The organism is Aureimonas sp. CAS (genome assembly GCF_059838215.1).
On record NZ_CM187563.1, the window covers coordinates 513,618 to 1,400,074 of the forward strand.

Sequence of the window (886,457 nt, forward strand, 5' to 3'; positions counted from 1 at the left end):
GTAGCGCAGCGAGCGCCCGCCGCAGGAATTGTTGGCGGTCATGCCGCCGATGGTCGCGCGCGACGCGGTGGAGACGTCCACCGGAAACCAGAGGCCGTGCGGCTTCAGCTGGCGGTTCAGCTCGTCGAGGACGATACCCGGCTCGACGACGCAGGTCCGCGCCTCGACGTCGAGCGAGACGATCCTGTTGAGATGCTTGGAGCAGTCGACGACGAGGCCCTCGTTGATCGTCTGCCCGCATTGCGAGGTTCCGCCGCCGCGAAAGGTGACCGGAACGCCGGCCTCCCGCGCGATGGCGATGGCGCGACGCGCGCCGTTGCGATCGTGGGGCACGACGACCCCCTGCGGCGTCATCTGGTAGTGCGAGGCGTCCGTCGAATAGCGGCCTCGGCTGAAGGCGTCGAAGAGGACGTCGCCGACGCGCTCCCGGCGCAGCTTTTCTTCCAGTGCCGTCATCGCCGCGCTCCTCCCCAGATCGTCGCTTGACAAAAATTGCATTCATAATTCATTTTTGCAAGCGACACATCGGAGGAGAAGGTCATGGTCACCAATTCGGCGCGCGTCGCGGGACGCCACTTCCTGCAGATTCCCGGGCCGACGCCGGTGCCCGACCGGATCCTCTCGGCCATGGCGCAAGCGGTCATCGATCACCGCGGACCGGAGTTTCAGCGTCTGGGAAAGCGCGTGCTGGCGCGGGTGAAGGGCGTCTTCAAGACGCGGGGCCGGGTTTTCATCTTCCCCGCCTCGGGGACGGGGGCTTGGGAGGCCGCTCTCGTCAACACGCTGTCGCCGGGCGACAAGGTGCTGATGTTCGAGACCGGCCATTTCGCCACCCTCTGGCGGGGTCTGGCGGAAAAGGTCGGCATCAAGGCGGAGTTCATCTCGTCCGACTGGCGCACGGGTGCCGATGCCGAGGCGATCGGCGCGCGCCTTCGGGAGGACAAGGGCCACGAGATCAAGGCGGTCTGCGTCGTCCACAACGAGACCTCGACCGGCTGCGTCTCGCCCGTCGCCGACGTCCGCCGTGCGATCGATGCGGCCAACCATCCCGCCCTGCTTCTCGTCGACACCATCTCCTCGCTCGGCTCGATCGACTACGAGCATGACGAATGGGGCGTGGACGTCACCGTCGCGGGCTCGCAGAAGGGCCTGATGCTGCCGCCGGGCCTCTCCTTCAACGCGGTGTCCGAAAAGGCGATGGCGGCCGCGAAGGCCTCACGCTCGCCCAAGCTCTTCTGGTCCTGGGAGGAGATGGTCGGGCCGAACGACCAGGGCTTCTTCCCCTACACGCCCGCGACCAACCTCCTCTACGGGCTCGATACCGCCCTCGACATGCTGGAGGAGGAGGGGCTGGACGCGGTCTTCGCCCGCCACGACCGCCATGCGGAGGCGACGCGGGCGGCGGCTCGGGCCTGGGGACTGGAGATCCTGTGCAGGGTGCCGGAGCACCATTCCTCCTCCCTGACCGCGCTCATCATGCCGGAGGGCCACGACGCCGACCGCTTCCGGCGGATCGCGCTGGAGAATTTCGACATCTCGCTCGGCACCGGGCTCACCAAGCTCGCGGGCCGCGTCTTCCGGATCGGGCATCTCGGCGACACCAACGATCTGACGATCCTCGGCGCTCTGGCCGGCGTGGAGATGAGCCTCGGCCTCGCCGGCGTCCCGCACCGCACCGGCGGCGTGCAGGCGGCGATGGAGGTTCTCGCCGGCCACGCCAAGGCTCGCGCGTCCTGAGGACGCCATCGGGAAACTTGCCTGTCAGGCTATCCGAATAGCGGTTGAGCGTGTCGGCAGCGGAGGAGTAGGTCACGACCGACAGGACGATCGGGCGCTCCGCCCGCCCGCCCGCTCCTTCGGACGCCGCGTCATGACGACGGACCTCGCCGGCAGCCTTCCGATCGCACGTCCCGACGGGCTCGTTTCCCTCGCAGCGAAGGGCGATGCCGAACCCTTCGGACGAAGCGGTCTGGTCGCCTGCATTCCCGCCTGCGACGAGGCCGAGCGCATCGAAGCCTGCGTCCGAGCCGCGGACGAGGAGTTGCGCCCCGGCGACGGGATCGTGATCTTCGCCAACAATTGCCGCGACGACACGGCGGCACGGGCCTATGCGGCTCTGGCTCGCGCTCGGCGCCCCTGGCTCCTCCTCGACGGCGTGTGGGCTCCGGGCGAGGGCACCGCGCCCAAGGCGCGGCGGCTGACGATGGATGTGGCGCACGCGCTGACGCCGTCCGCCCACCTCCTCTCGCTCGACGGCGACACGATCGTGCGTCCGGGCCTTCGAGAGGCCTATGCGCGTGCCTTAGCGGCAGGCTTCGATCTCGTCTGCGGCGCGATCGGCTTCCACCCGGAGGAGATGGAGCGTCTGCCCGCCGCCGATCCCGAGCAGCAGAGGGTCGTGCGCGACTATCGGCGCCTGTCGCGTCACCTCGCGGCGCTGATCGATCCCGATCCGGACAATCCCTGGCCCCATCACGGCAATGTCGGCGGCGCCAATTTCGCGATCCGGTCCGAGGCCTATCGGCGGGTCGGCGGCCTGCCGACGCCGCCCTTCGCCGAGGATCGCGCGCTCCGCCGCCTCTGCCAGACGCATGGGCTGCGCATCCGATATTCCGACGAGGCGCTGGTCTGGACCTCCTGCCGGCTCGACGGCCGCGCGCGCGGCGGGCTGGCCGACGAACTTCTGCGCGAGCGCACCGAAGAGGACCCGCTGGTCGACGAACTGCTGGAGCCGCCGCAGACGCTTCTCCTGCGTCTGGAAACGCGGCGCGCCTTCCTGTCGGCCGGCGAGCCTCGGGACCGACTTCGCCTTCTCCTCGACCTCGGACTCGATCCGAAGGCGGCGGGGGAGCTTGCCGAGGCCGGCGGACCCGGCGCCTGGGGCACGGCCGAAGATTTCAGCCCACGTCTGGAGCGGCGGCGCCTTCATTTGTCGGACTTGCGGCGCCATCTGCCGGAGCTTCGGCGTCGCCACCGCGCCATTGCAGGAGATCCAACCGGTACTCAGGTTCCTCCCACGTCGCCAGGCTCCTGACGTCCTGCCCCAGCCGCGCGATGAAAAAGTCCGCCGCATCCGTTCCTGACAGAGGCGTGCCGGTGGGCCCGCGATAGGAGACCAGAAGGATGCTCGCTCCGTCCTCCACGCGGGCTTTCAGACCCTCCGCCAAAGCGTCCAGTTCGGGCTCGCGCAGGAAGTAGAGGATTTCGGAGAACACGACGAGGTCGAAGGGGCCGTCCGGCAGATCGTGCGGCAGGCTCCCCACCGCAAAGCGCGCCGCCGGCCCGAAGCCGCGGTTCGCCGCACGCTCGACGATGGAGGGCTCCCGGTCGATGCCCACCGCCTCGTCCGCCAGTCCGCTCAAGACCAGCGCGCCGGTCAGATGACCTTCGCCGCAGCCCGCTTCGAGCGCACGGGCGTGGCGGCGGGAGCCGAGAATGGCGAGGGCGGCCTCGCGCTTCCCGCGCTCGTAGGCGGAGGATCGGACGTGCCAGGGGTCGCCGTCGTCTGCGTAGAGCCGCGCGAAATGCTCCGGGCCCGGAACCTCGCCGGGCATGGCGGCCCATGAGAAGGGCTCGGCTGGCTCCTCCATTTCGGCCAGGAACCAGTCCGGCAGCGCGAAGCCTTCGGGGTCGTCGGTCACCACGCGGCCGAGCTGGCTCGCGTGCTCCTGCAGCGCCGCCCGCTTGGCCCGAATGTCGGTCGGCAGGCGGAAGGGCGTCAGCCCCTCGCGCCGGAACGGCGTCTCGTCCGTCAGGCGCCGCGACCAGACCTCGTAGTTCAGGAGCCGCAAAGCGGGCAGCCGATCGCGGACCGCGTGGGCGATTGCCGCCGCCGCATGATGGTCGGGATGCGGATCGTCCGGGTGAGGCGCGGCGAGCGCGCTCGCCCCGAGCCGTCGGCACAGGGCCGCGACGCTCTCCACCGCGTCGATCAGCCGGGGCGAGCGCGCGCTCGCGCCGTCGGGCAGGCTCAGCCTCAGCCACTCCGCGCCCTCGCCGTAGAGGCAGGCGACCGCCGCCTCCTGCTCCGTGCGCCGGATCTCGGCGAGTTTCAGCGGCGGGGTGAGGGCGGAGCCGCGATGCGACCCTTCGCCGTCGGTGAGCGCGACGACGGCGACCGCGCGTCGCGCCTCGGCGCAGGCGAGCAGCAGGGACGAGCAGCCGATCGTCTCGTCGTCGGGATGGGGTGCGAGGACGACGAGCGCGCCCTCGCCGATCAGCCGGATCGGATCGGCGACGGGCGCGGACTTCATCCGCTCGCGCCATTCGGCGATCGTGCTCACGGCAGGAGATCCCTGGCGAGCACCCGGCCGTGCTCGGCGAGGACAGCGTCGGGATTGGCCTGCCGGATATAGACCGAAAGGTCGCGCGTCAGAGCTTCCACCGGGTGTGCGGCCGCGAAGGACCCGAGGCCGAGGGCGCGCTCGGCAAGATCGATGATCTCCATGGACGCCGCCTCTACGCCAAGCCGTGCGAAGGCGGAAAGGGCGACCGCGCGCCTGATGTCCTCGGCAGGGCTCTCGGGCAGCGTCTCGATGCGGGACGCAGCGTCCTCGACCCAGAGCCGGGCGGTTCGCCCTTTCAGGATGGCGGTCCCGATCCGGGCCGTCTGAAGCGGATGGGCGTCGCGTCCGCTGGCGTGAAGGCCGCGCACCACATGGGTGACGATGGCCTCGAGGGCACCGAGCTGGGCCGCCGCGCAGCGCCAGATGCCGCCGACGAAGTAGGGCTCGCGCGCATAGTCGCCCGGCGCCCCGAGCCGGTCCTCCGGCGCTACAGTCAGCCCCCCGAAATCGTAGGTTCCCGAAAGCGTGCGCCGCATGCCCCGGTGGTTCCAGGACGACACGTCGGCGCGCTCGGGCTCGTCGACGGACAGGAGCAGGAGCTGCTGCGCGCCGTCCTCGTCCGGGACCGGGACGACGGCGAGGTCGAGGACGCCGACGCCGGAGGCATAGCGCTTGGTGCCGGTCAGGACCGCGCGCCCGGCCTCGGCCCGCACGAGGCGTGCCGGCTCGGCCCCATCGGCGCCCCAAACGCCCAGGAAGGCGCCGTCACGCACCTTGTCCAGCGTTTCTTTCTGCTGTGCCGCCGTCCCGTAGAGGGCGACGAGCTGCAGGGCGTTGAGATGGCCTTCGAGCAGCCGCGCGGTCGAAAGGTCCGCGCCGCCGATCGCGGACAGCCAGCCCAGCGCCTCGCGCCAGGGCGCCGAATAGGCGAAGCCTCCGTCCGGCGTCGCGGTGACGAATCGAAGCGTGAGCGCGTGGCGCCGCAGGATGTCGAGGAAGGGGCGGGGATCGTCCTCGGCGGCCGTGGCGGCGGCCTCGTCGATCTCTGCGACGAGCGGATGCTGGGTGAAACGGGTCTCGAAGCCGGGGTCGGTGGACAAACGCTCGTCAGCCTTTCATGGGTCGGCGCAGGGCGCCCCCCGCGATCCGAAAGGGTCTCAGTCGCCGGTTGCCTTAGCATGGCGGTCCGCCGAACACCGAACCGTGATTTCGCCTGCGACGGAAGGTCCACGGGCGCGATCGGACGCGAACGCGGCGACCGTTCAAAGTTCAGCCCATCTTCGCGGGTTATAGGCGAGGGGAACGGGGAGCCCGCCTTGAAGACCAAGTCCCTTGCCTGTGCGCTGGCGCTGCCGGCGGCCCTCTGGGCCGGCGAGGCTCTGGCGCATCCGCACGTCTTCGCCGAATCGCGGATGGAGATCGTCGGCACGCCGGACGGCAGACTCGCCTCCGTGCGCAATGTCTGGCGCATGGACGAGCTCTTCTCCTCTTCCGTCCTCTTCGACTTCGACAAGAACGCCGACGGCCAGCTCGACGCGGACGAGCTCGCGGCGGTCGGCGCGGTGGTGAAGGAATCCATCGCCGAATGGGGCTTCTACACCTTCGTCGAGGTGGACGGACGCGACGTTCCGATGAACCCGCCGGACGCGATCCGCACGCTGATGCAGGACGGCCAGCTGGTCATGTTCTTCGAGATGATGCCCAAGGAGCCGCTCGACCTGAAGGCGACCCCGGCGACCTTCTCGGTCTTCGACGACAGCTTCTTCGTCGCCTTCTCCTTCGAGGGGGAAAGCGCCTTCGAGCTTCTGGACATGCCGGCGGCCTGCACGAAGGCGGTCCACGAGCCCGATCCGGATGCGGCCGCCCAGGAATGGATGGATTCGATCTCGATGCTGAACCCCGACCAGAGCGTGCCGGACGACGGCGTCGAATGGGCGCAGATCTTCTCCACCACGCTGAAGGTCGGCTGCGGATGAGGCTCGCGCGAACCTTCGTCGTCCTCGCGCTCCTGTGCGCCGCGACACCGGTGCTGGCGCAGTCGCCCTTCGGCATCGGCAATGCTGAGGTCGCGGTCACGCCCGGCTCGGGCGCGTTCTTCACCTGGATCGCGGCGCAGCAGCAGGCCTTCTTCTCGATCCTTCGCGAAGCCCTCGTCGGCATCCGCAACGGCTCGGCGGGAATGTGGTGGCTCGTCGGCCTGTCCTTCACCTACGGCGTCTTCCACGCGGCGGGTCCCGGCCACGGTAAGGCGGTCATCTCGACCTACATGCTGGCGAACGAGGTCCAGCTCCGGCGCGGCGTCCTTCTGTCCTTCGTCTCCGCCCTGTTCCAGGCGTTGACGGCGCTCCTCCTCGTCGGCACCGGCTGGTGGCTCCTGCGCGGCTCGTCGATCACCATGACGCAGGCCGGGCGCTGGCTGGAGCTCGGCTCCTACGCCCTCGTCGCGGCCTTCGGCGCCTGGCTTCTCGTCGCCAAGGCGGTCTCCGTCGCACGGCGCCGGCCGCTGCCTGCCTTCGCGCCGGCCCGTGCCTCCGGCGCGACGGGCGGCCTTGCCTTCGCCGACGCGGCCGGGGGACAGGCCCGCTCCGCGCCCATCATGCGCGCGGCGTCGGGCGGCTTTTCCGCCGACATCTGCCAGGACGATGCGGACGACTGCGATTGCGGCCGCGCCCACATCGCCGATCCCAGCCGGCTCGGCGGCGAGCGGCTCGGTCTCCGGTCTGCCGCCTCCGCCGTTCTGGCGGTCGGCCTTCGCCCGTGCTCGGGCGCCATCGTCGTCCTCACCTTCTCGCTGGTGAACGGGCTCTATCTTGCGGGGGTCCTGTCCGTCCTCGCCATGGCGCTCGGCACCGCGATCACGGTCTCCGCGCTCGCCTGCCTCGCGGTCTTCTCCAAGGACGCGGCCATGCGGCTCGGCGGACGGCGCGCCACGATCGTTCGCGACGCCATCGAGATCGCCGGAGCGCTTTTGCTGCTCGTCCTCGGCATCGCGCTGCTTCTCGGCAGCACCCAGCTGCCGCTGTAGGCGCGGCGGCCTTCTTGCTCAGTCCGCCGCCGTAGCGCGGCAGGCATCCCCGAAGGCGCGGAAGATGGCGGCGGAGGCCGGATCGCTTTCCGCGAAATACTCGGGGTGCCACTGGACGCCGAGGCAGAAGCTCGCGGACGCGGCGTGGGACACCGCTTCGATCGTGCCGTCCGGCGCCCGCGCCTCCACGCGCAGAGGCTCGGCGAGCCGGTCGATGGCCTGGCGGTGCAGCGAGTTCACCTGCAGCTCGCGCGCGCCGACGATCCCCTGCAGCCGTCCGTCCGGCTCCACGAGCACGCGCTGGCGGATGGCGAAGCGCTCGTCCATCTCCGGATGCTCGGGCGCACGATGATCGTCGCGCCCCTCGATCTCCTGGATTTCGGTGGCGAGCGAACCGCCGAGGGCCACGTTCAGCTCCTGATGCCCGCGGCAGATGGCGAGGAGCGGCAGGCCGAGGTCGATCGCGGCCCGGATCATCGCCTCCGAAAGGGCGTCGCGCGCCTCGTCGAAGGGTTCGTGCGCCTCGCTCGCCGCCGTGCCGTAGCGCGAAGGATGGACATTGGTGCGCGAGCCCGTGGTGAGCACGCCGTCGAACCCCGACAGGACGTTTCGGACGTCGATGCCCTGAAGCGCCGGGATGATCACCGGCACGACGCCCGCGACGTTCAGCGCGGCCTTCAGATAGGTGTCGGGGCTCGCATGCCAGCGATAGTTCTCGAAGTCGCGAATGTCGGCGGGAACGGCGACGAGGAGGGGCTTGGCCATCAGCATGTCCGGTTTGTGCTTCGAATGCCGATGCGTCCCATAACCCGGCCGCGGGCGATCGGGGAGGGGCTTTGCAAGGGGAGCGCGTTCTGAGCGATAGGGACGGCATGAGCGAAGAGCCAGCCAAGCGCGAGCGGCGCAAGCCCGGACCGGTGACGCGCGACTATCTGTTCCGTGCCGCCGTCCACTATCTGGAGCGCTATGCCTCATCCAGCGGCAACCTCGCGCGCGTTCTGGAGCGCAAGATCCTGCGGCGAGCGCGAGAGCGCGGCGAGGACCCGGCAGCCTTCCTGCCCTTGGTCGCGGAGACGGTGGCGAAGGTCCTGGAGCTCAAGCTGATCGACGACGCGGCCTTCGCCGAGGCCAAGGTCGCGAGCCTTCGCCGCCGAGGCGCCTCGAAGGCGCAGCTGAACGCCAAGCTCGCCGCCAAGGGCGTCGACCGCGAGACGGCCGCCGCCGCCATGGCCGCCGACGAGACGGACGAGGCGGAGGCCGCGCGCGCCTATGCGAGGCGCCGCAGGCTCGGCCCGCACCGCACGCGGGACCGGACGGAGAAGCGCGACCGGGACGTTGCGGCCATGATGCGGCAGGGTTTCAGCTTCGCACTCGCCGCCGCCACGATCGACGGGGAGGCGCAGGATCCCTTGGCCGGCTAAGCTTCGGCCCGGGCTGCGGCGCGCCATCGCAGGAACCGGCTCCGGCTGCGGCCGTTTCCCGCCCGACCCCGAAACGGACGAATCTCAGCGAAGGCCTTCGATGTGCCGCGCTCGGCGATTCGTCCCGAACGACAAGGAGGCATTCCATGCCGAGCATCAGCCAGGCCAAGATCGCCATTCTCGCCACCGACGGCTACGAGCAGTCCGAGCTCGTCCAGCCGCTCGAGAAGCTTCGCGAGGCCGGCGCGACCGTTCACGTCCTGTCCATCAAGGAAGGCGAGATCAAGGGCTGGGACGAAACCGACTGGGGCGACTCGGTCAAGGTCGACCGCCTCGTCAAGGACGCGAACGTGTCCGAGTACGACGCGCTCGTCCTGCCGGGCGGCCAGATCAACCCGGACGTGCTGCGCGCCGACGAAACGGCCGTGAAGTTCGTCCACGACTTCTACAACACCAAGAAGACGCTGGCCGCGATCTGCCACGGCCCGTGGCTTCTGGTCGAGGCGGGCGTCGTGAAGGGCCGCGACGTCACCTCCTACAAGTCGATCAAGACCGACATCGTGAATGCCGGCGGCCGATGGCACGACGAGGAGGTGGTCACCGACCAGGCGCTCATCACCTCGCGCAACCCGAACGACCTGCCCGCCTTCATCTCGAAGATCATCGAGGAGGTCGAGGAAGGCCGCCACGAGAAGCGCGAAGCGGCCTGATCCGCTTGCTCTCCGAGTGAAACGAGAAGGGGCGCCGTCGGCGCCCCTTCCTGCATGTGCGGTTCGCGATTCCGTTTCGCTCAGCGCGAGGTCGGCGTCTTGCCGTAGCTGGCCGCGTTCTCCGCGGCGGCCTCGCGCGCCGCCCGCTGGCTCTCCAGGTCGAGATTGCCGTCGCCCGGGCCGGCCTGCCCCTTGTCGAGCACCTCCTCCATGTCGGCGCCCTCCTGCGGGCGCGGCGCCGATCCCACGCGCCCGACGTGAGGCTCCTTGCCCTCGTCGCCCAGCACGCTGAGATTGGCGTCGAGCGCTGCGTCGTCGCGTCGGTTCTTGGTCTCGTCGGCCATGTCGGCCTCCTGTCCTCGTTCGTCTGACCGAGCAACAGGCGGAGACGGACAGGAGTTCCGGTTTCGGTCCGTGGGCCGCTGCCTCGCTTTCGCCGGAATGCGTTGCTCGCGCGCGGCGCTTTCGTATATGGACGAGGGACGAGTTCGGCCGACGGAGGGTGCATTGGCGAAAGAGTACCGGAACGAACCCATCACCTACGCCAAGATGGACTATGCCGAGCACGAGAAGACCTATGCGCGCTTCCTCGGCCTCGTGAAGTACGGCTCGATCTTCGTCGCCGCGGTCCTGCTCGGCATGCTGGCCTATTTCATCGCCGGCTGGGGCATTCTGGGAAGCCTCTTCGCCTTCGTCGCGAGCGGGTTGATCCTGTCCTTCTTCCTGGGAAGCTCGGCTTCGTCGCCGCTGATCGGCTAGACGCGCCACTGTCCAGGGGTCCGGCGGCGAGGGGGGTGTTCGGATGAAGATTTTCGTACCGCGCGAGCGGGAGGGGGGCGAGACGCGCGTCGCGGCGTCGCCCGATACGGTCAAGAAGCTCGTCGGCCTCGGAGCCACGGTGACTGTGGAGAGCGGAGCCGGCGACGCCTCGCGCATTCCGGACGCGGGCTTCGAGGCGGCGGGCGCCTCGATCGGGTCCGCCGAGGATGCCGCCCAGGCCGAAGTGGTCCTGAAGGTGCGCCGTCCGAGCGTCGGGGAGGCGACGTCCTACCCGCGCGGCGCCGTGGTGGTCGCGATCATGGACCCTTACGGCAACGAGGGTGACGTCGAGGCCATGGCGGAGGCCGGCCTGACCGCCTTCGCCATGGAGTTCATGCCGCGCATCACCCGCGCGCAGGTGATGGACGTCCTGTCGTCCCAGGCCAATCTCGCCGGCTATCAGGCGGTGCTCGACGCGGCGGCCGAGTTCGACCGCGCCTTCCCGATGATGATGACCGCGGCCGGCACCGTTCCGGCGGCGCGCGTCTTCGTGATGGGCGCGGGCGTGGCGGGCCTCCAGGCGATCGCCACCGCGCGGCGCCTGGGCGCCGTCGTCACCGCCACGGACGTGCGCCCGGCGGCCAAGGAGCAGGTGGAATCGCTCGGCGCGAAGTTCATCGCGGTCGAGGACGACGAGTTCAAGGCGGCCGAGACCGCCGGCGGCTACGCCAAGCAGATGTCGGCCGAATACCAGAAAAAACAGGCCGAGCTCACCGCCTCGCACATCGCCAAGCAGGACGTCGTGATCACCACGGCCCTGATCCCGGGACGCCCCGCGCCGCGCCTCGTCACCAGGGCGATGGTGGAATCGATGAAGCCGGGCTCGGTCATCGTCGATCTGGCCGTGGAGCGCGGCGGCAATGTCGAGGGCGCGGTGCCGGGCGAGGTCGCTCAGGTCGGGCCGGCGAAGATCGTCGGGCATCTGAACGTGCCGGGCCGCATCGCCGCCACGGCATCGCTGCTCTACGCCAAGAATCTTTCGGCCTTCCTCGAGACCATGATCGACAAGGAGACGAAGTCGCTCAAGCTCGACCTCTCCGAGGAGCTGCAGAAGGCTACGGCGCTGACCCACGGCGGACGCGTCGTCCATCCGGCCTTCGCCAAGGCCGATCCCGCCCCGGTGGCTCCTGCGAGCGCCAAGCCGGACCAGAGCGACGATGCGGCGGCCGGCGCCGCGGACGGTGGAGGAGAGGCCTGATGGAATCCGAGTCCCTCGATTCGGCGCGCGCGGCGCTCGACGCCGCCGCCGCCGCGATCTCGCAGGCCCGCACCGACATCGAATCGGTCGCGGTGGAACAGGCGATCCTCGCGTCCGACACGCTGGGCGTCGGCGCGGTCGATCCCTTCGTCTTCCACTTCGCGATCTTCGTGCTGGCGATCTTCGTCGGCTACTACGTGGTCTGGTCGGTGACGCCCGCGCTGCACACGCCGCTGATGAGCGTCACCAACGCCATCTCCTCGGTCATCATCGTCGGCGCGCTGCTCACCGTGGGCATCTCCGCGTCCGGGCTCGCCACGACCTTCGGTTTCATCGGGCTGGTGCTGGCGAGCGTCAACATCTTCGGCGGCTTCCTCGTCACCCAGCGCATGCTGGCGATGTACAAGAAGAAGGACCGCTAAGATGTCGGAGAGCTTCGCGGCCTTCCTCTACCTCGTCTCGGGCGTCCTGTTCATCCTGGCGCTGCGGGGCCTGTCGCATCCTACGACCTCGCGGCAGGGCAACATCTTCGGCATGGCGGGCATGGGCCTCGCCGTGCTCACCACGCTGCTGCTCGCCTCGCCCTCCTTCGGCGGGCTTTTGATCATCGTGCTCGGCGTGGCGCTCGGCGGCGGCATCGGCGCCTATGTGGCGCGCTCGATCCCCATGACGGCCATGCCGCAGCTCGTGGCGGCCTTCCACTCGCTGGTCGGCCTCGCCGCCGTCATGGTGGCCGCCGCGGCGCTCTATGCGCCCGAGGCCATCGGCATCGGCACGGTCGGCCACATTCACACCCAGGCCCTGGTCGAGATGGCCATCGGCGCCGGCATCGGCGCGATCACCTTCACCGGTTCGGTCATCGCCTTCCTGAAGCTCGACGGGCGAATGAGCGGCAAGCCGATCATGCTGCCCTCGCGCCACCTGATCAATCTCGGGCTCGGCGCCTTCATCCTCGTTCTCGTCATCGTCTTCTCGGCGACGGGCAGCTCGCTCGCCTTCTGGCTGATCGTGCTCGCGTCGCTGGCGCTGGGCGTCCTCCTGATCGTGCCGATCGGCGGGGCGGACATGCCCGTCGTCGTCTCGATGCTGAACTCCTATTCGGGCTGGGCGGCGGCCGGCATCGGCTTCACGCTGCAGAACCTGGCGCTCATCATCACCGGCGCGCTCGTCGGCTCCTCGGGCGCCATCCTGTCCTACATCATGTGCAAGGGCATGAACCGGAGCTTCGTCTCGGTCATCCTCGGCGGGTTCGGCGGCGACGACGCCAATGCGGCGGGCGGGCAGGACCTCGGCGACCGCACTGTGAAGCAGGGCTCGGCGGACGACGCGGCCTATCTCATGAAGAACGCCTCGCGCGTCATCATCGTGCCGGGCTACGGCATGGCGGTGGCGCAGGCCCAGCACGCGCTGCGCGAGATGGCGGACCTCCTGAAGAAGGAGGGCGTCGAGGTGAAGTACGCGATCCATCCGGTGGCGGGCCGCATGCCGGGGCACATGAACGTGCTGCTGGCCGAAGCCAACGTTCCCTATGACGAGGTCTTCGAGCTCGAGGACATCAACTCCGAGTTCTCGCAGACCGACGTCGCCTTCGTCATCGGCGCCAACGACGTCACCAACCCGGCGGCGCGCGACGACAAGGCCTCGCCGATCTACGGGATGCCGATCCTCAACGTCGATCAGGCGCAGACCTGCCTCTTCATCAAGCGCTCGCTCGGCTCCGGCTATGCCGGCATCGACAATACGTTGTTCTACAAGGACAACACGATGATGCTCTTCGCCGACGCCAAGAAGATGGTCGAGGACATCAACAAGGCGATGGCGCACTGATCGGGCAGGCCTCGGACTGACGAAAAAGGGGCGCCCGCGAGCGCCCCTTTTTCATGTCCGGTGGTGGCGCGGGATGTCAGCGCACGATGACGTTCGGCACGCCCGCCGCTTCCGGCGTCGGATAGGCCGCGGAGACGGCGGCGAGGCGGAAGGACGTGATGCCGGCCGCGGCATTCAGACCCTCCTGAGCCTGCACGCTGACCGGCTGGAGCACGACCGAGCGCTGGAAGCCGCCGACCATCACGTTGACGCCGGCGCCGATGCCGACCGAGGCGTTCGCCGTCGCGCCCGTATAGCGGCCGGTCAGGACGCCCGGACCCGCCGCGTCCGAGGCGGCGGAAAGAACGAGCCAGCGCAGCGTCTTCGGCCCGGTCACGCCGATGTCGACGCCGACCGTGTCGAAGGTGCCGACATAGACCTCGTCGGCCGCGGCGCGGTTGGCCGGCGCGAAGTGGCAGGCGAAGTTTTCCGAGGAGCCGAGAACGAAGCCGATCGATCCTTCGCTCTGGCAGGTGAGGAGGCCGAGCTCCACGCCCGCTTGCGCGTTCGCCGCCGGTGCGGCGAGCGGGGAAGCGGCGAGGAAGCCTGCGGCGAGAAGCGAGGCGAGGCGGGTCTTCATGGTGAATTCTCCTGCAATTTCCGTCTGATCACAGAACAAGACAGGAGGCTTCCGGTTGCAGGATGGTTCCGCCGGACACGCAAAAAATGTTGCAAGGCAACAGGAAGGGGCCGGTGCGGCCCCCGCGCGCGACGCTCATCGACGATCCCGGACCGGCCGGAGCCGGCCCGAAACGCGGCCGTCGTCGCGCGATCCTGATCAGCTCGGGGTCTGGCTGACGCCGATCCGCCTCAGCCCCTCGCGGGCGGGCGCGTAATTGGGGTCGAGCCGTGCCGCCCGCGAATAGGCCGCGCGAACGCGCTGCGCCTCGCCGCCCGCGGCCTCCAGGATGATGCCCTGATTGACCCAGAACTCGGCGCGGTTCTGGTCGAGCTGCAGCGCGCGGTTGATGTCCTGGCGCGCGTCCTGGACGTTGTTCAGCGCGAGATAGGAGATCGCCCGTCCCGAGTAGGGCTCCGGCGCGTTGGCGTTGATCGCGATCGCCGCCGAGAAGTCCTCGATCGCCTGCCGGTGCTGGCCGTCGATCTGATAGAGCAGGCCGCGATTGTGATAGGCGCGCGGGTCGGTCGTGTTGAGATCGATGGCGCGCTGGAAGTCCGACAGCGCCTCGCGGTTGCGGCCCGCCGTCCGGTAGATGTTGCCCCGTCCGATATAGGCGGTGGCGTAGTTCGGATTGATCTGGATCGCGCGGTTGTAGTCCTCGACCGCGCGGACATTGTCGTTCATGGCGCGGAACACCAGCGCCCGGTTGGCGTAGGCCTGGTGGAAGTTCGGGTCGAGCTCGATCGCGCGGGTGAAATCGGCGATGGCCTGCTGGTTGTTGCCACCGCGCGCATAGGCGCTGCCGCGCACGTTGTAGGGCTCGGGGTTCTGCGGATCGGCGTTCACCGCCGCCGTCAGGGATGCGATGTTCTGCTCGGATCCCTGCGCCTGATCGAGGCTGATCACCTGGGATAGGCCCGGGCCCGTCGCACCGCCCGTCGACTGGCAGGCCGACAGAAGGAGAGCGGCGAGGAGAGGGCCGGAGACGAAGGCTGCGCGCCGCAACGCGGGGCGCGGGTTCGGGCTCTCGTGGGGGGCGATGAACGTCACGCTTCGTTGTCCTCCGGCTGGGTTCCCGCGGGTCGGCCGACGCACCCTCGGGCGTGTCAGGATAGGGGCCGCGACGCTCGCGCGCTATCCCACCACGGCGTCGGAATGAAGACGCCGGGCCGCCGGCTTCAAGCAAATGTGCTTGCAGGGCTCGATTGCAATCGTTTGCCGGTACTTGCGCGCCGCTGGAAAGACGTTCGGCCTGTTCCACTTCTCCGTCTCGAGCCTGTACGGCCGGCTGTTTTGGAGTTCAACGAAATGAGTCACGTGGTCCAGCATGAGGTCGGCGCAGCCGGCCTTCGTCGTATTTCATGGGGTGCCATCATCGCCGGCGCGATCCTGGCCCTCGTCCTTCAGGTGATGTTCGGGCTGCTGGGGCTCGGGATCGGCCTCGCCACCGTCGATCCGCAGGGCGGCGGCACGCCGTCCGCGACGGCGTTGTCCTCGGGCGCCGGCATCTATGCCGGCGTGACGATCCTTCTGTCGATCTTCGCCGGTGCCTATGTCGCCGCCCGCATGGCCGGCACCTTCTCGCGCCGTGATTCGGCGATCCACGGGCTCGTCACCTGGGCCGTGGCCACGCTCGTCGCCGTCTGGCTCGTCGCCTCGGGCGCCTCGGCCATCGTAACGGGCGCCTTCGGCGCGGTCGGCTCCGTCGCCCAGTCGATCGGCGGTGCCGCCGGTGCCGTCGTCCCCGACTCGCTCGACAATCTGCCGCCGGAGCTGCAGGACCAGGCCGAAGGCCTCCTGGCGCAGGGCGAGCAGCAGGCGCAGCAGACCGCGCAGCAGGTCCAGGGCGCCGCGCAGGACGCCGCACAGGACGCGCGTCAGGCGACCGGCCAGCAGGACACGGGCGCGGCGCTCCGCGAGATCTTCGCGGGCGTCCAGACAGACGCCACGCCCGAGCAGCGTCAGGCGGCGGTTCAGGTCATCGCCTCGCAGGCCGGCATCTCCCAGCAGGAGGCCGACCAGCGCCTGACGCAGTTCCAGGCGCAGTACGAGCAGACGGTCGAAGAGGTGCAGGCGGCTGCGGCGACGGCGGCGGACGCGGTCTCGACCACCGCCTTCGCGGCCTTCTTCGTGCTGCTCCTCGGCGCGATCGTCGCGGCCCTGGGCGGCGTCGTCGGCCGCCCGGAGCGTGTCCACAGCCTGTACGCCTAAGACGGCGATCGGGGGCGGCGCACACCGCCGCCCTCCGTTTCGGCATCGAGCCGCCGATGATCCTTCAGTGGGTCGTCGGCGGCTTTTTTCGTCTCTGCACGGCCGTCGGATCGGGTCGCGGTCCCGCCGACGAACTTTCAACCGATTTGAGGTCGGAGCAGGGGCTTGGAAGGCCTTTACGCGACGGGCCGGCTTGCCCAGAACGCGAGTCCCACCTTTCGAGACGCCGGCCTCCCGCCGGCCGGTCGCCATTCATCCGCGAGGCCCCATGCAGAGAACCGAAACCGTCCGCAAGATCCTCTCCTGGTACGAGGGCGAGACCCCCGGCCTGAAGGCGAACCTCTCGCGGCTTCTTATGCACGGGAAGCTGGCGGGAACCGGCCGGCTGGTCATCCTGCCCGTCGATCAGGGCTTCGAGCACGGGCCGGCTCGGTCCTTCGCGCCGAACCCGGCCGCCTACGATCCGCATTATCTCTACGAGCTCGCGATCGAATCGGGCGTCTCCGGCTATGCCGCGCCGCTCGGTCTCCTGGAGCAGGGCGCCGACACCTTCGCCGGCGAGGTCCCGCTGATCCTCAAGCTGAATTCGGGCAACTCGCTGGCCGCCGGTGCGGGCGACCAGGCGCTGACCGGCACGGTCGAGGACGCGCTGCGCCTCGGCTGCGTCGGCGTCGGCTTCACCATCTATCCGGGCTCCGACAACGCCTATGCCATGATGGAGGAGCTGCGCGAGATCACGCTGCAGGCGAAGTCGCGCGGCCTGATGACCGTCGTCTGGTCCTATCCGCGCGGCGGGAAGGTGACCAAGGAGGGCGAGACCGGTCTCGACATCATCGCCTATGCGGCGCACATGGCCGCGCTCCTCGGCGCCACCATCATCAAGGTGAAGCTGCCGGCCGACCATGTCGACCTCGCCGACGCCAAGTCGACCTACGAGAAGAACGACATTCCGCGTTCGACCCAGGCCGAGCGGGTCAAGCACATCATGCAGGCCTCCTTCGCCGGCAAGCGCATCGTCGTTTTCTCCGGCGGCGCGGCGAAGAACACCTCGGAGCTCCTCGACGAGGTCCGTGCGATCCGCGAAGGCGGCGGCAACGGTTCGATCATCGGCCGCAATTCCTTCCAGCGCTCGCGCGAAGACGCGCTGAAGCTCCTGTCGGAGGTCATGGACCTCTATCGCTGAACGCCGGCCCGTCCCCTCGCGATCGAACGGTTCGCGAGGGGGGCGTCGCATGCGAATCGCGCGGCCGAAGTCGGGTCCCCCGGCTTCGGCCGTTCGCGTTCGGGGAGGGGGCGCGAGGCAGCGCCTGGACGATTGGTCCGGAGCGGCCTCAGCGGTCCGGGCTGGGCTGCGGGTCGCCTGCAGGAGCAATATCGGCTCGGCCCCTGGCCCCGCTCGGCGCCGCGCGGCGCGATTCCGTGCGGCGTGACTCGCCGTCGCCCGCGCGGGGCAGTTCGATCTCGAAGCGCGCGCCCGGCGCCGTCCAGTCGCTGTGCCGGATGTGCCCGCCATGCGCCTCGACGATCTCGGCGGCGATCACGAGGCCGAGCCCCGTGCCGCCGGACCGCGTGGAGCCGCGAAAGGCCTGGAACAGGCTTTCCTTCGCCTGGGCGGAGAGGCCGGGCCCCGTGTCCTCCACATAGACGAGCGTGGCGCCTTCGTCGGCCGAGGCGCCGACGGTGATGCGCCTCACCAGCCCCTGTGTGGCGTCGAGTTCGAGCGCTTCCCGGGAGTTGCGCACGAGATTGGCGAGCGCCCGGTGGAACTGCTCGGGATCGACCTCCATGACGAGGTCCTCGGGGACGGCGTTGACGAATTCGAGGTCCGACCCGGATTCGGCCCGCGCATTGTCGAGGATCTCGTCCACCAGGGCGAAGAGCCGCAGCTTGCGGCGCACGGGCCGCGCTTCGGCGGCGCGCCCGTAGGCGAGGACCGAGCGCGTGTAGCCGATGGCGCGGTCGAGGCTGCGGATGAGCGTGGGCAGGAATCGCTGCACGTCCGGGTCGGGAATGTCGGAGAGGCGATCGGAGACGAGCTGCGCGGACGCCAGCGTGTTGCGCAGATCGTGATTGATCTTCGAGACGGCGAGGCCGAGGTCGGCCAGATGGCGACGCTCGCGCAGCGTGCGCGCCAGCGTCGTCTGCATCCGCTGCAGCTCGCGTCCGGCAAGTCCGAGCTCGTCCTCGCGCGGGCTCGGGACGATGATGCGCTCGGGATCCTCCGGCTTTTCGCCGAAGCGGATCATGGAAGCCGTCATCTGGCGGATGGGGCCGACGAGCAGCCGGTCGAGCGCGATGTTGAGGAACAGGCCCGCGAAGATCGCCACGATGAGGGCGATCAGGATGAACTCCCGGGCGAAGTCGCGCAGATCGTCGCGCAGCGCCCCGACCTCCATCACGACCTCGGCGCGCATCGAGCCGTCCCCGATCGGCCCCATGACGCGGATGACCTCGCGCCCGTCCCCCAGCATGGACTTCATGGCAGAGAAGACGGTGCCGAGGGCGGTCTCCTCGTCGAGCACGATCTCGCGCCCGATCGTGCTGACCTCCGGCAGGCGCGCCAGGAGGCGCGGCGCGCCGCCGGCCTGGACCGCGATGAGCTGCGCGTCGAGCGAGCGAAGGAGCTCGGCCTCGCGCTCGGGCGAGAGCATCGGGCCTTCGATCCCGTTCCCCTGGCCGGAGGCGAAGCTCGCCACCGCGACCGCCTCGATCTTGTGGCCCAGCCATTCGTTCCGGAAGTTGCCGATCGAGGGCACGAAGATGACGAACTGCGCCAGGAGGATCGAGATCATGGTGATCCAGACCAGACGCGTCGACAGACGGCGCGGCATGTCGGCCGGTACGGCGAGTGGACGAGTCGGAGCGCTCGCCTCCTCTCTCCCGCGACCTTCTCTCAACCCTGCGACTCCGTATGTTCCAGGCGGTTCGACGGCATTAACGTCCGATCCGGCTTTTGCGATGCACGAACGCGTGAAATGACGGCCGATCGAGGCTTTTCGGCACGCTTATGCGACGCATTGACTTCGAGCGCCTCAATTTCCTATAAGCTCCCCACCGGAGCGGAACCCTTCGTCTCGGAACGCCGATGGCGTGCCCGAGTTTGGTGACGCTCGCGAACATCATCGACCCCGAATCCGAGGGAGCCGTGGCACGGTCCGCGGATATGGCAATATGAAGCGCACCTACCAACCCTCCAAGCTCGTCCGCAAGCGTCGCCACGGTTTCCGTGCGCGCATGGAAACGCCGGGCGGCCGCAACGTCCTGGCGGCGCGTCGCGCCAAGGGCCGCAAGCGCCTGTCGGCCTAAGACGGCAGCGTCTCCCGGCCGAGGCATGGCGCACGCCCGTCTGCAGGTGCGTGCGGACTTCCTCGCCGCGCGCAAGGGCCGTCGTCTGGGCGGCCCATTCTTTTTCATCGAAGCGCTGGACCGGCGGGACGACGCTCCGCCGCGCTACGGCCTGACCGTCACGCGCAAGGTCGGAAACGCCGTCGTCCGCAACCGGATCCGGCGGCGCCTGCGCGAGGCCATCCGCACGTCCGCCGGGGCTGACATGGCCTCGGGCTTCGACTATGTGATCGTCGCCCGGCCGGACATCATCGGCGCGCCCTTCGAGGCGATCGGGCGCGAACTCTCCCGGCGGTTCCGCAAAACCGCCTCTCCCGGCGCGGCAGGCGCACCCGCGCGACCGTCCCCGGCAAGCGAGCTGTGATGGAAAACAACCGCAACTTCATCATCGCGATGGTGCTTTCCGTCGTTGTGCTCGTCGGCTGGCAGTTCTTCGTCATCAATCCGCGCGTGGACCAGCAGCAGGCGCAGGTGACCGCGCCCGAGGGCTCGCTGCAGACGCCGACCGTGCCGGCCGGCGCGCCGCAGGACACGGCCTTCCTGCCTGCGGGCGCGGAAAGCGTTCCGCTGCCGGGCGACGCACCGGACCCGGCGACGCAGGACGCGGCCGCCGTCGAGGCGCCGCGCCTTCCGATCGACACGCCGCAGCTCACCGGTTCGATCAACCTGCAGGGCGCCCGTCTCGACGATCTGTCCCTCAAGGGCTATCGCGAGACGGTCGACGACGATTCGCCCATGATCGTCCTCCTGTCGCCCGAGGCGAGCGCGGACGGGTACTTCGCCGAGTTCGGCTATTCGGGCCAGAACGTGGGCGACCTTCCCGGTCCGGCGACGCGCTGGGAGGCCGCCGAAGGCCAGACGCTGACGCCGCAGACGCCCGTCCAGCTCACCTACACCAATCCGCAGGGCATCACCTTCGAGCGCGAGATCGCGGTCGACGCGAACTACATGTTCACCGTCAACGACAGCGTTCTGAACGAAGGGTCCGCCGCCGTGACGCTGTCGCCCTACGGCCGCGTCATCCGCTTCTCCAAGCCGGAAGTCGCCTCGGCCTTCGTCGTCTTCGAGGGCCTGATCGGCGTTCTGGGCGAAGACGGCCTCACCGAGCTCAGCTACTCCTCCATCGAGGACGACGGGCGCGTCTCGCCGCCTTCGGCCGACCGAGGCTGGCTCGGCATCACCGACAAGTACTGGGCCACCGCGCTGGTCCCCGACGCGACCTCCGGCAATTTCCAGCCGAACTTCCGCTATTCGGGCGATGGCCGCGCCTTCTACCAGTCCGACTACCTCTCCCAGCCGGTCACCATCGAGCCGGGTGCGCAGGCCGAGGTGACCAGCCGCGTCTTCGCCGGCGCCAAGGTCGTCGGCCTCATCCAGTCCTACGAGGACGATCTGGGGATCTACCGGTTCTCGCAGCTGATCGACTGGGGCTGGTTCCACTTCCTGACCCGGCCGATGTTCTACGTCATCGACTGGTTCTTCATGCTGACCGGCAATTTCGGCATCTCGATCCTGCTCGTGACGGTCCTCGTCAAGCTGATCTTCTTCCCGCTCGCCAACAAGAGCTACAAGTCGATGGCGAACATGAAGCGCGTCCAGCCGCGCCTCATGGAGCTGCGCGAGAAATACGGCGACGACCGTATGAAGCAGCAGCAGGAGATGATGAAGATCTACAAGGAGGAGAAGATCAACCCGGCCGCCGGCTGCTGGCCCGTGCTGGTGCAGATTCCGGTCTTCTTCGCGCTCTACAAGGTCCTGTACGTGACGATCGAGATGCGTCACGCGCCGTTCTTCGGCTGGATCCAGGACCTCGCGGCGCCGGACCCGACATCGATCTTCAACCTCTTCGGCCTGATTCCGATCGATCTGCCGATGTTCCTGATGATCGGCGTCTGGCCGATCCTGATGGGCATCACGATGTTCATCCAGATGAAGCTGAACCCGCTGCCGCCGGACCCGACGCAGCAGATGATCTTCACCTGGATGCCGGTGATCTTCACCTTCATGCTGGCCACCTTCCCGGCCGGTCTGGTGATCTACTGGACGTGGAACAACTTCCTCTCGATCATCCAGCAATCGGTGATCATGAAGCGGAACGGGGCCAAGATCGAGCTCTGGGACAATCTGAGGGCCACGTTCCAACGCAAGAAGAAGGCCTAGAGCCGCTAAGGCGTGAACCGATCGGAAGGGCGGGCGAAAGCCCGCCCTTCGACGTTTGAGACGCAGGAGAAAGGACGACACATGCTGGGCCCCAACCCGAACGCCCTTCATCCCGTCCCGGAACAGCCGCGCATCGTCTTCCTGAAGCCGCTGGTGACGCGGCCGAACATCTCGGTCGGCGAATACACCTATTACGACGACCCGGTGGACGCGCTGGGCTTCGAGGCGAACAACGTCACCCACCATTACGAGTTTCTCGGCGACCGCCTCGTCATCGGCCGATTCTGCGCGATCGCGTCGGGCGCGACCTTCGTGATGAACGGCGCCAATCATGCGATGGGCGGCGCCTCGACCTACCCGTTCAACATCTTCGGCCAGGGCTGGGAGGCAGGCTTCGACCTCTCGATGGTCACCGACGGGCTGAAGGGCGACACGGTCGTCGGGAACGACGTCTGGATCGGGGAGGGGGCGACGATCCTTCCGGGCGTCACCATCGGATCGGGCGCGATCGTCGCGGCCCGTGCGGTCGTCTCGCGGGACGTCCCGCCCTATGCTCTCGTGGCCGGCAACCCCGCGCGGGTGCGGCGGGTCCGCTTTTCGGACGGCGACGTGGAACGGCTGCTCGCCTTGTCCTGGTGGGACTGGCCGATCGCGAAGATCACCGCGAACCTGCCCGCCATACGGTCGGACGATATCGAAGCATTGGAGCGCGCATGAGCGAGACGACGACGGACCAGCCGCAGGAGGCGACGCGCCTGTTCTTCGCGCGGCCCTGGGTGTTCATCCGCGGCGTGCCGTCGATGAAGTTCCTGCCGCCGGAGGGGCCGCCGGAGATCGCCTTCGCGGGGCGCTCCAATGTCGGCAAATCCTCGCTGATCAACGCCCTGGTGTCGCAGAAGGGGCTGGCGCGCACCTCCAACACGCCGGGACGCACGCAAGAGCTCAACTATTTCGTGCCGGACGGCTATTCGGGGCAGGGCGACGATCTGCCCCCCATCGCCATGGTCGACATGCCGGGCTACGGCTACGCCAAGGCGCCGAAGGACCAAGTGGACGCCTGGACCAAGCTCGTCTTCGACTATCTGCGCGGGCGCGCGACGCTCAAGCGCGTCTTCGTGCTGATCGATTCACGGCACGGGATCAAGACGAACGACAAGGAGGTGCTGGCGCTCCTCGACAAGGCGGCGGTGTCCTACCAGATCGTCCTGACCAAGGCCGACAAGATCTCCGCGCTGGCTGTGCCGAAGCTCATGGCGGCGACGCAGGAGGCCATCCGCAAGCGCCCGGCCGCCTATCCGGAGATCATCGCGACCTCGTCGGAGAAGGGGGCGGGCCTGACCGACCTTCAGGCCGCCATCGCCTCCCTGATGGAGCGTTAGAGTAGCGTGCGTCCGCTCGGACGCGCAAAGGTCGCTCGACCTTCTCTTGAATCTGAGCATCGGGCTTTCCGAAAAGCGATCCCGGTTCCTGGGCCGATGCCGCGAAGCCTTCAGGCTTTCGCCGGACCCTCGTCCCGGAAGGCGATCAGCCGTTCCTCGATGCGGCGGAAGACATCGCGATAGGCGTCGATGATCTGTTGCCGGGAGCCGGAGACCACGGACGGGTCCGGCATCGGCCAGAACTCGATCGCCACCGCGTCGGCGCTCGCGCGGTCGAGGGCGACGTGATGGGCCTCGGGCGACATGGTGACGATCAGGTCGAAATAGCCGTCGCCCAGTTCCTCGAGCGAGCGCGGCACGAAGTCGCCGAGCTTCAGGCCGTTCTCGGCGAGGATGACGTCCACGAAGGGGTCGCGCTCGCCGCATTTGACGCCCGCCGAGGCGACGTAGACGTTCGGCATCAGGGAGTGCGCGATCGCCTCCGCCATGGGCGAGCGGATGGCGTTCATGCCGCAGACGAACAGGATGGAGCCGGGTCGGCGGCAGGCCGATTCGTCCGGCGCGCTCAAGGGCGCCATCCGTAGGCCAGCGGAGCGGTGAGGCGGGAAACGCGACGCACGCCCGTCCTCACTCGCGCCAGTGCAGCACGCAGATCAGCGTGAACAGGCGCCGCGCGGTCTCCCCGTCGAGCTCGACCTTGCCGGCCAGCCGGTCCTTCAGGATCTGGGAGCCCTCGTTGTGGACGCCACGACGCCCCATGTCGATCGCCTCGATCTGCGACGGCGTCGCCGTGCGAATGGCCGCATAATAGCTGTCGCAGATCAGGAAGTAATCCCGGATGATGCGCCGGAAAGGCGTGAGCGACAGAATGTGCGTGGCGATCGGCGCGCCGTCCTCGGAGCGTATGTCCAGAACCAGACGCTTGTCGGCAAGGCTGAGATTGAGCCGGTAGCGGCCGCCCTCGGCGCCGACCGGCTCGAAGCGGTTGCCCTCGATCAGGTCCACGATGGCGACCGCGCGTTCGTGCTCGGCGTCGGCCGAGGCGCGGCCGATCGAGGCGTCGAGATCGACGGAGACCAGACGTCCGTGTTCGCTCATGACGGCGCTCCGAGGTTCAGGCGGACGGCGACGGAGCGCGCGTGGGCCTCCAGATCCTCGGACCGGGCGAGGGTCACGGCCGAGGGGCCGAGCGCCCGCAGCGCTTCGGGGGTCAGCTTCAGGATCGAGGTGCGCTTGACGAAATCGAGCACGGAGAGACCGGAGGAGAAACGGGCCGAGCGCGCCGTAGGCAGGACGTGGTTGGAGCCGCCGACATAGTCGCCGACGACTTCGGGCGTGTGACGGCCGAGGAAGGCCGCGCCCGCATCGCGGATGGAGGCGAAGATCGCGTCCGGGTCTTCCGTCGCGATCTGCAGATGCTCGGCGGCGATGCGGTCGGCCAGCGGAGGGGCGTCGCGGGCAAGGTCCTCGACGAGGATCACCGCGCCGTAGTCGTTCCAGCTGGCGCGGGCCGTCGCCTCGCGCGGCAGCGTCCGCAACTGGCGCTCCACCGCCGCCTCGACCCGCGCCCCGAAGGCCGCGTCGTCGGTGATCAGGATCGACTGCGCCGCCTCGTCGTGCTCGGCCTGCGCCAAAAGGTCGGCCGCGATCCAGTCGGGATCGTTCTGCCCGTCCGCGATCACCAGAACCTCGGACGGTCCGGCGATCATGTCGATGCCGACCGCGCCGAAGACCTGCCGCTTGGCGCTCGCCACATAGGCGTTCCCGGGGCCGACGATCTTGGCCACGGGCAAAATGGTCTGCGTGCCGTAGGCGAGGGCTGCGATCGCCTGCGCGCCGCCCACGCGCCAGATTTCGTCGACGCCCGCGATGCGGGCGGCGGCGAGGACCAGCGGGTTCAACTCGCCCTTTCGCGCGGGCACCACCATGGCGACGCGCGAGACGCCGGCGACCTTGGCCGGCACCGCGTTCATCAGGACCGAGGAGGGATAGCTCGCCGCGCCGCCGGGCACGTAGAGCCCGACCGAGCGAACCGCCGTCCAGCGCGAGCCGAGCTCGGTGCCCGTCGCGTCGGTGTAGCGGTCGTCCTTCGGACGCTGGCGTTCGTGATGGGACAGGATGCGCGAATGGGCGAAGTGCAGCGCATCGCGGATGTCGGCGGGCGCGTTCGCATAGGCCGCCTCGATCTCGGCGGCCGGCACGCGGAGCGTGTCCGGCGTCAGCTCCAGCGCGTCGAAGCGCGCCGTGTACTCGATCAGCGCCTCGTCGCCGCGCTTGCGCACGTCCGCCACGATGGCCCGAACGGCCGCTTCCACATCCTCGGAGGCCTCGCGCTTGGAGCCGAGAAGCGTCGTGAAGTCGCGCTCGAAGGCGGCGTCGGAGAGGTTCAGTCTGACCGGCAAGGCGCTTCCCGTCACAGATCCCGCGCGCCTGCCGTCAGCGGAGGAGCGCCGGGTCGTCCCGGTCGTGATCCGGCCGGTTCGTCGTGCTCCAGGCGGCGCCGAGATCGGTGAGCTGCGCTTCGATGCATTCGACGTCGAGCCTTACCCCGGCCCCCCCGGCGAAGACAAGCTCGACCGTCCCCGACGGCTCTTCCGCCGGCTCGAAGCGGATGGCGAGCAGCGAGACGACCTGCTCTAGATCACCGATCGAGACGCCGGACTGGCGCACCCGCGTCACGCGGTCGAAATGAAGCACCGAGCGGCGCCGCTCGTAGTCCCGCCTGCGGGAGAAGGCGAAGCGGCGCGGGCGCTCGGCGCTCTCCCAGACGAAGCGGTTCATGACGAGGACGAACCGCCCGTCGCGAGGCGAGAAGCTCATCTCCGCGCTCAGCGCGACGGCGTCCTGACAGTGCGCCGAGACGATCCCGAGATCCTCGGCGTCGAGGGCGAGGAGCTTGAGGTCCGCCATGCGTCGTCTTCCCGAATGCGTTCGAAGGCAGGGCGGAGAATAGCGCGGGGCCTCGCCAAGGCCACCTTGCCGCTGCGGCAAGACGGCTTTAACGGCGCGGCCATAGGATGGGGCCGAACGGAGCGCCGGAGGCGGGTGAGATGATCGAGGCGCGCACGACCATGCCGCCGGACGGCGTCCGGCGCTTCGCCGCGCTCGACGGATGGCGGGGCGTCTGCGCGCTGATGATCGTCTTCCTTCACGCGCCGGTCGCCGGAACGATCGGGGAGGCGCCGTTCGTGCGCCACGCCTTTCTCTTCGTCGATTTCTTCTTCGTCCTCTCCGGCTTCGTCATCGCCCATGCGTTCGCGACGCGCATCCGCAGCTGGAGCGAGGCAGCCGCCTTCTCGCTCTCGCGGCTGAAGCGGGTCTATCCGCTGCATCTCTTCATGCTGGCCCTCTTCGTCGCCTTCGAACTGGCGATGCTGGCCGTGCGCGGGCCGGGCGCGGCCTTCACGGGCGGCAACGGGCTCGGCGCGCTCCTCGCCAATCTGACGATGACCCATTCGCTGGGAACGGTGGACCGGCTCGGCTGGAACTATCCGAGCTGGTCGATCTCCGCCGAACTCGTGGCCTACGGGCTCTTCGCGCTGGTGCTCGTCCTGGTCCCGCGTCTGTTGAAGCCCTTGCTTCTGGCCGTGCTGATCCTCGCGCCGCTCGGCCTTCATGCCGCCGTCGGGCACATCGACGTTACGGTGGTCTGGGGCTGGCTGCGCTGCCTCTACGGCTTCTCGCTCGGCGTGCTCCTGCGCCTCGTCGTCTGGCCCCGCCTCGGCGGCACGGGCGCTCGACCCTTGCCGAGCCACGCCTGGACGCTGGCGGAGGTGGCGAGCGTCGCCTCGGTCATCGTCTTCGTCGTTGTCGCCGGAACCACGCCGCTCTCGCTCGCCGCGCCCTTCGTGTTCGGCTACGCGCTCCTCGTCTTCGCCCATGAAGGCGGTGCTCTGAGCCGCCTGCTGAAGACCGCGCCCTTCGCCTTCCTCGGGCTGATCTCCTATTCGGTCTACATGACCCACGCCTTCGTGATCTCGCGTGCGATCAACGGCGCGAGCGCGGTGGAGGCGGTCACCGGCATCGCCTTGATGCGCGATCTGCCGGACGGCAGCTCGATCGTGGCCGGCGGCGATCTCGAAGCCGCAATCGCCATGCTCGTCCTGATCTCCGGGACGCTCGCCATGAGCGCGCTGACCTGGCGCTTCGTCGAGAAGCCCGGCCAGCGCCTGTCGCTGCGCCGAAAGTCGGCCCCGGCCCCAGCGCGCGCCTGAGATCAGCCGGCTGACAGCCGCCGGACCGAGACGAGCCGCAGGCCGACGACGGCGATCCACAGCGTCATCCAGATCGGCGAGCCGCGCTCGAAGAAGAAGCTTTCCAGAAAGGCGTTCAGGAGCAGGAAGGCGAGGATCATCAGGAAGAGATCGGCGAGGCGCACGGTCTCCCGATCGCTGCCGGTGCGCGCATAGTCGACCAGCGGCAGGACGACGAGCGTCAGGACGCCGAGAACGAGGCCCGGAATGCCGCTCGTAATGAGCAGGTCCATGTAGCCGGAATGTCCGTTGGCGGCGCCGCGCGGGTCCCAGGCGAGCTCGCGGCTCGGCTCGCTGGCGAAAACCGTCGCCGCGCGCCAGAAGGAATCGAGGCCGAAGCCGAGCCAGCGCCGCCCTTCCGAAAGATCGAAGGCGTAAGCCCAGAGGAAGGTGCGTCCCGTCAGCGTCGGGTCCGGCAGGATCGGCGTCAGGGCCGCCTGGAGGGCGGGGGAGACGGTCAGGCCGATCGTCAGTGCGGCGAGGCCGAAGACGAGCATCGCCACGCCGAAGGCCGCCAGTAGCTTCCCGCCGATCAGCCGGGCGCCGACGATGGAGACCGCGACGGCCGGGAGCAGGAGCGCGGCCGTGCGCGAGCCGGTCTGCAGGACGAAAAGGAGCGAGAGGCCCGCGATCGCCCCGCCGGTCAGCCATTGCCGGCAGCGCAGGAGGTAGATGCCGGCGAAGAAGAGCGCCGCCATCATGGCGCCCGCGATGTTCTTGTGGCTGTAGACGCCGCGCCAGAGGCCCCCGTGGTGTCCCTCGGGGCCGAAGAAGGAATGGACGCCGATCTCCGGCAGCGCAGCCACGCCGAAATAGGAGAGCGCCAGCACCGTGGCGCAGGCGACCGTCAGGCAGAAGCGGAAGGCGCGCACCGTCGGCGGCAGGCAGAGGACGCCCGTCGCCGCGATCATCGCCGCGACCATGAAGGCGTAGGCGCGCCGTGCGCCTTCCGGCTCGACGGCCTGCGCGGTCGTCACCGCGTACCAGAGGATCGTCACGATCCAGACCGGGCGCAGGAGCGACAGCACGACGCGCCGGTCGGTGAAGAGAAGGTGGCCGAGAAGCGCGATGGCCGCCAGAAGGCCGTAGCCGAGCTGGTTGACGATGTTGCCCTGCTGGCCCGTGCCGGTCGGCACGGTCACGAAGGGCGTCAGCGTGACGAGGAGGGCGGTGAGAAGAACCGCGCCCAGAAGCGTGCGGACGGTCGCGACGATCTCGTCGCGCAGCGCCGCGTCAGTTGGCCTCGGGGCGGCGATATTGCTCATTCACACCCCCGAGGACGGCCTGGAAGCGCCCGAGCGCGATCTGCAGGTGATAGAGGCCGATCACCGCCGACCGGGTCCGGATGCCGAGGCTGGCCGAGCGGAAGGGCGCCGCGGCGAGAAGCGCGCCGCTCTTGGCCAGCGAGCGAAGCCGTCCGCCGAGGCCCCGCGCCTGACGCTGCTCGATGATCGACGAGATCGCCCCGTTGCGCAAGGCGCGCGCGTGAAGCCAGGAGAACTCGGTCCGCCGCTCGGGCATGGTCTCGCGCACGACCGCTTCCGCGCACCAGCCGAAGGAGAAGCCGGCGGCTTTCGACCGGGCGTAGAAGTCGCTGTCACCGCCGCCGAGAAAGTTGAAGGACGGGTCGAGGAAGGGGCGGGGCATCGTCTCCAGAACGTGCCGCGCGATCAGGACATTGCCGGAGGAATAGAGGATCGGCACGCGGCCCGTGCGCTCGTGCGGAGGGGTGAAGACCGGATGGCGCCGGTAGCGCTCGCCGCGCTCGCTGGCGAAGACCGGAACCTGAGGGCCGCCGACGATGTCGGTGCCGAGATCGGAGGCGGTCCGCACAAGCCGTTCGGCCCAGTCCGGCGCGGCGATCTCGTCGTCGTCGATCACGGCAATGTGCTTCATTGCCGGAAAGGACGCCAGAGCCGTCTCCCAGCCGGCATTGTAGGCCGAGCAGTTGCCGCGCTCGGACACGAGGATGACGAGCCCGGAAAGGTCGCCGGCATCGAAGAAGGGGCGTGCCGCCTCGATGCCCTCGCGGCCCTCCGAATCGTTCTCCATGACGATCACCCCCATGTGCCGGCCGGTCGTCTGGCGCGCCAGCGAGGTGAGGGTCAGAGCGAGGTGGCCCGGACGGCGGAAGGTCGGCAGGGTGACGACGAGATCGTATGCGCCGGCGTCCAGACCGGGCGAGGCCAACTCGATGCTCACGCCTGCACTCATGATGGTCCCCGGTCGATCGGCACCATACTGCGCCCTAATGTTCTAAAGGATGCTGAAACCCGGGCGCGGCAACCCAGGGTGCGTCCCCTGAACGGGGACTGGAGGATTGACACAATCGACGGTGCCCCTTCACAGCTTCGTCCCGATACGAGCGGCGCCCGGAGCGACATGCACTGCCTGTTCATCTCCTCCCTGCTGCCCGAACCGGAGCCCCGGACAGGCTTTGAGATCGCCAATGCGGCGATCATGCGGGCCTATGAGGATGCCGGCGTCCGCTTGACCAAGGTGGGCTTCCGCCGGCCGGGCGGGCCTTCGCCGCGCGAAGACGAAATCCTGCTCGGCGATCTCGTGATCGAGAATGCGGGCGCTGGCGCCGCTCGAAAGGCGGCGTGGGTCCTTCGCGCCCTGCGTCTCGGGCTTCCCGTCGCCGGTGCCAAGCTGCGCGTCCTGTCGCGCGAAAGCCTTCTCGAACGTCTTTCTGCGGCGGGGGCGTTCGACGGGGTGATCCTGAACTCCGTCCAGATGCCGGCGGCCTATCCCTTCCTGGTCGATGTGGCCCCTTCGGTCTTCGTCGCGCACAATGTGGAGGCGGTCTCGGCGCGTCAGAACGCCGCGCGCGCGAGCGGCCTTCACGAGCGGCTTCTCTTCGAGCGGGAGGCGAGGCTCGTCGGCGCGGTCGAGGCGGGGCTCTGCCGCTCGGCGTCGGCGGTCCACACCCTGACCCGCGAGGACGCGCAGATGCTGGGGCTGGCGGGAAGCGAGCGTGCGATCCCGCTGCCCCTCTCGCTCGGCCGTGCCCCTCGTCCCGACGACGGAAGGCGGACGCATGACATCGGGCTGATCGGCACCTGGAGCTGGGCGCCGAACCGCGCCGGTCTGGACTGGTTCCTGGAGAGGGTCGTTCCCCGTCTCCCCTCGACGATGTCGATCGCCATCGCGGGGCAGATCGAGGGCCGTCCGCCGGTTCCCGCCAATGTCGCCTTCCTCGGGCGCGTGCCGGACGCGCAGGCCTTCATCCATGCCTCGCGCATTCTCGCCCTGCCGACGACCGCGGGGACCGGCGTCCAGCTCAAGACGCTGGAGATGCTGGAGGAGGGGTTGCCGGCCGTTGCGACGCCGCTCGCGCTGCGCGGCATCGAGGGCGAGCGTCCGGGGACTCTAAGCGTGACGGAGGATCCCGCTGCGTTCGCCGAAGCGCTCGCGGCCGGCGTCGAAGCCGAGCGCGCGGAACGTCTGACGCGCGGCGGGGGCGGTGATTTTGCTGCCCGGCGCCGGGACGAGGCGCGCGCCGCCGCGATGCGAGGCATGGGCCTGCTGGCGAAGGTCCGAGAGTTGCGGGAGCGGCGGGCTTGAGCGCGCAGGCGGGTTCGGTCGCCCTCGTGACCTCGACCTATCGCGGCGATCTCGATCGCTGCCGGCTTCTCTGCGACTCGATCGACGCGCGCGCCAGCGGCCACACGGCGCATTACCTTCTCGTCGAGGAGCGGGACCGCGAGCTCTTCGCGCGCCTGGCCGGGCCGCGCCGCCATGTCGTCGGCGAGCGCGATCTCCTGCCGCGATGGCTGCGGTCCGTCGCCGACCCGCTGAGCCCGTCGCGGCGCCTCTGGCTCCACCCGTTCGGCCTGCCCCTGCGGGGCTGGCACGCCCAGCAGCTCCGCCGCATCGCCTTCGCCGGACAGATGGCGGAGGCGGCGATGCTCTCCTGCGATTCCGACGTCGTCTTCGTGAAGGACTTCGACGCGCGCTCGCTCTTTGACGGCGAGCGCCTCCGCTTCTACCGCGTGCCGGACGGAATCGACGCGGTGGACGAGGGGCGGGAACGAGAGCACGTGGACTGGTCGCGCCGGGCGGGACGGCTGCTGGGGCTCGACGCCCCCGAGACGCGAACCGGCTACATCACGACGCTCGTCCCCTGGCGGGGCGACACGGTGCGCGAGATGCTGGCGCGCATCGAGACGACGACGAAGCGCTCTGCGATGCGCGCGCTCGCCGCCTCGCGCGCCCTGTCGGAATGCACGATCTATGGCCGGTTCGTGGAGGAGGCGGAGGATCGTCCGGACCGCCATGCGCCGACCGACCGGCCTCTGGCGCGCGTGCGCTGGGCCGGGGCCGCGCTGGATTCGCGGGAGATCGAGGGGCTTCTGGACGCGATGGCGCCGCAGGAGGCCGCCCTTTGCATCCAGTCCTTCATCGGAACCGACACGGCGCTCATTCGCCGGGCAGCGGGGCTCGGCTGACGGAACGCGGGCTCCGCCCGCCCGTCCAGTCGTAGGCGGCGTAGCTCGCCGCGGCCGAGACTAGCCAGAGCGTCGCGAAGACGCCGTTGAGGCCCAGAACCCAGCTCGTGCCGTCCATGTCGGCCATGAGGATCATGCTCATCAGTCCGGCCTTGATGATCGTCAGAAGGACGAGGATCAGAACGCGCACGCCCGTCTTGCCGCGCGCGTAGAGAAGTTCGCTCTCGTACTCGACGAGGTTGCGGAAGGCGGGAACGAGAAGCGCCAGCAGCAGGAAGGGCGCGGCGTCCGACACGTTGTCGCCGAGAATACGAGGCTCGATCTGCAGGACGATGCCCATGGCGGCCATGGCGCCCACGGAGACGAAGGCGATCGCGCCTTCGATCGTCCAGCGCTTGGTCCAGGAGGAAAGCCAGTCCGCCGACACCATCAGGCGCTGGACGATGAGCGTGTTGGCCGAGCGCACGGGCAGGGCCGTCAGGTCGATGAGCCGCATAAGGATGGCGTAGATGCCCGCCGTGTAGGGTCCGCCGAGCGCCAGGACCAGGAGCTTGTCGAGTTCGGACTGGAGATAGAAGGCGATCTCGGCGCCGGCCACGGCGACGGCGTCGCGCGAGCGCGCCAGATAGAGGCGGGGCGCCCAGCGCAGCCGCACCCTCGGGTAGAAGAGAGCGACCGCCAGAAGCGCGGCGAGCGCGTTGGCAGCCAGATAGACGAGCGCCCAGACCGCCAGCGACCCGTCGGACAGGAGCGCGAAGGCGAGCGCGGCGAGCGCGCGGATGCTCGACCCCATGATGACGATCAGCGCGCCGCGCCCGAAGCGGCGCATGCCGTTGTTGACGATGCAGACGGTTTCCAGCGTGCGCCAGAACAGAACTTCCGCGCACAGGATCGCGACGAAGCTGGAAAGCGCCATCTCGCCGGAGAAGAGCGCGAGATAGAAGGCGAGACCCAGAGCGGCGACGAGCGGCAGGGACGCGAGCGTCGCGGCGATCAGTCCGGCCGAGTAGACCCCGATCAGGCTCTTCTTGCCGGTGGCGATCCGATAGAGTGGCGATGTGAAGCCGAGGCCGCCGACGCGCGAGAGCACGATGCCGACCGAGGCGGCCGTCGCGAAGAGGCCGAACTCGTCGACCGAAAGCGTGTTGGCGACGCTGACGAAATAGAGGAGGGAGAGAACGAGACGCCCTGCCGCTCCGCTCAGGAGCTTCGCATAGCTGCCGGCGGCGCCGAGACCCGACCTGAACCCCTGCCGCCAGACGTCCCTGAAACCCATTCGCACATGCTCCAAAGCGAGGCCGCCGTTGAACCGGACGCTCACCCGACAAGCCTCCCCCGCGCGCGAGGATAGTGCGACGGGTTTAACGCGTCGTTCCTTCATGGGAATGGGCGCGGCGGCGGCCTTGAGCCTGCCGGGCCGGCCGGTCGCCGCGCAAGGCCGGGGCGTGCCGTTCGGCGGGGCGATCCAGCACGAGCATCTGGAGGATGCGTCCTATCGGCGGGCCTTCCTCGAGCATTGCGACATCGTCCCTCCGATGAACGAGCTGAAGTTCGGCCTGGTCCAGTGGGAGCGCGGCGTCTTCGACTTCTCGCGGGCCGACCGGCTGGTCGATTTCGCGCTCGACAACGGCAGGAGCTCGCGGGGACACGCCTTCGTCTGGTGGTCCACCAACCCGCCCTGGCTCGACGCTCTGAGCGACGCGCGAGAGGCGGAGGCGGTGCTCATCGAGCATATCGAGCGCACGGCGGATCATTTCCGTGGACGGCTGACAGATTGGGACGTCGTCAACGAGGTGATCGCCAACGATCCGCGCGGTCATCCGGGCGGCCCCTTGCGCGACACGGTCTGGCGAAGGCTTCTCGGTGAGCGGCACATACCGCTGGCCTTCCAGACGCTCGCCCGGACCGACCCTTCGGCCGGCTGCGTCATCAACGACTACGATCTGGAATTTACCGGCGAGCGCTACGACGCGCGGCGCCGCGTCATGCTCGACATCGTGCGCCAGCTCCAGGATGCGGGCCTGCGCGTCGATGCCGTCGGGCTGCAGGCGCATCTCTACGCCCACTACCGGATCGACGTCGAAGGCCTCGCCCGCTTCAAGGAGGATCTCGCGCGGCTCGGCGTGGACGTGATCGTCACCGAGCTCGACGTCATCCAATACGGCATCGAGGGTGGGCCGGAGGCGCAGGACGAGGCGGCGGGACGCATCGTCTCCGACCTGATGGGCGCCGTCCTGCCGGGCCGTCCGCCGCGCGCCGTCATCGCCTGGGGTCTGACGGACCGCTACACCTGGGTCGACGACGTGATGCCGCGCGACGACGGCACGCCCTCGCGCTCCCATCCCCTCGATGCCGACATGCGCGAGAAGGCGTGGTACCGCGACCTGAGACGCAGGCTGCGGGAGGCGGCCTGACGCTCGACCCCGTCCGGCATGATCCTGTATGAGCGTCCGAGCCGGAGGTTTAACCGTTTCTTTTCCATGATCGCGGAAAGTCGCGGGTAACCTTTGCGAAAGACCAGACCGAGGCGGGACCCGCGCGACATGTTCACCAGTCAGCAGACTCCCGACCAGCCGGCCCGCCGAGCCGCGCCGGCCGAGACGGGCGCGCCGATCCTCGATCCCTTCTTCGTGATCTGGCGGATCTGGAAGGCCAAGTGGTGGATCCTCCTCCTGGCGATCCTGGGCGCGGCGATCGGCGTCTTCCTGGCGCTGCAGATTCCGCGCACCTACTACGCCGCCACCGACCTCATCCTCGATCCGCGCGGGGTGAACCTCGTTCAGAACGAGGTGACGCAGACGCCGCTCGGCCTCGCCTCCGACGCCGCGCTGGCGCTGATCCAGAGCCAGATCGCCGTCATCACATCCTCCTCCGTCCTCGGACGCGTCGTGGACGAGGCCGGCCTGACGCAGGACCCCGAATTCAACGGCACGGCCGAGGGGCCGTTCGACCGCTTCATCCCCTCGATCGCCTTCCTCGGATCGAGCGAGACCGCGCCGGTGACCGAGGAGGGACGGCGCCTCGTCACCCTCAACAATCTGCGCCGCCACGTCTCGGCCGCGCGCAACGCCAACAGCTTCGTCATCACCGTCACGGTCGAGAGCCGCGATCCGGGGAAGGCCGCAGACCTCGCCAACCGGGTCGCCGAGACCTTCGTCGAGGAGCAGGTCCGCGCCCAGGCCGAGACGGCGCGCAACGCCACGGCCCTCGTCTCGACGCGGCTCGTCGAGCTTCGCCAGCGGGTCGGCGAGGCGGAGGAGGCGGTCGAGCGCTACCGCGCAGAGAACCGGCTTCTGGGCGTCGGCGGCCGGCTGATCGACGACGAGTTCATTCTTCGCATCAACAATCAGCTCGCCAATGTGCGCGCCGAGATCACGGGGCTGAGGGTCCGTGCCGAATCCATGCGGCAGACGAGCGTGGAGGACGTGGTCCAGGGCACCTTCCCGGAGGAGCTGTCCTCGCCCTCGCTGGTGCGGCTGCGCCAGTCCTTCGCCGAGGCCGAGCAGCAGAACGCGATCCTGTCCGCGCGCTTCGGCCCGCGCCACCCGCAGCGCATCGCCAGCGAAGAGAGCCTGGCCTCCACGCGCCAGGCGATCGCCGGCGAACTCGGCCGGATCGTCTCCGCCGCCCAGACCGAGCTCGCGCGCGCCGAGGAGACCGAGCGCGACCTGTCGACGCAGATCGAAAGCCTGCGCGGCCAGCAGTTCGAGACCAGCGAATCCTTCGTGGCGCTGCGCGAGCTGGAGCGGGAGGTCGAGGCCTCGCGCGCCGTCTACGAGGCCTATCTCCTGCGCTCGCGCGAACTCGGGGAGCAGGAGAGCCTGAACACCTTGAACGTGCGCACGATCTCCGAGGCGACGCCGCCGCTCCAGCCGGCCTCCTCCTCGCGCAAGCTCGTCGTCGCGGCGGGCGGCATCCTCGGCCTCGGCCTGGGAGTCGGCCTCGCCTTCCTGTCGGCGATCTCGCAGCTCCTGCGGGCCCGTGCGAACCGCCCGGCCTTCGCTCCGGCCGCTCCCGAGACGCCGGGCGGCGAGGGTTTCGACCGTCCGGTCTGGACGGCCCTGCCGCCGCCGGCCGCAAAGCCTGCACCGCAGGCGCCCGCCGAGCCCGAACCGCGCGCGCGTTCCGTCGACAATCCCCTGCGGGCGCGGGCGGCGGACCGCTCGGCTTCGTCCGAGCCGGTCGACCCTGAGCCGCGCAGGGCCGCGGAGACCGTGCCGCCCGTCGTCCCGGTGCCGCAGCCGGCCGAAGATCGCGCCTCGGCGCCGGACGAGAGCCTGAAGCCGGACGCTGCCGACGAGCCGCCGGTGAAGCCCGAGGGAGCGAGCGAGCCCGCCGCGACATCCGCGCCGGCCACGCCGGACGCGCCGAATGCCGAGCCGCCAGCGCAAACGCCTCGGGCCGAGCCGTCCGCCGTGGACGAGAATGCCGTGCCCGAAGCCGGGGGCGAGGACGGGGAGACCGCCTCGGAGCGGCGCGAGAAGCTTCGGCGACGCATCCGCCAGATCGGCGCGCGCCGCGACGTCGCCTCCGCGCCTCTCGACGAGGCGCATGTCTCGCAGGCGATCCGACGCCTGACGCGCGGCGATCGCCGCACCATCGCGGAGATGCGCCGCCGCCGCGATGCCGAGACGGGCGAGGGGCTCTGACGCTTCCTTGTCCGTGAGGGCGGGCTCCCCGGCGCGACGGCGCGCTTTCGCCCGGCGGTGCGATGCTCTAATCCGGATGAGCCATTCCACGGAGCCGTCCATGGCTGCCAGCACGCCCGACTTCGTCGAGATCGACGGCAATCCGCGACCGGAGGGTCTGACCGGCGGCTGGCTGAGGCTGCGCGACGGCAAGCGGCTGCGCTACGCGCTGGCCAAACCGGAGCGTGCGGCGCGAGGCACCGTTCTCCTGCTCGCCGGGCGCAACGAGACGATCGAGAAGTATTTCGAGACCATCGGCGATCTGACCTCGCGCGGCTTTGCCGTCGCGACCTTCGACTGGCGGGGGCAGGGCGGCTCGGACCGCCAGATCCGCGACGCCTCGCGCGGCTATGTCGACGGCATCGAGACCTATGTCCGCGATCTCGAGACCTTCATCGAGACGGTCCTCGTGCCGGAATGCCGCGCGCCCTACGTCGTCCTCGCGCATTCGATGGGCGGGCTGGTGGCGCTGGCCGCCGTCCCGAAGCTCGTCCGCCGCTTCGAGCGCATGGTCCTGTCGGCCCCGCTGGTCGGCGTCGGCCCGGGCGCGCCGGGGCGGGGCCCCCTGGCCCTCACCGTCGCCATCATGCGCTGGATCGGCCTCGGGCGCGTGCCGATCCGACGGGTGGAGCGCAGCGGGGGCACGCAGACGCTCGCGGACAACACGCTGACCAGCGATCCGGTGCGGGCCGAGCGCAACCGCCGGCTGGTGGAAGCGGCGCCGCATCTCTTCGTCAGGAGCCTGACGGCGCGCTGGCTGCACGCCTGTTTCCGAGAAATGCGACGGATCGACGATTCGGACGTGATCGCGACGCTCCATCTGCCGACGCTCTTCGTCACGGCCGGCGCCGACCGGGTGGTCGATTCGCCGCGCGCCGAGCGTCTGGCCTGGCGCATGCGGTCCGGTCACGTTCTCTCGATTCCCCACGCGCGGCACGAACTTCTCCAAGAGCGCGACGAGGTGCGCGAGCAGTTCCTCGCCGCCTTCGAGGGCTTCGTCGCCTCCGTCACCCCCATCGCGCCGCCGGCCGGCAGCGAGGAGGCCGTCCTGCGCGATCTGGAGACGCTGAAGGAACAGGTCGCCGAGAACGCGGCCGCCGCGCTCAACGGTTGAGGAGCGCGAGCGCCTCCTCGTGAAGGGCCGGGCTTCCGGCGGCCAGGATCGGTCCGCCCTCCTCGGCCCGGTTCCCGTCCCACCTAGTGACGACCCCGCCGGCCTGCTCGATGATCGGGATCAGCGCCACGATGTCGTAGGGCTGCACCGGCGCTTCGACGCACAAATCCACCTGTCCCGAGGCCAGGAGCGCGAAGCCGTAGGCGTCGGCGCTGTATCGCGTCAGCCGCGCATCGGCACGCAGCTCTTCGAAGCGCGCGGTGCCTTCCTCGTCGTAGATCGTCGGGTCGGTGGTGAAGAGAATGGCCTCGGACAGGGAAACGCCCGAGCGCGTCCGCAGGGAGCGTTCCGCGCCGCCATGAAGCAGGACCGCGCGGGAGCCGTCGGCGACATAGGCCTCGCCGGTGAAGGGCTGGCTCATCACGCCCATGCGCGCCCGTCCGTCCACCGTCAGTCCGATCAGCGTCGCCCAGAGCGGAACGCCGCAGATGAAGGAGCGCGTGCCGTCGATCGGGTCGATGACCCAGCGATGCGGCCCTTCGCCGGACGCGCCGTACTCCTCGCCGAGGATGGCGTGGTCGGGAAAGCGCTCGCGGATGCGCTCCACGATCGCGCGTTCGGCGGCGCGGTCCGCCTCCGTCACCGGGTCGAAGCCCTGCGCGAGCTTGTTGGCGATCTCGGTCCCGGCACGGAAGCGCGGCAGCGTCTGGCGGGCGGCGAGGTCGGCGAGTTCGAGGAGGAAGGCGGCGTCGGGCCCGCCCGCGGCCAAGGCGCGGCTCATTCCGCCGCCGCCGGCCGGTCGAGTTCGGACTCGATCTCGGCGCTGAAGAAGCTGGCGAAGGTCCAGAGCTGCTGGCGGACCTCGTCGAAGGCGGGGAGCGGCATCAGGGCTTCCTCGTCGGCGTAGAGGGATCGGTTGAGTTCGAGCTGGATGACGTGGGTCCCGGCGCGGGGACGCCCGTATTTCTCGGTGATGTAGCCGCCCGCATAGGGCTTGTTGCGCGCCACCTCCCAGCCCAGCGCGCAGAGGCGCTCCATCGCCATGGCGACGATGCGCGGCGACGCGCTGGTGCCGAATCGGTCGCCGAGAACGATGTCCGGCCGGCGGCGGCCGGGCAGGGCGCGCACGGTGGACGGCATGGAATGGCAGTCGACGAGGATGGCGATCCCGAAGAGTGCGACGGTGCGCCGCAGAAGCTCGCCGAGCACGGTGTGGAAGGGATGGTAGACCGTCTCGATCCGCCCCAGCGCCTCGTCCCGGCCGATCCGGCCCGAATAGATCTCCTGGCGCTCGGCCACGATGCGCGGGATCGTGCCGAGCCCGCCCGCCACGCGCGCCGAGCCCGTGTTGGCGTAGCTCGGGAGCTCGCCGTCGAACATGCGCGGATCGAGCTCGTAGGGCTCGCGGTTGACGTCGACATAGGCGCGCGGAAACCGCGCGACGAGGAGCGGGGCGCCCAGCGCGGGCGCGAAGTCGAAGAGCCTGTCGACGAAGAGGTCCTCGGACTGCCGGATCGCCGCGCCCTTCAGCCGCGTCGCCTCCAGCAGCGACAGGGGATAGGCCCGGCCCGAATGCGGCGAGGAGAAGACCAGCGGCGTGGTCTGCCGCTGCGGCTCGAAGACCTCGAAGGCGGGGCAGGGACCGGCCGGCGTCTCGAGGGTCGGGGCGGGATAGGGCAAGGCGGCGTTCCGTTCGTCTCGTGCCTGAATCTAGGGTCGCACATGCCCGTGAACATTCCCCTTCGCAGGCGGGGAGGCGATCTGTTAAGGGAATGACTTCAGACTATGCCATAAAGCGGGCGTGGGCGTCCGCGGCACGCGACGGGACGCAGGAACGATGTCGAAAATCCTTCTGGCCGAAGACGACAACGACATGCGTCGTTTTCTCGCCAAGGCCTTGGAAAAGGCCGGCTACGAGGTAACGGCCTACGACAACGGCTCGAGCGCCTATGAGCGGCTTCGCGAGGAGCCCTTCTCGCTGCTGCTGACCGACATCGTGATGCCGGAGATGGACGGAATCGAGCTGGCGCGGCGCGCCACCGAACTCGATCCCGACCTGAAGGTGATGTTCATCACCGGTTTCGCGGCCGTCGCGCTGAACCCCGATTCGAAGGCTCCGAAGGACGCCAAGATCCTCTCCAAGCCCTTCCACCTGCGCGAGCTCGTCGACGAAGTCGGCAAGATGCTGCAGGACGCGGCCTGACGTTTCACGAATTCGCCGAAACGGGTCGTCGAGCGTCAGAAGCCCGCTTGACCCGTCCGGCGGGTTGTGGTCTACGGGCGGTCGTCGAAAGGGCGTGTAGCTCAGCGGGAGAGCACTACGTTGACATCGTAGGGGTCACAGGTTCAATCCCTGTCACGCCCACCATTCGACCCCCTGCACAACAGGGCTTTCAGCATTGTCGTCCCCAACGGGGACGCATCGGCCGGTGATCTGCGCGTGGCTTGCGCGTTGCGGCCTTCTTCCAGCGGAAGCTTTTCGACCGAATGGCGGTCGATTTCCTCCATGATCCAGTCCGTCGCTGCCGCCGCTTCCCGCATGTATTCCGGGTCCGCGATCTCGTAGCTCGACCTCGTGTCCTGGCGCACGGGGCCGAGCCGGATTCGCCGCTAGCTCGCGATCGAGTTCGATGCCCGGCGCGGCCCGCACGCCGGTCGCCACGAGAGCGCGATTCGCCCGCCGCGGAGGGCGGTGGGTCCCGCTCCCCTCGTCCATCGCTCCAAAGGACTATGTCTCGCTCGGCCCGTCGTCCGGGTGGCCGATCTCGGTGAAGTAGCCGCCCAGATATCGGACCGCCGGGGCTTTCGGGTCCGGCGCGGGCGTCGAGCCTTCCACCTTGTCGCGAAACGGCTCGGAACTGTCCTGCGGCCGGTAGCCGAGATGGTTGGCGCTGCTGTTGTCCACCGTCTTCACCCGGTTGTCGGACATGCCGAAGGAAATGGTGTGGCCGACGCGCGGCGCGATGAGCGCGGCTTCGACGAGACGCACGCAGTCGGCGAAGGAGAGATAGGACCAGAGATGCCTGCGGTCGGCGGGTTCGGGAAAGGACGAGAAGATCCGCAGGCAGGCGGTTTCGATGCCGAACTTGTCCCAGTAGAGCCGGCTGAGGCCTTCGACGAAGACCTTGGAGACACCGTAGAGGCTGTCCGGGCGCACCGGGGCGTCGACGCCGATATGGGCGTCGACCTCGTGATAGCCGATCGCATGGACGGAAGAGGCGTAGACGATGCGCCTCACGCCGTGTTTCCGGGCGGCTTCGTAGACGTGGTAGGAGCCGCGAATGGTGGAGTCGAGCACGACCTCCCAAGGCCGCTCCTCCGGCGCGCCGCCGAAATGGACGATGGCGTCGCAGCCCTCGACCGCGCTCTCGGTCGCCTCCATGTCGGCGAGATCGAAAATCGCCGCCTCCTCGTGAGCGGCGAGATCGCCGATCGGCTCACGGTCCGCGAGCCGCAGTCTTCCTGCGAGCGGGGCGATGCCGGTCCGCAGCTGGGAGCCGAGCCGTCCGGCCGCTCCGGTGATGAGGATGCGTTCGTATCGGGCCATCGTCGCTCGTCTCCTGTGGCTGGGCGGCCTCCCGTTGCCGGCTTGGCCTATTCGTCGTCTTTCGCCAGATAGCCTCGGCTGCGGTCGGTGTCCGCCGCCCCGGCGTCGCGCCTTGCGGGATCGCCGTAGCCGCCGCCGCCGGGAAGCTCCAGCACGAGGCGCCGGCCGGCCGGAACGTGCTGCCAGCCCTTGGGGCGCATCGCCGTGCCGTCGTCGAGCTTCACGACGCCCGGCGCGCCGTCCCCGCCGCCGTCGCGGCCGAGCGCGGCGTGGTTCACGCGCTCGAACATGGCGGAGAAGTCGAACTCGTATCCCTCCAGCGGCGCGATCTCGATGATCTGGCCGAGGCCGCCGCGGAACTCGCCTTCGCCGCCCGAGCCCGGCCGCAGCTCCTTGCGCCAGATCACGACCGGCCCGGTGTTTTCGGTCGCCTCGATGGGCATGGTGTGGACGCCGGAGGGAAAGGCGGTGGCCGACAGGCCGTCGATTCCCGGCCGCGCGCCCGTTCCGCCCGAATTGAACATCAGAACCTCCGCGCGCCGGCCGTTCGCGCCGTCCGCCGGGCGGACCGACATGTGGATGTTCCACAAGGCACCCGCGCCCTCCGCCTGGATGCGGCCGGGAAGCGCCTTGGCGAGCGCGCCGAGGACGAGGTCCGGCACCATGTGTCCGAAGATGTGGCGCAGCGCCACCGGCGCGGGGCGAACCGCGTTCAGGATGTTCACCGGCGAGGTGACCTTGAAGAAGGCGAGCGAGGCGGCGTTGTTGGGAATGTCCGGGGCCACAACGCATTTCAGCGCGTAGCAGGCATAGGCCTTGGTGTAGATGATCGGGCAGTTGATGCCGAAACGGCTCATCGGGTCCGTGCCGGCAAAGTCCACCTCCACCGCGTCTTCGCCGATCGTGACGCGCGCGGCGAGCTTGACCGGCGCGTCGTAGCCGTCCGTGGCGAGCTCGTTCGTCCAGCTGCCGCGCGGCAGCGCGGCAAGGCGTTCCTCCATGGCGGAGCGGGTGCGCGAGAAGACGAAGTCGGCCAGCTCGTCGAGCGAGGCGAGGCCGATCTCGCGCATCATCTCGATCAGCCGGCGATGGCCGACCTCGTTGCAGGCGGAGAGCGAGTAGAAATCGCCGACCACCTGATTCGGCTCGCGCACATTCGCCCGGATCAGGCGCACGAGGTCCGCGTTCACCGTTCCGCGCTCAGCGAACTTCATGATCGGGATCTGGATGCCTTCCTCGTAGACGGACTTGGCGTCCGCTCCGAAGCCGCGCCCGCCGACATCCACCACATGCGCCGTGCAGGCGAAGAAGCCGACCAGCCGCCCGTCGAGGAAGGAGGGCGAGACCATGGTGATGTCGTGGAGATGGCCGGTCCCGAGCCAGGGATCGTTGGTGACGTAGGTGTCGCCCTCGAACATCCGCTCGCGCCCGATCGCCTCGATGAAATGGGAGACGGCCTCGGCCATGGTGTTCACATGGCCCGGCGTGCCGGTCACCGCCTGCGCGAGCATCCGGCCCTGCGGATCGAAGACACCGGCCGAAAGATCGCCCGATTCCCGCACCGAGGTCGAGAAGGCCGTGCGCAGGAGCGTCAGCGCCTGCTCCTCCACGACGGAGATCAGGCGGTTCCACATGACCTGCATGCGGATGTCGGCGATGTCGCTCACGAGCGGTCCCCCTTGCGCAGGAGAAGGATGGTGCCGTCGCTCTGGAGCACGGCATCGAAGAGGCTGGTCACGACGGTGGAGGTCTCGCGCTCGACGATCACGGCGGGGCCTTCGACGAGGTCGCCGGGGCTCAACGTGTCACGCGCCACGATGCCGTAGGGCAGGGGTGCGCCGGCCGCCGGATCGAACACCCGGCGCGTCTGCGGCGCGCGGACGGTCCGAACGGCCGCGATCGTCTCGATCGGCCGGGCCTCGTCCCGCCGATCGCTCGCCTTCACCGACCAGGTGACGATCTCGATCTCCAGATCGTCGAGGCCCTCGATGGCGCGGCCGAAGAAGCGCCGGTAGCTGTCGCGGAAGCGCTCCGCCAGCTCGGTAGAGGCCTCCTCTGCGAAAGGCTGATCCGCGAGCGGCACGGGAATCTCCCATCCCTGGCCACGATAGCGCATGAAGGCGGTGATCTCGCGCACGATCTCGCCGCGGGAGCCGGCGCGCACGAAGCGCTCGGCGGTGGCCTTCAGCTCGCCGAGCAGCGCGTTCGCCTCGTTGGGATCGAACCGCGACAGGCGCACCAGGCGCGAGGCCAGCGCCTCGTATCCGAAGGGTGCCTTCAGAAAGCCGATGGCCGAGCCCACGCCCGCGCCGCGCGGCACGAGGCAGCGTTCGATGCCGAGCTTCTCGCACAGGCGCGCGGCATGGAGAGGCGCGGCGCCCCCGAAGGCGATCATGCAGTTGTCGGAGATGGCCTTGCCGTTCTCCACCGCATGGACGCGTGCGGCGTTCGCCATGTTCTCGTCCACGACCTCGCAGATGCCGAAGGCGGCGGACGGCGCGTCCATCGACAGCCGGCCGGCGACGTCGCGCTCGATGGCGCCTTGCGCGGCGGCGGCGTCCAGTCGGATCGCACCGCCCGCGAAATTGTCCGGGTCGAGCTTGCCCATCACGAGGTCGGCGTCGGTGATCGCGGGCCGCGTCCCGCCTCGACCGTAGCAGGCCGGCCCGGGCTCGGAGCCGGCGCTTTCGGGGCCGGTCTGGATCCGCCCCATCGCATCCACCGAGGCAATGGAGCCGCCGCCCGCGCCGATCTCGATCATCTCGATGACCGGGATCGAGATCGGCATGCCCGAGCCCTTGGTGAAGCGATAGGTGCGCGCCACCTCGAAGGTGCGCGCCGTCTGCGGAGCGAAGTCCTCGATGAGGCAGATCTTCGCGGTCGTGCCACCCATGTCGTAGGAGACGACCTTCCGGAGGGCGAAGCGCCGGGCGATATCGGCCGCGAAGATCGCGCCGCCCGCCGGCCCCGACTCGACCAGGCGAACCGGGAACTCGGCGGCCGTCTCGACCGAGATCAGCCCGCCGCCCGAATGGATCATGAAGACGGGGCAGGCGGCGCCCATCTCCTTCAGCCTGACCTGCAGGCGGGCGAGGTAGTCCGCCATCAGCGGGCGCACATAGGCGTTGGCGCAGACCGTGTTGAAGCGCTCGAACTCGCGCATCTGCGGGGAGACCTCGGCACTGATCGAGATCGGGACGTCGAGCTTGGCGGCGAGAATGTCGCGGGCGCGCCGTTCGTGCTCCGGATTGGCGTAGGCGTGGATGAAGCCGATCGCGACCGCGCCGAAGCCGCCGGCGGCGATCCGGTCCGCGATCGCCTCCAGCGCCGCCTCGTCGAGCGGCTGCAGTTCCTGCCCCTCGGCACCGATCCGCCCCTTCACGGTGAAACGGTCCTCGCGGGGGATCAGCGGCTCGGGCAGTCGGATGTCGAGGTCGTACTGCGCGAAGCGGTTCTCGGTGCGCATCTCGACGACGTCCCGGAATCCCTCCGTCGTCACCAGGGCGGTGCGGGCGCCCCGCCGCTCGATCAGCGCGTTGGTGGCGAGGGTCGTTCCATGGATGATCAGGCCGATCGCGGCCGGGTCGATCCCGGCGTCCCGGGTCACGATCCCGATGCCGTCGAGGATCGCCTGCTCCGGCGCGGAATAGTTCGTCAGGACCTTGGTGGAGAAGATCGTGCCTTTGAGGTCGAGCGCGATGTCGGTGAAGGTGCCACCGATATCCGCGCCGAGGCGGATGTCGTCGGTCGTGGAGCTCATGCGTGGGCTTTCCGGTCGTTCAGCGCAGCGGCGCGCATCTGGGTCCAGGGGCGTCGCCGAATGCTCGCCTCCGGGGCGATGGCGCGTTCGATCGGCTCTCGCACGTCGCGCTTCATGTCCGATCTCCCTTCGGCCGAATCACGCGGCCCGCACGAGGTTTCGGCCGGCCTTCTTGGCAGCGTAGAGCGCCGCGTCGGCCTTCTCGACCCCATTGAGCGCGTCTTCGATCCGCGGCACGGTCGAGACGCCGACGCTCACCGTCACCGGGATCGGCTCTCCGCCGCCTTCGATCGGCCTGCACTCGATCTCGTTTCGCAGCCGTTCCGCGAGAAACAAGGTCGCCCGCTCGTCGATTCCGGGAATGACCGCGACGAACTCCTCTCCACCGAAGCGCGCCAGAACGGTGTTCTCGGGGAGCACCGAAACCGCCCTGCCGACGAACTTGCGAAGAACGTGGTCACCCCCGGAATGGCCGAATCGATCGTTGATCGATTTGAAATGGTCGAGATCGGCCAGAATGATGCCGGCGCTGCCGTCGCGCCCGTCGATCTCGCGCTCGAACCCCAGTCGGTTCAAGGCTCCGGTCAAAGGGTCGCGATGCGCCATCCTCTCGACCGCCGCGAAGGCCCGCTCCGACTCGATCGCGAGAATCACGGTGGTCAGGATGATCGAGGTCGAGATGTCGGTGACGACGATGAAGACGAGCGTCCAGTGCGCCGCCTCGGAGGACCACGTCAGAAGCGGCGAGACGATCGCGAGCGCGATGGCGAGAAGCGCGGCGGCGGCGCCCTTTCGCAGCGGCGAGCCTCTGGAGGTGGAGAGGACGTAGAAGGCGACGGCGCATTCATGGGCGGCATAGGCGAGGGTCGTCGCCGTGTTCACCGCGTGCTCGCCTGCGCCGAGCGCCTCGAGGCCGACATGCAGGCTCGCCGGGAGCGCCGCCAGAAACGCCATCGTCGGGGTGACCGGCCGCCGCCCGTCGAAGACCCGGAAGCCCGCCCAGAAGAGCAGGCCTGCGACCGACCATCCCAGCGGCGAGAGAACGCTGCCATAGGCGCCGAAATCGGCGAAGCTCACCGACATGACGGCGCAGAGGAGGAAGCTCGCCCCGAACAGGACGAAGGAGCGCCGCGATCGCCGCAGAACCCAGCAACAGACGAAGACCAGCCCGCACGTCAGGAAGACGATGAAATCGGTGAACTGGAGTGTGGGAATGGAGAGGTCCATGAGCCTCGGTCGCGCCTTCGCCCGCATGCTGCTTCCCGCAGGCTAATGGTTCCCTGCGGAGGGGGGAATGTTCGCTGATGGAGTGAACGAAGGCTTGCGAAGGGACGGCTTCATGGGCCTTCCCTTCGATCAGGCGCAAGGCCTCGGCGGTCCGGGGACCCGAGGGGCCGTCATCGTCGAGATCGGCCGCTCCGAGCGCCTCGCGCGATCCGATCCGCCGGGGCGGCGCCGGGCCCTTCGTCCCCGGACGCCTACCGCATTTCCGCCGTCTCAGGCCGCTTCGATGACCGGCACGTCCCAGGACTGGCCCGGCATCGAGGCGAGAAGCGTCTTCGTGTAGTCGTTGGTCGAGTTCTCGAAGACGTCCCGCGCGGTCCCTATCTCGACGATGGCGCCGTTCTTCATCACCGCGATCCGGTCGGAGATCTGGGCGGCGACGCGCAGATCGTGGGTGATGAAGAGCATGGTCAGGCCCATCCGGTCGCGCACGTCCTTCAGGAGCTGCAGCACCTCCTTCTGCACCGAGACGTCGAGGGCGGAGACCGCCTCGTCGGCGATCAGGATCTTCGGCTCCATCATCAGTGCGCGGGCGATGCAGATGCGCTGGCGCTGGCCGCCGGAGAACTGCGAGGGGTAGCGCGCCAGGACCTCCGAATCGAGCCGGACGATGCGCATCAGCTCGCGCGCCTTGGCCCAGGCCTCGGCCTTGCCCATGCCGAAATTGATCGGCGCCGCCGTCAACTGGTCCCCGATCGTGCGGCGCGGATTGAGCGAGCCGTAGGGGTCCTGGAAGACGATCTGGATGGCGGAGCGATGCCGGCGGAGCTGGCCCTTGGGCAGGGATGCGAAGTCGATGTCTCCGACGAGGGCACGGCCCGCATTCGGCTCGATCAGGCGGATCAGCGTGCGCACCAGCGTCGTCTTGCCCGAGCCCGACTCGCCGACGATGCCGAGCGTCTCGCCGCGTTTCAGGGAAAAGCTCGCGGGCTGCACGGCGTGCACCGTGCGGGCCGGGGAGGTGAGGGTGCGCGGAACGTCGAAGGTCTTGGCGAGCCCTTCGACGCGCAGCACCGTGTCTGCCTCGTCCGGCAGGACGTGCGGCTCGGGCGCGCGGCGCGGCGGAACGGCGGCGATGAGCTGGCGTGTGTAGGGATGCTGCGGGTGGTTCAGAACCGTCGCGGCCGGACCCTCCTCGACGATGCGCCCCTTCTGCATGACGACGACGCGGTCGGCGATCTCGGCGACAACGTCGAAATCGTGGGTGACGAAGAGAATGCCCGCGCCGTGCGTGTCCTTCAGCCGCTTCATCAGCGCCAGGATCTGCGCCTGCGTCGTCACGTCGAGCGCGGTGGTCGGCTCGTCCGCGATGAGGAGGGAGGGGTCCATGGCGAGCGCCAGGGCGATGACGATGCGCTGGCGCTGCCCGCCGGAAAGCTGGTGCGGGTAGGAGCGGTAGATGCGCTCCACGTCCGGCAGCCGGACCTCCTCCAGAAGCGCCAGCGTCCGGGCGCGTCGCTCGGCGCGGTTCAGCTTGGAATGGGCCTGGAAAACTTCCTCGATCTGGTCGCCCACCGTGAAGCAGGGATTGAGCGAGGTCATCGGCTCCTGGAAGATCATCGCCATGCGGTTGCCGCGCAGCTTCGCGTGCTCGCGCGAACGCATGGTCAGGACGTCGCGCCCCTCGAAGAGGACGCGGCCTCGCGACGGCTTCAGGGCCTTCGGCAGAAGCCCCATCGTGGTGAAAGCGGTGACGGATTTGCCGGACCCGGATTCGCCGACGATGCAGACGATCTCGCCGCGCTTCACGGTGAATGACAGATCCTCCACCGCATGGGGCCGGTCGCCGCTCTTGGGAAGATCGACGGTCAGACCGTCGATCTTCAGGACCGCCTTCTCGTCGCTCCCGCTCATCGCCGCTCGCCGATATCGTGGAAGATGCCCGCCATCATGGTCGCCGCCTCCTCTGCCAGGGCCAGAAGCATGTGCTCGTCGGGCGCGTGCTGGCCGCAGGCGCGGTGCGAGTGCGGCACCCACACCGTCGGCATGCCCAGCGTCTCGACGAAGATCTCGTTCGGCAGCGAACCGCCCAGATTGGGCAGGATCGCCGGTGCCTTGCCGGTCGTCTCCTCGATCGAGCCGGCGACGAGGCGGACCCATTCATTGTCCGGGTCGGTGCGCGTGGCGCTGAAGAAGCCGCGCTTCATCGGCTCGATGGCGATGTCCTGGAAGCCGTGCGCGTCGAGATGCTCGCGAAGGGCGGGCAGGATGCGGTCGGTGTCGACGCCGACCACGTAGCGCAGCTGGCAGGTGGCGCGGGCATTGCCCGGAACCGCGTTGACGGGCGCTTCGGGCCGACCGCAGGTGTAGGCGAGAACCTCGAAATTGCACCAGCCGAAGACCTGCATCGGGCCTTCCAGGCCGGGCTCGCCCCAGCTGGGGTCGCTCACGGGATCGGACGGGTCGGGCTCCAGCGAAATCTTCGACAGCGCCTCGCGCACGTTCGCCGGAATCTCGCCGGGCGTCCACTCGCGGATGGCGAGCTTGCCCTTGGCGTCGGTGATGGAGGCGATCGCATGGGCGAGGCGGATGCCCGGATTGACCAGAAGGCCGCCCCAATTGCCGGAATGGTAGGCGCCCGGCCGCTCGTCGGCGACGAGATGGAAGCCGTAGCCGCCGCGCGCGCCGAGGAACATGGTGGGCGTCTCGGCCGCCGTGCGCGGCCCGTCCGAGGCGATCAGCACGTCGGCGGCGAAGAGGTCGCGGTGCTGCGCGGCGATCTCCTTGAGGCCGGGCGAGCCGGACTCCTCGCCCATCTCGATCATCACCTTGACGTTGAAGCCGAGCTTGCCGCGCGTCTCCAGGACGCAGCGCAGCGCAGCGATGTTGATCGTGTGCTGGCCCTTGTTGTCGACCGTGCCGCGGCCGTAGAGCTTGCCGTCCGCCTCCTCGAGGCCGAACGGGTCGCGCCCCTCAGCCCAGTCGCCGCCCATCCCCCACAACACGTCGCCGTGGCCGTAGGTCAGGATCGTCGGCAGCGCCTCGTCCTCGATGCGTTCGGCGAAGAGCACGGGAAGGCGCTCGGCGACGGGGTTCTCCAGAATGCGGGTGGAGAAGCCCATGGCCTGAAGGTCGGGCGCGATCTGCTCCTTCAGATAGCGCCGGTGGTCGGGGCCGGAATCCTCGCGCGGGCTCTCCGACGGGACCGCGACGCGGCGCGCCAGCTCGGCCTTGAACGTCCCGCCGGTGACGTAGTCCCGGGCCGCGGAGACGGCCGCCTGCCGCGTGTCGGTTCCGTTCAACATGGTCTGCACTCCCATTTCACTCGATGTCTGCGAAGGTTCAGTTGCGGTTCTCGGGCGCCAGCGCATCGCGCAGCCCGTCGCCGGCGAGGTTGATCGCCATGACGAGGACGAAGATCGCGGCACCCGGGATCATGATCAGCCAGGGGTCGAAGAGGAGGAACTGGCGTCCCTCCGCCACCATCAGCCCCCAGGACGGCGTCGGCGGCTGCACGCCGAGGCCGAGGAAGGAGAGGGCGGCCTCCAGCAGGATCGCCTGCGCCATCTCGAAGGTGGCGATGACGGCGAGGCGGTCGAAGATGTTCGGCAGGACGTCGCGGAAGACGATCTGGCGCGTGGTGAAGCCGAGCGAACGGGACGCCTGGATGTATTCCTGGTTCCGCAGCTGCTGCGTCGCGGCGCGCGTCACCACCGCGAAGCGGTCCCACAGGAGAAAGCCGAGGACGAGGACGACGACCGTGAGCGATCCGCCGAAGAGGGCGACCACGGCGAGGGCGACCATCACCACGGGCAGCGTCAGCCGCGTCATGATGAAGAAGTTGATGACGAGATCGACCTTGCCGCCGAAATAGCCGGCGAGAACGCCGAGCGTCGTGCCGATCAGGCCGGAGGTGATCACCGTGAAGACCGCGATCAGGAGCGAAATCCGCGCGCCGTAGATGATGCGCGAGAGATAGTCGCGGCCAAGACCGTCGGTGCCCAGCACATGGTCCCAGCTGCCGCGGTCCATCCAGACCGGGGGCACGACGCGGTTGCCCATGCTCTGAGTGTAAGGGTTGTGGGGGGCGAGAAGCGGCGCGAAGACCGCGATCAGAAGGATCAGGAGGACGACGCCCGCGCCGAGAAGGAAGGTCGGGTTTCGGCGCAGCCGGCGCCAGGCATCGGAGCGGGGCGCGCCTTCGCCGACGAGCGGGGCGGCGACGACATCGGGCGGAACGGCGCTCATTGGATGCGGATCCTCGGGTCCAGCCAGGAATTGACCATGTCGGAAAGGAGGACGAGGCCGATGTAGAAGACGGCGACGATGAGAAGGATCGCCTGCACGACCGGCAGGTCCATGCGCGAGATCGACTCCCAGGCGAGATAGCCGAGGCCCTGGATGCCGAAGACGGTCTCGATGACGACGGAGCCGCCGAGCATGTTGCCGAACTGGACGGCGAGCAGCGAGACGACCGGGATCACGGCGTTTCGAAGCGCGTGCTTGAAGACGACCTTGCCCGTGCCGATGCCCTTGGCCTTCGCCGTGCGGATGTAGTCCGAGGACAGCGCCTCGATCATGCCGGCGCGGATGAGCCGCATCATCGGCGGGGTGGAATAGTAGCCGAGCGCGATGGCCGGCAGGATGAAGTGTCCGATGGTCGCCGATCCGGAGGCGGGCGCCCAGCCGAGCGTCAGCGAGAAGACGACGATGAGGATGAGTCCGAACCAGAAGTTCGGCATCGCCTGTCCCATGACGGCGATGGCGAGCGCGGCGCGGTCGATGATCGAGCCGGGCTTGAGCGCGGCGAGGACGCCGAGGGGAACGGCGAGCGCGAGCATCACCACCGCGGCCATGGAGGCGAGCGTCAGCGTGTTCGGCAGCCGGCGGAAGATGAGTTCGGAGACCGGCTGGCGGAAGAACAGCGAATTGCCGAAATCGCCGGTAAGGGCGGCGCCCAGCCACTCGACGTAGCGGATGGGCCAGGGGCGGTCGAGGCCGAGCTGGGCCCGGATCGCCGCCATCTGTTCGGGACTGGCCTCCTCGCCGGCGATCGCCGAAGCGACGTCGCCGGAGGCGTTGAGGAGGAGGAATGCCAGAAGCGAGACCGCCAGGCAGACGCAGACCGCCAGCGCGATCCGCTGCGTCATGTAGAGGGCCAATTCCCCCTCCCGTCGCTGTCGTTGGAGAAGCGTGGAATGCGCGGGGCCGTTACTCGGCCCAGCGCGCCTCGTAGAAGCGCGGCGTCTCGTCCGGCACCGGCGTAAACTCCAGCTGCGAGTTGTAGGCGTAGTTCAGCGCGTAGGTGAACAGCGGCACGGTGTAGGCCTGATCGGTCAGCCGCTCGACCATCTTTCCATAGGCCTCCTCGCGGGCCTCCTGGTCGATCGTCGAGCCGCCTTCGTTGATGAAGCCGGTCAGTTCCGCGTCGCGGGCGTAATCGGTGGCGTTGCCGCCGAACCAGAAGCCCGGGCCCGCCGAGACGTCCATGACCGAGTTCGAGCCCCAAGCCTGGAACCAGATCGGCAGCTTGCCCTCGTCGCGCGCGGTGGCGATGGCGGAGGCCTGGACGAAGTTCAGGCTGGCATTGATGCCGACCTCCGCGAGGTTGCCGAGGATCGCCTCGACCATCGGCCGGTCGCGATAGCCCCAGAACTCGATGGAGAAGCCGTTCGGGTATCCGGCTTCCGCCAGAAGCGCGCGGGCCTTCTCCGGATCGTAGTCGTAATGGACGGCGGTCTCGGTGACGCAGCCGAACTGCGCCGGGGCGCAGGGCGCGTCGATCACCGAGGAGCCGGGGCCCATCAGCGCCTCGCGGATGCCCTCGCGGTCGATGGCGTGGTTGATCGCCCGGCGCACGGTCACGTCCTGCAGGGGCGTTTCGCCCGCCCGGCCGGTCGCGTCGAGGCCGAGGAAGGCGATGCGGATGAGTTCGCCCGAATCCACGATCACCTGTCCGGTCGATTCCAGACGCTCCACCGCGTCCGGCGGGACGCGCCAGATCCAGTCGAGGCCGCCGCTCATCAGCTCGATGGCCTGCGTGTTGAATTCCCCGATCCGGCGGAACTCCAGCGTCTGGATGGAGGGCTGGCCCTTCACGCCGCCGAAATAGTCCTCGTTGATCTCCATCAGCACGCTCTCGCCCGCGACGTGCTCGACGACGCGATAGGGGCCGGTGCCGATGGGATTGCGCGACATGCCCTCCGGGCCGGCCTCGGCGTAGTAGTCGCCCGGATAGATCGGCAGGAGGTTGGCGATGTAGTCGAGGATTGCGGGCTGGACGCCCTTGGTCTTCAGGCGGACCGTGCGGTCGTCGATCTTTTCCGCGCCTTCCAGGAAGAAGATGGGCTGGGGCGTCGGGTTGGTCGTCACGTATTCGACGGTCGCGACGACGTCGTCGGCATTGAAGGGCGAGCCGTCGTGGAAGGTGATGCCCTCGCGCAGAACGAACTCGAGCGTCGTGTCGTCCACGAACTCGAAGGACTCGGCCAGATGCGGCAGGAACTCGCCGGTCTCGCTGTCGCGGTGGAGCAGGCCGTCCCAGATGTGATGGGAGAGGACGATGCCCTCGCGGATCGTGTGCTGGTAGAAATCGATGTTGGACGGCATCGAGTCCGAGGCCCAGCGCAGCGAGTTGTCGGACGGGCCGGCGATGGCCGGGACGCTCAGGAGCGACGCCGCCAGCGCAAGCATGGACACGCAGTTCAAGCGATTCTTCATGGTGGATCGATCCCCTCTCGATCTGGAACCGGCACGGCCGAACGGCCGGCCCGAAGCTTCGCCCGGAGCGTGTGGAACGCTCCCGGCTACTGGTCTGCTGCTTTTGTCACCTTGACAGCATGGTAGGCAGAAAGGATCGCAACAAGTAGAATTTGGCGAGGTCTGCGTTGCCGTTTCGGCAATGCGAAGGAGGGATGGGGATGCAGACGACGGGCCTGCGGTACTTTCTGGCGGTTGCACGAACCGGATCGATCGCTGCGGCGTCGGCGCGGCTGAACGTGGCGTCGTCGGCGATCAGCCGGCAGATCGCCAATCTCGAAAGCGAGCTCGGCTGCGTCCTTTTCGAGCGCCGGCCGCGCGGCATGGTGCCCAGCCCGGCTGGGGCACTCCTGGCGGACCACGCGCACAACATCCTCACGCGCGCCGATCAGGCCACCGAGGAGATCCGGTCGCTGAGGGGAACGGCGCGGGGCCTCGTTCGCGTCGCGGCGGCCGAAGGCTTCGCGCTCGACATCGTGCCGGCCACCATGGCGGCCTTCATGCGGCGCTTCCCCGGCGTCCGCTTCGAACTTTCGGTGACGTCGCCCCTGAACGTCACGCAGCGCGTCGCGACGGGCGAGGTCGATGTCGGCATCACCTTCGTCTTCAACCACAGCGCATCGGTCCAGATCGTCCATGATGCGCGGGCGGAAATGGTCGGCATCTGCGCGGTCGATCATCCGCTGGCCGGCGCGCGCCGCGTTCCGCTCTCCGCCTTCGCGGACTATCCGGTGGTGCTGATGTCGCAGGACACGACGTCCCGCCAGGCGTTCGATCTGGCCTGCCGGGACGAGCGGATCGCGATCGAGCCCGCCATGGCGGTCAACACGCTGCCCGCCATCCTGTCCTTCGTGCGCCAGACGCGGGCCATCGGCCCGGCCGGCTTCCTCTCCGTCCAGTCCACGATCCGGCGGCGCGAGATCGCGTTCTTCACGCTGGAGAATGCAGCCCGGCTCGCGCGGCCCATCCAGATCCAGACCATGCGCGACCGCTCGCTTCCCGATAGCGTCCGCCTTTTCGTGGAGGATCTGGTCGCCGCCGTGAGCGTTCGGACCGAGCAGCCCGTGTGAGGGCTGACAAGCACGACCCTGCACGTGCGGTCGAATACTAAATGTCAGATTGTATGACAAAATGATTGTGGTATAGGTGACGGTGAACAGGGAGGGTTCACCATGCTTCGTCTCGCAACCATTTTGGCGGCCGCGCTCGTCGGTACGGCTCCGGCTGCGCTTGCCCAGGACTACCCGTCAGGCCCGGTCACCATGATCGTGCCCTTCGCCCCCGGCGGCACGACCGACGTTCTCGCCCGGATCGTCGCGCCGGCCATGGCCGCTCATCTCGGCCAGAACGTTCTCGTGGAGAATATCGGCGGCGCGGGCGGGCGGATCGGCACGCAGCAGGTGATCCGCGCCGAACCGGACGGGCAGGTCATCGTGTTCGGCAATATGGGGCCGCTCGCCGCCGCCATGGGCGTCTTCGACGACATGGAGTACGACCCGCGCACCGATCTGGCGCCGGTCGGCCTCGTGGCGGACGTGCCGATGGTGCTCGCCGCCAGCAAGGCGAGCGGCGTCGAGACGCTGGAGGCCTTCGTCGAGAAGCTGCGCGTGGAAGGAGAGGCGGTGAATTTCGGGACGGCCGGGATCGGCGCGACCTCCGATCTGGCGCCTGCGCTGTTCCTGTCGCTGACGGGCCTTTCGGGAACGCGCATCCCCTACCAGGGCGCGGGTCCCGCGATCGTCGATCTTCAGGCCGGCATGATGGATGCGGTCATCGACCAGACGGTGACGATGATCCCCATCGAGCTCGGAGACCAGGGAACCGCGCTCGCGGTCTCCGGCACCGAGCGGCAGCCGCAGATTCCCGACGTGCCGACCTTCGCCGAAGCGGGCGTGCCCGAGTTCGACATGACCGTCTGGAACGCCGTCGCCGCGCCCGTCGGAACGCCGGAGGATGTGATCGCGGACCTTGCCGAGGCGATCGACGTGGCTCTCGCGGACCCGGACGTCCAGGCCCGCTTCGAGCAGCTCGGCGTTCCCGTTCCCCCGCAGGAGGCGCGCGGGCCGGAGGCCCTGAAGGCCCTCGTCGCAAGCGAGGTCGACCGCTGGCAGGCGACGCTCGCGGACGAGGCCGTGGCACAGTAACACGGGAGGGACAGAGCGGCGGCATCCGGCCGCCGCCTTCCAGCGGCACGGACGATCATGAGCGCGACCCATATCCTGAAGCGGGACGATCTGACACTCGGCGGGCGGCTCGTCAGCGGTCTTCGCGAGGCGATCCTCTCGGGCAGCCTGGAGCCCGGGCGGCATCTGAAGGATCGCGAACTCTGCGAAATGTTCGGTGTCAGCCGGACGCTGGTGCGCGAGGCCGTCCAGACGCTGGCCGCCGAGGAGCTGATCGAGATCGTGCCGCACAGGGGGCCGGTCGTGGCGACCCTCGACCGGCGCACGGTGGCCGAACTCTACCGCGTGCGCGGCGTTCTGGAAGGGCTCGCCTGCGCCGAGTTCGCGGTGAACGCCGACGAGCGCGGCCGGCAGGCCCTTTCGGCGATCGTCGACGATCTATCGGCGCTCACCGGCCGCGAGGGTCCCGAGACGCTGGTCTCGATCAAGAACGACTTCTACCGCTGTCTCTTCGACCATTGCGGAAACCGGGTCGTGGGGCAGACCTTCACGCTCCTGAACAACCGCATCACGCAGATGCGCCGCGTGACGCTCTCGCGACCGGGCCGTCTGGCGCAGACCGCGCGCGAGATCGCCGCCATCCGCGACGCCATGCTCGCCGCAGACGCGGAAACGGCGCGCCGGCTGGCGGAAGACCACGTGCGACGGGCCGCCGAGGTGGCGGACCAGCACTTCGAAGCACTCGAATCATCACATGAGAAGGACTGAGCCGATGGACCAGGCGACCTACGACAAGGGCATGAAGATCCGGCGCGAGACGCTGGGCGACGCCTATGTCGATCGCGCCACCGCCAGGGTGGACGACTTCACCGAGGACTTCCAGAAGCTCGTCACCACCTATTGCTGGGGTGAGATCTGGGGCCGCGACGGCCTGGAGCGGAAGACGCGCTCCATCATCAACATCGCCATGATCGCGACGCTCAACCGGCAGCACGAGCTCTCCGCCCATATCCGCGGCGCGCTGACGAACGGCGTGTCCAAGGAGGAAATCCGCGAAATCCTCCTGCAGGTCGGCGTCTATGCGGGGGTTCCGGCCATGGTCGACAGCTTCCGCATCGCGCGCGAGACCTTCGAGAAGATCGAAGCGGAAGGCGACAAGGCATGACGACCCTCGGCTTCGTCGGCCTCGGCATGATGGGCGCACCGATGGTGCGCCGCCTTGCGGGCGCGGGAACCGCTCCGGTCCTTTTCGACACGGATGGCGGGAGGGCGAAGGCGCTGGCGGCCGAGATCGGAGGCCGCGCCGCCGCGAGCCTCGCCGAACTCGGTGCGGCCTGCGACATCGTCGTCACCATGCTGCCGAACTCGAGCATCGTGCGCTCGGTGGTCGTGGGCGGCGAGGACGATCTCTGCGCCGGCCTGAAGCCGGGCTCGATCGTAATCGACATGAGCTCCTCCGATCCGCTGGCGACGCGCGACCTCGGCGCGGACCTTGCGAAGCGTTCGATCCTCGTCCTCGACGCGCCCGTCTCGGGCGGGGTGCGCAAAGCGGTGGCGGGAACGCTCTCCATCATGCTCGGCGGCGACGATGCGGCAGCGCTGGATCGCGCCGAACCGCTCCTGTCTCCCATGGGCGCGGTCATCCGCACCGGGCCGCTCGGCTCGGGCCATGCGGCCAAGGCGCTGAACAACTACGTTTCGGCCGCCGGCCTCGTCGCGGCCTGCGAGGCGGTTCACGTGGGGCGCGCCTTCGGGCTCGATCCGGCGACGCTCGTCGACGTTCTCAACGCCTCGACCGGGCGCAACAACTCCACGGAGAACAAGCTCAAGCAGTTCGTGCTGAACGAGGCGTTCCGCGACGCCGGCTTCTCGCTGGAGCTGATGGCCAAGGATGTCGGCATCGCGGACGCGCTCGCGAAGGGTCTCGACCTCGACATGCAGGGCATGGCCGCGGCGCGCGCGCTGTGGGCGAAGGCGGATTCCGAACTCGGCAAGGGCGCCGATCACACGGAGATCTACAGGACCGTCGCCGGCGCCTGACGCCGGAGGCGCGTCTTCGGGGGGACGCGCGCCGCCGCCCCGAATGCCTGACGACCGCCTTGTTCCGGCGCGGCTTTTTTGCTTGTGCGCGGCGTCGCCTTCGGCTTCACTCCGCGCCGTCCGCGGACCCTGTGAGTCGTCCGCGATGGGGAGGACCAGGACCAATGGATCGTCGTTCATTCATGCTCAAGGCGGGCGCCGTCTCCGGCGGGGCGGCCGCGAGCGTCGCTCTGGCCGCGCCGGCGATCGCGCAGGAGCGCCCGCAGATCCGCTGGCGCATGACGTCGAGCTTCCCGAACACGCTCGACACGCTGTTCGGTGCCTCGCAGCGCTTTTCGCAGACCGTCTCGGACCTGACCGACGGCCAGTTCACGATCCAGATCTTTCCGGCCGGCGAGCTCGTGCCCGGCCTGCAGGCGCTCGACGCCGTGCAGGACAACACGGTCGAGGCCGCGCACACGGTTCTCTACTATTATGTCGGCAAGGACCCGACCTTTGCGATCGGCTCCTCGATCCCCTTCGGCCTGAACGCCCGCCAGCAGAACGCCTGGCTCTACAATGGCGGCGGCAACGAGCTGATCGAGGATTTCCTGGAGCCCTACGGCGTGCGCGCCCGTCCGGCCGGCAACACCGGCACGCAGATGGGCGGCTGGTTCCGCAACGAGATCAACTCGGTGGCCGACCTGCAGGGTCTGAAGATGCGCATCGCCGGCATCGCGGGCCAGGTGCTCGCGCCGCTCGGCGTCGTCGCGCAGCAGCTGGCGGGCGGCGACGTCTATCCGGCGCTGGAGCGCGGAACGCTGGACGCGACCGAGTTCGTCGGCCCGTACGACGACGAGAAGCTCGGCTTCTATCAGGTCGCGCCCTACTACTACTACCCGGCCTTCTGGGAGGCGGGGCCGACGGTCCACTATCTGTTCAACCGCCAGCGCTACGACGAGCTGCCCGATCTCTACAAGACCGCGCTCGACACCGCGTCCAAGGCCTCGAACATCTCGATGCTGGCCGATTACGACGTGAAGAACATGTCCGCGATCCGCTCGCTTGTCGGCAAGGGCGTGCAACTGCGCGCGCTGCCGCGCGACGTGCTGGACGCGGCCTACCAGTCCTCGCAGGACCTCTACACCCAGCTTTCGGGCTCCAACGAAGCCTGGAGGACGATGTTCGAGCCCTGGTCGCAGTTCCGCACGCAGAGCTACGAGTGGTTCCGCGTCGCCGAGTTCACCAACGATTCCTACGTCTATTCGCAGCAGGCCGCCGGCCGCTGAGCCGACGGGCGTCACGAGAACCGAAGAAGGGCCGGCGGAGCGATCCGCCGGCCCTTCTCGTTTGCAGGCTGTACGAAGCCGTTCGAATGCGTTCGTCATCCTCGGGCTTGACCCGAGGATCGGGGCCAACCTCGGGGAAAGTCCTCGGATCGTCCTTACTGTCCGAAACTCGGCGCTGCCGGCGCGCCGAAGGACGGCGCGGGCGGGGCATCGAAGGACGGCGCGGGCGGAGCCCCGAAGGAGGGTGCCGGGGGCGCCCCGAAGGAGGGCGCGGCGGGAGCGCCGAAGCTCGGGGCCGCCGGTCCGGTCGAAGGGTCGCCCGGCATCGGCACGTTCAGATGGATCGTCGTCGGGTCGATCGCCGCCTCGGGCGTGATGAAGAACGTCACCGACTGCGGGAAGAAGATGAGGATGACGACGAGCAGGAGCTGAAGGCAGAGCCAGGGAATGGCTCCGAGATAGATGTCGCTCGTCTTCACCTCCGGCGGCGCGATGGAGCGCAGGTAGAAGAGCGCGAAGCCGAAGGGCGGGTGCATGAACGCCGTCTGGAGGTTCACGCAAAGCAGGACGCCGAACCAGATCAGGTCGATGCCCAGCGAGTTCGCGATCGGCACCAGCAGCGGCACGATGATGAAGGCGATCTCGAAGAAGTCGAGGAAGAAGGCGATGAAGAAGATGAAGACGTTGACGAAGAGGAGGAAGCCGACCGCTCCGCCGGGGATGTGAGACAGGAGGTGCTCGACCCACAGGCCGCCGTCGAGGCCTTGGAAGGAGAGCGAGAACACCGTCGCGCCGAGGAGGATGAAGATGACCATGGCGGTGATGCGCATGGTCATCGCCATGGCCTCGCGCGTCAGCGTCCAGTTCAGGCGGCGCTGCGCGATGGCCAGAAGCATGGCGCCGATGGCGCCCATGGCGCCCGCTTCGGTCGGCGTCGCGAGACCCATGAACATCGTGCCCAGCACGATGAAGATGAGCGCCAGCGACGGCACCATGGATTTCGCCACCTTCCACAGGAGCGCCCGCCCGCTCATCGTGCGCGCCTCGGGCGGCAGGGCCGGCACCAGATGCGGGCGCAGCTTGGAGACGACGAAGATGAACAGGAGGAAGATCAGGATCTGCAGCATCGCAGGCCCGACCGCACCCTTGTACATGTCGCCGACCGAGCGTCCGAGCTGATCGGAAAGGATGATGAGGACCAGCGAGGGCGGGATCACCTGCGTGATCGTGCCGGACGCGGCGATGACGCCGGTGGCGATGCGCTTGGAGTAGCCGTAGCGCATCATCACGGGGAGGGAGACCACGCCCATCGCGATGACCGAGGCCGCGACCGTGCCCGTGATCGCGCCGACGACGGCGCCGACGAGGATGACGGCATAGGCGACGCCGCCCGGCGTCGGACCGAAGAGCTGGCCCGCGCCCTCCAGGAGATCCTCGGCGAGCTTCGAGCGCTCCAGGATCGCGCCCATGAAGGTGAAGAAGGGGATGGCCAGCATCAGCTCGTTCGAGATGACGCCGTAGAAGCGCAGCGGCAGCGCGTTCAGGAGCGAGGGCGGGAAGTGGTCGAACGCGATGCCGGCGATCGCGAAGACCGTTCCGATCGCCGCCAGCGTGAAGGCGACCGGAAAGCCGATCAGAAGGAAGAGCACCATGCTGCCGAACATCAGCGGCGGCATCGGACCGTATTCGAACATCGCTTGAAAGCCCCCCGGCCTTGCTGACGCCTACTGGAGAGGCTTCTCGTACTTGGTCTGAAGTTCGAGGAGCCCGTTCAGCGCGGCGATGCGCTTGATGAGTTCCGAAAGGCCCTGCAGGAAGAGGAGCCCGAAGCCGAGCGGCAGCGTCGCCTTGGCCGGCCACAGGGCCAGCCCGCCCGCGTTCATCGAGGTCTCTCCCGAAACGAAGGAGCGCCAGAAGAAGGGCCAGCAGAGCCAGAAGAGATAGCCGATCACCGGCAGGAACAGGACGACGAAGCCGCCGATGTCCACATAGAGGCGCCCGCGCGGCGAGAGGTTGGAGTAGATGATGTCCACCCGAACGTGCTCGTTCATCCGCAGCGTGTAGGCCGTGCCCATGAGGACGATGCCGGCCAGGAGGTACCACTGGATTTCGATCGCGCCGTTCGACGAGATGCTCATCGTGTAGCGCAGGAGCGCGTTGCCGCCGCTGATCAGGACGGCGGCCAGAACCATGTATTCGGCGATCATGCCGAACCCGGTCGTCGTCCGGTCGACGGCGCGGCTGAACAGAAGCAGAGGGCCCATGTCATTCCTCCCGAGCGCGCTTTCGACGGTCCGCCCGGACGCGTCCCCGGAAAGGGCATGCCCTTCCAGCTGCAATCGATTCCGCTCGCTACGATATTCCGGGGTGGCAAGGCCAGCACTTTGTGAGGTCGCCGTCCTCCGGGGCGGGCAGGGAAAGGTGGCGCCGCGATGAAGGCGACCCCGGCGAGGATCGAGAAGCAACGACGGCTCGTGGAGGAGCTGCGGCGGCGCCTGACGTTCGAGACACTGGTTCTGGAGCGACTGGAGGGACGGGACCGACCGTTGGCCGAAACGCGGCTGGCGACGATCGCCGACGTCCTCGAGCGGACCCGGCGGCGCGATCGCGAATTCAGGGCTCGCGATGCGCCGCTCGGCTCTTCGCCCGATGAACCGGACGGGCGCTCGAATTCATCTTAAAGAACTTCTTCATTCTTTGGAGGATGCCAATCTGGCGCAAGCTTTGTGGGCGATTGTGGGTTTGACGGGGCCGGTTCTGGCTCCGGCTTGCCTGGAAAAGTCATGTCGCTGGTCGCCGGGGCGCAAGCCCAGAAGCTCTACGCCAATCTGAACGCCCTGGGGCCGCGCCGGCTCGCCGGGCTCGGGCTCGTCTTCGCGCTGGTCGTGGGGCTGGTGTCGCTGGCCGCCTGGCAGCTGTCGCGCCCGCAGATGGACACGCTCTATTCGGGTCTCGACCGCCAGGACGTGACGCGCATCGGCGCGGCGCTGACCGAGGCGGGCATTCCCTTCGACGTCAACGCGGCCGGCGACACGGTCCTGACCGGCTTCTCGCAGACGGCCGCGGCCCGCATGCTTTTGGCCGAGCGCGGCCTGCCGCGCTCCGACAATGCCGGCTACGAGCTCTTCGACCAGATCGGCTCCATGGGTCTGACCTCCTTCATGCAGCAGGTGACGCGGGTGCGCGCCCTGGAGGGGGAGATCGCGCGCACCATCCAGAGCCTGCAGGACGTGCGCGCGGCGCGCGTCCATCTGGTCCTGCCCGAGGAGGGCTCGTTCCGCCGCGAGCGCCAGCCGCCCTCGGCCTCGGTGACGATCCGCACCGACGACGTCGCCTCCTTCTCGTCCGCCAACGCCATCCGCCATCTCGTCGCCTCGGCCATTCCGGGCCTGGAGGTGGGGCGCGTCACGGTTCTGTCGACCGACGGCACGCTGCTCGCCTCGGGCGAGGACGGCACGTCGGCCGCGCCGTCGCGCCAGCTCGGCATGGAGGGCGTGGTGGCGCGTCAGGTGGAGGATTCGATCCGCCGCACGCTGGCGCCCTATCTCGGCATCGGCAACTTCCAGTCCTCGGTGTCGGCGCGGCTGAACACGGACCGGCGCCAGACGAGCGCGCGCACCTTCGACCCGGACGGCCGCGTGGAGCGCTCGGTGCGGACGGTCCGCGAGACGGGCCAGTCGACCGACCGCGAGGCGGAGACGCCGGTGACGGTGGACCAGAACGTGCCGCTCGCGGAGGCCGAGGGCGGGCAGGCCGGCTCGCAGTCCTCGCAGGCCAACGAGCGCCGCGAGGAGCTGACGAACTTCGAGATCAACGAGACGACGGTTCAGACGGTCTCGGAAGGCTATGCGGTGGAGCGCCTGTCGGTGGCGGTGATCGTCAACCGGGCGCGTCTGCTGGAGACGCTGGGCGAGAACACGGGCCCCGAGGCCTTCGACGCGGCGCTGGCCGAGATCCGGGCTCTGGTGGCCTCCGCGTCCGGCTTGTCGGAGGATCGGGGCGACCGGATCGAGGTGACGGCGGTGGACTTCGCCGGAACGGGCGAGGCGCTGGAGCCGGTGCCGGGCATCGGTCTGATGGAGACGCTGGCGAGCCAGTTCGGCACGCTGGTCAACGCGCTGACGATCCTGGTCGTGGCGATCCTGGTGATCTGGTTCGGCCTCAAGCCGGCGGTGAAGGCGATCGCCAAGCCCGCGGAGGCCTCGGCCGAGGGCCTGGGCGCGGACGCCGGCCCCGACCTTCTGGGCGCAGGCGGCGCGCCGGAGCTGCCCGGGCTCGCCGCGCTGCCGGGCTTCACCGCGCCCTCCATGGAAGGCTTCGGCGCCGACTTCGGCTCGGACTTCGGACCGGCCGGCGGCGGCGACCCCGCCCTGATGGAAGAGCTCGACCAGATGCGCGCCAACTCGCCCCAGGTGCGCCTCGAACGTCTCGTCGACTTCGACGAAGAACAGGCCGCAGCCATCCTGAAGCAGTGGATCCACGAAAAGAAGGCGGCCTGAGCGAATGCCGGACGCAACGATGCATCACGCCCCGACGCCCTTCTCCGACGCCGTCGTGGCGGAGGGCGATCAGGCGATCCTCTCGCGGCTGCGCGACACGGCGCGGCTGATCGAGCGGATGCTGCACGACGACCGCCGCCAGCGCTACTTCGACGCTCTCAGCCTCAAGCGCAGCGGCGGCCTCTCGGGCAACGTCACGGCGCTCTTCTTCGCCGAGCCGTCCGGGTCGATCCTGCCGGAAGCATAGACGGACGTCACCTTGCGGAATCGAAGGACGATCGCCGCTCGAAGCCCGGCCCGTCAATTATTCTGTAAATGATTCACGTCATAGATGTGGGTGCGGGGCCGAGGGCCGCCCGGATCGAGACATCCGAACGCCCGACGCCTCGAAAGACCTTGGCGACCGCCAGCGCCTCCCTGATGGCCGGCGGGGCCGAACCGGCACGACGCCGGATCGGTCGAGCAAATTCGCATCCGTCCTTCAAGCACAGGTGTCGTTCGATGAGTTCCACCGAGACCGAAGCCGCCGAAGCCGTCGCTTCGATCGATCTGGACCCGGTCCTCGACATCCGGGCGGCCGCGCCGCTGCATCGCGAGCTGATGGAGCGGCGGGGCGCGCCCCTTCGCCTCGACGGGCGCAACGTCGAGCGCATCGGCGGCCAGTGCGCCGCGATCCTCCTCTCGGCGGCCCGCAGCTGGGCGGGGGACGGCGTTCCCCTCGTCCTCGACGAGCCTTCGGAAGGCCTGTGCGAAGGGTTGCGCACCCTCGGCCTCGACGCATCGAGCATCGCCGGAGCCGAGACCGAGCTGGCCTGAGGCGCCGGACGCCGAGGGAACCGCTCCGACAGGCCGACGGCCGCCGCAAAGGACGATGCGTCATGGACGCCATGGTGGAAATCAGAACGATCTTCTTCGAGGAAAGCGCCGAGGGGCTGGCCGCGCTCGACGCGACGCTTCCCGCCTTCGCTGCCGGAACGCTCGACGAGGAAACGATCGGCACGGCCTACCGGGCGGTCCATTCGATCAAGGGCGGCGCCGCCTCCTTCCGTCTGAACGAGCTGTCGGCCTTCGCCAAGACCTTCGAGGCGCTGCTCGGACAGGTCCGCTCCGGCGCGCTCGCGCCCGATCCGGACGTCGCCGACCTCGTCTCGCGCTGCGCGGCCGCGCTGGCCGTTCAGGTCGAGGCCTCCCGGCAGACCGCCGCGCTGTGCGACGAGATCGCCGCCCATCTGCCGCAGGAAGAAGCCGCCGCTCCCGCCGACGCGGACCCCGGAGAGGAAATCGACTTCGCCGACCTGGGCTTCACGCCCGTCGCGATCGACGCCGGCGACATCTTCGGTGCGGACGGGTCCGCCGATCCGATCGGACCGACCCGCTACGACATCGTCTTCAGGCCGTTCCCGTCGCTCTACGCCTCCGCCAACGAAGCGGCCCTCTTGATCCGCGACGTGCTGCGGCTGGGGCAGGGGACGGTCACCTGTCTCTGCGACGATCTTCCCGAGCTCGGCGCACTGGACCCGGAGGCGGCGGCGCTCGCCTTCCGCATCGAACTCGAGACCACCGAGGGCGAGGACGCCATCCTGGACGTCTTCTCCTTCGTCGACACCGACTGCGAACTCGACATCACCCGCCGCGACCCGGCCCCGACGGAGCAGGGCGAGGACATCCTCGCCAGGCTCCTGGAGGCGGCTCGCGCCTGAACGCCCCATGCCCTCACCCCTCGACCCACGCGCGGAGGCCTGAATGAACATCTCGAAGTCCAACCAGCTGGAAGGCGCTCGCGAGCTGATCGCGTTCCGCGTCGCCGACCGCGAGTTCTGCGTCGACATCATCTCGGTGCGCGAGATCCGCGGCTTCACCGCCGCCACGCCGCTGCCGCACGCACCGGGCTACGTGACGGGCGTCATCAACCTGCGCGGGACGGTGCTGCCGATCGTCGATCTGTCGCTGCGCCTGGGCTTCGGCTCCACGCAGCCGACCATGCGCTCGGTCATCATCGTCGTGATGCTCGACCAGCAGCTGGTCGGCCTCCTCGTCGACGCGGTCTCCGACATCCTGACGGTGACGGACGACACGGTGCAGCCGACGCCCGACGTCGCCTCCGACATGGCGCGCAGCTTCGTGCGCGGCGTCATCGCCCTGGAAGGCCGCATGATCTCGCTGATCGGCATCGAGAGCATCCTGCCCCCTCAGAAAGACCTCGCCGCCTGATCGGCGCGCCTTTCGCTTCCGCGGAGTTGCCACCCATGTCGCGCACGACGGCCACCGCCAACGCGCAACCGCTCGAGCCGGCATCGGGCGGCGAGTTCCGGATGACCGAGAAGGACTTCCGGCGCATCGCCTCCATCCTCTACGAGGATTCGGGCATCTCGCTGCCGGACACCAAGTCGACGCTCGTCTATTCGCGCCTCGCCAAGCGGCTGCGCGCTCTCGGCATCGCCAGCTTCGCCGACTACTGCACCTTCGTCGTCAGCGACGCGGGCGCCGACGAGCGGATGGTGATGCTTGCCGCGCTGACGACCAACGTCACGCACTTCTTCCGCGAGCCCCACCATTTCGAGCACATGCGCACGCATCTTCTGCCCCCGCTCATCGAACGGGCGCGCAGGGGCGGGCGGGTCCGCATCTGGTCGGCCGGCTGCTCCAACGGCCACGAGCCCTATTCGATCGCGCTGACGATCCTGCAGGCGATGCCGGACGCGGGCGAGCACGACGTGAAGATCCTCGCCTCCGACATCGACCCGAACGTCGTCGCCTTCGGGCGGGCCGGCCTTTACGACGAGACCGCCATCAAGCCGGTGCCGACCGAACTGCGCCGCCGGTGGTTCGAGAAGGAGGGCGACCGCCATCGCGCGTCGGAGGCGCTGCGCGATCTCGTCTCGTTCCGCGAGCTGAACCTCATCGGCACCTGGCCGATGAAGGGGAAGTTCGACGCGATCTTCTGCCGCAACGTCACGATCTACTTCGACGAGCCGACCCGCCAGAAAGTCTGGGACCGGTTCTGCCAGACCCTGGTTCCGGGCGGCTTCATCTATATCGGCCATTCGGAGCGCATGGCCGGTCCCGCCGCCGCACGCATGCATCTCGTCGGCAACACCATCTACCAGCAGCGTTGACGGCTCCCGCCCGAGCCTCACGTCACTTCGAAAGCCGACCCATGGCGCCCAGCCGCGTGCTCATCGTCGACGACTCCTCCACCATGCGCGCTCTGATCCGCCATGCGTTGTCGCACGACCCGGAGATCGAGATCGTCGGCGAGGCGCCCGATCCGGCCGATGCCCGTCAGAAGATCAAGAGCCTCGACCCGGACGTCGTCACGCTCGACATCGAGATGCCCGGCATGAACGGCCTGGAGTTTCTCGAGAAGATCATGCGGCTGCGCCCGACGCCGGTGATCATGGTCTCGACGCTCACCCGGCCGGGCGCGGACGCCACCATCTCGGCGCTCGAGATCGGCGCCTTCGACTGCGTGGGCAAGCCGGGGCGCGAGACCGGCGACACGCTGGCGCGCCTTCCCGAACTGGTGCGCCAGGCCCATGCGGCGCGCGGCGTGATCTCCTCGGCCAGCGCGCGGATCGCGGCGGCCAAGCGGCCGGAAGGCTTCGTCAATCGAAGCCGCTGGCCCGATCTCGTCGCCATCGGCTCCTCGACCGGAGGCGTGGAGGCGCTGCTTCAGCTCATGCCCCGCTTCCCGGCCGACACGCCCCCCGTCCTCATCGTCCAGCATCTGCCGGCCACCTTCACCGGCTCCTTCGCGGCCCGGCTCGACCGCGCCTGCCCGGCCAAGGTGGTCGTGCCGAAGAGCGGCGAGACGATCGCGCCCGGCCACGTCTATCTCGCCCCCGGCGGGCACCATCTTTCGCTGCGCCGGATCGGCGGCTCGCTCGCCTGCACGGTGCGCGAGGACGACCCGGTCCAGGGCCATCGACCGAGCGCGGACGTCCTGATGAAGTCCGTCGCCGAGCATGTCGACGGGCGCGCCGCCGGCGCGATCCTCACCGGCATGGGGCGCGACGGGGCCGACGGGCTGCTGGCCATGGCCAAGGCCGGTCACCGCACCATGGCGCAGGATCAGGCCACCTCGCTCGTCTACGGGATGCCGCGCGTCGCATGGGAGATCGGAGCGGCGCAGAAGCGCATTCCCCTGGGGCGGATCGCCGACGCCATCTTCGATGAGCCGTGGCCGCATTGAGGTTTCGTTGGGAATTGAAGGATATCATCTAGTTGAAATCGATCGGCGCGGGTAGGTTATGAGTTTTGTTCAACATCTCAAGGTCATGATCGTCGACGATCACCGTACGAGCCGGATGCTGACCTACGAAGCGCTGACGGCGCTGGGCATCAAGCAGGTCGTCTATGCAGGCGACGGCGAGGAAGCACTGAAGATGATGATGACGCAGCCGTGTCATATCGTCATCTCCGACTACAACATGCCCAAGCTCGACGGGATTCAACTTCTGAAGGCCCTGCGGTCCTACGGCCCGACGCAGAAGACGCCCTTCATCATGCTGACCGGCAAGGGCGATCGCGCGCTGGTCCAGCAGGCCGCGGCGGCCGGCGCCAACAACATTCTCGCAAAGCCCGTATCGGTCCCCGTCCTGCGCAAGTCGCTCGAAGCGGTTCTCGGTCGGCTTCAGTGATGTCCGGTTCCGCGTCGCATGGCGGGAGCGAGCGCCGCCGGATCAACATCATCCAGGGCGAGGCCGTGGTGGACAACCGTCCCGACGTGGTCCTCACCACCCTTCTCGGCTCCTGCGTCGCGGCGTGCATCCGCGACCCCGAGGCGGGCGTCGGCGGCATGAACCACTTCCTCCTGCCGGGCGAGGCGGCGGTCGACCGGTCCGGCCGCACGCAGAGCTACGGGCTGTATCTGATGGAGCTCCTGATCAACGGGCTCCTAAAGAAGGGCGCCCGCCGCCATGCGCTGGAGGCCAAGCTCTTCGGCGGCGCGCGGACGATGGAGGGACTGTCCGACATCGGCGCCAAGAACGTCGAGTTCGCGACCCGCTTCCTGGCGACCGAGGGCATCCCGCTCACGGGCGGCAGCACGGGCGGGCTGCAGGGACGGCGCATCGAGTTCTGGCCGGTCAACGGCCGGGCGAGACAGATCCTCATCGAGCCGGCGGATCGGCGCGCCTTCGTCCGTCCCCCGGTCGCCGTTCCCAAGGTGGAGAGCGGCGGAGAGCTGGAGCTGTTCTGACCATGGTAAAAGGCGCCCTTTCCCAAAGCCCGGTCGCGCTGGAGGAGCTTCTCGATCGCCTGGCCCGGGAGATCGGCGGGCTCGCGCAGACCGCGCGCGAGATGCCGATCCCGATGGGGCTCAGCGATGCCGAAGCCATCGTCGCGGCCCAGAAGCAGGACCTCCTCGAGCAGACGCTCGACGATCTCTCGCTCTTCCTTCGGGCCAGCGCGGAGAGCGTCTGCAGCTCCGCGCAGACCGATATGGGCCCCGCTCTCGGGACCCTGCGCCTATCCGCCTTGGCGGCGCGCCTTGCCGGCGGCGAGCAGGTGCCCGCCGACGAGACGGGCGGCGACCTCGACCTTTTCTGACGGGCGCGGCCGCAAGGCTAACCTCGTCTTAACCAAGACGTAAATCTTGATGGCTAGGGTCCAGGGTGATCCGTGCCGCATCAGCAAGGAGTGCAGGGGTTGAAGACGATCCTGACAGTGGATGACTCCCGGACGATGCGCCAGCTCTTGCGCTCGGCGCTCTCGGACGCCGGGTTCGACGTGGTCCAGGCCGAAGACGGCGTCCACGGGCTGGAGGTCCTAAAGGACTGCTCGCCCGACGTCATCATCACGGACGTGAACATGCCGCGCATGGACGGGCTGACCTTCATCGAGGAGCTGCGCTCCGACGGCCAGCGCCGCGCCATTCCCATCCTCGTTCTCACCACCGAGAACGACGCGCCCAAGAAGGCGCGGGCGAAGGCCGCCGGCGCCACGGGCTGGATCGTGAAGCCCTTCGATCCGAAGAAGCTGGTCGACGCGATCAACCGCGTCGCTCCCTGACATCGAGCGATCCTTCGAGGAATCCTGCGCAATGGACGTGATGGCCGAAATCCGGGCGACCTTCTTCGAGGAGTGCGCCGAGCAGTTGCAGGAACTCGAAGCCGGCCTCATGGCCATGGAGGAGGGCCGGTCCGACACCGAGACGGTGAACGCCGTCTTCCGGGCCGTGCATTCCATCAAGGGCGGAGCGGGGGCCTTCAACCTCCACGCCCTCGTCGGATTCGCCCACGTCTTCGAGACCACGCTGGACCTCGTGCGATCGGGCGGGCTGGACCCGGATGCGAACGTCATGCGCGTCCTGCTGCGCTCCGCCGACATCCTGACAGATCTCGTCTCCGTCGCCCGCGACGAGGGGGAGCCCGACACGGCCCGCGCCGATGCGGCGGCCGAGGAGCTGGCGCGGCTGGCCGGCGGCGAGCATTCGCCCGCGCACGGCGCCCACGATGCGGGGCATGACGCCGAGGACGAGGAGCCGGAATTCGCGGCCGTCGCCGTCGATCTGACCGCGCTTCTCGGCGAGCCGGCCGTGGCGAGCGGCTACCGCGTGCGCTTCGCGCCCAAGCCCGACCTCTACGCCAAGGCCAACGAGGCCGCCCGCCTGATCCGCGAGACGCTCGCGCTGGGGGAGGGGACGGTCCAGTGCCATGACGACCATCTGCCCGACCTCGCCGACCTCGATCCGGAGGGCGCCGCGCTCTCCTGGACGATCGAGCTGACGGGCGACATGGCCGAGACCGCGATCCAGGAGATCTTCGAGTTCGTCGACGGCGACTGCGATCTGACCATCGAACGTCTGGGCGAGCCCGAAGCGGAGGAGCCCGCGCCGGCGAGCGAAGACGACTTTCTGGCCCTTCTGCGCAGCGTCGGCGTCGGCGCCGCCGAAGAGACGGCGCCCGTGCTCGAGATCGAGCCCGCCCCCGAAGCGTTCCAGGAGGCGAAGGAGAAGCCCGCCGGCCGGCGTCCGTCGCCGGTCGAGGCCGAGGCGTCCGGAGATGCCAAGGGCGGTGCGGGCGGTGGTCAGCCGGCCCCGACGATCCGCGTCGATCTCGCCCGCGTCGACCGCCTCATCGACCTCGTCGGCGAACTGGTCATCCATCAGGTGATGCTGTCCCAGCGCGTCATGCAGGCCGGGCTCGCCCGCGCCTCCGAGATCGCCATCGGGCTCGACGAGCTGGAGCAGCTGACGCGCGAGATGCAGGACAGCGTCATGGCGATCCGCGCGCAGCCCGTGAAATCGGTGTTCCAGAAGCTGCCGCGCCTCGTGCGCGAGGTCGCCGAGCGCACCGGCAAGAGCGTCCGCCTCGTCACCGAAGGCGAGTACACGGAAGTCGACAAGACCGTCATCGAGCGTCTGTCCGACCCGCTCACCCACATGATCCGCAACGCCATCGACCACGGGCTGGAGACGCCCGACAAGCGCCAGGCGGTCGGCAAGAACGAGGAGGGCACGGTCCGCGTCGCGGCCATGCACCGCTCCGGCCGCATCGTGATCGAGATCTCCGACGACGGCGCGGGCATCAACCGCGACGTCGTCCGCAAGATCGCCGTCAACAAGGGCCTCATCGCGCCGGACGCGAACCTGTCGGACGAAGAGACGGACAACCTCATCTTCCTGCCGGGCTTCTCCACCAAGGAGCAGGTCTCCGAGCTTTCGGGGCGCGGCGTCGGCATGGACGTGGTGAAAAGTTCCATCCAGGCGCTCGGCGGCCGTGTCTCGATCACCTCGACGCCGGGCAAGGGCTCGCTCTTCTCCATGAGCCTGCCGCTGACGCTGGCTGTTCTCGACGGGATGATCATCTCCTCGGGCGATCACACGCTGGTCGTGCCGCTGACGGCGATCATCGAGACGCTGCAGCCCCGCGCCGGCGAGGTGAAGTCCTTCGGCGACGGCGAGTATGTCATCAAGGTGCGCGACAGCTTCCTGCCGCTCGTCGACATCTCCCGCAAGCTCGGCTACCGGACCCGGCCGACCGATCCCGCACAGGGCGTGGTCATTCTCGTCGAGACGGAGACGGGTCAGCGCTCGGCGCTTCTGGTCGATGCGATCCAGGGCCAGCGCCAGGTCGTCATCAAGAGCCTCGAAGCCCATTACGGCCGTGTCGCCGGCATCGCGGCGGCCACGATCCTCGGCGACGGCCGCGTGGCGCTGATCCTCGACGTCGACACGGTGGCGGCGACGAGCCGTTTCGAGACGAGCGCCTTCGCGGTCGCGGCCGAGTAGGCGAGAGCCGGGCGCTTCGGGGCGGCCGGCGGAGCCTCCTCCCAGAACTTGAAGTCGAAAGCCGCATGCGCTGCGGGCCTCGGGGCCGCAGCGCATGCGGCTTTCGTTCGTCCGGTCGCAGCGACGCCCGTCGCCGGCTCGCGACGACGGATCGGCCTGATCGGAGACGGCAATCGCGACCACGACTGCAAGTGGTGTCCCTAGGGAAGGTACGCCAGCGGCGCGGGTGCACAGCTTCTGAAAGTCAAGACTAGACTGTCCAAAATGTGTCCAATTAAATATAAATTTATGTTCATCTTGTAGGAAGGAAGGGTTCTTTCTCAAACGAGCGCGCGAGGCGTCGCTCAGGAGCCCTGCCGTGTTCCGCTTCCTCATCAACCAGAAGATATCGGTCAAGATCGCCGCGATGATCATCGTCACGGCGTCCATCAGCGTCGCTCTCGCGTGGTATTCCAACGCGGGAATGCAGGACATCGACAGGCGCTACAGCGAACTGACCGACCTGCGCATGCCAGCTCTCATGCAGGTCGCAAGGACGGGCCGGCAGACCATGCAGGCCGGCTACGACGCCTACAAGGTCTTCGTCTATCCGGGAGCGAGCGAGGCCGCGCAGGCCGCGGCCCAGGACCGGACCGCCATGTTCGACCGCTCCCGCCAGTTCCTCGCGGGGGCCAAGGCGGACGTACCCGCGCTCGAAGACGAGATCGGCGAGCTCGAAGCCATTCTCGAACGGTTCGACGCGTCCAGCCGGGCGGCCGTCGCAGCGGGGCTGGCCGATCAGGCGGAGGCCGCCTTGCCCCTCCTCGTCGCGATGGACGGGCATGCCATAGAGTACCGCGAGTCCTTGGCGAAATTGCTCGATTCGGAAGTCGCCGAATTCGCGTCCCTGTCGGATGGAATGTCGGTGTCCATCGCCGAGATCGGCATCACCACGGTAGTGATCTCCATCATCGCCGCGGCGCTCGGCGTGCTGATGGCGCTTCTCGTCACCCGTGGCACGATCACCATGCCGCTGGCCCGCCTGGGTCGCACGATGGAGGACCTGTCGAACGGCAAGCTGGACGCCGAAGTCCAGGGAACCGAGCGCAAGGACGAGGTCGGCGGCATGTCGCGCGCCGTGCAGGTGTTCAAGGACAACGCCCTGCAGGCACGCGCCATGGAGCAGGAGGCGCTCGCCCTCCGCAAGAGCCAGGAAGCCGATCGCGAGCGCAAGGCTGCGGCGGACCGGCAGACGCAGGCCGAGCTTCAGGAGTTCGTGGACTCGATCGAGGGCGGCTTCGCGCGTCTGTCGCAGGGCGACATGACGGTGCGCATCGGCCGCGCGGTGGCGGCGCAGTACGAGCCGATCCGGGGCCAGTTCAACGACACGGTCGAGAAGCTGGAATCGACGCTGGGCTCGGTGGTGACCTCGATCGGCTCGATCCGGACGGGCCTGGGCGAGATCAACGTGGCCTCCAACGATCTGGCGCAGCGCACCGAGCAGCAGGCGGCGAGCCTGGAGGAGACGGTGGCGGCGCTGGCGGAGGTGACGCGGGCGGTGAACGAGACGGCGCAGGATGCGGGCCGGGCGCAGGAATCGGCCGAGAGCGCCAACCGCAACGCGGCCAAGGGCGGCGAGATCGTCGGTAAGGCGGTGGAGGCGATGCGGGGCATCGAGCAGTCGTCGGAGAAGATCGGCAAGATCATCGGCGTCATCGACGAGATCGCCTTCCAGACGAACCTTCTCGCGCTGAACGCGGGCGTGGAGGCGGCGCGCGCGGGCGAGGCGGGCCGGGGCTTCGCGGTGGTGGCGCAGGAGGTGCGGGGTCTGGCGCAGCGCTCGGCGGAGGCGGCCAAGGAGATCAAGGACCTGATCTCGACCTCCAGCGAGCAGGTGGAGGCGGGTGTCGAGCTGGTCTCGGCCTCGGGGCGCTCGCTCGACCAGATCATCACCGAGGTCGGCGACATGAGCCGGACGGTGGCTGAGATCGCGCGCCGGGCGCGAGAGCAGGCGGTGTCGCTGAAGGAGGTCCAGACGGCGGCGGACCAGATGGACAAGGTCACGCAGCAGAACGCGGCGATGGTGGAGGAGGCGACGGCTGCGGCCCAGTCTCTGGCGGCGGAGACGGACGAGCTGGGCCGGCTGATCGCGGAGTTCAAGCTGGCGAGCGCGCAGAGCCGCGCCGCCTCGGCCCCGGCGCAGCGCCAGCCGGCTGCGGCGAACCGCGCCGCGCCGTCCCAGCGCCCGGTGGTGCAGATGCGCCCGACGTCCCAGGGCAACGCCGCGCTGAAGACGCTGGAGGACAATTGGGAGGAGTTCTGAAGCGGCACCGCGCCTGAACCCCGGACCGAACGAACACGAGGAAGGCCGGCGGAGCGATCCGCCGGCCTTTCTCGCGCCGGGCAGCGTCCGGACGGACGCGATGCAGGATGGCCGGCGGCTCCAAGATGGAGACCTCTCTCATGAGGCGCAGGCGCTTCCCGGTTCCCGAGCGGATCGCCGAAGGGCCTGTCATGTATCCTTCATGTCGTTCGCATGACGCTCGGACCTTCGAGAAGGGCTTTTACATGGGCGAGGATCGAAGTGACGATCACGGCATCATCGACCGGCAGCTTTTATGCGTAAATTAACGGATGGGACCTTCTATAACGGGCGCGATCTGAGGGAGAGAGAGGATCGAGCGTAAGACGTTGATGACCTCGATAGTCCGACAAACGGAAGGTTGTTCTTGTGAGAACGTTCTACCCTAAGTCCATCTCGACCAAGCTTCTCGCCGTCACCGGCTCGGTCGTCGCTCTGGTTCTGCTGGCCTCCAACGTCCTGATCATCGGGCAGACTCAGACGCGCGTGAACACGCTCGTGAGCAATGACGCGTTCGCCCGCGCGCAGGGGATCGCCGCCGAGATCGCTGGCGAGATCGGCGACCTTGCCAGCGCCGCACGCTCGATGGCCGGCGTTCTCGAACAGGGCCATGCCGGCGGGCATCTGGACCGCGTCTCGGCGACGAGCTTCCTCAGGGCCAGCATCGATCACAACCCCTCCGCCTTCGGGAGCTGGTTCGCCGAGGAGCCGAACCTCTTCGACGGAAACTCGGCCAACGCTCTCGAACTCGGCCTTCCCGGCACGCATACGAACGGCGCCTTCGCGCCCTACTGGACGAAGCGCGCCGAGGGCGTGACCCTCTCGACCTTCATGCCCGACTATGCCGCCGACTGGTACCGCCTGGCTGCGGACCGTCGCGGCGGCGCCATGACCGCTCCCTATACGGAATCGTCGACCGGCAACGGCTACACCGTCGCGTCGATCGCCTATCCGGTCCTGGTGGACGGCCAACGGATCGGCGTCACGGGCGTCGACATCTCGCTCGAATCCCTGAACGAGAGGCTGGAGCCGATGCGCCCCTTCGGGACGGGGCGCGTCATGCTCGTCTCGCAGGACGGCAACTGGCTGGTCGGCCCGCGGCGCGAGCTCGACATGCAGCCCTTCGAAGGCGTGGGCCTGGACGAGGTGCGCGCGGCCATCGCCTCCGGGCAGCCGGCCCAGCTCCGCGATCTCTCGACCGAGACGATGCCGAGCTTCGACCGGATCGTGCAGCCGGTCGAGATTCCGGAAGTCGGCATCACCTGGGCGCTTCTCCTGGACGTCCCGAGCGAAGCCATCGCCGCCCCCGTCCGCGAACAGACCACGATGATGGTGACCGGCGGGCTGGCGGTGCTCCTCGGCGTTCTTCTCGTCCTGTGGCTGTCCGCCGGTCGGCTGGTGCGCCGTCCGCTGGCGGCCATGGTCGAGGACGTGCGTCATCTGGCGGAAGGCCGCTACGACAAGGCGATCTCCGGGCAGGATCGCACGGACGAGACCGGTTCCGTGGCGACGGCCCTCGAGACGTTCCGGCACAAGCTCGCCGACGCGGCCCGCCTGGAGGCGGAATCCTCGGCGATGCGCGCCGAGCAGGAAGCCGATCGCGAGCGCAAGGCCGCGGCGGACCGGCAGACGCAGGCCGAGCTTCAGGAGTTCGTGGACTCGATCGAGGGGGGCTTCGCGCGCCTGTCGCAGGGCGACATGACGGTGCGCATCGGGCGCGCGGTGGCGGCGCAGTACGAGCCGATCCGGGGCCAGTTCAACGACACGGTCGAGAAGCTGGAATCGACGCTGGGCTCGGTGGTGACCTCGATCGGCTCGATCCGCACGGGCCTGGGCGAGATCAACGTGGCCTCCAACGATCTGGCGCAGCGCACCGAGCAGCAGGCGGCGAGCCTTGAGGAGACGGTGGCGGCGCTGGCGGAGGTGACGCGGGCGGTGAACGAGACGGCGCAGGATGCGGGCCGGGCGCAGGAATCGGCCGAGAGCGCCAACCGCAACGCGGCCAAGGGCGGCGAGATCGTCGGCAAGGCGGTGGAGGCGATGCGGGGCATCGAGCAGTCGTCGGAGAAGATCGGCAAGATCATCGGCGTCATCGACGAGATCGCCTTCCAGACGAACCTTCTCGCGCTGAACGCGGGCGTGGAGGCGGCGCGCGCGGGCGAGGCGGGCCGGGGCTTCGCGGTGGTGGCGCAGGAGGTGCGGGGTCTGGCGCAGCGCTCGGCGGAGGCGGCCAAGGAGATCAAGGACCTGATCTCGACCTCCAGCGAGCAGGTGGAGGCGGGTGTCGAGCTGGTCTCGGCCTCGGGCCGCTCGCTCGACCAGATCATCACCGAGGTCGGCGACATGAGCCGGACGGTGGCGGAGATCGCGCGCCGGGCGAGAGAGCAGGCGGTGTCGCTGAAGGAGGTTCAGACGGCGGCGGACCAGATGGACAAGGTCACGCAGCAGAACGCGGCGATGGTGGAGGAGGCGACGGCTGCGGCCCAGTCTCTGGCGGCGGAGACGGACGAGCTGGGCCGGCTGATCGCGGAGTTCAAGCTGGCGAGCGCGCAGAGCCGCGCCGCAGCTCCCGCGCAGCGCACGGCGGCCAACCGCACGGCGCCGTCCCAGCGCCCGGTGGTGCAGATGCGCCCGATGGCCCAGGGCAACGCCGCGCTGAAGACGCTGGAGGACAATTGGGAGGAGTTCTGACGCGGCACCGCGCCTGAACCCCGGACCGAACGAACACGAGGAAGGCCGGCGGAGCGATCCGCCGGCCTTCTTCGTTCGGTGCGGACGATGCGTGGCGCCCGTCCGCGGGGTCTCGGAAACGATCCTGCAGGAAAGCAAAACTCCCGACCACGCATCGTTGTCTTCCCGACCGGCCTCGCGATGCTGTAGGCAACCGGAATGCCACGGATTCTCGCCCCCTCCCTCGCCGAACACAACGACCAGGCCTGGGCAGCGTTGACCTCCGCGCTGGAGAGGCTCCTCGCCGAGCGGTCCTTCGACGAGATCACCATGGCGAGCGTGGCGAGCGCGGCCGGAATGGCGCGCAACACCCTCTACAATTACGCGCCGGACAAGGCGTCGCTGGTGAGCGCCGTGACGAAGCGGGCGAGCGCCGAACTCCTGTCGGAGGTGACGGCCCTCGCCGGAGGGGAGGGCGAGCCGCTGGAGCGGCTGGAGGCGATCACACGCGCCATCCTTCGCTGGTTCGTCGCCGACGAACACCGCCACGTCGTGGCCGCCGGCCTCTTCGCCGAGCCGGCCTCATCGAAGTCCGACGAGGCCGGCGAGCCGCTGCATGCGCTGGAAGGCCGCGTCGTCGAGCTGATCCAGGCCGGCATCGCCGAGGGCAAGCTTCGCGCGCCGAGCGATCTTCTCTTCTGCGTACAGCTCCTGAGCGCCGTCATGGAGCGCGCCGTCCACCGGGTGGTCCGCGCGCCGCAGGATCTGCCGATGGTCTGCGACGAGGCGCTGCGCCTCGTGCGGGCGTCGGTCGGACCGGACCCCCGAGCCTAGAGCGACCTTTGTGCGTCCGTTCGGACGCACGAAGGTCGCTGGATCGAATCCGGCTAGGCCGACACCTCCTCCGTCGCGAGGCGCTCTTTTTCGTCGGCCTTGGCCGCGCGTCGCTCGCGCCGACGCCCGTCCCAGGCGAGGAGCGTCGGCGTCAGGAGCATCGTGACCACCGTCGAGAAGGCGAGCCCGCCGACGATCCCGGTCGAGAGCTGCGTCCAGTACTGGCCGGAAGGCGCCCCGAAATAGGCATCGCGGTTGACGAAGTCGATCGTCAGCCCGAGCACCATGGGCATCAGGCCGACGACGGTCGTGGCGGCGGTCAGGAGCACGGGGCGGAAGCGCTCCGCCCCAGCGCGCCGCGCCGCCTCGTCCGGCGAGCGTCCGTCGGCGCGGTGCTCGTTGTAGGAATCGATCAGGACGATGTTGTTGTTGATGACGATGCCGGCGGCGGCGATCATCGCGATGCCGGTCATCACGATGGCGAAGGGATCGCCGCGAAGCGTCAGCGAAAAGAGGACGCCCCCGATCGAGAACAGGATGGCGGAGATGACGACGAGGCTCTGATAGAAGGAGTCGAACTGCGTCACGAAGACGAGGAACATCAGGAACACGGCCAGGGTGAAGGCGATGACGAGGAACGTGCCGGCCTCCTCCTGGTCGGCGAGCTCTCCGCCGAACGTCACCTCGACGCCCTCGCCGAAATCGGTGTTCGCGATGGCCTGCCCGAGCGTCGCCAGCTCCGCGGCGACCGTCGTGCCGGGCACGACGTCGGCCGTCACCGACTGCACGTTCTGCGAATCCACGCGGTTGATGACCGCCGTCGCCGCTCCGGGCTCCAGCCGCACGAAGTTCATCAGCGGGATCAGGCCGTTCTCCGACTGGATGCGCAGATTGGCGAGCTGCGCGAAATTGCGCTCCTCGACCGGGTAGCGCAGCGTGATGTCCACCTCCTCGTCCGCGAAGGAGGGGAGGAAATTGCCGAGCACGACGCCGTCCGTCAGAAGCTGCACCGCCGCGCCGACCGAGGCCATGTCCACGCCGTAGCGCGCCGCCTGCTCGCGGTCGACGATGACGCGCGCTTCCGGTTGAGGCTGCGGCACGTCGCTGGTGACGTCCACGAAGGTGCTCTGCTCGGCCATCAGCTGGCGCAGTTTCAGGACGGCGCCGGGCAGGGCGTCGCGATCCTCCGCCGAGACCTGGATATCGACCGGCCGTCCGCTGCTCGGCCCTCCGGTCTGCTCCTCGATCTGCACGCCCACGCCCGGAACGGCGGCGGCACGTTCGCGCAGCTCCTCGATGATGCCGGAGGCGGGCTCGCGGGCGCGCCAGTCCAGGAAATCCACCTGGAGCGTGCCGATCGTGTCCGGCGGAAGGCTCTGGCGGATGCGCGCATCCACCGAGCCGATGGTGCGGGCATAGATGCGCTCGACGCCCGGCGTTCCGATCACGGTGTTCTCGACGAGGGCGACGAGCCGATCGGCCTCCCGGACCGACAGGCTGCCGTCCGCGCTGATGCGGACCTGCGCGCGCTCCGGCTCGGTGGACGGGAAGAACTCGACGCCCGGATTGTTGCCGAGCGCGTAGAAGACCGCCAGGAGCAGCGCCAGGAGGCTGATGCCGAGGGCGAGGCCGGGGCGCGCGATCGTCGTGTCCAGTATCCTGTCGTAGGCGGCGGGCCGCCGGCCGCCCTCGACCGGAGCGGGCGGCTTGCCGCCGGCCGTGACGGAGCCGACGACCGGAACGAAGACGAGCGCCATGACGAGCGAGACGAGCAGCGTCACGATGACCGTGGCCGGAAGAAACAGCATGAACTGACCCGCGATGCCCGGCCAGAACAGAAGGGGCATGAAGACGAGGATCGTCGTCGCGGTGGCCGAGATCACGGGCCAGCACATGCGCTGCGCGGCCCGCAGGAAGGCCTCGCGCCGGTCCATGCCCTCCGATCGGTAGCGGTCGGCGAGCTCGACCACGACCATCGTGCCGTCGATGAGAAGGCCGACGACGAGGATGAGGCCGAAGAGGACGACGATGTTCAGCGTGAAGCCGATGGCCCAGATGATCAGGATGCCGCCGAGGAACGAACCGGGGATCGACAGCGCGACCAGAAGCGAGGGGCGGATGCCGAGCGCGACGAGCGTCGTCAGCATGACGAGCAGAATGGCGGCGATGACGTTGTTCTCGAGATCGCCCAAGAGGGTGGTGATGTCGTCGGCCTGGTTCTGGAGGTAGGCGACCGAGATCGCCTCCGGCCAGCCTGCGCGCGCGGCTTCCACGGTCTGCTTGACCGCATCGATGGTCTCGATGACGTTGGCACCGGTCGCGCGGCGCACGTCGAGGCCGATGGTCGGCTGCCCGTCGATCCGCGCGAAGGAGAGCGGGTCCTCGAAGGTCTGCCGGACCTCCGCCACGTCCTGGATGCGGATGACCGTGCCGTTGACGGCCTGAACGGGAATGGAAAGAACGTCGGCGATGCCTTCGATCGTGCCGGGCACCGAGACGCCGATCCGGCCGCGGCCCGTGTCGAAAGAGCCCGCGGCGATGAGCTGGTTGTTGTTCTGAACCGCCTGCTGGATCTGCTGGTAGGAGAGCCCGTAGGACTGCAGCGCCAGCGGGTTGATGATGATCTCCATCAGATCGGCGCGCTCGCCGGAGATGTCGACCTCCAGGACGCCGGAGATCGCCTCCAGATCGTCGCGAAGGCCGCGACCGATGGAGATGAGCTCGCGCTCCGGGACGGCGCCGGACAGGGCCACCGTCAGGATCGGGAAGGCGGAGAGGTCGACCTCGGTGACGACCGGCTGGTCCGCGCCCTCGGGCAGGTCCGGAATGGCCTGATCGACCTCGTCGTTGATGTCGAGAAGGGCCGAGCGGTTGTCGGTGCCGGGCTGGAACTCCAGGATGATGGAGGCGAAGCCGTCGCTCGCCTGCGCGGTCATCTCGCGCAGCCCCTGGATCGACTGCAGCCGGCGCTCCAGCGGCTGGATCATCAGCCGGGCGGAATCCTCGGCGGAGACGCCCTGATAGGAGACGGCGACGATGAAGAAGGGGATCTCGACTTCGGGATTGGCCTCCTTCGGGATGGTCACATAGGCGAAGGCACCGGCGACCATGATGAGCGCCAACGTCAGGCAGACGGTGCGCGCCCGCTGGAAGGCGCTCGCGATGATCGTCAGCATCAGCGGACGCCCTCGCCCTCGGCGGCCAGATCGTCCTCGCGCAGGGTCTCGTCCTGGATGGTGGCGGGGATGTCGCGGAGGTAGCCCGGCGGGGTCTCGCGCACCTCCACGCGCTCGCCGGGCTGGAGCGCGCCCTGGCTGATGGTCACGAGCCGGCTGCCGTCCTCGACACCCGTGATCCAGATGCCGCCGGCATCGGCGTAGACGATCTGCATCGGGGCGAACTGGATGCGATCCTCCTCGTCGACGAGATAGACGCCCAGGCGCCCCTCCGTGTCGAGCCTGGCGAGGGCCGGCGAGATGTAGTGGGCCGACAGCGTCTCGACCGGAATGACGACCTCGGCGCTGATGCCGGAGGGAAGCTCGCCGTCCGGGTTCGCCACCTCGACCTCCACGCGGAACGTCCGCGTGGCCGCGTCCGCAATGGGGGAGACGAAGCTGACGGTGCCCTCGCGCGTGTCGCCGCCGATGGCCGAGACGCGCGCGCGCATGCCGGGGCGTACGCCCGAGATGTCGCCCTGCTGCACGGTGACGACCGCGAGGAGCGGGTCGTTGTCGACGATCTCCAGAACCTCGCCGCCGGGCGAGACATAGGCGCCGATGTCGGAGATCAGGCGGTTGACCACGCCCGCGATGGGCGCGACCACCTCGGTGTTCGCGATCTCCAGCTCGATCGCCCGCAGTTCGGCGCGCGCCGCCTCGAGTTCGGCGGTGGTCGTCTGGACGGTCGTCTCCGGACCGACGCCGCGCTCGAAAAGCTGCCGGGCGTTGCCGGCGGACTGCTCGGCCGTGGCGAGCTGCGCCTCGGCGCGCGCCCGTCGGGCTTCCCGGTCGTCGGTGGAAAGCCGGGCCAGGATGTCGCCTGCCACGACCCGCGTTCCCTGGCTGACGATCTCCTCGACGACGCCGTCCACACGGGCGCGGACGGTGGCGATCTGGGTGGGCTCGATGTCGCCGTAGAGAACGAGCTCGCGCGTCACCTCCTCGGCCTCGCTGACGCTCGCGGCGACGCTGGGCAGCGCGCGTTCCGCCGGGGCGGGCGGCGCCTCGTCCTCGCGGCCCATCATGCCGCTGCCGATCCAGACCACCACGAGGCCGACGATGGCCAGGAAGACGAGGGTGGTCGCATTGAACAGCCGGCCGATCATCACGCATCCTTCTTGCCGAGGGCCGCGCGGATTGAATCCGGTCGGCCGTCCCCTTCCGCGACAACGCGGTTTCCGGCCCCTCCCCGCCGTCCGCCGGGCATACGCGCGCCGAAACCTCCGGACGAGGTCCGAAAGTTTTGCGTCACGGTGTCGCAAAAGACCAAGATGGCAGAAGCTGCGACATTTTCGACCGCAGGTGCGAAAAAATTTCGGTGAGGTCGTCCCGGTCGTCAGGCGGTCCCGGCTGTCGGATCGCGGTCCGGCCCCGCCACGATCCCCGCATCGTGAAGGCGGCCGATCTCGCCGGAAGAGAGCCTGAGGACGTCCGCGAGCACGGCGTCGGTGTGGGTGCCGAGATACGGCGCGGGCCGGACGGAGCGGCGTTCGGAGCCGTTCAGCCGCACCGGTGAGCCGGCGGCCCTGTGGCGTCCGATGCCGAGCGTCTCCACCGTCTCGAAGAGCCCGGCCTCGGTCGCGACGCGGGGATCGTGCGCGAGGAGTTCGCGCACGGTGCGATAGGGGCCCCAGCAGACGCCCGCCGCCTCGAAGATTCTGCTGATCTCGGCGAGGTCGCGGGCCTGCGTCCAGCGGCGCACCAGCGCGGCGATGACCTCACGGTGCTCGAACCGTTCGTCCTCGCGCGAAAGATCGGCGCCGAGAGCGCGCTCCAGAGCGGCGACCGCGTCCGCCATGCCGCAGGCGGAGACGAGCGAGGTCCATTGCTTGCGCGAGATCGCGGCGACCATGACCCTCTGGCCGTCGCGGGTCGGGAAGTCGCGCCCGAAGGCGCCGTAGATGTCATTGCCGGTCGAGGGGCGGTCCGCGTCCAGGATCTCGGCTTCGGCGACGAGCCCGAGGCTGGAGATCGTGGCGAAGGCGATGTCGGAGAGGGCGATGCGAAGCTCGGCGCCTTGCCCGGTCGCGCGGCGGCGCCCGACGGCCGCGGCGATGGCGGTCGCGGCCTGAAGGGCGCAGGCGACGTCCCAGGCGGGGAAGGCGTGGTTGACCGGCCGCTCGCGCGAGCCGGGACCGGTGATGGCCGGGTAGCCTGTCGCGCAGTTCACGGTGTAGTCGACGGCGGTGGTGCCGTCCGAATTGCCCTCGATCGTGCAGGTGATCATGTCGGGCCGGCGGGCGGCGAGGCTCTCGTGGGACAGCCATCGCGTCGGGATGTTCGTCAGGAGGACGCCGCCGTTCTCTCCCGGTGCACTGGCGAGCGCGGCCACGAGCTCGCGCCCTTCGGGCCGCGAGAGATCGACGGCGAGCGAGCGCTTCTGGCGGTTCAGGCCCGTCCAGTAGAAGCTGCGCCCGGACGGCGCGAGCGGCATGCGGCCATAGTCGATGCCGCCGCCGATCATGTCGACGCGGATGACGTCCGCACCGAACTGGGCGAGGGTCAGTCCGCAGAGCGGGGCGGCGACGAAGGCCGAACTCTCGATGATTCGCACGCCCCCCAGAAGATCGTTGCTCATTGCGGTGCGGGTCTCCTCGGGCGATGGGCGACGCGTCTGCGCGCCGCGACGACGGCACTCGCCCCGCCGTCCGTCCTCCGGCTCGGCGTAGGCAGCGGCCGATGTCTCTGCTCGCGGAGCTTTCCTTGAGCGACGGCCAACGGCGGCGCCAACCTACGGGCGGCGCCGCGATCCCACAATCGCGGGACGTCATTCGACCGGGGGGCGCGGGAAAGGGTAGCCTCGGGGCGACGGAATCGGCGAACCGGCGCGAAGGCGCGATGAGGACATTCATGAACGAGACCATCCCCGCGCGGCTGCGCAGCGCGCTCTACCTGCCGGCGTCGAACGCGAAGGCGCTCGCCAAGGCGCGCACGCTCGCCTGCGACATGGTGATCCTCGATCTGGAGGACGCGGTCGCGCCGGAGATGAAGGACGCGGCGCGCGAGGCGGCGGTGGCGGCGGTTCGCGAGGGCGGGTTCGGCGACCGGATGCTCCTGGTGCGCGCGAACGGCCCCGATACGCCCTGGTTCGAGGATGACGCGACGGCGCTGAAGGCGTTGGAGATCGGCATTCTCCTCCCGAAGGTCTCCAGCGCAGCGATGCTGGAGGACTGCGCCCGGCGCCTGCCGGGCCGCGACCTCTGGGCGATGATCGAGACGCCCGGCGCGATCCTGCGGATCGCCGAGATCTGCTCAAGCGCCGCCCGCCTGCCGCTGAAGGGCATCGTCATCGGCACCAACGATCTCGCCAAGGACATGGGATGCCGGCTCGGCCGCTCGCGCCGTCCGGTGGAGGCGGCCCTCACCTTGAGCGTCTGCGCGGCGCGGGCCAGCGGGATCGCCGCCCTCGACGGCGTCTTCAACGATCTGTCGGACGAGGAGGGCTTCGAACGCGAAGCTCTGGAGGGCGCCGATTTCGGCTTCGACGGCAAGACGTTGATCCACCCCGGACAGATCGAGCCGTGCAATCGCGCCTTCTCGCCCAGCGAAGAAGAGGTCGCCTGGGCAAGGCGCATCGTCGAGGCGTTCCAAGCGCCCGAGAACGCCGGGCGCAACGCCATCAAGGTCGATGGAAGGATGGTGGAGCGTCTGCACCTCGTCGGCGCAGGGCGCATCCTTTCGCGCATCTGAAGGGGACAGGGTCGGAACCGGACGCCGAGAGCCGCGTTTCCCGGCTGTGTCAGCCGAAGGAGGTTCCGATGGCAAAAGACGCATTCGCACAGGGCAAGCTCGCCTTCGAGCACAATCATCCGATGTCGTCCTGCGACTATCCCGCAGGTTCGAGCCTTCGCGCCGAATGGATGGCCGGATGGACGGAGGCGGCCAATTCGCGCCCGAACGCGAACCGCTCCGGCATGCATCAGCCCGCATCAAAGCCGGCGGGCGAACGGGTCGAACACCGGATGTAGCCGAAGTCCGCGCGCTTCGGGCGAAGTCGCGCGCGACGACAATTCGAGGCGCTACCGGCTCTGCCGGCGGCGCCTTTTGCTCGTGGGGCGACGGGACGGACGATGGGCGGGACCCGCCGAGGATGCCGTCCCGGATGCCCGACATCCCGCGGTCCGAACGGGACCCGGAAACCAGACGAAAAGGACAACGAGACTTGAGATTGCTTCTCTCCACCCTTGCCGCCGGCTCGCTTCTGGCTCTCGCTGCGTGCGGAGACGACAATTCCGCATCGACCACGCCGCCGCCGGCCGAGCCTCCGGTGACGACCGCGCCGGCCGCCCCCGCTGCGCCGGCCGCGCCCGCGCCCGAAACGCGGACGCAGACCGAAATGCGCGAGGCCGGTGAGGCGATCGAGGATGCGGCCCGCGCCACCGGCGACGCGGCCGGCTCCGCGCTCCAGGATCTGCGCGACGCGTCGGGTCCGGCCTTGGAGCGCGCGCAGCAGGAAGGCGCCCGCGCGCTCGACGCAGCCCGCGAAGGGCTGAACGACGTCACGCGCGGTGCGGCCTGCCAGACGGCGCGCGCCTCGAACGACGCCGAAGGCATCGCCGCCAACTGCTGACCGGACGGAACGCTCGCCCTCCGCTGTGGGGGCGGGCGTCCGGTGTCGGTGCACGACATCATCGACCGGTGCGATGGCCGAGAGCGAAAAAGACCCCGCCGGAGCGCTCCGGCGGGGTCTCGTCGTCGTGGGGTTCCGTTGGAGAACCGGCTGGCCGTCAGGCGGCGTTCGCCTCGATGGCGCGGTTCTCGTTGCCGGCAACCGTGATGTCGATCCGGCGCGGCTTCATCGCCTCGGGGATGATCCGCACGAGATCGATGTGAAGCAGGCCGTGCTTCAGGCTGGCGCCCTTGACCTCGACATGCTCGGCGAGCTGGAAGCGTCGCTCGAAGGCGCGCCCGGCAATGCCGCGATGGAGGAAACGGGACGCTTCGCCCTCGGCTTCTGCCTTCTCGCCCTTCACCGTCAGCACGTTCTCGCGGCTTTCGATGGAGAGCTCGCTCTCCTCGAAGCCGGCGACGGCCATGGTGATCCGGTAGTCGTGCTCACCGGTGCGCTCGATGTTGTAGGGCGGATAGGACTGCGAATTGTCCACCTGCCCGAGATTGTCGAGCATCGAGAAGAGACGGTCGAAACCGACCGTGGAGCGATAGAGCGGAGCGAAATCGACGTTACGCATGGGTTCTGTCCTCTTGAGTTGAGCAACATGGGGTTCGACGAACGTTCAAAGACCCCGCATCCGCGGCCGTCTCTCGATCGTCTGCGGCCCGTTTCGGCGACCGCATCCGAAAAATAATGGGCGCAAAATCCGGCTTCAAGATCGCCCGAAGGGCGCCTGCGAGGAATTTCGCCGCCGTCCGCGAAACTGAACGAATTATGAACGAAGCGGTCCGGCCGCGTTCACTTTGACGCTGTCATAGTCCGACCATGCCTGATCGAGGGCATGGGAAAGAGGACGATGAAAGCGCTGATCGCTGCAGTCGCATTCGCGGTCTCCCTGACCGCTCTACCGGGTCCGGCCGGCGCCTTCGACCGGCCCGCCGTCCATGAGGCGGCGCGCGACCATCGGAGCGCGTCGAGCGCGGACGGCGTGCTCGGCAAGCGGGCGATCGAGCGGATCGTGCATCGGAACGGCTTCGTGGAGATCGTCGATCTCGAACTGCGCCGGGACCGCTACCTCGTCGAGGCGATCCGCCCGAACGGTTCGGTCCATCGCCTCGCCCTCGACGCCAGAAACGGCTCGGTCATCCGCCAGGAGCGGATCGGCTGGGCCCGGGGCCCGTCGCCCGACGATCACGTCCGGCGCATGGGCATGGAGTTCCGCTTCGGCTTCTAGGCCGCAAGCGCATCAGAACGGTCGCGGCGTCCCGTCCCTTCCGCCGTGACCGCTTGGAGCCGGAAGCCTCGGAACGGGGGCTTCCGGCTTCGACCTTTTCGGATCGACGTCCGCGCGGAAGACGGACCGCTCAGGGTGCGTCGTCGCCCTCGCGGGAGGGCGCGCGCAGCGCGTCGAGGCTGGTCGAGCCCCGCACCATGATGGCGTTCTCATGCGTCGCCGGCGAGACGGCGGGGCCGCGACCGCTCCAGTTGAAGCTGTCGGCCCGGCCGGGCGCCGGAGGCTGGACGATCCCGCTGAGCACCAGTCGCTCTCGCGGGGAGGGGCCCTGGTCCTGCACCGTGTTTCCTCCGCCCAGAAGCGTGTCGGCGCCGTCGAAGCCCGGATCGTTCATGGCGATGGGCTCGGTGCGGACGCTGTCCGGGCTGCGGCGGACGGCGGGCAGCTCCCCCTGACCGATCTGCTGCGTTGCGAGGCTGACGAGCATGTCGTCGACGCTCAGGCCGAGCCGGCTGACGATCGGCTTCTCGACGTAATAGGCGAGCTTGGCCGCGCCGGCGGCGGTCATGGTGATGCCGTCGGAGTTGCGCAGGCGCGCCGGCTGCCCGGCCGGGTCCGGCCCCGAAATGATGAAGGCGCCGGAGGAATCGACGAAGCCGTTCCAGATGTCGATGAACTCGCCCTCGGCCGAAGCGGCCGCCCGGCGGTAGAGGTCGTTCAGGAAGACCATGTCCTCGGTCATCCGGTTCGCCTGGAAGGCCGGCATGCCGACCCAGATCAGCGGCAGATCGCGCGTCTCGACGATGTCCGCCAGCGCTTCGGCGCGGCGGGAATACTCGGCGGTCCAGGCGTCGGAGCGGACCGGCTCGGACGCGCCGCCGACCCGGATCGCCTGTCGGTCGTTCGCGCCCAGCATGACGACGACGAGATCGGGTTCGACCTCGTCGATCAGCTTCGGCAGCTGGCCGAGCCAGTCGTAGTAGTCGGCGCGCACGAGACCCGAGGAGCCTTCCGGGCGACCGACGATGCGGATGTCGCGGTTCTGGGCGAAGGTCTCCGTCAGGCCGCGCGTCAGGCTTGCGGCCATGAAGTCGCCGACGACGAGGACGTCGCGGGCGTTCTCAGCCTTTTCGACCGTCTCCACCGCGGGCGCGGCGGCGGCCGCGGCGGGCGCCGGGGCGGATTGGCGCCGCGGCTGGGCCTGCCGCTGGCGGTTGCCCTGCCGGGGGCGCGCCTGCTGGCGCTGCGGCTGGGCCTGCTGGCGCCGCACCTGCGGCTGCTGCTGAACGACGGGCGGGCCGAACAGCATTTCCATGATGTTGCGGGGCCGTTGCTGGGCCTGCGCGGGCGCGAGGTCGGCCGCGACGAGGCCGAGCGACAGCGGGACGGTGAGAAGCAGAATCCGCCCTCGGCGCGTATGCGTTCGTCCCGCCATCGTCACCTCAGTTCCGTCGCAGCGCGTCGAGCAGCGCCTTCGACGCGTTTCCGTCCGGCGCGAGCCCCGCCCCCCGCTGGAAGGCGGTGATCGCGCCGCGCGAACCCGAGCCGATCAGCCCGTCGATGTCGCCGTCGTAATAGCCACGCTGGCTCAAACGCTGCTGCAATTCCTGCCGTTCCGCCATGGTCAGCGGCGTGTATCCGCGCGGCCAGGGACGCACGAACGGGCCGCCGCCGGCGATTCTGTCGGCCAGATGCCCGACGGTCAACGCATAGGTGTCTGCATTGTTGTAGTTCTTGATGACGAAGAAGTTGCGCGTCATCAGGAAGATCGGCCCGTTCGGCCCTTCCGGCATGACGAGGTTGGCGTTCTGCGAACGGTCGGGGAAGGCGCGGCCGCCGACGCGGGCGAAGCCGAGGCGCTCCCATTCGCCGATCGTCTTGTTGGCGCGGTCGAGGCTCTGGATGTTGCGGCCCTGCGGCGGCTGGACCTCGTAGCCCCAGGTCTGGCCCGGACGCCAGCCGTTGTCGCGCAGGAGGTTCGCGGCGGTGGCGAGCGCGTCGGGCACGGAGTTCCAGATGTCGGCCCGCCCGTCGCCGTCCATGTCGACCTTCCAGGCCTGATAGGAGGTGGGGATGAACTGGGTGTGCCCCATCGCGCCGGCCCAGGAGCCGGTCAGGCCCGCCGGGGAGATGTGGCCGTCCTGGACGATCCGCAGCGCGGCGATCAGCTGCTGGCGGGCGAAGCGCGCGCGGCGCTGGTCGTAGACCGCGAGCGTGGCGAGCGCCTGCGGAATGTTCTTGAGGCGCTGGGGGTTCTGCAGCGCGGCGCCGTAATTGGACTCCACCGACCAGATGGCGAGGAGGATGTGGCGCGGCACGCCGAAGCGCTGCTCGATGCGGTCGAGCCACGGGCCCCACTGCCGGGCCAGCTGCTGGCCCTGCGCGACGGTCTGCTCGTTCACGCGGTTGTCGAGATAGTCCCAGACGCGGCTCTGGAACTCCGCCTGGTTGCGCGCCCGCTGGATCGTGTCGTGATCGGGCTCGGTCACGTTGGCGAAGACCGCGCGGTAGGTCTCGCGCCGGATGCCGCTCTGGGCGGCGGTGGATTCGAAATTCGCGATCCACTGGCGGAACTGCGCGTCCGCGGCAGCGGGCATGGTGGAACTCAGCGCCAGGGTCGCGGCGACGACGGCTGTCTTCACGAAGGTCGCGAGAGCGGCTCTCGGTGCAGGCATGGTCTACTCCGACGGAGGGACGTTTGCAGGAACGTCCGATGATAGGGGCAGGTCGTTAACGGCGTCTTTACCACGTCGAACGGCCAAGCCCCTGGAGCGGCGCGACCGCAGGCGAATTCACCCATCTTTTCAAGGCGAAATGACGGCGCGAGCGGAAAGCGCGCCAAGCCCGCCCGGAAACGGGATATTCACGTTTCCGTCAGGCGGTCACTTCGCCCCTGAACAGGGGCCCGGCCCGTCGGGCCCGGTCGCGGATGAAATCCGCCAGGATCCGGATGCGCGGGGCGGGGGCCAGTTCCTCGTGGCAGACCAGCCAATAGGTGCGGTCGAGATAAAGTTCGCCCGGCAGGACCGGCCGCAGTTCCGAGTGCCGGCAGGCGATGAAGTGCGGCAGGATGCAGAGGCCGTAACCCGCAAGACCGGCCGAAAGCTGGGCCTGGATGGAGGAGCTCTGATAGCTCGCCCGCATGCCCGGCAGGATGTCCTTCAGATAGTCGAGGCCGGGCGTGAAGATCATGTCGTCGATGTAGCCGATCAGCGGGTGGGCCATGACGTCGGCGCGGCTCGCGATCGGCTCGTGCGCGGCGAGATAGGTCTTCGCGGCGTAGAGGAAGAGCCGGTAGCCGGCGAGCCGCTCGTGCCGGTAGGGGCCGCTGGCGGGAGGGTGGAGCGTCACCGCGAGGTCGGCTTCGCGGCGCGACAGCGAGACGATCTGCTGGAGGGTGACGAACTCGACGGCGAGCCCCGGATGCTCTCCGGCGAACCCCGCCAGCTTGTCGGCGAGGAAGAAGTTGCCGAACCCCTCGGGCGTCGAGAGGCGCACCACGCCGCGCGCGACGAGCCGCCCGCCCGGCTCGCTCGATCCGACCAGTTCGGCCTGCCGCTCCATCGCCTTGGCCTGTTCGACGAGGCGCCCGCCGGCCGTCGTCAGCGCGTAGCCCTTGGGGCTGCGCTCGAAGAGCCGTTGGCCGAGCATGCGCTCCAGCCGGTCGATCCGGCGGGAGACGGTCACGTGGCTGGTGCGCAGCTCGCGAGCCGCCGCCGAAAGCTGGCCGGTGCGCGCGACCGCGAGGAAGTGCCGAAGATCGTCCCAGGAGAAGTTCGACATCGCGCCGGCCATCGTTTGATCTGAACGAATACGTACAGTGCCTGTTCGAAAAACACCATTCTAGGCATGGAAATCGAGTGCTAGCGTTCCGTTCGTTCGAGCGGGCAGGCGGGAGGAAACGGCCGCGCGCTCGGGCGGTCCGGGCAGTGGCAACGCCACGTCCGGGCAGGGAGGAGTGCCGTCGTCGAACGCTGCCCGACGCATGCTGCGCGCATGCGCGAGAGGCAGTGTGGCCAGCGCGTCTCCCGAAAACGGTTCTTGGGACCCAACGGGAGGAAGTTCATGAGACGTCTGGCCACCATCACCGCCGCGCTTCTGGCGGCAAGCGCCATGCCTTCGATGGCGCAGATCTCCGACGACGTCGTGAAGATCGGCATCCTCAACGACCAGTCCGGCGTCTACGCCGATTTCGGTGGCCGCTGGTCCTACGAGGCCGCGCTGATGGCGGTGGAGGATTTCGGCGGCGAAGTGAACGGCGCGCGCATCGAGGTCGTCACCGCGGACCATCAGAACAAGCCGGACGTCGCCGCCAACTTCGCCCGCCAGTGGTACGACACCGAGCAGGTGGATTCGATCATGGAGCTGACCACCTCCTCGGTGGCGCTCGCGGTCCAGGGCATTTCGCGCGAGCTCGGCAAGGTCAGCCTCGTCACCGGGGCGGCGACGGCCGAGCTGACCGGGGCGCAGTGCTCGCCCACCGGCTTCCACTGGGCCTACGACACGCACATGCTGGCGGTCGGAACCGGCGGCGCGCTGGTCGAGCAGGGCGGCGACACGTGGTTCTTCCTGACCGCCGACTACGCCTTCGGCTATTCGCTCGAGGAGCAGACCACCAAGTTCGTGACCGACAACGGCGGCACGGTCGTCGGCGCGGTCCGCCATCCGCTGGCGACGACCGACTTCTCCTCCTTCCTCCTCCAGGCGCAGTCCTCGGGCGCGAAGGTCATCGGCCTCGCCAATGCCGGCCTGGACACGGCCAATGCCGTGCTGCAGGCCTCCGAGTTCGGCATCGTGCAGAGCGGCCAGCGTCTCGCCGCGCTCCTCTTCACGCTGTCGGAGGTCCACGGTCTCGGCCTCCAGGCGGCGCAGGGCCTGACACTGACCGAGAGCTTCTACTGGAATCGCGACGACGAAAGCCGCGAGTTCGGCCGCCGCTTCTTCGAGCGGACCCAGCGCATGCCGAACATGATCCACGCCGGGACCTATTCGGGCGTGATGCACTACCTCAAGGCGATCCAGGAAGCCGGTACGGACGAGGGCGCGGCGGTCGCGGCCAAGATGAAGGAGCTGCCGGTCGAGGACGTCTTCGCGCGCGGCGCGCGCGTCCAGGAGAACGGCCGCCTGATGTCCGACGCCTATCTGATGGAGGTGAAGAGCCCGGACGAAAGCCAGGAGCCCTGGGACTACTACAACGTCCTGTCGACGGTTCCGGGCGACGAAGCCTATCTCTCGCTCGAAGAGAGCGGCTGCGACACGTCCGGCTGGGCGCAGTAGGCTCCGTGGCGCAGACGACGATGATGGCGGGCGGGGAGGCGGCGTCGGCCGCTGCCCCGTTCGCGCCTCACCCGGCGCGCGCTCCGGGCGAGGTGGTCCTCTCCTGCCGCGATCTGCGGCGTGATTTCGGCGGCTTCACCGCCGTCAAGGACGTCAATCTCGACGTCGAGCACGCGCGCGTCCATGCCCTGATCGGGCCGAACGGGGCAGGCAAGACCACGGTCTTCAACCTCCTGACCAAGTTCCTGCAGCCGACGCGCGGCGAGATCCGCTTCCTCGGCGAGGACATCACGCGGCTGTCGCCGTCGAAGGTCGCGCGCAAGGGCCTCGTGCGGTCCTTCCAGATTTCCGCGACCTTCCCGCATCTGACGGTGCTGGAGAACGTGCGCGTGGCGTTGCAGCGGCCGAGCGGCCTGGCGGTGCAGTTCTGGCGGCCGCTCGCCTCGCTCGACCGGCTGAACGGGCGCGCGATGGAGCTCATCGAGCGCGTCGGCCTCGGCGACGCGGTGGACACGCTGGCCGCCGACCTCTCCTACGGGCGCAAGCGCGTCCTGGAGATCGCCACGACGCTGGCGCTCGACCCCAAGGTCCTGCTCCTCGACGAACCCATGGCGGGCATGGGGCACGAGGACGTCGGCACCGTCTCGAACATCATCCGCGACGTCGCGCGCGAGCACGCCGTCCTGATGGTGGAGCACAATCTGAAGGTCGTCGCCGACCTCTGCGACACCGTCACCGTGCTTCAGCGCGGCGAGATCCTGGCGGCGGGCGACTATGTGACCGTCTCCAACGACGAGCGCGTGCGAACCGCCTATATGGGGACCGACCATGACTGAGGCCGCCGCGAACGGCCGCGAGCCGCTGCTGCACGTGCGCGGGCTGAACGCCTGGTACGGCGAGGGCCATGCGCTGCACGGCGTCGATCTCGACGTCTATCCGGGCGAGACCGTGACCCTCGTCGGCCGCAACGGCGTCGGCAAGACGACGACGCTGCGCGCCATCATGGGCATCCTGCCCCAGCGCTCGGGCACCATCCGCTTCGACGGACGGGACATGATGAGCGTGCCGCTGCACAGGACGGCCAAGCACGGCATCGGTTTCGTGCCGGAGGAGCGCGGCATTTTCGCGACGCTGAGCGTGGAGGAGAACCTTCATCTGCCGCCCGTGGTCGCGCCCGGCGGCATGAGCGTGGACGAGATCTACACGCTCTTCCCGAACCTGAAGGAGCGCCGCAACTCCGGCGGAATGCAGCTCTCGGGCGGCGAGCAGCAAATGCTGGCGATCGCCCGCATCCTGCGCTCGGGCGTGCGGCTGCTCCTCCTCGACGAGCCGACGGAGGGGCTCGCGCCCGTCATCGTCCAGCGCATCGGCGAGGTCCTGCGCGAGCTCAAGACGCGCGGCATGACCGTGCTTCTCGTCGAGCAGAACTTCCGCTTCGCCGCGCGCGTCGCGGACCGCTTCTACCTGATGGACCACGGCGAGGTGCTGGAAAGCTTCGCGACGAGCGAACTGCCGGCGCGCCAGCAGCGCCTCGCCGAAGTGTTGGGAGTCTAGCCTTGGACACGATCTTCGGCATTCCGGTCGCGGCCTTTCTCGGCCAGCTTCTCGTCGGCCTCATCAACGGCTCGTTCTACGCGATGCTGTCGCTCGGGCTTGCGATCATCTTCGGCCTGCTGCGCATCATCAACTTCGCCCATGGCGCGCAGTACATGCTGGGCGCCTTCGTCGGCTCGCTGCTGCTCACCTCGTCCGGCATCGGCTTCTGGCCCGCGCTCATTCTCGCGCCGCTCATCGTCGGGCTGATGGGGATGCTGGTGGAGCGCGTCGCGCTCTCGCGCCTCTACGAGGTCGATCACCTCTACGGCCTCCTCTTCACCTTCGGCCTCGCGCTCGTGATCGAGGGCATGTTCCGCTACTGGTTCGGCGCGGCGGGCACGCCCTATCCGACGCCCGCCCTGCTGCAGGGCGGCACCAATCTCGGCTTCATGTTCCTGCCGAACTATCGCGGCTTCACCGTCGTCGCCTCGCTGGTCGTGTGCGTCGCGGTCTGGCTCCTGATCGAGAAGACCCGCCTCGGGGCGACGCTGCGCGCCGCGCAGGAGAACCCGACGCTGGTGCGGGCCTTCGGCATCAACGTGCCGCTGCTCCTCACCTTCACCTACGGGCTGGGCGCGGCGCTCGCCGGTCTCGCCGGCATCCTCGCCGCCCCGATCTACCAGGTGTCGCCGATGATGGGCTCGCAGATCATCATCGTCGTCTTCGCGGTGGTCGTCGTCGGCGGCATGGGCTCGATCGGCGGGGCGATCGTCACGGGCTATCTCCTCGGTCTCGCCGAGGGCCTGACGCGCGTCTTCTACCCGGAGGCGTCCAACATCGTGATCTTCGTCATCATGGCGATCGTGCTTCTGGTACGCCCCGCCGGACTGTTCGGGAGGGCCGCCTGATGACCACCGCCGCACTGAGCCTTCCGGCCACGCGCAGGATCGCGCCGCTGAAGGCGATCCTGCTCCTGATCGCCATCGGCGCGCTGCTCGCCGCGCCCTGGTTCCTCTATCCGTTGTTCCTGATGAAGGTGCTGTGCTTCGCGCTGTTCGCGGCAAGCTTCAACCTTCTCCTGGGCTACACCGGGCTCCTGTCCTTCGGCCATGCCGCCTTCTTCGGCGGGGCGGCCTATTTCAGCGCCCATGCGGTGAAGGTCTGGGGCTGGAACCCGGAGTTCGGCATCCTGCTCGGCGTCGTCGGGGCGGCCGTCCTCGGCCTGATCATCGGGTTCCTCGCGATCCGCCGGCAGGGCATCTACTTCGCCATGATCACGCTGGCTCTCAGCCAGATGTTCTTCTTCTTCTGCCTTCAGGCGCCGTTCACGCACGGCGAGGACGGCATCCAGGCGGTGCCGCGCGGGCATCTCTTCGGGGTCGTCAACCTGCAGTCCGGCCTGAACATGTACTTCTTCGTCCTCGGGGTCTTCCTCGTCGGCATGTTCGCGATCTACCGGATCGTCCATTCGCCCTTCGGCATGATCATGAAGTCGATCCGCGAGAACGAGAACCGCGCGGTCTCGCTCGGCCTCTCGGTGGGTTCCTACAAGCTCGCCGCCTTCGTCATGTCGGCGGCCCTGACGGGTCTGGCCGGCGGCACCAAGGCGCTGGTCTTCCAGTTCGCGACGCTCACCGACGTCACCTGGCAGATGTCGGGCGAGGTCATCCTGATGACGCTGCTCGGCGGCATCGGCACGCTGATCGGCCCGCTCTTCGGCGCGACGCTCATCGTGACGCTGCAGAACTATCTCGCCACCTCCGCCTTCCCGGTAACGGTGCTGACCGGCATCATCTTTATGGTCTGCGTGCTCGCCTTCCGGCGCGGCGTCGTCGGCGAGTTCTACCATTCCAGGATCGGCCGCGCGATCATGGCGCGGCTGGACCGCTGATGGAACTGGAATACGACCACGTCGTCATCGGCGGCGGGACGGCGGGCTGCGTCCTCGCCAACCGCCTGTCGGCCGACAAGTCGCGCTCGGTCCTGCTTTTGGAAGCCGGCCCGCGCGACAATTACGCCTGGGTCCACATTCCGGTCGGCTATCTCTACTGCATCGGCAATCCGCGCGCCGACTGGTGCTTCACCACGGAAGCCGAGACGGGCCTGAACGGGCGAACGCTCGGCTATCCGCGCGGGCGCGTCCTCGGCGGCTGCTCCTCCATCAACGGCATGATCTACATGCGCGGGCAGGCCCGGGACTACGATCTGTGGCGCCAGATGGGCTGCGAGGGCTGGGGCTGGGACGACGTGCTGCCGCTCTTCAAGGCGAGCGAGGACTGGCACGCGGGACCCGACGAGATGCACGGGACGGGCGGCGAATGGCGCGTGGAGCCGGCGCGCCTTTCCTGGGACATTCTGGAAGCCTTCCGCGAGGCGGCGGCCCAGTACGGCATCCCGAAGATCAAGGACTTCAACCGCGGCGACAACGAAGGCTCCTCCTTCTTCAAGGTGAACCAGAAGCGAGGCGTGCGCTGGAACGCGGTGAAGGCGTTCCTCAAGCCCGCGAAGGACCGCGCCAATCTCGTCGTGCGCACCGGCGCGCAGGTGAAGCGCCTCGTCGTGGAGGAGGGCCGTGCCGTCGGCGTCGTCTTCGAGGCCGACGGGGAGACGATCGAAGTGCGCTGCCGGCGCGAGATCGTGCTGTCCGCCGGATCCATCGGCTCGCCCCACATTCTGGAGCTGTCCGGCATCGGGCGCGGCGAGGTCCTGTCGAAGGCCGGCATTCCGGTCCTGCACGAGATGGATCAGGTCGGGGAGAATCTGCAGGATCATCTGCAGCTGCGCTGCGCCTACAAGGTGTCGGGCATCCGCACCCTGAACGAGCGGGCGAACTCGCTGCTCGGCAAGGCGGCGATCGCGCTGGAATATCTGGCGGCGCGCTCCGGCCCGATGTCCATGGCCCCGTCCCAGCTCGGCGTCTTCACCAGATCCGATCCGTCCTTCGAGACGGCGAACATCCAATACCACGTCCAGCCGCTGAGCCTCGACAAGTTCGGGGAGAACGTCCACCCGTTCCCGGCCTTCACCGCCAGCGTCTGCAATCTGCGCCCCGAAAGCCGGGGTTCGGTTCACGCCAAAAGCGCCGATTTCCGTGCCCAGCCGGCCATCGCGCCGAACTATCTGTCCGCCGAGACCGATCGCCGCGTGGCGGCCGATTCCATCCGGGTGACGCGCGCGATCGTGGCCCAGCCGGCGCTGGCGCCCTACCGGCCGGAGGAGTTCCGGCCCGGGCCCGCCTTCCGGAGTGAGGAGGAGCTGGTCCAGGCGGCGGGCGACATCGGCACGACGATCTTCCACCCGGTCGGCACCTGCCGCATGGGCGCCGATCCGCAATCCGTGGTCGATCCGCAATTGCGGGTGCGCGGCATCGAGGGGCTTCGCATCGCCGACGCCTCGATCATGCCGCGCATCGTCTCCGGCAACACCGCCTCGCCGACGGTGATGATCGCGGAGAAGGCGGCGCGTATGATCCTCGCCGCATGAGGAGGATTCGATGAGCGACTTTGGTCTCGACGAGGACCGGCGCGCGATCCGCGACATGGCGAGGAGCTTCGCCGACGAGAAGATCGCGCCGCACGCGCTGGAATGGGACGAGGCGCGGCACTTTCCCGTCGAGGTGATGCGGGAGGCCGCGAGCCTCGGCATGGGGGGCATCTATGTCGGCGAGGAGCATGGCGGCTCCGGCCTGACGCGCCTCGACGCGGCGCTGATCTTCGAGGCGCTCGCGACCGGCTGCCCGGCGGTCTCGGCCTATCTGTCGATCCACAACATGGCCGCCTGGATGGTGGACCGCTTCGGCTCGGAGAGCTTGCGCGCCCGCCTCGTGCCCGGTCTCGTCTCGATGGAGACGATCGGCGCCTATGCGCTGACGGAGCCGGGCTCGGGCTCGGACGCGGCGGCGCTTTCGGCGACGGCGCGCCTCGACGGCGACACCTACGTCCTGAACGGCACCAAGCAGTTCATCTCCGGCGGCGGCGCGGCCGATCTCTACGTGACGATGGTGCGGACCGGCGGCGAGGGGCCGTCCGGCGTCACCGCCCTGGCGGTTCCGAAGGAGACGGAAGGCCTCTCCTTCGGGGCGAACGAGCGCAAGATGGGCTGGAACGCCCAGCCGACCCGCCAGCTCGTCTTCGAGAACGCCCGCGTCCCCGTTGCCAACCGCATCGGCGCGGAGGGCGAGGGCTTCAAGATCGCGATGAAGGGGCTCGACGGCGGGCGGCTGAACATCGCCGCCTGCTCGCTCGGCGGCGCCTCCCGCGCGCTGGAGAAGGCGCTCGCCTACATGGCCGAGCGCCGCGCCTTCGGAAAGCGCCTCGACGCGTTCCAGGCGCTGCAGTTCCGCCTGGCCGACATGGGCATCGAGCTCGAGGCCTCGCGCTCCCTCCTCTGGCGGGCCGCCTCGGCCTTGGACGACGGCGCGCCGGACGCGACGCGGCTGGCGGCGATGGCCAAGCGCTTCGTCACCGATGCGGGCTTCAAGGTCGCCAACGAGGCGCTGCAACTTCACGGCGGATACGGCTATCTTGCCGAATACGGGATCGAGAAGATCGTCCGCGACCTCCGGGTGCACCAGATCCTGGAGGGAACGAACGAGATCATGCGCCTGATCGTGGCGCGGCAGATGCTGGCGGAGGGCCGATGACGGAGTCCGGCACGGACGATGTAATCGTCGAGAGGAGGGGCGCGGCGGGCATCGTCCGCCTGAACCGGCGACAAGCGCTGAACGCGCTGACGCTGCCCATGGTGCGGGCGCTGAAGTCCGCCTTCGATCGCTTCTCGAAGGACGACGAAATCGCCTTCGTGCTTCTGGAGGGCGAGGGCGAGCGGGCCTTTTGCGCGGGAGGCGACATCCGCGCCATCCACGATTCCGGCAAGGCGGGCACCGATCTCGCGGAGACCTTCTGGCGCGAGGAATACGAGCTGAACGCCTCGATCGCTGAGTACTCCAAGCCCGTCGTCGTTTTCATGGACGGCATCGTGATGGGCGGAGGGGCGGGACTTTCGATCCACGCCTCGCACCGTGTCGCGACGGATCGCATCCGCTTCGCCATGCCCGAGACCGGCATCGGCTTCGTGCCGGATGTCGGGGCCACGCACCGCCTGTCGCGCGCGCCGGACGGCGTCGGGCGCTATCTGGCGCTGACGGGCTCGATCGTCGGCGCGGCCGACGTGATCGCGGCGGGGCTGGCCGACGTGATGGTGCCGGCCGAGCGTCTGCCGGAGCTGAGGGCGGACCTTCTCGCCGCGAAGAACGCCGCCGCGATCGAGGACGCCATCGGCCGGCAGAGTGCGGGAACGACGCCCGGCCTGTTCTCCCGGCATCGCTCCCTGATCGCCCGCGCCTTCTCGGCCCCGGATATCGAAGGCGTCCTGGAGGCGCTGGAGGCGGACGGCTCCGACTTCGCCAAGGAGACGCGCGCGACCATCCTGTCGCGCTCGCCCTCCAGCCTTCGCGACACCGAGGCGCTGCTGGAACATGCCGCGAACGCGTCCTTGCGCGACTGCCTGACGGCCGAGTTCTTCGCCGCGCTCGGCACGCTTCAGCGGCCCGACTTCTACGAGGGCGTGCGTGCCGCCGTCATCGACAAGGACCGCAATCCACGCTGGTCCCCGCCGCTCCTGTCGGACGCGCCGCCGGTGGACCGCAACGCCTTTTCCGCGCGGCCGGGGATCGTGCCGCCCTTCGCATTGGAGGCCAGTTCATGAGCCAGCGCATCGCCTTCATCGGCCTCGGCAATATGGGCCTGCCGATGCTCCTGAACCTGAAGAAGGCCGGCTACACGGTGCGCGGCTTCGACCTCGCGGCGCCCGCCGTCGAGGCGGCATTGGCTGCGGGCGTCGAGATTCCGGCGACGGTGGCCGAGGCGCTGGAAGGCGCCGACATCGTCATCACCATGCTGCCGGCCGGGCGCCACGTCCTCTCCGTCTGGAAGGAGGCGTTGCCGCTCCTGGACTCGGACACGCTCCTGATCGACTGCTCGACCATCGACGTCGACAGCGCGCGCGCCGCGCACGAGATGGCGGCGGGTGCGGGGCTCCTCTCGCTCGACGCGCCGGTCTCGGGCGGGGTCGGCGGGGCGAGCGCCGGCACGCTCACCTTCATGACGGGCGGCAGCGCGGAGGCGTTCGAGGCCGCTTCGCCGGTTCTCGGGCGCATGGGCGCGAAGATCGTCTATTGCGGCGCGGCCGGCGCCGGGCAGGCCGCCAAGATCTGCAACAACATGATCCTCGGCATTTCGATGATCGGCGTGTCGGAGGCCTTCGTCCTCGCCGAGAAGCTCGGCCTTTCGCATCAGGCGCTCTTCGACGTCTCCTCCACGGCCTCCGGCCAGTGCTGGTCGCTGACGAGCTATTGCCCGGTGCCCGGACCCGTGCCGACGGCCCCGTCCAACAACGGCTACAGGCCAGGTTTCGCGGCCAGTCTGATGCTGAAGGATCTGACCCTCGCGCAGGAGGCGGCCGATCTGGCCGGTGCGGAGACACCGCTCGGCCGGCACGCGCGCGAGATCTACGCCGCCTTCGCGGAGGCCGGGGAGGGCGGCAGCGACTTCTCCGGCATCGTCAACCACCTTCGGGCGCGCTCGGGCGAAAGGGAAGCTTCATGACCGCAGAGTCGACGATCCTCGTCGAGCGCCACGACCGCGTGGCGCTGATCCGACTGAACCGACCGAAGGCACTGAATGCTTTGAACCTGCAGCTCGCGACCGAGCTGACCGAAACCGCGCTGTCCTTCGACGAGGACAAGAGCGTCGGCTGCATCGTCGTCACCGGCTCCGAGAAGGCGTTCGCGGCCGGCGCCGACATCAAGGAGATGCAGTCCTCCGGCTATGCCGAGATGTACGCCCGCGACTGGTTCGGCATCTGGGAGCGCTTCGCCGCCGTGCGCACGCCGATGATCGCGGCCGTCAACGGCTTCGCGCTCGGCGGCGGCTGTGAGGTCGCCATGATGTGCGACATCGTCATCGCCGGCGACGGCGCGAAGTTCGGCCAGCCCGAGATCAATCTCGGCGTCATGCCGGGCATGGGCGGCTCGCAGCGCCTGACGCGCCTCATCGGCCGGTCCAAGGCGATGGAGCTGTGCCTCACGGGCCGGATGATGGGCGCTGAGGAGGCCGAGAGGGCCGGGCTCGCCGCGCGCGTCTTCCCGGCGGCCGACCTGGAGGCCGAAGCCTTGAAGATGGCCGCGGCCATCGCCGCGAAGTCCAAGATCGTCGCCATGATGACCAAGGAGACGGTCAACCGCGCCGAGGAGATCTCGCTCGCCGAGGGGCTGCGCTTCGAGCGCCGGCTGTTCCACTCCATGTTCGCGCTGCCCGACCAGAAGGAGGGCATGGCCGCCTTCGTCGAGAAGCGCAAACCGGATTTCGATCGAAGCTGAGGCCGACCGGGCCTATTGTGTAGCGCTGGCCGTCGAATCATCAGGGGCGGGACGGAAATGACGAGCTTTCGCGAGGCGCGCGACTTCCTTCTGGAACACCGGACGGATTACGAGGGGGCGGTGGCGGGCTTCCGCTGGCCCGACCCGGTTCCGTTCAACTGGGCGATCGACTGGTTCGACGGCGAACTGGCCGCGAACCCCGAAAGCCGCGACCGGACGGCGCTCGCCATCGTCGACGCCGCGTCCGGCACCGAGCGCTCGCTGACCTTCGCCGAACTTTCCCGGCGGTCGAACCGCGTGGCCAACTGGCTGTCCGATCTCGGCGCGACGCGCGGCGACCATCTCCTCCTCGTCCTCGGCAACGTCGTGCCGCTCTGGGAGGTGATGCTCGCGGCGATGAAGCTGGAGCTGGTCGTCATCCCGGCGACGACGCTTCTGTCCCGCACCGAGCTCGAGGACCGGCTGGGGCGCGGCTCTGCGCGGCTGGTGGTGGCGAGCGCCGACCAGACGGCGAAGTTCGCGGACCTGCCCATGCAGGGCGTCACCCGGATCGTCGTCAACGGGGTGGCGGACGGTTGGCATTCCTACGAGGGTGCGGATGCCGCGTCCGATGTCTTCGAGGCCTCCGGCGAGACGCGGCCCGGCGACCCGATGCTGCTCTATTTCACCAGCGGCACGACGGCCAAGCCCAAGCTCGTCGTCCACAATCATCGCTCCTATCCGGTCGGAGCGCTGTCGACCATGTACTGGATCGGCCTCCAGCCGGGCGACGTGCATCTCAACATCTCCTCGCCGGGCTGGGCCAAGCACGCCTGGTCCAGCTTCTTCGCACCCTGGAACGCGGGCGCGACGAGCCTTTCGATCAATCAGCCGCGCTTCGACGCCAAGGCGCTCCTCGCCGAGATCGTCGAGCGCAAGGTGACGACGCTCTGCGCGCCGCCCACGGTCTGGCGGATGCTCATCCAGGAGGATCTGACGGCCTATCCCGTTTCGCTGCGCGAGGTCGTCGGCGCCGGCGAGCCCCTCAATCCGGAGGTCATTGAGCGCGTGAAGGCCGCCTGGGGCGTCCATATCCGCGACGGCTACGGACAGACGGAAACCACCGCCCAGATCGGCAATTCGCCGGGCCAGCCGGTGAAGCCCGGAGCGATGGGCCGCCCGCTTCCCGGCTACCGCGTCCGGCTTCTCGATCCCGACGGAGGCGACGCGCAGGAGGGCGAGGTCGCCCTTTCGCTCGGGCCGGATCGGCCCGCCGGCCTGATGGACGGCTACCGGCAGGACGACCTCACGCTCCGCCCGCCCGGCAAGGAGGTCTACCGCACCGGCGACGTCGCCTTCCTCGACGAGGACGGCTACTTCACCTTCGTCGGCCGGGCCGACGACGTGTTCAAGTCGTCGGACTACCGCATCAGCCCCTTCGAGCTGGAAAGCGTCCTGATCGAACACGTCGCCGTCGCCGAGGCCGCGATCGTGCCGGCGCCGGACCCGATCCGCCTCGCCGTGCCCAAGGCCTATGTGACGCTCGTGCCGGGCCGTGCGCCGGACGAAGCGACCGCGCGTTCGATCCTCGAGCACTGCGCCAGCCGCCTGTCGCCCTTCAAGCGCGTGCGCGCGATCGCCTTCGTCTCGGAGCTTCCCAAGACCGTGTCCGGCAAGATCCGGCGCGTCCAGCTCCGTCGGATCGAGACGAGCGGGGAGGGGGCTGAAGCCTTCGTCGTCGCGAGCTACACCGAAGCCGACCTCAAGGGTCCGGCTGGGGCCGGCTGAGCTTCGTGGAGCTCGACGCGACGGACCTGCGCATCCTGCGAGCCCTCCAGGACGACCCGGAGGGCTCGATCGAGGCGATCGGCCGCGCCGCGGGCCTCAGCCATACGCCCTGCTGGCGCCGGATGAAGCGCATGCAGGAGGCCGGGATCATCAAGGGCCGGACCTATGTCTTCGACGAGAAGGCGGTCGGCCTGTCGATGACGGTCATCACCATGATCAAGCTCTCCAAGCACGACGAGGCCTCGCTCACCGACTTCGAGCGCGAGGCCGCCCGGCTGACCGAGATCGTCGAATGCTATCTCGTGACCGGCCAGTACGATTTCGCGCTGACGGTGGTGACACGCGACATCCACAGCTTCGAGACGCTGCTCAAGACGCGCCTGTCGAACCTGCCGCATGTGGCGGACATGAATTCGACCGTGGTCCTTCGAAAGGTGCGGACCGGCGGCCGCCTTCCGATCTGATCGCCGTTCGTAGGACGGATTCCGCCGATCCGGGCCAAGTCTTGGGATAGGGCTCCTCAATCGCGCCCTGCGATGACGCAGAAGGGAATGGCGCTCCGCTCGAACTGTTCTAATCTCGATGGTGGAGGAATGCGGCGGGCCTCACGCCCGCCGATCATCGAAGTCCATGTCGGGAGGCATGTCATGGGCCAGACGGTCGCGAAAGCGGGCATCGCATCGGGCGAACTCGATCGCAAATACACGGCGCACGAAGGACGCGTCTTCATGTCCGGGACGCAGGCGCTGGTGCGCCTGCCGATGGTCCAGATGCGGCGCGACCGCGAAGCCGGGCTGAACACGGGCACCTTCATCTCGGGCTATCGCGGCTCGCCGCTCGGCGGCTACGACCAGCAGCTGATGAAGTCGCAAAAGGCGCTGGAGAAGGACGGCATCGTCTTCCAGCCCGGCGTCAACGAGGAACTGGCCGCCACCGCCGTCTGGGGCTCGCAGCAGGTCGGCCTGTCGCCCGGCGCGCGAAAGGACGGCGTCGTCGGCATCTGGTACGGCAAGGGGCCGGGCGTCGACCGCTCGGGCGACGTCTTCAAGCACGCCAACGCGGCCGGCTCGTCGAGATACGGCGGCGTCCTCGTCGTCGCGGGCGACGACCATTCGGCCAAATCCTCCACCGTTCCGCACCAGTCCGACCACGCCTTCATGGCGGCGATCATCCCGGTGCTCTATCCCTCCTCGATCCACGAATTCGTCGAGTTCGGCCTGCTCGGCATCGCCATGAGCCGCTATTCGGGCTGCTGGGTCGGCCTCAAGGTCATCGCCGATACGGTCGAGACGACCGCCTCCGTCGATCTCTCCGGGGAGAACCGGCAGTTCGTCATCCCGGACGATTTCGAGATCCCCGCCGACGGGCTGAACCTTCGCATCCCCGACGACCGCTGGACGCAGGACCATCGCCTGCAGACGCTGAAGCCCTATGCGGCCATCGCCTTCGCGCGCGCCAACCGCATCGACCGCGTGACGCTCGACAGCCCGGACGCCAGGCTCGGCATCATCGCCTCCGGCAAGGCCTACGAGGACGTTCGCCAGGCGCTGAAGGAGCTCGGCGTCGACGAGGACACCGCCCACAAGGCCGGGCTGCGGCTCTACAAGGTCGGCATGCCCTGGCCGCTGGAGCCGGAGGGCGTGCGCGAGTTCTCGGTCGGGCTGGAGGAGATCCTCGTCGTCGAGGAGCGGCGCGAGATCATCGAGAACCAGATCAAGCAGCAGCTCTTCAACTGGCGGCACGACGTGCGCCCGCGCATCGTCGGCAAATTCGACACCAAGGACCATCCGGTGCTCTCGCTCGCCGAGGAGCTGAGCGTCGCCACGGCCGCGATCGTCATCGGCGAACGCATCCTCGCCATGAGCCATCTCGACGCCGAGCACACGGCCTATATCGAGCGGCGCATCGCTCATTTCCGGGCGCTGAACGAGCGCAACCGCAAGGTCGCCCCGCCCGTCGCGCGCACCCCCTTCTACTGCTCGGGCTGCCCGCACAATTCCTCGACCAAGGTGCCCGAGGGCTCGCGCGGCCTCGGCGGTATCGGCTGCCACTACATGGTCACCTGGATGGGCCGGAACACCGACACGTTCAGCCAGATGGGCGGCGAAGGCGTCGCCTGGACCGGCACGGCGCCCTTCACCGACGAGCCGCACGTCTTCTCCAATCTCGGCGACGGTACCTTCTTCCACTCCGGGCATCTGGCCGTCCGCCAGGCGGTCGCGGCCAAGGTCAACGTCACCTACAAGATCCTCTACAACGACGCCGTCGCCATGACGGGCGGGCAGAGCGTCGACGGGCAGCTCGACCCGGTGAAGATCGCCCATCTCCTCCATCAGGAGGGCGTGAGGCCGATCGTTCTCCTGTCCGAGAAGCCGGAGAACTACGCCGCGGCCCTCCTGCCGCCCGGCGTCGCGATCCACCACCGCGACGACGTGGAGGCGGTGATGCGCGACATGCGGGAGGTCAAGGGCGTCTCGGCCATGGTCTACGACCAGACCTGCGCGGCCGAGAAGCGCCGGCGCCGCAAGCGCGGCCTGATGGAGGACCCGAACAGGCGCGTCGTCATCAACCCGGCGGTCTGCGAGGGCTGCGGCGACTGTTCGGTGCAGTCCAACTGCATCTCCGTGGAGCCGCTGGAGACGGAGATGGGCCGCAAGCGGCAGATCAACCAGTCCTCCTGCAACAAGGACTTCTCCTGCCTGAAGGGCTTCTGCCCCTCCTTCGTGACCATCGAAGGCGCGCAGCTGAAGAAGCGATCGGCCATCGCGGCGCCGAACGCCTCGGACATTCCCGAGCCGGTGGTTCCCGAGCTCACCGACCCGGTGAACGTCGCCATCACCGGCGTCGGCGGCACGGGCGTGCTGACGATCGGCGCGATCCTCGGCATGGCCGCCCATCTCGACGGCAAGGCGCCGATGCTGCTCGACATGGCGGGGCTGGCGCAGAAGGGTGGCGCGGTCCTCTCGCACGTTCGGCTTGGCCGGCGCGCCGAGGACGTGACCTGCCCGCGCATCGTGGCCGGCTCGGCCGACATCCTGATCGCGGCCGACGACGTGGTGGCGGCGTCCAAGGAGGCGCAGACGCTCGTCTCGCGCGAGCGCACCCGCGCCGTCGTCAACACCCATCTGACCCCGGTCGCCCAGTTCGTCCGCGATCCCGACTTCGACTTCCGCCGCACGCTCGTCGGCTCGGCCATCCGCAAGTCGGTCGCCGAAGGTTCGGACTTCCTGAACTTCACCGAACTCGCCGAGGCGGTCTCGGGCGATGCCATCGCCACCAATGTGATGATGCTCGGCTATGCGTGGCAGCGCGGCCTGGTGCCGCTCTCCCTCGCCTCCATCACCGAAGCCATCGAGATCAACGGCGTCGCGGTGCGCGCCAATCTCGACGCCTTCGCCTGGGGGCGGCTCGCCGCCCACGCGCCGGAGCGGATCGCCGATATCCTGCGTCCGGCGGAAGATCGGCCGAAGACGCTGGAAGAGATGACGACGGGCGAGCTGATCGAGCACCGCTCGCGCTTCCTCGCCCAATATCAAGACGAGGCGCTGGCCCAGACCTATCGCGACCTCGTCGGCGAGGCCCGCAAGCTCGACGTCAAGCTCTCGGCCGGCGGACGGCTGGAGCGGGCGGTGGCGCAGAACTACGCCAAGCTCCTCGCCTACAAGGACGAGTACGAGGTCGCGCGGCTGCACTCGGACACGGGCTTCGCGCAGAAGATCGCGGCGGAGTTCGAGCCGGGCGGTCGGATGGTGTTCCACCTCGCTCCGCCCCTGCTGCCGGGCGAGGATTCGAACGGGCGGCCCAGAAAGCGCGCCTTCGGGCCGTGGATGATGACCGCCTTCCGCCTGCTGGCGCGGGGCAAGGCGCTTCGCGGCACGCCGCTCGACCCCTTCGGCTACACGGCCGAGCGCCGTGCCGAGCGGGCGCTGATCGCAGGCTACGAGCACACGTTCGAGGAGGTCGCGCGTCTGGCGCGGGCCGACAATCTCGACATCGCCGTCGAGCTCCTGTCGCTGCCCGCCGACATTCGCGGCTTCGGCCCGGTCAAGGCGGCGTCGATGCAGAAGGCGGACAAGCGCCGGGCAGAGCTGTCCGCCCTGCTGGCGCAGGCTCCGAAGCCGGCGGCCGTGGAGCGGGAGCTGGTTCCAGGGGAGTAGGGCGAGTTCCTTCCACGGTTGCGGCAACTCGCGCCCTCCGCCCTGCCGGGCGCCTCCCTGAAGGGACGATCGGCGGCGGCCCAGAAGGGGCGTCGTAGATCGCATTAGCGCGCCGTTCTTCGGCGCGGTCTCACGCGATTGTCCATCCTTTCCGTTGACAGTGCGTCCGATCGTCAACAGGCGACAGGCCGGACGGGTTCGCCCATATGGGAATGGACCGCCGGGCGCTTTCGACGAGGCCCGGCATCTTGACCCGACCGGAGCCCCGCCGATGAGTCAGACGAAAGACCTCTCCCACATCCACCGCTTCGAGAAGGGCGGCGCCGACCGCGCACCGCTGCTTCTGCTTCACGGCACCGGCGGCGACGAGGCGGACCTCCTCGGTCTCGGCCGGATGGTCGCGCCGGGCGCGAGCCTTCTGTCGCCCCGCGGCCGGGTTTCCGAGAACGGCATGCCCCGCTTCTTCCGGCGCCTGGCCGAAGGCGTCTTCGACCACGACGACGTGCGCGCCCGCGCCGACGAACTGGCCGATTTCGTCGCCGAGGCCCGCGAGGCCTACGGTCTGGCCGCGCCGATCGCGCTCGGCTTCTCGAACGGGGCCAACATCGCCGCCGCCGTTCTCTATCGCCGGCCGGAGGCCTTCGCCGGGGCGGTGCTGATCCGGGCGATGGTTCCGCTGGAGGAAGCGCCGGCCACCGATCTGTCGGGCAAGCCCGTCCTCATCCTTTCCGGCGCGGCGGACCCGATCATCCCGGCCGACAACGCCGGACGCCTCGCTTCGGTTCTGGAAGGAGCCGGCGCCGCCGTCACCCATCATGTGCTTCCGGCCGGCCACGGCCTGACCCAGTCCGACGTCTCGCTCGCCTCGCAATGGCTCGGCGCGCGATGACGACCCGCCTTCGCGTTCGAAATCTGCCCCACGACGCCCGACTTTCCGAAGGAGACAACGCCATGCAACTCACCGGCATCCACCATCTGACCGCCGTGACCGCGCACGCCTCGCGCAATCACGACTTCTACACCCGCATCCTCGGCATGCGGATGGTGAAGAAGACCGTGAACCAGGACGACGTCTCGGCCTACCACCTCTTCTATGCTGACGGCGAAGGCTCGCCGGGCACCGACATCACCTTCTTCGACTTCCCGACCCTGCCGGAGAAGCGCGGCACCAACTCGATCGTGCGCACGGCCCTGCGCATCTCGGGCCAGGACAGCTTCGACTACTGGGCGCAGCGTCTCGACGCGCACAATGTCGAGCGCGGCCCGGCCGAGGAGCTGGACGGTCGCATGACCATCCTCTTCGAGGATTTCGAGGGTCAGCGCCTCGCCCTCGTCGACGACGGCGGCCAGGGCGGCTTCGCGGTCTGGGAGAAGAGCGAGGTTCCGGCCGAGCACCAGATCCGCGGGCTCGGGCCGATCACCATGAGCGTGCCCGACCTCGCGCCCACCAAGGCGGCGGTCGAGCAGATCCTCCAGATGCGGGAAGCGCGCACCTATGAGGGGCCGTCGGGCGCGACGACCCACGTCTTCGAGATGGGCGAGGGCGGTGCCTCGGCGGAACTGCATGTCGCGGTCGAGCCGAACCTGCCGCGCGTTCGCCCGGGCGGCGGCGGCGTCCATCACGTCGCCTTCCGCGTGCCGGACGACGCCTACGGCTACTGGTCGGAGCGTCTGGCGAGCGTGCGCCTGCCGTCCTCCGGCCCGGTGGACCGGTTCTACTTCCGCTCGCTCTATTTCCGCGAGCCGAACGGGATCCTGTTCGAGATCGCCACCGACGGGCCCGGCTTCCACGCCGACGAGCCGATGGAAACGATGGGCGAAGGCCTCGCCTTGCCGCCGTTCCTCGAGCCGCGCCGTGCGGAGATCGAAGCGGGCCTGAAGCCGCTCTGACGAACACGGACGCGAACCCCCGGCCTTCCTTGCGCGTTCTGCCATCGCAGCGGACACGGGTGGGAAGGCCGGCATGACGCAGACCGACGATGCGCGCGGCCGCGCGGCCCTGGAGACCGAGACGGCGCTCGACGCCTATCGGGATCTGGACGCGTGGCCGCGCGCCGATCTCCTGTCGGCCCTCGTGGCCGGGCATGCGATCGCGCTGGCCGCCGCGAAGGCGGCCCTGCCGGCGCTGACCGCCGCGCTGGAGGCGGCGCTGCCGCGCATCGAGGGCGGTGGGCGCCTCGTCTATGCGGGCGCCGGCACCTCGGGCCGCCTCGCCATGCTCGATGCGGCGGAGCTCGGACCCACCTTCGGCTGGCCCAAGGAGCGCGCGTTCGCGCTCCTTGCTGGCGGGGAGGGCGCAATCGTTCAGGCGCGCGAGGGTGCCGAGGACGAGGCGGCGGAAGGCGGTGCAGCGGTGGCGCGCGCGGAGCTCGGGCCCGCCGACGTCCTGATCGCGATCGCCGCCAGCGGGCGCACCCCCTTCACGCTCGCAGCGGCCCGGCAGGCCATGGCGCGGGGCGCGCTCGTCGTCGGCATCGCCAACAATCCCGATACGCCGCTGCTCTCGGCCTGCGACCGCCCGGTGCTTCTTCGCACCGGCCCGGAGGTTCTGGCGGGCTCCACGCGCCTTGCCGCCGGCACGGCGCAGAAGATCGCGCTGAACACCTTCTCCACCGGCCTGATGATCGCGCTCGGCCGCACCGCCGGCGGGCGGATGGTGGCGATGCGCGCGACCAATGCGAAGCTTCGCGAGCGGGCGCGTACGATGCTCGTGGAGCTGACGGGCTGCGACGATTCCGCCGCGGGCGCCGCGTTGGAAGCCTGCGGGTACGATCTGGTTCGGGCGCTCCGGGCGGTGGAGGGGCGCACCGCTTCCTGAGCGGAAGGTCACGCCACCTCCTCGGTTCCACCCTTCTTCGATCCGCCACCGGGCTTGGCGCGAGCCGCATGCGACGTCCGGGCGACGCCGGCGGATCACCGGAAAGTCATGCCGATCGTGCGGTGCCGGGTTTCCACCGGCTTCCCGATACTGGAAGCTGCGATATGTCTGTTGTGCGGCTGACGGTTTCGCACGCGGCGTCCGGCTTTACCGGATGCCCCTGCGCGCGAGATGGTGGCGGACGCGACGCCTTGAGGGGACCGAAGCCTTGGACACCGTGACGCTGCCCTTCTGCGGCGCGCCCCCGCTCCCGTCGGAGCTGTGGATGCGCTGGACGCTGGATCCGGTGCTGCTGGCCTGCCTCGGGCTCGTCCCCCTTCTCTACGTGCTCGCCCGCCGCCGGGTTCCCGCCGCGCCGGAGGACGGGCGTCGCGATCTCTATTTCTGGCTCGGCTGGGGCACGCTTCTCGTCGCCTTCGTCTCGCCGCTCTGCGCCTTGTCCGCCGCGCTCTTCTCCGCGCGCGTGGCCCATCACGTCCTTCTCGTCGCGGTGGCTGCGCCCTTCCTGGCGCTCGCCAACCCCTATCGCGCGAGGATGAACCTGCCCCATCCCGGCCTCTGGCTCTTCGTCCACGCGGCGGCGCTCTGGTTCTGGCACGCGCCGATGCCCTACGAATGGGCGCTGCGCTCCGACGCGCTGTACTGGCTGATGCAGGGCACGCTGCTTCTGACGGCGATCCTCTTCTGGGCGAGCGTCCTCGGCGACCCGCGCCGCGCGATGGCCGCCCCGCTCGTCCTTCTCGCCGCGATGATGCAGATGGGCCTTCTCGGCGCGCTGATCACCTTCGCCCCGCGCCCGCTCTACCAGGCGCATTTCCTTTCGACCGAACCCTTCGGCATCACCGCCCTGGCCGACCAGCAGCTCGCCGGCCTCATCATGTGGGTGCCGGGGGCGCTGCCCTATCTGATCGCGTCGCTGCTTCTGGCCGCAACGGCCATTCGCGGCGCCCAGAGCGGAGCCCGTCGCGCATGATCGCGTGGATGAAGGCGATCCACATCGCCACGCTCTCGATCTGGTGCGCCGGGTTGATCTCCGTCCCGCTCATGCTGCTGCGCCGCCCCGACATCGTGGGCGACCAGCTCTATGCGCTGCAGCGCGCGACGCGCTTCGCCTTCATCATCGTCATCTCGCCGGCGGCCTTCATCGCGATCGGAACCGGGACGGCGCTGATCTTCGCGCAGGAGACCTTCACCCTCTGGTTCGCGCTGAAGCTGCTTTTCGTCGGCATTCTCGCCAAGATCCATATCCGCACCGGGAGCGAGGTGGTGGAGGTGTTCAAGGACGAAGGCTCCTTCCCGGCCTGGAAGGCGGTGGGCGCGATCACCGCCGCGTCGCTGGCGACGAGCGCCATCCTCGTGACGGTCCTGTGGAAGCCGCCGCTCGACGACTTCCCCATTCCGTCCGCGATGTTCCAGCCGGGCTGGCTGGGCGAGACGCTCGGTTTCGGCTCAGACCTGCCTCACGTCGGACCTCAGTCGTCCTTGGACATGAGGATGCCGACGCCATGATCGAAGACCAGCTTGCCGCCGTACCAGCCGGCGATGCCCGTCACGCCCGCGCCGACGACCGACAGGAACAGGCCGACCGGCAGGATCTGCTCCGGGTCGGTCAGGCGCAGGCCCCAGTTGGCGCCGGCGATGGAAATGAGCGTCATCGCGGCGACGGCATGCGTCCAGCTCGCCGCGCGCACGCGGATGCCCTTCACCAGGATCAGCTCGGCCGTGCCGACGATTCCCGCAGCCACGCCCGACAGAAAGGCGAAGCCCGCCACCCAGACGCCGACGCGCATGAAGAACGGGTCGGCCGAGAACCAGTAGGCGAGGTCCGCCGCGAGCGTGCCGAACATGAGAACGATCGGGAAATGAACGCTCATCGCGTGCAACGGGTGCCCGGCGACCGCGACGGCCGACTGAAGGTCGTGGCGCGCGACGTCGGCGATCACGGGATTGGGGTCGGATTGGGACTTCGCCATCGTGCTTGCTCCATGGGCCTTTCGGCGAATCTATCGCGCCCTCTCGCCTTTGGCAGCCTCGCGCTCTCGACAGTTTCGTTATCGGCCTGCGCCGGGCCGCTTTCGACGCTCGATCCGGCCGGTCCCGCCGCCGCCTCGATCGCCGAGATCTGGTACGTGATGCTGATCGGGGGAACCTTCCTGTTCCTCATGGTCATGGTGCTTTTCGCGCTGGCCTTCCTGAAGCCGAACTGGCGCTGGAGCGAGGGCGCCAACCGCGCCTGGCTGCTCTATGGCGGCTTCGTCATGCCGTTCGTCGTCCTCACCGCGCTCCTCCTCTACGCGCTGACACGCGGCGAGGGGCTCCTGGCCCACCCGTCCGCCGAAGGGCGCGTGGTCGTCGAGGCGCGCGGCGAGCGCTGGCAATGGGTCTTCACCTATCCGGACGCACCGGAGATCGAAGGCACGATCGACGTCCTGCACGTGCCGGCCGGCCGGCCCGTGGATGTCCGGATCACCACACGCGACGTCATCCACGCCTTCTGGGTGCCGCGCCTCGCCGGCAAGATGGACGCGATACCCGGCCACACCAACACGCTGCGGATCGAAGCCGACAACCCCGGCATCTATCGCGGCATCTGCTCCGAATATTGCGGCTTCGGCCATTCCGGAATGAGGTTCGACGTGGTGGCCTACGCCCCTGACGAGTACGAGGCGGCGCGGGCCGGCGGCTTCGCCGACCCGATCGCGGAGGTCGGACAATGAGCGCGACGACCGGCAGCGGCGCCATTCCCGCGCCTGCCCGCCCCGCCGCGTCGGCGACGGGAGCCTCGGCCTCGGTCGATCCGGTGCGCCTGCACGAAGATCTGCACGAGATCTGGAAGACGCCGACCGGCTGGGGCCGGCTGTCGGCCGTCAACCACACGATCGTCGGCCGGCGCTTCATCGTCGCCGCCTTCGTCTTCTTCGGCATCGGCGGCGTCCTGTCGATGCTGATCCGCGCGCAGCTTTCGACGCCGGACACCGCCTTCCTCGACGCGGATCTCTACAACCAGATCTTCACGATGCACGGAACATTGATGATGTTCCTGTTCGCGATCCCGATGTTCGAGGGGATCGCCATCTACCTCATCCCGAAGATCCTGGGCGCGCGCGACCTCGCCTTCCCGCGCCTGACGGCCTACGGCTTCTGGTGCTACATCTTCGGCGGCTCGATCCTCCTCGTCGCCATGTTCTTCGGCGTGGCGCCGGATTCGGGCTGGTTCATGTACACGCCGCTCTCCTCGAGCGTGTTCTCGCCGGGCATCAATTCCGACGTCTGGCTGCTCGGCATCACCTTCGTCGAGATCTCGGCCGTGTGCGCGGCGGTGGAGATCACCGTCTCCATCCTGTCGATGCGCGCGCCGGGCATGTCGCTCGACAAGATGCCGCTCTTCGGCTGGTACATCCTCGTCACCGCGGTGATGATGCTCGTCGGCTTCCCGCCGCTGATCCTCGGCTCGATCCTGCTCGAGGTGGAGCGCGCCTTCGACCTGCCCTTCTTCGACACGACGCGGGGCGGGGACTCGCTCCTCTGGCAGCACCTCTTCTGGCTCTTCGGCCACCCGGAGGTCTACATCATCTTCCTGCCGGCGGCGGGGCTGCTCTCCACCATGATTCCGGCGCTCGCCCGGCGCGAGATCGTCGGATACACCTGGATCGTCGTCGCGGTGGTCGCCGTCGGCTTCCTCTCCTTCGGCCTCTGGGTCCACCACATGTTCACGGTGGGCATTCCGCATCTGGCGCTGGCCTTCTTCTCGGCCGCCTCGGCCATGGTCGCGATCCCGACGGCGGTGCAGATCTTCGCTTGGCTGGCGACGCTGCTCGACGGGCGGCCGAAATTCAGCCTGCCGATGCTCTACATCTTCGGCTTCTTCTTCATTTTCGTCCTGGGCGGCCTGACCGGCGTCATGGTCGCCGTCGTGCCGTTCGACTGGCAGGTCCACGACACCCATTTCGTGGTCGCCCATCTCCATTACGTGCTCGTCGGCGGCTTCGTGTTCCCGATGCTCGCGGCGGCCTATTACTGGATCCCGCACATGAGCGGGAAGCGCACGACGCTCGGCCTCGGCCACGCGGCGTTCTGGCTGATCTTCGTCGGCTTCAACCTCACCTTCTTCATGATGCACCTGACCGGCCTTCGCGGCATGCCGCGGCGCATCGAGACCTATCCGGCCGAGGCCGGCTGGACGGAGCTCAACCTCCTGTCCTCCTTCGGCGGGTTCCTGATGACGATGGGCTTCGCGCTCTTCGTGGTCGACGTGATCATGCAGGTGCGCTTCGGCCGCAAGACCGAGCGCAATCCTTGGGAGGCCAAGACGCTGGAATGGGCGATGCCGACCCCGCCGCCCTCCTACGCCTTCGCCTCGGTCCCGCACGTCTCCTCCCGCGAGCCGCTGCGCCTCGTGCCCGACCTCGACGTGCGTCTGGCGCGCGGCGAGGGCTATCTCGGCCATGCCCGCAACCATTGGCAGGAAACGCTCGGCGTCCACCCGATCACCGGCGACATCCAGCGCATCATCATCCTGCCGCGGGCCACCTTCCTGCCGCTGTGGACCGCGCTCGTCACCTCGACCGTCTTCCTGTCGCTCCTCTTCGGCTTCTACTGGCTGACGCCGGTCGGCATCCTGGCCACCGTCGCCATGCTCGTCTCCTGGACGCGCGGGCAGGGGCATCTGGTCGATTACGGGCCGCTGCCGATCGGTCGCGGCATCAGCGTCAAGACGGCGGCCGAGACGGAGGGCTCGACGCCCGAGATGGCGATGGCCGCGACGCTGGTGGCGAACCTTTCGCTGTTCGGCTCGCTGCTGTTCGGCGTCCTCTTCCTCTGGCTGGTCGCGCCGTCCTGGCCGCCGCCGGAGATGATGACGAGCGGACGCGGGCTCCTCGTCGGCACGGTGCTCTCGGCGCTCTTCGCGGCGGGCGCGGGGCGGCAGGCCATGCTCCTCAACGCGGCCGGACGCCTGCGGCGCCGCGACATCTCGCTCCTCGCCACGATGATCGCGCATGGCGTGACGCTGTCGGGGCTGGCGATCGTGATCGCCTATCACCTGCCCGATCCGACGGCCCACGCCTACGGCGCGTCGGTCATGGCGCTCCTGTGCTATGTCGGCATGCAGGCCTTCGTCGGGCTCGTCCTGTCGGGCGTCGGGCTCCAGCGGGCGCGGGCCGGCTACGTCGCGCCGACGCGGCGGGCGGCCCTGATGGTCGGCCGGCTCTGGCACGACTACACGGCGATCGTCACCGTGCTGGCCATCGGGCTGGCGCTCCTCCTTCCCACGCTGGTTCGCATGGGGCCGGGCGCATGAAGTATCCGGCCACCAACCGCTATCCGGCGGCGATCCTGATGATCGGCGGCTTCGTCGCCTGGAGCGCGGCCTTCACGCTGATGTACGCGACGCTGTCCTTCGGCTGCGCCTACGGATGGGACGCGGTTCGCGTCGGCCCGGTTTCGCTGAACCGCGCGGCGCTGACGCTGGCCTGGATCGGCTGCCTCGCCGGGATCGGCGTTCTGCTGTGGGTGAACGTCAGGCTCTATTACGCGGAAGGGAAGGGCGTTTCGCCCTTCCTTCGCACGTCCGGCATCGCGCTGACGGCGCTGGCGCTGGCGACGACGGTCGTGAACTTCTTCATGGTCACGACCCTGTCGACCTGTCTCTAGGCAGGCGTTCGGAATCGGAGCTGATTCAGCTCGCGTTCTACGATGCCTCCCTCTGCCCTGCCGGGCATCTCCCCCTCAAAGGTGAGAGATCAGAACGCTTGGACCTTCGAAACTGCGACGAATGAGGCGCCGTTCCTCTCCCGCTCGCGGGAGAGGGTGGCCGCGAAGCGGCCGGGTGAGGGCCTGACGGCCGCCCTGCTGGCCGGACACCGCCTCAGGAGGGGCCGCGCCCTGCGAAACCCTCATCCCCTGCCGGACCTTCTCCCGCAAGCGGGAGAAGGAGGGAGCTTCGGTGCGTCGGCCCTAAAGCCCGAGCGCCGTCCTGACGGCGGCCTCGCCCGGCTCGCCGGAGACCGTCGTCACGCCTTCCAGCCAGGGCGTCAGCGTGTCGGGATGGGCGGCGAGCCATTCGCGGGCGGCAGCCTCCGGGTTCGCGCCGTCGTCGAGGATCGCGCCCATCACCTCGTTCTCGAGGTCGAGCGTGAACTCCAGATTGGACAGGAAGGCGCCGAGGTTCGGGCAGTCCTCCGACAGGCCGGAGCGCGTCAGCGTGTCGACCCGCGCGCCGCCATAGTCCGGCCCGAAGACCTCGTCGCCGCCCTCCAGATATTCGATGTCGAAGTTCGAGTTCATCGGATGCGGCGCCCAGCCGAGGAAGACGATGGGCTGCTCGGACCGCGTCTGGCGCGCGACCTGGGACAACATGCCCTGCTCGGAGCTTTCCACGATCTCGAAGTCGCCGAGGCCGAACTGGTCGCTCTCGATCATGGAGAGGATCAGCCGGTTGCCGTCGTTCCCGGGCTCGATGCCGTAGATGCGTCCCGACAGCTGGTCGCGATACTCCGCGATCTTCTGGAAGCTCGTCAGCCCGGCTTCGTAGAGATAGCGGGGAACGGCCAGCGTGTAGCGAGCGCCTTCGAGATTCGTGCGGACGATGTCGATCGTGCCCGCCTCGCGATAGGGCGCGATGTCGGCCTCCATGGTCGGCATCCAGTTGCCGAGGAAAACGTCCACGTCGCCGTTGGCGAGCGAGGTGAAGGTGACGGGCAGGGCCAGCACGCTGGTGCGCGGCTGGTAACCGAGAGCCTCCAGAACCACCGAGGCCGTCGCCGTCGTCGCGGTGATGTCGGTCCAGCCGACATCGGCGAAGTGAACGGCGCGGCAGGCCTCCGGCTCGCTCTGCGCTGCGGCCGGGAGCGCGAAGGCGCCGGCGGACAGGAGGGTGGAGAGGGCGAGGGCGGTGCGGATCGGGCTCAAGGCTGTTCCTTCTGGCGGGGGCCGGGCGCGGACCGGCTCGAAGTGCCGTTCCACCGGGCGTCGGGGGTATGAGGGAGTCTGCGCCAAAACGATCGATTGTCAAAAGGGCGACGGCTTGAACGATCGTTCAGAAGAGTGCGGCGGCATTCCCGAACCTGCACGTGCTCCCGGTCGCCTCTCACGCCGTACGAGGCTCAGCATACGCCGTGTCATTGAACGGTCATTCAATCGTTGTTATAGTCTCCGCATGACGATGCTCGATCAGACTTTCGACCGAACCCCTTCGGGAGAGGACGCCCGCCGGCGCCAGCTCGTGGAGGCGACGCTTGCCGCTCTCGCCGAGAAGGGATTCGCCGCCGCCTCCCTCACCGAGATCGCCGGCCGGGCCCGCGTCGCGCCGAGCCTCGTGTCGCATTACTTCGGCGACAAGGACGGGCTTCTGGAGGCGACGCTGCGCGAACTCTCCCGCCGCGTCGGGCAGGGCGCGCGGCGCAGGCTCGCGGACGCCGGCAGCCCGCGCGAGCGGATCCAGGCGGTGATCGACGCCAATCTGGCGCCCGAGGAGTTCGACGCGCACACCGGCGCGGTCTGGCTCGCTTTCTGGGGCCAGGCCCTCCACTCGCCGCGCCTGAAGCGCATCCAGAACGTCTACCGCGCCCGCACCCAGTCCAATCTGCGCCACGCTCTGCGCTGTCTGGTGTCGCCGGATGCGGCCACGCGCATCGCACACGCTCTCGCGGCGATGATCGACGGCTTGTGGCTGCGCGAGACGCTGGATGCCGGAGGCGGCGACAAGGGCACCTTTGCGCGCGACATCGCCGGGCGCTTCGTCGATGCCGAGATCGCGCGCGCCGGGAAGGCCGATGCCCAGCTTCCCCGCCCCGCGCTTCGCCGTGCCGGACTGCCGGTCGTCTCCAGCCATGTCGGTGGGCGTTACCATGCCGCGCCTGAGGCCGAGACCTTCGAGACGATCGATCCTGCGACGGGCGAGCCGATCGCCACCGTCGAGATCGCCGATGCCTCCGTGGTCGATGCGGCCGTCGCCGCCGCAAGGAAGGGCCAGGCGGTGTGGGGCGCGATGACCGGCGCCGAACGCGGACGCATTCTCAACCGCGTCGTCGCCCTGTTGCGCGAGCGCAACGAGGAACTGGCCGAGATCGAGACGCTCGACAGCGGCAAGCCGATTCAGGAGACGCGCGTGGCCGACGCCGCGTCCGGCGCCGACTGCCTCGAATATTTCGCCGGTCTGGCGGCGGGGCTGGCCGGCGAACAGGTGGACCTCGGCCCGAGCGCCTTCGGCTACACACGGCGCGAGCCGCTGGGGGTGGTCGCAGGCATCGGCGCGTGGAACTATCCGATCCAGATCGCCTGCTGGAAGGCCGCGCCCGCGCTGGCGGCCGGCAACGCGATGATCTTCAAGCCGGCGGAACTGACCCCGCTTTCGGCCGCCAAGCTCGCCGAGATCATGACGGAGGCGGGCCTGCCGGACGGCGTCTTCAACGTGGTGCAGGGCCCGGCCTCCACCGGGCGGCTTCTCTCGACCCATCCGGAGATCGCGAAGATCTCGCTGACCGGCGAGGTCGGCACCGGCAAGCGCGTGATGGCGGACGCTGCGTCCACGCTGAAGCAGGTCACGCTCGAACTCGGAGGCAAGTCGCCGCTGATCGTCTTCGACGACGCGAGCCTCGAGGACGCCGTCGGGGCGGCGATGCTGGCGAACTTCTATTCGGCCGGCGAAATCTGCTCGAACGGAACGCGCGTCTTCGTGCAGGAGGGCCTCCGCGCCGCCTTCCTGCAGCGGCTTTCCGAGCGCACCCGCCAGTTGATCGTCGGTGATCCGAAGGACGAGCGCACCCATGTCGGCGCGCTGATCTCGCGCGACCACATGCAGAAGGTCCTGTCCTATCTGGAGATCGCCAGGTCCGACGGCGCACGCGCCGTCGTGCAGGGCGGGCGCGTCACCGAAGGCGCGCTCGATCGCGGCTTCCTCGTCTCGCCCTCCATCTACGAGGTCTCCGACGACATGCGGCTCGCCCGCGAGGAGATTTTCGGCCCGGTCATGAGCGTCCTCTCCTTCCGCGAGGAAGAGGAGGTGATCGAGCGCGCCAACGCGACCGAATTCGGGCTCGCGGCCGGCGTCTTCACCCGAGACATGGCGCGCGCCCACCGCGTGATCGCGCGGCTGGAGGCCGGAACGACCTGGATCAACGCCTACAATCTGACGCCGATCGAACTGCCCTTCGGCGGCGTGAAGCGCTCGGGCATCGGCCGGGAGAACGGCCGCGCGGCGCTGGAAGCCCACACGCGCGTCAAGAGCGTCTACGTCAATCTCGGTTCGGTGGAGACCCCCTACCCATGAGCGCGACGCCTGAAACCTTCGACTATGTCATCGTCGGCGCCGGCTCGGCGGGGTGCGTCCTCGCCAACCGGCTGAGCGAGGACCCCGGCACGAGCGTGCTCGTGCTCGAATATGGCGGCTCGGACCGCTCGGTGCTGATCCAGATGCCGAGCGCCCTTTCGATCCCCATGAACATGAAGAAGTACAATTGGGGATACGTCTCCGAGCCCGAGCCGCATCTCAACGGCCGGCGCATGAACCTGCCGCGCGGCAAGGTTCTCGGCGGGTCCTCCTCCATCAACGGCATGGTCTATGTGCGCGGCGCGCGCGAGGATTTCGACCGCTGGGAGGCGGAAGGCGCCGCGGGCTGGTCGTATCGGGACGTGCTTCCCTACTTCAAGAAGGCCGAGCGCCGCTCGGCCGGCGGTGACGAGTATCGCGGCGGCGAGGGCGCTCTGCACACGAGCTACGGCACGCTCTCCAACCCGCTCTATCAGGCCTTCGTCGAGGCGGCGAAGGAGGCGGGCTACCCGGAGAATCCGGACTACAACGGCGCGACGCAGGAGGGCTTCGGGCGCATGGACATGACCGTCCATGGCGGGCGCCGCTGGTCGACCGCCAACGCCTATCTGCGGCCCGCGATGAACCGGCCGAACCTGTCCGTCGTCACCCACGCGCTGGTGGAGCGGGTCGTGATCGAGGAGCGGCGCGCCGTCGGCGTCGCCTATCGTCTCGGCAGCCGGTCGGTCGAGGTGCGTGCGCGGCGCGAGGTCATCCTGTCGGCCGGCTCGATCAATTCGCCCAAGCTCCTGAAGCTGTCCGGCATCGGGCCGGGCGCCGAGCTTGCCGAGCATGGCATTCCGGTCGTCGCGGATCGGCCGGGCGTTGGCGAGAACCTGCAGGACCATCTGGAGTTCTACTTCCAGCTCGCCTGCAAGGAGCCGGTCACGCTCTATTCGGCGCAGAGTCTGGCCGCCAAAGGCCGGATCGGCGCGCAATGGCTGCTTCTGAAGAACGGGCTGGGCGCGACGAACCATTTCGAGACCTGCGGCTTCATCAAGTCGCGGCCGGACGTGGCGCATGCCGACATCCAGTACCACTTCCTGCCGCTGGCCGTGACCTATGACGGCAACCAGCTCGCCTCCGAGCACGGTTTCCAGGCTCACGTCGGCCCGATGCGCTCGAAATCGCGCGGCCATGTCCGCCTGGCCTCGGCCGACCCGGCGGACGCCCCGCGCGTCCTCTTCAACTATATGAGCCACGAGGACGACTGGACCGAGATGCGCGCCTGCGTGCGGCTGACGCGCGAGATCTTCGCGCAGCCCGCCTTCAAGCGCTGGCGCGGGCGCGAGATCTCGCCGGGCGAGCACGTGACCAGCGATGCGGACATCGACGCCTTCGTGCGCGAGCACGTGGAGAGCGCCTACCATCCCTCCTGCACGGCCAAGATGGGGGCGAAGGACGACCCGATGGCCGTCGTCGACGAGGCGGGCCGGGTCTACGGCGTGGAGGGGCTGAGGGTCGTGGATTCCTCGGTGATGCCGTCGATCACGACCGGCAATCTGAACGCCCCCACGATCATGCTGGCGGAAAAGCTCGCCGACGCGATCCGGGGGCGACCGGCGCTGCGCGCGACGACGGATGAGGTGCGGCGGGAGAGGGATGAGCGGGTGTCGGCGGCCTGAGCGCTCAACTCTTCCAGGGGTTCACGACCGGAATGCTTGCGTCCGAGAAGTCACGGTCGTTTCGTGTGACGATCGTCATCCCGTGGTGTTCCGCCGTCGCTGCGATCAGCCCGTCATAGTAGCTGCGTGGGTTGGGAACATGCTTCGCGGCGCATCGTCGGGCGATATCGGCATCGACGACTAGGATTCGGGAGCCGTCGTAGAATGCAAGGATCGCGTCCAGCCATTGCCGAAGGATGATTCCCTGCGACGGGTCCTTCCGTTCAATGCGCAGGACACCGGTTTCCATCTCGAGCAGCGAGATGGCGGACAGATAGGTCCTGTCGGATGGAATCGCTGACAGGAACTCGAGCGCCTTCGGGTCCATCAGGTCCGGACGCCGAAGTTCGCCGAAGATGTTCGTGTCGAACAGGTACTCCATCAATCGAAATCAATAGGGCGCGGCGTCCAGTCGAGGCGGGGGATCTCGAAATCGAAATCCGCCTCGGGCCGGCGGTCGGCGATGACATCGACGACGGAGACGAACGGCTTGGCGGTCCGTCGCTCGAACTCATCGTAGGACATCAGCACGAGCGAAGGCTTGCCGCGGTCGGTGATGACAACGGGCTCCTCCGCCGCCATCCGCTTGGCGGCGCTGACGTTCTGATTGAGGGTTCGCGCGCTGATCGTCTTCATGAGCGCTCTCCAATGTAGTCTCGATCTTCGAGAAAGATGCTACATCGGTCCGCCCGCTTCAAGGCCGCTCCGTTGTTTCGAACCGTGGCGATCGCGAAACCTCCGCTCGGCGGAGAGCGCGGTCAGGGCCTCCGGTTCTCCAACCCGTTCGCCTCGCGCGTCGCGCGGATTTCTTCTCGCGCCGCCCGTGTCGAGACGATCAGTTCGGCGAGGCCGGCGCGCACCGTCTCCAACTCGCCCGGGTGGTCGGCCTTGGGCGTGAAGCCATTGTCGTTGGCCGCGTCCCAATCCAGCGCGGCTTGCATCTGGCGCGTCCAAAGATCGACATCCCCGCCGGCCCACTCGTTGATGGGGCGCCCGATCGCCTCCATGAAGGAGACGAAGAGAGCCGGCTCGCCGCTCGGGTCGAGATCGGGCTCGACCATCAGCCGGAACCGCGTCCGGATCTGCGCGACGTAGAGCCAGCGCACGGCGTCGTCCTTTTCACCTGCCTCGAACTTGCGGATCGCGAGGATGAAGAGATGCAGCGGATGCTCGGCCGGTGCCGAGCGTTCCAGCACCTCGATTGGGGCCGACAGCGGATCGTCGATTCCCTGCGAGCGGGCGTTGCTCACGCTGACGACGATGAGAAGCACGGCGAAGACGGCTGTGATGATGCGGATCATCGACAGTTCCCTGTCCGTTCAACCAATCCGCAAGCGCGTCGCAACGCGGATGGTTCCGTCCGCTTCTCGTCTACCGCTCCACCACCACGTCGGACCGCGGCTTGGAGCAGCAGATCAGCATCATGCCGGCGTCGACCTCGCGCTGGCGGATGCCGCCCTGATGCGTCATCTCCACGTCGCCCGAGACCTTCTTGGACTTGCAGGTGCCGCACATGCCCTTGGAGCAGGAGGAGGGCAGCCGCATGCCGGCGCGCTTGGCGGCCTCCAGGATCGTCATGTTCTCCGGGCAGTCCACCACGCGTCGCGTCTTGGTGAACTCGATCTTCCAGCTCTTCACCTCGCTTTCCAGCGCGGCGGCGGCCTCCTCGACGGCGGCCTGTTCGGCCGGCGCGAGCTCCTCGAAGTTGAAGCTCTCCTGGTGATGGCGGCTCATGTCGAAGCCGGCGTCGCGCAGGATTCCCTCGACCGCCTTCATGAAGGGCGAGGGGCCGCAGACGAAGATCTCCCGCTCGCGGAAGTCCGGCGCGACCGCCTCGATATGGGCGCGCGAGAGACGGCCGCGGAAGCCCGGCCAGGCACGGAGCGCGCTGTCGTTCTCCACGACATGCGCCGCTTTGATGGAGCGGTTGCGCCGGCTCATCATCGCGATCTCGTCGTCGAAGACGATGTCGTCGGGCGTGCGCGCCGCGTGCAGGAAGATCGTGTCGCGGATCTCGGCGAGGTCGTAGGCGGTGCGGGCCATCGACATCATGGGCGTGACGCCCGAGCCGCCGGAGATCAGGAGGTACTTGCCGGAGCGCGAGGCGTGGTCGGTCCACGAGAACTCGCCCATCGGCCCCGTGGCCTTCAGCGCCTGTCCCGGGACGAAATGGTCGTGCAGCCAGTTGGAGACCGGGCCGTTCGGCACGCGCTTGACGGTGATGGAGACGACGTCGGGCCGGCTCGGCGCCGAGGAGATCGTGTAGCAGCGATGGATCGTCTCGCCGTCGATCTCGAACTCGAAGGTCAGGAACTGGCCGGGCTTGAAGTTGAAGCGCCGCTCCGACCGCGGCGCGAAGACGAAGGTGGTGACGTCGTGCGTCTCCTGCCGCTTGGCGCGACAGATCAGTACGTCGTCCTCCTCCGGATTCCATTCGAAGAAGCGGGTGGGAACGGGCGCGGCTTCGCTCATCGAAGGGATGCTTTCGGGCTCGGCATGGGTGGGAGACCGGGCCGAACGGGGCCCGGTGCTTCGAGAATGTGGAGCCGAGGCGGCGTCCCCTGGCGGCTCGTCAGGCGGCCACGGCCTTCACCGCCGGCTCGGGGTCGAAATGCGCTCGCATCCGGGCGATGTACCAGTTGCAGAACTTGTCCACGAGCATCTCGGTGTGCGGCGAGTAGGGGCCTGGCTCGTAGGCCGGGTCCACCGCGCCCTTCTGGCAGAAGCCCACCAGTTCGGCGTCCTGCGCGTTCGTCTGCGTCCAGACCTCGATGAGGTTGGCCAGATCGTAGTCCACGCCCTCCACCGCGTCCTTGTGGACGAGCCATTTGGTGCGCACCAGCGTCTCGCCGGCCGACAGCGGGATCGCGCTGAAGGTCACGATGTGGTCGCCCATCAGGTGGTGCCAGGAGTTGGGCTGCGTCCAGAAGGTCAGCCCGCCCATCTTGGCGGAGGTGAAGGACCCCAGAGGCACCTTGCAGGCCGCCTTGGTGTCCATCGTCTGGCTCTCGCCGTCGCCGTCGATCGGCAGGCGCTCGGTGCGGTAGCCCGAGATCATGTCGTCGAGATGCTCGCGCATGCGCGACGGGATGCCCGCCTTCTCCCATTCGCCATGGCTGTCGGTGACGAGGCAGGCATAGCGGTCCGCCTGCTCGCGCTCGGCGTCGTCCAGCTGCTCGGGCGCGAAGCCGAAGCCGTAGGCGAAGAGCGGCACGGTCAGCTCGGGATGGTTCGCGCCGCAGTGATAGCACTCGCGGTTGTTCTCCATCACGAGCTTCCAGTTGCCCTGCTCGACGATGTCGCTCTGATAGGCGATCTTGGTGTTGGCGATGTTGTGAGGCGCGATGTAGGGCGCCATCGCGCTCGCCATCTCGTCGAAATCCGCCGGCGCGTCCTCGGCGAGGCAGATGAAGAGAAGACCGGCGACCGAGCGGATGTGGATCGGCTTCAGACCGAAGCATTTCGGGTCGAAGCTCTCGCCCATGTGGTCGGCGTGGATCAGCTCGCCTTCCAGATTGTAGGTCCAGGAATGGTAGCGGCAGACGAGGTTGCCGACCGTTCCCTTCTCGTCGTGGAAGAGGCGGGCGCCGCGGTGCCGGCAGACATTGTGGTAGGCCCGCACCTTCTCGTCGTCGTCGCGCACGATCAGGATCGCGTTGCGGCCGACGTCGATCGCCATGACGTCGCCGGCCTCCGGCACGTCGGGCTCGACGCCCACGAAGATCCAGTGCCGCTCGAAGATGCCCTCCATGTCGGCCTGGAAGATCTCCGGGCTCGTATAGAAGGGCGCTTCCAGCGAATAGCCGGGCCGGCGGCGGCGCAGGAGCGACACGAGGGGGGGCTGATGACTGTCGAGCATGACGTCCACTCCGATGCGGCGCCGTTACGAGATCCAAGTCTTGTGGGACTGGTGGACCCAATGCCTTCTCACAACCGACGAATTTCGTCGGAATTGCGCCATGGCGGTCGGGTGGCTCGCTATCAGCATTCCGGGTGGTTCACGGCAAGGCCCCCGAGCGAGGTTTCCTTGTATTTCGACGCCATGTCCCGGCCGGTCTCGCGCATGGTGACGATCACCTTGTCGAGAGAGACGATATGGGTGCCGTCTCCGCGAAGGCTGAGCGAGGCCGCCTGGACCGCCGCGACCGCCCCGAAGGCGTTGCGCTCGATGCAGGGCACCTGAACGAGTCCGGCGATGGGATCGCAGGTGAGCCCCAGATGATGCTCCATCCCGATCTCGGCCGCGTTCTCCACCTGCTCCGGTGTGCCGCCCAGCGCCGCGCAGAGCCCCGCCGCCGCCATGGAGCAGGCGACGCCGACCTCGCCCTGGCAGCCGACGTCGGCGCCCGAGATCGAGGCGTTCTCCTTGAACAGGCCGCCGATGGCGGTCGCGGTCAGGAGGAAGGTCTCCATTCCGGCCCGGCTCGCGCCCCGGCAATGGTCGCGATAGTAGCGCAGGACGGCGGGGATGATGCCGGCGGCCCCGTTGGTCGGCGCCGTGACGACACGCCCGCCGGCCGCGTTCTCCTCGTTCACGGCGATCGCGTAGAGCGACACCCAGTCCATGACCTCGTGCGGATCGCGGTCGTTGCGGGAGGCGTCGGCGGCCAGCTTGCCGGCGAGCGACCGGGCACGGCGCTTCACCTTCAGTCCGCCCGGCAGTTCGCCCTCGCCGGCGAGCCCCCGGTCGATGCAGCCCATCATGGTGTCGAGGACGCGTGTCAGATGCGTCTCGATCTCGTCCGAGGAGCGCAGCGCCTCCTCGTTGGCGCGCACGATCTGCGCGATGGACTTGCCCTCGCGCTCGGCGATGGCGAGGAGCAGGCGGCCGGAGCGGAAGCGGAACGGGACCTGCGTGCCGGTCTCGACGGAAGGCGTCTCCACCTCGTCCTCCGGCACGATGAAGCCGCCTCCGATCGAGCACCAGCGCTCGTGGAGAAGGACGCCGTTGCGCGTGTCCACCGCCGTGAAGGCCATGGTGTTGGGATGGTGCGGCGCCTGGCCGACGAAGTCGTAGACGATGTCGGTCTCGGGCTGGAAGGCGATGTCGCGGCGTCCGGACAGGCGCATGCGCCCGGTCTCGCGCGCCTGCGCGACGATCGTCGCAACCCCGTCCGGATCCACGGTCTCGGGATGCTCGCCGGCAAGGCCGAGCACGATCGCTTCCGCCGTGCCGTGGCCCTTGCCGGTGAAGGCGAGCGACCCGTAGAGGCGCACCTCCAGTCGCGCGAGGTCGGCGACGCGGTCGTGGCGCGCGAGGCGCTCGGCGAAGATCGCCGCCGCGCGCATGGGGCCGACCGTGTGCGAGGAGGACGGCCCGATCCCGATCTTGAAGAGGTCGAAAACCGAGACCATTCCGCGTCTCAGGCCCGAAGTTCGCGGCGTGCCTCGTCGAGGAGGCCGAAGACGTAGGGCGCGAAGGAGCGCCAGACGTCGAGATGGAACGCCTGCGGACCGGTCCGCCAGAGCACGATCTCGGACTTGCCGAAGACGGTGCGCGTGCCCGAGCCGACGGGGAAGCTCGCCTCTGCGAGGTCGAGCGGGCAGCCGGCCGACAGGACGCGCTCGGCCTCGTCGCCCGTCAGGACGAAGGTGAGGCTGCGCTCGGTGACGTCGACGAGGCTGTTCGGCGCGTCGCCCAAGGCGGAAGCGATCGTGTCCGACAGGCCCTGCGGATCGGCGGCCTCGGCGCAGAGCAGCCATTCGTCCGGCCCGAGCCAGATCGCGGTCGTGCCTTCGCCTTGCTCAAAAGTGCAGGCTTTCGTCGGCAGCGCGGCGCCGAAGGCCTCGCCGACACGGCCCATCGCGGCCTCGTCGGCAAGGCGCAGGCTGAACCGGGCGCCGACGGATTTCAGCGACAGCTCGGCGGCCGGCAGCGGACGCGCCTCGGCCACGAGCTGCTCCAGCGCGTGCGGCAGGACGAGCCGGACGGGTTCGCCGGGGGCGCCGGGGGCGGCGTGGGGGAGAGGGGACTCAGCCATTCAGCCGCTCGTTCTCTTTGTCGTAGAACACGGGATCGACGATGGTGACGGGAATGCGTCCGCCCGGCATCGGAACGTCGATCGTCTCGCCGATCCGGGCGCGACCGCCCTTCACGAGCGCCAGCGCGATCGAGCGGCCGAGCGCTTCGGAACGGTAGGAAGAGGTGACGTGACCGAGCGCGGGCACCGTCGCCGGGGCGTTCGCGTCGCTCGCATGCTCGACGATCTGCGCGCCTTCCTCCAGCACGATCGCCGGATCCTTCGTCAGGAGCCCGACCATCTGCTTGCGGCCCGGCGCGCTCATGGCGGGCCGCGCCAGCGAGCGCATGCCGACGAAGTCGCGCTTCTTCTTGGAGACCGCCCAGCCGACGCCGACATCGTCCGGCACCGCCGTGCCGTCCGTCTCCTGCCCGACGATGATGTAGCCCTTCTCGGCGCGCAGGACGTGCATGGTTTCGGTGCCGTAGGGCGTGATGGCGAACGGCCTGCCGGCCTCCATCAGCATTTCCCAGACGAACCGGGCGTCCGAGGGCCGCACGTTCAGCTCGAAGCCGAGCTCGCCGGTGAAGGAGACGCGCCAGAGCCGCAGCGGGCGACCGGCGACGGTGCCGTCGCGCCAGGTCATGTGCGGCATGGCCTCCCTGGAGAGGTCGATGCCCTCGACGAGCGGCTCCAGAACCTTGCGGGCGTTCGGCCCCTGCAGGGCGATGACCGCCCACTGCTCCGTGGTCGAGGTCAACCAGACCTTCAGGTCCGGGAACTCGGTCTGGAGATAGTCCTCCATGTGGTTGAGGACGCGCGGCGCGCCGCCGGTGGTCGTCGTCACGTGGAAGCGGTCGTCGGCGATGCGCGCGATGACGCCGTCGTCCATCACGAAACCGTCCTCGCGCAGCATGATGCCGTAGCGAAGGGACCCCGGCTTCAGCTGGAGGAAGGGGTTGGTGTAGAGCCGGTTCACGAACTCGGCCGCGTCCGGCCCCACGACCTCGATCTTGCCGAGCGTCGAGGCGTCGAAGATGCCGACCGAATTGCGCACGGCCCTGCACTCGCGCCCGACGGCCGCATGCATGTCCTCGCCGGCCTTCGGGAAGTAGTGGGCGCGCTTCCACAGGCCCACATCCTCGAAGAGCGCGCCGTTCTCCACCGCCCAGCCGTGGATCGGGGTGACGCGCACCGGATCGAAGAGCTCCTTGCGCGCCGGGCCCGCGAAGGTGCCGAAGGTCGTCGGCGTGTAAGGCGGACGGAAGGTGGTCAGGCCGACCTCGGGCGCCGACTTGCCGAGCGCCTTCGAGGCGATCTCCAGCCCGTTGATGTTCGACAGGCGGCCCTGGTCGGTCGCCATGCCGTTGGTCGTGTAGCGCTTCACGTGCTCGATGGAGCGGAAGCCCTCCTGCACGGCGAGCTTGAGATCCTTCGCCGTCACGTCGTTCTGGAAATCGACGAAGGCCTTGACGTTGTTCGCCTTGCGGCTGTGCGGCACGGCACCGGCATAGCCCGAATTGCCGACGGGCAGGGCGTCCACGGCGAAGTCGCGGGTGACGCTCGATCCGGCCGCCTCGGCACCCTTGGCGAAGCCGTCGGCGATGACCTCGCCGAGGTCGTCGAGCCCACGGCAGGAGCCGGCCGAGCGCTCGGCCTCGATCGAGGTGCCCGGCAGATAGGCCGACAGGCTCTCGTCCCAGCGCAGCTTGCCGCGCGACTGCGAGAAGAGCGAGACGTTCGGCGTGAAGCCGGCCGACATCAGCACGCAGTCGCACAGGACCGTCTCGCCGCTCGTCCAGCCGACGCGGCCGAGAATGGCGGAGGCGACGCGGTAGCGCCCGCGCGTGCCGACGACGACCGTGTTGTCGTAGACCGGGATGCCGGCGGCGCGCGCCCGCTCAGCCCAGGGCCCATCGGCCTTTTCGCGAAGGTCCGCGATGGCGGCGATCTCGACGCCCTTGGCGTGAAGATCGAGCGCCGCGCGGTAGGCGCTGTCGCCGGCCGTGAAGACCACGGCGCGCTTGCCCGGCAGGACGCCGTAGCGGTTGGCGTAGACGCGTGCGGCCTCGGCCATCATCACGCCCGGCCGGTCGTTCTCCGGGAAGACCAGCGGGCGTTCGATGGCGCCGGTCGCCAGCACCACCTCCTTCGCGCGCACCATCCACTGGCGCTCGCGCGGCAGATCGGCCGAGGGGTGCGCCAGATGCTCGGTGACGCGCTCGACGAGGCCGATCATGTTGTGCGGGTAGTAGCCGAAGGCCGTCGTCCGCGGCAGCAGCGTGACGTTGGAGCGCCCGGCCAGAATCGCCAGCGTCTCCGCGAGGCGAGCCTCGGCCGGCTCGCCGTCGATCGTCGCCTCGCGCTCGTGGAGGAGCGAGCCGCCGAGCTCGGCCTGCTCGTCGCACAGGATGACGCGCTTGGAGCCGTCCTCCGAGGCGGCGAGCGCCGCCGCCAGGCCCGCCGGGCCGGCTCCGACCACCAGCACCTCGCAATGGGCGAAGGTCTGGGCGTAGCGGTCCGGATCGGGGGTCGTCGGCGCGACGCCGAGGCCGGCCGCGCGGCGGATGATCGGTTCGTAGACCTTGTCCCACGCGCCCTTCGGCCACATGAAGGTCTTGTAGTAGAAGCCGGCCGAGAAGAAGCGGCCGAGCCCGTCGTTGATCTCGCCGATGTCGTGGCGCAGCGACGGCCAGCGGTTCTGGCTCGCGGAGACCATTCCGTCGAAGATCTCGACCTGCGTCATGCGCAGGTTCGGCGTCATCGTGTCCTTGCCGCGCCCGACCGAGACGAGCGCGTTCGGCTCCTCGGAGCCGGCCGTCACGATTCCGCGCGGGCGGTGATACTTGAAGGAGCGGCCGACGAGGTGGACCCCGTTCGCCAGAAGCGCCGAGGCCAGCGTGTCGCCGGCAAAGCCGCGATAGGTCACGCCGTCGAAGGTGAAGCGGACCGTGCGCGTGCGATCGACGCGCCCGCCGGTCTCGGTGCGGAAGGAGGCGTGGCTCATCGTTCGGCCTCCGAGGACCAGGTGCCGGAATTGTCGCCCGAAAGACCGGGCTGCTGCTCGCCGATCGGCGGGCCGTCGATGTCGGGCCGGGGTTCGCCGACCTTGTAGAAGGCCTTGAACGTGTCGTCCCGCGTGTCGCGCACGGCGTTGAAGAACCGGGCGCAGCCGTGGATGTGGCGCCAGCGCTCGGCATGCAGGCCGCGCGGGTTGGCGCGGTGGTAGAGATAGTCCGCCCATTCGCCGGTCTCGACCTCGGACGGCGTCTCGGCGCGCACGACGTGAGCCTCGCCGGCGTAGCGGAACTCCAGTTCCGAGCGGGGGCCGCAATAGGGGCAGTGGATCAGCAGCATCGTCGTCTCAAACCCCTAGTGCGCGACGGCGGCGGCGGCCGCCTCGTCGATCATCACGCCGTCGCGGAAGCGCTCGATGGTGAAGGGCGCGTTGATCGGATGCGGCTCGTCGCGGGCGATGGTGTGGGCGAAGAGGTTCGCCGAGCCCGGCGTCGCCTTGAAGCCGCCCGTGCCCCAGCCGCAGTTCACGTAAAGGCCCTTCACGCTCGTCTTGGCGAGGATGGGCGAGCGGTCGGGGGTCACGTCGACGATGCCGCCCCAGTTGCGCAGCATGCGCATGCGCCGGAACTGCGGGAACAGCTCGCAGATGGCGTCGAGCGTGTGGTTGGCGATATGGAGCCCGCCGCGCTGCGTGTAGCTCGTATAGGCGTCCGTGCCCGCGCCGATCACGAGCTCGCCCTTGTCCGACTGCGAGATGTAGGCGTGGATCGTGTTCGACATGACGACGCAGGGGAAGACCGGCTTCACCGGCTCGGAGACGAGCGCCTGCAGCGGGTAGCTCTCCAGCGGCATGCGAAGCCCGGCCATCGCCATGATGACGGAGGAGTTGCCGGCGGCCGAGACGCCGATCTTCCGGGTCTTGATCGGCCCTCGGCTGGTCTGCACGCCCGTCACCGCGCCCGAGGCGTCGCGGTCGATGCCCGTCACCTCGCAGTTCTGGATGATGTCGACGCCCAGATCGGAGGCCGCGCGGGCGTAGCCCCAAGCGACCGCGTCGTGGCGCGCCGTGCCGCCGCGCCGCTGCAGCGCGCCGCCGAGGACGGGATAGCGCATGGTCGAGGCGTCGATGTTCAGCGGCGGGCAGTATTCCTTGCACTCTTCGGCCGACAGCCATTCGTTGTCGACGCCCGACAGCCGGTTGGCATGGACGTGGCGCTTGAAGACCTGAACGTCGTGGATGTTGTGCGCGAGCATGAGAACGCCGCGCTGGGAGTACATGACGTTGTAGTTCAGCTCCTCAGACAGCGTCTCCCAGAGCTTCACCGCATGGTCGTAAAGGGCGGCCGATTCCTCGAAGAGGTAGTTCGAGCGGATGATCGTCGTGTTGCGGCCCGTGTTGCCGCCGCCGATCCAGCCCTTCTCCAGCACCGCGATGTTGGTGAGGCCGTGCTCCTTGGCCAGATAGTAGGCGGCGCCGAGACCGTGACCGCCGCCTCCGACGATGATGGCATCGTACTGCGCGCGCGGGGTGGCATCCCGCCACTGCGGTCCCCAGTCGCTCTTGCCCTTGAGAGCGTTGGCGACGATCCGGAAGCCTGAGAAACGCTTCATCTGCCTCATCCATCGGTCGAGTGGGCACAATCGCACCGAGGAAAAGGGCGAGGCCATGACGTATCGGCGTCGCACCTGTAGAAACGCGACACACGGACTCGACGCGACGCGCAGGTCGCGGCGTCGGTGAGAATTCCGGGAGGGGACGGTTCCTAGGCCTGACCGCCGGCCACGAGCGTCATGACGGGCTTGGGGGGCGCCCGGTCGGCCCAGCGGAAGCAGCTGCGGCCGTTGCGCTTGGCCTCGTAGAGCGCGGTGTCGGCCCGGTGGATGGCCTCCTCGAAGCGTTCGCCGCGCTGCAGGGCCGCGATGCCGATGGAGACGCCGACCGTGAGCTTGCGGTCCTCGAAGATGATGGGGCGCGCGACGAGCGCGATCAGCTTGCGGCAGAGGCGCACGGTGTCCTCGTCGTCCCGGCGGGCCAGGATCACGAATTCGTCGCCGCCGATCCGCCCGCCGATCTCGTTCTCGTTCAGAAGGACGCGGATGCGCGAGGCGATGGTGCGCAGCACGAGGTCGCCCGCGGCGTGGCCGTAATAGTCGTTGATCGGCTTGAAGCGGTCGAGATCCAGATAGAGGATCCGAAGAAGGCTGGTGTCGGCCCTGGCTTCCGCCTCGACGCGCCGCGCCAGCGAAAGCCGGTTGGGAAGGCCGGTCACCGAATCGTGCAGAGCCAGATGCTCGGCGTGGCGGTGAGCGGCCTCCAGCGCCTGTTCGTTGCGGCGGTTCATGGCGGCGATCCGCCGGCCCTGCTGCGCGACCAGGAGAAGCGATCCGAGCAGGATCGCCACGATGAACGCCGCACCGGGGGCCAGCGCCTTCAGCATGTCCGTGCCCGGCTTCGGCGCGGTCAGATGGAGGACGAAGTGCTGAAGGCCGTCATAGGTCGCGAACCAGTGGTCGCTGCCCCGGACCCAGGTCGAGTCGTAGTGCTTCAGTCCGAGATCGGTGACGAAGAGCTCCTGCTCGATGCCGGACAGTTCGTCCTGCGTCAGGCGGTCGCCGAAGAGGATCACCGAGGGGCGGCGGTCGTCGCGTGGAACGGTGTGGTCGTCGCCGGGGGAGAGGGGGCTGGCCGAAACGAGGATGGGCTCACCCTCGGGGGAGACGAGAAGTCCGCTGACGGCTTCGTGTTCGGGCAGGTTGCGGGCCGCTTCGATCAGGGCGCGGGCGCCGCCGCCGAGCGAGCTGATCCGCTGGCCGAATCTCAACCGGCCTTCGATCAGCGAGTACCGCTCGTTGCCGCCGGGGTCGATGACCGCGGCATATTCGATGCCCAGATGCTCGAAGAGCGAGGGGCCGAGATTGTTCTGGATGTAGGCCCATGAGTGATCGACGGTCAGATGGAGGTTCGCGTAGCCCGCACCCGAATCGGCGTAGTCGACGACGGTCCGCTCCAGCGCGTCGGCGCGGTCGGCCAGAAGGGTCTGAACGAAGGAGAAGGCCTGGGCCTCGGCCCGTGCGTCCTGCCGGTTCGCGACCTCCAGGATGAAGGTGGCGAAGAGGAGCAGCGCCCCGGCGACGGCGACGGCGATGATGAGGACGTTGGTCCGCCCGAGCGTGATCAGATACGGCTGCTTCTCCACCGCAACCTTCCTGGCAAACAGCGAGCAGGGCTATCTAACCGGCCAAGCTTTAAGGACCCATTTCGAGCTTCGCGAAGATGCGCGCGGTCGGCTCTGCGCGGCTCGCGCTTGCCTGCACCGCCGATGTGTCCCTTATAGTCGCCGGAGGCCCGCGACGTCGGGCGAGTCCTCGCTAAGAGGATTCGCGCTCCGGCGTCTGGAATCGAAGAGGTGGAGCGATCCCAGCCGCGTTCGAACGTCGGCGCCGGTCGTTCGAACGACGGGAGAGGTGATGCGAAAACTCCATTCCAACGCGACGGAGGCCCTGGCGGGTCTTCTGCGGGACGACATGACGATCATGGCGGGAGGCTTCGGCCTGTGCGGCATTCCCGAGACGCTGATCGGGGCGATCCGCGAATCGGGCGTGAAGGGGCTGACCGTGATCTCGAACAATGCCGGCATCGACGGCATCGGTCTCGGCGCGCTTCTGGAGACGCGGCAGATCGCCAAGATGATCTCGTCCTATGTCGGCGAGAACAAGATGTTCGCCCAGCAGTTCCTGGCGGGCGAACTGGAGGTGGAGTTCAATCCGCAGGGCACGCTGGCCGAGCGCATCCGCGCGGGCGGCGCCGGCATCCCGGCCTTCTTCACCAAGACCGGCTACGGCACCAAGATCGCCGAGGGCAAGGAGACCCGCGAGTTCGACGGCGAGCACTATGTGATGGAGCGCGGACTGTTCGCCGATCTGTCGCTGGTGCACGCCTGGAAGGGCGACCCGGAAGGAAACCTCGTCTATCGGAAGACCGCGCGCAACTTCAATCCGATGATGGCGACCGCCGCGAAGGTGACAGTCGCCGAGGTGGAGCATCTGGTCGAGGCCGGCGAGATCGACGGCGACCACGTCCACACGCCCGGCATCTTCATCAAGCGCATGATCCACGTTCCGGACGGCGTCAAACGCATCGAGCAGCGCACGGTGAGGAAGCGGCCCGGGACGCAAGCGCCGGCCGCGGCGGGGGAGGAAGTCTGATGGCCTGGACGCGCGAACAGATGGCGGCGCGCGCCGCCAAGGAGCTTCGGGACGGCTTCTACGTCAATCTCGGCATCGGCATCCCGACGCTCGTCTCCAACTATATTCCGGACGGCATGAGCGTTCAGCTCCAGTCGGAGAACGGCATGCTCGGCATGGGTCCGTTCCCCTATGAGGGCGAGGAGGATTCCGACCTCATCAACGCCGGCAAGCAGACGATCACCGAACTGCCCTCCACGAGCTTCTTCTCCTCGGCGGACAGTTTCGGGATGATCCGGGGCGGCCATATCGACCTGTCCATCCTGGGCGCGATGGAGGTGGCGGCGAACGGCGACCTCGCGAACTGGATGATTCCGGGCAAGATGGTCAAGGGCATGGGCGGGGCGATGGACCTCGTCGCCGGCGTCAAGCGCGTGGTCGTCGTGATGGAGCACGTCGCCAAGGCCAAGGACGGGACGACGAGCCCGAAGATCCTCCGGGAATGCTCGCTGCCGCTCACCGGCAAGGGCGTCGTCGATCTCGTCATCACCGATCTCGGCGTGTTCGAGGTGGACGAGAACGGCGGCGGGCTGACCCTCATCGAACTGGCCGATGGCGTGAGTGTCGACGAGGTGCGTTCGGCGACGGAGGCCGAGTTCGCCGTGGCGGACGGCCTGCGCTAGAACCTCGGACCGACAGCCCGTATCGACCGGGGGTGCCGGACCGGCGCCCCCGATCTGATCCAAGCGACCGGACGCACGACGACCCATGACATCCTTGACGTCGTCCGGCGCGGCCCGCCCGGCCGCCTCGGCGGGGCTGCTCCTGATCCTCACCTATCTCGGCTTCGTCAGCCTCGGCCTGCCGGACGCCGCCTACGGCGTCGCCTGGCCGTCGCTGCGCTCCGAGTTCGGGCTTTCGCAAGGCGCGTTCGGCCTCGGCCTTCTGACCGTCGCGATCGGCTTCCTGTTCTCCAGCCTGGCGGCCGGCACGCTTCTGGGACGGTTCGGAGCGGGTCGGCTCCTCGCCGTCTCCACCCTCGTCTCGGCGACGGGGCTCGTCGCCTTCGCCGCGTCGCCGTCCTGGCCGCTCTTCCTCGCCTCCGGGCTTCTCGTCGGAATCGGCGGCGGAGCGATCGATTCCGGGCTGAACGCCTACGCGGCGCGTCATTACTCGGCGCGCCAGATGAACTGGCTGCATGCGGCCTTCGGCTTCGGCGCCGCTCTCGGTCCGCTCGCCATGACCTTCGCGCTGACGAGCGGCGGCTGGCGTTTCGGCTACGTCGCGATCGCAGCGCTGATGGGCGCGCTGGGCGTCCTCTTCGTCGTGACCCGTCGCCGCTGGGCGAGCGAGGGCGCCGGCGACGCCGCGAGCGAGCCGGCCGCGCCGGTTTCGGTCGGGACGGCGCTGCGCCATCGCCTCGTCTGGCTGCAGACCGTGACCTTCTTCCTCTATGCGGGGATCGAGATCGGGGCGGGGCAGTGGGCCTTCGCCATCCTGACCCAGGCGCGCGGCTATTCGATCGAGGTCGCGGGCCTGTGGACGGGCGGCTTCTGGTTCGCCCTCTTCGCCGGCCGGCTGCTCCTCGGCTTCGGCGCCGATGCGATCGGCCCCGATCGTCTGATCCGCCTCGGCGCCTGGACCGCGCTCGTCTCCCTCGTCCTGTTTGCCATCGACCCGCTCGGCCTCGGCGTTCTCGGGCTCATGGCGGCCGGCTTCGCCTTCGCGCCGATCTTTCCGATGCTCATGCACCGCACGCCCCGCATGCTGGGGGCAGGGCTCGCGTCCCATTCGATCGGCTTCCAGGTCTCGGCGGCCATGATGGGGGGCGTCGCCGTTCCGGCCGCCGCCGGTTTCCTCGGCGGGGCCCTTGGCGTCTCCGCCATCCCCTACTTCTTCGCCGTCCTCGCTCTCCTGCACCTCCTGCTCGTCGGGGTCGGCCTGTCTCGAAGTGACCCAGCGGCATAACTCCGGGTTGTAGAATAGATGACGTCCTTTATCGGTTGGCTGTTTCAAGCTGATGATAGACGTTAAAAATTCGTTCCCGAACCGATGGGAGCTATTGATCGGCCCCTAAAGTAGTGCCACCGTGAGTTGCGTAACAACTCGCGTGGGGAGTAAGCGATGTCGCTGACGAGGCAGTTCAACACGAGGCCGCTCTACCAGCAGGTCGCGGACGAGTTCATCGCACGGATCGTCTCCAGGCAATGGGCGCCGGGCCAGGCGATCGAGAACGAGACCGAGATCGCGCGTTCGCTCGGCATCAGCCTCGGAACCGTCCGCAAGGCCTTCGACATCCTGTCGGAATACGAGCTCCTGGAGCGGCACCAGGGCAAGGGCACGATCGTCACCGATCTGGACAGCGGCCCGATGCGCGGGCGCTTCTCCAACATTTTCGATGCGGAGGGCCGCCGCGTCAGCGGAGAGATGACGCTTCACGACGTCTCGCTCGATTTTCCCTCGCCGCCGGTCGCCCAAGCCATGGGCATCAACGCGCGCACGCCCGTCGTTCGCTTCTCGCGCCGGCGCATGCATCTCGGGCGGTGCTTCATGGTCGAGGAGGTGCATCTGCGGGTGAACCAGGCCGCGCAGTCGCTCTCGCAGGATGAACTGGAGACGATCGCCCGGCAGCGCTGGTCGGGACAGGATCTGGCGACCCGGAAGGTGGAGGAGGTCGGCTCGGAACCGGCGACCGAAGCCGACATGCGGCTGCTCGGGATCGGGGAGTTCGATTCCGTCCTGACGCTGCGCCGCGTCGTCCTGTCCTATCAGGACCGCCCGCTGGAACTGCGTCAGGCCCGCTGCGTCCTCGGACCGGACCTCGTCTACCGCTCGCGCTGAGACGGCCGGGCCCGAGCGGTCCGGCGTTCGTGCGACCGAACGCGCAAAGGCCCGCTCTATCCTCTGCCGCAATTGCATGCTCCTGTCGCCCGTCGATCCCATCCTGGCGGGGCCGACCGTGACAGTGGCGAGCCGGGCGGGGTGGTCTTCCTGATGGCTCAAACGCAATCCCATGCGCTGCGCGGGCAGATCGGGCGGCTCGAACTCCTGACGCGGATGGTGCTGGCCATCCTGGCGCTCGGCTCCGGCGTCTTCACCTATATCGGCGTCAGCGACCTGATCGACGGCTCCCCGACGACCGTCTTCCTCGGAGCCATCATCTATTCGGTGGCCGTTTCCGTCGCGATCTACGGCTTCTGGACCTATCTCATGCGGATCACCCCGCATGTTCGCTCGGCGCGGGGCCGGGGGATGCTCTATGCCTCCATGGGCGTCGGGATCGTGATGATCATGGCGATGTCGGCCTGGCTGAACGCCGCCGCGCTGGCGGGCGGCGCGGCGCTCGAACAGCATCTTTCGGTGACCGCCGAGGAGTATCAAGGCAAATTGAACGAGGCGCACGAGAACGCGCTCGCCGCCCAGAGCCTGATTCCCGACATCCAGCTCGCCTCGCAGCGCTTCTCGCGCCTGGCCGACGAGGAGCGGTCCTCCGGTGCGCTGACCGGCACCTCCGGCTCCGGCACGGTCGTGCAGCTCCTGAGCCAGATGTCGGTCCAGCTCGACGGGCTCGCCGCCGAGATCGAGACCTCGCGCGCGAGGGTGCAGACGCTGTTCGAGGAGGGCGGCACGCGGCTCGGACAGATGCGCCAGCTCGTGGCCGGCGCCGGCCCGGTGAACGAGCGGTCCACAGCCTTCGCCGAGCAGGCGACCGCGCTTTCGGGCATCGTCGCCTCGCTCCAGCAGACCTCCGTCGCACCCGCCGTGCGCCGCGCCGCCGAGGATCTCGGCCGCTCCTACATCGCGCCGGTCGCCGGCGGTCTCGCCGAGGATCTGCGTCTTCGCCAGAGCGAGGTTCTCGTCCGGGTCGAGGAATCGGTGCGGCAGCAGAGCGCCGCGCTCGCGGCGGCGGCCGACGAGATTTTGGCCCGACCGGCGGTGGAGACGGTGCGCTTCACCCCGCTCTCCAAGCCCGATGCCGTGATCCGCTATGCGGGCGACTTCCTGCCCTCCTGGGCCGGTGCGATCGCGATCGACCTGATGCCCGCCGTTCTCGTCCTGATCCTCGTCATCACGCAGGACCAGATCCGCCGGGAGGACGGCGACGAGGCCGAGTATGCCGACATGAGCGCCGCCGACATGATGCGCGCCCTGCGGATCGAACGCTCCCTGGCGGCGGTGCGGACCGAGATCGCACAGGCCGAGCCCCAGGCGGCGGCCGAAGGCCCCCCGAACCTCGACGCACCGGAGGCGCCCGTCCAGCGCAACGAACCGGGCGCCGTGCCCCTGCCGCTGCGGCGGGGCGCCGGCCCGGCGTGATCGCGCAGGACCCGCCGCCCTCGCGCTTCGAACGCGCCGTCCTCTCGATCCCGGACGGCGCCGTCCTGCGCGGGATCTTCTTCGCCATCATCGCCCTGACGGGCTGGGTGCTCTACCAGGATTTCGAGGAGATCTGGCAGGCCGAGCGGGACGCGGCGCGCGTGACGCGCACCGATCCGCTCCCGCTGCGCCGGCCGGCGCCGGGCGACCAGCGCCGTCCCTATCTGCCGCGCACCATGCCGCTCGGCCCGGAGCGCGGCGTGCCGGTCCTCCCCGGTCACGGCCCCGTGGAGGGCGAGACGACCGGAGAGCCGATGGTCTTCGTGCGGCAGGCCGGCTCAAGCGACATCTCGGCCATCGGCCGGATCGATCCGGGCACGGCGGGGCAGCTGGAGGCGTTCCTGTCCGGCGAGGGGGAGGGCGCGACGGTTCTCCACCTCCACTCGCCCGGCGGCTCGGTGCTCGACGCCATCGCCATGGCGCGCACGATCCGCGCGGCGGAACTGGAAACGGTCGTGCCGGCCGACGGGTACTGCGCCTCGGCCTGCCCGCTCGTCTTCTCGGGCGGCGCGCGCCGGTCCGCCGGCCGGAATGCGTGGATCGGCGTCCATCAGGTCTACGCGGCGGAGGCGGAGAGCGCGGTCCGCGAGCGCGACGTCGATCGTTCCATCTCCGACATTCAGTCGACGAGCGCCGACGCGCAGGATCTTCTGATCGAGATGGGCGTCGATCCGCGCCTCTGGATCCACGCGATGCGAACGCCGCCCCGCGAGCTCTACGTGCTCACACCGGAGGAACTGTCCGAGTTCGACCTCGTGACGCCGCCCGAGGGAGACGACGAGGAGGAGACGGGCGAGGAGGACACGGCCGGCGAGCCGCCCGAAGCGGCGAGTTGATCCTCCACGGCTTGGCGATCCGGTCGCTGCTGCGCTATAAGGCGCCTCGCGCGGACGCCCTTGCGGCCTTTGCGTTTTGCGGGTGTGGTGAAACTGGTAGACGCGCCGGACTCAAAATCCGGTTCCGAAAGGAGTGTCGGTTCGATTCCGACCACCCGCACCACCGATCCGGGCGTTCGGCGGCGGATGCGGCCGCGAGACCGGCAAGCGTCGTTTCGGCCGTCTCTCTTTCACGCCCGCTCTGGCGCTCCCGTTTCGGCGTGCAGCACGCGATGGTCGAGGAAGTAGCGGGCGAAGAACGGAAGGCTGGCCGCCCCGAGCTCGCGCGCGGTTCGCCCGATCGTGCCCTCCGCCACCTGCAGCTCCGTCAGGCCGCGCGCGTCCAGCGCGGACAGGCTCTTCCGGGTGGCCGCGACGAGACGGGCGCGGATGTCGGGAGTAAAGCTCCCGTCGATGACAGCGGCGTCGAAATCGTAGACCGCGCTGGCGCTCAGCGCGGCATGGGCCAGCCCCGAGGCCGCGCGGTGGATCCAATCCTCGAGGAGCGGTCCGAGCAGGCTCCAGTCGGCATCGCTGCGCCACAGGTCCCGGCCGCCGAACTGCGCCTCGATCGCCGCCTTCTCCAGAACGTGGACGGAGGCCTCCTGGATCAGCTGGCAGAACCCGCCGCCTTTCGCCGGCACCGGAAGGGAGCCGAGCGCGCCCGCATTGCCCGTGCGGCCGGGCACCAGCCGTCCGTCGATGACGATGCCGCCGCCGACGAAGGCACCGACGAAGAAATAGACGTAGTCCGAGAGGCCGGCGGTGCCGAAGGCCTGCTCCGCGCCGCAGGCGGCGGTCGCGTCGTTCGCGGAAAAGGCCTCGAGGCCGGTCGCGGCCTCTAGATCCTCGGCGATGCCGCCCCGGCGCCACTCGGCGCCTTCCTCCGGCGTCGCGTTGTTGGACAGCGCCCACGCCCACAATTCCGACGGCATGCCGACCCCCAGGCCGGCGATGCGGTGCCGGTCGGCCGGCTCCAGGGTTTCGATCAGGGCCGAGGCCGCCTGCGAGGCGAAGTCCACGACGCCGGATCGGCGGGGATAGTCGTAGGTCACCGCGCGGTGGGCCAGAAGCGTGCCGGCGAAATCCATCAGCACCATCTCGCTGGTGCGCCGCCCGATCTTCAGGCCGAGCGAGAACGCGCCCTTCGGGTTGAGGCTCATCGGGACGGAGGGCTGGCCGACGCGGCCCTTGCGCGGGGCGCCCGCGAGCACGAGCCCGTCCCGCTCCAGAGCGCGGATGAGGACGCTCGCGGTCTGCGCCGAGAGGCCGGACTGGCGCGCGATCTCGGCCTTGGCGAGCGCTCCGTGGCGGCGGATGAGGGACAGGACGACGCGTTCGTTGTGAGCGCGCACGCCCGCCTGGTTCGAACCCCGGATCGGCGTCTGACCCAGGCCCGCGCCGCGTAGCACCCTGTGCGGCGCCGCCGGTTCGCTCATCTCCGTCGTCCTCCCGGTCGGAGGCCGGGGCCTCCATCCGCCGATAAGTAAATCCAAGTGATTTATGTTGACAAGGGCCGTTCGCCGTCGTTCCATGCGGTCAGGCCCGGAAGGAGGATCGAGCCGGCTCGTCGCCGGCCTCCGGGCGATCGGGAGGTTTCATGAAGTTCCGTCACTCGCTGGCGCTCGGCGCCGCTTTCGCCGCGCTCTGTTCGGTCCCGGCCCTGGCGCAGGACCAGACGACCGTCTGCCTCATCACCAAGACCGACACGAACCCCTTCTTCGTGACCATGCGCCGCGGCGCCGAGCAGAAGGCGGCCGAGCTCGGCATCAATCTGCAGTCCTATGCCGGCCGGATCGACGGCGACCACGAATCCCAGGTCCAGGCGATCGAGAGCTGCATCGCCGCCGGCGCCAAGGGCATTCTGATCACCGCGTCCGACACGCGCGCCATCGTGCCCGCGATCCAGCAGGCGCGCGAAGCCGGCCTCCTCGTCATCGCGCTCGACACGCCGCTCGAGCCCCTGGACGCGGCCGACGCCACCTTCGCGACCGACAACCGCGCCGCGGGCGTTCTCATCGGCGAATGGGCCCGCGCCAAGATGGGCGACGAGGCCGCGAACGCGCGCATCGCCTTCCTCGACCTCACCCCGTCGCAGCCCTCCGTTGCCGTCCTGCGCAACCAGGGCTTCATGGAGGGCTTCGGGATCGAGGTGAACGATCCGGACGTCGTCGGCGACGAAAGCGACGAGCGCATCGTCGGCTTCGACATGACCAACGGCAACGAGGAGGGCGGCCGCCAGGCGATGGAGAACCTTCTCCAGCAGGACCCCGGCATCAACCTCGTCTACACGATCAACGAGCCGGCGGCGGCCGGCGCCTACGAGGCGCTGCGCTCCGTGGGGCTGGAAGGGCAGGTGACGATCGTCTCGATCGACGGCGGCTGCCCCGGCGTCCAGAACGTCGAGGAGGGGATCATCGGGGCGACCTCCATGCAGTATCCGCTCCAGATGGCGGCCCTCGGCGTCGAGGCCGTCGCGGCCTTCGTGGAGAGCGGCGAGACGCCCGAGACGACCGAAGGGCTCGACTTCACCGACACGGGCGTCGACCTCGTGACCGACGAGCCGGCGGACGGCGTGGAATCCATGACCTCCGCGCAGGCCAAGGATCTCTGCTGGGGCTGACGGCCACGGGCAAGGGCCGGCTCGCCCGGTCCTTGCTTTGACATGATCCGTCATCGCCGCTCCGGTTGCAGCCGGCGATGACGGAAAGTCCTTCTAACGGGCCGTTCGGCCGCTCGCTTCGCCGAGCTTGAACCGCGCCCACGACGTCGCGAGCTGGGACGGGAGCCCTCGATGACCGAGACGAGCCAGGGGCGCGGCGAACGCGCCACCGATTACGAGACCGCCGGGGTGAGGGGCGCCAGCGCGCAGGTCGCGGAATTCGCGCCGCAGACGACCCCGCTCGGCCGTCTCCAGCACATGCTGCACGCCAATCCGACCATGGTGCCGGTTCTGGTGCTGATCTTCGGCATCGGCATCTTCGGCATGATCGTCGGCGAGCGCTTCTTCAATTCCTTCACGCTCACCCTGATCTTCCAGCAGGTCGCGATCGTCGGCATCATCGGCATCGCCCAGACCCTGATCATCCTGACGGCGGGCATCGACCTGTCGGTCGGCGCCATCATGGTCCTGTCCTCCGTCGTCATGGGCCAGTTCGCCGTCAATTACGGCATGCCCGCGCCGCTCGCGCTCTTCTGCGGCCTTCTCGTCGGCACCCTGTGCGGCGTCATCAACGGGCTGCTCGTCTCGCTGGTGAAGCTGCCGCCCTTCATCGTCACACTGGGCACATGGTTCGTGTTCGAGGCGGCGAACTTCATATGGACGCAGAACGAAACGATTCGGGCGCAGGACGTTGCCGCCGCCGCCCCGCTGCTGCAATGGCTGGGCACGACCTTCCGGATCGGCGGCGCGGTCATCACCTATGCCGTGGTCGCGGCCGTCCTCCTCGTTCTCCTCTTCTACTACATCCTCAACCACACGGCCTGGGGCCGGCACGTCTACGCCATCGGCGACGAGCCGGACGCCGCGCGCCTGTCGGGCATCAAGACGAGCCGGGTCCTCGTTTCGGTCTATGCCGTGGCAGGCCTCATCTGCGGCTTCGCCGGCTGGGCGCTGATCGGGCGGCTCGGCTCGGTTTCGCCGACGTCGGGCTACGAGGCCAACATCCAGTCGATCACCGCGGTCGTCATCGGCGGCACCTCGCTCTTCGGCGGGCGCGGCTCCGTCGTCGGGACGCTGATCGGCGCCCTCATCGTCGGCGTCTTCGCCATGGGCCTGCGCATCTGGGGCACGGACCCGCAGTGGACGCGGCTCACCGTCGGCGGCCTCATCATCCTCGCCGTCGCGATCGACCAGTGGATCAGAAAGGTCTCGGCATGAGCGAACCGGTTCTCTCCGCCCGCAATCTGCAGAAGCGCTACGGCCGCGTGGTGGCGATCGACAACGCCGATTTCGACCTGATGCCGGGCGAGATCCTCGCCGTCATCGGCGACAACGGCGCGGGAAAGTCCACGCTGATCAAGGCGCTGACGGGGGCCGCGCAGCCCGATGCCGGCGAGATCCGCCTCGACGGCAAGGCGGTGACCATGGCCGATCCGCAGGCGGCGCGGGACCTCGGCATCGAGACCGTCTACCAGAATCTGGCTCTGTCGCCGGCTCTCTCGATCGCCGACAACATGTTCCTCGGGCGCGAGATCCGGCGCGACGGCTTCGCCGGTCGGGTCCTGCGGATGCTCGACAAGCCGAAGATGCGCAGGATCGCGCGCGAAAAGCTGTCCGACCTGGGGCTGACCACGATCCAGAACATCGACCAGCTGGTGGAGACGCTGTCGGGCGGGCAGCGTCAGGGCGTGGCGGTGGCGCGCGCCGCCGCCTTCGGCTCGAAGGTGCTGATGCTGGACGAGCCGACCGCCGCGCTCGGCGTGAAGGAATCGCGCCGCGTGCTCGACCTCATCCTCGAGGTCCGCTCGCGCGGCCTGCCGATCGTCCTCATCTCCCACAACATGCCGCATGTCTTCGAGATCGCCGACCGCATCCACATCCACCGGCTCGGCAAGCGCCTGTGCGTGGTGAATCCGAAGGACATCTCCATGTCCGACGCGGTGGCGCTGATGACGGGCGCGAAGGCGCCCGAGGCGCAGATGCTGGCGGCCTGATCGGCCAGAGCCTCAGAACCCCTCCGGGCCTCAGGCCTCGCGGCCGTCCTTGCCGTCGAGCGGCAGGACCGGTTCGACGCCCATGAGGCGCAGCATCTGCTCGCTCGGCCGGAACTCGGGCACGGTCGAGGCGAGAAGACGCAGGGCGGCGGGAAGGTCGCGCGCCTCGATCAGCCGCGCCAGCTCGTCGAAGATGCGCGTGACGATGGCCGGCTCGATGGCGCGCGGGAAGGCCATGAGGATGCCGTCCACGCCGGTCTGGACCAGCGTTTCGCGCCGGTCGAAAAGCTCCTCGAACATCTTCTCGCCGGGACGAAGCCCCGTGTAGACGATCTTCACGTCGGCCTCCGGGCGCAGGCCGGAGAGGCGGATGAGGTTGCGGGCGAGGTCCGCGATCTTCACCGGCGCGCCCATGTCGAGCACGAAGAGCCGTCCCCGCTCAGTCGGGTTGGCGAGCCCGTAGGCGGCGGACTGGAGGACGAGCACGCACGCCTCCGGGATGGTCATGAAATAGCGCTCGATCTCGGGATGCGTGACGGTGAGCGGGCCGCCCGCCTTCAACTGCTTCTCGAACAGGGGCACGACCGAGCCCGCCGAGCCGAGGACGTTGCCGAAGCGCACGGTCATGAAGCGCGTGCCGTTCTCTTTCGGGTTCAGATCCATCGCCTGGCAGAACATCTCCGCCATGCGCTTGGCGGCACCCATCACGTTGGTCGGGTTCACCGCCTTGTCGGTGGAGACGAGGACGACCGCGCGGACCCTCGCGCGGATCGCGGCTTCGGCGACGTTGCGCGTGCCGACCGCGTTGGTGAACAGGCCTTCGAGCGGCTGGGCCTCGACGAGCGGCACGTGCTTGAGCGCCGCGGCGTGGAAGACGACGTCGGGCCGCAGATCCTCCATCAGCCGCTCGACGGACGGCGCCTCGCGCACGTTGCAGAGCCGCGCGATGCACTGCATCTGCGGAAAGCGGTCGCGCAGCTCGATCTCCGCCGAATAGAGGAGAAACTCGCTCGCATCGGCCAGGATGAGGACGGAGGGCGAGAAGAGGGCGATCTGGCGGGCGAGCTCCGAGCCGATCGAGCCGCCGGCGCCGGTGATCAGGACCCGGCGGCCTTCCAGCATCGCGGCGATGCGCGGCGCGTCGAGCTCGACGGGCGGGCGCTGGAGCAGATCCTCCAGCCGCACGGGCTGGAGTTCGATCTCGCTGTCGAGCCCGTGGATGTCGAGCATGTCCGGGAGCCGCAGAAGCTCCAGCTTCCAGTCGGAGCTGAGCTCGACGAGCTCGGAGAACGGAACGTGCGCCTCCACGTCGTTGCGCGAGCGCGCCAGGATCAGGGCGTCGGGCGCCCGGCCGCGCGCCCGCAGCTTCTCCAGCATCTCCGGCAGGCCGTCATAGGCCACGATGGGCACGCCCCGGATGAAGCGGCCTGCCCGCCGACCCCGTTCGTCGATGATCGCCTCGACCTCGAAGGCCGACTTGGAGCGCTCGGAGAGCGTCTTCAGGAAGAGATCGGCATCGTCCGAGGCTCCCAGAAGGAGGACGCGCCGACGGGGAAAGGGGTTCTTGATCCGGAACCGTCGCACGTCGCGGGCGTCGCGGTAGAGCCGGTAGAGGACGCGTGGGCCGGCAAGGCCCAGAATGAGGAACGCCCAGGTGATCGCCATCGAGGAGCGCGGAACCATCTCCAGCGGCCGAAGCAGGAAGATCGCGACGATGGAGATCACCACCGAAAGGGAGGCGACCTTCACGATCGCCAGAAGATCGGGCAGGGACGCGTAGCGCCAGACGCCGCGGTTCATGCCGAAGGTCAGGCCGATGCAGCCGACGAGGAGGCCGAACAGGCCCGCCGCGATCAGATAGTCGTAGACCTCGGAGCCCATAGCCCGCACGTCGATCCGCAAGGCAAAGCCCAGAACGAACGCGCTGATCCCGACGATGATGTCGTGAAGAAAGGCGACGCGGCGGGCCGTCACGATCCGCTGCAGAAAGGATGCCGCCGACATCTCGCTCATGGGCCTGCCTTCCGGTTGCGCGCGTCGCTCTAGCCGAGCGCGGCTCGATCGCCGTGTCTCCAGCCCGTCCGGCCAATATCGGCCGAGCCTCGCGGACGGCAACTCTTTCAGCTTAAAGGCTTAAAGCGTGACGCGATCAAGGTGCCGCGGTCTCTGCAGTCCCCGCACGATTGCTTGATCCGCTGGGAGTCGGTTTCCGACCGGTCCCCGCAGCGGGACGGGTTCCGGGCGTCGGCAACCTGCAATGGAGCGTGTGCCGCGCCATCCGCGGCACGCGGCCCCGGTCATACCGGAATGCGCTCGATCCTCGGCCCGCCCGAGGCCTGACGATCACGCGCGCGGCATCTTCGCTTCGCAAACAGCCAAGCGGCGGACGCAGATCGCAAAGGTATCGCCGCCGGCAGGCGTATCCTCGCGGCTCCATCAACCCGGCGCCGTCGCCGCGAGCAGAGGAAAACCCCATGGCCAAGATCGTTCATACCTTCGGAATCCTCGGTGTTCTCGCGGCGGGAACGGCCGGGGCGGTCGCCGCCGAGCCCGAAAGCTGCCAGAGCCCGCGCTTCTCCGACGTCGGCTGGACCGACATCACCGCGACGACCGCCACGGCGGGCCTGATCCTCGAAAAGCTCGGCTACACGCCGGACATCTCCGTGCTCTCCGTGGCGGTGACGTTCCAGGCACTCCAGCAGGGCGACATCGACATCTTCCTCGGCAATTGGATGCCCCTCCAGGAGCCGACGGCCACCCCGCTCATCGACAGCGGTGCGATCGAGGTCGTCGGCACCAATCTCGAAGGCGCGCGTATCGGCTTTGCGGTTCCCGCCGCGACCTACGAGGCGGGGCTGCGCACCTATTTCGACATCGCGGACTTCCATGAGGAGCTGCGCGGCCAAATCTACGGCATCGAGGCCGGGTCCAGCGCCAACGAGACCATCTCGCAGATGATCGCGAACGACACGTTCGGGCTCGGAGACTTCACGCTGGTGGAATCCAGCGAGCAGGCGATGCTCTCGCAGGTCGAAAGCTCGATCCGCCAGGACGAGCCGGTCCTCTTCTTCGGCTGGCGGCCGCACCCGATGAACGTGCGCCTCGACATGCGCTATCTGGAGGACGGCAACGACGCCTTCGGGCCGAACGACGGCGCGGCGACCGTGCAGACCAACACGCGGGCCGGCTATTCGTCCGAGTGCCCGAATGTCGGCGCGCTCCTCCAGAACATGGTCTTCACCGTCGAGGACGAAGACCTTCTGATGAGCTACATCCTCGACGAGGACATGCAGCCGGCGGCCGCGGCCGAGCGCTGGCTGAAGGACAATCCCCAGACGATCGACGCCTGGCTCGAAGGCGTGACGACCCTCCAGGGCGAGCCGGGCGCCGCGGCGGTCCGGCAAGGGCTCGGTCTTTAGCCGTCCTGCACGTTCTGCCTTCGGGCGGCGGTCGGCGGAACGCCGTACTGCCGCCGGAAGGCACGAGAGAGCGCCGCGATCGAGGAGAAGCCGGTGCGGACGGCCGTGTCGGCCATCGACATGCGCGTGTCGACGACGAGGCGGCGCGCCGCCTTGAGGCGGAGCGAGAGATAGTAGGCGCCCGGCGAGGACCGCACGCTCTGCCGGAACAGCGTTTCCAGCCGCCGCGTCGAAACCGAGAGCCGGCGGGCGATCTCGGCGACGGCAAGCGGCCGGTCGATATGCGCCTCCATGATCCGGATCGCCTGGCCCACGCGCGGCTCGGTGTGCCCGATCCGCCCGACCGAGACGAGCGGCTGGGCGTCCGAGGCGTTCTTCGTCTGGTCGTAGATGTACACGCTGGCGACGTCGAGCGCGGTGGAATAGCCCTGCCGGGTGCGGATCAGCGCCAGCATGAGATCGAGCGCGGGCATGGCGCCGCCCGTGGTGAAGATCGGCCCGTCGATGACCCAGCGGTCCGGCTGGACCTCGACGTCGGGAAAGCGCGCCGCGAACTCCTCCAGATCCTCCCAATGCGTCGTCGCCCGTCGTCCGTCGAGGAGACCGGCCAGCGCCAGAACCCAGGACCCCGCCTCGATCCCGCCGGTCATCGTGGAATGGCGCGCGCCGGTCGCGATCGCGTGCAGCGCCCTGGGCGTGGAGTGCCGGAAGACGTTGAAGGCGGCGACCACCAGGAGGATGTCGCGCCGCGCCTTGGGCTCGAAGGCCTCGACCGCGGGGATGGGCAGCCCGCACGACGTCCGCGCGGGCTGCCCGTCGAGGGAGACGACCTTCCAGCGATAGAGCTCCTTCGCCGCGATGCGGTTGGCCGCGCGCATCGGGTCGAGCGTCGCCGCGAGCGACATCAGCGACGCATCCGGCATCACGAGGATCGTGATGTCCAAGTGGGCGTCCGAGCTTTCGAAAAGCGACATGGCGCATACTGTCCAGTCGGCTTCGCAAAAGGTCAACCTTCGCCGGCGGCCGGCGCCAAGATGAGCGCCGTACATCACTGGCAGGAAGGCCCGACATGCCGCTGAAACCGAGCCGCGAAGTCTTCATCACATGCGCCGTCACCGGGGCCGGGGCGACGACCGATCGCTCGGACAAGGTGCCGATCAGCCCGCGCGAGATCGCCGAGGCCTCGATCGCCGCCGCCAGGGCCGGCGCGGCCATCGCGCATATTCACGTGCGCGACCCGCAGACGGGCCGGGGCTCGCGCGACCTCGGCCTCTATCGCGAGACCGTCGACCGCATCCGCGATTCGGGCATCGACATGATCCTGAACCTGACGGCGGGAATGGGCGGCGACCTCGTCTTCGGCTCGGCGGAGGCGCCGTTCCCGGTCGATCCGTCCGGCACCGACATGGCCGGCGCCTCGGAGCGCCTGGAGCACGTGCGCGAGCTTCTTCCGGAGATCTGTACCCTCGACTGCGGCACGATGAACTTCGGCGAGGGCGACTATGTGATGACGAACACGCCCGCCATGCTGCGGGAGATGGCGAGGCAGATCCAGGCGCTCGGCGTGCGGCCCGAGATCGAAGTCTTCGACACCGGCCATCTGCTCCTGGCCCAATGGCTGAAGGCGCAAGGGGTGATCGAGGATCCCGTCATGGTGCAGCTCTGCATGGGCATTCCCTGGGGCGCGCCCGACGACATCGGCACCTTCAAGGCCATCGTCGACAATCTGCCGAAGGACTGGGTTTTCTCGGCCTTCTCGATCGGCCGCAACCAGCTGCCCTATGCAGCGCTCGCGATGCTGGCCGGCGGCAACATCCGCGTCGGTCTGGAGGACAATCTCTGGCTCGCCAAGGGCGTGCTCGCGACCAACGAGGCGCTGGTCGAACGGGCCGTCGCGATCGCGGAAGGGACGGGCGCGCGCGTGCTCGGCCCGGACGAGGTCCGCGAGAAGCTGAAGCTGACGAAGCGGTGGTGAGCGCCATGGTTCTTCCGATCCAGCGCGCGGCCTGCGTCGGCGTCGGCGTCATCGGCGCGGGATGGGTGGCGCGCCTCGTCCTCAACGGCGTGGACGTCCAGATCTTCGACCCTTCGCCGGACGCGCCGCGCATCGTCGAGGCGGTGCTGGCGAGCGCGGCACGTGCCTATGGCGCGCTCTACCGCTCGAAGCTGCCGGAGCGCGGCTCGATCCGCTTCGCGCCCTCGATCCTGGAGGCGGTGGAGGGCGCGGACTTCATCCAGGAGAGCGTGCCGGAGCGGCTCGACTTCAAGCGCCGCATCCTGGGCGAGATCGACGCCGCGGCCCGGCCCGACGCCATCATCGGCTCCTCGACCTCCGGTCTGCTTCCGAGCGACCTGCAGGCCGGGATGTCCTACCCCGAACGGCTCGTCGTCGCCCATCCGTTCAATCCCGTCTACCTCCTGCCGCTCGTCGAGATCGTCGGCGGAGAGAAGACCGGCGCCGAGGCGATCGAGCAAGCGAAGACGATCTACGCCGCGCTCGGCATGAAGCCCGTCGCCATCCGCCGCGAGATCGAGGCCTTCGTCGGCGACCGCCTGCTCGAAGCGCTGTGGCGCGAGGCGCTGTGGCTGGTGAAGGACGATGTGGCGAGCGTCGAGGAAATCGACGACGTCATCCGCTACTCCTTCGGTCTGCGCTGGGCGCAGATGGGCCTGTTCCAGACCTACCGGATCGCGGGCGGGGAAGCGGGGATGCGGCACTTCCTCGCCCAGTTCGGCCCGGCGCTCCAATGGCCCTGGACGAAGCTGATGGACGTGCCGGACCTCGACGAGGCGCTGGTCGAGAAGATCTCCGCCCAATCCGACGCGCAGGCGGGCGACCTCTCGGTGCGCGATCTGGAGCGCATCCGCGACGACAATCTGGTGGCGATGATCCGCGCCCTCTCCGACCAGCAGGGCGGCAGGGGCTGGGGGGCGGGTGCCCTCCGCAACGACGCCGACCGGGCGCTCGCCAAGCGGGCGGACGCGGTGGAGGCCGAGCCGCTGGCGCTTCACGCCGGCACGGTTCCCGCCGACTGGATCGACTACAACGGCCACATGACCGAGCACCGCTATCTGCAGGTGTTCGGCGACACGACCGACGCTCTTCTCGGCCATCTCGGGGTGGACGAGGCCTATCTGGCGGGCGGCCACAGCTTCTACACGGTCGAGACGCATCTCATGCATCTGGGCGAGCTGCGGCAGGGCGCAGAGTTCCGGGTCACGACGCAGATCCTGGCGAACGACGGCAAGCGCCTGCACGTCTTCCATTCGATGGCGGACGGGGAGGGCCGCACCGTCGCGACGGCCGAGCAGATGCTCCTGCATGTCGATACGAGGGCCGGGCGGGCCGTGGAGGCGACGGGAGCCGTGGCCGAGCGCGTTTCGGTTCTGGGCGAACGCCACCGCTCGATCCCCTGGCCGGTCTCCGCGCGCCGGCATGTGGGTGAGCGCCGCCGCTGACCGGCGATGAGGGGAGGGTGACGCGGCCCTCCCTTTTACAAAGGCGGGATGCGATGTAAGCCGCTGGGGGTCGATCGTTTCCCTGAAGGCTCCACCGCATGACCCGCAGCCCGCGTCTCGACGATGCCGCGCGTGCCGGCTGGCTCTATTACGTCGCGGGCAACACGCAGGACGACGTGGCCCGCACACTCGGCGTTTCGCGGCAGGCCGCCCAGCGCCTCGTCTCGCTCGCGGTGCGCGAGGGGCTGGTGAAGGTGCGGATCGACCATCCGATCGGCGCCTGCCTGGAGCTCGGCGCGCGGCTGCGGGAGCGCTTCTCGCTCGCCCTCGTGGAGGTCGTGCCGAGCGACCCGGCCTCCGCCTCCTCGACGCTCGGCGTCGCCGACGCCGCGGCGGCGGAACTGGAGCGCCGACTGTCCGCCGCCGAGCCCGTGCGGCTCGCGGTCGGCACCGGGCGCACGCTCAAGGCCGCGATCGACAAGCTGCCGTCCATGGAATGTCCGCAGCACGAGATCGTCTCGCTGACCGGCAGCATCGCGCCGGACGGATCGGCCGCCTTCTTCAACGTCATCTTCAGCCTCGCCGACAAGGTGAAGGCGCGTTCTTTTCCGATGCCGCTCCCCGTCATCGCCTCCTCGCGCGAAGAACGCGCGCTCCTCCACAGCCAGCCGATGATCGCCGCGACGCTGGAGCGTGCGGCGGCCGCGGACCTGACCTTTCTGGGGATCGGCGATCTCGGCCCGAGCGCGCCGCTCTTCGTCGACGGCTTCCTGACGGGCGAGGAACTCGCGAGCCTCACCCAGGCGGGCGCGGTGGGCGAGATCCTCGGCTGGGCCTTCGATTCGCAAGGCCGGCTGATCGAGGGGTTGACGAACGAGCGGGTGGCCAGCGCGCCGCTCTCCTCTCGTCCCGGCGGTCTCGTCGTCGCGATCGCCAAGGGCGAGAACAAGGCGCCCGGAATCCTGGCGGCCCTGAAGGGCGGCCTCGTCAACGGCCTCCTCACCGACGAGGCGACGGCCGCCCGTCTTCTCGCCGTCTGAGCCCGTCCGTCGACCGGCCGAAGCCTATTCGGTTGTGGTCTACCGCGTTGCAGCAACGAATGCCGATTGACCGGGCCGCCGATTTGGGGTGAGTAATTGCCCTGGAGATTGGCATTTGCTCACGTTTGTGGCGTGAGCGGCATTGGGAGGACTTCATGAAGGGCAGGATTTCGGCCGTCATGGGCTGCGTGGCGCTCGGGCTCATCTCGGGCGGCGCGGCGCAGGCGCAGCAGACGACGCTGACCATCGGCACCGTCAACAACGGCGACATGATCCGCATGCAGGGTCTGACGCAGGACTTCACCGAAAAGCACCCCGACATCGCCCTGAACTGGGTGACGCTCGAGGAGAACGTGCTGCGCCAGCGCGTCACGACCGACATCGCGACGCAGGGCGGCCAGTTCGACGTGATGACCATCGGCACCTACGAGGTTCCGATCTGGGCCGGCAACGAGTGGCTGCTGCCGCTCGACAATCTGGGCGACGACTACGACGCCGACGACATCCTGCCGCCGATCCGCGAGGCGCTGTCCTCCGACGGCACTCTCTACGCGGCGCCCTTCTATGCGGAGAGCGCCATGACGCTCTACCGCACCGACCTCTTCGAGGCGGCCGGCATCGAGATGCCCGAGAACCCGACCTGGGACTTCATCGCGCAGTCGGCCCGCACGATCCACGAGCAGAACCCCGAGGTCTACGGCATCTGCCTGCGCGGTCTGGCCGGCTGGGGCGAGAACATGGCCTTCCTCGGCTCCATGGCCCGCTCCTACGGCGCGAACTACTTCGACGCCGACTGGCAGCCGCAGTTCGAGAGCGAGGGCTGGCGCAACGCGGTCAACCTCTATGTCGAGCTGATGCGCGAAGTCGGCCCTCCGGGAGCCTCGTCCAACGGCTTCAATCAGAACCTGACGCTCTTCAACCAGGGCCGTTGCGCGATGTGGATGGACGCGACGGTCGCGGCCTCCTTCGTGACCAACCCCGAGGAGAGCCAGGTCGCCGAGAATGTCGGCTTCGCCCAGTTCCCCTGCGGCATCGAGAACTGCCCGAACAACGGCGCCAACTGGCTCTGGGCGTGGTCGCTCGCGATCCCGGCCGGCTCGCAGAACGCCGAGGCCGCGCAGACCTTCATCTCCTGGGCGACCTCCAAGGCCTATCTCGAGCTCGTGGCCGAGAACGAGGGCTGGGCGAACGTTCCTCCGGGCACCCGCACCTCGCTTTATGAGAACCAGACCTATCTCGACGAGGCGCCCTTCGCCGCGGCGACGCTGACGGCGATCGACAACGCCGATCCCTCGATCACCGACGACAAGCCCTATGTCGGGCTCCAGTTCGCGGCGATCCCGGAGTTCCAGGGTCTCGGGACGGTCGTCGGTCAGCAGATGTCGGCGGCGGTCTCCGGCTCCATGCCGGTCGACCAGGCGCTCGCCGCAGCCCAGGCCGCGGCCGTGCGCGAGATGACCCGCGGCGGCTACATCCAGTAGGCGACACCGCCGAAGCCGATCCTTCTCCCGCTCGCGGGAGAAGGTCCCGGCAGGGGGATGAGGGCCTCGTGGAGGCCGCCCCTTCCGGCGAGCATCCGGCCCTTCAAGCCCTCACCCGCCTTCGCCTTGCGGCGAAGGCACCCTCTCCCGGAGCGGGAGAGGGATGGGCGCCCCTTTCTGCCGCCTCGTGGGCGGCGGCGACGTTCCGCGCATTCGTCTCGCGAGGCTCAGATCATGGCCACCACCCAAACCAAGTCGGCCGCACGCCTGATGATGGCGCCCTCGGTGATCGCGCTCTTGATCTGGATGATCGTGCCGCTGTCGCTGACGCTCTACTTCTCGACGCTGAACTACAATCTGTTCAATCCGGGACAGACGCCCTTCATCGGGCTGACGAACTACCAGTTCTTCCTGTCCGATCCCGCCTTCTTCACCGCGCTGCGCAACACGCTGGCGCTGGTTCTGGGCGTCCTGTGCATCACCGTCATCGGCGGCATCCTCCTGGCGCTTCTGCTCGACCAGGCCTTCTACGGCGTCAACATCGTGCGCCTTCTCGTTATCGCGCCCTTCTTCGTGATGCCGACGGTGGCCGCGCTCGTCTGGTCGAACCTGATGATGAACCCGGTCTACGGCGTTCTCGGCCAGCTCTTCAACGGCATCGGCATCGGCGCGATCGACTGGTTCGCGCAATATCCGCTGACCGCGATCATCATCATCGTCGCGTGGCAGTGGCTGCCCTTCGCCACGCTCATCCTCCTGACCGCGCTCCAGTCGCTCTCGGAGGACCAGAAGGAGGCGGCGGAGATGGACGGGGCCGGGGCCCTGTCGATCTTCTGGTACATCACGCTGCCGCACATGGCCCGCGCGATCACCGTCGTGATCCTGATCCAGACGATCTTCCTGCTCTCGATCTTCGCCGAGATCTACGTGACGACCTCTGGCGGGCCGGGTCTGCAGACCACGAACCTGCCCTTCCTCGTCTACTCCCAGGCGCTCCTGCAGTTCGACGTCGGCGGGGCCTCGGCGGGCGGCATCGTGGCGGTCATTCTCGCCAACATCGTCGCGATCTTCCTCATCCGCCTCATCGGCAAGAACCTCGACGCGTAAGGAGAAGCGAGATGGCCCGTGCAGTCTCCACCCGTCGCAAGATCGGCTTCACCGTCCTCGGCTGGACGGTCGGCTTCCTGATCTTCTTCCCGATCCTCTGGACCGTCCTGACCTCGTTCAAGCCGGAGCTTCAGGCGATCGCGATCCCGGCGCGGATCGTGAACTTCGACTGGACGCTGCAGAACTACGTCAACATCCAGGCGCGCTCGAACTACTTCCACTATGCGATGAACTCGGCGATCCTGGCGCTCGGCTCCACCGCGCTCGGCCTTCTCTTCGCCGTTCCCGCCGCCTGGGCCATGGCGTTCTCGCCGACAAAGCGCACCAAGGACGTCCTCCTCTGGATGCTGTCCACGAAGATGCTGCCGGCCGTGGGCGTGCTCGTGCCGATCTACCTGATCTTCCGCGATCTCGGCCTCCTCGACTCGCGCCTCGGCCTCGTGATCGTCCTGTTCCTGATCAACCTGCCGATCCAGGTCTGGATGCTCTACACCTATTTCCGCGAGATTCCGGGCGAGATCCTGGAGGCGGCACGGATGGACGGGGCGACGCTCGCCAAGGAGATCACGCAGGTTCTGGCGCCGATGGCCGTGCCCGGCATCGCCTCGACCGTGCTCCTGTCGATCATCCTCGCCTGGAACGAGGCGTTCTGGACGCTGAACCTCACCACCTCGAACGCGGCGCCGCTCACCGCCTTCATCGCGTCCTTCTCCAGCCCGCAGGGCAACTTTTTCGCGACGCTTTCGGCCGCCTCCACCATGGCGATCGCGCCCATCCTCATCATCGGCTGGTTCTCCCAGAAGCAGCTCGTCCGCGGCCTGACCTTCGGCGCCGTCAAGTAAGGGAGACGCATCCTTGGCCTCCATCTCGCTGTCCAACGTCTCCAAACATTTCGGCGACGTCGTCATCATTCCCGGCCTCGATCTGGAGATCGCCGACGGGGAGTTCGTGGTCTTCGTCGGGCCGTCCGGCTGCGGCAAGTCCACGCTGCTCCGGCTGATCGCCGGCCTCGAGGACGTCTCGGGCGGAGAGATCCGCATCGACGGCAAGCCGGTGACGGAGACGCCGCCCGCCAAGCGCGAGCTGGCGATGGTGTTCCAGTCCTACGCGCTCTACCCGCATATGAGCGTGCGGTCGAACATCGGCTTTCCGCTCAAGATGGCGGGCCAGTCGAAGGCCGAGATCGCCAAGAAGGTCGAGCAGGCCGCCGCCACGCTCAACCTCACCGACTATCTCGACCGGCGCCCGCGCGAACTCTCCGGCGGCCAGCGTCAGCGCGTCGCCATCGGCCGTGCGATCGTCCGCGCGCCGAAGGGCTTCCTCTTCGACGAACCGCTGTCGAACCTCGACGCGGCGCTGCGCGTGAACATGCGCCTGGAGCTCTCCGAGCTGCACCAGCAGCTCAAGACGACTATGATCTACGTCACGCACGACCAGGTCGAGGCGATGACCATGGCCGACAAGATCGTGGTCCTGAACAAGGGGCGCGTCGAGCAAGTCGGCTCGCCGCTCGATCTCTACGCCAAGCCCGACAACCTCTTCGTGGCCGGCTTCATCGGCTCGCCGAAGATGAACCTCATCAAGGGCGAGTATGCGAGCCGCTTCGGCGCGACGACCGTCGGCATCCGGCCCGAGCATCTGACGATCTCGTCGGGCGAGGGCGTCCTGAAGGGCACGGCGGGCGTCTCCGAGCATCTGGGCTCCGACACCTTCGTTCACGTCAAGCTCGACAATGGCGAGCAGATCACCGCGCGCTCGCCCGGCGACTACCGCGTCAGCCACGGCGACCGCGTGGCGCTGTCGCCGGACGACAGCCGCCTGCACCGCTTCGACGACAAGGGCCTCGCGATCCGATGAACAGACTTCAGGGAAAGCGCGCCCTCATCACCGGCGCGGCGCGCGGCATCGGCCTCGCCTTCGCCAAGGCCTATGTCGCCGAAGGCGCGAGCGTCGTGCTGCTCGACATCGACGGTGAGGCCGCCCGTCGCGCCGCCGCCGAGATCGGGGATGCGGCCTCCTCGCGCCGGCTGGACGTGACGAAGCCGGCCGAGATCGACGCCGTCATCGCCGAGCTCGCCGCCGAGGCGCCGATCGACATCCTCGTCAACAACGCGGCCCTGTTCGACATGGCGCCCGTGAACGAGGTCGAGGAGGCGTCCTACGAGAAGCTCTTCGCCGTGAACGTGAAGGGGCCGCTCTTCATGATGCGCGCGGTCTCGCGCGCCATGATCGAAGCGGGGCGCGGCGGCAAGATCGTCAACATGGCGAGCCAGGCCGGGCGGCGCGGAGAGGCGCTCGTCACCGTCTACTGCGCGACCAAGGCGGCGGTGATCTCGCTGACGCAGTCGGCGGGTCTGGCGCTCATCAAGCACGGCATCAACGTGAACGCGATCGCACCCGGCGTCGTCGACGGCGAACACTGGGACCACGTCGATTCCCTCTTCGCGCAGTATGAGAACCGCCCGCGCGGCGAGAAGAAGCGCCTCGTCGGCGAGGCCGTGCCCTTCGGGCGCATGGGCACCGCCGCGGACCTGACCGGCATGGCGATCTTCCTCGCCTCGGCCGAGAGCGACTACGTCGTGGCGCAGACCTACAATGTCGACGGCGGCAACTGGATGAGCTGACGGCGCCTCACGCCGCCCGCAAGGAACGACGAATATGACCAAGCTTTCCGCCGCCGCCCTTCCGGAGATCGCCGGGAAGGCCGAGGTCCCCTCCTACGACCGCTCGGCGCTGAGGCCGGGCATCCTCCATTTCGGCATCGGCAATTTCCACCGCGCCCATCAGGCCGTCTATCTCGACGATCTCTTCAACGCCGGGCGCGACCATGACTGGGCGATCGTCGGCGCGGGGGTGCTCGCTTCCGACGCCGCGCTGAAGGCCAGGCTCGAGGGCCAAGACTATCTGACGACGGTGGTCGAGCAGGAGGCCGACCGGAGCGGCGCGCGCGTCACCGGCGCGATGATCGACTATGTCGAGCCCGGCGATGCCGCCGCCATCGTCGCCAGGCTGGCCGATCCGGCCATCCGCATCGTCTCGCTGACGATCACCGAGGGCGGCTACTATATCGATCCCGCGTCCGGCCGCTTCGATCCCGAACATGCCGACATGCGTCACGACGCGCAGAACCCGGACGCGCCGAAGACCGTGTTCGGCCTGATTCTGGCCGGTCTGAAGGCGCGGCGGGCGGCGGGAACGGCACCCTTCACCGTCATGTCCTGCGACAACATCCCCCACAACGGGCATGTGACGCAGAACGCGGTCGCGGGCCTCGCCGAGCGCACGGACGCGGCGCTGGCGGCCTGGGTGCGCGCCGAGGTCGCCTTTCCGAACGGCATGGTGGACCGCATCACGCCGGCCACGACGCGGCGCGAGATCGACATGCTCTCGGCCGATTTCGGCATCGAGGATGCCTGGCCGGTCTTCTGCGAGGACTTCCGCCAGTGGGTGCTTGAGGATCATTTCCCCTCCGGGCGCCCGGCGCTGGAGGAGGTCGGCGTCACCTTCGTGGAGGACGTCGCGCCCTACGAGCTGATGAAGATCCGCATCCTCAACGGCGGCCACGCGACCATCGCCTATCCCGCCGCTCTGATGGACATCCATTTCGTCCACGAGGCGATGGAGAACGAACTCGTGCGCGGCTTCCTGCGCAAGGTCGAGCACGACGAGATCATCCCCTGCGTGCCGCCGGTGCCGGACACCGATCTCGACGACTATTACGCGCTGATCGAACGCCGCTTCGCCAATCCGAAGATCGGCGACACGGTCGCCCGTCTGGCGCTCGACGGATCGAATCGCCAGCCGAAATTCATCCTCCCGTCCACGGCCGACCGTCTGAAGGCCGGGCGCTCCGTGACGGGGCTCGCGCTCGTCTCGGCCCTCTGGTGCCGCTACTGCGCGGGCACGTCGGACAGCGGACGCGAGATCGAGCCCAACGACGCCAGTCACGCGCGTTTGAAGGAGGCCGCTCTCGCCGCCAGGCAGGACCCGGACGCGTTCCTGGCTCTCGGCGACATCTTCGGCGAGGTCGGCCGCTCTCCTGTGTTCCGCGAGGCCTTCGCCGGCCATCTGGCATCGCTCTGGGAGAACGGGACGCAGGAGACGCTGCGGCGCTACATCGCGTCGTAGCGAGGGGCGCACGCCGCTTTCCCCGACCTGAACGAGGTCGGGCGGGGTTGAGCGTGTCCGCCCATGAGCTAACATGCCGTCTCCGTCGCGCCTCGCGTGGCGGGGGCGAAGCGCGTGCGCCGACCGGCATCGCACGCTTCGTCCGTCATGCGAGCGGACGGGGAGCGAGATCGGGTGAAGCGCGACTTCGTCGTGGCCGTCGACGTCGGGACGGCCAGCCTGCGCGTCGGCGTGCTCGACCGGACCGGCCGGATTCTGTCCTGCGACGAGCGGCCGATTTCCATGAACCGGCCGCGGCCGGACCATGCCGAGCATGATTCCACCGAGATCTGGTCGGGCGTCTGCGACGCCGTCCGTGCGGCCGTCGCCGCTTCGGGAATTCCGCCCGAAACCGTCGCCGCCATCGGCTTCGACGCCACCTGCTCGCTCGTGGCCCTCACCGCCGACGGCGCGCCGGTCACGGTCTCGACTGGAGGCGAGGACCGCTGGGACACGATCGCCTGGCTGGACCACCGTGCGAAGGCCGAGGCCGAGCGGTGCAGCGCGACCCAGCACCTCGCCGTCACGCGCGCGGGCGGCGCCCTCTCGCCCGAGATGGCGATACCCAAGCTCGCCTGGCTCAAGGCCAACCTGCCGGAGAGCTGGCACCGCGCCGGGCTCCTCTTCGACCTTGCGGACTTCCTCACCTGGAAGGCGACCGGGAGCACGGCCCGCTCGGTGTGCACGCTCGGCTGCAAATGGGCCTATCTGGCCGACCGCGCCGAACCATGGCCGCAGGACTTCTTCGAACGGAGCGGCGTCCCCGACCTCGTGGCGAAGGCGGGCCTGCCGCCGAAGGCCTCGCCCGTGGGAGCGGATCTCGGCGCGTTGACGGGGGAGGCGGCCGAGGCCCTCGGCCTTTCGACCGCCTGCCGCGTGACGACAGGCCTCATCGACGCCCATGCCGGCGCGCTCGCGGCGCTCGGCTCCTTCGACGGCGCTGACCTGAGCGGCCGCGCGGCGCTCGTCGCGGGCACGTCGAGCTGCGTCACGCTCATGTCGGACGCGCTGCATCCGATCCCCGGCGTCTGGGGGCCTTATCCGGGCGCCGCCCGGCCCGGCCTCCGGCTGGCCGAAGCCGGGCAGTCGCTCTCGGGCGGTCTTCTGGACCATGTGATCCGCATGGCCGGCGGGGGGCTCGAGCCGGGCATCGCCACCCACGAACTCATCTGCGCGCGGATCGCGGAGCTGCGCGAGGTGGAAGGCGCCGATCTCTCGCCGCGCCTGCATGTGCTTGCGGACTTTCACGGCAACCGCTCGCCCTTCGCCGATGCCGACGCGCTCGGCGTCATCAGCGGCTTGCCGGCCGACGCGTCCTTCGACGCGCTCTGCCGCCTCTACTTCCGCACCGCTGTCGGCATCGCGCTCGGCGTGCGCCAGATCGTGGAGAACTTCGCCGCCCACGGCCGTGCGATCGAGGCGCTTCACCTCGTCGGCGGGCAGGGGCGCAGTTCGTTGATGCCGCAGCTCTACGCCGACGCGACGGGGCTGGAGGTCTTCGTCTCCGGGAGCGCGAACGCCATGCTGCTCGGCACGGCGATGTCGGCGGCCGTGGCCGCAGGCTGGCATTCGCAGGTGGCCGACGCCTGCCGCGCTATGCGCCAGAGCGAGCGGTCGGTCGCGCCTGATCCCGCGCGCAAGGCGGCGTTCGAGCGCGATCTTCGAATCCTGGCGAGGATGCAGGACCATCGCGCGGAGATCGAAGCGCTGGTCGGGTCGTCCACGGCCTGAGCCGAGAAGGCCCGACCGGCTCTATCGCTCGCCGGGAACGGTCTCGGTCTTCTCCGGCACGAGGAAGGAGAAGTCGCACCCCTCGTCCGCCTGCAGGACCGTGTCCATGAACAGCCTGGCGTAGCCGCGCTCGCTGCCGGGATGAACGGGAGCGACGACGTCGCGGCGCCGCCGGTCCAGCTCCTCTTCGGGCACCTCCAGATGCAGCCGCCGGCCGGGAACGTCGAGCTCGATCATGTCGCCGTCGCGTACGAGGGCGAGAATGCCGCCGGCAGCCGATTCCGGGGTGACGTGCAGGACGATCGTGCCCGATGCCGTTCCGCTCATGCGCGCGTCGGAGATCCGCACCATGTCCTTCACGCCCTTGGCGCCGAGCTTTTTCGGGATGGGCATGTAGCCCGCTTCCGGCATGCCCGGCGCGCCCTTCGGCCCCGCGCTCTGGAGGACGAGGACGTCGTTCTCGGTGACGTCGAGGGCGGGATCGTCCACACGCGCTGCCATGTCGGCGACAGAGGAGAACACGACGGCGCGGCCCCGATGCTTCAAAAGCGCGGGCGTCGCGGCCGACTGCTTCACGATGGCGCCGCCCGGCGCCAGATTGCCGCGCAGGACGGCCATGCCGCCTTCCGGATAGATCGGGGCCTCGACGGTCGCCACGATGTCCTGGCGCCAGCCGCCGGGCGTTGCGTCGATCTCCTCGCCGAGCGTCCGGCCGGTCACGGTGAGGCAGTCGAGATGAAGATGGCCCTTCAACTCGCGAAGGATGGTCGCGAGCCCGCCCGCGGCGTGAAGATCTTCCATGTAATTCCGGCCCGATGGCTTGAGGTCGACGAGGACCGGAACGTTCCGGCCGATCCGGTCGAAGGCGTCGAGGTCGAGCTTCAGCCCCACGCGACCGGCGATGGCGGCCAGATGCACGATGCCGTTGGTGGAGCCGCCGGTCGCCAGAAGGGTGACGAGGGCGTTCTCGAAGGCCTTGCGCGTCATGATCTTCGACGGCGTCAGCCCGCCGGCCGCGAGCCGGACCGCGATTGCGCCGGTCGCCTCTGCGATGCGGCGACGGTCGGCGGAGACGGCGGGCGGCGTCGCGCCGCCGGGCGCCATCATGCCGAGCGCCTCCACCGTTAACGCCATCGTGGACGCCGTGCCCATGACGCCGCAGGTGCCGGCGCCGGGGACCAGCTCGTCGTTGACCTCCGCGATCTCGAAATCGTCCACCTCGCCGGCCCGGTAGCGGCCCCAGAAGCGCCGGCAGTCGGTGCAGGCACCGACGCGCTCGCCCCGATGGCTCCCCGTCAGCATCGGCCCGGTGACGAGCTGGAGGGCCGGAACGTTGGCACTGGCCGCGCCCATCAGCTGTGCGGGAACGGTCTTGTCGCAGCCGCCGATCAGGACGACCGCGTCCATCGGCTGGGCGCGGATCATCTCCTCGGTGTCCATCGCCATGAGATTGCGGAGGAACATCGAGGTCGGGTGGGAGAAGGATTCGTGGATCGAGATCGTCGGGAAGGGCACCGGCAGCGCCCCGGCGAGCATGACGCCGCGCTTCACCGCCTCCACCAGATCGGGGACGTTGGCATGGCAGGCATTGTAGCCGCTCGACGTGTCGACGATCCCGACGATCGGCCGCCCCAGCGCGTCGTCCGAATAGCCCATGCCCTTGATGAAGGCCTTGCGCAGGAAGGCGGAGAAACCGGTGTCGCCGTAGCTCGTCAGGCCCTTCATCAGGCCGCGATTCGTCTTCTGCGCCATGGGTCCGTTCCTCCTACTCGAAGCGTCGCCCCGGTGAGCCACAGATGGACCCCGATTGCCAACACGATTTGCGGGAGGGGACCGCGCCGCGGCGCTTCGGGGTTCGCCCGACGCGTGCGCCGTCCCGCCGGCGCTGCTCGGCCGCCCCTTGCCGACGTTCGCCCGGACCCGCCCAGCCGGGCGCGGTCGGCACCGGGGCCGGCGTCCTTCGCAACTCCCGCGTCAAGGGGCACACCAGAAACAGGTATTTAATATTCTGCGTCCTATAGTCGCCGGACTGTTGTCCAACCGAATGAGATCGTATCGGCATGCGCCTCGCGGATATTTCCCTTTCAAAGAAGATTTTCGCCGCCTTTGCGATCCTGGTCGTGGTTTCGGCCACGATGGGCGGGACGGTCTACTCGCGGCTGTCTGCGATCGACGACACGGTCGCGGACAATCGAAGCACGAACCTGACCCTGCGTTCGGCGCTCAGTCTCCGGCTTTTCCTGGCGCGGCAGGAGAACGCGCTTCGCGGACTCATCCTGACGCAGGAGCCGCGGCGCGAGACCAGCATCGCCACCGTCCGGGACCGGTTCAAGGAAAGCACCGAGGTCATCGCCCAGACCGAGGCCCACGACGCGGGCGTGATGCAGAATATCGACGTGATCCGGCCGAACTTCCTGGCCTGGCATGACGAGATCGTGCAACCGGCGATCCTTCTGGCGCGCGACTCGGCCACTCTTTCCCAGGCGCAGGACCTGATCTTCTCCGACCGGGCCGGCGCGCTCATCGATCCGATCGAGGAGGCGATCGACGCCATCATCGCGTCCAGCGTGGCCTCCAGCGAGCAGAACAGCGCCGAACAGGAGGCGGCCACGAACGCGAGCGAGCTGGCGTTGATGATCGGAATCACCACGCTGCTCGGCTTTGCCGTCCTTCTCGGCACGCTGCTCTCGCGCGCCATCGCTCGCCCGATCACCGGTCTCTCCGGCGTCATGGCGAAGCTCGTTGCCGGCGACCGCTCGGTCACCGTGCCCGCCGCCGATCGTCGCGACGAGATCGGCCAGATGGCGAAGGCGGTCGAGCGCTTCCGGCTCGCGGCCATCGAACAGGCCCGCCTGGAGGAGGAATCCTCGGCGATGCGCGCCGAGCAGGAAGCCGATCGCGAGCGCAAGGCCGCGGCGGACCGGCAGACGCAGGCCGAGCTTCAGGAGTTCGTGGACTCGATCGAGGGCGGCTTCGCGCGTCTGTCGCAGGGCGACATGACGGTGCGCATCGGGCGCGCGGTGGCGGCGCAGTATGAGCCGATCCGGGGCCAGTTCAACGACACGGTCGAGAAGCTGGAATCGACGCTGGGCTCGGTGGTGACCTCGATCGGCTCGATCCGCACGGGCCTGGGCGAGATCAACGTGGCCTCCAACGATCTGGCGCAGCGCACCGAGCAGCAGGCGGCGAGCCTTGAGGAGACGGTGGCGGCGCTGGCGGAGGTGACGCGGGCGGTGAACGAGACGGCGCAGGATGCGGGCCGTGCGCAGGAATCGGCCGAGAGCGCCAACCGCAACGCGGCCAAGGGCGGCGAGATCGTCGGCAAGGCGGTGGAGGCGATGCGGGGCATCGAGCAGTCGTCGGAGAAGATCGGCAAGATCATCGGTGTGATCGACGAGATCGCCTTCCAGACGAACCTTCTCGCCCTGAACGCGGGCGTGGAGGCGGCGCGTGCCGGCGAGGCGGGGCGTGGTTTCGCGGTGGTGGCGCAGGAGGTGCGGGGTCTGGCGCAGCGCTCGGCGGAGGCGGCCAAGGAGATCAAGGACCTGATCTCGACCTCCAGCGAGCAGGTGGAGGCGGGTGTTGAGCTGGTCTCGGCGTCGGGGCGCTCGCTCGACCAGATCATCACCGAGGTCGGCGACATGAGCCGGACGGTGGCGGAGATCGCGCGCCGGGCTCGAGAGCAGGCTGTGTCGCTGAAGGAGGTCCAGACGGCGGCGGACCAGATGGACAAGGTCACGCAGCAGAACGCGGCGATGGTGGAGGAGGCGACGGCTGCGGCCCAGTCTCTGGCGGCGGAGACGGACGAGCTGGGCCGCTTGATCGCGGAGTTCAAGCTGGCGAGCGCGCAGAGCCGCGCGGCCTCGGCAGCCCCGGCGCAGCGCCAGCCGGCTGCGGCGAACCGCGCCGCGCCGTCCCAGCGCCCGGTGGTGCAGATGCGCCCGACGTCCCAGGGCAACGCCGCGCTGAAGACGCTGGAGGACAATTGGGAGGAGTTCTGAAGCGGCACCGCGCCTGAACCCGGACCGAACGAACACGAGGAAGGCCGGCGGAGCGATCCGCCGGCCTTCTTCGTTCCGGAGCCCCAATCCGGTCTCCGTCAGCGGCCCGTCCAGTTCGGCCTGCGCTTGCTCAGAAAGGCGTCCACGCCCTCCGCGAAGTCGGCGCTGCCGTAGATGCGCTCGATCCAGTCGGCATCGTCCGGCGTGTCCGGGGCGAGCCTGCGGGTCAGATCGCGCACCGACGCGACCGTCAGGGGCGCGGCGCCCACGAGCTTCGCGATCTGCTTCGCCATGAGATCGTCCAGCGCCTCGGGGGCGACGCAGAAGGCCGCGAATCCGAGGTCGTAGGCCCTTTTGCCGTCGATGAACTGCGATGCGATCAGCATCGCCTTGGTCGCCGACAAGCCGAACGCCCGTTCGAGCCGCGCGATGTTGCCTGCCGACAGGCAATTGCCGAGCGTCTGCGCGATCGGCACGCCGAACTTGGCGTCCGGCGTGGTGATACGGATGTCGCAGGCGGCGCTCAGGGCCAGTCCGCCGCCGACCGCCGCGCCCTCGACCACCGCCAGCGTCGGAGCGGGAAGCCGTTCGATGCGCGCGATCGTCGCCTCGATGCGCTTCTCGTAGTCCAGCCCGTCCCGGCCGCTCTTGAAGGCGGTGAACTCCGAGATGTCGGTGCCGGCCACGAAGGTGCCCTCCGCCCCCCTGAAGACGATCGCCCTCACGTCCTCGCGCCGTTCCAGCTCGTCGCAGATCTCCGCGAGCTGGCCGTACATGCGGAAGGTCATGGCGTTGCGGGCCTGCGGGCGCGCGAAGGTCACGCGGGCGACAGGGCCTTCGTAGCGCAGGCGAACCTCGCCGGCGGCTTCGGCCGTTTCAGGCATGCCGAGCCTCCCGCGCGCGCTGCGAAAGCCCGAGCTCTTCCAGGATCTCGTCGCGATGCTCGTTGAGGAGCGGCGGATGCCGGCGCACCGTCTGCGGGGTGCCCCTCAGCTTCACCGGGAAGCCGATATTGTTGACCCGGCCCTCGACCGGATGGTCGATCGGCATCACCATCTGGCGGGCCGCCGCCTGCGGGTTGTCGAGCGCTTCGGAATAGTCCTGGATCGACCCGGCGGGAATGCCGGCCTCCAGGAGCTTTTCCACCCAATCCTCGCGGGTCCGCGTCATGAGGACGGTTTCCAGGTCCTCGATGAGGGCGATGCGGTTCTTCAGCCGCAGCGCGTTGGTCGCGTAACGGGGATGGTCGACGAGATCCTCGCGGCCGAGCAGCCGGCAGAGCGTTCCGAAGGCGCGGTCGTTGTTCGCGCCGAGCACGAAATAGCCGTCCTTGGCGCGAACGGCCTGATAGGGCGCGGCCATCTGATTGGCGGTTCCCGTCCGCTCCGGCACCGTGCCCGTTCCCCAGTAGTTGCAGATGTCCCAGATGGCGAAAGAGAGGCCGGCCTCGTAGAGGGAGGCGTCGATATACTGCCCCTGGCCGGTCTTCTCCCGGCCGATATAGGCGCTGAGGACGGCATAGAGGGTGAAGAGCGCGCAGCCGATGTCGGCGAGCGGCGCGCCGGACTTGGCCGGCGGGCTGTCGGGATGTCCGGTGATCGACATGACCCCGGAAGCGGCCTGCGCCATCAGGTCGAAGCCCGGACGCTTCCACCACGGGCCGGTCTGACCGAAGCCGGAAATGCTCGCATAGATGATCTTGGGGTTCAGTTCGCAAATGCGTTCGTAGTCGATCCCGAGCTTCTTCATCACGCCGGGACGATAGTTCTCGACGATGACGTCGGCCGTCTTCGCCAGTTCGAAGAAGATGTCGCGATCCTGCTCGGACTTGAGATCGAGGACGATGGAGCGCTTGTTGCGGTTCAGGTTGATGAACCCGAGGCTGTCCTCGCCCTTCAGCTTGAAGCCCATGGAGCTGCGCGTCTGGTCCCCCGTCGGCGGCTCGACCTTGATGACGTCGGCTCCCAGATCGCCGAGGAGCATGCAGGCGAAGGGGCCGGCCATCACCTGACTGACGTCGATGACGCGGATGCCTTCGAGGGGCAGACGGGCGGAGTTCGTTGACATTGAGCCTGTCCTTTCGTGACGAGCGGCACGGCCGGAGCGCGAAGGCGTTCCGGCCGAAAGGACCCGTTCGGATCAGTAGAGAATGTTGACGAGGAAGAGCGAGATGCTGGGCACGTAGGTGCAGATCAGGAGCAGCGCGAGAAGCGCGGCGATGAACGGCAGGTTGACCTTCGTCGTCTCCCAGATGTCGGACTTCGCGATCGAGCATGCCGCGATCAGAACCGATGCGACCGGCGGCGTCTGCTGGCCGATGGCGAGGTTCAGCGTGACGATGAGCCCGAAATGCACCGGATCGATTCCCGCTGCGAGGACGATCGGCATGACGATCGGCACCACGAGGATGATCGCGGCGGCCGAATGCAGGAACATGCCCAGCAGAAGGAAGGCAATGTTGAGCATCAGGAGGATCAGGTACTTGTTGTCCGTCAGGCTGGTGATGCCGAGCGCCAGCTGCTGGGGAACCTGAGCCTCCGTCAGGAAGCCGCCGATCAAATAGGAGGCGGCGACCAGCAGCATGACGACCGCCGTCTGCACGCCGCTGTCGACCAGCGCCTTGTAGAGGGTGCGGACGTCGAACTCGCGGTAGATGACGATGGAGATGAACAGCGCCGCGACCACGGCGAGGCCCGCGCCCTCGGTGGCGGTGACGATGCCGCCGAAGATGCCGCCGAGGATGATGACGGGCAGGAGAAGGGCCCAGCCCGCTTCCTTGAACTTCACCCACACGTTCGAGAGGTGAAACCGCTCCTCGACGGGGAAGTTGTAGCGACGCGCCTGGATATAGGCCGCGATCGCCAGACAGATCGCCCCGACGATGCCGGGGCCGAAACCCGCGACGAACATCTTGACCACCGATTGCTGCGCCATGACCGCGTAGAGGATCATCGGGATCGACGGCGGCAGAATGATCGCGAGGCTCGAGGCCGAGGAGCAGATCGCGGCCGAGAACTCCTTCGAATAGCCCTTCCTGCGCATGGAGGGGATGAGGATGGAGCCGAGGGCCGCGACGCCCGCGACCGCCGATCCCGAGATCTCCGCAAAGAAGATCGAGGCGCCGATCACGACGAAGGACAGGCCGCCGCGCACGAAGCCGACGATCGCCGAGGCGAAGGCGACGAGGCGCCGCGAGATCGACGAGGCGTTCATGATCGAGCCCGCCAGGACGAAGAGCGGGATCGCCAGAAGCGGAAAGCTCGACGCGCCCTCGTACATGGTCAGCGCCATGTTCGGCAGCATGTCCACACCCTGGACCAGCACGATGGCGACGATGGCGACGATGCCGAGGGCGACGGCGATCGGCACGTTCAGGAGGGCGAGGGCGAACATGCCCAGAAGCATGTAACCGATGGTCATGACACGCCTCCCGTGCGGCCGCGCGCCGAATGCCGCTTGTCGGTCTCGGCAGGATCGGAGCCGGCGGTCTCGACGACGGCCTCGTGGCCGCCGAGAGCTTCTTTCAGTTCGTGGTCCATGAAGCTGCCGCTGCGCGCGTCCTCGATCATGTCCGGGAGGCGCATGGCTTCCGCGACGATGAAGAGGACAGCGCCGATCGGGATGATCGCCTGCGTGATCTGGATCGAGACGCGGGGCAGGGAGGTGAGGGTCATGCCTTCGAGGATGACCAGCACCTGCCAGCCCGCGTAGGCAAGGAGGATGAAGAAGGCGAAGACGAAGGCCTCCGCCAGGAAGAGCGCGCCCAGCCGCATGCGCTGCGGCAGCGCGTTGACGAGGCCGGGGAACCCGATATGGGCCCCTTTGGAGGCCGCGAGCGCGCTGCCGAGATAGGTCAGCCAGACGAGCCCGACGGAGGCCACCTCGTCGTACCAGGACAAGGAGGCGTTCATGTATCGGAAGACGGTTCCGGCGACGATCAGAAGGGTCAGCAGCGCCACGACCAGGCCTGTCGCGGCCTCGAGCAGATGCTGATAGGAGCGTCGCATCATCTGAAATGATTGCATTGGGCGTTCCACGAGAAGGAGCTTGGGCGCGTGCGACGGCGATCGCTCGTCGGTTGCAGCGGACCTTGCCGATGACCCGCCGCGCGATGGCGGCCGGGCTGGAGGGAAGGGGCAGCTTTGGCGGGAAGCGACCCGAAACCGGGCGTCTCCGTGCGGTCTGCGAGGCGCCCTCGGGCGGCGGAGCTAGAGCGCCGTGCGTCCGACTGGACGCGCAAATGTCGCTCTACATCCTCGACCTTGCGCATCGGGCTTTCCGAAGATCGATTCCGATTCTCGGGCCGATGCTTTAGGTCTGCCGGCTCGGGGCGCCCGGAATGGCCGCTACTGGCTCGAAAGCGCGCGGACCTTTTCGATCATCGCGTCGGATCCATCGACCGAGGCGGCGAACTGCTCGTAGATCGGCTGGCTGGCCTCGATGAAGGCCTCCCGATCGACCTCGTTCACCTGCATGCCCGATTCCTCGAGCTTCGCCAGGAGTTCGGAGTCCATCGCGGCGGCGATCTCGTAGACCCTGTCCTGCATGCCGGTTGCCGCGTCGCGCAGGATCGCCTGAATCTCCGGAGACAGGCGGTCGAAGCTGCGCCCGGCCATCACGTAGGCGGGCGTGTAGACGTGGTTGGAGACCGAGAGGTAGTCCTGCACCTCGTAGAACCGCGAGGGGTAGATCTGCGCGTAGGGGTTCTCCTGGCCGTCCATCACGCCGGTCTGCAGGGCGACGAACACCTCGGAGAAGGCCATGGGGCTGGGCGTCGCGCCGTAGGCCTCGAACATCTTCACCCGCCATTCGCCGCTCGGTGTGCGCAGCTTGATGCCGCGAAGATCGGCGGGGGTCTGGATGGGCCGGAGGCTGTTGGTCAGCTGGCGGAAGCCGTTCTCCCAGACCGCCAGGATCCTGAAGCCGGAACTCTCGGCGATCGGCGCCATGTCCGGCATGACGATCTCGTCGCGGATGCGGGCCATGTGCTCGCGGTCCTCGACGAGATAGGGCATGTCGAACAGCCCGAAGATCGGGATCTGCGACGACATGATGGAGGACGGCAACGCCAGGTCGACGGTGCCGAGCCGCAGCTTCTGGAGCAGGGAATTGTCGTTTCCGAGCTGGCTGGAGCCGTAGACGATGACCTTCGCGGTGTCGCCGAGCTGCTCGTTCGCGCGCGCCGCGAACTCTTCGGCGCTCTGCGCCAGAAGGGAGCCGGGCTCGCCCACATGGCCGAACTTGATCTCGGTCTGGGCCAGCGCCGAAGTCCCGGCGCAGACCATGAGGGCGACGGCCGCCACGGCGATCTTGGTGAGTTTCATTCGTTCCTCCCAGAACTCTTGAGTGCGCGGACCGTCCATCCACGACGCCGCGGCCTTCCCGCCCATCCTCACGGGCCGGGTGTGGCGATCGCGGATCGGCCCCTCGTTCGCGGCGTCCCGAACCGGGTTTCACCCCGGCGGCCGTCGGCACCTCCCGCCACGACCGCATCCGGTTCGGACGCCCATTCCTCCCGTCCCGGTCCAATGCGAGACGGAACTTTATAATGTATAAAGTGACGGGGGTGTCAACCGGATCGGTCCTCGCCATTTGCGTGCGCACCGCCCGAGGGTGCTATGTGGGAAGCGGGCCGGACGGCATGCTTCATGCTTCGAGCGGCCGGGAATCGAAACGGGAACAAGACTGATGGCGGCGACGGCCGGTGATCGTGGATCGAAGCTTCCTCAGGCCATCCGGCGGAATTATCTGCACGACACCGCTGCATCTCAGCTGCGCGAGATGATCGCCTCGGGCGAGTTCAAGCCGGGGGATCGCATCAGCGAAGGCGAGCTTGCAGCCATGTTCGGGATCTCCCGGACGCCCATGCGCGAGGCGGTCAAGATGCTGGCTGCCGAGAACGTCCTGGAGATCCTGCCGAACCATGGCGCCCGTGTCCGGCTGATCGACGCCGCCGAACTGGCGGACATGCTTCAAGTCATCGCCGTATTGGAGGCGACCGCCGGCGAACAGGCCTGCGCGAGCGTGACGGATCAGCAGATCGACGAGCTCCAGGCGCTTCACGACGACATGCTGAAGGCCTGGGAGGCCGACGATCGGGCGGGGTATTTCGAGCGGAACCGGCAGATCCACGACCGCATCGTCCAGATGTCGGGCAACGCCACCCTGCAGCGGCTCTATCATTCGCTGTCGGGACGCATCCAGGTCGCGCGGTACTCGTCGAACAAGACGATCGAGCAATGGCGCAAGGCCGTGGGCGAACACGAGGACATGCTGCGCCATCTGCGCGCGCGCGACGCGAAGGCGCTCTTCGAGACGATGCGCGAGCACGTTCTCAGCCAGAACAGCGTCATCGCCGCGGCCTACGGCGTTGAGAGGCAGCGGCAGAAACCGTGACGGATCCGCGCGGGCTCGTGACGCGCGGATCGCAAGGCCGATCGGACAGGCTCCGGCCGGGGATGGAGCGACCTCTTATCTAAATGGCGAGCGATCGGTCGCGAAGGACTGCGCCGTTCGTCTCAGCCGGTACACCGTGGCGGGCGGAAGGTTGGCGAGCGTCCAGCCGATGCGTTCGGCGCGAAGGCCGAGACGGTCGAGCACACGGGGCGGAACAGGGCAGGTCGGGCCATAGGTGAACTGGTGGAAGACGCCGTCCGGCTCGAGCTTGCCGAAGGCGGCGCGCAGGATCGCCTCGACCTGTCTCTCCGGCATGGCGAGGAGCGGAAGGCCGCTGACGACCGCCCCGGCGGGACGCCCGCCGAAGAGTTCGATCGTGCCCAGCGCCGCCGCGTCGATGCCGATCGTGTGCGCCTCGGGGAAGGTCCGCGAGAGCTCGCGCGCGAAGCTCTCCTCGAACTCGACGAGAGCCAGATCCGCCTCGCGCACGCCCTTGTCGAGGAGGGCGCGGGTGAAGGGGCCGGTTCCCGGGCCGAGCTCGATCACGGGGCCGGTCGCGGCCGAGATGTCGGCCGTCATCAGCCGGGCGAGCGCCCGGCCGGACGGAGCGACCGAAGCGATCCGCAAGGGGGCGTGTAGCCAGGCCCGCAGGAAGCGTAGAAGCTCCGACGCCCGCTCGCGCGTCTGCGTAACCCGTCGGCGCAAGGGCCTCGCGCGCGAGCGCGGCGAGACCCGCTCGGCGAAGGCGGCGACGAAGAGGCCGACGGTGTTGAGAACCGCGATACCGGCGACGAGAGGGGCCATCGGTTCCATCTCAGGCCACCCGCAGCGCGTTGCGGGCGTACCAGGGCGTTTCGCCGAAGCGCACGCCGGTGAGGTCCTCCGAGACGTCCCAGAGCTTGCGCGCCACATGGCTCTCCAGCGCCCGCGAGGGGGCCGGCGCCGCGCCGGGGGCTCCCCGTAGGCCGAGGAGGCCGGTCGGGCCGTAATAGGGCGCGCGGGGGGAGGGCTCTGTCGCGGCCATGAGCGTCGGCAGCGCGCCGGTCGCGGCCGGCTGGAACAGGAACCAGAGCGCCGAGCGCACCACGCCCTGCGGGCTGAAGCGGCCCGGCGCGTTGTGCAGGAGGTTGGTGCGCGAGACGCCGGGATGGGCCGCGAGGCTCGTCACGCCCCATCCGGCCTCCTCGCTCCGCCGCTGCAGTTCGAGCGCGAACATCAGGCAGGCGAGCTTGGACTGCGCGTAGACCGGCATCGGCTTGTAGTGCCGTTCGGCCTGGAGATCGTCGAAGTCGATCCAGCCCTGGCGCGCCGCGATGCTGGAAAGGGTCACCACCCGAGGCGCGCGGGCCTGCCGGAGCAGGGGCAGCAGATGGGCGGTCAGCGCGAAATGGCCCAGATAGTTGACGCCGAACTGCCGCTCGAAGCCGTCCGCCGTCGTCTCGCGGCGCGGCGGCGTCATCAGCCCGGCATTGTTGACGAGAACGTCCACGGCGTAGCGGCGGGAGGCCAGCCGCTTGCCGAAGGCCGCGACCGAGGCGAGGTCCGCCAGGTCCAGCGGCTCGAAGGCGACGATGGCGTCCGGCACGGCGCGGCGGATGTGAGTGACAGACTCGAAGCCCTTCTTCGGGTCGCGGCCCGCCAGGATGACGTCGCCTCCGGCGCGCGCGAAGGCGAGGGCGGTCTCGAAGCCGAGGCCGCCGGTTCCGGTGACGACGATCGTGCGTCCCTCCTGCGAGGGCATGTCGGCGATGGTCCAGGATGGCGTCATGGGTCTGATCCTTTCGTGGGATGAGGCTGTCAGGCGGTGAGGACCGAGCGCGTGCGGCGCTCGCCGATGGTCTCGGTCCGGGCGAGGGGGAGCGAGCGCAGGCGGCGCCCGGTCGCGGCGTGGATGGCGTTGGCGATGGCGGCGGCGACGGGCACGATGCCGGGCTCGCCCGCCCCGCCGGGCGGCAGGGCGCTCTCCACGATCGAGACCGTGATGGCCGGCGCGTCGGCGATGCGCTGGACCGGGAAGTCGTGGAAATTGGACTCGATGACCGCGCCGTCCCGAAGCGTGATCGCGTTCATCAAGGCCGCGCTGACGCCGAAGACGATGCCGCCCTCCATCTGCGCGACGACCGCGTCCGGGTTGACGACCGTGCCGACGTCGATGGCGCAGAAGACGTGGTCGACGCGGATCTCGCCGTCGTCGGCGACGGTCACCTCGGCGACCTGTGCGACGACGCTCCGGTAGCAGTCCTCGATCGCGATGCCGCGTCCGCGGCCGGGCGCCATGGCCGCGCCCCAGCCCGCGATCTCGGCCGCGCGGTCGAGAACGGCGCGATGACGCGGGCTGTCCGTCAGGAGGCGGCGCCGGTAGTCGAGCGGGTCGATCCCCGTCCGGCCGGCGCATTCGTCGATGAAGCTCTCGGCGAAGAAATTGTTGTAGGAGTAGCCGTTGGAGCGCCAGAGCCCGATCGGCATGTGGCTCGGCACGTCCTGGCTGCGCACCCGCCGGTGGGCAATGGCGTAATGGTGCTTTTCGAGGCCTTCGACGGTCAGCCGGTCCCCGTCCGCGCCGGGCGTGAAGGGAAGGTTGCGGCTGGCGACGGACTGGATGATCGACTGGGCGGCGACCCGCGCGTCGTAGGCGACGGGCAGCCCGTCGTCTCCGAGCCGCGCGTGAAGGCGCGCCGCCGCATGGCTTCGGAAGAGGCCGCGCGAGATGTCCTCCTCGCGCGACCAGATCAGTTTCACCGGCCTTCCCGGATGCCGCGCCGCCAGGAAGGCGGCCTCCGCCACCACGTCCTGGTCGCTGCGCCGGCCGAAGGCGCCTCCGCTCAACGTGACATTGGCCGTGACCGAAGCCGGCTCGATTCCGGCCCAGCCGGCGCCTGTCCCGACCCCGACCCGAATGTTCACCGACCCCTGCGAGGGCACCCATGCCTCGGCGGTCTCGTCCTCCCGGATCAGGACCGTCGCGTTCATCGGCTCCATGCAGGCATGGGCGACGAAGGGCACCTCGTAGTCGGCCTGCACGACCGTCGCGGCCGGCTCCTGGAGCGCGGCTCGAACGTCGCCTTCGTTCAGATTCTCATAGGGCTCGGCGGTGTCGAGCGCGGATCGCAGGCGCGCCGACATTTCGGCCGAGGACACGCCGTCCGCCTCCGTCCGCGTCCATTCTACGTCGAGAAGCCAGGCGGCCTGCTCGGCCCGCCACCAGGAGTCCGCGACGATCGCGACGCTTCGTCCGTTCACGACGGCGAGGTCGAGGATTCCGGGCCGCTCGCGGATGGCGGCTTCATTGCGCACCCGCTCGACGCCCGAGCCGAAGACCGGCGCATGGCGGATCGCGGCGAAGAGCATGTCGGGCAAGGAGACATCGATGCCGAACGCGGCCTCGCCCCGCACCTTGGCGGGGATGTCGACGCGCGGCTGGGAGCGCCCGATCACCCGCCATTTGTCCGGGGTCTTGAGCTGCGGATCGCGCGGCGGCGGCAGGATCGCGGCCTCGCGGGCGAGGTCGCCGTAGGAGAGCTCGACGCCGGAGGGCGCATGGCGCACGAAGCCGTCGCCGGTCGTCAGCTGCGAGGCGGGGACGCCGAGCCGTGCGGCCGCGGCCGCGACGAGCATGTGGCGCGCGGACGCTCCGGCGACGCGCATCGGATGCCAGAGGCCCATCGTCGAGGCCGAGGCGCCGGTGTTGATGAAGCCGAGCCGGCCGAAGAAGCGCCGTGCCGTCCACGCGACCGGGCCGCTCGCCTCCTCGGGCCGCACTTGCAGGACGTTCGACCAGTTCGAGTAGGCCGGGTGCGCCTCGGTCGGAAAGGCGACGCTCACCCGCTCGTCGAACGGAACGTTGAGCTCCTCGGCGACGAGCATGGCGAGGCCCGTGTGGATGCCCTGACCCATCTCGGCGCGTGGCACCTGAACGACGATCCGGCCATCGTCGTGGATCGTCAGGAAGGCGTTGAGGACCGCGTTCTCGCCCTCCGCCCGTCCGGCGAGGCCGTCGACGTCGACGCCGGCGAGGTATCCGGCACCGGCGATGCCGGCGACGAGGGCCGTGCCGCCGAGCGTGGCACCGGTTAAAAGGAAGGTGCGGCGGGAGAGGAGAGGGGCCATGCGTTTCTCCTCAGGCCGCGGCGCACGCCGCGGCGGCGGCGCGGTGGATCGCCCGACGGATGCGGGGATAGGTCCCGCAGCGGCAGATGTTGGTGATAGCCTCGTCGATCTCTTCGTCCGTCGGGTTCGGATTGCGATCGAGAAGATCGGTCGCCGCGATCAGGAAGCCCGGCTGGCAGAAGCCGCATTGCGGGACCTGTTCGTCGATCCACGCCTGCTGGGCGTGCGAGAGCGTGCCGTCCGGCCCCAGCAGGCCCTCGACGGTGGTGATCGAGGCGCCCTCCAGATTGCCGAGCGTGACGGCGCAGGAGGGTGTCGATCGGCCGTCGATCAGGACGCGGCAGGCTCCGCACTGCGCGATGCCGCACCCGTATTTGGCGCCCGGCAGGTCCAGATCCTCGCGCAGGACCCAGAGCAGCGGCTTGTCGTTCGGCGCGTCCACCTCGACGGTTTCGCCATTGACGGTGAGAGCGACCATGACGCCTCCCTTGCGGTTCGGGCAGCGCGGCTTCGGGGGGAACGGAAGGGGCCGGCTGCTTGCAAGGGTCAAGCTAGACGCGCCCTGTCACAGGCTCGTGCCGGGGATGTCCCGGCCTGTATCGTTTTGTATCGGTGCGGGCCGCAGAGCCCGCCGCACCGGCGGGGCTGATACAGTTCGATACAGTTTCGTGCGGGCCATCGCGCATGGGACCGCGTATGAAAGAGGGACGACCCGACCCACCGAAGGCCGATCATGGAGACCGTGCCCCACATCGCCGTCGTCGACGACCATCGCGACATCCGCGACCTCGTCGGCCGCTATCTCCAGCAGCAGGGCTACCGCGTCTCGACCGCCGAGAACGGCGCGGCGCTGCGGCGCCTCGTGGAGCGCGGCGCGCCGGATCTCGTCGTGCTCGACATCATGATGCCGGGCGAGGATGGGCTGACGCTCTGCCGCGACCTTCGAGCGGGCTCGGGCTCGGGCGTGCCGATCATCTTCCTGACGGCGCGCGCCGACGAGACGGACCGCGTGATCGGCCTCGAGCTCGGGGCCGACGACTATCTCGTCAAGCCGTTCTCCTCGCGCGAGCTTCTCGCCCGCATCAAGGCGGTGCTGCGCCGGTCGAACAGCCTGCCGCCGCAGCGCGCCGCCCGGCAGGCGGGCCTCATGCGCTTCGACCGCTGGGTGCTGAATCTCGGCCGCCGCGAGCTTCAGGGCGAGGACGGCGTCGGCGTTCCGCTCTCCACCGCCGAGTTCCGGCTCCTGAAGGTCTTCGTCGATCACCCCGGCATGGTCCTGACGCGCGACCAGCTCCTCGACATGACGGTGGGGCGCGAGGCCGATCCCTTCGACCGCTCGATCGACAACCAGGTGAGCCGGCTGCGCCGCAAGGTGGAGGCCGACCCGAAGAACCCGGTCATCATCCAGACGCATCGCGGCGGAGGCTACAGCTTCATGCCGGAGGTCTCCGCCACATGACCGACCTTCGCACCTTCTGGCGCAGGAGCCTGTCGATCCAGCTCCTCGCCGCCATGCTCGCGGCGCTCTTCGTCTCGCAGTCGATCGGCCTCACCATCGCCTGGCACAAGTTCCGCTCTGACATGCACGCCACCGCGCGCGCCGAGCTCGCCAGCCGCGCCGAGGCGGTGGCGCGGCTGGTGGAGACCGTGCCGGACGGGATCGAGGACGACATCGCCCGCGTCAACGGCACCGACTACACCCGCTTCTGGATCTCGGCCGAGCCTGCGCGCGCGCTCGTGCCCTGGGCGGAAGACGCGTTCCATCGCTTCCAGACGCCGCTGCGCGACCTTCTGAACGGCACGGTGGAACAGGCAGTGGCGAGCGACGTCCCGCGCTATACGCCGATCCCCGACGACGCGAAGCCGAAGCTCTTCGTCTCGGGCGCCGAGTGGACCGGCGGCGGGACGGGCGGCGCGAACCTGCCGGCCGGAACGCGCTCGCTCGACTTCGCCGAGGGAAACGGCGCCGGCATCGTCGTTCCGCTGAGCGACGGTCGCGCGCTCAACGTCGCGCACTACAAGAGCAAGCCGACGATCTGGGCGACGCATCTGCCCTTCTCGCTGGCCCTCACCGCCGTTCTCGTCTCCATCGTCGGCGTGATGATGGCGCGCAGCTTCGCCCGCCCCCTGCGCGAGCTGACCCGAGCCGCCGAGACGCTGGGCCGGGGCGAGGCCGTGCGCCCGATCGACACCTGCGGACCCGACGACATCCGCCGCACGGCGGAAGCCTTCAATCTCATGCAGCAGCGCCTGCATCGCTTCGTCGCCGACCGCACGAGCATGTTGGCCGCCATCGGCCATGATCTGCGCACGCCGCTGACGACGCTGCGGCTGCGGGCCGAACTGGTCGAGGACGCCGAGCTTCAGGAGCGCATGCTCGACACGATCGACGAGATGCAGGCGATGACGGAGGCGACGCTCTCGCTCGCCCGCCAGGAGAACACGCCCGAGGAGACGCGCACGATCGACCTGACGGCGCTGGTGGAAAGCGTCTGCGAGGATCTGGTCGAACTCGGCCAGCCCGTCCGCTTCGAAGCCGGCGAGCGGATCGACTATCGCTGCCGGCCCGACGGGCTGCGGCGCACCATCCGCAACCTCGTCGAAAACGCCGTGCGCTATGCCGGCTCGGCCGAGGTGCGGCTGGTGGAAGTGCAGGGCGCCGTCCAGATTCTGGTGGAGGACGACGGTCCCGGCATTCCGGTGGACCGGATCGAGGAGGTCTTCTCGCCTTTCGTCCGGCTGGAGGAATCGCGCTCGCGCGACACGGGCGGGATCGGGCTCGGCCTTTCGATCGCCAGGGCCGTCGCCCGCCAGCACGGCGGCGACATCGTCCTCTCTCAGCGCTCGCCGGGCCTGAGGGCCGCCGTCATCCTCCCGGTGTGAAGGAGGCCGAGGCCGTCATGGTCTCGCCCGGCGCAGCATCTATGCCGCCCGGTCGCGAGGAACGACTGGGCGGTTTCGCCTCGACCGAGTTCTTCAGCGTATGGCGTTCGAGGCGAGCGTCGGCTGCAATCGCCCATGCCGGCAGATCGCATTCGGCCGCGTTCGCGAGCCGTGAACAGGCGAGCCGCCCCGCACGACGGGGCGGTGCGCTAAGCTTCAGAGCACGACGAGGCGGCTCGCCGAGCTTCAGAGCACTGCGACGGCGGTGATCTCGACGCGAAGGTCGGGGTCGGCGAGTCGCGCCTCGATGCAGGCACGGGCGGGCGCGTTGGAGAGATCGACCCAAGCGTCGTAGACGACGTTCATCGCGTCGAAATCGGCGATGTTGGGAAGGAACACGTTGACCGCGACGAGCCGCGACTTGTCGGTGCCGGCTTCGGCGAGGAGCGCGTCGATCTTGGCGAGCACCTGGCGGGTCTGCTCCTCGAGCGTCGCCTTCCCGTCATCGGCGACCTGACCGGCAAGATAGAGCGTGTTGCCCGCCAGAACCGCCTGGCTCATGCGCTTGCCCGTCTGGAAGCGGGTGATGTTCGTCGTCATGTCGTTCTCCTGTCTGTCGATCCGAGCTCGTGCCGGGACGTTCCCGCCGGCCGCGACCGTGATGGCCTGAACGGGCCTTGATGGGCGGCTTTCCCGGCCGCCGGTGGTCATCGTCCGCCCGGCACCAGCGGGCGTCTGCCCCATAGACGGACGGCGAGGCCGGCGCCATCGAATGGGCCGTTCGCTGCCCTCGCGTCCACAGGCTTCGGCCCGCTTTCCAGCCGAGAAGGACCTCGTTGCCGTGCGTGCCGTTCCTCGATCGAGTGGCTGTGCCGCATCCATTCCTCAAGCGGCTCGCTGGACGAAGTGGCCGGGGGAGACCTCCTCGTACTGCCGCTGCGGCGGGACATAGTCGAGCGGGCGCAACGGGCTCCTCAGCTCCTCCGAGAGGCGAGGAGGCAACGATCCGCGCCTCGTCGGATCGGGCAGCGGCACGGCCTCGATCAGCCGCCGGGTATAGGGGTGCCGGGGCGTATCGAAGACGGAGCGGCGGGGGCCGATCTCGACGATCTCGCCGAGATACATCACCGCGACACGGTGGCTGATCCGTTCCACGACCGCCATGTCGTGGCTGATGAAGAGATAGATCGCGGCCAGGAGCGCTGTCGTGTAGCGCCTGGCGTTGCCCTTCCTTTGCCGGGACCGGTTCGATCGGAGCTCGGACGGGCGTTCGCCCGAAGGATTCGCGGAACCTAAACGGGATCCGAAGCTGGAAGGTGAAGCCACTCTGCCAATACCAGGGCTACGTGCGCCGCATCCCGTGTGTACGCGGAAGCCCAACGTTCTCGGCTAACGTGGTCGCAAGCGTCTTGCCGCAAAGGGCGTATGGTGGGCCCGGGGTCCCCCATATACCCTTGATTCCGTTGACTTTTTTGGGTTCAAAACTCGCGATACCCCTATGGATACCCCCAATATAATGAACCCGAAACTGGTTAAGTCAAATCTCTGGCCATTGTTTCCCGTGAAGATACGTTTCATGGGCATTAGTCGCCAGCGCCACGCGATCGAACAAGTCGGAAAGCGGTTCACCAACAAGGCGTCCCATTGCTCACCACACATGAACTCGAAAAAGATCGCAAGCGTCTCTGTGGTCAGTGTGCATAGAGCAAAGAGAACCTGCGGTCTAGGATACTGCCATTCGAGGTTTGGCGTATAACCGCCGTTTTCGTCCCACTCGACGTGGTTGGAGTAAATCTCATGCCAGTTTCCGTGAACGCTATGTGAAGGACCGGCAAAGGCCCCCAGATAAGCGTCGCCGAGGCCAACTGCTTCGGCCTTATCGAATAGGTTCTTGCCGCCCCAGGGGCCCTTCTGGCTGAGATCCACATCATCCAATGAGACCTGTGCTGCGGTAGCGGATCGCTCTATGGACTTGAGCATTCGGTCTTCGATTGGAAGCATAATGCCGTTGCGGGCCGCTACGTTGCTCATCACACGATCTCGCAGCTTGCGCTCGTGGCGGAGCGAGTATCTTACATATTCGTCGATCAGTTTCGGATCGAAATGCTGAACCATGTATCGGATATTGACCAACGTCTCGAAAACAAGCCGTGCAAAAATGAATGCCGACTCTTGCCGCTTTTGCGTAGTCTGATCGAGTACGGTGTGGATCAGTTTGTAGAGCCGAACCATATTGCCGCACACGGCGGCTCGGTCCCGATCCCATACCTTGTTTTCACCCATCGTGGACGCGGCTAGGCACGCCCAACTGCCGGTTTCAATCATCAGATCGACAGCAAGCCCCGTGAAATCGTCTTCACGCGCAAAGGATGCCATCTCGTCAGCATCGACTTTGGTTCGTTCGATTTCGGGGAGATTTTCGCCAGTTAGCGGGAGCATGGAATCCTTATGAAGCTAGGACGCGACGCAACAGAATCTCCCAAGGACTCATAGCACCATCCTCATTGTCGTTCATGGGTGTCGGGAGCGAAACAGAAATTGGCGTCCGAGTATTCAATGATCTGCTCCATCGCGTCTTCAGGCCGATTGGCTGATCGGATCTCTTTGGCTTACCATCTGTGTGTTTCCACTGTCCGCCCCCCCCCCCCCCCCCCCCCCCCCCCCGGCTTTCCCCTCGCATTCCCACCCAGATGCAACCAAACTAATTCCACTCTCTTCATCGGCTAATATGTATGTCTGTATGCGTTTGTACCCCAAATCCCGCCCAACCCTTGCCGCCGCGCTATAGAGCATAGAGCACGCATTCTTTGTGCCATCAGTCACAAGCCTTGTGACTTCGAGAAATTGTTTAGGACTGCCCGCCATTCTGGCAACTGGTCGGCCAACGATGCACGCTCCTCGTACAACACCGCAGTCGTCGATTACGCCCAATGAGAAGCGGTGCCCTTGGCACGCCTTGTGGTGCCGGTGCCACGCGTTCACAGTGGCGTTGGCCTCCCGCAACTCTAGTGGAACGATGCGAAGTCGGACGTATTCACCGCGAGCGCTATTTGTGATTCGCATACCGATCCCAATCATCATTATGTAGAACGGACACTATACATGATGGATGGGTCGCTCAACAAATAGTTGATTGTAACGCGTACATCTAATAATTGCAGGACTCGCATCCGCAACGTTTAGGACGCGAACCCGCAACCGTCAGACTGCAATACTTGCTTCCGACTTGGGCCTCAGATCACTATACTCCAACGTCTAAGTGTCGGAACGGGTTGACTAATTTGCTTCAGACGTCACCCCCGGCGTTACTCCCCAATAAGTCACAAGGGGTAACGCGGGACTCGAACGCGGGGGCAACCGGCGCTTTCGATACCCCCAAAACCTCTGGATAGAGGCTTTTGCGGATTTATAAGTCATTGATTTTATTGATGTATTTTGCCGCAAAAAATGCGGTTGGTGGGCCCGGCAGGACTCGAACCTGCAACCAAGCGGTTATGAGCCGCCGGCTCTAACCATTGAGCTACAGGCCCCACCTCGTGCGGCCGGTCTTCGACGCCGCCGCTCACGATCGCGGCGTTCCGTCCGGTCGCCGCTCGAAGGTCCATAAACCCCGTGCCGATCGTCTAGCCTATGGGGCAACGCCCCTCAAGCCTGCGCGCCGATCGGACGGGCGATGAACGGGGGCGCGGGGAACCGACCTCGTCGCCGGTGCCGATCGGCTTCCATTGCTGCGATCGGGCCGCAGGCTCTCCCGTCGAGGCGCGCCGATCCGGAGCGCCCTTGAGGCCTCATCAGCAGGGATCTGCCGAGCTTCGCGCCTCCGTGTTCGGCTGCTGCAGATGCTCCGCGTTCGTCGCGGGCGGCACCATGTCGGCCTCCGCCGAAGGCGTGTTCTCGCCGGAGGGCGAGTGGGCCTGCGCGAGTTCGACCTCTTCCTCCTCGGCCGCCGGCGCGGGCTCCTCCACCGGGGGCGGGGGCGAGGCAGGGCCGGTCACGGCGGTTTCGCCCGAGATCGGATCGAGGCCGCTGGCCACCTCCGGGTGCGGGGCCTGGACGAGGGAGGTCGGAAGCGGCTCGGCCTGGCTCGTCCCGATATCCGAGCCGCCGAGGCCGCCCGTCCAGCCGGAGGAGCCCGAGCCGCCCGGCGCCGTTCCCGAATCCGCACCCTCGACGGGTTGGGTCTCGGAGACTGACGGCCCGTTCGCCGGCTCGCATCCGGGCAGCATCGCGTCCTGCGGCAGCGAGGCCGCGTCCGCCGCGCCGTCGGCGCGCTCGGGAACCGCATCCGGCCCGGTCGTCGGCACGGGCGGCGCCGACGTGCCCTCGGTCGGCATGTCCGCCGACGGCGTATCGGCGGGGGAGGGCTCGGCACCGGGGGCGGATGCCGACGCATCGGCGGGGCCGCTGGCCGGCGTGCCGTCGCTCGCATTGACGTCGCCCCCGAACGGCTCGGGCTGCGGGGGCATCGTCTCGTTGGCCGCCGCCGGGATGTTTCCCTCGGTCGGAGGCGGCGGAGCCGCCTGCTGCGCCAGCGCGCTCGAAGCGAGAAGCACGGCCACGCTCGCGCCGATCAGGGTTCTGGACATGCTTGGCTCCTCCACCGGTTTCGTCTTGCGGCCATACAGGCGGCAAACATCTTGAACGCGCGAGGCGTTCCCGTGTCTCAGGCGCGGACCTCGATGCCGGGCTCGCCCTCGGCCACCTCGCCGACGATCGCGGCGCCCGCATCGCCACCCTCGTGCACGAGCGCGAGCAGGGCGTCGGCCGCGTCCGGCGCGCAGGAGACCAGAAGGCCGCCCGAGGTCTGCGGGTCGGTCAGAAGATGACGGCGGGTCTCGGCGAGGTCCGCGGGCAAGTCGATCTCCGCGCCGTAGCTCGCCCAGTTGCGGTGCGAGGCGCCCGTCACGAAACCCGCCTCGCTGAGCGCCCGCGCCCGGCCGAAGAAGGGCAGCGCGGAGAGGTCGAGCCGGATCCGCACGTTCGAGGCGCGCGCCATCTCCAGCCCGTGGCCGAGGATGCCGAAGCCCGTCACGTCGGTGATGGCGTGAACCTCCGTCCGCTCGGCGAGCCGCATGCCGACCGCGTTCAGCCGCGTCGTGGAGGCGATCATCTCCCCATAGGCATCGTCCGGGAGCTTCCCCTTCTTGAAGGCTGCCGAATAGATGCCGACGCCGAGCGGCTTGGTGAGGATCAGCCGGTCCCCGGCCTTGGCGTCCGAATTGCGGCGCAGCCGCGCCTTCGGGCAGGTGCCGATGACGGCGAGCCCGTAGACCGGCTCCGGGCAGTCGATCGAATGGCCGCCCGCGACGGGGATGCCCGCTTCGCCGCAGGTCCAGGCGCCCCCTTCCAGGATGCGCCGGATCGTGCCGGTGTCCAGCTTGTCCACCGGCATGCCGAGAATGGCGAGCGCCATGATCGGCCGTCCGCCCATGGCGTAGATGTCGGAGATCGCGTTGGTCGCCGCGATCCGCCCGAAGGCGTGCGGATCGTCCACCATCGGCATGAAGAAGTCGGTCGTCGCGATGATGGCGGTCTCGCCGTCGAGGTCCCAGACGGCCGCGTCGTCGGCGGTCTCGTTGCCGACGAGAAGCCGCTCGAACGGCCCCGCGACGGGCTGGTGCGACAGAAGGTCCTCAAGGACGCCGGGCGCGAGCTTGCAGCCGCATCCTCCGCCATGGGCAAGGCTCGTCAGGCGCGGGGCGGCTTCGCTCGGGCGGTCGATCGTGTCCATGGCCTCTTCCTCCTTCGCCTCGCGGGCTCCTGCCTGCCGAAGGGCAGGATGCCGCTTTTGAGCGCAGCCGCAAGGTCCGCGCCCACCCTCCCGTCGCTGGTGGAGGATCGGGCGCCAAGCCTCTGTCACAATGGCGTTTTCGATAGGCGAAAGGCCGCCCGCGCGTTTTGACTTTGGAATGTATCCAATCTAGCATCGGCGCCGACTGCGCAAGAGTCAGGCTAACCATACGGCGTCAGGGAGGTTCGCGGGATGAACATGGAACTCTCACGGCGCACCTTCTTGAAGGGTGCGGGCGTGGGTGTCGCGGCAACGACGATCGGAGCCTTCGGCTTCGGAGAGGCGGAAGCGGCCTTCGTGGAGGGCCTTCGGCCCTACAAGCTGGCGGCGACCACCGAAGCGCGCAACACCTGCCCCTACTGCTCGGTGGCCTGCGGCGTCATCCTCTACTCGAAGGGTGATCTGGCCGAAGGCACGGCGAAGGTCGTCCATCTGGAAGGCGACGTCGATCACCCGACGAATCGCGGCACGCTGTGCCCGAAGGGCGCCGCGCTGCTCGACTTCATCAAGGCGCCGACCCGCCTGACGCACCCGAAGGTGCGCCGTCCAGGCAGCGACCGGTTCGAGGAGATTTCCTGGGACGAGGCGCTGGACGGCATCGTCCGGCGGATGAAGACCGACCGCGACGCCAACTTCATCGAGCGGAACATGGACGGCGTGCCCGTCAACCGCTGGACGACGACCGGCTTCCTCGCGGCTTCGGCCACGACCAACGAGACCGCGTTCGCGACCTACAAGGTCGTGCGCTCCACAGGCATGGTGGCTTTCGACAACCAAGCGAGAGTCTGACACGGCCCCACGGTGTCCAGTCTGGGCCCAACTTTCGGTCGTGGTGCAATGACGAACTCGTGGACCGACATTCGGAACACGGATCTCGTGGTCATCATGGGCGGCAATGCCGCCGAAGCGCATCCCTGCGGCTTCAAATGGGTCACGGAGGCGAAGGCCAACCGTGGCGCGAAACTCATCGTCGTCGATCCGCGCTACACGCGCTCGGCCTCGGTGTCGGACTTCTACGCGCCGATCCGCCAGGGCTCGGACATCGCGTTCCTGCTCGGCGTCATCAAGTACTGCATCGACAATGATCGCGTGCAGTGGGACTACGTGCGCGCCTTCACCAACGCCGCCTATCTGATCAAGGACGGCTTCGCCTATCAGGACGGGCTCTTCACGGGCTACGATCCGGAGAAGCGCGAATACGACCGCTCGACGTGGGACTACGTCATCGGCGAGGACGGCTACGTCGTCACCGACGAAACGCTGCAGAACCCGCGCTGCGTCTGGAACATGCTGAAGGAGCACATCTCGGTCTACACGCCCGAGATGGTGGAGCGCATCTGCGGCACGCCGAAGGATTCGTTCCTGAAGGTCGCCGAGATGATCTCGGAATGCTCGAGCCCGACGAAGACGATGACGTCGATGTACGCGCTCGGCTGGACGCAGCACTCCAAGGGCTCGCAGAACATCCGCTGCATGGCGATGCTGCAGCTCATTCTCGGCAATATCGGCGTGCGCGGCGGGGGCATGAACGCCCTTCGCGGCCACTCCAACATCCAGGGTCTGACCGACATCGGCCTGATGTCGAACCTGATTCCGGGCTACCTCAACATCCCGACCGAGCGCGAGGTCGACTACGACACCTACATCTCGTCCCGCGGCTTCAAGCCGCTGCGGCCGAACCAGGTCTCGTACTGGCAGAACTATCCGAAGTTCTTCGTCTCCTTCATGAAGGCGATGTGGGGCTCGGCCGCGACGCCCGAGAACGACTTCGCCTACCATTATCTGCCCAAGCTCGACGTGCCGGCCTACGACGTCCTTCGCGCTTTCGAGATGATGGACCAGGGGCAGATGCACGGCTATTTCTGCCAGGGCTTCAACCCGCTTCTGTCCTTCCCCGATCGCGGCAAGATCACGCGGTCGCTGTCGAAGCTCGACTATCTCGTGATCATGGACCCGCTGGAGACGGAGACGTCGCGCTTCTGGGAGAACCACGGCGCGTACAACGACGTCGACACGGCCTCCATCCAGACCGAGGTGTACCAGCTCCCCACGAGCTGCTTCGCCGAGGACGAGGGCGCGCTGGTCAATTCGGGCCGCTGGCTCCAGTGGCACTGGCCGGGACAGAACCTGCCGGGCGAGGCGCGCCTCGACACCTGGATCATGGCCCAGATCCACCTGCGCCTGAAGAAGCTCTATGCCGAAGAGGGCGGCGTCTTCCCGGACGCCATCCGCGACCTCCACTGGCCCTATGCGGACCCGGAGGACCCGACGGCGAACGAGCTGGCGATGGAGATGAACGGCTACGCCGTCTCCGACGTCGCCGACCCGAACGATCCGTCGAAGAAGCTCCTGGAGGCCGGCAAGCAGGTGCCGGGCTTTGCGGCGCTGCGCGACGACGGCTCCACCGCCGCGGGCTGCTGGATCTATTCCGGCTCCTACACGGAGGAGGGCAACAAGATGGCGCGGCGGGACAACGCCGATCCCGACGCGACCGGCGCCTATCCGAACTGGACCTTCTCCTGGCCGGCGAACCGCCGCATCCTGTACAACCGCGCCTCCTGCGACATCAACGGGCGGCCGTGGGATCCTTCCCGCCCGCTCATCCAGTGGGACGGGGAGCGCTGGACCGGCTACGACGTGCCGGACATTCCGCCGACCTCGCGTCCGCAGGATGTCGGCCCGTTCATCATGAACCCGGAGGGGCAGTCGCGTCTCTTCACCCGGGGCATGATGCGGGACGGTCCGTTCCCGTCGCACTACGAGCCGTTCGAGTCTCCGGTCGTCAACGTCATCGCCCCGGCGGTGCGCGGCAACCCGGTGGCCCGCATCTTCGAGGCGGACCGCGACAGCTTCGGCGACGCGTCGGAGTTCCCCTATGCGGCGACGTCCTACCGTCTGACCGAGCACTTCCACTACTGGACGAAGCACGTCTGGGTGAACGCCGTTCTCCAGCCGGAATTCTTCGTCGAGATATCGGAGGAGCTCGCGGCCGAGAAGGGCATCGACAAGGGGGGCTGGGTCCGCGTCTGGTCCAAGCGCGGCGAGGTTCACGCCAAGGCCGTGGTGACCAAGCGCATCAAGCCGCTGATCTGCGACGGCAAGCCCGTCCACATCGTCGGCATCCCGCTGCACTGGGGCTTCCAGGGCAAGACGCGCAACGGCTTCGGCCCGAACTCGCTGACGCCCTTCGTCGGCGATGCCAATATCGAGACCCCGGAGTTCAAGGCGTTCCTCGTGAACATCGAACCCTCCGCCGGTCCGGCGACAGCGTAAGGGAGGATCGGCCATGACCATCAACGTCAATCCTCCCGTCGACGAGAATGTCGAGTACCTGATGGGACCGCAGGACTACATCCGGCGGTCCGCATCCTCGGTGCCCACCCCGGCGCGTCAGCTGGAGGAGGTCGCCAAGCTCATCGACGTGTCGAAGTGCATCGGCTGCAAGGCGTGCCAGTCGGCGTGCCTCGAGTGGAACGACCTTCGCGAGGAGGTCGGGGTCAATGTGGGCGTCTACGACAACCCGCACGACCTGACGCCGAACACCTTCACGCTGATGCGCTTCACCGAGTGGGTGAACCCCGAGACGGACAATCTCGAATGGCTCATCCGCAAGGACGGCTGCATGCACTGCGCCGACCCGGGCTGCCTCAAGGCCTGCCCGGCGCCGGGTGCGATCGTGCAGTACTCCAACGGGGTCGTCGACTTCGTGAAGGAGAACTGCATCGGCTGCGGCTATTGCGTGAAGGGCTGCCCCTTCGACATCCCGCGCATCTCCAACGTCGACAACCGCTCCTACAAGTGCACGCTGTGCTCGGACCGCATCGCGGTCGGCCAGGGCCCGGCCTGCGCCAAGGCCTGCCCGACCAAGGCGATCGTCTTCGGCACCAAGGCGGACATGAAGGCGCACGCGGCGGAGCGGATCGAGGATCTGAAGTCGCGCGGCTACGCCAATGCGGGGCTCTACGACCCGCCGGGCGTCGGCGGCACGCATGTCATGTACGTGTTGCACCACGCCGACAAGCCGTCGATCTACGCGGGACTGCCGGACAATCCGCGCATCTCGCCGCTGGTCGAGGCGTGGAAGGGCGTCACCAAATATGCCGGCCTCGCGGTCATGGGCTTCGCGGCGGCGGCTTCGGTGCTGCACATCGCGATCTCGGGTCGCAACAGCGTCTCCGAGCATGACGAGGAGGAAGCGGCCAAGATCGCCAAGACCAACGGTCGCGGATCGGCCGAAGCCAAGGGAGAGAACCGGCCGTGACACGCCGCAATCCCGAGATCGACCGGGGTGACGTTCTGAACGTCGGCACCCCGGTGACCGTCAAGCGCTACACTCGCGCGGCCCGCATCAACCACTGGGTCACCGCCTTCGCGCTGATCGCGCTGGCGCTGTCGGGCCTCGCCCTGTTCCACCCGTCGCTGTTCTTCCTGACCGGCCTCTTCGGGGGCGGTCAGTGGACGCGGGCGATCCATCCCTGGATCGGCGTCCTACTGTTCTTCTCCTTCGCCTGGCTGTTCGTGCGCTTCTTCCGCCTGAACCTGCCCAAGAAGGAGGATGCGCAGTGGGTGGCGCAGATCGGCGACGTCCTGAAGGGCGACGAGGAGAAGCTGCCCGAGATCGGCAAGTACAATGCCGGCCAGAAGTTCGTCTTCTGGGCGATGTCGATCCTGATCCTCGTCCTGATCGTGACGGGCCTCGCCATCTGGGAGCGCTACTTCGCCGAATATCTGACGGTGGAGCAGCGTCGCTGGGCGGTGCTGATCCATGCCATCTCGGCGGTCGCGATCATCTGCGTCTGGATCATGCACGTCTACGCGTCCTACTGGGTGAAGGGCACGCTGAGCGCCATGACGACGGGCAAGGTGACCGGCGGCTGGGCCTATCGGCACCATCGCAAGTGGTACAAGGCCCTAGCGCGCGAGCCCAAGCCCAAGGATGCCGAGGGGCACCACAGCCGCGGCGGCACGGCGACGCCCGCCGAGTAGCGGGGCACGCCGAGGGCGCCTTGAAACGAGAAAGCGGGCGGCGCCAGCCGCCCTCTTTCGTTTGCGGACGGACCGTCTGAACGGGTCCCGTCCGGTGGCCGGTCCGGTTCGAAGAGAGGTTTGACATGGCACGCAGGATTCCCATCGAGGGCGACCCGACGGCGATCGGCGAGGCCCGCACGATTCCCTTCGCGCGGGTTCCCGTTCCCCAAACGCTGTTCGAGCGCCGCGCGGCGCGGCTCGAGCGCCTCTCCGGCGAGACCGGCATCGGCCCCTATATCGGCTTCCTCGCAAAGCTGGTCGCGGCGCAGGGCCGCGTCTCGCAAAGCCTCGGGGAACAGGCGCCGCACGACGAGTCCGCCGTCGCCCGCGCCATCGAGCACGGCATGCCGCCGCTCGACCGCTCGAACTTTCGCGTCGGCGAGACCTTCTCGAGGATCACGGACGCTCTCTTTTCGGAAGCCGCTTCCATCGATCAGCCTGCGGCGGCGTCGAAGGCGCTGGAGCGGGTGCGCAACGCCGGCGTCTCCGATCTCGGCGCCATGGTCGGCCATGTCCTGGCGGACTCGCTGCCCGTCGAGGCGATGGCCGAGCACGTCTATGTCGCGGCCGCCCTGCAGGTGCAGTTCGTGCGGGCCGCGTCCATGCTGCCCGAGCGCGATCTGAAGGCGGTCGGCGACGGCGTCTGCCCGTCCTGCGGCGGCGCGCCGCTCGGCTCCGTCATCGTCGGCTGGCCGCAGGCCGGCGGAGCGCGCTACTGCGTCTGCTCGCTCTGCTCGACCTACTGGCACCATGTCCGCATCAAATGCGTGCTCTGCTCGTCCACCGGCGGCATCAAATACCAGGAGATCGAGGGCGGCCCGGGCACGATCAAGGCGGAGACCTGCGAGAACTGCCGGTCCTACGTGAAGATCTTCAACCAGCAGAAGGATTCCGGCTTCGAGCCGATGGCCGACGACGTCGGCAGCCTCGGCGTCGATCTCCTGATGCAGGGCACCGAGTTCCGCCGCGGCGCCTTCAACCCGTTCCTCGCCGGGTACTGAGCGGTGGGGGCGCTGTCGCCGGCGGCGTATCGCCGCGAATGTCGGACATCGGTCGCGGCCGAAGGGCTCCTCCCATGACCGCCGCCCTGCGCGCCATGCCCTCCGTCGATGTCCTGCTGCGCTCGTCCGCCGGGGCCGAACTCGTCCGCAGCTTCGGCCATGCCCGCACCGTCGAGGCTCTGCGCGTCGCGCTCGGGGAGGAGCGCGAACGGCTTCGCAAGGGCGAGGACGCGACGGGACCGGACCCGATCGTCGCCCGCGCTGCGGACGATCTGAAGGCGGCCGACCGCGCCTCGCTCCGCCCGGTCTTCAATCTCACGGGCACCGTGCTTCACACCAATCTTGGCCGCGCCCAGCTGGCGGAGGTCGCGATCGAGGCCGCGTCGAGCGCGATGCGCGAGGCGGTGGCGCTCGAATTCGACCTGGAAAGCGGAGGGCGCGGAGAGCGCGACGACCATCTGCGCGCGCTTCTGTGCGAGCTGACCGGGGCGGAGGACGCGACCAGCGTCAACAACAACGCGGCCGCCGTCCTTCTCGTCCTGAACTCTCTGGCCGGTCGGGGCGAGGGAGCCGTGGTCTCTCGCGGCGAACTGATCGAGATCGGCGGCGCCTTCCGCATGCCCGACATCATGGCGCGCGCGGGCGCCCGCCTGATCGAGGTCGGCACGACCAACCGCACGCACGAAAAGGACTACCACGCGGCGCTGGGCGAACCCGGCATCGGCCTCGTGATGAAGGTCCACACCTCGAACTATCGGATCGAGGGCTTCACCAAGGAGGTCCATGGACCCGAGCTGTCGAGGATCGCGCGGGCGGCGGGCGTTCCCTTCGTCAACGATCTGGGCTCGGGCACGCTTCTCGATCTGTCGCGCTTCGGCATGCGCCGCGAGCCGACGGTCGCCGAGGCCGTGGCCGAGGGCGCCGACCTCGTCACCTTCTCCGGCGACAAGCTCCTTGGCGGTCCGCAGGCCGGTTTCATCGTCGGGCGGAAGGATCTCATCGCGACGATCAACCGCAACCCGATGAAGCGCGCGCTGCGGCTGGACAAGATGCGCATCGCCGCCTTGGAGGCGACCCTGAAGCTCTATCGCGATCCCGGCCGGCTCGCCGAACTGCTGCCGACGCTGCGCTTTCTGTCGCGCGAGCGCGACGAGATCGCCGCTCTCGCGCAGCGGATGCGCGGCCCGGTCGCGCAGTCCCTCGGCGGCGACTTTTCGGTCGAGGTCGCGGAGTGCCAGAGCCAGATCGGCTCGGGCGCGCTGCCGACCGACACGGTCCCCTCGGCGGGGCTCGCCATCCGCTCGACGAGCGACAGCGGCCGCGCGCTCGACCGTCTCGCCGCCGCGCTCCGCGCGCTGCCGCGGCCCGTCATCGGGCGGATCGCCGACGGCGCGCTGATCCTCGACCTGCGCTGCCTGGAGGACGAGGACGCCTTCCTCGCCAATCTCGGCGCTTTGGGAAATGGAGCGGCCTGATGGGCTGGTTCGAGCGACTGCGCGGCGCCGCGCCCTCGAGAGACGAAGCCGTGATGGCGCAGGCCCTGGAAGCCGCCCGGCGCGAGGACTACGCCGCCGCGCTCGCCGCCTGGGAACCGCTCGCGCGCGCCGGCCATCCGCGCGCGCAGAACAATATCGGCGCGGCCTTCGCCGAGGGACTCGGCGTCGAAGCCGACCCGGCGCTCGCCTACAAATGGCTGAAGCTTTCGGCCGAAGCCGGCGATCCGGTCGGCCGGCGCAATCTCGCCGCGCTCTACTTTCGCGGCGACGGCGTGCCGCAGGACGACATCGAGGCGATGCGCCTCTATCGCCTCGCGGCCGAGGCCGGCGACGGGCCGGCGCAGGACATGCTGAGCTGGATGCTGTTGGAGCGCGGTCTGGACGACATCGCCGAGGTGCGCGATCTGGCCGAGAAGGCCGCCGCGCAGGGCGTCGCGACGGCCATGACGCGCCTCGGCAATCTTCACCACAATGCGCTCGGCACGCCGCGCGACCCGGCGGAAGCGGCGCGCTGGTGGCGCCGCGCCGCGCTTCTCGACGATGCGGACGGGCAGGCGATGCTCGGCGCGGCGCTTCTGACCGGCGCCGGCACGGCGCGCGATCCGGTGGAGGCGCTGTCCTGGCTCCTGCGCGCCCGGGCCGGCGGCTCGGCCCTGGCGCAGAACTTCATCCGGCCCGCGCGCGAGGGTCTGTCCGAAGAGGACCGCCTCCGGGCCGAGCGCCTTGCCCGCGAACCCCTGGCCGGGATCAAGCCGTGATCGTCGGCACCGCCGGTCATATCGACCACGGCAAGACCTCTCTCGTGCGTGCGCTCACGGGCGTCGAGACCGACCGGCTGAAGGAGGAGAAGGAACGCGGGATCACCATCGATCTCGGCTTCGCCTATCGGGACCTGGGGTCGGGACGCCGCGTGGGGTTCGTCGACGTTCCCGGTCACGAGCGCTTCGTCCACACCATGCTGGCGGGCGCCGGCGGTATCGACGTCGCGCTTCTCGTCGTCGCCGCCGATGACGGCATCATGCCGCAGACCCGCGAACATCTGGCGATCCTCGATCTCCTCGGCGTCTCGCGGGGCCTCGTCGCGCTGACCAAGACCGATCTCGCCTCAGCCGACCGAGTGGCGGCGGTGCGGGACGAACTCGCCGAACTCCTGAAGGGCAGTTCGCTCGAAGGCATCGCCATCCATCCCGTCTCGACCGTGACGGGCGAGGGCGTCGAGGCGCTGCGCGCGCGCCTGTCGGACGAGGCGGCCGCTTTTCCGCAGCGCCTGCACTCGGGCCGCTTCCGCTTGTCCGTCGACCGCTCCTTCGTCCTCGCCGGTGCGGGGACCGTCGTCACCGGCACGGTCCTGTCCGGCGCCGTGCGCGTCGGCGATACCGTCAGGATCGCCCCGGCCGGGCTCGCCGCGCGCGTGCGCTCGATCCATGCGCAGGACCGCAAGGCGGAGGAGGGCGTCGCCGGCGATCGCTGCGCCCTGAACCTTGCCGGCGAGGGCATCGAGCGGGGAGCGGTCCATCGCGGAGACATGGTGCTCGATCCCGCGCTTCACGCCCCGACGGACCGGATCGACGCCTCCTTCCGCCTGCTGCCGTCCGAGAAGCGGGCCGTCGGACAGTGGTTTCCGGTGCGCCTGCATCATGCGGCGGCGGAGGTGGCGGCCCGCATCGTCCTTCTCGGCGAGCCGGTGCAGCCCGGCGCCCGCGCGCATGTCCAGCTCGTGCTGGAGCGTCCGATCGCGGCCGTGAGCTTCGACCGTTTCGTCTTGCGCGACACCTCGGCGCAGCGCACGATCGGGGGAGGGCGCTTCCTCGATCTGCGCGCCCCCGCGCGAAAGCGGCGCAGTCCTGAACGGCTGGCGCAGCTCGCGGCTCTGGATACCCACTCGCCGCGGGAGGCGCTCGCGGCGCTTCTCGACACCCCGCCCTTCCACGTCGATCTCGACGCCTTCGGCCGCGATCACGGCCTGTCGGAGGACGAGATCGGTCGCATCTCCGGCGACCTCGGCCTGACGCGGATCGATCGCGGCGCGGGGACGACCGTGATGCGCGAAGGCCGATGGCGCGCGTTTCGGCAGGACCTTCTGGCGCGGCTGGCGGAACATCACGACGAGCATCCGGATTTGCCGGGCATCGGCATCGAGCGGCTGCGGCTCGGGCTGGCCACACGGCTTTCGGCCTCGACCTTTCGCGGCGCACTCGCGACGGTTCGCGCCGAGGGAGCCATCGTCCTCGACGGCGCCTGGGTGCGTCTTGCCGGTCACGAGGCGAAGCTGTCCGCGGCGGACGAAGCGCTCTGGAGACAGGTGGAGCCCCGGCTATTGGGCGCCGAGCGGTTCCGCCCGCCGCGCACGCGCGATCTCGCTGGGGAACTCGGGGTCGCCGAGCCCGACATGCGGCGGATGCTGAAAAGCGTCGGGCGCATGGGGCTCGTCCACGAGATCGCCAATGATCACTTCTTTCCGCGCCCCGTGGTCGGGGAGATCGTGGCGATCCTGCGCGACGTGGCCGAGCGCGCTCCGGGCGGCGACTTCACCGCCGCGGATCTGCGCGACCGTTTGGACAACGGCCGCAAGGTCGCCATCCAGATCCTCGAATTCCTCGACCGCCAGGGCCTGACGATCCGCAAGGGGGACCTGCGCCGGCTGAATCCGCATCGTCTCGATCTGTTCGGCGATCATGGCTCGGGTTGACGGAGCGCTCGCCCGAGCGATGGAGCCGGGAGGCCGCGACGCTGCGTCTCGGAGTGGAAGAGAATCGTCCTCGGTGGGCGCCCTGACTTCAATGACGGCGTCTGCCGTCCCGCGCCGTGCGCCTCTATCGCTCCAGACCTCCGTCTTGAAGAGGCGCTACCGCGGCGATGACGGCGAAACGCCGATGCCGGCACGGCCGTGCCCGGTCGGCGATGACGGGTCGCGCGGGTCCACCCACGAGGCGTCGTGCTCCCAGTCGGGTGCCGAAGGCGGAACGTCGGGCACGGTCGAACACGCCGTGAGCACGGTGGAAAAGGTGGCGAGCGTGAGAAGCCTGGAAAAGGCGTTCATATCGGTTTGTCCAATGTCCAGTGTGCCGGTCCTGCGCGAACGGCGGAAGCCCGCTGGGATCGGCTCGATCGGCGATGTGACATAGCGCTTGCGGGCGAGAGGGCGACGGTGGTCGGCGTCCCTGACAAGTTAAGGCCTGCGTCATGCCATCGCGTTCCGCCTTGCGGCTCCTGCCCCGCGTGTCGCGTCGGGCGCACGCGCAGACATCAGCCGATCCTCATGAACCTGTCGCTGCGCCCCACTCTCGACACAGCGCGTGCCCTCGCCTTGCTCCCGGCGTTCGTCGACCCTCGGCCCCTGTAGCCACGTCATGCCGGGACGGGTGCCGGCGCTGCGGAGCTGATTGACGTCGCGATCCCGCGAACGATAAAGGCCAGGGAAGAAGGTGGGCGGCGGCAAAATGGTAGCGATCGCCCGAGTTGGACGAACGGCAGAGCGCGCGAACGCCTGAGCTGCAAGGCTTGGAAGAGAATCGTCCCCGGTGGGGCGTCCGGACTTCAAATCCGGGTGGGGCCGCGAGCCGGTCCTGGGTGGGTTCGACTCCCATTCTCTTCCGCCAGCCGCGCCGTTCCCCAGAGCCTGCTTCGAACGCCTCCTGAAGCTTGAATCGCGGAAGGTTTCGGTCCGGTCGCTCGGGGTCCGCCGCACCAGAACGGCACTTTCCCGTCCGACCCTCTCGACGAATCGAGCGGCGGCGTGCTCCTGCGCGCAGGCATCGTCCGCTGCCGAGGCATCGTCGGCCGTCGGACCCGATCGTCGACCGCAGTCGAGGGCGGGCAGCGGCCGTCCCGGCGCCTTCGCGCAGGACGGGGATCGCGGCGCACATGGGAACGAACCCGTGGTCGGCGAAGTTGCGGTGTGGGGACATGGGCCGTCCGAGCGGCGGTAGCGAATGGAGTCGGCATGAAGCGCCTCGACGTTCTCGACGGGATGCGGGGATATTTCCTCGTCTTCATGATGCTGAACCATCTGAGCTTCTCGGGCGGATACCTCCTGGTGAAGCTCAATCACGGCGAGCTCGGCTATGTTCAGGACGCCCAGGGCTTCGTCTTCCTGTCGGGCCTGCTCGTCGGCCTCGTCTATGCCGGGCACATGGCCAAGCGCGGCTTCGGCACCGGAACGTCGAAGGCGCTCTGGCGCGCCTTCGAGCTCTATCGCTGGGCGCTGTTCTGCATTCTGGCGGTGATCGCGCTGGGCTTCCTCTTCAGCGAATCGAGCACCTTCTGGGAGCCGTGGCTGTGGCGCATCGCCGAGACGCCGACGCTGCTTCTGGTCGCTGCCGCGACGCTGCTCTACCAGCCGACCTACATGGACATCCTGCCGCAATACATCGTGTATCTGGCAGTCTCCCCGCCGCTGATCTGGCTGTGCATCACCGGACGCTGGCGCTGGGTCGTCGTGGGCTCGGCGCTGTCTTGGACCGCCGTCCAGTTCGGCCTGCATCTGCCTCTGGCCCACCTCGTCGACCAGGGTATGCGCGCCGTCCACCCCGAATTCGTCCTGCGGGCGCACTTCAACATCTTCGCCTGGCAGGTCCTGTTCGTCGGCGGCATCGTCCTCGGCGCCCTGACCGCGACCAGGCAGATCGACTGGAAGGCGGCCTTCTCGCCCGAGCGCACCGAGCTGGCTTGGGCCAGTGTGGCGCTGCTCCTGTTCTTCATGGGCTGGCGTCTGGGCTTCGTTTTCGGTCTGGTGCCCGAAGAGCTCGGGGCGCGCTTTTCGGCGCTCGACAGACGCGGCGAGTTCAGCCTCGTCTATCTCCTCAACTTCGCCGCGGCGGCCTATGCGGTGGCGTGGCTCATCATCGCCGGGCCCCGCTCCGCGAACGAGGCGGTGCGGACCGGTGCCGCCGTGGTGCGCGGCGTCTTCACCTTGTCCTTCCTGCGGCTGATCGGCCGCCATTCGCTGCATGTCTACGTCTGGCACGTGATCGTGGTCTATCTCGTTCGCGCGCTGGACCACCACACCTACGACTTTTCCGAAGTGGAGAAGACGGGAATCGCGATCCTGGCGGTCGCCTCGCTCGCCCTTCCGGCCCTGTGGCGGGAGCGGCGCGCCGGGGCGCCCACGGGGCCGAGGGCCGACGCGGCATCCTCCGGGCCGGCCGGCCGCCCCGCCGGTTGAGATCGAAATGCGGCGCTGGCCCCGCGGAGGCAGCCACGCCCTTGTGTTCCTTGGTTCCAGTCTATATGTCGCGCCGGAGTTCGAGAACCGAACGAGAAGCGTCAGGAAGATCCGGACATGGCCAAGAGCAAATTCGAGCGCAACAAGCCTCACGTGAACATCGGGACGATCGGTCACGTCGACCACGGCAAGACGTCTCTGACGGCTGCGATCACGAAGTACTTCGGCGAGTTCCGGGCGTATGACCAGATCGACGCCGCTCCGGAGGAGAAGGCGCGCGGCATCACGATCTCGACGGCTCACGTCGAGTACGAGACGGAGAACCGTCACTACGCCCACGTCGACTGCCCGGGCCACGCCGACTACGTGAAGAACATGATCACGGGCGCGGCGCAGATGGACGGCGCGATCCTGGTCTGCTCGGCGGCGGACGGCCCGATGCCGCAGACCCGCGAGCACATCCTTCTGGCGCGCCAGGTCGGCGTTCCGGCGCTGGTCGTGTTCCTGAACAAGGTCGACCAGGTCGACGACGCCGAGCTCCTGGAGCTGGTCGAGCTCGAGGTTCGCGAGCTTCTGTCGTCCTACGACTTCCCGGGCGACGACGTTCCGATCGTGAAGGGTTCGGCGCTGGCCGCTCTCGAGGACTCCAACAAGGAGATCGGCGAGAACGCGGTGCGCGAGCTGATGGCGCAGGTCGACGCCTACATCCCGACGCCGGAGCGTCCGATCAACCAGCCGTTCCTGATGCCGATCGAGGACGTGTTCTCGATCTCGGGCCGCGGCACGGTCGTGACGGGTCGCGTCGAGCGCGGCATCGTGAAGGTCGGCGAGGAAGTCGAGATCGTCGGCATCCGCGATTCGAAGAAGACGACCGTCACGGGCGTCGAGATGTTCCGCAAGCTGCTCGACCAGGGTCAGGCGGGCGACAACATCGGCGCGCTGGTTCGCGGCGTGGACCGCGAGGGCGTCGAGCGCGGCCAGGTCCTGTGCAAGCCGGGTTCGGTGAAGCCGCACACGCGCTTCATGGCCGAGGCCTACATCCTGACCAAGGAGGAGGGCGGCCGCCACACGCCGTTCTTCACGAACTACCGTCCGCAGTTCTACTTCCGCACGACGGACGTGACGGGCGTGGTGACGCTGCCGGAGGGCACCGAGATGGTGATGCCGGGCGACAACGTGACGATGGACGTCAAGCTGATCGTTCCGATCGCGATGGAAGAGAAGCTCCGCTTCGCCATCCGCGAGGGCGGCCGCACCGTGGGTGCCGGTATCGTCTCCTCCATCGTCGAGTAAGGACGACCGGGCTTCACGCCCGGAGAGACATGAATTGACGACGGGCCCTTCGGGGCCCGTTTTCGTTTGTCTGTCCGGGTGGGCGACGCCGGAGCGACCCGCGTCGGCAGAAGGCCGAGGCGTCCATGGCCGCCGGATCGCGGCTTCACACGTTCCCGCGCAGATCCTGCATGTAACCGCGCCGCACGAGATCCTCGGACCCGGCGTAGCGCAGGGAGCCCTCGTAGCGCAGGTCCATGCCCTCGCCGAAGGCCTCGTGCTCGATCATCTGCCGATAGAAGCGGCCCCCGTCGAAATGCGTCCCGTATTCGTACATGCGCCGGAACTCCGCGACCGTGTCGTTGGAGAACTTGTAGTGCAGCAGGACGGCGTTCACGGGGGCGAAGTTGCGGGAGACGGGGAGGGGAGCGTGGTCGCTGACCCCGTTGAAGCGGGTGGCGCCGTCGACCAGCAGAACCGGGAACTTCGTCATGCGCATGTCTGTGCCGAACAGGCGCTGGCGCGGGCCGCCGCGCACGGCCATGCAGATCGCCTCGTTGCGCATCGTGTAGCCGGTGCCGTCGAAGAGCGGGCAGATGGTCTCGGGCGGGGCCTCCGCCGGCCGGTGCTCGGGCGCTTGTGCCAGCGGCGTCTCGGGATAGATGTCGAGCATGACCGCAAGGGCCCGCTTGCGTCCGGCGCGACGAAGGTCGGAGACGAAGTCCCTGAGGCTTCGGGTCTCGCTGCCCGGGAACACGAGATACTCGTCGCAGTCGAGCGAGACGTACCAACGCCCGCGCCCGTGAACCTGAACGAGAAGATCGCGCCAGGCGAGCCCGCCGCTCGCCTCCCGGTAATCCATGTTGGAGGCGAAGAGATCGACGTCGGGCGCTTCCAGAAGGATATCCCGAGTTCCGTCGTCGGAGCGGTCGTCGACGAAGACGAAGCGCTCGACTCCCAGCCGCCGGTAATGGGCGAGGAAGGACGGAAGGTAGCGCGCGGCGTTCTTCAGGACGCTGACGAGGATCATCGCGTCGGCGCCGAGCGGGGCCTCGACCCGGCGCACGGGGATCAGCTCGGGCACGGCCCGCCGCAGCAGGCGAAGCCGGTATCGGCATTCGCGCGCGCCGAGCGAGAGGCGCTCGCGGGGCGACAGCCGCCCGACCGACTGCCACGCCTTCGGGTCCGCCACCGGATACTGCATGACGCCATCGTCCTCACCGTCGAATGGCGCGTTCTGCCACGGCGTGCCCTTCCGCGGCAACGACGACGCGCGGTCGAAAGCTTGCGGCGAAGCCGCACGGCTCCTAAAGCGTGGCGAGTCTTCAATCCGGGGTCCGCATCATGTCCGAAACCGTCGCCCGCGTCTTCATCGGCTACGATTCCAAGGAGGTCGTCGCCTACCACGTCCTGGTGCAGAGCATTCTGGAGCACGCCTCCATGCCGGTCGCCTTCGTGCCGATCGCGCTCGACAGCCTGAAGGGAACCTTCACCCGCGAGCGCAACGCGCTCCAGTCCACCGAATTCTCCTTCTCGCGCTTCCTGACGCCCTATCTCAGCGGCTACGAGGGCTGGAGCCTCTTCCTCGACTGCGACATGCTGATGCGCGCCGACATCGCCGAGCTGTGGGCGCTGCGCGACGAGACCAAGGCGGTGATGTGCGTCCAGCACGACTACCAGCCGAAGGTGGAGACCAAGTTCCTCGGGCAGGTGCAGACCAAGTACGAGAAGAAGAACTGGTCGAGCGCCATGCTCTTCAACAATGCCAAATGCCGCGCCCTGACGCCCGATTTCGTGAACACGGCCTCCGGCCTCGAACTCCACCAGTTCAAGTGGCTGTCCGGCGACGAGGAGATCGGCGCGCTTCCGGCCGGCTGGAACTGGCTCGTGAACGAGTACGAGCACGACCCGGCGGCCAAGAACGTGCATTTCACGGACGGCGGCCCGTATTTCGACGAGTATCGTAACGACGACTACGCCGAGGAGTGGTTCGCCATGCGCGAGCGCGTCCTCCACGTGCAGCAGCGCGCGGGCGCCTGAACCATGAGCCTCGATCCGTTCGAAGGATACGGCCGCATCGTCCTCGTCGCCAACAGCGACGCGGTCGATGTCGCCACCCTGGAGACGCTGGACGACGGATCGACGCTCTTCGTCTTCTTCAACAAGACCTACAAGGTTCTCGACCGCGCCTTCGAACGGCCCTGCCTGCTTCTGGCGCGCTCGAGCCCGGCGGGGGCGAACATCGTCTACCGGCGCGAGGTCGAGGCGGTCACGCGCTTCCTCGTCGGCCCGCGCTTCAAGGGCATCGTCAATCTGAAGGCCGGGGCGGCGGAGCGGTTCAGCGAACCGTCCGAGTTCGGCGGCCATGCGGTGACGCATCTCGACCTGTCGAAGGCGTTCGACGGGTTCTATTCGCCCTCGCACGTGCCGACGAGCGGCTTCGCTCTCGCCCTGCATCTGCTCGACGTCGCGTCCGCGCCGGACGTGGTTCTGTGCGGCTTCACCGCCCGGCGCAGCGCCCGCTGGAAGCTCTTCCACGACCACGACTGGACCTTCGAGCAGATCGTGCTGCGGCTTCTCGCCCGCTCGGGGCGTCTGCGGATGGTCCAGGGCGGCGGCGGCGAAGAGGCCGGCGGCAACGCCCCGGCGATCCTGTCGCGCTTTCCGGAGATGAAGGCCGAAGAGGTCGCGCTCGTCTCGTCCGAGGTCCTGTCGGAGAGGCTGGAGGGCGCGACGGTCGCGATCGACGGCCTTTTGAAGGTGACGCGCCCGCTGACCAAGCTCGACGGCTTCGTTCGAGGACTGCGCCCGGCGACCCGGAAGTCGAAATTGGCGGCGAAGGAGAAGGGCGGCGGCGCCGCTTGACCCTTGCATCGGGGAGCGCCCCGGATTATTGCGTTGCCGTGCCGAGCGTTCCGCTGGATCGCCCGCCGCAGGGGTATAGCTCAGTTGGTAGAGCGGCGGTCTCCAAAACCGCAGGTCGGGGGTTCGAGCCCCTCTGCCCCTGCCAGTCCGGCCCATCTTTCATCGAAATCGATGCGGCGCCTCCAACGCCTCTCCGTATAAGTCGAACGCCTTCGGGCGGTCGAGGCCGTCCGACGGCCGCGGGCGGCTCAGTTGCCGATCCGCACCACGGCGCGCGTGCTCATCTCCACGATGACCGGCCGTCCCTGATAGTAGAAATAGCCGTAGACGCTCTCGGCCGCGTCCGAGACCGTGGCGAGTTCCACGGTCTGCGGCACCGAAGCGCCGATCGAAGGGGCGCCGCGCAGCTCGGCGTCCTCGACCGGATGGTCGATGGCGTAGTCGTACACGACGACAGGGCGCTGCTCTTCCTGCGCGGCCACTGCGACGACGCCGGACAGGAGGGTTGCGGAAAGCGCCGCGACGAAGGTTTTGACCGAACCCATGACGTATCTCCAGACGCGAAGAAGACCAGCAAACTTGCCCGTGACGCTCGACGCGAGGCCATCCCCGATCCGGCAGCGTCACGCGACTCCTCTGCGCCTTCAGGCATGAATGCCGGATGAAGGACCTTGGAGCCGGTCCAATATCGGATCGCTTCGCGGCCATCGCAAGGCGGCGCCGGTGGACGATGCCGGCCGGGCCCTTGCACGGCGCGCGCCTTTCATTAGGACGGAGCGATGCCGTTCCGCCTCGACACCATGAGCCCGCCCCGATGAGCGCCGTCGCCGGCGCCGCAGCGCCCACGCCGATGATGGCGCAGTATCTCGAGATCAAGGCGGCGAACGCCGACTGCCTGCTGTTCTACCGCATGGGCGATTTCTACGAGCTGTTCTTCGAGGACGCCGCCATCGCCTCGCAGATCCTCGGCATCACGCTCACCAAGCGCGGCAAGCATCTGGGCGACGACATCCCGATGGCGGGTGTGCCGATCCATGCCGCCGACGACTATCTTCACAAGCTGATCGCCAGCGGCCACCGCGTCGCCGTGTGCGAGCAGATCGAGGACCCGGCCGAGGCCAAGAAGCGCGGCGGCAAGTCCGTGGTGCGCCGCGACGTGGTCCGGCTCGTCACGCCCGGCACCATCACCGAGGAGACGCTGCTCGAGCCCGGCCGCCCGAACTATCTGGCGGCGCTCGCCCGGACCGGCGGTTCGGGCGCGAGCGCCGAATACGCCATCGCCTGGAGCGATCTTTCCACCGGTCTGTTCCGGCTCGCCTCGTCGAGGCCCGACCGCTTCGTCGCCGACCTTCTGGCCCTGGAGCCGAGCGAGATCCTCGTCGCCGACACGCTCGCGGCGGACGAGGAGGTCGCCCCGCGTCTGAAACCGCTCGGACGGCTTGTGCGGGCCGAGCCGGCCGTGCTCTTCGACGGCGCCACCGCCGAGGCGCGGCTGTCCCGCTTCTTCGGCGTCGCCTCGCTGGACGGCTTCGGCGACTTCACCCGCACGGAGCTGTCGGCTGGGGCCGCACTGCTCGCCTATCTCGGCAAGACCCAGCTCGCCGCCCGCCCGCCGCTGCAACGCCCCGAACGCCTGACCGAGGGCGAGGCGATGCTGATCGACCCGGCGACGCGGGCGAGCCTGGAGCTGACCAAAACCCTGTCCGGGCGCCGCCAGGGCTCGCTCCTGTCCGTGATCGACCGCACCGTGACCGGTGCCGGCTCGCGGCTTCTCGCCAGCAGGCTCGCCCAGCCTCTGACGAATTCCGCCACCATCGCCGAGCGGCAGGCGAGCGTCTCCTTCTTCGTGGAGGATCGCGCTCTCTGCGGTTCGGTGCGCGAATGCCTGAAGGGTATGCCGGACCTGGAGCGCGCGGTCGCCCGCCTGTCGCTCGGGCGCGGCGGTCCGCGCGACCTCGGCGCGGTGCTCGAAACTCTGGTCCGGGCCGGCGAACTGCGTGCGCTCCTTGACGGCCGGGACTGCGAGGCCGAACTGGCCGGAGCGTGCGAACGTCTCGGCGCGGTTCCGGACGACCTTCGAACGCGCCTGGAGAGCGATCTCGCCGATGATCTGCCGCTGCAGGCGCGCGACGGCGGCTTCGTGGCGGAGGGCGCGATCGAGGCGCTCGACGAGGCCCGGGCCCTGCGCGACCGCTCCCGCAAGATCGTCGCCGACCTTCAGGCGCGCTATGCGGCGGAGACGGGCGTCAGATCGCTGAAGGTGCGTCACAACAACGTGCTCGGCTATTTCGTCGAGGTTCCCGAAGCGCAGGGACCGACGCTGTCCGCGCTTTCCGATTTCATCCATCGCCAGACCATGGCGAACGCCATGCGCTTCTCGACGACCGAGCTCGGCGATCTGGAAAGCCGCATCGAGGCGGCCGCATCGGAGGCGCTGCGGCTCGAACTCGAACGCTTCGACGTCCTGCGCTCGCTCGTTCTGGATGCGATCGACCCCTTGCGGGCGGCGGCGCAGGCGATCGCGGTCATCGATCTGTCGGCCGGGCTCGGCGATCTGGCCGCGCGCGAGGAATGGGTGCGACCGCTCGTCGACTACAGCCTCGCCTTCGAGATCGAGTGCGGGCGCCATCCCGTGGTGGAGGCCGCGCTGAAGGCGTCCTCGGCCGGATCCTTCGTCGCCAACGACTGCGACCTCTCGCCGCCGCCCGGCGCGTCGAACGGCGCCATCTGGCTCCTGACCGGCCCGAACATGGGCGGCAAGTCGACCTTTCTGCGGCAGAACGCGCTGATCGCCGTACTGGCGCAGATCGGCGCCTTCGTGCCGGCGACGCGCGCCCATATCGGCGTGGTCGATCGCCTGTTCAGCCGCGTCGGCGCCTCCGACGATCTGGCGGAGGGACGCTCCACCTTCATGGTCGAGATGGTCGAGACGGCCGCGATCCTGAACCAGGCCGGGCCCCGCACGCTCGTCGTCCTCGACGAGATCGGCCGGGGCACCTCGACCTATGACGGGCTTTCGATCGCCTTCTCGGCCATCGAGCATCTGCACGAGGTGAACCGCAGCAGAGCGCTCTTCGCCACGCACTTCCACGAGATGACGGCGCTGTCGGCCCGGCTGTCGCGGCTTAAGAACGCGACCATGCGGGTGAAGGAGTGGGAGGGCGAGGTCGTCTTCCTGCACGAGGTGAAGGCCGGCGTCGCCGACCGCTCCTACGGCATCCAGGTCGCCAAGCTCGCGGGCCTGCCGCCGGCCGTCGTGGAGCGGGCGCGCAGCGTTCTCAAGCAGCTGGAGAAGGGGCAGAGGGGAGAGCGCCGCACCGCGCTCCTCGACGATCTGCCGCTCTTCGCGACCCTGAAGCCCGAGCCCGAGCCCGAGGCCGCTCCGCCTGCCGCCGATCCGGTGGCCGAGGCGCTCGCGGGCATCGACCCCGACGCGCTGACGCCGCGCGAGGCGCTGGAGGCGCTCTACCGCCTGAAGGCGATCGGCGCGTGTTGAGCGGCCGTTTCCGCCCGCGCGGGAATGGGCTATAGGCCGCCCCTTCGAACGGAATGGATCGCGGCATGAGCGTACGAGCGACGACGAAGGCGACCCAGGCGGCGGAGAAGGCGGTCGATCTGCGGCTGCCGGAGATCGTCGATCCGGCCGCCCTTTCGGCCTCCCTCGCGGCGATCGCGGAGCGGGGCGGGGAAACCCGCCCGGCCGTGCTCCAGCTCCTGCGCGAGACCAACGCGAGGGGGCGCAAGGCCGCCGAGGCGATGCTGTTCGAGGACGGCGGCGGGCTCGCCTGCGCCATGCGCGTCTCCGCGCTGCAGGACGCGCTGATCCGGGCCGTCCACGACTTCGCGCACGCCCACCTGTTCGGCGCCTCGAATCGCTCGGCGAGCGAGCGCATGGCGATCCTGGCCGTCGGCGGCTACGGGCGCGGCACGCTCGCGCCGGGCTCCGACATCGACCTCCTGTTCCTGCTTCCCTACAAGCAGACCGCGCTCGGCGAGCAGGTGGCCGAATATCTGCTCTATCTCCTGTGGGATCTCGGCTTCAAGGTCGGGCACGCGACCCGCTCGGTCGAGGAGTGCATCCGCCTGTCGCGCACCGACTACACCATCCGCACCTCGATCCTGGAGCGGCGGTTGATCGCGGGCGACGAGGCGCTGTTCGACGAGCTGGGACGCCGCTTCGAGGCGGAGGTCGTGGAGGGCACGTCGGCCGAGTTCATCCGCGCCAAGCTCGAGGAGCGCGACGCCCGCCACGCCCGGCTCGGCGATACGCGCTATCTGGTCGAGCCGAACGTGAAGGAGGGCAAGGGCGGCCTGCGCGATCTTCACACGCTGTTCTGGATCGCCAAGGACCACTACCGCGTCCAGAGCCATGACGACCTCGTTTCGGCCGGCGTCTTCTCCCGGCGCGAGGCGCGCATCTTCGCCAAGGCGGAGGACTTCCTGTGGGCGGTGCGCTGCCACATGCACTTCCTGACCGGCAAGGCGGAGGAGCGCCTGTCCTTCGACCTTCAGCCGGAGATCGCGGCGCGTCTCGGCTACAACGCCCATCCGGGGCTGAAGGACGTCGAGCGCTTCATGAAGCACTACTTCCTGATCGCGAAGGACGTCGGCGACCTCACCGGGATCCTGTGCGCCGCGCTGGAGGAGCAGCAGGCCAAGGAGGCTCCGGGCCTGCGCGGCCTCGTGCGCTCGCTGCGCCAGCGCTCGCGCAAGATTCCGGGCTCGCTCGCCTTCGCGGTGGACAATGCGCGGATCGTCGCCACGAGCCGGTCGGTGTTCCAGGACGATCCGGTCAACCTCATCCGGGTCTTCCAGCTCGCGGCCCATCATGGGCTGGAGTATCATCCCGACACGTTGAAGCTCATCCGGCGCTCGCTGCGCCATGTCGATGCGGCCTTGCGAGAGAACCCGGAAGCGAACTCGCTCTTCCTCGACGTCCTGACGGACCGGAGCGACCCCGAGCTCCATCTGCGCCGCATGAACGAGGCGGGGGTGCTGGGTCGCTTCATCCCGGAGTTCGGCAAGATCGTCGCGATGATGCAGTTCAACATGTATCATCACTACACGGTCGACGAGCATCTTCTGCGGTCCATCGCCGTCATGTCGCAGCTCGAGCGCGGGCAGCTCTCCTCCGAGCTGCCGCTGACCAGCGGCTATGTCGGCCAGGTCCGCGACCGGGTGCCGCTCTATGTCGCGCTTCTGCTGCACGACATCGCGAAAGGGCGGCCGGAGGACCACTCCGTCGCCGGCGAGCGCATCGCGCGCGACCTCTGCCCGCGCTTCGGGCTGGACGAGCGCGAGACCGATCTCGTCGCCTGGCTGGTGCGCGACCATCTCGTCATGTCGATGGTCGCCCAGCAGCGCGACCTGACGGACCGGCGCACGATCCTCGACTTTGCGACCCGCGTTCAGACGCTGGACCGCCTCAAGCTCCTGACCATCCTCACCGTCTGCGACATCCGGGCGGTCGGTCCCGGCGTCTGGAACGGCTGGAAGGGCCAGCTCATCCGCACGCTCTACATGGAGACGGAGCCGGTGCTGACCGGCGGCTTCGCGCAGGAGCCGCGCGGACGCCGGGTCGCGCAGGCCAAGGACGAGCTGGCCGGCGCGCTCGCCGACTGGTCGGAGGCGGACCGGACGGCGGCGATCGAGCGGCAGTATCCGAACTACTTCCTCACGGTCTCGCTGGAGGACCAGAAGCGCCACGCCGCCTTCGTGCGGGCCGCGGGCGAGTCGCGCGAGTTCGCCACCGAGGTGCGCACCGACCGGTTCCGGGGCATCACGGAGATCACCGTGCTCGCCCCCGACCATCCGCGCCTTCTCTCCTTCATCACCGGGGGCTGCGCGGCGGCCGGGGCCAACATCGCCGACGCGCAGATCTTCACCATGACGGACGGCCGCGCGCTCGACGTCGTCACCGTCAACCGCGAGTTCCCGGAGGATGCCGACGAGCTGCGACGGGCCGAGCGGATCGCCAAGAACATCCGGGGGCTCCTCGCCGGCCGCGAGGCGGTGCCGGCGCTTCTGGCCAAGCGGCGCTCGCGCGATCTCTCCTCCTTCGCCGTCTCGCCGCGCGTCTCCGTGACGAACGCCTTGTCGGACCGGCTGACGGTCCTCGAAGTGGAAGGGCTCGATCGCATCGGCCTCCTGTCGGACCTGACGGGGGCGATCTCGGACCTCAACCTTGACATCCGCTCCGCTCACATCTCGACCTATGGCGAGAAGGTGGTGGACGTCTTCTACGTCACCGACCTCCTCGGCATGAAGGTGACCGGCGAGGGCCGGGCCGAGCGCATCGAGCGGCGGCTTCTCTCTGTCCTGGAAAGCGCGGAGGGGGAGGTGTCCTCGACCTCGGCCATGCCGTCCACCGTCGCCTTCGGCATGGGCGCCTGAAGGTGAACCTCCTCGCCAAGTTCTCCACGGTCGGCGCGGCGACGCTCGCCTCGCGCATCTTCGGCTTCGTGCGCGAGATGATGATGGCGGCGGCGCTCGGCGTCGGCCCGGTCGCGGACGCCTTCAACATGGCGTTCCGGTTCCCCAACCTCTTCCGGCGCCTCTTCGCCGAAGGCGCCTTCAACGCGGCCTTCATCCCGCTCTTCGCACGATCGCTGGAGGAGGACGGGGAGGACGGCGCGCGGGCCTTCGCGGCCGAGATATTCTCCACGCTCTTCACGGTGCTCCTCGCGCTGACGCTCGTGGCGCTGGCCTTCACGCCCTTTCTCGTCAGCACGATCATCGCGCCCGGCCTCGCCTTCTGCGTGGAGGAGACGGCGGGCGCCGAGGCGCTGAGCTGCGCGGAGCGCTTCGACATCACCGTCGCCTTCGCGCGGATCATGTTCCCCTATCTCGCCTGCATGTCGCTGATGGCGATGGTGGCGGGCATCCTCAACGCCTATCGTCGCTTCTTCGTCGCGGCGCTCGCGCCGACGCTGCTCAACCTCGTCCTGATCGCGGTGCTGCTCTACGGCTGGCACGTCGGCGCGGCGACGATCGAGATCGGCTATCTGATGAGCTGGGGCGTTCTCGCCGCCGGCATCCTGCAGCTCGGGGCGGTGACGCTCGCCATGCGCGCGATGGGCTTCTCCATCGCGCTGCGCCGCCCGCGCTGGACGCCGGGCCTGAAGCGGCTCCTGGTCCTCGCCGGCCCCGCCGCGCTGATCGGCGGCATCACCCAGATCAACCTCTTCGTCGGGCAGGCCATCGCCTCCTTCCAGCCGGGCGCGGTCTCGATCCTCTCCTATGCCGACCGGCCCTATCAGCTGCCGCTCGGCATGGTCGGGGTCGCCATCGGCGTCGTGCTCCTGCCCGAACTCTCCCGCGCCCTGAAGGGCGGTCGCCTCGTCGAGGCCCAGCACACCCAGAACCGGGCGCTCGAATTCGCCCTGTTCCTGACCGTGCCCGCCGCCGTCGCGCTGTTCCTGATCCCCGAGCCGATCGTGCGCGTCCTCTACGAGCGCGGCGCCTTCACCTCCGCCGAGACCGTGTCGGTCGCGGCCGTTCTCGGCCTCTACGCCCTGGGCCTGCCGGCCTTCGTCCTCATCAAGGTCTTCTCACCCGGCTATTTTGCCCGCGAGGACACGAAGACGCCGATGATCGTGACCGGCGCCTCGGCCTTCGCCAACATCGTCCTGTCGCTGATCCTCTTCTACTTCCTCGCCGAGCGGGGCATCGCGCTCGCCACCACGCTCGCCGGATGGCTGAACGCGATCTTCCTCTATTGGGGGCTCAAGCGGCGCGGCCTCTGGGAGGGCGACCGCGCGCTCGTCAAGCGCTCCGCGCTCGTCCTGCTCTCTTCCATGGTGATGGGCGCGGCGCTTCTGGCGCTCCTCGCTGTCCTCGACGGGTGGCTCGCGGCCGATGCGGGGCTTCATACCCAGCTCTTCGGCGTCGCGATCCTCGTCGGGGCCGGCATGGCCGTCTACGCCGTCCTGTGCCTGGCGACGGGCGCGGCGGACCGCGGCCTCGTCACGCGCCTTCTGAAGCGTCGTCGCCCCGCCGCTTGATCGCGCCGGGGCGCTGCAATAAGCCCCTCGCTCACCGGACGGGCCGTCTCCACCCCGGCCCCACTCTTCGAGGAATGACCGCCATGGCCGAGTTCGAACCGCGCATCTTCTCCGGCGCGCAGCCCTCCGGGAATCTCCATCTCGGCAACTATCTCGGCGCCGTGCGCCGCTGGGTGGAGCTGCAGTCGCAGTATCCGTGCCTGTTCTGCGTGGTCGATCTGCACGCCATCACCGTCTGGCAGGACCCGGAGGAGCTCCAGCGCCAGACGCGCGAGGTCGCGGCCGCCTACATCGCGGCGGGCATCGACACGGACAAGCACATCCTCTTCAACCAGAGCCGCGTGAAGGAGCACGCCGAGCTCGCCTGGATCTTCAACTGCGTCGCGCGCATCGGCTGGATGAACCGGATGACGCAGTTCAAGGACAAGGCCGGCAAGGACCGCGAGAACGCCTCGCTCGGCCTCCTGGCCTATCCGAGCCTGATGGCGGCCGACATCCTCGCCTACCGTGCCACGCATGTGCCGGTCGGCGACGACCAGAAGCAGCATCTGGAGCTGACGCGCGACATCGCGGCGAAGTTCAACAACGACTACTCGGCCCGCATCGCCGAGAAGGGCTTCGGCGTCGAGATGAAGATGGGCGAGGAGGTCGTGAACGGGTTCTTCCCGCTGGCCGAGCCCCTGATCGGCGGGCCGGCGACGCGCGTGATGAGCCTGAAGGACGGATCGAAGAAGATGTCGAAGTCGGACCCGTCCGACCTCTCGCGCATCAATCTGACGGACGATCAGGACGCCATCGCCAAGAAGATCCGCAAGGCCAAGACCGATTCGGACAATCTGCCGTCCGAGGTCGCGGGACTGGCGGGCCGCGCCGAGGCCGACAATCTCGTCGGCATCTACGCCGCGCTGTCGGGTCGCACCAAGCAGGACGTGCTGAGCGAGTTCGGCGGCAGGGCCTTCTCGGAGTTCAAGCCGGCGCTCGCCGATCTGGCCGTGGAGACGGTGGGGCCGATCGCCGGCGAGATGCGCCGCATCCTCGCCGACCCCGCCGAGGTCGACCGCACCTTGCGGGACGGCGGAAACCGCGCCCGCGAGATCGCGTCGGTGACGCTGGCCCAGGCAAAGGAGATCGTCGGCCTGCTCGACGATTGAGCTTGCGCGCCGGGTCCGCGCCCGCCATCTTCCCGCCATGGTCTCAAGACGTCTCGGCCGCAGCGAAGGCGGCAAGCGCAAATTCCTCGCCATCATCGACGAGACGCCCGAATGCGGGCGGGCCGCGCGCTATGCCGCCGCCCGCGCGCAGGCGAGCGGCGGCGCCGCGGTGTTCCTCTATGTGATCGCGCCCGGCGACTTCCAGCACTGGCTGGGCGTCGAGGAGATCATGCGCGCCGAGGCGAGGGAGGAGGCCGAAACGCGCCTCGCCCGCATCGCCGACGAGCTGCGCGAGGCCATCGGCGTCGAGCCGGAGACCGTCGTGCGCGAGGGCAAGGCCGAGGAGGAGATTCAGGCGCTGATCGAGTCGGACCGCGAGATCGCGATCCTCGTCCTCGCCACCTCGGTGTCGAGCGAGGGCCCTGGCCCGCTCGTCTCGGCCGTCGCCGGGCGCTCCAATCCCTTCGCCATTCCGGTCACGATCGTGCCGGGCTCGCTCTCCGACGAAGACATCGAGAGCCTCGCCTGACGGCGTGTCCTCGCACTACCGCTCGATGACGCGACCAGCCGGATCGCTCCGCGCCTCCCATCCGGCCCTTTCCAGTTCGGGCGTCTCGCCTTCCGTCTCCGGATGGCCGAGGCAGAGATAGGCGACGAAGCGCCAGTCGCGCGGCACGTCGAGATCTGCGTTCAACGGCGCCGGATCGAGGATCGACACCCAGCCGAGCCCGAGTCCGGCCGCCCGTGACGCGAGCCAGAGCGTGTGGATCGCCATGGCCGCCGAATAGGGAACGGTCTCGGGCATCGTGGCCCGTCCGAGCCCGTCGCCCTGCGCGGGGTCGTCCACGCAGAAGACGGCGACATGCTCCGGCGCGCGGTCGAGACCGGAAAGCTTCAGTCTGGCGTAGAGCGCCGCCCGCTCGCCGCTGCGCTCGGCCAGCGCCTGCGCGTTCGATCGCCTGAAGTTCTCCGACACGAGCGCGCGCCGCGCCTTCGATCGCACGAGGACGAAGCGCCAGGGCTGGCTGAGACCGACCGAGGGCGCGAGGTCCGCGAGCGAGAGAAGCCGTGCGAGGAGGGCGGGATCGACCGGATCGCCGGTGAAGCGCCGCACGTCCCGGCGCCAGCGCAGAAGGCGCTCGAAATCGTCGCGGAAGTCGTCTGAGAATCGGGCCATTCCGCCTTGTAGTCTGTCGGGGGACGGATCGCCCGCTATCGCATCGGCTCGAAAATCGAAATCGATTTCGGAAAGCCCGATGCGCTGGATCAGTGAGACACAGCGACCTTCGTGCGTCCGAACGGACGCAGGGCGCTCTCCGGGAGCTTTCGCTTGCGGCCCCCGCGCGGCGCGCTTATCTCCAGGCCAGAGAGCCCAGACACCGCGCACGCGAGGCCGCCCCATGTTCATCCAGACCGAGACGACGCCGAACCCGCAGACGCTGAAGTTCCTGCCCGGACGCGTCGTGCTGGAGACCGGCACGGCCGAGTTCCTGGACCCGGTCGAGGCGGAATCGCGCTCGCCGCTGGCCGCCCGCCTTCTCGCGATCGACGGCGTCGAGGGCGTGTTCTTCGGCTATGACTTCGTCACCGTCACGCGTGACGGAACGCCCTGGGAGCACCTGAAGCCGGCGATCCTCGCCGGGCTGATGGAGCATTTCGTCGCCGGCCGTCCGGTCATGGCGGGGCCGGCGCGCGACCACTCGACCGATTCGGGCGAGGAGTTCTTCGAGCCGGCGGACGAGCCGATCGTTTCCACGATCAAGGAGCTTCTCGACACGCGGGTGCGCCCGGCGGTCGCGCAGGATGGCGGCGACATCACCTTCCGCGGCTTCCGCGACGGCGTCGTGTTCCTCAACATGCGCGGCGCCTGCGCCGGTTGCCCGTCCTCCACGGCCACGCTGAAGAGCGGGATCGAGAACCTGCTGCGCCACTTCGTGCCCGAGGTCGAGGCCGTCGAGGCGATGGAAGCCGCCTGATCGACGCGACGATGGCCGGGCGCAGCGAGGGGACCGGCGGGCTTCTGCTCGCCGTCGACACGACGGGGGAGCGCTGCTCGGCCTGCGTCTTCGATGCCGGATCCGCCAAGGTGCTGTCCGCCGCCGAGCCGGAGATCGGCAAGGGCCACGCCGAACGCCTGATGGGCGTTCTGGACGAGGTTCTCGCGGGCGCGAACGCCTCATATCGTGATCTGTCGCGCATGGCGGTCGCCGTCGGCCCCGGCTCCTTCACCGGCATCCGCGTCGGCGTCTCCACCGTTCGCGGGCTGGCGCTCGCGCTCGGCATCCCCGCCATCGGGGTCGATGTCCTCGAAGCGCTGGCCCATCCCCATCTGCGGGACGCTCGTCCGGTGCTCGCCGTTCAGGACGCGAGGCGGGGCGAGCTCTACGCCGCGCTCTACCGGTCCGACGGCTCGGCGCTGCGCGCTCCGACGGCTCTGCCGCCGGACGGGCTCGGCGCGTTCGTGGAAGCGTCGCAGGCCGGCGCTCTTTCCATCGTCGGAAGCGGGGCGCGGATCGCAGCCGAGCGGCTCCCGAATGCCCGCATCGTCGCGGATCGCGCGGAAGCCTCGATCGAATCGGTGGCAAGGATCGCCGATGCGCGCGCGCCCGGTGGCCCCGTGCGACCCCTCTATCTTCGCCAGGCCGACGCCAAGCCCTCGGCGGCGCCCAAACTCGTTCACGCGACTTGAAGTTCGCGCGCCGCCGGGCTTTGATCCAGGCTCGCGAGAGCGGAGTGAAGCGTGCGCAACGGCGCGCTCCTCCCGCCTGAGGATCGAGTTCGATGGCCGGCTCGCGCGGCCGGAGGGGAGGGGCTTCCATGTACTGGTTGCTGCCGTTCAACTGGGGTTTCGCGCTCTGGGACGAATTCCTCGGACTGTCCGCGCCCGTGGCGGACGAACTCACCACGCGTGACGCCGATGCGGCCGCCGATCTTCATGCCGCCGCCTTCCGGGAGGGCTGGACGGGCGACGATTTCGCCGCGCTGCTTTCGCAGGACGGCGTCTTCGGCTTTCTGGTCCGCCGGCCCGGAGCGTCCCGGGCCGCGCCGCTCGGGATCGTGCTGGCGCGGCTGGCGGCGGACGAGGCGGAGATTCTGACCATCGTCGTCGACCGGGCCCAGCGCGGCCGGGGTGTCGGACGCATGCTGATGGATCAGGTGCTCCAGCGTCTCCATCGCGAAAGGGCGACCTCCCTCTTCCTGGAAGTGGAGGAGGAGAACCGGCCCGCGCTCGCGCTTTACAAGCGCCTGCGCTTCGAGGAGGTCGGGCGGCGCCCGGCCTATTATGCGGGCGAGAACGGCCAGCGGACCGCAGCGCTGATTCTCAAGCGCTCGCTCGCCTGACCGGACGTCCTCTTCCGTGATCGGCCATCTCCGCGTCGCGTGGATCGCGCTCGGCCTCACGGCCCTGACGGCCGTGCTCCTGCCGCTGCAATTGCTCGCGATGCCCTTCGCCGGACGGGCACGGTCGGTCCTGCCGCGGCTCTGGCACAGGGGGGCGGTCGCCCTCGTCGGATTCCGCGTCGAGATCGAGGGCGCGCCGAGCGAGGGAAGGCCGCTGCTCCTGGCGGCCAATCACCAGTCCTGGCTCGACATTCTCGTTCTCGGCAGCGTTCTCGAAGCCTCCTTCGTGGCGAAGTCGGACGTCCGCCGCTGGCCGATCTTCGGCGTCCTCGCGCGGCTGCACCGGACGATCTTCATAGACCGCGAGCGGCGGCGGGACGTTCGCGGCCAGGTGGAGCAGATCGCGCGTCGGCTCGACGGCGGCGAGACGCTGGTCCTCTTCGCCGAAGGCACGACCTCTGACGGCAACCATGTCCTGCCCTTCAAGTCCGCGCTCTTCGCCGCCGCCGAGGCCGCGCTCAAGCTGTCGGGGCGCGAGGAGATCGTCGTGCAGCCTGTGAGCCTGGCCTACACGCGTCACCACGGCCTGCCGATGGGGCGTGCGGGGCGCGCGAAGGTGACCTGGATCGGGGATCAGGCGTTCGAGCCCCATCTGCTTTCGATCCTGCGGGACGGGGCGTTCGACGCCAGGATCGTCTTCTGCGAGCCGCTCCGCTTTGCGGCGGCGGACGACAGGAAGGCGCTGGCTCTCGCCTGCGAGCGGGCCGTCGCCGACAGCCTCCGGACGAGCCTTCATCCGCGGAGCTGAGCGCTTCGCTTGGGGGCGAACGAACGACATGCTTGCGCCGGAGCGCTTGGAAGCCGATATTGGGCCGATCGCCCGCCAGCCAACCCGGACGTGATGATCAAGGGACAGACCGCAGTTTCGAACGTCGCCGGCCCGAACGCCCGCAAAGTCTTCATCAAGACCTATGGCTGTCAGATGAACGTCTACGACTCCCAGCGCATGGGTGATGCGCTGGCGAGCGAAGGCTATTCCGCGACCGACAGTATCGAGGACGCCGACCTCGTTCTCCTCAACACCTGCCACATCCGCGAGCGGGCGGCCGAGAAGGTCTATTCCGAGCTCGGGCGCATTCGAGAGCTGAAGGCCGAGCGCGCCGCCGAGGGGCGCAGCCTGACGGTCGGCATCGCCGGCTGCGTGGCGCAGGCGGAGGGCTCCGAGATCGTCGAGCGCGCACCGGTCGTCGATCTCGTCGTGGGGCCGCAGACCTATCACCGGCTGCCGGACGCCTTGAAGCGCGTGGCGCTCGGCGAACGCGTCGTCGACACGGACTATGCGACCGAGGACAAGTTCGACCGGCTCGCCAAGCCGGCCGCCAATCAGATCCGCTCGCGCGGGGTCACGGCGTTCCTGTCCGTGCAGGAGGGCTGCGACAAATTCTGCACCTTCTGCGTCGTGCCCTACACGCGAGGCGCCGAGGTCTCGAGGCCGCGCGCGGCGATCGTCGAGGAGGCGCGTCGGCTCGCCGATGCCGGCGTGCGCGAGATCACGCTGCTCGGCCAGAACGTGAACGCCTGGGACGGAGAGGACGCCAAAGGCGGACGAATTGGGCTCGCGGGTCTGCTGTACGAGATCGCAGCCATCCCCGGCATCGCGCGCCTGCGCTACACGACCTCGCATCCGCGCGACATGGACGATGCGCTGATCGAGGCGCACGGCGATCTGCGGGCGCTCATGCCTTATCTTCATCTGCCCGTTCAGTCGGGCTCGGATGCGGTCCTGAAGGCGATGAACCGCCGCCACACGGCCAGCGACTATCTGCGGCTTCTCGACCGCATCCGCGAGGCGCGGCCGGACATCGCGCTCTCGGGCGACTTCATCGTCGGCTTTCCCGGCGAGAGCGACGAGGACTTCGAGGCGACGATGCGGATCGTCTCGGACGTCTCCTACGCCGCCGCCTATTCGTTCAAATATTCGGCTCGGCCCGGAACGCCCGCCGCGAGCATGGACGGCCACGTCTCGGAAGCCGTGAAGAGCGAGCGCCTTCAAAGGCTCCAGGGCCTCCTGCGCGATCAGACGCAGGCCTTCCAGGAGAGCTTCGTCGGACGCGAACAGGACGTCTTGATCGAGAAGCCGGGACGTCATCCCGGCCAGATGATCGGCCGTTCGCCCTACCTTCTGGCCGTCACCGTTCCGTCTTCCGCCGGCGCTATCGGGGACATCGCGACGGTGCGGATCGAGAAGAGCCTCCCCAATTCGCTGATGGCGGACGGGGCGGACCATGAAGATCGGCTTGCGGACAGGTCGCCCTTGAGGAAGATCGCATGAAGGCGGTTCGCGGAACCTCGCCCGTCTCGGGCGCCTCCGACATGGCTCACATCGAGATGTCCTTCGAGGACAATCGTCTGGCGGGCGCTCTCTTCGGCCAGTTCGACGAGCATCTGGCGCTTCTGGAGCAGCGGCTCGGGATCGACGCGCGCGCCCGCGGCAACAAGGTGGAGCTGCGCGGCGACCCCGTCGCCTCCGAGCAGGGCCGCCGGGCGCTGGACTATCTCTACGGTCGCCTCCAGGCCCGCCACGAGATCCAGGCCTCCGACGTGGAGGGCGCGATCCGCATGGCGGTGGCCCAGGACGATCAGCTCGTCCTGCCGACCATGGAGAAGAAGGGCCGGATGTCGCTCGCCGCCATCTCCACCCGCAAGAAGACCATCCACGCCCGCACGCCGACACAGGACGCCTATGTCCGCGCGATGGAGCGCGCCGAGCTCGTCTTCGGCGTCGGTCCGGCGGGCACCGGCAAGACCTATCTCGCCGTCGCCCACGCCGCCCAGCTTCTGGAGCGCGGACAGGTGGAGCGGATCATCCTCTCGCGTCCCGCCGTCGAGGCGGGCGAGCGCCTGGGCTTCCTGCCGGGCGACATGAAGGAGAAGGTCGATCCCTATCTTCGGCCGCTCTACGACGCGCTCTACGACATGATCCCCGCCGAGAAGGTCGAGCGCGCGCTCACCGCCGGGGCGATCGAGGTCGCCCCGCTCGCCTTCATGCGGGGACGCACGCTCGCCAACGCCGCCGTCATCCTCGACGAGGCGCAGAACACGACGACGATGCAGATGAAGATGTTCCTGACGCGTCTGGGCGAAAACGCCCGGATGATCGTCACGGGCGATCCGTCGCAGGTCGACCTTCCGCCGGGCCAGAAGTCCGGCCTCGTGGAGGCGCTGCGGGTGCTCGACGGCGTGTCCGGCATCGTGACGGTGCGCTTCGAATCCAAGGACGTGGTGCGCCACCGCCTCGTGCAGGCGATCGTGGAAGCCTATGAGAGCGACGCGACGCGCCAGCGTCCCGTCGTCCTGGCGACGCCCGAATGAGCGACGGCCCACAACCGGACACGGCCTTCCCGGGCCTCGACATCCTGCTGGAGGTCGGGGACGAGGGGTGGTCGGACGTTCTGGGTCCCGATGCACAGGCCATCGTGCGGCGCGCCCTGGAGGCGGCCGGCCGGCGTGCGGGCTTGCCCGGCGATCTCGCGAGCGAGATCGGCGTGACGCTGACCGACGACGAATCCGTTCGGGCCCTGAACGCCGAATGGCGCGAGAGGGACAAGGCGACCAACGTCCTGTCCTTCCCGATGCGGCCGATCGAGCCCGGCGAGCGGCCGGGACCCCTGATGGGCGATCTGGTGCTCGCCCTCGGCACATGCCGGGTGGAAGCCGAGGCGGAGGGAAAGAGCGGCGTCGACCATGCGACGCATCTCCTCGTCCACGGCTTCCTCCACCTTCTTGGCCACGACCATCTCGACGACGACTCCGCCGAGCGTATGGAACGGCTGGAGACCTTGATCCTTTCCGATCTTTCGATCGACGATCCCTATCGCGCCGCGGGGGACGATGACACGGCGCAACCGCAAGATGCATGACGATGGACAGTATGATGAGCAGGAGTGACAGCGGGGGCTCGCACGGGCCCGATCCGCAATCGCCCGACGGCGACCCCTCTCTAGGCGGCAATCCGCAGGACGATCGAAGTCCGAGGCCGGCGGAACGCGCCAGCGAGCCGGGCTTCTTCGAGCAGATCGTCCAGATGCTGAAGCCGCGCACGGCCGCCCCCCTGCGACAGCGCTTCGTCGAGGCCCTGGCGCAGACGCAGGGCACCGAGGCCGGTTTCAGCGCGCACGAACAGCGCATGCTGACCAATCTCCTCGGCATGAACGAATTGCGCGTCGAAGACGCGATGGTGCCCCGTTCGAAAATCGAGGGCATCGAACAGAAGGCGAGCCTCGGCCAGGCGATGCGCCGCTTCGAGGAGACCGGCCATTCGCGCATGCCCGTCTATGACGACGGCCTCGACGACCCGAAGGGCATGATCCACATCCGCGACGCGCTCGGCCACATCACCCGTGCCGCCGCCGCGACCATCGACGGGACGGACGCCACGCTCGATCTCGGCAAGGTCGATCTCAGCCCGTCGATCGAAGAGCTCGGGCTCGTGCGCAAGGTGCTGTTCGTGCCGCCCTCCATGCCCGCGGCCGACCTCATGGCGCGAATGCAGGCGACGCGCATCCAGATCGCGCTGGTGATCGACGAGTATGGCGGCACCGACGGTCTCGTCTCCCTCGAAGACCTCATCGAGATCATCGTCGGCGACATCGAGGACGAGCACGATTTCGACGAGAACCTCGTCGTGCAGGAGAAGGACGGCGTCTATCTCGCCGACGCCCGCACCGAGCTCGAGGACGTTCGCGCGCTCGTCGGCGACGATTTCGAGATCGCGGCCTATGAGGACGTCGCCGACACGATCGGCGGGCTCGTCGTGACCGAACTCGGCCGGATTCCCGCGCCGGGCGAGACGGTCGAGACGGTCCCGGGCTTCCGGCTCGAAGTCGTCGAGGCCGACTCGCGGCGCGTGAAGCGCGTCAGGCTCGTCCGCCGGCCGGCAGCGACCGACGAGACGCCCGGCCATCTGAACTGAGAATGGAGCGCGGGGCGGCCGAATGGAGGCTCGCCCCGTATGCCCTTCGCCTTCGATCCGCCTGGCGCATGCTTTCGAGCGGCGCGGTTCCAGGCCTCGCCCGGCGTTGCTCCCGTGCGCCCGAACCCGTATGCCCCGGCGAATATCGCAGCGAGGGGTGACGATGCAGTCCATAGCCGGTCGGATCATTCTGCTCGACGGTTGGAGGCGGGCGGTCCTCGCCTTTATCGCCGGCCTGATCGCCACCTTCGCGCTGGCGCCCTACGACGTGCCGCTCGTCGGGTTCGTCAGCTTCCCGATCCTGGTCTGGCTGATCGACGGAGCGGTCGGCGAGCCCGGTCGCGGCCCGTTGAAGCGGCTCGCGCCGGCCTTCGGCGTCGGCTGGTTCTTCGGCTTTGGCTATTTCCTGGGCGGGCTGTGGTGGCTCGGGGCGGCCATCCTGGTGGATGCGGCCGAGTTCTGGTGGGCGCTGCCCTTCGCCGTTCTGGGGCTTCCCGCGGTTCTCGCCTTCTATCATGCCGCCGCCGCCGCCCTCGCCCGCCTCTTCTGGAGCGAGGGGGAGGGCGCATTCTGGCGCTGGCGGCCGCCTTCTCGCTGGCGGAGTTCGCGCGGGCGCATCTTCTCACCGGCTTTCCCTGGAACGAGATCGGCATGATGGCGGCCCCGACGCCGCTCGCGATGCAGAGCCTGTCGCTCGTCGGCCTGCACGGGCTGACGCTCGCCGCCGTCATCGTCTTCACGGCGCCCGCCATGGTCGTCGGACAGGGCCGTGGCCGAACGAGCGTCGCCGCGCTGGCGCTGATCTTGGCCGTCGGGCATCTCGGCTACGGCGCCTACCGCCTGTCGCAGCCCTCGCCCGGATATGTCGCGGACGTGGATCTGCGGATCGTCCAGCCGAACATTCTCCAGTCCCAGAAGTGGGACGCGGAGGAGGCCGAGCGCATCTTCGCCCGGCATCTGGAGCTCTCGGCCGACCGGACCGGCGAAGAGGCGGCCGAGACGCTCGTCGTCTGGCCGGAATCGGCCTTCCCCTTCATCCTCACCGATCAGCCGGACGCGATCGCGCGGCTGGCGGACACTTTCGTTCCGGGCGAGACCCTGCTGGCCGGGGCCGCGCGCGCGGAGGGCGAGCGCGGAACCGAACGCCTCTTCTACAACTCCCTTCTCGTGATCGGCGAGGACGGGACGATCGCGGACGCGCGCGACAAGGTGCATCTCGTCCCCTTCGGCGAGTATCTGCCGTTCCAGGCGGAACTGGAGTCGCTCGGCATCAGCCAGCTGACGCAGCTTCCCGGTGGCTTCACGGCCGGTGCGGATCGCAGTCCCGTCACGCTTCCCTTCGGCGCCTCCTTCCTGTCTCTCGTCTGCTACGAGATCATCTTCCAGGACGAGATCGAGGTCTCCGGCGTCGAAAGCGAAAGACCCGGCTTCCTCCTCAACGTCACGAACGACGCCTGGTACGGGCGGACTCCCGGCCCCTATCAGCATGCACGGCATGCCCAGGCGAGCGCGGTGACCTTCGGGCTGCCGCTCGTCCGGGCCGCGAACACCGGAATCTCCTTCGTCACCGACGCGACCGGACGCGAGATCGCTGGTCTCGATCTCGGCCTTACGGGCGTGGTCCGCTCGCCCCTGCCAGCGGCCGCAGAGCCGACGGTCTTCTCGCGCCTGCGCAACCTTCCCTTTTTCCTCGCTCTCGCTCTGGTGGCGGGCACGGCCGTCACATTTCGCGCCGGTGGACGTCAGAAGAGGAATTTTACAAGCGCTGATCGCAAAAACTCTTGACCGACTTTTGCAGATGCGGATGAATTCATTCATAGGAATTGATATGAACATTTGACGGGCCATCCCGGGCCGTGACGACGGGGGAAGAATGCGGGCGAGCAACAAGAAGCCTGAACCGGCGGATGCGCATATCGGACGACGGGTCCAGAAGCGTCGACGCGAACTCGGTCTCAGTCAGGAGAAGCTCGGCGAGCGGCTCGGCGTGACGTTCCAGCAGGTCCAGAAATACGAGAAGGGGACCAACCGGATCGGCGCCGGTCGCCTCCATTCGATCTCCGAGGTGCTGGAGACGCCGATCGAGTTCTTCTTCGACGGGCTCAGCAGCCCGTCGAGCCCGGAAGGGTTTGCCGAGGGCGAGAACCAGCCGTCCCTGGAAGATCGCCGCGCGTCCGAAGCGGAAGCCGCGCGGGTCGCCGCCGAGTTCGAGAAGATCGGCGATCCGAAGATCCGCCACAGCGTTCTGGAGCTGGTGCGCTCCATCGCATCGACGTCCGTGACGAGGTCGTCGAAGCGGTAGCTCGCGGCGCATGAGTTCGAACGCGGGCGGGAGCGGCTGGCTTGGGGACCGGGTCCTTCCGAAACCCCAGCCGATCTTGAGGGCGGCCGGTCGCGGCGCCCAAGATGTTCGATCCGGCTGATCGTCTGATCGGCCGGTGTCCCGCTTGGTGAGGGGGCGGCGTAACGGTGCCTGGAGCCCTCTGTGCGGCCTGTCCGGCGCCCGATTCGCGCCGAACCCTCTCCCCGATTTCCCTTGACGCTTTGTGGCTTGCGCGCCAAACCGGCGACGCCCGTCATGCGGGCTTCACTCCCTACCGGTCCGCGCTCGGCGGGTCGGTCCATCGAAATCGATCCAGAAGGGTCGCGAACCTGAGTTCGCGGCGGGAAAGCTCCATATGGCACGCAGCGAATACCTCTTCACCTCCGAGAGCGTCTCGGAAGGTCACCCCGACAAGATTTGCGACCGCATCTCCGACGAAGTCGTCGACCTCTTCTTCAAGGAGGCGAAGAAGGCGGGCATGGATCTCGGCAATCTGCGGATCGCCTGCGAGACGCTCGCCACGACCAACCGGATCGTCATCGCCGGCGAGGTTCGCTGCTCCCTCGACGAGAAGCAGATCCGCTCCAAGGTGAAGGCCGCCGCCCGCCGGGCCGTGAGGGACATCGGCTACGAGCAGGACGGCTTCCACTGGAAGACCGCCAAGATCGACGTCCTTCTCCACGCGCAGTCGGCCGACATCGCGCAGGGCGTGGATGCGGGCAACAAGACGAGCGAAGGCGCCGGCGACCAGGGCATCATGTTCGGCTACGCCTGCCGCGAGACGCCGGAGCTGATGCCGGCGCCGATCTTCTACGCCCACAAGGTGCTGGAGCGCCTGAGCCAGGCCCGCCGCGCCGGCGAGGGCGAGGCCGGCAAGCTCGGCCCGGACGCCAAGAGCCAGATCACCGTCCGCTACGAGAACGGCGCTCCCGCCGAGATCGCGTCGATCGTCCTGTCGACCCAGCATCTCGACGAGAGCCTGACCTCCGAGGACGTGCGGCGCATCGTCGAGCCTTTCGTGCGCGAGGCGACGGAAGGGCTGCCGATCGCCAAGGACTGCGTCTGGCACGTCAATCCGACGGGCAAGTTCGTCATCGGCGGCCCCGACGGCGACGCGGGCCTCACCGGCCGCAAGATCATCGTGGACACCTATGGCGGCGCGGCGCCGCACGGCGGCGGCGCCTTCTCGGGCAAGGACCCGACAAAGGTCGACCGCTCGGCCGCCTACGCCGCGCGCTACCTCGCCAAGAACGTCGTCGCCGCGAAGCTCGCCGAACGCTGCACGATCCAGCTCGCCTACGCGATCGGCGTCGCCGAGCCCGTGTCGATCTATGTCGATCTCCACGGGACCGGGAAGGTGGACGAGGCCGAGGTGGAGAAGGCGATCCGCTCGCTCGTCAGCCTGACGCCGCGCGGCATCCGCGAGCATCTGCAGCTCGCCAAGCCGATCTACGCCAAGACCGCCGCCTACGGCCATTTCGGCCGCAAGCCGGGGCGCGACGGGTCCTTCTCCTGGGAGAAGACCGATCTCGCGCCCAAGCTTAAGGCCGCGCTGGGCGCCTGAGGTTCGCGATGACGGAAGAGGCCTCGCGGCCGACGCGTTCGCGCGAGGCCTTCTTCGGACGCCACAAGGGCAAGACGCTGAGCCCGCTTCAGGCGGGTCTTCTGGAAACGCTCCTGCCCGTTCTGCGGGTGGAGCTCGCCTCGCAGGCGCCGACGGATCTGCGTTCGCTCTTTCCCGGACCGGTCGAGGCGGTGCGGCTGGAGATCGGCTTCGGCGGCGGCGAGCATCTGCGGCACGAGTGCGGACGGTTTCCGCAGACCGGGTTCATCGGTGTCGAGCCCTTCGTGAACGGCATGGCGAAGATGCTGGTCGCGCTCGACGAGGCGCCGATCGCCAATCTGCGCCTTTACGACGACGACGCGACGCGCCTGCTCGACTGGCTGCCGGACGGCGCTCTCGACGGGATCGATCTTCTCTACCCGGACCCCTGGCACAAGAAGAAGCACTGGAAGCGCCGCTTCGTGTCGGATCGCAATCTCGACCGGCTGGCGAGGGTTCTGAAGCCCGGCGGTCTGTTCCGCTTCGCCTCGGACATCGACAGCTATGTGGCCTGGACGCTCGATCACTGCGCGCGCCATCCCTCCTTCCAGATCGCGCGGCCGGAAGGCGAATGGCGGAATCCCTACGAGGGCTGGCCGGGAACGCGCTACGAAGCCAAGGCCCACCGGGAGGGGCGCACCGGGACCTATCTGATCTTCCGGAGGGCGTGAGGATCGTGCCGTCCGATCTCGTCCACAACGAACGGACGAAGCTGCTGGCCAACGCGCTCGACCGCGCGTCCACGGCCGCGCTGGCCGTCGGCGTCCTCGGCCCGATCGTCACCGCCAGCTACGGGCTTGGGCCGTCGGATCGCCCGTTCCCCTTGCTGGGATTGATCGTGGGGACGATATTGTGGATGATCGTGGCCGTATCGCTCCATATTTTCGCGCGATGGACCTTGAGGGACTTGAGATGAGCGGCGCCTTCATCTTCGCCTACTTCGTCCTGCCCTTCCTCGTCGGAGGATTGGGCTTCGCGGCCTATTACCTTCATGCTCGGCAAAGCGAGGCCGAGATGCGGGCGCGAATGCAGCCCGATCGCTCGAAGGGTTGATCTTCCGCCGATCGGGGTGTAGGTAAGCCACCATATTCTCTAGCGATGTGATCGTGAGAGTGGGTCCTCCCGGTCCCGCTCTTTTTGTTAGGTCCGGTCCTTCGCTTCGTTCATTCGCTCCGCGTGTTCCGCGGAGCGCCAACCGGTGAATTCGGAGCCTCCGTGACGCTGCAGTCCAAGCGCATCATCATCGAAGACGGTCAGGAGGCGCGCGTCGCCGCCATCGTCGAGCCGGCGATCGAGCAGATCGGATACCGGCTGGTGCGGGTGCGGCTGTCGGGGCTGAACGGCAAGACGCTTCAGATCATGGCCGAACGGCCGGACGGGACGATGTCGATCGAGGATTGCGAGGCGGTGAGCCGGGCGATCTCTCCGCTTCTGGACGTCGAGGATCCGGTCGACGGCACCTACCATCTCGAGATTTCGTCGCCCGGGATCGACCGCGCGCTGGTGCGCCGGGAGGATTTCGAGGCCTGGGCCGGGCATCTCGCCAAGCTCGAGACTAGCCGCGCCATCGGCGGCCGCAAGCGGTTCCGGGGGCGGATCGTGGCGGTGGAAGGCGAGGCGATCCGCTTCGAGCGCGACCAGCCGGCCTATGGCGAGGAGAGCACGATCGAGGTTCCCTTCGATGCGATCGGCGAGCTGCGCCTGATCCTGACGGATGAGCTGATCCAGGCTTCGCTGAAGGCCGACAAGGCCGCGCGCAAGGCACGCGGCGAGCCGGAAGACGACGACGCGTCCGGGGAGGATACCGGGCCGACGGTGCATTGAGCGGCAGCGGGCGGGCAGCCCGCGCGGCGACGAAACGGACGACCGGCGGGCCGAGACGGCTGCGGGAGTCGACCAGGAGACGTGAAGACAATGGCAGTCAGTGCGAACCGACTCGAACTGTTGCAGATCGCCGATGCGGTCGCGCGCGAGAAGTCGATCGACCGCGAGATCGTCATCGGCGCGATGGCCGAGGCGATCCAGAAGGCGGCGCGCGCCCGCTATGGCCAGGAGACCAACATCCGGGTCGACATCAACCAGCGCACCGGCGAGATGAAGCTCCAGCGTCTTCTGGAGGTCGTCGAGGACGTCGAGGATCCGAACACGCAGATCTATCTCGATCTCGCCCGCGACAAGAATCCGGACGCCGAGCCGGGCGACTTCATCGCCGAGCAGCTGCCGCCGATGGATTTCGGACGCATCGCCGCCCAGTCCGCCAAGCAGGTCATCGTGCAGAAGGTGCGCGAGGCCGAGCGCGACAAGCAGTACGACGAGTACAAGGATCGCGTCGGCGAGATCGTCAACGGCACGGTGAAGCGCGTCGAATACGGCAACGTCATCGTCGATCTGGGCAAGGGCGAGGGCATCATCCGCCGCGACGAGCAGATTCCGCGCGAGCTGTTCCGCTACGGCGACCGCGTGCGCGCCTTCGTCTACGACGTGCGCCGCGAGCCGCGCGGCCCGCAGATCTTCCTGTCGCGCACCCATCCGCAGTTCATGGCGCGGCTCTTCACGATGGAAGTGCCGGAAATCTACGACGACATCATCGAGATCAAGGCGGTCGCCCGCGATCCGGGCTCGCGCGCCAAGATAGCCGTCGTCTCCCGCGATTCCTCGGTCGATCCGGTCGGCGCCTGCGTCGGCATGCGCGGCAGCCGCGTCCAGGCCGTCGTCGCGGAGCTGCAGGGCGAGAAGATCGACATCATTCCCTGGTCGCCGGATGCGGCCTCCTTCCTCGTCAACGCGCTGCAGCCGGCCGAGGTCGCCAAGGTCGTGCTCGACGAGGACGCAGAGCGTATTGAAGTCGTGGTTCCCGATGACCAGCTGTCTCTGGCGATCGGGCGTCGCGGCCAGAACGTTCGCCTTGCCTCGCAGCTGACGGGCTGGGACATCGACATCCTCACCGAGGAAGAGGAATCGCAGCGCCGCCAGAAGGAATTCGCCGAGCGCTCCGACCTGTTCATGAACGCGCTGAACGTCGACGAGATGGTCGCGCAGCTGCTGGCCTCGGAAGGTTTCACGACCGTCGAGGAAGTCGCCTATGTCGATTCCGACGAGGTCTCGTCGATCGAGGGCTTCGACGAGGACACGGCGGGCGAGCTGCAGAACCGGGCGCGCGAGTATCTGGAGCGTGTCGAGGCCGAGCATGACGCCAAGCGTCGCGAGCTCGGCGTCTCGGACGACCTGCGCGGCATCGACGGCCTGACGACGCCGATGCTCGTCGCCCTCGGCGAGGACGGCGTGAAGACGCTGGAGGATTTCGCGGGCTGCGCCGCCGACGATCTGGTCGGCTGGAGCGAGCGCAAGGACGGCGAGACCAAGCGATTCCCCGGCGCGCTCTCGAACTTCGAGGTGAGCCGTCAGGATGCCGAGGCCATGATCATGCAGGCCCGCATCCAGGCCGGCTGGGTGAGCGAAGAGGAACTGGCGCCGGAGGTCGGCGAAGAGGAGACCGAAGAGGAGGCCTGAGCCGGATGGACGGGCAGGGCGACATCGAGCCGGAGGACGAGACGCTGAACGATCGCATGTGCATCGTCTCGCGCGACCGGCTGCCGGCGGATCGCCTGATCCGCTTCGTCGTCGGCCCGGACGGGGCGGTCGTCCCCGATCTTCGCAGGCGTCTGCCCGGGCGCGGCGCCCATGTGGAGGCGCGGCGCTCGGCGGTCGAGAAGGCCGTGGCGCGCAACGCGTTCCGCAGGGCCTTCAAGGGCGAGGGCCGCGCGGAGAAGGATCTGGCGGACCTCGTCGAGAATCTTCTGGCGAAGTCCGCTCTCGGGGCCCTGGGCCTTGCCCGCAAGGCCGGCCAGCTTTCGGCCGGCGCGGCGAAGGTCGAGGCGGATCTGCGCTCAGGCCGGGTTCTGGCCCTTCTGCAGGCCCGCGACGGGTCGCCCGACGGGCGGCGCAAGATGGAAGGGGCGCGCCATGCCGGCGCGGTCCGAACGGGCGGGGGAGCAATTCCCGTCCATTCGCCGTTCACGGTGGACGAAATGAGTTTGGCGTTGGGCCGGGCGAATGTGGTACATGCGGCCGTCCTTGCGGGAGACGCGGGTGCCGCGCTCTTGAATCGCCTCCATGCGCTGGAGGTTTATCGCGGGGAAGACTCTGCGACGAGGGACGGGGAGCAGGGCCGCGACGAGCGGACCGGCTCGACCTCGAAGGAAGAACATGGGCAGAGCGGCGACGCGACGCCCCGCACGGACGAAGCGCCTGGAAGATCGTCCGGGCAGGAAGCGGAAGTTTAAATGAGCGACACGAAATCCGGCGACGACAAGACGCTGACCGTTTCGACGAAGAAGACGCTGTCCATCAAGCCGGGCGGCGTCTCGCAGTCGGTGGTGCGTCAGAATTTCTCGCACGGCCGCTCCAACAACGTGGTCGTCGAGACGAAGAAGCGGCGCATCAACAAGCCCGAGGGAGGCCCCGCGAGCGGCGCATCCCCGAGCGTTGCCGCCGGCCTCGGCGCACGTCCCTCGCTGACGCCCGCCCAGGCTCAGGCTCTCGCCAACGCCAAGGCGCAGGAGGCCGCCGAAGCCGAGGCGCGTGAAGCCTCCGCTCAGGCCGAGGCCGCGCAGCAGGCCAAGGAAGCCGCCGAACGCGCCGAGGCCGAGAAGGCCGAGGCTGCGGCCGAGAAGGCGCGCCGCGACGCGGAGGCTGCCGAGAAGGCGGCCGCCGCCGAAGCCGAGCGCAAGGCCGAGCCCGCGCCGCAGGCCGCCGCGCCCGCCGAGCCGGCGAAGGTCGAGCCGACGCCGGCTCCGGCTGCGCCCGTCGCGGCCGCTCCTGCCCCGGCTGCACCGGCCGCTGCCGCGCCTCAGGCGAGCCGCCCGGCGGCTCCTTCCGCGCCCGCCGCTCGCAGTGGTGCTCCGGTTGCGTCGCGTCCGCAGACGCCGTCGCGCCCCGGTGCTCCCGCCGGCCAGCCGCCGCGCGGCGCCCAGCCCGTCGGCCGTCCCGGCGCGCCGCAGCGCCCCGGCATGCAGCAGTCCCGTCCGGGCCAGCCGCAGGGCCGTCCCGGCACCAGCGCGCCGGGTGCGCGCCAGCCGCGCGGCGCGGTCCTTTCGGACCTGTCGTCGAAGGAAATGGACGCCCGTCGTCGCGCCCTGGAGCTCGCTCGTCAGCGCGAGGCCGAGGATCGCCGGCTCTTCCAGGAAGAGGAGGCGCGCCGCATCGCGGAGGACGAGCGTCGCCGCGCCGAGCGTGAGGAATCCGAGCGCCGCCAGGCCGAGGAGGCCGCGCGTCTCGAGCTGGAGGCGGCTGCCCGCAAGAAGGCCGAGGAGGACGCCGAGCGTCGCGCCCAGGCCAAGCCGCGCGCTCGCGGCGCCGGCAGCGCCGCCAATGTCATCCCCGGACCGCCGCCCCCGGCCGACGATCTCGGCCTGCGTCCCGCCGGCCGCACGATCGACGGCCGCGGCAAGGCGCGCGCCGAGGAGGACGACGCCCGTCGCCGTCCCGGTGCCCCGCGCACGGCGGCCGATGCGGCCAAGCCGTCGCGCGGCCGTGGCGAGGCCGATCGCCGCGCCGGCCGCGTCAACCTCGACCGCGCCCTGTCGGACGACGATGCGCGCGGCCGTTCGCTCTCCTCGATGCGTCGCCGTCAGGAGAAGTTCCGGCGCTCCCAGTCGAGCCAGCCCCGCGAGAAGATTGCCCGCGAAGTGATTCTGCCAGAGACCATCACCATTCAGGAACTCGCCAACCGCATGTCGGAGCGAGCCGTCGACGTCATCAAGTTCCTCATGTCGCAGGGGCAGATGATGAAGCCGGGCGACGTGATCGAAGCCGATCTCGCCGAGCTGATCGCAGCCGAGTTCGGCCACACGGTGAAGCGCGTCGCCGCGTCCGACGTCGAGACCGGCATCTTCGATGTCGCCGACGATCCGGAAAAGATGGTCGCCCGTCCGCCGGTCGTGACCATCATGGGCCACGTCGATCACGGCAAGACGTCGCTGCTCGACGCCCTGCGCAAGACCAACGTGGTCTCCGGCGAGGCCGGCGGCATCACGCAGCACATCGGCGCCTACCAGATCCAGCATGACGGCCAGCCGATCACCTTCATCGACACGCCGGGCCACGCGGCCTTCACCGCGATGCGCGCCCGCGGCGCGCAGGCGACCGACATCGCGATCCTCGTGGTGGCGGCGGACGATTCGGTGATGCCGCAGACGGTGGAGTCGATCAAACACGCCAAGTCGGCGGGCGTCCCGATCATCGTGGCGATCAACAAGATCGACAAGCCGGGCGCCGATCCGCAGAAGGTCCGCACCGGGCTGCTGCAGCACGAGGTGTTCGTCGAATCGATGGGCGGCGAGGTGCTCGACGTCGAGGTTTCGGCCAAGGCCGGCACCAATCTCGACAAGCTGCTCGAGGCGATCATCCTCCAGGCCGAAGTCCAGGAGCTCAAGGCCGATCCCGACCGCACCGCCGAGGGCGTCGTGATCGAGGCCAAGCTCGACAAGGGCCGTGGTCCGGTGGCGAGCGTTCTCGTCCAGGCCGGTACGCTGAAGACGGGCGACATCGTCGTGGCCGGCGACCAGTGGGGCCGCGTGCGCGCCCTCGTCGACGACCAGGGCAAGCAGCTCAAGTCCGCCGGCCCGTCCATGCCCGTCGAGGTTCTCGGCATGCAGGGCACGCCGGGCGCGGGCGACCGCTTCGCGGTCGTCAAGGACGAGGCGCAGGCCCGCGAGATCGCGGACTACCGCCAGCGGCTGGCGCGCGAGAAGGCGGTGGCCAAGTCCGCCGGCCAGCGCGGTTCGCTCGAGCAGATGATGACGCAGCTCTCGGCGTCGGGCCTGAAGACCTTCCCGCTCGTCATCAAGGGCGACGTGCAGGGTTCGGTCGAGGCGATCGCCGCCTCGCTGGAGAAGCTCGGCACGGAAGAGGTGCAGGCGCGCATCGTCCATTCGGGCGCCGGTGCCATCACCGAGTCCGACGTGCAGCTCGCCCAGACCTCGAACGCGGCGATCATCGGCTTCAACGTGCGCGCCAATGCGCAGGCCCGTCAGGCCGCCGATCAGGCCGGCATCGAGATCCGCTACTACAACGTCATCTACGATCTGGTAGACGACGTGAAGGCGGCGATGTCGGGCCTGCTCTCGCCGGAGCGTCGCGAGACCTTCCTCGGCAACGCCGAGATCCTCGAGGTCTTCCACATCACGAAGATCGGCAAGGTGGCCGGCTGCCGTGTCACGGAAGGCAAGGTCGAGCGTGGTGCGGGCGTTCGCCTCATCCGCGACGGCGTCGTCATCCACGAGGGCACGCTCAAGACGCTCAAGCGCTTCAAGGACGAGGTCCAGGAGGTGCCGGGCGGCCAGGAGTGCGGCATGGCCTTCCAGAACTACGAAGACATCCGCCAGGGCGACATCATCGAGAACTTCCGCGTCGAGCACGTCGCCCGCACGCTCTGACGGCCGCAAGCCGTCAGAGCCAAGCGCGCTCAGCCCTGCGAGTGAAACAAGGTCCGGCGCCCCGCGCCGGGCCTTCTTCGCTCGTGGCGGCCGGGCGCCCTCCTCGAACTGTTCGAGCGTTCAAGAGCCATGGTCAAAACCCGCAACACTCCCAAAGGTCCCTCCCAGCGCCAGCTCTCGGTCGGTGAGACCGTGCGCCACGCCGTGACCGCCGTTCTCCAGCGCGGCGAGATCGAGGATCCGGCGCTGAAGGGCGCCGTGGTCTCGGTGACCGAGGTTCGCATGTCGCCGGACCTGAAGCTCGCGACCGCCTACATGACCGTGCTTGGCCAGGAGGACCTCGATCCCTTCGTCGCCGCGCTCAACCGCAACGCCAAGTTCATTCGCGGGCGTCTGGCGCCCGCTCTCAGACAGATGAAGTACATGCCCGACATCCGCTTCCGCGAGGACGACAGCTTCGACAATTACGCGCGGATCGACGCGCTCCTGCGCTCGCCGGAAGTCGCCCGCGACCTCGACGGCGACGAGGGGGAGGAACGCTGATGGGTCGCCAGCACCGCCAGGGGCGCAAGCCCAAGGGACGTCCGGTCTCGGGCTGGGTCATCTTCGACAAGCCGAAGGGCATGGGCTCGACCGAGGCCGTCGCCAAGATCAAGTGGCTCTACTTCGCGCAGAAGGCGGGCCACGCCGGAACGCTGGATCCGCTCGCCTCCGGCATGCTGCCGATCGCGCTGGGCGACGCGACGAAGACGGTCCCCTACGTGATGGACGGGCGCAAGACCTACCGCTTCGCCGTGCGCTGGGGCGCCGAGACCACGACCGACGATACGGAAGGCCCGGTGACGAACTCGTCGGACGCCCGGCCGGACGTCGCGGCGATCGAGGCGCTGCTGCCGCGCTACACCGGCGCGATCAGCCAGGTCCCGCCGCAGTTCTCCGCGATCAAGATCGACGGCGAGCGCGCCTACGACGTCGCGCGGTCGGGCGAGGCGGTGGAGATCGCCGCCCGCACCGTCGAGGTCCACGACCTCGCCATCGTCGAGACCCCGTCGGCGGACGTCACGGTCTTCGAGGCCGAATGCGGCAAGGGCACCTATGTGCGCTCGATCGCTCGCGACATGGGCCGCGACCTCGGCTGCTACGGGCATATCGTCGAACTGCGGCGCACGGCCGTCGGCGGCTTCGACGAGGAGGACCTCGTCACCGTGGACGACCTGGATGCGGCCGCCGACGAAGGACGCGAGACGCTCGACGAAGAGGCGATCACCGCCGGCGCCAAGGCGCGGGTCACCGACTTCTCGGCGCTCGACGCCTTCATTCTCGATCCCGCGACGGCGCTCTGCGACCTCTACGAGGTGCGGCTGACGGACGATCAGGCGGGGCGGGTGCGCTCGGGCAATCCGGTGCTCCTGCGCGGTCGCGACGCTCCGGCCGCGCTCGACGAGGCCTATGCGACCGGCCACGGCCGTCTCGTCGCGATCGGCACCGTCGAGGAGGGGGCCTTCCATCCCCGTCGCGTGTTCGGCGGCAGATAAAAGCCTGCCTCGCTTCTGAAACCATCGCGGTCTCGATCCGTAGCTTCCTGCGAACCCAACACGGAGGAAGCTCATGATCATCCGCACTCTGACCCTCGGCGCCGGCGCCCTTCTCGCTTCGACCGCGATGGCCGCCGCCGTCCCCGCCGTCTTCCTGACCGACGACGCGACGCTCGTCACCGTCGACAGCGAGACCTGGGAGGTCCAGGAGACCGTCGAGGTCGAGGGCGTCGAGCGCCTGCACGGCATCGACTTCCGTCCCGCCGACAACGAGCTCTACGGCGTCGACGGGCAGAACCGGATCCTGCGCATCGACCCGGCGACCGGTTCGGTCGAGGAGGTCTCGACCCTGAACACCGCCATCCCCGCCGGGGCGACCACCGTTGCGGTGGACTTCAACCCCGCGGCCGATCGGCTCCGCGTCACCACGGGCACGACCAACTACCGCATCAATGTCGACACCGGCGAGGTGACGACGGACGGCGAGCTGGCCTTCACGGAGGGCGACGAGAACGCGTCCGCCTCGCCCGACATCGTGGCGGTCGCCTACACCAACTCCTTCGAGAAGCCCGAGGCGACCGCGATGTACGACATCGACGCGACGCTCGGCGCGCTGATCCAGCAGACCGCCCCGAACGACGGCACGCTGGCGACCATCGGCGGGCTCGGCATCGAGGGTGCGGCACCCTACGCCTTCGACATCCATTCCTCGGACGGAAGCGAGAACACCGCGTGGCTGGTCACCGGCGGCACGGTCTACACCGTGGATCTGGAGTCCGGCGCGGCGACCGAGGCAGGCCCGCTGGAGGGTGTCGAGGGCGAGGTCCGCGACGTCTCCTTCATGCCCGGCCCGGCGATGTAAGGCTGGTCGAAGCGTTTCGAGCTTTATGGGGCGGGCCTTCGGGTCCGCCCTCTTCGTTCGGGGGCCGCGCTCGCCGCCGGCATGACCGAAGCGGGCTGGTAATCGGCGGCCGAGGCGCGTATATCGAGCCCGTCGCCCTTCGAGCCTCACGCCGGAGGGCGCTTTTCCATGGCCCCTCGCTGGACGACATCCCGGCCTGGGGCGACCGAACCCTCCAATCCAGAAAGGGATCCCCGATGTCGATCACGCCCGAGCGCAAGGCCGAGCTTCTCAAGGAATACGCGACCAAGGAAGGCGACACCGGTTCGCCCGAAGTCCAGGTCGCGCTGCTCTCCGAGCGCATCGCCAACCTGACCGAGCACTTCAAGGGCCACAAGAAGGACAACCACTCCCGTCGTGGCCTTCTGAAGATGGTTTCGCAGCGTCGTCGCCTCCTGGACTATCTGAAGGACCGCGAGGAAGACCGCTACACGGCCCTGATCGGCCGTCTGGGCCTGCGCCGCTAGTCAATCCTCGAAGGGGCGGGTGCCGACCGGCGGCCGCCCCTTCGACCATGATCGCCGCGCCCGGTTCGGGAGCGGCGCCCACTGCCCCGGCGGATCCGCCCCTTCTGGACGAAGCGGGCCCCCGCCGGACGAGCCGAACGCTCACGGGGCAGGATCGCCGGACGCTTCCCGGCGCGACGCCGCATCGCCAGACGATGCGGCAAGGATCGTGCCGAACCTCCCATGAAGCTTCCTGCCGTCTTGCCCGTGCGCGTTTCGAGATGAACGGGCCGCCGCCATATGGGCGCGGCCGAGCACGAAAGAGACATCCATGTTCGATACGCATCGCGTCGAGATCGACTGGGCGGGCCGTCCGCTCACGCTGGAGACGGGCAAGATCGCCCGCCAGGCCGACGGCGCCGTCCTCGCCACCTACGGCGAGACCGTGGTCCTGGCCACCGTCGTTTCGCAGAAGCAGCCCAAGCCCGGCTTCGACTTCTTCCCGCTGACGGTGAACTACCAGGAGAAGACCTTCGCGGCCGGCAAGATCCCCGGCGGCTTCTTCAAGCGCGAGGGCCGTCCGTCCGAGAAGGAGACGCTGGTCTCCCGCCTGATCGATCGCCCGATCCGCCCGCTCTTCGCCGAGGGCTACAAGAACGACACCCAGGTCGTCGCCACCGTCCTCCAGCATGACCTCGAGAACGATCCGGACATCGTCGCGATGGTCGCCGTCTCGGCCGCTCTGACGCTGTCGGGCGTGCCCTTCATGGGCCCGATCGGCGGCGCGCGCGTCGGCCATATCGGCGGCGAGTTCAAGCTGAACCCGCATGTCGACGAGATGGCCGAGTCCAAGCTCGACCTCGTCGTCGCCGGCACGCAGGACGCGGTCCTGATGGTCGAGTCCGAGGCGCAGGAGCTGGACGAAGAGACCATGCTCGGCGCCGTCATGTTCGGCCACAAGGGCTTCCAGCCGGTCATCGACGCCATCATCAAGCTGGCCGAGGTCGCCGCCAAGGAGCCGCGCGACTTCACGCCCGCCGACCATTCGGCGCTCGAGAGCGAGATGCTCGGGCTGGCCGAGAACGAGCTGCGCGACGCCTACAAGAACACCGACAAGCAGGCCCGCTACGCGGCCGTCGACGCGGTGAAGGCTCGAGTTCTGGCCCACTTCCTGCCCGAGGGCGTGGAAGAGACCAAGTACACGAAGGAGCAGGTCGGGACGGTCTTCAAGGACCTCCAGGCCAAGATCGTTCGCTGGAACATCCTCGACACGCAGTCGCGCATCGACGGCCGTCCGCTCGACAAGGTTCGCCAGATCGTCGCCGAGGCCGGCATGCTGCCGCGCACCCACGGCTCGGCGCTCTTCACGCGCGGCGAGACGCAGGCGCTGGTCGTCGCGACGCTCGGCACCGGCGAGGACGAGCAGTTCGTCGACGCCCTGACCGGCACGTATAAGGAGACCTTCCTCCTTCACTACAACTTCCCGCCCTATTCGGTGGGCGAGACGGGCCGCATGGGCTCGCCCGGCCGCCGCGAGATCGGCCACGGCAAGCTCGCCTGGCGCGCGATCCGTCCGATGCTGCCGGCCAAGGAGCAGTTCCCCTACACGCTGCGCGTCGTCTCCGAGGTCACCGAGTCGAACGGCTCGTCCTCCATGGCGACCGTCTGCGGCACCTCGCTGGCGCTGATGGACGCGGGCGTTCCGCTGCAGCGTCCGGTCGCCGGCATCGCCATGGGCCTCATCAAGGAAGGCGACCGCTTCGCGGTTCTCTCCGACATCCTGGGCGACGAGGATCACCTCGGCGACATGGACTTCAAGGTGGCCGGCACCTCCGAGGGCATCACCTCGCTGCAGATGGACATCAAGATCCAGGGCATCACCGAGGAGATCATGCAGATCGCTCTCGGCCAGGCGAAGGGTGGCCGTCAGTACATCCTCGACGAGATGAACAAGGCGCTGGGCGAGGCTCGCGCCGAGCTCGGCGAGTTCGCCCCGCGCATCGAGGTGATGAACATCCCGACCGACAAGATCCGCGACGTGATCGGCTCGGGCGGCAAGGTCATCCGCGAGATCGTCGAGAAGACCGGTGCCAAGATCAACATCGAGGACGACGGAACGGTGAAGATCGCCTCCTCCTCGGGCAAGGAGATCGAGGCGGCCAAGAAGTGGATCCACTCCATCGTGGCCGAGCCGGAAGTCGGCGAGATCTACGAGGGCACGGTCGTGAAGTGCGTCGAGTTCGGCGCCTTCGTAAACTTCTTCGGGGCCAAGGACGGTCTGGTCCACATCAGCCAGCTCGGCGCGGAGCGCGTCCAGAAGACGCAGGACGTGGTCAAGGAAGGCCAGAAGGTCTGGGTCAAGCTCATGGGCTTCGACGAGCGCGGCAAGGTCCGCCTGTCGATGAAGGTCGTCGATCAGGCGACCGGCCAGGAGATCAAGAAGGCGCCGAAGGGCGAGGCCGAAGAGGACGCCGTCTGATCACGGGCGACGACTTCGGCTAGGATCGAAGGGGCGGGCCGTTCGGCTCGCCCCTTTTCGTTCGGGCTCCCAGGGGTGCGTTCATGGAAAACCTCGGTCTTCGGCAGGCGCGACGCATCGCGCTCGCCGCGCAAGGGTTCGGAGCGTCCCGACCCGTCGCCGCCGATCGCGGGCACATGCTGCGGCTGGCGAGCCGGCTGAACCTCTTCCAGATCGATTCCGTCAACGTTCTGGCCCGCGCGCATTATCTGCCGGCCTTTTCGCGGCTCGGTGCCTACGACCGCGCCCTTCTGGAGCGCAGCGCCTGGGGCCGCCCGTCCGAGCGCCGCTTCTTCGAGTTCTGGGCGCACGAGGCCTCGCTTCTGCCGCTCGACCTCTATCCGGCCCTGCGCTGGCGCATGGCGCGGGCCGACCGGGGGGAGGCCGGCTACCAGGGAATGCGGCACATCGCGAAGGAGCGTCGGGCGGAGGCCTTCGCGATCCTCGATCGCCTGCGCACGGAAGGTCCGATGGCGGCCTCCGACCTCGGGACCGGGCGTCCCGGGTGGTGGGAGTGGAGCGAGGCGAAGGTGATGCTCGAATGGCTCTTCTACGCCGGCCATGTCACCACCCGCACGCGGCGCAATTCCTTCGAGCGTGTCTACGATCTGACCGAGCGGGTGATCCCGTCCGCGCTTCTCGATGCGCCCGCGCCGGACGAGGGGGAGGCGCACCGGATACTGATCGAGCGCTCCGCCCGCGCGCACGGGATCGCGACCGAGGCCGAGCTGCGCGACTATTTCAGGCTCGGCGTCGCGGAGACGAGGCTCGCGGTGGGCGAACTGGTGGAGGAGGGGGTTCTTCTCCCCGTTGCCGTTCCCGGCTGGCCGAAGGCCTATCTCCATCGTGACGCCAGACGGCCGCGCCGGGTGGAGGCGACGGCTCTGCTCGCGCCGTTCGATCCGCTGGTCTTCGAGCGCGACCGGACCGAGCGGCTCTTCAATTTCCGCTATCGGATCGAGATCTACGTGCCGGAAGCGCTGCGGCGCCACGGCTACTATGTGCTGCCGTTCCTCTTCGGCGACCGGCTCGTCGGCCGGGTCGATCTGAAGGCCGACCGCAAGGCCGGTCGGCTGGTGATCAAGGCGGTCCACTGGGAAGCCGACGCGCCGGACGGGAGCGCGGAGGCGCTCGACGCGGAGCTCGCGCTGATGGCGCGCTGGCTGGGTCTCGGCGAGGTCCGCGGCGCGGCGGAGAATTCCTTAAACCTTTAGGCAGGCGCCGCCGCAAAGCCTCCGTCGATTCGACACGGGAATCGACCATGAGAGCGCCAGGCCGCAACGGTGCGGCAGGGAAAACTCTTCATGACCTTCCAGCTGACCCGGCGTCGCTTCACCGTCCTCTCCCTCGCCGTGGGGAGCGCCACTCTCCTGCCCCGGCTGGCGTCTGCCCAGGAGACGCCGGAGGCCCTGTTCGAGCGGCTGGAGAGCGAGATCGGCGGGCGATTGGGCGTTCTCGTCCGCGACACGGGCGACGGGCGCGAATGGTCGCACCGCCCGGACGAGCGCTTCCCGATGGCGAGCACCTTCAAGGCTTTGCTCGCCGGCGCCGTGCTGATGCGCGTCGATCGCGGCGAGGGGACGCTGGATCGCCAGATCGAGATCGGCGAAGGCGACCTCGTGCCCCATGCGCCGATCACGGAGCGCCATATCGGCGCCTCTCTGACGGTCGGTGAGCTGTGCGCGGCGACGGTCGCGACCAGCGACAATCCGGCCGCCAATCTCATCCTCCAGAGCCTCGGCGGGCCGGAGGGCTTCACCGCGCTGCTGCGCGAGGCGGGCGACGAGACCACGCGCCTCGATCGCTGGGAAACCGCTTTGAGCGAGGGCACGCCGGGCGACGAGCGCGACACCACGACGCCACGCGCCATGGCGGCGACGCTGCAGGCGATGGCGCTCGGCGACCTTCTGTCGGACGCCTCGCGCGCCCAGCTCAACGAATGGATGGAGAGCGCCGTCACGGGCGATGCCAAACTGCGGGCGGGCGTACCGGAAGGGTGGACCGTCGGCGACAAGACCGGAGGCGGCGGCAACGGCGCGACGAACATCGTCGCCATCGTCACGCCGCCCGATCGCGATCCCTTCGTCGTCGCCGTCTACTTCCACGAGAACAGGGTCGACCGCTCGGTCATCGACGGCGCGATGGCCGAGATCGGCCGCGCCCTCGCGAGCCTGTGACGGAAGGAGCCGTTCGTTGGCTGCGACCGAAGGCCCCGCGCGGCTTCGGGAGCCTCGAAGGCCGGGCCGCGTTCCGGCAGTCCGAAGAGGAGACGACGCAATGGCGACGACCAAGATGCTCAAGCAGTTCCGGATCGAGATGGGCGAGGACGGCGAGAGCGCGCAGATCCACATCGAGGACGATGGCGGCCAGACGCTGGAGCTGACCGCGAGCCGCGACCAGCTCGACCTTCTGGCGGACACGCTGGACGAGCTTCTCTCGGGAAGCGAGGAAGCCGACGAAGTCTGAAAGAGAGATCGTCGCATGAAGAAGGCCCGCCGGTCCGTCACCGGCGGGCCTTCCTGTTTTCGTTGGCGCGTCTTCGATCAGGCGATCGTCAGGCCGACATTTACATTGCCCCGCGTCGCGTTGGAATAGGGGCAGACCTTGTGCGCCTCGTCGACGAGCTTCTGGGCGTCGGCCTTGTCCACGCCGGGAAGGGCGATGGTCAGGTCGGCGGTGATGCCGTAGCCGCCCTCGGAGCGCTTGCCGAACCCGATCTCGGCCGTGACCGTGGCATCCGCGGGCACCGCGACGCCGACGCCCTTCGAGACCGCGCGCATCGCGCCCAGGAAGCAGGCCGAGTAGCCGGCCGCGAACAGCTTCTCCGGATTGGCGCCGTCGCCGCCCGGACCGCCCATCTCCTTCGGGACGACGAGGTTCAGGTCGATCGACCCGTCCTCCGAACGGGTGCGCCCGTCGCGACCGCCGCCGCTTGCGGTCGCCTTGGTCTTGTAGATGGCTTCGACCGGCATCGATCACTCCTCAAATTGATTATCGTGATAATCAATATAGGCGTTTGCGGCGGGCCTGTCCAGCGCTTAACTGTTGGAAGGTACGATTCGGGAAGGGACGTCCGTGGGCAAGGAGCGCGACGAGCTGAAGCTCGACGATCATCTCTGCTTCGCCCTCTACGGCGCCTCCATGGCCGTCGGGCGGGCCTACAAGCCCGTCCTCGACGGTTGGGGCATCACCTATCCGCAATATCTGGTGCTCTCCACGCTCTGGGAGGAATCCCCGCTCAGCTCCAAGGCCGTGGCGGATCGTCTGGCGCTGGAGCCCAGCACGGTGACGCCGCTCGTCGGGCGTCTGGTCGAGAACGGCTTCGTGACGCGCGAGCGCGACGACGTGGACCGCCGGCAGGTCGTGATCGGCCTGACCGAGAAGGGCAGGGCGCTGAAGGAGGAGCGGGTGTGCCTCGCCGAGACGCTCCTGTCGCGCTCCGGCATGAAGATGAAGAAGCTCGCCAAGCTGAACGAGAAGGTCCGCGCCCTTCGCGACGCCATCGCGGAGGCGACGGCGGACGACGACAGGCGCGCTTGACCTTCCAGCGACTGGAAGCCCCATATCCCGTCCGAGCCTGAGTTCGGTGCCGCGTCCTGCGGCAGAGGATATGCGATGACGACCGTTTCGAACCCCGAGAAGACCGCCGTTCTGTATCGAATGGTGATGGACAAGCATGTCTGTCCGTTCGGCCTTCGCACGCTCGATCTGTTGAAGCGGCAAGGCTATGCGGTCGAGGATCACTGGCTGCGCACGCGCGAGGAGGTCGATGCCTTCAAGGCCGAACACGGCGTGAAGACGACGCCGCAGACCTTCATCGCGGGGCGGCGCATCGGCGGCCACGATGATCTGCGCCGCCATTTCGGCAAGGCGGTGCGCGATCCGAAGGCGCTGACCTATCGCCCGGTCGCGGCGCTCTTCGCCATGGCGGCGGGGATCGCGCTGGCGATGAGCTGGGCGGCGACCGGCTCGCTCCTGACCGTGGCGGCCGGCGAATGGTTCGTCGCGGTCTCCATGTGCCTTCTCGCCCTGCAGAAGCTGAAGGACGTCGAGAGCTTCGCCAACATGTTCCTCGGCTACGACCTTCTGGCGAAGCGCTGGGTGCCCTACGCCTGGATCTATCCCTATGCCGAAGGGCTCGCCGGTCTCCTGATGATCTCCGGCGCGCTCATGTGGCTCTCCATCCCGATCGCCCTCTTCATCGGCACGGTCGGCGCGGTCTCGGTGTTCAAGGCGGTCTACGTCGAGAAGCGGGAGCTGAAATGCGCCTGCGTCGGCGGCGATTCCAACGTCCCCCTCGGCTTCGTCTCGCTCACCGAGAATCTGATGATGGTGGCGATGGCGCTCTGGATGCTGCGCCACTTCCTCTGATTCAGCCGCGCAGCACGTCGCTCCATTCGGGGTGCTTGCCGAACTGCGCCTTGGCGAAGGGGCAGAGCGGCAGGATCGAGATGCCGTCGGCGCGCGCGTCCTCCACGGCGCGGCGCACCAGCGCCAGCCCGACGCTGCGCCCGCGCAGCGCGTCCGGCACCTCCGTGTGGTCGATGATGAGGAGCGAGGCGCCGGCCCGGCTGTAGGTCATCTCCGCCTCGTGCCCGTCGACGGTCGCGGCATATCGGCCCTTGGCGGGCCCGTCCTCGCGCCGCACGTCCACGGCGACGGGCTCGGCGCCCTTGGCCGGGCTCGCATCGGCCTGCCGCACGGGGCGGACCTGCCGGGGGCGGCCCGGCGCGCATTCGAGCGCCGCCCGGTCCCAGGCGCCGAGTTCGGCCGCGGCCTCGTAGGTGGAGGTGAGGAAGGCGAGGAGCGCCGCGTCCGGGTCCGCCGCGGAGCGCACCGCGTCGTAGGGCAGGATGAACTCGGAAAGGTCCGTGCTCCAGAACGCCGCGTCCGGCTGGGCGGCGGCGGTCCTGAAGCCGTTCGGCGCCGGATAGGCGTAGGCGTAGAAGGCCGCGTAGTCGAGCCCGCCGCCGCCCGGCCAGAATCCGGCCGAGGACACCTCGTGGTCGTAGGCCTCCTGCGCCACGTCGTCCGGCAGGGCCGGGACGCCGCCCGAGTGCAGCGGCGCGGTGCGGCCCGAAAAGCGCGTGACGGCCAGATCGAAGGAACCCCAGAAGAGGTGGCTGGGGCTCACCTTGCCGAGGAAGGAGGTGCGGAAGGCCTTGAAGACGCGGTCGACGCTGGCAGTGGCGCGGAAGAAGCGCGTGACGGCCTCTCCGTCATAGGGGCGCTCGCGGTCGTCCTGCGCGAAAGGCACCGGATACGGCACCTCGTTCGGGCGGCCGTGGAAGGTCGGGTCGCCCCCCAGCTCGGCGACGAGCGCGCGGAAGTCGCGGTGGAAGGCCGCGACGGTGGTCGGTCCGAGCGGCATGGAGGCCGTGCGCCCCTCGCCATTGTGGCCGACGAGCCGGTGCTCGATCAGGTCGAATAGGAATTCCAGCCCCGGCCCGTCGGGGATCGGCGACGTCGTCCAGCCGCGCGGCGCAAGATAGAAGGTCGCGTGCCAGGAATGGTTGACCCAGGGCGTGTGCGCGAGCCGATACTTGCCGACGATCTGCAGATAGAGATGCAGGGCCGAGCAGGTCTCGCGCCAGCCCAGATAGTCGAGTTCGGGCCAATCCTGCCGCATCGTCGCGCTCCGTTGAGTCGAGGTCGCGGCAGGTTTCCTCTCAGGATCGCGAAACGCAACCCTTGAGCCATTCACCCTTTCGCGGGCGAAGGCGTTCGATCAGGGGGCGGGGTTGCCGAAGCGCTGGTGCAGCGCATCGACCGCCGCGCTCATCTCGTCGGTCCAGACCACATCGGCGGCCGCGAGACTCTCCTCGAGCTGGGGCAGACTCGTCGCGCCGATGATGGTGGCGGTCACGAAGGAGCGCGAGAGCACGAAGGCGTTGGCGAAGGTGGCGGGCGAGAGGCCGAACTCGCGGGCGAGCGCCACGTAGGCCTCGTATGCCTCCGCAGCCCCCGCCTTCTCGTAGCGCTGAAGCCGGTCGAAGAGCTGCTTGCGCGATCCTGCCGGCAGTGCGCCGTTGGCGTATTTTCCGGTCAGATAGCCCTGCGCGAGCGGCGAATAGGCGAGGAGCCCGACATCCTCGTGATGGGCGATCTCGGCCAGCCCGGTCTCGAAGGTGCGGTTGGCGAGATTGTAGGCGTTCTGGATCGAGACGATTCGCGGGGCGTCGCCCGTCTCGCTCGCCGCGAGCCAGCGCATCGTGCCCCAGGCGCTCTCGTTCGAAAGGCCGAGATGGCGGATCTTGCCGCTGGCGACGAGGTCGGCGAACGCCCGCGCGCTCTCCTCGATCGCCACCTCGTCCTCGTCCCTCGAAGGGGTCGACCAGCGCGTGGGATTGGAGCCGAAACCGGCCGTGCGGCGGTCCGGCCAGTGGATCTGGTAGAGGTCGATACGGTCCGTGCCGAGCCGTTGCAGCGACTTCTCGACCGCCTCCACGATGTTGCGCCGGTCGAGCCTGGGCTTGGAGCCGTCGTCGCGGAACCAGGTGGAATCGGAGCGGCCGACGACCTTGGAGGCGATGGTCAGCCTGTCGCGGTTGCCCCGCGCCTTCAGCCAGGAGCCGATATAGGCCTCTGTCCGCCCCTGCGTCTCGGGCTTGGGCGGAATGGGATAGAGTTCGGCCGCATCGATGAAGTCGATGCCGGCCTCCACCGCGCGGTCGAGCTGGGCGTGGGCTTCGGCCTCCGTGTTCTGCTCGCCGAAGGTCATGGTGCCGAGGCAGATGCGGCTGACGGAGAGATCGGTGCGACCGAGGCGGGCCTTCTGCATCGGGGACTGTCCTTCTGGAAACGAAAAGAGCGCCGGAATGCCGGCGCTCCGAGACACTGAGGTTCGCGCGAAGCTACTTCGCGGCTTCGGCCTCGGGCGCGTTGGATTCGCCCGCGATCTCCGCGCGGCGCTCCTGCGCCTTCAATTCGTCGAGGGCCGGCATCGACATGATGTTGTAGCCCGCGTCCACATAGTGGATCTCGCCCGTCACGCCGTTGGCCAGATGGGAGGCGAGGTAGAGGACGGACCCGCCCACCTCCTCGTGCGTCACCATGCGGCGCATGGGGGCGTTCTTGCGCTGGTAGTTCAGCATCAGCCGGGCGTCGGTGACGCCCGCGCCGGCGAGCGTGCGCAGCGGGCCGGCCGAGACCGCGTTGACGCGGATGTTGCGCGGGCCGAAATCGGCCGCGAGATAGCGCACCGAGGCTTCGAGCGCGGCCTTGGCGACGCCCATCACGTTGTAGTTCGGCATCACGCGGGTCGCCCCGCCATAGGTCAGCGTCAGGAGCGAGCCGCCATTGTTCATGATGCGCGCGGCGCGCTTGGAAATTTCGGTGAACGAAAAGCAGGAGATGACCATGGTGCGCGTGAAGTTCGCGCGCGTCGTGTCCGCGTAGAGGCCCTTCAGCTCGTTCTTGTCCGAGAAGGCGATGGCGTGGATCACGAAGTCGATCGTGCCCCACTCGCGCTTCAGCGTCTCGAAAACCGCATCGACGGAGGCGATGTCCTCCACGTCGCAGTCGATGAGGAGGTTGGCCCCGATCTCGGCGGCCAGCGGGCGCACCCGCTTGCCGAAGGCCTCGCCCTGATAGGTCAGCGCGATCTCCGCGCCCTCTCCGGCCAGCGCCTTGGCGGCGCCCCAGGCGATGGAATTGTGGTTCGCGACGCCCATCACGAGCCCGCGCTTCCCCTTCATCAAATCGCCCATGCCGTCAGTCCTCGTAGCGCTGGAAGACCAGCGTCGCGTTCGTGCCGCCGAACCCGAAGGAATTCGACATGACCCGGTCCACCGCCCCGTCGCGCCGCTGGCGCAGGATCGGCAGACCTTCGAATTCGGGATCGAGCGTCTCGATATGGGCGCTCTCGGCCAGGAACCCGTCCCGCATCATCAGGAGCGAGTAGATCGCCTCCTGCGCGCCCGCCGCGCCCTGGCTGTGCCCGGTCAGCGACTTGGTGGAGGAAATGTGCGGGATCTTATCGCCGAACACCTCGCGCACGGCCTGCATTTCCTTCGAATCGCCGACGCCCGTCGCCGTCCCGTGGGTGTTGATGTAGTCGATCTCGCCCTCGACGCTTGCCAGAGCCTGACGCATGCAGCGGACCGCGCCTTCGCCGGACGGCGCCACCATGTCGTGGCCGTCCGAGGTCGCGCCGTAGCCGACGAGCTCGGCGAGGATCGTCGCGCCGCGCGCCCTGGCGTGCTCCAGCTCTTCCAGGACCAGAACGCCGGCTCCGCCGGAGATGACGAAGCCGTCGCGCTCCTTGTCATAGGCGCGGGATGCCGTGGCCGGCGTCTCGTTGTACTTGGACGACATCGCGCCCATGGCGTCGAAGAGGTCGGCCATGGTCCAGTCGAGGCCCTCGTGGCCGCCTGCGAACATGACGTCCTGCTTGCCGAACTGGATCTGCTCGGCGGCGTTGCCGATGCAGTGCGCCGAGGTCGAGCAGGCCGAGGAGATCGAATAGTTGACGCCGTGGATCTTGAACCAGGTCGCGAGCGTCGCGGAGGCCGAGGAACTCATGGCCTTCGGCACGGCGAAGGGGCCGATGCGCTTGGGGCTTCCGTTCTTCAGCGTCGTCTCGGCGGCCTCGTAGATGGTGCGCGTCGAGGCGCCGCCCGAGCCCATGATGATGCCGGTGCGTTCGTTGCCCGAGACGTCGCTATCCGGCAGTCCCGAGCTTTCGATCGCCTGCATCATCGCGATGTGGTTCCAGGCCGCGCCCTCCGACAGGAAGCGCATGGCCCGGCGATCGACGAGGCTCGCCGCGTCGACGGTCGGGCGACCCCAGACGCGGCTGCGGAAGCCGTGATCGGCGAAGTCCTGCGAAAAGGTGATCCCGGACTTCGCCTCGCGGAGCGAGGCGGCGACCTCGTCGGCATTGTTGCCGATCGAGGACACGATACCGAGGCCGGTGACGACGACACGTCTCATGACAAATTCCTCCGTGCGACGATCGGCGGCTCAGCCGCCGGCGGGCTCGTCGACGAACAGGCCGACGCGCAGGTCGCTGGCGCGATAGATGATCTCGCCGTCCGCCTTCATCCAGCCCTGCGCGATGCCGAGCTTGAGTTTCGAGCGCATGACGCGGCGGAAATCGACGCCGTACTCGACGAGCTTGACCTTCGGCGTGACCTGGCCGGTGAACTTCACCTCGCCGACGCCCAGGGCGCGTCCGCGCCCCGGCTCGCCGAGCCAGCCCAGATAGAAGCCGGTCAGCTGCCACAGCGCGTCGAGGCCGAGGCAGCCCGGCATCACCGGATCGCCCTTGAAATGGCAGTCGAAGAACCAGAGGTCGGGCGACACGTCGAACTCGGCCCGGATCGAACCCTTGCCGAATTCGCCGCCGTCCTCGGTGACCTCGGTGATCCGGTCGAACATCAGCATCGGCGGCAGCGGCAGCTGCGCGTTGCCTGCCCCGAAGAGTTCGCCCCGCCCGCAGGCCAGGATTTCCTCCCTGTCGAAGCTCGTCTGCCTTGCGTCCATCATCCTGCCCGTTTGTCGCGCGAGAGCCCATCTGTCGTGACGGGGCCTTACCATGAGCGCGCGGAAGGGCAAATGGAGCGGAGCGAAGAAGGCGGGAAGGGGGAGGCAGCGATGACGGCCAGGCGAACGGTGGCCGGACGGCGGATCGGCCCCACGCTCGCCGCTCTTCTGATCGCCCTGTCGGCTGCGCCCGCATCCGCCGAGTGGGCGACACGCGAGGGCGCGGGCGGGTTCGAGGCCGGAACGACGATCGAGGGCCAGATGGCCGGTCTCGTGCTCCGCTGCGCCGAGCCGCAGGGAATGGAACTCGCATTGACGCACAACGGCGCGGTCTTCGACCGGAACCGCGAGCATACGATCGTCGTCTCGGTGGACGGAACGGCGACCCTGCTCTCGGCTCACGCCTTCCCGGGAGCGCGCGCCGGAGACGACGATTTCGTTCATTGGCCGGCACGGGGCGCGCTCGACAACCTCCTCTCGGCGCTCGCGCGCGGGCGCCAGGTGGAGATCTCGGCGCCCTCGGGACGCTACACGCTTCCGCTTTCGGGCTCGTCGCGAGCGATCGCGGCGTTCCGCGAGCGATGCCCCGGCGCCTGATCCGTTTGTTTCCAGGCGCCTTTTGCGCTATATCTTGCAAGTTCAGGCCGGTTCGCTAGAAAGCGGACATTCAGAGTCAAGTTTCGAGAGCGAGCGAATGGGTCAGACGACGGGACATCAGCACGCGCGAGCGCAGTCCTTCTGCGTGTTCGAACGCCTGCGCGCCTCCGGCCTCCGCCCGACGCGTCAGCGCGTCGCCCTCTGCAATCTGATCTTCGGAGCGGGCGACCGCCATCTGTCGGCGGAAGACCTTCACGACGAGGCGCACAAGGCCGGAGAGCCGGTCTCGCTGGCGACCGTTTACAACACGCTGCATCAGTTCACGGACGCCGGCCTCGTGCGTCCGATCTCGGCCGAAGGCCAGCGGACCTATTTCGACACCAACACGTCGGACCATCATCACTTCCTGATCGAGTCGGAGAACGTGATGATCGACATCCCGGACGGCGCGATCTCGATGAGCCAGCTGCCGGAGCCGCCGGAGGGCATGGAGATCGTCAATGTCGACGTGGTCGTGCGCCTGCGCCGCAAGGCTCCGGCCCGCAAGCATCTCGACTGAGACCGGTCGGGACACAAGGTTCGAAACGACGGAAGGGCCGGATCGCTCCGGCCCTTCCGTCGTTTCGGGGTCCAGCGGCGAGCGTTGTCAGAACCGCTCGCCCGGATAGACGCCCCACAATTCGTTCTGCGAGACGAAGCCTTCCCGGTTGCCGGCCTCGACCCGGCACCAGCCGAAGGAGCATTCCGCCACATTGGCGACGACACCGGGCTCCATGCGGGCCACGATCTGCGAGGTCTCGTCCGCGCTGCGCCGCATGTCAATCGTCGCCGACTTGCCTTTCAGCCACGGCGCCGCGATCGCGGTCCGCTCGCCGGAGAGGAGGGAGTGGAACACCCAGCCCTCGGACCCTTCCGAATCGCGGACGCGGCGCCAATTGTCGTATTCCTGGATCACCTCCATCGGCAGACCCGCCTTCAGGAACAGCCAGGAGACGGGATAGTCGCGACCGGGTCCGACCCGCAGATTGACCCGCGTCGCCTTGAGGGAGACGAAGCGGGGCAGAGGAAGGCCGCTGCCCGAGCGGGGCTGGGCCGGGCGGGCGGCGGCTGCCGCGGGCTCGGCGCTGGCGACCTCCGTCTCCTGGGCATTCGCGCTCGTCGTCGGGGCAACGGCGAAAAGAAGGGCGGCAAGGCCTGCGGTGGCGGTCAGGCGGGCGAGCGTGAGGCGCAAACTCGGTACTCCGGCCAAGGCTCCGCCCGGCCGGAGCGCTGGGATCAGCGCGAAGTCCGCTTCGGATCGTGAGCCGCGATGAGGTCTGGCGGACCGCGCCGAAGTCCGAAGCGGTCCTTGCCGCATCATCGCGTTTTTAAGTTAACGAGACCTCAACCGAGCGCGCCAGCCGGCGGCGCCGGACGCCGTCCCCGGTAGCGCGTTTCCTCGAAGCGCAGGGTCAGGGCGTCGAAATGGAGCAGCCGCCCGATGAGCGGCTCGCCGATCCCGCAGACGAGCTTGATCGCCTCCGTGGCCGCCAGCGTGCCGAGGATGCCCGTCACGACGCCGAGGATGCCGGCCTCGGCGCAGCTCGGCACCATCCCGTCCGGCGGCGGCGCCGGAAAGAGGTCGCGATAGGCGGGGCAGGGCGAGCCGTCGGAGCGCAGGGCGAAGGGCGTCAACGTCGTGATCTGCCCGGCGAAGCGCTGAACCGCCGCGCTGACGAGCGGGCGCTCGGCGCTCTCGCAAAGGTCGGCCATGGCGTAGCGCGTGGCGAAATTGTCCGACCCGTCGATGACGAGATCGTAGGCGCCGACGAGGTCCGAACCGTCGGCAAGGCCGATGCGGCGATGGTGCCGCTCGACCGTCACATGCGCGTTCAGGGCGTCGAGCCGTTCGGCCGCGACATCGATCTTCGCGCGCCCGATGTCGGCGGTGGAGAACAGGATCTGCCGCTGGAGATTGGAGAGGGAGACGTCGTCGTCGTCCACGAGGCCGAGCGTTCCGACGCCGGCGGCGGCGAGATACAGGGCCGCGGGGGACCCGATGCCGCCAGCCCCGATCAGGAGGATCCGCGCGCGTTGCAGCCTCTGCTGCCCCGGCCCGCCGATCTCGGGCAGCACGATCTGGCGGGCGTAGCGCTGAAGTTCGGGCGGTGTCAGCATGGCGTCAGCCGACCTTTCCGTTCGAGACGGTGAGCATCTGCGCGGTGCCTTCCAGCGCCTCGAAGAGGTTTCGGTCGGTCCCGGTCATGAAGGCCTGCACGCCGAGCCGGTCGAGGATGGCAAAGAGCGCGGACCTCCGTCCGGAATCCAGATGGGCCGCGATCTCGTCCAGGAGAAGGATGGGCGCGATCCCGCAGGACGAGGCGACGAGCTCGGCATGGGCCAGGACGAGGCCGATGAGCAGCGCCTTCTGCTCGCCGGTGGAGGCGAGACCGGCCGGCATCGCCTTGTCGAGATGGGTGACGACGAGATCGCCGCGATGCGGCCCTTCCAGCGTCCGCCCGGCGGCGCGGTCGAGCGGGCGCGAGCGGGCCAGACGCTCGGCGATTTCGTCCTCGGTCTCGCCGGCGGGCCGGGCAAGGTCGAGATCGGGATAGCCGGTCGAAAGCTCCAGCCCCGCCGCCGGGAAGGGCGCGTCGCCGCGCGCCGCGAGTAGCGCTTTCAGCCGCTCCACCGTTTCGACGCGAGCGAGCGCGATGGCAAGGCCGAGCCCCGCCATCTCCGTCTCGATCGCGCCGAGCCAGGACGCATCGCGCCGGTCCTCGGAGAGCAGCCGGTTGCGCGAGCGCATGGCGCGCTCGTAATCGGCCGAGCGGCGCCCGTGGGACGGGTCGAGGCTGAGCACCAGCCGGTCGAGGAAGCGGCGTCGATCGCCCGCCGGGCCGGTGAAGAGGCCGTCCATGGCGGGCGTCAGCCAGAGGATGCGGCAATGGCCGAGAAGGTCGTCCACGCTCTTGGCCGGCACCGCGTCGAGACGCAGGCGCCGCTGGAGCGCAGCTCCCGGCTCCGGCTGGACGAGCGTCAGCGCATCGACCGCCTCGCCCGCCGGAGAGGACAGGAGCCCCCGGACGGAGAAGCCGCCGGACCCGCCGGCGCGCGCCATGTCCGGATAGGTCGCGCGTCGCAGCCCGCGGCCCGGCGTCAGCAGCGACACGGCCTCGAGGAGGTTCGTCTTGCCCGAGCCGTTGTCGCCGTGGAGCACGACGAAGCGCGAACCGATCTCGAGCGCGAGCTCGGAATAGTTGCGGAAGTCGGCGAGGCGCAGCCGGGCGATCGGCGGCGGGCCGTCATCGGCGGGCGAGGCCGCCATGGGGAGCGCGCTCAGACGCGCATCGGCATCAGCACGTAGAGCGTGCCGTCGTCGCCGCCGTCCTTGATGAGGGTGGGCGAGCCCGGATCGGCGAGCATCAGGATCGCCTCCTCGCCCGACAGCTGGCCGGTGATGTCCAGGAGGTAGCGCGCGTTGAAGCCGATCTCGATGCCGTCCGCCTCGTATCCGACCGGCAGCTCCTCCGTCGCCGTGCCGGCGTCGGGCGAGTTGACCGTGAGCACGAGCTGGCCGTTCGAGAGCGCCAGCTTTACCGCGCGGCCGCGCTCCGACGAGATCGTGGAGACGCGGTCGACGGCCGAGGCGAAGCTCTGCCGGTCCAGCGTCAGCTCCTTGTCGTTGCCGCTCGGAATGACGCGCTGATAGTCCGGGAAGGTGCCGTCGATCAGCTTGGAGGTGACGACGATGTCGCCGATGGTGAAGCGGATCTTGGCGTCCGAAAGCTCGACGCCGATCTCGCCTTCCGCCTCGCCGAGGAGCTTCTGGAGCTCGCCCACCGTCTTGCGCGGCACGATGATACCCGGCATCCCTTCCGAGCCGACGGGCGCGGGCGTCTGCGCCCGTGCGAGGCGATGGCCGTCGGTCGCCACGGCCCGCAGGCTGAGCGCGCCGTCCGTCTCGATCGTGTGCAGGAAGATGCCGTTCAGATAATAGCGCGTCTCCTCGGTGGAGATCGCGAACTGCGTCCGCTCGATCAGGCGGGCGAGGTCGCTCGCCGCAAGCTGGAAGGAATGGGTGAACTGGCCGGCCGTGATGTCCGGGAAATCGCCCTCGGGCAGGCACTGCAGGCGGAAGTTCGAGCGGCCCGAAGCGACCGTCATCTGCGAGCCTTCCGCATTGGTCGAAAGCTTCACCTCGGCGCCGTCCGGCAGCTTGCGGACGATGTCGTAGAGAAGATGGGCCGGCACGGTGGTGCCGCCCTCGCGCTCGCCGTTCGCCGGCACCGATTCCGTGATCTCGATGTCGAGATCGGTCGCCTTCAGGCGCAGCGCGCCCTCTTCGGTCTTCAGGAGCACGTTCGACAGGATCGGGATCGTGTTCCGCCGCTCGACCACACGATGCACGTGGGCGAGAGACTTGAGGAGGTTGGAGCGCTCGATCAGGATCTGCATGGGAGAGGCGGCCGTTCGGTTCTTTCAAGACGCCTGGAACGCGCCTTCTGAAGGTGCCGAACCTTGTAGAACATGAGGGCCGAAGGCGGAAGGGCACAAGCGCCCTCAGCCGGCCTCGATGTCGGTCTGCGGGAAGTCCTCGCCCTTGTAGAGGAGGGGGACGCCGTGGGCCTTCGCGCAGGCATAGGCGAAACAATCGCCGAGGTTGAGGGCCGCGGGATGGCGGCCCCGCCCGAAGCGGCGCGACGCCTCGATCGCGAGGGCGCCGATCTCGGGCGTGATGGGGATGGTGCGAATCCGGTTCGCCGACAGGAAGGCCTCAACGATGGTGGATGCCGCCTGAACGTCCAGCCGTTTGGTTCTGGTCGTCGCGATCGTCGCCTCCCAGATCGCAATCGGAGAAGTCAGTATGAGATCGCCGAACTCGATCTTGCGCGCGTGGCGTTGCCAGCCGTCTTCGTTGGAAAGGATTGCTACGATGACCGAAGCGTCGACGAACATCAGAGCCCGCCGTTGATCTCGTCGAAGAATGCCTTGTCAGCCTTCAATCCTGTCGAGGGGTGGGACGCCAATTCCTTCTGGAGAGCGATGGTCGCGCCGCGCCGCCGCGCCGCTTCCCGACGGCGGGCCTCCGCGGCCTCGACCGCGTCGCGCAGAACGTCCTCGACGCTCTGCTCGCTCTCTTCCGCCAGCCGCCGGATCGCGGCGACCGTCTCCGGATCGTCGATGGTGAGAGACATCGGCTCCACTCCTTCTGTCCGCTCCTCAATCTAGGCGCGGAAGGGGAGGGGCGCCAAGCCTCACTCCTCGATCATGCGGCGGATGATCTCCAGCTCGTCGGCCAGCTTGGCGTCCTGCGCGCGCTCGGCCTCGATCTTGCGCACGGCGTGAAGCACGGTCGTGTGGTCGCGGCCGCCGAAGCGCCGGCCGATCTCGGGCAGCGAGCGCGGCGTCATCGTCTTGGCCAGATACATCGCGATCTGGCGCGGACGCACGATGGTGCGCGTGCGCCGGGCCGAAAGGATGTCGGCGCGCGAGACGTTGTAGTGACGCGAGACGAATTTGAGGATGTCCTCGACCCGCACCCGCTTCTCCGCGCCCGAGCGCGTCAGCTGGTTCAGAAGGTCGTCCAGATGCTCCGGCGAGAGCGGCTGGCCGACCGCATGGCGGAAGGCGATCTGGTTGAAGGCGCCCTCGAGGTCGCGGCCCGAGCCCGCGACGCGGCGGGCGATCGTCTCCACCACGCCGTCGGAGAGGGCGAAGGTCGGATCCTCGGTCTTCAGCGCGGACACGCGGGCGTTCAGGATGCCTCGGCGCATGTCGAAATCGGGCGAGGCGATCTCGATCGCCACGCCGCCGGCCAGGCGGGAGCGCACGCGGCTGTCGAGAGATTCGAGCTCGAAGGCCGGACGGTCCGCCGCCACGATCACCTGGCGCGCCGAATCGATCAGCGCGTTCAGAAGGTGGCAGAACTCCTGCTGGATCGACTTGCCCTGCAGGAACTGCATGTCGTCGATGATCAGGATGTCGATGCCGCGCAGCGTCTCCTTGAAGTCGAGCGCCTGGTTGTCGCGGATCGCGGTGGCGAAGCGCCACATGAAGGATTCCGCCGTCAGATAGACGATGCGCGGCCGGTCCGGGCGCTCGGCCGCCGCATTGGCGATCGCCTGCAGGAGATGGGTCTTGCCGAGGCCGACCGAGGCATGAAGGAAGAGCGGGTTGAAGCGCACCGAGGCGGGCCCGTTCTCCGCGATCGAGCGGGCGGCGGCAAGCGCCACGCGGTTGGATGCGCCCTCCACGAAGGTCTCGAACACGTAGCGCGGGTCGAGCGGCGAGCCGAACTCGGGCGTCTCGCGCGGCTCGGAGGCGCGCGCCGGGCGCAGGCTTGCAACGGCGAGCTTCGCCGGGCCGTCATTGGCCGGAATCTGCTGCGGGGCACTGGCCGCGGCCTGCGGAGCCGGCGCATGGCCCCCGCGCGTGGCGCTGCGCACCTGCACGTCGACGCGAAGGGTTCCCGGAACCTCCTCCGCGAAGATCTCCGTCAGGAGATCACGGTAGTGGCCATTGATCCAAGTCTTCAGGAAGGCGGTCGGCACGGAGAGCTGCACGGTGCCCCGGCCGATCTGGTCGACCTTCATGCGGGTGAACCAGGAGGTGAAGATGTCCTGGCCGAGCTTGGCCCTGAGGCGGGCGTTCACCCGTTCGAGGATCTCCGCGCTTCCCTGTCCTTCCGTCCGCATCGCCGGTCCGCCCGTCATGTTCGCTCGGGCTGCACCCGTCATTTCGTCTCTCGCGAATCCCCTCGCCTCGGGCCGCGCGTTCATTTCTGCACCCAGGGAAGGTTTTCGGCCTTCCAGCCGCTGGTCCGGCCCCGGTGCCCGTCCTCGTCCGGCGGCCCCTCGAACCCGGCGAGGATGTTGAAGCAGTGCGCGAAGCCGGCCTGCGTCATCGCGGCGGCGCTGCCCATGGAGCGGGCGCCCGACCGGCAGAGGAAATAGAGGGGCGAATCCTTGGTGCCGCCGGCCGTCTCGACGGCCGAAGCCACGCGGGCCGCGAAGTCCGGGTCGATCTGCATCGAAGGGAAGCTCTGCCACTGGGCGAAGATCGGCGCGCGCGCGCCGTCCGGGACCAGCGGAAAGCCGACATAGGCCCATTCGGCGTTGGTGCGCACGTCGACCAGAAAGGCGTCCGGATTCCGGGCGAGTTCGTTCCAGCAGTCCGTCACGCTCACGTCGCCTTCATAGGGTCGGCTCAAGACAAAGTCCTCCTACCGGCCGACTCGGTTATCGAGCGGTCGTTCTCAGCGGCAAAAGCACAGCCTCGGCCAAATTGGCCGCTGACATGTGCGTCGATTTCAGCGTGTGCTCGAACCTGCTCGGAGCGGGGCTTGGAGTTGTTCCAGTGTACTGTAGTTCTTCTGGAAAACTTCCTTCATCCCCAGACTTCGACTTAGCAGGCTCTTGTCGCAGGGGTGAAACTACGCAAGCCGACAGGTTCGGGCAAGCTCGGAATCGGGAAAAATGGTCGCGCCGAGACGCGACTGTGGCGCCTCGGACATCGCCACGGGACGGCCCAAACCATTAATCGGCTGATTCACTTGTCGATTCCGCGAGCGCCTTACGCAGCTCGGCCGGGCGGTCTTTTTTTTTGGGTATGCGCGACGCCGAGTCCTTGACTCTCGGAGGTGCCCGGAAAGCCTGCGTTCCGCCCCTGTCCGACGTCTTTGGTCGGACCTATGTCATTGTTTTGATGTTGGAAACTTTGTCGTGCGTGCGTCATCGCACTGACATGGTCCCGAGTCGTTCGCTGAGGAACAGGCCGGAATCAAAAGAGCCCGGACCGGGGTCCAGGCTCTCTCGAATTTCACGATGGAAGGGGCGCTCAGGCGGCGCCGACGGCCTTCACGCGGTGGGCGAGGCGGGAGATTTTCCGCGAAGCCGTGTTCTTGTGGTAGACGCCCTTCGAGGCGGCCCGCATCATCTCCGGCTCGGCAGCCTTCAGGGCAGCCTGCGCCGCGTCCTTGTCGCCCGTCAGGATCGCCTCTTCGACCTTGCGGAGGAAGGTGCGCACACGTGAACGGCGATTGCGGTTCACTTCCGTGCGACGCTCGATCTTGCGTGCGGCCTTCTTGGCCGACGGCGTATTGGCCATATCCGGGTCTCTCTCGTCACGGGCAACGCCCGGCCGACCGGCCGCGATACGCTGCGAAGTTGTTGTATCGTCTGCCTCCGACGTTCGGCCAGACGCGGCCTCCACGTTGGAGCGGGCCGCACCGTGGGTGCCGCCAAGTGGTGCGCCTTATAGGCCGCAGGCGCCGCGCCGTCAACACGGCACCTGCCGTCCTCAGCGCTGGCACACCGGGCAATGGAAGGTGGAGCGCCCGGACTGGACGATCCGCGCCACGATGCCCCGGCAGCCGTCGCGGGGGCAGGGCTCGCCCTCGCGGTCGTAGACGGCGAAGCGATGCTGGAAGTAGCCCAGCCGCCCGTCCGTCTGCCGGTGGTCGCGCAGCGAGGAGCCGCCGGCGAGAATCGCCTCGTCGATCGTCTCGCGGATGTGAAGCGCGAGGGAATCGAGTCGCGCGGAAGGGCGGCCGTCCTTCAGCACCAGCGAGCCGGCGGTCCGGCGCGGGGACAGTCGCGAGCGCCAGAGCGCTTCGCACACATAGATGTTGCCGAGGCCGGCGATCAGGGTCTGATCCAGAAGCGCGGCCTTGAGCGGGGCGGAGCGGCCGGCGAGACGCGGCGCGAGCGCGGCGCCCGAGAGGGCGTTGCCGGTGGGCTCGATGCCGAGCGAGCGGAAATGGGGGTGTTCGGAAAGCGCCGCGCGCTCGATCAGCAGCATGTATCCGAAGCGGCGGGGGTCGTTGAAGACGATCCGCGCGGCCGTCCCGTCCGTCTGCCGCAGATGGAAGACGACATGGTCGTGTGCCGGGTCCTTGGAGCGGGGGAGGTGGAAGTCGCCCGGACGGTCGTCGGCCCCATCGCGCTCGATCCGGAACGAGCCGGACATGCCGAGATGCATGGCGAGGACGAGCCCGCCCTCCATGTCGGCGAGGAGATACTTCGCCCGGCGCCCGAGCGCTTCGATCCGGCGCCCGGCGAGTCGCTCGGCCATGGATTCGGGCAGGGGAAAGCGAAGGTCCGGCCGTCTCGGCTCGACCCTCTCCAGGACCGCGCCTTCCATGACGGGCGTCAGACCGCGGCGGACCGTCTCGACCTCTGGCAATTCCGGCATCGCTGCATAAGTCCGCTTGAAGGAGGGCGTCGGTCCGCGAACGGGCGGCTCGCGCCCCGGGCGCAGCCGCTCGATCCACGGACCTCCGGGCCCATGGCGCGCGGGCCCTTTCTCGGGGTAAGGGCATGCGGGCCCTTCGCCCGTCAAGCGGGCAGCGCGCCGCGCCGCCGGGCTGTCGAACCAGGAGTATCGCATGTCGCGTCAACGCGTTGCCGCCGCCGAGAGCATGGAGACCGCCTACGGCTTCGAGAGCGTTTCGGGCGCCAGCGAGAAGCAGGCCAAGGTCGACGCCGTCTTCCACCGCGTCGCCTCGCGATACGACCTGATGAACGACCTCATGTCGGGCGGGATGCACCGGCTCTGGAAGAACGCCATGGTCTCCTGGCTCGCGCCCTCGCGGCGGCCGGGCTGGCGCTTCGTCGACGTCGCGGGCGGAACGGGCGACGTCGCCTTCCGCATCGTGGAGGCCTCGAAGCGCAACGCGACGGGCACGGTGCTCGACATCAACGGCTCCATGCTCGGCGTCGGCGCCGAGCGCGCCGCCAAGCTCGGGCTCGACGAGAACCTGACCTTCGTCGAGGGCAACGCGGAGACGCTCGCCCTGCCGGACAATGCCTTCGACGCCTACACCATCGCCTTCGGCATCCGGAACGTGCCCCGGATCGACAAGGCGCTGGAGGAGGCCCTCCGGGTCCTCAAGCCCGGGGGGCGCTTCATGTGCCTGGAGTTCTCCGAGGTCGAGATGCCGTTCCTCGACCGCCTTTACGAAGTGTGGTCCTTCCGGGCGATTCCCGCGATCGGCGAGGCGGTCGCCAAGGATCGTGAATCCTACGAATATCTGGTCGAATCCATCCGCCGCTTCCCGAACCAGGCCAATTTCGAGACCGCGATCCGCAAGGCCGGTTTCGAGCGGGTCACGCACCGCAACCTGTCGGGCGGCATCGCCGCGATCCATTCGGGCTGGAAGCTCTAGGTGGCCAATCCCGCCAAGGGTCTGTTCGCGCTGGTCCGGGCGGGCTACGTCCTCGCCCGCGAAGGCGTGGTCTCGGCGCTTCCCGCCGACGGTCTGCCGCCATTGGCGCGCCTCGGCCACCGGCTGGCCGGCATGCTCGCCAGCCGCTCGGCCAAGCGGCAGGCCCGGTCCGACCGGCTTTCGGCGGCGCTGAACCGGCTCGGGCCGTCCTATGTGAAGCTCGGCCAGTTCCTGGCGACGCGGCCGGACATCGTCGGCTCGACCATCGCTCTCGAACTCGGCCAGCTTCAGGACAAGGTGCCGCCCTTCCCGAAGGCGGAGGCGATGCGGGCGGTGGAGGTGACGCTCGGGCGCACGATCGACGACCTGTTCGTCGAGTTCGGGGAGATCGTCGGCGCGGCCTCGATCGCGCAGGTTCACCGCGCCACGATCCTGACCCCGGAGGGGACGGCCCGCACGGTCGCCGTCAAGGTCATACGCCCCGGCGTGCGCGAGCGCTTCCTGCGCGAGATCGAGACCTTCCGCTTCATCGCGCGGTTCCTCGAACTCGTCTTTCCGGCCTCGCGGCGCCTGCGCCCGGTGGCGGTGGTGGAAACGCTCGCCCAGTCGACCAAGATCGAGATGGACCTGCGCCTGGAGGCGGCGGCCTCCTCCGAGATGGCGGAGTACATCGCCGAGGACCCCGGCTACCGCGTTCCGAAGATCGACTGGGAGCGGACCGGCCGCGACGTCGTCACCATGGAGTGGGTCGACGGCATCAAGATGCGGGACATAGAGGCGGTGCGCGCGGCCGGCCACGATCTGCCGCAGCTCGGCGTCAACCTCATCCAAGCCTTCCTGCGCCAGGCGATGCGCGACGGCTTCTTCCACGCCGACATGCATCCGGGCAATCTCTTCGTCGCGCCCGACGGCTCGATCGTCGCGGTGGATCTCGGCATCGTCGGCCGGCTCGACGCCGAGTCGCGCCGGGTTCTGGCCGAGGTGCTCTACGGTTTCATCCGGCGCGACTACATGCGGGTCGCCGAAGTGCATTTCGAGGCCGGCTACGTGCCGCGCCATCAGGACGTCGCGTCCTTCGCGCAGGCGCTGCGCGCGATCGGCGAGCCGATCCACGGCCAGCCCGCCGACACGATCTCGATGGCGCATCTTCTGACGCTGCTCTTCGAGGTGACCGAGCTCTTCGACATGCGCACGCGGCCCGAGCTCATCCTCCTACAGAAGACCATGGTCGTCGTGGAGGGCGTGGCACGATCCTACGACCCGCACTTCAACATGTGGTCGGCCGCCGAGCCGGTCGTGTCCGACTACATCCTGCGCGAGCTCGGCCCGGCGGCGAAGCTGCGGGAGGCGAAGGAGGGAATCGAGGCGCTGGTCACGCTCGCCCGGCGCGGCCCGGCCTTCGCCAAGGGGCTGGAGATCCTGTCGCGTGAACTGCCCGATCTCATCGAGAACGGCATCCACATCAACGACGACGACATCGTGAAGATGGTCAAGGACTCGAAGGTCGCGATCGCGGTCGGCCACGTCGCGCAGGTCGTCGCAGCCATCGCCCTCGTCGTCATCGCATGGCAGCTCGCCGCCGGGTGAAGTGATTGCATTGCAATCATTCCGGTCGAGGACTAGCTTCGACGTGAAGCAGGTACGGGGCGGCGCCATGGCGAGCGTTACGATCAGGAACATCGACGAGGGCGTCCGGCGGAAGCTGAAGATCCGGGCCGCCCGCAACGGCCGCTCGATGGAAGAGGAGCTGCGCCAACTGGTCTACCGGATGGTCGAGGACGTTGACGAGGAGACCCGTGAGCCCAAGGAGGCCGAGCGCATCTATCGAAGGATTCGCGCTCTGGCTCTTCCGTCGAACGGCAAGGCCTTCGACCAGAAGACCTTCACCGACGTCATGTACGACTATCTGCCGTGATCGTGTTGGACTCGTCCGCTCTCGTGGCGATCCTGTCCGACGAGGACGACGCCCCGCAATTGACCCGCGCGTTGGCGCGTTCGGCACGATGCTCGATCGCGACGCCGACGGTCGTCGAGGCGTCCATCGTGCTTCTGGCAAGGTTCGGAGCGATCGGGCGCGAGCGTCTGGCCGCGCTCCTGGCAAGCGCCGGTGCAAGGTCCGTCGCGTTCGACGACCGACTGGCCGAGATCGCGATAACGGCTCATCTTCGCTACGGCCGGGGCTCCGGCCATCCGGCGAGACTGAACTTCGGCGACTGCTTCTCCTATGCGCTCGCCCGCTCTCTCGACGTTCCGCTGCTCTACAAGGGCGACGACTTCGTCCACACCGACATCCGATCGGCGATCCAGCCATGAGCCTTCAGGACAAGCGCATCCTCCTCGTCGTCGGCGGCGGGATCGCGGCCTATAAATGTCTCGACCTGATCCGCCGCCTGCGCGAGCGCGGCGCGAGCGTCGTGCCGGTGATGACGAAGGCCGCGGCTCAGTTCGTCACGCCGCTGTCGGTCGGCGCGCTGGCCGCCTCGAAGGTCTATGGCGACCTCTTCGACCGCGACGACGAGACGGATGTCGGCCACATCCGGCTGGCGCGCTCCTGCGATCTCGTCCTTCTGGCGCCGGCGAGCGCCGACCGGATGGCGAAGATGGCGGCGGGACTCGCCGACGACCTGGCGGGCGCCGTGCTTCTGGCGACGCGCTCGCCCGTCCTCCTCGCACCGGCGATGAACCCGGCCATGTGGAGCCACAAGGCAACGCGCCGCAATCTGGAAACCCTGCGTGCCGACGGCATCCGCTTCGTCGGACCGGCCGCCGGCGAGATGGCCGAGAGCGGGGAGGCGGGCACGGGGCGGATGGCCGAGCCGCTGGCGATCGTGGCCGCCGTCGAGGAGATGCTCGACACATCGCCCAAGCCTCTGGCGGGCCGCCGCATCGTCGTCACCTCCGGACCGACGCACGAGCCGATCGATCCGGTGCGCTACATCGCCAACCGCTCCTCCGGCCGGCAGGGCCATTCGATCGCCGAGGCCCTGGCCATGCTGGGAGCCGACGTCACGCTGGTTTCCGGCCCCGTGACCATTCCAGACCCGAGGGGCGTCAAGGTCGTCCGCGTGGAGACGGCCGTCGAGATGCTGGCCGCCGTCGAGGCCGCTCTGCCCGCCGATGCCGGGATCTTCGTCGCGGCCGTCGCGGACTGGCGTGCCGCCGAACTTCGCACGTCGAAGATCAAGAAGGACGGGTCGGAGCCGCCGCCGCTGCCTTTGACGCTGAACCCGGACATTCTCGCCCATATCGGCCATGATCCGCGCCGCCCATCCCTTGTCGTCGGCTTCGCGGCGGAGACGGGAGACCTCATCGCCAACGCGCTTTCCAAGCTCGACCGCAAGGGCGCCGACATGATCGTCGCCAACGACGTCTCGCCGGAAGGCGGCGTCATGGGCGGGGAGGCGAACACGGTCCGGCTCGTCACCCGCGAGGGGATCGAGGAGTGGCCGCGCCTCTCCAAGACAGAGGTCGCAACGCGTCTGGCGAACCGGATCGCGGCCATGCTCGCACCGGGATCGTCGGCATGAGCGGGGCGCCGATCCTTCGCATCAAGCGCCTGCCGCACGCTCAGGGGCTGGATCTGCCGGCCTACCAGACGGCGGGGGCCGCGGGCGCCGATCTGCGTGCCGCGATCGAGGCGCCGCTTCGCCTCTCGCCGATGCAGCGGGCGAGCGTGCCGACCGGGCTGGTGCTGGAGATCCCGGACGGTTTCGAGGTGCAGCTCAGGCCGCGCTCGGGTCTTGCGGCACGGCACGGGGTGACCCTCGTCAACACGCCCGGCACCATCGACTCCGACTATCGCGGGGAGATCGCCGTCCTGCTCGTCAATCTCGGAAGCGAGCCGGTGACGATCGAGCGCGGCGAGCGCATCGCGCAGATGGTGCTGGCACCCGTGGTCCGAGCAAGCTTCGAAGCGGTGGGCGAGGTCTCGGATTCGGAGCGCGGAAGCGGCGGGTTCGGATCGACCGGGCGGTGAAACCTCAGATCGCCGACGGACGCTTGATCGGCGGCGCGGACGGCCCCCAGTAGGCCAGGCGCCCGGAGCCCGCGGGGACCTTAGGCCCCTGCGACATGTCCGTGATCTCGAACCTGTTCCGGCCCGCCTTCTTGGCCTTGTAAAGATTGCGGTCGGCGTAGCGGTAGGCCTGGTCGAAGGCCACCGGCCGGTCGAAGCACACTCCGCCGATGCTGACCGACAGTCGCGTCGGATGGGCGCGCGGACCCACCGTGACGCGGTTCACCAGCGTGCGCAGGCGCTCCGCGACGATGGCGGCTTCCTTCGGGCCCGCGTCCTTTAGAAGCAGCACGAACTCCTCGCCGCCCAGACGTCCGACGAGATCGTAGCTGCGCACCCCGCCGGCCAGTGCGGCGGCGATCGCCACCAGCGCCCTGTCGCCGGCCGCGTGTCCGAACGTGTCGTTGATGCGTTTGAAGTGGTCGGCGTCGATCACGAGCAGGGCCACGATCGAGGCGTCCGAACGTCGCCGTCCGATGGAGGCGATCATGTTCGTCGCCTCCTTCTTGAAGGCCGCGCGGTTCAGAAGCCGGGTGAGCGCGTCGCGCGTCGCCGCCAGCTGCAGCAGATCGTTCTGGAGCTTCAATTGTCCGATGCGGAAGACCGCATAGGCGATCATGCATCCGGCCGCGACGGTGAGGGCGACGACCGAAAAGGCGAAGGCCTCCGTGGGCGTCACGGACGCGAAGCCCTCGAAATAGCGATAGGCCCCGACGAGGATCAGGGCGGCGGCCAGCAAGGTCAGCCCGATGAGCTCGACACACAGCGCCAGCAGAGTGCGAAGCGTCCGATCCATGACCGCGAAACCTTCTCGAATTCCGATCGCATCGGTCCCGGCCCTATGCTGCATCAGATTGTTTAACAATTTGGTCAGGGCTGGTCGGACGGGAAGGCGGATCGGGTCCCGTCGGCGACCGTTCGGCGTTGGAATATCGTTCCTCCCAAGGTCGATCCCGCACCGCTTTTCCGCCCCTCGTGGCCGTTCGGTGGAAAGGCGTACCTGTGGTGCGGCCCGTCTCCTCCCTACATTGAGGCCGACGCATCCGCTCCGACGCTCACAACGCCCTCGTCTTGAGTGACACGGCGGGCTCGGACGATCATTCATCGCCAGGAGGACGAGACGACATGACCGACACCCCCAGCCAATTCACGCCGCGCACCAAAGGGCGCGGCCGCGTCTACGCCTCGATCCTCGACACGATCGGCGACACGCCGCTCGTGCGGCTCGACAAGCTGGCGAGGGAGAAGGGCGTCAAGGCGAACCTTCTCGCCAAGCTCGAATTCTTCAACCCGATCGCCAGCGTGAAGGACCGGATCGGCGTCGCGATGCTGGAGAAGCTGGAGGCGGACGGCGCCATCACGCCGGGCAGGACGACGCTGATCGAGCCGACCTCCGGCAACACCGGCATCGCGCTCGCTTTCGCGGCGGCCGCGAAGGGCTACAAGCTGATCCTGACCATGCCCGAGACCATGTCGGTGGAGCGCCGCAAGATGCTGGCGCTCCTGGGAGCCGAGATCGTGCTGACCGAAGGGCCCAAGGGCATGAAGGGCGCCATCGCCAAGGCGGAGGAGCTGAAGGCTTCGACGCCCGACGCCGTCATTCCCCAGCAGTTCGAGAACCCCGCCAACCCGCAGATCCACCGCGTGACGACCGCCGAGGAGATCTGGAACGACACGGGCGGCGACGTGGACATCTTCGTCGCGGGCATCGGCACCGGGGGCACGATCACCGGCGTCGGCGAGGTCCTGAAGAGCCGCAAGCCGGACCTGCACGTCGTCGCCGTCGAGCCCGAGGCGTCGCCGGTTCTCTCGGGCGGCCAGCCGGGCCCGCACAAGATCCAGGGCATCGGCGCGGGTTTCGCTCCGAAGATCCTGAACACCTCCATCTACGACGAGGTCGTGACGGTCTCGAACGAGGAGAGCTTCGAGCATGCGCGGCTGGTCGCGCGCCTGGAGGGCGCGCCGGTCGGCATCTCCTCGGGCGGAGCGCTGGCCGCCGCGATCGAGGTCGGCCGGCGTCCCGAGAACGAGGGCAAGACGATCGTCGTGATCATCCCTTCCTTCGCCGAGCGCTACTTGTCCACGGCGCTCTTCGAGGGGCTGACGGAGGAGCCGTCGAACGCCTCTCCCCCGGCGGGTGCGGCGACCGTCTGAACGCGGGAACGTCGCGGCGAAAAGGGGCCGGTCGAAGGATCGGCCCTTTTCTTTTGGAGCGAGTGCCCATGTGAACGGGACGGACAACGGGCGAGGGGATTTCGATGGAACTGGAGCAGATCGATCACGCGCGCACCGCCGCGACCGCGCTCTACGACAAGACGATCCTGTTCCTGCCGAGCCTGCTTTCCGGCCTTCTGATCCTCCTGATCGGCCTGTTCCTGGCCGGATGGCTGTCCGGGGCGGTCGGGCGCGCGCTCGGGCGCTCCATCCGCCTCGACCAGACGATGCGCGCTCCGATCGTCGCGATCGTGAAGTATCTCGTCGTCATCATGACGCTCATCATCGCCCTCGGGCAGATGGGCGTGCAGATGACCTCCCTGCTGGCCGTCCTCGGCGCGGCCGGCCTTGCCGTCGGTCTCGCCCTTCAGGGAACGCTGACCAACATCGCGGCCGGCATCATGCTTCTCTGGCTCCGCCCGTTCCGGGTGGGCGACTATATCGAGACGGGCGCCTATTCCGGCACGGTCCGCGAGATCGGGCTCTTCGCCGCGCATCTGGAGACCTTCGACGGGCTGTTCGTCTTCGCGCCGAACTCCACGCTCTGGAACGTCTGGCTGCGGAACCACTCGCGAGCGGCCGCCCGGACCGTGGCCTGGACCGTGACGTTGCCGCGAAGCACCCCCTTCGAGGACGCCAAGTCGCTCCTGCAGGAGACGTGGACGCACGGCGGACCGGACAAGATCCGCAATCCGGAGGTCTTTCTGGACCAGCTGACGGCCGACAACCAGGTGATCGTGCTGAGGGGGGAGGTGAAGGACGGCTCGATCGCGCTCGCCCAACGCCAGACCGCCGAGCGCATTCGCCTTCTCTTCCGCGAGCGCTTCGGCGCGGAAGGCGAGCCGACGGCGATCCAGCGCCTTCTTCCCGCCGACAGCGACCCCTCGCGCTTCATGCGCCGCGAGGAGGCGCCTCGCGCCAACCCCGTTCTGGTCAATCGGCGGCCGGAGGCGCCCAAGCAGGGCACGACGTCGAACCCGCCCGCCGCCAGCGGATCGGCGTGATCGCGATCGATGGTGCGACGCGCGTCTTCGTCGCGCTACCAGAAGAGCCGCAGGAGGATGGCCGTCGTCATCGCTAGATTGAAAGCGAGCATCCACTGGAGAAGAGAAAATCGCGATTCGACCTTGAGTTCCAGTCTCGCGAGCGTCGTCTCGACGCCGTTCACGCGGCCATCGAAATCCGCGACCTCCTCCGACGCGCGACGCGCCTTTTCCTCCGGCACGTTGGCCGAGCGGAGCGCATCGTAGAGGGAGGAAACCATCAGAGCCATTGCCGAGGCACCCGCGTCGCGTTCGTCGCCATAAGATAGATCACGCAGGGATTGTCGTCCATCACCGGCGGCTGACCCGCATCGGCAGGCCGCCGCGCGGCTGAACGGTGATCTTCTGGACCGGATAGGGTGCGCTGGTCCCCACGAAGTCGAAACGCAGGTTCCGCATGAGAGCGGCGAGCGCGATCACCCCCTCCTGCATGGCGAAGGTCGAGCCGATGCACACGCGCGGGCCGACGCCAAAGGGCAGATACTGGAAGCGGTCGATCTCCTCGCGTGCGCCCGGCAGGAACCGGTCCGGCACGAAGTCCAGCGGGTTCTCCCACAGCATCTCGTGGCGGTGTACGAGCCACGGCATGACGAGCACCGAGGCGCCCGCCGGAATGTCCATGTCGCCGACCCGGTCGGCCTCGATCGCGGTGCGGTTCAGCGAAGGCGCGGGCGGATAGAGGCGCATCGCCTCCTCGAAGGCCGCCCGCGTGTGGGGGAGGGCGTCGAGCCAAGTCGCCGGGTCGGGGAGCGTCGAGAGGACGGTATCGAGCTCGGCCTCCACCTTCTCGCGTTCGTGCGGTGCCTGGCTGAGGAGATAGAGCGTCCAGCCGAGCGCGCGGGCCGTCGTCTCGTGGCCGGCCCCGATGAAGGTGATGATGTTGTCCTCGATCTCCGAGCGCGAGAGTCCGTCCGCCTTCAGGAGCATGGTCAGGAAGTCGTTGGCGGCTTCCTCGGGCGCTTCGTCCAGCAGCCTGGCGCGCCGCTCCATCGTGCCCGCGATCACGCCCCGAAAGTACTTCGTCGAGCGCTGGCCGAGCAGGCGGCCGATGCGCGGAATGAAGGCCGGGGCGTCGAGGATGTCGAGCGGATCGACCCGGCCCATGCGCTTCAGGAAGAGCTCCATCGCCTTCGCGAACTCGGTCGGCTCGCCCGCGATGTCGTTGGAGAAGAGCGTCGACTGGAGGATGTCGTAGGTCAGGAGCGTCATCTGGAAGGCGATGTCGGTCCGGGTGCCGGAATCACGCGCCAGCCCTTCGGCGAAGAGACGCGAGCGCTCCTCCATGATCGGCGCCAAAGCGTGGATGTTGCGCGGGGTGAAGACCGGCGCGAGCGACTTGCGCGTGCGCTTCCAGAGTTCGCCCTCGGCCGTCAGCAGCCCGTCGCGCAGCATCGGCCGCAGCACGCGCTGGCGCAGCGGCTGCATGGCGTAGTTCTTGGCGTTGTCGACGAGGAGCGCGCGGATCGCCTTCGGCTCGTTGACGATGACGGTCGGCACGCGCAGCCAGTTGGCCTTGAGGTAGGGCTCCTTGAAGGCGCGCGAACCCCAGATCTCGATCGGGTTGCGCGAGGCGGTCCAGACGAAGCCCGCGAAGCCGAGCGGCTTGGTGTGCGGCACCGGGGCCGGTGCGCGGAAATGGCGGGTCGTGCGGGGTGCGGGGGCGGTCAGGGTCATCGGGTCGATCCTTTCGCAGGGCATATGGGGGTCGCCTGCGGGACCTTCCATGCGACCGGACGCGCTAATCGCTTGGGTTTCGAAGCGCCAATGGCTATATTCGGGGCGGCCGCGCGGCCCTGCGTGAAGCCTCGGACGAGGCGGACCCCGATCCAAGGAATTCCATGTCTGAAGCCAGTGAGACCATCCCCGGCGCGGGCGCCGAGTACGGCGCCGATTCGATCAAGGTTCTGAAAGGCCTCGATGCGGTCCGCAAGCGGCCGGGCATGTATATCGGCGACACGGACGACGGCTCGGGTCTGCACCACATGGTCTACGAGGTGGTGGACAACGCCATCGACGAGGCGCTGGCCGGCCACGCGACGCTCGTCACCGTCACGCTCAACGCCGACGGCTCCTGCACCGTCACGGACAACGGCCGCGGCATCCCGACGGACATCCATTCCTCCGAGGGCGTCTCGGCGGCCGAGGTCATCATGACCCAGCTCCACGCCGGCGGTAAGTTCGACCAGAACTCCTACAAGGTCTCCGGCGGTCTTCACGGCGTCGGCGTCTCGGTCGTGAACGCGCTCTCCGTCTGGCTGAAGATGAAGATCCGCCGCAAGGGCCAGATCCACGAGATGGCCTTCACCCACGGCGTGCCGGACGCGCCGCTCGCGGTGACGGGCGACGCCGGCGACGAGACCGGGACGGCCATCACCTTCCTGCCCTCCACCGACACGTTCAGGGGCGTGACGAGCTTCGACTACGGAACGCTGGAGCACCGCCTGCGCGAGCTCGCCTTCCTGAACTCGGGCGTGCGCATCACGCTCGCCGACAAGCGGCACGCCGACGAGAAGCGCGTCGAGCTCTTCTACGAAGGCGGGCTGGAAGCCTTCGTCCGCTACCTCGACAAGGCACGCAAGCCGCTGATCCCGGCGCCGATCACGGTGATGAGCGAGCGCGACGGCATCACGGTGGAGGCCGCGCTCTGGTGGAACGATTCGTACCACGAGAACGTGCTCTGCTTCACCAACAACATCCCGCAGCGGGACGGCGGCGCGCATCTGGCGGGCTTCCGCGGCGCGCTCACCCGTCAGGTCACCGGCTATGCCGAGACCTCCGGCATGACCAAGCGCGAGAAGGTCTCGCTCACCGGCGACGACTGCCGCGAGGGGCTGACCTGCGTCCTCTCGGTGAAGGTGCCGGACCCGAAATTCTCCTCGCAGACCAAGGACAAGCTCGTCTCCTCCGAGGTGCGGCCGGTCGTCGAAAGCGCCATGAACGAGGCGCTCTCGACCTGGCTCGAGGAGCATCCGGCGGAGGCCAAAACGCTCGTCACGAAGGTGATCCAGGCGGCCGCCGCCCGCGAGGCGGCGCGCAAGGCGCGCGAGACCATCCGCAAGGACGTGATGAGCGTCTCCACGCTCCCCGGCAAGCTGGCCGACTGCCAGGAGAAGGACCCGGCCAAGTCCGAGATCTTCATCGTCGAGGGTGACTCGGCCGGCGGCTCGGCCAAGGGCGCGCGCTCGCGCCAGAACCAGGCGATCCTTCCGCTGCGCGGCAAGATCCTGAACGTGGAGCGCGTGCGCTTCGACCGGATGATCTCCTCCGACCAGATCGGCACGCTGATCACCGCGCTCGGCACCGGCATCGGCACGGGCGACAGCCACGGCTTCAACGCCGACAAGCTGCGCTACCACAAGATCATCATCATGACGGACGCCGACGTGGACGGCGCCCATATCCGCACGCTGCTCCTGACCTTCTTCTTTAGGCAGATGCCCGAGCTCATCGAGCGCGGTCACGTCTTCATCGCCCAGCCGCCGCTCTTCAAGGTCACGCGCGGCAAGTCGAGCCAGTACCTGAAGGACGAGCGGGCGCTGGAGAACTATCTGATCGAGGGCGGTCTGGACGACGCCTCGCTGACGCTCGCCTCGGGCGAGGTGCGCGTCGGCGCCGATCTTCGCGCGGTGGTGGAGGATGCGCTGGCCGCCCGTTCGGTGCTGAACGGCCTCCACTCGCGCTACGACCGCTCCGTGGTCGAGCAGGCGGCGATCGCGGGCGCGCTTTCGGCCGAGATCGCGTCGGGTCCGCGGGCGGGCGAGGCGGCCGAGACGGTCGCGCGCTATCTCGACGCCATCGCCGAGGAGACCGAGCGCGGCTGGACCGGCACGGCGACGGGCGACGGCGGCTACCGCTTCACCCGTTCGGTGCGCGGCGTCACCGAGCTGCAGACGCTGGATGCGGGTCTCGTGGCGTCCGCCGACGCGATCCAGCTGCACCGCCTGCACGCTTCGCTGGCGGACATCTATTCGAGCTCGCCGGTCCTGCGCCGCAAGGACACCGAGCGCACCATCAGCGGGCCGCGCGATCTTCTCGACGCGGTGTTCGACGTGGGCCGCAAGGGCCTGTCGCTGCAGCGCTACAAGGGCCTCGGCGAGATGGACCCCGAGCAGCTCTGGGAGACGACGCTCGACCCGGAGGTGCGTTCGCTCCTCCAGGTTCGCGTGGCCGATGCGACCGACGCCGATTCGCTGTTCTCGCGCCTGATGGGCGACGAGGTGGAGCCGCGCCGCGAGTTCATCCAGGACAACGCGCTCCAGGTCGCCAATCTCGACATCTGACGGCTCGTCGGCGGGAGGGCGTCTTCGCCCTCCTGTCCGCCGATCGGGAGCGGCCGGCTACGCCTTGCCGCGCTCGCGCACCGTGCGGCCCTTGCCGGTGAGCCGCACCCAGATCTGGCCGCCCCGTCCCCTGTCGGCGATGGCGAGGCCGAGCCGCACGAGCGTCCCGACATCCATGTTGTCGATCGGTCGGAGCTCCCCGATCTCCCGCCCGACGCTGTCGACAGGATCGAAGCCGTCGTCCAGCCGGTCCATGAGCCGGATCTGCTCGGGCGAGAGGTCGCAGAGGCGGATCACGGCGTCACGACGCATCCGTCAGCTTCGCGGCGCGCCGAAGTCCGGATAGGCGGTCCGCAGTTCGGGGAAGAGGCTGTAGGTCGCGCCTGCACAGGCCGCACTGTCCCACTGGCTGCCGACGACCATGCCGTCGTCGAAGACGAAGGCGATGGTCCGGCTGGGGCTCTGCCCGTCCGTCCCGGCCGCGTACTGCAGCCGAACGCAGACGAGCGGGGATTCGGTGCCTGCATTGGCAGCGCCGAGGAAGGGTGTCGAAATCTCGGAGGTCCGGATGCCCGAGGGATCGGGAAGAACGGCGCGGACGGACGCGGGAAGGACCTGCCGGTAGTTCGAGGGCACCGCCGCAAGAACCAGCGCCTGCCGATCGACGTCGTTCATCTCCCCCGACGTCTGGCATGCGGTGAGGGGAAGGGCGGCCGCCAACAGAATGCTCGCGCGGTAGGTCATCGATCTCTCCAGTTTGCCATGGACGCAAGATGAAGCCGCCCGCCGAAGAGGCAAGTGGCGTCAGTCCTCGCCGAACATCCCGGGCGGCAGCTCGCCGAAGGTCGCCAGCACGACCGGCTCCTCCACCACCTCGCCCGTTTCGGTGTCGACGGTCTGCTGGATGGCGACGACGCCGGTGCAGCGGCTCGAATCCCGCTCGGCCCGAGCTGCGGCGGCCGCGGCCGAGGGCTGCTCCATCTGCCGACCGGCGACGAGCTTCTTCCCGACCTGATCGAACTGCTGGACGATGAAGAGCGTCTTGGCGGGCATTGCGGCTTTCGGATCCATCGATCGCGATTCGCGAGCGGAGACAGCTTCGGGACCGGACGATTCGTTCCCCTCGACCTTGCGGGCGATTCCGAGCACCCATCGGGGGAGGCGTTCGAGACCGTCCGGCGTCCGGGGTGAATCGACATGTGCGGGGAAATGGTGCTGCGAGAGAGGATTGAACTCTCGACCTCTCCCTTACCAAGGGAGTGCTCTACCACTGAGCTACCGCAGCCGGTGCGGGCGGGTCTATCGCATGGTCGGGCATGGAGTGCAAGGCGTCGCGGCTCGTTCCTGCACGGTCCTTCAGCGGAATGTTCTGGCCGGGCCCGAATGCCGCTCCGGCCCGTCCCGTCCCCCGATCCGGCAGTCGGCCGGAAGGCCCGTCGAGCCGGCTTCCGGCGCGTTCGGGCGAACCCTTCCGCCGATCGATATCCGGGGAGGTAGCGCAATGTCAGGTTGCCGAAATGGTGAACGCAGCGCTAGGTTGAAGTCGTTCTCGGCATGGCTATTTCCCCAGCCGAACCGTTCGAGCGCTCCGGTCCATCGATGCAGTTCCTCGCCAATTCCCCCGATCGCCCTCCACCCGAGCCGGCGATCCGCACGCGGAACAGCATCCTTTCGCAGCTCGGCGATCGCGATCTTCGCGAACTTGCCTCCGATCTGGACCTCGTTGGACTGGATTCCAAGCAGATCCTCAGCGGAGTGCATGCGATCCCCGAGCATGTCTATTTTCTGGAGGGCGGCATCGTGTCCTTCACGCTCGAGCTGCCGACCAGCGGTCTCGTCGAGTTCGGCGTGATCGGGCGCGAGGGACTGTCGAGCTACACCGCTTTGCGGGAAGGGCGGCTTCAGCCGGTCGCTTCCACGGTTCAGGTGGGCGGGTGCGACGCCTACCGCATTCCGGCCGAGCGCCTGCGTCACTGGGTCCGCCGGATGCCCGACCTCTACGACGCGATCCACGACGCGCTCTACCAGCTGATGGGGCAGCTGGCCCTGACGGCAGCGTCCAATGCCCGGCACGGCCTTCCGGCCCGCATGTCGCGCTGGCTGCTCCTGTGCGACGATCGGCTCGACGGCGACGCGATTCCGCTGACGCACGAGTTCCTAGCGCGCGTTCTGGGCGCGCAGCGCACCAGCGTCACCTCGACCCTGCACGTTCTGGAAGGGGAGGGCGCGATCCGAAGCCGCCGAGGGCTGGTCCGCATCATCGACCGCGAGCGGCTCAAGCGTTTCGCGGGCGAGGCCTATCTAGAGCGCCGTCGCGTCCGAACGGACGCATAAAGGTCGCTCTAACTCTTTGTATTGACGCATCAGGCCTTCCGAAAATCGACTCCGATTTTCGGGCCGATGCTGTCGGCTGAGCCGGCCTGCCGCGTCCGTCGGAGCGGCGGAACGCGTTTCGCTTCCCGGCCGTCGGGTCACGACCTGGCACGGTCTGATGCCGGGTGCCTTGAAGTCTCGGTGTGCTATCGGGAAAATGGTGCCCAGGGACGGAATCGAACCGCCGACACTGCGATTTTCAGTCGCATGCTCTACCAACTGAGCTACCTGGGCGCCGTTCCGAACGAGGTGCCGCGGCCCTTGGGGCGGGCGGTTCGTCCGTCATGCCGCCGCCTTATAGAAAGGCCGTTCCCGCCTGTCTAGCCTCTTCGGCCAGCGAATTTTCACCACGCGCCTCGTCGTTGCGAGCGCTTGCAGACAGGGCCGTCCGCCGCCGCATCTCCCGGCCTATTTACATACCGGCCAGACGGTCTAAAAGTATCGGCGTGATCGAGGAGGACCCGTGGAGGCGGGATCGGTCGCTGTCAGCCCTCTGGGCTTTGGGAGGAAGTTCATGTTCCATCGATCGGCAATCGTCTTGGCCGGCATGCTCGCGGCCGCGACCCTCGTTCCGCAGGCCGGCGCGCAGACCGTCCTCATCGGCGGCGAGCCCGGGCCGAACCGCGGCGCCCGTGCCGAGACCATGCAGTGGTACGCCGAGGAGGTCGCCCGGCTGACCGAAGGCTCCGTCACCATCGACATGCGCTGGGGCGGCGCGCTCTACGGCGACAGCGCGGCCGTGAATGCCCTTCGCGACGGCGTCGCCGATCTCGGCACCGTCATCGGCGTCTATTTCCCGCAGGAGATGGCCGCGCTCGGCGTTTCCGACCTGCCGCTCGAAAACCCTGATTCCTGGGTCGGCATGCGCGCCACCGACGACGTCATGCGTACGGAAGCCGTGACGCAGGATCTGGCGCGGCGCAACCTCGTCTATCTCGGCACCTTCACCGCTTCGACCGTCCAGATGGGCTGCCGGGGCCGCGAGATCCGCACCATCGACGACATTCGCGGCGTGCGCATGCGCGGCGTCGGCACCTATGGCCAGGTCTTCCGCGACCTCGGCGCCTCGCTCGTCAACATGTCGGTCTACGAAGCCTATCAGGGGCTCGAGACCGGCCTGCTCGACTGCACGCAGGTCTATTCCTACCTCGTCCAGGCGATGAGCTTCGACGAGGTCCTGACCTCCTACACGCTCCTCGACTGGGGCCAGATCGGCTCGGTCACGCTGTTCATGAACAAGGACGCCTTCGAGTTCCTCGAACCCTCCGAGCAGGAGGCCATGATGGAGGCCGGCCGTCGTCTGGCCGACGAGATGGGCTCGCGCGTCTTCAAGGCGAACGAAGAGGGCATCGAGATCCTGCGGGCGAAGGGGACGCCGGTGATCGAGTTCGACCCGGCCGAGCGCCAGCGCCTGATCGAGGCCAGCGGCAGCTATGTCGAGCAATGGCAGGCGAGGGCCGATCAGGAGGGGCTCGACGGCGCGGCGCTGCTCGCCGAGTTCAAGGAGCGCGTCGCCCACTGGACGCGGGTCCGCGACGACGAGGGCTACCCCTGGGAGCGTGCGGCCGACTGACGGCTCGCCGCTTCCCTCCGTCCGGTCCCGTTCGAGGTCCCAGCCATGCTCCACCGCATCGAGCAGATCCTTCTCGACATCGCCGTCGCGGCGGTCTTCGTCCTCGGCCTGCTCGTCGCGGGCAACGTCGTCGGCCGTCATGTCTTCGGCGCCGAGATCCCCGATTCGGTCGTCATGGTTCGCGATCTGATGGTGGTGGCGATCCTGTTCCCCCTGGCCCGCGCCACGGCGGAGCGACGGCACGTCGCCGTCACCTTCTTCACCGACTTCCTGTCGGAGCGCGCCCGCGCGCGCTTCACGGTCTTCGGCTGGATGGTCGGCACGCTCGCCATGCTGCCGATCCTCTATGCCGCCTGGCGGGCCTTCGCCTCGGCCTGGGGCTCGGGCGAGTTCTTCCAGGGAGACTTCGACATACCGCAATGGATCGGGCGGCTCGCCTTCTTCGTCGGCATGGCGGTTCTCTGGCTGCGCCTTGCCATTCAGGCCGTGCGCGACGTCGCGGTGCTGCGCCGGACGGGCCGCATCGACGGCCTCGACGGCGTCCACTGAGGAGAGGGCCATGGATCCCGTCACCATCGGCCTCGTCGCCTGCGCCGTCGTCGTCGTCCTCCTCGCCATGCGCGTGCCGATCGCCTTCGTGCTCGCGGGCGTGGCGGCGGTCGGCACCTTCCTCGTCTATGCCACGCGCTCCGGCACCTTCCAGCCCGAGCGCGCGATCAACCCGACCGGATCGGTGATCACCTCGAACTTCTTCAATCTCGTGCATTCCTACGATCTGAGCATGATCCCGCTCTTCATCGCGCTCGGGAACATCGCCTATCACACGGGGATCACGACCCGGATCTACCACGCGGCCAATGTCTGGATGCGTCAGGTTCCGGGCGGCGTCGCCATGGCGTCGGTGCTCGGCTGCGGGGGCTTCTCGGCGATCTCCGGCTCCTCGATCGCCTGCGCGTCCACCATGGGCCGCATCTGCACGCCGGAAATGCTGCGCCTCGGCTACGATCCGCGCCTCGCCACCGCCAGCGTCGCGGCCGGCGGCACGCTCGGCGCGCTGATCCCGCCCTCGGTGCTGTTCATCCTCTACGGCATCTTCACCGAGACCTCGATCTCGCAGCTGTTCCTCGCCGGCATCCTGCCCGGCCTCGTCTCGCTCGTCGGCTTCCTGGTCGTGATCTGGCTCTGGGTCCTGGCCAATCCAGCGGCCGCGCCCCGCTCGGCGGAGCCGGTGCCGGCTGGCGAGCGCTGGCGGGCCGCGCTCGGCGCGTGGCCGGCGGTGCTTCTCTTCGCCGTCATCATCGTCGGCATCTATGGCGGGTTCTTCACGGCGACGGAGGCGGCGGCGGTCTCGGTGGTGATGACCGTCCTCATCGGCTTCGCCCAGCGCCAGCTGACCTTCGCCAATCTCTGGCAGTCGGTTCGCGACAGCGCCGTTCAGACGGCGGCGGTGTTCCTCATCGCCGGATCGGCCAAGATGTTCGTCGCCTTCATCGCGCTTACCGGCATCGCGCCGGTGGTCGTCGACGCGGTCTCGTCGCCCGACATGTCCTTCGCGGCGCTGATGATCGGGATCGTGGTCGTCTATCTCGTCCTCGGCATGTTCCTCGATCCGATCGGCATCCTGGTTCTGACGCTGCCCTTCATGATCCCGCTCGTGGAGGCGCAGGGCCTGCATCTGATCTGGTTCGGCGTCATCGTCGTGAAGCTTCTGGAGATCGGGCTGATCACGCCGCCGGTCGGGCTGAACGTCTTCGTCGTCGGTTCGGTCGTCCCGCCGGGCATCACGGTGGAGCAGATCTTCCGGGGCATCTCCCGCTTCCTCGTCGCCGAGGTGGTCGTGCTGATCCTTCTGATCGCCTTCCCGATCATCTCCCTCCTGATCCCCCTGTCGAGCTGAAGGCCGCCATGCCCGGAACCGTCCGCTACGAACGCGAGGGCGCGATCGCGCTCCTCACCATCTCCAACCCGCCGGTGAACGCGGCGAGCCATGCCGTCAGGGCCGGCCTTCTGGAGGCTGCGGCGCGGTTCGCGGAAGACGGGGAGGCGAAGATCGCCGTCCTTGTCGGGGAGGGCGCGAACTTCGTGGCCGGCGCCGACATCTCCGAATTCGGCAAGCCGCCGATGGAGCCGCTGCTGCCGAACGTCGTCGCCGCGATCGAGGCGAGCGAGAAGCCGGTCGTCTGCGTCGTGGCGGGCGCGACGCTCGGCGGCGGCCTGGAGCTGGCGATGGGGGCGCATTACCGCCTCGCCCTGCCGAGCGCGCAGATGGGCCTGCCCGAGACCACGCTCGGGCTCCTGCCAGGCGCGGGCGGAACGCAGCGCCTGCCGCGCCTGATCGGCAGCGAGGCGGCGCTCGAAATCATCCTCAGCGGCAAGCGCCTTTCGGCCGGGGACGCGCTGGTGCTCGGGCTGGTCGATCGGGTGGCGGAGGGCGATGCGCGCGAGGCGGGTCTCGCTTTTGCGAGCGCGCTCCTCGCCGAGGGGAAGGGACCGCGCCGCGTCTGCGAGATGCCGGCTCCGCCGATCGGGGAGGAGGCGGAGCGCTGGCAGGCCCGCATCGCACGCGAGGACAAGGGGCAGGTGGCGCGTGCCACGGCGCTCCGGGCGGTCGTGGAGGGCGCCTCGCTGCCCTTCACCGATGGCATGACGCGCGAGCGCGAGCTCTTCCGAGAACTTCTGGACACGCCGCAGAGGGCCGCGCTGGTCCATGCCTTCTTCGCAGAGCGCAAGGTCTCGCAGCTGCCGGAGCTGAAGGGTCTGGAGGCGCGCCCCGTCCGCCGGCTCGGCGTCGTCGGCGGTGGCACGATGGGCGCGGGCATCGCGGCCGCCGCGCTCCTGAAGGGAATTCCCGTCACGCTGGCCGAGCGCGACGAGGCGAGCGCGCAGAAGGCGCGCGGAACGGTCGCCGGCATCCTCGACGGCAGCGTCAAGCGCGGCAAGCTGACCCCGGAGAAGCGCGACTCGATCCTCTCCGGCAGTTTCGAGACGGCCGTCGGATACGAGGCGCTCGGATCGTGCGACCTCGCCATCGAGGCGGTGTTCGAGGACATGGCGGTCAAGCGCGCCGTTCTGTCCGAGCTCGACAAGGTGCTCGGCCCGGACGCGGTGATCGCGACCAACACCTCCTATCTCGACGTCGACGAGCTCGCCCGGGCCACCTCGCGCCCCGAAAGCGTCATCGGCCTCCATTTCTTCTCCCCGGCCCACGTGATGCGGCTTCTGGAGATCGTGGTGGGCGAGAAGACCGCGCCGCAGGTCGTCGCGACCGGCTTCGCCTTCGCCAAGCGTCTCGGCAAGGTGGCGGTCCGCTCGGGCGTCTGCGACGGCTTCATCGGCAACCGCATCCTGTCGGCCTATCGCGGCGCCATGGACCGCTGCGTCCTCGACGGCGCCTCGCCCTTCGCGGTGGACGAGGCGATGGAGGAGTTCGGCATGGCGATGGGCCCCTATGCGGTGGCCGACCTCGCCGGGCTCGACATCGGCTACGCCAACCGGCGGCGGATGGACGCGACGCGCGATCCGCGCGACCGGCCGCCGCTCTTCGCCGACCGGCTGACGGAGATGGGACGCAACGGCCGCAAGACCGGCCGGGGCTACTACGTCTATGCCGAGGGCGGCCGCACGCCGGACCCGGAGGTCGAGGCCATCGTCTCCGCCGTGCGTGACGAGAACGGCACGAGCCCGCGCCAGTTCACCGCCGAGGAGATCGCGGCACGCGCGCTCGCCGCCATGGTCAACGAGGCGTCGAAGATCCTGGAGGAGGGCATCGCCCGCCGTCCGCTGGACGTCGATATCGTTCTCCTGACCGGCTACGGCTTCCCGCGCTGGCGCGGCGGGCCGATGCACCATGCCGACGCCGTCGGGCTTCCCAAGATCCTCGCCGACATCGAGCGCTTCGCCGAAGAGGACGCCTTCTTCTGGAGCCCCGCGCCACTTCTGAGGCGCCTCGTCGCCGAGAACCGCTCCTTCGCCGACCTCAATCTTGAAGAGAAGCTCGATGCCTGACGCCGTCATCGTTTCCACCGCCCGCACCGCCATCGGCAAGGCCGCGCGCGGTGCGCTGAACGCAACGCATGGCGCGACCATGGGCGGGCATGTCGCGGCGCAGGCCGTGACGCGCGCCGGGGTCGATCCGGCCCTGATCGAGGATTCGATCTGGGGCTGCGGCTACCCGGAAGCTGCGACGGGCGGAAACATCGCGCGCCAGATCGTGCTGCGCGCCGGCCTGCCCGTCTCCATCGCGGGCGCGACTGTGAACCGCTTCTGCGCGTCGGGGCTCCAGGCCCTCGCCATGGCCGCCAACGCCGTGCGGGTGGACGGCGCCAACGCCGTCCTGGCTGGCGGGGTCGAAAGCATCAGCCTCGTCCAGCCGCCCGCCCGGCACAGCCGCGAGGCCTGGATCGAGGCGAACCGGCCGGACCTCTATCTCCCGATGATCGAGACCGCCGACATCGTCGCGCGTCGATACGGCGTCTCGCGGCAGGCGCAGGACGAGTACGGGCTGCGCTCGCAGGCTCGCGTCGCCAAGGCGCAGGCGTCGGACCTCTACCACGACGAGATCGTGCCGATCACGGTGACGAAGCGGATCGAGAACCGGGAGACCGGCGAGGCGCGCGAGGAGGAGGTCACGCTCGCGCAGGACGAATGCAACCGCGCCGATACGACCATCGAGGGGCTGGCCAAGCTGAAGCCCGTGCGCGGCGAGAGCGAGTTCGTCACCGCCGGGAACGCCTCGCAACTCTCCGACGGTGCGGCCGCGCTCGTCGTCATGTCCTCCGAACTGGCCGCGCGCGAGGGTCTGACGCCGCTCGGCGCCTTCCGCGGCTTCGCGGTGGCCGGCTGCGAGCCGGACGAGATGGGGATCGGCCCGGTCTTCGCCGTGCCGCGCCTTCTGGAGCGTCACGGCCTCTCGGTCGAGGACATCGACCTCTGGGAGCTGAACGAGGCCTTCGCGAGCCAGGCGATCTACTGCCGCGACCGGCTCGGCATCCCGGACGAGCGCTGCAACGTCAATGGCGGGTCCATCGCGATCGGCCACCCCTTCGGGATGACCGGCGCGCGCATGGCCGGGCATCTGCTGCTCGAAGGGCGGCGGCGCGGCGCGCGTCTGGGCGTCGTCACCATGTGCGTCGGCGGCGGTCAGGGCGCCGCCGGCCTGTTCGAAATCTATTCGTGAGAAGGGCAGACATCATGGACCGGTCCGACAGCCCCGACGAAGCGGCCTTCCGGCAGGAGTTGCGCGCCTTCTTCGCCGAGCATCCCGACGAGGAGCTGAGGCGCAAGGTCCGCCTGTCTCTGCCCCTCACCAAGGCAGAGCACGAGGGCTGGCACGCGAAGCTGCAGGAGCGCGGCTGGCTGGCCGGCTCCTGGCCGCGCGAGTTCGGCGGAGCGGGATGGGGCGCCGTCGAGCGCCACATCTTCGAGGAGGAGCTGGCCCGCGCAGAAGCGCCGCGCATCGTCCCCTTCGGCATCACGATGCTCGGCCCGGTCTTGCAGAAGTTCGGCACGAAGGCGCAGCAGGACCATTTCCTGCCGCGCATCCTGTCCGGGCAGGACTGGTGGTGCCAGGGCTATTCGGAGCCCGGTGCCGGCTCCGATCTTGCATCGCTCAAGACTTCGGCCCGGCGCGAGGGCGACCATTACGTGGTCAACGGCCAGAAGACCTGGACGACGCTCGCCCAGCACGCCGACTGGATCTTCTGCCTCGTGCGGACCGATTCCAGCGTGAAACCGCAGGAGGGCATCTCCTTCCTTCTGATCGACATGAAGACGCCGGGCGTCGAGGTGCGGCCGATCGAGCTGATCGACGGCGGCCACGAGGTCAACGAGGTCTGGTTCACCGACGTGCGGGTGCCCGTCGAGAACCTCGTCGGCGAGGAGAACAAGGGCTGGACGTGCGCCAAGTTCCTGCTGACGCACGAGCGCACCAACATCGCCGGCGTCGGCTTCGCCAAGGCCGCGCTCGCCGATCTTCAGCGTGCCAGCGCCCGGCGCGAGGACGGCGGGCGGGCGGCGATCGACAATCCGGTCTTCGCCGCGCGGCTGGCGATGGCGGAGATCGAGCTTCTGGCGATGGAGACCACCAATCTTCGCGCCCTGGCCAAGGCCGCCGCGGGCGGCGCGCCGGGCGCGGAAAGCTCGATGCTGAAGGTGAAGGGCTCTGTCATCCGGCAGGAGATCGACGACCTGCACCGGCGCGCCGGCGGAGCCTACGCGCTCCTGCGGCGCTCGGAGGAGGAGACGCCCGGCGTCAACGATCCGCTGCCCGGCCCGGCGAGCGCGCATGCGGCGAGCGCCCGCTATCTGAACCAGCGCAAGCTTTCGATCTACGGCGGGTCGAACGAGGTGCAGCGCACGATCATCGCCAAGTCGATTCTCGGCCTCTGACGGCCGAAGTGAGGACGGACCCATGGATTTCACCTTGAGCGACGAGCGGCGGATGCTTCGCGAGAGCCTCCGCGGAACGCTGGAGCGCGGGTCGGGCGCGAACTGGGGCGAGATGGCCGAGCTCGGCCTCTTCGCCGCGCTCGTCTTGGAGGCGGACGGCGGCTTCGGCGGCGAGGGCGAGGACGTCGCGCTCGTCTTCGAGGAACTCGGCCGGGCGGGCTGCGCGCTCCCCGTGCTGGACCATGCGGTCCTCGGCACCGGCCTTCTGGCCGCGGCCGGCTCGGACGTGCTCGAAGGTGCGGTCGGCGGGCAGACGCGCCTTTCGCTGGCGCACGAGGAGCAGGGTGGCGTCGGCCGCACGCTCTTCTGCCGCACGGCGGCGGAACGGCTCGAAGGCGGCGGCTATCGGCTGCGCGGCGGCAAGAGCGTGGTCGTCGGCGGCATCGAGGCGGACCGCCTGATCGTCTCCGCTCGTCTCGGCGGCGCGCCCGCGGAGGGTGCGGAGGGGCTCGCCCTCTTCCTCGTGCCCGCCGACGCGCCCGGCCTCGAACGCCGGGCGGTGCCGCTGCAGGGCGGCGGCGAGGCCGCGGAGATCATCCTCGACGGCGTCGAGATCGGCGAAGACGCGCTTCTTCTCGAAGGCGACGCGGCGGCCGAGGCGCTCGGCCGCGCGGAGGCCCGCGCGATCCTGGCCCTTTGCGCCGAGATGCTGGGCCTGATGGACCGCGCCATGGGGCTGACCGTCGAATATTCGCGCACGCGCAAGCAGTTCGGCAAGCCGATCGGCGCCTTCCAGGCGCTGCAGCACCGCATGGCGGACATGGCGATGGAGGTCGAGCAGTCCCGTTCGGCCGTGTTCAACCTCGCCCGCGCGATCGAGGGCGCCGACCGGGACCGGCAGGCGAGCGCGGCCAAGACGCTGGTCGGACGCACGGCGCGCCTCGTGGCCGAGGAATCGATCCAGATCCATGGCGGCATCGGAATGACCGAGGAGTACGAACTCGGGCATCTGGTGCGCCGGCTGATCGAGGCCGAAACGCGCTTCGGCGACAGCGACCATCATCTCCAGCGCTTCGTGGAGCTGTCGCGTCCGCTCTGGGAGGCGCAGGCCGCATGAGCGACGGGCTGATCCTGAACGAGACCGGCGCGCAGCGCACGCTCGGCTACGTCGTGGACGTCGGGCAGGGAGACGGGCGCGCCCGCGTTTCGCTCGACATCGAGGACGGGCATCTGAACCGCCACGGCGCGTTGCATGGCGGGCTCGTCACGCTCCTTCTCGACAGCGCGGCCGGTGCCACGGCCAGCCTTTCGCGCGACGAGACGGGACGGCTGCCCTTCGTCACCATCTCCTTCACCACGCAGTTTCTGGCGCCGGCCCGCGCCGGCCGTGTCACTGCCACGGGTCGGGTCGCGGGCGGCGGGCGCTCGGTCGTCTTCGTGGAAAGCGAGCTTCGCGGCGACGACGGTGCATTGCTCGCGCTCGGCTCCGGCGTGTTCAAGCCCGCCCGCGTGGAGGCGTCGTCGTGACGGGCTGGCTTCACCAGATCGTCGAGCGCGCCGCCGGCGCCGCGCCGGACCGTCCCGCGATCCGCGACCATGACGGGCGCCGCGTCACCTATGGCGAGCTCGACGCCCTGTCCCGCGAGGCCGCCGAACTCTTGGCAGAACACGGCGTCGGCCCGGGCGACCGCGTGGCGATCGTCGGCGAGAACGCTCTGTCGATGGTGGCGCTCGTCTTCGGCGCGAGCCGGCTGCGCGCCACCTTCACGCTCCTGAACGCACGGCTTGCCGGCAGCGAGATCGAGCGTTGCCTTGCCCATGCCGATCCGCGCGCGATCCTCTTCTGCACCGGCGTCTCGCCGGACGCGCAGGCTCATGGCGAGGCGAGGGGCGCGAAGGATCGTCCGACGGGCTTCGGACGGATCGCCGTCGCGGCACGACCCTCGGCGGAGGTGGATCCGTCGCTGCTGGATGAGCCTGCCGTCGCGGCGATCCTCTTCACCACCGGCTCGACCGGCACGCCGAAGGGCGTGATGCTGACCCACGCCAACCTCCTCTATGCCGGCGAGCGGTCGAGCCGCCTGCGTGAACTCGCGCCCGGCGACGTGATCTACGGCGTCCTGCCGCTGACCCACGTCTTCGGCCTCGCCTCGCTTCTCGTCGGCGGACTGACGGGCGGCGCGGAGATCGTGCTGGTCCCGCGTTTTTCGGCCGAACGCCTCTACGAGGCTCTGTCCTCCGGCGACGTGAACGTCTTTCCGGGCGTTCCGCAGATGCACGCCGCCCTGATGAGCCTCGTGCGGGGCAAGGGCATGGAGCGGATCGCGGACGGGCGCCTGCGTTATCTCTCCTCCGGCGCGGCACCGCTCGACCCGACCTGGAAGCGCGAATGCGAGCGCTTCTACGGCGTCGCGCTGCAGAACGGCTACGGCCTGACCGAGACGACGGCCGGCGTGTGCATTTCCTCCAACGCCATCGGCGACCCCGACGTCAGCGTCGGCGAGGCGCTGCCCGGCATGGAGATCGCCCTCGACGAAAGCGTGGCGGGCGGCGGCGAGGGCGTCGGCGAGGTGCTGACGCGGGGACCGGCCGTGATGCGCGGCTACTACCGCAACGAGGCGGCGACGCGCGCCGCGTTCCGCGAGGACGGCTTCCTCAGGACCGGCGACCTCGGTCGCTTCGACGAGAAGGGGCGCCTCCACATCGTCGGGCGGTCCAAGGAGCTGATCATCCGCTCGGGCTTCAACGTCTATCCGCCGGAGGTGGAGGCGGCGCTGAACGATCATCCGGCCGTGGCGCTTTCGGCGGTCGTCGGCCGCACCGTTCAGGGGAACGAGGAGGTCATCGCCTTCGTCCAGCTCGTGCGCGAAGGCGCCGCCAGCGCCGAGGAGATCGCGCGCCACGCGGCGACGCGCCTCTCGCCCTACAAGCGGCCCTCGCGCATCGTTCTCGCCACGGCGCTTCCGGCCGCCGCCAACGGCAAGCCGCTGAAGCATCTGATGCTCGCCCATTTCGCCGCCGAGCTTGCAGCGCTCGATGCCTTCGCCTCGGAGACGCGGGCCGAAGCCTCGTCCTGAACCGAGGAGCCGCTCGTCCGAGGGACGCGCCGGCTCTATAGATCGGCGGACACGACCGGAGACATTCGAGACGCCATGTCCGCCACCATCTCCCGCCGGCAAGGCCGCCCGCCCGCCATGGAGGACATGCGCGGTCACATCCTCGACGTGGCGGCGGAGGTCTTCGCGCGGGGCGGCTACGACGGAAGCTCGCTCGCCGAGCTCGCCCAGGCCTGCAACATGACCAAGCCGGCGATCTACCACTACTATCGCAGCAAGCAGGACATTCTCGACGCCCTCATCATGCGCACGCTGGAAGGGCTCCTGGCCCATGGCCGCGCGGCGCTCGGACCGCCGGGCGACGCGGCCGGCGATCTGAAGCGCCTCATGATCGCCCACGCGCGCTATTTCGACGCCAATTTCCACGCCTTCTCGGCCATGCTGTCCGGTTTCGGCTCGATGGCGACGCGCCTTCAGGCGCAGGACGCGCGGCGCGTGCGCGGCGAGTACGAGGAGATGATCCGCGACTACATCCGCCGCGCCATCGCCGAGGGCTCGTTCCGCGAGGTGGACGTGGCCGATGCCGGGCGCGCGATTCTCTCGCTCCTGAACTGGATGGGGCGCTGGTATCGGCCGGATGGACCCCGCCGCGCCGAGGATTTCGCCGCCGACTATTACGAGATGTTCGTGCACGGCCTGCACGCCTGATCGCCACGGAGCGGCGCGCTCGCCCGGGCCGCCCTATCTGGAGGCCGGCGGGGCTGGACGAAGGTCGGAGCGATGAATGGCATGGATCGGGATCATCTCCGACACGCACGGGCTCCTGCGCCCGGAAGCGGTCGAGCGGCTGCGCGGCGTGACGCGGATCGTCCATGTCGGCGACATCGGTGCGCCCGAGATCGTGCCGCGGCTTCAAGACATCGCTCCGGTGACGGCCATTCGCGGCAACATCGACACCGCCGAATGGGCGATGGCCTATCCGGAAACCGCCGCCCTCACGATCGCGGACCGTCGCCTCTTCGTCATCCACGACCGCAAGGATGTGGCGTTCGATGCGGAAGCGGACGGGTTCGACATCGTCCTGTCCGGCCATTCGCACCGGCCGGGCTTCGAATTCGTGGGGCGCGTCCTTTTCCTCAATCCCGGCAGCGCCGGGCCGCGCCGCTTCCGCCTGCCGGTGACGCTCGCCACGCTCGATCTTGGCCGAACGCCGCTGAAGCCCGAGATTCACGCGCTGATCTGAGATGGCTCAGGACGCGAGGCCCACGGTCAGTCCGCCGCAGACATAGAGCACCTGCCCGTTCACGAAGGACGACCGCTCGTCGAGGAAGAAGGACACGGCCTGCGCGATGTCGTCCGGCGTTCCGACCCGCCCGGCCGGAATGGCGGAGACGATCGCCGTCGTGCGCGGGTCGTCGGGCGGGTTGTTGCGGTCGAACTCGGCGGTGGCGATCGTTCCGGGCGCGACCGCGTTCGCCGTGATGCCGTGGCGCGCGAGCTCCAGCGCCCAGGTCTTCGTCATGCCGTGCAGCGCGGCCTTGCTCGCGGCATAGGCCGTGCGCAACTCCTTGCCGAGCGCGACGCGGCTGGAGATGCTGACGATCCGCCCGTGCCGCGCCGCCTTCATCGCGGGAAGCAGAGCCTTGGTGCAGACCATGGCCGTGCGGACGTTCACCGCCATCACCGCGTCGAGATCGTCCGCGCTCACGGTCTCGATCGGCGCGGGCCGCACGATGCCGACATTGTTGACGAGCGCCAGCGGCGCGCCGGCCAATAGGATGTCCCGCAGCGCCTCGTCGAGCGCCGCCAGATCGGCGACGTCCACGCGATGAAAGCGGTGGACGGCGTCGTGTTCGGGCTCAATCCGGTCGATCGCGACGACGCGGAACCCGTCGTCGCACAGTCTTGCGCAGATCGCGGCGCCGATGCCGCGCGCGCCGCCCGTGACGAGGACGCTTCGTTCCATCGTTCGTCCTCTCGTCGGATTGCGCGAAGCGCTCAGTTGATCGTGACGCCGGCGCTCTCGATGATGTCCGCCCATTTCGTGCGCTCGGCCTCCATGAAGGACGCGAAGCCCTCGGGCGTGTCGGTCCGGGCGACCGCGCCCTGCAGCGCGAACTGCTCCCGCACGTCGTCGCGCGACAGGAGGTCGACGATCGCCCCATGCAGGCGCTCGATCACCGGCTGGGGCGTGCCGTCGGGTGCGAAGATCCCGAACCAGGAGGTCGCCTCGTAGTCCGGGAAGCCGCTCTCGGCGATCGTCGGAACGTCCGGCAGCGCCTCGGCCCGCTCGGCGGTGGTCACCGCGAGCGCCTTCAGCGCGCCGGAGCGGATCTGCTGGATGGAGGAGGGGAGGTTGTCGAACATGATGGCCGTCTCGTTGCCGAGAAGCGCGGCGACCGCAGGTCCGCTGCCCGTGTAGGGCACATGCTCCATCTCCACGTCCGCGATGACGCGGAACATCTCGCCCGAGAGATGGATGGACGTGCCCGCGCCGGACGAGGCGAAGAGGATCTCTCCCGGATGGGCGTGGGCGTGGGCGACGAGCTCCTCGACCGAATCGTAGGGTTCGCTCGGGTGCGCGACGAGAACGTTGGGAACGGCCGCGATGGGCGTCACGGGCGCGAAATCGGCGACCGGATCGTAGCCGAGGGTCGGGTAGAGGCTCTCGTTGATCGAATGGGTACCGACCGTACCGAGAAGAAGCGTGTATCCGTCCGGCTCGGCGCGGGCGACCGCCGCCGTGCCGACGCTGCCGCCGGCGCCGGGCTGATTCTCCACCACGACGTTCTGGCCGAGTTCGCCCGACAGCTGCTGGGCGACGATGCGCGCCAGGATGTCGCTCGTTCCGCCGGCGTTGAAGGGAACGACGAGCGTCACCGGTCGCTCCGGCCACGAGTCCTGGGCGCGGGCCTCCCCGGCCGGCACGAGGGCCGAGAGTGAGAGAGCCGACAGGGCAGCCAGCCCGAACATGAGGGCACGGCCCGCCGGCCGCGACGGATCGCGATACGCTTGCAACATCGATTGGTCCTCCCATGGGCGCGTCGCCGAAGCCTCCGGACGCGCACCGATGCCGCGGAGCTTAGCGGGCAGGGCAGCGGCTTGGAAGCCTCTGGCGGTTGAACCGGGCCGCCGCGGGCGTCGGTCGAAGCAGGCCGTTCCCGGCCGCCCGCGCTGCTCAAAGAGCCGCTGCTGCGATCCGCCGGATCGGCGCCGCCCCGTCACCTCTTCGTCGATACGCCTCTTTCGGTTTTTCCGGACTGTTCAATCCGTATCAGCGCCGGGATGGCTTAGCCGTACTGCCGCATCGCGGGGGCGACCTCACTTCGGCACATACCGGCCCGTGTCGATCGCCCAAAGCCGCATTCCCGCTTCCAGCTTTGTTACCCCTGCGGTCCAGCGCCGAATATGCTCCAACCGACGACGGGCTTCCTCTGGAAAGAGCGCGAGCGTTGCTGACGCGGCGTTGCATTGCACCTGAACGTTCGGGTGCTCGTAGAACCGAACAAGCAGGCGTCGCGCGTCGCCATCGCGCTCTTGCAGTTCGTCCTCCACGGCAAAGCGTGTACGGACCGCTCGGTTTCTACGAGTACCGTGACCGCTCATTTCCATTTCATATTGCTCAATGCTCAATTCGAGGAAACGAGCGATCAGTTCATCGACACTGGCGGTCTTCGGGTCGAAATTCTTCATCGATCGGTTGCTCCTGACGATCGATCTCGCTTCTAGGGCAAGTCTGAAAGACCCTAATCTGCTGAGCTCTACTTCGGCACATACCGACCCGTGTCGATCATCCTGAGCTCCATCCCCACTTGAAGACGTATATGTCCAGTGGACCAGCGGCGGATATGCTCCATCTTACGACGCGCCGCGTCTGGAAATAGTGCCATGGTCGCGGAGGCGGCGTTGGCTTGGACCTGAACGTTCGGATGTTCGTAGAATTGCACAAGCACTCGCCGCTTGTCCCCATCGCGCTGTTTCAGCTCTTCTTCTACGGAAAAACGCTCTCGGATAGCACGATTGGCGCGAGCACCAACGTATTCCCGCTCCCACTTGTCTTCTTCCAAGCTCAGTTGCAAGAATCGAGCGGCCAGTTCTTCGACACTGGCGGCTTTCGGGTCGAATTTCTTCATGGTTTCAGAATCCCTGTCTCCTCCAGAGCAAGCAAGCCGACTGCAAAGCGCTCGCTCCAGTCTCGACCGCGAACATGCTGGCGCGGAGTCGACCAATTGAAACTTCTATTCGGTGTTTCGAACCATCTATTCACCTCCCAGTGTCTCATGCGTGGGATACGTACGAGATTGCCGGGCCCGTCGATAAGCGAGCGCGGGAAGCCATCGAGTTCAGCCGGCCGCTGTTCGACGATATGGTGAATGTCGTAGCCTCTCGACGGACCGAGCGAAGCATCCCGGATGAGGTCCTCCAAGCTCTTGGGCGGGTCGAAATAGGACTCGATCAAGGGATAATACTCGTACAGCCAGACGGCGCCACGCACGACGTTCAGAAGAAGACCCAGTGGGCCTGTCGCGCCTCGCAGGGCGGCCTCGACCACGAATTGCGCAACGGCACGGGCGACCCGGATTCGTTCGCTCCTGCGTTCGGGCTCGGAACTCGGGACGACCGGAAGAGGCTCGTACGGACCTACTTCCGGCGAAGGTGCCGCCACCGGGGGAACGCGCAACGACGGGCGGACCCGCGGCCCTTTGCCCGTTGCGCCGTCATCGGGGCGCCCGGGAATGTCGATGATGAGCCTGGGACGCCCGTCACTCTGCGGCCGACTCGCACCGCCGTCTCGCCACTGGCCGGATGTGGGCCCCGAGCCGGCCGGCACGCGCGGCTGGTTCGGGTCGAAATTCGCCCTGATGTCGAGGATAGCCTCGTGCCAGGCGGCGAACAAATAGCGCAGAGCGGCGATCTCGACCTTCGTCGCCGCCTTCCGATACTCTTGCCGGCCTTCCCTTAAGCTCCTTCTCCGATGCATCATCCTCGCCCCGACAGTTCCGACGGGGCCAGAGTAAAGGCGTTATCGAAATAGGGTATAAATTCCTATATTTTTGTCGTCCGGACAGGCTGCTGCGTGTCGGTCGAGGACGCAAGCGGCGGGGTGCGACGATTTCTGCGTTCCGTTAAGTCATTGCCTTCGTTGCGGTAATGGTGCGATGCTTCGGGCGGACTTCCGGGAAGCCGGGACGCCGTATGCCCGCAGGCTCGCCCAAGTCTGCGGAAGGAGTTCCCCGCTGGAAAGCGCGGTTCTTCTGCCGGAAGGCCGCGGCCGCCCCGGACGGTTGACAAAGACGACGATGTCCGCGAGTTTGAGTAAACGATAACCCATTCGGCGCGGGAGGGCTGGATGAGCATCAGCCTTCAGAACGTCGCCGAGCGCGCCGGAGTTTCGGTCAAGACCGTCTCGGGCGCATTGAACGGCAGCGCGGCGCGCATGTCGCCCGAGACGCGCGAGCGCATCCGGCGCATCGCCGCCGAGCTCGGCTACGTCGCCAACCTCGCGGCCCGCTCCACGCGCACCGGCACCATGCCCATCGTCGGGATCGTCGCCGACGGCCTCATCACCGCACCCTTCGCGACCGATATCATGCGCGCCTTCGACGCGTCGGTGCGTCGGCGCGGGCTGTCGGTCCTTGTCACCAATCTGACGGGCAAGGGCATCGCCGCCGCCGTGGACGATCTGGCGCGTTTCCGGCCGCAATCGACGGGTCTGGCCTCGATGTACCACAAGGTCGTCAACGTTCCGGATGCCGCCCGCGCCGCGATCCGGGTGCTCGTCAACTGCCGCGACGAACGCGGGTTGATCCGCTCGATCGTGCCGGACGAGGTTCAGGCCGCCGAGCAGCTCGTCTCCCATCTCATCGCGACGGGGCGGCGGCGCATCGCCTTCCTGAACCTGCCCGGTCTCGTCGCCGGGTCGCTCCGGCTGGAGGGGTTCCGGCAGGCCCATCGCCGGGCCGGGCTTGAGCCGCGCGACGATTGGGTGCGTCCCGCCACGGCCGCTTCCGTCTATTCCGATCGCGCCCCCAGCGCCGTCTCCGGGCATGTGGAGGACATCTTCGCCGCCGCCGACCGCCCGGACGCGCTCGTCTGCGGCAACGATCGCGTCGCGATGGAAGCCTACAACGCCCTTCGCCGGCTCTCGCTGCGCATCCCGGAAGACGTCGCGGTCGCGGGCTTCGACGATCAGGTCGAGATCGCGACGCGGCTCGATCCGCCGCTCACCACCATGGCGCTGCCGCTGCGGGCCATGGGGCGGCTCGCCGCCGAGATCCTCGTCGCACGGGACGACGAGGCGCGCCTCGACAAGGTACCGTTCCGGCTCGTGCGCCGGCAGTCCGCCTGAAACCGAATGCCAAAGCAGACAACCCGATGGGAGGCACAATTGGGTAAACGATCACTCATTCCTGCTCTGACGCTCGCCGCCTCGGCGATCGCGCTCACCGGCACCGACGCGGGGGCGCAGACGACCCTGCGGATGATGCACCAGGGCGATCCGGAATATGTCTCGGCCTATCAGGATGCGGCCCGCCGCTTCACCGAGGCGAACCCCGACATCCGCGTCGAGCTCGTCTACACGCCGCACGACGCCTACAACGAAAGGGTCGGCGCGGCCGTCCTGTCGGGCAATCTGCCCGACATCATGGAGGTCGATGCGCCCTTCGTGTCGAACTACGCCTGGTCCGGCATCCTTCGCCCGCTCGGCGACCTGATCGACCAGGCCCTTCTCGACGACATGACGCCGTCGAACGTCGCGCAGGGCACCTATCCGATCGACGACCAGCTCTATGCCATCGGGCTCGTCGACTCCTCCGTCCTGCTCTACGGCAACCGCCGCTTCCTGGAGGAGGCGGGAATCCGCATTCCGACCGGGCTGGACGACGCCTGGAGCCGCGAGGAGTTCGAGGACGCGCTGCGGACGCTGTCGGGGATCGACGGCGTGCAATGGCCGATCGATCTCTTCCGCTCCTACGGTTCGCGGTCCGAATGGCTGACCTATGCCTATTCGCCCATCCTCCAGTCCTTCGGCTGCGACCTGATCGACCGCGAAACGTGGGAAGCTTCGGGGACGCTCGATTCCGAACCCTGCGTCGAGGCCGCGGCCATGATGCAGGACTGGTTCCAGAAGGGGTGGGTGGTGCCCCAGTCGGCCGGCGGCAACCAGTTCTACGCCGAGGGCGGCAAGGTGGGTCTGGCCTGGGGCGGACATTGGTTCTGGCAGGAGGCGAGCACCCAGCTCGGCGACGACCTCGTGATCATGCCGCTTCCCCGCTTCGGCGAGAAAGCGGTGAGCCCGAACGGCACCTGGATCTGGGGCATCACGCAGAACTCCGAGCACCCGGAGGAGGCTGCGCGCTTCCTCCAGTTCATGCTCACGGACGAAGCCGTTCGCGAGGTGTCGCGGCAGAACGCGACGCTGCCGGGCCTTCACTCCTTCGAGGCCGAAAGCCCACTCTATGCCGAAGGCGGACCGATGCGGATCGCGGCCGAGCAGTCGGAGGAGACGGCGCTGCCGCGTCCGCAGCACCCGGCCTATCCCACGATCACGCTAGCGACGATGATGGCCTTCGACGCCATCTTCAACGGCGCCGACCCGCAGACGGCGCTGACGCGCGCGGCCCGGACCATCGACGAGGATATCGACGACAACGACGGCTACTATCCCTTCGGGGAGTGAGGCCGCCCGGCGGTCGGGCTCTCAGTCCGGCCGCCGACCCTTCCGCACTCGGTTCGACGTCCCGCGAAAGCGCCGCCCATGGCCACCACCGTCCTCGACAGACCGCGCCCGCAGCGCCGCCGCCGCTCCTTCCTGGGGCGTTCGGGGGTGCAGGAGATGGGCATGCTGCTGCCGGCCTGCCTTCTCATCCTCGTCTTCCTCGTCCTGCCCTTCGCGCTCAGCTTCTACCTCTCGCTGACCAACGAGCGGCTGATCCCGCGCCCCACGCCCGCGCGCTTCGTCGGTTTCGACAATTACGCGCGCGCCCTTGGCGACGGCGAATTCTGGCAGGCGGTGTGGAACGTGGCGCGCTTCACCCTGATGGTGATCCCGCTGCAATGCGGCCTGGCGCTCGGCACGGCGCTGCTCATCAACCGCAAGATGCCGTTCCGCAACCTGTTCCGGTCGATGTTCTTCCTGCCGACGATCACCTCCATGGTGGTGGTCTGCGTCATCTGGTCGACGCTCTATCAGTACCCGAGCGGTCCGCTGAACCAGATTCTCGGCGTCCTGTCCTTCGGCCTCGCCGGTCCGGTCGACTGGCTGGGCAACCCTTCGACGGCCATGCCCTCGATCGTGCTCCTGTCCGCCTGGCAGGCCTTCGGCTTCCAGATGATCATCTATCTGGCGGGGCTGCAGAACATCTCGGGCGAGCTCTACGAGGCGGCGCGGGTGGACGGGGCGGGGCGGTGGCGCCAGTTCTGGCACGTCACCATGCCGGGGCTTCGCCAGACCCACGTCTTCGTGCTGATCATCACCACGATCCAGGCCTTCAAGCTCTTCACCCAGATCGACATCCTGACGCAGGGCGGCCCGCTGGGCTCCACCGAGACCGTCGTCCACCACATGGTCACGGCCGGCTTCGCCGGGCAGCGCATCGGCTACGCCTCGGCGGTTTCCGTGCTGCTCTTCCTCTTCGTCCTCATCGTCTCGCTGACACAGCGCTACATCACGAGGGATCGCGCATGACCGACATGGCCACGCCCGCCGGAGCGGGGATCCAGGTCGCGGCCGGCTCGCGCTGGCGCCGCCGCGAGAACCGGCGGCGCACGATGGTCGTGATCCAGACCGTCGCCGTGGCCCTGATCGCGCTCGTCATCGTCTCGCCGCTGATCGCGCTCGCCGTCGCCAGCCTCAAGACCGATCGGTTCCAGATCCTGGCCGACATGGGCTCGTTCCGCGCCTTTTGGGTGGAGGATCCCTCGCTGGAGACGTATCGCGAGCTCCTCACCTTCAGCGGCGCCTTTCCCTATGGGCGCTATCTGGTGAACTCGGTGACGATCCTCGCCGTCACCGTGGCGGGCGGGCTCGTGATCAACTCCATGGCCGCCTTCGCGCTGGCCTGCGGGCGCTCTCGCATTCGCGGCTTCGTTCTCGGCGCGCTGATCGCGCTCTACATCATCCCGCTGGAATCGATCGTCCTGCCGCTTCTGCTCGTCGTGAACCGCGCGGGCCTGATGGACACCTTCTCGGCGCAGATCCTGCCCTTCGTCGGCAGCCCGCTCTACATCTTCCTGTTCTACCAGTTCTTCCGCCAGGTGCCGAAGGAGCTGACCGAGGCCGCCACCGTCGACGGCTGCTCCTTCTTCCGGATCTACCGTTCCGTCTACGTGCCCCTGTCGCTGCCGGTGATGGCGACGGTCGCCATCCTCCTCGGCATCGAGATGTGGAACCAGTATCTGTGGCCGCTGATGGTCACGCAGACCGACTACGCACGGCCGCTGCCCGTCGCCATCGCCTCCTTCCTCGGCCAGGACTCGGTGTTCTGGGACCGGGCGATGACCGCCTCCGTCCTGATGATGCTGCCGGTCCTGATCTTCTACCTCGCCTTCCAGCGCTGGTTCGTCTCCTCCTTCATGGGCTCGGCCGTCAAAGGCTGACCAGACCTCGGATGATTGCCATGACCCCGATCCATCTCGACCTTCGAGCCGGCGAGAGCGTGCATCTCTGGCTGAAGGGCACGGCCTCGCTCACCGGACCGGCCGACGCCGAGCGGTTGGAGGCGCCGCGATCCGGCGACTTCCGCAAGCGCGCCTTCGGCGCGACGGCTTCGGGAGAAATCGTCGTCCGGCCCGATGCCGGTGCCTCGGTGTCGCTCGCCTATGCCTTCGATCCGGCGCGCGTGGCCGAGGACGGCATCCGCCTTCTCTACGCCAACGAGCGCAATGCCGCGCCGGAGGGGCCGCGCTACCACTTCACCCCGCCCTTCGGCTGGATGAACGACCCGAACGGGCTCGTCGAGATCGACGGGGACATCCACCTCTTCTACCAGCACTACCCGCACGACCGCTTCTGGAACACGATGCACTGGGGCCACGCCGTCAGCCGCGACGGGGGCGCCGGCTTCACCCATCTGCCGATCTTCCTGGAGCCTCGCGAGGAACTGCTGGCGGACGATGCGGAGAGCGGCGGAGCCTTTTCGGGCTCGACCATCCCGGCGGATAACGGAGCCTTGCGCGTCTTCTACACCGACCGCCAGGACAGCCGCGAACCCGAATGGGAATGGCAAATGACGGCGCTTTCGCCCGACCGGCTGTCGGTCGGGGCGTCGACACCCGTGATCGAACGACGGCCGGACCTGCCCGGCTACAAGAAGGACTTCCGCGATCCCTATGTGTTCGAGGGACCGGACGGGCTCTGGAAGATGCTTCTCGGCGGACGCGACGGGGAGGGGAGCGTCGTCCTTCTCTACGAGAGCGAGGCGAAGGACGCAGCGGACGGCTGGCGCTTCGTCGGTCCGCTCTTCACCGCCAGCGGCCATGGCGTCGGCGCGGCAGAATGCCCGTGCATGGTGCCGGTCGGTGACGGGCTCTGGACGCTGATCTACTGCCTCCTCTCCTCGCGCGACAGGGAGACCGGGCGGCGCAATCTCAGCCACGCCGTGACCGGTCGCTTCGACGGGCGCTCCTTCGAGCCGCTCGACACGCGCGAGGTCGATTTCGGCACCGACGCCTATGCCTTCCAGGCGACGCTCGGCGCATCGGGAGCCTTCGGCATCGGCTGGGCGGCGAACTGGACGGATGTTCGCAAGGGCGAGGACTTCCCGAGCGCCATGACGCTGCCGCGCCGCTTCGAATGGCGCGGCGACCATCTGGCGACCCCACCGCTCGACGCTCTCGAAAGGCTTCGGGGGGCCGAACGCCGGCTCGATCCGGCCAGCGCGGACCCGGTGCCGGTGGAGGACGGAACGGCCGAGATTCTGATCGAACTGTCCGGCGCGAACGCCCCCTTCCGGCTGGCCTTCGCGCACCCGTCGATCGATCTGGCTTTGGAGCACGATGGGATCGCCCTGGAACTCGTTCACCGGCCGCGCGTCGGCGACCGGGACGGTCCGCGATATCGAGCCGCTACGCCGGGCCTCTCGCGTCTTCGCATCTTCGTGGATCGCGGCCTGATCGAGATCTACGCCGACGACGGCCGCTGGTGCTGCACCAAGCGCCTCGCCGACGCCTCGCCCGTCACCGCGCTCGCCTTCGCGTCGGGCGAGGGCGTCTCTCGCGCCTCGATTCACGCCATCGTCACGCCCGCGCGATCCTCGCGCGGGGCGACCTCCGAACGTTCCGCCTGAAACCCCGAACCGCGCAAGGAGCGACCATGAGCGATCTCGTCCTGTCCGGCATTCGCAAATCCTTCGGCCAGCACGAGGTGCTGCACGGCATCGACATGACCGTGTCGTCCGGCGAGTTCGTCGTCTTCGTCGGACCATCAGGCTGCGGAAAATCCACGCTTTTGCGCGTCATCGCGGGGCTCGAACTGCCCAGCTCGGGCGAGGTCCTTCTGGACGGCGAGGACGCGACGGACTGGGGGCCGACCGAGCGCGGCGTCGCCATGGTCTTCCAGTCCTACGCGCTCTATCCGCACATGACGGTGGCCGAGAACATGGGTTTCGCCCTGAAGGTCGCGGGGATGCGCAAGGACGACATTCGCCGCAAGGTGGAGGAGGCGGCCGACATCCTCGATCTCGGCAAGCTCCTGGACCGGCTGCCGCGCGCCCTTTCGGGCGGCCAGCGCCAGCGCGTCGCGATCGGCCGCGCCATCGTGCGCAAGCCGCGCCTCTTCCTCTTCGACGAGCCGCTGTCCAATCTCGACGCGGCCCTGCGCGGCCAGACGCGGGTGGAGATCGCCAATCTCCACCGCAAGCTCGACACGACGATGATCTACGTCACCCACGATCAGGTGGAGGCGATGACGCTGGCGGACCGCATCGTGATCCTCAATGGCGGGCGGGTCGAACAGTCCGGAACGCCGCGCGATCTCTACGAGCGGCCGGCCAATCTGTTCGTCGCCGGCTTCCTGGGAAGTCCGCGCATGAACTTCCTGTCCGGCCGCATGGTCTCGCCCGGGCGCCTCGCCATCGATGGCGGCGGCGAGGTGGCGGCGCCCGCCGGCTGCGCCGCCTCGTCCTCGAACGCTCCCGTGACGATCGGCGTGCGGCCCGAGAACTGGAAGCTGACGGGGGAGGGGGACGCGCTCATCTCGGGCACGGTCTCGATCGTCGAGTATATGGGTGAGAACGCTCATGTTCATGTCGCGACGGCGGGCGACCAGAGCGTCATCGTCAAGGTCGAGCGCGTCGGCGACCTGCGCCCCGACATGCCCGTCCATCTCGGCTTCGATCCGCGCGACATGCACGTCTTCGATCCGGCCGACGGGCGCAACCTCGTGGAGTTCTGTGGGGGGACGCCCTTCGACCGCCATGCGGAGACCCGCACCGAGCCCGGTCTGCAGGCCTCGGCACATCGCTGAGCACGGCGCAGGAGCGCCGGTCGGTCCCGCAATTCCAGGACGTTGTCGGGCCCGGGGGTTTTCTCGATCGGACCCCTTGGGCCGGCTCGCCCTCGACGACCGGCTCAAGGCGTGCGGCAGCATGTATCGGCCGCTCGGGATGAACAGGGCCGCGTAATGGGCCCCCGTGCGCAGACCGCGCTCGGATCCCGGCATAATGTCATCGAAGGAGGTGGGGTGGCGCGCCGGATCGGGTGAAGATGACAGCTACATCTACGCTATAGCCCTCTAAAATCGCCGTTAGAAAAGGGCAGAATCCCCCTCAAAAGACGGGGTCAATGCGTGTACCTGCTATGCAATATCAGTGGTGAGGGAATTGAGATATTCGCTGTGCAGGTGAAACGCCTTGAGCTTTACAAATGGGTCTGTGAAAGGCCACTCAGCAAAGTCGCACCGGAGCTCGGAATTTCCGGCACCGCACTCGCAGCCATCTGCAAACGATATCAAGTACCCTATCCCGGATCGGGGTACTGGACCCGCAAGTCCTTAGGACTTCCGGCAGAGTTACCTGCCTTGCCAGAAGCATCCGATGAGACCATAGATATCCTGCCCCCAGCCGTCAAACCGCGCAAAAAGCGAACGATGGAGGAACGAGCCGCGCGCAAGCCAAAGCTCGTTGGGAAAACTCGCCGCCCGGTTCGTCACCCGCTGCTTTTTGGTGCAGAAGAACATTTGCGGAAAACACGCGAGGTCAAGAACGGCGAGTTCCTCAGGCCCTACAAGAGGATTCTGCCGGATCTGATCTCATCAGAAGCCGCGCTTCAGCGTGCTCTCTCCATCGCTAACGCTCTGTATCTTGCGCTTGATGAGCGAGGTTACCGCGTTCAAATCGCGCCAGCCGCCGACAATCTGCTGCGGATTCATATCAGGGAACAAGAGGTCGAACGAAAGGATCGCAAATACGGTCGCTACCACTCGGGAAGTATTTGGGCACCTGACAGGCCGACTGTTTTTTATATCGACATGGTGCCTGTAGCGCTCGCCATCACCGAGATGACCGAGCGCGTGACGATGCGCTATTTCAATGGCGACTACCATCGTGAGAACAGTAAGCTCATCCGGTCAGCAAAATCTTGGCAACTGACGCACTCATGGACAACCGAGCAGGATATGCCGTGCGGGCGTTTTCGGGTCGTTGGCTACTCACCAAAGAAGGGGGTCAACTGGTCTCGCAACTGGCAGGAAACGAAGCAGCAGTCGCTTGAGCGCTTGATCCCAGAAATTGTTGAGACGCTGGGTGCGTCAAGAGTTGATCTGCAACGCCTTATGGAGGCTGAAGAAGCGGCGGAGGAGCAGAGGAGAAAGGAGCAAAAAGAACGGTGGGAGCGCTATGAAAGGGAGGAAGATGCGCGAAAAACGGCCCAGGCTCTCACCGACAGCCGGCAGCAGCTGGTCGAGATCATGGAGAAGTGGGGAAAAGCGATCACCGTAGAGCGATTCTTCGCGGACGCAACAGAGCGCCTAAAGAGCGCGGAGGACGACCGTCGGCAGCGTTTAGAGGGACGACTAGCGCTCGCCAGATCAGTGATGGGAAGCGTTGATCCGCTGGATTTCATTGAAAGCTGGGTCGCCCCGGAGGAGAGGCACCGTTCGAAATTTTCTAGCGGGTCGTAAGGTCGTTTGGACAATCCGCATGCACATTGGGATGAGGGCATTCTAGGACAACAATGGTGCCAAAAGCGGAATGTCTGGTTTTGGCGCATTCAGAATTGAAGCGGACCAACCAACCAGACGCTTTTGAACTCCGGCACCCGAACAGCCGCCGCTGGTCGGCAACGATCTTTCCAGGGACCTGATGCTCACTATCGACGATGGCAACGCTGGAGCGTAGGTATGATGTGTCCATGCGGCGCCACTATCGAAATGCTCGTCTTCGATGGCGCGAAGCCTCGGTGGGACATTGCCGTCGACGCCAACGGTCGGCCGACTTTGCAACCATCGGTCTGGCGAAATACAGGATGCAGATCGCATTTTGGTTGCGCTGGGGCCGGATTGTTTGGTGCGGCGATTCTGAAACGGCCTAGCCGCTCTGACCACCCGGATCGTCAAACGAGCCGGGTAGCCTTGCCGATTGTCAGAAGGCGGTCACGCCTTTGGAACGGCAATCGCCCCCTCGATGTCATGCAGCGTAGTGACCACGCTCTCCAGCAGTTGCAAGCCCTGCATGGGATGTGGCTTTCTATCGTCGACGCCAAGGCGCTCAAGACCACTTTGCACGAGACTGGAGCCGAGGTGCGATCCTGCATTGCGAAGATCGTTCAGGCCAAACAATGGCCCCATCATCTTCCTTGCCTGTTCCTCGGGTAGGATTGTGCCCAATAGCCGCTCAATAGCCTTTAGCGACCCCGGCTTTTTCTCGCCCTTGGCGAGCGGTGGGCAGTGCGCAAGTACGGCATCAACATCGACGCGTTCGGTGAACAGTTGCGTCACCTGCTTGGAAAGGTCGAGCAGCCCCTGCGTCTCCGCACAACGAAACCGGTGAGCCCGCCTGAGAATATCAGACACTTGGGCATTCTCGCGCAGCAGCTCCTGACCGTACCGTTCGCGAAAGCTCGAAGCGAGGTTATTAATAGCCTTTTCAATAAGGGCCTCGGGCGCCTTAGTCGATGCCGGCTGCACCATCATCTGCGCTGAGAACAGCTCCTCTGATACGCCCCCATCGGGGGTGACGTTGTGGGCTGCCCAAGTCCGCTGGTCCCAGGGCTTGAGCATGCCGATATCCTTGGCAAAAACGGTGATCAGGCCAAGGCCGTTTACGCCAAAATGGACTGTGTCCGAAGTCGCACCAACACCACCGGTATCTCTCGATGCCCAATGGAGCCGTCCACCGCGATGTCGGAGAAGCGCATTAACCACTCCTGCGTTGAAGTAGAGCCAGCCGATATCTCCATCAAGCCGACCTGCTGCTACCCGAGTACCGTCCGGCTTGGTCACAAAAGAGACTTCATCGGACGTCTTATCGCCGCGGATGCGCGTGCTGATCGTACCGGGGTCCAGCCACTCGGTTCGCCATATGGCACCCCTTGTGAAGAAGGTTCCGTGAGGATGGGGCCAACCCGCCGGCGCGGTAATGTACTCGAGCTGATTTCGATCTCTTTTCTCGTTAATGGGCTTGCGAGACCAGCCATAGCCAGGGTCTTTTTCGGTCACTGCCGTCCGTTCGGCATAACTAGAGCAAAAGAGGCGCATGTCCCGCGCCGCGAGGTAGTCATTGAGGAATTCGGTCTTTATCTCAAGGCAAACCGGCTCGCCGGCATCGTTGCAGGTTAGGCGAACGACCTCCGGCCACCCTTCCTCGGGCCGGTACCAGCGATCACCTTCCTGAATGAGCCGGAGCGCCACCACTAGATCAGGATGCAGATGCCAAATCTCCTTGCTCGGCTCCTCGAGGTGTTGGGCAATGACCAGGTTGATGCCAAGCTCGGTGTCACCCCAGCCGCGGAACACATCCGATGACTGGTAGCCCCATGATTCCATGCCTGCCCGATGCGGATTGAGCCCGACATCGCCCCATCCCATCGTGTCTACATCAGCTGACTTGGCGGAATGAACCGCGACAGTCGCTATCCCGTGGAATTCGGTTACAGAAATGACCCCAGGCGGGAGATCGTTAAGCGTGGACTCCGTCACCCTCCGCAGGGGTGTCCAGGTGCGCGCCGCAAGCTTTGGCAGATCAGCTAGATTGAAGAAGGTCTGCTTGATTGTCATATGCTCTCCCTTACCCGCTGGCGCAGACCAGGAATCGGTGCCGCGGTGGGCGTCGTCGCACTAAAATTTAGTGAAAACAATGCTCTTTCCCATTGTGTCGACGGGACGCCAAGAAGATGGTTGTACTTCGATCAAAGTGTGGAGCACGTATGTCTGTTCTAGATATCCCTCTCCGGAAGGCGCTGCAGTTGTTTTATTCGCCCAATTCACTGCGACGATCCATTTTGAAAGAAGACATCCGACTTGATCGCAGAAAGGAGGCGGGCGGCACTAGAAGTCGAGGTGGCGACTTCTACCTACCCTTTTGGTCGGACGTTAAGACGCACATCTCTGGCCGAGGTGACCTAGCGCAGTTGACCCAGGATCGCATCCTGTCGAACAGGAACTTCAAAAGACTATATCCGCTACTGAGCGACGGAGTCCTCGAACTGCTTAGCGCAAAACTGCGTTGGTCAAACGAGCCTGTAGAGATCGTTCCTATAAGCATGCACGGCAGCCTGCGGATTGAAAGCTTGGGCGCCACAGTTCGGATAAGGGATGCACTACATGCGCGCGTCCGGGGGGAATACACACGCGTGGTATACCCGTACTTCAGTGAAGAGCCACCGCTCTCAGAAGAAGGCGGGAGGTTAGGGCTCTGGGTAATGCAACAAGTACTAACCGACGCGGACCCCGCTGATATGCGTATTATAGATGCCCTGCGTCGTACGTTCTTCTCTCCGCAAACGATGCCGCTGCAGGGCAACGAGGAGACAGTTTTTCATGAAAAATACGGGACGTTGATTGGCGAGTGGGAGTGACTGAAATTAGAGTGAGCTAGTGCGCAAATGTCGTGCAGACTGTTTAGCCTTCAGCTGTCATAGGCAACGCCAGTATGAGGTGAGCTCATGGTGACGGCCTGTGCCTAAGTCCCGTAATCACAAATCGCAGCATTATATCCCAAGGAGCTACCTTTCCGCCTGGTGCGATCCGAATACGCCGGCAGGAATGCAGCCATTTGTGTGGACCTTTGATCCTAGTGGCGGCGTCGGCCGCAAACGAGCACCCCAAAACCTGTTCACCGAGACTGACATCTACACGATCTTCAGGCCCGATGGTTCCCGGGATCTGAGGATAGAGTTTGAGCTGGCGAAACTTGAGCAGGGGCTAAAGACACTCATCACAGACTTTGTGGCCGGCCACCGCCAGTTACCTCGGCTTCGGCAATCGCAGTTGATAGCCTTCATCGCAGCTATGCGCGGGCGCACGCCTGAAGCGAGAGAGATCCAGCGGATGCTTTGGCGGCAGGCCTTGGATGCAGCTGAGGCGAAGACCGTCGCTCTGGGCTCAACCGCAAATGCTGAGGCGGAACTGCGCAACCTTCGAAAAGTGGTGGAGTCGCCCATGCAGTTTTTGCTGCCTGGAGCTATGATGGATGGCTTGCCCACGCTCAGTGAAATGACGATGACTATTATGTGCTCCGTTGAGCCGGGCTTCATTACCTCGGACAGTCCCGTAACTTGGTTCGATCCAACGGTGCCTAGGCATAGCTTCCTAGCTCACAAGAGTTCGCTGGCGGATCCGGGCATCGAGGTAGTGATGCCGCTTTCGCCGCGGCATACGATCATCTTGCATCACCCTATGACGCGGTTCGAAAAGCCGGTGCGATACGTCAGGGCGAGTGCAACCACCGTTGCGGCACTGAACAGACGCACAGCCCATTACGCCCACAAGGCGTTAGTGTCATGGAGAGACGGGTTTGATCCTGCATGGCGAATAGGAGTGCCAGAACGCCCGGATTGACGTAATTCAATGCGAGCACTTTGCCGGCGTTGTCTGCTTTCGGGGGTTCAACCCCAAGATCGAACGACTGGAATGGGGCGCATAGCGGTTGTTTAAGGCCACATAAGCCAAATCTGCGCAGGGTTGAAATCTACCAATCGACCGGAAGCGATTCGAACTTTCTGACCGCCAAACACCGCCGTTTCTACGCTTTTTGGCGCAAGGACCGTCTCACACTCTTTGCGCAGGCGACGTATCGGCGGTTATCGGCGGTAATAGAGGGCAATCGGCGGTATTTGGCGCGCCGCGCCGGGTGATGATGAGAACTACGTTTACTCCATAGCCCTATAAATCAGGGTTCGGGAATTGACCGGAGACGAATGGTATTACAATGGGTTCCGGTCTATTCGTTTTCACCATGTGTTTCTACGGACCCGGCGCTACAGCGCCGGGAATTTGTCACTAGCGGCTCTCCACAGCGCAACGAATAGCGCGTTCGCTTCGGGCCAGCAGTTTGTTCAGGCATCCATGATTTTGCGGCAGCCAGCGATTTTCAGCGGAATTTATGTGGCTATCGGCGGCAATTCGGATGTTGGGCGCTAGGTCACTCGGCGGCGTCCAACTCGTCATCCCACGAGACGACTTCAATCGCAGGACCTTTGAACTCAGGCGGTTTAGATTTCGTAGGAGCCATCCATGACTGCACTTTTCCTGCGGCCTCGTCGGCTTCGAATTGCTTGGCGACTTCGGCAAGCGGGTGACGGAAGAAATGCTGGTTGAGAGCGTCGGCAAGGGCCTTCTCTTTGCCCGCCCTCGCCAGCGCCAGAACCGAATCGCCGTCCTTCCAGTCGATCTTCGCCTTTACGCGGCGGACCTGTTCCTCTTTCAGTTTCGCCAGCGCATCAGGTGCGATGCTGCCACTCGTCCAGATTTCGAAGCGCTGCTTTGCCTCGCGTAAATACCCGTGCTGAGCGTAATGAGCGCGGAATGTGGGAATCTTCGCGAGCCATTCCTCCACCTCTGCCAGACTCAACACACCGCCCGGCTCCTTACCTTTGCATTCAATGGCCGTGACGATTGCGTTCTGGTTGGTGATCGTCTGAACGTCGATATCCGCTGTCTTGCCGGTGCTCGGGTCTTTAGCGGTGACGCCCATATCCATCGTCATGGCTGTGCGCCTTGCAAGATAGCCCGCCACCATCTCAAACAGGATGCCCCGAAGGTTCTTGTTGCGTCCTTCGATATCAAACAGGTTGTTCAACAGCATGGTGAGGCGTTCGGGGCTCGATGACGCATATTTCGCGGCATTCTTGAGCACTTCGCAGAGCGAGGCGATTGCCTCCCCGACACGCCTCCCGAACAGGTCATTGGGGGTTGCCAGCATAACGCCCGCCGCATGTCCTGCGGTCATTGCTTCGCCCGTGAAGCCTTCCGCGACGATGATCGACAGAATGCCGATATCCTTGAAGCTGGCTTTGAGAACGCGAGCTTTGCGGATGAAGAACTGAATCTCATGGACGGTCAAAATGCCTTCGGCGAAAACGTCCGCCACAACGAAACCCGGTTTGCTTGCCGATCCCTGCAACGGTAGGAGATAGCTCGGCCCGGCAAGATCGAATGCGAAAGGCCCGATCGGCTTCAAGTCTTCGTCGCCCCGGATGCGGATAGCGTTGTAGCTCGCGAGGCCAATTTTTCGGCACCATTCGCGCAGGCCATCCAGCAAGACACGTTCCGTAATGTCCCGCGCCCGCATGGCAGCGGGTGTGCCCATGGCCAAGCTCGGAGCCGTGTGGAAACAGCTGCCATATTCCGGGTCGTGGAATTCCTTGAGGAAGTCGGACTTTATGAGACGGCTGGCGACCGTATCAGCCGGGACTTGCCCGGTCTTAGGCCTGACCGTCGCACCGCTTACAACCGCGAATTGCTCGACAGGAATTATGCCGCCCCGAGCGATCACGCCGTCGATAGCCGCCGCCGTAATCGAATTGGTTTCGCGGAGATCGCGCAGGAAATTTTGCCAGAACCGTTCGCCGTTACGGTCCTTCTCCAGATAGAGGAACGCCTCGCGTTTAGGCAGGAGCGGAACAGGAAAGCTGCGGACCGGCGGCTTGGCTCGCGATACGCGTTGACGCGCTGCCTCTGCGGATAAACCAGATGCGACAAATGCCTCAACGATCCGTGAGGAACGTGAGGGACCATGCTCGGAAAGGTACTGCGCAACGCTGGTCATAAGGCATGTCACACTACTTAATTTATTAATTCAACTACCTTCACTGCCTCGTTTTTCAACGATGTGTTCAGGATTGTTTTAAATCAATGACTTAGAGGGCCGTTTTCGGGTCCGATTTTGTGGTCTCTGTCACAATGGTTTTTTGGAGGCGGGCTTTTGGCCTGCTTTCGCGCCCGAAAATAGGTGCTTGGCACCGCCATGTTCCGTAAAGCGTCACTTTACAGGAAACGTTACGTCCGATACGCTGCATCCGAATCGATGAACATTCAACGGGCGGCGCGCGATGACCGATGAGGATGACCTTCGGCTGAAGACGCCCGCCCATCCGGGTGGCTTCGTGAAGCAAGAGGTCTTGAAACCGCTCGGCTTGTCCGTAACGGATGCGGCAGACGCGCTTGGCGTTACGCGGCCGGCCTTGTCAGCGCTTCTGAACGAGCGTGCGCACCTGTCGCCGGAAATGGCGATCCGGATTGAAAAAGCGTTCGGCGTCTCGATGGAGACGCTGATGCGCATGCAGAACAGCTACGACATTGCGCAGGCCCGCAGGCGGGAAGCCGAGATCAAGGTCGAGCGATACACAGGAATGAATACGAAGGGTCGAGCATGACGGAGCTGAGTTTCAAGGGTAAAGAGTTTGTCTATAACCACCATCTGGCGGTGCCCTTCCGTCCGCTTGTGCACGATGAAAGCAAGGGTATCGGCCCGGTTGCGCTTGACGGCAATCTCGTCATTCACGGCGACAATCTGCACGCGCTGAAGGCGCTCCTGCCGCTTTATGCGGGCAAGGTAGATTGCGTGTATATCGACCCGCCCTACAATACCGGCAAGAGCGATTGGTCATATAACGATAAAGTCAATTCGCCGGTGATTCAGGAATGGCTCGATAGCAATCCGATCACCGTCGATGATACGCTTCGGCATGACAAGTGGGCGTGCATGATGTGGCCGCGCCTTCAGCTCTTACGCGACCTCATGAAGCCGGGGGCAGTCATTTTTGCGAGCATCGACGATAACGAGGTCGCTCTGTTCAAGCATCTTCTGCACGCTACATTTGGCGACAATAACAATCCGAAAAGCAACCCTCATCTTGGCACCATTATCTGGAAGAATGCGACAGATAATAATCCAACGAATATCGCAATTGAACATGAGTATGTTCATGTCTTTTGTTTGGAGCGGGATGGCGTTGCACCTATCTGGAGTTCTCCGTGGTCGGACCTGAAAGATTGCCTTCTTGCGAAGGAACAGGAGCTTTTGGCCGCCAACTTAAGCGATGATGAGCTTTCATCACAATATACGGAATGGTTCAGACTGCATAAGCCGCAACTCGGCCCCTTGCAGGAGTATAATCAGATCGACCGGGGCGGGATTTTCACTGCCTCGCGAAGCGTCCACAACCCGGGCCGTGAGGGTTATCGCTGGGATTTAATGAATCCCAAGACCCAGAAACTGGTGCCGCAACCGCTCATGGGATACCGCTTTCCTGAAGACACCCGCGACGAGTTGCTTGCGCAGGATCGCATCATTTTCAGCGACGATCCCGATCAGCTCATCCGCCTCAAGACCTACGTGAAGGACTACAAGGAGAAGATGCCGGGGATCATTGAAATAGATGGTCGGCGCGGCGCGAATGAGCTGAAAAAGATTTTCCCAGAGTCGAAGCAAGCCTTCAAGAATCCAAAGACCTACACGCTTATTGAGTGGCTTCTTTCATACACCGCTGGCCCGGATACTGTCGTTCTCGACTCATTTGCTGGCTCCGGAACGACGGCGCAGGCGGTCATGAAACTGAACGAGAGGGATGGCGGAAATCGGAAGTTTATCCTTGTCGAAATGGAAGATTATGCCGACGAACTGACGGCAGAGCGTGTTCGCCGCCTTATACAGGGCGTTCCGACTTCAAAGGACGATGAGTATAAAACAGGCCTCGGCGGCACCTTCACCTATTGCACTCTCGGCGATCCCGTGGAGCTGGATAAGGTGCTGAGCGGTGAAACCCTGCCGCCCTATGCCGGTCTCGGCGCGGCACTGTTCCACATGGCGACCAATCGCGCGCTCGATCCCGCAGCCGTGCGGGAGGATGATTTCTATCTCGGTGCCATAGAAGGCCAGCATGTCTGGCTGATCTACAAGCCCGATCTCGACTGGCTGAAATCGCCGGAAGCGGCCCTGACGCTGGCGCGCGCCAAGGCATTCGCCGCCTCCGATCCGGACAAGCGGCACCTTGTCTTCGCCCCGGCGCGTTTCGTGAGCCAGAAGATGCTGGCGGAACAGAACATCCCTGTGGAGTTCGTGCCGCTGCCCTTCGCGCTTTACCGCATAGACCGGAGCTGACGCCATGTTTCGCCAGCTCGATTATCAGGACCGCGTGCTCTCTACGCTCGATGCCTATCTCGACCTTTTGAAGGAGAAGAAAGCACGCGCAGACAAGGTGGCAGCGCTCGCCGAACAAGACCCTGACCTTGGCCTCGCCATTCCGGATTTTGCGAAGGACGCTTGGGAAGCGATGAAGGCTGCGAACAAGCTGCCCGCTTCGCGCGCGGCTATTCCGTTCTCGCCGCGCATGGACGGCTGCGAGCGGCCAGTGCCCAACGCCGTGCTGAAAGTGCCTACCGGCGGTGGCAAGACTTGGCTCGCCGTCTCTGCGGTGTCGCGGGTGATGGGCCGCTATCTCGACCGCAACACCGGCTTCGTCCTGTGGATCGTGCCGAACGAGGCGATTTATACGCAGACGCTCAAGCATCTGAAGGATCGCCAGCACCCCTATCGCCAGGCGCTTGAACGCGCGGCGGCGGGGCGTGTGAAGATCATGGAGAAAACTGACCGGCTCGATGCGCGGGACGTGGAAAGCAATCTCTGCATCATGCTGCTGATGCTGCAATCCGCGAACCGCGAGACGCAGGATTCCCTGAAAATGTTTCAGGACCGGGGCGACGTGCATGGCTTCTTCCCGCCCGAAGGCGAACAACAGGCGCATCAGGCCGTCATCGACCGCACGCCGAACCTCTCCGCCTATACGGGCATGTTCCCGATGGTGAAGGACTCCCTCGGGAACGCCCTTCGGATCATCCGGCCCGTGGTCGTGATGGATGAGGGCCACCGCGCCATTTCCGATCTCGCCTTCGGCACGCTCTACGGATTCAACCCCTGTTTCGTGCTGGAGCTGACCGCTACGCCGCAGGATGTGCAGCCGCGTGGCGGCCGCAATCCGCGCGAAGGCCGCTATGCCAATGTGCTGGTGGAAGTGACGGGGCGCGAGCTGGACCGTGAGGGCATGATAAAGATGCCGCTCAACCTCGATCCCCGGCAGGGCAATGACTGGAAGGCGACGCTGAACGCGGCGCTTGCCAAGCTCAACGCGCTCGATGCCGAAGCCCGGCAATTGCGGGCCGATACGGGCCGCTATATTCGCCCAATCATGCTGATCCAGGTCGAGCGCACGGGCGCGGATCAGCGCGAAAGCGGCCATATCCATGCAGAAGATGTAAAAGACTGGCTCCTGACGGCGGGTTTCGACCAGGCGGAAATCGCGATTAAAACCGCCCAGCAAAACGACCTCAACGATCCCGAGAATCAGGACCTGCTCTCGCCCACCAACCGGGTGCGGGCGATCATCACGAAACAGGCGTTGCAAGAAGGTTGGGATTGCCCCTTCGCCTATGTGTTGTGCAGTCTTGCGGCCAGCGCCGACCTAAAAGCCATGACCCAGCTTGTCGGCCGTATTCTTCGGCAGCCAGGCGCGCTCAAGACAGGCGCTGAAGCGCTCGACGAGTGCCACGTTATCACGCATCATGCCGGTACTGCCACTGTCGTCGATGCCATTAAAGATGGCCTCGAACAGGACGGCCTTGGCGATCTGGTCCTGCGCGTGACGCAAGACGACAAGAGCGGGTCAGGCAAAGCTGCTCGCACGATCACGCGCCGCCCGGCTTTCGCTTCCACGGAAATCTACCTGCCCAAAGTGATGGTGGTGGAAAGCGGAGGAGCACGCGAGCTGGACTACGAGACCGATGTGCTCTCCGCGCTCGACTGGCGGGGTTTCGATCCGAGGGACATCGCGGATCGGGTGCCGGAAAACGCACAAGCGGCGGAAAGTCAGATCCAACGGATCAGGCTTGCCGAGGACGGCGACGAATTGTTCGTCGGCGAGACTGTCGCCGCCAACGCGGAAATCCTCGCCTTCGATCCGGCGCATGCCGTCCGGATGATTTCCGACATCGTGCCGAATCCCTTCGTCGGCCGCGAGATTGTCGGCGCGACGGTTGCGGCCCTGCGGGCGCGGGGCTTCGATGACGCGAAGCTCGGCCTGCTCGCTAGCCTGATCGTGGAAGAGCTGCGCAAGGGCCTCGAAGCGGCGCGGAACGCGCGCGCCGAAGCGCTGTTCAAGGCTGAGGTAGCGGCGGGACGCATCCAGTTTCGCTTGCGGCTCGATGGCCGCAACTGGCGAATGCCGTTCAGCATCGAAACGACGGAACCGGAGAACGCGCGCCAGCTCCTGAACCGCGCGGGCGGCCCGCTCGAAAAGAGTCTTTTCGCGCCGGTCTACGAGAACGAGCTGAACAGCGACGAGCGGGATGTGGCGGTCTATCTCGACGGCGAAAAGACGCTGGCCTGGTGGCACCGCAATGTCGCGCGGACGCAATACGGCATTCAGGGATGGAAGAAGGCCAAAATTTATCCGGATTTCATCTTCGCCGTGCAGCGCGATGGCGAAGCGAAGCGGATCACGGTGCTGGAAACCAAGGGCGACCAGCTCGACAACCTCGACACGGCCTACAAGCGCGAGGCGCTGTCGTTCCTCTCGGAGCATTTTGAATGGGACGAAGCAACGCCGGTCGGCGAATTGGAACTGGTCAAACACGGCGAGACCGTCGGAGGCACCTTGATCCTGATGAGCGAATGGAAGGCGAAGCTACCTGCGTATCTCTGACTGAACAGAATTTGTCAGATGGTGTAGTTACCGAGCCGCGAGGGATACGCGCTGCTTGCAGTAATCCCTTTGAATTCTTACAATACAGCGCCACAACGGCGTGCAATTAAGATTCCGACGTGGGTTATCATCCGTTAGACTTCGTGGTGGGGGAACACGATGCACCTACATTCCTATCGACTGAGAAATTTCCGGCGGCTTCGGGACGTGCATGTCGAGCTTGCGTCCGACATCTCCATTTTCGTTGGGGCGAATAATAGCGGAAAAACCTCCGCGACGCAGGCTATGCAGATGTTTCTCTCGGGTGGCAAAGACGCTTTCTCGCTGTATGATTTCAGCTCGCACGCTTGGCCGCTGCTTGATGAGATCGGCGAACGAGAGGGCGACATCGCCGAGGCTGAGTTTCCGACCGTCTCGCTCGATCTTTGGTTCGAGGTGGGAGCCGAAGACCTCTATCTTGTCATCCCCATTCTGCCCTCGACCGCTTGGGCCGGGACGCTTGTGGGCGTCCGCGTCGAACTCGCGCCCAGAAACATCACGGAATTGATCCAGCGTTATCGCACCGCTCGCGACGATGGTCGGGCCAAAGCGGCGGCGCTGGTCGGCGGCGCAGGCGATTATGTGCCTTGGCCAAAATCGCTATCGGCTTACCTGCTTAAAGAACTGAGACACGAGTATGAGCTGCGATATTACGTCCTCGACCACAGGCAATTTGATGCGAAGTTTCAGGCGGTGGAGGGGTATCAGCCGCTGCCGTTGGGGAACGAGCCCGGCGGCAGTGCTGTACTAAAATCGCTCATCAAGGTAGATTTTCTCAATGCACAGCGGCACCTTGCGGACCCTTCAACTGCTTCCGGAAGCGGCCGTTCGGAGGATTTGTCGAAGCGTCTGAGTCGCTTCTATCAACGCAATCTCGATCAACGTCAGGACGATCATCAGGCGCTCAAAGCGCTATTCGAGTCTGAGGTGGGCCTCGACAAGCATCTCGCGGAGGTTTTTAAAGGTACATTGGAGCGGTTGGGGCGTTTGGGTTATCCCGGCCTCAATAACCCAAGGCTCGAAATCAAGTCGGCCCTGAACCCCGCGTCCATCATGACGCAGGATGCGCGCGTCCATTACATCGTGGGCGAAGCCGCGCAGACGATCATGCTGCCCGACACCTACAATGGCCTCGGCTTCAAAAACCTGATCTATATGGTGGTCGAAGTGCTCGACCTTCAGGAGCGCTGGAAAGCCGAAGAGGAGAAGCGTGCGCCTCTCCATCTCATATTCATCGAGGAGCCAGAAGCACACCTTCACGCGCAGCTCCAGCAGGTTTTCATTCGCAACATACTCGACTTGCTCGTCATTCCGGGCGAGGCGGGAGGATCATTCGCCACACAAGCGGTCATTACGACCCACTCGCCGCACATCCTGTACGAGCGTGGCTTTCAGCCGATCCGCTACTTCCGGCGCGATTTGGTCGGAAACGATCAAGTCACTGAAGTGCTCAACCTCTCCGCGTTCTATGCGCAGGAAACCGAACACCGCGATTTCCTGCAAAGGTATCTCAAACTCACCCACTGCGATTTGTTCTTCTCTGACGCCGCTGTGCTCGTGGAGGGCAATGTCGAGCGATTGCTGCTCCCGATCATGATATCAAAGGCGGCGACATCGCTGCGATCCTCCTGCATTTGCATTCTGGAGGTGGGCGGTGCCTTCGGCCATAAATTCAAATCGCTGATCGAATTCCTCGGGATCGTCACGCTGATCATCACCGACGTAGACAGTGTTACCTTGTTGCCTGCTGATCATGACGGCGATGATGACGACGATGACGAGCTGGAGATCGAAGTCGAGGCCCTTGAGGTGGACGCTGCCAACGATGTCGATGAACTACTCGGTGGTGATGCTCGGGCCGCCCAAGCTGGCGATGCCGCCGATCCTGCCCCCGCCCGTCGTTACGGAAAAAAGTGCTTGCCCGGTGTAGCCGGGGCAGTCACCTCCAACCAGACTCTCGTGAAATGGCTTCCGGCCAAGCTGTCGATCGACGAGCTTTTCGCAGCACCGGAGCAAGAGAAAGAAACGCCGGCGGATGTGACGCCCCGTGTCCGCGTGGCATATCAGACGCCCGTTCCAGTCGCATGGAATGGTCAGAACGTAGAGCTGGCAGGTCGGACGTTGGAAGAAGCGTTCGGGTTGGAAAACGCCGAATGGTGCCAGAGCGCGGAGCAGAGGAAATTGGGGCTACGCCTCCGTGGTGCACTAGCGGACCCGGCGGCGTTGGCAGCCGGCCTTCACAAGAGGGTCAGCGGCGATAAATTCGACAAGACCAAGTTCGCGCTTGGCGTACTTACGGCCCGACCGGAAGAGTGGCAGGTTCCGACGTACATCCGTGACGGTCTGGTTTGGCTTAAGGCGCAGGTCGATCTCGAAGTTGAGGCCGAACTGGAAGGTGGTGTAGTCGGTGAGTAGCCGCGCTCAACAGCCTGACACACAGGCCGACGTAGATCTTCGGCTGTGCTTGGAATCTCAGCCGCCGACCAGTTTTAACATGGTCGCCGGCGCGGGGTCGGGCAAAACCACTTCGCTGATCAAGGGGCTCGCCTCGATCCTTGCCATCCATGGCGAGCGTTTGCGACTACGCAGGCAGCGCGTGGCCTGCATAACCTATACAGAGATCGCCGCCGGAGAGATTTGGGCTGACGTGGGAAACAATCCTCTCGTCCACGTCTCCACGATTCATAGTTTTCTTTGGTCGATCGCACGCGGCTTCCAACAAGATATCGCCGCTTGGGTTGCAAACAGGATCGACGAGCGGATCACAGAATTACAGCACGATGCCGCCAATTTTGGCCCACGCGTTCAGCAGAAAACGCGAGACAAGAACGCCCACGATATAACGCGCTACGAGCAGCAGCGTGAGGCTATCACTCAAGTTCGTAGCTTCACTTATGGAACAGGAACTGACTACGCCAAAGGTATCCTCGGCCACGATGACATTATCAAAATGGCTTCGCAGTTGATGATTCAACGGCCGCTTTTCCGAACTCTCGTCGCACAACAATTTCCGTTTGTTTTCGTGGATGAGAGCCAAGATACCTTTCCCATTATTGTCGAAGCATTGATGGCGGTCCAGCAGCAGGAGCAGGCCCGCTTCTGCCTCGGGTTCTTCGGCGATCCGATGCAGCGCATCTATCCCACCGGCATCGGCACAGTTCCCAAACCCGACGATTGGCGGGCGATCCCCAAGCCGGAAAATTTCCGTTCGCCCACCTCGATATTGAATCTCGCAAACGCCATTCGGCGTGAAGGTGACGATCTGGTTCAGATTGGTGGCCGAAAGAAAAAAAACGGTGATCAGGAAGTGCCGGTGATCGGAACGGCGCGATTGTTTGTCTTGCCGACAGATGCTCATCGCGACGAACGCGTGGCGCAGGTTCGGGCGTGGATTGCGAACGCAAACGATGACGAGTTGTGGCAGCCCGCCGACGAGAACGACCCGGTTAAAATGTTGGTGATCGTGCATCGCATGGCAGCGAAGCGATTGGGGTTCGGCGATCTGTATGCGGCGCTCAACGATAAGGCGCCTGAGGCCTTCAAGAATGGCTTTCTGGACGCGTCCGCCTGGCCGCTGCGCCCGTTGGTGTCGTTTCTACTGCCGCTTGCGGAGGCTGTTCGGGACGGGCGAGACTTCGAGACGATGCGGCTGCTTCGGCTCCATTCACCGTTGCTAGAAAAGGCCAACCTCCAAGGCGTGAACATCGCCGAGAGGCTCAATGAACTTCAGGCGGTGAGCAATCAGGTCGGTGAGCTGATGGGACCTCAGTCGCAGGCTACCGTTCGTGACGTGCTGACTCTTGCCAAGGAAAGTCGCTTGGTAGAGTTCGACCCGCGCCTGTCCGCGTACCTTGAGGATGTTGCTGTGAACGAGGCCGACGTCGAGGCCGATGACAACGTAGACGAAGGCGAGGAAGGCCTTTCAAACGAGATCAATTCAATGGCCGCGTTCCTAGCCTGTCCGGCTAAGCAGCTTCGACCCTACCAGGCTTACGTTAACGACGAATCGCCTTTTTCCACGCAACAAGGCGTGAAAGGGGCCGAGTTCGATCGTGTGCTCGTCGTCCTCGATGACGAGGAAGGCACGCACTTTCAATTCTCCTACGAGAAATACCTCGGATTGAAAGAGCTTTCTGCGCGAGACAAAAAGACTTTGCAGGACGGTGGCGAAACAGGCGTCGAGCGGACGCGGAGACTTTTCTACGTTTGCTGCACACGCGCGCGGCAAGACTTGGTCGTTATCCTTTTCGTCGCTGATCCCGCAGCGGCGATTGCGCATATTCGCGGGCTCGGACTATTTCCAGAAGCGGATATTCTCTCGCAAGATACGCTCGCTTGACTGAATCGAGAGCCAAGCCAGATGAGCCTGCGAGCGTAATACTGAATTATACCCTTTCATAGAACTTAGGGCTCCGCCCTCGGCGCACTTCGAGAGGCTTCCGCCCAGCTTCCTACGCGCGTGCCGCGCTCCGTGCAGCCGGTTCCCCGCGAAGCCTCACTCCGTTTGCACACCCGGTCTCGGCGACGGCCAGAAGGTCAGGCGCGGCGTTCCGCTTCGCTGACCTTCAGACCCGAGGATCAGAGATATGACCAACGTATCCGACAGCAGCCCCCGCATTTATGTCGCCTGCCTTGCAGCTTACAATAACGGTTTTCTGCATGGAGCTTGGATCGACGCGGATCAGGACGCGGACCAGATCAGGGACGAGATTGCCGCGATGCTTGCCCGTTCTCCCGTCGAGGAAGCGGAGGAATACGCCATTCATGACTATGAGGGCTTCGAGGGCGTCAGCATCTCCGAATATGCGGGCATCGACAGCGTGGCGCGGATGGCCGCCTTCATCGCAGAACACGGCGCACTAGGCGCGGGCCTGTTGGAGCAGTTCAGCGGCGACATGGACCAAGCCGAAACCGCCTTGCAGGATTGCTATCATGGTCAGTTCGCCAGCCTCGCCGACTACATGGAGGAATTGACCACCGAGAGCGTCACGATCCCCGAGGCACTACGCTACTATGTCGATTGGCAGGCGATGGCGCGCGACGCTGAGATCGGCGGCGACCTATTCACCATCGAGACGGCGCAGGGCGAGGTGCATGTGTTTTCAAGCAGATGAGATCATGTCTGCCTGCCTGTGCTCATACAGGCAGGCATCTCGAAAGCTACGGCTGTCGCCAAGCTAAAAACACCAAAGAATTATCGGATTAGCCGCTCAAGGTATCTGCTTTGAGCGGGTTCTATATTTTCGGTGATCCTTGAACCTCTTTTTGCCGGGCGCTGCCCAGCATCCCGGCTTGGGGAGGTGACGCCATGCTCAGCATCGATTGGCGATCTCCGGCGGCATACGGGCATACAAAGCACATCCCTGCCGCTGGTTTCGCTTGGGAATATTTGCGCCGCAACGAAGAATATCGTCGGGACTACCAGACCATCGCATCGACCGGAAGGGCGGCTGCCCGCGCCCTTGAAGCGTTCGCGCATCGCTGGGGGTTGCGATTTCCCGTGCGATCCGGACGCGCCGCATGATAGGCAATCGCCGATCTGGAGTCCGCGCCTTCAACCGCAAGCCGTGGTGTTGTCGCCGGTCGATCACAAGGACGACGATACCGAACCGACAATGACGTTGGCGCATCTCGACGGCCTCGACCTGCGCCGCGCTGCCGACGGCTGGCACGGCATATGGCATGTGGATGGCGTCGCGCACCAGTTCTGGCTACCCGAGGCGATGCCGGACGCGGCCGCCTTCTATGCCGTGACCCTGCCGATGGATTCCTTTCTGGAACTTCGTGCTCACGCTGTCCGCCGGTTCTGGCGTTCCCTTAACGGCCGTGCGCCCGGTCCCGATTTCCGGGCGGTCCCAGCCCAGCTCCGGCAATGGCATATACTGTCGCTACGCGCGCTCGATGCCCGGCTGCATGGCGAGAGCTATCGCACCATCGCCGAAGTCTTGCTCGGCTTTCGCGGCACCAAAGAGGATTTCGAGAGTGACCCGCGCAAAAACAAGGCTCGCCGGTTAGTCGCCCACGGCGTCAGGATGATGCGCGGCGGCTACCGCCTGTTGCTCCACTATCCAATCAAGCTTCCGAAGTGAGGCCAGAGCAACTATATTCAGAAAGCATCGGCGCTGTCGGGAGAAGACGTTTATGGCGGATGACGATAACAGTGACGGTGACGAAGGGGAGGATACCCCTCGCGCTAAAGGTCTGGATATTTCCAAGCTCATGATCGGCGGCGAGCGACCGCCTGTTATGAACGATACGGTTCGCAAGGCTATTGAGGGTATAGAGCGCCAGACACAACCCTTCCGTGACTTGCAGGACAGACTTACACCGCAGTTGAACAGTGTCACCGCAGCACAGAAAGCGATGGAAACATCTCTCGGGCCATTGCGTGATCTTGAAGCCCGCATGAAGACCCTTGGCGGCATCGCTGGAGAGAACTCATCTTTGGGTCGCCTAGCTGAGCAGATTGGAGCACAGAAAAGCGCCATTGATGCGATGCGTCTGCACGAAACTGAAATACCCCGCATTCCTGAGCTTCCTCCTATTCCGCCGAACCCGATCTTTGAGACCAACAGGCGGCTTGAGCGGATAGAAGAGCGCTTCGAGCAGATGCAAGTCATTGCCACCGACGCTGCCGAGATTGCCACGGGACTTCAAGGAGCTGCCGCTGAGTTCCTCCAGAAATTCGAGAAAGCGGCAGCCGACAATGACCGCACCGCAGCCCGCGCCATCTGGATCGGCGTAGTCGCGGTATTCATTGCTGTCGCTATGCCTGCCGCGCAGATCATCTATTCGGAATATCGCCGCGAACCGAGCAATGGGGCCGAGGTTCAAGCGGCGCTTGAAGCCATGCAGTCTGAACTTACTACCATGCGCAACGCTCAGACCGTTGCCAACGACCAATTGACTGAGGCGCTTGCCACGTCCGACAGCGAGACTGCCGCAATCCTGCGGGATATTCGTGGACTCCTCGCCGGGGAAGGTGCGTCGACCCCGGCCGCGAGAGACGAATCGCCACGATAGGACGTGACCTATCGCGCACCTAACTTATGAAGCTCAGCGTCTAGTGCCGTTAAATCGACGTTGAAGTAATCTTCACGGATCGCCCCAAGACGCACTGCCCCCGCCGTCTTAATGAACTCAAAATGTGCCTCTTCTGCTTCCGAAAGCATTGTTATGTGTGCCCGATCTATGGATTCAGCGAGTCGCCTCTTGCACTCGATGGCTAACTGGCAAGATGCGAGATCGGTGCCTTGATGCACTATTAAAAGATCAACATCACGAGGTGCTTTCACCTCGTCAAAAGCCGATCCAAAACCATAGATAGTGACGCTGTGCGTCACAGCCAGCCTTGCTTCTGGAAGTATTCCTCTTCCATTTCGGTGAGGTGGAGCCAGTAATCATCGCGGTGTAAAGCGCCCATGAATTCCCCGATCTTGAACAGTCCGACATTGGAATCGCGACAGTGCCGCTTCGCATCCGGGGAGTATCCGCACCACGCGGAATTGATGACTACGGCACTGACCTCGCCAAGCTGTTCGATAGTTTCGATATATTCCGCGATTCCAAACGCATAGCATTCACAGATAAACACGCGGAGCGTGTCACCTTGCCTTCTCTCCAATGTATAGACGCCATTGCCCTCACGAGTCAGTGAGACAACCTTCCCATGGCGACCCATCTGCCCCTCAAAGTAATTGTAGTGGCCGTAATGGCTGGTCCAAGGAAAGGTTTCGCTATGCGCCGCCATCGGCAAGCCCCCGAATGAGATCATCAAATTCCATAGGGAAGCGTTTCACCGCTGCGTACGGAATCGCATCCTCTACCCATTGTTCATAGCTGCGCGCATGCAGGAAGAAGGCCGCAACCACCCCCTGTTCGTCCGCGTCGAACAGAGATCGGTGCTCTTCAAGCAGCACTGCAATCTTCCGGTTATTAGGAATTATTACTGATAGACGCTCCGACATCCACACCGCATGCGCCGATTCATTGTGAGGCTGCGTTCGCGCTAGCTCAGAAAGCGGGCCATACTGCGCCCAAGACTGCCTGTTCTCCTCCAACAGCGGCAGAATTGCGCGGGCAATATCTTGCTTGGTAGGCATGGGGTCTTGATCTAAGCGTTCGAGCACCCGTGCTTCGTGCTCTGCCTTCATCGCATGCAGAATCTCTACCGTATAGACGGCTTCATTTTCCTTGCGGTCGATCAGCGTGTGATGCGTTGGGCAGAGCAGTATTAGGTTTTGATAGTCGTCCCGCTGGGAGTCCGTCTGGCCCATATCATGACGATTGGCCCCCGGCTTGTCCCCGCAGATATGCGCCATCTCACCCAGCGTGTAGGGTGCGGCGTCTTCTGCCTCATGATAGCATAGACGTTCCCAACAGCCGGCAAAGGCGCAACGACCGCCAGCCGCTGACCAGAGAATTTTGACTGATTTCTGAGTGATCGCCATCACATCTGAATATCATGGCCTACAAAAACATCTATCCATGGGTTCACAGTTTCATGTCTCACGGCGAGCTAACCTGATGTTGCAGCCCCGAAGAGCACACGTCAGCCACCGGACTCATTAGCTGCTGCCTGTTCCAGAATCTTCCGATAGCCATCACGCGAGAGCCATTGCGCGCGGTCGAGATGGCTTAGCCAGCAACGATAGGTCCGAAATTCCTCGGCGACCGGATCACGGTGCAGCACGATCCGTGCGACTTCCTTCCAGTCTGCGCCCTCGGCCTTCGCGTCCAGCAAGCGCAGGTAGGTCACGAAATGCCGCTCGTCATAGTCGGTGATGGTGTCGCCGGCCGGCGCTTCGTCGTCCACATCGGGATCGAGTTCGACGGGAACCCGCATAGCCTTCCCCTTCATCTGGAAAGGGCCTTGCTTGCGGTGCGCCCCCGCAAATAGCCCCTCAACCTGGTGATCGGGGAGTTAGTAACCGTGACTAGACGGCCCTATGACCTTTGGGCGAGAAGCCTTGGACATACGCCATAGGCTCCCCGACCATAGGTTCGAGGATCATGGTGCCGTCACGGCCGACACCAACCGCTAGTCAGGGGTTACTAAGCCCCGGAACAGCGCGTCTGTTCCGGCTACATTCCTAGCCGAACCGCGTGCGAATGTCTTCGCCTATTCAGCGCGGCAGGCAATGAGCCGCTGAAATCCCTCACCTATTAGCCGCACACCGCCCCAAGGGGGGTGCCGCCAGCGCATAGGCGCAAATGCGGCACGCTACGCGCCGCCGATCCCTCGCCATGGTTCGCCACAGTCCGCTGCCGCCCCCGGCAGCCCATTCCCGACTGGAGGTGATCCATGCCCAACCCGCTTGCGGGCCTGCCGCCGCGCCTGCTGCGCACCAAGGAAGCTGCGCGCTTCCTCGGCATATCCATCCGCACCCTTGAGAAACACCGCACCTACGGCACCGGGCCCACCTATCGCAAGGTCGGCGGGCGCGTCCTCTACACCGTCCGCGATCTGGAAGACTGGAGCGCGGCGGGCGAGCGCAAATCCACCCGCGACAAGACCGCCGGCACCGTCTTTCCCGCGCGTCCGCTCACGCCCGAAGAACGGAACGAGTGCTAGATGCTGCGCGAGGACGATCACGACCCCGCGCAGCCGGCCGAGGACAGCGAGCGCAGCCGCCTAGACCCGTTCGTGGTCGCAACGGGCGACGCGCCGCCGCGCGACCAGCGCGACTTGATGGAACGGCCGTTCTTCTCGCTGGCGAAGACCCCGCGCACCAAGCCGATTCTCTACAAGGCTGCCGACATAGAGGTGCAGGTGTTCGGGATGCCCGAGCACGGGATGGCGACCATATGGGACGCCGATGTGCTGATATGGGCGGCCTCGCAGATCGTCGCGGCCGAGAACAACGGCCTCACCACGTCGCGCTTTGTCCGGTTTACGCCTTACCATCTGTTGCGCGCCATCGGGCGGCCGACCGGCAATCACCAATACCGGCTTCTGAAAGCCGCGCTGGCGCGGCTGCAATCGACCGTCATTGCCACCACCATCCGAAACGGCCCGCATTGGCGTCGCCGGCAATTCTCATGGATCAACGAGTGGGAGGAAATGACCACGCGCGCCGGGCGCGTCGAGGGCATGGAGTTCGTCCTGCCCGAATGGTTCTACAACAGCGTCATCGACCGTTCGCTGGTTCTGACCATTGACCCGGCCTATTTCCGGCTGACTGGCGGCATCGAGCGTTGGCTTTACCGCGTCGCCAGAAAACACGCCGGGCACCAGCGCCACGGCTGGATTTTCGAGGTCGCGCAACTTCACCAGAAATCCGGCAGCCTCGCCCGGCCGTCCGACTTCGCGCTTGACCTGCGCCGCATCGCGGCCCGCCAGCAGCTCCCCGGCTACCTGCTCCAGATCGAGCGGGAAGACGGCCGCGAGCTGCTGCGCATCCGCCCCGAAAACCTGTCAACAGGCACTGTTGATAACCCTGTTAATGCCATCGGCAGATCAGGCGCACGGGGTATCGGCACATCGGGCGCATCACTATCGGCAGATCAGGCGCACGAACCGCAGCTAACGCTTTGGCCTGAAAAGCGGAATCCGACCGCTAACTTATCTAACAGAGAATCTAACTCTTTTTCTTTGACGCGCGCGCAGGCGAAGCGTGGTGCCGGTTCTGCCCGAAGGGGCGAGCCATGACGGCCCCGCTCGACACTCTGCGCCCGTGCAGCCCCCACCAGCACATTGCCGGAGACGAACAATGACCCGTCGCGCCCATCGCAGCGCGCACGGCCGTCCGCTGCCGGACGGGCCTGCGCCCTTCACAACACTGGTCGAGCTGACCTTCGAGAAACGCAAGGTCGAGCACTGGATACGCTTCGGCCGCAAGAGCTACGAGCAGATCATAGACCGTCGCCGCAGCGTCGTCGGCTTCGCGCCGGGCAGCATCTTTGCGTTCGTGCGATGGGCGAGCGGCGACCATGGCACTGTCGTTTCGCGCATCGACATTGTGCGCGCCATCGGTCGCGGCGAGCCGTTCCAGACATTGCCGTTCGTGCGCCCCGGCGGCGAAATCCTGTTGCGCCTCGATAGCTGGCCCAAGGTGCAGCGCGCGCTTGTCGCTATCGACGCCGTGGATGCGCTCGGCCTCGATCCGGCCGACGCTTCGCCGAAGCATTGGCGGCACGTCCACAACCGTTTGGCCGCCAATCTGGAGCCGCACGCCTACTCGCCCGAGCGACATGCCGCTTGGCTTCACCGCCGAAGGATCGACCCATGACGCGCCGCCGCACCCTCACGGTGACGATGCTCGCCGTCATCGGCATCGCCGCCGCAAGCGCGGTCGAGACGCCGACGAAACTCATATGGAACGCCACCGCCAGCGCGCCAGTCGGGTTCTACACCGTCGAGCCGGCCGACCGGATCAATGTGCCCGAGCTGGTCGCCATCATGCCGCCTGAACCGCTCACCGCCTTCATGGTCGAGCGCGGCTACGTCGCGCGCGGCGTCCCGCTCTTGAAGCGCGTCTTGGGCCTGCCCGGACAGCGGGTTTGCCGCGCTGGCCGCACGATCACGGTGAACGGGATCGAGATGGGCGAGGCGCTGGAGCGCGACAACTTCGGCCGCGATCTGCCCGTCTGGCAGGGCTGCCGCGTCATCGGCGACGGTCAGCTTTTCCTCATGAATTGGGAAGTCCGCGACAGCCTCGACGGCCGATATTTCGGACCCATCCCCGCAGCTTCCGTCATCGGCCGAGCGGTCCCGCTCTGGACCGATGAGGAAGGCGTCGGCCGCTACGAGTGGCGCGCGCCGACCCACTGCCCCCCCGAAAATCAACCGCAGGAGATTTCCCATGGCAGAAATAGGCACCTTCACCCGCACCGAAACCGGCTATGCGGGGGAGCTTCATTCGTTCGGCCTCCACGAAAAGGTGTTCATCGTCCCAGCCAAGCCGAGCGACGTGAAAAACGCACCCGATTATCGCGTGCGCCTCGATAGCGAGGACGGGCCGGACGCCGGCCCCGCATGGAAAGATGCCAGCGAAAATGCTGGCGAGTTCGTGTCGATGCGATTGGAGGGGCCGATCTTCCCGTTCCCGATCCGCGCCAAGCTGTTCCAGTCCAACGACGATCCTTCAGTCTGGACACTACGTTGGAAGCACCCCCGGAAGATCGAGGATGAGGAATGACGGTCGCCCGCGTCCGGCCCGCCATCCGGTCCAAGATCGTCATCCCTTTGTTCGCGGAAAAGCCGTCTCATCCCTTCGTCCCGCTCGACCACCGGACGGCCGGCGCGCGCAGCGAAGGTCAGGGGCGGCCATCGGCCGGCGCTTGCGCCTTGCCCTTGAACGCAGCGAGCACGCTGGCAGGCTGGTGTCGAAGCGGAGACAGGCCGGCATGGCATTATGCCGTCTTGCTGCTGGCGGGGGCGCTTTCCGTCTGCGCCGGATCGGGCGTCGCGGTCGCGCAATCCGCGTCGGTCGAGCGCCCGGCCGCCGCCCATCCCTACGCGGCGCACATCGCCGAGGCGTCGCAGCGTTTCGGCATCCCCGAGCACTGGATTCGTGCCGTGCTGCGCGCCGAAAGCGCGGGCGATGTGCGCGCGATTTCGGCGGCCGGGGCGATGGGATTGATGCAGGTCATGCCCGACACATGGGCGGGCCTGCGCGTCCGCCATGGCCTCGGCCGCGATCCCTACGACCCCCGCGACAACATCCTCGCAGGCACGGCCTATCTGCGCGAGATGTTCGACCGATACGGCAATGTCGGCGCGATGCTGGCGGCCTACAATGCCGGCCCCGGCCGCTATGATGAGCATCGCGCGACGGGCCGCCCACTTCCCGCCGAGACACGCGCCTATGTCGCCGCGCTCGCCCCGATCCTTGGCGGCGCGGCTCCATCGGATGCGCCGTTGCAACCACCGGCACCGCCGCCCGACTGGCGCGAGGCACCGCTATTCGTCATGCGCCCGGACGACACGCGAGCTGCCGCCGCGCCGCCGTCCGAGGTGCAAACAGGCGACGGCCGCGCCCGTGCGGAGCCGCAGGACGGCAGCATTTTCGTGGCGAGCGCCAGCGACGGGGGAACGCCATGAGAGCGGCGTTCCCGCGCTCGGCGGCGCTGGTTTCGGCATCCGGTCGGGCAGGTTTGCGCCCGGCAGGATTCCCGGCAGGAGGGGCAGAAAAGACAGAAAGGGCGGAGGGCAAGATTAAAGAAGACGGCACCATATCGGGCCGCTTCTGGAAATTATTGTTGTCTGCACACTGGTTAGGTGCCCGGTTCCGGCACCGTGGTTTTGAGGGGCCGCGTGCCGCGATTTCTCGCAAAGCCTTGGCTTTGCAGGGTTTCGAGCGGCACCATAGGCCCATATCGGCCTGTTTTCGGCGGTTTTGGCTGGAGTCGCGCCCGTGAGCGCCGACGATGAAAACCGCTTCCGTCCGAAGCCCGGCCGCATCCGATCCGACACGCCGAAGGCTGGCAAGACCAAGAGCTTTTTCACGCAGGTCAAGAAGATCACTCGGCAGCATCAGGCAGCGGCCTCCCGCGATCCTTCCATGCCGTCATCGCCGGGCCGTTCCCGTGGCGTGGTCGCCAGCGGCAAGGGCGTGAAGCGCGGCCGGGGCGCGAGCTTCGTGCGCGCCCGGAACATCTCCGGCCAATGGCATCATCGCCAGCCCGGCAGCCGCCGCGTGATCGTCAAGCAGCGCAGCGTCCGGGCCGCGTGGAAAGGCGGCCGCGCCCGCGCGCATCTGCGCTATGTCCAGCGCGACGGCACGTCACGCGACGGCGAGCGGGGCCGGCTCTATTCGGGGACCGAGGACCGCGCCGATGGCGACGCCTTCCTTGATCGCGGCAAGGACGACCGCCACCAGTTCAGATTCATCGTTTCGCCAGAGGACAGCGCGGAGCTATCGGACCTCACGGCCTACACCCGCGATTTCATGAAACAGGTGGAAGCCGACCTCGGCACGAAACTCGATTGGGTCGCCGTCAATCATTACAACACCGGCCATCCCCATGTGCATGTCATCGTCAACGGTCGCGACGACACGGGCGGGGATCTAGTCATCAATGGCGACTACCTTTCCGCCGGCCTGCGCGAACGCGCCAGCGAGCTTGCCAGTCTGGAACTCGGCCCCGTCACCGAGATCGAACAGACCCGCAAGCTTTCCGCCGAAATCGACCAAGACCGTTTCACCCGGATCGACCGCGCCATGGTCGAGGAAGCCGATGTCCGTTTCCTCGACCTGCGCCATGAACCGGCGGAGCCGAAGCGGCAGTTCGAGCGGACGCTGCGTTTGCGCAGGCTCGGCAAGCTGGAGAAGATGGGGCTGGCGACCGAACACGCGCCGGGCGTGTGGAAATTGAGCAAGGACATGGAGCCGGCCCTACGCGAGTTGGGCGAGCGCGGCGACATTATCCGCGCCATGCAGAAGGCGCTCGGCCCGCAGGGCGGCGAACGCGATCCCATGAGCTTCCAAATCCATTACGGTACGCCCGAGACGCCCATCGTCGGCCGCGTCGTGGACAAGCACCTATCCGACGAGCTGGGCGAGAACCTGACAATCGTGGTGGACGGGATCGACGGGCGGACGCACCACATTGCCGGCATTGCGCCCGAGCGGCTGGAGGACGCCCGTATCGGCAGCGTCATCCAGCTCGGCCCGGCAGAGGTGACGGCCCGGCCGTCTGACCGCACCATCGCCGTTATCGCCGAGGACGGCATCTATCGGCCGAGCCGCCATCTGGAGCAGGCGAAATTCGAGGGCCGCGTTCCGGGCGGCGACTATGTGGGCTATGTCGATGCCCATGTCCGCCGGCTGGAGGCGCTGCGCCGAGCCGGGATCGTCGAGCGCATCGACGCCGACCAATGGCGCATCCCCGATGATCTGGTCAGCCGCGCCGCCGCCTATGACGCCGGTTGTGACCGGCAGGCCAGCGTTCGCGTGCTTTCACCGATCGATCTGGAAAGGCAGATCGGTTCGGATGGCGCGACCTGGCTGGACCGGCGGCTGATCCATGGCGAGACGGCCGACCTTGCGCCGGGCGGTTTCGGCCAGCAGGTGCGCGAGGCAATGGACCAGCGCCGTGAGCATCATATCGAACAGGGCGACGCCACCCGAGCGCGGAATGGCCGCATCTTCTACAGGCGCAGCCTGCTCGCCACCCTGCGCGAGCGGGAGATTGAGCGCGTCGGCGCGGAGATGGCCGAGAGCAAGGCGCTACCTTTCCGCGCCACCACGGACGGCGAGAGCGTCAGCGGCAAGTTCACCAGCACCGTGCAGCTAGCCAGCGGCAAGTTCGCCGTGGTCGAGCAATCCCATGAGTTCATCCTTGTCCCGTGGCGGCCGGTCATCGACCGCCAGCTTGGCCGCGAGGTCATGGGCGTCGTGCAGGGCGGATCGGTTTCGTGGCAGTTGGGAAGGCAGAGAGGGTTGGGGCTATAGATGCAGCTATGTCCCGTCGCCAAAGAGGTGGACCCGTTACGGTGTAAGCGGTCAGGCAGACGCAAACCGCATCATCGCCGGCATACGTTCGGCGATGAACTCAACTACCGCCCGAACGGTCGGCAGTTGCCCGCGCCGATGGGGGACGAGGATGGTTGTCATCGAACCGCCGGCCGTCCAATCGGGCATGAGGCGAACAAGCTGACCTGTCTCGATATGCGGCCAACTAAGGCCATGCGGAAGATTGGCGATGGCTACACCGGCGAGCGTTGCTTTCAGTGTCGTATGGGGATCATCCGAGAACAGTCTCGGAACGGGTATGGCATCGAATAGCGCACCCTCTGCATTATTCAGTTGCCATTGAAGATTGTTGCGAGAGCTTTCGACAAAAATCCCGAAATGGTCCGTTAGCTGCCTTGGCTCTGTCGGCGCACCATGCTCGGCGAGATAAGAAGGCGAAGCGACGAGATAGTTGGGCGCAAAGCCAAGGCGGCGCTGCACATACTCGGAATCGGCCAAAGACTCACGATGCGCGCGGATCGCCACATCTATGTTTTCATGCACCAGATCGACATAGCGATTGGTCGTGGTAAGGCCGATCTGAATTTTCGGATGAACGCTTGATAACTCCGTCACCAGATCGGCAAGAGCCATCTGCACCGTGGCCGCCGAAGCAGTGATCCGAACAAGGCCGCGAGGTTCACCCAACCGGCGCTTGACCGCTTCCTCGGCGGCATCCGCTTCGATCAGCGCCGCCTTGGCGTGCTGATAGAAATCCTCGCCTGTATCGGTAATTGCGAACCGGCGGGTCGTGCGGTGGATGAGCCGAACGCCGAGGTCTTCTTCGAGCGCCGCAACCCGCTTGCTGATACTCGATTTTGGTATGCCCAGCGTGCGTGACGCAGACGCGAAACCTCCGTGATCTACCACTTGAACGAAGAAATAGAGGTCGTTGAGCTTCATTTGGTTGTCCACATATTGGGACAGTCAGTCCACGGTTTGCCGCCTACAAGGCCACTGTTTCCTATCTTATAACAATATCCATCAATGACCAGTCGTATGTTGGATAAGGTCACATGGCGTCAGAAGACTTTTCTGCCGATAGCAAAACATCCGTTCCACACGGCATGGGAACGCTCGTGGCCCTGCTGGGCGCAAGCTGCCTCACAGCCATGGCGGCGACCGCCATCACTCCATCCCTTCCGGGGATCGCCGAGACGTTCGCTGAAACGCCCAATGCGCAGTTCCTAGCGCAGATAGCATTGACGCTGCCGGCCTTGGTGATTGCTGTCATCGCCGCTCCGGTCGGTGCGCTTGTTGACCGGATAGGCGCGCGGGCGGTTCTTGTGTTTTGTGCCGTGCTTTTCGCACTTGCCGGTTCGGCCGGGCTTTACACTTGGAATATTCCGCTGCTTCTCGCCAGCCGTGCCGTGCTTGGATTGGCAATTGCAGGCATCAGTACGGGCACGCTGGCGCTGGTAGGTGGCCTCTATCCAGGCGATAAACGTCATCACGTCGTCGGATTGCAGGGAGCGGCTTCCTCGTTCGGTGGGATGATCTTCCTGATGCTCGGAGGATTGGTTGCGGCAACGAGCTGGCGACTGCCATTCGCCACTTATTTGCTCGCCTTGCCTCTATTGCCTCTCTTTCTGCTGTTCCTGCCTTCTGTAGTCCAGAAGCATTCTGTCGCTGATAAGACAGCGACGGAAACTGTCGACTGGGGTCAGGTGACGCTGGCATATGCCAGCGCCTTTGTGGGAATGATCCTGTTCTATGTCATTCCGGTGCATCTGCCTTTTCATCTGGCGCATCACGGATCCAACGATCCGGCGCTGACTGGCTACGCGCTATCACTCTGCACGCTTTGCGGGGGTATTTCCGCAACCCTTTATAGCCGAATTCGTCAGCGCATGCCGCCGCTGTCCATCATCGCGACCGCGTTCATCCTGATCGGGATAGGTCAGCTCCTTGCCGTGGGCGGCAACTACTGGGGCATTCTGGCCGGGATGGCGGTTGCCGGCGCATCTACGGGTTTGCTTTTGCCAACAGTGAACGGGCTGGTCCTCGCAAGCGTCCCCGTCAGCAAACACGGGCGATTCTCCGGTGGCGTGGCAAGCGCCCTGTTCATTGGCCAGTTTGTGGCTCCAGTCAGCGCGAGCACTGCCGCGAGCATCGCTGGCACCGTGTTCTTGGGCACGTCCATCGCAGCGATTGCTGTCGCGCTTGCCCTGCTCCTTGGTCAGTTGCGTACCAAGCGTGACCAGACCCTGCCCAACAGAAGGAACCTCTAATGTCTCAAATTCGCATCGGCGTCGTGATTAGCACTACCCGCGAAAACCGCTTTGCCGACAAGCCTACCCAGTGGCTGCTGAAACAGATCGAAAGCCACCCCGAGCTAAGTCCGGAGCTGCTCGACCTGCGCGCGTTCCCTATGCCTTTCTTCGACGAGCAAACTGCGCCTGCATATGCACCGCCACGATGCGAGGCGGCACGGAGTTGGGCTGCGCGCATTTCCGAGATGGACGGGTTCATCTTCGTCACCGCCGAATACAACCGCAGTATTCCGGCCGTGCTTAAAAACGCTCTGGATTACGCCTATCAGGAATTTAATCGGAAACCCGCCGCGTTCCTCGGCTATGGCGGCGTTGGTGCCGCCCGTGCAATCGAACAACTTCGCCTTATTTGCATCGAACTCCAGCTCGCCCCGCTACGCAACGCGGTTCACATTGCCATGGAACAATATCTCGCGGTCTTGAACGGCGAGCGGCAGATCGAGGACTTTGAATTCCTAAATACCAGCGCCACGTCGATGCTTCGAGATTTGAGCTGGTGGTCACGCGCTTTGCGTAGTGCGCGCAATGAAAATGAAAACGCAACACTCGTTCCCAACGCCGGATCGTAGAATGCGGCGGCGGCGGTCAGCACCAACAGTTGATTGTCCATGGGGGGTGCCGACCGAGCTCGGATCGCGCATCCCCCTCGCGTCGCTAATCCAGACGCTAGCCGTCGCCGAATACCTCAACTTTCGCCACGCTGCCAATGCGCTCGGAGTAGCGCAATCCAGCGTCAGCGCCCGCGTCAAGTCACTGGAAGAAGACTTGGGCATCCTTCTGTTCGAGCGCCATGCGCGAGGCGTTCGACTGACTGAAGCCGGACGCCACTTCGTCGAACGGATCGCGTCCGGCGTGGAGCAACTCGACCACGCAGTGAAGACCGCAGGCATGGCGGCGGCGGGCGAATGGGGACGCTTGCGCATCGGCATCCATGCCCTAATGCCGAGCAGCTTCCTCGCCAAATTGATCGGGCGGTTTCGCGAGAACCACCCCGGCATCGAAGTAGAAATCGCCGAGGGCACGGCCCGCGATGCCGTCATGCAGCTTCGCGCCGATATGCTCGACATAGTTTTCGTTGCCGCCACGCCTGAGCTGCCCGACTGCAATTCCCGCCGCATCTGGACGGAGCCGCTGGTCGCCGTTCTGTCAGAGCAGCACCGTCTCGCCGTGCAAGCAACGGTCACATGGGCCGACCTGGTGGGTGAGACATTCCTTGTCCGGCATAGCGGCACCGGCCCGCAAGCGCATGACCATATCGTTCTGCGCCTCGCCGGCAACTGGCCCGCGCCTTCAATTCTTCGCTTGGACGTGGAGCGCTGCAGCCTCTTGACCATGGTCGGACAAGGTTTCGGTATCACTATCGTCGGCGCGGCCACGGCGCTGCTGCCAACGTCCGGCGTCGTTTTCCTGCCGTTCGCCGATGAACCCGATCCGATCACGTTCTCGGCCATCTGGTCACCGTCCAACCGCAGCGCGGCGCTTCGCAACCTGCTTACCCTCGCCGGCGACATGCGTCGGTCGTCCTGCACCTACTGACTTCCAGCCGCTAGTCGTTTCCGCCAGCAGGTAAAGATAACCGCATCGGCGACATTCAGAAGGCAACTCGCCCTATTTGCCGCCGATCGTATCCGGCAGCCCTCCGGCATCCTCTTTCCTGTTGCCAACCCGATTTCGCTTATTCTCTGATCGGCTCCGTCTCTTTTACCGACTGGAGCCTGTATTGCGCGGAGGACGTATCCTTTGGGGTCAAATCACCCTCGTCGTCACCATCGTTTTGGTGATGACGTGGGCGGCGACGCAATGGACGGCGTTCCGCCTCGGGTTCCAGCCGCAGCTTGGAGCGCCATGGTTCGAGCTGGCGGGCCTGCCGGTCTATTACCCGCCCGCCTTCTTCTGGTGGTGGTTTTCCTTCGACGCCTATGCACCCGCGATCTTCGTCGAGGGCGGCATCATCGCGGTATCGGGCGGCTTCCTCGCCATCGCCGCCGCCATCTTCATGTCGATCATTCGGGCGCGGGAAGCACGCAACGTCGCCACATACGGATCGGCGCGATGGGCCGAGGACAAGGAAATCCGCAGCGCCGGCTTGCTCGGCCCCGATGGCGTCCTGCTCGGCCGATACGAACGGGACTATCTACGCCATGACGGTCCCGAGCATGTCCTATGCTTCGCCCCGACGCGCAGCGGCAAAGGCGTCGGATTGGTGGTGCCGACGCTGCTGACATGGCCCGCATCCGCCATTGTCCACGACATCAAAGGCGAGAATTGGACGCTGACAGCCGGCTTTCGCGCGAAGCATGGCCGCGTCCTACTGTTCGATCCGACCAATGCCGGATCGTCAGCCTACAATCCGTTGCTGGAGGTCAGGCAAGGGGAGTGGGAGGTCAGGGACGTTCAGAATATCGCGGATATTCTGGTCGATCCCGAAGGCAGCCTCGACAAGCGCAACCATTGGGAAAAGACCAGCCATAGCCTGCTGGTCGGCGCGATCCTGCATGTTCTCTATGCGGAGAAGGACAAGACGCTGGCGGGCGTCGCCAACTTCCTGTCCGATCCGCGCCGCCCGGTCGAGGCGACCTTGCGCTCCATGATGGACACGCCGCATCTAGGCGAGGCTGGCGTTCATCCCGTCATCGCGTCGTCGGCCCGAGAGCTGCTGAACAAAAGCGAGAACGAGCGCAGCGGCGTGCTGTCCACAGCCATGTCGTTCTTGGGCCTCTACCGCGATCCCGTGGTGGCGCGGGTGACGGCACGATGCGACTGGCGCATTGCCGAGCTGGTCGGCAGCCGACAACCGGTCACGCTCTATCTGGTCGTGCCGCCGTCCGACATAAACCGCACCAAGCCGCTGATCCGCCTGATCCTCAACCAGATCGGCAGGCGGTTGACCGAGGAACTGACCACCTCCGGCAAGCGCCATCGCCTGCTGTTGATGCTGGACGAGTTTCCGGCGCTCGGCCGGCTCGATTTCTTTGAATCGGCGCTCGCCTTCATGGCGGGCTATGGCATCAAAGGCTTTCTGATCGCGCAGAGCCTCAACCAGATCGAGCGCGCCTATGGGCCGAACAACGCGATCCTCGACAACTGCCATGTGCGCGTCAGCTTCGCCACCAACGACGAGCGCACCGCCAAAAGGGTGAGTGACGCGCTGGGCACCGCAACCGAGTTGCGGGATTCCACCAACTACGCGGGGCATAGACTGGCCCCTTGGTTGGGGCATCTCATGGTGTCGCGGCAGGAGACGGCCCGGCCGCTGCTCACGCCCGGCGAAATCATGCAGCTTCCGCCGACCGATGAAATCGTCATGGTCGCGGGCACGCCTCCGATCCGCGCCACCAAAGCCCGTTACTACGAGGATGCGCGGTTTCAGAAACGCATCTTGACCCCGCCCGATCTGATCGCCGCTCCGGCGACGACCAGCCCATCCGCCTATGATTGGTCCGGCCGCGTGGTCGCGGCGGAAAGCCATTCCGCGCCGGCCGCCGCAGACGGGGCCGAGGGCGATCCGGCCAATGCCGGCATCCGCCGCGAGCCGGAATTGCCAAGCCAAGAGGAAATCGTCGCCCCGCCGCCATTCCCCGAACAGGAGTTCGAGTTTCTGGACGACGAGCCGGACGTTGACGCGGCCAAGGCCCGCGCCATGCGCCAGCGCATGAGGATGGTCGCGCGGCAGGTGGCGATGAACCCCGATGATGGAATCGACCTTTGAGGACACGCTTATGGCAACCAGAACGCGCCTGAATATCTATTTCGACCCCGCGCTCATTCCGCAGATCGAAGCGATGGCGCTGCGCCGCTCGGTGGCGCTGCGCCGCAATGTCTCGAAATCCGCCATCGTGGAGGCGGCGGTCATGTCCTACCTGTCCGGCGATGCTGACGACCAGCTTGAAGCCGCCATGTCGCGCCGCCTAGACAAGCTCGGCAGGCAGATCGACACGCTCGACCTGGATCTCGCCGTCCTCGGCGAGACAGTCGCGCAGTTCATCCATTTCTGGATGACCATCACCCCGCCACTAACAGGAGCCGCGCAATCCGCTGCCCGCGCGAAAGGCGCGGAGCGGTTCGAGGGCTTCATGCAGAATCTCGGCCGGCGCCTGGCGACCGGCGACAGGTTTCTCAAGGAGCTGTCGCGAGACATGACGCTCTTTGAACAAACTGCGACAGACTTCGATGAGAACAGTAACAGGCGATAACGGCTTCCGTGTTGAGAGGCCGATGATGTTCAGCCTGCGAGGGTCTGCTGGTGCTGCACCAGCTTCCAGCTCTGTCCATCCGCGCGATAGGTCGAGGTGCAAAAGCAGCGGTAAGGTCGGGCATCTCCACGCCGGCCTTCCGCGGTATATCCCAGCACAATGACGGCGTCGCCGGCTCGGCTAACGACCTGATCGCTCATCTTCACGTCCGTCCAGCGCGGCGCGCCCTTGAGCCCTTCAATGATCGCTGGAACGTCCAGCACACCCATGCCGGGGAACGCCATAAGACAGGAGGGATCAAGTAGTTCATCGTAGACGGAGATGCCCTCCAGCCACAAACGCTGCTCGGTTCTCCAGGCGATGTCATCGTCCATCTTGATATCCTCTACTTCCAGGTTGCCATTTCAAATGGGGTTGGCGCACTGTGGCGGGCGCCAACCACCGTGAGAAATTCGTCTGTATTTCCTAGGCGCTATATTCACCGACGACATCGTACATGCCCGGAACTGGCTTGGCCAACCCTGCCAGTTTTTTGCCGAACTCGGCGGCAGCCGGATCGTTCTGCGTGGCTTGAACGTCCGCCGCGCTCGCCCATTTGGCGACATTGACGATGCGCTTGCCATCTTTGCTGGCCAGAAGCGTCACCGAGACAAAGCCCGGGCGCTTGCTGATCACCGTATCGGTAGCGTCCTGAAGAATCTTTGCAACCTCATCCTGCTTTCCTTCCTCAATCTCAAGGATGTTGACGAAGGTCACTTCACCGTTCGACATATTTTTGGTCTCCCTCTCCATGGCGCGGCATGATTTGCGCCAGTTAAAAGCCGGGCTGCCAATCGAGCCCAGACCTATGACGAGTGCGAGCAGGGAAATGTCAGTCGAGGCGGCCGGTATACGCAAAATTTCTCCGCTGACATTTGAGCTGCCTGACTCGTCATAGGCTTGAAGGGTGGCCCGCCTGGGCCGGGTCCGAATTGATAAGGCAGAAACCGTGACGCCGACCAACCGCAAGCTCATCGGGCATCCAAACGATGTTCCCGAGTTCCAAAAAGATGAAGCTGCTCTGATGGCGTTGGGGTACCGGTTGCTCGGAACTCTCGCCGATGCGCAAGACGCAGTGCAGGAAACCTATGTGCGTTGGTACTCGCTCGGTCGCGAGGAGCGGCAGGGCATTTCCGTTCCACTGGCCTGGAAACGGACGACGCTGACCCGCATCTGCTTTGACCGCCTCAAATCCTCTCAATACAAGCGGGAGGTCTATATCGGCGAATGGTTGCCCGAACCGGTCCAAGGCGGTGAATTCTGGGGCATTGCCTCAAATCCCGCAGCGGATGCAGGATTGGAAACCTCAGAGAGCGTCAGCGAGTCCATTTCAATGGCGCTGATGATCGTGCTGGACAAGATGACCCCACCTGAGCGGGTGAGCTTCATCCTGCACGACGTTTTCCAGTACACCTTCGAGGAAATCGCCGAAATCATCGGACGCACGCCGCAGGCGTGCCGGCAATTGGCGTTCTCGGCGCGTAAGCGATTGGGTAACCGGGCGCGACGGCAATCAAGCCGGGAAGAGCATGCAAGACTCAATGAAACGTTCAGAGCCGCCTGGCAGACGGGCAATGTCACAGCGCTGATCGCCCTCCTGGACAGCGACGCCGAGGCCATTACCGACGGCGGCGGCAAAACCGCAGCAGCAATCGAGCCATTGATCGGGTCTCATGCAATTGCCGAATTCTTCGCTGGAATATTCGAACGTCAGCCCAATCTTCAGGTCGAGATCGCGACAGTCAATGGTGAGCCCGGTTTGATCGGCATGGCCGGCGACCAGATCATCTCGGTGATCTCGACTTCCGTGCGGGACGGGGTGATCCACAACATCTGGGTCATGCGCAATCCGGATAAATTGCGCGCCTGGTTCAAGGGCGATTAGGCTGCCCCATTCCCAAACTAACGGCGGCACGCTTCGCGCGCGCGACGATGGCCGGGCTTATCGGAGGCAGGAACCTCGGGTTTGGTCACTCTCCCCGAATAGCTCCCGCGAAGCGGTAGAGGGCTAATATGTTGCTAGCAGCCGCCGTTCCAGTCCCCATTCCTTCCTAGCCATACCCCATCCTATTTACCGCCGTTCGTCGCCGATCACCGCACGCAGCTAGATATCTGTTGAACCGGCCCAATTCCGGGCTTTCTTAATCGACCCCGATCCGGGGATTGCCTGTCGCGTCCCCGCCGGAAGCTGGGGCCGACATGACCACCAACCACCAAAGACCGGAAGCCATTGCGCGCGGCGCACGCATGTTGCGCACCGCATTGGGGCCGGCAATCGCGCGACTGCTCGAAGACCCGGCCGTAATCGAGGTGATGTTGAACCCGGACGGGCGGTTGTGGATCGACCGCCTGTCCGAAGGGCTGTCCGATACAGGCGAGCGCCTGTCCGCCGCCGATGGCGAACGCATCGTTCGGCTGGTCGCGCATCATGTCGGTGCGGAGGTTCATGCCCGCAGGCCACGCGTCTCGGCCGAGCTGCCCGAGAGCGGTGAGCGGTTCGAGGGCCTGCTGCCGCCCGTTGTCGCCGCGCCGACCTTCGCCATCCGCAAGCCCGCCGTCGCCGTGTTCAGCCTCAACGACTATGTGGCGGCGGGAATCATGTCCACAGATCAGGCTGCAACGCTACGCGCGGCCGTTTCTTCCCGCGCCAACATCCTCGTGGCGGGCGGCACCAGCACCGGCAAGACCACGCTGACCAACGCTCTGCTCGCCGAGGTGGCGAAGACGGCGGATCGCGTCGTCATCATCGAGGACACGCGCGAACTGCAATGCGCCGCGCCCAACCTTGTCGCCATGCGGACGAAAGACGGCGTGGCGACGCTTTCCGATCTGGTTCGTTCCTCGCTGCGCCTGCGCCCCGACCGCATCCCCATCGGCGAGGTGCGCGGATCGGAAGCCCTCGACCTTCTGAAAGCGTGGGGCACCGGCCATCCGGGCGGGATCGGCACCATCCATGCCGGCACCGGCATTGGCGCACTCCGTCGCCTTGAACAGCTCATCCAGGAGGCTGTCGTCACCGTCCCGCGCGCGCTGATCGCGGAGACCATCGACCTTGTTGCCGTCCTTGCCGGGCGCGGTTCCGCGCGCCGGCTGGCCGAGCTTGCCCGCGTCGAAGGGCTGGGGCCGGACGGCGACTACCGCATCACCCACCCCAGCCCATTGGCAATCCCAACCAGCACAGGAGAACCCGAATGACCCGCACGTTTTCGCGCGGCTATCGCCGCATGGCGACCGCCGCATCCGCCCTTGCCATCAGTCTCATGCTCGCCCCGGCCGCCCATGCGTCCGGTTCGTCGATGCCGTGGGAAGCACCGCTCCAAAGCATCCTCCAGTCCATCGAGGGGCCGGTCGCCAAGATCATCGCCGTCATCATCATCATCGTGACCGGCCTGACTTTGGCCTTCGGCGATACAGGCGGCGGTTTTCGCAAGCTGATCCAGATCGTGTTCGGCCTGTCCATCGCGTTCGCCGCATCGAGCTTCTTCCTGTCTTTCTTCTCCTTCGGCGGCGGGGCGCTCGTTTGATGGCGGGCGGACTCGAACAGCTCGACGCGGTGCCGGGATTCTCGATCCCGGTCCACCGGGCGTTGACCGAGCATATCCTGCTCGGCGGCGCACCGCGCTCCATCGCGATTCTGAATGGAACGCTTGCCGGTGCCGTGGGCCTCGGCCTGCGCCTATGGCTGGTCGGCATCGCCATTTGGGCCATCGGCCATTTCGCAGCCGTATGGGCGGCGAAGCGCGATCCCCAATTCGTCGAAGTCGGGCGGCGGCATCTCCGCATCCCGGCTTTTCTGTCGGTGTGAGGGCGCGGCCATGATGAACCTTGCCGAATACCGCCGCACCGCCGCCCGGCTCGCCGACTATCTGCCATGGGCGGCACTGGTCGGCTCCGGCGTCGTCTTGAACAAGGACGGCTCATTCCAGCGCACCGCGAAGTTTCGCGGCCCCGATCTGGATTCCGCCGTCGCGGCCGAACTGGTCGCCGTCGCCGGCCGCATCAACAACGCCGTGCGCCGTCTCGGCTCCGGCTGGAGCATCTTCGTCGAGGCGCAGCGCAGCGAGGCCGCAACTTATCCCGACAGCACCTTTCCCGATGCCGCGTCGGCGCTGGTCGATGCAGAGCGCAAAGCCGGTTTCGAGGAAGCGGGCGCGCATTTCGTGTCCGGCTACTTCCTCACCTTCCTCTGGCTGCCCCCGGCCGAGGAAGCCGCCCGCGCCGAAACATGGCTCTATGAGGGCCGGGAGAAAACGGGCGTGGACCCGTGGGAGCTACTGCGCGGCTTCATCGACCGCACCGACCGCGTGCTGGCCTTGCTCGACGGCTTCATGCCCGAGTGCCGTTGGATGGATGACGGCGCGACGCTGACCTATCTCCATTCCACCATCTCAACAAACCGGCATCGCGTGCGCGTGCCCGAGGTGCCCATGCACCTCGACGCGCTGCTCGCCGACCAGCCATTGACCGGCGGGCTGGAGCCGCGCCTTGGCGACGCGCATCTGCGCGTGCTGACCATCGTGGGATTCCCGACCGCGACGACGCCGGGCCTGCTCGACGAAATGAATCGGCTGCCGTTCCCCTATCGGTGGAGCACGCGGGCGATCCTGCTCGACAAGACCGATGCGACCCGGCTGCTGACCCGCATCCGCCGCCAATGGTTCGCCAAGCGCAAGTCCATCGCCGCGATTCTGAAAGAGGTGATGACCAACGAGGCGTCCGCGCTGGTGGACACCGACGCGGCCAACAAGGCGCTGGACGCCGACCTGGCCTTGCAGGAGCTTGGGGCGGACGTTGCGGGCATGGCCTATGTCACGGCCACCGTCGCCGTATGGGATGCCGACCCTCGCCTTGCCGATGAGAAGCTGCGCCTGGTCGAGAAGATCGTTCAGGGCCGCGACTTCACCGCCATGCCCGAGAGCGTCAACGCGGTTGACGCATGGCTCGGCAGCCTGCCCGGACACGCCTACGCCAATGTCCGCCAGCCTCCTATCAGCACTTTGAATCTCGCCCACATGATCCCGCTTTCGGCGGTGTGGGCGGGGCCGGAACGGGACGAGCATTTCGGTGCGCCCCCTTTGCTCTTTGGAAAGACCGAAGGCTCAACCCCGTTCCGGTTGTCTTTGCATGTCGGCGACGTGGGGCACACCCTTGTCGTCGGCCCCACGGGCGCGGGCAAGAGCGTGCTGCTCGCCCTCATGGCCTTGCAGTTCCGGCGCTATGAGAACAGCCAAGTCTTCGCCTTCGACTTCGGCGGTTCGATCCGCGCCGCGTCGCTCGCCATGGGCGGCGACTGGCACGACCTTGGCGGCGGCCTGACAGAAGGGGACGAGGCATCCGTCTCGCTCCAGCCGCTTGCCCGCATCCACGACACTTATGAACGCGCATGGGCGGCGGACTGGATCGCCGCCATCCTCATGCGCGAAGGCATCGCCATCACGCCCGAGGTGAAGGAATATCTTTGGACGGCACTGACTTCGCTCGCCTCGGCCCCGGCCGAAGAACGCACGATCACCGGCCTTGCGGTGCTGCTGCAATCCAACGATCTGAAACAGGCGCTCCGGCCCTTCTGCGTCGGCGGTACCTATGGCCGGCTGCTCGACGCCGAAGCCGAACACCTCGGCTCGGCCGATGTGCAGGCGTTCGAGATCGAAGGGCTGGTCGGAACCGGCGCGGCCCCGGCCGTGCTCGCCTATCTGTTCCATCGTATCGGCGACCGAGTCGACGGGCGACCCACGCTGCTCATCATCGACGAGGGTTGGCTTGCGCTCGACGACGAGGGTTTCGCCGGCCAGCTCCGCGAATGGCTGAAAACGCTCCGCAAAAAGAACGCCAGCGTCATCTTCGCCACGCAAAGCCTCAGCGACATCGACGGCAGCGCCATCGCGCCCGCCATCATCGAGAGCTGCCCGACGCGGCTCTTGCTGCCGAACGAGCGGGCTATCGAGCCGCAGATAGCCGCGATCTACCGGCGCTTCGGTTTGAACGACCGCCAGATTGAGATTTTGGCACGGGCCACGCCCAAGCGGGATTACTACTGCCAGTCGCGGCGCGGCAATCGCCTGTTCGAGCTGGGCCTGTCCGAAGTCGGCCTCGCGCTCTGCGCCGCGTCGGCCAAATCCGACCAGACCGAAATCGCGCGCATCCATGCCGAGCACGGCCGCGACGGCTTCCTTGCCGCATGGCTGCGCCATCGCGGCGTCGATTGGGCAGCCGAGCTGATCCCCAACCTCACCAATCTTGCCGACCGGCCGGAATCCGCCGTGCCGGATACGCACCTCATACAGGAGACTCTTCCATGACCAATATTCGTGTTTTCTGCTTTGCCAGCGCTTCGGCGCTCGCATTGACGCTCGCCGCTCCCGTGGCGCTTTCGCCCATGCTGGCAAGCCCGGCCCATGCACAATTCGGGTTCGGCCGCATCGTCTATGATCCGTCGAACTATGCGCAGAACGTGCTGACGGCCGCACGCACGCTGGAGCAGATCAACAACCAGATCACCTCGCTCCAGAACGAGGCGCAGATGCTCATCAATCAGGCCCGCAATCTGGCGAGCCTGCCGCATTCCTCACTCCAGCAGCTCCAGCAGAACGTCCAGCGCACGCAGCAGCTTTTGGGACAGGCGCAGAACATCGCCTTCGAGGTCGGCCAGATCGACCAGGCGTTCCAGCAGCAATATGGCAACGTCTCGCTGTCCGCGACCGATCAGCAACTCGTCACCGACGCCCGCTCGCGCTGGCAGAACACGGTCGGCGGCTTGCAGGACGCCATGCGCGTGCAGGCCGGCGTCGTCGGCAACATCGACGCCAACCGGGCCGAAATGTCCGCGCTGGTCGGCGAGAGTCAGGGCGCGACCGGGGCTTTGCAGGCAACGCAGGCCGGCAACCAGCTTCTCGCGCTCCAGTCGCAGCAGCTTTCCGACCTGATCGCGGTCATGGCCGCAAACGGCCGTGCCGACGCGCTGACCGAGGCCGAGCGTGCGACCGCTGCCGAACAGGGGCGCATCCAGCGTGAGCGGTTCCTGACGCCCGGCACCGGCTACCAGCCGGGCAACGCGCAGATGTTCAACAACGGCAACAACTGACCGGGAGGCTCGCCATGGATGGCAAGATGCTGGCCCGGCTCGGGGCCGTGGTGTTCGTTGCGATTGCCTTGACAGTGACCGCAATCGACATGGCGCAGAAGGACGAACCTTCCCCGCCACCCGCCGCGCCGGCCCTCCAGCCGCCTGCCGATCCGTTGCGCGAGGAACAACGCCTCTGCCAGCAGCTTGGCGAAGCCGCCGCCAGCGACGCCGAGTGCCTGCGCGTCTGGGCCGAAACCCGCGACCGGTTCCTCGGCCGTGATCGCAGCGAGGCGCGCTGACCATGGGGAACACGGGCGTCATCGACAATTTCCTCGGGGTCTTCACCTCCTACATCGACAGCGGGTTTGGCCTGCTCGGCGGCGAGGTGGCCTTCATCGCCACCACCCTGATCGTTATCGACGTGACGCTCGCTGCGCTGTTTTGGGCATGGGGCGCGGATGACGACATCATCGCCCGGCTGGTGAAGAAGACCCTGTTCGTCGGCGTCTTCGCCTACATCATTTCCAACTGGAACAACCTCGCGCGCATCGTCTTCGAGAGCTTTGCCGGTCTCGGTCTCATGGCATCGGGGACGAGCTTTTCCGTTGCCGACCTGATGCGGCCGGGTCGCGTGGCACAGACCGGCCTCGACGCCGGCCGCCCGCTGCTCGATTCCATTTCCGACCTGATGGGTTGGATCGCCTTCTTCGAGAACTTCATCCAGATCGCGTGCTTGTTGTTCGCATGGGCGCTGGTGGTGTTGGCATTTTTCATTCTGGCCATCCAGCTTTTCGTGACGCTGATCGAGTTCAAATTGGTGACGCTCGCCGGCTTCGTGCTGATTCCCTTCGGCTTGTTCGGCAAGACCGCGTTCATGGCCGAAAAGGTGCTCGGCAACGTGGTGTCGTCCGGCATCAAGGTTCTAGTTCTCGCCGTCATCATCGGCATCGGCTCGACCCTGTTCAGCCAGTTCACGGCCGGGTTCGGCGGCCAGACCCCGACCATCGACGACGCTATGGCGATTGTGCTCGCCGCGCTGTCGCTGCTCGGCCTGGGCATCTTCGGCCCCGGCATCGCCAACGGCATCGTCTCGGGCGGCCCCCAGCTCGGGGCGGGCGCAGCCGTGGGCACCGGCCTCGCCGCTGGCGGTATGGTGCTTGCCGGCGGTGCGGCCGCTGGCGGTGGGGCCATGCTTGCCGCCAAGGGCGGCGCTGCTGCCCTGTCCGGTGGGGCCGCGGCTGTTCGCGGCGGCGCGACGGCCGCGGGCGCGGCGACCGCTGCCTATAGCGTCGGCTCGCTCGGCCAGACCGGGGCGGCGGGCGTCGCCTCCGGCCTTGGCGGTGTTGCACGCGCCGCAGGCTCGGCCGCGATCTCGCCGCTCAAACGCGCGGCCTCCAGCGCCACTGCCCAAGCAAGCGAAAGCATCAAATCCAGCTTCTCCGCTGGCGCAAAGGCCGGGTTTGGGGTGACGGGCGGCAGCTCCACCATTGGCACGGTCGGCGGCGCAAGCGCCGAACCCGCAGCCGCGCCATCCAGCCCGGCTGGCAGCCCTCCGGCTTGGGCGCAGCGGATGCAGCGCCGGCAGACCCTCAACCACGGCACCACCATGACCGCCCATGCGGTGCGGTCTGGCGACAGCCACGGCTCCGGTTCCTCCGTCAACCTTTCCGAAAGTGACCGCTCATGAGCATCTTCAAACGACCCGCCACCCATTACGGCAAATCGCCGGAACCCGAGACGCCCTATCAGAAGGCCGCACAGGCATGGGACGAGCGCATCGGCTCGGCCCGCGTGCAGGCGAAGAACTGGCGCTATATGGCTTTCGGTTCCCTGATCCTGTCAGCTGGATTCGCCTCGGCGCTGGTCTGGCAGTCTGCACGGGGGACAGTGGTGCCGTGGGTGGTGCAGGTCGATAATCTCGGTCGGGCGCAAACCGTTGCGCCGGCCGCCGCCGACTATCGCCCGACCGATCCGCAGATCGCTTTCCATCTCGGCCGCTTCATCGAGCAGGTCCGCGCGATCCCGGCCGATGCGATCATTGTCCGTCAGAACTGGCTTCGGGCTTATGAGTGGACCACGGATCGCGGCGCGGCGGCGCTCAACGATTACGCCCGTGCCAATGATCCCTTCGCCAAGGTCGGCCGACAGCAGGTCGCCGTCGAAGTGTCGAGCGTCATCCGGGCGTCCCCGAACAGCTTCCGCGTGGCGTGGACCGAACGCCATTTCGAGAACGGCCAGCTTTCCACCACGGAGCGATGGACGGCCATCCTCACCATCGTCATCCAGCCGCCGCGCGACGCCGAGCGCCTGCGCGCCAACCCGTTGGGAATCTACGTCAATGCAATTTCGTGGTCGCGGGAGATGAGCCAATGAGGACGATCACCCGCACCCCGGCAATCGCGGCCGTGCTGTTGTCAGTCACCATGCTCGCAGGCTGCGCTACCAACCGGACGCCGCAATTCAGCTACGACGCCAGCGTGCCGCCGCTGCCGACCGTGCAGGCGGCGGCAACCGACAACACGCCTCGGCCGCTACATGTGCCCCCCGCATGGACCGTGGCGCGCGGCGGCACCGCCGCATGCACGCCAACCGGCCGCGTCGAGAACGCCAATGCCGCCGCCCGCGTCGAGCCGCGCCGGGAAGGCTACTACAACGCCATCCAGATTTATCCGTGGTCGGAAGGCGCGCTCTATCAGGTCTATGCCGCAGTCGGGCAGATCACGACCATTGCGCTGGAGCCGGGCGAGAGCCTGACAGGCGCGGGGCCGATCGCGGCAGGCGACACCGCCCGCTGGATCATCGGCGATACGGAATCCGGTTCGGGCGCAAACCGCCGTGTCCATATCCTCGTGAAGCCGACGCGGCCGGACATTTCCACCAACCTTGTCGTCACCACCGACCGGCGCACCTACATGATCGAGTTGCGCGCTCGGGAATCGCTCTACATGCCCGCCGTCGCATGGGCCTATCCCACACCGCCAGCAGGCCAGCGCCAGACCGTTCCGGCAGCGCCGGTTATCCCGGCAGAGGCGGCGCGGAACTATCGCTACGCCTTGCAGGTGCAGGGCGACAGTCCGCCATGGCGGCCGGTTTCCGTCTTCGACGATGGACGCCGCGTCTATGTCGTCTTCCCCGCCGGGATCGTGCAGGGCGAGATGCCGCCGATCTTCGTGCTCGGCTCCGATGGCGAGCCGCAGATCGTCAATTCCCGCATCCACCATAACGTCCTGATCGTGGATCGCCTGTTCGGCGCGGCCGAACTGCGCCTTGGCAGCGGCAACCGCCAGCAGGTCGTCAGGATCGTCCGCACCAATCCCACGCAGGCCGCCGCCGCGCAGCCCGCCAGCGCGACCGGAGACACCCCGTCATGACCGACAACACCATCACGGACACCGCCGCGCCTATGCGGTTGCGCGCGGAGCCGCCGCGCGTCACCCGCCTGTCGCGCAAGATGCTGGCGGGCGTCGGCGCAGTCGCCTTGCTCGGCATCGGCGGCGCGCTGATCTACGCGCTCCAGACCCGCGATACGGGACCGGGCGGCGATGAACTCTATTCGACGGAGAACCGGACCACGGCGGACGGATTGTCCGGCCTTCCACGCGACTATACCGGCCCGGCCCTGGGACCGGCTTTGCCGGGCGACCTCGGCCGCCCGATCCTCGACGCGCAGAACAGGGGCCAGCCTGTCGCGCCGCCTGTCATGACGACGCCCGCCGTCGATCCCGAAGAACAGCGCCGTCTTGCAGAGGAAGAAGCCGCGCGGCTTAGCAACGTCTTTTTCCAGTCCAGCCAGCGCACCGGAGCGCCGGCAGGGACGGCCATGCCCGGTCTTGCAGGACTCGGCCTCGGCGGACAGCCGGCGACACAGGATCGCCACGTGGCGTTTCTCAATGGACCCGTGGACCGGCAGACCGTCGCCCCGGATCGCGTTGCGCCGCCGGCATCGCCCTACATCCTTCAGGCCGGGGCTGTGATCCCGGCCGCGCTCATCACCGGCATCCGTTCCGACCTTCCGGGCCAGATCACCGCCCAGGTGACGGAAAACGTCTATGACAGCCCGACCGGCTCGCTGCTCCTGATCCCGCAGGGCACGCGCATCATCGGCCAATACGATGATGGCGTGACCTTCGGCCAGCGCAGGGTGCTCTTGGTGTGGAACCGCCTGATCCTGCCGGGCGGCCGCTCCATCGTTCTGGAGCGCCTGCCGGGCGCGGACGCCAGCGGCTATGCCGGGCTTGAGGATGGCGTCGATTATCACTGGTGGAATCTGATGAAAGCGGCAGGGCTGTCCACGCTGCTCGCGGTCGGCACGGAGCTGGCGACGAGCGACGAGGATCGGCTAATCCGGGCCATCCGCGACGGTGCGCAGGATACCATCAATCAGGCCGGCCAGCAGATCGTGCAACGCCAGTTACGGGTTGCGCCGACGCTCACCATCCGGCCGGGCTTCCCGTTGAGGATCATCGTCACCCGCGACCTTATGTTCGAGCCTGCAGGAGGCTGACCATGACCAAGCTGAAACTCGGCCCGCTGCCCGACGACAAGCCCGTCAAGGTGACGGTGGAGCTGCCTGCGCCGCTTCACCGCGATCTGGTCGCCTATGCCGAGGTGCTGGCCCGCGAAAGCGGCCAGCCCCCCGCCGATCCCGTCAGGCTGATCGTGCCCATGCTGGAGCGGTTCATCGCCACGGATCGAGGGTTTGCGAAGGCACGGCGGGCCGCAAGTTAGGTCTGACCGGTTCGGACTCTATTCCGGTTGTACAGCATGATTTGTAAATAGCCCGAACCGGCCGTTCGAAGGCCATCCGGATTTCCGGCCCGAGTAGTGCGGATGCGGACGGGCAGCTTCGCGCCGAAATTGCCAGTATCCGCTAATCAATGCTGACGTCTGCAACGCCACGATCGACATCAATAATCTTGCATGCCACAGCTCGGAGTATAGGATCGGGCTTGTAGGAGCGCCGGGGGAGCTTACATGGTCGATCTAGTGAGTTTTTCCGAGGCTATCGCCGATTCCAGACGATTCTCAAAGCGCCATCTTTTGATCGGAAACGGGTTTAGCATCGCCTGCTGCCCTGATATCTTCCATTACGGATCGCTCTTCAGCGCAGCGGATTTTTCCAATAACCCAGAGCTGGTGAAAGTCTTCGAAGTTCTCGGAACGCAGGATTTCGAGATCGCCATCAAAAACCTTGAAGCCGGAGCGCTTCTCGCGGGCATATATACACCTGGGCATGCCGATGCAGCCGCCAAGATGCTGGCCGATGCCAACGCTTTGAAGGAAATCCTTCTAACCGCCATTGCAGGAAACCACCCGGACGTTCCTGGCGATATTGCTCACGACAAGTTTTGGGCGTGTCGGAGATTTCTCAGCCTGTTCCTAGGACGGGAAAACGACGGTCAAGTCTTCACCCTAAACTACGATCTACTGTTGTATTGGACCCTCATGCATGAGGATAATCCGTTCACCGAGGCCATCGACCTTGCCACGAATGACGGCTTTGGGAACGACGAAGACGATCCCATGGCCGACTACGTCGTCTGGCAGGGCGAAGTCGCGGCCCATAGCGCCAAGGTCCATTTCCTTCACGGAGCATTGCATCTCTTCGATGCTGGGACGGAGCTACAGAAGTTCACATGGGTTAGGACGAACGATCGCCTGATTGATCAGGCGCGGCGCGCGATCAATGACAACAAGTACCCGCTGTTTGTCACCGAGGGGTCAAGTGCGCAGAAAAAGGCGAAGATCCGGCACAACGCCTATCTCTACCAGGGCTTCAAGCAGCTAACTGCGAACGCTCAGCAGGGGCGGCACTGCTTTTTTGTCCTCGGGCATTCATTGGCCGAGAATGACGACCATATCTTGCGGCGGTTCGGAACTGGTAAGTTCAAGAAGCTCTACGTTAGTCTGTTCGGCGACCCCGGATCACCAAGCAACCAACAGATCATTGCCAAGGCGAACACCTTGGCGGCCATGCGTCACGAGAGGTTCCCGCTCGAAGTCGCTTTCTATAACGCTGCGACAGCCAATCCGTGGACGTACCCCTAGGGCCGGACAAGCGTATCATGGGATCGAAAGCCAAGCTGATCTAAGCGACCGCCTGCGTCGGCTTCTGTGAGCCTGGAGTCGCGCTTCAAAACCGTCTTCGGCGCGCTGGACGCAACGACAGGTTTTCGCGATCCAGCGGCGATACCAGACCGGCAAAAAGCCTTCCAAAACTCGCCCTAGGTCTGACCTGCGGGGTGCCGCCAGCGTATCACCGCAAATTCGGCACGCTACAGGCCGCCGATTGCCCTCCATGGTTCGCTTAATTCCGGGGCTTCGGGTGCCCCGGAATCCACCAGAACCAAGGAGGATTCCATGTGCGCAGAGCGCCGCCGCGCCCGCAAAGGGCGACCGCGACAGTCGATCCCCGAGCCACTTCCCGACGATCTTTTCGACTACACTGATGATCCCACGCCGGACGGACGGACGCGAGCCAACGACACGCCGCTTCTCGGTCCGGACGGGCAAAGGATGCGCGTCACCGACGATTGGCCGGAGGATATTCCCGTCACAGAGACCGAGATCGACGTGTTCGAGCGTTGGTTCGGCGATGTGTTCGACGAACTCCTGAACCCACGAAAGCCGGATGATTGCTTGCAATTCCTATCACAAACTGATAGGAAAAAGATGTGAGCGGGCATCGTGATCCCAGCCTCGACACGCTTCTGGACCTTGATGGACAGATGCTTTTTGTCGATCCCGAGGGCGGCCATTGGGTGAAGTTCGTCGTCACCCGCGTTCCGGTCTCGCCGGAAAAGCCGCACGGCCTCGATTATTCGCTCACGCTTCACGGGCCTTCGGGCGAACGGCTGGTCGGCTTCGACAATGCCCATCCGGTCGGCCGGGGCAGACGCGGCGAGCCGATGGACCATCGGCACCGCCTCCAGACCGTGAAGCCTTACGCCTACGAGGATGCGGCCACGCTTCTGGCCGACTTCTGGCAGGCGGTGGACGCGGCGTTGAAGGAGCGAGGTGCCCTATGACCACATTGAAAGTCGGGATTGCCGACTATGAAGAAATGAAGGCCCGCACCATGCGGATCGCGCGCGGCGAGGAAAAACCTGCACCCGGCGATCCGAAGGTATGGTTCACCTCGACCGAATCCTTCGCCAAGGTGCTGTCGGCAGGGAACCGCGAACTGCTGCGCATCATCGCCGAGAAAGCCCCGGCATCGCTGGAGGAACTGGCGGAAATCACCGGCCGGGCCGGCTCCAATCTGTCACGCACCCTGAAAAACATGGAAAGCTATGGGCTTGTGCGGCTTGAACCGGGGCATGGTCGCAAGCTCGCGCCCAAGGTGGTGCATGACCGGGTGGAACTGGCGTTGCCCCTAATCGACCGCCCCAAGGCGAAGAAAGCTATGGGAGGCCAAGCATGAACATGCACAGCCCAACCACGACCGCCCGCGCCGCCCTCTACCTGCGCGTCTCGACCGCCCGGCAGGCCGAGCATGACATTTCCATTCCCGACCAGAAGCGGCAGGGTGAAGCCTATTGCGAGCAACGCGGCTACCAGCTCGTTGAGACTTATGTTGAACCGGGTGCAACCGCCACCAATGACAAGCGCCCCGAGTTCCAGCGCATGATCGAGGCTGGCACGTCCAAGCCCGCGCCTTTCGATATTGTCGTGGTCCATTCGTTCAGCCGGTTCTTCCGCGATCACTTCGAGATGGAGTTCTACGTTCGCAAGCTGGCGAAGAACGGCGTCAAGCTGGTGTCGATCACGCAGGAAATGGGGGATGACCCCATGCACCAGATGATGCGGCAGATCATGGCGCTGTTCGACGAGTATCAGTCCAAGGAGAACGCCAAGCACGTCCTGCGCGCCATGAACGAGAACGCCCGGCAAGGGTTCTGGAACGGCGCACGGCCGCCCATCGGCTACCGCATCGTCGCGGCCGAGCAGCGTGGATCGAAGACCAAGAAAAAGCTGGAGATCGACCCACTACACGCCGACACCGTGCGGCTGATCTATCGGCTCTATCTCGAAGGTGACGGCACGTCCGGCGCAATGGGCGTCAAGGCTATTGCCACTTATCTCAACGAGCGCGGCTTCTTCACCCGTGATGGTGGCAAATGGGGCCTGGCGCAAATCCACGCCATCCTGACCCGGACCACCTATATCGGCGAGCATAGGTTCAACACACGCTCGCATAAAAACCGGGAGAAAAAGCCGGAGAGCGAGGTCGCCATCATGGCGGTGCCGCCCCTGATCGAGCGCGAGATTTACGATGCGGTGCAAGCCCGCCTCAAATCCCGCAATCCTATGGTGACGCCTGCGCGTGTCTCCAGCGGCCCCACGCTGCTGACAGGCATTTGCTTCTGCGCCAAGTGCGGAGGTGCGATGACGTTGCGCACCGGCCAAGGCAGCACGGGAGCGACATACCGCTATTACACCTGCTCGACCAAGGCGCGGCAGGGCAAGACCGGCTGCAAGGGCCGCACGATCCCCATGGACAAGCTGGATCATCTTGTCGCCGATCATATCGGGGATCGGCTGCTCCAGCCCAAGCGACTGGAAACTGTCCTCGCCAGCGTCATTGACCGGCGACAGGAGCGCACCGAGCGACGCCGCGAGCATCTTGCCGAGCTTCACAGGCGAATCGCGGAAGCCGACCAGCGGCTCGGCCGTCTCTTTGACGCCATCGAAGCCGGCATGGTGGACAAGGACGACGCCATGGCGAAAGAACGCATGGTGAGCCTAAAGGCGTTGCGGGATCAGGCCGCCGCCGACGCCGAGCGCACACAGCTCGCCCTCGACAGTTCAGGCAATCAGGGCGTCAGCCCCGATATGCTCAAGGGCTTCGCCCGCAAGGCTCGTGAGCGGATTCGACTCGACGATGGCGGCTACCGACGCGACCATCTGCGCGCTCTGGCGCAGCGCGTCGAGGTCGCCGACGACGAGGTTCGCATCATGGGATCGAAGTCGGAACTGCTGCGAACGCTGGTCGCCGCTTCTAACGTAGAAACGGCGGCGTTCGGCGTTCATAGTTCTGTTCTGAAATGGCGCGCCCGAAAGGATTCGAACCTCTGACCCCCAGATTCGTAGTCTGGTGCTCTATCCAGCTGAGCTACGGGCGCCTGCGAGGCCGTCTGTGCGGCGTCGCGAGAGCTTCCTAGCCGCTCGAACCCATGAATGCAAGCGCCTGTCGCGCTTTGAATGTCAGTTCGGTGACGACCGGCGAAAAGCCCCGGTTCCACGCCGTTTCCGGCGTGCCTCGTGCGTCGCTGCCGGGCGGGGAGGGCGCCGGTCGAAGGTCGAGGCGGGCATGAGGGCACGCGACGAACCGAATCGTGCGCACCGTCGTCCGTCCGATTCCGCCGAGGTCAGCGGTCCGTCCTTCAGCCTTCGCCGACGAAGAGATCGTGCTGGATGCGGGCCGGTGCCTCGTCGCTTCTCCTTCGACGCCGAGGAGCCGCGCCCGTGCCGGCCGCGATCGCCGAACGGCGCTGGTTGCCCGCGAACTCGATCTCGAAGGGCTGGCCCGGCTGAAGGCCGTCCGCGCGCGCGATCGGCCGCCCCTCGGTGTCGCGCACGATGGCGTAGCCCCGCTCCAGGACGTTCTTCGGATCGAAGCTCGCCGCGACGCGTTCGGCGGTCGACACGCGGTCGCGCCACCGCGCGCTCAGACGATCGACGGCCTCCACGAGGCGGCGCTCCAGGAACAGGAGATGACGCCGGGCCTCGCGGTTGGCGCCGGCGATCGTGCGAGGATGGAGGCCGGATACCGCACGCGTCAGACGCTGGCGGCGCGCCGAGACGATCGAGGAGAGCCCCTGGACGGCGACGAGTTCGGCATGGCGCAGGTCCGAGCGCTTGGACGACAGGAGCGCGTCCAGCCGACCGAGCTGCAGCCCGCCCGCCAGACGGTCCATCGCGTGGCGCCGGTCCGTGGCCGAGGCGCGGATCGCCCGGTCGAGACAGAGCGTCGCCTCGTCCAGCCGCCGCCGCGGCAGGGCCAGCAGCATGTCCGGCGAGGGGAGGGCGCGCACGAGCGAAACGGTCGCCTTCCGCTCGTGCGCCAGCTTCCGCGTGATCGCATGAGCATGGCGCGCATGCGCCGCGGAGAGCGCGGCGAAGAGGTCGGCGCGCACGGGAACCGCCATTTCGGCCGCCCCCGTGGGCGTCGGCGCACGCCGGTCGGCGACATGGTCGAGAAGCGTCCAGTCGGTCTCGTGGCCGACGGCGGAGATCAGGGGGATGGTGGAGGCCGCTGCGGCGCGCACCACGGCCTCGTCGTTGAAGCCCCACAGATCCTCCAGGCTGCCGCCGCCGCGCGCGACGATGAGAAGGTCCGGCCTCCGAATCTTGCCGTCTTCGGGCAGCGCGTTGAAGCCCTCGATCGCGCTCGCGACCTCCGCGCCGCTCGTCTCGCCCTGCACGCGCACGGGCCAGACGAGGAGATGGACGGGGAACCGGTCCTCGATCCGGTGGCAGATGTCGCGGATGACGGCGCCCGTCGGCGAGGTGACGATGCCGATCGTCCTCGGCATGAAGGGCAGGGGCCGCTTGCGCTCCGGCGAGAAGAGGCCTTCGGCCTCCAACTTCAACCGGCGCTCGTTGAGGAGCGCCATCAGCGCGCCGGCCCCGGCCGGTTTCAGATCCTCGATGACGATCTGGTATTTCGAGGAGCCCGGATAGGTCGTCAGCTTGCCCGTGGCGACGACTTCCAGCCCCTCCTCGGGTTTGAAGGCCAGCTTGGAGAAGCCGGTGCGCCAGACCACGGCCTCCAGCCGCGAGCGCTCGTCCTTCAAGGCGAAATAGGCGTGGCCGGAAGAGTGCGGCCCGCGATAGCCGGAAATCTCGCCGCGCACGCGCACATGCCCGAAGGCGTCCTCCACCGTTCGCTTCAGCGCGCCGGAGAGCTCGGAGACGGAATATTCGGCCGCGTTGGTCGCGGTCTCGGCCATGTCGCTCACGTCGCCAGCGCCAGAGCGGGACGAGTGCGGGCCGGCCGCACGCATCGCGTCTCGGGAACGTCGGACGCCTCCTCGATGTGCGGGGGCAGCAGATTGCGCAGGCTTTCGCGGATATGGCTGATGAGGGCGCAGACGGCCGGCGTCTCGCTATTGCGTCCCCGCATCACGGCTATCGTCGCCTCGCCCAGCTTGGGGAAACCGTCTTCTTCGGTCAGCACCCGCATGCCCGGCCTCAGGGCGCACTCGGGGAGGACGCTCACCGCAAGGCCGGCCAGCACGGCCGAGGTCACGATCTGGGCCGACCAGGACGTGAAGAGGATGCGGTAGGGGCGCCCAATCGTATCCAGCGCCTCCAGCCCCTGCCGGCGCCAGTCGCAATCGGAGCGGCCGATCGCCAGCGGAACGATCGCCTCCTCGTGCGCCGAATGGGCTCCGGAGGTCACGAAGTGGAGCGGTTCGCGCCGAACGATCTCGCTCCATGCATGTGCCTTGGAGGGACAGACCAGCGCCACGTCCAGATGTCCCTTCTCGACATGCTCGATCAGGCTCGACGTCGTTTCGCACGCGATCTGCATCTCGACGCGCGGATTGGACCGGGCGAAGCGCGCCATGATCTCGGGCAGGAAGCGCTCGGCGTAGTCGTCGGGCAGGCCGATGCGGACGTGGCCGGCGATATGGGTCTCGTCGAAGGCCGTCAGCGTCTCCTGGCTGAGCGCCAGCATGCGCCGGGCGTAGCTCAGGAGGCGCGCCCCGTCCTCGGTGAGCCGGACCGCGCGCCCGCCGCGCTCGAAGAGCTCGGCGCCGAGCCGCTCCTCCAGGCGGCGGATCTGCATGGAGACCGCCGACTGCGTCTTGAACACGTCCTCGGCCGCGCGGGTGAAGCTGCCCGTGTCCACGACGGCGGCGAAGGTGCGGAGCTGGTCGAGATCGAGGGGAGCGGCCATCGCGAGAACCATCACATCGGCTGATGGCAGAGATTACGAACATTCGTTGGATTGATCAATCGGCGCTGGCTATCGTCCCATCATCGCTTCGGACCGCAGAACCTGACGCGATGCCCCGGCGGCATCGCGAACGACCGTCCGCGCCTGAAGCGAGACGTGAACCGACACTGTTCAAGGATGAACGATCATGAGCCTGACGTTACCCCGGAGCGGGGCGCTTTCATTACCCGGACTGCGGTCCGGCCTGAGTCTCGCCTTCTCCGCCCTCGGCGCGATGGCGCGGACCCTGCGCAACCGTCGCGAGGCGCTGCGCGTCGATGCGCTTCCCGATCACCTGCTCGCCGATATCGGCCTGAAGCGGGACGACGTCTATGCCGCGCTCCATGCGTCATGGCGGTCCGACCCGACCTATCTGATGGCTCGTTCGGCGCAGGAGAATCGATGCAAGCGCTGACCTTCGCCGACGCCGTACATAGAAAAGCCGCCGCAGATCAGACATCCGCGGCGGCTTTTCCATGTTCGGAGATGGGTTTCAGGCGAGGCTGAAGCAGCCTCCGGCTTCTTATGGCCGAAGGCGCGACCGTCTTAGAGCGCCGTGCGTCCGATTGGACGCACAAGGGTCGCTCTATCCCTTTGGATCTGCGCATCAGGCTTTCCGAAGATCGATCCCGATTTTCGGGCCGATACTCTAAGCGTTCGGCGTCTCCAACGCGACCTCTCCGCCGATCGTCGAGGCGAGGATCTTGTCGACGCGACGCCCGTCCAGGTCCACGACCTCGAACCGCCAGTTGTCGTAGAGCACGATCTCGCCGACCTCCGGGATGTGGCCGAACTGCTCCAGGATGAAGCCCGCGAAGGTCTCGTAGTCGCGCTCCTTCGGGAAGGTCAGCCCTTCGAGGCCGCGCTCCACGTCGTGCACCGGCATGCCGGCATCGATCAGGAACGAGCCGTCCGCGCGCCGCACGACGGCATGGTCCTCCTCCAGCCCCTCCGGCAGGGCGCCGGCGATGGCCGCCAGGATGTCCGTCGGCGTCACCAGACCTTCGAAGGAGCCGTATTCGTCGAGGACGATCGCGATGTGGGTCGATGCGGTCTGGAACCGGTCGAGAAGCTTCAGCGCGGGCATGGATTCGTTGACGTAGAGCGGCTCGCGCAGGGCGGCCCGCACGTCGATCGCCCCGGTCGTGCGGAACTGCTGCAAAAGGTCCTTGGCCTGGACGACGCCGAGAATGTCGTCGTTCTCTCCGCCCGAGACGGGAAAGCGCGAATGGCCGCTCTCTTGGATCTCGTCGAGGATCCGGCCCGGTTCGTCGTCGATCCCGACCCAGAAGACGTCCGGCCTCGGCACCATGATCGAGCGTGCCGTCCGGTCCGCGATGCGCAGCACGCCCTCGATGAGCTCGCGCTCCTTCTCCTCGAAGACGCCGCTCTGCGTGCCTTCGGCGATCATCGCCTTGACCTCCTCCTCCGTCACCGTGCTCTCGGCGACCTTGCTGCCGCCGAGAAGGCGAACGACGGTCTCGGTCGAGATGCGCAGGAACCAGACGATCGGCGCGCCGATCCGGGCGATGAGCAGCATGAAAGGCGCGACGAAGGAGGCGATGCGCTCCGAATGCGTCAGCGCAAAGCGCTTCGGGACCAGTTCGCCGAGGATCAGCGACAGATAGGTGATCGTGACGACGACGATCGCGATGGCCGACCCTTGCGCATAGGCGCCGACATAGGGGATCGGGTCCAGCAGCTCGGCGAGAGGTCCGGCGAAGGCGTTGGCGCCGTAGGCGCCGGCGAAGATGCCGACGAGGGTGATGCCGATCTGGACGGTGGACAGGAAGCTCGTCGGGTCGTCGACCAGCTTCAGCGCGCGCTCGGCGCCCTTGGAGCCTTCCGCCGCCAACTGCTGGAGGCGTCCGCGGCGGGACGAGACCACCGCCAGTTCCGACATGGCGAAGAAGGCGTTGAGGAGGATGAGGAAGAGAACGATCAGTGCGTTGGTGAAAAGCATCTTTTCTCCATCAGACGAGCGATCGTCCGACTTCAGGTCTCCATGTTGAGTTCCGGTGCGTGCCCGAGGGCACCGGAAAGCGTTGCGTCATCGCCGTCGGGCGGACGGACGGCGGTCCTTATCCATCGGGCTTCGCGCGGTCGCGGTCAATCGGCCTTCAGATGGCGATCGAAGAGCGCGATCATTTCACGCGCATAGGTCTCCTGCATCGAGCGGCCGGCTTCCGCGGCCTTGGCCAGCCCGACGAAGGGCTCGCCCGCCCCGTCCTTCGGCTCGTCGGGTGCGCGCTCGGCGGACGGTGCCGTCTCGGCCTTCCCGGAGGCGCCCCCGCCTTGAACGGGCAGGGAGAAGAAGGGCGGCATGGGGAGGAAGGGGAAGGGCGGCGGCGCGTCCGGTTCGGCCCGGCGCGGGCTGGAAGGCGCCGCCTCTCCGGCGGGCGCGGCCGGCAGCATCCAGGCGAATCCACCCGAAAGCGCATCGGCGAAGAGCGAATGCAGGTCCGGGCGCGGCGAGGGCTGGGCTTGCGAGGAGGGGCGGCTGAAGGCCTCGATGGCGTTGGCCGAGCGGCGCATCCATTCGGCCGTGGCGCGGCCCGCGGCGTCACCGGGAGAGGCGGCGCCGGCCGTCGGGCCGCTCGCCACCATCGTCATCATGGCGCGCAGCGTCATCAGGCCGAGCTCGGGCATCATCTTCGCGATCGTGTCGGGCGAGACGCCGGCCATCAGCGAGGCCTGACGGGACACCGAGTCGGCGAGAGCGCGCGTGCCGAAGAGGTCGGTCATGAAGGCGGCGGGTTTGGCCGTCATCGCGGAGGCGGGATCCGTTCCGGCCGGCGCGAAGGCGGCGAGGCGCCGGTTGAAGTCGGTCCAGGCCGTGGTGTCGGACATCAGACGTTGAAGGCCGAGGACGAAGGCCGGCGCCAGCGCCTCGGTCGTGCGCCGCATCTCGTCCTCGCTCAGGCGGAAGCGCTCGCGCAGGCGATCGGTCCCGAGGCCCGAATCGACCGCGGTCAACCAGTCGAAGAACTCCGTCATCTCCCCCGCTCCCCGGCGAACCCCGCCGCACTCTGCCACGACGGCACGAAGAAGCGTAGATGGCGCAGCGGGTGGGGGCGCCAAGAGGCGATTTCGTCGGCGAAGAGGAAGGACGGGCGCCCTTCGGGATCAGGTCTGCGTGCCGCCGACGGTGATCTGGTTCATGCGCAGATGCGGCTGCCCGACGCCGACGGGAACCCACTGGCCCCCCTTGCCGCAATTGCCGATGCCCGTGTCGAGCTTGGAATCGTTGCCGACCATGGTGACGCGCTGCATGGCCTCCGGCCCGTTTCCGATGAGCATCGCGCCCCGGATGGGCTCCTGGATCACCCCGCCGCGAACCCTGTAGGCCTCGGTGCAGGAGAAGACGAACTTGCCGCTGGTGATGTCCACCTGTCCGCCGCCGAAGGAGACGGCGTAGATGCCGTCGTCGAGCGAGGCGATGATCTCCTCCGGCGTGGCGGAGCCGGAGAGCATGGAGGTGTTGGTCATGCGCGGCATGGGGGCGTGGGCGTAGGATTCGCGCCGTCCGTTGCCCGTGGGCCGAACGCCCATCAGCCGCGCGTTGAGGCGGTCCTGCATGTAGCCGACGAGCCGCCCGTCCTCGATCAGGACGTTGGAGGCCGTCGGCGTTCCCTCGTCGTCGACGCTGAGGGAGCCCCGGCGCTCCGGCACGGTGCCGTCGTCGACGACGGTCACGCCGCGCGCGGCGACCTGCTCGCCGACCCGGCCCGAGAAGACCGAGGTGCCCTTCCGGTTGAAGTCGCCCTCGAGCCCGTGGCCGACCGCCTCGTGCAGCATGACGCCGGGCCAGCCCGAACCGAGCACCACGTCGAAGGTGCCGGCCGGCGCCGGGACGGCGGAGAGATTGACATGCGCCTGGCGCAGGGCCTCGTCGGCGATCCGCCGCCAATGGTCCTCGACCATGACGTCGGCCAGGCCGCGCCGTCCGCCGCCGCCGGAGGAGCCGGTCTCCTGCCGTTCGCCGTTCGCGGCGACGACCGAGACGTTCAGCCGCGTCAAAGGCCGCACGTCGCGAATGAGCCGGCCGTCGGCGTGCAGGATCTCGACGACCTGCCATTGCGCGGCGAGCGAGACCGAGACCTGACGGACGGCATCGTCGCGGCCGCGCAGATAGGCGTCGATCTCCTGCAGCAGTTTCACCTTCTCCTCGAAGGCCGGAGACGGAATGGGGTTTTCCTCGGTGTAGAGCCGCGCGTTCGTGCCCGACGGGGCGGCGGCCATCGTTCCCGACCGGCCGGCCCGGACCGCCGTCACCGCGCCTGCGGCCCGCGACAGGGCCGTCTGAGTGAACTCGCCGGAATGGGCGAAGCCCGTCGCCTCGCCCGAGACCGCGCGCAGGCCGAAACCCGAATCGACCGAGAAGTTGCCGGCCTTCAGCCGGCCGTTGTCGAAGACGAGCGATTCCTGCTCCCGATGCTCCAGGAAGAGCTCGCCGTCGTCCGCGCCCGCAAGCGCCTCGCCGAGCACGGACCGCACGGCCTCGGCGGAAACGTCGAAACGGTCGATCAGGGAAATGGTCATTGATGAAGGGTCCTCGCCTGCGCTCCCCGACATAGGCGCTCGCGCGGCCCCTGTCAGGGGAGCGGCCGATCAGGGGAGGGCGGCGAAGCCTTCGTCGAACCCGTTCAGGTCCACCGGAATGCCGATTCCCTGCTCCGGCGTCTGGAACACGATGAAGGTCGCCGACTCGCCTTCCGAAAGGGTGCGCCGCAGCGTTTCCTCAAGGATCACCTCGGCGTAGCAGCCGTCCTCGAAGCAGCGCACGAACTGCGCGCGGCCGATGTCGGTCCCGTCCACGTAAAGGCCCAGGCCGTTGGGCAGGAGAATGCCGAGCGGCGCCAGGATGCGCAGGATCTGCGCCTGGCCGTCCGCGGTCTTCAGCGCCAGGACCGAAAGGCCGATCTCCGGCCGGTCCTCGGCGATCACGTTCTGCAGGAGGGCGCACTGCTCGCCCGCCGCGCCGGCCGGCTGGTCGCAGACGATGGACCAGGAGCCGTGCTGCGAGCGCACCGCGCCCGTCTGCCCCTGGGCGAGGGCCGGCGCGGCGGCGAGCGCCGCCAAGGCGAGGGCGGCGACGGTGCTTCGAAAGGGCATGCTCATCGGCAGGTAATCCGTCTCAGAATCGTGGCGATCTTCCGACGAACATGGGAAAGAATTCGTTACCGCACGCCGCCGGAGCGCGGACGAGGGCCGTTTTCGTTCGCCGCGCCGCGACAAGATGACGGACGCGGACGCTTCCGCTGACGCTTCGCCGGGGTTATGAATGACGTTGGAGAGGTGGCCGCATCGTGTTGCGAAGCCGTGGGTTTCGTGGTTGATGCGACGCCAGATGCACATTGGCTGCATTCGAAACTGCGGAGGAGCGTGGCGACACGATGGCCGAAGCGGGTTTCGGTCGGACAAACAAGTCCTTTACGGGAGAGCATTCGTGAAACGATCGATCCTGGCCGCCGCGACGTTCCTGGCGACCCTGTCGGCCGCCGTCGCGCAAGAGGCGGGTGAGCTTCTCCCCGGACAGCCGCATCCCTGGCAGATGGGTCTGCAGGAAGCGATGGGCGGAATGAAGGCCCAGATCGACTGGTTCTCGAACTATACGCTCTGGTTCATGATCCCGATCACCATCTTCGTGGCGGCGCTGCTCGCCTGGGTGGCCTTCCGCTACCGGGCCGCGAAGAACCCGAGCCCGTCGCGCACGAGCCACAACACGGCCATCGAGGTGGTGTGGACCATCGCGCCGGTGCTGATTCTCGTGGCGCTCGCGATTCCCTCCTTCCAGCTCCTGACGGCGCAGTACAATCCGCCGCGCGAGCCGGAGCTCACCGTCAAGGCGACGGGCTACCAGTGGTACTGGGGCTACGAGTACCAGCCGAACGAGACGGACGCCGCCGCCGACGGCGCGCTGGCCGAAGAGGCGGGCGCCGAGGCGCAGCCGGTCTCCTTCCTCTCCTACATGCTGAACGACGACGACCGTGCTGCGGCCGGGAAGGAAGACCGCAACGTCTATCCGCGCCTTCTGGCCGTCGACAACGAGATGGTCGTCCCGGTGAACACCGTCGTGCGCCTCCTGACGACGGCCGGCGACGTCATCCACGCCTTCGCGATGCCCTCGCTCGGCGTGAAGGTGGACTCGGTTCCGGGCCGCATCAACGAATACTGGTTCGAAGCGAACCGCGAAGGCATCTTCTACGGCCAGTGCTCCGAGCTCTGCGGCCGCGACCACGCCTTCATGCCCATCGCGGTGCGCGTCGTCAGCCAGGAGCAGTTCGACAACTGGTACATCGCTGCCGGCGAGAACATCGAGAACGCCAACGCCCAGCTGACCGCAGAGATCGAGGCCGCCGGCGCGGTCGTCGCCTCGCGCTGAGCCTGTCTGTCCTTACGCGTCCCACGGAGACCGCAATGGCTCACGCCGCCGAACACGACGCCCACCACGATCACAAGCCGACCGGCTGGGTGCGCTGGGTCTACTCGACCAATCACAAGGACATCGGGACGCTCTACCTGATCTTCGCGATCTTCTCGGGCATCCTGGGCGGCGCGCTGTCGGTCGGGATCCGCATGGAGCTCCAGGAGCCCGGCCTGCAGATCTTCTCCGATCCACAGCTCTTCAACGTGTTCACGACGGCCCACGGCCTGATCATGATCTTCTTCATGGTCATGCCGGCGCTGATCGGCGGTTTCGCCAACTGGATGGTGCCGATCATGATCGGCGCGCCGGACATGGCCTTCCCGCGCCTGAACAACATCTCGTTCTGGCTGCTGCCGCCCGCGCTGCTCCTGCTCATCATGTCGATGTTCGTGGAGGGCGCTCCGGGCTCGGCCGGCGTCGGCGCGGGCTGGACCATGTATCCGCCGCTCTCGACCTCCGGCCATCCGGGCCCGGCCGTCGATCTGGCGATCTTCGCGCTGCACATCGCGGGCGCGTCCTCGATCCTCGGCGCCATCAACTTCATCACCACCATCCTGAACATGCGCGCTCCGGGCATGACGCTGCACAAGATGCCGCTCTTCGCCTGGTCGGTGCTGGTGACGGCGTTCCTCCTGCTCCTGTCGCTCCCGGTCCTGGCCGGCGCGATCACCATGCTCCTGACGGACCGCAATTTCGGCACGACCTTCTTCGCGCCGGAGGGCGGCGGCGACCCGATCCTCTACCAGCACCTGTTCTGGTTCTTCGGCCACCCGGAAGTGTACATCCTGATCCTGCCGGCCTTCGGCATCGTCAGCCACATCGTGTCGACCTTCTCCAGGAAGCCCGTCTTCGGCTATCTCGGCATGGCCTACGCCATGGTCGCGATCGGCGTCGTCGGCTTCGTCGTGTGGGCGCACCACATGTACACGACGGGCATCTCGCTCAACACGCAGCGCTACTTCGTCTTCGCCACCATGGTCATCGCGGTGCCGACCGGCATCAAGATCTTCTCCTGGATCGCGACCATGTGGGGCGGGTCGTTGCGCTTCACGACGCCGATGCTCTGGGCGATCGGCTTCATCTTCCTCTTCACCGTCGGCGGCGTGACGGGCGTCAAGCTCGCCAATGCGGGCATGGACCGCGTGCTGCACGACACCTACTACGTCGTGGCGCACTTCCATTACGTGCTGTCGCTCGGCGCCGTCTTCGCCATCTTCGCGGGCTGGTACTACTGGTTCCCGAAGATGTCCGGCTATATGTACAACGAGACGATCGGGAAGATTCACTTCTGGATGACGTTCATCGCGGTGAACATCATCTTCTTCCCGCAGCACTTCCTCGGCGCCGCCGGCATGCCGCGCCGCTACGTCGACTATCCGGACGCCTTCGCGGGCTGGAACTTCGTCTCCTCGATGGGGTCCTATCTGTCCTCGATCGCCGTCCTCGTCTTCCTCTTCGGCGTCTGGGAGGCGTTCTCGAAGAAGCGGATCGCCGGCGCCAATCCGTGGGGCGAAGGCGCGACGACGCTGGAATGGCACCTGTCCTCGCCGCCGCCCTACCACCAGTGGGAGCAGCTCCCGCGGGTTCGCTGAGGCGACGACCATTCGACGGGCCGGCCCGGTGCCGGCCCGAAGCCGTCTTCTCTCCTCAGGGGAAGCGGCAGCCGGCGGATCGCCGGACATGAAGGTGAGGTGATCTCTTGACCGCAACCGACATCGGCTCCGGCCTTTCGAGGCCCGCGATCAGCCTGGCGGAGCCGGGCGACTTCCTGAGCCTGCTGAAGCCGAGGGTGATGTCGCTCGTCGTGCTGACGGCGGTCACCGGCCTCGTGCTGGCGCCCGGCGAACTGCATCCCGCGCTCGCCCTGATCTCGATCCTCGCCATCGCCGTCGGCGCGGGCGCCTCCGGCGCTCTGAACATGTGGTACGACCGGGACATCGATGTCCTGATGACGCGCACCGCCGCCCGGCCGATCCCGAGCGGGCGCGTCACGCCGGGCCAGGCGCTGGCCTTCGGCCTGTCGCTGTCGGTCCTGTCGGTGATGCTGCTCGGGCTGGCGGCCAACTGGTTCGCCGCCGGCTTCCTCGCCTTCACCATCTTCTTCTACGCCGTGATCTACACGATGGGTCTGAAGCGCACGACCGCGCAGAACATCGTCATCGGCGGCGCGGCGGGCTCCTTCCCGCCGATGATCGGCTGGGCCGCCGTCACGGGCGGGGTGAGTCTCGAATCCATCGTCCTCTTCCTCATCATCTTCCTCTGGACGCCGCCGCATTTCTGGGCCCTGGCGCTCTTCAAGATGCGCGACTACGGAGCCGCCGGCGTTCCCATGCTGCCGAACGTCTCCGGCGAGGCGACGACGCGCCGGCACATCTTCGCCTACAGCCTCGTCCTCGCGCCGCTCGGCGTCGCGCCCTACGCCCTCGGCTTCGCCGGGCCGGTCTACGGGATCGTCTCGGCGGTTCTGGGGGTCGTCTTCCTCTACGGGGCCTGGAAGGTCCTGAAGATGCCCGACGGCGACAAGGCGATGGTCCCGGCCAAGAAGCTCTTCGGCTTCTCGATCCTCTATCTCTTCGCGCTCTTCGCCCTGCTTCTGGGGGAGGGCACCGTCGCGCGGCTCTCCGCCATCGGGGTGCTGTGATGGAGGAGGAGCGCGTCACGCTGACGCCGCAGGAGAAGCAGGCCCAGCGCCGCCGTTCGGTGGCGATCGCCCTCGTTCTCGTGGCGCTGATCGTGATCTTCTACGTCGTCACCGTCATCCGAATGAGTTCGTGACATGAGCGGAGAGAACAGTACTGCCGGCGCGAACCGGTCCTTCGACCAGAAGCGGGCCCGCCGCATTGCCGTCGGCTGCCTCGCCTTCTCCATGGGGATGCTCGGCGCGGCCTACGCGTCCGTTCCGCTCTACGAGCTCTTCTGCCAGGTGACCGGCTACGGCGGCACCACGCAGCGCGTGGAGGCCAACGAACTGGCGGTGAGCGATCGCTCGATCACCGTGCGCTTCGATTCGAACGCTTCGCCGGGCGTGCCCTGGACGTTCCGCCCGACCGAGCGGCAGGTGAGCGTTAAGCTCGGCGAGACCCGCCAGACCGCCTATCGCGTGCGCAACGATTCGGATCGCCCGGTCACCGCGATGGCGACCTTCAACGTCACGCCGCAGGCCGCAGGCGTCTATTTCAACAAGCTGTACTGCTTCTGCTTCGACGAGCAGACGCTGCAGCCCGGCGAAGAGGTCGACATGCCGATCGTCTTCTTCGTCGATCCCGCGCTCCTGGAGCGCGAGGAACTGGCGAACGCGCCGCCGATCACCCTGTCCTACACCTTCTTCCCGGTCGATGCTCCGCGCACGCCTGTGGCGAGGGCCGGGGCGGGGTCGGCGGGAGGCTGACATCGGCCGCGAGGCAGGTGGGATGGAACGAAACCTGCACCCTTCTCTTGCAGAAGAGGTGCGGGCGGGACTGCCGAAGAGACGGGAGAACGGGCGGCGACGCCCGGCATGAACGGGCTCTAGAGCGCCGTGCGTCCGTTAGGACGCACAAAGATCGCTCTATTGCTTTGAATCTGCGCATCCGGCTTTCCGAAAGTCGGTCCCGACTTTCGGGCCGATGCCGTAGTTTGATTGGAATCGGTCCGGGGACGCGATAGAAGCGTTCGAACCGGGGGAAACGGGGCGCGAGAGAATGGCCGACACGCACGCCAAGCATCACGACTATCACATCATAGATCCGAGCCCCTGGCCGGCTCTCGCCTCGCTCGGCGCCTTCATCCTGATGTTCGGCTCGGTCTCGCTGTTTCGCTGGATCAACGACGCGCCGTTCAACTTCCTCGGGATGAACTGGGCCAATCCCTACATTTTCGCGATCGGTCTGGCCCTCGTCCTCTACGTGATGTTCGCCTGGTGGTCGGACGCCATCAGGGAAGGCCAGGAGGGCCATCACACCCCCGTCGTGTCGATGCACCTTCGCTACGGCATGATCATGTTCATCGCCTCCGAGGTGATGTTCTTCGTCGCCTGGTTCTGGGCCTTCTTCGACGCCAGCTTCTTCTACGACGAAGCGCAGCAGGTGGCCCGCCTGCAGGCGACGGGCGGCCAGTGGCCCCCGGTCGGGATCGAGGTGCTCGATCCGCTGCACCTGCCGCTGTTCAACACGATCACGCTGCTTCTCTCGGGCACGACGGTGACCTGGGCGCACCACGCGATGCTGGAGAACGACCGCAAGAGCCTGATCACGGGTCTGGCGCTCACCGTCGTCCTCGGCGTGATCTTCTCCTTCGTGCAGTACGTCGAATACGCCCACGCGCCGTTCGAGTTCGCGGGTTCGATCTACGGCGCCACCTTCTACATGGCGACCGGCTTCCACGGCTTCCACGTGATCGTCGGCATCATCTTCCTGACGGTCTGCCTCCTGCGGGCGATGGCCGGACAGATGACCCCGGCCAAGCATTTCGGCTTCGAGGCCGCCGCCTGGTACTGGCACTTCGTCGACGTCGTCTGGCTGTTCCTGTTCTTCGCCATCTATGTCTGGGGAAGCTGGGGCGCGCCGGTCTACGGCGGCTGACGCGGGCTCGCTTCAACGGAGCCGCGACGCGGTTTTTCGGGGCGGTCGGTCTTCCGGCCGCCCCTTTCCTTTGGCAAGGATGGGACGTGAGCCAGGATCTGAACCGATACGCCAACGTCGATTCCGCCAAGGCGGGCGCGAAGGGTTGCTGCCCGCGCTGCGGGGAGGGGCGGCTCTTCGCCGGCGTCCTGAGCCTGCGTCCCTCCTGCGAAGTCTGCGGTCTCGACTATTCGGTGTTCGATTCGGCGGACGGGCCGGCCTTCTTCGTGATGTCGCTGGTCGGCTTCGTGATCGTCGGGCTCGCCCTCTACGTGGAATTCGTCCACGAGCCGCCGGTCTGGCTGCACATCGTTCTCTGGCCGCTCGTCGCCGCCGTGCTCAGCCTGCCGCTCCTGCGCTGGTCGAAGGGGCTGATGGTCGGCCTGCAGTTCCGCAACCGGGCCGAGGAAGGTCGTCTGGTGCGCGGCGATGACGAGTGAGGTGACGACGGACGCGGTGCCGGAGCGCGAACCCCGCCGTCCCGGCCCGATGCCGCGAGGCCGCTACTGGACGGCTGTCGTCCTCTGCGTCGTCGGCATCGGCATCCTTCTCAATCTCGGCCTCTGGCAGGTCGATCGGCTGCAGTGGAAGCAGGCGATCGTCGAGACGATCGAGCAGCGCATCCATTCCGAACCGGCGTCGGTCGCCGAGGTCGAAGCTCTGGCGAACGAGACGGGCGACGTCGAATATGTCCCCCTCACCGTGTCCGGCACCTTCCTCCATTCGGGCGAGCGCTACTTCCTCTCCACCTCGGCGGGGCAGGCGGGGTGGAACGTCCACACGCCGCTTCTGATCGAGGGAACGAGCGACGCGATCTTCGTCAATCGCGGCTTCGTGCCCTATGCGCTGCGCGATCCGGCAACCCGGCCGGAGGGGCAGATCGAGGGCGTGGCGACCGTCACGGGGCTGGCGCGCAACGCGTCGGCGGAAAAGCCCGGCGGGTTCACGCCCGACAACGATCTCGATGGCAACGCCTTCTTCTGGCGCTCGCTGGACGACATGGCGGCGGGGCTCGATCTGCCGGAGGGCACGCGCCTTCTGCCCTTCACGGTCGATGCCGGACCGGGCGCCGCGCCCGGCGGCCACCCGATCGGCGGCACGACGGTGATCGACGTGCCGAACAACCATCTGCAATACGCGATCACATGGTTCTCGCTCGCCGCGCTGATGCTCGGCATGCTGGTGATCCTCGTCGTCTCGCAGGCGCGTCGCCGCAGACGGCCCGCCGCGGGTTGACAGGGCGGGGCGCGATCCCTTCATTCGCCCCGAACCCCGCCGGAGCCTCCGCCTTGTCCCTTGCGCCCTCCAAGCCGCAGCTGATCGTCCGCCTGTGCGAGCCGCGCGGCTTCTGCGCCGGCGTCGACCGCGCCATCCAGATCGTGGTGCTGGCGCTGAAGAAGTTCGGCGCGCCGGTCTATGTCCGGCACGAGATCGTCCACAACAAATACGTCGTGGACGGGCTGCGCGAGATGGGCGCGGTCTTCGTGAAGGAGCTCTCCGACATTCCCGACGACGGGCGGCCGGTGGTCTTCTCCGCGCACGGCGTGCCGAAATCGGTACCCGCCGAGGCCGAGCGTCGCGAAATGCTCTATCTCGACGCGACCTGCCCGCTGGTCTCCAAGGTCCACAAGCAGGCGATGCGCCACATGCGCCTCGGCCGCCACGTGCTTCTGATCGGCCATGCCGGGCACCCGGAGGTCGTCGGCACGATGGGGCAGTTGCCCGAAGGCGCCGTGACGCTGATCGAGACGGAGGAGGACGTCGCGGCCTTCGATCCGGCCGATCCCGCCGCGCTCGGCTTCGTCACGCAGACGACGCTTTCGGTGGAGGATACGGCGGGCGTCATCGCCGCGCTCGAGACGAAGTTTCCCCAGATGCAGGCGCCGTCGTCGGAATCGATCTGCTATGCCACCACCAACCGTCAGGACGCGGTGAAGGTCGCGGCGCCCGGCGCGGACGCCTTCCTGATCGTCGGCGCGCCGAACTCGTCCAACTCCAGGCGCCTCGTGGAGGTCGCGGAGCGGGCCGGTGCCCGTCGCGGCGCCCTCGTGCAGGGCCGGCAGGACATCCCCTGGGACGCGATTCCGGCGGGCGGCGGCACGCTCGGCATGTCGGCGGGCGCCTCGGCGCCGGAAATCCTCACCGACGACGTTCTGGCGGCGCTGCGCGAGCGCTACGACGTGCGCATCGAGCTGGTGCAGACCGCCATCGAGAACGAGAACTTCCCCGTCATGCGCTCGCTGCGCGACGTGCCGCTGACCCCGGCCGACATGGCCTTCGTCAACGGCGAGGCGGCCTGATGGCCGTCTACACGGACGTCACCGAGCCGGAGGTCGCGGCCTTCCTGGAGCGCTACGAGGTGGGCGGCCTCCTGTCCTACAAGGGCATCGCGGAAGGGGTGGAGAACTCCAACTTCCTCCTGCGGGCGGAGGGCGGCACCTTCATCCTGACGCTCTACGAGAAGCGGGTGGAGCGCGCCGACCTGCCCTTCTTCGTCGATCTGATGCGCCATCTGGCCGATCGCGGCCTGTCCTGCCCGTTGCCGGTCGAAGCGCGGGACGGTGAGACGCTGGGCGAGCTCGCCGGGCGCCCTGCCGCGCTCTTCACCTTCCTGGAAGGCATGTGGACGCGCCGCCCGACCGTGGACCACTGCCGTCGCGTCGGCGAGGCGATGGCGCGCATGCATCTGGCCGGCGAGGGCTTCTCCGGCCGCCGGCCGAACGCTCTGGCCCTTCCGGCATGGCGCCCGCTCTTCCAAGCCTGCGACCGGCAGGCGACGAACCAGGTGGCGGACGGTCTCGCCGCCGAGATCGAGGCGGAGCTGACCGAGCTGGAGCGCGCCTGGCCGCGCGCCTTGCCGGAGGGCGTCATCCACGCCGACCTCTTCCCCGACAACGTCTTCTTCCTGCGCGGCGAGCTGTCGGGTCTCATCGACTTCTACTTCGCCTGCAACGACGTCCTCGCCTACGATCTCGCCATCGGGCTCTGCGCCTGGGTCTTCGAGTTCGACGGCGCCTTCAACGTCACCAAGGCGCGGGCGATGATCGAGGGCTATTCCGCGGTCCGGCCCCTGTCCGACGCCGAGCTGGACGCGCTGCCCACGCTGGCGCGCGGGGCGGCGATGCGCTTCATGCTGACGCGGCTCTACGACTGGATCAACACGCCCGAAGGCTCCTTCGTCACCAAGAAGGACCCGAAGGAGTATCTTCGCAAGTCGCGCTTCCTGCGTGGGATCGGGAGCGTGCGCGAATTCGGAATCACGGGGAACATTGCGGCGGCATGAGCGAGAAGACGAGGGTCGAGATCCACACGGACGGCGCCTGTTCGGGCAATCCCGGCCCCGGCGGATGGGGCGCGATCCTGACCCATGGGGAGACGACCCGCGAGATGTCGGGCGGCGAGGCCATGACGACCAACAACCGCATGGAGCTTCTGGCGGCGATCGAGGCGCTGGGCGCCCTCAAGCGTCCCTGCGCGGTCGATCTCCACACCGACTCGCAATATGTGCGCAACGGCATCACCAAGTGGATCCATGGCTGGAAGCGGAACGGCTGGAAGACGGCGGACAGGAAGCCGGTCAAGAACGCCGAGCTCTGGCAGCGCCTCGACGAGGAGCGGCTTCGCCACGACGTCACCTTCCACTGGGTGAAGGGCCACGCCGGGCACGATCTGAACGAGCGGGCCGACGAACTCGCGCGGGCCGGAATGGCGCCCTACAAGACCAAGGGGAAGGGGCCGGCGGTCCCCGTCTAGAGGACTCCTGCAACCAGGCTTCCTCGATCCCATCTCTTGTGGATGGCCGCGTCGATCGCCCCCGCGCGGGGGCGATCGGGCGTAGGATCGAGGCTTCGATTCCGGTCTCCGGCATCGCGCATCGCACGGCATGAAGGATGGAACGCCCATGACGACGGACGTCACGCAAGGTCCCGACTTCATCCATCTGCGCGTCCACAGCGCCTTCTCGCTTCTGGAAGGCGCGCTGCGGATCGACCAGATCGTCAAGCATGCCAAGGGCGACAAGGCGCCGGCCATCGGCATCGCCGACACCAACAATCTCTTCGGCGCGCTCGAATTCTCCGAGAAGGCCGCCAAGGCCGGCATCCAGCCGATCGTCGGCTGCCAGCTGGACGTGGAGTTCGGCGACGCGACGGCCGAGGGCTCGGGGCGGGACCGCAACCGGCTGCCCGGCTCGGCGCCGATGGTCTTCATCGCCGCGACGGAGGAGGGCTACGCCAACCTCACCGAACTCGTCTCGCTCGCCTATCTCGGCCATGGCGAGGATCAGCGCACGCATGTGACGCTGGAATGGGTGGAGCGCCATGCCGGCGGCGTCATCGCGCTGACGGGCGGCCCGCTCGGGCCCCTCGGCCTTGCCATCGAAGCGGGACGCACGCCGCTCGCCCGCGAGCGGCTGGAGCGGTTGAAGGCGATCTTCGGCGACCGCCTCTATGTCGAATTGCAGCGCCATGTGGGCCGCTACGAGCGAACCGAGGCCGACACGGTGGATCTGGCCTACGAGCTGGAGCTGCCGCTCGTGGCCACCAACGAGGCCTTCTTCTTCTGCGCCGAGGATTTCGACGCGCATGACGCGCTGATCGCGGTCGCCTCCAACCGGCTCGTCAGCCACGAGGACCGGCGGCGCCTGACGCGCGATCACTGCCTGAAGAGCCAGGCCGACATGGGCAAGCTCTTCGCGGACCTGCCGGAGGCGCTGGAGAACACGGTCGAGATCGCGCGGCGCTGCTCCTACCGCCCGCGCACCCGCAAGCCGATCCTGCCGCGCTTTACCGGCGCCGACGCCGAGGACGCGGCGGAGGCCCTGCGCGCGGAGGCCGCCGAGCTGCGCCGGCAGGCGGTCGAAGGGCTGGACGCGCGCCTCGCCTTCCACGGCACCGCGCCGGGGCAGGACGAGGCGGCCTATCGCGATCGGCTGGAGTTCGAGCTCGGCGTCATCGAGCGCATGGGCTTTCCCGGCTACTTCCTGATCGTCGCCGACTTCATCAAATGGGCGAAGGCGCAAGGGATTCCGGTCGGACCGGGCCGCGGCTCGGGCGCGGGCTCGCTCGTCGCCTGGTCGCTGACCATCACGGACCTCGACCCGCTTCGCTTCTCGCTCCTGTTCGAGCGCTTCCTCAACCCCGACCGCGTCTCGATGCCGGACTTCGACATCGACTTCTGCCAGGACCGGCGCGAGGAGGTGATCCGCTACGTGCAGGCCAAGTACGGCCGCGAGCAGGTGGCGCAGATCATCACCTTCGGGTCGATGCAGGCGAGGGCGGTCCTTCGCGACGTCGGTCGCGTGCTCGAAATGAGCTACGGCCATGTCGACAAGCTCTGCAAGCTGGTGCCGGCCAATCCCGCCAATCCGGTGACGCTCGCCCAGGCTCTGGAGGAGGAGCCGCGTCTGGCCGAGGCGCGCGAGAAGGAGGAGATCGTCGATCGCCTCATCACCATCGCGCTCAAGCTCGAGGGCCTCTACCGCCACGCCTCGACCCACGCCGCCGGCATCGTCATCGGCGACCGGCCGCTGTCCAAGCTCGTTCCGATGTACCGCGATCCGCGCTCCGACATGCCGGTCACGCAGTACAACATGAAATGGGTCGAGCAGGCCGGGCTGGTGAAGTTCGACTTCCTCGGCCTCAAGACGCTGACGACGCTGCAGACCGCCGTCGCGCTGATCGAGCGCAAGGGCGTGGCGATCGACCTCTCCGCGCTGCCGCTCGACGACGCGCCGAGCTACCAGATGATGACGCGCGGCGAGACCGTCGGCGTCTTCCAGGTGGAATCGGTCGGCATGCGCAAGGCGCTGATCGGCATGCGGCCGGACTGCTTCGAGGACATCATCGCCCTCGTCGCGCTCTACCGGCCGGGACCGATGGAGAACATCCCGGTCTACAACGCCCGAAAGCACGGCGAGGAGGAGGTGGAGGTCATCCACCCGCTCATCGAGCCGATCCTGCGCGAGACGCAAGGCGTCATCGTCTACCAGGAACAGGTGATGCAGATCGCGCAGGTCCTGTCGGGCTATTCGCTCGGCGAGGCGGACCTGCTGCGGCGCGCGATGGGCAAGAAGATCCGCGCCGAGATGGACAAGCAGCGCGTGCGCTTCGTCGACGGCTGCGTGGAGCGCGGCATCGAGAAGGCGCAGGCGAACACGATCTTCGACCTTCTGGCGAAGTTCGCCGACTACGGCTTCAATAAGAGTCACGCGGCGGCCTATGCGCTCGTCGCCTACCAGACGGCCTATCTGAAGGCGAACCACCCGACCGAGTTCCTCGCCGCCTCGATGACGCTCGACTGCGGCAACACCGACAAGCTCAACGACTTCCGGATGGACGCGAAAAGGCTCGGCATCGAGGTCGTGCCGCCCTCCGTTCAGACCTCCTACAAGCCGTTCGAGGTGGAGGAGGGCAGGATCCTGTACTCGCTCGCGGCGATCAAGGGCGTCGGCGAGCAGGCGGTCGAGCACATCGTCGCGCTTCGCGAGGCCGGCGGCAAGTTCCGCTCGCTGGAGGATTTCTGTTCGCGGATCGATCCGAAGATCCTCAACAAGCGCACGCTGGAGCATCTGATCTGCGCCGGGGCGCTGGACTGTTTCGGCCACGAGCGGGCGCGCCTCTGCGCCAATGTCGACGAGATCGCGAGCTACGCCGCGAGCGCGCACGAAAGCCGCACGTCCAGCCAGCACGACATGTTCGGCGGCGCCGATGCCGGTCCCGAGCCGCTGCGCCTGCAGAAGCAGACCGTCTGGACCAGCGCAGAAAAGCTGATGCGCGAGTTCCAGTCGATCGGCTTCTACCTCTCGGCTCATCCGCTCGACGAGTACAAGAAGGCGTTGAAGCGCCTGAACGTGCAGTCCCACGCCGAGCTGAGCGCTTCGGTGCGCAAGGGCGCGACGGCCGGGCGCCTCGCCGGCACGGTGACCGGTCGCCAGGAGCGCAAGACGCGCACGGGCGGCAAGATTGGCATCGTGACCCTGTCCGATTCCTCCGGTCAGTACGAGGTCGTGCTCTTCACCGAGACGCTGATCCAGTATCGCGAGCAGCTGGAGCCGGGCGCCTCGGTCATCGTCACGGTCTCGGCCGAGGAGCGCCCGGAGGGCATCTCGCTGCGCGTGCAGGGCGTGCAGTCGCTGGAGGCGGAAGCCGAGCGCATGCAGCAGTCCATGCGCATCTTCCTGCGCGACGCCGCGCCCTTCCAGGCCCTGCGCCCGCAGTTGAAACAGGGCGAAAGCCAGGTCTCGATCGTGCTGTTGCAGGAGAACGGCGAGCGCGAGGTCGAGATCGCGCTGCCCGAGCGGTTCCGCGTCTCGCCGCAAATGGCGAGCGCCATCCGTGCGACGCCCGGCGTCGTCGAGGTCGAGTTCTCCTGACGCTCGGCGCCGGGCGGCTCAGCCGCGTTCGTTCGGCCTGATCTCGCGCGGGCGGGCCGCGCGGCGCTCCGCCTCGGCCTGACGGTCGGCGGCGGGGCGGAAGGTGTAGCCCGTCTCGATCGCGTTCGCGCCGAACTTCTGGCGCAGCGCGTCGAGCGCGCCCTCCGCCTTGGCGCGCCGGCCCGCATTGGGGTCCAGGAGGTCGGCCGGATCGGCCGCGGCCATGGGTTCGAAATCGTTGCAGCCGACGCCGAGAAGCCGGAAGCGCGTGCCGTCGAGCTCCTTCTCCAGAAGCGCGCGCGCCGTTTCGAAGAGCCGGTCGGCGAGCCGCGTGGGGTTCGCCAGCTTGCGGTTGCGCGTGCGGATGCGGAAGCTCTGATCCTTCAGCTTCAACACGACGGTGGAGGCGGAGAGGTCGGTCGCCTTCAGGCGCAGCGCGACCTTCTCGCACAGCGCGCGCAGGACTGGCAGAAGCTCGGCCCGCGTCGAAAGATCGGTCTCGAAGGTGGTCTCGGCGGAGATGCTCTTGGCCTCGCCGCGCGACTTCACGGCGCGGTTGTCGATCCCGCGCGACAGGCGCCAGAGCTTCTGGCCCATCGTGCCGTGGCGCTTCATCAGCTCGCCTTCGTCCATCGTCTGCAACTGCGCGATGGTGCGCAGCCCGTCGCGCTCCAGGCGCTGGCGCGTCGCCTCGCCGACGCCCCAGATGGCCGAGATCGGACGTTGCGCCAGGAACGCCAGCGTGTCGGCCCGGCCGATCACCGAGAAGCCGCGCGGCTTGTTGAGGTCCGAGGCGATCTTGGCGAGAAACTTGTTGTGGGAGAGCCCGATGGAGACGCTGACGCGCTCCTGCGCCTCGATCTCCTTCGACAGGCGCGCCAGGATGAGGGCGGGGGGCGCCCTGTGCAGGCGCTGGGTGCCCGAAAGGTCGAGAAAGGCCTCGTCGATCGACAGCGGCTCGACCAGCGGAGTGACCGCGCGCATGCGCTCGCGGATCGAGCGCCCGACCTCGGCATATTTGCCCATGTCCGGCCGGATGATCGTCGCCTCGGGACAGAGCGCGAGCGCCTTGAACATCGGCATGGCCGAGCGCACGCCCTTGATGCGCGCGTTGTAGCAGGCGGTCAGCACGACGCCGCGCTTCCCGCCGCCGATGATCAGCGGAACGCTTGCCAGATCGGGCCGGTCGCGCTTCTCGACCGCCGCGTAGAAGGCGTCGCAGTCGATATGGGCAATGGAGAGCTCATGGAGCTCGGCGTGGCGCACGAGACGCGGCGAGCCGCAGGCGACGCAGCGTCGGTCCTCGGACGGCTGCGCCGCAAGGCAGTCTCGGCAGAAGGCCGGCGTCGGCAACGCGCTCGTTCCATGGTCGGTGGGTGGGCCACGCCATTCTGGCCGACCGTCCCCGAGTCCTCAAGCGGATACGTCCTCAGGCGGGCGTTTCGCCGCTTCCCAGAAGGGAGGCGAGGAGGGGAGCCGCCTCCTTCCAGTCCCGCGCCGAATGGGCGCCGCGCGGCAGGCGCGGCAGATGCGGCCGCAACTCCTCGTCCGCCATCATGTGGACGAGACGCGTCCGCTCCAGCGACCGCCGCACGCCGTCCAGGTTCTGCGGCAGATCGTCCACGAAGACGACCGGTCCGGTCCAGCGCTGGCCGAGCTCCGCGACGACCGCGCCCTTGGAGCGTTCGGTCGCGATCATCGGAAAGGTCAGCCCCTCGCGGTCGAGCAGGCGGCGGCGCGCCGCGTGGTGGACCGGCGTCATCGCGGTCAGGAACACGATGTCGGCGATGTCCGAGAGCGCCGCCAGGGCCTCGTGCGCGCCCTCGACGACGCTCTGGCGCGCCTCCTGCTCGGCATAGAGCGCTTCGGTGATGCCGCTGATCTCGTGTCCGGTGATGGCCGCGCCCGTCGAGAGCGAGCGCACGTTGCCGGTGAGGGCGAAGCTCTCGAACCGCAAGCGGGCGCCGTGCTCAGCGAGAATGTCGCGGAAGGGCTGCACGAAATGCAGCACCACCTCGTCCACGTCGAGAACGAGCAGGGCATCGCGGCGCTGGGGCAGATCGTCGATCGCCGGGCCTTCCGTCGCGCGGGACCGGCCCATCAGGCGCCGTCGAAGTCGCAGCCGGCGAGCGCGCGGCGCGCCTCGCCGATGCGCTCGGGCCGGATCGAGCTCGATGCGGCGAAGTCGAGGACCGTCGCCTCGTCCGCCAGGATGAAGTCGAGGAGGGCGACGAAGAAGGACGGTTCGCTGGCGGCCGCCCGCAGCTCGTGCGCTTCGAGGCCCGTCAGCGCCAGGAACCGCGAGAGCCGGTCCGGGTCGCCCGCCAGAAAGCCCAGCGCATCGATCGCCAGGGCCGTGGCCTCCTCCCGTCCCGGTCCGTGCCCGCGCCGGGCCCTTCCATCAAGCATCGGCATCCACCATGTCCGCATCTCCCGGCGACGATTCCAAATTCTTAAATCAAATCGCGATACGACTTGAGCCGCGTTCACGTGTCCCGTCTTCCGCGAAGGGTGCAAGTCGAGGCGTTGGAGTTTCGCGAGATGGCCAAGACTGTGATGATCGTCGAGGACAACGAGCTCAACATGAAGCTCTTCCGCGACCTGATCGAAGCTCACGGATATCGCACGGTACAGACCCGCAGCGGCCTGTCCGCCATGGAGATCGCCCGCGAGCACCGGCCGGACCTGATCCTGATGGACATCCAGCTGCCGGAGATCTCCGGGCTCGACGTGACGCGCAAGCTGAAAGCCGACAGCGAGCTGAAGTCCATTCCGGTCATCGCCGTCACCGCCTTCGCCATGAAGGGCGACGAGGAGCGAATCCGCGAGGGGGGCTGCGAGGCCTACATCTCCAAACCCATCTCGGTCACCCGGTTCATGGACACGATCAAGTCGTTCCTGGGCGACGCGCGTCAACCCTGAAGCGCGCTTCAGCGGCCGTTCGCCGGCATCCTTAACCATTCGTGAAGATCGCGGGCGGGCTCGCTCGCGTCCCCGTTGCTTTTCGCGGCGGGATCGGCAAGTTGATGCCTCGTGGGATCGATCGCCCGGCATGACGGGCGGTCCGCAAGTTCCCCATGGAATGCTCAGGTCCGCCGCATCTCCTGGGTACCGTGGGGCGGTCGGTCGGTTCGCGATCACACGCGGTGTCCTCGTACCGCGATCGCCGGACCGGCCGACCACTGATCCGCTGGAATCCCACGCCGGACGTCCGTGCCGGTTCCGCTTGGAAGTTCTCCTCAAACCCTCATCGATTCGCCCCTCGAGAGGCGCCGACTGTCGTCATCCTCGGGCTTGACCCGAGGATGACGAGGGGAGGGCGTCGTCGTCGGCCTTCGATCGCCATGCCGGAGCAGCTCGCTCTCTCCTATCGCTCTTGCGACGCTTTGGCATTTTCGCCTCCCGGACGATTCGTCGTTGCGGCGCGTTCCGTAGCCCGCTATCGCTTTGACCATGACGAGCACGACGACGCGCATGAATTGGTGGCAGGGCGGCTGACAGGCGGCCCCCGCGAACGCATGCGCGAGACGCGCGAGAGTTCAAACAAAGGCCGCACCGGACCCATCCGGCGGCCTTTTTGCTTGTCAGGCCGCCTCCGGCATCGACGAGGATCGACGACCCATGGAAGCCCTGAACGACGCTCCCGAGCGCTATGTGACCGAAGGCGGCGTGACGATCACGCGTCGGCGCGAGCTTATCGCCTATGCCGGCGCGATGGAGGCGGTCATCGACCGGCTCGACACGCGGCGCGGCGCGGTCTTCTCCTCGAACTACGAATATCCGGGCCGCTACACGCGCTGGGACACGGGCATCGTCGATCCGCCGCTCGCCGTCACCGCGCAGCGCCGCACGATGCGCATCGAGGCGTTGAACGAGCGCGGCGAGGTGCTTCTCGGTTTCGTGCGGGCCGCGCTCGACGGCCATGAGGACATCGCCGACTTCAAGGCCGGCGCGCGCCGCATCGATCTGACCGTCAAGACGCCGGACCGCCCCTTCACCGAGGAGGAGCGTTCGCGCGCGCCGACCGTGTTCTCGGTGCTGCGCGCCATCGTCGCGCTCTTCAAGTCGCCGGTGAACGCCGATCTCGGCCTCTACGGCGCCTTCGGCTACGACCTCGCCTTCCAGTTCGACCGGGTGGACGAGGCGCTGGAGCGCCGCGACGACGGGCGCGACCTCGTGCTCTTCTTGCCGGACGAGATCCGCACGATCGATCATTACTCGGCCGCCGCCTGGATCGACCGCTTCACCTTCGAGAAGGACGGCCGCTCGACGGACGGCCTCGAAGGCGGCGGGCCGGACGCGCCCTTCGTGCCGGCCAACGCCATTCCGCCGCGCGGCGACCACAGCCCCGGCGAGTACGCGGCGCTGGTCCGGCGCGCCAAGGAGAAGTTCATGCGCGGCGACCTCTTCGAGGTCGTGCCGGGGCAGACCTTCTTCGAGCCGTGCCTCAGCCAGCCCTCTGCCGTCTCGCGGCGGCTGAAGGCCATCAACCCCTCGCCCTATTCCTTCCTGATCAATCTCGGCGAGAACGAGTTCCTGATCGGCGCGAGCCCCGAGATGTTCGTGCGGGTCTCCGGCCGGAGAGTCGAGACCTGCCCGATCTCCGGCACCATCAAGCGCGGGACGGACGCGATCTCCGATTCCGAGCAGATCCTGAAGCTCCTGAACTCCAAGAAGGACGAGTCCGAGCTGACCATGTGCTCGGACGTGGACCGCAACGACAAGTCCCGCGTCTGCGAGCCTGGCTCGGTGCGCGTCATCGGCCGGCGCCAGATCGAGATGTATTCGCGGCTGATCCACACGGTGGATCATATCGAGGGCCGGCTGCGCGAAGGCCTCGACGCGATGGACGCGTTCCTCTCCCACGCCTGGGCCGTCACCGTGACGGGCGCGCCGAAGCTCTGGGCGATGCGCTTCCTGGAGGCCAACGAGAAGAGCCCGCGCTCCTGGTACGGCGGCGCGGTCGGCATGATGCACTTCAACGGCGACATGAACACCGGCCTGACGCTGCGGACCATCCGTCTGAAGGACGGCATCGCTGAGGTGCGGGCCGGCGCGACGCTCCTCTACGATTCCAATCCGGAGGAGGAGGAGGCCGAGACCGAGCTGAAGGCGTCCGCGCTCCTGACCGCCATCCGCGAGGCGGGCAAGGTGGACGAGGCGTCTGTCGCCAAGGCCAAGCCGAAGGTGGGCGAGGGGGTGCGTATCCTCCTCGTCGATCACGAGGATTCCTTCGTTCATACGCTGGCGAACTACTTCCGCCAGACCGGCGCGGAGGTGACGACGGTCCGCACCCCGGTGCCGCGGGAGATCTTCGAGCGCGTCGCGCCCGACCTCGTCGTCCTCTCGCCCGGGCCGGGCAATCCGGACGATTTCGACTGCCGCACGACCATCCGGCTCGCGCGCGAGGCGCAGGCGCCGATCTTCGGCGTGTGTCTGGGCCTCCAGGCCCTGGCCGAGGCCTATGGCGGCCAGCTCCGCACGCTCCACGTGCCTGTCCATGGCAAGCCGTCCCGCATCCGTGTCTCCAGGCCCGGCCGCATCTTCGAGGGGCTGGCGGGCGAGGTGACGGTCGGGCGCTACCACTCGATCTTCGCCGATCCGGTGCGCCTGTCCTCCGACTTCGAGGTGACGGCCGAGACCGAGGACGGCGTCGTCATGGCCTTCGAGCACAAGTCCGAGCCCGTGGCGGCGGTCCAGTTTCATCCCGAATCGATCATGACGCTCGGCGGCGACGCCGGCATGCGGATGATCGAGAACGTCGTGAAGCATCTGCCGCGCCGAGCGGCGGCGAAGGCGAGCTGATCCGGTGACCGAGACGTCCGCGACCGCGCGCCAGCAGGCGGCATTGCGGCTGGCGGCGGCGAGCGTCCTCGTGGCGCTCGTCGTCCTCGGCCTGAAATACGCCGCCTATGCCGTCACCGGCTCGGTAGCGCTGTTCTCCGACGCGCTGGAATCGATCGTCAACGTGGTCGCGGGCCTCGTCGCGCTCTGGGCCGTGTCGGTCGCCAACCGGCCGGCGGACACGGACCATCCCTTCGGCCACCACAAGGCGGAGTATTTCTCCGCCGTGGTCGAGGGCGTCCTCATCGTCCTCGCCGCGCTTCTCATCCTGAACGAGGCCTGGGGCGCCTATCGCGACCCCCGGCCGCTGGAGACGCCCTTTCTCGGCATGGCGATCAACGCCGGGGCGACGGCCATCAATCTGTTCTGGGCGACGTTCCTGATCCGCAAGGGACGAGAGCTGCGCTCACCCGCGCTCGACGCCGACGGCCGCCACATCATGACGGATGTCGTCACCTCGGGCGGCGTCCTCGTCGGCCTTCTCCTCGCCGTCGCGACCGGCTGGACGATCCTCGATCCGGCGCTCGCCGCGCTCGTCGCCGTCAACATCCTGCGCGAAGGCTTCAAGGTGGTGACGAAGTCGCTGTCCGGGCTCCTCGATCAGGCGCTCGACCCGGCGGACGAGGCGCGCGTGCGCGCCATCGTCTCGGCCCAGGCGGACGGCGCCATCGAGGTCCACGACCTCAAGACGCGCTGCGCGGCGAGCGCCGTCTTCATCGAGTTCCATCTGGTCGTGCCCGGCGAGATGACCGTCGGCGCCTCCCACGCCATCTGCGACCGCATCGAGGCCGCGCTCGAGGCCGAGTTCGAGGGCGCGCAGGTCATCATCCACGTCGAGCCGGACGACGAGGCCAAGCAGGTCGGGGTGCCGGTCCTCTGAGGGCCGAAAGTCGGCCGCTCGCATGGAGCGTCGTCGCCCATCGCGCGTTCCCCCGCTGAAACGGGAGTTCTCTCATGAGCGACATGACCTTGAAGGACATCGCCAAGGCGATGGCCGATATCGATTTCTGCATGCTGTCCACGCGCACCGAGGGCGGACAGATCGCCGCCCGCCCGATGAGCAACAACGGGCAGGTGGAGTACGAGGGCGACAGCTACTTCTTCTCCTACGAGGAGGCGCGGTCGATCTCAGACATTGAGCGCGACGCCAATGTCGGCCTGTCCTTCCAGGGCAAGAAGGGCCTTCTCGGCAAGCCACCGCTCTTCCTCGCGGTCGAGGGCAAGGCCGAGCTGATCCGCGACAGGGCCGAGTTCGAGAAGCACTGGGTCTCCGAGCTCGAATACTGGTTCAAGGACGGGATCGACACCCCGAACCTCGTCCTCATCAAGGTCCATGCCGACCGGATCCACTATTGGGACGGCACGGACGAGGGCGAGATCGCGCTCTGACGCTCCGGCGGGGCCGGACGGCGCGCCCGTCTGCTGCGCCATCCGGCCCATCGCACGCACCACGGTCGCTCCGCCTTCTCGAATCCACGCATCCGGCTCTCCCGGAACCGATCCCGATGGTCGGGTCGATGCCATCGCCTGTTGCCTTTCGTCCCCGGTCGCGGCATGTTCGCGCCATGAACGCCGCCGCGACCTCCTTTTCGGTCCACAGCCCCGCTTTTCACGCGGTGCGGCTTGCGCTCGGCCTTCTTCTCCTTAGCGGCGACCGCCGGGCCCGTTAGAAGGGGCGTCCGGCGGTCGAGCCGGCGCTTCTCCAGAGAAGACGTCCAAGTCCCTTCGGCTTCACTTCCAGACCGAAATGAAGGATGACGCGGCAACGCCGAGAGCGGCACGTCGTCATCGCCGACAAGGACGAGAACTCAGATGAGCACCACGCCCGTATCCCAGCGGCCGAGCGGCAAGTACCAGCCCTACCAGACGGTGGACCTGCCGGATCGCCAGTGGCCCTCCAAGCGCATCGAGAAGGCGCCTATCTGGTGCTCGGTCGATCTGCGCGACGGCAATCAGGCGCTGGTCGATCCGATGGGCCACGAGAAGAAGTCGCGCATGCTGGCGCTGCTCCTCGACATGCGCTTCAAGGAGATCGAGATCGGTTTCCCCTCCGCCTCGCAGACCGATTTCGACTTCACCCGCTGGGCGATCGAGCACGGCAACGTGCCGGACGACGTGTCGCTGCAGGTGCTGGTCCAGTGCCGGCCGGAGCTGATCAGCCGCACCTTCGAGAGCGTCGAGGGCGCCAAGCATCCGATCATCCACTTCTACAACTCGACCTCCGAGCTGCAGCGCCGCGTCGTCTTCCAGAAGGACCGCGCCGGCATCCGCCAGATCGCGGTGGACGCGGCGAAGATGATCATGGAGGAGGCGGCCAAGGCCGGCGGCGACTTCCGCTTCGAATATTCGCCGGAAAGCTTCACCGGCACCGAGATGGATTTCGCGCTCGAGATCTGCAACGCCGTCGCCGAGGTGGTGAAGCCGACGCCGCAGAACAGGCTGATCCTGAACCTGCCCGCGACGGTCGAGATGTCGACGCCGAACGTCCACGCCGACCAGTTCGAGTGGATGAGCCGCAACATCGACAACCGTGACTGCGTGCTGCTCTCGCTGCATCCGCACAACGACAGGGGCACTGCTGTCGCGGCGACCGAGCTGGGCCTGCTGGCCGGCGCCGACCGGGTGGAGGGCACGCTCTTCGGCAATGGCGAGCGCACCGGCAACGTCGATATCGTGACCCTGGCGCTGAACATGTTCACGCAGGGCGTCGACCCGGAGCTCGACGTCTTCGACGTCAACCGGATGAAGGACGTCTACGAGCACTGCAACCAGCTCTCGATCCCCGAGCGGCATCCCTATGTGGGCGAGCTCGTCTACACGGCCTTCTCCGGCTCGCATCAGGATGCGATCAACAAGGGTCTGAAGGCCAAGGAGACGGCCAACAAGCCGCTCTGGGAGGTGCCCTATCTGCCGATCGACCCGAAGGATGTCGGACGGTCCTACGAGGCGATCATCCGCATCAACTCGCAGTCTGGCAAGGGCGGCATCGCCTACATCCTGCAGGCCGATTACGGGCTGAACCTGCCGCGCGGGCTGCAGATCGAGTTCCGCGAGGACATCCAGCGCATCACCGACGAGGAAGGCAAGGAGCTGTCCTCCAAGCGCATACACGAGCGGTTCCTGGAGGCCTATGTCGAGCAGCCAGGCGCGCGGCTGGACTACGGGGAGCACATGACGCGTCTCGGCGACGGCGGGAAGGGTCGCGTCCTGGAGGCGACGATCCGCGACGGCGGGCGCGAGGTGACGATCGAAGGGCGCGGCTCGGGCGCGATCGAGGGCTTCGTCGACGCGCTCAACCGGCATCTCGGCCTCGACATGAGCGTCGTCGACTATTCGGAGCACTCGCTCGGCAAGGGCTCGGACGCGACGGCGATCACCTATATGGAGATCGAGCATTCGGGCGGGCGCGTCTTCGGCGCGGGGATCGACCAGAACGCGGTGGCCTCGTCGCTGCGGGCCATCGTCTCGGCCGCGAACCGCATCCTTCGCTGACGGATCGCTCGGGCGGCTTGCCGCCGCGCTCCGCCGGGCCGATCTGTTCGGCCCGGCACCAGCCTTGCGCGTTAGATGGTGAACGGCCCGCCCGGCGTGTTAACCCTCTTTCCGGGCGAAGGTTCTGAGACGAGAGCGCGATGGGCGAGGCGAGCGGGCAGAAGATGGCGGCGAACGGCACGAGGCGGCTCGCGGAAGCCGTGCGCGCCGCGAAGTTCGCGGCCGCCCGTCGCAGCGACGTCGTGGTCGATATCCGCGAGGCCGATCGCGCGCGCCTCGAAATCTTCGCCGAACAGCTCCAGCCCATCGCCGACGCCGTTCCGGCCGAGGACGACCTCTTCGACTTCACCTTGGCGACCGGCTCGCAGCCGCGCTACTGGGTGGACGGCACCGCCCATGTGATGATGGCGCGCGACCGGCGCACCTACCGCCTGTTGCGCGAGACCCGGCTGGGACGGGTCACCCTGGCGGAGTCGGCCGAGGTCGGCGAGATCGTCGATCGCGTGACCGACTACGTCGCCGAGCGGATCGTCGAACGCGACCGTGCCTATGCGATGATGGACGACATGGGCGGGCGCCTGTCCGCCCGCGCGGGAGCCCGCAGTGGTGAGGAGACCGCGCCGCTGGCCGCGTCGCCCGCTCGGCGGCCTTCGCTGGCGCCCTTCGCGGTGCTCTGGCTGATGATCGGCGTTCTGATCGGCGTTCTGGCCCTGATCGGGCTGGCCGCCCTGCGCGGCGTTCCCCTGATCTGAGGCTCCGTTCAGGACCGAAGGGCAATGCCCGCGCGCAGCAGGAACACGCCGCCGCCCGCGATCAGGCCCCAGACCGCCGCGCTGACCCCGAAGAAGGCGACGCCCGACGCCGTGACGACGAAGGCGACCGCCGCCGCCTCGCGCTCGGCCTCTCGCTCCATCGCGACCTTCACGCAGGACGAGAAGACGCCCAGAAGCGCCAGCCCCGCGATCGTGCCGACGAGGAGCGGAGAGCCCGCCGCGAAGGCGACGATGAGCGTCGCCGAGAAGCCGAAGAGAACGTAGAACAGGCCGCAGGACACGCCGGAGACCCAGCGCAGGCGCCGGTCCGGCCCCGCGATGTCGCCCGCGCACAGGGCCGCCGTCATGGCCGCCAGGATCACCGAATGCGCGCCGAAGGGCGCTGACAGGATGCCCAGCCCGCCGAGCGTCGCGAAGAGAGGGCGCGGCGCGGCGTCGAAGCCGTTCGCCTTCAGGATCGTCAGCCCCGGCACGTTCTGCGAGGCCATGGAGATGAGGAAGAGCGGGACGCCAAGGCCGACCATCGCCGAAAGATGGAACTCCGGCATGACGAAGACCGGCGCGGCCACGAGCGACGCGGGGATCGCGAAACCCTCCGGCACGTTCGCGACCATGAAGAAAGCGGTGACGGCCGCCGCAACGGGAATCGCGAAGAAGGGCGCGAGGGCCGAGACGACCAGGAACGTTGCGATGATGACGCCGGCCTCGACCGGCATCTCGGCGAGCGCGCGAACGGGCATGAGGCAGAGCGGCAGGAGGATGCCCGCGAGCACCCCGTTCGTCAGCGTGGTGGGAATGCTGGCGATGGCGCGCGCCAGCGGACTGACGAGCCCGGCGATCAGGGTCAGCGCGCCCGCCACGATGAAGGCGCCGACGGCCCCGGCGAAACCGCCCTCGGGGACGCCTGCCGCCGCGAGGAAGGCGGCACCCGGCGAGGACCAGGCGATGTTCATCGGAATGCGCGAGACGAGGCTGTAGACGATGCCGCCCAAACCCATGACCAGCGAGATGACGAGCAGGCCCGACGCCGCCTGCTCGGGGCTCGCGCCGACCGCGACCAGCCCCTGCAGGATGACGGAGAAGGTGGAGGAATAGGCGACGAAGGCGGCCAGGAAGCCGGCGGTCGCGGGAGCCAGGAGGGAGCGCGCGTTCAAGACGGGATCGGGCCGGAAGGCGAGGGGTGGCGGACTTCGGATCGCATCGCCGGATAAACCTTCTCGGCGAACGGGAGCGGCCCCGGCCTCAGCCCGTCCCGGCCATGGGAAGGTCCTCGCGCGGCCGGGCGTCGACCGCGCGGCCGTCCGACAAGAGCTCGCGCTCGCGGATCCAGTCGATCCCCGCGCCGTCGGCGCGATGGCCGCGCTCGCGCTGCGTCAGCGTCCAGTGCCCCGGCTCGCCGTCGATCTCGAAGAGATTGTAGCGCGAGGCCGGCTTCTCGCCGCCATGCGACTGGCTGGCGCTCGGCACGCCGACGACCGGCACCTTCTCGCCGAGCGGGCCGGTGAGCCAGTAGAGCGTGTCGAGATGGGTGTGGCCGTGCAGGACGAGCTCGGCGCCGAGGTCGCGGATCACCTTCGAGAAGAGCTGCTTGCCGACGAGGCGCTTGGACCACGCCGCCGCGCCCGAGATCGGCGGATGATGGATGAGGACGATGCGGAACAGGCCCTTCTCGCGCGCCTGCCGCAGGAGCCGGGCGGTGGCCAGCGCCTGGCTGCGCTTGAAGGAGCCGGTGGCGAAGAAGGGCGCGGTGGCCTCGGCGCTGGAGACGCCGACGATGGCGACGTTGCCGCGCACCCGCAGATAGGGGAACTTGCGCATCCCCCGGCGGTAGCGGTCGCCGATCAGATAGGGGTGCCACTCGCGATAGGCCCGGTTCAGCGCGCCGGGAACGTAGGCGTCGTGATTGCCGGGAACGACCGACACCCAGTCGGGCGTTCCGAGATCGGCGAGCCACTCCTTGGCGCCCTCGACCTCCTTCTTGGTCGCGAGGTTGACGAGATCGCCCGTCACCGCGACATGGTCGGGGCTCTGGCTCTTCATGTCGTCGACGAGGCGGATCAGCGTGTCGCCGAACATCGCCTTCTTCCGGTTGCGCTGCCAGTTGATGTAGCCGGTGATGCGCTTGGTCGCGAGTTCGCGGAGCGACAGTTCCGGAAGGGGGCCGAGATGGATGTCGGAAAGATGCGCGAGCCGGAACATTGGGTCCATTCTAAGCGCCGGGGCGCGCGAGGGAAGGGCGGGAGCGGCGCAAAGCGATGATCGGCAGGCTTTATCTTCGCGGGCTGCATCTGGCCCATCTGGCGAGCCGGCCGCTGACGCTGGGCGTTCGCGGCGCGGCCTTCGACGCGCAGGGGCGCGTCTTCCTCGTCCGCCACACCTATGTGCGCGGCTGGTATCTGCCCGGCGGCGGCGTCTCGCCGGGTGAGACGGCCGAGACCGCGCTCGCGCGCGAGCTGGCCGAGGAGGGGCACCTGACCTTCGACGGAGCACCCGCGCTTCGATCGGTGCACCTCAACCGGTCGGCCTCGCGGCGCGACCACGTCCTCTTCTACCGCATCGACGGCGTGCGTCAGACCCGCGAGCGCAAGCCCGACCGCGAGATTGCCGAATGCGGCTTCTTCGCGCTCGATGCGCTGCCGGAGGGCGTCACGGATGCGACGCGGCAACGGCTCGACGAGCTGGCGACGAACGGCGCGCCCGACCCGTTCTGGTGAACGCTGTGCGGACGGACGCGGCAAATGAGAGCGCCGCCCGCACCGTTCGATGACGCGGCTCCGGGATGCCGAGTCGAAGTTTAGCGACGCGTCGCCGGTGCCGCGCCGTAGAACAGCGTGGTCGAACCGTCGGGATTGTGGACGAGATAGTAGGACGGAATCATAGCGAGGCTCCTCCCAAAGCCGATCCGATCATCGGACCGGCATGAAGGATGATGCGGATGCCGGGGTTAATGCAAGATGAACCCCGGCCTTCGCGATTTCAAAGGGTTGGAGTGTTGTGCGGCGGTCACATTCCGCCGCGCCCGATGGCTACTGCGCCAGCCGCGAGGCGAAAAGGGCGAGGGCCTGCTGGTACACGCCCGCGCGGTTCCAGTCGCGCAGGCGCGCGAAGTTCGGCTGGCCTTCCATGTAGCCGGCGCCCGGCTGCCAGCCGTGCTGGCGCAGGAAGTTGGCGGTGGAGGCCAGAACGTCGGCGCGCGAGCGGATGAGGTCGCGGCGGCCGTCGCCGTCGCCGTCCACCGCGTAGCGCAGATAGTTGGAGGCGAGGAACTGCGTCTGGCCGATCTCGCCGGCCCAGGCGCCCACCATGTCCTGCGCGCGCTTGTCGCCGCGATCGACGATCTGCAGCGCGGCGAAGAGCTCGTTGGTGAAGAAGTCCGAGCGGCGGCAGTCGTAGGCGAGGGTGGCGAGCGAACGGAAGATGTTCATGTTGCCGGAGTTGGCGCCGAAGCCGGTCTCCATGCCCCAGATCGCGACGAGAATCTCGCGCGGCACGCCGTACTGGCGCTCGACGCGGTCGAGCAGCTGCGCGTTCTCCGCCATGATGCGTTTGCCGCGCTGCACGAAGGAGGCCGGCGCGCGGCGCTGCATGAACTCGTCCAGCGACAGGCGGAAGGAGCGCTGGTTGCGGTCGAGCCGGATGACCTCCGGGTTGTAGGTCACGTTCAGCGCGCTCTGGAGGGTGCCCTGCGAGATGCCGGCCTGGGCGGCGGTCTGGCGGAAGCTCTGCAGCCAGCGGTCGAAACCGGCGCCCGTGTCGCCGCAGCTCTGGGCGAGGGCAGGGGCGGCGGAGAGCATCAGCGCGCCGGCGGCGAAGAGGGCGCGGCGGACGGAGGCGGCAAGTTTCGGCTTCACGGGGTTCGCTCCTTGAAAGCGGGTCGAGGGCGCGCGCGAACAGCGCCTCGCGACGGATGCGTCTTCAGTTGCGGCGACTATCGTCGATAATCGACACCAAAAGGTTTTCGTAGTGCCGCAAGGCGACAGGCCGCAAATGATATGGCGGGCGAACGATCACTCTTTTGCGAAAGCGCCGTGGCAGAGGCGCGGGGCGCGCCGAAGAATCTCAGGCGTTTCCCGCTTGCGGCAGGTGTCGCGGGCCGCGATCTATGACAGAAGCGAAGCCGTATCAAAGAGGAGTATTCAATTCATGTTTATCGCCATGAACCGCTTCCGGGTCATCAAGGGTGCGGAGGCCGAGTTCGAGGAGATGTGGCTGAAGCGCGAATCGCATCTGCACAAGCTACCCGGCTTCGTGGAGTTCCACATGCTCAAGGGCCCGGAGAACGAGGACCACCGCCTCTACGCCTCGCACACGGTCTGGCGCTCGAAGGAGGATTTCGAGGCCTGGACGCGGTCGGACTCGTTCCGCGCGGCCCATGCCAATGCGCGGCCGTCCAAGTCGCTCTATCTCGGCGGGCCGCAGTTCGAGGGATTCGAGTCGATCCAGAAGATTTCCGCCCCCGCCTGAGGGCGGGAAGTCGGTGGGAGCGGTGACGCACCTTGAACCGGCGCGGGAGGGACTCGCGCCGGCTCAAGCCGTTCGTCAGTTGGCCCCGGTCGCCCAGGTCGGCAGCTGGCCGATCGTGACGCCGAAGAAGGTGATCATCAGCCAGTAGCCGAGCGAGGAGATCACGACCACGCTGAGAAGGTTCAGGCCGAGACCCTGACGCGCCATCTGCGGGATCGTCACGAAGCCCGAGCCGAACACCAGCGCGTTGGGCGGCGTCGCGACGGGCAGCATGAAGGCCATGGAAGCCGCGAGCGCCGCCGGAACCGTCAGGAGCAGCGGATTCTCGCCGAGATTCACCGCGAGCGCGGCCAGAAGCGGGATGAAGGCCGCGGCCGTCGCGGTGTTGGACGTGAACTCCGTCAGGATCAAGACGACGGCGGCCACGAGGATGACGATCCCGATCAGCGGGAGGCCCGTCGCCACGGAGCCGAGCTGCGCGCCGATCCACACGTCGAGACCGGTCTGGGTGACGGCGGAGGCGAGGCTGAGGCCGCCCCCGAAGAGGATGAGAACGCCCCAGGGCAGGCGCTTGGCCGTCTCCCAGTCGATCAGCGCGCCGCCGTCCCGGTCGCCGGACGGGATCACGAAGAGGGCGAGCGCCGCGAGGATCGCGATGGAGGTGTCGTTCAAGCCCGGAATGAAATCGTCGAGAACCGTGCGGAAGGTCCAGGCGAGCGCGGTGACGACGAACACGATGCCGACCCGGATCTCGGCCGGCGACCAGGAGCCGAGCGCGGTCAGCTCGCGGGCGAACAGGTCCGAGGCGTTGGCGATCTCGCCACGGTCGAGCCGGATGGTGACCCGCGTCAGGAGCAGCCATGCCCCGACCAGCATGACGAGCGCGATGGGAACGCCGACGATCATCCAGCGGCCGAAGCCGAGATCGTAGCCATAGGTCTGGTTCAGCGCGCCGGCCAGAAGCGCGTTCGGCGGAGTGCCGATCAAGGTGGCGACGCCGCCGATGGAGGCGCCGTAGGCGATGCCCAGCATGAGCGAGAGCGAGAACTTCGCCGAGCCCTCCTGATGGGTCATCAGCCCGGCGACCGAGACGGCGACCGGCAGCATCATCACCGCCGTCGCGGTGTTCGAGACCCACATGGAGACGAAGGCCGTCGCGAGCATGAAGCCGCCGACGATCCGGTGCTGCTGCGATCCCGTGCGCGAGACGATGTTGAGGGCGACGCGCCGATGCAGGCTCCAGCGCTCCATGGCGAGCGCGAGGACGAAGCCGCCGAGGAACAGGAAGATGATCGGGTCGCCGTAGGGCGAGGTCGCCTGACCGGCCGATGTGGCGCCGAGCGCCGGAAAGAGGGCGATCGGGATCAGCGCCGTGGCGGGCACCGGGATCGCTTCGGTGATCCACCATGAGATCATCAGCGCCGCGACGGCCACCACGGTCCAGGCCTGCGGCTCCAGCCCTTCGGGCGCGGGAAGAAGGGAGAGGACGAGGAAGATCGCCGCGCCGATCAGGATCGGGATCGGCTTGAACGGGAAACGATCGCGGTCCGAGGTCTTCTCGCTCATCTGTCCTGTCCTCCATTCGCCTGCGGCGTGTCGCCCGCTGGTCGGCTGCTTTTTGCGACACGTCCAGACACCAGGGGGCGAATTTGCCCGCGCCAGACACGTGAGAGCGCCGTGCGTCTTTTCGGACGCACGAAGGTCGCTCTATCTCATCGAATCTACGCTTCAGGCTTTCCGAAAATCGAATCCGATCTTCGGGCCGACGCTGTAAGCGACCAACAAATCCGTGATCTCGATGCCGGAGGCCTCAAACGAAAGGGCGGGACGCTTCCCCCGAAGCGTCCCGCCCGGCGGGTCCCCCGCCTTCGTGTTCGAATGTCTTAGGCGACGCGCTTGGACGCCAGCGTCTCGCCGGGGTTGAGAACGACGACGCGGGCGTTCAGCGGAACGCGCTCGTAGAGGTCGATCACGTCCTGATTGATCAGGCGGATGCAGCCGGACGAGACCGACTTGCCGATCGACCACCATTCCGGGGTGCCGTGAAGGCGGTACAGCGTGTCCTTGTTGCCCTGCCACAGATAGAGCGCGCGGCTGCCGAGCGGGTTCATCAGTCCGGCGTCCATGCCGACCTCGTTGCCGTAGGGCGCGAGTTCGGGGCGGCGCTGGATCATCTCGGCCGGCGGGAACCAGCGCGGCCAGTGCTGCTTGTCGCGCACATAGGCCTCGCCCGACCATTCGAAGCCGGCCTTGCCGATGCCGATGCCGTAGCGCATCGCCGTGCCGTTGGCTTCGATCACGTAGAGGAAGTGGTTGCCCGTATCCACGACGACGGTGCCGGCCGGAAAGCCCTGGCCGTTGTAGGCGACGCGCTGGCGCAGGAAGCGCGGGTCGATTCGCTCCGTCGGGATCGCCGGAAGCTGGAAGGACGCGTCCGTCACGGCGGCGTAGGCCGAAGGCTGGACCGCGCCGAGCGGGCCGCCGCCGAGCGTGTTCACCGGGTCGGCCGCAAAGCTCGTGACCCCGGGAACGCTGGTCAGATTGGCCTGCTCGCGGGTCTGCGCGGTGCATCCGGCAAGGGCGACGGAGGCCAGAAGGGCGAAGATCAGGGAAGGCGAGGAAACGCTCATGGATCGGTCCGGCAAGCTGCTGACGAAAGCGCCGGCCGGCAGCGTCGGCCTCGCTGTGCCCTGTCTATGTCCGCGGTCGTCCCGGGCGCAACGATAGAGCGTATACGACATGAGGGTTGAGGGAAGCTTGTGTCGGCAGGAGCACAGTTGACGTCCGTGCCATGCGCGACATCTCGTTGCCGGGACGCGACATTTCGGCGATCGGGGTCTTTCGATGAACATCGGTGAAGCATCGAGGCGTTCGGGCCTGCCGGCCAAGACCATCCGTTACTACGAGGAGGTCGGGCTGGTCCGCCCGGCCCGTGCGTCGAACGGATATCGCGACTATGCCGAGCGCGACGTTCACCTTCTCCGCTTCCTGCAGCGCTCGCGTTCGCTGGGCTTCTCCATCGAGGAGGCGCGCAAGCTCCTGTCGCTCTACAGCGACGACCTGCGCCACTCCGAGGACGTGCGGCGCATGGCCAAGCGCCGGATCGCCGAGATCGACCGCAAGGTCGAGGAACTGCACTCTCTGCGCCGCGCGCTCGCGGTCCTCGTTGAGCGCTGCGCGGGCGGGGACGGGCCGGACTGCCCGATCCTCGACGAGATCGCGGGCGAGGACCGCGAGAAGGTCGCGGCCCCGGCCCATTGAACGGAGCGCCCGGGGCGGGGAGCATCGCCGCCCGTCCCGAGCCCTCGCACCGTCAGTTCGCGTAGACGCCCGCGCGCTGGATGACCGGGCCCCAGAAGTCGATCTGGGAGGAGAGCCGTTCGGCCAGGGCCTCCGGGGTCGCCTCTTCGGGCGTCACCGCAGTCGTGCTGATCGCGGCGAGCCGCTGCAGCACCGCTTCGTCGCCGAGCGCCGAAACCAGGGCCGCCTGCAGCCGCTCGACCACAACGGGGTCCATCCCGGCCGGTCCGAAGAGCCCGTGCCAGACGCTGATCTCCACACCCTCCAGCCCGCTTTCGGCCGTGGTCGGAAGATCGGGGAGGTTGGCGACCCGCTCCCTCGAGGTGACAGCGTAGCCCTTCACGTCGCCCGACAGGATCTGCGGGACCGTGTTGGTGGTCTGGTCGCACATGAGATCGACCTGTCCGCCGAGAAGGTCCGTCATGGCCGGACCCGTCCCCTGATAGGGCACCGTCGTCATCGCCGCGCCCGTCGCCTCCTGGAAGATGATCCCGCACAGATGCGACGCCCCGCCGATGCCGCCATGGGCGTAGGTCAGGTTCTCTCCCTGCGTGCGGATCTCCTGCAGGAGCGATGGCACGTCGTCGGCCGGGAAGTCGCGCCGGGCGATGATCGTCATGGCGGCGTCGGTCGCGAGGCCGATCGGCGCGAAATCCTCGACGGGGTCGAAAGGCAGATTGGCGTAAATCGCCGGGCCGATCGCCTGCGCGATGTGGCCGAGGAGCAGGGTGTAGCCGTCGGGCTCGGCCGCCGCCACGCGCCCCGCGCCCACCGTGCCGCCCGCACCGCCGACATTCTCCACCAGCACCTGCTGGCCGAGTTCGCCGCTCATGGACTGCGCGATGACGCGGGCGACCGTGTCCGAAGGACCGCCGGCCGAGAAGGGAACGATCAGGACGATCGGCTGGGTGGGATAGGCTTCCTGCGCCTTCGCTCCGCCCGACAGGGCAAGCAGGGCCGCCGTACAGGCCCAGATTCCGGACGTGCTTCTCCGATGCATGCTTTTCCTCCCATGGAGCCCGTGCCCGCGACTGACGGCAAGCTTACCGGGGGATGCTGCCCCGATGGCAGCAATCAGACGATCGTCAGGACGACGATCGCTAGAAAAGCGATCCACGCCGTCTCCGCGACGACGAGGAAGAGAGCCTTGGGGCCGATCGTCAGGACCTGGCCGAGCATGGTCTTCATGCCCAGAGCGGCGATGGCCGAGACCAGAGCCCAGCGGGAGAGATCGGTCAGGAAGAGGGCGAGCGTGGGAGGCACCAACCCGGCGCTGTTGACGACGACGAGGAGGACGAAGGCGATGAGGAAGGGCGGCAGGCCGATCCGGCCCTTGCCGCTGCCCCGCGCCAGCACGAAGGAGATGGACAGCACGACGGGCACCAGCATGGCGACGCGCAAGAGCTTGGTCAGCGTCGCCGCGTCGCCGGACTGCGTCGAGATGCTGTAGCCGGCGCCGACGACCTGAGCCACGTCGTGGATGGTCGCGCCGAGGAAGATGCCGGACTGGACGTCGCCGAAGGCGCTCTGCTGAAGCAGGACCGGATAGACGACCATCGCGACCGTGGAGAGCGTGGTCACCGCCACGACGGTGAAGATCGTGTCGGTCTCCCCTTCGCTGCCCTCGCGCTTGGGCAGCACCGAGGCGATGGCGAGCGCGGCGGAGGCGCCGCAGATCCCGACCGCTCCGCCGGTCAGGAGGCCGAAATTGCGGTCGAAGCCGAGAAGGCGCGCCAGAAGGATGCCGATCCCGATCGTCGTCGCGACGCCGAGGATGGCGAGAAGGATCGGCGAGGGACCGAGCTCCATCGCGTCGCCGACCGTGATGCGCACGCCCAGCAGCGCGACCCCGAGCCGCAGGACGGAGCGTGCGGTGAACTCGATGCCCGGCTTGGCGGGCCCCTCGGCCGACATGAAGTTGAAGGCGATGCCGAGAAGCAGCGCGAACAGGATCACCGGCCCGCCGTAATGATCCGAGAGAAACGTCGCGGCAAGGCCGATCACGACCGCGAGAAGGACACCGGGCAGCAATTGCCGCGCGCCTTCGATCCGGGCGCGAAGCCCCGTGGCTGTTGGAGGGACGGGCTGTTCTGGCATCGAATTTGGTCTGTCCGGCGCCGGGCGGTCGTTCGGGAGCCTTAGCTACGCACAGCCTCGTCGCGCTGTCGAGAGGGTGCTATAAGATATAAGACCTGGTCGGCCGGTGCCCCGTGCCTGTTCGACGACGGGTGACACGCGTTGCAGCGCGGGAGGCGGGAATGGACGATCGTCGGCCGGAGGCGTCGGACGGGGAGGGCGGGTTCGGTTTCCGCCCTCTCTACCGACAGGTTCGCGACATGCTGATCCGCCGGCTCGTGGACGGGGTCTGGGCGCCCGGCGATCCGTTGCCCAGCGAGATGCAACTCGCCGCCGAACTCCGCGTCAGTCAGGGAACGGTGCGCAAGGCGCTGGACGCCATGGCGGCGGAGAACCTCGTCGTCCGCCAGCAGGGGCGGGGCACGTTCGTCTCCCGCCACGACGACGAACGCATCATGTTCCAGTTCTTCAAGCTTGTCCCGGACGAGGGCGATCGCGCGTTCCCGCTGAGCCGCATCCTGTCCGTCGCCCGCGCCGATCCGAGCGACGAGGAGCGAGAGGGGCTGAGCCTGGAACCTGCGGACGAGGTGGTGCGCATGCGTCGCTCGCGTTCGGTCGCGGGCCACCCGGCGATCGTCGAGACGATCGCGGTGCCCGCCCGTCTGTTTCCCGAGATCGAGCTGATGGAGCTACCGAACAATCTCTACGGCCTCTACACGCTGCATTTCGGCATCACGATCTCCCATTCGCAGGAGCGGCTGAAGGCGGTCGCGGCCTCGCCCGAGGATGCCGAACTGCTGGGGCTTCGCCCCGGTGCGCCGGCGCTTCAGATCGCGCGCGTGGCCTTCTCGCTCGACCGGACGCCGGTGGAATGGCGCCGCAGCGTCTGCTCGACCGAGCACGTCCACTATCGGTCCGAGCTGCGATGACGCCTGTCGGGACCGCGCCTTGACGCTTCCAAAGTGAGGTGTCTTATATAAGACCATCACGAATGCTGGGAGGAGCTTCGCCATGAGCGCAGGTGGATCGGTGCAGTACGGGGCGGGCGGACGGAACCCGCACGTCCTCGCCCACAGTCCGAAGGACAACGTCGCCGTCGCGGTGATCGAGGGGCTTTCGGCCGGCACGAAGGCCTTCGGGGTCGTGACCGAGAACGACACGACCTTCGAGGTCGATGTGAAGCACGACATTCCGATCGGCCACAAAGTGGCGCTGACCGACCTGAAGGCCGGCGATACGGCGATCAAATACGGGCAGGACATCGGAAAGATCGTCCAGGACGTCGCCAAGGGCGAACACGTCCACGTCCACAACGCCAAGACCAAGCGCTGGTAGGCCCGTCATGTCCCATCTTTCCAATTCGACTTCCGCAAACGCCGACGGCTTTCCGGGCGGCGCGCCCGACCAGTTCTCGACCGCCGCGCTTTCCACCGCGCGCGCCTCGGCGGACGCCGCCAACGCCACCTTCATGGGCTGGCGCCGCGAGAACGGCCGGGTCGGCGTGCGCAACCACGTCGTCATCCTGCCGCTCGACGATCTGTCGAACTCGGCCTGCGAGACCGTCGCGCATCAGGTGAAGGGCACGATGGCCCTGCCGCACGCCTATGGCCGGCTGCAGTTCGGCGAGGATCTGGAGCTCTTCTTCCGCACCCTCATCGGAATCGGCTCGAACCCCAACGTCGCGGCCGTCGTCGTCATCGGCATCGAGGACCAGTGGACCAACCGCGTCGTCGAGGGCATCGCCAGGACCGGCAAGCCGGTCGTGGGCTTCGGCATCGAGGGGCATGGCGACATCGCCACCGTCGCCAAGGCGTCCTACGCGGCCAAGCGCTTCATGCAGTGGGCGAGCGAGCTCTCCCGCGAGGAGTGCCCGATCTCCGATCTCTGGGTCTCGACCAAATGCGGCGAGTCCGACACGACGACCGGGCTCTCCTCCTGCCCGACCGTCGGCAACATGTACGACAAGCTGATCCCGCACGGCATCTACGGCGTCTTCGGCGAGACGTCCGAGATTACCGGGGCCGAGCATCTGTGCAAGGAGCGCGCGGCGTCTCCCGAGATCGCGGAGAAGTGGTACGCCATGTGGAAGGCCTACCAGGACGACGTGATCGAGGCGCACAAGACCGACGACCTGTCCGATTCCCAGCCGACCAAGGGCAACATCGCCGGCGGTCTGACGACGATCGAGGAGAAGGCTCTCGGCAATCTGGAGAAGATCGGCCACGACTGCCGCTATATCGACGCGCTGGAACCGGCCGAGGCGCCGGCCAAGGGACCCGGCCTCTACTTCATGGACACGTCCTCGGCCGCGGCCGAATGCGTGACGCTGATGGCGGCGGCCGGCTACGTCGTCCACACCTTCCCGACGGGGCAGGGCAACGTCATCGGCAACCCGATCGTGCCGGTCATCAAGATCACCGGCAATCCGCGCACGGTCCGCACGATGGGCGAGCATATCGACGTCGACGTGTCGGGCGTCCTTCGCCGCGACATGACGATCTCCGACGCCGGCGACGCGCTCATCGACATGGTGGTGCGCACGGCCAACGGGCGTCTGACGGCGGCCGAATCCCTCGGCCATCGCGAGTTCGTGCTGACCAAGCTCTACCGCAGCGCCTGATCCGCGCATCCGGTGGCCGCCCCTCGACGGCGGCCACCGGACCGACACATGCCGGAAGGGCCGGGGAGGAAGAACCCATGCGCAAGGTCGTCGTCTCGGAGTTCATGGAGGAGGACATCCTCCGCGCCGGCCTCGCCGGCTTCGACATCCTCTACGATCCGGCGCTGGTGGACGATCCGGACCGGCTGGCCCGCGAAGCGGCCGACGCTCGAGGCATCATCGTGCGCAACCGCACGAGGGTGACGGCCGCGCTTCTCGATGCCGCGCCGAACCTCAAGGCCGTCGGCCGGCTCGGCGTCGGCCTCGACAACATCGACATGGAGGCCTGCAAGGCGCGCGGCGTCGCGGTGTTCCCCGCGAGCGGCGCCAACGACGTCTCGGTCGCCGAATATGTGATCGCGACCGCCATGTTGCTCCTGCGCGGCGCCTATGGCGCGACGGCGCGGATGGCGGCGGGGGAGTGGCCGCGCAACGCGCTGTCGAACGGTCGCGAGATGATGGGCGCGACGCTCGGCCTCGTCGGCTTCGGCTCCATCGCGCGGGAGACGGCCCGGCGGGCGAGCGCCATGGGCATGACGATCCAGGCCTTCGATCCGATGCTCGACGAGGGTTCTCCTGCCTGGGACCAGCCCTTCGGCCGCGTGGCGAAGGTGCCGCTGGAGACGCTTCTTCGAACGAGCGACGTCGTGTCCCTGCACGTTCCGCTGACGGCCGACACGCGCCGCATGATCGATGCGTCCGCGCTCGGCTCGATGCAGCCGCACGCGATCCTGATCAACGCGGCGCGCGGCGGCGTCGTGGACGAGGCCGCGCTCGCCGAGGCCTTGAAGGCCGGACGCATCGGCGGCGCCGCGCTCGACGTCTTCGAGACCGAGCCACTGAAGGCGGAGGAGGCCTCGCGCTTCGCAGGCGCTCCGAACCTGATCCTGACGCCGCATATCGCGGGCCTCAGCGCCGAAGCCAATGTCCGCGTCTCGCAGGTCACCGTCGATTCGGTGCGCCGGCATCTGACGGGAGAGTGACCATGGCGACGATCGAAGAGGCCATCGCAACGCTGGCCGCGGCTCTCCGGAATGCCGGAACGGGCGAGGCGGCGGCGCGCAGCGTGGCGAAGGCGCTGGTGCTGGCCGAGGCGGACGGCTTCAAGGGCCACGGCCTGTCGCGCTTCTCCAGCTACGCGGCGCAGGTCCGCGCGGGCAAGGTCAAGGGCGAGGCGATCCCGAGCGCCAGCTTGGCCCGACCGGGGCTCCTCCTGATCGATGCCGCCTTCGGCTTCGCCTATCCCGCGCTCGATCTGGCGGTGGAGCGCCTGCCCGAGATGGCGCGCGCGCAAGGAATCGCCTGCGCCGCCGTGCGCCGTTCGCATCATTGCGGCTCGGCCGGGCTCTTCTGCGAGGCATTGGCGCGCGAAGGGCTCGTCGCGCTGCTCTTTGCCAACACGCCCGCGGCCATGGCGCCCTGGGGCGGGGCCAAGGCGGTGTTGGGCACCAACCCCATCGCCTTCGCCTGTCCGGTCGAGGGCGGCGAGCCCGTGGTCGTCGACATGGCGCTCTCCAGGGTCGCGCGCGGCAACATCGTCGCGGCCGCCAAAAGCGGGGAGGCGATCCCGGACGACTGGGCCTTCGATGCGGACGGTCGCGCGACGACGGATGCCAAGGCCGCGCTGAAGGGCACGATGGCCCCGCTCGGCGGCGCGAAGGGTGTCGCGCTGGCTCTGATGGTGGAGCTGCTGGCCGGCGGTCTTACCGGCGCGAACTATGCCGGCGAGGCCTCGTCCTTCCTCGATCCCGAAGGCGACCCGCCCGGCACCGGTCAGCTGCTCCTCGCCCTCGATCCGGCGGCCTTCGGAGTCTCGCCGGAGCGGTTCGCGGTTCTGGCGCAGGCGATCACGGCACAGGAGGGCGCTCGCCTGCCCGGTGCGCGCCGATGGGAGGCGCGCGCGAAGGCCATGCGCGACGGGCTGACGATCCCGGACGACATCCTGCAGGCCGCGAAGGGCTGACGCCGGACCGGCCGCATGTTCCGTTCCGATCGCGCCTGATGTAGGCGAGGTCCGGCGAGCCGGCCCATCATGTCCGTTCGCGCGAACCGGATCGAGCGAACATGGCAAAGCGCATTTTCGACATCGTCTTCGCGGCCCTCGGGCTCGTCGCGCTCGGCTGGCTGATCCTGATCCTCGCGCTCGCCGTTCGGCTGGGCTCGCCCGGCCCCGGCATCTTCGCGCAGGCGCGTGTCGGGCGGCACGGGCGCGTCTTCACCTGCTACAAGCTGCGGACCATGTATCGCGAGACGCGTGCCGCCGCCTCGCACCACACCTCCGTTGCCGCCGTCACGACGCTCGGTCGATGGCTTCGCCGCCTGAAGCTCGACGAACTGCCGCAGCTCTGGAACGTGCTGAAGGGCGAGATGAGCTTCGTCGGCCCACGCCCCTGCCTGCCGATGCAGACCGAACTCGTGGAGGCCCGCCGCGCGCTGGGCGTCTTCGACATCCGCCCGGGAATCACGGGCAAGGCGCAGGTGATGGGCGTCGACATGTCGGAGCCACAGCGCCTCGCCCGGCTCGACGCCGACTATGCGCGCGAGCGCAGCTTCCTCGGCGATCTGGAGCTGATCCTGCGCACCGTCGTCGGGGGCGGGCGTGGCGACCGGGTGAACACGGGTGCACGGTAGCGGCGCACGGTAGCGCCGGTCAGAGACCTCGCGCCGTCGCCAGATCCTCCTGCGTGTTCAAATTGAAGAACGGATCGCCGTCCGGCGCGTCGGGGCTCGGCGGAAAATCGACCGGCTCGAACCCGATCTCGTCCAGAAGCGCCATGATCGAGCGCCGGCTCGCGGGATCGTCGAGGCGGCTCTCCAGCACCGAGAGCCTTTCCAGCGGCCACAGCGCCACGGTCGGGTGCAGGCGGTCGCCGAAGCGCGCGACGCGAGCGACGCCCGGCTCGCCTTCGGTGAGCCTGCGAACGAGAGCGCGCGGCAGGAAGGGCGTGTCGCCCGGCACGGTCACGAGATGGGTCGCGCCCGTGCCTTCGAGGTGACGATGGGCCGCCTCGATCGCTGCGAGCGGACCGAGCCGCTCGGGCCGGCGATCGGCCACGAGTATGACGCCGGGCCGGGCGAAGGTCGGGTCGGATGCGCCGACGAGGAGGATGTCGCAGCCGGTCCCCAGAACGCCCAGCGCCCGGTCGAGACAGGAGCGGCCGCCGATCTCGATCAGGGGCTTGGGCGTCTCCCCGCCCATGCGCGTGCCCGCGCCGCCTGCGATGACGAGGCCGGCGATCCTCATCCGATCCCCCGCGGGCGATCGAGCGAGGCCGCGAAGGCGACGCCGATCAGCGCGACCGCGCTCATCACGAGACCGACGAGGACGGGATGGCCGGAGACGGTCGCCGCCATGACGGAGACGAGCGCGCCCGTGCCGATCTGCAGCGCGCCGGAGAGGCCCGCCGCCGCGCCCGCCGCATCCGGCCGAACGCTGACCGCGCCCGCCGTCGCCGAAGGGATCGTCAGCCCGTTGCCGAAGCCGACCATCATCATCGGCGCGAAGAGCGTGAGCGCGGAGACCTGCCCGAGGGCGAAGAAGGCGAGCGTCGCGACGCTGGCGCCGAGGCTCACGAGCGTTCCCGTCAGGATCAGTTTGCGCAGGCCCAGCCGCTGCGAAAGCCGTGCCGTGGAGAAGTTGCCGGCGATGTAGCCGACCGAGCAGAGCATGAACCACAGGCCGTAGGCGGCGGGCGTCATGTTCAGGACCTGCACGGCGATGAAGGGCGCCGAGCCGAGGAAGGCGAAGAACACCGCCGAGGTGAAGGCGGAGGCGCCCGCGTAGCCCCAGAAGGGGCCCCGCGCCAGGAGCGCGCGATAGGCCGAGAACTGCGCGGCCATCGACCCGCCGCGCGTCCGGTTCGTCTCCGACAGATCGAACAGGAGAAGCAGGAAGGTGACGATCCCGACCCCGCCGAGCAGGATGAAGACCCAGCGCCAGCCGAAGGCGGTGTCGATCAGCCCTCCGATCGCCGGGCCGATCATCGGCGCGACGGCCAGCCCCATCGTGACGTAGCCGAGCATGGCGGCGGAGCGGTCGCGGTCGTAGAGGTCGCGCACGATGGCGCGCGACAGGACGATGCCGGCCGCGCTCGCCGACTGGATGACGCGCCCGACGAGGAAGATCTCGACGCTTTCGGCCAGGAGGCAGATCAGCGTGCCGATCAGGAACAGGGCGATGCCCCACAGCATCACCGGCCGGCGTCCGTAGCGGTCGGACAGCGGGCCGGCGACGAGCTGCAGGACCGCCATGGCCCCGAGATAGAGCGACAGGCCGAGCCCGACCGCCGCCGTGCCGGCGTCGAGATCGTTCGCGATCGAGGTCATCGACGGCAGGAAGATGTTGATCGCGAGCGGCGAGAGGGCCGAGGCGACGATCAGCGTCAGGAGCATGGGCCGCCGGGGTGCGGGAGCGGCGGTGTAGGCGGTGTCCGGCGCGGGAGCTTCCTCGAAGGTCTCGCGTTCGGTCGTCGTGCGGTCGAGCATCACGGGGCTCCGGGGGCGACGGGCGGGATCTTCGCGACCGTCCGCTCGCGGTAGATGACGTAGATGCCGCTCGCCACCACGATGGCCGAGCCGACGAGGTCGAGCAGCAGCGGCGGCTCGCCGAAGGCGACCGTGCTGAGAATGAAGGCGAAGACGAGAACGGCGTAGCGGAAGGGCGCGACGACCCCGATCTCCCCGGTGCGCGTCGCGGTCGCCAGCGCCACATAGGCGCAGGCGATGAAGCCGGCCGCGAGCGCCATGGCGCCGAAGGTCGTCAGGCTCATCGGTTGCCAGCCGACGAAGGGAAGGAGCGCCAGACCCAGCACCATGACGGTGAAGGCGGTGACGGCGGCCACCGAAACCGAGGGCGTCGTCTGTGGGATGGCGCGCACCACGAGGTCGCGGACGGCGCAGGCGAGCACGCAGGCGAGCACCGCCACCGAGTGGATCGTGAACCCTTCGGTTCCGGGCCGGAGAATGACGAGCACCCCGGCGAGGCCGACCGCGATGGCGGTCCACCGCCGCCAGCCGGGCCGTTCGCCGAAGAAGAGGACCGCGCCGAGCGTGACGACCAGCGGCAGCGCCTGCAGGATGGCCGTGGCGTTGGCGAGCGGCATGTAGACGAGCGCCGTGATGAAGCTGATCGTCGCGGCACCGTCGGCGAGGGCGCGGATGCCGATCGGACCGCGCAGCGAGGCGATCAGCTTCGGCCGCTGCCCCTGCGCGCGAAACGTCGCGACGAGATAGAGCGCCGCGCCCGCCATCGCGCCGCGGACCGCCATGATCTGCGCCGGCGGAATTTCCGAGGTGGCGAATTTCACCAGCGCGTCGTTCACCGAGAAGGCCGCCATCGCGGCGAGCATCAGCAGGCTGCCCTTCGCATTCGCGGAAAGAGCGGCGGGGCGGGCGATCTGCAGACGTGACAAGGGATGTGCTGGAAGCTGGAGGAGCGGAACGACGATCCCGAACGATCGTCAGTCTACCTTAATGCGTCGCGCCAGCGAGCGGAACCATCGAGACGGGTGAAAGCGGCGAATTCGCACCGGATTCCGCCGTGATCGATCCGGGCGGGTCCGAGCTTTCCGCGAGCCCCGCGAGCGTCACGGGAGCGCGGCTCCCGCGCGTCTGATGCGGCAACGAAAAAGGCCGCCGCGAACACGTCGCGACGGCCTTTCAGCTCGCCTGGGCGCCGTGCGTCCGATTGGACGCATGGCGTCGCTCTATCTCTTTGAACCCGCGCATCGGGCTTTCCGAAGATCGATTTCGATATCCGGGCCGATGCTGTCGGGTGTCAGGTCAGCGCGTGCCGCGACCGACCAGCGCGCCGGCCGTGCCGCCGAGAAGCGCACCGCCGACCGCGCCGCCGCTGCCGCCGATGGCGTTACCGACGACCGCACCACCCGCGCCGCCGATGCCGGCACCGGCGAGCGTGCGCTCGGTCTGCGTGCAGCCGGTGGCAATGAGGAGGGCGGCGGACATGCCCAGAACGGACTTCAGCGACTTCGACATTGATTTCCTCTCGGAGAGATTTTGGTGGGGACGTCCCTGTCCGCCAAACGGTCGACCGCCTGACGCCGTTCCCGAGTCTGCCCAAGAATGTGGTCAAAAAAAAGGGAACGACGGAGCGGCGTCATCGAAGCAAGGTCCGCCGCTGGCCGGAAGCGCGCCGAAATCTCCGCGTTCGCCTTATCCGCCGGTCATGCTCATATGGCGCGAGACGGCCGGGCGGCGGGTCTCGCGGTCGATGATGAAGTCGTGCCCCTTCGGCTTCCTGGCGATCGCGCGATCGATCGCGTCCTTGAGCAGCTCGTCGCCCTCGGAGGCGCGCATCGGCGCACGCAGATCGACCGCGTCCTCCTGTCCCAGGCACATGAAGAGCGTGCCGGTGCAGGTGATACGGACGCGATTGCAGCTCTCGCAGAAATTGTGCGTCATGGGCGTGATGAAGCCGAGCCGGCCGCCGGTTTCGGCCACCTGCATGTAGCGGGCCGGCCCGCCGGTGCGGTGGGCGCTTTCCACCATCGTGTAGCGCTCGGACAGGCGCTGGCGGACGAGCGAGAGGGGGAGGTACCGGTCGGTCCTGTCCTCGTCGATCTCGCCCAGCGGCATGGTCTCGATGACCGTGAAGTCCATGCCCCGGCCATGCGCCCATTCCATCATCGGCGCGAGTTCGTCCTCGTTGAAGCCCTTCAGCGCGACGGCGTTGATTTTCAGCGACAGGCCGGCGCGCTGCGCCGCGTCGATCCCCGCGAGGACCGTCGCCAGATCGCCGCGCCGCGTGATCTGGCGGAACTTGTCCGGGTCCAGCGTGTCGAGCGACACGTTGAGGCGGCGAACGCCGCAACCGGACAGCTCGTCCGCGAACTGCCGGAGCTGCGAGCCGTTGGTCGTCATCGTCAGCTCGTCCAGCGCGCCCGAGACGAGATGGCGCGAGAGCGAGCGGACGAGGCTCATGAGGTTCTTGCGGACCAGCGGCTCGCCCCCCGTGAGGCGCAGGCGCTTGACGCCCTTCTCGATGAAGGCGCTCGAAAGCCGGTCCAGTTCCTCCAGCGTCAGGAGGTCGCGCTTGGGCAGGAACTGCATGTTCTCGGCCATGCAGTAGGTGCAGCGGAAGTCGCAGCGGTCGGTGACGGAGACGCGCAGATAGGTGATCCGGCGACCGAACGGATCGATCATCGAAGCGGCATCGACCGGCCGCGGCTTGATATCGATGATCTGACTGCTCACAAGCAAGCTTTCCGAATGTTCGGGATCGAACGAGAGCGGAATGTGGAAGCGGCCCGCTCTCCGGTCAAGCCGAACGTGTCCCGCGATCTCGACGAAAGGGTGCCCATGCAACAGGTTGAAGCGCCGAGCGAACTGCGGGTCTCGACCGACCGGCGGACGCTGAAGCTGCGGCGGGACGGCGCGCCGGAGCAGGTCTATTCCGCCGAGTTCCTGCGCGTTCACTCGCCGTCGGCCGAGGTGCAGGGGCACGGGCCCGACGAAAGAAAGACGATCGGCGGCAAACGAAACGTGTCGATCGCCAATCTCGTGCCGGTCGGCCACTACGCGATCCGCATCGTCTTCGACGACGGCCACGATTCGGGGCTGTTCACGTGGAGCTATCTGGACGAGCTGGCGCGCGAGCATGACGCCTTGTGGGCCCGCTATCTTTCCGAGGTGAACGAGAAGGGCCTGTCGCGCGAGGCGTAAGCTCAGTAGATCGTCTGCGCGACGCGGGCCGGTGCCTCTCGGTCGTATGTCCGCGCGTCGATCGCCGCGTCGGTCGCCGCCAGCATGGTCCCGGCCGAGGGCAGGGCGCCCTTGGCCGCTTGTGCGTCCGCGCTCCAGAGCCTGGAGCGCACGATGGCTTTCTGGCACTGGAAGTAGACGCTCTCGACCTCGATGCGGATCACCGAGCGAGGCTGCTTCCCGTTCATGGCGAAGCGCGACAGCAGGTCCGGATCGACCGAGATCGTCGCGCGGCCGTTGACCCGCAGCGTCTCGCCGAGGCCGGGGACGAGGAAGAGGAGACCGACCCGAGGGTCGCTCACGATGTTGCGCAGCGAATCCACCCGGTTGTTGCCCGGGCGGTCGGGAAGGAAGAGCGTTCGTCCCGCCTCGTCCACCTTCACGAAGCCCGGCGGGTCGCCGCGCGGAGAGGCGTCGAGCCCGTCCGGGCCGGCGGTCGCGAGGATGACGAAGGACGAGGCCTCGATCAGCGCGCGATAGGGCGCGTTGACATAGGCGATCTCCTTGGTCAGCGAGCGCGGATTCGCCTCGCCGTAGTGGCGCGCCAGATCGTTGAGCGTTCGAAGGACATGGTCCGCCGGCGGCTCGAGGGTCCCGGCCGTGGTCACCCCGCCGCCTCGACGAGCTTGATCGCGCCCTGCGGCACATAGGGCGGGAGCCGGTCGAAGGCCGAGCGCAGCGCGGACGACCAGCCGCCGGAGATCTGCGCGTAATAGGGATCGTCCATATCGAAGCGCTGGCGGTGGCCGGCGGTGAAGCTGTCGGCGCCGTACATCTGCAGATCGAGCGGCAGTCCGACCGAGAGATTCGACTTCAGCGTGGAATCGAAGGAGACGAGAAGCAGCTTGGCGGCCTCGTTCAGGCTCATCGCCGGATCGTAGGTGCGCACGATGATCGGGCGGCCGTATTTGTGCTCGCCGATCTGGAAGAAGGGCGTGTCCGCGCCGGCCTCGATGAAATTGCCCTCCGGGTAGATCAGGAAGAGCCGCGGGCGTCCGCCCCGGATCTGCCCGCCCAGGATGAAGCTGCCGGCGAAGATCGGATCGTTGCCGCCGTTCATGGAGGCGTAGCCGATCGCCTCGCGCAGCGTCTCGCCCACGAGCTTGGCCGTCTGGAACATGGAGGGCTGACGCAGGATCGCCGGGTTCCGGTCGTCGGGCGCTGCGAAGCGCTCCTCCAGAAGCGAGATCGCGGACTGAGTCGTCGCCAGATTGCCGGCCGACAGCAGGCACAGGAACCGGTCGCCCGGCACCTCGAAGGTCTTCATCTTCGACACGGTCGAGATGTTGTCGACGCCCGCATTGGTGCGGGTGTCGGACATGAACACCAATCCCTGATCGACGAGCAGGCCGACGCAATACGTCATGGCTTCGAGCAGCCTCTTCCATTCATCCCGGTCTGCCACTGCGAGCCGACAGGGGAAGTTCCGACAGGCGCCGCCCCCTTGCAAGCGTGGTGAACGAATTTTCGGCAGGCTGCGGCACGAATGCCGCAACGGGGCGCGCGTGGACGAAGAGTCCGGCCAAAGGCTGGTCCGAAGCGGCCCTTCCGCTTAGAGCCTTTCAGCCCGTTACGGAAACACTCTGCCGGGAAGCATTCGTGTTCGAGGTCGAGGGGCCGGACAAGGTCGTAGCGGGGCTACGGCCGTAGGCCGGCCACGACGGGATCGGACCGAATGCACCCGGCCCTTCGGGTTTGCGTTCGCCGGGCGTCCACTTCGTCGGCTCGCTCGGCCGTAGCCCGCTACGACCATCGCGACCCTTCTCGCGGAACGCGAGCGGCGAACGGCAAACAGAGTGAGTCCGTAACGGGCTGAAAGGCTCTAGGCGTGGAAGCGGTAGACCTTAGCGATCTCGTTGGAGAGGCGGTTGTTGTCGAGGATCAGCCGCTCCAGGAACTCGTGAAGCCCGTAGTCGATGATGGAGCGGATGTCGGTGTTCTCGAGCCGCGCGGTGATCTCGCGCGCGGTGTCGTGGCAGGAATGGCGCTCGCCGTAATGCTGCTCCAGCCAGCGCAGCGCCTCCTCGATGCTGTGGTAGGAGTAGGCGAGGGATCGCGGCATCCGCCGGTTCAGGATCAGGAAGTCCATGATGTCGTGGCCCCGCGGCTCGGCATCGTACTCCCAGGCGTAGGAGCGCTGCGCCGAGACCGAGCGCAGGATCGTGCCCCATTGGTAATTGTCGAGCGGCGAGCCGACCGAGGAGTGTTCCGGCAGGAGCACCCAGTACTTCACGTCGAGGATGCGCGCGGTGGAATCGGCCCGCTCCACGAAGGTGCCGAGATTGCAGAAGTGCAGGATCTCGTTGCGCAGCATCGTTCCGTGGAACGAGCCGCGAATGAGCGCGCAGCACCGCTTCACCAGCTCCAGCGTGGCGGGTAGGTCGTCGACGGGACGGGCGAGCTGGCGCCGCAGCAGCATCCAGCTTTCGTTGAGCGACTCCCATGTCTCGCGCGTCAGCGCCGTGCGGACCATGCGCCCGTTGGTGCGCGCCACCGCAATGGAGGACATGACGCTCGACGGGTTGTCGAGGTCGCGCAGCAGGAAGTCGATGATGGAGTCCGGCTCCAGGCTCGGATATTTGGCGCTGTAGGCGGCCTCGACGCCCGCCGAGACGAGGACTGAACTCCATTCGTCGGGCTCGGAGGAGAGGTTCGTCATCGAAAGGCGAAGACCCGCGTCGATCAGGCGGGCCATGTTCTCGGCGCGCTCGATGTAGCGCTGCATCCAGAACAGTCCACTGGCGGTTCGTCCGAGAAGCGGCATCGGCTCAGAGTTCCAAAGTTTGCAGGAGGGCGGCGGCGGTGGCGGACCTCATTCGTCGAGCACCCAGGTGTCCTTCGTTCCGCCGCCCTGGCTGGAATTGACCACGAGCGAGCCTTCCTTGAGCGCCACCCGCGTCAGCCCGCCCGGAATGATCTTCACCGTGTCGGAGACGAGAACGAACGGGCGCAGATCGACGTGGCGGGGCGCAAGGCCCTTTTCGACCAGGATCGGAACGGTTGAGAGCGCCAGCGTCGGCTGGGCGATGTAGTTGCCCGGCCGGGCCTTGAGCTTCTCGGCGAAGGCCTCGCGCTCGGCCTTCGAAGCCGCCGGTCCGACCAGCATGCCGTAGCCGCCCGACCCGTGCACCTCCTTCACGACGAGCTCGTGCAGGTTCTCCAGGACGTAGGCGAGCTGGTCGTCCTCCGCGCAGCGATGCGTCGGCACGTTCTTCAGGATCGCCGGCTTGCCCGTGTAGAACTCCACGATCTCCGGCATGTAGGAGTAGATCGCCTTGTCGTCGGAGATGCCCGTGCCCGGCGCGTTGGCGATGGTGATCCCGCCGTTGCGGTAGACCTCCATGATGCCCGGCACGCCGAGCAGCGAATCCGGCTTGAAGGCGTGCGGATCGAGATAGGCGTCGTCCACCCGGCGGTAGAGCACGTCGATCGGCACGAAGCCCTGCGTCGTGCGCATCTGGATGCGCCCGTCGACGAGCTTCAGATCGTCGCCCTCCACGAGCTGGACGCCCATCTGGTCCGCCAGGAAGGCATGCTCGTAATAGGCCGAGTTGTGGATGCCCGGCGTCAGGATGGCGACGCGCGGCGTGCCTTCGCAGGCCGCCGGCGCCACCGCCGAGAGCGAGCGCCGCAGATGGCGCGGATAGGTCTCCACCGGCCGCACGCGGTTCTGCGCGAACAGCTCGGGGAACATCTGCATCATCGTCTCGCGGTTCTCGATCATGTACGAGACGCCGGAGGGCGTGCGGGCGTTGTCCTCGAGAACGTAGAACTCGTCCTCGCCGGTTCTCACGATGTCGACGCCGATGATGTGAGTGTAGACCCCGCCCGGCGGACGGAAGCCCACCATCTGCGGCAGGAAGGCCTCGTTGCCCTCGATCAGGCGGGCCGGGACGATGCCGGCCTTCACGATCTCCTGCTTGTGGTAGACGTCCTCCAGGAACGCGTTCAGCCCGCGCACGCGCTGCTCGATGCCTTCGGCGAGCGCGTCCCATTCGCGGCCCGAGATGATCCTCGGCACGAGGTCGAAGGGGATGAGGCGCTCGGCCGCCTCCTTGTCGCCGTAGACGTTGAAGGTGATGCCGGTCCGGCGGAAGAAGCCCTCGGCTTCGCCGGCCTTGGTGACGAGGGACGAGGGCTCCTGTCGGTCGAACCAGGACTGGAAGCGCCGATAGGGTTCGCGCACCCCATCGGGCGCCGAAAGCATCTCGTCGAATGGCATGTTGCGCAACGCTCCTTCGTCGAACCCCTGGCAGTCAGTAGAATGCGTCATCCACGGCGCTTGCCAAGAGCCCGAAGGCCGTTCGGGCGCCTTCGCACACGATCATTTTTGCATTGCGGCCGTGAACGGGGCGAGCGGGTCCACGGGTTTGCGGTCCCCCGTCGCGATCGGCGGCGATACGGAAGTCCTTGAACGATCAGGGGAGAGCGCATCGTCCGCTCGCCGGATCGGCCCGGTCGTAAGCTTCCCTTCCGTCGTCCCAAGTCGAAGCTTCAGTCGAAACCGTTCGCAACTGCGAAGAGCCGAAGAGAATTTGGCTCGAAAGACAGTTGATCGACCGCTTGACCTTTCGGCTGGCCGCATGCAAGCCTCGCTCCGCAAGTCGCCGCAAAGGCGAGGGGAGGAACAATGGCCGACACGATCGACGGCTCCGGATCGCATCCGGAGAGCAAACACTCGCGCCGAAAATTCTTGACGGGAGCCGCCGGGGCGGGCGTCGCGGCGGCCGCGACGGTGGCCATGCCCAACGTCTCCCGCGCGCAGACGCAGACCTTGCGCTTCCAGAGCACCTGGCCCGAACAGGACATCTTCCACGAGTTCGCGCGCGACTTCGTCACGCGGGTGAACACGCTGGCCGGCGGCCGGGTGGACCTGCAGCTTCTTCCGGCCGGGTCGGTGGTCAACGCCTTGCAGCTCCAGGACGCGATCACGGCGGGCGCGCTCGACGGCGGCCATGGTGTGGCGGGCTACTGGTACGGGAAGAACAAGGCGTTCTCGCTCTTCGCCACGCCGCCCTCCTTCGGTTGGAACGCCAACCAGATGCTCGGCTGGGTGCGCTATGGCGGCGGGCAGCAGCTCTACGACGAGCTGGTGCAGGACGTCCTCGGGCTCAATCTGGTCGGCTATCTCTCCGGGCCGATGCCCAGCCAGCCCATGGGCTGGTTCGAGAGCGAGATCACCTCGCCCGAACAACTGCAGGGCCTCAAATACCGCACCAACGGCCTTGCCGCCGACATGTATCAGAACATGGGCGTGGCGGTGACGATCATGGGCGCGGCCGACATCGTGCCGGCCATGGATCGCGGGCTCCTCGACGGAGCGGAGTTCAACAACCCGTCCTCCGACCTCACGCTCGGCTTTCCCGACGTCTCGAAGATCTACATGGTGCGCTCGCACCATCAGCCCTGCGAATGCTTCGAGATCATCTTCAACAAGGCCAAGCACGACGCGCTGGGCGATGAGGTGGTCCAGATCCTGCGCTATGCCGCGGACGCCGCCTCCGCCGACATGGCCTGGAAGGCCATGGACCGCTATTCGGCCGACCTCCAGAAGATCCGCGATGCCGGCGTGACGGTCGTCCAGACGCCGGACGAGGTCCTGGAAGCGCAGCTCGCGTCCTGGAGCCAGGTCGTCGAGAGCCTGTCGGGCGATCCCTTCTTCGCCAAGGTCATCGAGAGCCAGAAAGCCTGGGTGAACCGCGTCGTCGGCTTCGAGATGGAGTGGGAGGTGCCCCGCCGGGCCGCCTACGAGCACTTCTTCCAGGCCTGAGCGGTCCTCGGGGTCCCGGCCGGCCGCCGCGTGTGCCAGGCGCGGCGGCCGGAACGGCGCTCCTTCGCGGTCCGATCGCGAAATCCGATGAGCCGGGCGTGCTCCGTTCGAGGCCGGACGGGTCGCGCCTCGTCGAGGGGTCGCGCGTCCGCACGGACGTGCCGCGGGATCCATAAGCCCAGATGCAGAAATTCCTCTTCGCGATCGACCGGTTGAGCGAGCTTGTCGGCAAGCTCTTCTCCTGGTCCATCGTCCTCCTCACGGGCACCGTCTGCTACGAGGTGTTCGTGCGCTACGTGCTCGGGCGGCCCACGACCTGGGCCTACGACATGAGCTACATCTTCTACGGCACGCTGTTCATGATGGCGGGCGCCTACGCCCTGTCGCGCAACAGCCAGGTGCGGGCCGACATCGTCTACCGGCTCCTGCCGGTGCGCTGGCAGGGCGGGCTCGACCTCGTCCTCTACATCCTCTTCTTCTTTCCCGGCGTCATCGCCTTCGTCTATTCCGGCTACGGCTTCGCGGCCTTCTCCTGGATGATCGGCGAGCGGTCCGTGGCCAGCCCCAACGGCCCGCCGCTCTACCACTTCAAGGCGCTGATCCCGATCGCCGGGGTCTTCCTTCTCCTTCAGGGGGTCGCCGAGACGATCCGCGCCTTCACCGCCCTTCGCACCGGCGTCTGGCCGCCACGGCGCCACGACGTGGAGGAACTCGACGCCAAGCTCGCCGCGCAGGTCGAGGACGGCACCCTGGTTCAAGGCGCCGATCTGAGGAACAAGCTGTGACCAATCCCGAAATCGGCATCCTGATGCTGGTGGTGTTCATCTTCGCCATCCTGCTCGGCTTTCCCATCGCCTTCACCCTCGTCGCCCTCTCGGTCTTCTTCGGCTACATCGCCATCGGCGACACGATCTTCGCGCTTCTGGTGCAGCGCACCTACGGCGTGATGTCGAACGACGTCCTCATCTCGATCCCGCTCTTTTTGTTCATGGGCTACATGATCGAGCGCTCCAACATCCTGGGGCGATTGTTCCACTCGCTGCAGCTCGCCGCGCGCGGCATGCCGGGCTCGCTCGCGGTCGCGAGCCTTTTGACCTGCACGCTCTTCGCCACCGCGACCGGCATCGTGGGCGCGGTCATCACGCTGATGGGCCTGCTCGCGCTGCCGGCCATGCTGAACGCGGGCTACGACAAGCGTCTGGCGACCGGCGCGATCTGTGCCGGCGGCACGCTCGGCATCCTCATCCCGCCCTCGATCATGCTGATCCTCTACGGCGCGACGGCAGGTGTCTCGGTGGTGCGGCTCTACGCGGCGGCGCTCATCCCCGGCCTCGTGCTGGCGACCTTCTACATCGTCTACGTGATCGTGCGCGCCTATCTGAACCCGAGCCTCGCGCCCAGGCTGCCGGACGAGGCCTACAACGTCTCGCGGCGCGAGATCGCGTGGAACGTCCTCGTCTCCTTCGTGCCGCTGGCCACGCTGATCTTCTCGGTTCTCGGGGCGATCCTCTTCGGCCTCGCCACGCCGCACGAGGCGGCCGGCATCGGCGCGCTCGGGGCGATCCTGCTCGCGCTCCTCTACCGGGCGCTGACCTTCGAAAAGTTCAAGGAATCGGTCTTCCTGACCGCCCGCTCCTCGGCCATGGTATGCTGGCTCTTCGTCGGGTCGTGGATCTTCGCCTCGGTCTTCGCGCTGCTCGGCGGGCAGGCGGTCATCGCGGGATGGTTCGAATCCATGAGCCTGACGCCGCTGCAGTTCCTGCTTCTGGCCCAGCTCATCATCTTCCTGCTCGGCTGGCCGCTGGAGTGGACGGAGATCATCGTCATCTTCGTGCCGATCTTCCTGCCGCTCCTGGCGATCTACGACATCGACCCGCTGTTCTTCGGCATCCTTGTGGCGCTGAACGTGCAGACGGCCTTCATGTCGCCGCCCATGGCCATGTCCGCCTTCTATCTGAAGGGCGTCGCGCCCAAGGGCATCGAGCTGGTGGACATCTTCTGGGGAATGTTGCCCTTCCTGGTGATCGTCGTTTTCACCATGGTGCTCTACTACGTCTTCCCGGCGATGGGCTCCTGGCTGCCCTCGGTCCTCTACGGCCGCTGATCGAGCTGTGAGGCGCGCGGTCTGCGCGGGCGGCATAAGGGCGAGGCGGAGCGCCGTCGCCGCGTCGATCGAAACATGGAAGGCGAGCCCTGTTTCATGGCTCGCCCTCCGTGTTTCCGAGAAAATCAGACCGGTATGGCGGCCCGTCCCTCGGGCGGCGAAGCCTCGACGAAGACCGGCGCTGCCGGACCTTTGGAAGCTACTGGATCAGGCCCGCGACATAGCCGTAGGCGATGTTCCCGGCCTCCCGCGCGTAGGAGACGATGGCCCGGCCGGCATCCGAGGCGTAGCCGAGGGCCATGCCCCAGGCGCGCTCCATGAAGGGCGCCTGCTCGACGGCGGCCTGCGCCAGCAGCGGCGCCTCGCGCACGGTCTCGCCGGCGCGCACCACGCGCACCCGCCCGATCTCCTGGCCCGCCGCCACGGGCGCTTCGACCGAAGGCGTCTCGTCGACGACGATTTCGAACTCGCTCTCGGTGCCCCGCGCGGCGAGGACCGTCAGATCCTCGGCGGGCGCGAGCGCGACCGTCGGCGCAACGCCGCCGCGCACGTTCGCCTCCGCCGCCGCCGTCCCGGCGGCCAGCACGACGCGGTCTTGGAAGGAGCGCAGGCCCCAGGTCATCATCTTGCGCGCCTCCTCGGCGCGCTCGCCGACCGACTGCATGCCGGTCATCGCCATGACGATGCGGCGGCCGCCCTCCTGCGCCGAGGCGACGAGGCCGTATCCGGCCTCCGAGGTGTGACCGGTCTTCAACCCGTCCGCGCCGAGCGCCAGCAGCGGATTGCGCGAGCGCTGGGTGATGCCGTTGAAGGTGAACTCGGTCTCGCTGAAGAGCGGGTAGCGTTCGGGGTACTCGCGGATCAGATGCTCGGCGAGCACGGCCAGATCGCGCATGGTGACGTGCTGTCCCGGATCGGGCAGCCCGTGCGGGTTGGTGAAGCGCGATCCCGTCAGCCCGATCTCCGCCGCGCGCTGGTTCATCAGCTGCGCGAAGGCCTCGACCGAGCCGGCGATGCCCTCGGCCGCGACGATCGTCGCGTCGTTGCCCGACTGGATCGCGATGCCCTTGATCAGATCCTCGACGCTGACCGTCGAGTTCAGCGGCAGGAACATGGTGGAGCCGCCCGAGGCCGCGCCGCCGGTGCGCCACGCATATTCGGAGACGGGGAACATGTCGTTCGGCGACAGCCGCCCTTCCTCCAGCTCGTGGAAGATGACGGCGATGGTCATCAGCTTCACGAGGCTGGCCGGCGGCACCTCGCGGTCCGAATCCTTCTCGAACAGGATCGTGTCGGTGTTGAAGTCGATCAGGATCGCGGTCGGCGCGCTCGTGTCGAAGGTCTGCGCGATCGCTGACGGGGAGGCCGAGAGGAACAGGAGGCTGGCGAGCATGGCTGCGCCGACGGCGGACCTTTGGGCGTTCGTCCTCATCCGCATGGCATCGTCCTTTCGCGGTCGGCGAATCACGCCGGCCGTTCGTCCTTCGCGCGGGATCGTGGCCAAGATGGCCGGTGCGGTCAAATCACCTGCATGCGAAGCTTGCGCAGAGGTTTCCGTCTACAATCTGCATGCCGTTCGTCACCCTTGCTTACGACGGCGGAAAGCCCAATCTTGCAACTTGAAAGACAGGTCGACGCCGGCCGGAATCGGCTGTGCGAGGAGATGCGGACATGGCGGGACAGAAGAGCAGGAGGGTTCAGCGGCAGGTCGCCGCTCTGCCGCTGCGCGTCTCGCCCTCCGGCCAGACCGAGGCGCTGCTCGTCACCTCGCGCCGCACCCATCGCTGGGTGCTGCCCAAGGGCAATCTGATGAAGGGCAAGAGCGACGCCAAGGCCGCCGCCATAGAGGCGGCGGAGGAGGCCGGCGTCGAGGGTTCGGTGCGCAAGGAGCCGCTCGGCACCTACGACTACTGGAAGCGCCGTTCGCTCTGGTTCGAGCTTTGCCGTGTGGACGTCTTCCCGCTTCTGGTGACCGCCGAACGGGCGACCTGGAAGGAGAAGGGCGAGCGCGACCGGGCCTGGGTTCCCCTGAAGATCGCCTCCCGCATGGTGCTGGAGCCGGGTCTGCAGTCGATCCTGCGCGACCTGGCGCGGGACGAGCGCCTCGTCCACGACCTTTCGGAAGACCGCGCGCGGCCCGTCGCGGACGCCCGTCTCGCCTGAGCCGAGGGGCATCTTCGGGACGGAGGGTTGCGGCTCCCGCCTTTCCCTCGCGCCGGCCCGCCCCATCTCCCGCACCCCTGTCACGCATCCATCCGAGCACCGCCCTTGTCTGAACCGGAGAGAAACGAGGCGGCGAGCGCGCTCTGGATCACAAGCGCCGGCCGATGCGAGTTGCGGCGCGAGATGCTGCCCACCGCCGGCGAGGCGGACCTCGTTCTCGAGAGCTTTTATGGCGCGATCAGCCGGGGCACCGAGCGCCTGATCTTCGAGGGGCGCGTTCCGCTGAGCGAACGCGAGCGGATGCGCGGACCGCATCAGGCGGGCGATTTTCCCTTTCCGGTCAAATACGGCTACGCGCTCGTGGCGAAGGTCGCGCAGGGTCCGGCGGAATGGCGGGGCGAGACGGTCTTCGCCCTCCATCCGCATCAGGATCGCGTCGTTCTCGGCGCGGGAGAGGTCACACGCGTGCCGGCCGGCATCCCGCCGCAGCGCGCGGTTCTGGCCGCGAACATGGAAACGGCGCTGAACGTCGTCTGGGACGGCGGCATCGCACCCGGCGACCGCGTCGGCATCGTCGGTGGCGGGCTGGTCGGGCTCCTCGCGGGCTGGCTCGCCTCGCGGATCGCGGGCGTCGAGACCTGCCTCGTCGATCCGGACGAGACCCGCCGGCCCGTTGCCGAGGCGCTGGGGATCGGCTTCTCGCCGCCCGGCGAGGCCCTGACGGATTGCGACGTCGTGCTGCATCTGTCGGGGCGCGGCGAAGGGCTGGCCACCGCGCTTCCCATGGCCGGGTTCGAGGCGCGGATCGTCGAGGCCAGCTGGTACGGGGAGGGCGAGGTGCCGGTCGCGCTCGGCGGCGCCTTCCATTCGCAGCGCCTGTCGATCGTCGCCTCGCAGGTCGGCTCTGTGCCGCCCGCGCGCCGCGCCCGCTGGACGACCCGGCGACGCATGGAGACCGCGCTCTCGCTTCTTGCGGACGACCGGCTCGACATCCTCATCTCGGGCGAAACGCACTTCGGCCGGCTCGCGGACGCCTATGGCGACATCCTCGCCGCATCCGAAACGCTCTGCCACCGTATACGCTACACCTGAACGAGGAACGCCCATGTACGCCGTCGAAGTCCGCGACCACATCATGATCGCCCATTCGCTGCCCGGAGAGGTCTTCGGGCCGGCGCAAGGGCTGCATGGCGCGACCTTCGTCGTCGATGCGGCCTTCTACGCGGACGAGCTCGATTCCGACGGTCTGGTCGTCGACATCGGTCTGGCGAGCACGGCGCTGTCGGCGATCCTCAAGCCCCTGAACTACGCCAATCTCGACGAGGTCGACGAGTTCAAGGGCAAGACGACGACGACGGAGTTCCTCTCACGCCACATCTTCGACCGGCTGAAGGCGGCGATCGGGGAGGGCAAGCTCGGCGAGGGCGGCGCCCGCGTGAAGCGCCTGCGCGTCCAGCTTCACGAGTCGCACGTCGCGCGCGCCTGGTACGAGGCCGCTCTTTGAACAAGCGTCTCGTCTTCGCGATCCCCGGAGACATCGAGACGGCGACGGGCGGCTACGCCTACGACCGGCGGATGATCGCGGAGCTGTCCGCGCTCGGCTGGGACGTGGAGGTGCTGGCTCTGCCGGCGAGCTTCCCCGCGCCGAGCGAAGGCGATCTGGATGCCACGCGTTTGGCCTTCTCCGAGCTGGCGGACGGAACGCTCGTCCTGATCGATGGCCTCGCCTTCGGCGCCATGCCGGAGATCGCGGAGGCGGAAGCGGAACGGCTGCGGCTGGCCGCGCTGGTTCATCACCCGCTCGCTTTGGAGACGGGCCTCGACGCGGCGACGTCGGCGCGTCTTCGGGAGAGCGAGACCGCCGCGCTCGCCTTCGCCCGCCTCGTCGTCGCCACCAGCGAGACGACGGGCCGCGAGCTGATCGCCGACTTCGCCGTTCCCGAGCGCCGCCTGCGGGTCGTCCCGCCCGGCACGGAGCGGGCTCCTCTCGCGCCCGGCGGGGGGCGGCCCCCGGTCGTTCTCGCCGTCGGCTCGCTTACGCCGCGCAAGGGCTACGACGTCCTCGTCGACGCGCTGACCGAGATCGCCGATCTCGACTGGCGGTGCCGGATCGTCGGAAGCCCGGATCGGAACCCGGTTTTCGCCGCCGCCGTCACCGCGACGATCGAGCGGCGCGGCCTGTCCGGCCGCATCACGCTTCTCGGCGAGGCGGTCGATCCGCGCGCCGAAATGGCGCGCGCGGACCTCTTCGCGCTCGCCACGCGTCACGAGGGCTATGGCATGGTCTTCGCGGAGGCGATGACGCAGGGTCTTCCCATCGTGTCCTGCGCCGCCGGGGCGGTGCCGGAGGTCGTGCCGGACGAAGCCGGCATTCTGGTTCCGCCGGGCGATGCGCGGGCCTTCGCGGATGCGCTGCGACGGCTTTTGTCCGACGAGGCGCTGCTGCGCTCGAAGGCGGACGGCGCGAAGGCGGCCGGCGCCGACCTGCCCGATTGGAGCCGATCGGCGCGCCGACTGTCGGCCGCTCTGGAGGAGATCAACGCATGAGCGGTTTCGACGTCGACTGGCTGACCCTGCGCGAGCCCGCCGACCATGAGGCGCGCGACGCCGGGCTGCTTCGTGCGGCCCGCGCGCGTCTCGAAGCGGCCGGGGGCGGGCGGGTCGTTGATCTCGGCTCCGGCACCGGCTCGACCGTGCGCGCGCTCCTTCCCGACCTGTCCTCACGCCCGTCCTGGTGCCTCGTCGACAACGATCCCCTGCTTCTGGCGGCGGCGCGGAACCGGCTTTCCGATCACGATGTCGAGACCGTCGAGGCGGATCTGATGGCGATCGAGACGCTGCCGCTCGGCGGCGCGGACCTCGTCACCGCCTCCGCGCTCTTCGATCTCGTCTCGCGCGGGTGGCTCAGCCGGTTCGCCGAAGCGCTCGCGGCGCAGGGCGTCGGCCTCTATGCCGCCCTCAGCTATGACGGGCGCATCCGGTTCGATGATCGTCACGTCGCGGACGATGCGGTCGAGGCGGCCTTCAACGCCCATCAAGTCGGCGACAAGGGCTTCGGACCCGCGCTGGGGCCTGAATCTCCGGGCGCATTGCGCGAAGCCTTCGAAGCCGAGGGCTTCGAGGTCGAGGACGCCGACAGCCCCTGGCGGCTCGGACCGGGCCCATTGCGCACGCAGTTCCTGGAGGGAGTCGCGCAGGCCGTCGCCGAGACGGAGCGGGTCGAGCCGGGCCGTCTGCAGGACTGGCTCGCGAACCGGATATCGAGCCCGGCACACGTTGTGGTCGGTCATCGCGACATCCTCGCCGTGCCGGGCGGCCGATCGGGTCGCGGCAAATAAACGCAGTTTCCACCGCGTCCGAACGCCCTCGATTCACGAACATGACGGATAGGCGACGGAAAATCCGACACCATATGCAGTCGAACAGGGCATATGCTGCTCAATCAGTCGATCCGCTGAAAGGCCGGGCGGGGGGAAGTATCTTGAATCGCATGGACAGAATCGAACGTCCCACCCCGTCTGACGCCGAAACGGCTCTTGGCGGTCCCGCCGTGCGCTGCGAGCGCGCCAGCGCCGAGCTGCGCGCCGGGCGCCCGGTGATCCTGGAGGGCGATGGCGAGCGCATCGCGGTCCTGGCGCTCGACGCGGCCTCGCCGGACGTCTACCGCGTCTTCGCGGCGATCGCCGGAAACGACCAGGCGTTGTTCCTCACCGCGCCGCGCGCCCGCGCTCTCGGCGTCGAGACCGACGAGGGCCTGCTCGTTCCGCTGGCCGAGCTGAACTACGACGACGCCTGCCGCCTGGCCTACACGCGGGGCGCCGAAGCCCCGGCCGCCTTCACGGCGGCGAGCTGGCTGGAGCGTGAAGCCGCCGCGCTCGCGCGGCTGGCGCTTCTCCTGCCCGCCATGGTCGTCTCGCGTCAGGCCGCGAACGCGAGCGAGCTGCAGGGCGCGCTGCGGGTGCGGACGGGAGACATCGTCGAGGCCTATGGCACGAAGGCGCAGGAGTTCGAGATCGTCGCGCGCACCGTCGTTCCCCTTCGCGGGATCGAGGCGGCGGAGTTCGTCGTCTTCCGGGGCGGCTTCGCCCAGCGCGACCAGATCGCCATCGTCGTCGGCGATCCTGATCCGCATCAGCCGGTGCCCGTTCGCGTGCACTCCTCCTGCCTGACGGGCGACCTCTTCGGCTCGCTGAAATGCGACTGCGGCGATCAGCTGCGCCGCGGGCTCGCGGCGATGGAGGCGGCCGGCGGCGGCGTGCTCATCTATCTCGACCAGGAGGGGCGCGGGACCGGCATCGCTGCCAAGATGCGCGCCTACGGCTTCCAGTGCGAGGGGCTCGACACGGTGGACGCCGACGCCGAACTCGGCTTCGGGACGGATGAGCGCCGCTACGAGGCCGCCGTCGCGATGCTGCTCGCCCTCGGCTACACCCGCATCGACCTGATGACCAACAACCCGACCAAGATCGCGCATCTTCGCGCCGGCGGGATCGAGGTCGTCGGTCGCACGCCGGCTCCCGGCGAGGTGACGGAGCAGAACCGCAACTATCTGCGCACCAAGGCGGCGCGGGCCGGACACATGATCGATGTCGACGCTCTCGGAACCAAGTAGGGCGCCGGTCCGGGCGCTGGCGGGCTCGCTCGTTCCCAGCGCGGCCCTGAAACGCGTCAGCCTTCCGGCGGCCGACGATGCCGGCCGGTCCGGCCTGAAGGCCGATGCGGCGCTGACGCTCGGCACAGGTTTCGCGCTTCTCCTTCTGATCGGCGGCGGAATCGTCTGGGCCGGGGGGCTGGACTGGCGCTTCCTGCCGCCCGCGCTTCTCGTCTACGGCGTGATCGCGGCCTTCGCCCATGCCGGGCTCGATCATCACCCGCACGCCCGCTTCGGCGCGCCGAACGTCGTCACCACCCTTCGGGCCGTGGCGACCGCGCTCTTCGCCGGCCTCGTCCTCGACGCGGACCAGATCGTCGGCGCCCCGCGCGAGGCCTGGGCCTGGACCTTCGCCGGCATCGCGCTTGTCGCGCTCCTGCTCGACGGGGTGGACGGCTATCTCGCCCGGCGGCTGAACCTGCAGTCGGATTTCGGCGCGCGCTACGACATGGAAGTCGATGCGCTGCTGATCCTTCTCCTGTCGGTTCTCGCCTTCGCGCTGGGCAAGGCCGGCGCTTTCGTCCTCGCGATCGGGCTGATGCGATACGCCTTCCTCGCCGCGCAATACGTCCTGCCCTGGCTGTCCGCCGACCTGCCGCACTCCATGCGGCGCAAGGCGGTCTGCGTTCTTCAGGCGGCGGTTCTAGGCGCGATCATCACGCCGGTCGTCGAGCCGCCGCTGTCGAATGTCGCCGCGCTCGTCACCGTGTCCTTCCTGGCATGGTCCTTCGCGGTCGACATCCTCTGGCTTCGCCGCAACCGCACGGCCCCGCCAGCGTGACCGGCCCCATCGCGCCCTATCTCGGGGTCGCCCGCTCCCTCGTCACCTATTACGGCATGCCCTGGCGGCGCCGCGGGCTGGCGAAGCTCTACGGCGAGCTGGTGAAGCCCGGCGACCTCGTCTTCGACATCGGCGCCCATGTCGGCAACCGGACGCGCACTCTGCATTCGCTCGGATGCGAGATCGTCGCCGTCGAGCCCCAGCCGCTCCTGATCGGCACGCTGCGCAGGACGCTGCCGAAGACCCGCGCGACTTTGGTCGAGAAGGCCGTCGGGCGCGAGCCGGGGACCGCGACCCTGCGCATCTCCAGCCGGCACCCGACGGTCTCGACGCTGTCCACCCGCTGGATCGAGACGGTCGGCAAGACGGACGGCTTCGGCGCCGTCGCCTGGGACCGCGAGGCCGAGGTGGAGGTGACGACGCTCGATGCGCTGATCGCCGAGTTCGGCCGCCCCTCCTTCTGCAAGATCGACGTCGAGGGGCTGGAGGCGGACATCCTCGCGGGGCTCTCGCAGCCGATCCGCATGATCGCCTTCGAGGCGCTGCCCGAGGCCCCCGACGTGACGCGCGCCTGCCTCGACCGGCTCGGCGAGCTCGGGGACTACCGCTTCAATTTCGTGGCCGGCGAAGGCTCGGAGCTCGTCTTCGAGGAATGGACGGACGGGCCGTCGATCCTGGCGGCGACGCTGCGGCGCGGGCAGGGGGACGTCTACGCACGCCTCGCCACCTGACGCGGCCGAGGCTGAGCCCGAAGCTTAGACGGCTCGGCCCGCCGCCTCGCGCTCCTGCCCGGAATGCACCTCGCTCGGCCGCGCCGTGCCGACCAGAGCGAAGATGCCCGGCAGGGCGCCCGCAAGGCTGACGATGCCGTAGAGGATGGCCGAGGCGACGCCCGCCGAGGCGGCGAGGCCGATCAGTGGCCAGAGGGCGGCTGCCGCCGCCTCGCGAAGGCCCCAGCCGCCGATCGAGACCGGGATCAGCATCGTGAGCAGCGCCAGCGGCATGACGGTGACGAGCGCGACCCAGGGCACGGGAGAGCCGACGGCCAGCGCCGCGAAGGCGAAGATGCCGACATAGGTGAAGACGAGCGCCACGCTGACGACGCCCTGGATCGCCCACGCGCCACGCTCCAGATAGACGCGGCGCATGTCCGGCCCGAAGCTCTTCAGGAAGCCGCGGACGCGGGTGGGGCCGAAGACCGCGACGAGGACGACCAGCCCGACGATCGCCGCGACCGTTCCGGCTCCGCCGAGGAGGAGGTCGGTGGATTCCTCCGGCGCCCCCCGCCCGACGAGGATCGGCCAGGCCAGAAGCCCGGCGCCCGTCACCGCGAAGAAGGCGATCTGGCCGGCCGCCCGCTCCAGGACGATGGCGCGGACCGCAACGCCCCAGCGGGCGCGACCTTCGGCATCGCGGATGCGGTTGCGCGCCGCGCGCACCGCGTCCCCGGCCATGCCGCCCGGCACGATCTGGTTGACCAGCGTCGTGAGATAATACTCCCGGTAGGCGAGGGGGCGCGGCAGCTCCTGCCCGAGGCGCCCGGCGGTGAAGCGCCAGCGCTCGGCCGACAGGAGGATCTGCACCTGCATCAGGAGAAGGCCCGCCGCGATCCAGCGCCAGTCGGCGCGGCGCAGGGCCGAGAGCGCGGCATCGGCATCGATGGCGCGGAAGGTCAGCACGAGGACGCCGATCGGCACGACGATGCGCAAGGCCGGCAGGAAGAGGCGTTGCCACCTCGGCTTCGATCTCATCCCGTGTTCCTCGTTCACAGCTTGCCGCCATCGCCCGGCCCGAAGGCTCCGATTCCAGGAGCCTTGCGGGGGTGTTCGACTTCCCGGCCGGAGGCTGGATGACATAATTACGACGGCGGCGCACGAGAGGTTGCAGTTCGTCGGACGACAGGTGGGAAATGAGCCAAGCGCACGGGACGACATCGCAGCGACGGGGTGTCGCAGCCGCCGGTACGGTGCTGCGCGTCGCGCTGGGCGCGCTCCTGCTTCTGGCGATCGTCGTTCTGCCGAACGACTGGGGCCGCGTCATCGCTCGGCCGGACCCGTCGCTCCCGCTGGAATGGGTGGCCGCGCTCGGCCTGCTGCTCGTCTTGCCCCGGCGGGCGGCGGGCATCGCCTGCGCGCTGGTCGTCGCGGTCGCGGGCGCGCTGCTCTTCATCAAGCTCGCCGACATGGGCACGGGCGTCGCCTTCGCGCGGCCCTTCAATCCGATCCTCGACCTGCATCTGTTCGTGTCGGGCTGGCACCTCCTTTCTGGCTCGGTCGGCGTCGGACAGGCCGTGCTCGCGATCGGTCTGGCGCTCCTCGTCTTCTTTGCAGCGCTCCTGGCGCTCGGCTGGGGTCTGCGCGGGCTGGAGAAATGGCCGTCCGCCAGCCGGCGCGCGCCCGGTTTCGCCCTGCTCCTTCTCGCCGCCATCGGCGCCGTGCTCGTCCATCGCGGCCACGCGCCCTTCGCCAACGCTCAGGCGACGCGCTTTGCCGTGGAGCGCGCCGACATCCTGCAGCGCGGCTTCCGCGATCTCGCCGAGTTCGAGACCCTGCTCGACGACGACCCGGCGCGCGCCCTGTCGGGGCCGGGGCTGCTGCAGCGCCTCGAAGGCAAGGACGTCCTGTTCCTGTTCGTGGAATCCTACGGCCGCAGCGCCGTGGAGGGCGAGCGCTACGCCGACGCGGTCCGCGACAGGCTCGCCGGGATCGAGGCGGGCATCGGGGACGCCGGCTTTGCCGCGCGCAGCGGCTGGCTGACGGCGCCGACCGTCGGCGGCCAGAGCTGGCTCGCCCATGCCGCGTTGCTCTCGGGGCTCTGGGTCGACAAGCAGCAGCGCTACGAGCGGCTGATGGTGAGCGAGCGCCCGAGCCTGAACCGGATCTTCAAGGAAGCCGGCTGGCGCACGGTCGGCGTGATGCCGGCCATCACCATGGATTGGCCGGAGGCGCGCTGGTACGGCTACGACACGACCTATGTCAGGGACAATCTCGGCTATCGCGGCGATCCCTTCAACTGGGTGACGATGCCCGATCAGTTCACGCTGAAGGCCATGCAGCGCTTCGAACTGGACGCCGGCAACCGCGCGCCGGTGATGGCGGAGGTGTCGCTCATCTCCAGCCACGCGCCCTGGACGCCGATCCCGCCCCTCCTGCCCTGGAACGCCATCGGCGACGGCACGGTCTTCAACCCTCACGCCAATTCCGGCGATCCGCCGGACGTCGTCTGGCGCGACCATGAGCGCGTCCGCGACCAGTACGCGCTTTCGATCGACTACGCGCTCGAGACGATCGGGTCCTACATCGAGACCTTCGGCACGGACGATCTGGTGCTCGTCGTTCTCGGCGACCACCAGCCGGCCTCCATCGTGACGGGACCGGGCGCGTCCTGGGACGTGCCGGTCCACCTCATCGCGGCGGACCCGGACGTGCTGGAGGCGATCGACGATTGGAGCTGGACGCCGGGCATGATCCCGGATGCCGATGCGCCGGTGATGGGGATGGACAAGTTCCGCGAGCGCTTCCTGCGCGCTTTCTCCAAGCCGGCCCTCGGCTAGGGTGTGTCCCCATAAACAGGAACGAAATGGCGCGAGGTCCGGCGATGAGATGCGAGGAGAAGCGCGACGAGCGGGTCGATGCCCGGTCGAGCGGTTCGACGACGCAGCTCGAAGCCGGGACCGCGTCCCTTCGGGATCGGACGATCCGGGGCGGCAACTTCGTCGCGAGAGCTCGAAAATGCCCGCATTTCCTTCGCTCTCGCTCCTCGTATCCGGCCCGGATCGTCCCGACCATTTCCGTCCCTGCTTATGGGGACACACCCTAGGGTGCGTCCCCCTAAACCGATGCGACGCCGGGGCGGGGTGGCAGGAGAGATCGTCAGCCTCTAGGATCGAAGCGTTCGCCTTTTCCTCCCCGAAGGATCGCATGCCATGTCCGTCGCCCTGCCGAACTCCCTCCACGCCCGCGATGTGGAGTATCTGCTCCATCCGGTGACGAACGCGCGCAAGCACGAGGAGAGCGGGCCGATCGTCATCGACCGGGGCGAGGGGATCTACGTCTACGACGACGAAGGCCGGCGCTATGTCGAGGCGATGGCGGGGCTGTGGAGCGTCGGCGTCGGCTTCGGCGAGAAGCGGCTGGCGGACGCCGCCCACAGGCAGCTTCAGAAGCTGCCCTACTACCACTCGTTCAGCCACAAATCGAACGAGCCGGCGATCGACCTGGCCGAGAAGCTGGTGCAGATGTCGCCCGCGCGTCTGTCGCGCGTCTTCTTCACCAATTCGGGATCGGAAGCGAACGACACCGTCGTCAAGCTCGTCTGGTACTGGAACAACGCGCGCGGCAAGCCGCGCAAGAAGACCTTCCTGGCCCGCCAGAACGCCTATCACGGCATCACCATGGCCTCGGGCTCGCTCACGGGCCTGCCGGTCAACCATCGCGACTTCGATCTGCCGATCCTGCCGGTCAAGCATCTGACCTGCCCGCATCACTATCGCTTCGCGCGCGACGGCGAGAGCGAGGAGGCCTTCGCGCAGCGCCTCGCGGACGAACTGGAGCAGACCATCCTCGACGCCGATCCCGAGACCGTCGCCGCCTTCATCGGCGAGCCGCTGATGGGAGCCGGCGGCGTGCTGCCGCCCCCGGCGGGATACTGGGAGAAGGTGCAGGCCGTCTGCCGCAAGTACGACGTTCTGATCGTCGCCGACGAGGTCATCAACGGCTTCGGTCGCCTCGGCACCATGTTCGCCAGCGACCATTACGGCATCGACCCGGACATCATGGTCGTGTCGAAGCAGCTGACCTCGTCCTACGCGCCGCTCGCCGCCGTCCTGTTCTCCGACGAGATCTATCAGGGCGTGGCGGACAACACGGCAAAGATCGGCACGTTCGGGCACGGCTATACGGCCTCCGCGCACCCGGTCTCCTGCGCCGTCGGCCTGGAGAACCTCAAGATCATCGAGGAGCGCGGACTGGTGGAGAACGCGGCGCGGTCCGGCGCGGTCCTGCAGGAGGAGCTGGCGCGCTTCGCCGATCATCCGCTCGTCGGCGAGGTTCGCGGCGTCGGCCTCATCGCGGCGGTCGAGCTCGTGGCCGACAAGCCGTCGAAGCGACGCTTCGATCCGGTCGGCAAGGCGGGCGCCTACCTTTTCGCCAAGGGCCACGAGCACGGCGTGATCGTGCGCGCCATGGGCGACCAGATCGCCTTCTGTCCGCCGATGATCATCACGCCGGACGAGGTCCGCGACATGATCGCGCGCTTCGAGCGGGCGCTGGGCGAAACCCATGACTATCTGAAAAGCGAAGGTGCGCTGAACGCGGCCTGAGGATCGAGCCTCGCCGCGTCAGGGCCGGACCGGGCGTCCGCCGGCATGAGGAGGACGGAAACGAAAAAAGGGGCGGCGGACATCGTCCGCCGCCCCTTTCATTGGAAACTCGCTCCTTACGAGCGCGGCTCGGTCGCGATCGTCGTGCCGTCCGGCTGGACGGTCGTCGCGTCCTGCTCCTGCTCGGGAGCCGTCGGATCGACGCCGGAGGGCTCCGCCGTGGTGCCGGTCTGCGGCACGATCACGGGCTGAGCCGTGGTTGCATCCTGCTCGCTCTCGGTCGCGGTCGGATTGTCGCCGGCGGCCGGAGCGTCGGTCGTCGTCACCGGAGCGGCTTCCTGAGCCGGAACGGTGGTCGCGTCCGTCTGGGTTTCCGTCTCGGTCGGCGACACCGGAGCCGGCGTCTGCGCGACGGCGGCGCCGGCGATCGCGGTGGAGGCGACGAGCGCGAGAAGCATGGACTTCATGGAATTCTCCTGTGCGAGAAAAACGGTTGCGCCGATGGCGCTGGTCCCCTCCACAACGGCTCGATGACGCATTCGTTCCGGCCGTTCCCGTTCGCAAGGCTCGCGACACGCGTGCACGGTAGGGTAGAGCGGGACTTCTCCCTCGATCGCGAAGGGCAGGCCGTGCCCGACGTGCGGCCTGCGACCGGAAGAGCATGACGAAACCAGCGGTCCTTCGGACCAGATCCCGGCCCGGGCGCTCGCCCATGCGCCTCCTTGGCGCCCTGTCGCTCGCCATCGCCCTCGCGGGCTGCCAGACGGCGACGGTCCTCTCGCCGACGACGGGCGAGCGGATCGCGGTCCCCGAGGCCGCGACGCCCTTTCTCGGCGTCCCGGTCGAACGGGCGGCCTCGACGCTCGTCGTCGATGCGGTGTCGGGCCGCGTTCTCTACCAGGAGGACCCGGACGGACTGCGCTTTCCCGCCTCGCTGACCAAGCTGATGACGCTCTATCTCGTCTTCGAGGCGATCGAGACCGGCCGGCTGTCGATCGACGAGGAACTGCCCGTCTCGGCGGACGCCGCCTCGCGCCCGCCGGCCAAGATCGGCGTCCAGGCGGGCACGACGATCCCCGTCCGCGAGGCGATCCGGGCGCTGGCCATCCGCTCAGCCAACGACGTCGCGGTCGTGATCGCGGAGCGTCTGGCCGGCTCGGAGCCGGCCTTCGCCGTGCAGATGACGCAGCGCGCGAAGGCGCTGGGGCTTAACTCGACGCGCTTTGCCAACGCCTCGGGCCTTCCCGATCCGGCGCATGCGACGAGCGCGCGCGACATGGCACGGCTGGCGCAGCTGGTCCGCGCCCGCTTCCCCGCCTACGCTCCGGCCTTCGCGGCGCGCGAGTTCCATTACGGCGGGCGCCGCTTCGAGGCGACCAACAAGCTTCTGGGCGAGGTGCCGGGCGTGGACGGGCTGAAGACCGGCTATACGCGGGCGAGCGGCTTCCATCTGATCGCGACCGCCAGCCGGGGCGGGCGGTCGATCATCGTCGTCGTCATGGGGGGACGACCGGGCGCGAGCGCGACGCACGCGTCAAGGAGCTGATCGAGACCTATCTGTAGGTCCGCGGAACCGGGCACCAGCAAAACCCGGCGGCCGCGTCCCATCCCTTTCACGTCGCGAGCGCGACGCGCGTCCCGGACGCCCTGGGAAGGGCGTCGGAACCGTCGCGGTCTAGTGCAGGATCTGCGACAGGAAGAGCTTGGTGCGCTCGTGCTGCGGGTTGGAGAAGAACTCCTCCGGCACGTTCTGCTCGACGATCTGGCCGGCATCCATGAAGATGACGCGGTTGGCCACCTGCCGGGCGAAGCCCATCTCGTGGGTGACGCAGATCATGGTCATGCCTTCCTCGGCCAGACCCACCATGACGTCGAGCACTTCCTTGATCATCTCCGGGTCGAGCGCGGAGGTCGGCTCGTCGAAGAGCATCACCTTCGGGTTCATGCAGAGCGAACGGGCGATCGCCACGCGCTGCTGCTGACCGCCGGACAGCTGGCCCGGATATTTGTGCGCCTGCTCGGGGATCTTCACGCGCGTGAGGAAGTGCATCGCGATCTCCTCCGCCTTCTTCTTCGGCATCTTGCGCACCCAGATCGGGGCGAGCGTGCAGTTCTCGAGGATCGAGAGGTGCGGGAAGAGGTTGAAGTGCTGGAACACCATGCCGACCTCGCGGCGCACGACGTCCACCTTCTTCAGATCGCCCGTCAGCTCGGTGCCATCGACGATGATGCGGCCCTTCTGGTGCTCCTCCAGCCGGTTGATGCAGCGGATCATGGTCGACTTGCCGGAGCCCGAGGGGCCGCAGACGACGATGCGCTCGCCGCGCCGGACCTTCAGGTTGATGTCGCGCAGCACGTGGAACTCGCCGTACCACTTGTTGACGTCGACGAGTTCGATCGCGACCTCGTCCGACATCTTCGACTGCGAGGGGACGCGTTCGGCGTTTCGGGTCTCGACGTTGCTCATGCGGTGAATGCTCCTGTCGGTCGTTCGCTCGAAGAGCCGAACCCGTTGGGTCTTTCGAGGCGAGCTTCGGCCTCGTGTTGGTGTCTTGCGTGTTCCGGGCGGGGCTCGGCGCCCGGTGCCCGGAACGTCCGCGTCAGTTCTTGTGCCCGCGCGCCAGCCGCCGCTCCATGGAGATGGAGTAGCGCGACATGCCGAAGCAGATGATCCAGTAGATCAGGCCGGCGAAGACGAGGCCGGTGGCCGCCGTCGTGGGCGTGATCCAGGTCGGGTCGTTGAAGCCGCGCCGCACCGTGCCGGTCAGGTCGGCCAGGCCGACGATGTAGACGAGGCTCGTATCCTTCGCGAGGCCGATGAAGGTGTTGACGATGCCGGGAATGACGAGCGTCAGCGCCTGCGGCAGGATGATCATCCGCATCTTCTGCCAGTAGGTCAGCGCCATGGCGTCGGCGCCTTCGTACTGGCCGCGCGGGATGGCCTGCAGGCCGCCGCGAACGACCTCCGCCATGTAGGCCGAGGCGAAGAGCGAGACGCCGACGAGCACACGCAGAAGCTGGTTGAAGGACACGCCGCTCGGCAGGAACAGCGGCAGCATGAAGGTCGCCATGAAGAGGATCGTGATCAGCGGGACGCCCCGCCAGAACTCGATGAAGATCACGCAGATCAGCTTCACGGCCGGCATCTTGGACTGACGCCCGAGAGCCAGCAGGATGCCGAGCGGCAGCGAGACCGCGATGCCCGTGACCGCGACCACGAAGGTGAGCATCAGCCCGCCCCACAGATTCGTCGGCACGAAGGGGAGGCCGAAATTGCCCGTCAGCGCGACGACGAGGGCGACCGCCATGACGAGCGGCAGGAGTGGTACGAGCGCGCCGGACTTGAACTCGGCGGTGCGGTAGACGGCGAAGGCGCTCAACAGGATGGCGAGCGTGGACAACAGCACCGAGCCGGCGGCCAGGATCGTCAGGCGCATGCCCAGAACGTCGAGGCGCGTGGCGCCGACGACCAGTTGCAGCGCCCAGAGAACGCCCGCGATCGCAACGAGATAGGGCGCGACCTTCATCGCCTTGCTGGAGCGCACCGTCGCGCTGCGACTCATGGCGAGGAACAGGGCGACGGCGGCCGCGACGAGGAAGAAGAAGGCGGCCGCGCCCGGTGCCAGCGACACGCGGCCGCCGGTGAGGAGGACGAAGGCGACGAGCGGGAAGACCGCCGCCAGAAGAAAGCCGGTGAGCTTCTTGTAGGGCACCCGGGGGATGACCAGGGCGGCGATGAGAGCCAGGAAGATCACGAAGACCGTGTCGACCCGCCAGCGCTGCGCCACCGGGTACAAGCCGTACATGAACTGCGAGAAGCGCGCCCGCACGAAGGCCCAGCAGGCGCCGACCGCGCCGCCGTCGGTCGCGAGGCAGGCCGTGCGGTCCGTGCCAGACCAGACCGCATCGATCACGGCCCATTGCAGGATCTGCATGACCGCCCAGGCGGCGATCAGGCCGATCACGATGGTGAGGACGGCGTCCATCGGCGTCGCGAAGAAGCTCTTGCGAAGGCGCGCGACCATCCCCGCCTCATTGGCGGGCGGCGGCAGGGGCTCCTTGTTCCCCGGAGAGACGTAGCGTGCGACCTGTTCTTCCATGGGTGACGTATCCGCTTGTCTTCAAGGCTCGGGCGAGGACCGGGAGCGCCTCAGCGCTCGACCAGCCGCATCCGGGCATTGAACCAGTTCATGAGGAGGGCCACCGTGAGGCTGAGGCCGAGATAGGTCATCATCCAGAAGGCCACGACCTCCACTGACTGGCCGGTCTGGTTGAGCACCGTGTTGCCGATCGCCACGACCTCCGGATAGCCGATGGCGAGTCCGAGCGAGGAGTTCTTCGTCAGGTTCAGATACTGGCTCGTCAGCGGCGGGATGATGACGCGGAAGGCCTGCGGCACGACGACGAGGCGCAGCGCATGGGAGCGCTTCAGGCCCAGCGCGGCGGCCGCCTCGTTCTGCCCCTTGGAGACCGAGAGGATGCCCGCGCGGACGATCTCGGCGATGAAGGAGGCCGTGTAGAAGGACAGCGCGAGGAAGAGCGCCAGGAACTCCGGACGGATGTTGAAGCCGCCGGTGAGGTTGAAGCGGCCCTGCTCGGGCACTTCGATCGACATCGGCCAGCCCATGAGCGCGAAGACGACCAGCGGCAGGAGGACGATGAGCCCGAGCGCCGGCAGAAGCGTCGGGCGGCGCTGACCCGTCGCCATCTGATGCCGCGCGTTGACGCGCGACAGGACGATGGCCGCGACGATGCCGATCAGAACGAAGACGCCCGCGACCCACGCCCCGGATTCGAAGATCGCCATCGGGGTCTGGAGACCGCGGTTCGAGATGTAGGAGGAGAGAGGCAGCTCGACCGCGTCGCGCGGCAGCGGCAGCACGGTCAGGACGCCGAAATACCAGAAGAGGATGACCAGCAGCGGCGGCAGGTTGCGGAAGGTCTCGACGTAGAAGGTGCAGACGCCGCGCACCAGAAGGTTGTGCGACAGGCGACCGATGCCGACGAGGAAGCCCAGGATCGTGGCGAGCACGATGCCGCTGGAGGCGACGATGATGGTGTTGACGATGCCGACGAGGAGCGCCCGGCCGTAGGTGGCGTTGCTCGTGTACTCGATCGGAAGCTGGCCGATGTCGAAGCCGGCGCGCGCGCCCAGGAAGCCGTAGCCGGAAGCGATGTTGGCGGCGCGCAGATTGCGCTGGATGTTCTCGAACAGCCACCATCCGAAGGCGAAGAGGGCCAGAACGACGACGACCTGGATGAGGATGCTCCTCACCTTCGGGTCGTTGAGGAACGAGGTGCGGCTTTCGCCTCGGTTGTAGGGAGCGGTCTCGGCGGTCATCGCGGCCCGATCGTTGAGCATTTGCGGAACGGGCGCCGCGGATCGAGGGATCCACGGCGCCCGCAAGTGGCTATGGCGTCGCGAAGGCTCGCTTAGCGGACCGGCGGCGCGTACTGCAGGCCGCCGTCGGTCCACAGCGCGTTCTGGCCGCGCGCGATGCCGAGCGGAGTCTCGGAGCCGACGTTGCGCTCGAAGCTCTCGCCGTAATTGCCGACGTGACGGATGATGCGGACCGCCCAGTCGTTCGGCAGGCCGATCGCCGCGCCGAAGTCACCGTCGAGGCCGAGCAGGCGGCGCACGTCCGGGTTCTCCGACTCCAGCATCTCGTCCAGATTGCCCTGGTTGATGCCGAGCTCCTCGGCGTTCAGCATGGCGAAGTGGACCCACTTGGCGATGCCGAACCACTCGAAGTCGCCCTGGCGCACGGACGGGCCGAGCGGCTCCTTGGAGATGATCTCCGGCAGGATGATGTGGGCGTCCGGCTCGCCGAGCTCCAGACGCGAGGCGGCGAGGCCCGAGGCGTCCGTCGTGAAGGCGTCGCAGCGCTGCGAATCGTAGGCCGCGAGCGCGTCCGCCTGCTGCTCGATGACGACCGGATTGTACTCCAGGTTGTTCGAGGCGAAGTAGTCGGCGAGGTTAAGCTCGGTCGTCGTGCCGCTCTGAACGCAGACGGTGGCGCCCGAGAGCTCCAGCGCCGAGGTGACGCCGAGGTCCTCGCGGACCATGAAGCCCTGGCCGTCGTAGTAGTTCACGCCGGCGAAGACCATGCCGAGATTGGTGTCGCGGTCCATCGTCCAGGTGGTGTTGCGCGACAGGATGTCGACTTCGCTGTTCTGCAGCGCGGGGAAGCGCTGGACGGCGGAGAGCGGCGAGAAGGTGACGGCGGCCGGGTCGTCGAAGATCGCGGCGGCGACCGCGCGGCAGTAGTCGACGTCGAGGCCCGTCCACTCGCCGGCGTCGTCCTGCGAGGAGAAGCCCGCCAGGCCGGTGTTCACGCCGCAGCGCACGCTTCCGCGATCCTGCGTTTCCTGCAACGTCTGAGCGGAGGCGACGCCGACCGTGCCGCCCGCCACGGAGAGACCGAGCGCGGCGGTCAGAAGCTTCAGTTTCATCAGTTCACCTTCCCGATTTGACCTTATGACCGCAAAGTATCGCAGCCGGCCCTCCCATGAGCGCGGCGGCTTTTGCGGCAGCGGACTTTGTCCGAAGCTGGATCACATGCGATAAAGATTGTGAGGTCAAGCTTTTGCCGGAATTTTTCAACCGGAGAAGCTTGTACCCTGCCGCCCTGCCGCATCGATCAGCGAAAGAATAGAGTTTGAGCAGCAAATCGCCTTTCGAGGGTTCAGCCACCCGCCTTCTGCGCGCCGGCCACGAGCCGCGCAGCTATCATGGCTTCGTCAACCCGCCCGTCGTCCACGCCTCGACGGTCCTGTTTCCGGATACGGAGACCATGCGCCGCCGCGGGCAACGCTACACTTATGCGTTACGAGGCACGCCGACGACCGAGGCGCTGGAGGAACAGCTCGACGAGCTGGAGGGCTCGAAGGGAACGATTCTCGTGCCCTCGGGGCTGGCGGCCGTCTCGATCCCGCTTCTGGCCTTCCTGTCCAGCGGCGACCATCTGCTCGTGGTCGATTCCGTCTACGGGCCGACACGCATCTTCTGCGACACGATGCTGCGCCGCATGGGCGTGGAGGTCGAGTATTTCGACCCGGCCGTCGGTGCCGGCATCTCGACCCTGATCCGCCCGAACACGCGCGCCCTGTTCCTGGAGGCGCCCGGCTCCAACACCTTCGAGATGCTGGACGTCGCACCGATGGCGGCGGCGGCGCGCGCAGCGGGCGCCGTGACGATGATGGACAACACCTGGGCGACGCCGCTCTATTTCCGCCCGCTCGACCACGGCGTCGATCTCTCGATCCATGCGCTGACGAAGTATCCCGGCGGCCATTCCGACGTCATGCTCGGCTCGGTCTCGGCCAACGAGGCGACGTTCGGCCGGCTGCGCGACGCGCAGATGCAACTGGGCGTGAACGCCGCGCCCGACGACGCCTATCTCGTCTTCCGCGGGCTGAAGACGATGGCGGTGCGGCTGGAGCGTCACCAGGAAGCGGCGCTGCGTCTGGCCGAATGGCTGGAGACGCGGCCGGAGGTCGCGCGCGTCCTGCATCCGGCGCTCCCCTCCTTCGCGGGGCACGCGCTCTACAAGCGCCAGTTCAAGGGGTCGAGCGGCCTCTTTTCCATCGTGCTCGAGGGCGGCGGCGACCGCGAGGCCGCGGCCTTTCTCGATGCGCTGCGGCTCTTCGGGCTCGGCTATTCCTGGGGCGGGTTCGAAAGCCTCGCCGTGCAGCCCGATCTGCGCGATCGCACCGTCGCCAAGGCTCCCCAGGAAGGCCCGGTCCTGCGCTTCCAGGTCGGGCTGGAGGACATCGCGGACCTCAAGGCCGACCTCGAACGCGGCTTCCGCGCGCTCGAGACGCTGCGGACGGGCGCCTGAAACCGGCAAACCGGCGCCGCTACAAACGGGCGCCGCCGCGATAGGGCAGGAGGCCGGACCAGCCGCGGCCGCCTGCCGACACCCGGTAGACGATTTGGCGGAGGGCGAGGAAGCGGGCGAGGGCGAGGGCGGTGAGCGTGCCGATCGCGAAGCCGGCGATGACGTCGCTCAAGTAATGCCGCTCCACGACGATGCGCGTGAGCGCCAGGCACGCGCCGGCGAGGAGGATGGGCCAGCGCATCGCCGGAAACCAGATCGCGAGCGCGATGGCGACGACGCCGGCATTGGTGGAATGGCCGGAGGGGAAGCTTTCATAGGCGCTGCCGAGGCGCAGGATCTCGAAGCTCGCGATCCCGTGGCTGTCGAGAAGTTCCGGCCGCGCTCGTCCCAGCAGATATTTGATCGCGTGGGTGAGGGCGGATGCGGTGCCGAGGCTTGCGACGAACCACGCGCTCATGACGAAGAGCCGCGCGTGCGTGCCGGGGTCGAGGCTTCCCGGCCGCACGAAGAGGAGGACGAGGGAAAGGAGAAGCGCGGGATAGAAGTACCAGGCGATGAGGGCGGCATCCGTGACGATGTCGAGGAAGGCCCGAACGCCCTCCGGCTCGTTCCGCACGGCCCGCGCGACGTCGGCGTCGAAGCCGAAGGCGAAGGCGGCCGCCGCCAGGAGGATCCCCGCGATCGCGATCGTCGCCATCGGCGCCGAGAGGATCGAGCCCGGCTCGATCGCGGGCCTAGAAAGGACGCGGCCGATGGAGCGCAGGCGCCCGAGCGGATCGCTGTCGTCGAGATCCGGGAGTTCGCCGGGTGCTGCGTCCGCGTGCGACGCCCGCGCCGGATCGTGCTGCTGCGCCAAGCTGTCATCCTCCGTTCGAAAACGTGGCGAGGACGACCGGTCCCGCGCGGCCAACGATAGGGCCGGCGCGTGCCTCGACCAGAAGGCCGGGCACGCGGGTCTCAAGCCGCTTGCCGAACGGCGGGCGAAAAGCTAGGGAGCGGGGGTCGCATCGTGGCCCGCCCGCGATATGTCCGGAGCGTAGCGCAGTCTGGTAGCGCATCTGGTTTGGGACCAGAGGGTCGCAGGTTCGAATCCTGCCGCTCCGACCATAGCGCCCGGGCCCGCGAGCTAGAAAGAGACGCCGATGGTCGCACGCATCTTCCGCCCGAGCCGCAGCGCCATGCAGTCCGGCAAGGCCAAGACGCATCAATGGGTGCTGGAGTTCGAGGCGAGCGATCCCAAGCGCGTCGAGCCGCTGATGGGCTATACCTCGTCGAGCGACATGCGCTCGCAGGTTCGCCTCTCCTTCGAGAGCCGCGAGCAGGCGGTCGCCTATTGCGAGCGCGAGGGCATCGCCTACCGGCTGGAGGAGGACGCGCCGGAGCGCAAGCGGCCCCAGCTTTCCTATTCGGACAATTTTCGCTACGACCGCGTCCAGCCCTGGACGCATTGACGCATCGCGTCTCTGCCAGCCGGCCCCGTAGCTCAGTGGATAGAGCACCGGCCTTCTAAGCCGATGGTCGCAGGTTCGAATCCTGCCGGGGTCGCCAGAGTGCCCTGATTACAAGGCCTTGAAGGGTGGTTCGCCAAGGTGGTTCGCCATCCGGTTAGCCAGCCCGCTTTCGCAGGGCGACGACCTTGTTCATCCCTTCCATCGCCAAGCGGATCTGCGCGGCCTCGCGCGAGTAGAGCTCGGCGTGTTCGATGTCCTCGTGTCCTAAGACGTCCATGATCTGACGCGTCGAGGCATCGCTCTCGGCGAGGATGCGGCCCAGCGTCTTGCGCAGGCCATGAAGGGTGCATCCCTGGGGAAGGCCTGCGGACTTCGTCCACGCGCGCATCCTGCCGGTGATCGACTTGTCTGTGAACGGGTTCCCATACTCCGTCACGATGACCGTTTCACCGCGGCGGGGAGACCCGTCCAAGACCTCCGCCAGCATCGGGACGATCGGGATCGTCATCTCGCGCCCGGTCTTCTTCTGCCTCAGGACGAAGGCGTCGATCTCGACGTTCTCACCGTTGTGGCGAAACGAGAGCGTGCGCCGCTGGTCCCAGCGCAACCGCGTGACATCGCTTCGCCGGTTCCCTAGCCACAGAGCGATGGCGTAGACCAGCCGGGGATTGGAGCCGATCGGCCAGCGGGCCTCGAACTGATTCATCTCTCCATCGGTCCAGGCCCGGCGCCCGCCGTACTCGGGCCGCCACTTCATGGCATGGGTCGGGTCCGCCTCGATCCATTCCTCGTCAAGCGCGACGTTCAGCATCCGTCGGATGGCGACCATCTGATTGCGGGCCGCATGAGGGGTCTCGGCCTTCGCCGCGAGAAGGCCCTTCATGTGCCGGCGCTTGAATTCGTGGATGGGAATGTCGCGCCAAAGGTCGGGGAAGCCATCCGCGACCGGCGTCTGTAGGAATGCCTCGGTCCACCTGGTGTTGTTGTGCCGCGTCGCCGGATCGAGACGCAGCCACTCGGGCGAACGTTTCACGAGGCGCCAGGCTGCGCCGAATGTGCGGGGCAGGGCGGCGTTCGGATGCGGCCGCACCTCGGCCGAGCGGCGCTCGCGGCCTTCGACCGCCGCGTTGTAGGCTTCCTCGAAGTCGGGATCGCCCGGTGCGCCGGGCAGGCTGACGCTCTTGCCCTTGCGCCGGTAGCGCCAGCGCTCCTTGCCGTGACGATCGTTGTAGGGTGAAGCGCCGGGATACTCGTTCATCGGCGGACGCTACGCCGCGCGGCCTGCTCTTGCCAAGATGCTATCCAGGCGGCTGCGGTTCTCGCTTGACGGGAGGTCGGTGAAGGCGGCGTCGAGCGCGATGCGGTCCCAGACGGCGCGGGAGTTCACCCGCTTCGGCTTCGGCATCCGACCGTCCGCGACCATCTCGTCGAACAGCGTCGCGCCGACGCCGACGTATCGCGCTGATTCGATCCGGTCCATGCCACGCGGCGGGTAGGAGAGGGCGTCGCGATCTCGGGCCATCACGACACTCGCATCGGCATGAGGACGACGAGGCGGGAATCGTCGCCGGGCGCCCGGAGGAGGGCCGGGGAGCCGGGATCGCCGAGGGCGATCTCCAAGCCGTGCGTGTCGAAGCTCTCCAGCGCCGCCAGCGCGAAGGTCGAGTTGAAGCCGATCGCGAGATCCTCGGTGCTCTCGATCTCGATCTCGTCGTGGCCGGCGTTCGCTTCGGCCGAGGTCATCGACAGAGCGAGCGCGCCGCGCGCGAACTCGAACTTCATCCCGGCGCCCTTCTCTGCGCGCACGGTCGCGACGCGGCCGATGGCGTCGCGCAGCTTCTCGCGCACGACCTCCACGCGGTGCGTCTGGCCTGCCGGAATGACGCGCTGATAGTCTGGATAGGTCCCCTCCACGAGGCGGGAGACGATGCGCAGCTCGTCGGCCTCGAAGGCGATGGCACTCTCGCCGATCGCGATCTCGACCTTCCGCTCGCCCGCCGCCTCCGCGATCGTCTCGAAGAGGGTCGTCGCCTTCCGCGGGACGACGACATTGGCCGGGATCGCCGACAGGTCCCCCTCTACGCTCTGGCGGAGAAGGGCGAGCTTGCGCCCGTCCGTCGCGACGGTCGTGAGGGCGTCGAGGTGCGCCTCGGCCCGATGGAAGAGGATGCCGCACAGATTGTAGCGCGCCTCGTCGGTGCAGATGGCGAACTGGCAGGCGGCGGCGATGCGGCGCAGCTGCGCGCCGTCGAGCGCAAGGCGCGCGACTGCTGCCGGCGCCTTGGTCTCGGGGAAGTCCGCTGCCGGCAGCGTCAGGAGCTGGAAGGTGGTCCTGCCGGCGTGGATCGTCGCCGTCCGGTCGTCGGCTGCGATGTCCAGCGTCTCGACCTTGCCGAGCTTCTTAAGGAAGTCGCGCAGGATCTGGCTCGGGATCGTCGTCGTGCCGACACGGGCGATCTCGACCTCTCCGGGCCGCGAGATCGCGACGGCCGTCAGGTCCATGTCCGTTCCGGTCAGCTCCAGCCGTCCGTCTTCGGTCGAGGCGAGCTTCACGTTGGCGAGGATCGGCATCTTCGACTTGCCGTCCACGGGCTTGGCCGCGCGCTCGGCGAGGCGGCGGAGGGTCTCGGGCGGGCAGGAGAAGGCGATGGTCATGACGACACCCGAACCGAAGCGCAGCGGCAGAGCTGGCCGAAGGTCAGGTCGGGCCAACAGTCGGACACCTGCAGGAACAGCTTGTATTTCGCCCCGGCTCGCGAATGCGCCGGGACGATGCTGGTCTCGCCCTCGAACGTGACGGCGTAGGCTCGCCAAGGCTTTTCGAGCGTCTGCAGATGCGCGGCCAGCGCGCGCCGACCCGCGTCGGTGACGCCGAAGAAGTCCATGTCGCCTCGGGTGCCGAGGCGCTCCCAATGCGGCGAGAAGGCGAACTCCATCGCGAGGTCGGATCGCGTGTCGATCGCGAAATAGTTCCGGTACGTCTCGCGAAGCGGAAAGATCGGGCGACCGAGCGCGTGGTCGATGTGGTCCATCGCTTCGTCGCGGAGGTAGCGGTCAATTGTCGGGTTCGCGTTCATCGGGCGCCTCGCGTCACTCGAAGGTCGGGCCGAGGGCGGCGAGGCGTTCGCGCGCCTCGTCCGCATCCTTCGGCTTGTTGGAGGATTTGCCGCGCTTCCGCGCGCTCTCGGCGACCATCACGTCAATCCGGACGGCGGCGCGCTGTTCGGCCTGGCGCTCGGCCTCGGCCTTTTCAATGCCGGTCTTCGGACGGTCCTTCGACCGGACGCGCTCCATCTGCATCGGCAGGTCCGGCGTCGCGGCGGTCATGCCGAGCGCCTGCATGTAGAGGTCGAGGACGGCCTCCTGTTCGGCGCGCTCGTGCGGGTCCTGCTTGCGCATCTGGACGATCTTGCGCAGCGCCTTGACGTCGTAGCCCCGACCTTTGGCCTCGCCGTAGACATCCTTGATGTCGTCGGAGGTTGTCTTCTTCTCTTCCTCCAGCCGCTCGACGCGCTCGATGAAGGAGCGGAGCTCGTCGGCCGCGACGGAGTTGGTGCCGGAATCGCCCATCTTGATTTCTCAGTAGGCCGTCGCCGCGTCGAAGCGGGACAGAGCGAGCTTCAGTTCGTCGTTCTTGTGGATGGTCTCGCGGCTCAGGAGGCCACCGTTGCCGCCGCGCCCATGGACGCCGGAGTCGTCGAACATGACGGCCTCCGACAGGGCGCGAGCGGCCGCAACGAGTGCGGCGGTCTCGGACGCGCTCACGACGCCGCGGCCTTTGCCGTCTCGGCCGCCGTGCGTTCCTCGGTCACGTCGATCTCGATGTCTTCGTAGGTGCGGACCTCGGACACGCACCGCGTTTTCGGCATAATCCCGTTCTCGATCTGCCATTCGTCGCAGGCGATACGGATGCGTCGCTCGAGATCGCGCATCTGCGCATACGTCGGCTCGAAGAACTGGCCTTCGTCGACCTCCGTCACCTGATCGCCTTCGAGGATCGCGTCGTTGGCAAGGCCGATGAGATTGTCGACCCGCAGGTAGCTGCCGAGGCGAAGGGGAGGAACGGCGCCCTCGATAAGCGTGAAAGAGTATTTCCAGCGCCCGCTTTCCTCATGCAGGAACGCATCACCAGCGAAGTGCTCCTTCGCTTCATCGAAGGCAGCATCGCGCGTGCTGGCGCTGCCCGGATACCATTCCGCATCCTCGGCGTCGGCGTAGTACCAACGATAGTCGAGGACCGGCGCCCATCCGACCGCTACGGGCAGCGCCGATCCGGTTGGCTTGCCGGCCTGCTTGGCGCGGATCTTTGCGACCACTTCCGGCGTCGTGATGCGCGAGAGTTCGGCCTGTGCCGCGTCGGCGATCGAGACGCCGAACGTGTTGCAGAAGGCGGCGAGGGTGACGGCGACGCCGCCGACCTCTTGGCCGATCTCGCCAGCGGGCCGGGCGAAGACGTAGTCCGCCAGGGCGATGGCGCGATCCTTCGTCCAGCCGCTCGCCTGCGCCAGTTCGAGGGCCTCCTCGACGAAGCGGTCGGCCCGCTCGACCTTGTCGGCCGCGATGGCTTCGCCGAAGCAGTCGAGCATCCAGGCGCCGGTTCGTTCCTGAAAGGCCGCGTCCATCACGACACCCGCACGGCGCTGGCGTTGGCGAGGGCGCGGGCCTTGCCGCCGAAGCGGGCGATGGCCTCGTCGCTGTAGCCGAAGGTGCGGAGGTCATCCTCCGACACGCTGCCGTTGGCGGCGGCGTGGTCGCGCATGCGCTCCGCCATGGCGCGAACGAGGCGGTCCTCACTCGTGACCGGGCCGGGCGCGTCGACGCGCTCGCTCGTAGGCGCGCGGGTCGCCAGCCGGGCGGCGTTGGCCTCCCGCAGGGCGTTGGCGCGGGCGACGATCTGCGGACCGAAGCTCATGGTGTCGTTCCTTTCGTTCAGGCGCGGTTGCGCCGCCGGCCTAGTCCTGGCCGAGGTTGGGGAAGTCCGAGGTGTCGAGGGTCTCGCCCGGCTCCAGCGCGCGATCGGCGCCGGCACGGGTGAGGAGGAAGAGGTCGAGCGAGCGCGACCACGCCTTGCGGTGCCGCGCCATGTGGCGCTCGACCATGCGCATCCAGATCACGTGTTCGTCCGTGCCCGGTTGGATGACGTAGAAGTTGCGGGAGGTGACCGTGGCGCCATTCGTCAGGCCGAGGGCATGACGGGCGAGGGCCTTCTCCTCCGCCGTCATCGGGTTCGCGAGCGCGCTCATGTCGCGGCCTCGGCGGGTCGGTCGAGCCCGTACCAGTCCGGAACGCCGTTCAATCCATCGGGATCGAAGCGGAGCGGCATGATGAGCCCGAAGGCACGGAGCGGCTTGGCGAAGTTGACGATTATGGCGTCGCCGTAGTCGGCGGGCTGGATGCGAAGGGCGGTGGATGCGCCCCGTTCTCCAGCCTTCAGTTCCGCCAAGGCAATCGCGGCGCGCGCGAAGGGCAACAAGGCCTTTCCCGCAATGTCTTGGCGACGCATCGTTCGCTTGGACTTCGGGACGGCAAGCCCGATGATCCGTCGCAGGTCCGGAAAGGTCGCCTCGATTTCGGGTTCGGGCTGCATCGCGACGGTCCAGCCGCGATGCTCAAAGCCTTCCCTCAATGTTCCAGCCTCTATGGCCGGGTTCTTCACGATCGAGACCGCACTCAGAATATTGCGACCCGGCTCGGTGCCCGCCACGAGGCGGTAGTTTCCCATGCGCGGGTAGGAGCGGCGAACGCGCTTGTCGAGGCGGACAATCCGCCCCTTCGCGGCCACGCCGGTCGGATCGTGCAGGACGATGGCGGCGTGACCATCGGAGGCGGCGATGTTCACCCCGCCCGTCGGGCAGGGCTCAATGTAGACGCCGGTCAGATAATACCGGGTCTCTTCCTTGCCGGTGAAAAGGTGGGCGATACGCACGAGGTGCGCGCAGACGTCGAGGTCGTGCATCACGCCGCTCCCATGGCGAAGGCGCAGAACGCCGCGACGAAGAGGATGATGGCGCCGAGCGCGAGGACCTCGTGCGCCAAGGCGGCGGCGTGTTCGGCGAGGGTCGCGCCCTCCACGTCCCGGCCGCTCACGAAATCACCGCCCGTGCGAACTCGGCGAAGGCGATGCCGACCGGAACGCCGATGGCGAGCCCGGCGAGTCCGCCGAGGAAGGCGTCCATCGCCCGCGACGGGGTCGGCGCGTCGTCAGCGAAGGTCGCCGCCGCCCATTCGCGACCGCCGAGCGCGCGAAAACCTTCGCCGCCCGTCGTGGGGAAGGGGTCGGACAGGCCGAGACCGTTCGCCTCGACCGCCTCCGGGCCGCTCAGCTCGCGGTTGAGCGCCTCCAGATCGGCATTGGTCCAGCGCGGCGGGACCTGCGCGGCGACGGGGCGCTCGTCAGCGAGGCGCCGTTCGCGGGGGAGAGAGGGGTAGGCGTCCGCGTGGGGAGGTGGGCACGCGGACGCCGTGCTCGCGGCCACAGGGGAGGCCGCGAGGTCGCTGGCGGGGACGATGCCAGCGAGACGGGAGGAATGGGGATGGTGCAGCACCGAAAAGCTCCGCATCCGAGAAGGATGGGAGCATAAGCGCATGCAACATGATTTATGTCAACACCAATCGTGTCGATATCGACACGCAGCGTGTCAGATGGCGCTGATGCGCCCCCGAACGCGGCCGATGATGACGGCTTCGCCCTCGACGACTTCATACGATTCGTAGAGCGGGTTGCGGCTGAGGAGCCGAATGCGCGGCGGATCAGAGCGAGGCATGAATTCAACAAGCTTCACGACGACGCCCATCCCGTCATGCACCGCGAAGAGGCCCGGCGGGGAGGGGCGTCGATCGTGCGAATCGACGATGACGCGATCTCCGGCGTGGACCGAGCCAGGCGCATAGGGATTGTTCGGATCGTATCCCGAGTCCCCGTAGACCTCGATAATGAATGCGCCGCTGGGCTCCATTCGCAGTTCACCGCGAGTGAAACTGTCCGGAAGCCGCCAGCGATCGCGAATGGCGTCGGCAGAAACCGAGACGCCGTGCTGCATAGCGCTGGACTGCGAGACCTCGAACCCGCCCGCGCCTGCGCCGGCACGAATGTCAACTTCAGGGATCGAGAGGCCGTCGATCTGATCGAGACCCGAAAGGTCGTCGTCTGGCGCCGCTGGATCGTGACTTCTCGATCGGGTGCCCGTCTTGCGCGTGTCGCCTTGTGCAACGCCGGCCATCAGCCAGAAGGGATCGCAGCCAAGGCGCTTGGCGTACACTCGCGCCTGATCGAGATCGAAGTCGTTCTGACCGTTCTCATGCGCCCGGTAGGTGGACGGCGCTACCCCTAGCGCTTCGGCCGCTTTCGCGGCGCTGCTGAACCCCGACGCTATGCGGGCTTCTCGAAGTCTGTCGGCTTGCGTGTTCATGACATGTTCATAGCCGAACGTCCGACACGAATAATGTTGACATGCATCGTGTTGACGTGTTGTTTGTCCAACATGATCAATGTCAGTTCTCTCATCGACGATCTTGGAGGTAACGCTGCCGTCTCTCGGTCCCTCGGCGATGTGAAGCCGTCGGCGATCTCTGAGATGAAGCGGCGCGGCTCCATCCCGCCCCGGTACTGGAAGGCCCTGATCCGGCTGGCGGCCGAAAAAGGCATCGGCGGCGTGACCGCCGATGCTCTTCTGGACGCTCATACTACCGATCATGACGGGTCCTCCTGTTCTGTCCTGAGGGAACATGCGCCCGCCGCGGCATCCTGTCCTGTGCCGTCGTCGGTCATCCCGGCACAGGAGGCGGCGCGATGACGCTGGTTCATCCCGACGTCGCCGCGCCGAAAGCCGCGACACGCGCCCTGATCGACGCCTGCGGCGGGTCGGACGCCTGCTCCGCCCTGCTCGACGGCAAGAGCCGGTCGCTGATCGACAGCTACGCGAACCCGAACCGGCCCGACCGATTTATGCCGCTCGACGACATCTGGCGGCTCGAGCGGTTCTGCGGACGGGCCATCGTCTCCGACAGCGGTTCGCGGCGCGCGGCCAACAGCCCGTCGCGCGTCCGGCGCCAGCCGGAGCCCGCCGACATCGCGCGCGTCGGCAAGGAGCTGTCCGACGTCGTCGCGGCCAAGGCCGCTGCCTGGGCGGACAACCATTTCTGCGAGGCCGATCGGCGAGCCGTGGCGCGTGAACTGCGCGAGGCCGCGTCAGTCCTCCTCGACATGATCGACAGCGTGGAGGCCGGGGCATGACCGCGCACCCGCACGACCTCACGCGCCCGATGATCGTGGACAGCTTCGCCGGGGGCGGCGGAGCCTCGACCGGAATCGAGATGGCGCTCGGCCGCTCGCCGGACGTGGCGATCAACCACTCGGCGGACGCGCTCGCCATGCACGAGGTAAACCATCCCGACACGCTACATCTCGATTCGAACATCTGGGATGTGTCGCCGCTGGAGGTGACGAAGGGCCGGCGGCTCGGCCTGTTCTGGGCCTCGCCCGACTGCAAGCACTTCTCCAAGGCCAAGGGCGGCAAGCCGCTCGACCGCAACATCCGCGACCTCGCATGGGTCGTGGTGCGCTGGGCCGAGGAAGCGAAGCCCGAGGTCATCATCCTCGAGAACGTCGAAGAGTTCCGCACGTGGGGGCCGCTCGACAACGAGGGGCGCGCCATCCCCGAGCTTCGGGGGCTCATCTTCGAAGACTGGATGAAGCGGCTGCGCGGGGCCGGCTATCGCTGCGAATGGCGCGAGTTGCGCGCCTGCGACTACGGCGCGCCGACGATCCGCAAGCGCTTCTTCATGATCGCGCGACGCGACGGGCAGCGGATCGTCTGGCCGAAGCGCACGCACGGCAATCCGAAGGACGCGGCCGACGCCAAGCTGATCGCCAGGGGCAAGCTCCTGCCCTGGCGCACGGCGGCCGAGATCATCGACTGGTCCCTGCCGTGCCCCTCGATCTTCGCGACCTCCGCCGAGATCATGGCGAAGCACGGGGTGCGCGCGGTGCGCCCGCTGGCCGACGCCACCATGCGGCGGATCGCGCGCGGTGTGACGCGCTACGTGCTGGACGCGGCGAAGCCCTACATCGTGAAGTTCCAGTCCGGCGCGACCGGCCATCCGCTCGACGAGCCGCTCGCGACCGTGACGGCCAACAGTTTCGTGAAGCGCCCCGGCGGGGCCGCTCCGCTCGGGATCGTCGTGCCGTCCGTCGTCGGTCTGGCTCACGGCTATTCGGGCGGGCGTCGCGAGTACGGGATCGACGAGCCCCTCGGCACGGTCCATGCAGGCGGAAACAATCACGCGCTGCTCGCGCCCGTCGTCACCGCCGCGCAGCATGGCGGCTCGGTGCGCGCGGCCGACGAGCCGATCCACACCATCACCGCCAGCCCGAAGGACCAGAACGCGGTGATCGTGCCGACGCTCGTCGGCTGCGGCGGACGGGCCGGGCAGAGCGCCCCTCGCGGCGGTGACGAGCCGCTTGGCACCCTGACGGCGAAGGCGGACGGGTGCGTTGTCGCGGCCACGATGGTCCAGACCGGCTACGGCGAGCGAGAGGGGCAGGCGCCCCGGTGCCTCGACATCGACGCGCCGATTGGGACGCAGGTCGGCGGCGCGGCCAAGCATGCGGTCGTATCGGCGTTCCTCGCGCAGCACAACAACGATGCGCGCCGCATCGGCGGCGTGAACCCCGGCCGAGCGGCCGACGAACCGCTCGCGACCATCACCGTCGCCGGGGCGCAGCAAGCGGTCGTCGCGGCACATCTCAACTGGTCCTATACCTCGAACACTCGCGGCGGCGAAGGTGCGCTCGATCGTCCGACGAAGACGTTCTGCGCCGGCGGGAATCACGCTGCGCTGATCTCCGGCTTCCTGACGAAATACTACGGGACCGGCGACGGCGCCCGGATCGACGATCCGATGCACACGGACACGACGAAGGACCGGTTCGGCTTTGTCACCGTCGAGATCGACGGCGAGACCTTCGCCATCGCCGATATCGGCATGCGGATGCTGACGCCGCGCGAGCGGTTCCGGGCGCAGGGCTTCCCCGACAGCTACGTGATCGACCGCCGCCCTGACGGCTCTGCGCTCTCGGCGACCGTTCAAGGCTCGTGCTGTGGCAACTCCGTCTGCCCGCCGCTCGCCGCCGCGCTCGTCTCGGCGAACTGCGCACATCTGGCGGTCGAGCCTGCGCTCGAGGCGGCGGAATGAGCGCCGCCGGCAATTCATCCTGCCGATGGTGTGGCCTGCCCGTTTGCGGGCGCGGACAGTTCGGCCTCGTCAGAGCGCGCCGATATGGCGGGGAGGGCGCCTGGGCGGCGCGCTTCCACGTCCGCTGCGTCGAGGCCGTCCTCGCCATCTGTGAGGATCATGCGCGCGCGTCCCTGATCGAGGCGACCGAGGCCGCGAAGCCGAAGCCCGTTCGAGCTAACCGCCCTCGGCGCGGCCCCGCCCGGCGGAAGGCCGTGGCGGCGCCGGAGATCGCCCCGCCGCCCCGCGATGCGGCGGCGCCCGTCGCCGAGATCCTCGTCCTCGCCTCACGAGGCGTCCCCGCCAACCAAATCGCCGCGCGCCTTCGGGCGCCGTACGCGACCGTCCGCGCCATCCTGGAAGCCGCATGAGCAACCCACGCCTCTCCATCATTCCCGCGCGGGCCGCGACGGACCGGAAGCTCAAGCCGCGCGACCTGCAGGTGCTGTGCGTTCTCGGCCGCCACACGGACGAGCTCGGCTGGTGCCGGCGCAGCCAGAAGCGCATGGCGGCGGAAATGGACTGTTCCCGCTCGACCGTGTTCGAGGCCGTGGAGCGGCTGATCAAGGCCGGCTATCTGGACCGCCTCGTCCACGAGACCGAAAGCGGGCGCGACAGCGCGCACTCCTACCGCGTCATTCTCGACCCGGTGCATCCCTCGCCTGACCATATTCCCATCGTGGACGAAGACGATGGACAAGCTGTGGAGAACCTGGGGACAGACCCGTGCCGGTATATCGGCACCCCTGCCGGTATATCGGCACCCCCTGCCGGTCCTAGACCGGCACCCCCTGCCGGCTCTGGACCGGCACCTATTAACGACCCCTCTTTAACGACCCCTCCTGAACTTCGAGAAAGAGCGCGGGAGCGCGAGGCCGAAAATCGCAAGGCCATCGAACGCTGGGTGAAGCGGGTCCACCCGCAGTGGCCGAGCTACGTCAGCGACAGCGCCCCCAAGGCTCTGGCCGCCGCGCTGACGCTGACCGAGGCCGAGCGCGAGGCGGCGGCCGAGCGGATGGCGGACTACCAGGCGGCGGCCAAGGTGGGCGGGCGAACCGTCGTCTGCACCTTCGCGGTCTACCTCTCGGAAAAGCGCTGGGAGAAGCTGCCGCCCCCGGCCGAAATCCCGTTCAACGAGTTCGCGACGCCCTTCTCGAAGGCGTGGGGCGCGTGGATCGTCGCGCACCTCCTGACGACCGAGCCCGAGCCCGGCAAGGGCTGGCCGAAGGTGAGCGCGCTGTTCGGGCGCGCCCGGCTGCGGCAGGGGGCGAACTTCGCCCGGCGCTGGCACGAGTTCGGCGCCGAGGCGCTGGAGCCCGTGCCGGTCGGCTCCCCCGTGTTCGCCGCATGGCAAGCCGAGTTCGAGCGGCGCGGCTGGCCTTGGATGCCGGACCCCGGCGACCAGCCGGTGATCCACCTGCCTGCCGGCGGACCGGAGGGGCTGAACGCATTCGAGGCGGCCGTGCGGGCCGAGGCATGAGGGGCGCGGCGATGAAGATCTGGAGCGAGGCCGAGTTCAACGACCGCGTCACCGTCCTCTCGGGGCGGACGAAGGCCTCCGACGAGCGGGGATGGTTCATCATCCGCGTGAACCCGCGCTGCGAAATGCAGGCCTTCGACGGGCTGGAGCGCATGGGCTTCGAGCCGTGGATGCCGCTCGGCCGCAGGCATGTGCGCCGCCGCTACACGAAGAGCCGGCGGACCGTGCTGCATCCGATCCTGACCGGATACCTGTTCGCCAAGGTGCCGCTGCGCGACGAGGCCTGGGACACGCTCCGGCGGATCGATGGGGTTCGGCAGGCGATCGGCCTCGGCGATCGTCGGGGCGGAGTGAGGCCGCTGCCCGCCGAGGAGGTCGCGCAGTATCAGGCTTTCAGCGCGACGGGCGTCTTCGACGAGCGGCGGGCGAAGGCGCATTGGCGGCGCGGCCTGCGGACCTCGGAGGAAGTCTATACCGCCGGACAGAGCCTCGTCGTGAAGGACGGACCCTATGCGGGGACAGTCGTCGAGTTCGACGGCTATACGGAGCGCCAGTCCGCGCGGGTGCTGATCGAGGTCTTCGGAGCGCTCCGACCTGTGGAAATCGAACCAGCGGCCCTCTCCGCGGCGCTGTGAGGGGATTGCAATCGCGCCCGGCGTCTGCCTACATCGCAACCGGACGAACCACCGATCCGTGTCGCAGCCTTCGTAGCCGAGCGCCGGGTGGCCCTGAAGACGGGATAGCCGATCTTCCAGGATGGAGAACCATGGGCTCGCGCAAGCGGGCCCTTCGTCGTTCAAGAGGTAGGGTTCGCGCTGACGGCGCGCTCGGCGAGCCGGCGAAGCCGCTCGGGCAGGATGCCGGAGCCGGCGCCGTTCGCGGCCAGCTCAAGCATCGCCATCGCGGCGGCGTTGATATGGATCGGCCGCACCTTCGAGCGCCCGGTCTCGATGTCCTCGTAGGTTCGGACCGGGACGCCCATCGCCTCGGCGAACTTGGCTTGCGAGAGGTCGGCGCTTTCGCGCCACTGGCGCAGGGTCGCTCGGGGGTCGGCGTCATCGGCAAGGATCATTGAAGGGGTCTCCGAGCTTTGCTATCTTCCGGGAACCGAGGGAGTGCTAGCTCCCCCGGCCCCCGGAGTTACCGGCTGATGGAGAGGGTCAGTCTCCACCGGCCAATCCGGACTTGGAAGGTGAGCTTGACGCTCATGGGTGCCTCCTAGTCCTGCCGAAGCGGGATTGCTTCGGTAAGAGCGTTATCCCACGAAAACCGTGGTGACGCAAGCGAATACCACGGAAACCGTGGAATTACTTTGGCCCCGTCGAGCGCAAGTTCGGCGGGGCTTTCGCATGGGGCAGGGCGCTCGATGGACCTCTCTCGCTTCGCCGACTGCGTTCTGCCGGAAGACGGTCCGCTGTTCTCGAAGGATCGCCCGGCGCGTTACGGGAAGCTCGGCTATGGCTCGACTGTCGCAGATGCCGGGGCGGATCGGTTCCCCTCCCTCCCGCGTTCGCCAGCCCCCGAAGGAAGCCGATAGCTTCTACCTCTCGCCCGAGTGGCGCGGGCTCATGGCGACGATCAAGCGGGAGCGCGGGAGCGTCTGTCAGGAGTGCGGGACGCCCGGCCGCGTGATCGGCGACCACGTCAAAGAGATCAAGGACGGCGGGGCGAAGCTCGACCCGGCGAACATCCGCCTGCTCTGCCTGCCCTGCCACAACGGGAAGACGGCGAAGGCGAAGCGGGCGAGGGCTCGATCCGGAGGCCGGGGGGCGTCTGAAAGTTCGGAGGGCTCGACCCTCTGGGAACCGGCGTCTCTCTCACGCGGAGATTTTATTTCTGCGGGGCCGAGTTTTCGGAGCGTTCGGTCGCCTCGTCATTGCTGGAACCCCTGTCAGACAGGGGTTTGATCGGGTCGGCCAAGCGGTCGGCCCGTTTTGTTTTCAGGAGGCCGTCGTGTCTCAGGTGTTCGACCTCTTCGGCGATCCGGTCCACCCGAACCACGGGCGGCGGGGCCGCCCGGCCCATGTCGCGACGCAGGCCAACCGCGACAAGGTCGCGATGCTCCTCGCCTTCGGCTGGAGCAATGAGCGGATTGCGAGAGCGCTGGTCATCAGCCTGCCGACGCTTCGCAGGGCCTACAAGAACGAGCTGAAGGTCCGCCTTCTCGCCCGCGACCGGTTGGACGCCCGCCTGGCCGAGAAGCTGTTCGAGCAGGTCAACGCCGGCAATGTCGGCGCCATGCGCGAGTTCCGGAAGTTGCTCGCCGAGAACGATCAGATGGAGGCGCAGCGCTCCTTCATGCGCAAGGAGCCCGCCGCGAAAGAGGAGAAGGCCGAGAAGCTCGGCAAGAAGGAGGCCGCGCAGCTCGCGGCCGAGAGCGCCGGCCTCGGCACGGAATGGGGCTCCGACCTCACCCGCGTCATCGCCCGGCGGAACTGATGAACTGGTCGACCGCCTGCCTCGATTGGAAGGAGCGAATCGTAGCGGGTCGAACGCTTGTGCCGGACCTGCCTCTCTTCGAGGAGGAGGCGGCACTCGGCCACCGCGTCTTCAATCGCCTGCGTCTTCCCGACGTCATCGGCCAGCCGACAATGGCGGAGGCGGGAAGCGTCTGGCTCGACCCGCTCGTGCGGGCAATCTTCGGCTCCTACGATCCGGAGACCAATCGCCGGATGATCCAAGAGTACTTCGTGCTGATGCCGAAGAAGAACTCGAAATCCTCCGGTGCCGGCGCGATCATGGTCACGGCCATGATCGTGAACCGCCGTCCGGGCGCCGAGGGGCTGTTCGTGGCGCCGACGAAGAAGATCGCGGACATCGCCTACAAGCAGGCGATGGGGATCGTCCGGGCGGACCCAGAGCTCGACAAGATCTTCCGCTGTTCGCATCACAGCCGCCTGATCGTCCATCGGCGCAGCGGTGCGGAACTGCAGGTCAAGGCGGCCGATACCGACGTCATCACCGGCGGCAAGCAGACGTACACGCTGATCGACGAGACGCACGTCTTCGCGAAGAAGTCGAACGCAGCGGACATCTTCACCGAGATCCGCGGCGCCCTCGCGGCCCGGCCGGACGGCTTCCTGATTCAGGTGACGACGCAGTCGAAGGAGCCGCCGACGGGCGTGTTCAAGTCCGAGCTCGCGACGGCCCGCAAGGTCCGGGATGGCGAACTCATCCTGCCGATGCTGCCGGTCCTCTACGAGCTTCCCGAAGAGGTCGCGGCCGACGACGGATGGAAGGATCGCCGCACCTGGGCGATGGTCAACCCGAACCTCCACAAGTCGGTTCAGGAACAGTTCCTGATCGACGCTCTGATCAAGGCGGAGGAGGAGGGGGCCGAGGCGCTCGCGCTTCTCGCCAGCCAGCACTTCAACGTTGAGATCGGCCTGCGTCACCGGTCGGACAGTTGGGCCGGTGCCCCGTACTGGATCGGCGCCGGGGACAAGAGCCTGACGATCGAGACGCTGATCGAGCGCTGCGACGTCGTGGTCGTCGGTGCGGACGGCGGCGGCCTCGACGACCTGTTCGGCGCATGCTTCCTCGGCCGCGACCGGGTGACCCGCGAGTGGCTCGCCGTGCTCCGCGCGTGGGCGCAGGACGATGTCCTGCAGCGCCGCAAGGAGATCGTCTCGAAGCTGGGTGACTTCGTGGAAGAGGGGTCGCTGACGATCTGCGAGGCCGATCCAGGGCAAGACTTGCGCGAGTTCTGCGAGATCGTCGAGCGGCTCGATAAGGCCGGCATACTTGCCGAGAAATGGGCCATCGGCCTCGACCCTGTCGGCGTTGCCGCGCTCGTCGATGCTCTCGCCGAGATCGGGATCGAGGGCGACCGTATCGCCGCCGTGGCTCAGGGCTTCCGGCTGAACGGCGCCATCCTCGGCGCCGAGCGGAAGCTGAAGGACGGGACGCTCTGGCACGATGGCTCGGGCCTGGGCGCCTGGGTCGTTTCGAACGCGAAGGTTGAGCAGCGCGGTAGCGCGGTGCTGATCACCAAGCAGGCAGCCGGCAAGGCCAAGATCGATCCGCTGATCGCGATGTTCAACGCGGTGCAACTGATGAGCCGCAATCCCGAGGCGCGAAAGGGCGGAACGATGGACGGCTTCTTCGCCAGCCTTGCAGGCGCCGCATGAACCTACTTCGCAAGACGGCCATCGCGCTCGCCACCTCCGTCGTGCGGAACCTCGCGGTGCGCGAGCCCGATAGCGTCGAGTGGAAGCGGTCGAGCGCGGACACCGGGGAGACGATCACCGACAACGCGGCGCTCGGCATTCCGGCCGTCTGGGCGTGTGTGAACCTTCTTGCAGGCACCGTCGCGACGCTGCCCCTTGTGGTCTACCGTCGCGACTCGAAGGGCGACCGGGCCGTCGCCCGCGATCATCCGCTCTACAGGGTGCTTCACGACAGCCCGAACTACGATCAGACGTCTGTCGATTTCTGGGAGTTTATGTCGGCGAGCCTCGAGCTGTGGGGAAATGCTTACGCGCGCGTGGAGCGCAGCGGATCCAAGGTTACAGGGCTGCATCCGGTCATGCCGGCGGGGGTGTCCGTGCGGCGCCTGGCGAACGGCTCGATCGAGTATCGGTGGACGCAGGACGGTCGCTACTTCGTCGAGACGGACGCGACGATGCTGCATATTCGCGGCTTCGGCGGAAACCCTCTCGGCGGCATGTCGACGCTGCATTTCGGGATCCAGACATTCGGCCTTTCGCGCGCCGCCCAGCGCGCGGCTTCTGCGACGTTCCGGAACGGTCTACGGCCAAGCGTCCAGCTGGCCTTCAAGGAATGGCTGACGCCGGAGCAGCGCGACGTCGCCGAGGAGAAGCTGACCGAGCGCTATGCCGGCGCGATGAACGCCGGCAAGCCATACATCGCAGAGGGCGGCGCCGAGCTGAAAGCGTTGTCGATCAACCCGATCGACGCGCAGCTTCTGGAGATCATGGGTCTCTCGGTCGAGCAGGTCTGCCAGCTCTTCCAGATGCCTCCGCACATGATCGGTCACACCGAGAAGTCCACCAGTTGGGGGACCGGGATCGAGCAACAGACGCTCGGCTTTCAGCGGTTCACCCTTCGCCGGCGGCTGAAGCGGATCGAACAGGCGCTGGAGAAACAGCTTCTCACGCCCGCCGATCGTACGGCTGGCATCTCGATCGAGTTCAACATCGAGGGGCTCCTGCGTGCCGACAGTGCGGGGCGCTCGCGCTTCTACCGCGAGATGACCTCGATCGGCGCCATGACGATCAACGAAGTCCGTGCCCTGGAGAACCTGCCGCCGGTCGAGGGCGGAGACGTGCCGCGGATGCAGATGCAGAACCGCCCCATCACCGACATCGACGAAGACGCGGTCCGCGCCCTGATCGCCGAACAGCGGGATAGCTGATCATGAACACTTCCGGGTTCCTCCCTCGCGTCGATCTCGGCGGCGGGCTGTTCAAGGCTGCGCCTCTCCTCAGCATCAAGGCGCTGGAGAAGTCAGGCGAGTTCGAGGGGTATGGTTCAACCTTCGGCGGTGAGCCCGACAGCTACGGCGACGTCATCGCGCCCGGCGCCTTCACCGAATCGCTGGCGGCTCACAAGGCCGCCGGCACCATGCCGAAGATGTTCTGGCAGCACGACCCGAGCCAGCCGATCGGCAAGTGGCTGGAGGCCAGCGAGGACGCCAAGGGCCTCCTGATGAAGGGCCGTCTGAACATGGGCGTGCAGCGCGCCCGCGAAGCCTACGAGCTTCTGAAGGAAGGCGACATCGACGGCCTGTCGATCGGCTATCGCATCCGCGAATACTCGGTCGACACGGAGACGAACGTCTGGACGCTGGAGAAGCTCAGCCTTCACGAGGTCTCGATCGTATCCATCGGCGCGAACGACAACGCGACGATCTCCAGCGTGAAGGCCGCGAAGGCCGCGCAGGAGCTGACGGACAAGCTCAAGGCCGGGGACCGGCTGACCGAGCGGGAGTTCGAGCTGTGGCTCAAGGGATTGGGCTTCTCGAACTCGCAGGCGGAGCGTGCCGCGCGCATCCACCTGAAGGGGCAGGGGGAACCTGCCGAAGCGGATGACGGTCTCGCGTTCCTGCGAGCCATGACCGGCCGGTAGGCCAAACCCCCAACTTTAACGGAGACCATCATGGTCAAGTCCAAGTTCTGCGTGGGCTTCCTCGCCTTCGCGCTCGTCGCTGCCATCGGCCTGATGGCTGCCGGCACGCCCGCCCTGGCCGATCCGGCCATGCAGGTCGGCCTTCATTCCATCGCTCCCGTGACCGCAGCCATCTTCGGCGTCGGCCATCTCGGTTCGATGCACTTCGGCCCCCGCGTCTGCTTCGAGGCCAGCGGCGGTGGAAGTGGCGGCGGCACCAAGACCGCCGCCGAGCTGGCCGGAGAGATCAAGGCGGCGCACGAGCGGGCCATCGCCGAAGTGAAGGGCATCGCCGAGGATGCCCTCGGCAAGGCCAAGGCGGGCGAGACGCTCGGCTCCTCCATCAAGGAGAAGGCCGACGAGGCGCTCATGAAGATGAACGGCTTCTCCGAGGAGCTGGCCGAGCTGCAGCAGAAGCTCTCGCGCGCGAACCTCGGTGGGGGTGAAGGCGGCAAGTCCTTCGGTGAGCAGTTCGTCGAAACCGAAGAGTTCAAGGCGCTCGCCGGGGCGCCGCGTTCGGGGGCCTCGGCCAGCATGTCGGTCAAGGCGGACCTGACGAGCGCGACGACGAACGCCGATGGCTCGGTCGGCGCTGCCGTCGCTCCGGTTCGCCTGCCCGGCATTCAGGAGCTGCCCCGCCGTCGCCTTGTCGTTCGCGATCTTCTGACGCCCGGCACCACGAGCGGTCCCCTGATCCAGTACATTCAGGAGACTGGCTTCGCGAACGCCGCCGCGCCGGTCGCGGAGGGTGAACTCAAGCCGCAGTCCAGCATCAAGCTTACGGACAAGGACGTTTCGACCAAGGTCATCGCGCACTGGTTCCGCGTCTCCAAGCAGATGCTCTCGGATTTTCCGCAGATCCGCTCGATGATCGACGGTCGCCTGACCTTCGGTCTCGCACTCGAGGAAGAAGAACAGCTCCTGTTCGGTGACGGCACCGGCGAGAACCTCCACGGCATCATTCCGCAGGCGACGGCGTTCGCCCTGCCGGCGGGTTACGAGGCGCCGTCTCCGCACACGGGTATCGATACGCTGCGCATCGCCATGCTTCAGGCGGTGCTGGCGGAGTATCCGGCGACCGGTCATGTCCTGCACCCGATCGACTGGGCGTCGATCGAGACCATCAAGGACGAGGTCGGCCGCTACCTGATCGGCAATCCGCAGGGCTCCATCGCGAAGACCCTCTGGAACCTGCCGGTGGTCGAGACGCCGAAGATGGCTGTGGGCAAATTCCTCACCGGCGCCTTCCAGCTCGGCGCGCAGATCTTCGATCAGTGGACGAGCCGGATCGAGGTGGGTTTCCAGAACGACGACTTCACCCGCAACAAGGTGACGATCCTCGGCGAGGAGCGGCTCGCTCTCGCGGTCTACCGGCGCGAATGCTTCATCTACGGCAGCATTCTTCCGGCGGCTCAGGCCCCCGGCAGCTGAACCTTCGGCTCATACCGAGGGGCGGGCTCCTGCCCGCCCTTCTCATGAACCGAAGGAGGCAACCATGCCCAACGAGCCCAGAGAACCCGCCGTCACCGATTTCGACGTTCTGCGCACCCACCGCGGAGATCGCTTCTATCGTGAGGGCGAAACCCGGACCGCGAAGGAGGCCGATGTCCTCCACCTGATCCGCAACGGGACGCTGCGCGCGAGCACGGCTCTGAAGTCCGACGGTCCGACCGTCGGCGAGTTCGTCGCTGCTGGCTACAAGGCGTCCAACTATCCCCCGTCCGGCTACGCCTCGCGCAGTACGGCTGACGAGATTGCTGCGGCCATCGCGGCCGAGGCCACACCGCCCGCAGCCGCGACCGTCACCGCCCCGAAGGACGACCCGGCTGCGGTTTCGTCCGACTCGCCGCCTTCGTCTGGCGCATCTGAACCCCTGGCAACGGAGACCGAACCCATGGCTGCAGCCGAGAAGGGAGCGCAGGCTCCGGACAACAAGGCGGCACCCAAGCCCGACAACAAGGCGGCGCCCAAGCCGTCGAACAAGTCGGCGAGCTGATCGGTGCGCGTCGTCGTCATCGATGGGCCGGCGCCGGCTGTGAGCCTCGAAGAGGCAAAACGCCACCTGCGCATCTTCGAGACCGATGGCGACGGCGCGCCCCTGCCAAGCGAGGACGATTCTTACGTCGAGGCGCTGATCGCTGCCGCGCAGGGGCACATCGATGGCCCCGCCGGGCGGTTGGGTCGTGCGGTGGGCGTCCAGACCCTGGAGCTCCTTGCAGACGCATGGCCGCGTCGTTTGCCCTGCCGGCCCGTCATCGAAGTCATCAGCGCGACCATCGAGGGCGAAGAAATCGCCGGCGTCATCGTTGAACCGGACGGACTGGTCAGGGGGCCGCCCTGCAATGCTCCGGGCAGTATCCGTATTCGCTACCGCGCGGGCTATGGCCAGTGGCGCGGAGAGGGGGATGGGCGCGAACTGGTGACGGTTGCCCCTGCGCCACTCAAGCAGGCGATACTTCTGATGGTTGGCCATTGGTTCGCGAACCGCGAAGCGGTGGTCACTGGAACCATAGCGACTGAGATTCCGATGGCCGTGGAAACTTTGCTCTGGCCCTATCACCTTCGGGTGGCCTGATGCGTGCCGGCGATCTCGATCGGCGCGTCACGCTGGAGCGAGACGGGGCGCCGACGCGGAACGCGCTGAACGAGCTCGTGCCCGGCCCGCCCGTTAAGCTGACTGTCTCGGCTTCATACCGCCGCGCAACGGCGCGAGAGCGTGTCGCGTCGCAGGAGGTGGGGGCAGAGGTTTCCTCGGTGTTCGAGGTCCGCTGGTCATCACGCACGAAGGAAATCGATCCGACCTGGCGTCTCGTCTACGAGGGTCGGACCTATCAGGTGACCGGCGTCTTCGAGATCGGTCGCCGAGAGGGTCTGCGGATCGAGGCGACAGCGCGCGCGGAGCTTGTCGCTTGAGGCGCGGGGTCGTTCACATCAAGGGGCTCCGCGAAGTCCAAGACGCCTTGCGTCAGCTGCCGAAAGCGACCGGGCGCGCCGCCATGCGCAAGGTGCTGCGCGAGGGAGGCGAGCCGATCGCGCGCGCGGCCCGGCAGAACGCGCCGCGCGATACGTGGAAGCTCCATGAATCGATCGACGTCAGCCCGACGCTGTCGCGCTCGCAACGCGGCAGCAGTGGCTCGGTCAAGACGTCGAAGGGCTGGCGTCGCGCGGCCAAGTCGAGCGTCGCCATGTATGTCGGCCCAGGCCCGAACCCGCAGGCGATCACGCAGGAGTTCGGCACTTTCAAGGAGCCCGCGCAGCCCTTCATGCGCCCGGCCTGGGATGCGGAGAAGATGAACGCGCTCGGCATCATCCGCGATTCGCTGTGGGCCGAGATCGACGCCGCCGTCGCGCGGAACACGAGGCGGCTCGCCTTCCGGCACAAGGAAGTCTGACCAATGGAAGAGGCGCTCGTCGCGCACCTCCTGGCCGATGCCGGGCTGGCGGCGCTCGTCGGCAATCGCGTGGACTGGCTCGTCCGTCCGCAGACATCCGCGTTGCCCGCCGTGACGCTGACCGGCGTCTCGGGCGTGCGTGACTATCACAACGCCGGGCCATCCGGCCTCGTCGTCTCGCGCGTCCAAGTGGACGCCTGGGCGGTGACGTTCCTCGGAGCCCTTGAAGCTGCGCGCGCGGTCGAGGCATCCCTTTCCGGCCTGCGGACTCAGGTCGCGCAAACGAGCTTTCAGGGCTGCTTTCTGGAGAACGAGCGGCAGTCCTTCGAAGAGGGGACGGGCGGGGCGCAGGTGCGCCGGGTCAGTCTCGATTTCACGATCCATCATCGAAAGGTTCAGGACGATGGCTGAAACGGGTGCAATGATCGGCCACGGCTCCCGCTTGGAGCTGAAGGCTGCTGCGGATGCGGACTTCGTCGAGATCGCGGAGGTGTACGACATCACCCCGCCCTCGGACAGCGTCGATGTCATCGACGCGACCCACTCGCAGTCGCCGAACGCGACGCGCGAGTTCATTACCGGCCTGAACGATCCAGGCGAATGCTCGTTCGAAATGAACTTCATTCCCGGCAGCCCGGCGGATACGAAGATCCAGGCAGTCCGCGCGGCGCGTGAGCGCGTCCAGTGCCGCATCACCTTTCCCAACGATGTCACCTGGACCTTCTCGGGCATCCTGACCGGCTACGAGCCGGCGGCTCCGACCGACGACAAAATGACGGCGACCGTCACGTTCAAAGTGACCGGCTCCTACGTCACCGGCACTGCAGCCTGACGATGCCGAACCCGAACCGCGGCGGGACCGCCGTCAAGGTTGGGGAGGAGGAGTTCACCTTCTCCTTCTCGACGAACGCCATGTGCGAACTCGAAGATGCGGTCGACCTGCCGATGATGCAGGTCGTCGCGAAGCTGCAGGATCGCGACAATCTGCGGATCAGCATGATCCGCAAGATCGTGTGGGCCGCGCTCCTCGACCATCATCCGGGCATCTCGCTGGAGAGTGCCGGGGATGTCCTTTCCAAGGTCGGTGTGAACGCCGCGCTTCCCGCGATCGGGCGGGCCTTCACGCTGGCCTTCCCGTCAGAGGAGGCGGAGGGAACCGCCCGCCCTCGGAAGGCAGCGGCGAAGGGCTAGACTGGCTCGCGCTGCTGCGGACATGGGTTGAATGCGGTCAGGCGCCAGATCTCTTCTGGCGCCTGACCCTTCGAGAGGTCGGCGTCGTCATGGACGGCGTCGCGGGACGCCTCCGACGCGAGCATAACGAGCGCGCCTGGCTCGCCTGGCACGTCGAGGCGCTGGCGAGAACGAAGAAGCTACCGAAGCTGAAGACGCTCCTGCACGGAGAGAAGCGGGCGCGGCCAAAAGCGCAGGGGTGGGAAGATCATCTCGCCATTGCTCTGCAGTGGACGGCAGCACTCACCTCTGTGGGCAGTTCGCCTCAATGATCTCAAACACTTTACTCGCGCCAATCGATGGGAATGAACCCTGTTTGTTGGACGAGCGAAAGGGGATGGGATCGTTGTTTGCACTCATGAATGCTTCGGCAAGAGCTTCGCTATCGGCAGGATTGCTCGCTCGTTGAGCCCCGACGTTCTGCATATCGGTGTCAGAGAACAGAACATCGCGGGTCTCTTCCCCAGCCCGAAATTGAACCGTGGTTGGTCCGCCGCCGGAAATGTTTCCGGGCAAAAATACAAATCGAAGCCCGCCAGCGTTGCTGCAAGCAGCCAATAGGTTCGACTTCATGAAGCCATCGCCGCCCTCGGAAACTGCGCCGACCGCATAGACTTCACCCGAGAAAGTATCCTGCCGGTAAACGACGCTCCATCCTTGTTGAGTTGCTTGGGCAAGCGCTGCGGTGGGCATCACCGCAGCAGCGCATATCGCAATATACCGTCGCATTTTTACTCCTTCGTCTCGCGAAAGCGAACGATAGCCGCTGCAACTCGAAAGGGTAAGTCATGTCCGGCAACGCTGTGATCGGTGCGCTGCGCGTCGATCTGGGACTCGAGACGGCAGCATGGGAAGACGGCCTCCAGAAGGTCGAGGACGACATCGCGGCGCTCGGGCGCACACTGGCCGCCGGCCTTGCGGTCATCGCCGCCGGCTTCACCGCCGGGGTGACCGCCGCCATCTACCGCATGGAGCAGATGGAGGTCGCGAGCCGGAAGGTCGATCAGGTCTTGGCGAACACGGGCAACGCCGCGAACACTTCGGCCGCCGAGATTGCGGAGTGGGCCGACGAACTGGAGATGCGGACCGGGCGGGCCGGGGAAGAGGTGATGGCGGTTGCCGCGAACCTCGCCTCCTACGGGTTCGGCGAAGACATCTTCTTCCGCGCGATCGAACTCGCCGACGACATGTCCGCCGCGTGGGGCGGCGACCTCCGCCAGAACCTCGACGGCCTCGCCCGCGCGCTGGAGAACCCGGAAAAGGGTCTCGCCATGCTCTCGGCCCGAGGCATCACCTTCACTGCCGAAGGCCGGAAGATGGCCGTCGAACTGGCGAAGATGGGCAGGAACGCCGAAGCTGCCGCCGTCCTGATGGACGAGCTGGAAAGTCAGGTGAAGGGTGCAGCGGAGGCCGGGTTTTCCGGTCTGACGAAGTCTCTCGCCAACGCGCAGAAGGCGCTTGAGGAGTTCTTCGAAGGCTTCGTCACCGGTGGGGGGATGACCGACATTCTCGCCCGCGGGCTCGATGCGGTGACCGCCGGACTTCTCTACGTGACGCAGCATATCGGCACGCTGACCAAGGTGGCCGCGACGGCGGGCATCACAATGGCGGCGGCCTTCTCCCCGCAGCTGCTCGGGCAGGTTCGCGCCATCGCCGTCGCGATCGACACGCAACTCGTGGTGGCGATGAACCGTCTGAACGTTGCGATCGCCCGCAACCCGATGGGTGCTCTGGCGGTCGGCATCACGGCGGCTGCGACCGCCCTGACTCTGTTCCGTCACGATATCCAGCCCATTGCCGGCGAGGCCGCATCGCTCGGTGATTACATGGCTGCCGCGTGGGCCGGCGTCATCCCGCATGTCCAAGCAGCCGGTCAGTCGATCCAGTCCGCCGCGCGCGGCGCCTTCGATCGCTGGTGGGAGGCGACGCGTCAGACTGCCGCGATGATCGGGCAGTGGACGGGACTCTGGACGATCGGCGCGAACGAGGTCGCCGACGCCAATTCGCAGGCGGCGGACGAGACCGTGCGCAAGTGGGGCTGGGGTATTGATGAGACGATCCGGGAGATCGCGTTCCTCGGCGCGGCAGGGGAGGCGACGAAGCAGGCCTTCGTGGCCGCGTTCAGCAACTTCCCCGACCTGATGAAGGACGTGGCCGCTCGTGCCATGAATGGCTTTCTTGAGGTCGTCGAATGGGCGCTGGAGAAAGTGACGACCGGGTTGAACGCGGCTCTGTCTGTGATCAACGCAGGGCGTTCGCTTGGAGGGTACGATCCGCTCGACGGATTCAGTACGCCAGACCTGAGCGGCTGGACGCAGGAAGCCGGCACCGCCGCGGCGGATGTCGCCGCCGTCTTCACCGACACCTTCGCGAAAGCGCAGTCGGGTATCGCCTCCAGCCTCAACGGCGCGCTCGAAAGCTGGCGTGGCAACGCCCTCGATCTGGCGGGCACGCGGCGAGAGCTGACTGAGACCGGAAACGCGGTTCGCGCATTCGGCGATCTTGCGGACCAAGCGCTTGGCGGCGCTGGTGGCAGCGCATCAGGATCGGGCAGCGGACGGACCGGGCTCTCCAAGGATGCGCAGGACGCTGCGCGGATCTTCGAGCAAACCCGCACGCCGCTCGAACGCTACCAGGCGCAGATTGCCCGGCTGAACGAACTTCTGCGCATCGGGAAGATCGACCAGGATACCTACAACCGGGCGGTCCTTCAGGCGCAGGTCGATTTCGACAAGGCGACCAAGCAGGCAGAGAAGTCGACAGACACGCTCTCGAAGGCGGGCGACCGCATGGGCAGCATGTTCGCCAGCGCGTTTCAGGGTCTCATCGACGGCACGAAGCGGTTCTCCGACGTCCTCGGCGACGCGATGAGCCAGCTGGCGAACATGTTCATCAGCGACGCTTTCCAGGCCATCTTCGGCGGCGGCTCGCGCGGGTCCGGAGGTGGCGGCTTTCTCGCGTCTCTCTTCGGCGGGTTCAAGCTGCCGGGCTTCGCGAACGGCGGCGAGTTCAAGGTGGGCGGTGCCGGCGGCATCGACAGTCAGGTTGTCGCCTTCCGCGCCAGCCCGAACGAGCATGTGGCCATCACGAAGCCGGGTCAGCGCCATGGCGCGGCGGGCGGCATCGCCGACGTGCGGGTGTTCGTCGATCAGGACGGAAACTGGCAGGCGGCAGTCGAGCGGATCAGCAGCGGCGTCGCGGCGAACACTGTCGGCGCCTATGACCGGCAGCTGGGCCCCGGTCGTACCATAGGCGAAAAGATGGCGAGCGCCCGAGGCATGAACCGGAGCGGTTTCTGATGGCCTCGCCGCTCCCGAATGTCGGATATTGGGCCGACCTCGCCATCGCGCGTTCAGAATCGTCATCCCGCTCCGGCGCGCGCCTGACGAACGTGGTCGAGTTCGCCGATCCTGTTTGGACGGCCGATCTCTCGACGGTCGCGATGCACGAGGCGGACTTCCGCGCGTTCGAGGCGTGGCGCGACGCGTTGCGCGGGGCGCTGCGACCGGTCCTCTACCGGCACTCGGGTTATACAGGACCGCGCGCTCATGCCTCGACGCCGGTCCCTCCGGCGCAGGCGGGAACGGTCTCGACCATCACGAGCGGAAATGTCGTCAGGATCACCGGCGTCCACACGGCGCTCGTCCTGTCGGCCGGTGATTTCGTGACGTTCGAGCAAGGCGCCTCCCGCGCGCTCGGCCGCATCGTCGAGGCGACCGGCACAGGCACCGTGCGAACCGTGACCGTTGAGCCTGCCCTGCCGCGGAGCTTCGTGGCCGGGGCGGTCGCACGGTTCGATCGCGCCGAGCTCGTGATGCGCCAGGTGCCAGGGTCGTGGTCGAAAACCCGCGTTCAGGACGCGGCATGGCGCGGATCGTTCCAGCTCATGGAGAGCCGGGCATGAGGTCGCTCAACGCCGAGACCCTGGCGCTACTGGACGCCGGGCGCGCGAACATCCGCGGGATGATGCGCTTTGACTTCGGCAGCGGAACCTATGCGTTCTGGACCGGAGCGGAGGCGCTCACGTTCGGCGGCCTGACCTACCTGCCGGGCGGCGTGATCGAAGTTGCCGCGATCCCCGGCTCGTGGGGCATGAACGCGGAGGGGCTGGAGATCAGCCTCGCGGCCGCACCTGACGACGGGCTGACGCCTGCGGTCCTGGCGACGATCGAGGCCGAGGATTACCACCAGCGGCCGGTGACCGCGTCGGACGCCTATCTGCATCCCGACACCGGCGCCGTCCTCTTCATCGAGCCGGTCTATCGCGGGTTCGTGGACACGATTGTTCACGAGGACGGGCCGAACGGTCGCCTCGTGGTGAACTGCGAAAGCCGCGCCCTCGACAACAATCGCGAGGGCTACCGCATCCGCTCGACGGCGGACCAGGCCCTCATCTCTGCCGGGGACCGCTTCTTCGAGCATGCCGAGGTGGCGGGGAAAACCGAAGTCTTCTGGGGAAGGGAAAAAACGCGATGAATGAACATCTTCAGGCGCAGGTGCTGGCTCTGCAAACGAGCTTGAGCCAGCACCAAGCGGGGTCGCAGCGTGAAATTAGCGAGCTTAAAGCGCGCGTAGCGCTTCTTGAAGCGCGTCTTTCGCGGCTTCCCGAGCGATCTTCTTGAGTTCGTTCTCGGGCTTATTGCCGGGAGTCTTAATTGGCACGTGGATGTTCACGTGCCCGTGTCTTCCGTCACCCATATCGCCGTTGAACGAAATGCTCGCCGTATCTCCCATCAAATCGACGGTGAGGTTGGTTAGAGCCAATGGCATTCGAGCCTCCTTGTCTCGGCTTCTCGGGATGAGTAGCCGCGCAACCGGACATTGTCATGCGACCTGACGGCTGGGAACAGGCGCTTGCCGACGCGATCGAGCGTCACGCCGCGCTGCCGTTCGATTGGGGCGTCTCGGACTGCTTCGTGATGGCGACGGATGCGGCCTCGGCCGCGACCGGATCGCCGGTCCTTGCCGAGTATCGCCGCTACACGACGGAGACGGGTGCGGCGCGCGTCATGCGCCGGGCTGGCGTCGAGGACGTCGGTTCGCTCTTCGCCCTTCACCTCGAACCCGTCGCGCCCGCTCTGGCGCAGCGCGGCGCCCTCGGCGTGATCGAGCGCGAGGGGCAGATTGCTGCCGGCGTCTTCACCTCTTTCGGCTTAGCCGTAAAGGCGGAGCATGGCGTCCTCTACGAGCCGCTGACGGCGGTCGCGCGCGCCTTCAAGGTCTGATCCATGCCCTTCCTCGCACCTGTCATCGGCGCCATCGCTGGGGCCGTGGGCGCAGCCGCGTCCTTCATCGGCGGTCTCGGCTTCGTCGGGAAAGCCGTCATCGGCATCGGCCTGCAGCTCGCGGCGAACGCCATCGCGAAGAAGCAGCAGAAGACGTCGAACGAGCCGCGCGGGACGCAGCTGGAAGTCCAGTACGGCGGATCGCAGCCGCGACAGATCGGCGTCGGCCTCTTCGCCACGGCGGGGCAGGACGTCTATACGAACACCTTCGGCAAGGCGAACGTCTTCATCACGAAGGTCTTCGAGCTCTCGGATTTCCCGATCGCGGGGCTCTCTCGTGTCGCGGTGAACGGCGATTGGCGGACCCTGACGGGTGCGGAGGACCATCGCGGCCGCGCAGTCGAAGGCTATGTCGGTGACCTCTGGATCAAGATCTATCGCGGCCTGCCCGGAGAGGCGGCGGACCCGCACCTGATCGAGACATCGAACCCGCCGGGGCGCTGGACGAGCGATCACCGTGGCGTGGGCGTCGCCAAGGCGATCGTCCTCGCGCGCTACGACGACGAGCGCATGTCGAGCTTCCCGACGCTGCTCTTCGAGTGTCGGGGCCTCTCCTACGACCCGCGCCGTGACACGACGGTCGGAGGCTCGGGGACGCAGCGCTTCGGGAACATCGCGACCTGGGCCTACAGCGAGAACCCGATCGTCCAGGCCTACACCTACGAGCGCGGCTTCTTCATCAACGGTGAGCTGATCATCGGCAAGGGCATGCCGACCGGCGACCTTCCGCTCGGCCCGTGGATGGCCGCGATGAACGTCTGCGACGAGGCGGTGGCCGGCGGCGAGGCGCGCTATCGCTCCGGCGTCATCTTCACAGCGGCGGACGGGACGACGCACCGCGACAATCTCGAGCCGGTCCTGAACGCGGCCGGTGCGGCGTTGGTCGAGCGCGTCGATGGTGATCTCCCCATCGTCGGCGCAAATCAGCCCGTCGTCGCGACCCTGACGGATGATGACCTGATCGTCGGGGAGACGCTGACGTTCCAGGCGAAGCGCTCGCGCTCGACCCTGATCAACGCCGTCCATGGCGCCTACAACAGCCCGAAGGATCTGTGGGCCTCGACCGCCTATCCGGCGCAGCGCGACGCGACGGCGCTGGCGGTGGACCGCGAGCGCCATGCGGTGCAGATCGACTTCGGGGCGGTCTACATCGAGCGCCAGGGGACCACGCTGGCCCTGCAGGCGCTGCGAGAGAACCGCTATCAGGCGAGCGCCACGGCGGTCGTCCGCCCGCGCTGGATCGTTCTCGAAATCGGCGACTGGATCCGCTGGAACCTGAAAGGCCAGGGCGACCGCATCTGGCGCGTCGTCGGCCGTTCGCTCGCGCCCCTCGGGGAGAACGGCGCGCGCAACGTGACGCTCAGCCTGCAGGAAGTCGGACCGGGCATCTATGACCAGTCCGTCGTGATCCCCGAAGGTCCGGCGCGCGTTCCCCTCGCCGGGCCGGTGTTCCAGTCCACGGTGAACGGCTTCCTCGCCTTCGCCTCGGTGGCGCAGGCCGAGAACGGCCGGACCTATCCGGCGATCATCGCGCAGTGGGACGCGATCGACGACGTGACGGTCGATTCGGTGACCGTCGAATACTGGAAGGAGAGCGACCCGGCCAACCGCATCCGCAAGACGGTCCAGCTCGGCGGCGGGACCGTGCGGCCGACGCGCGTCCAGATCGTCGAAGGCCTGTTGCCGCGCACGCGCTACGTCCTGCAGGCGACGGTCAACACGAACCCGCCGCGCGCGACGTTCTGGTCCGGTTCGCACACAGTCGTGACGCTGGAGGAAGACCTCGCCTTCCAGCTGGCGCAGCTGAACAAGGACGTCACCGACATCATCCAGCGCGGCAACGAGGCGCAGCAGCGCTTCGAGGCGACGATCGAGGAGATCTCGAACACCGTCTCGGTGATGCTGGCGGAAGCTGCCACGGGCCGCCGGGACATGAAGACGGGCATCTATCGGGAGGAGCGGACCCGGATCGAGGCGGACCGGGCGCTGGCCGAGCGGACCGACGGCGTGGTGGCGGAGCTTCGCGATCCGACGACGGGACTTCCGGCGCAGGCGACCGCATTGCAGCAGCTGCGAGGCGAGGTCACCACCATCGACGGCAAGGTGGCGTCGAACGCCTCGGCCATCACCGTGACGCAGGCCAGCCTCAAGGGAACGCAGGATACCGTCGCGGCTCAAGGCCAGTCGATCTCTGCCCTCAATTCTGAGGTCACGAACGTCGGCAATCGGGTGACCGCGAATTCGAGCGCGATCACTTCGACGCAATCGAGCCTTGAGGCAACGCAGAACACGGTCGCCGGCCATGCGCAGGGACTGTCCTATCTGAACTCGGAGGTGGAGCGGGTCGATGGGCGGGTGACCGCGACGGCTGAATCGGTCAGTGGCGTGTCCGCCCGCGTCGGCAATCTCGACGCATCCGGGCTGATCTCGTTCCAGGTGTCGTCGAGCCAGGCCAACGGATCGTTCGCGCGCCTCGCGATCCTCGCTCGGGCGCGGTCCGATCAGAGTTTCAAGGAAACCGGGCTCTTCCTCGATGCCACGCCGACCGGATCCACGGTTCTGATCTCGACCGACCGGCTCATCGTTGCCGCTGGAGGTGTCGGGATCGCGCCCTTCGTCGTCGAACAGGGCGTCGTGAAGCTCGCTCTCGCGCGCTTTCAGACGCTCGTTTCGATGAGCGGCAAGCTCATCATCGACGGTCAGTCCGGCGTCATCGAGGTCTACGACTGATGGCGCGGCGTGTTCACATGTCAGCCGGGCGGCTCGTCATCAGCCTGCCCGGCTACGACGCACCGAACCCGCCGGTGGAAGGGCTGGCTTTCGACAGCACATGGCCCTTCGCCGGGCTCGTTCTCGGGCGAGGCGTGTATTCCGATCCGGCTCCGCCGCACTCTGACGGCCGCACCACCGGACTGACTGACGGCGCTTCAACCCGTACCATCCCGGCGCGGGGTTTGCGCTCGGGCTACAGCCATCTGCTCGTCCTCTTCTTCGAGATGAGCGGCGCCCGCGTCGTTCGCCAGCGTATCTGGCGAGGCACGATCCTGGACGGGGCGACGATCTCCGTTCCACGAAAGTACCGTGAGTTTCGATCGAGTTCGGGCGCGATCACTGCGCAGGGTTGGGAGAGGTGGCCAACGCCTCGCTCCTATCTGGTGATCGCAGGATGAAGCGTCTCGAACTCGGTCGCCTGTCCGCGGACGGGGCGTTCGGCCTTCGCGTCTCGGCGCCCGGTCACGACGTCGGCAACCCCAACGCCCGGTTGCTCTTCGATACGAACACGCCGCTCGCGGCCGCGCTGATGAAGACCGCCATCTCGGTCGGCTACACGCGGCAGGTTCTGCAGGTCACACCGCCCTATGGTCTGGAAGGAACGCGGACGACGGTCTTCCGGCACACCAGCAGCTGGACGTTCCCGACGCCGCTTCCATGGGCGCCGGTCTGCGTCATAGGCTACACGACCAACATCAACGGGACGGTGCGCAGCTTCGACGTCAACTGCGCGCAGGACCAGTCCAACCTCGTCGAATACGAGAGCACCTCGACGGGCGTCACCGTGTTCATCACCGAGGGCACGGTCGGCGAGGTCGATTATTCGGCCAACCCGATCCACCGCATCACCGTCCTGAACGTTGCGAGGCCCTGACATGGCTCGGCGCGTCTATCTCGCGCCCGGCGTCCTGCGTGTGAGCCATCCCGGCTGGGACGCAGCGACGGCGCCGCGCGAAGGTCTCATGTTTTCGTCGGACACCGCCGCGCTCGGCGGAAGCTCGACAGGCGAGCTCGTCTTCGAAGCCAGTCCGTTGGGCGGACCGTCCAACACGTTTCAGCCGGTAACGAGAACTGTCCCGCTGCCTCCAGGGTCGGGTATCCCGGTCGTGTGGATATGGGATGTCCGGCCAGATCTTGCGCAAACCGGCTTTGCCAACGGCGTCGTGCAGATCTTCTACGACGCTGCCGCCGCGAACCTGATCTTCTCAAGCCGATCGGGCACGCCCTCGCATGTCGGCTACATGATCTACAGGAACCGCTCGTCATGATGCTCTGCCTGCACGACGACACCGGCCGCATCACCCAGACGGTGAACGAGCCGATCGACCCGGCCTATCTCGACGTCCTTCGAGAGCGCGGCATCGCCTTCGCCATCATCGAGGGCGAGCCGGACGCCTTCGCGATCATCACCGGCAGCTACGTGGACGGCGGCGAGGTCCGGCCCCGTCCGGCCTTCCCCGGCACCATCGACAAGACGCATATCAGGGCGGACGGCGCCGACAAGGCGGTGATCTCCAACCTGCCGACGCCCTGCACGCTGACGATCGCCGGGCAGCCGGTCGAGCGGAAGGCGGGCACGATGACGATCCTGTCGCGGCGACCGGCCAGAGTGACGATCGCGGCCGAGGCCTTCCCCTACCTCCCGTGGTCCGTCGAGGTGGAGGCGGCATGAGCGGCGCGGTCTATCTCGACGACTTCCTGCCGGCGGCGACCTCGGCCGACGTGAACGCGGAGCGCGACCGTCGTCTCGTCCGTGGCTTCCCCTTTAGGGGCAAGACGATCCAAGCGGACATGATGAGCCAGTCGGCGATGGTCATCAACGGCCAGCGCGCGAAGGTCTCGGCCGACAGCGGCACGGCATCCGGTGACCTGCGCTGGGCGGACACCGAGCGCGACTTCGCGTGGATCACCGCCGACAACTCAATGCTCCCGCTCGACGCGCCGGGGATGGTCGAGCTGCAGCAGGTCGCCGCCGCCTTCCTCGAAATGAGCCAGCGGTCCGCGCGCAAGCTCAAGGATCGTATCGCGGCGGGCGAGCGGATCATCGACGTTACGGAGGATGCGTTTTGGCTACCGTGATCGTTCCGCCGCCCCAGATCGCGCTGCCGCGCGGCGTCTTCCGCCATGGCGCGCTCCGCAGCATGGGGCCGGGCTGGCTGCCCATGGACGGCGCGACCGAGCACAGCCGCTCGGACTATCCCGACTTCCTCGCGCTCATGCTGGCGGACGAGGACGGACGGGACATGGTTCTCGCCGGCTCGAAGACCTCGACCTTCAAGATGAAGAAGGTCCCGTACGGGACGAGCCTCGTCGCCAGCGGCTTCGACAACCGGTCCGGGGTCATCTTCGGCGCGAAGGAAACGACGCTGACGCTCGACCAGCTGCCGGCGCACGACCACGGCTACATCGACACCTATCCCGAGGTGCAGACGGGCAAGGGCGGGCTTCTCTCCGGCCTTCTGAACGTCCTGTCGGGCGTCGCCGTGAAGACGGCGGACCGAACCACGAAGCCCGCCGGCGCCGCGGCGCCGAAGCCCGTCCCGACGCAGAGCCCGTCCATGTCGGGCCATCTCTTTATCTTCGCGGGACGCCCGCGCTCCTCCTGAGGTCATTCATGCCCGTAGCACCTCCGTACACGACCGGCACCGCGCAGGTGACGGCCGGTAGCCGAACCGTGACCGGAACCGGGACCGGCTGGCTCCTCGGCCTCGTCGCGGGCGGCACGCTCTACACGCGCAACTCGTCGATGGTCATCGCGTCCGTCGAAAGCGACACCAGCATGACGCTCTCGCTGCCGTGGCCCGGCACGAGCGGCACCGGTGCCTATGCGATCGATCTCGCGCGGGCCGATGCTGCGAGCGCCATCATCGCGAACCGCCGCCTGGCGGATATGCTCGGGAAACTGGACACGGTCTCTGCCCTCGGCGCGGAGCTGACGAGCGTCGCAACGCCTGAAGCGATGCGAGCCGTTCTAGGCGCCGTGTCGAGCCGGCTCACGGGCCCTGCCGTGCTGGGGCGCTCGGCCGCCGGCGCGGGCGATGTCGCGCCCCTGTCGCCGGACACGCTGGCGTCGATGATCCGAGCAAGTCGAGGCACCTACTTCAACGCCAACACCGCGAACGTGGATACGGCCGCGCCGGGCGACCGGGGCCTGTACAGCTCCACAAACGGCGGAACATTCCCCGGCCCCGGCTTCTGGTTCATCGAAACCCAACTGACGTACCTGTCTTCCAAGGTGCAGATCGCCTGGAGTTATGTGTCCAGCGGCGCACCGAGCGGGGGCATGTGGTATCGCGAGTTCTCGAACGACGGAACGATCGGACGATGGTTGCCCGTCATTCCGCAGCGCGGATCGAATGCTAATGGCGATTGGATTCGATTTGCCGATGGTACGCAGATCTGCATCGGGGTTCCCGTCACCCCTTCGACCGGTCCGACGACTGCGGTCGGATCCCTGTTTCTCGGCCCGTTGACGCCCTGGACGTTCCCGGTCGCATTCTCCGCACCTCCGTTGGTCAACCAATCGTCGGCCAATTCGGCTCGCCTGGCTGGCAGCGCAAACCCGAACACGACGGCCGTCAATCTTCGCGAGTGGAGCGGGGCGTCCAGCTCAACGGCGGTCGCAATGACAGGCCAAGCAATCGGAAGGTGGTACTGATCATGCGCATCGTTCTCTCGCCGCAGGCCGGTCGCTCCGAAACGCTCACCCTTTCGCGCCAGGGCGATATCCTCGTCATCAACGGGGCGCCGCTCGACCTTTCGCAGGTGGAGGAGCGCGCAACGCTTCCGGCCGAAGCCATCGCGTCCGAATGGATCGTCGGTGCGGTCACGAGGGTCGAGGGCGTGCTGCAGGTCACGGTCCTTCTGCCCTATGCCGACGAAGCCGACGAAGCGGTCCGCTTCCCGGCGCCGATCATCGTCACCGCTGACGGGCCGATCGCGCTGCCGACAGGGGCGAGTGAGCCGGTCCCGACCGCGCCGGCCATCACCGTCGATTGGTCGCGGCTCGCCCTCTACGAGGCCCCGGCGCCCATCGTCGTCCATGTGCCCGCGCATGTCTTCTTCGCCCGTTGCTCGGACGAGGAGGCGGAGGCGGAGGCGAGATCATGATGGGCCAGACGCTTCGCCTGCGCCGCCAGTGGATGGACCCGAGCGTCGTCTTCTCATCGAACGGAGAGCTGTGGACGACACTGCGCGCTGCGATCATCGAGCTCTACGGCGAGGCGCGAGCGGACCAGCTGCTGACGTCACCGGCCACGAGTTCTGCAAGCGTTCAGAGCGCCGTAGAATAGATCGCTGAAAGACCCAAAGCGTCAATCGTCGAGTACGCTAATCTTTCCGGCCTCCTTCATTGCGGAAATGATCCGCTTACGAGTTTTTGGAGAGGCAAGGGCTGGGTTGTAAGAGGGGTTGCTACCCCTGATTAGCATGTCAAAAGCGGGGAATGTTCGCCCCCAGACATCACCTTCTTGATTTTGTTCTGCCGCATAACATGCGTTCGTCAAAAGTATAAGGCTTGCAATCGCGTGCCTTTGCTTTGACTGCGTGATTTCCGGCGGGTCAGACTGAATTTTGGATTGTCGGAAATCGATGATCGTTCTTAGGTGAAGTTCCACCAGTGAATTCAATGACGATCTAGTAGCTGTTCGGTCAGAAGCTAGTGCAATCCAATATGCCATGAACGCTGCCACGGCCGATCCGATCGCAGCAATCGCAGATAGCCATTCGGGTCTAAGCGGAATTAGCGAGCAATCCATCGCGGGGCGCCGTTCTCCTGAATTCGCTGTCGAGACAGTCGCACCCGGCACGCTGTCAGCCAAGCCTTTCGCTCATCAGGCGCCCGCGAGGCGCCTTTTCTTATTCCACATGTCCAGCACCAGGAGACACCGATGAACCTCAGCGCCGCCGGGGCTGCCTTCGTGCGCCATCACGAGGGGTTCGTCCCCCGCTACTATCTCGACCCGGTCGGCGTCGGCACGATCGGCATCGGCTTCACCTGGCAGTCGGGCTCCTTTCGCGACTGGTGGTCGCGGAACCGGCCGGGGCAGTCCTTCGGCCCTGGTGCCACGATGACGCGCGCCGAGGCCGAAGAAGCCCTGGTCTACCTGATGCGCGAGGAATACGGCGCCGCGGTCTCTCGGGCCTTCGGGGCGCAGCTGCGCCAGCACGAGTTCGACGGTGCCTCGTCCGTCGTCTTCAACGCGGGCGAGGCGACGCTCGGCGATCGGTGGGCGCAGGCCGCCAAGCGCGGCGACTGGCGCGGCGCTGCCGAGCTTCTGAAGACGACGAGGGTGACGGCGCGCGGGCGTCGCCTCGCCGGCCTCGTCTCCCGGCGCCTGGACGAAGCCGAGCTGATCGAGCTTGGGGATTACACGATCGGCCGCCCACGCGCGGCCGCCGCCGATCCGATGGCGGACGGCATGCTCGTTCGCGGCGAGCGCGGCGAGGCGGTGCGTCGTCTTCAGTCCGACCTTCAGTCCGCCGGCTTCTACACCGACGGGACGCTCGACGGCATCTTCGGGCCGGGCACCGAGGCGGCGGTCATGGCCTTCCAGCGGACGGCCGGGCTGAAAGACGATGGCTATGCCGGGCCGCTGACGCTCACCGCTCTGGCCGAGGCCATCAAGCCGAAGCCGGTGGTCCCGATCCCGCCGTCGCGTCCCGATCCCATCACCATCCCGGAGCCTGCCATGCCTGACAAGCCGCTGACACCGGTCGAGCAGACGAACAAGGCGAACATGGGCGCCCTCGCCACGGCGGCCGCGTCCGGCGGGCCCGGCATCGGCCTGATCTACCTCTGGTCGCTTCTGCCGTCCTTTCCGCAGGAGTGGGCGAACGACCCGCAGGCGCTCATCGTCATCGCCGGCCTGACGACCACCGCCTTCGCGACGGCCGGGGCGTGGATCGGCGCCTACCGCGCTCGCGACAAGCGGTATCAGACGGAGGTCTCGGGATGATCTTCGTCCAGCTCGTCCACCACTTTCGTGTTCGCCGGTTCGAATGGTTCATGGCGCTGGCGCTGTTCTCGATCGGCGTCATGCTTCACGATCCGGCCGACACCTTCGAGCGCTCGCCCTCCTACAGTCTCCTCGCGCACTGGGCCTCCGAGGAAACGTGGGCGTGGCTCCTGATGCTGACGGGCCTCGTGCGCGTCTTCGTCCTGATCCTGAACGGCGTCTTCTTCCGCAAGGCGGCAGAGATTCGCGCCGTCCTCGGCGTATGGTCGTTCTCGGTCGCGTCCATGATGGCGATCGGCTTCCACTCCGCGCCGGTCGAGGGTTCGGTTCTCGCCTCCCTCATGACGCTTATGGCGATGTTCGAGCTTTCGAACATCTGGACTGCTTCCCTTGATGCTCATGACCGCAGGCAGGCCCAAAAGCATGGTTCCGACGATCCCCGCTGACGCGCCCGCCTGGGTGCCGCACCTCTATTGGATCGTCTTCGCGGTCGTCGCGGCGGTCTTCGCGGTTCTGACGCCCCGTCTGCGTGCCGCGCTCGCCACCGCAGCCCCGCCGCCTGTCGATACGTCCGTTCGCGTTCAGGGGGCGATTCTGGGCGCCGGCCTCGACGGGACGAAGATCGCGCACGAGCTCGACCGGATCGCCGACGCGCTGGAGGGCATTCAGTCCGCCGTCCAGTCGCTTGCCAAGGCGGAGGAGAGCGGACAGGCGCGAACGCTTGAGGCGATCGTCAAGAAGCTGGAGCGGTTAGATCGGGCCGAGCGATGAGCGCAGAGGCGGGAGGCATCGTCCATAAGCGAGCTACAATCGAAACATTATGATATTAAACTAGTTTAAGACGCATTCCGCTAGCGTGATCAAGGGATCATTCCATGGACGCTGATGAGCTCGGCTTCGCAGAAAGCGTCGCTGAAAGTTTAGGTACGATTGAATGCGACGCCCTCCAGATGGCGAGCCGGGCTCGGATAGCTGCTACGATGCTGAAGAGATTGGTTGAGGAAAAGCGAAACCCCTCTCTTCTCCAGTCTGGCAGAGTTGCGGCCCCGTCTTCAAACGAAGACCCCGATTTACCTCCATCGAGCGTGAGTGCTTCGTCCTGAAAGAACTACAGCGCTTCGCCCGCTCGGTCCGTCTGAAGAGGCATCGCGGTTCTGCAAGGCTAATCTCGGCCGGCTCCTCTGCTCAATTCGGTTAACCGGACGGCGATGGAGCTGGCGCGGAGGGGGTGATCAGCGCCCGCGCCGGAAGGTTCGCCGTCTCCTCCTTCTTCGCTCGCGGGTCCTGCCACGCATCGCCGAACCACTCGCGCATCTCCTCCGGGCTGATCCATTGCCGGTTCCCCAGCCGACGCTCTTCCGCCAGCCAGCGACTCCAACCGGCCGCGTCGGTGACCGAGACCGGCCGGACATGCTCGCCTCGGGCGACCGCCAGGGCGTGGTCCAGCTCGACCGTGTGCGGCAGCTGCAGCGCCGCTCGGAGGATCACCTCACGCTCGGCCTGCATGGCGAAACGAGGCGCCGACTGGACGAAGGTCGGGAAAGCCGCTTCCAGCGCGCGGGCAGCGTCGCGCGGTGAGGGAGCTTTGCCCGCCGAGCCCGGTCCGGCGATCGGCGCGAGAAGAATCCTCCAGGCCCAATAGGACAGGCCGGACCCGTGCGTCTGCACCGGCGTGATCTGGCCCACCCGGAACTCTCCCATCCATGCATCGTAGGCCTCGGTGCCCCAGTTGGGCCGACGTCGCCAGCGGAAGCGGAAGCCATCCATGTCGCACCCTCCGGCACTTGAGAATCGGGATGGTTGTTCTCTATCCGTTCCATATGAGCCCGCCGCGTGGAAATCGAGGTCTGCACCTCTCCGAGTGCCATGACCTGGGTCTCGTGGTTTGGATGCGCTGCGCCTTCTGCCGCGGTGCCCAACGCTTCTACGACCCGCGTGACCTCGCGGTGGTCCTGGGTGACGTCGAACTCGACAAGCTCCGGGGCCGCCTGAAGTGCGAGGTCTGCGAGAAGGTCGACTATCTCGACGTTGGCAAGCGCCGGCTGGCCGAACTGGAGCGAACCGGCACGCTGATCCGGCGGCTCGTCAGGGTGCGTCAGGTCCCGGTCTGGCGCGAGGATCGGCTTTAGCGGGCGTAGTAGCCGCCCGAGTAGCGCGTCCAGTCCGTGGCATGGCCGGCGCGGACCTGCTCCGCCGCGATGTCCCGGCCGCCGACGAAGCACTGCGCGACGATCCGGTCATAGGAGGCCGGGGAGGACCTGCCGTCGCATGGCGTCCCGTTGCCGACCTGGCGACACTCGACCGTCTGGCCCGCCGTCATTCGCTCGAGGTTGGCGCCGGCCTCCGCATAGCCGCGCTCGCCGCGCTCCGGACTGTTAATGCCGCAGATGCGGACCCGCTGGCTGCCGATCGTGAACGTATCGCCATCGGCTACGCGGGTGACTTGGCCGCGAAGCATCCCGCCGCTGGTCTGCGTCGGTGTCGTCTGCGTCTGGCCGGGCAGGGCGCCGTCGATCGCATCGTAGACGCGCGTCGCAAGCTCCGGCCCGCCAACGACCGCAGCCACTGCCACGATAGCGACGATGCCGGCCCACTGCTGGTAGGATCGATTGCGAGGTGCGCGTCGGCGCCGGGAGCGTCTGGCCATTCGCTGGCGTCTAACATGGATTACGGGCTCCGCCAGAGACGGGATCGCGACTGGCTAACCTTGATGGCTAACGCTCCTGGCTAACGTGGTCGCAAGCGCCTTGCCGCAAAGGGCGTATGGTGGGCCCGTCAGGACTTGATCCTTTACCGTGAACGTCCATGGCGAACCAAAGACCGAGCGCCAGCCTTACTCAGCGTTTGCATCCCGATTGATCGTCTGCTGCTGAGCTGCTGCTGCTGCGGGCGTCGAAATGACATCGCCGTTCGCAGTCGCAACATATGCGAATATCGCAACGACAATGGCTATCATCGTCAAGGCGACGCCAATGACTGTAGCGATCATGCCCCAAAGCCCAGCTTGCGTGGGTAGCTGGTTCGTTCGCTCGATCAACCTGTCCAATTTCTCATTGGTCTGGTCCTGAGAAGCTTTCAAGGCGTCAAGATCACGACGAACATATTGAAAATGCGTCTCCAACGATGTCAGCCGCTGTTCGCTCATCGTATCGACCTTAGTTTCCGGGGAGCCCGTAGGCGAATCTACGTTTACGGCTTGCTGCCGTGCCCGTTCCCGGTCCCGTTCTCGCTTAAGCCGCTCCGCATTGCGCTTAAAGTTCGCGAACGCTTCGCTAACCTGGGGGAGGCGATCAGCCTTATCAAGCGTTTGAGTGCCAGGCGTGCGTTCAATCTGAGGTGATATGATAAAGTTCGTTACCGGTTGCGAACGATCCCGCTTAAAGTAAAAAGCTCGATTCGAACTGCCTTCGCTTAGTTGACCGCCAGTTGCCCAAGGCGAACTATTACTCATTTCCGCCTTTCCGCGACTCCGTCAAAGAAGTTCTAATCTCCCCAAACTTGCTCTCAAAATCCTGCAAGTTTTCGCGAAGTAGAATCATTAAATCTTTGGCGGACTGCGGACTCAGATGAAGAGTGATTACCGGCTCTATCGCGAAAGCGAAGCTCTGGTTGCCATCGCCATTCACGAGCGCGGGATGCGGAAGGCCCGCAACCAACGTAAAACTATTGGAGCCTGTTAGAAGCTGAAGGTCGCTGGCGTAGAAAACTGGTGTATTCAGTCGAGCTACCTCAGTTTGGCTCGGCTTCGGTTGCGTGGTTCCGCTCAGCGTGGTGTCAGCGCTAGTTTCCGAAGGTCCCATATCCGACGTCCGCCCTCATGCTCAAATGACCCAGGGAAGGAATGAACTGCCGATCGATCGTTGTCCACACGAAACGTCGAACGATCGGCAGGGTTCGCCAACCCAATGCGAACGAACTCGGAACGGACGTGGCGAACTCGGTCGGTTAACCCACTGTATCTGATGAATGTTGGCGATCCTGCCGGGGTCGCCAAGCACCCGAAAACGTCCCCATTCACCTTCGAGCGCATCGTACTGCGAGGCGCGTCATTTCTAAGGGAATGATGCTCTCTAACCCCTCGTTGATCGAAGCAAGCTGATAATTTCTTGTCCTTCGTCAGTGTTTAGAAGCCGCTTTCCGATGCGCCAGGTGCCATCCGCGCTTAGGTGGCTTCGGTCGAAGTACAGGGAGGTTCCGTCCGCGTCATGTGCCGGACAATTCTTCTTATCGCAGATAACGTTTCGCACACTCAGAAAAGTGGTATTCGGCGTTTCGTTCGCGATCCGCCGTAGTTCTGCGGTGAAGCCGCCCTCCTGAGGCTTCGACCCTTCCGAAGCGCAATCGCGCACAGGGAGCTTCAGAGCCTTTTGGCCACAGCGCGCGTCGATTCCGTTCTGTAAGGGGACGGTATCGAGAAGCACGATTTTCGTCCCATCATCGGCAAGCTGCTGCACGAAGGAACGCAGATCGATACTGAGATCGGCGCCATTGGACTTACCGTTGGAGGCGTAATTGTCCCACGAGGCGCCTAGGAAGACGATATCGTACTCATTCTCATCTGCAGCGGCCACGGAATGCGAGGTACGGCATGCGGCCAGCCTGCTGGCAACGACATAGGTCTCAGGATCGCCGTCCAAGGGAATGCATGCGGAGTGGGCATAGTTTCGAAACGAGACGCCAGCCTCCTCCGAAAGCGTTCCAAGGACACCGACGTAGTGAGCAGCGTTCGAGTCGCCGTAGAGAAGGATTCTTGGAGCACCATCGCCAATCACACATTCGGGGTCAGAAATGTCTTTCGGCTGCAGCCTCGATCGTTGGCAGACATAGGGGAGGGTGTACGGTGCCGCGGCGGAGGGGATCGCGGCGAGGCGTTCCGGGTAGTCCGTCCAGCGATAGGGGCCGTATCCATTTGTCACGATGAGGCCAAAGCACAGGGCCGCAACCAGAGCCGTCGGCGCCAGCGCGAATTTCGCCAGCACCTGCGGGAAGGGCGCGGGTGACGAGCGGAACGGCAGCTCGACGAACCGATAGCTCAGCACGGCGAGGCCCAGCATGACGGCGAACGAAACCATCTGCTGAACGGGCGAGAGCTCACCGTAGAAGTATCGCTGAAAAGCGAGCACGGGCCAGTGCCACAGGTAGAGGGAATAGGATATCAGGCCGATCGCTCTCAAAGGCGCGAGGGAGATTGCCGACGACACCGCGTTTCTCTGCGTCCCGGCGATGAGGAGCGCTGCCGTTCCCGCGGTCACCGGAACGGCGTTCAGACCCGGAAAGCTCGAACTTCCTTCGAGAGCGTACGCGCTCCAGGCGACAGCCACGAGACCGGCGGGCGCAAGAATGGCTGAGGCCAGACGGCCGAGCTGGGGAAGAAAGACGAGAGCGCCGCCGGCGGCGAGCTGGAATGCGCGCGAGGGCAGCATGTAGTACGCCCACTGGGTCAATTCCGCCCGGATCTGCCATTCGCCGATCGCGATGCTCGCGGCGATGATGGCGGCAATACCCAGAAGCGCGACAGTCGTGCCGCGGCGAAGCAGAAGCAGGAGCGTGATCGGCCAGATCAGGTAGAACTGCTCCTCGACGCCCAGCGACCACATGTGCAGGAGCGGGATCGTGGCGCTGTCGGCGGCGAAGTAGCTCGTGTCCTGGAAGTAGGTGAAATAGACGTTCGCACCCGAAGCCGCGGTCGCGATCGCCGACCACGCAAGCGTTTCGACGTCTTCGGGTAGGAGCAGGAGCGTTCCCGCAACGACGGTGGCGAGCGTCACCAGGAACATGGCCGGAAGGATCCGGCGGATGCGCCTGCGGTAGAACTCCCGGTACGAGAACGTACCCGCCTTATGCTCGTGGACGATGTTTCCGGTAATGAGAAACCCGGAGATGACGAAGAACATATCGACGCCGACGAAGCCGCCCGGGATGAGGGCTTCGTTGATGTGAAAGATCACCACTAGGAGAACGGCGATGGCTCGAAGGCCGTCGATATCGTACCTGTAACCGGTTCTCGTCAAAGCCTGTGATCCCGAGTGTGCTGGCCGCCGCGTCTTCTGCCCTAAAGCCCACTCGTCGCCAAGCGCCCGCGAGTCTCGAACCGTCCGCCGACCCGCTCCCTCGTCACCGCAGGCGGGAGATCGCCCTTCTGAGCGGGCGCAGGGCGAAAGCCTCGTAGAGGTCTTCGGCCAGGTTCGTGGCGTCGCGGCCGAAGCGCCGGTCGAGGCGCATCGCGACCAGCGCGGCGAGGACCGCGACCACGGCCGCGCCGACCATGTCGAGCGGGAAGTGGACGCCGAGATAGATTCGCGACCATGCGACGACCAGTCCGCCCGCGCCGATCGCGAAGGCGTAGCGCCAGTGCCGGAGCATCCCCATGGTCGCGGCATAGGTGAAGAAGATCAGGCCGTGATTGCTCGGGAAGGACGGGCTCGCCCGATGGCTCATGAGTGCGTGGCCGAGCGGCGTGACGAACGGCCGGTCCGTCGGGTAGGCGACCCCGAGGCCATAGCTGATGCCGATCGCCACGAGAAGCGCGGTCAGGAGGATGAGGGACTGCCGCCGAACCGAACGGTCTCCCGCGATCCACAGAAGGGCGAGATGGAGCGGGATGAGGAAGATGACGAACTTCGCCCAGACGAAGGCGGCATAGGCGAGGACGCCCCATTCGTCCGACGGCGCGTTCAGAAGCAGGAAAAGGGTTCGGTCGAGATCGTTCATCAGGCCCCCATGCGATCGACAGGGGCTCTCGCGGCGATGTGGCGAGCATATGGCGCGGCTGACCGGAAGCTGGCGTGGCCGCGCATCGGATCGACACGCGCGGGCTTCATGCGTCCGGCCGGACGCACGGCGTTTCAGGCGGCGGTGCGGTAGCGCCGCTGCCAGGGCCAGCGGCCTTCGATCTCCACCTCCAGCGAGAAGCTGAGGAACGTCCGGATGAGGACGATGCCCGCCAGGACCGTCAGGCTCTGAAGCGACGGTTCGACGGCGACCGTGTTGATGATGTCCGCGGCCACGAGGAACTCGAGCCCGAGGAGGATGTACCGTCCGAGGCTCGAGCGCAGGGTCTGAAACGAGGCGAGGCGGTCCGCGCCCCGCCATCGGTCCTTCAGATAGTGCAGCGAGGCGAGGATCGATCCGAAGACGATGACGAGAATGCCGGCCGCTTCGAGGCCGAGCGTCGTCCAGTGCGTGAGCCCGCCGACGAGACCCTCGATCATGGCCGACCCCTTCGCTCCGGTCACCGGAGCGAAACGCTCCGCAGAAGGCGATCTAGCGTCGCTTCGCCGATTGTCGCGGCGCAGCGAAAGCCGGCGAACGGGTCGCGGCCACCGACGGATGCGATCGCCGGTCAGGGGGCAGGGACGACGAGCCGCCTCGCAGAGCCGGCCGGGACACGCGCCCTGTTCCTCCCAGCCTCGACGACGGCCCTCGATCGCACGAAACGCCGGGCCCCTCGGCGTCCAAGACGAAGGTCGGCGAGAGAGCCTCGCGTCAGTCGCCGCCGAAGATCGCCAGCAGCGTCGCGATCGCGACGGAGGCGTAGAACATCGGGCCGGCATTGGAGAAAACGTCGGACAACATGGACATCGCGACCTCCCTTGGCGAGGGCTCGGCTTCGAGCGCCCGCGCTCCGTGGCGCGAAGACAGGCCGAAGGCCGCGATTCCAGTTCCTCCCGCGAACGAGCGACCTCCTCCGCACCGGGGATGGTACTACGGCGCGCCCGCGATGCAACCGCCGATCGATGCTGCGGCGCACCCATCCGGGTCGCGCTCGCGCGCCTGATGCGTCGATTCAAAGAGTTAGAGCGACCTTTGTTGCGTCCGTTCGAACGCACGGCGCTCTAAGCGACCTCGTCGGCCATCTGCGCGCCGCGCCGACCGCTCGGGCGCTCCGGCGGCGTCGTCGTGTCGACGGCGGTCTGGTGTTCGAGCTCGGCGTTCAGTTCGGCGCCGAGCAGCATCACCATCGAGGACACCCAGATCCACGTCATGAAGCCGACCGCCGCGCCGAGCGATCCGTAGGTCTCGTCGTAGCTGCCGAAGTTCTCCGTGTACCAGGAGAAGAGAAGGGAGACGAGAACCCACAGGACGGCCGCCAGGGCCGAGCCCCACGTCACCCAGCGCCAGCGGGCCCGCTCGCGGCTCGGCCCGTAGCGGAAGATGATGGAGATGCCGACCGAGACGACGACCAGAAGGGCCGGCCAGCGCAGAAGCAGCAGCCAGTCCTCCAGCGGCCCGAGCTGCAGGAAGCGCAACACGACGGGCAGGGCGATCACCACGCCGAGCGCCAGGATCAGGAAGAGGATGACCGCCAGGGTGAAGCCGAGCGTCACCAGCGTCAGATGAACGAAGCTGCGCTTCTCCTCCTCCTCGTAGACGATGTTCAACGCGTCGAAGAAGGACTTCATCCCCGAATTGGCGCTCCAGAGGGCGACGCCGAGGCCGATGAACAGGCCGAAGCCGAGCGTCGACGTTTCCTGGCTGACCAGACGCCCCAGCGTCTCGGACAGGATTTCCATGCCGCCGGCCGGAACGATCCCGCTCAGGGCGTCCAGATGCTCGGCAACCGTCGCCGGATCGGCGAAGAGACCGTAGATCGAGACGAGCGCGGACAGGGCGGGAAAAATCGCCAGAAGAACGTAGAAGGTAAGGCCGGCGGAGACGAGCATCAGCCGGTCGTCGCTGAACTCCTGGTAGGTGCGCAGGAGGATTTCCTTCCAGCCGCGCGGGGGCATCTGAGAAGGGCCGTCCGCCGCATGGCCGACCGGCGAGGCGGAGGAGGGCGCCTCGGGGGCGGCTGCCGCCTCGCCCTTCGCCGCCGCATCGCCCGGCGCGCGCGAGGCGTCGCCGACCGAGCGGCGCCGAGCGCGCTCCAGTTCGGCCCATTCCCGGCGGTTGGCGGCCGAGACGAGCGTCATCGTCGCGATGCTGGCCACCGCCGTTCCGAGAAAGACGTAGAGGCCTTCCGATGCCAGCCGTCGGCTGCGTCCCGGGCGGTTGCCGAATGTCATGTAAGGGCCTGCGTTTGAGCGCCCGCGAGATCGCCGGCGGAAGATCGATCGATGGACGGGGTTGGATGACCGTCGAAGCTGCCACCAACACCACCGGGTGAACACGTAAATGTCAGGCTGGAGGCGACAAGGGGCCGGCCCCAGAGCGCCGTCCGTCCGATCGGACGCGCAAAGGCCGCTTTGTCTCTTCGAACCTGCGCATCAAGCTGTCCGAAGATCGATCCCGATCTTCGGGCCGATGCTGTAGAGCCGGACCGGCAAGGGTCGGCCGGGAACGAGGGAGCGCTCATGAAAAAGGGGGCCCGAAAGCCCCCTTTTCCGAAACGATCCTGCGATCGGCCTCGATTACTCGGCCGATTCGAACTCCGGCGCGTTCTCGAGCTGCTCGCGCGTGTAGTTGACCATGATGTGGTCGATACCGGCGCCCGACCAGCCCCAGCCGTCGTTCTCCATGCGCGCATTCGCATCGGCGCCCGTGCCGGCCGCCATGCCCGTGCCGGTCGCCGGCTCGGCCGGAGCCATGGTGCCGCCCGTGGCACCCGTCGCCGGCGAGGTGCCGGCAGCGGTCGTGTCGGTCGCGGCCGTGCCCGTCGTCGCGGTGCCCGTGGTCGCCGTGCCGGCCGGGGCCATCGCGCCGTCCGCCGCGGCGGCGTCCTGCGCCATCACGAACTCCAGCTGATCGTTGGCGATGGCGACGTCACGCTGACCGACGCCGAGGAAGCCGCCGATGCCGACGATGACCGCCTGGATCTGGCCGTCCGTGTCGAGCAGCAGATCGTCGACCGAGCCGATGCTTTCGCCGTCGGCGCCGCGCACATCCGCGCCCATCAGGCCGGAGGCGAGCATCTGGCTGCCTTCCTGGTAGGTGATGAAGCCGCCCTCGTTGGCCATGGCACCGGTCATGGCGCCGTCGGTCGCCATCGCGCCCTCGGTCGCGGGCTCCGTCGTCGCGGGCGCCGTCGTGGCAGGAGCCGCGGCGGGGTCCGTCTGGGCGTGCGCCGCACCGGCGAAGGCGACCGAGGTCAGCATGGTTGCGAGAAGAAGGTTTCTCATGGGGTACTCCCGTGTTCGAGGTTGGCAGGGCAACCCGTGAGGAGTCGCAAGGTTCCAACTTCATTTCGTATCCGGCGTCGCGTCGAGCCTCCTCCCGAGCCGGGTCGGCGACGCTCCGGCGGGCTCGGCGAACGCATGTGGACGCCTCACGAAAGAGCGAGGAACGAACGGTTCGGCCGCGTCGTTGCGCGTGGTGGGTTTGCGTCGGGGAACAGGCATTGTCGAAGAAGGACATCGACGAGGCGGCGGAGGGGACGACCGTCGTCGCGCCCAATATCGGCCTGGTCAACCGGCAGACGCTGCAGGTCGGCCCGCGTTGGGCCGTCATCGGGATCTTCCTCATCCTTCTGGGCGGCGCGCTCTATCTCACCGCCAGCTTCACCCTGCCGGTGGTCTTCGCATTCCTCTTCGCCCTGGTGCTGTCGCCGGTGGTGCGGTTCGCGCGCCGGCGCCTGCGCATCTGGGAGCCGCTGACGGCCGCCGCGCTGGTCGTCGGCCTCGTCTTCACCCTCACCATGTCCTTCTACATGATGAGCGGTCCGCTCACGCGCATCGTCATGAACGCCCCGCAATATGTCGACGCGGTGGAGGAGCAGCTTTCGGCCGTGCGCTCGCGCCTCTCCCGGTTGCAGAGCGTCGGCGAACGGGTGGAGTCGAGCGGCGTGGTCGCGGACACCCCGGTTCCGGCCGCCACCGAGCAGGACATGCAGGAGGTGGTCGTGCGCAGCCCGAGCCTCATCGACAACGCCGCCACGACCGCCCCGCAGCTTCTGGCCTCCATCGTCTTCTCGCTGGTCTTCCTGTTCTTCCTGTTGTCCTCCGGGAGCCTGTTCCACCAGAAGCTCATCGAGGCGATGCCGACCTTCTCGGACAAGAAGCGCGCGCTTTCCGTCGCGCACGAGATCGAGCGGGAGCTGTCGCGCTACCTCTTCACCATCACGATCATCAACGCCTGCCTCGGGACGGCGGTGGGAACGATGCTCTGGTGGATCGGAATGCCATCGCCCGCCGTCTTCGGCGCGCTCGCCTTCCTCCTGAACTTCATCCCCTATATCGGCGCGATCATCGGCATCGCGATCGTCGGGATCATCGCGCTCGCCGAGTTCGGAACGCTCGGACAGGCGCTCGTTCCGGTGCTCCTGTACTTCGTCATCAACTCGATCGAAGGGCAGCTGATCACCCCGACGGTCGTCGGGCGGCGGCTGGAGATGAACGCGGCCGCCATCTTCCTGTCCGTCGCCTTCTGGGGCTGGATCTGGGGCGTGATCGGCATGTTCCTCGCCGTTCCCATCATGGTCGGCGTGAAGATCCTGTCGAACTATGTCGAGGGGCTCTCCACCTTCGGCAACTTCCTGTCCTCTGACCGCAGCACGGTGCCGGAGGACTCCAAGGAGTAGGGATCCGGAAGGGTACGACGGCCGAGGCGGCCGCACCCTTCCGGCGAGCGTCCCGCCGAACTTGGCTCCGAGAGCGCGGCCACCGGGGAGCTGTCGTGGCGGGCGAGCGGGAGCCGGGAAACATTCAGATCCTTCGCGGAACCGGCCGCCAGGCCGACCTCTCCCAAACAGAAAGGGCCGGCGGTTCGCACCGCCGGCCCTTCGTTCTTCCGGGTCAAGGACCTCTGAGAGTTTGAGCATCAGGCTTTCCGAAAATCGAGTTCGACTTTCGGGCCGATGCCCTAGTTGGCCTGTGCCGTCACGATCGGGCGGACCAGCGGCGTGATGCGCCGCAGCGTGACGCGGCGGTTCTCACGGTTGGCCTCCTGCGTGTCGATCTTCAGGAACTCCTCGCCGTAACCCTGCGTGACGAGGTTCTCCGGCGGGATGTCGTAATACTCGGTCAGAGCGATCGCGACGGCCTCGGCGCGCCGGTCGGACAGAGCGAGGTTCATCGCGTTGGAGCCGACCGCGTCCGTGTGGCCTTCCAGAAGGAAGGTCTCGTCCGGGTTCTCGTCGATCACCTGGCTGATCGCGTTGGCGAGCGCTTCCAGATTGACGAGCTGTGCGCGCTCGATCTCCGCCGAGCCGGTGGCGAAGGTGATCGTGTTGAGGTCGATGCGGCGGACCTTGTCGCGGATGCGCTCCGAACGACGCACTTCGTCGACCGAGTAGATGCGCTCCACGGTCTCCACTGGCGGGGCGACGATCGTCTCGTAGTAGAGGCGCTCGTCCGGTTCGTAGACGTCCACGATGTAGCGCTCGCGCGGGATCGTGAGCTGCAGCGGCGGCAGGGTGGCGCCGACGTCGTAGTAGTAGACGGGCTCGGCCTCCTCCAGCACCGGATCGTAGAACAGCACCACCTCGCGGCCGTCCGGCAGGATGCGCGAGCGCTGCACGACGTCGCCGTAGCGGTTGTAGATCGTCACGACCTGCACGCCGTTGTCGCGCACGATGGTCTCGCGCGAGAGACCGCGCGGCAGCTCCTCCACGTAGAACTCCTCGGACGCCACACGCAGGCGCTCGGTGTCGTTGGAGCGGATGAAGTAGCTGGTCGCCGCGCCGGCCACGGCCCCCGCCAGCGCCGCACCGGCGAAGGTCAGGATGTCGCGGTTGCCGACGCGCTCGACGACCTCCACCTGGGGCGGCAGCACCGGGGCAGGGGCCTGCTCGATGATGTTGCCCTCGATGTTGGTCACCGAGTTGATCGTGATGTTCTGCTGGATGTTCTGCACCTGCGCGTCGCTCGCGGCGATGTTGCCGGGCTCGACGGCGCGCAGCTGGATGTCTTCGGCGACCGGCTGAGGGGCCTCGACCGGTTCCTCGGGCGCGACCAGCGACTGGATTTCGGCAGGAGCCTCCGTAGGCTGGCCGTCGACCGGCGCACCCTCGACCGGGGCTTCCAGCGTCTCGGCGGGAGCCTCGGCAGGGGCGGGCAGGGTCTCTGCCTCGGCCGGCAGTTCGGGCGCATCCTCGGGCGCGCTCGGGTCGGGATCGGGCACGGCGACGCCTTCGCCGGCGGCCGGCGCAGGGCCTTCGGCAGGATCGGCGGGCGCTTCCGACGGGGCTTCGTCGGCGGGAGCCTCCTCGACCGGCGTCTCGGCGGCAGGCTCCTCGGCAGGGGCTTCTTCCGCAGGGGCTTCCGCAGCCGGTTCCTCGGCGGCAGGCTCTTCAGCCGGGGCCTCTTCGGCTGCCGGTTCCTCCGCGGCGGGTTCGTCCGCTGCGGGCTCCTCGGCTACCGGCTCTTCGGCCGCGGGTTCCTCGACCGCAGGCTCTTCCGCAGGAGCCTCTTCGGCCGCAGGCTCCTCCGCAGGAGCCTCTTCGGCCGCGGGCTCCTCGGCAGGAGCTTCCTCGACGGGCGCCGGCTCTTCGGCCGCAGGCGCCTCGGGCTCCGGGGCCGGCTCAGGCTCCGGTTCCGGTGCGGGCTCGGGCTCCGGCTCGGGTGCAGGCTCAGGCTCGGGTGCAGGTGCCGGCTCGGGCTCCGGCGGAACGTCGCTCTGCGTTCCCTCGTCGGCGGGCAGCTCGGCGGGATCGCCCTCGGCGGCGTCCGGCGCGGGCTCAGTCTCCTCCGGCGCGGGCACGGCGGCTCCGCCTTCGGGCGGCGGAATCAGCTCCGGGCTCGCCTGCGCGACGCGAATTTTCGCGGTGTCCTGCGCATAGGCGGAGAGCGGAACGCTCAGCGCCGTCGACGCGGCAAGCGCGGCGACGGACAAGAATTGGCCCGAACGGGCGATCTTCGACATGTCTCGACCTTCTAAATCTGTCCCTTGCAGATCCGAGCCGGCTCGACCGCCCGCTCTCGCGGCGCGGCGTATCGGTGGGGCCGTCAGGCCCTTTCGGTCGGCTTCTAACTAGGCGGCAAATGCGGCGGTCAAAGGGGCGTCGCGCGGCGGCGTTCAGTTGCCGGCCTGCTCGTCCGGGCTCCAATCGTAGAGCCAGGCGAGGTCGGCGCGCAGCTTCTCGGGCGAGCGCATCGCCATCGCCGCATCCCGTCCGAGGCTGAGCGGGAAGGGCAGATGGTAGACGAAGCGGTGGAAGGCGACGCGCGAGCGAACGCGCGCCAGCCGGGCCTCGCGGGCCGACTGGAAGCGCGAAAGCGCGCCGGAGACATCCTCCCTCGCGATCCCGCCGGTGAGATGACGTGCGAGGACGAAGCCGTCCTCGATCGCCATGGCTGCGCCCTGCGCGGCGAAGGGCAGCATGGCGTGGGCGGCGTCGCCGATCAGGCAGACCCGCTCGCTTTGGTCCAGCCGACGTTCGGGCTCGGTGACGAGGAGCGGCCAGGCGCCGACGGGCTCGGCCTTCTCCAGATGTGTCCGCAGTCGAGGGTCCCATCGCTCGAAGCCCGGCAGGACGGGGGCCTTGCCCGGCGCGATCAGGACGATGTTGACCGAACGGCCGCCGCTCATCGAATAGGCGACCGCGTGGCGCTTGGGGCCGAGCCAGGCTTCGATCCGGTCCGCCCCCGAAACGTTCGGCGCGACGAAGCGCGCGGCGACGAGGCCGGTATCGGTGGGGGCCGGCAGGCCGAGATGGGCCGCGACCGCCGAGCGGACGCCGTCGGCGCCGATCAGGATCGGGGCGGTTTCCGTCCGCAGCTCGCCGGACGCCTCGCGCACCGCGAGTTCGACGCCGTCGGGGGTTGCGGTGAAACGCTCCAGCGTCGTCGCCAGTGCGATGTCGATCAGCGGCTCGCGCTCCGCCGCCGAAAGGAGGCAGTCCTGGAGGTCGGCGCGGTGGACGGCGAGATAGCCGATCCCGTCGGAGGCCGAGACCGGCACCGTCGCCAGCACGCGCCCGTTGCGGGCGCTGCGCAGGATCACCGAACCGGCCTCGACGCCGCGCGGCGCGAGCGCCGGAAGGAGGCCCAGCCTGTCGAGCACGCGAAGGGCGTTGGCCGATAGCTGGATGCCGGCGCCGACCGGCTCGATGCGCGGCGCGCGCTCCAGAACCCGCACGGGGATGCCGGCCTTCGCCAGCGCAAGGGCGGCCGTCAGGCCGGCGATGCCGGCCCCGACGATGGCGACCGGTCGGGCCGTGGCTTGCGCGTCCGGAATGGTCTGCGCCTCAGGCGGCCTTGTCGTGGAAGACGCAGCCGGCGGGCAGCGTCTCCTCGCGGCCGAGCGCCGGATTGAACTTGTAGAGCGTCGAGCAGTAGCCGCAGACCTTCTCGCCGTCGTCGCCCATGTCGAGGAAGACGTGCGGGTGATCGAAGGGCGGATTGGCCCCGACGCACATGAACTCCGTCACCCCGATCTCGATCACGGCGTGGCCGGCGTCGTTCTGGAAATGAGGGGTCGAATGGCCGGCCATGCGCGGGCTCCTTGAATCTCTCGCCGATCGCGTGGAGCTTCTAGGTCAAGAACGGCGAAAAGAACAGGTGGTCGCAACGCCCATCGCGGGCTACTTCCCCTGCCGAACGACGCGGCGACCCGGACGATCGAGGAACGGCATGACGGACCATTTCACCCATGAGGGCCTCTCGCTGGCCTACCGCGACGAGGGGCCGCGGGACGGGCCCGCCATCCTGCTCGTCCACGGTTTCGCCTCCTCGATGCTCGTGAACTGGGTGGATCCGGGCTGGGTCTCGACGCTGACCGGCGCGGGCTACCGCGTCCTCGCCTTCGACCATCGCGGCCACGGGGCCTCCGACAAGCCGCACGACGCCGCGCTCTACACGCCGGAAGCCATGGCGGGCGACGCGCTGGCGCTGCTCGACCATGCCGGCGTCGAGGAGGCCGTGTTCTTCGGCTATTCCATGGGCGCGCGGGTCAGCGCCTTCGCGGCGCTCGCCCATCCGGATCGGGTGACGGCGCTCGTCCTCGGCGGGCTCGGCATCGGGCTCGTGCGCGGCGTCGGGGACTGGGACCCGGTCGCCGAGGCGCTTCTGGCGCCCTCGCTGGACGACGTGTCGCATCCGCAGGGGCGCATGTTCCGCGCCTTCGCCGACCGCACGCGCTCCGATCGCCATGCGCTGGCCGCCTGCATCCAGACCTCGCGCAAGGAACTGACCGAAGAGGAGGTGGCGCGGATCGCGATGCCCGTTCTCGTCGGCGTCGGCACGAAGGACGAGATCGGCGGGGCGCCGGAGGATCTGGCGAAGCTCTTCCCGAACGGCCGCGCCTTCGCGATCGAGGGGCGCGACCACATGCTCGCCGTCGGCGACCGGACCTTCAAGGCCGAGGTGCTGCGGTTCCTGTCGCAGGAGGCCGGATTGAAGGCCGGCTGAACCGTCCGCTTTCGCGTTCAGCCTCGACGGCCTATGTAGAGGGTTCGAACGCTTCCAAGGTCCGAGACGATGACGATGACCACCCTGCACCGATCCGGCTCCGAGCGACCCTCTTCCGAGCGGGTGGAAAGCTGCGACCCGATCTGGGCCAAGGTGCGGGAGGAGGCGAGCGCGGCCGTCGAGAGCGAACCGCTGCTCGGCGGCTTCCTGCACTCCAGCGTCCTCAATCATTCGAGCCTGGAAGAGGCGGTCTCGCAGCGCGTCGCCAAGCGCCTCGACCACACCGACCTGCCGGCGGCGGCCATCGAACAGGCCTTCGCGCAGATGCGCCTCGACTTCCCCGAATGGGCGGACATCCTGCGCACCGATCTGCAGGCGGTCTTCGACCGCGACCCGGCCTGCGAGCGCTTCCTGGAGCCGCTCCTCTACTTCAAGGGCTTTCACGCCATCCAGACGCACCGTCTGGCGCATTGGCTGTGGGAGGCCGGGCGCCACGACTTCGCACTCTATCTTCAGTCGCAGTCCTCGTCCGTCTTCCAGACCGACATCCATCCCGCATCGCATATGGGCCGGGGCATCTTCCTCGACCACGCGACCGGTCTCGTCGTCGGCTTCACCGCGAAGATCGGCAACAACGTCTCCATCCTGCAGGACGTGACGCTCGGCGGCACGGGCAAGGAGTTCGGGGACCGACATCCGAAGATCGGCGACGGCGTCCTGATCGGCGCCGGCGCGAAGGTGCTCGGCAACATCCATGTCGGCCGCTGCTCGCGCATTGCCTCCGGCTCGGTCGTGCTCAAGGAGGTTCCGGCCAATTCGACGGTCGCGGGCATTCCGGCGAAGATCGTCGGAACCTCGGGCTGCGAGGAGCCGGCGCGGGCCATGGATCACGCCTTCGAGGACTGATCGGCGACGCGATGTCGCTTCCGGCCTTCCCCTTTGCGTCGGTTCGTCCTAGCTACGGCGCCGACGAAACGGAAAGGAGAGTCTCGTGAAGGGCGACGAGATCCGCAAGGTCGAGGCCTATCTGAAACGCGTGATGAAGGGCTCGGACGTGGAAGTGCGCGCGATGCCGCGCAAGAGCGACACGGCGGAGGTCTTTCTCGGCGGCGAGTTCGCGGGTCTGATTTCCAAGGACACCGACGAGGGCGAGCTGTCCTACCACTTCACGATGACGATCCTCGACATCGACCTCGAATAGAGCCGAAGCCTCGGCTTGATCAAAGAAGGAAGGGGCGGGGCCACCGGCCATCCGCCCCTTCCTCGTTTCCGGCCTTGGCCGACCCTTTTCGGGCCCGCCGGGAGACGTCAGCGCACGCTGCCGACCAGCATCATGTCGCGGTCGTCGGAGATGCCGAGCCACTGGCCCGCATGGGCCTCGGACTGGCGCTTGAGGTAGCGATAGGGCGTGTCGCGCCAGTTCAGGACGCGGTCGTCGAGATTGTCGAGAATGAAGTCGCCGCCGTCCGTGCGCACGGTCAGGACCGCATGGCCCTCGCCGTTCGGCTGACGCACGACGGTGATGAGCAGGGCGGAGCGCGGGAAGCCTTCCTTCTCCAGCATGTACTGCTTGAGCAGCGCGTAGTCCTCGCAGTCGCCTTCCGTCGTCGGATAGGACCAGAGCTCGGGCACGCCGTGCATCTCCATGTCGGTGCGCGGGAAGATCGCCTCGTTCACCGCCGAGTTGATCTCGACGATCATGTGCCAGTTCGCCTCCGAGAGCCGGGCGATGCCGACCGAGGCGTTGCGGGTGCACTGCTCGGAGTAGGTCTTGCAGAACTCGTAGTGGCCGATCGGCTGCGAGGTCGGGCCCTGGACGGTCATGGCGGCCTGTGCCGAGGATGCGCCGAAGGCCAGTCCGGTCAGGCTGGCACCGATGATCGCACAGGTCTGGAAGAAGCTGCTCATGGCCGTTGATCCCTTCGCTTGGGATCACAATGCCGGCCTCGTTTTACGCCCGCTCCAAGTTCGACGTCGCAATTTGCATCGAATTCGGGACCGGTCGTTCAGGCTTCATCCTTGCGGCGAGCGTGCGCGAATGCGAACGATTGTCCCGGTCGCCTCAACCGTTCGTTTACCATGGCGGAGCGCGAATTTACGATCGTTTCCAACGGGAAGGCGCTGTCCCCGAAGGCGGTGCGCCAAGTCTTAACGCGAGCGCGCCGTCCGACGCCTCGTCGGTTAACCACGTCCGGTCCATGGGATTCCCGGCCGGAGTCGAACCCTCGCCACACAGGTTAACGCCGCGCCAAAAACCGGTTAACGGCGAGGCCGCAGCGGCCGGTCCGCTGCGAAAAATCTTCGAAATTTTTCTGCGCTTTTCTTGCGTCGGGCGCGCGAGGGGCGATCAGCGGAGACGCTTTTCCAGCGTGTCGGCGTCCTGGACGTGGACGAATTCGACCGCGATCCCGTCTTCCAGGTGGCGCACGACCCGCCCGGCGGTGGAGCCCATCTGGACCCGCGTTCCGATCGCGGGCTTCACTTCGCTGGAGAGCGCCGCGCCCGACAGCGACAGGTCGATGATGCGGCCCTTGTAGCGGCGGCCGTCCGGTACGACGATCTCGACGGACGGGTCGCGCGGGGTGACGCGCTCGTGCCGCCGGTCTTCCGGCAGGTTCAGTTCGCGGCGGTTGGCGAGCCAGGTGAGCTGCGCGGCGAGCTTCTCGCGCTTGCGGTCCGACGCCTTGATGGAGGAGGCGAAGCCGCCGGGCAGGATCTGCTCGACATTGCCCTCGATGCGGCCGAGATGGTCGATATAGAGGATGACGCGCTCGCCGAGCTGCGGGACGACTGGCGTCGTCACCGCGAGGTCGCCCGGCGACATCCGCTCCACCCGGCACGGATATTCGGCGTAGTCCTCCAGCATGAAGCGGCCGAGCACGTCGATCTCCACGCGCGAGAAGCGCATCTCTTCACGCGGAGCGGGTGCCTGATGGTGCGCCTGTGTCTGCATGGGCCGGGGTCGTTGCGGTCGGTGAGCGTGGACAAACGGTAAGCGGGGAACGTTAACGATCCGTGGAGCGAGGTCGTCCGACCGCTGGCGCTTTTCGTGGCGAGCCTTACATGGCAGCGCGAACGGGTTGGCGGGGCCGATGGAATCCAGAGACGAAAGATGGCCCGAGCCGGTTCGCCGGCCGGCGACCAACCCGCCCGCCTTCAACGTGCCGGCCGTGATCCTCGCGATGCTCGCCGTGCTCGTCCTCGTCCACGTTGTGCGGACGCAGTTCCTCGACGAACTGGCCGGCGTGCAGACGCTTCTCGATCTGTCCTTCATTGCCGGCTGCTACGAAGGGCCGGTCGACATCTGCGGGTTCCGGGCCGAGGGCGCCGATCTCTGGTCGCCGTTCAGCCATGCGCTCCTGCACGGGGACTGGACGCATCTGGGCGCCAACGCGCTCTGGCTGCTCGCCTTCGGAACGCCGGTGGCACGCCGGATCGGGACGATGCGCTTCCTTCTCTTCTCCCTTCTCGGAGCCGCGTCCGGCGCGGCGCTCTTCTACGTTCTGAACCCTCATCTCCTGGCGCCGATGATCGGTGCCTCCGGCGTCGTCTCCGCCGTGATGGGCGGGGCCTCCCGCTTCGCCCTCGGCTCCGTCGGCCGCTTCACCTCGCGGGACGTGGTCCATGCGCGCCGCCTCGGGATCGTCGAAAGCCTGACCAATCGCACGATCCTCTTCTTCGTCGCGGTGTTCTTCGCCACCAACATCCTGATCGGATCGGGTCTCGGCTCCGCATTCGGAGCCGATCTGCAGATCGCCTGGGAGGCCCATCTCGGCGGCTTCGCCTTCGGCTTCCTGGCCTTCGCGGCCTTCGATCGCCGGCGGGGCGGACCGGTTCTCTGACCCGCCGAACCCTCTTGCCCGGCGCGCGCGCCTGACGCACCATCCTTCCTCAGCGAACCACGCGGCAGGGAGAGGTCGATGTCGGTCAGGCAGATTCTGGAGGCGAAGGGACGCGAGGTCGTGACCGTCGAGGCGGGCGTGACCATCGCGGACGCAGCGGCGCGGCTGAGCGAAAAGAAGATCGGCGCCATGGTCGTCGTGGGTGAGGGCGAGAGCGTCCTCGGCATTCTCTCCGAGCGCGACGTGGTGCGGCTCGTCGTGCGCTTCGGCGCCGCCGCGCTGGAGCGCACGGTCGGCGACACCATGACCGCCGACATCGTGACGGGGCACGAATCGATGAGCCTCGACGAGGCGATGGGGCTGATGACCCGGGGACGCTTCCGCCATCTGCCGATCTGCGACGAGGGTCGCCTCGTCGGCATCATCTCGATCGGTGACGCGGTGAAACACCGGCTTGAGCAGGCCGTCCAGGAGGCGGAGGAGATGCGGTCCTACATCCACACCGCCTGAACGTTCAGGATCTCAGGCTCTGGAGCAGGCGTTCGATCTCCGGAAGCTGGCGAAGGGTCTCGTCATAGCCGAGATCGATCGCCTCGCGCGCCCGGAAGAACTCCGACAGCCCGATCTCCCGCACGCGCGGATAGATCGACAGATCCGGCGGGTCGCCGGCCAGGCGCGAGCGGGACGTGCGGTCCTGGATGATGTTGAAGGCGTCCACCATGGAGCGCGCGATGCCGACCCGCTCGCGGCGCTCGCCGTCGGCGCCGTCGGGGTCGGACCGCCCGTCCGTCCCGATGCCGTCATCCGTCTCGCTGGCGCGCATGCGCAGGACGGCGGCCCGGCCGAAGAGGTCGTAGTTGAGGTTCACCGCCACGACGAGGGGCTCCTCGTAGGCGCGGCACACGGAGACCGGGACGGGATTGACGAGCGCCCCGTCGATCAGCCGCCTGCCTCCGCACTGCACGGGCATGAAGACGCCGGGCAGGGCGTAGGAGGCCCGCATCGCCAGAACGAGCGAGCCCGAATCCAGCCAGACCTCGTGGCCGTTTCGAGCCTCCGTCGCGACGCACACATAGCGCCGGTCGAGCTTCTCGATACGGGTGTCCTCCAGCGCATGGACCAGCCGCCGGTTCAGCCGCATGCCGCCCAGAAGGCCGGCGCCGCCGATGGAGAAGTCGAGGAAGCGCAGGAGACCGCGCCGGGTGAGGGAGAGGGCGAACTCCTCCAGCTCGTCGAGCCGGCCCGCCAGATAGCAGCCGCCGACGAGAGCGCCGATCGAGGTGCCCGCCACCATCGAGACCGGAATCTCGGCCTCCTCCAGCGCGCGAAGGACGCCGATATGCGCCCAGCCTCGCGCCGCCCCGCCGCCCAGCGCCAGGGCGATGCCTTCGGTGCGCTTGGGCGCCGCGACGCCGGTCCCTTCCGCCGAGGGGCGTTCGAGGGGCTGTTCGTTGCGCCGGAAGATCGTGTCGAGCATCGTCATCGTTCCCTCCGGAAGCGACGATAGCGCGTGCCCGCTGAACGGAGCCTAAAGATCGACGACGAGCCGTGGCGAGGCGCCCATTTCCACCCGGCGATAGAAGCAGGTGCGCCGGCCGGTGTGGCACGTGTCTTCGGGCTTGGCGACCTCGACCTTCAGCCAGACGGCGTCCTGGTCGCAGTCGATCCGCATCTCGACGACGCTCTGCAGAGCGCCGGAGGTCTCGCCCTTCTTCCAGAGACCCTTGCGGGATCGGCTGTAATAATGCGCCGTGCCGGTCGAGATCGTCAGATCGAGCGCCTCCTCGTTCATGTGGGCGAGCATGATGACCTCGCCCGAGGCGGCGTCGGTGACGATGGCGGTGACGAGGCCGGCCGCGTCGAAGCGCGGGCTCAGCGTCTCGCCCTCCTCCAGCGCCGCCTTGGACGCCGGGGGGCGGGGAAGCGCTCGCTCATTCTCAGCCCTTGCGAACGAGGGCGAGGAAGCGGTCGCGCTCCGCCGGATCGTCGGCATAGACGCCGGTGAAGGCCATGGTCGAAGTCAGCGCCCCATGCTTGTGCACGCCGCGCATGGACATGCACAGATGCTCGGCCTCGACGAGGATCGCGACGCCCTTGGGGCTCAGGCCCGCATCGATCGCGTCGGCGATCTCCTGCGTCATCGCCTCCTGCGTCTGCAGGCGCTTGGCGAAGAGATCGACCACGCGCGGGATCTTCGAGAGGCCGACCACGTGCCCGTCCGGGAGATAGGCGACATGCGCCTTCCCGATCACCGGCACCATGTGGTGCTCGCAGTGCGAGGAGAAGGGAATGTCGCGCACCAGCACGAGCTGATTGTAGCCGGACACCTCGCGGAAGGTGCGCGCGAGCAGCGCTTCGGGGTCACCGGAATAGCCGGCGAACATCTCCTCGTAGGCCCGCACGACGCGCGCCGGCGTCTCGCGCAGGCCTTCGCGGTCGGGATCCTCTCCGATCCAGCGCAGAAGGACCTCGACCGCGGCCTCCGCCTCGGCGCGGGTCGGGCGGCGCTGCTCTTCGGTCTTGTCGGGAAATCGTGCGACGGTGGCGTCCATCTGAAACCTCTCGGGACATGCCCTTCCGGAAAGGGCCGTGCCCACGCTTTCGGCCGCCCCATCGCCCGCCTATATACGGACGGGGCGGGCCGGTGTGTAGGACGCCCGCGCCGGATTTGAAAGCAAAGCCGCCATGATTGACGACGTCTACAACGCCCGCATCATTGAGCTCGCCGGCAACATTCCCCGGATCGGCCGGCTCGACGCGCCGGACGCGAGCGCGACCGCGCACTCCAAGCTCTGCGGCTCCACCGTGACCATCGACCTTTCGGTGCGCGACGGCGTGGTGTCCGACTTCGCGCACGAGGTCCGCGCCTGCGCGCTCGGGCAAGCCTCGTCCTCGATCATGGCCGCGAACGTCGTGGGCGCGAGCGTGGACGAGCTGCGGGCCGTGCGCGCGCAGATGCTGGCGATGCTGAAGGAGAACGGCGAGGCCCCGACCGGGCGCTTCGCGGACCTGAAGTTCCTGGAACCGGTGCGCGACTACAAGGCGCGCCACGCCTCCACCATGCTCACATTCGACGCCGTGGTCGACGCGCTCGACCGGATCGAGGGCGGAGCCGAGAAGGCGGCCTGAGGAGAGGAGCGAGAAGCGTGCGACCGTCGGAGATCCTGGACGACAATCGCGAGCGGATCCGATCGATCGTCCGCGAACACGGCGCGGACAATCCTCGTATATTCGGCTCGGTCGCCCGAGGCGACGACCATGCCGAAAGCGATTTCGACATTCTCGTCGATCTGCCGGAAGGCGTCCCCTTTCATCAGATCTTCCGGATCGAGGATGCCTTGTCATCCGTCCTCGGCCGCAAGGTCGATGTGTATCCGGCCGGTAAGCCGGGTTCCCGGTTCCTTGAGCACGTCCGTCCCGACCTGAGGCCGATCTGATGGCGCGCACGACCAGGGACCGTTATCTCCTCGAAGACCTCGCTCCCGCTTTGACCGCCAAGGCCCGGCAATGGCTCGCGGACCTCGATGCCGATCGGCCGTAACTATTCCAGCCCGTGGCGGCGCACGCCCGGCCGTGTGCTCGGGACGGCGCTGGTGCGCCTCTACCAGTTGACCTTCTCGCCGCTCGTCGGCGGTCATTGCCGGCACATTCCGACCTGTTCCGAATATGCCTACGAGGCCGTGGCGCTGCACGGCCTCTTCAGGGGCTCGTGGCTCGCGGCCAAGCGCGTCGCGCGCTGCGGCCCCTTCGGCAAGGGCGGGCACGATCCCGTTCCGCCGGCCTGACTCGCCCGCCGGCTTGCTCCGCCTGACTTGCACCGCCTCGCCGTCCTGACATAAGAGGCGGTCCCCTTCGCACACTGATGTGCGCATTTTCGATCAGGCTTTCCCGCGCTCGTAGGCGGGAGTGAGCGAACAAGGATTTTTCGATGATCGACCTCGTCTTTCCCGACGATTCCGTCCGCCAGTCCGAGCCGAGCGCCACGGGCGCCGAGATCGCCGCGGGTATCTCCAAGTCGCTCGCCAAGAAGGCCGTCGCCTATGCGCTCGACGGCGAGGTGCGCGACCTCGCCGATCCCGTCGGCCGGGGCGGGCGGCTGGAGATCCTGACGCGCGACGACCCGCGCGCGCTGGAGCTCATCCGCCATGACGCCGCGCATGTGATGGCCGAGGCGGTGCAGGAGCTGTGGCCTGGCACGCAGGTGACGATCGGCCCCGTCATCGAGAACGGCTTCTACTACGACTTCGCCAAGGAGACGCCCTTCACGCCCGACGACCTGCCGGTCATCGAGAAGAAGATGGCGGAGATCATCCGCCGCAATGCGCCCTTCAGGAAGGAGGTCTGGAGCCGCGAGAAGGCGCGGACCGTCTTCGAGGAGAAGGGCGAGGCCTACAAGGTCGAGCTTCTGGACGCGATTCCCGAAGGCGACGACGTCAAGATCTACAGCCAGGGCGTCTGGTTCGACCTCTGCCGCGGCCCGCACATGGCCTCCACCGGGCAGGTGGGCGAGCACTTCAAGCTGATGCGGGTGGCCGGCGCCTACTGGCGCGGCGATTCGAACAACCCGATGCTCAGCCGCATCTACGGCACGGCCTGGGCGAGCGCCGAGCAGCTGCAGACCTATCTCCACATGCTGGAGGAGGCCGAGAAGCGCGACCATCGCCGCCTCGGGCGCGAGATGGACCTCTTCCACTTCCAGGAGGAAGGGCCGGGCGTGGTCTTCTGGCACGCCCATGGCTGGCGCATGTTCCAGTCGATCGTCGCCTACATGCGCCGGCGCCTGGCGGGCGCCTATGACGAGGTGAACGCGCCTCAGGTGCTCGACACCTCGCTGTGGGAGACGTCCGGCCACTGGGGCTGGTACCGCGAGAACATGTTCCAGGTGGAATCGGCGGGCGACGAGGCGGACGACAAGCGCGTCTTCGCCCTCAAGCCGATGAACTGCCCCGGCCACGTGATGATCTTCAAGCACGGGCTGAAGTCCTATCGCGAGCTGCCGATCCGCTATGCCGAGTTCGGCCTCGTGCACCGCTACGAGCCGTCGGGCGCCATGCACGGGCTGATGCGCGTGCGCGGCTTCACCCAGGACGACGCCCACGTCTTCTGCACCGAGGAGCAGATGGCGGCCGAGTGCCTGCGCATCAACGATTTGATCCTGTCGGTCTATCGCGACTTCGGCTTCGAGGAGGTGATGGTCAAGCTGTCGACGCGTCCCGAGAAGCGTGTCGGCACGGACGAGTTGTGGGATCACGCCGAAGAGGTGATGACGCGCGTCCTGAAGACGATCGAGGAGCAGTCGGGCGGGCGCATCAAGACCGGCATCAATCCGGGCGAGGGCGCCTTCTACGGTCCGAAGTTCGAATACACGCTGAAGGACGCGATCGGCCGCGAGTGGCAGTGCGGAACGACGCAAGTCGATTTCAACCTGCCCGAGCGCTTCGGCGCCTTCTACATCGACCAGACGAGCGAGAAGAAGGTGCCGGTGATGATCCACCGCGCCATCTGCGGCTCGATGGAGCGCTTCCTCGGCATCCTGATCGAGAACTTCGCGGGCCACTTCCCGCTCTGGCTCTCTCCGCTCCAGATCGTCGTCGCCACGATCACGACTGAGGCGGACGGCTATGCGCAGGAGGTGGCGGAGGAGCTTCGCGCGGCGGGGCTCCACGTCGAGACCGATCTTCGCAACGAGAAGATCAACTACAAGGTCCGCGAGCACTCGCTGGCCAAGGTTCCGGTCATCCTCGTCTGCGGCAAGCGCGAGGCGGAGGAGCGCACCGTCAACATCCGCCGCTTCGGCTCGCGGGACCAGCAGTCGATGAGCCTGTCCGAGGCCGTCTCGGCGCTCGCCGACGAGGCCGTTCCGCCGGATCTCAAGCGCGCCCGCGCCGCGCAGGCGTGAGCCTTCGCGGTTCTTGAACCAGACAAAGGCCCGGACACCGCCTCGGTGTCCGGGCCTTTCGTCTTTTCGGGGTTCAGTCGCCGGAGCCGAGGATCGCGCCGTCCGGCATGGGGCCGTCCGGCACGACCGCCTCGCTGACCTCAAGTTCGATCTCGGCGTTCTGCCCGGCACGCACGGTGAGTTCGCGCTGATAGGTCCGGTCGCGGTTCCGGGCGATGACGACATAGTCGCCTTCGGGCAGGACGATGGTCGAATAAGGGCCGGTGCTGGCGGGAATGATGTCGCCCTGCGAGGAGGCGATGGACCAGGCCGTGTCGGCGATCGCCTCGCCGCCGGCCTCGCGGACGAGCTTCATGGTCAGTTCGGCCGCGTGGTGCTGGAAGCTCGCCCCGGTGATGCGTCCCGCTTCCACGCGCACGTCCGCCGCGACCTTGTTGGCGGAGCCGTAGGAGGAGACGACGTGATAGGTGCCGGCGTTGAGGCGCAGGACGACGTCGGAGGGGACCTTGGAGGCGACGAGCCGCCGTTCGCTCTCGGGCGTTTCCTGGCTGTAGACGTCGAAGGTCAGCCGGTCCGAGCGGATCGGCCCTTCGCCGTTGGCGGCCGAGGCGCTGAGGCGAAGGCCGCCCGCCTCCAGCGTCACCGTCTCGGTGGTGCGCAGCCCGGAGAACTCGATGCGCTTGGCGATGCCGGCTCGCCCGTAGCCGACATGCAGAAGATAGGAGCCGGCCGGCACGTCGAACGTCGCCTCGCCGCCGCGCACCACGCCGATCAGCTGCATCTGTCCCTCGCGGTTGAGGGTCGGGTCGAAGAGCCGCCAGACCAGCCCGTCCGGAATCTTCGTGCCGTCCTCCAGCTGGGCGGTGAGGACGAGCGCGTGCTCCGGCCGCACCACCGTCGGGTTCGGCAGCATCTGCGGGGCGAAGGCTGGGATAGAGGGCAGGACCGCGTCCGGCTCCAGCAGGCGGCCGACGCCGTCCGGCAGGGCGATCGGGTCGATCGTGATGCGCCCCTGGCGCGGAATGCCGAAGCGTTCGTCGGTCGGGGGCTCGGGAATGGCCGAGGGCGAGGCGTAGCCGGCGGGCGGCCCATCCTCTCCGGCCGGGCCTGCGCTGCGCGTGGTCGCGGCCGACTGCGCCGAGGCGCCGTGCGGCAGAGCCGCGACGAAGGCCGCGAGAAGGGCGACGGCGGCAAGGTCGTTGAGCGCGCGCACCCCGTCTCTGTCCCCCGCAATCCGCATTCGTAGAGGGAAGGCTTGGACCGCATTTCGGCGACGATTTCAAGGCGAAGCGCGTGCGCCGCGACCAGGAGGTGCTTGGCATCGGGGCGAGGGGACCGTAGCTGTGCCTCAGCACGCCATGTCGAAGGCCCACCCATGACCGATCTCAAAGACCATCTCGCCACGCGGCGCTCGATCGCGATCCCGGCCCTGAACGAACCGGGGCCGACCCCCGAGCAGCTCGACCGCATCCTCACCATGACCGTGCGCGTGCCGGACCACGGCAAGCTCGCCCCCTGGCGCTTCATCGTCATCCGCGACGAGGCGGCGCGCGATCTGGGCCTTCGCATGGCCGAGATCGCGGAGGCGAAGGAAGGTCCGCTCAGCGAGGCCCGGCGGCGTTTCGAGGAAGATCGCTTCACGCGCGCCCCGCTCGTCGTCGCCGTCGTCTCGACCGCCCGCCCGCACTTCAAGATCCCGGAATGGGAGCAGCATCTGTCGGTCGGCGCGGTGACGATGAACCTCATCCACGCCTGCTACGCGGAAGGCTTCGCCACCAACTGGATCACCGAATGGGTGACCTATGACGAGGAGGCGAAGGCCGCGCTCGGCATCGCGCCGGAGGAGAAGGTCGCCGGCTTCATCTATGTCGGCACGCCCTCCGAGCCCCCGGTCGAGCGGCCGCGCCCGGCTCTGGCAGACGTCGTCACGCACGCCGCGCCCGCCCGCTGAACTTCAAGCTCGAACGAGAAAGATCGATCCATCATGTTCTACGAAGCGGCAGGCAACAGGCACGGGCTCGCGCACGATCCCTTCAAGGCGATCGTCTCGCCGCGCCCGATCGGATGGATCTCCACCCGTTCGAAGGACGGCGCGGTGAATCTCGCGCCCTACTCCTTCTTCAACGCCATCTCCACCGACCCCATGCTGGTGATGTTCTCCTCCTCCTCGGTGAAGGACTCCGCCGCCTTCGCGATCGAGAGCGGCGAGTTCGTCGCGAACTTCGTCTCACGGGATCTCGCGGCCGCGATGAACCGCTCCTCGGCCGACGCCCCGCGCGGCGCGTCCGAATTCGCCTTCTCCGGCGTGGACGAGGCGCCCTCGCGGCTCGTCTCCGCACCGCGCGTGGCGCAGGCGCCGGCCGCGCTGGAGTGCCGCGTCTCCGACTGGTTCCACCCGAAGGGGCTGGAGGGACGGGAGTCGGGCTGGGTGGTCGTCGTCGGCGAGGTCGTCGGCGTTCATATCGACGATGCCTTCATCAAGGACGGGCGCTTCGACATGGCCGCCGCGCCGCCGGTCTCCCGCCTCGGCTATCTCGACTATTCCGTCTCGAGCGAGCTCTTCGAGATGCGGCGCCCGCGCCAGCCGGACGCATCCGACGCCTAAAACCTTGCCTCTCCCGATCATGGTGAACGCTTCGTTAAGCATGATCGGGGAATAGTCGCGGCCAGAAGGATCGAGGCGGGGCGCGGATGGTCGGCGAGTTTCATCAGTGGTGCGCCGTGGCGAAGGCGAGCGAACGCCGCGAGGCCGCGGGGCTCCTCGTCGAGACGCTTCTCGGCGCGCCCGAGGCGTGCCACGAGCACCGCTTCTGCCTCGAGGCCCTTCTGATCCTCGCCACGGATCCGTCGCCGACCGTTCGCGCGATCATCGCCGAGCGTCTCGTGCGGGCGCGGAACGCGCCGCGCCGGCTCGTCCTTCTCCTGTGTCAGGACATCGATTCCATCGCCGTGCCGCTCGTCTCCGCGACGGCTGTCCTTGGCGATGAAGACCTCGTCGAACTCGCTTTGTCCGGCTCGCCGCGCCTGCGCTGCGCGCTCGCCCGCCGCGATCGCGTCTGCGCGTCGCTCGCGGCCGCGCTGGCGACCTGCGGCGAGCGGGTCGTGGTTCTGGAGCTTCTTTCCAACCGCGAGGCGCAGATCACCGCCTCGACGCTACGGGCGCTCTACGGGCGCTTCGGCGCTGACGATCCTTGCGTGCGCGACCTCATGCTGCGACGCCCGACGCTGCCGGCCGACGTGCGGCGACAGCTTCTCCTGCGCACGAGCGACGTTCTGGCCGGCATGGATCTGGTGCGCGGGGTCCTCGGCGAGGGGGCGGCCCGCCGCATCGCGTCGCAGGCCTGCGAGAACGGCGTCTCGATCATCGCCGAGAATCTCGACGGGGCGGCGGTGGACGAGTTCCTGCGCCATCTGCGCGCCGAGGGCGAGGTCACGCCCGCCCTTCTGGCGCGGGCGGCCTGCGCGGGACGCATCGAGTTCTTCGCCGCCGCGCTGTCCAGCCTGAGCGGTCTCGGCTTCGCGCGGGTGCGGGCGATCCTCGTCGACGCCAGGGAGCCGGCCTTCTCGGCGCTTTGTGCGGCGGCGCGGCTCCCGCACGAGCTGCGCCCGCTGCTTCTCTCGGCCATCCGCCTGTGGCGCGATCACGCGCGGGCCGGTGAGGCGATGGACGGCGAGGCGCGGATCGCGATCCTGGACAGGCTGGCGCGACAGGTGCGCGCCGGCGACATTCCCGCCGCCGATCCGCTGCCGGACCTTCTGGCCCGCCTTTCGGCGGACGCGGTGCGCGACGCGGCGCGGCCCGCGCGCCTGGCGGCTTGAGAGGGCGAATCTAGTAGCGGAACTGCTCGGCCAGGATCCGGTCGTCCCAGGAATGGTCGGGGTCGAAGAGGAGCAGCCCTTCGGCGTCGCCCGCCCGGCGCACCGAGACCCGGCGCACCGACTTGATCTCCTGATGGTCCGCCACCGCGTTGACGGGGCGCTTCTCCGGCTCCAGCACCTCGAAATCCACCGACTGGCGGTCGGAGAGGAGCGCGCCGCGCCAGCGACGCGGCCGGAACGGGCTGACCGGCGTCAGCGCCAGGAGCGGCGCGTCGATCGGAATGATCGGGCCCTGGGCGGAGAGATTGTAGGCGGTTGAGCCCGTGGGCGTCGCCACCATCACGCCGTCGCAGGCCAGTTCCTCCAGCCGCGTGCGGCCGTCGACCGAAATGCGCAGCCGCGCCACCTGATAGGACTGGCGGAAGAGGGCGACCTCGTTGATCGCGAGCGCGGTGTGGTGAACCCCTTCGGCGTCCACCGCGTCCATGGTCAGCGGATGGACGGCGGTGCGCGTCGCCCGGTCGAGCCGGCCCTCCAGATCCTCCTCCCGGTACTCGTTCATCAGGAACCCGACGGTTCCCCGGTTCATGCCGTAGATCGCCTTGCCGCTGTTCATGAAGCGGTGGAGCACGTGGAGCATGAAGCCGTCGCCGCCGAGGGCGACGATCCTCTCCGCCGCCTCCGGGTCGGTCCGGCCGTAGAGCTCTTCGAGCCGCCGGGCCGCTGCCTGTGCGTCCGGCGCCGTGCTTGCGAGGATGGCGAAGGAGGAGATGCGTCAACCTCGCTGCGATGGGCGATGAGGGGTCACCGGTAAGGGTCTACAGCATCCGGCCTGTTGGAAAAATCGCTTTCGCTTCTCTTGTTCCCCGCGCATCATCCGGAGAGGAGAAACGACCGTATCTTCGACATCGAATCTCAACCTCCGGGCGCTATGTTCGCAGGTGTCGATCCAGGGGAGAGCATCAGGTGCGTGTCGAAACCGTCGTGACGCTGATCGTGAATGCCGCGGGCTTCGCGCTGTTCGGCGCGGCCGCCCTGCTCGTCGTCAAGATCCTCTTCCCTTGAGAAGCGGAGCCGGCCGATCCCGGATGGGATCGACCGGCAAATCCCTGATTCGGAAATAGAAAAGCGACCGCCGTTCCGTTCGGCGGGGCGGTGGCCTGCTCTATCGGAACCGCACGAGCGAGCGTCCCGTCATCGCGGCGGGCTGATCCACGCCGGCCAGCGCGAGGAAGGTCGGGGCGATGTCGGCGAGGATGCCGTCCTCGACCGACGCGGCGTCGCTGGCCGCAACCACGATCGGTACAGGATTCAACGTGTGGGCGGTATGCGGTCCGCCCGTCGCGGAGTCCTTCATCATCTCGCAATTGCCGTGGTCGGCGGTGACGATCGCCGCTCCGCCGCGCGCGAGCACGGCGTCGACGACCGGCCCGAGCTCACGGTCCACCGCCTCCACGGCCGCGATGGCGGCGGCCAGGCTCCCGGTGTGGCCGACCATGTCCGGATTGGCGAAGTTGACGATGACGGCGTCGAAGGTCTCGCTCTCGATCGCCGCGCGCACCTTCGCGCCCAGTTCGGGCGCCGACATCTGCGGCTGCAGGTCGTAGGTCGCGACCTTGGGCGAGGGCACCGTCACCCATTCCTCGCCCGGCCAGCGATGCTCCACGCCGCCGTTCAGGAAATAGGTGACGTGCGGGTACTTCTCGGTCTCGGCGAGGTGGATCTGCTTCAGCCCCGCGCGCGACAGCGTCTCTCCCAGCCCGTCCGACAGGCTCTGCGGCTCGAACAGCCGCTTCATGCGGGCGCTCAGCGGCTCCGAATAGGCGACCATGCCGACCGCCGTTTCGAAGCGGACGGTCCGCTGGCGCTCAAAGCCGGAAAACTCCGGTTCCAGAAGCGCGTCGAGGATCTCCCGGATGCGGTCCGAGCGATAATTGGTGACGAGGAGGGCGTCGCCGTCCCGGGCGCCCGAATAGTCGCCGATCGCGGCCGGCTCGACGAACTCGTCGGTCGTTCCCGCGTCCGCTGCGGCTTGAAGTGCGGCATCGACGCTTTCGAAGCGCGCGCCTTCGCCCGAGACGATCAGATCGTAGGCGCGCGAGACGCGCTCCCAGCGATGGTCGCGGTCCATGGCGTAGAAGCGGCCGCAGACCGTCGCGATGCGGGCGCCTTGCGGCAGGGCGGCTTCGAGACGGGCGAGGTCGCGGCGGGCGGCGTCCGGCGCGCAGTCCCGCCCGTCGGTGAAGGCGTGCAGCCTCACCTCGATCCCGGCGGCGGTGACGATTCTCGCCAGCGCCAGCGCGTGGTCCTGATGCGCGTGGACCCCGCCCGGCGACATGAGGCCCATGATGTGACAGGCGCCGCCGGAGGATTTCAACGCGTCGAGAAGGCCGCTGTCCTTCACGCGGGCCTCCAGCTCGCCGCTGGCGGCCGCCCGGCCGATCCGGGGCAGATCCTGCATGACGATCCGCCCGGCGCCGATGTTCAGGTGCCCGACCTCCGAATTGCCCATCTGCCCGTCCGGCAGGCCGACCGCGGCTCCGTGCGCGGTCAGGAAGGCGTGCGGGAAATCGCGCATCAGCCGGTCGAAATTCGGCGTGCGCCCCTGCGCGACGGCATTGTCGGCAGGGTCCTCGCGCCATCCCCAGCCATCGAGGATCGCGAGGAGAACGGGTCTATGGCGCGGCATTGTGGAACATCTCCCTCGTCCGAGCCGGGCCCTTGCCGGGCGCGCGGGTCTCGTCAGCGCAATGGTGCGTCGAGGAAGGGGTATGGAGGCCTCGGCCGGAATCGAACCGGCGTGCAAGGATTTGCAGTCCTCTGCGTAACCACTCCGCCACGAGGCCCCGATGCGCGCCTACCTACTGAGCCATATGGGTTTGCGCAAGGGGCTCTCTCGTCATTCTGAAAAACCGTCCCCGGCTCATTCTGAAAAAGAGTTCTCGCTGCGTTCCTAGGCGCGGGCACGATCGAGATTGCTCGGGCGGTCCTCTCCGTCCTCGCGCAGGATGGCGAGGCGGGCCTCGCGTCGCTTCAGCGTCGCGGCGAGCATGCGCTCGCGGGTTTCCTTGGCGTATCCCGCGTAGGAGCTGCGTGTCTGATGTGCAGAAAGTGCGCGGCCCTGGCCGTCCGTCAGAGCGGCCTCCTCCAGCTCCGTCATGCCGCCGTGCCGGCAGGCATCAAGGGTGAACCCCTTCATCTCCAGCTTGCCGGCGGTCTCCGCAACGATCTGGGTAAGCCGGCTAGAGCTCTCGCCGTAGAGGGTGCCGTCCGGCTTCGCGACGATCGAAAGGCCCCAGCGGGGGATCTGAGCGAGAACGGCCTCCGCCTCGGCATAAAGCAGGACCGGCTCGTTACTCGCAGGGTCCATGAATTCGAGCGGGTGGATACGCGTCTGCCGGTTCTTCTTGTGTCGAATGCGGATGCCCGTCGCATCGATCAGCCCGCGGTAGTCGGCCCACGTCGCCAGCCCGGCCGAGACGTTCCGAGGGCGCATCAACCACTCGAAGCAAAGGACGGCCGCTGCAGCGCATTGGGGACGGCCTAGGGCGATAGCGCCTTTCGCGAACTGATAGACCTGGTCTCGCGTGACGGCAGACTTAACGGCCTTCTCGCGGCGGCGCTTCGTCACGCCTTCCCACGGGTTCTCGCGGTCGCGGAAGACTGACGGGTGGAGGGGGATCATCCGCTTCCAGGCGGTGCTGAGATACATGAGCGCCTTCTCCGCGCTCCGAAGCGCGCCGGTGTCGGCCAGCTTCTTGTAGATCCCTGCCGCCGTCTTCACGGTCACCGCCGACACGGCGGTCTCTCCGAATGTTTTCCCGCTCTTCATCTGCAACTGCGCGAGGCGGTGGTAGGTCCGCTCGTAGTCCGGGCGGTTCGGCTCATCGACGCGCTGGAGGAAGCAGTCCTCGCGCTGATAGGTCCGAAACAGCCAAGCTACCGTTCCGAACTCGGCGATAGGGCGAAGAGGCTGATCGCCGTTGCGCTGGGCGCGCCATTCGTCGAGCATCGCGTTGACCGCTGCCGCCCCCCGATCGAGCTCCGCTTGCGAGAGGTTCACACCGAGCGGCTTCGCCTTGATCGGGAAGCCCGCCTTCCGGTAGGCGCTCGGGCACGTCCAGTAGAAGCCGGTCCGCCCTCCGGAGAGTGTCTTCGGCAGCACGTAGCGCGGCATGACGAGTTCGACGGTCACGCGACTTCCGCCTCGTCTTCGTCCTCGGCGGTCAGGACGGCCCGCTCCAGGTGTGCTTTCAGCCATAGGCGACGCCGACCCTTGCCGACCCCTTCGTCGACGACCGGCTTAGGATATTCGGTTCCAACGCGCCGAAGGAAGCCCTCAACAGAATCCTCGCCGACGAACCCGGCCGCCATTGGGGCGGACATGCGGATCGGCCAACTGCCGACCGGAATGGTCGAAGGCTTGTTCACATGGACCTCGGCGAATGCTGGGAGAGGAGGCGCGTGCCGGCGCCGGTGATCACGAGGCGAGGGGCCCGCCGCGAATAGTCCCGGCGCGCGAGGCCGGGCGCCGTCAGCATGGCGGCGTCGTCGGACTTCACCGTCCCCTGCGGACTGCGCCAGTCGTTCTTGAACCGGGCGCAGCCGAACGGCTTGGAGCGATGCAGGACACGCAAATCGGCGAGCATCTGAGGGGTGATCGTCAGTCCGTCAGCCATAATGAACCTCAGCTGCGGCTTCGGACTTCCGGGCAAAAGTCCTGGACGCGCGAGAGCGCGAGCTTCAGTTCGTCGTTCTTCCGGATGGTTTCGCGGCTCAGGAGGCCGCCGCTGCCGCCGCGTCCGTTCACGCCCGAATCGTCGAACATGACGGCCTCGGAGAGCGCGCGGGCCGCTTTGAGCGCGGCCTCTTCCGCTGCGCGCCGCGCCGCCGTCTTCTGACGGATGCGGTCCCGGTCCGCCTTGGACGCGATCCCGCTCACTGCGACCTCCGCACCACCGCACGGTTCGCGAGATCGCGAGCGGCGGCGCCGTACTTGCGCAGGGCTTCCGGGCTCCAGCCGCGGTGGAGGAGGTCGATCTCCTCGGCCGCGCCGTGGCCGCCAGCGAGGTCGATCATGTCGTCGGCGATCCGGCGGACGGCGTCCTCGGGCGTCCGCGTCGGACCCGGCGAGGCGACGCAGCGGGACGTCGGCGGCAGAGTGTGGAGGCCCTTCCAGAATCTGGCGCGGGCGATGATGTCTTGGGCACGTAGCTGCATCGGTGGTTCTCCCGATCGTGGGGGTGTGGGGGTCGGCCGTCAGTCCTGGCCGATCGTCGGAAAGTCGGTGGGGTTGAGGCTCTCGCCCGGCTCCAGGGCGCGTTCGGCGCCGGCACGGGTGAGGACGAAAACGTCCATGACGCCAAAGGCCTTGGGCGCGTGCCGGGCGAGGTGGCGTTCTGCGAGGCCGAGCCAGACCTCGTGGTCCGGCTGGCCATCGCGGATCATGAAATGATTCTGCCGCGACATCGTCTCGGCGCCGAAGAGGCCGAGCGCTTCGCGGGCGAGCGCCTTCTCCTCCGCCGTCAGCGGGTTCGGAAGCGCGCTCACGAGACGATTCCGATGGCGGCGCCGACGACGACGATGACGACGAGCGCCGCCGCGAGGAGCCGTGCGGCCTCGTCCGCGAAGCGCGGCGCATAGTGCGCGCCGATGCGGGCGGCTTCGCGCAGGTCTGCGCGCAGGGCGGCCATCAGCCCGCCCTCAGATGCGCGACGAGGGTCGAAGCGCAGTAGCCGAGGATGAAGAAGACGATCGCGAACAGGGTCCCGAGGATGAGAACCCAGACCCAAAGGGGCGGATCGTCCTGCGCGACCATGTCGTCGAACGGCCAGTCGAACTTCGGCAGGACGCCGAGCCCGCTGTCATGGGCGCACGCCCCCGGCGACGACTGGAGGAGGGCGTCTGCCGGGGACGTGCTGACCGACGCGGGAGGTGGGTCGCGCCGGATCGGGAAAGGGGAGAGGAGATGAAGCACCGAAAAGCTCCGCATCCGTCAGGGATGGGAGCATAGTAGCCAGAACGGCTACCTGTCTGTCAAGGGTATGTAGCCGTATTGGCTACTATCGCTCTCTCGTGACGGCGTAGCGAACTCTGCCCACGATCCGAACGACCTCCTCCTCGCACTCGCCGTCGAGCGAGATCGGCTTTTGCCAACGTGGATCGTCGGACTCTGCAACCAACCACAGCCCACCCTCAGGGTCCCGGTGCAGGGTCTTCACGGTCCCTTCGATAGTCCCATCCGGGCGCTGTCTTTCGACCACGTACCGAGCGCCTGGCTCGGGTGACGCGTGATCGTCCCAGGGCGCAGTGAAGATCAGCACAGTTCCTTCGGGGTATCTTTTGTTCATGGAGGTTCCGCGCGCCTCTCGGGCATAGAGCGGGATACCTCGGAACTCCGGATCGTCGGGCACTGCGACCTCATACCAATCGTCACGATCCGCCCAATCGAGGCTTTCGACGAAAGCTCCGGCTTGGACGGCGCCGCGTACAGTCGCCGTGCGCGTACGCATCGGGGGGACGAGGATTTCGATAGGAGGTACGCCGAATGCATTCCCCAGCTTTTCCATCCAAGTCGTCGTCATCTGCATTTTTCCCGACGACAGCTTGGAAATCGTTACCGGGTGAACGTCGAGCATCTCCGCGAGCTTCTCGCGAGTTATCCCTTTTTGGCGCATGAGTTCGGAAAGACGGTTCATCATGGATCGACCGTAGCCAATGCGGCTACGTCCGAAAGAGCCGGAATGGCTACCTACGCTTGACAGGCAGGTAGCCGATATGGCTACATTCAACGCCATGGAAACGCGCTCCCTCTTTTTGTGGCGTCAGGAAACCGGGAAAAGTCTTCGCGAAGTTGCGGAGGGTCTCGGGATCGAAGGCGCAAATCCTGGCCGCACGCTGCAGCGGTATGAGACCGGCGCCCGCGCCTGTCCGCTCGATCTTGCGTTGAGGATCCAAGACCTCACCTCTGGGTTTGTCGGTCCTGCTGATTTGGCGGCAGCCCGCTCCGCCTTTCTCCAAAGCTCCACTTGCCCCGTCGACGAGAGCGAAGATGTCGCACCTGCGGCGGGCTGTCCTGTGCCGTCTTCCGCGAGCGCGGAACACGAGGCCGCACGATGACGCGCGATCCCGTGGCCGACTTCATTGCATCCGGCGTGGACGGGAGCGTCTCACTCCCGAGCCCCGCGGCTCTCCTGGACGCGTACACGCGCGACCTCGATCGCGTTCGCGACATGTCGCACGGCCTCGACGTGGACCGGGCTCTTCGCGACGCCGGTTTCCGCCAGATGCCTCTGCATATGGGCGACGAGGTCGCGTTCGAGGGACGCGATGAAAGCTTCCGTGTCGCCGCCCATTCGGTCGAGGGCGACGGCCATGTCGGCCAAGGTCGCGCTCATGGCGCCGAGAGCGATCAACGCCGCAGCGTCGGCCTCGCCCAGTTCCAGCGGATACTTCATCGGTCTCTCCTGTTCGTCGCGGTGATGACCGCATTCCTGCATCTGCTCCGCAAGGGGGATGCACGATGACGCGGCTTCATCCCGACCTTCTCGCGCTCAAGGCGACCACGAAGGCGCTCGTCGATGCCTGCGGCGGGTCCGAGGCCTGCGCCGAGGTCCTCAAGAAAAGCGCATCGCTGATCCGCTCCTACGGCAATCAGAACGTGCCCGACCGGTTCATGCCGCTGGACGACGTCGTCGCGCTGGAGCGCACGGCCGGACGGCCCATCGTCTCCGCCTGGATGACCGAGCGCGCGAAGGCCGACCCAGACCGGCCGCGCCGCCGCGCCTGCATCAGCGATCTCGCGACGTGGGTGAAGGAGGGCGCCGAGGCCAAGGTCGCCTATGCGGCGCTCTTCGCCACGCCCGGCACCTGCCCGAGCCCGAACGACCGCGCTAAGGCGGTGAAGGAAATCCGCGAGCTGGAAGGGCTTCTCGCCGATCTGCGCGAAGCGCTGGAGGAGGGGGAATGAACCGGCCCGACTTCGCCTTCGTGCATCCCGTCTGGAAAGGGCTCGGCCCGGCCGAGACGCGGGTTCTTCTCGCCCTTGCGCTCTATCGCCCGAACCGGCTGACGAACGCGGCCATCCTGAACGCCTATCAGCCGCAGAAGGGCGGGACGCCTTCCCTCGTCGCGGACATCGTGAAGCGCATCCAGCCGGCGGCGGCGACCTTCGGGCCTGTCATCGTGCGGGAAGGCAAGGGCTATCGCATGGTCGAGCGGCCGAAGGAGGTCCGTCGCGCACCCCTCAAGGCAGCGGCGAAGGCGAAGCCCGCGCCGATCCCGTCCGAGACACCGGTCGAGACCGTTGCGCCGTCTCCGGTTGAGGTCGTCGCGCCTTCGGTGGCCAGGCCGCGCCGGGCGTCGAAGCCGGCGGCCGAGCCTGCCCCGATCGTCGAGCCGGAGGTCATGTCGGTCGAAGACCGCATCCGTGATCTCGCGCAGCGCCGGTTCGCCAGGTCTGCCATCGCTGCGACGCTACGGGTTCCCTACCGCACCGTCGAGCGGGTGCTCGGGGGTGCCGCGTGAGCGTCGCTTTCCTGCGCTTTTGCTTCGCACGGCGGTTCAACCGACTGGACCTCTTCGGTTGCACTGTCGCCGCTCTCTTCTTCGCGCGCGAAGCTTGGACCGTCGGGCTGGTCGGGCTGGTCCTTTTCGCGCTTGTTTCCGCGCTCGGCGAGGCATGGCTGGAGCGTCGTCGATGACCATCCGCTCGCCAGACATGGATGCCTTCATCGAAGAGGCGCGGTCGGTCTCGATCGTCTCCGCCTTCGAGCGCAGCGGCTATCCGCTTTCCTCGCTGCGCCGCGCGGGGGCCGAGTATGTGGGTCCGTGCCCGCGTTGCGGCGGGCGCGACCGCTTCCAACTGAACGCGCACAAGAACGTCTTCCTCTGCCGCCAAGGCGAGCAGGGCGACGCGATCGCGCTCGTCCAGTATCTGACGGGCGAGAGCTTCCTCGACGCCTGCGAGACGCTGACGGGCCGCGACCGGCCCGGCCCGGCGAAGACGGACGAAGAGCTGCGCGAGAGCGCCCGCGTTCGCCGCGAGGCCGCCGCGCGCCGGGATGCGCAGCTTGCCGCCTCGGCCGCTGCCGCCGAGCGGCGGGACGCCGACAGCGCGGACTTTCGCCGCCGGGAGCTGGCGCGCTGCCTCGACCTCTGGAACGAGGCGGCACCGCATCGCGGCTCGCTCGTCGAAACCTATCTCGCGCGGCGCGGCCTCGACGCGGCGCGCATCGATCCGGCCTATGTGCGCTGCCATCCCAACGCGACCTTCTGGGGGCGCGACGCATCCGACCAGAACGTGCCGCTGCATCGCGGCCCGGCGATGCTCGCCGTCTTCGTGGTCCCGCAGGCCGGCTCGGCGAAGATTATCGGCATCCATCAGACGTGGATCGACGTCGAGGCGCACGAGACGAAGTTCCGGCCGCGCATCGCCGACCCCTTGAGCGAGGGCGCGTTCCTGCCGTCGAAGAAGATGCGTGGGTCGAAGGCCGGCGGGATGATCCCGCTCGTCGGGCGCCTCAGCCAGGCGCGCCGCATGGTGGCCGGCGAGGGGATCGAGACGGTTCTCGCCTACGGCCAGCGCGAGGGCTTTCCGGACGGCACATTCTACTGCGCCGCCGGCGACCTCGGGAACCTCTGTGGCAAGGCGACGAAAGACAGCCGGTTCCGGCATCCGACCGCCGTCTCCGTCGATCGGCGCGGCGCCAAGCGCGCGGTCTGGGTGCAGGGACAGGAGCCCGACCTCGACAGTCTCGCCCTACCGGTGCCCGACCATGTGGACGAGCTCGTCCTCCTCGGCGACGGCGACTCCGATGCGGTCGCGACGCGCGCGGCGATGAACCGGGGCGCGCGCCGCCACGAGCGCGACGGCCGAACCGTGCGCGTCGACATGGCGCCGCCGGGAACCGATTTCGCCGAACTGGCGATGGAGCGCGCGGCGTGACGTTAGTTCATCGCAGTTCTCAGGATGCCGAACTCTTCGGTGCATCGGTTAATGATCGCCGTCGAGCATCCACTCAGCTTAGCGGCAGCTGTATCGAGATCATGAAGGCGCCCACTGTTGTCCAAAACTGCATTGTATTCGCGAATGAGAGTATTGAAGACGCGCGCCATCTCGGAGAGTTCTTCCGCGAGGTGCTCACTGTCTACTGTGCTGGACGAGATAGGAATGAGCCGCCGATAGGTGCCGATACGTCCATCTTGTGGCGCAATGTATCGCGCTGCCGTCGCTTGATGTCGAATTTCGAATACATCGGACGTCAATCCATTGAGAACGCGAAGGCGGCGTGCAGCGGAACGTCGCGATTCTTCATCCCGCAAACGCTCGGCCAGACGCGTCTGCCTTTCGAGATAGCGGAGCGTGAAGCCTGCTGCGAGCGCTGCCGCCCACCCCGACAGAGCGCTAACCCATTCACGCACCTCTTGGCTGTCGAGGGGGTAATCCTGAGCGATCGCTTCGCCGACAATCAGAGCGAAGAGCAGGCTAGATGCAGTCAAGACGAACCAGCCAACTCTGGTCAGCCATTCGGCTCGGTCCCACCTTCCGTTCAATTCCGTAATCCTCCCGATGACGGCCAAGCATGCCGCAGGCAAGCGCGGCTGTCATGAGCCTTGATCTTGGACTGCCGCTCTTCGCCTACGAGGTCGTCGTCATCGATCCGCCGTGGCCGTGGGAGGCCTATTCGAGCAAGGGGCTGGAGAAGAGCCCGGAGGCGCAATACGCGACGATGTCGATGGAGGATATCGCTGCGCTGCGCGTGGGCGACCTCCTCACCCCGTCCGGCGCCGTCATCATGTGGGGCACATGGCCGCTCATTGGGCGTCAGGAGGCGATCCTGCGTGGTTGGGGCGTTCGGCCCATCACCGGCGGCGTCTGGGCGAAGCGCACCGTCAACGGGAAGCTGCGCTGGGGCACCGGGCACGTGCTGCGCTCGGTCTGCGAGCCCTTCCTGATCGGTCGCTCAGCGACCTCCACCATGGCGCGCGGCAAGGTGCCGAACCTGATCGAGACGCTGGCTGACGCTTCGCTCGACGGCCTCGCCCGCGAGCATTCCCGCAAGCCTGACGAGTTCTATCGGCTCGTCGAGACCCTCGTCCCCTACGGGCGCCGCGCCGACATCTTCAGTCGCCAGCGCCGCCCCGGTTGGGACGCCTTCGGCAACGAAGCCGACAAGTTCACCGAGGTCGCGGAATGAACGACGAACCTAAAGAGGGCGTCTCGCTGCTCACGCTTTGCGCGGCGCAGCCCGAGACCGATATCGGCAACGGCAACCGGCTGCGCCACCGCTACGGCGAGGACCTCCGCCATGTCGAGGGCATCGGCTGGCATGCGTTCAACGGCAAGCGGTTCCGCGAGGATTCGGGTGGCTCGGTCGTTCGCCCGCTCGCGCATCGCACGGCCGAGCACATCCGCTTCGAGTGCGCCGAGATCGTGCCGGAGGAGGGCGAGGCTCTCCTGATCGCGGACGGCGACGGCGCGGCGGAGGAGATGGAAGGGCGTGAGAAGCCGAAGAGCGACGCCTCGGCCGACGCCAAACGCGCGTGGGCGAAGCTGGAAGCCGCCGTGAAGGAGCGCGACCGCGTCGTTTCCAAGCTCGACGACCGCAAGGCCAGCCGGGCGCGCTTCGCCAAGTCCTCCTGCAACTCCGCCAAGCTCGACAACATGTTGAAGGAGGCGGCGCCCTACCGCGCCTGCACCGTCGACGACATGAACCGGGACCCGCTGGCGCTGAACTGCCGGAACGGGACGCTGCGCTTCGCCCGCGTGGAAGACGAGGAGTCCGACCCGGAGGAGCCGCGCTTCCTGTGGCGCGCCCGGCTCGACCCGCATCGGCGCGAGGATCTGATCACGAAGCTCTGCGAGGCCTCGATCCTGACTTCCGCACCTTCGGACGAGGAAGGGGCGAAGCCGGCGGAGGCGAGCCCGGCGGAGACGCTGTTCGACGAGCACCACTTCGACACGATCGCGCATGCGAGCGCGCCGGTCTTCATCGAGTTCCTGCACCGCGTTCAGCCGGACATCCGCATGCGGGCCTATCTGCGCCGGCTGGCCGGCTACATGCTGACCGGGCTGACGGGCGAGCAGATCATCGCCTTCTTCTTCGGCATCGGCGCGAACGGCAAATCCACCTTCACCGACGTCCTCGGCAAGATCCTTGCCGACTATGCGGTGACGCTCGGGATCGAGAGCTTCACCGGCGACGTGCGCCGGGGCGGCGCCGACGCCACTCCGGACCTCGCGCGGCTGAACGGCGCATACGCGTGCTTCGCCTCCGAAGGCGACGAGACGGCCCGGCTGAAGGAGGGCTTGATCAAGCTTCTGACGGGCGACGACAAGATCGCCGTGCGCAAGCTGCATCAGGACTTCGTCGAGATCGCCATCAAGGCGAAGTTCGTCATCACCGGCAACCACAAGCCGATCATCCGGGGCGACGACGACGGCATCTGGCGGCGCGTCCACCTCTTCGAGTGGCCGGTCCAGATTCCGGCGGCCGAGCGAGACCGGCACCTGCCGGAGAAGCTCCTCGCCGAGCGGGACGGCATCCTCGCCTGGATGGTGGCCGGCGCGCTCGAATACCTCACCCTCGGCGGGCTGCACCCGCCGGAGGAGGTTCTGACCGCCGTTCAGGAGCATCGCGAGGAAAGCGATCCCGTGGGCGCCTTCATTCGCGGCGGCTGCGAGGTGACGGGCGAGAACGGCGACCGGTGCGGGCCGGGCGAGCTCTACGAGGGCTATGTCCTGTTCTGCAAGCGTGAGGGCCTGACGCCCTTCGGCGCCTCGACCTTCAACCGAAGGCTTCCCGACAAGGCGAAGATGGCCTGGAAGAGCCCGGACGGGAAGATGCGCCAGTTCGTGCGCCTGAAGTCCGGCGGGACGATCTACGCCGGCATCCGCATCAAGCCCGCCTTCTCGGGCGGCATTCCTTCCGGACCTTCGCAGACCGACCCGGACGAACGCGAGTTCGCGCCGCGATGACGCGCCTCTCCGCACCTCTTCAGACCGGCTCGCCGATGGTCGCGCAGCCATGCCCGGCCCCCGGAATTGGGCGGCTAGGGACGCTAGAGCCGCCCGGTTTCGCTTGCTGCCCATCTTCGGAGGGTGCGGGAGGGCCTGCGGGACAGGGGTTTGGGGCGCTAGGGCGGCTAGGGCGGCAAGCCCGCGCGTCATGTATGCGCGCGCATGACCCTTGAGACCTGACGACGAGAGAGAAGGGGGCTTCTCTCATACGTAGGGCGAGACCTTGCCTCCCCAGCCTCCCTAGCTGCCCAACTTGAATGAATATCGAACGATCACAGAGGGTTACGGAAATGACGGATTGGGCAGGAAGCACGATGAAGGCCGAGCTACCGTCCCTAGCTGCCCAAAACGACTGGTTGACGGGAAAAGGGGCCTGGACGGCGCCGGTTCGGCGGCCTGTCGATGTCCATTACGGCGACGGGGTCGAGTGGTACGCGGTGCGGACGAACCCGCGTTGCGAGGACCGCGCGATGATGACGCTCGGCGGCGCCGGCTTCGACGCCTTCCTGCCGAAAGGCCGCAAGGTGATCGTGCATCATCGGACGAAGAAGGAGATCGAGCGGAGCTTCCCGCTTCTCGTCGGCTACCTCTTCCTCGCGATGCCCGCCGATCCGACCCTCCGGCACTGGGGCCTCGTTCGCACCTGCCACGGCGTGGCCGGTGTCCTCGGCGTCGATGGCGCGCCGGTCTCGCTGCCGGGCCGCGAGGTCGAGGCGCTGCGTCTGGCCGAGGCGGAGGAGCGCCTGCGCTTCGAGACGGTGCGCCGTCGCCGGAACATGTCGCCGCACTCGTTCACGGTCGGGCAGGACGTGCGGATCGGCTCCGGTCCGTTCTCCGGCTTCGTCGGTCAGGTGGTGGATGCGTCGAGCCGCGCCGCCATTCGCCTGTTGATTTCCATCTTCGGCCGCATGACAGCGGTAGACGTGCCTGTTGACGGTTCGCATGAACTCGCCTAGCTTCCTCGCCCAGACGGAGAATGCCTGTTCTGAGCGGCCACGTGACTCGCCGGGGCAATAGTCGGGGGATCGTCACCCGGCGCCATGGATACCTATGGGCTCGCGCAAGCGGGCCCTTTGTCGTTTCAAGAGGTAGGGTCCGCGCTGACGGCGCGCTCAGCGAGCTGGCGAAGCTCCTCGGGCAGGATGACGGAGCCGGCGCCGTTCGCGGCGATCTCCAGCATCGCCATGGCGGCGGCGTTGATATGGACCGGCCGCACCTTCGAGCGCCCGGTCTCGATGTCCTCGTAGGTTCGGACCGGGACGCCCATCGCCTCGGCGAACTTGGCTTGCGACAGGTCGGCGCTTTCGCGCCACTGGCGCAGGATCGTTCTCGGGTCGACGTCGGCGGCAAGGATCATTGAAGGGGTCTCCGGGCTTTGCTATCTTCCGGGAACCGAGGGAGTGCTAGCTCCCCCGGCCCCCGGAGTTACCGGCTGATGGAGAGGGTCAGTCTCCACCGGCCAATCCGGACTTGGAAGCTGAGCTTGACGCTCATGGTTGGCTCCTAGTCCTGCCGAAGCGGAATTGCTTCGGTAAGAGTGTTATTCCACGAAAACCGTGGTGGCGCAAGCCGAAACCATGAAAATCGTGGAAATAGTTCAGCCCCGTCGAACGCGAGTTCGGCGGGGCTTTTGCATGGGGCAGGGCATGGCGCGTATCCCCACGATGAAGACGGGCCGGATGGGCGTCGTCTCGACCCGCATCGCGCCTGTCGCTCGCAGTGACGCGCCAGCACGCTCGCTCAAGCCGACGCTCGACTTCTACGGTTCGGCTGCATGGAAGGCGCTGCGGCTTCAGGTGCAGCGCGAGTGCAAGCGGACCTGCCAAGGCTGCGGCAAGACGGACACGCGGATCTACGTCGATCACATCGTCGAGATGAAGGACGGCGGCGCGCCGCTCGACCGGAGCAATCTTCAAGGGCTGTGCGCCTCGTGCCATGCGAAGAAGACGGCGAAGGCGAAGGCGGAGAGGGCAGTACGATGATCATCAAGATGATCGAGGGCGCGACGCGCGTCATCGGCAAGTCGCAGGGCTACCTCGGTCTCCCGATCCGTGACGAGCTGATCGAGTGCGCGGTGAACGGCCCGGAGACGCCTGCCATGGTGACGGCCTGGGAGCCGACGCCGGACGAACTGGCCGCGCTGAACGCGGGCGCTGCGGTGAACCTTCGCATCCTCGGCACCGGTCATCCGCCCAGCCTCGTCTTCGTCGGCCCGGTGCCGCCCAAGGCAGCCTGACCCCTGGGGGTATCAAAAGTCTGGGCCGGGGGACGCTCCACCGTCACAGGGGGCGGCACGGAGAGATTAAATTTCGGCGGTCGCGAAATTCCAAGCTGGGGAGCGACCAGAGAAGCGCTGAAAGCCCTGCGATGCATGGGTTTCAGATGCCCGTCCGATGTCAGATCGGCGATTAGTTTTCAGGTATCCCATGACCGACAACGTCGATCTGTTCGGCGATCCGGTCCCCGCCAACTTCGGGGGCCGGGGCCGTCCCGCGCATATCCCGACACAGGCGAACCGCGAGAAGGTCAGCCTTCTCCTCGCCCTCGGGTGGAGCAACGAGCGGATCGCGAACGCGCTGGTGATCAGCCAGCCGACGCTTCGGAAAAGCTATAAGGCGGAGTTGCGCGCTCGGTTTCTGATGCGCGACCGGCTGGACGCCCGCGTGCTCGAAAAGCTCATGGCCGGCGTGAACGACGGCAATGTCGGCGCGATCCGCGAGTTCAGGAAAGCGCTCGAAGCGAACGACCGGATGGCGTCGCAGAGCAGGTTCGAGGATCGAGCGGCCGCGCAGGGTGAGAAGGCCGAGAAGAAGGGAAAGAAGATCCTTCGGCAGGAGGCGGCGGAGGCGCAGGCCAGTTCCGGACGCTTCGCTGTCCCGACCGCGCCGCGCCTGGTGCAGTAGGCGATGGAATGGACGACGGCATGCCCCGACTGGCAGAGGCGCATCGTCGATCGCGAGCCATTGATCGCGTCGCGGCCGCTCTTCCAGTCCGAGGCTGACGCGGCGCTCGACGTCTTCAAGGCGTTGCGGGTCGTGGACGTCGCCGGCTCTCCGACCTTCGGCGAGATCGGCGACGACTGGATCTTCGACTTCGTCGCCGCGATCTTCGGTGCGCAGGACCCGGTGAGCGGCAAGCGGCTGATCCGCGAGTTCTTCCTCTGCGTCTCGAAGAAGAACGCAAAATCGACGATCGCCGCCGGGATCATGCTGACTGCGCTCATCCGCAACTGGCGGATGTCGAACGAGCTCCTGATCCTCGCGCCGACGATCGAGGCAGCCGATAACTCCTACAACCCGGCTGCCGACATGGTGCGGGCGGACCCGGATCTCTGGGCGGCGGAAGGCAGTCGGGGCTTCCTTCAGGTGCAGGATCATCTTCGGACGATCACGCACCTGACGACGAAAGCGAAGCTCAAGGTACTCGCCGCCGACAGCGGCACGGTCGTCGGGAAGAAGGGGGCTTTCGTCCTCGTGGACGAGCTCTGGGAACTCGGAAAGCGCCCCCGCGCCGACTCGATGCTGCGTGAAGCGACCGGCGGTCTCGTGTCGCGGCCCGAGGGCTTCGTCATCAATATCACGACGCAGTCGGACGAGCCGCCGGCGGGCGTGTTCAAGGCAAAGCTCGACTACGCGCGCGGGGTGCGCGACGGAAAGATCGTCGATCCGAAGTTCCTGCCGGTCATCTACGAGTTCCCGGAGGCCATGCTGAAGGCCGAGGGGCATCTCGACCCGGCCAACTTCTTCGTGACGAACCCGAACCTCGGTCGGTCTGTCAGCGCGGACTGGCTCGAAGACGAGCTGCGCAAGGAGATGGCGAAGGGTCCGGAGACCCGGAACACCTTTCTGGCCAAGCACCTGAACGTCGAGATCGACATGGGCCTGCGGACGGACCGCTGGGCCGGTGCGGAGTTCTGGATGAAGCGGGCGATCGATCTGTCGCTCGACGACCTCCTCGACCGCTCGGAGGTTGCGGTCGTCGGCATCGATGGCGGCGGTCTCGATGACCTCTTCGGACTGACGATCGTCGGACGCGAGCCCGTCGAGATCGAGGAGGAGGTCGAGATCGACGGCGTGAAGTCGATTCAGAAGGCCAAGCGCTGGCTCTCCTGGTCGCATGCCTGGTGCCACAAGGGCGTTCTCGACCGGCGGCCCAAGATCGCGTCGCGCCTTCAGGACTTCCAGAAGGCGAAGGAACTGACGATCGTCGATGACCAGCTCGCCGACGTCACCGGCATCGTTCGGATCATCGAGAAGGTGAAGGCCGCCCGAAAGCTTGCGGCCGTCGCAGTCGATCCCGCCGGGCTCGGCGAGTTCGCCGACGCTCTCGCGGCGATCGGCGTGACGGTCGAGAACAAGATGCTGCTCGGCGCTCCGCAGGGCTTTGGCATGATGAACGCGATCAAGACGGCCGAGCGAAAGCTCGCGAACGGCACGCTTCTGCATGCCCCGTCCGGTCTGATGGACTGGTGCGTTGGCAATCTGCGGATCGAGCCGACAGCGACTGCGATCCGGGCGACGAAGCAAAATGCCGGCGACGCCAAGATCGACCCCGTGATGGCACTTTTCGACGCGGTGATCGTGATGATCACGAACCCGAGGCCAGCTGCAGCGTCGCCCTATGAGGCTCGCGGAATACGGATGGTTTGATGGGTATTGTGCCGAACATTCCGCGTGGCGCCCTGCATCCGAAGGCGGAGGTCGGTCCGCTCGTCGTCGATCCGGTCGTTCTCGAAACGCTGCGGGGTGGCGGATGGCTGTTCGGCGACGGCGAGGTCAATGTCGATCAGGCGCTTCGCAACCCGACGCTGTTCCGGTGCGTGAGCCTGATCTCCTCAACGATCGGCATGCTGCCGCTGCATCTGATCGAGAAGGGGACGAAGGAGAAGGCGACCGACCATCCTCTGTTCCGGCTCCTTCATAGCGAGCCGAACGCCTGGCAGACGGCTTACGAGTTTCGCTCGCTGATGCAGATGCGAGTGCTGACGAAAGGCAATGCCTACGCGCTAATCGTCTGGTCACGCGACACGGCGCGCGGAGTGCGCAAGCCGATCCGACTTCTTCCGCTCGACCCTGATCGCGTCACGCCGAAGCTCACGGACTCTTGGGAGATCGTCTACGATTACCAGCCGCCACAAGGCGCCAAGCGGCGACTGGCTGCCAGCGACGTCCTTCATCTTCGCGGCTTCTCCACCGACGGCGTCGTGGGCGTCTCGCTGATCCGTCAAGCCCGAGACGCGATCCGGTTGGCGATGGACGCGGACCTCGCCGTGCGCCGACTGTTTCAGAACGGCTCGTTCGTCGGCGCGACGCTGGAGTCGCCGGGGGAGCTGACGCAGGAGGCCTACGACCGCCTCGTCGCGTCTTGGAACGAGCAGTATGCCGGGGCGCGCAACGCCGGGAAGACGCCGCTACTTGAGGGCGGGACGAAGTTCGTCATTCAGGGCACGTCGGCCAAAGACGCGCAGTCGCATGAATTGCGCGGCCGACAGATCGAGGAAATCGCCCGCGTCTCCGGTGTGCCGCGTCCGCTTCTGATGATGGACGAGACCAGCTGGGGGTCCGGCATCGACGCTCTCGGCCAGTTCTTCGTCCAGTACGGCCTGAATCCTTGGTTCGAGGCATGGCAGCAGGCCATCAGCCGTTCGCTCCTTGAAGGCGCCGACAAGGACCGCTTCGTGGTCCGCTTCAATCCGGCCGCCCTCCTGCGCGGGTCCTTGAAAGATCAGGGCGAGTATCTCGCGAGAGCGCTCGGCTCAGGCGGCCATCAGCCTTGGATGAGCGTCCCAGAGGTCCGTGACGTGCTGGACCTGCCCGAAAGAGATGTCCCGCCAAACCCTATGGCGGGCCACAACGGCGGCCCGCCGCTGCGTTCAGGGGAATGATGATGGACCGCACCGCCCGCTTCTTCGCCAAGCTGCCCGTGATCGATCAGACGATCGAGAGGCCGCAGGGCTTTCGCTACGAGCCCGAGCAGCCGTTGGCTTCCTCATTCACAGCACGGTCGGGTGTCCAGACCGGCGATGCCCCCACGATCAGTCTCTTCGACTTCATCGGGGACGGCGGGTTCGCGGATGCTCGAATGGCCGCAGCTCTTCGAACCATCGGCGCGGACACCGACCTCGTCATCGAGATCAACTCGCCTGGGGGCGACTACTTTCAAGGCGTCGCCATGTTCAACATGCTCGCCCAGCACCGTGGGAAGGTAACTGCGAAGATCATGGGAATCGCGGCTTCGGCCGCGTCCCTCGTCGCCATGGCGGCCGATACGATCCTGATCCCCTCGAATGGGGAGATCATGATCCACAACGCCTGGGGCATCACGGTGGGCAACGCGCAACAGCACGCCTCCACCATCACGACGCTGAAGCACCTCGATCAGGCCATGGCCGAGACCTACGCGAAGCGCGGAGGCCGCGAGCCTGCCGAGATGTTGAGCCTCATGAGCAAGGACAGTGGCGCCGGGACCTATTTCAGAGGGCAGCAGGCCATCGACATCGGCCTCGCCGACGCGCTGCTCGACGTCCGCGCCGAGGCCCCGGTCTATGCGAATTCCGACGACGATCTCCCGCACTCGTTGCGTGAATGGGATCGCAAGCTGGCAGAGGGCGGTCGCATGACGAAGGCCGAACGCCGCCAGCTCTTCAACGATCTTCGCGGCACGCAGGACGCTGCCGCAACCGCCATGCAGGACGCTGGCGTTCTTGCGAGCCTTCAGCAGCTCGCTTCCACCGTGAATGCACCCAACTCCTAAGGAGGGTCCGATGACCCAGCATTTCATCCCCGGTCGCCGGGGCCTCGTTGCCGTGCGCGCGGAAACCCCGCCGACGGACATCAAGACGGCGATCGAAGCCGTGAACCGCGGCTTCGAGGCATTCAAGGCCGAGCATTCGAAGCAGCTCGACGACCTGAGGAAGGGCAAGGCCGACGTGGTCCTCGACGAGAAGGTCGAGAAGATCAACGCAGCGGTCGGCACGATGCAGGGCAAGGTCGACGAGTTTCAGGCGAATGCCCAGAAGGCGATCGACGAGATGAGCGCGAAGTTCGCTGCCGGCGCCCTCGGCGGCGGAGGGGCGGAGGTCGATCAGTTCGCCGACCCCGAATACTCCAAGACCTGGGCGATGTTCTTCCGCGAGGGCGACAACGAGAGCCAGATCAAGGCGCACCAGAAGGACGGCCCGCGTGCCGCGATGACGGTCGGGTCCAATCCGGACGGCGGCTATCTGGCACCGGTCGAGTGGGACCGCACCATCACCGACCGCCTGAAGGAGATCTCTCCGATCCGGCAGAACGCGACGGTGCAGTCGATTTCGGGCCCGGGCTTTCGCAAGCTCTATTCCGACCGCAACGTCGGTTCGGGCTGGGTCGGCGAGACCGCGTCGCGGCCCGCGACTTCCACGCCGCAGGTGTCGCCGCTCGATTTCAATGTCGGCGAGCTTTACGCCTTCCCCTTCGCGTCGCAGCAGCTGCTCGAGGACTCGGAGGTGAACATCGAGCAGTGGCTCTCGGGTGAGGTCGAGACAGAGTTCTCCCGGCAGGAGAACATCGCGTTTCTCTCCGGCGACGGCGTCAACAAGCCGTTCGGCCTGCTGACCTATGTCGAGGGCGCGGCGAACGCCGCAAAGCACCCCTGGGGCGCGATCAAGGCGGTGGACAGCGGTGCGGCCGCCGGGCTGACGTCGGACGGTATCATCAACCTGTTCTACGACATCCCGGCGGCGTTCCGCCTCGGAGCCAAGCTCTACACGAGCCGTCTCGCGCAGCGGGACATGCGGAAGCTGAAGGACGGCCAGAACAACTATCTCTGGCAGCCTTCCTTCGTCGCCGGCCAGCCCGCGACGCTCGCCGGCGAGGCCATCGTCGAGGTGCCCGACATGCCGGCGGTGGCCGCGGGCAACGTGGCTGCGCTCTACGGCAACATGGCCGCGACCTACACGGTGGTCGATCGCATCGGCATCACGGTCCTGCGTGACGCGCTGACGAACAAGCCGTTCGTCGGCTTCTACACGCGCAAGCGTGTCGGCGGCGGCGTCCACAATGTCGAGCCCATGCGCGCGCTGAAGATCGGCGTCGCCGCGTAAGGCGCGCGACCGCGACGGCGAATGAGGCGGGCTCCGGCCCGCCTTTTCCGTTCTCACCAGCACAGGAGGCCACCATGGCCGAAAAGAAGCCCGCTACGCAGACCGCCGACAAAGGCGCCGCGCCGGCCACCGAGTTCGAAGCGTCCGGCGCGCCGGCGCAGATCGTCTCGGATGTCGATCCGTCGCACCCGGCCGTGGACAATGATCCGCGTGCGGAAACGACCGCCGATCAGAACCGCATCGACTTCAACGACCCGACGATCTCGGGCGCGAAGGCCGTCGAGCGGAACCTGAAGGCGCAGGCCAGCGAAGCGTCGGCCGCTGACGACGAGGCGAAGGGCTGATGATCGGCCCGGCCATCAGGATCGAGGAACCGGCGTCCCTGCCGGTGACGATCGAGGAGTTGCGGTCCTTCTGCCGCGTCGATGGCGCCGGGGACGACGATCTCCTCAAGCGCCTCGCCGCGTCAGCGGTCGCGCGCCTCGACGGCTACTCGGGCCAGCTCGGCCGGGCCATCATCAATTCGAGATGGCGCCAGGAGTTCGCCGCCTTCCCACATCCGATGGAGCCGAAGATACGGCTCAAGCTGCCGGACGTCTCTTCGGCCCAAATCTTCCGGATCGACGCCGCCGGAGACGACATGCTCGATCCGATCGAGAACGTCGATCTGCAGCGGGACTTCATCGGCTGGTACGTCCTCCCGCGACGCCGTCACGCGTGGCCTTCTGGGCGGGGTGCTGTCGAGTATGTCGCCGGTTATGGCGAGCGCCCGGACGACGTGGACGCTGCCGTGCGCGAGGCGATCTGCATGATCGTGCAGGGCACCTACCGGATGCTTTCGGCGGAGGCGACGCTGCGCGTCGAGACGATCGAAGGGGCGTCCAGCCAAGGCTACTTCGGCCCGGAGATCATGCAGAACGCGACGACCGCTCATGTGAAACAGCTGCTCGCGAAAGCGCGGTGGAGGCCGGCATGACGACGCCTGCGACTTACCGGCGCCTTCTCACCCGGCGCGGCAGACGCGTCACCATCGAACGGGTCGTTGCGAACCAGCCTTCGATCAGGGTCGAGAACGTTCGGGCGCGTGTCCGCGGGCTGACGCAGGAGGAAATTGCCGGCGGGATCAATTCCACGAGCCGCAAGGTGCTGATCCTGGCGGAAGACGTGCCGGCGTCCTTCCTTCCACTTCGCGCGCAGATCGATCGCGTCCTCGTGGACGGCCTGACGCTGCGCTTCGACCGGCGGCCCGACGACCAGACGCATCGTTCCGGCGAGACGCTGCTCGCGATCGACGGCGTCCTCGTGGGCGCATGACGATGAAGCTCGAACCCTTCAATCGACAGGTTCAGGTTTTCCTGGACGATCTGAAGAGCCCAAAGGCCCGATCCGCCCGGCTGGCGCAGGTGGCTCGGGAAGGCATCGCCGACATCCGCTCGCAGAACCGTGGCGCGACGGGCTCCGATCCGGCCCCGACGGTGTTCGTGGACGGCCGCAAGGGCGGCGCATTGGAGAATGTGAAGCCTGATGGTCGGATCGTCGCCGAATTCGATCTCGTCACGAGCGTACTCGAATGGATCGGGGAGGCTCTGCTTCTGGAATCACCCCGCCTGACCGGACGCTATCAGCGGAGTCACGAGTTGCGTGCCGATGGTCGCCTCGTCGACCCGGACGGCAGCATCCCGCAAGCCAGCCGCTACGAGTTCACGAACATCATGCCGTACGCTCGGAAGATCGAGCCGGGCGCCTCCGTGCGCGAAGCCTCGCGGCTGCGGGGCCGACGCCGCCAGATGGCAACGACCGCGCCCGGTCAGTCGTCGCAAAGCCTGGACGGGGTGTACGCCGCGGTTTCAGCGGTGGCTGCCACCCGCTTCGGCAACATCGCCAAGATCCGCTACCGGCTCGACCGCTTCAACCAGGCGACCGGCTACTCGCACCCGTCCATCGAAGTCGAGCCCCGCTGATGGCGCACCCTTCCGTCGTCCAGATCGTCGAGGCGCACCTGAAGGCGGGCTTCGCGCACTGCCCGGTCTTTGTCGAGAACGAGGTCGTCGGCACGCCGGATGACGCCAGCGAGTGGCTGCTGATCGACTTCCCATGGTGCCGCTCGTCGTGGATCACGGCGGACGAGTTCGAGGAGGAGGGGGCCTTCCGCGCCATCCTCGCGCTGCAGCCCGCCGTTGGCGCCCACGTCGGCCGGGAATGGCTGGAGGAGATCGCTGCGCTGTTCCGCGGCCGGGCCGTCTGCGGCGTCCAGTTCTTCGCTCCGCAGTCGCCCGCCAGCGGCGACCAGAACGACGCCGGCGGCTACTGGCGCCTCGAGATCACCGTTCCCTACCGCACCACGATCGAAGGATGACGATCATGCCGAACATTGCCAACATCTCGAACGCCGCCGTGCTTTTCCGCGACAAGGCCGGGAAGGTCATCGAGATCGCGCCCGCCGAGGCGAAGCCGGTCGATGTCGATAAGAGCGATCCGCGCATCGTGGCTCACGTGAACGCCAAGCTGATCGAGGTCGGCGGCACTCCGTCACAGGCTTCGAGGACGGCGCGTGAGAAGGCGCTCGTTCCGCCGGCGGAGACGCCTGCCACCGAATAGCGGCTTCGCCGCTCCACCCCTCGCGCGAGCGAGACGTCGGCCGCCGCGAGCGGCCTTTTTCATGTCCAAACGAAGGAGGCCCCCATGGCCAACAACCCCGCGCCGGTCGCCCGCTCGAAGATCTCGATCGGCTCCCCCACCGCAGCTTACACCGAGGCCGCCCTTTCGGCGGACACCTACGTTCAGATCAAGCACATCCGCTCCGTGCCCGGCTTCGGCGACACGTTCCAGGATGTCACCGTCGAGGAGGTCGACGACCCGCGCGTCCGTCACGCCAAGGGTACGGCGAACGGGGCGACGATGGAGATCGTCTGCACCCGCAAGGATAAGGACCCCGGCCAGATCGCCATGATCGCGGCGGCGAAGAGCTACGAGTCCTTCAATCTGAAGATCGAGCTGGCGAACCCGGACGGCACGTTCGACGTGTTCTACAACTCGGTGCTCGTCCAGTCCGCGAACGTTGGCGCCGGCGGCCCGAACGACACGCAGACCCGCACCTTCACCTGCCAGCCGCAGGAAGCGCCGATCGAGGTCCCCGCGGCCTGATCCGACCTCTCGCGCGAGAGCTGGGCGGCGGTGCTGTCGGGGCGCCGCCGCTCTACCCGACCTTTCCCCGGCAACTCTTTCGATCCCGGCTATAGGAACCCGACGCCATGTCCCTCACGTCTCATGTCCGCATCTCGCTCGGCGACACCGAGTATGAGCTCAAGCCCAGCCTGAAGGCGGCCACTGCCGTTTCGCAACGCTTCGGCGGCTTCAACGGCGCCCTTCAGGCCGTCGCCAACAACGACCTCGCCGCCGTCACCTACATCGTCCGCCAGGGCGTGACGGTGAAGACGATCTCGACCGACGACCTGTCGGAAGCCGTCTACGAGGCTGGCACGCGGAACCTGATGGCGGACATCATGCGCTACGTCACGCGCCTCGCGAACGGCGGCAAGGACCCGGACGAGACCGACGCCGAGGAAGCCGGCGAGCGTGAAGAGGGAAACGGCGAGGTCTGACGCCGGAGGACGCTCTCGTCGATCTCTACCGGGCGGCAGTGAAACTGCTTCCCGGATGGAGCGACGGCGCGATCATGAGGTGCGATCTTGTCCGCCTTCACGTCGCAATCGACGCGGCACGCGAGCGGACCGACAGCGACTGGCGGCAGCGATACCGGATCGGCGGCTTCAAGATCGACGATCCGGTGCCGGAACCGGCCAGCGACGAGGCCTTCAACGATCAGCTGAGGGCCACCATGGCATTGTTCAGGAAGGCGGAGTGATCCGCCTTCCCGTGCCCGCCCCTACAGCCCGGACCGAATTCGGGCTTCGAGTTCCGGGGACATCGGCGCACCGGCGGCGTCGAAAACGTTCGAGCCTTGCCGACGGATCACATGCTTCGACACCTTCATGGGGTCGCGGTTCTCGCTGCCCGATGCTGCCTGAAGGCACATGATCCAGATTTCATGATCTGGCCCCTCATTGGGTTTGCCGAGAAACTGTCGAGCACACCGGTGAACGCCTTCTGCGGCGTCCATGTCGAAAAGGTCGCCGCGCGTCACCTGCGCTGTCGCCGACCCCAGAACAGCGAGCAGCGTCGCTGCCGCCAGAACTAGCACTCGCATATGCGCCTCCATAGCGGTCCCCTCGTCGGACATAGCCATGTTGCGCGCTCTCTCCAAGGCTTCCGACGCGGAGCCCTTTCATCGCTGGGGGTCTCATGACCGAAACGGTCGTCCGCGCAGTATTCGAAGCGGAAGAGCGCGGCGTCGCCAAGACCGAGGCTGCCGTTCGAGGCCTTGGCTCCGCTCTGAAGGACGTCTCGCAAGCCCAGAGCGAGAACGTCAAAACGTCGCAGACGGTGGCGAAGTCGATCGAAGGCATCGAGCGCTCGGTCGAAAGCGTCAATAAGCGCCTGGCCGGCGCACCTTCAGCTTGGAACCGCTACGAATCCTCGATGCGCGCGGTGAACGCTGGCATGAAGGCTGGCCAGCTGAGCGCGGAGGACTATGCGCAGTCCGTCCAGCGCATCCAGCGTGAGCTGCAACGCGTCGTCGCGCCTCGCCTGGACATGGACGTTTCGACGTCCGGCCTGTCGGCGCTTCTGGGGAAAAGCGAACAGGTCAGCGCGGCGCAGCGCGAGGCGGCGAACTCGATCCTTCGCACGTCGCTGGCGCAGCAGAGGGCCGACGCGGAGGCCGCGCGAGGCCAAGAGGCGCTTGCGCGCGAGACGGCGCGCTATGGCGCGGAGATCGAAGCGCTGCGCGCCAAGCTGGACCCCACCTACGCCGCGACACAGCGGATGTCGGCGGAGATCGACGAGCTGGCGCGTCTGGAGCGCGCCGGTATCGCGATCCATGGCGGTTATGAAGCCGCCCTGGAGGGGATCGTCCTCAAGTACGATGAGACTGCGCAGGCCGCACGGCGCGCCACCGACGCACAGTCCGCTTTTCTGCAGAACGCCCGACAAGCTCAGGCCGAGGCGAACGCTCGCTTCGTGGCCGATCAGAACCAATCCGCTTTCGGCAACGCCCTCGGCATCCGGCCGCTGGCCTCGGGATCAGCGAAGGCGAGCGCTTCCGTCTTCGAGGAAGAGGCGCGGAAGCAGGCCGCGGCGGCGGAAGAGATCGCGCGAGCCGACCGCATGCTCGCGGAAAGTGCCGCCAAGCTCCGCGCCGATCTGAACCCTCTCGGAGCAGCCTATGCGAAGCTTGCCAAGGATCAGGCCGACTACGCCGATATGGCTCGAAAGGGCCTCATCAGCCAGGACGAACTGACCGCAGCCAATGCGCGCGCCCGCCGCGGCTTCGCTGAATTCTCCGCATCCCTCGATCGGGGTCCACAGCGGATCGGGGTTGTCCAGCAGGCCGTGACCCATCTGCGAACTGCGGTCGTCAGCCTCGTGGGTGCGTACGCGACATTTGCGACGGTTCGCGCGATCGGAGGCATGGCGGATGAGTGGTCGGATCTCCAATCACGCGTGGCGAACGCGACCGGCAGTCTGGAGGCCGGAAGGGCGACGCTGGAACGGCTCGGGGAGATGTCTGCGCGGACCTACTCGCCGCTCACCCAGACGACCGAAAGCTGGCTGAGCCAAAAGCTCGCACTGGATGAGCTTGGCATCTCCACGTCGCGGCAGCTCGATCTGATGGAGACGTTGAACAACAGCCTCGTCATCAATGCGACTCGCGGCCAGCGCGCTGAGAGCGTTCAGCGGGCTTGGTCAAACGCGATGGCAACGGGCGTGCTTCGGTTGGATGGCCTAAACACCATTCTCAGCAATTCCCCTCGTCTTGCCGAAGCTCTTGCGGCGAGCCTGAACACGAACACGAACGGCCTTCGTGCGATGGCGACGTCGGGGACGCTGACCGCGGACAAGCTCGTCGGTGTATCGAGCCAGCTCGAGGCCACTCGCCTCGAGGCTGACGCGATGAGTGCGACGATCTCCGATGGCATGATCCGCATTCGCAATTCGCTTCTCCAGTTCGTCGGGGCGGCGGATCAGACGGGTGGGGCTTCGTCGAACCTTGCGGATCAGCTGGTTCGGATCAGCGTCTGGCTGGACGAAAACCGCCACCTCGCATCGGCGATGGGGAACGACGTCGCGATGAGCATCGCAACGTTCCGCTCGCTTGCCGACGATGTCCTCGGCACCTACGGCGCTCTTCAAGCCGAGGTCGGAGCCATCCGCGACTGGTTCGGCGATATGTCGTCGTCCATCAACGATTTCGTCGACGACGTGGTCGGATGGCTGGACCTGATCCCTTCCGCATCGAGCGAAGCGGCTCGTCTTCTTCCTGAAGGATGGGAAGACGCGATGCGGCAGCTGCACGAAATTGTCTCGACAGGCGTCCAGAACGTCGTTCGGACGATGGCGACCGTGCCCGCGATGGGCCATGCCCTGCGCGAGGGCATTCTCGGGAACGGGTTCGCGGAGACCTTCGCCGCCGAGCAGCAACGCTTCGTCGAGCTGATCAACGGGGTCGGCTCGGCAGTGGGTGACGCGACCGGTTTCCACGTTACCCTCGACGAGGTCGTTGTAGAGACGGCAGAGTCGGCCGCCCTGTTGAGCGATACGCTTGCTGATACGGCGGGCTCGGCGCGGGCCGTCGGCGAGACCATCTCGAACGGAATGGAGCGTGCCAACAAAGCCTTCGCTTCGCAGATCCGGACGCTCGAACAGAACACCGACGCGTTGCAGCGCCAGATCGACATGTTCGACGCGACTGCCGGCGCAACAGCGGCGGCCGAGCTGCGAGCGCGTGAGTTCGCCCGAGCATGGGACATCGCCCGCGAGGCAGGATTGAAGGCGATCCCGGCCGAGACGCTCGCGGCAATCGATACCGCCGCCGCGTCGGTCGGCGGGCTGACCGATCAGCTCGCGCGCATGAACCTTGATCGGGGGCAGGGGGAGGCCATTCGGCAGCTCGCTTCCGAAATCGAGCTGATCGGCGTCAGCGAGGGCGCGCGCAAGGTTGCGATGGCCGGCCTTCAGGCCGAGGCGGAGCTTCGCCGTCAGAACATTTCGGTGACCGAGGCGTGGGGGCAGGCTTACGTCCGGAACGCGCAGGTCATGGCGGCGGTGCGCGTCCAGATGGACGAACAGAACGCGGCGTTGGAGAAGCAGCGCGAGCTCGTCGAGAACGTCGCCTCGACCTTCCTCGACATCTTCACCGACACCTCCTCGGACTCGTTCTTCGATCGCATCCTGAAGGGCCTCGGCGATATCAGCCGCCAGTTCGCCGACCTCGGCAAGGAGCGCCTTCTCGACATGATCACGGGCGGGTCGGTCGGTTATACGTCCGGCTTCCCGGCGCCGGGCCAGCGCACGGTCGCGCCGATCGGCGTTCCCCTTGCGGCGAACCAGAACTCGCCTGCCGGCATCAGCGTGGGTGCCGTCACGGCGCTGAACGACAACCTGCGCCAGTCCTCGCAGTCGGCGATGGATGTTGCCAAGCAGTTCGATGGATTGAACGAGCGCGCCGACAGCCGCGTGTTGGACTCGTTCATGCAGGCGTCCGGCACGTGGCAAAACCTGTCGGCCCGCGACACCGCCTGGTGCGCGGCCTTTGCGAACGCGGCCCTCGTCGAGAGCGGCCAGCGGGGCACCGGGTCGAATCTCGCCTCGTCCTTCATGGGCTGGGGACAGGGAACGAACGCTCCCAAGCCAGGCGACATCGTCGTGTTGCGTCCGCAGGCGCGGGGCGCGTCGGGCCATGTCGGGTTCTTCGACGGCTTCGACGATCGCGGCAACGTCCGCGTCTTCGGCGGCAATCAGTCGAACGCTGCGAACACGCGCACCTTCGCCGCGAGCGAGGTTCGATCCTTCCGCACCGCGGTCGCTGGCGGCGTCATCGACGCGCAGCGCGCCATGGCGACCGGGCAGGCCGGGATCGTCGCGTCCGGGCCATCCATGTCCGGCGCGGCGTCGCAGGCGATGGCTGGCGGATGGGGCGGCTTCGGCCCGACCCCGGGGCAAGGCAACGCTCAGCTCGGCATGCTCGGTCGCGCGCAACAGTTCATGCAGTCGCCGCTCGGCATGGGCGGGATGAACGCCTTCTCGGCTTTCGGCGCAGGCATGTCGTCGGGCTCGCCGATCTCGGGCGGCCTGTCCGGTGGTCTCGGCGCGATCGGGATGGGGCTCGGGCCGGTCGGGATTGCCGCGGGCGTCGCGGGCGGACTTCTTGGCGGCATCTTCGGCCGCTCTCGCCGCAAGAAGGAGGAACGCCGGCAGCGTGAGGAGCAGGAGCGGCAGCAGCGCCTCCAGGCGCAGCAACAGCTCGACCAGCAGCTGCCGGCCATCCTCGAACTGCAGGACACGCTTCTCGATCGCGCCTCGGGCACTCTGACGAAGGAGAAGGCCCGGATCGAGAGCCAGCTGAAGCAGTACCAGACGCTCGCTGCAACGGCGAAGAACCAAGCGGAGATCGACCGCCTGACGTCGATGCAGGCGAACCTCGATGACTACATGGAGCGGCTCTACGACCAGCTCCGGCTGACGGCAGGCAGCGTCGTTCAGTCGATGCTCGCAGGCCGCGGTCTTGAGCCCGAGTTCGCCAAGTCGGTGTCGGCGGTGCGCGAGCAGAGCCTGTCGATCCGCAACTACCTGGCCGACCTCACGGCGGCTGCCGGCGCCGGCTCGGCCGAGGTGCAGGCGGCCACGGCGGCAGGCCGTGAGCAGCTCCTGCGCGCACTGTCGGGCGCCGAGGAAGTCACCGAGATCTGGACGAAGCTCGACGCACTGACGGGCACGGCGTCGCAGCTGTCCGCCGAGCTCCAGAAGCTCGGCATGTCGGCCGAGGATGCGGGCCGGGCGATCTCCGATCACCTCGGCCGTGGCATTCAGCGGCTTCGCGACGAGTTCGTGCGCGGGATCGCGGACGAGACAGCGGAGGGCATGGGACTCGGCTACCTGCCGCAGCTGCGGGCGCTCATGGAGCGCCGCGAGACGATGCGGGCGGACGCGACCTCGCTTGGCGCCGACCCGGCGCTGATCGACCGGTGGTTCGGCGTCCAGGCGCGCAACATCCTCGATCAGGCCGGGCTCCTCGACAAGGAGATCGCGCCGCTGGTGGCTGCGTTCCCTGATCTCGCCAACGTCCTCGGCGATGCGTCCGCGAAGATCGAGCGCTCGCTCGCCGACGCAGAGAACGACCTGCGGACCGCCTACCAGCGTGTCCGTCAGTTCGCCGATCAGCTCGCCTCGTTCCGCGACGACATCAAGCTCGACCGCAACCTCTCGACCCTCGGACCGGAAGAGCGGCTGCTCGAAGCCCAGAAGCAGTTCCGCACGGTCGCGGAGAAGGCGGCGGCCGGGGACGCGGAGGCGCAAGGCGAACTGATCGGCCTGTCGCGATCCTACCTCGACGAGGCGAAGGCCTTCTACACGACGAGCGAGGCCTACTACGCGATCTTCCGCGAGGTCGACGGCACGTTGAAGTCGACCGAGGCGAAGGCCGTTGCCGAACTCGACCTCGCCAAGTCGCAGTACGGCGCGCTCCTGTCGTTGAACGAGAGCGTCTTGACGATCCCGCAGGCGCTGGCGGCGATGGACGCAGCGCAGGCGGCTCGCGATCTGGCGCAGGGGCAGGCGTTGCAGGCCTATGTCCAGGCACTGAACCCGCAGGCAGCCATCCCGAGTTACCAGGCGCCCGGTCCGGTGACGGGCAACCCTGCTCCGGCTCTGCCCCCTGTGACAGCAGCGCCGAAGCCGAGCGTTCAGATCTACAACAGCGGGCGCTTGGAGACCGTGACGGGTGCCTACGGCGCCCACAACGGGGCTCACATCTTCATCCCCGAAGGGATGGCGCCAGCGGACGCATACCGTTGGAACATCCTCCACGGGCTGATGCGCGACCCGAACGCCGGCACGACCGGCCCGCAGTTCAACTACGACACGCGCCGCCTCGGCGGCGAGATCGGTCGTGGTTTCAGCGGGCTCGGCCACCAGGCCGGCGGCGTCGTCGCGAACGGCATTTGGGACGTCGATAGCGTCTTCGCCCGCCACCGTGACGGTGGAGCCGTGATGCTGGCCGGTGGCGAGTTCGTCACCACCGCGCGCGGCGTCACACCAGAAACGCGACCGGTACTCGACTTCATCAATCGCGAGCATCGCCTGCCTGAACTGCGCATGCCTCGGATTGCGATGCCATCGGCACCATCGATCCGAGGTCAGGACAACCGCGAGCTGGTGGCCGCAGTGCGACGGTTGGAAGCGGGGCTGGATCGCGTCCGCCAAGCCGTCGGCCTCGGCGCCGTCGAGACCGTGGGCGCCGTCGAGCGCGGCACACGCGTCGCGCAGGAGCGGGCCATGGAAGCCAAGCGCCAGAGGGCGGCTGCATGATCTACCTGATCGAGATGGAAGCGTTCGACACGGTGGCTTCGGCTCCCGTCGTCGAGCGCTTCGCGACGCACGGCTACACGACCCGGCCGACGGACGTTCCGGCGAACGTCCACTTCGAGAGCCGTATCGCCGATCCTGGCAACTACCAGCGATCGGTCTTCGAGCAAGGGCGGACGTCCGGCCCGTCGTCGATCGGCTACGGGCTGATCGAGCTCGTGAACGCCGATGGCGGGCTCGACCGCATGGCGAGCTTCGCAGTGGACGGGCGCCGGCTGACGATCCTGTCGCTTCCCGATCCCCGTTCGCCGTGGTCCGCGCGCAAAGTCGTCCTGACGGGCACGATGGATCAGATCGAGCTCGAATGGCGCAAGGTCTCGATCCGCCTCCGTGACCGCTCGGCCGAGTTCTCCGAGCCGCTGCAGCCGAAGGACTACGCGGGCACGACGATCTCCGGCGGGCTGAACGAGGCCGAGGGCGAAGACGACCTGAAGGACAAGCCGAAGCCGCTCGCCTGGGGGCGGCTTTTCAACGTCTCGCCGGTCCTCGCGAACCGGTTCTCGCTGATCTGGCAGGTGTCCAGCCGGCCCTTGAGCGCGGTCGATGCGGTCCGCGACAATGGCGTGGCGCTGACCGCTGACGTCGACTACCCGACCCTCACGGCATTGCGCGCTGCGACGATCCCGACCGGCCGCTATGCGACCTGTCTTGCCGCTGGTCTCATCCGCACGCAGCGCGAGCCGGCGGGCGATCTGACGGTGGACGTGCGCGAGGGTGCGAACGGCCAGCGCTCGGCTGCCATGACAGCGCGCCGCGTTCTAGAGTTCGCCGGGTTCGTCGCCGGCACCGACTTCCTCGCCTCGGACTTCACCGCGCTTCATGCGGCCAACCCAGCCGAGGTCGGGTGGTGGACTGGCACGGAGAAGGCGGACGTCGCGTCCGTCCTCTCCGCGCTCCTCGGCAGCGTCGGCGCGTGGATCTCGCCGGACGCGCTGGGCCGGTTCCGAGTGCGCCGTCTTGATGCCCCGAGCTTCGACCCAGCCGCCCCGATCCTCGACGAGGTCGTGATCCTCGACGGCGGCGACGGGCTGGCGCGCCTCGCGACCGGCGACGATGGCAAGGGCGTCCCATCCGCCAAGGTGACGGTGCGCTACGCTCGGAACTGGACGGTCCAGACGAAGGCCACGCTCAATGCCACGAACTCGACGCCGGCGGTGCGGGCGTTCGCCGTAGAGGAGTATCGCAACGCGGTGGCGGAGAACGCTGCGGTGCGGACGGTCCATCTGCTCGCAAAGGATCTGACCTTCGACACGGCCTTCGCCTTCCTTGCCGACGCGCAGGCCGAGGCGACCCGCCGGCTGGCGATCTACGGCCAGCGCCGCGACCGCTACCGCGTGCCGATGAAGGCCGAGGAAGCGTCCGGCGTCACGCTTGGCGACACGCGGACCCTCGCCATCGACCGCTTCGGCCTCGGCGCCGGCAAGACCTTCGTCGTCATCGGCGAGGAGGTCACGCTTGCGACCGGCAAGATCGTCCTCGACCTCTACGGATAGCCGATGAACGCGCACAACATCATGCTGGGCTTTCCGAACCGGATCGACCAGTGCTCCATCACGGGCGGCTCGTGGGTGGAGACGCTGCCGCTCGCGAACCTGAAGAACCGGCTGTTCAGCCGTGTTGCCCGCTCGACCGGGCTGGCGCTGTCGCAGGCGACGTTCACGCTCGACATGGGCCAGCCGCAGCCGATCCGGCTGTTCGCGCTCGTGGCGCACAATCTCAGCGTCACCGCTCGAATTCGGCTGGAGGCGGCCGACGCGCCGGACTTCGCGACGACGGTCTACGACGAGACGTTCGACGCTTGGGGCTCGGCTGCGAACGCGGCCTGGAACATCGCGCAGCTCGAATGGGAGTCCGACAACTACTGGCTCGGGACCTATACAAGCGAGCAGATCGAAGGGTTCACCGCCGTGTCGCAGCAGGTCCTGCCGGGCGAGGTTGTCGCGCGGTACTGGCGCGTCACGATCGAGGATCCGGACAATCCAAGCGGCTATGTGGAAGCGGGCCGCGTCTTCATCGGCTCGGCCGCACAGGCCCGGATCAACTACGCCTGGGGCGCGAGCCTCGGATACGAATTCGGGACGGTCGTCGAGACCTCGCTCAGCGGCGCCGAGTTCTTCGACGTTCGCGAGGGCGTGCGCGTCTTCCGGTGCGTGCTTCAATACATGGCCGATGACGAGGCCTACGGGACCTTCCTCGAGATCGTCCGGCGCGGCGGCGTCCATTCAGAGATCATGGTCATCCAGGACCCCACCGATATGGCGAACGGCATCCGCCGCAACTTCATGGGCCGCCTTCGCCAGCCGTCGCCGCTCGAGCAGACGACGTGGATGAACGGCGGCTCGGCGAACTCAATGGCCTTCGAACTCAAGGAGCTTCGCTGATGGCGGACTTTCCCACGGCTGCGGTCAACCGTCTCGCCGGCTACAACGGCGCGCGCTACGACGCGCAGACGAATCCTCTCGGCATGGCGATCGGCGGCCACCGGGTCAACTTCCCTGCTTCGCTGAACGACAGCGCCTCGGTCGCCGCCTACATGGCTGCGACCTCGCAGGAGGTGAAGGACGCCGCGACGGCCGTCGCCACCAATCTCACGGCGACGAACTCGGCCCGAGCGCTCGCGCAGGCCTGGGCGTCACGGGGCGAGGATCAGGTCGTCTCGGGCGGGCTGTTCTCCGCCTTCCACTACGCGATGAAGGCGGCCGCCTCGGCCACGGCGGCGCAGCTGGCGCAAGCCTCCGTCGAGAACACGCGCGACAACATGCTGCGAAAGGACGGCGCGGTCCTTTCGCAGGGTGCTTCGCTTGTTTCGACGCCGAGCGCTGGTTCGATCAGCGACGCAGGCGTCTTTGCGGCGCAGCTCGCGGGCTTCCGCAACGGCTCTGCGAACGGGGCGAACGGGGCGATCGTCTTCAAGGCGCCTTCGACCCTCTCGACCGTCATGGCGCGCCTCATCGTGGAGGGCCACAACTGGAGCGGCGACCACGTCTTCACGATCAATGCGACGGCCTATCGGACGAGCGGAGCCTTCAGCAGCCTGCGCAAGCTGATGCTCGGGACGCAGGATATCGACGTTCGCTTCGCGCTCACGCCGGACGGCCGCATGGCGCTGATCCTCGGCGACGTCGGCACGCAGTGGGCCTACATCAACCTCTCCGTCTCGGCGATGTTCTCGCAGCAGTCACGCGCGAATCTCCTGGAGTTCAGCAAGGGCTGGACGACGGAGGTCGTCACGAACCTGTCGGGCTATACGCAACTCACGAGCCCGATCGCCAACACGCTTCCAATCCAGATCCGGAGCGAGCTGAACACAAGGGTCCCCGACACCCGGGCAATCACAGCCGGCAACGGTCTGACGGGGGGCGGCGCTCTTTCGACGGATCGCGCACTTGCTCTCGCTTCGCCGGGAACTTTGACGGCCACCACCACAAACACGGTCCGGGCGGACGGGCATGACCACGCCGTTGATGCTCCTGGCATCGTCTCGGCGGGTAACGTGCAACTCGGGACCGGCATTGTGGGGACTTACGCGCTGATGCGGCACGTCAACAACGCGTTGGTCAACGCAGGGATCAGCGCCGCTGGTGCAAGCCTCCGCTACGCGAGCGTCGCCGGAACCTTCGAGGGCTTCGTCCCCTCCGGCACGTGGCGAGCTATGGGCTCCAGCCTCGGAGGAGACGCCCCCAACTCAACCACGATCTACATGAGGATCGCTTGATGTCCGAGACCAGCAATCCGACCGAGGTGGTCGATCCCGTCGAGGAGAGCCCGTCATCGGTGGTGAGCCCTCCCGAAATCCGAAACCTCAAGCATAACGCCTTCGGGGGCGTAGACCTCGAACTGAACCATCCAGAGTTCGGTTGGATCCCGTTCACATCGAGCCCTGATGACACGTGGGGCAACGCCCCGGCAGTTTGGGCGGCGGTGTTGGCGTGGGAAGGCTCGATCGAAGATGCTGACCCGCCCCCGCCAGCTCCTCCCATTGTCATCTCGGCCGAGGCGCTGTTCTTCGACCGGATGACGGACGACGAATACGACGACCTCGACGCCAGCGTTCGGGCCGGCGAGACGGCCCGCGTCTATCGCGGCTGGGCGGCCGCCGCCGTCTTCGAAGAGCGCACGGCGATGTGGGAGCTGCTCGTAAAGCACCTCGACTCGATCGGAACGACGCCCGCGCGCAAGGCCGAACTCCTGGCGCCTCCGTCCACAAGCGCGGCCTGATCCGAACCGACCATCACTGACCGACCACGGCGCCCGCGAGGCGCCTTTTTCATGTCCGGAGAAAACCGATGATCCCCAAATCGTGGCTGCCCGCCGCGCGGATGAAGCGCGTCCATCTGCACTGGACCGGCGGCGCGTCCGTCGCCTCTTCGCTCGACCGCAAGCACTATCACCTGATCGTCGAGGGCGACACGAACCTCGTGCGCGGCGATCTCCCCATCTCGGCCAACGCGAGCCCGATCCGGGGCAACTACGCGGCTCACACGCTGCGTGCCAACACCGACGCGATCGGCGTCTCGCTTGCAGGCATGGCCGGCGCGCAGGAGAGCCCCTGGCGGCCGGGTGGCCATCCGATCAACCGCGAGCAGTGGGAGGCGGGCGTTCGCGTCATCGCTGAACTTTGCCGGACCTATGACATCGACGTGTCACCGGTGACCGTGCTGACCCATGCGGAGGTGCAGAAGGCGCTCGGCATCGCGCAGCGCGGCAAATGGGACATCGCGCGCCTAGCCTTCGAGCCGTCCGTCTTCGGCGCCGAGGTCGTCGGCGACCGGCTGCGCAACGAAGTCCGCGCTGTCCTCGCCGGCAAGCGGCCGGAGCGGCCGATCCAGGAGCCGATTTCGGCGCCGGTCGGGGCCATCCCGCCCATGGCGCTGCGCGGCGTCGTAACCGCGTCCTGGCTGCGCCTGCGACGGAAGCCGGACGGCGAGATCATCGGTGGCATGCCCGCCGGCACGCCGCTGACGATCATCGATCACGATCGAGGCTGGGCCGAGGTCATCACGCCGAACGGCCATCCCGGCTTCGCCGCTCTCAACTTCATCGCCCTGGACTGAGGAGAACGACCATGAACAACGCTATCCGCAAGGCCGTGCTCGCGGCCGCCGTTGCCGGCGCGCAGACCGCCGCCGCCTCGCCGAACATCGCGATCGAGCGCTCGGCCGTTGGCCCCGTCGCCGAGAGCGTGGCGAACGAGCTGGCGCCGCAGCTGGAGCATCTGACGAACGCGGAGCCCTGGTATCAGAGCCGCGTGACGTGGGGCGTCCTTGTGGCTCTGATCTGCACGATGCTGCGGCCGATCACCGGCACGCTCCTCGACGAAGGCCAGACGCAGGAGATCGTCTCCGCGCTGGCGGCAGGCGGCCAGCTCTTCGGCCTCGGCTTCACCCTCTACGGGCGGTGGGCCGCGAAGAAGCCGATCGGCAACTGACAGGCCCGGCCGAAGGTGATCGCCATGCCAGACCAGACCCCGAACCGGATGGCCGAGCTCGCTCCTGCCGTCCGCGACTTCCTCGGCGACCTTCGGCCGGACGAACTCGCTACCTTGAAGGAGATCGTGAAGCTGCCAGCCGACGATGTTCGCGACGGCTTCAGGCTGGTGCGCGAGCTGCGCGCCTTCGGGAAGTGGACGCGCTGGATCGTCCTGACCGCCATCGCGATCTTCATGGCTACGCTACTGCTCTACGAGCGCGCCGTCGACTTCTGGCGCTACACGCAAGGAGGGCTCCCAAAATGATCCCCGTCCTTTGGCGCATGTTCGGAATCGTCGGCTTCGGGCTGGCGGCCTTCGGATCCTTCAATCTCGCGGCCATGATCGTCGATGATCATCCGCCGATCACCTACGAGCTGGCGCGGGCGAAGGAGCCGACCGTCGTCCAGGGTGGCACGATCAAGGTCGAGTTCGAGGTGGTGCGCGACCGGCGCTGCGACATGACGGTGCGCCGGATCCTCGTCGATAGTGCCGGCACCCGACACACCATCCCCACATATACCGTCGGCTTCCCGAACGATCTGGGACGGGAGCGGTACGAGCGGGAGATCACGATCCCGGCCAGCGCTGCGGTCGGGCCGGCCACCTATCAGGTCACGCTCCGCTACGCCTGCAACGTGATACAACAGGCGTTCGGCTGGCCGATCGAGGTCCAGGCGCCGCCGATTGGGTTCGAGATCACGGCAAGGCCGGGGTGGCTGCTGCCGATGAAGCACGGCGGGTAGCGTCCGGGCCGTCGGGAAAGAGACGGTCCGCATCCTGCATCGAACGGGGGAAAGCTGACATTCTTATCCGGGATTGAAGGATCAGTCCGTCAGCCGCATGAAGGGCGTGTAGACTTTCACGCCATGCGCTTCGACACCAGCGCGGAGTTCGGGGCTAGGGTTCCCCCATAACTCCCCCTCCATCTCCACGATTGCGAAGATCGCGGCTGCGTTGTCGCCCATGTTCTCGAAATGGGCGATGTGGGCCTCGGGACTCTCGTACTCCTCGTAGACCACAGCTTCCGTCTCATCGTCGTTCAGGAAGATGTCGTAGCGGATCGTTCCTGGGTCTTTTTCACGCGCGAGGCGCATGCAGTTCTCGGACAGCCGTTTGAATTCATCTGTCTTGCCGGGCTTGATCCTGAAACGGCCCACGGCCTGAATTTTGCTCATCTACGCTCCCGGATCCCAACGTCACTGCCCATGCTAAAGAATACGTCGGCTTTCGGAACGGATGTCAAACTCGCGATAAACTGCCATGGGCTGAAAGCAGCCTCATTCCTCCCCGAACATCCCTGCCGGCAGCTCACCGAACTTCGCCAGCACCGCCGGATCCTCCAGCACCTCGCCCGTCTCGGTGTCGATCGTCTGCTGGATCGCGACGACGCCCGCACACCTAGTCGCATCCCGCTCGGCGCGGGCAGCAGCGGCATCCGCTGAGGGCTGCTCCATCTGGCGACCGGCAACGAGCTTCTTCCCGACGCGGTCGAACTGCTGGACGATGTAGAGGGTCTTTGCGGGCATTCGTGGTCTCCGGACGTTTCGGCGCTACCATAGCCGACAAAGCGAGAGCCGCCTTGAAGATCGCGACGTTCAACATCAACAACGTGAACCGTCGGCTGCCGAACCTTTTGGCGTGGCTTGAGGCAGCCGAGCCGGATGTCGTCTGCCTTCAGGAGCTGAAGGCAGCGCAGGACGCCTTTCCGCAAGAAGCTCTATCGAATGCAGGCTACGAGGCCGTCTGGAAGGGCCAGCGGCAGTGGAACGGGGTGGCGATCCTTGGGCGCGGCAGGGCTCCGATTCTGACGCGCGACGAACTCCCCGGCGATGACGGCGACACGCAGAGCCGATACATCGAGGCAGCCTATCACGGCGTCCTCGTCGCCTCGATCTACCTGCCGAATGGCAATCCGCGACCCGGCCCGAAGTTCGACTACAAGCTCGCCTGGTTTGATCGGCTCGTCCGCCACGCTCGTGAGCTGATGGAAGCAAACGTGCCTGTCGTCCTCGCTGGCGATTACAACGTCGTGCCGACCGATCTCGACATCTACCCGACGAAGTCCTGGGACGATGACGCCCTGACGCAACCGGAGCCGCGGTCGGCATTCCGCGCCTTGATCAATGCGGGATGGACGGACGCGATCCGCACGCTTCACCCGACCGAGCCGATGTTCTCGTTCTGGGACTACAAGCGTCAACGCTGGCCGCAGGGCAAAGGGCTACGGCTCGATCACCTTCTCCTTAGCCCGCAGATCGCTCCGCGCCTCGTGGCCGGCGGCGTTGATTGCGACGTTCGCGGGGAAGAGGGCGCAAGCGATCACGCGCCAGTCTGGATCGAATTGGCGGACGGGGAGTAGGCTGCCCTCATGTGCAACCTCTACTCCCATACGAAGGGCCAAGCGGCCATCCTCGAAGCGACCCGCGCCATGATCGATCGGACCGGCAACCTGCCGCCGATGCCCGGCATTTTCCCTGATATGCCGGCGCCGATCGTCAGGAACGGCGCCGACGGTCGCGAACTCGTCCTGGCGCGCTGGGGCATGCCTTCGCCTGTCTTCGCGTTGAAGGGCCGGACAACGGATCCCGGCGTTACGAACATCCGCAACACGACCTCGCCGCACTGGCGCCGCTGGCTAGGACCCGCCAACCGCTGTCTCGTACCGTTCACCTCGTTCAGTGAGTACGAGACGCTGCCGGACGGGAAGAAGGTGCCGGCTTGGTTCGCCTTCGACGAGGCAAGGCCGCTCGCCTTCTTCGCCGGCATCTGGACGACCTGGACCAGCGTGCGGAAGAAGGCCGAGGGCGAGGTCACGGTCGATGCCTACGGCTTCCTGACGACCGAGCCGAACGATGTCGTCGGTCCGATCCATCCAAAGGCGATGCCGGTGATCCTCACGCAGCCGGACGAGCTCGACGTCTGGATGCGCGCCGACTGGAGCGAGGCCAAGACGCTGCAGCGGCCCTTGCCGAACAGCGTCTTGACGATCGTCGCGCGCGGCGAGAAGCGGGATGGAGAAGGCTAGACCGTTCTCCGGCATCTCAACTCAGCGTCGTGAGATCAGCTTGATGTAACGAGACCTGATTTCTCCCTGCGCGCTTCGCAGCGTAAAGGGCCGCGTCTGCCATTCGCTGTAGCTGTTCAGCCTCGGTGCGCTGCACCTCATCACGCAAGATCGCGACACCGACGCTGATCGTAACGTGCGGGCCGACAGTAGAGTCCGGGTTTGGCAAGCCCGCGTCCTCCACAGCTCCGCGAATTCGCTCGGCAACCAGAAGGGCGCTCTGCTCTCCGATCCGGGGCAAAAGAACCAAGAACTCTTCGCCTCCGTACCGAGCGACCTGGGAGCCGTCGCGCCTGAGATTGTCGTGGATGATCCGCGCGACTTCGATCAAGCAGCGATCGCCTTCGGCATGGCCGAGCTTGTCGTTCAGCTTCTTGAAGTCGTCGATGTCGCACATGAGGATCGCGGTGCCATCGATCCCGTCCCTACTCGACCAGCAGGTGGCGAGGGTTTCGGTCATCTGCCGACGGTTCGCGACGCCGGTGAGGGGGTCGTTCCGAGCAAGATGCAAAAGCCGTTCGTTCGCAGCCGCCAGCTCCTCGACATGCGCTTCGCGCTGTAGCTCCAGTAGGAAGTGCTTTTGTGCGACGAGGGTCATCGTTCGCCGAGCGGCGATGGTCGCGCCGAACCCGCACGCGATGTAGGCGATTCCGGCCAAGGCGCTCGTTGGCGACAAGCCAGGATTGCGAAGCTGGAAGAAGAGGTAGATCCCAAGGGCCATTGACGCGATCGCGACGGTCCATGAAAGCGGCACCGCGAACATGATGACGGCAGTCAGCGCAACGAGCAGCATGACGTGTAGGTGGCGGTCGTAGAACTCGTCCCCCGCGTTCACGCCAACCAGGGACACGGCAAGCAGGATCGTGAACATCCCGGACAGCAGAACGACGCCGCTCACGGCCTCGGAATTTTGGTTTCGCCAGAACAGCAAGACGGCAATCGATCCAGCCAAAATCGCTAGCGTCGGAACGATCATCGGACGCCAGTCGGCAGGCTCAATCATTGCAATGTTGAGCAGTCGAGTGACGACGCTGAGGCCGGCCATCCATGCCATCCAAGAGCGGATAACCGAGGCGGCCGATGCCCAAATCCTCCGTCGGAAGCGATCGTCCAGGTCGGGTCCGAGACGGATGTCCCGTGTCCGGCCGGATAGGAGGCGATCGACCTCGGTTGCCATGTTCGCGGAGCGCCTACTGATCCGATCTCATTCACAGATTCTACTACTGATAATTCAAGGTCGAGTTAAGCGCCGATCGTAGGTTGCCATCGGTTTGCCCGCGAAGCGCGGAGCGCTCAGAGCTTGTAGCGCGCGAACCGGGACGTTCGTCTCCTCCTTCGCCGCTCGTGGGTCCTGCCACGCATCGCCGAACCACTCGCGCATGTCCTCCGGGCTGACCCACTGCCGGTTCCCCAGCCGGCGCTCCTCCTTAAGCCATCGATCCCACCCGGCCGCGTCGGTGACCGAGACCGGACGAACATGCTCACCTCGGGCAGCGGCCAGAGCGTGGTCAAGCTCGACCGTGTGCGGCAGCTGCAGGGCGGCTCGGAAGATCACCTCCCGCTCGGTCTGCATGGCGAAGCGAGGCGCCGACTGGACGAAGGCGGGAAAGGCCGCTTCCAGCGCGCGGGCTGCGTTGCGCGGCGACGAAGCTTCGCCCGCTGACCCCGGTCCGGCAATTGGCGCCAGAAAGATCCTCCAGGTCCAATAGGACAGGCCGGACCCGTGCGTCTGCACCGGCGTGATCTGGCCGACCCGGAACTCTCCTATCCACGCGTCGTAGGCTTCGGTGCCCCAGTTCCCTCGCCGACGCCAGCGGAAGCGGAACTCTGCTACTGCACTGGAGCCTTGATCGCGAACCGCTGGCAAAGCTCTTTCAATGCCTTCGCCACCTCGGGGTCCTTCTTCTCCAAGGTCCCTGCCAGAGCCGCTATGAGCGTGAGCGAAACGTACCTGTCCATGTGCGCTGTCCTCCTCCCGAAACTCACCAGCGTCACGTGTTACAAGGTAACGGTCTACATCCTTCTGGTCGTGCGACATGGCGTCCTGCCGGTTGCGAATCGTCGGCTGTGTTCTCTATCCGTTCCATATGAGCCCGCCGCGTGGAAATCGAGGTCTGCACCTCTCCGAGTGCCATGACCTCGGGCTCGTGGTCTGGATGCGCTGCAACTTCTGCCGTGGGGCACAGCGGTTCTACGACCCGTGCGACCTCGCGGTGGTCCTGGGCGATGTCGAGCTCGACAAGCTCCGGGGCCGTCTGAAATGCGAGGTCTGCGAGAAGGTGGACTATCTCGACGTCGGCAAGCGCCGGCTGGCCGAGCTTGAGCGAACCGGAACGCTGATCCGGCGGCTCGTCAGGGTGCGTCACGTCCCGGTCTGGCGCGAGGATCGGCTTTAACGGGCGTAGTAGCCGCCCGAATAGCGCGTCCAATCCACAGCATGGCCGGCGCGCACCTGCTCCGCCGCGATGTCCCGGCCGCCGACGAAGCACTGAGCGACGATCCGGTCATAGGAGGCCGGAGAGGACCGGCCATCGCATGGCGTCCCATTTCCGACCTGGCGACATTCGACGCTTTGGCCCGCCGTCATCCGCTCGAGGTTGGCGCCGGCCTCTGCATAGCCGCGCTCGCCGCGCTCCGGGCTGTTGATGCCGCAGATGCGGACCCGCTGGTTGCCGATCGTGAACGTATCGCCATCGGCCACGCGAGTGACTTGGCCGCGAAGCATCCCGCCGCTGGTCTGCGTCGGTGTCGTCTGCGTCTGGCCGGGCAGGGCGCCGTCGATCGCATCGTAGACGCGCGTCGCAAGCTCCGGCCCGCCGACGACCGCAGCCACTGCCACGATAGCGACGATGCCGGCCCACTGCTTGAAGGATCGATTGCGAGGTGCGCGTCGGCGCCGGGAGCGTCTGGCCATCTGCTGGCGTCTAGCATGGATTACGGGCTTCGCCAGAGGCGGGATCTCGACTGGCTAACCTTGATGGCTAACGCTCTTGGCTAACGTGGTCGCAAGCGCGTTGTGCCAAAGGCGTATGGTGGGCCCGGCAGGCCTACCAGAAGCTTTGGATATGCGAGACGAATCGAGAATAAGGGTCACCGCTCTATAGTTTCTGACACCCATACTTCCGACTTGTTCTGCTTACCAAATATCGGGAAGAGCGGATGCCACCGCATTAAATAGAGGAGGCGGAACAGCGTTGCCGACAACTTTGTACTTCAATTTGATGCCGAACGTATCGGGAAAATTCATCGTTCGATTGAAGCCCTGTAAGCGGGCAGCCTCTCTGTATGATAGCCGTCGAGCAGGCGCATCGGTCGCAAAGCGCCATTCGTCAACACCGACCTTGATAGGCTTTGGGCTCACGGGATGAAGCGGAACATGGCGACTGTTAGCGACGATAGTCTTGCTGACATCGTCCCATGACCGCCAGCGATCACGCGACATGTAATACCAATGAAACGGCTGCACGTCACATTCATCATCTGGCCACAGCGGTAAATCACCGATCGCATCTCTGATCGTAGGACATGCCGGCGCGTCGAGGTTCACCGTACAGGTTCTGCTCCGATGTGTCGGAGCTGGAAATGCGTATTTCACGCCTAGATCTGAACGAATGCCGACGAAGAACATTCTCGATCGCTCTTGCGGTACGCCAAAATCTAAAGCATTTAGGACGGCACATTCTACCCTGTAACCCGCAAGTCGAAACCTCGTAAGCTGGTTTCTAGCTAAGTGCCGGTTATTAGAGCGCGTCATCCCGGACACGTTTTCGACAATAAAGGCCTTCGGCTTTATTTCGCGGAGTGCTCGGTCAAACTCTCTGTAAAGATAGTTTATCTTCCTGCTAGAGTCACGAACGCCACCTACGCTGAACCCCTGGCAGGGGTAGCAGCCGGCGAGTAGGTCGACCTTTGGAAAGATCTTCACGTCCTCAATATTTCGAAGAATGTAATCCGTCTCGGGAAGGTTTGCTCGGTAGACGTCCCGCGCGTAGGCGATCACGTCGTTCGCCATGACGACATCAAAACCCGCTTGGAGCAGTCCGGCATCACTGCCGCCACATCCTGTAAAAAGCGAAACAGCTGTAGGCATTTGAGGTCCGCTCGCAATCAATTCGAGGAAACGCTTTTAGCAGACCTTTGTAGGGACGGCCACCCTCGCGCGTCGTCGCTCAGACCGGTCGCAGAACAAGGCCAGCGAGCGGGTTTATCAGGGTTGGAAAGGTCACAATCGGCTCAACGGCCGCATGACCTTCTGCGATTAGAGTCAAGCGGATTCGGTCGAAGACGAGGCCTGCTCGGCGATGAGCTTCGCTGGTGTTGCCGTCCGACAGTACGAACGGAGTGGCGAAAGATCGTACAAAAGGAATTTTTGAACCAGGATTAAACCACTTCAAGAATCGTGCGGATGAGAGCTCGTCGAGTTTGGTTGGCCAATCATTTCCGCACGCGCACTGACACAGTAAGAAAAGATGACCAGACCGTCGGTCGAGGGCGCGCTTCCAGACAACGAAGTCGACACCTTCGTCTTTTACGTGCGTAGTCGATGGATCGTCGGGTAGATCGGCTTCAGGTGACCAAATCCACTCCCCTGATTGTGCGTTGAGAACTGCCATGGCTTGCTTGAAACGAGAGCCAACTTCTTCATCGCGGGGCCATCCAGTATGGACCGCGTAGCTTTCCCATCCAAGGTACTGCCTAACCAAATTTGCGGCTGTACGTTCAAACTGACGAGGGAGTTGAACAAATTCCCCTTCGGTAATCGATTGAGATTGAGTAATCGCTAAACAGAATTCGTAATAACCGGTTTGGCTTGGTCGGTAAGTCAAATTGTTATTGTCAATTACGAAAGGGTACGCATCGCCTAGAAATTCGTGGCGTCGTTCAATTTCCTCTTGAACGTCACCTACTAGGCTCTCCGTGATGAGATCGTCAGCGTTCCAAAGGGTTAGCTCACCGAGCTCTACGTCTGGGTCGTGATCCTGAAGTTCCCCGGCTATTCTCTCGTCAAATGTTCCTGCGTCAACGACCGCCGATTCTCGAATAATAGCTGAGAACTCGGCTTGATCAGCGTTCGCTGATGCCCGTTGATCCATATGCCTCTCAACGTATGGGTTAGTTAAGCTCATCAGAGTCACCGTGAGCTATGTTACGGAGGCGGGTATGTACTTCGATAGCGCTTCGGCGATTCCGCAGTGCCGACTCAAGAACAGATTCTGCCGTCTCGTCCGAAACGGTATTTTCGGACATGCCTTTTATGAGGTCAGCTTGTATCTCACGCGCAGCATTCAGTCCTTTTCGAAGCCTGTCTCCAATTGGCAGGGAAGAGCGCTCAATCTCCACGACGGATTTTCCGCTTTCCAGGAGCGTGACCTTATCTGGATCCGAGAAGATAGAGGCTAAGTCGCCAAGCTGTCGAGAATCAGTAATCGCTGAGTTTCGCCCCTTGGCGCGATCGCCGAACATCGATTTGACTAGTACACCTGCTTTTGGCAGGTTCTTCTTCGGAACTGGGTCTTTGTTCCTAGGGTCATCGCCCAAGTCGAGAAAGCTTCTCACTGTGGTGTAGCCCAAGATTGTATAAACCCAAGAAAAAGGGTACTCGGTCACGCTTCCCCGCCCGCGTCGAACGCTGTCTGTTGGGTGGAATTGGCCTGCGTTGATCGTTTGCCGCATGAAGTTGAACCCCTCCAGAAGACGAGCAATAGTGCGGTGTTGATCGCCGATCATCTGAGATACGTCAGTAATCGAAAGATCTTCCTCTTGTACTACTTTAGCGACCCATGCGGCTTTAGCATATGAATCCCACGGTTGTGATGCTGCGATATGGCGTACCCCCAAGTACGAAAGTAGGGACTTCGACTGTCCTGAGGGGAATAAGATTACCGGAACAGGATTGAACGACTTTTTCCCGTGTCGTGACCAAATCGCAGAAAAGTCAGCGCTACGTTTCTTATGACGCTTAGCGCGGGGGTCGGAGGCAAGGATTAAGCATGCGGCGAGACGGCGATTTCCCTCCGCAACGATTGCTTTCCCTGGTTCAGACGGGTGGGATCTGCAGACTAGCGGCTCTGCGTCAAAATATCCATTGACAGCAATAGAGCTCAAAACGTCATCGACACCGAACCGCTCGACTATGAAGTCTAAGGCCTCGGACTGATCTACTGACGATCCGAACGATGAGCCAAATCGAGGGTTCTGAATGTCGAGCAGAAGGTCTTTGATATCGAAAAACGAATTAGCTTTTGGCTCGGGAGCCTGTGCTTTGCTAGCTTTGGCCATAACGTCCCATCCACCATTGCCCATTACCGCTTCGCCGCTCCGTGCCCCCTGGCGTAGCGCACGTCACGCTTCGGAGCCCCAGGGCAGGAAGAGCGACGACCGTACAGATGAGGGGCAGTCCGGTCGAGGCACAATGTCAAACGCTCTCATTTCGATAATGTTAAGTTTCTGCGCGCTTCACGGATGGCTCCGCTTTCGTTCCAGAATGACGGCGACAGACATTTCAGCAACATGACCGAGGTCGCGTATCCGGGCACTGCTGGACGCGCAGCAGCGTGACTGCGTCATTCTGAAAATGCTGAAAAGGCGAGCGTTTACAACGGTCGAGAACGCGCCGAACTCGGCGAGTTTTCATACCGTTTTCAGAATAGGGTCGGTTTTTGAAGAAGGATCGGCGGCTTTGCAGTCCTCTGCGTAACCACTCCGCCACGAGGCCCCGATGCGCGCCTACCTACTGGCGCGCTTCGCTTTGCGCAAGAGGCGGCGTCGGCATTGAGAAGGGCGGGGTCCCCCGCCCTTCTGAAAAAGCGTTCACCGCGCGTTCCCGGGCGCTCGCAGCGACGGGCGAAGCCGGGAGCCGACGTCCGCCGTTCGAAAGGGACGAAGGGAGGCTCCCCGCTGGTCTTGACGTCTCGCGATGGCGGGCAACTTCCCCTTTCAGCGGGCGATCGTGTCCCGGTCTGAAGGAGTTGGAAATGGAAACGGGTTGGATTGCGGCGATCATCATCGGCGGCCTGGCCGGCTGGCTCGCCACGATGTTCATGAAGAGCGATACGGGCGTCCTGCTGAACATCATTCTCGGCATCGTCGGCGCGTCGGTCGCCAGCTTCCTGTTCGGCCTGCTCGGCATCCAGTTCGGCGGCTGGATCGGCTATCTCATCGCCGGTTTCATCGGCGCCTGCATCCTGATCGCCATCGCGCGGGCCGTTCGCGGCAACCGCGTCCGGCATTGATGGTCCGGCGCTGACCTATGGCTCCTGTCCGTCCTCGGGCAGGGGCCTCAGCAGCTTCCAGGTGCCGCGGGCGGTCGCCACCAGCCGCCCGCCGACGGTCATCGCGCCGTCCATGAAGATGAGCGACCGGGTTCGCCGCAGGACCCGGCACTCGATCTCGACGAGGTCCCCGATCCGCACCGCGTCGACGAAGTGAACGTCCAGCTGGACGGTGGCGCTGCGCATGCGCCGGTCGCCCTGGCGCGCCGTCATCCCCATCGCGCGGTCCGCGAAGGTCATCAGCATTCCGCCCTGGACGACGCCACGCAGGTTCCGGTGCTTGTCCTGCGCCTTGAACCGGAAGCGCCCCGTCCCCCCGGCCATGGGGCCGGCATAGAGCGGGCCGACGAGGGCGATGAAGCCGTCGTCCTCCATCGGGACGAAGCCGTCCGACGTCTCCGGCGTATCGTCTTCCATCGGGCTCTCCCCTCTTCGCTCAGGCGAGTTCGCGCATGACGGCGTAAAGCGCCGATTTCGCCTCGAAGCCGACGCCCGGAATCTGCGGCAGGGCGACGAGCGAGTTCTCCACGGCGATCCCGTCCGCGAAGCCGCCGAAGGGCTGGAAGACGTCCGGATAGGATTCGTTGCCGCCCAGATGCAGGCCGGCGGCGATGTTCAGCGACATCTGGTGCCCACCATGGGGCACGACGCGCCGGCTCGACCAGCCCATCTCTTCCATCACCGCCAGCGTGCGCAGATATTCCACGAGGCCGTAGGAGAGCGCGCAGTCGAACTGGAGAAAGTCGCGGTCCGGCCGCATCCCGCCGTAGCGCAGCAGGTTCCGCGCGTCCTGATGGCTGAAGAGGTTCTCGCCCGTCGCCATCGCACCCTCGTAATGCTCGGCGAGCTCGGCCTGGATCGCGTAGTCGAGCGGATCGCCCGCCTCCTCGTACCAGAAGAGGCCGTAGGGCTTCAGCGCTTTGGCGTAGGCGACCGCCGTCGCCGAATCGAAGCGGCCGTTGGCGTCCACGGCGAGGCGCCGGCCCTCGCCGACGACCGAGAGCACCGATTCGATGCGGCGGAGATCCTCCTCCAGCGGAACGGCGCCGATCTTCATCTTCACCACGTCGTAGCCGCGGTCGAGATAGGACCGCATCTCGGCCTTCAGCTTCTCGTCGTCCTTGCCCGGATAGTAGTAGCCGCCCGCCGCATAGACCCAGACCTTTTCGTCCGCCACGCCCCCGCGATAGCGGTCCGCGAGGAGCCTCCACAGCGGCACGCCCGCGATTTTGGCGACGGCGTCCCACACCGCCATGTCGATCGTGCCGACGGCGACCGAGCGCTCGCCGTGCCCGCCCGGCTTCTCGTTCGTCATCAGCGTGCGCCAGATGGCGAAGGGGTCGAGATTGTCGTTCGCCTCGTCGACCAGCGTCGCGGGATCGGCCTCGAGCACGCGGGCGAGGAAGCGGTCGCGCATCAGCGCGCCCTGTCCGTAGCGGCCGTTGGAGTTGAAGCCGTAGCCGACGACCGGCTTGCCGTCCCGCACGACGTCGGTGACGACGGCGACGACGGAGCAGGTCATCTTGGAGAAGTCGATATAGGCGTTGGCGATCGGCGAGGCGATCGAGACGGTCTTCTCTCGGATGTCGGTGATACGCATCTGGCATGGCCTCATGTGGCGGACGTCCCGCAATACGCCTAAGCTGGGTGCTCGCGCCAATGCCGTCGGGGCCTGGCGCCATGCGCATCGGGCATGGGACGAATGGAACTCGCCTGGCTTCAGGACTTCGTCGCGCTTCAGAAGGAGCGCAGCTTCTCCAGGGCGGCGCGGACGCGGAACGTGACGCAGCCCGCCTTCAGCCGCCGCGTGCGCGCGCTGGAGCACTGGGCGGGCGCGCGGCTCTTCGAACGCGGATCGCAGGGCGCGATGCTGACGGCGGCGGGCGAGGTCTTCGCGCGAGGCGCGCCCGACCTTCTGGCACAGGCGAACGCTCTTCGCGCCCGCACACGGGAGGCGGGCGAGAACGCGACGGGAATCCTGCGCTTTGCCGCCACGCAGACCCTGTCCTTCACCTTTTTCCCGGACTGGATCCGGTCCGCCGGCCGCTTCGATCTCGGCCTCGTCCAGATCAGCGCGGCGAACATGGCGCTCTGCGAGGAGATGGTGACGCGGGGCGAGGCGGACTTCCTCGTCTGCCACTGGCACGAGGCGGCGTCCGATCCGTTCGACGCGCAGCTGCCGCATCGCACGATCGGCCGCGATCGCCTCGTCTGCGTCCGCTCGCCGGGTCTGCCATGGCCGGGGACGGAGGGGGCGCCGACGCCGCACTTAAGCTACGAGCCGTCCTCCGCGCTCGGCCGCATCCTCGCGGCCTGCGAGCCGGTCGCGATCGGACGCGCACCGCGCACCGCGCGCTTCACCTCGCATCTGGCCGCCGCGCTGCGCTCCCTCGCCATGGACGGGGAGGGCACGGCATGGCTGCCCATGACGCTCGTGTCGGGCGATCTTTCGAGCGGGAGGCTCGTGCGCGTGGCCGGAGAGCGCGAGGACATCGCAATCGACATCCGCCTTTACCTCGCCTCGGGCGCGAGCGCGGCGGCGAGACGGTTCTGGGACGGTCTCGATCGGCCGCTCTGAAATGTCATGTCGGGGAGGCTGGAAAGTGGTGCCGCTTGCGTGACTCGAACACGCGACCTACGCATTACGAATGCGTTGCTCTACCAACTGAGCTAAAGCGGCCCGCCCGGCGGCGAAGCGCCGGGAACGCGGCTCTGATAGCGCCAAACCGGCGCGCGTTCAAGCTGCAATCGACGGAGCGGGCGATCCGCTCCTTCAGCCGAGAAGCCGGGCTCGCGCCGCGTCGTATTCGCGCTTCAGCCGATCGACCAGATCGGCGGTCGGGCCGACCGACTTCACCGCGCCGATTCCCTGTCCGGAGCCCCAGATGTCCTTCCAGGCCTTGGCCTGATGGCCGTCCGACGATTCGCGCTTGCCGAAATCCATCTTGGACGGGTCGGCGCTCGGCAGATGGTCCGGGTCGAGCCCGGCCTTCTCGATCGAAGCGCGCAGATAATTGCCGTGAATGCCGGTGAAGAGGTTGGAGTAGACGATGTCGGCGGCCGAGCCCTCGACGATTCCCCGCTTGTAGTCCTCGCTCGCGCGGGCCTCGTCGGTGGCGATGAAGGCCGAGCCGACATAGGCGCCGTCCGCGCCCATCGCCTGCGCGGCGAGGATGCCGGCGCCGGTGCCGATCGCGCCCGACAGGAAGAGCGGGCCGTCGAACCATTCGCGGATCTCGGAGATCAGCGCGAAGGGCGAGAGCGTGCCGGCATGCCCGCCAGCGCCGGCCGCGACCGCGATCAGCCCGTCCGCGCCCTTGCGGATGGCGCTTTTGGCGAAGCGGTCGTGGATGACGTCGTGGAGCACGATGCCGCCATAGGAGTGGACCGCCTCGTTCACCTCCGGCACCGCGCCGAGCGAGGTGATGACGATCGGCACCTTGTGCTTCACGCAGACGGCGAGGTCCTGCTCCAGCCGCGTGTTCGACTTGTGGACGATCTGGTTGACGGCGAAGGGCGCGGAAGGCCGCTCCGGGTGCTCGCGGTCGTGCGCCGTGAGCGTCTCCGTCAACTCGCTCAGCCAGTCGTCCAACTGCTCGGCGGGGCGCGCGTTCAGGGCCGGGAAGGAGCCGACGATGCCGGCCTTGCACTGGGCCGCGACCAGCGGAGGGTGGGAGATGATGAAGAGCGGCGCCGCGATCATCGGCAGGCGAAGGCGATCCTTCAGAATGGTCGGCAGCGTCATGTCGTCTCCTCCTTTGACGTAAACGTCACTCGAAAGTGGATAGCAGAGCCCATCTTCGGACGATAGGGCAGGAGGGATCTGTTGCGCGCCCGCCTCAATGAGTCCGATTTTTCGTGGGAACGAGGCTGTCCGGCTCGGCGGGGGCCGTAGGTTTGAACTGGAAGGAAGATCGGATGCTCTCCCGCTGGTCCCTGATCCCGAGCGCCTGCCTGGGGCTCCTCGTCGCCGCGCAGCCGGCCTTCGCCTCCTCTCCCTCGGCCTGGGAGGAGTTCCGCCGCGACGTCGAGACCGCCTGCCGCGACGCCTCGGCCGCGCAGCTCACCGACGCCCAGATCGTCGTCGATCCCTTCGGGCTGCAGAGCTACGGTCTGGCCTTCCTCAGCGGGACCTCGACCGAGGACGGGATGCCCCGCTCGGTCGTCTGCATCTACGACAAGGTCGCCCGCTCGGTCGAAATCGGCGGCGAAATGGCGCTGGAGCGGGCGGTCCCGGCCATGGGCACGGCGCAGCAGGCCGCCATCGCCGCGGCCGCGCCCGCCGGAGCCGCCGTTCCGCCCGCGAGCGGCGTCGCCGAGCGCCTTCTCTCCCCGTCGGCCTTGTCGCAATCGCCCGAGATCGCAGCACTGCAGGCGCCGGGCCAAGGCGGAACGCCGGGCGCCGCCGCGCCCTTCGCCTGCGATGCGGCCTGCGCCGTCACGCTCGGCGAACTGACCGAGGACGACCGGGCCGAGCTCGTCGGGCTCGCCGACCAGATCGAGCGCACGGTGGCGGCCAACGCCGAGGCCTCGCTGGGCGCGGGGCCGCAGGCGGCGCGCGATGCGGCTGAGGCTGCGGCCCGCGCGGTGAAGGGCGGGGAGGCCGAGATCGCGCTCCCCGGCGCCGCGCTGGCCGGCAGCGCGTCCTGCACGCTCTATTATTTCGGCTTCTCCGGCGAGGCCGCGCGCACGGTCGGCACGCATCAATGCCGCATCAGCGAAAGTGAGGGCGGCGGGCTTCTCGTCGAGAAGACCAGCGGCGAGCGCCTTCGCGCGGATCTGCGCCCGCTCGCCGGCCCGGTCTCGGCCTTCGTCGGCCGCACCTTCCCCTCGGGCGAGGGCGGTGGCTACGATCGCGAGAACCCGAGCGAGGCGGGCTCCGACGAGTTCGGCAACACGGTGGGCTTCGCGACCGAGGTCGACGGGCAGCTGATGCTCGTCTCCTCGCAGCGCCGCCGCTTCGATGCCTCCGACAGTTTCTTCTGGGTTCTGGCGCTCGATCCCGCCTGAACGCTTGCATGGGAGGGCCGGAACGCCGATCTTGGCAGTCGAAGGCCATGATCGAGCTGTTTCCGACCCTCGCGACGACGCCGTCGCTGTTCGCCGAGCCGGTGTCTCCGGTCGTGCGCGTCATCGACACCGAGACCGCCGGCCAGCGCTTGGCCGAGGACGCGGTCATCGAGATCGGCTCGGTCGACCTCGATCTGACGACCGGCGAAATCTTCAATCCGATGCAGTCGCTGGCCGACCCCGGCGGCGTCCCGATCAATCCGCATGCGCGCAAGGTGCACCGGATCACCGACGAGATGCTTCTAGGCGCGCCGAGCTTCGCGGAAGCCAGCGCGCCCTTCGCCGGTGCCCCGTCCTACGCCGCGCAGCGGGCCAATTTCGACCGGCCGCGCCTGAGGATGACCGGGCGCTGGCTCTGCACCCACAAGCTGGCGCTGCGCGCCTTCCCGCAGGTGCGCTCCCACGGCCTGCAGAGCCTGGTGAAATACGTGCCGCTCGATCTGTCGGGCGTCGAGCCGATGCTGGCGGGGCTCCATCCGCACCGCGCGCTCTACGATGCGGTCTGCACCGCGGTGCTCCTGCGCTCCATCGCCGCCGTCCTGATGCCGCGCTGCGCGGATGTGGCGGACTTCCTCGACCGCGCCGAGAGGGTCTCGGCCGAGCCGGCGCTTTTGGCGCGGCTGCGCTTCGGCAAGCACAAGGGCGTCGCCATGCGCGAGTTGCCCGACGACTATCTCGACTGGCTCGGCCGCCAGCCGAACATGGATGCCGACGTCCTGTTCACCGTGCGCCATCATGTCCGGGCGCGGCGCCAGGCCGCGCTCGCCCGCTTCGCGCGCGGTCCCGCCGCGGCCTGACGGACGGCGCGCGCGACCTATCTAGGGTCCGGCATGTCCGCTATGGCCCGTTGATCCTTGAAGCGCTTCGCCGAACTCCTCGACCGGCTGGTCCTGACCCCCTCGCGCAACGGCAAGCTGCGCCTGATGGAGGACCATTTCCGCTCCGTGCCCGACCCCGAGCGCGGGCTTGCGCTGGCCGTGCTGACGGGCGGGCTGGACATCCGCTCGGTCAAGCCCGCCATGCTGCGCGCCCTGATGGCGAGCCGCATGGACGAGGTGCTGTTCGGCTACTCCTACGACTATGTCGGCGATCTGGCCGAGACCATCGCCCTCGTCTGGCCCGCGCCGCATGACGGGGTGCGCGGGCGCAATGACGTGCCGACACTGGCCGAAGTGATTCACGCGCTCGACGCCGCGAGCCGCGCCGAGGGCCCGAGGCTCGTGGAGGACTGGCTCGACCGGCTGGATTCCTCCGGGCGCTACGCGCTCCTGAAGCTCGTGACCGGAGCGCTTCGCATCGGCGTCTCCTCCCGCCTCGCCAAGCAGGCGCTGGCGAATTACGGCGGGAAGGACGTCACCGAGATCGAAGAGCTCTGGCACGGGCTGGAGCCGCCTTACGAGGCGCTGTTCGCCTGGCTCGACGGGCGGGCGGAGAAGCCCGTCTCGGCCGCCGCCTCGCCCTTCCGGCCGGTCATGCTCTCCCAGCCGCTGGAGGAGCCGGACCACGAGCGCATCACGCCGCAGGACTACGCCGCCGAATGGAAATGGGACGGCATCCGCGTCCAGGCGACGGTGGAGCGCGGTGTGAAGCGACTTTATTCGCGCACCGGCGACGACATCTCCGGCTCATTCCCCGACCTTCTGGACTTCATGACCTTCGAGGGCTCCCTCGACGGCGAACTCCTGGTCGCCCGGCCGGGCAAGCCCGGCAGGCCCGCGCTCGATCCTCAGAAGGGCAGGGCTGAGGACGACATCGTCGTCGGTACCTTTTCCGACCTCCAGCAGCGGCTGAACCGAAAGAGCGTGTCCGCCGCGATCATGAAGAAGCACCCGGTCTTCCTGCGCGCCTACGACCTCCTGCAGGACGGGCCGGACGATCTTCGCGCGCTGCCCTACCGGGAACGCCGCGAGCGGCTGGACGCCTTCGTGCGCCATCTGGAGCCGACGCGCTTCGACGTCTCGCCCTTCCTGCCCTTCGAGGATTTCGAGGCGCTGGGGCGGCTGCGCGCCGATCCGCCCCATTCGGTGATCGAAGGGGTGATGCTCAAGCGCTGGGACAGCGCCTACGTGCCCGGCCGCCCGAAGGGTCCCTGGTTCAAGTGGAAGCAGGACCCCCATCTCATCGACGCGGTTCTGATGTACGCCCAGCGCGGGCACGGCAAGCGGTCGAGCTTCTATTCGGACTACACGTTCGGCGTCTGGACGGGGCCGGAGGAGGCGCCGGAGCTCGTGCCGGTCGGCAAGGCCTATTTCGGCTTCACCGACGAGGAGCTGAAGCGCATCGATAAGTTCGTTCGCGACAACACGATCGAGCGCTTCGGCCCGGTCCGCTCGGTGCGGGCCACGCGCGACCACGGGCTGGTGCTGGAGGTCGCCTTCGAGGGGCTGGCGCGCTCCACGCGCCACAAATCGGGGGTCGCGATGCGCTTCCCGCGCGTCAACCGCCTGCGCTGGGACAAGCCCTCGGCCGAGGCCGACCGGCTGGAGACGCTGCAGGCGATGCTGCCCGCCTAGGGTGTGTCCTGAGCGCCCGCGCTTGCGATGCCGCAATCGGGCGACTACCTCTGCGGCCGGGACGAGAAAGCATCGGCCCGGGAAGCCGGTTCCGGCTTTCCGGAAAGCCTGATGCGCAAGATGAGAGGTAGAGCGGCCTTTGTGCGTCCGATCGGACGCACGGCGCTCTGGCAAGGTACCGTGGATGTCCGGAAGCGTAACGAGATTCCTCGGCGGGTCGCCGCTGTCGGTGCTGCTGAAGCTGGCGCTGATCTCGCTCGCGGTCGGCATCCTCCTGTCCTGGTTCAACATCCACCCCTTCGATCTCGTCGATTGGGTGGTGGACCTCTTCCGCGACGCCTGGCGCATGGTCTTCGGCTCGCTCGGCCGCGCCACCGAATATTTCCTGCTCGGCGCCATCATCGTGGTGCCGGTGTTCCTGATCTCGCGCCTGATGAAGTCCGGCCGGGGCGGCTGATCCCCGATCAGAAGAAACGTGCCGCCGCGCGATGGACGATCGTGTGGCGGCGCGAGACCGCCTCGATGTCGCGCGAATAGCCGCCGCCGATGACGCAGGCGACCGGCAGGCCGAGATCGCGATAGAAGCCGATGACGCGCAGGTCCCGCGCCCTCAGGCCCTCGTCGGAGAGCGACAGGCGGCCCAGGCGGTCGTCGCGGTGCGGATCGACCCCGGCATTGTAGAAGACGATGTCGAAGGCGCCGAGCCAGGCCGTGCGCTCCAGCGTCTCTTCCAGAACCTGAAGATAGGCCTCGTCCTCCATCCCGTCCGGCAGGGGCACGTCGAAGTTCGATCGCGCCTTGCGGTCCGGGTAGTTCTTCTCCGCGTGGATCGAGACGGTGACGACGTCCGGCTCGTCCTCGAAGATGCGCGCCGTGCCGTCGCCCTGATGGACGTCGCAGTCGAAGACGAGGATGCGCTTCACGCTGCGCTCGTGGAGAAGCTGGCTTGCTGCCACCGCCACGTCGTTGAAGACCGAGAAGCCGGCGCCGCCGGAGCGCGAGGCGTGGTGGCTGCCGCCCGCCGTGTTGCAGGCGATGCCGTGCTCCATCGCCAGCCTTGCGGTGAGGAGCGTGCCGCCGCAGGCGCAGGCGGAGCGCATCGCGACGCGCCGGTCGACCGGAAAGCCGATCGCCTTCTCCAGCTCCGGCGGAACGGCCTGGTTCAGGACGGCCGCGACGTAAGCCTCGTCATGCGCGCGCGACAGGAGTTCGGCGTCTGCGGGCTCGGGAACGTGCCAGCCGCCGGGGGCGACGAGCCCGTCCTCCACGAGGATCTGGGCAAGGCGCGTGAACTTGCCCATCGGGAAGCGGTGCGCCGGATCGAACCTCGCGTCGAAGGCGGGGTGATGGACGAGCGGCAGCGCCAATTCAGTGCTCAGCCGACCGCTTCCATGCCGGGCGGCGGACCCCGGTCGAGCACCTCGCTCACCGTGCGGTCGCGCATCTCCTGGATCGAGCGCGCGTTCGTGCGGTCCATGATCTCGCAAAGACCTTTGAGGATGCGCTTGGGCAGGCCCGGCCCGCCATAGACGAGCGCGGTGTAGAGCTGGACGAGGTCGGCGCCCGCCTCGATCTTGGCGAGCGCGGTCTCGGCGCTGTCCACGCCGCCGACGCCGATCAGCGGCATCTCCGGCCCGAGCGCCCGGCGAAAGGCGGCGAGCACGTAGGTGGAGCGGTTCATCAGAGGCCGGCCCGAGAGCCCGCCCTGTTCTGCGGCGGCCGGAAAGCCCGAAATCTCGGCGCGCGAGATCGTGGTGTTGGAGACGATCAGCCCGTCGATCCGATGGCGCTTGGCGGCGTCGGCGATGGCGCCGATGTCGGCGGCGGTCAGATCGGGCGCGACCTTCAGGAAGACCGGGCAGGGGCGGGAGGCCGAGATCGCCGCCGCGCCGTTGCGCGCCGCGATGACGCTCGGCAGCAGCCGCTCCAGTTCCTCCGAGCCCTGCAGCTTGCGCAGACCGGGCGTGTTGGGGGAGGAGACGTTGACGACGAGATAGTCCACCATGCACTCGAAGCGGTGGATGCCCATCACGTAGTCGTTGATGCGGTCGTCCGAATCCTTGTTGGCCCCGATATTGACCCCGACGATCCCCGCCTTGCGGCGCCGCCGGTCGAGGCGGCTCGCGGCGTCCGCATGGCCGTCATTGTTGAAGCCGAGCCGGTTGATGACCGCGCCCTGCTCGGGCAGGCGGAAGATGCGGGGCTTCGAGTTTCCCTCCTGCGGCAGCGGCGTGACGGTGCCGACCTCCACGAAGCCGAAGCCGAGACGCAGCAGCGCGTCGGGCGCCTCGGCGTTCTTGTCGTAGCCGGCGGCGAGGCCGAGCGGATTGGGAAAGTGGATGCCGGCCACCTCGACCCGCAGGCGCGGATCGACGATCTGGTTGCGTCGGGGCACGAGGCCGCTCTTCAGCGCCCTGATCGAGAGGCCGTGGGCCTTCTCGGCGTCGAGCCGGAAGAGCGCGGGCCTTGCCAGATCGTAGAGGCTCATCGCAGGCGCTCCGGGAAGCGGTGGGTGCCGTCCTCGCCGAGCGGCAGAGGCTCGACAAAGAGCGCTTGCGCGGTGTCGAGCGGGCCGTAGAGATGGGGAAAGAGGTCGCCGCCGCGCGAGGGCTCGTAGCGAAGCGCTTCGCCCAGCGCCTCGCCTGAAACGGCCACGAGCAGAAGGTCGTGCTGGCCGTCAAAGTGCTTGGCGGCCGTCTCGCGCGCCTGTTCGGCGGTCGAGAAGTGGATGTAGCCGTCGGCCAGATCCACCGGCGCGCCGTCGAACCGGCCCTTCGCCACGGCCTCGTCCCAGAGGCTGCGCGGCACGATCTTGTAGATGGTCGTCATGGCCTTGCGGTGCCGCAACGCCGGCGTTCCGTCAAGCGGCGACCGCGGCCGGGTCTCCCAGCGCGCGCGCCAGGAAGTCCGCCATCTCGGCGTTCGAGGCATGGGCGGAGGCGATGTCGAAGGCCTGGAAGACATGCGCGCCGCCCGTCCAGGTGGAGAGAGTCGCGGCGTTGCCGGCCGCCATCCAGCGCGCCGCCATGAAGAGCGTGTCGTCCAGAAGCAGATCGCGCGTGCCGACCGTGAAGAGGGCCGGCGGCATGTCCCGCAGATCGGCGTAGAGCGGCGAGACGGCGGCATCCATCAGCGGCTGGGAGTCCGGCACGAAGCGCAGGACGAACTCCTTCACGTCGTCCGTGTTGAGAACGAGACGCTTCTCTCCGAAATTGCGCACGCTGGGCGTGAGCGAGAGATCGTAGCAGCCGGCGACGAGATTGGCGGCCCGGAAGGGCACCAGACCGTGCTTGTCGCGAAGGCGCAGGAGCGTCAGCACCGAGAGATGCGCGCCGGCCGATTCGCCGCCGACGGCGAGGAAGCCGGTCGGCAGGCCGTCGATCTCCCCGCGCGAGAGAGCGAGCGCCACGTCCTCGCAATCGTCCGGGCCGGCGGGGAAGGGGTGTTCGGGCGCCAGACGGTAATCGACGGAAAGCGTGGCGAGACCGGTCGCCTCGGCGAGCCTGCGCAGCCGCGCGTCGTTCTCGGCCGGTTCGCCGAACACCCAGCCGCCGCCGTGGAAGTGGAGATAGGTGCCGCGCGCCTCGCGGCCCTCCGGGCGGATGATCCGCGCGCCGATCGCGTGCCCGCCGCGACCCTCGATGACGATGTCCTCGCCCTTGGGGTCCGGCGCCAGCCCCGGAAAGACGCCCTTGCCCTCGCGCCGCGCCTGCCGGACGGCGTCGAGCGGAAAGGACCAGGGGCTCGGCCGCTCGGCCTGGAACGCCTCGATCTTCTCGTTCAGCGTCTTCAGGCTTTCATGCGTGCGCTCGAGGTCGAAGGTCTCGGCGTTCAGGATGATCGTGTGGCTGGTCATGAGGCGTCCCGCTTCTGGCTCCGGCCAATCTAGAGCGCAAACGCCGCTCACACACCACGGCTTCCTGAGCCCCTCAACCGGCCCTGGCGTGCCAGCGCGCCGTCCAGAACTCCGACAGGGCGCGGCCGTCCAGCCGCAGGACGCATTCGATCTCGGGATCGCTTCCCGGCTCTGCGCGCACGTCGAGGAAGACCCGCCAGCCGGCCATGGGCTCGTTCGGCAGCACCGTCGAGGCGACGATCTCGGCGTTCGTCGCCTTCGCATCCACGATCAGATCGACGTCGGCCGCGAGCTGGCCGAGCGGTCCGCCGGAAAAGTCGATGACGAACTTGCGCAAGGTCGGGTCGGGGCTCGACGCGATGCCGCCGACGCCCGAATAGGTGCCGACGACCCGCGCCAGGACCGTCGCGACCGGCGGGTTCGGGCCCCAGTGCAGCCGGTAGCGAAAGACGAACTCCTCGCCCGGTGCGGGCGGCGTCTCGGGCGTCCAGAAAGCGACGATGTTGTCCTGCGTCTCGTCGGGCGTCGGCAACTCGACAAGGCGGACCTCGCCCGGGCCCCAGTCGCCGACGGGCTCGACCCAGAGGCCGGGGCGCAGGTCGTAGCGCGCCTCGAGATCGAGATAATGGTTGAAGTCGCGGTCGCGCTGGATGAGGCCGAAGCCCTGAACGTTGCCGTCCGCGTAGGCGCTGATCTCGACGACGTCCGGATTGCGGAGAGGACGCCAGATCCAGTCGTTCGCGCCGCTGCGGATCGACAGGGCCTCCGAATCGTGGACCTGCGGGCGGAAATCCGAGAAGTCGCCCCGGTCGGCCTCGCCGCGCATGAACATGGAGGTGATCGGCGCGAGGCCGAGATGCTCGATCTCGCGTCGGGGAAAGAGAGAGGCGGAGACGTCCATGACGGTCGATTCACCGGGCGAAAGGACGAAGCGGAACGCGCCGGAGACGCTTTCGCTGTCGAGCAGCGCGTGGAGGGTCACATGGCTGTCGCCGGGCGCGGGGCGCTCCAGCCAGAAGGCCTCGAAGCGCGGAAACTCCTCTTCGTGAAGGCCCGAGCGGATGGCGAGGCCGCGCGCCGAGAGGCCGTAGCGCCCGTCGAGCCCGATGGCGCGAAAATAGCTCGCCCCGAGGAAGACCGCGAATTCGGACATGTTCAGCCCGTTCAGCGGATAATGCAGCCGCAGCCCGGCGAAGGCCGGGCCCGCCACCTCCTCCACGGCCTCGGCCTCCGCGCCGAAGTCGAACATCTCGCGGTCGTAGGCGATGGGGCGCGTCGCGCCGTCCGCGACCTCGAAGAGGTCGACCCCGCGCTTGTAGAGCCCGCCGACATGGAAGAAGTCCGCCTGGAAGGCGAGGTCGTCCTCCGCCGCCCAGAGCATGCGGCGGGGATCGAAGCGGATCGCGCGATACTGGTCGTAGGTGAGGTTGCCGGCGACGATCGGCTTCTCGACGAAGGGTTTCAGGCTGAGGCGCCTGGCGCGCTCGCGCACCTCGTCCGCGATCGCGCTGCCGTCGCGCTCGGGATCGACGATCTGAGCCCGCGCGCCGAGCGCGCCGGAGAGGGACGCGGCGGCCGAGGCGGCCAGGAAGGCGCGTCGCGAGAGGAGAGGCGTCGTCACGAGCATGCCTTTTCGAGTCCGGGCGAAAAACCGCCCGATGCCGCCCGCCCGGAATGGGCTGGTCGGCCGAACAGATAAGGCGGAACCGGATGGCGGGAACGGAGACGCTCGAGCGAACGCTGAAGTTTGATGACGCGTCAGATGGGGCGAGGGACCGGGCGGACGCGTCGGCGCGCCCGGTCCGCGTGTGGCCGGTCGGGCCTTCAGTTCATGCCGAGCGCCTGCATGTAGAGGTCGAGGATCGCCTCCTGCTCGGCGCGCTCGTTGCGGTCCTGCTTGCGCAGCGAGACGATCTTGCGCAGCACCTTCACGTCGTAGCCCCGGCCCTTGGCCTCGCCGTAGACGTCCTTGATGTCGTCGGAGATCGTCTTCTTCTCCTCCTCCAGGCGCTCGACGCGCTCGATGAAGGAGCGCAGCTCTTCGGCGGCCACGTTGGTCTCGGCCGAAGCCTCCATCGTCTCGGACATCGTGTCGTTCCTTAATCTCTGGCGGCCGGGCGCGGGCGGACCCGCTCGGCGGCACTCGTCCTTCGAGGGCTTGCGAGGCGAGCATGCCGCTCTCGCACGGGGACGGGACCCGATCGCCTCAGGGCGTCGCCGATAGCAGATTTCACCGCCGCAATGGAAGCGGCGGAACGCGGATGCGGAAACGGGCGCGATCGTCGCGCCCGTCGTTTTCGATCACGTCCGGCCCTGTCCTCGACGCTACTTCTTCGGCGTGAGGCTTCCCTTCAGGCTCGGCGCCGCCGCGATCGTCTTCTCGACGACCTTCTTCGGCTTGCGGGATTCCTTGCCGCCCCTGTTCTTCTCACCCATCGTTCGATCCTCTCGACGTAAAACGGCAGCCTCGCACGGATCGTGCGACCGACCACCACGAAATCGGAGGGCGCCGGCTTCTACTCCTTCGGCCGGCTGGTCTCGAAGGCGGCCAGCTGGTCGGCGCTCGCCTCGCGCTGGTTCTTCGCCTGCCATTCGGCATAGGGCATGCCGTAGACGATCTCGCGCGAGCGCTCCTTCGACATCTGCTCGCCGTCCGCCTCGGCCGCCTCGCGATACCAGTTGGACAGGCAGTTCCGGCAGAAGCCGGCCAGATTCATCATGTCGATGTTCTGGACGTCGCTCCGCTCGCGCAGATGGTCGCGGAGGCGGCGGAAGGCCGCAGCCTCCCATTCGATCGTGCGGGCGTCTTCGCTCATTCCTGCCTCCGTTCCGTCGTGCTTGTCTGGGCATATCGCCAGGACGCGGCCGCGCTTCAAGTCGCGTCCCGCACCCGAGCGCCGCTTGCGCTCGGGTTTCAATCGTTCCAAAAGCGAGGCTGCGCCGCTTCGACTGGGAGACCGCCGTGACAGACAGCGCCGGAACCGTCCGGACCTCGTTCACCCGACACCGCATGCGCAGCCCCCTTTCGCCCCTCGTTCCGCTCGCACGGCCCCTTCTGGTCGCCGCCTGCACCGGCGCGGGCTTCCTCGCCCTGGGCGTCTCGGACGCGGCGGCCGATCTTCGCGTGTGCAACGGCACCCAGTCGCTGGTCGGCGTGGCGATCGGCTATCGCGGGGAGGAGGGCTGGATCAGCGAGGGCTGGTGGCGCATCCCCGCGACCCAGTGCCGCTCGGTCGTCGAGGGGCAGCTGAACTCGCGCTACTACTATCTCTACGCCGAGGATGCCGAGGGCGTCGGCCGATGGGCCGGCGAGGTAAATTTCTGCATCGCGGAGAACGAATTCCGCGTCGTCGGCGTCGAGGACTGCTTCACGCGCGGCTTCCAGGAGATGGGCTTTCGCGAATACGACACCGGCGCGCAGGCGAGCTGGATGGTGAACCTCACCGAGGCGCCCCGCGAGAGCGCGCCGGCGCAAGCCGCGCCCACGGCAGCCCCCGACGAGGGAACCGACGAAGAGCCGGACGGCGCGCTGCCGGCCGAAACCGAATCCGACGGAGAACCATCGGCCCAATGAAACGCAATCGACGCGTCAAGATCCTCGCGACCCTCGGGCCGGCCTCCTCCGACGAGGGGATGATCGCCCGGCTTCACGAGGCGGGTGCGGACTGCTTCCGCATCAACATGAGCCACACCGACCACGACACGATGCGCGAGCTTGTGCGCCGCATCCGCGCGGTCGAGGCCTCGCTGGGCCGGCCCATCGGCATCCTCGCCGATCTTCAGGGGCCGAAGCTGCGCGTCGGCAAGTTCGCCGAGACGAAGGTCGAGCTGACCGTCGGGCAGGACTTCACGCTCGACGGCGACGAGACGCCGGGCGACGCCACCCGCGTCCACCTGCCCCATCCCGAGATCCTGCAGACCGTCGAGCCGGGCCACCGCCTGCTGATCGACGACGGGCGCCTGCAGCTCGTCGTGACGGAGACGGACGGGCGCACGGTGAAGACGCGCGTCGTGGCGGGCACCACCATTTCCGACCGCAAGGGCGTCTCCTTGCCCGACACGCTGCTGACCTCCGGCGCCCTGACCGACAAGGACCGGCGCGACCTCGACGCGGTGCTCGAGGCCGACGTCGACTGGCTGGCGCTCTCCTTCATCCAGCGGCCGGAGGATCTGGCCGAGGCGCGCAAGCTCGCGCGCGGCCGGGCGGCCATCCTCTCCAAGATCGAGAAGCCGCAGGCTGTGGAGCGGCTGGAGGAGATCATCGAGCTCTCCGACGCCATCATGGTGGCGCGCGGCGATCTCGGCGTGGAGATGCCGCTGGAGGCCGTTCCCGGTATTCAGAAGCGCATGACGCGCATGGCGCGCGCCGCCGGCAAGCCGGTGGTCGTCGCCACGCAGATGCTGGAATCGATGATCTCGGCGCCGGTGCCGACCCGCGCCGAGGTTTCCGACGTCTCCATCGCCGTCTTCGAGGGCGCGGACGCAGTCATGCTCTCGGCGGAATCGGCGGCGGGCGCCTATCCGGTCGAGGCGGTCGAGACGATGAACCGCATCGCCGTGCAGGTGGAGAAGGACCCGCTCTATCCGGGCATCATCTCGGCGCAGCGGCCGGTCGCCGAATCGACCGGCGCGGACGCGGTCTCGCTCGCCGCCCGGCAGATGGCCGAGACGCTCTCGGTCGCGGCCATCGTCACCTACACCTCGACCGGCACGACCGGCCTTCGCACCTCGCGCGAACGCCCGCTCCTGCCGATCGTGGCCCTCTCGCCGGTGCTGGCGACCGCGCGCCGCCTCAGCCTCGTCTGGGGCCTGCACAGCGTGGTGACCGAAGACGCGAGCGATCTCGACGAGATGGTCGACAAGGCCTGCCGCGTGGCGGTGGGCGAGGGCCAGGCCCGGCCGGGCGAGCGCATCATCATCACCGCCGGCGTGCCGCTGCGCACGCCCGGCGCCACCAACATGCTGCGCATCGCCTATATCGGCTCGGACGGCCAGACCGCCGCCTGAAGCGGAGGCGTCGAGACTCCAAAATTCCGCTCGCCAAAAGGTTGAGCCCGTGTCTAACTTTCGCTCTGAGCGTGGGGGACGACATGACGATGGAAGATAGGCTCCGCGACATCGCGGAGCGCGTGAGGCACCATTCAAGTTCGATGGCCACCGAGGAGGCGGTCAAGACGGCAGTTATATTGCCGTTCCTGAGCGCCCTCGGCTACGAGGTCTTCAACCCATCCGAAAGCATCCCGGAGTTCACTGCCGACGCCGTTGGCAAGAAGGGAGAGCGGGTTGATTACGCGATCTGCATCGAAGGGCAGCTGCGGATTCTGATCGAGTGCAAGCCGATCACCTGCAAGCTGGAACGTGTCCACCTTGCGCAGCTTTACCGCTACTTCTCCGTTACCGAAGCCAAGTTCGCCATTCTCACGAATGGACGGACATTCCACTTCCACACGGACTTGGACGCTCCGAACCGGCTCGACACCCTCCCTTTCCTGACGTTCGACTTCTCCGAGCTCAACGCGTCGGTTCTGAACGAATTGAAGAAATTCGCGCGGAATGGGTTCGACGTTGATGGAGTTTTGCAGTCTGCCACGCGACTGAAGTACACGTCTGCCATAAAGCAGAAGATCACTTCGATCATGGACGATCCGCCGGAGGATTTCGTCAGAATGGTCGTCGCGGATATTCATGAAGGACGGTTCACGGCTGCTGCTCGGGAGCAGTACACGCCGTTGGTCAAGAGCGCCTTTCGCGAACTCGTCCTGCAGGCGATCCAGAACCGGATCACCTCCGCATTCGAGGCGACCGAGCCGGAACCTGCTGCCCCCACCCCAGAGGCAGAGCCGGACAAGATCGTGACGACCGAAGAGGAGCGCGAAGGCTTTCTCATCGTTCGCGCGATCGCCCGCGAAACGATTCCGGCGAGTCGCATTTTCCTGCGCGACCAACAGACCTATTGCGGCATCTTGATCGACAACAACAACCGCCGCCCGTTGGCTCGCCTCTGGCTCAACCGATCGGTCAAGTATCTGAGCCTGTTCGACGGTGAGCGGGAGGAACGCGTTCAGATCGAATCGTTGGATCACATCTACGACTACACCGACCGCATTCGCGATACGGCTCGACGTTACCTCTAGGTCGCGGCGATCAAAGGCTGCGGCCGCGGACCTTGGCCGTCAGGCGGGTCGCGGCCTCCTGCGCCGGGCGCAGGGCCGGATAGACGGCGAGGACGCGCCGGTAGGCGTCGAGCGCGGCCTCGTCCCGGCCCATCTCCTCCAGGATCGCGCCGAGCCCGAGAAGGGCGCCGAAATGGCGCGGCTCGCGCGCCAGCGTCTGCTCGATGTCGGCGAGCGAGCGCCCGTACTGGTCGAGCTGGAAGTTCAGCGTCGCGCGGGCGTTGTAGGCCTCGGCATAGTCCGGTTCGAGCAGCATGACCTGCTCGTAGAGGTCGAAGGCCGCGCCGTGGTCCCGGCCCGCCACCGCCGCGCTCGCCCATCCCATCAGAAGCTCGATCGTGGCGCCGTCGCCGCCCGCCCATCTCGCCTGGATCTCGCTCGCGATGCGCTCGGCGCCTTCGGGCGAGGCCTCCTTTCGAAGCCGTTCGAAGAGCGTGTCGATCGACGTCGGACCCGACATCGCCGCCGGCGGGACGGGGGAGGGCGCCTGCGGTTCGGCTTCCATGCCCACGGAGCCGCGCGGCTCGCCCAGAAGGCGGTCGAGCGCCTCGGCCGCGCTGTCGGGCAGGGTGGTTTGGGTCGATGCCGGCGCCGCGAGGGCGAGGAGCGCGGCGGCGCTCAGGCAGAGAGGGAGGGCACGCATAAGGTCACGATACAGCATCGGCGCTTGCCCCGAAATCGGCTTTCGACGTGCGCATCGACGCAGAAAGGCCGGAAACACCTGCGTTCGATCGAACGCCTATGTTCCCGGCCTTGGATGTCGGGGCGCGTTTCGCGCCGGTCCGGTTCCGCCCGCGTCGAACGCCGGGCGGAGCGGCAGGTCAGCCCTGGCGCGCCTTGAAGCGCGGGGCCTCCTTGTTGATGATGTAGATGCGGCCCTTGCGGCGCACCATGCGGTTGGCGCGATGGCGGCCCTTCAGAGCCTTCAGCGAGTTCTTGATCTTCATGGGTCCGACCGTTCGGTTTTTACGCGACGGTCCTTCTTCCAAGACGCCGCAGAAAGGAGCGGGCCGTCGCCGGTCCGCCGGAATGGGGTGGGAGATAACCGGAGCGCTCTGTCCTGTCAACGATTCCGAGGGGCGAGACGCGTGACATGGCCCATCTTGCGGCCCGGCCGGGCCTCGGCCTTGCCATAGAGGGTCAGGACGGCCTGCGGTTCGGCGAGGATGGCCGGCACGCGCTCGATGTCGTCGCCGATCAGATTCTCCATGACCGTGTCGGAGTGCCGGGCCGGGTCGCCGAGCGGAAGGCCCGCAACGGCGCGGATGTGCTGCTCGAACTGCGAGACGGCGCAGGCCGAATCCGTCCAGTGCCCGGAATTGTGAACGCGCGGCGCGATCTCGTTCACGAGAAGCCCGCCCGCCCCGACGAAGAACTCGACCCCGATGACACCGACATAGCCGAGCCGTTCGAGGATGCGCCCGGCCGTCCCGCGCGCCTGTGCGGCCACGGCCTCGTCGATCCGCGCCGGCACGCTGGAGCGGCGCAGGATGCCGGCGGAGTGGACGTTCTCGGCGACGTCGAAGGCCTCGACCCGCCCGTCCAGCGCGCGCGCGGCGACGACCGAGACCTCGCGCTCGAAGGCGATACGCTTTTCCAGGACGCAAGGGACGCCGCCGAGGCTGGCGAAGACGCCGTCGAGCGGCGCGCCCGCCTTCAGCGTCGCCTGTCCCTTGCCGTCGTAGCCGAGGCGGCGCGTCTTCAGGATGCAGTCGCCGCCGAGGTCGAGAAGCGCGTGCGCGAGTTCGGCCTCGTCGTCCACGGCGCGCCAGGGCGCGGTCGCGATGCCGATTCCGTTCAGGAAGGCCTTCTCGGTCACGCGATCCTGCGCGACCTCCAGCGCCTCGACGCAGGGGCGCACCGCGATGAGCCCGGCCAGGGCCGAGATGGGGCCGACGGGCACGTTCTCGAACTCGTAGGTGATGACGCTCGTCTTGCGGGCGAGCTCGGCCAGCGCCGCGCGGTCGTCATAAGCGCCGACGACGACCCCGTTCGCCGTCTGCGCGGCCGGGCAGTCTGGATCGGGATCGAGGACGAGGGTGCGGAAGCCCAGGCGCGCGGCGGCCGAGGCCAGCATGCGGCCGAGCTGGCCGCCGCCGACGATGCCGATCGCGGCGCCGAAGGGCAGAGGAGACGAAGCGCTCACCGGCTTTCGCCCGGCTCGTCGACGGGCCGTTCGGCGACGCTCTCGGCCTGCGCGGCGCGCCATTCGTCGAGACGGGCGGCGAGCGCCGCATCGGTGAGGGCGAGGACGGCGGCGGCCAGGAGTGCGGCGTTCACCGCGCCGGCCCGGCCGATGGCCAGCGTTCCGACCGGGATGCCGGCGGGCATCTGGACGATGGAAAGGAGGCTGTCCTGCCCGGACAGAGCCTTGGATTCCACCGGCACGCCGAAGACCGGCAGCGGGGTCATCGAAGCGGCCATGCCGGGCAGATGGGCGGCGCCGCCCGCCCCCGCGATCACGACCTTGAAGCCCTCGTCCCGCGCGCCCTTGGCGAAGGCGACGAGCCGGTCCGGGGTGCGGTGGGCCGACACGATGCGGGCGTCGAAGGCGATCCCGAGCGCGTCGAGCGTCTGGGCGGCGTGGCGCATGGTCGCCCAGTCGCTCTGGCTGCCCATGATGATGGCGACGGGCGGGGTCGCGGCGCTCATGCGATGATGTCCGGGAGGACCTGGTCCTCGAGGTCCTGGAGGCGATCCTTCACCGCCAGCTTCTTCTTCTTCATGCGCTGGATCTGGAGCCGGTCGCAGCCGACCGTCTCCATGGCCTCGATCGCCGCGTCGAAATCGGCATGTTCCTGCCGCAGCCGCGCGACCTGCAGCCTCATGGCCGCCTGCTCCTGATCCGCCATGCCGTTCCCCGATCGTCCCGGCGGGGAGGGCGGCGCCCTGTCGTCCCGCGCGGGGGCCACCCCCTCGATCGATCCTCGCGACGTCGTCCTTCGAGAAAATCCCGTTTCCCGAAAGCGGCTTCGCATGGGCCGTCCGCGCACGGATACCAGCCCCCGTGAAAATATCCAATCGACCTCTTCGAACGCCATGGTCCGGCCCCACCTTCTATGACAGTCTCATGTCTGTCCGCGAGCGTCGGGCCCTCCCGAAACGCGGGCAGCGGACCCCATGAAGAGGAGCTTGGAATGTCCTTGGATACCCACCTCGCAACGCTGGAAAAGCGCCACCACGCACTCGACAGCGAAATCGCGACGCTTCGCACGAAGCCCGCGATGAGCGATGCCGCCATCCAGGAACTGAAGCGCAAGAAGCTCGTCCTGAAGGACGAGATCGAGCGGCTTCGCAGCCAAGGCTGAAGGGACGATACGAGACATGAGGGAGGGGACCGGCGTCGTGCCGGTCCCCTTTTCCGTTGGGGCGGTCCGCGCCTGACGCCGTAGGCGGCGATCCGCCCTTCAAAACGCGCCCGAAGGCTGCCATGCTCGCGCGCGATCCCGCTTTCATGACCGTCCCCGAGCCATTCACCGTATTCATGTCGACCGATTTCGTCCGCTCCCGCCTCGCCCTCGTCCTCGCCTCGCCCGAAGTGACCGGTGCCGCACTCTCCCGGGCGCTCGCCGGGGGTGACGTCGCGACCGTCCTCCTGGCCGCGGCGGGCCGCTCGGCCACCGCGTTCCAGGACTTCGCCGAGGAGGTGGTGCCGCTGATCCAGGAGGCGGGCGCCGCCGCGATCGTCGCCGACGACACGCGCTGCGCCGGCCGCGCGAAGGCGGACGGCATCCACGTCTCGGGCGGCGCGCTGGAGGAGCTGCGCGACGCCATCGCGCGCTTCTCGCCCAAGCTCATCGTCGGGGCCTCGGGCTTCCGCACGCGCCACGGCGCGATGGAGGCCGGCGAGGCGCTACCCGACTATCTCTTCTTCGGCCGCCTCTCCGGCGCGCCCGCGCCCTTAGCCGAACCGGAAGACCTGGAGCTCGCGGCCTGGTGGGCCTCGATCGTGGAGCTGCCCTGCGTCGTCATGGGCGGCGGCGACATCGAAACCTTCCCCGAGGCGGCCGAGACGGGCGCCGAGTTCATCGCCCTGTCGAGCGCGATCTTCGCTGTCGAGGGCGAGGAGGGCGAGCGCGTGGCCCGGGCCAACGCCGTGCTCGACGACGTGCACGCAAGGCGCGCCGCATGAGAGGGCGGCTTTTCGGCTGCGCGCTGGCGGCGCTCCTGTGCGCCGGTCCGTCGGCGGCGCAGGATGCGGCCCCGCCGACACCCCCCTTCGGCGGCGGAGCGACGCTCGGCGAGCGTCTGGGCGACCCGCCGCCGCCGCGCGCCCAGCCGCAGATTCGCCGTCCGGCGCGGCTTCTGCCGACCCCCATCGAGCCGCCGGCCGGCGACACCAGCTTCCCCGCGACCAGCAACGCTGCGCTCGGCGCCTTCCAGCGCGGGCAGTATCTCTCGGCGCTGCGCATCGCGGAGCCGCTCGCCAATATGGGCGATTCCGCCGCGCAGACGCTGCTCGGCGAAATCTATCTGCGCGGGCTCGGCGTGCCGCAGGACGAGGAGGGGGCGGCCCGCTGGTTCCGCGTCGCCTCCGACGCGGGCGACGCGCAGGCGCAGTTCCGCTACGCCATGATGCTGATCGACGGGGAAGGCGTGAGCGCCGACCCGGAAGCGGCGCGCGATCTGATGCGCCGCTCGGCCGACGCGGGCAATCCGCTGGCGGCCTTCAATTACGGGCAGATGCTCATCCGCGCCTCGCCCACGGGCGGGTTCCAGGAGGCCTACCGCTACTTCAAGCAGGCGGCCGACGCGGGTGTGCCGGACGGGCAGTATGCGCTGTCGCAGCTCTACGCCTACGGGCAGGGCGTCGATCAGGCCGACGACGTGACCGCCCGGCGCTGGCTGCACGCGGCGGCCGTGCGCGGCCACGACACCGCGCAGATCGAGCTCGGCATCTGGCTGCTGAACGGGCGTGGCGGGCCGACCGACGCGCCGGCGGGCTTCCGCTGGCTGAAGGGCGCGGCCGAACGCGGCAACCCCATCGCCGTCAACCGGCTCGCCCATCTCTACCGCGACGGGATCGGCACGCCGCGCAATGCCGACGAGGCCGCGAAATGGACCGTGATCGCCCGGCGGGCGGGCAATTCCGACGCCGCGCTCGACAGCTTCCTGCGCAGCCTGCCGGAGGATCAGCAGCGCCGCGCGCTGGAGGCCGCGAACCGCTTCCAGGCCGGCTGATCGTGCGCCCGGCGGCGCGTCGCGGTTGAAAAGACAGGCTCTTTGTGGTTTTGACCCGGAGCCTTCAGCCGGGCGCGGCGCTAGATCGCTCCCGAAAACCCCTTTCGGACTCCCGACCCCATGAAGATCAACGGCAACGAAATTAAGCCCGGCAACGTCATCGAGCACAATGGCGGGCTCTGGGCCGCGGTGAAGACGGCCCATGTGAAGCCGGGCAAGGGCGGCGCCTTCGCGCAGGTCGAGCTGAAGAATCTGATCGACGGCACCAAGCTGAACGAGCGCTTCCGCGCCTCCGAGACGGTCGAGCGGATCCGCCTGGAGCAGAAGGACTACCAGTTCCTCTACGCCGAGGGCGAGATGCTGGTCTTCATGGACAACGAGACCTACGAGCAGCTCGAGCTGCAGAAGGACTTCGTCGGCGACCGCGCCGCCTTCCTGCAGGACGGCATGAAGGTGACGGTCGAGAGCCACGAGGACCGCCCGATCGGCATCTCCCTGCCCGACTACGTGACGCTGCAGATCGTCGAGGCCGACCCGGTGGTGAAGGGGCAGACCGCCGCTTCGTCCTACAAGCCGGCTCGCATGGAGAACGGCATCCGCGTGATGGTGCCGCCCTTCATCGAGACGGGCGAGCGCATCGTCGTCGACACCAACGAAATCACCTATGTTCGCCGCGCCGACTGACGCGTCGTCCCTGATCTGAAAGACGAGACATGGCCCGTTCGGCCCTTCTGAACGTGATGGTGCAGGCCGCGATGAAGGCCGGCCGCTCCCTGGTGCGCGACTTCGGCGAGGTGCAGAACCTCCAGGTCTCGATGAAGGGCCCCGCGGACTTCGTCTCCAACGCCGACCGCAAGGCCGAGGAGATCGTCTTCCAGGAGCTGTCGCGCGCCCGTCCCGACTGGGGCTTCCTCATGGAGGAGCGCGGCGCGGTCGAGGGCAAGGACAGCCAGCACCGCTGGCTGGTCGACCCGCTCGACGGGACGACCAACTTCCTGCACGGCATCCCGCATTTCGCGGTCTCCATCGCGCTGGAGCGGGACGGGCAGATCGTGGCGGGCGTGATCCTGAACCCGGCCCTCGACGAGCTCTACACGGCCGAGAAGGGCGGCGGCGCCTTCCTGAACGACCGCCGCATCCGCGTCGCCGCGCGCCAGCGCATCAACGAGATGGTGTTCGGCACGGGCATGCCCTTCCTCGGCAAGGGCGACCATGCGCGCTTCCTCTACGAGATGCGCCACGTCATGGCCGAATGCTCGGGCATCCGCCGCATCGGCGCGGCCTCGCTGGACCTCGGCTATGTCGCGGCGGGCCGCTTCGACGGCTTCTGGGAGCGCGCGCTCGGCCCCTGGGACCTTGCGGCCGGTTCGATCCTCGTTCGCGAGGCGGGCGGCTTCGTCACCGATGTCGAGGGCCGGCCTTTCGACGCGATGAAGGGCGACATCCTGTGCGGCAACGAGTTCGCCCACAAGCAGCTCGCCGAGCTCATCAAGCGCGCCAACACGGTGCGCAGCCAGGACCGCGCGGCGGCGGCCGAATGAGGGCCGGCGCCCCCGCACTGGAGCGGGCGCACCGCGTCCGCTAAAGAGGCTTCGACGCCTTCGGACGTCGAACGGAACGGGCAGGGGGTCGATGCAGCTCTTGAATTCCCCCAGGGACGAGACCCAGGAGCGCCGCGCGACGGGCGTCGGCGCCGACCGGCTGTCGAGCCCGCTCGTCTATCTCTGGTCGATGCTCGTGTTCCTGGCGCTGGCGGCCTTCGTCGCGCTGATCCTCGGCCGGCAGGTCATCGCCGCCTTCACCACCAATCCGGGCCTCAACGGCCTCATTGTCGGCGTTCTGGCCGTCGGCACCGTTCTGGCCTTCCGGCAGGTGCTGGTGCTGCGCCGCGAGGTCCGCTGGGTCAACGCCTTCCGCGAGAGCGCCGCCGAGGCCGACCGCGTGAAGCCGCCGATCCTGCTCGCTCCCTTCAGCGCGATGATCGGCGGACGCCGCGCCGGGCTGATGCTGAACACCTCGTCCTCGCGCTCGATCCTGGAATCCATCGCGACCCGGCTCGACGAGAACCGGGACGTGGCGCGCTATCTGATCGGGCTTCTCGTCTTCCTCGGCCTGCTCGGCACCTTCTGGGGCCTTCTGGCGACGATCGGCTCCATCTCCACGACGATCCAGACGCTGGATCCGGGCGCGAGCGACGCGGCGAGCATCCTGAACTCCGTGCAGCAGGGCCTCTCGGCGCCGCTCGCCGGCATGGGCACGGCCTTCTCGTCCTCGCTCTTCGGTCTCGCCGGCTCCATGGTGCTCGGCTTCCTCGATCTGCAGGTCGGCCGCGCGCAGAACCGCTTCTACACCGAGATCGAGGACTGGCTGTCCTCCGTCACGGATGTCGGCGCGGACATGGCGGTGCCGGCCGGCGCCGCGATGGGCGCGGGCGGGCTGGAGGAGATGCGGCTCCTGTCGGAGCGGCTGAACCGTCTCGTTCAGGAGCAGGGCGCCGGCCAGCGCACCAGCGCGGCCATGGCGAGCCTTGCCGAAAGCATTCAGGGCCTCGTCGCGCACATGCGCTCCGAGCAGCAGATGCTGCGCGACTTCGTGGAAAGCCAGGCGAACGAGCAGCGCGCCATGCGCGGAACGCTCGACCGCCTCTCCGCCTCGATCGGCGACGCTTCGAGGAAACCTTAAGCGATGGCGCTGTCGAAGCGGAGCCGCACGCGGGAGGTCAGCTACTGGCCCGGCTATGTCGACGCGCTTTCGACCCTGCTTCTGGCCATCATCTTCCTTCTGTCGGTCTTCGTGATCGCGCAGTTCCTGCTCAGCCGCGAGATCAGCGGCCAGGACACGGTGCTGAACCGGCTGAACGCCCAGATCGCGGAGCTGAACGAGCTCCTGGCGCTGGAGCGGGCGAGCGGCTCGGACCTGACCGACGAGCTCGCCGCGCTTCGCGCCTCCCTCGCCAGCGCGCAGGAGGACCGCTCGCGCCTCCAGGCCGCGCTGGACGCCGGGCAGGCGGCGGGCGCCGGCGGCGAGGCGGCGCTGGGCGCGCTTCGCGGAGAGGTGGAGGCCGAGCGGGAGATATCCGCGCAGGCGCGCGGGCAGGTCGATCTCCTGAATCTGCAGCTCGCCGCGCTCCGCCAGCAGATCCAGGCGCTGGAAGGCGCGCTCGACGTTTCGGAGAGCCGCGACCGCGAGAGCCGGGTGCAGATCGCCGAACTCGGCCGCCGTCTGAACGTGGCGCTCGCCCAGCGCGTTCAGGAGCTGGCGCGCTACCGCTCCGACTTCTTCGGCCGCCTGCGGGAGATCCTGTCGGACCGCGAGAACATCCGCGTCGTCGGCGACCGCTTCGTCTTCCAGTCCGAGGTGCTGTTCGCCTCCGGGTCCGACGTGCTCCAGCCGGAGGGCCGCGAGCAGATGGACGGGTTGGCGCAGGCGATCCTGGAGCTGAACCGCGAGATCCCGTCGGACATCAACTGGATCATCCGCGTCGACGGCCACACCGACAACGTGCCGCTCTCCGGCACCGGCCAGTTCGTCGACAACTGGCAGCTCTCCACCGACCGCGCCGCGGCGGTGGTGCGCTATCTCGTCAGCCAGGGCGTGCCGACGAACCGGCTGGCGGCGACGGGCTTCGGCGAGTTCCAGCCGCTCGATCCCGGCGACAGCCCCGAGGCGCGCGCGCGCAACCGGCGGATCGAACTGAAGCTGACGGAGCGGTGAGCCGATGAGCCGGGATCGACTGTTTCTGCTGCGTCCCGGCTTCGAAGACCCTGACTATCCGAACACCGTCTTCTACTGCTGGCACTGCGCCCTGATGGAAGGGGTGCTCGCCTCCTTTCCCGAGCTTGCCGAGCGGCTCGAGGTCATCCGCATCGCCTGGCCGCGACCGCGTTCGGAAGTCGTGGAACTCCTCGGTGAGGAAAACCAGTCCCTGCCGGTGCTCGTTTTCGCCGAAGGCGGGTTCGTGAACGACAAGGACGCCATTCTGGCCGCGCTTTCGGCTCGGCATGGTTTTCCCCTGCCTCATCCGTGAGTTGGCCGGCGTCTACTCGGGCGCGCGAAGTCGCGCCGCCAGCACGCACGCGTCGCCCTTAGCGCCTCTCCCCCTCATCCCCCTGCCGGGACCTTCTCCCCACGGGGGAGAAGGACACGGCTTGGGCGCTCTGCGGATTGTTCAATGTTCAGCGGCGGGCGCTTTCGAACCCGAACGGGGCGCCATTCCTCTCCCCTTGGGGAGAGGATGGATGCGAGCGTCAGCGAGCAGCCGGGTGAGGGCGTGCAGCCGCAGCGTTGCAGGACGGGGTACCGCAGCGCCCTACGAGGCCCTTGTCTGTGCCTGGATGTTGTAAGCTGTTTCTGTCTTCCGGGACGCCCGCTTGGCGCTCCAACGCCAAGCGGGCTGTTGGCGGAGGGGCCGATAAGCCCTGAGCGTCGAGCGCTGAGGATGAGCAGGGCCGCCGCCGACGTTTCATGACCCGGATGGTTGCAGGGACGAACGGGTCCGAAGCCACAAGGATGGGTCGATGGAACGGGCACAGCGTAACACGAAAGTCGCCGGAATCGATGTGGGGAAGTTCTGGCTGGACGTGGCGATCCACGGCCGGGACGGGACGCGCCGGTTTGCCAATGACGAGGCGGGCCTGACAGGGCTTGCGGTCTGGCTGGCCGAAGAGGGCGTGGTCCGCGCGGGGCTGGAGGCGACGGCCGGCTACGAGCGGGCGGCCCGCTCGAGACTGGAAGCCGAGGGCGTTCAGGTGATCGTCCATCAGCCGCTGGAGGTTCGGCTGTTTGCGCGGCTCAAGCGCTGGAAGGCCAAGACCGATCGGCTGGACGCGGTCCTGATCGCGGCGGCGACGGTTCAGGTCGAGACGGTCCGGGCCGCTCGGGACCCGCTCCTGGTCGAGTTGGCACAACGCCTGACCGCCTATGAGCACATCACCGACAAGGTCGCCGACCTGAAGACCTTCATGGAGCATGTCGATCTGCCCGACCTCGTCGAAAGGCTGGGCCAGGAAATCGGGAGCCTTTCGCGTCTCAAGGTCAGGCTGGCGAGCGATATCCTCGCCCGGATCAAGGCCCGCCCCGATCTTCTGACGCGCTACCGCCTGCTGTTGTCCCTGCCGGGCGTCGGGCCGATCGTGGCCGCCAGCCTGCTGATCCGCATGCCCGAGCTCGGCGCCATGCGGCGCGGTCAACCGGCCGCCCTGCTCGGCGTGGCTCCGCTCGACCGGCAGTCGGGGCAATGGAGGGGCCGAAGCGTCATCGGCGGCGGCCGGGCCCGTCCGCGCCGGATGCTCTATCTCGCCGCCATCGCCGCCAAGCGCTGCGACCCCGGCTTCAAGGCCTTCGCCGAGAGACTGATCCAGGCCGCAAAGCCTCCGAAGGTCGCCATCGTCGCCGTCATGCGAAAGCTCATCGAGGCCGCCAATCTGGTCCTGCAAAGACAGCAGCCATGGACCGCGCAAACCGTCCCAACGACATAGTTGCTCATCCCGCTGCCGCCACCTTCTCCCCGAGGGGGAGAAGGAAGCGTCGTCGTCGTCGGGATGCTTACTCCGCCGCGGCCGACAGGTCGGTGTCGAACTGCAGGCGGGCGAGGCGCGCATAGGCGCCGCCCTTGGCGATCAGCGAGGCGTGGGTGCCTTCCTCCACGATCCGTCCGTTCTCCAGAACCAGGATGCGGTCGGCCTTCAGGATGGTCGCCAGCCGGTGAGCGACGACGATGGTCGTGCGCCCCTCGGTCAGCCGGTCGAGCGCGGTCTGCACCAGCCGCTCGCTCTGCGCGTCGAGCGCGGAGGTCGCCTCGTCGAGAAGGAGGATGGGCGCGTCGCGAAGGATCGCGCGGGCGATCGCCAGACGTTGGCGCTGGCCGCCGGACAGCGTCACGCCGCGCTCGCCGATGGAGGTCTCGTAGCCGTCCGGCAGGCGGCGCACGAAATCGTCGACGAGCGCCGTGCGGGCGGCGCTCTCGATCGCCTCGCGGCTCGCGCCCTTCGCGCCGAAGGCGATGTTGTCCGAGACGCTCGCGGCGAAGATCGCCACGTCCTGCGAGACATAGGCCAGGCGCCGGCGAAGCTCGGACGGGTCGAGACGGCGCACGTCCACGCCGTCCACGAGGACCGCTCCGGCGCTCGCATCGTAGAATCGCTCGATCAGCGAGAAGAGCGTCGATTTGCCCGCGCCCGAGAGGCCGACGATCGCCACCGTCTCGCCGGGCCGGACCTCGAAGTCGAGGCCGTTCAGCACCGCGTGGGAGGGATTGCCGGCATAGGAGAAGGAGACGTTCTCGAAACGCACCGAACCAAGCGGCGGGAAGGGGAGCGCCCGCGGGCTTTCGGGCGCCTCGACCGCCGAGCGCTCCTCCAGAAGCTCGGTCAGCCGCTCCGTCGCGCCGGCGGCCTGCGCCAGCTCGCCATAGACCTCCGAGAGCTGCCCGAGCGCGCCGGCCGCGAAGACCGCGTAGAGCAGGAACTGGCCGAGCGTGCCGGCCGTCATGTCGCCCCGGATCACCTGTTCGGCGCCGGCCCAAAGGACGAGGACGATGGAGGTGAAGATGGCGAAGATCGCGAAGGCCGTCAGGAAGGCCCTTGCGATGGTGGAGCGCCGCGCCGCCTGGAAGGCATCGGACACCGCCGAGGCGTAGCGCCGGCTGGCCTCGTCCTCGCCGGTGAAGGCCTGCACGGTGCGAAGGCTGGCGATGGTCTCGCCGGCATAGGCGTTCGCCTCCGCGAGCCGGTCCTGCGCGCGGCGGGCCCGGCGGCGCACCGAGCGCCCGAAGCCGACCAGAGGCACGACGACGAAGGGAATCGCGGCCACCACGATGAAGGAGAGGCCGGGCGCGGTCGCGACCATCATGGCCACGGCGCCGACGAGCAGGATGCCGTTGCGCAGCGCCAGCGACAGGGTGGAGCCGACGGCGGACTTGATCTGCGCCGTGTCGGCGGTCAGCCGCGAGACGATCTCGCCCGACAGCGTGCGGTCGTAGAAGGCCGGCGAGAGGCGCGCGACATGGTCGAAGATCCGCATGCGCAGATCGGCGACGATGCGCTCGCCGAGCGTGATGACGAAATAGTAGCGCGCGCCGCTGGCGATCGCGAGAACGATCGAGAGGACGACCAGCATCGCGAAATAGGTGTCGACGAAGGCCGTGTCGGGCGCGTCGAAACCGTGATCGACGACGCGGCGCACCGCGAGCGGCAGCGACAGCGTGGTGGCGGAGGCGACGAGGAGCGCGACCGCCGCGCCCGCGACGAGGCCGCGATGGCGCTTGAGAAGCGGCAGGAGGCGGCTGAGGGGCCCGAGCCTGCGTCGGTCTTGCTGTCCGGGACGGACGGGGCTGTCTTGCAACGGTTCCTTGCGGCCGGAGCCGCCCTTGTGCCTGTTTCGGGCCTGATGTATAGGCTCACCCTCGAATTTGGAAGCGATCGAAGGAGCCGCCGCGGCGGCGTGTGGGCTGGCGGAAGGGCCGGGCCACCGAGAGGTCGGCAGCACCCGAGGGCAGTACCATGAAGAAAGACATCCACCCGAAGTACCACACGATCACGGTCGTGATGACGAACGGGACCGAGTACCAGACGCGCTCCACCTGGGGCTCGGAAGGCGACAAGATGAACCTCGACATCGACCCGACCAGCCACCCGGCCTGGACCGGCGGCAACCAGCAGCTGCTGGACCGCGGCGGCCGCGTCTCGCGCTTCAACAAGAAGTACGCCGGCTTCGGCATCTAGAGCCTTTCAGCCCGTTACGGAAACACTCTGCCGGGAAGCATTCGCGTTCGAGGTCGAGGGGCCGGACAAGGTCGTAGCGGGGCTACGGCCGTAGGCCGACCACGACGGGATCGGACCGAATGCACCCGGCCCTTCGGGTTTGCGTTCGCCGGGCGTCCACTTCGTCGGCTCGCTCGGCCGTAGTCCGCTACGACCATCGCGACCCTTCTCGCGGAGCGCGAGCGGCGAACGGCAAACAGAGTGAGTCCGTAACGGGCGGAAAGGCTCTAGGTCCCGTCACGCGACGGTGCTGGAAAGGGCCCGCCTCGCGCGGGCCTTTTCGCGTTTGGCATCCGTGAGCGCTCCGGGTGCCGAAGGGCGACGGCCGGCCCGGGCCCGTCGGAGACGAAGACGCCCGCCTCCGGCGACCGGACACGGGCGTTCGTAAGGGGTGAGGGCGCGAGAAGCGCCTCGACCCGAAGGATCAAGGCATCGGCCCGAAAATCGGAGTGGCTTTTTGGAAAGCCTGAATGCGCCGATTCAAAGAGATAGAGTGACCTTCGTGCGTCCCATCGGACGCACGGCGCTTCAGGCGGAGAAGGCGGTCCGCAGCAGCTTGAGCTGTTCGCCGACCGGGTCGTGGCTGGTCTCGATGTCGACCTCGCCGTAGATCTGGCGGTCGAGGAGGGCGATGCGCGTTTCCAGCTTAAGCGCGCGCTCCACGAGGTCGCGGAAGGTCTCGGGCAATTCGGCGAAGGCCGGCATCTCGCGGCCCGAACCGGTGGCTTCCAGCCGCACCTTGGCCTTCTCGGCCTCGACCTGCGCGCGGGACATGTCGCCCTGGTTCGCGGCGCGCTGCAGGAGCAGCCAGGAGGCGACCTGCATCAGGCGCGTCGTCAGGCGCATCGACTCGGCGGCGTAGAGCGTCGCGCCGGCGCGGGAGAGGGCGCGCGCCTCCTCGCGGCCCGCGCCGTCGAGATAGCTCGCGGTCTCGTCCACGAGCGTCATGCCCTCGTTGAAGATCGGCTGGAAGGATCGCGAGAAGGCGATGCGCTCGGCCAGCCGAATCGTCTGGGCTTCCGGGACATGATCGAGTGAAGTGGTCGTCATGGAGCTGTGAACCGGTTTCCAGGCGCATGGTTGCAAGCGCCCGGCACGGACGAGCCGGGGCCAAATGTCCTGGGCAAGCTTTGAGCCGTCGGCGCGGTTTTCGCAAGCGTCCCGCGCGCCCCGTGGTTAACGGCGGACGCCCTGCTGCCGAACCCCTGCGGCGCAAAAGAGAGCCGCCTTGCAAGGGCGGCCCGAAGTCTGACAGGGAGGCGTCGATCACCCCGGGAGGAGGGTGCTTGTCCACCAAAGGTTGGACGGTTCGACTTTATCGCGGAATGCTTAACCAAGCCTTGACGAGGCGAGGCCGATTCGACGAACAGGACGGATCGCGATTCGACCCTTCGTCATCGACGGTTCGGCCCGTTCGCGTTCGGCGCGTTCCTTGCGAAGCCAGAACGCCTTACCTATACTCGTGCGCAACATCCGGACATGTGGCGCTCGTCCACGGCCTGCCTCTCCGGGGCAGGCGAACAGGAGACTATTATCCATGGCTCAGCAGCTTCTGATGCCGAAGGCCACGGCAGTCTGGCTGGTCGACAACACCTCGTTGTCCTTCGATCAGATCGCCGAGTTCTGCACGCTCCACCCGCTGGAGGTGAAGGCGATCGCCGACGGCGAGTCCGCGCAGGGCATCAAGGGCATGGATCCGATCATCACCGGCCAGCTGACGCGCGACGAGATCGTGCGCGCGGAAGGGGACGAGAACTACCGCCTCAAGCTCGCGCCGCCCAAGGTCCGCGTGCCCGAGGCCAAGCGCAAGGGGCCGCGCTACACGCCGGTCTCCAAGCGCCAGGACCGTCCGAACGCAATCCTCTGGCTGGTGCGCAACCATCCCGAGCTGAAGGACCCGCAGATCTCCAAGCTCGTCGGCACGACCAAGTCGACGATCGAGCAGATCCGCGAGCGCACGCACTGGAACTCCGCCAACCTCCAGCCGCTCGACCCGGTGACGCTGGGTCTCTGCTCGCAGATCGATCTCGACCTCGAAGTCGAGAAGGCCTCGCGCGGCATGCCCCGGCCGGAGGAGGAGGCCGCCGAGGAGGAGCGCCTGCTCTCGGCCGCGCAGACGCAGAACTATCGCAGCGCCGAGCGCCGCGAGGACGAGGAGCTGGATGCGGCCGCCGTCTTCGCCAAGCTCACCTCCATGCGCCGCACGGAGAACGACGAGGACGAGAACGCCGAGAACGAAGCGCGCTGACGCGCCCTCCCTCGTGACCGCATTCGCGGGCCGGGATCGCCAGACCATGGGCGGTTCCGGCCCGAATCGTATCGTGATCTCGGGATGTTCGGGCGGCGGCAAGTCCACGCTCCTGTCCGAACTCGTCCGCCGCGGCCACCGCACCGTGGAGGAGCCCGGACGCCGTATCGTGGCGCGGGAGACGGCGGCGGGCGGGCGGGCTCTGCCCTGGCTGGACCTGGAAGCGTTCCTGCGCCGCGCGATCGAGATGTCGATCGCCGATCACGAGAGCGCGGCGAGCGAAACGGGTTTCGTCTTCTTCGATCGCGGGCTGATCGACGCCGCCTCCGCCTTGCAGGCGCTGACGGGGGAGCCCGTCCTTCGCGAACGCGCCGACCGGCACCGCTACGACCCGATGGTGTTTCTGGCGCCGCCCTGGCCGGAGATCTACGCGACCGATCCCGAGCGGCGGCACGGCTACGACGAGGCGGTCGCCGAGTACGAGCGGCTGGCGCGCGACTATCCCGACCTCGGCTATGCGGTGGTCGAGCTTCCGCGAAGGCCGACGCCCGAGCGCGCCGACTTCGTGATGGAGACCCTTGCGGATCGGGGCGGCTAGTTCTCAACCGCCGCCGCGAAATTCCGGATAGAGCGTCATGCCGCCGTCGATGAAGATCGACTGGCCGACGATGTACTCCGCCGCGTCGGACGCCAGCCAGGCCACGCAGCGGCCGATATCCGCCGGCTCCCCGATGCGCCCCGAGGGAATGAGCTTCAGCATCTCCTTCTCCCCGTCGCCCTTGCGCTCGTCCGCGTTGATGGCCGTCGCGATGGCGCCCGGCGCGACCGAGTTCACGCGGATGCCCTCGCGCGAGACCTCCTGCGCCAGCGATTCCATCAGGAGCTTCATGCCGCCCTTGGAGGCGGCGTAGTTCACGCGGAACGCCCAGGGAATGCGCTCGTGGACGGAGGAGTTGAAGACGATCTTGCCGAGCGAGCGGCTGATCTCGTCGCGCCGGCCCTTGGCGCGGAAGCGGCGCACCGCCTCGCGCGCGACGAGAAAGGCGCCGGTGAGGTTCAGCGAGATCACCGCGTTCCAGTCGTCGAGCGACATGTCGGCGATGCCGGCGTCCTTCTGCCGCCCGGCGTTCGACACGACGATGTCGATGGGGCCGAGCTCGCGCTCGGTCTGGTTGAACATCGCGACGACGTCGTCTTCCTTCGAGACGTCGGCCTTCACGATGACGGCGCGGCGCCCGAGCGCCTCGACGCGGGCCTTGGTCTCCCGCGCCCCGTCCGCACTGCCGTGATAGTTGACCGCCACGTCGGCGCCGGCGCGCGCCAGCTCGATCGCCACGCCCTGGCCGATGCCGGAGGACGCGCCGGTGACGAGCGCCGTCTGGCCGGCGAGGGAAAGCGGATCAGTGGATGCCATCGGGGTCCTCCAGCATCTGGAACATGGACGTTTCGGGGTGTCCGGCGCCGTCGGAGAGCGCCCGGTCGAGCCAGATCGCGGCCGAGATCAGCGACAGATGCGTGAGCGCCTGCGGGAAGTTGCCGAGATGGTCGCCCCGCCCGGACAGTTCCTCGGCGTAGAGCCCGAGATGGTTGGCGTAGGAGTGCAGCTTCTCGAACAGAAGGCGGGCTTCCGCCACGTGGCCGGTGCGCGCCAGGGCCTCGACATACCAGAAGGAGCAGATCGTGAAGGCGCCCTCCTTGCCCTCCAGCCCGTCCGGGTTCTCCTCGTCGTTGATGTAGCGCATGACGAGGCAGTCGTGGACGAGGCGCTCGCGCACCGCCTGCAGGGTCGAGGTCCAGAGCGGGTCGCGCGGATTGATGAAGCGCACCAGCGGCATCAGGAGGACGACGGCGTCGAGCCCCTTGCCGCCCTTCACCTGCGTGAAGGCGCCGATCTCCTCGTTCCAGAACTCGTTGAGGATCGTGTCCTGGATCTCGGAGCGGATGTCCCGCCAGCGGTTGATGTCGCCCTTGAGCGAATGGCGGACGGCAAGGCGGATGCCCCGGTCGAGCGCGACCCAGGACATGAGGACGGAGGAGAGATATTGCTGCGGCTCGCCCCGGCTCTCCCAGATGCCCTTGTCCGGCAGCCACCAGTTCTCGCAGAGCCAGTCGAGCATGCCGGCGAGCTTGCCCCAGACGTGGAAGGACGGTTTCCCGCGGGCCTTGGTCGCGATGTAGATCGCGTCCATCAGCTCGCCGTAGATGTCCATCTGGCGCTGTTCGAAGGCCGCGTTGCCGATGCGCACGGGCTGTGAGTCGGCGTAGCCGCGAAGATGCGGCAGCTCCATTTCCTCGAGCGTCTTCGCCCCGTCCATTCCGTACATGATCTGGAGATGCGGCGCCGTCTCGACCGTCCGCTCCATCAGGAAGTGGATGAAGGCCTCGGCCTCGTCGAAATAGTTGAGGCGCGACAGCGCATAGAGGGAGAAGGCGGCGTCGCGCACCCAGCAGAACCGGTAGTCCCAGTTGCGCTCGCCGCCGATCGTCTCGGGCAGGCCGAAGGTGGCGGCGGCCGCGATGGAGCCGTGCTCGGCGGAGGTGAGAAGCTTGAGCGTCAGCGCCGACCGCACGACCAGCTCGCGCCAATCGTCGGGATAGGAGCCCTTCTTCACCCAGGAGTGCCAGAAAGCGCTCGTGTCGTCGAAGGCCTTGGCGACGTAGGATTCGTCGATGGGCGGCGCGCACTCGCGGCCGGGGCAGAAGACGACGTGGCAGCTCTCGCCTTCCTCTAGCGTCCATTGGCCGGTGACGCGGCCGTCCTCGATCTCCAGCGGCATCGTGGCCTGGAAGGTGACGCTCTCGCCGTCCTCGCCCCAGGAGACCTCGACGCCGCCTTCGACCGCGACGATCCTCGGCTCCGCGCGGCCGTAGTCCGGCCGGGGAGCGATCGAGACACGGAGGTCCACCGTCCCCATCACCGCCTTGGCGCGGCGGATGATCCGGCCCGTGCCGTCCACCGGCATGAAATCGGTGACCTCGCCGATGCTTTCCTCGGTCAGGAAGCGCGACAGGAGGATGTTGGTGTCGGGCAGGTAGATCTGCCGGTGGCGCACGTCGCCGTCCTCGACCCAGACGCGGAACTCGCCGCCGCGCTCGGGGTCGAGCAGACCGGCGAACAGGCTCGGAGAGCCGAACTCGGGATGGCAGAAAAAATCGATCCGTCCATCCGGAGCGACCAGCGCCACGGTGCGCATGTCACCGATGACGCCGTGGTCGCTGATCGCGTTCGGCAGGGAGGCTTTGGCTGCGGACATGGATCGCTGGGGCTCGCGTGTCTGGTCGCGGGAAGATTGAGCGGGCGGGGGCGATGTAAAGCGGTATTTCGGCGCAGGCGGCCGACGTGCTATCGCGGAATCACGTACGGTTCGGGCGATGCTGTGGAACGGCCTCACGCCTGTCCCCTGGGACGAGACGGGGTTTCGCCTCGACGGCGAAGGCCCGGCAAAACGGATGGGTGAGCGGATGGATCCGATCGAGGAGAGCGTGCGCCGGGCCTTGGAGGGCGGCCGGCCGGCCGAGCAGTCCTTCCGCCGGAGCATCTACGCCGCGTCGACCCGCGCGGTGGAGCGCACGATCGCCTCGCGCGGGCTCGGCCCCGAGGAGGCCGAGGCGGAGCGCGCGCGCCTGGCCGACATCGTGGATCGCGTCGAGGCCGAGTATTTCGCCTATTACGGCGGGGACGGCGTCGGGGGCGATGCGTCCCCCGTCGAGGAGCCGATGGAGGCGGCGGCTGCGCCGCACGAGGATCGGCCGCCGTTCGAGCCTGTCCCCGCGCGTGCGGCGCCGGCCGCCTTCGAGCCGAACCGGGCGGCCGCGGAGCCATCCGAAGCGCCGGGGGCGGCGCCGGGCTGGACGCCGGGTGCGGGCCGCAGCGCGCCGCGTGCCGCGGGGCGCCGCGCGCCCGGCAAGGGCACGATCCTGGCGCTCGTCTTTCTGGTCGTCCTGGTGATCGTCGCCTGGATGTTCCTGCGCTCGGGTCCTGCGACCGATTCGGCCGCGACCTCCGCCTCCCCGGAGGCAGGCCTCGCCGAGCCCGCGGCGGGGACGGCGCCGAACTGGATCGACGTCTTCGCGGGCGCCGATCTAGAGCGCGTCTCGACGCCGTCGGGCGGTCGCGTCAGCGCGGTCGGCTCGCCGGAGCGGCCGGCCCTGCGCCTCGCGGGACCCGAAGGCGCGGAGGGCGAAATCCTTCTCGATCTCGGCCCCGGTCTCGTCGGCGAGATCGCCGGCTCGAACGTGCGCGTCGAACTCGTCGCCGGTTCGCCGGACGGAAACCTGCGCGAGTTCTCGGTGCGCTGCCTGTTCGCACAGGAGAGCGTGTGCGAACGCCAGCGCTTCGCGACCTCCATGCCGGAAGAGGCCTTCATCTTCGACGTGGAGATCCCGGCGGGCGTCTCGACGCCGGCCAGCCTCGCTCTCGGACCGGGCCTCTCCGACGACGGGCCCGATTTCGATCTCTACTCGGTGCGCATGCGAATCCTCTAGACCGGACGGCGGTGACGGCCATGGCGCAGGAGCCCGAAGGCGAAGCCGCGTCCGGCGAGGACGCCCGGGCTCCGGCCCTGATCGGCCCGGCGCATGTCGCGGTCGGCACGGCCCTTCTCGGCTTCGGGGCGGTCGGGCTCATGGTGCCGGACGCACGTCTTCTAGCCGGCGCGGCGGCGAGCCTGACCGTCGTCGCGACGGCCGCGATGCTCGCTCGGGCGCGCCCCGCCGCGAAGCGACCGCACCGTCCGGTGGCCTCGCCCGCCGGTTCCAGCGTCGACATCCTCGGCGCCGCCGTCTCGGCGATGCCCGAGCCGGCCCTTCTCGTCGATCGCTCGCTCTATCTGCGCTTTTCCAACGCGGCCGCGCAGGATGCGTTCGGAAGCTTGGAAGAGGGCGATCCGGTCGCGCTGCGGTTCCGCGCGCCGGACGTTCTGGCGGCGGCCGAGGAGGCGCTGGCCTCCTCCGAAGGGCGCGAGGCCGACTATCTGGAGCGCGCGCCCGACGATCGCTCCTTCTCGGTCGATCTGCTGCCGATCCGGGTGGGCGAGGATCGCGCGGGGGGAGGGGAGACGTTCCTTCTGATGCGCTTTCGCGACCGCACCGCCGAACGGCGGATCGAGCGCATGCGCATCGATTTCGTCGCCAATGCCAGCCACGAGCTGCGCACGCCGCTCGCCTCGCTGATGGGCTTCATCGAGACGCTGCAAGGGCCGGCGCGCGGGGACCGCGCCGCGCAGAAGCAGTTCCTGGAGATCATGCACCGGCAGGCCGGGCGCATGGCGCGCCTCATCGACGATCTCCTCTCGCTCTCGCGCATCGAGACCAAGCGGCGGCTGACCGCCGAAGACCGCGCCGATCTCGCCGAGGTGGTGGAGGCGGTGCGCTCGGAGATGAAGGCGCTGGCGCAGGAGGTCGATGTCGAGCTCGTCGTCGAGATCGGGGATGTCGGCCCGTGCGAGATCACCGGCGACCGGGACGAGCTGACCCGCGTCTTCGCCAATCTGGTCGAGAACGCCTGCCGCTACGCGGCCGAGGGGCGCCGGGTCGTCATCGGCCTGCGGCCCGTAGGCGACAGCATCGAGGCCTTCGTGCAGGATTTCGGGCCGGGCATCGAGGAGCGCCACATCCCGCGTCTGACCGAGCGCTTCTACCGCGCCAAGGCGGACGCCTTTCCGGGCGGCACCGGCCTCGGCCTGTCGATCGTTCGCAACATCCTTCTGCGGCACGGGACTCGGCTCGTCATCCGCTCGAAGGAGGGCGAGGGTTCCACATTCAGCGCGCGGTTCCGCCGCCGGAATCCTGCGAAGGCGAAATAGCGCAGCCAGAACAAGGGTCTGCGCTGTCATGTTTGTGTCGTCCAAACGACATATACGGTTCGCGTCCGATCGATAGACGGTTCGCGAGCCGATTGGACGAGAGGTCCGCGCTCGCAACGAAACCTCATTCAGGAGCATCCCCCCGTGATGACTCGCAAGTTCGCCGGCATCCTTCTCGGCGCCACCGTTCTGGCCGGCCCGGCCTTCGCCCAGTCCGCTGAGCCCGTCCAGGTCGCCGGTTCCTCGACGGTTCTGCCCTACTCGCAGATCGTCTCGGAGAACTTCTCCGAGGTCTATCCCGACTTCCCGACCCCCGTCATCGAATCGGGCGGCACGGGCGGCGGCTTCACCCAGTTCTGCTCGGGCGTCGGCTCGAACACGATCGACATCGCGAACGCCTCGCGTCCGATCACGGCCAACGAGAAGCAGGCTTGCGCCGCCAACGGCGTGACCGACATCCAGGAAGTCCAGTTCGGCTATGACGGCATCGTCTTCGCCTCGGCCGCCGACCGCGACAGCTTCGCGCTGACGCCGGAGATCGTCTACAACGCCCTGGCCGCGCGCGTCGTCGTCGACGGCGAGCTGGTCGACAACCCGCACCAGAACTGGTCGGACGTCGACGCCTCGCTGCCGAACCAGCCGATCGCGACCTTCATCCCGGCCGAGAATCACGGCACCCGCGAAGTCTTCGAAGTCGCGCTGATCAAGCCGGGCTGCGAGGCCTCGGGCGCGCTGGCGGCCTTCGAGGCGGCCGGCGAGGACAAGGACGCCTGCCTCCAGCTGCGCGGCGGCAACTTCGTCACAGACATCTCGGGCGACTACACCGAGACGCTCTCGCGCATCGGCGCGAACCCGGACGGCGTCGGCGTCTTCGGCCTCGCCTTCTACGAGCAGAACCAGGACCGCCTTCAGGTCGCGACCATCGACGGCGTGACGCCGTCGGTCGAGACGATCTCGACGGGCGAGTATCCGGTGTCGCGTCCGCTGTTCTTCTACGTGAAGACGGCCCATGTCGGCGTCATCCCGGGTCTCTCGGAGTTCGTCGAGTTCTTCCTCGACGAGCAGATGATCGGCCCGGACGGCCCGCTGGCGCAGTACGGCCTCGTCCCGGCGCCCGAGGCCGAGCGTGAGGCGTTCCGCACCAAGTTCGCGGACGGCACCACGATCGAGATGTAATCGAGCCTGGCTCGGCGGCGGCGGAGCGATCCGCCGCCGCGCTGTCCTCCCGCATCTCCCTTCGACGGGTCCTCATGTCGACGACGACGATCATTCTCATCGTTCTGGCGATCGCCGTGGCGGCCTTCGTCCTGGCGCAGCGCCGCAGCCTCTCCATCGCGGAGAAGGCGGGGGCGCGGCTCCACTCGCGCCCGATCTATCACGGCGCCTACGCCTTCTGCCTCGCCACGATCCCGGCCCTGGTGCTCCTCGCCATCTGGTCGATCGTCGCCCCGAGCGTCATCTCCGCCGCCGTCACCGCCTCGCTGCCGGACGATCTGGGGCCGCAGCTGCGCGCCTTCCCGACGCTCGTCGGCGGCATCATCGACGCGCTGGCGCAGGGGCTGCGCTCGCTTCCCGAGCACGAGCGCGCCGCCGCCGCGACGATGACGCTCGACGAGCTTCGACCCATCCTGCAGTCCCGCGGCTTCCCCATCGCCGCCGTGGCGCAGGACTTCATGATCCCCGCCGCGCTCCTGCAGATCGAGATGCAGAGCGTCAGCCGTCCGCTGATGACGGGCGCCGTCATCGCGCTCTCGCTCGCGGGTGCCGCCTTCGCGATCTGGCGCCAGTCGCTTCGCCAGCGGGTGCGCGACCGCGTCGAGGCGATCGTGCGGGCCTTCCTCATCATCGCCTCCTCGATCGCGATCCTGACGACGGTCGGCATCGTCCTGTCGATGCTCTTCGAGGCGCGCGAGTTCTTCTCCTACGTCCCGATCCACGAGTTCCTGTTCGGCACCGTCTGGGAGCCGCGCTTCGCGGCGGCCGGCACGACGCAGGCGGGACAGTTCGGCCTCGTGCCGCTCCTGGCGGGCACGCTCTACATCGCCTTCGTCGCCATGCTCTTCGCCGTGCCGACCGGGCTCTTCGCCGCCATCTACATGGCCGAATACGCCAGCAACCGGACGCGCTCGGTCGTCAAGCCGCTGCTGGAGGTGCTGGCCGGCATCCCCACCATCGTCTACGGCTTCTTCGCGCTCATCACCGTCGGCCCCTTCCTGCGCGATCTCTCCGCGCAGCTCTCCGCGATCGCGGGCGGCGGCTTCGTGCCCTTCATTCAGGCGCAGTCGGTGCTGACCGCCGGCCTCGTGATGGGCATCATGCTGATCCCCTTCGTCTCCTCGCTGTCCGACGACGTCATCACGGCGGTGCCGCGCTCGCTTCGCGACGGCTCGCTCGGCCTCGGCGCCACGCGCTCGGAGACGATCAAGAAGGTGGTCCTGCCCGCCGCCCTTCCGGGCGTCGTCTCGGCGCTCCTCCTCACCATGTCGCGCGCCATCGGCGAGACCATGATCGTGGTCCTCGCGGCCGGCATCGCGGCCAACATCACCATCAACCCCTTCGAGGCGATGACGACGGTCACCGTCAAGATCGTCTCCCAGCTCACCGGCGACATCGACTTCACCTCGCCGCAGAGCCTCGTCGCCTTCGCGCTCGGCCTGACGCTCTTCGTCATCACGCTGGGGCTCAACATCGTCGCGCTGCAGATCGTGCGCCGCTATCGGGAGCAGTACGAGTAATGAGCGAGACCCTTTCGAAGGCGCCGCCGCGCCGCGACATCGGGATCAAGCGCCGCTATGCCGCCGAGCGCCGCTTCAAGGCCTACGGCATCTCCGCGATCGCGGTCGGCCTGTTCTTCCTCGTCTGGCTTCTGTGGACGGTGATCAGCCAGGGCTACACCGCCTTCTGGCAGACCGAGCTGCGCCTGCCGATCACCTTCTCGGCCGAGGTTCTCGACCCGGACGGCACGGGGCAGCCGGACCCGGCGGTCCTGATGCGGGCGAACTATCCGGCGCTGGCGCAGGCGGCGATCGCCGAGCGCCTCGGCATCGACCCGGAAAACCGCCAGGAGATGACCCAGGCCGGCGCCATGGTCAGCCAGGGCGTGCGCACCATCCTGCGCAACGTCGTTCTCGACGACCCTTCCGTGATCGGCACGACGCAGGAGGTCTGGCTCCCCGCGAACTCGACCATCGATTCCGCGCTCAAGGGCCAGTTCAACCTCAACGTCGAGGAGAGCCGCCGTCCGGTCAGCGACCTCCAGCTGCGCTGGATGGACGAACTGCAGGAGGCGGGCGACCTGTCGCAGCGCTTCAACACCGGGCTCTTCACCTTCGGCGCCTCCTCGCGCGCCGAGACGGCGGGCGTGGGCGTCGCGATCGTCGGCTCCTTCATGATGATGCTGATCGTGCTCGCTCTGGCGCTGCCGATCGGCGTCGCGGCCTCGATCTACCTGGAGGAGTTCGCGCCCAAGAACAGGTTCACCGACCTCATCGAGGTGAACATCAACAATCTGGCCGCCGTGCCCTCCATCGTGTTCGGCCTCCTGGGTCTGGCGGTCTTCATCAACTATTTCGGCCTGCCTCGTTCGGCCGCGCTCGTCGGCGGGCTCGTGCTTACGCTGATGACGCTGCCGACGATCATCATCGCGACGCGCGCCGCGCTCCGCGCCGTGCCGCCCTCGATCCGCTCGGCGGCGCTGGGCCTCGGCGCCTCGCGCAACCAGATGGTGTTCCACCACGTGCTGCCGCTGGCCGCGCCCGGCATCCTGACGGGCACGATCATCGGTCTCGCCCAGGCGCTGGGCGAGACGGCGCCGCTGCTCCTCATCGGCATGGTCGCCTTCGTCGCCGACTATCCGAGCGGCCCGATGGACGCGGCCACCGCGCTGCCGGTCCAGATCTTCATGTGGGCGAACGAGGCGGACCGCGCCTTCGTGGAGCGCACCTCCGGCGCCATCATCGTCCTCCTCCTCTTCCTGGCGGTCATGAACATCGCCGCCATCCTCCTGCGCCGCCGCTTCGAGCGCCGCTGGTAGCCGATCAGATGGATACTCCCATGCACAAGCTCGTCTCCGAGCCGATGACGGTTCCGGCCCCCAAGACCCCGATCAAGATGAAGGGCGAGAAGGTCGACGTCTTCTACGGCGCCAAGCAGGCGCTCTACGAGGTCGGCATCGACATTCCCGAGCGCCAGGTGACGGCGCTGATCGGCCCCTCGGGCTGCGGCAAGTCGACCTTCCTGCGCTGCCTGAACCGCATGAACGACACGATCGAGGGCGCGCGCGTCGTCGGAAAGATCACGCTCGACGGCGAGGACATCTACGACAAGAGCCTCGACGTCGTGGAGCTTCGCGCCCGCGTCGGCATGGTGTTCCAGAAGCCGAACCCCTTCCCGAAGTCGATCTTCGAGAATGTCGGCTACGGCCCGAAGATCCACGGCCTCGCCAAGAGCAAGGCCGATCTGGAGGAGATCGTCGTCACCTCCCTGAAGAAGGCGGGTCTGTTCGAGGAGGTGAAGGACCGCCTGCACGAGCAGGGCACGGGCCTGTCGGGCGGCCAGCAGCAGCGCCTGTGCATCGCGCGCGCCATCGCGGTCTCGCCCGAGGTGATCCTGATGGACGAGCCCTGCTCGGCGCTCGACCCGATCGCGACCGCCACCATCGAGGCGCTGATCGACGAGTTGAAGCAGAACTTCACCATCGTCATCGTGACCCACTCCATGCAGCAGGCCGCGCGCGTCTCGCAGCGCACGGCCATGTTCCATCTGGGCCGCATCGTCGAGGTCGGGCCGACCGAGAAGATGTTCCAGAACCCGGACGACAAGCGCACGCGCGACTACATCACCGGCCGCTTCGGCTGACCGGACAGGGTAGCGGGCCCTCGACGGCCCGATGCGCGAGAACCGAAGAGTTTGAGCGACCATCGCGTGCGGAGCCACGCACCGCTCACGGGGAGAAGAGCATGCCCGGACACATCGTTTCGTCCTACGACGACGAGCTGAAAGCCATCCTGCGCCGCATCTCCGAGATGGGCGGGCAGGCCGAGCGGATGGTCGAGCAATCGGTCACCGCGCTCATCAAGAGCGACATCCAGCTCGCCCAGCGCGTGATCGCCGACGACCGGCTTCTCGACGAGGCGCAGCGCGAGCTCGACGAGCACGCGATCCGCACCATCGCCAAGCGCCAGCCGATGGCGCAGGACCTGCGCGAGATCGTCGGCGCGATCCGCATCTCGAACGACATCGAGCGCATCGGCGACATGGGCAAGAACATCGCCAAGCGCGTGATCGCCGTGCACGAGCACGGCCAGCCGGTCAAGCTCGTGCGGGGCCTGGAGCATCTGTCGGGGCTCGCGCTCGAACAGCTGAAGGAAGTGCTCGACGCCTATGCGCGGCGCGACGAGGACCGCGCCGAGATGGTGCGGGCGCGCGACGAAGAGATCGACGCGATGTACACCTCGATCTTCCGCGAACTCCTGACCTACATGATGGAGGACCCGCGCAACATCACCGCCTGCACGCATCTCCTGTTCTCGGCCAAGAACATCGAGCGCATCGGCGACCACGCGACGAACATCGCCGAGACGATCTACTACATCAAGACCGGCGAACAGGTCGAAGGCGAGCGTCCGAAGGACGACCGCACCCATGCCATCGTCGCCGAGCCGGGCGGGACCGTGGGGACGGTCCTGTGACGACGGGGCCCCACATCGCCGTCGTCGAGGACGACGAGGCGCTGGGCGTTCTTCTCCGCTACAATCTGGAGGCCGAAGGCTACAGCGCGGAGGTGATCGCGCGCGGCGACGAAGCCGATCTCCGGCTGCGCGAGAAGGTGCCGGACCTCCTGATCCTCGACTGGATGCTGCCGGGCCTGTCCGGCGTCGAGCTCTGCCGGCGCCTGCGCCTTCGCTCCGAGACGCAGCGCCTGCCCATCCTGATGCTGACGGCGCGCGGCGAAGAGGACGAGCGCGTGCGCGGCCTGTCCGTCGGCGCGGACGACTATGTCGTGAAGCCCTTCTCGACGCTGGAGCTGATGGCGCGCATCCGCGCCATGCTACGCCGGGCGAGCCCCGAGCGCGTCGCGACGCAGCTGACGGCCGGCGACCTCGACCTCGACCGCGAGACGCGCCGCGTGCGCCGGGCGGGCCGCGAGGTGCGCCTCGGCCCGACGGAGTTCAAGCTGCTGGAATTCCTCATGCAGGCGCCCGGCCGCGTGTTCTCGCGCGAGCAGCTGCTCGACGGCGTCTGGGGGCAGGGGATTTATGTCGACGAGCGCACCGTCGACGTCCATGTCGGGCGCCTGCGCAAGGCGATCAATCGCGGCCGCTTGCGCGACCCGATCCGCACCGTGCGTGGCGCCGGCTACTCGCTCGACGAGACCTTCGCGGCGAAATCGGCCTGAGGGACCGCGGACGCCCCTCGGGCACGTGGATGCGCGGAAGCAGGACGACGCGCACTCCTCTCCCTCAAAGGGAGAGGGGTCCGAAGGACGGGCGAGACGAGTGGCTCGCCCCGGCGGACGCAACGCCGCTGGCGGATCAACAGCCTACAACATCCAGGCACAGACAGGGGCGTCGTCGAGCTCGGCGTTGCGCGGACGTCCTCTTTTCTGACGTTGCGGGCGTCATGCCCTCATCCCCCTGCCGGGACCTTCTCCCGCGCAGCGGGAGAAGGCGAAGCGTAAGCGCCGCGGCTTTGCGTCTGCGGCCGCCTCAGCGGAAGGTGAAGCGCGAGACCTCGCAGACGTTCACCCCGTATTCGGTTTCCTCGCGCCCGCTCTCGAACGTCGCCTTGAAGTCGAAGACGCAGAAGCCGGTGCCGTCGTCGAAGTTCACCCGCACTTCCGCGCCGGGCATCAGGACGTCGTTGCCGAGGATGTCCTCCTCCCAGTCGGTGGTGCCGGTGTTGGACCCGTGAAGGTAGAAGATCGGCTCCTTGGCGCCGTTGTGGATGACGACGCGGCGGTCCAGCGCCGAAGCGGCCGTGGCCGAGAGGATGACGGAAGCGCTGATGAGCGCGGCGAGAAGGCTCCGCATGGGAGAGGCTCCGTTGACGGCATCCCACAGGCGGATGCCTCGCCGCCACATTGCGGCCCCATTCTTCTACCGCCAGACTTCCGTGAAGTCACTTGGAGTCTTGTTGCGGTCCGAAGACGCAACGCGGGATGGCTAACGCTGGGGACGGGGCCTCGAAGCTGAAGACTGTGTTCAGCGGCGAGCCCGACGAGGCCCTCACCCAGCTGCTCGCTCGCGCTCGCATCCACCCTCTCCCCGAGGGGAGAGGAATGGCGCCTCTTTCGATGCGCTCACGCAAGCATTCGAACGGTCGACATCGCGGCGAAGCTTCTCCTTCTCCCCTTGGGGAGAAGGTGCCGGCAGGCGGATGAGGGCATCGCAGGGCGCCGGCGCTCGATGATCGTCCTGGGTGCGGTCACGGGATGAGCGTGGCGAAGGAAGAACCGTCTTCAGCGGCCGAGCCCGACGAGGCCCTCACCCGGCTGCTCGCTCGCGCTCGCATCCACCCTCTCCCGTTCCGGGAGAGGAATGGCGCCTCTTTCGGTGCGCTCACCCAAGCATTCGAACGGTCGACACGGCGGACGGGCAGGGCGGCGAAGCCTCCCCTTCTCCCCTTGGGGAGACAAGTCCCGGCAGGCGGATGAGAGCGTGGCAGGGCGCCGACGGTCGGCCCACGAGCGGAAGACGAAAGACCGTTCCCCTTCGCCGTCCTGGACGAAGGGCGGCGAAGGGGAACGCGCGGACCGGACGCCGAGGCGCCGGCCCGTATCATCGGCTGCCGCACCGGCCCGAGACCCGTACCCGGTTCCCGAAAGCCCGATGCGCAGGATCGGAAGCGCTCGGCGCGCTCAGCCCTCCGCCGGCGCGTCGTCGCGCAGATAGGGCTCGACCTCGCCCTTCAGCTTGATCGTCAGAGGCTTGCCCTTGCGATCGAGCGTCTTGCCGGCCGCCACGCGGATCCAGCCCTCGGAGACGCAATACTCCTCGACATTGGTCTTCTCGACGCCCTTGAAGCGGATGCCGATGCCGCGCTGGAGCAGCGCCTCGTCATGGAAGGGGCTGTCGGGGTCGTTCGACAGGCGGTCGGGCAGGTTCGTCGCGTCCGCCATCGATCAGCGCGCCCGGCGGCGGTCGGCGACCGGCTGGAAGGCGATCCGCGCATGGTACTGGCAGTAGGGCGAGGCGTCGCCGGAATGATTGCCGCAGAAGCGGAAGTCCGGCGAGAGCGGGTCGCCCAGCGGCCATTTGCAGGTGCGCTCGGAAAGCTGGACCAGGGTGAGGTTGCGCGAGATCGGCACGATCTCGGCGCTGCGGCGCGGCTCGCTCTCCACCGCCGGCTGGGCGATGAGATCGACCACTTCCTCGACCTTGAGCGCGGCCGAGCCCACCGAGCGCGCGGTCGGCTGGGGCGCGGGGCGCGAGATGGACGCCGGCGCCGCAACGACGAGGCGCGGTGCCTTCTCCTCGACGACCGGGGTCTCGACGATCACGGGACGCGGAGCGGCGGCCGCAACGGTCTCGGTTTCCGAAGGGACGGCCTTGATCCGGCTTTCCAGCTTGAGGCGGTGCACCTTGCCGATCACCGCGTTGCGCGTGACGCCGCCGAGCTCGGCCGCGATCTGGCTGGCGCTGTTGCCCTCGGTCCACCGCTTCTTCAGGAGCTCGATGCGTTCGTCCGTCCAGCTCATCGGGAAAAGTCCTCGTCTCTTACGCGCGTCTTGCGGAATCCGTCCTCGACCCGAGGGTCTGAAGGCCCCGGGAGGTCGTCTATATCTATGTGATACTGAAGTCCGCCGCGCGATATATGGTATGTGCTCAAACATTAACGTATGGCCGGACTCGCTGACAAGGCGAGCAACCCGCCGCACGAATCGAAAATCGGCTTATCCCCAGCTTGCCGCGTTCCGAACGGCGGTCCCGCGCCGGGCCGGCGGGGCCCGCCGCGTTGACAATGCGCGTCGCGCCCATGGTATACAGCGGCCTGAAACGATGCCTCGACGATCATAAGATGGTCCGGAAGCCTGCCTCCCGCAGGCTTCGTTCGTTTCTGAAGAGACCGCCGTACCCTTCATCTGCCGGAAGTCCCGCCATGGTCGCCGCGAACGCAGCAAGGTCCGCCCTCTACGCCACCTATGCGAGAGCGAACCTCAAGTTCGAGCGAGGCGAGGGCGTGTGGGTGACGACCGACGACGGCCGGACCTTCCTCGATTTCGGCGCCGGCATCGCGGTCAACGCGCTCGGCCATGCCCATCCGCACCTCGTCGGCGCGCTGACGGAGCAGGCGGCAAAGCTCTGGCACGTCTCCAACCTCTACGAGATTCCCGGTCAGGCGCGCCTGGCCGAACGTCTGGTCGAGGCGACCTTCGCCGACCGCGTCTTCTTCGGCAATTCCGGGGCCGAGGCGCTGGAATGCGCGATCAAGACGGCGCGCCGCTACCACTACGTCAACGGCGCGCCCGAGCGCATCGAGATCCTGACCTTCGAGGGCGCCTTCCACGGCCGCACGCTCGCCACGCTCGCCGCCGGCGGGCAGGCGAAGTATCTGGAAGGCTTCGGCCCGAAATCCGAAGGCTTCCGCCAGCTGCCCTTCGGCGATCTGGAGGCGGTGAAGGCCGCGATCGGCCCGCAGACGGCCGCCATGCTGATCGAGCCCATCCAGGGCGAGGGCGGCGTGCGCCGCGCCCCGCGCGCCTTCCTGCAGGGGCTGCGCGACCTGTGCGACGAGCACGGCCTCCTGCTCCTCTTCGACGAGGTGCAGACGGGAATCGGCCGCACCGGGCATCTCTACGCCTATCAGGGGATCGGCGTGACGCCGGACATCCTCGCCTCAGCCAAGGGCATCGGCGGCGGCTTCCCGATGGGCGCGTGCCTTGCGACCGAAACCGCGAGCGCGGGCATGACCGCCGGCACCCACGGCACGACCTATGGCGGCAACCCGCTGGCGATGGCCGTCGGCAACGCCGTTCTCGACGTCGTCCTGTCCGAAGGCTTCCTGGAGCACGTCCGCGACATGGGGCTCTTGTTCAAGCAAGGGCTCGCCTCCCTGGCCGACCGCTTCCCCGACGTCGTGGAGGAGGCGCGCGGCGAGGGGCTGCTGGTCGGCCTGAAGGGCCGCGTTCCGAACGGCGAGATCGTCGGCGCCTTCCGCGAGGCGGGCCTTCTCAGCGTGCCGGCGGGCGACAACGTGGTGCGCCTCCTGCCGCCGCTCATCGTCACCGCCGAGGAGATCCGCGAGGGTCTGTCGCGGATGGAAAGCGCGCTGGGCGCGCTCCAGTCCGTCCGGACGGAGACCGCAGCGTGAGGGCCGGAACGCGGCACTTCCTCGACCTGGCCGTCGTCGAGCCGAGCGAGCTTCGCGCGATCCTGGAGGACGCCAAGGCGCGCAAGGCGCAGGGGCGGGGCGGTCCGCGCCCGCTCGAAGGGCGCATGCTCGCCATGATCTTCGAAAAGCCCTCCACCCGAACGCGCGTCTCCTTCGACGTGGCGATGCGCCAGCTGGGCGGCGAGACGCTGTTCCTCTCCGGCACCGAGATGCAGCTCGGCCGCTCCGAGACGATCGCCGACACCGCGCGCGTCCTGTCGCGCTACGTCGATGCGATCATGATCCGCACGACCGAGCATTCGCGGCTTCTGGAGCTCGCGGAAGCGGCGACCGTGCCGGTCGTCAACGCGCTGACCGACGACACCCATCCCTGCCAGCTGATGGCCGACATCCTCACCTTCGAGGAGCATCGCGGCCCGGTGGAGGGCAAGACCTTCGCCTGGACCGGCGACGGCAACAACGTCCTGAACTCGCTGATCGAGGCCTCGGCGGCCCTGCGCTTCAAGCTGCGGATCGCGACGCCGGAAGGCTCGGAGCCCTCCGGCCTCTTCATCGAGGCGGCCAAGCGGCGCGGCGCGGACATCCTCACCACCTACGACCCCGTCGAGGCGGTGACGGGCGCCGATTGCGTCGTCACCGACACCTGGGTCTCGATGGGACGCGAGGAGGCGGCGCGCGGCCACAACGTCTTCCAGCCCTATCAGGTGAACGCGGCGCTGATGGCGCATGCCGACCCGAAGGCGCTCTTCATGCACTGCCTGCCCGCCCATCGCGGGGAGGAGGTGACCGACGAGGTGATCGACGGGCCGCAATCGGTGGTCTTCGACGAGGCGGAGAACCGCCTGCACGCGCAGAAGTCGGTGCTCGCCTGGATGTTCGGCGAGGTTCGGGCATGAGCGAGACCGAGGGTCACGAACTCGGCGAGTTCGGCTATGCGGGCGACGACGCGGTCGTTCCCTTCCAGGTCGAGGCGCTGGATACGCGCGGACGCGCCGTCCAGCTCGGCGCGATGGTGGATTCGATCCTCTCGCGCCACGATTATCCCGAGCCGGTCGCGCGGCTCCTGGGCGAAATGATCGTCCTCACCGTCCTCCTCGGCACCTCGCTGAAGTTCGACGGCCGCTTCACCACGCAGACTCAGACCGACGGTCCGGTCGATCTTCTCGTCGTCGATTTCGGCACGCCTTCCTCGGTGCGGGCCTATGCGCGCTTCGACGCCGAGCGGCTGGCGGAAGCGATCGCCGCCGGTCAGACCGAGCCCGAACGTCTGCTCGGCACGGGAACGCTGGCGCTGACCGTCGATCAGGGCCCGGAGATGCAGCGCTATCAGGGCATCGTCGCGCTCGACGGCGCGACGCTCGAAGCGGTGGCGGAAGGCTATTTCCGGCAGTCCGAACAGATCCCGACGGCCGTGCGGCTGGCCGTCGCGCGCATCGCGCGGCGCCAGGAGGGCGGCGGCTTCGCCGAAAGCTGGCGTGCCGGCGGGCTCGTGGCGCAGTTCCTGCCCGCCGCGCCCGAGCGCATGCGCATGCCCGACCTTCCCGGCGGCGACCTGCCGGAGGGCGTGGAGGACGCGTTCGACTTCGAGCCGGACGACGCCTGGACCGAGGCGCGCGCGCTCGTCGACACGATCGAAGCCTCCGAGCTCGCGGACCCGGATGTCGGGGTCGAACGCCTGCTCTTCCGCCTCTTCCACGAGCGCGGCGTGAGGGTGTTCCCGGCGACGCCCGTCGAGGACGACTGCTCCTGCTCGCGCGACAAGATCAAGGCGGTGCTCGACGGCTTCTCGGCCGAGGAGATCGAGGATTCGGTCGAGGACGGCCGCATCCAGGTCACCTGCGAGTTCTGCAACGAGACCTACGAATTCTCGCCGAGCGAGTTCGCCAAGGGCTGACGGCGCTCGGCTTGGCGAATCGCAAGGCCCCCCTTAGCATCGACCCCTTCGACGAAGGGGAGATCGTCAGATGCCGTTCCACACACGTTCCATCGCGTTCGCGGGGCTCGCAGCCGCCGCCCTGTCGGCCTGCCCTGCGCTGGCGCAGGAGACGGCCGACTGCCCGGACAGCGTTCCCGCCGGGACGGAATGCTTCCGGGGCCAGGACGAGAACGGCGCCTGGTATCTGATCGCCAAGCCGCAGGACTGGAACGGCGTGCTCGTTCTCCACGCCCACGGCGGGCCGCGCCTTTCGCCGCCCGCGCGCGAGGACGCCGACGAGGACCTCGCCCGCTTCGCCATGATGGTGGAGGAGGGTTATGCCTGGGCCGGCTCGAACTACCGGCGCGAAGGGTTCGGCGTGCGGATGGCGGCCGAGGACATGCTCAATCTGGTGCCGATCGCCGTCGAGGCGGTGGGCGAGCCGGAGGTGACGATCCTCCACGGCCAGAGCTGGGGCGGCAATGTCGCGGCCAAGACGGCCGAACTCTACGCCATCGGCGGCGACGGAGCCCGACGCTTCGACGGTGTCCTTCTGACCAACGGCCTGCTCGCCGGCGGGCCGCGTCCCTACGACTTCCGCGCCGATCTGCGGGCCGTCTACCAGTTCTACTGCCGGAACCACCCGCGCGCGGACGAGGAGCAGTATCCGCTCTGGCGCGGCCGTGCCGAGGGCTCGGAGCCGATCGCGCGCGCGGACATCGAGGCGCGGGTCGAGGAGTGCACGGGCCTTTCGAAGGCGCCCGAGGAGCGCAGCGAGGAGGAAGCCCGCAACCTCGCCGACATTCTGGCCGTCACCCGCGTGCCGGAGCGCACGCTGGTCGCGCATCTGAACTTTGCGACCAACACCTTCGCCGACATCGTCGGCGAGCGGCTGGACGGGCTGAACCCCTTCACCAACGAGGGCGTTCGCTACGAGGGCTCGCACGACGACGAGGCGCTGAACGAAGGGGTCGAACGGTTCCGTGCCGACCCGGACGGCCTGCGACGGCTGACCTACGATTCGGGCCTGACGGGGCAGATCGTCCTGCCGACCCTGACGGTGCACGCGATCGACGATCCGACGGCCTTCGTGGAACTGGAGGACGAGTATCGCCGAACGGTCGCCGCGGCCGGGAATGCCGATCTCCTGGTGCAGACCTTCGTTCGCGAAGGCGAGCATTCGCGCCTTTCGGCTCCGCAATATCCGGCCCTTCTGGAAGCGCTCGTCGACTGGATCGAGGACGGGCGGCGCCCGACGGCCGCGCGCGTCGCCGAACTCTGCGCCGATCTGGAGCCGCGCTACGGGGACGAGACGTGCCACTTCGAGACCGGCTACGCCCCGCCGCCTCTCGCCACCCGTTCGCCGGAGCGCTGAAAGCTCCGGCGGTGCGCCGCCGGCCTCAGTTCAGGCGCATCGGCGCCGAGGTCGGGGCGTCGAGCGAGAAGGCCGGGATGGCGACCTGGAAGCGGCTGCCGTCCGGCCGCTCCATCTCGTAGCTGCCGCACATGATCCCCGAGGGCGTGGTGAGCGGGCAGCCCGACGTGTAGGTGAAGCTGTCGCCGGGATCGAGGATCGGCTCCTCCCCGACGACGCCGGGGCCATGGACCTCTTCCACCCGGCCCGCCGCGTCGGTGATGCGCCAGTGGCGAGAGCGGAGCTGGACGGTCTCGTCCGAGGCGTTCTCGATCTCGATCGTGTAGGCGAAGAGCCAGCGCCCCTCCTGCGGCGAGGAGCGCTCCTTCAGGAAGGCCGGACGGACCCGGACGGCGATCCCTTCGGTCATCGCCTCGTAAAGGCTTCTCCCGAAGCACCCGAACCCTTCATCACACGACTTTCGACCCATAGGATGCGTCCTGCGTGCTTTCGTCTGTCCTTGCCGCCGCCGACCGTCCGTTGTCAGGCCGCCGACAGGGCGGCGGAGAAATCATCTAGCAGATCTTCGACGTCTTCCAGCCCCGCCGAGAAACGAAGAATGCCGTCCGTGATGCCGAGTTCGCCGCGCACCTCGGGCGTCAGGTTCTTGTGCGTGGTGGTCGCCGGATGGGTGATGAGGCTCTTGGCGTCGCCGAGATTGTTGGAGATCGTGACGATCTCCAGAGCGTCGGCGAAGCGGAAGGCGGCCTCCTTGCCGCCGGCCAGCTCGAAGGCGACCAGCGTCGAGCCGCCCGACATCTGCCGCGCGATCACCGCCGCGTCCGGATGGTCGGCGCGCCCGGGATAGAGGACGCGCTTCACCTTGGCGTCGCCGGCGAGCCGGTCCGCGATGCGCCCGGCGGTCGCCGTCTGCCGCTCGACCCGCAGCGCCAGCGTCTCCAGCCCCTTCAGCATGACCCAGGCGTTGAAGGGCGACATGCAGGGGCCCGTGTGGCGGAAATAGTCGTGGAGGTTGGCCTCGATCCATTCGGCCGAGGCGAGGACGACGCCGCCGAGACACCGGCCCTGGCCGTCGATATGCTTGGTGGTGGAGTAGACGACGACGTCCGCGCCGAGCTCCAGCGGCTTCTGCTGCAGGGGCGTGGCGAAGACGTTGTCGACGACGAGGATCGCGCCGGCCTCGTGGGCGATCCCGGCGACCGCCGCGATGTCCACGACCTCGAGCGTCGGATTGGTCGGGCTCTCCAGGAAGAAGAGCCGGGTCTCGGGCCGCACGGCGGCGCGCCAGGCGGAAAGATCGCGCCCGTCGACGAAGGTGCAGGTGACGCCCGCGCGGCCGAGGACGGTCTCGATCACGTAGCGGCAGGAACCGAAAAGCGCGCGCGCCGCCACGACGTGGTCCCCGGCCTTGACCGAGCAGACGAGCGCGCTCGCCACCGCCGCCATGCCGGAGGCCGTGGCGCGCGCGTCTCCGGCGCCCTCGAGCGCCATCATGCGCTCCTCGAACATGCGGACGGTGGGGTTGGCGTAGCGCGAATAGATGAAGCCGGGCTCCTCGCCCTTGAAGCGGGCTTCGGCGGCGGCGGCGGTGTCGTAGACGAAGCCCTGGGTCAGGAAGAGCGCCTCGGACAGTTCGCCGAACTGGGAGCGCATGGTTCCCGCGTGCACCAGCTGGGTGGCCGGCCGGATCTTTCGCCCTTCGCGGATCGCCATTCTCGTCCCTCCTTTGGCCCGCGCGGAGCGGGCATCACAGAAAAGCCGGCCGGGCGCTTCGCCGCAAGGCCGGTCTCGTGACGCGAGGTCTCGGAGGCACGGCCCTTTAGCGACTTGTTTTTCGTGGCTGCAAGCCGGCCGGCCAAATCACCACGTCATCGGGCGAGATATCTACTCCCGCGCCGGATCGGGGTCAACGGACGCGTTCACGGCGCCGGGAGCGTCCGCGCTGAAATCACACGACGTCCGGAGGGTTCAGTAGAACCGCCAGCCGGTTCCGCGCTCGCGTGGCGCCGCCTGTCTGCATCCTATATGATGGGTTCCGATCCGAACTCTGAGCCACGGAGGGCGAGAATGACTCTCAAGAGACGCTCCTCGTCTTCGAGGCAGGTAAGCCGTAAAGCACGACGGACATTCGGCATATCGCCGTCGGGGCGTATGAGGCAGCGAAAGATCGCGCGACGAATGCCGAAGGTTCAAATCGAGGACGAGAACGGGGTGATCTACGGATCCCGGTTGATCGAAGCGACCGATCAACTCGTTCGGGTTCAGATCGATACAGCCGCAATCGCGGGTCGGCCGCGACAGAATGCGGCCAATTCGGAAAAGAAGCCTTCCGCGCTAAAAGAGCCGGTTGATCGGGGCGGGCCTTCGAGAACGATCCAGTTCGCTCCGAAGGACGCCGCAATCGATCTCGGCCGGCGAATTGCCGAGAAGCGCGCGGCCCTGATGCGGTCTCTCGCGGACGCCTGATGCAGTTCCTGGGCGAGGAGGTCATCATGGCACTCCATGAGATCGCCCTCGAAATCGGGGAGAAGGGCAGGCCGGGCGTCTTCGATCGGAACAGCGTCTTGTCCGCCCTCTCTCGTCCGCAGAACGCCCACTTATACGATGACGAGGACGATCCCTGCGTGCTCGCCGCCAAACTCTGCTACGGGATCGCCAAGAACCACGGGTTCAACGATGCCAACAAGCGCACCGCGGCACTTGCGGCCGAAACGTTTCTCGCAGCGAACGACTTCACCCTGACCGCCCCCGACGATCTTTTCGAGGAGGCGATCCTCGCGATGGTGGCTGACGTCATCACGGAGGCCCAACTCGCTGACTGGTTCATGCGCTTCGTCAAACCCGGCTGACAGCTACGCATCGCGAACCGGCGCGGGCACTTTGCAAGTCAGGATGCGCGGACATGGCTTCGGGCCCCACGACGGGCGGGCCGTGTCGAGTTGCCGCTGCGCAGGCAAATGCTCTACAGGAAGCCCTTTGGCACCGGCGTCGAGGGGACGATGGCAGCAGGTATCCTCCCGGATCGGGACATCGCGCGTCTGTTCCAGACGGGGGCGCTCACCACCGAGCGTCCGCTCGACGAGGACCAGATCCAGCCGGCCAGCCTCGACCTGCGCCTCGGGCGCACGGCCTATCGCGTCCGCGCGAGCTTCCTGCCGGGGCCGTCGCGCACCGTCGCCTCGTCGCTGGAGCGCTTCTCGCTGCACGCCTTCGACCTGTCCCAGGGCGCGGTGCTGGAAATGGGCTGCGTCTACATCGTGCCGCTGATGGAAGGGCTGGCGCTGCCCGAGGGCCTGTCGGCGGCCGCCAACCCGAAATCCTCCACCGGCCGGCTCGACATCTTCACCCGGATCATCGCCGACCACGCGCAGGAATTCGACAAGATACCAGCCGGTTACAACGGCCCGCTCTTCATCGAGATCAGCCCGCGCACCTTCCCGATCCTGGTGCGGGCCGGCTCGCGGCTTTCCCAGCTCCGGCTTCGCGAAGGCCATGCGGGGATCGCCGGAGCGGAGCTTTCGGCCATCAACGAGGCCGAGCGCCTGACCAACGCCAGCGGCGCCAACATCACCGACAGCGGCATCGCGCTCTCGGTCGATCTGGCGGGCGACGAGAACGGCCTCGTCGGCTATCGCGGCAAGCGCCACACCGGTGTCGTGGACGTCGATCGGCGCGACGCCCATAGCGTCGCGGACTTCTGGGAGCCGCTGCACCGGACAGCGACCGGCGAGCTCGTGCTCGACCCGGACGAGTTCTACATCCTCGTCTCCAAGGAAGAGGTCCACGTTCCGCCGGACTTCGCCGCGGAGATGACGCCCTTCGACCCGCTGGTGGGCGAGTTCCGCGTCCATTACGCCGGGTTCTTCGATCCGGGCTTCGGCCACAGCGAGGCCGGCGGCAGCGGCGCGCGGGCCGTTCTGGAAGTGCGCAGCCACGAGGTGCCCTTCATCCTAGAGGACGGGCAGATCGTCGGGCGCCTGGCCTATGAGCGCATGGCGGCGCGGCCGGAGCGGCTGTACGGGCTCGACCGGTCGTCCAACTATCAGGCGCAGGGCCTCAAGCTCTCCAAGCATTTTCGCGCGCTCGGCGGCCGTCGATAGGGCGACGGGCCGGAGCGGCAAGGGGCTTGCTTGTTGAGGCCCGCACGCTTCGCTAAGACACGGAAGGGGATGGCGACGGGCGCCCTCCCGCCGGTTTGGGCCTGTCCATGAAGAAGCTGATCGTCGGTTCCGGGGTGGCGGCGGGAGTCGTGGTCGTGGGTGTTCTTGCCGGCTACTGGCACTTCGCCGGCCTGCTGCCCGAACGACAGGTCTTCGCGGAAGGCTCCGCGCCAGAAGAGACCGCGCAGCCCGAGCCCGGGCCGTCTGTGGCATTCGAAGTCGAGGCGCCGCCCGCGCCCGAGACCGCCGAAGCCGCGCCGGACGAGCCGGACGCCGGCTCACCGGCGCCGGACGCTCCCGCGACGGCCGATGCCCCGAGCTTCGAGCTCCTGCGCGTCGAGCCGGACGGCTCGGCCGTGATCGCGGGCCGCGCGGCGCCCGGCAGCGAGGTGAAGCTTCTGAGCGGCGGCGAGGTGATCGCGAGCGAGCGCGCCTCCGAAGCGGGCGATTTCGCCATGGCGCTGACGGACCCGCTGGTCGTCGGCGAGCACGAGCTGACCTTGCAGACCGAGGACGAGGCGGGCGAGGCGACGGAATCGGCCGAGGCCGCCATCGTCAGCGTTCCCGACACCGGCCGCGAGGAGGAGCTTCTGGTGGCGCTCGGCGCACCCAACGAGCCGACGCGCATCCTGCAGCGCCCGGCTCTGGCCGAGGCGGCCGCACCGTCGAGCGAGCCTGCCGCAGCGCCGGACGCGAACGAGGCCGGGCCCGAGGCCCCCGCCGCCGAGGCCGCGGCGACGGCAGCGCAGGAAATCGACCGGACGGTCGGCAGCGCCCTGTCCATCGCCGCCGTCGAGATCGAGCGCGACCGCATCTATGTCGCCGGAACGACGCGCCCCGGCGGGCGCGTCCGCGTCTATGTGGACGACGAGTTCCTGGCCGAAGGGCAGGAGACCGGCAAGGAGTTCATCGCCGAGGGACGGGCGGAGGTGAGCGTCGGGTCGCACCGCGTGCGCGCCGACGAGATCGGCCCGGACGGCTCCGTGGTGGCCCGCGTCGAGGTGCCGTTCGACCGGCCGGAGGGCGAGAGCATGGCCGCGCTGGCGCCCGGCATTCGCGGCGCGGAACCGGCGCAGGAGCGCGAGGCGCCCGCAGTCGAGGCCGAGGAGGCGGTCGTGGCGCAACCGCCCGCCGATCCCGAACCGACGACCGAGGCGCCTTCGACATCTGTCACAGAACCGGCCCCGACCGCGCCTTCGACGGCGAACGTCGCGTCCGAAACCCCGGACGCGCCGGAGCCCGCTGCCGCCTCCGGCAACGCGGAGGCGCCGGCCGTCGATGTCGCGCCCGTGCAGCCGGACGCGGCACGGCCGGCGGAGGCCGCCGTCGCCGCATCCGAACCGGTGCCGGAAGCGCCGTCGCGCGGGGCGGTCGACGAGGGCGCGGGCCCGGTCGAAGGTCTTCGTACGCAGGCGGCCCTGGAGCCCGTGGACGGTCGCGTCATCATCCGGCGCGGCGACACGCTGTGGCGCATCTCGCGCGACACCTACGGGCTCGGCCGGCGCTACACCGTCATCTACCTCGCCAATGGCGACCAGATCCGCGACCCCGACCTGATCTATCCCGGACAGGTGTTCCGCCTGCCGGAGGAGACGGACGGGGAGACGTCCGAACTGCGCTGATCGCGCGGGCGACCTCATGAGGGTCGAGGGCGCGTCGAACCGCGACGATGACCGGCGGTTGCGGATGCTTTAGAAGGGTTCCAAGCGGCGACGCCGCACCCTTCGCGCATCGAGCCCCGACCCCTTGTCCGACACCGCTCCGACCGTCTCCGCCGAATCCGGCGCGACCTTCCGCACGCTGAAGAACCTGTGGCCCTACATGTGGCCGGAGGGGCGGCCCGATCTGAAGGCGCGCGTCCTCTGGGCGAGCTTCTATCTCGTCGTCGCCAAGCTCCTGACCGTCGCGATCCCCTATTTCTACAAATGGGCGACCGACTCGCTCGACGTCTCGGCCGGGCCTCTGCCCGGCTGGCTGCCGCTGGCGCTGACGGGCGCCGTCACGCTCGTCGTCGCCTACAATGTGGTGCGGGTCGTCTCGGTCGGCTTCAACCAGCTGCGCGACGCGCTCTTCGCCTCGGTCGGGCAATATGCGGTGCGGCGGCTCGCGCTGCGCACCTTCCGGCACATGCACGAGCTGTCGCTGCGCTTCCATCTGGAGCGCCGCACGGGCGGCCTGTCGCGCATCATCGAGCGCGGCACCAAGGGCATCGAGACGATCGTGCGCTTCGCCGTGCTCAACACGGTGCCGACGCTGCTCGAATTCGCGCTGACGGCGGCGATCTTCGCTGTCGCCTACGGCCTCTCCTACGTCGCGGTGATCGCGGCGACGGTCTTCCTCTACGCCTGGTTCACGGTGAAGGCCTCCGACTGGCGCATCGGCATCCGGCGCGAGATGAACGATTCCGACACCGAAGCGAACACCAAGGCGATCGACTCGCTGCTCAATTTCGAGACGGTCAAGTATTTCGGCAACGAGGAGATGGAGGCCAGGCGCTTCGACGCCTCCATGGCGCGCTACGAGAGCGCCGCCACCCGCACCTGGACCTCGCTCGGCTGGCTGAACTTCGGGCAGGGCGTGATCTTCTCGGCCGGCATGGGCGCGGTGATGGTGATGAGCGCGCTGGAGGTGCAGGCGGGCACGCAGACGCTCGGCGACTTCGTCTTCATCAACGCCATCATGATGCAGCTCTCGATCCCCTTGAACTTCATCGGTTTCGTCTATCGCGAGATCCGGCAGGGCCTGACCGACATGGAGACCATGTTCAGGCTCCTCGACGTGCGCCGGGAGATCGTGGACGCGCCGGACGCGCCGGATTTGAATGTGCCGTCCGGGGCGATCCGCTTCGAGGACGTGCGCTTCGCCTACGACCCGGACCGGCAGATCCTGAAGGGCATCTCCTTCGAGGTGCCGCCGGGCCGAACCGTCGCGATCGTCGGGCCCTCGGGGGCGGGCAAGTCGACCATCTCGCGGCTGCTCTTCCGCTTCTACGAGCCGCAGGGCGGGCGCATCACGATCGACGGGCAGGACATCTCGGCGGTGCGCCAGGAGAGCTTGCGCGCGGCGATCGGCATCGTCCCGCAGGACACGGTCCTCTTCAACGACACCATCGCCTACAACATCCGCTACGGGCGGACGGGAGCGAGCGAGGAGGAGGTGCGGCGCGCCGCGACGCTGGCGCAGGTCGGCCCCTTCATCGAGAGCCTGCCGCAGGGCTATTCCACCATGGTCGGCGAGCGCGGCCTCAAGCTTTCGGGCGGCGAGAAGCAGCGCGTGGCCATCGCGCGAACGCTCCTGAAGGCGCCGCCGATCCTGATCCTCGACGAGGCGACCTCTGCGCTCGACACCCACACCGAGCAGGAGATCCAGTCGGCGCTCGATCTGGTCTCGAAGGACCGCACGACGCTGACCATCGCGCACCGGCTTTCGACCATCGTTGATGCGGACGAGATCCTGGTTCTGAAGGCCGGCGAGATCGTCGAGCGCGGCTCGCACCGGGAACTGATGGCGGCGGGCGGGCTCTATGCCGAGATGTGGGCCATGCAGCGCGAGGCGACCGAGGCGGAGGAGGCGCTGGCGCGCGTTCGCCGGCAGGACGCGGCGGGCGTCGTGGAGCGGCGGCGCGTCAACGATCCCGGCCATCCGAAGGGCGAAGCGGCGGCGGACGGAGCGGCCGCGGAGGAACCCGAGCCGCCGACGCCTTGAAGCCGGCCCCATTGGCGCGTAGGTCGCCTGTAGCATCAGGCTTTCCGAAAATCGGAGTCGATTTTCGGAAAGCCTGATGCGTAGAATCAAAGAGATGCAGCGACCTTCGTGCGTCCGAAAGGACGCACGGCGCTCCAGCATCGAAATGGCATCGTGCCGTCGGGCGACCGAAAGGCCCGGCGGCGCTCGAAGCGACGATCTTTTGAAAGGCGACACCCTCCGATGGACATGATCCAGTCGATCCGCAACGTGCTCGTGCCGGTCCACCGGCAGGGCTGGCCCTTCGTTCTGGCCTTCCTCGTCGCCGCGGTGCTGCTCGGCCTCCTGTGGGAACCGCTGTTCTGGCTCGGTCTGATCCTGACGCTCTGGTGCGCCTATTTCTTCCGCGACCCCGAGCGCGTGACGCCGCAGGCCGACCATGTCGTGGTGAGCCCCGCCGACGGCCGCGTCTCGCTGGTCGGCCCCGTCGTGCCGCCGGCCGAGCTTCTGCTCGGCGACGGCCCACGCCTGCGCATCTCGATCTTTATGAACGTCTTCGACTGCCACATCAATCGCGCGCCCGTTCAGGGGCGCGTGGAGCGGATCGTCTATCGCGAGGGCAAGTTCCTGAACGCCGAGCTCGACAAGGCGAGCGAGGAGAACGAGCGCTCCTCCATGGTGCTGGCGAGCCCGCACGGAGAGGTCGGCGTCGTGCAGATCGCGGGCGCGGTCGCGCGCCGCATCGTGCCCTTCGCGCAGGCCGGCGACCATCTGAAGGCCGGCGAGCGCTTCGGCCTCATCCGCTTCGGCTCGCGGCTCGACGTCTATCTGCCCGAGGGCGCCGCGCCGCGCGTCGCGGAAGGGCAGACCGCCTATGCGGGCGAGACGGTCATCGCCGAATTCGGCGAGGGCCTGTCGGCCTGGACCTATCGGAGGGACTGATGGGGGCGTTCGACGTGGAGGACGGCCGCAAGGACCAGGGCGAGCCCGCATCGCCAGCCCCGCGCGGGCGCATTCCCATCCGGCAGATCGTGCCGAACCTCATCACCATCCTGTCGATCTGCGCCGGGATGACCGGCATCCGCTTCGCCTTCGAGGGCCGGATCGAGCTGGCGGTGATCCTCGTCCTCGGCGCGGCCTTCCTCGACGGGATCGACGGGCGCATCGCCCGCCTCGTCAACGGGCAGAGCCGCTTCGGGGCGGAGATGGATTCGCTTGCCGACATCGTCAATTTCGGCGTCGCCCCGGCCCTTCTGCTCTACGCCTTCACGCTCCACGACGCGGGCGCGATCGGCTGGACGGCGGCGCTGCTCTATGCGGCCGGCTCGGCGCTGCGCCTGGCGCGCTTCAACACCATGCTGGACGAGCCGAACAAGCCGGCCTGGAAGAGCGCCTATTTCGTCGGCGTGCCGGCGCCGGCCGGCGCCGCTCTCTCGCTGCTGCCGATCTATCTGGGGCTGACCGGTGACCAGACGGGCTTCCCCCAGCTCACGGCGGCCGTGGCGGCGGTCTATCTCGTCGTCGTCGGCCTCCTGATGGCGAGCCGCATTCCCACCTATTCCGGCAAGACGGTCACCATTCCGCTGCGCCGCGAATGGGTGGTGCCGATCATGCTTCTGGTGGTGTTCTACATCGCCATGCTGCTGGCCTTCCCGTGGCAGACGCTGACGCTTTCGGTCCTCGCCTATTTCGCCACCATCCCGCTCTCGATCCGCTCGTACAGGCAGGCGAAGCACCGGGCGCGGGTGGAGGGGTAAGATCGCGCTTCCGGCGTAGCAGAGGCAGGCGCCATTCCTCTCCCCTTGGGGAGAGGGTGGCCCGAAGGGCCGGGTGAGGGCCTTCAGCCGGAGCGTTGCGAGGCCCGAACGCCGAGCCTGATGATGCCCTCATCCCCCTGCCGGGACCTTCTCCCGCGAGCGGGAGAAGAATGCAGCTGCGAGGCCGTGCTTCCACGAGCTCATAGCCGGTGGATCGGTGCCGAAAGAGGCTCCATTCCTCTCCCCCTGGGGAGAGGGTGGACGGCGCGAAGCGACGGCCGGGTGAGGGCCCGAAGCGCGCCATGCGATAAGGTGCGCGCCTGTCCCCCTCATCCGCCTGCCGGCACCTTCTCCCCACGGGGGAGAAGAATGCGGTTGCGAGGCCGTGCTCCCACGAGCTCATCGCTGGTGGATCGGTGCCGAAAGAGGCTCCATTCCTCTCCCCTTGGGGAGAGGGTGGCCCGAAGGGCCGGGTGAGGGCGTGCAGCCGCGACGCTTCGGAACACAGCGAACGCCGGGCTTTCGAAGCCCTCATCCCCCTGCCGGGACCTTCTCCCGCGAGCGGGAGAAGAATGCAGCTGCGATGCCGAGTTCTTTCTCGAGCCGTTGTAGAGCCTACTCGGGGTCGCGGTAGGTGAGGAAGCGGTTCTGGCGCACGTCGAAGAGGCGGCCGGTCTGCGTGCAGCTCGCCGACAGGAGCGGCAGGATCCGCGCCGCGACGCTTTCCGCCGAGGGCAGGGTGGACGGGTCCTCGCCCGGCATGGCGAGCGCGCGCATGGCCGTGCGGGTGCCGCCGGGGTTCACCGAGTTGACGCGAAGCGGCAGGGTCTGCGTCTCGTTCGCCCAGGACTTCACCAGCGCCTCGCAGGCCGCCTTGGTGGCCGCGTAGAGGCTCCAATAGGCCTTGGCCGAATGGGCCGCGCCCGAGGAGAGGACGACGGCGCGACCGGCGTCCGAGGCGCGCAGCAGCGGGTCGGTCGTGCGGATCAGCCGCCAGGTGGAATCGACGTTGAGGCGCATGGTCTTGTCGAAGACCTTCGCCTGGATGTGCCCGATGGGCGCGAGCACGCCGAGCGCGCCGGCATTGGCGACGAGAATGTCGAGCTTGCCCCAGCGCTCGTGGATGGCGCCGCCCAGCCGGTCGATGCCCTCCATGTCGAGAAGGTCGAGCGGGACCAGCGTCGCCGAGCCGCCCGCGGCCTTGATCTCGTCGTCGAGCTCCTCCAGCCCGCCGACGGTGCGCGCCACGGCGACGACATGCGCGCCGCCCGCCCCGAGGGCCTTGGCGAGCTGGTAGCCGATGCCGCGCGATGCGCCGCTGACGAGCGCGACGCGCCCCGAAAATTCCCCTGCCATTCCCACGAACTCTCGGCCGGTGTTTCCTTTCGGCCGCTCGGGACCGTTCGCAAAGCCCTTAGACCGTTTCCGATGGTCTTGCGAACACCGAAAACGGTTCAGCTTCTCTCATGCAGCATCGTCCTGCAGCCGAACCGATCCGCTTCGGCTGGAGATGCCTAGCCGTTGCCGGCCATGAGGGCGAGGCGGCGGACATTGTGATGCGTCGTCGCCTCGCGGTCGGTGAGGCGCGTCGGGTAGTCGCCGGTGAAGTAGTGGTCGGTGAACTGCGGACGGGCCGGGTCGCGCGGCTTGCCGCCGACCGCCGTGTAGAGCCCGTCGATCGACAGGAACTGCAGGGAATCGGCGCCGATGAACCGGCACATGGAGGCGAGGTCCTCGTGCTGGTTGGCGAGGAGGTTCTCCGCCTCCGGCGTGTCGATGCCGTAGAAGTCCGGATGGTAGATCATGGGCGAGGCGACGCGGATGTGCACCTCGCTTGCCCCCGCGTCGCGGATCATCCGCACGATCTTGAGCGAGGTCGTGCCGCGCACGATCGAATCGTCGATGAGGACGACGCGCTTGCCCTCGATCATGGCGCGATTGGCCGAGTGCTTGAGCTTCACGCCGAAGGCGCGGATCTGCTGCGTCGGCTCGATGAAGGTGCGCCCGACATAATGGTTGCGGATGATGCCGAGCTCGAACGGAATGCCGCTCTCCTGCGCGAAGCCTATCGCGGCGGGCGTGCCGCCGTCCGGCACGGGCACGACGACGTCGGCCTCCACCGGAGCCTCCTGGGCGAGGTTCCGGCCCATGTTCTTGCGCGCGACATAGACCGAGCGGCCGCCCACGACGGAATCCGGCCGGGCGAAATAGACGTACTCGAACAGGCAGATGCGCTCGGGCCGCTTCACCTGCGCCTTGCGCGCGTCGATCGTCACCGAACCGTCGGGCTGGAGCTCGCAGATCACGACCTCGCCGTTCTCGACGTCGCGCACGAATTTGGCGCCGATGATGTCGAGCGCGCAGGTCTCCGAGCAAAAGATCGGCTTGCCGTCGAGCTCGCCCATGACGAGCGGGCGCACGCCGTTGGGGTCGCGCGCGGCGATGAGCTTGGTGCGCGTCAGCGCCAGCATGGCGTAGCCGCCTTCCACCTGCGCGACCGCGTCGGCGAAGCGCTCGCCGGAGGAGCCGAGCTTGGAGCGGGCGATGAGATGGAGCACGACCTCGGTGTCGGAGGTCGACTGGCAGATGGCGCCCGACGCGATGAGGTTGCGCCGCAGCGTCAGCCCGTTGGTGAAGTTGCCGTTGTGGGCGATCGCGATGCCGCCCTCGTTCAGCTCCGCGAAGAGCGGCTGGACGTTGCGCAGGATCGTCTCGCCCGTCGTCGAGTAGCGCACGTGGCCGATCGCCATGTGGCCGGGCAGGCGGGCGAGGGTGGCCGGATCGGTGTAGTGGTCGCCGACGAGGCCCATGCGGCGTTCAGAATGGAACTGCGAGCCGTCGAAGCAGACGATGCCCGCCGCCTCCTGCCCGCGATGCTGAAGGGCGTGGAGCCCCAGCGCCGTCAGCGTCGTCGCGTCGGGATGGCCGAGGATACCGAAGACGCCGCACTCCTCGTGGAGCGTGTCGTCGTCGAGGCTGAAAGACGCGTCGTCCATGGGTCGCTCGCTCAGCCCCTCTTCACGAAAGGGGCGCCAGATGGAGATCGGGTTCCGGTCGGAACCGGACAGATGTGCATCCTAGAAGAAGCATACCAGACGCGGAGCGCCCGCGGCTGTCAGATTTCGGACCGGAGCGCGTCCGGTCAGTTGGCGGGCGAGCCCGCCGGGGGCTCGTCGGCCGCCTCGATCGCATCCTCCACGCTCTGCGGCGCGCCGGGCGTGCCGGCCGCGGTCCCGGCCGGGGCCGCGTCGTCGCCGCGTCCGATGCGCTCCATGATGGTGCGCTCCGGGTCGTCCGGCAGGGCGGCGAGGAGGCGGTTGCCGAGATCGTCGAGCATGGGCTTGGACTGAGCGCCCGCGACCCAGGCCGGCTGGTTCTCCGGCGTCAGCCAGTTGAAGAAGACGATGGCGACGACGACGAGGAGGAGACCGCGCGCGGCGCCGAATAGGAAACCGAAGGTCCGGTCGATCGGCCCGATGCGGCTGTCGATGATGAAATCCGCGATGCGCAGCGTGATGAAGGAGACGATGATCAGCGCGACCAGGAAGACGGCGAGGGCGGCGGCGGCCATCGCGGCGGTTTCGGACGCGATGTAGTTCTGCGCGTAGGGGGCGACGAAGGGGTAGAAGGCGTAGGCGGCCAAGGCCGCGGCGACCCAGGAGACGATCGACAGGATCTCGCGGGAGAAGCCCCGGACCATCGCCAGGATGGCCGAGACCAGCATGATCCCGATCAGAATCAGGTCGAGGAGGGTGACGGTCATTCCGGTCCTTGGCTCGTTCGAACGGCGGCGCGCGTCTGGCTGTGATGCGATGGAACTGTCTTACACTCGCGGATGCGGCGAAAATCAAGCATCGGATGCTTCCATCCGCCCCGCGACCCGCGCCACGAGGTCCGCAAGCGTCTCGATCTCGGCGCTGGACAGGGTCTTGGCCGCCGGAACGTCGCCGCTCGCGGCCGGCAGGACCGCCTGTCCGAAGCCGAGCTTTTCGGCCTCCTTCAGCCGCTGGCCGGCATGGGCGACCGGCCTGACGGCGCCGGAGAGCGAGATTTCGCCGAAATAGACCCCGTCCGCCGGCAGAGCCTTGCCCGAGAGCGACGAGACGAGGGCGGCGGCGACGGCGAGGTCGGCGGCGGGCTCGGAGATGCGGTAGCCTCCCGCGACGTTCAGATAGACGTCGTGCTGGCCGAGGCGGACCCCGCAATGAGCCTCCAGGACGGCCAGCACCATGGCGAGGCGCGGAGCGTCCCATCCCAGGACCGAGCGGCGCGGGGTGCCGAGCGCGGAGGGGGCGACGAGCGCCTGGATCTCGACGAGAACCGGGCGCGTGCCCTCCATGCCGGCGAAGACGGCGGCACCGGGCGCCGTCTCGTTGCGCTCGCCGAGGAAGAGCTCGGACGGGTTCTGCACCTCGCGAAGGCCCGAATCGCCCATCTCGAACACGCCGATCTCGTCGGTCGCTCCGAAGCGGTTCTTGACCGTCCTGAGGATGCGGTAGTGGTGCCCGCCTTCGCCCTCGAAATAGAGCACCGCGTCGACCATGTGCTCGACCACGCGCGGGCCGGCGATCTGCCCCTCCTTCGTCACGTGGCCGACGAGGATGACGGCCGCGCCCGAGGATTTGGCGTAGCGGATCAGCGCCTGCGCGCCCGCGCGGACCTGCGTGACGGTGCCCGGCGCCGATTCGGCGATGTCGGTCCAGACCGTCTGGATGGAATCGATGATGACGAGGTCGGGCCGGCGCTCCGAGGCGAGCGTGGCGAGGATGTCCTCGACATTGGTCTCGGCCATGAGCTGCACGTCGGTGTCGGAGGCCTTGAGCCGTTGCGCTCGAAGGCGGACCTGCGCGACCGCCTCCTCGCCCGAGACGTAGACGACCTTGTTGCCCCTGCGGGCCAGCGCGGCGGCGGCCTGCATCAGGAGAGTCGACTTGCCGATGCCCGGATCGCCGCCGACGAGGAGCGCCGAGCCGCGCACGAAGCCGCCGCCCGTCACCCGGTCGAGCTCGGACAGGCCGGAGACGATGCGCGGCGCTTCCTCGGTTTCGCCGGAAAGGGGGACGAGCGTCGCGACACGCCCTTTCCGGCGCCCGCGCGAGGGCGCCGCCGGACCGCCGCCGATGCCGCCCGACTCGTTCTCCTCGACGATGGTGTTCCACTCGCCGCAGGCGTCGCAGCGGCCCTGCCAGCGGTTGGTGACCGCGCCGCAGTTCTGGCAGACGAAGGTGGCCTTGGCGCGCGCCATCAGACCCAGCGGCGCTGGACGCGCGATCCGAGCGAGGTGAGAAGCTCGTAGGCGATGGTGCCCGAGCGCTGGGCGACCTCGTCGACGGGCACGTTGGCGCCGAAGACCTCCACCGTGTCGCCCGGCTTCAGCGCGTCCTCCGGCAGGCCGGAGACGTCGATCATGGTCATGTCCATCGACACGCGGCCGATGACGGGAGCCCGGCGGCCGGCGGCGAACATCTCGGGCGGCTTGCCCGCGCCCCGCGCGGCCGTCGAGCCGGAGGCCGAGCGGATGTAGCCGTCGGCATATCCGATGCCGATCGTGGCGACGCGCCCGGCCTTCTCCATGCGCTGGGTGGCGGCGTAGCCGACGGGCTCGCCCTTCTTCACCTTGGCGATCTGGAGAACGTGGGCGTTGAGGGTGACGACGGGGCGGATCGCGCCGCCGTCCTCGATGCCGTCCCGCCCGCCATAGAGCGCGATGCCCGGCCGCGTCAGGTCGAAATGATATTTGGCGCCCCGGAAGATGGCGGCGGAATTGGCGAGCGAGCGCCCGACATAGGCGAAGGGCTTGGTCACCTGATGGAAGCGCTCGAGCTGCTCGTCGCTCTGCCCGGAATAGAGGATGTCGGCGCTGGCGAGGTGGCTCATCACCAGAGCGATGTCGAGCTGGCCTTCCTTCGACAGGCGCGCGGCCTTCTTGGCCTCCGCCTCGTCGAGGCCGAGCCGGTGCATGCCGGTCTCGAACTGCAGCGCGCAGGGGCCGGGCAGGTGGCCCTTGGCGCTTTCGCGCCAGATCGCGATGTCGTCGGGCGTGGAGAGGACGGGGACCAGCCTGTGCTCGCGTGCCAGCCGCGCGGCTTCACCGTCGAGACCCTGGAGCACGAAGATGCGGGCGTTCTTGCCGGCCATGGCCTCCCGGACGACGGCGCCCTCCTCGGCCCAGGCGACGAAGAAGTCGCGGCAGCCGGCGCCGAAGAGCGCCTTGGCGGTGGTGACGGCGCCGAGCCCGTAGCCGTCCGCCTTGACGGCGGCGCCGGTGCGGGCGCGCTCGGCGACGGTGGCGAGCGAGCGCCAGTTCGACTTCAACGCCCATGCGTCGATCGTGACGAAGGGGCGCCGGCCGGTGGCGGGTTCGGCGAAGACGGCGGGCACGCTCATGATGGCTACTCGAAACGCTCCGGCAGATGGCTGTCTTCGGCGAGGTCGGTGAAGCGCGTGAACTCGGCCTGGAAGGCGAGGGGGACGGTGCCCGTGGGGCCGTGGCGCTGCTTGGCGATGATGACCTCGGCCTTGCCGCGCGCCTCGTTCATGGCCTGCTGCCATTTCAGATGCTCGTCGGTGCCGGCCTTCGGCTCCTTGGACTGCAGATAGTATTCGTCACGATACACGAACATGACGACGTCCGCGTCCTGCTCGATCGAGCCGGACTCGCGAAGGTCGGCGAGCTGGGGGCGCTTGTCGTCGCGGTTCTCGACCTGACGCGAGAGCTGGGAGAGCGCGATGATCGGGACCTGAAGCTCCTTGGCCAGCGCCTTCAGACCCGTCGTGATCTCGGTGATCTCCTGCACGCGGTTCTGCGCGTTCTTGGCCGAGCCCTGCATCAGCTGGACGTAGTCGATGACCATGACGTCGAGCCCGCGCTGGCGCTTGAGGCGCCGGGCGCGTGCGGCGAGCTGCGCGATGGAGATGCCGCCCGTCTGGTCGATGTAGAGCGGCGCGCGCTGCATCATCTCGGTGCAGGCGACGAGCTTGGAATATTCCGCGTCCGTGATGTTGCCGCGCCGGATCTTGGAGGAGGAGACCTCCGACTGCTCGGAGATGATGCGGGTGGCGAGCTGCTCGGCGCTCATTTCGAGCGAGAAGAAGCCGACGACGCCGCCGTTCTTGGCCTTGAAGGTGCCGTCGGCCTGCTCCGCCGGCTCGTAGGCGGCGGCGATGTTGAAGGCGATGTTGGTGGCGAGCGACGTCTTGCCCATGGCCGGGCGGCCCGCGAGGATGATGAGGTCGGAATGCTGGAGGCCGCCGAGCCGGCGGTCCAGCTCGCGGATGCCGGAGGAGATGCCCGACAGGCCGCCGTCCCGGTCCTTGGCCGCGCCCGCCATCTCGATCGCCAGCGCCATGGCGTCGGTGAAGGACTGGAAGCCGCCGTCGTAGCGGCCGGTCTCGGCCAGCTCGAACAGGCGTCGCTCGGCGTCCTCGATCTGCTGCTTGGGCCCGGAATCCAGCGGCGCGTCGTAGGCGACGTTGACCATGTCCTCGCCGATGCGGATCAGCGAGCGGCGCAGGGCCAGATCGTAGATCGCCCGGCCGTAGTCGGCGGCGTTGATGATGGTCGTCGCCTCGGCCGCGAGGCGGGCGAGATACTGCGCGACGTTCATGTCGCCGACGCGGTCGTTGGCGGCCAGGAACGTCTTGATCGTCACCGGATTGGCGATGCGCCCCATCCGGATCATCTCGGAGGTCTTGGCGAAGATTTCCCGGTGCAGCGGCTCGAAGAAATGGTCCGGCTTCAGGAAGTCGTGGACGACGTAATAGGCGTCGTTGTTGACGAGGATCGCGCCGAGAAGAGCCTGCTCGGCCTCGACATTGCCGGGGGCCTCGCGGCTGATCGGGGAGTCGTCCTCAAACTTGCGGGCCGCCTCGGCCATGGCGCCAATCTCCGAACATTCGCAGGCAAAGGGAGCGGCGCGCCGGGCGGGCGCCGAATGCACCGTTCTAGCCCGTCCGGGCCTCGATGCCATCTCCGTGAGCGTGCGGAGGTCTTACCGCCAGGCGGGGTGCGCGTCCACAGCCGGGACGGGACAACGGTCGAGATGCGGCGTCGCCGACGAAGAAGGGCCCGGCCGCCGAGCGGCCGGACCCTTCGCATGGGGACAGACTGTGGAGAGCCTGTGGACGGGGATCAGCGACCCTCGTCGGCGCCCTCGGTGCCCTCGTCGTCGGCGCGGGCCGGGCGGTCCTCGCCCTCGTCCTCGTCGTACATGGCGCCGCCCAGATCCTCGGCGCGCAGCGCGTCCTCGTCATAGCCGTAGATGGCGTCGGCCGAGGTCAGGGTCTCGCCCTGCGCCTGGCGCTCGGCCTCGTCCTGCGAACGGGCGATGTTCAGCTCGATCTGGATCGAGACCTCGGCGTGGAGCGCGATCGTGACCTTGTGCAGGCCGATGGTCTTGATCGGCTGGTTCAGCTCGACCTGGTTGCGGCCGACCTGGAAGCCCTCGGCCTTCAGGAGGTCGGAGATGTCGCGCGCCGAGACCGAGCCGTAGAGCTGGCCCGTCTCGCCCGCGGAGCGGACGACGACGAAGCTCTTGCCGTCGAGCGTCTCGCCGATCGCGCCGGCCTCCTTCTTGCGCTCCTCGTTGCGGGCGACGAGCTCGGCCTTCTGCGACTCGAACTTGGAGCGGTTGGCCTCGTTGGCGCGAAGGGCGCGGCCCGTCGGCAGGAGGTAGTTGCGGGCGTAGCCGTCGCGCACGCGCACGGTGTCGCCGAGGGCGCCGAGGCGGGCGATGCGTTCGAGAAGGATGACGTCCATGTCGATGGTTCCTTGATGGATGGAAAGGTCTGGTTGGCAGTCGGACTAGCGGGTCCCGCCGGCGCCGGGAGCCGGGCGCGCGGTGGCGAAGACGCCGTAGAGGAGGAAGACGAAGAGCGGGAACGTCAGGACGACGATCGCGAAATAGACGGTGAAGAGCAGGAGCCCGCGCGCGGCGCGACCGCGCGACCGCTGGTGGAAGGCGGCGAGCCCGACGAGCGTGAAGGCCATGCCAAGCGCGCCCGCCACGACCGCTCCCAGAAGCCCGAGCGTGCCGCCCAGGAAGGAGGCCGCCAGCGAGATCGCGAAGACCGGCAGGGCGACGCGCGGCAGGCTCGTCTGCGAGGGCACGTCGTCGCGCGGGCGCTGGAGGCGGCCCGACATGCGCGTGACGGCGGCGGCGAGATACAGCGTCGCCACGAGGTTCATGACGAAGACGGCGGGCTGCACGAAGGGCACGATGCCGACGACGAGCTGGGCAAGGTCCTCCAGCTGCTCGGGCGTGGCGTCGATGGCCGGGCCGCCGGGCGCGGTCAGCGCCTCGCGCAGGATCGGCGCCATGGTCTCCTGGTCGAAGCCGACCAGCCAGCCGATGACGATGGTTCCGCCGGCGGCCAGGAGCGCGATGGCGAAGAGGATGCGCTCGACCGGATACCAGTCGAGCGGGATCTGCCCGCCGTCGTTGGCCGGCTCGATGGCGCGGCCCGTGCGCTCCTCGCGCGGGCGGGCGAGGCCGCAGAGATGACCGACGACCGCCGCGGGCACGGCGACGGAGGCGAGAAGGACGAGCGCGGTGGCCGGCGTCTCGGAAATGAGGCCGATGAGAAGCGCGCTCGCGGCGGCCGCGACGAAGCCGGGAACGCTGCCCCAGCCGAGCGAGGCGATCAGGATGGGAATGGGGGCGGCGAGAGACAGGCCGAGCGCCATCGGGGACTGGGTGACCAGACCGGCGAAGAGAAGTGCGCTTGCGAGGCCGGCGGCGACGCCGACGAAGAGGCCTTGGGGTGTCATCGTCTACTGTTTCGCTGTCCTGCGGGTGTCGCAGTTAGGGGCGGCTCGATACGAGCGCTCGGCCCCAACTCGGCTGAAGAAGGCTTCCGGCGGGCGCCGAGCGGCGCCGGAAGGCACGCGGCGCAGGAGATGCGCCGCGTGCGAAGTCGATCCTACTTGAGGATATAGGGCAGGAGGCCCAGGAAGCGCGCGCGCTTGATCGCCTTGGCGAGCTCGCGCTGGTTCTTCTGGGAGACCGCCGTGATGCGGGACGGAACGATCTTGCCGCGCTCGGAGATGTAGCGCTGCAGGAGACGGACGTCCTTGTAGTCGATCTTCGGCGAATCGCCGGTGCCGAACGGGTCGGACTTGCGACGGCGGTGGAACGGCCGGCGGGTCGGGAGCTGTGCGATGTCGACCATTTACGCGGCCTCCTCGGAGCGGTCACGGCGCGGGCGATCGTCGTCGCGACGCGGACGGTCGTCGTCACGGCGCGGACGGTCGCCGCCCGGACGGTCGCCATCGCGGCCGCGGCGCGGACGGTCGTCGCGCTTCTGCATCATGGCCGACTGGCCCTCGTCGTGCTCCTCGACCTTGATGGTCATGTAGCGCAGGATGTCCTCGTTGAAGCGCATCTGGCGCTCCATCTCCTGGACAGCCGCCGCCGGAGCGTCGATGTTCATGAGGGTGTAGTGCGCCTTCCGGTTCTTCTTGATCCGGTAGGTGAGGGTCTTCAGACCCCAGTTCTCGACCTTGCCGACCTTGCCGCCATTGGCCTCCAGAATGCCGCGCAGGCTCTCAACGAGCTGCTCGACCTGCTGGGCGCCGACGTCCTGCCGTGCAAGGAAAACGTGTTCGTAGAGCGCCATGAGCGTTCTCGCCTTCCTTATCTGACCTTCGTCTTCGCGTCGCCCTTCGCCCCGGCGGCAAGCCTCTGCGACTCTCCGAAGAAGCCCCTGGAGGGGCCGTCGGGAAAGGCGCGTCAGTGAGACAGTCGAGAGCGGGGACACGGGAAGGGGCGCCGTTTCGGGCGTCTCTCGCGCGAGTTGGAATCGCGCGCTTCCGTTCAGCCCCCGGCCGGGACGACGGCGTTGACGGGGTCTCCATAGAGGAGACGCCCGGCTCTGGCAAGGCGCGCCGGTGGATAAGGCGGTTCAGGAGCGCGGGGCCGGGGTCGGGACGGCCGGGCGGGCGGGGAGGGCCGCCTGAATGGGGATCGAGCCCTGGGGGCGCGGCGCGGCCGCGCTCTCCGAGGTGCTTTGACGGACGGGCATGGCGAAGGGCGCGTCGGCGGCGACCGTGCGACGCACGCGCTCGGCGGCGATGGCGGCGGTCTGCATGGGATCGGCCGCCGGAGACGACGGCGCGGCCGGAGGGGACGCCGTCCGGCGCGGCGGGGTGTAGGGCGAAGGCCCGGCCGGGGCGGCGGCGCTCGGCGCGGTGGATGCGGCCGGGGGCGTCCCCGCGACCCGGGTCTCATCGCCGGGGAAGGCGCGGCCGTGGATCGCGGCATACCCGAAGGCGAGGCCGTCGCCGACGCGCGCCGCCACATAGGAGCCCACGTCGCGCCCGGCTTCGCAGGCGGCGGGCGCCCGCTCGCAGAAGCCGCCCATGTCCGACAGCGCGGCCTGGGCCCCGACGAAGGCGCCGAAATAGTTCACGCCCTCGCGCTCGGTGTCCTCGCCTCCGAAGGAGGGAAGGAAGAACGCGATGAGCGCGATCCAGAAGCCCATCTTGAGAAGAAAGCGCATGTCGCCCTCGGCCGAACCCGTCGAACTCCGCCGGTCGTTTCGCCCGGCTTGGAGGAAGGAATGCGAGCGGGCGCGGTAAGGCTGCCTTGTACGCCGCGGCGGAATTCGATTCAAATTCTCACGATCGCGCCCCGGCGCCCGGCCGACACCTCCGCGCCGCGTCGGAACCCCCGCCAGATCAGGCGTTTGGCGCCGGAGCGCTTTCGTTAAACATAAACTCAAATCGGATCGGCCGGACCCGCCAAAGGGCTCGCAGGAGGCCGTTTTGCCACAGGCTCGCCCCGAGACTTAGCCTCCGGTTAACGGCCGTTTATGCCTTCCTTAAACGCTTCCCCCGCAACATCCGAACCGAACCCGAATGGCCCAGTCCGGCCTTTTGCGCGAGCGACCAGGATCCGATGCTGCGAGCCAAGAGGCAGAGCGAAGAACGAGCGGAAGGGGGGACCGGTCCCGCCCTGCCGCCGCTCGGCGACCTCTTCGACAGCTATGTCTGCCGGGACGTCGAGAGCCCGGACGAGCGGCGCGCGCAGGCCGTCGCGATCGGCGGACTCGTGGCCGGCGGGATCGTCGCCGCCGGAGCCTCGCCGCTCGCCTTCATCCTTGGCCTCGGCCCGGCCGGCGTGCTGGCCGCGACCCTGACCGGCGGCGCGCTGCTGGCCTCGGCCGCCTTCGTCTCGGCGACGGCACGGCTGAACACGACCCTGGCCGCGCTCCTCGCGACGCTGGCCGGCTCGGCCGGCGCGGCGATCCTCGCGGGCGGCGCCTTCTCCATCCTCGGCGGAGCCGGGCTCCTCGCCTCGGCCGCCGGCTCGCTCCTTCTGGGGCGCCGGCTGGGACGCGGACGTGCCGCGCGGACAAAGGCGGCGATGCCTGAGAGCGCCGGCCAGCGCGCCGAACGCCTCCTGACCGGCCCGCTCCTGCGCTTCGACGCCACCGGGCGGCTGACGGACGCACCGGAGGATGCGGACCAGCCCTTCGGCCTGCCCGGCCCGAACGGCGCGGTGATCGTCGACCGCATCCACGTGCTCGACCGGGTCGCCTTCCTGGAAGCCTTCGCCGATCTTCGGCGCGGAGCCCCGACGGCGGAGCTGGAGCTGCGCGTTTCGACGCCGGCCGGGCAGCGCCAGCTGGCGCTGCGCCTCGCGGCCGTGACGGGACCGGACGGCGAGGTGACCGAGGTGCTGGGGCTGGCGCGCGACCTGACCGAGGAGCGCGAGGCGACGCACGAGCTGACCCGCACGCTGACCCACGCGCAGGGCGCCTCGGAGGCCAAGAGCCGGTTCCTGGCCGCCATCAGCCACGAGCTGCGGACGCCGCTGAACGCCATCATCGGCTTCGCCGACATTCTGGAGCAGGAGTATTTCGGCGGCTTCGAAAGCCCGCGCCAGAAGGAATATGTCGGGCTGATCGGCCGCTCGGGCGACCATCTGCTCCAGGTCGTCAACGGCCTGCTCGACCTCTCCAAGATCGAGGCGGGACACTACGAGATCGCGCCCGAGACCTTCGCGCCGCGCGAGGCGATGGAGAACGCGGCGGCGATGGTGCGCGGCGAGGCGGAGGCCAAACGGCTCGTCCTCATCGTGCAGGAGCCGGAGGACGAGCTGCCGTTCCGCGCCGACCGCCGGGCCTTCCACCAGATCCTCCTCAACCTCCTCTCCAATGCGGTGAAGTTCACCGACGAGGGCTGCGTGCGCATCTCCGCCCGCCGCGAGGGTCATCTGCAGATCGTCGAGGTCGAGGATTCGGGCATCGGCATCGCCGCCTACGATCTGGCGCTGGTGGCCCAGCCCTTCGCCCGTGTCGGCGCGTTGCAGGACCGGCCCGGAACCGGGCTCGGCCTGTCGCTCGCCAAGGGCCTGTGCGAGCTGCACGGCGGGACGCTGACGCTGGAAAGCCGGCCGGGACACGGAACGATCGTGATCGTCTCGATCCCGGACGAGTGCGCGGCCATTGGCCAAGACAATTTCAAGGAAAAGATCGTAAGCCTGACCGATGCCCGAAAGAAGACCGTCATCCTCCCCTCGTCGCCGGCCGGCCGCCGCACGGCCTAGCCGCACGCGCCGGATCGCCGCCATGGCGGGCTTGATCGCCGGAGCCGCCGCGCTTGGCCTCGGGCGGCTGGCGCTCGTCGGTGGCCGCGCCGTCGGGGCGCGTCCGATCCTCTACGGCGGAACGGCCGCGTTCCTGGCGCTCGGCGCGACGGTGAGCGCCAACGCGCTGTTCCACCAGAATTCGGTCCACCCGCATCCGATGCTCGTGACGCGCACGCTCGACCGGGTCGAGACCGCGAGCGCCGGCCCGCGCACCGAGCCGGCCGTCGCCCAGCCCTGGCGCCCGACCAACGACCCGCGCATCGAGCCGGTGCCGATGGTGCGCGAGGCGCAGGAGCTCCTGCAGAAGGCCGGCTACTATCAGGCCGAGATCGACGGACGCCCCGGGCAGGCGACCGACCGCGCGATCCGCCGTTTCCAGGCCGAGCGGGGCCTTCGCGTCGACGGCATGACGACGCCGCTCCTGCTGACGCAGATCCGGCAGCTGACCGGCGACGTGCCCACCCCCTCCGGCGCGCCGGAGGGCCGCGAATATGCCGGTCTCGACGATCTCCTGAACAACCTTCCGGCGGACGGTTCGGACATTCCCATCCTCGACGAGGAGCCGGCCGACCCGGAGCTCGTGAAGCGCATCCAGGCGGGGCTCACCAGCGCCTCGGTGGCCGAACTGAAGGCCGACGGCATCGCCGGTTCGGCGACGCGCGCCGCGATCCGCACTTTCCAGGAGCTGGCGGGCCTCGAGGTCACCGGGATGCCGAGCGAGTCGCTTCTGGCTCATCTCGACGCGATGACGCGATAGCCGTTTCCTCGACGCCCGCCGATCGATCCGAAAGCCGTTCCGGTTTTCGGATCGATCGGTTAGGGGCAGGAATGCGGATCACCAGCGAACTCTTCGTCTCCCAGCTCACACGACGCGTCTTCGTCGAGGGCGGCTTCGCGGCCGTCGTTCGTCGCGGCTCGGACATGGCCGGCGCCGTCTTCGTCCTGACGCGGGCTCGGGACGGCACGCTGACGCTCTACGGTCCCGCGCCGCAAATCTTCGCGGACGAGGAGGGCGGCCGCCGCTTCATCCGCGAGGCGGTCGAGGACGAGGCGGACCTTCAGACGCGCTTCGAGAGGGAAGCGCGGTTCGATCCGGACTTCTGGGTGGTGGAACTCGAACGGGACGAGGTCGGCGATCTGTTCGATCTCGTGGAGGACGAGCCGCGCGACTGAGCGGGGCGGGTGCCTCGTCGCTCAGCCGTTGGAGGTCCGGCGGGGCTGCGCCGGCGCCTGGGAGCGCTGGCCGAAGACGGAGGTGGAGCGCGGGTCGCGGTCGCGCTCACCGGTTTCCCGGTTCGTGTCGGACGCTCGCAGCGGCGCGGCGGGCAGCGTGCGGTAGCGCTCGGCCATCTCCCGGAAGGCTTGCACGTCGAGGCCGATCTTCGGGCGCACGAGCATCAGGATCGCGAGCGCCTGACCCGTATCGACTCCGGCGTCCTTCAGGGCCTGCGCGAGCGTCGCGCCGCCCTCGTCCTCCTCCGCGTGCCGGCGCTGGTCCGGGGAGAGGCCGAGACGCGCCTCGGCGACGTCGAAGAAGACCGTGCTGCCGCGACGGGCGGCGCGAAGAAGCGCCGAGCCGACCGAGCGCGAATCGCCGCGGCCGGCGCTGGCGATCTGGCGCAGCGTGTCGCGAACGAAGGCCGCCGCGTCGGCGGCGGACGCCGCATCGACGACGGGTTCGCGGGGCGCGCGCTCGGCCAGATGCTCGGGCGCCAGCGGCGGCGGCTCGACCTGCGTCCGCATCGGACGAGCCGCAGGACCGTCGAGCCCCCGCGACCGGCGCCCGGCGAGGATCTTCTCGATCCGCTCGTCGCCGCGGGCGGCAAGGCGCTCCCGATGGGCGGGGGACAGGCCCGGCGTGGAGACGAGGAAGGGGGCCGCGATCTCGACGGGCGAATCGACGATCAGATCGACCAGCTCGGCCGGAACGCGCGTGGAATGGGACAGGGAGGCCGCCAAGGCGCGGCGGGTCTCGGGACGGGTGCGCTCGAAGAGCGGGGCCACCAGCCGCCCGAACTCGATCGCCTGGGTCTCGGTCGGCGCGCGAAGCGAACCGTAGGCGGCGACGGCCGCCGTGACGATGACGTCGAACTCCGCGCGGCCCTTGGGGCTTTCGAGAGACCGGAAGATCCGAGGGGCGACGTCCTTCATGGGATCCTTCGAACTCTACGCGACGAAACGGTGATCTTTTCGCAAATTACGCCTCAAATCTTAGCAAGCTGTTAACCTTGGCGGTGCTTCTCTGACCCCAAGTTGGAAGCTCGGCCCGTTTGTGCGCCTTGCGCGCATCGGGCCCGGAGGGGCGAAGCGTTCATGTCTTTGGCAACGCAAGTGACGTATCTGGCCATCCCGCAGATCAAGAGCCGGGGGCTGCCGCCGCGACGGCGGGAAGGAACGGCGGAGATCGTGATCCTGCCGTGCATCCGCTACGAGCGGATCGGCGATGCGGAGGCCGCGCGGGCCGAGGCGTTGTAAGGGCCCGGACAGCGCTCGCTCCGGCCCTTCCGGAGGGCCTTCGACGGCTCTCGCCGATGCGGCGAAGTGTCCCTTCATGACCTTTTGGCGGGGTGCGGAGAGGTTCCTCGCCCGGAACGCCGTTGCCCGTGCGAACCCGAAAACGACGATGGCGGACGGTCGCTCCGATCCCTCCTGCCGCCGGGCCGGGAACGGTCAGCCGTCGATGGTCGCCGGTTCGGCGGCCGCGGCGTCGGCGGGGAGGGGCACCGCTTCGCAGGCGAGCGAGCGCACCAGAGCCTCGACGGACGGTCGCAGGCTCTCCGCTTCGACGAGGGCGCGGAAGGTCAGATAGAGATCGCTCTGCCCGACGACGACCGGGATCGAATCCTCTTCGCCGAGAAGGCCGGCAAGACGGGCCTCGTCCAGCTGGTCGGCGGTGCCGACGAGAAGATCCAGGCTCGTCTCGGGGGCGAGCCGCTCGTTGATCGAATAGAGATTGTCGCCCGAGCGGGCGACGATCGAGGCCGACCAGAACGCGTCGGCGCGCTCGGCCGACAGGCGGACCGGGGCCTGCGAGATGGAGAACCGGCAGGCGGCGGTGACGAAGGCTGGGTCCATGAAGCCGAAGCGCTCGGTCACGGCGGGCTCGACGTCCAGCGAGGGGCCGTTGCCCGCCACGATGGTCGGCTGGAAGCTCGGCATGATGGCGACGAGCCGCGCCCAGGCATTGTCTTCCGACAGGCGGGGCATGGCGAAGATCACGCCGATATGGACGATCAGGGCGCCGACGATCCCGATCAGGAGGGCGAGAAGCAGTCTACCCATCGATCGCACATCCCGTCCGCTCGATGGCGGGCATGGCGACGTCGGTCGCCCCGCCGGCCGTGGAGGCGGGCGTGTCGTAGAGCGTCAGCGCCAGGACGAAGCCGCCGCGGCCGGACATGGCCAGCCAGTTGCCGGGCTGCGCCCGCGAGGAGACCGCGACCACCGCCACGTTGTCGTCGTCGCGCATGAGGCTGGAGGAGACCAGCCAGGCCGGTCGGCCCGAAAGGGGGCGGATCGAACGGCCGGCCTCGTCGAAGGCCGACAGGGTCCAGACCCGTGCGGGCGGCAGACTGCCGGCGATCCGGTAGGTGCATTCGCGGCGCAGCGGCCGGCCCGCGCCGTCCACCCTGGCGCGGAACGCCATGCCTTCCGCAAGCCCGAGGGTGAGGTTACCGTCGCGTGCGGCCTGGGCGCGCGAATAGGGATCGGCCGTGGGCGAGCCGGCGAGCCGGTCGGCCTGCCACGGGCCGACATCGAGCGTGCCGGTGCCCTCATAGCGGTCGAGCATGACGGAGGCCGACCAGGCGCCGCCGGAAATGGCGATGCCGAGCGCCAGGATGGTCAGGATGACGAAGCGCATTCCGGAGGCGGAGCCCTCAGCGGGCCGTCCGCGACCCGGCGCCTTCGGCACGCGCGGCGGCGAACTCCTCGGGCGCGGCGGGAAGCTGGCGGCTCATCCGCTCGGCGATGTCGGAGAGGACCTTCTGCGTATCGGAATTGATGCTGACCGGACGCGAGATGCGCGGGCGCCCCTCCTCGTCCTCCGCCGCGGCGACCTGCGCCGCGCCGCCCTGGGGCAGGGCGTTGTCGACGCCGGGGATGGGCAGGAGCTCGATCCCCTGATGGGCGGCCTCCATGAAGCGCTGCCACGTCATGGCCGGAAGCGAGCCGCCGGTCAGATCCTTAGTCGGCTGGAAGCTGTCGTTGCCGTACCAGACGGCGGCGGAGAAATTGCCCGTGTAGCCGACGAACCAGGCGTCGCGGTAGCCCTGGGTCGTGCCCGTCTTGCCGGCGGCGCGCGTCATGGAGAGGGCGGCGCGGCGCGCGGTGCCGCGCACCGGGATCTCGGCCATCATCCGGTTCATGTCCAGCGCCGCCTGCCGGCTGAGGACGCGCTTGCGGGGCGGCAGGTCCCGCGCGGCGGTCCACAGAACCTCGCCGTTCGTGTCCTGCAGCGTCAGGATCGAGTGGCGGTTCGATTCCATGCCCTCGGCGGGGAAGACCGCGATGGCGGTCGCCTGATCCATGACGGTGACCTCGCTCGTGCCGAGCGCCATCGTCTTGTCGCCGCGAAGCGGGCTCGCGATGCCCATCGCATGGGCGAGATCGACGACCTTGCCCATGCCGATCGACTGGCTGAGGCGGACCGGAACGGTGTTGTAGGAGCGCGCGAGCGCGTCCGTCAGGCTGACGCGGCCGGCGAAGGAGCGGCCGTAATTGCGCGGCGACCAGCCCGCCACGGTGATGGGCGCGTCCGAGACGACCTCGTCGGGCCGGTGACCTTCCTCCAGATAGGCCGCGTAGATGTACGGCTTGAAGGAGGAGCCCGGCTGGCGGAGCGCCCGCGTCGCCCGGTTGAACTGCGACAGGCCGTAGTCCCGCCCGCCGACGAGGGCGCGCACGCCGCCATCGTCGTCGAGGACGACCATCGCGCTCTCCTCGACATTGTAGGCGCGGCCGAACTGGCGAAGGTGGAAATCGATCGATTCGTCGGCCAGCGCCTGGAGGCCCATGTCGATCGTGGTCTGGGCGATGAAGTTGCGCCGGTCCATGGAGGAGGTGAGGCGCTGCACGTCCTCGAAGGCGAAGTCGAGGAAGTAGTCGGGCGAGCGGATGGAGGAGCGGTCGACCGCAGTGGCCGGCGCGCGGCGCGCCGCGACGACCTGCCCCTCCGTCATGAAGCCCGAATCGACCATGGCCGAGAGGACGACGTTGGCCCGGGCGCGCGCGGCCGGCAGGTTGATGTGCGGGGCGTAGTTGGCGGGCGCCTTGAAGAGGCCGGCCAGCATGGCCGCCTCGGCGATCGTCACCTGCCGCAGGTTCTTGCCGAAATAGAACTCGGCCGCCGCCGCCGCCCCGAACGTGCCGCCGCCCATATAGGCGCGGTCGAGATACATCGCGAGAATCTGGCGCTTGGAGAGGTTCGTCTCCAGCCAGAGCGCGATGAAGGCCTCGTTGATCTTCCGGTCGATCGAGCGCTCGTTCGAAAGGTAGAGGTTCTTGGCGAGCTGCTGGGTGAGGGTGGAGCCGCCCTGCACGACGCCGCCGGCCCGCGCGTTCTGGCCGAGCGCGCGGCCGAGGCCGATGAAGTCGATGCCCCAATGCTCGAAGAAGCGCCGGTCCTCGGTGGCGAGAACCGCCTTGATCAGGTGGTCGGGCATCTCGTCGATCGGGACGGCGTCGGAGCGCAGCACGCCGCGCCGGCCGATCTCGTTGCCGTGCCGGTCGAGGAACAGGACGGAATAGTCGGTCTGCTCCGGCAGGCCGCCGGCCGTGTGGCGCATGGCGGGCTGGGCGAGCGCCAGAAGGACGATGAAACCGGCGAGGCCGAGGGTCAGCCCCTCGCAGGACAGCTCGACCACGGCGCGGTTGAAGCCCTTCACCCGCAAGCGGCGCGAGAAGATCGTCGTCGTCTCCCAGGCCGCGCTGAAGCCGCGGAAGAGACGGTACAGAGTCGAATCGAGCCAGGCGTCGAGCTCGATCAGAAAGGTGGGGCGCCGGCGGATCGTTCGGCGTGCCGGCAGGAGCTTCCAGAAGCGCAAGACCTGAGGACCTTCCTTCACGCGCGGACGACGTCGCGGGCACGCACCGGGATGCGGTCGCCCACGATGTCATACTATATGCCCCTTGCGACCTTCTACAGCATCGGCCCGAAAATCAGAATCGATTTTCGGAAAGCCCGATGCGTAGATTCAAGGAGATAGAGCGACCTTTGCGCGTCCGAAGGGACGCACGGCGCTCTAGGTGTCAATTTCGCGTTGCAGGACAAGTGCGTGGACCGAGATCGAACGACAACAGGGCCGGACATGCGTGATTTCGGCAACGCCTTCTGGCGCGACAAGCCGCTGGAGGCGCTCGATCCGGCCGAATGGGAGGCCCTGTGCGACGGCTGCGGGCGCTGCTGCCTGAACAAGCTGGAGGACTGGGACACCGGGGAAATCCACTGGACGAACGTCGCGTGCCGTCTGCTCGACGGCCAGTCCTGCGCCTGCTCGAACTACGAGCGGCGTCGCGACTACGTGCCCGACTGCGTGCAGCTGACGCCCGAGACCGTGCGCGAGATCGACTGGCTGCCGCCGACCTGCGCCTACCGGCTCGTGGCGGAAGGGCGCGACCTCTACTGGTGGCATCACCTCGTCTCCGGCGACCGCGAGACGGTTCATCAGGCCGGGATCTCGGCGAAGGGCCGCACGATCAGCGACGAGGGTCTGGAGCCGGAAGATTACGAGGACCACCTCGTCGCCTGGCCGGGAGAGACGCCGGACATCGATCCGTCGAAAATAGGAAAATAGTCATTGACACCGTGACGGTGGTCGGGTAGGGTTCAGGCACAGTCGAAGAATTGCGAGAAAAAGGGCGCTTCCGAAAGGGGCGCCCTTTTTCGTTGGGGAACGGCAATGGTGAAAGCGGCGCGTACGAAAGCGGACAAGCTGATGGCCGACCGGCTGGCCATGCTCCTGCAGAGCGACCTGTCGGCGCTGGAACGTCATTTTCAGGAAAATGGTCCTGACGAGGCGCCGGTCGCGGCAACCGCGATCAAGGGCCGCGTGGAGGCCGTCTCGCAGATCACGCGGACGCTCGAGAAGCTTCTGGAGCTCCGACGCCTGGAGGCGCTGACGCTCGAAGAGGCAAGCGCGGAGGACGAGGCGGAGACGCAGAGGCTGCGCGACGAATTGATGCGCCGACTGCGGGCGGTGGACGCGCGTCGGATCGAAGGGGCCGGGCTGTTCGCAGAGGAGGGCGCGTGACGGCGGCGCGAAGCCTCGACGGCGAGGCCTTCTGGAACGCCGTCTCGGCAGAGATCGCGGCGAGCGGACGCCGGGCCATTCGTGCGGCGATGCCGGGCTGGACGCGTTTTGCGCGGGTGCAGCAACTGCCGCCGCCGGGCGGCTGGCGGCAATGGGTGATGATCGGCGGCCGCGGCTCGGGCAAGACGCGGGCCGGCGCCGAATGGGTTCGCGCGATGGCGCTGGGCGAGGCCCCGATCGCGGCGCGGGCGCACGGGCGGATCGCGCTCGTGGCCGAGACGCTGGGCGACGCGCGCGAGGTGATGGTCGAGGGCGAGAGCGGACTGCGCTCGCTGGACTGGACGGCCAAGCCCGTCTTCGAGGCGACGCGGCGACGGCTGGTCTTCCCGAACGGCGCGGTGGCGCAGATCTTTTCCTCCGAGGACCCGGAGGCGCTGCGGGGCTATCAGTTCGAGGCGGCCTGGGGCGACGAGTTCGCCAAGTGGAAGCATGGCGAGGCCTGCTTCGACAATCTGCAGCTGGGGCTGCGGCTCGGCCGGCAGCCCCGGGCGCTGTTCACGACGACGCCGCGCGCCATGCCCCTTCTCAAGCGGCTGATGGCCGAGGAGGGGACGGTGGTGACCCATATGCGCACGGCGGAGAACGCGGCGAACCTCGCGCCGAGCTTCGTCGCCGCCATGGAGGCGCGCTACGGCGGCTCGCGGCTGGGACGCCAGGAGCTCGACGGCGAGATGCTGGAGGCGCGGGAGGACGCGCTGTTCGACCGCTCCGCGATCGACGCCAATCGTGTGAGGGCGGCGCCGGAGCTGCGCCGGGTGGTCGTCGCGGTCGATCCGCCGGCTTCGTCCGAGGCACGCTCCGACGCCTGCGGGATCGTCGCGGCGGGCGCGGCGGCGGACGGGACGATCTACGTTCTCGCCGACGCCAGCCGGCAGGGCGCCAAGCCCCCCGAATGGGCGCGGGCGGCGGTCGCGCTCTACGAGCGGTTGGAGGCGGACCGGATCGTCGCCGAGGTGAACCAGGGCGGCGAAATGGTCGAGGCGGTGATCCGCGCGGTGGCGCCGAACGTTCCGGTGCGCTCGGTGCGGGCGAGCCGGGGCAAATGGATTCGCGCCGAGCCGGTGGCCGCGCTCTACGAGCAGGGCCGGGTCAGGCACGCGGGGACCTTCCCCGCGCTGGAAGACGAAATGACCGATTTCGGCCCGGACGGGCTTTCGGGCGGACGCTCGCCGGACCGGCTCGACGCCCTCGTCTGGGCCGTCACCGCGCTGGTCCAGCCGGCGGCCGAACCGCGGGTTCGCGGCCTTTAACCATCAAACCATCGGAGAGAACGGGATGGGGCTCGGGCAAAGGCTCAAGGCCCTCGTCGGCATGCGCGCGGATGCGCCGTTGGAGACGAGGCAGATCGGATATGCGGGCGGGACGCTGGTCTTCTCGGGAACGGGACCGGGGCCCGGCACGGAACGCAGCTACGGCGGTCTGGCGCGGGCCGGGTTCATGGGCAACCCGGTGGTCTACCGCTCGGTGCGGCTGATCGCGGAGAACGCCGCCGCCGTGCCGCTGCTCCTCTATGAGAACACGCGGGAGGTGGAGGCCCATCCGATCCTCGACCTTCTTCGCCGGCCGAACGGCTTCGAGGACGGGGCGGCGCTGGTGGAGGCGCTGTGCGGGCATCTGCTCCTGTCCGGCAACGCGTTTCTGGAAGCGGGCGGCGAGGGCGGGCCGCGCGCGCTCTACGCGCTGCGGCCGGACAGGGTTCGCGTCGTCGAGGGACGCGACGGCTGGCCCGAGGCCTACGAGCACCGCGTCGGCGGAACGGTACGGCGGATCGCGGCCGAAGGCGAGGACGGGCGAGCGGGACGGCTGCTGCACATCCGCCTGTTCCACCCGCTGGCCGACACGGACGGCTTCGCGCCGCTGGCCGCGGCGCAAGGCGCGCTCGACCTTCACAACGCGGCGGGGCGCTGGAACCAGGCGCTTCTGGAGAATTCGGCACGGCCGTCCGGCGCGCTCGTCTATCAGCCGGGCGACGGCGGGAACCTCTCGCCCGACCAGTTCGACCGCCTGAAGGCGGAGCTGGAAAGCGGCTATACCGGCGCAGCGCGCGCCGGACGGCCGATGCTTCTGGAAGGCGGGCTCGACTGGAAGGCGATGGCGCTCAGCCCTCGCGAGATGGACTTCATCGAGGCGCGCAATCAGGCCGCGCGCGACATCGCGGTGGCCTTCGGCGTGCCGCCCATGCTGCTCGGCATTCCGGGCGACAACACTTACGCCAACTACGCCGAGGCGAACCGGGCGCTGTTCCGCCTGACCGTGCTGCCGCTCCTGAACAGGCTGACGCGCACGATCGGCGACTGGCTGGGCGACCTTCATGGGGAGCCCGGCCGGCTGCGGCTCGGCTTCGACGCGGACCGGATCGAGGGACTGTCGGCCGAGCGCGAGGCGCTGTGGTCCCGCGTCGGCGCGGCCGGCTTCCTGACCGACGACGAGAAGCGCGAGGCGGTGGGATACGGTCCGCGCGGCCGGACGGGCCATCGCTCCTGAAACACCAGATCATGGAAGGGGATGGCGATGAGCGCCGATCCGATCTCTCCGCTTGGGCTTCTCGGCTTCAAGCTCGCCGGCGCCGTCGCCGGTTCGGCGATCTCGGTCGCCTATCTGCTGCCGACCGGGCGGCGCGAGGCGGCGGTGCGCTTCCTCGCCGGCATCGTCACCGGCCTCGTCTTCGGCGGCCCGGCCGGACTGGTCATCGCCCAGCATCTCGACCTCGACACGCGGCTCTCGCTGGTGGAGCTGACCGTCATCGGCTCGGCGGCGGCGAGCCTCTGCGCCTGGGGCGCGCTCGGGGTCCTCACGCGCTTCGCCGACGGGCTGTTCGCCAAGCCGGAGACGCGTCGATGAGCGTCGCGGTGCCAAGCCCGGTCGCGGTCGCCGCCGAGGGGACTGTGCGCGGCTATGCCAGCCTCTTCGGCCGCCTCGACCGCTCCGGGGACATCGTGGAGCGGGGCGCCTTCGCTAGGACGCTGCGCGAAAAGGGCGCGGCGGGCATCCGCATGCTCTGGCAGCACGACCCGGCGGTGCCCATCGGGACCTGGACGCGGATCGTCGAGGACGAGCGCGGCCTTCTCGTCGAGGGCCGGCTGGCGCTCCACTCGACACGCGGCCGCGAGGCCTTCGAACTCGTGCGGGCCGGGGCGATCGACGGCCTGTCGATCGGCTTCCGCACCCGCAAGGCGCGGCGCGAGGCGGGCGGGGCCCGGCGCGTGCTCGACATCGATCTCTGGGAGGTCTCGATCGTGACCTTCCCCATGCAGTCGCTGGCGCGGCTCGCGACCCGGAGCGGGCGCGCCGTCGCCCAGACCCTGCGCGAACGGCTGCAGGCCGCCGCGCGCTCCATGTCGGCGCCCCGGCCGCGGCCGACCGCCTGACCCTTCCACCGAAAGCCCAAGGAGACGACATGCACGCCAACCATCCGTCGGCGCCGGAGACGCGCGCCGAGACGACCGATTTCGCGGCCATCGGCGAGTTCGTGGAAGCCTTCGAGGGCTTTCGCGAGCGCAGCGACGAGCGCCTGGCCGCCATCGAGAAGCGCATGGGCGGGGAGGGCGGCGAAGACCGCCTGGAAACGCTCGGCCGCGCTCTGGAGGAGCAGGAGAAGCGGCTCGAGCGGCTGACGCTCAGGCAGTCCCGCCCGCCGCTCGGCGGCGGCTCGGAGCGCGCCGACGAGCGACCGAGCGAGCACCGCTCGGCCTTCGAGGCCTATGTGCGCGGCGGCGACGAGCAGCGCCTGCGCCGCCTGGAAGAGAAGGCGATGAACGGACTGACCGGCGCCGACGGGGGCTTCCTCGTGCCGGCCGAGACCGAAACCGAGATCGGCCGGCGCCTCGCCTCCATCTCGCCGATCCGCTCGGTGGCGAGCGTTCGCACCGTCTCCTCGGCGGTGCTGAAGAAGCCCTTCGCGACGGGCGGCGCGCAGACCGGCTGGGTCTCGGAGATCGCGGCGCGGCCGAAGACCGACGCGCCGGTGCTGGCCGAGCTCTCCTTCCCCACAATGGAGCTCTACGCCATGCCGGCGGCCTCCGCCGCGCTTCTGGACGATGCGGCCGTCGACATCGACCGCTGGATCGGGGAGGAGGTCGAGCAGGCCTTCTCCGCGCAGGAGGGCGCGGCCTTCGTGAACGGCGACGGGGTCGCCAAGCCGCGCGGCTTCATGACCTACCCGACCGTTCACGAGGCGGACTGGAGCTGGGGTCGCATCGGCACCGTGCCGACCGGCGCCTCGGGCGGCTTCCGCCAGGGGGCGGAGGCGAGCGACTGCCTTATCGACCTCGTCTACGCCCTGAAGGCCGGCTACCGGCAGAACGCTTCCTTCGTGATGAACCGGCGCACCCAGAGCGCCATCCGCAAGCTCAAGGATGCGGACGGCAACTACATCTGGGCGCCGCCGGCCGCCACCGGCGGGCGCGCGACGCTGATGGGGTTCCCGGTCGTCGAGGCTGAGGAGATGCCGGACATCGGGCCGGGCGCGAACGCCATCGCCTTCGGCGACTTCCAGCGCTTCTACCTCGTCGTCGACCGTCAGGGCGTGCGTGTCCTGCGCGATCCCTATTCCGCCAAGCCCTACGTCCTCTTCTACACCACCAAGCGCGTTGGCGGCGGGGTGCAGGACTTCGACGCGGCGAAGTTCCTGACCTTCGAGGTGTGATGGAAGGAGGGCAAGGCTGCTGAAAGCCCTCATACGCCTGCCGGCACCTTCTCCCCTTTCGGGGAGAAGGACGCGGCCTCGGCGCCGGCGCTCGAACGGCCGTCGCCTGTTCTTGTTCCGAATTCAGGAAGCGCATCCATGATTCTGATCGAACTGGAAAAGCCCGCCGCCGAGCCGGTCTCGGTGGCCGAGGCGAAGGCCTGGGCGCGGATCGAGCGCGAGGACGAGGACGACATCGTCGCCGCCCTGGTCTCGGCGGCGCGCGAATGCGTGGAGCAGCGGACGGGGCTGGTGCTCGGCGACCGGCCGTTCCGCATGGTGCTGGCGGAGATGCCGGCCGGCAGGACGGTGGTCGTCCCGAAACGGCCGGTGACGCAAGTGACGGGCGTGCGGACCTACGACGAGCAGGGGAACGAGACGATCCACGACGCCGGGACGGTCCGGATCGGCGGGGAGCGTCTCGTTCTCGACATGGACACGCGGGCGGAGGGCGGCGTCGAGATCGAGTTCCGCGCGGGGGACGACAGGGTTCCCGAGGCGGTGCGTCAGGCGATCCTGCGGATCGCGGCCGCCTCCTTTGATACGCGCGGGCTCGTCTCGGGCGCCTTGCAGCCGGCCATCGTGCCGCCTTTCGCGGACGCGCTTCTCGCGCCCTTCCGGCGGGTGGCGCTGTGAGCGGCGTCACCTTCCTCGATCCCGGGCTTCTGGATCGCCGGGCGGTGCTGGAGGAGCCGGCCGGCGACGTAGACGCGATGGGAGGGCGGGACCTCCACTGGCGCGAAGTCGCCGATCTGTCGGCGCATCTGGAGCCGGTGCGCGCCGATGCGGGCGAGCGCTTCGAGCGGCGCGAGATGCGCCTGACGCACCGCGTGACGATCCGGCACCGCGACGGCGTGCGGCACGGCATGGCGCTGCGCTTCGGCCAGCGCCGCCTCCTCATCCGCGAGGTGCGCGACCCGGACGAGCGGCGGCGCTACCTGATCTGCCGCTGCGAGGAGGAGCAGTGACGAGGGAGGTCGCGCGCCTCGCCGTCCGGCTGCGCGAGGCGGCGCTGGCGAAGCTGCAGCGGCGGCTGGACCGCGCCTGGGCGGCGGGCGGCACGGACGATCTTCGACAGGATGACGAAAACTTAAGGAACGGCTCTCGACTGCGCCGTGTCCTCACGCCACATTTCAATCCCATATCGTCCGTGAAGAGTTGAAGCGAGGATCGACGCAATGCCCCATTCGAGCGCGGACCTTCAGACCGGCATCGTCCGGGCGTTGCAGACGGACGCCGGGCTGGTGAGCCTTCTGGGCGGTCCGAAGATCTTCGACCACGCGCCCGACCGCGTCGGGTTCCCCTATCTCACGCTGGGACGCTCGGCCGTCATCGACTGGTCGACGGGCACCGAGGACGGCGACGAGCACGTGCTGACGCTGCATGTTTGGTCGCGCGGCGGCTCGAAGGCCGAGGCCTACGAGATCATGGACAAGGTCTCGACGCGCCTGCAGGGCGAGACGCTGAACCTGGAAAGCCACCGGCTGGTGAACCTGCAGCTGCAGTTCGCCGAGGCCCGCCGGGAGCCGGGCGAGCCGGTCTATCACGGCATCCTGCGGTTCCGCGCCGTGACGGAGCCGCTGGCGTCCTGAACCCTTCCACCTTCGACATCGCATTCGCGAAAGGGCGGCCCGGCGGGCCGCCCTTTCCCGTTTCAGGCACAGGAGACACGAGATGGGCGCGCAGCGCGGCAAGGACCTTCTCCTCAAGGTCGATCCGGCGGGCGGAACCGCCTTCCGAACGGTGGCGGGCCTGCGCTCGCGCCGGATCGCGTTCAATGCGGAGACGGTGGACGTGACCGATTCCGAGAGCGCGGGGCGCTGGCGCGAGCTCCTGGGCGGGGCGGGCGTGCAGCGGGCCTCGCTGTCCGGCTCCGGCATCTTCAAGGACGCCGAATCCGACGCGGCCGTCCGCCAGCTCTTCTTCCAGGGGAGGATTGCCGCGTTCCAGGCCGTGATCCCGGACTTTGGCACGGTCGGCGGTCCGTTTCAGGTGACGGCGCTGGAATACGCCGGCGAGCACGACGGCGAAGTCTCCTTCGAGATGACGCTGGAATCGGCCGGCGCGCTCGCCTTCGAGGCGCTCTGACCATGGCCGTGAACCGCAGGCGGGGCGAAGTCTCGGGCGTGATCGGCGGCGAGGAGCGTAGGCTCTGCCTGACGCTCGGCGCGCTCGCGGAACTGGAAGACGCCTTCGCCGTCGAGGATCTGAGCGCGCTCGCCCGGCGCTTTTCCGGCGGCGCCCTTTCGGCCCGCGACCTGACGCGGGTGATCGGGGCCGGGCTTCGCGGCGGGGGCGCCGACATCGGGGACGAGGCCGTGGCGGGGATGGCCATCGACGGGGGCGCGGCGGGCGCCGCGCGCATCGCGACCGAACTGCTTTCGGCCGCCTTCGGGGAGGGCGAGGCGACCGCAAACCCTTGAACGCCGCCGCGCCGCAGGAGGCCGGCGGCGCGGCGGCCTTTCCCTGGGACGAGGCGATGACGCTCGGGCTCGGGCGGCTCGGCCTCCACCCCGCCGCCTTCTGGGCGATGAGCCCGCGCGAGTTCGCCCGCGCGATCGCGCCGCTTCTTCCCGCCCATGGCGGAGCTCCCCGGCGCGCCGATCTCGACGCGCTCATGACCCGCTTTCCCGATCCTTGACGAGGTTGAGACATGGACGAGACGCTCCGCTTTAGCGTCGACGCGGACACGAGCGCGCTCGACCGCTCGCTCGGCGAGCTGACGACGAAGGCGAACGCCTTCGGCACCGCGATGACGGGCGCGTTGAAGAGCGCGACGCTCGGCGGACGTTCGCTCGACGGCGTGTTGCGGGGACTGGCGCTCCGCATCTCCTCCATCGCGCTCAATGCCGCGCTCAAGCCGCTGGGCCAGCTGGCGGGCAACTGGGTCTCGACCGCGCTCGGCGGCATCGGTGCGCTCGGCGGCGGAGCGCAGACGCAGCGCGTCGTGCCCTTCGCCAAGGGCGGGGTGGTGCGCGCGCCGACCTTCTTCCCGACCGGCCGGCAGATGGGGCTGATGGGAGAGGCGGGCGCCGAGGCGATACTGCCCCTGAAACGCGGACCGGGCGGCGAACTCGGCGTCGCCGCCAATGCGGGGGCGGCCGGCCGGCGCCCTCCATCGTCTTCAACGTCACCAGCCCGGACGCTGCGAGCTTCCGCCGCTCCGAGGTGCAGATCCAGGCGATGCTGGCGCGGGCCGCCGCGCGCGGACAGAGAGGGTTGTGAGCGATGAGGGCCTTCAGCGAGGAGCGCTTTCCGCTGGCCGTCGGCTTCGGCACGAGCGGCGGGCCGGAGCGCGTGACGGAGATCGTCCGCCTGACCAACGGCCATGAGAGCCGCAACCAGCGCCGACGCCACTCGGCGCGCCGCTACGATGCCGGGTCGGGCGTCAAGAGTCTCCGCGACCTGGCGGCCGTCGTCGCCTTCTTCGAGGCGCGGCGCGGCCGGCTGGTCGCCTTCCGGTTCCGCGACCCGCTCGACTGCCGCTCCGGGGCGCCGGATACGCCGCCGACGCCGCTCGACCAGTTCATCGGCTTCGGGGATGGGGCGCGTCGCGACTTCGCGCTGACGAAGACCTACGGGACCGGGGAGGACGCCTATGTTCGGCCCATCGAAAAGCCCGTCGCAGGCACCGTCCGCGTCGCCGTCGGCGGGCAGGAAGCTCCCTTCGAGCTGGACGCTGCGACCGGCGTCGCGACGCTGGCGAGCGCTCCGCCGCCGGGCGCACGCGTGACCGCGGGCTTCGAGTTCGACGTGCCGGTGCGCTTCGACATCGACCATCTGTCGGTGAATCTGGCGACCTTCCAGGCCGGCGACATCCCGACCATTCCACTCGTCGAGGTGAGGCCGTGAGGGCGCTGCCGGAAGAGCTGCAGGCGAGCTTTGCCGGCCCCGCGACGACGCTGGCGCGCGCCTGGCGGCTGACGCGGCGCGACGGCCGCGTCTTCGGCTTCACCGATCATGACGAAGCCCTGACGCTGGAGGGAACGCGCTTCGAGGCCGCGACGGGGCTCGCGGCCGGGGAGGCGGAGGCTTCGCTCGGCCTCGCCGCCGGGACGCAGGAGATCGAGGGCGCGCTGTCGGCCGACGCGATCTCGGCTGAGGACGTGTCGGCCGGCCTCTATGACGGCGCGACGGTCGAAAGCTTCGTCGTCGACTGGATGCGGCCGGAGCGCTTCACGCGCCTTTCGGTCGCGACGATCGGCGAAATCCGCCGATCGGGCGAGGCCTTCACCGCCGAACTCCGTGGACCGGAAGCCGCGCTCGACGCCGAGCGCGGGCGGACCTATCGCAGGCGCTGCGACGCCGATCTGGGCGATGCGCGCTGCGGCGTCGATCTGGCGGGCCGCGGGCTCGTGCGGGAGGGCGCGGTCCTGTCGGGCGACGCCGATGCGATCGTCCTCGGATCGCTGGCGGACATCGAGACGGCGCTCTACGAGCGCGGCCGTCTGACGATGCTGGACGGCCGCAACGCAGGTCTCTCACGCGAGGTCGCCGGGCTGGAGACCGCCGGTGGCGACGCCCTTCGCGTGGCGTTGGCCGAGACGCTGCCCTTCGCGCCCGAAGCGGGAAGCCGGGTGCGGCTGCGGGCCGGCTGCGACAAGAGCTTTTCGACCTGCAAGGCGCGCTTCGCCAACGCCGCGAACTTTCGCGGCTTTCCGCACCTGCCGGGGCTCGACGCCGTGCTCGCCGTTGCCAAGCGCGACGATCTGCACGACGGCGCGCCGCTGGTGCCGTGATGCGCGAGCGCGTGCTGGACGAGGCGCGACGGTGGATCGGCACGCCCTATCGCCATCAGGGGACGCGGCTCGGCGTCGGCTGCGACTGCCTCGGGCTCGTGCGCGGTGTCTGGCGAGCGCTCTACGGAGCCGAACCGGAGGCGCCCGGACCCTATTCGCCCAACTGGGCGGAGACCGGCGGACGAGACGAGATGACGCTCGCGGCGCGCCGGCATTTCGTCGGGATCGATCCGGCGGACGCCCGCCCCGGCGACCTCGTCCTCTTCCGCTGGCGGGATGGGCGCCCCGCCAAGCATTGCGGCATTCTCGACGAGGGCGGGCGCGTGATCCACGCCTATGAGGGCGCGTGCGTCGTCTCCTCGCCGCTGACGCCGGGCTGGGCCCGGCGCATCTCCAGCACCCATCGCTTCCCGGAGTAGACCATGGCGACCATCCTTCTGCAGGCGGCCGGCGGGGCGCTCGGCGGCCTCGTCGGCGGCCCGGCGGGCGCTATGATCGGGCGCGGGCTCGGCGCGCTGGCGGGCGGTGTCGTGGACCAGCGCCTGTTCTCGCGCACGCGCTCCATAGAGGGCGCGCGCCTGCGCGGCGGCCGCGTTCTGGATGCCGACGAGGGTGCCGGGATCGCGCGCCTCTACGGCACGGCGCGGATCGCCGGACAGGTGATCTGGACGACCCGCTTCGAGGAAACCCGCACCACCGAGCGGCAGGGCGGCAAGGGGCGGCCGGCCGGAGCGAAGGTGACGACCTATTCCTATCACGGCAATGTCGCGATCGGCCTTTGCGAGGGGCCGATCGCCCATGTCCGCCGCGTCTGGGCGGACGGCGAGGAACTGGACCTGACCGGCGTCGAGATGCGCGTGCATCGCGGCACCGAGGACCAGATGCCGGACCCGCTGATCGAGGCGCGGCAGGGCGCCGGCAACGCGCCGGCCTATCGCGGGCTCGCCTATGTCGTCTTCGAGCGATTGGCGCTGGAGCGCTGGGGAAACCGGCTGCCGCAGATCGCCTGCGAGGTGATCCGCCCGATCGGCGAGCTCGAGGAGGAGATGCGCGCCGTCACCATCATTCCCGGCGCCTCCGAGCATGGGCTGGACCCGCTGACGGTGCGCGAACGGCTGGAGCCGGGCGTCGACCGGGTCGCCAACCGCAACGTTTCCCATGCGGGCAACGACGTCGCCGCCTCGCTCGACGAGCTGACGGCTCTCTGCCCGAAGCTGGAGCGCGCGGCGCTGATCGTCGCCTGGTTCGCGGACGATCTGCGCTGCGGCCATGCGAGCGTGCGGCCGGGCGTGGAGGTGGCGCGGCGCGAGGAGACGGAAGGCTGGAGCGTCGACGGGATCGGGCGCGGGGAGGCACGCCTCGTCAGCCGCTCGGACGGCGGACCGGCCTATGGCGGCACGCCGTCCGACGACGGGGTGATCCGGTCGATCCGCGCGCTGAAGGCACGCGGGCTGAAGGTGACGCACTACCCGTTCCTGCTGATGGACGTGCCGGCCGGGAACGGCCTGCCCGACCCGCACTCGGACGGGAGCCAGGCGGCCTACCCCTGGCGTGGCCGCATGAGCCTCGACATCGCGGAGAACCGCTCCGGGACCGTCGATGGAACGGCTCGAGCACGCGTCGACATCGAGCGCTTCGTCTCCGGACAGGAATGGTCCTATCGGCGGATGGTGCTGCATCAGGCGCGGCTCTGCGCGGCGGCCGGCGGAGTGGACGCCTTCGTCATCGGTTCGGAAATGCGCGGGCTGACGCGGCTGCGCGACGGGGAGGGACGCTTCCCCTTCGTCGAGGCGCTGATCGCCCTGGCGCGTGAGGTGAAGACGATCCTGCCCGGCGCGACGATCACCTATGCCGCCGACTGGAGCGAGTATTTCGGCTACCAGCCGGCGGACGGCTCGGGCGACGTCTTCTTCAATCTCGATCCCCTCTGGGCCGACGAAGCGATCGGCGTCGTCGGGATCGACTCCTACCTGCCGCTGACGGACTGGCGGGCCGGGGACCGCGAGGACGGCGGGCCCGACGGCCTCGCCAGCCCCTATGATCGTGCCGGTCTAGGCGCGGGCATCGAAAGCGGCGAGCACTACGACTGGTACTATGCGGGCGAGGAGGATCGCAGGGCGCGGCGGCGCACGCCGATCACCGACGGGTCGGCCGGCAAGCCGTGGGTCTACCGCGCCAAGGATCTGCGCTCCTGGTGGGGGAACGAGCACCGCGAGCGGCGCGGCGGGGTGGAGGTGGGAAGCCCGAGCCCCTGGGTGCCGCGCTCCAAGCCGATCTGGCTGACCGAGCTCGGCTGCCCGGCGATCGACAAGGGGGCGAACCAGCCGAACGTCTTCGTCGATCCCAAAAGCTCGGAAAGCTTCGTGCCGCATTTTTCGACCGGCGCGCGCGACGACCATCAGCAGCGGCGCTTCCTGGAGGCGCATCTGCAGCATTGGGCGAGCGCCGCGAACCCGGTCTCCCCGGTCTATGACGGGCCGATGGTGGATCCGGGCGCGTTGCATCTCTGGACCTGGGACGCGCGGCCCTATCCCGCCTTTCCGGAGCGCCGCGACGTGTGGAGCGACGGCGGCAACTGGCAGCTCGGCCACTGGCTGACCGGACGCCTCGGCAAGGCGCCGCTGGACCGGCTGATCGTGGCGATCCTGAAGGACCACGGCATCGAGGACGCGGATGTGGCCGCCGTCGACGGCGAGGTCGGCGGCTTCGTCCTGGCCGGGCCCGGCTCGGCACGCGGCGAGATCGAAGCGCTGATGCGGCTCGGCGGATTGACCGCGCATTCGAGGGACGGGAGGCTGACCTTCGCCTCCACGCGGCGGGCGACGACCGCGCATGCCCTGACGGTGCTCGCCGAAGAGGAGGAAGGCGCGCCCGTGTCGCTTCGCCGCGCCGAGGCGAGCGAGGGCGTCGACGAGGCGGTCTTGCGCTTCTCCGATCCCGCGCGCGCCTATCAGAGCGGCACGGCCTCGGCCGGCGGAACGCTGGCGGGGCGCTCCTCCCGCCGCGTGTCGCTGGACCTGCCGGTGACGCTGGACGAGGCCGAGGCGCGACGCTTCGCCTCCGGCCTTCTGGCCGACAGCTCGGGCGGGCGGGAGACGGCGGGCTTCGCCCTGTCTCCGGCCGAACTCGCGCTGGAGCCCGGCGACGTCGTGACGCTCCCCGACATTCCAGGACGCTGGCGCGTGGAGCGGATCGAGGACGGAGCGGTTCGCCGGATCGAGGCGCGCATCCTCGCCCGGCCTGGGCTGGAGCCCTCCCGCGGCGGAGACGATGCTCGGCCCGCGCCGCGTGCGCCGCTGGTCGCCTCCCGCCCGGCGGTGCATCTGATGGACCTGCCGCTCCTCGGCGACGACGCGGGCGGGCCGGCGATCGCGCTCTTCGCGAGGCCCTTCGTGCCCTTTGCCGCCTTCGCAACGGCCGAGGGCGGCGAACTGACGACGCGCGCGCTTCTCGACCGCCCCGCGCGCGTCGGACGGCTGGCGGCAGAGCTTCGGCCCGGCCCCGAAGGCCGGATCGACCGGGCGAACGCCATTCTCGTCGATCTTTCGTCGGGCGCCCTCGCTTCCATCGGACGGCCGGCGCTTCTGGCCGGCGGGAACGCGGCGGCGATCCGCTCGCGCGGCGGTGCGTGGGAGGTCGTGCAGTTCGAGACCGCCGAGGAGGTCGCGCCCCGGCGCTTCCGCCTGACGGGGCTCATGCGGGCGCAGGCCGGCACGGAGGACGCAGCCGCCGCCGGCGCGCCGGTCGGCTCGCCCTTCGTCCTCCTCGACGAAGCGGTGATCCCGGCGGGCGTCTCGCCCTCCGAGATCGGCCAGCCGCTCCGCTGGCGGGTCACGCCCGCCGGTCGCGCGCTCGACGACGAGGCCGCGATCGACGTGACGCAGGCGCTCGGCGAACGGGCGCTCCTGCCGCTTTCGCCCGTGCATCTGCGCGGCCGCTTCGATCCGACCGGGGCGCTCGTCCTCGACTGGATCCGGCGCTCGCGCCTGAACGCGGATCGCTGGGAGGGCATCGAGATCCCGCTCGGCGAGGAGATCGAGCGCTACCGCGTCGAGATCGCGGACGGGACGGGGCGAAGGATCGGGATCGAGACGGCGGAGCCGGCCGCGACGCTGTCGCCCGAGCGCCTCGACGCAGCCTTCGGCGCCGAGCCGGCGGTTCTCGACATCGCCGTCGCGCAGATGTCGCTCGCCGTCGGGGCCGGAACGCCGCGACGCCTGCGCCTCTCGCGCGGCCCCTGATCAACAGCAGAAGGAGAAGACGATGACGAAGGAATGGTACCGGTCGAAGACGATCTGGGGCGCGAGCGTCGCGCTGGCCGCGGCGGTCGCGGGGCTGTTCGGGATCGAGACGAGCGCGGAGGCGAGCGAGGCGATGGTCTCGGCTCTGACCAACCTCGCCGCGGCAGTGGGCGCTCTCGTCGCGATCCTCGGCCGCTTCCAGGCGAACGCCCCGATCCGCTAAGAAGAGGCTTCGGCGCCGCCCCTCCGACCGGCCGAGGGCGGCGCCATTCATTCGACATTCAGCGGCCGAGCGCTACTAGATGAGGGCAATCGACGAACGGGCCCGCCATGACCGCTCTCCTCCACTTTCGAACGCTCCTGACTTGCGCTCTTCTGGCCGCAGGCGCGACCTCCGCCGCCGCTTCGGCGGGGGAGAGGCGTTCCTGACGTCCATGGCTCAGCCCGGATACGAAGAAGCGGAGGAGGCGGCGACGGCCGAGCCCATGCAGCTCGCTCAGGCCGATTGCAGCGCCGCCGCCGCGCAGGCCGCCGCGCAGACGGGCGGACAGGTGCTCTCCGTCTCCGCCTCGAACCAGGGCGGGCAGACGGTCTGCGTCGTCACCGTGCTCATCCCCGGACAGGGCGGCGAGCGCCCGCGCCGCACCACGATCACCCTGCCGGGCTGATCGCGGGCCAGAGGGACGAGTGATCGGCAAGGGACGGCCTGCATGCGCATTCTGATCGTCGAAGACGACCGCAATCTGAACCGCCAGCTCGACGAGGCGCTGACCGGCGCCGGCTACGTCGTGGACAAGGCCTTCGACGGCGAGGAGGGACACTTCCTCGGCGACACCGAGCCCTACGACGCGGTCATTCTCGATGTCGGCCTGCCGGAGATGGACGGGATCAGCGTCCTGGAGCGCTGGCGCCGCGACGGGCGGGCGATGCCCGTGCTCATCCTGACCGCGCGCGACCGCTGGAGCGACAAGGTGGCCGGGATCGATGCCGGCGCGGACGACTACGTCGCCAAGCCCTTCCACATCGAGGAGGTCCTGGCCCGTATCCGCGCGCTGATCCGCCGGGCAGCCGGGCATGCCTCGTCCGAGATCAATTGCGGGCCGCTGCGGCTGGACACCAAGGCCTCGCGCGCCAGCCTCGACGGTGCGCCGCTGAAGCTGACCTCGCACGAGTTCCGGCTGCTCTCCTATCTGATGCACCATGCCGGCGAGATCGTCTCGCGCTCGGAGCTGATCGAGCACATGTACGACCAGGATTTCGACCGCGACTCCAACACGATCGAGGTCTTCGTCGGGCGGCTGCGCCGCAAGATCGGCAACGACATGATCGAGACGGTGCGCGGGCTCGGCTACCGCATGAAGACGGACGGCTGAGATCTTGGACGAGGGCGCGGCCGCAAGACCCATGGACGCCGCGCGAAAGGGCTGGCGCCGCTGGACGCAGAGCCTCGCGGTCCGGGTCGTCGCCTTGTCGAGCGTCTGGGCCCTGACGGCCTTCCTCGTCGTCGGCGGACTGATCTCGACCCTCTACGAGCGCGCCGTCACGACCAGCTTCGAGGCGCTGGTGGACGCGCAGCTCTTCAACCTCGTCAATTCGGTCGGCGTGAACGAGGCGGGGTTCCTGACGGGCTCGCCGAACCTCGGCAATCTCGCCTTCTCGCGCCCGCTCTCCGGCTGGTACTGGGAGGTCGTGCCGGTGAACGGCGCGACGCTGGGGCGCCTGACCTCGGTTTCCCTCGGCAGCGGACGGATCGAGGCGCCCTCCGTCGAGGAGGTGCCGTTCGACGTGCAGTACCGCCGCTCCTACCGGGCGGAAGGGCTGGACGGCGAGATCGTGCATGTCGAGGAGATGGAGGTCGCGCTCGACCCGGCCGACCACGTCGCGCGGTTCCGTGCCATGGGCAACGCCAGCGCGGTGGATGCGGGCGTCTCGGCCTTCAACCGCCAGCTGGCGCTCTATTTCGGCCTCTTCGGTCTCGGCTCCATCCTGTTGAACGCGCTCGCCATTCTTTACGGGCTTCGGCCGCTGACACGGGTGCGGCGGGCGCTCTTCGACGTCCGCTCCGGCCGCGCCGAACGGCTGAACGGGCCGTTCCCGGCCGAGATCGCGCCGCTGGCGGGCGAGATGAACGCGCTGATCGAGAACAACCGGCGGGTGGTGGAGCGCGCCCGCACGCAGGTCGGCAATCTCGCCCATTCCCTGAAGACCCCGATCGCCGTCCTTACCAACGAGGCGGACGCGATCGGCGGCGAGAAGGGGCGTCTCGTGGCCGAGCAGGCCGAAGGCATGCGCGTGCAGGTGCAGCATTATCTCGACCGCGCGCGCATGGCCGCATCGAGCGAAGGCACGGTCGCGCGGACGCCCGTCGTCCCCTCGCTGGAGCGGCTCGCCAAGGTGATCCGGCGGCTGAACCCCGCCCTCGATCTGGAACTCGCTTTACCGAAGGCGAGCCGGCGAATCGTCTTCGGAGGGGAGCGCGAGGATCTGGAGGAGATGGTCGGCAATCTGTTCGAGAACGCCGCCAAATGGAGCAACGGGCGCATTCTCGTGACGCTCGCCGCGGCCGGGCCCGAGCGTTTCCGGCTCGTCGTGGAGGATGACGGGCCGGGTCTCGGTCCGGAGAAGATGGCCGAGGCGACCAAGCGCGGCCGGCGCTTCGACGAGGCGAAGGCGGGCAGCGGCCTCGGCCTGTCGATCGTCTCCGATACCGTCCTGCAATACCGGGGCACATTTCGACTGGACCGCTCGGCTTTGGGCGGACTAAAGGCCGAACTGGACTTGCCGCAAGCGGCGGGCGAGACAATCTCGTAAGCGTCCAACGTCCGGAAACGCCATGTCGATCGTGCTTCGCAGCCTTCTGCCCTTCCTCCTTCTCGGCCTGACGGGCTGCCTTTCGACCGCGCCCGCCCTGACGCCGGCCTCCGAAAGCGTCGCGGCGCTGCGCGGCGGGCTCGTCGGCCAATCGACGCGCGTGAGCCTTCCCGAGGCGGCGCTGCGGCAGGCTCTGGAGGCCGAGTATCAGGCGTTGCAGTTCGGCCGCGTCGGCGTTCCCACATCCTGGGAAGCGGGCGGCTATCGCGGCGAGGTCATCCCGACGCAGCTCTACCGCATCGGCTCCCAGGACTGCCGCGGCTACACGCACCGCATCTCCGGCCAGTCGGGCTCGACGCAGGAGGTGGGCAGCGCCTGCCGCAGCGGCTCCTTGTGGACGCCCGTCTGAACCGCCGCGCTGTCGCCTTTCTTGCATGACAGGGCGTTCGGGGCGTAATCCCCTCGAAGACCGTCCTCGTGTCGTCGCGACAAGCGCGGGCGAAAGCCGGTCGCCGAGCCATGCCTTCTGCGGACGCGGCGGTCATTGAGATCGTCGCCTCGACGACCCGGTGCCGATGTTCTGGATCCTTGCCCTTCTCCTGACCGCGCTCGTGACGGCCTTCGTGCTCTGGCCGCTGCTGCAGCGCGGGGAGGACAGGGTCGCCGCCGGACGGGACGTCGACGTCTATGCGGCGCAGCTCGCCGAGCTCGACGCGGACGTGAAGCGGGGCGCGATCGCGCCGGAGGACGCCGGGACGGCGCGGGCCGAGATCGGCCGCCGGCTCCTTCGGGCCGCGTCCGCCACCCCCGGACGGGTCAAGGGCGGCGAGCGCCGGTGGGCCGTCGCCCTCGGCGTCTTGGCCGTGCTCGGCCTGCCCGCCTCGGCGCTCGCGCTCTACGCCCACACGGGCTCGCCGCAGCGGCCCGACATGCCGCTCGCCGCCCGCCAGTCGGGCGAGCGCAACATCGCCGTCGCGGACGGCGGAAGCCTGTCCTCGATGGTGGCGGCCGCCGAAGCGCGGCTGGCGGAAAACCCGCAGGACGGGCGCGGCTGGGACGTTCTGGCGCCGATCTACGCTCAGAGCGGCGATCTGGAGCGCGCCGAAACCGCCTACCGCAATGCGCTGGCGCTCCTTGGCGAAAGCGCGCACCGCCTGACCGGCTATGGCGAGGTGCAGGTGCGCCGGGCCGGCGGCGAGGTGACGGACGGAGCGCGGGCGGCCTTCGCACGCGCCAACGAACTCGACCCGGATCGTCTCGTACCGCGGCTCTTCCTCGCCCTCGACGCGACGCAGGAAGGACGCATGGACGAGGCGGCGGCCGGTTGGACCGCGCTCCTGGCCGAGGCGCCGCAGGACGCGCCCTGGCGGGGAATGGCCGAGGCCGCGCTGGCTCAGGCCGAAGGTCGCGCGCCGGATTCCTCCGGTCCCTCTCCGGCGGAGATCGTCGAGCGCGCCGCCGCCGTGCCGGCCGAGGCTCAGGACGAAATGATCGAGGGCATGGTCGCCGGGCTCGCGAGCCGGCTGGAGGCGCAGCCGAACGACGCCGAGGGCTGGGCGCGGCTGGTTCAGGCCTACGGCGTCCTCGGCGACGAGGCGGCGGGACAGGCGGCGCTGGAGCGGGCCCGCGCCGTCTTCGGAACGCAGACGGAGGAGTGGGCCCGCATCGCCGATGTGGGCGCGCGCGCCGGCTTCGTCGTCAGCTCGGAGGCGCGCCCATGACGCGCAAGCAGAAGCGCCTCGCCGGCATCGGCGCCATGGTCGCGGTCATCGGCATCGCCGCCGGGCTCGTGCTGACCGCTCTGTCGGATTCCGTCGCCTTCTTCAACTCGCCGACCGACCTGATGGCGGCGGAGGCCGCGACGCAGCAGCGCGTGCGGCTCGGCGGCATCGTGGAAGCCGGTTCGGTGGAACGCGGAGCCGGGGAGACGGTGCGGTTCCGCGTGACGGATTCGATCGAGAGCGTGCCCGTCGTCTACACCGGACTTCTGCCCGATCTCTTCCGGGAAGGGCAGGGCGTCGTGACGGAGGGCATGCTCGGGCCGGACCGCGTGTTCGCCGCCGACACCGTGCTCGCCAAGCACGACGAGACCTACATGCCGCGCGAGGTGGTGGACGACCTGAAGGCGCGGGGCCTTTGGCAGGAGGGCGAGGGGCTCGCGCCGCAGGCGCTCTCGCAGCCGCCGGGCGAAGCCCTGCCGGAGAGCGGCTCGTGACCGTCGAGCTCGGCCATTTCGCGCTGGTTCTGGCGCTGGCGATGTCGCTCGTCCAGTCGGTCCTGCCGATCGTCGGCGCGCGCACCGGTTCGCTGCGCCTGATGGACACGGGGCCCGCGACGGCGGTGGCGACGCTGGCGCTGCTCTCGCTGTCCTTCGCGGCGCTGACGACGGCCTATGTGACCTCGGACTTCTCGGTCGCGAACGTCGTCCAGAACTCCCATTCGCTCAAACCCATGATCTACAAGATCACCGGCGTCTGGGGGAACCACGAGGGGTCCATGCTCCTCTGGGTGCTGATCCTGGCGCTGTTCGGCGCGACCGTCGCCCTGTTCGGAAAGGACCTTCCGGCGAGCCTGCGCGCCAACGTCCTGTCCGTGCAAGCCTGGATCACCGGGGCGTTCCTCCTCTTCATCATCTTCACGTCCAACCCGTTCCTGCGGGTGGACGTGCCGCCGCTGGAGGGGCAGGACCTCAACCCGATCCTTCAGGACATCGGGCTCGCGATCCATCCGCCGCTCCTCTATCTCGGCTATGTCGGCTTCTCGATCTCGTTCTCCTTCGCCGTCGCGGCGCTGATCGACGGGCGCATCGACGCGGCCTGGGCGCGCTGGGTCCGGCCCTGGACGCTGGCGGCCTGGGTGTTCCTGACGGCGGGCATCTCCATGGGCTCCTACTGGGCCTATTACGAGCTCGGCTGGGGCGGCTGGTGGTTCTGGGACCCGGTGGAGAACGCCTCCTTCATGCCGTGGCTGACGGGCACCGCGCTGCTGCACTCCGCCCTCGTCATGGAGAAGCGCTCGGCCCTGAAGATCTGGACCGTGCTTCTGGCGATCCTGACCTTCTCGCTGTCGCTGCTCGGCACCTTCCTGGTGCGCTCCGGCGTCCTCACCTCGGTCCACTCCTTCGCGGTCGATCCCGAGCGCGGCGTCTTCATCCTCGCCATTCTATGCGTCTTCATCGGCGGTTCGCTCGCGCTCTTCGCGTGGCGGTCCAGCGAACTGGAGCCCGGCGGGCTCTTCGCGCCGATCTCGAAGGAAGGCTCGCTGGTCTTCAACAACCTCTTCCTGACGACGGCCACCGCCACCGTCCTGATCGGCACGCTCTACCCGCTGGTCCTGGAGACGCTGACGGGAACCAAGATCTCCGTCGGCCCGCCCTTCTTCGACATGACCTTCGGCCCCCTGATGGTCCCGCTGCTCCTGGCCGTGCCCTTCGGGCCGCTGCTCGCCTGGAAGCGCGGCGACCTCCTGGCGGCGGCGCAGCGCCTCTACTTCGCGGTCGGGCTCGCTCTGTCCGTCATGCTGGCGACGCTCGCGGTCGTGGAGGGAACGCGCATCCTCGCCGCCTTCGGCTTCGGCCTTGCGGTCTGGCTCCTCGCCGGCAGCCTCGTCGATCTCTGGGGCAGGGCGGCCTTCGCCAAGGTCGGGCTCGCCACGGGGTTCAAGCGCCTCGCCGGCCTGCCGCGGTCGGCCTTCGGCACGGCGCTCGCCCATTTCGGGCTGGGCGTGACGGTGCTCGGCATCGTCGCCGTGTCGAGCTTCGAGACCGAGACCGTTCTCGTCATGGAGCCCGGCCAGACGGTGGAGGCGGGCGGATACGCCGTGCGCTTCGAGGGCATCGCGCCGCGCGAGGGGCCGAACTATGTCGAGGAGGCGGGCACGTTCACCGTCCTTCACGACGGGCGCGAACGCGGCCGGATCGACAGCGGCCGCCGCTTCTATCCGGCCCGGCAGGTGCCGACGACGGAAGCCGGCATCCACACGGAAATCTTCACCCAGGTCTATGTCGCGCTCGGCGATCCGGTGGCGAACGACGGCCGGACGGTCGTGCGCGTCTGGACCAAGCCGCTGGTGACGCTGATCTGGTACGGCACCGTCCTGATGTCGCTCGGCGGCGTCGTCTCGCTCTGCGACCGGCGCCTGCGGGTCGGCGCGCCGAGCCGTCGCGTGAAGGCCGAGCGGGCGAGGGGCCGCGAGGTGCCCGCGTGAGGGGGCTGCGGCTCGCCCTCGTCGCGCTGGCGATGGCGTTCGCCGTCCCCGCTATGGCGGTTCAGCCCGACGAGGTGCTGGCCGATCCCGTCCTGGAGAGCCGGGCGCGCGATCTCTCGGCGGGCCTTCGCTGCATGGTCTGCCAGAACGAGTCGATCGACGCGTCCTCCGCGCCCTTGGCGCGCGATCTGCGACTGCTGGTTCGCGAGCGGCTGGTGGCGGGCGACAGCGACGAGCAAGTCGAGACCTATCTCGTCTCGCGCTACGGCGAGTTCGTGCTCCTGCGCCCGCGTGTGACGTGGCAGACGATCGCGCTCTGGGCGGCGCCGGCGGCGATCCTCCTGGCCGGCCTCGTCTTCCTTCTCCTGTCGGCGCGCGGCCGCAACCGGCCCGCGCCCGTCAGCCTCAGCCCCGACGAAGAGCGGCGGATCGCCGAGCTCCTAGACCGCCGCTGAAACGCGGAGTGGATCGCCGGTCAGCACGCCTTCCTCGACCTCCCCGAAGACGTCACCGACGCCGATGAGGATGGGGCGGTCGTATCCGATGCGCGCGACGATGGCTTGGAGGTTCGCGAGCGTTCCGGTCTCGCGCGTTTCGTCGGCGCGCGAGAGGTTGGCGGCGACCGCGACGGGCGTCGCGGGCGAGGCGCCCTCGGCGATCAGCCGCGCGGCGATGGCGCCGGCCGTGCGCCCGCCCATGTAGAAGATCGTGGTGGCGCGCGGCGCGGCCAGCGCCGTCCAGTCGAGGTCTTCGGGCAGGATGCCTTTTCGCGAATGGCCGGTGACGAGGCGCAGCGCCTGCGCATGGTCGCGGTGGGTGAGCGAGACGCCGAAGGCGGCCGCCAGCGCCGAGGCCGCCGTGATGCCGGGCACGATCGCGACGGGGATCGAATGGCGGCGCAGCTCGGCCAGCTCCTCGCCGGCCCGCCCGAACACGGCGACGTCGCCCGACTTCAGCCGCACCACGTGCTTGCCCGCCTTGGCGAGCCGCACCATCGTGGCGTTGATGTCCTCCTGCCGGCAGCTTTCCCGCCCGCCGCGCTTGCCGACCAGCATGCGCTTGGCCTCGCGCCGGGCGAGCTCCAGGATCTCGTCGGAGACGAGGTCGTCGAAGAGGATGACGTCGGCCGACTGCAGCGCGCGCACCGCCTTCAGCGTCAGGAGCTCGGCCTCGCCGGGGCCGGCGCCGACGAGCGTGACGCGGCCGCCCGAGGCGGCGGGCGTCGCGGCGTCCGTCTCGACCTGCGCCAGAAGGGCGTTCGCCTTGGCCCGCTCGGGATGGCGGTCGGTGAGGGCGAGGTCGGAGAAGCGCTCCCAGAAGGCGCGGCGTGCGGGGCCGGGGGCGAGGCGCTCGATCGCCTGCGCGCGCACCGAGGCGGCAAGGCCGGCCCAATCCTTCAGGGCGGGCGGCAGCAGGGTCTCGATGCGCCGGCGCACGGCCTGGCCGAGAATGGGGGCGGCGCCGTCGGTGGCGATGCCGACGACGAGCGGCGAGCGGTTGACGATCGTGCCGAACCGGAAGGCGCAGAAGGCGGGCTTGTCGATGACGTTGTGGGGCACGCCCGCGGCGCGCGCGGCGCAGGCGAAGGCCTGTGCCTCGGCCTCGCTCCCGCAGTCCGCCACCGCGACGACCGCGCCCGCGAAGGCGTCGAGGCCCCAGGGCCGGTCGTGATGCGCGAGCGACCCGGTGGTCCGGGGCGCGGCGATCAGCTCGGCCATCTCGCCGCTGAGGTCGTCCGACGGCGCGTAGACCTCGACATGGGCCCCCGCGGCGGCGAGGAGCTCGGCCTTCCAGGCCGCGGCCTCCGACCCGCCGGCCAGAACCGCGCGCTTGCCCGACAGGTCGAAGAAGACGGGAAGCGTCGCCAGATCGGCGACGCGGGGCGTGCGCTCGATCGCCCTCGGGGGCAGGCTGGTCGGTTCGGTCATGGGAATGCTGGCTGCCGGCTCGGATGTTGGCGGAGAATGGGCCGAGGGGAGGAGGGGCGCAAGGACCGCGGATCGTCCCGCTCCCGCTTTCGCGCAAAATTATTCCCCATGCGAGGGGCACGAAAGCGTAGACGCCGCTCCCTTCTCCCGCCTGCGGGAGAAGGTGCCGGCAGGCGGATGAGGGCGTGACGCGTGCAAACGTCTTGTGGTCAGCCTTCTTCTCGCTGGCGGGATGAGGTGCCGGCAGGCGGATGATGGGCGGCGAAGCCGGTCGGTGTCGGACCGGCGCGCCCTTCGATGCCCTCACCCGGCCGCTTCGCGGCCACCCTCTCCCACAGGCGGGAGAGGGATGGCGCCTCGTTCGGACAAGGTCTCGATCGATGCCACCGTTACGGCACCGTCGAGACCGTGCCGCTCAAAGCCCGGCGAGCGCGATGTACTTGATCTCCAGATACCCCTCGATCCCGTATTTCGATCCCTCGCGGCCGAGGCCGGACTGCTTGACGCCGCCGAAGGGCGCCATCTCGTTGGCGAGCGCCGCCGTGTTGACGCCGACCATGCCCGATTCCAGCCCCTCCGCCACCTTGAAAATGCGGCTGACGTCGCGGGCGTAGAAATAGGAGGCGAGGCCGAACTCCGAGGCGTTGGCCATGGCGAGCACCTCCTCCTCGTCCTTGAAGGCGATGATCGGCGCGAGCGGCGCGAAGGTCTCCTCGCGCGCCACCAGCATCTCCTGCGTCGCGCCCGAGACGATGGTCGGCTCGAAGAAGGTGGAGCCGAGATCGGAGCGCTTGCCGCCGGTCTCGACCTTGGCGCCCTTGGCCCTGGCATCGGCCAGATGCTCCTCCATCTTCTTCACCGCGTTCTCGTCGATGAGCGGACCCATCGTGACGCCGCCCTCCGTGCCGCGCCCGAGCTTAAGGGTCGCCACGCGCTCCAGAAGCTTCTGCGTGAAGGCCTCGACGACGCTCTCCTGCACGTAGATGCGGTTGGCGCACACGCAGGTCTGGCCGGCGTTGCGGAACTTCGAGGCGAGCGCGCCGTCGGCCGCCGCGTCGAGGTCCGCGTCGTCGAAGACGATGAAGGGCGCGTTGCCGCCGAGCTCCAGCGAAAGCCGCGCGATCTTGTCGGCGCCCTCGCGCATCAGCCATTTGCCGACCCCGGTGGAGCCGGTGAAGGTGATCTTGGCGACCGTCGGGTTCTTGCAGATCTCCGTGCCGAAGGCCTTGGCGTCCTTGGTGGTGATCACCGAGAAGAGGCCCTTCGGTACGCCGGCGCGCTCGGCCAGGACGGCGAGCGAGAGCGCCGAGAGCGGCGTCTGCGCGGCGGGCTTCAAGACCATCGAGCAGCCTGCGGCGAGCGCCGGCCCGACCTTGCGGGTGATCATCCCGTTCGGGAAGTTCCAGGGCGTCACCGCCGCGCAGACCCCGACCGGCTGCTTCATGACGAGGATGCGCTGGCCAACGTTCGGGCCGGGGATGATGTCGCCGTCGATGCGCTTGGCCTCTTCGGCGAACCATTCGAGATAGGCCGCGTTCGAGACGATCTCGGCCTTGGCCTCCGCCAGCGGCTTGCCCTGCTCGGCGGTGAGGATGGCGGCCAGATCGTCGACGTTCTCGTGGATCAGGCGGAACCAGGCCATCAGGACGCCGGCCCGCTCCTTGGCGCTTCTCTTCGCCCAGTCCTTCTGCGCCTTGGCGGCGGCCTCGATCGCGCGGCGCGCGTCCTGAACCGTCAGGTCCGGCACGGAGGCGACGAGCGAGCCGTCGTAAGGGTCGGTGACGTCGAAGGTCTTGTCGCCTTCCACCCATTCGCCCGCCACGAGCGCACGGCTTTCCAGAAGCGAGCGGTCCTTCAGGGCGATCGGGTGGTCGTTCGCGGGCATGGGCTTGCGTAGCGTGCTCATCGTCTCTCTCCCATGGACGGATGAATAGGCGTCGCGGCGGTTGCGGCTCGCGAACCGCCGGCCACCTGAAAAGGTCGGCCTACCTTACGAAGATTTCACCCGCCCGCAAAGCTGCCGTAAGCTGCGGCTTCCTATCTTGCCTGTCGACGGCGGGCGTTCCGGGCACTACGGGCCGACGCCCGCCGAGCGAATTTCCAGTGAGGATCTCGATGCGCAATCTTCTCAAGACCCGAGGCAAGCGTCTGACGGCCGCGGTGTTCGCGGCGGGTCTCGCCGGCGTCGCCTTCGCCGGCGGAACCATGACGCAGGTCGGCCCCAGCTACGCCCAGCCGGTCGCCGTCGAGGCGCCGCAGCAGAATTTCGGCTTCGCCGACGTCGTCGAGCGGGTCTCCCCGGCCGTCGTCTCGGTGCGCGTGCGCGGCGCCGAGGGCGGTCCGGCCGGTCGGCCGGGCGGCCGTGGCGGGCCGGGCGCCGAGAGCCCCTTCGACAATCTGCCGCCGGACCATCCGCTGCGCCGCTTCTTCGACTTCGGCAATCCGGAGGGCTCGCCCTTCGGCCAGGGCGGTCCGCGCCGCGAGCGCCAGCCGCGTCCGTCCATGGCGCAGGGTTCGGGCTTCTTCGTCTCGGCCGACGGCTATCTCGTCACCAACAACCACGTGGTCGAGAACGGCGAGGCCTACACGATCATTCTCGACGACGGCACCGAGTTCGAGGCCGAGCTGGTCGGCACCGACCCGCGCACGGATCTGGCGCTTCTGAAGGTCGATTCCGACACGCGCGAATTCACCTATGTCGAGTTCGCGGACGACAACGCCGTGCGCGTCGGCGAATGGGTGGTCGCCGTCGGCAATCCGTTCGGCCTCGGCGGCTCGGTGACGGCCGGCATCGTCTCGGCGCGCGGCCGCGACATCGGCGCGGGTCCCGACTACGACTTCATCCAGATCGACGCGGCGGTGAACCGCGGCAATTCCGGTGGCCCGGCCTTCGACCTGGAAGGCCGAGTGATCGGCGTGAACACGGCGATCTTCTCGCCGTCCGGCGGCAATGTCGGCATCGCCTTCGCCATTCCCGCCTCGACCGTGAAGAACGTGGTGGAATCGCTGCGCGAGCGCGGCAGCGTCCAGCGCGGCTGGCTCGGCGTCTCCATCCAGCCCGTCAGCGAGGAGATCGCAGAGGCGGTGGGCCTGGAGAACGACGCGGGCGCCCTCGTCACCCTCCCCGAGGAGGAGACGCCCGCCTCGCAGGCCGGCATCCGCGACGGCGACGTCATCACCGCGGTGAACGGACAGGCGGTCGAGACCCCGCGCGACCTGTCGCGCACCATCGCCGGCTTCCGGCCGGGAAGCGAGGTCGAGATCGGCATCTGGCGCAACGGCGAGGAGCAGACCATCGCCGTCACGCTCGGCGATCTGGCCTCGATCGACGGCGGCGGCGCGCCGGCGGCTCCGGGCTCGCGCTCGATCCCGACCGACCCGTCCTCGCTGCCGGGCTACGGCCTGACCCTGACCCCGTCCGAGGACGGCGAGGGCGTGGTGGTGACCGACGTCGATCCCGACTCCGAGGCCGCGACCCGCGGCATCTCGGCCGGCGACGTGATCGTGGCGGTGAACGGCGTCGAGGTCACCGACCAGGCGAGCGTCGAGGCGGCTCTCCAGGAGGCCTCCGAGGCCGGGCGCCGCGCCGCGCTCCTGCAGATCCGCTCCGGCGAGGGCAACCGCTTCATCGCCCTGCCGATCGCCGAGGGCTGAGCGGTCCGCCATTCGGTCCATGCTTCAACGGGGGCGGGGCGGCGACACGCCGCCTCGCCCCTTCCGTATCGGGAGCCTCAGACGATGACGCAATTCGCCGGGACGCATATCTCCGAGTCCGGCATCGATTCAGCCGGGGTCCATGCTACATCCGAGCCCATGAGGATCCTTGTCATCGAGGACGACCGCGAGGCCGCGTCCTATCTCCTGAAGGCGCTGCGAGAGGCGGGCCACGTCGCCGACCACGCGGCCGACGGGGCCAGCGGCTTCCACATGGCCGAGACGCAGAACTACGACGTCCTCGTCGTGGACCGCATGCTCCCACAGCGCGACGGGCTCTCGGTCATTTCGGGGCTGCGCGAGAAGGGCGACCAGACGCCGGCTCTCATCCTCTCGGCCCTCGGACAGGTGGACGACCGCGTGACGGGCCTTCGGGCCGGCGGCGACGACTATCTGTCCAAGCCCTTCGCCTTCTCCGAGCTTCTGGCCCGCGTCGAGGTCCTCGGCCGCCGCCGGGGCGGCAAGGACGTCGAGACCGTCTACAAGGTGGGCGACCTCGAACTCGACCGCCTCTCCCACGAGGTGAAGCGCGCCGGCCGCTCCATCGTGCTCCAGCCGCGCGAATTCCGCCTGCTCGAATATCTGATGAAGCATGCCGGGCAGGTGGTGACGCGCACCATGCTTCTGGAGAATGTCTGGGACTATCATTTCGACCCCCAGACCAACGTCATCGACGTCCACATCTCGCGCCTGCGGGCCAAGATCGAGCGCGACTTCGACAAGCCGATCCTGCACACCGTCCGCGGCTCCGGCTACATCATGCGCCTCGAGGCCTGACCTTTGGGACGGCTGCGCGCCCTGATGCGCATGACGGCCGTGCGTCTTTCGGCCGTCTACCTCGCTCTCTTCGCGCTCTTCGCGGTCGTGCTCGTGGTCTATGTCACGGCGACGGCCTCCTCGATCCTGCAGGGGCAGAGCGAGGAGGCGATCCGCGAGGAGCTCGGTCAGCTGGACCGCACCTATCAACGGGCCGGCATCGTCGGCCTCGTGCGCTCCATCGACCAGCGCTCGCGCCGGCCCGGCGCCTCGCTCTATCTCATGACGGACGCGACGGGCCGGATCCTCGCCGGCAACGTCGAAAGCCTGGAGGTGGGCGTGCTCGACCGCGCCGGCTTCACGGACGGACTCTTCGCCTATCGCCGCTTCGGCGACGGCGCCGAGTCCGGCCCGCATCTGGCGCTCGCGGAGGTCGTGCAGCTGCCGAACGGCATGCGCATCCTCGTCGGGCGCGACCAGACCGACCAGGAGCGCTTCCGCCTGATCGTGCGCAACGCGCTGATCCTCGCCCTCGGCCTCATGGGGGCGGGCGCGCTTCTCGCCTGGTTCTTCGTCGGGCGCACCGCGCTCCAGCGGATCGACCGCATGTCGGCCTCCTCCGACCGCATTCTCTCCGGCGATCTGACCGAGCGCCTTCCCGTCACCGGGGCGGGTGACGAATTCGACCGCATGTCCGACAATCTGAACCGGCTCCTCGGCCGCATCGCGCTCCTCCAGGCGGGGCTCCGGCAGGTGTCCGACAACATCGCGCACGATCTGAAGACGCCGCTGACCCGGCTGCGCAACCGCGCGGAGGCCGCGCTCGCGGACCGCTCCTGCGACGCCGATCCGCGCGCCGCCCTCGAAGGCGCGGTCGCGGAGGCCGACGGGATGATCCGCACCTTCGACGCGCTTCTGATGATCAGCCGGGTGGAATCCGGCTTCCACCCGATCGAGAAGGCCGAGATCGATCTTTCGGCCGTCCTGCGCGAGATCGCCGAGCTCTACGAGCCCCTGGCCGAGGATGCGGGCGCCTCGCTCCAGGTCGAGGTTCCCGACGCGGCACCGGCTCTCGTCAGCCGCGAGCTCGTCGCGCAGGCGCTTTCCAACCTCGTGGACAACGCCCTGAAATACGGACGGCCCTCGGAAGGCGAGGCCCGGATCGTGGTCCGGCTGGAGCGCAAGGGACAGGACTGGCGCCTGTCGGTCTCCGACAACGGGCCGGGCGTGCCGGCCGAGAAGCGCGGCCGCGTGCTGGAGCGCTTCTACCGCCTCGACGAGAGCCGGACCAAGCCGGGCTCCGGCCTCGGCCTGTCGCTGGTCCAGGCGATCGCGCGCGTTCACGGCGGCGAGCTCGTCCTGGAGGATGCCGGACCCGGCCTTCGCGTCGCCCTCGACATTCCGGCCGAATCGCCCGACCCTCAGGCGCACTGACGGGGGAGGGTTCGTGGAACAGCCATTGCGCATCGGCGACGTCGCCCGCTCGTTGTCGCCGCTCGACGAAGCGCGCGCGCGGGCTTGGGCGAGCGATCTTTCGTCCGCCGCGGAGCAGACGGAGGCGCCGCGTCTGGCGCGCTTCATGCGAAGCGACACGGATCTCGCGCGGTCGCTCGCCGCGATCATGGACCTGTCGCCCTATCTCGGCGGAACGATGCTTCGCCGGCCGGACTGGATCGAGCGGCTGTTCGACGAGGACGCCGGTGCGCGGATCGCCGATCTCCTGACGGATCTGAGCGCGCCTCTCGAGCCCGGCGTCTCAGAAAGCGCGACGATGATGCGCCTGCGCGAGGCGAAGGCCGAGGCCTCGCTCCTCATCGGCCTGCGCGATCTCCTGGGCGCCGCCGACGAGAAGCGCACGACGGCCGACCTCTCCGATCTGGCGCAGGCCGCGATCGGCCACGCGTTGCGCTTCTGCCTCCTCGACCTTCACAGGCGGGGCCAGCTGGCGCTGCCCGACGAGGCCGATCCCGAGAGGGGTTGCGGCCTCGTCGTCCTCGGCATGGGCAAGCTCGGCGGGCGCGAGCTGAACTATTCGAGCGACGTCGACCTGATCCTGTTCTTCGATCCCGACGTGCCGTCCATCGTCGATCGGGCCGAGAGCGTGGAGACCTTCTCGCGCCTCGCACGGCGCCTCGTGCGCCTCATCGGCGAGCGCACGAAGGACGGCTACGTCTTCCGCACCGATCTGCGCCTGCGCCCCGACCCCTCGGCCATGCCGCTGGCGATCCCGCTGCCGACCGCCATCGTCTATTACGAGAGCGCGGGTCGCGACTGGGAGCGCGCCGCCATGATCAAGGCGCGTGCGATCGCGGGCGACCGGGCGGTGGGCGAGGAGTTCATCGAGGCGATCGGCCCCTTCGTCTGGCGCCGCTATCTCGACTTCGCCGCCATCCGCGACATCCGTGCCATGAAGGACCGGATGGACGCGCATCGCGGGCTCGGCGGGCCCATCCGCATCCCCGGCCACAACGTCAAGCTGGGGCGGGGCGGCATCCGCGAAGTGGAGTTCTTCGTCCAGACCCAGCAGCTCGTCGCGGCGGGGCGCGCGCCCGAGCTGCGTTTGCGGCGCACCGACGAGACGCTTCGTCAGCTCGCGGACGGCGGCTGGATCGGGGCCGATGCGGCCGAAGAGCTGACGCGGGCCTACTGGTTCCTGCGCCGCATCGAGCATGTCGTCCAGATGGTCGCGGACGAGCAGACGCACACGTTGCCCGAAGGCGAGGAGGAGCTTCTGCGGGTCGCGCGCCTCGCCGGCTTCGAAACGGTCGCCTCCTTCTCGGACCGGCTCCTGGCCGAGCTGCGGACCGTGGAGCGCCGTTACGCCGGGCTCTTCGCGGACGGCCACGCGGAAGAGAGCCATCCCGTCCTCGGCGCGCTCGGCGATGCGGAGGACGAGGCGGCGCTCGCATGGCTGTCCGCCGAGGGCTACCGGCGCCCGCAGGATGTCGCGCGGGTCCTGGCCGCCTGGGGCGCGGGCCGCTACCGGGCGCTGCGCTCCAAGGGCGCGCGCGAGCGCATGACGCTGGCGCTTCCCGCCATCCTCGGCGCCTTCGGCGACGCGCCGGACCCGGACGCTGCGATCGTCGCCTTCGACCGGTTCCTCGCGCGCCTGCCGGCCGGCATCCAGTTCTTCGCGCTCATCCAGTCGAACCCCAAGCTGCTGGACCTTCTCGCGCTGATCCTGACCGCCGCGCCGGGCCTGGCCGCCACCATCGGCGAGCGTCCGCACGTCTTCGACGCGCTGCTCGATCCGGCTTTCTATGGCGAGAGGCCGGACGCCGAAGCCATGCGCGAGCGGCTCTCGGCCGCGCTCGACGACGCGCCGGGCCACGAGGAGCGGCTGTCGGCGCTGCGCATCTTCGCCGCCGAGCAGCGCTTCCTCATCGGCGTGCGCCTTCTCTCCGGCGCCATGGAGGGCGAGGAGGCCGGCATCGCCTTCTCCGACGTCGCCGCGATGGTGATCGAGGCGCTGCTCGCCTCCGTCGTCCAGGAGTTCGAGCGCGCCCACGGCCGCGTCGAGGGCGGGCGGATCGCGCTGATCGGCCTCGGCCGGCTCGGCAGCCGCGAACTGACCTCTACCTCGGATGTCGATCTCATCCTCGTCTACGACCATCGCGAAGGCGCGGAGGAATCGGACGGCGATCGGCCGCTGCCGGTCTCGACCTACTATGCCCGGCTGACCCAGCGGCTGATCGCGGGCCTCGCCTCGCCCATGGCCGACGGCGTGCTCTATCCGGTCGACTTCCGCCTGCGCCCGTCGGGCAACAAGGGGCCGCTGGCGACGGAGCTGAACGCGTTCCGGCGCTACCAGGAGACGGAAGCCTGGACCTGGGAGCACATGGCGCTGACGCGCTCCCATGCGATCGCCGGCGACGCCGCGCTCTGCGCGGACGTCGAGACCGTCGTGCGCGCCGTCGTCGAGCGCTCGCGCGACGCGGCGGGCCTTGGGGACGACGTCGCCTCCATGCGGGCACGCATCGAGCGCGACAAGCCGGGGCGCGGGCCGCTCGACATCAAGCTGCGGCCCGGCGGGCTGGTCGATCTGGAGTTCATCGCGCAGGCCTCGATCCTGTCGGGCACGGTGCCGCCCGACCTCGTTGGCCGGCCGACGGCCGAGGTGCTGGACGCGCTCGAAGCGCGCGGGGAGGGAGGAGAGGAGCCCGTGCTGGCGCCGGCCATGATCGCCTTCTCGCGAGCCGTCCAGGTGCTGCGGCTCGGCGCGGACGGCGCGCGAAGCGTCGGCGACCTGCCGCGCGGGCTGGCCGAACGGCTGGCCGACGCGATCGGAGCGGACGGGCCGGACGCGGTCGAGGACACGATCGCGGAATGGGCGACGAAGGTCCGGGCGCGGTTCGAGGCGCTGTTTCCGCTGCCGGAGACCGACGACTGAGCAGTCGGGCGTCGGTGGCCGTCGTTCGCCGACCTCAGCGCTCTTCAGGCCCTCATCCGCCTGCCGGCACCTTCTCCCCGGAGGGGAGAAGGCGAAGTTTCGATGCTGCTGGATACGGTTCGGCGTCCCAGAACGAGGCGCCGTTCCTCTCCCCTTGGGGAGAGGGTGGCCGCGAAGCGGCCGGGTGAGGGCATCGCAGGGCGCGACTGCCCCATACGCCCACCTCCCGTTCCGCCTACCGGCCGAACAGCGCCCGGATGACGTTCTCCGGATCGGTCGGCTTGCGGAAGATCGGGACGTCCTCGTATTCCTGCGGGATCATCCAGTCGTCGTAGCCCGTCACGAAGACGATCGGGATCTCCTTCTCCCGCAGCGCCCGCGCGACCGGATAGACCTGCCGACCGCCCAGATTGATGTCGAGGATGGCCGCGTCGATCGCCTGATCGCCCTGAAGCAGCTCCAGCGCGTCCTTCACGCCCGCCGCCGGACCGACGACGGTTCCCCCGACGCGCTCGACCGCGTCGGCCAGCTCGGCCGCGATGGAATAGTCGTCCTCGACGACGAGAACCTGTCGCCCGGCGAGCTTCAGAAGGTCGGTGGAGAGCATGGACCGCGGCACCTGGGCCGGCAGGTCGTCCTCGGTCAGGGCGGGGGCGCCGGGGGCGCCGCCTCCCTTCGGCCGTTCGTCGGACGCGTCGTCCGAATGGAGCCGGATCTCCCCGCCGAAGTCCCGCGAGCGGTCGTAGGCCCGGTCGATGCCGGTGAAGTGGAGATAGTTGTCGCGGAAGCCGGCGAAGGCGGCGAGCTTCTCGAAGTCCGGAACATGGACCCGGCCCCGAACGAAATGCGCCAGCTCGCGCTCGCGGAGCGCCGTCACCGTGTGGTTGGTGTGCACCCCCGAAACGCCGAGCAGATCGCCCAGCTCCTCCTGGGTCAGCGGGAAGTCGTAGGCGCCGTCCTCCACGAGGCCGACCGCGTCCAGCCGCCGGTACATCTCGCAGAAGACATGCGCCATCTGCCGCATCGTCTCGCGCTGGCCGAGGCCGGCGATGTTCTCGCGCAGGATGCCCTCGTCGACGAGCGTCGACCACCACAGCGAGCGCGCGATGCGCGGATGGTTCTCGATCAGGTCGTCGACCACGGCGCGGGAGAGGCGCGCGATGGTGCAGTCTGTGAAAGTCGCGATGGAATGGTCCATCTCCTTCAGGAGCGAGACGTGCACGTCGCAGAGATCGCCCGGCAGCAGGACCGCGAGGATCTGCCGGCGACCGTTCTCCAGCATCTTGTAGCGATAGGCGAAGCCTTCGAGGACCAGATGGACGTCCTCCGGCCGCTCGCCCTCCTCGATGACGTCCGCGCGGCGTTGCAGGCGGAAGGCGCGGGTGTCGAGCCGTTCCAGGACCGCGACGTCGTCCGCGGTCAGCTGGGAGGCGACCGACAGTTTGCGGACGAGGGGATTTTGCATGCGCTGGCGGTCCTTCTCCATGCCGTCCCGGACGTGTGGGCGTCGCAAGTTCGGAAACGGGAAGCGAGCGGACGCCTCCGCTGGTTCCATCAGGGGAGCTTTGCGTTTTTCGCGCAGCGGCCGGGATGCCGCGATGCGTCAGGCGGCCGTCCGAACCTCGTCCGCCAGCTCCACGCGGCTCTTGCGATCGAGCGGCAGACGGAAGGACACGATCGTGCCCTCGCCGGTGCGGCTCGCGATCCGCAGCGTGCCGTCCTGCAGCTCCACCAGCGAGCGGGCGATCGCAAGGCCGAGGCCGGTGCCCTTGTTGGTGCGCGTCAGCTCGTTCTCGACCTGCTCGAAGGGCCGCCCGAGATTGGCGAGCGCGGAGGGCGGAATGCCGATGCCGTCGTCCGCGATGGTCACGACCGCGTGCCCGCACACGGCGCGAGCCCGCACCCGCACCCGTCCGCCGGGTCCGGTGAACTTCACGGCGTTGGCCAGAAGGTTGAGCAGAATCTGCTTGGTCGCCCGCCGGTCGGCGGTGAGGCTCACCGCCTCGCAGACGTCCGCGCCGAGCTCCAGATTCTTGCCGTGCGCCTGGCCCTCGACGATGCGGATCGCCTCGCCGACGATCTCGCCGACATCGATCTCCTCGCGCGACAGCGCCATCCGGCCCGCCTCGATCTTGGACATGTCGAGGATGTCGTTGATGAGCTTGAGCAGCCAGTGGCCGCTCTGGTGGATGTCGGTCGCGTATTCGCAATATTTCGGGGAGCCGATCGGGCCGAAGCTCTCCTCGCGCATGATCTCGGAGAAGCCGATGATCGCGTTCAGCGGCGTGCGCAGTTCGTGGCTCATATTGGCGAGGAAGGTGGTCTTGGCGCGGTTGGCGCTCTCGGCCCGGTCCTTCTCGCGCAGATAGCTGTCGTTGAGCTCGGCGAGCTGCCGGGCCTTGGCCTCCGCGTCGCGGCGGGAGGCCGAGAGGTCGTTGATCGTCGCCAGAAGCCGGCGCTCGGAATCCGACAGGCGCTCCTGATGGACCTTCAGCTGGGTGATGTCGGTGCCGATGGAGACGTGGCCGCCGTCGGAGGTGGTGCGCTCGGAGATCTGCAGCCAGCGGCCGTCTGCCAGCAGCGCCTCGGAGGCGCGCTCGCCGGCCACGAAGCTCGGGCTCGTCAGCTTGCGCTCGTCGATCAGGCGGCGCGCGGCGCGGCGCACGGCCGCGATGGGCGTTCCGGGGCGCACATGCTCGGGGGAGAGGCCGAAGACCTCCTGATACTTGGAATTGCAGAGCACCAGCCGGTTGTCCGGGTCCCAGAGGACGAAGGTCTCGGAGATGTTCTCGATGGCGTTCTGGAGCCGGGCGTTGGCCTCGTTGGTCAGCCGCGCCAGCGCGTGGTTCTCCGACACGTCCACCGCGACGCCGATGAGGTGGATGTCGTTCTCGGCGCTGCGCACGATCTCGGCGCGCGCCCGCAGCCACGTGAACTGCCCGTCGACCCGGCGCATGCGGAAGGTGCGCTCGATCGAGCCGACGCGGCCGGAGGCGATCTGCCGCGCCACCTCGAAGAAGGAGCCGTCGTCGGGATGCATCAGCCCGGCGACCTCGCCGAAGGAGAGGACGCCGTCGCGCGGCTTCATGCCGAGGATTTCGTACATGGAGCGCGACCAGTACATCCGGCCGCGTCCGAGGTCCCAGTCCCAGAGCCCGCAGCGCCCGCGCGAGAGGGCCGTCTCGACGCGCGCATGGGCGACCTGGGCCTGTCCGTCGGCCTGGGCGGTCAGCGTCGCCTGCCGGAAATAGGCCAGCATGATGGTCATCAGGACCATGGAGGTGAGCGCGAAGAGCGTGACGTTCACCGCCGCGATCCGACGCCAGTCGGCGAACAGGTTGCGCTTGTCGAGGACGAGGATGACGGTGCCCAGCTGATCGTCGAGGACGGCGGCGGACGCGAAGGCGGGACGCCGCTGGAAGGAGATGTCCATCACCCCGGCGCGCTCGCCGAAGACGAGCAGGGGCTGGCCGCCGAGAAGCGCGGCGCCCGCGTCCTCGCCGATCAGGAGGTCGCGCCCGGGGGTCGTCGCGATGATGCGCCCGGACGTGTCGGCGACGAGGGCCTCGACGCTGATGTCGCGCACGGCGCGCGGCAGGACGCTGGTCAGGAGGGACTGCGCATAGGCGCGCGGGTCGGCGAGCTTGTCGTCGCGCGCCGCGTCCTCGGCGCGGATGAGGCTCGCGCCCACGGCGAGCTTGTCGGCCGCGATGCCTTCGATCACCGCGCGCTGGTCCAGAAGCGAGACCAGCTGCGCGAAGGCCAGCACCGACAGGAAGAGGACGACGAGAAGCGGCACCGCACGGCGCAGGGGCGGCTCGAACGCCGGAAGCTGGAGCGAGCGGACGAAGGTCGCCAGAGCGGCCTTACACCGTCCCGGCAGGGCGCGAAGAACGGGTTCGATACGCCCGGAATCCTTCGTCGCCGGCACGCTTCTCGCGTCCGCACCCATGGCCTACGACCCCCTCGCTGTCGCCCCAATGATCCGGCACGCCGCACATCCGAATCGTCCTCAATGAATCAGAGGGTTGGGGGCCTGTCCAGCGATCTTGGGCCACGGCAGTAAAGATTTGTTAACCATACGGGCGAAGAAGTTCTTCGTCGGTCAGGTCGGGCGGCGGAAATGGGGCGACTAGCGCCCCGTCACCTCATTGCAAGGTTCGAACTACGATATCCTGTAGATCTTTCGACAGTTGCTTGGAGCGTAGTGACTCCAATGCCGCAGCGGCCTGCGCCCGCCGGCCGGACTCCATCATGCGGAAGGAACGGAAGGCATTGGCGAGCCGGGCCGCGGTCTGCGGGTTCAGAGCGTCGAGCTCGGCGAGCTTGTCCGCCGCGAAGCGGTAGCCGGCGCCGTCCGCCCGGTTGAAGGCGCGCGGGTTGGAGCTCGCCAGCCCGCCGATGAGGGCCCGGGCGCGGTTCGGGTTCGACATGCGGAAGGCGGGATGGCGGGACAGGCGTTCCGCGTCGTCGATCGCGCCTTCGTGCGGCGCGCCCGCCTGCACCGTGAACCATTTGTCGAGAACCAGCTCGTCGTCGCGGAAGCGCTCGAAGAACGCGTCGAGCGCGCGCCGGGTCGCGGGCTCGTCCGGGAAATGGTGGGCGAGAACGACGAGCGCCTCGAAGCGGTCCGTCATGTTGGTCGCCGTATCGAACTGCGCGGCCGCGTCATCGGCAGACGCCCGGGCGAGGCAGAGCGGCGCGAGAAGCGCATTGCGAAGCGCCCGCGCGCCCGCGCTCGCGGCGTCCGGCGAGAAGCGCGGGGAGGCGAGTTCGGCGCGCGCCGCCTCGAACCGCGCCGCCCCGATGCGGCCGAACTCGACCAGCGCCGCGTGCCGCGCCGCGTGGACGCGTTCGGGATCGACGTCCTGCGCGATGAGGCGCGCGATTTCGCCTTCGCTCGGGATCGCGGCCATAAGCGCGCGCAGCGCCGGGTCGAGCCGCCGGTCGAGCGCCGCGTCCGCCATCGCGTCCAGAACGGGCGCCGCTTGCCCTGCGTCGAAGCTTCCGCGTCCGGCCTCGGCCAGCATGTCGCCGACGAGATCGGACAGCGCGCTCCAGCGCCCATAGGGGTCGGGGTCGATGAGGGCGAGGGCGAGGCGGTCCTCGTGGGACTGATCGAAGCGCAGGACGACGGGCGCGGAGAAGTCCCGCAGGATCGAGACCAGCGGGCGCTCGGTCAGGCCCTCGAAGACGATCGTCGCGCCGGCGCTCGTCAGATGGATCACGCCGTCCGACACGAGCATCTCGCCCGCCGTCGGATCGACCGCAAGCTCGGTGCCGTCGCGCGAGACGAGCGCGAAGCGGACGGGCATGTGCATCGGCTCCGTTCCGGTGCCCGCCGTGCCCTTCCGCAGCGACTGCTCGAGGGTGAGCGTCAGCCGCCCGTCCTCGAAGGTCTCGGAGACCTTGAGCTCCGGCGTGCCGGCCTGTGCATACCAGAGCGCGAACTGCGTCAGGTCGCGGCCGGTCGCCTCCTCGAAGCAGGCGAGGAAGGCCTCGATGGTCGTCGCCTCGCCGTCGTGGCGCTCGAAATAGAGATCCATGCCGGCGCGGAAGCCGTCCCGCCCGAGGATGGTCGCGATCATGCGGACCAGTTCCGAGCCCTTGTCGTAGACGGTCGCGGTGTAGAAATTGTCGATCGCCCGGTAGGCGCTCGGACGCACCGGATGCTGCAGCGGCCCTTGATCCTCCGGGAATTGCTGGGCCTTGAGCGCGCGGACTGAGGCGACGCGCTTGACCGTCGCCGAGCGCTCGTCGCTGGTGAACTCCTGGTCGCGATAGACCGTCAGCCCTTCCTTCAGGCACAGCTGGAACCAGTCGCGGCAGGTGATCCGGTTGCCGGTCCAGTTGTGGAAATACTCATGCGCGACGACCGTCTCGACGCCGGCATAGTCGCCGTCCGTCGCCGTGTCGGGGTCGAGCAGAATGTATTTGTGGTTGAAGATGTTGAGACCCTTGTTCTCCATCGCGCCCATGTTGAAGTCGGACACGGCGACGATGTTGAAGATGTCGAGGTCGTATTCGCGGCCGAAGCGCACCTCGTCCCAGCGCATCGAGCGCTTCAGCGCGTCCATCGCGTAGGTCGCGCGCCTCGACAGGCCCTTCTCGGTGTAGATCGCGAGTTCGACCGCCCGGCCGCTCGCCGTGGTGAAGGCGTCTCGCAGCGCCTCCAGATCGCCGGCCACGAGCGCGAAGAGGTAGGAGGGCTTGGGATGCGGGTCGTCCCACACCGCGAAGTGCCGTCCGTCCGGCAGATCGCCCGCCTCCGCCGGGTTGCCGTTCGAAAGGAGGATCGGGGCGGCGCCCCGGTCGGCCTCGACGCGCACGCGGTAGCGCGAGAGGACGTCCGGCCGATCGAGGAAGTAGGTGATGCGCCGGAAGCCCTCGGCCTCGCACTGCGTCGCCCAGACGCCCTTGGAGCGGTAGAGGCCCATCAGCTTGGAGTTCGTCTCGGGATGGACCCGCGTGCGGATGTCGAGCGTGAAGGCCCCGCGTTCGGGAAGGCCCCGCACGGTCAGGCCGTCCTCGGTCGCGTCGAAGGCACCCCGCGCCATCGCCTCGCCGTTCAGCGCGATCGAGAGGAGTTCGAGCTCCTCGCCGTCGAGGAGGAGGTCGCCGGTCGCGCCCTCGCGGCGCTGCATCGACAGGCGCGCATGGATGTCCGCATGACCCTCGAAGAGCGAAATGTCGAGTTCGACGTTCGGGATCTCGAACCCGGCCGGACGGTAGTCCTCCAGCCGCACCATCTGACCGTCTTCGCTGCGCATGCCGTCGTCCCCTCGGCCCGGAGCCCGCACGCGACCGTCGCGCCGCCGGCTCGGGGAATGTCGATCCGTCGTCCACCGGGATAGCTTGGCGCGGGACGCTTGCCAAACGGGTGGATCGTAAGGAGGGAGAAGTTTTTTGGCGGCGCCTCTCGACCCCTCCCGCTTTGGTGCCTAGAACGCATTCATCTTCAGCTTCTGCCGCGACTGGCCGTTCGGCCAAACGCCTCGTCCACGGGTGTCTTCGGCGGTCTCACGCCGGATGCGCGCCGATGAAGCCAGTTTCGGACCAAACCGCCGCGCGGCCGCTGTTCGGCATCGGGTTGAAGGTCCTCTCGGTTCTCGTCTTCGTCGCGATGCAGTCCTTCCTGAAGGCCTCCGGCGAGGACGTGCCCGCGGGCCAGATGGTGTTCTTCCGCTCCTTCTTCGCGCTGATCCCGGTGATGCTCTATCTCGCCTGGCTCGGCGATCTGCGCACCGCCTTCAGGACCTCCGATCCGTTCGGCCATCTCCTGCGCGGCGTCGTCGGCGTCACCTCCATGGGGCTCGGCTTCTTCGCGCTGACGCGGCTGCCCTATCCGGAATGGATCGCGATCTCCTATGCCGCGCCTCTCCTGACCGTCGTCTTCGCGGTCATCTTCCTGCGCGAGACGGTGCGCGCCTATCGCTGGGGCGCGGTCCTCGTCGGCCTGTCCGGCATCCTGGTCGTGGCCGTGCCCGGCTTCACGAGCGGGGGCGAAGCGAGCGCGGTGGGCATCGCCGCGGCTCTCGGCGGAGCGCTCTTCGCGGCCGTGGCGATGATCCAGGTGCGCCGGCTCGTGCGGCGCGAGAAGACGCCGACGATCGTCGTCTACTTCTCGATCTCCTGCAGCCTGATCGCGCTCTCCACGCTTCCCTTCGGGTGGACCTCGCCGACGCCGAGCCAGTGGGCGTTCCTCGTCGGCGCCGGCCTTTGCGGCGGAATCGGCCAGCTCCTGCTGACGGCCTGCTACCGCTATGCTGACACCTCCACCATCGCGCCCTTCGAATACACCTCGCTGATCCTGGCGGTGACGATCGGCTACATCGTCTTCGACGAGGCGGTCGGTGTCTCGACCCTGGTCGGCGCGGCCATCGTGATCTCGGCCGGGATCTTCATCATCTTCCGCGAGCACCAGCTCGGCATCGAGCGGCGCAAGGCCCGCAAGGTCACGCCGCCGCAGAGCTGAACGGGCGCCCGTCCGAGGCGAGGCGAGGCCTCAGGGCTGCGGCGAGGCGTGGCCCCAGGGCAGCTCCGGCGCGTCCTCTCCGCCGGCTTCGGCGCGCGGGTCGAGGGCGAGCGTCGCCGGCGTCTGCGTGCGCGCCAGCGGCAGGTTGCGGAAGTCCTCGCGCTCCTCGGCCGGCACGGCCGGGCGCTGCCGGCAGCGGTTCAGCGTGTAGGCGCACAGGAGCGCCAGCGGCACGGCGATGGCGAAGAAGATGCCGGTCGGGCCGCGCGCGTCCATCAGAGCGGCGGACAGAAGCGGGCCGATCATCGTGCCGAAGCCGTAGACGATGAGGAGGCCGCCCGAGACCTTCACGAAGTCGGCGGCGTCGGCGAAGTCGTTCGCATGGGCGACCGAGAGCGAATAGGTCGGGTAGATCACGCCGCCGAGCGAGAAGCCGATGACGAAGAGCGTCACCGGATCGGCCGAGCCCAGCATCAGCGCGATCGTGGAGGCCAGCGCCCCGGCGAGCGCGGCGCCGGCGAGGACGAGCCGGCGGTCGACGATGTCGGACAGGCGCCCGAGCGGATATTGCGCGACGACCCCGCCCGCCATGGTGGCGACGAGAAGGGTCGCGATCTGCGTGGTCGAAAGGCCCACGCGCTCGGCGAAGAGCGGCGCCATGTTCGACCACGCGCCGGCCGTCACGCCGCCGACGAAGACGCCGGCGAGCGCGGCGGGCGAGTTGCGGTAGAGCGCCGGCAGATCGAGCGAGACCTGCGTCAGGGGCTTGGGCGAGGCCTGCCGCGACATGGCGGTCGGGATCACGGCGGCGGCGAAGAAGATCGCGCAGACCATGAAGGCGATCGTGGTGGCGGGCTCGGTGAGGGGCAGGAGGTACTGCCCGCTCATCATCGCGCCCATGGAGACGATCATGTAGGTCGAGAAGATCGAGCCGCGCGTCTCGTTGGTGACGCGCTCGTTCAGCCAGCTCTCGATGACCATGTAGCTGCCCGCCAGCGCGAAGCCCGTGATCATGCGGATCAGCATCCAGGCGATCGGGTGGACGAGAATGGCGTGGAGCAGGATCGCGATCGCGAGCAGCGCCGCGAGGCTGGCGAAGGCGCGCACGTGGCCCGCGCGGCGCACGAAACGCGGGACGGCCACCGAGCCGAGCGTGAAGGCGATCGCATAGGCGGTGCCGAGGAAGCCGATCTGGTAGGCCGACCAGCCCTCGATCGCGCCGCGCACGGGCAGGAGGATGCCGGCCAGACCCGCGCCCGCCATCAGGAAGAAGGTCGAGATCAGGAGCGAGAGGATCGGCACGAACTGCGCACGCATGGGACTGGCTCGAACGACAGGGGTCTGAAGATGTCGGACGCGTCCGATCGGGCGATTCTAGCCGCGGGCCGGGTCGCGACACGAGCCCGATAGCGACGGAAAGTGACGTCTTTCGGACATAGGGCGCCAAAGGCCCGAGGTCAGCCGAGCCGCGCCTTCACGGCCAGAAGATCGCGCCACGCCAGCCGCTTCTGCGCCGGCTGGCGCAGGAGATAGGCCGGGTGAAGCATGGCGGTCGCCGCGATCGTCAGATCGTCGCCGCGCTTCATCTCCGTCCATTTGCCGCGAAGGCGCATGATGCCCTCCTCGCTCGACAGGAGCGCCTTGGCGGCGGGCGAGCCGAGGCAGACCAGCACCTTCGGCCGGACCAGCTCGATCTGGCGCAGCGTGAAGGGCAGGCACATCTCGGTCTCGGCCGGGGTCGGGGAGCGGTTGCCGGGCGGGCGCCAGGGCACGGTGTTCGTCACGCGCACCGCCTCACGCTCGAGGCCGATGGCGGCGAGCATTCGGTCCAGAAGGCGGCCCGAGCGCCCGACGAAGGGAACGCCCGCCTCGTCCTCCTCGCGACCCGGCGCCTCGCCGACGATCATCAGATCGGCATCGACCGCTCCGTTGCCGAAGACCAGCGAACGCGCGGTCAGGCGCAGATTGCAGCCCTGAAAGCTCTCGAACGCCGCCTGCAGCTCGTCGAGCGTGGCCGCCGTGCGGGCTCGTGCTCGCGCGTCGTCGATCGCCTCCGCCTCGCTCTGCGTCGAGGCATAGGCGGGCAGGGCGCCGGACTGCGGCGCGGGCGCGGGCGGCGCCTCGACGCTCGGCGCGGGGGCTCGCGACAGCGCAGGGGCCGCGGCCGGTCCGGCCTCCACCGGCGGTCGGTCCGCGCCGCGCGCCTTCGCGCGCGCCTCGGCCTCGGCCTTCGTTTCGGCGAACCGGTCTCGCGGCGTGTCCTGGACCATGTCGCCGACCCCCGCCTCGCCGAGCCAGGCGAGCAGCGCGGCGACCGCGGGCGCGGCGCGTGACGTGTCGAGCGGGGTTTCGTCCATGTCCCGTCTGTTAGCAGAGGCCGGCCGGACATGCGACAATCGCGATGGGCGGCGAATCGCCCGGCAGCCCCGCGCTGCGTATGGGAGCGAGCGTTTCGCCATGGACCAGTCCCTTTCCCTCCGGCATTTCCTGCTGGCGCTCCTCGTCGTCGGCATCTGGGGCACGAACTTCGTCGTCATCCATGTAGGGCTGGAGCATCTGCCGCCGCTCCTCTTCGCCGCGCTGCGCTTCCTCTTCGCCTTCTTCCCGGCCATGCTTGTCGTGCGCCTGCCGCGCGTCGCGCTCGGCAATCTGGCCGCCTTCGGCCTCTTCATCGGCGTCGGCCAGTTCGGCGTCCTCTTCATCGCCATGAACGGCTGGATCTCGCCGGGCCTCGCCTCGCTGATCGTCCAGAGCCAGGTGCTCTTCACCATCGGGCTGGCCCTGGTGCTGCAGGGCGAGCCGGTGCGCTGCCGCCACCTCGTCTCGCTCGCCCTCGGCATCGCGGGCGTCGGCGTGATCGCCGCCAACACCGGCGGCAGCGCCACCGGGCTCGGCCTCGTGCTCGTCCTGTGCGCCGGCTTCTCCTGGGCCTGCGGCAACATCGTCTCCAAGCGCAGCGGCGCGACCGACATGCTGGCCTATGTCGTCTGGTCCAGCGCCTTCGCGGTGCCGCCGCTCCTGGCGCTCTCGCTCTTCTTCGAGGGGCCGGACGCGATCCTCGCCGGTCTGCGGGCGGCGGACCTCGTCACCTGGGCGACGGTGGTCTGGCAGGCGCTCGGCAACGCGCTGATCGGCTACGGCGCGTGGTCGTTCCTCCTGTCGCGCTATCCGGCGGCGACGATCACCCCGACCGCGCTGCTCGTGCCCGTCTTCGGCATGGGCGCGTCCTTCCTCTTCCTCGGCGAGCCGCTGGAGAGCTGGAAGCTGCTCGCGGCCTTCCTCGTCATGGCGGGGCTCGCCATCGGGCTGCTCTATCGGCCCAAGCGCGTTCCGATCGCCTGAGGGGCGGTTCGCCGCATCGTCCGCCCTGCCTATATCGAGGGTTTGCGTGGGACGGTGGAACGCATCTAAAGAGGCGGGACAGCGAGTTCGGGAAGGAGCCAGGGCGATGAGCGAGACGGCGCGCGAGAGCATGGAGTTCGACGTCGTGATCGTCGGGGCGGGGCCGGCGGGCCTTGCGGCGGCGATCCGGCTGAAGCAGCTCGACGCGGACCTCTCCGTCGTGGTCCTGGAGAAGGGCGCCGAGGTCGGCGCGCACATCCTCTCCGGCTGCGTGCTCGACCCCTCCTCGCTCGACAGGCTCCTGCCCGAATGGCGTTCGGAGGAAACGCCGATCAAGCAGCCCGTGACGGCGGACCGCTTCTATCTCTACGGCCCGCAGGGCCAGATCCGCCTGCCGAATGTCATGATGCCCAAGCTCATGGACAATCACGGCAATTTCGTCGTCTCGCTCGGTCTCGTGACCAAGTGGCTGGCCGAGAAGGCCGAGGCGCTGGGCGTCGAGATCTATCCGGGCTTCGCCGCGCAGGAGCTTCTCTTCGACGAGACCGGCAATCTGATCGGCGTCGCGACCGGCGACATGGGCATCGGCCGCGATGGCGAGCCCACCGCGAACTACCAGCGCGGCATGGAGCTCCTGGGCAAGTACACCTTCATCGGCGAGGGGGTGCGCGGCTCGCTGGCCAAGCAGGTGACGAAGAGGTTCGGCCTCTCGGAGGGGCGCGACCATCCGAAATTCGGCATCGGCATCAAGGAGCTGTGGGAGGTCTCGCCCGAAAAGCACCAGCCGGGCCTGATCACCCATTCCTTCGGCTGGCCGCTCGACATGAAGACGGGCGGCGGCTCCTTCGTCTATCACCTGCCCGACAATCAGGTTTACGTCGGCTTCGTCGTCCACCTGAACTACAAGAACCCTTATCTCTCGCCCTTCGGCGAGTTCCAGAGGTTCAAGACGCATCCCGACGTCGCCGAGCTGCTCGAGGGCGGCAAGCGGATCGCCTACGGCGCGCGCGCCATCACCGAGGGCGGCTACCAGTCGGTTCCCCGTCTGGCCTTCCCCGGCGGCGCGCTGATCGGCTGCTCGGCGGGGCTCGTCAACGTGCCGCGCATCAAGGGCGTCCACAACGCCATCTCCTCGGGAATGCAGGCTGCGGAAGCCGCCGTCGAGGCGCTGAAGGCGGGCCGGGCGCACGACACGCTGGACGCCTACGAGGCGGGCTGGCGCTCCTCGCCGATCGGGCGCGACCTCTTCCGCGTCCGCAACGTCAAGCCGCTCTGGTCGAAGTTCGGCACGGTGCTGGGCGTCGCGCTCGGCGGCATCGACATGTGGCTGAACCAGCTGACCGGCTGGTCGCCCTTCGGGACGATGGGCCACGGCAAGTCCGACGCCGAATCGACCGAGCCGGCGGCCAAGCACTCGCCGATCGAGTATCCGAAGCCCGACGGCGTCCTGACCTTCGACAAGACGGCGTCGGTCTTCCTCTCCAACACCAATCACGAGGAGGATCAGCCGATCCACCTTCAGGTGAAGGACATGGAACTGCAGAAGCGCTCCGAGCACGACGTCTTCGCCGGCCTCTCGCAGCGCTACTGCCCGGCAGGCGTCTACGAGTGGCTGGAGGGCGAGGGCGGCTCCGAGCCGCGCTACCAGATCAACGCGCAGAACTGCGTCCACTGCAAGACGTGCGACATCAAGGACCCGAACGGCAACATCACCTGGGTCACGCCCCAGGGCGGCGAAGGGCCGGTCTACCAGACGATGTGATCGAGCGGCCGCCTTCTCCCCTTGGGAGAAGTGCCGGGAGGCGATGAGGGCCTGACGAGCGTTTCGGCGGAATGCTCGAGCCCTACGAAACCCTCACCCGGCTGCTCGCTGGCGCTCGCATCCACCCTCTCCCCGGAGGGGAGAGGAAGGGCGCCTTTGCCTGAACCGCTCCAACTGACGGCAACACGTCGAAGCTTCGCCTTCTCCCCTTGGGGAGAAGGTCCCGGCAGGGGGATGAGGGCCTGACGGGCGCGGACCTCCGACGCCCCTCAGAACGCCGTTTGCTTGCCCTGAGGGCGGATGTCCTCGATCCGGGGCGGGACGTTGCGGCGCTGCCAGATCGTCGTGTTGACCTTCTTCGCGAGCTCGGGATGGTCCGCCACGTCGAACTGCGGCTCCAGACCGCTGGCGCGCTGGCGCAGATAGTCGCGCGTCAGCATCGCGACCGTGCCCGACAGGAGCACGATGGCGACGAGGTTGATCGAGGCCATCAGGCCCATCGAGGCGTCCGCAACCTCGAACACCGTGACGGCCGGCTGGACCGAGCCCCACACGACCATGACGAGCACGAGCGAGCGGATCGCGGTGAGGCCGAGCCGGTTGCCGAGCCGCAGGAAGTTCATCGCGTTCTCCGCATAGGCGTAGTTCGCGATGATGGACGTGTAGGCGAAGAACAGGATGGCGATGGCGATGAAGTCGTTGCCCCAGTCGCCGATGTGGACGGCCATCGCCGCTTGCGTGAGCGGCGTTCCCGTCAGACCGGAGCCGGGCTCCAGGATGCCGGCGAGGAGGATCATCAGCGCCGTCGCGGTGCAAATGACGATCGTGTCGACGAAGACGGCGAAGGACTGCACGAAGCCCTGGCTCGCGGGGTGATGCGGATGGGGCGTCGCGTTGGCGGCCGCGTTCGGCGCCGAGCCCATGCCCGCCTCGTTGGAGAAGAGGCCGCGCTTCACCCCGTTCAGGAGCGCGGCCATGACGCCGCCGGTGATGCCGCCCGCCGCCTCGCGCAGCCCGAAGGCGCTGAGGACGATGTCGGACAGGACGCCCGGCACGGCCGAGATGTTGGTGACCACGATGAAGAGGGCGAGAAGGACGTAGGCGGCGGCCATGAAGGGTACCGTCAGCTCGGCCACCCGCGCGATCTGGCGGATGCCGCCGAAGATCACGATCCCCGCCAGGGCCGCCAGGACAAGGCCGACCCCCACGCGAGGCAGGCCGTAGGCGCCTTCGAAGGCCTCGGCGATCGAGTTCGCCTGAACGGCGTTGAAGACAAGGCCGAAGGCGAAGATCAGGAAGACGCAGAAGATCGCGCCGAGCCAGGGCAGGCCGAGCCCCTTGGAGATGTAGAAGGCGGGGCCGCCGCGATACTGCCCGTCCTCGTTCACCGTCTTGTAGAGCTGGGCAAGCGTCGATTCGGCGAAGGCCGTCGCCATGCCGACCAGCGCCACCACCCACATCCAGAAGATCGCGCCCGGCCCGCCGAGATAGAGCGCGACGGCCACGCCCGCGATGTTGCCGGTGCCGACGCGCGAGGCCAGCGTGGTGCACATCGCCTGGAAGGGCGAGATACCGGCCGCGTCCGTGCCCCGCGCGCCGCGGATGCAGCGGATCATCTCCCCGAAATGGAGGAACTGGAGCGCGCGCAGGCGGATGGTGAAGTAGAGCCCGACGCCGACGAGCCCGTAGACGAGGACGAATTCCCAGACGTAGTAATTGACGGCGTCGACGAGCGCGAACATGTCTCCCCTCCACATCCGGAGTCTTGCGACTCCTGTAAGTGCGGCAAAATTCGCGTCTAGCAAGGATGGAAGGTCGCGTCGATCATCGCGGGGACCGGCCGGGCGGACGGTTGGGCACGTCCTTGCGAGCCTCGACGCGGGCGCGCGACGAGTGCATCCTCTCGTCGCTTCTTCGAAGCCACGAGGGGAGACCGACCACGATGAAACTCTACCACAACCCGCGCAGCCGCGCGGTGACCGCCCACTGGATGCTGGAGGAAGTCGGCGCGCCCTACGAGCTCGTGCAGGTCGAGTTCCCGAAGGACGGGCAGCGCGATCCCACGATCCTGGCGGTGAACCCCATGGGGAAGATCCCCGCGCTGGTTCTCGACGACGGCACGCTCGTGACCGAGACGCCCGCGATCCTCGCTCATCTCGCAGACCTGTATCCCGAGGCCGGCCTCGCCCCCGCGCCGGGCACCCCGGAGCGCGGCTCCTACTATCGCTGGCTGTTCTTCCTCGGCTCGGCCTACGAACCGGCGCTCGTGGAGCGCATGATGCGCCGCGACGCACCGCCGCTGGACAAGACCGCGCCCGGCTGGGGCTCCTACGACGACGTTCTGGACACGATCGAAGGCGCGCTGGGCGGCCGCAAGACCCTCGTCGGCGACGGGTTCACGGCGGCCGACCTCTACATGGTGTCCAGCCTCTCCTGGGGCGGGATGTTCGGCGCGCCGCGCATCAAGGAAAGCGCCGCGATCCAGTCCTATCTCGCTTCGCACATGGAGCGACCGGCCTTCCGGCGCGCGATGGGCGGCTGATCGGCGAAAGAAAGGCGTCGCGAAAGCGTCACGCCCGCTTCGCGCGAATGTAGCGTGCGGCCGGTAGCCGGGTGGCATCCACCGTTCCAACGGAGATGCCATCCATGCCTACGCTTCTCGTTTCCTCCTCCCCGCTCGGCCTCGCCGCTGCCATGCTGGCCGCCGCTCCCGCCTTCGCCGCCCCCGAGCCCTGGTTCGCGGCGCCGGAGATCGTACGCGGCGAAGGTGGCGGCGACACGATCCGGGGCGTCGTCTTCGACGACACGGACGGCGACGGCCGGCACGGGGAAGGGGAGGCCGGTATCGAGGGCGTGCTCGTCTCCAACGGTCTCGAAGTCGTGCGCACCGATGCCGACGGGCGCTACGAGATCGCGATGCGGCCGGACATGGACCTGTCCGTCGTCCAGCCCTCCGGCTGGCGCGTGCCGACCGACGAAAGGCTCGTTCCGCAGTTCTCCTACGTCCACAAGGAGGGCGGAACGCCCGAGAGCCTTCGCTTCGGCGGCCTGCAGGATAAGGGCGCGGCGCCGGAAGCCGTCAATTTCCCGCTGCGCCGGCTTGATGCGGCGACAAGCTTCGCCTGCGCCGTCCTCGGCGACAGCCAGTCCTATTCGGGCCACGAGACGAGCCAGTATCGCGACAGCGCGGTCGCGGACATCGCGGCGCGCGAATGGGGCAAGGCGGACTGCATCCTCTATCTGGGCGACGTCGTGGGCGACGACCTCGACCTTCTCGACCGGCTGCTGGAGGTCGGCGCGGCGGCCGGGCTGCCGCAATGGGCGGTCGCCGGCAACCACGATTTCGACTTCGACGCGACGGACGACGCGCATTCGCTGGATTCCTGGCGCAACCGCTGGGGTCCGGCCTATTTCGCCTTCGAGATCGGCGACGTCCTGTTCGTCGGGCTCGACAACATCGTCTATCCCTGTGGGCCGGACGACGCGGAGGGCCACGAGGGACGCGAGGCTTGCGTCGAATCCGAACGCCCCGCCTACACCGCCCACATCACCGACACGCAGATCGAGTGGCTCGGCCATCTCCTGGCCGAGACCGACGAGGACAAGCTCGTGGTCCTCGCTCATCATGCGCCGATCGTCTCCTTCGCGGACGCGGCGAGCGGCATCCACCAGACCGGCAACGCGGCCGAACTTCACGCGCTGCTGGACGGGCGCGAGGCGCTTTCGCTCTCCGGCCACACCCATTCGACCGAGAACCATTCGCCGGGCCAGCACTTCGCGGCCTGGGAGATCGTCGGCGTTTCCGAACTGCCCTTCCGCCACATCGTCGCCGGCGCGACCTCCGGCAATTGGTGGCAGGGCGACTACAATCTGGACGGCGACGCGCAGTCGATCCAGCGCGACGGCGCGCCGAAGGGCTGGCTCTCGCTGGAGTTCGACGGCACCGGCTACCGCGAGCGCTATTTCGGCTCGCGCCTGGGCGAGCGCGCGCAGTGGGTGGACTTCAACACGCCGGCCTTCCGCGACTGGTTCGACAAGATCGCGGCGTGGCGCGCCGAAGATGCCGCGAGCCGCAACCCGATGCCGCCGGTGACGGTCAACGACCTGCCCGACACCCGCATCCTGACCCCCGGCGATCTGGAGGAGGGCGTGTTCCTGACGGTGAACTTCTGGCACGGCTCGGCCGAGAGCGAGGTCGAGGCACGCATCGCGAACGGGCCGAGCCTGACGCTCGCGCGCACGCAGCAGGGAGAGGGCGAGGATGTGCGGACGGGCGCCGAGTTCGCGGACCCCTTCGCGGTCAAGCGGCAGGCGACCGTCGGCCGCGCGGCCTATCAGGGCACCGAAAGCCGGCCGCGCGATCGAGGGTATGAGAGTTTCCGGGGCCGCTCCACCTTCGGCGCGCCGCAGCCGCAGGGCATGGTCGCGGATCGTTCGATGCACATCTGGCAGGCCGAGCTCCCGGCGGATCTGCCGCTCGGCGTCCACCGCATGGAGGTGGTCTCCACCGACCGGCACGGCGAGGAGTACCGCGAGGTCGTGATCTTCGAGGTGAGGGAGGAGCGGCCGGCGCCGCGCCACCGCACCGACCTCTGGTAGGCCGAAGGGGCGGGCGGCGGATCGGGGGTGCCTCAGTGCTCCACGAGCTGGACCCGCGGCTCGTCCCGTCCGGTCGCTTTTACGGTGAAGGTGACGAGGACGGGCAGATGATCGGAGGTGGTGGCGGCCAGCCGCTCCACCGCGATCACCGAGACGGCCGGCGCGGCGAGGACGTTGCCGAGCGGCAGGCCGGCGAAGCGCGCAAAGGCCGGCGGCAGGGGATGCAGGAACCAGACCGGGCCGACGCCCTCCACGACGCGGGTGCCCGTCGCGGCGGCGTATTCGGCAAGGAAGGCGCTCCACGGCACGGCGTTGAAGTCTCCGGCCATCAGGATCGGGCGCGGCAGATCCTCCAGCGTGTCGCGCAGCCGGTCGAGCCGTTGCCACTGGCCGCGCGGCCAGGGCCAGAGCTGATGATGCGAAGCGACGGTCAGCGGAACGCCGTTGAGGTCGATCCGGGCGGCGGCCAGCGAATTGCGCTCGTCGCAGATCGTCGGGGCGCCGGGCACGAAGGGGCGCTTCGACAGAAGCGCGGAATCACCGTGGAAGCCGTCGGCCCCGTCGCAATGGACCTGATGGGGGTAGCGCTCGGACAGCGGCGCGAAGAGCGCCACCCATTGCGGCGTCATCTCCTGCAGCGTCACGATGTCGGGGTCGGTCTCGGCGATGCGCCGCAGCGCCTCCACCGGCTCGCCGGCGTTCCAGCGAAGGTTCATCTGGAGGAGGGTGTAGCGCGGCCCCTCGATCTCGGCCTCCGGCCGGGGCAGCATCCAGGGAAGTGAGAAGGCGAGAGCGGCGACGCTCGCGGCCGCCAGCGCGGCGGCGAGGAGCAGGCGTCGAGAAAGCGCGCAAACCAGCGCCAGAAGAAGCGCGAGGACGCCGAAATGCGCCCGGAAGTGCGAGAAGCTGTCGAGGGGCCGCGCGATCGCCCCGAGGAAGCCGAGCGCAACGGCCGCGACGAGGCCGATGCCGGCCAGCGTCAGCAGGCGGCGCCGACGGCTCGGGCGCGGACGGTCGGACTCGGTCATGAAGCCTACTGGAAGGCCGGCTCGAAGAAGGACCGCAGCTTGCGCGAATGCAGCTTCTCGTTCGGCATGTCGGCGAGGCTCTGCATGGCGCGCATGCCGATCTCCAGATGCTGCGAGACCTGCCGCTTGTAGAACTCCGTCGCCATGCCCGGCAGCTTGAGCTCGCCGTGCAGCGGCTTGTCGGAGACGCACAGCAGCGTGCCATAGGGCACGCGGAAGCGGTAGCCGTTGGCCGCGATGGTCGCCGATTCCATGTCGAGTGCGATGGCGCGCGACTTCGACAGGCGCTCCACCGGCTCGCGCTGGTCGCGGAGCTCCCAGTTGCGGTTGTCGATGGTGGCGACGGTGCCGGTGCGCATGATGCGCTTCAGGTCGTAGCCCTCCAGCCCCGTGACGTCCGCCACGGCCTGTTCGAGCGCCACCTGCACTTCGGCCAGCGGAGGGATCGGGACCCAGACCGGCAGATCGGCGTCCAGCACGTGGTCCTCGCGCACATAGGCGTGGGCGAGCACGTAGTCGCCGAGCGCCTGCGTGTTGCGAAGGCCCGCGCAGTGCCCGAGCATCAGCCAGGCGTGGGGGCGCAGCACCGCGATGTGGTCGGTGATCGTCTTGGCGTTGGAGGGGCCGACGCCGATGTTGACCAGCGTGATGCCGGAGCGGTCCTCGCGCGTCAGGTGGTAGGCCGGCATCTGCGGCAGGCGCGAGGGCGCGATGCCGCGCTCGGGTTCGCTTCGGCCGGGCAGCGTCGTCAGATTGCCGGGTTCGACGAAGCTCGTATAGCCGCGCCCGCCATCCTCCATGAAGTCGTGCGCCAGCATGCAGAACTCGTCCACGTAGAACTGGTAGTTCGTGAAGAGGACGAAGTTCTGGAAGTGCTGCGGGCTCGTCGCCGTGTAGTGCGACAGGCGATGCAGCGAGTAGTCGACGCGCTGGGCGGTGAAGGGCGCGAGGGGCAGCGGCTCGCCGGGCTGCGGCTCGAAATTGCCGTTGACGATCCGGTCGTCCGTCGCGGCGAGGTCCGGCACGTCGAAGATGTCGCGCAGCGGGCGGTCGAGCTTCTCCGCCATGGCGCCGTCGATATAGGAGCCGTCCGGGAAGGCGAAGTGCAGCGGAATGGGCGTCTGCGAGACGCCGATCTCGATCGGCTGGCCGTGATTGCGGATCAGATGGTCGATCTGCTGGAGAAGGTAGTCGCTGAAGAGGTCCGGCCGCGTCACGGTCGTCGCGTAGGAGCCGGGGCCGGGCACGAAACCGTAGGAGGTGCGGCTGTCGATGCGGGCGTGGCCGCGCGTCGTCAGCGAGACCTGCGGATAGAAGGCCCGGAAGCGCGAGCGCGAGGTGCCCGCGATCAGCACCTCGTCGAAGCGCTCCATCAGGAAGCTCACGGCCTCCGAGTACAGCCGGCGCAGTTCGTCCACCGCGCCTTGCGCGTCGTCGAAGACGCGCGGCTCGCCTTGCGGCGGTGTGATGGGTTCGAGATGGGCGGTACGGGAGGTGCGGCTGTTCATGCCTTCCCATACAGGATGGGCGCTGGGGGCGGGAAGAGACCGGCGCGGCCTTCGCGCGCCGATTCGCCGGATCGTGACAGCCTGCCCGCCAGGCTCTCAGCCGCGCGGGGAGGGGGCGCAGACCGCGCCCTGGTCGTAGCAGCCCGCAACCGGCTGCGGGCTCCAGGCGTTGGCGTTGCGCCCCTCATATTCCACGATCGCGGAGAAGCTGACCGCGAACAGCGCGAAAAGTGTGGAGAGAACCGCCAGCCGTACGAACATGAGAAGGACCCCTTTTCCTGTCGTTCGAATCTGAGGACGCGAAGGTGAACCGAAGCTGAACTGCCCCGAAGCTGCCATCATTCCCCACGTCGGGCACGGGGGACCCTACCACATGTACGGTGCGATGACGAACTCGTGTTCGCTTGGCGGCGGCCTGCCCGCTCCCTACCTTGGGTGCCCGAACCCTCGAAGGACCGCAGCGATGACCGACCAGACCAAGCCGATCGAACTCCATTACTGGCCGACGCCGAACGGATGGAAGGTCTCGATCCTTCTGGAAGAGCTGGGCGTTCCCTACGAGACGCATTTCGTGAACATCGGCGCCGGCGAGCAGTTCAAGCCGGAATTCCTGGCGATCTCGCCGAACAACCGGATGCCGGCGATCGTCGATCCCGAGGGGCCGGGCGGCGAGCCGATCTCGGTCTTCGAGTCGGGCGCGATCCTTCAATATCTCGGCCGCAAGTTCGGGCGCTTCTACCCGAGCGACGAACGGGCGCGCGTGGCCGTGGACGAATGGCTGTTCTGGCAGGTCGGCGGGCTCGGCCCGATGGCCGGTCAGGCGCACCATTTCCGCCAATACGCGCCGGAAAAGATCCAATACGGGATCGACCGCTACACCAACGAGGTGAACCGCCTCTACGGAGTGATGAACAAGCGGCTGGAGGGACGCGACTATCTGGCGGGCGAGTATTCGATCGCCGACATCGCCTCCTACGGCTGGGTGATTCCGCACAAGAACCAGGGACAGGATCTGGAGGACTTCCCGAACCTGAAGCGCTGGTTCGAGGCGATCGGCGCCCGTCCGGCGGTGGAGCGCGGCGTCGCGCTCGGCCGCGAGCACCGCAAGAACATCGCCAAGGACAAGGACGCGCAGAAGGTGCTGTTCAACCAGCGCTCGCGCTGACCGAAGCTGCGCGGCGGACCGTCCGTCTCGCGCCCGAAGGAAAGCCGCTCTCAGCGCGTCCAGTGCTGGGAGCGGCAGAAGATCTTGGCGACGCAGCCCGTCAGCGTCAGCCGGTTTCCGTCCACGACGGCATGGCCCTCATAGGCCGTGCCGCTCGTCGGATCGATGACCTGGCCCTCGTAGCGCCCGTCCGCCGGCGCCATCCAGCCAACGGAGCCGCCCGCATACTCCCCCGTGTCGATGACCGAGCAGAAGCCCTGCGAGCAGGGCCGGAACGTCACCGTCTCCCCGTTCTGCACCGTCCACGTGCCTTCGATCCCTTCGGCCTGCGCCAGGGGCGTCGAGGCGAGGACGGCGAGCAGGGCGAGAAGGGGCAGGCGCATGGGAAAACGCTCCGAAGGGGACGATCCGACGCGCCATGCGCTTGCCTCGCGTCCTAATGATGACGGGGGATATGCGAGCCGCGCGCCACTGTCATCAAACCGATAAGCGATCGCTGTAGCGACCCGGGCGCCCCGGAAGGTTCCGCGTCGCCCGCTTCAAGCCGGCGCCGGGAGACGCCTTCCATCGTCGATCCGAGGAGATCTCATGACGCTGAAGGTTCTCGCCGCCCGTCTCGCCGCCGGCGCCGCTCTCGCCTTGTCCGCCGGGACGCCCGCATGGGCCGAGTTCCATGCCCACAGCGCCGAGGACTCCGCGATCGAGCTCGTTCTCGCCGGACGTCACGAGACGGGAGTCTTCCAGCAATCGGCCGCCGAGATCGTGGCCTTCGACGCGGCCTCGCAGCGCGCCTTCGTGGTGAACGCCGCCTCCGGCGAGGTCGACGTGCTCGACCTTTCCGACCCGATCTCTCCCCAGCGCCTGTCGACGATCTCGGTCGCCGGTCTGGGCGCCGAGGTGAACAGCGTCGCGGTCCATGACGGGCTCGTCGCCGTGGCGGTCCAGCCGGAGAACGCGACCGACAACGGCCGCGCCGCCTTCTACGACGTGGACGGCAACTTCCTCTCCTCGGTCGAGGTCGGGGCGCTGCCCGACGCTCTGACCTTCTCGCCGGACGGCCGCCATGTCCTCGTCGTCAACGAAGGCGAGCCGCGCGAGGATTACGCCGTCGATCCCGAGGGCTCGATCTCGATCATCGACGTGTCGGGCGGCGCCGATTCGCTCGTTCAGGACGACGTGCGCACGGCCGACTTCCGCGCCTTCAACGGCCGCGAGGACGAGCTGCGGGCGCAGGGCGTGCGCATCTTCGGCCCCGGCGCGAGCGCGGCGCAGGACTTCGAGCCCGAATGGGTGGAGGTCGCCTCCGACAACGTCACCGCCTACGCCTCGCTGCAGGAAAACAACGCGATCGCCGTGATCGACATTCCCTCCGCGACCGTGCGCCATGTCTGGCCGCTCGGCTTCAAGGACTGGCGCGAGGAGGGCGAATGGTCGGGCGCGGGCTTCGACGCCTCGCGCGAAGGCGCGATCGACATCCGCCACTGGCCGGTCTTCGGCATTCACATGCCCGACACGATCCGCCTCTTCGAGACGGGCGGCGAGACCTACATCGTCACCGCCAACGAGGGCGATGCCCGTGCCTACGACGAGGACGGCTGGTGGCTGGAGGAGTTCAAGGTCTCCGACCTGCGGCTCGACCCGGACGCCTTCCCGAACGCGGAGGAGCTGCAGGACAAGGGCGCGCTCGGCGGGCTTCTGGTCACCTCCACGCTCGGCGTCGCCAACGATTGCGATCCCTCGCTGACGACCGCGCAGGCGAAGGAAGCGGGCTACGACGACATCGCCGGCTATGTCGCCGCCGAATGCGTCTACGACGCGCTCTACACCTTCGGCGGGCGGTCCTTCTCGCTCTTCCGCGTCGGCGAGGACGGGCTGGAGAAGGTCTTCGATTCCGGCTCGGACTTCGAGGAGATCACCGCCGAACTCTTCCCCGAGCACTTCAACGCCGACCATCGCCATCGCGAGGTCCAGCTCAAGCGGCGCTCGGTGAACAAGGGACCGGAGCCCGAGGGCGTGGCGCTCGGCGAGATCGACGGGCGCACCTACGCCTTCATCGGCCTGGAGCGCGTCGGCGGCGTGATGGTCTACGACATCACCGAGCCGGCCGAGGCCTCCTTCGTCACCTATGTGAACAGCCGCGACTTCACGGTGGGCGACGACGACGCGGCGCAGACCCGCACCGATCTCGGCGCCGAGGGGCTCGCCTTCGTCCCCGAGGGCGAGTCCCCGGACGCCGAAGGGCGCCCGCTTCTCCTCGTCGGCAACGAAGTGTCCGGCACGACCGCCGTCTACGCGATCGACCGCCTCGGCCGATAGGGCCGAGGCGGGGACGCGCGGTTCAGCCGCGCGTCCAGGTCTGGGTGCGGCAGAAGACGCGAAGGGCGCAGCCGGTCAGGCTGAGCTGCGAACCCTGCACCGTCGCGCGGCCCTGATAGGTGCGGCCGGAGGCCGGATCGGTCACGGTGCCGGAATAGTTCGCGCCCGAGCCCTGCATCTGACCGATCTGCTTGCCCTGATGCTGCCCGGAGCGAAGGGTGACGCAGAAGCCCGCCGAGCAAGGCGCGATCTCGGCGATCGAGCCTTCCTGCGTGCGCCACTGGCCGGCGATCGGCTCCGCGGCGCTCGCCGAGCCGGCGAGCATGAGGACGCCCAGCGCGGCGCCGACGACGGTTTTCAGCATCATTGTCTTCCTCCCCTGATCGGCCGATGGCCGGACCTTGCGAAACGGCGCTCCGCGCCGGCCTTCAGCTGCGTGTGAGCTGCTGCGAGCGGCAGATCAGTCCGCCGAGCACGCAGCCCTGAACGTTCAGCGTGTTGCCCTGCAGCGTGCCTCGGCCGGAGAACTCGCGTCCGCCGCGGGTGTAGTCGGTGACGGTCCCCTCGTAGCGGTTCGCGCCCGTCGGGGTCATGCGTCCGAAGGTGCGCCCCGCGTTCGGGCCGTCGACATAGGTCAGGCAGAACTGGGCGCCGCAGGAGGCGATCGTCGCGTTCGCGCCGGACGGCATCCGCCACTGTCCTTCGATCGGGTCGGCCAGGGCGGCGCCGGTCATGGCGGCAAGGGACAGCAACGTCGCGGCGACGAGTGATTTCATCGTGATGGGTCCTCCCAGACCGAGCCGGGTCGCGCCGATGCGATGCGCACCGGTCTCCTCCACGATCCGACTGCCGTAAACGTAAACTGCGGCTCGAAAGCTGGCAATATGGTCCGAAGGACGCGCTCCGGCGGGGCTCAGGCCTCCGCCAGCGCCCCCTTCAACGCCTCGGCGAAGAGAGCGAGATCGGCCGGTCGGCCCACCGTCACCCGGATCATGCGGTCGAGCGGCGCAACGCCCGGCATGCGGATGAAGACGCCGCGCGACAGGACGCCCTCGAGGATGGCCCGCGCACGGGCCCCGTCGCCGCCGCAGTCCATCGCGACGAAGTTGGTGGCCGAAGGGACGGGCCGAAGGCCGGTGTCGCGGGCGATGGCATGGAGTGCCTCGCGCGCCTCCTCGATCGCCGCGATGGTCCGCACGAAATGGTCGCGGTCGGCCAGAGCCGCGATCGCGCCGGCCTGCGCCATGCGCGAGACGCCGAAATGATTGCGCACCTTGTCGAAGGCGACCACCGTCTGCGGCGCTCCCAGCGCGTAGCCGACGCGCACGCCGGCCATGCCGTAAGCCTTGGAGAAGGTGCGGAAGCGCAGGACGTTCGGCCGCGAGAGATCGAGCGGCGGCAGCGTGCCTTGCGGCGCCAGATCGCCATAGGCCTCGTCGAGGACGAGCAGGGTCTCGTCCGGCACGCCGTCGATCAGGGCTTGCACGGTCGCGGCGTCGTGCCAGGTGCCGGTCGGATTGTCGGGATTGGCGAAGTAGAGGAGCTTCGGCCGCACAGCCCTCGCGCGCTCCAGAAGCGCGTCCGGGTCCTCGTGGTCGTCGCCGCGATAGGGCACGAAGTCGAGCGTCCCGCCATGGCCGACGACATGGAAGTTGAAGGTCGGATAGGCCCCGAGCGAGGTGACGACCTTGTCGCCCGGTGAGATGGTCAGCCGGACGATCAGCCCGAGCAGGCCGTCGATGCCTTCCCCGACGGCGACGTTTTCCGGCCGCACGCCGTGATGGGCCGCGATCGCCGCCTTGAGATCGACCTGCTCCGGGTCGCCATAGGCCCAGCTCTCGGCCGCCGCCTTCGCCATCGCCTCGACGACGCGCGGGGAGGGGCCGAAGACGCTCTCGTTGGCCCCCAGCCGTGCGGCGAAGGGGCGTCCCATCCGCCGCTCGATGGCCTCGGGTCCGACGAAGGGAACGGTGGCCGGCAGCGAGGCGGCGAGCGGCGTGAAGATCATGGGACCTGCTCAGTCGTCGATGCGCTTCAGACCGGCTTCGAAGCGCCGGGCGTTGGCCGCGTAATGCTCCGCCGAAAGCCGCAGCTTGGCGGCGGCCGCCTCGTCGAGCGTGCGGATGGCCTTGGCGGGCGAGCCGACGATCAGCGAGTTCTCGGGAAACGTCTTGCCCTCGGTGACGAGCGCGCCGGCACCGACGATGGAGTTGGCGCCGATCTTCGCGCCGTTGAGGACCGTCGCGCCCATTCCGATCAGGACGTTGTCTGCGACCGTGCAGCCGTGGACGATCGCGCCGTGGCCGAGCGTGCAGCCCTCGCCGATGGTCAGCGGCGAGCCGCTGTCGGAGTGGAGCGTGCAATTGTCCTGCACGTTGGTGCGCGGGCCGATCTCGATCCACTCGTTGTCGCCGCGGATCACCGCGCCGAACCAGATCCCGACATCCTCGCCGAGCCGCACGCGTCCGGCGACCGTCGCGCTTTCGGCGACCCAGTAGCGGCCGCTCTCCGGCAGGTCCGGCCGTTCGCCGTCGAGTGAGTAGATCGCCATGAGTTCGTCCGTCCTCCCGCTGAGGCCGCAGGTTTGCGCGAGGGGCTCCGCGGAATCAAGCGCGGACCCCGTCTCCGTTCGTTTGCCGGCACGATCGCGCGGAGACGTCCCGGCGTAAGCGACGCTTAACGCTGAAAGCGATCGGCGCTGTGCCGGATGGAGGATTCACCTGCGCCTAACCCGCGTCGGGCATGGTTGACGCAACGGGAGCCCTTCGTTTCCGATCCGCCCGGGAGCCCTTTGCGAATGGACGCTCGCGTCGACGAAAAGCTGAGGCCGATCTACGTCGACCTCGACGGCACGCTGATCGCGAGCGACATGCTGTGGGAGGCGCTGTTTCTCCTCGCGCGGCAGGACCCGCTGTCGCTGTGGAAGCTGCCCTTCTGGCTGAAACAGGGAAAGGCGGGGTTGAAGGCCTGCCTCGCGCGCAACGTGCGCTTCGATCCGGCTCTGCTGCCCTACCGGCCCGAGGTGCTGGACGCGCTGCGGGCCGAAAAGGCCAAGGGACGCCGCATCGTGCTGGCCACCGCGACGAACGAACGCATGGCGCGGACGATCGCGGACCATCTCGGTCTCTTCGACGCGGTCCTCTCCTCGTCCGAGCGCGTGAACCTCTCCGCCGAGCGAAAGCTGGATGCCATCCTCGCGCATTGCGGGGAGGGGGGCTTCGACTATTGGGGCAATTCGGCAGACGATGTCTGCCTGTTCGAAAAGGCCGGCGAGGCGGTGGTGGTGCGCCCCGACAAGGCCGCTCAGGCGTGGCAGCGCGAGCACGGCGCGCGGCTCATCGAGACCGAGGACGCGCTCGCCAGGGGCTGCCTGAAGGTCGTGCGTCCGCACCAGTGGATGAAGAACCTCCTCGTCTTCGTCCCGCTCGCGCTGAACCAAGAGTTCCTCGAAGCCTCGATGGCGGCCGCGGCCATTCTCGCCTTCCTGTCCTTCTCCTTCGCCGCGTCCTCGGTCTACATCGTCAACGACCTTCTCGACCTCGAATCCGACCGGCGACACAAGACAAAGCGCAAAAGGCCCTTCGCGGCCGGCACGGTGCCGATCCCGATCGGGCTCATGCTGGCCGCCGCGCTTCTGGCGGGGTCGCTTCTGGCCGCGCTCTTCCTGCCGCCGGCCTTCATGCTCGTTCTTCTGGCCTATCTGGCGATCACGACGGCCTATTCCGTCGTCCTCAAGCGCATGCTTCTGATCGACGTCCTGACCCTCGCGGCCCTCTACACGACCCGGATCGTGGCGGGCTCGACGGCGATCGTCGCGGACGATTCCTTCTGGCTCCTCGCCTTCTCGATCTTCTTCTTCCTCTCGCTGGCGCTGGTGAAGCGCTACACCGAGCTCGTCGACTTCGGGACGGGGGCGCATCGCTCCAAGACCGGGCGCGGCTATGTGGATGCCGACATCGAGACGCTAAGCCAGGCCGGCATGGCATCCGGTTTCGCCTCGGTGCTGGTCCTGGCGCTCTACATCGATTCCGCCGATGTCAGGCAGCTCTACGCCCATCCCTGGCTGATGTGGCCGCTCTGCCCGCTCGTCCTCTACATCATCGTGCGCATCTGGATCCTGGCGCGCCGGAACGAGATGCACGAGGATCCGGTCGTCTTCATCCTGCGCGACTGGCGCTCGCAGATCATGATCGCGCTCGGAGCGCTGTTGTTCGTCGTGGCGGCCTATGTCTGATCGCGTCTACGACAGCTGGGGGAGCCCGAACGCCGGGCGTCGGCGCGCGGCCGTCCCGATGGAGGGCGGGTTCCCGGCGATCCGCTCGGCCGGCGGACTTCTCGCCTACGGCAACGGCCGTTCCTACGGCGACTCCTGCCTGAACGACGAGGGGCTTCTGGTCGACATGCGCGCCCGCGCCCGCATCCTCGACTTCGACCGGGAAACGGGCGTGCTGCGGGCCGAGGCCGGCGTGCTTCTGGCCGAGATCACGGCTCGGGTCGCGCCGGAAGGCTGGTTCCTGCCCGTCACGCCCGGCACGCAGTTCGTCACGCTCGGCGGGGCCGTCGCCAACGACGTGCACGGCAAGAACCATCACCGGCGCGGCTCCTTCGGCCGCTGGGTGCGGGAACTGCGGCTCCTGCGCTCGGACGCGCCGCCGCAGGATCTGACGCCGGAAGAACCGCTCTTTTCCGCGACGATCGGCGGCATGGGCATGACCGGCATCGTGGAGACGGCCGAGTTGCAGCTGATGCCGGTCTCCTCCACGACCATCCGCGAGACGACGACGCGGTTCGACCGCCTTTCGGACTATTTCGATCTGGCCGAAGCGGCCGACGAGCGTCACGAATATGCCGTGGCCTGGATCGACAGTCTGGCGACCGGGCGCAATGCGGGGCGCGGCCATCTGATCTGCGGCGACCACGCGCCGGGCGGCCCGCTCGACGGCAAGGCCCGGGCACCGCTGGCGTCCGTGCCGCTGACCCCGCCGGTCAGCCCGTTGCGCGGGCTGGCGCTGAAGGCCTTCAACGAGGCCTATTTCCGCAAGGCCAAGGCGGGAACGCATGTCCGGGACGTGCCTTTCGACGGATTCTTCTATCCGCTCGACCGGATCGGAGGCTGGAACCGTCTCTACGGTCCGCGCGGCCTGCGCCAGCACCAGAGCGTCGTGCCGCTCGGCGAAGCGCGCAGGGCCGTGCCGGCCTTGATCGAATGCGCCGCCCGGTATGGCCACGGTTCCTTCCTGACGGTTCTCAAGCGCTTCTCCGAGCTCGGCAGCGCGGGGACCATGGGCTTTGCCCGCGAAGGCTATACGCTGACGCTCGACTTCCCCGACCGGGGCGAGGCGACGGCCCGGCTCCTGGACGATCTCGACGCGATCGCGGTCTCCGCCGGCGGCGCGGTCAACGCCTACAAGGACGCACGCATGTCGGCGGCCGTCTTCGACGCCTCCTACCCACGGTGGCGCGACGTGGAGGCGGTGCGCGACCCGGCGATCCTCTCGGACTTCTGGCGCCGCACGGCGCTTTGTCTCGGCGACCCGGCGAAGGGCGGGAACGATTTGTCCTAAGTCATTTATCGTATCTATAAACTCTACTCGTTAGAGTAGAATACGCCCGCTCGGGAGCCGACCTTCGGGTCTGCGAACCAAGGTCATCGGACCCATGTCGAAATATCTGCCGTTCATTCTCTTCACGGTCCTGACCAACGCCGCGGCGCAGGTGATGCTGAAATACGGCGTCATGCAGCTCGGTTCGTTGAGCTTCGCAGGCGTCAACCCGATCCTGAAACTGTTCCAGATCGTCTTCACCCCCTTCATCTTCCTCGGCTTCGTGATGTTCGTCGTCTCGATGGCCTCGCATCTCTTCGTGCTGTCGAAGGTGGAGCTCTCCTACGCCTATCCTTTCCTGTCGCTCGCCTATGTGGTCGTCGCCGTCGCGGCCTGGGTGCTGTGGTCGGAGGATCTGAACGCCTGGCGCATCGGCGGCATCGCGCTGATCTGCGTCGGCACCGTGCTCATCGCGCGGGGCGGCAGTGCGGAAGCGGGTGTCGGGCCGTTGGCGATCGCGGAACCGTCCGAGAATGAGGTGCCGAGATGAAGCATATCCTGTTCGGAGGCGACGGTTTCGTCGGCCGGCATCTGGCCGAGCGTCTGGTCGCGGACGGTGAGGAGGTCGTCGTCGCCGACATCGCCAAGGGCCCCCACGGGCACTACGAATCCGCGCGCCACATGCATGTGGACGTGACGGACCCCTTCGCCGTGCGCACCGTGCCGATCGACCCCGACGACATGGTCTACAATCTGTCTGCGAAGATGCTGTCGCCGATCCAGGTGCGCGCCAAGCGGCGGGCGTTCTTCTACCCGGTCAATTACGACGGCACGAAGCACATCCTGGAGGCCATGGACGCCGTTGGCGCCTCCCGGCTCGTCCACTACACGACGGACATGGTCTACGGGCACACGGTGACGACGCCGATGACCGAAAACCATCCCGTGGCGCCGCTCGGCGAGTACGGCCACTCCAAGCTCGACACCGAGATACTGGCGCAGGAATGGCGCAAGCGCGGCATGCGCGTCTCGCTCTTCCGGCCGCGCCTCATCATCGGCCCCGGCCGCCTCGGCATCCTGGAAAAGCTCTTCCGGCTGATCGACCTCAACCTGCCGGTGCCGATGATCGGCGCGGGACGCAACCCCTACCAGTTCATCTCGGTCTTCGACTGCGCGGAGGCCGCGCGCCTCGCCTGGAAGGCGGGCGTGCCGAACGAGGCCTACAATCTCGGCTCGCTCAATCCGCCCTCGGTGCGCCAGCTGCTCGGCGAGCTCATCCGCCATGCCGGCTCGAAATCGATTCTGCTGCCCACTCCCGCCTGGGCGGTGAAGCGCACACTCGATCTCCTCGATCGGGTCAACATGCCCATCATGGATCCCGAGCAGTATCTCATCGCCGACGAGGAATGCGTCCTCGACGTCTCCAAGGGGCGGCGCGAGCTCGGCTGGGTGCCGCGCTACCGGGACGAGGACATGCTGATCGCGGCCTACTCCGAATACAGGGCGATGAAGGAGGGCCGCGCATCGGCCGCGTCACCCTTCGCCCAACCCGCCCAGTGAAGGACAACGGACCCATGCTCGATCGCCCCGCTGCCGCTGTCGCCACGGCTCCGTCCGCGCAAAAGCCCCGCCTCCTGAGCGTCGAGGACGCCAAGGCCCTGGACGTCGGGGAGATGGCTGACCTCTTCAAGGCGCACATCAACCCCGGCCAGTTCCACTTCATGAAGCTGCTCGGCTTCCACAAGGTGAAGGTCGAGCGTGCCGAGGGCATGTTCTACATCGACCAGAACGGACGGCGGATCCTCGACTTCTTCGGCGGCTTCGGCTCGCTCGCCTTCGGCCACAACCACCCGCGCATTCTGGAGGCCCGGCGCCGCTTCCAGGAGGAGAAGCGGCACGAGATCGCCATCGCCTTCCTGTCGCAATACGCCTCGGCGCTCGCCAAGAATCTGGCGACCGTCTCGCCCGGCGATCTCGACATGGTGTTCCTCGGCTCCTCCGGCTCGGAGGCGATGGAAGCGGCAGTGAAGGTCGCCGAGCGCGCGAGCGGGCGCGCCAACTGCCGCATCGTCCACGCCGAGAACTCCTTCCACGGCAAGACCAAGGGTGTTCTGTCGCTGACGGACTCGACGCTCTATCAGGGCGACTTCAAGCTCGTCGGCAACACCTACAAGGTGCCCTTCGGCGACCTCGCCTCGCTGGAGCGGCTGCTGCGCTCCGACCCGGAGATCGGCGTCGTGGTCCTGGAGACCATCCAGGGCGGCGCCGGGATCGTGACGGCCCCGACCGCCTACTGGCAGGGCGTGCGCCGGGTCTGCGATGAGCACAAGGTCGTGTGGGTCGCCGACGAGGTGCAGTGCGGGTTCGGCCGTTCGGGCCGCTTCTACGCCTTCGAGCATCACGGCGTCGTGCCCGACGTGACGGCGCTCGCCAAGAGCTTCGGCGGCGGCAAGGCGGCGATGGGCGCCATGATCGCCCGGCGCGATATCTACATGAAGGCCTACGGCACCCCGAAGACGGCGATGATCCACGCCGCCGCCACCTTCGGCGGCATCGGCGAGGGCTGCGTCACCTCCATCGAGGCGATGAACACGCTCTATGACGAGGGGCTGATCGAGAATTCGGCCGAGGTCGGCGCCTATCTGCTGGACCGGCTGCAGGGTATCGCCGCCAGATATCCGACCATCGTGAAGGAGGTGCGGGGGCAGGGGCTGATGGTCGGGCTGGAGTTCCACGACTTCTCGCGCACGCTTCCGCTGGCGCTCCGGCCGATGGTCGCGCTCCTCGACGACAAGCTGAAGGGCTCTCTCTCCGGCTTCGTCGGCGCCCTGCTCCTGCGCGACTACGACTGCCTCGTGGCCTTCACCGAATACAATCGCAACGTCATCCGCCTGGAGCCGCCGCTGATCTGCAGCCGCGAGAACGTCGATCAGTTCTGCGACGCGCTGGACGATCTTCTGGGTCGCGGCATCGTCTCGATCGTCAAGGACTTCGTCAAAAGCCAGATGAGCTGAGCGCTGACGGCCCGGCGTGAACGAATAAGGCCCGGCGGCAACGTCGGGCCTTTCGTCATGGCCGGTAGACCTCGCGCCGGTGGCCGATACGGACGATGAAGATGGTGACGGTCGCGTCCTCTACCTTTGCGATGATGCGGTAGTCTCCGACGCGGTAGCGCGTATAGCCGCGAAAGGCCGACCCGACCATTGCGACACCAGCCTCACGCGGGTTGTCGCTCGCCGCCAGACCGTCCTGTAGAAAGCGGATTATCCTGCCACGGTCGGGTTTGGAAATCCGCCTCAGGTCCTTCTCAGCCGAGCGCGCGAAATCAATTGTCCAGCGCAAGTCGCCGAATGACCTCTTCCAGCGGAATCCGCGCGCCGGGGTCGCCTTCGCCAGCGGCCATACGCCGCTCCGCTTCCATCACGTCCTCGTAGTCCTCGAGCCAATCGAGGAAGGCGGACCGGGCGATCGACGACAGGCTCTCGCCGCTTTCACGGGAGGCCTCTTCCAGACGTCTCTGGATATCCTGCGGAAGATCGAGCGTCAGCATCGCGGCACCCTTGGTCATCGTTCCCCGAACATAGCGACGGGCGGGCGGTTGTTCTACCGCTTCACATAGCCGATCCAGCAGCGCGAGAGGCGCACCGGCTCGTGGCCTTCCATGCCGGCGGCGTAGAACTCGCGAAGGCGGTTGTTGGCCGGCGTGATCGGGCAGGTCGGGTACAGGATGAGGTCGGTGTCCGCGACGGCCGCGAGCGTTTCCGCGTCGGGTTCGGGAACGGCCCGGAACGGATCGGCCCCGATGGCGATGTGCCGCGTTCCGGATCGGCCGAGCAGATAGGGGAAGGGATTGCCGAAGTTCAGGTTCATGATCGTGTCGAAGCGCACGCCGTTCGCCGCCTCGTAGTCGAGGATGGCGCCGACCGCCTCGTCACTCGCCATGAGCCAGGCGATCTGGAAGTCGAGCTCGGAGTAGAGGGAGACCGAGGAGAGCATCGGCTTCTCCGAGAAGTCCTCGAACGTCTCGGGATGCGCCGCATAGACGTCGAGCGACCAGCGGCCTCGCTCCATCGCCTCCGGCCGCTGCGAGACCGAACCGAGCGTGCCCAGATGCTCGTGCTCGAGCGCGACGTAGTTGAACTGCCCGATCATCGCCCGCGCGAAGCGGTGCGTCGTGTTGACGAAGGGCGGCAGCGCCGTCGCCGCGACGAGCGTCAGGATCAGGATCGTGGAGCGCGAACCGAAGCGCGCCGTGTCGAACACGACGAGAAGCAGGATCGGCCAGATGAAGACGAAGGCCTGACCGCCGGTGTTCTGCGTCTCGAAGAAGAGCCCGGCGAGAAGGCCGACGCCGAGCCAGAGGACGGGACGGTCGAGCGCCGTGCTCATGCGCTGCGCGAACGGCCCGCGCCCGATCGCGCGCAGGTCCGCGGCCATGGCCTTTCGGTCGAGGACGAGAAGCGCGAGGACGAGGAGGCAGCCCGAGCCGAAGATGCCGAAATGGATCGAGGCGGCCTGCAGGAAGCGCGGCGCGAGGGTGCCCGTGTTCAGCCCGACGAGCACGAGGATGTCGGCGACATAGGCCGAGACGATGCCGGACAGCACCTCCAGGGCACCAAGCGTCGCGAGGAAAAGCGCGGCCGCCGCCAGAGCGGCGGAGAACCGGACCCGTCCGGCGAGAAGGGCGAAGAGGCACAGGAGCCCGGCCGACAGGAACCCCGTGACCTTCAGGAGAAAGAGGAACAGGCAGGCGGCGAAGACCACCGCCAGCATGATCGCCTGCGAGCGCACGAAGACCAGCGCGGCCGTCAGCACGTAGAGAAGGTTGACGACGTGGCGGTTGTAGATGCCGTAGCCGTCCACCGAGGGGAAGACAGAGTACTGCTCCACGTTCATCGGCATCAGCTGGAACGCCAGGAACGGCAGGAGAAGCGCCAGCGCGGTGGAGCGCGAGCGGCGGTCTACGTCCCACAGGACCATCGCCATGAGCGGCGCCGTCAGGGCCAGCAGCGACCACTGGACGACGAGCAGCATCTGGCCCTGCGGGAAGAGCGTAAGGCCGGCGGCCATCAGCCAGTAGCCGATGGGGCCGACGGGCGCGAAGAAGTCGATCGCCGGCACCTGTCCGTCGAGCACGCGCTGCGCTCCGTCGAGATAGACGACGAGGTCCCAGTACATCGCCCCCACCGGGAGCGTCAGCGGCAGCATCAGGAGGAGGACGCAGGTGACGACGGCGAGCGCGAGGATCAGGAGCGGAGAGGGAAGGCGCGAGCCGCGCGTTCCCGCCGTTCCGCTTTCGCCGAGCCCGTCCGCCTCGATCCTCGTCATCATCCGGGCCCTTCAAGATACGTGGCCGCCGGGCGCGGGCGGCGCGCGGTCGACGACATGCGGGCGGAAGATCGCCGATCCGGGTTAACGCTGCGTGAGGTCGCGGACCGGGCGGGCGCCGGGGCGTCTCATCCCGGCAGCTTCGGCTTCGCCTTGCGTCCTCTCAGGGCGCCGCCCTGTTCGAAGACGAGAACGACGACGATCGCGATCGCGAAGGGGACGAGGAGGTAGAGGATGCGGAAGACCATCAGCGCGGCGAGGACGTCCGTTTCGGGCACGTCGCGCAGGCCCGACAGGAATGCGACCTCCAGAACCCCAAGGCCGCCGGGCGCATGGCTGATGAGCGCCAGCGAGAAGGAGATGACGAAGATGGCGAGAACGACGACGAAGCCCGGATTGGTCTCGGGCGGCAGCGCGAAATAGATGATCGAGGCGGCGAAGACGATCTCGGCGGGCGCAACGAGGATCTGTCGTCCGATGATGCTGCGCCGGGGATATTCGAGGCGGAACCGCCCGATCGTCAGCGGCTTCAGCCCGAGCAGGCTGCCGGTCAGGTAGAGCCCGACGAAGGCGGCGATGCCCACAGCGATCAGATGGGGGGCGAACGTTCCGACCTCGAAGTAGCGCGACAGGATCGAGGGTTCGATCAGGAGCGTCACCGCCCCGACGACGAGGACGCCGAGCGTGAAGGTGAAGGAGCAGAAGGCGATGAGGACCGCGACCTCGCCGACCGTCAGTCCCTTCCAGGTATAGGCGCGGTAACGCACGACGCCGCCCGAGAAGACCGAAGCGCCGATATTGTGGGAGAGGGCGTAGGTCGTGAACGAGGTCGCCGCGACATAGAAGAAGCCGATCGAACGCCGCAGATGCTTCAGCGCGAGCTGGTCGTAGAAGGCCAGCATCACGTAGGCGCAGAGCGCGGCCGAGACCGAGCCCGCCCATTGCCATGCGGTGATCGACTGAAAACTGGACAGGACGGCGTCGAGCGAAAGCTCGCGCAGCTCGTGATAGAGGAGCCAGCAGGAGAAGACGACGGCGGCGAGGCCGATGAGCGGCCAGACGGAGTCCTTCAGCTTCATTCCGTACCCTTGAGGACCGCCGTACCGCGCCAATCCGCGCGGACCGTCGGCCCTTCTCCTCCGCCGGTCCGAGGGAAACAGACGGACTTCCTTAGACAATCCTTCGTGTCACAACAATGAAGGACGCCCGGCCTCGCGCCGGGTCCGGCCGCGTGCTCGTGCCGGTCAGCGCATCAGGCGGCGGCGGTTGGCGCGCACGCGGCTGGAGTAGGGCAGGAGGCCGGCGTGAAGGATCGCGTCGGCATCGTCGACATTGCGGACCACGCCCGTCATCGCGGCGAGGGACGCGGCGATCACGGCGTTGGTCGCGGCGAGATTCATGGCGACGACGCTTTCGCCCATCGCCTGCATCTTTTCCGTCACCATCCGCTCGGCCTCGCGCCGGTCGCGCTTCGTCGGGCTCGCGGCATGGGCCCAGAACTGCATCAGCCGGGCGCCCACCACCATGGGCGCGAGCATTGCGATGCTGGTCATCTCGGCGCTCGCCTTGGCGAGCTGCCTGTCCGGGGTGGGCATGAGGTTGGACCTTTCGATGGCCGCGGTGTTGCCGGCACAAGGTGGGGCAGGCGAGGGACGATTGTTAGTGGCGTGCGCGCATGAGGCACTTGAGGCGGCGCATGACGCCATGCCGGAACGCGGCGCGCCCTTCTTGGGAACCTTTCGAACCGTGACGACATTGAGGCAGCGTGTAAACCGCCTTTCGGGGGAGTTCCTGAACATGTCTCATCGCAACGCCGCCATCGTCGCCGCGACCCTGGCCGCCGTCCTGTCCCTGTCCGCCTGCGCGAACACCATCCGCGGCGCCGGCGCCGATCTCGGCAATTCGGTGAGCGCGACGCAGGGCGCCGTCAACGACGTGGCGCGCCGCTAAGCGTCGACGTCGCGCGGTCCGCCGAACGCGCGACCGCCGGCACTTCGATCCTTCGGAAGGCTCGGGTTCCCGTGAAGGGTCCCGGGCCTTTCGTTTAAGAGCATGTCGGCGGGCCGCGCAGCGGCCCGGAAGCCTATCCGGACGTGCGAGCCGTTGCCGTCGCGTTGCGCGCGGCCGTCGCCCGATCGAGCCGGCTCGGACGAGAGAGCGCTGTGACGATCTCCTCCAGGGTCACGCGAGCGAGCGGCGTTCCGTCGTCCGCAACGATCGTCGCCGAGCGGCGGCCGTCTGCGGCAAGACGCTGCGCCGCGTCTCTCAGCCGCGTCTTCGTGGGCAGGGGCGCCCCTTCGCCCTCCGGCAGACCGGCGCTCGCACCCGGTGTCGCCGCGAGCGAGCCGACTTCCACCCAGCGCCCGTGATCGACGTCGCCGACGAATGCCGAGACGTAGTCGCTGCCCGGATCGAGCAGGATCTCCTGCCCCGTTCCCTCCCGCACCAGTTCCCCGTCCTTGAGGATGGCGATCCGGTCGCCGAGCCGCAGCGCCTCGTCGAGATCGTGGGTGATGAAGACGACGGTGCGCCCGATCTCCTTGTGAAGGTCGAGGAGGAGGCTCTGCATGTCCGTCCGGATCAGGGGGTCGAGGGCCGAGAAGGCCTCGTCCATCAGAAGGATCGGCGCATCGGTCGCCAGCGCCCGGGCGAGCCCCACGCGCTGCTGCATCCCGCCGGACAGTTCGGTCGGGTAGCGGTCCTCGTTGCCCGACAGGCCGACGCGCTCGATCCAGGCGAGCGACCGCTTCCGCCGCTCCTCGGCCGGCACGTCCGCCATCTTCAGCCCGTAGGCGACGTTCTCGAGGACGGTGCGGTGGGGCAGGAGCGCGAAGCGCTGGAACACCATGGAGATGTTGTCGCGGCGGAACTTGAGAAGCGCGCCTGGGGAGAGCGCCAGCACGTCCTGTCCCTCCACCACGACGGAGCCCGACGTCGGCTCGACGAGCCGGTTGATGTGGCGCACCAGCGTCGACTTGCCCGAGCCGGACAGGCCCATGACGACCTGGATCGTGCCGCGCGCGACGGTGAGATCGACATCGACGAGGGCAAGTTCGGCGCGGTGGCGCTCGATCAGCTCCGCCCGGCGGGCCGGGTCCTCCATGCGGCGCGCCAGAGCGTCGGCCCTGGGGCCGAAGAGCTTGGTGATCCCTTTTAGCGTGATCGCGGCGTCATCCATGGCCGTCGGTCCTGTGACGCTGGAGGCGGCGGCCATAGGCCTGGCTGGTGCGGTCGAAGATGACCGCGATGGCGACGATGGCGAGGCCGTTCAGCAGCCCCTGCGTGAAGTACTGGTTGGTGATCGCCTGAAGCACCGGCTGGCCGAGCCCCCGCACGCCGATGAGCGAGGCGACGACGACCATGGCGAGGGCCATCATGATGGTCTGGTTGATGCCGGCCATGATCGTGGGCAAGGCGAGGGGAAGCTGAACCTCCCGGAGCTTCCGCCACCGGCTGGTGCCGAAGGCGTCGGCGGCCTCCAGAACGTCGCGGTCGACCAGCCGGATGCCGAGATTGGTGAGCCGGATCACCGGCGGCATGGCGTAGATGACGACGACGATGACGCCGGGCACAATGCCGATGCCGAGCAGCATCACGATCGGGATCAGATAGACGAAGGACGGCATCGTCTGCATCACGTCGAGGATCGGGTTGACCACCGCCTGCAGCCTGTCGGAGCGCGACAGGGCGATGCCGAGCGGAATGCCGAGCGCGATGGCCAGCGCCGTGCAGACGAGGATGATCGCGAGTGTGCGCATCGTGTCCTCCCACATGCCGAGAAGACCGATGCAGAAGAGCGCCAGCGCCGTGCCGAGCGTGATGGCGAGCGAGCGCGAGGCCAGCCAGACGACGAGCGCGGCGACGGCGAGGACAAGCCACCACGGGCTCTGGATCAGCAGGTTTTCCAGCCAGAGCAGGAAGTCGAGGAGCGGGCGGAAGACGGCTTCGATCGTTCCGCCATAGGCGCGCGAGAAGCTTCGATAGGACTGGTCGATCGTGCGCGCGATCTCGCGGAGCGTGCGTCCCTCGATCTGCGGGAATTCCCAGAGCCAGTCCATCGAGGGGCCTTATCGCCTGCGTCACATCGGGCGCGCTCGGCACCGCTCGGCTTGCGGGCCGTAGAGGCCGCATGCCCTAGGATGGTTCTCGCGGAGCCCGTGTCAAACGCGCGCCCGGCACGATGAAGGCTCGGGCCCGCCGCCGATCAGTGCGGCAGGACTTCTTCGATGTCCCTGACGCGGTAGGGTTTGGAGATGCGCGGCACGGCGCTCAGATGTGCCGGAAGCTGCGGCAGGCTCCCGGAAACGAAGCAGAAGGGCACGTTGCGCGCCATCAGGTCGGCCGCCACCTTGAGCGAGGTTCGGTCGCCGCCGCCGAGGTTGAAGTCGAGGAGCGCGAAGTCCACGCCGGCGGCCACATGCCGCAGGCCCGCCTCGGCCGTCGTCGCGAACACGCAGGTCGCGCCGCAGCGTTCGGTGACGATGTCTTCGAGGTCCATCGCGATCAGAGGTTCGTCTTCGAGAATCAGGATACGCATGTTCCCGTCCTTCTTCCGCATCGACTGAGGAATGCGGCGCTCGATCGATAGTTGCAGTATTCTGAAAATTTACCTTGAAACTTAGAGAAGCCGCCTCGATTTACAGTTAATGGAAAGTAAATCTTCTTTCGCGCGTCCGAAGGTCGGGTCGTTCCGCGCCGGCCCATGAACGAACCGTCGCGCGTTCGGCCGCCGGCAGGATGAGGCACCGGCCTTGCCTCAAGGCAATCTTGACTTCCACGCTCAACAAAGCCACCACGCGGCGGCGTTTCAGCCGAGGCCGCACGGCATGCCGAAGGCGGCAGGGTTGAGAAACGAGGTCGACGATCATGCGCACGCCTTTCCGGACATCGCTCACCCGCCGCACGCTCCTTGCCGCGCTCGCCGCCGCGCTCGGGGGCGCGGCGATGCCGCACGCGGGCGCGGCCGAGGAGATCCGGTTCGAGCACGCCTTCGGGGAGGCGGTCCTTCCCGGTCCCGCGACGCGGGTCGTCTCCCTCGGCTTCACCACGCATGACACGCTTCTGGCGCTCGGAATCCAGCCGGTCGCGGTCCGCTACTGGTTCGGCGACCAGCCCTTCGGGGTCTGGCCCTGGGCGCGGGAGAAGCTCGGCGCGGCCGAGCCCGTCGTCATCTCCGGGGAGGTCGCGATCGAGACGGTCGCCTCCCTCCAGCCGGACCTCATCGTCGGGATCGGCTCCGGCATCTCGCAGGACGAATACGCGATCCTGTCGAGCATCGCGCCGACGATCATGCATCCGCCGGGCGCGACGACCTACAGCATGCCGTGGGACGAGCTGACCCGCATCCTCGGCCGGGCGGTCGGGCGCGAGGCGCTCGCCGAGGAGCTGATCGCCGACACGCGGGGCCGCTTCGAGGCCGCGCGCGAGCGGCATCCGGACTGGGCGGGGCGGACCGCCCTTGCGGCCTACCACTATGCCGGGGAGACCGGGGCCTTTTCCAGCGCCGACACGCGCGGGACCTTCCTGCGCGAGCTCGGCTTCGCCACGGTCCCGGAGATCGAGCGCCTCGCGGGCGACAATTTCTACACGGCGCTCTCGCCGGAAGACCTGTCCCCGCTCGACGTCGATCTCCTCGTCTGGATTTCCTCCTTCGACGAGGTCCCCGACCTCGTGGCGTTGCCCATGCGGCGGCTTCTGAACGCGCACCGGGAGGGCCGCGAGGTCTTCGCCGGATCGCTGCCGGCGGCGGCGCTGTCGTTCGGAAGCGTGCTTTCGCTGCCCTACGCGCTCGCAGCACTCGAGGACGACATCGCCGCCGCGATCGACGGCGACCCGGCGACGCCCGTCGCCTCCTCGGTGGACGCGGGGATTGCGCCCTGATGAAGGGCGCTGGGCTGGCGGCGCTGTTCCTTCTCGCCTGCGGCCTCACCCTCTTCGTCGGGGTGCGCGCCACGGGAATGGCCGACATCGCGCGCCTGCTCCTTGCCTTCGACCCGAACGACCCGCTGCACCTGACCATCGCCTCGATCCGGGTTCCGCGCCTTCTGGCCGGGCTGATCGCGGGGGCGGCGCTGGGCATGGCGGGCACGGTCATGCAGGCGCTGACGCGCAATCCCCTGGCCGACCCCGGCATCCTCGGGGTGAGCGCGGGCGGCGCCTTCTCCATCTTGCTCGGCTCGCTCCTTCTGCAGCGCGCGGACAGCGGGCTCGTGGCGATGCTCGCCTTTCCGGGCGCGGCGTTGGCTTCCGTTCTCGTCTTCGCGCTCGGCGGGGGCCTGCGCGGCGATGTCGGGCCGGTCCGCCTGACGCTGGCCGGCGCGGCCTTGAACGCCTTTCTTCTCTCGCTGGTCTCGGCCCTCGTCCTGACGAGGGCGGATTCGCTCGACGTCTTCCGCTTCTGGGTCACGGGCTCGCTGGCGCAGGCGGGCGAGCGGCCGCTTCTCGTCATGGGCCTCGTGACGCTCGCGACCGCCGCCTTCGCCCTTGCCGCCGCTCCCGCGATCGAAACCCTGTCGCTCGGCACGCAGCTGGCGCGCGGCCTCGGCACGCGGATCGTCCGGGCGCAGGGCGCGGCGCTTCTCGTCGTCACGCTCCTGACCGGAGCCGCCGTCGCGGTCGCCGGTCCCATCGCCTTTCTCGGTCTGATGGTGCCGCCGCTGGCGCGCCGCATCGCCGGGCACGGGCTGCGCGCCGAGCTTCTCGTCTCCGCCGTCATCGGCGCGTCCATCCTGCTCCTGGCCGACACGCTCGGGCGCCTCGTCATCGCGCCCGCCGAGGTCCGGGTCGGAATCATGACGGCGCTCGTCGGCGGTCCTGTCTTCATCTGGATCGCGCGCGGCCTTCTCAACGGGCGGCGCGCATGAGAGGCGGCGTCATCATGGCGGGGCTGCTTCTCGCCGGCATCCTCGCTTCGCTGGCGATCGGCGACGTCATGGTCGGCCCCGCCGATCTCTGGGCGGGACTGTGGACCGGGGAGGGGCCGGGCGCCCTGACGCTGCGCATCATCCGGGGACCGCGTGTGGCGACGGCGATGGGGGCGGGCGCGCTGCTCGGCCTGTCGGGCGCGCTCCTGCAGGCGCTGTTCCGCAATCCGTTGGCGGCGCCCGACCTTCTCGGCTTCAATTCGGGGGCGGGTCTCGCCATCGTCTGCGGGATCACCTTCGGCATCGCCGTTCCGGCGCCGCTCCTCGCGGCGGGGGGCGGCGTCGCGGCGGCCCTTCTGATGGTGCTCCTCGCCTGGCGGCCGGGCCATCCGACCTCGACGCTGACGCTGATCCTCGTCGGCCTCGGCATCGGCTTCTCCACGAGCGCCGTCGGCTCGTTCCTTCTCCTGACGCTGCCGGTCACCGAGGCGGCCGAGGCGCAGCGCTGGCTGACGGGCTCGCTCGCCGCGCGCAACTGGGGCCATGTCGGGCAGGTCGGAGCGCTGGGGTTCGTTCTGTGCGTCGCGACGGCCCTGCAGATCCGCTCGCTGAAACTGCTGGAACTCGGGCACGATCTGGCGACCGGCCTCGGCCTGCGCGCCGAGCGGGCCCGTCTCGGCCTGATGGCGACGGCGGTGCTTCTCGCGGCGGCGGCGGTGGCGGTGGCGGGGCCGGTGCCCTTCGTCGCGCTGATGGCCGCGCCGCTCGGCGCCGTCATCACGGGGGCGCGGCGGCCCGAGGCGCGGCTGGCGGCGGCGGCCGGCGCGGGCGCGATCGTCTGCGTCTTCGCCGATCTGGCCGCGCGTGCCGCGCTTCCGGGGAGCCAGCTCCCGATCGGCGTGATGACGGGGGTGCTCGGCGCCCCGTACCTCCTGTGGCGCCTGTCGCGCGAGATGGAAAGGGGCGAGCTTTGACCGACCTGGTCCTGAAGGCGGACACGCTGTCGCTCGGCTATCGCGACCGCCGCGTCCTGAGCGATCTGACGCTGGAGATTCCGGCCGGGCGCGTGACGTCGATCCTCGGTCCGAACGGCTGCGGCAAGTCCACGCTGCTGCGCGCCTTCGCCCGGCTCATCGCGCCGCTGGACGGGCGCGTGACGCTCGGCGGACGGGACATCGCGTCGTGCAACACCCGAGAGACCGCGCGGCAAATGGCGATCCTGCCGCAGGCGCCGCTCGCGCCCGACGGCATCGCGGTCGCCGAACTGGTGCGTCGGGGCAGGGCGCCCTGGCGCGGGTTCCTGTCGCGGTGGACGGCCGAGGACGAAGCAGCCTGCGACGCCGCGCTCGAATGGGTCGCAATGCAGGACCTCGCCGACCGGCCCTTGAACGAATTGTCGGGCGGCCAGCGCCAGCGGGCCTGGATCGCCCTCGCGCTGGCGCAGGCGACGCCGATCATGCTCCTCGACGAGCCGACGACCTGGCTCGACCTTCCGCATCAGATCGAGGTGCTCGCCCTCCTGCGGCGGCGCAATCTGGAATCGGGCACGACGGTCGTCAGCGTGCTGCACGATCTCAATCTCGCCGCCCGCTTCTCCGACCATTTCGTGCTGCTCGGGCCGTGCGGGCTCGTCGCCGCGGGCTCGCCGCGCGAGGTTCTGACCGAGGCGCATCTGGCGTCGGCCTTCGGGCTCGACGCGCTGGTGATGGACGATCCGGTGACGGGCGCGCCGATGGTGATCCCGCGATAGGGGCCTATTCCTCGCCCTTCGCGTCCTCGCGCCGCTGGTCCTCCGATCGTCCGCGCCGCCAGTAGGCCGTCACGCTGTGCCGGTCGCGCTTGAGGCCGAGCACGGCGCGGCAGTGCCGGCGGATCGCCTTGAAGTCCGCGAACTCGCAGGCCGCCCAGAGATAGGTGCCGGGTTCCAGATCGTCCGGCGTCAGCCGCTGCGCGATCTCGGCCAGCGTCGTCTCGCCCCGCATCACCCATTCGACCGAGACGTTCGGCCCGGCGGGAAGCGGCTGCTTCTCCTGCGGCCCGGCGACTTCGATATAGGCCCGGGCGGTGGCCGTCTCGTCCATGGCCGAGAGGATGCGGGCGATCGCGGGGATCGCCGTCTCGTCGCCGAGGAGGATCATCGAGCGGGCCTTGGGAACGCCCTCGCCGACCGGGCCGATGACGCCGACGATGTCGCCGGGCTGGGCGCTGACGGCAAAGGCCGAGCCGGGCGTCGCGTCCCCGTCGTGGCGCAGGATGTCGACCGCCATCTCGCCGCGTTCGGGGTCGAGAGAGCGCACCGTGTAGACGCGGGTGACGAGCTTGTCCTCGCCCTCGGGCCATCGCGGGCAGCCGTCGTCGCCGAGCAGCGGCCAGGCGGGCGTGCGCCCCTTCGGCGGAAAGAGCAGGCGGACATGGATGCCGTCTCGCGCGAAGCGGTCCAGATTCGGCCCGCGAAGGACGACGCGGCGCATGGCCGGCGTCACGTCCTGCGCGGAAACGACCCGCATCTCGCGGAAGTAGGGCGGCAGGACGCCGACCTCGCCATGACCGGTCCAGGTGATGTCGAGCGGGACCTCGCCCGCGAACTCGCGCAGATGGTGGACGAGGCCGAGCTTCATGTAGCCGAGGCTGGTCTCGTCGTTCGCCGAGACGCGCGCCTCGATCGTCTTCCCCGTCGCTTCCAGTTCGGCCCGTCCGTAGACGGTGTCGATCGTCCCCGCCCGTTCCTCCAGCGTGACGGTGCCGTGTTCCTCGTAATGTTCCACGATCTCGCGAAGGATCGTCGCCGGATCATCGAGACGGACACTGGAGCGGGCGGTGAGCATGCAGGCTAAAACCTTAGAACCATTGTACGAATGGTGCGCGAGGGCAACATCTTCGGGGCGGCTGAACCGCCGGACTGCGATCGTCCATACACCAAGTTGACTCGGTTACTCCACTTTGAAATGCCGTGGTCTTCAGTTTCCGGCCACGGAGTCGCCTCAATGTCTGTCCGCCCCTCGATGCGCGCGCTCGCGCTTCTCACCAGTTCGTGCCTGATCGCCCCGGCGGCCGCGCAGGAATCGCTGCTGCTGGACACCGTCGTCGTCGAAGGCGGTGCCGCCGGCGCGGTCGGCGTCGGCGGAGGCGGCGGACTGACGACGAGGGGCTATGTCGCGCGCGACACGGCCATCGGGACCAAGACGGACACGGACGTGCGCAAGATCCCGCAGTCGATCGGCACGGTGTCGGCGGAGGAGCTGGAGGACCGGAACGTGCAGTCGCTGGTCGAGGCGACGCGCTACACGGCGGGCGTTCGCGCGGGGCAGTACGGCTTCGACCCGCGCTTCGACACGCTCGTGATCCGCGGCTTCGACGTCACGACGACCGGCTACTACCGCGATGGCTTGCGCAGCGCGGGCGGCTCCTTCGCGGTCTTCCGCCACGAGCCCTACCTCCTCCAGGGCGTCTCGATCCTGAAGGGGCCGAGCTCGGTGCTCTACGGCGCCGGCTCGCCCGGCGGGCTCGTCAACGTCATCTCCAAGCGGCCGACGGAAACGCCCTTCCGCGAGGTCGAGGCCCAGTACGGCTCCTTCCGCCGCGTGCAGGGCAACGCCGACATCTCGGGTCCGCTCGGCGAGAACGACAATCTCCTCTACCGCCTGACGGGCGTCTGGCGGTCCGCCGACACCGAGTTCGTGGCCGTTCGCGATGACCGGATCTCGGTCGCGCCGGCCCTGACGCTTCGCTCGGACGACCAGAACACGCAGCTGACGATCCTCGGCGAATACACCGACATCCTGTCGGGCGGCGCCACGGGCTGGATCTCGTTCGACGGCCGCATCACCGACATCGAGTACGGCGATCCGCGCTACCGCGACTACGACCACGAGCAGTGGCGCATCGGCTACGAGTTCAGCCACGCCTTCAACGAGAGCCTCACCTTCCGTCAGAACCTGCGCTACCAGGAGGTGGACGCCGACCTCAGATGGGTCTCGGTCACCTCGCTCTCGGAGGACGGCCAGCGCGGGCTGCGCACCGCCAACCGCCTCGTCGACCGCTCCGCCAACCTGTCGCTCGACAACCAGCTCCAGGCGGGTTTCCAGACCGGCGGCATCGCCCATACGCTCCTCGGCGGGCTCGACTACGTGTCCCTCGACCGGGACTACGGCTACGCAGGCGGCTTCCCCGCGCCGGACCTCGATCTCGCGACCCGGAACTACGGCGCCAATCCGATCACGCCGGTCGGCCCCGTGCCGTGGCAGACCAACACCCAGCAGGAGCAGCTCGGCCTCTACCTGCAGGATCAGGCGGAGTACGGCGGCTTCGTCCTGACGGCCGGCGGGCGCTACGACTGGCTTTCGACCGACACGCGCGATCTCGACAGCGATTCCCTGCTCAACGCGGACGACGAGAAGTTCACCGGCCGCGTGGGGTTGGCCTATCTCTTCGACAACGGCCTCTCGCCCTATGTCAGCTATTCGACCTCCTTCGCCCCGACCACGGGCGCCGACCGCTTCGGCAACCCCTTCGAGCCGACCACCGGCCGGCAGGAGGAGGTCGGCCTGCGCTACATGCCGGACGATCTGAACCTCTCGGTCCAGGCGGCGCTCTTCCGCATCCGCCAGTCGAGCATCCTGCAGACCGTATCCTCCGCGCCCTTCATCCAGGAGCAGACGGGAGAGGTGCAGTCGCGCGGCTTCGAGGTCCAGGCGACGACGGGCATCACCGACCATCTCGCGGTGACGGCGGCCTACACCTATCTCGACATGGAGAACCGTGAGGGGGTGAACCGGGGCAATTTCCCGGCGGGCATTCCCGAGCACCAGGCCTCGCTCTGGGCGGACTACGATGTCACCGTCGGGCCGCTCCAGGGGCTGGGACTCGGCGGCGGCGTGCGCTTCATCGGCTCCAGCTTCGTGGACGAGGCGAACAGCCGGCGGAACGCCTCGCGCACGCTCTTCGACGCGACGCTCTCCTATGATTTCGGCGCCCGAAACGTCGCCTTCGAGGGCGTCAGCGCGCAGATTTCGGCCAAGAACGTCTTCGACGAGCAGAAGGTGACCTGCACGGACTTCTACTGCTACCGCGAGGAGGGCCGGAACGTGATCGGCTCGCTGAAGTACCGCTTCTGACGCTCGAAGCACGTCTCAACGAAGAAGGCCCGGGCGGATCGCTCCGCCCGGGCCTTCTTGTGTCTCGCACCGACGATCCTTTAGAGCCTTTCAGGCCGTTACGGACTCACTCTGTTTGCCGTTCGCCGCTCGCGTTCCGCGAGAAGGGTCGCGATGGTCGTAGCGGGCTACGGTCGAGCGAGCCGACGAAGTGGACGCCCGGCGAACGCAAACCCGAAGGGCCGGGTGCATTCGGTCCGATCCCGTCGTGGTCGGCCTACGGCCGTAGCCCCGCTACGACCTTGTCCGGCCCCTCGACCTTGAACGCGAATGCTTCCCGGCAGAGTGTTTCCGTAACGGGCTGAAAGGCTCTAGATCAGCAGGTCGGCGATGATCTGGTTGTCGGTGATGTCCTGGTAGCGGATGCCGTCCGCTTCGAAGCGGCGCAGGAGGCCGTCGAAGTTCGCCGCGTCCTTGGTCTCGATGCCGAGCAGGATCGAGCCGACCTCGCGGGAGGACTTCTTCAGATACTCGAAGCGGGCGATGTCGTCGTCCGGGCCGAGCAGCGTCAGGAAGTCCTTGAGCGCGCCGGGGCGCTGGGCGAGGCGAAGGATGAAGTACTTCTTGCGGCCCTCGTAGCGCAGCGAGCGCTCCTTCACGTCCGGCAGGCGCTCGAAGTCGAAATTGCCGCCCGAGACGACGAGCACGACGGTCTTGCCCCGCACGGTCGGCCCGAGCTGCTTCAGGGCGTCGATGGCGAGCGCCCCGGCCGGCTCGACGACGATGCCCTCCACGTTCAGCATTTCGAGCATGGTCGAGCAGGTGCTGCCCTCGGGCGAAAGCAGCACCTTCTCCGGCGGGAAGCGCGACAGGGCCTCGAAGGGGAGGGTGCCGATCTCCGCCACCGCGGCGCCGTCCACGAAGCCGTCGAGCTGCGGCAGCTTCACCAGCCGCCCCTCGGTCAGCGAGGTGCGAAGGCTCGGCGCGCCGAGCGGCTCGACGAAGCGGAAGTCCGGCCCGCTTTCTCCGTCGAAATAGCGCACGAGGCCGGAGGAGAGACCGCCGCCGCCGACCGGCAGCACCATCAGATCCACCGCCTCGCCGTTGAGCTGGCGCGTCACCTCCACGCCGACGCTCGCCTGCCCCTCGACGATGTCCTCATGGTCGAAGGGCGGCACCATGGCCGCGCCGCTCGACGCCGCATAGGCCTTGGCGGCCGCGTAGCACTCGTCGAAGAAGTCGCCGACGAGCTCGATCTCGATCGAGCCGTTGCCGAAGGTGCGGGTCTTGTCGATCTTCTGCTGCGGCGTCGTCACCGGCATGAACACGCGGCCCTTGCGGCCGAAATGGCGGCAGGCGAAGGCGAAGCCCTGCGCGTGGTTGCCGGCCGAGGCGCAGGTGAAGCTGGAGGCGCTCTCGCCGGCCGCGATGCGCTTGCGCATGAAGTTGAAGGCGCCGCGGATCTTGTAGGACCGCACCGGCGTCAGATCCTCACGCTTGAGGAAGATGCGCGCGCCGTAGCGGTTCGACAGGTGCTCGTTCAGCTGCAGCGGCGTTGCGGGAAACAGCGCGCGAAGGGCGGCCTCGGCCTGTGCGGCGCGGCTCTGGAAATCGGTCGTGGACATCGGGATCGGGCTTCTCGGAAGCAGGCGGACGCCTGCGTGCATTCGCGGGGATGCGGTCATGGGTTCGAGACGCGGCGGCCCCTCGGGGGCGGCTCGCGGCCGGACGCGCTCCGAAGGCAGGCCGGATGCCGGCTGGCAACCGACCGCCCTAGAGGGCGCCGGCGCCGATAATCGACAGAGAAGCCACTGGACCCATCGTCTCGACGACCCTTCGCGGGCCGTCCCTCGAATGCTCAAGAACCGTTCGGTACGCCTATCGCGCCTGGAAGCCCGTTTGTAAAGGTCAGACGAAGAGGTCGACGATCTCGAAGCGATCGACATCGACGAGCCCGGCGTCCGAGATGCGAAGGCTCGGGATGACGACGAGCGCCAGCAGCGAATGCTGCATATAGGCGTTGTTCAGCGTGCAGCCCGCCTGCCGCATGGCTTCGATCAGCCGGTCCGCCTTTTGCGCCACCACTTCGCAGCGCTCCGTGGACATCAGGCCCGCGACCGGCAGCTCGATCAGCGCCTTCTCCTCGCCCCCCGCGAAGAAGACCACGCCCCCGCCGACCTCGCCGAGACGGTTGGCCGCGCGCGCCATTTCCTCGCGGTCCGTGCCGACCACGATCATGTGGTGGGAATCGTGCGCGACCGTCGAGGCCATCGCCATCCGCCCGCGATAGCCGAAACCGGAGACGAAGGCGTTGACGACGCCGCCCGTGCCGCGATGGCGCTCGACCAGCGCGATCTGGCAGACGCCCTGCGCCTCATCCGGCTCCACCAGCCCGTCGCGAACGGGAAGGTCCGCCGTCAGGGCTCTGGTCGGGGCCTGGTTCTCCACGACGCCGATCACCCGCACGGTCGCGGAATTGGCGCCGTCCTTCGCCGGTACCGAAAAATCCTCCGGGGAGAGGCGCTTGCCGAGCTTCACCGTGCCCTTGGCGCTCGCCGGATAGTCGTAGGCCGGAATGTCGGTGACGAGCCGCCCATCTTCTGCCAGCTTCTCGCCGCGCGCGAACACCATGTCGATGGCGAGCGAGGGCAGGTCGGAGACGATGAGGAAGTCCGCCCGGCGTCCCGGCGTCACCGAGCCGATCTCGCGGGCGAGGCCGAAATGCTCGGCCGTGTTGAGCGTCGCCATCTGGATGGCGGTGACCGGCTTCAGCCCTTGGGCGATGGCATGGCGCACCACCCGGTCCATGTGGCCGTCATGAACGAGCGTTCCGGAGTGGCAGTCGTCGGTGCACAGGATGAAGGAGCGCGGGTCGAGGCCGAGTTCGGTGACGGCGCGGATCTGCGTCGCGACGTCGTACCAAGCGCTGCCGAGGCGCAGCATCGCCTTCATGCCCTGGCGCACCCGCGCCACCGCGTCCTCCATCCGGGTGCCCTCATGGTCGTCCTCCGGGCCGCCCGCGACATAGCCGTGGAAGGGCAGGCCGAGGTCGGGCGAGGCGTAGTGGCCTCCCACCGTCTTTCCCGCCCGTCGCGCGGCGGCGATGGCGCCGACCATGGTCGGGTCGTTCGCCGAGACGCCGGGGAAGTTCATCACCTCGCCGATGCCGACGATCAGCGGCCAGCCCATCGCCTCCGCCACGTCCTGCGGCGTGACGCTGGCGCCGGCGTTCTCCAGGCCCGGCGCGGAGGGCACGCAGGAGGGCATCTGCACATAGACGTTGACGGGCTGGACCAGCGCCTCGTCATGCATGAGCTTCACGCCCGGAAGGCCCAGCACGTTGGCGATCTCGTGCGGATCGACGAACATGGAGGTGGTGCCGTGCGGCGCGACGGCCCGCACGAACTCCGTCACCGTCACCATGCCGCTCTCGATATGCATGTGCGCGTCGCACAGGCCCGGCACGACATATCGGCCCCTCGCGTCGATCACCTGCGTCGTCTCGCCGATCGCGTGGCCGGCGTCCGGGCCGCAAAAAGCGAAGCGTCCCGCCTTCACGGCGATGTCGGTCGCCTCGACGATCTCGCCGGAATGGACGTTCACCCAGCGGCAGTTCCGCACGACGAGATCGGCCGGCGCGCGGCCCATCGCGACGTCGACGAGTTGAGGCGCGACGGCCTCGAACGGAGCGGGCAGGGGGCTCGTCATGGTCGGCCTCGTTTTCGGTGCGTCTCTGCCCCCTTCGATAGATCAGCGTGCGGGAGCGGGAAAGCCTCGAAGGCCATGCCACCGCGTCGCGCGCTCAGGATGGGCTGGTGCGGGCTGCGGGACTCGAACCCGCAAGGGACAGGCCCGGCAGATTTTAAGTCTGCTGCGTCTACCAGTTTCGCCAAGCCCGCTTCGCCGCATGGGCGGCTGCCCGTTCTTGGGCGATTTCCGCGCCTCGCTCAAGGCCGGGCCGGCCCCGGTCCAGCCGTTTTCCCGTTCAGCTTCGGTTCATCGCCCGCCGTCCAAGAAGCCACCCGAAACGGATTCCGGTCGCGGGACCGTGATCTTAACGATTGAATTACGAACACGCATTGCGGGCCTTCTGCAGACGTGTTTGAGTGCAGAAATCGAGAGGTCAAGCGTTGTTGGGGAGGGTGTTCGACATGCCGACCGTGACGCATAAGGACATTCTGGTGACCGGCACCGAGGCGTCGCAGAACGATGCGACGGCTGCGGAAGCGGCGCGCAGGATTCTCGTCCATCTGAAGCGCGGAAACGTGGCTCTCGACCGGCTTCGCACGTCGCTGGAGCGCGACGAGGCGCGGACCCAGCCGGCCCGCTGACCGGTCTATCGTTCTGCGGAGACTGAAAGCGCAAGCGCGTCGGCCGGCCTGAGCCGCCACGGCCGCGAGCCTTGTGCTGCGAGCGGCCAGTTGTCGCGTGCCGGCGGCTCGGGCCCGCTTCACGGCGTGGACCTGTCTTCGCGATCCGAGCGATCATTCGAGAATGATGGGAAGGGCGAGCGCCGGGCGCCCGCCCTTCGCTTTGTTTACGACGAGAGCTTGGCCGCGATTTCGGCGGTGTGCTTGCCCTGGAACCTGGCGCCGTCGAGGTCGGTCGCGCTCGGCTGGCGCGAACCGTCGCCACCCGCGATCGTCGTGGCGCCGTAGGGCGAGCCGCCGGCGATCTCGTTCAGCGTCATCTGGCCCTGGAACGCGTAGGGCAGGCCGACGATGACGAGGCCGTGGTGCAGGAGCGTCTTGTGGATGCCGAACAGCGTGGTCTCGTTGCCGCCGTGCTGCGTGGCGGACGAGGTGAAAGCGCCGCCGACCTTGCCGACCAGCGCGCCCTTCGCCCACAGCCCGCCCGTGCGATCCCAGAACGAACCCATCTGCGAGCTCATGTTGCCGTAGCGAGTCGGCGCGCCGACGATGATCGCGTCGTAGTTCGCCAGATCGTCCGGCTGCGCTTCCGGATGGCCGGTGTCGGACTGGAAGCCGGCCGCCTCGACCACCTCCTTGGGCGCGGTCTCGGGGACGCGCTTGATGTCGACGCTCGCGCCGGCGCTGCGCGCGCCTTCGGCGACCGCCTCGGCCATCTTCGCGACGTGACCGTAGCTGGAGTAGTAGAGGACGAGGACCTTGGCCATACAGAGGCTCCGTTCTGTGTTCGGGAACGAGCGCGAAGGTAGGGCAGAGCGGGCGAAGGTCGCGAGCCCCAATCGCTGGAAGCACCGTTCACGAACCGCGATGGACGATCCGTCGCAGCCCGGCTCCCGAGACCGGCGGTTCAGATCGCCCGGCGATCCCTGAACTGCTCGATCAGCGCCTGAGAGGCGCGGTCGATGAAGATCCGCACGGACGGGAGCATTCCGCGCCGGGTCGGGAAGGCCATGTGAAGGATCGTCGTGTCCGAGCGGTATTGCGGCAGGACCTGCCGCATCCGCCCGTCGTCGATGGCGCTGCGCACCACCGCCTCGGGGAGCAGCGCGACCCCGAGCGAGCGTCGGCAGAGATGGGCGATGGCCGTCAGATCGTCGGAGACGACGACGGGGCTGTGGTGGTGGCGATGGACGGCGCCCGTTTCGTCGAGAAGCGTCCACTCGCCCGCCGGTCCCGTCCGGCTGCCGATCGTGGGAAAGCGCGAGAGGTCCGACAGCTCCTTGGGTTCGCCCAAGCGCTCGATCAGCTCGGGCCCGGCGACGAGGACGGCGTGCAGCATGGCCAGCTGCTTCACGATCAGATCCTGTTCGGTATCGAGCTTGGAGCGCGCGCGCACCGCGACGTCCACCTGTTCGTGGATGAGGTCCACCCGGCGCATGGAGACCAGAAGCTCGACGCGCACGTTGGGATAGTCCGCCAGGAAGCCGGGCAGCATGTTGCTGATGGCGTCGGCGCAGTCGCCCGGCGGACAGGAGACGCGCAGGAGCCCGCGCGGCTCGCCGACGTAGAATTGCGTCACGGTCTCCGCCGCCTCGATCTCGGCCAGCGCCGCTTCGCAATGGGCGAAGAACATCTGTCCGATCTCGGTGACCTCGAAACGGCTGGTGGAGCGCTGGACGAGCCGCGCGCCGAGCCGGTCCTCCAGTTCACGCACACGGCGGCTGAGTCGCGACTTCGGAACCCCGGTGGCGCGGCTCGCTGCGCTGAAGCCCCGATGGCGGACGATCGCGGCGAAATAGAAGAAGTCGTTCAGATCTCGATCGCCGGCCTGTTCCATGGATGGCACAGCACGTCTCGCCGAGGCGTCTAACGCAGCCGAGGGGGAACTCATATCTCAGTCTCATCGAATTGAGCGGGGCGCACGAACCTCGGCACCCGCCGCGATGTTAAAGGTGAAGAAATGAACGCTTTCCGCAAGACCTCCGCCCTTCTCGCCCTCTCGCTGATGGTCGCCGCCGGCCCCGCCACCGCCTATGGAGTGAGCCCGAGCGCCCCCGATTCCGACCAGGACGCCTCGACCGTGCATGCGTCGGAGATGGGACAGACGTCCGACCACGACGCCCCGCGCATCGGCGTGAGCCCGACCGCTCCGGCCAGCGAATTCAACGCGACGACCGTGCAGATGTCGGAGACGCGCGGCCAGACCGGCAACCCCGCTCCGCGCATCGGCGTCTCGCCCTCCGCGCCGGACCAGGTGTTCGACGCGACGACCGTTCCGGTCAGCGCGGTCAACTGATCGCTTCAAGCCAGGATCGCGGCGACGGCCCCTTCTCCCGAGAGCCGCTGCCGCGAACGGATCGAGAGGCACGGCGACGAGCTTTCGTCGCCGTGCCTTTTTGCGTGAGAGCGTGCCGAAGGTGAAGGGCGCTCAGCCCTCCGTGTCCTCGATCGCCGGGGTCGAGACGTCACGGGTGGAGAGCGGGCGGAAGCCCATCTTGCGATAGAGGGGCAGCGCGGCCGGGTGGTCGAGCGTGTTCGTCTCGACCGTCAGGCCACTCGGCTGCTCGTCGAATCCGGCGAGGATCGCATGGCTCAGAAGATAGCGCGCCAGTCCCTGACCCCGGAACTCCGGCATGGTGGCGAAGTGGACGAGCCGCGTCTGCTTGGGAGCCCGTCCGGCCTCCAGCTCGAACCAGCCGGCCGGCGCGCCGTCGCAATACAGGACCTGGATGCGCGTGTTCGCGCCGTGGACCTCGCGCGCGAGATCGGCATCGGACAGGTGCCGGCTCGTCCAGTGGTGCGGCCGTCCGACCGTGTAGAGATAGCGGTAGAAGGCGAGCGGGATGTTGCGCACCTTCAGGATGTCGAGGCTGCGTCCGTTCGCCGGCTTGGCGACCGGCTCGCGCGGCGGCGAATGCATGACGAGCTGGGTGACGGTGGTGTCGACGAGGCGCATCGCGTTCAATTCCGTGCCGGTCCCGTTTCGACGGGCGTGTCGGGCGCCGAGCCCCATTCGGTCCAGGAGCCGTCATAGAGGCGCCCCTGGTCGCGCCCCGTGGAGGCGAGGGCGAGGTTGATGATTGCGGCGGTCACGCCGGAGCCGCAGCTCGTGACGATCTCGCCGTCGGGATCGACGCCCGCTTCGGCGAAGGCCTTCTCCAGTTCGTCCGCCGATTTGAGCCGGCCCTTTTCGATCAGCTCGGTGATCGGCAGGGAGCGCGCGCCCGGCATATGGCCGCCGCGCACGCCCGCGCGGGGCTCCGGTGCCTCGGCGCGGAAGCGCTCGCCCGAGCGGGCGTCCGCGATTTGAGCGCCGGCTTCGTTCACGATCCGCTTCATCTCGTCGAGACGGACGACGGCGCTCTCGTCCAGAACGGCGTCGAAGCGGGCGGGCGCCTTTTCGGACGGTCCCGTCTCCAGCGCGCCCCCGTTCGCGCGCCAGGCCGGCAGCCCGCCGTCGAGAACGCGCACCTTGCGGGCGCCGAAGGTGCGAAGCATCCACCAGCCGCGCGCCGCCGAGAACAGGCCGGCGCCGTCATAGACCACGATCTCGTCCTCGCTGGACACGCCCATCCGGCCGAGCGCCTCGCCGAAGATGTCGGCGGAGGGAAGCGTGTGGGGCAGCGTCGAGGACGGATCGACCACCGCGTCCTGGTCGAGGAAGACCGCGCCCGGAACGTGCCCCGCCTCGAACTCGGCGCGGGGGTCGCGATTTTGCGCAGGCAGGTACCAGGAGGCATCGACGATCGAGAGACCGCTTTCGCCGAGCCGCGCGGAGAGCTCGGCCGGGCTGATGAGATGGGGGTTTTCGGTCACGTTCGGCGGCGCCTTTCGAGGATTCGAAGCCGAGGATAGAGGGCGGGTCGGGCGAACGGAAGGCGAAGCCGCGCAGCGCCCGCCGCTCGTCAGGCTTGCAAGGGGCCGAAGCGCAGCCGGAAGCGCCGGTTGGAGCGGCCCTTCTTCTCGATCTTGCCGATATGGACTGGGCCGATCTCGGCCGTGGAGCGGACATGCGTGCCGCCGCAGGGCTGCGAATCGACGCTTGCGTCCTCCCCGATGCAGACGAGGCGGACGCGGCCCGTCCCACGCGGCGGCTTGACGTTCGCCGATTTGACGAGGCCCGGATTGGCGTCCAGCTCCTCGTCGGTGATCCATCGCGTGAAGACCGGATAGTCGGCGGTGACGAGATCCATGAGGCGCGCCGAGATTTCGGCCTTGTTGGCCTCCATGTCCGGCAGGTCGAAGTCGATGCGGCTCTCCTCTTCGCCGACGGCAGCGCCGGTGACGGGAAAGCGGCAGACGACGGTGAGAAGGTGCATGGCCGTGTGCATGCGCATCAGCCGGTGGCGCCGCTCCCAATCCAGGCGCAGCGTCGCCGTCGTGCCGGGAGCGGGGAGGGCCGCGCCCTCCTCGGCCATGAGCAGGATCGAGCGCTTGTCCTCGCCATGGACCGTATCGACGATGCGCACGCGCGATCCGTCCGCGAATTCGGCATGGCCCGTGTCGCCGGGCTGGCCGCCGCCCGCCGCGAAGAAGTTGGACGCGTCGAAGACGAGGCCGCGCCCGCCTTCGATCCGCACCAGCGTCGCTTCCAGCGACGTCAGATAGGCGTCGTCGCGGAAGGCCTCGCGTGTCTCGCCGGCCATGTCAGGCGGCTTCGAAGGGAATGTCGAAGGACGGCTCGCGGCCGATCCAGTCCGGCGTCGGCAGACCCTTCCCGCGCAGGAAGTCCGGGTTGAAGAGCTTGGACTGGTAGCGATTGCCGTAGTCGCAGAGGATCGTCACGATCGTGTGGCCCGGCCCCATCTCGCGCGCCATGCGGATGGCGCCGGCGATGTTCACGCCCGACGAGCCGCCGAGGCACAGGCCCTCCTCGCGCACCAGACCGAAGATGATCGGCAGCGCCTCCTCGTCCGGGATCTGGTAGGCGAAATCCGGCGTGAAGCCTTCGAGATTGGCCGTGATGCGGCCCTGGCCAATGCCTTCGGTGATCGAATCCCCGGACGAGGCGAGCTCGCCGCGCGTGTAGTAGCTGTAGAGCGCGGCGCCCATCGGGTCGGCGATGCCGATCTTCACGTGGCCGGAGCGGCGCTTGAGGCCCATCGCCGTGCCGGCGAGGGTGCCGCCCGTGCCGACCGCGCAGATGAAGCCGTCGATCTGACCGCCGGTCGTCTGCCAGATCTCCTCGGCGGTGGTCACCGTATGGCCGTCGCGATTGGCGACGTTGTCGAACTGGTTGGCCCAGATCGCGCCCTGCGGATGGGTCTTCGCCAGCTGCTCCGCCAGACGGCCGGAGAGCTTCACGTAATTGTTGGGGTTGCGGTAGGGGACGGCCGGCACTTCGACCAGCTCCGCGCCCATCAGGCGCAGCGCGTCCTTCTTTTCCCCCGACTGCGTCTCGGGGATCACGATCACGGTGCGGTAGCCGAGCGCGTTGGCGACGAGCGCCAGCCCGATGCCGGTGTTGCCGGCCGTGCCCTCCACGATCAGCCCGCCCGGCTCCAGCAGCCCCTTCTCCTCGGCGTCGCGCACGATGAAGAGGCCGGCGCGGTCCTTGACCGACTGGCCGGGATTCATGAACTCGGCCTTGCCGTAGATTTCGCAGCCCGTCTCCTCCGACGCGCGATTGAGTCGGATGAGCGGCGTGTTGCCGATCGCATCGAGAACGGAAGTGTGGCGGGACATCGGGACTTTCAGGCGAGGTGACGACGTTCCGGGGACGGTAGGCAAGCGCAGGCCCGGAGGCAAGGATCGTGCGGGCTTCGCAAAGCCCACGATGGTCACCCCTTCACGGTCTCGTAGGCTTGAAGCGCGCGCCGACGCGCCTCGTCGTGATCGACGATGGGCTTCGGGTAGGTCTCGCCGAGCGTCACGCCCGCCTTCTTCAGAACCGTCTCCGAGGCTTCCCAGGGGGCGTGGATGACCTTGTCCGGAAGCTTTGCGAGTTCGGGAACGAAGCGGCGGATATAGTCGCCGCCGGCATCGAACTTCCGGCTCTGGGTAAGCGGGTTGAAGATGCGGAAGAAGGGCTGGGCGTCAGCGCCCGTGCCCGCGATCCACTGCCATTGCGAGGTGTTGGAGGCCGCATCCCCGTCCACCAGCGTGTCCCAGAACCAGCGCTCGCCTTCGCGCCAGTCGATGAGGAGATCGCGCGTCAGGAAGGAGCCGACGATCATGCGGACGCGGTTGTGCATCCAGCCCGTCTGCCAGAGCTGGCGCATGCCGGCATCGACGATGGGGTAGCCGGTCCGGCCGCGCTGCCAGGCTTCGAGTTCGCTCTTCGCCTTCCGCCACTCGAATGTCTCGAAGCGGGGGTTGAAGTCGCGCGTGCCGAGCGCCTCGAAATGGAAGAGGAGATGGGTGTTGAAGTCGCGCCAGATCAGCTCGCGCTTGAAGGTGGTGATCGCGCCGGAGGGGATGGACTTTCGCCGCGCTGCGACGGCGGCCGCCTCGTGCCAGAGCCGGTAGGGCGAGACCTCGCCGAATTTCAAATAGGGCGACATGCGGGACGTCTCGTCGCCGGACGGGTTCTCGCGCCCCGCTTCGTAGCCCTGGAGCAGCTCGTCGCAGAACGTCGCGAAGCGCTCGCGGCCCGCCGCCTCGCCGGGCTCCCAGGCCTCCGCGATCCCGCCTGACCAGTCGGGCCTGGTCGGGAGCAGGTCCCAGTCCTCCAGCCTGTCGGAGCGGGGCAAGGTTCCGGGCGAATGCAGCTCGTCCGGCGCATCGATCGGGTCGCGCGGGTCGCCCGCTTCCTCCAGCTTGCGCCGGAAGGGTGTGTACACCTTGTACCAGCTCCGCGACCCCGTCTTCACCTTGTCCGGGTCGTGGAGAATATTCGCCGTGAAGACGTCGATCTCGACATCGTCGAGCGCTTCCCGGACCGCGTCGTCGACGTTCCGCCCCGCCCGGTCGTATCGGCGGTTGAAATAAAGCCCGCCGGCCTTCGCCTCGCGCACGACCTCCGGCACGATCTCGGCACCCTTGCCGCGCCGCAGGATCAGCTTCGAGCCGAGTTTCTCGAGCGAGACGCCCAGCGCCTTCAGCGAATGGTGCAGCCACCAATGATGCGCCCCGCCGAGCGCGCGGATGCCGTCGCTCTCCTCGTCCAGCACGTAGAGAACGACGACCGGGCGGCCGGTCTCGGCCGCGTGGGCGAGCGCGGGATTGTCGTCGAGGCGAAGGTCGTTCCGAAGCCAGACGACGATCGGGGAGGGCGCTGCCATGCGGATCTCTACTTGGGGGAACGTTCGGCCTGTCGCCCCTTCGCCGTCGGCACGGGCGTCTGGGCGGCCTGCCGCGCCTGCTGCATCATGCGGCGCTCGCGCCGCCTCTCCCACCAGACGGTGGACCGCCGACGCCAGCGCCTCACGATGGCGAAGTCGATCGACAGGATGATGAGGCCGACGGGCAGCATCCACAGACCGAGGATCGGCAGGAAGCTGAAGATGCCGCCGACCACGAAGGAGGCCCCCAGCGCGACGCGCGCGATTCGCGAGGCGGGCAGGCGGATGGACCGTCCGAACACCTCGATCGTGTTGCCGCGAAGCCGGAAATATCGGCGCGGCTTGGTCACGGCGCGTGTCTCGGGTTCCGGAATGTCCGGCATGGAAGGGGCTCGCGTTGCGTCGGGCGCTATATGAGGCTTGGAAGTGTCAATGTCGCGTTCGCGAATGACGCATGGGGGCGATTTTCCTCGCGGCCCCGGCTTGGCAATCGGGCGACCCCTTGCTATAGGCACCCTCGCTTGGCGCCGCAGCGACGGTTTCCAGGCTGTTCCCCGGTAGCTCAGTGGTAGAGCACTCGACTGTTAATCGATCGGTCGCTGGTTCGAATCCGGCCCGGGGAGCCACAAACCCTTGAGAACAAGGGCTTACAGCCGGTTCGCCACACCGGTTTCCAACCTTCCGTTTTTTCAGTTCCGTCCGATGAGTCCTACGTCCAGGCGGACGTCCTGGGATTGCGCCACTCCGCGGGCTCGTCAGCGTTGCATGATCGGAACCAATGGCTCCGCCATGGTCAGACGACGACGCTCGGCTTAGCGCTCAGCCACCTTCCACCCGTGTCGGGATTTCGTCGGAGAAGCGTCCGTCGCAAGAGGCTTCGATACAGGCAGCCTACCGGAAAACTTTCACGCGAAGGTCCGCTCCGACGAACCGCCTCGTCTGGCCGGTCTACTGCGCGGGCTGAACCGGCCGCGCGGTCTTGAGGCCCGGACGTCCGCGCTGCAGCCACGAAGCTGCGACGACCGCGCGGGGCGCGTTCATGGCAAGAGGCGATTGAGGGGCGGCCCAGTGCGTCATGGCGATCTCCTTCTAGCGTCAACGCGATCCGATTCCGACCGTTCCGATATCGTTAACCGATGACGCCGGTGTGAACACCGCGCTTCGCCGGGGCAGGTCATTCGTGCAGTCGGGTCGGCTTCGTTCGCCGGCTGATGATTCAGCAGCAGAGGCCCGGACGCATCACACGCATCCGTGATCGGATCGGTTCGTATGTACCGGTCATGACCACACGCCCGTCCTACACCCACGTCTTTCATCTGATCCTGGAACTGCGCCAGGCCGCGCTGGAGAACGCCGAGGAGGCGCTGGCGCGCGAGGACGGCGGATGGGGGCTGTGCCTCGGCGCGGCCCTCGCCAGCGATGCCGCGGACGCACTCGAAGCGATGCTCGCCGAGCGCGGAGGGCCGAGGGCGAAAGGACAACCGTCCGTCGTCTCGATCCGGTGCGGGCCGTCGGGAGGGGAGGAGCGCGGCAGGCCGCGCGGCGCCGTCTCGCCCGGCCATTGAAGCATCGGTCCGAAGATCGGAATCGTTTTTCGGAAAGCCTGATGCGCAGGTTCAAAAAGATGGAGCGACCTTCGTGCGTCCGAACGGACGCATGGCGCTCTGAGGCGGCATCGTCGCAGACGGACAGGCGAACCGCATCGAAGACGGTTCGGATACGCGGGATCGGGCGATGCCGCGTGTTCCGGGGCGGAACGCTGCGATGTGGGGCGAAATATTCGCCCCAAAACGAACGAGGCCCACGCCGGCTGCCGGCGCGGGCCTCGCGAATCTGTCAATCCGGCTTAGAGAGCGCGGAGATTCACAGCCTTGTCGCCCTTGCCGCGGCGATCGGCTTCGGAATCGAACGAGACCTTCTGGTTGTCCGACAGGGTCGACATTCCGGACCGCTCCACATCGGAGATGTGAACGAAAACGTCCTTGCCGCCGCCGTCGGGGGTGATGAAGCCGAAACCCTTGTCGGCGTTGAAGAACTTTACAGTGCCAGTAGCCATAGTACCAATCGCGCAATCGTATGGGCGTCGTTGCCCGGCATCAGCATCGCGGGTTTTGCACCAAATAGCAAACCATGTTCTTGCGGCGGCGCAGAAGAGATGCGCGGCGCGACGTCGTTGGGCGCGTCGGAGCCCCTGAGAATGGCACGGCGCGGCCGCCCGTCAAGTCGGCTCGGGCGACGTGCTTTTCATGCCGCGCCCCCGGCGGGCCGGAGCTTCGGCTCGGGTGAAGCCGCCAAGATAGTATCGAAGACGAACGATCTGCCGTATCTCCCGCAGCGAAGGGGAGAGGGGAATCATGATCGCAGCAGCGGCGTTCGCACTGGTCGTGGCGGGAGGAATGGTGAAGGGCGTTCTGGGGATCGGCCTTCCCATGGTGGTGGTGCCGACCCTGACGCTTCTCGTCGGCCTGCCGACCGCGCTCTCGATCCTCGCCATTCCGATGATCTGCTCGAACCTCTGGCAGGTCTGGCAATTCCGAAAGAGCCGGTCCCAGCGGATTCCGATGGGGCTGTTCATGGCTTCGGGCGCATTCGGCGTCGGAATGGGGGTCTGGCTGCTCGCCAACATTCCGGCCCACTGGATCGAGGCGGGTCTCGGGGGCCTGCTCCTCACCTATCTGGCGATGCGCTTCGCCCAGCCGGACATGGTGCTTTCGCCCGCCGGCGCCGCGAGGATCGCGCCGGTCATCGGCTTCGGGTCCGGCGCCCTTCATGGCGCGACCGGCATCTCGGGGCCGCTGGGCGTCACCTATTTCCACTCGATGCGGCTGCTTCGGCCCGACTTCGTGTTCTGCACCGGCCTGATGTTTCTCGGCTTCACGTCGGTCCAACTGCCGCTTCTCTACGCCGCCGGCTTCTTCGACGCGCAGACGGCCAAGCTCGGCCTCCTGTGCCTGCCGGCCGTGGCCCTCGGCCTCGTCATCGGCAACTGGATCGCGCGCCGGGTCGACAAGGTGCTCTTCGACCGGCTGGTGCTGGCGATCATCGTCTGGATGACGGTCTCGCTGCTGTGGCGGTCGATCCCGGAAATCCTCGCGGGTTGAGGGTCAGCGCCGCGGCTTCAGCCGCCGGAACAGCGAGCGCACCCGCCATACGCTCTGCTGCGCCTTGCGGACGCGCATGAGGCCGGCGCTCGCCCGCTCCACGGTCCGCTCGGTCTTCGGATCGAGGCCGATGACGAGGGTTCCGATCTCGATGCGCTCGCGCCAGAGCCGGTTGACCAGCCCGTGGTCCGGCACCGCGCAGGAATCGACGACGCGGATGGCGGGGTCGCGCAGCATGTCGAGCGACGCTTCGGCGAGAAGCTGGAAGCCCGGCGAGATGTCGGCCTGCGTCTCGTCGTAGGCGATCTTCCACAGCACCGCCTCGCCGCCCGTCACGAGCAGGACCGCGCTCGCGATGGCGCGCCCGTCGAGCGTCAGATTGTACACCCGCACGCGGCCGAGCTCGGCCAGACCGTCGAGCGCTTCGCGGGCGAAGGCGGCGCGGTAGCGGTCGTTCAGGAGCGCGGAGCGCGCGCGGCCCTTCCATCCGCTCGCCTCCAGCTCGAGGAAGATTTCGGCCGCCTCTCGCACCTCTGCCCGCTTGGCGGCGACCGAGAAGCCGACGCGGCCGCGCGCGGCGAGCCGGCGTTGGAGGCGCGCGTGTTCGCGCAGGCGCCGGGGCGAGAGCGCCGTGCCGAGAAAGAGATCCGGCGCGGACGTGGCGTCGAGGCAGGCGCGGCGTCTGCGATCGACGATCCGCACGGGCAGCGAGCGGCGTTCGGCCTCCGCCATGAGCGCCCCCGCCACGGCTCCGTCGAGCCGCAGATCCGGCAGGACGAAAAGGCCGGGCAGGCGCGATGTCGGATCGCGAAGCGTGTCGAAGAGGCTGGCGACCGTTCCGGCCGGGTCGTCGTGGTCGATCGGCGGTCCGCCGCGCGGTGCGAAGGGATGCGCCCAGGCCCGCACGCAGGACGGACCGCCGAAGAGGCCGGTCGTCTCCACCGAGAAGGGCATCAGGAAGCGCAGACGGCTGCGCCCCTCCGCCTCGTCGCGCGCCACGAGAAGGCGGACGTGCCGGTCCTCCAGACGCGGCATTGCGGGGACCAGAAATTGCGGCGCGTGAAACGGGATCGGCTCGATCGCCCGCCGCGTCAGGAATTCCAGCTCCTCGACGAGATCGAAGGCCGCCAGCGGCTCATAGATGTCGAAGCGGCGCCGGCTCACGAGCGAGCCGACGCCCACGGGCCCGGGAACGGGCGGGGAGAACGCGGGCGAGGGCCCCATGTCGGGGAGGGAACGCCGCGGTGCGGCCATCGAGAACGGTTCCACCAGCAGGGAGAGGGCATCGACCCCATCCTCGCACGCGAAGCCCTTACAATTAGTTGTGGTTGCAGCGACGGGTCACCCCGAGAAGCCGCCCTCGTCCAGGAACGCCTGCTCCTCGGGCGTGGTGTCGCGGCCTAGGATCGCGTTGCGATGGGGAAACCGGCCGAACCGTGCCACGATGTCCCGGTGATCGATCGCGTAGGGCACGTTCTCCTCGCCGATCTCCTCCATCAGCGTCACGCACTCCTCCTGCGCCTTCAAATCCTCGGCGTGCATGTGCGGCATGGCAAAGAACTGGTTCAGGTCCTCGCCGACGCGATGATGGTCGCCGCGCTCGATGGCGCGTCGCGCGATCTCCAGCGCCCTCTCGTCGTTCTCGTACATCTTCGGCGTGTCGCGGAAGATGTTGCGCGAGAACTGGTCGAGCACGATAACGAGGGCGAGAGCGCCGTTGGGCTCGTCCGCCCAATGGTCGAGTTCGCCGGCCGCCGCCCGCTCGTGAATGTCGGCGAAGCGCTGGCGGATGGTCTCGTCGAACGCTTCGTCCTTCGCGAACCATTTGTCGGGTCCGGCCTCGCGCCAGAAGTCGACGATGGTCTGGGGATCGATGGAATAGGCGTTCATGTGAGGTTCCCGAGCATCGAAAGGAGCGGTTTTGCCGGCTACAGATAGGATGAGCCGCGCGGGTTCGAAAGACGCCGGACAGTTGGCGGAGACGCTGGACCTGCGCGGGCTGCGCTGCCCGCTTCCCGTGCTCAAGACCGCCAAGCGGCTCGCCTCGATGCAGCCCGGCGAGCGCGTGACGATCCTGTGCGACGATCCCTTGGCGGGCCTCGATCTGCCCGCCTTCTGCGCCCAGGAAGGGCAGGGGCTCGTCGAAGCGGTGGCGCAGGACGGATCGAGCGCGCGACGCTTCGTCGTGGAGCGCGGGGCAGACGCACCGGCGCTCGGCCGAAACTAGCCGCTACAGGGGCGAGAAAGCCGCGTTTCTCGCTTTCGCGCTTCCACGGGCGCTCTACCGGAAGCTCATTCCGGGCACGGCGAGCGGGTTGTCGATCAGGCCCGCGCGATCCGGCGCATCGACGCGCGGCTGGCCCGCGAAGGCCGCGAAAAGCCCGCGCACATAGGTCTCGTCGAGGTCTTCGCCGATCAGGACGAGACGGGATTCCCGCTCCATGGCTTCGGGCCACGAGGGCAGCCGCATGGGCGGGTGCATGTACCCCCGCACCCCGTGCAGGACGAGGGGCCGTTCGGGATCGTCCGAGGTTCGCACGATCGCCTTCATGCGCAGAAGGCGCGGGCCCTGCGTCTGGCCGAGGAGCCCGAGAAACTCGCGCAGCGCCTGCATCGCGATGGGCTTGGCCTCCACCAAGGAGAAGCTCTTCACTCGGGGCGCGTGGTGCCCGTGCCCGTGATGATGACGATGGTGGTCGTCGTCGCGGGCGGGCTCCACGCGGGCCTGTCCGAGCCAGCGGGCGACGTTCGGCATGCGCGTGGCCGGGTCGTAGAGGCCGGCCTCGACGATGGCGATCGGGTCGGCCTCGGCCGCGCGGACGATCGGGGCGGACGGGTTCAGGCGCGCGATCAGGCCGTCGAGCGCCCCTTTCGGCGCGATGTCGGGCAGATCGGTCTTGGTCAGGACGATGCGGTCGGCGCAGGCGATCTGGCGCTCGGCTTCGACCCGTCCCTCGATGCCCTCCAGCCCCGCTGCCGCATCGACCACGCAGACCACGGCGCCCAGCGCGTAGGACTGGACGAGCGCGGGATGGGCCATCAGAGAGGCGAGGATGGGCGCAGGGTCGGCCAGCCCGGTGGTCTCGATCACGACGCGCGAGAGCGGGCGGATGCCGCCGGTCTGAATGCGGTCCACGAGGTCGGCGAGCGTGTCGACGAGGTCGCCGCGCACCGAGCAGCAGACGCAGCCGTCCGAGAGTTCGATCACCTCCTCGCCGGACGTCTCGACGAGCAGATGGTCGATGCCGACCTCGCCGAACTCGTTGACGATCACCGCCGTGTCGGTGAGCCGTGAGTCGCGCAGGAGACGGTTGAGGAGGGTCGTCTTGCCCGCGCCGAGAAAGCCGGTCAGGAGCGTGACGCGGATCGGCTGGCCGTTACCGGGCATCCGAACCCTCCTCGGTTGCGGCCGCGGCCGGCAGTTCCCCGGTGCCCGGGCGCAGCTCGCCCGTTCCGGGGGCGGTCTGCGCCACGTCGCCGGGCCGGGCCGGGCGGGGCGTCGGAAGCGGGATGTTGTAGGCGGCGATGACGGAGATGCCGGCCTCGATCGTGTCGGTGCCCGCGGCGCCGCCGAGGCCGACCTGAACGGCCGCGCGCGGCCGTTCGAGCCGCGTCATGTAGGGCGAGCCGAAGGCCAGCTCGCGCTGGTCCTCCAGCTCCCGCTCGTTGGCCCGCGCCGTTCGCCCGGTCGAGGAGCAGATCTCCTCCGAGATGTCGAGCGGCTCGCCCGTCGCGGTCGGAAGCTCGTCGATGGTCGTCTCGACGCTGTTCGGATCGGTCCTGAACCCGTTTTCCAGAAGCAGCGCCGCCTCGCGCGCGCGGGTGATCGCCGAGGGCGCGCCGAGCACGGCGGCGACGAGGGTGCGCCCGTCGCGCGTCGCCGAGGCGACGACGTTGAATCCGGAGGCGCAGATGTATCCCGTCTTCATGCCGTCGGCGCCCTCGAACTGCCCGATGAGGTCGTTGCCGTTGCGCATGATCTCGGTGCCCGTCGAGATGGCCTCCGAGGAGAAGAATTCGGCGAAGAGCGGGAATTCGCGGCGGATCGTCATTCCGAGAATGGCGAGATCCTTGGCGCTGGAGCGCTGGCCGGGACCGGGCAGCCCGTTGGCGTTGATGAAGCGGGTGTCGTCCATGCCGAGGCGCTCGGCCTCGCGGTTCATCATCTCGACGAAGCGCGCCTGCGATCCGCCGGCCAGCGTCTGCCCTATGGCGGTGGCGACGTCGTTGGCGCTCTTCACCAGGATCATGCGCAGGGCGTTGTCGAGCCGCATGACCGAGCCCGGATCGTACCACATCTTCGAGGGCGCCTCGGCCGCGGCCTCGCGCGTCATCACCACGGGCGTGTCGAGCGCTGCCTCGCCGGCCTCGATGGCGCGGAAGGCGAGATAGGTCGTCATCAGCTTGGTGGTGGAGGCGGGATAGCGCCGCTCGCTCGCGTCGGCCTGCGACAGCACCTTGCCGGTCGCGACATCGACGACGACGGTGGACATGGCGTCCGCCGAGCCCACGAGGGCGAGGACCGAAAAGAGCGTCGCCGCCGAAAGTCTCGCAACAGTGATCATGCCGACCGACCTTATCTCCGGCTGCGCTCGCGTTCGTCGATGGGGACGAATGGACGGGATTCCCCCGCGCCGACGACAGAGACCCGCGCCGTTCGAACGTCAAGGTTCGCGCAGCGACTATCCGGCCCTTATGACCGACTCGTGGCAGCTTCCGCCACCGCCGGCTCGCCCGAATGGCAGAGGGGCGCGATCGCCGGGATTCCTCGGCAGGGCGGGGCGCTGCATCCAGGCCGGGCAAAACGCCACCCTCGATTGCCGGTTCGCGCTACGTGAACCGACTGTTAATAGTTAATCTTTAGACATTCCGATGTTGCGGACGTTCAGCCGCGCCCATTCTGGCAACATCGGAGCAAGTTTGATGCATCGGCTTTTCGTTCTCGCCCTGCTCGGGTCGAGCGCCTTCGGCCTCCAGGTCGCCCAGGCGGCGGACTTCATCCCGACCCCGCCTCCGGTGATCGTGGAAGAGAAGCCCGACTATTCCGGTTGGTACATCCGCGGCGACGTCGGCTACCTCTTCGAGTCGAAGACGGACCTGAACTACCGCATGTGGGACAGCCACGACGAACACGATTCGCGCTACCATTTCGACCGCGTCCGTCATCAGAGCGGCTTCACCGCCGGCGCCGGCGTCGGCTATCGCGTCGCGACGCACTTCCGCACGGATCTGAGCGCCGACTACTACTCGTTCGACACCAAGGGCGAGAGCCGCTGCCCGCGCGTTCCGTTCCGCGAGTCCTTCGCCTACGGCTACGGCGGCAACGACGCCTGCACGCTCAACGACACGTCCAGCGCGGACGTCTGGACCGTCATGGCGAACGCCTATGTGGACCTGCCCTATTTCGGCATGGTGACCCCGTATTTCGGTGCCGGTATCGGCGCGGCGCACGTCTCCTACGGCGAGATGCGCAACGTCATCACCAACAAGTACACCGGCGAGGCCTTCTTCGAGGACAAGCATCAGGGCGAGAACTCCTGGCGCTTCGCCTCCAGCCTCATGGCCGGCGCGAGCATCGACATCACCAGGAACCTCGCGCTGGACGCCGGCTATCGCTACACTCGCGTCTTCTCGGGCGACGCCTTCGGCTTCGACACCGCCGACATCGCCGATGGCGCCACGGGCGTGCAGTCCAAGGACAACGGCTTCAACATCCACGCGCTGCGTGCGGGCCTGCGCTACTCCTTCTTCTGATCGCTTCGACCTCCAGTCCGGCGAGCCGAAGGGGCCGTTCCTCCGGGAGCGGCCCCTTTTCGTTGGCGCGCGGCGCCACCCGCCTCCAGCCCCGCGCAGGGTTAACAAACAGGGTTAATCGGACCTTAACGGTTAACGGCGCATGGTCCGCCTCGACACTTCCCGCCCCGGCCGGAACGAGACTTCGAGGACGAGACGACATGACCATCGGCAGGACGCTCCTGATCGCACTCACGGGCACGCTCGCAGCGAGCGCCGCGCAGTCGGCCGACTACGGGCCGATCTATTCGGGCCTTCTGGAATCGGCGCCCGAGCTTCGTCCGGTCGAGATCGGCACGGGCTGGTATCTTCGCGGCGATGTCGGCTACGAGCTGAACGCCGACACCGACGCGTCGCTGTCCGCCTCCACGCCCTTCGAGCGCGCGTCCGTCCCCTTCGACAGGCTCCGCATGGACGACGCCTTCACCGGCGGCGCGGGTTTCGGCTATCGCTTCACCGAGTATCTGCGCGCCGATCTGACCGCGCGCTACGGCCGGCACGACGTCGAAGGTTCCCTGACCCTGCCCGACGCGGCCTGCTTCGCCGGGGCGCAATGCGTCGGCACGCTCTCGACCAAGGCCCGGACATGGGACCTGATGGCGAACGCCTATGTGGATCTGGGCACCGTCGCGGGCTTCACCCCCTATGTCGGCGGCGGTCTCGGTGCGGTCAACGTGGACTACGGCGACATCTCCGCCACAGGTTGCGTGAGCTTTCCCGGCAGCCTCGAGTGCGAGGACGTCGGCTTCGACGGCGCCGATTCCTGGCGCTTCGCCTACAATCTCCAGGCGGGCGTCGCCTACAACTTCAACCGCTCGCTCGCGCTCGACGTCGGCTATCGCTACCTCAACGTCGATGGCGGCACGATGACCTCCGGCCCGATCGCGCCGGGCATCGATTTCGCCGCCGAGGACGACGGCTACGACCGCCACAAGATCACCGCCGGCCTGCGCTACAGCCTCTGGTAGGACTTCCGCGCGGCTCGGATCGGATGCGGCCGGCGCGCGTTTCGCCCTCGACCATCTGACGGTCGAGGATACCGAAATGACCGAGAAGCCCGAAAAGCTCGATAAGACGAAGACCGAGGACGGCGCCAGGCATCCGGCCGGGCCCCACGCCAAGCCGGAGCTGACGAACGAGGATGCGACGCCCGGCACGGGCAGCCTGCCTGACGTGAGCGAGGACGCCGACGCCGAGGGCGGCACGGGCTGACCGCCGCCTCTTGAACGGCCAAGCCGTTCGATTAAATCGTGAATCGCCGGTCGCTGTAAGGGCCGGCGGGCCGACCGGATCACCGTCGGCCCACCCGCTTGTATCCATGTTGCTCGAAGGAGGATGTGGCTATGAGAACCACTTTCGACTTTTCTCCCCTATTCCGGTCGAGCATCGGCTTCGACCGGATGCTGAACGCGCTCGAAGCCGCGAGCCGCGTCGAGCCCCTGCGCAGCTGGCCGCCCTGCGACATCGTCCGAACGGGTGAAGACGACTATCGCATCGACATGGCGGTGGCCGGCTTCGGCCAAGACGATCTGACCGTCACGCAGGAACAGAACGTCCTCGTTGTGACCGGGCGGACGGCCGCCGAGGACGAGGGAGCGCCGCCCGCCGGCGGGTTCGCCCGACGCGACTTCCAGCGCCGCTTCGAACTGGCCGACCACGTCACGGTCACGGGGGCGCGCCTCCACAACGGCATGCTGACGATCGACCTTACGCGCGAGCTTCCCGAAGAGAAGAAGCCGCGCCGGATCGAGATCGGCGCCAGAACCGCGCTGCCGAGCCCTGAAAAGAAGAAGCAGATCGAAAGCCGCAAGCAGGCCGCCTGACCGTTCGGGCGGACGAGCTTCGATCATGGCGCCGGACACTGTCCGGCGCCAACCGGAAACGCTTTGTCGAAACGAGGGAAAGGAGAAGAATCATGAGTGTCCGCGATCTGATCCCCTGGAGCAGAAGCGACGAGAACCGGGCTCCGACGGTTTTTCGCGAGGGCGAGCGCGATCCGTTCCTGTCGCTGCAGCGCGACGTGAACCGCCTGTTCGACGACGTTCTGCGCGGGTTCGGATCAAGCCTGCCGGCCTTCGCCGGCCAATGGCCGAGCATCGAGATCTCCGATCGTGAAACGGAGATCGAGGTGACGGCCGAGATGCCGGGGCTCGACGAGAAGGACGTCGAGGTCCTGCTTCAGGATGGGGCGCTGGTCCTGAAGGGCGAGAAGCGCTCCGAGACGCATGACCGCGACCGCCAGTTCTCCGAACGGTTCTACGGGCGCTTCGAGCGCCGCATCCCGCTCGGCTGCGAGGTCGAGAACGACGCGATCGACGCGCGGTTCAAGAACGGCGTGCTGACCGTCAGCCTGCCCAAGAGCGAACGGGCGCGCTCGCAGGTCAAACGCATCGCCATCACCAGCTGATGCGCACCGTCCGCCGGCGGCGATCCAGTTCACCGCCGCCGGCGGTTACGGCATCGGCCCGAAAATCGAAATCGATTTCCGGAAAGCCCGATGCGCAGATTCAAAGAGATGGACCGACCTTTGTGCGTCCGAACGGACGCACGGCGCTCTGTTAGCCGAGGGAGGTGCAGATGAACGAAAGGACTTATCGACCCGGCCGGTCGAACCGGACCCCGATCCCGGCAGGCTGGCCCTCCAATCACGACCGGACGGAACCGCTGGCTCTCGCGCCGCCGATCTTTCCGGAGGATGCGGTCGCGGTGATCGACAGGCCGTCCCGCTCGGTGATGACGTCGGGCAAGGCGCGCACGAAGGGGTGGCGCCTGCGGTTCGAACGGCGCACCGAGCCCTTCATCGAGCCGCTCATGGGCTACACCGGCGGCGGCGACACGCTCGTCCAGGTCGAGCTGCGTTTTCCCACGCTCGGGGCGGCCGTCGATTATGCCGAGCGGCAGGGCCTGACCTACCGCATCCGGTCCGACGGCTCGGCCGTCGCCGGAGCCGCACGCGGCGGGACCGGCAGCCATGCCGGCATCGGGGCGCACCTTTGAGGGTTCGCACCGAGCCGATCGGAGAGGGGGAGGGCGGCCCGAAGGCGGCCCTCCCGTTCGTCATTGGCGGGCGGCCCAGCTTCGCATGGCCGCCGCCAGAAACGCGGCGAAGCCGGGCTCGATGCTCTCGTAACGGGCGACGAAATCGGGATGGCCGAGATAGGTGTCGGCCAGACCGGCATAGGCCGCGACCGGCGCGTCCTGCCCCCAACTCGACTTCACCCATGCGAAATGCCGCTCGATCAACGGATCGAGCGCTTGTGCCTCCGGCGGCGTTCCCCGGCGGAGTTCGTCGGCAAGGCCCGTTTCGATCTCCCTCAGCTCGGCCATCATGGCCTCCCGCTCGGCCGCGGTCAGGCGTCCCATCCGCCTTTTGCTCGTCTCGATATGGCCCTTCATCTCGGGCCCGTGGGTCTTCACCAGCCAGGCCTCGTACTCGGCCTGCGTCCTGGGGTCGACGATGCCGGAGTAAAGTTCGGAATCCGTCATGGCTCGATCTCCTTCGAGTTCGGCGATCGTGCGGTCGATCGTCCTCAGCATCTCGGCGGAACGGGCCGCTTCTTCGGCGATGCGCCTGCGCTGGGACCTTAAGGCCGTCAGGCGATCGAAGCCCGGCGCATCGAGGATCGACCCGATTTCGGCCAATGGAATGCCGAACTCGCGGTGGATCAGGATCTGCTGCAGACGCAGCAGTTCCTCGCGGCCGTAATAGCGGTAGCCGTTCTCGCCGACAGCGGCTGGCCGGAGGAGGCCGATCTCGTGGTAGTGATGCAGCGTGCGCACGGAAACGCCCGCCATCGCCGCGACATCGCTGACCTTGTAGCTCGCCATGTCTCTTCTCCTGCCGCTGTCCGCAGGACGCTTCCATGGGGCCTCACGGCACGTGAGGGTCAAGCGGCGTTCCGCCTCGAATCTGCGAGGATGCCGCGAAGGCCTCTGTCGGCAGGGAAGCGAAGATCGGCTGTTGCAGCTCGTCCTTGCATGGCGGAAGGGGTGGGATTCGAACCCACGGTACGGTTACCCGCACGGCGGTTTTCAAGACCGCTGCCTTAAACCACTCGGCCACCCTTCCGGATCACCGTTCGCCCGCATCTCCGGCTCGGCTCGCCTGTCCGCGAGACGACGGACCTCGATCGAACGGGCCAGCCCTCCGGCTTTAGCGCCCGCCGGATCACGGCGTCAACACGCGTCGGCCGGGACGCCCATGCGTTCGCGGTCGCAGGTCGCCGGCAAGGTGGAACGGGGCTGAACGCGGGGCGGTCGCGTCACACGAAACCGCTGGACGGGGAGGAAGCACTCTGGTCACATGGCGGTGATTGCGATGGCCACCGCACGCGCGCGTTTCGCGAACGCCCCATCGTCTGGTCTCGTCGGGCTGGAGCGTTCAGATTGGTCGGCCGCTATCCTCTCTCACTCGTGGCGATCGGCTCGCTCGTGTCCGCGGCACAGGCCGCCGAGCCCTTTCTCATGGTCGCCGAAGACACGGCATCGGCGGGCGTCCAGAGCGCCGCGCCGCCGGCCCCCTTTCGAATGGAGGCGAGCGACATCGTCTATTCCGGCTCCGAGCGGGCCGAGGGCGAGGCGATTACCCGCAATGCCGACGAGCGGGTCTTCTTTCTCGATTCGAGTTCGGCGGCCGATTCCACGATCGTTCTGAACGAGGGCGGCGCGGCCCGCTTCCAGGAACGCAGCACGGCCGAAGCGGCGCGCTTGACGGTGAACGGCACGGCCGACTTCTCGGATGGCTCGAATGCCGGCTCGGCCGGGATCGTGACCAATGCCACGGGTGTCACGCGCTTCTCCGGTGCGGCCTCCGCCAGCTCGGCCGTCATCGAGAACAACGGCCGGCTCACGTTCGAGGGCCTGTCCGATGCCGCCAATTCGGCGATCACCAACAACGAAAGCGGCACCGTCACATTCGCCGGCTCGTCGAGCGCCGGCGGCGGCCAGGCGCTGACCAACAGCGGCACCTTGCGGTTCACCGACGCCGCGACGGCCGACGCGCGCTTCGTCGCGAACAACCAGACCGGGCGCGTTCTCTTCGAGGGTTCCTCCAACGCCGGTGAAAGCGTGATCGCCAACAGCGGGTCGCTTCGCTTTGCGGACCGGTCCGGCCTTGCGGCGGGTCGGGTCGTCGGCAATGCGGGGGAACGATCGAGTTCGGAGACGATGCGAGCGCCGGCTCTGGCGAGATTTCGCATGCCGGCACGCTGCGCTTCTCCGGCCGGTCCTCGGCGGGCTCGGCGCTGGTCGAGACGCAGACCGGCGGAACCACCTTCTTCGTGGACGAGGCGTCGGGCGCCTCGTCCGAAATTCGCCTTCAGGCCGGATCGGTCATCGACTTCTCGGGGCTTGCGACGAGGGCGACGAGCGTCGCCTCCATCCTGGGGAACGCGAGCATTCTCCTCGGCGGCACTGCGCTGACGGTCGGCGACGACGGGCCGCAACGAACGGCCGGCGGCTTCTCCGACGGCGGCGCCTTCGGCGGAAGCGGAGGGTCCCTCGTCAAGGTCGGGAGTTCGGTTCTCGGCCTCGAAGGAGCCAACCGCTACACCGGAGCGACGGCGGTCCGGGAAGGCACGCTTCTCGGCGCGTCCGAAGGGGCCTTCGCGCCGCGCTCCGCGGTGATCGTGAGCGAGGGCGCTCTCCTCGATCTCGGCGGGTTCGATCAGGAGATCGGGTCGCTGGCGGGCGGCGGCCGCGTGGACCTCGCCGCCAACATCCTGCGGCTCGGAGGAGACGGTCGCTCGACCGTCTTTTCCGGCAGCTTCGGCGGTGCCGGCGGGTTCGAAAAGCTCGGGGGCGGCACCTTCGTCCTGACCGGGGCGAGCGAGAACTTCGGTGCCTCGCTCGTCGCAGGCGGCACGCTGGTGGTGGACGGGTCCATGCCGCTGCTGCCGGTGACGATACGGTCCGGCGCGACATTGTCGGGCGCCGGGACGCTCGGCTCGGCCAACGTGGAGAACGGCGGCCGGGTCGCGCTGGGCCGTTCGAACCTGACGCTTGCCGGCGACCTGTCCTTCGAGGCGGGATCGGCCTTGCGCATCGCCGCGGGCGGGGCGGCCGGGCGGCTGACTGTCGGCGGGACCGCGCGACTGGGCGCAGCCGATGTCGTCGTGGACCTCGATCGCGCGGTCAGCTTCCTGAACGAGCAGCGCTTCACCATCCTGCAGGCCGGCGTGCGGGAGCAGGAATTCGCGCGTCCGACCCTGACCACCGATTCCGCCTTCCTGACCTCGTTCATCGACTACGACGACCGGAGCGCGACGCTGGTCGTCCGCTCGCGCGATCCGGGGATCGTGACGCCTCCCGGTTCGCCGCCGCCGATCTTCGTGCGGGCGAGCGAGACGCCCAACCAGTCGGCGACCGCCGGGGCGCTGGACGGGCTGGACCAGACGGTCGGTTCGCAGAGCCTCGCGCTCTACAACGCGATTCTCTTCTCCAACGCGCCGAATGCCAGGGCCGCGTTCGATCAGTTGTCCGGGGAGGCAAGCGCTTCGGTGCGCGGCGCCCTCGTGGACGGCAGCGGAGCTTCCCGCGGCGCCGTCCTCTCTCGTCTCAACGGCGTCTTCGGCGTCGTCGCCCAAGGGAGCGACGGGCCGGTCGGGGAGGGCCGGTTCCTGTCCTCCGGCTTCTGGGCGGATGGGTTCGGTGCCGTCGGCCGGGCAGACGGTAACGGCAACGCCGCGCGGGCGGACCGCGACGCCGGCGGAATTTTCCTCGGCGGCGACACCGCGATCACGTCCGATGCCACGCTCGGACTGTTCGGGGGCTACAGCCACGGCTGGCTGGATACACGCGGTTCGAGCGCTGAAGTGGACACGATCCATGCCGGTGCCTATGGCGGCGCGGCGTTCGGTTCGTTCGAAATCCTGGCGGGCGCGGCTTACGCCTGGAACCGCGTGGACGTTCGACGCGAGGTCGCCTTTCCCGGCTTCTCCGACACACTGTCGGCGAGCTACGACGCGGATGTCGCGCAGGTCTTCGGCGAGATCGGCTACCGCACCGAGCTCGGCGGGGTCGGCGTCAAACCGTTCGCCGGGATCGCCTATGTGCATCTGGATGCCGATGGCTTCACCGAGCAAGGCGGCGCGGCACGCCTGACGACGAACGCCGCGTCGTCGGAAACGGTCTTCACCACGCTCGGCCTGCGGGTCGACCATTCCATGACGGTGGCGGGCCGGGAGCTTCTTCTGCGCGGCATGGCAGGATGGCGGCATGCCTCGGGCGACACGACCCCGAGCGTCACGAGCGCCTTCCTGACAGGTCTGCCGTTCACGGTGGAGGGCGCATCGCTGTCGAAGAACGCCGCGGTTCTGGAAGCCGGTTTCTCGACGCAGCTTCTTCCGAACCTCTCGTTCGATGTCGACTATGTCGGCCTCTTCGGCGAGGACGGCATGGACAACGGCCTGCGCCTCGGCATCTCGAGCCGCTTCTAGAGTGCCGTGCGTCCGAACGGACGCACAAAGGTCGCTGTATCTCTTTGAATCTGCGCTTCAGGCTTTCCGAAGATCGATCCCGATTTTCGGGCCGATGCTGCAGGCGGATGGCGGACGTTCAGCGTCGCATCGGACGCGGGTCGCGACGCGTCAGAGGACGTAGCGCACCGCGACGAAGCCGCCGATGAGGAGGGCGAGTCCGCCGGCGAAGACGAGGCCGAGCCGGCGCTCGATGAACTCGCGGATGGGCGGGCCGAAGGCGTACAGGAGCGCGGCCACCAGGTAGAAGCGCGTTCCCCGCGCCAGCGCGGACAGGAGCACGAAGCTCAGGAAGTCGAGCCCGGTCGCGCCGCTCGCGATGGTCACGACTTTGAAGGGGAACGGCGTCAGCCCCGCGATCAGCACGATCCAGGCGCCGTACTCGTTGTAGGTCACGGCGAATTCGGCGAACCGATCGGCATAGCCGTAGAAGGCGAGGATCGGCTGGGCCAACTGCTCGAAGAGCACCGCGCCGATGAAGTAGCCGGCCACGGCGCCCAGCACCGACGTCACCGTACAGATGAAGGCGAGGCGCCAGGCGCGCCGCCGGTCCGCGATGACCATCGGGATGAGGAGCGCGTCCGGCGGAACCGGGAAGAAGGAGCTGTCGGCGAAGGAGACGGCGCCCAGCGCGTAGCTCGCGCGCGGGCGCGCGGCCAGCCGAAGGGTCCAGTCGTAGAGAGCTCTGATCATGCCGCTGTCCCGCCGTTGGTGTCCGGCGAGATACAGACCGAACCGGACTTGGGCCAGCCCCGGACGACGGTTTCGGACTGATCGGAGCGCGCCGTAGGATCGTTGCGGGCCTGCGCGCCGGACTTCAGCGGTCCGCCACCGGTGCAGCGGCGGCGGACCGGTCGGCGCTCGGGGCACGAGGCGCCCTCAGTTCTTGGCGTCGAGCCTCTCCTCGACCTTCCGTCGGCTGTTTCCGACCTCCTTGACGGCCTTCCTCACGGCGTCCTTGCTCTCGCCGGTCTTCTCGGCTTCGTAGCGGACTTCGTGATCCTGCCCGCCCGCCACGCGGGCACGGTCCTGCGGTGTGTTTCCCATCCTGGCCTCCGTTGCCGTTCCTCGCCATCAACGTGGAGAGGATTCGAGCGTTCAGAACGGATTGCGTAGACGGGAATCGATGGCCGGAGGCGACGGGGGCGGACGCTTCCGTCCGCCCCTTGCGCGGTCGTCAGCTGTCGCGCTTGCCCTGCGCGTCGCGCACGAACTGCGAGACGCGGCCGGCCTCGGCGGGGCTGCCGATCTTCTCGCGACGATCGCTCTCCACCGGGTTCATGCCGCGATCCTTCGTTCGTCCGGCGGACGGACGCTCGGGGGAGGGCGCATTGCGCTTGAGCTTCAGAGCGCGGCGCGCGTTCTTCTGCAGCTCGGTCTTCTCGGAGGCCTTGCGGCGGCGCGTGCGCTCCTTGTTGGCGCGCGAGACCGCCTCGGCCAGAAGGCTCGACTTCTCGCGAAGGCCGCTCGATTCCTTCGTGTCGATCCCCGCACCGCCGCGTCGCGCCGCCCCGCGCCGGCGGGTCGACATGTCGCGCGCGCGATCGCGCCGCTCGCGAAGGCGAGAGATCAGCTGGTTCAGATCGGTGTCGCCGAGTTCGGCAAGGGCGGGACGACGCGTCTTCTCGACCATCTCCAGCTCGTCCTTGTCGAGGATGCGCTGCTCGTCCTTCCTGCGGGTCGCCATTTCAACTCCTTCTGGCTGTTGGTCACCTTCAGCCAACTATGCAGGACCGGCGCGCGTTCCAGCCTTCGAGCGCGCTTGACGCGCGACATTTCCGGGAATAAACGCGACGGCGGGACACGCCTCCCCAACGAGGCGCTTACTATCTGGAAGGATAGACCAGATGGCTGATGCCACCACGCCGGAATTACGTCCGGCCGACCCCCGCTTCTCGTCCGGCCCCTGCGCCAAGCGTCCCGGTTGGACGCTGGATGCGCTCTCCGATGCGCCCCTCGGGCGCTCGCATCGGGCCAAGATCGGCAAGACCAAGCTTCTCCAGGCGATCGAGGGCACCCGCGAGGTGCTCCGCGTTCCCGCCGACTATCGCATCGGCATCGTGCCGGCGTCCGACACGGGCGCGGTCGAGATGGCCATGTGGTCGCTGCTCGGCCAGCGCGGCGTCGAAATGCTCGCCTGGGAGAGCTTCGGCTCCGGCTGGGTGACCGACGCGGTCAAGCAGCTCAAGCTCGCCGACGCGACCGTGCGCGAGGTCGGCTACGGCGAGATCGTCGACTTCGCCGAGGTGGATTTCGACAAGGACGTCGTCTTCACCTGGAACGGCACCACCTCCGGCGTGCGCGTGCCGAACGGCGACGCGATTCCCGCGAACCGTCAGGGCTTGACGATCTGCGACGCGACCTCCGCCGCCTTCGCGCAAGAGCTTCCTTGGGACAAGCTCGATGTCGTGACCTTTTCCTGGCAGAAGGTGCTCGGCGGCGAGGCGGCCCACGGCATGCTGATCCTCTCGCCGCGCGCGGTCGAGCGTCTGGAGAGCTACAAGCCGGCCTGGCCGCTGCCGAAAATCTTCCGCCTCACCAAGGGCGGCAAGCTGATCGAGGGCATCTTCAAGGGCGAGACGATCAACACGCCCTCGATGCTCTGCGTCGAGGACTATCTCGACGCGCTGCAATGGGCGAAGGGCCTCGGCGGGCTGGACGGGCTGATCGCCCGCGCCGACGCCAATCTCGCGGTCGTCGAGCGTTTCGTGGACGCCAATCCCTGGCTCGGCTTCCTGGCGAAGACGGCCGAGACGCGCTCCAACACCTCCGTCTGCCTGACCTTCACCGACGAGGCCGTGACCGCGCTCGATGCGGACGCCCAGGCGGCCTTCGCCAAGGCGGTTGCCACGCGGCTGGAGAAGGAGGGCGTCGCCTTCGATATCGGCGCCTATCGCGACGCGCCTCCGGGGCTGCGCATCTGGTGCGGCGCGACCGTCGAGACCAGGGACGTCGAGGCGCTCATGCCCTGGATCGCCCACGCCTATCAGGCCGAGAAGCAGAAGCTTTCGGGTGTCTGACCGAGCGGCGAAGCTGCTTCCTTCTCCGGAACGGGAGAAGGTGCCGGCAGGCGGATGAGGGCTTGAAGACCGCGGACTTCTCCTCCGCGCGATCCGGCCCGACGCCGCACCCTATGAAGCCCTCACCCGGCCCTGTCGGGCCACCCTCTCCCGCGATGCGGGAGAGGGAAGGGCGCTCTTCTCTTTCAATCGCTTCCCCATTTCTCCTCAACGGAGCACTCCCATGGCACCCCGCGTTCTCGTTTCCGACAAGCTTTCCCCCACCGCCGTCCAGATCTTCAAGGATCGGGGCGTCGAGGTCGACTATCTGCCCGATCTCGGCAAGGACAAGGAGAAGCTTCTGGAGGTCATCGGCCAGTATGACGGCCTGGCCATCCGCTCGGCGACCAAGGTCACCGAGAAGCTGATCGACGCCGCGACCAAGCTGAAGGTCGTCGGCCGCGCCGGCATCGGCGTCGACAATGTCGATATCCCGGCCGCTTCGCGGAAGGGCATCATCGTGATGAACACGCCCTTCGGCAATTCCATCACCACGGCCGAGCACGCCATCGCGCTGATGTTCGCGCTCGCCCGCGAGCTGCCCGCCGCCGACGCCTCCACGCAGGCCGGCAAGTGGGAGAAGAACCGCTTCATGGGCATCGAGATCACCGGCAAGACGCTGGGCGTGATCGGCTGCGGCAACATCGGCTCGATCGTGGCCTCGCGCGGCGTCGGCCTCCGCATGAAGGTGATCGGCTTCGACCCCTTCCTCAGCCCCGAGCGCGCGCAGGAGCTCGGCATCGAGAAGGTCGAGCTGGACGAGCTCTTCCGCCGTGCCGACTTCATCACGCTGCACACGCCGCTGACCGACAAGACGCGTAACATCATCGATGCCAAGGCGCTGTCCACGATGAAGGACGGCGTGCGCATCATCAATTGCGCGCGCGGCGGGCTCATCAACGAGGCGGATCTCGTCGAAGCCCTGAAGTCCGGCAAGGTAGCGGGCGCCGGCATCGACGTGTTCGAGGTGGAGCCGGCGACCGAGTCGCCGCTCTTCGGCCTGCCGAACGTCGTCTGCACGCCGCATCTGGGCGCCTCGACCTCTGAAGCGCAGGAGAACGTCGCGCTTCAGGTCGCCGAGCAGATGGCCGACTATCTGGTGCGCGGCGCGGTGACCAATGCGCTCAACATGCCCTCGATCACCGCCGAGGAGGCGCCGATCCTAACGCCCTTCGTGAAGCTGGCCGAGATCCTCGGCTCTTTCGTGGGACAGGTGACGGAGGACCCGATCCTCTCGGTCGAGATCCTGTTCGACGGCCAGCCTTCGCAGATGAACACCCGCGCCCTGACCTCGGCGGCCCTCGCCGGGCTGCTCAAGCCGCAGATGCAGTCGGTCAACATGGTCTCGGCCCCGCTGATGGCCAAGGAGCGCGGCATCCAGGTCTCGGAGGTCCGCCGCGACAAGACGGGCGTCTTCGACGGCTACATCAAGGTCACGATCAAGACGGCCAAGATGGAGCGTTCGATCGCCGGCACCTGCTTCTCGGACGGCAAGCCCCGCTTCATCCAGATCAAGGACATCAACATGGAGGCCGATGTCGGCCGCCACATGCTCTACACGACCAACAAGGACGTGCCGGGCGTGATCGGCGAGATCGGCATGACCTTCGGCAAGGCGGGCATCAACATCGCCAACTTCCATCTCGGCCGCGACGTCGAGGGCGGCAACGCGATCGCGCTGCTCTATCTGGACGGCCCGCTGTCGGACGCCTTCATCGCGGAAGTCGCCTCGCTGAAGGCGATCGGCCAGGCCAAGCTTCTGGAGTTCGATGTCTGAGGACGCAAGCGAGCCTCGTGACGGAAAGGGGCGCTTCGGCGCCCCTTTTCGTGCGCTCAGGCGGCGACGGTCTTGCGGGCGCGCTCGGCCAGCGTGATCCCGCCGACGACGAGCGCCAGCGCCACGAAATGGTAGGGCAGGAGCCGTTCGCCGAGGATCATGACCGCGAGGGCCGCGCCGAACAGCGGCACGAGATTGATGAAGAGATTGGCCCGGTTGGCGCCGATCGCCTCGACGCCGCGGATGTAGAAGCTCTGCGCGACGAGCGAGGGGAAGATCGCCGTGTAGAGGACGATCGCCCAGCCGCGCGCGTCCGGCGCGTCGTGAACGCCGAGCCAGATCTCGCCAAGCGCGAAGGGAACGGCGGAGAAGGCGGCGCCCGCCGCCAGAACGAAGGCCATGGTCATCCAGTGGAGGCGCGGCTTGGAGCGCAGCGCCACCGTGTAACCGCCGTAGAGGAGCACCGCGAGAAGCATCAGCGCGTCGCCGCGATTGAAGTCGAGCGAGAGGAGGGCGCCCGGATCGCCCCGCGTCGCGGTCAGGACGACGCCGATCGCGGTGAGGCCGAAGCCGAAGATCTGGACCGGCAGGACCCGCACCTGGAAGAACAGGAACATGCCGAGAAAGACGATCAGCGGCATGGCGGACTGGATGATCGTGACCTGGACCGCGCTCGTGTAGACGAGCGCGAGATAGAAGACGCAGTTGAAGACCGTCATCCCGCCCGCGCCCAGCAGGAACAGGTACAGCCAGCGCTCGCGCACGAGCGGCCAGTCGGCCTTGACGTGCGGCCATGCCAAGGGAGCGACGAGGGCGAGCGCGCACACCCAGCGCAGGAAGGTCAGCGCCATGGGCGAGACGTGCCCGACGGCGAGCTTGCCCGCCACCGCGTTGCCGCCCCAGAAGAGCGCCGTGAGACCGAGCAGGATGTAGGGGTGGGACAGGAGGCGGGCCATTCGCCTTCCATAAGCCTGCGTTACGATCGTCGGCAAGGCGTCCGGCCCGCCTTCTCCCGCGACTTTCGCAGAGGCCCGCCGGGGCCAAGGGCAAAAAGGCACGCCGTGCCCTCGCATCGCCGGGTCCGTTTGGCTATGGTCCGTCCGATTTGGGCAGGGGGCCGGCCGACGCCGGTCCTCCGATTCATGGCGCGCGTCGCGCAGGAGTTGGAATGGCAAACGTCGTCGTCGTCGGCTCGCAATGGGGTGACGAAGGAAAAGGCAAGATCGTCGACTGGCTGTCGGAGCGCGCGGACGTCGTCGTCCGCTTTCAGGGCGGCCACAATGCCGGCCACACGCTCGTCGTCGACGGAACGTCCTACAAGCTCTCGCTGCTGCCCTCGGGCGTGGTGCGCCGGGGCAAGCTTTCGGTGATCGGCAACGGCGTCGTCTTCGATCCGCATGCCTTCGTCGCCGAGCGCCGCCGCCTGGAAGGGCAGGGCGTGACGATCTCGCCGCAGACGCTGCGCATCGCGGACAATGCGGTTCTCATCCTTTCCCTGCACCGCGAGCTCGACGCGATCCGCGAGAACTCCAACTCCGGCACGCGCATCGGCACCACGCGTCGCGGCATCGGCCCGGCCTACGAGGACAAGGTCGGACGTCGCGCCATCCGCGTCATGGATCTGGCCGAGCCGGACAAGCTGGGCGAGCGCATCGAGCGCCTTCTGGCCCATCACAACCCGCTCCGCCGCGGTCTCGGCCAGGCCGAGATCGACGCGGGCGCGATCCTGGAGGAGCTGACGTCGGTCGCCTCCGAGATCACGCCCTTCATCGACCGCGTCTGGCGGCTCCTGGACGAGAAGCGCAAGGCGGGCGCGCGCATTCTCTTCGAGGGCGCGCAGGGCACGCTGCTCGACATCGACCACGGCACCTATCCGTTCGTCACCTCCTCGAACACGGTCGCAGGACAGGCGGCGGCGGGTTCGGGCCTCGGCCCGTCCTCGGTCGGCTTCGTCCTCGGCATCACCAAGGCCTACACGACGCGCGTCGGCGAGGGGCCGTTTCCGACCGAGCAGGACAACGAGATCGGGCAGTTCCTGGGCGAGAAGGGCCACGAGTTCGGCACCGTGACGGGGCGCAAGCGCCGCTGCGGCTGGTTCGACGCGGTCCTCGTGCGGCAGGCGGTGGCGCTGAACGGCATCGACGGTCTGGCGCTGACCAAGCTCGACGTCCTCGACGGGCTCGACGAGATCAAGATCGCAGTCGGCTACGAACTCGATGGCGAAACGATCGACTACTTCCCGGCGACGGCCGACGCGCAGGCGAGGCTCAAGCCGATCTACCGCACCTTCGAGGGGTGGAAGGGGACGACCGCCGGTGCGCGTTCGTGGAGCGACCTGCCGGCGCAGGCGGTCAAGTATGTGCGCGAGATCGAGGAGCTGGTCGGCGCGCCCGTCACGCTCCTGTCGACCTCTCCCGAGCGCGACGACACCATACTTGTCCGGGACCCCTTTCAGGACTAGGTTCGAAAGTCCGGCGCACATCCTTCTGTTTGCAGTGAGTTCGTAGAGACATGGCCGATCTGAGCGCGGTCCTCCGCAAGACGATCGACGCTCTTCCGTCGGCCACGCCGCAGCTTCGAGCCAAGGTCTACGACAAGGCCCGCGCGGCGGTCCGGCGGCAGATCGAGGCGGCCAATCCGCCGCTGGCGCCCGAGCTGGCGGATGCGCGGCTGCGCTCGCTCGAAGAGGCGATCAAGTCGACGGAAGCCCATTATTCGGCGGCGTCGGATTCCGCTGCGGCGCCAGCGCCGGCCGCTCCCCCGACGCCCGCGCCCGCTGCTCCGGTGGCATCGCCGCTGGCTGCGCCCGTTCAGCCTGCGCGCCCCGCGCCCCCGCCGCCCGAGCCGGTGCGCACGCCCGTGGCCGAGGATCGGCTGCCTGCCGAGACGGCGAGCCCGCGCGTCGAGGCCGAACGTCCGGCGCCGCCGCCTTTCCTTCGCACGCCGCCGCCGCCGCCCGTCCGTGACGAGCCCCGGTTCGAGCCGGCGCCGGCGCCTCGCGTCGAGCCGGCGCAGGTGCCTCGTGTCGAACCGGCCGCCGAACCGCGTCGCCCTGACTGGATGAAGGCTCCGCCTCCGCTCGTGCAGCCGGAGGTTCAGTCGGAGCCGAGCGAGCCACGCGTCGGCGAGATCGGGCCCATGGCCGAGACCGAGGCCGTGGACAGCGCGCCCGCGCCGTCCGGTCTCGATGCCATCCCGCAGGCGGATATGACGGTTCCGGGCTATGCCCGTCCCCGCCAGGCGCGCCGCAAATCGGCGGGTGGCCTCGTCGCCACGCTGGCGATCCTCGGCGCTCTCGGCGTCGCCGGCTATGCGGGCTATCTCTATCGCGACGATCTATCGGGCCTCTTCGGGGGCGGGCAGGTCGCGGAGGCGCCGGGCGATTCCACAGAGACGGCGCAGACCGATCCCGCCGCGCCGGCAGACGGGGCGGCGACGGCGCCGGCCGGCGAGGCCCCGGTCGATCCGACCGCGCGGCAGTTCACGCAGCGGCTCCTGCCGGACGGCACCGAGGTGGACGAAGGTCCGGCCGAAACGGCCGCCAACGCCTTCGACGAGGGAACCGACGTCGCGGCCGCATCGCGCATCGACCCCGAGCCGGCCGTCCCGCCCGTGCCCGTTCAGACGCAGGCTCCCGCCGCTGCGAGCGACCCGGCCGCCGTCCAGGGCGGCCAGCGGGCAGTCTTCTACGAAGAGCGCTCGGCGGACAGGCCGGGCACCCAGCTCGGCGGAAACGTCGTTTGGAGCGTCGTGAACGAGCCGCCGGCTGCCGGCCAGCCGGCCGAGCCCGCGATCCGGGCCGTGGCGGAGATCGCCGAGAACGACCTGCGGATGACCATGACCATCCGCCGCAACGCCGATGCGACCTTGCCGGCCAGCCACGTGATCGAACTCCTGTTCGATACGCCGACCGATTTTGCCGGCGGAGAGATCGAGAACGTCCAGCGGCTGGCGCTGAAGCCGACCGAGCAGGATCGCGGCCAACCCTTGATCGGCGTCGCGGGCAAGATTTCGGACGGCTTCTTCATCATCGCGCTGAACGATCTCGATCAGGCGGTGGAGAACAATCTCGCGCTCCTCTCCGACGAAAAGTGGATCGACATTCCGATGGCCTACTCCACTGGACAGCGCGCGCTGATCTCGCTGGAGAAGGGTACGCCGGGCGACGAGGTGTTCCGGGAGGCGCTGGACGCCTGGGCGCAGCAGGGCTGAGCCGCCCGCTTTCGATCCTCGTTCGACAAGAGAAAGGGCCGCCGCTCCATCGAGCGGCGGCCCTTTTCGATGTTCGCGATCGGGCCGCGTGTCAGGCGGGTTCGACGACCCGCAGCGCCCGCCGCTGCTCTTCCGCGCTTTCCTGAACCGCCTTCTGGACCTTCTCGAAGGCCCGCACCTCGATCTGGCGCACGCGCTCGCGGCTGATGTCGAACTCGCCCGACAGGGCTTCGAGCGTCAGAGGCTCCTCGGCGAGCCGGCGCGCCTCGAAGATGCGGCGCTCGCGATCGTTCAGGACGTCCATCGCCCCGCGCAACATGCCGCGACGCTGGTCGAGCTCGTCCTGGCGCGCGAGCAGCTCCTCCTGGCTTTCCGAATCGTCGACCAGCCAGTCCTGCCACTCGCCGGACTCGCCTTCGGTCGCGCGGATCGGCGCGTTCAGCGAGGCGTCGCCCGAAAGGCGGCGGTTCATCGAGACGACCTCCTCCTCGGAAACGCCCAGCGAGGTCGCGATCTGCTGCACCTGGTCGGGGCGCAGATCGCCCTCGTCCAGCGCCTGGATCCGGCTCTTCATCTTGCGCAGATTGAAGAACAGGCGCTTCTGGTTCGCCGTCGTGCCCATCTTCACGAGGCTCCAGGAGCGCAGGATGTATTCCTGGATCGAGGCCTTGATCCACCACATGGCGTAGGTCGCCAGACGGAAGCCGCGGTCGGCGTCGAAGCGCTTGACCGCCTGCATCAGCCCGACATTGCCCTCCGAGACGACCTCGCCGATCGGCAGGCCGTAGCCGCGATAGCCCATCGCGATCTTGGCGACGAGACGCAGATGGCTGGTGACGAGCTTGTGGGCCGCCTGCCGGTCGTCATGCTCGGCATAGCGTTTGGCGAGCATGTACTCTTCCTGCGGCTCCAGCATCGGGAAGCGACGGATTTCCTCGAGATAGCGGCTGAGGCCGCCTTCACCGGAAGCAATGCTCGGAAGATTGGACTGCGCCATGAATCGTGTCTCCGTTCGTTGCGGCCGCTTCTTGAAGCCGGCCGGATCGGGGCGCACATGAAGCCACGCCCGCAGGACTGAATATGGTGATCGCTCGGGGCCATTGCATGGCCGGGCCGCGCCCGATCTCGGGACAGCCTGTTCCATCCGGGGAACGCTGGAATCGATCGGCCCGCCATCAGCGGCACCTTCGCCCCCTCAATGAAGAAGGGCGTCCCGAAGTTCCGCAAAATCGACCGGGGGAGGGGCGTCGAACCGCATCGCCTCGCCGGTCGCGGGATGCTCGAAGCCGAGCGTGCGGGCGTGGAGCGCCTGCCGGCGGAAGCGGGTCGCGATCGCCGCCGCCGCCTCGTCGAGCTTGGCGATGCGCGAGCGGAAGCCCGCGCCGTAGACGTCGTCGCCGATCAGGGGGTGCCCGATATGGGCGAGATGGACGCGGATCTGATGCGTCCGGCCGGTTTCCAGGCGGCAGCGCAGGAGGCTCGCCAGCGGCTCGGCCCCGGCGGCTCTGGCCAGAACCTCGTAATGCGTCACCGCATGGCGCGCGTCCGAGCGGCCCTGCGGCACGACCGCGCGCTTGACCCGGTCGCTGTTGGAACGCCCGAGCGCCGCCTCGATCGTGCCGCGCGGCCGGGCCGGAACGCCCCAGGCCAGCGCCTCGTAGCTGCGCTCCAGGCGTCCGTCCCGCCCGTGGGCCGCGAACTGCGCTGCGAGCCCTGCGTGCGCGGCGTCGGTCTTGGCGACGACCATGACGCCGCTGGTGTCCCGGTCGAGGCGGTGCACGATGCCGGGCCGCTTCACGCCGCCGATGCCCGAAAGCGAGTCGGCGCAGTGATGGAGTAGGGCGTTGACCAGCGTGCCCGTCCAGTTGCCGGGACCGGGATGGACGACGAGGCCCGCCGGCTTGTCGACGACGATGAGATGCTCGTCCTCGTAGAGGATCGAGAGCGCGATATCCTCCGGCTGCGGATCGGGCTCGGCCGCCTCGGGGACGGCCAGCTCGATCGTGTCGCCGGCGGCGACCTTTCGCGCGGCGTTCGTCGCGACCGCCCCGGCGACGCGCACATGCCCTTGCGCGATCAGGTCCTGCAGGCGGGCGCGCGACAGCTCGCCGCCGAAGGCGTTGGCGAGAAACCGGTCGAGCCGCAGCCCGGCGCCGTCGGCCTCGACGAGGAGGGTTGCCTCGCGCTCGCGCTGGCTTGTATCGATGCCGGACACTTGCCCTCCGAAGAAGATGTTCCCGATGAGCCCATCCGAGAACCGGATCGACGATCCGGCCGAAATCCCGGTGGACCCCGCCACCGAACGCGTGCGGCGCAAGATGGTGCGCCTCCTGGCGGTCTCCATCGGCGTCATGCTGATCGGGGTTATGGCGGTGCTGGCGGCCGTTGTCTATCGCGTGAACGAGCCGCGGGCCGGCGCCGTGCCGCAGGGCGCCAGCGTGCCCTTCGTCTTGCCGGCGGGAGCCGAGATCCTGGAGTCGAACCTGTCCGGCGACTCGATTCTGCTGCGGGTCGAGGGCCCGGACGGCGAGGGCGAAATCCTTGTCATGGACCGCGCTAGCGGTGCCGTCTCCTCCCGCCATCCCATCGCTTTTCGTTGATACGAAGAGCTGTTCGCAGAGGGTTGCCATCCCCGATCCGGTTGGCTATATCGAACCCAGATCGGGGCGGCGCCCCGGTGATGCGCCCATCGTCTAGCGGTTAGGACGGCGCCCTCTCACGGCGCAAACAGGGGTTCGATTCCCCTTGGGCGTACCAATCTCTTTCTGACATTCCGGTTTGAAATCAGTCGCTCAGGCATCGTCGTCTGTTCGTGCCGTTGCGTGATTCGGCCAGCCGATCGGCAGGAGGGCGGCGTGGCTTCTCGCGTGATGCGAACCCGGCTCCGCCCTTCGTGATTCTGAGGTGAGCCTTCGCGCCGGAACTCTCCTTCGAGCGAACCGTTGGTCCGCACCCCGATGGCCGGTGTTCGCTTTGGGCGGGAATGGTCCGGACATGGGGACGGTCCTTGCGGACAGATTCGATTCATACTGTCGGAGGAAAGGTCGGGCGGACTCATGCGGAATTGGGAATGTCGCTCCATTCTGACCGAAAGGTGCAAGCAACGATCGGCTAGAGTGGTTTGAACAAGGCAACCGAACTGCAGCGCCGCAGGTCCGCAATGCAGGACCGTGGCTGCTACGGGCTTCTGATCCAGCGCTTCGCGCCCTCCGAACGCCGAGAGGGACCTTGGGAGCGCCGCCACAGGGTTCATAGCATGCGGACCCACAGCCCGTCGGGTCCGGCGTCATGAAGGTTGCCGAGAGGGGAACGATGCTCCGCGTGCTATTGAAGTCGGCTCTGCTGACGCTCGGCATCGTGGCCTTCAGCCACGTCGTGTCGCTGGTGGTCAGGACGGTGCTCGGGCTCGGCTATGACGGCTATTCCCTGGCGCTGACCACGGCGGTGCCGATGATCGCCGCCTTTCCCTTCGCCGTCTTCATCTGCCATCAGGAAGCGCGCATTCGCGACCTGTACGGGCGGCTGAAGACCGCGCATGAGACGCTGACGCGCGAGGCGACGCGCGACGATCTGACGGGGCTGCTGACCCGCATTCCGTTCTTCGACGAGATGGCGGCCGCGCGAACCAACAAGCGCCGGGGCGCGCTTCTCATCGTCGATGCCGATCATTTCAAGGGCATCAACGACCGTTACGGCCATCTGGTCGGCGACCGCGCGCTCATGCTGCTCGCATCCAGCGTCGCCTGCGCGGTGCGCGAGCGCGATGTCGTAGGCCGGATCGGCGGCGAGGAGTTCGCGGTCTATCTGCCGCAGACCGAACTCGCCGACGCGATGGACATCGCGGAGCGGATCCGTTCCAGCGTGGGCGCGATCCAGTTCGAACCGGTGCCGGGCGCGGCGCACCCGTTGAGCGTCAGCATCGGCATCGCCCGGGCCGATCACACGCGCTCGCGCAGCGTGCTGTTCGCCGAGGCGGACGCGCGCCTCTACGAAGCCAAGCAGAAGGGCAGGGACCGCGTCGTGTGCGAGGACGTCGAGCCGCCCTCGGCCAAGGTCACCTTCCTGCACGATCGGCGCGCCCGGCGAACCTGACGCGCCGAAGCCTCGTCAGGCGCGATGGCCGTCCAGCTGCTCGAGCATGGCGCGGGCCGAGGACTTCTCGGCCTGACCGGGCGCGTCCTCAATGTTGACCGTCTGCACGACGCCGTCGCGCACCAGCATGGAGTAGCGCTGCGACCGCGTTCCGAAGCCTTTTGCGTTCAGATCGACGTCGAGGCCGACCGCCTTGGCGAACTCCGCGTTTCCGTCGGCGAGGAAGAGGATGTCGTTCTCGCCGCCATTGGCCTTGCGCCACGCGTCCATGACGAAGACGTCGTTGACGGCGACGACCGCGATCGTCTCCGCGCCCTTGGCGCGCAGCTCGTCCTTCAGCTCGATATAGCCCGGCAGATGGTTGTTCTGGCAGGTCGGGGTGAAGGCGCCGGGAACGGCGAAGAGGACGACGGTCTTTCCGGCGAAGATCTCGTCGGTCGTGATGTTCGCCGGCCCGTCCTGCGACGGGGTGCGAAGGGTCGCCGAGGGAATCGTGTCGCCTGGCTTGATGCTCATGGGGGTCTCTCCTTCGAGGCCGCGGGGGTTGCCGTGTTCGTGTGTCAGGGAAGGTCGATCGTCAAGGAGAAGGCTCGTTGGCCGGCGATGAAAACGGCGTCGAGCGCTGCGTCGGGAGGGCTGCCGTCACGTGGCCGTTCGCGGATCGGCACTTGCCAGAGCGCGCCTTGCCGGGTCGGCGCGCCGAAGCGCCAGGGCGACGGTGCGGAGACGAAGAGGTCGTCCGCCCCGTCGATGTCGGAGGGTGCCTCGACGAGCAGAATGTCGCCTTCGATCCGTCCCTTCGCGGCTCCGGCGTTCCGCGGCAGCGCGAGAAAGGCGCGATCGATCGCCATGGCGTCGGCTGTCGAAAGCGGCTCGGAGAGGTCTCGTTCGAGAACGGTCGCGACGGGCACGCAGAGCGTTCGGCATAGGCCGGCCTGGAGAGACAGGACGAGGCGAGCGTCCGCGTGCGCGGTGGTCTCGAACGCCACCGCCACCGGTCGGTCGTAGCCGTTCAGCCTTTCGCCCTCGCTCACGATCCGCTCCGGCGCGGGGAAGGCGACGCGCGGCGTCTCGACCCCCTGGCTGGCGGAGAAGTCGAGCCGGGGGGCAAGGCCGCTTTCGCCCGGATCGAGCCAGTATGTCTTCCAGCCGGGAGCCAGATCGAAGAGGACCGCGCCGCGGACACGGCCCGCCTCGTCGGGCGTTTCGGCGATGAGGCGGATGGTCGCGCCTTCGGTCTGAACTGCGGTCTCGGCCATGGCGGTCGGGATCACGGACGCCAGAAGGATCAGGGCATGGAGGAAGGCGATCATGGCCCATGATAGCGCGAAACGGGGCGCCCGGAAGCCGAGCGGTGCGATGCGGACGCGGCCTTTCCGGGCATCGCCACGGACGGCACCGTGCCCACAACGGGATCGGCCCGAAAAAGCCTGACGCGTCGATTCAAAAAGATGGAGCGACCTTTGTGCGTCCGTTCGAACGCAGGGCACCCTAACCAAATCTTGTGGGGTACCCTTGATGAATTGCGGGGCTCGGAAAGCTATCTAGGCATCATGGACGTCGACGCGATCAGATCCGGACAGAATGACCATCCTTCGCTGGAGGGGCATTTCCTCATCGCCATGCCGGGGATGGAGGACGAGCGCTTCGCGCGCAGCGTCGTCTACATCTGCGCGCATTCGGCGTCCGGCGCGATGGGCTTCGTCATCAACAAGGCGCAGGCGCTGAGCTTTCCCGATCTCCTCACGCAGCTCGGCATCGTCTCCTCGCCGGACGAAATCCGGCTGCCGCTGAAGGGGCACGAGATCTCCGTCTGCCAGGGCGGGCCGGTCGAAAAGGGGCGGGGCTTCGTGCTCCATTCCGACGATTACGGCTCGGAATCCACGGTTCCGGTCGAGGACCGGGTCGCGCTGACGCCGACGCTCGACATTCTCAAGTCGATCTCGCGCGGCCTCGGCCCGTCCACGGCCATCATGGTGCTCGGCTATGCCGGCTGGGGCGCGGGGCAGCTGGAGGCCGAGATCGCGGCCAATGGCTGGCTGACCTGCCGCGCCGACCTCGACATCCTCTTCGACACGCGGCTCGACGACAAATACGGCCGCGCCTTGAAGACGATCGGCGTCGATCCGGCCTTCCTCGCCTCGCAGGCCGGTCACGCCTGAGCGGGCGTGGCCGTCGCGCCGACCGCCGGCGCCGTGCGGGGCTTGGTCGCCTTGCGCTCCTGCAGAAGCCGCCGCGTCTCCTCCGCGTTCATCGGCGGGGCGAACATGAAGCTCTGCACATATTCGCAGTTCAGCGCCTTCAGCTTCTCGGCGTCCTCGGTCGTCTCCACGCCCTCCGCGACGACCGCCAGCCCGAGATCGTGCGCCATGGTCACGATGGACTGGACGATGATCTGGCGCTGCGGCAGCGACTCCTTTCGCAGGAAGGACTGGTCGATCTTCAGCGTGTCGAAGGGGAAGCGCATCAGATAGGACAGCGAGGAGTAGCCCGTCCCGAAATCGTCCAGGGACAGGCCGACGCCGATCTCGCGCAGCTGCGCCAGAAGCTGGGCCGAGCGCTCCGGGTTGTCCATCACCAGCGATTCGGTCAGCTCCAGCCGCAGGCTTTCCGGGCTCAGCTTGTGCCGCGCCAGAACCGTGCGCACGTCGGTGACGAGATCCTGGCGGATCAGCTGGCGCGAGGAGATGTTGACCGAGACGGTGAGTCCGGAGCGTCCCGACAGGCGCTGCCAGTCGGACAGACGCCGCACCGCTTCGTCGAGCGCGAACTGGCCGAGCTGGACGATGAGCCCGCTGGTCTCGGCGATGGGGATGAACTCGGAGGGCGAGACGAGGCCGCGCTTGGGATGCTCCCAGCGCAGCAGTGCCTCGAAGCCTGCGATCGAGCCGTTCGAAAGCCGCACGATCGGCTGGAAGGCCAGGGACAGCTCCTGTCGCGAGAAGGCGCGGCGAAGGTCCGATTCCAGCTCCAGGCGTCCCGAACCGGCGCTCTTGTAGGCGGAGCGGAAGGGCTCGACGCGGTCGCCGCCCAGGCGCTTGGCCTGGTACATGGCGAGTTCGGCCTCCTTCAGGAGGTCCTCGGCCGCGCAGCCCTCGCTCCAGCCGGTGAGGCCGATCGAGCCGGTCAGCACGATCTCCCGGTCGGTGAAGTTGATCGGCGCGCGGATCGCCTCGCGCAGCTCCTCTGCGACCTGCGCCACCGCCGCGACGTCGGTGCGGGACATCAGGATCAGGCCGAACTGGTCGCCCGAAAGGCGCGCGAGCGAGTCCTGCTGCTTCAGAAGCCGCTTCAGGCGGCGCCCGATGGTCAGAAGGATCGTGTCGCCCGTCGCGATGCCGAAATCGTCGTTGACCTGCTTGAAGCGGTCGATGTCGATGATGAAGATCGACGGCCTCAGGTCGGTGCGGGTCGTCGCGATGGCGGCGATCGAATCGAGGCGGTCGAGGAAGAGTTCGCGGTTCGGCAGGCCCGTGAGCTGGTCGTGGAGCGCGTCGTGGAGCAGGCGCTCCTCGGATTTCTTGTCGTCCGTCACGTCCTTCAGCGTGCCGACGCAGCGGACCACCTCGCCGTCCGAGCCGAGCATCGGGCGGGCGCGCAGATGCATCCAGTGATAGTGCCCGTCGCCGGAGCGGACGCGGAAGTCCTGCAGGATCCGGCCCCTGCGATGCTCGATGATCGTGTCGAGCATCATCTTGAAGCGGTCCCGGTCGTCGGGGTGGAGGATCGGCAGCCAGTCGCGCGCCGGCCCGTTCATGGCCCGCAGCGGCATCTGCGCCAGCCCGTCGGAATCGCAGGCGGTGAAGATGCGGTCGCGCGTGACGTCCCAGTCCCAGACGGCGTCGCCCGTGCCGGCGAGGGCGAGCGACCGGCGCTCCATGTCCGACAGGAGGCCGCTCGCAAGGCTTCCGCCCGCGAAGGCGTGCTGCATCACGGTGAAGCCGATGAGGAGGACGATGAGGACGAGGCCGCCGGCAAGGGCCGGCTGGATGATGTCGTTGTCGATCGCGCCCGTCAGCGTCGCCCAGCCCGCGCCGAGCCATGCGATGATCAGCAGCCATGTCGGGATCAGCATCACCGCCCGGTCGAAGCCCTGGAAGGCGAGTGTCAGGATGAGGACGAGCCCGATGGCGGCGGTCGCGGCGAGCGAGAGGCGCGCGAAGCCCGCCGCGAGAGTCGGATCGACGACCGCCATGAAGGCGAGGGCGGAGAGACCGGCCAGCCAGAGCACGGTGAAGGCCGAAAGCGCGCCATGCCAGCGGTTGAGGTTCAGATAGGCGTAGAGGAAGACGATCAGCGTGAAGGCGAGCGCCACTTCGGTCGTCGCCCGGAGGATGGTCTCCCGTCCGGGATCGGTGGGCACGAGCCGCTGCCAGAAGTCGAAATCGATGCAGACATAGGCGAGCACGGCCCAGGCGAGGGCCGCCGTCGCCGGGAACATGGGCGAGCCCTTCACCACGAAGAGGATCGTCAGGAAGACCGCCAGAAGGCCGGCGATGCCGAGGACGATGCCGCGATACAGGGTGAAGGAGTTCAGCGTGTCCTTGTAGGCGTTGGGCTCCCACAGGCGGATTTCGGGCAGGCGGTCGGAGGAGAGTTCGGCGACGAAGGTGACGATCGAGCCCGGATCGATGGTTACGAAGAAGAGGTCGGCCTCTGTGCTCTCCTGCCGTTCGAGGGCGGAGCCGACGGAGGGCGTGATCGCGGTGATGCGGCGCGAGCCGAGGTCGGGCGAGATGATGCCGGATCCCGGCAGTTTGAAATGGGGTGCGACGACGAGCCGGTCGAGCTGCTCGTCGGTGTTGTTGGCGAGCGCGAAGACGGCCCAGTTGCCCGAGCCGCTTGCCGTCGCGGCCTCGACCTCGAAGCGGCGTACGACGCCGTCGGCGGCCGGCACGGTCGTCACCTGGAAGCTTTCGCCCTGGCCGCTGTAGAGATCGACCGCCGGAAGAAGGTCGATCGCGATGTCCTGACGCGATACCTCGACCGGCTCCAGCGCCTGCGCGGGCAGGATGAGGACGAGCACGGCCAGCATCGCCAGGACGCCGAGGACGGCTCGCCGAAGGAGCGAAAGGTCAGGCATGGGGGACGGGATCGACCTTTCCTGGCAGGGCCGGCACGGCTTCCGTGCGCACGCGGGGAACGGGACCGTCCTCGGCCAGGCGCGAGAAGAGAAGATGGTCGTGCCAGGTCCCCGCAATCATCAGATACTTACGCAAATGACCTTCCTGAGCGAAACCGCATTTCTGGAGAAGTCCGATCGACCTCCGGTTGTGCGGCAGGCAGGCGGCCTCGAGCCGATGAAGCCGTTCCACCTCGAAGGCATAGGTCGAGACCGATCGCACCGCCTCGGCCATCAGGCCCCGTCCGGCGAAGCGTTCCCCCATCCAGTAGCCGAGCGTCCCCATCTGGGCGACGCCCCTGCGAATGTTCCCGAGCGTGATGCCCCCGCACAGACGCTGCGAATCCGTTTCGAACAGGAAGAAGGCGTGGCCGTGGCGGGCTCGCGCGTCCTGCCGGTAGCGCGAGAGACGCGCGTCGAAGGAGGCGCGGGACAGCTCCTCCGCGCCCCAGGCCGGTTCCCAGGGTACGAGGAAAGAGCGGCTCGCCGCGCGAAGGGCCCGCCACTGCTCGTAATCCGAGGCGCGGGGCGCCCGTAGGGTGATCCGCTCGGCGACGAGCGCCGGAGTAGGCGCGCCGGCGAACCAGTCCAGGAGGAACATCGGAATTGTCCGCCCGCGCGTCAGCCCGCCGCGAGCGCCGGGCTCCCGAGCCGTTGCTCGATCGACTCGAGCGAGGGCAGGAGACGCAGCGGCCCGATCGCGGCGAGCGTGGGCTTGACGTCGAGAAAGGTGCGGCCCGCAAGGTCGGCCAGACGCTCGGCGGAGATCGCCGCGAGGCGGTCGAGAAGCTCGGTGTTCTCGATCACCGATCCCTTGAACAGGAGCTGCCGTGCGATCTGGCCGGCGCGGGAGGCGGGGCTCTCCTGGCTCATCAGGAGGCTGGAGCGGATCTGCGAGCGGGCGCGCACGACCTCCTTCTCCGTGATCCCGTCGGCGGCACGCGCCAGCTCCTCCACGATGACGGGCGCGAGTTCGGACAGCTCGTCCTCGCCCGTGGCGGCATGGATGCCGAAGAGCCCCGTGTCGGAGAAGCTCCAGTGGAAGGCGGAGATCGCGTAACAGAGGCCGCGCGTCTCGCGGACCTCCTGGAAGAGACGCGAGGACATGCCGCCGCCCAGGATCGTGGACAGGACCTGCGAGGCGTAGAAGTCGCGCTGATAATAGGGCCGGCCCTGGAAGCCGAGGACGAGCTGCGCGTCCGCGAGGTCGCGGTCCTGCCGGAACTCGCCGCCCGTATAGGCGGCCGACAGGCGGCCTTGCGCCTCGGCGCCCGTGCCGGCCGCCAGATGTCCGAAATTGGCGGTGACGCGATCGACCACGTCCTGATGCGAGACGGCGCCGGCCGCCGAGACGACCAGCTTGTCCGGCGTGTAGTGCGAGCCGAGATAGGACCGCAGCCCCTCCGGCGTGAAGGAGCGCACGGTCTCGCGCGTGCCCAGGATCGGACGGCCGATCACCTGATCGCGGAAGGCCTGCGCCTGGAAGTGGTCGAAGACGATGTCGTCGGGCGTATCCTCGGCCGCGCCGATCTCCTGCAGGATGACGTGCTGCTCGCGGACGAGCTCCTCCTCGTCGAACTTCGAATCGAGCAGGATGTCGGACAGGATGTCGAGGGCGAGCGGCACGTCCTCGCGCATCACCCGCGCGTAGTAGGCGGTGGTCTCGACGCTGGTCGAGGCGTTCAGCTCTCCGCCGACATCCTCGATCTCCTCGGCGATGCGGCGCGCCGAGCGCCGCGCGGTGCCCTTGAACGCCATGTGCTCGAGCAGATGGGCGATGCCGTGCTCGTGCAGGCCCTCGTCGCGGGCGCCGGCCTTCACCCAGATGCCCAGCGCCGCGCTTTCCAGCGACGGCATGGTTTCCGTCGCGATCGTCAGCCCGTTGGAGAGCTTCGTGATCTCGACGCTCATGCGGCCGCTCCGAGGGTGACCGCGCGCGAGCGCTGCTCGACGAAGCGCTGGACGGCGGACAGGTCGTTGGCGACCGTCTCGAAGATTTCCGGCCGCTTCATCAGGTCGCCATGCGTCGGGGGAAGGGAAGGCTCCGTGCCGATAGCGGCGGCGACGGCGGCGGGGAACTTGGCCGGGTGCGCCGTGCCGAGGACGATCATCGGCTCGGCGCCCTGATGCCGGCGTGCGACGGACAGTCCGACCGCCGTGTGCGGGTCGAGAAGATAGGCGCTGTCGGCGAAGACCTGCGCGATCGTCTCGCGCACATCGTCCTCGCTCGCGCGGCCGGCGTCGAACTCGTCCCGGATCGTCTCCAGCGTTCCGCCCGGCAGGGTGAAGCTCTTCGACTGCTTGAGATTGTCCATCAGGCGGCGGATCTCCTCGCCGTCGCGCCCGCCCGCCTCGAACAGCAGGCGTTCGAAATTGGAGGAGATCTCGATGTCCATGGAGGGCGAGGTCGTGGCGCGCACGCCCTCCATCTCGTAGCGGCCCGAGGCCAGCGCGCGGGCGAGAATGTCGTTCTCGTTCGTCGCGATGACGAGGCGCTCGACGGGCAGGCCCATGCGCTTGGCCGCGTATCCGGCGAAGATGTCGCCGAAATTGCCGGTCGGCACGGTGAAGGAGACACGGCGCTCCGGCGCACCGAGACTGGCGGCGGCGGTGAAGTAGTAGACGATCTGGGCCATGATGCGCGCCCAGTTGATCGAGTTCACGCCCGACAGGGCCGTCCGCGTGCGGAAAGCCTGATCGTTGAACATCGCCTTCACCATCGCCTGGCAGTCGTCGAAGGTGCCTTCGACGGCGATGGGATGGACGTTCGCGGCGCCCGACGTCGTCATCTGCCGCTGCTGGACCGGCGAGACGCGGCCGCGCGGGAAGAGGATGAACACGTCCGTGCGCGTGGACGCCGCGAAGGCGGAGATCGCCGCGCCGCCGGTGTCGCCCGAGGTCGCGCCGACGATGGTCGCGCGGCTGCCGCGCTCGGCGAGCACATGGTCCATCAGGCGCGCCAGCAGCTGCATGGCCACGTCCTTGAAGGCGAGCGTCGGACCGTGGAAGAGCTCCAGCACGAAGGCGTTCGGCCCGACCTGGACGAGCGGGGCGACCGCCGGATGGCGGAAGGTGGCGTAGGCCTCGTCCACCATGCGCTTCAGATCGGCCTGCGGGATGTCATCGCCGACGAAGGGCGTCAGGATTTCGAGCGCGATCTCGGCATAGGGCCGGCCGGCGAAGGAGCGGATGGTGGCCTCGGAAAAGCTCGGCCAGCTTTCCGGAACGTAGAGCCCGCCGTCTTCGGCGAGGCCGGTCAGGAGGACGTCGCTGAACCCAAGGACGGGGGCCTGCCCCCGCGAACTCACATACTTCACGGCAACTCCCAAGCCCGCCCGACACGCGGCTCTCGACATCCCGTTCCCGGCCGCGCGCTCGCGCATCGCCGTGGATGGTTCACCCGTCGCGGTCGCACCGCGCGGGAGGCAATGGTATAGACCGCCGACGCATATGAAGGGAAGGACCGCCGATGGCACCGCTTCACGCTTTCAGGATCGCCCCTTTCGCGATGGGCCTCGCGGTCCTCTCGGCCTGTTCGACCGGCGGCGGCCAGCCGCCCGCCGTTTCCCAGCCGGCGGGGACGGAGGCGGCCTACTGCCCGCCCGTCGTGCAGCGCGAGGGCACTTCGGTTCTGCGGCGCGGGGAGGGCGACGCCCTCCAATACGTTGCCTCCATCTCCCAGACCTCGCGATCCTGCCGGGTCATCGACGGCGTGCTGCACATCGAGGTCGGCATCGCCGGGCGCGTGATGCCGGGCGCCGCCGCGCCCTCGGGACAGGTCGGCCTGCCGCTGCGGGTCGTGGTCGTGCGCGGCTCAGAGGTGCTCTACTCCAATCTCGGACGTATCGGCGTTCCCATCTCGCAGGGCTCGGGCGCGCAGCCCTTCACCTATGTCGATCGGGCGATCCGCCTCTCCGAGCCTGCGAGCCGTCAGGTCAACATCCAGGTCGGCTTCGACGAACAGAACTGACGGGGGGCCGGGAGCTTAGTCGCGCTCCCAGTCCGAGAAGGCCTCGACGACGGACGGGAAGTCCGACAGGCGCGAGATGACCGTCTCGGCCCCGGCGTCCGTCAGGGCGTCGGCGTGGCCGGGATGGGTGTGGCTCGCGCCGGTGAAGCCGACGACGCGGCAGCCCGCCGCCACCGCCGCGGCGATGCCGTGGACGGAATCCTCCAGGACGACGGCGTCCTTCGGCTCCACGCCGAACTCCTTGCAGGCGTACAGATAGACGTCCGGCGCCGGCTTGATGCGCTTCGTCCCGACCTCCCGCGAGGAGTAGACGTAGGGGCGGAAGCGGTCCCAGAGGCCGACATGCGACAGCATGATCTTCAGCCGGTCGCCGAGCGAGTTGGAGCAGATGGCGCGCGGCAGTTCGAGGCGGTCGAGCATTTCGTGGACGCCCGCGATCGCCTCGACCTTGGCCAGCCGCTTGTCGGTCTCGACCTTGGCGCGCGCGATGAAGTCGTCGGGGAAGACCATGCCGGTCTCTTCGCTCAACGCCGCCAGGATGCGGTCGAGCGTCAGTCCCGCGAAGCGCGCCGCGAGCTCTTCCGCCGAGATCTCGTAACCCAGTTCGGCGAACATCTCCGACTCGATCTGTGCGGAGACGATCTCGGAATCGACCAGCACGCCGTCGCAGTCGAACAGGATCAGGGAAAGGGCCATTCGTCGAACTCGTCGTATCGGGAAGGACGCGGCCTCTCGGACCGCGAATGGCCCGTAGCATGCGGGCGGGCGATGGACCAAACGCGAGGTCGCCGCCGGGGTTCACCGATCGTTTACGGTGTTCGGTAACTATGACGTCGGTCCAGTTGTTCTTGCGTCAGACCGGGTGAACGAAATGTCGAATCTACGCCGCGCGCCCTTGTCCGAAGTTCGAGCGTCGGGACGCGCGGCGTATGTCGATACGATCCTGAAGGGCGATTGCGTGTCGAAGATGGAGACGCTGCCGGCGGCGTCCGTCGACGCGATCTTCGCCGACCCGCCCTACAATCTGCAGCTCGGCGGCGACCTCCTGCGGCCCGACCATTCCAAGGTCGATGCGGTCGACGACGCCTGGGACCAGTTCGAGAGCTTCCAGGCCTACGACGCCTTCACGCGCGCCTGGCTGCTCGCCGCGCGGCGGGTGCTCAAGCCCAACGGCACGATCTGGGTCATCGGCTCCTATCACAACATCTACCGGGTCGGCGCGATCATGCAGGACCTCGGGTTCTGGATGCTGAACGACATCGTGTGGCGCAAGGCCAACCCGATGCCGAACTTCCGGGGACGCCGCTTCCAGAACGCCCACGAGACCATGCTCTGGGCGTCCCGCTCCCAGGATTCGAAGGGCTACACCTTCAACTACGAGAGCCTGAAGGCGGCCAACGACGACCTCCAGATGCGCTCCGACTGGCTCTTCCCGATCTGCTCGGGCGGCGAGCGGCTGAAGGACGAGGACGGCCGCAAGGCGCATCCGACGCAGAAGCCGGAGGCGCTGCTCGCCCGGGTTCTCCTGTCCTCCACCAAGCCCGGCGACCTCGTGCTCGATCCCTTCTTCGGATCGGGGACGACGGGCGCGGTCGCCAAGCGCCTCGGCCGCCACTTCGTCGGCATCGAGCGCGAGGACGACTACATCCAGGCCGCGACGCGCCGCATCATGGCCGTCGAGCCGCTGGGCGAGGACGAGATCCGTCTCGCGGTGCCCAAGCGCGCCGAGCCGCGCGTCGCCTTCTCGACGCTGGTCGAGGCCGGACTGATCGCACCGGGCACCGAACTGACCGACGCCAAGGGCCGCTATTCGGCGCGCGTGAAGGCGGACGGGACGCTCGTCCACGGAACGCAGAGCGCCTCGATCCATCGCATCGGCGCGATGGTGCAGGGGCAGGAGGCCTGCAACGGCTGGACCTTCTGGCACGTGCGCGACGGAGCCGTTCTGATCCCGATCGACCATCTGCGGGCGGAAGTCCGCCGCCGCATGGCGGGCGTCGAAGCCTGAGATCAGCGCCGGGCGGGGCGGTCGGTCTCCCCGCCGGCCCGTGCGATCGCCTTGCGCATCAGCGTCGGCAGGGCCTGATCCTCGATGGTTTCGGGCTTGGCCCACCAGCCGTCGCCCGTCGGAGCGGTTTCGGCCACGACCGCATGCCAGACCTCCAGCGTCAGGTCGAAATGGGTGAAACCGTGCGCGACCTCGCCCATCAGCCTCCAGTTCGCCGGAAAGGGCGCTGAATCCTCGCCCGTCGCGCCGTCGGTCCGTGCGCTCCATCCGGTGGAGGGCGGCTCGGCCATGCCGCCGAGCATGCCGGAGGGCGGGCGCTGCCGCAGCCAGACCGCGCCGTCGCCCTTGCGCTCGGCGACGAAGACCGCACCGATCCGCGAGGGCTTGGCCCGCTTGGCCGCCTTCTTCGGAAACTCGGTCTGCCGGCCTTCGGCGCGCGCCGTGCAGGGCGCGGCGATGGGGCAGATCACGCAGGCCGGGCTCTTGGGCGTGCAGACGGTCGCGCCAAGATCCATCAAGCCTTGCGCGAAGTCGCCCGGCCGGTCGGCCGGCGTCATGGCGTCGACATGGTCGCGGATCAGCGGCCGGGCGCCCGGAAGCGGCGCCTCGATGGCGTGGAGCCGCGTGGTCACCCGTTCGATGTTACCGTCCACGACCGCGATCCGTTCGCCGAAGGCGATCGCGGCGATGGCCGCGCAGGTGTAATCGCCGATGCCGGGCAGGGTCTTCAGTCCGGCCGCCGTTGGCGGAAAGCGTCCGCCGTGCTCGGCGACGACGGCCCGGGCGCAGGCGAGAAGGTTGCGGGCGCGGGCGTAGTAGCCGAGACCCGCCCAGGCGCCCATGACCTCCGCATCCTCGGCCGCGGCCAGGGCCTCGACGGTCGGCCAGCGGGTCGTGAAACGATGGAAATAGTCGCGCACGGCCGCGACCGTCGTCTGCTGCAGCATGATCTCCGACAGCCAGACCCTGTAAGGGTCGGGCCGCACGCCGGCGGCGATGTCGGCGGGAGACGTGCGCCAGGGCAGGCTGCGCGCATGCCGGTCGTACCATGCGAGGAGAGGCGAGGCGACGGCGAGCTGAGGGTTCAACGCGGACGACCGTTCGCCGACGCGGCGCGCTCGGCGTCCTTGCGCAGGAAGTAGCAAAAGAAGCCGAAACCGCCCGAGACGAGCATGAAGGATTCGCCGATGGCCAGCCGCACGTTCGAGTTTGTGACGAGGGTGAGCGCGAAGAAGAGGATCCCGCCCACGGCGAGCGCGAAGACCGCATTGCCGATGATGCCCTCCCGGCGCGCCGCGGCCGCCTGCCAGAGCGTCCATCCCGCTCCGAAGGCGTAGAAGGCGAGGCCGACGATCCCGTAGCGGACCGCGATCTCCAGATAGCCGTTGTGGATCAGGTTCGCGTAGCGATGGCTGTAGGGCGCCGCGGCCCACAGATCGATCCATTCGGTGCCCGAACCGAGGACGATCGACTGCCGCCAGACCTCGAGCGCGTTGACCCAGAGAGCGAGGCGCTGGTCGAAGGTGGACGGCACGTAGCCCGCGGCCATCGCGTCCTCGAAGGCGCCGATCAGGTCGCCCTGGCTCGCGACCTGCGACCCGATCGCCAGGGCCGCGTCCACATTGGGCAGAAGTTCGTGCGCGATCTGGTCGGCGAAGAAGAAGCCGAACAGGAGGGCGCAGGCGCTGGACCCGATGAGGACCGGAACGAGCCGCCGCCCGCCGCCGGCGACGGCGAGGAAGGTGACGAGCATCGCCGGAAGGCTCAACCCGAGGGCCAGCCAGACACCCTTCGACCGCGCGCCGAGGATTCCGAGAAGCGCCAGGGCGATCGTCGCGGTGGCGAGGATCGCGATCGCCGCGCGCAGACGGCGGGGTTCGTCGGGCGCGTCGAGAAGGTGCAGGAGGAGGGCGGACATGGCCAGCACGATCAGCCCGCCCCCGATCGAGGCGTGGATCGTGTTCGCATGGAAGAGGAAATGCGCACGCTCGCCGGCGAAGATCGCCGCCGGATCGAGGCTGAGGAGGAGCGCCGCAAGGCTCGCCACGACGAACGCGGCGGTCAGCATGCGGAACTCGGACCGGTGAAGATAGAAGGCGTAGCCGAGCGTCGGCAGGACGAGGGCCAGGAGATAGATGCCCTCCGCCGAGCCGCGGAAGGGATCGCCGTGATCGAGCATGCCGAGGGCGAGCCGCAGGCCGACGTGAAGGCCCCAAAGCGCGCACAGGAAGCCCATCGGGCCGATCGAGGGGCGGTCTTCACGCAGATAATAGGCGACGATGCCCTGCAGCAGCAGGAAGGGCAGGCAGTATCGATAGAGGTCGGACTCCACGAACACGGCGGAGACCAGACCGAAGAGAAGGACGGTGTTCGGCCAGTGGATGGCGCGGACGAGGGCTTCGAAGGCGGACCTCATCGCAGCGCGTACCTGGCGCGGCGCGCATAGTCGCCCGCCCGGAAGGCCGCCGTCGGAAGGCGGAGAAGCGGATTGGGCTTGGACCGGGCGTAGGCGTCCTCGCCCTTGCCCGGAACGATGGTCGAGGGCAGCCCCTCGGACCGGAAATGGACGCCGGACCAGCGCATGGTGAAGATCGTCGCCTTCATCGCCCAGCCGCGCTCGAAGGCGACGTCGTAGGGCAGGCGCATCGTTCCCAGCTCGGCGCGAAGCCGAAGCGCGCCCTCGCGCGTCACCGCGTAACAGGCCGCCGAAGCCTGCGGCCCGTGGATGCAGCGGCCGAACTCGGTCTCTCCCTGCCCGCCATGCCGCACGAAGCCCTTCACGCGGTGGTTGGTAAGCTTGAGCATGTCGAGATCGGGACGCTCGGCCACGATCGAACGCACCTTCTCCACGATGTGCCGCCCGAGCGTCACGTCGTCCTCGCAGATGAGAGCGATGTCGTCACCGGATCGGATGACCGTATCGAGCGCGTCGAGGTGGCTGCGGTAGCAGCCGTACTCTCCCGGCAGGATCAGGCGGCCGTGCAGGAGGCGGAAGGCGCGGTGATCGACGTCGATCCAGGCCTCGCGCGCGACGGCCTTCCCGTCCACGCCGGGGACCCGCTCGATGTCGAGGCCATGCTCCGCCGCGTCGCGCTCGATCCACGCCCAGCGTTCGGGCGAGCGGTCGAGATTGATCACGTAGAAGCGCAACGGCCGTCTCCAACTGCCTGATACCGCTGCAGCTTCGCCGAACTTCGTCCAGGCCGGACTTCGGACGCGCCGCGATGCCGGCAGCCTGTCGGCGCTGGGGTTCCAGGAGGCGCTTGATACGAGCCCCGACCTCGTTCATCAAGAGCATGAGGAACCCCTCGCGAGAACGTCACTTTCCACGCAACGTCGCGACAGGCCCCGTGACCGCCCACGATTCCCGCCCACGCCGGTCGTCCGTCCGCCCGCTCGCCGATCTCGTATCCGGGCTCGTGGACCCGATCCTCGCCAGGAAGGCGGGCATGTCGAGCGCGCTCGTCTCGTCCTGGCCGGAGATCGCCGGGCCGCGTCTGGCCGAGGGCACGCGGCCGGAGAAGCTGATCTGGTCGGGACAGCGCAGCGATCTCGACCCGTTCGAGCCGGCGACGCTGGTCGTCGCCTGCGAGGGCGCTTTCGCGCTCCGCCTCCAGCACGAGGCCGGCGAGCTCCTGCAGCGGATCGACGTCTTCTTCGGCTACCACGCGGTCGGACGGCTGAAGATCGTCCAGCGTGCGGCCGCGCCGGCTCCTCCGTCGCGCAAACCCGCGCTCGGGGAACTGGGACCGCCGGACCGCAAGGTCATCGGGGAGGCGACCGCGCGGATCGAGAGCCCGCGGCTGAAGGCGGCGCTGGAGCGCTTCGGAGAAGGCGTGCTCGCGCGCAACAAGGCGACGCGGGGTTGAAGGCGTCGTTCAGGCACGGTTCAAGCGCCTGACGCTCTATTCGCGGCGCGCGACCTTGGAATGCCCGATTTGCAAGCCTAAAGCAGTGCGCAGCGGCCCGATCGTCCGATCGGCCGCCGGCCGAACCCAAGAAGGGGGACTTGAGATGAACATCCTGAAGACCGAAGCCGCCAAGTCCGAGGCCCTCATGCGCCACGCCCGCCGCGCCTCCGTCATGGTCGCGAGCGCCGCGATCCTCGGCCTCGCGATCAGCGCGGACGAAGGCGACGTGCGCCTCGTCGGCATCGCGCAGGCACAGGAGGCCGCGCCGACCGGGGACGGGGCCTCCGCGCCCGCCGCCGAGCGCCGCACCGACCCGTCCGCCGCGACCGCTCCGCAGTCGCAGGGCAGCGTCGACGTCGAAGCGCTGATGGCCGAGGGCGCGCTGCCCGACGTCGTGCTCGGCGATCCGGACGCGCCGGTGACGATCGTCGAGTATGCGTCGCTCACCTGCCCGCACTGCGCGACCTTCCACAATTCCGCGCTGCCGGACATCAAGGCCGACTACGTGGACACCGGGATCGCCAAGGTGATCCTGCGCGAATTCCCATTCGACCCCGCCGCGCTGGCCGGCTTCATGCTGGCGCGCTGCGTTCCGGAAGAGCGGCGCGAGCCGATGATCTCCGTCCTGTTCCAGCAGCAGCAGAGCTGGGCGCGGGCCGAGAACGTCTCGGCGGCGCTGCTTTCGATCGCCCGCATGTCCGGCATGAGCCAGGAGGAGTTCGTCTCCTGCCTGGAGAACACCGAGCTGCAGGGCCAGGTCGCCGCGGTGCGCGAGCGCGGCGAGTCGGAGTTCGGCGTCCAGGCGACGCCCACCTTCTTCATCAACGGCGACCGCTACTCCGGCGCGATGACGGCCGACCAGATGGCGGCGGTGATCGAGAGCCACCGCTGACCCGGATTGGCTCACGGCCGTCGTGCGTTAGAATGACGGTCATGCGGGCGCCTTGGCCCGGCAGAGGGGGCGTCCGGCGAATCGATGGCTAAGAGGGTCTTCACCTTCGAGAGAGGCGCGGCCGATCGGCCCGCCGACGCTGCGGAGGCGCTCGGGCTCAAGGGCGCCAACCTCGCCATGCTCGCCCAGCTCGACCTGCCGGTTCCGCCGGGCTTCACCGTGTCGACGACAGGGTGGCGCGAATGCGCCGCCTCGAACGGCAAGCTCTCCCAGAGCCTGCGCTCCGAGCTCCTGACGGCCGTCGAATGGCTGGAGAAGGCGACGGGCCGGACCTTCGACGGCAAGTCCCGGCCGCTGCTCCTCGCGCTGCGGACCGGCGCGCGGCTTCGCATGCCCGGACTGGCGGAGACCGTCCTCGACCTCGGAATGAACGACCGGACGGTCGAGACGTTGGCCGGCGAACTGGGCGACGCCTCCTTCGCCTTCCGCAGCTATCGCCGCTTCATCGAAAGCTTCTCCACCCTCGTCTACAAGGTGCCGGAGGGCGGGTTCGAGGAGATCGCGGACGAGGAGCGCGCCAGCGCCGACTGGGGCGCGGACGAGCCCTGCACCGTGCAGGGCTGGCGGGGCCTGATCGCGCGCTATCACGCCTTTCTGGAAAGCGAGTACGGCGTCGCTCTGCCGCAGACGCCGTTCGAGCAGCTCGTGCTGGCGATCGAAGGCGCGTTCGAGAGCTGGCGCAGCCCCGTCGCCCGCGCCTTCCGCGTGCTGCACGGCATTTCGGAGAATGCCGGGCTCGCAGTCACCGCGCACGCGATGATCTTCAACGAGAAGGACCATGATTCGGGCACGGGCCGGGCCGTCTCGCGCGACATGACGACGGGCCGCGCCGGCCTGACAGGCCAGTTCGCCCTGCGCGGCCGCGCCGAAGGTGCCGAGATCGGCGAGCGCGGAACGCTTCTCGACCTCTCGGGCGAGGACTCGACCAAGTTCCCGGGCGATCTGAAGGCGCTCGCGGACCACGTCCGCCGGATCGAGGAGGCGATGGGCGACGCCTGCGAGGTCGACTTCATGGTCGGCGACGGCGAGCTCTTCCTGCTGGAAAGCCGGTTGGCCCGGCGCGGCGTGGCGGAGGCCATCCGGATCGCGGTGGACATGGTCCGCTCCGGCCTGATCGACGAGCGCGAGGCGCTTCTGCGCATCGATCCGACGCTTCTCGACGACCTCCTGCATCCGACAATCGAACGGGGCGGCGCGGTCGAGATCCTGGCGCGGGGGCTGCCGGCGTCTCCCGGCGCGGCCACGGGCGAGATCGTCTTCTCGGCGGAGGCGGCCCTGGCGCTCGCGGCCGAAGGACGGCGCACGATCCTGGTGCGCACGGAGACGCTCCCCGACGACATCCACGGCATGCACGTCACCGAGGGCGTCGTGACCATTCGCGGCGGCACGACCAGCCATGCGGCGGTGGTCGCGCGCGGCATCGGCAAGCCCTGCGTGACGGGCGCGGGCACGCTGCGCATCCAGGCCGACGCGGAGACGCTGACGGCCGCCGGCCGCGTCCTTCATGCCGGGGACCAGATCACCATCGACGGCACGACCGGCGACATCATCTTCGGCGCGATGAAGCTGACGCGCCCCATGCTCTCGGGCGATTTCGCGACGCTGATGGAGTTCGCGGACCGGGCGCGCCGCATGGGCGTGCGCACCAATGCCGAAACGCCGGCCGAGGTGCGCTCGGCCCGTGCCTTCGGGGCCGAAGGAATCGGCCTTTGCCGCACCGAGCACATGTTCTTCGAGGGCGAGCGCATCGGCGTGATGCGCGAGATGATCCTGGCCGGAAACGAGGAGGGGCGCCGCGAGGCGCTCGCCAAGCTCCTGCCGATGCAGCGCTCCGATTTCATCGAGCTCTTCGAGATCATGGCGGGCATGCCGGTCACGATCCGCCTTCTCGACCCGCCGCTTCACGAATTTCTGCCCAAGGGGGCGGGGGAGATCGCCGAGACCGCCGAGGCGCTGGGGATCGCCGGCGAGATCCTGGCGGAGCGGATCGAGGGCCTCCAGGAATTCAATCCGATGCTCGGCCATCGCGGCTGCCGGCTCGCCATCTCCTATCCCGAGATCGTCGAGACGCAGGCCCGCGCGATCTTCGAAGCCGCCATCGAGGCGGGCGAGAAGACCGGTGCGGACGTCGTGCCCGAGATCATGGTTCCGCTCGTCGGCCTGCGCAAGGAACTGGACTTCCTGCGCACCCAGATCGAGGCGGTCGCCGAACTCGTGGCGCTCGAGCGCGGACGCACGATCTCCTACAAGGTCGGAGCGATGATGGAGCTGCCGCGCGCCATCGTGCGGGCGGACACGATCGCCGAGATCGCAGACTTCCTGTCCTTCGGCACCAACGACCTGACCCAGATGGTCTACGGGATCTCGCGCGACGACGCGGCGAATTTCCTGTCGACCTACGAGCGCGTCGGGATCATCGACCGCGATCCGTTCCAGTCGGTGGACGTGGAGGGCGTGGGCGAGCTCATCGGGCTCGGCGTGGACAAGGCGCGGCGCACGAGCCCGCACATCACCCTCGGCATCTGCGGCGAGCAGGGCGGCGATCCGACCTCCATCGCCTTCTTCGAGCAGGTCGGGCTCGACTACGTATCCTGCTCGCCCTTCCGTGTTCCGATCGCACGGCTCGCGGCGGCACAGGCGACCATCCGCGCCGACCGCACCTTGCGGAGCGTTTCGGGCGCCAAGGGCCGCGGGCGTGGCTGACGGCGCGATCGCAAGCATGTACGGTCGGCCCCTCGAGGAATGCGGCGAGCGGGACGGACGACGGGCTTGAGCGGACATTACATCCGAAAGCGGACGTGGCTGGGCACCTATTCCTGGGCGCTGGCGAGCTTCGCGGCGATGCTGCTCGTCGTCGCGATCCTCTTCCTGCGCCTCGATGTCCTCGATCTGCGCGGCTTCTCCTTCTCCGTCGCCTTCGTGGCGGCCCTGGTCGTGCTCGCGCTTCTCATGGCGCTCTGGGGAATCGCGAAGGCCTGGAGACGCGGCGACAAGGGCGGCGGCCGGGCCGTCGCGGCCCTGTTCCTCGCCAGCCTCATCGCCGTGCCATTCGCCTTCGGGATCGCGCTCGCGCTCGAATACCCGACATCGTCCATGGCGCAGACGGACGGCATCGAGCCTGCGTCGGCAGGGCTGGCGCCGGCCGCCGAGCCCGGGTCGACGAGCATCCTTCTGGGGCGCGATTTCCGGGCGACCGCCGCCGACATCTACAGTGCCGCCCGCGCGACGATCGAAGCGAGCGGCTGGGAGGTCGTCGAGGTGCAGGCGAGCCAGATGCCGCGGCCTGCCGAAGGCGATCTCGGCGTCTCCGGGACGGTGATCGTGCCGATTCCGCGCTTCCGCGACGCTCTGACCGAAGACGGGGCGGAGGCCGTCGATCCCTTCGCGGCCAGCGATTCGGACGAATATCTCATCACGGCCGTCGCCTTCGCGCCCGTGCTCGGCTTTGCGAGCGACGTGACGATCCGCATCGCGGAAGTCGACGGCACGAGCTACGTCGACATGCGCTCAGTGTCGCGCGACCTGCCGCGCGACCTCGGTCAGAACCGCCGCTTCATCGAGGGCTTCTTCACCCGGCTGGACGCCGCGGTGACGCTCCTGCAGAGCGGCCCGGAAGCCGCCGAGAGCTGAGGCTCAGAGACGGCGGAAGCGGGCGTCGATCGTCGGCGGTCTGTCGCAGGCGACCTGTCCGTCCTCGACCAGCCCTTCCAGATGCGCCAGGACCGAAAGGCCGGCGGCGCCGTGAAGGCGAGGATCGGTCTTGCGATAGATCGCGGCGACGATCTGCTGCACCGTCTCGTCCCCGTCCGACAGGCGCTCGAGGATGGCGGCCTCGCGCATCAGGCGGTGGGTCTTGAGGCCTCGAAGCAGCGGCTGCGGCGACGCGATGGGCCCGCCGTGGCCTGAGAAGTAGAGGCCCTCCGAGCGCCCCATCAGCTTGTCCAGCGATCGCATGTAGTCGCGCATCGACCCTTCGGGCGGGGCGACGATGGTGGTCGACCAGCCCATGACGTGATCGCCGGAGAAGAGGACGCCCCGTTCAGGAAGCGCGAAGGCCATGTGGTTGGCCGCATGTCCCGGCGTCGCGATCGCCTCGAAGGTTCCGGCCTCGAACGCGAGGGTCTCTCCGTCCGAAACGGCCCTGTCGGGGCGGAACGTCATGTCGCCCGCGCCCTCCAGCCCGTTCGTCTCGCCGAAATGGAGGAGGCGTGCGGCGCGGTGCGGCCCCTCGGCCAGAACCGGCGCGCTGAGCGCCGCCTTCAGCCGGGCGGTGAGGCCCGTATGGTCGAGATGGGTGTGCGTGACGAGGATCGCCTCGACCGGACGCCCGCCGATCGCCCGCAGCAGCGCTTCCAGATGACGGTCGTCGTCAGGACCCGGGTCGACGAGGACGAGCGCCCGCGTCCCCACGAGGTAGCTGTTGGTGCCGTAGAAGGTGAAGGGACCGGAATTGTCGGCGGTGATCCGAACGATGCCGGGCGCCACCTCGATCGCCTCGCCGGGCCGCGCGTCGAAGCTTGTGTCGAGAGGGATGCTCATGCGCTCTTCCGAAGCGCGCGCGGCGCCATTCTGTCAAGGCTTCGCGTCGCCCGCGACGATGCGAGGGAGGCGCGGAACGCGACATCGGCCGCGCCGGCGGGGGAGGGCCGCCTTCGCTCGCTTGCGTCCACTTTGGGAAGAGTCTAATCCTCGCCGCGGAACGATCGGGCCGGCGCGCCCGGTTGCCGCATTGATCAGCGGGCGGAAGGACTTACCTTTCGTTCAACGGAATCGAATAGCACGAGAAGCCGCGCTGCCCGGAAACGGGAGGGCGCTTCGCGGCGCTTGCGGGATCGGAACGACCTTAAGTGAACGAGCTTCTCGCCTCCTATCTGCCCATCGTCATCTTCGTCGGCGTCGCGCTGTTCATCGGCATCGCGCTGCTCGTCTCGCCGTTCCTCCTGGCCTACAAGGCGCCGGACGACGAGAAGCTCTCGGCCTACGAGTGCGGCTTCAACGCCTTCGACGATTCGCGCATGAAGTTCGACGTCCGGTTCTATCTGGTCGCGATCCTCTTCATCATCTTCGACCTCGAGGTCGCGTTCCTCTTCCCCTGGGCGGCGGCCTTCGGCCCCCTCGGCTGGGCCGGCACCCTCTCGATGACCGTGTTTCTCGCCGTCCTGACGGTCGGCTTCATCTACGAATGGAAGAAGGGAGCGCTCGAATGGGATTGATCGACCCCACCCCGAGCCTTCGCGACCGCTCCGAACTCGTCGCGCCGGCGCAGGACCCGTTCGTCGCGGGCGTGGACAACGAGCTCGCCGACAAGGGCTTTCTGGTCACCTCGACCGAGGATCTGATCCAGTGGGCGCGCACCGGCTCGCTCATGTGGATGACCTTCGGCCTGGCTTGCTGCGCCGTCGAGATGATGCAGATGTCGATGCCGCGCTACGACGCCGAGCGCTTCGGCTTCGCGCCGCGCGCCTCTCCGCGCCAGTCGGACGTGATGATCGTCGCGGGCACGCTCACGAACAAGATGGCTCCGGCGCTGCGTAAGGTCTACGACCAGATGCCGGAGCCGCGCTACGTCATCTCCATGGGCTCCTGCGCCAATGGCGGCGGCTACTACCACTACAGCTACTCGGTCGTGCGCGGCTGCGACCGGGTCGTACCGGTCGATATCTACGTTCCGGGCTGCCCGCCGACCGCCGAAGCGCTGCTCTACGGCGTCCTGCTTCTCCAGAAGAAGATCCGGCGCACGGGCACGATCGAGCGGTGAACATGATGAGCGAAGCGCTGACCGAACTCTCCACCTATCTGCGCGAGGGCGCGATCGGAGCCAGGATCGCGGACGCGTCCATCGCCTTCGGCGAGCTGACGCTGACCGTCGCGCCGTCCGACATCGTCGCGGTGATGACCTATCTGCGCGACGACGCGAACTGCCAGTTCAAGAACTTCGTCGATCTGTGCGGGGTGGATTATCCCGAGCGCGAAGAGCGGTTCGAGATCGTCACCCATCTTCTCTCGCCGCGCATGAACCAGCGCATCCGCGTCAAGATGTCGACCCACGAGGACAATCCGGTCCCCTCGATCCACGGCGTCTTCCCGGCCGCCGACTGGTTCGAGCGCGAGGCCTACGACCTCTACGGCATCCTCTTCACCGGGCATCCGGACCTGCGGCGCATCCTCACGGACTACGGTTTCGAGGGGCATCCGCTGCGCAAGGACTTCCCGCTCACGGGCTTCGTCGAGGTCCATTACGACGAGCATCTGAAGCGCGTCGTCTACGAGCCGGTGGAGCTTCGCCAGGAGTTCCGCAACTTCGACTTCCTGTCGCCCTGGGAGGGGACGGACTACGTCCTGCCTGGCGACGAGAAGGCCAAGGCGAACTGAGGGCCGCGGCGATGGGCGAGACGCTGAGCGGCAGATGCCTGTGCGGAGCGACAAGGTTCACCGCCCGTCCGCTCAAGGATCATGCCGACGCGTGCCATTGCGGCATGTGCCGGCGCTGGGCCGGTGGCCCCTATGTCGGGGTCGAAGTGGCGGACCTGAGCTTTGCCGACGGCGCGCCGCTCCTCGTCTACCGCTCTTCGGAATGGGCCGAGCGCGTCTCCTGCGGCACCTGCGGGGGAGGGCTGGCCTGGCGCATGGCGAACGGCTCGATGGCGAACGTTCCGCTCTCCGTGTTCGAGCCGCCGCTGGACCTGCCGCTGACGCACGAAATCTACATCGACGAGAAGCCGTCCGGTTACGCCTTCGCCGGCAACACGCACAAGATGACCGGAGCGGAAGTAGAAGCCGCATTCGCCGGCAAGGAAGCCTGACATGGCCGAGATCGACGTCCGCAACTTCAACATCAATTTCGGGCCGCAACATCCTGCGGCGCATGGCGTTCTGCGTCTCGTCCTCGAGCTGGACGGCGAGAATGTCGAGCGGGTCGATCCCCATATCGGCCTTCTGCATCGCGGCACCGAGAAGCTGATCGAGCAGAAGACCTATCTGCAGGCGATCCCCTATTTCGACCGTCTCGACTACGTCGCGCCGATGAACCAGGAGCACGCCTTCTGCCTCGCGATCGAGAAGCTGGCGGGCGTCGAGGTGCCGATCCGCGGCCAGCTCATCCGCGTTCTCTATTCCGAGATCGGCCGGATCCTCTCCCATCTGCTGAACGTCACCACGCAGGCGATGGACGTCGGCGCCCTCACGCCCCCGCTCTGGGGCTTCGAGGAGCGCGAGAAGCTGATGGTCTTCTACGAGCGTGCCTCGGGCGCCCGTCTGCATGCGGCCTATTTCCGCCCCGGCGGCGTCCATCAGGACATGACCGCCGACCTCGTGGACGACATCGGCGAGTGGTGCGACCCGTTCCTCAAGGCCGTCGACGACATCGACGAGCTCCTGACGGAGAACCGCATCTTCAAGCAGCGCAACGTCGATATCGGCGTGGTCGGCATCGACGATTGCTGGGCGCTGGGCTTCTCGGGCGTCATGGTGCGCGGTTCGGGCGCGGCGTGGGACCTTCGCAAGTCGCAGCCCTACGAGTGCTACGACCAGATGCAGTTCGACATTCCGATCGGCAAGAACGGCGACTGCTACGACCGCTACCTCATCCGCATGGAGGAGATGCGCCAGTCGACCGCCATCATGAAGCAGTGCATCGAGCGGCTGGCCGGCACCGAGCGGGTCGGTCCGGTTTCGGCGCGCGAGGGCAAGGTCGTGCCGCCGAAGCGTGGCGAGATGAAGCGTTCGATGGAAGCGCTCATCCATCACTTCAAGCTCTACACCGAGGGCTTTCGCGTTCCCGAGGGCGAGGTCTACACGGCCGTCGAGGCGCCGAAGGGCGAGTTCGGCGTCTACGTCGTCTCCGACGGCACCAACAAGCCCTATCGCTGCAAGATCAAGGCGCCGGGCTTCGCCCATCTCCAGGCGATGGATTTCCTGTGCAAGGACCACATGCTGGCGGACGTCTCGGCGATCCTCGGCTCCTGCGACATCGTGTTCGGCGAGGTCGATCGGTAGGGCTTTTGGTCCTATATTGACGCCATGACCGCCGAGCCCGCCCTCAGACAGGACATGACCGCGGACGAGTTCTTCGCCTGGGCGGAATCGGTCGAGGCGAGCGGGCGGTACGAACTCGTGGGCGGGCACCCCGTGCTGATGCAGTCCGAGCGGGTGAGCCACGCGGAGCGCAAGCTCTCTGCGACCATCGCCCTGCGGAACGCCCTGAAGGCCGCCGGCCTCGACCATTGCCGCGCCTTCATCGACGGCGTCAGCATCAGGGTTGACGACCGGACGGTCCGTGAACCGGACGCGCTCGTTCATTGCGGGCCTTATGACGGGGAGAGGCTGTTCGCGCCGAACCCGGTGGTCGTGGTCGAGGTCGTTTCGCCATCGAGCATGCGGACCGATCTGGAGCGCAAGCTTGTCGACTATTTCGCCGTACCCTCGGTGCTTCATTACCTGATCGTGCTCGCCGAGGATGGGCGGGTGCTTCACCATCGGCGCCGTTCGGGCGACGATGTGATCGAGACCATGATCCTCGGCCGCGAGGCCGTGATCGACCTCTCTCCGCCCGGTTTTTCCGTGACGGTCGAGGACCTTCTCACCGCCTGACGCCGAAGCATGGCCTGCCATGCGCAAACGGTGGTCCGGCGCTCTAGCGTTTTGAGGCGCCTATGTTAGAACGCGCCGCAACAGCGAACGTTTGAACCGTTCTGAATTGAGGTCCGATGTCCGTCCGACGTCTTGCCGACGAAGCCGTTCAGCCCACCAGCTTCGCCTTTACCGCAGAGAACGACAACTGGGCGGCGAAGCTGATCGGGCGTTACCCGACCGGCCGCCAGCAGTCCGCGGTGATTCCCCTTCTCATGCGAGCGCAGGAGCAGGACGGCTGGGTCACGCGCGCGGCCATCGAGCATGTGGCCGACCGGCTCGCCATGCCGCTGATCCGCGTTCTGGAGGTCGCGACCTTCTACACCCAGTTCCAGCTGAAGCCCGTCGGCACCAAGGCGCATATCCAGGTCTGCGGCACCACGCCCTGCATGCTGCGGGGCGCCGAGGCGCTGAAGGACGTCTGCCGCTCCAAGATCCATCGCGAGCAGCAGCATCTGAACGAATCCGGCACACTCTCCTGGGAGGAGGTCGAGTGCCTCGGCGCCTGCGTCAATGCGCCGATGGTCATGGTGTTCAAGGACACCTACGAGGACCTGACGCCTGAGCGGCTGGCCGAGATCATCGACGCTTTCGAGCGCGGCGAGGCGGTGAAGCCCGGCCCGCAGATCGACCGTCACCTGTCGGTTCCGGTCGGCGGCCTGACGACGCTGACCTCCTTCGAGGATGACGAGGATATCGGCGAGCGGGACGCGACGTCCGCGGCCGGTTCCGGCGCCGCTCGGGGCAGGGGAACGGATGCCGCGTCCCCGGCGCCTTCGCAGGCGGCGCGGGTCGATACGCATGCGGCGGAGACGGACCCGTCGATCAAGTCGCCCGCCGACAAGGTCGGCGCCGACGTCGATCCTGCGGTCGAAGAGGCGGCGAGCGCTGATCCGGACGCGGGAGCCGGTCCGGGCGCCGGTCGCGCGGGCGGAACGCGCCAGGGTGCGACGGACGCGGCCGAAAAGGAGGCGCAGGCCGAGGATGCGACGGTCGGCGACGCCGCCGCGCGCAAGGCGCGCGCCTCGGGTGCCGAACTGCCGAGCGAGGAAGGCGCGGCCGAGGATGCGGTGGTCGCCGACAAGTTCCAGCCGGAGGACGGCGGCGGCGCGCAGAAGCGGCGCAGCGCCAGGACGGCCGGAGCGAGCGGCCGTGCGGAAGGCGCGCGGACCGCGACCGAGGACACCGGAACGGCCGATCCGACGGCCGCTGCGCCCGTCGGGCGGCGCAAGTCGACGAAGAAGACTGACGAGCCCGACGGCTCGCAGGGCGCGTAAGGTCAGACCATGCTGCAGGATCAGGACCGGATCTTCACCAACATCTACGGCCTTCGGGACAAGAGCCTGAAGGGCGCGATGAAGCGCGGCCATTTCGACGGAACGGCCGACATCATCGGCAAGGGCCGCGACTGGATCATCAACGAGATGAAGGCTTCCGGCCTTCGCGGCCGTGGCGGCGCGGGCTTCCCGACCGGCCTCAAATGGTCCTTCATGCCGAAGGAGGTGGGCGAGCGCCCGCACTACCTCGTCGTGAACGCGGACGAATCGGAGCCGGGCACCTGCAAGGATCGCGAGATCCTGCGCAACGACCCCTTCACGCTGATCGAGGGCTGCATCATCGCGAGCTTCGCGATGGGCGCGCACGCCGCCTACATCTACGTGCGCGGTGAGTATGTCCGCGAACGCGAGGCGCTGCAGCGCGCCATCGACGAATGCTACGACGCCGGGCTGCTGGGCCGCGACAACAAGTGCGGCTGGGACATGGACGTCTACGTCCATCACGGTGCCGGCGCCTATATCTGCGGCGAGGAGACCGCGCTTCTCGAAAGCCTCGAGGGCAAGAAGGGGCAGCCGCGCCTGAAGCCGCCTTTTCCGGCCAATATGGGCCTCTACGGCTGCCCGACGACGGTCAACAACGTCGAGTCGATCGCGGTCGCGCCGACCATCCTGCGTCGCGGCGGCGCCTGGTTCGCCGGCTTCGGACGCCAGAACAACACCGGCACCAAGCTCTTCTCGATCTCCGGCCACGTGAACCGGCCGTGCACGGTCGAGGAGGCGATGTCGATCCCGTTCCGCGAGCTGATCGACCGCCATTGCGGCGGCGTCCGCGGCGGCTACGACAATCTCCTGGCGGTCATTCCGGGCGGTTCGTCCTGCCCGCTCGTTCCGGGCGAGTCGATCATCGACCAGCCGATGGATTTCGACGGCATGCGCGAGATCCAGTCCTCCTTCGGGACGGCCGCCGTCATCGTGATGGACAAGTCCACCGACGTCGTGAAGGCGATCGCGCGGCTGGCCTATTTCTACAAGCACGAGAGCTGCGGCCAGTGCACGCCGTGCCGCGAGGGCACCGGCTGGATGTGGCGCGTGATGGAGCGCATGGTCGTCGGCAACGCGCAGAAGCGCGAGATCGACGTGCTGCTCGACGTGACCAAGCAGGTCGAGGGCCACACGATCTGCGCGCTCGGCGACGCGGCGGCCTGGCCGATCCAGGGCCTCGTGCGCCATTTCCGCAAGGAGATCGAGCGCCGCATCGACGAGTTCTCGCGCAATGCGGACGCCGACCGGCGCCCGGCCGTTCTCGAAGCGGCGGAGTAGGGCGATGAGCGAAGACCGCACCAGCCTGATCGGCCGCGAGCTGGCGACCCTCAATAAGAAGTTCGACGATTGGCAGAAGAAGACCGCGACCGGCCTCGGTCTCGCGTCCTATGCCAACATCCGCAACACAGCGATCGAAGCCGAGCTCGAAGCCCTGAAGCGTCGCGGTGGCGCGCTTGAGGGCTCGCTCGGAACGGCGGGACACTGACGACCATGGCGAAGATCAAAGTCGACGGCACCGAGATCGAGGTTCCGGACCACTACACGCTGCTGCAGGCCGCCGAGGAAGCCGGCGCGGAGATCCCGCGCTTCTGCTTCCACGAGCGCCTGTCGATCGCCGGCAATTGCCGCATGTGCCTGATCGAGGTGAAGGGTGGCCCGCCCAAGCCGGCCGCGTCCTGCGCCATGGGCGTGCGCGACCTGCGTCCCGGCCCGAACGGGGAGGCGCCGGAAATCTTCACCAACACGCCGATGGTGAAGAAGGCGCGCGAGGGGGTGATGGAGTTCCTCCTCATCAACCATCCGCTGGACTGCCCGATCTGCGACCAGGGCGGCGAGTGCGACCTGCAGGACCAGGCGATGGCCTACGGCGTCTCCGGCTCGCGCTACACCGAGAACAAGCGGGCGGTCGAAGACAAGTATATCGGCCCGCTCGTCAAGACGATCATGACGCGCTGCATCCACTGCACGCGCTGCGTCCGCTTCACGACCGAGGTCGCCGGTATCTCCGAACTCGGCCTCACCGGCCGCGGCGAGGACGCCGAGATCACGACCTATCTCGAACATGCGATGACCTCCGAGCTCCAGGGCAACGTCATCGACCTCTGCCCGGTCGGCGCGCTCACTTCGCGGCCCTACGCCTTCCAGGCGCGGCCGTGGGAGCTGACGAAGACTGAGACGGTGGACGTGATGGATGCGGTCGGCTCGGCCATCCGCGTCGATACGCGCGGCCGAGAGGTCATGCGCATCCTGCCGCGCACCAACGACGCGGTGAACGAGGAGTGGATCTCCGACAAGACCCGCTTCGTCTGGGACGGCCTGCGCACGCAGCGTCTCGACCGGCCCTATGTGCGCCGCGACGGCCGCCTGCAGCCGGCGAGCTGGGGCGAGGCCTTCGAGGCGATCAAGGCGAAGGCGGCCGGTCTCGACGGCTCGCGCATCGGCGCGATCGCGGGCGATCTGGCGGCCGTGGAAGACATGTGGGCGCTCAAGCGTCTTCTCGGCGAACTCGGCTCGACCAACATGGACTGCCGGCAGGACGGGGCCAGGCTCGACCCCGCGAACGGCCGCGCCTCCTACCTGTTCAACACCACCATCGCCGGCATCGAGCAGGCGGACGCGCTGATCGTCATCGGCGCGAACCCGCGCTTCGAGGCCTCGGTCCTCAACGCCCGCATCCGCAAGCGCTGGCGGATGGGCGGCTTCCCGATCGGCATCATCGGCGAGAACGTCGATCTGCGTTACCCGGCGACCTATCTCGGCGCGGGTCCGCAGACGCTCGGCGACATCGCCGGCGCCTCGTCCGAGTTCCACGAGGCCCTCAAAGGCGCCAAGCGTCCGATGATCATCCTCGGCCAGGGCGCGCTGACCGGCGCGAACGGCGCCGACGTGCTCGCCTCGGTCGCCAAGCTCGCCCGCGAGATCGGCGCGGTCGCCGAGGGCTGGAACGGCTTCAACATCCTCCACACGGCGGCCAGCCGCGTCGGCGGTCTCGACATCGGCTTCGTGCCCGGCGAGGGCGGCAAGACGGCAGCCGAAATGGCCTCGGGCGGCGTCGATCTTCTCTTCAATCTCGGCGCGGACGAGATCGAGGTCGGGGCAGGAGGCTTCGTCGTCTATATCGGCACGCACGGGGACAAGGGCGCGCACCGCGCCGACGTCATCCTGCCGGGCGCCGCCTACACCGAGAAGTCGGGCACCTGGGTCAATCTGGAAGGACGCGTCCAGACCGGCTCGCGCGCCGGCTTCCCTCCGGGCGAGGCCCGCGAGGACTGGGCGATCATCCGCGCGCTCTCGGCCGTCCTCGGCAAGGCGCTGCCCTTCGATTCTCTCGCCGCGCTTCGCCGCGAGATCTATTCCGCCGTCCCGCACATGCTGGCGCAGGGGGTCACGCCCGCCGATGCGAGCGCGATCGGCACGCTGGCGGACCGGGCCGGTTCGCTGTCCGGCGAGGGCTTCCGGTCCTCGGTCGGCGACTTCTACCTGACCAACCCCATTGCCCGGGCTTCGAAGGTGATGGCGGAGTGCTCGCGTCTGGCGCGGGCCGAACATCTCGAAGCGGCCGAGTAGGGGCGGACGGGACCGATGGACTTCTTCTCGCTCTATGTCTGGCCGGCGCTGATCATCCTGGGACAGTCGCTTCTGTTCCTGGTGGTTCTGCTCGTCCTCATCGCCTACATCCTGCTCGCCGACCGCAAGGTCTGGGCGGCGGTGCAGCTTCGCCGCGGCCCGAACGTGGTCGGCCCCTTCGGCCTGTTCCAGTCCTTCGCGGACCTCCTCAAGTTCGTCCTGAAGGAGCCGGTGCTGCCGGCCTCGGCCGACAAGCCGGTCTTCCTGCTCGCGCCGCTCGTCGCGGTGACGCTGGCGCTGGCCACCTTCGCGGTGGTGCCGGTCGCCGACGGCTGGGTGATCGCCGACATCAATATCGGCATCCTCTTCGTCTTCGCGATCGCCTCGCTCGAAGTCTACGGCGTCATCATGGGCGGCTGGGCGTCGAACTCGAAATACGCCTTCCTCGGCGCGCTTCGCTCCGCGGCGCAGATGGTGTCCTACGAGGTCTCGATCGGCTTCGTCATCGTCACGGTCCTGCTCTGCGTCGGGTCGCTGAACCTGTCGGAGATCGTGCTCGCGCAGCAGACCGGTCTCGGGACCATGGTCGGCCTGCCGGGGTCGTTCCTCGACTGGCACTGGCTCGTCCTGTTCCCGATGTTCGTGATCTTCTTCATCTCGGCGCTCGCCGAGACGAACCGGCCGCCCTTCGATCTGCCGGAAGCCGAGTCCGAGCTCGTCGCCGGCTTCATGGTCGAGTACGGCTCGACCCCCTACATGATGTTCATGCTCGGCGAGTACGCGGCCATCACGCTGATGTGCTGCCTGATGACCATCCTGTTCCTGGGCGGGTGGCTGCCGCCCTTCGACTTCGCGCCCTTCACCTGGGTGCCGGGCGTCATCTGGTTCCTGGCGAAGGTCGCCTTCTGCTTCTTCCTCTTCGCCATGGTGAAGGCGTTCGTGCCGCGCTACCGCTACGACCAGCTGATGCGTCTCGGCTGGAAGGTGTTCCTGCCGATCTCGCTGGCCGCCGTCATCATCGTCGCCTTCATCCTTCAGGCCACCGGCTGGGGCGGCGCGTTCGCGTGACGCCCGCTCGCCCCCGCCTCAAGACGAACCGAGACCGCTCATGAGCGCCATCGCCCAGTCCATCCGTTCGCTGTTCCTGATCGAGTTCGTGAAGGCCTTCGGGCTGTCCATGCGCTACTTCTTCAAGCCGAAGGCGACGCTGAACTATCCGTTCGAGAAGGGGCCGGTCTCCCCGCGCTTCCGCGGCGAGCATGCGCTGCGCCGCTATCCGAACGGGGAGGAGCGCTGCATCGCGTGCAAGCTGTGCGAGGCGATCTGCCCCGCGCAGGCGATCACGATCGAGGCCGGTCCGCGCCGCAACGACGGCACCCGCCGCACGGTGCGCTACGACATCGACATGGTGAAGTGCATCTATTGCGGCTTCTGCCAGGAAGCCTGCCCGGTCGATGCGATCGTGGAAGGCCCGAATTTCGAATTCTCGACCGAGACGCGCGAAGAGCTCTACTACGACAAGGAAAAGCTGCTCGCGAACGGCGACCGTTGGGAGCGGGAAATCGCGCGCAACATTGCGCTCGACGCGCCCTACCGCTAATCGGCAGCGGACGCCTCAGCAGGCGGTCCGCTCCGACATCGAACTGAACTGAAGGCGCTGCCGGGGTCCGCCGCAGCGCCGCTAGCCGCACGGGACCGAAGGGAGCCCTCGATGCTGGGCCTTCAGGCATTCTTCTTCTACGTCTTCGCGCTGATCACGGTCGGGTCGGCGCTGATGGTCGTCATCGCGAGCAATCCGGTTCATTCGGTGCTCTTCCTGATTCTCACCTTCGTCGCCTCGGCGGGGCTCTTCCTCCTGACGGGAGCGGAGTTCCTCGCGCTGATCCTGATCGTGGTCTATGTCGGCGCGGTCGCGATCCTTTTCCTCTTCGTCGTCATGATGATCGACCTCGACGTCGGCCAGCTGAAGCGGCAGAGCGTGGAATACGCGCCGATCGGCGCGGTGATCGCGGGCGTGCTCCTGCTTCAGCTCGTCATCGCGGTGACGGGCAGCTATTACGAGCCGCAGCTTTCGACGGGCACGGTCATGCCGATTCCGCCTCTGGAGCTGGTCTCCAACATCGAGGCGCTCGGCCTCGTGATCTACACGCGCTACGTCTTCTTCTTCCAGATGGCCGGGCTGATCCTGTTCGTCGCCATGATCGGCGCGATCGTCCTGACGCTGCGCCACAAGGAAGGGCTCAAGCGCCAGAACATCACCGCCCAGGTGAACCGCACCAAGGCGACCGCGATCGAGGTCGTGAAGGTCGAGAGCGGGAAGGGGATCTGACGATGGAAGTCGGGCTCGGACACTACCTCACCATCGGCGCGATCCTCTTCGTGACGGGCGTCTTCGGCATCTTCATGCGCCGGCGCAACATCATCACGATCCTGATGTCGGTCGAGCTCATCCTGCTCGCGGTGAACATCAACCTCGTCGCCTTCTCCTTCTTCCTGAACGACCTCGCCGGTCAGGTCTTCGCGCTGTTCATCCTCACGGTGGCGGCGGCGGAGGCGGCGATCGGTCTTGCGATCCTCGTCGTCTTCTTCCGCAACCGCGGCTCGATCGCGGTCGACGACGTCAATGCGATGAGAGGCTGAGAGCGCTCTTCCGATGTATCAGCTGATCGTCCTCCTTCCGCTTCTGGGCTTCATCGTCGCGGGTCTCTTCGGCCCCTCGATCGGCCACAAGGCGTCCGAATACGTCACGTCTGGCCTGTTGATCGTCTCGGCGGTCCTGTCCTGGATCGCCTTCATCACCTTCGGGTGGGGGAGGCGGAGGTGCTGCGCGTGCAGCTCCTGCCGTTCCTCCAGTCCGGCGATCTCGTCGCGCCCTGGATGCTGCGCATCGACCGGCTGACGCTCGTCATGCTCGTCGTCGTCAACTCGGTGTCGGCGCTCGTCCACGTCTACTCGATCGGCTACATGCACCACGACCCGTCGCGGTCGCGCTTCTTCGCCTATCTGTCGCTCTTCACCTTCGCCATGCTGATGCTGGTGACGGCCGACAACCTCGTGCAGATGTTCTTCGGCTGGGAGGGCGTGGGTCTCGCCTCCTATCTCCTGATCGGCTTCTGGTACCAGAAGCCGTCGGCCAACGCGGCCGCGATGAAGGCCTTCGTCGTCAACCGCGTCGGCGACTTCGGCTTCCTCCTCGGCATCTTCGGCCTGTTCGCGCTGTTCGGCGCGGTCGAGTTCGACCAGATCTTCGCGGCCTCCACCGCCGTCTTCGAGGGCGGCGAGGAGGCGGCGTCCCAGATCGTCTTCGAGTTCGCCGGCTACGGCCTGACGACCGGCGCCGCTCTGACGGTCATCTGCCTGCTCCTCTTCATGGGCGCGATGGGCAAGTCGGCGCAGCTTGGCCTGCACACCTGGCTGCCGGACGCGATGGAAGGCCCGACGCCGGTCTCCGCGCTGATCCACGCAGCGACCATGGTCACCGCCGGCGTCTTTATGCTGGCGCGCATGTCGCCGGTGTTCGAAACGTCGATGACGGCTCTGACCGTCGTCACCTTCGTCGGCGCGACGACGGCGTTCTTCGCCGCGACGGTCGGCCTCGTGCAGAACGACATCAAGCGCGTCATCGCCTATTCCACGTGCTCGCAGCTCGGCTACATGTTCGTGGCGCTCGGCGTCGGCGCCTATTCGGCGGCGATCTTCCATCTCTTCACGCACGCCTTCTTCAAGGCGCTTCTGTTCCTCGGTGCCGGCTCGGTGATCCACGCCGTCTCCGACGAGCAGGACATGCGCAACATGGGGGGGCTGCGCAAGCACATCCCGAAGACCTACTGGATGATGGTGATCGGCACGCTGGCGCTGACGGGCTTCCCCTTCACGGCGGGCTACTATTCCAAGGACGTGATCATCGAGAGCGCGTTCGCGGGGCACAACGCCTTCGCCATGTATGGCTACATCATGCTGGTGGCGGCCGCCGCGCTGACGAGCTTCTACTCCTGGCGCCTGATCTTCATGACCTTCCACGGCAAGCCGCGCGCGAGCCACGAGGTGATGCACCACATCCACGAGTCGCCGAACGTCATGCTGGTGCCGCTGTATCTGCTGGGCGTCGGCGCGCTTCTCGGGGGCTTCGTCTTCTACTCCTACTTCATGGGCTACGAGCCCGAGGCCTGGTGGGGCACGGCGCTCTTCTACGGCCCGGAGAACCATATCCTGCACGAGTACCACGAGGTGCCCGCGCTGGTGGTCTGGTCGCCGACGATCGCGATGGTGATCGGCTTCGTCTCCGCCTACCATTTCTACATCCGCCGCCCGAACACCGCGCCGCAGGGCATGGCTGCGCGCAATCCGGGGCTCTACAAGTTCCTGCTCAACAAGTGGTACTTCGACGAGCTGTACGACTTCCTGTTCGTGCGCCCGTCCAAGCGCCTCGGCCGCTTCCTCTGGAAGCAGGGCGACGGGCAGGTGATCGACCGGCTGGGGCCGGACGGCATCTCGGCGCGCGTCTCGGACGTCGCGGCGAAGGTGGTGACGCTGCAGACCGGCTATCTCTACCACTACGCCTTCGTGATGCTCATCGGCGTCGCGGCCCTCGTCACCTTCATGATGTTCGGAGGCTGAGCGTATGGGCTGGCCGATTCTATCGACCGTCACCTTCCTGCCGCTCGTCGGCGCTCTGATCATCCTGTTCATCCGGGACGACAACGAGCTGGCCAGGAAGAACGTCTTCAACGTCGCGCTCCTGACGAGCGTCTTCACCTTCGTCCTCTCGCTCGGAATCTGGATCGGCTTCGACAATTCGCAGTCGGGCTTCCAGATGGTCGAGTATGTCGAGTGGCTGCCGGGCGGCATCGCCTATCACATGGGCGTCGACGGCATCTCGATGCTGTTCGTCATCCTGACGACCTTCCTCCTGCCGATCTGCATCCTCGCCTCCAAGGAGGCGATCACGGTCCGCACGAAGGAGTACATGATCGCCTTCCTCGTGCTGGAAACGCTCGTCATCGGCGTCTTCTGCGCGCTGGACATCGTGCTCTTCTACGTCTTCTTCGAAGGCTCGCTGATCCCGATGTTCCTGATCATCGGCGTCTGGGGCGGCAAGCGGCGCGTCTACGCGAGCTACAAGTTCTTCCTCTACACCTTCCTCGGCTCGGTCCTGATGCTCGTCGCCATCATGGCGATGTACTGGACCGCGGGCACGACCTCGATCCCGCAGCTCCTGGCCACCGACTTCCCGGCCTCGATGCAGACCTGGCTGTGGCTCGCCTTCTTCGCCTCCTTCGCGGTGAAGATGCCGATGTGGCCGGTCCACACCTGGCTGCCGGACGCGCACGTCGAGGCGCCGACGGCGGGCTCGGTGATCCTCGCCGGCATCCTCCTGAAGCTCGGCGGCTACGGCTTCATCCGCTTCTCGCTGCCGATGTTCCCGCTGGCCTCCGACCAGTTCGCGCCGCTCGTCTTCGCGCTGTCCGTCATCGCCATCGTCTACACCTCGCTGGTGGCGCTGATGCAGGAGGACATCAAGAAGCTGATCGCCTACTCCTCCGTCGCGCACATGGGCTTCGTGACCATGGGCATCTTCGCGGCCAACGAGCAGGGCCTGCAGGGCGCGATCTTCCAGATGCTCAGCCACGGGCTCATCTCCGGCGCGCTGTTCCTCTGCGTCGGCGTCGTCTACGACCGCATGCACACCCGCGAGATCGCCGCCTATGGCGGCCTCGTCCACCGCATGCCGGCCTATGCGGCGATGATGCTGCTCTTCACCATGGCCAATGTCGGCCTGCCGGGCACGTCCGGCTTCGTCGGCGAGTTCATGACGCTGCTCGGCGCCTTCCGGGTGAACACCTGGGTCGCCATCATCGCGACGACCGGCGTCATCCTCTCGGCGGCCTACGCGCTGTGGCTCTATCGCCGCGTCGTTCTCGGCCCGCTGGAGAAGGAGAGCCTGAAGGGCATCCTCGACCTGACGCGGCGCGAGAAGGTGCTGCTCTATCCGCTGGCGGTCCTGGTGGTCTTCTACGGCGTCTATCCGATGCCCGTCTTCAACGTCACCGCCGTGTCGGTCGACAACATCCTGTCCGGCTACACGGCGGCGCTCGAAGCGGCCTCCGCGGTGGCCGAGGCTGAGTAAAGGGACAGGGTTCGTGGATCCTCTCGTCTTCTCCGACTTCGTCGCCCAGAGCCTGCCGATCGTCGGGCCCGAGATCGTTCTCGCCGTCGGTGCCATGATCCTTCTGATGATCGGCACCTTCATGGGGGAGAAGAGCGCGGGTCTCGTGACCGGGCTGACCGTCGGCCTCGTCGCCTTCGCCGGCTTCTGGCTGCTGTTCGTGACCCCGGACGGCGTCGCCTTCGGCGGCTCCTTCATCCTCGACCCCTTCGCGCGCTTCGCCAAGGTGCTGGTCCTGATCGGCGCGCTGGCCGCGATCCTGATGACGGTGGGCTTCGCGAAGCTCGAGCGGTTCGACCGCTTCGAGTTCCCGGTCCTGATCGTCCTCGCCACCATCGGCATGATGGTCATGGTCTCGGCGGGCGACCTGATCGCGCTCTACATGGGCCTGGAGCTGCAGTCGCTGGCGGCCTACGTCATCGCGGCGATCAACCGCGACAACGTCCGCTCCACCGAAGCCGGCCTGAAATATTTCGTTCTCGGCGCGCTGTCCTCGGGCATGCTCCTCTACGGCGCCTCGCTCGTCTACGGCTTCACGGGCCAGATCGAGTTCCAGGCCATCGCACTGGCGCTGACGGAGGAGGGGCGTTCCTTCGGTCTCCTCGTCGGCCTCGTCTTCGTGATCGCGGGCCTCGCCTTCAAGATCTCCGCCGTGCCGTTCCATATGTGGACTCCGGACGTCTACGAGGGCGCGCCGACCCCGGTCACCGCCTTCTTCGCGGGCGCGCCGAAAGTCGCGGCCATGGCGCTGCTGATCCGATTCACGGTGGACGGTTTCGGCCCGCTGGCGCTCGACTGGCAGCAGATCGTCGTCTTCATCTCCATCGCCTCGATGATCCTCGGCGCCTTCGCCGCCATCGGGCAGACGAACATCAAGCGCCTGATGGCCTATTCGTCAATCGGCCACATGGGCTACGCGCTCGTGGGCCTCGCTGCGGCGGACGAGGCGGGCGTGACCGGCGTCCTGATCTACATGGCGACCTACATGGCGATGACGCTCGGCACCTTCGCCGTCATCCTCGCCATGCGCCGCAAGGAGGGCGCGGTCGAGGACATCTACGAGCTGTCCGGCCTCGCCCGCACCAACCCGGTGATGGCGCTCGCCATGACGGCGCTGATGTTCTCGCTCGCCGGCCTGCCGCCGCTTCTCGGCTTCTGGGGCAAGTACTACGTCTTCGTGGCCGCCGTCGGCGCCGGCCTCGTGCCGCTCGCCATCATCGGCGTCGTCACCTCGGCGGTCGGCCTCTACTACTATCTGCGCATCGTGAAGGTGATGTGGTTCGACGAGCCGGCGGGCGGCTTCCAGCCGATGGCGCCCGAGCTCCGTCTCGTGCTCGGCGCCTCCGCGCTGTTCATCTTCCCGGCCTACATCATCTTCGCCGGTCCGCTCTTCGCGGCGGCGGCAACGGCGGCAAGGACTTTCTTCTGAGCCGGAGGGGCGCTTTCGCCAACCCGCCTCGCCGGCGCCTCGCCTTCGAGGTCGTCGGCTCGACCAACGCGCATGCGCTGGAAGCCGCTCGTGCGGGCGATCCGGGGCCGCTCTGGATCACGGCGGGTCGCCAGACCGAGGGGCGGGGCCGGCGCGGCCGCGCCTGGGCCTCGCCGCCCGGCGGGCTCTATGCGACGCTTCTTCTCCTCGACCCCGCGCCGATGGAGCATCTGGCCAATCTGCCGCTGGTGGTGGCGGTCGGCGTGGCCGACGGCATCGGCCGTCTTCCGGGCGTCGATCCGGACGCCGTCCGCATCAAATGGCCGAACGACATCCTGCTCGACGGCGCCAAATGCGTCGGGATCCTCATCGAGAGCGAGCGTCTGGCGGCCGGAACGCTCGGCGTCGCCATCGGGACGGGCGTCAATCTGCAGGCGCCGGGCCGCACCGACGCGTCCTACCCCATCGCCGCCCTGCGCGAACACGGCTTTGCGGGCACGGTCGACGAGGCCTTCGAGGCACTGGCGGAGGGCGTCGAGGCGGCGCTGCGGCGCTGGGATCGGGGCCTCGGCTTCGCGGGCGTCCGCGCCGAGTGGATCGCGCGCGCCAAGGGCATCGGCGAGGCCGTGCGCGTCAACCTATCCGACCGTTTGGTGGACGGACGTTTCCTGGAACTCGACGCCTCGGGCCGGCTCGTCCTTGAAACTTCGCGCGGCACACGCGAGGTGTTCTCCGCCGGCGATCTCTTCTTCTCCAACATGGCGTCTCCCGTTCCGGTCTGAGACGCCGTTCCACGAGTTTCGGTGGCCCGCCGCTTGTCAGGGCAGATGCAAATGCCGGTTCATTCCGGCTCTCAACGAAAGTGACTGACACATTGACTGAACTGGTATTCGTGCCCCTCGGGGGCATCGGCGAAATCGGTATGAATTTCGCCCTCTACGGCTATGGGCCGGCGGAAAGCCGCGAATGGATCGTGGTGGATTGCGGCGTCTCCTTCGCCGGACCGGAACATCCGGGCGTCGATCTCGTCCTGCCCGACATCTCCTTCGTCGAATCGCTCGGCAAGAGCCTGAAGGCGATCATCGTCACCCACGCTCACGAGGATCATTACGGCGCGCTGCTCGACCTGTGGCCACGCCTGCGCGTGCCGGTCCACTGCACGGCGTTCACGGCCGGGCTCCTCGAGGCCAAGCGCGAGAGCGAGCCGGGCGCGCCGAAAATCCCGCTGACGGTCTTCAAGGCGGGCGACCGATTCACGGTCGGTCCGTTCGAGATCGAGGCAGTGAACGTCACCCACTCGATCCCGGAGCCGGTGGCGCTCGCCATCCGCACCTCGCTCGGCACCATCGTCCACTCCGGCGACTGGAAGATCGACGCGACGCCGGCTCTCGGCCTGCCGACCGACGAGGCGCGGCTGCGCCAGATCGGCGACGAGGGCGTGCTGGCGCTGATCTCGGACTCCACCAACGCCAACCGTGAGGGCGTCAGCCCCTCGGAGCGGGACGTCAACGAGTCGCTCGGCGAGATCATCCGGGAGGCGAAGGGCAGGGTGGCCGTCACCACCTTCTCCTCCAACATCGGGCGCATCCGCTCGGTCGCCAAGGCGGCGCAGGACGCCGGGCGCCAGGTTCTCCTGATGGGCCGGTCCATGCGCCGCATGACCGATGTGGCGGGCGAGCTCGGCTATCTGGAGGGCATCGAGCCCTTCCTGACCGAGCAGGATTTCGGTTACGTGCCGCGCGATAAGGCGGTGATCATCCTCACCGGCAGCCAGGGCGAGGCGCGCGCCGCTCTCGCCCGCATCTCGCGCGACGACCACCCTTCCGTCGCGCTCTCGGCCGAGGACACGGTGATCTTCTCCTCCCGCTCGATCCCGGGCAACGAGAAGGCCATCGGCGACATCCGCAACGCGCTGATCGACCGCGGCATCCACGTGATCGAGGACGGCGAGCGGCTGGTCCACGTGTCCGGCCATCCGCGCCGGTCGGAAATGCGCCAGCTCTACGATTGGGTCCGCCCGAAGATCGCCGTGCCCGCGCATGGCGAGGCGGCCCATCTCGTGGCCCATGCGCAACTCGCCCGCGAGCAGGGGGTGAAGGAGGTCGTCTCGCTGCGCAACGGCAAGATGGTGCGTCTGGCGCCCGGCCCCGCGCAGATCGTCGACGAGGTGCCGCACGGCCGCTACTACAAGGACGGGCTCCTGATCGGCTCGGAGAAGGAGCTCGGGATCGGCGAGCGCCGCCGGCTCTCCTTCGCGGGCCATATCGCCGTCATGGTCGAACTCTCGCCCAAACTGGACCTGAAGGTCGATCCCGAAGTCATCGCTCTCGGTATCCCGGACAAGGATTTCGAGGGCGAGGAGATTCACGAGGCGCTGGTGGACGCGGCCGCCGGGGCTGTGGAGAGTATGCCGCGCCAGCGCCGCAAGGATGTCGAGACCGTCCGCGAGGCGGTCCGCCGTTCGGTCCGGGCCGAAGCCTACGACGCCTGGGGCAAGAAGCCGATCGTGACCGTCTTCGTGTCGAAGGCGAGCGGCAAGGAGTAAGGGTTTGATCGGACGGCTCAATCATGTCGCCATCGCGGTGCCCGACCTGACGGCGGCCGTCGAAACCTATCGCAACACGCTGGGGGCGTCCGTTTCGGACGCCCTCGAACTGCCCGAGCAGGGCGTGCGGCTCGTCTTCGTGGACCTCGGCAACTCCAAGGTCGAGCTGATGGAGCCGCTGGGCGAGGACTCGCCCATCGCCAAGTTCCTGGACCGCAACCCCAAGGGCGGCATCCACCATGTCTGCTACGAGGTCGCCGACATCGAAGAGGCGGCCCGCCTGCTGACGGAGGCGGGAGCGCGGGTTCTGGGCGACGGGCGACCGAAGACCGGGGCGCACGGCAACCCCGTCCTCTTCCTCCATCCGTCCGACTTCAACGGCGCGCTGGTGGAACTGGAGGAGGTCCGCTGATGGGGATCATCAACGGCATCGCGGTCTATTTCGTGATCTGGTGGACGGTGCTCTTCGCCGTCCTGCCCTTCGGCGTCCGGGCTCAGGCCGATACGGGCGAGACCATCCCCGGCACCGCCGACAGCGCGCCGGTCGTCCCGCATCTGATGGTGAAGGTCGCCGCGACGACGGCGATCTCCGCCCTCGTCTTCACGCTCTACTACGTGTCCACCCAGATCCTGGGGATCGGCCTCGACAGCTTTCCGAAGATCATTCCGGGAACCTGAGTTCGCCGTCGGCCGCGCCGCGTCCAAAGCATCGGCCCGAAGATCGGATTCGATCTTCGGAAAGCCTGATGCGCAGGTTCAAAGAGATGGAGCGACCTTCGCGCGCCCGAACGGACGCACGGCGCTCTGAAAATCATGCGCGAGCCGGCGCGAGGAGGTGACGGAGACGCCATTAAGTCGCGTGTTTGGCGCAGCGGAGCATCTCGGGACCTGCGAGCACAAAAAAGAATGCGAGGCACGAAGCCCCGCATCCAATGCTCCACCGGGTCTGGGTTTCGCGCCGGACTTAAAGCCGGGGCAGCGCGAATGCGCGCCGGAAACCACGTCCTCCCAAGACTAGACCGCCTGTTGTTTGAAGGCGCTGGATCGCGCTCTTGTTGTGCCTTCGAGGCTATTACAAGTGTCACGTTCCTGTCACTAGGGGCGAACGGAAAAGCGGCGCATTTTTGCCCAAACTGCTAATTTTTCCATCTTGCACTGCAGCAAGAGTGGGAGATGGCGGGGCTTCTAAGAGGGCGGAGTGCCACGTCCCGGCGGGCCGTCGAAGAAGGCCTCGCGCATTTGCATTCGCGGGGCGAGACGGTAAGAGACCGAAACTGCCGGCGATCCGGCTTTCCCGAACGAACGACGGCTTCTCCATGCGCCTTTCGCGATACTTCCTGCCGATCCTGAAAGAGACCCCGAAGGAGGCCGAGATCGTCTCGCACCGGCTGATGCTGCGCGCGGGGATGATCCGGCAGCAGGCCGCGGGCAGCTACACCTGGCTGCCGCTCGGCAAGCGCGTTCTCGACAAGGTCTGCCGGATCATCCGCGAGGAGCAGGACCGCTCCGGCGCGGTCGAGATCCTGATGCCGACGATCCAGTCGGCCGATCTGTGGCGCGAGAGCGGGCGCTACGACGATTACGGCAAGGAGATGCTGCGCATCGAGGACCGGCACGGCCGCGACATGCTGTTCGGCCCGACCAACGAGGAGATGGTCACCGACATCTTCCGTTCGTCGGTCAAGTCCTACAAGGACCTGCCGCTCAACCTCTACCACATCCAGTGGAAGTTCCGAGACGAGGTGCGTCCGCGCTTCGGCGTGATGCGCTCGCGCGAGTTCCTGATGAAGGACGCCTATTCCTTCGACCTCGACTACGATTCCGCCAAGGTCGCCTACGACCGCATGTTCGTGGCCTATCTGCGCACCTTCGAGCGGCTCGGCCTGAAGGCGATCCCGATGCGCGCCGACACCGGCCCCATCGGCGGCGAGCTCAGCCACGAGTTCATCATCCTCGCCTCCACCGGCGAGAGCGCGGTCTTCTGCGACAAGGCCTTCCTGGAGAAGGCCGTCCCGTCGGAGGGCGTCGATTTCGGCGATGCGGCGGGCCTCGACGCCATCGTGAAGGACTGGACGAGCGCCTACGCGGCGACCGAGGAGATGCACGACGAAGCGGCCTGGGCCGCGGTGCCCGAGGGCGACCAGCTGGCCGCGCGCGGCATCGAGGTCGGCCACATCTTCCACTTCGGCACCAAGTATTCCGAGCCGATGGGCGCCGTGGTGCAGGGGCCGGACGGCACCAACGTGCCCGTCCACATGGGCTCCTACGGCATCGGCCCCTCGCGCCTCATCGCCGCGATCATCGAGGCGAGCCACGACGAGAACGGCATCGTCTGGCCGAAGGGCGTCGCGCCCTTCGACGTCGGTCTCGTCAACATGAAGCCGGGCGACGCCGAATGCGACGCGGCCTGCGAGAAGCTCTATGCGGAGCTGACGGCGGCCGGGCAAGACGTCCTGTACGACGACGAGGACACCCGCGCAGGCGCCAAGTTCGCGACCATGGACTTGATCGGCCTTCCCGTTCAGGTGATCGTCGGCCCGCGCGGCGCCAAGGCGGGCGAAGCGGAGATCAAGCTGCGCGCCAGCGGCGACCGGCAGACTGTCCCCATCGCAGAGGTGGTGGGCAGGCTGACGGCATGAGCGACGCCGCGAAACCGGGCGCGGACAAGGTCTCGTCGAGGCCGTTCTCGCGCTTCGAATGGATGATCGCGGGCCGCTACCTGCGCTCGCGCCGCCGCGACGCGGGCGTGTCGGTCATCGCCGGCTTCTCCTTCGTGGGCATCATGCTGGGCGTCGCCGCGCTCATCATCGTCATGTCGGTGATGAACGGCTTTCGCGGCGAGCTGCTGACGCGCATCCTCGGCGTCAACGGCCATCTCGTAATGCAGCCGATCGACCGCCAGTTCGACGATTTCGACGAGGTGGCGCGCCGCATCGACCAGGTGCCGGGCGTTGCCTTCACCATGCCGCTCGTGCAGGGGCAGGTCCTCGCCAGCCGCTTCGGCGGCGGCAACACGGGCGCGCTGGTCAAGGGCGTGCGCGAGCAGGATCTGGAGCAGCTGACGCCGGTCTCCGGCAACATTATCCAGGGCACGCTCGAAGGCTTCGACGAGGGGGAGGGCGTTGCCGTCGGCGCCTGGCTCGCCCGCAATCTCGGGCTCAATCTCGGCGACACGATCGACATCCTCTCGCCGGACGGCGACGTCACGCCCTTCGGCTCGGCCCCGCGCTCCAAGGGTTACGAAATCACGGCCATCTTCGAGATCGGCCTGTCGGAGTTCGACGCCGCCTACATCTACATGCCCTTCTCGGAGGCCCAGCTCTTCTTCAATTCGGACGGGCGGGCGCAGTCGATCGAGGTCTTCGTCGACCAGCCGGATTCGGTCCAGACCATCCAGCCGACCGTCGAGGCGGCGGCCGGGCGGCCGAACTTCACGGTGACGTGGCAGCAGCAGAACCAGAGCTTCTTCTCCGCCCTTCAGGTGGAGCGGAACGTCATGTTCATCATCCTGACGCTGATCATCCTCGTCGCGGCGCTGAACATCATCTCCGGCCTCTTCATGCTGGTGAAGGACAAGGGCCGCGACATCGCGATCCTGCGCACCATGGGCGCAACCAAGGGCGCCGTCATGCGGGTGTTCTTCATCACCGGCACCTCGATCGGCGTCTCGGGCACGCTGGCCGGGCTCGTCCTCGGCGTCCTCTTCGCGATGAACATCGAGGCGATCCGCCAGTTCTTCTCCTGGGCGCTCGGCACGGTGATCTTCGATCCGCAGTTCTACTTCCTCTCGCGCCTTCCGGCCGAGATCGACGCGGGCGAGGTTCTGATGGTCGTCGCCATGGCGCTGGGCCTGTCCTTCATCGCGACGCTGTTCCCGTCCTGGCAGGCGTCCAAGCTCGATCCCGTCGAGGCGCTGCGCTACGAATGACGACACCTATGCAAGCCGCGCTTCGCCTCGACGCCGTCGAGCGCACCTATGTGCAGGGCGAGAACCGCCTGACGGTGCTCGACCGGGCCGATTTTGCCATGCAGCCGGGCGAGATGGTGGCGCTCGTCGCCCCGTCCGGATCGGGCAAGTCCACGCTCCTTCACATCGCCGGCCTTCTGGAGCGGCCGGACGGCGGGGAGGTCTATGTCGACGGCCAGCCCTGCGGCACCTTCGACGACGCGGCGCGCACGAGGCTGCGCCGCACCTCGATCGGCTTCGTCTACCAGTTCCACCATCTGCTGCCGGAGTTCTCGGCGCTGGAGAACGTGGCGCTGCCGCAGATGATCCGCGGCCTGTCGCAGGCGGAGGCGAACAAGCGCGCCGAGGAGCTTCTGGGCTACATGCGGATCGGCAAACGCGCCTCCCATCGCCCGGCCGAACTCTCCGGCGGCGAGCAGCAGCGCGTCGCCATCGCGCGGGCGGTCGCCAACTCGCCGCACGTGCTTCTGGCCGACGAGCCGACCGGCAATCTCGACCCGTCCACCTCGGCGCACGTCTTCGACGCGCTGACGGCGCTGGTGCGCCAGTCCGGCGTCGCGGCGCTCATCGCCACGCACAACCATGAGCTCGCTCAGCGCATGGACCGCACGGTCACGCTGGAGGCCGGAAAGATCGTGCCCTACGCCTTCGGCTGAAGATGCCGGCGCGCCGCGTAGAGCGCGACGGCGGCGGCGTTCGAGACGTTGAGCGAGCGGATGGCGCCCGGCATCTCCAGCCGGGCGAGGGCGGAGACCGTCTCGCGCGTCTTCTGGCGCAGGCCCTTGCCCTCGGATCCGAGCACCAGCGCGATCTTCTCGCCGGCAAGCGTCGGCTCCAGCTCCAGCGGTCCGTCCGAATCGAGCCCGACCGTCAGATAGCCGCGCTCGTGCAGCTCGTTCAGGCCGTCCGCCAGATTGCCGATCTGGACATAGGGAACGTGCTCCAGCGCGCCCGACGCGGCCTTGGCGAGAACGCCCGATTCCTGTGGCGAATGGCGCGAGGTCGTCACCAGGGCTCCGGCCCCGAAGGCGGTCGCCGAGCGCAGGATCGCGCCGACATTGTGCGGGTCGGTCACCTGATCGAGGACGAGGATCAGGGGCGCGTCGCCGATGTCCGACAGGCGGCGGACGGGCAGCGGCTCGCATTCGAGGACGACGCCCTGATGGACGGCGTCCTCGCCGAGCATCTTATCGAGGTCGCGCGGCTCCACCATTTCCAGCGGACAGGGCAGGGCGCTTTCGTCGAGCTCCAGCCGGTTCAGCGCGTTGCGGGTCGCCAGCAGGCGGTGGTGGCGACGCGCCGGATTCGCCAGCGCCGCCTGCACCGTGTGGATGCCGTAGAGCCGGACGCCGACGTCCGGCTCCTGCGCGGCTTCCGGGCCGCTGCGCGCGCGCTCGCGGTGCGCGCGCCGCAGATTGGCGTAGTGGGTGTCCTTGGGGGTGTGGGTGCGGCGTTCGGTCATGGCGCGTTGTTATCGCAGTTCCGCCCGCAGAGATACGTCGTCCGCCATGTTGACAGGCGCCGAAGCGGCCTGCATAACGCCGCCGGATCGAACGCGGGCGTCACTGGCGCCGACCGATTCAAATGGGATCCGGAGGGATGCCCGAGTGGTTAAAGGGGACGGACTGTAAATCCGTTGGCTTAGCCTACGTTGGTTCAAATCCAACTCCCTCCACCATCCCCGCAAAGCGAGTTCGATCGCTCCCCCCACATGAACGACGTCCGCACGGAACGCTGACCGGTTCGCCCGTTGATGCCGCCGGCTTGCGGCGCGCATCGCTTCGCGCAAGATGAGATGTCCGGCGAGCGCGCCGGGCGACGCGGGAAGGCTCAGGCCTCTCCGGTTCGCGCGATCATGACGGCTGCGGCCGCGCGGTTCTCCACGCCCAGCTTCTCGAACACCGCCTCCAGGTGCTTGTTCACCGTGCGGGGGCTCAAGGAGAGGATTTCGGCGATGTCCCGGTTCGACTTGCCGCGCGCCAGCCACAGCGCGATCTCGGCCTCGCGCGCGGTAAGCTGGTAGCGCCGCCGAAGCGCGGCCTCCGCGTTGCCGGGCTCCTGGGCGGAGATGCGCAGAAGATGCTCGTCCTCGCCCGCCCGGCCGATGAAGGAGAGGTAGGGCGTCGCTTGCGCCGCATCGGCGCGGAGCGGCAGCGAGGTTTCCGGCCCGCCGGCGAGGAGCGCGTCGAACAGCGCCGCCGGCAGGCCCATCGTGTCCCCCGACGCTCCGGGCTGGGCGGAGAGAAGGCGCCGCGCCTGGGGCGTCGCCCAGAGGAGCCGGCCATGCCCGTCCACCGCCAGAAGGTAGCGTCCGGCCGTGTCCAGCGCCGTACGGGCGGCCTCGGCCTCCCGGGCGTTGGCGAGATGGACGCGGATTCGGGCGAGGAGTTCGTCGGGGGCGACGGGCTTGCCGAGATAGTCCACCGCGCCCGCCTTCAGTCCCTCCACCACATGGGCGGTCTCCGTCAGGCCCGTCATCACGATCACCGGCACATGGCGCAGCGCCGGATCGGCCTTCAGACGCCGTGTCGCTTCGAAGCCGCCCATTCCGGGCATCACGGCGTCCATCAGCACGATGTCGGGTGTCAGCCGTGCCGCGATCGACAGCGCCTCTTCTCCGGAGAGCGCGACGAGGACGCTCGCGCCCGTCGTCTCGATGGCGTCGGTGAGAAGGCGCAGCGCATCGGGCGAATCGTCCACGACGAGAACGATGCCGTCCTCGCCGATGCGGCCCGATGCGCCGTCCTCACTCACTCCTGCTCGTCTCCAGAAGGGCGATGAAGGCCTTCATGTCGAAATTCCCGGCGTGATGGCGCAGTCGGTCGGTGAGGGGGTTCAGCTCCGGGTTTCGCTCCAGAGCCTCCAGCTTGCGCTCGATCCCCCGCTTGTAGCCGATCCGGGCGAGTTCCAGAAGTTCGGTGGCGTCGGCGGGCGCAAGGCGCGCGGAGACCGGCAAGGGGGAGGGCTGCGGCGGGGAGGGCGCGTCCTCGCTCGTCCATTCGAGCCCGGTCAGCACGGCCACACGCGACAGGAGCTGGCGGATGTCGAAGGGCTTGGCCAGAGTCTCCTCGGCCGGTGCCATCTCGCCGGGCGCCTGGTCGGGCGTCTCCGCCAGCGTCGCGGACAGCATCACGATCGCGCCCGTCTGACCGCGTTCGCGCAGGCGCCTGGCGAGCGTCCAGCCGTCGAGGCCGGGCATCTGGATGTCGAGGAGGAAGAGGTCCGGCCGGATGTCCCGCACCAGCTCGAGCGCCGCCGGCCCGTCCCCGGCGGTGAGGACCACGAAGCCGAGCGGCCGCAGGATCTCGACCATCAGCTCGCGATGGGCCTCCTCGTCGTCGACGACGAGGATCGTGCGGCGCGCTCCGAGATAGCCGGTCGGCTCGGGCGCGGGGGCAGGCACTGTCCCCTTGGCGTCGGAGATCGCCGAGAGCAGGACGCGGACCGTGAAGCGCGAACCCTGCCCGACCGTGCTCTCGGCCGTCACGTCGCCGCCCATCAGATTGGCGAGCAGGCGCGTGATCGTCAGGCCGAGCCCGAGGCCCGGCGCCTTGCCGAGCGCCGCCGTTCCCCGCTCGAACGGATCGAAGATGCGCGACAGCTCGCCCGCCGCGATGCCGGGGCCGGTGTCGGTCACGGTGAAGGTCGCGACCTGGCTGCGATAGGCGACGTCCAGCGTCACCGACCCGGCCTCGGTGTATTTGATCGCGTTGGAGAGGATGTTGATGAGGATCTGTCGCAGCCGCTTCTCGTCGGTCCGCACCAGCGCCGGCAGGTTCGGCGCGCGCGCGACGGTGAAGGCGAGCCCCTTGGCGTCGGCCTGCATGGCGAACATGTCGGCGAGCGCGTCGAGGAAGTCCGGCAGCCGCACGGCGCCCGGCCGCAGCTGCAGGCGACCGGCCTCGATCTTGGAGACGTCGAGCAGACCGTCGATCAGGCCGGACAAATGCTCGGCCGAAGAGCGGATGACGCGAAGCGAGCCGCGCTTTCCCTCCGGCACCGCCTCGTCGCGCTCCAGAAGCTGCGCGTAGCCGAGCACGGTGTTGAGCGGGGTGCGAAGCTCGTGGGCCATGCCGACCACGTAGCGGCTCTTGGCATCGCTCGCGGCCTCCGCCTTTTCCTTCGCCTCCTGCAGCGCCGCGTCGGTGCGCCGGTGCGAGGCGATCTCGTCGAGGAGCATGGTCGTCTGGCGGGCGCTCTCCTCCTGTGCGACGCGCCGGCTCTGGCGCTGAAGCACGAAGAACCACGCGGCGATGCCCGCGACGATGGCGAGGATGAAGAAGCTGGCCAGAAGCGCGGAAGCGACGGGGCCGGCGGCGTCCGGCTCCACGACCAGCGTGCGGTAGTGGATCAGCAGGAGGACGAGACCGATCGCCCCGGCCATGGTGGCGAAGATGCCGGTGAAGCTGGCGACCCCCGACCGCAGCTTGCGGGCGACCGGCTCGGGCAGGAGCGTCTCGGCCACTGCGCCGGCCTGCGCCGAGAATTTCGCATGCGGCTTGCAGAGATCGCCGCAGCGCGCGTCCAGCGAGCAGCAGAGCGAGCAGATGGGCGCGGCATAGGCCGGGCAGTGCGCCATGTCCTCCGGCTCGAAGGCGTGCTCGCAGATGACGCATTCGATCTCGCGCCGGGCCGCCCATGCGGCGCGCGGCTTGCGGGCGAGGTAGTAGCGCCCGCCCGTCGCCCAGGCGATGAGCGGCGAGACGATGAGCGCGACGATCAGCGCCAGAAAGGGCGAAAGCGCCTGCGCGATTTCGCCCAGCCAGCCGGCGAAGGCGGCGAGCGAGACGATCGTGGCCGCGCCCATCGCGCCGATCCCGACGGGGTTCACGTCGTAGAGATGGGCGCGCTTGAACTCGATCCCCTCCGGCGACAGGCCGAGCCGCTTGTTGATCGACAGGTCGGCGACGATCGCGCCGAGCCAGGCGACGGCGACGTTGGCGAAGAGGCCGAACGTTGCCTCCAGAGCGCCGTAGATGCCGAGCTCCATCAGGAGCAGCGCGATCATGACGTTGAAGACCAGCCAGACGACGCGGCCCGGATGCGAGTGCGTCAGCCGCGAGAAGAAGTTCGACCATGCGAGCGAGCCCGCATAGGCGTTCATGACGTTGATCTTGAGCTGGGAGACGACGACGAAGAGCGCCATGACGAGCGCTGCGAGCGTCGGGGAATCGAAGACGTAGCGGAAGGCGACGTCGTACATGTGCGCGGGGTCCGCCGCGCTCTCGGGCGGCACGCCGCTGCCGAGCGCCAGCACGGCGAGGAAGGAGCCGAGGAGGAGCTTCGGCGCGCCGAGGACGATCCAGCCCGGCCCCGCCGCGAGCATGGCGAAGCGCCAGGACCGGCTCTGCCGCTCCTGCGCGGGCAGGAAGCGAAGGATGTCCACCTGCTCCCCGATCTGCGGCATCAGAGCGAGGATGACGGAGGCCGCGGCCCCGAACTTCAGAAGATCGAAGCCGCCGCCGTTGGGGTTCTCCAGTCCGGGAAAGGCGATCCATTGCGAGACGGCCTGCGGCTCGGCCCACAGGATGAAGCCGATCGGCAGGAGGTTCAGCCCGATCCAGAGCGGCTGCGTTGCGAGCTGGAAGCGCGAGATGCGCGTCACCCCGTGCGTGACCAGCGGGATGATGACGAAGGCCGAGACGACGTAGCCGAGCCAGAGCGGCACGGCGAAGGCGATGTTCAGAGCCGCCGTCATAATCGCCGCTTCGATGGCGAAGAGGATGAAGGTGAAGCTCGCATAGATGAGCGAGGTCACGGTCGAGCCGATATAGCCGAAGCTCGCGCCGCGCGTCAGGAGGTCGATGTCGACGCCGTAGCGCGAGGCGTATCGGCTGATCGGAAGGGCGGTGGCGAACAGGACGATGCCGACCACGAGAATCGCCGCGACCGCGTTCGCGAAGCCGAACATGAGCGTGATCGCCCCGCCGATCGCCTCCAGCGCCAGGAACGAGATCGCGCCGATGGCGGTCTGCGACACCCATTGCGGGGACCAGCGCCGCGCCTTTCGCGCCGTGAAGCGCAGCGCGTAGTCCTCCAGCGTCTCGTCGGCGACGAAGCGGTTGTAGTCGCGCCGCACGGGCAGGATGCGCTGGCGGCCGGCCATCGGTCTCCTCGTCTCCGAAGCCTGTCCTGCCATGGCGCGGTAACCGGCCCTCTACGTCATTCGACGTATACCCTTTCGCACCTGCAAAAACGAAGCTCCCCCACGTCCGGCGATGGGTCGCCGCAAGAGATTTCAACGACAGGGGTGACGATCATGCGCGTGTTCAAGGGAATGGCCATCGCGGGCGGGCTCGCAGCCGCGCTTCTGTCCACCACGGCGCTGGCGCAGGAGCCTTCGGGCGAGCCGATCAAGGTCGGCGTCCTCCACTCGCTGTCGGGCACGATGGCGATCTCGGAGACGACCCTCAAGGACGTCATGCTGATGCTCATCGAGGAGCAGAACGAGAAGGGCGGCCTGCTCGGCCGTCCGCTCGAGGCCGTCGTCGTCGATCCGGCGTCCGACTGGCCGCGCTTCGCCGAGCAGGCCCGCCAGCTCCTGGCGGAGGATCAGGTGGACGCCGTCTTCGGCGCCTGGACCTCGGTCTCGCGCAAGTCCGTCCTGCCGGTCTTCGAGGAGCTGAACGGCATCCTCTTCTACCCGGTCCAGTACGAGGGCGAGGAATCCTCGCGCAACATCTTCTACACGGGCGCCGCGCCCAACCAGCAGGCGATTCCGGCGGTCGATTATCTGGCTGAGGAGGAGGGCATCGAGCGCTGGGTCCTGGCCGGCACCGACTACGTCTACCCGCGCACGGCCAACCGCATTCTCGAAGCCTATCTGAAGGACGAGCTGGGCGTCGCCGAGGAAGACATCCTCATCAACTACACGCCCTTCGGCCATTCCGACTGGCAGTCGATCGTCCAGGAAATCCAGCAGTTCGGCTCGGCCGGCAAGCGCACGGCGGTCGTCTCGACGATCAACGGCGACGCCAACGTGCCCTTCTACCGCGAGCTCGCCAACCAGGGCGTCTCGGCCGAGGACATCCCGGTCGTCGCCTTCTCGGTCGGCGAGGAGGAGCTGGCGGGCATCGACACCGGGCCGCTCGTCGGGCACCTGGCCGCCTGGAACTACTTCATGAGCGTCGACACCGACGAGAATCTCGACTTCATCGAGAAGTGGCAGGCCTTCATCGGCTCGGACGACCGCGTCACCAACGACCCGATGGAAGCGCACTATATCGGCTTCAACATGTGGGTTCAGGCGGTCGAGAAGGCCGGCACGACCGACACGGATGCGGTGATCGACGCGATGATCGGCGTCGCCGTGCCGAACCTGACCGGCGGCTACTCCGCCATGATGCCGAACCATCACATCACCAAGCCCGTGCTGATCGGCGAGATCCAGGACGACGGCCAGTTCGAGGTCGTCTGGGAGACGCCCGGCACGGTCGTGGCGCAGGAATGGTCGCCGTATCTGGAAGGCTCGCGCGACCTCATCGCCGACTGGCGCGCCCCGCTCTCCTGCGGAAACTTCAACGTGGTGACCGGCCAGTGCGGCGGCCAGGGGGCGGAAGCCGCCCCGGCGACCGAGGAGCCGGAAGAGGAAGCGGCCGCGGCCAACTGATCCTTGCCTGACGGACGGCCGGCTTCGAAGAAGGTCTGCCGTTCGGCTCCCTCGATCCCAGCCCTTCCCGCCCCCTGGGCGAGACCGGACGAAAGACACGGGTATGGCCCGCCTGTTTCGGCACCTCGCGCTTCTCCTGGCGCTTCTCCTCGCACCGCCGGCCTTCGCGCAAGGCGACCTCCGCCCGCTGGTCGACGCGCTCGGCACCGCCAGCGGCTTCGACGGGCTGGAGGGGGCCATCGCGGATCTCGCCGCGACCGGCGACCCGGCCGCGGCCGGCGTCCTGCGCCAGCTCTCGGACGGCAATCTCGTCGTGCGCGGCGGCACGGTCTTCGTCGGCGTGCGGGACGGCCGTGACTACGCGTTGACCGACGCCCTGACCGGCGAGGCGAGGGGCGAGGCGGGCCGGCGCGAGGTGGAGGCGATCCGCGTCAACAACCGCGTGCGCCGCGCCGTCACGGCAGCCATGGGCTCGCTGACGCTGCAGAGCGACAATCCCGCGCAGCGCCGGCAGGCCGCGCAGGCGATCTTCTCCGCGCGCGACGCCACCGCCATCGAGGCGCTGGACGCGGCGATCGCCGAGGAGCCGGTGCCGGCCATCGCGAACCTGATGCGCCAGGCGCGGGCGAGCGCGATCCTGAACTCCGATGCGCCCGAGGCCGAGAAGATCGAGGCCGTCGAGACCATCGCGGCGCGCGGCGACCGCGAGGCGCTGGTGCTCCTGAACGCCCTCGCCGCCGAGCCGGGTGAGCTGGGCGAGGCGGCGAGCGCGGGCATCGCCTCCATCCAGAGCCGGCTCGCCTTCATCGACATGGGCCAGAACGTCTTCTACGGCCTGTCGCTCGGCTCGGTGCTCCTGCTCGCGGCCATCGGCCTCGCCGTCACCTTCGGCGTCATGGGCGTCATCAACATGGCGCATGGCGAGATGGTGATGATCGGCGCCTACACGACCTTCGTCGTGCAGCAGTTCCTGCGGGCCAACGCGCCGGGACTGATGGACTACTCGCTTCTCATGGCGCTGCCGGCCGCCTTCCTCGTCGCCGGCGCGATCGGCGTCGCGATCGAGCGCGGGATCATCCGCTGGCTTTACGGCCGGCCGCTGGAGACGTTGCTCGCCACCTGGGGCATCGCGCTCATCCTGCAGCAGGCGACGCGCACCACCTTCGGCGCCACCAACCGCGAGGTCTCCAACCCGTCCTGGATGTCCGGCACGATCGACGTCCTTGGCATGCAGCTGACGCTCAACCGCCTCGTGATCATCGGCTTCTCGCTGGCCGTCCTCTTCGGGCTGATGGCGCTGATGCGCTGGACCGCCTTCGGCCTGCAGATGCGCGCGGTCACGCAGAACCGGCGCATGGCCGCCGCCATGGGCATTCGCACGCCCTGGACGGACGCGATGACCTTCGGACTCGGCTCCGGGATCGCGGGGCTGGCCGGCGTCGCGCTGTCGCAGATCGACAACGTCTCGCCCAATCTCGGCCAGAGCTACATCATCGACAGCTTCCTGGTGGTGGTCTTCGGCGGCGTCGGCTCGCTCTGGGGCACGCTCACGGCGGCGATGAGCCTCGGCGTCGTCAACAAGTTCCTCGAGCCCTATGCCGGCGCGGTCCTCGCCAAGGTCTTCGTGCTCGTCCTCGTCATCCTGTTCATCCAGAAGAAGCCGCGCGGCCTCTTCGCCCAGAAGGGAAGGGCGGTGGAAGCATGATCGCGCACCGTCTGCTCGGCAATCTCGGCGGCCGCGTCTTCGTCGCCGTCCTCGTTCTCGCGGCGATCTTCATGCCGCTGTCGAACGCGCTGCTTTCTCCCGGCGACGCGCTCTACGTGCCGACGACCTGGGTGGTCCTGCTCGGCCGCTGGCTGGCCTTCGCGCTGCTGGCGCTCGCGCTCGACCTCGTCTGGGGCTATTGCGGCATCCTCTCTCTCGGCCACGGCGCCTTCTTCGCGCTCGGCGGCTACGCCATCGGCATGCACATGATGCGCGAGATCGGGCCGCGCGGGGTCTACGGCAATCCGCAGCTGCCGGACTTCATGGTCTTCCTGAACTGGACCGAGCTGCCCTGGTACTGGTGGGGCTTCGGCAATTTCTGGTTCGCCGCGCTTATGACCATGGTGGTGCCGGGAACGCTCGCCTTCGTCTTTGGCTGGTTCGCCTTCCGCTCCAGGGTTACCGGCGTCTATCTCTCGATCATCACGCAGGCGATGGCCTTCGCGCTGATGCTCGCCTTCTTCCGCAACGAGATGGGATTTGGCGGCAACAACGGCCTGAACGACTTCCGCGACATTCTCGGCTTCGACCTGCGGGCCCGCGAGACGCGTGTCGCGCTCTTCTCCCTGACCGCGCTGGCGCTCGCCGCCGGCTATCTGACGGCGCGCGCGGTCGTCACCTCCAAGCTCGGCCTCGTTCTGATCGCGGTGCGCGACGCCGAAAGCCGGGCGCGCTTCCTCGGCTATCGCGTGGAGCGCTTCAAGCTCTTCGTCTTCACCCTCTCGGCAGTGATGGCGGGGATCGCGGGCGCGCTCTACGTGCCGCAGACCGGCATCATCAATCCGGGCGAGTTCGCGCCGGCCAACTCCATCGAGGCGGTGATCTGGGTCGCCGTCGGCGGGCGCGGCACGCTGTGGGGCGCGGCGCTCGGCGCCGTCCTCGTCAACGCCGCCAAGAGCTGGCTGACCGGCTTTGCGCCGGGCCTCTGGCTCTTCGCGCTCGGCGGCCTCTTCGTCGCCGTCACCCTGTTCCTGCCGCGCGGGATCGTCGGCACGGTCGAGCACGGTTGGGACGCGCTGCGCCAGCACCGCCGCGCGAAGGCGGCCGAGACGGGCGCGGCCGCCGCGCCCGAGCCCAGCGCCCATCCGGCGGAGTGAGAGCGATGGACACGATCACGAAGGCCCCTCGCGTCTCTCCGCACCCCTACGCCACCGCCATGGCCGAGCGGGCCGAGGCGACGGCCCGCCTCGCGCCCGGCCGGGGCGAGACGCTGCTCTATCTCGACGGCGTGTCGAAGAGCTTCGACGGCTTCAAGGCGATCAACGACCTGTCGCTCGTCATCGCCAAGGGCGAGATGCGGGCGATCATCGGCCCGAACGGCGCGGGCAAGACGACGATGATGGACATCGTCACGGGCAAGACGCGGCCCGACAAGGGCGACGTCTACTTCCGCGGCGACATCGACCTGACGGCCCATGACGAGGCGGAGATCGCCAACATGGGCATCGGGCGCAAGTTCCAGAAGCCGACCGTCTTCGAGAACCACACCGTGCGCGACAATCTCAAGCTCGCGCTCGCCGGCACGCGAGGGGTGTTCTCCTCGCTCTTCCATCGCAACGCTGCCGAGGAGCGGGCCCGGATCGACGACATTCTCGACCTGACGCGGCTCGGGGAGCGCCGCGACGAGAAGGCCGCCGGCCTCTCGCACGGGCAGAAGCAGTGGCTGGAGATCGGCATGCTGCTCGCGCAGGATCCCGAACTCCTCCTCGTCGACGAACCCGTCGCCGGCATGACCGACGCCGAGACCGAGGAGACGGCGCGGCTCCTCAAGGACATCGCGCGGGACCATTCGGTCGTCGTCGTCGAGCACGACATGCACTTCGTCCGCGAACTCGGCGTGAAGGTCACCTGCCTGCACGAGGGCAACGTGCTGGCGGAGGGCACGCTCGATGCCGTCTCGGCGAACCCGCGCGTCGTCGAAGTGTATCTGGGGCGGTGAGGATGTTGGCTGCGGCTGCGAAGAACGAGGCGCCTTTCCCTCTCCCCTTGGGGAGAGGGTGGTTCGCGGCAGCGAACCGGGTGAGGGCGTCGAGGAGCGCCGGCGCCCGACGAAGCCCTCATCCCCCTGCCGGGACCTTCTCCCGGGACGGGAGAAGGGCGCAGCTCCGTCATTTGCGCTCATTGAGGAACCGCAACCATGCTGAGCGTCTCCAACGTCGATCTCTACTACGGCGCGGCGCAGGCTTTGCGCTCGGTCTCGCTGACCGCGAACGCAGGCGAGATCACCTGCGTCCTCGGCCGCAACGGCGTCGGCAAGACGAGCCTGATGCGCGCCATCGTCGGCCAGCAGCCGATCCGGCGGGGCGAAATCCGCTTCGGCGAGGCCGATCTGAAGCGCTCCGCGCCGTACAATCGGGCGCGGGCCGGCATCGGCTTCGTGCCGCAGGGGCGCGAGATCTTTCCGCTGCTCACCGTGCGCGAGAACCTGCAGACGGGCTTTGCGCCGCTGAAGCGCGCCGAGCGCACGATCCCGCCCCACGTCTTCGACCTCTTTCCGGTGCTCGCCGAGATGATGAACCGGCGCGGCGGCGACCTGTCCGGCGGGCAGCAGCAGCAGCTCGCCATCGGCCGGGCGCTGGTGACGCGGCCGAAGCTCCTCGTGCTGGACGAGCCGACCGAAGGCATCCAGCCCTCCATCATCAAGGACATCGGCCGGGCCATCCGCTGGCTTCGCGACGAGACCGGAATGGCGATCCTCCTCGTGGAGCAGTATCTCGACTTCTGCCGCGAGCTCGCCGACCGGGTCACCATCCTCGACCGGGGCCGGGTCGTCTTCGAGGGCGTGGGCGCCGACCTCGACCGCGAGGACGTGCGAAAGCACCTGACGGTCTGATGCACGCCGCGCCGGCCTTCCGCGAACGCTCCGCTCCGGTGTACGCCTCGTCCCTGATGGACGACGGATTCGAAGCGCCGAAGATGCAACGCGCCTGGGGGCAGGCGAGGGCCGAGATCGGTTCGGGGGCCGCGCGCTCGCGTCTCCTGCGCCTGCGTCAGGCCGGCTGCCTGCGCCTGCGCTTCCCGCGCGTCGTGACCGGGCCGGTGGACGCCGTTCTCGTCAACACGGCCGGCGGTCTGGCCGGCGGCGACCGGCTGGCGCAGTCCTTCGACCTTGCGGCCGGAGCCGAGCTTTCCGTGGTCACGCAGGCCTGCGAGCGCGTCTACGCCTCGCTCGGGGCCGATGCCGAGGTCTCGACCCGGATCGATGTGGGCGAGGGCGCCTCGCTCGCCTGGCTGCCGCAGGAGACGATCCTGTTCGATCGGGCGCGGCTGTCGCGCGAACTGCACGTGGATGCCGCGCCGACGAGCCGGATGCTGCTGTGCGAGAGCGTGATCCTCGGACGCGAGGCGATGGGCGAGAGCCTGAGCGAGGCGAGCCTGCGCGACCGCTGGCGCGTGGGCATCGGCGGCCGGCTCGCCTTCGCGGACGATCTTCGGCTCGACGGCGACGTCGCCGCCCGAACGGCCGCTCCGGCCTCGCTTGCCGGCAACCGCGCCTTCGCGACGATCCTCGCCTTCGGCATCGAGCCCGACATGACGGCGCTGCGCGAGGCGCTCGGCCCGCTCGGCGGCGCGAGCCGGATCGACGGGCTGACCGTCGCGCGCCTCGTGGCGGGCAGTGGCATGGCGCTGCGCAAAAGGCTGGTTCCGGCGCTGAGGCATCTCGCTTCCGGGCCCCTTCCGCGCCTATGGTCCTTGTAGTGACAGCGAGGGATTCGACAGGATGCAGCTGACCCCCCGTGAGAAGGACAAGCTCCTCGTCTCCATGGCCGCGATGGTCGCGCGCCGCCGCCTAGAGCGCGGCGTGAAGCTGAACCATCCCGAGGCCATCGCGCTCATCACCGACTTCGTGGTGGAGGGCGCGCGCGACGGACGCTCGGTCGCCGACCTCATGGAAGCGGGCGCGCATGTCGTCGGCCGCGAACAGGTGATGGAGGGGATCGCCGAGATGATCCACGACATCCAGGTCGAGGCGACCTTTCCGGACGGCACCAAGCTCGTGACCGTCCACCAACCGATCCGCTGAACACGCCGCAGAAGAGGAACAGGCCCATGAAGACGAGCTCGAAGACCGCACTCCTGACGCTGGCGGCCCTCTTCGCGACGAGCGCGGTCGCGCTGGCGCATCCGCACCCCGACGACCATGTGCATCTCGCCGAGCACGGCTCCTTCCTCACGGGATTCCTGCACCCGCTGTTCGGGCCGGACCACGTGCTCGCCATGGTCGCGGTCGGCCTGTGGGCCTCGATGTCGGCCGGCTCGGCGCTCCTGATCGTGCCCGCCGCCTTCGTCGCCGCCATGATGGTCGGCTTCGGCCTTTCCATGGCCGGCGTGCCGCTTCCGCTCGTCGAGCCGGGCATCCTCGCCTCGGTCGTCGTGATCGGTCTGCTCGTCGCGCTCGCCGTGCGCATCCCGGTCGCGGCCTCCGCCGCGCTGGTCGGCCTCTTCGCGCTCTTCCACGGCCATGCGCACGGCGCGGAGATCGGCTCGGCGACGGCCTTCGCCTACATGGCCGGCTTCGCCATCGCCACGGCGCTGCTGCATCTGGCGGGCGTCGGGCTCGGATTGGTGCTCGGCGGCCTCGGCAGCCTGCGCCTGACGCGCCTTCTCGGCGCCGCCACGGCGGCAGCCGGCCTCGTCTTGATGGTGCAGCCGTGATCCCCGGCGAGGTGATCCCCGCGCCCGGCGAGATCGAGCTGAACGCCGGCCTGCCGTCCACGGAGATGGAGGTCGCCAACACCGGCGACCGCCCGATCCAGGTCGGCTCGCACTACCATTTCGCCGAGGTCAACGCCGCGCTCTCCTTCGACCGCGCGGCGGCGCGCGGCCTGCGGCTCGATATCGCCGCCGGCACGGCGGTGCGCTTCGAGCCGGGCCAGTCGCGCCTCGTGCGCCTCGTGCCGATCGGCGGCGAGCGCCGCATCTTCGGCTTCAACGCCCATGTCATGGGACCGCTCGACGCCTGAGCCGTCGTCCCGCATCACCGAACGACCCGCTTCCCGGAGACGACGATGCCCGCTTCAATCGCCCGCTCCACCTATGCCGCCATGTACGGCCCGACGGTCGGCGACAAGGTGCGCCTCGCCGACACCGAGCTCTTCATCGAGGTCAGCCACGACTTCACGACCTATGGCGAGGAGGTGAAGTTCGGCGGCGGCAAGGTGATCCGCGACGGCATGGGCCAGTCGCAGCGCAGCCGCGCCGAGGGCGCGGTCGACACCGTCATCACCAACGCGCTGATCGTCGACCACACCGGCATCTACAAGGCCGATGTCGGCCTGAAGGACGGCCGCATCGCCGCCATCGGCAAGGCGGGCAACCCGGACACGCAGCCGGGTGTCACCATCGTCGTCGGGCCGGGCACGGAGGCGATCGCGGGCGAGGGCAAGATTCTGACGGCCGGCGCGGTGGACAGCCACATCCACTTCATCTGCCCGCAGCAGATCGAGGAGGCGCTGTTCTCGGGCGTCACCTGCATGATCGGCGGCGGCACCGGCCCGGCGCACGGCACGCTCGCCACCACCTGCACGCCGGGGCCGTGGCACATGGCGCGCATGCTGCAGGCGCTCGACGCCTTCCCGATGAACTTCGTGCTTTCGGGGAAGGGCAACGCCTCCCAGCCGCAGGCGCTGGAGGAGATGATCCGGGCAGGCGCCGGCGCGCTCAAGCTGCACGAGGACTGGGGCACGACGCCCGCGGCCATCGACTGCTGCCTCTCGGTCGCCGATGAATACGACGTGCAGGTGATGATCCACACCGACACGCTCAACGAGAGCGGCTTCGTGGAGGATACGGTCGGCGCCTTCAGGGGCCGCACCATCCATGCCTTCCACACGGAAGGGGCGGGCGGCGGCCACGCGCCGGACATCATCAAGGTCTGCGGCCTGCCGAACGTCCTGCCCGGCTCGACCAACCCGACCCGGCCCTACACGGTGAACACGCTGGAGGAGCATCTCGACATGCTCATGGTGTGCCACCACCTCGACCCCTCAATCCCCGAGGACATCGCCTTCGCCGAAAGCCGCATCCGGCGCGAGACCATTGCGGCCGAGGACATCCTCCACGACATCGGAGCCTTCTCGATCGTCGCCTCCGACAGCCAGGCGATGGGCCGCGTCGGCGAGGTGATCGTCCGAACCTTCCAGACGGCCGACAAGATGAAGCGCCAGCGCGGGCGCCTGCCCGGCGAGACGGGCGACAACGACAATCTGCGGGTGCGCCGATACATCGCCAAGGTCACGATCAACCCGGCGATCGCGCAGGGGCTTTCGCGCGAGATCGGCTCGGTGGAGGTCGGCAAGCGCGCCGACCTCGTGCTCTGGGACCCGGCCTTCTTCGGCGTGAAGCCGATGATGGTGCTGCTCGGCGGCACGATCGTCGCCGCGCCCATGGGCGACCCCAACGCCTCGATCCCGACGCCGCAGCCGGTGCACTACCGGCCGATGTTCGGCGCCTTCGGCAAGGCGGTGGGCGCGAGCGGCGTCTCCTTCGTCTCGAAGGCCGCGATCGGGGAGGGCCTGCGCGACAGGCTCGGCTGCGAGAAGGCGTTCCTGCCCGTGGAGAACACGCGCGGCGGCATCTCCAAGGCGTCGATGATCCTCAACGACGCCACGCCGCATGTCGAGGTGAACCCGGAGACCTACGAGGTGCGGGCCGACGGCGAACTGCTCACCTGCGAGCCCGCCACCGTCCTGCCGATGGCCCAGCGCTACTTCCTCTTCTGAGCCTTCAGGCCGGCAGCACCGCTTCGGAGAAGACGCGCCGGCAGTCCATCTCGAATTCGAGGCCGATGACAGGCGGGCGGTGCGTGTTCCAGGTCAGGCCGTGGGGCGCCGCGCCGCGCGACACGATCTCCTCGCCGAGGAAGGCCCCGAGGTCGTGGACCGTGTAGGCATGGGTTCCCGTGACGCCGTCCCACGAGCCGCCGAGAAGGGCCAGCCGGCGCTCCAGCTCGCCCAGCACGAACCGGGCCTTCTCCCGGATCGCGTCGGGGCTCGTCTCGCCGTAGCGCACGATGTGGGAGGTGTATTCGCCCGGCTGGTTCTCCGGCACCTCGCAGGAGCCGGCGATGACGAAGCTGAACGGCGCTTCGCGCTCCTCCACCGTGTAGGAGAAGGCGTGGAAGGACGGCGTCTGCGGCGGCCGGTGGACCGGGCACACATTGGTGCGGGCCACCGGGTTCACCCCGTCCCGCATCACGCCCCAATCCTCCAGCGTGCGCAGATAGATACGGTTGAAGGCTTCGAAGCTCGCCTCGGTAAAGGGCTCGGGCGAGCGCAGTTCGCAGGACGCGAAGGCGGCCGGCGGACGACCCGCCGCCTTCAGATGCGCCTCGATCAGCGCGAACCCCTCGGCGAGCGCCACCGGCCGCTCGAAGCGCACGCGGCGCAGCGCATGGCCGGGCAGGGCGGCGACGCCCGCCGAGAACTGCGGCACGAGGGGCAGCGACCGGTAGCCGCCGTCCGAAACGTCCAGGGTCTCGTTCACGTCTGCTCCCCCATGTCCCGCGTCTTCTCGTCGGCGCTGCGAGGCGAGGCGTAGAGCCCGCGCTTCGACGAGCGGAGGCCGAGGGCGGCGAGCCCTTCCGCGAACTTCACCGCGGCCGCGACGCCGTCGACGACCGGAACGCCATGCCGCCGCGAGAGTTCGCCGGCCATCGCCGTCATGCCGGCGCAGCCAAGCACGATCGCCTCCGCGCGGTCGTCCGCGATCGCTCGCGCGATCTCGTCGGAGATGCGGCGGACCGCGGCGTCCGGGTCGGCTTCGAGGGCGAGCACCGGCACCTCGCTCGCGCGCACGCTCGCCCGTTCGGAAAGGCCGTAGCGGCGCAGATTGTCCTTGAGGATCGGCACCGACACCGACAGGGTGGTGACGACGCAGAAGCGGTGGGCGAGGAAGCTCGCGGCCTTGGCGCCCGCCTCTCCGATGCCGATGACGGGCGCGGACAGAAGCGAGCGCGCGGCGTCGAGCCCCGTGTCGTCGAAGCAGGCGATGATGTGCGCCTCCGCGCCGTCGCGTTCGGCCGCCTGGAGGCGATCGAGCATCCCCGGCACCGCGCGGGCGCCGTCCACCGCGCCTTCGATGGAGAGCGGCCCGTCCGAATTGGTCCGCGCGTCAATGACCGTGCCCGGCGCCGCGAGCGCGCGGGCGGTTTCCGCCACCAGCGCCGTCATCGACTCGGTCGCGTTCGGGTTGACGATCGAAAGCCTCATGCGGGGACGGGCGCCTGCCCGGCCGGGATGATGCAGCGCGCCATGCGGCGGGGCCCGAGTTCGGCGACGGGCGGGCGGGTCTCGCGGCAGCGGGGCACGGAATGCTTGCAGCGCGGCTCGAAGGAGCAGACTGCCGGCGGCTGCGACAGGGAAGGCGGCGCGCCGGGGATCGTCTCCAGACGCGAGCCGCCCGGATTGCCGTGGACGGTGGACGCCAGGAGCCCTTGCGCATAGGGGTGGCGCGCGTCTCGGACCACGTCCCGAAGGGTGCCGGTCTCCACGACCTCGCCGGCATACATGACGGCGATGCGGTCGCAGATCTCGACCGCGACGCCGATGTCGTGCGTGACGAAGATCATCGACATGCCGAACTCGGCCTGCAGCTCGCGCAGGAGAAGCAGGATCTGGATCTGCACCGTCGCGTCGAGCGCCGTCGTCGGCTCGTCGGCCAGAAGCACCTTGGGGCGGCAGGCGAGGGCGAGGGCGATCATGGCGCGCTGCCGCATGCCGCCCGACATTTCGTGCGGATAGGCCTCCAGCCGGCTTTTGGCCGAAGGAATGCGCACCCGCTCCAGCATCTCCAGCGCCCGCGCGCGGCCCTCGCGGCGGGACACGCCATCGTGCCGCACGACGCTTTCGGCGATCTGGTCGCCGATCCTGTAGACCGGGTCCAGCGCCAGCATCGGCTCCTGGAAGATCATCGAGACGGTCTTGCCGCGAAAGGCGGACAGCCGCGTCTCGTCCATGGCGGTCACGTCCTCGCCCGCGACGCGGATCGCGCCCTCGATCGTCGTCCGGCGCCTCGGCAGAAGGCGCATCAGCGCGCGCAGGGTCACGCTCTTGCCGGAGCCGGACTCGCCGAGAAGGCCGAGCACCTCGCCCTGTCCGAGCGTCAGCGAGACGTCGTTGACGGCATGGACCGTGCGCTCGCCGGAGAAGCGGACCTTCAGGTTCTGGACTTCGACGGCAGGGTTCATCGGGCGGCTCCGGGAAGCTCAGGCACGGCGCGGTGGAAGTCGCTGGCGCGCTGGAAGCCCGCGCCGAGGGTCAGAATGCGATCCTCCTCGAAGGGACGGCCGACGATCTGCAGCCCGATCGGCAGGCCCGCATCGCTGAAGCCGGCGGGCACCACGAGCGCGGGCAGGCCGAGATAGTTCACCGGCCGCATCAGCCGCGTGATCGTCTGGATCACGGCCTCCGCGCCCGGCGCTCCGCCGACGTCGCTGTCGAGGATCGTCGGCGAGGCCTCGGCGCTGACCGGCGCGAGGAAGGCGTCCACGCCGGAAACGGCCTTCAGATGCTCGGCCAGCGCGATCCCGCGCCAGCGCAGCGCCTCCAGATAGGTGACCGCGGGAATGGCGAAGCCGTTCTCCAGCCGCGCGCGGACCTGATCGCCGTAGTCCTGCGGCCGCTCGACGAGCCATTTGCGGTGGAAGGCCGCGGCCTCGCAGGCGAGCAGGATCTGCCCGGCTGCCGAGAGCTTCGTCTGGTCGGGCAGCGACACGGAGACGATCTCGACGCCGTCCGCGCGGAAGGTCTGGAGCGCCGCATCGAAGGCCCGCGCGGTCGCGGGGTCCAGATCGTCGAGATAGAAGGCGTCCGGCACGCCGAGGCGAAGGCCCTTCACCGGTGCGGCGCAGGCCCCCGCATAGTCCGGCACGGGCCGGTCGAGCGCGGTCGGGTCCTGTGCGTCTGGCCCCGCGATCAGTTGCAGGATGGCCGCGCAATCCTCCGCCGTCTGCGCCAGGGGGCCGATCGTGTCGAGCGAGTGGGACAGCGGCATCGCGCCATGGCGGCTGACGCGACCGACGGTGGTCTTGAGGCCCGTCACCCCGCAGAAATTCGCGGGCATGCGCACGGAACCGCCGGTGTCGGAACCGAGGGCGGCGGGCGTCAGCCGGGCGGCGACCGCCGCGCCGGAGCCGGAGGAGGAGCCGCCGGTGACGTGCAGCGGGTTCCACGGATTTCCGGACGGGCCGAAATGGGTGTTGTGCCCCGTCGGCCCGTAGGCGAACTCGGCCATGTGCAGCGTTCCGAGCCGCACCGAGCCCGTTTCGGTCAACCGTTTCAGAGCGGTCGAAGAGGTCTCGGCGGGAGTTTCGCGGAGGATCCTGGAGCCGCAGGTGGAAACGCGGCCGCGCTCGAAGAACATGTCCTTGTGGGCGAAAGGAACGCCGTCGAGCGCGCCTCGGGCTTCGCCCTTCGCCAACCGGGCATCGGCTTCGTCGGCGGCCGCGAGCGCATCCTCGGCCTCGATCGAAATGAAGGCGTTCAGATGCGGCTGCCAGTCCGAGATGCGCTTCAGATAGGCCTCCGTCGCCTCTCGCGACGAGACGGACCGGGACGCGACGGCCGTCTTGAGGTCCGTCAGGGTCATCAGAGCCGGATCGGCTTGCGTGCTCACGAGAACGACTCCGTCTGTTCGACGACGAAGCCGCAGGGCTCGGCCGTGAAGGGCAGGGTGGCCTCGACCTTCGAGAAGCCCGCGAGCGCGGGGCCGATCGCGCGGGCGACGCGGGCCGCGTCCGCCTCGTCCATCGCGTAGCCCGCAAGCTCCGCCATGGCCGCCACGGTCTCTTTCGTCAGTTGGGTGGTCATGCCGCGAGCGCCTCGATCGTCTTCGAATGTCCCGAGCCGGGGATCGCCATGTGGCAGGCGGCCTGATGCTCGCGTCCGACCACCGTCAGCGCGGGGGCGTTCGCCGAGCACACAGCCTCCGCGAAGGGGCAGCGCGTGTGGAAGCGGCAGCCGGGCGGTGGGTCGATGGGGTTGGGTGGATCGCCCGCGATCGGCGCCTCCGTCGTGCGCCGGTCGGGATCGAGCGTCGGCATCGCGGCGAAGAGCGCACGCGTATAGGGGTGGCGCGGGGCATTCCAGAGCGCCTCGACCGGCCCGACCTCCACCACCTCTCCGAGATACATGACGAGCACGCGGTCGGAGATAAAGCGCACGACGTTCAGGTCGTGGCTGATGAAGAGATAGGTGAGGCCCAGCTCGGCCTTCAGATCGTTCAGGAGGTTCAGGACCTGCGCCTCGACCGACTTGTCGAGCGCCGAGACGGCCTCGTCGAGGATGACGAGGCGCGGCGAGAGCGCCAGGGCGCGCGCGATGTTCACGCGCTGGCGCTGGCCGCCCGAAAGCTCGTGCGGATAGCGCGCCGCGAAGGTCGCGGGGTTCAGCCCGACCTTGGCCAGAAGGTCGCGCGCGAGCGTGCGCGCCTTCGCGTCCGCCACGCCGTGGACCTTGGGCCCGAAGGCGATGGAATCCTCGATGGTCAGGCGCGGGTTGAGCGAGGCGTAGGAGTCCTGGAACACCATCTGCATGCGGCGGCGCAGCTCGCGCAGCGAAAGCGACCCGCCGACCTCCTGCCCGTCATAGATCATCTGGCCCGCGTCGGGCGGCATCAGATGCATGAGAAGCCGCGCGGTGGTGGACTTGCCGCAGCCGGACTCCCCGACGACGCCCACGGTCTCGCCCTTGCCGATCTCGAAGGACACGCCGTCGACGGCGCGCACCACGCGCGGCTTGGAGAAGAGGCCGCCGCCGACCGGGAAGTGCTTCGTCAGGTTCTTCACCGACAGAAGAGGCTGCCGGACCCCGCCGACGTCCTCGGCGGGGGAAGGACGGTGTCGCTCATCGTCAGTTCCTGATGTCCATCGCCGAGCGCAGGCCGTCGCTCAGCATGTTGAAGCAGATGGAGACGGCGAAGATCATCACGCCGGGCAGCGCCGCGATCAGCGGCTGCGAATAGATCGCCGTGCGCAGCGTGTTCAGCATCAGCCCCCATTCGGGCTCGGGCGGCCGCGTGCCGAGGCCGAGAAAGGAGAGGCCGGCGGCGAGGATCATCGACACCGACACGAGGCTGGTCGCGTAGATGAAGATCGGCCCCAGCACGTTGCCCATCACGTGGACGCGCATGACCGTCAGCGCCCCGGCGCCGGAGGCTCGCGCCGCGTCGATGAAGTCGAGCGAGCGCACGCTGGTGGTGACGCTTTCGGCCACGCGCGCGATCGGCGGGATGAAGACGATCGTGAGCGAGACGATGGAGTTGGTGATGCCGGCTCCGAGCGCGCCGGAGATGGCGATGGCCAGCAGCACCGAGGGAAAGGCGTAGAAGACGTCGATCGTGCGCATGATCGCGGCGTTCGTCCGCCCGCCCGCATAGCCGGCGAGGATGCCCAGAGCCGAGCCGATCACGAAGGCGTTGAAGACGGGCAGGAGTCCGATCAACAGCGACAGGCGCCCGCCATAGACGAGGCGCGCGAGCATGTCGCGGCCGAGCTCGTCGGTTCCGAGGATGTGCCCCTCGGTTCCGATCGGGCGCAGGCGTCGGATCATCGAGCCCTGATAGGGATCGGCGAGCCCGAGGAGGGGTGCGAAGACCGCCGAGAGGACGATCAGCGCGAGGATGCCGAGGCAGGTCATCGACAGCTTGTCGCGGGCGAGGCGCCGGCCGACGGTGCGCCAGTAGCCTCGGGTCTTCTCGACGGTCGGGGGCGCGGGCAGGACCGCTTCCGTTGCGACGGACATGGCGCTCAGCTCCGCTTGATCCGGGGGTCGATGGCCGCCTGGAGGAGATCGACGAGGAGGTTGAGGAAGACGAAGAAGAGCGCGAGCACGAGGATCGTGCCCTGCAGGAGCGGCAGGTCGCGCTGGAAGATCGCCGAGTTCAGGAGAAAGCCCGTGCCGGGCCAGGAGAAGACCGTCTCGATGAGGATCGATCCGCCCATCAGATAGCCGAGCTGGAGGCCCATGACGGCGATGGCGGTCGGCGCGGCGTTCTTGATGACGTGGGCGAAGATGCGCCCCTCTCCGAGCCCCTTGGCGCGCAGCGCCTCGACGAAGTCCTGGCTGAGGATGTCGCCGACGAGAGCGCGCACGGTGCGCGTGACGATGCCCATCGGGATCACCGCCATGGTGACGGCCGGCAGGATCAGGAACTGGATATGCGTCCACGTCCAGCTCCACGCCCCCGGTCCCGCGCCCACAGCCGGCAGCCAGCCGAGCTGCACGGAGAACACGATGACGAGCACCATGCCGAGCCAGTAGTGGGGAACGGAGACGCCCGCGATGGCGATGCCGGTGGCGAGCTTGTCGACCCAGGTGTCGCGGAAGTAGCCGGCGAGAAGCCCGAGCCCGAGACCGGCCAGAAAGCCGAGACAGGCCGCGACGCCGGCGAGCAGCAGCGTGTTGCCGACCGCGCGCAGAACCTCCGCCAGCACCGGTCGGCCGCTGGCGATGGAGATGCCGAGATCGCCGCTCGCCGCGTTCATGATCCAGAGGCCGAACTGGATCGGCAGCGGCCGGTCGAAACCGTAGGCGGTGCGCAGCTGGGCCTCGAGCGCCACCGACGCGTCGGGCGGCAGGATCGAGACCAGCGGATCGCCCGGCGCGATGTGGACCAGGAGGAAGCAGACCAGCGCGACGAAGAAGACGATCGGGACGACGGAGACGAGGCGTTTCAGGGCATAGGCGAGCATGGGCCGGCCTTTCGTTCAAGGTCGGGTCGGAGAGGCGGAGCGGCGGTCAGCCGCCCCGCCCGCGTCTCATTCGCCCATGGAGACGGGCGAGAAGTCCACGAACCACGAGCGCGGCTGGACGAAGTTCTGGACGCGCGGGCTCATCGCGCGCGGGCCGACATCGTGGGCCACCCAGAGGAAGGCCGCGTCGTCCACCGAGGCGGCGTGAAGTTCGGCCAGAGCCGCGTCGCGACCCTCCGCATCGAAGGTCGTCCGGGCCCGCTCCACCAGTTCGTCATAGCGGGGCTCGTTGATGAAGCCCCAGTTGTTGGAGGTCGGCGGGGCCATCTCGGACTGGAGGAAGCGGACCATGGCGAAGAACGGGTCCATGGTCGCGTAGGTCACGTTGATGGCGTTGGCGCCGTTGGCGGAGGCGTCGTTGGCGCCGCGCCGCCAGTTGGTGAAGAGCGTGTTCCATTCGATGACGTCGAGTTCGACGTTGAAATGGCACTCGCCCAGTGCCTGCTGGATGTACTCGTTCATCGGCAGCGGCTGCATCTGGCCGGAGCCGGAGGCCGAGGTCTGCGTCTTCACCGACAGGCGGTTGCTCTCGGAGAAGCCGCTCTCCTCCATCAGGCGCCGTCCCTCCTCGGGATCGAAGGCGATCTGGAACTCCGGGTTGCCGCGCCACGGATGGCCTTCCTCGACCGTGCCGGTCGCCGGCACCATCAGGCCGCCGAGAAGGCCCTCGGCCATGCCCTCGCGGTCGATGCACAGATTGGCGGCCTTGCGAACGTTGATGTCGTTCCAGGGCGAGCCTTCGATGCGCGAGAACTGCCAGGGCCAGACATGGGGCTGCTCGTTCGAGCGGATGACGTAGCCGCGCCCCTCGATCTGCGGGATGGCGTCCGGCGCGGGTGCTTCGATCCAGTCCACCTGATCGGAGAGGAGGGCGGCCGTGCGCGCGTTCGCCTCCGGCATCGGCAAGAGGATCATGCGGTCGGTCTGCGGCACGCGGTCCGCGTTCCAGTAGTCCTCGTTGGCGACGAGCTCCAGGCGCTCGCGCGGCACGAAGGCGTCCATCTTCCAGGGACCGGTGCCCGACGCGTCCGCCGCGAAGCGCTCCCAGGCCTGGGCGCCGCGATTGTCGCCCTCGGGCGCCGCGTCGTAGAAGCTCTGCCAGTGGGCCGGGCTCGCCATGAAGAGATTGGTGAGGTTGAAGGGCAAGAAGGAGTCCGGCTCGGACGTCGTCAGCTCGACCGTGTAATCGTCGATGACGCGCGCCGAGCGCAGGGTCGGCATACGCGAAGCGGTCACGCCCACCTGGCTCGCGTCGAACTGGGGCGCGTCCTCGTTCAGCACCTTGTCGACGTTCCAGACGACCGCCTCGGCGTCGAAGGGCGAGCCGTCATGGAAGGTCACGCCCTCGCGCAGCTTGAAGGTCCACTTCGTCGTGTCGCTCTCGTCCACCGCCCATTCGGTCGCAAGACCCGGGATCAGCGTCGAAGGCGCGTCCTCCTTCGAGAGATCCCAGGCGGTGAGCGCGTCGTACATGGTCAGGCCGGTGAAGCGGTTGCCTTCGAAGCCCTGATCCGGCTGGCCGAGCGTGCGCGGAATGTCCGCCGCCGTCATGCCGATGCGCAGCACGCTTTCCGCATCCTGCGCAAGCGAAACCGATCCGAGGACGAGAAGAAGGGCGGTTCCGGAAAGAAAAACCTTCGTCATGAGCGATGCATTCCCTTGAATGGACAAGTGATGTCGTTCGCGAGAACCGGAGGTTTCTCGCGCCTTGATCAGTTCGACTTTGGCTCCGTAGGAAGGTCGGATGATATATCGTCAGTTTTACTGATGAATACGTCCGGCCCGCTTCCCTTGTTCGGCAGGTAAGCGCATACTTACCCGGCCCGTCAATGCGCTTGCGAGCGGAAAGTGCTCACCTGCTCAACACTTGGGAAATCTGCATACGATATGAGCAATACAATGGATTCGAGTTCGGCAGGGGCGCGTCCAGCGTGCTGAAGCGTGACGCGTCGGCCGGCAGCGAACGGGACGCGCCGTCCGATACGGCCGGGCGGATCCTGGCTGCGGGAATCGACGAGTTCGGGCGGCTCGGCTTCGCCGGGGCCAGTACCTCGCGCATCGTCGAGGCGGCCGGCTGCAATGTGCGGATGCTCTACCACTATTATTCGAGCAAGGAGGGCCTCTACCGGGCGGCGCTCGAGCGGGTCTACGCCGACCTTCGGCAGGCGGAGCGGATGCTCGGCTTCGAGGAGCGCGACCCGCGCGACGGACTGGCGCGCTTCGTCGCCTTCACCTTCGACTACATGCTGGAGCACCCGGAGTTTCCGCGCATGATGCGCGTGGAGAATCTGAACGAAGGCCGGGTGGTGCGGGCGATGCCGGAGATCTTCGACGCCTCGCGCCCCTTGATGACGCGGCTGGCCGGTCTGGTCGAGGCCGGGATCGAGCAGGGCGTCTTCAGGCGCCGTGTCGCGCCCGAGCATCTGTATCTCAGCATCCTGGGCCTGAGCTTCGTCCACATCTCCAACCAGCACACGGCCGCCGCCCTGCTGGGGCTCGATTTCGACGCGGCGGAGTTCCTCGCGGTCCGCCGCGCGGAGGCGATCACGCTGGTTCTCGCCGGATTGCAGGCGGAAACCGCGACGCCGGTCGGTTGAGGGGCGTCATGGGCCGGCATAGACTTCGTCTATGATCGACCGCTACCATCTGCGCTACTTCCTGGCCGTCGTCGACACGGGCAGCTTCACGCGCGCCGCAGCCGGCTGCAACGTGTCGCAGCCGACGCTTTCGGTCGGCATCTCGCGTCTGGAGGAGGGTCTCGGGCGCAAGCTCTTCCACCGCACCAGCCGCCGCGTGGAGCTGACGGAAGCGGGCGTCGGGCTGCTCTCGCATGCGCGGGCGATCGAAGCGGGCTTTGCCGCCGCCGAGCGCGACGCCGCGCGGTCCGAGCCGCTGACGGTGCTGCGGCTCGGGGTCCTCTCCACCATTCCGCGCGGCTGGATCGAGGAAGCGGTCGCGGCATGGCGGACGTCGGACGGGCGGGGGCGGATCGAGATCGTCGAGGGCAACGAGCGCGACCTGCGCGCCCGGCTCGCGCGTGGGCGCATCGACATGGCGCTGACGATCCTGCGCGACGCGGACGACCGCCGGACCGGCCGCGCGATCGCGACCGAGACCTATGGACTCGCGCTGTCCGCCACCCACCCTCTGGCCGGCAGGGCCGTGCTGCGCACCGAGGATCTGGCGGGTGAGCCGATGCTGGTGCGACGCCACTGCGAACTCCTGTCGGAGACGAGCCGCTTCTTCACCGCGCGCGGCATCCGGCCCTTCTTCTCCGCGCGCACGACGAGCGACGACAAGGCGCTCGCCTATGTCCGCGCCGGGCTCGGCATCACGATCATGCCGGCGGGCTTCAGGGAGGCCGGCGTGGCCCGTCTGGCCCTGGAGGATTTCGCCTTCACGCGCGAGCTGGGGCTCGTCTTCGCGCCGCATGCCAACGCATCCCTCCTCGCATCCAACGATCTGGGCGACGCCCTCGCCAGCGTCGTGGCCGAGGCGCTCGACGAGGCGTTGGAACCATAGACGCGCTCTATGCCGAGCTTGAGCCTCTTTCAATTTTGCGGATCGCCTCCGAGCCTCTAACATCGCCCGCTAGAGCGAACGGGAGGGCGCGATGGCGGAGCTGGATTACGGTCTCGGCGAAATGGCGGATTCGATCCGCGAGACGACGCGGCGCTTTTCGGTGGATCGCATCGAGCCGATCGCGGCCCGCGTCGACGCCGAGGACAGTTTTCCCCGTGAGCTCTGGCCGCAGATGGGCGAGCTCGGGCTTCACGGAATCACGGTTGAGGAGGAGTTCGGCGGGCTCGGCCTCGGCTATCTGGAGCATCTCGTCGCCTGTGAGGAGGTGAGCCGCTCGTCCGCCTCCATCGGCCTCAGCTACGGCGCGCACTCCAACCTCTGCATCAACCAGATCCGCCGCTGGGCGACGCCGGAGCAGAAGGCGAAATATCTGCCCAAGCTCGTCTCCGGCGAGCATCTGGGAAGCCTCGCCATGTCGGAGTCCGGCGCGGGCTCCGACGTCGTCTCGATGAAGCTGCGCGCCGACAAGGTGGACGGCGGCTGGCGCCTGAACGGCACGAAATTCTGGATCACCAACGCCACCTACGCCGATACGCTCGTCGTCTACGCGAAGACGAACCCGGAGGCGGGCTCGAAGGGGATCTCGACCTTCCTCATCGAGAAGGACTTCCCCGGCTTCTCGATCGGCCAGACGATCGACAAGGTGGGAATGCGCGGCTCGCCCACGGCCGAACTGGTCTTCGACGACTGCTTCGTGCCCGAGAGCCAACTGATGGGGCCGCTCGACGGCGGCGTGAGGGTGCTCATGTCGGGGCTGGACTACGAGCGCGTCGTCCTGTCCGGCATCCAGGTCGGCATCATGCAGGCCTGCCTCGACGTGGTTCTGCCCTATGTTCGCGAGCGCAAGCAGTTCGGCCGCCCGATCGGCGAATTCCAGCTGATGCAGGCGAAGGTCGCGGACATGTATGTCGCGCTGAACGCCTCGCGCTCCTACTGCTATTCCGTCGCGAGGGCCTGCGACGCCGGAAAGGTCACCCGCTTCGATGCGGCGGGCTGCATCCTGTTCGCCTCCGAGGCGGCCGTCCGGGTTGCGGGCGAGGCGATCCAGGCGCTCGGCGGCTCGGGCTACACGAAAGACTGGCCGGTGGAGCGCTACTGGCGCGACGCCAAGCTCCTCGACATCGGAGCGGGCACCAACGAGATGCGGCGCATGCTGGTCGGGCGCGAGCTGATCAAGCACGACGCGCCGCGCGTCCAGTAGGCTTCTCCCGTGACGCCTCTCTCTTCGCTGATCGACACCGGCTCGCAAAGCTTCTCGGCCCGGGCGGACCACAATCGCGCGCTCGCCGAGACCTTGCGCGAGACGACCGCCAGGACGGCGCTCGGCGGTTCGGCCGAGCACCGCGCGCGCCACGTCTCGCGCGGCAAGCTCCTGCCGCGCGACCGGGTGGGGCGCCTCCTCGACCCCGGCTCGCCCTTCCTGGAGATCGGCGCGCTGGCGGCCGGGGGCATGTACAAAGACGCCGCGCCCGGAGCGGGCATGATCACGGGGATCGGCCGCGTGTCGGGCCGCGAATGCATGATCGTCGCGCACGACCCCACGGTGAAGGGCGGCGCCTACTTCCCGATGACGGTGAAGAAGCACCTTCGAGCGCAGGAGATCGCCTTCGAGAACCGGCTGCCCTGCATCTATCTCGTGGATTCGGGCGGGGCGAACCTGCCGCATCAGGCCGAGGTCTTCCCGGACCGCGACCATTTCGGCCGCATCTTCTTCAATCAGGCGCAGATGTCGGCGGCGGGCATTCCGCAGATCGCCTGCGTGATGGGCTCCTGCACGGCCGGCGGCGCCTATGTCCCCGCCATGTGCGACGAGACGGTGATCGTGCGGAACCAGGGGACGATCTTCCTCGCCGGGCCGCCGCTGGTGAAGGCCGCGACGGGCGAGATCATCTCGGCCGAGGAGCTTGGCGGGGCGGAGACGCACGGTCGCCGCTCCGGCGTCGTCGATCACGTGGCCGAGAACGACGAGCACGCGCTCGACATCGTGCGCGACATCGTCTCGACGCTCAACCGCTCGAAACCCGCGGACATCGAGATCGCCGAGCCGAAGGCGCCGCGCTTCTCGCCGGACGAGATCTACGGCGTCCTGCCGACCGATCTGCGCACCGCCTACGACGTTCGCGAGGTGATCGCGCGTCTGGTGGACGCCTCGGAGTTCCACGAGTTCAAGGCGCTCTACGGCACGACGCTCGTCTGCGGCTTCGCACGGATCTGGGGCATGCCGGTCGCGATCCTCGCCAACAACGGCGTGCTCTTTTCCGAAAGCGCGCTGAAGGGCGCTCACTTCATCGAGCTCGCCTGCCAGCGCCGGGTGCCGCTTCTGTTCCTGCAGAACATCTCGGGCTTCATGGTCGGCGGCAAGTACGAGGGCGAGGGCATCGCCAAGAACGGCGCCAAGCTGGTGACGGCCGTGGCCACCGCCACCGTCCCGAAGATCACCGTCCTGATCGGCGGCAGCTTCGGCGCCGGGAACTACGGCATGTGCGGCCGGGCCTACAGCCCGCGCTTCCTGTTCACATGGCCGAACGCGCGCATCTCGGTGATGGGCGGCGAGCAGGCGGCCAGCGTTCTGGCGACCGTCCACCGCGACGCCGAGACTTGGAGCGCGGAGGAGGCGGAGGCCTTCAAGGCGCCGATCCGCCAGAAATACGAGGACGAGGGCAACCCCTATTACGCAACGGCGCGAATGTGGGACGACGGAATCGTCGATCCGGCGCAGACGCGCGGTGTCCTCGGCCTCGCTCTGTCGGCCACGCTGAACGCGCCGATCCCGGAGCGTCCGCGCGCCGGCCTGTTCCGGATGTGAGGGCGCGATGATCAAGACCCTTCTCATCGCCAATCGCGGCGAGATCGCCCGCCGCATCATCCGCACCGCGCGGCGGATGGGCATCCGCACCGTGGCGGTCCACTCCGACGTCGACGCCGCCATGCCCTTCGTGCGCGAGGCGGACGAGGCCGTCTGCATCGGCAAAGCCGCGGCGTCCGACAGCTATCTGCGGCAGGACCGCATCCTCGACGCGGCGAGGCGCACGGGCGCCGACGCGATCCATCCGGGCTACGGCTTCCTGTCGGAGAACGCCGAGTTCGCCGAAGCCGTGGTCGCGGCCGGTCTGGTCTGGGTCGGCGCGCCGGCCGCATCCATCCGGGCCATGGGCCTGAAGGACGCGGCCAAGGCGCGGATGATCGAGGCCGGCGTGCCGGTGACGCCCGGTTATCTCGGCGCGGACCAAAGCCCCGAGCGCCTCGCACGCGAGGCGGAGGCGATCGGCTATCCGCTTCTCATCAAGGCGGTTGCGGGCGGCGGCGGCAAGGGCATGCGCCGGGTGGACGACCCGGGTGAGTTCGAGGCCATGCTGGAGAGCTGCCGGCGCGAGGCGGCGTCCTCCTTCGGCGACGACCGCGTGCTTCTCGAGCGCTACGTCACCGCGCCGCGCCACATCGAGGTTCAGGTCTTCGGCGACCGTCACGGCAACGTCGTCCATCTCTTCGAACGCGACTGCTCGTTGCAGCGCCGGCACCAGAAGGTGATCGAGGAGGCGCCCGCGCCGGGCATGGATCAGGAGACGCGCGCGGCCGTCTGCGACGCGGCGGTCAGGGCCGCGAAGGCGGTCGATTATGTCGGCGCCGGCACGATCGAGTTCATCGCCGACGGTTCGGACGGGCTTCGCGCCGACCGCATCTGGTTCATGGAGATGAACACCCGTTTGCAGGTGGAGCATCCCGTGACGGAGGCGATCACCGGCCAGGACCTCGTCGAATGGCAGCTTCGCGTGGCGGGCGGCGAGCCTCTGCCGCTCGATCAGGACGCGCTTTCGATCCGGGGCTGGGCCATGGAGGCCCGGCTCTATGCCGAGAATCCGGCGACGGGCTTCCTGCCCTCCATCGGACCGATCGAGCGCCTGCGCTTTCCGGACGGGGTGCGCGTGGACAGCGGCGTGGAAGAGGGCGGGACGATCACGCCCTTCTACGATCCGATGATCGCCAAGCTCATCGTCCATGGCGAGACGCGGACCGAGGCCGCGCGCCGGCTCTCGGAAGCCGCGCGAAAGACGCAGGTCTATCCGGTCAAGACCAATGCGGGGTTCCTGGCGCGCGCCGCCGCCCATCCCGACTTCGTCGGGGGGCATGTCGACACCGGCTTCATCGAGCGCCACCATGACGCGCTGGTGCCGGGAGGCGAGCCGCCCGCGACGGTGCTCGAAGCCGCGGCGGCGGCTCTCCTTCCCAGGCGCGGCGCGGACCCGTGGACGCAGCTGACGGGGTTCCGGCTGAACGCCCCGGTCGAGACCGAAATCGCCGTGACGGTGTCCGGCAAGACCTATCGCGCCGAGCCGCGTTCGTCGTCGGAAGTCGGCGTCTGGAACGGTGTCGTCTTCGTGATCGGCGAGGCCTGGCCGTTCGGGCCGCCCCGCGCGGAGGGGCAGGGCGCGCAGAGCGATGGCGACGGCGCGGTCCTCTCGCCCATGCCCGGCGCGGTCATCGCCGTGCACGTGACCGAGGGGCAGACCGTCGCCAAGGGCGAGAAGCTGCTTGTGCTGGAGGCCATGAAGATGGAACAGGCGCTGGTCGCGCCCTTCGACGGGACGGTGAGCGAACTGAAGGCCGTGCAGGGCTCGCAGGTGCCGGAGGGCACGCTGCTCGCGCGGATCGAACGCAGGGAGGCCTGATGGCCGGACGGCATTTCGACGAGTGGCAGGTGGGCGACAAGCTCGTCCACGACATCCGCCGCACCGTGACGGAGACGGACAACCTCCTCTTCACCGCCATGACCCACAATCCGCAGCCGCTGCATCTCGACGCCGAGGCGGCGAAGGCGAGCGAGTTCGGCCAGATCCTCGTGAACGGCACCTTCACCTTCTCGCTGATGGTGGGGCTTTCGGTCGGCGACACCACGCTCGGAACGCTCGTCGCCAATCTCGGCTACGACAAGCTCGTCCACCCCAAGCCCGTCTTCATCGGCGACACGCTGCGCGCCGAAACGGAAGTCCATGCGCTGAAGGAGAGCCGGTCGCGCCCCGATGCCGGCATCGTCACCTTCGCGCACCGGGCCCTGAACCAGCGCGGCGAAACCGTGTGCGAGTGTTTGCGCTCGGCGCTCGTGAAACGGAAGGCGACATCATGAGACTGCGTTCGCTTCTCTTCGTCCCGGGCGACCGCCCGGAGCGCTTCGCCAAGGCCGAAGCCAGCGGCGCCGACGCGCTCATCCTCGATCTGGAGGACGCCGTCGCGTCCTCCGCCAAGGATGCGGCACGCGACGCCGTCGCCAAACGCCTCGGGGCGGATCGCGGCGGCGTCCGCATCCTCGTGCGCGTCAATCCGCTCGACACGCCGCTGTTTGCCGAGGACATCGAAGCCCTGGCCGGTCTGTCGCCCGATGCGGTGATGCTGCCGAAGGCGGAAGGCGCGTCGAGCGTTTCGGCCTGCGCCGATCGGCTTCGCGAGCGCGGCATCGACGCCCCGATCCTGCCGATCGCGACCGAGACGCCCGCCGCGACCTTCCAGCTCGGCAGTTATGCGGGCGCGGGATTGCGCCTCGCCGGCCTCACCTGGGGCGCGGAGGATCTGCCGGCGGCCGTCGGCGCGGCGACGGGGCGGGAGGAGGACGGCCGCTTCACCCCGCCCTACGAACTCGCCCGTTCGCTGACCCTCTTCGGCGCCCATGCGGCCGGCGTCGCGGCGATCGAGACCGTCTACCCCGCCTTCCGTGACCTGGAGGGTCTGTCGGCCTTCGCGCGGCGCGCGGCGCGCGACGGGTTCACGGGTATGATGGCGATCCACCCCTCGCAGGTCGCGCCGATCAACGACGCCTTCACCCCCACCGCCGAGGCCGTCGCTGGCGCCCGGCGCATCGTCGAGGCCTTCGCCGCGGCGCCCGGCGCCGGGGCGCTGCAGGTGGATGGGAAGATGGTCGACGCGCCCCATCTGACGCAGGCCCGCAAGCTTCTCGAACGCGCAGGAGACGCCGCATGACCCTCGACGAGAACGCCTGCTACTTCGAGCGCGAGGGCGACGACGCCTTCCGCGCCACCCGCTACACCGAGGGCGCCTGGAATCCGGCCGAGCAGCACATCGCGCCGGCGCTCGGCCTCATCGGCCATGCAATCGAGACGGACATGATGGCGCGGCGCGCCAGCGATCCGCTGGTCATCTCGCGCGTCTCCTACGACATCCTCGGCGTCATTCCGATCGGCACGATGACGGTCGAGACGAGCGTCCTGCGGCCGGGCCGCACGATCGAGCTCGTCGAGGCCCGGCTGTCCTATGACGGCCGCCCGGTGGTTCTCGCCCGCGCCTGGCTCCTGAAGGCCTTCGACACGGCGGCCATCGCCGGCACGGCCTTCTCGCCCCTGCCGCCGCTTTCGGACTTCGAGCCGCACGAGTTCGAGGGCGTCTGGGCGGGGCTGTGCGTGCGCACGCTGGAAACCCGGCGCGAGCAGCTGGGGCAGGGGCGGGCGCGCGGCTGGCTGCGCTCCCCAGTGGCGCTCATCGGCGGCGAGACCGTCAGCCCGACCGCGCGCACGCTCGGACTCCTGGACTTCGCCAACGGGGTGACGCCGCGCCTCGGCCCCGAGGCGGCGCTGTTTCCGAACGTCGATCTGACCGTGCACCTCTTACGCGCGCCCGACGGCGACTGGCTGGGCCTCGACACGAGCGTGACCTTCGATCGCGGCGGCATCGGCCTGACCCATTCGATCCTGCACGACGCCTCCGGGCCGCTCGGCTCCCTGGCGCAGAGCCTGACGGTGCGCCCGAGATAGAACGGGTTCAGTCGTGGCGTCGTTCGTCCGCGATGATCCTGCCGTCCTTCGGCAGCGATCCCGGCGCCACGATCCGGCACTCGCCCTTCAGCTTGGTCACCGCCGCGAGCGTCTCCGCGAGGGCGGAGGCCGCCGCCTCGTCTTCCCCCTCGGCATGGAGGGTCATCACGTCGCGCTCGTTCTCGCGCGTCACGACGAGGCGCATGCGGCCGAACCCGGGATGGCGGCGCGCGACGGCGGCCACCTGCTCGGGCCGCACGAACATGCCGCGCACTTTGGTCGTCTGGTCGGCGCGGCCCATCCAACCCCGGATGCGCGGCGCGGTGACATCGTCCGGCGCGTCGGCCGTGCGGATCGCGGAGAGGTCGCCCGTGGCGAAGCGAAAGAGCGGATAGTCGGCGTTCAGCCGGGTGACGACGAGTTCTCCGATCTCGCCCTCCGGCACCGGGTCGCCCGTTCCCGGCACGACGATCTCGACGATGGCCTCCTCGCTGACGGCCATGCCGTCCCCCGCATCGCCCGTCTCGTAGGCGATGATGCCGAGGTCGGCGGTGCCGTAGGCCTGCCGCACGGTCAGGCCGCGCGACTCCAGTTCGCGTTTCAGGGAGGCCGGAAGGGCCGCGCCCGAGACGAGAGCGAGCGTCAGGGACGAGACGTCGTGGCCGAGCTCGGCCGCCTTGTCGAGCAGGATCTTGAGGAAGTCGGGCGTGCCGACATAGGCGCGCGCGCCGTAGCGGGCGAGGGCATCGACCTGAGCCTCCGTGCCCGCCGTGCCGGCAGGAATGACCGCGCAGCCGAGCGCGTGGGCGCCGGTCTCGAACATCGCGCCCGCAGGCGTCAGATGGTAGGAGAAGCTGTTGTGGAGGACGTCGCCGGCTTTCAGGCCGAGCGAGTGGAGCGCGCGCGCCGCGCCCCACCAGTCCTCCCCGAAGCCCTCCGGGTCGAGGATGGGGCCGGGCGAGACGAAGAGGCGCGACAGGCGGCCGGGCGGCGTCAGCGCGAGGCCGCCGAAGGGCGGACGCTCCTCCTGCAGGCGCGGCAGGTCGGATTTGCGCAGCACCGGCAGGCCCGCCAAGGCTTCGCGCGAGGTGATCGTCTCGGGATCGACGGCGCCGAGATGCGCCTGCCAGCCGGGCGCTTCGGCCAGAGCCCGCTTCAGGAGCGAACGGAGGCGGAGGAAGTGCTCGGCCTCGCGCGCCTGCGGCGCGCGCCGGGCGAGGTCTTGGTCGAAGCGCTGCATCAGATGTCCTTCCGATCCCCTCGGACCCGTCCGCTCCGTTCCCGCGCGCGGCCAAGCGTCGCGGGTTCGTCGAAGCGGGGCGTTCCGGCCGTCGGGCCAATGTGGCGTCAGGCGAGCCAGCGCTTGCGGCGCCGGTAGTGCTTGACGTTGTGGTAGTCGACCTTGCCGCCGCCCCCGAGATAGAACTCCTGCACGTCCGGGTTGGACCGCAGCGTCTCGGCTGAGCCGTCCATGACGACATGGCCGTTCTCGATGAGGTAGGCGTGATCGACGATGCGGAGCGCGGCGGCCGCGTTCTGCTCCACGAGCAGGACCGACAGCTTCTCGGCGCGGTTGATCTCCCCGATCATGGCGAAGATTTCCGAAACGAGGAGCGGCGAAAGGCCGAGGCTCGGCTCGTCCAGCATGATGAGCCGGGGGCTCGTCATCATGGCGCGGCCGATGGCCAGCATCTGCTGTTCGCCGCCCGACAGATAGCCGCTCTTGTGCCGCGCCCGTTCCTTCAGGCGCGGGAAGTAGGTGTAGACCCGGTCCCGCAGGGCATCGAGTTCGCCGCGCGAGCCGCGCAGGGGGAAGGCGGCGACGAGGTTCTCGTCCGGCGTCAGGTGGCCGAAGATGCGCCGCCCCTCCAGGACGTGCACGATGCCCGAGCCGACGCGCTCCGGCGGCCCCATCGCCCGCACGTCGCGGCCGTCGAAGACGATCTCGCCGCGCGTCACCTGCCCGCGCTCGGGGCCGAGGAGCCCCGAGATCGCCTTCAGCGTGGTGGACTTGCCGGCGCCGTTGGCGCCGAGAAGGGCGACCATGCCGCCCTCCGCAAGTCGGAGAGACACGCCCCGGATGGCAAGGAACACCCGGTCGTAGACCACCTCGACATTGGAGAGCGACAGGAGGCTCATCGCTCAGCGCCCCTCGCGGAAGCCCTGGGCGCCGGCGTCGATCTCCTTCTGGACGATCTCGCCGTAGAACGAGCCCCATTCGGTGATGGGCACCCAGGCCGAGCCGTCCCACTGCGAGACGCGGCCCATGCCGCCGCCCTGGTGGTCCTGCGCGGTGATGGTGATCGGCGGCATCAGACCTTCGGCGTCGAAGTTCTCGATCCGCTCGAAACCGTCCTTCAGCCGCGTGCCGGTCAGCTCGCCTTCGCCCTCTTCGAGCGCCAGGCGCGCGGCCTCGACCGCGACCGCCATGGTGGCGACGCCGAGATTGTAGGCCGAGGAGCCGACGATCGAGGCTTCGCCCGCGCCGAGGCCCGCGTCGATGACCTTCTCCTGGATGCGCTGGATGATCGGGTGCTCGGTCCCCGGCGCCACGGCCTCGAAGCGCTTCACGCCGGTCATCAGCTCAGGCCCGACGGTTCGGGCGTCGGCCTCCGTCAGCCAGACGACCGAGAGGATGTTCTCGGCCGGAATGCCGTTGCGGAGCGCCTCGCGGACCGAGACGGCCTGACCGCCGCCCGCGCCCCAGATGAAGACGTAGTCCGGCCGGTAGCGGCGCACTTCGGTCCAGGTCGAGCCCTGCTCGTTGCCGGGGCTGGCATAGGCGAAGGTCGAAAGCTCGAAGTCCTTCTCCTCTGCCAGATCCTGCAGGACGTTGATCGGCTCGCGCCCGAAGGGGCTGTCGATGTGGACGAGGGCGATCTTCTTGCCCGAAAGGCCGCCGCCCTCGGTCTCCACCCAGTTCGCCAGAACGGTGGCCTGTGACCAGTAGGTCGCCATCATCGGGAAGATGTAGGGGAAGGTCTCGCCGTCCGCCGCGTCGCCGCGCCCGTGAACCGGCGTGATCATCACCACCTCGTCCTGCAGCACCTGCGGCACGAGGGCGCGAGAGACCGGCGTCGACAGGAAGTCGAAGAGGATCGCGCCCTGGTCGCGGCCGCGATTGTAGGCCTCGATGCCGCGCTGGGGCTGGTTGCCGGTGTCGGAGACGAGCGCCTCGAAGCGGTGGCCGTCGAGGCCGCCTTCCTCGTTGACGAGGGTCAGGTAGTCGCGCTGGCCCTGATTGTATTCGCCGGTCACGAACGTGTAGACGGCCGTGAAATCCTGCGGCATCGCGAACTTGATGGTGTCCTGCGCGAAGACCGCGCCGGACAGGGCGACCGAGAGGGCGAGGCCCCCGAGGATCGATGCGAGACTGCGTTGCATGTGATGGTCCTCCCTAGTCTTTCGTTCTCGTTTGCGTCGATCACCGTCTCGAATGGCGGAAGGGCCAGACGAGGAAGTAATTGCGGATGTTGTCGTAGATCTTCGCCATGCCGAGGGGCTCCACGAGCAGGAAGCCGACGATGAGCGCGCCATAGGCCATCATCGGGATGTGCGAGAGAAGGTTGGTCGAGACGTTCAGCCAGCCGGCCACCGACAGGGCGATGAAGAGATTGGTCAGGACGATCGGGGCGAGCAGGACGAAGCCCGCGCCGAGGAAGGCGCCGATGACCGAGCCGAGCCCGCCGACGAGCACCATGGCGACGAGCTGGATCGAGACGTTGAAGGTGAACTGCTCGGGCGTGACCGCGCGGTAGTAGCAGAAGGCGAGCACCGCGCCCGACACGCCGCCCATGAAGGACGAGGTGAAGAAGGCGACGAGCTTGGTGCGGAAGGGATCGACGCCGATGACGGCGGCGGCGAAGTCCTTCTCGCGGATTGCGACGAGGGCGCGGCCGAAGGCGCTGCGCTTGACGTTCATGATGAAGAGCGCAGCGACGACCGCCCAGGCCAGCGCCGCCCAGTAGCGCGCCCAGGGCCCGTCCAGCGGCAGGAAGAGAAGCGCGACACGCGGGGTCTGGAGCGTCGCCTGCGCGCCGCCCGAGATGGCGGGCACGTTGATGATGACCCAGTCGACCAGATACTGCATGGCGAGCGTCGCCATCACGAGATAGAGCCCCTTCACCCGCAGCGCGGCGGCCCCGAAGATGCAGCCGATCACCGCCGAGACGAGGCCGGCGCCGAGCAGCGCGATTTCGAAGGGCAGGCCCGCCCGCGTCATGTGGATGGAGGTGTAGGCGCCGATCGCCATCACCGCCGCGAAGCCGAAATGCAGCTGGCCGGCGAGCCCCATGAGCAGCGTCAGAGACAGCGTCGCCGCGCTCCAGACCAGCCAGGGCAGGAGGTAGGAGCCGAGATAGAGCGGCGAGACGAAGAACGGCGCGGCCGCCGCCAAGGCGAGGACGACGACGACCGCGGCGCGGTCGGCCGGCACCGGCCAGAGGCGGGCGGCGGACGTGTAGGAGGTGTGGTGGACGCCTGCGAGCCGGTAGAACATCGCCTCAGATCCTCTCGATGTTCTCGCGGCCGAAGATGCCGTAGGGCCGGACCATGATGGTGAGGAGGATGATGAGGGAGGTGACGACGTCGCGCGTTCCCCCGCCCACGGCCGAGTCGAGATAGCCGGGGATCACCGAGCCGAGGATGCCGACGAGGAGACCGCCGACGAGGACGCCCCAAATCGAGTCCACCCCGCCGAGGATCACCACGGCGACCGCCGGGAAGAGCAGCGCCGACAGCGTCCAGTCGACGCCCTGGACCGAGCCCCACAGAACCCCCGCCGCCACCGCCGCCACGGCGGCGAGACCCCAGGAAATGCCGATGGCGCGCTCGACCGAGATGCCGACCGCCCAGGACGAGACGTGGTCGTCGGAGACCGCGCGCAGCTTGGTGCCGAGCCGGGTGCGGAAGAAGAGCAGCGAGACGCCGATGAGGACCAGCGCGATGGCGCCGCCCCAGAGATAGTCCCGGTTGATGAAGACGTCGCCGACGATGATGGGCGTCAGGGAGATGCCCAGATCGAGCGATTTGGGCGCCGCTCCGAGAATGCCCGGCCCGAGGCCGCGCAGGAAGATCTCCAGCCCCAGCGTCAGCATCACGACCATGATGATCGGCTGGCCGACCATGCGGCGGAGCAGGAGGCGTTCGACGGCGAGGCCGAAGACGAACATGATCGCGCAGGCGAGCGGCACGGCGGCCAGAAGCGGCAGGCCGGCGCCGACGAGAAGCCAGACGACATAGGCGCCGATCAGCACCACCGCGCCCTGCGCCAGATTCGGCACGCCCGAGGATTTGTAGATGAGGACGATGCCCAGCGCGACGAGGCTGTACATCAGGCCCGTCAGGGCCCCGTTGACGAGAAGCTCGACGAAATAGCTCATGCGCTCCTCCCTTCGCCGACGCTGCGCAGCGTCAGATCACGCTTCAGGACGCCTTCCGCGCCGGTCTCGTAGGCGACGCGCGCCTCGAACTCGATCCGGTCGCGCCCGTCGTAGAGGGCCTCCACGATCGGCCCGTAATGCCGCTCGATGACGTCTCGCTTCAGCTTGCGGGTGCGCGTCACCTCGCCGTCGTCGGGATCGAACTCCTTGTGGAGATCGACGAAGCGGCGGATTTCGAGCCCGTCGGGCAGGAGCTTGTTCAGGTCGGCGATGGTGCGGGCGACGAGGTCGAGCACCTCCGGCTTCTGCGAGAGGTCGGCGTAGGAGGTGTAGGAGACCGCGTTCTCCTGCGCGAAATGGCCGACCGCGTCGAAGTCGATGCAGACGATGGCGGCCAGATGCTCCCGGCCGCGCCCGATGACGCAGACGTCCTTGATGTAGGGGCTGAACTTCAGCCGGTTCTCGATATAGGTCGGGATGTAGCGCGTGCCGGCCGCCGTGTGGACGACCTCGGAGACGCGGCCGAGGACGACATACTGCCCGTCCGCCTCGACATGGCCCGCGTCGCCGGTTCGCAGCCAGCCGTCGTCGAGCGCCTTGGCGCTGGCGGCGTCGTCTCCGAAATAGCCGTCGAAGACGTTGTCGCCGCGCATCAGGATCTCGCCGCTCTCGTCGAGCTTCACTTCCACGCCGGGGAAGGGCCGGCCGACCGTGTGGAGCTTCAGATCGCCGGCCCCTTGCGCGATGGCGAGCGCGCAGTTCTCCGTCTGGCCGTAGAACTGGCGAAGGTTGAGGCCGAGCGCGCGGAAGAAGAGGAAGACCTCCTCGCCGATCGCCTCGCCCGCCGTATAGGGCCGCTTCACGCGGGAGAGGCCGAGCTGGTCGAGCAGCGGTCCGAAGACGAGCAGCCGGCCGATCCGCCAGCGCAGACGCTCCACCGCCGAAGGCTCGCGGCCTTCGAGGCGGCGACGCTCCATCTCCACCGCGAAGGGAACGAAGTGCTGGAACAGCCAGCGCTTGCCGGCGGTGGATTCCTCCATGCCGACCTGCACCCGCGTCAGCATGTTCGACCAGGCGCGCGGGGAGGAGAAGTAGATGGTCGGGGCGATCTCGCGCAGATCGTGCTGCGCCGTCTCCTGACGCTCGGGGATCGCGACGACGAAGCGAAGGGTGATGGCCGCCCCGATGGAGAAGATGAAGTCGCCGACCCATGCCATGGGCAGATAGGCCATGTGGACCTCGCCCTCGTGGAAATAGCCCGCGGCCGCCGCGTTGCGCACGCCCGACAGGACGTGGCCGTGCTTGAGCGGGATGCCCTTCGGCGCGCCCGTCGTGCCCGAGGAGTGCAGGAGGACGGCGATGTCGTGCACTTTGGCGCGGCCGAGGAGATCGGCCCTCAGGTCCGGTTCGCGCTCTAGGCGCGCGCGGCCCGTTGCGAGCGTCTCCTCCAGCGCGACCACGCCGGAGGGTTCGCGCCCCTTCAGGCCGCGCGGGTCGTCGTAGAAGATGCGGGCGAGCTCGGGCACGCTTTCGCGCACCACCATCAGCTTGTCGACCTGCTCCTGATCCTCCGCGATCGCGGCGCGGATGCCCTCGCGGCGGATCTGACCGGCCAGCTCCTCCGGTGCCACGTCGGAATAGGCCGGCGAGGGAATGGCGCGCAGGCAGATGACGGCCAGCATCGCGACATAGAGGTTGGCGCGGTTGTCGCCGATCACCATCACGATGTCGCCGGCCCGGATGCCCGCCGCCTCCAGCCCCGCGGCCTGCTCGAGCACGAGGTCGCGGTAGGCCTTCCACGTCCATTCCTGCCAGATGCCGCGGTCGCGCTCGCGAAGGGCGACGGTGGAGCCGTGCTTCTCGGCATTCTCGTTCAGCGCGGCGATCAGCGTGTCGCCGTCGCGCCAGTCCGGGTGGAGGGCTCGCGCGCCCGCCGCGATGGCCGCTCCGTCATGCAGCATCGTGCGCGCCTCCGATATAGGCGGCGACCACGGCCGGATCGCTCATCGCCTCGCGCGCGGGCCCTTCGGCGATGCGCGCGCCGTTGTTGAGGACGACGACGCGGTCGCAGATCGCGGTGACGACGTCGAGATGATGTTCGATCAGGAGGACGGTGAGGCCCAGCTCCTCGCGCGCATCGAGGATGAAGCGGACCATGTACTCCTTCTCCTCCTGGTTCATGCCGGCCATGGGCTCGTCGAGAACCAGAAGGCGCGGCTCGGCGGCGAGCGCGCGCGCCAGCTCCACGCGCTTCTGCAGTCCGAGCGGGATCACGTCGACATGCTCGTCGCGCACGCTCTGCAGCTGCAGGAGGTCGATCACGTCCTCCACCGTGCGGCGGTTGGCGATCTCCTCGCGCCGCGCCCAGACGGGATAGAAGAAGGCGGCCAGCGCCGAGGGGCGCATGAAGATGTGCCGGCCCATCAGGATGTTGTCGAGAACGCTCATGCCCCGGAACAGGGCGACATTCTGGAAGGTGCGGGCGACGCCGAGCTTGGCCACCTTGTGCGGCCGCGTTCCCTCGATCCGCTCGCCATGCAGCCGGATCTCACCCTCCTGCGGGGGATAGAAGCCGGTGACGGCGTTGACGAGCGTGGTCTTGCCGGAACCGTTCGGGCCGACGAGACCGAAAATCTCGCCCTGGCCGACGCGGATCGAGACGTTCTTGAGCGCCTGCAGCCCCCCGAACCAGCGGCTGACATTCTCGCAGGCGAGGGCTTCGGACCGCTGCACATCATCGGCGCGTGCGGTCACGGGCACTCCTGCGAGCGCCGTTGGATGCTGCATCACCTGCCTCCTCCCAGAGCCCGTGAATGCGTCTGTCTCGCGGTGCCGTCTCCCGAAGGCCCGCCGAGAAGGACGCTAGCAAAGCGCCCTGGTTTCAGGAATACGTAATCGATCGCACGAAACGTTCGGATCGTTCGAATGAACCACAACATGATCGACCAGCTGCGGGTGTTCGTGCTCGTGGTGGAGGAGGGCAGCTTTTCGGGGGCGGCGCGCAAGCTGAACCGCGCCGTCTCCTCCGTGTCCTACGCGGTCGGCCAGATCGAGAAGCAGTGCGGCTTCCCGCTGCTCGACCGGGCCTCGCGCAAGGCGGAGCTGACGCAGCGCGGACGGGCGGTCTTCGCGGAGGCGACGTTTCTGGTCGAAAGCGCGCGCCGGCTCTCCTCGCACATGCGGGCGCTGGAGAAGGGCGAGGAGACGCGCATCCGCATCGCCATCGACGTTCTCTTCCCGCTGACCATCGTGCGCGCGGCGCTGGAGCGCTTCGACCGGACGCGGCCGCGCGTGCGCGTCCAGCTCTTCACGAGTTCGCTGAACAGCCTGTGGGAGACGATCCGGCGCGAGGAGGTGGATTTCGCGCTGACGCTCCTGACCAACGTGCCGTCGGACATGACGGCCCGTTCGTTCCGGAACGTCACCATGTGGCCGACCGCCGCCGCGCATCATCCGCTGGCGAAGCTCCCCGAGCCGATCCCGATCGAGGCGTTCCAGGCCCACCGGCAGATCTACTTCATCGGCGAGCCCAATCTGGACGTGGAGCGCATGGGCCGCATCTTCGGCCCGGACGTCTGGACCTCCAACGATCTGGAACACATCCGCATGCTGGTCACCAGCGGCTTCGGCTGGTGCTTCACCAACGAGGTCTTCTTCGCGCGCGAAGAAGAGACGGGGCAGGTGAAGCGCCTTCGCAGCGCCGACAACCGCCTGCATCCCGTGCGCGCGCTCGGGGCGACATGGCCCATCGACCGGGCGCCCGGTCCGCTCGGCCAGCAGATCATCGAACTGATGGCCGACGCGCTCGACGCACCGGCGGCCAGCGCCGGATGACCGGTCCCTATTCGAAGACGCAGCGCGGGAAGTAGAAGGACACGACCCAGTTCGGCATGTCGACGATCTCGGAGATCCGCAGGTCCGCGCAGGTCGAGACCAGCATGTAGGCTTCGACCGGATCCATCGCGTAGCGCGCCGCGAGAAGCTCGACCATGTCGGCCACGGCCTGCCGCGCGCCGGTCATCAGGTCCGGCCCGATCCCGGTTGTCACCTCGTAGCCCTTCGCGTCGAGATGCCGGGTCACCGGTCCGGGCGTGGTGAAGCGCGGCATGGCGAGCCTGGTGTCCTTCACCAGATCGAGCGTCAGCGTGACGTCCATCGGGCTCTCGATCGCCGTGCCGCAGACCTCGCCGTCGCCCTGCGCGGCGTGCGTGTCGCCGACCGAGAAGAGCGCTCCGTCCACGTCCACGGGCAGGTAGAGCACCGTGCCGGCGGCCAGATCGCGGATGTCGAGATTGCCGCCGACGCGCCGGGGCGGAACCACCGAGTGATGGCCGGGCTCGGCCGGCGCCACGCCGATCGTTCCGGCGAACGGCTTCAAGGGGACGCGGCCCTGCGGGCCGAAGGCGGCCGGCGCGAGCGTCTGCCTGTCATAGGACCAGAGGGTGAGCGCCGGGTCGGGGAACTGGTCGGCGAGGAGACCGAAGCCGGGAATGTTCGCCGTCCAGCCGAAGCCCGAGGGTGCGAAGCTCTCGATCGTCACCTTCAGAACGTCGCCCGGCTTGGCGCCGTCGACGAAGATCGGGCCGGAGACCGGGTTGATCTTGCCGAAGTCGAGGCTCTTCAGATCGTCGGCGGTGCTTCCGGCGGTCAGCTGGCCGCCGGAGGAGTCGTGGCACTCGAACCGGATCGTCGAGCCGGGCGCGACGCGCTCGGCGGGGGCAAGCGAATTGTCCCAGCCGTGATGGAAGGATCGGCCGTGGATCGTGTAGTCGCAGGTTCCGCACATCGGCCGTCTCCTTCGTCTCGGTTCAGCGCGCGGCCGCGTAAGCCTGCATCAGGCGCGGCGTCGCGGCGGCATGGATCAGGCCGTCCGCGTCCCGCGAGGCGGCGACGAGCCGGCCGACCGTCCATTCCGGCGCCCGCTCGATGTCATGTCCGCGCGCGGCCAGATCGGAAAGCGCCTCCTCGCCGAAGCTCTCCTCGATGGTGAGGTTCGCCGGGCGCCGCTCGCGCGGCCAGAAGGAGGAGGGGAAGTGTCCCGTGTGGGACATCGGGGCGTCGATCGCCTCCTGCAGGTTCATGCCGTGATGAACGTGCCGCAGGAAGAAGGCGAGCTGCCACTGCTCCTGCTGGTCGCCGCCGGGCGAGCCGAAGACCATGTAGGGCTTGCCGTCCTTCTCCGTCAGCGTCGGCGTCAGGGTCGTGCGGGGGCGCTTGCCCGGTTCGAGCGAGGTCGGCAGGCCCTCTTCCAGCCAGAACATCTGGGCGCGCGTGTTCAGCATGAAGCCGAGCTCCGGGATGACGGGCGAGGACTGGAACCAGCCGCCGGACGGCATCGCCGCGATCATGTTTCCGAAGCGGTCCACGGCGTCGACATGCACGGTGTCGCCGCGCCGCGCCGAGCGCATCTCGGCCGTGGTCGGCTCGTTGGCGGCGGATGCCGACCCGACCTTGGACAGGCGCTCCAGAACCGCCATCTGGCGGCGGACCTGATCTTCGTATCCGGGGACCGTGCCGGGCGTCAGCTCGCGCGAGGCGCTCTCGCCGATCAGCCGGGCGCGCTCGGCGCCATAGGCGTCGGAGAGCAGCGTCTCCAGCGGCACGTCCACGAAATCGGGATCGCCATAGTAGATTTCGCGGTCGGCGAAGGCGAGCTTCATCGCCTCGGTCAGCGTGTGGACGAACTGCGCCGAGTTCGGCCCCATGGCGCCGAGATCGAAGTTCTTCAGGATCGAGAGCGTCTGGAGGAAGACCGGGCCCTGGCCCCAGGGGCCGATCTTGTTCACGCGGTGGCCGTGATAGTCGATCGTGACCGGCGCCTCGTAGCGCGGGGTCCAGCCGGCCATGTCGTCCGCCGTGATGACACCGCGATGCTTCCGGCCGCTCTGGTCCATCACCTCGGTGGTCGTCGCGAAGCGCTCGATCGCCTCGGCGACGAAGCCCTTGTAGAAACAGTCCTGCGCGCGCTCCACCTGCGCCTCGCGGCTGCCCCCGCCGCTTTCCGCCTCCTTCAGGATGCGCTTCCAGGTCTCGGCGAGGGGCCGGTTGCGGAAGAGCTTGCGCGCTTCCGGCAGCGCGCCGTTGGGCACGAAGAGCTCGGCCGAGGTCGGCCATTCGCGCTCGAAGAAGTCCTTCAGGTCGCGGATCGTGTTCGCCACGCGCGGCAGCATCGGGTGGCCGTGCTCAGCGTAGTGGATCGCGGGCTCCAGAACGTCGCGGACGCTCATCGTGCCGTGGTCGCGCAGAAGCGTCATCCAGGCGCCGAAGGAGCCGGGGATGACGGTGGCGAGAAGGCCGTTGCCCGGAATGAGCGACAGGCCTTCGCTTCTGTAGTGTTCGATGGTCGCGCCGGCCGGAACCGGAGCCTGCCCGCAGAGAACCTCGGTCCGTCCCGTCTTCGCGGCGTGGAAGACGATCGGCGCGTCGCCGCCGGGGCCGACGAGATGCGGTTCGACCACCTGAAGGACGAAGGCGGAGGCGACGGCCGCGTCGAAGGCGTTGCCGCCCCGTTCCAGCATGGACATGCCGCTCGCCGTCGCCAGCCAGTGGGTGGAGGTGACGGCGCCGAAGGTGCCGAGGAGTTCGGGACGCGTTGTGAACATGGACGCTTTCGATCCTGATGCGATGCGGTGGGGTCGTCTGTCAGTGTTCGCGAGGGTCGAGCGCGTCGCGCAGGCCGTCGCCGAGGAGGTTGAAGCCGAGCACGATCAGGAAGATCGCAGCGCCCGGAAAGAGCGACATCGTCGGCGCCTGGCTCATGAAGTTCTTCGCCGTGTTCAGCATCGAGCCCCAGGAGGGGTTGGGCGGCTGCTGGCCGAGGCCGAGGAAGGAGAGCGAGGCCTCGGCGATGATCGCGGCGGCGATCGTCAGGCTCGCCTGCACGATGATGGGCGGCAGCGTGTTCGGGAAGACGTAGCGCAGGATGATGCGCCAGTTCGGCAGCCCGATCGCGCGCGCGCCCTCCACATAGTCCTCGGCCTTGACGCTTAGCGCCTGCGCGCGGGTGATGCGGATGAAGATCGGCACGGCCGAGAGGCCGATCGCGATCATGGCGTTGGTGAGGGAGGGGCCGAGGAAGGCCGCGAGCGCGATGGCGAGGATCAGGAACGGAATGGCGAGGAGCGCGTCGGTGAAGCGCGAGATCACCATGTCCGGGTAGGAGCCGAAATAGCCCGCGATGAGCCCCAGCGGCACGCCGATCGCCACCGCGATGCCGACCGAGACGACGCCGGCCATCAGCGAGGCGCGGGCGCCGTAGAGCATGCGCGAGTAGATGTCTCGGCCGAGCTCGTCGGTGCCGAACCAGAACTCTCCCGACGGCGGCTGCCGGATCGTCAGGAAGCTCGTCTGGAACGGGTCCTGATGGGCGAGGAGGGGGGCGAAGATCGCGGCCAGCGCGAAGACGAGGACGATGATCCCGCCGACCACCGCTGCCCGGTTCTTCATGAACTTGGCGAGCGAGCGGTTGCGCTTGCGGGCCGGCAGAAGCGGCGGGAGGACGGCCTTCGCGCCGGCCGGCGGGGTCGATGTGACGGCGCTCATCAGGCATGCCTCAGGCGAGGATTGATCAGGACGTAGAGGACGTCCGCGACGAGGTTCATGAAGATGAACCCGAAGGCGGTGACGAGGACGACGCCCTGCACGACCGCATAGTCGCGGGTGAAGACGGCATCCACGATCAGCTTTCCGAAACCGGGGATCGTGAAGATCTGCTCGGTCAGGACCGCGCCGGCGATGAGCTCGCCGAAGACGAGGGTGAGAAGCGTCACGATCGGAACGAGCGCGTTGCGCAGCGCGTGCTTGTAGACGACCACCGCCGGCAGCAGCCCCTTGGCGCGGGCGGTTCGGATGTAGTCCGACTGCAGGACGCCGAGCATGGCCGAGCGGGTGTGGCGCATGATCTGGCCCGCCAGCGCCGTGCCGAGCACGATCGACGGCATCAGCATGGTGCGCAGCGACTGCCAGAGATCCTCCGTCGGCGGCACGTAGCCGGAGGCGGGCAGCCATTGCATCTGCACCGAGACGAAGAAGATGAGGAGGATGCCGAGCCAGAAGTTCGGGATCGACAGGCCGGACAGCGCGACGACATTGGCGAGATAGTCGATCCAGGTGCCCTTCTTGACGGCGGCGAGGATGCCGATGGGAATGCCGACGACGATCGACCAGAACATGGCCATCGTCGCGAGCTGGAGCGTGACCGGAAGCTTCTGCGCGATGAGCGTCGTCACCGGAATTCCGGTGCGAAGGGAGACCCCGAAATCGCCGCGCAGGATCTGGCCGACCCAGACGAAATACTGGACGTAGATCGGGTCGTTCAGCCGGTACTGCTCCCGAAGATAGGCGAGGACCTCCGGATCGCGCTCCTCGCCCGCCAGCGTCAGGATCGGGTCGCCGGGCAGGAGCTTCTGGAGGGCGAACACGATCATCGACACCAGGACGAGGGTCGGCAGGGCGATCGCGACGCGCTTGGCGATGATGGAGAGCATGAGGTCCCGGCTCCGAGGTCAGGAAGGAGCGGGCGGAGGACGACGGCCCCCGCCCGAACGGCTTGGATCAGTTTTCGAGCGTGACGTCGCGCAGCCGGATCATGCCGTCCGGATGGGCTTCGAAGCCCCTCAGACGGGCCGAGACGCCGAAGGCGCGCGGCTGATAGTACAGGTTGATCTGCGGCAGCTCGTCCTGAAGGATCGCCTGCGCCTGACCGTAGAGTTCGACGCGGGCGGCCGTGTCGGTCGTGCGACGCGCTTCGTCGAGCAGGCGGTCGACCTCCTCGTTGCAGTAGTCGCCGTCGTTCAGGCTTCCCTCGCAGGCGACGAACTGGTGGATGTTGCCGTCCGGATCGATGCGGCCGGACCAGCCGAGCTGCGACACCTGGAAGTTGCCGCCGGTCATCTCCTGCTGCATGGCGGCGAACTCCGTCGGACGAAGCGTCACGTCGAAGCCGGCCTCGGCCGCCATCGCCTGGATCAGCTCCGATATCTGCTGTGTCGTCGTGGAGTTGCCGTAGACGAGCTCGACCGCCACGCGCTCGACGCCGGCCTCCGCGAGCAGCGCCTTGGCGGCTTCCACGTCGCGCGTCGTCGGCGGGAAGCGCTCGTCGTAGAATTCGCTGGTGGGCGGGAAGGGCTGCTGGGCCGGCGCGAAGGTGCCGAAGCCGACGACCTGATTGATGACCTCGCGGTCGATGGCGAGCTGGAACGCCTGGCGCACCCGCTTGTCCTGCCCGAAGGGCGTGTTCGCCCGTTCCCCGTTCGCGACGTTGATCCGCAGGGCGACGTAGCCGGTGCCGGCGGCCTGCAGAAAGTCGAGATTGGGATCGGCTTCGACCGCCGCGATGTCGGACGGCGCCAGCCGCTCCAGAAGCTGGATGTCACCCGACTGGAGGTTGGCGAGGCGAACGGTGGTGTCGGTGATCGGCAGGAAGATCAGGCGTTCGAAGGAATAGGCGTCGGCGTCCCAGTGCTCGGCATATTTCTCCAGCACGATCCGGTCGTTCTGGACGCGCTCGACGAAGCGGTAGGGACCGGAGCACACGGGATTGTTGGCGAAGTCCTCGAAGGCCGAGGGCGCGAGCATCATGCCGGCGCGATCCGAGAGCTGGGCGAGAAGGGTCGCGTCCGGCTCGCTCAGGGTGATGGCCACGGTGTGCTCGCCCACGGCCTCCACGCTCCGGACGGAGGACAGCTCGCTCTTTCGCAGCGAGTCCGGCAGCGTCATCGCCCGATCGAGATTGGCCTTCACCGCCGCCGCGTCGATCGGTTCGCCGTCCTGAAAGGTCGCGTCCTGGCGAAGTTCCATGGTCAGGACGGTGGAGTCCTCGTTCCACGACCATTCGGTGGCGAGCTGCGGCACGATGGAGAGATCCGGCGCCACGTCCACCAGCTTGTCGCATAGGGAGGTGAACACCATCCGGCCGACGAAGGTGCGTGCCCGGTGCGGATCGAGGGCGTCGGGGTCCTCCTGAAGCCCGATGCGCAGGGTCGGCGCCTGGGCGAGGGCCTGGGTCGCTGTGCCGGCGAGAAGCGCGGCGATGGCAAGGGTACGGGACAAGCGCATCGGGTGACCTCGTGTCGGGAGGGGAGGGATCGGCGCCGGCCGGGCGGCCGGCGCCGGCTTGCGTCAGTTCGACTTCGTCACGCCCCGCAGGCGGATGAGATTGTCGGGATAGGTCTCGAAACCCTCGACATTGGTGCGCAGCACGAAGGGCGAGTTCTGGTGGTAGGTGTAGATGATCGGCAGCTCCTCCTGCAGGATCGCCACCACCTGCCGGTACAGCTCCTGCCGCTCGGCCTGATCGGTGATGGTCCGCGCCTCCTTGAGAAGGCGGTCGACCTCCTCGTTGCACCAGCGCGAGTCGTTGTTCGAGCCGTCGCAGGCGAGGTGCGAATAGGAGTTGCCGTCCGGATCGACGCGGCCGGACCAGCCGCTGGCGGTGGCGATGAAATTGCCCTGCTGCATCTCGGCGAGCAGCGAAGCGAACTCCATCGGGCGCAGCGTCACGTCGAAGCCGGCCTCGGCGACCATCGCCTGGATCAGTTCGCCGAGCTGGGCGGCCTGCGTGGAGGTGGCGATCGTCAGTTCCACCGGCAGGCGGTCGATCCCGGCTTCGTCGAGGAGCGCGCGGGCCGCCTCGACGTCGCGCGTCGTCACCTCGACGGACGGATCGTGATAGGGGCTCGCGGGAGAGAAGGGCTGCTGCGCCGGCTCCCAGATGTCGTTGCCGACGATCTGCGCGATGATCGACTTGTCGATGGCGAGCTGGAACGCCTGCCGTACGCGCGGGTCCTGGCCCAGCGGATTCTCCGAGCGCGGACCGTTGTTCGTGTTGATGCGGATGCCCTGATAGCCGAGCGTCGGCGCGATCACGAGTTCCAGGTTGGAATTGCCCTCGACCGCCTGCTTGTCGGACGGGGTCATGCGCTCGATCAGGTCGAGATCGCCCGACTGGAGGTTCGCCAGACGCACCGTGCCGTCCGGGATCGGCAGGAAGATCACCTGATCGAAATGGTAGTCGTCGGCCGCGTAATGGTCCTCGAACTTGGACAGAACGATGCGGTCGTTCTGCGTGCGGCTCTCGAACTTGTAGGGGCCCGAGCAGACCGGCGTCCAGCCGTCGGCCTGATCGAAGGAGGCGGGCGACATCATGATGCCGCCGCGATCCGAGATCTGCGCCAGGAGCGGCGCGTTCGGCTCGTCGAGCACGAGGCGGACCGTGAATTCGCCGTCCACCTCGACGCTCTGGATCGCCGAGATGTCCGTGCGCACGAGGCTGTCGGGCAGCGTCAGGGCGCGTTCGATGTTGGCCTTCACCGCCTCGGCGTTGAAGGGCGTGCCGTCGTGGAAGACGGCGTCCTCGCGAAGGTTGAAGGTCAGCTCGGTGTTGTCCTCGTTCCACGACCAGTCCGTGGCGAGGGCCGGCGTGAATTCGAGCTCCGGCGAGATGTCCACCAGCCGGTCGCACATCGAGGCGTAGACGATGCGGCCGACGAAGGTGCGCGAGCGATGCGGATCGAGGAGATCGGGATCCTCCGCAAGCCCGATGCGGAGCGTGGACTGCTGTGCCATGGCCGGCAGAGCCGTCGTGGCGGCGAGCATCAGCGCGAGGATCGCGGTTCTCTTCGTCATGCGCATTCTCCTGTTTCCGGTTGGTGGATCACTCTCGTCGCCGTCCTCAGCCGGCGAGCGTCACGCCGCGCAGCCGGATCATGCCGTCCGGGTACCCCACGAAGCCCTCGAGGGCGTTCGTGTGCGCGAAGGGGTAGGGCAGGTAGTAGAGGTAGACGATCGGCTTATCCTCCCCGAGGATCGCCTGCGCCTGCGCGTAGAGCGCCGCCCGCTCGCCCTGGTCGTCGATCGAGCGGGCCTCGTTCAGCAGCCGGTCGACCTCCGCGTTGCAGTATTTGCCGTCGTTCAGGCCGCCCTCGCAGGTGACGTGCTGGTGGATGTTGCCGTCGGGATCGACCCGGCCCGACCAGCCGGACTGGCCGACCTCGAAGCGCCCTTCGCGGAGTTCGCTCTGCAGCGCGGCGAATTCGGTCGGGCGCAGCGAGATGTCGAAGCCGGCCTCGGCGCCCATCGCCTGCACGATCTCCAGCACCTGCGACATCGTGGTGTTGTTGCCGTAGCTCAGCTCGAAGGCGACGCGCTCGTGCCCGGCCTCGGTGAGAAGAGCCTTGGCGCCCTCCACGTCGCGGCCCGTTCGGTCGAGGTCCGGCTCATAGGCGAAGCTGGCGGGCGGGAACGGCTGATAGGCCGGCTGAAACGTTCCCCCGCCGACGGCCTGATTGATGATGTCGCGGTCGATGGCGAGATCGAAGGCGCGCCGCACGCGCGCGTCCGACAGCGGGCTCTCCGGGTCGGTCAGGTTGAAGGCGAGCGCCTGGTAGCCGAGGCCGGTGACCGGCACGACGGTGAGGTTGGCGTTGCCTTCGGCCGCCGGAAGGTCCGTCGCCGCGATCCGCTCGATGAGCTGAAGATCGCCGGACTGGAGGTTGGCGAAGCGGACCGTGGTGTCGGGGATCGAGCGGTAGATCACGCGATCGATCGGAAAGTTCTCGGCGTCCCAATGGTCGGCGAACTTCTCCAGCGTGATGTTGTCGTTCTGGACCCGGCTGACGAACTTGTAGGGTCCCGAGCAGACCGGTTCCGCGTCGGGCGCCGTGTTCTCGAAGCTCGCGGGCGACAGCATCATTCCGGCACGGTCCGAGAGCTGCGACAGGAGCGCGGCGTCCGGCGCCGACAGGTTGAGCGCCACCTCGAAGGGGCCGGTCACCTCGACGCTCTCCACCGAGGCGAGCTCGGAGCGGCGGAGCGAGTCCGGCAGTTCGCGGGCGCGATCCAGATTGGCCTTCACGGCCTGCGCGTCGATCGACGTGCCGTCGTGGAAGACGGCGTCCTCGCGAAGCTGGAAGGTGAGCACCGTGCGATCCTCGTTCAGGCTCCACTCGGTCGCGAGCGAGGGCACGAACTGGAGGTCGGGCGTGATGTCGACGAGCTTGTCGCAGAGCGACTGGAACACGATGCGCCCGACGAAGGTGCGGGCCCGGTGCGGATCGAGGATGTCGGGGTCGTCCTGAAGGCCGATGGAAAGCGTCGTCTGCGCGCCGGCGGCGCTCGCGCCCATCGTCAGGGCGAGTGCGGCGAGACCGACGCTGGAGAGCCGTCCAGCCCGGCCGTTTGCTTTCGACATGATGTGATTCCTCCCGATAGGGGGCCGGACGCTCATGCGTCGAGGCCGGGTCTTGAAAGCGCGCCGGACTGGGCGCGCCGATAGAGCTCGAGGCGCGTGTCGCGCTTCGTGGCGGTCGCGGCGGCGACGGCGGCCAGCGGCGCGCTGGCGCCCGCATCCGCGATCTCCTTCCAGAAGTGGCATGCGACGCTGCGTCCGCCCTCGACCGGCTCGAGCTTCGGGTGCTCGGCCGAGCAGAGCGGCCGCGCGTGCGGGCAGCGCGTGTGGAAGCGGCAGCCGGAAGGGAGCGCGGTGGGGCTCGGCACGTCGCCTTCCAGAAGCGTGCGAGGGCCGCGCGCCGCGACGGTGGGGGCCGGGATCGCCTTGAGGAGCGCCTGCGTATAGGGGTGCAGCGGGGCGTCGTAGAGCCCGTCGACGGGCGCGAGTTCCACGATTTCGCCGAGATACATGACCGCGACGCGGTCGCTCATGTGACGGATCACGGCCAAATCGTGCGCCACGACGAGAAGCGTCAGGCCGAGGCGATCCTTCAACTCTTCTAGAAGGTTGATGACCTGCGCCTGGACCGAGACGTCGAGCGCCGAGACCGGCTCGTCGCCGATGATGAGCTTGGGCTCGCTGGCGAGCGCGCGGGCGACGCCGATGCGCTGGCGCTGGCCGCCCGAAAACTCGTGCGGATAGCGCTCGGAGAACTCCGGCCGCAGACCCACGGTGCGAAGAAGCTCCGCGACGCGCTCGTTCGCCGCGCGCCCGCTCGCGATCCCGTGGAGGCGGATCGGCTCGCCCACGATCGCGCCGACGCTCATGCGGGGGTTCAGAGAGGCGAACGGGTCCTGGAACACGATCTGCATCTCGCGCCGCAGAGCGCGCATCTCGCCGACCGGAATGTCGGTGATGTCGCGGCCCTCGTAGAGGACGCGGCCCTCGCTCGGCTGGATCAGGCGGAGGAGAAGGCGCCCGAGCGTGGACTTGCCGCAGCCCGATTCGCCGACGACGGCGAAGGTCTCGCCGCGTCCCACGGCCAGGGAAACGTCATTCACCGCGTGAACGGTCGGCTCGACCTTGAAGAGCGAACGGCGGCCGCCGAAGCGGCGGTGGAGGTTGCGGCCTTCGATGATCGGATCGGCCGGCGCGTTGGGGTCGACGAACGCGCTCATGCCGCCACTCCAAAGCTCTTTTCGAGCGGGGCGTACCAGCAGGCCGCGCGATGGTCGGGACCCAGCTCGGCGAGCGGGGGCGGTTCGGCCGCGCAGCGGGCGTCCCCGAAGGGGCAGCGATCGACGAAGCGGCAGCCCTTCGGCATGGCGTCGAGGGGCGGGACGGAGCCCTCGATCGTGGCGAGACGGCCCGAGCGCTTGCCGAGCGAGGGCATCGAGCCGAGCAGGCCGATCGTATAAGGATGCTGCGGGTCGTCGAAGATCGCGGCGACGGGACCCTTCTCGACGATCTTGCCGGCGTACATCACCGCCACTTCGTCCGCGACCTCCGCGACGACGCCGAGATCGTGCGTGATGAGGATCATCGCCGTTCCCGTCTCCTCCTGAAGCTTGGAGACAAGCGAGAGGATCTGCGCCTGGATGGTCACGTCCAGCGCCGTGGTGGGTTCGTCGGCGATGAGCAGGCGCGGACGGTTCGCCAGCGCCATGGCGATCATCACCCGCTGGCGCATGCCGCCCGAAAGCTGATGCGGGAAGGCGTCGAGCCGCTTTTCGGGCGCCGGAATGCGGACCAGCTCCAGCATCTTCAGCGCTTGTGCCCGCGCCTCGGCCTTCGAGACCCTGGAATGGCGGCGCACGCCCTCGGCGATCTGGTGGCCGATGGTGAAGGCCGGGTTGAGCGAGGTCATCGGCTCCTGGAAGATCATCGCGAGCTGGTTGCCGCGAAGGTCGGCCCGCTCCCGCTCCTTCATGGCGAAGAGATCGCGCCCCTCGAACGTCGCGGTGCCGGAAACGATGCGCGCGGGCGGCGAGGGCAGAAGACCCATCAGCGCGAGCGAGGTGACGCTCTTTCCGCAGCCGGATTCACCGACGATGCAGAGTGTCTTGCCGCGATGGACGTCGAAGGACACGCCGTCGACGAGATTGACGGGCGCGCCGGCCGAAAAGGACAGCGAGAAGTTCTCCACGCTGAGAAGCGGTGCGTCGGTCCGGGTTCCGGGCGGCGTCAAATCGCGGTTTCCTTCAATGCCGCGCCGTCGGCGCGGTCGAGGAGTTCGCGGCTCCCCGCCGCCTCCGCCTCGTCCCCGCCGATGATCAGCGCCTTGAGCTGCGTGTCGATGCTGGTGATGTGAACCGCCATGGCGCGCTCGGCCGCCGGTCCGTCCCGCCGCGCGATGGCGGCGACGATGTCGTCGTGCTGGCGAAACACGCGCTCGCGACGCTCCGGCGTGCGGACGGCGGCGCGCAGGTGGCGCCACTCGCTCTCCTTGCGGACCTGCTGGACGGCGTCGAGGATCGAGACGAGCATCACGTTGCCGGACGCTTCGGCGATCCGCCGGTGAAAGGCCGAATCCCAGATCTCCCAGCCGTCGTCGTCGGAGGCGGCGACGACGCGGCGCGCCAGACGCTGCAAGGCCTCGATGTCCTCACGGCTCGCCTTCAAGGCCGCGATGCGGGCGAGCCCCGGCTCGATGAGAAGCCGCGTCTCCATGACTTCGGCGGGGTTGGTGACGATGGCGAGGGAGGCGATGGCGCCGCGCTGGCTGGGACGTTGCCCGGCAAAGGTCCCCTTGCCCTGCTGACGCCAGACCGTTCCCTCCGCTTCGAGCACCTCCATCGCCCGCCGGACGGCGCGCCGACCGACGGACAGCATGTCCGCGATTTCCCGTTCTGGTGGAAGCCGATAGCTCGGCTCGTCGCGATGTTCGCGGATCAGCGTCCGTATGCGCTCCAGAGCGAGCGAGGAGTTGGATCCCGATGCGACCAACGAAGCTGAACCTTTGAAAGCGAACCATTCACGACTTTGGTTCGCTCATGGTTGCCTCCCTTCCCGAAGCGAGTCAACGCCGGGAGTGCCTCAACATTGTGCGTGCAGCGCACAAAGGCATGCCAGCGCGCCCTCTTCGGCGGCGCGAGTTCGGGGAACCGGTCCGGGCGGCGATGGCATGGCGCCGGATCGCGCTCCGGCTGTGCAGCTTCTGAGCGCGCGTGCGAGAGCGCGGGATCGCTCTTCTGTCGCGTCCTGATGTCGGGACGAGGCCGTGGACGGAGGCCTGCCCGTCCGCCGCGTCTGCAGAGTGCGTTAACTAAGCAGCTGAACTTGCAAGTATAACGATTCTTCAACCTGTATCGTTATGACAATATTCAAACTCCTATGAACATATCGTCATTAGGCAGCATGAAGCTTCCCGAACCGGTTGGAGAATTAACCCAACATTCATGAAAGGAGCCAGCAATGGCCCTGCGTCTCTCTACTTCCGTATGCCTTCTGGCTTTCGCAGCGAGCGTCTCGACGGCTTCGGCGCAGACCGCTTCGGAGGATCTGAGCGTCACGCTGGAGGTGGCGTCCGAATGCTCGGTGACGACCACCGCGGTTGCGTTCTCCGGTTACACCGGCACGGCCAACTCGGACGCGGCCGGCGAGATCAACGTCACCTGCACCGACGGCGCGTCCTACAGCGTCACGCTTGCGGCGACGAGCGGCGGTTCGGGAACGCGCACGCTGACCAGCGGCTCGGATACGCTGAACTACTCTCTCTACTCCGACAGCGGCCGCAGCACGCTTTTCCCCGAAAGCTCCGGCGAAGCCCGGAACGGAACGGGCGCGTCCCAGACGATCCCGGTCTACGGCCGCGTCGCCAGCGGCCAGGCGGTGAAGGTGGGCAGCTATTCCGACACCGTGACCGTCACCGTCACCTACTGATCCGCCGGTCGAAGAGGACATCATCCCATGCGTCAGATCGCCTTCGCCCTCGCAGCGCTGATCGCCACGCTCGGTGCGGCCGATGCCGCCTCGCTCCGCGTCTCGCCCACCGCGCTCAAGCTCGATCCCAGATCCGGGGCGACGACGGTCCGGGTCTGGAACGACGATCGGCAGGCGATCAACGTCCAGGTGCGCGTGTTCAAGTCGACCATGGTCAACGGCAAGGAGCGCCTGGAAGCGACGCGCAGCGTCGTCGCCAGCCCGCCGATGACCCAGCTTCGTCCGGGCACCGAAAACCTCGTGCGGGTGGTTCGCGTGCCCGGAATGCCGGTCGACGCCAGCGAGCGGTTCCGCCTGCTCGTCGACGAGATTCCCGATCCCTCGCGGCTGCGGGCGGGGACGGTCAACGTGCTCGTGCGCCACTCCATTCCCGTCACCATCGGGGGGCGGTGAGGGGACCCAAGTCCCCCAGCCCGAAAACGGCGGGGCAAGCCGCAGATGGCGACGCGGATCTTCCTGGCAGCAGCTTTCGGACTGGCACTGGCGGCCCCTCTTCTGAGGGATGCCTCCGGTGCCGTTCCCGATTCCGCCGGTACGGTCGCCCCGGACGCGGACGACCAGCCGCTCGACCCGATGGATCTGCCTCTGGACCCGATGGATCTTCCCCTCGATCCGATGGACCAGCCGTTGGACCCGATGGACCTGCCCTTGGACCCCATGGACCTGCCGCTCGATCCGATGGATCTCGCAGCCGATCCCATGGGGGTGGACCAGACCACCGGCTTTCTGCCGTCCGACCTCTATCTCGAGATCTTCGTAAACGGCTATGCCAGACGCGGGATCGTCGGCTTCCGCCCTCGGGACGACGGAGACTATTCGGTCGATCCAGAGGATCTGGAAAGGGCCGGGCTCCTGGCGACGGGCGCGAGCACCGACGAGGACGGTCGCGTTCTCCTGTCGACCCTCCCGGACACGACCTTCCTCTACGACGAGGCCGGTCAGTCGATGCATTTGACCGCGCCCGATCACCGGCGCGTCGCCGACGTTCTGGACACGGGCGGCGCGCGCTCGGCCATCGCGGCCCGCGACTACGACCTCGCCGCGACCGAGAGCGGCTGGGGCGCCTTCGCCAATTACAGCCTGTTCGCCGCCGGCGGCGCCGACCGCGCGATGGACGGTTTCGGCTTCGAGGGCGCGTCCGGCACCTTCGACACCTATCTCTACTCGCCGCACGGGGTGGTGGACGCCGGCTTCATCGTCAACACCTCGAGCGACGGCGTCTACGGGTCGCGCCGGCTCGGCACCAGCTACACCTACGACGACCGCGAAGCCATGCGGCAGTACCGCATCGGCGATCTGGTGACGGGCGGCCTGACATGGACGCGCCCGACGCGCCTCGGCGGCGTTCAGATCCGCCGCGACTTCGGCCTGCGCCCGGATCTGGTGACCTTGCCCATTCCCGGCCTGTCGTCGAGCGCGGCTCTGCCGTCCACGGTGGACGTCTACATCAACGGCACGCAGGCCTATTCCACCGACGTCGATCCCGGCCCGTTCCGCCTCGCCAATCTGCCGATCGTGACGGGGCGCGGAACGGCGCGCGTGGTGGTGCGTGACGCGAGCGGGCGCGAGACCGTCAGCGAGAGCGCCTTCTACACCTCCGACCAACTCCTCGCGCCCGGCCTCTTCGACTATTCGGCCGAACTCGGCTTCGGCCGAACCTTCTACGGGCAGGAAAGCTTCAGCTACGACTCGCGGCCCATGGGCTCGGGATCGGTCCGCTACGGCTTCAGCGAGACCACGACCATCGAGGGCCACGCCGAGGGCGGCGGCGGGTTGATCAACGCCGGGGCCGGCGTCGTTCAGGCGGTCGGCGCGCGCTCGCTCGTCTCGCTGGCGGCCAGCGCCAGCCGGTCGGACAACGGGGAGGGCGCCTCGGCGCATCTGGCCGTCGAGACGCAGATCGGCCCGGCGCGGCTGCGGGGGCGCGTGCAGCACTCCTTCGGCGAATATGACGACATCGCCTCGATCATCGATCAGGCGGCCCGCTCGGATTTCGGCCCGCTGTCCGTCCCGCTCCCGACGCGTCCTCCGCGCATGAGCGCGCAGGCTTCCATTTCGGTTCCGGTCCCGCGCAGCCGGGGCTCGGTGAGCCTCGGTTACGCGCAGTCCGAGACGGCGGGGGGCGAACGCGCGCAGATCGTCTCCTTCACCTGGAACCAGCCGGTCCTCAAAGGCTCGGGCACGCTCTACGCCGCCGGCTTCACCGATCTGGCGCGCGGGCAGACGAGCATCTACGCCGGCTACACCCACGCCTTCGGCGGCGGCACGTCCGCCTCTCTGGCCGGGAGCGGCCCGGACGGGGCGCGCGGCGCCGTGTCCTTGAACCACAATGGCGGGCGGGAGATCGGCTCTACCTCCTGGGCGCTCGAGGCGGGAATGGGGGTCGACGACACCGTGCGGGCCGCCGGCCGGATCCGCCATCGCACCGCCAGCGCGGAATACACCGCCTCCACGAGCGGCGGCGTCGATCGCGCGACGCGGGCCGACGCACAGATGGACGGCGCGGTCGTTCTGGCGGGCGAGGGCTTGTTCTTCGCCAACCGCATCACCGACAGCTTCGCCATCGTCGATGTCGGCGCGCCGGACGTCGACGTGACGCACGAGAACCGTCCGGTCGGGCGGACGGGCCGCAACGGCAAGCTTCTCGTCTCCGATCTGCGCGCCTTCCAGGAGAACCGGATCGCGATCGACCCGAGCAATCTGCCGATCAACACGAGCATCAACGCGACGCGCGAGATCGTCGTCCCCGGCCAGCGCGTCGGCGTCAATGTCCGCTTCGAGGGCGCCGGGGCGTCGAACGCCGCGCTCGTCACTTTCCGGGACGCGCGCGGCGCGGTGCTGCCGCTGGGCTCGTCCGGGCAACTGGATGGTCGCGACGAGCCGTTTCTGGTCGGCTATGACGGGCAGAGCTACGTGGACGGTCTGACCGCCCAGAACCATGCCGTGATCGAACTGCCGACGGGCGAGCGGTGCGAAGCGCGCTTCCCCTTCGCCGATCTGACGGGTGGAGCGCAGGCGGCCCTTCCCGACGTCGTCTGTGTTCCGATGGCTTGAGGGGCTCCGCGATGCCAAACTCTTCCGCGCCCCGGACGGCCGTTCGCATCCTCCCGGCCCTTGCGCTCCTCGCCTTCGCGTCCGCCCTTTTCGGTCCGGTCGATTCTGCCCGGGCCGCCAGCTGCACGGCGACGGTGGAGGATGTGGATTTCGCCTCCGTCGATACGCTCGCCGGAACGCCCACCGACACGGCGAGCCGCATCGCGATCGGCTGCGACGGCATTTCCCCGCAGGCGAGCGAGCTTCTGGTCTGCATCCATCTCGGCTCGGGCGGCGCGCCCACGCGGGGCGGGGACCGCACGCTAGCCGGTTCGGATGCCGGAGGGGAGCGGCTCGCCTACCGCCTGTTCGCAGACCCCGCGCGCCAGATTCCGTGGGGCAGCGTCGAGGAACCCGCCCTCGGCTCGCCGCGCTCGGTGCTGCTCGCGGTCCACGACGGCTCGGCCTCCGGCGACCTCGTCCTCTATGCGCGCGCCCTGGGAGGACAGAGAACGCTCCGCGCCGGACCCTATTCGAACGCCTTTTCGGGCATCGATACCTTCATGACCTTCCAGGAGGGGCGGGACGGGGACTGCAACCGACGCGAAGGGGCGGTCGAGGCGATGGTCTTCCAGGTCCGCGCTCGCGTCGACGAGAACTGTCTCATCTCGACGCAAGACATCCATTTCGGCCAGCATGGACTGCTGACGAAGCCGATCGACGCGCTTGGCGGGATTGAATTGTCGTGCACGCCGGGCGCGGACTTCTCCGTCGCGGTCAATGGCGGTCTCAGCGGAAGCAGCGATCCGACGCGCCGCCTGATGCGCTCGGGCCCCAACACGCTGGTCTACGGCCTCTTTCTCGACGAGGCCCGCTCACGGCCCTTCGGGGCGACGGAATCCTCGCTCGCGCACGGGACCGGCACCGGCGCCGGCATCCTCATCCCCGTCTACGGCCGCGTCCTGCCCCAATCCATCGCGCCCGGCATCTACTCTGACGTCGTCGGCGTGACCGTGACCTACGGCTTCCCCAAATAGGGGTGCTGCGCGCGGTAGGCCCTTCCGGCCGGCTGTGCTATCTCAGGGCGGACTCGAAGAGACTGGAGCGATCGATGCTGACCGTCGACTTCATGCCCCTTTGGCTCATGATCGGGGGCCTTCTGTTCGCCGGTGGGATGGCGGCCTACGCGATCCACCGGGGCCGACGCTTCCGACGCCGCGATTCTACGGTTTCATCAGCCACTCGTGGTCAGGGTCGGCGATGAAGCGCCATTTGCGCAGCGGTCCGGCCATCACGTTGAGATAGTACATCTCGTAGCCGTGCGGAGCGCCGCAGGGATGGTGCCCGCGCGGTACGAGAACGAGGTCGTGGTTCTTCACCGTCATCGTCTCGTCGAGCGATCCGTCCTCGGTGTAGACGCGCTGGACGCCGAACCCCTGCGGCGGGTTCAGGCGGTGATAGTACGTCTCCTCCAGATAGGTGATCTCGGGGAACCGGTCCTCGTCGTGGCGGTGGCTGGGGTAGCTCGACCAATGGCCGGCGGGCGTGAAGACCTCGGTGACGAGGAGGCTGTCGGCGACGTCCTCGTTCTCCATCGCGATGTTGTTGATGAAGCGTGCGTTCGAGCCTTCGCCGCGCTGCGTCAGCGTGATGCCGTCCGGCCCGAGGCGACGGGCCTCGTGGCCGCTCTTGCCGGGCGCGAGGCAGATGGCGAGCGTGCAGTCCGTCTCGGCGACCGCCTGCCAGTCCTGCCCGTCCGGCACGTAGAGGCAGTGCGGCGGCGTCTTCTCGAAGACGTCCATCCGGTCCCCGAGAAGGCCCCAGTCGCGCCCCGCCGCCTCGATCCGCGCCTTGCCCTCGACCATGACAAAGATGGCCTCGTTCGACCCCAACGCGCCGGACGCCGTGTCTCCCGCCTTCAGGCGGTGGAGCTGGAAGCCGACATAGGTCCAGCCGGCGTCGGCGGGCGAGACGTCGTGGACGAGGCCGGTCCGGCCTTTCGGCTTGCGCAGAAGGGTCATGCCGCCGCCTCGCTCTTGTCCAGCCCCGCTTCGCGGGCCATCGCCCGCAGCGCCTTCAGCCCCATCGCCTGATAGTGCTTCGGCTCGCGGACGGACGGGTCCTGCTCGGCCTCGATCACCAGCCAGCCGGAATAGCCGTGCTCGGCCGCGGACCGCAGAACCGGCGCGAAATCGACGCCGCCCTCCGGGTCGCGCGGCACCGTGAAGACGCCACGCCGGACGCCTTCGAGGAAGGACAGCCTCTCCTCGCGGACCTGCCGCATGATTTCGGGTCGCACGTTCTTGGCGTGAATGTGGGAGACGCGCCCCATGTGGCGCGCCGCCACCTCGGCCGGATCGCCGCCGCCGAAGAAGCAGTGGCCGGTGTCGAAGAGAAGACGGGTCGCCGGGCCGGTCTCGGCCATCAGCCGGTCGATCTCCTCCGGGCTCTCCACGACCGTGCCCATGTGGTGGTGGTAGACGAGCGTGATGCCCTGCGCTGCGGCGAAGGCGGCCAGCGCCTCGATGCCCCGGCCGAAGGCCGCCCATTCTTCGTCCTGAAGGACCGGCTTGTCGTTGACCGGCGTCCCGTCGCTCCCGTGGATCGCGTTGGAGGTCTCGCAGACGATGATGACCCTGGAGCCTACCGCCTTCAGGAGGTCCAGAAAGGGCTGCATCGCGGCCTTCTCGGCCTCCAGATCGTTGACGAGGAGATTGGTCGAGTGCCAGCCTGAGACATATCGAAGACCGCGCCCGCCGAGCTCGCGCTCGATGCCCTCGGGCGTGTCTGGCAGCTTGTGCCCCTTCTCGATGCCGTCGAAGCCGATGTCTGCGGCCTCGTCCAGGCACTGTTCGAGCGAGATGTGGGCGCCGAGGGAACGGTCGTCGTCGTTCGTCCAGGCGATGGGATTGGTGCCGTAGAGGATCATCCGCGTTCCTTCAGTTTGGCTTCGTAGGCGCCACGCGCGTCCCTGACCTCGGCGCGCTCCGAGACCTCCGGCACTGCGACGTCCCACCAATGGCCGCCGTGCGGCGTCGAGGGATAGGGATCGGTGTCGATGACGACGACATAGGGGCCGGCCTTGCCGGACCGGGCGGCGAGCGCCGCCTCCAGTTCCCCGATCGTTGCGACCTTCACGGCTTCGGCGCCCAGGGAGCGGGCGTGGGCCGCGAAGTCGATGGCCGGCGCGTGGGCGAGGTTCGAGGAGGCGTAGAGATTGTTGAACTCGGCGCCGCCGGTGCCCTTCTGCAGCCGGTTGATGCAGCCAAAGCCGCGATTGTCGGTGACGACGACGGTGAAGGCGACGCCCATCATGGCGGCGGTGGCCAGCTCCGAATTCGCCATCATGTAGGAGCCGTCGCCGACCATGCAGACGACGTCGCGCTCGGGCTCGGCTATCTTGATGCCGAGCGCTCCGGCGATCTCGTAGCCCATGCAGGAATAGCCGTATTCCATGTGGTAGGCCCCCGACCGGGGCGCCTTCCAGAGCTTGTGAAGCTCTCCCGGCATGGTGCCCGCCGCGCACATCACCACCGTGTCGATCCCGCCCGCGCGCTGCACCGCGCCGATGACCTGTTGGTCGGTCGGCAGTTCGTTGCCGCCTTCCTCGGGCGCGGCGGTGAGGGGATCGACGCTCGCGAACCAGTCCGCCTTCAGGCCCGGCTTCGGCGCGGGGGCGCGATGGCCGCCGAGGGCGGCGCTCAGAGCATCGAGGGCCGCCAGCGCATCGGCGCAGAGCGGCTCGGCGCCATGCTTCATCGCGTCGTAGGCCGCGACGTTGATCGAGACGAGCCTTCGGTCGGAACCGCGGAAGAGGTCCCAGGAGCCGGTGGTGAAGTCCTGGAAGCGCGTGCCGACGCCGATGACGAGGTCGGCCTTGCCGGCGACCTCGTTCGCCGAGGTCGCGCCGGTCACGCCGACGGGACCGAAATTCCATTCGTCGTCGAAAGGCAGCGCCGACTTGCCGGCCTGGCTTTCGACGACCGGAATGCCGAAGCGGGCCGCGAACTCGCCCAGCGCCGCCTGTGCGCCGGAATAATGGACCCCGCCCCCCGCCACGATCACCGGCGCCCTGGCGGCGCGGATCATGGCCGCGACGGTCTCCACCTCGCGCGGATCGGGCGCGGGGCGCCTTCGGTGCCAGACGCGGGGTGCGAAGAAGCTTTCCGGCCAGTCGTAGGCCTCGGCCTGCACGTCCTGGCAGAAGGCGAGCGTCACCGGCCCGCATTCGGCGGGGTCCGTCATCGTCCGCAGGGCGCGGGGCAGGGCGGTCAGAAGCTGCTCCGGCCGCACGATGCGGTCGAAATAGCGGCTGACGGGCCGGAAGGCGTCGTTCGCCGAGACCGTGCCGTCGCCGAAATCCTCGATCTGCTGCAGCACCGGATCGGGACCGCGTCCGGCGAAGACGTCGCCGGGCACGAGGAGGACGGGCAGGCGGTTGACGTGGGCGAGCGCTGCCGCCGTCACCATGTTGGTCGCGCCCGGCCCGATGGACGACGTCACCATCATCGCCCGCCGACGCCCGAGCTGCTTGGAATAGGCGATGGCGGCATGCGCCATCGTCTGCTCGTTCTGGCCCCGGAAGGTCGGCATCGCCTCGCGCGCGCCCTCCAGCGCCTCGCCCATGCCCGCGACGTTGCCATGGCCGAAGATCGCCCAGCATCCCGCGATGAAGGGCTCGCCCTCCTCGGTCATCTGCTGCGACAGCCAGCGGACCATGGCCTGTGCCGCCGTCAGGCGGATGGTGGCGGTCATGCCGCGTCCTCCTCGTTCTGTCCGGCCCGCGCCGCATCCCAGAGGGTGCAGAGCGCGCGGAAATTGTCGCTCATGCGGGCGACGGCGACCGCGTCGTCGATGCGTCCGGCGAACCAGTCGCGCGCCGGCTCGCCGAAGATGGTGCGGCCGACCGCGAAGCCCTTCACCAGATCGTGGCGCGCGGCCTTGCCGAAGCTCTGCGTCAGCTTGTCCGGACTCGCGTCGAGTCCGAGCACGACGATCCCCCGGCAATGCGGATCGTTCGTGGCGACGGCCTCGCACGCCGCCTCCCAGGCCGCCGAACTCGTCAGCGGCTCCAGCTTCCACCAGTCGGGATGGATGCCGATCTCGTAGAAGCGGCGGATGAGCGTCGCCGTCGTCGCGTCGTCCACCGGGCCGACCTTGGAGGGGATGATCTCCAGAAGGAACTCCAGCCGGTTGCGCCGCGCCGCCGTGTAGAGCCGCTTCAAGGTCTCTTCCTGCGCCTCCCGCATCGCGGCATCGTCCTGCGGGTGGCAGAAGCAGAGCACCTTCACGACTTGATGCAGCGGCCATTCGGACAAGCCACCGCAATCGGGGCCGAGTTCCGCTTCCAGTTGAAGCGGGCGCGAGCCCGGCAGCTCGGCCGGTCGAGCTACCCAGAGTCCGGTACCGGAAGCGGCGTGCAATGCGCTGCGCCCCAGCCGGTCGTCGCAAAGGAGCCCGTAGCCGGGACGGCCGTCCGCCACCGTCAGCGTCGCTTCCAGGCACAGCGCCTTGAAGCGGCCGATGCGAGCGGGGTCCGCGCCCTCCATCTCCTCCAGCTGCATGCGATGGTCGAAGGCGAAGACCCGCATCGCCGGCCAATGCCCATTTCGGTTCGTCGACCAGTGGAGCTGCTCCAGCTCCGCATCGTTGCGGAGGTCGGGGCGCACGACGCCGCGCTTCAGGAAGAAGCGCAGTTCCTCGAGGCTCGGATAGGCCGGCGTGCAGCCGTGGCGCGAGACGGCGAAGGCGCCGCAGGCATTGGCGTATTCGAGCGTGCGCGGCCAGGGCTCGTCGTCGAGCCAGCCCTTCAGGAGACCCGACATGAAGCCGTCGCCCGCGCCGAGAACGTTGAAGACCTCGATCGGGAAGCCCGGCCCGCTCTCGCCCTCGTCCAGCGCGGCCGGGATGTCTCCCGTGAAAGCCACCGCACCCGCCGCGCCGCGCTTGCAGACCAGCGTCGCGTCCGTCTTCTCCCGCACGGCCCGCAGGGCGCGAAGCGTGTCGGTCGAGCCGCCGGCGATGTGGAACTCCTCTTCCGTGCCGACGATCAGGTCGAAGAGCGGGAGATGCGCCTGCAGGCGCTCGGTCACGGCCGCGCTCTCGATGAAGCGGTTCTCGCCGTCGCCGTGGCCGGACAGGCCCCAGAGATTGGGCCGGTAGTCGATGTCGAGCGCGGTGCGCGCACCATGCGCGCGGGCGAGACGCAGCGCCTTCAGGACGGCGGCTTCGGTGCGCGGGTTCGACAGATGCGTGCCTGTCGCGACGACGGCCCGCGCCTCGGCGACGAAGTCCTCCTCGATGTCCTCCTCGCAGAGCGCCATGTCGGCGCAGTTCTCGCGGTAGAAGATCAGCGGGAAGGAATCCTCGTCGCGGATGCCGAGGATCACGAGCGCGGTCAGGCGCTCCGGGTCCGTCTTCACGCCCCGAATGTCCACGCCTTCCCTGGCGAGTTCCTCGATCAGGAAGCGGCCCATATGCTCGTCGCCGACGCGGGTGATGAGCGCCGATTTCAGGCCGAGGCGCGCGGTGCCCGTCGCCATGTTGGTGGGCGAGCCGCCGACATATTTCTGGAAGGAGCCCATGTCCTCCAGCCGGCCGCCGATCTGCGTGCCGTAGAGATCGACCGAGGACCGCCCGATGGTGATGACGTCGAGGCTTTTCATACCGTGCCTCCGAGCGAGCCTTCGAGCTGCGCCATCTCCTGACCGCCGGCCATGAGATCCTGCAATTCGTCGGCCTTGATCTCGCCCCGCCTCGCTGTGCCGAGCGTCTTGCCGCGATTGAGCACCGTGAAGCGGTCGCCCACCGCGAGCGCGTGGCGCACATTGTGGGTGATGAAGACGACGCCGATGCCGGTCTTGCGGACCTTGTCGATGGTCGAGAGGACGTTGGCGGTCTGGCGCACGCCGAGCGCGGAGGTCGGCTCGTCGAGGATCAGCACCTTGGCGCCGAAATGGACGGCGCGCGCGATGGCGACGGTCTGGCGCTCGCCGCCCGACAGCGTGCCGACGGCCTGCTCCGGCTCGCGAAGGTTGATGCCCATGCGCCGCATCTCCTCCATGGTGACCCGGTTGGCCTCCTTGAAGTCGATGAACTTGAACGGGCCGAAGCGGCGCACCGGCTCCCGGCCCATCCAGAAATTGCGCGTCACGCTCATCAGGGGGATCATCGCGAGGTCCTGATAGACCGTGGCGATGCCCGCCTCCATCGCGTCGCGCGGGGACTGGAAGACGACCGGCGCCCCGCCGACCCGCATCTCGCCCCGCGTCGGCTTGTGGACGCCGGCCATGGTCTTGATGAAGGTGGACTTGCCGGCTCCGTTGTCGCCGAGCAGGCAGTGGCATTCGCCGGGGCGCACGTCGAAGGAGACGCCGTTCAGCGCGATCACCGGGCCGAAATGCTTCTCGATGGCTTTCATCTCGATGAGGGGCATCTCGATCGGGGCCGACATCAGCGCTCTCCCGTGATCAGGCGGCGGACATAGGTGTTGAAGATGACCGCCAGGATGAGGATCGTGCCGAGGAAGACGCGGAAGAGCGAGCTTTCCGCCTGCGCGAAGAACAGGCCCTGCTGGACGACGCCGAAGATGAGCGCGCCGAGAGCCGCGCCCACGATCGTCCCGTAGCCGCCGGTCAGAAGCGCACCGCCGATGACGACGCAGATGATCGCCTCGAACTCCTTCAGGAGGCCGCGATCGGCGGCGGCCGAGCCGAACTCCATCACCTGGCAGGTGGCGAAGACGGTGGCGCAGAAGGCGGTGAACATGAACATGGTGATCTTCACCCGGTTCACCGGCACGCCGACATAGCGCGCGGCCTGCGCGTCGCCGCCGCTGGCGTAGATCCAGTTGCCGAAGCGGGTGCGCGTCAGAAGGATGTGGGCGAAGACGATGAGGCCGAGCGCCCAGACCACGACCATCGGAATGCCGTCCACGATCGGCTCGCCTGTGCGCGCGCCGCGCGTGTAGGTCGCGATCCAGCCGTTCTCGGCGAACCAGGCGAAGAGCCCGGTGAAGAGCTTGCCGCCGAAGAGCCAGGCGAGCCAGTCGCCTTCCGCCAGCGGCGCCACGCCGCCGATGATGGTCTGACGCGTCGTCAGGATCGACACCCAGATGGTGAGGCCGCGCAGGATGTAGAGGAAGGCGAGGGTGACGATGAAGCTCGGCAGCCCGGTGCGGATGACCAGCCAGCCGTTCAGGGCGCCGATCGCGACGGCGACGAGGAAGGCCGCGAGGATGGCGCTCCACACCGGCCATCCCCATTGCACGGAGAGAATGGCGATGACGACGCCCGAGAAGCCGATCATGGAGCCGACCGACAGGTCGAACTCGCCCGCGATCATCAGGAGGCAGGCGCCGACCGCGATGATCGCGAACTGGGCGGAGACCACCGTCCAGTTCATCGTGCCCTGCAGGTTGAACATGCCGGAATCGCGGGCGATGGCGAAGAAGAACACGAAGACGAGGATCGCCCCGCAGATCGCGCCGAGTTCGGGGCGGACCAGGGCCGCGCGCAGGTTGGATCTGGATTTGACGCGTTCGTCGGCGGCTGCGCTCATCGCGGCGCCCTCCCTGTCAGCGTTGAGTTCCGAAGAAGGAGAGGCGAAGGCGGGGTCGGACCCGCCTTCGCGCTCGGCTCAGCGGTACTGGCCCGCGAGCGCCTCGACCTGATCGAGATTGTCGATCGTGATGAAGCCCGGTCCCGAGTTCACGTCGTTCGACGGGATGACGCCGTAGCGGGCGTAGTTGGTCAGGAACACCACCGGCAGATAGCCCTGCAGGAAGGGCTGCTGGTCGATCGCGAAATCCACCACTTCGTTGCGGATGCCCTGCGCGATCTCGGCCGAGAGGTCGAAGGTCGCGAAGACGATGTCGTCGCCCGACAGGCCCTGGTCGGCGAGGGCGCGGATCGTCGGCTCGGCGGAGGTCGGCCCGAGCGCGAGGATCGCATCGACGTCCTGATTGGCCGTCAGATAGGCCGAGACCGTGTTCTGGATCTGCGCGGGGTCCTGGCCCGCATCGATCATGGACGAGCCGAGCTCGACGCCGAGGCCTTCGGCAAAGCCCTGGCAGCGTTCCACCGAGGCCGGGTTGGTGATGTAGTGGTTCACGCACACGAAGGAGGTCGCGCCCTCCTCCTTGGCCCGCTCGCCCGCAAGGCGCCCGGCCTCGCGCTCGGGCTGGCCGACATGCATCAGGGCGCCCAGCTCGGCGGACTGCTCGGCGGTGCCCGAATTGATGGTGATGACCGGAATGCCCTGATCGACCGCGGCGCGGATGGGGCCCGACAGGACGTCGAAATCGGCGATGGTGACGATGATGCCGTCCGGCTGCGCGGCGGCCGACTGCTCGACGATGCGCGCCATGTCGGCAAGGTCGCCCGTCGGCGGGTTGCGGTAATCGACGGTCACGTCCAGCTCGTCGGCGGCCAGCGCGATGGCGTTGCGGATCGTGTTCCACCACGAGTCGGAGTCCGGCGCGTGGCTGATCAGGACGAACTGCTCGCCGCCGGTCTCCTGCGCGAGGGCTGCGGGGGCGAAGGCGACGGTGAGGCCCAGCGCGGCGGCGCCGGCGAGAAGCGTTTTCATGCGGATGATCCTCCCACGGATACGAGCCAGCTCTCCCATCGCGCCGGCCACGAATGGAATATTCCATCCATTTTGAGATCAGCGCAACCCCTTCGTTCCAATCTCCTTTGAAGGCGCCGGCGTCAGGACGCGCCGGACGCCGCCTGCCGCGAGCGTCGCGCGCCGGTGGCGACGACGAGAGCCGTGGCCAGGGACAGCGTGGCGGCGAGCGGGCGGAAGGCGCCGACATCCACCTCGTTGACGGTCAGGACGGTGCAGTCGAGCCGCCGCAGCGGGCTCGTCATCGTGTCGGTGATGGCGACGACGGGCACGTTCCGCCGCAGCGCCTCCTCCGCGAGTTCGATGGTCGCGGGCGTATAGGGGGCGAAGGTCGCGGCGACGAGCGCGTCGCCCGGCCGGATCGCGTGGGGCGCGCCGATCTGGCCGACCGCCCCGTGCAGCATGGCCGGGATCTCCATCTTCTCCAGCGTGTAGGCCATATAGCTCGCCACCGGGAAGGCGCGCCGAAAGCCCACGATATGAAGGGTTCCGGCACCGGCCATGATGTCGACCGCCGCCTCCATCGCGCCCGGGTCGACGGTTTCGGCCAGATGACCGAGCGAGTGCCGACCGGCCTCCACGAACTCTGCGAGGAGGGCGGCCGGCGAGTCCTGCCCCTGCGCCCGCAGCGCCTCGATCCGCGTCGGATAGTCCGGCCAGCGGGGCGCGACCGACTCGCGGAACAGCCGCTGCATTTCGGAGAAGCCGGAGAAGCCGAAGAGCTGGCAGAAGCGCACGACGGCCGAGGGGGAACGTCGGCGGCTTCGGCCAGCTCCGCCACGGTGGAGACGGCGATGCGCTCGGGCGCCCTTGCGACGAGTTCGGCGCATTGCCGCAGGCGCTTGGGCAGCCCCGCGCTTTCGGCCGCCAGCCGCTGCTGGAACAACTCCATCCGGGTGGGGGCGCTCGAAGCCGGCATCGCATCTCCTCTCATGCGCTCGCTTGACAGAACGAGCGGGGACGGATCATAGAATGGAACAAATATTCCATTCTCACAAGCCGCGGGAGGAACGCGGCGGAAGTGGCGGGAGAGAGCATGCAGAGCATCGGCGTCGGCCTGATCGGGACGGGCTTCATGGGCAAGGCGCATGCCATCGCCTGGGCCAACGCCAACCGCGTGATGGGCGGGCTGCCGCACGTGCGCCTCGAACTCCTCTGCGACACGCCGGCCGACAAGGCCTCCGCGATGGCCGGGCAGTTCGGCTTTTCGCGCTCCACCGACGACTGGCGGGCCCTGGTCGCGGACCCCGCGGTGGACGTCGTCTCGATCACGACCCCGAATGCCATGCACCGCCCGATGGCAGAGGCCGCGCTCGCCGCAGGCAAGCATGTTTGGTGCGAGAAGCCGATGGGCGTGACGCTGGCCGACGCCGAGGCCATGGCGGCGGCTGCCGGCGACCGCACCACCCTCGTCGGCTACAACTATCTTCGAAACCCGGCCTTCAGCCACGCGCGGCGGCTGATCGCGGAGGGCCGCATCGGCCGGCTCTTCCACCTGCGCGGCTGGGTGGACGAGGACTATCAGGCGGACGGCTCGCTGCCCTGGACGTGGCGATGTCGCGCGGCGGACGCGGGCCTCGGCGCGCTCGGCGACATCGGGGTTCATCTCGTCTCGCTGCTGCAAGGGCTCGGCGGGCCGATCGTCTCGGTGGTCGCGGAAGCGGCGGCGGCCTACGAGACCCGTCCCATGCCCGAGGGCGGCGAGGGCGCAGTGGAGAACGAGGATCTGGCCTCGGCGCTCGTGCGCTTCGAGGCCGGTTTCCACGGCACGATGACGATCTCGCGTGCCGCCTGGGGCCGCAAGGGCTCGCTCGGCTTCGAGGCGCACGGCACGAACGGCATGATCCGCTTCGACCAGGAGCGGCTGAACGAGCTGCAGCTCTACGTCAACGAAGGCGCGAGGGGGGAGGCGGGCTTCCGCACCATCCTCACCTCCGGCGAGCACCCGCCCTATGGCAGCTTCTGCCCCGCGCCCGGCCATTCGCTCGGCTTCAACGACCTGAAGGTGATCGAGGCTGCCGAGCTCCTTCGCGCGCTGGCCGGCGGCGAGCCGGCGGTGCCGGACTTCGCGCAGGCGCTCGAGATCGAGCGCGTCGCGCATGCCATCGCCCGTTCGGCGGCCGAGGATGGAAGACGCGTCGCCGTCTCGGACCTTCGCGGCTGAGCGGCCGACCGCAAGACGGCGGGCGGGGCCGAGACGAAACGAACGTCCCCGCCCTTCGAAATCTCATGGGAGAGCCACAATGACCCTTTCCATCGCCGTTCTCGGCGCCGGCCGCATCGGCAAGGTCCATGCCGAGGCGATCGGCGCGACGCCTGGGGCACGGCTCGTCGCCGTCGCCGACGCGCACGCGCCTTCGGCCGAGGACTTGGGCGCCCGGCACGGCTGCCGCGTCTCCACCATCGAGGAGATCGTGGCATCGGCGGACGTCGACGCCGTCGCGATCTGCACGCCGACCGACACGCATGCCGACCTGATCGAGCGCTTCGCGCGGGCGGGCAAGCCGATCTTCTGCGAGAAGCCGATCGACCTTTCGCTGGAGCGCGTGCGCGCTTGCCTCGCGGTGGTGGAGGAGACCGGCACGCCCTTGATGATCGGCTTCAACCGGCGCTTCGATCCGCATTTCGCGGCGGTCAAGCGCGCCATCGACGAAGGGCGGATCGGCGCCGTGGAGCAGGTGGTGCTCACCAGCCGCGATCCCGGCCTGCCGCATCTGGATTATCTGCCGCGCTCCGGCGGTCTTTTCCGCGACATGACGATCCATGATTTCGACATGGCGCGCTTCCTTCTCGGCGAGGAGGTCGAGACGGTCTTCGCCGCCACCTCGGTGCTGGTGGACCCTCGCGTCGGCGAACTCGGCGATGTGGATACGGCCAGCGTCATCCTTCGGACGGCCGGCGGCCGTCAGGCGGTCATCACCAATTCGCGGCGCGCGACCTATGGCTACGACCAGCGCATCGAGGTGCACGGCTCGGCGGGCATGGTTTCGGCGCAGAACCAGCACGAGGCCTCGGTGACGGTCGCGACGGGGGAGGGCTATCTCAACCCGCCGCTTCAGAACTTCTTCATGACGCGCTACGCCGCCGCCTACCGCGCCGAGATCGCCGCCTTCCTGACCGCTCTGGAAAGCGGCGCGCCGATGACCCCCTCGGGGCAGGACGGGCTGATGGCGCTGGCCCTTGCCGAGGCGGCCGATCGGTCCGCGCGCGAGGGCCGGTGCGTGCGGCCGGGCGAGACGGGCTGACCCGTCGGCCGAAAGCGAGCCGGATCGAGGCCGAGCGCCGGGAAGCGTGCGAGCCCTGGCGCAAAACGAAGGAGGACGCGCCACGCGGCGCACCCCCATGATACTCTCCCAGAGCGCCCTGCGTCCGATGGGACGCACAAACGTCGCTCAATCTTCGGAGCTGCGCCTCAGGCTTTCCGCAAATCGATTCCGATCTTCGGGCCGCTTCGCCGATCGGATCGGAAGACGGGACGACAGAGCCATCTCGCAGAACGGCAGGCCCTCCCGAGACTGCAAGGAGCGTCGGCGCTGATAGGAACGGAAGGCATCGCCCACACGCGTGGGGCTGGATGTGCCGCGTCCTCGCGAGCGATGAGGCGCGCACAGAAGCGGCGCCGTCCGGTACTCATATCGGTGCGGGGGTGGTCTCGGGAAACCGGAAAGTCGTGGTCGGAGTGGCAGGATTCGAACCTGCGACCCCCTCGTCCCGAACGGCCGGGCCGGTACGCGAAAGCCCGCATTTCCGGGCTTCTTTGTGCCGCCGCGTTCCGTTCTGTTCACGTTCAAAGCGGGCGAAAACGAGGATAACCGGGCGCAGCGCCCGTCTACCGGAGGCGCGTGCCGCGGACCTTCTGCTGGAAGTCCGGGTGATGGTGCCAGTAGGTCCGCTCCAGCTCTTCGACCGTCACGCCGGCGAAGCCTGAGACCTCGTTGACCGGGACGGCGGCCTGCATGAGCCACGTGATCGCGGTGTGGCGCAGCGTGTGCGGAACGACGTCAGGACCGAGGCCGGCGTCGGCGCACGCCTCGCGGAAGGCGCGTTTCTGCCGCGCGATCGCAGCCCCGTTGTAGTGGATCACATGCGTCCCGCCATCACCGTCGATCGCCTTCCAGCGGCGCAGGTGCGCCGCCAGCCGGTCCGGAACGCCGGCGATGGGCTGGCGCTTCTTCGTCTGCCGCGCGCCCGGCGCGCGCCGATGCATTCGGCCGCCTTCCAGATCGAACCAACCGGAAACGGTGTTCGGATGCCACTGCATGCCGAGGATCGCCTCGTGGCGAGTGGCCGTGTAGATTCCGATCAGGATGAAGCGGGCGAGGTGCGTGCGCCTGGCGCGCGATAGCTTCCGGGCGGCCGGATCGGCCATCCGGCGCATTGTCTTCTTCCGTTCGTCATAGCGCCAGCCGATGCAAGCCCACAGCAGACGCGCCGCTTCGCTGCGCGTCAGCCACCGCTCGCGGGGCTGGCTCTTCGCCGGCAGCGAGATGACCGGCTCGAACTCCATCCCGTATTCGGCCTTGTAGTGCTTCACGGCGGCGCGCAGCACTTCGAGATCGCGGCGCGCGCCGGACGCGGTCGCCCGATGCTCGGTGAACGCGCGACAGTTGGCGCCGATGATTTCGGCCGCGCTCATCTCGCCCCAGAAGTCTTCCAGGCGCTCGATCGCAGCCATGGTCTCACGCGGCCGGGCGGTGTGGCCCGCCTTGTCCACGCCGTAGACGGTCAGAATGTCTCCGACGGAAAGTTCAGCAGCTTTGCCGCCGGCCCGCTTCGGCTCGTGCTTTTCGCCGAGGTACTCGGAAAGCTTTCTTTCAGCTGCCGCAGCTTCGCCTTGCGCGCATCCCGTTCGGACGTACCGGTCGCCGTCTTTGATGACCCAGACGCGACGTTCGACGCCGGCTTCTCGCTCGGCTGCGGTTTGCCGATCGGCTCGCAAGACGAGGCGGGGCGGGAGCTTTGGACGCGGCATCGTTTTCGCATAGCCTCAATGGCCGCCGGGGTGACGAAGTCCTTCCCGGCGATCCTCTCCAGGATCAAGTTGCCTTTGCCGGCCTCTCGACGGAGAGCGGCCGGCGTCAGGGCGCCATTGAGAAGGATCTCGCAGGCGTCGGCAAGACGCAGCAGCGCGTCCGGCCCAAGTTCATCCCGAGATCGCAAAGCGCGCCGGCTCATTTCCGATACCTCGCGTCCTCGAACCCTTCCGCCGCGACCGGCAGGCCCGCCGCCCATTCGGGCAGCTCGCACATGATCGCCTCCATCTCCGCCGCCGATCCGTGGTCGGCCGCCGGCTCGCACACGATCTCGTCGTGGACCGTGAGGATGATCGGATAGCCGGCGGTCTCGAGCCGTGGCATCGCGTCGGCGAGCACGTCGCGCGCGACGGCCTGCGTCGCGTTCTCGACCAGCAGCCCGCCGTAGGCGAAGCCCCGTTCCCACTTCCGGGTGTAGCTGTTGACGCCCATGTAGCTGAGCGAATCCTTGATGACCGGATCGCCATTCGCGTCGGTCCAGGGCATGCGCTTCGGCCGGATCTCGGGATAGGCGTAGGCGAGGAACCGTTTCGACGGCAGCTGCATGAAGAGGAAGCTGCCGACCTTCTTGAAGGCGATGCGGGCGCCAACCTTGCGCACGCTGCCGGGCTGCTCGATCGCGAGGATCGCGGCCTCTTCCATGTCCCACCAGAACCGTTTGATCTGCGGGTGCGCCGCGCGCCAGGCGTCGCGGATGCTCTCGACCTCGGGCACCGGCAGGCGGACGCCGTAGTTGACGCCCATCGTGGCGAAGGCGCCAACGCCGCCCTGGTAGCCGAGCGCGAGCTCCATCACCTTGCCGATCTGGCGCTGCGCCTTCGTCACGTCTTCCGGCTTCATGCCGTAGGACCGGCCGTAGGCGACCTTGTAGAGATCCGGCCCGGTGCCAGCGTCGAAGGCACGGAATGCCTTCACCTTCCAGTCCTCGCCGGCCAGCCACGCGAGCACGCGGCCCTCGATGTTGGCATAGTCGGCCGCGACGATCTTCCGGCCGGGCGCCGCACGGATCATGCCGCGGAGCGTATCGGCGACGACGTTCAGCGGATCCTCGTAGAGCGCGTCGAGCAGGTCGATGTCGCCGGTGGCCACAATCTCGATCGCGCTGTCGACGTCGTCGAGCTCGGGCCGCTTGATGTTCTGCGGCTGAAAGCGGCGCCCGGCCCACCGTCCGGTGCTGGCGGCATGGAACTGGAGCAAACCGCGGGCGCGGCCGTCTTCGTCGGTGCCATTCAGCAGCGCGTCGATCTTGGCCACGCTGGCGCGCGCGGCGGCGCGCCGGATCTCCAGCGCCTCGCGGACGTCGTCGGGCAGGTCGTCTCGCCCGAGAAGCTCCTCGATCTGGTCCTTCGCGATGCTGTCGACCGGCAGGCCTTTTGAGCGAATCCAACCGACGAGCTGCGCCACGGCCGAGCAGCTGGTGACGGCGTGGCCGGTGGTCTTCGCGATCCGCTGATCGAGCCGTTCGGCCGCCGTCTTCACGATGCGGCGCGCGGCGTGCGCGAGATCGCGATCGACGAACACGCCGCGGCCGTTGATCGTCTGGTCCAGGTGCCAGAGGTCGAGTTCCGACGGCTTCAGCGGGCGCAGGCGCTTCTCAAGCTCGCGCTCGACGGCGACGTCGATGCGGCAGTATTCGATCAGCCGCTCGACTTTCGCCGGCTCGTCCCACCACGTCAGCGGGTCGGCTTTGCGCGGCCGTGCCATCTGCAGCATCAGCCGACGGCCGGCGGCGTCCTTCTCGATGTCGAGACCGGCGGCCGGCGCGGCCTGTTCGAGCGAACCCGGCATGGCCATGGCGTAGGCTTGGACCATCGTGCAGCGCCACGTATCGCCCGCCGGGACCGGCCAGCCGTAGCGCGGGCCGAGGATGCGCGCCCAAAGGGTCGCCTCGAACGAGGCATTGTGGGCGCAGACCGTGCCGCTCTCAAGGACGTGCATGGCGATGTCGTCCGGGCACGGCTCGCCAGGGCGCCACGTCAGGATCGGGCCGTCGTCGAAGGCGTAGCAGGCGCACCAGAGGTCGGTCGTCGGATCGGCGGCGTAGACGTAGACGCCCGTCTTCTTCAGATCGACCATGCTGCGGCTCTCGAAATCGATGTGGAGCGCGGTCACGACAGCATGTCCTCGAAGTTGAGGTCGGCGCTCAGTCCAACCGACGCGAGCGCCGCGGCCTCGCCTTCCGCCGGCGACTGGCCGAGGCCGATGGCGCGCAGCAGCGTTTCCCGGGCGACCGTCTGCTCGTGGTGGACCTCGAACACCTTCGGCGCCGGACGCTTGGCCGCGGCGCGGTCGGCGATGCGCGCGAAGACGCGCTCCCAGGCGGCGCTGGCCTCGGCCTCCACGGCCGGATCGCTCGCGCAACGGGTCTTGGCCTTCGCCAGCGCCTCGTCGCGCGAAAGCGACGGCTTGCCTTCCTGGACCGCCGTCGCCCGCCACGTCAGGCCCGTGTAGACGATCCCATCGGCGTCTTCGACGCGGATCTGGTCGGCGCCGTAGTGCGCGGTGACGCGGCCTTCGACCGGCCGCTCGCCCCAGGCGTCCACGAAGACAACGCGCGAGCCGATCGGGAAGTCGGTGTTCGGCGGGTTCGTGCGCGCGCTCATTCGGCCTGCCCGATCTCGGCGAGCCGCGCCTTCATCATGGCCACGACCTGGCCGGCCAGCCCTTCGGCTTCGCCCGCCTCGTTGGCCGTCAGCGTGCGCTCCATGACCGTCGGCGTGACGCCGTACTGCAGCGCGAGCGACATCATCACGGCCAGGTCGCGCACGGCCGTGTCAAAGGCCGTCCCAACCTTGCGGGTGGAAAGGAACACCTCGCCAATGCGGGCGTCGTCGGTGAAGCCGAATGAGACGGCCACCGTCAGGCCGTTGAAGTCGATCTCCTCGTTCTCGTTGTACCGGCGCAGGGGAAGGCGTTCGCGGGTCATGCGAGCATGTCCTCTAAGGTGATGGGGGCGGGTTGGGCGGCGGCGATCCGGCGGCGCGCGATGGCCGCGTAGTCGGCGCTCAGTTCGATGCCGACGAAGCGGAAGCCCTCGAGCACGGCGCCACGGCCGGTGCTGCCGGAGCCGGTGAAAGGGTCGAGTACGAGTCCGCCGGGTGGGGTCACAGCTGCGCAGATTTCCCGCATCAGTCCGTCCGGTTTCTGCGTCGGATGCTCCGCTTCCGACCCAGGCCGGCGGTGGCGCAAAACCGACCGCGGACGCTTCCCCGGGAACTGGAACTTCCCCTTGGTTGCGAACCACGCGATGTCGTGCATCGGAGCGAAGGACGCCTTCAGGTCGCCCATCCCGTGCCAGTCGCGGTCCCAGACCAAGTGGCTGCGGATGTCGTAACCTGCCGCAAGGATCGCGAGCCGGAACTCTTCCTGCGTTTTCCAATCGCAGAAGCAGACGAGGCTGCCGCCCGGCTTCGTGAGTTCGTAGGCGCGCTTCAGGAACCAGATGAACGCGCGCTGGTCGCCTGCGATCTTCTTATGCTTCTCAATCGTCACTCGGCGGTTCGATTGAAAATCGACGCCGTAAGGCGGGTCGGTGATGACGGCGTCGACGGACTCGTCCTCCATGCCAGCCATGACGGACAGGCAATCCCCCTCGTAGACGAGCGCGCTCATGCCGACGCCCTCCGCGTGAGTTCGCGCGCCAGCGCCGGGGCAGGGCCGCCGATCTTCGCCAGCAGGTCGAGCGCGGCGTCGTTCTGGCCGGACGCGATCAGCGCCGCTAGGCGCTCGCCGACGTTCGGGCCGGCGATGATCCAGCTTGCGAACCGGGCGCTCATGCGAGCACCAGCTTCAGGCTCTCGGCCGCGCGATCGGCGACGAGCCGGCGCAGTGTGCCGGGATGCATCGTGGCCGGCGCCATCTTCCGCAGAAGGTCGAGCGCGTCGTCGGTCTGCCGCTCCGCGATCAGCTCGGCCAGACGATCAACGTCAGCCATGTCCACGTTCGGGATGTCGCGCACGTTCATCTCCTCAGCGAACTGATCGTCGTCCGCTTCGGAAAGCAGGACCGCCGCGGGGTCCGGCACCCACAGTTCGCGACGTTCGCATTCGTCCTTCAGGTCGCTGTCGGCACAGTGTTCGGCGACGCTGTCCTCTTCGTTCCGGTCGCGCAGCTCGGCGACCAGATCGGCGGTGGACACTTCGGTGAGATCGGGCGCAGGCATCGCGTTCTCGCAATTGTCGGTGGCGAAAAATGCTAGAAGGACGGCGGACTCCGGGCGTCAGAGCCCGCCGTCAGGGTCGTTCAGATCATGCCGAGGGCCTGGAGGTAGAGCTCGGTGATGGCTTCCTGCTCGGCCCGATCGTTCTTGTCCTGCTTGCGCATGGCTACGATCCGACGAAGCACCTTCACGTTGTAGCCCCGGCCCTTGGCCTCTCCGTAGACGTCCTTGATGTCGTCGGAGATGGTCTTCTTCTCTTCCTCGAGACGCTCGACGCGCTCGACGAAGGACCGAAGCTCCTCGACCGCGACGTTGCCTTCGGTCTCGGCGCCGTCGCTGTTGTGGCCGATGCCGGCGGCGCTACTCACCGGACGCGCTTTCGACCGGGAGATCGAGAAGGGCGTTCAGCTTCTTCACCGGGATAGCCGGCAGCGACAGCTTCACGTCCTCGAAGTCGTCCAGAAACGAGCCGATCTCCGGCCAAACCTCACGCAGCTTCCCGGTCGTCGTCACCGAGTTGACGACCGATCGGATCTGCCCTTCAGCCTCCTTCACGCGGCTCGCCAGATCGACCTTGCGATCACAGAGGACCGCGTAGCGCGCGGCTACCGCCGCGTCGGCGTCGAAGACGGCCACCATGGCGTTTCGCGTGTGCTTAGAAAGCACCGGTAGATGAACCTCCTCCGCGCGCGGCGAGTCGATCATGCTCCAGAGGCCGCCGAGATTACCGAAGCCATTGAAGTGGACGCGGTCTGTCTCCGTGCCGAAGCGCAGAAGCATGTCCGCCGCGACCGGCAGCCATCCCTTCGGCAAGCTCCGGATCTTCTTCCGCGTGCTCTCGTCGTAGACTGCTTCGTAGCATTCTTCGGCGAAGGCTTTGCGATCGGCGATCAGCTGGGCGACTTCGCCGCCGAACAGATACCGGAGGATGCGGGACGTGATCGCGTCCCGCACCGTCGTTGTGAGCTTCGCGGACGCCATGGTCAGCCGACCATGTCGTCGAGGTCGTCACCCCCGACGGCCTCGAATTCGTCGGTCGCCCGCGCGCCGCCGCTGCCGCCGGCGAGCCGGTCCTTGTGGTCGAGCAGCTGGACGTTCGACAGCGAGAGCGACACGCCCTTGTTGCCCGAGTTGTCGTAGGCGAAGGCCGTGCAGGTCACGCGGCACTCGCGGCCGTCGTAGATCTCGTCCGCCTCGTCCGCTTCCGACACCGCGACGTTCGCCTTGTTGATGACGCCCGGCCGGTTGTTGGTCTTGAAGCGGATGTAGTGCGGGTATTCCTCCGCCAGCTCGGCGAACCGGGGGTAGTCCTCGGTCTTCAGGATCGGCGACGCGATCTTCGTCGTCTTCTGGACGCCCGCCGTCCACTTCTCGTCGCGGGCCGCTGCCACCGCCTGCTTCAGCGCCGTGATGTCGGCGTCGGCCGGGATCAGGAGCGTGACCTGGTAGCGGAACTTGTCCGTGTCGGTCTGGCCCTTGGCCGTCGGCTTCTTCTGGTAGAGGCTCGCATACATCATGCGACCGGCGGGGGTCATGTAGGTGCCCGTCTTCTCGAGGTAACGGGCCGTCTTCAGTCCACTCATGGGAGGTTCTTTCGTTGGGAGGTTATGCCGGCAGTGGTCGCCCTGCCGGCGCGGCGTCTTCGGCTACTCGCCGAATTCTTCGGACGCCTCGACCTTCACGGCCGGGCGCGGGTCCGACACGGGCACGAGGTTCGTGCCGCTGGATTCCTTCGTGATCAGCCCGGCCATCGCCTCGGCGCGAGCGACCTTGTTCTTTCCGGGGAAGTGCCGCTCCAGCTGCGCGGGCGAGCGCATCTTCCGTTCGAAGATGTCCTCGTCGCTGAGGCCGAGATCGACCTGCAGCGTACCGATGACATCGTCGCCATCCCGCCACCGGCGCGTCGCGCGCTTGGCCACCAGCTTGAACCCGTCCGGCGTCTGGCCGGCGAGCGCCTGGTCGTGCTCGAACTTCTGGACGGCCTTCGTCCAGTTCGCGATGAAGTCGGCGTGCGTCAGCACGCGCCCGCGGTGCTCGGGCGTCATGTCCTCGGGTGCGGGCAAGGTCAGATCTCCGTCGTCGGTGAACTCGGCGCCAGCCCGCTCCATCGCGAGATCGCGATAGGCGGGACAGACGGGGGCGGCCGGGCAGAAGCGGCAATGATCGCCGGCGTGCAGCGGCGCGTCCGGGTCGTCGGTCCTCGCCGCGGCCACGCGGATGTCCTGCTCGAAGTCCAGGAGGTCGAGCAGATCGACCGAGAAGCTTCGCACCGGGCCGTCGCGGTGCGCCGCGCGCGGCTGGACGACGTGCAGCGTGACGCCGTCCAGCGGCAGGTTGTGGTGGCGCCGCGCCGCGCCCGCGCCGTAGAGGAGCAGCTGCGGGTTCTGGTCGACTTCGACCGCGACACCCTTGCCGTGCTTGTAGTCGACGACGTGGAGCCAGCGGGCGCCCTGCAGGTAGATCGTCGCGTCGCCCGTGCCGAAGATGCCCGGGTGCAGATCGCTCATGTCGAGGCGCTGCTCGACCGAGACCATGGCCGCGCCGTCGCTCGCCGCGATCTCGCAGATGTGGTCGAGGTAGATCTGCACGGCGTCCGCCATGTCCTCGTCGACCTCGAACGTCGTCTCGCCGTCGGCAGGCTCCAGCGTGTCGCCGCCGAGGTAGAAAGGCGACTTGCCCTCGGCCGGATGCGTGTTGATCAGCCAGCCGAGGAAGGCGTCGGCGTCCTTGCCTTCTTCCAGGCAGCGCGACGCAACTTCATGCGCTGCCGTGCCTTCGTTCGCGTAGCTGCTCGACCGGTTCGGGATGCCCTCGGACATGCGGATGCTGCCGGGGCATTCGATCCAGCGATGCGCGGCGGACGGCGCGAGCTTGGCGTGGGCGCGATCGGAGTGCGGGGTGGCGGACATCAGCGCGCTTCCTCGTAGATCGTTTCTGCAAGGCGCTTTGCGCTGTTTGCGTCGGGCATGAGCTCGCCATAGACGTCACGTTCGAAGCGTGATGCCGTCGACGTCTGCGCATCCCAATGCGTCGCGCCGGCGCGCCACTTCGTGCCGCGGGAAGGTTTGGGGGCGAGCGAGTGGCGTGCCAGGCGTTCGGGCACTGCGAACAGCGTCACGTCGTCCGGCATTGCGCACTTCCAGCCGCCAGAGTTCTCGTCGCGGAGCCACGTGCGAGACATCAGCGACGCCCTCCGTTCTGGCGCTCGTCGCGATCAGCGAGAACGATCAGCAAAGCGCTGGCGACCGAGCCCACGACGATCAGGCCGGCTGCGATGAAGGCGACAGTCCAGGGGTTCATTTCGCATTCTCCGACTGCGAAAAGTGCTAAGGCCGGGGCGCAGTAAGACCGCGCCCCGAGGCGGGATCAGGCGAGCGCACTTTCGACGTCGCCCTTCAGCTTGCCGATGGCCGCGGCCAGCTCGCCCAGTTTCGCGTCCGGCAGGTCGCCCAGCTTCGTGACGCCGAACGGATTCAGCAGCTTCTGGACGAATGCGCCGCGCTCCGACTGATCGAGCTTGGCGGCTTCGGCGACGATCGCCGTGCGGATCTCGTCGCGGCTCATGGCCGGCGCGTCGGTCTTCGGCGTCTCGGGCGCGGCACTCTCTGCAGGCTGTTCGTCGGCCTTGGCCTCGGTCTCTTCGGCCGTCGTGCCGGCGTTCGCCTGCTCGGCTTCGGCGCGCTCGGCGGCCTCGTCTTCGGCGATCTCCTCCTTCGTCCGGCGCGAGCGGCCGCTGGCAGGCGCGGGCTTGCCGCGCTCGCGGACGGCGCCGGCTTCCGGTTCGGTCGGGGAGGGCAGGGTGGCCGTCTCGGTCACGGCAGCCGCCACAGGCGAAGCGCCGGAGAACAGGGCCGCGAGGCCCGTGATCTGTGCGCTCAAATCCGACGGCTGCTCGGCCGTCACCTTCAGTTCGATCATTGTTGGGGTCCTTCGGTTGGCGGTGTCGACCGCTGAGAGCCAAGTTAACGGAAAATTAGCAATGTGCAAGTAGCTAATGCGAAAAATGCTAGGAACGGAGCGCGGCTAGTTCAGCATCCACAGCCAAGTGTCGTCTCCGGTCGGTGACGTCGGCATAGGCGCCGATGATCTCGGCCGCGACCTGCGGGACGATGGCATTGCCGTAGGCGCGCAGCTTTCCCACTCGGGCGGGAACATCGCGCTTCAGCAGTTCCAGAGTTTCGGCATTCTCCTGTCGATGGGTCTGCCATGCCTCTTCAGCATGTTGTGCCAGAACCCATGACAGTGCTTGCAGAGTGTCTGGATGTTCGACGGATCGTTGTTCGAGACATCCCCGTCGACGTGGTGCGCCTGCGTGTCCCGCTCCCAGCCGCACGCTTCGCACTGCGGCCCTAAACTCCTCCGAGCCCGAAAGTGGAACGTGACCTTGGCAGCGGCCCCCGTCGAATTGGCACAGGTAAGCGAGCAAAACTTCCGCGCCGCAAACTCCGGTCGGCTCTCCCATCGACCCGTAGGCCGCTGGCTGCGAAAGAACTCGCTCCGACACCGCTCGCAGTGTTTCGGCGGGTCCGGTAGACGCTTCCTGCCCATAGCGTTCTACTTCCTTGAGCGTTTCGGCATGGAGGTCGGGGCGCACTCGTCCCATTCCGGCGGAAAACCCATCAACCATGCGACGAATGTCGGCGCCAACGCGCCGGGCTTTCCCGTCTGCGCCGATGGCCCAGCGAGCGTCAGACCAGCTTGTGTGATTTGCGCGGCCTGGCAAGTGTCCTGCGGCGAACCCTTCCGCTCGATCTCCCGCAGCGTCCCGTCCAGCGACCGGACGTTCTTCTCCCCGTCCGCCGCGCGCGGCGTCGGATACAGCGACATCATCTGCGCTTCGTTGCGAAGCCGGCATCCCGGCGTGTATCGCTGCGCCGGATCGGCATACTTCATCCAATGCGCCGGGTTGCCCGTTCTCCCGGCGTCTTCCACCGTGGACGTCGGCCACAAACCACAGTCGATCTCTTCGATGGGGCGCATCGACGGCACAAGCCGGGACAACGGCCGCCCCGCAGGCGTAGCCGATGCTTTCCAGGTCAGCCGACACTCCGTCGAGCCAATCCTTTCCAACCGCTGCCGCAACCTGCTCTCCCATGACGACATCGGGCCGACAGGCACGGATGAGGTCGAAGAAGACCGGCCAGAGGTGGCGTTCGTCCGCTTGCGCGCCGCCCTTGCCGGCGACGGAGAAGGGCTGGCAGGGGCAGGAGCCGGTCCAGAGGGGACGGTCGTCGGGCCAGCCGGCGAGGCGGGCGCCGAGCGACCAGCCTCCGATTCCGGCGAATAAGTGCACCTGAGCATATCCTCGAAGGTCATCGGCTCGAACATCGGTGATGCTCCTCTCGTCGACGTCGCCGGGCGCGATATGGCCGGCAGCGATCAGGTTGCGGAGCCATTGCGCCGCATAGGGGTCGAACTCGTTGTAGTAAGCGGTCACGCGAGCATGTCCTCGATGTCGTCGACCGCGGCCGGCTGGCGCACGGCACGGAGCGTCTCGATCAGCGCCGGCAGCTCGCGGTAGGTGAAGAGCGCCACCGGCGCGCCGTCGTTCGAGCGCAGCCGGATCTCGACCGCGTCGCTCCGCTCGGTCACGACGATGTTGCCGATCGTGGGCAAGGTTCTTCCGGTCATCCGATCACCCTCGCGATGTCGTTCATCTTGCGCGCGACGGCGCGCTGCACGTTCTCGTCGATCGAGCCGGCGAGCATGGCGAAGCGGACGAGACACGCCTCGTTCTGGCCGACGCGATGGATGCGCTGCGCGGCCTGCTCGTTCTCGCCGGGAACCCAGCTCGATTCCACGAAGACGAGGTCGCTTGCGGCGGTCAGCGTGATGCCGGCGCCTGCGGCTTGGATCTGACCGATGAAGACGCGCGCGTCGCCGTTCTGGAACTCGTCCACTTGGCGCTGCCGGTCGCGCGTCGAGCCGTCGATCGAGGCGACGCCGACATAGCGTGCGAGCTCTTCGCGCAGCCCTTCGATCACCGCGCGATGCTGCGCGAACAGGACGATCTTCCCGCCGCCGTTCGCCAGCCAATCGCGCGTCCAGCTGGCGACGCCGGCGACCTTGGCCGCGCCCGTCAACCTGCGGAGCGTCGTCGCGTGGCCGGCGATCAGTTTCAGCCCGTCGACGCCGTGCTCTTCAAGCGTTCGGCGCACGAGCTCGGCTTCCTCGCCGGGAATGTGAGAAGGTATGCAGCCTTCAACTGCCAAATCGACGTATCGAAGTTCCGGCATTTCTTTGGCGACTTCGCACTTCATCCTTCGCAGCATCATTGGCGAGAACCGTGCCGCGATCTCTTCGTGATTCTTTGTTCCTACGATTCTATCACCGTAGCCATCAACTACTCTCTCACAGAACTTAAGTTCGAACGCCTCCAGATCGTAGGGTCTGCCTGCTGCGGACCAAATGAGTTCAGGACGTAGCGCTCGCAGATGAGTCCAAAGTTCGCCTGCGTGATTAGGCATAGGCGTTCCGCTCAGTAGGAATACTCTTTTAGCTTGCGAAACCAATCCGTTTACCCCGTCGCAATTCTCCCCGTACACTGTCTTCGTGCGCTTCGCGGTCGGCGTCTTCAGATAGTGGGCCTCGTCGATGATGATGGTGTCGAACGGCCCGACGGCCTTCGTCGCCGTGTCGAAGCTGAAGACCTCGGCGTCGAACAAGCCGAGCGACCAGCGATCGATCTCGCGCCGCCAGTTCTCGACGACGCTGGCGGGACAGACGACGAGCACCCGGCCGGACGCGACGAGGTCCGCCGCGACGATCGCCTGGGCCGTCTTGCCGAGGCCGGGCTCGTCGGCGAGCAGCGCGAACGCCTTGCGCGACAGGAACTCGGCGCCGGCCACCTGGTAGGGCATGAGCGCGGGCATCAGAAGCAGAGCCCTTCGCGCAGGCAGAAGATCGCGATGGCGTCGGCCTCGTTGTCGTCGGTCGGGCTGTAGCCGCGCTCGCGCGCCGCGGCCATCATCAGCGCCTTGTCGGCGTTTCCCTTGCCGCTCCACGCCTTCTTGATCTCGCCAACCGGGACGCCTTCGTAAGGGATCGCGTTCGCCTCGCACCACTCGGTCAGGATCGCCAGCAGCCCGCCGTAGACGTGCGCGGCGTCCGTGCCCTTGTGGCGCCGGACCTCCTCGAAGTTCACCTCAGTGACCGGATAGGCCGAATGGATCTCGAGCAGTTTCGCCCGGAACTTGACGAAACGCATGCCACCGCCTTCGAAGCGGCCCGGCTTCAGTTTCCAGACGCCGGAGAAATGCGCGCCCGCCGTGCCGACGCACCATCCGGTCGTTGTGCCGAGGTCGAGAGCGAGACGGGACATGGCGGCTTCCTTACAGGACTGAAGTCCTCAAATGGGAACATAAGCGGAACATAGATCGCCCTGGTTGTCGAATCGCGGACGCGTTCGAAACCAGAAGCTGCGCGGCTCTGTGGACAAGTGTCGCGGTTACCCGGGCGGGTACGCGCCGCGGTTGATCTGCAGCAGCCGGCCCGCCTCGCGCGCCAAGTCGGCGGAGAGGTGGACGGCGACCGTCGGCTGCAGCACGGCCTCGACGAACTCGCTGCGATCGTCGCTCGTGAAAATGCGGACGACGACGCCGGCATCGGTCGGGTGCCGATAGACGGAGACCGTGTTCATGCAGCGTGGTCCCGCGTCTCGGCCGGCACGAGCTCGATCCGGTAGCCTTCGCCGGGGCGCCAAGCCACGGTCAGCCCTTCGGGACGCAGCGTCTTCCGCAGCCGCGATATGTAGACGTGCATGCTGGTGAGGGCGCTTTCAGGTCCGCCGTCGGAGCGATGCCCATAGATACGTCCGGCTAGCGCCGCGGCGTCGAGCGGCCCGGACTTCTCCAGGGTCCGCAACATGCGGGCGGCGATGCCGGTGATCCGTCGCCGAGTGATCGCACCCTCGACATCGGAGACGACACGCTGGCCGCAGCAGGAGCAGACGGCGCCCATCTACTCCCCCTCCCTTGCCGGCGCGGGGATGAGGGCGCGGATCGCCTCGGCGATTACGATGGCCGGAGTGGACTGCGCCGCGCCCCACGCTTTCGCGTGGTCGTCCGCCACCTCCGCTGCCCGCTCCAACCCCTTCCGCTCTCCCTCGGATGCTTCTGCTTCCAGAGCAGCGATGCGGGCGTCCCGTTCGGATATCTCGACGAGAAGCGGCGCGATGATGTTGAGGGTAATCGCCTCGCGCACCACAGCGTCGTTCACGAGCGCGCGGCACTGACTGGCAGTCGCAGCGTTGTCGATCATGATCGAGCCGCGTTTCGCGATATCGTTGATCGGCCTCATGACGCGTCTCCCCGCAGGCGGGCCAGATCGATGGCGTCCCGCAGGTTGGCGCCCTCGGCGATCTTGCTCCACTCGCGGTCAGATCGACCGCCGTTGACGCGATAGACCTCCCACACGTCCTCTTCCCAGCCCTCGTACTGAACGTGAACGTTGCTGTTCGCCTCCAGCCAATCGAGGCGAGCCACGTCCTCGCGGATGCGCTCTTCCTGTGAGGCTCGGTCGGCGCGGTCTCGCATGATGGCGCGGGCGATGATTTGGATCGGGTCGTCAGCTTCGAAGTGCATGTCAACGAGCGCACCTTCCGCCAGCGCCAGCACCTTCACCGGGATCGGCGCTGCCTTCTCGGGGGCGGGGGTCATGCGTCACCTGCCGAGGTGTCGCCCACCAGCCGCGTCCCGTTCGGGATCGGCCCCATGTAGCCCATCGACCGACAAAGGTTTGCGGCGTCGTGGCGCAGCGGCTCTTGGCTGTAGCGCCAGCGAGAGAACCATGAGCGCCAGCCCGTCCGCTCAAGAGCCATGCGCGTGAGGATGTCCATCGCGCGCTCGAAGTCAGCGTCTCGGTTGCGGTTCATCATCGGCTCGCCTCCTGCGCGTCACCTGTGAGAGTGGCGCGGGCGACCTTGCCGAAGTCAGTGCTGTTCGCTCCCCAAGGGCCTTCGCTCGGAAGTCGATGTTCGTTCTCCCAAGCGTAGAACCGCAGCGCCGCCTCCACCTTCTCTAAGCGCTCCCGCGCCTCGGCAAGAGCGGCTTCGGCGGTGTCGGCACGAAGGATTGCAGCACCCTCCGCAGCGATGCGGTTCACGTTCTCGTCGTATTGCGCATCCCGCTCGCGCGTCAGCCGCTCCACCTCGCCCGGCTCCTCGACGGGGGCGGCGTAGAGAGGGCGGACGTTGCGATAACGTTGGCTCGTGACGTAGACGCGAGGATCGCGCAGCGAGACGCCACGCTCCCATTCTCCATAAGGCAATGACTCGAACTCGAACGCCACTGCCTCGCCCACCGGCCCGGCTCCTGCAGCCGTATGGGTGAGGCAGGAGAGAACGCGGTGCTCGAAGTCGGCTTGGGCGGCGGCTTTGGCTAGATCAACCGATGCGAAATGTTCACCGCCAACGCCGTCTCCGCACCAGTGAATGCCATCCCGCTCCGAGTGATAGATCACGTAGGGACCGCCCATCGGTGCATCCGCGGAGGCGAGCCTTTGGCCGTCAGGCCACTCTTTCACTTCATCGCGCCACTCCAGCGCCTTCACCCTAGAGCCCATAGCGTCGTAGGCGGTGCGGGCGCGGCGGTTCCAGGCGGCGATGGCCGCCGTCTCTGCCTCGGCTTCGTTCGGAAGCCATCCATTGAGCGAGATCGCGTCGGCACCCATGCAGTCGCATTCACCGCAATGCACCTGCCCACCATGATAGTCATCTGGTTGGACGTCGCTCAAAGAGACGCTCAGGTTTTCGCGTTCGCCACAGAACGGGCACGGCTCCAGCGCTTCACGCGCGAGGTCAGAGGCCATGGTGGTGCTCATCGATTCAACCTTCCCGGGTTCGTGTTCACCGCGCGTCGAGCTCGCGCAGCGAGGCCTCGGCCTTCGCGCGCTCCGCGACCTTGAGCTCGTCGAGCTTCAGCTTGACCTTCTCGGCCAGCTTCGGACGGGCGAGGGGCCTGCCGAGCAGACGCCTCCCGGCCATCCGCTCGACGAGCGCCGGATCGCCGGCGGCCAGCTTGCCAAAGGTGGACGTCGCCGTGCCGGTGCGCCGGCAGTAGGCGAGGACGTCGTCGAGGAGGGAGTAGCTCGGTTCGCTCATGTTAGCAATGCTAGTATTGCTAATCACGAAATGCAAGCGGCCGGCCGACGATTTCCTGGGCGGGGCCGTCAGCCGGTCAGATCCGCAGGCGTTGAGGCCCTACCGTTAGATCGGGATGAACTCCGTATAAGACTCCTCAGCGCTGTCGTATTCGAAGATCTCTCGGCTTTCGTTTATCAGAAATCTTGCATCATCAGTGCAGTCTATGATCCAAGAATCCTTGCCTTTCGTAATCGCTTTTACGATTGGGTGCTCAAGAACATTGTTTCTAAGAATGTCGACTACTTGTCCCGTGTCGGAGGCGAGTTCGAAATACAGCTGAATAGCTAGTTCGTGCGACGTCTCACGGCCCATCAGCGCCTCATTCAAGAGTTGGCGCACAGCCTCGACCTCGGATGCGAGCCTTCGCTTTTTCTGAAATGCCTCGATGCGGGATACCAGCGACGTCGGCAGGTTGTAGACGCGTCGCTGTATCGCATCCTTTTCATCGACCATGGCAATCGCTCCGCACAAATCGTTGTCACGCAGATTGACACCGTAAGTGTCAATGATAGGTTAATCGAACGCACAAAGGTCTGTGCGTTGACGCGCAACAAGGAGGTATCATGCCTGCGCCGGGATACAAGGGCGAGAACGGGGGCGAACGTCGGGTCGTCGTCATCATGACGGAAGCCGAGGTCGACGCGCTCGACGGTTGGGGGGTCCCGTCAGGGATGCCGAGCCGGTCTGCCGCGATCAGGGAACTGATCCGCCGAGGGCTCGAGGGCGCCTCGGAAAAGCTGAACCCGTGAGAGGCTGCCACCTCGTCACGGGTTCGGAGATCAATCGGAAATCTGGAGAAAACCGATGAACAGTCGGGATAGTAGTGCAGACGCTGCGGAATGTCACGACCCTTCGCTGGCGGAACTGATCGCCCGCGCGAGGAAGATCGGCTCGGACCTCGGCAGCTTCGTCGACATCCACGTCCGCGGGATGAAGGCGATCGCGCCCACTGAAGACGGCGACGTGCAGGTGTCGGCGGCGCACTGGAGTAGCATCCTGACAACGGTCGACCGGATCGATGTCGCGACGTTCACACTCTACGAGGCGATCACCGACATCGAGGAATCGTTTTCGCCTCCGAAGGGTGGCAAGTGAGCGCGCCCGCAGACGACGCGCCCCCGATCGAGCACGCGCTCTACGCCGCTTCGCTCGGCATACGGGTCGCGCCGCTCGTCCCGGGCGGAAAGCGCGGCCTGGTGAAGTGGAAGCGGGAAGCGACGACCGACGAGGCGACCCTTCGCCGCTGGTGGATGCGCTGGCCGGACGCGAACGTCGCGCTGATCATGGGCGTGTCGGGCGACGGCACCTGCCGGTTCGTCGGTGGGGATTTCGACCACAAGGACGGCACACGCCCCGGGCTCGCCAGCTACGATCTGCTCGACTCGCTCTACGACATCGGCGCGACGCTGACGGTCGAGAGTGCGACCGGCGGCCGGCACGCGATCCATTCGCTCCCGGTCGAGGCGCCGCCGTTGCACAATTTCGTCGACGGCCTGCCCGACTACCCGTCGGTCGACCTGCGCGGGGACGGCGGCCTGCTGATCGGCCCGGGCTCCGTGGTGAACGGCCGCCGGTACCGGTGGCTGAACGACGTGCCCATCCGGCCCGTGCCGGAGGACATTCACGCCCTTTACCGGTCGGCGTCGAAGCGTCGCGTCGAGGCGCCGAGCCGGGAGCCGGCCGGCGAGCTCGACACGTCCTCCGCGGTCGAGCGTGCGGTCCGCTATCTGAAGGAGGACGCGCCGGAGGCCATCCAAGGCGCGAACGGCGACACGACAACCTATCGCGTCGCTTGCCGGCTCCGAGACTTCGGACTGTCCGAGTCCGTCGCCTTCGACCTGCTCGACGAGCACTGGAACCACCCGGAGACCGGCGGGAAGGCCTTTCCCGAATGGGACACGGACCAGCTCGCCGACAAGGTTGCCAGCGCCTACCGCTCGGCCACCGGCGCCTGGGGCGGAAGCCTGCCGGAGAACGAGTTCGACCGCATCCCGCCGTCCAGCGCCGTTCTTCGCGGAACGCTGACGGACTTCGGCCGGCGCGTGCCGTTCGTGCCCGGCGAGGATCTTGTCCGAGACACGATCCCGGCCGTCGGCGTCGGGTTTCTCGGTGGGCAGAGCGGCGCGCTGAAAACGTTCGTCGCCGTGACCTTCTGCGGGTCCGTCGCGCGCGGCGTGCCGTTCGCCGGCCGGAAGATCGAGAGCCCGGGCGCGGCGCTCTATGTCGCCTTCGAAGGGCAGGGGACGCTCGCCGGCCGCGTCGAGGCCTATCGCTCGAAGCTCGAGGATCCTGACGCCGACTTCCCGGTCATGATGCTGTCGGACTTCGGCTCGCTGTCGTCGAAGGAGGACCGAGAGACGTTCGCCAAGGTGGTCGCGCAGTTCCGCGACTACGCGAAGGCGCGCTGGGGCTGCCCGCTGCGCGCCCTCGTCATCGACACGGTCGTTGCGGCTGGGCTGATCCCTGAGGACAAGGAGAACGACCCTGCCGCCTGGCAGAAGGTCTTCGACTTCTTCCAGGCCGTGGCGCGGCGCTTCCAGATCGCGGTCGTTCTCGTCCACCACTACGGCAAGACGGCGGCGGCGGGCCTGCGTGGTTCGTCAAACGCGCGCGCCGGCGCCGACTTCATCCTGGCCGCAGTCTGCGATCGCGACGAGCTGACCGGCGAGACATCGAACCACTTCCTGTCGCTCCCCAAGACCCGCAACGGGCCAGAGGGGCCGATCGGGGCGATCGTCAAGGAACAGGTCGAGATCGGCAAGCGGGCGGATGGCTCGAACGTGACGAGCCTTGTGCTGGCGTTCGACACGGACCGGAAGCCGGCGAAGCAGAAGCGCGCCTTGAGCAAGGCAGCCGCGGCGTTCGTCCTAGCGGCGACGGAAGCAATGGCGGCGTCCGGCGAGAGCATGACGATCGGAGGGCAGAAGGTGCGCGCCGTCAAGAAGGAGATCGTCCGAGGTGCCTTCGTCGCGCACTACGGCGGAGAAGGCGACACGCAGCGGTCTGCGGACGCCGTCCGCAAGCAGTTCGGGAACGCGACGAAGAAGCTTCCGCAGGGCTGGAAGAAGCACGAATGCGACGGCGAGGAATGGTTCTACGAGGTCCCGTTCGAGGGTTCCGAGTTCGATGCGGAGGACGAAGACCTTGCCGCCTGAGACCGGAACCGGAACGGAACGGAAAATTGCGGAATATTCCGCGGAAATTCCGAGCGCCTTTCCTTATTCGCTAGGGCGGAACGCAACCGCAGGGCGGCTGCGCTCGAAGAGCGCAAGCCTGCGTTTCGCCAGCGAGAAGGACCGGAACGGAACGGAACGATTCCCTATAGAGGTTCCGGTTCCGGTTCCGGCCTGCATTTCAGACGAGGAGAATCGACCGTGACCGTGGCCCAAAACGACTGGTACGCAGCCCGGGTTCGAGCCGGCCGGGAGACCCAAGCGCTCAACTGGCTGGAGCGGACGGGAATCGAGGGGCGCGTCCTCTGGAGCTACGTTCTGCAGAAGCACAACCGATCGAAGAGGCTCACGTGGCGAGCCCGCCGATTGGCCCCCGGCTACGTCTTCGTCCAGCTGCCGGCGATCGAGGTCTCGAGCCTCGTCCGACAGTGCGAGGACATCGTCTGCTTCGTCGGCGCCAGGCATCGGACGCCGTTGTCGCTCCGCATGGGCGAGATGGGGACGATGCTCGGGCTCGAAGCGGCCGAGGAGTTCGAGATGGAGGTGCCCCCGGCGCCGAGCTTTGCGGTCGGCGACGAGGTGCTGGTGCTGAACGGGCTGGCGGCCGAGCAGAAGGGCCTGATCGTGAAGCTCTTCGGCAAGCGGGAGGCGAGCGTGCTGCTGGACCAGCTTAGCAAGGATCGCCCTTTTCGCATTGCTATTGACATGCTGGAGAAGGCGGGCTAGATCAGCGTCACGGACGACCGTGTGCCTGATGTTTTCGTCGGCACGACCCAGCCCTCGGGGAACCCGAAGCGGCGAGGATGGTGTCTAATTCGGTGTAGCAGTCCGTTCTGAGTTGCGGTTCCCTTCCCGGGGAAAACCAAGACCCCGCCAGGCTTCGGCTCGGCGGGGTCTTTCGTTGAAGCCCGCGCGGCATGCTGTGCGGACCCTGCAGGCTTCGGCTTGCAGGGCTCTCGTTCGAAGGCCGATGATGGCGGTTCGCTCGCCCAACCACCGACCGCACCCGAAAGAGCGCGGCAAGGATCGGATCGCCGAGCGCGCCCGCGGCCGAAAGGGCATGGAGCAGCGCAGACGCCGGCTGATGGCCGAGCCGCTCTGCCGGGACTGCCAGGCCGAGGGCAGGGTGACGGCGGCCACGGTGCCCGACCACATCGTGCCTCTGGCCCACGGCGGGGCGGACACGGACGACAACATCCGGTGCCTGTGCGCCGATCACCATGCGAAGCGGACGGCGGAGCAGTTCGGTCTGCGGGCGCCTCGGCAGCGGATCGGTGCGGACGGGTGGCCGGTGGATACCGGGGGGTAGCCCGAAAGTCTGGAGCATCCCGTTCTGGACACCGGCGGCCACTGAAAAACTCGCAAAGCCAGATTGATGTTGGAAAAGCGGTCAAAATGGCGACACGCGGCGCAAAGCCGAAATCAGCGCATCTGCGTTTGATCGACGGCACCCACCGGAATACGAGGCACGGCGGCTCTGAGAAGGCGCGTGAGGCTGTTGAAGGGGCGATCGAGGCGTTCGGCAAGCTGGCGAAGCCCAAGCATCTGCGCGGGCACGCCGCAGACGCCTGGAAGCGGTACATCGCGCCAGCCAACTGGCTGGACGCGTCGCGTGAACCGGCAGCCATCGCCTTCTGCGAACTGTGGGACGAGTTCCGATCGGCGCCGCTCAAGTTCCCTGCCGCCAAGCACGGTCAGCTGCGCGCTTACATGAGCGAGCTCGGGCTGACGGACGAGCGCAACCGGTCGAGCCAAGACGAGAAGGCCGGTGACGAGTTCTTCGATGAGTGACCGCGCTACGGCCTACGCCGAGCGCGTCCTCGCTGGCGAGATTGTGGCCGGGCCGCACGTTCGAAACGCCTGCCGCCGGCACCTGGACGACCTGCAGCGCAACGACATCGCCTTCGACCCGGAGGCTGCGGCGCGCGCGCTCCGCTTCTTCGAGACGAAGCTGAAGCTCAGCGAAGGCCAGTTCGAGAACAAGCCATTCGCGTCGCAGCCGGCGCAGGACTTCATCATCGGATCGCTGTTCGGGTGGAAGCGCCTGGACGGCACGCGCCGCTTCCGGCGCGCCTACATCGAGCAGGGGAAGGGCAACGGCAAGTCGCCGCTGGCCGGCGGCATTGGGCTCTACGGCCTGATGGCTGATGGCGAGGCCGGCGCGGAAATCTACTCGGCCGGCGCCACGAAGGAGCAGGCCGGCATCCTTTTCCGCGACGCCGTTAAGATGGTCCAGAAGTCGCCGGACCTCGACAAGCGTCTGACGCCGAGCGGTGGGCCGGGTCGCGAGTTCAATCTCGCCTACCTGCCGAAGAGCTCGTTCTTCCGGCCGGTGTCGCGCGAGACGAAGAAGACGGGTTCCGGCCCGCGCCCGCACTTCGCGCTCGTGGACGAGCTGCACGAGCATGCAGACGGCGGGATCATCGAGATCCTGGAGCGCGGCTTCAAGTTCCGGCGCCAGCCGCTCCTGCTGATGATCACGAACAGCGGTTCGGACCGAAACTCGGTCTGCTGGATCGAGCACGAGCACGCGGTTCGGGTGGCGGCCGGCAACGTCGATGCGAAGGACGACGACGCGCATTACCTCGGCGAGCGGATCGACGACACGACGTTCTCCTACGTCTGCGCGCTGGACCCGGATGACGACCCGCTCAACGATCCGTCGTGTTGGGTGAAGGCGAATCCGCTGCTCGGTACGACGATCACGGAGGAATATCTCGCCGGCGTCGTGGCGCAGGCGAAGGCGATGCCCTCGAAGCTCAACGGCATTCTCCGGCTGCACTTTTGCACCTGGACGGACGCCGAGACCGCCTGGATGACGCGGGCAGTTCTGGAGCCTGCGCTTGAAGAGTTCGACCCGCGCGAATTCGTCGATGAGCCGGTCTGGCTCGGCTGCGACCTGTCGCAGAACAAAGACATTACCGCGCTCGCCGCGGTCGTGAAGACCGGCACCGTCACGGTGAAGGCCGAACGCGACGGACGGATGCAAGAGGTCGAGAAGCCGACCTACGCCGCGTGGGTCGAGGCGTGGACGCCGGGCGACACGATCGCGGCTCGCGCGCTGCGCGACAAGCAGCCCTACGAGGAGTGGGCGAAGAACGGCCACCTGCACGCGCCGAAGGGCGTCAGCATCCGCTTCGACCACGTTGCGCAGGCGGTGGCCGAATACGCGAACGCCTATCAGGTCCAGTGCCTGGCCTACGATCGATACGCATTCAAGCGCGGGTTCGAGCCGGAATGCGATCGGCTCGGTATCAGCGTCGAGTTTGTCGAGCATCCGCAGGGCGGCACGAAGAAGGGGCGGCCGACCGACGCGATGAAGCGCGCGGCCGAGATCGAGGATCGCGAGCCGGAAGGGTTGTGGATGCCCGGCTCGGTTCGCGAGCTCGAAGACGCGATGCTCGAAGGCCGTATCAAGATCCAGCGTAATCCGGTCGTGATCTCGGCGATGATGTCGGCGGTAACGGACGAGGACCGCTGGGGCAACTACTGGCTCGCGAAGGAGCGGGCCACAAACAAGATCGACTGCGCGGTCGCGCTCGCGATGGCGCTGGGCGCGGCGGCTTCTTACGCCGGAGGGGAGGGCGTGGACATGAGCGACTTCCTCACCAATGCGGTGTTCGTCTGATGGGCCTATGGCAACGCCTCTTCGGCAAGAAGCTGACGGCCCGAGACGGTGAGCTCTACGAGTATTTCGGTGGCGGGGAGTCGTGGGCCGGAGAGCACGTCTCGACGCAAGGCGCGCTGAACCTCTCCGCGTTCTGGGCCTGCACCCGTGTCACCGCCCAGACGATCGCGAGCCTTTCCCTAGAGGTGATGGAGAAGCGGTCGGACGGCGCGCGGGTGCGCGTCACCGATCACCCGTTGCAGGAGCTTCTGGACGACAGCCCGAACGCCGACCAGACCTCGATCGAGTTCTGGGAAGGTCGCGTTCTGGGGCTCTGCACGTCGGGCAATGGATTCGCCGAGAAGGTCTACCAGGGCAATCGGCTGATCGCCTTGAACCCGATGCCCTACGACACCTCCGTCGAGAGGCTACAGAGCGGTGCGCTGCGGTACAAGTTCGTCGATCGCGGGAAGACGGTCGAGTTGCCGGAGGCGAAGGTCTTTCACCTCAAGGCGTTCGGCGACGGCGACGTCGGCATGTCGCCAGTGGCCTACGCTCGTCAGACGCTTGGGATCGCCATTGCGTCCGAGAAGGCCGCTGGTCAGACATTCGGAAAGGGCCTTCGCGCCAAAGGCTTCTTCACCTTCCCGAACAAGTTGACCGAAGAGCAGCGCGACCAGGCGCGGAAGAACTTCGCCGAGCGCTACAGCGGGCCGGACGCGCCGGGCGTCGGCATTCTGGAGGCGGGCGTCGACTTCAAGGCGGTGAACATCACGCCGCGCGACGCAGAGCTGATCCTGTCGCGCAAGTTCAACGTCGAGGAAATCTGCCGCTGGCTGGGAGTGCCGCCGATCGTGATCGGGCACTCCGCCGACGGTCAGACGATGTGGGGCACGGGCGTCTCGGCGATCATGCAGAGCTGGCTGAACCTCGGCCTGCGCTCGCAGCTGAAGCGTATCGAGAAGGCCGTCGCCAAGCGCATCATGACACCTGAGGAGCGCCAGAAATACAAGGTCCGCTTCAACTACGAGGACCTGCTGCGGGGCGATAGCGCGGCGCGCGCGGCATTCTACAGCGCGCTTCTCAACGCCGGCGTCATGACGATCAACGAGGTGCGCCGCCTGGAAGGATTGCCGCGCGTCGAGGGCGGCGACGTGCCTCGCATGCAGATGCAGAACGTGCCGATCACAGAGGCAGGCACGGAACCGGAGACCAATCGATGAGCCTTCGCAAACTGCCGGAGCTTCGGTGCCCGGACGGGCTGACGGGCTCGATCCACATCACCGAGAAGTCCGCCCGGATGTTCACGCCGATCGAGGCGCCGCGCGCGGCTGCCGCAGACGGCTCGGACGTCATCTCCATCCTCGATGTCATCGGCTACGACTGGTGGACCGGAGAGGGCGTGACGGCCAAGCGGGTGGCTGCCGCGCTTCGCACCATCGGCGAGAAGCCGGTCACGGTTCAGATCAACAGCCCCGGCGGCGACTTCTTCGAGGGCGTCACGATCTACAATATGCTGCGCGCGCACCCGTCGAAGGTGACAGTGCAGATCCTCGGGATCGCGGCTTCGGCCACCTCGGTCATCGCCATGGCCGCGGACGAGATTCAGATCGCCAAGCTCGGCTTCATGATGATCCACAACACGCAGTGGGTCGCTGCCGGCGACCGGCATGTGATGAACGAGACCGGCGAGATCATGGCCGTCTTCGACCAGGCGGCGGCGGAGATGTACGCGGAGCGAACAGGCGCCGACGTCGAGGCTGTGAAGGCTATGCTCGACGCCGAGACGTGGCTCGCCGGGCAGGGCGCCGTTGACAAGGGCTTTGCCGACAGCACGGCAGAGTTCGAAGTTGAGCCCGCCGAGGTCAACAACTCGGCTTCGGCGCTCTACCGATTGGAGGCGGCGCTGTCCGCCGGTAAGCCTGTGCCGCGCTCCGAGCGCCGCAAGCTGATGAAAGAGATTGTCGAAGGCATGCCGAGCGCTGCTCTCGATCACGCCAAGCCGGGCGCTGGCGAAGCCGCTGCCGATGGCAGCACGGACCTGACCCTCGCACTGGCGCGACTGAAGCTCGCGCGGGCGTAACTCCACGGACCCATCATAATGAGCAAGACCACGCAGGAACTCCTCTCGGAGGTCTCCAACGAACTCGTGCGCGTCAGCGACGAATTCTCCCGCAAGGCCGAGCAGGCCATGACCGAGGTCAAGAACGCCGGCAAGCTGTCGGAAGAGACCAAGGCCGAAGTCGACAAGATGGCGACGACGCAGAACACGCTGTCCGGCAAGGTCGAGGAGCTGACGGCTCGCCTCGGCGAGGTCGAGCAGAAGGGCGCCCGCCGCGGCGGGGACGGCAACGACCGGCCCAAGTCGCTCGGCCACCAGGCGATCGAGAACCAGGCGCTGAAGGACTTCGCGCAGTCCGTCCAGGGCGGCCGTCGCGTCAGCATCCCGGTCAAGAACGTCACGACCTCACCCGACATCGCCGAAGGCGTCGTCGAGCCCCAGCGTCTGCCGGGTATCGACGTCGCGCCGAAGCAGCGCCTGTTCATCCGCGACCTGATCGCGCCGGGCCGCACCACGTCCCCGGCGATCTTCTGGGTGCAGCAGACGGGCTTCACCAACGCCGCGGCCGTGATCCCCACCGAAGGCTCGCCCAAGCCGTATTCGGACATCGAGTTCGCCACCAAGATCACGCCGGTCGCCACGATCGCGCACATGTTCAAGGCGTCGAAGCAGATCCTCGATGACTTCGCACAGCTTCAGTCGATGATCGACGCCGAGATGCGCTACGGCCTGAAGTTCGTCGAGGAGCAGGAGATCCTGTTCGGCACCGGCACGGGCGGCCACCTCGAAGGTATCGTACCCCAGGCGCAGGCGTTCGACCCGTCCTTTACGGTCGATGCGCAGACGCCGATCGACGACCTTCGTCTTGCGATGCTGCAGTCGCAGCTGGCCCGCCTCCCGGCGACCGGATTCGTTCTGCACTTCATCGACTGGGCGAAGATCGAGCTGACCAAGGACACCCTTGGCCGCTACATCATCGGCAACCCGCTGAGCCTCGCCGGCCCGACCCTCTGGGGTCTGCCGGTCGTCGCGACCGAAGCCCCCGAGTTCGAGGGCGAGTTCCTGACGGGCGCTTTCCAGACGGCCGCTCAGATTTTCGATCGTGAGGACGCCAACGTCGTCGTCTCGACCGAGAACGTCGACGACTTCGAACGCAACCTCGTGTCGATCCGCTGCGAGGAGCGTCTTGCCCTGGCGGTGAAGCGTCCCGAGGCGTTCGTCACCGGTCCGTTCACGACGGCTGTCGGCGGCTGATCACTGACGACATGGGCCGCCCCAACCGCGGGGCGGCCTTTCTCTTGAGAGGGTAAGGCGATGGACCTGACTGCATTGCGGACCTTCCGGTTCGGCAACACCAACATTCGGCGCGGCGCGAAAGTCACGATGTCCGACGCGCGCGGCAAGGAACACATCGCGCGCGGCCTCGTCGAAGAGATGAAGGCGCCCAAGCCGAAGGCCGATCCCAAGCCGAAGGCGGACGAGAAGGCCAAGGACTGACCGTGCGCGTCGTCGTCATCACGACTCCCGAGCCGATCGTGACGTGGGATGAGGCCAAGGCCCATCTGCGTCTCGATACCGAGGACGAGCAGACGTATGTCGAGGGCCTGATTGCTGCGGCGCAGGGCTGGATTGACGGGCCGGGCGGATGGCTGGGGCGCGCGGTCGGCGTGCAGACGTTGGAGCTTCGTGCCGACTGCTGGCCAACGTCGCTCCCATTCCGGCCTGTGACGAGCGTCGACAGCGTGACCGTGGACGGGCAGGCGGTGGCCGGGGTAACGGTCGAGCCCGACGGCATGCTGAACCTGCCTGATGGGGCGGCACGGCCGCAGCAGGCGATTACGATCACCTACATCGCCGGCTACGACACCCCGCCTGCGCCGATCAAGCAGGCGGTCCTCCTTCTCGTCGGCCAGTGGTACGCCTACCGCGCCAACGTCTCGGACGTGGCCGCGAACGAACTGCCGATGGCAGTCGAGGCTTTGTTGAGCCCCTATCGGGTGTGGTCGGTCTGATGGAAGCGGGCAAGCTCGATCGCCGCATCACGCTCCAGATGGACGGCGTGGAGATCGGGCGTGATCCGTTCAACGATCCGGTCTTCGGGCCGCCGCTGGACATCACGGTATGGGCGTCGAAGGAGGACATCCGCGACAGCGAGCGCTACTCGGCGCAAGAGGTCGGCGCCGAGGTCACGACCCGTTTCCGCATCCGCTGGTCGGAAGCCGTGAAGGACTTCGACCCACGCGGCCGGATTCTGTTCGATGGTCGCCGTTACGATGTGAATGCCGTGAAGGAGATCGGGCGCCGGGAAGGGCTGGAGATTACCGCCGCAGCACGAAGCGAGCGCGCCTGATGTCCGTCAAAGTCCGCATCGATGGTTTGAAGGAACTGGACGCTGCCCTCGGCGAGTTAGGGAAGTCCACCGGCAAGAACGTCCTTCGGCGAGTTCTTCGCGGCGCCGCTGAGCCGATGGCAGATCAGATTCGCGCGACCGCGCCAGTGGACCCGGATGGGGGTGGACAGCTTCGCGACAGTGCCGGCGTCGGCACGCGGCTGAGCCGCAACCAATCTCGGCAGCATCGCAAGATGTTCCGTGATGATCGCGCGAGTGTCGAGATGTTCGTCGGCGTTGGCGCTCTCCCGCAGGCGACGCTTGAAGAGTTCGGCGGCCCGAACAATTCGCCCAAGGGGTACGTCCGGGCAGCATGGGACGCGCACAAGGGTCCCATCCTCGAACACATCAAGACCGAGCTGGGTACGGAGATCACGAAGGCTGCTGAGCGGCAGGCTCGCAAGCAGGCGCGTCTTCTTCGCAGGGCCGGCGGGGGCTGATCATGGAAGAGAGCTTCGTAGCGCTCCTCCTGGCAGATGCCGGGACGACGGCGCTTGTCGGCAACCGGATGAACTGGAACGCCCGCCCGCAGGGAAACGCGCTGCCGGCGATCGTCCTGACGAACGTGTCGAGGCAGACCAACTACCATTCGCAGGGGCCGTCTGGATACGTCCAGAGCCGCGTGCAGGTGGATTGCTACGCCCGCGACTACACTGAAGGCGGCCAGACCAGAAGCGGCTTTGGTCGCGCTATCGCCGTATCCCAAGCCGTGAAAGCCCGTCTCAGCGGCCTCCGCACGATTCAGGGCGGCACGCACTTCCTCGGCGTCTTCGTCGATAGCGAGCGCCAATCCTACGAAGAAGGCTCGGGCGGCGTGTGGATGCACCGAGTTTCCATCGACTTCATGGTCCATCACAAGGAGACGACCCATGCCTGAGCAAACCAGCCAGGTCGATATCGGTTACGGCAGCGTCGTTCGCGTTGGTCGGGGCACACCCCCGGCGGAGTGGACGCAGCTCTACGGTCTTGAGACCGTCACCGTCCCGAGCCAGCCGCCCGAAGACATTGATGTCACGCATCAGCAGTCTCCGGGCCGCACGCGCGAGACGATCCCCGGGCTGAAGCCCGTCGCCGACTATGCCCTCGAAATGCAGTACTGGCCGGGGTCGGACACCGACACGTTGCTCGTCGAGCTGGACGAGAAGACGGCGCAGGGCGACCGAGAGATCGTCCTTCTGGAGATTACGCCCAACGGCGGGGCGACGTGGACGTTCATGGCCTACCTGAACGAGTACGTCCCGACCTCGCCGCTCGGCGAAAAGCAGATGGTCACGGCCAACTGGAAGGTCATGGCGCGCGTCTTCGGGGACAACGGCTAATGGGCACGAACCCGAAGGGCGAGCTGAAGGTCTCGGCGGGTGGCAAGGAATATCGCCTGCACCTCGGCATGAGCGTGATGGCGGAGCTCCAGGAGGAGTTTGGCGATCTGGAAACGGTCTTCGCCATGCCGGAAGACGGCAAGCTGCCGAACCTGAAGGTCGTGAACGCGGTCTTCCTCAAGGGTCTGCAGCGCTACCACGCCAACGAGGCGGATCGCTGGCTCGTGGACGACATCATCGCCGAGAACCAGAACGCGTTCGTCGATCTCGTCGGCACGGCGTTCCCCGATCCTTTGGAGGAAGCCAAAGGCACGACGGGAAAGAAGAAGGCGGCGGCTTAGACATCGCGCGTTTGTGCGAAAGCTACGTCGCCGCCGGCCTTCCGCCAGCGCGGTTCTGGGACCTCACGCCGCGCCTCTATGACACGGAGATGAGGGGGGCGCTCGCCGCGATCCGGCGGGAGCGCTCCCTCGTCTGGGAAGCCGCCTTCCTGCCGCATGTGAAAAGCCCGCCCAGCCACAGCGAGTTCGTAGGCGGCAAGGCGGTTCGTGAGCCTGCCAGCTTCCTCGACATGCGGCTGCGGGCAGCGACGAAGGGCCTGCGCGGAATTTCGATGGCTGAGTACGCGCGGAGCTTGAACTAGCGCAGGGAAAGGCCGGATTGCGCGGTATAGCCGCCAATCTCTTTCCCGGTGAAGCGATCAAAAAGGCGGACATGATCGCTACTGTTCGAGCCGTCGAAGAAGTAGGCGTAAACGACCTCGGTGAATTGCTGCTTGTCGCTGAAGTCCAGCGCGTAGAAAGCGGGCTCAACCCATACGCGGGGAAGGTTTCCAGGCGTTTCTACCTTCTGGAAGATGCCCTCGTCAGTCAGGCGTCGGATCAACGCGATCCGTCTCGTTTGAGCGGCTTCCGACTTGTCAATCGCAGCGACGCTTGTTGCCGCGTCGGTTCGGCCAGTTTCACTGAAAATCGAACCGATTACGAAGACGCCGCCAACCAGAAGCCCGGCAGTGACAGCCACGGCTTTCGCCGCACGTTTGAAGAAACCCATCGTGACCCCCTGAAATGGCGCGCAGCATACCGCGCGGGAATGGCTGAGGTAAAGCATGGCAAACGCCGTGATCGGAGCACTCCGAGCTAACCTTGGGCTCGACTCTGCGCAGTTCGAGGACGGGCTGAAGAAGTCGCAGAACGCCCTCGGGAAATTCGGCAGCTACGCCAAGACGGCGTTCGTCGCGGCGGCGGCGGCCGCGACGGCGGCGATCGCAGGCATGGGCGTTGCCATGCAGCGGACCATTTCGGACGCGGACGACCTGTCGAAAGCCGCCTCGAAGATCGGCGTCCCGATCGAGGAGCTGTCCAAGCTCCGTTACGCCGCCGACATGTCGGGGGTCTCGTTTGAGGGCTTGCAGACGGGCGTTCGGAAGCTCTCTCAGGGCATGAACGACTTCGCGACGAAGGGGACGGGGCCGGCGGCTGAAGCCTTCCGCCGTCTCGGCATCGAGGTCAAGAATTCGGACGGCACCCTGAAGACCTCGACGGAGGTCATGGAGCAGATCGCGGATCGCTTCGCGGCCATGCCGGATGGCGTGCAGAAGACGGCATTGGCGGTCCAGCTCTTCGGCAAGGCCGGCGCCGACATGATCCCGCTTCTCAACGGCGGGTCTGCCGCCCTTCGCGAAATGACGGACGAGGCGGCCGCCCTCGGTCTCGTCATCAGCGAGGAGACCGGCAAGCGGGCCGAAGCCTTCAACGACAATCTGTCCCGGCTCGGCTATGCGGCGCAGGGCGCGATGACGTCTCTGATGTCCGCACTTCTCCCCGCTCTGGTGGCCGTCACGGACGCGGTGGTCGCGGCCGTTCGCGGCTTCATGCAGTTCGTGGACTACCTCCCGACCGTGATCGAGTATGCCACCGTCGCGGGTGGCTCTCTCGCCCTGATGGTAAGCCCGCAGATCATTGCGGCGATCTATGCGGCCGCGCAGGCCATCGGCGTTGCGTTGGTCGGAGCCGTTCGCGCTCTGACTGTCGCGATCGCGGCGAACCCGATGGCGGCCCTGGCGATCGGCATCGCGGCGGCGATCACCGCCGTCTACCACTTTCGGGACGAGATCAAGCAGGCCATCGGCGTTGACGTCGTGCAGATCACGAAGGACGCGGCCAACACGGTGATCGGCGCCTTTGTTGGCGCTTATGACGCGATCGTTGCAACGTGGTCGCAAATTCCTGCCGCCCTCGGCGACTTGGCTTATCAAGCCGCGAAGAACGTCGATAACGCATTCCGGACCATGGCTCGGGATGTGGTTTCGTCTGTGAACGGGATCGTCGCCAGCATCAATGGGACGCTTCGTTCTGCTGGGGCCGGAATTCAGTTGCCGGATCTTGGGATTCCCACGCGCGTCGTGGGCGAGTCTGGCATTTCGAACCCTTATGCGGGAGCAGCTAAGCAGGCAGGCACAGCTGCTGCGGCCGCTTTTGCTGCTGCCCAGCGTGACTACTTCGCCGGGTCTGGGGGCGATGCGGCGACCGGTTCACTCCGCACCGCTGCCGATGCGGCGTCCGACCTTCAGGCCGCTCTCGACGGGTCTGGGGGCGGCGGTCGCGGAGGGCGCGGCGGTGGCGTTTCCGACGCGGCCAAGGCGGCGCAGAAGGCGCTCAGCGACATGGCTGCCGAGGGGGGGCGCGTGTTCGAACAGACGCGCACCCCGCTTGAGCGATATCAGGCGCAGATCGCCCGGCTGAACGAGCTTCTCAAGGCCGGCAAGATCGACCAGGAGACCTACAGCCGCGCCGTTGCGCTGGCGCAGGAGGAGTTCGATCGAGCGTCCAAGTCGGCGGAGAAATCCGCCGATGGCTTGTCGAAGGTCGGCGACACGATCGGCAACGCCTTCTCGTCTTCGTTTCAAGGGCTGATCGATGGCACGAAGAAGGTCGGCGACGTGCTGCGCGATCTTCTCAGCCAGCTTGCGAGCATGTGGGCGAACCAAGCCTTCAAGGCCCTGATCGGCGGGTTTGGCGGCGGCGGGCGCGGGGGCGGTCTTTTCGGCGGCATCCTGTCCGCCCTCGGGTTCCGCGCGAACGGTGGATCCGTGATGAAGGGGCGTCCCTACATCGTCGGGGAACGAGGGCCGGAACTCATGGTCCCCGGCGCGAATGGCTCGGTCGTCTCCAATGCGCAGCTCGCTCGCGGCTC

The 886,457-nt window shown here is 67.9% G+C and carries 876 protein-coding genes, 17 tRNA genes, 9 pseudogenes and 1 riboswitch (2 of these 903 cut by a window edge); of the genes and pseudogenes, 537 read left to right on the forward strand and 365 right to left on the reverse strand.

Annotation, left to right across the window (positions count from 1 at the left end; all coding sequences use genetic code 11):
- Positions 1-456 carry the start of an FAD-binding and (Fe-S)-binding domain-containing protein gene (locus AC6R2M_RS02355; RefSeq protein WP_500485127.1) on the reverse strand. 2,457 nt of this gene lie to the left of the window's left edge, so the window shows 456 of its 2,913 coding nt (coding positions 1-456); its start codon is at positions 454-456; the stop codon falls past the left edge of the window.
- 84 nt (positions 457-540) lie between these two features.
- Here AC6R2M_RS02355 and AC6R2M_RS02360 point away from each other — a divergent pair, with 84 nt between their 5' ends.
- The gene (locus tag AC6R2M_RS02360) at positions 541-1,737 is read left to right on the forward strand and encodes a pyridoxal-phosphate-dependent aminotransferase family protein (RefSeq protein WP_500485129.1); all 1,197 of its coding nucleotides are present in this window, start codon (positions 541-543) and stop codon (positions 1,735-1,737) included.
- Positions 1,738-2,897: 1,160 nt separating this feature from the next.
- Here AC6R2M_RS02360 and AC6R2M_RS02365 read toward each other — a convergent pair.
- Both AC6R2M_RS02365 and AC6R2M_RS02370 read right to left on the reverse strand, forming a co-directional pair.
- On the reverse strand, positions 2,898-4,283 hold the full coding sequence (locus AC6R2M_RS02365) for a PIG-L family deacetylase (protein WP_500485131.1): 1,386 nt from the start codon (positions 4,281-4,283) through the stop codon (positions 2,898-2,900).
- Positions 4,280-5,386 carry an acyl-CoA dehydrogenase family protein gene (locus AC6R2M_RS02370; RefSeq protein ID WP_500485133.1) on the reverse strand — a complete coding sequence of 369 codons (1,107 nt, stop codon included), beginning with the start codon at positions 5,384-5,386 and terminating at the stop codon, positions 4,280-4,282. Before AC6R2M_RS02370 ends, AC6R2M_RS02365 begins: the two co-directional genes overlap by 4 nt.
- 216 nt (positions 5,387-5,602) lie before the next feature.
- Here AC6R2M_RS02370 and AC6R2M_RS02375 point away from each other — a divergent pair, with 216 nt between their 5' ends.
- Both AC6R2M_RS02375 and AC6R2M_RS02380 read left to right on the forward strand, forming a co-directional pair.
- On the forward strand, positions 5,603-6,262 hold the full coding sequence (locus AC6R2M_RS02375) for a DUF1007 family protein (RefSeq protein WP_500485135.1): 660 nt from the start codon (positions 5,603-5,605) through the stop codon (positions 6,260-6,262).
- Positions 6,259-7,311 carry a nickel/cobalt transporter gene (locus AC6R2M_RS02380; RefSeq protein ID WP_500485137.1) on the forward strand — a complete coding sequence of 351 codons (1,053 nt, stop codon included), beginning with the start codon at positions 6,259-6,261 and terminating at the stop codon, positions 7,309-7,311. Before AC6R2M_RS02375 ends, AC6R2M_RS02380 begins: the two co-directional genes overlap by 4 nt.
- An 18-nt stretch (positions 7,312-7,329) precedes the next feature.
- Here the strand turns inward: AC6R2M_RS02380 and AC6R2M_RS02385 are convergent, their stop codons facing one another.
- On the reverse strand, positions 7,330-8,076 hold the full coding sequence (locus tag AC6R2M_RS02385; protein WP_500485139.1) for a gamma-glutamyl-gamma-aminobutyrate hydrolase family protein: 747 nt from the start codon (positions 8,074-8,076) through the stop codon (positions 7,330-7,332).
- A 107-nt stretch (positions 8,077-8,183) separates the two neighbouring features.
- On the opposite strand from AC6R2M_RS02385, the gene AC6R2M_RS02390 reads away from it, so the two are divergent.
- A complete protein-coding gene (locus AC6R2M_RS02390; RefSeq protein WP_500485141.1) occupies positions 8,184-8,732 on the forward strand; it encodes a regulatory protein RecX in 549 nt (182 codons plus the stop codon).
- A 146-nt stretch (positions 8,733-8,878) separates the two neighbouring features.
- Positions 8,879-9,442: a type 1 glutamine amidotransferase domain-containing protein gene (locus AC6R2M_RS02395; RefSeq protein WP_500485143.1), complete on the forward strand. Its 564-nt coding sequence runs from the start codon at positions 8,879-8,881 to the stop codon at positions 9,440-9,442.
- A gap of 80 nt (positions 9,443-9,522) precedes the next feature.
- On the opposite strand, the gene AC6R2M_RS02400 is transcribed toward AC6R2M_RS02395, so the two are convergent.
- Positions 9,523-9,786: a hypothetical protein gene (locus AC6R2M_RS02400; protein ID WP_500485145.1), complete on the reverse strand. Its 264-nt coding sequence runs from the start codon at positions 9,784-9,786 to the stop codon at positions 9,523-9,525.
- Between the two features lie 163 nt (positions 9,787-9,949).
- On the opposite strand from AC6R2M_RS02400, the gene AC6R2M_RS02405 reads away from it, so the two are divergent.
- From AC6R2M_RS02405 to AC6R2M_RS02420, 4 genes are read left to right on the forward strand one after another with little or no spacing between them, the layout of a single operon-like run.
- Positions 9,950-10,201: an aa3-type cytochrome c oxidase subunit IV gene (locus tag AC6R2M_RS02405; RefSeq protein ID WP_500485147.1), complete on the forward strand. Its 252-nt coding sequence runs from the start codon at positions 9,950-9,952 to the stop codon at positions 10,199-10,201.
- Positions 10,202-10,244: 43 nt separating this feature from the next.
- On the forward strand, positions 10,245-11,459 hold the full coding sequence (locus AC6R2M_RS02410; RefSeq protein WP_500485149.1) for a Re/Si-specific NAD(P)(+) transhydrogenase subunit alpha: 1,215 nt from the start codon (positions 10,245-10,247) through the stop codon (positions 11,457-11,459).
- Positions 11,459-11,881, forward strand: coding sequence for a proton-translocating transhydrogenase family protein (locus tag AC6R2M_RS02415; protein ID WP_500485151.1), 423 nt, complete (start codon positions 11,459-11,461; stop codon positions 11,879-11,881). The genes AC6R2M_RS02410 and AC6R2M_RS02415 overlap by 1 nt, the downstream gene beginning before the upstream one ends.
- Position 11,882: 1 nt before the next feature.
- Complete coding sequence (locus AC6R2M_RS02420) at positions 11,883-13,286, forward strand: NAD(P)(+) transhydrogenase (Re/Si-specific) subunit beta (protein WP_500485153.1); 1,404 nt, start codon at positions 11,883-11,885, stop codon at positions 13,284-13,286.
- 76 nt (positions 13,287-13,362) lie between these two features.
- Here AC6R2M_RS02420 and AC6R2M_RS02425 read toward each other — a convergent pair whose 3' ends face one another.
- Positions 13,363-13,905, reverse strand: coding sequence for a DUF992 domain-containing protein (locus AC6R2M_RS02425; RefSeq protein WP_500485155.1), 543 nt, complete (start codon positions 13,903-13,905; stop codon positions 13,363-13,365).
- Positions 13,906-14,103: 198 nt separating this feature from the next.
- Positions 14,104-14,988 carry a tetratricopeptide repeat protein gene (locus AC6R2M_RS02430; RefSeq protein WP_500487456.1) on the reverse strand — a complete coding sequence of 295 codons (885 nt, stop codon included), beginning with the start codon at positions 14,986-14,988 and terminating at the stop codon, positions 14,104-14,106.
- Between the two features lie 276 nt (positions 14,989-15,264).
- On the opposite strand from AC6R2M_RS02430, the gene AC6R2M_RS02435 reads away from it, so the two are divergent.
- Positions 15,265-16,158: a hypothetical protein gene (locus AC6R2M_RS02435; RefSeq protein WP_500485157.1), complete on the forward strand. Its 894-nt coding sequence runs from the start codon at positions 15,265-15,267 to the stop codon at positions 16,156-16,158.
- Positions 16,159-16,426: 268 nt separating this feature from the next.
- The gene (locus tag AC6R2M_RS02440) at positions 16,427-17,341 is read left to right on the forward strand and encodes a class I fructose-bisphosphate aldolase (RefSeq protein ID WP_500485159.1); all 915 of its coding nucleotides are present in this window, start codon (positions 16,427-16,429) and stop codon (positions 17,339-17,341) included.
- A gap of 148 nt (positions 17,342-17,489) precedes the next feature.
- Here AC6R2M_RS02440 and AC6R2M_RS02445 read toward each other — a convergent pair whose 3' ends face one another.
- Positions 17,490-18,989 (reverse strand): sensor histidine kinase, encoded by a 1,500-nt coding sequence (locus tag AC6R2M_RS02445; RefSeq protein WP_500485161.1) that lies wholly within the window; start codon positions 18,987-18,989, stop codon positions 17,490-17,492.
- A gap of 340 nt (positions 18,990-19,329) precedes the next feature.
- On the opposite strand from AC6R2M_RS02445, the gene rpmH reads away from it, so the two are divergent.
- The 5 genes from rpmH (at position 19,330) to yihA (ending at position 23,042) form a co-directional block, all read left to right on the forward strand.
- A complete protein-coding gene (gene rpmH, locus AC6R2M_RS02450; RefSeq protein ID WP_500485163.1) occupies positions 19,330-19,464 on the forward strand; it encodes a 50S ribosomal protein L34 in 135 nt (44 codons plus the stop codon).
- Between the two features lie 25 nt (positions 19,465-19,489).
- The gene (rnpA, locus tag AC6R2M_RS02455; RefSeq protein WP_500485165.1) at positions 19,490-19,867 is read left to right on the forward strand and encodes a ribonuclease P protein component; all 378 of its coding nucleotides are present in this window, start codon (positions 19,490-19,492) and stop codon (positions 19,865-19,867) included.
- The gene (gene yidC, locus AC6R2M_RS02460; RefSeq protein ID WP_500485167.1) at positions 19,867-21,663 is read left to right on the forward strand and encodes a membrane protein insertase YidC; all 1,797 of its coding nucleotides are present in this window, start codon (positions 19,867-19,869) and stop codon (positions 21,661-21,663) included. The genes rnpA and yidC overlap by 1 nt, the downstream gene beginning before the upstream one ends.
- Positions 21,664-21,744: 81 nt before the next feature.
- Positions 21,745-22,380: a CatB-related O-acetyltransferase gene (locus AC6R2M_RS02465; protein ID WP_500485169.1), complete on the forward strand. Its 636-nt coding sequence runs from the start codon at positions 21,745-21,747 to the stop codon at positions 22,378-22,380.
- The gene (gene yihA / locus AC6R2M_RS02470) at positions 22,377-23,042 is read left to right on the forward strand and encodes a ribosome biogenesis GTP-binding protein YihA/YsxC (RefSeq protein ID WP_500485171.1); all 666 of its coding nucleotides are present in this window, start codon (positions 22,377-22,379) and stop codon (positions 23,040-23,042) included. Before AC6R2M_RS02465 ends, yihA begins: the two co-directional genes overlap by 4 nt.
- Before the next feature lie 110 nt (positions 23,043-23,152).
- Here yihA and AC6R2M_RS02475 read toward each other — a convergent pair whose 3' ends face one another.
- Genes AC6R2M_RS02475 through AC6R2M_RS02490 form a run of 4 tightly spaced genes read right to left on the reverse strand, consistent with a single transcriptional unit; the run spans position 23,153 to position 25,952 of the window.
- A complete protein-coding gene (locus AC6R2M_RS02475; RefSeq protein ID WP_500485173.1) occupies positions 23,153-23,611 on the reverse strand; it encodes an arsenate-mycothiol transferase ArsC in 459 nt (152 codons plus the stop codon).
- A 58-nt stretch (positions 23,612-23,669) separates the two neighbouring features.
- The gene (locus tag AC6R2M_RS02480; RefSeq protein ID WP_500485175.1) at positions 23,670-24,140 is read right to left on the reverse strand and encodes a UPF0262 family protein; all 471 of its coding nucleotides are present in this window, start codon (positions 24,138-24,140) and stop codon (positions 23,670-23,672) included.
- Positions 24,137-25,444: a histidinol dehydrogenase gene (gene hisD / locus AC6R2M_RS02485; protein WP_500485177.1), complete on the reverse strand. Its 1,308-nt coding sequence runs from the start codon at positions 25,442-25,444 to the stop codon at positions 24,137-24,139. Before hisD ends, AC6R2M_RS02480 begins: the two co-directional genes overlap by 4 nt.
- A 34-nt stretch (positions 25,445-25,478) precedes the next feature.
- Positions 25,479-25,952 (reverse strand): DUF2948 family protein, encoded by a 474-nt coding sequence (locus AC6R2M_RS02490; RefSeq protein ID WP_500485179.1) that lies wholly within the window; start codon positions 25,950-25,952, stop codon positions 25,479-25,481.
- Positions 25,953-26,092: 140 nt separating this feature from the next.
- Between AC6R2M_RS02490 and AC6R2M_RS02495 the strand changes: the two genes are divergently transcribed.
- On the forward strand, positions 26,093-27,256 hold the full coding sequence (locus tag AC6R2M_RS02495; RefSeq protein ID WP_500485181.1) for an acyltransferase family protein: 1,164 nt from the start codon (positions 26,093-26,095) through the stop codon (positions 27,254-27,256).
- A gap of 2 nt (positions 27,257-27,258) precedes the next feature.
- Here AC6R2M_RS02495 and AC6R2M_RS02500 read toward each other — a convergent pair whose 3' ends face one another.
- Positions 27,259-28,560, reverse strand: coding sequence for an O-antigen ligase family protein (locus tag AC6R2M_RS02500; protein WP_500485183.1), 1,302 nt, complete (start codon positions 28,558-28,560; stop codon positions 27,259-27,261).
- The gene (locus AC6R2M_RS02505) at positions 28,529-29,509 is read right to left on the reverse strand and encodes a glycosyltransferase family 2 protein (protein ID WP_500485185.1); all 981 of its coding nucleotides are present in this window, start codon (positions 29,507-29,509) and stop codon (positions 28,529-28,531) included. The genes AC6R2M_RS02500 and AC6R2M_RS02505 overlap by 32 nt, the downstream gene beginning before the upstream one ends.
- Positions 29,510-29,677: 168 nt before the next feature.
- Between AC6R2M_RS02505 and AC6R2M_RS02510 the strand changes: the two genes are divergently transcribed.
- Both AC6R2M_RS02510 and AC6R2M_RS02515 read left to right on the forward strand, forming a co-directional pair.
- Entirely contained in the window at positions 29,678-30,862 is a 1,185-nt protein-coding gene (locus AC6R2M_RS02510; RefSeq protein WP_500485187.1) for a glycosyltransferase, read from the forward strand.
- Positions 30,859-31,746 (forward strand): DUF6492 family protein, encoded by an 888-nt coding sequence (locus tag AC6R2M_RS02515; protein WP_500485189.1) that lies wholly within the window; start codon positions 30,859-30,861, stop codon positions 31,744-31,746. The genes AC6R2M_RS02510 and AC6R2M_RS02515 overlap by 4 nt, the downstream gene beginning before the upstream one ends.
- Here the strand turns inward: AC6R2M_RS02515 and AC6R2M_RS02520 are convergent.
- Positions 31,718-33,067: a lipopolysaccharide biosynthesis protein gene (locus AC6R2M_RS02520; protein ID WP_500485191.1), complete on the reverse strand. Its 1,350-nt coding sequence runs from the start codon at positions 33,065-33,067 to the stop codon at positions 31,718-31,720. The genes AC6R2M_RS02515 and AC6R2M_RS02520 overlap by 29 nt on opposite strands.
- A 58-nt stretch (positions 33,068-33,125) precedes the next feature.
- Between AC6R2M_RS02520 and AC6R2M_RS02525 the strand changes: the two genes are divergently transcribed.
- The 3 genes from AC6R2M_RS02525 (at position 33,126) to AC6R2M_RS02535 (ending at position 37,548) form a co-directional block, all read left to right on the forward strand.
- Positions 33,126-34,160, forward strand: a complete 1,035-nt coding sequence (locus AC6R2M_RS02525; protein ID WP_500485193.1) for an endo-1,4-beta-xylanase — start codon at positions 33,126-33,128, stop codon at positions 34,158-34,160.
- Between the two features lie 129 nt (positions 34,161-34,289).
- The gene (locus AC6R2M_RS02530) at positions 34,290-36,395 is read left to right on the forward strand and encodes a GumC family protein (RefSeq protein ID WP_500485196.1); all 2,106 of its coding nucleotides are present in this window, start codon (positions 34,290-34,292) and stop codon (positions 36,393-36,395) included.
- A 100-nt stretch (positions 36,396-36,495) separates the two neighbouring features.
- Positions 36,496-37,548, forward strand: coding sequence for an alpha/beta fold hydrolase (locus AC6R2M_RS02535; RefSeq protein ID WP_500485198.1), 1,053 nt, complete (start codon positions 36,496-36,498; stop codon positions 37,546-37,548).
- Here AC6R2M_RS02535 and hisN read toward each other — a convergent pair.
- Positions 37,538-38,329 (reverse strand): histidinol-phosphatase, encoded by a 792-nt coding sequence (gene hisN / locus AC6R2M_RS02540; RefSeq protein ID WP_500485200.1) that lies wholly within the window; start codon positions 38,327-38,329, stop codon positions 37,538-37,540. The genes AC6R2M_RS02535 and hisN overlap by 11 nt on opposite strands.
- Positions 38,326-39,228 (reverse strand): N-formylglutamate amidohydrolase, encoded by a 903-nt coding sequence (locus AC6R2M_RS02545; RefSeq protein ID WP_500485202.1) that lies wholly within the window; start codon positions 39,226-39,228, stop codon positions 38,326-38,328. The genes hisN and AC6R2M_RS02545 overlap by 4 nt, the downstream gene beginning before the upstream one ends.
- Positions 39,229-39,385: 157 nt before the next feature.
- On the opposite strand from AC6R2M_RS02545, the gene cpdR reads away from it, so the two are divergent.
- Together cpdR and AC6R2M_RS02555 are read left to right on the forward strand one after the other, a co-directional pair.
- Positions 39,386-39,751 (forward strand): cell cycle two-component system response regulator CpdR, encoded by a 366-nt coding sequence (cpdR, locus tag AC6R2M_RS02550; protein WP_500485204.1) that lies wholly within the window; start codon positions 39,386-39,388, stop codon positions 39,749-39,751.
- Between the two features lie 90 nt (positions 39,752-39,841).
- Positions 39,842-39,916 (forward strand) — tRNA-Val (locus AC6R2M_RS02555).
- A gap of 360 nt (positions 39,917-40,276) precedes the next feature.
- Here AC6R2M_RS02555 and AC6R2M_RS02560 read toward each other — a convergent pair.
- The 9 genes from AC6R2M_RS02560 to AC6R2M_RS02600 all read right to left on the reverse strand — a co-directional run bounded on the left by AC6R2M_RS02560 (position 40,277) and on the right by AC6R2M_RS02600 (position 52,799).
- Complete coding sequence (locus tag AC6R2M_RS02560; protein WP_500485206.1) at positions 40,277-41,095, reverse strand: NAD-dependent epimerase/dehydratase family protein; 819 nt, start codon at positions 41,093-41,095, stop codon at positions 40,277-40,279.
- A gap of 47 nt (positions 41,096-41,142) precedes the next feature.
- The gene (locus AC6R2M_RS02565) at positions 41,143-42,738 is read right to left on the reverse strand and encodes a hydantoinase B/oxoprolinase family protein (protein WP_500487458.1); all 1,596 of its coding nucleotides are present in this window, start codon (positions 42,736-42,738) and stop codon (positions 41,143-41,145) included.
- A gap of 20 nt (positions 42,739-42,758) precedes the next feature.
- Positions 42,759-44,855: a hydantoinase/oxoprolinase family protein gene (locus AC6R2M_RS02570; protein WP_500485208.1), complete on the reverse strand. Its 2,097-nt coding sequence runs from the start codon at positions 44,853-44,855 to the stop codon at positions 42,759-42,761.
- Positions 44,856-44,993: 138 nt separating this feature from the next.
- Positions 44,994-46,082, reverse strand: a complete 1,089-nt coding sequence (locus AC6R2M_RS02575; RefSeq protein ID WP_500485210.1) for a GGDEF domain-containing protein — start codon at positions 46,080-46,082, stop codon at positions 44,994-44,996.
- Positions 46,083-46,352: 270 nt separating this feature from the next.
- Positions 46,353-47,993, reverse strand: a complete 1,641-nt coding sequence (locus AC6R2M_RS02580; protein WP_500485212.1) for an ABC transporter ATP-binding protein — start codon at positions 47,991-47,993, stop codon at positions 46,353-46,355.
- The gene (locus AC6R2M_RS02585; protein ID WP_500485214.1) at positions 47,990-49,384 is read right to left on the reverse strand and encodes a M20 family metallopeptidase; all 1,395 of its coding nucleotides are present in this window, start codon (positions 49,382-49,384) and stop codon (positions 47,990-47,992) included. Before AC6R2M_RS02585 ends, AC6R2M_RS02580 begins: the two co-directional genes overlap by 4 nt.
- Before the next feature lie 37 nt (positions 49,385-49,421).
- Positions 49,422-50,327, reverse strand: coding sequence for an ABC transporter permease (locus AC6R2M_RS02590; protein WP_500485216.1), 906 nt, complete (start codon positions 50,325-50,327; stop codon positions 49,422-49,424).
- Positions 50,324-51,229: an ABC transporter permease gene (locus AC6R2M_RS02595; protein ID WP_500487460.1), complete on the reverse strand. Its 906-nt coding sequence runs from the start codon at positions 51,227-51,229 to the stop codon at positions 50,324-50,326. Before AC6R2M_RS02595 ends, AC6R2M_RS02590 begins: the two co-directional genes overlap by 4 nt.
- A 61-nt stretch (positions 51,230-51,290) precedes the next feature.
- A complete protein-coding gene (locus AC6R2M_RS02600) occupies positions 51,291-52,799 on the reverse strand; it encodes an ABC transporter substrate-binding protein (RefSeq protein ID WP_500485218.1) in 1,509 nt (502 codons plus the stop codon).
- A gap of 200 nt (positions 52,800-52,999) precedes the next feature.
- On the opposite strand from AC6R2M_RS02600, the gene AC6R2M_RS02605 reads away from it, so the two are divergent.
- The 6 genes from AC6R2M_RS02605 (at position 53,000) to AC6R2M_RS02630 (ending at position 58,269) form a co-directional block, all read left to right on the forward strand.
- Entirely contained in the window at positions 53,000-53,908 is a 909-nt protein-coding gene (locus tag AC6R2M_RS02605) for a LysR family transcriptional regulator (protein ID WP_500485220.1), read from the forward strand.
- A gap of 102 nt (positions 53,909-54,010) precedes the next feature.
- Positions 54,011-54,982, forward strand: coding sequence for a Bug family tripartite tricarboxylate transporter substrate binding protein (locus AC6R2M_RS02610; protein WP_500485222.1), 972 nt, complete (start codon positions 54,011-54,013; stop codon positions 54,980-54,982).
- Positions 54,983-55,039: 57 nt separating this feature from the next.
- On the forward strand, positions 55,040-55,729 hold the full coding sequence (locus AC6R2M_RS02615) for a GntR family transcriptional regulator (RefSeq protein WP_500485224.1): 690 nt from the start codon (positions 55,040-55,042) through the stop codon (positions 55,727-55,729).
- A 4-nt stretch (positions 55,730-55,733) separates the two neighbouring features.
- On the forward strand, positions 55,734-56,126 hold the full coding sequence (gene pcaC / locus AC6R2M_RS02620; protein ID WP_500485226.1) for a 4-carboxymuconolactone decarboxylase: 393 nt from the start codon (positions 55,734-55,736) through the stop codon (positions 56,124-56,126).
- Positions 56,123-57,001, forward strand: a complete 879-nt coding sequence (locus AC6R2M_RS02625; RefSeq protein ID WP_500485228.1) for an NAD(P)-dependent oxidoreductase — start codon at positions 56,123-56,125, stop codon at positions 56,999-57,001. Before pcaC ends, AC6R2M_RS02625 begins: the two co-directional genes overlap by 4 nt.
- A gap of 164 nt (positions 57,002-57,165) precedes the next feature.
- Positions 57,166-58,269: a TRAP transporter substrate-binding protein gene (locus AC6R2M_RS02630; RefSeq protein ID WP_500485230.1), complete on the forward strand. Its 1,104-nt coding sequence runs from the start codon at positions 57,166-57,168 to the stop codon at positions 58,267-58,269.
- Between the two features lie 155 nt (positions 58,270-58,424).
- Here AC6R2M_RS02630 and AC6R2M_RS02635 read toward each other — a convergent pair whose 3' ends face one another.
- Together AC6R2M_RS02635 and AC6R2M_RS02640 are read right to left on the reverse strand one after the other, a co-directional pair.
- Positions 58,425-59,963: a TRAP transporter large permease gene (locus tag AC6R2M_RS02635; protein ID WP_500485232.1), complete on the reverse strand. Its 1,539-nt coding sequence runs from the start codon at positions 59,961-59,963 to the stop codon at positions 58,425-58,427.
- A 30-nt stretch (positions 59,964-59,993) separates the two neighbouring features.
- On the reverse strand, positions 59,994-60,533 hold the full coding sequence (locus AC6R2M_RS02640) for a TRAP transporter small permease subunit (protein WP_500485234.1): 540 nt from the start codon (positions 60,531-60,533) through the stop codon (positions 59,994-59,996).
- A gap of 519 nt (positions 60,534-61,052) precedes the next feature.
- Here AC6R2M_RS02640 and fliF point away from each other — a divergent pair.
- From fliF to AC6R2M_RS02715, 15 genes are all read left to right on the forward strand, one after another.
- On the forward strand, positions 61,053-62,768 hold the full coding sequence (fliF, locus tag AC6R2M_RS02645) for a flagellar basal-body MS-ring/collar protein FliF (protein WP_500483070.1): 1,716 nt from the start codon (positions 61,053-61,055) through the stop codon (positions 62,766-62,768).
- Between the two features lie 19 nt (positions 62,769-62,787).
- The gene (locus AC6R2M_RS02650; protein ID WP_500485236.1) at positions 62,788-63,015 is read left to right on the forward strand and encodes a hypothetical protein; all 228 of its coding nucleotides are present in this window, start codon (positions 62,788-62,790) and stop codon (positions 63,013-63,015) included.
- 254 nt (positions 63,016-63,269) lie between these two features.
- Positions 63,270-63,584 (forward strand): STAS domain-containing protein, encoded by a 315-nt coding sequence (locus AC6R2M_RS02655; RefSeq protein WP_500485238.1) that lies wholly within the window; start codon positions 63,270-63,272, stop codon positions 63,582-63,584.
- 62 nt (positions 63,585-63,646) lie between these two features.
- Entirely contained in the window at positions 63,647-64,468 is an 822-nt protein-coding gene (locus AC6R2M_RS02660) for an Hpt domain-containing protein (RefSeq protein WP_500485240.1), read from the forward strand.
- 43 nt (positions 64,469-64,511) lie between these two features.
- Complete coding sequence (locus AC6R2M_RS02665; RefSeq protein ID WP_500485242.1) at positions 64,512-64,979, forward strand: chemotaxis protein CheW; 468 nt, start codon at positions 64,512-64,514, stop codon at positions 64,977-64,979.
- 35 nt (positions 64,980-65,014) lie between these two features.
- Positions 65,015-65,884: a CheR family methyltransferase gene (locus AC6R2M_RS02670; protein ID WP_500485244.1), complete on the forward strand. Its 870-nt coding sequence runs from the start codon at positions 65,015-65,017 to the stop codon at positions 65,882-65,884.
- A 41-nt stretch (positions 65,885-65,925) separates the two neighbouring features.
- Positions 65,926-66,960, forward strand: a complete 1,035-nt coding sequence (locus AC6R2M_RS02675) for a protein-glutamate methylesterase/protein-glutamine glutaminase (RefSeq protein ID WP_500485246.1) — start codon at positions 65,926-65,928, stop codon at positions 66,958-66,960.
- Positions 66,961-67,018: 58 nt separating this feature from the next.
- Positions 67,019-67,408 (forward strand): response regulator, encoded by a 390-nt coding sequence (locus AC6R2M_RS02680; RefSeq protein ID WP_500485248.1) that lies wholly within the window; start codon positions 67,019-67,021, stop codon positions 67,406-67,408.
- Positions 67,408-67,968 carry a chemotaxis protein CheD gene (locus AC6R2M_RS02685; RefSeq protein ID WP_500485250.1) on the forward strand — a complete coding sequence of 187 codons (561 nt, stop codon included), beginning with the start codon at positions 67,408-67,410 and terminating at the stop codon, positions 67,966-67,968. Before AC6R2M_RS02680 ends, AC6R2M_RS02685 begins: the two co-directional genes overlap by 1 nt.
- 2 nt (positions 67,969-67,970) lie before the next feature.
- Entirely contained in the window at positions 67,971-68,318 is a 348-nt protein-coding gene (locus AC6R2M_RS02690; RefSeq protein WP_500485252.1) for a DUF8776 family protein, read from the forward strand.
- A 99-nt stretch (positions 68,319-68,417) separates the two neighbouring features.
- Positions 68,418-68,780, forward strand: coding sequence for a response regulator (locus tag AC6R2M_RS02695; RefSeq protein ID WP_500485254.1), 363 nt, complete (start codon positions 68,418-68,420; stop codon positions 68,778-68,780).
- 31 nt (positions 68,781-68,811) lie between these two features.
- On the forward strand, positions 68,812-71,001 hold the full coding sequence (locus AC6R2M_RS02700; RefSeq protein ID WP_500485256.1) for a chemotaxis protein CheA: 2,190 nt from the start codon (positions 68,812-68,814) through the stop codon (positions 70,999-71,001).
- 358 nt (positions 71,002-71,359) lie between these two features.
- Positions 71,360-73,303 carry a methyl-accepting chemotaxis protein gene (locus AC6R2M_RS02705; RefSeq protein ID WP_500485258.1) on the forward strand — a complete coding sequence of 648 codons (1,944 nt, stop codon included), beginning with the start codon at positions 71,360-71,362 and terminating at the stop codon, positions 73,301-73,303.
- A 408-nt stretch (positions 73,304-73,711) separates the two neighbouring features.
- Positions 73,712-76,033, forward strand: coding sequence for a methyl-accepting chemotaxis protein (locus tag AC6R2M_RS02710; protein ID WP_500485260.1), 2,322 nt, complete (start codon positions 73,712-73,714; stop codon positions 76,031-76,033).
- 198 nt (positions 76,034-76,231) lie between these two features.
- Entirely contained in the window at positions 76,232-76,846 is a 615-nt protein-coding gene (locus AC6R2M_RS02715) for a TetR/AcrR family transcriptional regulator (RefSeq protein WP_500485262.1), read from the forward strand.
- Positions 76,847-76,899: 53 nt separating this feature from the next.
- On the opposite strand, the gene AC6R2M_RS02720 is transcribed toward AC6R2M_RS02715, so the two are convergent.
- The 3 genes from AC6R2M_RS02720 to AC6R2M_RS02730 form a co-directional block, all read right to left on the reverse strand.
- Entirely contained in the window at positions 76,900-80,022 is a 3,123-nt protein-coding gene (locus tag AC6R2M_RS02720) for an efflux RND transporter permease subunit (RefSeq protein WP_500485264.1), read from the reverse strand.
- Positions 80,022-81,170, reverse strand: coding sequence for an efflux RND transporter periplasmic adaptor subunit (locus tag AC6R2M_RS02725; protein ID WP_500485266.1), 1,149 nt, complete (start codon positions 81,168-81,170; stop codon positions 80,022-80,024). Before AC6R2M_RS02725 ends, AC6R2M_RS02720 begins: the two co-directional genes overlap by 1 nt.
- Positions 81,171-81,400: 230 nt before the next feature.
- Positions 81,401-82,642, reverse strand: coding sequence for a CoA transferase (locus AC6R2M_RS02730; protein ID WP_500485268.1), 1,242 nt, complete (start codon positions 82,640-82,642; stop codon positions 81,401-81,403).
- 272 nt (positions 82,643-82,914) lie between these two features.
- Between AC6R2M_RS02730 and AC6R2M_RS02735 the strand changes: the two genes are divergently transcribed.
- The 3 genes from AC6R2M_RS02735 (at position 82,915) to AC6R2M_RS02745 (ending at position 84,634) form a co-directional block, all read left to right on the forward strand.
- Positions 82,915-83,754 carry an HpcH/HpaI aldolase/citrate lyase family protein gene (locus AC6R2M_RS02735; RefSeq protein WP_500485270.1) on the forward strand — a complete coding sequence of 280 codons (840 nt, stop codon included), beginning with the start codon at positions 82,915-82,917 and terminating at the stop codon, positions 83,752-83,754.
- 68 nt (positions 83,755-83,822) lie between these two features.
- Entirely contained in the window at positions 83,823-84,032 is a 210-nt protein-coding gene (locus AC6R2M_RS02740) for a ribosome modulation factor (protein WP_500485272.1), read from the forward strand.
- A gap of 194 nt (positions 84,033-84,226) precedes the next feature.
- Positions 84,227-84,634 (forward strand): hypothetical protein, encoded by a 408-nt coding sequence (locus AC6R2M_RS02745; protein ID WP_500485274.1) that lies wholly within the window; start codon positions 84,227-84,229, stop codon positions 84,632-84,634.
- Positions 84,635-84,791: 157 nt separating this feature from the next.
- Here AC6R2M_RS02745 and AC6R2M_RS02750 read toward each other — a convergent pair whose 3' ends face one another.
- Positions 84,792-85,253 (reverse strand): Hsp20 family protein, encoded by a 462-nt coding sequence (locus AC6R2M_RS02750; protein WP_500485276.1) that lies wholly within the window; start codon positions 85,251-85,253, stop codon positions 84,792-84,794.
- Positions 85,254-85,532: 279 nt separating this feature from the next.
- On the opposite strand from AC6R2M_RS02750, the gene AC6R2M_RS02755 reads away from it, so the two are divergent.
- A complete protein-coding gene (locus AC6R2M_RS02755) occupies positions 85,533-85,910 on the forward strand; it encodes a PepSY domain-containing protein (protein ID WP_500485278.1) in 378 nt (125 codons plus the stop codon).
- Between the two features lie 130 nt (positions 85,911-86,040).
- On the opposite strand, the gene AC6R2M_RS02760 is transcribed toward AC6R2M_RS02755, so the two are convergent.
- From AC6R2M_RS02760 to AC6R2M_RS02770, 3 genes are all read right to left on the reverse strand, one after another.
- Positions 86,041-87,345 carry an SGNH/GDSL hydrolase family protein gene (locus tag AC6R2M_RS02760; protein WP_500485280.1) on the reverse strand — a complete coding sequence of 435 codons (1,305 nt, stop codon included), beginning with the start codon at positions 87,343-87,345 and terminating at the stop codon, positions 86,041-86,043.
- Positions 87,346-87,352: 7 nt separating this feature from the next.
- Positions 87,353-88,585 (reverse strand): lytic murein transglycosylase, encoded by a 1,233-nt coding sequence (locus tag AC6R2M_RS02765; RefSeq protein WP_500485282.1) that lies wholly within the window; start codon positions 88,583-88,585, stop codon positions 87,353-87,355.
- 199 nt (positions 88,586-88,784) lie between these two features.
- Positions 88,785-89,693: a LysR family transcriptional regulator gene (locus AC6R2M_RS02770; protein ID WP_500485284.1), complete on the reverse strand. Its 909-nt coding sequence runs from the start codon at positions 89,691-89,693 to the stop codon at positions 88,785-88,787.
- Between the two features lie 282 nt (positions 89,694-89,975).
- Between AC6R2M_RS02770 and AC6R2M_RS02775 the strand changes: the two genes are divergently transcribed.
- The 18 genes from AC6R2M_RS02775 to AC6R2M_RS02860 all read left to right on the forward strand — a co-directional run bounded on the left by AC6R2M_RS02775 (position 89,976) and on the right by AC6R2M_RS02860 (position 110,412).
- Positions 89,976-91,187 carry an ABC transporter substrate-binding protein gene (locus AC6R2M_RS02775; protein WP_500485286.1) on the forward strand — a complete coding sequence of 404 codons (1,212 nt, stop codon included), beginning with the start codon at positions 89,976-89,978 and terminating at the stop codon, positions 91,185-91,187.
- Between the two features lie 23 nt (positions 91,188-91,210).
- Complete coding sequence (locus AC6R2M_RS02780) at positions 91,211-92,023, forward strand: ABC transporter ATP-binding protein (protein WP_500487462.1); 813 nt, start codon at positions 91,211-91,213, stop codon at positions 92,021-92,023.
- Complete coding sequence (locus tag AC6R2M_RS02785; protein WP_500485288.1) at positions 92,016-92,741, forward strand: ABC transporter ATP-binding protein; 726 nt, start codon at positions 92,016-92,018, stop codon at positions 92,739-92,741. Before AC6R2M_RS02780 ends, AC6R2M_RS02785 begins: the two co-directional genes overlap by 8 nt.
- A gap of 2 nt (positions 92,742-92,743) precedes the next feature.
- Complete coding sequence (locus tag AC6R2M_RS02790; protein ID WP_500485290.1) at positions 92,744-93,631, forward strand: branched-chain amino acid ABC transporter permease; 888 nt, start codon at positions 92,744-92,746, stop codon at positions 93,629-93,631.
- Entirely contained in the window at positions 93,631-94,614 is a 984-nt protein-coding gene (locus tag AC6R2M_RS02795) for a branched-chain amino acid ABC transporter permease (protein ID WP_500485292.1), read from the forward strand. Before AC6R2M_RS02790 ends, AC6R2M_RS02795 begins: the two co-directional genes overlap by 1 nt.
- Positions 94,614-96,206, forward strand: coding sequence for a GMC family oxidoreductase (locus AC6R2M_RS02800; protein ID WP_500485294.1), 1,593 nt, complete (start codon positions 94,614-94,616; stop codon positions 96,204-96,206). The genes AC6R2M_RS02795 and AC6R2M_RS02800 overlap by 1 nt, the downstream gene beginning before the upstream one ends.
- A gap of 10 nt (positions 96,207-96,216) precedes the next feature.
- The gene (locus tag AC6R2M_RS02805; RefSeq protein WP_500485296.1) at positions 96,217-97,365 is read left to right on the forward strand and encodes an acyl-CoA dehydrogenase family protein; all 1,149 of its coding nucleotides are present in this window, start codon (positions 96,217-96,219) and stop codon (positions 97,363-97,365) included.
- Positions 97,362-98,429 (forward strand): enoyl-CoA hydratase/isomerase family protein, encoded by a 1,068-nt coding sequence (locus AC6R2M_RS02810; protein ID WP_500485298.1) that lies wholly within the window; start codon positions 97,362-97,364, stop codon positions 98,427-98,429. Before AC6R2M_RS02805 ends, AC6R2M_RS02810 begins: the two co-directional genes overlap by 4 nt.
- Entirely contained in the window at positions 98,426-99,328 is a 903-nt protein-coding gene (gene mmsB / locus AC6R2M_RS02815) for a 3-hydroxyisobutyrate dehydrogenase (protein ID WP_500485300.1), read from the forward strand. Before AC6R2M_RS02810 ends, mmsB begins: the two co-directional genes overlap by 4 nt.
- Entirely contained in the window at positions 99,325-100,101 is a 777-nt protein-coding gene (locus AC6R2M_RS02820; RefSeq protein WP_500485302.1) for an enoyl-CoA hydratase, read from the forward strand. Before mmsB ends, AC6R2M_RS02820 begins: the two co-directional genes overlap by 4 nt.
- A 57-nt stretch (positions 100,102-100,158) precedes the next feature.
- Positions 100,159-101,868 carry an AMP-binding protein gene (locus AC6R2M_RS02825; RefSeq protein WP_500485304.1) on the forward strand — a complete coding sequence of 570 codons (1,710 nt, stop codon included), beginning with the start codon at positions 100,159-100,161 and terminating at the stop codon, positions 101,866-101,868.
- Positions 101,869-101,873: 5 nt separating this feature from the next.
- The gene (locus AC6R2M_RS02830) at positions 101,874-102,332 is read left to right on the forward strand and encodes an Lrp/AsnC family transcriptional regulator (RefSeq protein ID WP_500485306.1); all 459 of its coding nucleotides are present in this window, start codon (positions 101,874-101,876) and stop codon (positions 102,330-102,332) included.
- A gap of 183 nt (positions 102,333-102,515) precedes the next feature.
- The gene (locus AC6R2M_RS02835) at positions 102,516-106,025 is read left to right on the forward strand and encodes an indolepyruvate ferredoxin oxidoreductase family protein (protein ID WP_500485308.1); all 3,510 of its coding nucleotides are present in this window, start codon (positions 102,516-102,518) and stop codon (positions 106,023-106,025) included.
- A gap of 271 nt (positions 106,026-106,296) precedes the next feature.
- On the forward strand, positions 106,297-106,914 hold the full coding sequence (locus AC6R2M_RS02840; protein WP_500485310.1) for an alpha/beta hydrolase: 618 nt from the start codon (positions 106,297-106,299) through the stop codon (positions 106,912-106,914).
- Between the two features lie 62 nt (positions 106,915-106,976).
- A complete protein-coding gene (locus tag AC6R2M_RS02845; protein WP_500485312.1) occupies positions 106,977-107,915 on the forward strand; it encodes a ring-cleaving dioxygenase in 939 nt (312 codons plus the stop codon).
- Between the two features lie 73 nt (positions 107,916-107,988).
- Complete coding sequence (locus tag AC6R2M_RS02850) at positions 107,989-108,843, forward strand: N-acetylmuramic acid 6-phosphate etherase (RefSeq protein WP_500485314.1); 855 nt, start codon at positions 107,989-107,991, stop codon at positions 108,841-108,843.
- A 277-nt stretch (positions 108,844-109,120) separates the two neighbouring features.
- Positions 109,121-109,876: a cytochrome c oxidase assembly protein gene (locus AC6R2M_RS02855; RefSeq protein ID WP_500487464.1), complete on the forward strand. Its 756-nt coding sequence runs from the start codon at positions 109,121-109,123 to the stop codon at positions 109,874-109,876.
- The gene (locus AC6R2M_RS02860) at positions 109,873-110,412 is read left to right on the forward strand and encodes a CopD family protein (protein WP_500485316.1); all 540 of its coding nucleotides are present in this window, start codon (positions 109,873-109,875) and stop codon (positions 110,410-110,412) included. The genes AC6R2M_RS02855 and AC6R2M_RS02860 overlap by 4 nt, the downstream gene beginning before the upstream one ends.
- Here AC6R2M_RS02860 and AC6R2M_RS02865 read toward each other — a convergent pair.
- On the reverse strand, positions 110,376-110,876 hold the full coding sequence (locus AC6R2M_RS02865; protein WP_500485318.1) for a DUF2231 domain-containing protein: 501 nt from the start codon (positions 110,874-110,876) through the stop codon (positions 110,376-110,378). The genes AC6R2M_RS02860 and AC6R2M_RS02865 overlap by 37 nt on opposite strands.
- Positions 110,877-110,888: 12 nt before the next feature.
- Between AC6R2M_RS02865 and coxB (AC6R2M_RS02870) the strand changes: the two genes are divergently transcribed.
- The 3 genes from coxB (AC6R2M_RS02870) to AC6R2M_RS02880 are packed head-to-tail and all read left to right on the forward strand — an operon-like array spanning position 110,889 to position 114,555.
- Complete coding sequence (gene coxB, locus AC6R2M_RS02870) at positions 110,889-111,620, forward strand: cytochrome c oxidase subunit II (RefSeq protein ID WP_500485320.1); 732 nt, start codon at positions 110,889-110,891, stop codon at positions 111,618-111,620.
- Positions 111,617-114,202 (forward strand): cytochrome c oxidase subunit I, encoded by a 2,586-nt coding sequence (gene ctaD / locus AC6R2M_RS02875; protein ID WP_500485322.1) that lies wholly within the window; start codon positions 111,617-111,619, stop codon positions 114,200-114,202. Before coxB (AC6R2M_RS02870) ends, ctaD (AC6R2M_RS02875) begins: the two co-directional genes overlap by 4 nt.
- Positions 114,199-114,555: a hypothetical protein gene (locus AC6R2M_RS02880; protein WP_500485324.1), complete on the forward strand. Its 357-nt coding sequence runs from the start codon at positions 114,199-114,201 to the stop codon at positions 114,553-114,555. Before ctaD (AC6R2M_RS02875) ends, AC6R2M_RS02880 begins: the two co-directional genes overlap by 4 nt.
- 303 nt (positions 114,556-114,858) lie before the next feature.
- Here AC6R2M_RS02880 and AC6R2M_RS02885 read toward each other — a convergent pair whose 3' ends face one another.
- Complete coding sequence (locus AC6R2M_RS02885) at positions 114,859-115,812, reverse strand: choline ABC transporter substrate-binding protein (RefSeq protein ID WP_500485325.1); 954 nt, start codon at positions 115,810-115,812, stop codon at positions 114,859-114,861.
- A 247-nt stretch (positions 115,813-116,059) separates the two neighbouring features.
- On the opposite strand from AC6R2M_RS02885, the gene betB reads away from it, so the two are divergent.
- Positions 116,060-118,171: a betaine-aldehyde dehydrogenase gene (gene betB, locus AC6R2M_RS02890; RefSeq protein ID WP_500485326.1), complete on the forward strand. Its 2,112-nt coding sequence runs from the start codon at positions 116,060-116,062 to the stop codon at positions 118,169-118,171.
- On the forward strand, positions 118,168-119,835 hold the full coding sequence (gene betA / locus AC6R2M_RS02895; protein WP_500485328.1) for a choline dehydrogenase: 1,668 nt from the start codon (positions 118,168-118,170) through the stop codon (positions 119,833-119,835). The genes betB and betA overlap by 4 nt, the downstream gene beginning before the upstream one ends.
- Positions 119,836-119,839: 4 nt before the next feature.
- Here the strand turns inward: betA and AC6R2M_RS02900 are convergent, their stop codons facing one another.
- The 11 genes from AC6R2M_RS02900 to AC6R2M_RS02950 form a co-directional block, all read right to left on the reverse strand.
- Entirely contained in the window at positions 119,840-120,256 is a 417-nt protein-coding gene (locus AC6R2M_RS02900) for a type II toxin-antitoxin system VapC family toxin (RefSeq protein ID WP_500485329.1), read from the reverse strand.
- Complete coding sequence (locus tag AC6R2M_RS02905; RefSeq protein ID WP_500485331.1) at positions 120,256-120,510, reverse strand: type II toxin-antitoxin system Phd/YefM family antitoxin; 255 nt, start codon at positions 120,508-120,510, stop codon at positions 120,256-120,258. The genes AC6R2M_RS02900 and AC6R2M_RS02905 overlap by 1 nt, the downstream gene beginning before the upstream one ends.
- A gap of 122 nt (positions 120,511-120,632) precedes the next feature.
- Positions 120,633-121,175: a hypothetical protein gene (locus tag AC6R2M_RS02910; RefSeq protein ID WP_500485332.1), complete on the reverse strand. Its 543-nt coding sequence runs from the start codon at positions 121,173-121,175 to the stop codon at positions 120,633-120,635.
- A 70-nt stretch (positions 121,176-121,245) separates the two neighbouring features.
- The gene (locus AC6R2M_RS02915; protein WP_500485334.1) at positions 121,246-122,346 is read right to left on the reverse strand and encodes an FAD-binding oxidoreductase; all 1,101 of its coding nucleotides are present in this window, start codon (positions 122,344-122,346) and stop codon (positions 121,246-121,248) included.
- Between the two features lie 100 nt (positions 122,347-122,446).
- Entirely contained in the window at positions 122,447-123,733 is a 1,287-nt protein-coding gene (locus tag AC6R2M_RS02920; protein ID WP_500485336.1) for an aromatic ring-hydroxylating oxygenase subunit alpha, read from the reverse strand.
- Between the two features lie 122 nt (positions 123,734-123,855).
- Positions 123,856-125,229: an L-serine ammonia-lyase gene (locus AC6R2M_RS02925; protein WP_500485338.1), complete on the reverse strand. Its 1,374-nt coding sequence runs from the start codon at positions 125,227-125,229 to the stop codon at positions 123,856-123,858.
- A gap of 8 nt (positions 125,230-125,237) precedes the next feature.
- Positions 125,238-125,855 (reverse strand): sarcosine oxidase subunit gamma, encoded by a 618-nt coding sequence (locus AC6R2M_RS02930; RefSeq protein ID WP_500485340.1) that lies wholly within the window; start codon positions 125,853-125,855, stop codon positions 125,238-125,240.
- Positions 125,848-128,841, reverse strand: coding sequence for a sarcosine oxidase subunit alpha (locus AC6R2M_RS02935; protein WP_500485342.1), 2,994 nt, complete (start codon positions 128,839-128,841; stop codon positions 125,848-125,850). Before AC6R2M_RS02935 ends, AC6R2M_RS02930 begins: the two co-directional genes overlap by 8 nt.
- Entirely contained in the window at positions 128,838-129,191 is a 354-nt protein-coding gene (locus tag AC6R2M_RS02940; RefSeq protein ID WP_500485344.1) for a sarcosine oxidase subunit delta, read from the reverse strand. Before AC6R2M_RS02940 ends, AC6R2M_RS02935 begins: the two co-directional genes overlap by 4 nt.
- A 15-nt stretch (positions 129,192-129,206) precedes the next feature.
- Positions 129,207-130,463 (reverse strand): sarcosine oxidase subunit beta family protein, encoded by a 1,257-nt coding sequence (locus AC6R2M_RS02945; protein ID WP_500485346.1) that lies wholly within the window; start codon positions 130,461-130,463, stop codon positions 129,207-129,209.
- A gap of 152 nt (positions 130,464-130,615) precedes the next feature.
- On the reverse strand, positions 130,616-132,049 hold the full coding sequence (locus tag AC6R2M_RS02950) for a diguanylate cyclase domain-containing protein (protein ID WP_500485348.1): 1,434 nt from the start codon (positions 132,047-132,049) through the stop codon (positions 130,616-130,618).
- A 271-nt stretch (positions 132,050-132,320) separates the two neighbouring features.
- Here AC6R2M_RS02950 and AC6R2M_RS02955 point away from each other — a divergent pair, with 271 nt between their 5' ends.
- From AC6R2M_RS02955 to AC6R2M_RS02985, 7 genes are all read left to right on the forward strand, one after another.
- Positions 132,321-133,058 (forward strand): CoA transferase subunit A, encoded by a 738-nt coding sequence (locus tag AC6R2M_RS02955; RefSeq protein ID WP_500485350.1) that lies wholly within the window; start codon positions 132,321-132,323, stop codon positions 133,056-133,058.
- Positions 133,058-133,720, forward strand: a complete 663-nt coding sequence (locus tag AC6R2M_RS02960; RefSeq protein WP_500485352.1) for a 3-oxoacid CoA-transferase subunit B — start codon at positions 133,058-133,060, stop codon at positions 133,718-133,720. The genes AC6R2M_RS02955 and AC6R2M_RS02960 overlap by 1 nt, the downstream gene beginning before the upstream one ends.
- An 85-nt stretch (positions 133,721-133,805) precedes the next feature.
- Positions 133,806-135,005 (forward strand): MFS transporter, encoded by a 1,200-nt coding sequence (locus tag AC6R2M_RS02965; RefSeq protein WP_500485354.1) that lies wholly within the window; start codon positions 133,806-133,808, stop codon positions 135,003-135,005.
- Between the two features lie 156 nt (positions 135,006-135,161).
- The gene (locus AC6R2M_RS02970) at positions 135,162-135,878 is read left to right on the forward strand and encodes a GntR family transcriptional regulator (RefSeq protein WP_500485356.1); all 717 of its coding nucleotides are present in this window, start codon (positions 135,162-135,164) and stop codon (positions 135,876-135,878) included.
- A 153-nt stretch (positions 135,879-136,031) separates the two neighbouring features.
- Complete coding sequence (locus AC6R2M_RS02975) at positions 136,032-137,354, forward strand: hypothetical protein (protein ID WP_500485358.1); 1,323 nt, start codon at positions 136,032-136,034, stop codon at positions 137,352-137,354.
- Positions 137,351-138,250, forward strand: a complete 900-nt coding sequence (locus AC6R2M_RS02980) for a COG3904 family protein (protein WP_500485360.1) — start codon at positions 137,351-137,353, stop codon at positions 138,248-138,250. The genes AC6R2M_RS02975 and AC6R2M_RS02980 overlap by 4 nt, the downstream gene beginning before the upstream one ends.
- Before the next feature lie 78 nt (positions 138,251-138,328).
- Positions 138,329-138,413, forward strand: a tRNA-Leu gene (locus AC6R2M_RS02985).
- 67 nt (positions 138,414-138,480) lie between these two features.
- Here AC6R2M_RS02985 and AC6R2M_RS02990 read toward each other — a convergent pair.
- A complete protein-coding gene (locus tag AC6R2M_RS02990) occupies positions 138,481-139,728 on the reverse strand; it encodes an ROK family transcriptional regulator (protein WP_500485362.1) in 1,248 nt (415 codons plus the stop codon).
- Positions 139,729-139,889: 161 nt separating this feature from the next.
- Between AC6R2M_RS02990 and AC6R2M_RS02995 the strand changes: the two genes are divergently transcribed.
- The 3 genes from AC6R2M_RS02995 (at position 139,890) to AC6R2M_RS03005 (ending at position 142,945) form a co-directional block, all read left to right on the forward strand.
- Entirely contained in the window at positions 139,890-140,912 is a 1,023-nt protein-coding gene (locus tag AC6R2M_RS02995) for a sugar ABC transporter substrate-binding protein (RefSeq protein ID WP_500485364.1), read from the forward strand.
- Positions 140,913-141,083: 171 nt separating this feature from the next.
- Complete coding sequence (locus tag AC6R2M_RS03000; RefSeq protein WP_500485366.1) at positions 141,084-142,169, forward strand: ABC transporter permease; 1,086 nt, start codon at positions 141,084-141,086, stop codon at positions 142,167-142,169.
- Positions 142,166-142,945: an ATP-binding cassette domain-containing protein gene (locus tag AC6R2M_RS03005; RefSeq protein WP_500485368.1), complete on the forward strand. Its 780-nt coding sequence runs from the start codon at positions 142,166-142,168 to the stop codon at positions 142,943-142,945. Before AC6R2M_RS03000 ends, AC6R2M_RS03005 begins: the two co-directional genes overlap by 4 nt.
- A 30-nt stretch (positions 142,946-142,975) precedes the next feature.
- Here AC6R2M_RS03005 and AC6R2M_RS03010 read toward each other — a convergent pair whose 3' ends face one another.
- The gene (locus AC6R2M_RS03010) at positions 142,976-144,958 is read right to left on the reverse strand and encodes a polysaccharide biosynthesis protein (RefSeq protein WP_500485370.1); all 1,983 of its coding nucleotides are present in this window, start codon (positions 144,956-144,958) and stop codon (positions 142,976-142,978) included.
- A 461-nt stretch (positions 144,959-145,419) separates the two neighbouring features.
- Here AC6R2M_RS03010 and choX point away from each other — a divergent pair, with 461 nt between their 5' ends.
- Positions 145,420-146,364, forward strand: a complete 945-nt coding sequence (choX, locus tag AC6R2M_RS03015) for a choline ABC transporter substrate-binding protein (RefSeq protein WP_500485372.1) — start codon at positions 145,420-145,422, stop codon at positions 146,362-146,364.
- Here choX and AC6R2M_RS03020 read toward each other — a convergent pair.
- Positions 146,361-147,338 (reverse strand): GlxA family transcriptional regulator, encoded by a 978-nt coding sequence (locus AC6R2M_RS03020; RefSeq protein ID WP_500485374.1) that lies wholly within the window; start codon positions 147,336-147,338, stop codon positions 146,361-146,363. The two genes, choX and AC6R2M_RS03020, sit on opposite strands and share 4 nt — an antisense overlap.
- A gap of 95 nt (positions 147,339-147,433) precedes the next feature.
- Here AC6R2M_RS03020 and AC6R2M_RS03025 point away from each other — a divergent pair, with 95 nt between their 5' ends.
- From AC6R2M_RS03025 to AC6R2M_RS03070, 10 genes are all read left to right on the forward strand, one after another.
- Positions 147,434-148,339 (forward strand): beta-keto acid cleavage family enzyme, encoded by a 906-nt coding sequence (locus tag AC6R2M_RS03025; RefSeq protein WP_500485376.1) that lies wholly within the window; start codon positions 147,434-147,436, stop codon positions 148,337-148,339.
- A 5-nt stretch (positions 148,340-148,344) separates the two neighbouring features.
- Entirely contained in the window at positions 148,345-149,823 is a 1,479-nt protein-coding gene (locus tag AC6R2M_RS03030) for a carnitine 3-dehydrogenase (protein WP_500487466.1), read from the forward strand.
- A gap of 98 nt (positions 149,824-149,921) precedes the next feature.
- The gene (locus tag AC6R2M_RS03035) at positions 149,922-150,863 is read left to right on the forward strand and encodes a sugar-binding transcriptional regulator (RefSeq protein ID WP_500485378.1); all 942 of its coding nucleotides are present in this window, start codon (positions 149,922-149,924) and stop codon (positions 150,861-150,863) included.
- Positions 150,864-151,018: 155 nt separating this feature from the next.
- Positions 151,019-152,344 carry an ABC transporter substrate-binding protein gene (locus AC6R2M_RS03040; RefSeq protein WP_500485380.1) on the forward strand — a complete coding sequence of 442 codons (1,326 nt, stop codon included), beginning with the start codon at positions 151,019-151,021 and terminating at the stop codon, positions 152,342-152,344.
- A 234-nt stretch (positions 152,345-152,578) separates the two neighbouring features.
- Positions 152,579-153,451: a carbohydrate ABC transporter permease gene (locus AC6R2M_RS03045; protein ID WP_500485382.1), complete on the forward strand. Its 873-nt coding sequence runs from the start codon at positions 152,579-152,581 to the stop codon at positions 153,449-153,451.
- 11 nt (positions 153,452-153,462) lie between these two features.
- Entirely contained in the window at positions 153,463-154,293 is an 831-nt protein-coding gene (locus AC6R2M_RS03050; RefSeq protein ID WP_500485385.1) for a carbohydrate ABC transporter permease, read from the forward strand.
- Positions 154,294-154,306: 13 nt separating this feature from the next.
- Positions 154,307-155,308 carry an ABC transporter ATP-binding protein gene (locus AC6R2M_RS03055; protein WP_500485387.1) on the forward strand — a complete coding sequence of 334 codons (1,002 nt, stop codon included), beginning with the start codon at positions 154,307-154,309 and terminating at the stop codon, positions 155,306-155,308.
- Positions 155,305-156,075: an L-iditol 2-dehydrogenase gene (locus AC6R2M_RS03060; protein WP_500485389.1), complete on the forward strand. Its 771-nt coding sequence runs from the start codon at positions 155,305-155,307 to the stop codon at positions 156,073-156,075. Before AC6R2M_RS03055 ends, AC6R2M_RS03060 begins: the two co-directional genes overlap by 4 nt.
- Positions 156,076-156,109: 34 nt before the next feature.
- Positions 156,110-157,579, forward strand: a complete 1,470-nt coding sequence (locus AC6R2M_RS03065; RefSeq protein WP_500485391.1) for a mannitol dehydrogenase family protein — start codon at positions 156,110-156,112, stop codon at positions 157,577-157,579.
- 174 nt (positions 157,580-157,753) lie between these two features.
- Entirely contained in the window at positions 157,754-159,349 is a 1,596-nt protein-coding gene (locus AC6R2M_RS03070; protein WP_500485393.1) for an FGGY family pentulose kinase, read from the forward strand.
- 21 nt (positions 159,350-159,370) lie between these two features.
- Here the strand turns inward: AC6R2M_RS03070 and AC6R2M_RS03075 are convergent, their stop codons facing one another.
- Positions 159,371-161,101 carry an IlvD/Edd family dehydratase gene (locus AC6R2M_RS03075; protein ID WP_500485395.1) on the reverse strand — a complete coding sequence of 577 codons (1,731 nt, stop codon included), beginning with the start codon at positions 161,099-161,101 and terminating at the stop codon, positions 159,371-159,373.
- 308 nt (positions 161,102-161,409) lie between these two features.
- On the opposite strand from AC6R2M_RS03075, the gene AC6R2M_RS03080 reads away from it, so the two are divergent.
- A complete protein-coding gene (locus AC6R2M_RS03080; protein ID WP_500485397.1) occupies positions 161,410-163,350 on the forward strand; it encodes a methyl-accepting chemotaxis protein in 1,941 nt (646 codons plus the stop codon).
- A 98-nt stretch (positions 163,351-163,448) separates the two neighbouring features.
- Here AC6R2M_RS03080 and AC6R2M_RS03085 read toward each other — a convergent pair whose 3' ends face one another.
- The 5 genes from AC6R2M_RS03085 to AC6R2M_RS03105 all read right to left on the reverse strand — a co-directional run bounded on the left by AC6R2M_RS03085 (position 163,449) and on the right by AC6R2M_RS03105 (position 168,674).
- On the reverse strand, positions 163,449-164,234 hold the full coding sequence (locus tag AC6R2M_RS03085) for an enoyl-CoA hydratase (RefSeq protein WP_500485399.1): 786 nt from the start codon (positions 164,232-164,234) through the stop codon (positions 163,449-163,451).
- Complete coding sequence (locus AC6R2M_RS03090) at positions 164,227-165,417, reverse strand: CaiB/BaiF CoA transferase family protein (RefSeq protein WP_500485401.1); 1,191 nt, start codon at positions 165,415-165,417, stop codon at positions 164,227-164,229. Before AC6R2M_RS03090 ends, AC6R2M_RS03085 begins: the two co-directional genes overlap by 8 nt.
- A 72-nt stretch (positions 165,418-165,489) precedes the next feature.
- Positions 165,490-166,770, reverse strand: a complete 1,281-nt coding sequence (locus AC6R2M_RS03095) for a TRAP transporter large permease (RefSeq protein WP_500485403.1) — start codon at positions 166,768-166,770, stop codon at positions 165,490-165,492.
- On the reverse strand, positions 166,767-167,375 hold the full coding sequence (locus tag AC6R2M_RS03100; RefSeq protein ID WP_500485405.1) for a TRAP transporter small permease: 609 nt from the start codon (positions 167,373-167,375) through the stop codon (positions 166,767-166,769). The genes AC6R2M_RS03095 and AC6R2M_RS03100 overlap by 4 nt, the downstream gene beginning before the upstream one ends.
- A 321-nt stretch (positions 167,376-167,696) precedes the next feature.
- Positions 167,697-168,674, reverse strand: a complete 978-nt coding sequence (locus tag AC6R2M_RS03105; RefSeq protein ID WP_500485407.1) for a TRAP transporter substrate-binding protein — start codon at positions 168,672-168,674, stop codon at positions 167,697-167,699.
- 268 nt (positions 168,675-168,942) lie between these two features.
- Between AC6R2M_RS03105 and AC6R2M_RS03110 the strand changes: the two genes are divergently transcribed.
- A complete protein-coding gene (locus AC6R2M_RS03110) occupies positions 168,943-169,746 on the forward strand; it encodes a GntR family transcriptional regulator (RefSeq protein ID WP_500485409.1) in 804 nt (267 codons plus the stop codon).
- A 75-nt stretch (positions 169,747-169,821) separates the two neighbouring features.
- On the opposite strand, the gene AC6R2M_RS03115 is transcribed toward AC6R2M_RS03110, so the two are convergent.
- From AC6R2M_RS03115 to AC6R2M_RS03130, 4 genes are read right to left on the reverse strand one after another with little or no spacing between them, the layout of a single operon-like run.
- Positions 169,822-170,550: a class I SAM-dependent methyltransferase gene (locus AC6R2M_RS03115; RefSeq protein WP_500485411.1), complete on the reverse strand. Its 729-nt coding sequence runs from the start codon at positions 170,548-170,550 to the stop codon at positions 169,822-169,824.
- A gap of 10 nt (positions 170,551-170,560) precedes the next feature.
- Positions 170,561-171,514: an SDR family oxidoreductase gene (locus tag AC6R2M_RS03120; RefSeq protein WP_500485413.1), complete on the reverse strand. Its 954-nt coding sequence runs from the start codon at positions 171,512-171,514 to the stop codon at positions 170,561-170,563.
- 29 nt (positions 171,515-171,543) lie between these two features.
- A complete protein-coding gene (locus AC6R2M_RS03125; RefSeq protein WP_500485415.1) occupies positions 171,544-173,853 on the reverse strand; it encodes a xanthine dehydrogenase family protein molybdopterin-binding subunit in 2,310 nt (769 codons plus the stop codon).
- Between the two features lie 10 nt (positions 173,854-173,863).
- Positions 173,864-174,331: a (2Fe-2S)-binding protein gene (locus AC6R2M_RS03130; RefSeq protein WP_500485417.1), complete on the reverse strand. Its 468-nt coding sequence runs from the start codon at positions 174,329-174,331 to the stop codon at positions 173,864-173,866.
- 255 nt (positions 174,332-174,586) lie between these two features.
- Here AC6R2M_RS03130 and AC6R2M_RS03135 point away from each other — a divergent pair, with 255 nt between their 5' ends.
- Positions 174,587-175,312: a response regulator gene (locus AC6R2M_RS03135; protein ID WP_500485419.1), complete on the forward strand. Its 726-nt coding sequence runs from the start codon at positions 174,587-174,589 to the stop codon at positions 175,310-175,312.
- The gene (locus AC6R2M_RS03140; protein WP_500485421.1) at positions 175,309-176,736 is read left to right on the forward strand and encodes an ATP-binding protein; all 1,428 of its coding nucleotides are present in this window, start codon (positions 175,309-175,311) and stop codon (positions 176,734-176,736) included. The genes AC6R2M_RS03135 and AC6R2M_RS03140 overlap by 4 nt, the downstream gene beginning before the upstream one ends.
- Positions 176,737-176,982: 246 nt before the next feature.
- Here the strand turns inward: AC6R2M_RS03140 and AC6R2M_RS03145 are convergent, their stop codons facing one another.
- The 7 genes and pseudogenes from AC6R2M_RS03145 to selD form a co-directional block, all read right to left on the reverse strand.
- Positions 176,983-177,336, reverse strand: coding sequence for a RidA family protein (locus AC6R2M_RS03145; RefSeq protein WP_500485423.1), 354 nt, complete (start codon positions 177,334-177,336; stop codon positions 176,983-176,985).
- 285 nt (positions 177,337-177,621) lie between these two features.
- Positions 177,622-177,921, reverse strand: a pseudogene (locus AC6R2M_RS03150) (ABC transporter ATP-binding protein); the annotation flags it as partial.
- 204 nt (positions 177,922-178,125) lie between these two features.
- Positions 178,126-179,175: a DUF5677 domain-containing protein gene (locus AC6R2M_RS03155; RefSeq protein WP_500485424.1), complete on the reverse strand. Its 1,050-nt coding sequence runs from the start codon at positions 179,173-179,175 to the stop codon at positions 178,126-178,128.
- A gap of 138 nt (positions 179,176-179,313) precedes the next feature.
- Positions 179,314-179,817, reverse strand: a complete 504-nt coding sequence (locus AC6R2M_RS03160) for an XF1762 family protein (RefSeq protein WP_500485425.1) — start codon at positions 179,815-179,817, stop codon at positions 179,314-179,316.
- Between the two features lie 373 nt (positions 179,818-180,190).
- Positions 180,191-180,266, reverse strand: a tRNA-Ile gene (locus tag AC6R2M_RS03165).
- 261 nt (positions 180,267-180,527) lie between these two features.
- On the reverse strand, positions 180,528-181,322 hold the full coding sequence (locus tag AC6R2M_RS03170; protein WP_500485426.1) for a hypothetical protein: 795 nt from the start codon (positions 181,320-181,322) through the stop codon (positions 180,528-180,530).
- 77 nt (positions 181,323-181,399) lie between these two features.
- Complete coding sequence (gene selD, locus AC6R2M_RS03175) at positions 181,400-182,467, reverse strand: selenide, water dikinase SelD (RefSeq protein WP_500485427.1); 1,068 nt, start codon at positions 182,465-182,467, stop codon at positions 181,400-181,402.
- A 252-nt stretch (positions 182,468-182,719) separates the two neighbouring features.
- Here selD and fdnG point away from each other — a divergent pair, with 252 nt between their 5' ends.
- From fdnG to tuf, 10 genes are all read left to right on the forward strand, one after another.
- Positions 182,720-185,800 carry a formate dehydrogenase-N subunit alpha gene (fdnG, locus tag AC6R2M_RS03180; RefSeq protein WP_500485428.1) on the forward strand — a complete coding sequence of 1,027 codons (3,081 nt, stop codon included), beginning with the start codon at positions 182,720-182,722 and terminating at the stop codon, positions 185,798-185,800.
- A 13-nt stretch (positions 185,801-185,813) separates the two neighbouring features.
- Positions 185,814-186,788 carry a formate dehydrogenase subunit beta gene (fdxH, locus tag AC6R2M_RS03185; protein WP_500485429.1) on the forward strand — a complete coding sequence of 325 codons (975 nt, stop codon included), beginning with the start codon at positions 185,814-185,816 and terminating at the stop codon, positions 186,786-186,788.
- Positions 186,785-187,513, forward strand: coding sequence for a formate dehydrogenase subunit gamma (locus AC6R2M_RS03190; RefSeq protein WP_500485430.1), 729 nt, complete (start codon positions 186,785-186,787; stop codon positions 187,511-187,513). The genes fdxH and AC6R2M_RS03190 overlap by 4 nt, the downstream gene beginning before the upstream one ends.
- 125 nt (positions 187,514-187,638) lie before the next feature.
- On the forward strand, positions 187,639-188,556 hold the full coding sequence (fdhE, locus tag AC6R2M_RS03195) for a formate dehydrogenase accessory protein FdhE (protein ID WP_500485431.1): 918 nt from the start codon (positions 187,639-187,641) through the stop codon (positions 188,554-188,556).
- Positions 188,557-188,630: 74 nt separating this feature from the next.
- The gene (gene selA / locus AC6R2M_RS03200) at positions 188,631-190,031 is read left to right on the forward strand and encodes an L-seryl-tRNA(Sec) selenium transferase (protein ID WP_500485432.1); all 1,401 of its coding nucleotides are present in this window, start codon (positions 188,631-188,633) and stop codon (positions 190,029-190,031) included.
- Positions 190,031-190,810 (forward strand): tetratricopeptide repeat protein, encoded by a 780-nt coding sequence (locus AC6R2M_RS03205; protein ID WP_500485433.1) that lies wholly within the window; start codon positions 190,031-190,033, stop codon positions 190,808-190,810. The genes selA and AC6R2M_RS03205 overlap by 1 nt, the downstream gene beginning before the upstream one ends.
- Positions 190,807-192,741, forward strand: coding sequence for a selenocysteine-specific translation elongation factor (gene selB, locus AC6R2M_RS03210; RefSeq protein WP_500485435.1), 1,935 nt, complete (start codon positions 190,807-190,809; stop codon positions 192,739-192,741). Before AC6R2M_RS03205 ends, selB begins: the two co-directional genes overlap by 4 nt.
- Positions 192,742-193,555: 814 nt before the next feature.
- Positions 193,556-193,651, forward strand: a tRNA-Sec gene (locus tag AC6R2M_RS03215).
- 344 nt (positions 193,652-193,995) lie between these two features.
- On the forward strand, positions 193,996-195,216 hold the full coding sequence (locus AC6R2M_RS03220; protein ID WP_500485437.1) for an OpgC family protein: 1,221 nt from the start codon (positions 193,996-193,998) through the stop codon (positions 195,214-195,216).
- Between the two features lie 117 nt (positions 195,217-195,333).
- Positions 195,334-196,509, forward strand: a complete 1,176-nt coding sequence (gene tuf, locus AC6R2M_RS03225; protein WP_500481422.1) for an elongation factor Tu — start codon at positions 195,334-195,336, stop codon at positions 196,507-196,509.
- Positions 196,510-196,654: 145 nt separating this feature from the next.
- Here the strand turns inward: tuf and AC6R2M_RS03230 are convergent, their stop codons facing one another.
- Positions 196,655-197,692, reverse strand: a complete 1,038-nt coding sequence (locus tag AC6R2M_RS03230) for a glycosyltransferase family 2 protein (RefSeq protein WP_500485439.1) — start codon at positions 197,690-197,692, stop codon at positions 196,655-196,657.
- Between the two features lie 140 nt (positions 197,693-197,832).
- Here AC6R2M_RS03230 and AC6R2M_RS03235 point away from each other — a divergent pair, with 140 nt between their 5' ends.
- The 3 genes from AC6R2M_RS03235 (at position 197,833) to AC6R2M_RS03245 (ending at position 199,498) form a co-directional block, all read left to right on the forward strand.
- Positions 197,833-198,528, forward strand: coding sequence for a glycosyltransferase (locus tag AC6R2M_RS03235; protein WP_500485441.1), 696 nt, complete (start codon positions 197,833-197,835; stop codon positions 198,526-198,528).
- A 3-nt stretch (positions 198,529-198,531) separates the two neighbouring features.
- A complete protein-coding gene (locus AC6R2M_RS03240; protein WP_500485443.1) occupies positions 198,532-199,353 on the forward strand; it encodes a 3-deoxy-manno-octulosonate cytidylyltransferase in 822 nt (273 codons plus the stop codon).
- A 69-nt stretch (positions 199,354-199,422) separates the two neighbouring features.
- Positions 199,423-199,498 (forward strand) — tRNA-Trp (locus AC6R2M_RS03245).
- Positions 199,499-199,601: 103 nt separating this feature from the next.
- On the opposite strand, the gene AC6R2M_RS03250 is transcribed toward AC6R2M_RS03245, so the two are convergent.
- Positions 199,602-199,898, reverse strand: a complete 297-nt coding sequence (locus tag AC6R2M_RS03250; protein WP_500485445.1) for a DUF1236 domain-containing protein — start codon at positions 199,896-199,898, stop codon at positions 199,602-199,604.
- A 269-nt stretch (positions 199,899-200,167) separates the two neighbouring features.
- Here AC6R2M_RS03250 and mutS point away from each other — a divergent pair, with 269 nt between their 5' ends.
- The 5 genes from mutS to AC6R2M_RS03275 all read left to right on the forward strand — a co-directional run bounded on the left by mutS (position 200,168) and on the right by AC6R2M_RS03275 (position 209,036).
- The gene (gene mutS, locus AC6R2M_RS03255; RefSeq protein ID WP_500485447.1) at positions 200,168-202,849 is read left to right on the forward strand and encodes a DNA mismatch repair protein MutS; all 2,682 of its coding nucleotides are present in this window, start codon (positions 200,168-200,170) and stop codon (positions 202,847-202,849) included.
- 65 nt (positions 202,850-202,914) lie between these two features.
- Positions 202,915-205,746, forward strand: a complete 2,832-nt coding sequence (locus tag AC6R2M_RS03260) for a [protein-PII] uridylyltransferase (protein ID WP_500485449.1) — start codon at positions 202,915-202,917, stop codon at positions 205,744-205,746.
- Between the two features lie 2 nt (positions 205,747-205,748).
- Positions 205,749-207,356 carry a murein biosynthesis integral membrane protein MurJ gene (gene murJ / locus AC6R2M_RS03265; protein WP_500485451.1) on the forward strand — a complete coding sequence of 536 codons (1,608 nt, stop codon included), beginning with the start codon at positions 205,749-205,751 and terminating at the stop codon, positions 207,354-207,356.
- 83 nt (positions 207,357-207,439) lie between these two features.
- Positions 207,440-208,507: a tryptophan--tRNA ligase gene (gene trpS / locus AC6R2M_RS03270; RefSeq protein WP_500485453.1), complete on the forward strand. Its 1,068-nt coding sequence runs from the start codon at positions 207,440-207,442 to the stop codon at positions 208,505-208,507.
- Positions 208,508-208,544: 37 nt separating this feature from the next.
- Complete coding sequence (locus AC6R2M_RS03275; RefSeq protein ID WP_500485455.1) at positions 208,545-209,036, forward strand: universal stress protein; 492 nt, start codon at positions 208,545-208,547, stop codon at positions 209,034-209,036.
- A gap of 15 nt (positions 209,037-209,051) precedes the next feature.
- Here AC6R2M_RS03275 and bluB read toward each other — a convergent pair whose 3' ends face one another.
- A complete protein-coding gene (bluB, locus tag AC6R2M_RS03280) occupies positions 209,052-209,684 on the reverse strand; it encodes a 5,6-dimethylbenzimidazole synthase (RefSeq protein ID WP_500485457.1) in 633 nt (210 codons plus the stop codon).
- A 223-nt stretch (positions 209,685-209,907) separates the two neighbouring features.
- Between bluB and AC6R2M_RS03285 the strand changes: the two genes are divergently transcribed.
- The 27 genes from AC6R2M_RS03285 (at position 209,908) to AC6R2M_RS03415 (ending at position 236,049) form a co-directional block, all read left to right on the forward strand.
- On the forward strand, positions 209,908-210,483 hold the full coding sequence (locus tag AC6R2M_RS03285) for a NifU family protein (RefSeq protein ID WP_500485459.1): 576 nt from the start codon (positions 209,908-209,910) through the stop codon (positions 210,481-210,483).
- 11 nt (positions 210,484-210,494) lie between these two features.
- A complete protein-coding gene (gene tsaB, locus AC6R2M_RS03290) occupies positions 210,495-211,196 on the forward strand; it encodes a tRNA (adenosine(37)-N6)-threonylcarbamoyltransferase complex dimerization subunit type 1 TsaB (RefSeq protein ID WP_500485461.1) in 702 nt (233 codons plus the stop codon).
- A 128-nt stretch (positions 211,197-211,324) separates the two neighbouring features.
- Complete coding sequence (locus AC6R2M_RS03295; protein WP_500485463.1) at positions 211,325-211,849, forward strand: GNAT family N-acetyltransferase; 525 nt, start codon at positions 211,325-211,327, stop codon at positions 211,847-211,849.
- Between the two features lie 16 nt (positions 211,850-211,865).
- Complete coding sequence (olsA, locus tag AC6R2M_RS03300) at positions 211,866-212,657, forward strand: lyso-ornithine lipid O-acyltransferase (RefSeq protein WP_500485465.1); 792 nt, start codon at positions 211,866-211,868, stop codon at positions 212,655-212,657.
- 93 nt (positions 212,658-212,750) lie between these two features.
- The gene (gene miaB, locus AC6R2M_RS03305; protein WP_500485467.1) at positions 212,751-214,181 is read left to right on the forward strand and encodes a tRNA (N6-isopentenyl adenosine(37)-C2)-methylthiotransferase MiaB; all 1,431 of its coding nucleotides are present in this window, start codon (positions 212,751-212,753) and stop codon (positions 214,179-214,181) included.
- The gene (locus AC6R2M_RS03310) at positions 214,178-215,221 is read left to right on the forward strand and encodes a PhoH family protein (protein WP_500485469.1); all 1,044 of its coding nucleotides are present in this window, start codon (positions 214,178-214,180) and stop codon (positions 215,219-215,221) included. Before miaB ends, AC6R2M_RS03310 begins: the two co-directional genes overlap by 4 nt.
- Complete coding sequence (gene ybeY / locus AC6R2M_RS03315) at positions 215,218-215,769, forward strand: rRNA maturation RNase YbeY (protein ID WP_500485471.1); 552 nt, start codon at positions 215,218-215,220, stop codon at positions 215,767-215,769. The genes AC6R2M_RS03310 and ybeY overlap by 4 nt, the downstream gene beginning before the upstream one ends.
- 14 nt (positions 215,770-215,783) lie before the next feature.
- Positions 215,784-216,821, forward strand: coding sequence for a hemolysin family protein (locus AC6R2M_RS03320; RefSeq protein WP_500485473.1), 1,038 nt, complete (start codon positions 215,784-215,786; stop codon positions 216,819-216,821).
- Between the two features lie 163 nt (positions 216,822-216,984).
- A complete protein-coding gene (locus AC6R2M_RS03325; RefSeq protein WP_500485475.1) occupies positions 216,985-217,476 on the forward strand; it encodes a hypothetical protein in 492 nt (163 codons plus the stop codon).
- On the forward strand, positions 217,416-218,606 hold the full coding sequence (gene lnt / locus AC6R2M_RS03330; RefSeq protein ID WP_500487468.1) for an apolipoprotein N-acyltransferase: 1,191 nt from the start codon (positions 217,416-217,418) through the stop codon (positions 218,604-218,606). Before AC6R2M_RS03325 ends, lnt begins: the two co-directional genes overlap by 61 nt.
- Positions 218,607-218,694: 88 nt before the next feature.
- Positions 218,695-219,123 carry a helix-turn-helix domain-containing protein gene (locus tag AC6R2M_RS03335; protein ID WP_500485477.1) on the forward strand — a complete coding sequence of 143 codons (429 nt, stop codon included), beginning with the start codon at positions 218,695-218,697 and terminating at the stop codon, positions 219,121-219,123.
- A gap of 376 nt (positions 219,124-219,499) precedes the next feature.
- Positions 219,500-220,708, forward strand: coding sequence for a methionine adenosyltransferase (metK, locus tag AC6R2M_RS03340; RefSeq protein WP_500485479.1), 1,209 nt, complete (start codon positions 219,500-219,502; stop codon positions 220,706-220,708).
- 8 nt (positions 220,709-220,716) lie between these two features.
- Positions 220,717-221,418 carry a tRNA (guanine(46)-N(7))-methyltransferase TrmB gene (trmB, locus tag AC6R2M_RS03345; protein WP_500485481.1) on the forward strand — a complete coding sequence of 234 codons (702 nt, stop codon included), beginning with the start codon at positions 220,717-220,719 and terminating at the stop codon, positions 221,416-221,418.
- A gap of 5 nt (positions 221,419-221,423) precedes the next feature.
- Positions 221,424-221,663, forward strand: coding sequence for a hypothetical protein (locus AC6R2M_RS03350; protein ID WP_500485483.1), 240 nt, complete (start codon positions 221,424-221,426; stop codon positions 221,661-221,663).
- Positions 221,660-221,800: a hypothetical protein gene (locus AC6R2M_RS03355; RefSeq protein ID WP_500485485.1), complete on the forward strand. Its 141-nt coding sequence runs from the start codon at positions 221,660-221,662 to the stop codon at positions 221,798-221,800. The genes AC6R2M_RS03350 and AC6R2M_RS03355 overlap by 4 nt, the downstream gene beginning before the upstream one ends.
- A 162-nt stretch (positions 221,801-221,962) precedes the next feature.
- On the forward strand, positions 221,963-222,571 hold the full coding sequence (rimP, locus tag AC6R2M_RS03360) for a ribosome maturation factor RimP (protein WP_500485486.1): 609 nt from the start codon (positions 221,963-221,965) through the stop codon (positions 222,569-222,571).
- A 90-nt stretch (positions 222,572-222,661) separates the two neighbouring features.
- The gene (gene nusA / locus AC6R2M_RS03365) at positions 222,662-224,257 is read left to right on the forward strand and encodes a transcription termination factor NusA (protein ID WP_500485488.1); all 1,596 of its coding nucleotides are present in this window, start codon (positions 222,662-222,664) and stop codon (positions 224,255-224,257) included.
- 5 nt (positions 224,258-224,262) lie between these two features.
- Entirely contained in the window at positions 224,263-225,030 is a 768-nt protein-coding gene (locus AC6R2M_RS03370) for an RNA-binding protein (RefSeq protein WP_500485490.1), read from the forward strand.
- Complete coding sequence (infB, locus tag AC6R2M_RS03375) at positions 225,031-228,183, forward strand: translation initiation factor IF-2 (RefSeq protein WP_500485492.1); 3,153 nt, start codon at positions 225,031-225,033, stop codon at positions 228,181-228,183. It begins immediately after the preceding gene.
- Positions 228,184-228,312: 129 nt separating this feature from the next.
- A complete protein-coding gene (gene rbfA / locus AC6R2M_RS03380) occupies positions 228,313-228,726 on the forward strand; it encodes a 30S ribosome-binding factor RbfA (RefSeq protein ID WP_500485494.1) in 414 nt (137 codons plus the stop codon).
- On the forward strand, positions 228,726-229,718 hold the full coding sequence (gene truB, locus AC6R2M_RS03385; RefSeq protein ID WP_500485496.1) for a tRNA pseudouridine(55) synthase TruB: 993 nt from the start codon (positions 228,726-228,728) through the stop codon (positions 229,716-229,718). Before rbfA ends, truB begins: the two co-directional genes overlap by 1 nt.
- Before the next feature lie 73 nt (positions 229,719-229,791).
- Positions 229,792-230,580 carry a DUF4394 domain-containing protein gene (locus tag AC6R2M_RS03390; protein ID WP_500485498.1) on the forward strand — a complete coding sequence of 263 codons (789 nt, stop codon included), beginning with the start codon at positions 229,792-229,794 and terminating at the stop codon, positions 230,578-230,580.
- 236 nt (positions 230,581-230,816) lie between these two features.
- Entirely contained in the window at positions 230,817-231,086 is a 270-nt protein-coding gene (gene rpsO / locus AC6R2M_RS03395) for a 30S ribosomal protein S15 (RefSeq protein WP_182084256.1), read from the forward strand.
- Between the two features lie 310 nt (positions 231,087-231,396).
- Complete coding sequence (gene pnp / locus AC6R2M_RS03400; protein ID WP_500485500.1) at positions 231,397-233,544, forward strand: polyribonucleotide nucleotidyltransferase; 2,148 nt, start codon at positions 231,397-231,399, stop codon at positions 233,542-233,544.
- A gap of 83 nt (positions 233,545-233,627) precedes the next feature.
- Complete coding sequence (locus tag AC6R2M_RS03405) at positions 233,628-234,797, forward strand: winged helix-turn-helix domain-containing protein (protein ID WP_500485502.1); 1,170 nt, start codon at positions 233,628-233,630, stop codon at positions 234,795-234,797.
- A gap of 90 nt (positions 234,798-234,887) precedes the next feature.
- Positions 234,888-235,760 (forward strand): class A beta-lactamase, encoded by an 873-nt coding sequence (bla, locus tag AC6R2M_RS03410; protein WP_500485504.1) that lies wholly within the window; start codon positions 234,888-234,890, stop codon positions 235,758-235,760.
- Between the two features lie 100 nt (positions 235,761-235,860).
- Positions 235,861-236,049: a hypothetical protein gene (locus AC6R2M_RS03415; RefSeq protein WP_500485506.1), complete on the forward strand. Its 189-nt coding sequence runs from the start codon at positions 235,861-235,863 to the stop codon at positions 236,047-236,049.
- 77 nt (positions 236,050-236,126) lie between these two features.
- On the opposite strand, the gene AC6R2M_RS03420 is transcribed toward AC6R2M_RS03415, so the two are convergent.
- Positions 236,127-236,555 (reverse strand): organic hydroperoxide resistance protein, encoded by a 429-nt coding sequence (locus AC6R2M_RS03420; protein WP_500485508.1) that lies wholly within the window; start codon positions 236,553-236,555, stop codon positions 236,127-236,129.
- Positions 236,556-236,724: 169 nt separating this feature from the next.
- Here AC6R2M_RS03420 and AC6R2M_RS03425 point away from each other — a divergent pair, with 169 nt between their 5' ends.
- Together AC6R2M_RS03425 and AC6R2M_RS03430 are read left to right on the forward strand one after the other, a co-directional pair.
- Positions 236,725-237,123, forward strand: a complete 399-nt coding sequence (locus tag AC6R2M_RS03425; RefSeq protein WP_500487470.1) for a MarR family winged helix-turn-helix transcriptional regulator — start codon at positions 236,725-236,727, stop codon at positions 237,121-237,123.
- A gap of 75 nt (positions 237,124-237,198) precedes the next feature.
- Positions 237,199-237,954 carry a MauE/DoxX family redox-associated membrane protein gene (locus tag AC6R2M_RS03430; protein ID WP_500485510.1) on the forward strand — a complete coding sequence of 252 codons (756 nt, stop codon included), beginning with the start codon at positions 237,199-237,201 and terminating at the stop codon, positions 237,952-237,954.
- 1 nt (position 237,955) lies between these two features.
- Here AC6R2M_RS03430 and AC6R2M_RS03435 read toward each other — a convergent pair whose 3' ends face one another.
- From AC6R2M_RS03435 to fabA, 5 genes are all read right to left on the reverse strand, one after another.
- Entirely contained in the window at positions 237,956-239,212 is a 1,257-nt protein-coding gene (locus AC6R2M_RS03435) for a DUF5996 family protein (protein WP_500485512.1), read from the reverse strand.
- A gap of 99 nt (positions 239,213-239,311) precedes the next feature.
- Entirely contained in the window at positions 239,312-240,364 is a 1,053-nt protein-coding gene (locus AC6R2M_RS03440; protein ID WP_500485514.1) for an aldo/keto reductase, read from the reverse strand.
- 73 nt (positions 240,365-240,437) lie between these two features.
- A complete protein-coding gene (fabI, locus tag AC6R2M_RS03445) occupies positions 240,438-241,292 on the reverse strand; it encodes an enoyl-ACP reductase FabI (protein ID WP_500485516.1) in 855 nt (284 codons plus the stop codon).
- A gap of 4 nt (positions 241,293-241,296) precedes the next feature.
- Positions 241,297-242,517, reverse strand: a complete 1,221-nt coding sequence (fabB, locus tag AC6R2M_RS03450) for a beta-ketoacyl-ACP synthase I (RefSeq protein WP_500485518.1) — start codon at positions 242,515-242,517, stop codon at positions 241,297-241,299.
- 30 nt (positions 242,518-242,547) lie between these two features.
- The gene (gene fabA / locus AC6R2M_RS03455; protein WP_500487472.1) at positions 242,548-243,069 is read right to left on the reverse strand and encodes a 3-hydroxyacyl-[acyl-carrier-protein] dehydratase FabA; all 522 of its coding nucleotides are present in this window, start codon (positions 243,067-243,069) and stop codon (positions 242,548-242,550) included.
- A gap of 111 nt (positions 243,070-243,180) precedes the next feature.
- Here fabA and AC6R2M_RS03460 point away from each other — a divergent pair, with 111 nt between their 5' ends.
- Together AC6R2M_RS03460 and irrA are read left to right on the forward strand one after the other, a co-directional pair.
- On the forward strand, positions 243,181-243,666 hold the full coding sequence (locus tag AC6R2M_RS03460) for a hypothetical protein (protein ID WP_500485520.1): 486 nt from the start codon (positions 243,181-243,183) through the stop codon (positions 243,664-243,666).
- 97 nt (positions 243,667-243,763) lie between these two features.
- Positions 243,764-244,225, forward strand: coding sequence for an iron response transcriptional regulator IrrA (gene irrA, locus AC6R2M_RS03465; RefSeq protein ID WP_500485522.1), 462 nt, complete (start codon positions 243,764-243,766; stop codon positions 244,223-244,225).
- Positions 244,226-244,312: 87 nt separating this feature from the next.
- Here irrA and AC6R2M_RS03470 read toward each other — a convergent pair whose 3' ends face one another.
- The 10 genes from AC6R2M_RS03470 to mutM all read right to left on the reverse strand — a co-directional run bounded on the left by AC6R2M_RS03470 (position 244,313) and on the right by mutM (position 252,840).
- Positions 244,313-244,876: an SH3 domain-containing protein gene (locus tag AC6R2M_RS03470; RefSeq protein ID WP_500487474.1), complete on the reverse strand. Its 564-nt coding sequence runs from the start codon at positions 244,874-244,876 to the stop codon at positions 244,313-244,315.
- A gap of 173 nt (positions 244,877-245,049) precedes the next feature.
- On the reverse strand, positions 245,050-245,823 hold the full coding sequence (locus tag AC6R2M_RS03475; protein ID WP_500485524.1) for a HesA/MoeB/ThiF family protein: 774 nt from the start codon (positions 245,821-245,823) through the stop codon (positions 245,050-245,052).
- Positions 245,824-245,827: 4 nt separating this feature from the next.
- Entirely contained in the window at positions 245,828-246,973 is a 1,146-nt protein-coding gene (gene recF / locus AC6R2M_RS03480) for a DNA replication/repair protein RecF (protein ID WP_500485526.1), read from the reverse strand.
- Between the two features lie 11 nt (positions 246,974-246,984).
- Positions 246,985-248,103 (reverse strand): DNA polymerase III subunit beta, encoded by a 1,119-nt coding sequence (dnaN, locus tag AC6R2M_RS03485; protein ID WP_500485528.1) that lies wholly within the window; start codon positions 248,101-248,103, stop codon positions 246,985-246,987.
- A 105-nt stretch (positions 248,104-248,208) separates the two neighbouring features.
- Positions 248,209-248,604: a type II toxin-antitoxin system VapC family toxin gene (locus AC6R2M_RS03490; protein ID WP_500485530.1), complete on the reverse strand. Its 396-nt coding sequence runs from the start codon at positions 248,602-248,604 to the stop codon at positions 248,209-248,211.
- Complete coding sequence (locus AC6R2M_RS03495; protein WP_500485532.1) at positions 248,604-248,843, reverse strand: type II toxin-antitoxin system VapB family antitoxin; 240 nt, start codon at positions 248,841-248,843, stop codon at positions 248,604-248,606. The genes AC6R2M_RS03490 and AC6R2M_RS03495 overlap by 1 nt, the downstream gene beginning before the upstream one ends.
- A 60-nt stretch (positions 248,844-248,903) precedes the next feature.
- Entirely contained in the window at positions 248,904-250,343 is a 1,440-nt protein-coding gene (gene dnaA, locus AC6R2M_RS03500; RefSeq protein WP_500485534.1) for a chromosomal replication initiator protein DnaA, read from the reverse strand.
- A gap of 80 nt (positions 250,344-250,423) precedes the next feature.
- Complete coding sequence (locus AC6R2M_RS03505; RefSeq protein ID WP_500485536.1) at positions 250,424-250,858, reverse strand: rhodanese-like domain-containing protein; 435 nt, start codon at positions 250,856-250,858, stop codon at positions 250,424-250,426.
- Positions 250,859-251,484: 626 nt separating this feature from the next.
- Entirely contained in the window at positions 251,485-251,754 is a 270-nt protein-coding gene (gene rpsT, locus AC6R2M_RS03510; RefSeq protein ID WP_500485538.1) for a 30S ribosomal protein S20, read from the reverse strand.
- Positions 251,755-251,946: 192 nt separating this feature from the next.
- Positions 251,947-252,840, reverse strand: a complete 894-nt coding sequence (mutM, locus tag AC6R2M_RS03515) for a bifunctional DNA-formamidopyrimidine glycosylase/DNA-(apurinic or apyrimidinic site) lyase (protein ID WP_500485540.1) — start codon at positions 252,838-252,840, stop codon at positions 251,947-251,949.
- Positions 252,841-253,033: 193 nt separating this feature from the next.
- On the opposite strand from mutM, the gene ubiE reads away from it, so the two are divergent.
- Genes ubiE through dut form a run of 6 tightly spaced genes read left to right on the forward strand, consistent with a single transcriptional unit; the run spans position 253,034 to position 257,789 of the window.
- The gene (ubiE, locus tag AC6R2M_RS03520) at positions 253,034-253,813 is read left to right on the forward strand and encodes a bifunctional demethylmenaquinone methyltransferase/2-methoxy-6-polyprenyl-1,4-benzoquinol methylase UbiE (protein ID WP_500485542.1); all 780 of its coding nucleotides are present in this window, start codon (positions 253,034-253,036) and stop codon (positions 253,811-253,813) included.
- Positions 253,814-255,400: a 2-polyprenylphenol 6-hydroxylase gene (ubiB, locus tag AC6R2M_RS03525; RefSeq protein WP_500485544.1), complete on the forward strand. Its 1,587-nt coding sequence runs from the start codon at positions 253,814-253,816 to the stop codon at positions 255,398-255,400.
- 43 nt (positions 255,401-255,443) lie between these two features.
- The gene (locus tag AC6R2M_RS03530) at positions 255,444-255,728 is read left to right on the forward strand and encodes a FitA-like ribbon-helix-helix domain-containing protein (RefSeq protein WP_500485546.1); all 285 of its coding nucleotides are present in this window, start codon (positions 255,444-255,446) and stop codon (positions 255,726-255,728) included.
- Positions 255,725-256,126, forward strand: a complete 402-nt coding sequence (locus tag AC6R2M_RS03535; RefSeq protein ID WP_500485548.1) for a type II toxin-antitoxin system VapC family toxin — start codon at positions 255,725-255,727, stop codon at positions 256,124-256,126. Before AC6R2M_RS03530 ends, AC6R2M_RS03535 begins: the two co-directional genes overlap by 4 nt.
- Positions 256,123-257,340 (forward strand): bifunctional phosphopantothenoylcysteine decarboxylase/phosphopantothenate--cysteine ligase CoaBC, encoded by a 1,218-nt coding sequence (coaBC, locus tag AC6R2M_RS03540; RefSeq protein WP_500485550.1) that lies wholly within the window; start codon positions 256,123-256,125, stop codon positions 257,338-257,340. The genes AC6R2M_RS03535 and coaBC overlap by 4 nt, the downstream gene beginning before the upstream one ends.
- Positions 257,337-257,789 carry a dUTP diphosphatase gene (gene dut, locus AC6R2M_RS03545; RefSeq protein ID WP_500485552.1) on the forward strand — a complete coding sequence of 151 codons (453 nt, stop codon included), beginning with the start codon at positions 257,337-257,339 and terminating at the stop codon, positions 257,787-257,789. The genes coaBC and dut overlap by 4 nt, the downstream gene beginning before the upstream one ends.
- A gap of 4 nt (positions 257,790-257,793) precedes the next feature.
- Here the strand turns inward: dut and AC6R2M_RS03550 are convergent, their stop codons facing one another.
- Positions 257,794-258,624 (reverse strand): GGDEF domain-containing protein, encoded by an 831-nt coding sequence (locus AC6R2M_RS03550; protein WP_500485554.1) that lies wholly within the window; start codon positions 258,622-258,624, stop codon positions 257,794-257,796.
- Positions 258,625-258,953: 329 nt separating this feature from the next.
- Here AC6R2M_RS03550 and cysK point away from each other — a divergent pair, with 329 nt between their 5' ends.
- Positions 258,954-259,982, forward strand: a complete 1,029-nt coding sequence (gene cysK, locus AC6R2M_RS03555) for a cysteine synthase A (protein WP_500485556.1) — start codon at positions 258,954-258,956, stop codon at positions 259,980-259,982.
- Between the two features lie 104 nt (positions 259,983-260,086).
- Positions 260,087-261,046: a mechanosensitive ion channel family protein gene (locus AC6R2M_RS03560; RefSeq protein WP_500485558.1), complete on the forward strand. Its 960-nt coding sequence runs from the start codon at positions 260,087-260,089 to the stop codon at positions 261,044-261,046.
- Positions 261,047-261,081: 35 nt separating this feature from the next.
- On the opposite strand, the gene AC6R2M_RS03565 is transcribed toward AC6R2M_RS03560, so the two are convergent.
- Positions 261,082-261,315 (reverse strand): hypothetical protein, encoded by a 234-nt coding sequence (locus AC6R2M_RS03565; protein WP_500485560.1) that lies wholly within the window; start codon positions 261,313-261,315, stop codon positions 261,082-261,084.
- Between the two features lie 61 nt (positions 261,316-261,376).
- Entirely contained in the window at positions 261,377-262,759 is a 1,383-nt protein-coding gene (locus tag AC6R2M_RS03570) for a cytochrome P450 (protein WP_500485562.1), read from the reverse strand.
- A gap of 164 nt (positions 262,760-262,923) precedes the next feature.
- Between AC6R2M_RS03570 and gyrB the strand changes: the two genes are divergently transcribed.
- Positions 262,924-265,365, forward strand: a complete 2,442-nt coding sequence (gyrB, locus tag AC6R2M_RS03575) for a DNA topoisomerase (ATP-hydrolyzing) subunit B (protein ID WP_500485564.1) — start codon at positions 262,924-262,926, stop codon at positions 265,363-265,365.
- 57 nt (positions 265,366-265,422) lie between these two features.
- On the opposite strand, the gene AC6R2M_RS03580 is transcribed toward gyrB, so the two are convergent.
- The 4 genes from AC6R2M_RS03580 to AC6R2M_RS03595 all read right to left on the reverse strand — a co-directional run bounded on the left by AC6R2M_RS03580 (position 265,423) and on the right by AC6R2M_RS03595 (position 266,650).
- Complete coding sequence (locus AC6R2M_RS03580; RefSeq protein WP_500485566.1) at positions 265,423-265,677, reverse strand: hypothetical protein; 255 nt, start codon at positions 265,675-265,677, stop codon at positions 265,423-265,425.
- A gap of 3 nt (positions 265,678-265,680) precedes the next feature.
- Positions 265,681-266,040 (reverse strand): hypothetical protein, encoded by a 360-nt coding sequence (locus AC6R2M_RS03585; RefSeq protein ID WP_500485568.1) that lies wholly within the window; start codon positions 266,038-266,040, stop codon positions 265,681-265,683.
- Between the two features lie 129 nt (positions 266,041-266,169).
- Positions 266,170-266,418, reverse strand: a complete 249-nt coding sequence (locus AC6R2M_RS03590) for a hypothetical protein (RefSeq protein WP_500485570.1) — start codon at positions 266,416-266,418, stop codon at positions 266,170-266,172.
- A 157-nt stretch (positions 266,419-266,575) separates the two neighbouring features.
- A tRNA-Thr gene (locus AC6R2M_RS03595) sits at positions 266,576-266,650 on the reverse strand.
- Positions 266,651-266,919: 269 nt separating this feature from the next.
- Between AC6R2M_RS03595 and AC6R2M_RS03600 the strand changes: the two genes are divergently transcribed.
- On the forward strand, positions 266,920-267,699 hold the full coding sequence (locus AC6R2M_RS03600; RefSeq protein WP_500485572.1) for a Crp/Fnr family transcriptional regulator: 780 nt from the start codon (positions 266,920-266,922) through the stop codon (positions 267,697-267,699).
- A 197-nt stretch (positions 267,700-267,896) separates the two neighbouring features.
- Here AC6R2M_RS03600 and AC6R2M_RS03605 read toward each other — a convergent pair.
- Positions 267,897-267,972: transfer RNA gene (locus AC6R2M_RS03605), tRNA-Phe, on the reverse strand.
- A gap of 280 nt (positions 267,973-268,252) precedes the next feature.
- On the opposite strand from AC6R2M_RS03605, the gene AC6R2M_RS03610 reads away from it, so the two are divergent.
- The 11 genes from AC6R2M_RS03610 (at position 268,253) to AC6R2M_RS03660 (ending at position 279,997) form a co-directional block, all read left to right on the forward strand.
- Positions 268,253-269,311, forward strand: coding sequence for a C4-dicarboxylate TRAP transporter substrate-binding protein (locus AC6R2M_RS03610; RefSeq protein ID WP_500485574.1), 1,059 nt, complete (start codon positions 268,253-268,255; stop codon positions 269,309-269,311).
- 45 nt (positions 269,312-269,356) lie between these two features.
- On the forward strand, positions 269,357-269,860 hold the full coding sequence (locus AC6R2M_RS03615; protein ID WP_500485576.1) for a TRAP transporter small permease: 504 nt from the start codon (positions 269,357-269,359) through the stop codon (positions 269,858-269,860).
- Between the two features lie 10 nt (positions 269,861-269,870).
- A complete protein-coding gene (locus AC6R2M_RS03620) occupies positions 269,871-271,208 on the forward strand; it encodes a TRAP transporter large permease (RefSeq protein WP_500485578.1) in 1,338 nt (445 codons plus the stop codon).
- Positions 271,209-271,216: 8 nt separating this feature from the next.
- Positions 271,217-273,316, forward strand: coding sequence for a 3-hydroxyacyl-CoA dehydrogenase NAD-binding domain-containing protein (locus AC6R2M_RS03625; protein ID WP_500485580.1), 2,100 nt, complete (start codon positions 271,217-271,219; stop codon positions 273,314-273,316).
- Positions 273,309-274,487: an acetyl-CoA C-acyltransferase gene (locus tag AC6R2M_RS03630; RefSeq protein WP_500485582.1), complete on the forward strand. Its 1,179-nt coding sequence runs from the start codon at positions 273,309-273,311 to the stop codon at positions 274,485-274,487. The genes AC6R2M_RS03625 and AC6R2M_RS03630 overlap by 8 nt, the downstream gene beginning before the upstream one ends.
- 14 nt (positions 274,488-274,501) lie before the next feature.
- Positions 274,502-275,698, forward strand: a complete 1,197-nt coding sequence (locus AC6R2M_RS03635; RefSeq protein ID WP_500485584.1) for an acyl-CoA dehydrogenase family protein — start codon at positions 274,502-274,504, stop codon at positions 275,696-275,698.
- Between the two features lie 22 nt (positions 275,699-275,720).
- On the forward strand, positions 275,721-276,815 hold the full coding sequence (locus AC6R2M_RS03640) for an acyl-CoA dehydrogenase family protein (protein WP_500485586.1): 1,095 nt from the start codon (positions 275,721-275,723) through the stop codon (positions 276,813-276,815).
- Complete coding sequence (locus tag AC6R2M_RS03645) at positions 276,812-277,225, forward strand: PaaI family thioesterase (RefSeq protein WP_500485588.1); 414 nt, start codon at positions 276,812-276,814, stop codon at positions 277,223-277,225. The genes AC6R2M_RS03640 and AC6R2M_RS03645 overlap by 4 nt, the downstream gene beginning before the upstream one ends.
- Positions 277,222-278,775, forward strand: a complete 1,554-nt coding sequence (locus AC6R2M_RS03650; RefSeq protein WP_500485590.1) for a class I adenylate-forming enzyme family protein — start codon at positions 277,222-277,224, stop codon at positions 278,773-278,775. The genes AC6R2M_RS03645 and AC6R2M_RS03650 overlap by 4 nt, the downstream gene beginning before the upstream one ends.
- 75 nt (positions 278,776-278,850) lie before the next feature.
- Positions 278,851-279,462: a TetR/AcrR family transcriptional regulator gene (locus tag AC6R2M_RS03655; RefSeq protein ID WP_500485592.1), complete on the forward strand. Its 612-nt coding sequence runs from the start codon at positions 278,851-278,853 to the stop codon at positions 279,460-279,462.
- Between the two features lie 76 nt (positions 279,463-279,538).
- Positions 279,539-279,997, forward strand: a complete 459-nt coding sequence (locus AC6R2M_RS03660; protein ID WP_500485594.1) for a metallophosphoesterase family protein — start codon at positions 279,539-279,541, stop codon at positions 279,995-279,997.
- A gap of 6 nt (positions 279,998-280,003) precedes the next feature.
- Here AC6R2M_RS03660 and AC6R2M_RS03665 read toward each other — a convergent pair whose 3' ends face one another.
- The 5 genes from AC6R2M_RS03665 to AC6R2M_RS03685 all read right to left on the reverse strand — a co-directional run bounded on the left by AC6R2M_RS03665 (position 280,004) and on the right by AC6R2M_RS03685 (position 283,738).
- Positions 280,004-280,720, reverse strand: coding sequence for an SDR family NAD(P)-dependent oxidoreductase (locus AC6R2M_RS03665; protein ID WP_500485596.1), 717 nt, complete (start codon positions 280,718-280,720; stop codon positions 280,004-280,006).
- Positions 280,721-280,752: 32 nt separating this feature from the next.
- Positions 280,753-281,775, reverse strand: coding sequence for a Bug family tripartite tricarboxylate transporter substrate binding protein (locus AC6R2M_RS03670; protein ID WP_500485598.1), 1,023 nt, complete (start codon positions 281,773-281,775; stop codon positions 280,753-280,755).
- Between the two features lie 300 nt (positions 281,776-282,075).
- Entirely contained in the window at positions 282,076-282,447 is a 372-nt protein-coding gene (locus tag AC6R2M_RS03675) for a DUF2019 domain-containing protein (RefSeq protein WP_500485600.1), read from the reverse strand.
- A gap of 68 nt (positions 282,448-282,515) precedes the next feature.
- Positions 282,516-282,887: a DUF2019 domain-containing protein gene (locus AC6R2M_RS03680; protein ID WP_500485601.1), complete on the reverse strand. Its 372-nt coding sequence runs from the start codon at positions 282,885-282,887 to the stop codon at positions 282,516-282,518.
- Positions 282,884-283,738, reverse strand: a complete 855-nt coding sequence (locus AC6R2M_RS03685) for a hypothetical protein (protein ID WP_500485603.1) — start codon at positions 283,736-283,738, stop codon at positions 282,884-282,886. The genes AC6R2M_RS03680 and AC6R2M_RS03685 overlap by 4 nt, the downstream gene beginning before the upstream one ends.
- A 366-nt stretch (positions 283,739-284,104) precedes the next feature.
- Between AC6R2M_RS03685 and AC6R2M_RS03690 the strand changes: the two genes are divergently transcribed.
- The 8 genes and pseudogenes from AC6R2M_RS03690 to AC6R2M_RS03725 form a co-directional block, all read left to right on the forward strand.
- Positions 284,105-285,103: a LacI family DNA-binding transcriptional regulator gene (locus AC6R2M_RS03690; RefSeq protein ID WP_500485605.1), complete on the forward strand. Its 999-nt coding sequence runs from the start codon at positions 284,105-284,107 to the stop codon at positions 285,101-285,103.
- A 39-nt stretch (positions 285,104-285,142) separates the two neighbouring features.
- Positions 285,143-286,435, forward strand: coding sequence for an ABC transporter substrate-binding protein (locus AC6R2M_RS03695; protein ID WP_500485607.1), 1,293 nt, complete (start codon positions 285,143-285,145; stop codon positions 286,433-286,435).
- 78 nt (positions 286,436-286,513) lie between these two features.
- Entirely contained in the window at positions 286,514-287,443 is a 930-nt protein-coding gene (locus AC6R2M_RS03700) for a carbohydrate ABC transporter permease (protein ID WP_500485609.1), read from the forward strand.
- An 83-nt stretch (positions 287,444-287,526) separates the two neighbouring features.
- Positions 287,527-288,354: a carbohydrate ABC transporter permease gene (locus AC6R2M_RS03705; RefSeq protein ID WP_500487476.1), complete on the forward strand. Its 828-nt coding sequence runs from the start codon at positions 287,527-287,529 to the stop codon at positions 288,352-288,354.
- Between the two features lie 11 nt (positions 288,355-288,365).
- Complete coding sequence (locus AC6R2M_RS03710) at positions 288,366-290,042, forward strand: glycoside hydrolase family 32 protein (RefSeq protein WP_500485611.1); 1,677 nt, start codon at positions 288,366-288,368, stop codon at positions 290,040-290,042.
- Positions 290,043-290,068: 26 nt separating this feature from the next.
- Positions 290,069-291,220 (forward strand): ABC transporter ATP-binding protein, encoded by a 1,152-nt coding sequence (locus tag AC6R2M_RS03715; RefSeq protein WP_500485613.1) that lies wholly within the window; start codon positions 290,069-290,071, stop codon positions 291,218-291,220.
- Between the two features lie 321 nt (positions 291,221-291,541).
- Positions 291,542-292,873 (forward strand): hypothetical protein, encoded by a 1,332-nt coding sequence (locus AC6R2M_RS03720; protein ID WP_500485615.1) that lies wholly within the window; start codon positions 291,542-291,544, stop codon positions 292,871-292,873.
- Between the two features lie 123 nt (positions 292,874-292,996).
- Positions 292,997-293,221: pseudogene (locus tag AC6R2M_RS03725) on the forward strand (ubiquitination-like system serine protease family protein); the annotation flags it as partial.
- A 123-nt stretch (positions 293,222-293,344) separates the two neighbouring features.
- On the opposite strand, the gene AC6R2M_RS03730 reads toward AC6R2M_RS03725, so the two are convergent.
- Complete coding sequence (locus AC6R2M_RS03730) at positions 293,345-294,967, reverse strand: hypothetical protein (protein ID WP_500485617.1); 1,623 nt, start codon at positions 294,965-294,967, stop codon at positions 293,345-293,347.
- 353 nt (positions 294,968-295,320) lie between these two features.
- On the opposite strand from AC6R2M_RS03730, the gene AC6R2M_RS03735 reads away from it, so the two are divergent.
- Positions 295,321-295,767, forward strand: coding sequence for a hypothetical protein (locus AC6R2M_RS03735; protein WP_500485619.1), 447 nt, complete (start codon positions 295,321-295,323; stop codon positions 295,765-295,767).
- Between the two features lie 100 nt (positions 295,768-295,867).
- Positions 295,868-296,749, forward strand: coding sequence for a DUF4238 domain-containing protein (locus tag AC6R2M_RS03740; protein WP_500485621.1), 882 nt, complete (start codon positions 295,868-295,870; stop codon positions 296,747-296,749).
- 583 nt (positions 296,750-297,332) lie between these two features.
- On the opposite strand, the gene AC6R2M_RS03745 is transcribed toward AC6R2M_RS03740, so the two are convergent.
- Positions 297,333-298,958: a hypothetical protein gene (locus AC6R2M_RS03745; protein WP_500485623.1), complete on the reverse strand. Its 1,626-nt coding sequence runs from the start codon at positions 298,956-298,958 to the stop codon at positions 297,333-297,335.
- A gap of 283 nt (positions 298,959-299,241) precedes the next feature.
- On the opposite strand from AC6R2M_RS03745, the gene AC6R2M_RS03750 reads away from it, so the two are divergent.
- From AC6R2M_RS03750 to AC6R2M_RS03790, 9 genes are all read left to right on the forward strand, one after another.
- Entirely contained in the window at positions 299,242-299,565 is a 324-nt protein-coding gene (locus AC6R2M_RS03750) for a HigA family addiction module antitoxin (protein WP_024353467.1), read from the forward strand.
- A complete protein-coding gene (locus tag AC6R2M_RS03755) occupies positions 299,562-301,292 on the forward strand; it encodes a site-specific DNA-methyltransferase (protein ID WP_500485626.1) in 1,731 nt (576 codons plus the stop codon). Before AC6R2M_RS03750 ends, AC6R2M_RS03755 begins: the two co-directional genes overlap by 4 nt.
- Before the next feature lie 4 nt (positions 301,293-301,296).
- On the forward strand, positions 301,297-303,888 hold the full coding sequence (locus AC6R2M_RS03760; protein WP_500485628.1) for a DEAD/DEAH box helicase: 2,592 nt from the start codon (positions 301,297-301,299) through the stop codon (positions 303,886-303,888).
- A gap of 159 nt (positions 303,889-304,047) precedes the next feature.
- A complete protein-coding gene (locus tag AC6R2M_RS03765; RefSeq protein WP_500485630.1) occupies positions 304,048-306,342 on the forward strand; it encodes an ATP-dependent nuclease in 2,295 nt (764 codons plus the stop codon).
- Positions 306,343-306,421: 79 nt separating this feature from the next.
- Complete coding sequence (locus tag AC6R2M_RS03770) at positions 306,422-308,266, forward strand: UvrD-helicase domain-containing protein (protein WP_500485632.1); 1,845 nt, start codon at positions 306,422-306,424, stop codon at positions 308,264-308,266.
- Positions 308,267-308,513: 247 nt separating this feature from the next.
- Positions 308,514-309,041, forward strand: coding sequence for an antirestriction protein ArdA (locus AC6R2M_RS03775; protein WP_090616923.1), 528 nt, complete (start codon positions 308,514-308,516; stop codon positions 309,039-309,041).
- Between the two features lie 194 nt (positions 309,042-309,235).
- A complete protein-coding gene (locus tag AC6R2M_RS03780) occupies positions 309,236-309,451 on the forward strand; it encodes a transcriptional regulator domain-containing protein (RefSeq protein ID WP_081650884.1) in 216 nt (71 codons plus the stop codon).
- A 46-nt stretch (positions 309,452-309,497) separates the two neighbouring features.
- Positions 309,498-310,016, forward strand: a complete 519-nt coding sequence (locus AC6R2M_RS03785; protein WP_500485635.1) for a DUF2285 domain-containing protein — start codon at positions 309,498-309,500, stop codon at positions 310,014-310,016.
- A gap of 52 nt (positions 310,017-310,068) precedes the next feature.
- Positions 310,069-310,950: a hypothetical protein gene (locus tag AC6R2M_RS03790; RefSeq protein WP_500485637.1), complete on the forward strand. Its 882-nt coding sequence runs from the start codon at positions 310,069-310,071 to the stop codon at positions 310,948-310,950.
- An 8-nt stretch (positions 310,951-310,958) separates the two neighbouring features.
- On the opposite strand, the gene AC6R2M_RS03795 is transcribed toward AC6R2M_RS03790, so the two are convergent.
- The 4 genes from AC6R2M_RS03795 to AC6R2M_RS03810 all read right to left on the reverse strand — a co-directional run bounded on the left by AC6R2M_RS03795 (position 310,959) and on the right by AC6R2M_RS03810 (position 312,772).
- Entirely contained in the window at positions 310,959-311,270 is a 312-nt protein-coding gene (locus AC6R2M_RS03795; RefSeq protein ID WP_500485639.1) for a hypothetical protein, read from the reverse strand.
- The gene (locus AC6R2M_RS03800; protein WP_500485641.1) at positions 311,267-311,677 is read right to left on the reverse strand and encodes a hypothetical protein; all 411 of its coding nucleotides are present in this window, start codon (positions 311,675-311,677) and stop codon (positions 311,267-311,269) included. The genes AC6R2M_RS03795 and AC6R2M_RS03800 overlap by 4 nt, the downstream gene beginning before the upstream one ends.
- A complete protein-coding gene (locus AC6R2M_RS03805) occupies positions 311,664-312,377 on the reverse strand; it encodes an HNH endonuclease (protein WP_500485643.1) in 714 nt (237 codons plus the stop codon). The genes AC6R2M_RS03800 and AC6R2M_RS03805 overlap by 14 nt, the downstream gene beginning before the upstream one ends.
- A 101-nt stretch (positions 312,378-312,478) precedes the next feature.
- Entirely contained in the window at positions 312,479-312,772 is a 294-nt protein-coding gene (locus AC6R2M_RS03810; RefSeq protein WP_500485645.1) for a DNA -binding domain-containing protein, read from the reverse strand.
- Between the two features lie 459 nt (positions 312,773-313,231).
- Here AC6R2M_RS03810 and AC6R2M_RS03815 point away from each other — a divergent pair, with 459 nt between their 5' ends.
- The 8 genes and pseudogenes from AC6R2M_RS03815 (at position 313,232) to AC6R2M_RS03850 (ending at position 319,325) form a co-directional block, all read left to right on the forward strand.
- The gene (locus AC6R2M_RS03815; protein ID WP_500485647.1) at positions 313,232-313,501 is read left to right on the forward strand and encodes a helix-turn-helix transcriptional regulator; all 270 of its coding nucleotides are present in this window, start codon (positions 313,232-313,234) and stop codon (positions 313,499-313,501) included.
- Entirely contained in the window at positions 313,502-314,578 is a 1,077-nt protein-coding gene (locus AC6R2M_RS03820; RefSeq protein ID WP_500485649.1) for a replication initiator protein A, read from the forward strand.
- A 61-nt stretch (positions 314,579-314,639) separates the two neighbouring features.
- Complete coding sequence (locus AC6R2M_RS03825; protein ID WP_500485651.1) at positions 314,640-315,158, forward strand: DUF2840 domain-containing protein; 519 nt, start codon at positions 314,640-314,642, stop codon at positions 315,156-315,158.
- Positions 315,155-315,697: pseudogene (locus AC6R2M_RS03830) on the forward strand (S26 family signal peptidase); the annotation flags it as partial. The gene AC6R2M_RS03825 and the pseudogene AC6R2M_RS03830, both read left to right, overlap by 4 nt.
- Before the next feature lie 34 nt (positions 315,698-315,731).
- The gene (locus tag AC6R2M_RS03835) at positions 315,732-316,067 is read left to right on the forward strand and encodes a DUF736 domain-containing protein (RefSeq protein ID WP_500485653.1); all 336 of its coding nucleotides are present in this window, start codon (positions 315,732-315,734) and stop codon (positions 316,065-316,067) included.
- Positions 316,064-316,972, forward strand: a complete 909-nt coding sequence (locus AC6R2M_RS03840) for a lytic transglycosylase domain-containing protein (RefSeq protein ID WP_500485655.1) — start codon at positions 316,064-316,066, stop codon at positions 316,970-316,972. The genes AC6R2M_RS03835 and AC6R2M_RS03840 overlap by 4 nt, the downstream gene beginning before the upstream one ends.
- Positions 316,973-317,432: 460 nt before the next feature.
- A pseudogene (locus AC6R2M_RS03845) lies at positions 317,433-317,924 on the forward strand (relaxase/mobilization nuclease domain-containing protein); the annotation flags it as partial.
- A gap of 168 nt (positions 317,925-318,092) precedes the next feature.
- The gene (locus AC6R2M_RS03850; protein ID WP_500487478.1) at positions 318,093-319,325 is read left to right on the forward strand and encodes a DUF3363 domain-containing protein; all 1,233 of its coding nucleotides are present in this window, start codon (positions 318,093-318,095) and stop codon (positions 319,323-319,325) included.
- A gap of 51 nt (positions 319,326-319,376) precedes the next feature.
- Here the strand turns inward: AC6R2M_RS03850 and AC6R2M_RS03855 are convergent, their stop codons facing one another.
- On the reverse strand, positions 319,377-320,288 hold the full coding sequence (locus AC6R2M_RS03855) for a LysR substrate-binding domain-containing protein (RefSeq protein WP_500485657.1): 912 nt from the start codon (positions 320,286-320,288) through the stop codon (positions 319,377-319,379).
- A 113-nt stretch (positions 320,289-320,401) separates the two neighbouring features.
- On the opposite strand from AC6R2M_RS03855, the gene AC6R2M_RS03860 reads away from it, so the two are divergent.
- The 5 genes from AC6R2M_RS03860 (at position 320,402) to AC6R2M_RS03880 (ending at position 325,851) form a co-directional block, all read left to right on the forward strand.
- Positions 320,402-321,616, forward strand: coding sequence for an MFS transporter (locus tag AC6R2M_RS03860; RefSeq protein ID WP_500485659.1), 1,215 nt, complete (start codon positions 320,402-320,404; stop codon positions 321,614-321,616).
- Complete coding sequence (locus AC6R2M_RS03865; protein ID WP_500485661.1) at positions 321,616-322,227, forward strand: NADPH-dependent FMN reductase; 612 nt, start codon at positions 321,616-321,618, stop codon at positions 322,225-322,227. Before AC6R2M_RS03860 ends, AC6R2M_RS03865 begins: the two co-directional genes overlap by 1 nt.
- Before the next feature lie 46 nt (positions 322,228-322,273).
- Positions 322,274-323,194: a LysR family transcriptional regulator gene (locus AC6R2M_RS03870; protein WP_500485663.1), complete on the forward strand. Its 921-nt coding sequence runs from the start codon at positions 322,274-322,276 to the stop codon at positions 323,192-323,194.
- A gap of 184 nt (positions 323,195-323,378) precedes the next feature.
- Positions 323,379-325,367, forward strand: a complete 1,989-nt coding sequence (locus AC6R2M_RS03875; RefSeq protein WP_500485665.1) for a conjugal transfer protein TraG — start codon at positions 323,379-323,381, stop codon at positions 325,365-325,367.
- A complete protein-coding gene (locus AC6R2M_RS03880) occupies positions 325,351-325,851 on the forward strand; it encodes a CopG family transcriptional regulator (RefSeq protein ID WP_500487480.1) in 501 nt (166 codons plus the stop codon). Before AC6R2M_RS03875 ends, AC6R2M_RS03880 begins: the two co-directional genes overlap by 17 nt.
- A gap of 29 nt (positions 325,852-325,880) precedes the next feature.
- On the opposite strand, the gene AC6R2M_RS03885 is transcribed toward AC6R2M_RS03880, so the two are convergent.
- Complete coding sequence (locus tag AC6R2M_RS03885; protein ID WP_500485667.1) at positions 325,881-326,225, reverse strand: nuclear transport factor 2 family protein; 345 nt, start codon at positions 326,223-326,225, stop codon at positions 325,881-325,883.
- 91 nt (positions 326,226-326,316) lie between these two features.
- Positions 326,317-326,865 carry a putative quinol monooxygenase gene (locus AC6R2M_RS03890; RefSeq protein ID WP_500485669.1) on the reverse strand — a complete coding sequence of 183 codons (549 nt, stop codon included), beginning with the start codon at positions 326,863-326,865 and terminating at the stop codon, positions 326,317-326,319.
- On the opposite strand from AC6R2M_RS03890, the gene sigJ reads away from it, so the two are divergent.
- From sigJ to AC6R2M_RS03975, 17 genes are all read left to right on the forward strand, one after another.
- Positions 326,840-327,775 carry an RNA polymerase sigma factor SigJ gene (gene sigJ / locus AC6R2M_RS03895; RefSeq protein WP_500485671.1) on the forward strand — a complete coding sequence of 312 codons (936 nt, stop codon included), beginning with the start codon at positions 326,840-326,842 and terminating at the stop codon, positions 327,773-327,775. The two genes, AC6R2M_RS03890 and sigJ, sit on opposite strands and share 26 nt — an antisense overlap.
- A gap of 314 nt (positions 327,776-328,089) precedes the next feature.
- On the forward strand, positions 328,090-329,085 hold the full coding sequence (trbB, locus tag AC6R2M_RS03900) for a P-type conjugative transfer ATPase TrbB (RefSeq protein ID WP_500485673.1): 996 nt from the start codon (positions 328,090-328,092) through the stop codon (positions 329,083-329,085).
- The gene (locus AC6R2M_RS03905) at positions 329,082-329,414 is read left to right on the forward strand and encodes a TrbC/VirB2 family type IV secretion system protein (protein WP_500485675.1); all 333 of its coding nucleotides are present in this window, start codon (positions 329,082-329,084) and stop codon (positions 329,412-329,414) included. The genes trbB and AC6R2M_RS03905 overlap by 4 nt, the downstream gene beginning before the upstream one ends.
- The gene (locus tag AC6R2M_RS03910; RefSeq protein WP_500485677.1) at positions 329,414-329,695 is read left to right on the forward strand and encodes a VirB3 family type IV secretion system protein; all 282 of its coding nucleotides are present in this window, start codon (positions 329,414-329,416) and stop codon (positions 329,693-329,695) included. The genes AC6R2M_RS03905 and AC6R2M_RS03910 overlap by 1 nt, the downstream gene beginning before the upstream one ends.
- Positions 329,696-329,705: 10 nt before the next feature.
- Positions 329,706-332,189, forward strand: coding sequence for a conjugal transfer protein TrbE (gene trbE, locus AC6R2M_RS03915; RefSeq protein ID WP_500485679.1), 2,484 nt, complete (start codon positions 329,706-329,708; stop codon positions 332,187-332,189).
- Entirely contained in the window at positions 332,186-332,971 is a 786-nt protein-coding gene (trbJ, locus tag AC6R2M_RS03920) for a P-type conjugative transfer protein TrbJ (RefSeq protein WP_500485681.1), read from the forward strand. The genes trbE and trbJ overlap by 4 nt, the downstream gene beginning before the upstream one ends.
- Positions 332,972-332,985: 14 nt before the next feature.
- Positions 332,986-333,252: a putative entry exclusion protein TrbK-alt gene (gene trbK-alt, locus AC6R2M_RS03925; RefSeq protein ID WP_500485683.1), complete on the forward strand. Its 267-nt coding sequence runs from the start codon at positions 332,986-332,988 to the stop codon at positions 333,250-333,252.
- A 2-nt stretch (positions 333,253-333,254) separates the two neighbouring features.
- Positions 333,255-334,640: a P-type conjugative transfer protein TrbL gene (gene trbL, locus AC6R2M_RS03930; RefSeq protein ID WP_500485685.1), complete on the forward strand. Its 1,386-nt coding sequence runs from the start codon at positions 333,255-333,257 to the stop codon at positions 334,638-334,640.
- Complete coding sequence (gene trbF, locus AC6R2M_RS03935; RefSeq protein WP_500485687.1) at positions 334,637-335,326, forward strand: conjugal transfer protein TrbF; 690 nt, start codon at positions 334,637-334,639, stop codon at positions 335,324-335,326. Before trbL ends, trbF begins: the two co-directional genes overlap by 4 nt.
- A complete protein-coding gene (gene trbG, locus AC6R2M_RS03940; RefSeq protein WP_500485689.1) occupies positions 335,323-336,324 on the forward strand; it encodes a P-type conjugative transfer protein TrbG in 1,002 nt (333 codons plus the stop codon). The genes trbF and trbG overlap by 4 nt, the downstream gene beginning before the upstream one ends.
- Positions 336,321-337,457 carry a TraB/TrbI/VirB10 family type IV secretion system protein gene (locus AC6R2M_RS03945; protein WP_500485691.1) on the forward strand — a complete coding sequence of 379 codons (1,137 nt, stop codon included), beginning with the start codon at positions 336,321-336,323 and terminating at the stop codon, positions 337,455-337,457. Before trbG ends, AC6R2M_RS03945 begins: the two co-directional genes overlap by 4 nt.
- 2 nt (positions 337,458-337,459) lie before the next feature.
- On the forward strand, positions 337,460-337,681 hold the full coding sequence (locus AC6R2M_RS03950) for a DUF2274 domain-containing protein (protein ID WP_500485693.1): 222 nt from the start codon (positions 337,460-337,462) through the stop codon (positions 337,679-337,681).
- Positions 337,682-337,927: 246 nt separating this feature from the next.
- The gene (locus AC6R2M_RS03955; RefSeq protein ID WP_500485695.1) at positions 337,928-339,001 is read left to right on the forward strand and encodes a DUF4917 family protein; all 1,074 of its coding nucleotides are present in this window, start codon (positions 337,928-337,930) and stop codon (positions 338,999-339,001) included.
- A gap of 312 nt (positions 339,002-339,313) precedes the next feature.
- Positions 339,314-339,631: a hypothetical protein gene (locus tag AC6R2M_RS03960; protein WP_500485697.1), complete on the forward strand. Its 318-nt coding sequence runs from the start codon at positions 339,314-339,316 to the stop codon at positions 339,629-339,631.
- A complete protein-coding gene (locus AC6R2M_RS03965) occupies positions 339,628-339,981 on the forward strand; it encodes a toxin-antitoxin system TumE family protein (RefSeq protein WP_500485699.1) in 354 nt (117 codons plus the stop codon). Before AC6R2M_RS03960 ends, AC6R2M_RS03965 begins: the two co-directional genes overlap by 4 nt.
- Positions 339,978-340,376 carry an HVO_A0114 family putative DNA-binding protein gene (locus AC6R2M_RS03970; protein ID WP_500485701.1) on the forward strand — a complete coding sequence of 133 codons (399 nt, stop codon included), beginning with the start codon at positions 339,978-339,980 and terminating at the stop codon, positions 340,374-340,376. The genes AC6R2M_RS03965 and AC6R2M_RS03970 overlap by 4 nt, the downstream gene beginning before the upstream one ends.
- Complete coding sequence (locus tag AC6R2M_RS03975; protein WP_500485703.1) at positions 340,373-342,031, forward strand: recombinase family protein; 1,659 nt, start codon at positions 340,373-340,375, stop codon at positions 342,029-342,031. The genes AC6R2M_RS03970 and AC6R2M_RS03975 overlap by 4 nt, the downstream gene beginning before the upstream one ends.
- Here AC6R2M_RS03975 and AC6R2M_RS03980 read toward each other — a convergent pair.
- The 3 genes from AC6R2M_RS03980 to AC6R2M_RS03990 form a co-directional block, all read right to left on the reverse strand.
- Positions 342,002-342,078: transfer RNA gene (locus AC6R2M_RS03980), tRNA-Arg, on the reverse strand. The two genes, AC6R2M_RS03975 and AC6R2M_RS03980, sit on opposite strands and share 30 nt — an antisense overlap.
- Positions 342,079-342,339: 261 nt before the next feature.
- Complete coding sequence (xseA, locus tag AC6R2M_RS03985; RefSeq protein WP_500485705.1) at positions 342,340-343,908, reverse strand: exodeoxyribonuclease VII large subunit; 1,569 nt, start codon at positions 343,906-343,908, stop codon at positions 342,340-342,342.
- Between the two features lie 5 nt (positions 343,909-343,913).
- The gene (locus tag AC6R2M_RS03990; RefSeq protein WP_500485707.1) at positions 343,914-344,861 is read right to left on the reverse strand and encodes a LysR family transcriptional regulator; all 948 of its coding nucleotides are present in this window, start codon (positions 344,859-344,861) and stop codon (positions 343,914-343,916) included.
- 187 nt (positions 344,862-345,048) lie between these two features.
- Here AC6R2M_RS03990 and AC6R2M_RS03995 point away from each other — a divergent pair, with 187 nt between their 5' ends.
- The gene (locus AC6R2M_RS03995) at positions 345,049-345,315 is read left to right on the forward strand and encodes a YjiS-like domain-containing protein (protein ID WP_500485709.1); all 267 of its coding nucleotides are present in this window, start codon (positions 345,049-345,051) and stop codon (positions 345,313-345,315) included.
- A gap of 234 nt (positions 345,316-345,549) precedes the next feature.
- Here AC6R2M_RS03995 and AC6R2M_RS04000 read toward each other — a convergent pair whose 3' ends face one another.
- From AC6R2M_RS04000 to AC6R2M_RS04015, 4 genes are all read right to left on the reverse strand, one after another.
- Positions 345,550-346,863 carry a hemolysin family protein gene (locus AC6R2M_RS04000; RefSeq protein ID WP_500485711.1) on the reverse strand — a complete coding sequence of 438 codons (1,314 nt, stop codon included), beginning with the start codon at positions 346,861-346,863 and terminating at the stop codon, positions 345,550-345,552.
- Between the two features lie 146 nt (positions 346,864-347,009).
- Positions 347,010-347,897: a hypothetical protein gene (locus tag AC6R2M_RS04005; protein ID WP_500485713.1), complete on the reverse strand. Its 888-nt coding sequence runs from the start codon at positions 347,895-347,897 to the stop codon at positions 347,010-347,012.
- 129 nt (positions 347,898-348,026) lie between these two features.
- Positions 348,027-349,442, reverse strand: a complete 1,416-nt coding sequence (tldD, locus tag AC6R2M_RS04010; RefSeq protein ID WP_500485715.1) for a metalloprotease TldD — start codon at positions 349,440-349,442, stop codon at positions 348,027-348,029.
- A gap of 69 nt (positions 349,443-349,511) precedes the next feature.
- Positions 349,512-350,015 carry an invasion associated locus B family protein gene (locus AC6R2M_RS04015; RefSeq protein WP_500487482.1) on the reverse strand — a complete coding sequence of 168 codons (504 nt, stop codon included), beginning with the start codon at positions 350,013-350,015 and terminating at the stop codon, positions 349,512-349,514.
- A 334-nt stretch (positions 350,016-350,349) separates the two neighbouring features.
- Here AC6R2M_RS04015 and coxB (AC6R2M_RS04020) point away from each other — a divergent pair, with 334 nt between their 5' ends.
- The 12 genes from coxB (AC6R2M_RS04020) to dnaE all read left to right on the forward strand — a co-directional run bounded on the left by coxB (AC6R2M_RS04020) (position 350,350) and on the right by dnaE (position 363,300).
- On the forward strand, positions 350,350-351,285 hold the full coding sequence (coxB, locus tag AC6R2M_RS04020) for a cytochrome c oxidase subunit II (protein WP_500485717.1): 936 nt from the start codon (positions 350,350-350,352) through the stop codon (positions 351,283-351,285).
- Between the two features lie 35 nt (positions 351,286-351,320).
- On the forward strand, positions 351,321-352,922 hold the full coding sequence (gene ctaD, locus AC6R2M_RS04025) for a cytochrome c oxidase subunit I (protein WP_500485719.1): 1,602 nt from the start codon (positions 351,321-351,323) through the stop codon (positions 352,920-352,922).
- A 107-nt stretch (positions 352,923-353,029) separates the two neighbouring features.
- Positions 353,030-353,971 (forward strand): heme o synthase, encoded by a 942-nt coding sequence (gene cyoE / locus AC6R2M_RS04030; protein ID WP_500485721.1) that lies wholly within the window; start codon positions 353,030-353,032, stop codon positions 353,969-353,971.
- Positions 353,971-354,105 carry a cytochrome c oxidase system small membrane protein gene (locus AC6R2M_RS04035; RefSeq protein ID WP_500485723.1) on the forward strand — a complete coding sequence of 45 codons (135 nt, stop codon included), beginning with the start codon at positions 353,971-353,973 and terminating at the stop codon, positions 354,103-354,105. Before cyoE ends, AC6R2M_RS04035 begins: the two co-directional genes overlap by 1 nt.
- Position 354,106: 1 nt before the next feature.
- Positions 354,107-354,718, forward strand: coding sequence for a cytochrome c oxidase assembly protein (locus AC6R2M_RS04040; protein ID WP_500485725.1), 612 nt, complete (start codon positions 354,107-354,109; stop codon positions 354,716-354,718).
- A 292-nt stretch (positions 354,719-355,010) separates the two neighbouring features.
- The gene (locus AC6R2M_RS04045) at positions 355,011-355,889 is read left to right on the forward strand and encodes a cytochrome c oxidase subunit 3 (protein ID WP_500485727.1); all 879 of its coding nucleotides are present in this window, start codon (positions 355,011-355,013) and stop codon (positions 355,887-355,889) included.
- An 86-nt stretch (positions 355,890-355,975) separates the two neighbouring features.
- On the forward strand, positions 355,976-356,368 hold the full coding sequence (locus AC6R2M_RS04050; protein ID WP_500485729.1) for a DUF983 domain-containing protein: 393 nt from the start codon (positions 355,976-355,978) through the stop codon (positions 356,366-356,368).
- A complete protein-coding gene (locus tag AC6R2M_RS04055; protein WP_500485731.1) occupies positions 356,358-357,164 on the forward strand; it encodes an SURF1 family protein in 807 nt (268 codons plus the stop codon). The genes AC6R2M_RS04050 and AC6R2M_RS04055 overlap by 11 nt, the downstream gene beginning before the upstream one ends.
- A 53-nt stretch (positions 357,165-357,217) precedes the next feature.
- Entirely contained in the window at positions 357,218-358,228 is a 1,011-nt protein-coding gene (gene ispH / locus AC6R2M_RS04060; RefSeq protein WP_500485733.1) for a 4-hydroxy-3-methylbut-2-enyl diphosphate reductase, read from the forward strand.
- Positions 358,228-359,211, forward strand: a complete 984-nt coding sequence (locus tag AC6R2M_RS04065; protein ID WP_500485735.1) for a homoserine kinase — start codon at positions 358,228-358,230, stop codon at positions 359,209-359,211. The genes ispH and AC6R2M_RS04065 overlap by 1 nt, the downstream gene beginning before the upstream one ends.
- Entirely contained in the window at positions 359,208-359,681 is a 474-nt protein-coding gene (gene rnhA / locus AC6R2M_RS04070; RefSeq protein WP_500485737.1) for a ribonuclease HI, read from the forward strand. Before AC6R2M_RS04065 ends, rnhA begins: the two co-directional genes overlap by 4 nt.
- Positions 359,682-359,829: 148 nt before the next feature.
- A complete protein-coding gene (dnaE, locus tag AC6R2M_RS04075; protein WP_500485739.1) occupies positions 359,830-363,300 on the forward strand; it encodes a DNA polymerase III subunit alpha in 3,471 nt (1,156 codons plus the stop codon).
- 18 nt (positions 363,301-363,318) lie between these two features.
- On the opposite strand, the gene AC6R2M_RS04080 is transcribed toward dnaE, so the two are convergent.
- The 3 genes from AC6R2M_RS04080 to AC6R2M_RS04090 form a co-directional block, all read right to left on the reverse strand.
- A complete protein-coding gene (locus tag AC6R2M_RS04080) occupies positions 363,319-364,653 on the reverse strand; it encodes a DNA polymerase IV (protein ID WP_500485741.1) in 1,335 nt (444 codons plus the stop codon).
- A gap of 76 nt (positions 364,654-364,729) precedes the next feature.
- Entirely contained in the window at positions 364,730-365,401 is a 672-nt protein-coding gene (locus AC6R2M_RS04085) for a hypothetical protein (protein ID WP_500485743.1), read from the reverse strand.
- On the reverse strand, positions 365,401-365,715 hold the full coding sequence (locus AC6R2M_RS04090; protein WP_500485745.1) for a DUF3572 domain-containing protein: 315 nt from the start codon (positions 365,713-365,715) through the stop codon (positions 365,401-365,403). Before AC6R2M_RS04090 ends, AC6R2M_RS04085 begins: the two co-directional genes overlap by 1 nt.
- Before the next feature lie 126 nt (positions 365,716-365,841).
- Here AC6R2M_RS04090 and AC6R2M_RS04095 point away from each other — a divergent pair, with 126 nt between their 5' ends.
- The 6 genes from AC6R2M_RS04095 to AC6R2M_RS04120 all read left to right on the forward strand — a co-directional run bounded on the left by AC6R2M_RS04095 (position 365,842) and on the right by AC6R2M_RS04120 (position 373,388).
- A complete protein-coding gene (locus tag AC6R2M_RS04095) occupies positions 365,842-366,222 on the forward strand; it encodes a response regulator (RefSeq protein ID WP_500485747.1) in 381 nt (126 codons plus the stop codon).
- A 699-nt stretch (positions 366,223-366,921) separates the two neighbouring features.
- Entirely contained in the window at positions 366,922-369,105 is a 2,184-nt protein-coding gene (locus AC6R2M_RS04100; protein ID WP_500485749.1) for an anthranilate synthase, read from the forward strand.
- A 4-nt stretch (positions 369,106-369,109) separates the two neighbouring features.
- Positions 369,110-370,024 (forward strand): cation diffusion facilitator family transporter, encoded by a 915-nt coding sequence (locus AC6R2M_RS04105; protein ID WP_500485751.1) that lies wholly within the window; start codon positions 369,110-369,112, stop codon positions 370,022-370,024.
- 74 nt (positions 370,025-370,098) lie between these two features.
- A complete protein-coding gene (locus AC6R2M_RS04110) occupies positions 370,099-370,533 on the forward strand; it encodes a pyridoxamine 5'-phosphate oxidase family protein (protein WP_500485753.1) in 435 nt (144 codons plus the stop codon).
- Between the two features lie 423 nt (positions 370,534-370,956).
- Positions 370,957-372,636, forward strand: coding sequence for a 2-isopropylmalate synthase (leuA, locus tag AC6R2M_RS04115; RefSeq protein WP_500485755.1), 1,680 nt, complete (start codon positions 370,957-370,959; stop codon positions 372,634-372,636).
- 140 nt (positions 372,637-372,776) lie between these two features.
- A complete protein-coding gene (locus AC6R2M_RS04120; protein WP_500485757.1) occupies positions 372,777-373,388 on the forward strand; it encodes a hypothetical protein in 612 nt (203 codons plus the stop codon).
- 8 nt (positions 373,389-373,396) lie between these two features.
- On the opposite strand, the gene AC6R2M_RS04125 is transcribed toward AC6R2M_RS04120, so the two are convergent.
- Positions 373,397-374,563 carry a benzoate/H(+) symporter BenE family transporter gene (locus AC6R2M_RS04125; protein WP_500485759.1) on the reverse strand — a complete coding sequence of 389 codons (1,167 nt, stop codon included), beginning with the start codon at positions 374,561-374,563 and terminating at the stop codon, positions 373,397-373,399.
- Between the two features lie 88 nt (positions 374,564-374,651).
- A complete protein-coding gene (locus AC6R2M_RS04130; protein ID WP_500485761.1) occupies positions 374,652-375,608 on the reverse strand; it encodes a metallophosphoesterase family protein in 957 nt (318 codons plus the stop codon).
- Positions 375,609-375,664: 56 nt separating this feature from the next.
- Here AC6R2M_RS04130 and AC6R2M_RS04135 point away from each other — a divergent pair, with 56 nt between their 5' ends.
- On the forward strand, positions 375,665-376,123 hold the full coding sequence (locus tag AC6R2M_RS04135) for an NUDIX domain-containing protein (protein ID WP_500485763.1): 459 nt from the start codon (positions 375,665-375,667) through the stop codon (positions 376,121-376,123).
- A gap of 312 nt (positions 376,124-376,435) precedes the next feature.
- Here AC6R2M_RS04135 and AC6R2M_RS04140 read toward each other — a convergent pair whose 3' ends face one another.
- Positions 376,436-377,203 carry a lytic murein transglycosylase gene (locus AC6R2M_RS04140; protein WP_500487484.1) on the reverse strand — a complete coding sequence of 256 codons (768 nt, stop codon included), beginning with the start codon at positions 377,201-377,203 and terminating at the stop codon, positions 376,436-376,438.
- Positions 377,204-377,552: 349 nt separating this feature from the next.
- Between AC6R2M_RS04140 and hmuQ the strand changes: the two genes are divergently transcribed.
- Positions 377,553-377,873 carry a heme-degrading protein HmuQ gene (gene hmuQ, locus AC6R2M_RS04145; RefSeq protein WP_500485765.1) on the forward strand — a complete coding sequence of 107 codons (321 nt, stop codon included), beginning with the start codon at positions 377,553-377,555 and terminating at the stop codon, positions 377,871-377,873.
- 75 nt (positions 377,874-377,948) lie between these two features.
- Here hmuQ and AC6R2M_RS04150 read toward each other — a convergent pair whose 3' ends face one another.
- Positions 377,949-379,439 carry an SLC13 family permease gene (locus tag AC6R2M_RS04150; RefSeq protein ID WP_500485767.1) on the reverse strand — a complete coding sequence of 497 codons (1,491 nt, stop codon included), beginning with the start codon at positions 379,437-379,439 and terminating at the stop codon, positions 377,949-377,951.
- Positions 379,440-379,756: 317 nt separating this feature from the next.
- Entirely contained in the window at positions 379,757-380,503 is a 747-nt protein-coding gene (locus AC6R2M_RS04155) for a L,D-transpeptidase (protein WP_500485769.1), read from the reverse strand.
- A 214-nt stretch (positions 380,504-380,717) separates the two neighbouring features.
- On the opposite strand from AC6R2M_RS04155, the gene cueR reads away from it, so the two are divergent.
- Positions 380,718-381,134 carry a Cu(I)-responsive transcriptional regulator gene (gene cueR / locus AC6R2M_RS04160; RefSeq protein ID WP_500485771.1) on the forward strand — a complete coding sequence of 139 codons (417 nt, stop codon included), beginning with the start codon at positions 380,718-380,720 and terminating at the stop codon, positions 381,132-381,134.
- A gap of 52 nt (positions 381,135-381,186) precedes the next feature.
- Here the strand turns inward: cueR and AC6R2M_RS04165 are convergent, their stop codons facing one another.
- The gene (locus tag AC6R2M_RS04165; protein ID WP_500485773.1) at positions 381,187-382,173 is read right to left on the reverse strand and encodes a tripartite tricarboxylate transporter substrate-binding protein; all 987 of its coding nucleotides are present in this window, start codon (positions 382,171-382,173) and stop codon (positions 381,187-381,189) included.
- Between the two features lie 74 nt (positions 382,174-382,247).
- The gene (locus tag AC6R2M_RS04170; RefSeq protein WP_500485775.1) at positions 382,248-383,204 is read right to left on the reverse strand and encodes a YeiH family protein; all 957 of its coding nucleotides are present in this window, start codon (positions 383,202-383,204) and stop codon (positions 382,248-382,250) included.
- Between the two features lie 227 nt (positions 383,205-383,431).
- Here AC6R2M_RS04170 and AC6R2M_RS04175 point away from each other — a divergent pair, with 227 nt between their 5' ends.
- From AC6R2M_RS04175 to AC6R2M_RS04200, 6 genes are all read left to right on the forward strand, one after another.
- A complete protein-coding gene (locus AC6R2M_RS04175; protein ID WP_500485777.1) occupies positions 383,432-384,178 on the forward strand; it encodes a GntR family transcriptional regulator in 747 nt (248 codons plus the stop codon).
- Between the two features lie 82 nt (positions 384,179-384,260).
- Complete coding sequence (locus AC6R2M_RS04180; RefSeq protein ID WP_500485779.1) at positions 384,261-384,584, forward strand: UxaA family hydrolase; 324 nt, start codon at positions 384,261-384,263, stop codon at positions 384,582-384,584.
- A 7-nt stretch (positions 384,585-384,591) separates the two neighbouring features.
- Complete coding sequence (locus AC6R2M_RS04185) at positions 384,592-385,869, forward strand: UxaA family hydrolase (protein WP_500485781.1); 1,278 nt, start codon at positions 384,592-384,594, stop codon at positions 385,867-385,869.
- A 77-nt stretch (positions 385,870-385,946) separates the two neighbouring features.
- The gene (locus tag AC6R2M_RS04190) at positions 385,947-386,891 is read left to right on the forward strand and encodes a hydroxyacid dehydrogenase (RefSeq protein ID WP_500485783.1); all 945 of its coding nucleotides are present in this window, start codon (positions 385,947-385,949) and stop codon (positions 386,889-386,891) included.
- Entirely contained in the window at positions 386,888-387,871 is a 984-nt protein-coding gene (locus AC6R2M_RS04195) for an Ldh family oxidoreductase (RefSeq protein ID WP_500485785.1), read from the forward strand. Before AC6R2M_RS04190 ends, AC6R2M_RS04195 begins: the two co-directional genes overlap by 4 nt.
- A gap of 101 nt (positions 387,872-387,972) precedes the next feature.
- Positions 387,973-388,539, forward strand: coding sequence for a sugar transferase (locus AC6R2M_RS04200; protein ID WP_500485787.1), 567 nt, complete (start codon positions 387,973-387,975; stop codon positions 388,537-388,539).
- Between the two features lie 19 nt (positions 388,540-388,558).
- Here the strand turns inward: AC6R2M_RS04200 and mobA are convergent, their stop codons facing one another.
- The 5 genes from mobA to moaA all read right to left on the reverse strand — a co-directional run bounded on the left by mobA (position 388,559) and on the right by moaA (position 393,069).
- Positions 388,559-389,152 carry a molybdenum cofactor guanylyltransferase gene (mobA, locus tag AC6R2M_RS04205; RefSeq protein ID WP_500485794.1) on the reverse strand — a complete coding sequence of 198 codons (594 nt, stop codon included), beginning with the start codon at positions 389,150-389,152 and terminating at the stop codon, positions 388,559-388,561.
- Positions 389,149-390,393: a multidrug effflux MFS transporter gene (locus AC6R2M_RS04210; RefSeq protein ID WP_500485798.1), complete on the reverse strand. Its 1,245-nt coding sequence runs from the start codon at positions 390,391-390,393 to the stop codon at positions 389,149-389,151. Before AC6R2M_RS04210 ends, mobA begins: the two co-directional genes overlap by 4 nt.
- Entirely contained in the window at positions 390,393-391,319 is a 927-nt protein-coding gene (locus AC6R2M_RS04215; RefSeq protein ID WP_500485800.1) for a DMT family transporter, read from the reverse strand. Before AC6R2M_RS04215 ends, AC6R2M_RS04210 begins: the two co-directional genes overlap by 1 nt.
- Positions 391,320-391,689: 370 nt before the next feature.
- Complete coding sequence (locus AC6R2M_RS04220) at positions 391,690-391,902, reverse strand: YMGG-like glycine zipper-containing protein (RefSeq protein ID WP_500485801.1); 213 nt, start codon at positions 391,900-391,902, stop codon at positions 391,690-391,692.
- Between the two features lie 177 nt (positions 391,903-392,079).
- Positions 392,080-393,069, reverse strand: coding sequence for a GTP 3',8-cyclase MoaA (gene moaA / locus AC6R2M_RS04225; RefSeq protein ID WP_500485802.1), 990 nt, complete (start codon positions 393,067-393,069; stop codon positions 392,080-392,082).
- Positions 393,070-393,225: 156 nt separating this feature from the next.
- Here moaA and AC6R2M_RS04230 point away from each other — a divergent pair, with 156 nt between their 5' ends.
- The gene (locus tag AC6R2M_RS04230) at positions 393,226-393,588 is read left to right on the forward strand and encodes a gamma-butyrobetaine hydroxylase family protein (protein ID WP_500485803.1); all 363 of its coding nucleotides are present in this window, start codon (positions 393,226-393,228) and stop codon (positions 393,586-393,588) included.
- 2 nt (positions 393,589-393,590) lie between these two features.
- Here the strand turns inward: AC6R2M_RS04230 and AC6R2M_RS04235 are convergent, their stop codons facing one another.
- The 4 genes from AC6R2M_RS04235 to AC6R2M_RS04250 form a co-directional block, all read right to left on the reverse strand.
- Positions 393,591-394,235 carry a pyridoxamine 5'-phosphate oxidase family protein gene (locus AC6R2M_RS04235; protein WP_500485804.1) on the reverse strand — a complete coding sequence of 215 codons (645 nt, stop codon included), beginning with the start codon at positions 394,233-394,235 and terminating at the stop codon, positions 393,591-393,593.
- Positions 394,232-394,993: a proteasome-type protease gene (locus AC6R2M_RS04240; RefSeq protein ID WP_500485805.1), complete on the reverse strand. Its 762-nt coding sequence runs from the start codon at positions 394,991-394,993 to the stop codon at positions 394,232-394,234. The genes AC6R2M_RS04235 and AC6R2M_RS04240 overlap by 4 nt, the downstream gene beginning before the upstream one ends.
- A 456-nt stretch (positions 394,994-395,449) precedes the next feature.
- On the reverse strand, positions 395,450-396,391 hold the full coding sequence (locus tag AC6R2M_RS04245; protein ID WP_500485806.1) for an alpha-E domain-containing protein: 942 nt from the start codon (positions 396,389-396,391) through the stop codon (positions 395,450-395,452).
- Between the two features lie 48 nt (positions 396,392-396,439).
- A complete protein-coding gene (locus tag AC6R2M_RS04250) occupies positions 396,440-397,834 on the reverse strand; it encodes a circularly permuted type 2 ATP-grasp protein (RefSeq protein WP_500487486.1) in 1,395 nt (464 codons plus the stop codon).
- Positions 397,835-398,257: 423 nt separating this feature from the next.
- Here AC6R2M_RS04250 and AC6R2M_RS04255 point away from each other — a divergent pair, with 423 nt between their 5' ends.
- From AC6R2M_RS04255 to AC6R2M_RS04265, 3 genes are all read left to right on the forward strand, one after another.
- On the forward strand, positions 398,258-399,397 hold the full coding sequence (locus AC6R2M_RS04255) for a TRAP transporter substrate-binding protein (protein WP_500485808.1): 1,140 nt from the start codon (positions 398,258-398,260) through the stop codon (positions 399,395-399,397).
- 182 nt (positions 399,398-399,579) lie between these two features.
- Positions 399,580-400,182: a TRAP transporter small permease subunit gene (locus AC6R2M_RS04260; protein WP_500485809.1), complete on the forward strand. Its 603-nt coding sequence runs from the start codon at positions 399,580-399,582 to the stop codon at positions 400,180-400,182.
- Positions 400,179-401,501 (forward strand): TRAP transporter large permease, encoded by a 1,323-nt coding sequence (locus tag AC6R2M_RS04265; RefSeq protein WP_500485810.1) that lies wholly within the window; start codon positions 400,179-400,181, stop codon positions 401,499-401,501. Before AC6R2M_RS04260 ends, AC6R2M_RS04265 begins: the two co-directional genes overlap by 4 nt.
- Before the next feature lie 199 nt (positions 401,502-401,700).
- Here AC6R2M_RS04265 and AC6R2M_RS04270 read toward each other — a convergent pair whose 3' ends face one another.
- Positions 401,701-402,894 carry a D-alanyl-D-alanine carboxypeptidase family protein gene (locus AC6R2M_RS04270; protein WP_500485812.1) on the reverse strand — a complete coding sequence of 398 codons (1,194 nt, stop codon included), beginning with the start codon at positions 402,892-402,894 and terminating at the stop codon, positions 401,701-401,703.
- 278 nt (positions 402,895-403,172) lie between these two features.
- On the opposite strand from AC6R2M_RS04270, the gene AC6R2M_RS04275 reads away from it, so the two are divergent.
- From AC6R2M_RS04275 to AC6R2M_RS04310, 8 genes are all read left to right on the forward strand, one after another.
- Entirely contained in the window at positions 403,173-403,664 is a 492-nt protein-coding gene (locus AC6R2M_RS04275) for an NUDIX hydrolase (protein ID WP_500485814.1), read from the forward strand.
- A gap of 183 nt (positions 403,665-403,847) precedes the next feature.
- Complete coding sequence (locus tag AC6R2M_RS04280; RefSeq protein ID WP_500485816.1) at positions 403,848-404,756, forward strand: zinc-dependent alcohol dehydrogenase; 909 nt, start codon at positions 403,848-403,850, stop codon at positions 404,754-404,756.
- A 13-nt stretch (positions 404,757-404,769) separates the two neighbouring features.
- Positions 404,770-405,168, forward strand: a complete 399-nt coding sequence (locus tag AC6R2M_RS04285; protein WP_500485818.1) for a 6-pyruvoyl trahydropterin synthase family protein — start codon at positions 404,770-404,772, stop codon at positions 405,166-405,168.
- Positions 405,165-406,211 (forward strand): glycosyltransferase family 4 protein, encoded by a 1,047-nt coding sequence (locus tag AC6R2M_RS04290; RefSeq protein ID WP_500485819.1) that lies wholly within the window; start codon positions 405,165-405,167, stop codon positions 406,209-406,211. Before AC6R2M_RS04285 ends, AC6R2M_RS04290 begins: the two co-directional genes overlap by 4 nt.
- The gene (locus AC6R2M_RS04295) at positions 406,208-407,002 is read left to right on the forward strand and encodes a class I SAM-dependent methyltransferase (RefSeq protein WP_500485821.1); all 795 of its coding nucleotides are present in this window, start codon (positions 406,208-406,210) and stop codon (positions 407,000-407,002) included. The genes AC6R2M_RS04290 and AC6R2M_RS04295 overlap by 4 nt, the downstream gene beginning before the upstream one ends.
- 152 nt (positions 407,003-407,154) lie before the next feature.
- Entirely contained in the window at positions 407,155-408,276 is a 1,122-nt protein-coding gene (ribA, locus tag AC6R2M_RS04300) for a GTP cyclohydrolase II RibA (RefSeq protein WP_500485823.1), read from the forward strand.
- Complete coding sequence (locus tag AC6R2M_RS04305; protein WP_500485825.1) at positions 408,251-409,096, forward strand: CDP-alcohol phosphatidyltransferase family protein; 846 nt, start codon at positions 408,251-408,253, stop codon at positions 409,094-409,096. The genes ribA and AC6R2M_RS04305 overlap by 26 nt, the downstream gene beginning before the upstream one ends.
- Positions 409,093-409,827 carry an FkbM family methyltransferase gene (locus AC6R2M_RS04310; protein ID WP_500485827.1) on the forward strand — a complete coding sequence of 245 codons (735 nt, stop codon included), beginning with the start codon at positions 409,093-409,095 and terminating at the stop codon, positions 409,825-409,827. The genes AC6R2M_RS04305 and AC6R2M_RS04310 overlap by 4 nt, the downstream gene beginning before the upstream one ends.
- A gap of 24 nt (positions 409,828-409,851) precedes the next feature.
- Here the strand turns inward: AC6R2M_RS04310 and AC6R2M_RS04315 are convergent, their stop codons facing one another.
- Positions 409,852-410,847 carry a lysylphosphatidylglycerol synthase transmembrane domain-containing protein gene (locus AC6R2M_RS04315; protein ID WP_500485829.1) on the reverse strand — a complete coding sequence of 332 codons (996 nt, stop codon included), beginning with the start codon at positions 410,845-410,847 and terminating at the stop codon, positions 409,852-409,854.
- 158 nt (positions 410,848-411,005) lie between these two features.
- Between AC6R2M_RS04315 and AC6R2M_RS04320 the strand changes: the two genes are divergently transcribed.
- Complete coding sequence (locus AC6R2M_RS04320; RefSeq protein WP_500485831.1) at positions 411,006-412,649, forward strand: alkaline phosphatase family protein; 1,644 nt, start codon at positions 411,006-411,008, stop codon at positions 412,647-412,649.
- A gap of 372 nt (positions 412,650-413,021) precedes the next feature.
- A complete protein-coding gene (locus tag AC6R2M_RS04325; protein WP_500485833.1) occupies positions 413,022-414,416 on the forward strand; it encodes an aspartate aminotransferase family protein in 1,395 nt (464 codons plus the stop codon).
- A 116-nt stretch (positions 414,417-414,532) separates the two neighbouring features.
- Here AC6R2M_RS04325 and AC6R2M_RS04330 read toward each other — a convergent pair whose 3' ends face one another.
- The gene (locus AC6R2M_RS04330; RefSeq protein ID WP_500485835.1) at positions 414,533-414,883 is read right to left on the reverse strand and encodes a hypothetical protein; all 351 of its coding nucleotides are present in this window, start codon (positions 414,881-414,883) and stop codon (positions 414,533-414,535) included.
- A 245-nt stretch (positions 414,884-415,128) separates the two neighbouring features.
- Here AC6R2M_RS04330 and AC6R2M_RS04335 point away from each other — a divergent pair, with 245 nt between their 5' ends.
- Positions 415,129-415,962, forward strand: a complete 834-nt coding sequence (locus AC6R2M_RS04335) for a D-alanyl-D-alanine carboxypeptidase family protein (RefSeq protein ID WP_500485837.1) — start codon at positions 415,129-415,131, stop codon at positions 415,960-415,962.
- A gap of 129 nt (positions 415,963-416,091) precedes the next feature.
- Here AC6R2M_RS04335 and AC6R2M_RS04340 read toward each other — a convergent pair whose 3' ends face one another.
- The 4 genes from AC6R2M_RS04340 to AC6R2M_RS04355 all read right to left on the reverse strand — a co-directional run bounded on the left by AC6R2M_RS04340 (position 416,092) and on the right by AC6R2M_RS04355 (position 420,869).
- Positions 416,092-416,832 carry an amino acid ABC transporter ATP-binding protein gene (locus AC6R2M_RS04340; protein ID WP_500487488.1) on the reverse strand — a complete coding sequence of 247 codons (741 nt, stop codon included), beginning with the start codon at positions 416,830-416,832 and terminating at the stop codon, positions 416,092-416,094.
- A gap of 184 nt (positions 416,833-417,016) precedes the next feature.
- Positions 417,017-418,516: an amino acid ABC transporter permease gene (locus tag AC6R2M_RS04345; protein ID WP_500485839.1), complete on the reverse strand. Its 1,500-nt coding sequence runs from the start codon at positions 418,514-418,516 to the stop codon at positions 417,017-417,019.
- 50 nt (positions 418,517-418,566) lie between these two features.
- Positions 418,567-419,757, reverse strand: a complete 1,191-nt coding sequence (locus AC6R2M_RS04350) for an amino acid ABC transporter permease (RefSeq protein WP_500485841.1) — start codon at positions 419,755-419,757, stop codon at positions 418,567-418,569.
- A 92-nt stretch (positions 419,758-419,849) separates the two neighbouring features.
- Entirely contained in the window at positions 419,850-420,869 is a 1,020-nt protein-coding gene (locus AC6R2M_RS04355) for an amino acid ABC transporter substrate-binding protein (protein ID WP_500485843.1), read from the reverse strand.
- A 206-nt stretch (positions 420,870-421,075) separates the two neighbouring features.
- On the opposite strand from AC6R2M_RS04355, the gene metC reads away from it, so the two are divergent.
- Positions 421,076-422,257: a cystathionine beta-lyase gene (gene metC / locus AC6R2M_RS04360; RefSeq protein WP_500485845.1), complete on the forward strand. Its 1,182-nt coding sequence runs from the start codon at positions 421,076-421,078 to the stop codon at positions 422,255-422,257.
- A gap of 19 nt (positions 422,258-422,276) precedes the next feature.
- On the opposite strand, the gene AC6R2M_RS04365 is transcribed toward metC, so the two are convergent.
- Entirely contained in the window at positions 422,277-423,113 is an 837-nt protein-coding gene (locus tag AC6R2M_RS04365) for a phosphatase PAP2 family protein (protein WP_500485847.1), read from the reverse strand.
- A gap of 174 nt (positions 423,114-423,287) precedes the next feature.
- On the opposite strand from AC6R2M_RS04365, the gene AC6R2M_RS04370 reads away from it, so the two are divergent.
- From AC6R2M_RS04370 to AC6R2M_RS04380, 3 genes are all read left to right on the forward strand, one after another.
- Positions 423,288-423,364, forward strand: a tRNA-Pro gene (locus tag AC6R2M_RS04370).
- Positions 423,365-423,399: 35 nt separating this feature from the next.
- The gene (locus AC6R2M_RS04375) at positions 423,400-423,708 is read left to right on the forward strand and encodes an ETC complex I subunit (protein WP_500485849.1); all 309 of its coding nucleotides are present in this window, start codon (positions 423,400-423,402) and stop codon (positions 423,706-423,708) included.
- A gap of 21 nt (positions 423,709-423,729) precedes the next feature.
- Positions 423,730-423,805: transfer RNA gene (locus AC6R2M_RS04380), tRNA-Arg, on the forward strand.
- 57 nt (positions 423,806-423,862) lie between these two features.
- On the opposite strand, the gene AC6R2M_RS04385 is transcribed toward AC6R2M_RS04380, so the two are convergent.
- The 13 genes and pseudogenes from AC6R2M_RS04385 to AC6R2M_RS04445 all read right to left on the reverse strand — a co-directional run bounded on the left by AC6R2M_RS04385 (position 423,863) and on the right by AC6R2M_RS04445 (position 431,117).
- On the reverse strand, positions 423,863-424,966 hold the full coding sequence (locus AC6R2M_RS04385) for a tyrosine-type recombinase/integrase (RefSeq protein ID WP_500485851.1): 1,104 nt from the start codon (positions 424,964-424,966) through the stop codon (positions 423,863-423,865).
- 9 nt (positions 424,967-424,975) lie between these two features.
- Positions 424,976-425,230, reverse strand: coding sequence for a hypothetical protein (locus tag AC6R2M_RS04390; protein WP_500485853.1), 255 nt, complete (start codon positions 425,228-425,230; stop codon positions 424,976-424,978).
- Positions 425,230-426,363 carry a DNA polymerase III subunit beta gene (gene dnaN / locus AC6R2M_RS04395; RefSeq protein WP_500485854.1) on the reverse strand — a complete coding sequence of 378 codons (1,134 nt, stop codon included), beginning with the start codon at positions 426,361-426,363 and terminating at the stop codon, positions 425,230-425,232. Before dnaN (AC6R2M_RS04395) ends, AC6R2M_RS04390 begins: the two co-directional genes overlap by 1 nt.
- Positions 426,360-426,740, reverse strand: a complete 381-nt coding sequence (locus AC6R2M_RS04400; RefSeq protein WP_500485856.1) for a hypothetical protein — start codon at positions 426,738-426,740, stop codon at positions 426,360-426,362. The genes dnaN (AC6R2M_RS04395) and AC6R2M_RS04400 overlap by 4 nt, the downstream gene beginning before the upstream one ends.
- A gap of 292 nt (positions 426,741-427,032) precedes the next feature.
- Positions 427,033-427,278 (reverse strand): annotated as a pseudogene (locus AC6R2M_RS04405) (DUF2312 domain-containing protein); the annotation flags it as partial.
- 9 nt (positions 427,279-427,287) lie between these two features.
- Positions 427,288-427,473, reverse strand: coding sequence for a hypothetical protein (locus AC6R2M_RS04410; protein WP_500485858.1), 186 nt, complete (start codon positions 427,471-427,473; stop codon positions 427,288-427,290).
- Positions 427,470-428,333 carry a hypothetical protein gene (locus AC6R2M_RS04415; protein WP_500485860.1) on the reverse strand — a complete coding sequence of 288 codons (864 nt, stop codon included), beginning with the start codon at positions 428,331-428,333 and terminating at the stop codon, positions 427,470-427,472. Before AC6R2M_RS04415 ends, AC6R2M_RS04410 begins: the two co-directional genes overlap by 4 nt.
- Positions 428,330-428,620 carry a hypothetical protein gene (locus AC6R2M_RS04420; protein WP_500485861.1) on the reverse strand — a complete coding sequence of 97 codons (291 nt, stop codon included), beginning with the start codon at positions 428,618-428,620 and terminating at the stop codon, positions 428,330-428,332. The genes AC6R2M_RS04415 and AC6R2M_RS04420 overlap by 4 nt, the downstream gene beginning before the upstream one ends.
- A 40-nt stretch (positions 428,621-428,660) precedes the next feature.
- Positions 428,661-428,951 (reverse strand): hypothetical protein, encoded by a 291-nt coding sequence (locus AC6R2M_RS04425; protein ID WP_500485864.1) that lies wholly within the window; start codon positions 428,949-428,951, stop codon positions 428,661-428,663.
- Positions 428,948-429,664 (reverse strand): hypothetical protein, encoded by a 717-nt coding sequence (locus AC6R2M_RS04430; RefSeq protein ID WP_500485866.1) that lies wholly within the window; start codon positions 429,662-429,664, stop codon positions 428,948-428,950. Before AC6R2M_RS04430 ends, AC6R2M_RS04425 begins: the two co-directional genes overlap by 4 nt.
- Positions 429,664-429,795: a hypothetical protein gene (locus AC6R2M_RS04435; protein ID WP_500485868.1), complete on the reverse strand. Its 132-nt coding sequence runs from the start codon at positions 429,793-429,795 to the stop codon at positions 429,664-429,666. Before AC6R2M_RS04435 ends, AC6R2M_RS04430 begins: the two co-directional genes overlap by 1 nt.
- Positions 429,792-430,253, reverse strand: a complete 462-nt coding sequence (locus tag AC6R2M_RS04440; protein ID WP_500485870.1) for a hypothetical protein — start codon at positions 430,251-430,253, stop codon at positions 429,792-429,794. The genes AC6R2M_RS04435 and AC6R2M_RS04440 overlap by 4 nt, the downstream gene beginning before the upstream one ends.
- 93 nt (positions 430,254-430,346) lie before the next feature.
- Entirely contained in the window at positions 430,347-431,117 is a 771-nt protein-coding gene (locus AC6R2M_RS04445) for a LexA family transcriptional regulator (protein ID WP_500485872.1), read from the reverse strand.
- Positions 431,118-431,189: 72 nt separating this feature from the next.
- Here AC6R2M_RS04445 and AC6R2M_RS04450 point away from each other — a divergent pair, with 72 nt between their 5' ends.
- The 6 genes from AC6R2M_RS04450 to nusG (AC6R2M_RS04475) are packed head-to-tail and all read left to right on the forward strand — an operon-like array spanning position 431,190 to position 436,056.
- Entirely contained in the window at positions 431,190-431,501 is a 312-nt protein-coding gene (locus AC6R2M_RS04450; protein WP_500487490.1) for a carph-isopro domain-containing protein, read from the forward strand.
- Positions 431,498-431,941 (forward strand): hypothetical protein, encoded by a 444-nt coding sequence (locus tag AC6R2M_RS04455; RefSeq protein WP_500485874.1) that lies wholly within the window; start codon positions 431,498-431,500, stop codon positions 431,939-431,941. Before AC6R2M_RS04450 ends, AC6R2M_RS04455 begins: the two co-directional genes overlap by 4 nt.
- Positions 431,938-433,902 (forward strand): DNA cytosine methyltransferase, encoded by a 1,965-nt coding sequence (locus tag AC6R2M_RS04460; protein WP_500485876.1) that lies wholly within the window; start codon positions 431,938-431,940, stop codon positions 433,900-433,902. Before AC6R2M_RS04455 ends, AC6R2M_RS04460 begins: the two co-directional genes overlap by 4 nt.
- Positions 433,899-434,312, forward strand: coding sequence for a hypothetical protein (locus AC6R2M_RS04465; RefSeq protein WP_500485878.1), 414 nt, complete (start codon positions 433,899-433,901; stop codon positions 434,310-434,312). The genes AC6R2M_RS04460 and AC6R2M_RS04465 overlap by 4 nt, the downstream gene beginning before the upstream one ends.
- Positions 434,309-435,421, forward strand: a complete 1,113-nt coding sequence (locus AC6R2M_RS04470) for a helix-turn-helix domain-containing protein (RefSeq protein ID WP_500485880.1) — start codon at positions 434,309-434,311, stop codon at positions 435,419-435,421. The genes AC6R2M_RS04465 and AC6R2M_RS04470 overlap by 4 nt, the downstream gene beginning before the upstream one ends.
- A gap of 11 nt (positions 435,422-435,432) precedes the next feature.
- Positions 435,433-436,056 (forward strand): transcription termination/antitermination protein NusG, encoded by a 624-nt coding sequence (nusG, locus tag AC6R2M_RS04475; RefSeq protein WP_500485882.1) that lies wholly within the window; start codon positions 435,433-435,435, stop codon positions 436,054-436,056.
- Between the two features lie 161 nt (positions 436,057-436,217).
- On the opposite strand, the gene AC6R2M_RS04480 is transcribed toward nusG (AC6R2M_RS04475), so the two are convergent.
- Positions 436,218-436,493, reverse strand: a complete 276-nt coding sequence (locus tag AC6R2M_RS04480; RefSeq protein WP_500485884.1) for a helix-turn-helix domain-containing protein — start codon at positions 436,491-436,493, stop codon at positions 436,218-436,220.
- A 496-nt stretch (positions 436,494-436,989) separates the two neighbouring features.
- Between AC6R2M_RS04480 and AC6R2M_RS04485 the strand changes: the two genes are divergently transcribed.
- From AC6R2M_RS04485 to AC6R2M_RS04545, 13 genes are all read left to right on the forward strand, one after another.
- Positions 436,990-437,328 (forward strand): HNH endonuclease signature motif containing protein, encoded by a 339-nt coding sequence (locus AC6R2M_RS04485; protein ID WP_500485886.1) that lies wholly within the window; start codon positions 436,990-436,992, stop codon positions 437,326-437,328.
- A gap of 46 nt (positions 437,329-437,374) precedes the next feature.
- The gene (locus AC6R2M_RS04490) at positions 437,375-437,860 is read left to right on the forward strand and encodes a hypothetical protein (protein ID WP_500485888.1); all 486 of its coding nucleotides are present in this window, start codon (positions 437,375-437,377) and stop codon (positions 437,858-437,860) included.
- Positions 437,860-439,551 (forward strand): terminase large subunit domain-containing protein, encoded by a 1,692-nt coding sequence (locus AC6R2M_RS04495; protein ID WP_500485890.1) that lies wholly within the window; start codon positions 437,860-437,862, stop codon positions 439,549-439,551. The genes AC6R2M_RS04490 and AC6R2M_RS04495 overlap by 1 nt, the downstream gene beginning before the upstream one ends.
- Positions 439,548-440,798: a phage portal protein gene (locus AC6R2M_RS04500; protein WP_500485892.1), complete on the forward strand. Its 1,251-nt coding sequence runs from the start codon at positions 439,548-439,550 to the stop codon at positions 440,796-440,798. Before AC6R2M_RS04495 ends, AC6R2M_RS04500 begins: the two co-directional genes overlap by 4 nt.
- 2 nt (positions 440,799-440,800) lie before the next feature.
- Positions 440,801-441,511: an HK97 family phage prohead protease gene (locus tag AC6R2M_RS04505; protein WP_500485894.1), complete on the forward strand. Its 711-nt coding sequence runs from the start codon at positions 440,801-440,803 to the stop codon at positions 441,509-441,511.
- 30 nt (positions 441,512-441,541) lie between these two features.
- Positions 441,542-442,981, forward strand: coding sequence for a phage major capsid protein (locus AC6R2M_RS04510; RefSeq protein WP_500485896.1), 1,440 nt, complete (start codon positions 441,542-441,544; stop codon positions 442,979-442,981).
- Between the two features lie 64 nt (positions 442,982-443,045).
- Positions 443,046-443,546, forward strand: a complete 501-nt coding sequence (locus AC6R2M_RS04515) for a hypothetical protein (RefSeq protein WP_500485898.1) — start codon at positions 443,046-443,048, stop codon at positions 443,544-443,546.
- Between the two features lie 3 nt (positions 443,547-443,549).
- The gene (locus AC6R2M_RS04520) at positions 443,550-444,125 is read left to right on the forward strand and encodes a head-tail connector protein (protein ID WP_500485900.1); all 576 of its coding nucleotides are present in this window, start codon (positions 443,550-443,552) and stop codon (positions 444,123-444,125) included.
- Positions 444,125-444,463, forward strand: a complete 339-nt coding sequence (locus AC6R2M_RS04525) for a head-tail adaptor protein (RefSeq protein WP_500485902.1) — start codon at positions 444,125-444,127, stop codon at positions 444,461-444,463. Before AC6R2M_RS04520 ends, AC6R2M_RS04525 begins: the two co-directional genes overlap by 1 nt.
- Positions 444,460-444,942, forward strand: coding sequence for an HK97-gp10 family putative phage morphogenesis protein (locus AC6R2M_RS04530; RefSeq protein WP_500485904.1), 483 nt, complete (start codon positions 444,460-444,462; stop codon positions 444,940-444,942). Before AC6R2M_RS04525 ends, AC6R2M_RS04530 begins: the two co-directional genes overlap by 4 nt.
- A 3-nt stretch (positions 444,943-444,945) precedes the next feature.
- Entirely contained in the window at positions 444,946-445,353 is a 408-nt protein-coding gene (gp17, locus tag AC6R2M_RS04535) for a tail completion protein gp17 (RefSeq protein WP_500485906.1), read from the forward strand.
- Positions 445,346-445,774, forward strand: coding sequence for a phage tail tube protein (locus AC6R2M_RS04540; RefSeq protein WP_500485908.1), 429 nt, complete (start codon positions 445,346-445,348; stop codon positions 445,772-445,774). Before gp17 (AC6R2M_RS04535) ends, AC6R2M_RS04540 begins: the two co-directional genes overlap by 8 nt.
- Positions 445,775-445,776: 2 nt before the next feature.
- On the forward strand, positions 445,777-446,133 hold the full coding sequence (locus AC6R2M_RS04545; RefSeq protein ID WP_500485910.1) for a GTA-gp10 family protein: 357 nt from the start codon (positions 445,777-445,779) through the stop codon (positions 446,131-446,133).
- A 282-nt stretch (positions 446,134-446,415) separates the two neighbouring features.
- Here AC6R2M_RS04545 and AC6R2M_RS04550 read toward each other — a convergent pair whose 3' ends face one another.
- Positions 446,416-446,901 (reverse strand): hypothetical protein, encoded by a 486-nt coding sequence (locus AC6R2M_RS04550; RefSeq protein WP_500485912.1) that lies wholly within the window; start codon positions 446,899-446,901, stop codon positions 446,416-446,418.
- A gap of 59 nt (positions 446,902-446,960) precedes the next feature.
- Here AC6R2M_RS04550 and AC6R2M_RS04555 point away from each other — a divergent pair, with 59 nt between their 5' ends.
- Genes AC6R2M_RS04555 through AC6R2M_RS04565 form a run of 3 tightly spaced genes read left to right on the forward strand, consistent with a single transcriptional unit; the run spans position 446,961 to position 450,648 of the window.
- On the forward strand, positions 446,961-449,471 hold the full coding sequence (locus tag AC6R2M_RS04555; RefSeq protein WP_500485914.1) for a hypothetical protein: 2,511 nt from the start codon (positions 446,961-446,963) through the stop codon (positions 449,469-449,471).
- Positions 449,471-450,076, forward strand: a complete 606-nt coding sequence (locus AC6R2M_RS04560) for a hypothetical protein (protein WP_500485916.1) — start codon at positions 449,471-449,473, stop codon at positions 450,074-450,076. Before AC6R2M_RS04555 ends, AC6R2M_RS04560 begins: the two co-directional genes overlap by 1 nt.
- Positions 450,037-450,648: a baseplate hub domain-containing protein gene (locus AC6R2M_RS04565; protein ID WP_500485918.1), complete on the forward strand. Its 612-nt coding sequence runs from the start codon at positions 450,037-450,039 to the stop codon at positions 450,646-450,648. Before AC6R2M_RS04560 ends, AC6R2M_RS04565 begins: the two co-directional genes overlap by 40 nt.
- A gap of 84 nt (positions 450,649-450,732) precedes the next feature.
- On the opposite strand, the gene AC6R2M_RS04570 is transcribed toward AC6R2M_RS04565, so the two are convergent.
- Positions 450,733-450,942: a hypothetical protein gene (locus AC6R2M_RS04570; protein ID WP_500485920.1), complete on the reverse strand. Its 210-nt coding sequence runs from the start codon at positions 450,940-450,942 to the stop codon at positions 450,733-450,735.
- A 56-nt stretch (positions 450,943-450,998) separates the two neighbouring features.
- Here AC6R2M_RS04570 and AC6R2M_RS04575 point away from each other — a divergent pair, with 56 nt between their 5' ends.
- The 11 genes from AC6R2M_RS04575 to AC6R2M_RS04625 are packed head-to-tail and all read left to right on the forward strand — an operon-like array spanning position 450,999 to position 458,521.
- Entirely contained in the window at positions 450,999-451,397 is a 399-nt protein-coding gene (locus tag AC6R2M_RS04575; RefSeq protein WP_500485922.1) for a DUF6950 family protein, read from the forward strand.
- A 3-nt stretch (positions 451,398-451,400) separates the two neighbouring features.
- Positions 451,401-454,187 carry a hypothetical protein gene (locus AC6R2M_RS04580; RefSeq protein WP_500485924.1) on the forward strand — a complete coding sequence of 929 codons (2,787 nt, stop codon included), beginning with the start codon at positions 451,401-451,403 and terminating at the stop codon, positions 454,185-454,187.
- Complete coding sequence (locus tag AC6R2M_RS04585; protein ID WP_500485926.1) at positions 454,187-454,627, forward strand: hypothetical protein; 441 nt, start codon at positions 454,187-454,189, stop codon at positions 454,625-454,627. Before AC6R2M_RS04580 ends, AC6R2M_RS04585 begins: the two co-directional genes overlap by 1 nt.
- A complete protein-coding gene (locus AC6R2M_RS04590; protein ID WP_500485928.1) occupies positions 454,624-455,103 on the forward strand; it encodes a hypothetical protein in 480 nt (159 codons plus the stop codon). The genes AC6R2M_RS04585 and AC6R2M_RS04590 overlap by 4 nt, the downstream gene beginning before the upstream one ends.
- A gap of 1 nt (position 455,104) precedes the next feature.
- A complete protein-coding gene (locus AC6R2M_RS04595) occupies positions 455,105-455,497 on the forward strand; it encodes a hypothetical protein (RefSeq protein ID WP_500485930.1) in 393 nt (130 codons plus the stop codon).
- Positions 455,494-455,901 (forward strand): hypothetical protein, encoded by a 408-nt coding sequence (locus AC6R2M_RS04600; RefSeq protein ID WP_500485932.1) that lies wholly within the window; start codon positions 455,494-455,496, stop codon positions 455,899-455,901. Before AC6R2M_RS04595 ends, AC6R2M_RS04600 begins: the two co-directional genes overlap by 4 nt.
- Positions 455,898-456,308 (forward strand): DUF4376 domain-containing protein, encoded by a 411-nt coding sequence (locus AC6R2M_RS04605; RefSeq protein ID WP_500485934.1) that lies wholly within the window; start codon positions 455,898-455,900, stop codon positions 456,306-456,308. Before AC6R2M_RS04600 ends, AC6R2M_RS04605 begins: the two co-directional genes overlap by 4 nt.
- A complete protein-coding gene (locus tag AC6R2M_RS04610; protein WP_500487492.1) occupies positions 456,305-456,835 on the forward strand; it encodes a DUF4607 domain-containing protein in 531 nt (176 codons plus the stop codon). Before AC6R2M_RS04605 ends, AC6R2M_RS04610 begins: the two co-directional genes overlap by 4 nt.
- Positions 456,836-456,843: 8 nt before the next feature.
- On the forward strand, positions 456,844-457,887 hold the full coding sequence (locus tag AC6R2M_RS04615) for a hypothetical protein (protein ID WP_500485936.1): 1,044 nt from the start codon (positions 456,844-456,846) through the stop codon (positions 457,885-457,887).
- Positions 457,888-457,889: 2 nt separating this feature from the next.
- A complete protein-coding gene (locus tag AC6R2M_RS04620; protein WP_500485938.1) occupies positions 457,890-458,339 on the forward strand; it encodes a hypothetical protein in 450 nt (149 codons plus the stop codon).
- A complete protein-coding gene (locus AC6R2M_RS04625; RefSeq protein ID WP_500485940.1) occupies positions 458,336-458,521 on the forward strand; it encodes a hypothetical protein in 186 nt (61 codons plus the stop codon). Before AC6R2M_RS04620 ends, AC6R2M_RS04625 begins: the two co-directional genes overlap by 4 nt.
- 21 nt (positions 458,522-458,542) lie before the next feature.
- On the opposite strand, the gene AC6R2M_RS04630 is transcribed toward AC6R2M_RS04625, so the two are convergent.
- On the reverse strand, positions 458,543-459,049 hold the full coding sequence (locus AC6R2M_RS04630) for a hypothetical protein (protein ID WP_500485942.1): 507 nt from the start codon (positions 459,047-459,049) through the stop codon (positions 458,543-458,545).
- Between the two features lie 69 nt (positions 459,050-459,118).
- On the opposite strand from AC6R2M_RS04630, the gene AC6R2M_RS04635 reads away from it, so the two are divergent.
- The 3 genes from AC6R2M_RS04635 to AC6R2M_RS04645 are packed head-to-tail and all read left to right on the forward strand — an operon-like array spanning position 459,119 to position 460,957.
- Entirely contained in the window at positions 459,119-460,186 is a 1,068-nt protein-coding gene (locus AC6R2M_RS04635) for a peptidoglycan-binding protein (protein ID WP_500485944.1), read from the forward strand.
- Positions 460,183-460,632, forward strand: a complete 450-nt coding sequence (locus AC6R2M_RS04640; protein WP_500485946.1) for a hypothetical protein — start codon at positions 460,183-460,185, stop codon at positions 460,630-460,632. The genes AC6R2M_RS04635 and AC6R2M_RS04640 overlap by 4 nt, the downstream gene beginning before the upstream one ends.
- Positions 460,610-460,957: a hypothetical protein gene (locus AC6R2M_RS04645; protein ID WP_500485948.1), complete on the forward strand. Its 348-nt coding sequence runs from the start codon at positions 460,610-460,612 to the stop codon at positions 460,955-460,957. Before AC6R2M_RS04640 ends, AC6R2M_RS04645 begins: the two co-directional genes overlap by 23 nt.
- Positions 460,958-461,380: 423 nt before the next feature.
- On the opposite strand, the gene AC6R2M_RS04650 is transcribed toward AC6R2M_RS04645, so the two are convergent.
- Positions 461,381-461,953, reverse strand: coding sequence for a hypothetical protein (locus AC6R2M_RS04650; RefSeq protein WP_500485950.1), 573 nt, complete (start codon positions 461,951-461,953; stop codon positions 461,381-461,383).
- 179 nt (positions 461,954-462,132) lie between these two features.
- Here AC6R2M_RS04650 and AC6R2M_RS04655 point away from each other — a divergent pair, with 179 nt between their 5' ends.
- On the forward strand, positions 462,133-462,315 hold the full coding sequence (locus tag AC6R2M_RS04655) for a hypothetical protein (RefSeq protein WP_500485952.1): 183 nt from the start codon (positions 462,133-462,135) through the stop codon (positions 462,313-462,315).
- Here AC6R2M_RS04655 and AC6R2M_RS04660 read toward each other — a convergent pair.
- The 7 genes from AC6R2M_RS04660 to AC6R2M_RS04690 all read right to left on the reverse strand — a co-directional run bounded on the left by AC6R2M_RS04660 (position 462,312) and on the right by AC6R2M_RS04690 (position 470,244).
- Positions 462,312-462,833, reverse strand: a complete 522-nt coding sequence (locus AC6R2M_RS04660; RefSeq protein ID WP_500485954.1) for a thermonuclease family protein — start codon at positions 462,831-462,833, stop codon at positions 462,312-462,314. The two genes, AC6R2M_RS04655 and AC6R2M_RS04660, sit on opposite strands and share 4 nt — an antisense overlap.
- Before the next feature lie 186 nt (positions 462,834-463,019).
- Positions 463,020-463,331 (reverse strand): hypothetical protein, encoded by a 312-nt coding sequence (locus tag AC6R2M_RS04665; RefSeq protein WP_500485956.1) that lies wholly within the window; start codon positions 463,329-463,331, stop codon positions 463,020-463,022.
- A 925-nt stretch (positions 463,332-464,256) separates the two neighbouring features.
- Complete coding sequence (locus AC6R2M_RS04670; protein ID WP_500485958.1) at positions 464,257-466,197, reverse strand: acyltransferase family protein; 1,941 nt, start codon at positions 466,195-466,197, stop codon at positions 464,257-464,259.
- Between the two features lie 103 nt (positions 466,198-466,300).
- On the reverse strand, positions 466,301-466,897 hold the full coding sequence (locus AC6R2M_RS04675; protein ID WP_500485960.1) for an undecaprenyl-diphosphatase: 597 nt from the start codon (positions 466,895-466,897) through the stop codon (positions 466,301-466,303).
- 134 nt (positions 466,898-467,031) lie between these two features.
- Complete coding sequence (locus AC6R2M_RS04680; protein WP_500485962.1) at positions 467,032-467,397, reverse strand: DUF1622 domain-containing protein; 366 nt, start codon at positions 467,395-467,397, stop codon at positions 467,032-467,034.
- 624 nt (positions 467,398-468,021) lie between these two features.
- The gene (locus AC6R2M_RS04685; protein ID WP_500485964.1) at positions 468,022-469,191 is read right to left on the reverse strand and encodes a YihY/virulence factor BrkB family protein; all 1,170 of its coding nucleotides are present in this window, start codon (positions 469,189-469,191) and stop codon (positions 468,022-468,024) included.
- Between the two features lie 345 nt (positions 469,192-469,536).
- On the reverse strand, positions 469,537-470,244 hold the full coding sequence (locus AC6R2M_RS04690) for a PRC-barrel domain-containing protein (RefSeq protein WP_500485966.1): 708 nt from the start codon (positions 470,242-470,244) through the stop codon (positions 469,537-469,539).
- A 218-nt stretch (positions 470,245-470,462) separates the two neighbouring features.
- On the opposite strand from AC6R2M_RS04690, the gene AC6R2M_RS04695 reads away from it, so the two are divergent.
- Positions 470,463-471,641, forward strand: coding sequence for an AI-2E family transporter (locus tag AC6R2M_RS04695; protein ID WP_500485968.1), 1,179 nt, complete (start codon positions 470,463-470,465; stop codon positions 471,639-471,641).
- Between the two features lie 281 nt (positions 471,642-471,922).
- Here the strand turns inward: AC6R2M_RS04695 and AC6R2M_RS04700 are convergent, their stop codons facing one another.
- The 3 genes from AC6R2M_RS04700 to AC6R2M_RS04710 all read right to left on the reverse strand — a co-directional run bounded on the left by AC6R2M_RS04700 (position 471,923) and on the right by AC6R2M_RS04710 (position 475,493).
- Positions 471,923-473,923 (reverse strand): OmpA family protein, encoded by a 2,001-nt coding sequence (locus AC6R2M_RS04700; RefSeq protein WP_500485970.1) that lies wholly within the window; start codon positions 473,921-473,923, stop codon positions 471,923-471,925.
- Positions 473,924-474,076: 153 nt separating this feature from the next.
- Positions 474,077-475,312: an FAD-dependent oxidoreductase gene (locus AC6R2M_RS04705; RefSeq protein ID WP_500487494.1), complete on the reverse strand. Its 1,236-nt coding sequence runs from the start codon at positions 475,310-475,312 to the stop codon at positions 474,077-474,079.
- Positions 475,248-475,493 (reverse strand): zinc-finger domain-containing protein, encoded by a 246-nt coding sequence (locus tag AC6R2M_RS04710; protein ID WP_500485972.1) that lies wholly within the window; start codon positions 475,491-475,493, stop codon positions 475,248-475,250. The genes AC6R2M_RS04705 and AC6R2M_RS04710 overlap by 65 nt, the downstream gene beginning before the upstream one ends.
- Before the next feature lie 139 nt (positions 475,494-475,632).
- Here AC6R2M_RS04710 and AC6R2M_RS04715 point away from each other — a divergent pair, with 139 nt between their 5' ends.
- The 3 genes from AC6R2M_RS04715 to AC6R2M_RS04725 all read left to right on the forward strand — a co-directional run bounded on the left by AC6R2M_RS04715 (position 475,633) and on the right by AC6R2M_RS04725 (position 477,610).
- Positions 475,633-476,409: an alpha/beta fold hydrolase gene (locus AC6R2M_RS04715; protein WP_500485974.1), complete on the forward strand. Its 777-nt coding sequence runs from the start codon at positions 475,633-475,635 to the stop codon at positions 476,407-476,409.
- Between the two features lie 75 nt (positions 476,410-476,484).
- Positions 476,485-477,315, forward strand: a complete 831-nt coding sequence (gene cysE / locus AC6R2M_RS04720) for a serine O-acetyltransferase (RefSeq protein ID WP_500487496.1) — start codon at positions 476,485-476,487, stop codon at positions 477,313-477,315.
- Positions 477,316-477,400: 85 nt separating this feature from the next.
- Positions 477,401-477,610, forward strand: coding sequence for a DUF3126 family protein (locus AC6R2M_RS04725; RefSeq protein WP_500485976.1), 210 nt, complete (start codon positions 477,401-477,403; stop codon positions 477,608-477,610).
- Between the two features lie 107 nt (positions 477,611-477,717).
- Here the strand turns inward: AC6R2M_RS04725 and AC6R2M_RS04730 are convergent, their stop codons facing one another.
- A complete protein-coding gene (locus AC6R2M_RS04730; protein WP_500485978.1) occupies positions 477,718-478,317 on the reverse strand; it encodes a transglutaminase-like cysteine peptidase in 600 nt (199 codons plus the stop codon).
- A 439-nt stretch (positions 478,318-478,756) separates the two neighbouring features.
- Positions 478,757-479,362, reverse strand: a complete 606-nt coding sequence (locus tag AC6R2M_RS04735) for a PilZ domain-containing protein (RefSeq protein ID WP_500485980.1) — start codon at positions 479,360-479,362, stop codon at positions 478,757-478,759.
- Between the two features lie 139 nt (positions 479,363-479,501).
- Between AC6R2M_RS04735 and AC6R2M_RS04740 the strand changes: the two genes are divergently transcribed.
- Together AC6R2M_RS04740 and AC6R2M_RS04745 are read left to right on the forward strand one after the other, a co-directional pair.
- Positions 479,502-480,251 carry a rhomboid family intramembrane serine protease gene (locus tag AC6R2M_RS04740; RefSeq protein ID WP_500485982.1) on the forward strand — a complete coding sequence of 250 codons (750 nt, stop codon included), beginning with the start codon at positions 479,502-479,504 and terminating at the stop codon, positions 480,249-480,251.
- A gap of 78 nt (positions 480,252-480,329) precedes the next feature.
- On the forward strand, positions 480,330-480,761 hold the full coding sequence (locus AC6R2M_RS04745; RefSeq protein WP_500485984.1) for a CBS domain-containing protein: 432 nt from the start codon (positions 480,330-480,332) through the stop codon (positions 480,759-480,761).
- 4 nt (positions 480,762-480,765) lie between these two features.
- Here the strand turns inward: AC6R2M_RS04745 and AC6R2M_RS04750 are convergent, their stop codons facing one another.
- Genes AC6R2M_RS04750 through folE form a run of 3 tightly spaced genes read right to left on the reverse strand, consistent with a single transcriptional unit; the run spans position 480,766 to position 482,803 of the window.
- On the reverse strand, positions 480,766-481,728 hold the full coding sequence (locus AC6R2M_RS04750) for a patatin-like phospholipase family protein (protein ID WP_500485986.1): 963 nt from the start codon (positions 481,726-481,728) through the stop codon (positions 480,766-480,768).
- A 51-nt stretch (positions 481,729-481,779) separates the two neighbouring features.
- Positions 481,780-482,244: a phosphoribosyl-AMP cyclohydrolase gene (gene hisI / locus AC6R2M_RS04755; protein ID WP_500485988.1), complete on the reverse strand. Its 465-nt coding sequence runs from the start codon at positions 482,242-482,244 to the stop codon at positions 481,780-481,782.
- Complete coding sequence (folE, locus tag AC6R2M_RS04760; RefSeq protein WP_500485990.1) at positions 482,189-482,803, reverse strand: GTP cyclohydrolase I FolE; 615 nt, start codon at positions 482,801-482,803, stop codon at positions 482,189-482,191. Before folE ends, hisI begins: the two co-directional genes overlap by 56 nt.
- 133 nt (positions 482,804-482,936) lie before the next feature.
- On the opposite strand from folE, the gene AC6R2M_RS04765 reads away from it, so the two are divergent.
- The 4 genes from AC6R2M_RS04765 (at position 482,937) to thrS (ending at position 486,150) form a co-directional block, all read left to right on the forward strand.
- A complete protein-coding gene (locus AC6R2M_RS04765) occupies positions 482,937-483,380 on the forward strand; it encodes an iron-sulfur cluster assembly scaffold protein (RefSeq protein WP_500485992.1) in 444 nt (147 codons plus the stop codon).
- 17 nt (positions 483,381-483,397) lie between these two features.
- Entirely contained in the window at positions 483,398-483,688 is a 291-nt protein-coding gene (locus AC6R2M_RS04770; protein ID WP_500485994.1) for a nucleotidyltransferase family protein, read from the forward strand.
- Positions 483,689-483,775: 87 nt separating this feature from the next.
- Positions 483,776-484,036: a membrane protein insertion efficiency factor YidD gene (yidD, locus tag AC6R2M_RS04775; protein WP_500485996.1), complete on the forward strand. Its 261-nt coding sequence runs from the start codon at positions 483,776-483,778 to the stop codon at positions 484,034-484,036.
- Positions 484,037-484,179: 143 nt separating this feature from the next.
- Entirely contained in the window at positions 484,180-486,150 is a 1,971-nt protein-coding gene (gene thrS, locus AC6R2M_RS04780; protein WP_500485998.1) for a threonine--tRNA ligase, read from the forward strand.
- A gap of 73 nt (positions 486,151-486,223) precedes the next feature.
- On the opposite strand, the gene AC6R2M_RS04785 is transcribed toward thrS, so the two are convergent.
- The gene (locus tag AC6R2M_RS04785) at positions 486,224-487,363 is read right to left on the reverse strand and encodes an RgsD C-terminal domain-containing protein (protein WP_500486000.1); all 1,140 of its coding nucleotides are present in this window, start codon (positions 487,361-487,363) and stop codon (positions 486,224-486,226) included.
- Positions 487,364-487,525: 162 nt separating this feature from the next.
- Here AC6R2M_RS04785 and AC6R2M_RS04790 point away from each other — a divergent pair, with 162 nt between their 5' ends.
- The 3 genes from AC6R2M_RS04790 to AC6R2M_RS04800 all read left to right on the forward strand — a co-directional run bounded on the left by AC6R2M_RS04790 (position 487,526) and on the right by AC6R2M_RS04800 (position 489,969).
- The gene (locus AC6R2M_RS04790) at positions 487,526-488,101 is read left to right on the forward strand and encodes a nitroreductase family protein (protein WP_500486002.1); all 576 of its coding nucleotides are present in this window, start codon (positions 487,526-487,528) and stop codon (positions 488,099-488,101) included.
- A gap of 33 nt (positions 488,102-488,134) precedes the next feature.
- On the forward strand, positions 488,135-488,755 hold the full coding sequence (locus tag AC6R2M_RS04795; protein ID WP_500486005.1) for a flavin reductase family protein: 621 nt from the start codon (positions 488,135-488,137) through the stop codon (positions 488,753-488,755).
- Between the two features lie 86 nt (positions 488,756-488,841).
- Entirely contained in the window at positions 488,842-489,969 is a 1,128-nt protein-coding gene (locus tag AC6R2M_RS04800; protein ID WP_500486007.1) for a DUF2336 domain-containing protein, read from the forward strand.
- A 10-nt stretch (positions 489,970-489,979) separates the two neighbouring features.
- Here AC6R2M_RS04800 and AC6R2M_RS04805 read toward each other — a convergent pair whose 3' ends face one another.
- The 13 genes from AC6R2M_RS04805 to AC6R2M_RS04865 all read right to left on the reverse strand — a co-directional run bounded on the left by AC6R2M_RS04805 (position 489,980) and on the right by AC6R2M_RS04865 (position 497,426).
- Positions 489,980-490,741 carry an NAD kinase gene (locus AC6R2M_RS04805; protein ID WP_500487498.1) on the reverse strand — a complete coding sequence of 254 codons (762 nt, stop codon included), beginning with the start codon at positions 490,739-490,741 and terminating at the stop codon, positions 489,980-489,982.
- 393 nt (positions 490,742-491,134) lie between these two features.
- A complete protein-coding gene (gene gpmI / locus AC6R2M_RS04810) occupies positions 491,135-492,658 on the reverse strand; it encodes a 2,3-bisphosphoglycerate-independent phosphoglycerate mutase (RefSeq protein WP_500486009.1) in 1,524 nt (507 codons plus the stop codon).
- Between the two features lie 83 nt (positions 492,659-492,741).
- Positions 492,742-492,815: transfer RNA gene (locus tag AC6R2M_RS04815), tRNA-Cys, on the reverse strand.
- Positions 492,816-492,922: 107 nt separating this feature from the next.
- Positions 492,923-494,164, reverse strand: a complete 1,242-nt coding sequence (locus tag AC6R2M_RS04820; protein ID WP_500486011.1) for a hypothetical protein — start codon at positions 494,162-494,164, stop codon at positions 492,923-492,925.
- Positions 494,161-494,400 carry a hypothetical protein gene (locus tag AC6R2M_RS04825; RefSeq protein ID WP_500486013.1) on the reverse strand — a complete coding sequence of 80 codons (240 nt, stop codon included), beginning with the start codon at positions 494,398-494,400 and terminating at the stop codon, positions 494,161-494,163. Before AC6R2M_RS04825 ends, AC6R2M_RS04820 begins: the two co-directional genes overlap by 4 nt.
- Entirely contained in the window at positions 494,397-494,648 is a 252-nt protein-coding gene (locus AC6R2M_RS04830; protein ID WP_500486015.1) for a hypothetical protein, read from the reverse strand. The genes AC6R2M_RS04825 and AC6R2M_RS04830 overlap by 4 nt, the downstream gene beginning before the upstream one ends.
- An 8-nt stretch (positions 494,649-494,656) precedes the next feature.
- A complete protein-coding gene (locus AC6R2M_RS04835) occupies positions 494,657-494,911 on the reverse strand; it encodes a hypothetical protein (RefSeq protein WP_500486017.1) in 255 nt (84 codons plus the stop codon).
- Complete coding sequence (locus tag AC6R2M_RS04840) at positions 494,908-495,189, reverse strand: hypothetical protein (RefSeq protein WP_500486019.1); 282 nt, start codon at positions 495,187-495,189, stop codon at positions 494,908-494,910. The genes AC6R2M_RS04835 and AC6R2M_RS04840 overlap by 4 nt, the downstream gene beginning before the upstream one ends.
- A gap of 39 nt (positions 495,190-495,228) precedes the next feature.
- The gene (locus AC6R2M_RS04845) at positions 495,229-495,519 is read right to left on the reverse strand and encodes a hypothetical protein (RefSeq protein WP_500486021.1); all 291 of its coding nucleotides are present in this window, start codon (positions 495,517-495,519) and stop codon (positions 495,229-495,231) included.
- The gene (locus AC6R2M_RS04850; RefSeq protein WP_500486023.1) at positions 495,516-495,662 is read right to left on the reverse strand and encodes a hypothetical protein; all 147 of its coding nucleotides are present in this window, start codon (positions 495,660-495,662) and stop codon (positions 495,516-495,518) included. The genes AC6R2M_RS04845 and AC6R2M_RS04850 overlap by 4 nt, the downstream gene beginning before the upstream one ends.
- Positions 495,662-495,946: a hypothetical protein gene (locus AC6R2M_RS04855; protein WP_500486025.1), complete on the reverse strand. Its 285-nt coding sequence runs from the start codon at positions 495,944-495,946 to the stop codon at positions 495,662-495,664. Before AC6R2M_RS04855 ends, AC6R2M_RS04850 begins: the two co-directional genes overlap by 1 nt.
- Positions 495,947-496,031: 85 nt before the next feature.
- On the reverse strand, positions 496,032-496,670 hold the full coding sequence (locus AC6R2M_RS04860) for a helix-turn-helix domain-containing protein (protein WP_500486027.1): 639 nt from the start codon (positions 496,668-496,670) through the stop codon (positions 496,032-496,034).
- A 468-nt stretch (positions 496,671-497,138) separates the two neighbouring features.
- Positions 497,139-497,426 carry a hypothetical protein gene (locus tag AC6R2M_RS04865; protein ID WP_500486029.1) on the reverse strand — a complete coding sequence of 96 codons (288 nt, stop codon included), beginning with the start codon at positions 497,424-497,426 and terminating at the stop codon, positions 497,139-497,141.
- A gap of 65 nt (positions 497,427-497,491) precedes the next feature.
- Between AC6R2M_RS04865 and AC6R2M_RS04870 the strand changes: the two genes are divergently transcribed.
- From AC6R2M_RS04870 to AC6R2M_RS04885, 4 genes are read left to right on the forward strand one after another with little or no spacing between them, the layout of a single operon-like run.
- The gene (locus AC6R2M_RS04870; RefSeq protein WP_500486031.1) at positions 497,492-497,938 is read left to right on the forward strand and encodes a hypothetical protein; all 447 of its coding nucleotides are present in this window, start codon (positions 497,492-497,494) and stop codon (positions 497,936-497,938) included.
- Positions 497,935-498,495, forward strand: a complete 561-nt coding sequence (locus AC6R2M_RS04875; RefSeq protein ID WP_500486033.1) for a hypothetical protein — start codon at positions 497,935-497,937, stop codon at positions 498,493-498,495. Before AC6R2M_RS04870 ends, AC6R2M_RS04875 begins: the two co-directional genes overlap by 4 nt.
- Positions 498,492-498,671, forward strand: a complete 180-nt coding sequence (locus AC6R2M_RS04880) for a hypothetical protein (protein WP_500486034.1) — start codon at positions 498,492-498,494, stop codon at positions 498,669-498,671. The genes AC6R2M_RS04875 and AC6R2M_RS04880 overlap by 4 nt, the downstream gene beginning before the upstream one ends.
- A complete protein-coding gene (locus tag AC6R2M_RS04885) occupies positions 498,668-499,915 on the forward strand; it encodes a DUF7146 domain-containing protein (protein WP_500486036.1) in 1,248 nt (415 codons plus the stop codon). Before AC6R2M_RS04880 ends, AC6R2M_RS04885 begins: the two co-directional genes overlap by 4 nt.
- A 2-nt stretch (positions 499,916-499,917) precedes the next feature.
- Here the strand turns inward: AC6R2M_RS04885 and AC6R2M_RS04890 are convergent, their stop codons facing one another.
- Positions 499,918-500,523, reverse strand: a complete 606-nt coding sequence (locus AC6R2M_RS04890; protein ID WP_500486038.1) for a hypothetical protein — start codon at positions 500,521-500,523, stop codon at positions 499,918-499,920.
- 53 nt (positions 500,524-500,576) lie between these two features.
- Here AC6R2M_RS04890 and AC6R2M_RS04895 point away from each other — a divergent pair, with 53 nt between their 5' ends.
- The 3 genes from AC6R2M_RS04895 (at position 500,577) to nusG (AC6R2M_RS04905) (ending at position 503,946) form a co-directional block, all read left to right on the forward strand.
- Positions 500,577-501,167, forward strand: a complete 591-nt coding sequence (locus tag AC6R2M_RS04895) for an MT-A70 family methyltransferase (RefSeq protein ID WP_500486040.1) — start codon at positions 500,577-500,579, stop codon at positions 501,165-501,167.
- Positions 501,164-502,948, forward strand: coding sequence for a DNA primase family protein (locus tag AC6R2M_RS04900; RefSeq protein WP_500486042.1), 1,785 nt, complete (start codon positions 501,164-501,166; stop codon positions 502,946-502,948). The genes AC6R2M_RS04895 and AC6R2M_RS04900 overlap by 4 nt, the downstream gene beginning before the upstream one ends.
- 398 nt (positions 502,949-503,346) lie before the next feature.
- Positions 503,347-503,946 (forward strand): transcription termination/antitermination protein NusG, encoded by a 600-nt coding sequence (gene nusG, locus AC6R2M_RS04905; RefSeq protein ID WP_500486044.1) that lies wholly within the window; start codon positions 503,347-503,349, stop codon positions 503,944-503,946.
- Positions 503,947-504,071: 125 nt separating this feature from the next.
- On the opposite strand, the gene AC6R2M_RS04910 is transcribed toward nusG (AC6R2M_RS04905), so the two are convergent.
- A complete protein-coding gene (locus AC6R2M_RS04910) occupies positions 504,072-504,347 on the reverse strand; it encodes a helix-turn-helix domain-containing protein (protein ID WP_500486046.1) in 276 nt (91 codons plus the stop codon).
- Positions 504,348-504,669: 322 nt separating this feature from the next.
- Between AC6R2M_RS04910 and AC6R2M_RS04915 the strand changes: the two genes are divergently transcribed.
- The 16 genes from AC6R2M_RS04915 (at position 504,670) to AC6R2M_RS04990 (ending at position 514,935) form a co-directional block, all read left to right on the forward strand.
- Positions 504,670-504,972 carry an HNH endonuclease gene (locus tag AC6R2M_RS04915; protein ID WP_500486048.1) on the forward strand — a complete coding sequence of 101 codons (303 nt, stop codon included), beginning with the start codon at positions 504,670-504,672 and terminating at the stop codon, positions 504,970-504,972.
- Positions 504,969-505,226, forward strand: a complete 258-nt coding sequence (locus AC6R2M_RS04920) for a hypothetical protein (RefSeq protein WP_500486050.1) — start codon at positions 504,969-504,971, stop codon at positions 505,224-505,226. Before AC6R2M_RS04915 ends, AC6R2M_RS04920 begins: the two co-directional genes overlap by 4 nt.
- 157 nt (positions 505,227-505,383) lie before the next feature.
- Positions 505,384-505,893, forward strand: a complete 510-nt coding sequence (locus AC6R2M_RS04925) for a hypothetical protein (RefSeq protein WP_500486052.1) — start codon at positions 505,384-505,386, stop codon at positions 505,891-505,893.
- Between the two features lie 3 nt (positions 505,894-505,896).
- Entirely contained in the window at positions 505,897-507,639 is a 1,743-nt protein-coding gene (locus AC6R2M_RS04930) for a terminase large subunit (protein ID WP_500486054.1), read from the forward strand.
- 8 nt (positions 507,640-507,647) lie between these two features.
- Positions 507,648-508,874, forward strand: coding sequence for a phage portal protein (locus AC6R2M_RS04935; RefSeq protein ID WP_500486056.1), 1,227 nt, complete (start codon positions 507,648-507,650; stop codon positions 508,872-508,874).
- 2 nt (positions 508,875-508,876) lie between these two features.
- A complete protein-coding gene (locus tag AC6R2M_RS04940) occupies positions 508,877-509,743 on the forward strand; it encodes a head maturation protease, ClpP-related (protein WP_500486058.1) in 867 nt (288 codons plus the stop codon).
- Positions 509,744-509,753: 10 nt separating this feature from the next.
- Entirely contained in the window at positions 509,754-511,070 is a 1,317-nt protein-coding gene (locus AC6R2M_RS04945; RefSeq protein ID WP_500486060.1) for a phage major capsid protein, read from the forward strand.
- 74 nt (positions 511,071-511,144) lie between these two features.
- Positions 511,145-511,414 (forward strand): hypothetical protein, encoded by a 270-nt coding sequence (locus AC6R2M_RS04950; RefSeq protein WP_500486062.1) that lies wholly within the window; start codon positions 511,145-511,147, stop codon positions 511,412-511,414.
- Positions 511,414-512,046, forward strand: a complete 633-nt coding sequence (locus tag AC6R2M_RS04955) for a head-tail connector protein (RefSeq protein ID WP_500486064.1) — start codon at positions 511,414-511,416, stop codon at positions 512,044-512,046. The genes AC6R2M_RS04950 and AC6R2M_RS04955 overlap by 1 nt, the downstream gene beginning before the upstream one ends.
- Complete coding sequence (locus AC6R2M_RS04960) at positions 512,043-512,384, forward strand: hypothetical protein (RefSeq protein WP_500486066.1); 342 nt, start codon at positions 512,043-512,045, stop codon at positions 512,382-512,384. Before AC6R2M_RS04955 ends, AC6R2M_RS04960 begins: the two co-directional genes overlap by 4 nt.
- On the forward strand, positions 512,381-513,031 hold the full coding sequence (locus AC6R2M_RS04965) for a hypothetical protein (protein ID WP_500486068.1): 651 nt from the start codon (positions 512,381-512,383) through the stop codon (positions 513,029-513,031). The genes AC6R2M_RS04960 and AC6R2M_RS04965 overlap by 4 nt, the downstream gene beginning before the upstream one ends.
- Positions 513,031-513,426, forward strand: a complete 396-nt coding sequence (locus AC6R2M_RS04970; protein ID WP_500486070.1) for a hypothetical protein — start codon at positions 513,031-513,033, stop codon at positions 513,424-513,426. Before AC6R2M_RS04965 ends, AC6R2M_RS04970 begins: the two co-directional genes overlap by 1 nt.
- Positions 513,427-513,431: 5 nt before the next feature.
- Positions 513,432-513,668 carry a hypothetical protein gene (locus tag AC6R2M_RS04975; RefSeq protein ID WP_500486072.1) on the forward strand — a complete coding sequence of 79 codons (237 nt, stop codon included), beginning with the start codon at positions 513,432-513,434 and terminating at the stop codon, positions 513,666-513,668.
- Between the two features lie 84 nt (positions 513,669-513,752).
- On the forward strand, positions 513,753-514,214 hold the full coding sequence (locus AC6R2M_RS04980; protein WP_500486074.1) for a hypothetical protein: 462 nt from the start codon (positions 513,753-513,755) through the stop codon (positions 514,212-514,214).
- Positions 514,215-514,321: 107 nt separating this feature from the next.
- Positions 514,322-514,672 carry a hypothetical protein gene (locus tag AC6R2M_RS04985; RefSeq protein ID WP_500486076.1) on the forward strand — a complete coding sequence of 117 codons (351 nt, stop codon included), beginning with the start codon at positions 514,322-514,324 and terminating at the stop codon, positions 514,670-514,672.
- A 74-nt stretch (positions 514,673-514,746) separates the two neighbouring features.
- Positions 514,747-514,935: a hypothetical protein gene (locus tag AC6R2M_RS04990; protein ID WP_500486078.1), complete on the forward strand. Its 189-nt coding sequence runs from the start codon at positions 514,747-514,749 to the stop codon at positions 514,933-514,935.
- A gap of 21 nt (positions 514,936-514,956) precedes the next feature.
- Here AC6R2M_RS04990 and AC6R2M_RS04995 read toward each other — a convergent pair whose 3' ends face one another.
- Positions 514,957-515,316, reverse strand: a complete 360-nt coding sequence (locus AC6R2M_RS04995; RefSeq protein WP_500486080.1) for a hypothetical protein — start codon at positions 515,314-515,316, stop codon at positions 514,957-514,959.
- A 56-nt stretch (positions 515,317-515,372) separates the two neighbouring features.
- On the opposite strand from AC6R2M_RS04995, the gene AC6R2M_RS05000 reads away from it, so the two are divergent.
- From AC6R2M_RS05000 to AC6R2M_RS05040, 9 genes are all read left to right on the forward strand, one after another.
- Positions 515,373-521,495, forward strand: coding sequence for a TIGR02594 family protein (locus AC6R2M_RS05000; protein WP_500486082.1), 6,123 nt, complete (start codon positions 515,373-515,375; stop codon positions 521,493-521,495).
- Positions 521,492-523,045, forward strand: a complete 1,554-nt coding sequence (locus AC6R2M_RS05005) for a hypothetical protein (protein WP_500486084.1) — start codon at positions 521,492-521,494, stop codon at positions 523,043-523,045. Before AC6R2M_RS05000 ends, AC6R2M_RS05005 begins: the two co-directional genes overlap by 4 nt.
- 3 nt (positions 523,046-523,048) lie before the next feature.
- Positions 523,049-523,933, forward strand: a complete 885-nt coding sequence (locus tag AC6R2M_RS05010) for a hypothetical protein (RefSeq protein WP_500486085.1) — start codon at positions 523,049-523,051, stop codon at positions 523,931-523,933.
- Positions 523,933-525,267, forward strand: coding sequence for a hypothetical protein (locus AC6R2M_RS05015; RefSeq protein WP_500486087.1), 1,335 nt, complete (start codon positions 523,933-523,935; stop codon positions 525,265-525,267). Before AC6R2M_RS05010 ends, AC6R2M_RS05015 begins: the two co-directional genes overlap by 1 nt.
- Before the next feature lie 26 nt (positions 525,268-525,293).
- Positions 525,294-525,770, forward strand: a complete 477-nt coding sequence (locus tag AC6R2M_RS05020; RefSeq protein ID WP_500486089.1) for a hypothetical protein — start codon at positions 525,294-525,296, stop codon at positions 525,768-525,770.
- 68 nt (positions 525,771-525,838) lie between these two features.
- Entirely contained in the window at positions 525,839-526,606 is a 768-nt protein-coding gene (locus AC6R2M_RS05025; RefSeq protein WP_500486091.1) for an N-acetylmuramoyl-L-alanine amidase, read from the forward strand.
- A gap of 11 nt (positions 526,607-526,617) precedes the next feature.
- Entirely contained in the window at positions 526,618-526,980 is a 363-nt protein-coding gene (locus tag AC6R2M_RS05030) for a hypothetical protein (RefSeq protein WP_500486093.1), read from the forward strand.
- A gap of 24 nt (positions 526,981-527,004) precedes the next feature.
- Positions 527,005-527,286: a hypothetical protein gene (locus AC6R2M_RS05035; protein ID WP_500486095.1), complete on the forward strand. Its 282-nt coding sequence runs from the start codon at positions 527,005-527,007 to the stop codon at positions 527,284-527,286.
- Positions 527,283-527,765: a hypothetical protein gene (locus AC6R2M_RS05040; RefSeq protein WP_500486097.1), complete on the forward strand. Its 483-nt coding sequence runs from the start codon at positions 527,283-527,285 to the stop codon at positions 527,763-527,765. Before AC6R2M_RS05035 ends, AC6R2M_RS05040 begins: the two co-directional genes overlap by 4 nt.
- 81 nt (positions 527,766-527,846) lie before the next feature.
- On the opposite strand, the gene AC6R2M_RS05045 is transcribed toward AC6R2M_RS05040, so the two are convergent.
- Positions 527,847-528,197 (reverse strand): putative quinol monooxygenase, encoded by a 351-nt coding sequence (locus AC6R2M_RS05045; RefSeq protein ID WP_500486098.1) that lies wholly within the window; start codon positions 528,195-528,197, stop codon positions 527,847-527,849.
- A 102-nt stretch (positions 528,198-528,299) separates the two neighbouring features.
- Entirely contained in the window at positions 528,300-528,548 is a 249-nt protein-coding gene (locus AC6R2M_RS05050) for a hypothetical protein (protein WP_500486100.1), read from the reverse strand.
- A 53-nt stretch (positions 528,549-528,601) separates the two neighbouring features.
- On the opposite strand from AC6R2M_RS05050, the gene AC6R2M_RS05055 reads away from it, so the two are divergent.
- Both AC6R2M_RS05055 and AC6R2M_RS05060 read left to right on the forward strand, forming a co-directional pair.
- Positions 528,602-529,381: an exodeoxyribonuclease III gene (locus tag AC6R2M_RS05055; RefSeq protein ID WP_500486102.1), complete on the forward strand. Its 780-nt coding sequence runs from the start codon at positions 528,602-528,604 to the stop codon at positions 529,379-529,381.
- Between the two features lie 9 nt (positions 529,382-529,390).
- The gene (locus AC6R2M_RS05060) at positions 529,391-530,047 is read left to right on the forward strand and encodes an SOS response-associated peptidase (protein ID WP_500486104.1); all 657 of its coding nucleotides are present in this window, start codon (positions 529,391-529,393) and stop codon (positions 530,045-530,047) included.
- A gap of 16 nt (positions 530,048-530,063) precedes the next feature.
- On the opposite strand, the gene AC6R2M_RS05065 is transcribed toward AC6R2M_RS05060, so the two are convergent.
- Both AC6R2M_RS05065 and AC6R2M_RS05070 read right to left on the reverse strand, forming a co-directional pair.
- Complete coding sequence (locus AC6R2M_RS05065; protein ID WP_500486106.1) at positions 530,064-531,131, reverse strand: GGDEF domain-containing protein; 1,068 nt, start codon at positions 531,129-531,131, stop codon at positions 530,064-530,066.
- A gap of 186 nt (positions 531,132-531,317) precedes the next feature.
- Positions 531,318-532,124 carry a hypothetical protein gene (locus AC6R2M_RS05070; RefSeq protein ID WP_500486108.1) on the reverse strand — a complete coding sequence of 269 codons (807 nt, stop codon included), beginning with the start codon at positions 532,122-532,124 and terminating at the stop codon, positions 531,318-531,320.
- A 109-nt stretch (positions 532,125-532,233) separates the two neighbouring features.
- Here AC6R2M_RS05070 and AC6R2M_RS05075 point away from each other — a divergent pair, with 109 nt between their 5' ends.
- Positions 532,234-532,482 carry a hypothetical protein gene (locus AC6R2M_RS05075; protein ID WP_500486110.1) on the forward strand — a complete coding sequence of 83 codons (249 nt, stop codon included), beginning with the start codon at positions 532,234-532,236 and terminating at the stop codon, positions 532,480-532,482.
- Here the strand turns inward: AC6R2M_RS05075 and AC6R2M_RS05080 are convergent.
- From AC6R2M_RS05080 to AC6R2M_RS05095, 4 genes are all read right to left on the reverse strand, one after another.
- Positions 532,479-533,000: a thermonuclease family protein gene (locus AC6R2M_RS05080; protein WP_500486112.1), complete on the reverse strand. Its 522-nt coding sequence runs from the start codon at positions 532,998-533,000 to the stop codon at positions 532,479-532,481. The two genes, AC6R2M_RS05075 and AC6R2M_RS05080, sit on opposite strands and share 4 nt — an antisense overlap.
- A gap of 222 nt (positions 533,001-533,222) precedes the next feature.
- Positions 533,223-534,176: a DNA cytosine methyltransferase gene (locus AC6R2M_RS05085; RefSeq protein WP_500486114.1), complete on the reverse strand. Its 954-nt coding sequence runs from the start codon at positions 534,174-534,176 to the stop codon at positions 533,223-533,225.
- Between the two features lie 79 nt (positions 534,177-534,255).
- The gene (locus AC6R2M_RS05090; RefSeq protein WP_500486116.1) at positions 534,256-535,179 is read right to left on the reverse strand and encodes a hypothetical protein; all 924 of its coding nucleotides are present in this window, start codon (positions 535,177-535,179) and stop codon (positions 534,256-534,258) included.
- Positions 535,180-535,198: 19 nt separating this feature from the next.
- Entirely contained in the window at positions 535,199-536,365 is a 1,167-nt protein-coding gene (locus AC6R2M_RS05095; RefSeq protein ID WP_500486118.1) for a ParB N-terminal domain-containing protein, read from the reverse strand.
- 695 nt (positions 536,366-537,060) lie between these two features.
- Between AC6R2M_RS05095 and AC6R2M_RS05100 the strand changes: the two genes are divergently transcribed.
- Positions 537,061-537,318: a GlsB/YeaQ/YmgE family stress response membrane protein gene (locus tag AC6R2M_RS05100; RefSeq protein WP_500486120.1), complete on the forward strand. Its 258-nt coding sequence runs from the start codon at positions 537,061-537,063 to the stop codon at positions 537,316-537,318.
- 15 nt (positions 537,319-537,333) lie between these two features.
- Here the strand turns inward: AC6R2M_RS05100 and AC6R2M_RS05105 are convergent, their stop codons facing one another.
- Positions 537,334-537,774 (reverse strand): PaaI family thioesterase, encoded by a 441-nt coding sequence (locus tag AC6R2M_RS05105; RefSeq protein ID WP_500486122.1) that lies wholly within the window; start codon positions 537,772-537,774, stop codon positions 537,334-537,336.
- 19 nt (positions 537,775-537,793) lie between these two features.
- On the reverse strand, positions 537,794-538,957 hold the full coding sequence (locus tag AC6R2M_RS05110) for a mandelate racemase/muconate lactonizing enzyme family protein (protein ID WP_500486124.1): 1,164 nt from the start codon (positions 538,955-538,957) through the stop codon (positions 537,794-537,796).
- 102 nt (positions 538,958-539,059) lie between these two features.
- Between AC6R2M_RS05110 and AC6R2M_RS05115 the strand changes: the two genes are divergently transcribed.
- Complete coding sequence (locus tag AC6R2M_RS05115) at positions 539,060-539,935, forward strand: LysR family transcriptional regulator (RefSeq protein WP_500486126.1); 876 nt, start codon at positions 539,060-539,062, stop codon at positions 539,933-539,935.
- A 26-nt stretch (positions 539,936-539,961) separates the two neighbouring features.
- On the opposite strand, the gene AC6R2M_RS05120 is transcribed toward AC6R2M_RS05115, so the two are convergent.
- Positions 539,962-540,037, reverse strand: a tRNA-Thr gene (locus tag AC6R2M_RS05120).
- Between the two features lie 93 nt (positions 540,038-540,130).
- Positions 540,131-541,102, reverse strand: a complete 972-nt coding sequence (locus AC6R2M_RS05125) for an NAD(P)H-dependent flavin oxidoreductase (protein WP_500486128.1) — start codon at positions 541,100-541,102, stop codon at positions 540,131-540,133.
- A 173-nt stretch (positions 541,103-541,275) separates the two neighbouring features.
- Here AC6R2M_RS05125 and AC6R2M_RS05130 point away from each other — a divergent pair, with 173 nt between their 5' ends.
- From AC6R2M_RS05130 to AC6R2M_RS05145, 4 genes are all read left to right on the forward strand, one after another.
- Entirely contained in the window at positions 541,276-542,367 is a 1,092-nt protein-coding gene (locus AC6R2M_RS05130; protein WP_500486130.1) for a hypothetical protein, read from the forward strand.
- A gap of 47 nt (positions 542,368-542,414) precedes the next feature.
- Positions 542,415-543,224 (forward strand): exonuclease domain-containing protein, encoded by an 810-nt coding sequence (locus AC6R2M_RS05135; protein ID WP_500486132.1) that lies wholly within the window; start codon positions 542,415-542,417, stop codon positions 543,222-543,224.
- Positions 543,225-543,281: 57 nt separating this feature from the next.
- Positions 543,282-544,940, forward strand: a complete 1,659-nt coding sequence (locus AC6R2M_RS05140) for a cisplatin damage response ATP-dependent DNA ligase (RefSeq protein ID WP_500486134.1) — start codon at positions 543,282-543,284, stop codon at positions 544,938-544,940.
- A gap of 184 nt (positions 544,941-545,124) precedes the next feature.
- Entirely contained in the window at positions 545,125-545,397 is a 273-nt protein-coding gene (locus AC6R2M_RS05145) for a DUF6460 domain-containing protein (protein WP_500486136.1), read from the forward strand.
- A gap of 7 nt (positions 545,398-545,404) precedes the next feature.
- On the opposite strand, the gene AC6R2M_RS05150 is transcribed toward AC6R2M_RS05145, so the two are convergent.
- The 7 genes from AC6R2M_RS05150 to AC6R2M_RS05180 form a co-directional block, all read right to left on the reverse strand.
- Entirely contained in the window at positions 545,405-546,307 is a 903-nt protein-coding gene (locus AC6R2M_RS05150) for a histone deacetylase family protein (RefSeq protein ID WP_500486138.1), read from the reverse strand.
- 8 nt (positions 546,308-546,315) lie between these two features.
- Entirely contained in the window at positions 546,316-547,428 is a 1,113-nt protein-coding gene (locus AC6R2M_RS05155) for a quinone-dependent dihydroorotate dehydrogenase (RefSeq protein ID WP_500486140.1), read from the reverse strand.
- Entirely contained in the window at positions 547,425-547,769 is a 345-nt protein-coding gene (locus AC6R2M_RS05160) for a DUF952 domain-containing protein (protein WP_500487500.1), read from the reverse strand. Before AC6R2M_RS05160 ends, AC6R2M_RS05155 begins: the two co-directional genes overlap by 4 nt.
- 31 nt (positions 547,770-547,800) lie before the next feature.
- Entirely contained in the window at positions 547,801-548,796 is a 996-nt protein-coding gene (locus tag AC6R2M_RS05165; protein WP_500486142.1) for an alpha/beta hydrolase, read from the reverse strand.
- 73 nt (positions 548,797-548,869) lie between these two features.
- Positions 548,870-550,417 carry an OpgD/OpgG family glucan biosynthesis protein gene (locus AC6R2M_RS05170; protein WP_500486144.1) on the reverse strand — a complete coding sequence of 516 codons (1,548 nt, stop codon included), beginning with the start codon at positions 550,415-550,417 and terminating at the stop codon, positions 548,870-548,872.
- 203 nt (positions 550,418-550,620) lie between these two features.
- Positions 550,621-550,884, reverse strand: coding sequence for a DUF2312 domain-containing protein (locus tag AC6R2M_RS05175; protein WP_500486146.1), 264 nt, complete (start codon positions 550,882-550,884; stop codon positions 550,621-550,623).
- Between the two features lie 428 nt (positions 550,885-551,312).
- Positions 551,313-551,612: a DUF1244 domain-containing protein gene (locus AC6R2M_RS05180; protein WP_500486148.1), complete on the reverse strand. Its 300-nt coding sequence runs from the start codon at positions 551,610-551,612 to the stop codon at positions 551,313-551,315.
- A gap of 194 nt (positions 551,613-551,806) precedes the next feature.
- On the opposite strand from AC6R2M_RS05180, the pseudogene AC6R2M_RS05185 reads away from it, so the two are divergent.
- The 3 genes and pseudogenes from AC6R2M_RS05185 to AC6R2M_RS05195 form a co-directional block, all read left to right on the forward strand.
- Positions 551,807-552,250, forward strand: a pseudogene (locus tag AC6R2M_RS05185) (DUF1036 domain-containing protein); the annotation flags it as partial.
- 116 nt (positions 552,251-552,366) lie between these two features.
- The gene (gene pyk / locus AC6R2M_RS05190) at positions 552,367-553,803 is read left to right on the forward strand and encodes a pyruvate kinase (protein WP_500486150.1); all 1,437 of its coding nucleotides are present in this window, start codon (positions 552,367-552,369) and stop codon (positions 553,801-553,803) included.
- 83 nt (positions 553,804-553,886) lie between these two features.
- Positions 553,887-554,930, forward strand: a complete 1,044-nt coding sequence (locus tag AC6R2M_RS05195; protein ID WP_500486152.1) for a type I restriction endonuclease — start codon at positions 553,887-553,889, stop codon at positions 554,928-554,930.
- Positions 554,931-554,940: 10 nt separating this feature from the next.
- On the opposite strand, the gene AC6R2M_RS05200 is transcribed toward AC6R2M_RS05195, so the two are convergent.
- The 5 genes from AC6R2M_RS05200 to AC6R2M_RS05220 all read right to left on the reverse strand — a co-directional run bounded on the left by AC6R2M_RS05200 (position 554,941) and on the right by AC6R2M_RS05220 (position 557,821).
- On the reverse strand, positions 554,941-555,612 hold the full coding sequence (locus tag AC6R2M_RS05200) for a tetratricopeptide repeat protein (RefSeq protein ID WP_500486154.1): 672 nt from the start codon (positions 555,610-555,612) through the stop codon (positions 554,941-554,943).
- A gap of 178 nt (positions 555,613-555,790) precedes the next feature.
- Entirely contained in the window at positions 555,791-555,916 is a 126-nt protein-coding gene (gene ykgO / locus AC6R2M_RS05205) for a type B 50S ribosomal protein L36 (protein ID WP_209735835.1), read from the reverse strand.
- A 116-nt stretch (positions 555,917-556,032) separates the two neighbouring features.
- Entirely contained in the window at positions 556,033-557,115 is a 1,083-nt protein-coding gene (locus tag AC6R2M_RS05210; RefSeq protein ID WP_500486157.1) for a 5-(carboxyamino)imidazole ribonucleotide synthase, read from the reverse strand.
- A complete protein-coding gene (gene purE, locus AC6R2M_RS05215; RefSeq protein WP_500486159.1) occupies positions 557,112-557,621 on the reverse strand; it encodes a 5-(carboxyamino)imidazole ribonucleotide mutase in 510 nt (169 codons plus the stop codon). Before purE ends, AC6R2M_RS05210 begins: the two co-directional genes overlap by 4 nt.
- Positions 557,618-557,821: a YdcH family protein gene (locus AC6R2M_RS05220; RefSeq protein WP_500486161.1), complete on the reverse strand. Its 204-nt coding sequence runs from the start codon at positions 557,819-557,821 to the stop codon at positions 557,618-557,620. The genes purE and AC6R2M_RS05220 overlap by 4 nt, the downstream gene beginning before the upstream one ends.
- Positions 557,822-558,106: 285 nt before the next feature.
- Here AC6R2M_RS05220 and AC6R2M_RS05225 point away from each other — a divergent pair, with 285 nt between their 5' ends.
- From AC6R2M_RS05225 to AC6R2M_RS05265, 9 genes are all read left to right on the forward strand, one after another.
- Positions 558,107-558,277 carry a YdcH family protein gene (locus AC6R2M_RS05225; protein WP_500486163.1) on the forward strand — a complete coding sequence of 57 codons (171 nt, stop codon included), beginning with the start codon at positions 558,107-558,109 and terminating at the stop codon, positions 558,275-558,277.
- A gap of 176 nt (positions 558,278-558,453) precedes the next feature.
- Positions 558,454-559,101, forward strand: coding sequence for a thiamine phosphate synthase (locus tag AC6R2M_RS05230; protein WP_500486165.1), 648 nt, complete (start codon positions 558,454-558,456; stop codon positions 559,099-559,101).
- Positions 559,098-560,150, forward strand: a complete 1,053-nt coding sequence (locus AC6R2M_RS05235) for a tetratricopeptide repeat protein (protein WP_500486167.1) — start codon at positions 559,098-559,100, stop codon at positions 560,148-560,150. Before AC6R2M_RS05230 ends, AC6R2M_RS05235 begins: the two co-directional genes overlap by 4 nt.
- Before the next feature lie 120 nt (positions 560,151-560,270).
- Positions 560,271-560,834 (forward strand): elongation factor P, encoded by a 564-nt coding sequence (gene efp, locus AC6R2M_RS05240; RefSeq protein ID WP_500486169.1) that lies wholly within the window; start codon positions 560,271-560,273, stop codon positions 560,832-560,834.
- Between the two features lie 29 nt (positions 560,835-560,863).
- Complete coding sequence (locus tag AC6R2M_RS05245) at positions 560,864-561,691, forward strand: inositol monophosphatase family protein (RefSeq protein ID WP_500486171.1); 828 nt, start codon at positions 560,864-560,866, stop codon at positions 561,689-561,691.
- A 91-nt stretch (positions 561,692-561,782) separates the two neighbouring features.
- The gene (locus AC6R2M_RS05250; protein ID WP_500486173.1) at positions 561,783-562,832 is read left to right on the forward strand and encodes a flagellar motor protein MotA; all 1,050 of its coding nucleotides are present in this window, start codon (positions 561,783-561,785) and stop codon (positions 562,830-562,832) included.
- A gap of 3 nt (positions 562,833-562,835) precedes the next feature.
- Positions 562,836-563,864 carry a peptidoglycan -binding protein gene (locus AC6R2M_RS05255; protein WP_500486175.1) on the forward strand — a complete coding sequence of 343 codons (1,029 nt, stop codon included), beginning with the start codon at positions 562,836-562,838 and terminating at the stop codon, positions 563,862-563,864.
- A gap of 4 nt (positions 563,865-563,868) precedes the next feature.
- Complete coding sequence (locus tag AC6R2M_RS05260; protein WP_500486177.1) at positions 563,869-564,177, forward strand: DUF3088 domain-containing protein; 309 nt, start codon at positions 563,869-563,871, stop codon at positions 564,175-564,177.
- A gap of 490 nt (positions 564,178-564,667) precedes the next feature.
- Positions 564,668-565,627 carry an IS110 family RNA-guided transposase gene (locus AC6R2M_RS05265; protein WP_500481999.1) on the forward strand — a complete coding sequence of 320 codons (960 nt, stop codon included), beginning with the start codon at positions 564,668-564,670 and terminating at the stop codon, positions 565,625-565,627.
- Between the two features lie 67 nt (positions 565,628-565,694).
- Here the strand turns inward: AC6R2M_RS05265 and AC6R2M_RS05270 are convergent, their stop codons facing one another.
- Positions 565,695-567,491, reverse strand: coding sequence for an ABC transporter transmembrane domain-containing protein (locus AC6R2M_RS05270; RefSeq protein WP_500486179.1), 1,797 nt, complete (start codon positions 567,489-567,491; stop codon positions 565,695-565,697).
- 158 nt (positions 567,492-567,649) lie between these two features.
- On the opposite strand from AC6R2M_RS05270, the gene rpmE reads away from it, so the two are divergent.
- Positions 567,650-567,871, forward strand: coding sequence for a 50S ribosomal protein L31 (gene rpmE / locus AC6R2M_RS05275; RefSeq protein WP_500486181.1), 222 nt, complete (start codon positions 567,650-567,652; stop codon positions 567,869-567,871).
- Positions 567,872-568,438: 567 nt separating this feature from the next.
- Here the strand turns inward: rpmE and rcdA are convergent.
- Positions 568,439-568,960, reverse strand: coding sequence for a protease adaptor protein RcdA (gene rcdA, locus AC6R2M_RS05280; RefSeq protein ID WP_500486183.1), 522 nt, complete (start codon positions 568,958-568,960; stop codon positions 568,439-568,441).
- A 487-nt stretch (positions 568,961-569,447) separates the two neighbouring features.
- On the opposite strand from rcdA, the gene AC6R2M_RS05285 reads away from it, so the two are divergent.
- Positions 569,448-570,158, forward strand: a complete 711-nt coding sequence (locus AC6R2M_RS05285; protein ID WP_500486185.1) for a DUF1013 domain-containing protein — start codon at positions 569,448-569,450, stop codon at positions 570,156-570,158.
- 46 nt (positions 570,159-570,204) lie between these two features.
- Entirely contained in the window at positions 570,205-570,756 is a 552-nt protein-coding gene (locus AC6R2M_RS05290; RefSeq protein ID WP_500486187.1) for an AAA family ATPase, read from the forward strand.
- Positions 570,757-570,759: 3 nt separating this feature from the next.
- On the opposite strand, the gene AC6R2M_RS05295 is transcribed toward AC6R2M_RS05290, so the two are convergent.
- Together AC6R2M_RS05295 and AC6R2M_RS05300 are read right to left on the reverse strand one after the other, a co-directional pair.
- On the reverse strand, positions 570,760-571,572 hold the full coding sequence (locus AC6R2M_RS05295; RefSeq protein ID WP_500486189.1) for an SDR family oxidoreductase: 813 nt from the start codon (positions 571,570-571,572) through the stop codon (positions 570,760-570,762).
- A complete protein-coding gene (locus tag AC6R2M_RS05300) occupies positions 571,559-573,412 on the reverse strand; it encodes a glycoside hydrolase family 15 protein (protein ID WP_500486191.1) in 1,854 nt (617 codons plus the stop codon). The genes AC6R2M_RS05295 and AC6R2M_RS05300 overlap by 14 nt, the downstream gene beginning before the upstream one ends.
- A 196-nt stretch (positions 573,413-573,608) precedes the next feature.
- Between AC6R2M_RS05300 and AC6R2M_RS05305 the strand changes: the two genes are divergently transcribed.
- The 8 genes from AC6R2M_RS05305 (at position 573,609) to phoB (ending at position 582,359) form a co-directional block, all read left to right on the forward strand.
- Positions 573,609-574,643, forward strand: a complete 1,035-nt coding sequence (locus AC6R2M_RS05305; RefSeq protein ID WP_500486193.1) for a hypothetical protein — start codon at positions 573,609-573,611, stop codon at positions 574,641-574,643.
- A gap of 20 nt (positions 574,644-574,663) precedes the next feature.
- Entirely contained in the window at positions 574,664-575,962 is a 1,299-nt protein-coding gene (locus AC6R2M_RS05310) for an ATP-binding protein (protein ID WP_500486195.1), read from the forward strand.
- A 147-nt stretch (positions 575,963-576,109) separates the two neighbouring features.
- Entirely contained in the window at positions 576,110-577,138 is a 1,029-nt protein-coding gene (locus AC6R2M_RS05315; RefSeq protein ID WP_500487502.1) for a substrate-binding domain-containing protein, read from the forward strand.
- 74 nt (positions 577,139-577,212) lie between these two features.
- Positions 577,213-578,697, forward strand: a complete 1,485-nt coding sequence (gene pstC, locus AC6R2M_RS05320; RefSeq protein WP_500486197.1) for a phosphate ABC transporter permease subunit PstC — start codon at positions 577,213-577,215, stop codon at positions 578,695-578,697.
- Positions 578,697-579,995 carry a phosphate ABC transporter permease PstA gene (gene pstA / locus AC6R2M_RS05325; RefSeq protein WP_500486199.1) on the forward strand — a complete coding sequence of 433 codons (1,299 nt, stop codon included), beginning with the start codon at positions 578,697-578,699 and terminating at the stop codon, positions 579,993-579,995. The genes pstC and pstA overlap by 1 nt, the downstream gene beginning before the upstream one ends.
- A 20-nt stretch (positions 579,996-580,015) precedes the next feature.
- Positions 580,016-580,819 carry a phosphate ABC transporter ATP-binding protein PstB gene (gene pstB / locus AC6R2M_RS05330; RefSeq protein ID WP_500486201.1) on the forward strand — a complete coding sequence of 268 codons (804 nt, stop codon included), beginning with the start codon at positions 580,016-580,018 and terminating at the stop codon, positions 580,817-580,819.
- Between the two features lie 101 nt (positions 580,820-580,920).
- Positions 580,921-581,652 carry a phosphate signaling complex protein PhoU gene (phoU, locus tag AC6R2M_RS05335; RefSeq protein WP_500486203.1) on the forward strand — a complete coding sequence of 244 codons (732 nt, stop codon included), beginning with the start codon at positions 580,921-580,923 and terminating at the stop codon, positions 581,650-581,652.
- Positions 581,649-582,359: a phosphate regulon transcriptional regulator PhoB gene (phoB, locus tag AC6R2M_RS05340; protein WP_500486205.1), complete on the forward strand. Its 711-nt coding sequence runs from the start codon at positions 581,649-581,651 to the stop codon at positions 582,357-582,359. Before phoU ends, phoB begins: the two co-directional genes overlap by 4 nt.
- 310 nt (positions 582,360-582,669) lie before the next feature.
- Here phoB and AC6R2M_RS05345 read toward each other — a convergent pair whose 3' ends face one another.
- From AC6R2M_RS05345 to AC6R2M_RS05355, 3 genes are all read right to left on the reverse strand, one after another.
- The gene (locus AC6R2M_RS05345) at positions 582,670-582,993 is read right to left on the reverse strand and encodes a hypothetical protein (protein WP_500486207.1); all 324 of its coding nucleotides are present in this window, start codon (positions 582,991-582,993) and stop codon (positions 582,670-582,672) included.
- 827 nt (positions 582,994-583,820) lie between these two features.
- Entirely contained in the window at positions 583,821-584,081 is a 261-nt protein-coding gene (locus AC6R2M_RS05350; RefSeq protein ID WP_500486209.1) for a DUF3297 family protein, read from the reverse strand.
- A 3-nt stretch (positions 584,082-584,084) separates the two neighbouring features.
- Complete coding sequence (locus tag AC6R2M_RS05355; protein ID WP_500486210.1) at positions 584,085-584,660, reverse strand: GcrA family cell cycle regulator; 576 nt, start codon at positions 584,658-584,660, stop codon at positions 584,085-584,087.
- Between the two features lie 401 nt (positions 584,661-585,061).
- On the opposite strand from AC6R2M_RS05355, the gene AC6R2M_RS05360 reads away from it, so the two are divergent.
- The 4 genes from AC6R2M_RS05360 to AC6R2M_RS05375 all read left to right on the forward strand — a co-directional run bounded on the left by AC6R2M_RS05360 (position 585,062) and on the right by AC6R2M_RS05375 (position 589,584).
- Positions 585,062-586,273: an aspartate aminotransferase family protein gene (locus AC6R2M_RS05360; protein ID WP_500486212.1), complete on the forward strand. Its 1,212-nt coding sequence runs from the start codon at positions 585,062-585,064 to the stop codon at positions 586,271-586,273.
- On the forward strand, positions 586,270-587,190 hold the full coding sequence (gene argF / locus AC6R2M_RS05365) for an ornithine carbamoyltransferase (protein ID WP_500486214.1): 921 nt from the start codon (positions 586,270-586,272) through the stop codon (positions 587,188-587,190). The genes AC6R2M_RS05360 and argF overlap by 4 nt, the downstream gene beginning before the upstream one ends.
- Entirely contained in the window at positions 587,187-588,188 is a 1,002-nt protein-coding gene (locus AC6R2M_RS05370) for an Hsp33 family molecular chaperone (protein ID WP_500486216.1), read from the forward strand. The genes argF and AC6R2M_RS05370 overlap by 4 nt, the downstream gene beginning before the upstream one ends.
- A gap of 70 nt (positions 588,189-588,258) precedes the next feature.
- On the forward strand, positions 588,259-589,584 hold the full coding sequence (locus tag AC6R2M_RS05375; RefSeq protein WP_500486218.1) for an alpha/beta hydrolase: 1,326 nt from the start codon (positions 588,259-588,261) through the stop codon (positions 589,582-589,584).
- A 25-nt stretch (positions 589,585-589,609) separates the two neighbouring features.
- Here the strand turns inward: AC6R2M_RS05375 and apaG are convergent, their stop codons facing one another.
- Positions 589,610-589,993: a Co2+/Mg2+ efflux facilitator ApaG/CorD gene (gene apaG / locus AC6R2M_RS05380; protein WP_500486220.1), complete on the reverse strand. Its 384-nt coding sequence runs from the start codon at positions 589,991-589,993 to the stop codon at positions 589,610-589,612.
- Between the two features lie 113 nt (positions 589,994-590,106).
- Positions 590,107-591,297, reverse strand: coding sequence for an O-succinylhomoserine sulfhydrylase (locus AC6R2M_RS05385; protein ID WP_500486222.1), 1,191 nt, complete (start codon positions 591,295-591,297; stop codon positions 590,107-590,109).
- 86 nt (positions 591,298-591,383) lie between these two features.
- Positions 591,384-591,461: riboswitch (SAM riboswitch) on the reverse strand.
- Positions 591,462-591,762: 301 nt separating this feature from the next.
- On the opposite strand from AC6R2M_RS05385, the gene AC6R2M_RS05390 reads away from it, so the two are divergent.
- From AC6R2M_RS05390 to pssA, 7 genes are all read left to right on the forward strand, one after another.
- Complete coding sequence (locus AC6R2M_RS05390; RefSeq protein ID WP_500486224.1) at positions 591,763-592,050, forward strand: hypothetical protein; 288 nt, start codon at positions 591,763-591,765, stop codon at positions 592,048-592,050.
- Entirely contained in the window at positions 592,050-592,433 is a 384-nt protein-coding gene (locus AC6R2M_RS05395; RefSeq protein ID WP_500486226.1) for a type II toxin-antitoxin system death-on-curing family toxin, read from the forward strand. Before AC6R2M_RS05390 ends, AC6R2M_RS05395 begins: the two co-directional genes overlap by 1 nt.
- A 150-nt stretch (positions 592,434-592,583) precedes the next feature.
- On the forward strand, positions 592,584-593,684 hold the full coding sequence (locus AC6R2M_RS05400) for a 2'-deoxycytidine 5'-triphosphate deaminase (protein WP_500486228.1): 1,101 nt from the start codon (positions 592,584-592,586) through the stop codon (positions 593,682-593,684).
- A gap of 155 nt (positions 593,685-593,839) precedes the next feature.
- Entirely contained in the window at positions 593,840-595,366 is a 1,527-nt protein-coding gene (locus AC6R2M_RS05405; protein ID WP_500486230.1) for a LysM peptidoglycan-binding domain-containing protein, read from the forward strand.
- Positions 595,367-595,490: 124 nt separating this feature from the next.
- Entirely contained in the window at positions 595,491-597,449 is a 1,959-nt protein-coding gene (locus AC6R2M_RS05410; protein ID WP_500486232.1) for an ABCB family ABC transporter ATP-binding protein/permease, read from the forward strand.
- A 153-nt stretch (positions 597,450-597,602) separates the two neighbouring features.
- Positions 597,603-598,370 (forward strand): phosphatidylserine decarboxylase, encoded by a 768-nt coding sequence (locus tag AC6R2M_RS05415; protein WP_500487503.1) that lies wholly within the window; start codon positions 597,603-597,605, stop codon positions 598,368-598,370.
- On the forward strand, positions 598,370-599,185 hold the full coding sequence (pssA, locus tag AC6R2M_RS05420) for a CDP-diacylglycerol--serine O-phosphatidyltransferase (RefSeq protein WP_500486234.1): 816 nt from the start codon (positions 598,370-598,372) through the stop codon (positions 599,183-599,185). The genes AC6R2M_RS05415 and pssA overlap by 1 nt, the downstream gene beginning before the upstream one ends.
- A 615-nt stretch (positions 599,186-599,800) precedes the next feature.
- Here pssA and AC6R2M_RS05425 read toward each other — a convergent pair.
- The 11 genes from AC6R2M_RS05425 to AC6R2M_RS05475 all read right to left on the reverse strand — a co-directional run bounded on the left by AC6R2M_RS05425 (position 599,801) and on the right by AC6R2M_RS05475 (position 610,684).
- Complete coding sequence (locus tag AC6R2M_RS05425; RefSeq protein ID WP_500486236.1) at positions 599,801-600,541, reverse strand: SDR family NAD(P)-dependent oxidoreductase; 741 nt, start codon at positions 600,539-600,541, stop codon at positions 599,801-599,803.
- Between the two features lie 158 nt (positions 600,542-600,699).
- Positions 600,700-602,181 carry an amidophosphoribosyltransferase gene (gene purF / locus AC6R2M_RS05430; RefSeq protein ID WP_500486238.1) on the reverse strand — a complete coding sequence of 494 codons (1,482 nt, stop codon included), beginning with the start codon at positions 602,179-602,181 and terminating at the stop codon, positions 600,700-600,702.
- Positions 602,182-602,327: 146 nt separating this feature from the next.
- A complete protein-coding gene (locus AC6R2M_RS05435; RefSeq protein WP_500486240.1) occupies positions 602,328-602,948 on the reverse strand; it encodes a CvpA family protein in 621 nt (206 codons plus the stop codon).
- Positions 602,949-603,032: 84 nt separating this feature from the next.
- Complete coding sequence (gene radA, locus AC6R2M_RS05440) at positions 603,033-604,430, reverse strand: DNA repair protein RadA (RefSeq protein WP_500486242.1); 1,398 nt, start codon at positions 604,428-604,430, stop codon at positions 603,033-603,035.
- Positions 604,430-605,572: an alanine racemase gene (alr, locus tag AC6R2M_RS05445; protein ID WP_500486244.1), complete on the reverse strand. Its 1,143-nt coding sequence runs from the start codon at positions 605,570-605,572 to the stop codon at positions 604,430-604,432. The genes radA and alr overlap by 1 nt, the downstream gene beginning before the upstream one ends.
- Before the next feature lie 5 nt (positions 605,573-605,577).
- Positions 605,578-607,062 (reverse strand): replicative DNA helicase, encoded by a 1,485-nt coding sequence (locus AC6R2M_RS05450; protein ID WP_500486246.1) that lies wholly within the window; start codon positions 607,060-607,062, stop codon positions 605,578-605,580.
- Between the two features lie 254 nt (positions 607,063-607,316).
- Positions 607,317-607,943, reverse strand: a complete 627-nt coding sequence (gene rplI / locus AC6R2M_RS05455) for a 50S ribosomal protein L9 (RefSeq protein WP_500486248.1) — start codon at positions 607,941-607,943, stop codon at positions 607,317-607,319.
- 45 nt (positions 607,944-607,988) lie between these two features.
- On the reverse strand, positions 607,989-608,954 hold the full coding sequence (locus AC6R2M_RS05460) for a hypothetical protein (protein WP_500486250.1): 966 nt from the start codon (positions 608,952-608,954) through the stop codon (positions 607,989-607,991).
- A gap of 152 nt (positions 608,955-609,106) precedes the next feature.
- A complete protein-coding gene (gene rpsR / locus AC6R2M_RS05465) occupies positions 609,107-609,355 on the reverse strand; it encodes a 30S ribosomal protein S18 (protein WP_500486251.1) in 249 nt (82 codons plus the stop codon).
- Complete coding sequence (rpsF, locus tag AC6R2M_RS05470) at positions 609,356-609,802, reverse strand: 30S ribosomal protein S6 (RefSeq protein WP_500486253.1); 447 nt, start codon at positions 609,800-609,802, stop codon at positions 609,356-609,358.
- Between the two features lie 285 nt (positions 609,803-610,087).
- Positions 610,088-610,684, reverse strand: a complete 597-nt coding sequence (locus AC6R2M_RS05475; RefSeq protein WP_500486255.1) for a DUF5330 domain-containing protein — start codon at positions 610,682-610,684, stop codon at positions 610,088-610,090.
- 398 nt (positions 610,685-611,082) lie between these two features.
- Here AC6R2M_RS05475 and AC6R2M_RS05480 point away from each other — a divergent pair, with 398 nt between their 5' ends.
- From AC6R2M_RS05480 to AC6R2M_RS05490, 3 genes are all read left to right on the forward strand, one after another.
- Positions 611,083-612,735 carry a sensor histidine kinase gene (locus AC6R2M_RS05480; protein ID WP_500486257.1) on the forward strand — a complete coding sequence of 551 codons (1,653 nt, stop codon included), beginning with the start codon at positions 611,083-611,085 and terminating at the stop codon, positions 612,733-612,735.
- A gap of 22 nt (positions 612,736-612,757) precedes the next feature.
- Positions 612,758-613,534: a peptidoglycan-binding domain-containing protein gene (locus AC6R2M_RS05485; protein WP_500486259.1), complete on the forward strand. Its 777-nt coding sequence runs from the start codon at positions 612,758-612,760 to the stop codon at positions 613,532-613,534.
- Between the two features lie 71 nt (positions 613,535-613,605).
- Positions 613,606-613,950, forward strand: coding sequence for a DUF1491 family protein (locus AC6R2M_RS05490; protein ID WP_500486261.1), 345 nt, complete (start codon positions 613,606-613,608; stop codon positions 613,948-613,950).
- Between the two features lie 21 nt (positions 613,951-613,971).
- On the opposite strand, the gene AC6R2M_RS05495 is transcribed toward AC6R2M_RS05490, so the two are convergent.
- A complete protein-coding gene (locus AC6R2M_RS05495; RefSeq protein ID WP_500486263.1) occupies positions 613,972-614,928 on the reverse strand; it encodes a hypothetical protein in 957 nt (318 codons plus the stop codon).
- A gap of 162 nt (positions 614,929-615,090) precedes the next feature.
- Here AC6R2M_RS05495 and AC6R2M_RS05500 point away from each other — a divergent pair, with 162 nt between their 5' ends.
- Positions 615,091-615,252: a hypothetical protein gene (locus AC6R2M_RS05500; protein ID WP_500486265.1), complete on the forward strand. Its 162-nt coding sequence runs from the start codon at positions 615,091-615,093 to the stop codon at positions 615,250-615,252.
- Between the two features lie 195 nt (positions 615,253-615,447).
- On the opposite strand, the gene AC6R2M_RS05505 is transcribed toward AC6R2M_RS05500, so the two are convergent.
- Genes AC6R2M_RS05505 through AC6R2M_RS05515 form a run of 3 tightly spaced genes read right to left on the reverse strand, consistent with a single transcriptional unit; the run spans position 615,448 to position 618,821 of the window.
- Entirely contained in the window at positions 615,448-616,059 is a 612-nt protein-coding gene (locus AC6R2M_RS05505; protein WP_500486267.1) for a DUF1254 domain-containing protein, read from the reverse strand.
- On the reverse strand, positions 616,052-616,639 hold the full coding sequence (locus AC6R2M_RS05510; protein WP_500486269.1) for a DUF1214 domain-containing protein: 588 nt from the start codon (positions 616,637-616,639) through the stop codon (positions 616,052-616,054). Before AC6R2M_RS05510 ends, AC6R2M_RS05505 begins: the two co-directional genes overlap by 8 nt.
- Before the next feature lie 16 nt (positions 616,640-616,655).
- The gene (locus AC6R2M_RS05515) at positions 616,656-618,821 is read right to left on the reverse strand and encodes a transglycosylase domain-containing protein (RefSeq protein ID WP_500486271.1); all 2,166 of its coding nucleotides are present in this window, start codon (positions 618,819-618,821) and stop codon (positions 616,656-616,658) included.
- A 264-nt stretch (positions 618,822-619,085) separates the two neighbouring features.
- Between AC6R2M_RS05515 and AC6R2M_RS05520 the strand changes: the two genes are divergently transcribed.
- From AC6R2M_RS05520 to AC6R2M_RS05650, 27 genes and pseudogenes are all read left to right on the forward strand, one after another.
- Positions 619,086-619,571: a YcgN family cysteine cluster protein gene (locus AC6R2M_RS05520; RefSeq protein ID WP_500486273.1), complete on the forward strand. Its 486-nt coding sequence runs from the start codon at positions 619,086-619,088 to the stop codon at positions 619,569-619,571.
- Between the two features lie 141 nt (positions 619,572-619,712).
- Positions 619,713-620,027 (forward strand): hypothetical protein, encoded by a 315-nt coding sequence (locus AC6R2M_RS05525; RefSeq protein ID WP_500486275.1) that lies wholly within the window; start codon positions 619,713-619,715, stop codon positions 620,025-620,027.
- Positions 620,028-620,116: 89 nt separating this feature from the next.
- A complete protein-coding gene (locus tag AC6R2M_RS05530) occupies positions 620,117-621,337 on the forward strand; it encodes a DNA-packaging protein (protein WP_500487505.1) in 1,221 nt (406 codons plus the stop codon).
- Between the two features lie 25 nt (positions 621,338-621,362).
- Positions 621,363-622,571: a phage portal protein gene (locus tag AC6R2M_RS05535; protein WP_500486277.1), complete on the forward strand. Its 1,209-nt coding sequence runs from the start codon at positions 621,363-621,365 to the stop codon at positions 622,569-622,571.
- A 27-nt stretch (positions 622,572-622,598) separates the two neighbouring features.
- Positions 622,599-622,928 carry a DUF6107 family protein gene (locus tag AC6R2M_RS05540; RefSeq protein ID WP_500486279.1) on the forward strand — a complete coding sequence of 110 codons (330 nt, stop codon included), beginning with the start codon at positions 622,599-622,601 and terminating at the stop codon, positions 622,926-622,928.
- Positions 622,925-623,455 (forward strand): HK97 family phage prohead protease, encoded by a 531-nt coding sequence (locus tag AC6R2M_RS05545; protein WP_500486281.1) that lies wholly within the window; start codon positions 622,925-622,927, stop codon positions 623,453-623,455. The genes AC6R2M_RS05540 and AC6R2M_RS05545 overlap by 4 nt, the downstream gene beginning before the upstream one ends.
- Before the next feature lie 29 nt (positions 623,456-623,484).
- Positions 623,485-624,732, forward strand: coding sequence for a phage major capsid protein (locus AC6R2M_RS05550; protein ID WP_500486283.1), 1,248 nt, complete (start codon positions 623,485-623,487; stop codon positions 624,730-624,732).
- A gap of 138 nt (positions 624,733-624,870) precedes the next feature.
- Positions 624,871-625,407, forward strand: coding sequence for a head-tail connector protein (locus AC6R2M_RS05555; RefSeq protein WP_500486285.1), 537 nt, complete (start codon positions 624,871-624,873; stop codon positions 625,405-625,407).
- On the forward strand, positions 625,404-625,739 hold the full coding sequence (locus tag AC6R2M_RS05560) for a phage head closure protein (RefSeq protein ID WP_500486287.1): 336 nt from the start codon (positions 625,404-625,406) through the stop codon (positions 625,737-625,739). Before AC6R2M_RS05555 ends, AC6R2M_RS05560 begins: the two co-directional genes overlap by 4 nt.
- Before the next feature lie 210 nt (positions 625,740-625,949).
- Positions 625,950-626,363 (forward strand): DUF3168 domain-containing protein, encoded by a 414-nt coding sequence (locus AC6R2M_RS05565; protein WP_500486289.1) that lies wholly within the window; start codon positions 625,950-625,952, stop codon positions 626,361-626,363.
- Between the two features lie 82 nt (positions 626,364-626,445).
- Positions 626,446-626,859 (forward strand): phage major tail protein, TP901-1 family, encoded by a 414-nt coding sequence (locus AC6R2M_RS05570; RefSeq protein ID WP_500486291.1) that lies wholly within the window; start codon positions 626,446-626,448, stop codon positions 626,857-626,859.
- A 2-nt stretch (positions 626,860-626,861) separates the two neighbouring features.
- The gene (locus AC6R2M_RS05575) at positions 626,862-627,194 is read left to right on the forward strand and encodes a gene transfer agent family protein (protein ID WP_500486293.1); all 333 of its coding nucleotides are present in this window, start codon (positions 626,862-626,864) and stop codon (positions 627,192-627,194) included.
- Complete coding sequence (locus tag AC6R2M_RS05580) at positions 627,191-627,412, forward strand: phage tail assembly chaperone (RefSeq protein ID WP_500486294.1); 222 nt, start codon at positions 627,191-627,193, stop codon at positions 627,410-627,412. The genes AC6R2M_RS05575 and AC6R2M_RS05580 overlap by 4 nt, the downstream gene beginning before the upstream one ends.
- A gap of 12 nt (positions 627,413-627,424) precedes the next feature.
- Positions 627,425-627,996, forward strand: a pseudogene (locus AC6R2M_RS05585) (phage tail tape measure protein).
- A gap of 3 nt (positions 627,997-627,999) precedes the next feature.
- The gene (locus AC6R2M_RS05590) at positions 628,000-628,623 is read left to right on the forward strand and encodes a phage distal tail protein, Rcc01695 family (protein ID WP_500486296.1); all 624 of its coding nucleotides are present in this window, start codon (positions 628,000-628,002) and stop codon (positions 628,621-628,623) included.
- Positions 628,620-629,510, forward strand: coding sequence for a phage/gene transfer agent baseplate hub protein (locus tag AC6R2M_RS05595; RefSeq protein ID WP_500486298.1), 891 nt, complete (start codon positions 628,620-628,622; stop codon positions 629,508-629,510). The genes AC6R2M_RS05590 and AC6R2M_RS05595 overlap by 4 nt, the downstream gene beginning before the upstream one ends.
- On the forward strand, positions 629,510-629,929 hold the full coding sequence (locus AC6R2M_RS05600) for an NlpC/P60 family protein (RefSeq protein ID WP_500486300.1): 420 nt from the start codon (positions 629,510-629,512) through the stop codon (positions 629,927-629,929). The genes AC6R2M_RS05595 and AC6R2M_RS05600 overlap by 1 nt, the downstream gene beginning before the upstream one ends.
- A gap of 3 nt (positions 629,930-629,932) precedes the next feature.
- The gene (locus AC6R2M_RS05605) at positions 629,933-633,751 is read left to right on the forward strand and encodes a baseplate multidomain protein megatron (protein WP_500486302.1); all 3,819 of its coding nucleotides are present in this window, start codon (positions 629,933-629,935) and stop codon (positions 633,749-633,751) included.
- Between the two features lie 22 nt (positions 633,752-633,773).
- Positions 633,774-633,974: a hypothetical protein gene (locus tag AC6R2M_RS05610; protein WP_500486304.1), complete on the forward strand. Its 201-nt coding sequence runs from the start codon at positions 633,774-633,776 to the stop codon at positions 633,972-633,974.
- A 211-nt stretch (positions 633,975-634,185) separates the two neighbouring features.
- Positions 634,186-634,419, forward strand: a complete 234-nt coding sequence (locus AC6R2M_RS05615; RefSeq protein WP_500486306.1) for a hypothetical protein — start codon at positions 634,186-634,188, stop codon at positions 634,417-634,419.
- A 42-nt stretch (positions 634,420-634,461) separates the two neighbouring features.
- Positions 634,462-635,124: a response regulator gene (locus AC6R2M_RS05620; RefSeq protein ID WP_500486308.1), complete on the forward strand. Its 663-nt coding sequence runs from the start codon at positions 634,462-634,464 to the stop codon at positions 635,122-635,124.
- A gap of 31 nt (positions 635,125-635,155) precedes the next feature.
- Positions 635,156-636,562, forward strand: a complete 1,407-nt coding sequence (locus AC6R2M_RS05625) for an ATP-binding protein (RefSeq protein WP_500486310.1) — start codon at positions 635,156-635,158, stop codon at positions 636,560-636,562.
- A 22-nt stretch (positions 636,563-636,584) separates the two neighbouring features.
- A complete protein-coding gene (locus AC6R2M_RS05630; protein WP_500486312.1) occupies positions 636,585-636,971 on the forward strand; it encodes a hypothetical protein in 387 nt (128 codons plus the stop codon).
- A gap of 166 nt (positions 636,972-637,137) precedes the next feature.
- Positions 637,138-638,283, forward strand: coding sequence for a c-type cytochrome biogenesis protein CcmI (ccmI, locus tag AC6R2M_RS05635; RefSeq protein ID WP_500486314.1), 1,146 nt, complete (start codon positions 637,138-637,140; stop codon positions 638,281-638,283).
- Complete coding sequence (ccmE, locus tag AC6R2M_RS05640; RefSeq protein WP_500486316.1) at positions 638,280-638,777, forward strand: cytochrome c maturation protein CcmE; 498 nt, start codon at positions 638,280-638,282, stop codon at positions 638,775-638,777. The genes ccmI and ccmE overlap by 4 nt, the downstream gene beginning before the upstream one ends.
- Positions 638,774-640,768: a heme lyase CcmF/NrfE family subunit gene (locus AC6R2M_RS05645; protein ID WP_500486318.1), complete on the forward strand. Its 1,995-nt coding sequence runs from the start codon at positions 638,774-638,776 to the stop codon at positions 640,766-640,768. The genes ccmE and AC6R2M_RS05645 overlap by 4 nt, the downstream gene beginning before the upstream one ends.
- 32 nt (positions 640,769-640,800) lie before the next feature.
- Complete coding sequence (locus tag AC6R2M_RS05650) at positions 640,801-641,223, forward strand: cytochrome c-type biogenesis protein (RefSeq protein ID WP_500487507.1); 423 nt, start codon at positions 640,801-640,803, stop codon at positions 641,221-641,223.
- On the opposite strand, the gene cysG is transcribed toward AC6R2M_RS05650, so the two are convergent.
- Positions 641,209-642,696: a siroheme synthase CysG gene (gene cysG / locus AC6R2M_RS05655; RefSeq protein ID WP_500486320.1), complete on the reverse strand. Its 1,488-nt coding sequence runs from the start codon at positions 642,694-642,696 to the stop codon at positions 641,209-641,211. The two genes, AC6R2M_RS05650 and cysG, sit on opposite strands and share 15 nt — an antisense overlap.
- Before the next feature lie 415 nt (positions 642,697-643,111).
- Entirely contained in the window at positions 643,112-644,602 is a 1,491-nt protein-coding gene (locus tag AC6R2M_RS05660) for an NAD-dependent succinate-semialdehyde dehydrogenase (RefSeq protein WP_500486322.1), read from the reverse strand.
- A 209-nt stretch (positions 644,603-644,811) separates the two neighbouring features.
- Here AC6R2M_RS05660 and AC6R2M_RS05665 point away from each other — a divergent pair, with 209 nt between their 5' ends.
- From AC6R2M_RS05665 to AC6R2M_RS05680, 4 genes are all read left to right on the forward strand, one after another.
- Positions 644,812-646,350: a Do family serine endopeptidase gene (locus AC6R2M_RS05665; RefSeq protein WP_500486324.1), complete on the forward strand. Its 1,539-nt coding sequence runs from the start codon at positions 644,812-644,814 to the stop codon at positions 646,348-646,350.
- A 159-nt stretch (positions 646,351-646,509) separates the two neighbouring features.
- Positions 646,510-647,187, forward strand: coding sequence for a winged helix-turn-helix domain-containing protein (locus AC6R2M_RS05670; protein ID WP_500486326.1), 678 nt, complete (start codon positions 646,510-646,512; stop codon positions 647,185-647,187).
- A gap of 24 nt (positions 647,188-647,211) precedes the next feature.
- Entirely contained in the window at positions 647,212-648,600 is a 1,389-nt protein-coding gene (locus AC6R2M_RS05675) for a sensor histidine kinase (protein ID WP_500486328.1), read from the forward strand.
- 13 nt (positions 648,601-648,613) lie between these two features.
- Positions 648,614-651,556, forward strand: coding sequence for a bifunctional [glutamine synthetase] adenylyltransferase/[glutamine synthetase]-adenylyl-L-tyrosine phosphorylase (locus AC6R2M_RS05680; protein ID WP_500486330.1), 2,943 nt, complete (start codon positions 648,614-648,616; stop codon positions 651,554-651,556).
- A 235-nt stretch (positions 651,557-651,791) separates the two neighbouring features.
- Here AC6R2M_RS05680 and AC6R2M_RS05685 read toward each other — a convergent pair whose 3' ends face one another.
- The 3 genes from AC6R2M_RS05685 to pepN form a co-directional block, all read right to left on the reverse strand.
- Positions 651,792-653,021, reverse strand: a complete 1,230-nt coding sequence (locus AC6R2M_RS05685) for a cyclic nucleotide-binding domain-containing protein (protein ID WP_500486332.1) — start codon at positions 653,019-653,021, stop codon at positions 651,792-651,794.
- A 138-nt stretch (positions 653,022-653,159) separates the two neighbouring features.
- Positions 653,160-655,487, reverse strand: coding sequence for a PAS domain-containing sensor histidine kinase (locus AC6R2M_RS05690; protein WP_500486334.1), 2,328 nt, complete (start codon positions 655,485-655,487; stop codon positions 653,160-653,162).
- Positions 655,488-655,704: 217 nt separating this feature from the next.
- A complete protein-coding gene (gene pepN, locus AC6R2M_RS05695; protein ID WP_500486336.1) occupies positions 655,705-658,326 on the reverse strand; it encodes an aminopeptidase N in 2,622 nt (873 codons plus the stop codon).
- A gap of 269 nt (positions 658,327-658,595) precedes the next feature.
- Here pepN and AC6R2M_RS05700 point away from each other — a divergent pair, with 269 nt between their 5' ends.
- Positions 658,596-659,531 carry a DMT family transporter gene (locus AC6R2M_RS05700; RefSeq protein ID WP_500486338.1) on the forward strand — a complete coding sequence of 312 codons (936 nt, stop codon included), beginning with the start codon at positions 658,596-658,598 and terminating at the stop codon, positions 659,529-659,531.
- A gap of 30 nt (positions 659,532-659,561) precedes the next feature.
- Here the strand turns inward: AC6R2M_RS05700 and AC6R2M_RS05705 are convergent, their stop codons facing one another.
- Both AC6R2M_RS05705 and AC6R2M_RS05710 read right to left on the reverse strand, forming a co-directional pair.
- A complete protein-coding gene (locus AC6R2M_RS05705; protein WP_500486340.1) occupies positions 659,562-660,848 on the reverse strand; it encodes an MFS transporter in 1,287 nt (428 codons plus the stop codon).
- Positions 660,849-660,988: 140 nt separating this feature from the next.
- Positions 660,989-661,888: a uracil-DNA glycosylase gene (locus tag AC6R2M_RS05710; protein WP_500486342.1), complete on the reverse strand. Its 900-nt coding sequence runs from the start codon at positions 661,886-661,888 to the stop codon at positions 660,989-660,991.
- 100 nt (positions 661,889-661,988) lie between these two features.
- Between AC6R2M_RS05710 and AC6R2M_RS05715 the strand changes: the two genes are divergently transcribed.
- Entirely contained in the window at positions 661,989-662,873 is an 885-nt protein-coding gene (locus AC6R2M_RS05715; RefSeq protein ID WP_500486344.1) for an EamA family transporter, read from the forward strand.
- A 106-nt stretch (positions 662,874-662,979) separates the two neighbouring features.
- On the forward strand, positions 662,980-664,635 hold the full coding sequence (locus AC6R2M_RS05720; RefSeq protein ID WP_500486346.1) for an electron transfer flavoprotein-ubiquinone oxidoreductase: 1,656 nt from the start codon (positions 662,980-662,982) through the stop codon (positions 664,633-664,635).
- Between the two features lie 269 nt (positions 664,636-664,904).
- On the opposite strand, the gene AC6R2M_RS05725 is transcribed toward AC6R2M_RS05720, so the two are convergent.
- Positions 664,905-666,377 (reverse strand): alanine/glycine:cation symporter family protein, encoded by a 1,473-nt coding sequence (locus AC6R2M_RS05725; RefSeq protein WP_500486348.1) that lies wholly within the window; start codon positions 666,375-666,377, stop codon positions 664,905-664,907.
- Positions 666,378-666,577: 200 nt separating this feature from the next.
- On the opposite strand from AC6R2M_RS05725, the gene AC6R2M_RS05730 reads away from it, so the two are divergent.
- The gene (locus AC6R2M_RS05730; RefSeq protein WP_500486350.1) at positions 666,578-667,177 is read left to right on the forward strand and encodes a glutathione S-transferase family protein; all 600 of its coding nucleotides are present in this window, start codon (positions 666,578-666,580) and stop codon (positions 667,175-667,177) included.
- A gap of 104 nt (positions 667,178-667,281) precedes the next feature.
- Positions 667,282-669,234 (forward strand): calcineurin-like phosphoesterase C-terminal domain-containing protein, encoded by a 1,953-nt coding sequence (locus tag AC6R2M_RS05735; RefSeq protein ID WP_500486352.1) that lies wholly within the window; start codon positions 667,282-667,284, stop codon positions 669,232-669,234.
- 32 nt (positions 669,235-669,266) lie between these two features.
- Here the strand turns inward: AC6R2M_RS05735 and AC6R2M_RS05740 are convergent, their stop codons facing one another.
- From AC6R2M_RS05740 to AC6R2M_RS05750, 3 genes are all read right to left on the reverse strand, one after another.
- Positions 669,267-670,262 (reverse strand): endonuclease/exonuclease/phosphatase family protein, encoded by a 996-nt coding sequence (locus AC6R2M_RS05740; RefSeq protein WP_500486354.1) that lies wholly within the window; start codon positions 670,260-670,262, stop codon positions 669,267-669,269.
- A 5-nt stretch (positions 670,263-670,267) separates the two neighbouring features.
- Entirely contained in the window at positions 670,268-671,770 is a 1,503-nt protein-coding gene (locus AC6R2M_RS05745) for an AMP nucleosidase (protein ID WP_500486356.1), read from the reverse strand.
- Positions 671,771-671,866: 96 nt separating this feature from the next.
- A complete protein-coding gene (locus AC6R2M_RS05750) occupies positions 671,867-672,031 on the reverse strand; it encodes a hypothetical protein (RefSeq protein WP_500486358.1) in 165 nt (54 codons plus the stop codon).
- A gap of 202 nt (positions 672,032-672,233) precedes the next feature.
- Here AC6R2M_RS05750 and AC6R2M_RS05755 point away from each other — a divergent pair, with 202 nt between their 5' ends.
- Entirely contained in the window at positions 672,234-672,935 is a 702-nt protein-coding gene (locus AC6R2M_RS05755; protein WP_500486360.1) for a glutathione S-transferase family protein, read from the forward strand.
- A gap of 50 nt (positions 672,936-672,985) precedes the next feature.
- Here AC6R2M_RS05755 and AC6R2M_RS05760 read toward each other — a convergent pair whose 3' ends face one another.
- Complete coding sequence (locus AC6R2M_RS05760; protein ID WP_500486362.1) at positions 672,986-673,318, reverse strand: DUF2147 domain-containing protein; 333 nt, start codon at positions 673,316-673,318, stop codon at positions 672,986-672,988.
- A gap of 205 nt (positions 673,319-673,523) precedes the next feature.
- On the opposite strand from AC6R2M_RS05760, the gene AC6R2M_RS05765 reads away from it, so the two are divergent.
- Positions 673,524-675,251, forward strand: coding sequence for a choice-of-anchor I family protein (locus tag AC6R2M_RS05765; protein WP_500486364.1), 1,728 nt, complete (start codon positions 673,524-673,526; stop codon positions 675,249-675,251).
- Between the two features lie 22 nt (positions 675,252-675,273).
- On the opposite strand, the gene AC6R2M_RS05770 is transcribed toward AC6R2M_RS05765, so the two are convergent.
- From AC6R2M_RS05770 to AC6R2M_RS05785, 4 genes are all read right to left on the reverse strand, one after another.
- Positions 675,274-675,618, reverse strand: a complete 345-nt coding sequence (locus AC6R2M_RS05770) for a DUF2147 domain-containing protein (RefSeq protein ID WP_500486366.1) — start codon at positions 675,616-675,618, stop codon at positions 675,274-675,276.
- Between the two features lie 61 nt (positions 675,619-675,679).
- Positions 675,680-676,027 (reverse strand): DUF2147 domain-containing protein, encoded by a 348-nt coding sequence (locus AC6R2M_RS05775; protein ID WP_500486368.1) that lies wholly within the window; start codon positions 676,025-676,027, stop codon positions 675,680-675,682.
- Between the two features lie 137 nt (positions 676,028-676,164).
- A complete protein-coding gene (locus tag AC6R2M_RS05780; RefSeq protein ID WP_500486370.1) occupies positions 676,165-677,259 on the reverse strand; it encodes a pyridoxal phosphate-dependent aminotransferase in 1,095 nt (364 codons plus the stop codon).
- A 9-nt stretch (positions 677,260-677,268) separates the two neighbouring features.
- Entirely contained in the window at positions 677,269-677,802 is a 534-nt protein-coding gene (locus tag AC6R2M_RS05785) for a gamma carbonic anhydrase family protein (RefSeq protein ID WP_500486372.1), read from the reverse strand.
- A gap of 246 nt (positions 677,803-678,048) precedes the next feature.
- On the opposite strand from AC6R2M_RS05785, the gene AC6R2M_RS05790 reads away from it, so the two are divergent.
- From AC6R2M_RS05790 to AC6R2M_RS05810, 5 genes are all read left to right on the forward strand, one after another.
- Complete coding sequence (locus tag AC6R2M_RS05790; RefSeq protein ID WP_500486374.1) at positions 678,049-679,485, forward strand: UbiA family prenyltransferase; 1,437 nt, start codon at positions 678,049-678,051, stop codon at positions 679,483-679,485.
- On the forward strand, positions 679,478-680,815 hold the full coding sequence (locus AC6R2M_RS05795; RefSeq protein WP_500486376.1) for an FAD-binding oxidoreductase: 1,338 nt from the start codon (positions 679,478-679,480) through the stop codon (positions 680,813-680,815). The genes AC6R2M_RS05790 and AC6R2M_RS05795 overlap by 8 nt, the downstream gene beginning before the upstream one ends.
- 94 nt (positions 680,816-680,909) lie before the next feature.
- A complete protein-coding gene (locus AC6R2M_RS05800; RefSeq protein WP_500486378.1) occupies positions 680,910-681,344 on the forward strand; it encodes a DMT family transporter in 435 nt (144 codons plus the stop codon).
- On the forward strand, positions 681,341-682,354 hold the full coding sequence (locus tag AC6R2M_RS05805; RefSeq protein ID WP_500486380.1) for an NAD-dependent epimerase/dehydratase family protein: 1,014 nt from the start codon (positions 681,341-681,343) through the stop codon (positions 682,352-682,354). The genes AC6R2M_RS05800 and AC6R2M_RS05805 overlap by 4 nt, the downstream gene beginning before the upstream one ends.
- 14 nt (positions 682,355-682,368) lie before the next feature.
- Complete coding sequence (locus AC6R2M_RS05810) at positions 682,369-683,808, forward strand: aspartate aminotransferase family protein (RefSeq protein WP_500486382.1); 1,440 nt, start codon at positions 682,369-682,371, stop codon at positions 683,806-683,808.
- Between the two features lie 55 nt (positions 683,809-683,863).
- On the opposite strand, the gene AC6R2M_RS05815 is transcribed toward AC6R2M_RS05810, so the two are convergent.
- The 5 genes from AC6R2M_RS05815 to AC6R2M_RS05835 all read right to left on the reverse strand — a co-directional run bounded on the left by AC6R2M_RS05815 (position 683,864) and on the right by AC6R2M_RS05835 (position 687,717).
- A complete protein-coding gene (locus AC6R2M_RS05815) occupies positions 683,864-684,136 on the reverse strand; it encodes a type II toxin-antitoxin system RelE family toxin (RefSeq protein ID WP_500486384.1) in 273 nt (90 codons plus the stop codon).
- Entirely contained in the window at positions 684,120-684,362 is a 243-nt protein-coding gene (locus AC6R2M_RS05820; protein ID WP_500486386.1) for a hypothetical protein, read from the reverse strand. The genes AC6R2M_RS05815 and AC6R2M_RS05820 overlap by 17 nt, the downstream gene beginning before the upstream one ends.
- A gap of 35 nt (positions 684,363-684,397) precedes the next feature.
- Positions 684,398-686,125, reverse strand: coding sequence for a hypothetical protein (locus AC6R2M_RS05825; protein WP_500486388.1), 1,728 nt, complete (start codon positions 686,123-686,125; stop codon positions 684,398-684,400).
- Positions 686,126-686,250: 125 nt separating this feature from the next.
- Positions 686,251-687,201, reverse strand: coding sequence for a lysylphosphatidylglycerol synthase domain-containing protein (locus AC6R2M_RS05830; protein ID WP_500486390.1), 951 nt, complete (start codon positions 687,199-687,201; stop codon positions 686,251-686,253).
- 165 nt (positions 687,202-687,366) lie between these two features.
- A complete protein-coding gene (locus AC6R2M_RS05835) occupies positions 687,367-687,717 on the reverse strand; it encodes a hypothetical protein (RefSeq protein ID WP_500486392.1) in 351 nt (116 codons plus the stop codon).
- Between the two features lie 202 nt (positions 687,718-687,919).
- Between AC6R2M_RS05835 and AC6R2M_RS05840 the strand changes: the two genes are divergently transcribed.
- The gene (locus AC6R2M_RS05840; RefSeq protein WP_500486394.1) at positions 687,920-688,072 is read left to right on the forward strand and encodes an entericidin domain-containing protein; all 153 of its coding nucleotides are present in this window, start codon (positions 687,920-687,922) and stop codon (positions 688,070-688,072) included.
- A gap of 133 nt (positions 688,073-688,205) precedes the next feature.
- On the opposite strand, the gene AC6R2M_RS05845 is transcribed toward AC6R2M_RS05840, so the two are convergent.
- The 3 genes from AC6R2M_RS05845 to AC6R2M_RS05855 all read right to left on the reverse strand — a co-directional run bounded on the left by AC6R2M_RS05845 (position 688,206) and on the right by AC6R2M_RS05855 (position 690,659).
- On the reverse strand, positions 688,206-689,300 hold the full coding sequence (locus tag AC6R2M_RS05845) for a quaternary amine ABC transporter ATP-binding protein (protein ID WP_500486396.1): 1,095 nt from the start codon (positions 689,298-689,300) through the stop codon (positions 688,206-688,208).
- Positions 689,293-690,180, reverse strand: coding sequence for an ABC transporter permease (locus tag AC6R2M_RS05850; RefSeq protein ID WP_500486398.1), 888 nt, complete (start codon positions 690,178-690,180; stop codon positions 689,293-689,295). The genes AC6R2M_RS05845 and AC6R2M_RS05850 overlap by 8 nt, the downstream gene beginning before the upstream one ends.
- A gap of 146 nt (positions 690,181-690,326) precedes the next feature.
- Positions 690,327-690,659: a response regulator gene (locus tag AC6R2M_RS05855; RefSeq protein WP_500486400.1), complete on the reverse strand. Its 333-nt coding sequence runs from the start codon at positions 690,657-690,659 to the stop codon at positions 690,327-690,329.
- A 329-nt stretch (positions 690,660-690,988) separates the two neighbouring features.
- Here AC6R2M_RS05855 and AC6R2M_RS05860 point away from each other — a divergent pair, with 329 nt between their 5' ends.
- The 4 genes from AC6R2M_RS05860 to AC6R2M_RS05875 are packed head-to-tail and all read left to right on the forward strand — an operon-like array spanning position 690,989 to position 694,735.
- Positions 690,989-692,002, forward strand: coding sequence for an iron-siderophore ABC transporter substrate-binding protein (locus AC6R2M_RS05860; protein WP_500486402.1), 1,014 nt, complete (start codon positions 690,989-690,991; stop codon positions 692,000-692,002).
- Positions 692,002-692,985, forward strand: a complete 984-nt coding sequence (locus AC6R2M_RS05865) for a FecCD family ABC transporter permease (protein WP_500486404.1) — start codon at positions 692,002-692,004, stop codon at positions 692,983-692,985. Before AC6R2M_RS05860 ends, AC6R2M_RS05865 begins: the two co-directional genes overlap by 1 nt.
- A complete protein-coding gene (locus tag AC6R2M_RS05870; RefSeq protein ID WP_500486406.1) occupies positions 692,982-693,959 on the forward strand; it encodes a FecCD family ABC transporter permease in 978 nt (325 codons plus the stop codon). Before AC6R2M_RS05865 ends, AC6R2M_RS05870 begins: the two co-directional genes overlap by 4 nt.
- Positions 693,956-694,735: an ABC transporter ATP-binding protein gene (locus tag AC6R2M_RS05875; protein ID WP_500486408.1), complete on the forward strand. Its 780-nt coding sequence runs from the start codon at positions 693,956-693,958 to the stop codon at positions 694,733-694,735. The genes AC6R2M_RS05870 and AC6R2M_RS05875 overlap by 4 nt, the downstream gene beginning before the upstream one ends.
- A 4-nt stretch (positions 694,736-694,739) precedes the next feature.
- Here AC6R2M_RS05875 and AC6R2M_RS05880 read toward each other — a convergent pair whose 3' ends face one another.
- The gene (locus AC6R2M_RS05880; protein WP_500486410.1) at positions 694,740-695,810 is read right to left on the reverse strand and encodes a DUF2218 domain-containing protein; all 1,071 of its coding nucleotides are present in this window, start codon (positions 695,808-695,810) and stop codon (positions 694,740-694,742) included.
- 159 nt (positions 695,811-695,969) lie between these two features.
- Between AC6R2M_RS05880 and AC6R2M_RS05885 the strand changes: the two genes are divergently transcribed.
- Positions 695,970-698,099: a TonB-dependent siderophore receptor gene (locus AC6R2M_RS05885; protein ID WP_500486412.1), complete on the forward strand. Its 2,130-nt coding sequence runs from the start codon at positions 695,970-695,972 to the stop codon at positions 698,097-698,099.
- 350 nt (positions 698,100-698,449) lie between these two features.
- Here AC6R2M_RS05885 and ilvA read toward each other — a convergent pair whose 3' ends face one another.
- From ilvA to AC6R2M_RS05900, 3 genes are all read right to left on the reverse strand, one after another.
- Positions 698,450-699,703 carry a threonine ammonia-lyase IlvA gene (gene ilvA / locus AC6R2M_RS05890; RefSeq protein ID WP_500486414.1) on the reverse strand — a complete coding sequence of 418 codons (1,254 nt, stop codon included), beginning with the start codon at positions 699,701-699,703 and terminating at the stop codon, positions 698,450-698,452.
- Between the two features lie 283 nt (positions 699,704-699,986).
- Positions 699,987-701,786, reverse strand: coding sequence for an adenine deaminase (ade, locus tag AC6R2M_RS05895; RefSeq protein WP_500486416.1), 1,800 nt, complete (start codon positions 701,784-701,786; stop codon positions 699,987-699,989).
- A 105-nt stretch (positions 701,787-701,891) separates the two neighbouring features.
- Positions 701,892-701,977: transfer RNA gene (locus tag AC6R2M_RS05900), tRNA-Leu, on the reverse strand.
- A 252-nt stretch (positions 701,978-702,229) separates the two neighbouring features.
- Between AC6R2M_RS05900 and AC6R2M_RS05905 the strand changes: the two genes are divergently transcribed.
- The gene (locus AC6R2M_RS05905) at positions 702,230-702,409 is read left to right on the forward strand and encodes a hypothetical protein (protein ID WP_500486418.1); all 180 of its coding nucleotides are present in this window, start codon (positions 702,230-702,232) and stop codon (positions 702,407-702,409) included.
- A 206-nt stretch (positions 702,410-702,615) separates the two neighbouring features.
- Here the strand turns inward: AC6R2M_RS05905 and wrbA are convergent, their stop codons facing one another.
- Positions 702,616-703,215, reverse strand: coding sequence for an NAD(P)H:quinone oxidoreductase (gene wrbA, locus AC6R2M_RS05910; protein ID WP_500486420.1), 600 nt, complete (start codon positions 703,213-703,215; stop codon positions 702,616-702,618).
- 140 nt (positions 703,216-703,355) lie between these two features.
- Positions 703,356-704,285 (reverse strand): LysR family transcriptional regulator, encoded by a 930-nt coding sequence (locus AC6R2M_RS05915; RefSeq protein WP_500486422.1) that lies wholly within the window; start codon positions 704,283-704,285, stop codon positions 703,356-703,358.
- A gap of 123 nt (positions 704,286-704,408) precedes the next feature.
- Here AC6R2M_RS05915 and AC6R2M_RS05920 point away from each other — a divergent pair, with 123 nt between their 5' ends.
- On the forward strand, positions 704,409-704,744 hold the full coding sequence (locus tag AC6R2M_RS05920; protein WP_500486424.1) for a hypothetical protein: 336 nt from the start codon (positions 704,409-704,411) through the stop codon (positions 704,742-704,744).
- Positions 704,745-704,876: 132 nt separating this feature from the next.
- Here AC6R2M_RS05920 and AC6R2M_RS05925 read toward each other — a convergent pair whose 3' ends face one another.
- The 6 genes from AC6R2M_RS05925 to AC6R2M_RS05950 all read right to left on the reverse strand — a co-directional run bounded on the left by AC6R2M_RS05925 (position 704,877) and on the right by AC6R2M_RS05950 (position 710,054).
- Positions 704,877-705,404 carry a GNAT family N-acetyltransferase gene (locus tag AC6R2M_RS05925; RefSeq protein WP_500486426.1) on the reverse strand — a complete coding sequence of 176 codons (528 nt, stop codon included), beginning with the start codon at positions 705,402-705,404 and terminating at the stop codon, positions 704,877-704,879.
- Positions 705,405-705,409: 5 nt separating this feature from the next.
- Positions 705,410-706,264 (reverse strand): 3-mercaptopyruvate sulfurtransferase, encoded by an 855-nt coding sequence (gene sseA, locus AC6R2M_RS05930; protein WP_500486428.1) that lies wholly within the window; start codon positions 706,262-706,264, stop codon positions 705,410-705,412.
- Positions 706,265-706,353: 89 nt separating this feature from the next.
- Positions 706,354-707,094: an alanyl-tRNA editing protein gene (locus AC6R2M_RS05935; RefSeq protein WP_500486429.1), complete on the reverse strand. Its 741-nt coding sequence runs from the start codon at positions 707,092-707,094 to the stop codon at positions 706,354-706,356.
- A 1-nt stretch (position 707,095) separates the two neighbouring features.
- On the reverse strand, positions 707,096-708,133 hold the full coding sequence (locus AC6R2M_RS05940) for a cysteine synthase A (protein WP_500486431.1): 1,038 nt from the start codon (positions 708,131-708,133) through the stop codon (positions 707,096-707,098).
- A gap of 95 nt (positions 708,134-708,228) precedes the next feature.
- Positions 708,229-709,671, reverse strand: coding sequence for a cryptochrome/photolyase family protein (locus AC6R2M_RS05945; protein WP_500486433.1), 1,443 nt, complete (start codon positions 709,669-709,671; stop codon positions 708,229-708,231).
- 8 nt (positions 709,672-709,679) lie between these two features.
- Positions 709,680-710,054: a hypothetical protein gene (locus AC6R2M_RS05950; RefSeq protein ID WP_500486435.1), complete on the reverse strand. Its 375-nt coding sequence runs from the start codon at positions 710,052-710,054 to the stop codon at positions 709,680-709,682.
- 168 nt (positions 710,055-710,222) lie between these two features.
- On the opposite strand from AC6R2M_RS05950, the gene AC6R2M_RS05955 reads away from it, so the two are divergent.
- Both AC6R2M_RS05955 and AC6R2M_RS05960 read left to right on the forward strand, forming a co-directional pair.
- Positions 710,223-710,297, forward strand: a tRNA-Asn gene (locus AC6R2M_RS05955).
- A 654-nt stretch (positions 710,298-710,951) separates the two neighbouring features.
- Complete coding sequence (locus AC6R2M_RS05960; RefSeq protein WP_500486437.1) at positions 710,952-711,236, forward strand: hypothetical protein; 285 nt, start codon at positions 710,952-710,954, stop codon at positions 711,234-711,236.
- Positions 711,237-711,517: 281 nt separating this feature from the next.
- Here the strand turns inward: AC6R2M_RS05960 and AC6R2M_RS05965 are convergent, their stop codons facing one another.
- Positions 711,518-711,727 carry a cold-shock protein gene (locus tag AC6R2M_RS05965; protein ID WP_500486439.1) on the reverse strand — a complete coding sequence of 70 codons (210 nt, stop codon included), beginning with the start codon at positions 711,725-711,727 and terminating at the stop codon, positions 711,518-711,520.
- A 298-nt stretch (positions 711,728-712,025) separates the two neighbouring features.
- On the opposite strand from AC6R2M_RS05965, the gene AC6R2M_RS05970 reads away from it, so the two are divergent.
- Positions 712,026-712,772, forward strand: a complete 747-nt coding sequence (locus AC6R2M_RS05970; RefSeq protein ID WP_500486441.1) for a sulfite exporter TauE/SafE family protein — start codon at positions 712,026-712,028, stop codon at positions 712,770-712,772.
- A gap of 3 nt (positions 712,773-712,775) precedes the next feature.
- On the opposite strand, the gene AC6R2M_RS05975 is transcribed toward AC6R2M_RS05970, so the two are convergent.
- Both AC6R2M_RS05975 and AC6R2M_RS05980 read right to left on the reverse strand, forming a co-directional pair.
- Positions 712,776-713,936, reverse strand: a complete 1,161-nt coding sequence (locus AC6R2M_RS05975) for a GNAT family N-acetyltransferase (protein ID WP_500486443.1) — start codon at positions 713,934-713,936, stop codon at positions 712,776-712,778.
- Between the two features lie 177 nt (positions 713,937-714,113).
- Positions 714,114-714,662 carry a DUF924 family protein gene (locus AC6R2M_RS05980; protein ID WP_500486445.1) on the reverse strand — a complete coding sequence of 183 codons (549 nt, stop codon included), beginning with the start codon at positions 714,660-714,662 and terminating at the stop codon, positions 714,114-714,116.
- Between the two features lie 82 nt (positions 714,663-714,744).
- Here AC6R2M_RS05980 and AC6R2M_RS05985 point away from each other — a divergent pair, with 82 nt between their 5' ends.
- Positions 714,745-714,999, forward strand: coding sequence for a sulfurtransferase TusA family protein (locus AC6R2M_RS05985; protein WP_500486447.1), 255 nt, complete (start codon positions 714,745-714,747; stop codon positions 714,997-714,999).
- 54 nt (positions 715,000-715,053) lie between these two features.
- Here the strand turns inward: AC6R2M_RS05985 and AC6R2M_RS05990 are convergent, their stop codons facing one another.
- Together AC6R2M_RS05990 and AC6R2M_RS05995 are read right to left on the reverse strand one after the other, a co-directional pair.
- Complete coding sequence (locus tag AC6R2M_RS05990; protein WP_500486449.1) at positions 715,054-716,160, reverse strand: CobW family GTP-binding protein; 1,107 nt, start codon at positions 716,158-716,160, stop codon at positions 715,054-715,056.
- Entirely contained in the window at positions 716,150-717,337 is a 1,188-nt protein-coding gene (locus tag AC6R2M_RS05995) for a D-alanyl-D-alanine carboxypeptidase family protein (protein ID WP_500486451.1), read from the reverse strand. Before AC6R2M_RS05995 ends, AC6R2M_RS05990 begins: the two co-directional genes overlap by 11 nt.
- A gap of 358 nt (positions 717,338-717,695) precedes the next feature.
- On the opposite strand from AC6R2M_RS05995, the gene AC6R2M_RS06000 reads away from it, so the two are divergent.
- The 6 genes from AC6R2M_RS06000 to AC6R2M_RS06025 all read left to right on the forward strand — a co-directional run bounded on the left by AC6R2M_RS06000 (position 717,696) and on the right by AC6R2M_RS06025 (position 721,562).
- Positions 717,696-718,526, forward strand: a complete 831-nt coding sequence (locus AC6R2M_RS06000) for an outer membrane protein (RefSeq protein ID WP_500486453.1) — start codon at positions 717,696-717,698, stop codon at positions 718,524-718,526.
- A 200-nt stretch (positions 718,527-718,726) separates the two neighbouring features.
- Positions 718,727-719,533: an outer membrane protein gene (locus AC6R2M_RS06005; RefSeq protein ID WP_500486455.1), complete on the forward strand. Its 807-nt coding sequence runs from the start codon at positions 718,727-718,729 to the stop codon at positions 719,531-719,533.
- 76 nt (positions 719,534-719,609) lie between these two features.
- Positions 719,610-719,777, forward strand: a complete 168-nt coding sequence (locus tag AC6R2M_RS06010) for a hypothetical protein (RefSeq protein WP_500486456.1) — start codon at positions 719,610-719,612, stop codon at positions 719,775-719,777.
- A gap of 131 nt (positions 719,778-719,908) precedes the next feature.
- Positions 719,909-720,388 carry an Hsp20 family protein gene (locus tag AC6R2M_RS06015; protein WP_500486458.1) on the forward strand — a complete coding sequence of 160 codons (480 nt, stop codon included), beginning with the start codon at positions 719,909-719,911 and terminating at the stop codon, positions 720,386-720,388.
- Positions 720,389-720,480: 92 nt separating this feature from the next.
- The gene (locus AC6R2M_RS06020) at positions 720,481-720,972 is read left to right on the forward strand and encodes an Hsp20/alpha crystallin family protein (RefSeq protein WP_500486460.1); all 492 of its coding nucleotides are present in this window, start codon (positions 720,481-720,483) and stop codon (positions 720,970-720,972) included.
- Between the two features lie 170 nt (positions 720,973-721,142).
- Positions 721,143-721,562 carry an NADH dehydrogenase ubiquinone Fe-S protein 4 gene (locus AC6R2M_RS06025; RefSeq protein ID WP_500486462.1) on the forward strand — a complete coding sequence of 140 codons (420 nt, stop codon included), beginning with the start codon at positions 721,143-721,145 and terminating at the stop codon, positions 721,560-721,562.
- A 60-nt stretch (positions 721,563-721,622) separates the two neighbouring features.
- On the opposite strand, the gene AC6R2M_RS06030 is transcribed toward AC6R2M_RS06025, so the two are convergent.
- From AC6R2M_RS06030 to AC6R2M_RS06040, 3 genes are all read right to left on the reverse strand, one after another.
- Entirely contained in the window at positions 721,623-722,393 is a 771-nt protein-coding gene (locus AC6R2M_RS06030; protein ID WP_500486464.1) for a MerR family transcriptional regulator, read from the reverse strand.
- Positions 722,394-722,544: 151 nt separating this feature from the next.
- Positions 722,545-722,634 (reverse strand) — tRNA-Ser (locus tag AC6R2M_RS06035).
- A 478-nt stretch (positions 722,635-723,112) separates the two neighbouring features.
- A complete protein-coding gene (locus AC6R2M_RS06040) occupies positions 723,113-723,643 on the reverse strand; it encodes a hypothetical protein (protein WP_500486466.1) in 531 nt (176 codons plus the stop codon).
- A gap of 201 nt (positions 723,644-723,844) precedes the next feature.
- Between AC6R2M_RS06040 and AC6R2M_RS06045 the strand changes: the two genes are divergently transcribed.
- Positions 723,845-726,001: an autotransporter family protein gene (locus AC6R2M_RS06045; RefSeq protein ID WP_500486468.1), complete on the forward strand. Its 2,157-nt coding sequence runs from the start codon at positions 723,845-723,847 to the stop codon at positions 725,999-726,001.
- Positions 726,002-726,151: 150 nt separating this feature from the next.
- Here AC6R2M_RS06045 and AC6R2M_RS06050 read toward each other — a convergent pair whose 3' ends face one another.
- The 3 genes from AC6R2M_RS06050 to AC6R2M_RS06060 all read right to left on the reverse strand — a co-directional run bounded on the left by AC6R2M_RS06050 (position 726,152) and on the right by AC6R2M_RS06060 (position 727,727).
- The gene (locus AC6R2M_RS06050) at positions 726,152-726,733 is read right to left on the reverse strand and encodes a YqaA family protein (protein ID WP_500486470.1); all 582 of its coding nucleotides are present in this window, start codon (positions 726,731-726,733) and stop codon (positions 726,152-726,154) included.
- 186 nt (positions 726,734-726,919) lie between these two features.
- The gene (locus AC6R2M_RS06055; RefSeq protein WP_500486472.1) at positions 726,920-727,087 is read right to left on the reverse strand and encodes a DUF3606 domain-containing protein; all 168 of its coding nucleotides are present in this window, start codon (positions 727,085-727,087) and stop codon (positions 726,920-726,922) included.
- 130 nt (positions 727,088-727,217) lie between these two features.
- On the reverse strand, positions 727,218-727,727 hold the full coding sequence (locus AC6R2M_RS06060) for a hypothetical protein (protein WP_500486474.1): 510 nt from the start codon (positions 727,725-727,727) through the stop codon (positions 727,218-727,220).
- A 160-nt stretch (positions 727,728-727,887) separates the two neighbouring features.
- Between AC6R2M_RS06060 and AC6R2M_RS06065 the strand changes: the two genes are divergently transcribed.
- Together AC6R2M_RS06065 and serA are read left to right on the forward strand one after the other, a co-directional pair.
- The gene (locus AC6R2M_RS06065) at positions 727,888-729,060 is read left to right on the forward strand and encodes a phosphoserine transaminase (protein ID WP_500486476.1); all 1,173 of its coding nucleotides are present in this window, start codon (positions 727,888-727,890) and stop codon (positions 729,058-729,060) included.
- Positions 729,061-729,283: 223 nt separating this feature from the next.
- The gene (gene serA, locus AC6R2M_RS06070) at positions 729,284-730,876 is read left to right on the forward strand and encodes a phosphoglycerate dehydrogenase (RefSeq protein WP_500486478.1); all 1,593 of its coding nucleotides are present in this window, start codon (positions 729,284-729,286) and stop codon (positions 730,874-730,876) included.
- Between the two features lie 56 nt (positions 730,877-730,932).
- Here serA and AC6R2M_RS06075 read toward each other — a convergent pair whose 3' ends face one another.
- On the reverse strand, positions 730,933-731,832 hold the full coding sequence (locus AC6R2M_RS06075) for a DMT family transporter (protein WP_500486480.1): 900 nt from the start codon (positions 731,830-731,832) through the stop codon (positions 730,933-730,935).
- Between the two features lie 212 nt (positions 731,833-732,044).
- Here AC6R2M_RS06075 and AC6R2M_RS06080 point away from each other — a divergent pair, with 212 nt between their 5' ends.
- A complete protein-coding gene (locus tag AC6R2M_RS06080; RefSeq protein ID WP_500486482.1) occupies positions 732,045-733,337 on the forward strand; it encodes an adenylosuccinate synthase in 1,293 nt (430 codons plus the stop codon).
- A 50-nt stretch (positions 733,338-733,387) separates the two neighbouring features.
- Positions 733,388-735,088 carry a hypothetical protein gene (locus AC6R2M_RS06085; protein ID WP_500486484.1) on the forward strand — a complete coding sequence of 567 codons (1,701 nt, stop codon included), beginning with the start codon at positions 733,388-733,390 and terminating at the stop codon, positions 735,086-735,088.
- Positions 735,089-735,179: 91 nt separating this feature from the next.
- On the opposite strand, the gene rpoH is transcribed toward AC6R2M_RS06085, so the two are convergent.
- Complete coding sequence (gene rpoH, locus AC6R2M_RS06090; RefSeq protein ID WP_500486486.1) at positions 735,180-736,085, reverse strand: RNA polymerase sigma factor RpoH; 906 nt, start codon at positions 736,083-736,085, stop codon at positions 735,180-735,182.
- Between the two features lie 198 nt (positions 736,086-736,283).
- Positions 736,284-737,303 carry an RluA family pseudouridine synthase gene (locus AC6R2M_RS06095; RefSeq protein WP_500486488.1) on the reverse strand — a complete coding sequence of 340 codons (1,020 nt, stop codon included), beginning with the start codon at positions 737,301-737,303 and terminating at the stop codon, positions 736,284-736,286.
- Between the two features lie 25 nt (positions 737,304-737,328).
- On the opposite strand from AC6R2M_RS06095, the gene AC6R2M_RS06100 reads away from it, so the two are divergent.
- From AC6R2M_RS06100 to AC6R2M_RS06110, 3 genes are all read left to right on the forward strand, one after another.
- Positions 737,329-737,688 carry a DUF6476 family protein gene (locus AC6R2M_RS06100; protein ID WP_500486490.1) on the forward strand — a complete coding sequence of 120 codons (360 nt, stop codon included), beginning with the start codon at positions 737,329-737,331 and terminating at the stop codon, positions 737,686-737,688.
- An 82-nt stretch (positions 737,689-737,770) separates the two neighbouring features.
- A tRNA-Glu gene (locus AC6R2M_RS06105) sits at positions 737,771-737,845 on the forward strand.
- Positions 737,846-738,409: 564 nt separating this feature from the next.
- Complete coding sequence (locus AC6R2M_RS06110; protein ID WP_500486492.1) at positions 738,410-739,180, forward strand: GGDEF domain-containing protein; 771 nt, start codon at positions 738,410-738,412, stop codon at positions 739,178-739,180.
- A gap of 15 nt (positions 739,181-739,195) precedes the next feature.
- On the opposite strand, the gene AC6R2M_RS06115 is transcribed toward AC6R2M_RS06110, so the two are convergent.
- Together AC6R2M_RS06115 and AC6R2M_RS06120 are read right to left on the reverse strand one after the other, a co-directional pair.
- A complete protein-coding gene (locus tag AC6R2M_RS06115; RefSeq protein ID WP_500486494.1) occupies positions 739,196-739,696 on the reverse strand; it encodes a peroxiredoxin in 501 nt (166 codons plus the stop codon).
- A 44-nt stretch (positions 739,697-739,740) separates the two neighbouring features.
- On the reverse strand, positions 739,741-740,493 hold the full coding sequence (locus tag AC6R2M_RS06120; RefSeq protein WP_500486496.1) for a protein-disulfide reductase DsbD domain-containing protein: 753 nt from the start codon (positions 740,491-740,493) through the stop codon (positions 739,741-739,743).
- 240 nt (positions 740,494-740,733) lie between these two features.
- Here AC6R2M_RS06120 and AC6R2M_RS06125 point away from each other — a divergent pair, with 240 nt between their 5' ends.
- Positions 740,734-741,342: a YqgE/AlgH family protein gene (locus tag AC6R2M_RS06125; RefSeq protein WP_500486498.1), complete on the forward strand. Its 609-nt coding sequence runs from the start codon at positions 740,734-740,736 to the stop codon at positions 741,340-741,342.
- Here the strand turns inward: AC6R2M_RS06125 and AC6R2M_RS06130 are convergent.
- The 4 genes from AC6R2M_RS06130 to thrC are packed head-to-tail and all read right to left on the reverse strand — an operon-like array spanning position 741,333 to position 747,619.
- A complete protein-coding gene (locus tag AC6R2M_RS06130; protein WP_500486500.1) occupies positions 741,333-744,263 on the reverse strand; it encodes a putative bifunctional diguanylate cyclase/phosphodiesterase in 2,931 nt (976 codons plus the stop codon). The genes AC6R2M_RS06125 and AC6R2M_RS06130 overlap by 10 nt on opposite strands.
- Complete coding sequence (locus AC6R2M_RS06135; protein WP_500486502.1) at positions 744,256-744,903, reverse strand: GNAT family N-acetyltransferase; 648 nt, start codon at positions 744,901-744,903, stop codon at positions 744,256-744,258. The genes AC6R2M_RS06130 and AC6R2M_RS06135 overlap by 8 nt, the downstream gene beginning before the upstream one ends.
- 20 nt (positions 744,904-744,923) lie before the next feature.
- A complete protein-coding gene (locus AC6R2M_RS06140; RefSeq protein WP_500486504.1) occupies positions 744,924-746,213 on the reverse strand; it encodes a M16 family metallopeptidase in 1,290 nt (429 codons plus the stop codon).
- Positions 746,210-747,619, reverse strand: coding sequence for a threonine synthase (gene thrC / locus AC6R2M_RS06145; RefSeq protein WP_500486506.1), 1,410 nt, complete (start codon positions 747,617-747,619; stop codon positions 746,210-746,212). The genes AC6R2M_RS06140 and thrC overlap by 4 nt, the downstream gene beginning before the upstream one ends.
- A gap of 152 nt (positions 747,620-747,771) precedes the next feature.
- Here thrC and AC6R2M_RS06150 point away from each other — a divergent pair, with 152 nt between their 5' ends.
- Complete coding sequence (locus AC6R2M_RS06150; RefSeq protein WP_500486508.1) at positions 747,772-748,272, forward strand: hypothetical protein; 501 nt, start codon at positions 747,772-747,774, stop codon at positions 748,270-748,272.
- Between the two features lie 15 nt (positions 748,273-748,287).
- Here the strand turns inward: AC6R2M_RS06150 and AC6R2M_RS06155 are convergent, their stop codons facing one another.
- Positions 748,288-748,968 (reverse strand): HAD family hydrolase, encoded by a 681-nt coding sequence (locus tag AC6R2M_RS06155; RefSeq protein WP_500486510.1) that lies wholly within the window; start codon positions 748,966-748,968, stop codon positions 748,288-748,290.
- Positions 748,969-749,143: 175 nt separating this feature from the next.
- On the opposite strand from AC6R2M_RS06155, the gene AC6R2M_RS06160 reads away from it, so the two are divergent.
- On the forward strand, positions 749,144-750,280 hold the full coding sequence (locus tag AC6R2M_RS06160) for a site-specific DNA-methyltransferase (RefSeq protein WP_500486512.1): 1,137 nt from the start codon (positions 749,144-749,146) through the stop codon (positions 750,278-750,280).
- A gap of 2 nt (positions 750,281-750,282) precedes the next feature.
- Here the strand turns inward: AC6R2M_RS06160 and mutY are convergent, their stop codons facing one another.
- The 3 genes from mutY to AC6R2M_RS06175 are packed head-to-tail and all read right to left on the reverse strand — an operon-like array spanning position 750,283 to position 753,430.
- Positions 750,283-751,368 carry an A/G-specific adenine glycosylase gene (gene mutY, locus AC6R2M_RS06165; protein WP_500486514.1) on the reverse strand — a complete coding sequence of 362 codons (1,086 nt, stop codon included), beginning with the start codon at positions 751,366-751,368 and terminating at the stop codon, positions 750,283-750,285.
- Positions 751,365-752,696 carry an O-antigen ligase family protein gene (locus tag AC6R2M_RS06170; RefSeq protein ID WP_500486516.1) on the reverse strand — a complete coding sequence of 444 codons (1,332 nt, stop codon included), beginning with the start codon at positions 752,694-752,696 and terminating at the stop codon, positions 751,365-751,367. Before AC6R2M_RS06170 ends, mutY begins: the two co-directional genes overlap by 4 nt.
- The gene (locus AC6R2M_RS06175; RefSeq protein ID WP_500486518.1) at positions 752,693-753,430 is read right to left on the reverse strand and encodes a glycosyltransferase family 25 protein; all 738 of its coding nucleotides are present in this window, start codon (positions 753,428-753,430) and stop codon (positions 752,693-752,695) included. The genes AC6R2M_RS06170 and AC6R2M_RS06175 overlap by 4 nt, the downstream gene beginning before the upstream one ends.
- Before the next feature lie 200 nt (positions 753,431-753,630).
- Between AC6R2M_RS06175 and AC6R2M_RS06180 the strand changes: the two genes are divergently transcribed.
- The 4 genes from AC6R2M_RS06180 to AC6R2M_RS06195 all read left to right on the forward strand — a co-directional run bounded on the left by AC6R2M_RS06180 (position 753,631) and on the right by AC6R2M_RS06195 (position 758,773).
- A complete protein-coding gene (locus tag AC6R2M_RS06180) occupies positions 753,631-754,149 on the forward strand; it encodes a DUF721 domain-containing protein (protein ID WP_500486520.1) in 519 nt (172 codons plus the stop codon).
- A gap of 145 nt (positions 754,150-754,294) precedes the next feature.
- Positions 754,295-755,083 carry a DsbA family protein gene (locus AC6R2M_RS06185; protein ID WP_500486522.1) on the forward strand — a complete coding sequence of 263 codons (789 nt, stop codon included), beginning with the start codon at positions 754,295-754,297 and terminating at the stop codon, positions 755,081-755,083.
- Between the two features lie 84 nt (positions 755,084-755,167).
- Entirely contained in the window at positions 755,168-757,846 is a 2,679-nt protein-coding gene (gene ppdK, locus AC6R2M_RS06190) for a pyruvate, phosphate dikinase (protein ID WP_500486524.1), read from the forward strand.
- Between the two features lie 66 nt (positions 757,847-757,912).
- Positions 757,913-758,773 carry a DUF1499 domain-containing protein gene (locus AC6R2M_RS06195; protein ID WP_500486526.1) on the forward strand — a complete coding sequence of 287 codons (861 nt, stop codon included), beginning with the start codon at positions 757,913-757,915 and terminating at the stop codon, positions 758,771-758,773.
- 3 nt (positions 758,774-758,776) lie between these two features.
- Here the strand turns inward: AC6R2M_RS06195 and AC6R2M_RS06200 are convergent, their stop codons facing one another.
- A complete protein-coding gene (locus tag AC6R2M_RS06200; protein ID WP_500486528.1) occupies positions 758,777-759,682 on the reverse strand; it encodes an MBL fold metallo-hydrolase in 906 nt (301 codons plus the stop codon).
- Between the two features lie 308 nt (positions 759,683-759,990).
- Here AC6R2M_RS06200 and AC6R2M_RS06205 point away from each other — a divergent pair, with 308 nt between their 5' ends.
- The 24 genes and pseudogenes from AC6R2M_RS06205 (at position 759,991) to AC6R2M_RS06320 (ending at position 783,420) form a co-directional block, all read left to right on the forward strand.
- Positions 759,991-760,356 (forward strand): NADH-quinone oxidoreductase subunit A, encoded by a 366-nt coding sequence (locus AC6R2M_RS06205; protein ID WP_500486530.1) that lies wholly within the window; start codon positions 759,991-759,993, stop codon positions 760,354-760,356.
- Positions 760,347-760,901: a NuoB/complex I 20 kDa subunit family protein gene (locus AC6R2M_RS06210; RefSeq protein WP_500486532.1), complete on the forward strand. Its 555-nt coding sequence runs from the start codon at positions 760,347-760,349 to the stop codon at positions 760,899-760,901. The genes AC6R2M_RS06205 and AC6R2M_RS06210 overlap by 10 nt, the downstream gene beginning before the upstream one ends.
- 5 nt (positions 760,902-760,906) lie before the next feature.
- Positions 760,907-761,515: an NADH-quinone oxidoreductase subunit C gene (locus AC6R2M_RS06215; RefSeq protein WP_500487509.1), complete on the forward strand. Its 609-nt coding sequence runs from the start codon at positions 760,907-760,909 to the stop codon at positions 761,513-761,515.
- 11 nt (positions 761,516-761,526) lie between these two features.
- Positions 761,527-761,946: a GFA family protein gene (locus AC6R2M_RS06220; protein WP_500486534.1), complete on the forward strand. Its 420-nt coding sequence runs from the start codon at positions 761,527-761,529 to the stop codon at positions 761,944-761,946.
- Between the two features lies 1 nt (position 761,947).
- Entirely contained in the window at positions 761,948-763,138 is a 1,191-nt protein-coding gene (locus tag AC6R2M_RS06225; protein WP_500486536.1) for an NADH-quinone oxidoreductase subunit D, read from the forward strand.
- Between the two features lie 54 nt (positions 763,139-763,192).
- Positions 763,193-763,732: a Uma2 family endonuclease gene (locus AC6R2M_RS06230; protein ID WP_500486538.1), complete on the forward strand. Its 540-nt coding sequence runs from the start codon at positions 763,193-763,195 to the stop codon at positions 763,730-763,732.
- Between the two features lie 116 nt (positions 763,733-763,848).
- Entirely contained in the window at positions 763,849-765,048 is a 1,200-nt protein-coding gene (gene nuoE, locus AC6R2M_RS06235) for an NADH-quinone oxidoreductase subunit NuoE (RefSeq protein WP_500486540.1), read from the forward strand.
- A 9-nt stretch (positions 765,049-765,057) separates the two neighbouring features.
- On the forward strand, positions 765,058-766,368 hold the full coding sequence (gene nuoF, locus AC6R2M_RS06240; RefSeq protein ID WP_500486542.1) for an NADH-quinone oxidoreductase subunit NuoF: 1,311 nt from the start codon (positions 765,058-765,060) through the stop codon (positions 766,366-766,368).
- Positions 766,369-766,372: 4 nt separating this feature from the next.
- The gene (locus AC6R2M_RS06245) at positions 766,373-766,576 is read left to right on the forward strand and encodes a hypothetical protein (protein WP_500486544.1); all 204 of its coding nucleotides are present in this window, start codon (positions 766,373-766,375) and stop codon (positions 766,574-766,576) included.
- Positions 766,577-766,581: 5 nt separating this feature from the next.
- The gene (gene nuoG / locus AC6R2M_RS06250) at positions 766,582-768,657 is read left to right on the forward strand and encodes an NADH-quinone oxidoreductase subunit NuoG (protein ID WP_500486546.1); all 2,076 of its coding nucleotides are present in this window, start codon (positions 766,582-766,584) and stop codon (positions 768,655-768,657) included.
- A 15-nt stretch (positions 768,658-768,672) separates the two neighbouring features.
- On the forward strand, positions 768,673-769,725 hold the full coding sequence (gene nuoH / locus AC6R2M_RS06255) for an NADH-quinone oxidoreductase subunit NuoH (RefSeq protein ID WP_500486548.1): 1,053 nt from the start codon (positions 768,673-768,675) through the stop codon (positions 769,723-769,725).
- A gap of 40 nt (positions 769,726-769,765) precedes the next feature.
- Positions 769,766-770,257 (forward strand): NADH-quinone oxidoreductase subunit NuoI, encoded by a 492-nt coding sequence (gene nuoI, locus AC6R2M_RS06260; RefSeq protein WP_500486550.1) that lies wholly within the window; start codon positions 769,766-769,768, stop codon positions 770,255-770,257.
- 111 nt (positions 770,258-770,368) lie between these two features.
- On the forward strand, positions 770,369-770,986 hold the full coding sequence (locus AC6R2M_RS06265) for an NADH-quinone oxidoreductase subunit J (RefSeq protein ID WP_500486552.1): 618 nt from the start codon (positions 770,369-770,371) through the stop codon (positions 770,984-770,986).
- Between the two features lie 2 nt (positions 770,987-770,988).
- A complete protein-coding gene (gene nuoK, locus AC6R2M_RS06270) occupies positions 770,989-771,297 on the forward strand; it encodes an NADH-quinone oxidoreductase subunit NuoK (protein ID WP_500486554.1) in 309 nt (102 codons plus the stop codon).
- Positions 771,298-771,310: 13 nt separating this feature from the next.
- A pseudogene (gene nuoL, locus AC6R2M_RS06275) lies at positions 771,311-773,274 on the forward strand (NADH-quinone oxidoreductase subunit L).
- A gap of 4 nt (positions 773,275-773,278) precedes the next feature.
- On the forward strand, positions 773,279-774,784 hold the full coding sequence (locus AC6R2M_RS06280; RefSeq protein WP_500486556.1) for an NADH-quinone oxidoreductase subunit M: 1,506 nt from the start codon (positions 773,279-773,281) through the stop codon (positions 774,782-774,784).
- A gap of 13 nt (positions 774,785-774,797) precedes the next feature.
- Complete coding sequence (nuoN, locus tag AC6R2M_RS06285) at positions 774,798-776,252, forward strand: NADH-quinone oxidoreductase subunit NuoN (protein ID WP_500486558.1); 1,455 nt, start codon at positions 774,798-774,800, stop codon at positions 776,250-776,252.
- Positions 776,249-777,034: a biotin--[acetyl-CoA-carboxylase] ligase gene (locus AC6R2M_RS06290; protein ID WP_500487511.1), complete on the forward strand. Its 786-nt coding sequence runs from the start codon at positions 776,249-776,251 to the stop codon at positions 777,032-777,034. Before nuoN ends, AC6R2M_RS06290 begins: the two co-directional genes overlap by 4 nt.
- Before the next feature lie 140 nt (positions 777,035-777,174).
- Positions 777,175-778,797, forward strand: coding sequence for a ribonuclease J (locus AC6R2M_RS06295; protein WP_500486560.1), 1,623 nt, complete (start codon positions 777,175-777,177; stop codon positions 778,795-778,797).
- A gap of 4 nt (positions 778,798-778,801) precedes the next feature.
- The gene (gene mce / locus AC6R2M_RS06300; protein ID WP_500486562.1) at positions 778,802-779,209 is read left to right on the forward strand and encodes a methylmalonyl-CoA epimerase; all 408 of its coding nucleotides are present in this window, start codon (positions 778,802-778,804) and stop codon (positions 779,207-779,209) included.
- Positions 779,209-779,475, forward strand: coding sequence for a DUF1467 family protein (locus tag AC6R2M_RS06305; RefSeq protein ID WP_500486564.1), 267 nt, complete (start codon positions 779,209-779,211; stop codon positions 779,473-779,475). The genes mce and AC6R2M_RS06305 overlap by 1 nt, the downstream gene beginning before the upstream one ends.
- 638 nt (positions 779,476-780,113) lie before the next feature.
- Entirely contained in the window at positions 780,114-781,436 is a 1,323-nt protein-coding gene (gene proS / locus AC6R2M_RS06310) for a proline--tRNA ligase (protein WP_500486566.1), read from the forward strand.
- Positions 781,433-782,725, forward strand: a complete 1,293-nt coding sequence (locus tag AC6R2M_RS06315) for a lipoprotein-releasing ABC transporter permease subunit (protein ID WP_500486569.1) — start codon at positions 781,433-781,435, stop codon at positions 782,723-782,725. The genes proS and AC6R2M_RS06315 overlap by 4 nt, the downstream gene beginning before the upstream one ends.
- Before the next feature lie 8 nt (positions 782,726-782,733).
- Positions 782,734-783,420, forward strand: coding sequence for an ABC transporter ATP-binding protein (locus AC6R2M_RS06320; protein ID WP_500486571.1), 687 nt, complete (start codon positions 782,734-782,736; stop codon positions 783,418-783,420).
- Here AC6R2M_RS06320 and rlmB read toward each other — a convergent pair.
- A complete protein-coding gene (gene rlmB / locus AC6R2M_RS06325) occupies positions 783,405-784,226 on the reverse strand; it encodes a 23S rRNA (guanosine(2251)-2'-O)-methyltransferase RlmB (RefSeq protein WP_500486573.1) in 822 nt (273 codons plus the stop codon). The two genes, AC6R2M_RS06320 and rlmB, sit on opposite strands and share 16 nt — an antisense overlap.
- A 131-nt stretch (positions 784,227-784,357) precedes the next feature.
- On the opposite strand from rlmB, the gene AC6R2M_RS06330 reads away from it, so the two are divergent.
- Positions 784,358-784,442 (forward strand) — tRNA-Tyr (locus AC6R2M_RS06330).
- Between the two features lie 152 nt (positions 784,443-784,594).
- On the opposite strand, the gene AC6R2M_RS06335 is transcribed toward AC6R2M_RS06330, so the two are convergent.
- The gene (locus AC6R2M_RS06335) at positions 784,595-785,518 is read right to left on the reverse strand and encodes a response regulator (RefSeq protein WP_500486575.1); all 924 of its coding nucleotides are present in this window, start codon (positions 785,516-785,518) and stop codon (positions 784,595-784,597) included.
- Positions 785,511-788,870, reverse strand: coding sequence for a hybrid sensor histidine kinase/response regulator (locus tag AC6R2M_RS06340; RefSeq protein WP_500486577.1), 3,360 nt, complete (start codon positions 788,868-788,870; stop codon positions 785,511-785,513). The genes AC6R2M_RS06335 and AC6R2M_RS06340 overlap by 8 nt, the downstream gene beginning before the upstream one ends.
- A 153-nt stretch (positions 788,871-789,023) precedes the next feature.
- Here AC6R2M_RS06340 and urtA point away from each other — a divergent pair, with 153 nt between their 5' ends.
- The 10 genes from urtA (at position 789,024) to ureC (ending at position 798,860) form a co-directional block, all read left to right on the forward strand.
- Positions 789,024-790,373 carry an urea ABC transporter substrate-binding protein gene (urtA, locus tag AC6R2M_RS06345; RefSeq protein ID WP_500486579.1) on the forward strand — a complete coding sequence of 450 codons (1,350 nt, stop codon included), beginning with the start codon at positions 789,024-789,026 and terminating at the stop codon, positions 790,371-790,373.
- Positions 790,374-790,476: 103 nt separating this feature from the next.
- Positions 790,477-792,078, forward strand: a complete 1,602-nt coding sequence (urtB, locus tag AC6R2M_RS06350; RefSeq protein ID WP_500486581.1) for an urea ABC transporter permease subunit UrtB — start codon at positions 790,477-790,479, stop codon at positions 792,076-792,078.
- Positions 792,075-793,235 carry an urea ABC transporter permease subunit UrtC gene (urtC, locus tag AC6R2M_RS06355; RefSeq protein WP_500486583.1) on the forward strand — a complete coding sequence of 387 codons (1,161 nt, stop codon included), beginning with the start codon at positions 792,075-792,077 and terminating at the stop codon, positions 793,233-793,235. Before urtB ends, urtC begins: the two co-directional genes overlap by 4 nt.
- Positions 793,236-793,294: 59 nt before the next feature.
- Entirely contained in the window at positions 793,295-794,077 is a 783-nt protein-coding gene (gene urtD / locus AC6R2M_RS06360; protein WP_500487513.1) for an urea ABC transporter ATP-binding protein UrtD, read from the forward strand.
- Between the two features lie 198 nt (positions 794,078-794,275).
- Entirely contained in the window at positions 794,276-794,971 is a 696-nt protein-coding gene (gene urtE, locus AC6R2M_RS06365) for an urea ABC transporter ATP-binding subunit UrtE (protein WP_500486585.1), read from the forward strand.
- Positions 794,972-795,054: 83 nt separating this feature from the next.
- Positions 795,055-795,837 carry an urease accessory protein UreD gene (locus AC6R2M_RS06370; RefSeq protein ID WP_500486587.1) on the forward strand — a complete coding sequence of 261 codons (783 nt, stop codon included), beginning with the start codon at positions 795,055-795,057 and terminating at the stop codon, positions 795,835-795,837.
- 22 nt (positions 795,838-795,859) lie between these two features.
- On the forward strand, positions 795,860-796,162 hold the full coding sequence (locus tag AC6R2M_RS06375; protein WP_500486589.1) for an urease subunit gamma: 303 nt from the start codon (positions 795,860-795,862) through the stop codon (positions 796,160-796,162).
- Positions 796,163-796,188: 26 nt separating this feature from the next.
- Entirely contained in the window at positions 796,189-796,794 is a 606-nt protein-coding gene (locus AC6R2M_RS06380; RefSeq protein WP_500486591.1) for a HupE/UreJ family protein, read from the forward strand.
- Entirely contained in the window at positions 796,791-797,102 is a 312-nt protein-coding gene (locus tag AC6R2M_RS06385) for an urease subunit beta (RefSeq protein ID WP_500486593.1), read from the forward strand. Before AC6R2M_RS06380 ends, AC6R2M_RS06385 begins: the two co-directional genes overlap by 4 nt.
- 45 nt (positions 797,103-797,147) lie before the next feature.
- A complete protein-coding gene (ureC, locus tag AC6R2M_RS06390; RefSeq protein ID WP_500486595.1) occupies positions 797,148-798,860 on the forward strand; it encodes an urease subunit alpha in 1,713 nt (570 codons plus the stop codon).
- 4 nt (positions 798,861-798,864) lie between these two features.
- Here ureC and cnbZ read toward each other — a convergent pair whose 3' ends face one another.
- The 9 genes from cnbZ to AC6R2M_RS06435 form a co-directional block, all read right to left on the reverse strand.
- Entirely contained in the window at positions 798,865-799,623 is a 759-nt protein-coding gene (cnbZ, locus tag AC6R2M_RS06395) for a 2-amino-5-chloromuconate deaminase CnbZ (protein ID WP_500486597.1), read from the reverse strand.
- The gene (locus AC6R2M_RS06400) at positions 799,620-800,348 is read right to left on the reverse strand and encodes an aspartate/glutamate racemase family protein (protein WP_500486599.1); all 729 of its coding nucleotides are present in this window, start codon (positions 800,346-800,348) and stop codon (positions 799,620-799,622) included. Before AC6R2M_RS06400 ends, cnbZ begins: the two co-directional genes overlap by 4 nt.
- Positions 800,345-801,325, reverse strand: coding sequence for an ABC transporter ATP-binding protein (locus AC6R2M_RS06405; RefSeq protein ID WP_500486601.1), 981 nt, complete (start codon positions 801,323-801,325; stop codon positions 800,345-800,347). The genes AC6R2M_RS06400 and AC6R2M_RS06405 overlap by 4 nt, the downstream gene beginning before the upstream one ends.
- On the reverse strand, positions 801,322-802,725 hold the full coding sequence (locus AC6R2M_RS06410) for an amidase (RefSeq protein WP_500487515.1): 1,404 nt from the start codon (positions 802,723-802,725) through the stop codon (positions 801,322-801,324). Before AC6R2M_RS06410 ends, AC6R2M_RS06405 begins: the two co-directional genes overlap by 4 nt.
- A gap of 23 nt (positions 802,726-802,748) precedes the next feature.
- Entirely contained in the window at positions 802,749-802,946 is a 198-nt protein-coding gene (locus tag AC6R2M_RS06415; protein ID WP_500486603.1) for a hypothetical protein, read from the reverse strand.
- Positions 802,943-803,929 (reverse strand): ABC transporter ATP-binding protein, encoded by a 987-nt coding sequence (locus tag AC6R2M_RS06420; protein WP_500487516.1) that lies wholly within the window; start codon positions 803,927-803,929, stop codon positions 802,943-802,945. The genes AC6R2M_RS06415 and AC6R2M_RS06420 overlap by 4 nt, the downstream gene beginning before the upstream one ends.
- A 58-nt stretch (positions 803,930-803,987) precedes the next feature.
- The gene (locus AC6R2M_RS06425) at positions 803,988-804,878 is read right to left on the reverse strand and encodes an ABC transporter permease (RefSeq protein WP_500486605.1); all 891 of its coding nucleotides are present in this window, start codon (positions 804,876-804,878) and stop codon (positions 803,988-803,990) included.
- Between the two features lie 5 nt (positions 804,879-804,883).
- Positions 804,884-805,828: an ABC transporter permease gene (locus tag AC6R2M_RS06430; protein WP_500486607.1), complete on the reverse strand. Its 945-nt coding sequence runs from the start codon at positions 805,826-805,828 to the stop codon at positions 804,884-804,886.
- A gap of 66 nt (positions 805,829-805,894) precedes the next feature.
- Positions 805,895-807,532 (reverse strand): ABC transporter substrate-binding protein, encoded by a 1,638-nt coding sequence (locus tag AC6R2M_RS06435; protein ID WP_500486609.1) that lies wholly within the window; start codon positions 807,530-807,532, stop codon positions 805,895-805,897.
- 287 nt (positions 807,533-807,819) lie between these two features.
- Here AC6R2M_RS06435 and AC6R2M_RS06440 point away from each other — a divergent pair, with 287 nt between their 5' ends.
- The 8 genes from AC6R2M_RS06440 to AC6R2M_RS06475 all read left to right on the forward strand — a co-directional run bounded on the left by AC6R2M_RS06440 (position 807,820) and on the right by AC6R2M_RS06475 (position 816,228).
- On the forward strand, positions 807,820-808,485 hold the full coding sequence (locus AC6R2M_RS06440) for a TetR/AcrR family transcriptional regulator (protein WP_500486611.1): 666 nt from the start codon (positions 807,820-807,822) through the stop codon (positions 808,483-808,485).
- A gap of 31 nt (positions 808,486-808,516) precedes the next feature.
- Positions 808,517-809,410, forward strand: coding sequence for a LysR family transcriptional regulator (locus AC6R2M_RS06445; RefSeq protein WP_500486613.1), 894 nt, complete (start codon positions 808,517-808,519; stop codon positions 809,408-809,410).
- 91 nt (positions 809,411-809,501) lie between these two features.
- Positions 809,502-810,671 (forward strand): isovaleryl-CoA dehydrogenase, encoded by a 1,170-nt coding sequence (locus tag AC6R2M_RS06450; RefSeq protein ID WP_500486615.1) that lies wholly within the window; start codon positions 809,502-809,504, stop codon positions 810,669-810,671.
- A 9-nt stretch (positions 810,672-810,680) separates the two neighbouring features.
- Complete coding sequence (locus AC6R2M_RS06455) at positions 810,681-812,276, forward strand: carboxyl transferase domain-containing protein (protein WP_500486617.1); 1,596 nt, start codon at positions 810,681-810,683, stop codon at positions 812,274-812,276.
- A 7-nt stretch (positions 812,277-812,283) separates the two neighbouring features.
- The gene (locus tag AC6R2M_RS06460) at positions 812,284-814,137 is read left to right on the forward strand and encodes an acetyl/propionyl/methylcrotonyl-CoA carboxylase subunit alpha (RefSeq protein WP_500486619.1); all 1,854 of its coding nucleotides are present in this window, start codon (positions 812,284-812,286) and stop codon (positions 814,135-814,137) included.
- A complete protein-coding gene (locus AC6R2M_RS06465; RefSeq protein ID WP_500486621.1) occupies positions 814,137-814,592 on the forward strand; it encodes a MaoC family dehydratase in 456 nt (151 codons plus the stop codon). The genes AC6R2M_RS06460 and AC6R2M_RS06465 overlap by 1 nt, the downstream gene beginning before the upstream one ends.
- Positions 814,589-815,440: an HpcH/HpaI aldolase/citrate lyase family protein gene (locus tag AC6R2M_RS06470; protein ID WP_500486623.1), complete on the forward strand. Its 852-nt coding sequence runs from the start codon at positions 814,589-814,591 to the stop codon at positions 815,438-815,440. Before AC6R2M_RS06465 ends, AC6R2M_RS06470 begins: the two co-directional genes overlap by 4 nt.
- The gene (locus AC6R2M_RS06475) at positions 815,437-816,228 is read left to right on the forward strand and encodes a thioesterase family protein (protein WP_500486625.1); all 792 of its coding nucleotides are present in this window, start codon (positions 815,437-815,439) and stop codon (positions 816,226-816,228) included. Before AC6R2M_RS06470 ends, AC6R2M_RS06475 begins: the two co-directional genes overlap by 4 nt.
- Positions 816,229-816,235: 7 nt before the next feature.
- Here AC6R2M_RS06475 and AC6R2M_RS06480 read toward each other — a convergent pair whose 3' ends face one another.
- The 7 genes from AC6R2M_RS06480 to AC6R2M_RS06510 form a co-directional block, all read right to left on the reverse strand.
- Positions 816,236-817,468 carry a phenylacetate--CoA ligase family protein gene (locus AC6R2M_RS06480; protein ID WP_500486627.1) on the reverse strand — a complete coding sequence of 411 codons (1,233 nt, stop codon included), beginning with the start codon at positions 817,466-817,468 and terminating at the stop codon, positions 816,236-816,238.
- 107 nt (positions 817,469-817,575) lie between these two features.
- Complete coding sequence (locus AC6R2M_RS06485) at positions 817,576-818,367, reverse strand: ABC transporter ATP-binding protein (protein WP_500486629.1); 792 nt, start codon at positions 818,365-818,367, stop codon at positions 817,576-817,578.
- Positions 818,368-818,370: 3 nt separating this feature from the next.
- Positions 818,371-819,612 (reverse strand): ABC transporter substrate-binding protein, encoded by a 1,242-nt coding sequence (locus tag AC6R2M_RS06490; protein ID WP_500486631.1) that lies wholly within the window; start codon positions 819,610-819,612, stop codon positions 818,371-818,373.
- Positions 819,613-819,652: 40 nt separating this feature from the next.
- The gene (locus AC6R2M_RS06495; RefSeq protein ID WP_500486633.1) at positions 819,653-820,726 is read right to left on the reverse strand and encodes a branched-chain amino acid ABC transporter permease; all 1,074 of its coding nucleotides are present in this window, start codon (positions 820,724-820,726) and stop codon (positions 819,653-819,655) included.
- Positions 820,727-820,730: 4 nt separating this feature from the next.
- Positions 820,731-821,609: a branched-chain amino acid ABC transporter permease gene (locus AC6R2M_RS06500; protein ID WP_500486635.1), complete on the reverse strand. Its 879-nt coding sequence runs from the start codon at positions 821,607-821,609 to the stop codon at positions 820,731-820,733.
- Positions 821,606-823,570 (reverse strand): AMP-dependent synthetase/ligase, encoded by a 1,965-nt coding sequence (locus tag AC6R2M_RS06505; RefSeq protein ID WP_500486637.1) that lies wholly within the window; start codon positions 823,568-823,570, stop codon positions 821,606-821,608. Before AC6R2M_RS06505 ends, AC6R2M_RS06500 begins: the two co-directional genes overlap by 4 nt.
- Positions 823,560-824,396, reverse strand: coding sequence for an ABC transporter ATP-binding protein (locus tag AC6R2M_RS06510; RefSeq protein ID WP_500486639.1), 837 nt, complete (start codon positions 824,394-824,396; stop codon positions 823,560-823,562). The genes AC6R2M_RS06505 and AC6R2M_RS06510 overlap by 11 nt, the downstream gene beginning before the upstream one ends.
- A 138-nt stretch (positions 824,397-824,534) precedes the next feature.
- Here AC6R2M_RS06510 and AC6R2M_RS06515 point away from each other — a divergent pair, with 138 nt between their 5' ends.
- Complete coding sequence (locus AC6R2M_RS06515; protein ID WP_500486641.1) at positions 824,535-825,443, forward strand: LysR family transcriptional regulator; 909 nt, start codon at positions 824,535-824,537, stop codon at positions 825,441-825,443.
- A gap of 7 nt (positions 825,444-825,450) precedes the next feature.
- Here AC6R2M_RS06515 and AC6R2M_RS06520 read toward each other — a convergent pair whose 3' ends face one another.
- From AC6R2M_RS06520 to AC6R2M_RS06565, 10 genes are all read right to left on the reverse strand, one after another.
- Positions 825,451-826,395: an acetamidase/formamidase family protein gene (locus AC6R2M_RS06520; protein WP_500486643.1), complete on the reverse strand. Its 945-nt coding sequence runs from the start codon at positions 826,393-826,395 to the stop codon at positions 825,451-825,453.
- Between the two features lie 22 nt (positions 826,396-826,417).
- Positions 826,418-828,211: a gamma-glutamyltransferase family protein gene (locus AC6R2M_RS06525; RefSeq protein WP_500486645.1), complete on the reverse strand. Its 1,794-nt coding sequence runs from the start codon at positions 828,209-828,211 to the stop codon at positions 826,418-826,420.
- 40 nt (positions 828,212-828,251) lie between these two features.
- Positions 828,252-829,151, reverse strand: coding sequence for an ABC transporter permease (locus tag AC6R2M_RS06530; protein WP_500486647.1), 900 nt, complete (start codon positions 829,149-829,151; stop codon positions 828,252-828,254).
- Complete coding sequence (locus tag AC6R2M_RS06535) at positions 829,151-830,095, reverse strand: ABC transporter permease (RefSeq protein WP_500486649.1); 945 nt, start codon at positions 830,093-830,095, stop codon at positions 829,151-829,153. Before AC6R2M_RS06535 ends, AC6R2M_RS06530 begins: the two co-directional genes overlap by 1 nt.
- Positions 830,096-830,162: 67 nt before the next feature.
- Complete coding sequence (locus AC6R2M_RS06540) at positions 830,163-831,665, reverse strand: ABC transporter substrate-binding protein (protein ID WP_500486651.1); 1,503 nt, start codon at positions 831,663-831,665, stop codon at positions 830,163-830,165.
- 63 nt (positions 831,666-831,728) lie between these two features.
- Entirely contained in the window at positions 831,729-833,234 is a 1,506-nt protein-coding gene (locus AC6R2M_RS06545) for an ABC transporter substrate-binding protein (RefSeq protein WP_500486653.1), read from the reverse strand.
- A 46-nt stretch (positions 833,235-833,280) separates the two neighbouring features.
- The gene (locus tag AC6R2M_RS06550) at positions 833,281-834,798 is read right to left on the reverse strand and encodes an ABC transporter substrate-binding protein (protein ID WP_500486655.1); all 1,518 of its coding nucleotides are present in this window, start codon (positions 834,796-834,798) and stop codon (positions 833,281-833,283) included.
- A 32-nt stretch (positions 834,799-834,830) separates the two neighbouring features.
- On the reverse strand, positions 834,831-835,955 hold the full coding sequence (locus tag AC6R2M_RS06555; RefSeq protein ID WP_500486657.1) for an ABC transporter ATP-binding protein: 1,125 nt from the start codon (positions 835,953-835,955) through the stop codon (positions 834,831-834,833).
- Positions 835,952-836,965 carry an ABC transporter ATP-binding protein gene (locus AC6R2M_RS06560; protein ID WP_500486659.1) on the reverse strand — a complete coding sequence of 338 codons (1,014 nt, stop codon included), beginning with the start codon at positions 836,963-836,965 and terminating at the stop codon, positions 835,952-835,954. The genes AC6R2M_RS06555 and AC6R2M_RS06560 overlap by 4 nt, the downstream gene beginning before the upstream one ends.
- Positions 836,962-837,723 (reverse strand): FadR/GntR family transcriptional regulator, encoded by a 762-nt coding sequence (locus AC6R2M_RS06565; protein ID WP_500486661.1) that lies wholly within the window; start codon positions 837,721-837,723, stop codon positions 836,962-836,964. The genes AC6R2M_RS06560 and AC6R2M_RS06565 overlap by 4 nt, the downstream gene beginning before the upstream one ends.
- 468 nt (positions 837,724-838,191) lie before the next feature.
- Here AC6R2M_RS06565 and AC6R2M_RS06570 point away from each other — a divergent pair, with 468 nt between their 5' ends.
- The 4 genes from AC6R2M_RS06570 to AC6R2M_RS06585 are packed head-to-tail and all read left to right on the forward strand — an operon-like array spanning position 838,192 to position 842,789.
- Positions 838,192-838,659, forward strand: coding sequence for a Csu type fimbrial protein (locus AC6R2M_RS06570; RefSeq protein ID WP_500486663.1), 468 nt, complete (start codon positions 838,192-838,194; stop codon positions 838,657-838,659).
- Between the two features lie 27 nt (positions 838,660-838,686).
- Positions 838,687-839,112: a fimbrial biogenesis chaperone gene (locus AC6R2M_RS06575; protein WP_500486665.1), complete on the forward strand. Its 426-nt coding sequence runs from the start codon at positions 838,687-838,689 to the stop codon at positions 839,110-839,112.
- 45 nt (positions 839,113-839,157) lie between these two features.
- Entirely contained in the window at positions 839,158-841,773 is a 2,616-nt protein-coding gene (locus tag AC6R2M_RS06580) for a fimbria/pilus outer membrane usher protein (RefSeq protein WP_500486667.1), read from the forward strand.
- Positions 841,774-841,784: 11 nt separating this feature from the next.
- On the forward strand, positions 841,785-842,789 hold the full coding sequence (locus AC6R2M_RS06585; RefSeq protein ID WP_500486669.1) for a Csu type fimbrial protein: 1,005 nt from the start codon (positions 841,785-841,787) through the stop codon (positions 842,787-842,789).
- Positions 842,790-842,975: 186 nt separating this feature from the next.
- On the opposite strand, the gene iolB is transcribed toward AC6R2M_RS06585, so the two are convergent.
- From iolB to AC6R2M_RS06625, 8 genes and pseudogenes are all read right to left on the reverse strand, one after another.
- Positions 842,976-843,773: a 5-deoxy-glucuronate isomerase gene (gene iolB, locus AC6R2M_RS06590; RefSeq protein ID WP_500486671.1), complete on the reverse strand. Its 798-nt coding sequence runs from the start codon at positions 843,771-843,773 to the stop codon at positions 842,976-842,978.
- Positions 843,770-844,681 (reverse strand): myo-inosose-2 dehydratase, encoded by a 912-nt coding sequence (gene iolE / locus AC6R2M_RS06595; RefSeq protein WP_500486673.1) that lies wholly within the window; start codon positions 844,679-844,681, stop codon positions 843,770-843,772. The genes iolB and iolE overlap by 4 nt, the downstream gene beginning before the upstream one ends.
- Positions 844,678-846,507, reverse strand: coding sequence for a 3D-(3,5/4)-trihydroxycyclohexane-1,2-dione acylhydrolase (decyclizing) (gene iolD, locus AC6R2M_RS06600; protein WP_500486675.1), 1,830 nt, complete (start codon positions 846,505-846,507; stop codon positions 844,678-844,680). Before iolD ends, iolE begins: the two co-directional genes overlap by 4 nt.
- Entirely contained in the window at positions 846,504-848,417 is a 1,914-nt protein-coding gene (locus AC6R2M_RS06605) for a bifunctional 5-dehydro-2-deoxygluconokinase/5-dehydro-2-deoxyphosphogluconate aldolase (RefSeq protein WP_500486677.1), read from the reverse strand. Before AC6R2M_RS06605 ends, iolD begins: the two co-directional genes overlap by 4 nt.
- Positions 848,414-849,172 carry an ATP-binding cassette domain-containing protein gene (locus tag AC6R2M_RS06610; protein ID WP_500487518.1) on the reverse strand — a complete coding sequence of 253 codons (759 nt, stop codon included), beginning with the start codon at positions 849,170-849,172 and terminating at the stop codon, positions 848,414-848,416. The genes AC6R2M_RS06605 and AC6R2M_RS06610 overlap by 4 nt, the downstream gene beginning before the upstream one ends.
- A 32-nt stretch (positions 849,173-849,204) precedes the next feature.
- The gene (locus tag AC6R2M_RS06615; protein WP_500486679.1) at positions 849,205-850,311 is read right to left on the reverse strand and encodes an ABC transporter permease; all 1,107 of its coding nucleotides are present in this window, start codon (positions 850,309-850,311) and stop codon (positions 849,205-849,207) included.
- A 78-nt stretch (positions 850,312-850,389) separates the two neighbouring features.
- Positions 850,390-851,340 (reverse strand): sugar ABC transporter substrate-binding protein, encoded by a 951-nt coding sequence (locus AC6R2M_RS06620; protein WP_500486681.1) that lies wholly within the window; start codon positions 851,338-851,340, stop codon positions 850,390-850,392.
- A 122-nt stretch (positions 851,341-851,462) separates the two neighbouring features.
- Positions 851,463-852,298 (reverse strand): annotated as a pseudogene (locus AC6R2M_RS06625) (MurR/RpiR family transcriptional regulator).
- A 117-nt stretch (positions 852,299-852,415) separates the two neighbouring features.
- On the opposite strand from AC6R2M_RS06625, the gene AC6R2M_RS06630 reads away from it, so the two are divergent.
- Together AC6R2M_RS06630 and iolG are read left to right on the forward strand one after the other, a co-directional pair.
- The gene (locus AC6R2M_RS06630) at positions 852,416-853,543 is read left to right on the forward strand and encodes a Gfo/Idh/MocA family protein (RefSeq protein WP_500486682.1); all 1,128 of its coding nucleotides are present in this window, start codon (positions 852,416-852,418) and stop codon (positions 853,541-853,543) included.
- 79 nt (positions 853,544-853,622) lie between these two features.
- Positions 853,623-854,624: an inositol 2-dehydrogenase gene (iolG, locus tag AC6R2M_RS06635; RefSeq protein WP_500486684.1), complete on the forward strand. Its 1,002-nt coding sequence runs from the start codon at positions 853,623-853,625 to the stop codon at positions 854,622-854,624.
- Between the two features lie 584 nt (positions 854,625-855,208).
- On the opposite strand, the gene AC6R2M_RS06640 is transcribed toward iolG, so the two are convergent.
- The 25 genes from AC6R2M_RS06640 to AC6R2M_RS06760 all read right to left on the reverse strand — a co-directional run bounded on the left by AC6R2M_RS06640 (position 855,209) and on the right by AC6R2M_RS06760 (position 871,165).
- The gene (locus AC6R2M_RS06640) at positions 855,209-856,351 is read right to left on the reverse strand and encodes a site-specific integrase (RefSeq protein WP_500486686.1); all 1,143 of its coding nucleotides are present in this window, start codon (positions 856,349-856,351) and stop codon (positions 855,209-855,211) included.
- A gap of 199 nt (positions 856,352-856,550) precedes the next feature.
- Positions 856,551-858,524, reverse strand: coding sequence for a DNA polymerase (locus AC6R2M_RS06645; RefSeq protein ID WP_500486688.1), 1,974 nt, complete (start codon positions 858,522-858,524; stop codon positions 856,551-856,553).
- Positions 858,521-859,015, reverse strand: a complete 495-nt coding sequence (locus tag AC6R2M_RS06650; RefSeq protein WP_500486690.1) for a hypothetical protein — start codon at positions 859,013-859,015, stop codon at positions 858,521-858,523. Before AC6R2M_RS06650 ends, AC6R2M_RS06645 begins: the two co-directional genes overlap by 4 nt.
- Positions 859,012-859,338 (reverse strand): TSCPD domain-containing protein, encoded by a 327-nt coding sequence (locus tag AC6R2M_RS06655; RefSeq protein ID WP_500486692.1) that lies wholly within the window; start codon positions 859,336-859,338, stop codon positions 859,012-859,014. The genes AC6R2M_RS06650 and AC6R2M_RS06655 overlap by 4 nt, the downstream gene beginning before the upstream one ends.
- Positions 859,335-860,024 carry a DNA-methyltransferase gene (locus tag AC6R2M_RS06660; protein WP_500486694.1) on the reverse strand — a complete coding sequence of 230 codons (690 nt, stop codon included), beginning with the start codon at positions 860,022-860,024 and terminating at the stop codon, positions 859,335-859,337. Before AC6R2M_RS06660 ends, AC6R2M_RS06655 begins: the two co-directional genes overlap by 4 nt.
- Positions 860,021-860,188 carry a hypothetical protein gene (locus AC6R2M_RS06665; protein WP_500486696.1) on the reverse strand — a complete coding sequence of 56 codons (168 nt, stop codon included), beginning with the start codon at positions 860,186-860,188 and terminating at the stop codon, positions 860,021-860,023. Before AC6R2M_RS06665 ends, AC6R2M_RS06660 begins: the two co-directional genes overlap by 4 nt.
- Positions 860,185-860,574 carry a hypothetical protein gene (locus AC6R2M_RS06670; RefSeq protein ID WP_500486698.1) on the reverse strand — a complete coding sequence of 130 codons (390 nt, stop codon included), beginning with the start codon at positions 860,572-860,574 and terminating at the stop codon, positions 860,185-860,187. Before AC6R2M_RS06670 ends, AC6R2M_RS06665 begins: the two co-directional genes overlap by 4 nt.
- Before the next feature lie 80 nt (positions 860,575-860,654).
- Positions 860,655-860,939, reverse strand: a complete 285-nt coding sequence (locus tag AC6R2M_RS06675) for a DUF2312 domain-containing protein (protein ID WP_500486700.1) — start codon at positions 860,937-860,939, stop codon at positions 860,655-860,657.
- Complete coding sequence (locus AC6R2M_RS06680) at positions 860,932-861,552, reverse strand: Nmad5 family putative nucleotide modification protein (RefSeq protein WP_500486702.1); 621 nt, start codon at positions 861,550-861,552, stop codon at positions 860,932-860,934. Before AC6R2M_RS06680 ends, AC6R2M_RS06675 begins: the two co-directional genes overlap by 8 nt.
- 2 nt (positions 861,553-861,554) lie before the next feature.
- Entirely contained in the window at positions 861,555-862,154 is a 600-nt protein-coding gene (locus AC6R2M_RS06685) for an ssDNA-binding protein (protein WP_500486704.1), read from the reverse strand.
- 63 nt (positions 862,155-862,217) lie between these two features.
- Positions 862,218-863,480 (reverse strand): DUF2800 domain-containing protein, encoded by a 1,263-nt coding sequence (locus tag AC6R2M_RS06690; RefSeq protein ID WP_500486706.1) that lies wholly within the window; start codon positions 863,478-863,480, stop codon positions 862,218-862,220.
- The gene (locus tag AC6R2M_RS06695; RefSeq protein ID WP_500486708.1) at positions 863,480-863,701 is read right to left on the reverse strand and encodes a hypothetical protein; all 222 of its coding nucleotides are present in this window, start codon (positions 863,699-863,701) and stop codon (positions 863,480-863,482) included. The genes AC6R2M_RS06690 and AC6R2M_RS06695 overlap by 1 nt, the downstream gene beginning before the upstream one ends.
- Positions 863,702-863,937: 236 nt before the next feature.
- Positions 863,938-864,489: a hypothetical protein gene (locus tag AC6R2M_RS06700; protein ID WP_500486710.1), complete on the reverse strand. Its 552-nt coding sequence runs from the start codon at positions 864,487-864,489 to the stop codon at positions 863,938-863,940.
- Between the two features lie 88 nt (positions 864,490-864,577).
- Positions 864,578-866,008 carry a DNA cytosine methyltransferase gene (locus AC6R2M_RS06705; RefSeq protein ID WP_500486712.1) on the reverse strand — a complete coding sequence of 477 codons (1,431 nt, stop codon included), beginning with the start codon at positions 866,006-866,008 and terminating at the stop codon, positions 864,578-864,580.
- The gene (locus AC6R2M_RS06710; RefSeq protein WP_500486714.1) at positions 866,005-866,202 is read right to left on the reverse strand and encodes a hypothetical protein; all 198 of its coding nucleotides are present in this window, start codon (positions 866,200-866,202) and stop codon (positions 866,005-866,007) included. Before AC6R2M_RS06710 ends, AC6R2M_RS06705 begins: the two co-directional genes overlap by 4 nt.
- Complete coding sequence (locus AC6R2M_RS06715) at positions 866,199-867,419, reverse strand: DEAD/DEAH box helicase (RefSeq protein ID WP_500486716.1); 1,221 nt, start codon at positions 867,417-867,419, stop codon at positions 866,199-866,201. The genes AC6R2M_RS06710 and AC6R2M_RS06715 overlap by 4 nt, the downstream gene beginning before the upstream one ends.
- Before the next feature lie 23 nt (positions 867,420-867,442).
- Positions 867,443-867,892 (reverse strand): crossover junction endodeoxyribonuclease RuvC, encoded by a 450-nt coding sequence (locus AC6R2M_RS06720; protein ID WP_500486718.1) that lies wholly within the window; start codon positions 867,890-867,892, stop codon positions 867,443-867,445.
- A 126-nt stretch (positions 867,893-868,018) separates the two neighbouring features.
- Entirely contained in the window at positions 868,019-868,210 is a 192-nt protein-coding gene (locus AC6R2M_RS06725; RefSeq protein ID WP_500486720.1) for a hypothetical protein, read from the reverse strand.
- Complete coding sequence (locus AC6R2M_RS06730; protein WP_500486722.1) at positions 868,207-868,530, reverse strand: hypothetical protein; 324 nt, start codon at positions 868,528-868,530, stop codon at positions 868,207-868,209. Before AC6R2M_RS06730 ends, AC6R2M_RS06725 begins: the two co-directional genes overlap by 4 nt.
- The gene (locus AC6R2M_RS06735; protein ID WP_500486724.1) at positions 868,531-868,869 is read right to left on the reverse strand and encodes a hypothetical protein; all 339 of its coding nucleotides are present in this window, start codon (positions 868,867-868,869) and stop codon (positions 868,531-868,533) included.
- Positions 868,866-869,228, reverse strand: a complete 363-nt coding sequence (locus AC6R2M_RS06740; RefSeq protein WP_500486726.1) for a hypothetical protein — start codon at positions 869,226-869,228, stop codon at positions 868,866-868,868. Before AC6R2M_RS06740 ends, AC6R2M_RS06735 begins: the two co-directional genes overlap by 4 nt.
- A complete protein-coding gene (locus tag AC6R2M_RS06745; RefSeq protein ID WP_500486727.1) occupies positions 869,225-869,446 on the reverse strand; it encodes a hypothetical protein in 222 nt (73 codons plus the stop codon). The genes AC6R2M_RS06740 and AC6R2M_RS06745 overlap by 4 nt, the downstream gene beginning before the upstream one ends.
- Positions 869,443-870,390 (reverse strand): Lar family restriction alleviation protein, encoded by a 948-nt coding sequence (locus AC6R2M_RS06750; protein ID WP_500486729.1) that lies wholly within the window; start codon positions 870,388-870,390, stop codon positions 869,443-869,445. The genes AC6R2M_RS06745 and AC6R2M_RS06750 overlap by 4 nt, the downstream gene beginning before the upstream one ends.
- Positions 870,391-870,415: 25 nt before the next feature.
- Complete coding sequence (locus AC6R2M_RS06755; protein WP_500486731.1) at positions 870,416-870,670, reverse strand: hypothetical protein; 255 nt, start codon at positions 870,668-870,670, stop codon at positions 870,416-870,418.
- 105 nt (positions 870,671-870,775) lie between these two features.
- A complete protein-coding gene (locus AC6R2M_RS06760; protein WP_500486733.1) occupies positions 870,776-871,165 on the reverse strand; it encodes a hypothetical protein in 390 nt (129 codons plus the stop codon).
- Between the two features lie 110 nt (positions 871,166-871,275).
- Between AC6R2M_RS06760 and AC6R2M_RS06765 the strand changes: the two genes are divergently transcribed.
- From AC6R2M_RS06765 to AC6R2M_RS06850, 18 genes are all read left to right on the forward strand, one after another.
- A complete protein-coding gene (locus AC6R2M_RS06765) occupies positions 871,276-871,461 on the forward strand; it encodes a hypothetical protein (protein WP_500486735.1) in 186 nt (61 codons plus the stop codon).
- 55 nt (positions 871,462-871,516) lie between these two features.
- Positions 871,517-871,807: a hypothetical protein gene (locus AC6R2M_RS06770; RefSeq protein WP_500486737.1), complete on the forward strand. Its 291-nt coding sequence runs from the start codon at positions 871,517-871,519 to the stop codon at positions 871,805-871,807.
- Positions 871,804-873,867 (forward strand): bifunctional DNA primase/polymerase, encoded by a 2,064-nt coding sequence (locus AC6R2M_RS06775; RefSeq protein WP_500486739.1) that lies wholly within the window; start codon positions 871,804-871,806, stop codon positions 873,865-873,867. The genes AC6R2M_RS06770 and AC6R2M_RS06775 overlap by 4 nt, the downstream gene beginning before the upstream one ends.
- Before the next feature lie 219 nt (positions 873,868-874,086).
- Positions 874,087-874,611: a transcription termination/antitermination protein NusG gene (gene nusG / locus AC6R2M_RS06780; protein WP_500486741.1), complete on the forward strand. Its 525-nt coding sequence runs from the start codon at positions 874,087-874,089 to the stop codon at positions 874,609-874,611.
- 334 nt (positions 874,612-874,945) lie between these two features.
- Entirely contained in the window at positions 874,946-875,194 is a 249-nt protein-coding gene (locus AC6R2M_RS06785; RefSeq protein ID WP_500486743.1) for an HNH endonuclease, read from the forward strand.
- An 86-nt stretch (positions 875,195-875,280) separates the two neighbouring features.
- Positions 875,281-875,676, forward strand: coding sequence for a hypothetical protein (locus AC6R2M_RS06790; RefSeq protein WP_500486745.1), 396 nt, complete (start codon positions 875,281-875,283; stop codon positions 875,674-875,676).
- Positions 875,669-877,513 (forward strand): terminase large subunit, encoded by a 1,845-nt coding sequence (locus AC6R2M_RS06795; protein WP_500486747.1) that lies wholly within the window; start codon positions 875,669-875,671, stop codon positions 877,511-877,513. The genes AC6R2M_RS06790 and AC6R2M_RS06795 overlap by 8 nt, the downstream gene beginning before the upstream one ends.
- Positions 877,513-878,715 (forward strand): phage portal protein, encoded by a 1,203-nt coding sequence (locus AC6R2M_RS06800; RefSeq protein ID WP_500486749.1) that lies wholly within the window; start codon positions 877,513-877,515, stop codon positions 878,713-878,715. The genes AC6R2M_RS06795 and AC6R2M_RS06800 overlap by 1 nt, the downstream gene beginning before the upstream one ends.
- A 77-nt stretch (positions 878,716-878,792) precedes the next feature.
- Positions 878,793-879,575 carry a head maturation protease, ClpP-related gene (locus AC6R2M_RS06805; protein WP_500486751.1) on the forward strand — a complete coding sequence of 261 codons (783 nt, stop codon included), beginning with the start codon at positions 878,793-878,795 and terminating at the stop codon, positions 879,573-879,575.
- Between the two features lie 18 nt (positions 879,576-879,593).
- Positions 879,594-880,808: a phage major capsid protein gene (locus tag AC6R2M_RS06810; protein WP_500486753.1), complete on the forward strand. Its 1,215-nt coding sequence runs from the start codon at positions 879,594-879,596 to the stop codon at positions 880,806-880,808.
- Between the two features lie 60 nt (positions 880,809-880,868).
- On the forward strand, positions 880,869-881,051 hold the full coding sequence (locus AC6R2M_RS06815) for a hypothetical protein (RefSeq protein WP_500486755.1): 183 nt from the start codon (positions 880,869-880,871) through the stop codon (positions 881,049-881,051).
- 2 nt (positions 881,052-881,053) lie between these two features.
- The gene (locus AC6R2M_RS06820) at positions 881,054-881,566 is read left to right on the forward strand and encodes a head-tail connector protein (RefSeq protein ID WP_500486757.1); all 513 of its coding nucleotides are present in this window, start codon (positions 881,054-881,056) and stop codon (positions 881,564-881,566) included.
- Positions 881,566-881,904, forward strand: coding sequence for a phage head closure protein (locus AC6R2M_RS06825; protein ID WP_500486759.1), 339 nt, complete (start codon positions 881,566-881,568; stop codon positions 881,902-881,904). Before AC6R2M_RS06820 ends, AC6R2M_RS06825 begins: the two co-directional genes overlap by 1 nt.
- Positions 881,904-882,383 (forward strand): HK97 gp10 family phage protein, encoded by a 480-nt coding sequence (locus AC6R2M_RS06830; RefSeq protein ID WP_500486761.1) that lies wholly within the window; start codon positions 881,904-881,906, stop codon positions 882,381-882,383. The genes AC6R2M_RS06825 and AC6R2M_RS06830 overlap by 1 nt, the downstream gene beginning before the upstream one ends.
- 2 nt (positions 882,384-882,385) lie before the next feature.
- The gene (gene gp17, locus AC6R2M_RS06835) at positions 882,386-882,820 is read left to right on the forward strand and encodes a tail completion protein gp17 (RefSeq protein WP_500486763.1); all 435 of its coding nucleotides are present in this window, start codon (positions 882,386-882,388) and stop codon (positions 882,818-882,820) included.
- Positions 882,813-883,262 (forward strand): phage tail tube protein, encoded by a 450-nt coding sequence (locus tag AC6R2M_RS06840; RefSeq protein WP_500486765.1) that lies wholly within the window; start codon positions 882,813-882,815, stop codon positions 883,260-883,262. The genes gp17 (AC6R2M_RS06835) and AC6R2M_RS06840 overlap by 8 nt, the downstream gene beginning before the upstream one ends.
- Positions 883,262-883,603, forward strand: coding sequence for a hypothetical protein (locus AC6R2M_RS06845; RefSeq protein ID WP_500486767.1), 342 nt, complete (start codon positions 883,262-883,264; stop codon positions 883,601-883,603). The genes AC6R2M_RS06840 and AC6R2M_RS06845 overlap by 1 nt, the downstream gene beginning before the upstream one ends.
- A gap of 11 nt (positions 883,604-883,614) precedes the next feature.
- Positions 883,615-883,905 carry a hypothetical protein gene (locus AC6R2M_RS06850; protein WP_500486769.1) on the forward strand — a complete coding sequence of 97 codons (291 nt, stop codon included), beginning with the start codon at positions 883,615-883,617 and terminating at the stop codon, positions 883,903-883,905.
- Here AC6R2M_RS06850 and AC6R2M_RS06855 read toward each other — a convergent pair.
- Positions 883,902-884,372, reverse strand: a complete 471-nt coding sequence (locus tag AC6R2M_RS06855) for a hypothetical protein (RefSeq protein WP_500486771.1) — start codon at positions 884,370-884,372, stop codon at positions 883,902-883,904. The genes AC6R2M_RS06850 and AC6R2M_RS06855 overlap by 4 nt on opposite strands.
- On the opposite strand from AC6R2M_RS06855, the gene AC6R2M_RS06860 reads away from it, so the two are divergent.
- Positions 884,371-886,457: the 5' portion of a phage tail tape measure protein gene (locus tag AC6R2M_RS06860; RefSeq protein WP_500486773.1), read on the forward strand. The gene runs 175 nt beyond the window's last position; only the first 2,087 of its 2,262 coding nucleotides appear in the window; it begins with the start codon at positions 884,371-884,373; its stop codon lies beyond the right edge, outside the window. The two genes, AC6R2M_RS06855 and AC6R2M_RS06860, sit on opposite strands and share 2 nt — an antisense overlap.

Excerpts from the sequence above, each read along its gene's own strand:
- AC6R2M_RS02360 (WP_500485129.1), top strand. The coding sequence starts at position 541 with ATGGTCACCAATTCGGCGCGCGTCGCGGGACGCCACTTCCTGCAGATT.
- AC6R2M_RS02380 (WP_500485137.1), top strand. The coding sequence starts at position 6,259 with ATGAGGCTCGCGCGAACCTTCGTCGTCCTCGCGCTCCTGTGCGCCGCG.
- AC6R2M_RS02385 (WP_500485139.1), bottom strand. The coding sequence starts at position 8,076 with ATGGCCAAGCCCCTCCTCGTCGCCGTTCCCGCCGACATTCGCGACTTC.
- AC6R2M_RS02390 (WP_500485141.1), top strand. The coding sequence starts at position 8,184 with ATGAGCGAAGAGCCAGCCAAGCGCGAGCGGCGCAAGCCCGGACCGGTG.
- AC6R2M_RS02395 (WP_500485143.1), top strand. The coding sequence starts at position 8,879 with ATGCCGAGCATCAGCCAGGCCAAGATCGCCATTCTCGCCACCGACGGC.
- AC6R2M_RS02400 (WP_500485145.1), bottom strand. The coding sequence starts at position 9,786 with ATGGCCGACGAGACCAAGAACCGACGCGACGACGCAGCGCTCGACGCC.
- AC6R2M_RS02410 (WP_500485149.1), top strand. The coding sequence starts at position 10,245 with ATGAAGATTTTCGTACCGCGCGAGCGGGAGGGGGGCGAGACGCGCGTC.
- AC6R2M_RS02415 (WP_500485151.1), top strand. The coding sequence starts at position 11,459 with ATGGAATCCGAGTCCCTCGATTCGGCGCGCGCGGCGCTCGACGCCGCC.
- AC6R2M_RS02420 (WP_500485153.1), top strand. The coding sequence starts at position 11,883 with ATGTCGGAGAGCTTCGCGGCCTTCCTCTACCTCGTCTCGGGCGTCCTG.
- AC6R2M_RS02425 (WP_500485155.1), bottom strand. The coding sequence starts at position 13,905 with ATGAAGACCCGCCTCGCCTCGCTTCTCGCCGCAGGCTTCCTCGCCGCT.
- AC6R2M_RS02440 (WP_500485159.1), top strand. The coding sequence starts at position 16,427 with ATGCAGAGAACCGAAACCGTCCGCAAGATCCTCTCCTGGTACGAGGGC.
- AC6R2M_RS02445 (WP_500485161.1), bottom strand. The coding sequence starts at position 18,989 with ATGCCGCGCCGTCTGTCGACGCGTCTGGTCTGGATCACCATGATCTCG.
- rpmH (WP_500485163.1), top strand. The coding sequence starts at position 19,330 with ATGAAGCGCACCTACCAACCCTCCAAGCTCGTCCGCAAGCGTCGCCAC.
- rnpA (WP_500485165.1), top strand. The coding sequence starts at position 19,490 with ATGGCGCACGCCCGTCTGCAGGTGCGTGCGGACTTCCTCGCCGCGCGC.
- yidC (WP_500485167.1), top strand. The coding sequence starts at position 19,867 with ATGGAAAACAACCGCAACTTCATCATCGCGATGGTGCTTTCCGTCGTT.
- AC6R2M_RS02465 (WP_500485169.1), top strand. The coding sequence starts at position 21,745 with ATGCTGGGCCCCAACCCGAACGCCCTTCATCCCGTCCCGGAACAGCCG.
- yihA (WP_500485171.1), top strand. The coding sequence starts at position 22,377 with ATGAGCGAGACGACGACGGACCAGCCGCAGGAGGCGACGCGCCTGTTC.
- AC6R2M_RS02480 (WP_500485175.1), bottom strand. The coding sequence starts at position 24,140 with ATGAGCGAACACGGACGTCTGGTCTCCGTCGATCTCGACGCCTCGATC.
- AC6R2M_RS02490 (WP_500485179.1), bottom strand. The coding sequence starts at position 25,952 with ATGGCGGACCTCAAGCTCCTCGCCCTCGACGCCGAGGATCTCGGGATC.
- AC6R2M_RS02495 (WP_500485181.1), top strand. The coding sequence starts at position 26,093 with ATGATCGAGGCGCGCACGACCATGCCGCCGGACGGCGTCCGGCGCTTC.
- AC6R2M_RS02500 (WP_500485183.1), bottom strand. The coding sequence starts at position 28,560 with ATGAGCAATATCGCCGCCCCGAGGCCAACTGACGCGGCGCTGCGCGAC.
- AC6R2M_RS02505 (WP_500485185.1), bottom strand. The coding sequence starts at position 29,509 with ATGAGTGCAGGCGTGAGCATCGAGTTGGCCTCGCCCGGTCTGGACGCC.
- AC6R2M_RS02510 (WP_500485187.1), top strand. The coding sequence starts at position 29,678 with ATGCACTGCCTGTTCATCTCCTCCCTGCTGCCCGAACCGGAGCCCCGG.
- AC6R2M_RS02525 (WP_500485193.1), top strand. The coding sequence starts at position 33,126 with ATGGGAATGGGCGCGGCGGCGGCCTTGAGCCTGCCGGGCCGGCCGGTC.
- AC6R2M_RS02530 (WP_500485196.1), top strand. The coding sequence starts at position 34,290 with ATGTTCACCAGTCAGCAGACTCCCGACCAGCCGGCCCGCCGAGCCGCG.
- AC6R2M_RS02535 (WP_500485198.1), top strand. The coding sequence starts at position 36,496 with ATGGCTGCCAGCACGCCCGACTTCGTCGAGATCGACGGCAATCCGCGA.
- hisN (WP_500485200.1), bottom strand. The coding sequence starts at position 38,329 with ATGAGCCGCGCCTTGGCCGCGGGCGGGCCCGACGCCGCCTTCCTCCTC.
- cpdR (WP_500485204.1), top strand. The coding sequence starts at position 39,386 with ATGTCGAAAATCCTTCTGGCCGAAGACGACAACGACATGCGTCGTTTT.
- AC6R2M_RS02560 (WP_500485206.1), bottom strand. The coding sequence starts at position 41,095 with ATGGCCCGATACGAACGCATCCTCATCACCGGAGCGGCCGGACGGCTC.
- AC6R2M_RS02565 (WP_500487458.1), bottom strand. The coding sequence starts at position 42,738 with ATGCAGGTCATGTGGAACCGCCTGATCTCCGTCGTGGAGGAGCAGGCG.
- AC6R2M_RS02570 (WP_500485208.1), bottom strand. The coding sequence starts at position 44,855 with ATGAGCTCCACGACCGACGACATCCGCCTCGGCGCGGATATCGGTGGC.
- AC6R2M_RS02575 (WP_500485210.1), bottom strand. The coding sequence starts at position 46,082 with ATGGACCTCTCCATTCCCACACTCCAGTTCACCGATTTCATCGTCTTC.
- AC6R2M_RS02580 (WP_500485212.1), bottom strand. The coding sequence starts at position 47,993 with ATGAGCGGGAGCGACGAGAAGGCGGTCCTGAAGATCGACGGTCTGACC.
- AC6R2M_RS02585 (WP_500485214.1), bottom strand. The coding sequence starts at position 49,384 with ATGTTGAACGGAACCGACACGCGGCAGGCGGCCGTCTCCGCGGCCCGG.
- AC6R2M_RS02590 (WP_500485216.1), bottom strand. The coding sequence starts at position 50,327 with ATGAGCGCCGTTCCGCCCGATGTCGTCGCCGCCCCGCTCGTCGGCGAA.
- AC6R2M_RS02595 (WP_500487460.1), bottom strand. The coding sequence starts at position 51,229 with ATGACGCAGCGGATCGCGCTGGCGGTCTGCGTCTGCCTGGCGGTCTCG.
- AC6R2M_RS02600 (WP_500485218.1), bottom strand. The coding sequence starts at position 52,799 with ATGAAGAATCGCTTGAACTGCGTGTCCATGCTTGCGCTGGCGGCGTCG.
- AC6R2M_RS02605 (WP_500485220.1), top strand. The coding sequence starts at position 53,000 with ATGCAGACGACGGGCCTGCGGTACTTTCTGGCGGTTGCACGAACCGGA.
- AC6R2M_RS02610 (WP_500485222.1), top strand. The coding sequence starts at position 54,011 with ATGCTTCGTCTCGCAACCATTTTGGCGGCCGCGCTCGTCGGTACGGCT.
- AC6R2M_RS02615 (WP_500485224.1), top strand. The coding sequence starts at position 55,040 with ATGAGCGCGACCCATATCCTGAAGCGGGACGATCTGACACTCGGCGGG.
- pcaC (WP_500485226.1), top strand. The coding sequence starts at position 55,734 with ATGGACCAGGCGACCTACGACAAGGGCATGAAGATCCGGCGCGAGACG.
- AC6R2M_RS02625 (WP_500485228.1), top strand. The coding sequence starts at position 56,123 with ATGACGACCCTCGGCTTCGTCGGCCTCGGCATGATGGGCGCACCGATG.
- AC6R2M_RS02630 (WP_500485230.1), top strand. The coding sequence starts at position 57,166 with ATGGATCGTCGTTCATTCATGCTCAAGGCGGGCGCCGTCTCCGGCGGG.
- AC6R2M_RS02635 (WP_500485232.1), bottom strand. The coding sequence starts at position 59,963 with ATGTTCGAATACGGTCCGATGCCGCCGCTGATGTTCGGCAGCATGGTG.
- AC6R2M_RS02640 (WP_500485234.1), bottom strand. The coding sequence starts at position 60,533 with ATGGGCCCTCTGCTTCTGTTCAGCCGCGCCGTCGACCGGACGACGACC.
- fliF (WP_500483070.1), top strand. The coding sequence starts at position 61,053 with ATGTCGCTGGTCGCCGGGGCGCAAGCCCAGAAGCTCTACGCCAATCTG.
- AC6R2M_RS02650 (WP_500485236.1), top strand. The coding sequence starts at position 62,788 with ATGCATCACGCCCCGACGCCCTTCTCCGACGCCGTCGTGGCGGAGGGC.
- AC6R2M_RS02655 (WP_500485238.1), top strand. The coding sequence starts at position 63,270 with ATGAGTTCCACCGAGACCGAAGCCGCCGAAGCCGTCGCTTCGATCGAT.
- AC6R2M_RS02660 (WP_500485240.1), top strand. The coding sequence starts at position 63,647 with ATGGACGCCATGGTGGAAATCAGAACGATCTTCTTCGAGGAAAGCGCC.
- AC6R2M_RS02665 (WP_500485242.1), top strand. The coding sequence starts at position 64,512 with ATGAACATCTCGAAGTCCAACCAGCTGGAAGGCGCTCGCGAGCTGATC.
- AC6R2M_RS02670 (WP_500485244.1), top strand. The coding sequence starts at position 65,015 with ATGTCGCGCACGACGGCCACCGCCAACGCGCAACCGCTCGAGCCGGCA.
- AC6R2M_RS02675 (WP_500485246.1), top strand. The coding sequence starts at position 65,926 with ATGGCGCCCAGCCGCGTGCTCATCGTCGACGACTCCTCCACCATGCGC.
- AC6R2M_RS02680 (WP_500485248.1), top strand. The coding sequence starts at position 67,019 with ATGAGTTTTGTTCAACATCTCAAGGTCATGATCGTCGACGATCACCGT.
- AC6R2M_RS02685 (WP_500485250.1), top strand. The coding sequence starts at position 67,408 with ATGTCCGGTTCCGCGTCGCATGGCGGGAGCGAGCGCCGCCGGATCAAC.
- AC6R2M_RS02690 (WP_500485252.1), top strand. The coding sequence starts at position 67,971 with ATGGTAAAAGGCGCCCTTTCCCAAAGCCCGGTCGCGCTGGAGGAGCTT.
- AC6R2M_RS02700 (WP_500485256.1), top strand. The coding sequence starts at position 68,812 with ATGGACGTGATGGCCGAAATCCGGGCGACCTTCTTCGAGGAGTGCGCC.
- AC6R2M_RS02715 (WP_500485262.1), top strand. The coding sequence starts at position 76,232 with ATGCCACGGATTCTCGCCCCCTCCCTCGCCGAACACAACGACCAGGCC.
- AC6R2M_RS02720 (WP_500485264.1), bottom strand. The coding sequence starts at position 80,022 with ATGCTGACGATCATCGCGAGCGCCTTCCAGCGGGCGCGCACCGTCTGC.
- AC6R2M_RS02725 (WP_500485266.1), bottom strand. The coding sequence starts at position 81,170 with ATGATCGGCCGGCTGTTCAATGCGACCACCCTCGTCTTCCTGGCCATC.
- AC6R2M_RS02730 (WP_500485268.1), bottom strand. The coding sequence starts at position 82,642 with ATGAGCAACGATCTTCTGGGGGGCGTGCGAATCATCGAGAGTTCGGCC.
- AC6R2M_RS02735 (WP_500485270.1), top strand. The coding sequence starts at position 82,915 with ATGAACGAGACCATCCCCGCGCGGCTGCGCAGCGCGCTCTACCTGCCG.
- AC6R2M_RS02740 (WP_500485272.1), top strand. The coding sequence starts at position 83,823 with ATGGCAAAAGACGCATTCGCACAGGGCAAGCTCGCCTTCGAGCACAAT.
- AC6R2M_RS02750 (WP_500485276.1), bottom strand. The coding sequence starts at position 85,253 with ATGCGTAACGTCGATTTCGCTCCGCTCTATCGCTCCACGGTCGGTTTC.
- AC6R2M_RS02755 (WP_500485278.1), top strand. The coding sequence starts at position 85,533 with ATGAAAGCGCTGATCGCTGCAGTCGCATTCGCGGTCTCCCTGACCGCT.
- AC6R2M_RS02760 (WP_500485280.1), bottom strand. The coding sequence starts at position 87,345 with ATGGCGGGACGAACGCATACGCGCCGAGGGCGGATTCTGCTTCTCACC.
- AC6R2M_RS02765 (WP_500485282.1), bottom strand. The coding sequence starts at position 88,585 with ATGCCTGCACCGAGAGCCGCTCTCGCGACCTTCGTGAAGACAGCCGTC.
- AC6R2M_RS02770 (WP_500485284.1), bottom strand. The coding sequence starts at position 89,693 with ATGTCGAACTTCTCCTGGGACGATCTTCGGCACTTCCTCGCGGTCGCG.
- AC6R2M_RS02775 (WP_500485286.1), top strand. The coding sequence starts at position 89,976 with ATGAGACGTCTGGCCACCATCACCGCCGCGCTTCTGGCGGCAAGCGCC.
- AC6R2M_RS02780 (WP_500487462.1), top strand. The coding sequence starts at position 91,211 with ATGGCGGGCGGGGAGGCGGCGTCGGCCGCTGCCCCGTTCGCGCCTCAC.
- AC6R2M_RS02785 (WP_500485288.1), top strand. The coding sequence starts at position 92,016 with ATGACTGAGGCCGCCGCGAACGGCCGCGAGCCGCTGCTGCACGTGCGC.
- AC6R2M_RS02795 (WP_500485292.1), top strand. The coding sequence starts at position 93,631 with ATGACCACCGCCGCACTGAGCCTTCCGGCCACGCGCAGGATCGCGCCG.
- AC6R2M_RS02800 (WP_500485294.1), top strand. The coding sequence starts at position 94,614 with ATGGAACTGGAATACGACCACGTCGTCATCGGCGGCGGGACGGCGGGC.
- AC6R2M_RS02805 (WP_500485296.1), top strand. The coding sequence starts at position 96,217 with ATGAGCGACTTTGGTCTCGACGAGGACCGGCGCGCGATCCGCGACATG.
- AC6R2M_RS02810 (WP_500485298.1), top strand. The coding sequence starts at position 97,362 with ATGACGGAGTCCGGCACGGACGATGTAATCGTCGAGAGGAGGGGCGCG.
- mmsB (WP_500485300.1), top strand. The coding sequence starts at position 98,426 with ATGAGCCAGCGCATCGCCTTCATCGGCCTCGGCAATATGGGCCTGCCG.
- AC6R2M_RS02820 (WP_500485302.1), top strand. The coding sequence starts at position 99,325 with ATGACCGCAGAGTCGACGATCCTCGTCGAGCGCCACGACCGCGTGGCG.
- AC6R2M_RS02825 (WP_500485304.1), top strand. The coding sequence starts at position 100,159 with ATGACGAGCTTTCGCGAGGCGCGCGACTTCCTTCTGGAACACCGGACG.
- AC6R2M_RS02835 (WP_500485308.1), top strand. The coding sequence starts at position 102,516 with ATGGGCCAGACGGTCGCGAAAGCGGGCATCGCATCGGGCGAACTCGAT.
- AC6R2M_RS02840 (WP_500485310.1), top strand. The coding sequence starts at position 106,297 with ATGAGTCAGACGAAAGACCTCTCCCACATCCACCGCTTCGAGAAGGGC.
- AC6R2M_RS02845 (WP_500485312.1), top strand. The coding sequence starts at position 106,977 with ATGCAACTCACCGGCATCCACCATCTGACCGCCGTGACCGCGCACGCC.
- AC6R2M_RS02850 (WP_500485314.1), top strand. The coding sequence starts at position 107,989 with ATGACGCAGACCGACGATGCGCGCGGCCGCGCGGCCCTGGAGACCGAG.
- AC6R2M_RS02860 (WP_500485316.1), top strand. The coding sequence starts at position 109,873 with ATGATCGCGTGGATGAAGGCGATCCACATCGCCACGCTCTCGATCTGG.
- AC6R2M_RS02865 (WP_500485318.1), bottom strand. The coding sequence starts at position 110,876 with ATGGCGAAGTCCCAATCCGACCCCAATCCCGTGATCGCCGACGTCGCG.
- coxB (WP_500485320.1), top strand. The coding sequence starts at position 110,889 with ATGGGCCTTTCGGCGAATCTATCGCGCCCTCTCGCCTTTGGCAGCCTC.
- ctaD (WP_500485322.1), top strand. The coding sequence starts at position 111,617 with ATGAGCGCGACGACCGGCAGCGGCGCCATTCCCGCGCCTGCCCGCCCC.
- AC6R2M_RS02880 (WP_500485324.1), top strand. The coding sequence starts at position 114,199 with ATGAAGTATCCGGCCACCAACCGCTATCCGGCGGCGATCCTGATGATC.
- betB (WP_500485326.1), top strand. The coding sequence starts at position 116,060 with ATGACGATGCTCGATCAGACTTTCGACCGAACCCCTTCGGGAGAGGAC.
- betA (WP_500485328.1), top strand. The coding sequence starts at position 118,168 with ATGAGCGCGACGCCTGAAACCTTCGACTATGTCATCGTCGGCGCCGGC.
- AC6R2M_RS02900 (WP_500485329.1), bottom strand. The coding sequence starts at position 120,256 with ATGGAGTACCTGTTCGACACGAACATCTTCGGCGAACTTCGGCGTCCG.
- AC6R2M_RS02905 (WP_500485331.1), bottom strand. The coding sequence starts at position 120,510 with ATGAAGACGATCAGCGCGCGAACCCTCAATCAGAACGTCAGCGCCGCC.
- AC6R2M_RS02910 (WP_500485332.1), bottom strand. The coding sequence starts at position 121,175 with ATGATCCGCATCATCACAGCCGTCTTCGCCGTGCTTCTCATCGTCGTC.
- AC6R2M_RS02915 (WP_500485334.1), bottom strand. The coding sequence starts at position 122,346 with ATGAGCGAAGCCGCGCCCGTTCCCACCCGCTTCTTCGAATGGAATCCG.
- AC6R2M_RS02920 (WP_500485336.1), bottom strand. The coding sequence starts at position 123,733 with ATGCTCGACAGTCATCAGCCCCCCCTCGTGTCGCTCCTGCGCCGCCGC.
- AC6R2M_RS02925 (WP_500485338.1), bottom strand. The coding sequence starts at position 125,229 with ATGGTCTCGGTTTTCGACCTCTTCAAGATCGGGATCGGGCCGTCCTCC.
- AC6R2M_RS02930 (WP_500485340.1), bottom strand. The coding sequence starts at position 125,855 with ATGGCTGAGTCCCCTCTCCCCCACGCCGCCCCCGGCGCCCCCGGCGAA.
- AC6R2M_RS02935 (WP_500485342.1), bottom strand. The coding sequence starts at position 128,841 with ATGAGCCACGCCTCCTTCCGCACCGAGACCGGCGGGCGCGTCGATCGC.
- AC6R2M_RS02940 (WP_500485344.1), bottom strand. The coding sequence starts at position 129,191 with ATGCTGCTGATCCACTGCCCCTATTGCGGCCCCCGCTCGGAACTGGAG.
- AC6R2M_RS02945 (WP_500485346.1), bottom strand. The coding sequence starts at position 130,463 with ATGAAGCGTTTCTCAGGCTTCCGGATCGTCGCCAACGCTCTCAAGGGC.
- AC6R2M_RS02955 (WP_500485350.1), top strand. The coding sequence starts at position 132,321 with ATGCGAAAACTCCATTCCAACGCGACGGAGGCCCTGGCGGGTCTTCTG.
- AC6R2M_RS02960 (WP_500485352.1), top strand. The coding sequence starts at position 133,058 with ATGGCCTGGACGCGCGAACAGATGGCGGCGCGCGCCGCCAAGGAGCTT.
- AC6R2M_RS02965 (WP_500485354.1), top strand. The coding sequence starts at position 133,806 with ATGACATCCTTGACGTCGTCCGGCGCGGCCCGCCCGGCCGCCTCGGCG.
- AC6R2M_RS02970 (WP_500485356.1), top strand. The coding sequence starts at position 135,162 with ATGTCGCTGACGAGGCAGTTCAACACGAGGCCGCTCTACCAGCAGGTC.
- AC6R2M_RS02975 (WP_500485358.1), top strand. The coding sequence starts at position 136,032 with ATGGCTCAAACGCAATCCCATGCGCTGCGCGGGCAGATCGGGCGGCTC.
- AC6R2M_RS02990 (WP_500485362.1), bottom strand. The coding sequence starts at position 139,728 with ATGAGCGAACCGGCGGCGCCGCACAGGGTGCTACGCGGCGCGGGCCTG.
- AC6R2M_RS02995 (WP_500485364.1), top strand. The coding sequence starts at position 139,890 with ATGAAGTTCCGTCACTCGCTGGCGCTCGGCGCCGCTTTCGCCGCGCTC.
- AC6R2M_RS03000 (WP_500485366.1), top strand. The coding sequence starts at position 141,084 with ATGACCGAGACGAGCCAGGGGCGCGGCGAACGCGCCACCGATTACGAG.
- AC6R2M_RS03005 (WP_500485368.1), top strand. The coding sequence starts at position 142,166 with ATGAGCGAACCGGTTCTCTCCGCCCGCAATCTGCAGAAGCGCTACGGC.
- AC6R2M_RS03010 (WP_500485370.1), bottom strand. The coding sequence starts at position 144,958 with ATGAGCGAGATGTCGGCGGCATCCTTTCTGCAGCGGATCGTGACGGCC.
- choX (WP_500485372.1), top strand. The coding sequence starts at position 145,420 with ATGGCCAAGATCGTTCATACCTTCGGAATCCTCGGTGTTCTCGCGGCG.
- AC6R2M_RS03020 (WP_500485374.1), bottom strand. The coding sequence starts at position 147,338 with ATGTCGCTTTTCGAAAGCTCGGACGCCCACTTGGACATCACGATCCTC.
- AC6R2M_RS03025 (WP_500485376.1), top strand. The coding sequence starts at position 147,434 with ATGCCGCTGAAACCGAGCCGCGAAGTCTTCATCACATGCGCCGTCACC.
- AC6R2M_RS03030 (WP_500487466.1), top strand. The coding sequence starts at position 148,345 with ATGGTTCTTCCGATCCAGCGCGCGGCCTGCGTCGGCGTCGGCGTCATC.
- AC6R2M_RS03035 (WP_500485378.1), top strand. The coding sequence starts at position 149,922 with ATGACCCGCAGCCCGCGTCTCGACGATGCCGCGCGTGCCGGCTGGCTC.
- AC6R2M_RS03040 (WP_500485380.1), top strand. The coding sequence starts at position 151,019 with ATGAAGGGCAGGATTTCGGCCGTCATGGGCTGCGTGGCGCTCGGGCTC.
- AC6R2M_RS03045 (WP_500485382.1), top strand. The coding sequence starts at position 152,579 with ATGGCCACCACCCAAACCAAGTCGGCCGCACGCCTGATGATGGCGCCC.
- AC6R2M_RS03050 (WP_500485385.1), top strand. The coding sequence starts at position 153,463 with ATGGCCCGTGCAGTCTCCACCCGTCGCAAGATCGGCTTCACCGTCCTC.
- AC6R2M_RS03060 (WP_500485389.1), top strand. The coding sequence starts at position 155,305 with ATGAACAGACTTCAGGGAAAGCGCGCCCTCATCACCGGCGCGGCGCGC.
- AC6R2M_RS03065 (WP_500485391.1), top strand. The coding sequence starts at position 156,110 with ATGACCAAGCTTTCCGCCGCCGCCCTTCCGGAGATCGCCGGGAAGGCC.
- AC6R2M_RS03075 (WP_500485395.1), bottom strand. The coding sequence starts at position 161,101 with ATGGCGCAGAAGACGAATCGCGGCCTGATGAAGGGCCTGACGAGCTAC.
- AC6R2M_RS03080 (WP_500485397.1), top strand. The coding sequence starts at position 161,410 with ATGCGCCTCGCGGATATTTCCCTTTCAAAGAAGATTTTCGCCGCCTTT.
- AC6R2M_RS03085 (WP_500485399.1), bottom strand. The coding sequence starts at position 164,234 with ATGCCTGAAACGGCCGAAGCCGCCGGCGAGGTTCGCCTGCGCTACGAA.
- AC6R2M_RS03090 (WP_500485401.1), bottom strand. The coding sequence starts at position 165,417 with ATGTCAACGAACTCCGCCCGTCTGCCCCTCGAAGGCATCCGCGTCATC.
- AC6R2M_RS03095 (WP_500485403.1), bottom strand. The coding sequence starts at position 166,770 with ATGACCATCGGTTACATGCTTCTGGGCATGTTCGCCCTCGCCCTCCTG.
- AC6R2M_RS03100 (WP_500485405.1), bottom strand. The coding sequence starts at position 167,375 with ATGCAATCATTTCAGATGATGCGACGCTCCTATCAGCATCTGCTCGAG.
- AC6R2M_RS03105 (WP_500485407.1), bottom strand. The coding sequence starts at position 168,674 with ATGAAACTCACCAAGATCGCCGTGGCGGCCGTCGCCCTCATGGTCTGC.
- AC6R2M_RS03115 (WP_500485411.1), bottom strand. The coding sequence starts at position 170,550 with ATGGCCCCTCTCGTCGCCGGTATCGCGGTTCTCAACACCGTCGGCCTC.
- AC6R2M_RS03120 (WP_500485413.1), bottom strand. The coding sequence starts at position 171,514 with ATGACGCCATCCTGGACCATCGCCGACATGCCCTCGCAGGAGGGACGC.
- AC6R2M_RS03125 (WP_500485415.1), bottom strand. The coding sequence starts at position 173,853 with ATGGCCCCTCTCCTCTCCCGCCGCACCTTCCTTTTAACCGGTGCCACG.
- AC6R2M_RS03130 (WP_500485417.1), bottom strand. The coding sequence starts at position 174,331 with ATGGTCGCTCTCACCGTCAATGGCGAAACCGTCGAGGTGGACGCGCCG.
- AC6R2M_RS03135 (WP_500485419.1), top strand. The coding sequence starts at position 174,587 with ATGGAGACCGTGCCCCACATCGCCGTCGTCGACGACCATCGCGACATC.
- AC6R2M_RS03140 (WP_500485421.1), top strand. The coding sequence starts at position 175,309 with ATGACCGACCTTCGCACCTTCTGGCGCAGGAGCCTGTCGATCCAGCTC.
- AC6R2M_RS03145 (WP_500485423.1), bottom strand. The coding sequence starts at position 177,336 with ATGACGACGAACATCACCCGCTTCCAGACGGGCAAGCGCATGAGCCAG.
- AC6R2M_RS03155 (WP_500485424.1), bottom strand. The coding sequence starts at position 179,175 with ATGCTCCCGCTAACTGGCGAAAATCTCCCCGAAATCGAACGAACCAAA.
- AC6R2M_RS03160 (WP_500485425.1), bottom strand. The coding sequence starts at position 179,817 with ATGATGATTGGGATCGGTATGCGAATCACAAATAGCGCTCGCGGTGAA.
- AC6R2M_RS03170 (WP_500485426.1), bottom strand. The coding sequence starts at position 181,322 with ATGTCCAGAACCCTGATCGGCGCGAGCGTGGCCGTGCTTCTCGCTTCG.
- selD (WP_500485427.1), bottom strand. The coding sequence starts at position 182,467 with ATGGACACGATCGACCGCCCGAGCGAAGCCGCCCCGCGCCTGACGAGC.
- fdxH (WP_500485429.1), top strand. The coding sequence starts at position 185,814 with ATGACCATCAACGTCAATCCTCCCGTCGACGAGAATGTCGAGTACCTG.
- fdhE (WP_500485431.1), top strand. The coding sequence starts at position 187,639 with ATGGCACGCAGGATTCCCATCGAGGGCGACCCGACGGCGATCGGCGAG.
- selA (WP_500485432.1), top strand. The coding sequence starts at position 188,631 with ATGACCGCCGCCCTGCGCGCCATGCCCTCCGTCGATGTCCTGCTGCGC.
- AC6R2M_RS03205 (WP_500485433.1), top strand. The coding sequence starts at position 190,031 with ATGGGCTGGTTCGAGCGACTGCGCGGCGCCGCGCCCTCGAGAGACGAA.
- AC6R2M_RS03220 (WP_500485437.1), top strand. The coding sequence starts at position 193,996 with ATGAAGCGCCTCGACGTTCTCGACGGGATGCGGGGATATTTCCTCGTC.
- tuf (WP_500481422.1), top strand. The coding sequence starts at position 195,334 with ATGGCCAAGAGCAAATTCGAGCGCAACAAGCCTCACGTGAACATCGGG.
- AC6R2M_RS03230 (WP_500485439.1), bottom strand. The coding sequence starts at position 197,692 with ATGCAGTATCCGGTGGCGGACCCGAAGGCGTGGCAGTCGGTCGGGCGG.
- AC6R2M_RS03235 (WP_500485441.1), top strand. The coding sequence starts at position 197,833 with ATGTCCGAAACCGTCGCCCGCGTCTTCATCGGCTACGATTCCAAGGAG.
- AC6R2M_RS03240 (WP_500485443.1), top strand. The coding sequence starts at position 198,532 with ATGAGCCTCGATCCGTTCGAAGGATACGGCCGCATCGTCCTCGTCGCC.
- AC6R2M_RS03250 (WP_500485445.1), bottom strand. The coding sequence starts at position 199,898 with ATGGGTTCGGTCAAAACCTTCGTCGCGGCGCTTTCCGCAACCCTCCTG.
- mutS (WP_500485447.1), top strand. The coding sequence starts at position 200,168 with ATGAGCGCCGTCGCCGGCGCCGCAGCGCCCACGCCGATGATGGCGCAG.
- AC6R2M_RS03260 (WP_500485449.1), top strand. The coding sequence starts at position 202,915 with ATGAGCGTACGAGCGACGACGAAGGCGACCCAGGCGGCGGAGAAGGCG.
- trpS (WP_500485453.1), top strand. The coding sequence starts at position 207,440 with ATGGCCGAGTTCGAACCGCGCATCTTCTCCGGCGCGCAGCCCTCCGGG.
- AC6R2M_RS03275 (WP_500485455.1), top strand. The coding sequence starts at position 208,545 with ATGGTCTCAAGACGTCTCGGCCGCAGCGAAGGCGGCAAGCGCAAATTC.
- bluB (WP_500485457.1), bottom strand. The coding sequence starts at position 209,684 with ATGGCCCGATTCTCAGACGACTTCCGCGACGATTTCGAGCGCCTTCTG.
- AC6R2M_RS03285 (WP_500485459.1), top strand. The coding sequence starts at position 209,908 with ATGTTCATCCAGACCGAGACGACGCCGAACCCGCAGACGCTGAAGTTC.
- tsaB (WP_500485461.1), top strand. The coding sequence starts at position 210,495 with ATGGCCGGGCGCAGCGAGGGGACCGGCGGGCTTCTGCTCGCCGTCGAC.
- AC6R2M_RS03295 (WP_500485463.1), top strand. The coding sequence starts at position 211,325 with ATGTACTGGTTGCTGCCGTTCAACTGGGGTTTCGCGCTCTGGGACGAA.
- miaB (WP_500485467.1), top strand. The coding sequence starts at position 212,751 with ATGATCAAGGGACAGACCGCAGTTTCGAACGTCGCCGGCCCGAACGCC.
- AC6R2M_RS03310 (WP_500485469.1), top strand. The coding sequence starts at position 214,178 with ATGAAGGCGGTTCGCGGAACCTCGCCCGTCTCGGGCGCCTCCGACATG.
- ybeY (WP_500485471.1), top strand. The coding sequence starts at position 215,218 with ATGAGCGACGGCCCACAACCGGACACGGCCTTCCCGGGCCTCGACATC.
- AC6R2M_RS03320 (WP_500485473.1), top strand. The coding sequence starts at position 215,784 with ATGAGCAGGAGTGACAGCGGGGGCTCGCACGGGCCCGATCCGCAATCG.
- AC6R2M_RS03325 (WP_500485475.1), top strand. The coding sequence starts at position 216,985 with ATGCAGTCCATAGCCGGTCGGATCATTCTGCTCGACGGTTGGAGGCGG.
- AC6R2M_RS03335 (WP_500485477.1), top strand. The coding sequence starts at position 218,695 with ATGCGGGCGAGCAACAAGAAGCCTGAACCGGCGGATGCGCATATCGGA.
- metK (WP_500485479.1), top strand. The coding sequence starts at position 219,500 with ATGGCACGCAGCGAATACCTCTTCACCTCCGAGAGCGTCTCGGAAGGT.
- trmB (WP_500485481.1), top strand. The coding sequence starts at position 220,717 with ATGACGGAAGAGGCCTCGCGGCCGACGCGTTCGCGCGAGGCCTTCTTC.
- AC6R2M_RS03355 (WP_500485485.1), top strand. The coding sequence starts at position 221,660 with ATGAGCGGCGCCTTCATCTTCGCCTACTTCGTCCTGCCCTTCCTCGTC.
- nusA (WP_500485488.1), top strand. The coding sequence starts at position 222,662 with ATGGCAGTCAGTGCGAACCGACTCGAACTGTTGCAGATCGCCGATGCG.
- AC6R2M_RS03370 (WP_500485490.1), top strand. The coding sequence starts at position 224,263 with ATGGACGGGCAGGGCGACATCGAGCCGGAGGACGAGACGCTGAACGAT.
- infB (WP_500485492.1), top strand. The coding sequence starts at position 225,031 with ATGAGCGACACGAAATCCGGCGACGACAAGACGCTGACCGTTTCGACG.
- rbfA (WP_500485494.1), top strand. The coding sequence starts at position 228,313 with ATGGTCAAAACCCGCAACACTCCCAAAGGTCCCTCCCAGCGCCAGCTC.
- truB (WP_500485496.1), top strand. The coding sequence starts at position 228,726 with ATGGGTCGCCAGCACCGCCAGGGGCGCAAGCCCAAGGGACGTCCGGTC.
- AC6R2M_RS03390 (WP_500485498.1), top strand. The coding sequence starts at position 229,792 with ATGATCATCCGCACTCTGACCCTCGGCGCCGGCGCCCTTCTCGCTTCG.
- rpsO (WP_182084256.1), top strand. The coding sequence starts at position 230,817 with ATGTCGATCACGCCCGAGCGCAAGGCCGAGCTTCTCAAGGAATACGCG.
- pnp (WP_500485500.1), top strand. The coding sequence starts at position 231,397 with ATGTTCGATACGCATCGCGTCGAGATCGACTGGGCGGGCCGTCCGCTC.
- AC6R2M_RS03405 (WP_500485502.1), top strand. The coding sequence starts at position 233,628 with ATGGAAAACCTCGGTCTTCGGCAGGCGCGACGCATCGCGCTCGCCGCG.
- bla (WP_500485504.1), top strand. The coding sequence starts at position 234,888 with ATGACCTTCCAGCTGACCCGGCGTCGCTTCACCGTCCTCTCCCTCGCC.
- AC6R2M_RS03415 (WP_500485506.1), top strand. The coding sequence starts at position 235,861 with ATGGCGACGACCAAGATGCTCAAGCAGTTCCGGATCGAGATGGGCGAG.
- AC6R2M_RS03420 (WP_500485508.1), bottom strand. The coding sequence starts at position 236,555 with ATGCCGGTCGAAGCCATCTACAAGACCAAGGCGACCGCAAGCGGCGGC.
- AC6R2M_RS03425 (WP_500487470.1), top strand. The coding sequence starts at position 236,725 with ATGGCCGTCGGGCGGGCCTACAAGCCCGTCCTCGACGGTTGGGGCATC.
- AC6R2M_RS03430 (WP_500485510.1), top strand. The coding sequence starts at position 237,199 with ATGACGACCGTTTCGAACCCCGAGAAGACCGCCGTTCTGTATCGAATG.
- AC6R2M_RS03435 (WP_500485512.1), bottom strand. The coding sequence starts at position 239,212 with ATGCGGCAGGATTGGCCCGAACTCGACTATCTGGGCTGGCGCGAGACC.
- AC6R2M_RS03440 (WP_500485514.1), bottom strand. The coding sequence starts at position 240,364 with ATGCAGAAGGCCCGCCTCGGTCGCACCGATCTCTCCGTCAGCCGCATC.
- fabI (WP_500485516.1), bottom strand. The coding sequence starts at position 241,292 with ATGGGCGATTTGATGAAGGGGAAGCGCGGGCTCGTGATGGGCGTCGCG.
- fabB (WP_500485518.1), bottom strand. The coding sequence starts at position 242,517 with ATGAGACGTGTCGTCGTCACCGGCCTCGGTATCGTGTCCTCGATCGGC.
- fabA (WP_500487472.1), bottom strand. The coding sequence starts at position 243,069 with ATGGACGCAAGGCAGACGAGCTTCGACAGGGAGGAAATCCTGGCCTGC.
- AC6R2M_RS03460 (WP_500485520.1), top strand. The coding sequence starts at position 243,181 with ATGACGGCCAGGCGAACGGTGGCCGGACGGCGGATCGGCCCCACGCTC.
- irrA (WP_500485522.1), top strand. The coding sequence starts at position 243,764 with ATGGGTCAGACGACGGGACATCAGCACGCGCGAGCGCAGTCCTTCTGC.
- AC6R2M_RS03475 (WP_500485524.1), bottom strand. The coding sequence starts at position 245,823 with ATGCTGACACCGCCCGAACTTCAGCGCTACGCCCGCCAGATCGTGCTG.
- recF (WP_500485526.1), bottom strand. The coding sequence starts at position 246,973 with ATGGCGGCCTCGCCCGCCGATGACGGCCCGCCGCCGATCGCCCGGCTG.
- dnaN (WP_500485528.1), bottom strand. The coding sequence starts at position 248,103 with ATGCAGATCCTGATCGAGCGCTCCAACCTCCTCAAGTCTCTCGCCCAC.
- AC6R2M_RS03490 (WP_500485530.1), bottom strand. The coding sequence starts at position 248,604 with ATGTTCGTCGACGCTTCGGTCATCGTAGCAATCCTTTCCAACGAAGAC.
- AC6R2M_RS03495 (WP_500485532.1), bottom strand. The coding sequence starts at position 248,843 with ATGTCTCTCACCATCGACGATCCGGAGACGGTCGCCGCGATCCGGCGG.
- dnaA (WP_500485534.1), bottom strand. The coding sequence starts at position 250,343 with ATGCGGACGGAAGGACAGGGAAGCGCGGAGATCCTCGAACGGGTGAAC.
- rpsT (WP_500485538.1), bottom strand. The coding sequence starts at position 251,754 with ATGGCCAATACGCCGTCGGCCAAGAAGGCCGCACGCAAGATCGAGCGT.
- mutM (WP_500485540.1), bottom strand. The coding sequence starts at position 252,840 with ATGCCGGAATTGCCAGAGGTCGAGACGGTCCGCCGCGGTCTGACGCCC.
- ubiE (WP_500485542.1), top strand. The coding sequence starts at position 253,034 with ATGTCGCGTCAACGCGTTGCCGCCGCCGAGAGCATGGAGACCGCCTAC.
- coaBC (WP_500485550.1), top strand. The coding sequence starts at position 256,123 with ATGAGCCTTCAGGACAAGCGCATCCTCCTCGTCGTCGGCGGCGGGATC.
- dut (WP_500485552.1), top strand. The coding sequence starts at position 257,337 with ATGAGCGGGGCGCCGATCCTTCGCATCAAGCGCCTGCCGCACGCTCAG.
- AC6R2M_RS03550 (WP_500485554.1), bottom strand. The coding sequence starts at position 258,624 with ATGGATCGGACGCTTCGCACTCTGCTGGCGCTGTGTGTCGAGCTCATC.
- cysK (WP_500485556.1), top strand. The coding sequence starts at position 258,954 with ATGACCGACACCCCCAGCCAATTCACGCCGCGCACCAAAGGGCGCGGC.
- AC6R2M_RS03560 (WP_500485558.1), top strand. The coding sequence starts at position 260,087 with ATGGAACTGGAGCAGATCGATCACGCGCGCACCGCCGCGACCGCGCTC.
- AC6R2M_RS03565 (WP_500485560.1), bottom strand. The coding sequence starts at position 261,315 with ATGGCTCTGATGGTTTCCTCCCTCTACGATGCGCTCCGCTCGGCCAAC.
- AC6R2M_RS03570 (WP_500485562.1), bottom strand. The coding sequence starts at position 262,759 with ATGACCCTGACCGCCCCCGCACCCCGCACGACCCGCCATTTCCGCGCA.
- gyrB (WP_500485564.1), top strand. The coding sequence starts at position 262,924 with ATGTCTGAAGCCAGTGAGACCATCCCCGGCGCGGGCGCCGAGTACGGC.
- AC6R2M_RS03580 (WP_500485566.1), bottom strand. The coding sequence starts at position 265,677 with ATGCGTCGTGACGCCGTGATCCGCCTCTGCGACCTCTCGCCCGAGCAG.
- AC6R2M_RS03585 (WP_500485568.1), bottom strand. The coding sequence starts at position 266,040 with ATGAACGACGTCGATCGGCAGGCGCTGGTTCTTGCGGCGGTGCCCTCG.
- AC6R2M_RS03590 (WP_500485570.1), bottom strand. The coding sequence starts at position 266,418 with ATGCCCGCCAAGACGCTCTTCATCGTCCAGCAGTTCGATCAGGTCGGG.
- AC6R2M_RS03600 (WP_500485572.1), top strand. The coding sequence starts at position 266,920 with ATGGCTATTTCCCCAGCCGAACCGTTCGAGCGCTCCGGTCCATCGATG.
- AC6R2M_RS03610 (WP_500485574.1), top strand. The coding sequence starts at position 268,253 with ATGTTCCATCGATCGGCAATCGTCTTGGCCGGCATGCTCGCGGCCGCG.
- AC6R2M_RS03615 (WP_500485576.1), top strand. The coding sequence starts at position 269,357 with ATGCTCCACCGCATCGAGCAGATCCTTCTCGACATCGCCGTCGCGGCG.
- AC6R2M_RS03620 (WP_500485578.1), top strand. The coding sequence starts at position 269,871 with ATGGATCCCGTCACCATCGGCCTCGTCGCCTGCGCCGTCGTCGTCGTC.
- AC6R2M_RS03625 (WP_500485580.1), top strand. The coding sequence starts at position 271,217 with ATGCCCGGAACCGTCCGCTACGAACGCGAGGGCGCGATCGCGCTCCTC.
- AC6R2M_RS03630 (WP_500485582.1), top strand. The coding sequence starts at position 273,309 with ATGCCTGACGCCGTCATCGTTTCCACCGCCCGCACCGCCATCGGCAAG.
- AC6R2M_RS03635 (WP_500485584.1), top strand. The coding sequence starts at position 274,502 with ATGGACCGGTCCGACAGCCCCGACGAAGCGGCCTTCCGGCAGGAGTTG.
- AC6R2M_RS03640 (WP_500485586.1), top strand. The coding sequence starts at position 275,721 with ATGGATTTCACCTTGAGCGACGAGCGGCGGATGCTTCGCGAGAGCCTC.
- AC6R2M_RS03645 (WP_500485588.1), top strand. The coding sequence starts at position 276,812 with ATGAGCGACGGGCTGATCCTGAACGAGACCGGCGCGCAGCGCACGCTC.
- AC6R2M_RS03655 (WP_500485592.1), top strand. The coding sequence starts at position 278,851 with ATGTCCGCCACCATCTCCCGCCGGCAAGGCCGCCCGCCCGCCATGGAG.
- AC6R2M_RS03660 (WP_500485594.1), top strand. The coding sequence starts at position 279,539 with ATGGCATGGATCGGGATCATCTCCGACACGCACGGGCTCCTGCGCCCG.
- AC6R2M_RS03665 (WP_500485596.1), bottom strand. The coding sequence starts at position 280,720 with ATGGAACGAAGCGTCCTCGTCACGGGCGGCGCGCGCGGCATCGGCGCC.
- AC6R2M_RS03670 (WP_500485598.1), bottom strand. The coding sequence starts at position 281,775 with ATGTTGCAAGCGTATCGCGATCCGTCGCGGCCGGCGGGCCGTGCCCTC.
- AC6R2M_RS03675 (WP_500485600.1), bottom strand. The coding sequence starts at position 282,447 with ATGAAGAATTTCGACCCGAAGACCGCCAGTGTCGATGAACTGATCGCT.
- AC6R2M_RS03680 (WP_500485601.1), bottom strand. The coding sequence starts at position 282,887 with ATGAAGAAATTCGACCCGAAAGCCGCCAGTGTCGAAGAACTGGCCGCT.
- AC6R2M_RS03685 (WP_500485603.1), bottom strand. The coding sequence starts at position 283,738 with ATGATGCATCGGAGAAGGAGCTTAAGGGAAGGCCGGCAAGAGTATCGG.
- AC6R2M_RS03690 (WP_500485605.1), top strand. The coding sequence starts at position 284,105 with ATGAGCATCAGCCTTCAGAACGTCGCCGAGCGCGCCGGAGTTTCGGTC.
- AC6R2M_RS03700 (WP_500485609.1), top strand. The coding sequence starts at position 286,514 with ATGGCCACCACCGTCCTCGACAGACCGCGCCCGCAGCGCCGCCGCCGC.
- AC6R2M_RS03705 (WP_500487476.1), top strand. The coding sequence starts at position 287,527 with ATGGTCGTGATCCAGACCGTCGCCGTGGCCCTGATCGCGCTCGTCATC.
- AC6R2M_RS03710 (WP_500485611.1), top strand. The coding sequence starts at position 288,366 with ATGATTGCCATGACCCCGATCCATCTCGACCTTCGAGCCGGCGAGAGC.
- AC6R2M_RS03715 (WP_500485613.1), top strand. The coding sequence starts at position 290,069 with ATGAGCGATCTCGTCCTGTCCGGCATTCGCAAATCCTTCGGCCAGCAC.
- AC6R2M_RS03730 (WP_500485617.1), bottom strand. The coding sequence starts at position 294,967 with ATGACAATCAAGCAGACCTTCTTCAATCTAGCTGATCTGCCAAAGCTT.
- AC6R2M_RS03745 (WP_500485623.1), bottom strand. The coding sequence starts at position 298,958 with ATGACCAGCGTTGCGCAGTACCTTTCCGAGCATGGTCCCTCACGTTCC.
- AC6R2M_RS03750 (WP_024353467.1), top strand. The coding sequence starts at position 299,242 with ATGACCGATGAGGATGACCTTCGGCTGAAGACGCCCGCCCATCCGGGT.
- AC6R2M_RS03755 (WP_500485626.1), top strand. The coding sequence starts at position 299,562 with ATGACGGAGCTGAGTTTCAAGGGTAAAGAGTTTGTCTATAACCACCAT.
- AC6R2M_RS03760 (WP_500485628.1), top strand. The coding sequence starts at position 301,297 with ATGTTTCGCCAGCTCGATTATCAGGACCGCGTGCTCTCTACGCTCGAT.
- AC6R2M_RS03765 (WP_500485630.1), top strand. The coding sequence starts at position 304,048 with ATGCACCTACATTCCTATCGACTGAGAAATTTCCGGCGGCTTCGGGAC.
- AC6R2M_RS03770 (WP_500485632.1), top strand. The coding sequence starts at position 306,422 with ATGGTCGCCGGCGCGGGGTCGGGCAAAACCACTTCGCTGATCAAGGGG.
- AC6R2M_RS03775 (WP_090616923.1), top strand. The coding sequence starts at position 308,514 with ATGACCAACGTATCCGACAGCAGCCCCCGCATTTATGTCGCCTGCCTT.
- AC6R2M_RS03780 (WP_081650884.1), top strand. The coding sequence starts at position 309,236 with ATGCTCAGCATCGATTGGCGATCTCCGGCGGCATACGGGCATACAAAG.
- AC6R2M_RS03790 (WP_500485637.1), top strand. The coding sequence starts at position 310,069 with ATGGCGGATGACGATAACAGTGACGGTGACGAAGGGGAGGATACCCCT.
- AC6R2M_RS03800 (WP_500485641.1), bottom strand. The coding sequence starts at position 311,677 with ATGGCGGCGCATAGCGAAACCTTTCCTTGGACCAGCCATTACGGCCAC.
- AC6R2M_RS03805 (WP_500485643.1), bottom strand. The coding sequence starts at position 312,377 with ATGGCGATCACTCAGAAATCAGTCAAAATTCTCTGGTCAGCGGCTGGC.
- AC6R2M_RS03810 (WP_500485645.1), bottom strand. The coding sequence starts at position 312,772 with ATGCGGGTTCCCGTCGAACTCGATCCCGATGTGGACGACGAAGCGCCG.
- AC6R2M_RS03815 (WP_500485647.1), top strand. The coding sequence starts at position 313,232 with ATGCCCAACCCGCTTGCGGGCCTGCCGCCGCGCCTGCTGCGCACCAAG.
- AC6R2M_RS03820 (WP_500485649.1), top strand. The coding sequence starts at position 313,502 with ATGCTGCGCGAGGACGATCACGACCCCGCGCAGCCGGCCGAGGACAGC.
- AC6R2M_RS03825 (WP_500485651.1), top strand. The coding sequence starts at position 314,640 with ATGACCCGTCGCGCCCATCGCAGCGCGCACGGCCGTCCGCTGCCGGAC.
- AC6R2M_RS03835 (WP_500485653.1), top strand. The coding sequence starts at position 315,732 with ATGGCAGAAATAGGCACCTTCACCCGCACCGAAACCGGCTATGCGGGG.
- AC6R2M_RS03840 (WP_500485655.1), top strand. The coding sequence starts at position 316,064 with ATGACGGTCGCCCGCGTCCGGCCCGCCATCCGGTCCAAGATCGTCATC.
- AC6R2M_RS03850 (WP_500487478.1), top strand. The coding sequence starts at position 318,093 with ATGGTCGAGGAAGCCGATGTCCGTTTCCTCGACCTGCGCCATGAACCG.
- AC6R2M_RS03855 (WP_500485657.1), bottom strand. The coding sequence starts at position 320,288 with ATGAAGCTCAACGACCTCTATTTCTTCGTTCAAGTGGTAGATCACGGA.
- AC6R2M_RS03860 (WP_500485659.1), top strand. The coding sequence starts at position 320,402 with ATGGCGTCAGAAGACTTTTCTGCCGATAGCAAAACATCCGTTCCACAC.
- AC6R2M_RS03865 (WP_500485661.1), top strand. The coding sequence starts at position 321,616 with ATGTCTCAAATTCGCATCGGCGTCGTGATTAGCACTACCCGCGAAAAC.
- AC6R2M_RS03880 (WP_500487480.1), top strand. The coding sequence starts at position 325,351 with ATGGAATCGACCTTTGAGGACACGCTTATGGCAACCAGAACGCGCCTG.
- AC6R2M_RS03885 (WP_500485667.1), bottom strand. The coding sequence starts at position 326,225 with ATGGACGATGACATCGCCTGGAGAACCGAGCAGCGTTTGTGGCTGGAG.
- AC6R2M_RS03890 (WP_500485669.1), bottom strand. The coding sequence starts at position 326,865 with ATGAGCTTGCGGTTGGTCGGCGTCACGGTTTCTGCCTTATCAATTCGG.
- trbB (WP_500485673.1), top strand. The coding sequence starts at position 328,090 with ATGACCACCAACCACCAAAGACCGGAAGCCATTGCGCGCGGCGCACGC.
- AC6R2M_RS03905 (WP_500485675.1), top strand. The coding sequence starts at position 329,082 with ATGACCCGCACGTTTTCGCGCGGCTATCGCCGCATGGCGACCGCCGCA.
- AC6R2M_RS03910 (WP_500485677.1), top strand. The coding sequence starts at position 329,414 with ATGGCGGGCGGACTCGAACAGCTCGACGCGGTGCCGGGATTCTCGATC.
- trbE (WP_500485679.1), top strand. The coding sequence starts at position 329,706 with ATGATGAACCTTGCCGAATACCGCCGCACCGCCGCCCGGCTCGCCGAC.
- trbJ (WP_500485681.1), top strand. The coding sequence starts at position 332,186 with ATGACCAATATTCGTGTTTTCTGCTTTGCCAGCGCTTCGGCGCTCGCA.
- trbK-alt (WP_500485683.1), top strand. The coding sequence starts at position 332,986 with ATGGATGGCAAGATGCTGGCCCGGCTCGGGGCCGTGGTGTTCGTTGCG.
- trbL (WP_500485685.1), top strand. The coding sequence starts at position 333,255 with ATGGGGAACACGGGCGTCATCGACAATTTCCTCGGGGTCTTCACCTCC.
- trbF (WP_500485687.1), top strand. The coding sequence starts at position 334,637 with ATGAGCATCTTCAAACGACCCGCCACCCATTACGGCAAATCGCCGGAA.
- trbG (WP_500485689.1), top strand. The coding sequence starts at position 335,323 with ATGAGGACGATCACCCGCACCCCGGCAATCGCGGCCGTGCTGTTGTCA.
- AC6R2M_RS03945 (WP_500485691.1), top strand. The coding sequence starts at position 336,321 with ATGACCGACAACACCATCACGGACACCGCCGCGCCTATGCGGTTGCGC.
- AC6R2M_RS03950 (WP_500485693.1), top strand. The coding sequence starts at position 337,460 with ATGACCAAGCTGAAACTCGGCCCGCTGCCCGACGACAAGCCCGTCAAG.
- AC6R2M_RS03955 (WP_500485695.1), top strand. The coding sequence starts at position 337,928 with ATGGTCGATCTAGTGAGTTTTTCCGAGGCTATCGCCGATTCCAGACGA.
- AC6R2M_RS03960 (WP_500485697.1), top strand. The coding sequence starts at position 339,314 with ATGTGCGCAGAGCGCCGCCGCGCCCGCAAAGGGCGACCGCGACAGTCG.
- AC6R2M_RS03970 (WP_500485701.1), top strand. The coding sequence starts at position 339,978 with ATGACCACATTGAAAGTCGGGATTGCCGACTATGAAGAAATGAAGGCC.
- AC6R2M_RS03975 (WP_500485703.1), top strand. The coding sequence starts at position 340,373 with ATGAACATGCACAGCCCAACCACGACCGCCCGCGCCGCCCTCTACCTG.
- xseA (WP_500485705.1), bottom strand. The coding sequence starts at position 343,908 with ATGGCCGAGACCGCGACCAACGCGGCCGAATATTCCGTCTCCGAGCTC.
- AC6R2M_RS03990 (WP_500485707.1), bottom strand. The coding sequence starts at position 344,861 with ATGGCCGCTCCCCTCGATCTCGACCAGCTCCGCACCTTCGCCGCCGTC.
- AC6R2M_RS03995 (WP_500485709.1), top strand. The coding sequence starts at position 345,049 with ATGAGCCTGACGTTACCCCGGAGCGGGGCGCTTTCATTACCCGGACTG.
- AC6R2M_RS04000 (WP_500485711.1), bottom strand. The coding sequence starts at position 346,863 with ATGCTTTTCACCAACGCACTGATCGTTCTCTTCCTCATCCTCCTCAAC.
- AC6R2M_RS04005 (WP_500485713.1), bottom strand. The coding sequence starts at position 347,897 with ATGACGGAGTTCTTCGACTGGTTGACCGCGGTCGATTCGGGCCTCGGG.
- tldD (WP_500485715.1), bottom strand. The coding sequence starts at position 349,442 with ATGACCATTTCCCTGATCGACCGTTTCGACGTTTCCGCCGAGGCCGTG.
- AC6R2M_RS04015 (WP_500487482.1), bottom strand. The coding sequence starts at position 350,015 with ATGCCCTTTCGAAGCACCGTCGCCGCCCTCGCCTTGGCGGCGCTCGCC.
- ctaD (WP_500485719.1), top strand. The coding sequence starts at position 351,321 with ATGGCTCACGCCGCCGAACACGACGCCCACCACGATCACAAGCCGACC.
- AC6R2M_RS04035 (WP_500485723.1), top strand. The coding sequence starts at position 353,971 with ATGGAGGAGGAGCGCGTCACGCTGACGCCGCAGGAGAAGCAGGCCCAG.
- AC6R2M_RS04040 (WP_500485725.1), top strand. The coding sequence starts at position 354,107 with ATGAGCGGAGAGAACAGTACTGCCGGCGCGAACCGGTCCTTCGACCAG.
- AC6R2M_RS04045 (WP_500485727.1), top strand. The coding sequence starts at position 355,011 with ATGGCCGACACGCACGCCAAGCATCACGACTATCACATCATAGATCCG.
- AC6R2M_RS04055 (WP_500485731.1), top strand. The coding sequence starts at position 356,358 with ATGACGAGTGAGGTGACGACGGACGCGGTGCCGGAGCGCGAACCCCGC.
- AC6R2M_RS04065 (WP_500485735.1), top strand. The coding sequence starts at position 358,228 with ATGGCCGTCTACACGGACGTCACCGAGCCGGAGGTCGCGGCCTTCCTG.
- rnhA (WP_500485737.1), top strand. The coding sequence starts at position 359,208 with ATGAGCGAGAAGACGAGGGTCGAGATCCACACGGACGGCGCCTGTTCG.
- dnaE (WP_500485739.1), top strand. The coding sequence starts at position 359,830 with ATGACGACGGACGTCACGCAAGGTCCCGACTTCATCCATCTGCGCGTC.
- AC6R2M_RS04085 (WP_500485743.1), bottom strand. The coding sequence starts at position 365,401 with ATGGGCCGGTCCCGCGCGACGGAAGGCCCGGCGATCGACGATCTGCCC.
- AC6R2M_RS04090 (WP_500485745.1), bottom strand. The coding sequence starts at position 365,715 with ATGCCGATGCTTGATGGAAGGGCCCGGCGCGGGCACGGACCGGGACGG.
- AC6R2M_RS04095 (WP_500485747.1), top strand. The coding sequence starts at position 365,842 with ATGGCCAAGACTGTGATGATCGTCGAGGACAACGAGCTCAACATGAAG.
- AC6R2M_RS04100 (WP_500485749.1), top strand. The coding sequence starts at position 366,922 with ATGGAAGCCCTGAACGACGCTCCCGAGCGCTATGTGACCGAAGGCGGC.
- AC6R2M_RS04110 (WP_500485753.1), top strand. The coding sequence starts at position 370,099 with ATGAGCGACATGACCTTGAAGGACATCGCCAAGGCGATGGCCGATATC.
- leuA (WP_500485755.1), top strand. The coding sequence starts at position 370,957 with ATGAGCACCACGCCCGTATCCCAGCGGCCGAGCGGCAAGTACCAGCCC.
- AC6R2M_RS04120 (WP_500485757.1), top strand. The coding sequence starts at position 372,777 with ATGGGCGAGGCGAGCGGGCAGAAGATGGCGGCGAACGGCACGAGGCGG.
- AC6R2M_RS04130 (WP_500485761.1), bottom strand. The coding sequence starts at position 375,608 with ATGTTCCGGCTCGCGCATCTTTCCGACATCCATCTCGGCCCCCTTCCG.
- AC6R2M_RS04135 (WP_500485763.1), top strand. The coding sequence starts at position 375,665 with ATGATCGGCAGGCTTTATCTTCGCGGGCTGCATCTGGCCCATCTGGCG.
- AC6R2M_RS04140 (WP_500487484.1), bottom strand. The coding sequence starts at position 377,203 with ATGCTCTCCGCCGCCCCTGCCCTCGCCCAGAGCTGCGGCGACACGGGC.
- hmuQ (WP_500485765.1), top strand. The coding sequence starts at position 377,553 with ATGTTTATCGCCATGAACCGCTTCCGGGTCATCAAGGGTGCGGAGGCC.
- AC6R2M_RS04150 (WP_500485767.1), bottom strand. The coding sequence starts at position 379,439 with ATGAGCGAGAAGACCTCGGACCGCGATCGTTTCCCGTTCAAGCCGATC.
- AC6R2M_RS04155 (WP_500485769.1), bottom strand. The coding sequence starts at position 380,503 with ATGAGCGTTTCCTCGCCTTCCCTGATCTTCGCCCTTCTGGCCTCCGTC.
- cueR (WP_500485771.1), top strand. The coding sequence starts at position 380,718 with ATGAACATCGGTGAAGCATCGAGGCGTTCGGGCCTGCCGGCCAAGACC.
- AC6R2M_RS04165 (WP_500485773.1), bottom strand. The coding sequence starts at position 382,173 with ATGCATCGGAGAAGCACGTCCGGAATCTGGGCCTGTACGGCGGCCCTG.
- AC6R2M_RS04175 (WP_500485777.1), top strand. The coding sequence starts at position 383,432 with ATGGACGATCGTCGGCCGGAGGCGTCGGACGGGGAGGGCGGGTTCGGT.
- AC6R2M_RS04180 (WP_500485779.1), top strand. The coding sequence starts at position 384,261 with ATGAGCGCAGGTGGATCGGTGCAGTACGGGGCGGGCGGACGGAACCCG.
- AC6R2M_RS04185 (WP_500485781.1), top strand. The coding sequence starts at position 384,592 with ATGTCCCATCTTTCCAATTCGACTTCCGCAAACGCCGACGGCTTTCCG.
- AC6R2M_RS04190 (WP_500485783.1), top strand. The coding sequence starts at position 385,947 with ATGCGCAAGGTCGTCGTCTCGGAGTTCATGGAGGAGGACATCCTCCGC.
- AC6R2M_RS04200 (WP_500485787.1), top strand. The coding sequence starts at position 387,973 with ATGGCAAAGCGCATTTTCGACATCGTCTTCGCGGCCCTCGGGCTCGTC.
- mobA (WP_500485794.1), bottom strand. The coding sequence starts at position 389,152 with ATGAGGATCGCCGGCCTCGTCATCGCAGGCGGCGCGGGCACGCGCATG.
- AC6R2M_RS04210 (WP_500485798.1), bottom strand. The coding sequence starts at position 390,393 with ATGCTCGACCGCACGACGACCGAACGCGAGACCTTCGAGGAAGCTCCC.
- AC6R2M_RS04220 (WP_500485801.1), bottom strand. The coding sequence starts at position 391,902 with ATGTCGAAGTCGCTGAAGTCCGTTCTGGGCATGTCCGCCGCCCTCCTC.
- moaA (WP_500485802.1), bottom strand. The coding sequence starts at position 393,069 with ATGATCGATCCGTTCGGTCGCCGGATCACCTATCTGCGCGTCTCCGTC.
- AC6R2M_RS04230 (WP_500485803.1), top strand. The coding sequence starts at position 393,226 with ATGCAACAGGTTGAAGCGCCGAGCGAACTGCGGGTCTCGACCGACCGG.
- AC6R2M_RS04240 (WP_500485805.1), bottom strand. The coding sequence starts at position 394,993 with ATGACGTATTGCGTCGGCCTGCTCGTCGATCAGGGATTGGTGTTCATG.
- AC6R2M_RS04245 (WP_500485806.1), bottom strand. The coding sequence starts at position 396,391 with ATGCCGCTTCTCGGACGAACCGCCAGTGGACTGTTCTGGATGCAGCGC.
- AC6R2M_RS04250 (WP_500487486.1), bottom strand. The coding sequence starts at position 397,834 with ATGCTTTCGGCGCCCGATGGGGTGCGCGAACCCTATCGGCGCTTCCAG.
- AC6R2M_RS04255 (WP_500485808.1), top strand. The coding sequence starts at position 398,258 with ATGGCCGACACGATCGACGGCTCCGGATCGCATCCGGAGAGCAAACAC.
- AC6R2M_RS04260 (WP_500485809.1), top strand. The coding sequence starts at position 399,580 with ATGCAGAAATTCCTCTTCGCGATCGACCGGTTGAGCGAGCTTGTCGGC.
- AC6R2M_RS04270 (WP_500485812.1), bottom strand. The coding sequence starts at position 402,894 with ATGCTCGCCAGCCTCCTGTTCCTCTCGGCCTCCCCGTCAGCGATCGCG.
- AC6R2M_RS04275 (WP_500485814.1), top strand. The coding sequence starts at position 403,173 with ATGGCGGGACAGAAGAGCAGGAGGGTTCAGCGGCAGGTCGCCGCTCTG.
- AC6R2M_RS04280 (WP_500485816.1), top strand. The coding sequence starts at position 403,848 with ATGCTGCCCACCGCCGGCGAGGCGGACCTCGTTCTCGAGAGCTTTTAT.
- AC6R2M_RS04285 (WP_500485818.1), top strand. The coding sequence starts at position 404,770 with ATGTACGCCGTCGAAGTCCGCGACCACATCATGATCGCCCATTCGCTG.
- AC6R2M_RS04295 (WP_500485821.1), top strand. The coding sequence starts at position 406,208 with ATGAGCGGTTTCGACGTCGACTGGCTGACCCTGCGCGAGCCCGCCGAC.
- ribA (WP_500485823.1), top strand. The coding sequence starts at position 407,155 with ATGGACAGAATCGAACGTCCCACCCCGTCTGACGCCGAAACGGCTCTT.
- AC6R2M_RS04305 (WP_500485825.1), top strand. The coding sequence starts at position 408,251 with ATGTCGACGCTCTCGGAACCAAGTAGGGCGCCGGTCCGGGCGCTGGCG.
- AC6R2M_RS04315 (WP_500485829.1), bottom strand. The coding sequence starts at position 410,847 with ATGAGATCGAAGCCGAGGTGGCAACGCCTCTTCCTGCCGGCCTTGCGC.
- AC6R2M_RS04320 (WP_500485831.1), top strand. The coding sequence starts at position 411,006 with ATGAGCCAAGCGCACGGGACGACATCGCAGCGACGGGGTGTCGCAGCC.
- AC6R2M_RS04325 (WP_500485833.1), top strand. The coding sequence starts at position 413,022 with ATGTCCGTCGCCCTGCCGAACTCCCTCCACGCCCGCGATGTGGAGTAT.
- AC6R2M_RS04330 (WP_500485835.1), bottom strand. The coding sequence starts at position 414,883 with ATGAAGTCCATGCTTCTCGCGCTCGTCGCCTCCACCGCGATCGCCGGC.
- AC6R2M_RS04335 (WP_500485837.1), top strand. The coding sequence starts at position 415,129 with ATGCGCCTCCTTGGCGCCCTGTCGCTCGCCATCGCCCTCGCGGGCTGC.
- AC6R2M_RS04340 (WP_500487488.1), bottom strand. The coding sequence starts at position 416,832 with ATGTCGGACGAGGTCGCGATCGAACTCGTCGACGTCAACAAGTGGTAC.
- AC6R2M_RS04345 (WP_500485839.1), bottom strand. The coding sequence starts at position 418,516 with ATGGAAGAACAGGTCGCACGCTACGTCTCTCCGGGGAACAAGGAGCCC.
- AC6R2M_RS04350 (WP_500485841.1), bottom strand. The coding sequence starts at position 419,757 with ATGACCGCCGAGACCGCTCCCTACAACCGAGGCGAAAGCCGCACCTCG.
- AC6R2M_RS04355 (WP_500485843.1), bottom strand. The coding sequence starts at position 420,869 with ATGAAACTGAAGCTTCTGACCGCCGCGCTCGGTCTCTCCGTGGCGGGC.
- AC6R2M_RS04375 (WP_500485849.1), top strand. The coding sequence starts at position 423,400 with ATGGTCGCACGCATCTTCCGCCCGAGCCGCAGCGCCATGCAGTCCGGC.
- AC6R2M_RS04385 (WP_500485851.1), bottom strand. The coding sequence starts at position 424,966 with ATGAACGAGTATCCCGGCGCTTCACCCTACAACGATCGTCACGGCAAG.
- AC6R2M_RS04390 (WP_500485853.1), bottom strand. The coding sequence starts at position 425,230 with ATGGCCCGAGATCGCGACGCCCTCTCCTACCCGCCGCGTGGCATGGAC.
- dnaN (WP_500485854.1), bottom strand. The coding sequence starts at position 426,363 with ATGACCATCGCCTTCTCCTGCCCGCCCGAGACCCTCCGCCGCCTCGCC.
- AC6R2M_RS04400 (WP_500485856.1), bottom strand. The coding sequence starts at position 426,740 with ATGGACCACATCGACCACGCGCTCGGTCGCCCGATCTTTCCGCTTCGC.
- AC6R2M_RS04420 (WP_500485861.1), bottom strand. The coding sequence starts at position 428,620 with ATGAGCTTCGGTCCGCAGATCGTCGCCCGCGCCAACGCCCTGCGGGAG.
- AC6R2M_RS04425 (WP_500485864.1), bottom strand. The coding sequence starts at position 428,951 with ATGAGCGCGCTCGCGAACCCGATGACGGCGGAGGAGAAGGCCCTCGCC.
- AC6R2M_RS04430 (WP_500485866.1), bottom strand. The coding sequence starts at position 429,664 with ATGCACGACCTCGACGTCTGCGCGCACCTCGTGCGTATCGCCCACCTT.
- AC6R2M_RS04445 (WP_500485872.1), bottom strand. The coding sequence starts at position 431,117 with ATGAACACGCAAGCCGACAGACTTCGAGAAGCCCGCATAGCGTCGGGG.
- AC6R2M_RS04450 (WP_500487490.1), top strand. The coding sequence starts at position 431,190 with ATGATCAATGTCAGTTCTCTCATCGACGATCTTGGAGGTAACGCTGCC.
- AC6R2M_RS04455 (WP_500485874.1), top strand. The coding sequence starts at position 431,498 with ATGACGCTGGTTCATCCCGACGTCGCCGCGCCGAAAGCCGCGACACGC.
- AC6R2M_RS04460 (WP_500485876.1), top strand. The coding sequence starts at position 431,938 with ATGACCGCGCACCCGCACGACCTCACGCGCCCGATGATCGTGGACAGC.
- AC6R2M_RS04465 (WP_500485878.1), top strand. The coding sequence starts at position 433,899 with ATGAGCGCCGCCGGCAATTCATCCTGCCGATGGTGTGGCCTGCCCGTT.
- AC6R2M_RS04470 (WP_500485880.1), top strand. The coding sequence starts at position 434,309 with ATGAGCAACCCACGCCTCTCCATCATTCCCGCGCGGGCCGCGACGGAC.
- nusG (WP_500485882.1), top strand. The coding sequence starts at position 435,433 with ATGAAGATCTGGAGCGAGGCCGAGTTCAACGACCGCGTCACCGTCCTC.
- AC6R2M_RS04480 (WP_500485884.1), bottom strand. The coding sequence starts at position 436,493 with ATGATCCTTGCCGATGACGCCGACCCCCGAGCGACCCTGCGCCAGTGG.
- AC6R2M_RS04485 (WP_500485886.1), top strand. The coding sequence starts at position 436,990 with ATGGCGACGATCAAGCGGGAGCGCGGGAGCGTCTGTCAGGAGTGCGGG.
- AC6R2M_RS04495 (WP_500485890.1), top strand. The coding sequence starts at position 437,860 with ATGAACTGGTCGACCGCCTGCCTCGATTGGAAGGAGCGAATCGTAGCG.
- AC6R2M_RS04500 (WP_500485892.1), top strand. The coding sequence starts at position 439,548 with ATGAACCTACTTCGCAAGACGGCCATCGCGCTCGCCACCTCCGTCGTG.
- AC6R2M_RS04505 (WP_500485894.1), top strand. The coding sequence starts at position 440,801 with ATGAACACTTCCGGGTTCCTCCCTCGCGTCGATCTCGGCGGCGGGCTG.
- AC6R2M_RS04510 (WP_500485896.1), top strand. The coding sequence starts at position 441,542 with ATGGTCAAGTCCAAGTTCTGCGTGGGCTTCCTCGCCTTCGCGCTCGTC.
- AC6R2M_RS04515 (WP_500485898.1), top strand. The coding sequence starts at position 443,046 with ATGCCCAACGAGCCCAGAGAACCCGCCGTCACCGATTTCGACGTTCTG.
- AC6R2M_RS04525 (WP_500485902.1), top strand. The coding sequence starts at position 444,125 with ATGCGTGCCGGCGATCTCGATCGGCGCGTCACGCTGGAGCGAGACGGG.
- gp17 (WP_500485906.1), top strand. The coding sequence starts at position 444,946 with ATGGAAGAGGCGCTCGTCGCGCACCTCCTGGCCGATGCCGGGCTGGCG.
- AC6R2M_RS04540 (WP_500485908.1), top strand. The coding sequence starts at position 445,346 with ATGGCTGAAACGGGTGCAATGATCGGCCACGGCTCCCGCTTGGAGCTG.
- AC6R2M_RS04545 (WP_500485910.1), top strand. The coding sequence starts at position 445,777 with ATGCCGAACCCGAACCGCGGCGGGACCGCCGTCAAGGTTGGGGAGGAG.
- AC6R2M_RS04550 (WP_500485912.1), bottom strand. The coding sequence starts at position 446,901 with ATGCGACGGTATATTGCGATATGCGCTGCTGCGGTGATGCCCACCGCA.
- AC6R2M_RS04555 (WP_500485914.1), top strand. The coding sequence starts at position 446,961 with ATGTCCGGCAACGCTGTGATCGGTGCGCTGCGCGTCGATCTGGGACTC.
- AC6R2M_RS04560 (WP_500485916.1), top strand. The coding sequence starts at position 449,471 with ATGGCCTCGCCGCTCCCGAATGTCGGATATTGGGCCGACCTCGCCATC.
- AC6R2M_RS04565 (WP_500485918.1), top strand. The coding sequence starts at position 450,037 with ATGGCGCGGATCGTTCCAGCTCATGGAGAGCCGGGCATGAGGTCGCTC.
- AC6R2M_RS04570 (WP_500485920.1), bottom strand. The coding sequence starts at position 450,942 with ATGCCATTGGCTCTAACCAACCTCACCGTCGATTTGATGGGAGATACG.
- AC6R2M_RS04575 (WP_500485922.1), top strand. The coding sequence starts at position 450,999 with ATGCGACCTGACGGCTGGGAACAGGCGCTTGCCGACGCGATCGAGCGT.
- AC6R2M_RS04580 (WP_500485924.1), top strand. The coding sequence starts at position 451,401 with ATGCCCTTCCTCGCACCTGTCATCGGCGCCATCGCTGGGGCCGTGGGC.
- AC6R2M_RS04585 (WP_500485926.1), top strand. The coding sequence starts at position 454,187 with ATGGCGCGGCGTGTTCACATGTCAGCCGGGCGGCTCGTCATCAGCCTG.
- AC6R2M_RS04590 (WP_500485928.1), top strand. The coding sequence starts at position 454,624 with ATGAAGCGTCTCGAACTCGGTCGCCTGTCCGCGGACGGGGCGTTCGGC.
- AC6R2M_RS04595 (WP_500485930.1), top strand. The coding sequence starts at position 455,105 with ATGGCTCGGCGCGTCTATCTCGCGCCCGGCGTCCTGCGTGTGAGCCAT.
- AC6R2M_RS04600 (WP_500485932.1), top strand. The coding sequence starts at position 455,494 with ATGATGCTCTGCCTGCACGACGACACCGGCCGCATCACCCAGACGGTG.
- AC6R2M_RS04605 (WP_500485934.1), top strand. The coding sequence starts at position 455,898 with ATGAGCGGCGCGGTCTATCTCGACGACTTCCTGCCGGCGGCGACCTCG.
- AC6R2M_RS04615 (WP_500485936.1), top strand. The coding sequence starts at position 456,844 with ATGCCCGTAGCACCTCCGTACACGACCGGCACCGCGCAGGTGACGGCC.
- AC6R2M_RS04620 (WP_500485938.1), top strand. The coding sequence starts at position 457,890 with ATGCGCATCGTTCTCTCGCCGCAGGCCGGTCGCTCCGAAACGCTCACC.
- AC6R2M_RS04625 (WP_500485940.1), top strand. The coding sequence starts at position 458,336 with ATGATGGGCCAGACGCTTCGCCTGCGCCGCCAGTGGATGGACCCGAGC.
- AC6R2M_RS04635 (WP_500485944.1), top strand. The coding sequence starts at position 459,119 with ATGAACCTCAGCGCCGCCGGGGCTGCCTTCGTGCGCCATCACGAGGGG.
- AC6R2M_RS04640 (WP_500485946.1), top strand. The coding sequence starts at position 460,183 with ATGATCTTCGTCCAGCTCGTCCACCACTTTCGTGTTCGCCGGTTCGAA.
- AC6R2M_RS04645 (WP_500485948.1), top strand. The coding sequence starts at position 460,610 with ATGGTTCCGACGATCCCCGCTGACGCGCCCGCCTGGGTGCCGCACCTC.
- AC6R2M_RS04650 (WP_500485950.1), bottom strand. The coding sequence starts at position 461,953 with ATGGATGGCTTCCGCTTCCGCTGGCGACGTCGGCCCAACTGGGGCACC.
- AC6R2M_RS04660 (WP_500485954.1), bottom strand. The coding sequence starts at position 462,833 with ATGGCCAGACGCTCCCGGCGCCGACGCGCACCTCGCAATCGATCCTAC.
- AC6R2M_RS04665 (WP_500485956.1), bottom strand. The coding sequence starts at position 463,331 with ATGAGCGAACAGCGGCTGACATCGTTGGAGACGCATTTTCAATATGTT.
- AC6R2M_RS04675 (WP_500485960.1), bottom strand. The coding sequence starts at position 466,897 with ATGAACGATCTCGACCGAACCCTTTTCCTGCTTCTGAACGCGCCGTCG.
- AC6R2M_RS04680 (WP_500485962.1), bottom strand. The coding sequence starts at position 467,397 with ATGATCGAGGGTCTCGTCGGCGGGCTCACGCACTGGACGACGCTCGGC.
- AC6R2M_RS04685 (WP_500485964.1), bottom strand. The coding sequence starts at position 469,191 with ATGACATTCGGCAACCGCCCGGGACGCAGCCGACGGCTGGCATCGGAA.
- AC6R2M_RS04690 (WP_500485966.1), bottom strand. The coding sequence starts at position 470,244 with ATGAGAAACCTTCTTCTCGCAACCATGCTGACCTCGGTCGCCTTCGCC.
- AC6R2M_RS04700 (WP_500485970.1), bottom strand. The coding sequence starts at position 473,923 with ATGTCGAAGATCGCCCGTTCGGGCCAATTCTTGTCCGTCGCCGCGCTT.
- AC6R2M_RS04710 (WP_500485972.1), bottom strand. The coding sequence starts at position 475,493 with ATGGCCGGCCATTCGACCCCTCATTTCCAGAACGACGCCGGCCACGCC.
- AC6R2M_RS04715 (WP_500485974.1), top strand. The coding sequence starts at position 475,633 with ATGACGGACCATTTCACCCATGAGGGCCTCTCGCTGGCCTACCGCGAC.
- cysE (WP_500487496.1), top strand. The coding sequence starts at position 476,485 with ATGACCACCCTGCACCGATCCGGCTCCGAGCGACCCTCTTCCGAGCGG.
- AC6R2M_RS04730 (WP_500485978.1), bottom strand. The coding sequence starts at position 478,317 with ATGAGCAGCTTCTTCCAGACCTGTGCGATCATCGGTGCCAGCCTGACC.
- AC6R2M_RS04735 (WP_500485980.1), bottom strand. The coding sequence starts at position 479,362 with ATGCAGACACAGGCGCACCATCAGGCACCCGCTCCGCGTGAAGAGATG.
- AC6R2M_RS04740 (WP_500485982.1), top strand. The coding sequence starts at position 479,502 with ATGGAATCCAGAGACGAAAGATGGCCCGAGCCGGTTCGCCGGCCGGCG.
- AC6R2M_RS04745 (WP_500485984.1), top strand. The coding sequence starts at position 480,330 with ATGTCGGTCAGGCAGATTCTGGAGGCGAAGGGACGCGAGGTCGTGACC.
- AC6R2M_RS04750 (WP_500485986.1), bottom strand. The coding sequence starts at position 481,728 with ATGCTCGACACGATCTTCCGGCGCAACGAACAGCCCCTCGAACGCCCC.
- hisI (WP_500485988.1), bottom strand. The coding sequence starts at position 482,244 with ATGCCGACGATCCGGCGGAGCGCGACCGCTTCCTCGCCCTCGTTCGCA.
- folE (WP_500485990.1), bottom strand. The coding sequence starts at position 482,803 with ATGGACGCCACCGTCGCACGATTTCCCGACAAGACCGAAGAGCAGCGC.
- AC6R2M_RS04765 (WP_500485992.1), top strand. The coding sequence starts at position 482,937 with ATGATTGACGACGTCTACAACGCCCGCATCATTGAGCTCGCCGGCAAC.
- yidD (WP_500485996.1), top strand. The coding sequence starts at position 483,776 with ATGCCGATCGGCCGTAACTATTCCAGCCCGTGGCGGCGCACGCCCGGC.
- thrS (WP_500485998.1), top strand. The coding sequence starts at position 484,180 with ATGATCGACCTCGTCTTTCCCGACGATTCCGTCCGCCAGTCCGAGCCG.
- AC6R2M_RS04790 (WP_500486002.1), top strand. The coding sequence starts at position 487,526 with ATGACCGATCTCAAAGACCATCTCGCCACGCGGCGCTCGATCGCGATC.
- AC6R2M_RS04795 (WP_500486005.1), top strand. The coding sequence starts at position 488,135 with ATGTTCTACGAAGCGGCAGGCAACAGGCACGGGCTCGCGCACGATCCC.
- AC6R2M_RS04800 (WP_500486007.1), top strand. The coding sequence starts at position 488,842 with ATGGTCGGCGAGTTTCATCAGTGGTGCGCCGTGGCGAAGGCGAGCGAA.
- gpmI (WP_500486009.1), bottom strand. The coding sequence starts at position 492,658 with ATGCCGCGCCATAGACCCGTTCTCCTCGCGATCCTCGATGGCTGGGGA.
- AC6R2M_RS04830 (WP_500486015.1), bottom strand. The coding sequence starts at position 494,648 with ATGGCTGACGGACTGACGATCACCCCTCAGATGCTCGCCGATTTGCGT.
- AC6R2M_RS04840 (WP_500486019.1), bottom strand. The coding sequence starts at position 495,189 with ATGCAGCTACGTGCCCAAGACATCATCGCCCGCGCCAGATTCTGGAAG.
- AC6R2M_RS04850 (WP_500486023.1), bottom strand. The coding sequence starts at position 495,662 with ATGGCCGCCCTGCGCGCAGACCTGCGCGAAGCCGCCCGCATCGGCGCG.
- AC6R2M_RS04860 (WP_500486027.1), bottom strand. The coding sequence starts at position 496,670 with ATGATGAACCGTCTTTCCGAACTCATGCGCCAAAAAGGGATAACTCGC.
- AC6R2M_RS04865 (WP_500486029.1), bottom strand. The coding sequence starts at position 497,426 with ATGAAGTATCCGCTGGAACTGGGCGAGGCCGACGCTGCGGCGTTGATC.
- AC6R2M_RS04870 (WP_500486031.1), top strand. The coding sequence starts at position 497,492 with ATGACGCGGCTTCATCCCGACCTTCTCGCGCTCAAGGCGACCACGAAG.
- AC6R2M_RS04875 (WP_500486033.1), top strand. The coding sequence starts at position 497,935 with ATGAACCGGCCCGACTTCGCCTTCGTGCATCCCGTCTGGAAAGGGCTC.
- AC6R2M_RS04885 (WP_500486036.1), top strand. The coding sequence starts at position 498,668 with ATGACCATCCGCTCGCCAGACATGGATGCCTTCATCGAAGAGGCGCGG.
- AC6R2M_RS04895 (WP_500486040.1), top strand. The coding sequence starts at position 500,577 with ATGAGCCTTGATCTTGGACTGCCGCTCTTCGCCTACGAGGTCGTCGTC.
- AC6R2M_RS04900 (WP_500486042.1), top strand. The coding sequence starts at position 501,164 with ATGAACGACGAACCTAAAGAGGGCGTCTCGCTGCTCACGCTTTGCGCG.
- AC6R2M_RS04910 (WP_500486046.1), bottom strand. The coding sequence starts at position 504,347 with ATGATCCTTGCCGCCGACGTCGACCCGAGAACGATCCTGCGCCAGTGG.
- AC6R2M_RS04915 (WP_500486048.1), top strand. The coding sequence starts at position 504,670 with ATGGGCGTCGTCTCGACCCGCATCGCGCCTGTCGCTCGCAGTGACGCG.
- AC6R2M_RS04920 (WP_500486050.1), top strand. The coding sequence starts at position 504,969 with ATGATCATCAAGATGATCGAGGGCGCGACGCGCGTCATCGGCAAGTCG.
- AC6R2M_RS04925 (WP_500486052.1), top strand. The coding sequence starts at position 505,384 with ATGTCAGATCGGCGATTAGTTTTCAGGTATCCCATGACCGACAACGTC.
- AC6R2M_RS04930 (WP_500486054.1), top strand. The coding sequence starts at position 505,897 with ATGGAATGGACGACGGCATGCCCCGACTGGCAGAGGCGCATCGTCGAT.
- AC6R2M_RS04940 (WP_500486058.1), top strand. The coding sequence starts at position 508,877 with ATGGACCGCACCGCCCGCTTCTTCGCCAAGCTGCCCGTGATCGATCAG.
- AC6R2M_RS04945 (WP_500486060.1), top strand. The coding sequence starts at position 509,754 with ATGACCCAGCATTTCATCCCCGGTCGCCGGGGCCTCGTTGCCGTGCGC.
- AC6R2M_RS04950 (WP_500486062.1), top strand. The coding sequence starts at position 511,145 with ATGGCCGAAAAGAAGCCCGCTACGCAGACCGCCGACAAAGGCGCCGCG.
- AC6R2M_RS04955 (WP_500486064.1), top strand. The coding sequence starts at position 511,414 with ATGATCGGCCCGGCCATCAGGATCGAGGAACCGGCGTCCCTGCCGGTG.
- AC6R2M_RS04960 (WP_500486066.1), top strand. The coding sequence starts at position 512,043 with ATGACGACGCCTGCGACTTACCGGCGCCTTCTCACCCGGCGCGGCAGA.
- AC6R2M_RS04965 (WP_500486068.1), top strand. The coding sequence starts at position 512,381 with ATGACGATGAAGCTCGAACCCTTCAATCGACAGGTTCAGGTTTTCCTG.
- AC6R2M_RS04970 (WP_500486070.1), top strand. The coding sequence starts at position 513,031 with ATGGCGCACCCTTCCGTCGTCCAGATCGTCGAGGCGCACCTGAAGGCG.
- AC6R2M_RS04975 (WP_500486072.1), top strand. The coding sequence starts at position 513,432 with ATGCCGAACATTGCCAACATCTCGAACGCCGCCGTGCTTTTCCGCGAC.
- AC6R2M_RS04980 (WP_500486074.1), top strand. The coding sequence starts at position 513,753 with ATGGCCAACAACCCCGCGCCGGTCGCCCGCTCGAAGATCTCGATCGGC.
- AC6R2M_RS04985 (WP_500486076.1), top strand. The coding sequence starts at position 514,322 with ATGTCCCTCACGTCTCATGTCCGCATCTCGCTCGGCGACACCGAGTAT.
- AC6R2M_RS04990 (WP_500486078.1), top strand. The coding sequence starts at position 514,747 with ATGAGGTGCGATCTTGTCCGCCTTCACGTCGCAATCGACGCGGCACGC.
- AC6R2M_RS04995 (WP_500486080.1), bottom strand. The coding sequence starts at position 515,316 with ATGGCTATGTCCGACGAGGGGACCGCTATGGAGGCGCATATGCGAGTG.
- AC6R2M_RS05000 (WP_500486082.1), top strand. The coding sequence starts at position 515,373 with ATGACCGAAACGGTCGTCCGCGCAGTATTCGAAGCGGAAGAGCGCGGC.
- AC6R2M_RS05005 (WP_500486084.1), top strand. The coding sequence starts at position 521,492 with ATGATCTACCTGATCGAGATGGAAGCGTTCGACACGGTGGCTTCGGCT.
- AC6R2M_RS05010 (WP_500486085.1), top strand. The coding sequence starts at position 523,049 with ATGAACGCGCACAACATCATGCTGGGCTTTCCGAACCGGATCGACCAG.
- AC6R2M_RS05015 (WP_500486087.1), top strand. The coding sequence starts at position 523,933 with ATGGCGGACTTTCCCACGGCTGCGGTCAACCGTCTCGCCGGCTACAAC.
- AC6R2M_RS05025 (WP_500486091.1), top strand. The coding sequence starts at position 525,839 with ATGATCCCCAAATCGTGGCTGCCCGCCGCGCGGATGAAGCGCGTCCAT.
- AC6R2M_RS05030 (WP_500486093.1), top strand. The coding sequence starts at position 526,618 with ATGAACAACGCTATCCGCAAGGCCGTGCTCGCGGCCGCCGTTGCCGGC.
- AC6R2M_RS05035 (WP_500486095.1), top strand. The coding sequence starts at position 527,005 with ATGCCAGACCAGACCCCGAACCGGATGGCCGAGCTCGCTCCTGCCGTC.
- AC6R2M_RS05040 (WP_500486097.1), top strand. The coding sequence starts at position 527,283 with ATGATCCCCGTCCTTTGGCGCATGTTCGGAATCGTCGGCTTCGGGCTG.
- AC6R2M_RS05045 (WP_500486098.1), bottom strand. The coding sequence starts at position 528,197 with ATGAGCAAAATTCAGGCCGTGGGCCGTTTCAGGATCAAGCCCGGCAAG.
- AC6R2M_RS05050 (WP_500486100.1), bottom strand. The coding sequence starts at position 528,548 with ATGCCCGCAAAGACCCTCTACATCGTCCAGCAGTTCGACCGCGTCGGG.
- AC6R2M_RS05060 (WP_500486104.1), top strand. The coding sequence starts at position 529,391 with ATGTGCAACCTCTACTCCCATACGAAGGGCCAAGCGGCCATCCTCGAA.
- AC6R2M_RS05065 (WP_500486106.1), bottom strand. The coding sequence starts at position 531,131 with ATGGCCGGCCTCAGCGTCGTCACTCGACTGCTCAACATTGCAATGATT.
- AC6R2M_RS05070 (WP_500486108.1), bottom strand. The coding sequence starts at position 532,124 with ATGTCGCACGACCAGAAGGATGTAGACCGTTACCTTGTAACACGTGAC.
- AC6R2M_RS05080 (WP_500486112.1), bottom strand. The coding sequence starts at position 533,000 with ATGGCCAGACGCTCCCGGCGCCGACGCGCACCTCGCAATCGATCCTTC.
- AC6R2M_RS05085 (WP_500486114.1), bottom strand. The coding sequence starts at position 534,176 with ATGCCTACAGCTGTTTCGCTTTTTACAGGATGTGGCGGCAGTGATGCC.
- AC6R2M_RS05090 (WP_500486116.1), bottom strand. The coding sequence starts at position 535,179 with ATGGATCAACGGGCATCAGCGAACGCTGATCAAGCCGAGTTCTCAGCT.
- AC6R2M_RS05095 (WP_500486118.1), bottom strand. The coding sequence starts at position 536,365 with ATGGCCAAAGCTAGCAAAGCACAGGCTCCCGAGCCAAAAGCTAATTCG.
- AC6R2M_RS05100 (WP_500486120.1), top strand. The coding sequence starts at position 537,061 with ATGGAAACGGGTTGGATTGCGGCGATCATCATCGGCGGCCTGGCCGGC.
- AC6R2M_RS05105 (WP_500486122.1), bottom strand. The coding sequence starts at position 537,774 with ATGGAAGACGATACGCCGGAGACGTCGGACGGCTTCGTCCCGATGGAG.
- AC6R2M_RS05110 (WP_500486124.1), bottom strand. The coding sequence starts at position 538,957 with ATGCGTATCACCGACATCCGAGAGAAGACCGTCTCGATCGCCTCGCCG.
- AC6R2M_RS05115 (WP_500486126.1), top strand. The coding sequence starts at position 539,060 with ATGGAACTCGCCTGGCTTCAGGACTTCGTCGCGCTTCAGAAGGAGCGC.
- AC6R2M_RS05125 (WP_500486128.1), bottom strand. The coding sequence starts at position 541,102 with ATGACGCTGCCGACCATTCTGAAGGATCGCCTTCGCCTGCCGATGATC.
- AC6R2M_RS05130 (WP_500486130.1), top strand. The coding sequence starts at position 541,276 with ATGCTCTCCCGCTGGTCCCTGATCCCGAGCGCCTGCCTGGGGCTCCTC.
- AC6R2M_RS05135 (WP_500486132.1), top strand. The coding sequence starts at position 542,415 with ATGATCGAGCTGTTTCCGACCCTCGCGACGACGCCGTCGCTGTTCGCC.
- AC6R2M_RS05145 (WP_500486136.1), top strand. The coding sequence starts at position 545,125 with ATGTCCGGAAGCGTAACGAGATTCCTCGGCGGGTCGCCGCTGTCGGTG.
- AC6R2M_RS05155 (WP_500486140.1), bottom strand. The coding sequence starts at position 547,428 with ATGAGCCTCTACGATCTGGCAAGGCCCGCGCTCTTCCGGCTCGACGCC.
- AC6R2M_RS05160 (WP_500487500.1), bottom strand. The coding sequence starts at position 547,769 with ATGACGACCATCTACAAGATCGTGCCGCGCAGCCTCTGGGACGAGGCC.
- AC6R2M_RS05165 (WP_500486142.1), bottom strand. The coding sequence starts at position 548,796 with ATGACCAGCCACACGATCATCCTGAACGCCGAGACCTTCGACCTCGAG.
- AC6R2M_RS05175 (WP_500486146.1), bottom strand. The coding sequence starts at position 550,884 with ATGTCCGAGACGATGGAGGCTTCGGCCGAGACCAACGTGGCCGCCGAA.
- AC6R2M_RS05180 (WP_500486148.1), bottom strand. The coding sequence starts at position 551,612 with ATGAGCGAAGACGCCCGCACGATCGAATGGGAGGCTGCGGCCTTCCGC.
- pyk (WP_500486150.1), top strand. The coding sequence starts at position 552,367 with ATGAAACGCAATCGACGCGTCAAGATCCTCGCGACCCTCGGGCCGGCC.
- AC6R2M_RS05195 (WP_500486152.1), top strand. The coding sequence starts at position 553,887 with ATGACGATGGAAGATAGGCTCCGCGACATCGCGGAGCGCGTGAGGCAC.
- AC6R2M_RS05200 (WP_500486154.1), bottom strand. The coding sequence starts at position 555,612 with ATGCGTGCCCTCCCTCTCTGCCTGAGCGCCGCCGCGCTCCTCGCCCTC.
- ykgO (WP_209735835.1), bottom strand. The coding sequence starts at position 555,916 with ATGAAGATCAAGAACTCGCTGAAGGCTCTGAAGGGCCGCCATCGCGCC.
- purE (WP_500486159.1), bottom strand. The coding sequence starts at position 557,621 with ATGAGCGCCGCGACCCCGCCCGTCGCCATCATCATGGGCAGCCAGAGC.
- AC6R2M_RS05220 (WP_500486161.1), bottom strand. The coding sequence starts at position 557,821 with ATGGCGGATCAGGAGCAGGCGGCCATGAGGCTGCAGGTCGCGCGGCTG.
- AC6R2M_RS05225 (WP_500486163.1), top strand. The coding sequence starts at position 558,107 with ATGTCCTTGGATACCCACCTCGCAACGCTGGAAAAGCGCCACCACGCA.
- AC6R2M_RS05230 (WP_500486165.1), top strand. The coding sequence starts at position 558,454 with ATGTCGACCGATTTCGTCCGCTCCCGCCTCGCCCTCGTCCTCGCCTCG.
- AC6R2M_RS05235 (WP_500486167.1), top strand. The coding sequence starts at position 559,098 with ATGAGAGGGCGGCTTTTCGGCTGCGCGCTGGCGGCGCTCCTGTGCGCC.
- efp (WP_500486169.1), top strand. The coding sequence starts at position 560,271 with ATGAAGATCAACGGCAACGAAATTAAGCCCGGCAACGTCATCGAGCAC.
- AC6R2M_RS05245 (WP_500486171.1), top strand. The coding sequence starts at position 560,864 with ATGGCCCGTTCGGCCCTTCTGAACGTGATGGTGCAGGCCGCGATGAAG.
- AC6R2M_RS05250 (WP_500486173.1), top strand. The coding sequence starts at position 561,783 with ATGCAGCTCTTGAATTCCCCCAGGGACGAGACCCAGGAGCGCCGCGCG.
- AC6R2M_RS05255 (WP_500486175.1), top strand. The coding sequence starts at position 562,836 with ATGGCGCTGTCGAAGCGGAGCCGCACGCGGGAGGTCAGCTACTGGCCC.
- AC6R2M_RS05260 (WP_500486177.1), top strand. The coding sequence starts at position 563,869 with ATGAGCCGGGATCGACTGTTTCTGCTGCGTCCCGGCTTCGAAGACCCT.
- AC6R2M_RS05265 (WP_500481999.1), top strand. The coding sequence starts at position 564,668 with ATGGAACGGGCACAGCGTAACACGAAAGTCGCCGGAATCGATGTGGGG.
- rpmE (WP_500486181.1), top strand. The coding sequence starts at position 567,650 with ATGAAGAAAGACATCCACCCGAAGTACCACACGATCACGGTCGTGATG.
- rcdA (WP_500486183.1), bottom strand. The coding sequence starts at position 568,960 with ATGACGACCACTTCACTCGATCATGTCCCGGAAGCCCAGACGATTCGG.
- AC6R2M_RS05285 (WP_500486185.1), top strand. The coding sequence starts at position 569,448 with ATGGCTCAGCAGCTTCTGATGCCGAAGGCCACGGCAGTCTGGCTGGTC.
- AC6R2M_RS05290 (WP_500486187.1), top strand. The coding sequence starts at position 570,205 with ATGGGCGGTTCCGGCCCGAATCGTATCGTGATCTCGGGATGTTCGGGC.
- AC6R2M_RS05295 (WP_500486189.1), bottom strand. The coding sequence starts at position 571,572 with ATGGCATCCACTGATCCGCTTTCCCTCGCCGGCCAGACGGCGCTCGTC.
- AC6R2M_RS05300 (WP_500486191.1), bottom strand. The coding sequence starts at position 573,412 with ATGTCCGCAGCCAAAGCCTCCCTGCCGAACGCGATCAGCGACCACGGC.
- AC6R2M_RS05305 (WP_500486193.1), top strand. The coding sequence starts at position 573,609 with ATGGGTGAGCGGATGGATCCGATCGAGGAGAGCGTGCGCCGGGCCTTG.
- AC6R2M_RS05310 (WP_500486195.1), top strand. The coding sequence starts at position 574,664 with ATGGCGCAGGAGCCCGAAGGCGAAGCCGCGTCCGGCGAGGACGCCCGG.
- AC6R2M_RS05315 (WP_500487502.1), top strand. The coding sequence starts at position 576,110 with ATGACTCGCAAGTTCGCCGGCATCCTTCTCGGCGCCACCGTTCTGGCC.
- pstC (WP_500486197.1), top strand. The coding sequence starts at position 577,213 with ATGTCGACGACGACGATCATTCTCATCGTTCTGGCGATCGCCGTGGCG.
- pstA (WP_500486199.1), top strand. The coding sequence starts at position 578,697 with ATGAGCGAGACCCTTTCGAAGGCGCCGCCGCGCCGCGACATCGGGATC.
- pstB (WP_500486201.1), top strand. The coding sequence starts at position 580,016 with ATGCACAAGCTCGTCTCCGAGCCGATGACGGTTCCGGCCCCCAAGACC.
- phoU (WP_500486203.1), top strand. The coding sequence starts at position 580,921 with ATGCCCGGACACATCGTTTCGTCCTACGACGACGAGCTGAAAGCCATC.
- AC6R2M_RS05345 (WP_500486207.1), bottom strand. The coding sequence starts at position 582,993 with ATGCGGAGCCTTCTCGCCGCGCTCATCAGCGCTTCCGTCATCCTCTCG.
- AC6R2M_RS05350 (WP_500486209.1), bottom strand. The coding sequence starts at position 584,081 with ATGGCGGACGCGACGAACCTGCCCGACCGCCTGTCGAACGACCCCGAC.
- AC6R2M_RS05355 (WP_500486210.1), bottom strand. The coding sequence starts at position 584,660 with ATGAGCTGGACGGACGAACGCATCGAGCTCCTGAAGAAGCGGTGGACC.
- AC6R2M_RS05360 (WP_500486212.1), top strand. The coding sequence starts at position 585,062 with ATGGTCGCCGCGAACGCAGCAAGGTCCGCCCTCTACGCCACCTATGCG.
- AC6R2M_RS05370 (WP_500486216.1), top strand. The coding sequence starts at position 587,187 with ATGAGCGAGACCGAGGGTCACGAACTCGGCGAGTTCGGCTATGCGGGC.
- AC6R2M_RS05375 (WP_500486218.1), top strand. The coding sequence starts at position 588,259 with ATGCCGTTCCACACACGTTCCATCGCGTTCGCGGGGCTCGCAGCCGCC.
- apaG (WP_500486220.1), bottom strand. The coding sequence starts at position 589,993 with ATGACCGAAGGGATCGCCGTCCGGGTCCGTCCGGCCTTCCTGAAGGAG.
- AC6R2M_RS05385 (WP_500486222.1), bottom strand. The coding sequence starts at position 591,297 with ATGGCGATCCGCGAAGGGCGAAAGATCCGGCCGGCCACCCAGCTGGTG.
- AC6R2M_RS05390 (WP_500486224.1), top strand. The coding sequence starts at position 591,763 with ATGCCGAAGGTTCAAATCGAGGACGAGAACGGGGTGATCTACGGATCC.
- AC6R2M_RS05395 (WP_500486226.1), top strand. The coding sequence starts at position 592,050 with ATGCAGTTCCTGGGCGAGGAGGTCATCATGGCACTCCATGAGATCGCC.
- AC6R2M_RS05400 (WP_500486228.1), top strand. The coding sequence starts at position 592,584 with ATGGCAGCAGGTATCCTCCCGGATCGGGACATCGCGCGTCTGTTCCAG.
- pssA (WP_500486234.1), top strand. The coding sequence starts at position 598,370 with ATGGGGGCGTTCGACGTGGAGGACGGCCGCAAGGACCAGGGCGAGCCC.
- AC6R2M_RS05425 (WP_500486236.1), bottom strand. The coding sequence starts at position 600,541 with ATGGCAGGGGAATTTTCGGGGCGCGTCGCGCTCGTCAGCGGCGCATCG.
- purF (WP_500486238.1), bottom strand. The coding sequence starts at position 602,181 with ATGGACGACGCGTCTTTCAGCCTCGACGACGACACGCTCCACGAGGAG.
- AC6R2M_RS05435 (WP_500486240.1), bottom strand. The coding sequence starts at position 602,948 with ATGACCGTCACCCTCCTCGACCTGATTCTGATCGGGATCATGCTGGTC.
- radA (WP_500486242.1), bottom strand. The coding sequence starts at position 604,430 with ATGGCGCGCGCCAAGGCCACCTTCGTCTGCCAGAACTGCGGCGCGGTC.
- alr (WP_500486244.1), bottom strand. The coding sequence starts at position 605,572 with ATGAGCGTGCCCGCCGTCTTCGCCGAACCCGCCACCGGCCGGCGCCCC.
- AC6R2M_RS05450 (WP_500486246.1), bottom strand. The coding sequence starts at position 607,062 with ATGGCCGAGGCGGCCCGCAAGTTTGAGGACGACTCCCCGATCAGCCGC.
- rplI (WP_500486248.1), bottom strand. The coding sequence starts at position 607,943 with ATGGACGTCATCCTTCTCGAACGCATCGCCCGCCTCGGCGCCCTCGGC.
- AC6R2M_RS05460 (WP_500486250.1), bottom strand. The coding sequence starts at position 608,954 with ATGACACCCCAAGGCCTCTTCGTCGGCGTCGCCGCCGGCCTCGCAAGC.
- rpsR (WP_500486251.1), bottom strand. The coding sequence starts at position 609,355 with ATGGTCGACATCGCACAGCTCCCGACCCGCCGGCCGTTCCACCGCCGT.
- rpsF (WP_500486253.1), bottom strand. The coding sequence starts at position 609,802 with ATGGCGCTCTACGAACACGTTTTCCTTGCACGGCAGGACGTCGGCGCC.
- AC6R2M_RS05475 (WP_500486255.1), bottom strand. The coding sequence starts at position 610,684 with ATGCGCTTTCTTCTCAAGATGGGCTTCTGGATCGCGCTCATCGCGTTC.
- AC6R2M_RS05480 (WP_500486257.1), top strand. The coding sequence starts at position 611,083 with ATGCTGCGAGCCAAGAGGCAGAGCGAAGAACGAGCGGAAGGGGGGACC.
- AC6R2M_RS05485 (WP_500486259.1), top strand. The coding sequence starts at position 612,758 with ATGGCGGGCTTGATCGCCGGAGCCGCCGCGCTTGGCCTCGGGCGGCTG.
- AC6R2M_RS05490 (WP_500486261.1), top strand. The coding sequence starts at position 613,606 with ATGCGGATCACCAGCGAACTCTTCGTCTCCCAGCTCACACGACGCGTC.
- AC6R2M_RS05495 (WP_500486263.1), bottom strand. The coding sequence starts at position 614,928 with ATGAAGGACGTCGCCCCTCGGATCTTCCGGTCTCTCGAAAGCCCCAAG.
- AC6R2M_RS05500 (WP_500486265.1), top strand. The coding sequence starts at position 615,091 with ATGTCTTTGGCAACGCAAGTGACGTATCTGGCCATCCCGCAGATCAAG.
- AC6R2M_RS05505 (WP_500486267.1), bottom strand. The coding sequence starts at position 616,059 with ATGGGTAGACTGCTTCTCGCCCTCCTGATCGGGATCGTCGGCGCCCTG.
- AC6R2M_RS05510 (WP_500486269.1), bottom strand. The coding sequence starts at position 616,639 with ATGCGCTTCGTCATCCTGACCATCCTGGCGCTCGGCATCGCCATTTCC.
- AC6R2M_RS05520 (WP_500486273.1), top strand. The coding sequence starts at position 619,086 with ATGCGTGATTTCGGCAACGCCTTCTGGCGCGACAAGCCGCTGGAGGCG.
- AC6R2M_RS05525 (WP_500486275.1), top strand. The coding sequence starts at position 619,713 with ATGGCCGACCGGCTGGCCATGCTCCTGCAGAGCGACCTGTCGGCGCTG.
- AC6R2M_RS05530 (WP_500487505.1), top strand. The coding sequence starts at position 620,117 with ATGCCGGGCTGGACGCGTTTTGCGCGGGTGCAGCAACTGCCGCCGCCG.
- AC6R2M_RS05535 (WP_500486277.1), top strand. The coding sequence starts at position 621,363 with ATGGGGCTCGGGCAAAGGCTCAAGGCCCTCGTCGGCATGCGCGCGGAT.
- AC6R2M_RS05540 (WP_500486279.1), top strand. The coding sequence starts at position 622,599 with ATGAGCGCCGATCCGATCTCTCCGCTTGGGCTTCTCGGCTTCAAGCTC.
- AC6R2M_RS05545 (WP_500486281.1), top strand. The coding sequence starts at position 622,925 with ATGAGCGTCGCGGTGCCAAGCCCGGTCGCGGTCGCCGCCGAGGGGACT.
- AC6R2M_RS05550 (WP_500486283.1), top strand. The coding sequence starts at position 623,485 with ATGCACGCCAACCATCCGTCGGCGCCGGAGACGCGCGCCGAGACGACC.
- AC6R2M_RS05555 (WP_500486285.1), top strand. The coding sequence starts at position 624,871 with ATGATTCTGATCGAACTGGAAAAGCCCGCCGCCGAGCCGGTCTCGGTG.
- AC6R2M_RS05565 (WP_500486289.1), top strand. The coding sequence starts at position 625,950 with ATGCCCCATTCGAGCGCGGACCTTCAGACCGGCATCGTCCGGGCGTTG.
- AC6R2M_RS05570 (WP_500486291.1), top strand. The coding sequence starts at position 626,446 with ATGGGCGCGCAGCGCGGCAAGGACCTTCTCCTCAAGGTCGATCCGGCG.
- AC6R2M_RS05575 (WP_500486293.1), top strand. The coding sequence starts at position 626,862 with ATGGCCGTGAACCGCAGGCGGGGCGAAGTCTCGGGCGTGATCGGCGGC.
- AC6R2M_RS05590 (WP_500486296.1), top strand. The coding sequence starts at position 628,000 with ATGAGGGCCTTCAGCGAGGAGCGCTTTCCGCTGGCCGTCGGCTTCGGC.
- AC6R2M_RS05600 (WP_500486300.1), top strand. The coding sequence starts at position 629,510 with ATGCGCGAGCGCGTGCTGGACGAGGCGCGACGGTGGATCGGCACGCCC.
- AC6R2M_RS05605 (WP_500486302.1), top strand. The coding sequence starts at position 629,933 with ATGGCGACCATCCTTCTGCAGGCGGCCGGCGGGGCGCTCGGCGGCCTC.
- AC6R2M_RS05610 (WP_500486304.1), top strand. The coding sequence starts at position 633,774 with ATGACGAAGGAATGGTACCGGTCGAAGACGATCTGGGGCGCGAGCGTC.
- AC6R2M_RS05615 (WP_500486306.1), top strand. The coding sequence starts at position 634,186 with ATGGCTCAGCCCGGATACGAAGAAGCGGAGGAGGCGGCGACGGCCGAG.
- AC6R2M_RS05620 (WP_500486308.1), top strand. The coding sequence starts at position 634,462 with ATGCGCATTCTGATCGTCGAAGACGACCGCAATCTGAACCGCCAGCTC.
- AC6R2M_RS05625 (WP_500486310.1), top strand. The coding sequence starts at position 635,156 with ATGGACGCCGCGCGAAAGGGCTGGCGCCGCTGGACGCAGAGCCTCGCG.
- AC6R2M_RS05630 (WP_500486312.1), top strand. The coding sequence starts at position 636,585 with ATGTCGATCGTGCTTCGCAGCCTTCTGCCCTTCCTCCTTCTCGGCCTG.
- ccmI (WP_500486314.1), top strand. The coding sequence starts at position 637,138 with ATGTTCTGGATCCTTGCCCTTCTCCTGACCGCGCTCGTGACGGCCTTC.
- ccmE (WP_500486316.1), top strand. The coding sequence starts at position 638,280 with ATGACGCGCAAGCAGAAGCGCCTCGCCGGCATCGGCGCCATGGTCGCG.
- AC6R2M_RS05650 (WP_500487507.1), top strand. The coding sequence starts at position 640,801 with ATGGCGTTCGCCGTCCCCGCTATGGCGGTTCAGCCCGACGAGGTGCTG.
- cysG (WP_500486320.1), bottom strand. The coding sequence starts at position 642,696 with ATGACCGAACCGACCAGCCTGCCCCCGAGGGCGATCGAGCGCACGCCC.
- AC6R2M_RS05660 (WP_500486322.1), bottom strand. The coding sequence starts at position 644,602 with ATGAGCACGCTACGCAAGCCCATGCCCGCGAACGACCACCCGATCGCC.
- AC6R2M_RS05665 (WP_500486324.1), top strand. The coding sequence starts at position 644,812 with ATGCGCAATCTTCTCAAGACCCGAGGCAAGCGTCTGACGGCCGCGGTG.
- AC6R2M_RS05670 (WP_500486326.1), top strand. The coding sequence starts at position 646,510 with ATGAGGATCCTTGTCATCGAGGACGACCGCGAGGCCGCGTCCTATCTC.
- AC6R2M_RS05675 (WP_500486328.1), top strand. The coding sequence starts at position 647,212 with ATGCGCATGACGGCCGTGCGTCTTTCGGCCGTCTACCTCGCTCTCTTC.
- AC6R2M_RS05685 (WP_500486332.1), bottom strand. The coding sequence starts at position 653,021 with ATGCAAAATCCCCTCGTCCGCAAACTGTCGGTCGCCTCCCAGCTGACC.
- pepN (WP_500486336.1), bottom strand. The coding sequence starts at position 658,326 with ATGCGCAGCGAAGACGGTCAGATGGTGCGGCTGGAGGACTACCGTCCG.
- AC6R2M_RS05700 (WP_500486338.1), top strand. The coding sequence starts at position 658,596 with ATGAAGCCAGTTTCGGACCAAACCGCCGCGCGGCCGCTGTTCGGCATC.
- AC6R2M_RS05705 (WP_500486340.1), bottom strand. The coding sequence starts at position 660,848 with ATGCGTGCGCAGTTCGTGCCGATCCTCTCGCTCCTGATCTCGACCTTC.
- AC6R2M_RS05710 (WP_500486342.1), bottom strand. The coding sequence starts at position 661,888 with ATGGACGAAACCCCGCTCGACACGTCACGCGCCGCGCCCGCGGTCGCC.
- AC6R2M_RS05715 (WP_500486344.1), top strand. The coding sequence starts at position 661,989 with ATGGACCAGTCCCTTTCCCTCCGGCATTTCCTGCTGGCGCTCCTCGTC.
- AC6R2M_RS05720 (WP_500486346.1), top strand. The coding sequence starts at position 662,980 with ATGAGCGAGACGGCGCGCGAGAGCATGGAGTTCGACGTCGTGATCGTC.
- AC6R2M_RS05725 (WP_500486348.1), bottom strand. The coding sequence starts at position 666,377 with ATGTTCGCGCTCGTCGACGCCGTCAATTACTACGTCTGGGAATTCGTC.
- AC6R2M_RS05730 (WP_500486350.1), top strand. The coding sequence starts at position 666,578 with ATGAAACTCTACCACAACCCGCGCAGCCGCGCGGTGACCGCCCACTGG.
- AC6R2M_RS05735 (WP_500486352.1), top strand. The coding sequence starts at position 667,282 with ATGCCTACGCTTCTCGTTTCCTCCTCCCCGCTCGGCCTCGCCGCTGCC.
- AC6R2M_RS05740 (WP_500486354.1), bottom strand. The coding sequence starts at position 670,262 with ATGACCGAGTCCGACCGTCCGCGCCCGAGCCGTCGGCGCCGCCTGCTG.
- AC6R2M_RS05745 (WP_500486356.1), bottom strand. The coding sequence starts at position 671,770 with ATGAACAGCCGCACCTCCCGTACCGCCCATCTCGAACCCATCACACCG.
- AC6R2M_RS05750 (WP_500486358.1), bottom strand. The coding sequence starts at position 672,031 with ATGTTCGTACGGCTGGCGGTTCTCTCCACACTTTTCGCGCTGTTCGCG.
- AC6R2M_RS05755 (WP_500486360.1), top strand. The coding sequence starts at position 672,234 with ATGACCGACCAGACCAAGCCGATCGAACTCCATTACTGGCCGACGCCG.
- AC6R2M_RS05760 (WP_500486362.1), bottom strand. The coding sequence starts at position 673,318 with ATGCGCCTGCCCCTTCTCGCCCTGCTCGCCGTCCTCGCCTCGACGCCC.
- AC6R2M_RS05765 (WP_500486364.1), top strand. The coding sequence starts at position 673,524 with ATGACGCTGAAGGTTCTCGCCGCCCGTCTCGCCGCCGGCGCCGCTCTC.
- AC6R2M_RS05770 (WP_500486366.1), bottom strand. The coding sequence starts at position 675,618 with ATGATGCTGAAAACCGTCGTCGGCGCCGCGCTGGGCGTCCTCATGCTC.
- AC6R2M_RS05775 (WP_500486368.1), bottom strand. The coding sequence starts at position 676,027 with ATGAAATCACTCGTCGCCGCGACGTTGCTGTCCCTTGCCGCCATGACC.
- AC6R2M_RS05780 (WP_500486370.1), bottom strand. The coding sequence starts at position 677,259 with ATGATCTTCACGCCGCTCGCCGCCTCGCTGCCGGCCACCGTTCCCTTC.
- AC6R2M_RS05785 (WP_500486372.1), bottom strand. The coding sequence starts at position 677,802 with ATGGCGATCTACTCACTCGACGGCGAACGGCCGGACCTGCCGGAGAGC.
- AC6R2M_RS05790 (WP_500486374.1), top strand. The coding sequence starts at position 678,049 with ATGGACGCTCGCGTCGACGAAAAGCTGAGGCCGATCTACGTCGACCTC.
- AC6R2M_RS05795 (WP_500486376.1), top strand. The coding sequence starts at position 679,478 with ATGTCTGATCGCGTCTACGACAGCTGGGGGAGCCCGAACGCCGGGCGT.
- AC6R2M_RS05800 (WP_500486378.1), top strand. The coding sequence starts at position 680,910 with ATGTCGAAATATCTGCCGTTCATTCTCTTCACGGTCCTGACCAACGCC.
- AC6R2M_RS05805 (WP_500486380.1), top strand. The coding sequence starts at position 681,341 with ATGAAGCATATCCTGTTCGGAGGCGACGGTTTCGTCGGCCGGCATCTG.
- AC6R2M_RS05810 (WP_500486382.1), top strand. The coding sequence starts at position 682,369 with ATGCTCGATCGCCCCGCTGCCGCTGTCGCCACGGCTCCGTCCGCGCAA.
- AC6R2M_RS05820 (WP_500486386.1), bottom strand. The coding sequence starts at position 684,362 with ATGACCAAGGGTGCCGCGATGCTGACGCTCGATCTTCCGCAGGATATC.
- AC6R2M_RS05825 (WP_500486388.1), bottom strand. The coding sequence starts at position 686,125 with ATGATGACGAGGATCGAGGCGGACGGGCTCGGCGAAAGCGGAACGGCG.
- AC6R2M_RS05830 (WP_500486390.1), bottom strand. The coding sequence starts at position 687,201 with ATGAAGCTGAAGGACTCCGTCTGGCCGCTCATCGGCCTCGCCGCCGTC.
- AC6R2M_RS05835 (WP_500486392.1), bottom strand. The coding sequence starts at position 687,717 with ATGCCCACCCCGGACAGGCAGCTCGCCAAGGCGAGCGCCGAGATGACC.
- AC6R2M_RS05840 (WP_500486394.1), top strand. The coding sequence starts at position 687,920 with ATGTCTCATCGCAACGCCGCCATCGTCGCCGCGACCCTGGCCGCCGTC.
- AC6R2M_RS05845 (WP_500486396.1), bottom strand. The coding sequence starts at position 689,300 with ATGGATGACGCCGCGATCACGCTAAAAGGGATCACCAAGCTCTTCGGC.
- AC6R2M_RS05850 (WP_500486398.1), bottom strand. The coding sequence starts at position 690,180 with ATGGACTGGCTCTGGGAATTCCCGCAGATCGAGGGACGCACGCTCCGC.
- AC6R2M_RS05855 (WP_500486400.1), bottom strand. The coding sequence starts at position 690,659 with ATGCGTATCCTGATTCTCGAAGACGAACCTCTGATCGCGATGGACCTC.
- AC6R2M_RS05860 (WP_500486402.1), top strand. The coding sequence starts at position 690,989 with ATGCGCACGCCTTTCCGGACATCGCTCACCCGCCGCACGCTCCTTGCC.
- AC6R2M_RS05865 (WP_500486404.1), top strand. The coding sequence starts at position 692,002 with ATGAAGGGCGCTGGGCTGGCGGCGCTGTTCCTTCTCGCCTGCGGCCTC.
- AC6R2M_RS05870 (WP_500486406.1), top strand. The coding sequence starts at position 692,982 with ATGAGAGGCGGCGTCATCATGGCGGGGCTGCTTCTCGCCGGCATCCTC.
- AC6R2M_RS05880 (WP_500486410.1), bottom strand. The coding sequence starts at position 695,810 with ATGCTCACCGCCCGCTCCAGTGTCCGTCTCGATGATCCGGCGACGATC.
- AC6R2M_RS05885 (WP_500486412.1), top strand. The coding sequence starts at position 695,970 with ATGTCTGTCCGCCCCTCGATGCGCGCGCTCGCGCTTCTCACCAGTTCG.
- ilvA (WP_500486414.1), bottom strand. The coding sequence starts at position 699,703 with ATGTCCACGACCGATTTCCAGAGCCGCGCCGCACAGGCCGAGGCCGCC.
- ade (WP_500486416.1), bottom strand. The coding sequence starts at position 701,786 with ATGACGAGCCCCCTGCCCGCTCCGTTCGAGGCCGTCGCGCCTCAACTC.
- AC6R2M_RS05905 (WP_500486418.1), top strand. The coding sequence starts at position 702,230 with ATGCCGACCGTGACGCATAAGGACATTCTGGTGACCGGCACCGAGGCG.
- wrbA (WP_500486420.1), bottom strand. The coding sequence starts at position 703,215 with ATGGCCAAGGTCCTCGTCCTCTACTACTCCAGCTACGGTCACGTCGCG.
- AC6R2M_RS05915 (WP_500486422.1), bottom strand. The coding sequence starts at position 704,285 with ATGGAACAGGCCGGCGATCGAGATCTGAACGACTTCTTCTATTTCGCC.
- AC6R2M_RS05920 (WP_500486424.1), top strand. The coding sequence starts at position 704,409 with ATGAACGCTTTCCGCAAGACCTCCGCCCTTCTCGCCCTCTCGCTGATG.
- AC6R2M_RS05925 (WP_500486426.1), bottom strand. The coding sequence starts at position 705,404 with ATGCGCCTCGTCGACACCACCGTCACCCAGCTCGTCATGCATTCGCCG.
- AC6R2M_RS05935 (WP_500486429.1), bottom strand. The coding sequence starts at position 707,094 with ATGGCCGGCGAGACACGCGAGGCCTTCCGCGACGACGCCTATCTGACG.
- AC6R2M_RS05940 (WP_500486431.1), bottom strand. The coding sequence starts at position 708,133 with ATGTCCCGCCACACTTCCGTTCTCGATGCGATCGGCAACACGCCGCTC.
- AC6R2M_RS05945 (WP_500486433.1), bottom strand. The coding sequence starts at position 709,671 with ATGGCAGCGCCCTCCCCGATCGTCGTCTGGCTTCGGAACGACCTTCGC.
- AC6R2M_RS05950 (WP_500486435.1), bottom strand. The coding sequence starts at position 710,054 with ATGCCGGACATTCCGGAACCCGAGACACGCGCCGTGACCAAGCCGCGC.
- AC6R2M_RS05960 (WP_500486437.1), top strand. The coding sequence starts at position 710,952 with ATGACCACACGCCCGTCCTACACCCACGTCTTTCATCTGATCCTGGAA.
- AC6R2M_RS05965 (WP_500486439.1), bottom strand. The coding sequence starts at position 711,727 with ATGGCTACTGGCACTGTAAAGTTCTTCAACGCCGACAAGGGTTTCGGC.
- AC6R2M_RS05970 (WP_500486441.1), top strand. The coding sequence starts at position 712,026 with ATGATCGCAGCAGCGGCGTTCGCACTGGTCGTGGCGGGAGGAATGGTG.
- AC6R2M_RS05980 (WP_500486445.1), bottom strand. The coding sequence starts at position 714,662 with ATGAACGCCTATTCCATCGATCCCCAGACCATCGTCGACTTCTGGCGC.
- AC6R2M_RS05990 (WP_500486449.1), bottom strand. The coding sequence starts at position 716,160 with ATGCCCGGTAACGGCCAGCCGATCCGCGTCACGCTCCTGACCGGCTTT.
- AC6R2M_RS05995 (WP_500486451.1), bottom strand. The coding sequence starts at position 717,337 with ATGATCACTGTTGCGAGACTTTCGGCGGCGACGCTCTTTTCGGTCCTC.
- AC6R2M_RS06000 (WP_500486453.1), top strand. The coding sequence starts at position 717,696 with ATGCATCGGCTTTTCGTTCTCGCCCTGCTCGGGTCGAGCGCCTTCGGC.
- AC6R2M_RS06005 (WP_500486455.1), top strand. The coding sequence starts at position 718,727 with ATGACCATCGGCAGGACGCTCCTGATCGCACTCACGGGCACGCTCGCA.
- AC6R2M_RS06010 (WP_500486456.1), top strand. The coding sequence starts at position 719,610 with ATGACCGAGAAGCCCGAAAAGCTCGATAAGACGAAGACCGAGGACGGC.
- AC6R2M_RS06015 (WP_500486458.1), top strand. The coding sequence starts at position 719,909 with ATGAGAACCACTTTCGACTTTTCTCCCCTATTCCGGTCGAGCATCGGC.
- AC6R2M_RS06020 (WP_500486460.1), top strand. The coding sequence starts at position 720,481 with ATGAGTGTCCGCGATCTGATCCCCTGGAGCAGAAGCGACGAGAACCGG.
- AC6R2M_RS06025 (WP_500486462.1), top strand. The coding sequence starts at position 721,143 with ATGAACGAAAGGACTTATCGACCCGGCCGGTCGAACCGGACCCCGATC.
- AC6R2M_RS06030 (WP_500486464.1), bottom strand. The coding sequence starts at position 722,393 with ATGGCGAGCTACAAGGTCAGCGATGTCGCGGCGATGGCGGGCGTTTCC.
- AC6R2M_RS06050 (WP_500486470.1), bottom strand. The coding sequence starts at position 726,733 with ATGATCAGAGCTCTCTACGACTGGACCCTTCGGCTGGCCGCGCGCCCG.
- AC6R2M_RS06055 (WP_500486472.1), bottom strand. The coding sequence starts at position 727,087 with ATGGGAAACACACCGCAGGACCGTGCCCGCGTGGCGGGCGGGCAGGAT.
- AC6R2M_RS06060 (WP_500486474.1), bottom strand. The coding sequence starts at position 727,727 with ATGGCGACCCGCAGGAAGGACGAGCAGCGCATCCTCGACAAGGACGAG.
- AC6R2M_RS06065 (WP_500486476.1), top strand. The coding sequence starts at position 727,888 with ATGGCTGATGCCACCACGCCGGAATTACGTCCGGCCGACCCCCGCTTC.
- serA (WP_500486478.1), top strand. The coding sequence starts at position 729,284 with ATGGCACCCCGCGTTCTCGTTTCCGACAAGCTTTCCCCCACCGCCGTC.
- AC6R2M_RS06075 (WP_500486480.1), bottom strand. The coding sequence starts at position 731,832 with ATGGCCCGCCTCCTGTCCCACCCCTACATCCTGCTCGGTCTCACGGCG.
- AC6R2M_RS06080 (WP_500486482.1), top strand. The coding sequence starts at position 732,045 with ATGGCAAACGTCGTCGTCGTCGGCTCGCAATGGGGTGACGAAGGAAAA.
- AC6R2M_RS06085 (WP_500486484.1), top strand. The coding sequence starts at position 733,388 with ATGGCCGATCTGAGCGCGGTCCTCCGCAAGACGATCGACGCTCTTCCG.
- rpoH (WP_500486486.1), bottom strand. The coding sequence starts at position 736,085 with ATGGCGCAGTCCAATCTTCCGAGCATTGCTTCCGGTGAAGGCGGCCTC.
- AC6R2M_RS06100 (WP_500486490.1), top strand. The coding sequence starts at position 737,329 with ATGAGCCCATCCGAGAACCGGATCGACGATCCGGCCGAAATCCCGGTG.
- AC6R2M_RS06115 (WP_500486494.1), bottom strand. The coding sequence starts at position 739,696 with ATGAGCATCAAGCCAGGCGACACGATTCCCTCGGCGACCCTTCGCACC.
- AC6R2M_RS06120 (WP_500486496.1), bottom strand. The coding sequence starts at position 740,493 with ATGATCGCCTTCCTCCATGCCCTGATCCTTCTGGCGTCCGTGATCCCG.
- AC6R2M_RS06125 (WP_500486498.1), top strand. The coding sequence starts at position 740,734 with ATGGACGTCGACGCGATCAGATCCGGACAGAATGACCATCCTTCGCTG.
- AC6R2M_RS06130 (WP_500486500.1), bottom strand. The coding sequence starts at position 744,263 with ATGCCTGACCTTTCGCTCCTTCGGCGAGCCGTCCTCGGCGTCCTGGCG.
- AC6R2M_RS06135 (WP_500486502.1), bottom strand. The coding sequence starts at position 744,903 with ATGTTCCTCCTGGACTGGTTCGCCGGCGCGCCTACTCCGGCGCTCGTC.
- AC6R2M_RS06140 (WP_500486504.1), bottom strand. The coding sequence starts at position 746,213 with ATGAGCGTCGAGATCACGAAGCTCTCCAACGGGCTGACGATCGCGACG.
- AC6R2M_RS06150 (WP_500486508.1), top strand. The coding sequence starts at position 747,772 with ATGGCACCGCTTCACGCTTTCAGGATCGCCCCTTTCGCGATGGGCCTC.
- AC6R2M_RS06155 (WP_500486510.1), bottom strand. The coding sequence starts at position 748,968 with ATGGCCCTTTCCCTGATCCTGTTCGACTGCGACGGCGTGCTGGTCGAT.
- AC6R2M_RS06160 (WP_500486512.1), top strand. The coding sequence starts at position 749,144 with ATGTCGAATCTACGCCGCGCGCCCTTGTCCGAAGTTCGAGCGTCGGGA.
- AC6R2M_RS06170 (WP_500486516.1), bottom strand. The coding sequence starts at position 752,696 with ATGAGGTCCGCCTTCGAAGCCCTCGTCCGCGCCATCCACTGGCCGAAC.
- AC6R2M_RS06185 (WP_500486522.1), top strand. The coding sequence starts at position 754,295 with ATGAACATCCTGAAGACCGAAGCCGCCAAGTCCGAGGCCCTCATGCGC.
- ppdK (WP_500486524.1), top strand. The coding sequence starts at position 755,168 with ATGGCTAAGAGGGTCTTCACCTTCGAGAGAGGCGCGGCCGATCGGCCC.
- AC6R2M_RS06200 (WP_500486528.1), bottom strand. The coding sequence starts at position 759,682 with ATGAGCATCCCTCTCGACACAAGCTTCGACGCGCGGCCCGGCGAGGCG.
- AC6R2M_RS06210 (WP_500486532.1), top strand. The coding sequence starts at position 760,347 with ATGGGATTGATCGACCCCACCCCGAGCCTTCGCGACCGCTCCGAACTC.
- AC6R2M_RS06215 (WP_500487509.1), top strand. The coding sequence starts at position 760,907 with ATGAGCGAAGCGCTGACCGAACTCTCCACCTATCTGCGCGAGGGCGCG.
- AC6R2M_RS06220 (WP_500486534.1), top strand. The coding sequence starts at position 761,527 with ATGGGCGAGACGCTGAGCGGCAGATGCCTGTGCGGAGCGACAAGGTTC.
- AC6R2M_RS06225 (WP_500486536.1), top strand. The coding sequence starts at position 761,948 with ATGGCCGAGATCGACGTCCGCAACTTCAACATCAATTTCGGGCCGCAA.
- AC6R2M_RS06230 (WP_500486538.1), top strand. The coding sequence starts at position 763,193 with ATGACCGCGGACGAGTTCTTCGCCTGGGCGGAATCGGTCGAGGCGAGC.
- nuoE (WP_500486540.1), top strand. The coding sequence starts at position 763,849 with ATGTCCGTCCGACGTCTTGCCGACGAAGCCGTTCAGCCCACCAGCTTC.
- nuoF (WP_500486542.1), top strand. The coding sequence starts at position 765,058 with ATGCTGCAGGATCAGGACCGGATCTTCACCAACATCTACGGCCTTCGG.
- AC6R2M_RS06245 (WP_500486544.1), top strand. The coding sequence starts at position 766,373 with ATGAGCGAAGACCGCACCAGCCTGATCGGCCGCGAGCTGGCGACCCTC.
- nuoG (WP_500486546.1), top strand. The coding sequence starts at position 766,582 with ATGGCGAAGATCAAAGTCGACGGCACCGAGATCGAGGTTCCGGACCAC.
- nuoH (WP_500486548.1), top strand. The coding sequence starts at position 768,673 with ATGGACTTCTTCTCGCTCTATGTCTGGCCGGCGCTGATCATCCTGGGA.
- nuoI (WP_500486550.1), top strand. The coding sequence starts at position 769,766 with ATGAGCGCCATCGCCCAGTCCATCCGTTCGCTGTTCCTGATCGAGTTC.
- AC6R2M_RS06265 (WP_500486552.1), top strand. The coding sequence starts at position 770,369 with ATGCTGGGCCTTCAGGCATTCTTCTTCTACGTCTTCGCGCTGATCACG.
- nuoK (WP_500486554.1), top strand. The coding sequence starts at position 770,989 with ATGGAAGTCGGGCTCGGACACTACCTCACCATCGGCGCGATCCTCTTC.
- AC6R2M_RS06280 (WP_500486556.1), top strand. The coding sequence starts at position 773,279 with ATGGGCTGGCCGATTCTATCGACCGTCACCTTCCTGCCGCTCGTCGGC.
- AC6R2M_RS06295 (WP_500486560.1), top strand. The coding sequence starts at position 777,175 with ATGAATTTCGCCCTCTACGGCTATGGGCCGGCGGAAAGCCGCGAATGG.
- AC6R2M_RS06305 (WP_500486564.1), top strand. The coding sequence starts at position 779,209 with ATGGGGATCATCAACGGCATCGCGGTCTATTTCGTGATCTGGTGGACG.
- proS (WP_500486566.1), top strand. The coding sequence starts at position 780,114 with ATGCGCCTTTCGCGATACTTCCTGCCGATCCTGAAAGAGACCCCGAAG.
- AC6R2M_RS06315 (WP_500486569.1), top strand. The coding sequence starts at position 781,433 with ATGAGCGACGCCGCGAAACCGGGCGCGGACAAGGTCTCGTCGAGGCCG.
- AC6R2M_RS06320 (WP_500486571.1), top strand. The coding sequence starts at position 782,734 with ATGCAAGCCGCGCTTCGCCTCGACGCCGTCGAGCGCACCTATGTGCAG.
- rlmB (WP_500486573.1), bottom strand. The coding sequence starts at position 784,226 with ATGACCGAACGCCGCACCCACACCCCCAAGGACACCCACTACGCCAAT.
- AC6R2M_RS06340 (WP_500486577.1), bottom strand. The coding sequence starts at position 788,870 with ATGGCCGGCCGCCAGCGCATCCTGCCCGTGCGGCGCGACTACAACCGC.
- urtA (WP_500486579.1), top strand. The coding sequence starts at position 789,024 with ATGCGCGTGTTCAAGGGAATGGCCATCGCGGGCGGGCTCGCAGCCGCG.
- urtB (WP_500486581.1), top strand. The coding sequence starts at position 790,477 with ATGGCCCGCCTGTTTCGGCACCTCGCGCTTCTCCTGGCGCTTCTCCTC.
- urtC (WP_500486583.1), top strand. The coding sequence starts at position 792,075 with ATGATCGCGCACCGTCTGCTCGGCAATCTCGGCGGCCGCGTCTTCGTC.
- urtD (WP_500487513.1), top strand. The coding sequence starts at position 793,295 with ATGGCCGAGCGGGCCGAGGCGACGGCCCGCCTCGCGCCCGGCCGGGGC.
- urtE (WP_500486585.1), top strand. The coding sequence starts at position 794,276 with ATGCTGAGCGTCTCCAACGTCGATCTCTACTACGGCGCGGCGCAGGCT.
- AC6R2M_RS06370 (WP_500486587.1), top strand. The coding sequence starts at position 795,055 with ATGCAACGCGCCTGGGGGCAGGCGAGGGCCGAGATCGGTTCGGGGGCC.
- AC6R2M_RS06375 (WP_500486589.1), top strand. The coding sequence starts at position 795,860 with ATGCAGCTGACCCCCCGTGAGAAGGACAAGCTCCTCGTCTCCATGGCC.
- AC6R2M_RS06380 (WP_500486591.1), top strand. The coding sequence starts at position 796,189 with ATGAAGACGAGCTCGAAGACCGCACTCCTGACGCTGGCGGCCCTCTTC.
- ureC (WP_500486595.1), top strand. The coding sequence starts at position 797,148 with ATGCCCGCTTCAATCGCCCGCTCCACCTATGCCGCCATGTACGGCCCG.
- AC6R2M_RS06400 (WP_500486599.1), bottom strand. The coding sequence starts at position 800,348 with ATGAGGCTTTCGATCGTCAACCCGAACGCGACCGAGTCGATGACGGCG.
- AC6R2M_RS06405 (WP_500486601.1), bottom strand. The coding sequence starts at position 801,325 with ATGAACCCTGCCGTCGAAGTCCAGAACCTGAAGGTCCGCTTCTCCGGC.
- AC6R2M_RS06410 (WP_500487515.1), bottom strand. The coding sequence starts at position 802,725 with ATGACCCTGACGGACCTCAAGACGGCCGTCGCGTCCCGGTCCGTCTCG.
- AC6R2M_RS06415 (WP_500486603.1), bottom strand. The coding sequence starts at position 802,946 with ATGACCACCCAACTGACGAAAGAGACCGTGGCGGCCATGGCGGAGCTT.
- AC6R2M_RS06425 (WP_500486605.1), bottom strand. The coding sequence starts at position 804,878 with ATGTCCGTCGCAACGGAAGCGGTCCTGCCCGCGCCCCCGACCGTCGAG.
- AC6R2M_RS06430 (WP_500486607.1), bottom strand. The coding sequence starts at position 805,828 with ATGCTCGCCTATGCCCTGAAACGCCTCGTCTCCGTCGTCCCGATCGTC.
- AC6R2M_RS06435 (WP_500486609.1), bottom strand. The coding sequence starts at position 807,532 with ATGACGAAGGTTTTTCTTTCCGGAACCGCCCTTCTTCTCGTCCTCGGA.
- AC6R2M_RS06445 (WP_500486613.1), top strand. The coding sequence starts at position 808,517 with ATGATCGACCGCTACCATCTGCGCTACTTCCTGGCCGTCGTCGACACG.
- AC6R2M_RS06450 (WP_500486615.1), top strand. The coding sequence starts at position 809,502 with ATGGCGGAGCTGGATTACGGTCTCGGCGAAATGGCGGATTCGATCCGC.
- AC6R2M_RS06460 (WP_500486619.1), top strand. The coding sequence starts at position 812,284 with ATGATCAAGACCCTTCTCATCGCCAATCGCGGCGAGATCGCCCGCCGC.
- AC6R2M_RS06465 (WP_500486621.1), top strand. The coding sequence starts at position 814,137 with ATGGCCGGACGGCATTTCGACGAGTGGCAGGTGGGCGACAAGCTCGTC.
- AC6R2M_RS06470 (WP_500486623.1), top strand. The coding sequence starts at position 814,589 with ATGAGACTGCGTTCGCTTCTCTTCGTCCCGGGCGACCGCCCGGAGCGC.
- AC6R2M_RS06475 (WP_500486625.1), top strand. The coding sequence starts at position 815,437 with ATGACCCTCGACGAGAACGCCTGCTACTTCGAGCGCGAGGGCGACGAC.
- AC6R2M_RS06480 (WP_500486627.1), bottom strand. The coding sequence starts at position 817,468 with ATGCAGCGCTTCGACCAAGACCTCGCCCGGCGCGCGCCGCAGGCGCGC.
- AC6R2M_RS06485 (WP_500486629.1), bottom strand. The coding sequence starts at position 818,367 with ATGAGCCTCCTGTCGCTCTCCAATGTCGAGGTGGTCTACGACCGGGTG.
- AC6R2M_RS06490 (WP_500486631.1), bottom strand. The coding sequence starts at position 819,612 with ATGCAACGCAGTCTCGCATCGATCCTCGGGGGCCTCGCCCTCTCGGTC.
- AC6R2M_RS06495 (WP_500486633.1), bottom strand. The coding sequence starts at position 820,726 with ATGTTCTACCGGCTCGCAGGCGTCCACCACACCTCCTACACGTCCGCC.
- AC6R2M_RS06500 (WP_500486635.1), bottom strand. The coding sequence starts at position 821,609 with ATGAGCTATTTCGTCGAGCTTCTCGTCAACGGGGCCCTGACGGGCCTG.
- AC6R2M_RS06505 (WP_500486637.1), bottom strand. The coding sequence starts at position 823,570 with ATGCTGCATGACGGAGCGGCCATCGCGGCGGGCGCGCGAGCCCTCCAC.
- AC6R2M_RS06510 (WP_500486639.1), bottom strand. The coding sequence starts at position 824,396 with ATGCAGCATCCAACGGCGCTCGCAGGAGTGCCCGTGACCGCACGCGCC.
- AC6R2M_RS06515 (WP_500486641.1), top strand. The coding sequence starts at position 824,535 with ATGAACCACAACATGATCGACCAGCTGCGGGTGTTCGTGCTCGTGGTG.
- AC6R2M_RS06520 (WP_500486643.1), bottom strand. The coding sequence starts at position 826,395 with ATGTGCGGAACCTGCGACTACACGATCCACGGCCGATCCTTCCATCAC.
- AC6R2M_RS06525 (WP_500486645.1), bottom strand. The coding sequence starts at position 828,211 with ATGTTCACAACGCGTCCCGAACTCCTCGGCACCTTCGGCGCCGTCACC.
- AC6R2M_RS06530 (WP_500486647.1), bottom strand. The coding sequence starts at position 829,151 with ATGAGCGCCGTCACATCGACCCCGCCGGCCGGCGCGAAGGCCGTCCTC.
- AC6R2M_RS06535 (WP_500486649.1), bottom strand. The coding sequence starts at position 830,095 with ATGCTCTCCATCATCGCCAAGCGCGTCGCGATCGCCCTGCCGACCCTC.
- AC6R2M_RS06540 (WP_500486651.1), bottom strand. The coding sequence starts at position 831,665 with ATGCGCTTGTCCCGTACCCTTGCCATCGCCGCGCTTCTCGCCGGCACA.
- AC6R2M_RS06545 (WP_500486653.1), bottom strand. The coding sequence starts at position 833,234 with ATGACGAAGAGAACCGCGATCCTCGCGCTGATGCTCGCCGCCACGACG.
- AC6R2M_RS06550 (WP_500486655.1), bottom strand. The coding sequence starts at position 834,798 with ATGTCGAAAGCAAACGGCCGGGCTGGACGGCTCTCCAGCGTCGGTCTC.
- AC6R2M_RS06555 (WP_500486657.1), bottom strand. The coding sequence starts at position 835,955 with ATGAGCGCGTTCGTCGACCCCAACGCGCCGGCCGATCCGATCATCGAA.
- AC6R2M_RS06570 (WP_500486663.1), top strand. The coding sequence starts at position 838,192 with ATGGCCCTGCGTCTCTCTACTTCCGTATGCCTTCTGGCTTTCGCAGCG.
- AC6R2M_RS06575 (WP_500486665.1), top strand. The coding sequence starts at position 838,687 with ATGCGTCAGATCGCCTTCGCCCTCGCAGCGCTGATCGCCACGCTCGGT.
- AC6R2M_RS06580 (WP_500486667.1), top strand. The coding sequence starts at position 839,158 with ATGGCGACGCGGATCTTCCTGGCAGCAGCTTTCGGACTGGCACTGGCG.
- AC6R2M_RS06585 (WP_500486669.1), top strand. The coding sequence starts at position 841,785 with ATGCCAAACTCTTCCGCGCCCCGGACGGCCGTTCGCATCCTCCCGGCC.
- iolB (WP_500486671.1), bottom strand. The coding sequence starts at position 843,773 with ATGACCCTTCTGCGCAAGCCGAAAGGCCGGACCGGCCTCGTCCACGAC.
- iolE (WP_500486673.1), bottom strand. The coding sequence starts at position 844,681 with ATGATCCTCTACGGCACCAATCCCATCGCCTGGACGAACGACGACGAC.
- iolD (WP_500486675.1), bottom strand. The coding sequence starts at position 846,507 with ATGACCGCCACCATCCGCCTGACGGCGGCACAGGCCATGGTCCGCTGG.
- AC6R2M_RS06605 (WP_500486677.1), bottom strand. The coding sequence starts at position 848,417 with ATGAAAAGCCTCGACGTCATCACCATCGGGCGGTCCTCGGTCGATCTC.
- AC6R2M_RS06610 (WP_500487518.1), bottom strand. The coding sequence starts at position 849,172 with ATGAAAGCCATCGAGAAGCATTTCGGCCCGGTGATCGCGCTGAACGGC.
- AC6R2M_RS06615 (WP_500486679.1), bottom strand. The coding sequence starts at position 850,311 with ATGAGCGCAGCCGCCGACGAACGCGTCAAATCCAGATCCAACCTGCGC.
- AC6R2M_RS06620 (WP_500486681.1), bottom strand. The coding sequence starts at position 851,340 with ATGAAAACGCTTCTCGCCGGCGCCGCCGCGCTGGGCCTCACCGTCGCC.
- AC6R2M_RS06630 (WP_500486682.1), top strand. The coding sequence starts at position 852,416 with ATGCAGAGCATCGGCGTCGGCCTGATCGGGACGGGCTTCATGGGCAAG.
- iolG (WP_500486684.1), top strand. The coding sequence starts at position 853,623 with ATGACCCTTTCCATCGCCGTTCTCGGCGCCGGCCGCATCGGCAAGGTC.
- AC6R2M_RS06640 (WP_500486686.1), bottom strand. The coding sequence starts at position 856,351 with ATGCCGCGTCCAAAGCTCCCGCCCCGCCTCGTCTTGCGAGCCGATCGG.
- AC6R2M_RS06650 (WP_500486690.1), bottom strand. The coding sequence starts at position 859,015 with ATGAGCGCGCGCACGAACCCGCCGAACACCGACTTCCCGATCGGCTCG.
- AC6R2M_RS06655 (WP_500486692.1), bottom strand. The coding sequence starts at position 859,338 with ATGACCCGCGAACGCCTTCCCCTGCGCCGGTACAACGAGAACGAGGAG.
- AC6R2M_RS06660 (WP_500486694.1), bottom strand. The coding sequence starts at position 860,024 with ATGAGCGCGCTCGTCTACGAGGGGGATTGCCTGTCCGTCATGGCTGGC.
- AC6R2M_RS06665 (WP_500486696.1), bottom strand. The coding sequence starts at position 860,188 with ATGAGCGCCCGGTTCGCAAGCTGGATCATCGCCGGCCCGAACGTCGGC.
- AC6R2M_RS06670 (WP_500486698.1), bottom strand. The coding sequence starts at position 860,574 with ATGCCTGCGCCCGATCTCACCGAAGTGTCCACCGCCGATCTGGTCGCC.
- AC6R2M_RS06680 (WP_500486702.1), bottom strand. The coding sequence starts at position 861,552 with ATGGCGTCCGCGAAGCTCACAACGACGGTGCGGGACGCGATCACGTCC.
- AC6R2M_RS06685 (WP_500486704.1), bottom strand. The coding sequence starts at position 862,154 with ATGAGTGGACTGAAGACGGCCCGTTACCTCGAGAAGACGGGCACCTAC.
- AC6R2M_RS06690 (WP_500486706.1), bottom strand. The coding sequence starts at position 863,480 with ATGTCCGCCACCCCGCACTCCGATCGCGCCCACGCCAAGCTCGCGCCG.
- AC6R2M_RS06695 (WP_500486708.1), bottom strand. The coding sequence starts at position 863,701 with ATGCCGGACGACGTGACGCTGTTCGCAGTGCCCGAACGCCTGGCACGC.
- AC6R2M_RS06700 (WP_500486710.1), bottom strand. The coding sequence starts at position 864,489 with ATGATCGAACTGAAGGTGACGGCCGAGCAGCCGTCGGATTTGAGCGCA.
- AC6R2M_RS06710 (WP_500486714.1), bottom strand. The coding sequence starts at position 866,202 with ATGACCGGAAGAACCTTGCCCACGATCGGCAACATCGTCGTGACCGAG.
- AC6R2M_RS06720 (WP_500486718.1), bottom strand. The coding sequence starts at position 867,892 with ATGTCCCGTCTCGCTCTCGACCTCGGCACAACGACCGGATGGTGCGTC.
- AC6R2M_RS06725 (WP_500486720.1), bottom strand. The coding sequence starts at position 868,210 with ATGAACACGGTCTCCGTCTATCGGCACCCGACCGATGCCGGCGTCGTC.
- AC6R2M_RS06730 (WP_500486722.1), bottom strand. The coding sequence starts at position 868,530 with ATGGGCGCCGTCTGCTCCTGCTGCGGCCAGCGTGTCGTCTCCGATGTC.
- AC6R2M_RS06735 (WP_500486724.1), bottom strand. The coding sequence starts at position 868,869 with ATGAGGCCGATCAACGATATCGCGAAACGCGGCTCGATCATGATCGAC.
- AC6R2M_RS06740 (WP_500486726.1), bottom strand. The coding sequence starts at position 869,228 with ATGACCCCCGCCCCCGAGAAGGCAGCGCCGATCCCGGTGAAGGTGCTG.
- AC6R2M_RS06745 (WP_500486727.1), bottom strand. The coding sequence starts at position 869,446 with ATGATGAACCGCAACCGAGACGCTGACTTCGAGCGCGCGATGGACATC.
- AC6R2M_RS06750 (WP_500486729.1), bottom strand. The coding sequence starts at position 870,390 with ATGAGCACCACCATGGCCTCTGACCTCGCGCGTGAAGCGCTGGAGCCG.
- AC6R2M_RS06755 (WP_500486731.1), bottom strand. The coding sequence starts at position 870,670 with ATGAGCGAACCGAGCTACTCCCTCCTCGACGACGTCCTCGCCTACTGC.
- AC6R2M_RS06760 (WP_500486733.1), bottom strand. The coding sequence starts at position 871,165 with ATGGTCGATGAAAAGGATGCGATACAGCGACGCGTCTACAACCTGCCG.
- AC6R2M_RS06765 (WP_500486735.1), top strand. The coding sequence starts at position 871,276 with ATGCCTGCGCCGGGATACAAGGGCGAGAACGGGGGCGAACGTCGGGTC.
- AC6R2M_RS06770 (WP_500486737.1), top strand. The coding sequence starts at position 871,517 with ATGAACAGTCGGGATAGTAGTGCAGACGCTGCGGAATGTCACGACCCT.
- AC6R2M_RS06785 (WP_500486743.1), top strand. The coding sequence starts at position 874,946 with ATGGAGCAGCGCAGACGCCGGCTGATGGCCGAGCCGCTCTGCCGGGAC.
- AC6R2M_RS06790 (WP_500486745.1), top strand. The coding sequence starts at position 875,281 with ATGGCGACACGCGGCGCAAAGCCGAAATCAGCGCATCTGCGTTTGATC.
- AC6R2M_RS06795 (WP_500486747.1), top strand. The coding sequence starts at position 875,669 with ATGAGTGACCGCGCTACGGCCTACGCCGAGCGCGTCCTCGCTGGCGAG.
- AC6R2M_RS06800 (WP_500486749.1), top strand. The coding sequence starts at position 877,513 with ATGGGCCTATGGCAACGCCTCTTCGGCAAGAAGCTGACGGCCCGAGAC.
- AC6R2M_RS06805 (WP_500486751.1), top strand. The coding sequence starts at position 878,793 with ATGTTCACGCCGATCGAGGCGCCGCGCGCGGCTGCCGCAGACGGCTCG.
- AC6R2M_RS06810 (WP_500486753.1), top strand. The coding sequence starts at position 879,594 with ATGAGCAAGACCACGCAGGAACTCCTCTCGGAGGTCTCCAACGAACTC.
- AC6R2M_RS06815 (WP_500486755.1), top strand. The coding sequence starts at position 880,869 with ATGGACCTGACTGCATTGCGGACCTTCCGGTTCGGCAACACCAACATT.
- AC6R2M_RS06825 (WP_500486759.1), top strand. The coding sequence starts at position 881,566 with ATGGAAGCGGGCAAGCTCGATCGCCGCATCACGCTCCAGATGGACGGC.
- AC6R2M_RS06830 (WP_500486761.1), top strand. The coding sequence starts at position 881,904 with ATGTCCGTCAAAGTCCGCATCGATGGTTTGAAGGAACTGGACGCTGCC.
- gp17 (WP_500486763.1), top strand. The coding sequence starts at position 882,386 with ATGGAAGAGAGCTTCGTAGCGCTCCTCCTGGCAGATGCCGGGACGACG.
- AC6R2M_RS06840 (WP_500486765.1), top strand. The coding sequence starts at position 882,813 with ATGCCTGAGCAAACCAGCCAGGTCGATATCGGTTACGGCAGCGTCGTT.
- AC6R2M_RS06845 (WP_500486767.1), top strand. The coding sequence starts at position 883,262 with ATGGGCACGAACCCGAAGGGCGAGCTGAAGGTCTCGGCGGGTGGCAAG.
- AC6R2M_RS06855 (WP_500486771.1), bottom strand. The coding sequence starts at position 884,372 with ATGCTTTACCTCAGCCATTCCCGCGCGGTATGCTGCGCGCCATTTCAG.